At 48.1% G+C, this 922,746-nt stretch carries 745 protein-coding genes, 7 tRNA genes, 6 pseudogenes and 1 riboswitch (2 of these 759 only partly in view); of the genes and pseudogenes, 330 read left to right on the top strand and 428 right to left on the bottom strand.

Going from position 1 to position 922,746, the window contains the following annotated elements; all coding sequences use genetic code 11:
* The 6 genes from G8759_RS33945 to galE all read right to left on the bottom strand — a co-directional run.
* A protein-coding gene (locus G8759_RS33945; protein WP_167217997.1) for a DUF5686 and carboxypeptidase-like regulatory domain-containing protein crosses the window boundary here: on the bottom strand, positions 1-1,825 show its 5' portion. 773 nt of this gene lie to the left of the window's left edge; only the first 1,825 of its 2,598 coding nucleotides appear in the window; its start codon is at positions 1,823-1,825; its stop codon lies beyond the left edge, outside the window.
* Positions 1,826-2,237: 412 nt separating this feature from the next.
* A complete protein-coding gene (locus tag G8759_RS33940) occupies positions 2,238-3,170 on the bottom strand; it encodes a sugar phosphate isomerase/epimerase family protein (protein WP_167217995.1) in 933 nt (310 codons plus the stop codon).
* A gap of 278 nt (positions 3,171-3,448) precedes the next feature.
* Positions 3,449-3,778 (bottom strand): hypothetical protein, encoded by a 330-nt coding sequence (locus G8759_RS33935; RefSeq protein WP_167217993.1) that lies wholly within the window; start codon positions 3,776-3,778, stop codon positions 3,449-3,451.
* A gap of 375 nt (positions 3,779-4,153) precedes the next feature.
* The gene (rfbA, locus tag G8759_RS33930) at positions 4,154-5,014 is read right to left on the bottom strand and encodes a glucose-1-phosphate thymidylyltransferase RfbA (RefSeq protein WP_167217991.1); all 861 of its coding nucleotides are present in this window, start codon (positions 5,012-5,014) and stop codon (positions 4,154-4,156) included.
* Positions 5,015-5,095: 81 nt separating this feature from the next.
* On the bottom strand, positions 5,096-6,157 hold the full coding sequence (gene rfbB / locus G8759_RS33925) for a dTDP-glucose 4,6-dehydratase (RefSeq protein WP_167217989.1): 1,062 nt from the start codon (positions 6,155-6,157) through the stop codon (positions 5,096-5,098).
* A gap of 89 nt (positions 6,158-6,246) precedes the next feature.
* A complete protein-coding gene (gene galE / locus G8759_RS33920) occupies positions 6,247-7,284 on the bottom strand; it encodes a UDP-glucose 4-epimerase GalE (protein WP_167217987.1) in 1,038 nt (345 codons plus the stop codon).
* A 130-nt stretch (positions 7,285-7,414) separates the two neighbouring features.
* On the opposite strand from galE, the gene G8759_RS33915 reads away from it, so the two are divergent.
* Positions 7,415-8,290 carry a transglutaminase-like domain-containing protein gene (locus G8759_RS33915; RefSeq protein ID WP_167217985.1) on the top strand — a complete coding sequence of 292 codons (876 nt, stop codon included), beginning with the start codon at positions 7,415-7,417 and terminating at the stop codon, positions 8,288-8,290.
* A 60-nt stretch (positions 8,291-8,350) separates the two neighbouring features.
* Here G8759_RS33915 and G8759_RS33910 read toward each other — a convergent pair whose 3' ends face one another.
* A complete protein-coding gene (locus G8759_RS33910; protein WP_167217983.1) occupies positions 8,351-8,977 on the bottom strand; it encodes a 4'-phosphopantetheinyl transferase family protein in 627 nt (208 codons plus the stop codon).
* A 76-nt stretch (positions 8,978-9,053) separates the two neighbouring features.
* Here G8759_RS33910 and G8759_RS33905 point away from each other — a divergent pair, with 76 nt between their 5' ends.
* The 3 genes from G8759_RS33905 (at position 9,054) to folB (ending at position 11,431) form a co-directional block, all read left to right on the top strand.
* The gene (locus G8759_RS33905) at positions 9,054-9,953 is read left to right on the top strand and encodes a WD40 repeat domain-containing protein (protein WP_167217980.1); all 900 of its coding nucleotides are present in this window, start codon (positions 9,054-9,056) and stop codon (positions 9,951-9,953) included.
* 119 nt (positions 9,954-10,072) lie between these two features.
* Positions 10,073-10,996, top strand: a complete 924-nt coding sequence (locus G8759_RS33900; protein ID WP_167217978.1) for a DivIVA domain-containing protein — start codon at positions 10,073-10,075, stop codon at positions 10,994-10,996.
* Positions 10,997-11,080: 84 nt separating this feature from the next.
* Entirely contained in the window at positions 11,081-11,431 is a 351-nt protein-coding gene (folB, locus tag G8759_RS33895; RefSeq protein WP_167217976.1) for a dihydroneopterin aldolase, read from the top strand.
* Positions 11,432-11,487: 56 nt separating this feature from the next.
* Here folB and ytxJ read toward each other — a convergent pair whose 3' ends face one another.
* Both ytxJ and G8759_RS33885 read right to left on the bottom strand, forming a co-directional pair.
* Complete coding sequence (gene ytxJ, locus G8759_RS33890; protein WP_167219398.1) at positions 11,488-11,817, bottom strand: bacillithiol system redox-active protein YtxJ; 330 nt, start codon at positions 11,815-11,817, stop codon at positions 11,488-11,490.
* 54 nt (positions 11,818-11,871) lie between these two features.
* A complete protein-coding gene (locus G8759_RS33885) occupies positions 11,872-12,180 on the bottom strand; it encodes a phosphoribosylpyrophosphate synthetase (protein ID WP_167217973.1) in 309 nt (102 codons plus the stop codon).
* A gap of 62 nt (positions 12,181-12,242) precedes the next feature.
* On the opposite strand from G8759_RS33885, the gene G8759_RS33880 reads away from it, so the two are divergent.
* Positions 12,243-13,523 (top strand): 3-deoxy-D-manno-octulosonic acid transferase, encoded by a 1,281-nt coding sequence (locus tag G8759_RS33880; RefSeq protein WP_167217971.1) that lies wholly within the window; start codon positions 12,243-12,245, stop codon positions 13,521-13,523.
* Between the two features lie 51 nt (positions 13,524-13,574).
* A complete protein-coding gene (gene rsgA / locus G8759_RS33875) occupies positions 13,575-14,501 on the top strand; it encodes a ribosome small subunit-dependent GTPase A (protein WP_197933069.1) in 927 nt (308 codons plus the stop codon).
* Between the two features lies 1 nt (position 14,502).
* Here rsgA and G8759_RS33870 read toward each other — a convergent pair whose 3' ends face one another.
* Positions 14,503-15,108 (bottom strand): PDDEXK family nuclease, encoded by a 606-nt coding sequence (locus G8759_RS33870; RefSeq protein ID WP_167217969.1) that lies wholly within the window; start codon positions 15,106-15,108, stop codon positions 14,503-14,505.
* 106 nt (positions 15,109-15,214) lie between these two features.
* Positions 15,215-16,606: a cystathionine beta-synthase gene (locus tag G8759_RS33865; protein WP_167217967.1), complete on the bottom strand. Its 1,392-nt coding sequence runs from the start codon at positions 16,604-16,606 to the stop codon at positions 15,215-15,217.
* A 362-nt stretch (positions 16,607-16,968) separates the two neighbouring features.
* Here G8759_RS33865 and G8759_RS33860 point away from each other — a divergent pair, with 362 nt between their 5' ends.
* A complete protein-coding gene (locus G8759_RS33860; protein WP_167217965.1) occupies positions 16,969-17,379 on the top strand; it encodes a hypothetical protein in 411 nt (136 codons plus the stop codon).
* A 69-nt stretch (positions 17,380-17,448) separates the two neighbouring features.
* Here the strand turns inward: G8759_RS33860 and G8759_RS33855 are convergent, their stop codons facing one another.
* The 4 genes from G8759_RS33855 to hemC form a co-directional block, all read right to left on the bottom strand.
* A complete protein-coding gene (locus G8759_RS33855) occupies positions 17,449-19,101 on the bottom strand; it encodes a M1 family metallopeptidase (RefSeq protein ID WP_167217963.1) in 1,653 nt (550 codons plus the stop codon).
* Positions 19,102-19,171: 70 nt separating this feature from the next.
* A complete protein-coding gene (locus tag G8759_RS33850) occupies positions 19,172-20,398 on the bottom strand; it encodes an ABC transporter permease (RefSeq protein WP_167217961.1) in 1,227 nt (408 codons plus the stop codon).
* 60 nt (positions 20,399-20,458) lie between these two features.
* The gene (locus G8759_RS33845; protein WP_167217959.1) at positions 20,459-20,899 is read right to left on the bottom strand and encodes a GNAT family N-acetyltransferase; all 441 of its coding nucleotides are present in this window, start codon (positions 20,897-20,899) and stop codon (positions 20,459-20,461) included.
* Positions 20,896-21,822, bottom strand: a complete 927-nt coding sequence (hemC, locus tag G8759_RS33840; protein WP_167217957.1) for a hydroxymethylbilane synthase — start codon at positions 21,820-21,822, stop codon at positions 20,896-20,898. The genes G8759_RS33845 and hemC overlap by 4 nt, the downstream gene beginning before the upstream one ends.
* Before the next feature lie 396 nt (positions 21,823-22,218).
* Between hemC and G8759_RS33835 the strand changes: the two genes are divergently transcribed.
* The 3 genes from G8759_RS33835 to G8759_RS33825 all read left to right on the top strand — a co-directional run bounded on the left by G8759_RS33835 (position 22,219) and on the right by G8759_RS33825 (position 24,895).
* Entirely contained in the window at positions 22,219-22,626 is a 408-nt protein-coding gene (locus G8759_RS33835) for an Hsp20/alpha crystallin family protein (RefSeq protein WP_162389364.1), read from the top strand.
* A 380-nt stretch (positions 22,627-23,006) separates the two neighbouring features.
* Positions 23,007-24,056, top strand: a complete 1,050-nt coding sequence (locus G8759_RS33830; protein ID WP_167217955.1) for a ribonucleotide-diphosphate reductase subunit beta — start codon at positions 23,007-23,009, stop codon at positions 24,054-24,056.
* 134 nt (positions 24,057-24,190) lie between these two features.
* Positions 24,191-24,895, top strand: a complete 705-nt coding sequence (locus G8759_RS33825) for a class I SAM-dependent methyltransferase (RefSeq protein WP_167217953.1) — start codon at positions 24,191-24,193, stop codon at positions 24,893-24,895.
* 23 nt (positions 24,896-24,918) lie between these two features.
* Here the strand turns inward: G8759_RS33825 and G8759_RS33820 are convergent, their stop codons facing one another.
* From G8759_RS33820 to G8759_RS33805, 4 genes are all read right to left on the bottom strand, one after another.
* Complete coding sequence (locus G8759_RS33820; protein ID WP_167217951.1) at positions 24,919-25,836, bottom strand: glycosyltransferase family 2 protein; 918 nt, start codon at positions 25,834-25,836, stop codon at positions 24,919-24,921.
* An 81-nt stretch (positions 25,837-25,917) separates the two neighbouring features.
* Positions 25,918-26,376 (bottom strand): regulatory protein RecX, encoded by a 459-nt coding sequence (locus G8759_RS33815; RefSeq protein ID WP_167217949.1) that lies wholly within the window; start codon positions 26,374-26,376, stop codon positions 25,918-25,920.
* Between the two features lie 81 nt (positions 26,377-26,457).
* Complete coding sequence (locus G8759_RS33810; RefSeq protein WP_167217947.1) at positions 26,458-27,390, bottom strand: RraA family protein; 933 nt, start codon at positions 27,388-27,390, stop codon at positions 26,458-26,460.
* A 190-nt stretch (positions 27,391-27,580) separates the two neighbouring features.
* Entirely contained in the window at positions 27,581-28,516 is a 936-nt protein-coding gene (locus tag G8759_RS33805; RefSeq protein WP_167217945.1) for an RraA family protein, read from the bottom strand.
* A 235-nt stretch (positions 28,517-28,751) separates the two neighbouring features.
* On the opposite strand from G8759_RS33805, the gene G8759_RS33800 reads away from it, so the two are divergent.
* Positions 28,752-30,191: a mandelate racemase/muconate lactonizing enzyme family protein gene (locus G8759_RS33800; RefSeq protein WP_167217943.1), complete on the top strand. Its 1,440-nt coding sequence runs from the start codon at positions 28,752-28,754 to the stop codon at positions 30,189-30,191.
* 77 nt (positions 30,192-30,268) lie between these two features.
* Here G8759_RS33800 and G8759_RS33795 read toward each other — a convergent pair whose 3' ends face one another.
* Positions 30,269-31,180 carry a TIGR01777 family oxidoreductase gene (locus G8759_RS33795; RefSeq protein ID WP_167217941.1) on the bottom strand — a complete coding sequence of 304 codons (912 nt, stop codon included), beginning with the start codon at positions 31,178-31,180 and terminating at the stop codon, positions 30,269-30,271.
* Positions 31,181-31,378: 198 nt separating this feature from the next.
* Between G8759_RS33795 and G8759_RS33790 the strand changes: the two genes are divergently transcribed.
* From G8759_RS33790 to G8759_RS33770, 5 genes are all read left to right on the top strand, one after another.
* The gene (locus tag G8759_RS33790; RefSeq protein WP_167217939.1) at positions 31,379-32,134 is read left to right on the top strand and encodes a DUF3575 domain-containing protein; all 756 of its coding nucleotides are present in this window, start codon (positions 31,379-31,381) and stop codon (positions 32,132-32,134) included.
* Between the two features lie 374 nt (positions 32,135-32,508).
* Entirely contained in the window at positions 32,509-34,797 is a 2,289-nt protein-coding gene (locus G8759_RS33785; protein WP_167217937.1) for an ATP-binding protein, read from the top strand.
* 88 nt (positions 34,798-34,885) lie between these two features.
* Entirely contained in the window at positions 34,886-35,413 is a 528-nt protein-coding gene (locus G8759_RS33780; RefSeq protein WP_167217935.1) for a hypothetical protein, read from the top strand.
* Between the two features lie 19 nt (positions 35,414-35,432).
* Entirely contained in the window at positions 35,433-36,050 is a 618-nt protein-coding gene (locus G8759_RS33775) for a response regulator transcription factor (RefSeq protein WP_167217933.1), read from the top strand.
* A gap of 105 nt (positions 36,051-36,155) precedes the next feature.
* Positions 36,156-37,274, top strand: a complete 1,119-nt coding sequence (locus tag G8759_RS33770) for an NHL repeat-containing protein (RefSeq protein WP_167217931.1) — start codon at positions 36,156-36,158, stop codon at positions 37,272-37,274.
* A 71-nt stretch (positions 37,275-37,345) separates the two neighbouring features.
* On the opposite strand, the gene G8759_RS33765 is transcribed toward G8759_RS33770, so the two are convergent.
* The 5 genes from G8759_RS33765 to G8759_RS33745 form a co-directional block, all read right to left on the bottom strand.
* Positions 37,346-37,900, bottom strand: a complete 555-nt coding sequence (locus G8759_RS33765; protein ID WP_167217929.1) for a hypothetical protein — start codon at positions 37,898-37,900, stop codon at positions 37,346-37,348.
* A gap of 85 nt (positions 37,901-37,985) precedes the next feature.
* Positions 37,986-38,894 carry a 30S ribosomal protein S6--L-glutamate ligase gene (rimK, locus tag G8759_RS33760; RefSeq protein ID WP_167217927.1) on the bottom strand — a complete coding sequence of 303 codons (909 nt, stop codon included), beginning with the start codon at positions 38,892-38,894 and terminating at the stop codon, positions 37,986-37,988.
* A gap of 63 nt (positions 38,895-38,957) precedes the next feature.
* The gene (locus G8759_RS33755) at positions 38,958-39,461 is read right to left on the bottom strand and encodes an ATP-dependent zinc protease family protein (protein ID WP_232074051.1); all 504 of its coding nucleotides are present in this window, start codon (positions 39,459-39,461) and stop codon (positions 38,958-38,960) included.
* 79 nt (positions 39,462-39,540) lie between these two features.
* On the bottom strand, positions 39,541-40,677 hold the full coding sequence (locus G8759_RS33750; protein WP_167217925.1) for a DNA polymerase III subunit: 1,137 nt from the start codon (positions 40,675-40,677) through the stop codon (positions 39,541-39,543).
* Between the two features lie 65 nt (positions 40,678-40,742).
* Complete coding sequence (locus G8759_RS33745) at positions 40,743-41,969, bottom strand: GlmU family protein (protein WP_167217924.1); 1,227 nt, start codon at positions 41,967-41,969, stop codon at positions 40,743-40,745.
* 147 nt (positions 41,970-42,116) lie between these two features.
* On the opposite strand from G8759_RS33745, the gene G8759_RS33740 reads away from it, so the two are divergent.
* On the top strand, positions 42,117-43,184 hold the full coding sequence (locus G8759_RS33740) for a hypothetical protein (RefSeq protein ID WP_167217922.1): 1,068 nt from the start codon (positions 42,117-42,119) through the stop codon (positions 43,182-43,184).
* A 115-nt stretch (positions 43,185-43,299) separates the two neighbouring features.
* Here G8759_RS33740 and G8759_RS33735 read toward each other — a convergent pair whose 3' ends face one another.
* Positions 43,300-44,064 carry an SDR family NAD(P)-dependent oxidoreductase gene (locus G8759_RS33735; protein WP_167217920.1) on the bottom strand — a complete coding sequence of 255 codons (765 nt, stop codon included), beginning with the start codon at positions 44,062-44,064 and terminating at the stop codon, positions 43,300-43,302.
* Positions 44,065-44,235: 171 nt separating this feature from the next.
* Between G8759_RS33735 and G8759_RS33730 the strand changes: the two genes are divergently transcribed.
* The gene (locus tag G8759_RS33730) at positions 44,236-45,741 is read left to right on the top strand and encodes a vWA domain-containing protein (protein ID WP_167217917.1); all 1,506 of its coding nucleotides are present in this window, start codon (positions 44,236-44,238) and stop codon (positions 45,739-45,741) included.
* Between the two features lie 4 nt (positions 45,742-45,745).
* Here G8759_RS33730 and G8759_RS33725 read toward each other — a convergent pair whose 3' ends face one another.
* Positions 45,746-46,657: a ChaN family lipoprotein gene (locus G8759_RS33725; RefSeq protein WP_167217915.1), complete on the bottom strand. Its 912-nt coding sequence runs from the start codon at positions 46,655-46,657 to the stop codon at positions 45,746-45,748.
* A gap of 161 nt (positions 46,658-46,818) precedes the next feature.
* Here G8759_RS33725 and G8759_RS33720 point away from each other — a divergent pair, with 161 nt between their 5' ends.
* The 8 genes from G8759_RS33720 to G8759_RS35730 all read left to right on the top strand — a co-directional run bounded on the left by G8759_RS33720 (position 46,819) and on the right by G8759_RS35730 (position 54,260).
* Complete coding sequence (locus G8759_RS33720; RefSeq protein WP_167217913.1) at positions 46,819-48,201, top strand: sensor histidine kinase; 1,383 nt, start codon at positions 46,819-46,821, stop codon at positions 48,199-48,201.
* 73 nt (positions 48,202-48,274) lie between these two features.
* Positions 48,275-49,936 carry an FAD-dependent oxidoreductase gene (locus G8759_RS33715; RefSeq protein ID WP_167217911.1) on the top strand — a complete coding sequence of 554 codons (1,662 nt, stop codon included), beginning with the start codon at positions 48,275-48,277 and terminating at the stop codon, positions 49,934-49,936.
* Positions 49,937-50,028: 92 nt separating this feature from the next.
* The gene (locus G8759_RS33710) at positions 50,029-50,301 is read left to right on the top strand and encodes a UBP-type zinc finger domain-containing protein (RefSeq protein WP_167217909.1); all 273 of its coding nucleotides are present in this window, start codon (positions 50,029-50,031) and stop codon (positions 50,299-50,301) included.
* Between the two features lie 98 nt (positions 50,302-50,399).
* Entirely contained in the window at positions 50,400-51,593 is a 1,194-nt protein-coding gene (egtB, locus tag G8759_RS33705) for an ergothioneine biosynthesis protein EgtB (protein ID WP_167217907.1), read from the top strand.
* Positions 51,557-52,588: an L-histidine N(alpha)-methyltransferase gene (egtD, locus tag G8759_RS33700; protein WP_167217905.1), complete on the top strand. Its 1,032-nt coding sequence runs from the start codon at positions 51,557-51,559 to the stop codon at positions 52,586-52,588. The genes egtB and egtD overlap by 37 nt, the downstream gene beginning before the upstream one ends.
* A gap of 183 nt (positions 52,589-52,771) precedes the next feature.
* A complete protein-coding gene (locus G8759_RS33695) occupies positions 52,772-53,392 on the top strand; it encodes an RNA polymerase sigma factor (RefSeq protein ID WP_197933068.1) in 621 nt (206 codons plus the stop codon).
* 81 nt (positions 53,393-53,473) lie between these two features.
* The gene (locus G8759_RS33690; RefSeq protein WP_167217903.1) at positions 53,474-53,803 is read left to right on the top strand and encodes a hypothetical protein; all 330 of its coding nucleotides are present in this window, start codon (positions 53,474-53,476) and stop codon (positions 53,801-53,803) included.
* Between the two features lie 22 nt (positions 53,804-53,825).
* Entirely contained in the window at positions 53,826-54,260 is a 435-nt protein-coding gene (locus G8759_RS35730; RefSeq protein WP_197933067.1) for a hypothetical protein, read from the top strand.
* 74 nt (positions 54,261-54,334) lie between these two features.
* Here G8759_RS35730 and G8759_RS33680 read toward each other — a convergent pair whose 3' ends face one another.
* The 4 genes from G8759_RS33680 to G8759_RS33665 form a co-directional block, all read right to left on the bottom strand.
* Positions 54,335-55,867 (bottom strand): SusD/RagB family nutrient-binding outer membrane lipoprotein, encoded by a 1,533-nt coding sequence (locus G8759_RS33680; protein ID WP_167217901.1) that lies wholly within the window; start codon positions 55,865-55,867, stop codon positions 54,335-54,337.
* A gap of 90 nt (positions 55,868-55,957) precedes the next feature.
* Positions 55,958-59,182, bottom strand: a complete 3,225-nt coding sequence (locus G8759_RS33675) for a SusC/RagA family TonB-linked outer membrane protein (RefSeq protein ID WP_167217899.1) — start codon at positions 59,180-59,182, stop codon at positions 55,958-55,960.
* A 243-nt stretch (positions 59,183-59,425) separates the two neighbouring features.
* On the bottom strand, positions 59,426-61,432 hold the full coding sequence (locus G8759_RS33670) for a c-type cytochrome (RefSeq protein ID WP_167217897.1): 2,007 nt from the start codon (positions 61,430-61,432) through the stop codon (positions 59,426-59,428).
* 75 nt (positions 61,433-61,507) lie between these two features.
* Positions 61,508-63,409 carry a family 16 glycoside hydrolase gene (locus tag G8759_RS33665; protein ID WP_167217895.1) on the bottom strand — a complete coding sequence of 634 codons (1,902 nt, stop codon included), beginning with the start codon at positions 63,407-63,409 and terminating at the stop codon, positions 61,508-61,510.
* A 119-nt stretch (positions 63,410-63,528) separates the two neighbouring features.
* On the opposite strand from G8759_RS33665, the gene G8759_RS33660 reads away from it, so the two are divergent.
* Complete coding sequence (locus tag G8759_RS33660) at positions 63,529-64,335, top strand: 3-keto-disaccharide hydrolase (RefSeq protein ID WP_167217893.1); 807 nt, start codon at positions 63,529-63,531, stop codon at positions 64,333-64,335.
* 141 nt (positions 64,336-64,476) lie between these two features.
* Here G8759_RS33660 and G8759_RS33655 read toward each other — a convergent pair whose 3' ends face one another.
* From G8759_RS33655 to G8759_RS36525, 3 genes are all read right to left on the bottom strand, one after another.
* A complete protein-coding gene (locus tag G8759_RS33655; protein ID WP_167217891.1) occupies positions 64,477-64,914 on the bottom strand; it encodes an SRPBCC family protein in 438 nt (145 codons plus the stop codon).
* A gap of 298 nt (positions 64,915-65,212) precedes the next feature.
* Positions 65,213-65,980 (bottom strand): carboxypeptidase-like regulatory domain-containing protein, encoded by a 768-nt coding sequence (locus G8759_RS33650; protein WP_167217889.1) that lies wholly within the window; start codon positions 65,978-65,980, stop codon positions 65,213-65,215.
* 306 nt (positions 65,981-66,286) lie between these two features.
* Positions 66,287-66,571 (bottom strand): DUF6970 domain-containing protein, encoded by a 285-nt coding sequence (locus tag G8759_RS36525; RefSeq protein ID WP_394353338.1) that lies wholly within the window; start codon positions 66,569-66,571, stop codon positions 66,287-66,289.
* 299 nt (positions 66,572-66,870) lie between these two features.
* On the opposite strand from G8759_RS36525, the gene G8759_RS33645 reads away from it, so the two are divergent.
* The 3 genes from G8759_RS33645 (at position 66,871) to G8759_RS33635 (ending at position 71,450) form a co-directional block, all read left to right on the top strand.
* On the top strand, positions 66,871-67,377 hold the full coding sequence (locus G8759_RS33645) for a histidine phosphatase family protein (RefSeq protein WP_167217887.1): 507 nt from the start codon (positions 66,871-66,873) through the stop codon (positions 67,375-67,377).
* Positions 67,378-67,571: 194 nt separating this feature from the next.
* Entirely contained in the window at positions 67,572-68,072 is a 501-nt protein-coding gene (locus G8759_RS33640) for an FAD-binding oxidoreductase (RefSeq protein ID WP_167217885.1), read from the top strand.
* A gap of 81 nt (positions 68,073-68,153) precedes the next feature.
* Positions 68,154-71,450: a M4 family metallopeptidase gene (locus G8759_RS33635; protein WP_167217883.1), complete on the top strand. Its 3,297-nt coding sequence runs from the start codon at positions 68,154-68,156 to the stop codon at positions 71,448-71,450.
* A 113-nt stretch (positions 71,451-71,563) separates the two neighbouring features.
* On the opposite strand, the gene G8759_RS33630 is transcribed toward G8759_RS33635, so the two are convergent.
* The 3 genes from G8759_RS33630 to G8759_RS33620 all read right to left on the bottom strand — a co-directional run bounded on the left by G8759_RS33630 (position 71,564) and on the right by G8759_RS33620 (position 74,493).
* A complete protein-coding gene (locus G8759_RS33630) occupies positions 71,564-72,988 on the bottom strand; it encodes a M56 family metallopeptidase (RefSeq protein ID WP_167217881.1) in 1,425 nt (474 codons plus the stop codon).
* Positions 72,985-73,356 carry a BlaI/MecI/CopY family transcriptional regulator gene (locus G8759_RS33625; RefSeq protein WP_167217879.1) on the bottom strand — a complete coding sequence of 124 codons (372 nt, stop codon included), beginning with the start codon at positions 73,354-73,356 and terminating at the stop codon, positions 72,985-72,987. Before G8759_RS33625 ends, G8759_RS33630 begins: the two co-directional genes overlap by 4 nt.
* Before the next feature lie 198 nt (positions 73,357-73,554).
* The gene (locus G8759_RS33620) at positions 73,555-74,493 is read right to left on the bottom strand and encodes an SDR family oxidoreductase (protein ID WP_167217877.1); all 939 of its coding nucleotides are present in this window, start codon (positions 74,491-74,493) and stop codon (positions 73,555-73,557) included.
* A 507-nt stretch (positions 74,494-75,000) separates the two neighbouring features.
* Between G8759_RS33620 and G8759_RS33615 the strand changes: the two genes are divergently transcribed.
* Positions 75,001-75,171, top strand: a complete 171-nt coding sequence (locus G8759_RS33615; RefSeq protein WP_162389319.1) for a DUF1059 domain-containing protein — start codon at positions 75,001-75,003, stop codon at positions 75,169-75,171.
* Between the two features lie 31 nt (positions 75,172-75,202).
* Here G8759_RS33615 and treY read toward each other — a convergent pair whose 3' ends face one another.
* The 5 genes from treY to G8759_RS33590 all read right to left on the bottom strand — a co-directional run bounded on the left by treY (position 75,203) and on the right by G8759_RS33590 (position 84,123).
* On the bottom strand, positions 75,203-77,956 hold the full coding sequence (treY, locus tag G8759_RS33610; protein ID WP_167217875.1) for a malto-oligosyltrehalose synthase: 2,754 nt from the start codon (positions 77,954-77,956) through the stop codon (positions 75,203-75,205).
* 32 nt (positions 77,957-77,988) lie between these two features.
* Positions 77,989-79,824, bottom strand: coding sequence for a malto-oligosyltrehalose trehalohydrolase (gene treZ, locus G8759_RS33605; RefSeq protein ID WP_167217873.1), 1,836 nt, complete (start codon positions 79,822-79,824; stop codon positions 77,989-77,991).
* Between the two features lie 109 nt (positions 79,825-79,933).
* On the bottom strand, positions 79,934-81,907 hold the full coding sequence (locus tag G8759_RS33600) for a sensor histidine kinase (protein WP_167217871.1): 1,974 nt from the start codon (positions 81,905-81,907) through the stop codon (positions 79,934-79,936).
* Between the two features lie 389 nt (positions 81,908-82,296).
* Complete coding sequence (locus G8759_RS33595) at positions 82,297-83,742, bottom strand: Gfo/Idh/MocA family protein (protein ID WP_162389316.1); 1,446 nt, start codon at positions 83,740-83,742, stop codon at positions 82,297-82,299.
* A gap of 84 nt (positions 83,743-83,826) precedes the next feature.
* Positions 83,827-84,123 (bottom strand): SCP2 sterol-binding domain-containing protein, encoded by a 297-nt coding sequence (locus G8759_RS33590; RefSeq protein ID WP_162389315.1) that lies wholly within the window; start codon positions 84,121-84,123, stop codon positions 83,827-83,829.
* Positions 84,124-84,253: 130 nt separating this feature from the next.
* On the opposite strand from G8759_RS33590, the gene G8759_RS33585 reads away from it, so the two are divergent.
* Positions 84,254-84,709: a hypothetical protein gene (locus G8759_RS33585; protein WP_167217869.1), complete on the top strand. Its 456-nt coding sequence runs from the start codon at positions 84,254-84,256 to the stop codon at positions 84,707-84,709.
* Between the two features lie 54 nt (positions 84,710-84,763).
* On the opposite strand, the gene G8759_RS33580 is transcribed toward G8759_RS33585, so the two are convergent.
* The 4 genes from G8759_RS33580 to G8759_RS33565 form a co-directional block, all read right to left on the bottom strand.
* Entirely contained in the window at positions 84,764-85,399 is a 636-nt protein-coding gene (locus G8759_RS33580) for an HAD family hydrolase (RefSeq protein ID WP_167217867.1), read from the bottom strand.
* 97 nt (positions 85,400-85,496) lie between these two features.
* The gene (locus G8759_RS33575) at positions 85,497-86,564 is read right to left on the bottom strand and encodes an NAD(P)H-dependent flavin oxidoreductase (protein WP_167217865.1); all 1,068 of its coding nucleotides are present in this window, start codon (positions 86,562-86,564) and stop codon (positions 85,497-85,499) included.
* Positions 86,565-86,607: 43 nt separating this feature from the next.
* Complete coding sequence (locus G8759_RS33570; protein ID WP_167217863.1) at positions 86,608-87,990, bottom strand: NAD-dependent succinate-semialdehyde dehydrogenase; 1,383 nt, start codon at positions 87,988-87,990, stop codon at positions 86,608-86,610.
* On the bottom strand, positions 87,987-88,484 hold the full coding sequence (locus G8759_RS33565; protein ID WP_167217861.1) for a MarR family winged helix-turn-helix transcriptional regulator: 498 nt from the start codon (positions 88,482-88,484) through the stop codon (positions 87,987-87,989). The genes G8759_RS33570 and G8759_RS33565 overlap by 4 nt, the downstream gene beginning before the upstream one ends.
* A gap of 172 nt (positions 88,485-88,656) precedes the next feature.
* On the opposite strand from G8759_RS33565, the gene G8759_RS33560 reads away from it, so the two are divergent.
* The 4 genes from G8759_RS33560 (at position 88,657) to acpP (ending at position 93,247) form a co-directional block, all read left to right on the top strand.
* Positions 88,657-89,775, top strand: coding sequence for an HlyD family secretion protein (locus G8759_RS33560; RefSeq protein ID WP_167217859.1), 1,119 nt, complete (start codon positions 88,657-88,659; stop codon positions 89,773-89,775).
* Positions 89,776-89,863: 88 nt separating this feature from the next.
* Complete coding sequence (locus G8759_RS33555; protein ID WP_167217857.1) at positions 89,864-91,477, top strand: DHA2 family efflux MFS transporter permease subunit; 1,614 nt, start codon at positions 89,864-89,866, stop codon at positions 91,475-91,477.
* Between the two features lie 61 nt (positions 91,478-91,538).
* Positions 91,539-92,873 (top strand): TolC family protein, encoded by a 1,335-nt coding sequence (locus tag G8759_RS33550; protein ID WP_167217855.1) that lies wholly within the window; start codon positions 91,539-91,541, stop codon positions 92,871-92,873.
* A gap of 134 nt (positions 92,874-93,007) precedes the next feature.
* Positions 93,008-93,247: an acyl carrier protein gene (gene acpP / locus G8759_RS33545; RefSeq protein WP_162389306.1), complete on the top strand. Its 240-nt coding sequence runs from the start codon at positions 93,008-93,010 to the stop codon at positions 93,245-93,247.
* Between the two features lie 73 nt (positions 93,248-93,320).
* On the opposite strand, the gene G8759_RS33540 is transcribed toward acpP, so the two are convergent.
* The 7 genes and pseudogenes from G8759_RS33540 to G8759_RS33515 all read right to left on the bottom strand — a co-directional run.
* The gene (locus G8759_RS33540) at positions 93,321-94,031 is read right to left on the bottom strand and encodes a 2-phosphosulfolactate phosphatase (RefSeq protein WP_167217853.1); all 711 of its coding nucleotides are present in this window, start codon (positions 94,029-94,031) and stop codon (positions 93,321-93,323) included.
* Between the two features lie 110 nt (positions 94,032-94,141).
* Entirely contained in the window at positions 94,142-95,233 is a 1,092-nt protein-coding gene (gene gcvT / locus G8759_RS33535; RefSeq protein WP_167217851.1) for a glycine cleavage system aminomethyltransferase GcvT, read from the bottom strand.
* A 150-nt stretch (positions 95,234-95,383) separates the two neighbouring features.
* Positions 95,384-98,881: a lamin tail domain-containing protein gene (locus G8759_RS33530; RefSeq protein ID WP_167217849.1), complete on the bottom strand. Its 3,498-nt coding sequence runs from the start codon at positions 98,879-98,881 to the stop codon at positions 95,384-95,386.
* Positions 98,882-99,053: 172 nt separating this feature from the next.
* Positions 99,054-100,511 (bottom strand): TonB family protein, encoded by a 1,458-nt coding sequence (locus tag G8759_RS33525; protein WP_167217847.1) that lies wholly within the window; start codon positions 100,509-100,511, stop codon positions 99,054-99,056.
* 70 nt (positions 100,512-100,581) lie between these two features.
* Complete coding sequence (locus G8759_RS33520; protein WP_167217845.1) at positions 100,582-101,238, bottom strand: deoxyribose-phosphate aldolase; 657 nt, start codon at positions 101,236-101,238, stop codon at positions 100,582-100,584.
* A gap of 93 nt (positions 101,239-101,331) precedes the next feature.
* Positions 101,332-101,928, bottom strand: a complete 597-nt coding sequence (locus G8759_RS36575; RefSeq protein WP_449448596.1) for a pseudouridine synthase — start codon at positions 101,926-101,928, stop codon at positions 101,332-101,334.
* Positions 101,929-101,955: 27 nt separating this feature from the next.
* Positions 101,956-103,197: pseudogene (locus G8759_RS33515) on the bottom strand (pseudouridine synthase); the annotation flags it as partial.
* Positions 103,198-103,493: 296 nt separating this feature from the next.
* Here G8759_RS33515 and G8759_RS33510 point away from each other — a divergent pair.
* Complete coding sequence (locus tag G8759_RS33510; RefSeq protein WP_167217840.1) at positions 103,494-105,464, top strand: acetoacetate--CoA ligase; 1,971 nt, start codon at positions 103,494-103,496, stop codon at positions 105,462-105,464.
* A 238-nt stretch (positions 105,465-105,702) separates the two neighbouring features.
* Positions 105,703-106,230, top strand: a complete 528-nt coding sequence (locus G8759_RS33505; protein ID WP_167217838.1) for a DUF2911 domain-containing protein — start codon at positions 105,703-105,705, stop codon at positions 106,228-106,230.
* A gap of 8 nt (positions 106,231-106,238) precedes the next feature.
* Here the strand turns inward: G8759_RS33505 and G8759_RS33500 are convergent, their stop codons facing one another.
* Complete coding sequence (locus tag G8759_RS33500; RefSeq protein ID WP_167217836.1) at positions 106,239-107,183, bottom strand: alpha/beta hydrolase; 945 nt, start codon at positions 107,181-107,183, stop codon at positions 106,239-106,241.
* Positions 107,184-107,303: 120 nt separating this feature from the next.
* On the opposite strand from G8759_RS33500, the gene G8759_RS33495 reads away from it, so the two are divergent.
* Both G8759_RS33495 and G8759_RS33490 read left to right on the top strand, forming a co-directional pair.
* Complete coding sequence (locus G8759_RS33495) at positions 107,304-110,576, top strand: glycoside hydrolase family 2 TIM barrel-domain containing protein (RefSeq protein ID WP_167217834.1); 3,273 nt, start codon at positions 107,304-107,306, stop codon at positions 110,574-110,576.
* Positions 110,577-110,794: 218 nt separating this feature from the next.
* Entirely contained in the window at positions 110,795-111,946 is a 1,152-nt protein-coding gene (locus tag G8759_RS33490) for a sigma-54-dependent transcriptional regulator (RefSeq protein WP_167217832.1), read from the top strand.
* 33 nt (positions 111,947-111,979) lie between these two features.
* Here G8759_RS33490 and G8759_RS33485 read toward each other — a convergent pair whose 3' ends face one another.
* Complete coding sequence (locus G8759_RS33485) at positions 111,980-113,038, bottom strand: LuxE/PaaK family acyltransferase (protein WP_167217829.1); 1,059 nt, start codon at positions 113,036-113,038, stop codon at positions 111,980-111,982.
* Positions 113,039-113,092: 54 nt separating this feature from the next.
* Here G8759_RS33485 and G8759_RS33480 point away from each other — a divergent pair, with 54 nt between their 5' ends.
* Positions 113,093-113,635: a hypothetical protein gene (locus G8759_RS33480; protein ID WP_167217827.1), complete on the top strand. Its 543-nt coding sequence runs from the start codon at positions 113,093-113,095 to the stop codon at positions 113,633-113,635.
* Positions 113,636-113,646: 11 nt separating this feature from the next.
* Here G8759_RS33480 and G8759_RS33475 read toward each other — a convergent pair whose 3' ends face one another.
* Complete coding sequence (locus G8759_RS33475; protein WP_167217825.1) at positions 113,647-114,885, bottom strand: sensor histidine kinase; 1,239 nt, start codon at positions 114,883-114,885, stop codon at positions 113,647-113,649.
* Between the two features lie 347 nt (positions 114,886-115,232).
* Between G8759_RS33475 and hemA the strand changes: the two genes are divergently transcribed.
* From hemA to G8759_RS33425, 10 genes are all read left to right on the top strand, one after another.
* Positions 115,233-116,516 carry a glutamyl-tRNA reductase gene (gene hemA, locus G8759_RS33470; RefSeq protein ID WP_167217823.1) on the top strand — a complete coding sequence of 428 codons (1,284 nt, stop codon included), beginning with the start codon at positions 115,233-115,235 and terminating at the stop codon, positions 116,514-116,516.
* A gap of 71 nt (positions 116,517-116,587) precedes the next feature.
* Positions 116,588-117,181 carry a DUF4230 domain-containing protein gene (locus G8759_RS33465; protein ID WP_167217821.1) on the top strand — a complete coding sequence of 198 codons (594 nt, stop codon included), beginning with the start codon at positions 116,588-116,590 and terminating at the stop codon, positions 117,179-117,181.
* Positions 117,182-117,322: 141 nt separating this feature from the next.
* Entirely contained in the window at positions 117,323-117,883 is a 561-nt protein-coding gene (locus G8759_RS33460; RefSeq protein WP_162389289.1) for a YqgE/AlgH family protein, read from the top strand.
* A gap of 117 nt (positions 117,884-118,000) precedes the next feature.
* Positions 118,001-118,609, top strand: coding sequence for a porin family protein (locus G8759_RS33455; RefSeq protein ID WP_167217819.1), 609 nt, complete (start codon positions 118,001-118,003; stop codon positions 118,607-118,609).
* 130 nt (positions 118,610-118,739) lie between these two features.
* Positions 118,740-119,207 carry an NADH-quinone oxidoreductase subunit A gene (locus G8759_RS33450; RefSeq protein ID WP_167217817.1) on the top strand — a complete coding sequence of 156 codons (468 nt, stop codon included), beginning with the start codon at positions 118,740-118,742 and terminating at the stop codon, positions 119,205-119,207.
* Complete coding sequence (locus tag G8759_RS33445; protein WP_232074050.1) at positions 119,204-119,752, top strand: hypothetical protein; 549 nt, start codon at positions 119,204-119,206, stop codon at positions 119,750-119,752. Before G8759_RS33450 ends, G8759_RS33445 begins: the two co-directional genes overlap by 4 nt.
* A 55-nt stretch (positions 119,753-119,807) precedes the next feature.
* A complete protein-coding gene (locus G8759_RS33440) occupies positions 119,808-120,362 on the top strand; it encodes an NADH-quinone oxidoreductase subunit B (protein ID WP_167217815.1) in 555 nt (184 codons plus the stop codon).
* A complete protein-coding gene (locus G8759_RS33435) occupies positions 120,362-121,318 on the top strand; it encodes a hypothetical protein (RefSeq protein ID WP_167217812.1) in 957 nt (318 codons plus the stop codon). Before G8759_RS33440 ends, G8759_RS33435 begins: the two co-directional genes overlap by 1 nt.
* Positions 121,319-121,496: 178 nt before the next feature.
* Positions 121,497-122,780 (top strand): MFS transporter, encoded by a 1,284-nt coding sequence (locus G8759_RS33430; RefSeq protein WP_167217810.1) that lies wholly within the window; start codon positions 121,497-121,499, stop codon positions 122,778-122,780.
* Between the two features lie 37 nt (positions 122,781-122,817).
* Positions 122,818-124,065 (top strand): MFS transporter, encoded by a 1,248-nt coding sequence (locus G8759_RS33425; RefSeq protein ID WP_167217808.1) that lies wholly within the window; start codon positions 122,818-122,820, stop codon positions 124,063-124,065.
* Positions 124,066-124,075: 10 nt separating this feature from the next.
* Here G8759_RS33425 and G8759_RS33420 read toward each other — a convergent pair whose 3' ends face one another.
* Positions 124,076-124,261, bottom strand: coding sequence for a hypothetical protein (locus G8759_RS33420; RefSeq protein ID WP_167217806.1), 186 nt, complete (start codon positions 124,259-124,261; stop codon positions 124,076-124,078).
* Between the two features lie 42 nt (positions 124,262-124,303).
* Between G8759_RS33420 and G8759_RS33415 the strand changes: the two genes are divergently transcribed.
* The 5 genes from G8759_RS33415 (at position 124,304) to G8759_RS33395 (ending at position 129,949) form a co-directional block, all read left to right on the top strand.
* Complete coding sequence (locus tag G8759_RS33415; RefSeq protein ID WP_167217804.1) at positions 124,304-124,717, top strand: hypothetical protein; 414 nt, start codon at positions 124,304-124,306, stop codon at positions 124,715-124,717.
* 124 nt (positions 124,718-124,841) lie between these two features.
* The gene (locus tag G8759_RS33410; RefSeq protein WP_167217802.1) at positions 124,842-126,089 is read left to right on the top strand and encodes an MFS transporter; all 1,248 of its coding nucleotides are present in this window, start codon (positions 124,842-124,844) and stop codon (positions 126,087-126,089) included.
* Between the two features lie 122 nt (positions 126,090-126,211).
* Complete coding sequence (locus G8759_RS33405; protein ID WP_167217800.1) at positions 126,212-127,867, top strand: glycerol-3-phosphate dehydrogenase/oxidase; 1,656 nt, start codon at positions 126,212-126,214, stop codon at positions 127,865-127,867.
* A 283-nt stretch (positions 127,868-128,150) separates the two neighbouring features.
* A complete protein-coding gene (locus tag G8759_RS33400) occupies positions 128,151-128,837 on the top strand; it encodes a hypothetical protein (protein WP_167217798.1) in 687 nt (228 codons plus the stop codon).
* A gap of 257 nt (positions 128,838-129,094) precedes the next feature.
* Complete coding sequence (locus tag G8759_RS33395; protein ID WP_167217796.1) at positions 129,095-129,949, top strand: alpha/beta fold hydrolase; 855 nt, start codon at positions 129,095-129,097, stop codon at positions 129,947-129,949.
* A 24-nt stretch (positions 129,950-129,973) separates the two neighbouring features.
* Here the strand turns inward: G8759_RS33395 and G8759_RS33390 are convergent, their stop codons facing one another.
* Together G8759_RS33390 and G8759_RS33385 are read right to left on the bottom strand one after the other, a co-directional pair.
* Complete coding sequence (locus tag G8759_RS33390; protein WP_167217794.1) at positions 129,974-130,384, bottom strand: thiol-disulfide oxidoreductase DCC family protein; 411 nt, start codon at positions 130,382-130,384, stop codon at positions 129,974-129,976.
* A gap of 40 nt (positions 130,385-130,424) precedes the next feature.
* Positions 130,425-131,384: a nucleoside hydrolase gene (locus G8759_RS33385; RefSeq protein ID WP_394353337.1), complete on the bottom strand. Its 960-nt coding sequence runs from the start codon at positions 131,382-131,384 to the stop codon at positions 130,425-130,427.
* Positions 131,385-131,482: 98 nt separating this feature from the next.
* On the opposite strand from G8759_RS33385, the gene G8759_RS33380 reads away from it, so the two are divergent.
* Positions 131,483-132,655: a glutathionylspermidine synthase family protein gene (locus G8759_RS33380; protein ID WP_167217790.1), complete on the top strand. Its 1,173-nt coding sequence runs from the start codon at positions 131,483-131,485 to the stop codon at positions 132,653-132,655.
* Positions 132,656-132,758: 103 nt separating this feature from the next.
* Here G8759_RS33380 and G8759_RS33375 read toward each other — a convergent pair whose 3' ends face one another.
* Positions 132,759-133,061, bottom strand: a complete 303-nt coding sequence (locus tag G8759_RS33375) for a hypothetical protein (RefSeq protein WP_167217788.1) — start codon at positions 133,059-133,061, stop codon at positions 132,759-132,761.
* Between the two features lie 135 nt (positions 133,062-133,196).
* Between G8759_RS33375 and G8759_RS33370 the strand changes: the two genes are divergently transcribed.
* A complete protein-coding gene (locus G8759_RS33370; protein ID WP_167217786.1) occupies positions 133,197-133,544 on the top strand; it encodes a DoxX family protein in 348 nt (115 codons plus the stop codon).
* A 1-nt stretch (position 133,545) separates the two neighbouring features.
* Here the strand turns inward: G8759_RS33370 and G8759_RS33365 are convergent, their stop codons facing one another.
* The gene (locus G8759_RS33365) at positions 133,546-136,767 is read right to left on the bottom strand and encodes a gliding motility-associated C-terminal domain-containing protein (protein WP_167217784.1); all 3,222 of its coding nucleotides are present in this window, start codon (positions 136,765-136,767) and stop codon (positions 133,546-133,548) included.
* 333 nt (positions 136,768-137,100) lie between these two features.
* On the opposite strand from G8759_RS33365, the gene G8759_RS33360 reads away from it, so the two are divergent.
* The 3 genes from G8759_RS33360 (at position 137,101) to G8759_RS33350 (ending at position 141,133) form a co-directional block, all read left to right on the top strand.
* Positions 137,101-137,988: a TIM barrel protein gene (locus tag G8759_RS33360; RefSeq protein ID WP_167217782.1), complete on the top strand. Its 888-nt coding sequence runs from the start codon at positions 137,101-137,103 to the stop codon at positions 137,986-137,988.
* Between the two features lie 72 nt (positions 137,989-138,060).
* The gene (locus G8759_RS33355) at positions 138,061-138,828 is read left to right on the top strand and encodes an NIPSNAP family protein (protein ID WP_167217780.1); all 768 of its coding nucleotides are present in this window, start codon (positions 138,061-138,063) and stop codon (positions 138,826-138,828) included.
* A 109-nt stretch (positions 138,829-138,937) separates the two neighbouring features.
* The gene (locus G8759_RS33350) at positions 138,938-141,133 is read left to right on the top strand and encodes an alpha-galactosidase (RefSeq protein ID WP_167217778.1); all 2,196 of its coding nucleotides are present in this window, start codon (positions 138,938-138,940) and stop codon (positions 141,131-141,133) included.
* A gap of 331 nt (positions 141,134-141,464) precedes the next feature.
* Here the strand turns inward: G8759_RS33350 and G8759_RS33345 are convergent, their stop codons facing one another.
* Positions 141,465-141,953 carry a response regulator gene (locus G8759_RS33345; RefSeq protein ID WP_167217776.1) on the bottom strand — a complete coding sequence of 163 codons (489 nt, stop codon included), beginning with the start codon at positions 141,951-141,953 and terminating at the stop codon, positions 141,465-141,467.
* Between the two features lie 312 nt (positions 141,954-142,265).
* Here G8759_RS33345 and G8759_RS33340 point away from each other — a divergent pair, with 312 nt between their 5' ends.
* Positions 142,266-142,688 carry a LytTR family DNA-binding domain-containing protein gene (locus G8759_RS33340; RefSeq protein ID WP_167217774.1) on the top strand — a complete coding sequence of 141 codons (423 nt, stop codon included), beginning with the start codon at positions 142,266-142,268 and terminating at the stop codon, positions 142,686-142,688.
* A gap of 149 nt (positions 142,689-142,837) precedes the next feature.
* Complete coding sequence (locus G8759_RS33335) at positions 142,838-143,092, top strand: hypothetical protein (RefSeq protein WP_232074048.1); 255 nt, start codon at positions 142,838-142,840, stop codon at positions 143,090-143,092.
* A 263-nt stretch (positions 143,093-143,355) separates the two neighbouring features.
* Here G8759_RS33335 and G8759_RS33330 read toward each other — a convergent pair whose 3' ends face one another.
* A complete protein-coding gene (locus G8759_RS33330; protein WP_167217772.1) occupies positions 143,356-144,015 on the bottom strand; it encodes a hypothetical protein in 660 nt (219 codons plus the stop codon).
* A 1,340-nt stretch (positions 144,016-145,355) separates the two neighbouring features.
* On the opposite strand from G8759_RS33330, the gene G8759_RS33325 reads away from it, so the two are divergent.
* From G8759_RS33325 to G8759_RS33310, 4 genes are all read left to right on the top strand, one after another.
* Positions 145,356-145,985, top strand: a complete 630-nt coding sequence (locus G8759_RS33325; protein WP_167217770.1) for a YceI family protein — start codon at positions 145,356-145,358, stop codon at positions 145,983-145,985.
* A gap of 528 nt (positions 145,986-146,513) precedes the next feature.
* Entirely contained in the window at positions 146,514-147,788 is a 1,275-nt protein-coding gene (locus G8759_RS33320; RefSeq protein WP_167217768.1) for an autotransporter outer membrane beta-barrel domain-containing protein, read from the top strand.
* A 12-nt stretch (positions 147,789-147,800) separates the two neighbouring features.
* On the top strand, positions 147,801-148,352 hold the full coding sequence (locus G8759_RS33315; protein ID WP_167217766.1) for a T9SS type A sorting domain-containing protein: 552 nt from the start codon (positions 147,801-147,803) through the stop codon (positions 148,350-148,352).
* A gap of 260 nt (positions 148,353-148,612) precedes the next feature.
* A complete protein-coding gene (locus tag G8759_RS33310; protein WP_167217764.1) occupies positions 148,613-149,524 on the top strand; it encodes a nucleotidyltransferase family protein in 912 nt (303 codons plus the stop codon).
* A 59-nt stretch (positions 149,525-149,583) separates the two neighbouring features.
* On the opposite strand, the gene G8759_RS33305 is transcribed toward G8759_RS33310, so the two are convergent.
* From G8759_RS33305 to nusB, 8 genes are all read right to left on the bottom strand, one after another.
* Positions 149,584-150,978: an OmpA family protein gene (locus G8759_RS33305; protein ID WP_197933066.1), complete on the bottom strand. Its 1,395-nt coding sequence runs from the start codon at positions 150,976-150,978 to the stop codon at positions 149,584-149,586.
* Between the two features lie 485 nt (positions 150,979-151,463).
* Complete coding sequence (locus tag G8759_RS33300; protein WP_167217762.1) at positions 151,464-153,128, bottom strand: amidase; 1,665 nt, start codon at positions 153,126-153,128, stop codon at positions 151,464-151,466.
* Between the two features lie 49 nt (positions 153,129-153,177).
* Positions 153,178-153,786 carry a dephospho-CoA kinase gene (gene coaE, locus G8759_RS33295; protein WP_167217760.1) on the bottom strand — a complete coding sequence of 203 codons (609 nt, stop codon included), beginning with the start codon at positions 153,784-153,786 and terminating at the stop codon, positions 153,178-153,180.
* 85 nt (positions 153,787-153,871) lie between these two features.
* Positions 153,872-154,567 (bottom strand): YbbR-like domain-containing protein, encoded by a 696-nt coding sequence (locus tag G8759_RS33290; protein WP_317166747.1) that lies wholly within the window; start codon positions 154,565-154,567, stop codon positions 153,872-153,874.
* Positions 154,568-154,632: 65 nt separating this feature from the next.
* Entirely contained in the window at positions 154,633-154,953 is a 321-nt protein-coding gene (gene yajC / locus G8759_RS33285; RefSeq protein ID WP_167217758.1) for a preprotein translocase subunit YajC, read from the bottom strand.
* A 12-nt stretch (positions 154,954-154,965) separates the two neighbouring features.
* A complete protein-coding gene (locus tag G8759_RS33280; protein ID WP_167217756.1) occupies positions 154,966-155,418 on the bottom strand; it encodes a DUF1573 domain-containing protein in 453 nt (150 codons plus the stop codon).
* Positions 155,419-155,529: 111 nt separating this feature from the next.
* Complete coding sequence (locus tag G8759_RS33275; protein WP_162389255.1) at positions 155,530-155,832, bottom strand: YtxH domain-containing protein; 303 nt, start codon at positions 155,830-155,832, stop codon at positions 155,530-155,532.
* 89 nt (positions 155,833-155,921) lie between these two features.
* Positions 155,922-157,058 (bottom strand): transcription antitermination factor NusB, encoded by a 1,137-nt coding sequence (gene nusB, locus G8759_RS33270; RefSeq protein ID WP_167217754.1) that lies wholly within the window; start codon positions 157,056-157,058, stop codon positions 155,922-155,924.
* Between the two features lie 156 nt (positions 157,059-157,214).
* Here nusB and G8759_RS33265 point away from each other — a divergent pair, with 156 nt between their 5' ends.
* Both G8759_RS33265 and G8759_RS33260 read left to right on the top strand, forming a co-directional pair.
* On the top strand, positions 157,215-157,919 hold the full coding sequence (locus G8759_RS33265) for a DUF4190 domain-containing protein (protein ID WP_167217752.1): 705 nt from the start codon (positions 157,215-157,217) through the stop codon (positions 157,917-157,919).
* A gap of 127 nt (positions 157,920-158,046) precedes the next feature.
* Complete coding sequence (locus G8759_RS33260; protein WP_167217750.1) at positions 158,047-159,828, top strand: ABC transporter ATP-binding protein; 1,782 nt, start codon at positions 158,047-158,049, stop codon at positions 159,826-159,828.
* A 58-nt stretch (positions 159,829-159,886) separates the two neighbouring features.
* Here the strand turns inward: G8759_RS33260 and G8759_RS33255 are convergent, their stop codons facing one another.
* The 4 genes from G8759_RS33255 to G8759_RS33240 form a co-directional block, all read right to left on the bottom strand.
* Positions 159,887-161,521: a lytic transglycosylase domain-containing protein gene (locus G8759_RS33255; RefSeq protein WP_167217748.1), complete on the bottom strand. Its 1,635-nt coding sequence runs from the start codon at positions 161,519-161,521 to the stop codon at positions 159,887-159,889.
* 101 nt (positions 161,522-161,622) lie between these two features.
* On the bottom strand, positions 161,623-163,062 hold the full coding sequence (gene gatA / locus G8759_RS33250) for an Asp-tRNA(Asn)/Glu-tRNA(Gln) amidotransferase subunit GatA (RefSeq protein WP_167217746.1): 1,440 nt from the start codon (positions 163,060-163,062) through the stop codon (positions 161,623-161,625).
* Between the two features lie 156 nt (positions 163,063-163,218).
* A complete protein-coding gene (locus G8759_RS33245; protein ID WP_162389249.1) occupies positions 163,219-163,422 on the bottom strand; it encodes a Sec-independent protein translocase subunit TatA/TatB in 204 nt (67 codons plus the stop codon).
* A gap of 171 nt (positions 163,423-163,593) precedes the next feature.
* A complete protein-coding gene (locus G8759_RS33240; protein ID WP_167217744.1) occupies positions 163,594-164,055 on the bottom strand; it encodes a YkvA family protein in 462 nt (153 codons plus the stop codon).
* A gap of 264 nt (positions 164,056-164,319) precedes the next feature.
* On the opposite strand from G8759_RS33240, the gene mdh reads away from it, so the two are divergent.
* Both mdh and G8759_RS33230 read left to right on the top strand, forming a co-directional pair.
* Positions 164,320-165,261 (top strand): malate dehydrogenase, encoded by a 942-nt coding sequence (gene mdh / locus G8759_RS33235; RefSeq protein ID WP_167217743.1) that lies wholly within the window; start codon positions 164,320-164,322, stop codon positions 165,259-165,261.
* Positions 165,262-165,407: 146 nt separating this feature from the next.
* Positions 165,408-165,854: a DUF2846 domain-containing protein gene (locus G8759_RS33230; protein ID WP_167217741.1), complete on the top strand. Its 447-nt coding sequence runs from the start codon at positions 165,408-165,410 to the stop codon at positions 165,852-165,854.
* Between the two features lie 87 nt (positions 165,855-165,941).
* Here G8759_RS33230 and G8759_RS33225 read toward each other — a convergent pair whose 3' ends face one another.
* A complete protein-coding gene (locus G8759_RS33225; protein ID WP_167217738.1) occupies positions 165,942-167,984 on the bottom strand; it encodes a tetratricopeptide repeat protein in 2,043 nt (680 codons plus the stop codon).
* 107 nt (positions 167,985-168,091) lie between these two features.
* On the opposite strand from G8759_RS33225, the gene G8759_RS33220 reads away from it, so the two are divergent.
* The gene (locus G8759_RS33220) at positions 168,092-168,976 is read left to right on the top strand and encodes a DNA/RNA non-specific endonuclease (RefSeq protein ID WP_167217736.1); all 885 of its coding nucleotides are present in this window, start codon (positions 168,092-168,094) and stop codon (positions 168,974-168,976) included.
* Between the two features lie 49 nt (positions 168,977-169,025).
* Here the strand turns inward: G8759_RS33220 and G8759_RS33215 are convergent, their stop codons facing one another.
* From G8759_RS33215 to G8759_RS33160, 12 genes are all read right to left on the bottom strand, one after another.
* A complete protein-coding gene (locus tag G8759_RS33215; RefSeq protein ID WP_167217734.1) occupies positions 169,026-170,093 on the bottom strand; it encodes a fatty acid desaturase family protein in 1,068 nt (355 codons plus the stop codon).
* A gap of 238 nt (positions 170,094-170,331) precedes the next feature.
* A complete protein-coding gene (gene gnd, locus G8759_RS33210; protein WP_167217732.1) occupies positions 170,332-171,228 on the bottom strand; it encodes a phosphogluconate dehydrogenase (NAD(+)-dependent, decarboxylating) in 897 nt (298 codons plus the stop codon).
* Positions 171,229-171,297: 69 nt separating this feature from the next.
* Entirely contained in the window at positions 171,298-171,654 is a 357-nt protein-coding gene (locus G8759_RS33205) for a VanZ family protein (protein WP_167217730.1), read from the bottom strand.
* Positions 171,655-171,670: 16 nt separating this feature from the next.
* Positions 171,671-172,396: a gliding motility-associated ABC transporter permease subunit GldF gene (gldF, locus tag G8759_RS33200; protein ID WP_167217728.1), complete on the bottom strand. Its 726-nt coding sequence runs from the start codon at positions 172,394-172,396 to the stop codon at positions 171,671-171,673.
* A 91-nt stretch (positions 172,397-172,487) separates the two neighbouring features.
* The gene (locus tag G8759_RS33195) at positions 172,488-173,009 is read right to left on the bottom strand and encodes a DUF4199 domain-containing protein (RefSeq protein ID WP_167217726.1); all 522 of its coding nucleotides are present in this window, start codon (positions 173,007-173,009) and stop codon (positions 172,488-172,490) included.
* A 58-nt stretch (positions 173,010-173,067) separates the two neighbouring features.
* Complete coding sequence (locus G8759_RS33190; RefSeq protein ID WP_162389238.1) at positions 173,068-173,619, bottom strand: DUF4199 domain-containing protein; 552 nt, start codon at positions 173,617-173,619, stop codon at positions 173,068-173,070.
* Positions 173,616-174,902, bottom strand: a complete 1,287-nt coding sequence (locus G8759_RS33185; RefSeq protein WP_167217724.1) for a dihydroorotase — start codon at positions 174,900-174,902, stop codon at positions 173,616-173,618. The genes G8759_RS33190 and G8759_RS33185 overlap by 4 nt, the downstream gene beginning before the upstream one ends.
* A gap of 118 nt (positions 174,903-175,020) precedes the next feature.
* On the bottom strand, positions 175,021-175,404 hold the full coding sequence (gcvH, locus tag G8759_RS33180) for a glycine cleavage system protein GcvH (protein WP_167217722.1): 384 nt from the start codon (positions 175,402-175,404) through the stop codon (positions 175,021-175,023).
* 96 nt (positions 175,405-175,500) lie between these two features.
* Positions 175,501-176,559, bottom strand: a complete 1,059-nt coding sequence (locus G8759_RS33175; protein ID WP_167217720.1) for an aldo/keto reductase — start codon at positions 176,557-176,559, stop codon at positions 175,501-175,503.
* Between the two features lie 310 nt (positions 176,560-176,869).
* Positions 176,870-184,492 (bottom strand): T9SS outer membrane translocon Sov/SprA, encoded by a 7,623-nt coding sequence (gene sov, locus G8759_RS33170; protein ID WP_394353276.1) that lies wholly within the window; start codon positions 184,490-184,492, stop codon positions 176,870-176,872.
* A 1,146-nt stretch (positions 184,493-185,638) separates the two neighbouring features.
* Positions 185,639-186,469, bottom strand: coding sequence for a transposase (locus G8759_RS33165; protein WP_167217718.1), 831 nt, complete (start codon positions 186,467-186,469; stop codon positions 185,639-185,641).
* 188 nt (positions 186,470-186,657) lie between these two features.
* The gene (locus G8759_RS33160) at positions 186,658-187,392 is read right to left on the bottom strand and encodes a hypothetical protein (RefSeq protein ID WP_167217716.1); all 735 of its coding nucleotides are present in this window, start codon (positions 187,390-187,392) and stop codon (positions 186,658-186,660) included.
* A 261-nt stretch (positions 187,393-187,653) separates the two neighbouring features.
* On the opposite strand from G8759_RS33160, the pseudogene G8759_RS33155 reads away from it, so the two are divergent.
* A pseudogene (locus G8759_RS33155) lies at positions 187,654-187,897 on the top strand (transposase); the annotation flags it as partial.
* A gap of 933 nt (positions 187,898-188,830) precedes the next feature.
* Here G8759_RS33155 and ruvA read toward each other — a convergent pair.
* On the bottom strand, positions 188,831-189,421 hold the full coding sequence (gene ruvA / locus G8759_RS33150) for a Holliday junction branch migration protein RuvA (RefSeq protein WP_167217714.1): 591 nt from the start codon (positions 189,419-189,421) through the stop codon (positions 188,831-188,833).
* Between the two features lie 242 nt (positions 189,422-189,663).
* Complete coding sequence (locus G8759_RS33145; protein ID WP_167217712.1) at positions 189,664-190,410, bottom strand: SDR family NAD(P)-dependent oxidoreductase; 747 nt, start codon at positions 190,408-190,410, stop codon at positions 189,664-189,666.
* Between the two features lie 384 nt (positions 190,411-190,794).
* Here G8759_RS33145 and G8759_RS33140 point away from each other — a divergent pair, with 384 nt between their 5' ends.
* The 3 genes from G8759_RS33140 (at position 190,795) to eboE (ending at position 194,709) form a co-directional block, all read left to right on the top strand.
* Positions 190,795-191,781: a glycosyltransferase family 2 protein gene (locus tag G8759_RS33140; RefSeq protein ID WP_167217710.1), complete on the top strand. Its 987-nt coding sequence runs from the start codon at positions 190,795-190,797 to the stop codon at positions 191,779-191,781.
* A 526-nt stretch (positions 191,782-192,307) separates the two neighbouring features.
* Positions 192,308-193,471, top strand: a complete 1,164-nt coding sequence (locus G8759_RS33135; RefSeq protein WP_167217708.1) for a 3-dehydroquinate synthase — start codon at positions 192,308-192,310, stop codon at positions 193,469-193,471.
* Entirely contained in the window at positions 193,468-194,709 is a 1,242-nt protein-coding gene (gene eboE, locus G8759_RS33130) for a metabolite traffic protein EboE (protein ID WP_167217706.1), read from the top strand. The genes G8759_RS33135 and eboE overlap by 4 nt, the downstream gene beginning before the upstream one ends.
* A 196-nt stretch (positions 194,710-194,905) precedes the next feature.
* On the opposite strand, the gene G8759_RS33125 is transcribed toward eboE, so the two are convergent.
* Both G8759_RS33125 and G8759_RS33120 read right to left on the bottom strand, forming a co-directional pair.
* Positions 194,906-195,787, bottom strand: coding sequence for a glycerophosphodiester phosphodiesterase family protein (locus G8759_RS33125; RefSeq protein WP_167217704.1), 882 nt, complete (start codon positions 195,785-195,787; stop codon positions 194,906-194,908).
* Positions 195,787-198,990 carry a TonB-dependent receptor gene (locus tag G8759_RS33120; RefSeq protein ID WP_167217702.1) on the bottom strand — a complete coding sequence of 1,068 codons (3,204 nt, stop codon included), beginning with the start codon at positions 198,988-198,990 and terminating at the stop codon, positions 195,787-195,789. The genes G8759_RS33125 and G8759_RS33120 overlap by 1 nt, the downstream gene beginning before the upstream one ends.
* Positions 198,991-199,258: 268 nt before the next feature.
* Here G8759_RS33120 and G8759_RS33115 point away from each other — a divergent pair, with 268 nt between their 5' ends.
* The 3 genes from G8759_RS33115 (at position 199,259) to G8759_RS33105 (ending at position 201,850) form a co-directional block, all read left to right on the top strand.
* Positions 199,259-200,647: an alkaline phosphatase family protein gene (locus G8759_RS33115; RefSeq protein ID WP_167217700.1), complete on the top strand. Its 1,389-nt coding sequence runs from the start codon at positions 199,259-199,261 to the stop codon at positions 200,645-200,647.
* Positions 200,648-200,686: 39 nt separating this feature from the next.
* Positions 200,687-201,244, top strand: a complete 558-nt coding sequence (locus tag G8759_RS33110) for a hypothetical protein (RefSeq protein WP_167217698.1) — start codon at positions 200,687-200,689, stop codon at positions 201,242-201,244.
* Positions 201,245-201,415: 171 nt separating this feature from the next.
* Complete coding sequence (locus G8759_RS33105; RefSeq protein ID WP_232074047.1) at positions 201,416-201,850, top strand: hypothetical protein; 435 nt, start codon at positions 201,416-201,418, stop codon at positions 201,848-201,850.
* Positions 201,851-202,470: 620 nt separating this feature from the next.
* Here G8759_RS33105 and G8759_RS33100 read toward each other — a convergent pair.
* Together G8759_RS33100 and G8759_RS33095 are read right to left on the bottom strand one after the other, a co-directional pair.
* On the bottom strand, positions 202,471-202,875 hold the full coding sequence (locus G8759_RS33100; RefSeq protein ID WP_167217696.1) for a hypothetical protein: 405 nt from the start codon (positions 202,873-202,875) through the stop codon (positions 202,471-202,473).
* A 300-nt stretch (positions 202,876-203,175) separates the two neighbouring features.
* Positions 203,176-203,397 (bottom strand): hypothetical protein, encoded by a 222-nt coding sequence (locus G8759_RS33095; RefSeq protein WP_167217695.1) that lies wholly within the window; start codon positions 203,395-203,397, stop codon positions 203,176-203,178.
* A 536-nt stretch (positions 203,398-203,933) separates the two neighbouring features.
* On the opposite strand from G8759_RS33095, the gene G8759_RS33090 reads away from it, so the two are divergent.
* A complete protein-coding gene (locus G8759_RS33090; protein WP_167217693.1) occupies positions 203,934-205,313 on the top strand; it encodes a Gfo/Idh/MocA family protein in 1,380 nt (459 codons plus the stop codon).
* An 84-nt stretch (positions 205,314-205,397) separates the two neighbouring features.
* Here G8759_RS33090 and G8759_RS33085 read toward each other — a convergent pair whose 3' ends face one another.
* The 10 genes from G8759_RS33085 to G8759_RS33040 form a co-directional block, all read right to left on the bottom strand.
* Positions 205,398-206,096, bottom strand: a complete 699-nt coding sequence (locus G8759_RS33085; protein WP_167217691.1) for a carboxylesterase family protein — start codon at positions 206,094-206,096, stop codon at positions 205,398-205,400.
* 110 nt (positions 206,097-206,206) lie between these two features.
* Positions 206,207-207,766 (bottom strand): sensor histidine kinase, encoded by a 1,560-nt coding sequence (locus G8759_RS33080; protein WP_167217689.1) that lies wholly within the window; start codon positions 207,764-207,766, stop codon positions 206,207-206,209.
* Between the two features lie 87 nt (positions 207,767-207,853).
* A complete protein-coding gene (locus G8759_RS33075; RefSeq protein WP_167217687.1) occupies positions 207,854-208,651 on the bottom strand; it encodes an alpha/beta fold hydrolase in 798 nt (265 codons plus the stop codon).
* Positions 208,652-208,891: 240 nt separating this feature from the next.
* Positions 208,892-209,545 (bottom strand): alpha/beta hydrolase, encoded by a 654-nt coding sequence (locus G8759_RS33070; protein WP_167217685.1) that lies wholly within the window; start codon positions 209,543-209,545, stop codon positions 208,892-208,894.
* Between the two features lie 44 nt (positions 209,546-209,589).
* A complete protein-coding gene (locus G8759_RS33065; protein ID WP_167217683.1) occupies positions 209,590-210,102 on the bottom strand; it encodes a PaaI family thioesterase in 513 nt (170 codons plus the stop codon).
* A gap of 63 nt (positions 210,103-210,165) precedes the next feature.
* Positions 210,166-210,618, bottom strand: coding sequence for a DinB family protein (locus tag G8759_RS33060; RefSeq protein WP_167217681.1), 453 nt, complete (start codon positions 210,616-210,618; stop codon positions 210,166-210,168).
* Between the two features lie 36 nt (positions 210,619-210,654).
* Complete coding sequence (locus tag G8759_RS33055; RefSeq protein ID WP_167217679.1) at positions 210,655-211,056, bottom strand: MarR family winged helix-turn-helix transcriptional regulator; 402 nt, start codon at positions 211,054-211,056, stop codon at positions 210,655-210,657.
* Positions 211,057-211,133: 77 nt separating this feature from the next.
* Complete coding sequence (locus G8759_RS33050) at positions 211,134-211,553, bottom strand: hypothetical protein (protein WP_167217677.1); 420 nt, start codon at positions 211,551-211,553, stop codon at positions 211,134-211,136.
* 292 nt (positions 211,554-211,845) lie between these two features.
* Positions 211,846-212,847, bottom strand: a complete 1,002-nt coding sequence (locus tag G8759_RS33045; RefSeq protein ID WP_167217660.1) for a bile acid:sodium symporter family protein — start codon at positions 212,845-212,847, stop codon at positions 211,846-211,848.
* 134 nt (positions 212,848-212,981) lie between these two features.
* Positions 212,982-213,905 carry a Ppx/GppA phosphatase family protein gene (locus tag G8759_RS33040; protein ID WP_167217658.1) on the bottom strand — a complete coding sequence of 308 codons (924 nt, stop codon included), beginning with the start codon at positions 213,903-213,905 and terminating at the stop codon, positions 212,982-212,984.
* A gap of 57 nt (positions 213,906-213,962) precedes the next feature.
* Here G8759_RS33040 and rpsU point away from each other — a divergent pair, with 57 nt between their 5' ends.
* From rpsU to G8759_RS33025, 3 genes are all read left to right on the top strand, one after another.
* Entirely contained in the window at positions 213,963-214,160 is a 198-nt protein-coding gene (gene rpsU / locus G8759_RS33035) for a 30S ribosomal protein S21 (RefSeq protein WP_012924721.1), read from the top strand.
* Positions 214,161-214,417: 257 nt separating this feature from the next.
* Positions 214,418-215,317, top strand: coding sequence for a tyrosine-type recombinase/integrase (locus G8759_RS33030; RefSeq protein WP_167217656.1), 900 nt, complete (start codon positions 214,418-214,420; stop codon positions 215,315-215,317).
* 60 nt (positions 215,318-215,377) lie between these two features.
* A complete protein-coding gene (locus G8759_RS33025; protein WP_167217654.1) occupies positions 215,378-216,052 on the top strand; it encodes an EboA domain-containing protein in 675 nt (224 codons plus the stop codon).
* 46 nt (positions 216,053-216,098) lie between these two features.
* Here the strand turns inward: G8759_RS33025 and G8759_RS33020 are convergent, their stop codons facing one another.
* Positions 216,099-216,770, bottom strand: coding sequence for a hypothetical protein (locus G8759_RS33020; RefSeq protein ID WP_167217652.1), 672 nt, complete (start codon positions 216,768-216,770; stop codon positions 216,099-216,101).
* Between the two features lie 6 nt (positions 216,771-216,776).
* Positions 216,777-217,451 carry a DUF4136 domain-containing protein gene (locus G8759_RS33015; protein WP_167217651.1) on the bottom strand — a complete coding sequence of 225 codons (675 nt, stop codon included), beginning with the start codon at positions 217,449-217,451 and terminating at the stop codon, positions 216,777-216,779.
* A 229-nt stretch (positions 217,452-217,680) separates the two neighbouring features.
* On the opposite strand from G8759_RS33015, the gene G8759_RS33010 reads away from it, so the two are divergent.
* From G8759_RS33010 to G8759_RS32985, 6 genes are all read left to right on the top strand, one after another.
* The gene (locus tag G8759_RS33010) at positions 217,681-218,613 is read left to right on the top strand and encodes a TatD family hydrolase (protein WP_167217649.1); all 933 of its coding nucleotides are present in this window, start codon (positions 217,681-217,683) and stop codon (positions 218,611-218,613) included.
* A 73-nt stretch (positions 218,614-218,686) separates the two neighbouring features.
* Positions 218,687-219,562 (top strand): UbiA-like protein EboC, encoded by an 876-nt coding sequence (gene eboC, locus G8759_RS33005; RefSeq protein ID WP_167217647.1) that lies wholly within the window; start codon positions 218,687-218,689, stop codon positions 219,560-219,562.
* Positions 219,563-219,788: 226 nt separating this feature from the next.
* Entirely contained in the window at positions 219,789-220,193 is a 405-nt protein-coding gene (locus tag G8759_RS33000; protein ID WP_167217645.1) for a hypothetical protein, read from the top strand.
* Between the two features lie 103 nt (positions 220,194-220,296).
* The gene (locus G8759_RS32995; RefSeq protein ID WP_167217643.1) at positions 220,297-221,547 is read left to right on the top strand and encodes a TolC family protein; all 1,251 of its coding nucleotides are present in this window, start codon (positions 220,297-220,299) and stop codon (positions 221,545-221,547) included.
* 9 nt (positions 221,548-221,556) lie between these two features.
* Positions 221,557-222,654: an efflux RND transporter periplasmic adaptor subunit gene (locus G8759_RS32990; protein ID WP_167217640.1), complete on the top strand. Its 1,098-nt coding sequence runs from the start codon at positions 221,557-221,559 to the stop codon at positions 222,652-222,654.
* On the top strand, positions 222,654-225,809 hold the full coding sequence (locus tag G8759_RS32985) for an efflux RND transporter permease subunit (RefSeq protein WP_167217638.1): 3,156 nt from the start codon (positions 222,654-222,656) through the stop codon (positions 225,807-225,809). The genes G8759_RS32990 and G8759_RS32985 overlap by 1 nt, the downstream gene beginning before the upstream one ends.
* Before the next feature lie 78 nt (positions 225,810-225,887).
* On the opposite strand, the gene G8759_RS32980 is transcribed toward G8759_RS32985, so the two are convergent.
* The 19 genes from G8759_RS32980 to G8759_RS32890 form a co-directional block, all read right to left on the bottom strand.
* Complete coding sequence (locus tag G8759_RS32980) at positions 225,888-226,808, bottom strand: esterase-like activity of phytase family protein (protein WP_167217636.1); 921 nt, start codon at positions 226,806-226,808, stop codon at positions 225,888-225,890.
* A gap of 313 nt (positions 226,809-227,121) precedes the next feature.
* Positions 227,122-228,447: a Fe-S cluster assembly protein SufD gene (gene sufD / locus G8759_RS32975; protein ID WP_167217634.1), complete on the bottom strand. Its 1,326-nt coding sequence runs from the start codon at positions 228,445-228,447 to the stop codon at positions 227,122-227,124.
* A gap of 87 nt (positions 228,448-228,534) precedes the next feature.
* Positions 228,535-229,284, bottom strand: coding sequence for a Fe-S cluster assembly ATPase SufC (sufC, locus tag G8759_RS32970; protein WP_162389194.1), 750 nt, complete (start codon positions 229,282-229,284; stop codon positions 228,535-228,537).
* A gap of 152 nt (positions 229,285-229,436) precedes the next feature.
* Positions 229,437-231,086 (bottom strand): tannase/feruloyl esterase family alpha/beta hydrolase, encoded by a 1,650-nt coding sequence (locus G8759_RS32965; protein ID WP_167217632.1) that lies wholly within the window; start codon positions 231,084-231,086, stop codon positions 229,437-229,439.
* A gap of 64 nt (positions 231,087-231,150) precedes the next feature.
* A complete protein-coding gene (locus G8759_RS32960; protein WP_167217630.1) occupies positions 231,151-232,671 on the bottom strand; it encodes a class I adenylate-forming enzyme family protein in 1,521 nt (506 codons plus the stop codon).
* Positions 232,672-232,931: 260 nt separating this feature from the next.
* Complete coding sequence (locus G8759_RS32955) at positions 232,932-233,684, bottom strand: SDR family NAD(P)-dependent oxidoreductase (protein WP_167217628.1); 753 nt, start codon at positions 233,682-233,684, stop codon at positions 232,932-232,934.
* An 80-nt stretch (positions 233,685-233,764) separates the two neighbouring features.
* The gene (locus G8759_RS32950) at positions 233,765-234,715 is read right to left on the bottom strand and encodes a helix-turn-helix domain-containing protein (RefSeq protein WP_167217626.1); all 951 of its coding nucleotides are present in this window, start codon (positions 234,713-234,715) and stop codon (positions 233,765-233,767) included.
* 94 nt (positions 234,716-234,809) lie between these two features.
* Entirely contained in the window at positions 234,810-236,270 is a 1,461-nt protein-coding gene (locus tag G8759_RS32945) for a sulfatase family protein (RefSeq protein ID WP_167217624.1), read from the bottom strand.
* 88 nt (positions 236,271-236,358) lie between these two features.
* Positions 236,359-237,879, bottom strand: a complete 1,521-nt coding sequence (locus G8759_RS32940; RefSeq protein WP_167217622.1) for an arylsulfatase — start codon at positions 237,877-237,879, stop codon at positions 236,359-236,361.
* Positions 237,880-237,937: 58 nt separating this feature from the next.
* Positions 237,938-239,530: a RagB/SusD family nutrient uptake outer membrane protein gene (locus G8759_RS32935; protein ID WP_167217620.1), complete on the bottom strand. Its 1,593-nt coding sequence runs from the start codon at positions 239,528-239,530 to the stop codon at positions 237,938-237,940.
* Between the two features lie 30 nt (positions 239,531-239,560).
* Positions 239,561-243,055: a SusC/RagA family TonB-linked outer membrane protein gene (locus G8759_RS32930; protein WP_167217618.1), complete on the bottom strand. Its 3,495-nt coding sequence runs from the start codon at positions 243,053-243,055 to the stop codon at positions 239,561-239,563.
* Positions 243,056-243,388: 333 nt separating this feature from the next.
* Complete coding sequence (locus G8759_RS32925) at positions 243,389-244,411, bottom strand: FecR family protein (protein WP_167217616.1); 1,023 nt, start codon at positions 244,409-244,411, stop codon at positions 243,389-243,391.
* A gap of 57 nt (positions 244,412-244,468) precedes the next feature.
* Positions 244,469-245,155, bottom strand: coding sequence for an RNA polymerase sigma-70 factor (locus tag G8759_RS32920; RefSeq protein ID WP_167217614.1), 687 nt, complete (start codon positions 245,153-245,155; stop codon positions 244,469-244,471).
* A 352-nt stretch (positions 245,156-245,507) separates the two neighbouring features.
* A complete protein-coding gene (locus G8759_RS32915) occupies positions 245,508-246,881 on the bottom strand; it encodes a PhoPQ-activated pathogenicity-related family protein (RefSeq protein WP_167217612.1) in 1,374 nt (457 codons plus the stop codon).
* Between the two features lie 75 nt (positions 246,882-246,956).
* Positions 246,957-248,225, bottom strand: coding sequence for a hypothetical protein (locus G8759_RS32910; protein ID WP_167217610.1), 1,269 nt, complete (start codon positions 248,223-248,225; stop codon positions 246,957-246,959).
* Positions 248,226-248,320: 95 nt separating this feature from the next.
* Positions 248,321-249,964, bottom strand: coding sequence for a SusD/RagB family nutrient-binding outer membrane lipoprotein (locus tag G8759_RS32905; RefSeq protein WP_167217608.1), 1,644 nt, complete (start codon positions 249,962-249,964; stop codon positions 248,321-248,323).
* 22 nt (positions 249,965-249,986) lie between these two features.
* A complete protein-coding gene (locus tag G8759_RS32900; protein ID WP_167217606.1) occupies positions 249,987-253,394 on the bottom strand; it encodes a SusC/RagA family TonB-linked outer membrane protein in 3,408 nt (1,135 codons plus the stop codon).
* Between the two features lie 40 nt (positions 253,395-253,434).
* Positions 253,435-253,809 (bottom strand): hypothetical protein, encoded by a 375-nt coding sequence (locus tag G8759_RS36110; protein ID WP_232074046.1) that lies wholly within the window; start codon positions 253,807-253,809, stop codon positions 253,435-253,437.
* A gap of 68 nt (positions 253,810-253,877) precedes the next feature.
* On the bottom strand, positions 253,878-254,426 hold the full coding sequence (locus tag G8759_RS32890; RefSeq protein ID WP_197933065.1) for an RNA polymerase sigma factor: 549 nt from the start codon (positions 254,424-254,426) through the stop codon (positions 253,878-253,880).
* 615 nt (positions 254,427-255,041) lie between these two features.
* Here G8759_RS32890 and G8759_RS32885 point away from each other — a divergent pair.
* The 3 genes from G8759_RS32885 (at position 255,042) to G8759_RS32875 (ending at position 263,136) form a co-directional block, all read left to right on the top strand.
* Positions 255,042-257,273 (top strand): hypothetical protein, encoded by a 2,232-nt coding sequence (locus tag G8759_RS32885; protein ID WP_232074045.1) that lies wholly within the window; start codon positions 255,042-255,044, stop codon positions 257,271-257,273.
* A gap of 240 nt (positions 257,274-257,513) precedes the next feature.
* On the top strand, positions 257,514-262,553 hold the full coding sequence (locus G8759_RS32880) for a DUF11 domain-containing protein (RefSeq protein ID WP_167217604.1): 5,040 nt from the start codon (positions 257,514-257,516) through the stop codon (positions 262,551-262,553).
* A gap of 58 nt (positions 262,554-262,611) precedes the next feature.
* Positions 262,612-263,136 carry a YfiT family bacillithiol transferase gene (locus G8759_RS32875; RefSeq protein ID WP_167217601.1) on the top strand — a complete coding sequence of 175 codons (525 nt, stop codon included), beginning with the start codon at positions 262,612-262,614 and terminating at the stop codon, positions 263,134-263,136.
* 208 nt (positions 263,137-263,344) lie between these two features.
* Here G8759_RS32875 and G8759_RS32870 read toward each other — a convergent pair whose 3' ends face one another.
* The 4 genes from G8759_RS32870 to G8759_RS32855 form a co-directional block, all read right to left on the bottom strand.
* Positions 263,345-264,235: a sugar phosphate isomerase/epimerase family protein gene (locus G8759_RS32870; protein WP_167217599.1), complete on the bottom strand. Its 891-nt coding sequence runs from the start codon at positions 264,233-264,235 to the stop codon at positions 263,345-263,347.
* 89 nt (positions 264,236-264,324) lie between these two features.
* Positions 264,325-265,101: an SDR family oxidoreductase gene (locus tag G8759_RS32865; protein ID WP_167217597.1), complete on the bottom strand. Its 777-nt coding sequence runs from the start codon at positions 265,099-265,101 to the stop codon at positions 264,325-264,327.
* Between the two features lie 3 nt (positions 265,102-265,104).
* A complete protein-coding gene (locus G8759_RS32860; RefSeq protein ID WP_167217595.1) occupies positions 265,105-266,130 on the bottom strand; it encodes a zinc-binding dehydrogenase in 1,026 nt (341 codons plus the stop codon).
* A 30-nt stretch (positions 266,131-266,160) separates the two neighbouring features.
* A complete protein-coding gene (locus tag G8759_RS32855; RefSeq protein ID WP_167217593.1) occupies positions 266,161-266,865 on the bottom strand; it encodes an orotidine 5'-phosphate decarboxylase / HUMPS family protein in 705 nt (234 codons plus the stop codon).
* A gap of 252 nt (positions 266,866-267,117) precedes the next feature.
* Here G8759_RS32855 and G8759_RS32850 point away from each other — a divergent pair, with 252 nt between their 5' ends.
* From G8759_RS32850 to G8759_RS32815, 8 genes are all read left to right on the top strand, one after another.
* The gene (locus G8759_RS32850; RefSeq protein ID WP_167217591.1) at positions 267,118-267,942 is read left to right on the top strand and encodes an HpcH/HpaI aldolase family protein; all 825 of its coding nucleotides are present in this window, start codon (positions 267,118-267,120) and stop codon (positions 267,940-267,942) included.
* Positions 267,943-267,951: 9 nt separating this feature from the next.
* Complete coding sequence (locus tag G8759_RS32845) at positions 267,952-270,057, top strand: hypothetical protein (protein WP_167217589.1); 2,106 nt, start codon at positions 267,952-267,954, stop codon at positions 270,055-270,057.
* Positions 270,054-270,917 (top strand): glycerophosphodiester phosphodiesterase family protein, encoded by an 864-nt coding sequence (locus G8759_RS32840; protein WP_167217587.1) that lies wholly within the window; start codon positions 270,054-270,056, stop codon positions 270,915-270,917. The genes G8759_RS32845 and G8759_RS32840 overlap by 4 nt, the downstream gene beginning before the upstream one ends.
* 92 nt (positions 270,918-271,009) lie before the next feature.
* Complete coding sequence (locus G8759_RS32835; RefSeq protein ID WP_167217585.1) at positions 271,010-272,392, top strand: purple acid phosphatase family protein; 1,383 nt, start codon at positions 271,010-271,012, stop codon at positions 272,390-272,392.
* A gap of 35 nt (positions 272,393-272,427) precedes the next feature.
* On the top strand, positions 272,428-273,576 hold the full coding sequence (locus G8759_RS32830; protein WP_167217583.1) for an acyltransferase family protein: 1,149 nt from the start codon (positions 272,428-272,430) through the stop codon (positions 273,574-273,576).
* 241 nt (positions 273,577-273,817) lie between these two features.
* The gene (locus G8759_RS32825; RefSeq protein ID WP_167217581.1) at positions 273,818-274,876 is read left to right on the top strand and encodes a DNA glycosylase AlkZ-like family protein; all 1,059 of its coding nucleotides are present in this window, start codon (positions 273,818-273,820) and stop codon (positions 274,874-274,876) included.
* A gap of 326 nt (positions 274,877-275,202) precedes the next feature.
* The gene (locus tag G8759_RS32820; protein WP_167217579.1) at positions 275,203-276,042 is read left to right on the top strand and encodes an SDR family NAD(P)-dependent oxidoreductase; all 840 of its coding nucleotides are present in this window, start codon (positions 275,203-275,205) and stop codon (positions 276,040-276,042) included.
* 323 nt (positions 276,043-276,365) lie between these two features.
* A complete protein-coding gene (locus G8759_RS32815; RefSeq protein ID WP_232074044.1) occupies positions 276,366-277,142 on the top strand; it encodes a helix-turn-helix domain-containing protein in 777 nt (258 codons plus the stop codon).
* Between the two features lie 399 nt (positions 277,143-277,541).
* Here G8759_RS32815 and bla read toward each other — a convergent pair whose 3' ends face one another.
* Positions 277,542-278,438 carry a class A beta-lactamase, subclass A2 gene (gene bla, locus G8759_RS32810; RefSeq protein ID WP_197933064.1) on the bottom strand — a complete coding sequence of 299 codons (897 nt, stop codon included), beginning with the start codon at positions 278,436-278,438 and terminating at the stop codon, positions 277,542-277,544.
* Positions 278,439-278,635: 197 nt separating this feature from the next.
* A complete protein-coding gene (locus G8759_RS32805; protein WP_167217575.1) occupies positions 278,636-279,148 on the bottom strand; it encodes a hypothetical protein in 513 nt (170 codons plus the stop codon).
* 1,044 nt (positions 279,149-280,192) lie between these two features.
* On the opposite strand from G8759_RS32805, the gene G8759_RS32800 reads away from it, so the two are divergent.
* Together G8759_RS32800 and G8759_RS32795 are read left to right on the top strand one after the other, a co-directional pair.
* Positions 280,193-281,299 carry an alcohol dehydrogenase catalytic domain-containing protein gene (locus G8759_RS32800; RefSeq protein WP_197933063.1) on the top strand — a complete coding sequence of 369 codons (1,107 nt, stop codon included), beginning with the start codon at positions 280,193-280,195 and terminating at the stop codon, positions 281,297-281,299.
* Between the two features lie 2 nt (positions 281,300-281,301).
* Positions 281,302-282,090 carry an alpha/beta hydrolase gene (locus G8759_RS32795; protein WP_167217573.1) on the top strand — a complete coding sequence of 263 codons (789 nt, stop codon included), beginning with the start codon at positions 281,302-281,304 and terminating at the stop codon, positions 282,088-282,090.
* A gap of 287 nt (positions 282,091-282,377) precedes the next feature.
* Here the strand turns inward: G8759_RS32795 and G8759_RS32790 are convergent, their stop codons facing one another.
* Entirely contained in the window at positions 282,378-282,947 is a 570-nt protein-coding gene (locus tag G8759_RS32790; protein ID WP_167217571.1) for a DJ-1/PfpI family protein, read from the bottom strand.
* A 998-nt stretch (positions 282,948-283,945) separates the two neighbouring features.
* Between G8759_RS32790 and G8759_RS32785 the strand changes: the two genes are divergently transcribed.
* The gene (locus tag G8759_RS32785; RefSeq protein ID WP_167217569.1) at positions 283,946-285,877 is read left to right on the top strand and encodes a sensor histidine kinase; all 1,932 of its coding nucleotides are present in this window, start codon (positions 283,946-283,948) and stop codon (positions 285,875-285,877) included.
* Between the two features lie 127 nt (positions 285,878-286,004).
* On the opposite strand, the gene G8759_RS32780 is transcribed toward G8759_RS32785, so the two are convergent.
* The gene (locus G8759_RS32780) at positions 286,005-286,901 is read right to left on the bottom strand and encodes a helix-turn-helix domain-containing protein (protein WP_167217567.1); all 897 of its coding nucleotides are present in this window, start codon (positions 286,899-286,901) and stop codon (positions 286,005-286,007) included.
* A gap of 88 nt (positions 286,902-286,989) precedes the next feature.
* Complete coding sequence (locus G8759_RS32775) at positions 286,990-287,997, bottom strand: aldo/keto reductase (RefSeq protein WP_167217565.1); 1,008 nt, start codon at positions 287,995-287,997, stop codon at positions 286,990-286,992.
* 287 nt (positions 287,998-288,284) lie between these two features.
* On the opposite strand from G8759_RS32775, the gene G8759_RS32770 reads away from it, so the two are divergent.
* Positions 288,285-288,584, top strand: coding sequence for a hypothetical protein (locus G8759_RS32770; RefSeq protein ID WP_167217563.1), 300 nt, complete (start codon positions 288,285-288,287; stop codon positions 288,582-288,584).
* Between the two features lie 146 nt (positions 288,585-288,730).
* Here G8759_RS32770 and G8759_RS32765 read toward each other — a convergent pair whose 3' ends face one another.
* Both G8759_RS32765 and G8759_RS32760 read right to left on the bottom strand, forming a co-directional pair.
* Positions 288,731-289,174 (bottom strand): hypothetical protein, encoded by a 444-nt coding sequence (locus G8759_RS32765; RefSeq protein WP_167217561.1) that lies wholly within the window; start codon positions 289,172-289,174, stop codon positions 288,731-288,733.
* A gap of 59 nt (positions 289,175-289,233) precedes the next feature.
* A complete protein-coding gene (locus G8759_RS32760; protein WP_167217559.1) occupies positions 289,234-289,959 on the bottom strand; it encodes a hypothetical protein in 726 nt (241 codons plus the stop codon).
* A gap of 292 nt (positions 289,960-290,251) precedes the next feature.
* On the opposite strand from G8759_RS32760, the gene G8759_RS32755 reads away from it, so the two are divergent.
* Both G8759_RS32755 and G8759_RS32750 read left to right on the top strand, forming a co-directional pair.
* Entirely contained in the window at positions 290,252-292,066 is a 1,815-nt protein-coding gene (locus tag G8759_RS32755; protein WP_167217557.1) for a tetratricopeptide repeat-containing sensor histidine kinase, read from the top strand.
* Positions 292,067-292,142: 76 nt separating this feature from the next.
* The gene (locus tag G8759_RS32750; RefSeq protein ID WP_167217555.1) at positions 292,143-292,940 is read left to right on the top strand and encodes a LytR/AlgR family response regulator transcription factor; all 798 of its coding nucleotides are present in this window, start codon (positions 292,143-292,145) and stop codon (positions 292,938-292,940) included.
* Between the two features lie 570 nt (positions 292,941-293,510).
* Here the strand turns inward: G8759_RS32750 and G8759_RS32745 are convergent.
* Positions 293,511-293,918 (bottom strand): EthD family reductase, encoded by a 408-nt coding sequence (locus G8759_RS32745; protein WP_167217553.1) that lies wholly within the window; start codon positions 293,916-293,918, stop codon positions 293,511-293,513.
* A 410-nt stretch (positions 293,919-294,328) separates the two neighbouring features.
* On the opposite strand from G8759_RS32745, the gene G8759_RS32740 reads away from it, so the two are divergent.
* Positions 294,329-294,583, top strand: coding sequence for a hypothetical protein (locus G8759_RS32740; protein ID WP_167217551.1), 255 nt, complete (start codon positions 294,329-294,331; stop codon positions 294,581-294,583).
* A 148-nt stretch (positions 294,584-294,731) separates the two neighbouring features.
* Here the strand turns inward: G8759_RS32740 and G8759_RS32735 are convergent, their stop codons facing one another.
* Both G8759_RS32735 and G8759_RS32730 read right to left on the bottom strand, forming a co-directional pair.
* Positions 294,732-297,143, bottom strand: a complete 2,412-nt coding sequence (locus G8759_RS32735; protein WP_167217549.1) for a glycoside hydrolase family 20 zincin-like fold domain-containing protein — start codon at positions 297,141-297,143, stop codon at positions 294,732-294,734.
* A gap of 22 nt (positions 297,144-297,165) precedes the next feature.
* On the bottom strand, positions 297,166-298,263 hold the full coding sequence (locus G8759_RS32730; protein WP_167217547.1) for an acyltransferase family protein: 1,098 nt from the start codon (positions 298,261-298,263) through the stop codon (positions 297,166-297,168).
* A gap of 84 nt (positions 298,264-298,347) precedes the next feature.
* Between G8759_RS32730 and G8759_RS32725 the strand changes: the two genes are divergently transcribed.
* The 4 genes from G8759_RS32725 to G8759_RS32710 all read left to right on the top strand — a co-directional run bounded on the left by G8759_RS32725 (position 298,348) and on the right by G8759_RS32710 (position 304,403).
* Positions 298,348-300,945, top strand: a complete 2,598-nt coding sequence (locus G8759_RS32725; RefSeq protein WP_167217545.1) for a family 20 glycosylhydrolase — start codon at positions 298,348-298,350, stop codon at positions 300,943-300,945.
* Between the two features lie 101 nt (positions 300,946-301,046).
* Positions 301,047-301,883 carry an ROK family protein gene (locus G8759_RS32720; protein ID WP_167217543.1) on the top strand — a complete coding sequence of 279 codons (837 nt, stop codon included), beginning with the start codon at positions 301,047-301,049 and terminating at the stop codon, positions 301,881-301,883.
* Between the two features lie 33 nt (positions 301,884-301,916).
* On the top strand, positions 301,917-303,179 hold the full coding sequence (locus G8759_RS32715) for an MFS transporter (protein ID WP_167217541.1): 1,263 nt from the start codon (positions 301,917-301,919) through the stop codon (positions 303,177-303,179).
* Positions 303,180-303,239: 60 nt separating this feature from the next.
* Positions 303,240-304,403, top strand: coding sequence for an AraC family transcriptional regulator (locus G8759_RS32710; protein WP_167217539.1), 1,164 nt, complete (start codon positions 303,240-303,242; stop codon positions 304,401-304,403).
* Between the two features lie 62 nt (positions 304,404-304,465).
* Here the strand turns inward: G8759_RS32710 and G8759_RS32705 are convergent, their stop codons facing one another.
* The 5 genes from G8759_RS32705 to G8759_RS32685 form a co-directional block, all read right to left on the bottom strand.
* Positions 304,466-305,425, bottom strand: a complete 960-nt coding sequence (locus G8759_RS32705) for an RpnC/YadD family protein (RefSeq protein ID WP_167217537.1) — start codon at positions 305,423-305,425, stop codon at positions 304,466-304,468.
* A gap of 21 nt (positions 305,426-305,446) precedes the next feature.
* On the bottom strand, positions 305,447-307,795 hold the full coding sequence (locus G8759_RS32700) for a hypothetical protein (protein ID WP_167217535.1): 2,349 nt from the start codon (positions 307,793-307,795) through the stop codon (positions 305,447-305,449).
* Positions 307,796-307,825: 30 nt separating this feature from the next.
* Positions 307,826-309,058 (bottom strand): DegT/DnrJ/EryC1/StrS family aminotransferase, encoded by a 1,233-nt coding sequence (locus G8759_RS32695; protein ID WP_167217533.1) that lies wholly within the window; start codon positions 309,056-309,058, stop codon positions 307,826-307,828.
* Positions 309,059-309,215: 157 nt separating this feature from the next.
* Complete coding sequence (locus tag G8759_RS32690) at positions 309,216-309,941, bottom strand: LytR/AlgR family response regulator transcription factor (protein WP_167217531.1); 726 nt, start codon at positions 309,939-309,941, stop codon at positions 309,216-309,218.
* Positions 309,910-311,004: a sensor histidine kinase gene (locus tag G8759_RS32685; protein WP_167217529.1), complete on the bottom strand. Its 1,095-nt coding sequence runs from the start codon at positions 311,002-311,004 to the stop codon at positions 309,910-309,912. Before G8759_RS32685 ends, G8759_RS32690 begins: the two co-directional genes overlap by 32 nt.
* Positions 311,005-311,291: 287 nt before the next feature.
* Between G8759_RS32685 and G8759_RS32680 the strand changes: the two genes are divergently transcribed.
* From G8759_RS32680 to G8759_RS32655, 6 genes are all read left to right on the top strand, one after another.
* On the top strand, positions 311,292-312,551 hold the full coding sequence (locus G8759_RS32680) for a PDZ domain-containing protein (protein WP_167217527.1): 1,260 nt from the start codon (positions 311,292-311,294) through the stop codon (positions 312,549-312,551).
* Positions 312,552-312,609: 58 nt separating this feature from the next.
* On the top strand, positions 312,610-313,422 hold the full coding sequence (locus G8759_RS32675) for a DoxX family protein (protein WP_167217525.1): 813 nt from the start codon (positions 312,610-312,612) through the stop codon (positions 313,420-313,422).
* 181 nt (positions 313,423-313,603) lie between these two features.
* Positions 313,604-314,341, top strand: coding sequence for a GNAT family protein (locus tag G8759_RS32670; protein WP_167217523.1), 738 nt, complete (start codon positions 313,604-313,606; stop codon positions 314,339-314,341).
* Between the two features lie 112 nt (positions 314,342-314,453).
* Entirely contained in the window at positions 314,454-316,772 is a 2,319-nt protein-coding gene (locus tag G8759_RS32665) for a PSD1 and planctomycete cytochrome C domain-containing protein (RefSeq protein WP_167217521.1), read from the top strand.
* Positions 316,773-316,777: 5 nt separating this feature from the next.
* The gene (locus G8759_RS32660) at positions 316,778-318,232 is read left to right on the top strand and encodes a DUF1501 domain-containing protein (protein ID WP_162389152.1); all 1,455 of its coding nucleotides are present in this window, start codon (positions 316,778-316,780) and stop codon (positions 318,230-318,232) included.
* A gap of 21 nt (positions 318,233-318,253) precedes the next feature.
* On the top strand, positions 318,254-320,446 hold the full coding sequence (locus G8759_RS32655; RefSeq protein ID WP_167217519.1) for a c-type cytochrome domain-containing protein: 2,193 nt from the start codon (positions 318,254-318,256) through the stop codon (positions 320,444-320,446).
* 143 nt (positions 320,447-320,589) lie between these two features.
* On the opposite strand, the gene G8759_RS32650 is transcribed toward G8759_RS32655, so the two are convergent.
* On the bottom strand, positions 320,590-321,327 hold the full coding sequence (locus G8759_RS32650; protein ID WP_167217517.1) for an IclR family transcriptional regulator: 738 nt from the start codon (positions 321,325-321,327) through the stop codon (positions 320,590-320,592).
* A gap of 99 nt (positions 321,328-321,426) precedes the next feature.
* A complete protein-coding gene (locus tag G8759_RS32645) occupies positions 321,427-322,191 on the bottom strand; it encodes an SDR family oxidoreductase (protein WP_197933182.1) in 765 nt (254 codons plus the stop codon).
* A gap of 257 nt (positions 322,192-322,448) precedes the next feature.
* Here G8759_RS32645 and G8759_RS32640 point away from each other — a divergent pair, with 257 nt between their 5' ends.
* Positions 322,449-323,342 carry a sialate O-acetylesterase gene (locus G8759_RS32640; RefSeq protein WP_232074043.1) on the top strand — a complete coding sequence of 298 codons (894 nt, stop codon included), beginning with the start codon at positions 322,449-322,451 and terminating at the stop codon, positions 323,340-323,342.
* A 43-nt stretch (positions 323,343-323,385) separates the two neighbouring features.
* On the opposite strand, the gene G8759_RS32635 is transcribed toward G8759_RS32640, so the two are convergent.
* The 6 genes from G8759_RS32635 to G8759_RS32610 form a co-directional block, all read right to left on the bottom strand.
* Positions 323,386-323,958 (bottom strand): hypothetical protein, encoded by a 573-nt coding sequence (locus G8759_RS32635; protein ID WP_167217513.1) that lies wholly within the window; start codon positions 323,956-323,958, stop codon positions 323,386-323,388.
* A 254-nt stretch (positions 323,959-324,212) separates the two neighbouring features.
* Positions 324,213-324,581 (bottom strand): hypothetical protein, encoded by a 369-nt coding sequence (locus tag G8759_RS32630; RefSeq protein WP_167217511.1) that lies wholly within the window; start codon positions 324,579-324,581, stop codon positions 324,213-324,215.
* A 407-nt stretch (positions 324,582-324,988) separates the two neighbouring features.
* Positions 324,989-326,920: a CocE/NonD family hydrolase gene (locus G8759_RS32625; RefSeq protein ID WP_167217509.1), complete on the bottom strand. Its 1,932-nt coding sequence runs from the start codon at positions 326,918-326,920 to the stop codon at positions 324,989-324,991.
* 549 nt (positions 326,921-327,469) lie between these two features.
* A complete protein-coding gene (locus G8759_RS32620) occupies positions 327,470-329,068 on the bottom strand; it encodes a DUF11 domain-containing protein (RefSeq protein WP_167217507.1) in 1,599 nt (532 codons plus the stop codon).
* 732 nt (positions 329,069-329,800) lie between these two features.
* Positions 329,801-336,511 carry an SdrD B-like domain-containing protein gene (locus tag G8759_RS32615; RefSeq protein WP_167217505.1) on the bottom strand — a complete coding sequence of 2,237 codons (6,711 nt, stop codon included), beginning with the start codon at positions 336,509-336,511 and terminating at the stop codon, positions 329,801-329,803.
* 295 nt (positions 336,512-336,806) lie between these two features.
* A complete protein-coding gene (locus tag G8759_RS32610; RefSeq protein ID WP_167217503.1) occupies positions 336,807-337,199 on the bottom strand; it encodes a hypothetical protein in 393 nt (130 codons plus the stop codon).
* 704 nt (positions 337,200-337,903) lie between these two features.
* Here G8759_RS32610 and G8759_RS32605 point away from each other — a divergent pair.
* The 4 genes from G8759_RS32605 (at position 337,904) to G8759_RS32590 (ending at position 342,392) form a co-directional block, all read left to right on the top strand.
* A complete protein-coding gene (locus tag G8759_RS32605; protein WP_232074042.1) occupies positions 337,904-339,409 on the top strand; it encodes an arginine deiminase family protein in 1,506 nt (501 codons plus the stop codon).
* Between the two features lie 133 nt (positions 339,410-339,542).
* Entirely contained in the window at positions 339,543-340,472 is a 930-nt protein-coding gene (ctlX, locus tag G8759_RS32600) for a citrulline utilization hydrolase CtlX (protein ID WP_167217501.1), read from the top strand.
* Positions 340,473-340,663: 191 nt separating this feature from the next.
* On the top strand, positions 340,664-341,404 hold the full coding sequence (locus G8759_RS32595) for an SDR family oxidoreductase (RefSeq protein WP_167217499.1): 741 nt from the start codon (positions 340,664-340,666) through the stop codon (positions 341,402-341,404).
* A gap of 70 nt (positions 341,405-341,474) precedes the next feature.
* Positions 341,475-342,392 carry a helix-turn-helix domain-containing protein gene (locus G8759_RS32590; RefSeq protein ID WP_167217497.1) on the top strand — a complete coding sequence of 306 codons (918 nt, stop codon included), beginning with the start codon at positions 341,475-341,477 and terminating at the stop codon, positions 342,390-342,392.
* A gap of 37 nt (positions 342,393-342,429) precedes the next feature.
* Here G8759_RS32590 and G8759_RS32585 read toward each other — a convergent pair whose 3' ends face one another.
* Entirely contained in the window at positions 342,430-343,452 is a 1,023-nt protein-coding gene (locus G8759_RS32585) for a Gfo/Idh/MocA family protein (protein WP_167217495.1), read from the bottom strand.
* A 162-nt stretch (positions 343,453-343,614) separates the two neighbouring features.
* Between G8759_RS32585 and G8759_RS32580 the strand changes: the two genes are divergently transcribed.
* The 4 genes from G8759_RS32580 (at position 343,615) to G8759_RS32565 (ending at position 346,218) form a co-directional block, all read left to right on the top strand.
* The gene (locus G8759_RS32580) at positions 343,615-344,076 is read left to right on the top strand and encodes a MarR family winged helix-turn-helix transcriptional regulator (protein WP_162389848.1); all 462 of its coding nucleotides are present in this window, start codon (positions 343,615-343,617) and stop codon (positions 344,074-344,076) included.
* 49 nt (positions 344,077-344,125) lie between these two features.
* Positions 344,126-344,335, top strand: a complete 210-nt coding sequence (locus tag G8759_RS32575; RefSeq protein WP_162389849.1) for a hypothetical protein — start codon at positions 344,126-344,128, stop codon at positions 344,333-344,335.
* Between the two features lie 219 nt (positions 344,336-344,554).
* The gene (locus tag G8759_RS32570) at positions 344,555-345,277 is read left to right on the top strand and encodes a head GIN domain-containing protein (RefSeq protein WP_167217493.1); all 723 of its coding nucleotides are present in this window, start codon (positions 344,555-344,557) and stop codon (positions 345,275-345,277) included.
* A gap of 89 nt (positions 345,278-345,366) precedes the next feature.
* A complete protein-coding gene (locus tag G8759_RS32565; RefSeq protein WP_167217491.1) occupies positions 345,367-346,218 on the top strand; it encodes an SDR family NAD(P)-dependent oxidoreductase in 852 nt (283 codons plus the stop codon).
* A gap of 191 nt (positions 346,219-346,409) precedes the next feature.
* Here the strand turns inward: G8759_RS32565 and G8759_RS32560 are convergent, their stop codons facing one another.
* Positions 346,410-347,351, bottom strand: a complete 942-nt coding sequence (locus tag G8759_RS32560; protein ID WP_167217489.1) for a porin family protein — start codon at positions 347,349-347,351, stop codon at positions 346,410-346,412.
* A 238-nt stretch (positions 347,352-347,589) separates the two neighbouring features.
* Here G8759_RS32560 and G8759_RS32555 point away from each other — a divergent pair, with 238 nt between their 5' ends.
* Positions 347,590-348,303 carry an SDR family oxidoreductase gene (locus tag G8759_RS32555; protein WP_167217487.1) on the top strand — a complete coding sequence of 238 codons (714 nt, stop codon included), beginning with the start codon at positions 347,590-347,592 and terminating at the stop codon, positions 348,301-348,303.
* Here G8759_RS32555 and G8759_RS32550 read toward each other — a convergent pair whose 3' ends face one another.
* From G8759_RS32550 to G8759_RS32525, 6 genes are all read right to left on the bottom strand, one after another.
* Positions 348,304-349,989 (bottom strand): S8 family serine peptidase, encoded by a 1,686-nt coding sequence (locus tag G8759_RS32550; protein WP_167217485.1) that lies wholly within the window; start codon positions 349,987-349,989, stop codon positions 348,304-348,306.
* Between the two features lie 130 nt (positions 349,990-350,119).
* Positions 350,120-351,601 (bottom strand): RagB/SusD family nutrient uptake outer membrane protein, encoded by a 1,482-nt coding sequence (locus G8759_RS32545; RefSeq protein ID WP_167217483.1) that lies wholly within the window; start codon positions 351,599-351,601, stop codon positions 350,120-350,122.
* Between the two features lie 20 nt (positions 351,602-351,621).
* The gene (locus G8759_RS32540) at positions 351,622-354,819 is read right to left on the bottom strand and encodes a SusC/RagA family TonB-linked outer membrane protein (RefSeq protein ID WP_167217481.1); all 3,198 of its coding nucleotides are present in this window, start codon (positions 354,817-354,819) and stop codon (positions 351,622-351,624) included.
* Positions 354,820-355,697: 878 nt separating this feature from the next.
* Positions 355,698-356,216, bottom strand: a complete 519-nt coding sequence (locus G8759_RS32535) for a hypothetical protein (RefSeq protein WP_167217479.1) — start codon at positions 356,214-356,216, stop codon at positions 355,698-355,700.
* Positions 356,217-356,244: 28 nt separating this feature from the next.
* Positions 356,245-357,708 (bottom strand): SusD/RagB family nutrient-binding outer membrane lipoprotein, encoded by a 1,464-nt coding sequence (locus G8759_RS32530; RefSeq protein WP_167217477.1) that lies wholly within the window; start codon positions 357,706-357,708, stop codon positions 356,245-356,247.
* Between the two features lie 20 nt (positions 357,709-357,728).
* Entirely contained in the window at positions 357,729-360,875 is a 3,147-nt protein-coding gene (locus tag G8759_RS32525; RefSeq protein WP_167217475.1) for a SusC/RagA family TonB-linked outer membrane protein, read from the bottom strand.
* A gap of 456 nt (positions 360,876-361,331) precedes the next feature.
* Here G8759_RS32525 and G8759_RS32520 point away from each other — a divergent pair, with 456 nt between their 5' ends.
* The gene (locus tag G8759_RS32520) at positions 361,332-362,675 is read left to right on the top strand and encodes an amidohydrolase (RefSeq protein WP_167217473.1); all 1,344 of its coding nucleotides are present in this window, start codon (positions 361,332-361,334) and stop codon (positions 362,673-362,675) included.
* Between the two features lie 76 nt (positions 362,676-362,751).
* Here G8759_RS32520 and G8759_RS32515 read toward each other — a convergent pair whose 3' ends face one another.
* Positions 362,752-363,549, bottom strand: coding sequence for an SDR family oxidoreductase (locus G8759_RS32515; RefSeq protein ID WP_167217471.1), 798 nt, complete (start codon positions 363,547-363,549; stop codon positions 362,752-362,754).
* 145 nt (positions 363,550-363,694) lie between these two features.
* On the opposite strand from G8759_RS32515, the gene G8759_RS32510 reads away from it, so the two are divergent.
* Entirely contained in the window at positions 363,695-365,002 is a 1,308-nt protein-coding gene (locus G8759_RS32510) for a DUF2851 family protein (protein ID WP_167217468.1), read from the top strand.
* 46 nt (positions 365,003-365,048) lie between these two features.
* Here G8759_RS32510 and G8759_RS32505 read toward each other — a convergent pair whose 3' ends face one another.
* The 6 genes from G8759_RS32505 to G8759_RS32480 all read right to left on the bottom strand — a co-directional run bounded on the left by G8759_RS32505 (position 365,049) and on the right by G8759_RS32480 (position 374,226).
* Entirely contained in the window at positions 365,049-366,374 is a 1,326-nt protein-coding gene (locus G8759_RS32505) for a Gfo/Idh/MocA family protein (protein ID WP_162389864.1), read from the bottom strand.
* Positions 366,375-366,469: 95 nt separating this feature from the next.
* On the bottom strand, positions 366,470-367,213 hold the full coding sequence (locus G8759_RS32500) for a 3-keto-disaccharide hydrolase (protein WP_167217466.1): 744 nt from the start codon (positions 367,211-367,213) through the stop codon (positions 366,470-366,472).
* Between the two features lie 102 nt (positions 367,214-367,315).
* A complete protein-coding gene (locus G8759_RS32495) occupies positions 367,316-368,248 on the bottom strand; it encodes a sugar phosphate isomerase/epimerase family protein (protein WP_167217464.1) in 933 nt (310 codons plus the stop codon).
* 209 nt (positions 368,249-368,457) lie between these two features.
* A complete protein-coding gene (locus tag G8759_RS32490) occupies positions 368,458-370,155 on the bottom strand; it encodes a RagB/SusD family nutrient uptake outer membrane protein (RefSeq protein ID WP_167217462.1) in 1,698 nt (565 codons plus the stop codon).
* A 50-nt stretch (positions 370,156-370,205) separates the two neighbouring features.
* Positions 370,206-373,346 (bottom strand): SusC/RagA family TonB-linked outer membrane protein, encoded by a 3,141-nt coding sequence (locus tag G8759_RS32485; RefSeq protein ID WP_167217460.1) that lies wholly within the window; start codon positions 373,344-373,346, stop codon positions 370,206-370,208.
* Positions 373,347-373,422: 76 nt separating this feature from the next.
* Complete coding sequence (locus G8759_RS32480; RefSeq protein WP_167217458.1) at positions 373,423-374,226, bottom strand: FecR family protein; 804 nt, start codon at positions 374,224-374,226, stop codon at positions 373,423-373,425.
* A 556-nt stretch (positions 374,227-374,782) separates the two neighbouring features.
* Between G8759_RS32480 and G8759_RS32475 the strand changes: the two genes are divergently transcribed.
* From G8759_RS32475 to G8759_RS32365, 25 genes are all read left to right on the top strand, one after another.
* Positions 374,783-375,601 carry a hypothetical protein gene (locus G8759_RS32475; protein WP_232074041.1) on the top strand — a complete coding sequence of 273 codons (819 nt, stop codon included), beginning with the start codon at positions 374,783-374,785 and terminating at the stop codon, positions 375,599-375,601.
* A gap of 148 nt (positions 375,602-375,749) precedes the next feature.
* Complete coding sequence (locus tag G8759_RS32470) at positions 375,750-376,955, top strand: ROK family protein (RefSeq protein WP_167217456.1); 1,206 nt, start codon at positions 375,750-375,752, stop codon at positions 376,953-376,955.
* A gap of 342 nt (positions 376,956-377,297) precedes the next feature.
* Positions 377,298-378,491 carry an AGE family epimerase/isomerase gene (locus G8759_RS32465; protein ID WP_167219381.1) on the top strand — a complete coding sequence of 398 codons (1,194 nt, stop codon included), beginning with the start codon at positions 377,298-377,300 and terminating at the stop codon, positions 378,489-378,491.
* Positions 378,492-378,496: 5 nt separating this feature from the next.
* On the top strand, positions 378,497-379,738 hold the full coding sequence (locus tag G8759_RS32460; RefSeq protein ID WP_167217454.1) for a sugar MFS transporter: 1,242 nt from the start codon (positions 378,497-378,499) through the stop codon (positions 379,736-379,738).
* 20 nt (positions 379,739-379,758) lie between these two features.
* Positions 379,759-381,378, top strand: a complete 1,620-nt coding sequence (locus tag G8759_RS32455; protein ID WP_167217451.1) for a DUF4127 family protein — start codon at positions 379,759-379,761, stop codon at positions 381,376-381,378.
* Positions 381,379-381,417: 39 nt separating this feature from the next.
* Positions 381,418-384,498: a SusC/RagA family TonB-linked outer membrane protein gene (locus G8759_RS32450; RefSeq protein WP_167217449.1), complete on the top strand. Its 3,081-nt coding sequence runs from the start codon at positions 381,418-381,420 to the stop codon at positions 384,496-384,498.
* Between the two features lie 4 nt (positions 384,499-384,502).
* Positions 384,503-386,197: a RagB/SusD family nutrient uptake outer membrane protein gene (locus G8759_RS32445; RefSeq protein ID WP_167217447.1), complete on the top strand. Its 1,695-nt coding sequence runs from the start codon at positions 384,503-384,505 to the stop codon at positions 386,195-386,197.
* 82 nt (positions 386,198-386,279) lie between these two features.
* The gene (locus G8759_RS32440; protein WP_167217445.1) at positions 386,280-388,004 is read left to right on the top strand and encodes an FAD-dependent oxidoreductase; all 1,725 of its coding nucleotides are present in this window, start codon (positions 386,280-386,282) and stop codon (positions 388,002-388,004) included.
* 46 nt (positions 388,005-388,050) lie between these two features.
* Complete coding sequence (locus G8759_RS32435; protein ID WP_167217443.1) at positions 388,051-389,868, top strand: beta-N-acetylhexosaminidase; 1,818 nt, start codon at positions 388,051-388,053, stop codon at positions 389,866-389,868.
* Between the two features lie 126 nt (positions 389,869-389,994).
* On the top strand, positions 389,995-390,390 hold the full coding sequence (locus G8759_RS36105) for a PQQ-dependent sugar dehydrogenase (RefSeq protein ID WP_232074040.1): 396 nt from the start codon (positions 389,995-389,997) through the stop codon (positions 390,388-390,390).
* The gene (locus G8759_RS32430) at positions 390,312-392,672 is read left to right on the top strand and encodes a PQQ-dependent sugar dehydrogenase (protein ID WP_232074039.1); all 2,361 of its coding nucleotides are present in this window, start codon (positions 390,312-390,314) and stop codon (positions 392,670-392,672) included. The genes G8759_RS36105 and G8759_RS32430 overlap by 79 nt, the downstream gene beginning before the upstream one ends.
* 40 nt (positions 392,673-392,712) lie before the next feature.
* A complete protein-coding gene (locus G8759_RS32425) occupies positions 392,713-393,732 on the top strand; it encodes a Gfo/Idh/MocA family protein (RefSeq protein ID WP_167217441.1) in 1,020 nt (339 codons plus the stop codon).
* Between the two features lie 507 nt (positions 393,733-394,239).
* Entirely contained in the window at positions 394,240-397,281 is a 3,042-nt protein-coding gene (locus G8759_RS32420; protein ID WP_167217440.1) for a SusC/RagA family TonB-linked outer membrane protein, read from the top strand.
* Positions 397,282-397,361: 80 nt separating this feature from the next.
* Positions 397,362-398,714, top strand: coding sequence for a RagB/SusD family nutrient uptake outer membrane protein (locus G8759_RS32415; RefSeq protein WP_167217438.1), 1,353 nt, complete (start codon positions 397,362-397,364; stop codon positions 398,712-398,714).
* A gap of 22 nt (positions 398,715-398,736) precedes the next feature.
* The gene (locus G8759_RS32410; protein WP_232074038.1) at positions 398,737-400,131 is read left to right on the top strand and encodes a DoxX family protein; all 1,395 of its coding nucleotides are present in this window, start codon (positions 398,737-398,739) and stop codon (positions 400,129-400,131) included.
* 13 nt (positions 400,132-400,144) lie between these two features.
* The gene (locus G8759_RS36100) at positions 400,145-400,495 is read left to right on the top strand and encodes a hypothetical protein (protein WP_232074037.1); all 351 of its coding nucleotides are present in this window, start codon (positions 400,145-400,147) and stop codon (positions 400,493-400,495) included.
* A complete protein-coding gene (locus G8759_RS32405) occupies positions 400,387-401,952 on the top strand; it encodes a hypothetical protein (protein ID WP_232074036.1) in 1,566 nt (521 codons plus the stop codon). The genes G8759_RS36100 and G8759_RS32405 overlap by 109 nt, the downstream gene beginning before the upstream one ends.
* Positions 401,945-402,562, top strand: coding sequence for a c-type cytochrome (locus tag G8759_RS32400; RefSeq protein WP_167217436.1), 618 nt, complete (start codon positions 401,945-401,947; stop codon positions 402,560-402,562). The genes G8759_RS32405 and G8759_RS32400 overlap by 8 nt, the downstream gene beginning before the upstream one ends.
* A gap of 23 nt (positions 402,563-402,585) precedes the next feature.
* Complete coding sequence (soxC, locus tag G8759_RS32395) at positions 402,586-403,836, top strand: sulfite dehydrogenase (RefSeq protein ID WP_167217434.1); 1,251 nt, start codon at positions 402,586-402,588, stop codon at positions 403,834-403,836.
* Between the two features lie 6 nt (positions 403,837-403,842).
* Positions 403,843-405,345, top strand: coding sequence for an SLC13 family permease (locus G8759_RS32390; RefSeq protein ID WP_167217432.1), 1,503 nt, complete (start codon positions 403,843-403,845; stop codon positions 405,343-405,345).
* Between the two features lie 59 nt (positions 405,346-405,404).
* Positions 405,405-406,679 carry a YeiH family protein gene (locus G8759_RS32385; RefSeq protein WP_167217430.1) on the top strand — a complete coding sequence of 425 codons (1,275 nt, stop codon included), beginning with the start codon at positions 405,405-405,407 and terminating at the stop codon, positions 406,677-406,679.
* A 186-nt stretch (positions 406,680-406,865) separates the two neighbouring features.
* Positions 406,866-406,965, top strand: a riboswitch (SAM riboswitch).
* Positions 406,966-407,261: 296 nt separating this feature from the next.
* Complete coding sequence (locus G8759_RS32380; RefSeq protein WP_167217428.1) at positions 407,262-410,453, top strand: SusC/RagA family TonB-linked outer membrane protein; 3,192 nt, start codon at positions 407,262-407,264, stop codon at positions 410,451-410,453.
* Between the two features lie 161 nt (positions 410,454-410,614).
* A complete protein-coding gene (locus G8759_RS32375) occupies positions 410,615-412,075 on the top strand; it encodes a RagB/SusD family nutrient uptake outer membrane protein (protein ID WP_167217426.1) in 1,461 nt (486 codons plus the stop codon).
* 19 nt (positions 412,076-412,094) lie between these two features.
* Positions 412,095-413,816 carry a tetratricopeptide repeat protein gene (locus G8759_RS32370; protein WP_167217424.1) on the top strand — a complete coding sequence of 574 codons (1,722 nt, stop codon included), beginning with the start codon at positions 412,095-412,097 and terminating at the stop codon, positions 413,814-413,816.
* Positions 413,817-413,925: 109 nt separating this feature from the next.
* The gene (locus G8759_RS32365; RefSeq protein WP_167217422.1) at positions 413,926-414,801 is read left to right on the top strand and encodes a DUF1684 domain-containing protein; all 876 of its coding nucleotides are present in this window, start codon (positions 413,926-413,928) and stop codon (positions 414,799-414,801) included.
* A 99-nt stretch (positions 414,802-414,900) separates the two neighbouring features.
* Here G8759_RS32365 and G8759_RS32360 read toward each other — a convergent pair whose 3' ends face one another.
* The 19 genes from G8759_RS32360 to G8759_RS32270 all read right to left on the bottom strand — a co-directional run bounded on the left by G8759_RS32360 (position 414,901) and on the right by G8759_RS32270 (position 445,170).
* Positions 414,901-416,034, bottom strand: a complete 1,134-nt coding sequence (locus tag G8759_RS32360; protein ID WP_167217420.1) for a glycerate kinase — start codon at positions 416,032-416,034, stop codon at positions 414,901-414,903.
* A 112-nt stretch (positions 416,035-416,146) separates the two neighbouring features.
* Positions 416,147-417,046: an NAD(P)-dependent oxidoreductase gene (locus tag G8759_RS32355; protein WP_167217418.1), complete on the bottom strand. Its 900-nt coding sequence runs from the start codon at positions 417,044-417,046 to the stop codon at positions 416,147-416,149.
* Positions 417,047-417,061: 15 nt separating this feature from the next.
* Entirely contained in the window at positions 417,062-419,209 is a 2,148-nt protein-coding gene (locus G8759_RS32350) for a hypothetical protein (protein WP_167217416.1), read from the bottom strand.
* Between the two features lie 91 nt (positions 419,210-419,300).
* Positions 419,301-420,383: a TolB-like translocation protein gene (locus G8759_RS32345; RefSeq protein ID WP_197933062.1), complete on the bottom strand. Its 1,083-nt coding sequence runs from the start codon at positions 420,381-420,383 to the stop codon at positions 419,301-419,303.
* Between the two features lie 15 nt (positions 420,384-420,398).
* Positions 420,399-421,355, bottom strand: coding sequence for a D-2-hydroxyacid dehydrogenase (locus G8759_RS32340; RefSeq protein ID WP_167217414.1), 957 nt, complete (start codon positions 421,353-421,355; stop codon positions 420,399-420,401).
* 74 nt (positions 421,356-421,429) lie between these two features.
* Positions 421,430-422,341 (bottom strand): sugar phosphate isomerase/epimerase family protein, encoded by a 912-nt coding sequence (locus G8759_RS32335; protein ID WP_167217412.1) that lies wholly within the window; start codon positions 422,339-422,341, stop codon positions 421,430-421,432.
* A 20-nt stretch (positions 422,342-422,361) separates the two neighbouring features.
* Positions 422,362-424,131 carry an L-lactate permease gene (locus tag G8759_RS32330; protein ID WP_167217410.1) on the bottom strand — a complete coding sequence of 590 codons (1,770 nt, stop codon included), beginning with the start codon at positions 424,129-424,131 and terminating at the stop codon, positions 422,362-422,364.
* A gap of 110 nt (positions 424,132-424,241) precedes the next feature.
* Entirely contained in the window at positions 424,242-426,419 is a 2,178-nt protein-coding gene (locus tag G8759_RS32325) for an alpha-amylase family protein (RefSeq protein WP_167217408.1), read from the bottom strand.
* Between the two features lie 108 nt (positions 426,420-426,527).
* Entirely contained in the window at positions 426,528-427,967 is a 1,440-nt protein-coding gene (locus tag G8759_RS32320) for a RagB/SusD family nutrient uptake outer membrane protein (protein WP_167217406.1), read from the bottom strand.
* A gap of 29 nt (positions 427,968-427,996) precedes the next feature.
* Positions 427,997-431,518 carry a SusC/RagA family TonB-linked outer membrane protein gene (locus G8759_RS32315; RefSeq protein ID WP_167217404.1) on the bottom strand — a complete coding sequence of 1,174 codons (3,522 nt, stop codon included), beginning with the start codon at positions 431,516-431,518 and terminating at the stop codon, positions 427,997-427,999.
* A 92-nt stretch (positions 431,519-431,610) separates the two neighbouring features.
* Positions 431,611-432,612: a FecR family protein gene (locus G8759_RS32310; RefSeq protein WP_167217402.1), complete on the bottom strand. Its 1,002-nt coding sequence runs from the start codon at positions 432,610-432,612 to the stop codon at positions 431,611-431,613.
* A gap of 130 nt (positions 432,613-432,742) precedes the next feature.
* A complete protein-coding gene (locus tag G8759_RS32305; protein ID WP_167217400.1) occupies positions 432,743-433,333 on the bottom strand; it encodes an RNA polymerase sigma factor in 591 nt (196 codons plus the stop codon).
* Positions 433,334-433,428: 95 nt separating this feature from the next.
* Positions 433,429-435,627: a hypothetical protein gene (locus tag G8759_RS32300; RefSeq protein ID WP_167217398.1), complete on the bottom strand. Its 2,199-nt coding sequence runs from the start codon at positions 435,625-435,627 to the stop codon at positions 433,429-433,431.
* A 54-nt stretch (positions 435,628-435,681) separates the two neighbouring features.
* Positions 435,682-437,391 (bottom strand): GMC oxidoreductase, encoded by a 1,710-nt coding sequence (locus tag G8759_RS32295; RefSeq protein ID WP_167217396.1) that lies wholly within the window; start codon positions 437,389-437,391, stop codon positions 435,682-435,684.
* Between the two features lie 66 nt (positions 437,392-437,457).
* Entirely contained in the window at positions 437,458-438,012 is a 555-nt protein-coding gene (locus tag G8759_RS32290) for a gluconate 2-dehydrogenase subunit 3 family protein (protein ID WP_167217394.1), read from the bottom strand.
* Between the two features lie 63 nt (positions 438,013-438,075).
* Positions 438,076-439,527 carry a RagB/SusD family nutrient uptake outer membrane protein gene (locus tag G8759_RS32285; protein WP_167217392.1) on the bottom strand — a complete coding sequence of 484 codons (1,452 nt, stop codon included), beginning with the start codon at positions 439,525-439,527 and terminating at the stop codon, positions 438,076-438,078.
* Positions 439,528-439,599: 72 nt separating this feature from the next.
* Positions 439,600-443,100, bottom strand: a complete 3,501-nt coding sequence (locus G8759_RS32280; RefSeq protein WP_232074035.1) for a TonB-dependent receptor — start codon at positions 443,098-443,100, stop codon at positions 439,600-439,602.
* Between the two features lie 211 nt (positions 443,101-443,311).
* Positions 443,312-444,436 carry a FecR family protein gene (locus G8759_RS32275; RefSeq protein WP_167217390.1) on the bottom strand — a complete coding sequence of 375 codons (1,125 nt, stop codon included), beginning with the start codon at positions 444,434-444,436 and terminating at the stop codon, positions 443,312-443,314.
* 116 nt (positions 444,437-444,552) lie between these two features.
* Positions 444,553-445,170, bottom strand: a complete 618-nt coding sequence (locus G8759_RS32270) for an RNA polymerase sigma factor (RefSeq protein WP_232074034.1) — start codon at positions 445,168-445,170, stop codon at positions 444,553-444,555.
* Between the two features lie 249 nt (positions 445,171-445,419).
* Between G8759_RS32270 and G8759_RS32265 the strand changes: the two genes are divergently transcribed.
* The gene (locus G8759_RS32265; RefSeq protein WP_167217388.1) at positions 445,420-446,460 is read left to right on the top strand and encodes an NAD-dependent epimerase/dehydratase family protein; all 1,041 of its coding nucleotides are present in this window, start codon (positions 445,420-445,422) and stop codon (positions 446,458-446,460) included.
* A gap of 61 nt (positions 446,461-446,521) precedes the next feature.
* Positions 446,522-446,866: a DUF4260 domain-containing protein gene (locus G8759_RS32260; protein ID WP_167217386.1), complete on the top strand. Its 345-nt coding sequence runs from the start codon at positions 446,522-446,524 to the stop codon at positions 446,864-446,866.
* A 20-nt stretch (positions 446,867-446,886) separates the two neighbouring features.
* Here the strand turns inward: G8759_RS32260 and G8759_RS32255 are convergent, their stop codons facing one another.
* Genes G8759_RS32255 through G8759_RS32245 form a run of 3 tightly spaced genes read right to left on the bottom strand, consistent with a single transcriptional unit; the run spans position 446,887 to position 449,264 of the window.
* Positions 446,887-447,927 (bottom strand): AraC family transcriptional regulator, encoded by a 1,041-nt coding sequence (locus G8759_RS32255; protein ID WP_167217385.1) that lies wholly within the window; start codon positions 447,925-447,927, stop codon positions 446,887-446,889.
* Between the two features lie 6 nt (positions 447,928-447,933).
* The gene (locus G8759_RS32250; RefSeq protein ID WP_167217382.1) at positions 447,934-448,515 is read right to left on the bottom strand and encodes a Uma2 family endonuclease; all 582 of its coding nucleotides are present in this window, start codon (positions 448,513-448,515) and stop codon (positions 447,934-447,936) included.
* Positions 448,512-449,264 carry an ABC transporter substrate-binding protein gene (locus G8759_RS32245; protein ID WP_167217380.1) on the bottom strand — a complete coding sequence of 251 codons (753 nt, stop codon included), beginning with the start codon at positions 449,262-449,264 and terminating at the stop codon, positions 448,512-448,514. Before G8759_RS32245 ends, G8759_RS32250 begins: the two co-directional genes overlap by 4 nt.
* A gap of 123 nt (positions 449,265-449,387) precedes the next feature.
* Here G8759_RS32245 and G8759_RS32240 point away from each other — a divergent pair, with 123 nt between their 5' ends.
* Both G8759_RS32240 and G8759_RS32235 read left to right on the top strand, forming a co-directional pair.
* The gene (locus G8759_RS32240; protein ID WP_167217378.1) at positions 449,388-450,224 is read left to right on the top strand and encodes a GLPGLI family protein; all 837 of its coding nucleotides are present in this window, start codon (positions 449,388-449,390) and stop codon (positions 450,222-450,224) included.
* Between the two features lie 104 nt (positions 450,225-450,328).
* Positions 450,329-453,307 carry an outer membrane beta-barrel family protein gene (locus tag G8759_RS32235; protein ID WP_167217376.1) on the top strand — a complete coding sequence of 993 codons (2,979 nt, stop codon included), beginning with the start codon at positions 450,329-450,331 and terminating at the stop codon, positions 453,305-453,307.
* Positions 453,308-453,360: 53 nt separating this feature from the next.
* On the opposite strand, the gene G8759_RS32230 is transcribed toward G8759_RS32235, so the two are convergent.
* The 6 genes from G8759_RS32230 to G8759_RS32205 form a co-directional block, all read right to left on the bottom strand.
* Positions 453,361-458,706 carry an AAA family ATPase gene (locus tag G8759_RS32230; RefSeq protein ID WP_167217374.1) on the bottom strand — a complete coding sequence of 1,782 codons (5,346 nt, stop codon included), beginning with the start codon at positions 458,704-458,706 and terminating at the stop codon, positions 453,361-453,363.
* A 109-nt stretch (positions 458,707-458,815) separates the two neighbouring features.
* On the bottom strand, positions 458,816-459,703 hold the full coding sequence (locus tag G8759_RS32225; RefSeq protein ID WP_167217372.1) for a methyltransferase domain-containing protein: 888 nt from the start codon (positions 459,701-459,703) through the stop codon (positions 458,816-458,818).
* Between the two features lie 31 nt (positions 459,704-459,734).
* Positions 459,735-461,726, bottom strand: a complete 1,992-nt coding sequence (locus G8759_RS32220) for an oxygenase MpaB family protein (protein WP_167217370.1) — start codon at positions 461,724-461,726, stop codon at positions 459,735-459,737.
* A 101-nt stretch (positions 461,727-461,827) separates the two neighbouring features.
* Positions 461,828-464,890, bottom strand: coding sequence for an nSTAND1 domain-containing NTPase (locus G8759_RS32215; protein ID WP_167217368.1), 3,063 nt, complete (start codon positions 464,888-464,890; stop codon positions 461,828-461,830).
* Positions 464,891-464,901: 11 nt separating this feature from the next.
* On the bottom strand, positions 464,902-467,070 hold the full coding sequence (locus G8759_RS32210) for a WD40 repeat domain-containing protein (protein WP_167217366.1): 2,169 nt from the start codon (positions 467,068-467,070) through the stop codon (positions 464,902-464,904).
* A 271-nt stretch (positions 467,071-467,341) separates the two neighbouring features.
* Positions 467,342-470,386, bottom strand: coding sequence for a caspase family protein (locus G8759_RS32205; RefSeq protein WP_167217364.1), 3,045 nt, complete (start codon positions 470,384-470,386; stop codon positions 467,342-467,344).
* 671 nt (positions 470,387-471,057) lie between these two features.
* On the opposite strand from G8759_RS32205, the gene G8759_RS32200 reads away from it, so the two are divergent.
* Entirely contained in the window at positions 471,058-471,636 is a 579-nt protein-coding gene (locus tag G8759_RS32200) for a C40 family peptidase (protein WP_167217362.1), read from the top strand.
* A gap of 25 nt (positions 471,637-471,661) precedes the next feature.
* On the opposite strand, the gene argB is transcribed toward G8759_RS32200, so the two are convergent.
* The 3 genes from argB to G8759_RS32185 form a co-directional block, all read right to left on the bottom strand.
* On the bottom strand, positions 471,662-472,450 hold the full coding sequence (gene argB / locus G8759_RS32195; RefSeq protein WP_167217359.1) for an acetylglutamate kinase: 789 nt from the start codon (positions 472,448-472,450) through the stop codon (positions 471,662-471,664).
* A 77-nt stretch (positions 472,451-472,527) separates the two neighbouring features.
* Positions 472,528-473,502, bottom strand: coding sequence for an N-acetylornithine carbamoyltransferase (locus G8759_RS32190; RefSeq protein WP_167217357.1), 975 nt, complete (start codon positions 473,500-473,502; stop codon positions 472,528-472,530).
* On the bottom strand, positions 473,499-473,702 hold the full coding sequence (locus G8759_RS32185) for a DUF433 domain-containing protein (protein ID WP_232074033.1): 204 nt from the start codon (positions 473,700-473,702) through the stop codon (positions 473,499-473,501). The genes G8759_RS32190 and G8759_RS32185 overlap by 4 nt, the downstream gene beginning before the upstream one ends.
* Before the next feature lie 138 nt (positions 473,703-473,840).
* On the opposite strand from G8759_RS32185, the gene G8759_RS32180 reads away from it, so the two are divergent.
* Complete coding sequence (locus G8759_RS32180; protein ID WP_167217355.1) at positions 473,841-474,110, top strand: hypothetical protein; 270 nt, start codon at positions 473,841-473,843, stop codon at positions 474,108-474,110.
* A 43-nt stretch (positions 474,111-474,153) separates the two neighbouring features.
* On the opposite strand, the gene G8759_RS32175 is transcribed toward G8759_RS32180, so the two are convergent.
* The 8 genes and pseudogenes from G8759_RS32175 to G8759_RS32140 all read right to left on the bottom strand — a co-directional run bounded on the left by G8759_RS32175 (position 474,154) and on the right by G8759_RS32140 (position 481,751).
* On the bottom strand, positions 474,154-475,296 hold the full coding sequence (locus G8759_RS32175) for an aspartate aminotransferase family protein (protein WP_167217353.1): 1,143 nt from the start codon (positions 475,294-475,296) through the stop codon (positions 474,154-474,156).
* Positions 475,297-475,462: 166 nt separating this feature from the next.
* Positions 475,463-476,182 carry an alpha/beta fold hydrolase gene (locus G8759_RS32170; protein ID WP_167217351.1) on the bottom strand — a complete coding sequence of 240 codons (720 nt, stop codon included), beginning with the start codon at positions 476,180-476,182 and terminating at the stop codon, positions 475,463-475,465.
* Positions 476,183-476,199: 17 nt separating this feature from the next.
* Positions 476,200-476,820 carry a hypothetical protein gene (locus G8759_RS32165; RefSeq protein WP_167217349.1) on the bottom strand — a complete coding sequence of 207 codons (621 nt, stop codon included), beginning with the start codon at positions 476,818-476,820 and terminating at the stop codon, positions 476,200-476,202.
* A gap of 217 nt (positions 476,821-477,037) precedes the next feature.
* On the bottom strand, positions 477,038-477,658 hold the full coding sequence (locus G8759_RS32160; RefSeq protein ID WP_167217347.1) for a hypothetical protein: 621 nt from the start codon (positions 477,656-477,658) through the stop codon (positions 477,038-477,040).
* Between the two features lie 200 nt (positions 477,659-477,858).
* Positions 477,859-478,476, bottom strand: coding sequence for a hypothetical protein (locus G8759_RS32155; RefSeq protein ID WP_167217345.1), 618 nt, complete (start codon positions 478,474-478,476; stop codon positions 477,859-477,861).
* Positions 478,477-478,639: 163 nt separating this feature from the next.
* Positions 478,640-479,871 (bottom strand): annotated as a pseudogene (gene clpX, locus G8759_RS32150) (ATP-dependent Clp protease ATP-binding subunit ClpX).
* A gap of 212 nt (positions 479,872-480,083) precedes the next feature.
* Positions 480,084-480,872: a hypothetical protein gene (locus tag G8759_RS32145; protein WP_167217343.1), complete on the bottom strand. Its 789-nt coding sequence runs from the start codon at positions 480,870-480,872 to the stop codon at positions 480,084-480,086.
* Between the two features lie 201 nt (positions 480,873-481,073).
* Entirely contained in the window at positions 481,074-481,751 is a 678-nt protein-coding gene (locus G8759_RS32140) for a ClpP family protease (RefSeq protein ID WP_162389928.1), read from the bottom strand.
* A gap of 187 nt (positions 481,752-481,938) precedes the next feature.
* Between G8759_RS32140 and G8759_RS32135 the strand changes: the two genes are divergently transcribed.
* On the top strand, positions 481,939-482,352 hold the full coding sequence (locus tag G8759_RS32135; RefSeq protein ID WP_167217341.1) for a helix-turn-helix domain-containing protein: 414 nt from the start codon (positions 481,939-481,941) through the stop codon (positions 482,350-482,352).
* 92 nt (positions 482,353-482,444) lie between these two features.
* Here the strand turns inward: G8759_RS32135 and G8759_RS32130 are convergent, their stop codons facing one another.
* Positions 482,445-485,549 carry an efflux RND transporter permease subunit gene (locus G8759_RS32130; RefSeq protein ID WP_162389930.1) on the bottom strand — a complete coding sequence of 1,035 codons (3,105 nt, stop codon included), beginning with the start codon at positions 485,547-485,549 and terminating at the stop codon, positions 482,445-482,447.
* 218 nt (positions 485,550-485,767) lie between these two features.
* Between G8759_RS32130 and G8759_RS36520 the strand changes: the two are divergent.
* Positions 485,768-485,995 (top strand): annotated as a pseudogene (locus G8759_RS36520) (LytTR family transcriptional regulator DNA-binding domain-containing protein); the annotation flags it as partial.
* 9 nt (positions 485,996-486,004) lie between these two features.
* A complete protein-coding gene (locus tag G8759_RS32125; protein ID WP_232074032.1) occupies positions 486,005-486,613 on the top strand; it encodes a response regulator in 609 nt (202 codons plus the stop codon).
* Between the two features lie 51 nt (positions 486,614-486,664).
* On the opposite strand, the gene G8759_RS32120 is transcribed toward G8759_RS32125, so the two are convergent.
* A complete protein-coding gene (locus G8759_RS32120) occupies positions 486,665-487,150 on the bottom strand; it encodes a response regulator (protein WP_167217337.1) in 486 nt (161 codons plus the stop codon).
* 343 nt (positions 487,151-487,493) lie between these two features.
* Between G8759_RS32120 and G8759_RS32115 the strand changes: the two genes are divergently transcribed.
* Positions 487,494-488,774 (top strand): sensor histidine kinase, encoded by a 1,281-nt coding sequence (locus tag G8759_RS32115; protein ID WP_167217335.1) that lies wholly within the window; start codon positions 487,494-487,496, stop codon positions 488,772-488,774.
* Positions 488,775-488,827: 53 nt separating this feature from the next.
* On the opposite strand, the gene G8759_RS32110 is transcribed toward G8759_RS32115, so the two are convergent.
* Entirely contained in the window at positions 488,828-489,967 is a 1,140-nt protein-coding gene (locus G8759_RS32110; protein ID WP_167217333.1) for an NAD(P)/FAD-dependent oxidoreductase, read from the bottom strand.
* Positions 489,968-490,087: 120 nt separating this feature from the next.
* Between G8759_RS32110 and G8759_RS32105 the strand changes: the two genes are divergently transcribed.
* From G8759_RS32105 to G8759_RS32065, 9 genes are all read left to right on the top strand, one after another.
* On the top strand, positions 490,088-492,076 hold the full coding sequence (locus G8759_RS32105; RefSeq protein WP_167217331.1) for an alpha-amylase family protein: 1,989 nt from the start codon (positions 490,088-490,090) through the stop codon (positions 492,074-492,076).
* Positions 492,077-492,176: 100 nt separating this feature from the next.
* Positions 492,177-492,656 carry a Uma2 family endonuclease gene (locus G8759_RS32100; protein ID WP_167217329.1) on the top strand — a complete coding sequence of 160 codons (480 nt, stop codon included), beginning with the start codon at positions 492,177-492,179 and terminating at the stop codon, positions 492,654-492,656.
* A 25-nt stretch (positions 492,657-492,681) separates the two neighbouring features.
* Entirely contained in the window at positions 492,682-493,704 is a 1,023-nt protein-coding gene (locus G8759_RS32095; RefSeq protein ID WP_167217327.1) for an SPASM domain-containing protein, read from the top strand.
* Positions 493,705-493,886: 182 nt separating this feature from the next.
* The gene (locus tag G8759_RS32090) at positions 493,887-494,669 is read left to right on the top strand and encodes a ParA family protein (RefSeq protein ID WP_162389937.1); all 783 of its coding nucleotides are present in this window, start codon (positions 493,887-493,889) and stop codon (positions 494,667-494,669) included.
* 60 nt (positions 494,670-494,729) lie between these two features.
* The gene (locus G8759_RS32085; protein WP_167217325.1) at positions 494,730-495,650 is read left to right on the top strand and encodes a ParB/RepB/Spo0J family partition protein; all 921 of its coding nucleotides are present in this window, start codon (positions 494,730-494,732) and stop codon (positions 495,648-495,650) included.
* 68 nt (positions 495,651-495,718) lie between these two features.
* Entirely contained in the window at positions 495,719-496,495 is a 777-nt protein-coding gene (locus tag G8759_RS32080; protein ID WP_167217323.1) for a DUF5683 domain-containing protein, read from the top strand.
* Between the two features lie 66 nt (positions 496,496-496,561).
* Complete coding sequence (dapB, locus tag G8759_RS32075) at positions 496,562-497,308, top strand: 4-hydroxy-tetrahydrodipicolinate reductase (protein WP_167217321.1); 747 nt, start codon at positions 496,562-496,564, stop codon at positions 497,306-497,308.
* 119 nt (positions 497,309-497,427) lie between these two features.
* A complete protein-coding gene (gene lepB / locus G8759_RS32070; RefSeq protein WP_167217319.1) occupies positions 497,428-498,600 on the top strand; it encodes a signal peptidase I in 1,173 nt (390 codons plus the stop codon).
* A gap of 143 nt (positions 498,601-498,743) precedes the next feature.
* Complete coding sequence (locus G8759_RS32065) at positions 498,744-499,730, top strand: N-acetylmuramoyl-L-alanine amidase family protein (RefSeq protein ID WP_232074031.1); 987 nt, start codon at positions 498,744-498,746, stop codon at positions 499,728-499,730.
* A 70-nt stretch (positions 499,731-499,800) separates the two neighbouring features.
* Here G8759_RS32065 and ung read toward each other — a convergent pair whose 3' ends face one another.
* Positions 499,801-500,466, bottom strand: coding sequence for a uracil-DNA glycosylase (ung, locus tag G8759_RS32060; protein ID WP_167217317.1), 666 nt, complete (start codon positions 500,464-500,466; stop codon positions 499,801-499,803).
* Positions 500,467-500,609: 143 nt separating this feature from the next.
* On the opposite strand from ung, the gene apaG reads away from it, so the two are divergent.
* The 12 genes from apaG to G8759_RS32000 all read left to right on the top strand — a co-directional run bounded on the left by apaG (position 500,610) and on the right by G8759_RS32000 (position 510,846).
* The gene (gene apaG / locus G8759_RS32055) at positions 500,610-500,996 is read left to right on the top strand and encodes a Co2+/Mg2+ efflux protein ApaG (protein WP_162389944.1); all 387 of its coding nucleotides are present in this window, start codon (positions 500,610-500,612) and stop codon (positions 500,994-500,996) included.
* A gap of 97 nt (positions 500,997-501,093) precedes the next feature.
* Complete coding sequence (locus G8759_RS32050; RefSeq protein WP_167217315.1) at positions 501,094-501,873, top strand: O-methyltransferase; 780 nt, start codon at positions 501,094-501,096, stop codon at positions 501,871-501,873.
* Positions 501,874-502,056: 183 nt separating this feature from the next.
* A complete protein-coding gene (locus G8759_RS32045; RefSeq protein WP_167217313.1) occupies positions 502,057-503,418 on the top strand; it encodes a monooxygenase in 1,362 nt (453 codons plus the stop codon).
* Positions 503,419-503,728: 310 nt separating this feature from the next.
* The gene (locus tag G8759_RS32040; protein WP_167217311.1) at positions 503,729-503,923 is read left to right on the top strand and encodes a hypothetical protein; all 195 of its coding nucleotides are present in this window, start codon (positions 503,729-503,731) and stop codon (positions 503,921-503,923) included.
* An 18-nt stretch (positions 503,924-503,941) separates the two neighbouring features.
* Positions 503,942-504,829, top strand: coding sequence for a hypothetical protein (locus G8759_RS32035; RefSeq protein WP_167217309.1), 888 nt, complete (start codon positions 503,942-503,944; stop codon positions 504,827-504,829).
* Between the two features lie 11 nt (positions 504,830-504,840).
* Positions 504,841-505,698 carry a DKNYY domain-containing protein gene (locus G8759_RS32030; protein ID WP_167217307.1) on the top strand — a complete coding sequence of 286 codons (858 nt, stop codon included), beginning with the start codon at positions 504,841-504,843 and terminating at the stop codon, positions 505,696-505,698.
* Positions 505,699-505,704: 6 nt separating this feature from the next.
* Positions 505,705-507,246 carry a TPM domain-containing protein gene (locus G8759_RS32025; RefSeq protein ID WP_167217305.1) on the top strand — a complete coding sequence of 514 codons (1,542 nt, stop codon included), beginning with the start codon at positions 505,705-505,707 and terminating at the stop codon, positions 507,244-507,246.
* Positions 507,247-507,288: 42 nt separating this feature from the next.
* Entirely contained in the window at positions 507,289-507,549 is a 261-nt protein-coding gene (locus G8759_RS32020) for a hypothetical protein (protein WP_167217303.1), read from the top strand.
* A gap of 250 nt (positions 507,550-507,799) precedes the next feature.
* The gene (locus G8759_RS32015; protein ID WP_167217301.1) at positions 507,800-508,297 is read left to right on the top strand and encodes a YbjN domain-containing protein; all 498 of its coding nucleotides are present in this window, start codon (positions 507,800-507,802) and stop codon (positions 508,295-508,297) included.
* 115 nt (positions 508,298-508,412) lie between these two features.
* Positions 508,413-509,510: a hypothetical protein gene (locus tag G8759_RS32010; RefSeq protein WP_167217299.1), complete on the top strand. Its 1,098-nt coding sequence runs from the start codon at positions 508,413-508,415 to the stop codon at positions 509,508-509,510.
* A 13-nt stretch (positions 509,511-509,523) separates the two neighbouring features.
* Positions 509,524-510,288 carry a leucine-rich repeat domain-containing protein gene (locus G8759_RS32005; protein ID WP_167217297.1) on the top strand — a complete coding sequence of 255 codons (765 nt, stop codon included), beginning with the start codon at positions 509,524-509,526 and terminating at the stop codon, positions 510,286-510,288.
* Positions 510,289-510,345: 57 nt separating this feature from the next.
* Positions 510,346-510,846 carry a hypothetical protein gene (locus G8759_RS32000; protein ID WP_167217295.1) on the top strand — a complete coding sequence of 167 codons (501 nt, stop codon included), beginning with the start codon at positions 510,346-510,348 and terminating at the stop codon, positions 510,844-510,846.
* A 67-nt stretch (positions 510,847-510,913) separates the two neighbouring features.
* Here G8759_RS32000 and G8759_RS31995 read toward each other — a convergent pair whose 3' ends face one another.
* Entirely contained in the window at positions 510,914-512,056 is a 1,143-nt protein-coding gene (locus G8759_RS31995; protein WP_167217293.1) for an FAD-dependent oxidoreductase, read from the bottom strand.
* Between the two features lie 13 nt (positions 512,057-512,069).
* Entirely contained in the window at positions 512,070-512,666 is a 597-nt protein-coding gene (locus G8759_RS31990; RefSeq protein ID WP_167217291.1) for a TetR/AcrR family transcriptional regulator, read from the bottom strand.
* Positions 512,667-512,872: 206 nt separating this feature from the next.
* On the opposite strand from G8759_RS31990, the gene G8759_RS31985 reads away from it, so the two are divergent.
* From G8759_RS31985 to G8759_RS31950, 8 genes are all read left to right on the top strand, one after another.
* A complete protein-coding gene (locus G8759_RS31985) occupies positions 512,873-513,775 on the top strand; it encodes an AraC family transcriptional regulator (protein ID WP_167217289.1) in 903 nt (300 codons plus the stop codon).
* A gap of 69 nt (positions 513,776-513,844) precedes the next feature.
* Positions 513,845-514,696 carry an SDR family NAD(P)-dependent oxidoreductase gene (locus G8759_RS31980; RefSeq protein ID WP_232074030.1) on the top strand — a complete coding sequence of 284 codons (852 nt, stop codon included), beginning with the start codon at positions 513,845-513,847 and terminating at the stop codon, positions 514,694-514,696.
* A 60-nt stretch (positions 514,697-514,756) separates the two neighbouring features.
* Entirely contained in the window at positions 514,757-515,491 is a 735-nt protein-coding gene (locus G8759_RS31975; protein WP_197933061.1) for an SDR family oxidoreductase, read from the top strand.
* Positions 515,492-515,762: 271 nt separating this feature from the next.
* On the top strand, positions 515,763-516,380 hold the full coding sequence (locus G8759_RS31970) for a hypothetical protein (protein WP_167217287.1): 618 nt from the start codon (positions 515,763-515,765) through the stop codon (positions 516,378-516,380).
* Between the two features lie 8 nt (positions 516,381-516,388).
* Complete coding sequence (locus tag G8759_RS31965) at positions 516,389-516,706, top strand: hypothetical protein (protein ID WP_167217285.1); 318 nt, start codon at positions 516,389-516,391, stop codon at positions 516,704-516,706.
* A gap of 151 nt (positions 516,707-516,857) precedes the next feature.
* On the top strand, positions 516,858-519,887 hold the full coding sequence (locus G8759_RS31960) for a ligand-binding sensor domain-containing protein (protein WP_167217282.1): 3,030 nt from the start codon (positions 516,858-516,860) through the stop codon (positions 519,885-519,887).
* 4 nt (positions 519,888-519,891) lie between these two features.
* The gene (locus G8759_RS31955) at positions 519,892-520,695 is read left to right on the top strand and encodes a LytR/AlgR family response regulator transcription factor (protein ID WP_167217280.1); all 804 of its coding nucleotides are present in this window, start codon (positions 519,892-519,894) and stop codon (positions 520,693-520,695) included.
* A 686-nt stretch (positions 520,696-521,381) separates the two neighbouring features.
* Positions 521,382-522,557 (top strand): acyltransferase family protein, encoded by a 1,176-nt coding sequence (locus G8759_RS31950; protein ID WP_167217278.1) that lies wholly within the window; start codon positions 521,382-521,384, stop codon positions 522,555-522,557.
* 12 nt (positions 522,558-522,569) lie between these two features.
* On the opposite strand, the gene G8759_RS31945 is transcribed toward G8759_RS31950, so the two are convergent.
* Together G8759_RS31945 and G8759_RS31940 are read right to left on the bottom strand one after the other, a co-directional pair.
* Positions 522,570-525,323, bottom strand: a complete 2,754-nt coding sequence (locus tag G8759_RS31945; protein WP_232074029.1) for an ABC transporter permease — start codon at positions 525,321-525,323, stop codon at positions 522,570-522,572.
* Between the two features lie 3 nt (positions 525,324-525,326).
* The gene (locus tag G8759_RS31940) at positions 525,327-525,653 is read right to left on the bottom strand and encodes a PadR family transcriptional regulator (protein ID WP_167217276.1); all 327 of its coding nucleotides are present in this window, start codon (positions 525,651-525,653) and stop codon (positions 525,327-525,329) included.
* A 425-nt stretch (positions 525,654-526,078) separates the two neighbouring features.
* Here G8759_RS31940 and G8759_RS31935 point away from each other — a divergent pair, with 425 nt between their 5' ends.
* Positions 526,079-526,573: a DUF6252 family protein gene (locus G8759_RS31935; RefSeq protein ID WP_167217274.1), complete on the top strand. Its 495-nt coding sequence runs from the start codon at positions 526,079-526,081 to the stop codon at positions 526,571-526,573.
* A gap of 144 nt (positions 526,574-526,717) precedes the next feature.
* Here G8759_RS31935 and topA read toward each other — a convergent pair whose 3' ends face one another.
* Positions 526,718-529,387: a type I DNA topoisomerase gene (topA, locus tag G8759_RS31930; protein WP_167217272.1), complete on the bottom strand. Its 2,670-nt coding sequence runs from the start codon at positions 529,385-529,387 to the stop codon at positions 526,718-526,720.
* A 635-nt stretch (positions 529,388-530,022) separates the two neighbouring features.
* Here topA and G8759_RS31925 point away from each other — a divergent pair.
* The 3 genes from G8759_RS31925 (at position 530,023) to G8759_RS31915 (ending at position 536,234) form a co-directional block, all read left to right on the top strand.
* Positions 530,023-531,477: a hypothetical protein gene (locus tag G8759_RS31925; protein WP_167217270.1), complete on the top strand. Its 1,455-nt coding sequence runs from the start codon at positions 530,023-530,025 to the stop codon at positions 531,475-531,477.
* A gap of 267 nt (positions 531,478-531,744) precedes the next feature.
* Positions 531,745-535,629: an AsmA family protein gene (locus tag G8759_RS31920; RefSeq protein WP_167217268.1), complete on the top strand. Its 3,885-nt coding sequence runs from the start codon at positions 531,745-531,747 to the stop codon at positions 535,627-535,629.
* Between the two features lie 38 nt (positions 535,630-535,667).
* The gene (locus G8759_RS31915; protein ID WP_167217266.1) at positions 535,668-536,234 is read left to right on the top strand and encodes a hypothetical protein; all 567 of its coding nucleotides are present in this window, start codon (positions 535,668-535,670) and stop codon (positions 536,232-536,234) included.
* An 8-nt stretch (positions 536,235-536,242) separates the two neighbouring features.
* Here G8759_RS31915 and G8759_RS31910 read toward each other — a convergent pair whose 3' ends face one another.
* From G8759_RS31910 to G8759_RS31885, 6 genes are all read right to left on the bottom strand, one after another.
* Positions 536,243-538,642 carry a hypothetical protein gene (locus G8759_RS31910; RefSeq protein WP_167217264.1) on the bottom strand — a complete coding sequence of 800 codons (2,400 nt, stop codon included), beginning with the start codon at positions 538,640-538,642 and terminating at the stop codon, positions 536,243-536,245.
* A gap of 94 nt (positions 538,643-538,736) precedes the next feature.
* Entirely contained in the window at positions 538,737-539,891 is a 1,155-nt protein-coding gene (locus G8759_RS31905; protein ID WP_232074028.1) for a DUF4249 domain-containing protein, read from the bottom strand.
* Positions 539,892-539,898: 7 nt separating this feature from the next.
* Positions 539,899-542,670, bottom strand: a complete 2,772-nt coding sequence (locus tag G8759_RS31900) for a TonB-dependent receptor (RefSeq protein WP_167217262.1) — start codon at positions 542,668-542,670, stop codon at positions 539,899-539,901.
* Between the two features lie 2 nt (positions 542,671-542,672).
* Positions 542,673-543,395 carry a hypothetical protein gene (locus G8759_RS31895; RefSeq protein WP_167217260.1) on the bottom strand — a complete coding sequence of 241 codons (723 nt, stop codon included), beginning with the start codon at positions 543,393-543,395 and terminating at the stop codon, positions 542,673-542,675.
* 185 nt (positions 543,396-543,580) lie between these two features.
* A complete protein-coding gene (locus tag G8759_RS31890; protein WP_167217258.1) occupies positions 543,581-544,687 on the bottom strand; it encodes an AI-2E family transporter in 1,107 nt (368 codons plus the stop codon).
* A gap of 163 nt (positions 544,688-544,850) precedes the next feature.
* Complete coding sequence (locus G8759_RS31885) at positions 544,851-547,445, bottom strand: response regulator (protein ID WP_232074027.1); 2,595 nt, start codon at positions 547,443-547,445, stop codon at positions 544,851-544,853.
* Positions 547,446-547,815: 370 nt separating this feature from the next.
* On the opposite strand from G8759_RS31885, the gene G8759_RS31880 reads away from it, so the two are divergent.
* Together G8759_RS31880 and G8759_RS31875 are read left to right on the top strand one after the other, a co-directional pair.
* Positions 547,816-548,610: a thymidylate synthase gene (locus G8759_RS31880; protein ID WP_167217256.1), complete on the top strand. Its 795-nt coding sequence runs from the start codon at positions 547,816-547,818 to the stop codon at positions 548,608-548,610.
* 10 nt (positions 548,611-548,620) lie between these two features.
* Positions 548,621-549,187, top strand: coding sequence for a pentapeptide repeat-containing protein (locus tag G8759_RS31875; RefSeq protein WP_167217254.1), 567 nt, complete (start codon positions 548,621-548,623; stop codon positions 549,185-549,187).
* A gap of 59 nt (positions 549,188-549,246) precedes the next feature.
* Here G8759_RS31875 and G8759_RS31870 read toward each other — a convergent pair whose 3' ends face one another.
* Positions 549,247-549,558 (bottom strand): 2TM domain-containing protein, encoded by a 312-nt coding sequence (locus G8759_RS31870; RefSeq protein ID WP_167217252.1) that lies wholly within the window; start codon positions 549,556-549,558, stop codon positions 549,247-549,249.
* 223 nt (positions 549,559-549,781) lie between these two features.
* On the opposite strand from G8759_RS31870, the gene G8759_RS31865 reads away from it, so the two are divergent.
* Positions 549,782-551,509, top strand: a complete 1,728-nt coding sequence (locus G8759_RS31865) for a DNA polymerase/3'-5' exonuclease PolX (protein ID WP_167217250.1) — start codon at positions 549,782-549,784, stop codon at positions 551,507-551,509.
* A gap of 142 nt (positions 551,510-551,651) precedes the next feature.
* Here the strand turns inward: G8759_RS31865 and G8759_RS31860 are convergent, their stop codons facing one another.
* The 4 genes from G8759_RS31860 to G8759_RS31845 all read right to left on the bottom strand — a co-directional run bounded on the left by G8759_RS31860 (position 551,652) and on the right by G8759_RS31845 (position 554,871).
* Complete coding sequence (locus tag G8759_RS31860) at positions 551,652-552,047, bottom strand: carboxypeptidase-like regulatory domain-containing protein (protein WP_167217248.1); 396 nt, start codon at positions 552,045-552,047, stop codon at positions 551,652-551,654.
* A 248-nt stretch (positions 552,048-552,295) separates the two neighbouring features.
* A complete protein-coding gene (locus G8759_RS31855) occupies positions 552,296-552,697 on the bottom strand; it encodes a transposase family protein (RefSeq protein WP_167217245.1) in 402 nt (133 codons plus the stop codon).
* A complete protein-coding gene (locus tag G8759_RS31850) occupies positions 552,678-552,938 on the bottom strand; it encodes a hypothetical protein (RefSeq protein ID WP_167217243.1) in 261 nt (86 codons plus the stop codon). The genes G8759_RS31855 and G8759_RS31850 overlap by 20 nt, the downstream gene beginning before the upstream one ends.
* Before the next feature lie 601 nt (positions 552,939-553,539).
* Positions 553,540-554,871, bottom strand: coding sequence for a hypothetical protein (locus G8759_RS31845; protein ID WP_167217241.1), 1,332 nt, complete (start codon positions 554,869-554,871; stop codon positions 553,540-553,542).
* A 715-nt stretch (positions 554,872-555,586) separates the two neighbouring features.
* Between G8759_RS31845 and G8759_RS31840 the strand changes: the two genes are divergently transcribed.
* From G8759_RS31840 to G8759_RS31830, 3 genes are read left to right on the top strand one after another with little or no spacing between them, the layout of a single operon-like run.
* On the top strand, positions 555,587-557,998 hold the full coding sequence (locus G8759_RS31840; protein WP_167217239.1) for a TonB-dependent receptor: 2,412 nt from the start codon (positions 555,587-555,589) through the stop codon (positions 557,996-557,998).
* A gap of 2 nt (positions 557,999-558,000) precedes the next feature.
* Complete coding sequence (locus G8759_RS31835) at positions 558,001-559,059, top strand: DUF4249 domain-containing protein (RefSeq protein ID WP_167217237.1); 1,059 nt, start codon at positions 558,001-558,003, stop codon at positions 559,057-559,059.
* Positions 559,060-559,112: 53 nt separating this feature from the next.
* Positions 559,113-560,108: a glycosyltransferase family 9 protein gene (locus G8759_RS31830; protein ID WP_167217235.1), complete on the top strand. Its 996-nt coding sequence runs from the start codon at positions 559,113-559,115 to the stop codon at positions 560,106-560,108.
* A 51-nt stretch (positions 560,109-560,159) separates the two neighbouring features.
* On the opposite strand, the gene G8759_RS31825 is transcribed toward G8759_RS31830, so the two are convergent.
* From G8759_RS31825 to G8759_RS31810, 4 genes are all read right to left on the bottom strand, one after another.
* Positions 560,160-561,125 (bottom strand): nitrilase family protein, encoded by a 966-nt coding sequence (locus tag G8759_RS31825; RefSeq protein ID WP_167217233.1) that lies wholly within the window; start codon positions 561,123-561,125, stop codon positions 560,160-560,162.
* Between the two features lie 69 nt (positions 561,126-561,194).
* The gene (locus G8759_RS31820) at positions 561,195-562,013 is read right to left on the bottom strand and encodes an AraC family transcriptional regulator (RefSeq protein WP_167217231.1); all 819 of its coding nucleotides are present in this window, start codon (positions 562,011-562,013) and stop codon (positions 561,195-561,197) included.
* A 3-nt stretch (positions 562,014-562,016) separates the two neighbouring features.
* A complete protein-coding gene (locus G8759_RS31815; RefSeq protein WP_167217229.1) occupies positions 562,017-562,955 on the bottom strand; it encodes a carbon-nitrogen hydrolase family protein in 939 nt (312 codons plus the stop codon).
* Positions 562,956-563,019: 64 nt separating this feature from the next.
* A complete protein-coding gene (locus tag G8759_RS31810) occupies positions 563,020-564,210 on the bottom strand; it encodes a molybdopterin molybdotransferase MoeA (protein ID WP_167217227.1) in 1,191 nt (396 codons plus the stop codon).
* 207 nt (positions 564,211-564,417) lie between these two features.
* On the opposite strand from G8759_RS31810, the gene moaC reads away from it, so the two are divergent.
* The 11 genes from moaC (at position 564,418) to kdsB (ending at position 573,108) form a co-directional block, all read left to right on the top strand.
* On the top strand, positions 564,418-564,906 hold the full coding sequence (gene moaC, locus G8759_RS31805; RefSeq protein WP_167217225.1) for a cyclic pyranopterin monophosphate synthase MoaC: 489 nt from the start codon (positions 564,418-564,420) through the stop codon (positions 564,904-564,906).
* Positions 564,899-565,525, top strand: a complete 627-nt coding sequence (locus tag G8759_RS31800) for an NTP transferase domain-containing protein (protein WP_232074026.1) — start codon at positions 564,899-564,901, stop codon at positions 565,523-565,525. Before moaC ends, G8759_RS31800 begins: the two co-directional genes overlap by 8 nt.
* A 29-nt stretch (positions 565,526-565,554) precedes the next feature.
* Positions 565,555-566,163 carry a DUF6992 family protein gene (locus G8759_RS31795; RefSeq protein WP_167217223.1) on the top strand — a complete coding sequence of 203 codons (609 nt, stop codon included), beginning with the start codon at positions 565,555-565,557 and terminating at the stop codon, positions 566,161-566,163.
* Between the two features lie 96 nt (positions 566,164-566,259).
* A complete protein-coding gene (locus G8759_RS31790; protein ID WP_167217221.1) occupies positions 566,260-567,045 on the top strand; it encodes an aminoglycoside 6-adenylyltransferase in 786 nt (261 codons plus the stop codon).
* 3 nt (positions 567,046-567,048) lie between these two features.
* The gene (locus G8759_RS31785) at positions 567,049-567,555 is read left to right on the top strand and encodes a nucleoside deaminase (RefSeq protein ID WP_167217219.1); all 507 of its coding nucleotides are present in this window, start codon (positions 567,049-567,051) and stop codon (positions 567,553-567,555) included.
* Between the two features lie 185 nt (positions 567,556-567,740).
* Positions 567,741-568,946, top strand: a complete 1,206-nt coding sequence (locus tag G8759_RS31780) for a DegT/DnrJ/EryC1/StrS family aminotransferase (protein ID WP_232074025.1) — start codon at positions 567,741-567,743, stop codon at positions 568,944-568,946.
* Positions 568,947-568,975: 29 nt separating this feature from the next.
* Positions 568,976-570,079 (top strand): iron-containing alcohol dehydrogenase family protein, encoded by a 1,104-nt coding sequence (locus G8759_RS31775; protein WP_167217217.1) that lies wholly within the window; start codon positions 568,976-568,978, stop codon positions 570,077-570,079.
* A gap of 24 nt (positions 570,080-570,103) precedes the next feature.
* On the top strand, positions 570,104-570,610 hold the full coding sequence (lspA, locus tag G8759_RS31770; RefSeq protein ID WP_232074024.1) for a signal peptidase II: 507 nt from the start codon (positions 570,104-570,106) through the stop codon (positions 570,608-570,610).
* A gap of 12 nt (positions 570,611-570,622) precedes the next feature.
* A complete protein-coding gene (gene kdsA, locus G8759_RS31765) occupies positions 570,623-571,474 on the top strand; it encodes a 3-deoxy-8-phosphooctulonate synthase (protein ID WP_167217215.1) in 852 nt (283 codons plus the stop codon).
* 81 nt (positions 571,475-571,555) lie between these two features.
* Entirely contained in the window at positions 571,556-572,263 is a 708-nt protein-coding gene (locus G8759_RS31760) for a phosphatase (RefSeq protein ID WP_167217213.1), read from the top strand.
* An 89-nt stretch (positions 572,264-572,352) separates the two neighbouring features.
* The gene (gene kdsB, locus G8759_RS31755; RefSeq protein WP_167217211.1) at positions 572,353-573,108 is read left to right on the top strand and encodes a 3-deoxy-manno-octulosonate cytidylyltransferase; all 756 of its coding nucleotides are present in this window, start codon (positions 572,353-572,355) and stop codon (positions 573,106-573,108) included.
* Here kdsB and G8759_RS31750 read toward each other — a convergent pair.
* On the bottom strand, positions 573,091-574,260 hold the full coding sequence (locus G8759_RS31750) for a glycosyltransferase 87 family protein (protein ID WP_232074023.1): 1,170 nt from the start codon (positions 574,258-574,260) through the stop codon (positions 573,091-573,093). The two genes, kdsB and G8759_RS31750, sit on opposite strands and share 18 nt — an antisense overlap.
* Before the next feature lie 143 nt (positions 574,261-574,403).
* On the opposite strand from G8759_RS31750, the gene G8759_RS31745 reads away from it, so the two are divergent.
* Positions 574,404-575,066 (top strand): thiamine diphosphokinase, encoded by a 663-nt coding sequence (locus G8759_RS31745; protein ID WP_167217208.1) that lies wholly within the window; start codon positions 574,404-574,406, stop codon positions 575,064-575,066.
* A 9-nt stretch (positions 575,067-575,075) separates the two neighbouring features.
* On the opposite strand, the gene G8759_RS31740 is transcribed toward G8759_RS31745, so the two are convergent.
* Positions 575,076-576,158, bottom strand: a complete 1,083-nt coding sequence (locus tag G8759_RS31740; protein WP_167217206.1) for an acyltransferase family protein — start codon at positions 576,156-576,158, stop codon at positions 575,076-575,078.
* On the bottom strand, positions 576,158-580,171 hold the full coding sequence (gene porU2 / locus G8759_RS31735; protein ID WP_167217204.1) for a putative type IX secretion system sortase PorU2: 4,014 nt from the start codon (positions 580,169-580,171) through the stop codon (positions 576,158-576,160). The genes G8759_RS31740 and porU2 overlap by 1 nt, the downstream gene beginning before the upstream one ends.
* Positions 580,172-580,446: 275 nt before the next feature.
* Between porU2 and G8759_RS31730 the strand changes: the two genes are divergently transcribed.
* Positions 580,447-580,857, top strand: a complete 411-nt coding sequence (locus tag G8759_RS31730) for a PadR family transcriptional regulator (RefSeq protein WP_162390001.1) — start codon at positions 580,447-580,449, stop codon at positions 580,855-580,857.
* Between the two features lie 21 nt (positions 580,858-580,878).
* A complete protein-coding gene (locus tag G8759_RS31725) occupies positions 580,879-583,392 on the top strand; it encodes a PspC domain-containing protein (RefSeq protein WP_167217202.1) in 2,514 nt (837 codons plus the stop codon).
* Between the two features lie 109 nt (positions 583,393-583,501).
* Here the strand turns inward: G8759_RS31725 and G8759_RS31720 are convergent, their stop codons facing one another.
* The 5 genes from G8759_RS31720 to G8759_RS31700 form a co-directional block, all read right to left on the bottom strand.
* Positions 583,502-584,605: a glutaminyl-peptide cyclotransferase gene (locus G8759_RS31720; protein WP_167217200.1), complete on the bottom strand. Its 1,104-nt coding sequence runs from the start codon at positions 584,603-584,605 to the stop codon at positions 583,502-583,504.
* Positions 584,606-584,735: 130 nt separating this feature from the next.
* On the bottom strand, positions 584,736-586,442 hold the full coding sequence (locus tag G8759_RS31715; RefSeq protein WP_167217198.1) for a sialate O-acetylesterase: 1,707 nt from the start codon (positions 586,440-586,442) through the stop codon (positions 584,736-584,738).
* A gap of 202 nt (positions 586,443-586,644) precedes the next feature.
* Positions 586,645-589,989 carry a methylmalonyl-CoA mutase family protein gene (locus G8759_RS31710; protein WP_167217196.1) on the bottom strand — a complete coding sequence of 1,115 codons (3,345 nt, stop codon included), beginning with the start codon at positions 589,987-589,989 and terminating at the stop codon, positions 586,645-586,647.
* A gap of 274 nt (positions 589,990-590,263) precedes the next feature.
* Positions 590,264-590,971 carry an aquaporin Z gene (gene aqpZ / locus G8759_RS31705; RefSeq protein ID WP_167217194.1) on the bottom strand — a complete coding sequence of 236 codons (708 nt, stop codon included), beginning with the start codon at positions 590,969-590,971 and terminating at the stop codon, positions 590,264-590,266.
* A gap of 174 nt (positions 590,972-591,145) precedes the next feature.
* The gene (locus G8759_RS31700; RefSeq protein ID WP_167217192.1) at positions 591,146-592,372 is read right to left on the bottom strand and encodes an ABC transporter permease; all 1,227 of its coding nucleotides are present in this window, start codon (positions 592,370-592,372) and stop codon (positions 591,146-591,148) included.
* A 141-nt stretch (positions 592,373-592,513) separates the two neighbouring features.
* Between G8759_RS31700 and G8759_RS31695 the strand changes: the two genes are divergently transcribed.
* The 6 genes from G8759_RS31695 (at position 592,514) to G8759_RS31670 (ending at position 600,189) form a co-directional block, all read left to right on the top strand.
* Positions 592,514-592,717 (top strand): hypothetical protein, encoded by a 204-nt coding sequence (locus G8759_RS31695; RefSeq protein ID WP_167217190.1) that lies wholly within the window; start codon positions 592,514-592,516, stop codon positions 592,715-592,717.
* A gap of 18 nt (positions 592,718-592,735) precedes the next feature.
* Positions 592,736-593,917: an exo-beta-N-acetylmuramidase NamZ family protein gene (locus G8759_RS31690; protein WP_167217188.1), complete on the top strand. Its 1,182-nt coding sequence runs from the start codon at positions 592,736-592,738 to the stop codon at positions 593,915-593,917.
* A 131-nt stretch (positions 593,918-594,048) separates the two neighbouring features.
* Positions 594,049-595,581, top strand: a complete 1,533-nt coding sequence (gene guaA / locus G8759_RS31685) for a glutamine-hydrolyzing GMP synthase (RefSeq protein WP_167217186.1) — start codon at positions 594,049-594,051, stop codon at positions 595,579-595,581.
* Positions 595,582-595,811: 230 nt separating this feature from the next.
* A complete protein-coding gene (locus tag G8759_RS31680) occupies positions 595,812-598,169 on the top strand; it encodes a TonB-dependent receptor (protein ID WP_167217184.1) in 2,358 nt (785 codons plus the stop codon).
* Positions 598,170-598,351: 182 nt separating this feature from the next.
* Positions 598,352-599,506 (top strand): PepSY-associated TM helix domain-containing protein, encoded by a 1,155-nt coding sequence (locus tag G8759_RS31675; protein ID WP_167217182.1) that lies wholly within the window; start codon positions 598,352-598,354, stop codon positions 599,504-599,506.
* 137 nt (positions 599,507-599,643) lie between these two features.
* Positions 599,644-600,189 carry a DUF2911 domain-containing protein gene (locus G8759_RS31670; protein ID WP_197933060.1) on the top strand — a complete coding sequence of 182 codons (546 nt, stop codon included), beginning with the start codon at positions 599,644-599,646 and terminating at the stop codon, positions 600,187-600,189.
* Positions 600,190-600,260: 71 nt separating this feature from the next.
* Here G8759_RS31670 and G8759_RS31665 read toward each other — a convergent pair whose 3' ends face one another.
* From G8759_RS31665 to G8759_RS31635, 7 genes are all read right to left on the bottom strand, one after another.
* Complete coding sequence (locus tag G8759_RS31665; protein ID WP_167217180.1) at positions 600,261-601,871, bottom strand: FAD-binding protein; 1,611 nt, start codon at positions 601,869-601,871, stop codon at positions 600,261-600,263.
* A 29-nt stretch (positions 601,872-601,900) separates the two neighbouring features.
* Positions 601,901-602,266, bottom strand: a complete 366-nt coding sequence (locus G8759_RS31660) for a hypothetical protein (RefSeq protein ID WP_167217178.1) — start codon at positions 602,264-602,266, stop codon at positions 601,901-601,903.
* Between the two features lie 233 nt (positions 602,267-602,499).
* Positions 602,500-602,856 carry a YtxH domain-containing protein gene (locus tag G8759_RS31655; protein WP_167217176.1) on the bottom strand — a complete coding sequence of 119 codons (357 nt, stop codon included), beginning with the start codon at positions 602,854-602,856 and terminating at the stop codon, positions 602,500-602,502.
* 280 nt (positions 602,857-603,136) lie between these two features.
* Complete coding sequence (glmM, locus tag G8759_RS31650; protein WP_167217173.1) at positions 603,137-604,531, bottom strand: phosphoglucosamine mutase; 1,395 nt, start codon at positions 604,529-604,531, stop codon at positions 603,137-603,139.
* Positions 604,532-604,656: 125 nt separating this feature from the next.
* On the bottom strand, positions 604,657-605,487 hold the full coding sequence (locus G8759_RS31645) for a transglutaminase family protein (protein ID WP_167217171.1): 831 nt from the start codon (positions 605,485-605,487) through the stop codon (positions 604,657-604,659).
* A gap of 87 nt (positions 605,488-605,574) precedes the next feature.
* On the bottom strand, positions 605,575-606,315 hold the full coding sequence (locus G8759_RS31640) for a peptidase (RefSeq protein WP_162390018.1): 741 nt from the start codon (positions 606,313-606,315) through the stop codon (positions 605,575-605,577).
* Positions 606,316-606,423: 108 nt separating this feature from the next.
* Complete coding sequence (locus G8759_RS31635; RefSeq protein ID WP_232074022.1) at positions 606,424-609,027, bottom strand: sialate O-acetylesterase; 2,604 nt, start codon at positions 609,025-609,027, stop codon at positions 606,424-606,426.
* Positions 609,028-609,451: 424 nt separating this feature from the next.
* Here G8759_RS31635 and G8759_RS31630 point away from each other — a divergent pair, with 424 nt between their 5' ends.
* Together G8759_RS31630 and G8759_RS31625 are read left to right on the top strand one after the other, a co-directional pair.
* Positions 609,452-609,946 (top strand): hypothetical protein, encoded by a 495-nt coding sequence (locus G8759_RS31630; RefSeq protein WP_077920058.1) that lies wholly within the window; start codon positions 609,452-609,454, stop codon positions 609,944-609,946.
* A 186-nt stretch (positions 609,947-610,132) separates the two neighbouring features.
* The gene (locus G8759_RS31625) at positions 610,133-612,709 is read left to right on the top strand and encodes a T9SS type A sorting domain-containing protein (RefSeq protein ID WP_232074021.1); all 2,577 of its coding nucleotides are present in this window, start codon (positions 610,133-610,135) and stop codon (positions 612,707-612,709) included.
* Between the two features lie 62 nt (positions 612,710-612,771).
* Here the strand turns inward: G8759_RS31625 and G8759_RS31620 are convergent, their stop codons facing one another.
* Positions 612,772-615,234 carry a prolyl oligopeptidase family serine peptidase gene (locus tag G8759_RS31620; protein WP_167217169.1) on the bottom strand — a complete coding sequence of 821 codons (2,463 nt, stop codon included), beginning with the start codon at positions 615,232-615,234 and terminating at the stop codon, positions 612,772-612,774.
* Positions 615,235-615,466: 232 nt separating this feature from the next.
* Between G8759_RS31620 and G8759_RS31615 the strand changes: the two genes are divergently transcribed.
* The 3 genes from G8759_RS31615 to G8759_RS31605 all read left to right on the top strand — a co-directional run bounded on the left by G8759_RS31615 (position 615,467) and on the right by G8759_RS31605 (position 617,418).
* On the top strand, positions 615,467-615,754 hold the full coding sequence (locus tag G8759_RS31615) for a YciI family protein (RefSeq protein ID WP_162390019.1): 288 nt from the start codon (positions 615,467-615,469) through the stop codon (positions 615,752-615,754).
* A 118-nt stretch (positions 615,755-615,872) separates the two neighbouring features.
* Entirely contained in the window at positions 615,873-616,538 is a 666-nt protein-coding gene (locus G8759_RS31610) for an HAD-IA family hydrolase (protein WP_232074330.1), read from the top strand.
* 82 nt (positions 616,539-616,620) lie between these two features.
* On the top strand, positions 616,621-617,418 hold the full coding sequence (locus G8759_RS31605) for a PhzF family phenazine biosynthesis protein (protein WP_162390021.1): 798 nt from the start codon (positions 616,621-616,623) through the stop codon (positions 617,416-617,418).
* A 64-nt stretch (positions 617,419-617,482) separates the two neighbouring features.
* On the opposite strand, the gene G8759_RS31600 is transcribed toward G8759_RS31605, so the two are convergent.
* Together G8759_RS31600 and G8759_RS31595 are read right to left on the bottom strand one after the other, a co-directional pair.
* Entirely contained in the window at positions 617,483-618,718 is a 1,236-nt protein-coding gene (locus G8759_RS31600; protein ID WP_167217164.1) for an N-acetylmuramoyl-L-alanine amidase family protein, read from the bottom strand.
* A complete protein-coding gene (locus tag G8759_RS31595) occupies positions 618,702-619,112 on the bottom strand; it encodes a DoxX family protein (protein WP_167217162.1) in 411 nt (136 codons plus the stop codon). Before G8759_RS31595 ends, G8759_RS31600 begins: the two co-directional genes overlap by 17 nt.
* A gap of 339 nt (positions 619,113-619,451) precedes the next feature.
* Between G8759_RS31595 and G8759_RS31590 the strand changes: the two genes are divergently transcribed.
* The 3 genes from G8759_RS31590 to G8759_RS31580 all read left to right on the top strand — a co-directional run bounded on the left by G8759_RS31590 (position 619,452) and on the right by G8759_RS31580 (position 622,179).
* Positions 619,452-619,904: a GNAT family N-acetyltransferase gene (locus G8759_RS31590; RefSeq protein ID WP_167217160.1), complete on the top strand. Its 453-nt coding sequence runs from the start codon at positions 619,452-619,454 to the stop codon at positions 619,902-619,904.
* 102 nt (positions 619,905-620,006) lie between these two features.
* Positions 620,007-621,134, top strand: a complete 1,128-nt coding sequence (hemW, locus tag G8759_RS31585; RefSeq protein WP_167217158.1) for a radical SAM family heme chaperone HemW — start codon at positions 620,007-620,009, stop codon at positions 621,132-621,134.
* A 91-nt stretch (positions 621,135-621,225) separates the two neighbouring features.
* Positions 621,226-622,179, top strand: coding sequence for a DUF2279 domain-containing protein (locus tag G8759_RS31580; RefSeq protein WP_232074020.1), 954 nt, complete (start codon positions 621,226-621,228; stop codon positions 622,177-622,179).
* 139 nt (positions 622,180-622,318) lie between these two features.
* On the opposite strand, the gene G8759_RS31575 is transcribed toward G8759_RS31580, so the two are convergent.
* Together G8759_RS31575 and G8759_RS31570 are read right to left on the bottom strand one after the other, a co-directional pair.
* Positions 622,319-622,906 (bottom strand): outer membrane beta-barrel protein, encoded by a 588-nt coding sequence (locus G8759_RS31575; protein WP_167217156.1) that lies wholly within the window; start codon positions 622,904-622,906, stop codon positions 622,319-622,321.
* A gap of 193 nt (positions 622,907-623,099) precedes the next feature.
* Positions 623,100-624,146, bottom strand: a complete 1,047-nt coding sequence (locus G8759_RS31570; protein ID WP_167217154.1) for a S1C family serine protease — start codon at positions 624,144-624,146, stop codon at positions 623,100-623,102.
* Positions 624,147-624,575: 429 nt separating this feature from the next.
* Here G8759_RS31570 and G8759_RS31565 point away from each other — a divergent pair, with 429 nt between their 5' ends.
* A complete protein-coding gene (locus G8759_RS31565) occupies positions 624,576-624,983 on the top strand; it encodes a DUF4332 domain-containing protein (RefSeq protein ID WP_162390029.1) in 408 nt (135 codons plus the stop codon).
* Positions 624,984-625,078: 95 nt separating this feature from the next.
* Here G8759_RS31565 and cdaA read toward each other — a convergent pair whose 3' ends face one another.
* The 7 genes from cdaA to G8759_RS31530 all read right to left on the bottom strand — a co-directional run bounded on the left by cdaA (position 625,079) and on the right by G8759_RS31530 (position 631,262).
* A complete protein-coding gene (gene cdaA / locus G8759_RS31560; protein WP_167217152.1) occupies positions 625,079-625,897 on the bottom strand; it encodes a diadenylate cyclase CdaA in 819 nt (272 codons plus the stop codon).
* 138 nt (positions 625,898-626,035) lie between these two features.
* Positions 626,036-627,061, bottom strand: a complete 1,026-nt coding sequence (locus G8759_RS31555) for a ribonuclease Z (RefSeq protein ID WP_167217150.1) — start codon at positions 627,059-627,061, stop codon at positions 626,036-626,038.
* Positions 627,018-627,434: an STAS domain-containing protein gene (locus tag G8759_RS31550; protein ID WP_167217148.1), complete on the bottom strand. Its 417-nt coding sequence runs from the start codon at positions 627,432-627,434 to the stop codon at positions 627,018-627,020. The genes G8759_RS31555 and G8759_RS31550 overlap by 44 nt, the downstream gene beginning before the upstream one ends.
* A 134-nt stretch (positions 627,435-627,568) precedes the next feature.
* On the bottom strand, positions 627,569-628,510 hold the full coding sequence (locus G8759_RS31545) for a phosphoribosylaminoimidazolesuccinocarboxamide synthase (protein WP_167217146.1): 942 nt from the start codon (positions 628,508-628,510) through the stop codon (positions 627,569-627,571).
* Between the two features lie 69 nt (positions 628,511-628,579).
* Positions 628,580-629,755 (bottom strand): thiolase family protein, encoded by a 1,176-nt coding sequence (locus tag G8759_RS31540; RefSeq protein ID WP_167217144.1) that lies wholly within the window; start codon positions 629,753-629,755, stop codon positions 628,580-628,582.
* A gap of 65 nt (positions 629,756-629,820) precedes the next feature.
* The gene (locus G8759_RS31535) at positions 629,821-630,516 is read right to left on the bottom strand and encodes a tetratricopeptide repeat protein (protein ID WP_167217142.1); all 696 of its coding nucleotides are present in this window, start codon (positions 630,514-630,516) and stop codon (positions 629,821-629,823) included.
* A 53-nt stretch (positions 630,517-630,569) separates the two neighbouring features.
* Complete coding sequence (locus tag G8759_RS31530) at positions 630,570-631,262, bottom strand: vWA domain-containing protein (RefSeq protein WP_232074019.1); 693 nt, start codon at positions 631,260-631,262, stop codon at positions 630,570-630,572.
* 436 nt (positions 631,263-631,698) lie between these two features.
* Here G8759_RS31530 and G8759_RS31525 point away from each other — a divergent pair.
* The 3 genes from G8759_RS31525 (at position 631,699) to G8759_RS31515 (ending at position 633,234) form a co-directional block, all read left to right on the top strand.
* Positions 631,699-631,785: transfer RNA gene (locus G8759_RS31525), tRNA-Ser, on the top strand.
* A gap of 58 nt (positions 631,786-631,843) precedes the next feature.
* Positions 631,844-631,917, top strand: a tRNA-Pro gene (locus tag G8759_RS31520).
* A gap of 81 nt (positions 631,918-631,998) precedes the next feature.
* Positions 631,999-633,234: a tyrosine-type recombinase/integrase gene (locus G8759_RS31515; RefSeq protein ID WP_167217138.1), complete on the top strand. Its 1,236-nt coding sequence runs from the start codon at positions 631,999-632,001 to the stop codon at positions 633,232-633,234.
* 28 nt (positions 633,235-633,262) lie between these two features.
* Here the strand turns inward: G8759_RS31515 and G8759_RS31510 are convergent, their stop codons facing one another.
* The 7 genes from G8759_RS31510 to G8759_RS31480 all read right to left on the bottom strand — a co-directional run bounded on the left by G8759_RS31510 (position 633,263) and on the right by G8759_RS31480 (position 638,851).
* Positions 633,263-633,901 carry an MORN repeat-containing protein gene (locus G8759_RS31510; RefSeq protein WP_167217136.1) on the bottom strand — a complete coding sequence of 213 codons (639 nt, stop codon included), beginning with the start codon at positions 633,899-633,901 and terminating at the stop codon, positions 633,263-633,265.
* A gap of 2 nt (positions 633,902-633,903) precedes the next feature.
* The gene (locus G8759_RS31505) at positions 633,904-634,581 is read right to left on the bottom strand and encodes a hypothetical protein (RefSeq protein WP_167217134.1); all 678 of its coding nucleotides are present in this window, start codon (positions 634,579-634,581) and stop codon (positions 633,904-633,906) included.
* A gap of 280 nt (positions 634,582-634,861) precedes the next feature.
* Positions 634,862-635,788 (bottom strand): abortive infection system antitoxin AbiGi family protein, encoded by a 927-nt coding sequence (locus G8759_RS31500; RefSeq protein ID WP_167217132.1) that lies wholly within the window; start codon positions 635,786-635,788, stop codon positions 634,862-634,864.
* 508 nt (positions 635,789-636,296) lie between these two features.
* Positions 636,297-637,175 carry a DUF2971 domain-containing protein gene (locus G8759_RS31495; RefSeq protein WP_167217130.1) on the bottom strand — a complete coding sequence of 293 codons (879 nt, stop codon included), beginning with the start codon at positions 637,173-637,175 and terminating at the stop codon, positions 636,297-636,299.
* Positions 637,176-637,204: 29 nt separating this feature from the next.
* On the bottom strand, positions 637,205-637,798 hold the full coding sequence (locus G8759_RS31490; protein ID WP_167217128.1) for a recombinase family protein: 594 nt from the start codon (positions 637,796-637,798) through the stop codon (positions 637,205-637,207).
* A 276-nt stretch (positions 637,799-638,074) separates the two neighbouring features.
* Positions 638,075-638,272 carry a hypothetical protein gene (locus G8759_RS31485; RefSeq protein ID WP_167217126.1) on the bottom strand — a complete coding sequence of 66 codons (198 nt, stop codon included), beginning with the start codon at positions 638,270-638,272 and terminating at the stop codon, positions 638,075-638,077.
* A 12-nt stretch (positions 638,273-638,284) separates the two neighbouring features.
* Positions 638,285-638,851, bottom strand: a complete 567-nt coding sequence (locus G8759_RS31480; RefSeq protein WP_167217124.1) for a mobilome CxxCx(11)CxxC protein — start codon at positions 638,849-638,851, stop codon at positions 638,285-638,287.
* Between the two features lie 318 nt (positions 638,852-639,169).
* Here G8759_RS31480 and G8759_RS31475 point away from each other — a divergent pair, with 318 nt between their 5' ends.
* From G8759_RS31475 to G8759_RS31440, 8 genes are all read left to right on the top strand, one after another.
* The gene (locus G8759_RS31475) at positions 639,170-639,589 is read left to right on the top strand and encodes a response regulator (RefSeq protein WP_167217123.1); all 420 of its coding nucleotides are present in this window, start codon (positions 639,170-639,172) and stop codon (positions 639,587-639,589) included.
* Between the two features lie 470 nt (positions 639,590-640,059).
* The gene (locus G8759_RS31470) at positions 640,060-640,551 is read left to right on the top strand and encodes a hypothetical protein (protein WP_167217121.1); all 492 of its coding nucleotides are present in this window, start codon (positions 640,060-640,062) and stop codon (positions 640,549-640,551) included.
* A 95-nt stretch (positions 640,552-640,646) separates the two neighbouring features.
* The gene (locus G8759_RS31465) at positions 640,647-641,063 is read left to right on the top strand and encodes a hypothetical protein (protein WP_167217119.1); all 417 of its coding nucleotides are present in this window, start codon (positions 640,647-640,649) and stop codon (positions 641,061-641,063) included.
* Positions 641,064-641,521: 458 nt separating this feature from the next.
* Positions 641,522-643,012, top strand: a complete 1,491-nt coding sequence (locus G8759_RS31460; RefSeq protein WP_232074018.1) for a capsule assembly Wzi family protein — start codon at positions 641,522-641,524, stop codon at positions 643,010-643,012.
* A gap of 55 nt (positions 643,013-643,067) precedes the next feature.
* Positions 643,068-643,517, top strand: a complete 450-nt coding sequence (locus G8759_RS31455; protein WP_167217115.1) for a hypothetical protein — start codon at positions 643,068-643,070, stop codon at positions 643,515-643,517.
* Between the two features lie 468 nt (positions 643,518-643,985).
* Positions 643,986-644,059: transfer RNA gene (locus tag G8759_RS31450), tRNA-Thr, on the top strand.
* Between the two features lie 6 nt (positions 644,060-644,065).
* Positions 644,066-644,151 (top strand) — tRNA-Tyr (locus tag G8759_RS31445).
* 68 nt (positions 644,152-644,219) lie between these two features.
* Positions 644,220-644,304 (top strand) — tRNA-Ser (locus G8759_RS31440).
* 533 nt (positions 644,305-644,837) lie between these two features.
* Here G8759_RS31440 and G8759_RS31435 read toward each other — a convergent pair.
* From G8759_RS31435 to G8759_RS31325, 23 genes are all read right to left on the bottom strand, one after another.
* On the bottom strand, positions 644,838-645,209 hold the full coding sequence (locus G8759_RS31435; RefSeq protein WP_167217113.1) for a hypothetical protein: 372 nt from the start codon (positions 645,207-645,209) through the stop codon (positions 644,838-644,840).
* Between the two features lie 106 nt (positions 645,210-645,315).
* Positions 645,316-645,597: a hypothetical protein gene (locus G8759_RS31430; protein WP_167217111.1), complete on the bottom strand. Its 282-nt coding sequence runs from the start codon at positions 645,595-645,597 to the stop codon at positions 645,316-645,318.
* A 243-nt stretch (positions 645,598-645,840) separates the two neighbouring features.
* Positions 645,841-646,437 carry an SHOCT domain-containing protein gene (locus G8759_RS31425; RefSeq protein ID WP_197933059.1) on the bottom strand — a complete coding sequence of 199 codons (597 nt, stop codon included), beginning with the start codon at positions 646,435-646,437 and terminating at the stop codon, positions 645,841-645,843.
* 59 nt (positions 646,438-646,496) lie between these two features.
* Complete coding sequence (locus G8759_RS31420) at positions 646,497-647,006, bottom strand: hypothetical protein (protein WP_167217109.1); 510 nt, start codon at positions 647,004-647,006, stop codon at positions 646,497-646,499.
* 108 nt (positions 647,007-647,114) lie between these two features.
* Positions 647,115-650,351 carry a phage tail tape measure protein gene (locus tag G8759_RS31415; RefSeq protein WP_167217107.1) on the bottom strand — a complete coding sequence of 1,079 codons (3,237 nt, stop codon included), beginning with the start codon at positions 650,349-650,351 and terminating at the stop codon, positions 647,115-647,117.
* A 53-nt stretch (positions 650,352-650,404) separates the two neighbouring features.
* Positions 650,405-650,911, bottom strand: a complete 507-nt coding sequence (locus tag G8759_RS31410) for a hypothetical protein (protein WP_167217105.1) — start codon at positions 650,909-650,911, stop codon at positions 650,405-650,407.
* Complete coding sequence (locus G8759_RS31405; RefSeq protein ID WP_167217103.1) at positions 650,908-652,998, bottom strand: hypothetical protein; 2,091 nt, start codon at positions 652,996-652,998, stop codon at positions 650,908-650,910. Before G8759_RS31405 ends, G8759_RS31410 begins: the two co-directional genes overlap by 4 nt.
* Positions 652,998-654,236, bottom strand: coding sequence for an SGNH/GDSL hydrolase family protein (locus G8759_RS31400; protein WP_167217101.1), 1,239 nt, complete (start codon positions 654,234-654,236; stop codon positions 652,998-653,000). The genes G8759_RS31405 and G8759_RS31400 overlap by 1 nt, the downstream gene beginning before the upstream one ends.
* Position 654,237: 1 nt before the next feature.
* Entirely contained in the window at positions 654,238-654,993 is a 756-nt protein-coding gene (locus G8759_RS31395) for a hypothetical protein (protein WP_167217099.1), read from the bottom strand.
* A 2-nt stretch (positions 654,994-654,995) separates the two neighbouring features.
* A complete protein-coding gene (locus G8759_RS31390) occupies positions 654,996-657,356 on the bottom strand; it encodes a hypothetical protein (RefSeq protein ID WP_167217097.1) in 2,361 nt (786 codons plus the stop codon).
* Complete coding sequence (locus G8759_RS31385; RefSeq protein ID WP_167217095.1) at positions 657,356-659,584, bottom strand: hypothetical protein; 2,229 nt, start codon at positions 659,582-659,584, stop codon at positions 657,356-657,358. Before G8759_RS31385 ends, G8759_RS31390 begins: the two co-directional genes overlap by 1 nt.
* Positions 659,565-660,110: a hypothetical protein gene (locus tag G8759_RS31380; protein ID WP_167217093.1), complete on the bottom strand. Its 546-nt coding sequence runs from the start codon at positions 660,108-660,110 to the stop codon at positions 659,565-659,567. The genes G8759_RS31385 and G8759_RS31380 overlap by 20 nt, the downstream gene beginning before the upstream one ends.
* Positions 660,111-660,121: 11 nt before the next feature.
* Positions 660,122-661,372: a hypothetical protein gene (locus G8759_RS31375; protein ID WP_167217091.1), complete on the bottom strand. Its 1,251-nt coding sequence runs from the start codon at positions 661,370-661,372 to the stop codon at positions 660,122-660,124.
* Positions 661,373-664,837, bottom strand: a complete 3,465-nt coding sequence (locus G8759_RS31370) for a hypothetical protein (protein WP_167217089.1) — start codon at positions 664,835-664,837, stop codon at positions 661,373-661,375.
* Positions 664,838-664,841: 4 nt separating this feature from the next.
* On the bottom strand, positions 664,842-666,746 hold the full coding sequence (locus G8759_RS31365) for a hypothetical protein (protein WP_167217087.1): 1,905 nt from the start codon (positions 666,744-666,746) through the stop codon (positions 664,842-664,844).
* 123 nt (positions 666,747-666,869) lie between these two features.
* Positions 666,870-667,379, bottom strand: coding sequence for a hypothetical protein (locus G8759_RS31360; protein ID WP_167217082.1), 510 nt, complete (start codon positions 667,377-667,379; stop codon positions 666,870-666,872).
* 1 nt (position 667,380) lies between these two features.
* A complete protein-coding gene (locus G8759_RS31355) occupies positions 667,381-668,238 on the bottom strand; it encodes a hypothetical protein (RefSeq protein WP_167217080.1) in 858 nt (285 codons plus the stop codon).
* On the bottom strand, positions 668,238-668,579 hold the full coding sequence (locus tag G8759_RS31350; RefSeq protein ID WP_167217078.1) for a hypothetical protein: 342 nt from the start codon (positions 668,577-668,579) through the stop codon (positions 668,238-668,240). The genes G8759_RS31355 and G8759_RS31350 overlap by 1 nt, the downstream gene beginning before the upstream one ends.
* 12 nt (positions 668,580-668,591) lie before the next feature.
* Positions 668,592-669,161: an N-acetylmuramidase family protein gene (locus G8759_RS31345; RefSeq protein ID WP_167217070.1), complete on the bottom strand. Its 570-nt coding sequence runs from the start codon at positions 669,159-669,161 to the stop codon at positions 668,592-668,594.
* Complete coding sequence (locus G8759_RS31340) at positions 669,161-669,751, bottom strand: hypothetical protein (protein WP_167217068.1); 591 nt, start codon at positions 669,749-669,751, stop codon at positions 669,161-669,163. Before G8759_RS31340 ends, G8759_RS31345 begins: the two co-directional genes overlap by 1 nt.
* A 252-nt stretch (positions 669,752-670,003) precedes the next feature.
* Positions 670,004-670,948, bottom strand: coding sequence for a DUF6712 family protein (locus G8759_RS31335; RefSeq protein WP_167217066.1), 945 nt, complete (start codon positions 670,946-670,948; stop codon positions 670,004-670,006).
* The gene (locus G8759_RS31330; RefSeq protein ID WP_167217064.1) at positions 670,948-672,342 is read right to left on the bottom strand and encodes a phage portal family protein; all 1,395 of its coding nucleotides are present in this window, start codon (positions 672,340-672,342) and stop codon (positions 670,948-670,950) included. Before G8759_RS31330 ends, G8759_RS31335 begins: the two co-directional genes overlap by 1 nt.
* The gene (locus G8759_RS31325) at positions 672,342-672,602 is read right to left on the bottom strand and encodes a hypothetical protein (RefSeq protein ID WP_167217062.1); all 261 of its coding nucleotides are present in this window, start codon (positions 672,600-672,602) and stop codon (positions 672,342-672,344) included. Before G8759_RS31325 ends, G8759_RS31330 begins: the two co-directional genes overlap by 1 nt.
* A 129-nt stretch (positions 672,603-672,731) precedes the next feature.
* Between G8759_RS31325 and G8759_RS31320 the strand changes: the two genes are divergently transcribed.
* Together G8759_RS31320 and G8759_RS31315 are read left to right on the top strand one after the other, a co-directional pair.
* Entirely contained in the window at positions 672,732-673,700 is a 969-nt protein-coding gene (locus G8759_RS31320) for a hypothetical protein (protein WP_167217060.1), read from the top strand.
* 65 nt (positions 673,701-673,765) lie between these two features.
* The gene (locus tag G8759_RS31315) at positions 673,766-673,981 is read left to right on the top strand and encodes a hypothetical protein (protein WP_167217058.1); all 216 of its coding nucleotides are present in this window, start codon (positions 673,766-673,768) and stop codon (positions 673,979-673,981) included.
* A gap of 316 nt (positions 673,982-674,297) precedes the next feature.
* Here the strand turns inward: G8759_RS31315 and G8759_RS31310 are convergent, their stop codons facing one another.
* The 41 genes from G8759_RS31310 to G8759_RS31110 all read right to left on the bottom strand — a co-directional run bounded on the left by G8759_RS31310 (position 674,298) and on the right by G8759_RS31110 (position 698,120).
* Positions 674,298-676,043 carry a hypothetical protein gene (locus G8759_RS31310; protein WP_167217056.1) on the bottom strand — a complete coding sequence of 582 codons (1,746 nt, stop codon included), beginning with the start codon at positions 676,041-676,043 and terminating at the stop codon, positions 674,298-674,300.
* Complete coding sequence (locus tag G8759_RS31305) at positions 676,024-676,644, bottom strand: hypothetical protein (protein ID WP_167217054.1); 621 nt, start codon at positions 676,642-676,644, stop codon at positions 676,024-676,026. The genes G8759_RS31310 and G8759_RS31305 overlap by 20 nt, the downstream gene beginning before the upstream one ends.
* A complete protein-coding gene (locus tag G8759_RS31300; RefSeq protein WP_167217052.1) occupies positions 676,641-676,871 on the bottom strand; it encodes a hypothetical protein in 231 nt (76 codons plus the stop codon). The genes G8759_RS31305 and G8759_RS31300 overlap by 4 nt, the downstream gene beginning before the upstream one ends.
* A gap of 15 nt (positions 676,872-676,886) precedes the next feature.
* On the bottom strand, positions 676,887-677,624 hold the full coding sequence (locus G8759_RS31295) for a DNA adenine methylase (RefSeq protein WP_167217050.1): 738 nt from the start codon (positions 677,622-677,624) through the stop codon (positions 676,887-676,889).
* Between the two features lie 14 nt (positions 677,625-677,638).
* Complete coding sequence (locus G8759_RS31290; RefSeq protein WP_167217048.1) at positions 677,639-678,271, bottom strand: hypothetical protein; 633 nt, start codon at positions 678,269-678,271, stop codon at positions 677,639-677,641.
* A gap of 47 nt (positions 678,272-678,318) precedes the next feature.
* On the bottom strand, positions 678,319-678,516 hold the full coding sequence (locus G8759_RS31285; RefSeq protein WP_167217046.1) for a hypothetical protein: 198 nt from the start codon (positions 678,514-678,516) through the stop codon (positions 678,319-678,321).
* Positions 678,517-678,531: 15 nt separating this feature from the next.
* Positions 678,532-679,056 (bottom strand): hypothetical protein, encoded by a 525-nt coding sequence (locus G8759_RS31280; protein WP_167217044.1) that lies wholly within the window; start codon positions 679,054-679,056, stop codon positions 678,532-678,534.
* A gap of 64 nt (positions 679,057-679,120) precedes the next feature.
* Positions 679,121-679,546: a hypothetical protein gene (locus G8759_RS31275; protein WP_167217042.1), complete on the bottom strand. Its 426-nt coding sequence runs from the start codon at positions 679,544-679,546 to the stop codon at positions 679,121-679,123.
* A 96-nt stretch (positions 679,547-679,642) separates the two neighbouring features.
* A complete protein-coding gene (locus G8759_RS31270) occupies positions 679,643-680,725 on the bottom strand; it encodes a hypothetical protein (protein WP_167217041.1) in 1,083 nt (360 codons plus the stop codon).
* A 78-nt stretch (positions 680,726-680,803) separates the two neighbouring features.
* The gene (locus G8759_RS31265) at positions 680,804-682,288 is read right to left on the bottom strand and encodes a S49 family peptidase (RefSeq protein ID WP_167217039.1); all 1,485 of its coding nucleotides are present in this window, start codon (positions 682,286-682,288) and stop codon (positions 680,804-680,806) included.
* Between the two features lie 145 nt (positions 682,289-682,433).
* Positions 682,434-682,748 (bottom strand): hypothetical protein, encoded by a 315-nt coding sequence (locus tag G8759_RS31260; RefSeq protein WP_167217037.1) that lies wholly within the window; start codon positions 682,746-682,748, stop codon positions 682,434-682,436.
* A 14-nt stretch (positions 682,749-682,762) separates the two neighbouring features.
* Complete coding sequence (locus G8759_RS31255) at positions 682,763-683,245, bottom strand: hypothetical protein (RefSeq protein WP_167217035.1); 483 nt, start codon at positions 683,243-683,245, stop codon at positions 682,763-682,765.
* 52 nt (positions 683,246-683,297) lie between these two features.
* A complete protein-coding gene (locus G8759_RS31250; protein WP_167217033.1) occupies positions 683,298-683,801 on the bottom strand; it encodes a KH domain-containing protein in 504 nt (167 codons plus the stop codon).
* Positions 683,802-684,058: 257 nt separating this feature from the next.
* Positions 684,059-684,292 carry a hypothetical protein gene (locus G8759_RS31245; protein ID WP_167217031.1) on the bottom strand — a complete coding sequence of 78 codons (234 nt, stop codon included), beginning with the start codon at positions 684,290-684,292 and terminating at the stop codon, positions 684,059-684,061.
* A gap of 323 nt (positions 684,293-684,615) precedes the next feature.
* Positions 684,616-685,038, bottom strand: a complete 423-nt coding sequence (locus tag G8759_RS31240) for a hypothetical protein (protein WP_167217029.1) — start codon at positions 685,036-685,038, stop codon at positions 684,616-684,618.
* Between the two features lie 10 nt (positions 685,039-685,048).
* A complete protein-coding gene (locus G8759_RS31235) occupies positions 685,049-685,441 on the bottom strand; it encodes a hypothetical protein (protein WP_167217027.1) in 393 nt (130 codons plus the stop codon).
* A 3-nt stretch (positions 685,442-685,444) separates the two neighbouring features.
* Positions 685,445-686,089, bottom strand: a complete 645-nt coding sequence (locus G8759_RS31230) for a hypothetical protein (RefSeq protein WP_167217025.1) — start codon at positions 686,087-686,089, stop codon at positions 685,445-685,447.
* Complete coding sequence (locus tag G8759_RS31225) at positions 686,028-686,969, bottom strand: HNH endonuclease signature motif containing protein (protein ID WP_167217023.1); 942 nt, start codon at positions 686,967-686,969, stop codon at positions 686,028-686,030. The genes G8759_RS31230 and G8759_RS31225 overlap by 62 nt, the downstream gene beginning before the upstream one ends.
* Positions 686,966-687,409 carry a hypothetical protein gene (locus tag G8759_RS31220; RefSeq protein WP_167217021.1) on the bottom strand — a complete coding sequence of 148 codons (444 nt, stop codon included), beginning with the start codon at positions 687,407-687,409 and terminating at the stop codon, positions 686,966-686,968. Before G8759_RS31220 ends, G8759_RS31225 begins: the two co-directional genes overlap by 4 nt.
* Complete coding sequence (locus tag G8759_RS31215; protein ID WP_167217019.1) at positions 687,399-687,674, bottom strand: hypothetical protein; 276 nt, start codon at positions 687,672-687,674, stop codon at positions 687,399-687,401. The genes G8759_RS31220 and G8759_RS31215 overlap by 11 nt, the downstream gene beginning before the upstream one ends.
* 2 nt (positions 687,675-687,676) lie before the next feature.
* Positions 687,677-687,991: a hypothetical protein gene (locus tag G8759_RS31210; RefSeq protein WP_167217017.1), complete on the bottom strand. Its 315-nt coding sequence runs from the start codon at positions 687,989-687,991 to the stop codon at positions 687,677-687,679.
* Between the two features lie 2 nt (positions 687,992-687,993).
* A complete protein-coding gene (locus G8759_RS31205; protein ID WP_167217015.1) occupies positions 687,994-688,365 on the bottom strand; it encodes a hypothetical protein in 372 nt (123 codons plus the stop codon).
* Complete coding sequence (locus G8759_RS31200) at positions 688,349-688,840, bottom strand: hypothetical protein (protein ID WP_167217013.1); 492 nt, start codon at positions 688,838-688,840, stop codon at positions 688,349-688,351. The genes G8759_RS31205 and G8759_RS31200 overlap by 17 nt, the downstream gene beginning before the upstream one ends.
* Positions 688,837-689,046, bottom strand: a complete 210-nt coding sequence (locus tag G8759_RS31195) for a hypothetical protein (protein ID WP_167217011.1) — start codon at positions 689,044-689,046, stop codon at positions 688,837-688,839. The genes G8759_RS31200 and G8759_RS31195 overlap by 4 nt, the downstream gene beginning before the upstream one ends.
* A 70-nt stretch (positions 689,047-689,116) precedes the next feature.
* Positions 689,117-689,410 carry a hypothetical protein gene (locus G8759_RS31190; protein ID WP_167217009.1) on the bottom strand — a complete coding sequence of 98 codons (294 nt, stop codon included), beginning with the start codon at positions 689,408-689,410 and terminating at the stop codon, positions 689,117-689,119.
* Between the two features lie 2 nt (positions 689,411-689,412).
* A complete protein-coding gene (locus G8759_RS31185; protein WP_167217007.1) occupies positions 689,413-689,874 on the bottom strand; it encodes a DUF3127 domain-containing protein in 462 nt (153 codons plus the stop codon).
* Positions 689,875-689,917: 43 nt separating this feature from the next.
* Positions 689,918-690,502 (bottom strand): hypothetical protein, encoded by a 585-nt coding sequence (locus G8759_RS31180; protein ID WP_167217005.1) that lies wholly within the window; start codon positions 690,500-690,502, stop codon positions 689,918-689,920.
* Between the two features lie 51 nt (positions 690,503-690,553).
* Positions 690,554-690,844, bottom strand: coding sequence for a hypothetical protein (locus G8759_RS31175; RefSeq protein WP_167217003.1), 291 nt, complete (start codon positions 690,842-690,844; stop codon positions 690,554-690,556).
* On the bottom strand, positions 690,841-691,059 hold the full coding sequence (locus tag G8759_RS31170) for a hypothetical protein (RefSeq protein WP_167217001.1): 219 nt from the start codon (positions 691,057-691,059) through the stop codon (positions 690,841-690,843). The genes G8759_RS31175 and G8759_RS31170 overlap by 4 nt, the downstream gene beginning before the upstream one ends.
* Positions 691,052-691,294, bottom strand: coding sequence for a hypothetical protein (locus G8759_RS31165; RefSeq protein WP_167216999.1), 243 nt, complete (start codon positions 691,292-691,294; stop codon positions 691,052-691,054). The genes G8759_RS31170 and G8759_RS31165 overlap by 8 nt, the downstream gene beginning before the upstream one ends.
* Positions 691,284-691,919, bottom strand: a complete 636-nt coding sequence (locus G8759_RS31160) for a hypothetical protein (RefSeq protein ID WP_167216997.1) — start codon at positions 691,917-691,919, stop codon at positions 691,284-691,286. Before G8759_RS31160 ends, G8759_RS31165 begins: the two co-directional genes overlap by 11 nt.
* Before the next feature lie 23 nt (positions 691,920-691,942).
* Positions 691,943-692,188 carry a hypothetical protein gene (locus G8759_RS31155; RefSeq protein ID WP_167216995.1) on the bottom strand — a complete coding sequence of 82 codons (246 nt, stop codon included), beginning with the start codon at positions 692,186-692,188 and terminating at the stop codon, positions 691,943-691,945.
* Between the two features lie 267 nt (positions 692,189-692,455).
* Positions 692,456-695,350, bottom strand: coding sequence for a toprim domain-containing protein (locus tag G8759_RS31150; RefSeq protein ID WP_167216993.1), 2,895 nt, complete (start codon positions 695,348-695,350; stop codon positions 692,456-692,458).
* Complete coding sequence (locus G8759_RS31145) at positions 695,298-695,636, bottom strand: CHC2 zinc finger domain-containing protein (protein ID WP_167216991.1); 339 nt, start codon at positions 695,634-695,636, stop codon at positions 695,298-695,300. The genes G8759_RS31150 and G8759_RS31145 overlap by 53 nt, the downstream gene beginning before the upstream one ends.
* Positions 695,637-695,747: 111 nt before the next feature.
* A complete protein-coding gene (locus tag G8759_RS31140; protein WP_167216989.1) occupies positions 695,748-696,227 on the bottom strand; it encodes a hypothetical protein in 480 nt (159 codons plus the stop codon).
* Positions 696,224-696,466: a hypothetical protein gene (locus G8759_RS31135; protein WP_167216987.1), complete on the bottom strand. Its 243-nt coding sequence runs from the start codon at positions 696,464-696,466 to the stop codon at positions 696,224-696,226. Before G8759_RS31135 ends, G8759_RS31140 begins: the two co-directional genes overlap by 4 nt.
* Positions 696,463-696,615 (bottom strand): hypothetical protein, encoded by a 153-nt coding sequence (locus G8759_RS31130; RefSeq protein ID WP_167216985.1) that lies wholly within the window; start codon positions 696,613-696,615, stop codon positions 696,463-696,465. The genes G8759_RS31135 and G8759_RS31130 overlap by 4 nt, the downstream gene beginning before the upstream one ends.
* A complete protein-coding gene (locus G8759_RS31125) occupies positions 696,600-696,950 on the bottom strand; it encodes a hypothetical protein (RefSeq protein ID WP_167216983.1) in 351 nt (116 codons plus the stop codon). The genes G8759_RS31130 and G8759_RS31125 overlap by 16 nt, the downstream gene beginning before the upstream one ends.
* A 134-nt stretch (positions 696,951-697,084) precedes the next feature.
* On the bottom strand, positions 697,085-697,435 hold the full coding sequence (locus tag G8759_RS31120; protein ID WP_167216981.1) for a hypothetical protein: 351 nt from the start codon (positions 697,433-697,435) through the stop codon (positions 697,085-697,087).
* Positions 697,436-697,438: 3 nt separating this feature from the next.
* Positions 697,439-697,756, bottom strand: coding sequence for a hypothetical protein (locus G8759_RS31115; RefSeq protein WP_167216979.1), 318 nt, complete (start codon positions 697,754-697,756; stop codon positions 697,439-697,441).
* 70 nt (positions 697,757-697,826) lie between these two features.
* Positions 697,827-698,120, bottom strand: coding sequence for a hypothetical protein (locus G8759_RS31110; RefSeq protein ID WP_167216977.1), 294 nt, complete (start codon positions 698,118-698,120; stop codon positions 697,827-697,829).
* Between the two features lie 169 nt (positions 698,121-698,289).
* Between G8759_RS31110 and G8759_RS31105 the strand changes: the two genes are divergently transcribed.
* Together G8759_RS31105 and G8759_RS31100 are read left to right on the top strand one after the other, a co-directional pair.
* Complete coding sequence (locus G8759_RS31105) at positions 698,290-698,988, top strand: XRE family transcriptional regulator (RefSeq protein WP_167216974.1); 699 nt, start codon at positions 698,290-698,292, stop codon at positions 698,986-698,988.
* 1,261 nt (positions 698,989-700,249) lie between these two features.
* The gene (locus G8759_RS31100) at positions 700,250-700,459 is read left to right on the top strand and encodes a hypothetical protein (protein ID WP_162384442.1); all 210 of its coding nucleotides are present in this window, start codon (positions 700,250-700,252) and stop codon (positions 700,457-700,459) included.
* A gap of 640 nt (positions 700,460-701,099) precedes the next feature.
* Here G8759_RS31100 and yiaA read toward each other — a convergent pair.
* Positions 701,100-701,495: an inner membrane protein YiaA gene (yiaA, locus tag G8759_RS31095; RefSeq protein ID WP_167216972.1), complete on the bottom strand. Its 396-nt coding sequence runs from the start codon at positions 701,493-701,495 to the stop codon at positions 701,100-701,102.
* Positions 701,496-701,891: 396 nt separating this feature from the next.
* Here yiaA and G8759_RS31090 point away from each other — a divergent pair.
* Positions 701,892-701,965, top strand: a tRNA-Arg gene (locus G8759_RS31090).
* A 140-nt stretch (positions 701,966-702,105) separates the two neighbouring features.
* Here G8759_RS31090 and G8759_RS36515 read toward each other — a convergent pair.
* A pseudogene (locus G8759_RS36515) lies at positions 702,106-702,150 on the bottom strand (hypothetical protein); the annotation flags it as partial.
* A 259-nt stretch (positions 702,151-702,409) separates the two neighbouring features.
* On the opposite strand from G8759_RS36515, the gene G8759_RS31080 reads away from it, so the two are divergent.
* Positions 702,410-703,090, top strand: coding sequence for a glycerophosphodiester phosphodiesterase family protein (locus G8759_RS31080; protein WP_232074017.1), 681 nt, complete (start codon positions 702,410-702,412; stop codon positions 703,088-703,090).
* 23 nt (positions 703,091-703,113) lie between these two features.
* Here G8759_RS31080 and G8759_RS31075 read toward each other — a convergent pair whose 3' ends face one another.
* A complete protein-coding gene (locus G8759_RS31075; RefSeq protein ID WP_167216970.1) occupies positions 703,114-704,082 on the bottom strand; it encodes a patatin-like phospholipase family protein in 969 nt (322 codons plus the stop codon).
* Between the two features lie 275 nt (positions 704,083-704,357).
* On the opposite strand from G8759_RS31075, the gene G8759_RS31070 reads away from it, so the two are divergent.
* Positions 704,358-705,332: a polyprenyl synthetase family protein gene (locus tag G8759_RS31070; RefSeq protein WP_167216967.1), complete on the top strand. Its 975-nt coding sequence runs from the start codon at positions 704,358-704,360 to the stop codon at positions 705,330-705,332.
* Between the two features lie 49 nt (positions 705,333-705,381).
* Here G8759_RS31070 and G8759_RS31065 read toward each other — a convergent pair whose 3' ends face one another.
* On the bottom strand, positions 705,382-706,173 hold the full coding sequence (locus G8759_RS31065; RefSeq protein WP_167216965.1) for a sterol desaturase family protein: 792 nt from the start codon (positions 706,171-706,173) through the stop codon (positions 705,382-705,384).
* Positions 706,174-706,379: 206 nt separating this feature from the next.
* Here G8759_RS31065 and pafA point away from each other — a divergent pair, with 206 nt between their 5' ends.
* On the top strand, positions 706,380-708,044 hold the full coding sequence (pafA, locus tag G8759_RS31060) for an alkaline phosphatase PafA (protein ID WP_167216963.1): 1,665 nt from the start codon (positions 706,380-706,382) through the stop codon (positions 708,042-708,044).
* 83 nt (positions 708,045-708,127) lie between these two features.
* Here pafA and G8759_RS31055 read toward each other — a convergent pair whose 3' ends face one another.
* Complete coding sequence (locus G8759_RS31055) at positions 708,128-708,895, bottom strand: biotin--[acetyl-CoA-carboxylase] ligase (RefSeq protein WP_167216960.1); 768 nt, start codon at positions 708,893-708,895, stop codon at positions 708,128-708,130.
* A gap of 112 nt (positions 708,896-709,007) precedes the next feature.
* Between G8759_RS31055 and rsfS the strand changes: the two genes are divergently transcribed.
* Positions 709,008-709,403, top strand: a complete 396-nt coding sequence (gene rsfS / locus G8759_RS31050; RefSeq protein ID WP_162387652.1) for a ribosome silencing factor — start codon at positions 709,008-709,010, stop codon at positions 709,401-709,403.
* Positions 709,404-709,526: 123 nt separating this feature from the next.
* On the top strand, positions 709,527-711,557 hold the full coding sequence (gene ftsH, locus G8759_RS31045) for an ATP-dependent zinc metalloprotease FtsH (RefSeq protein WP_167216958.1): 2,031 nt from the start codon (positions 709,527-709,529) through the stop codon (positions 711,555-711,557).
* 70 nt (positions 711,558-711,627) lie between these two features.
* Here ftsH and G8759_RS31040 read toward each other — a convergent pair whose 3' ends face one another.
* Together G8759_RS31040 and G8759_RS31035 are read right to left on the bottom strand one after the other, a co-directional pair.
* Positions 711,628-712,119, bottom strand: a complete 492-nt coding sequence (locus tag G8759_RS31040; protein ID WP_167216956.1) for a metallophosphoesterase family protein — start codon at positions 712,117-712,119, stop codon at positions 711,628-711,630.
* Positions 712,120-712,218: 99 nt separating this feature from the next.
* A complete protein-coding gene (locus G8759_RS31035) occupies positions 712,219-713,898 on the bottom strand; it encodes a fatty acid--CoA ligase (protein ID WP_167216954.1) in 1,680 nt (559 codons plus the stop codon).
* Between the two features lie 340 nt (positions 713,899-714,238).
* Here G8759_RS31035 and G8759_RS31030 point away from each other — a divergent pair, with 340 nt between their 5' ends.
* From G8759_RS31030 to G8759_RS31000, 7 genes are all read left to right on the top strand, one after another.
* Positions 714,239-715,423 (top strand): alpha/beta hydrolase, encoded by a 1,185-nt coding sequence (locus G8759_RS31030; protein ID WP_167216952.1) that lies wholly within the window; start codon positions 714,239-714,241, stop codon positions 715,421-715,423.
* A gap of 221 nt (positions 715,424-715,644) precedes the next feature.
* The gene (locus tag G8759_RS31025) at positions 715,645-717,231 is read left to right on the top strand and encodes a hybrid sensor histidine kinase/response regulator (protein WP_167216950.1); all 1,587 of its coding nucleotides are present in this window, start codon (positions 715,645-715,647) and stop codon (positions 717,229-717,231) included.
* 24 nt (positions 717,232-717,255) lie between these two features.
* A complete protein-coding gene (locus tag G8759_RS31020) occupies positions 717,256-720,873 on the top strand; it encodes a response regulator (protein WP_167216948.1) in 3,618 nt (1,205 codons plus the stop codon).
* Positions 720,874-720,937: 64 nt separating this feature from the next.
* The gene (locus G8759_RS31015) at positions 720,938-721,303 is read left to right on the top strand and encodes a response regulator (RefSeq protein ID WP_167216946.1); all 366 of its coding nucleotides are present in this window, start codon (positions 720,938-720,940) and stop codon (positions 721,301-721,303) included.
* Between the two features lie 12 nt (positions 721,304-721,315).
* Positions 721,316-722,125, top strand: coding sequence for a CheR family methyltransferase (locus tag G8759_RS31010; protein WP_167216944.1), 810 nt, complete (start codon positions 721,316-721,318; stop codon positions 722,123-722,125).
* Complete coding sequence (locus G8759_RS31005; RefSeq protein WP_167216942.1) at positions 722,107-722,691, top strand: chemotaxis protein CheB; 585 nt, start codon at positions 722,107-722,109, stop codon at positions 722,689-722,691. The genes G8759_RS31010 and G8759_RS31005 overlap by 19 nt, the downstream gene beginning before the upstream one ends.
* 314 nt (positions 722,692-723,005) lie before the next feature.
* Positions 723,006-724,055, top strand: coding sequence for an alpha-hydroxy acid oxidase (locus G8759_RS31000; RefSeq protein ID WP_167216940.1), 1,050 nt, complete (start codon positions 723,006-723,008; stop codon positions 724,053-724,055).
* Positions 724,056-724,078: 23 nt separating this feature from the next.
* On the opposite strand, the gene G8759_RS30995 is transcribed toward G8759_RS31000, so the two are convergent.
* The 7 genes from G8759_RS30995 to G8759_RS30965 form a co-directional block, all read right to left on the bottom strand.
* Positions 724,079-725,875, bottom strand: coding sequence for a glycoside hydrolase family 9 protein (locus tag G8759_RS30995; protein WP_167216938.1), 1,797 nt, complete (start codon positions 725,873-725,875; stop codon positions 724,079-724,081).
* Positions 725,876-726,030: 155 nt separating this feature from the next.
* On the bottom strand, positions 726,031-728,199 hold the full coding sequence (locus tag G8759_RS30990; protein WP_232074016.1) for a plastocyanin/azurin family copper-binding protein: 2,169 nt from the start codon (positions 728,197-728,199) through the stop codon (positions 726,031-726,033).
* Positions 728,200-728,223: 24 nt separating this feature from the next.
* A complete protein-coding gene (locus G8759_RS30985) occupies positions 728,224-730,116 on the bottom strand; it encodes a 3-keto-disaccharide hydrolase (protein ID WP_167216936.1) in 1,893 nt (630 codons plus the stop codon).
* Between the two features lie 67 nt (positions 730,117-730,183).
* The gene (locus tag G8759_RS30980; RefSeq protein WP_167216933.1) at positions 730,184-730,528 is read right to left on the bottom strand and encodes a cupin domain-containing protein; all 345 of its coding nucleotides are present in this window, start codon (positions 730,526-730,528) and stop codon (positions 730,184-730,186) included.
* A gap of 533 nt (positions 730,529-731,061) precedes the next feature.
* Positions 731,062-731,865 (bottom strand): phytanoyl-CoA dioxygenase family protein, encoded by an 804-nt coding sequence (locus G8759_RS30975; RefSeq protein ID WP_167216931.1) that lies wholly within the window; start codon positions 731,863-731,865, stop codon positions 731,062-731,064.
* Positions 731,866-731,958: 93 nt separating this feature from the next.
* Complete coding sequence (locus G8759_RS30970; protein ID WP_167216929.1) at positions 731,959-733,221, bottom strand: 3-phosphoshikimate 1-carboxyvinyltransferase; 1,263 nt, start codon at positions 733,219-733,221, stop codon at positions 731,959-731,961.
* A 137-nt stretch (positions 733,222-733,358) separates the two neighbouring features.
* Positions 733,359-733,949 (bottom strand): hypothetical protein, encoded by a 591-nt coding sequence (locus G8759_RS30965; protein ID WP_232074015.1) that lies wholly within the window; start codon positions 733,947-733,949, stop codon positions 733,359-733,361.
* A gap of 97 nt (positions 733,950-734,046) precedes the next feature.
* Here G8759_RS30965 and G8759_RS30960 point away from each other — a divergent pair, with 97 nt between their 5' ends.
* Positions 734,047-735,114: an Ldh family oxidoreductase gene (locus G8759_RS30960; RefSeq protein WP_167216927.1), complete on the top strand. Its 1,068-nt coding sequence runs from the start codon at positions 734,047-734,049 to the stop codon at positions 735,112-735,114.
* Positions 735,115-735,226: 112 nt separating this feature from the next.
* Here G8759_RS30960 and G8759_RS30955 read toward each other — a convergent pair whose 3' ends face one another.
* Positions 735,227-735,940, bottom strand: a complete 714-nt coding sequence (locus tag G8759_RS30955) for a PepSY-like domain-containing protein (RefSeq protein ID WP_167216925.1) — start codon at positions 735,938-735,940, stop codon at positions 735,227-735,229.
* Between the two features lie 525 nt (positions 735,941-736,465).
* Between G8759_RS30955 and G8759_RS30950 the strand changes: the two genes are divergently transcribed.
* From G8759_RS30950 to G8759_RS30940, 3 genes are all read left to right on the top strand, one after another.
* On the top strand, positions 736,466-737,971 hold the full coding sequence (locus G8759_RS30950) for a circularly permuted type 2 ATP-grasp protein (RefSeq protein WP_167216923.1): 1,506 nt from the start codon (positions 736,466-736,468) through the stop codon (positions 737,969-737,971).
* Between the two features lie 46 nt (positions 737,972-738,017).
* Positions 738,018-739,076, top strand: a complete 1,059-nt coding sequence (locus G8759_RS30945) for a glycosyltransferase family 2 protein (protein WP_317166740.1) — start codon at positions 738,018-738,020, stop codon at positions 739,074-739,076.
* Between the two features lie 117 nt (positions 739,077-739,193).
* Positions 739,194-742,106 carry a T9SS type B sorting domain-containing protein gene (locus tag G8759_RS30940; RefSeq protein WP_167216921.1) on the top strand — a complete coding sequence of 971 codons (2,913 nt, stop codon included), beginning with the start codon at positions 739,194-739,196 and terminating at the stop codon, positions 742,104-742,106.
* Between the two features lie 95 nt (positions 742,107-742,201).
* Here the strand turns inward: G8759_RS30940 and G8759_RS30935 are convergent, their stop codons facing one another.
* Together G8759_RS30935 and lysA are read right to left on the bottom strand one after the other, a co-directional pair.
* The gene (locus tag G8759_RS30935; protein ID WP_162387675.1) at positions 742,202-742,915 is read right to left on the bottom strand and encodes a YebC/PmpR family DNA-binding transcriptional regulator; all 714 of its coding nucleotides are present in this window, start codon (positions 742,913-742,915) and stop codon (positions 742,202-742,204) included.
* 95 nt (positions 742,916-743,010) lie between these two features.
* Complete coding sequence (gene lysA, locus G8759_RS30930; protein WP_167216919.1) at positions 743,011-744,273, bottom strand: diaminopimelate decarboxylase; 1,263 nt, start codon at positions 744,271-744,273, stop codon at positions 743,011-743,013.
* A gap of 42 nt (positions 744,274-744,315) precedes the next feature.
* On the opposite strand from lysA, the gene G8759_RS30925 reads away from it, so the two are divergent.
* Positions 744,316-745,668 carry an alkaline phosphatase D family protein gene (locus tag G8759_RS30925; RefSeq protein WP_167216917.1) on the top strand — a complete coding sequence of 451 codons (1,353 nt, stop codon included), beginning with the start codon at positions 744,316-744,318 and terminating at the stop codon, positions 745,666-745,668.
* A gap of 99 nt (positions 745,669-745,767) precedes the next feature.
* Positions 745,768-746,493: a 6-phosphogluconolactonase gene (locus G8759_RS30920; RefSeq protein ID WP_167216915.1), complete on the top strand. Its 726-nt coding sequence runs from the start codon at positions 745,768-745,770 to the stop codon at positions 746,491-746,493.
* Positions 746,494-746,578: 85 nt separating this feature from the next.
* Here the strand turns inward: G8759_RS30920 and G8759_RS30915 are convergent, their stop codons facing one another.
* Complete coding sequence (locus G8759_RS30915) at positions 746,579-747,940, bottom strand: amidohydrolase (RefSeq protein ID WP_232074014.1); 1,362 nt, start codon at positions 747,938-747,940, stop codon at positions 746,579-746,581.
* A 276-nt stretch (positions 747,941-748,216) separates the two neighbouring features.
* Here G8759_RS30915 and G8759_RS30910 point away from each other — a divergent pair, with 276 nt between their 5' ends.
* Positions 748,217-749,533, top strand: a complete 1,317-nt coding sequence (locus G8759_RS30910; RefSeq protein WP_167216913.1) for an NCS2 family permease — start codon at positions 748,217-748,219, stop codon at positions 749,531-749,533.
* 60 nt (positions 749,534-749,593) lie between these two features.
* Here the strand turns inward: G8759_RS30910 and G8759_RS30905 are convergent, their stop codons facing one another.
* The 11 genes from G8759_RS30905 to G8759_RS30855 all read right to left on the bottom strand — a co-directional run bounded on the left by G8759_RS30905 (position 749,594) and on the right by G8759_RS30855 (position 759,783).
* Positions 749,594-750,025, bottom strand: a complete 432-nt coding sequence (locus G8759_RS30905; protein WP_167216911.1) for a BrxA/BrxB family bacilliredoxin — start codon at positions 750,023-750,025, stop codon at positions 749,594-749,596.
* A 99-nt stretch (positions 750,026-750,124) separates the two neighbouring features.
* Positions 750,125-750,436 (bottom strand): DUF59 domain-containing protein, encoded by a 312-nt coding sequence (locus tag G8759_RS30900; RefSeq protein WP_162387681.1) that lies wholly within the window; start codon positions 750,434-750,436, stop codon positions 750,125-750,127.
* Positions 750,437-750,474: 38 nt separating this feature from the next.
* Entirely contained in the window at positions 750,475-750,912 is a 438-nt protein-coding gene (locus tag G8759_RS30895) for a SufE family protein (RefSeq protein ID WP_167216909.1), read from the bottom strand.
* A 57-nt stretch (positions 750,913-750,969) separates the two neighbouring features.
* Complete coding sequence (locus G8759_RS36510) at positions 750,970-751,209, bottom strand: type II toxin-antitoxin system RelE/ParE family toxin (RefSeq protein WP_167216907.1); 240 nt, start codon at positions 751,207-751,209, stop codon at positions 750,970-750,972.
* Positions 751,188-751,379, bottom strand: coding sequence for a hypothetical protein (locus G8759_RS30885; protein WP_167216905.1), 192 nt, complete (start codon positions 751,377-751,379; stop codon positions 751,188-751,190). The genes G8759_RS36510 and G8759_RS30885 overlap by 22 nt, the downstream gene beginning before the upstream one ends.
* A gap of 22 nt (positions 751,380-751,401) precedes the next feature.
* Positions 751,402-752,640, bottom strand: a complete 1,239-nt coding sequence (locus tag G8759_RS30880; protein WP_167216903.1) for a cysteine desulfurase — start codon at positions 752,638-752,640, stop codon at positions 751,402-751,404.
* Positions 752,641-753,025: 385 nt separating this feature from the next.
* Entirely contained in the window at positions 753,026-753,415 is a 390-nt protein-coding gene (locus tag G8759_RS30875) for a DUF4870 domain-containing protein (protein WP_167216901.1), read from the bottom strand.
* A gap of 223 nt (positions 753,416-753,638) precedes the next feature.
* Positions 753,639-757,091, bottom strand: coding sequence for a pyruvate carboxylase (locus tag G8759_RS30870; protein ID WP_167216899.1), 3,453 nt, complete (start codon positions 757,089-757,091; stop codon positions 753,639-753,641).
* Between the two features lie 263 nt (positions 757,092-757,354).
* Positions 757,355-758,146 (bottom strand): bacteriorhodopsin, encoded by a 792-nt coding sequence (locus G8759_RS30865; protein WP_167216897.1) that lies wholly within the window; start codon positions 758,144-758,146, stop codon positions 757,355-757,357.
* Between the two features lie 68 nt (positions 758,147-758,214).
* Positions 758,215-758,868, bottom strand: a complete 654-nt coding sequence (locus G8759_RS30860; RefSeq protein ID WP_167216895.1) for a DUF305 domain-containing protein — start codon at positions 758,866-758,868, stop codon at positions 758,215-758,217.
* 114 nt (positions 758,869-758,982) lie between these two features.
* Positions 758,983-759,783 carry a Nif3-like dinuclear metal center hexameric protein gene (locus G8759_RS30855; protein WP_167216893.1) on the bottom strand — a complete coding sequence of 267 codons (801 nt, stop codon included), beginning with the start codon at positions 759,781-759,783 and terminating at the stop codon, positions 758,983-758,985.
* A gap of 350 nt (positions 759,784-760,133) precedes the next feature.
* On the opposite strand from G8759_RS30855, the pseudogene G8759_RS30850 reads away from it, so the two are divergent.
* From G8759_RS30850 to G8759_RS30840, 3 genes and pseudogenes are all read left to right on the top strand, one after another.
* Positions 760,134-761,518: pseudogene (locus G8759_RS30850) on the top strand (MATE family efflux transporter).
* Between the two features lie 247 nt (positions 761,519-761,765).
* On the top strand, positions 761,766-763,046 hold the full coding sequence (gene hflX / locus G8759_RS30845; RefSeq protein WP_167216891.1) for a GTPase HflX: 1,281 nt from the start codon (positions 761,766-761,768) through the stop codon (positions 763,044-763,046).
* Between the two features lie 60 nt (positions 763,047-763,106).
* Positions 763,107-763,178 (top strand) — tRNA-Arg (locus tag G8759_RS30840).
* A gap of 789 nt (positions 763,179-763,967) precedes the next feature.
* On the opposite strand, the gene G8759_RS36095 is transcribed toward G8759_RS30840, so the two are convergent.
* From G8759_RS36095 to G8759_RS36085, 3 genes are all read right to left on the bottom strand, one after another.
* Positions 763,968-764,261: an IS110 family transposase gene (locus G8759_RS36095; RefSeq protein WP_232074013.1), complete on the bottom strand. Its 294-nt coding sequence runs from the start codon at positions 764,259-764,261 to the stop codon at positions 763,968-763,970.
* A complete protein-coding gene (locus G8759_RS36090; protein WP_232074012.1) occupies positions 764,248-764,559 on the bottom strand; it encodes a hypothetical protein in 312 nt (103 codons plus the stop codon). Before G8759_RS36090 ends, G8759_RS36095 begins: the two co-directional genes overlap by 14 nt.
* 110 nt (positions 764,560-764,669) lie before the next feature.
* Complete coding sequence (locus tag G8759_RS36085) at positions 764,670-764,921, bottom strand: IS110 family transposase (RefSeq protein ID WP_232074011.1); 252 nt, start codon at positions 764,919-764,921, stop codon at positions 764,670-764,672.
* A 27-nt stretch (positions 764,922-764,948) separates the two neighbouring features.
* On the opposite strand from G8759_RS36085, the gene G8759_RS30830 reads away from it, so the two are divergent.
* The 5 genes from G8759_RS30830 (at position 764,949) to G8759_RS30810 (ending at position 769,243) form a co-directional block, all read left to right on the top strand.
* The gene (locus G8759_RS30830; RefSeq protein WP_167216889.1) at positions 764,949-765,245 is read left to right on the top strand and encodes a WYL domain-containing protein; all 297 of its coding nucleotides are present in this window, start codon (positions 764,949-764,951) and stop codon (positions 765,243-765,245) included.
* 359 nt (positions 765,246-765,604) lie between these two features.
* On the top strand, positions 765,605-766,456 hold the full coding sequence (locus G8759_RS30825; RefSeq protein WP_167216887.1) for a chromate resistance protein ChrB domain-containing protein: 852 nt from the start codon (positions 765,605-765,607) through the stop codon (positions 766,454-766,456).
* A gap of 65 nt (positions 766,457-766,521) precedes the next feature.
* Positions 766,522-767,079 carry a hypothetical protein gene (locus G8759_RS30820; RefSeq protein WP_232074010.1) on the top strand — a complete coding sequence of 186 codons (558 nt, stop codon included), beginning with the start codon at positions 766,522-766,524 and terminating at the stop codon, positions 767,077-767,079.
* A gap of 41 nt (positions 767,080-767,120) precedes the next feature.
* Positions 767,121-768,086, top strand: coding sequence for a DUF1259 domain-containing protein (locus tag G8759_RS30815; protein WP_167216885.1), 966 nt, complete (start codon positions 767,121-767,123; stop codon positions 768,084-768,086).
* Between the two features lie 8 nt (positions 768,087-768,094).
* On the top strand, positions 768,095-769,243 hold the full coding sequence (locus G8759_RS30810; RefSeq protein WP_167216883.1) for a chromate transporter: 1,149 nt from the start codon (positions 768,095-768,097) through the stop codon (positions 769,241-769,243).
* Positions 769,244-769,275: 32 nt separating this feature from the next.
* Here the strand turns inward: G8759_RS30810 and G8759_RS30805 are convergent, their stop codons facing one another.
* Positions 769,276-770,562 (bottom strand): Gfo/Idh/MocA family protein, encoded by a 1,287-nt coding sequence (locus G8759_RS30805; RefSeq protein ID WP_167216881.1) that lies wholly within the window; start codon positions 770,560-770,562, stop codon positions 769,276-769,278.
* Positions 770,563-770,685: 123 nt separating this feature from the next.
* Entirely contained in the window at positions 770,686-771,087 is a 402-nt protein-coding gene (locus tag G8759_RS30800; protein WP_167216879.1) for a helix-turn-helix domain-containing protein, read from the bottom strand.
* Between the two features lie 317 nt (positions 771,088-771,404).
* On the opposite strand from G8759_RS30800, the gene G8759_RS30795 reads away from it, so the two are divergent.
* The 5 genes from G8759_RS30795 (at position 771,405) to G8759_RS30775 (ending at position 780,574) form a co-directional block, all read left to right on the top strand.
* Positions 771,405-773,027, top strand: coding sequence for a vitamin K epoxide reductase family protein (locus G8759_RS30795; protein ID WP_167216877.1), 1,623 nt, complete (start codon positions 771,405-771,407; stop codon positions 773,025-773,027).
* A gap of 951 nt (positions 773,028-773,978) precedes the next feature.
* On the top strand, positions 773,979-775,088 hold the full coding sequence (locus G8759_RS30790) for a TlpA disulfide reductase family protein (RefSeq protein WP_167216875.1): 1,110 nt from the start codon (positions 773,979-773,981) through the stop codon (positions 775,086-775,088).
* A gap of 260 nt (positions 775,089-775,348) precedes the next feature.
* Positions 775,349-777,769 carry a peptidase domain-containing ABC transporter gene (locus G8759_RS30785; protein WP_167216873.1) on the top strand — a complete coding sequence of 807 codons (2,421 nt, stop codon included), beginning with the start codon at positions 775,349-775,351 and terminating at the stop codon, positions 777,767-777,769.
* 72 nt (positions 777,770-777,841) lie between these two features.
* Positions 777,842-779,134 carry an HlyD family secretion protein gene (locus G8759_RS30780; RefSeq protein WP_167216871.1) on the top strand — a complete coding sequence of 431 codons (1,293 nt, stop codon included), beginning with the start codon at positions 777,842-777,844 and terminating at the stop codon, positions 779,132-779,134.
* A gap of 900 nt (positions 779,135-780,034) precedes the next feature.
* A complete protein-coding gene (locus G8759_RS30775; protein ID WP_167216869.1) occupies positions 780,035-780,574 on the top strand; it encodes a hypothetical protein in 540 nt (179 codons plus the stop codon).
* 139 nt (positions 780,575-780,713) lie between these two features.
* Here the strand turns inward: G8759_RS30775 and G8759_RS30770 are convergent, their stop codons facing one another.
* Positions 780,714-781,130: a hotdog fold thioesterase gene (locus G8759_RS30770; RefSeq protein WP_167216867.1), complete on the bottom strand. Its 417-nt coding sequence runs from the start codon at positions 781,128-781,130 to the stop codon at positions 780,714-780,716.
* A 59-nt stretch (positions 781,131-781,189) separates the two neighbouring features.
* On the opposite strand from G8759_RS30770, the gene G8759_RS30765 reads away from it, so the two are divergent.
* From G8759_RS30765 to G8759_RS30745, 5 genes are all read left to right on the top strand, one after another.
* Entirely contained in the window at positions 781,190-781,825 is a 636-nt protein-coding gene (locus tag G8759_RS30765) for a histidine phosphatase family protein (protein ID WP_167216865.1), read from the top strand.
* Positions 781,826-781,994: 169 nt separating this feature from the next.
* Entirely contained in the window at positions 781,995-783,071 is a 1,077-nt protein-coding gene (locus G8759_RS30760) for a sensor histidine kinase (protein WP_167216863.1), read from the top strand.
* Between the two features lie 80 nt (positions 783,072-783,151).
* Positions 783,152-783,889 (top strand): LytR/AlgR family response regulator transcription factor, encoded by a 738-nt coding sequence (locus tag G8759_RS30755; protein ID WP_162384466.1) that lies wholly within the window; start codon positions 783,152-783,154, stop codon positions 783,887-783,889.
* A gap of 135 nt (positions 783,890-784,024) precedes the next feature.
* Positions 784,025-784,822: a DUF3298 and DUF4163 domain-containing protein gene (locus G8759_RS30750; RefSeq protein WP_167216861.1), complete on the top strand. Its 798-nt coding sequence runs from the start codon at positions 784,025-784,027 to the stop codon at positions 784,820-784,822.
* 30 nt (positions 784,823-784,852) lie between these two features.
* On the top strand, positions 784,853-785,143 hold the full coding sequence (locus G8759_RS30745) for a hypothetical protein (RefSeq protein WP_167216859.1): 291 nt from the start codon (positions 784,853-784,855) through the stop codon (positions 785,141-785,143).
* A 306-nt stretch (positions 785,144-785,449) separates the two neighbouring features.
* Here the strand turns inward: G8759_RS30745 and ald are convergent, their stop codons facing one another.
* Entirely contained in the window at positions 785,450-786,583 is a 1,134-nt protein-coding gene (gene ald / locus G8759_RS30740) for an alanine dehydrogenase (RefSeq protein WP_167216857.1), read from the bottom strand.
* 170 nt (positions 786,584-786,753) lie between these two features.
* Between ald and G8759_RS30735 the strand changes: the two genes are divergently transcribed.
* A complete protein-coding gene (locus tag G8759_RS30735) occupies positions 786,754-787,218 on the top strand; it encodes an Lrp/AsnC family transcriptional regulator (RefSeq protein WP_167216855.1) in 465 nt (154 codons plus the stop codon).
* Between the two features lie 121 nt (positions 787,219-787,339).
* Here G8759_RS30735 and G8759_RS30730 read toward each other — a convergent pair whose 3' ends face one another.
* The 5 genes from G8759_RS30730 to G8759_RS30710 form a co-directional block, all read right to left on the bottom strand.
* Positions 787,340-788,557 carry an efflux RND transporter periplasmic adaptor subunit gene (locus G8759_RS30730; protein ID WP_167216853.1) on the bottom strand — a complete coding sequence of 406 codons (1,218 nt, stop codon included), beginning with the start codon at positions 788,555-788,557 and terminating at the stop codon, positions 787,340-787,342.
* A 3-nt stretch (positions 788,558-788,560) separates the two neighbouring features.
* Positions 788,561-789,928, bottom strand: a complete 1,368-nt coding sequence (locus G8759_RS30725; RefSeq protein ID WP_167216851.1) for a TolC family protein — start codon at positions 789,926-789,928, stop codon at positions 788,561-788,563.
* Positions 789,929-790,226: 298 nt separating this feature from the next.
* A complete protein-coding gene (locus G8759_RS30720; RefSeq protein WP_162384473.1) occupies positions 790,227-790,601 on the bottom strand; it encodes a YtxH domain-containing protein in 375 nt (124 codons plus the stop codon).
* A gap of 32 nt (positions 790,602-790,633) precedes the next feature.
* Positions 790,634-790,885 (bottom strand): YtxH domain-containing protein, encoded by a 252-nt coding sequence (locus G8759_RS30715; protein WP_167216849.1) that lies wholly within the window; start codon positions 790,883-790,885, stop codon positions 790,634-790,636.
* 413 nt (positions 790,886-791,298) lie between these two features.
* The gene (locus G8759_RS30710; protein ID WP_167216847.1) at positions 791,299-791,460 is read right to left on the bottom strand and encodes a lmo0937 family membrane protein; all 162 of its coding nucleotides are present in this window, start codon (positions 791,458-791,460) and stop codon (positions 791,299-791,301) included.
* A 470-nt stretch (positions 791,461-791,930) separates the two neighbouring features.
* Between G8759_RS30710 and G8759_RS30705 the strand changes: the two genes are divergently transcribed.
* Both G8759_RS30705 and G8759_RS30700 read left to right on the top strand, forming a co-directional pair.
* Positions 791,931-792,305, top strand: coding sequence for a response regulator (locus tag G8759_RS30705; RefSeq protein WP_162384476.1), 375 nt, complete (start codon positions 791,931-791,933; stop codon positions 792,303-792,305).
* 92 nt (positions 792,306-792,397) lie between these two features.
* Positions 792,398-793,870, top strand: a complete 1,473-nt coding sequence (locus G8759_RS30700; RefSeq protein ID WP_167216845.1) for a sigma-54-dependent transcriptional regulator — start codon at positions 792,398-792,400, stop codon at positions 793,868-793,870.
* A 74-nt stretch (positions 793,871-793,944) separates the two neighbouring features.
* On the opposite strand, the gene G8759_RS30695 is transcribed toward G8759_RS30700, so the two are convergent.
* Positions 793,945-794,589 (bottom strand): porin family protein, encoded by a 645-nt coding sequence (locus tag G8759_RS30695; RefSeq protein WP_167216843.1) that lies wholly within the window; start codon positions 794,587-794,589, stop codon positions 793,945-793,947.
* A gap of 225 nt (positions 794,590-794,814) precedes the next feature.
* On the opposite strand from G8759_RS30695, the gene G8759_RS30690 reads away from it, so the two are divergent.
* From G8759_RS30690 to G8759_RS30680, 3 genes are all read left to right on the top strand, one after another.
* The gene (locus tag G8759_RS30690; protein WP_167216841.1) at positions 794,815-796,749 is read left to right on the top strand and encodes a sensor histidine kinase; all 1,935 of its coding nucleotides are present in this window, start codon (positions 794,815-794,817) and stop codon (positions 796,747-796,749) included.
* A gap of 153 nt (positions 796,750-796,902) precedes the next feature.
* Positions 796,903-797,343, top strand: coding sequence for a response regulator (locus tag G8759_RS30685; RefSeq protein ID WP_232074009.1), 441 nt, complete (start codon positions 796,903-796,905; stop codon positions 797,341-797,343).
* 86 nt (positions 797,344-797,429) lie between these two features.
* On the top strand, positions 797,430-798,905 hold the full coding sequence (locus G8759_RS30680) for a hybrid sensor histidine kinase/response regulator (protein ID WP_167216839.1): 1,476 nt from the start codon (positions 797,430-797,432) through the stop codon (positions 798,903-798,905).
* A 48-nt stretch (positions 798,906-798,953) separates the two neighbouring features.
* Here the strand turns inward: G8759_RS30680 and G8759_RS30675 are convergent, their stop codons facing one another.
* Complete coding sequence (locus G8759_RS30675) at positions 798,954-799,685, bottom strand: NUDIX hydrolase (protein WP_167216837.1); 732 nt, start codon at positions 799,683-799,685, stop codon at positions 798,954-798,956.
* A gap of 201 nt (positions 799,686-799,886) precedes the next feature.
* Here G8759_RS30675 and G8759_RS30670 point away from each other — a divergent pair, with 201 nt between their 5' ends.
* The 3 genes from G8759_RS30670 (at position 799,887) to G8759_RS30660 (ending at position 805,390) form a co-directional block, all read left to right on the top strand.
* Positions 799,887-801,512 carry a carboxylesterase/lipase family protein gene (locus tag G8759_RS30670; protein WP_167216835.1) on the top strand — a complete coding sequence of 542 codons (1,626 nt, stop codon included), beginning with the start codon at positions 799,887-799,889 and terminating at the stop codon, positions 801,510-801,512.
* Positions 801,513-801,841: 329 nt separating this feature from the next.
* Positions 801,842-803,338 (top strand): capsule assembly Wzi family protein, encoded by a 1,497-nt coding sequence (locus G8759_RS30665; RefSeq protein WP_167216833.1) that lies wholly within the window; start codon positions 801,842-801,844, stop codon positions 803,336-803,338.
* Complete coding sequence (locus G8759_RS30660; RefSeq protein ID WP_167216831.1) at positions 803,339-805,390, top strand: alginate lyase family protein; 2,052 nt, start codon at positions 803,339-803,341, stop codon at positions 805,388-805,390.
* Positions 805,391-805,476: 86 nt separating this feature from the next.
* On the opposite strand, the gene G8759_RS30655 is transcribed toward G8759_RS30660, so the two are convergent.
* The 12 genes from G8759_RS30655 to G8759_RS30600 form a co-directional block, all read right to left on the bottom strand.
* A complete protein-coding gene (locus G8759_RS30655; RefSeq protein WP_167216829.1) occupies positions 805,477-806,445 on the bottom strand; it encodes a polysaccharide lyase in 969 nt (322 codons plus the stop codon).
* Positions 806,446-806,926: 481 nt separating this feature from the next.
* Complete coding sequence (locus G8759_RS30650; RefSeq protein ID WP_167216827.1) at positions 806,927-808,072, bottom strand: acyltransferase family protein; 1,146 nt, start codon at positions 808,070-808,072, stop codon at positions 806,927-806,929.
* A 13-nt stretch (positions 808,073-808,085) separates the two neighbouring features.
* The gene (locus G8759_RS30645; protein ID WP_167216825.1) at positions 808,086-809,222 is read right to left on the bottom strand and encodes a glycosyltransferase family 4 protein; all 1,137 of its coding nucleotides are present in this window, start codon (positions 809,220-809,222) and stop codon (positions 808,086-808,088) included.
* Between the two features lie 15 nt (positions 809,223-809,237).
* A complete protein-coding gene (locus G8759_RS30640) occupies positions 809,238-810,272 on the bottom strand; it encodes a glycosyltransferase (RefSeq protein WP_167216823.1) in 1,035 nt (344 codons plus the stop codon).
* Complete coding sequence (locus tag G8759_RS30635) at positions 810,269-811,384, bottom strand: hypothetical protein (RefSeq protein WP_167216821.1); 1,116 nt, start codon at positions 811,382-811,384, stop codon at positions 810,269-810,271. Before G8759_RS30635 ends, G8759_RS30640 begins: the two co-directional genes overlap by 4 nt.
* On the bottom strand, positions 811,353-812,153 hold the full coding sequence (locus G8759_RS30630; RefSeq protein ID WP_167216819.1) for a glycosyltransferase family 2 protein: 801 nt from the start codon (positions 812,151-812,153) through the stop codon (positions 811,353-811,355). The genes G8759_RS30635 and G8759_RS30630 overlap by 32 nt, the downstream gene beginning before the upstream one ends.
* 58 nt (positions 812,154-812,211) lie before the next feature.
* Entirely contained in the window at positions 812,212-813,597 is a 1,386-nt protein-coding gene (locus G8759_RS30625; RefSeq protein WP_167216817.1) for a hypothetical protein, read from the bottom strand.
* Positions 813,598-813,609: 12 nt separating this feature from the next.
* On the bottom strand, positions 813,610-814,272 hold the full coding sequence (locus tag G8759_RS30620; protein ID WP_167216815.1) for an acyltransferase: 663 nt from the start codon (positions 814,270-814,272) through the stop codon (positions 813,610-813,612).
* A 6-nt stretch (positions 814,273-814,278) separates the two neighbouring features.
* The gene (locus G8759_RS30615) at positions 814,279-815,727 is read right to left on the bottom strand and encodes an oligosaccharide flippase family protein (RefSeq protein WP_167216813.1); all 1,449 of its coding nucleotides are present in this window, start codon (positions 815,725-815,727) and stop codon (positions 814,279-814,281) included.
* A gap of 27 nt (positions 815,728-815,754) precedes the next feature.
* On the bottom strand, positions 815,755-816,441 hold the full coding sequence (locus G8759_RS30610; protein ID WP_167216811.1) for a sugar transferase: 687 nt from the start codon (positions 816,439-816,441) through the stop codon (positions 815,755-815,757).
* 43 nt (positions 816,442-816,484) lie between these two features.
* Positions 816,485-818,836 (bottom strand): GumC family protein, encoded by a 2,352-nt coding sequence (locus G8759_RS30605; protein WP_167216809.1) that lies wholly within the window; start codon positions 818,834-818,836, stop codon positions 816,485-816,487.
* A 33-nt stretch (positions 818,837-818,869) separates the two neighbouring features.
* The gene (locus G8759_RS30600) at positions 818,870-819,697 is read right to left on the bottom strand and encodes a polysaccharide biosynthesis/export family protein (RefSeq protein ID WP_167216807.1); all 828 of its coding nucleotides are present in this window, start codon (positions 819,695-819,697) and stop codon (positions 818,870-818,872) included.
* 598 nt (positions 819,698-820,295) lie between these two features.
* Between G8759_RS30600 and G8759_RS30595 the strand changes: the two genes are divergently transcribed.
* From G8759_RS30595 to G8759_RS30575, 5 genes are all read left to right on the top strand, one after another.
* Positions 820,296-820,967 (top strand): hypothetical protein, encoded by a 672-nt coding sequence (locus G8759_RS30595; protein WP_232074008.1) that lies wholly within the window; start codon positions 820,296-820,298, stop codon positions 820,965-820,967.
* 12 nt (positions 820,968-820,979) lie between these two features.
* Complete coding sequence (locus G8759_RS30590) at positions 820,980-822,602, top strand: hypothetical protein (RefSeq protein WP_167216805.1); 1,623 nt, start codon at positions 820,980-820,982, stop codon at positions 822,600-822,602.
* A 140-nt stretch (positions 822,603-822,742) separates the two neighbouring features.
* Complete coding sequence (locus tag G8759_RS30585) at positions 822,743-823,768, top strand: dipeptide epimerase (protein ID WP_167216803.1); 1,026 nt, start codon at positions 822,743-822,745, stop codon at positions 823,766-823,768.
* Between the two features lie 104 nt (positions 823,769-823,872).
* A complete protein-coding gene (locus tag G8759_RS30580) occupies positions 823,873-824,934 on the top strand; it encodes an aminotransferase class I/II-fold pyridoxal phosphate-dependent enzyme (protein ID WP_167216801.1) in 1,062 nt (353 codons plus the stop codon).
* A 139-nt stretch (positions 824,935-825,073) separates the two neighbouring features.
* Positions 825,074-825,508, top strand: coding sequence for a hypothetical protein (locus tag G8759_RS30575; RefSeq protein ID WP_167216799.1), 435 nt, complete (start codon positions 825,074-825,076; stop codon positions 825,506-825,508).
* A gap of 158 nt (positions 825,509-825,666) precedes the next feature.
* Here the strand turns inward: G8759_RS30575 and G8759_RS30570 are convergent, their stop codons facing one another.
* The 5 genes from G8759_RS30570 to G8759_RS30550 form a co-directional block, all read right to left on the bottom strand.
* Complete coding sequence (locus tag G8759_RS30570) at positions 825,667-826,500, bottom strand: sugar phosphate isomerase/epimerase family protein (protein ID WP_167219352.1); 834 nt, start codon at positions 826,498-826,500, stop codon at positions 825,667-825,669.
* A gap of 108 nt (positions 826,501-826,608) precedes the next feature.
* Complete coding sequence (locus G8759_RS30565; protein WP_167216797.1) at positions 826,609-827,529, bottom strand: DUF1338 domain-containing protein; 921 nt, start codon at positions 827,527-827,529, stop codon at positions 826,609-826,611.
* A 76-nt stretch (positions 827,530-827,605) separates the two neighbouring features.
* Complete coding sequence (locus tag G8759_RS30560) at positions 827,606-828,358, bottom strand: acyl-[acyl-carrier-protein] thioesterase (protein ID WP_167216795.1); 753 nt, start codon at positions 828,356-828,358, stop codon at positions 827,606-827,608.
* Positions 828,359-828,566: 208 nt separating this feature from the next.
* Positions 828,567-829,976 (bottom strand): sensor histidine kinase, encoded by a 1,410-nt coding sequence (locus G8759_RS30555; protein WP_167216793.1) that lies wholly within the window; start codon positions 829,974-829,976, stop codon positions 828,567-828,569.
* A gap of 87 nt (positions 829,977-830,063) precedes the next feature.
* Positions 830,064-830,741 carry a response regulator gene (locus G8759_RS30550; protein WP_174260180.1) on the bottom strand — a complete coding sequence of 226 codons (678 nt, stop codon included), beginning with the start codon at positions 830,739-830,741 and terminating at the stop codon, positions 830,064-830,066.
* Positions 830,742-831,329: 588 nt separating this feature from the next.
* On the opposite strand from G8759_RS30550, the gene G8759_RS30545 reads away from it, so the two are divergent.
* The 4 genes from G8759_RS30545 (at position 831,330) to G8759_RS30530 (ending at position 833,389) form a co-directional block, all read left to right on the top strand.
* Positions 831,330-831,536 carry a DUF2188 domain-containing protein gene (locus G8759_RS30545; protein WP_167216791.1) on the top strand — a complete coding sequence of 69 codons (207 nt, stop codon included), beginning with the start codon at positions 831,330-831,332 and terminating at the stop codon, positions 831,534-831,536.
* A gap of 36 nt (positions 831,537-831,572) precedes the next feature.
* A complete protein-coding gene (locus G8759_RS30540) occupies positions 831,573-831,989 on the top strand; it encodes a four-helix bundle copper-binding protein (protein WP_162384505.1) in 417 nt (138 codons plus the stop codon).
* Positions 831,990-832,086: 97 nt separating this feature from the next.
* The gene (locus G8759_RS30535; RefSeq protein WP_167216789.1) at positions 832,087-832,590 is read left to right on the top strand and encodes a pyridoxamine 5'-phosphate oxidase family protein; all 504 of its coding nucleotides are present in this window, start codon (positions 832,087-832,089) and stop codon (positions 832,588-832,590) included.
* A gap of 70 nt (positions 832,591-832,660) precedes the next feature.
* Positions 832,661-833,389: a DUF3891 family protein gene (locus G8759_RS30530; RefSeq protein ID WP_167216787.1), complete on the top strand. Its 729-nt coding sequence runs from the start codon at positions 832,661-832,663 to the stop codon at positions 833,387-833,389.
* A 48-nt stretch (positions 833,390-833,437) separates the two neighbouring features.
* Here G8759_RS30530 and glgX read toward each other — a convergent pair whose 3' ends face one another.
* From glgX to G8759_RS30515, 3 genes are all read right to left on the bottom strand, one after another.
* Complete coding sequence (gene glgX, locus G8759_RS30525) at positions 833,438-835,552, bottom strand: glycogen debranching protein GlgX (RefSeq protein WP_167216785.1); 2,115 nt, start codon at positions 835,550-835,552, stop codon at positions 833,438-833,440.
* A 284-nt stretch (positions 835,553-835,836) separates the two neighbouring features.
* On the bottom strand, positions 835,837-836,292 hold the full coding sequence (locus G8759_RS30520) for a ferritin-like domain-containing protein (RefSeq protein ID WP_162384509.1): 456 nt from the start codon (positions 836,290-836,292) through the stop codon (positions 835,837-835,839).
* A 304-nt stretch (positions 836,293-836,596) separates the two neighbouring features.
* Positions 836,597-837,322: an OmpA family protein gene (locus G8759_RS30515; RefSeq protein ID WP_167216783.1), complete on the bottom strand. Its 726-nt coding sequence runs from the start codon at positions 837,320-837,322 to the stop codon at positions 836,597-836,599.
* 453 nt (positions 837,323-837,775) lie between these two features.
* Here G8759_RS30515 and G8759_RS30510 point away from each other — a divergent pair, with 453 nt between their 5' ends.
* A complete protein-coding gene (locus G8759_RS30510; protein WP_167216781.1) occupies positions 837,776-838,972 on the top strand; it encodes a lipase family protein in 1,197 nt (398 codons plus the stop codon).
* A 75-nt stretch (positions 838,973-839,047) separates the two neighbouring features.
* Here G8759_RS30510 and G8759_RS30505 read toward each other — a convergent pair whose 3' ends face one another.
* The 3 genes from G8759_RS30505 to G8759_RS30495 are packed head-to-tail and all read right to left on the bottom strand — an operon-like array spanning position 839,048 to position 842,150.
* A complete protein-coding gene (locus tag G8759_RS30505) occupies positions 839,048-840,148 on the bottom strand; it encodes a hypothetical protein (protein WP_167216779.1) in 1,101 nt (366 codons plus the stop codon).
* 38 nt (positions 840,149-840,186) lie between these two features.
* The gene (locus tag G8759_RS30500) at positions 840,187-840,861 is read right to left on the bottom strand and encodes a response regulator transcription factor (RefSeq protein WP_167216777.1); all 675 of its coding nucleotides are present in this window, start codon (positions 840,859-840,861) and stop codon (positions 840,187-840,189) included.
* Complete coding sequence (locus tag G8759_RS30495) at positions 840,861-842,150, bottom strand: sensor histidine kinase (RefSeq protein WP_167216775.1); 1,290 nt, start codon at positions 842,148-842,150, stop codon at positions 840,861-840,863. Before G8759_RS30495 ends, G8759_RS30500 begins: the two co-directional genes overlap by 1 nt.
* A 237-nt stretch (positions 842,151-842,387) precedes the next feature.
* On the opposite strand from G8759_RS30495, the gene G8759_RS30490 reads away from it, so the two are divergent.
* Complete coding sequence (locus G8759_RS30490; protein WP_167216773.1) at positions 842,388-842,780, top strand: DUF1573 domain-containing protein; 393 nt, start codon at positions 842,388-842,390, stop codon at positions 842,778-842,780.
* Between the two features lie 235 nt (positions 842,781-843,015).
* Here the strand turns inward: G8759_RS30490 and G8759_RS30485 are convergent, their stop codons facing one another.
* From G8759_RS30485 to G8759_RS30475, 3 genes are all read right to left on the bottom strand, one after another.
* Complete coding sequence (locus G8759_RS30485; protein WP_167216771.1) at positions 843,016-845,976, bottom strand: S9 family peptidase; 2,961 nt, start codon at positions 845,974-845,976, stop codon at positions 843,016-843,018.
* 219 nt (positions 845,977-846,195) lie between these two features.
* Entirely contained in the window at positions 846,196-847,239 is a 1,044-nt protein-coding gene (locus G8759_RS30480) for a glycoside hydrolase family 130 protein (RefSeq protein WP_167216769.1), read from the bottom strand.
* Positions 847,240-847,780: 541 nt separating this feature from the next.
* A complete protein-coding gene (locus G8759_RS30475; RefSeq protein WP_167216767.1) occupies positions 847,781-848,137 on the bottom strand; it encodes a winged helix-turn-helix transcriptional regulator in 357 nt (118 codons plus the stop codon).
* 146 nt (positions 848,138-848,283) lie between these two features.
* Here G8759_RS30475 and G8759_RS30470 point away from each other — a divergent pair, with 146 nt between their 5' ends.
* The 4 genes from G8759_RS30470 (at position 848,284) to G8759_RS30455 (ending at position 851,401) form a co-directional block, all read left to right on the top strand.
* Positions 848,284-849,279, top strand: coding sequence for an aldo/keto reductase (locus G8759_RS30470; protein WP_167216764.1), 996 nt, complete (start codon positions 848,284-848,286; stop codon positions 849,277-849,279).
* Positions 849,280-849,513: 234 nt separating this feature from the next.
* Positions 849,514-850,572, top strand: a complete 1,059-nt coding sequence (locus G8759_RS30465; protein ID WP_232074007.1) for an exo-alpha-sialidase — start codon at positions 849,514-849,516, stop codon at positions 850,570-850,572.
* 348 nt (positions 850,573-850,920) lie between these two features.
* Positions 850,921-851,187, top strand: coding sequence for an adhesin (locus G8759_RS30460; RefSeq protein WP_167216762.1), 267 nt, complete (start codon positions 850,921-850,923; stop codon positions 851,185-851,187).
* 46 nt (positions 851,188-851,233) lie between these two features.
* On the top strand, positions 851,234-851,401 hold the full coding sequence (locus G8759_RS30455) for a hypothetical protein (protein ID WP_167216760.1): 168 nt from the start codon (positions 851,234-851,236) through the stop codon (positions 851,399-851,401).
* 75 nt (positions 851,402-851,476) lie between these two features.
* Here G8759_RS30455 and G8759_RS30450 read toward each other — a convergent pair whose 3' ends face one another.
* From G8759_RS30450 to G8759_RS30435, 4 genes are all read right to left on the bottom strand, one after another.
* Complete coding sequence (locus G8759_RS30450) at positions 851,477-852,766, bottom strand: chorismate-binding protein (protein WP_167216758.1); 1,290 nt, start codon at positions 852,764-852,766, stop codon at positions 851,477-851,479.
* A 218-nt stretch (positions 852,767-852,984) separates the two neighbouring features.
* A complete protein-coding gene (locus tag G8759_RS30445; RefSeq protein ID WP_167216756.1) occupies positions 852,985-853,734 on the bottom strand; it encodes a carboxypeptidase-like regulatory domain-containing protein in 750 nt (249 codons plus the stop codon).
* A 296-nt stretch (positions 853,735-854,030) separates the two neighbouring features.
* Positions 854,031-854,825, bottom strand: coding sequence for a LytR/AlgR family response regulator transcription factor (locus G8759_RS30440; protein ID WP_167216754.1), 795 nt, complete (start codon positions 854,823-854,825; stop codon positions 854,031-854,033).
* 49 nt (positions 854,826-854,874) lie between these two features.
* Positions 854,875-855,891: a sensor histidine kinase gene (locus G8759_RS30435; RefSeq protein WP_167216753.1), complete on the bottom strand. Its 1,017-nt coding sequence runs from the start codon at positions 855,889-855,891 to the stop codon at positions 854,875-854,877.
* A 313-nt stretch (positions 855,892-856,204) separates the two neighbouring features.
* Between G8759_RS30435 and G8759_RS30430 the strand changes: the two genes are divergently transcribed.
* Positions 856,205-857,083: a Cif family virulence factor gene (locus G8759_RS30430; RefSeq protein WP_167216751.1), complete on the top strand. Its 879-nt coding sequence runs from the start codon at positions 856,205-856,207 to the stop codon at positions 857,081-857,083.
* 60 nt (positions 857,084-857,143) lie between these two features.
* Here G8759_RS30430 and recJ read toward each other — a convergent pair whose 3' ends face one another.
* On the bottom strand, positions 857,144-858,883 hold the full coding sequence (gene recJ / locus G8759_RS30425; RefSeq protein ID WP_167216749.1) for a single-stranded-DNA-specific exonuclease RecJ: 1,740 nt from the start codon (positions 858,881-858,883) through the stop codon (positions 857,144-857,146).
* A gap of 40 nt (positions 858,884-858,923) precedes the next feature.
* Here recJ and G8759_RS30420 point away from each other — a divergent pair, with 40 nt between their 5' ends.
* From G8759_RS30420 to G8759_RS30410, 3 genes are all read left to right on the top strand, one after another.
* Positions 858,924-859,346 carry a DUF2141 domain-containing protein gene (locus tag G8759_RS30420; protein ID WP_167216747.1) on the top strand — a complete coding sequence of 141 codons (423 nt, stop codon included), beginning with the start codon at positions 858,924-858,926 and terminating at the stop codon, positions 859,344-859,346.
* Positions 859,347-859,502: 156 nt separating this feature from the next.
* Complete coding sequence (guaB, locus tag G8759_RS30415) at positions 859,503-860,975, top strand: IMP dehydrogenase (RefSeq protein WP_167216745.1); 1,473 nt, start codon at positions 859,503-859,505, stop codon at positions 860,973-860,975.
* Positions 860,976-861,190: 215 nt separating this feature from the next.
* Entirely contained in the window at positions 861,191-862,141 is a 951-nt protein-coding gene (locus tag G8759_RS30410) for an aldo/keto reductase (protein WP_167216743.1), read from the top strand.
* A gap of 507 nt (positions 862,142-862,648) precedes the next feature.
* On the opposite strand, the gene G8759_RS30405 is transcribed toward G8759_RS30410, so the two are convergent.
* From G8759_RS30405 to G8759_RS30380, 6 genes are all read right to left on the bottom strand, one after another.
* The gene (locus G8759_RS30405) at positions 862,649-865,942 is read right to left on the bottom strand and encodes a hypothetical protein (protein WP_232074006.1); all 3,294 of its coding nucleotides are present in this window, start codon (positions 865,940-865,942) and stop codon (positions 862,649-862,651) included.
* 108 nt (positions 865,943-866,050) lie between these two features.
* Positions 866,051-869,284 carry a WD40/YVTN/BNR-like repeat-containing protein gene (locus G8759_RS30400; RefSeq protein ID WP_167216741.1) on the bottom strand — a complete coding sequence of 1,078 codons (3,234 nt, stop codon included), beginning with the start codon at positions 869,282-869,284 and terminating at the stop codon, positions 866,051-866,053.
* 462 nt (positions 869,285-869,746) lie between these two features.
* Positions 869,747-872,746: a WD40/YVTN/BNR-like repeat-containing protein gene (locus G8759_RS30395; RefSeq protein WP_167216739.1), complete on the bottom strand. Its 3,000-nt coding sequence runs from the start codon at positions 872,744-872,746 to the stop codon at positions 869,747-869,749.
* A 14-nt stretch (positions 872,747-872,760) separates the two neighbouring features.
* Complete coding sequence (locus tag G8759_RS30390; RefSeq protein WP_167216737.1) at positions 872,761-873,819, bottom strand: PepSY-associated TM helix domain-containing protein; 1,059 nt, start codon at positions 873,817-873,819, stop codon at positions 872,761-872,763.
* Positions 873,820-873,932: 113 nt separating this feature from the next.
* Complete coding sequence (locus G8759_RS30385; protein WP_167216735.1) at positions 873,933-877,163, bottom strand: VPS10 domain-containing protein; 3,231 nt, start codon at positions 877,161-877,163, stop codon at positions 873,933-873,935.
* 85 nt (positions 877,164-877,248) lie between these two features.
* Positions 877,249-879,663, bottom strand: a complete 2,415-nt coding sequence (locus G8759_RS30380; protein ID WP_167216733.1) for a TonB-dependent receptor — start codon at positions 879,661-879,663, stop codon at positions 877,249-877,251.
* 414 nt (positions 879,664-880,077) lie between these two features.
* On the opposite strand from G8759_RS30380, the gene G8759_RS30375 reads away from it, so the two are divergent.
* The 6 genes from G8759_RS30375 to G8759_RS30350 all read left to right on the top strand — a co-directional run bounded on the left by G8759_RS30375 (position 880,078) and on the right by G8759_RS30350 (position 888,967).
* Positions 880,078-883,146 (top strand): WD40/YVTN/BNR-like repeat-containing protein, encoded by a 3,069-nt coding sequence (locus G8759_RS30375; RefSeq protein ID WP_167216731.1) that lies wholly within the window; start codon positions 880,078-880,080, stop codon positions 883,144-883,146.
* Positions 883,147-883,155: 9 nt separating this feature from the next.
* Positions 883,156-883,704, top strand: coding sequence for a hypothetical protein (locus G8759_RS30370; protein ID WP_167216728.1), 549 nt, complete (start codon positions 883,156-883,158; stop codon positions 883,702-883,704).
* A gap of 153 nt (positions 883,705-883,857) precedes the next feature.
* The gene (locus tag G8759_RS30365; protein ID WP_167216726.1) at positions 883,858-886,200 is read left to right on the top strand and encodes a TonB-dependent receptor; all 2,343 of its coding nucleotides are present in this window, start codon (positions 883,858-883,860) and stop codon (positions 886,198-886,200) included.
* A 61-nt stretch (positions 886,201-886,261) separates the two neighbouring features.
* The gene (locus G8759_RS30360) at positions 886,262-887,128 is read left to right on the top strand and encodes a heme/hemin ABC transporter substrate-binding protein (RefSeq protein WP_167216724.1); all 867 of its coding nucleotides are present in this window, start codon (positions 886,262-886,264) and stop codon (positions 887,126-887,128) included.
* Positions 887,128-888,195, top strand: coding sequence for a FecCD family ABC transporter permease (locus G8759_RS30355; RefSeq protein WP_167216722.1), 1,068 nt, complete (start codon positions 887,128-887,130; stop codon positions 888,193-888,195). The genes G8759_RS30360 and G8759_RS30355 overlap by 1 nt, the downstream gene beginning before the upstream one ends.
* The gene (locus G8759_RS30350) at positions 888,188-888,967 is read left to right on the top strand and encodes a heme ABC transporter ATP-binding protein (protein WP_167216720.1); all 780 of its coding nucleotides are present in this window, start codon (positions 888,188-888,190) and stop codon (positions 888,965-888,967) included. Before G8759_RS30355 ends, G8759_RS30350 begins: the two co-directional genes overlap by 8 nt.
* A 337-nt stretch (positions 888,968-889,304) precedes the next feature.
* Here G8759_RS30350 and G8759_RS30345 read toward each other — a convergent pair whose 3' ends face one another.
* Together G8759_RS30345 and G8759_RS30340 are read right to left on the bottom strand one after the other, a co-directional pair.
* Positions 889,305-890,462, bottom strand: coding sequence for a DUF1624 domain-containing protein (locus tag G8759_RS30345; RefSeq protein ID WP_167216718.1), 1,158 nt, complete (start codon positions 890,460-890,462; stop codon positions 889,305-889,307).
* Positions 890,463-890,500: 38 nt separating this feature from the next.
* Positions 890,501-891,307 (bottom strand): DoxX family protein, encoded by an 807-nt coding sequence (locus tag G8759_RS30340; RefSeq protein ID WP_167216716.1) that lies wholly within the window; start codon positions 891,305-891,307, stop codon positions 890,501-890,503.
* 187 nt (positions 891,308-891,494) lie between these two features.
* On the opposite strand from G8759_RS30340, the gene G8759_RS30335 reads away from it, so the two are divergent.
* From G8759_RS30335 to G8759_RS30325, 3 genes are all read left to right on the top strand, one after another.
* Complete coding sequence (locus G8759_RS30335) at positions 891,495-892,532, top strand: sensor histidine kinase (protein WP_167216714.1); 1,038 nt, start codon at positions 891,495-891,497, stop codon at positions 892,530-892,532.
* Positions 892,525-893,241, top strand: coding sequence for a LytR/AlgR family response regulator transcription factor (locus G8759_RS30330; protein WP_167216712.1), 717 nt, complete (start codon positions 892,525-892,527; stop codon positions 893,239-893,241). Before G8759_RS30335 ends, G8759_RS30330 begins: the two co-directional genes overlap by 8 nt.
* A gap of 392 nt (positions 893,242-893,633) precedes the next feature.
* The gene (locus G8759_RS30325; protein WP_167216710.1) at positions 893,634-894,371 is read left to right on the top strand and encodes a potassium channel family protein; all 738 of its coding nucleotides are present in this window, start codon (positions 893,634-893,636) and stop codon (positions 894,369-894,371) included.
* Positions 894,372-894,391: 20 nt separating this feature from the next.
* Here G8759_RS30325 and G8759_RS30320 read toward each other — a convergent pair whose 3' ends face one another.
* The 4 genes from G8759_RS30320 to G8759_RS30305 all read right to left on the bottom strand — a co-directional run bounded on the left by G8759_RS30320 (position 894,392) and on the right by G8759_RS30305 (position 898,153).
* Positions 894,392-895,354, bottom strand: coding sequence for a polysaccharide deacetylase family protein (locus G8759_RS30320; RefSeq protein ID WP_167216708.1), 963 nt, complete (start codon positions 895,352-895,354; stop codon positions 894,392-894,394).
* A gap of 36 nt (positions 895,355-895,390) precedes the next feature.
* Positions 895,391-896,122: a metallophosphoesterase family protein gene (locus tag G8759_RS30315; protein WP_167216706.1), complete on the bottom strand. Its 732-nt coding sequence runs from the start codon at positions 896,120-896,122 to the stop codon at positions 895,391-895,393.
* Between the two features lie 39 nt (positions 896,123-896,161).
* Positions 896,162-896,986: a nucleoside triphosphate pyrophosphohydrolase gene (gene mazG, locus G8759_RS30310; RefSeq protein WP_232074005.1), complete on the bottom strand. Its 825-nt coding sequence runs from the start codon at positions 896,984-896,986 to the stop codon at positions 896,162-896,164.
* A 369-nt stretch (positions 896,987-897,355) separates the two neighbouring features.
* Positions 897,356-898,153: an aminotransferase class IV gene (locus tag G8759_RS30305; protein ID WP_167216704.1), complete on the bottom strand. Its 798-nt coding sequence runs from the start codon at positions 898,151-898,153 to the stop codon at positions 897,356-897,358.
* A gap of 82 nt (positions 898,154-898,235) precedes the next feature.
* On the opposite strand from G8759_RS30305, the gene G8759_RS30300 reads away from it, so the two are divergent.
* Positions 898,236-899,741 carry a TolC family protein gene (locus tag G8759_RS30300; RefSeq protein ID WP_167216702.1) on the top strand — a complete coding sequence of 502 codons (1,506 nt, stop codon included), beginning with the start codon at positions 898,236-898,238 and terminating at the stop codon, positions 899,739-899,741.
* 95 nt (positions 899,742-899,836) lie between these two features.
* Positions 899,837-901,255: an efflux RND transporter periplasmic adaptor subunit gene (locus G8759_RS30295; RefSeq protein WP_167216700.1), complete on the top strand. Its 1,419-nt coding sequence runs from the start codon at positions 899,837-899,839 to the stop codon at positions 901,253-901,255.
* 178 nt (positions 901,256-901,433) lie between these two features.
* On the opposite strand, the gene G8759_RS30290 is transcribed toward G8759_RS30295, so the two are convergent.
* The 7 genes from G8759_RS30290 to G8759_RS30260 form a co-directional block, all read right to left on the bottom strand.
* Entirely contained in the window at positions 901,434-901,643 is a 210-nt protein-coding gene (locus G8759_RS30290; RefSeq protein ID WP_167216698.1) for a hypothetical protein, read from the bottom strand.
* A 234-nt stretch (positions 901,644-901,877) separates the two neighbouring features.
* Positions 901,878-902,162, bottom strand: coding sequence for a hypothetical protein (locus G8759_RS30285; RefSeq protein WP_167216696.1), 285 nt, complete (start codon positions 902,160-902,162; stop codon positions 901,878-901,880).
* 165 nt (positions 902,163-902,327) lie between these two features.
* Positions 902,328-902,846, bottom strand: a complete 519-nt coding sequence (locus G8759_RS30280) for a hypothetical protein (RefSeq protein ID WP_167216694.1) — start codon at positions 902,844-902,846, stop codon at positions 902,328-902,330.
* Positions 902,847-903,009: 163 nt separating this feature from the next.
* Complete coding sequence (locus G8759_RS30275; RefSeq protein WP_167216692.1) at positions 903,010-904,353, bottom strand: sensor histidine kinase; 1,344 nt, start codon at positions 904,351-904,353, stop codon at positions 903,010-903,012.
* A 209-nt stretch (positions 904,354-904,562) separates the two neighbouring features.
* Positions 904,563-905,894 carry a glycosyltransferase gene (locus G8759_RS30270; protein ID WP_167216690.1) on the bottom strand — a complete coding sequence of 444 codons (1,332 nt, stop codon included), beginning with the start codon at positions 905,892-905,894 and terminating at the stop codon, positions 904,563-904,565.
* A 158-nt stretch (positions 905,895-906,052) separates the two neighbouring features.
* Positions 906,053-907,033 carry a c-type cytochrome gene (locus G8759_RS30265; protein ID WP_167216688.1) on the bottom strand — a complete coding sequence of 327 codons (981 nt, stop codon included), beginning with the start codon at positions 907,031-907,033 and terminating at the stop codon, positions 906,053-906,055.
* Positions 907,034-907,289: 256 nt separating this feature from the next.
* Positions 907,290-907,973, bottom strand: coding sequence for a porin family protein (locus G8759_RS30260; RefSeq protein ID WP_167216686.1), 684 nt, complete (start codon positions 907,971-907,973; stop codon positions 907,290-907,292).
* 292 nt (positions 907,974-908,265) lie between these two features.
* On the opposite strand from G8759_RS30260, the gene G8759_RS30255 reads away from it, so the two are divergent.
* Positions 908,266-909,069, top strand: coding sequence for a methyltransferase domain-containing protein (locus G8759_RS30255; protein ID WP_167216684.1), 804 nt, complete (start codon positions 908,266-908,268; stop codon positions 909,067-909,069).
* Between the two features lie 76 nt (positions 909,070-909,145).
* On the opposite strand, the gene G8759_RS30250 is transcribed toward G8759_RS30255, so the two are convergent.
* The 4 genes from G8759_RS30250 to G8759_RS30235 all read right to left on the bottom strand — a co-directional run bounded on the left by G8759_RS30250 (position 909,146) and on the right by G8759_RS30235 (position 912,072).
* A complete protein-coding gene (locus tag G8759_RS30250) occupies positions 909,146-909,889 on the bottom strand; it encodes a hypothetical protein (protein WP_167216682.1) in 744 nt (247 codons plus the stop codon).
* Between the two features lie 74 nt (positions 909,890-909,963).
* A complete protein-coding gene (locus tag G8759_RS30245; protein ID WP_167216680.1) occupies positions 909,964-910,335 on the bottom strand; it encodes a GntR family transcriptional regulator in 372 nt (123 codons plus the stop codon).
* A gap of 2 nt (positions 910,336-910,337) precedes the next feature.
* Positions 910,338-911,132 carry a hypothetical protein gene (locus G8759_RS30240; protein WP_167216678.1) on the bottom strand — a complete coding sequence of 265 codons (795 nt, stop codon included), beginning with the start codon at positions 911,130-911,132 and terminating at the stop codon, positions 910,338-910,340.
* A 106-nt stretch (positions 911,133-911,238) separates the two neighbouring features.
* Positions 911,239-912,072, bottom strand: a complete 834-nt coding sequence (locus tag G8759_RS30235) for an ABC transporter ATP-binding protein (protein ID WP_167216676.1) — start codon at positions 912,070-912,072, stop codon at positions 911,239-911,241.
* Between the two features lie 427 nt (positions 912,073-912,499).
* Between G8759_RS30235 and G8759_RS30230 the strand changes: the two genes are divergently transcribed.
* Together G8759_RS30230 and G8759_RS30225 are read left to right on the top strand one after the other, a co-directional pair.
* Positions 912,500-912,760, top strand: coding sequence for a hypothetical protein (locus G8759_RS30230; protein ID WP_167216674.1), 261 nt, complete (start codon positions 912,500-912,502; stop codon positions 912,758-912,760).
* A gap of 55 nt (positions 912,761-912,815) precedes the next feature.
* Positions 912,816-913,283 (top strand): Hsp20/alpha crystallin family protein, encoded by a 468-nt coding sequence (locus tag G8759_RS30225; RefSeq protein WP_167216672.1) that lies wholly within the window; start codon positions 912,816-912,818, stop codon positions 913,281-913,283.
* Between the two features lie 98 nt (positions 913,284-913,381).
* Here the strand turns inward: G8759_RS30225 and G8759_RS30220 are convergent, their stop codons facing one another.
* Both G8759_RS30220 and G8759_RS36080 read right to left on the bottom strand, forming a co-directional pair.
* Positions 913,382-916,414, bottom strand: a complete 3,033-nt coding sequence (locus tag G8759_RS30220; protein WP_167216670.1) for a sensor histidine kinase — start codon at positions 916,412-916,414, stop codon at positions 913,382-913,384.
* A gap of 27 nt (positions 916,415-916,441) precedes the next feature.
* Positions 916,442-916,579, bottom strand: coding sequence for a LytTR family transcriptional regulator DNA-binding domain-containing protein (locus G8759_RS36080; RefSeq protein ID WP_317166795.1), 138 nt, complete (start codon positions 916,577-916,579; stop codon positions 916,442-916,444).
* A 307-nt stretch (positions 916,580-916,886) separates the two neighbouring features.
* Between G8759_RS36080 and G8759_RS30210 the strand changes: the two genes are divergently transcribed.
* From G8759_RS30210 to G8759_RS30200, 3 genes are all read left to right on the top strand, one after another.
* The gene (locus G8759_RS30210; RefSeq protein WP_167216668.1) at positions 916,887-917,585 is read left to right on the top strand and encodes an outer membrane beta-barrel protein; all 699 of its coding nucleotides are present in this window, start codon (positions 916,887-916,889) and stop codon (positions 917,583-917,585) included.
* Between the two features lie 462 nt (positions 917,586-918,047).
* Positions 918,048-920,534: an outer membrane beta-barrel protein gene (locus G8759_RS30205; RefSeq protein ID WP_167216666.1), complete on the top strand. Its 2,487-nt coding sequence runs from the start codon at positions 918,048-918,050 to the stop codon at positions 920,532-920,534.
* A gap of 344 nt (positions 920,535-920,878) precedes the next feature.
* On the top strand, positions 920,879-921,691 hold the full coding sequence (locus G8759_RS30200) for an alpha/beta fold hydrolase (RefSeq protein WP_167216664.1): 813 nt from the start codon (positions 920,879-920,881) through the stop codon (positions 921,689-921,691).
* Between the two features lie 233 nt (positions 921,692-921,924).
* On the opposite strand, the gene G8759_RS30195 is transcribed toward G8759_RS30200, so the two are convergent.
* A protein-coding gene (locus G8759_RS30195) for a putative Ig domain-containing protein (RefSeq protein ID WP_167216662.1) crosses the window boundary here: on the bottom strand, positions 921,925-922,746 show its 3' end. 3,021 nt of this gene lie beyond the right edge of the window; the window shows 822 of its 3,843 coding nt (coding positions 3,022-3,843); its start codon lies beyond the right edge, outside the window; its stop codon occupies positions 921,925-921,927.

Below are 922,746 nucleotides of genomic sequence, written 5' to 3'. Positions count from 1 at the left end.
TAGACCGAGATCGAGCACCGACCGTTTGCGTAAAATTTGTTCCTAAATCGCGCTGGGCTGTTAGTGACATTTCGCGTTGATAATAGGCTTGTGGATAACGCCCGAACCGGCTGTTTATCCGGAAAAACGAGTTATCGGCTACATCTTCTATCCGAAAACCCAACTGTTCCAGATCATAGCTATGGCGTAGCGTAATGAGCGTCAATGGCTGTCGTTTAGGAATAAAATTGACTTCAGCGCCGGTTTTCCATACCCGATCACGCGTTCCATAAGCCCCGTAAGCCGAAAGCTGCCACGTACGGCTAAAGGTATTATTGGTTTGTAAGCCCATCCGAAACCGATGTCCTTCAACGCGGTTATACGCCCACATGGAAAATGCCGAACCGACATCGACCCCTCGTACGAGTGGCAGATACCCGCCATTGAGCACAAACTGAGCAGCTCTGGTATATGATTTCACAACAGGCAGGCTACGGACGGTATCCAGCATAGCGCGAGTCTGATCGTAGGTGTGCGATTGACTTGATTGCAGGCGCTGAGCCTGCCAGTAATCGGGTGTGGATTGCTCGCGGTCTTCGGCCAGATCAATGTCTACATTAAAAAAATCAACCGATTTCGGCTGGCCAACCAGTGGTTGCCGAACCGAGGTCGTGTAATCGACCGTAGCACCAAATGTATGCTTAACTACTTCACCGACACTAACTGTTAAGTGTGTTGTTTCGGGTAGCCAGGCATTACCCGAGTCATTGGCTAGTTCGTAGGTTTGATCGATATCAATTTGACGGATGAAATTGATGTTGGCTGCAGTTCCAACCTGGGCTTCGATCCGAACCAGGGCGTAACTGCGTTTATCAATCCACATTCGCCCCTTAAAAACCAGATCTCGTTCGTTCTTAGGGTCAAAATCAATGCCATAGCAAGTGTGCTGACCAATTTGTGTTGTGTCGGCCAGGAAGTAGGTATACGCTGAGCGTCCCCCTTCGGCCAGTGGCGAAATGAACTCTTTTTTGAACAGAATAACCTGATTTTGGTAGAAATTAAGCGTATTGAAGCCTGCGCCGGTAAACATCGCTACGAAACTATCGTCGGTAATGCCAACGCTGCTGATGTTCGTTTTTAGAATCTGCTCTTTCGTATGCTGCGGATTACGCCGGGCATAGATGTGCGAAACAGTTTCAGAAAAAAAGACGGGTAATACCGTGGCGGGTTTTCCGCCCTGTTTCTCTTCCAGCGCGCTCAGGATTGCCCGCACTGGCTTCCGTTGCCGGAAGCGTTCGGATAGTTGGTTGATCGTAATGGCGAGCTGGCTGTAGGCTTCATAGTCGTAGCCGCTCAACTGCCGGAAATCGTTCTGTTTTCGGTGAGCATTTATTTCTCTCAGGATACGAAACGCGGGGTTTTCACCGGCATGAACCACTACTTCATTGAGCAACGATGCAGCTGGTTTTAATGCTACATCAACGGTTTGCGCAGTAACAGCGACGTGTACTGTCTGGTAGCCGAGTGCCGTTACCAGAATCGAATCAACGGGTTGTCGTACTTGAAGTTTATAACGGCCATCGGCATCGGCCTGCGTACCAATGGGTTTCCCTTTTACGGCTATTGAAGCAAATGCAATCCCTTGCCCCAAACTCAGGTCGGTTATTCTTCCGGAAATAACCGCCTGACTAGTAGGTGTTTGTCCGAAGGTAGCTAGACATCCAAACAGGGCTATAAGAAACAGAATCTGACGAATCTGAACGAGAAAATGGATTGATCTGCGCTGAACGTGTATGATTTGGCAGGGATTATCATCCGATATTGAGAGTAGTTTACTAGCCTTCATGATGTTGTTTACTGGATTCCAGTACGGCTATGACTACTGAGATGCTGGTTCCCCCTATAGAAAAATAATTACTTGAGAAAACGGAGGCTCACTATGTTGGCCGTATGTTGATTGTTCTGCTGTCATGTATTGACATTGATAAGGCAAAGTTGTCGGGGCTGGCCTGATTAGAAAAGGGTTTTACGCACGAAGCGTATATTGTCGGTCTCTAACAGTTTGAATTGCTTACTGAGTTGTAATGCCCTGCCAATCGATTTCAGACGGGCAGGAGACGGAAATGAACTATCTGTATAGCCAGAATCCGTGCCTGAACGCATAGGTTCAGGCACGGATTCCTGTTACTGAGACGAAAGCCAGCTCGTTTTAGTTAGACTTGTGCGCTTAGACTGGCCGATTATTCCAGGGTTTCTTATCAAACATCGATTCCTTCTTTAGCACCCACCGACCGAATATACTTCGCAGCTTCCTGGTAAGCTTCTGAAGTTGCCAGGTGTTCCATCATGAGCGGAATGTCGTTAAGCTTACTAAGCTCAGTCAGATAAACAGCGTAGTCCATATGACCCAGGCCCGGCCTGCATTCGACCAGTTGTGGCGTATAAACATCTTCTTTGAGAATAATGTCTTTCCCATGGCAGCTCCGGATGTGTGGCCCAAGCTTTTTGAAACACTCTTTGATCAGCGCCCCATTGTTAAAAAAGACCCGAGGGCTATCGATGATGTTCATCGGATCGAGGTGAACGCCAAATTGCTTTTGGTTGATTGCTTTGATCAGGCGCAGGTAGGAATCGACGGAGTCCGGATAACTCCAGGGCATTAGCTCTAGGGCAAAATAGGTTCGGGTAGGCTTTACCTCCTGAATAATTTTCCGTGTGATATCGACAATTTGCTCGAACGTGGCTTCTGTAAGATTGTCTTTATGAGGGCCAGCCCATTGTGCAGGGTTCCGGGAGCCACTGATGTTCACGCAACAATTGGCACCGATGGCTTCGGCTAAAGCCAGCGAATCCACACATTTTTTTAATGCCGTTTGAGCAGTAGTTGCGTCAGTGCTAAGCGGATTGCTCCAGGCGCCTACTTCGGCAATGAGAATATTGGCTTTTTTGGCCGCCCCTTCGTATGCTTTGACTTGATCGGCGGGCGCATCTGTCTTTAGCGGGCAATAAGCGGCCCGGTAGCCTTGCTTCTTTAGCGCAGCAATCCACTCATCGGGTTGCTCATACTTGTCAAAAAGGGGGCCACCCAATCGGATGGAAGGCTTTTCGAACGAGAAGCTCGTTAAGGAAGACGTTAATCCAACGAGCGAAGCGGCTTGTATTGTTTTTCGGGCGAATGTCCTACGATTCATAGCAGTTCAAATTAGCGTTTATTGTTGCCCTATGCCCTTCGTGCGGCTGTCAATCCTCGAATTGTGGGGTTTTCACGATCCGGAAGATATACAAGAACTCATTGTTTACTACCGAAGCCAATAGCTTATCACTCTTACTGCTTAAGTGGCAGCCAGTTCAATAAGTAACACTTTATAATTACTCCGCCTGGCTGAATCCACTGATGTACGAGCCTCAATTCGTATAAACGCGAGAGCGGTGCCGGCAAACACTGGCACCGCTCCGAACAGGTATCCGTTTATTTTACAAGTTCCGGACGTATGGTTTTAGATAAATCAAAATCCTTGTCTTCTAAAATCTGTACGACTTCAACCAGGGATTCTGTATCTAAATCGTTCCAGCTGAATACTTCAATAATCTCCTGATCAACTACATACGCCATACCATGTTCGGTAAGGGCGTTAAAAACCTGTCCTTCGTATTCCCACTCATCTGCCAGAAAGACTTCAGATATTACCGCGCCGGTATGATCCTTAACCGTATTGCGGTATAACTGTGAAATAAGGGCGTTTACTTTTGTTCGGAATGTCTCAAGCTCATTAGTGAGCTGGTCAGTGTACGATTTCATTGTGATATAAGTCCATTAAAAGTTACTGGTAGATTATGGATTAGGCAGTGTACCTCACTTTAATAACCTAAGCTTCCTGCTTGTGACGAGATTCGGTTAAATTAGTATCAAAGTAATCACTATGTAAAAGTTGATTTATATGGCAACAATCGATCTTTAGACAGGCTAGCTTGCGAATGGGTAAAGTGACTGATAATCAGATAAATAACTTCAATGTCGATCTTGTTGAAAACGTCAGTTTGTCATTATACGAACAGCCTTCCCTGATTTTTGTTGATTAAACGGTCAGTTTTTGTTTGTATTACGGCAATAAAAAAACGCCAGAGCGGTATTCCGGCGTTTTTTATAATCCTGATGGTAACAATAACGTTGTATTTATTTTAGTAAGTTTAGTAGATACTGTCCATAACCGCTTTTAACTAACGGCCTGGCAATTTCTGCTAACTGACTAGCGTCAATAAACTTCATGCGGTAGGCAATCTCTTCAATACAGCCTATTTTTAAACCCTGTCGTTCTTCAATAACCTGCACAAACTGGCCAGCCTGCATCAACGACGCAAATGTACCTGTGTCGAGCCAGGCCGTTCCCCGGTCCAATACGCCGACTTTTAGTTTGCCCTGTTCCAGGTAAACCCGGTTCACATCGGTGATTTCCAGCTCGCCCCTCGGCGATGGTTTAATATTCCTGGCAATATTAACGACATCATTGTCATAAAAATACAAACCCGGAACGGCGTAATTCGATTTTGGTTGCTCGGGCTTTTCCTCGATCGAAAGCACATTGAACGAATCGTCGAATTCAACAACGCCATACCGTTCGGGGTCCTGTACCTGATAGGCATAAACTACACCACCATCAGGATCATTATTGGCCTGGAGTAGCTTGGACAAACCAGAGCCATAGAAAATATTGTCGCCTAAAACCAGCGCAACTTTATCGTCGCCAATAAACTCTTCACCGATAATAAACGCCTGGGCTAACCCGTCGGGGCTGGGTTGCACAGCATAGCTAAACCGACAGCCAATACGGGCTCCATCACCGAGAAGTTTCTCGAAATGGGGCAGATCGTGTGGCGTTGAAATAATTAGAATATCACGAATACCCGCTAGCATCAGAATCGAAAGCGGGTAATAAATCATCGGCTTATCATAAACTGGCATAAGCTGTTTGCTGACAGCCAGGGTAAGCGGATGAAGACGGGTGCCAGATCCTCCGGCAAGAATAATTCCTTTCATAATAGAGCATGAGGCACGGGGCAGAGAGCTGGGAATATAGGGTTAAAAAAGGCCCTGCTCCATGCTCCCTGACCCGTGCTATTAACGATTTGCGTACATTCCCTGATAATAAGACTGGTAAGCTCCTGAGGTGACGTTATCTAACCAATCCTGATTAGCCAGGAACCAGTCGACTGTTTTTTCGAGACCTTCTTCAAATTGAAGAGAGGGTTGCCAGCCCAGTTCATTCATAATCTTGTGGGCGTCGATGGCGTAACGCAGATCGTGTCCGGCCCGGTCGGTTACGTACGTGATCAGCTTGGCGGATGTGCCTACTTCGCGGCCAAGTTTACGGTCCATAATCGAACACAACAGGTGGACGAGATCAATGTTTTTCCACTCGTTGAAGCCACCAATGTTGTAGGTTTCCCCTAATTTGCCTGTATGAAAAACAGCGTCGATAGCGCGGGCGTGGTCTACGACAAACAACCAGTCACGAACATTCTCTCCTTTTCCATAGACGGGTAAAGGCTTGTTGGTCTGAATGTTATGAATCATCAGTGGGATCAACTTTTCCGGAAAATGATTCGGGCCGTAGTTGTTCGAACAGTTCGATAAAACAACGGGTAGTTTATAGGTGTTGCCGTAGGCCCGCACGAAATGGTCCGATGCAGCTTTAGACGCTGAATAGGGCGATTGTGGGTCATAGGCAGTTTGTTCGGTAAAAAAGTCTTCGGGGTTGTGAAGCGAGCCATAAACCTCATCCGTAGAGACGTGGTAGAATCGTTTTCCCTCAAAACTCTCAGATGCGGCTTTCCAGCTGTTTTTAGCGGTATTCAGCAAATTGACCGTTCCAACGACGTTGGTCATAACAAACGCCATTGGGTCAGTGATGGAGCGATCTACGTGCGATTCGGCCGCGAGGTGAATGACACCATCAAATGGGATCTCGGCGAACATATCCTCGAGAAATTTCGCATCGGTAATATCACCCTTAATGAATGTATAGTTCGGTGCGTTTTCGATATCCGACAGGTTAGCCAGATTTCCGGCATAAGTCAGTTTATCGAGATTGTAAATTTGATACTCTGGATATTTCGTGACGAATAGCCGAACAACATGCGATCCGATAAATCCGGCACCGCCCGTAATAAGAAGTTTCATTTTAATAGAGTTTTCAGTTTTCAATTTTCAGTTTTCAACAGGCTTAGTGCGATTACGGGTTTCGCCTATAGAAAACGGGAAACTGAAAACTATTTTAAACTGATTTTCTGCTGCCACCGCCACGCATCCCGCAACGATTCTGCCAGCGAACGACGCGCTGTCCAGTTAAGATCCCGATTGGCTTTCGTTACATCGGCATAGACCTGTTCAACATCGCCCGGCCGACGAGGCCCGATTGTATAATTCAGGTTAACCCCGGTTTCCTGTTCAAATGTTTTGATAATATTCAGTACTGTTTCGCCCCGCCCTGTTCCGATGTTAATGACATCATAGCTGGAGTCGGTATTCTGTTCGTTCAGTTTACGCAACGCCTGCACGTGCGCTTCGGCCAGATCTACGACGTGAATATAGTCACGAATGCAGGTGCCATCGGGCGTATTGTAATCATTGCCGTAAACCGTCAGGCTGGAACGAATACCGGCGGCTGTCTGCGTAATGAACGGAACCAGATTTGCTGGAACGCCAAGTGGTAACTCGCCAAGCGCTGCCGATGGATGTGCGCCAATTGGGTTAAAATAACGTAGTGCTAATGCTTTAATCGGTGCTTGTGACTGTACCGTATCACGGATAATGTCTTCACTGATTGCCTTCGTATTGCCATACGGTGACTGTGCCGGTAGCCGGGGGGTTGCCTCGGTAACCGGTAACTGCTCCGGCTGGCCATACACCGTGCAGGACGAAGAAAATACGAGGTTATGCACGCCGTATTTAGGCATCAATTCCAGCAGAAGTATCAGCGAATCCAGATTGTTTCTGTAATACTTCAAGGGCAGCCGAACCGATTCACCAACCGCTTTATAGGCGGCAAAGTGAATGACGCCGATAACGGCCTCTTTCTGAAAAATAGCTTCCATTGCGGCCGAATCATTACAGTTGGCCGTATAGCACGTTACATCACGGCCCAGAATGGTCCGCAAACCGTCGAGAACAGAGCGTTCAGAATTGGAAAAATCGTCGACGATTACCGGTTCGAAGCCAGCTTCAACCAGGGAAACAACCGTGTGGGAGCCAATAAAACCAGCTCCGCCGGTTACCAGAATCTTGGGGGAATTACCTGTGGGAGTCAAACCGTTTTTTATGAAATTTTTGTTGTTACTTTGGGATAGCAGCCCATTAAACCAGACAAAAGTAGTATATTCAGGAGGTTTCCGAAAGTAGTTTTTATTGTAGGGCTATACTAAAACGTGACAAAAAAGCATGAGCGACAACGAATTAAAAGCTCTGATCTCATTGCTGGACGACGAGGACATGGAAGTAGTTGAGCATGTCGAACAGCAAATCCGGCAAATTGGCGGACAAATGATCCCACTTCTGGAAACCGAATGGGAAGGTAGTTTTAATCCGGCTCTACAGAAACGTATCGAAGAAATTATTCACGATTTGCAGTATGAATCCGTTCTGGAGCGCATGCGCGACTGGAAAAACGGGGGGGCTATGAACCTGTTGGAGGGCCTCTGGATCGTGGCTACCTATCAATATCCGGATCTGTCGCTCGACAAGTTAAAACAGGACGTTGAGCAGTTATACTACGACGTCTGGATTGACATTAAAGCGGATATGCATCCCGATGAGCAAATCCGGGCCATGAATAATGCCTTTTTTACAAAGCTGAAGTTTGCGCCCAATACGAAGCATTTCCACTCGCCATCTAACTCGATGATCAATCAGGTGCTGGAAACGCGCCGGGGTAATCCCATTACGCTTTGTGTGCTGTATATGCTGATAGCGAAACGGCTAAACCTGCCGGTTTATGGCGTTAACCTGCCCAATCTGTTTGTGCTGACCTATAAGAACGATAGCGGTGTCCAGTTCTACATCAATGTCTTTAATCGGGGCTTGGTCTTTACCAAGAAAGACATCGATCAGTACATTGACCAGTTGAACCTGAAACGGCTGGATACCTTCTATCAGCCCTGTACCAATGCCGACATTGTTCGTCGGGTACTGCGTAACTTAACCCTGGCATTCGAGAAAAACGGTGATACCGATCGGGTTCGGGAGGTCGAACAGATTCTTGAAATGGTTAAAGACGATGGCGACGGTCTGCCTCTATCGGATTATACGCAACGGTAAGAGCAGATAAGTACTGGTTAATGAACACACTGAAACACGAAAAACGGTGTTCATTAGCCATTAATAAGCTACCGCCAGCAGACCGGGGCCGGTCTGAAAACAGCGGATGGTGAGCTGGGCTTTATGATCGGGTAAGCGTACGTGACCGATGAGGTGTTCGGCATTATCATCGAATGGTTCAATAAATAAATGATCGCGGAAGGTAAGCTGGCGTTTTCCGTATAGTTTATACAAAGCTTCTTTCGCGCACCAGTAAACGGCCAGGCGCCCTGGCTCACCGGCTGCGTGGATAATTTCATCTTCCGACAATACCCGCGGAACCACCCGCCGAAACTGATCCCGGATTGGTTCAATATCGATGCCAACCGGGCGTGTTCGATGCAGCACCGCAGCCGCCCAGCCGGCCGTGTGCGACAGAGAAACATGCCAGGGCGTACCGATCAGGTGCGGTTTCCCAAATTCGTCTTTATGAAGACCTGCATAGACCAAGCCCTGTGCTTCGATCAATTGCCGAATGGCGACCCGGCAGGCCAGCCACTCAACCCGTTGAGCCGGATGGCTGATACCTGCTAAATCGTCCTGCTCCGGCGTTGTCAGCAGAAGGCTTGCCCGTAGCGTTGGCTCGTCTTCGGTGATCGGTTGAAGTACGGCCGTACAATCACTATTGATAGCTAATTGAAATGTCACGAATCAAAAGTCGGAAGTCGTTCGAGAAAAAGAAAGGTTTAACGACCTTTGATGCTCGACTTTTGGTTTATAGTTCGTGATTATTGAAAAAATAGATACGTTTGGCGGCCATCGCGACTGTGTATACGCACTGGAGCGAGGCCCGCAACCCAATCAGGTCTTTTCATCGGGCGCTGATGGGTTGGTTGTTCGCTGGCAGCTCGACCGGCCTGATCTGGGTGAACTGGTGGCAAAAGTACCTGCCTCGGTCTATGCATTAGCTCTTCACCCAACGACTGGTTTATTGTGGGTTGGGCAGAACTACGAGGGGCTGCATCTGATTGACCCGGTTCAGAAAGTAGAAGTTAGCTCGTTGAAACTGACTTCTGCTGCCATTTTCGATATCAAATTCTATAAAAACGACGTGATTATAGCGCTCTCCGATGGCGTGGTCGTTGTGGTCGATAGCGAATCGCTGGCAATCAAAAAGCACCTGAAAGCATCCGATCAGTCGGCGCGGTGCCTGTCCGTCAATCCCGTTGAGCGCGAGGTCGCTGTTGGATATAGTGATCATGGCGTACGCATTTTCGATCTGGCCACATACGATCTCAAACGAATCATTCCCGCGCATACAAACTCGGTCTTTACCGTACTGTATTCGCCGGATTTTCGTTTTCTACTCACGGCCGGACGTGATGCGCATCTGAAAGTATGGGACGTTGAACATGAGTATGCCCTGCAACAAGAGGTCGTAGCGCATATGTTTGCGATCAATCACCTTACCTACAATCCGACTGGTACGTTGTTTGCTACAGCCAGTATGGATAAATCAATCAAAATCTGGGATGCTGAAACCTACAGGTTACTGAAAGTTGTGGATCGGGCCCGTCATGCCGGGCATGGTACGTCAGTCAATAAATTATTGTGGACTGATTACCACAATCAATTGCTTTCGGCGAGCGATGACCGAACAATTTCTGTCTGGAAAGTAGCCTAATACGCAGATTTTTTACCAAAAAAGCAGATTTCTCTTGCTATTTATTGCTAAATACGTATAATGGCCGTTACTTCACTCTTAATAGGTATGTCCATAATTACCTTAACCGAAGCGCACCGATGAAAATTACGCCTATTGAAATCCGGCAGCACACATTTGAACGGGGGCTGCGTGGTTATAAAACCGATGATGTTGACGCATTTCTGGTTTCACTTTCTCAGGAATGGGAGCGCGTTACCGGTGAATATAAAATGCTCAAAATGCAACTTGAGATTGCCGAAAAAGAATTAGGTAAGCTGAAAGAAGTTGAAATGACGCTGTTCCGGACGCTTAAAACCGCCGAGGATACCAGCACACAGATTACCGATCAGGCAAATAAGGCTGCCGATCAGTTTCTGGTTGAAGCCAGGCAGAAGGCCGATGATATGCTGGCTGAAGCCCGTAAAAAGTCATCGTTGATGGTGCAGGATGCCGAAAATCAGGCCCGTTTCCTGAAAGACAACATCCTGAACGATTTGAAGACGCTCGAACACGATTTCAAAGCGCTGGAGAGCTACAAAGAAAACTTAGCTACCCAGATTCGTTCACTCGCCAGTAATGCCGTAGATAGTGTAGATCGCTTCGAGAAGAAGTTTTCCAAGCAGGATCTGAAGGGCAAAATTGATGAAGTTACGACGCAGATACAGGAAGAATTGAAAGAGGCTGCTGAAAAAAATAAGCCTGAAGAAACACCGGTTGACACAACATCAGAATCAACCGATGACCCTGTTGCTGCATTGCCTCCACTGACTGAACGCGAAACATCGGTACCCGAAGCAATTCCGATCGATGATCAGGTTGTAGATAAACTCGATGAAGCCATTCAACAGGAAACCCAGTCGGAGAGTACTCATAATGAAAAGCCCGTTGCTGAAGCTGTTATTAAAGAAACGGCTCCCGAATCGGTACTCGCCGAAGTGAACACGGACGAACCATCCGCTGCGGCCGAAGGTAACAATGACCCGCAGGCTAAGAAAAGTGGTTCGTTTTTTGACCAGATTTAAGTGAGTTAATGGGAACCCGCTGTTATCATACTGGGTTCCCATTGCTCAGGAAGTTCTGCCCAATGGTAGAACGCCACCATCCATATGGGAACAATTGCTTTAGAAGGACTTGAGTTTTTCTCCTATCACGGCTTTTACGACGAGGAGCAGAAAATAGGAAATAAGTATTCAGTAGACATTGTAGTGACAGCGGACTTTTCGGAAGCCGCCCGACGCGATCGTCTGAGTGCAACTGTCAATTACGAAGATTTATATCGGATTACGGCCAATGTAATGCAGCAGCCCGCCCGATTACTCGAACACATTGCCCACCGAATTATTCAGGAAATACGAATCAAGTATACTGATTTGCTGTCGGTTGAGGTAAGCGTCTCCAAGTTTAATCCGCCTATTGGTGGCGTTTGCCATCGGGCCAAGATCACCTTAAAGGAATAATGACAGAAAAGGGGAAATGCTCAACACATTTCCCCTTTTCTGTCATTATTCCTTTGTTATACCGCCTGCTGCAAACCCGCAAACGAAATGGCCATGTGCGAGGCATCATAGATACATTCGCCGTTACGAATCAGCAATACCTGTGGTGATTCGTGTTCTACGCCAAATACATTCTCAATTTTATTGGAGATTGGCCGATTAGCCAGTAGGTCGAGATAATAAGGTTTTACACCCAGTTGGTCGCTCCAGTTACGTTCCATACGGCTTAAGGCCATGGCACTGATAGAGCAACTTGTGCTGTGTTTGAAAATCAGCACTGGTTGCTTCGCCGACTCCTGTTTGATTTCGTCGAGTTGAGCGTCACTCGTTATTTTGTTCCAGTTCATTGTATCAACACACATTCTGTTGACGTAAAAGCGATTTTTCGTCTGAAAAGTTCGTCATTCTTTGGGCGTGTAACGTAGTTTCTCCGCCATATCAGGCGAGATAGCCTCTGAATAAGGTCCATAAGCATCAATTAGGGTACCACGTTGACCAGACTTAGACTCGATCGCATAAACAACCGACGAATCGTCGGGGTCAGTCATGCCTTCGAAACGATACACGTCTACAATGTCGAAATCAGCCGGATGCAGTTCAATGTCGTCCTGCTGGCAATGGAGCCGGTCGCTTTTCAGGTTATAGTCTAAAGTAAAGCCCTGTTTGCGGAGGCCATCGAGGGCTTCGGTGAGCGTATCGTAAGATTGCATAGTTTTTGAATGGTTTGAGAGCAAGTGTTTAGCTTTGCAAGTATAACCAACCGATTATTCGCTTGTTTGCTGGATTTTATAACACGGGCATTTTTGTTTATCAGAATTTACTGCGTCTAGTGGCTCCATTTAACCCTAAAGCCCGGCAATGGGTCGATGGTCGACGCAACTGGATCAGTAACCTGACTGCAAAACTTGCGGGTAACAACAGCCCAATTGCCTGGTTTCATGCGGCTTCACTAGGTGAATTTGAACAGGGACGTCCGGTAATCGAAGCATTTCGAACTCAATACCCTGGCTATAAAATTCTGCTAACTTTTTTTTCGCCTTCGGGCTATGAAGTACGAAAAAACTACGATGGGGCTGACTTTATCATGTACCTGCCGGTCGATTCGCCCGCAAATGCGCGATCATTCGTAACCATTGTAAAGCCACAGATTGCCTTTTTCATCAAATATGAATTCTGGTACAACTACCTCCGTGAATTAAGCGCTGCACTGGTGCCGGTGATTTCGTTCTCCGCAATCTTTCGTCCGGATCAGCTTTTTTTTAAATCATATGGCGGCTTTTATCGGACTATGCTCCATTATTTCGATCACATTCTGGTGCAGAACCAGGAATCGCTGACGTTGCTCAAGAGCATAAGTCTAACGCGCGTAACCCTGGCGGGCGATACGCGCTTTGATCGGGTGGCGCAGGTAGCAACTGCTAAGAAAGATATTCCAGTTGCCAAAGCATTTAAAAATGGTATGCCTGTGCTGGTCATAGGTAGCGCCTGGCCGGACGATATGAAGGTACTGATCCCATTCCTGAACCAGTTTGACAAACCGCTGAAAGCGATTATCGCTCCGCACGAAATCCACGACGAAGAGATTGAAAAATGGCGTACCGAGCTAAACCAACCCTCAGTACGGTTCTCCCAAACTCAGTTGTCCTCGTTTGATCAATCGACGATTCCGTCATTCGAGGTTCTCTTTATCGATAACGTAGGTATGTTATCATCCCTTTATCAGTACGGTGAGTTTGCCTACATTGGCGGAGCATTTAAGCAAGGGCTTCACAATATTCTGGAAGCGGCTACCTTTGGCATGCCGATCTTTTTCGGTCCCGACTATGATAAGTTTCAGGAAGCCGTAGATTTGGTAACTGAAGGAGCTGCTTTTCCGATCACTACTGCCAAAGAGTTGCTTGAACTATTCACAAGACAGTATGTCGACTCCGCTGATACAGCCCAAATCAGCCGTAATTATGTGCAACGGAACATTGGCGCAACGGCGCAGGTTATGCAGGTTGTAACGCATTTAATGAGCGAAAGACTGAATAAGCAAAAGCCCGACTACTAAACGCGCTGGCATTTCATTTTTTTACTCATTCACTCTTTCGCTTTTCATCTATTGAAACAAGGATTAATCATACGCTCTACGGGTTCCTGGTACGATATTCGCGACGAGGATGGCCATATTTTTCAGGGACGGCTAAAGGGCAAGTTCAAGATCAAAGGCCTGAAAGTTACGAACCCAATTGCCGTGGGCGATCGGGTAACGTTCGATATTGAGGATGAAGCCGAAAACACGGCGGTTATCACAGATATTTCGCCCCGCGAAAATTACATCATCCGCCAGTCGGTTCATAAAACGGCGCATGGGCATATTCTGGCTGCGAACCTCGACCAGGCAGTGTTGCTGGCAACGCTTACATTGCCCCGGACCTCACTTGGTTTTATTGATCGGTTTCTGGTGTCGGCCGAATCGTTTCGAATCCCGACCGCTGTCGTTTTCAACAAAACCGATATTCTGAATGACGAAGGACTGGCCTATCAGCAGGAAATCATGGATATGTATGAAAGCATCGGTTACCAATGTCTGGCTACGTCGGCAACGGAGGGCGAAGGTGTGGATGCATTCCGGGAGTTGCTTAACCAAAAAGTGACCTTACTATCCGGGCATTCGGGTGTTGGTAAATCCTCGCTCGTAAACGCTATTGCACCCGATCTGAACCTGCGAACGAATGAGGTTTCTACCTTTGCCAATAAAGGTGTTCATACCACAACGTTCGCTGAAATGTTTGAACTGGCCCCCGAAACCTACATTATCGATACGCCGGGCATCAAGGAGCTGGGTTTAATGGATACCGCAAAGGAAGAAATCAGCCATTATTTCCCGGAGATGCGCAATCGCCTGAATCAATGCCGTTTTCACAATTGTCTGCACGTCAATGAACCCGGTTGCGCCATCAAGGAAGCCGTTGCTGAAGGTGAGATCGCAGAAAGCCGGTATATGAGTTACCTCAGTATGGTGGAGGGAGGAGATAACCGTCGGTAATCTATAGGACGCCTTCTTCGGTGAGGAGGGCGGCTACGTTCAGTGTTACCGTATCAAGTACTGGAACTGTAGCCTCCCAGTTGAGGGTCAGCCAGTTTTCTCCCTGAGTAGCCACGAATATTTTTCGGGATTGGGTCGTAATCCAGATAACACGTTCTGTTCCGAAGTTGAGCATGGCCTGGGTTTTGGCGTAGATATAATCCTGCTCCATTGCCGGGAATGCTTCGAGGTCTACTTTGATATCGACTTCGACAACAACTCTGGGCGCAACGTCGAAGAACTTCCCTTTGACGGTTACTTTTTCTTTTTCGTAGAGCGCAATGTCATTCGACAGATTGTCGCCTAGCTTGAGGTGAAGGCCAGGCTCATTGGTGACTACCCAATACGCTTTTCGGTTAATATGATTACCCAGATACAAATGTAATGTAGAGACAATAATTGCCTGTAGGTCGCTGCAACCCATGATTTCACCGGGAGTTTTCCGTTTAGCTAATACCTCCTTATAGCCCTTTCTGTATAAAGGACGCCCGTTGAGTGTTTCGTAAATCAGGTAGGAAGGTATTTGCTGGGCGACTTCAAGCGCCTGAGTTGCTGCTTCTGTTGCCATGGCCATGCGATTTAGTACAATACTACAAAAATTTAAGCAATACATACTTAGAGGTCGCTTTGCAGATCCATAAGTCGTTGCTGCTTCAGCAAAGCGACCTCTACGTTCAGTTTGTCATGGCGGCTAAAAGATCAGCCTGAGTGATGATATGTACCTGTTCTCTTTCGTCGCGGACGAGCAGGGCTTTGTTGTCGCGGTCAATCAGCGACGACAGGGAGTCGATGGTGTTGTCCAGGCCAACGAACTTAAACGGTTTATCCATTACCTGACTTACTGGTTTATCCTTCACCGCTGGGTCTTCGATGAGCTTGGTAAGAATCGTAGAATCCGTAAGGCTACCGATAATGTGTCCTGCTTCATCGGTAACCGGGATCTGCGAAATGCTATGCCGATTCAATACATGAATGGCCTGCCCTACCGAAACGCCTGATCCAATGGTCGTTAGCTGTGGCGCTGATCCGTCGATCCGGCCGTTTTTGTTGTGAATAATATCGCGCGCGGTTTTAAATGCCCGATCTTCCAGAAAACCGTGATCCTTCATCCAGCTATCATTGTAAATCTTGGCCAGATAGCGTGTACCATGATCGGGCAGTAAGATCACTAGCACGTCGTTGTCGGTAAGGTTCTCTTTAGCCCATTCCAGCGCACCATGTACGGCTGTGCCGCACGACCAGCCCACAAATAAACCTTCTTCGCGAGCCAGCCGCCGGGCCATTATGGCCGCGTCTTTATCAGTAACTTTCACGAAATGATCAATCAGGCTGAAATCGACGTTTTGCGGCAGAATGTCTTCACCAATACCTTCGGTCAGGTATGGATAAATTTCGCCCTCGTCGAACAGACCCGTTTCTTTGTATTTCTTGAATACAGAACCATACGTGTCCAGCCCAATCGAAACAACGTCCGGATTTTGTTCCTTCAGGAATTTCGAGGTGCCGCAGATCGTTCCGCCTGTGCCGACGCCAGCTGCAAAATGAGTGATCTGGCCATTGGTATCGCGCCAGAGTTCAGGGCCGGTTGTTTCGTAATGGGCAGCTGTGTTGGCGAGGTTGTCATATTGGTTCGGATACAGCGAGTTCGGAATATCACGGTTAAGCTTCTTCGCGACGGAGTAATACGAACGTGGATCGTCGGGCGCAACGTTGGTTGGGCACACGACGACCTCGGCACCAACCGCCCGCAGAATGTCGATCTTCTCCTGCGACTGCTTGTCGGCCATTGTAAAAATGCACTTATAACCTTTGCCGATGGCCGCCAGTGCAAGACCCATTCCCGTGTTGCCACTCGTGCCTTCGATGATGGTTCCGCCGGGTTTCAGAAGCCCCTTTGCTTCCGCATCTTCAATCATGCGAACGGCGATTCGATCTTTAACAGAGTTGCCCGGATTGAAATACTCGACTTTAGCCAGAACCGTTCCCCGGATGCCTTTCGTGACTTTATTGAGTTTTACCAGGGGGGTGTTTCCGATGGTATCGATGATGGAGTTATAGTAGTTCATTGTGGTTAATGCCGTTTGAGCTTAGCTGTGGTTGTTGAGTTCATTTACAAGAGAAACCATCAAGCCGGAAGTTCGTTTAGCCCATTGATGGACAATTGGCTTTCCTGGCTCCGATTATCTCCCGTACGATTTAGGGTTATTTCTTCACAAACTCAAGAAAATGGGCAAACCCCGATTCTTGTAACATCCCGATTCATCAGGCGCTTGCGATTTTCAGGAAGAATCGAATACGCTTGATGAGTCAATTTAAACTGTTCAGTGGGTGTTTTATGCAGTTCGTTCAACAGGCTGTTTACGAAGCCTTTAGGGCGTTATACCTTTGACTCAATCTTTTAGCCAAAAACAACAAATACGAACAGATCATGAAATTAATTGCTCAATCATTACTGACGGCCCTGCTTTTAAGTACGGCTACTTTTGCATCAGATGTAGTCACGAAATCGACTACATCAGCTAACCCCACTGTGATTACAAACTCGTACAAAGTGGCGGTTTATCCTTCAACGACAAAGTCTTCTAAACTACATGTCGTTGTTGAACGGGAACCGGGACAAACAATGACCATCTACCTGAAGGATGCACAGGGCACCAGACTGGCCGAACAGCAGATCAGCAAAAAACAGGGTACGTTCCATTTCCAGTTCGATCTGACCGCTCTGGAGGATGGTAACTATAGCGTTCAGGTTATTAGCGGTAACGACGTAGCGCTCTATCCGGTTACGCTGAAAACGCAGCCTACACAGGCCACATCGCGCACACTGACACTGAATTAATTGACAGGGAAAGTAGAGTAGGAGGAAAACCACGGCACATTGCGTCGTGGTTTTTTTTGGTTAGCTAATTTACTTACCCATTTGCACAGCCCGCATCAATACCGTGTTGTCGGGGTCGATGACCACCGAAGCGGGTTTGACTACCAGTGGAACCGTGAAGGTCTGTGTAGACTCGGTCATGGTTAGACGGACAATACGGGAAATTTCACGACCATTACCGTCGCGGATGCTGAAAGAGAGCGGAATGGTGAAGAGGGCACCTGAACGTTGTGCCTGTCGTACGTCGATGACCAGCGTCTTTTTAGTTGCATCATAGTTCGAATTCCAGACCAGTTCAGGGTAGCCGGGTTGATAGAGCCATTGCTGGAAAAACGTTCCCAGTTTTTTGCCCGACACGCTTTCCATCACCGCCTGAAAATCGCTTGAATGGGCGTTGGCATTGCGGAATTTCTCATAATAAGCCCGGATACCTTTCCAGAATATATCGTCGCCGAGTTCGTGGCGAAGCATATGCAGCACCCAACCCCCTTTCTGATAGGAATTTGGGTTCAGCAAATCCATCAGGTTTGTCGTGGTCGAGTCGACGATGGTCCCTTTTGGCTTAAGGGCCGTATAGCGTAAAATCTGTCCTTTATTCTGGTTCAACACTGCGTTGAGCGTGTCTTTTCCGTAGGCATGTTCGAGGTAGAGCGCCGAAAAATAGGTGGCAAATCCTTCGCTTAGCCACAACTGCGACCAGTCGGCTTCGGTGGCCGAGTTGCCGAACCACTGGTGTGCAATCTCATGGGCCAGCAGCGCTTCTACATCCGAATCTTTATGGCCGACAATGACCTTTTCGTTATAGAAAATACAGCTGGCATTTTCCATACCGCCGAAAATGGTGGTAGATTCAACATTCGCCAGTTTCTCGTACGAATAGGGTCCAATCTTCTCAATGAAATACTGAAGAATCTCTTTAGCAGGGCGGTAGTCAACAAATCCCTTCTGACTGTCTTTCGGATAGAGCCAGCTCTGAACCGGCACGTTACTTACTGAGCCGACCTCTTCAACGGCAAACCGGGCGGCCCCAATCACCATTACTTTCGTGGGGATGGGCGTATTTTCCTGCCAGCGTGTCAGTTTTCGGCCATTGGGTAAGGCACTTTCACCCAGAAACTTACCGTTCGCAATGATACGATAGACGGCCGGAGCATTGACCGTAAAGGCGCAGGTCGCTTTATCAGACGGATGATCAATCACGGGCAGGTAGTTGCGGGCGTTGTTGGGCCAGTTATCACCGAAAAAGGTACGTTCGCCAAACTTATTCTGACTGATGATCAAGCCACGGGCGGGCGTACCCGCGTAGCGGATGACCAGTTCTGTCGACTGTCCGGTCTGTGCAGGTGGAAGATTAATAAATACCCGATCATTACGCTGGCTGAAGGGGGCTGCTTTCCCATCCGATAAATGGACATCACTGACCTTCATGCCAGTCTGTAGGGAGTCGCTTTTGCCACCAATCAGATCGAACCAGACCGTTTGCCGGTCGTCGGCACGAGTGAAACGAATAGTAGTTTCTCCTTTAATCTGGTTGGTTGAATCGCTGAGTGTAAGTGAGAATGCGTAATGCTGAACATCGACGCCTGGTTGGGTGTAACGGGCAGCGTTACCCGGCAACTGGGCATTCGAGACAGTTGTTAGTATCAGGAAAAGAAAACAGATTTTAAAACGCAGTTGAATCATTGATAATAAAGTAATTGGGCAAATTGGGTTTGGGCGGATGCTGGAAACTGCCACCACTTCATGACAAACCTTAATCTTCGGCCAGCGTTCGGGAAATATTCATGCGATAAACGCCCAGCGCAGGCAAGGCCGCAGCCAGCAGGCCAATTCCGATAGCGACACCCAGCAAGGCCCATTCTTCGGGTAAAATGCTGAATGCCGCCAGATTATAGTGATATTCCGACGAGACACTGTTCGAAAAAAGCCACAAGCCAACCCGACTAAGCAGTATGCCCAATCCAAAACCGATCAGGGCTAAAACCAGGCCTTCGAGCAGTAGCATCCCAAATAACTGCACGCGCGTAGCTCCCATTGACAGCATCAGTGCCATTTCATACCGACGCTCCTTTAACGAATTGTAGAGTGATACAAATACACTGACTCCCGAAATGAGCATGATCACAATGGCCAGCCCTCGTAGCGTTTCAACGCCCACACCAAGCAGTGAAAACAACCGATTGATCTCAATATTGGGCAGAGCCGCCTGTAGCTTGGTGTTCGTGTTGATACCGCGCGCAATCATCATGCCCAGCGGATTCCGGAACTGAATGAGCATACTCGTTATTTCGCGCGGGGCTTCTTCATGGCCTTCTTCCTCATGGGCTTCACCTTCCTCATGGTGTTCTTCCCCATGCTCCTCGTGGTGCTCATGAATGGCCCATACGCTCGATATAGGTGTCAGAATAAGCTGATCCGCAACCGTATTGCTTGGATTCAGGATACCGACAACCTTGTATTTTGTATCTGCGTGTTCTTCCCCTTCGGCATCCAGACCATGCGATCCGGCGAAGGTATCGCCGAGTTTCAGCCCGGCAACTTCAGCCACGCGCGGACCAATCACGGTCTCCAGATCCTGCTGAAATAGCCGACCCTGGCCGATGGTAGCGCCGAAATGGTCAATGTATTTTTTATTGGTGCCAATGATACGAAACGAGCGGTAGTTGTCGCCCATAGACAGTGGAATGGCCGTTTTGATCATCGGGTTTCGGGTCAGTTTTTCGGCCTCCTCCAGTGGAATGTTACCCGTTGGCGAATCGATCTGGTAAATACTCGACAGAATCAATTGCAATGGGCTTCCTTTCGCGCCCAGAACCATGTCTATTCCTTTAATATTTTTCCTGAACTGATCGTCTAACTGCTTGTTGAGCAGGAGCAGTAGCGAAATAATTGTGATGCCAAAGGTCATCAGCAGGCCGCTCAGGAAACTGCTCAGTGGTTTGTCTTTAAGGTTGCTCCAACTAATTCTGAATAAATTCATGGTTGCTGATGAACACTGTTTGGTCAAAAAAGGCAAACGCAAATTCGCTGATTTGCAATGTTATTGCAAATCCAGCTTGAAATGGTGACTGGCAATATTAAAGCGCTTGTTCAGATAAAGCCGGTGCGCGTCGTAGCGGGCGGGATTCTGACCCGAGTCTAACGAGACGCACTGGCAACCCGATTGCCTGGCCTGCTCAATGACAAAATCAATCAACAGACTGGCATAACCCTTGCCACGCGCTTCGGGAAGCGTGGATAGATCATCAATATAGAGCGTTTTACCACTATAGAGAAGATTCATATACCGATAGCCAACTACGGCGGGGGCCGGTTTCGACGCGTCGCCTTCATCGATGAAGGCCAGCACAAACCGGTCATTTTCCTGCTGCAATTGGATTTGGTCAAAAGCCTGATCGGCTGTCAGGTGTGAACGCAGGGCCAGAATGGCCGGCAGACAACGCCGGATCTCGGCATCTGAGGAGGCAATCGTTGGGGTCATAGCTGTGAACGAATATCGGCCAGTAATATATCACCGCCACGGGCCAGTAGGCTTTCGGCCAGTTCGTGACCTAGTTGTGGTGCTTCGTCTGGTGTACCGGTAAAGTTTTCGCGAAGGAGTTGGCTGCCATCAAGACTAACCAGACCCCCCGTTAAGCGAATGGTTTGTTCATCGGTCCACTGAGCCAGTGCAAATGATGGAATACTGCAACCACCTTCCAGACGCGCTAAAAAGGCACGTTCTGCCAGTAAGCAGGCTTCGGTTAGCGTATGATTAGTTAACTGACGAATGGCATTGACTTTTTCTATATCCAGTGTTTCGGCTGCTTCGATAGCAATGGTGCCCTGGCCGACGGCGGGCGTAAAGTCAGCGATGGGCAGGTGTTCAACAATGAACTCATCGTAACCCATCCGGTGAACGCCCGCATAGGCCAGTAGCAAGGCGTCGCACTGACCCTCGTCGAGTTTACGCAGCCGGGTCTGGAGATTCCCGCGCATATCGACAGTGGTAACGTGCGGGCTGAAGTGTTTTAGCATCGCTACCCGGCGTGTTGATGAAGTACCAATAGTAAATTCACGACTATTGGTGAGCGACAGGCTTTTATCCCGGCTAACTAATACGTCATTGACCAACTCCCGCTCCGTAAAGGCAATAATTCCTAATCCTTCGGGCAAGCTCGATGGCAGATCTTTGGCACTATGAACCGCAATGTCGATGGAGCCAAGCCGAAGTTGGTCTTCCAGCTCCTGGGTGAAAACGCCCTTGCTCCCAATTTTTGATAAAGAGCGGTCCAGAACCTGATCGCCCTTCGTGTCGATAAGTACTAGTTCGGAGGTTAATCCACCGGCTTGCAATAGCGTTTGTATGTGTTCGGCCTGCCACACCGCCAGGCGGCTGCTGCGCGTTCCAATTCGAATATGCATGAGTACAGGAGTTTTCAGTTGATCAGGTTTGAGGTGTCAGTTCCCGCAGGAACCACAGTTAAAAACTGATTAATTGAAAACAGAAAACGTAATTTCTGCAAAGGTACGGCTTAGACGCCACCAAAACAGGCTCTTTCTGTGGGTAAATACATTATCGTGTTTTGTGGAAGAGAAACCACAAAATGCCCCAACCGATACGACCATAATTCCCCACTTTGCTAAACTGGCCGATATGGCATAAAAGTGCGATAATGTAGCTTCATCACGTCAAAACGGCATTAATTGGCCCGAAAACAAACTATCCATGCTGACAGCCTGGCATAAATAAAGGTGATTAAACCCTTAGGCACGAGGTTTGTCTATAAATCAGTACTTGGACAGTAAATAGCAACTCCTATGAAAGCGATAGAGAATGTATTTCAGGGAACGGGCGGTCAGGTCGATTTGCTCAATACCCTCTACGGTGGTTCGAGCCAAACGACGATGAAAGTTGAGCGTGAGGACGAACGGCTTATTATAAAATTGTCAGCTCCGGGGGTCAGTGCAAATTCGTTTAATGTATTGATCGAAGGAAGTAAACTTGTTTTATATACCCTGTTGGTTAGTACATCGACTCGGAAGGACGAAGAAGGTAACAGCCAGCGACTGGCAGTGCCTATGTTTTTGCGGGTTCTTGACATTCCATCGTTTGTAAATGCCGATCAGATCGAAGCCGTTCACGAACACGGTCAGGTTATGGTGATGTTACCCTTTAAAGACGAAGAACATCTTCACCGCCGGATTGATATCAAAGACTTATTTTAAAGTGCCTTTTTTTCCTGTCCGGGGCTCTGAGCGGCCCTGTAGCCTATAGATCAGAATGCGGGTCGCTTCTACGGAAGTGACCTTTTTTTTGTCGTTCAGTTTCAGTCTGGTAGCACACAGATGCCCGCCAATTCATTGAAAATCAGGGATACAGATTTTAGTAGAACTATTTCAAGAACTTACTCAACCGTTATTTGCCCAACGTGCTGATTGCGTTCTGTTTACCAAAAACCATCATTTATCAGACTTATAATCATTGGATAAACTGGCTTGCAGAAGTGCCCCAAACGGTTAATTTTGTTGGAACGATATAGTCAATTGGTTTCTTCATAAGCCAGTTCTGCCCGACTGGTAAAAATCATATAAACTGCAAGCCCATTATGGTACAAAACGATGTAATCGAACCGATTTTACAGGAAGACAAAGGCCGATTTGTGCTGTTCCCGATTGAACACTGGGATATTTGGGAATACTATAAAACCCACCAGGCATCGTTCTGGACAGCCGAAGAAATTGATCTTGGCCAGGACATGAAAGACTGGAACAGTCTGAACGATGGCGAACGACATTTCATTTCGCACGTTCTGGCGTTTTTTGCTGCTTCCGATGGAATCGTAAACGAAAACCTCGCCGTTAATTTTTTGTCGGAGGTACAATATGCCGAAGCTAAATGTTTTTATGGCTTTCAGGTCATGATGGAGAACATCCACTCCGAAACGTATTCGTTGCTGATTGACACCTACATTAAAGATGCGGCCGAAAAAGACCGCCTGTTGAATGCCATTGACACCATTCCATGCGTTCAGAAAAAAGCTGAATGGGCGTTGCGATGGATTGATAACGGGAGCTTTGCCGAGCGACTGATTGCTTTCGCAGCGGTTGAAGGTATTTTCTTCTCGGGGTCGTTCTGCTCGATCTACTGGCTCAAAAAGCGTGGCCTGATGCCCGGCTTAACTTTCTCAAACGAGTTGATTTCCCGCGATGAAGGACTACACCGCGATTTTGCGTGTTTGCTCTATACCGATCATATCCAGCATAAACTGCCTGAATCGCAGATTTACGACATTATCCGCAATGCCGTTGAAATCGAGCAGGAGTTTGTTGTTGATGCTTTGCCCGTGTCACTAATTGGAATGAATGCCGATCTGATGAAGCAATACATTGCTTTCGTTGCCGATCACCTGCTGGTTACACTGGGCTTGCGTAAACTCTATGACGTATCGAACCCATTCGATTTCATGGACATGATTTCATTACAGGGTAAAACGAACTTCTTCGAAAAGCGAGTTGGCGAATACCAGCGGGGTGAAGTAATGGCCAAATTTAAAGCGGCCAAAGCCAGTGCTACCCAATCGCAGGATTCCGGAAATCCGACACCAGTGGCTGTTATCGAAGAACCTAAAGGAATTACATTCGATGCCGATTTTTAGATACATAAAGCGATACGATCCGTTATAGACTATAAATAATCGCTTCGTTAGATAGAAAGTCCCGCTATAATTGATGATTATAGCGGGACTTTCTATTTTAGGGGTTTATCCGACTTGTTACTTATCCCTTGTTTATGAATCGATTAGATGTTATTCAGGCCTTGATGCGCCAGAAAGACTTAAAAAACTACCTTGAAATTGGTGTTGAAAACGGGCATATTTTTTTCCGGATCAAGAGTTCGTTTAAAGTCGCTGTGGATCCGAATTTTATGTTTGATACCAGCCGCCGGATCGGCAAAACGCTGATCAATCCGTATAACCTGACCAATCAGTATTTCGAGAAAACCAGCGATGATTTCTTTGCGCAGGACGCCCCCAGCGTTTTTTCTCAGAAAAAAATTCAGTTGGCTTTGGTCGATGGCATGCACGAATATCAGTTTGCCCTGCGTGATGTAGAAAACACGCTCAACTACATGGGAAACGAAGGCGTTATCATTATGCACGACTGCAATCCACAGACGCAGGGGGCAGCGGGGCGTTTTGAGGATTGGGAAACCGGCGAATGGAACGGCGATGTCTGGAAGACGGTCATTCACCTGCGAAGCCAGCGCCCCGATCTAAATGTGTTCGTTCTTGATTGCGATCAGGGTCTGGGTATTGTTACCCGAAAACAGGCTGGAGACGCAGGGCCGCCGTCTGTAGCTCTGGAGCCTGCACCGGTCTTTGCGCCCGCGGATATTAATGCATTAACGTACGATAGTCTGGTTAAAAATCGAAATAAATGGCTTGATTTAAAGCCAGCCAGCTTTTTCTACGACTATTTCGGTCTTCAAAAATAAATACGCCGATCGTTGTCGATTCCTTACCGAATAACCTGACGGTATCGCAAACTTTCACGCATTGGGCTGCCGCGCCAGATGAACCCGGCCAGTCGGGCGTATATCCAGTTACGGCGGAATTTGCGACCGTTTTTGATGAAATAATAAGCCCTGAATAAAGCTCGTTCGGTCCAGGAGTGGTATTTCCGGAAGTAATAAAAGAGCGAAATGTAGTATTCTTTTTCGACGTCGTAGCTGGGGTTTGTACTTTGTCCCGTAAAATGGACATACTCCGCCTGCGGAATCAGATACGCATAAAATCCATTCATTAACAATCGCTTAGCCAGATCTTCTTCTTCGACGTAGAGAAAATGAGCGACGTCGAAGCCGCCGATCGTATGGAAAGCCGATGCTCTGACGAAGAGTGTGCTACCCATAATGAACGGAACACGCTGCGGTTCAGTGTAAATATGCCGGATGGGAGGATAGAGAGCCGGATTGAGCATCCGGACAAAACTATGGCCAAGAATTTTGCTGCCCAGCGTCGGTAAATAACCAAATGTTGCCTGACGCGATCCGTCCCCTGCAAACATCTGTGCCCCACACACACCCGCATCAGGTGTGGCGTCCATAAACGCAGCTAGCTGACTGCACACGTTCGTCCGGAGCAGGCAGTCGTTGTTTAAAAAATAGTAGTAGTCCACTCTGGGGTCAGCAAACTGAATGCCCAGCATATTTCCACCCGAGAAACCGAGATTGATTCGACTGCGGATCAGGCGAACGTTTGGGCGGCTGGCAACGGGTTCCAGGGCCGTGTAATTGTCGGGGGACGAGTTGTTGTCGACGACAATGATTTCATAATCAACGTCCTGCGTTTTTTCATTAATTGAATCGACGCAGTCAAATGTAAACTGATGAGAGTTGTAATTAAGAAGAATAATCGAGACGATACGCTGATTCATTACCCATGATAGATGGCTGGCCAAATCGCAAAGAACCAGTATTTTGGCTCAGAAAACAAAACAGATATCATTCTTGTCGGCTTACTCATCTGCCCCCAATACTTGCCAGACCAAATCTGACTCATAGCCTTTGCTCAGGGCATAACGGACAAGTTTTTGCTTGACAATCAGTGGGTTGTCGTCGCGAATGCTTCGGCGTTTCTTGTCCAGCAGTTCAGCGAGGGCGGTTCTATAGTCATCCGGAGCAATTTCTTTCATAGCCTCTTCGAGGTTGTAACCCGAAATTCCCCGTTGCTGAAGGTGCTGTTTGATTTTTCGTTTACCCCAGCCTTTTACCCGAAACTTGCCCCCGGCGAAACTTTTGGCAAACCGTTCTTCATTCAGGTAATTCTGTTGAATCAGCTCGGCAATGACCTCTTCGGCATCGTCGCCTAAAACGCCCCATTCCTTCAATCGGTCGCGTACTTCCTGCTGTGTTCGTTCCTGATAGGCGCAAAACATGGCCGCTTTGCGAAGGGCATCTTTCAGATAATCGGTCATATAGTAAAAACACGGAGACTGGGGGAGAGGTTCGGATCAGGTCTTTATGCAATCAGATATCTGATTGCATAAAGACCTGACTTACCATGTTCTTTTGCTCATCATTTTATCCAGCTCGGGCCGCGTCATGCTGCCCAGTTCGGGATGTTGACTGAGCCACTTGAGGAAATTAGTTTTAATATCATCTGTCCACTGGCTATCGATCTGACCAGTAGTGTAGCGGCCTGACTTTACCATTTCAAAGCCAAACTGGTCTTTGCGGGTAACAAATTCGCAGGTACTGATCACCTGTTCGGCCATGTGGGCCGGAACAAAAAGAACGCCTTCCCGTTGAGCGATTACGAGGTCGCCGGGTAAGACCATGGTGCTACCGATGCGAATCGGCGTATTAAGGCCCATAAGCACCATTTCTTCCAGAAAAGAAGGATGAAAATCACGCACAAAGGCATTAAAGCCTTTGATATTCTGCAATTCCTGAAGATCTCTGGCGGCCCCGTTAAAAATGACTCCGTTGCCGGTTTTACTAAAAATGGCATTTCCCAGGGTAGCCCCCATGAGCGTTCCGCCACCAATTTTACCAAAAGCATCAGCTACATACACGTCGCCTTTGGTAAGCGTTTCTATTGGCCAGGTGTTTGTATTGCCTTTTCGGCCTTGTTTGGTAAAGCCCCGTTCTTTAATATTTTTCTCAATATCCGGTCGACTCGGCATAAACATGGCCGTAACAGCACGACCAATTACCGGCACATCATCCTTTATCAGTTTCCAGTTGCCTTCATATTGGTTTGTATACCCTTCATTTTTTAAAACGGTCCAGGCATCATCGAGTCCTATGGTTTTAGCTCGTTCCAATAACGCATCCGGAATCTTAGGCCGGCCATCGGGAAAGCGCTCACCCTGCCATTCTGAGGTTAAAAATACCAATTCATCTTTGGGGATTGTTTGAGCGTATGAAGCGCTTTCAACGCAAAGGAGAGCAATAATAGAAAAGAAGAGGGCAAGACTGGATTTCATTAGTCTGGTTTTATTTATGACAATGCAAAAATCAGGATTTATAAATTTCCTCACTAAAAAATAATAGGCCCTAAGGCCTATTACGTAAGCAATTTTGAGCCAGCAGTTTTCGGTTTGCTATCGGCAGAGATTTCTGTAAACACTGTTTACTTCTGTCCCATCGATTCCTCACTGCTCAGAGCAGACTGACTCAATGGCCTTCTTTTGCCAGATAGGATTCGATATCTTTTTCAGTGATTGCCAGTTTCTTCGGATACTTGCCGACCCAGGCTCTGAACTCACCTTTGATTTTATCGGACCAGTCGCCGTGGATTTCACCGGATGGATATTTGCCCTGCTGAAGTAGTACGCGTTCGAACTCGTCGCGCAGGGCGGTCATTTCAGACGCCGATACCAATCCTTCGACGAGGTGCGCTGGAATGAATACGGTTCCATATTCATTCGCAAAGACAGCATCACCGGGTATTACGGTAACCTCACCAATACGAATCGGCGCATTGATTGACGTTGGTGTCATATCTTTAATATAAGATGGATCATGTCCTTTTACCCAGGCGTTAAACCCTTTCGTGTCTTTCAGTTCCTGCATATCGCGAACCGACCCGTAAAAGATGACACCCTTGCCCGTTTTTCCGTAGATCGCATTCCCTAAACTTGACCCGATTAGCGTACCATCTTTGATCTTTCCATAGCCATCAGCTACATAAATATCGCCTTTGGTTAATATATCAATTGGCCAGATATTGATCCCTCCTTTTTGAGATCGGCCTTCGGCCTTTCCCTGCGCTCTCACCAAACTGTCGAGATCGGGTCGTGTAGGCATGAATTGAGCGGTCACAGCACGACCGGTCATCGTCTCACCCGGCTTGAGAATAACCCAGTTTTTTTCGACCTGATTCCGATAGCCTTTTTTTCCTAGATAGCCCCAGATTTGCTCCAGCGTACAATTCTGTAACCGCTCCAGAACCAGATCAGGTATTTTCGGACGGCCATCCGGAAACCGCTCTCCTTTCCAATCGGCGGTTAATGCTTTAACATACTCCGGAGAAGAACCTACCCGTTGGGCCTGCGCCATAAAACCGCCCCAAATACAAAGTGTCAGTGCCAGTAATGTCCTTTTTATCATTGCTTTAAGTGGCGTTGAAGGATTAGTAGAATTAATGATATGCATGGCAAACATTTGAAAGCATTTTTAGCCTTAGAACAACTGGAGCCCCACTGCCAACTGAGAAGTTATAATCGAATTGGCGAGTGGAGTTAATTTGTTAAGGCAATCATCATCAAAAAGGCAACCAGATAAGTAAAATACTGGCATTGATACATTTTATAAATAATTACCTATAAACCCGATAACCTTTATCATGAAAAACATTTTATCTCGATTGTCATTATCCGACAAATCATCTGACCGCCGTGATTTCCTGCGTAATGCCAGTCTGGGTGGCTTGTCGCTTGGTCTCATGTTCGATAAACAGCCTGGGCCTTATGCGGCCGAACAAGAGATGGAGTTTATCACGCAGAAGGTAAGTCGTTTCGCTAAACCATCGGAGCTGAAAATTACCGATATGCGCGTAGCGATCCTGAATGGTGTGCCCTTCAGCAGCCCCATCATTCGCATCGATACCAATCAGGGACTTGTAGGTTGGGGAGAAGTTCGCGACGGAGCCAGCGCCAACTATGCCCTGATGCTTAAAAGCCGGCTGCTTGGTAAAAATCCCTGCAACGTAGAGCAGATCTTTAAACAGATCAAGCAGTTTGGCGGTCAGAGCCGGGCGGCCGGTGGGGTCTGCGGAGTTGAAATGGCCCTTTGGGATCTGGCCGGTAAAGCCTACAACGTACCGGCTTATCAACTGCTGGGCGGTAAATACCGCGATTTTATCCGGTTATACGCTGATACGCCCGAAGCTGATACCTATGAAGGCTTTGCCGAGAACATGAAGAAACGCCGGGATCAGGGTTATACGTTCCTGAAAATGGACTTTGGTATCGGGATGCTGGCCGATCAGCCGGGCATGCTGGTCAATGCCAATAACTGGAGTGTAAAAAGACAATGGAATGACTCGGAGCCTGGTAAACTGGGGAACTATGCTAATACAAAGCACCCGTTCACCCGTATTCAGGTCACCAAAAAAGGCTTAGACAGGTTGGTGGAGCACGTTGGCAAAGTACGCGAGATTGTCGGGTATGACACCCCGCTGGCTGCCGATCACTTCGGCCATTTCGACGTGAATACAGCCATCCAGATCGGTAAAGCGATGGAGCCTTTCCGGCTGGCCTGGCTCGAAGACCTTGTCCCCTGGTTCTACACCGACCAATGGAAACAGATTTCGGATGCGATCGATACACCCACGCTGACGGGCGAAGATATTTACCTGAAAGAAGGCTTTATCAAACTCATCGACGCCAAAGCCATTGACATGATCCATCCGGATCTGGCATCATCGGGCGGTTTGCTGGAAACCAAGAAAATCGGGGATTATGCCGAAGAAAAAGGCATACCGATGGCGATGCACTTTGCCGGTTCGCCGATTTCGATGATGGCCAATGTGCATTGTGCGGCAGCTACGGAGAATTTTGTGGCGCTGGAACACCACGGTGTCGACGTGGCGGGTTGGGAAGACCTGATCACAGGCATGAAGCCAATCGTCGAGAAAGGCTTTGTTCGGGTGCCCGAAAAACCAGGTCTGGGGGTTGAATTGAATGAAGAAGTGGCCAAGAAGTTCCTGAAAAAAGGAGGTACCTGGTTTGCCCCGACCGATGTGTGGAACACGCGTGACTCGGCCGATCGGGAGTGGAGTTAGGGGTTTGTAGTGAGCAGTCTTCAGCAAGCCGTGAGGCATCGCCAACTGCCAGCTGAAGACTGCTCACTACAACCAGCTTACTGTAAAAGATTCTTAAGCGCATTCGTTAAATCGGTGTAATGATAGGCGAACGTCGTTTCATCGGCGATACGCTTGTTCAGAACATAATTTCCTCCTGTGACAGCAATCGCCAGTTCACCGTACATCATCTTAATAACGAAACCCGGGATGTTGGGCAGGATCAGTGGGCGGTGCAACACGCTGGCAATGGCTTTTGTCAGCGATTCGTTCGTAGCGGGATTGGGAGCTACCGCATTATAAACACCCTGCCACGATTCGTCGGTTATCGCTTGAAGGTACATCCGGCAGAGGTCGTCGATATGAATCCACGAAATATATTGCTGACCCGATCCGATAGGAGCGCCAGCTCCCAGCCGAACGGGTTGCGCTAATTTAGGTAATGCCCCGCCATCCATCGTCAATACGACACCCGTGCGTAGCTTGACGGTTCGAATACCAAGTGCGGCTACCAGATCCTCCGAACGTTCCCAGGCTCGTACTACCTGAGCCAGAAAATCGGACCCGCCCTGGCTGGTTTCGGTTAATGGCCGATCGGCGGTGTCGCTACCGTAAAAACCAATACCTGATGATCCAATGAATGATTTTACTTTATGTGGATTCTTCGCGAGCGCCTGCGCCAAAAGTTCAGTGGATTGAGTACGGCTGGTCAGGATTTTATCTTTACGAGCATCGGTCCAGCGCTCGTCGGCGATGCCCGCTCCGGCGAGATGAATAATATGATCGGCAGTTTGAATTGCTTTCGGGTCGATATGGCCTTTCTCAATATCCCACTGATAGACTGTCACGCCCGATACGGGCTTGCTTTCCCGACTAAGCAGTGAAACCTGAAAACCTTGTTGACGAAGTAATTGGGTTAAATGACGGCCAATGGTACCAGTGCCGCCAGTTATCAGAACGGTTTTACTCATGAGTAATAGAATGGGTTGGTGAAGGTATAACCCACTGAGAGCGGCTGGGGTTTTGAATACCTGCAAACGGGTAATTGAATTCGATAAACGGTTACCACCCATTTTCGGGCCATCAAGATAGTTAGGTGTAACTATTGTCGCCGGAAGGGCTTATCGTCAATTTTGGTCTGATCAAAAACACTATTCAGACTGGACGAAATGAAAAAGCAAGGTATTTGTCTTATCCTCTGTACGTTACTAGTTGGTATGTCTATCGGGCAGGCACAACTGTTAACGAATCGATCCGTTGTAAAAGTCAACCTGTCGGGTGTGGCCATAAAGAGTTATACCGTCCAGTATGAGCGATTACTTTCCCGACGGAGCTCCATCACGTTGTCGGCCAGTTTATCACCCAATGCCCCGCTTCCTTTCAAACAGGCACTTCTGGATCAGTATGGTGGGAATGATGATGCCAAAAGGGCTATCGACAATACGCTCTTTACGAAACGAATCGCAACACTGGAGTATCGGTTCTATATGGCGGGTCACGCGCCAACGGGTTGGTACATAGCGCCTTTTGTTCGCTACATTAACATGGATATCAGTCAGGATTATACCTACACACCCAGTGATGGTATTCTACACCATGCTCATCTTGATGCCGGATTCAGTGCAGGTGGGGCGGGTCTGTTATTGGGCTATCAATGGATGTTTGGTAAACGGGTAGGGCTCGATTTGTGGCTGTTAGGACCTTTTTACGGAACAAAAATTACGGCCAATTTTACGGGGGAGGATCTACTTTGGCCAAGTTTAAAACCCGCTGATATCGTAAAACTGAAGAACGATATTGAAAGTACAGATCTGCCACTTTATACAGTTAAAGCCACCCTGAATTTACCGACTATTCTGGCTCAGTTGCAGGGCCCTTATTATGGTGTTCGCGCCTTTGGATTGGCGCTGGCTTACAGTTTTTGATTTGATTAAAAACCATAAATAGCCGATCAAAAGTTTGGGAATTTCATAAACGATCGATTTAAGGGACTCGATTTGCAAATCGCTAGTATTGATCGGTTAGTATTCATTGCTATCAGTTAAGTATCTGAATTTTAAGTTTTTACTGCATACTATGCCGGAAAATAACTCCTTTTTGTTCGCATTATAACAGGGTTATTTTTGTGGATATCTCAATCGGATAGGACTTTCGTGGAGAGCCGGGCCACGGTTTGTTTGCTAATCAGTAGTAACCACCGTCCGCGGCTGCGGTGGCCCGGCTCTCCACGAAAGTCCTGTAGGTACGTCTCCCTCTATGTTGAGGTAGGAGGTGGGTTTGTTTTTGTGCGGAAGGCTATATGAAAGGTTGGCTACTTATCGGAATTGGAATCTGGTGGCTAACGGGTATCAGCGCCTGGGCTCGTACATATACTGACGCCGAAGCGCATGCCGCCTGGACGCAACTTCAGCGGCAACCGATTACTGAACAGACCTTTCGGAAAACCTGCGACCTGATTCAGGATGTAGGGCAAACGAACTTACCATTGGCTTATGAATGGTTGGCTCAGTATGTGTCGAAAATACAAAAGAGCGTCAATCGACGCTGGATTCATATCCTGCTTATCAATTGGGGAAAAGCTAAAGAATCGCTGAATCACTACGACGAGGCCGAACCTCTGTTTCGGCAGGCTCGCCAGAATGCCCGGGGTATTCCGTTATTATACTGCCATGCTCTGACCTACACCGTTCAGCTTTATTATGACTGGGGTAAGCCCGATTCGCTGGCCCACTATTTAACGCTCGGCGAACAGGCTGCCCGGTCTGCCAATGACCGCGAAACATTAGCCCTTTTGCGCGACTTCCGGGGGGCTTCGCGTATCTGGTCGGACCAACGTGAGGCCATGCGGGCCGATTTCGAAGAAGCGATCCGGCTGTCAGCAGACCTACCTGATAAAAACGCGCTTTTCATGGCTCGTCACAGTCTGGCTTCGTATTACCTGACTAATCCACAGCAACAGGTTATGGCGTTCGACAGCCTGCTCGAACTCGCCAAAGACAACAGTCTTGCCCGGAACCCCCGCTTTTATGAACGTACAACAGTCTATTTCCGCAGCCCTCGTCCGACTGTTCTTTTCAAACTTGCTCAATTAAATCTGTTGCTAACGGATTACGAGAATGCCGGGAAGTTTGCCGATATGGTTTATGACGAACTTGTTCGACCCAATCCTAAGGCGCCAATGGTGCCTTATTTCAACGCCGAAATGGCCATTATCCGGGTTTATCAGGGTCAGATAAAGCAGGCCAGCGTCTTCGTTGATTCGAGTCGTCGGCAGTTTGGCGGAGCGGAGGCCCAAATTCCCTATTCCGGTTATTTTCTGGCGGCCGGCTTGTTGGCTGAACAGGATGGGCAATTGGCGAAAGCCGCTGATTACTATAAACAATCGCTTACAAAGGGATTGACTTCGGTTTCGTTCTCGCGAATTCCTCTCGAGCTTCATTATGTACGTGCTTTACTCCGAACCGGCCATTATGACAAAGCCCGGCAAATGCTGGCTCCTTTGACAACTGCCGCTACAACGAATCAGTATTCGGCCATTAGCTTATACTATTACCAGTCGTTGGCCGAACTCAACAAAGCGCAGGGTAATTACGTCCGTTATGGACAGGCGCTCGATACCTACCATGCCATTCGTGACTCACTAACGAGCCTAAACCAGTATCGGGCAGTACAGCAGATTCTGGCTCGCGTAAGAATTCGGGACAAGGAGCAACAGATCGATCGGCTGAATGCTGAAAATGAAGCCCGAACCCGGCAATTGCGTCGTGAGCGACTATTTTACGGAGCCATTATTACACTGGCTGTTCTGACCATTGGTTTATTGGCATTGTATGTTCGAAACCGGCAGATTCGGTCCCGGCAGCGCGAGGCCCTGCAACAAAGCCAATTGGAACAGCTCGAAAAACAGCGTCATATTGACTTAATGCAAGGCATTATAAAAGCCGAGGAGAACGAGCGACTGACCATTGCCGACCAGTTACACAACGAAGTGAATCCATTACTGGCAGTTGTGTTGCTCAATGTATCGTCGGCGCTGGAAACGGTGGCACCAGATGCATCAACTACTCCAAAACTCCGTAAAGCGCAGGATGTGCTAACGTCCATCAATAGTACCGTACGTGGTATTAGTCATCGACTGACTCCGCAACTTATTGAACAACATGGTTTTAGGTACGCTATCGAGGAGTTGGCCGAAAGTGTCAATATGTCGGGGAAAGTTCAGCTTCATACTATCGTGGTGGGATTTGACAAGGCCTTGCCGTTGCCATTTCTAAGCGATCTCTATCGAATTGTACAGGAATTGGTTCATAACGTGATTCGACACGCTCAGGCTACAGAAGCTACCGTTGAGGTTATTGAACATGATCGGCACGTAACCATTCTGGTGGAAGATAATGGCGTGGGCATAACGACTAACACCGGGGGCGATGGGCAGGGCTTGCAGACGATCCGGGCCAAAGTCGCCATGCGCCACGGTCAGATGGATGTGCAGCGTAAATCGGATGGGGGTACGCTGGTCGTTATTGATGACCTCGAACTGCCTGAAAATGGCAGAGAGGCAGATCGCTCTGCTCAGTCGGTGAATTAGTTAGCGGTAACTATTTCAGGCAAAAGATGCAGGCAGGAACTTTGTTCGACACAGACTTCAATAACTTTCAATCTGTGTCGCAAAGGCTATGAAAACCAGCTTTCATCTGATCCTGTTTAGTATTGGGTTACTGACAGGATGTAGCAAATCCTCGCCTGCACCAGAGCCTGAATTTTACGTGTCGGCAACCATTGGCGACAAAGAATGGATAGCAAACGTGAATAACAGTCAGAACACGCCCGCAGCAGCTACGATCAGTCAAAATCTGGTGGTCGTTATAGCCGCGCAAAATGCCGATAATGCCACTACGGCCATTGGTGTGGTCTTTCCTAAATCCATCACGCTAAACACGGCTGTTGCTATCGATCCGACGCAATACCTGGCACTGGCGTACTCGATTTCTGAGACCGAAGGCTACTCCGCCGATCCCAGTAAGGGAGGTAGCGGAACCCTGACTGTGACGCGATTCGACGAAGCTGCCGGAATCGTTGAAGGAACGTTTATGGGTGAAGCTATCCACAATAAAAATGGTAGCCGTATCCGTATTACGAATGGGCGGTTTCGTTCCGCTATTTACAAGACCACTGTAACGACACCACCGCCCGGCAAACGCTGACCTCAAAGTTATCTGAATCATGACGCTACTCCTTGCCGACGACCATCCGCTCCTGCTCGACGGGCTTCGAAGCGTCCTGGCCGATCTGCCCGATACCGATCTGTTACCTGCTGTCAATAACGGACATCAGTTACTGGATTACCTCCACCGGCATCCCGTCGATATGATTCTGTTGGATCTGAATATGCCTAAGACTGATGGATTGACGGCCCTTAAACAGATTCGCCGGGACTTTCCCGCCATTAAGGTCATTGTTTTCACCAGCTACAATCAGCCTCAGCGCATGCGGGAGGTACAGGCACTCGGTGCAATGGGTTATCTGCTTAAAACCACGGATGCCCCAACGCTTAAAACCGCCGTGCAGCAGGTTTGGTCGGGACGGCCGTGGTTTCCAATGCTCCAACGGGTGGTGGTTGAGCCACCTGCCGACGCCTTTATGCAGAAATACCAGCTTACAAAACGGGAAATTGAAATTATTCAGCAGATTGTCGGCGGATTAACAACAAAGCAAATAGCCGATGCTCTCTCGTTAAGTGAGTTTACTGTCAATGCCCATCGGCGTAACATTGCCCGCAAGCTCGGTATCGACACGCCTGTTGGACTGGTCAATTTTGCGCGGGAACAAGGCCTGGCATGAGCTATCCGCAAGCGTATAGTCTGGCCTAAAATCGTTAGAACTAACTATAGTATGCCAGGTTTGGGAAGCTGAATTTTGTTGAGAAATCAACGATTGATTACTGCCATGAAATTCGCTTCTATCTACATTTTTACACTGATAATAGGTCTGTTGCTGGCAGGTTGTTCAGGGAAAACAGATTCCCCTTCCCCTGGTACGACCACGCCACCCACCTCCACTACAACGACTACGCCCCCTTCGACCACGAGCACAACACCGCCTTCGCCTACCGCCACCACTGGCGCTATCGTTACGACCCTGGCAGGTAATGGCACAGAAGGCTATGTAGATGCAACCGGTTCAGCGGCCCGATTCAAAAATCCATCAGCACTCGTGTGTGATAAGGCTGATAATATCTACGTCGTTGATTTAAATAATGCACGCATTCGGCTTGTGTCGCCAGCGGGAGTTGTAACAACACTGGCTGGTAACGGGAGCGTGGGTATAACCGATGGAACTGGTGCCAGTGCGTCGTTCTATCTGGCGGGTGGAGGTTACGTATGCCGGGATGCATCGGGAAATATGTTGCTGTCGGAAAATAGTACGACTCGCGCATCCATTCGCCAGGTTACCCCGGCAGGTATAGTGAGTACGTTAACAAGTGTGCCAATCGGTGTGGGAAACCCGCTTGGTTTTTATGGAATTACTACCGCTCCGAACGGTGATCTTTACATTTCTGATGGTGGTGCAATTCGACTATTTCGGAACGGTAACCTTACCATTTTTGCGGGCGGCACCCGAGGATATGCCAACGGAACGTTGAGTGAGGCTCAGTTTAGTAATCCTGATGCGCTCGCATTTGATACCGACGGCAATCTGTATGTAGGTGATGCGAATGACTGTATCCGGAAAATTACACCGGCGGGTGTGGTTAGTTTGCTGGCAGGCCAGCCAAAGGTGAACGGTAATGCCGATGGTAAAGGATCGGCCGCTACATTTAGTAGTATAAACAGCTTAGTGGTTGATAAACAGGGTAATTTATATGCGGCCGACAGCTATCTGATTCGGAAGGTTACGCCCGATGGTACGGTCACGACAATTGCAGGCAGTAGTCCGGGCTACGTCGATGGCGCAGGTACAGCGGTCCGGTTTAATAATGCACGATCCATCGCAATAGATAGCAAAGGTATATTGTATGTAGCCGACCTGAGCAACCAGGTCATTCGGAAAATCGTTACTCAGTAAACCTTATTGGGAAGCAGCTACTCAATCATTCAATAAAAATATCCCCTCGTTAAGAGACTGACTGATCGTGGCTAAACCGTCCACTCAGTAGGCAAACCCAACTGTCGGGCGTAATGGGCTGGAGCTGTAGAATGTACCCAACGAAGGAGTTTATTGATCTCGTCGGCAAATTCAATGTGGTAATCGGGATCAAGTTTACTGGCTTTTTTTAGCACCTGATCCGTACGTTTGGCAATGTAATCAGCGGCTTTATCCGTACGGGAGTTATACTTTTGAAGCAGATGAGCATTGTGATCGTAAAATGTATTGAGCATATACAACATCAATTCCACCTCGCCGTACTTGTCTTTGGTGACCTTCAGATGCCGACTGATATAGCCACTGATCGTCCGCATATCCATCATCACCCAACCCGCTGAATCCTGATTCAGATTGGCCGTTCGGCTGATAAACTGTCGGATCAGATCACGACGCTCATCGAGGGTGTCGCTATGCTCGACCAGTTCAAACTGGAGTTTTTCGGTCAGAACCGCATCTTTGGCAATAAGTCGAAGCAGGAGCTTATCTTTCTCAACGCCCGGCATCCGGACAATCGCTTTCTTCAGGTCTGGGTCTAGAGCAGGCATATTGGAATACTAATACGGAACAGATAAAGGGATTCGCAAAATTATCTATTCTACACTATTCATTCTACTTTGTTCAGGAACCAAACTAAACACCAACCATATCGCCTTCGTCGGCCCGGATTTTATCTTCGATATAGGCGATGATCTGATCGGCCACATTAATACCGGTTGCGGTTTCGAAACCTTCTAATCCTGGTGATGAGTTAACTTCGAGTACAAGTGGCCCCCGGTCGGACGGTAACATATCGACTCCGGCTACTTTCAGGCCAAGCGCGCGGGCTGCCTCTATGGCTGTCTGTTCTTCATCCGGGGTAAGTTTTACGGCTACGGCATTGCCTCCCCGATGGATATTTGATCGAAATTCTCCGTCAAGACCCTGCCGGCGCATGGCACCCACAACCCGACCACCTATCACAAAGGCTCTGAGGTCAGATCCTTTCGCTTCGGACACGAATTCCTGGACTAAAACATGCTTTTTCAGGCCATAAAAAGCTTCAATGGTCGATTTTGCGGCTTTGGTCGTTTCGGCCAGAACCACGCCAATTCCCTGTGTTCCTTCCAATAGTTTGATCACTACGGGCGGGCCGCCAACCAGTTCGATGAGCTGCGTAACATTGCCATTTTTGGGATGATTGGCAAAGACCGTTTTGGGTAAGCCGACCCCTGCTTTCGAGAGGATTTGTAAACTCCGGAGTTTATTGCGTGATCGGGTAATGGCCTGCGACTTGGCTGTAGTGAAAACTTTCATCATCTCAAACTGCCGGACAATAGCGCAGCCGTAATCGGTAACGGAGGCTCCAATACGTGGTACGATGGCATCGAATGATTCCAGCTCTCGGCCTTCATAAAGCACAGAGGGCTTACCGCCTTCAATCATCACCTGACAGTTCAGGTGGTTTACCACAACACCTTCGTGACCGCGCTGATTGGCGGCATCAAGGAGCCGTTGGGTAGAATATAAATTCGGATTGGCCGATAAAATGGCAATACGCATTGAGGTAGTGTTTAATAAAGAGTGGTTGAGTAACCGCCAGGCCGTTTTGCTTATAAATTAAGTTTATTGAGGGCTAATGACCGCCCTGCTGGCCTTCTGACGAGAGTTGGTTTTGGCTGTATAAGACAGATTTTTCTGCGAAACGTCGACGACGAAACGATTACGAAGTAGTTTTCGGCCTAGGAGAATCGGGTTTTTGAGTTGTTCGCGGTCGGCAAGTGTAAATTCGGCCCGGATAATGCGCCCAAACAAGACGATACGTGTCTTAATCACATATCGCTTTTCGGCTACTCCGAAGGAATTACGAATCATCCGCTGGCTGAACTCGTCGCTATAAAACCGTCTTGTGCCCTCTCCGGTTTTATCAATTAGCCCAAAACTTAATTTTATTTTTCCGTCCACCTTCACGAGCTGAACATCGTTGCAGTGCAGCGCCGATGTATAAGCTCCGGTATCTACTTTCGCCTGTACATCGAAAAGCGCCAGATCCGGGAAATCGACCAGGTCGGTCATACCGATTACCTGCTTAGGCTTAGCAACTCGGGCTTTTTTCGGGCGGAGTTTCATGGATAATTAGTTGCGGTATCTGGACTTCCGGGTTGACGCTGATTCTTGAGATATTTACCGAAAACCATAAACCGGAAGCTTATGGCCTGATCAATTGGCTAAATGTGAGTGACATATCCAGCATGATCATTTTGGCTCTGGCGTTTCGTTCGAGATGATAAGTGGCTTCGTTCAGATCGCTTACGATCTGCTCAATGTGTTTGATGGTCAGTATTTTGGCGAAATTTTTAACGAAGGCCATTTCTTCGTCGGGCAGGCGAAGCAGTGCACCCGCTCCCTGTTGCCACAAAAATAAGTCCCGATAGAGTCGGATGCTGTACTCAAGCAACCCTTTTTGTTTTTCCTTGCTGAAACCGTCGAATTGGTCGGCTTGTTTAACCAGTGTGATTAAATCCTGCCGGTAGCAGGTCCGCATCCAATCGGCAAACCAGGTATGCCGGTCTGAACTCTGATCCAATTCATTACGGACCAGATTCAAGGCTACCGAAAGATTGCCATCGGCCAGATACGCTGTTCGGCGGGCGGTTGTTTCATCGAGGTTCAGGTGCTGGCGCAAATAAGTAGCAACTTCCTCATCCGTAAAGGCCCGGACGGCAACACGCTGCGTTCGCGACAGAATCGTAATTAATAATTTGTCGGATTGATTCGTAACGAGGAGAAATAAGGTTTGCGCCGGCGGCTCTTCCAATACTTTCAGCAGGGCATTGGCCGACGTAACGTTCATCAGTTCGGGAAGCCAGATCAACATGATCTTATAAGCACCTTCGTACGCTTTCAGTGATAGCTTCTGCAAAATGGCACGAGCCTCTTCGGCCGAAATATTACCCTGCTTATTATCTGCCCCGACCGTTTCGAGCCATTCGGGTAGGGCTCGGTAGGGTTGATCAAGCAGAAATTTTCGCCAATCGGTCAGATAGGCTTCCGACGTTTTTCCTTTAGCCAGATTCGCCACCGGAAAGACCATGTGCAGGTCGGGGTGCACGAGCTTCTGGATTTTTATGCAGGATGCGCATCGACCGCATGAATCCATACCTGGTTCACCCGACTGCTGCCTGTCTTCGCAATTGACATATTGAGCCAGCGCCAGTGCCAGTGCCAGGTTGGCGCTACCCATTGGCCCGTCGAACAGCAACGCATGGGCAAGGTGGTTCGTCTGAACGGCCCTCAGCAGTAACTGTTTGGTTTCGGTATGGCCTATGATTTCGGAGAATTGCATAATCTGTTGATCGCACAACGTCACCCGTAGTGATGTTCGGTGCGATCATTAAGCGAGTTGGATAGCTATAGGCTGTTTAGGATGCTGAGGGGCGTTATCGTGGGTGGCCCCATTCGTTCGATATTGAAGATTTCCCGTAAAATGCTCTCTTCCTGCTCGTCGAAGTCCAGGTCGCGTCGTTTGAAGGCCTCAGTGGCTACCTGAATAGCTTTTTCAAGACGGTAGGTCATAAACCCATCACTGGCTCCGCCCCACGAAAACGAACGGATGTATTTAGGTTGAAAACTGCTCCCGAAAACATTGACGCTAACGCCAACGACAGTACCGGTATTAAACATGGTACTGATGCCTGCTTTCGTAAAATCGCCCATCATCAGCCCGCAGAAAATACGTCCGGTATCTTCGAGCTGGCCAGTAGCATAGGAGTAGAGTTTAACGTTACTGTAATCGTTTTTGAGGTTCGAATTATTGGTATTTGCCCCTAAATTACACCACTCGCCAACGACTGAATTGCCCAGAAAACCATCATGACCTTTATTGCTGTAGCCAAAGAAGACTGAATTGCCCACCTCTCCACCTACTTTGCAAAATGGTCCGATTGTCGTGTTGCTCCGCATTTTGCCGCCCCAATTTACGGTAGAACTTTCACCGAGCGAAAACGGCCCGATCACAACTGAACCTTCGCTGATGGTTGCGTTACGGCCAATATAAATAGGGCCTCCTTCGGCGTTCAGGACCGAGGCCCGGATGGTGACACCCTCTTCCACAAAGATGTTTTCGGGGGCATAGCACCGCGTAAACGGGTCGGTAATCGGAGCGGATTGCCGACCAGCAGTCAAGCGGGCAAAGTCAGCTCGGATTTGATCGCCGTTATGGACAAAAATATCCCACAGATTCCTGATAATAGTCAGTGGCTCCGGAAATACCTTGAAGTCATAGGGGTCGTTGAGCGTGGGAGAGGTCGATAATGGTTTGTCGGTCCTTACGGCCAGCAAAAGCCCATCGGGTGTATGAAGGCAGCTACCGATCGACAATGCCGAAATGGATGCCTGCAAAGCGTCTGTTGGGCAAACCGCGCCATTCACATACCAATTGTCTGCGTCAGCTTTTTGCGGAAACTTTACTGCCAGATAAGACTCGGTCAAATACGACGGTACCTGGCCCAGTAGATTGGCCCATTTTTCAGCAAGCGTCTGTATGCCAATGCGAATACCAGCCACTGGACGGGTAAAAGTAAAGGGCAGCAGCGCTGGCCGAATGGTCAGATCGTCAAATAAAACTAGATTGGACATGCGAAAAGCAATTGTAGACGCAAATATTCAACCTTAATTTGAAAAAAAAGAACGTATTAACAGTTACGTTTTTTATCATTCTGACGTAGTGGCACTTTCGTTTCGCGGAATGGAAAAGATAGAACAAAACGGATGTTTACGAAGAACATGGCAGCGTTGACTACGGATGATCTTATCGAGAAGATTGCTGATTTGCAGGATGAAACCGGTTTGTTCCCTTCATTCCGCAGTAATTCGACCATTTTTTATCGACGTTCCGATACCAATATATTTTTTACGGTCATTACGGTTTTTACGTTACAGTCGTTGCGTTCGGCTGGTTCGCCCAAGGCGCAGCATCTGATTAGCCAGATTTCGGAACGGGCGCGGACTGCCTTCCCGATTTTTCAGAACAAAGATGGGCTGGATACCTATAATTTCTGGCCAACGCGACCATCCCGACATTTTCCTAATGGTTATCTGTTTCGTCATTTCGAGCATTTTCGCATTCCCGACGATATTGACGATACGGCCATGATCTACCTGACCCAGATCGCTGAACCCCCTTCCCCCGATACATTGAACTGGCTGAAAGCGAAACTAGCCCAGCACGCCAACAGAAGCCAACGGCATCAAATCAAAAACACGTATCCTGAGTACCGCAGTCTGCGTGCTTACTCCACCTGGTTTGGCAAAAATATGGGCATCGATTTTGATGCCTGTGCCTTAAGCAATGTCCTGTTCTGTATCTATCAGTATAACTTGCCCCGCAATCAGCACGATACCGATTCGCTGATTTATTTGCGGTCGGTGGTTGAGTCGGGCCGGTATGTGGCCGAGCCATTTCGGTGCGCTCCGCATTATGCCCGTACCTCCCTGATTATTTACCATCTGGCTCGCCTGATGGCAGCCTTTACGATACCTGAACTGGAATCCGTTCGTTCGCGGCTTGTGGCGGATGCACATCAAAAGTTGACTAAAACCTCCAATCGACTTGAACAAATCATACTGGCAACGTCGCTCAGGCGATTAGGGGAGGTGTTGCCTGCCATCGATACGAACTATATTGAACGGGACTTCAATACCTTCAATTTCTTCATTGCTGGTTTGCTGACCGCTTATGAACAACCCTGGTTACGCCGGTTCGCTGACCGGCCGCTTATGCAGATGCGCTGGCAGTGTGAGGCCCACTGTTGGGCGCTTGTGGCAGAATATGTTGATTTAAAGGATAATTAGATCCGTAAGGTCTTTCGCTCAGAGGTGTCGTTCAGAAGCGTGCCACGGTTTCTATGGCTGCTCCTAATAACCGTGGCACGCTTCTGAACGACACCTCTGAGCGAAGCTCTAATCCTCACAAACTCATTCCGCCATCCACGAAAATGGTTTGCCCCGTCACATAACGTCCTGCATCAGAGCAGAGAAGTACGGCCATTCCGGCAATGTCTTCGGGCTGACCATCGAAACCGACCGGAACGCTCATGCGCTGACTAATGCGATCGGGTATAGGCGGGGTTGGTTCATCGGTGCGTGGCGTGTCGATAATGCCAGGAGAGAGATTATTGACCGTAACGCCCTGATCAGCTACCTGAATGGCCAGATTACGAACCGTATTGGCCACTGCGGCTTTTGTACCGGCATAAACAACCATAGCCGGGTGTGGCTTCAGTTCCTGAACGCTTCCAAGTGTCAGAATTCGTCCCCATCCGCGTTCAGTCATGCCGGGCAAAAACTTTTGCATGATAAATAACGTCGATTTCCAGTTGGCCATCACCTGCTCATCGAATTCCTGAGGGGTGGTTTCGGTCCATTGTTTGGGTTTCTGAACGGATGCATTCAATACCAAAATATCGATAGAGCCGAACTGCTTCGTGGCTTGGTCAAATAAATCGTCGGCTGCGTTAGCGCTTGCCAGATCGACACCTATTGCGCTGGTTTTTACGCCAAATTTAGCAATGGCTTCCGATACGGTCCGGGCTTCATCGGCATCGCTGCGGTAATGAACCAGCACATTGGCACCAAATTCGGCAAGACCTAGTGCAATTCCCTGACCGATGCCCTGGCTAGACCCAGTCACGAGAGCATTCTTCCCGGATAAGTTGAGTAAGTTTTTTAGCATGTTCTGTTGGGGTTTCTGGCGTGTAGAAGAAAAAACAACCAATTAATGTAACTGCAATTGGTTGCAAAAAGCCCGAAAACTTTATTCAATGAAATACGCACACGCTGGTTCCAACCTTTGAGTGAACAAAGGAATCACTAGCCTGAATTCCAGACCAAATTCCTGATAATCATGAAAAAACTAACCTGGTTCCTAAGCACTTTGCTCGTGCTGGCAGGCTGCCAAACGGCTGATCAGAAAAATAGTCCGTATCCCTACGCAACGCAGTACGCCAGTTCGTCAGACTTTTTTTCCGGAGCTGAACCCATAAGCACAGAGCAATACAACACAATTGTTGAAAATCCTTTTATCGATGTAGCCAAAGAAGCTACGTCGACGTTTTCGATTGATGCGGATGGAGCTTCCTATGCAAATGTTCGTCGATTTCTATCGACGAACATCAGGCCCGTAGCTGATGCGATCCGAACGGAAGAACTGGTCAATTATTTTCCGCTCAACTACGCCGATCCAACGGACGGTCGCCCGATTGCGGTTGATGGCGAGGTAAGCGGTTGCCCCTGGGATGCAGCCCATAAACTGATTCGGATTGGCGTAAAAGGCCAATCGATTGCCAAAGAAAACCTGCAACCTTCTAACATCGTTTTGCTGGTCGATGTGTCTGGCTCGATGGGTGATGCCAATAAATTACCTCTGCTGAAAGAAGCACTGCCCACTTTTGTCGATAACCTTGGGGCTCAGGATAAAGTAGCGATCGTTACCTACGCCGGACAGGCCGGTGTAGCCCTTGACGCAACCAGTGGTTCGGAGAAAAGTAAGCTGAAAGCGGCAATTAGCCAATTGGGAGCCGGAGGGAGTACTGCGGGGGCACAGGGCATTATTACGGCTTATGAAATTGCTGAGAAAAACGTTGTTGATGGCGGAAATAACCGGGTTATTCTGATGACCGATGGGGACTTCAACGTAGGCCCCAGCAGTCAGAAAGAGCTGGTCGATCTAATTGTCAGCAAACGCGACAAAGGTATTTTTCTGACGGTGGTAGGCGTTGGTGCCGGCAATCTCAACGATGGCATGATGGAGCAGGTTGCCAACAAAGGAAACGGTAATTACGAATACATTGATAATTTAAAACAGGCGAAGAAGGTATTCGTGGACGAATTCAGCAAGTTTTATACAGTGGCGAAGGATGTGAAAATTCAACTGACATTCAATACCAGTCAGGTAAAGTCGTATCGTCTGATCGGCTACGAAAATCGGCTGCTGAAAAATGAAGATTTTACGAATGATCGGGAAGATGCCGGAGAAGTGAATGCCGGGCAGACCATTACGGCTCTCTATGAAATTGTACCGGCTTTGCCCGAAAATTCTCCGGGTCAGGCCAGCCTGCGTTCTGCGCCAACGTTCACCATTAATTTTCGCTACAAACGCCCTACCGCAGCCAGTAGCGAGGCTCTTGACTTGCAAATTTTCGATTCCAGTGTCGACTTTAGTATGGCGAGTGAAAATATGCGATTTGCTGCTTCTGTGGCATCCTATGGCCTGTTGTTGCGTAACTCCGCTTACAAAGGAACTGCCACATATAGCAACGTTCGCAACTGGGCATCGGCTGCCATGCGCTATGATCCCTACGGATACCGGCAGGAGTTCATTCAATTGATTGATAAGGCTAAATCGCTCTGATCGGTCAGTAGGTCTTCGTCATATCGGCCGGAATTGCCAGAATGAAGTTGGCCAGGTTTGGGCTCTCGACTTTAGGTTTATCAGGGTCGGCCATTTCAACGGATGAGAGCGTTACGACCTTGATATCAGGTCGTTGCTGGCGTAAATACCAAACGATACCTTCAAAATTCTTGGAATGGTAATCGCCGTTAAAGTGCAGGAGTGTTTGACCGGGTTTCAGATTCTGTAAAATAAAATAAGCCATCGTGGCATCTTTAATGGCCTGAGCGCGGGCAAAATTGGCCGCCGGACTACGTTCCGCCTGTTCGGGGTTGGCTTTATGTGCGTCGGTTTTGGTATCATTACCCCCATGAGCCCCCATCATTTCGAGCATGGCTTTATAACCCGGTAGGGTTAGGTCGACGGTGAGGGGTAAAGGTGCCATCTGGCGTTTGGCCTCTGCCGATAGCGTATCCAGTGCGCTTAATCCTTTCCGGGCAACCAGTGTAGCGTACTTACGGGGTACATTCGTGGCTACGAACGGAATCTTCTGTTCGCGGGCGAAACTGGCAATGGGCATGTAATCGGTGTCGAAATTGGGCCAGAGCCGGGCTTGGGCGGCCAGTTCTTTGCTGGTAGTACGGCCAGTAACGTAGTCGGTAAGTGCCGTTTGATTATCGGCCTCAAACATTTCAGCCCCCAGTATAAGCGTCCCTTTTTTAGCTAATTGGAGGTCTTTTGTGAGCTGGAGCTCCAGCCAGTGGCAGATTGGGTTATTGTGCAGTTCGCCAAATAAAACAACGTCGGCTCCATTGGCCTGACGCAATAATTTAGCGTAAGTTTGCGATTTCAGTTCAGGACTGTAAAGCCGATAGGCAGGTTTGTCGGGCCTGAAAGCAAACGCAATCAGGCAAAGCAGAAGCAGGGCGATACGCATGGATAAGTCTTGACGTATTGAAGGTCGTATATCAGAAAAAACGTATATATTGAACGATCAATACGTATTCAACGTCCCTATTTTTACGTCTGATGCTTTTTCTGTAACTACTCAAGTTAATATTTAGTTAGCCTATATCCTAGTAATACCTTCCTTTACTCATGACGCTTTTAGAAACTCTTCGCCAATTTCCGACATTTGAATCTACGCCTGACGATCAATTACAGTGGCTTATTGATCGATCCGAGGAAAAACACTTACCCGAAGAACATACACTCTTTCCGCCAGGAGCCTTTGTCGATTACATGATACTGCTCCTTGAAGGGAGAATCCGTGTTGACTCAGGCGCAAATGGAGCGGGAGATGAACTGCTGATCTACGAGCCACACTCAATTCTGGGCGTATTGCCGTTTTCGCGGATCAAAAACATTAGGAACAGGATCATTACCGATAAACCATCGCGGATATTACGCCTTCACCGCGACCAGTTGCGCGAGCTGTCGCAAACGCAGTATGAGCTGACCGAAACCCTTGTTCATCAGATGACAACCCGGGTTCGGGATTTTACGAAACTGACCCAGCAGAACGAAAAAATGGCATCGCTGGGGCGGTTGTCGGCAGGATTGGCTCATGAACTGAACAATCCGGTGGCCGCTGTCGTCCGTTCGGGCGATACGCTCAAAACACATTTGCGGGCCACCCCCGAAGCCTTCAAAGTGGTCATGAATCTGAAGCTGAACGATCAGCAGGTAGATGCTGTGGGCGAGGTGTTTTTCAAGAAAGTAGACCACCCCAGCCCCGTATTGACCTTACTCGAACGAACGAGCCTGGAAGATGAACTAACCGACTGGCTCGATGACAATGGGATTGATGACAGCATGGATCTGGCCGGCCCAATGGTCGATTTTGGTTTTACTGTCGATGATCTGGACTGGCTTCTGGAACAGATTGGGAACGAAAATCTGGCCGGAGTTACCAACTGGATCGTCAATAATTTAGTGACCGAGAAGCTGGTACGAGAGATTAGTGAGGCATCCCAACGGATTTCGACCCTCATTAACTCCATCAAAAACTATACCCACATGGACCGGGGAGCGGGTAAGGAGCAGATCCAGCTCGCCGAAGGAATCCGGAGTACGTTGACGCTACTTGATCACAAAGTCAGGAGTAAGCACATTGCCGTAACACTAAACTTACCGACCGATTTGCCCGTTGTTTGCGGCTGGCCAGGCGAGCTGAACCAGGTTTGGACGAACCTGATCGATAACGCCATCGACGCCCTGCCCGACGGAGGCAAACTGGAAATTAGTAGCCAACCCGATCGCGAGTTTGTCCTGACCCGAGTAATCGATAACGGTTCGGGTATTCCGGCCGATATTCGGGATAAAATATTTGAACCGTTTTTTACGACGAAAGAAATAGGCAAAGGCACGGGTCTTGGTCTCGACATTGTACAGGGCATCGTAAAACATCACAATGGCTCCATAAAAGTCCATTCAGAGCCAGGTCATACCGAATTTAGTATCTGTCTACCAGTTCAATAAGCAACTGAGTGATCACCGCTGACGATTTCTTAGAACCAGCGGTGATCACTCAACATTCATAACTCATACTTTTATGCGCCTTCCTATTATTTTTTCTATCGATGATGATCCTCAGGTATTGCAGGCGATTCAATATGACCTTCGCAAGCAGTATCGGAAACAATACCGCATCCTTTGCACCGGTTCGGCACGTGAAGCGCTCGAATCACTCACTGAACTGAAGAAGAAAGGCGAAGAAGTAGCGTTGTTCCTGTCTGATCAGCGAATGCCCGATATGACCGGCGTCGAGTTTCTGTCGCAGGCCCGTAAAGTATTTCCGAATGCCAAACGTGCGTTGCTGACGGCCTACTCGGATATTGATGCGGCTGTTAGGGCCATTAACGAAGTTCAACTGGACTATTATATTGCCAAACCCTGGGACCCCCCCGAAGAAAAATTGTATCCCGTACTGGACGATCTGCTTGGTGACTGGCTGTCGGACTATCGGCCAACGTTCCAGGGGCTGAAACTCGTTGGTTATCAGTTTTCACCGCGTTCCCATGAATTAAAAGATTTTATGGCGGGTAATTTGTTTCCGTACCAATGGCTCGATATTGAAAGCGATCCACTGGCTCAGGAATTGCTCGACCTGCATAGTATTGAGCGAAGCGATCTGCCCGTCATTGCCTTTGAAGATGGCTCTGTCCTGACCCAGCCCACCATCGGCGATCTGGGCGAAAAACTGGGGCTGAAACCCAAAGCCTCCGAAAGTCTATACGATCTGGCCATCATTGGCGCGGGTCCAGCCGGGTTGGCCGCTGCGGTTTATGGCGGTTCTGAAGGGCTGAAAACGATTCTGGTCGATAAACGGGCACCGGGTGGACAGGCTGGTACGAGTTCGCGGATTGAAAACTACCTCGGCTTCCCGAACGGCCTGAGTGGTGCCGACTTAACCCGTCGGGCCATTACGCAGGCGCAACGGTTTGGCGTTGAGTTTCTGGCCCCGCAGGAGGTTATTTCCATTAAATCGCAGGGGTTGTACAAACACATTAAAATGGCCGATGGCAGCGAGGTCATAACGCGGGCCATTGTGCTGAGTACGGGGGTGTCGTACCACAAACTGGCGAACGAAAGCCTGGATAAGTTCACGAGTGCTGGTGTGTACTACGGAGCTGCCACAACCGAAGCGTATGCCTTTAAAGGCAAACCAGTCTATATTGTTGGTGGCGGTAATTCGGCCGGGCAAGGGGCCATGTACCTGTCAAGAACAGCCTCTGAAGTGTTTATTTGTGTGCGTCGCCCTGACCTCACCGAAACCATGTCGCAGTACCTGATCGATCAGATTGACAAGACGCCCAATATTACTGTTTTGGGCTGTACCGAGATCGTTGAAGGATTAGGTAACGAGCAATTGGAATGCCTGGTTCTCGAAAATATGAATACGAAAGAGCGGCAAACCGTACCGGCTGCCGGGCTGTTTATTTTTATCGGAACGAAGCCATTGACCGATTGGATCGAAATGGACATCATAAAAGATCCGAAAGGGTTTATCGCCACGGGCCGCGACCTGGCTAAATATGCAGATTTCAAGAAAGTCTGGAAGCACGATCGGGAACCCTATTTGCTCGAAACCTGCAGCGCCGGTATTTTCGCGGCTGGCGATGTTCGGGCTGGTGCCATGAACCGGGTCGCATCAGCGGTGGGCGAAGGCGCTATGGCAGTCAGCTTTGTTCATAAATATCTGGCCGAAAACTAAATGATCGATGAGGTACGATCCGGTGTACGATGGTAAGACGTTAACCTACGTCTTACCATCGTACACCATACTACCCTATATCTCTCAAACCTATGAACCAGGAAACGATTTGCGAGCACCTTTCCGCTCTGACGGAAATTCGCATGGCTCAGGAGTATGTATGTGAGGAATGTATCAAAACAGGTAGCATGTGGGTGCATCTGCGCACCTGCCAGACCTGCGGCAAAACCCACTGCTGCGATTCGTCGCCCAATAAACATGCGACTAAACACTTCCACCGAAGTGGCCACCCGGTAGTTGCTTCGGCCGAACCCGGCGAGCAATGGTTGTGGTGCTTTGTTGATGAACAGATTGTGGGTTACTAAACAAGATGTATGCTATTCGGTTTACGCTTTACGGTGCTGGGGCGTCAGTACGCCGAAGCCAGAAGGCCGGGTGCAGTAAACCGAATACATAAACCTGAATGATTGCTGAAAAAACGCTTACTGAGCACTATATCCGTGTGCGGGCGCACTCCGAAGCGATTTGCCTGGGACTTGAAACGGAAGATTACGTTGTCCAGCCTATCGCAGATGTGAGCCCGCCCAAATGGCATCTGGGGCATACAACCTGGTTTTGGGAAACCTTTGTGCTGGTTCCCAACGCACCGAACTATCGTATTTTTCACGAAGACTTTAGCTACGTTTTCAATAGCTATTACGAAACGATCGGCAAACGTGTTCTGCGGACAGACCGGGGTAATCTGAGCCGCCCTACCGTTGCGGGCGTGTATGCCTATCGCGCTTATGTAGACGAGCACATGAGCCATTTTCTGAATACCTCAGACTTGTCGCCCGAACTCTATGCGCTCATCCAGCTTGGTCTGAATCATGAGCAACAGCACCAGGAACTACTCATTACCGATATCAAGTTCATACTGGGTCATAATCCATTGTTTCCGGGGATTGATATGCCTTTGACTAATCCCTCCGACCACAAAAGGCTCAATGGCAGGGAAGAGAGAACGGTAACCATAACTGAAGGAATTTATACTATTGGTCATCAGGGTAGCGGCCCGAACGGTGAATCGTTCTGTTTCGATAATGAACTGGCTCGCCATAAGGTTTATCTGAACAAAACGACTATAACAGACGGTTTAACAACCAACGGCGAATACCTGGCTTTTATAGAGGCAGGCGGCTACCAGAATTTCAGATACTGGCTTGCTGATGGTTGGGCGTGGGTGAAGACCAATGGAATTCTGGCTCCATTATACTGGCATAAAATCGACGGTGAGTGGTGGAGCTATACATTCGCTGGGTTGACGCCTGTTGATATGAATGAACCTGTTTGTCATGTTAGTCAGTATGAAGCCGACGCCTATGCCCGTTGGAAAGGTCAGCGTTTGCCAACGGAATTTGAATGGGAAGCAGTAGCTGATCAATTGAGTTGGGGCACTCGCTGGGAGTGGACTAACTCGGCCTATCTGCCTTATCCTGGCTTTACAACCGCCGAGGGCGCTGTAGGTGAGTACAATGGTAAGTTTATGAGCGGACAGATCGTTCTGCGTGGCGCTTCGGTAGCTACGCCAGAGGGCCATTCGCGGTCAACTTACCGCAATTTTTTTCAACCTGACAAACGATGGCAGTTCACGGGAATACGACTGATAGTGGAATAAAAACATGGCGTGAAGAGTCTGGCGCATTGGAGATAGCATTAACTCCTGGATCGACGGCACTAGCTGAGGAAGTACGAACCGGTCTGGTAAAAACGCCGAAACGATTGTCATCCCGTTTTTTTTACGATGCTGAAGGCAGCCGGATTTTTCAGGAAATCATGCATACTCCGGAGTATTATCTGACCCGGTCGGAATATGAAATTCTGGAAAACCATAAAGCGGAGTTGCTTCAGTTGTTCGTCGCTGATCAACGCCCCTTCGATCTGGTCGAGTTGGGTGCTGGCGATGGGCTAAAAACGAAGATCCTGCTTGGTTTTTTTTCAGAACAACAGGTCGATTTTGCCTATGCCCCGGTCGATATTTCGTCCGATGCGCTCGATGGACTGGTTGCTGATATACAACGACAGTGGCCTGATTTGCGGCTTAAACCCCGCCACGACGATTACTTCAACTCCCTTCATCAACTTTCTGCTGAGTCTGATGCCCGGCGTATTGTTCTATTCTTAGGGTCGAATATCGGGAATTTTACGCCTGAGGAAGCGCTTGATTTTTACCGCCAGCTTTATGATCAGCTTCTGCCTGGCGACCTGGTGTTAACGGGTTTTGATCTGCAAAAGCATCCGGCGGTCATTCATGCGGCTTATAACGACCGACAAGGCCTGACACGGGCGTTTAACCTGAACCTGCTTCGACGGATCAACCGCGAACTCGACGCGAATTTCGACCTCGCATCCTTCGATCATTATGAAGTCTACAATCCCGAAACCGGCGAAGCGCGGTCATATCTGGTGAGCCAGAAATCGCAGACGGTTGAGATTAGAGCCTTGGAGACGACTGTGCCGTTTCAATACGGCGAAATTATTCATACGGAGATTTCCCGCAAATTTACCCGTTCCCAGATTGAGCAGCTGGCAACAAGAACCGGATTTTCGGTTAGTGGCTGGTTTACAGATTGTAAGGGTTACTTTGCCGACGTAGTTTTTGTCAGAAATTAGCCCCGACAAACGAAGTGGCGTCTGGCTTTCCTGCCTGATTTACACGATCCTGTAAATCAACCGCTCCTCTTTTCTCTTTTCCTTTCATCCCTTTTCTTCAAAATTCGGCACTTGTCGTAAAATATTTTCCTTCTGATTCCGACTACCTTGTGGTAAGGCCGCTGGTAATCGGGCCATCAGAACGTGGATACTACTCTCATTAAAACACCATCGTCAACTGTTAAGGCAACTGAGCGTAATACGCCACAGCAACTTGGTGAAACGGTCCGCAAGGAGCGCGGACGGCTGCTGGCGTTTATTCGACGCCGATTGCCCGACCCCGACGAGGCCGAGGATGTGTTACAGGATGTGTTCGTCGAACTGACAGAGGCTTATCAGTTAGCAAAGCCCATTGAACGGGTTGCATCGTGGCTATTTTCGGTAGCTCGTAACAAAATCAGCGACTGGTATCGTAAAAGTCAACCAAATGGGATGCGCACTGTTTCACTCGATACGTCGAACTATACTGATGATGACGAAGATGCACCGGTCCTTGGCGAGTGGCTGGCGGTGGCTGATGATTCGGGGCCGGAAAGCGAATTTTTTCGCGAAACGCTGATGGATGCGCTGACCGAAGCCCTGGCCGAACTACCAGCTGATCAGCGCGAGGTGTTTGTTCAGCACGAACTGGAAGGGCGAAACTTCAAGGATATGGCCGCTGAATGGGGCGTTTCTGTGAATACGCTACTGTCGCGGAAGCGATATGCCGTACTGCACCTTCGGGAACGGCTACGGGATTTGTACGACGATTTTTTCAATGAGTGAACGTAGGTCAGAGCCTGAACAGAAAATCGCTGCTGCTTTAGTCACTCAATCACTAATTCACTAATTTAACCCTTGGAAACCATGATAATCTTAAAAGTAATCGGCTTTGCCCTGCTTGGTATTGGCTTGTTTCTGTTAGCAACGTATGTAGTCATGCGGCTTTGGAACTGGCTGGTTCCGTCGTTGTTTAACGGCCCCCGGCTTCGATTTGTACAGGCGTTGGGTTTGTTTGTCCTGGCCCGATTGCTGTTTGGATTTGGTGGCGGGTTCGGGCATCATGGCCATTATGGCTATGGTCGACCTTACTGGCATCATGGGTGGCGTCAGCATAATGAACGATTGAACAATGGGCGTCATTTGGAGCATCGGTTAAAGCCGGGCACTCCGACCCCAGTGCCTGATCAGGAGTAAAAGATTTTTAGATGAATAAGAAATGAGACGATTCTGGTTTCGTCGGGGACTACGCTTCCTCGGCTTCGCAATAGTTTTTGTCGGACTGGCTGGCCTGGTCGTCATGACGCTCTGGAATGCTTTATTGCCGGAGATTCTGGGCGTATCGGCTATTACGTTTGGGCAGGCATTGGGCCTGCTGGTACTCAGCCGTATTCTTTTTGGAGGATTTAGAGGTGGCCCCCGTGGATACGACTGGCGCGGTGAAAACGGCTGGGATCGGGGCGGATTTGGCCGTGGCCGCCGTGAATGGAAGCAGAAAATGGCCGAACGCTGGAAGCAGATGACGCCCGAACAGCGCGATCAGATGAAGCAGCAATGGCGCGACCGTTGCCGTAGCTGGGGGCGGGGCCGCTGGGGTTCGCCACCGTTTGACGAGCCTCCTCAGCAGGACGAGTCCAAATCCTCTGTCAGCTGAATGTGAGCTATAAAAACAGCGAAGACCGGCCATTATGGCCGGTCTTCGCTGTTTTAGTGCCAACTGCTCGCTGCCTACTGCTTATCCCACCAAACGCGGGTGTCGAGGTTGTCGGGGCCTTGGCGTGCTATAGCTTCGTTTACTTTGGCCTGATTGACCGAAATCTCTGAATCGGGGTAGCTCAGTCGGTTAATGAAATTGCCTTTTATTTCTTTACCTGGATAGGGGTTCGGCTTAAGGGCTGGGAAACCACTCCGGCGGAAATTCGCAAACGCTTCGGGCCCGTTCAGGAACGAGGCAACCCAGTATTGCGTGTTGATAAGCTCCAGTCCACGAGCTGCCACGTAAGGGTTCTTCTGTAAATAAGCGGCAATGTTCGCATCTGACACGAGGGATGTTGCATCATAGTCGCCGAGTTGCTTCATGTGAGCCGTTACACCTGCATTATAAAAATCGGCAGCACTGCCTGTTGTCCAGCCGCGTTGGACGGCTTCAGCCAGGAGCAACTGGGTCTGGGCGTAGGTTACCAGAAAGCAGGGCGCCGTAAAAGCTCCCATTCGGGTACGATCCAGTTGTGAGTAGTCATAGAAACTGGCCAGGCCATCGGCAATAGCTTTGGCTGGAATTGTCCCGTTATCGTAGCCAAGAGGCATACCGATCTGTACCGCCGGATCACGGTTAGCTTTGGCGGCTGTTTGTTCCGGACCACTTTTAGCACCCACGTAGCGAACAGCAATGGAGGCCAATCGAGGATCTGACGTTGATTTCAGGTAATCGACAAAAGCACCCGTCAGGTAATAGTTCGCTGCTTCGGTTGAGTTGAGCGTACCGCCCACCGAATTCTGATAGTTGGCATTATTGCGAACGGCGCAGTTATCGGCATTTGACTGCATTAACCCACCCGCTACGGCTTTCTGTACGGTTGACTGTGCCAGCGTCGGGTTAACTTTCGACAGGCGCATACCGACCCGAAGCAGCACCGAATTGCCTAATTTTTTCCATTTGGCAATGTCGCCACCATACATAATCTCGCCAGCTTCTGTAGGTTTCGTTGCATCCAGTGCGGCTGTAGCCTCCGTAAGCTCCTTAATGAGATCGTTATAGATACTTTCCTGCGTGTCGTATTTAGGCGTAACGTTTGCACTCAAATAGCCCAGTCCAGCTTCGGTATAGGGAATATCGCCATACGTATCGGTCAGCACCATCGACGCCAAGGCCTTCCAGATGCGAGTCATATTGTACAGATTGCTTCGGTTGGCATCCGTTTTGGTTTTGGCTAGCACATCGACCAGATAGCGGATGTTATCCCGGAAATAGCGTTGCCAGAGCTGTGCGTTTGCACCGGCTGAACCCCGGTTATCGATGTTGAAATTCCCCCCGGACAGGATACCGGAATTCGGTGAAAACATCTGCTGAACGATCGGCTCCTCGAAGATGAGCATGCCTCCCGGATAGGAGGTGTTTATGATCGCGTTGTTGAACGTAAAGACCGGATTCAGCGCTGTAGCGGCAGTCGGGTTGGTATTGAGCTGGTCGAACCCTTTCTCGCAACCGCTTAAGCTAACCAGACAGGCAACAAGTGGAATATAAATAAGTGTCTTTTTCATTGTTGAAGAGTTTTTGGGTTTGACTTTCAGAGCGCTTTTACCCTCTAATTTTCGTGTGCACTTGTAAACGATGAAAGCCATGAACCTCTTTTAAAATCTAACATTCAGGTTGAAACCAATACTGCGGGTGATGGGCAATCCCGTTGACTCCAGACCAATCAGGTTATCAGAGCTGAAACCGAATTGTTCAGGGTCGATGTTGGGCACCCATTTTTTCAGGACTGCTACGTTGTTGGCCACGGCGCTCAAACGAACGCCCTTGATAAACAACGTTTTGGGTAGAAACTTGGTGAAATCATAGCCAATGCTGATCTGACGAAGTTTCCATAAGCCAGCATCGTAAAGAACCTGTTCGCCAAGGCTTTTCGAGCGCCCAACCGAATAGTAATCCTGTACAAATGCCCGAACTGCATTGACCTCGCCTTTATCATTCACACCAACACCAACCATTTTGTTGTCTGCTTCACCCCGACCAACCAGGGTTTCTTTTTGCAAACCATGCCGGAACGCATTCAGGTTAGTACCCGAAATCATCTTACCGCCCAGTTTGAAGTCGATCAGGAACGATAAGTTTAGACCTTTATAGTTAAAGGTGTTGGTAATGCCACCGACGTATTTGGGTAGCGCTGAACCAAGCGAAATTGGAGCTGGTGTACGGTTCGGTATGCCATCGCTGCCGTGGATAATCCGTCCCTGGGCGTCTCTTGCATAACCGTAGGTGAATAGTTGACCCAATTCCTGGCCAACTACCTGCCGGAGTTCACCAACGTAAATTCCTGTGCCGACTACAATCTGATCGGCTTGCTTATCCTTGTTATAATCCTTTTCGGGTGTTCCGTCGTCGTCGGTCAGAAGTTTGAGCAGTTTCGTCTTATTATACGAACCATTCAGCGTTACGTCCCAGGAGAAATCCTTCGTCCGGACGGGGGAGAGGTTTAATAATACTTCAACGCCCCGGTTTCTGCTCTGGCCACTGTTGATCAACGCGCTGGTATAGCCTGATGCATCGGAGGTCTGTGCCGCAACGATCTGATCGCTTGTGATTTTGTTGTAGAAGGCCAGATCTAAGCCCACGCGGTTGTTAAACATCTTTAACTCCAACCCAACTTCAGCCTCAGCGACCCGACTTGGTTTGAGGGTGGCACTTGGTACAGTGTTGGATGTGATATTGCCTACAGGCTGGCCTGCTCCGGCAGGATTTGGAAAGAGGTTTGCAGCAACAGCGTAGAACAGGTTGTTCGAATAAGGCGCTACATCACCGTCACTACCGACCTCAGCGTAGGCCGCCCGAAGTTTTCCGAAGTTCAACCAGGCTGGTAAATTATTGAAGGCTTGTGAAAAGACGAAACTTCCTGTGACCGATGGATACAGAATGCTTCTATTCGCCGGGGCGAGGGTCGAGAACCAGTCATTCCGGATCGTTCCGTTCAGGAACAAAACATCTTTAAACGAGAATTCGGCCGCTGCATACAAGGAGTTTACTTTCCGTTCGCTAAGGCCATACAGCGGATCTTTTACACGACCGTTCTGTGGAACATACAAGCCCCGAACAATAAAATCGGTTGCCATAACGCTATTCAGATCGCTCCGGCGATAGAGCTGATTACCGCCCACGGTCAGGTCGATGCCCAGTACACCAAACTTACGATTGGCACCAATCAGGAAGTCGGTGTTTAATTCGCGGAATCGGCGGGCTTCCTGCACGTAACGTCCGTTCACAAAACCAGCGGGTGCCGCTGCCAGCGAAGCCTGGCCCGTTGGGAAGTTGTAGTCCTGATCGCGTGACCAGTAATCCTGCCCAACGCGGCCTTGTAGATAGAGCCAATCCGTAAAATTATAGCGAGCTGAAATATTGCCAAACAGACGATCCCGGCGAATATTCTCAAACTTATAGTTCATTACAAAGTACGGATTCGTCCGGTTCATGAACCGCGAGTAAACAAACTCGTTGCCAGTTGTTGGATTGATCTGGTTTGCTTCTAGCACATCGAGCGGCATCGAGTTGGCCAGCGTGTAAATTACCGTTGGTGTACTGTTGTCCTGCTGGGCAATCTGAGGTGGGTTTTTATTATACTCGTTCGAGTAATTGATCGAGCCGGTAACGCTCAGCTTGGGCGAAAGATTATAGCTGAAGCCCAGATTGATCGTTTTTCGATTGAACGTGTTGTTCGGCGTAATACCTTTATTATCCAGATTCGAAAGCGACAGATTCAAACCGCCCCGATCACTACCGGTTGAAATCGAAATCGAATTTGTCCAGGTCGATCCATCCCGGTAAAACGTATTGATCCGGTTACGAACGGGCTGGTAAGGTACGGTTACGCCACCGAAAAGTACCTGTGTCTGACCGTTGAACTTCTCGCCGAAGCTCCATACGCCAGATGTTGGGTTGGGTGCCGTTGGCCGAACGCCGTATTCACCCTGGCCGTATTCGTACTGGTAATCAGTGTAGTCCAGCGGGTGATCAGTCGTGAAGTTCGAGTTGTACGTCACGCCAATGCCCTGACCAATTCCTTTGGTTTTGGTGGTAATCAGAATGGCACCGTCTTTGGCCCGTGAGCCATAGAGAGCGGCAGCTGTGCCTCCTTTCAGAACCGTCATTCCTTCGATGTCATCGGGGTTTATCGACGACAGACCGTCGCCACCATCGGAGTAGTTATCGCCGTTTCGGCTGGCAATGGAGTTGTCGCTACCGGCGTTACCGTTGTTCTGACCAAAGTTGGTGTTATCGATCGGTACGCCATTCACCACGATAAGCGGGCTATTCTGACCCGAAAAGGACGATTGACCCCGAATCCGGATTTTACTCGTACCGGCTGCGCCCGTACCAAGGCTGGAAATGTTCACCCCAGCAATTTTACCCTGTAGGGCATTCATGAAGTTAACCGTACGGTTGGTAGTAACCTGCTCGGGCGTCACAATCGCAGTCGCGTAGCCTAAGCGTTTCGCTTCCTTCTTGATACCCAGTGCCGTAACGACTACTTCGTTCAGGTTCTGTTCGCCTTCCTGAAGCGTTACGTTCACCTGCGATTGATTACCGACGGCTATTTCCCGACCCGTAAAACCAATGGCGCTGATAACCAGTGTAGCATTGGGCGGGGTATTTAATGAGAAGTTTCCATTGGCATCGGTTGTTGTACCTGTCTGTGTATTTTTGATAAGGATGTTCACGCCCGGAATGGCCTGCTGGTCTTTACTCGATACGACGCGACCCGTAACCCGGCGGTCCTGCGCGTGGGCTACGTTGATGAGTAGAAAAACGGCACATAGCAGTAAGCTAAGTAGACCGCCTTTGGTGAGTAGATAGTGTTTCATCAGAGGATAAGAATTGGTTTTATAATCATGTATTCAAATAGAACAAAGTAATCTTGCCTGACTTCTATTCTCTTAAAAGGCCTATATAAACCCCATCTACTATGTATTTTGAGTATTTGTTACTAAAGAATCAATGAATTTTGCTCGTTTTTACTACATCTAAATGAAAAAAGCCTGACCAATCGATCAGGCTTTTTTGTTAAGTATGTACTCTTTGGTTTATGCCAACTTGACCGTTATAGTCTATGGCTTTGGTTCACCAGCAGCTTCGCTCTTCGCCGATGCACCCAGCGAATTAATCCAGGCTGCAATTTTCAGGGCATCAGCTTTAGGAACCTGTGGCATGGGCGGCATTTCTGTCGCGTAGTCCGGCCAGTTTTTCGGTTTCGGACTATAGATCAAATCCACGATCTGGTCATTGGTGTATTTGCGTTTGGCAACATCCGAAAAAGCAGGCCCTACCTGACGTTTGTTCGCCTGGTGACAGGCTGCGCACGTATGGCGGGTTAATAATCCTTTCACTTCTTCGTAAGTTGGTGCTTTGGCCATCGTAACGGCCTGACCTTCGACCAGTTTAGGCTTGCCACCCGTAACAGGCTTTTTGGCCGGAACCACCTTTTTATCCGCAGTTGGGGGAGCTGCCGGTGTTGTTACGGGAGCCATCGCTGAGTTTTTCGTACTTACTTCGCTAAGTGCCAGCTTCTGACCATCGGGAATATTATTCAGTGTGTAGTAGGCAATCGGATGGACGAGAGAGTAGGAACCCTCTTCGCCCCGGACGCCATCAAGCGTTAGCTGGTGAATGTAGTATTTGCGCAGATCACCAACAATTAGCCGGGCTTTCAGGCCATCGGCCGATACTTTTACGCCTTTGATCGGAAGGGCTTCCTTGTTGATTGTTGGACTACCGTAGACGGAATGGTATTTGTAAATAAAACTTTCAACCCGATACGATGCGAGATCTTCGGCCGATTTGCGATCGACAGGTTTGGTAAATTCTACTTCGAAACCGTCGGGCATGGCCTTCACCGTCCGCATCTCAAAGGGCATCGTGCCATTCCATGCCAGTCGTTGCAGTCCTTCATTGGCTTCACCAGCCGATCCCCAGCCACGGTTGGTTTCGCCCACAAACAGAGAGCCGTCTTTACCCCAGGCCATCCGCAAAACCCCCGACCGGAAACCATTCCGAAATTCAATGGCTCCGCCCTGGTATTCGCCGTTCACTTTCTCCATGAACACCCGCGAAATTTTGCTCATGCCCTGATCGCCGACCAGCAACTGGCCTTCGAATGGGCCAAAGGCTCCCTGTGGAATTTCCACAATTTCGGAGTTCGAAATGCCAAGAATACCATGAGGCAACCAAACGGCGGGCGTCTGAATATCGGCACTTGGAAATTGCTCTTTCATGCTATAGAGCAATGCTGGTGTTTCGTTGACCACGTTTTCGGGTTTAATGGCCCGGCCATTCTCGTCTCTACGCCGACGTTCGTCAATTTTGGCGTAAAACTGTTCGGGAGTGAGCTTAACCGGCGAATTAGCCATGCCGGTCCAGCGTAAACCCGCCGGATGACCTACGAACGCTCCTTTTTTGACGTGGACAATACCGCCCGATCCCATCCAGTCGCCCTGGTTATCGGCGTAAAACAGCTGACCATCGTAGATACCTAATCCGCAGGGGGAACGCATTCCGGTAGCCCAGGGCTGCATGGTACCGCTTTCGGTAATGTTCATGGTCCAGCCCCGCCAGGGAACTCGGCTTTCACCCCGCCACCATTCTTCATCGCCAAAGGCTACATTGGCGGTGACAAAAAATGTCCCATCGGGTGCAATTTTTGGCCCGAAGCTGTATTCGTGGTAATGCCCCGACAGCGGCCAGGCATAAATAGTTTCGAAAACATCGGCTTTCCCGTCTTTATTTGTATCGACCATTTTGGTCAATTCACCGCGCTGGGCGCAATAAAGGGCTCCATCTTTATAGGTAAGACCCAGAATCTCGTGGAGACCGGAGGCAAACTTGCGGAAGAAAGGCTTACGACTCGTTGGATTTTCCACAATCCAGACATCGCCCCGGCGCGTTGCTACACCTAAGCTACCGTCGGGTAGAACCGTCAGGCCGCCCACTTCGAGCAGCGTACCTTCAGGAGCTGTTACTTTCAGAATCTTAAAAAAATCTTCCTCTTTAGGCGATTCCTGCGCCTTAACCGCTGTCAGGCTGGCAATAGCGAAGAGGGTTGTCAATAGCTTTTTCATAATCTGGGGATAGGCACGGGCTGATTGATAGCGCTGAATAAATCACACTAAACCATACCGAATGCCGTAAACCGGTTAAAACAAGATCGAATAGGTCAATTTGCCTTTCACGGGCACAAGTAATTCTTTCTGGCCGTTAGATTCCCGAACAATCGGTTTTGCTCCGCCAGCATCGTCGATACGCAGGTATTCCTGTCCATCGATGAGATACATGCCGTTTTCCAGAGGGCTGATAACACTACCACTGGCCAGCCGGGCGTAGAGATTGTCGGCAGGAGTGGCTATTGTTACTTCGCGCTTAATGCCCTGTCCGGCTTCCAGCACCCGAATTTTATCGTCAACTATACTGCCATAGCTCTGATAGCGGAACGTAGGCCGATCACTACCATCGAGGACATAGCCTTTCGGGCGGTAGCCAGAACCGGTTGTATCGGTTACCCAATTGGCCTGTGGCGATGCCAGTTTGGTCAGGAAAAGTACCGGCGCGCCCATGCGTTGTACCATACCGAGCGGGCGCGATGAACCATCGCCCCGGTCATGCCACATAGGAGTCGCATCCAGAAACAGGCCACGCCATACCTGTACCACGGCCCCTTTGTCCAGATCATAGGTGTAGTGGACCTGTTCCGGGCTGCCTACCGAAATGCCATGCGTAACGCGAATGGTTTTCCCCTGCGTATTTTTATCGCCGGGAAGATCCATAAAGCTGCGCAGAATAGTATTCGTAGAGGCTTCGATCAGGATTGGGTCTGCATCGTCGCTATTTCCCCCAACGGAATCGCTGATGAGGTATTCGCGAATACCCGGTCCGGCAACACTTAGGCCCAGTGAAGGTTGAAACCAGCCGACAAATTTGGAATAAAACAGTTCAAAAGGCAGATCGCCTTTGGGCAATGTAATTTTGCCTCTATTGCCTCTACCATCAGGTGCCACTACTGACTGGTTGTTGATTTTCAGCATGCCACCCCCACCTGGAACGCCCAGGTTAAAGCGGTATTCACCCGGTTCTGCAATCCTTATCGTACCCGTATAGCGAATCAGAAATTCGTTTGGAATACGGCTTACCGATGAAGTCAGTACTTTTGAGGCACCTTCTGATTCCGGAGCTGTTTTGTCGTATTCCGGTTCTTTTTCGTACTTGCCTTTGTAGATTGCATACTTCAGATTCAGTAATTCGGGACGTGGTTTGTCGTACGATATGTACCGAATATTGCGAAAGGCTACGGGGCCATGATCGCCCTGAAGCATGATTGGGCCGAGTGGTTTCTCATCGTCGAAACCAGCTGCACGGGTTGGTCCGGTCAACTCAACATCTTCGTGAATGACTACACCGTTCAATTCCACACGGATCATCCGGGCATTTTCGGTCTTCTGTCCGTTTGCATTGAAGCGCGGAGCCTGAAATGAGATTTTCAGGTGTTGCCACAAGCCAGGAGCCCGGCTGGCATTCTGGCGGGCCGGATGGCCTTCGTAACCATTCTGTCCTTCAGGCCGTTTCGGGTCCCAGCGTTCATAGATCGAACCATTGTCAACAACGCGCGGGCTGTGGAGGTCCCAGCCGCTGTTGTCCCAGCTATCGAACAGCTGCACTTCATAACGCCCTTGAAGGTAGACCCCGGAATTTGATTTCGAGGCAATCATATAGTCCAGTTCCAGATCGATATCACCGTGTTCCATGATCGTGAACAGGTTATATTTATATGGATTTTTTGGATCTTCGGGCGCTTTGGCGAGTGGAACGTTGGCTAGCTCACCCGTCCCTTTCTCCGTGGTGATGGTATTCGGTTTGTTCAGTTCAGCGCGGGTAGTACCAACAATTTGCCAGTTTTGCGTTGCTGGTTTAAACGCGCTCAGATCATTGAGTAGAATAGGTGTACCAGGCGTTGGAACAGGTTGAGCCAGAGTTAACCCTGTTCCGACGATCCAGCCGATGCCCAACAGCCAGCGGAAGCGTGCTGTAGTAGTTGGTTTTGACATGTATGTTTGTAATTTTTGGCTCGAAATTTACCATTTTTTCCCTACAAAAGGATGTGATTCGGCAATTGCTCTATCTTTGAGGGTTTTATTGGCGAATTCATTAATCCCTTTACATTTCCATGAAAAATGCTCCGTTATCGCTCGCTTTTTGCGTTGGTATCGTTGGTTTAGCGCTTACCCATTCGGCTTTGGCTCAGACTGAACCCAGCAAACAAACGCCCCAGTCTACCGAAATTTGGGAGCCTGTACCGCCCGTAGTAACCCCCGGTACTATCTCTGCAAATACGAGTGGCACAACGCCCCCTTCCGACGCCATTATACTGTTTGATGGTAAGAATACCGACGAATGGGTAGCCATTAAAGGCTATGCACCAGCCAGTTGGGAAAAAACCAACGAAGGCCCCCTAAAATGGCCAGTACAGGATGGTGTGATGTATTCAACGAAAGGCTTTTCGGCTCGCTCCAAGAAGGAGTTTAACGATTTTCAACTTCACCTTGAATTCAAAACACCCGAAAAAGTAGAGGGAAATAGCCAGGGCCGGGGCAACAGTGGTGTCTTTTTACAAGGACGTTATGAATTACAGGTTCTCGACAACTACAACAACCCTACGTATGTGAATGGGATGGTTGGGTCGATCTACAAACAGGCGATCCCATTGGCAAACCCAAGTCGTAAGCCGGGTGAGTGGCAAACCTATGACGTTATTTATCAGGCACCTCGCTTTAACAAAGCCGGTCTGATGGTCGATTTCGCCTACGTAACGGTGTTACTGAATGGAATTCTGGTACAAAACCATGTAGCGATTCGTGGCACGACCGAGTACATTGGTTATCCGAAGGTTCAGGCTCACGGCGCTGGTCCGATTCTGCTTCAGGATCATGGCAACCCGGTTGGTTTCCGTAATATCTGGGTGCGCGAGTTGTAACGGATCGACTCACTATGGCTCCAAATCCAGTTGGGTTGGCAGCTGTTACTTTTTTAGTTTGACTGACAATGTGCAAACAGGCTCATCATCGACTCTGTTTGCACGTTGTTGTTTTGGTGCTACCTGAACGATAGTATTTTTTCAGGATTGTTTTTCTACTACTTCTTTTAGGCCCTCCAGTAGTTTATCCCAACCTTTTTGTGATCGTTTAAAGCGATCTTCAGCTCCTTTACCTTCGCCTACATCATCTGTAATCGACAGAATTGTTTCGCCATTTTCGTAGGTCAATTCATCGGTCACTGTCGAAAAACTGGAAGAGTCAATATCATCCTCTTCGTTTGTTAGTGTGTATTGTAAAAGTCGTTCCGGCTCAATCTTCAGGATTTGCCCCTTGAACTCCACTTTTTTGATGAGGAACATTCTGCCCGTAAAAAGGATGGTGCTACCAACCTCCCAATCGGAGAAAACTTCGCAGTTGAAAAAATATTGTTTTGTTTTCTCTGGATTGGTCAGCGCATCCCAGACCACAGCAGGAGCCGCTTTAATTCTCACGTTCTTCCTGACCACAAATTCGCTCATTTTAGTTAGTTGGCTAATGTGCGTATAACGAACCGATAGTTTATCGGTTGCCTGTCAATAGGTTAACTAAAAAAGAACGAATAGCGTTTGTATGAACGTACCATTTGGTAATCTGAAAGTCATATACTTTGTGGGCTAATACAATCGAAATTGGGATCAATTTTTCTGCGATTTCCCAGCCTTAGTGAATAGAATTTTGGCTTCGAGCCGTAGAGCCGTGCCACCGCAGCCGCGGACGGTGGTTACTAATGCTGCTCCTGATAACCGTGGTACGGCTCTACGGCTCGAAGCCAAAGTCCTAGTGAAATAATTTGCGTTTAAATTTCTGCCAGCGGGAAGGTGTTTTTATAATAGCCATTCCACCCCCTGTGATATTGATTCTCTGTTGTGGTTCGCGTAGTATAATATCATTCAGCACAATTGAGGTAGTCGATGGAGTTGCCTGGAAGGTTGTTTTTTCGGGAGGATGGTATGGTGCCAATGTTGAGAGGGTAAATTCTGTGGCTTGCATGGGAATCGAAACCGATAGGGTAAATGCACCGGTACTATCCGTTTGTGTTTGCCAGTTCTTTCCCGGTCGCCCGACAAATATGTTAGTCTTAGCAGCTGGCAATAGATTGCCGCTGGAATCCATGCACATTACTTTTCCGGTAACAGTCAGCTCGGTAAAGGAGCCCCCAATAGCGGCCCGAATAGGAAGCGCTGTTACCGGGTAACTGGTCTTTACTGCGGTTGTCTGCGTCAGATTACTGGTTTGATTCAATTGAGCCCGCGCCGTTTGCCAGCCGAACAAACCCATGGTTAATAAGCCAATCCAATGCCGCCAGATAGGGAGGTTAACCGACGATGATAAGGCCAATGGACGGTTTAGTTGCTCATTACGGAAACGCCCGCAGGTTGTTTCGGTCGGCTGGCTAAGCAACCGGACTAATTCCTGATCGGAGAGGGTCGTGTAGTCGACTACTGTTTTCTGGCAACTGGCGCAAAACCGCCCCTGTTCGGTCGGCTGCATCTCGCTCCAGCGTTCATGACACGGCTGCGGAATCTGAATCGTGAGGCTTCGCATACGTTGGGCAGTTGGGATTTAGTCTAATACTGATTGTTGATATCTTTAGTTGGAAGTACGCAACGTTACACAAAACGCTGGCTAATATACACAGGACTTGCGCAAAAAGCTGTGCCACGGTTACCTATCGGGATAAATCAAACCGTGGCACAGCTTTTTGCGCAAGTCCTGATACAAATAACCATAGTTAAGTACTATTTATGTCGTATTGTTTTCATGATACACTATGACTGTCGAATCGTTCAAAATCAAACTGTAGTGCTCTGGCTTTCAAACGTACTAGTGGCATGTCCCCAACCTGATCAGTTATTTTCTGGTGTCTTCCCAGATTAACCGTTCATTGGATCGGGAGGTAAAAAAGTCAGTGCATTTCCCATCGCCCGAACCCGTAAAGCCGCCTTGTGGCAAACAAAGCACATTACCGCTTTTGTCAAACAGAGTGCTGGGTATGTCGCAGCATCTCGACGAGAGATAATAGACAGTTTTACCCTTGTAGGAATAACAATATATTTTGGCTCGTGGAGTCCACGGTGGTTGGCTTTTTGTTTGAATAATCAACTTCTCAATACAGGCCGGTATTCCCTTAGGCATTTCGTTGTTTATAAGCCCCAGAGAGATTAAACCAAGGAAAGCGAGAGGTTGAAGCTGAATTTTCATGGTGGAAACAGGTGGTTTTTTAGTGACAACTCCCTGTTAATGACAGGATTCCCGTTGTGCCGAAACGGTTGGAATGGTTTGTTATTGGTCTTCTGGTAGAGTTATCGATCGACAAACAAAATCATAGCTATTTATCGGCTCTACCAGAATGCTGGCAGGATTCAGAAATAGAGACTTGCACATACCTATCAACGGCTTTTTTGTATCATTGTGCTTATAACCCCATGATACCCATGCGTTCAACTCTACTCTCTTTTGCCTTATTGACAATACTGGCGAGCTGCTCGACAACTACTGTTTATATTGTTCGCCATGGCGAAAAGGTTGATGAAACCGATTCAACCGATTTGAGTCCGGCGGGTTTTGCACGAGCAGCGGCACTGGCCGACACGCTGGCAGGCCGGGGTATCGATTCTATTTTTTCGACCCCGTTTCGACGCACTCGCCAGACCGTTGAACCATTGGCAAAACGAATCGGCGTTAACGTTGTGAATTACCCACCTAAACCGATTGAGGCCATTGCGGATCGGGTTAGCCGAATTCGAAACAAAACGGTTGTGGTGGCCGGACACAGTAACACGATTCTGGAGATTGCGAAAGGATTGGGAGCCCGGCCAACCATGACCAAAATTGAGGCCGGTGATTTTGATAATCTGCTGAAGGTACGCATTCATCGTGGACCGTTCCGTAAGTCTGTTGACCTTTCACAAACAACCTACGGGCAAATTACTTCTCCATAAGTATCATTCCGATACTTTCGTAACGACTTCCTCTGATTAGCCGCAAACCTGGTGAATCACCAGACTCACAGTTGGTAGCTATTATATGACGTCTCAACCTGTGTCTTGATCAAATCATACAAATGCAGTATTGACGGCACTGATACCGACGTATACCTTTGTTCATACAGTTAGCAGAAGTCAATTATTTGCTCATGCAACGATTCGTTATCCTGATAATATGCCTGATTGGTGCGGGCGTACTTTCTGCTCAGGCGCAGCCGACTAAAGCTGCCTCCGGGAAAGTGCCCGTAGTGCTAAAAAAAACGACTCGGGCGGTTACACCGGTTACCTACACGGGCCGTCAGATAGCGGTGGGTAGTGGCGGTGGTTTTACCGGCTTTTCAACGACGTATTACCTGCTCGATAATGGGCAGCTTTTTGGTCGACGCAGCCGTGATACCACGTTTACGCTCATCGCCAAACAAACGGCAGCCAATACAAAGCGTGTATTTAAAACGGTGGAAAGCAACTGCAAAATCAAGACGACCCATTTTGACAATCCCGGCAATACATACCGGTTCGTTCAGTGGCAAAAAGGGAAAAAGGCCTATAAAGTTACCTGGGGGATACCGGGGAAGACTGTACCTGCCAATTATCAAAAGTTTTACGACTCCTTTATGACTATGATTCCTGCATCGTTACGGCTGAAATAGAATCAGTTTACCGGGCTGATGACCGAAATCTAAACGATGGACTGTATCACATGAACTGAAAACAACAAACCACAAACGGTTATGAAACGACATTTACTGGTTTTATCGCTACTGACCGCTACGGTCGCAATGGCCCAGCAACCCGACGCTGGCTTTGGCCGGAAGTATAAAACTACATCATCCAAACCCGGTCTGGCCGCACGGCTGAATGCAGTCGTTGTACCGGCTCCTACCCATCAGGCTGGTCGTCAGCTAGTAGGTGGAGGAGTAGCTGGTGCACGATTGACCACGCAGGCGATGCATCTGCGTGTCGTTCGTGATTCAGTGACGGGGCTCCCCGTTTTTATCGAGAGAAAACTGCCAAAATCAGCGATTGCTGGCCAATCGAAAAACGGCGGAGCGCGATTGTCGGCGGCAGCCGCTGCATCTGTGACTTACCAGTTCATGGGGCAGATCAAGGGGCTGTTAAAGCTTGAGAATCCTCAGGCTAATTTCACCGTTGCCCGCACCGAAACCGATGACCTTGGGCAGATGCACGTTCGACTGACGCAGACGCATGCGGGGGTGCCGGTTCTGGGTTCTGAACTTGTTGCTCACCTGACCGATGGTGAGGTTACACTGCTGAACGGCCGGTATCAACCCGTGCCCGATGGGCTGTCAACAACGCCAAAGCTGGCTCTAACCGATGCATCTGAACGAGCATTAGTCGACGTCCGAAAGACATCGAACGTTCGCACATTTGGTGATAATATCCTGAATATGAAGCCGACAGAAGGCGATTTGTGCGTATTTATGACCACGAGTGGCGCTAAGCTGGCCTATCAACTGACAGTTCGCCCAAATATACTTGAACGTTGGCAGTATGTAATTGATGCTCAGACGGGCGAAGTGATCGATAAGTACGATAATACCTGTATGTTCATTGGCCCCACGAAAGCATCGGGGAAGGATTTGAATGGGGTAACGCGTTCTTTCCAGACGTATCAGGATGCTAATTTGTACTACATGATTGATGCGTCGAGGCCAATGTTCAATGCCGCGACATCCAAAATGCCGGGTAATCCGGTGGGTGCATTATGGACAATAGATGCAAAAAATACGTTCGGTGACAATCAGAAAGTTTATCAGATCACGTCAGGAAGTAATACGGACTGGTCGCCTACGGCAATATCGGCTCACTATAATGCTGGGGTTGCTTACGACTATTACCGGACAACATTTAACCGAAATGCCCTGAATGGGAACGGCGGTACCATGATTTCGGTAATAAATCTTGCTGATGAGGATGGTAAAGGGCTTGATAATGCTTCCTGGAATGGCAAAGTAATGGCTTATGGCAATGGTAAGCTATTGAAACCATTGGCAGGCGGTTTAGATGTAGCTGGCCACGAAATGACGCACGGCGTTATTGAGAATACGGCTAATCTGCAATATAAAAATCAGTCGGGAGCCATCAATGAATCAATGGCAGATGTATTTGGTGCGATGATCGATCGCGATGATTGGCTGATTGGAGAGGACATTGCCACTCCGGTTATGTTGCCGTCGGGAGCACTTAGAAATATGTCTAACCCAAATCAGGGCGGAAAGGCAAAAGACCCTGAGGGCTATCAACCGGCCACTATGTCGCAATTTGACAAGACAACTGGCGATAACGGCGGGGTGCATATCAACAGCGGTATTCCCAATTTTGCCTTCTACAAATTCGCAACGGCCATTACGAAGGATAAAGCCGAAAAGGTCTATTATCGGGCATTAACGACCTATCTGGTTCGTACGTCACAGTTCCTTGATTTGCGGTTAGCGGTTATTAAAGCGGCTGGTGATCTTTACGGAGCAACAGGGGCTGAAGTTGCTGCTGCGAAAAGTGCATTCGATGCGGTGGGTATTGTTGATAATGGCCAGACCTCGCCCGACCCCGGCAAACAGCCCGATGTACCTATTGCTGCCGGGCAGGATTTGCTGTTGCTGTCGGATGCCGCCAATGCCAATCTCTACTCGACCAATGTAGATGTTAAACCCGCAAAATTCGATCTGAAAACATCACGCAGTCTGGTGCATCGCCCAAGCATAACCGACGATGGCAAGTTTGCTTATTATGTGACGACCGACAAACGGATTCGGTCGGTGAACCTGACCGGAACACCGACCGAAACGGTGGTCTCTGACGAGACGATCTGGGATAACGTAGCGATCTCGAAAGATGGTACCAAACTGGCTGCCTTGACGGCGGATAAAGATGGCTCAATCTATGTGTATAGCTACGCAAAGAAAAAGTGGGCAGAGTTTAAATTATATAATCCGACCTATTCGGAGGGTGTTGAAACCGGTGAAGTGAAATATGCCGATTCGTTCGAATGGGATTTCACGGGCGAAAACATAGTCTATGATGCCTTTAATGAGCTTCAGAACGGCATCGGCGAGACTATCGATTACTGGGATGTTGGATTCATTAACGTTTGGGACAATAAAGCGGGTGATTTTGCGGATGGCACCATTGAAAAGCTATTCTCTGACCTGGAGGATGGCGAAAGCGTAGGGAATCCGTCGTATTCCAAAAATTCCCCCGACGTCATTGCCTTCGACTACTTCAATGAGAACGATGATAGCTATTATGTGGTGGCTGCCGATCTAAGCAAAGGGGCGCTCAAACAGGTATATGAGAATAATACACTAGGCTTTCCCAGTTATTCGCGACTGGATAATAAACTGGTGTTCGGTGTAGAAACAAATGGTCGGGAAGATATAGCGGGCATTAATCTGGGCGCCGATAAACTGACACCATCAGGAGGGGCAACTGTCTTGTATACGGAAGCCAAATGGCCCGTCTGGTATACACAGGCAACACGGGCGCTGCCAGCAAAAACGACCCAAACCATTACGTTCGATGCGATTACTGACCGTTATTCGGATCAGGGCGATCTGACACTAAAGGCTACATCATCGTCAAATCTATCCGTGAGTTTCCTGATCCAGAGTGGTCCGGCCAAATTGAGCGGAACAACCTTGCAAATGACGGGCATAGGACCAGTTACGATTCGGGCCTATCAGGATGGGAACGCACAGTTTTACGCAGCTACCCCCGTTGACCGTACGTTTACAGTGCTGGCGGTTACAGCCCTTGAGCCAACCTGGTCGGATGCGTTATCGGTTTATCCAAACCCCGTCAATGCTACCCTGACTGTCGAACTGCCTGCTTCTGAAACGATTGAAACTATATCGCTTAAAACAATCACGGGCGCAACCGTCGTGCAACCGACCATTCGCGGTCGTCAGAAAACGGCCATACTTGATGTTGGGCATTTGCCGAAAGGGCTCTATTTCCTACAAGTACAGACCCCCAGCGGAACGGCGAACCGTAAGGTTATGAAGGAGTAATTCAATGGCCGGATTCAGCATTGACTGTAACAGCCGTGGCCCATAGTAAACTCATCGGAAGGTTTACTCTGGGCCACGAACTTTTAACTGGAAATGGCACTTATTCAGGTATTTTACTTTGTGGTAACGGCAATTATTCCCTTCTCGTTATTGACATCTATCCGAAGGATTGTATTGGGTGATAGGGCTTTCAATTCCGCTTCTGAAACTTCTTTGCCATCGATCAGAAAATGTTTTGGCTCGCTTAAAGCAGATCCTTTAGCTGCTGGAACTGGGGGTGGAGGTGGAGGCAACTTCTCGATTTGTTGCCCATTTTGATCCTCCAGTTGAAAATTAATGGGTAGCGTGTATTTAACACTCACGGCCTGTCCGCCCTGTGTACCAGGCTGCCAATTCGGCATATTCTTTACAACCCGTGCGGCTTCTGCATCGGCGCCGAAACCAATTCCTTTGGCAATCTGAACATCACTAATCCCCCCCGTATTTGTGACCACAAAACTCACAAATACCTTCCCTTCTGCTTTGGCTTTCTGGGCTGCTTCAGGATACTTCAGATTCTGGCCCAGGTATTCGCCTAGTTTTTGCATGCCGCCCGGAAATACCGGAGGATTTTCCACGCTTGTGAAAATTTCTCCACCGGCAACTTTCCCCGATTTTTGGGCCGATGCCTGCGCTATAACACTTTGGGGCAGGTCGTGTTCTTGCGTACACATAGCGAGTAAGGCGACTAGCGGTAAAGCCAGCGCATAACCGAGTAAGGCCCGGCGATTTGAGGCAGGTTTTTGCAACATAACGATTCGTTGTTTTAGGGTTGATTTAGAAACAAAAGGAGTAATTAAAGCGGTTGACGGGACATTCAACGCATAGGCAACCAACTGATGTGGATAATCAGGTTGGGGCGTTTTCAGCACCGCCCGATCGGCCAGAAATTCGTGAATCTCCTGTAACGCACGCTTGTAGAGCCATAATACTGGATTGAACCAGAAGGCAACTCGCGCAATTTCCAGGAATAAGATATCGACCGTATGATACTGACGGATATGTGCCTCCTCATGGCGAAGGAGGGCATCGGGCTGGGCCAGTGCATCCGTACGATTCAGTACCAGATACCGCCCGAAAGAGAACGAAGGCGATGCATCGTCGCCCAGCCGAACAAGAGTGAATTCCTTTCTTTTTTCGGGTGAACCGCTCCTGATCAGCCGAAAGACTGAACGTAGGTTCAGACGTAAGCGAATGAGCATGCTCCCAACGCCCAGGCCATAGATCAGCCAGAACCACTGCGATAACGTCAGGTTGTAGGAGTTGGCTGATGTCGAGCCAACCGTAAACGTGACTGAAGAAATACTCGTCAGTGTCAGGTCTTCGGAAAGGCCGCCCGGTAATTCAACAAGGGGCAATACCGCTGAAAGTGCTACCGACGCAAGCAAGTATGCCCGATTGAGGCCAAAAAACGTATTTCGGCGAAGGAGTAACCAGTAACAGCTATAGAACAGCACCAGGTATAAACTGGCAACGAGGAGGTAGGGTGGTGTGCTCATTGGTCTTTGTTTTTGTTTAGGAGCTTAATGATCTCATCGGCTTCGGAAAGACTGATGTTCTTGTCCTGTACAAAAAATGACACCAGCTTTTTTAATGAATTATCGAAGTAATTCGCCATTAGCTGGTCCGTCTGAAAACGACGGTACTGCTCCTCCGTAATTAGCGGGTAGTATTCGTGAGTTTTGCCATAAGCCGTATAACCCACCAGTTCTTTTTTTTCAAGAATCCGGATAATGGTCGAGACGGTATTGTAGGCAGGTTTCGGCTCGGGCAGTTCGGCCAGTACATCTTTTACAAAGCCCTTTTTAAGCTGCCATAACACGCGCATGATCTCTTCTTCGGCCTTGGTAAGTTCGCGTAGCTGCATGATAATTTCGTAAACTGGTTTCGTATTCGAAAGATATGACTAACGGTTTAGTTTTACAACTAATATATTAGTTGATTTGTTGAAAAAATAATAGTCTGAATTTGTGGACTGCTAATAATTTGATTAGTAATAAGTTATAATTTATTGATCGAAGCCGATACGCTCAAATGGCAATACCGGCTTTGACGAATACTACGCTTAATGAGAACTTAAGGCAGTTAAGAAGACAGACGTGTAATCATGGGCAAATGCGGCAAAGTCCCGTGGGGCCGAACCGGTGGCATCTTGTACATCTGTCGTAACAACCGATGCTTCATTGTGGCTATAATGTGCGTAATCTTCGATCAGGCCATCGGCTTGCCAGATCGGAAAACCAAACTGAATCAGCGCATCGCGCATGGCGGCTGGCGGTACATCGACAAACGTAACCGGGTGCCCAAGGGCCGTTGCGAGTTTATCGGCCATCTCCGGGTGGGTTAGTGCTTCAGGACCGGTGAGAGTATAAATTTTCCCCTCGTGACCTGAACCGGTCAGAGTCGCAGCCGCAACCGCGGCAATATCCCGTATATCGACGGCGCTGACGCTGGCATCACCGATGGCTGCAAAGAATTTCCCCTGCTCGGCAATCGAAGCCCGGAATCCCAGCAATCCCTGCATAAATAAATTGGGGCGCAGAAAGGTAAAAGCCATGCCCGACAGCTTGATTGCCTGCTCAACAACGGCATGGTAGCGCAGGAACCGAACGGGAGAAGCAAGGTCAGCCGCAAACTGCGATAATTTGACGATGTGTGCGACGCCTGCCCGCCTAGCTTCGGTAACGAAATTGAGCTGCTGACTTTCGGCTTGTTCCGACGAGTTCGTGAGCAGAAAGGCACGGTCGATGCCAACTAAAGCCTGTGCAATCGTCGCTGTATCGTTGAAATCGCCGATAACAACTTCGACACCGGCTAGTGTGTTAAATTTCTTTACATCCCTGGCCGAGCGAACCATGACCCGAAAGACAACACCTTTCTCCGATAAAATGCGGGTAAGTTCAGTGCCAATCGTACCAGTTGCACCCGTAACAAGGATAGTAGGAGAGGTTGCTGGAACCGTTGCATCTTCTGGCTGTAAAGCGGGAATTGATAGTGTATTCATGCCTGTCGTTTAGTTAAAATTGGCCTGCTGCGTATAGACCAGCTATTATTTCGTTTTTGACAGGACAAAGGTCTACCGCCATTACTGGATAAAATTGTAAGAAAACGAAACGATCGTATCCATTGGATACAAGGCGCCGGTGTCAGAAAGGGACTGGGTATGACAGATAAACGCGCGGGATCTGAACTGAGCCGACTTCTGATTTACTACCTACCGTTTGATCAATCGGCGCTGTTAGCCAATTGATTACTGCTGGCTTTATTTACCTTTAGTTTTGCTAATAACTCGCCTTTTGTAGGGCGGTAGATTATTGATCGACATGTTTCCTGTTTATGATAAATCCACCGATTTACTATGCACAGCTATCTAAATAAAGAGTATATTGTTTCTCGGTCTAAAGACTAAGGGTTGCCTGAATTTAGTTATAAATAGCCTTAATCGGCTCAGTAAGAATAACGTAGCATTATTGCAGAATAACCATAGATCAATTAAACCCAAACCTCTATCATGAAAACGCTCCATTGCCGCGATGCCGGTTTCGACTGCGAAGGTGTCATCAAGGCCTCCACGGAAGATGCCGTATTGACACAGGCTGCTGCCCATGCGCAGGAAGCGCACGGTGTAACCGTGACGCCTGAACTAGCCGACCAGTTAAAACAATTGATTCGGGAAGAATAGCCGTGAACTTATGTAACACGGACTGTTTCGTTTAGTCCGTGTTACGTAAAATTCCAACGGGTAGAGCCTTAAACATAGCTTGCACCAACATACGTTCGGTTGTGCTGCTGAGCGTCCCATCCAGACAATTGAACCATTGCGTTGGGGCATCGATTGGTAAACGAATGGAGGTGTCTTGCCAATCGATTCGCTGTGTATCCTGCTTCTGTTGCCGACAGAGTTGCGCAAAATGGAGTGGTATCGCTACAATGTACCATTGGTTGCCAAGCCGACGCGCAAAGGCCAATACATAATCCCGATACGTACCGTCAATGAGTAATGGCACGTATTCGCCCTCCGCAAATAAGGTTGGACTGGACTGCCGCTCATGCAGGAGCAAATACGTGAGCCAGAATTTGACACGACCATCGAAACGATGTTGCCATAGTGTAGCCCAACGTGTTTCGGAGGCAGATTCCTGAACAGAAAGCAAATCGGTTAACCACGTCTGCCGACGATCGAAATCAACAGGTCGTCGATTGTCGGGGTCGACCAGACTCAGATCCCAGCTTTCGGCTCCCTGGTAAACATCCGGAACCCCCGGACAGGTAAATTTGAGCAGAACCTGCGCCAGCGAATTGACTATACCAAAATCGGCTATTTGCCGGTGAAACGATTCGAATCGCGGCCAAAACGCTCCCGACCGTTCGAGCAGCCGATTGGTAAATACCTTAACCCCTTCGTGATAGCTATCGTCAACGACCCAGCCGGTTGTGTGGCGCTTAGCCTCCTGCAATGCTTTTTCGAGGTATAAACGAAACCGGTTTGGGAAATCGTCCTCATCGTCGACCTGCCCGTCTTCGTTAGGCATCGGGTAAGCACCGAGCAGGTTCTGGTAAATTAAATATTCATCATTCGCGTCAGGTACATGCTTCTGATCATCTCCTGGCTGTTTTAGCGAAGCGTTCAATTGCTGCCAGTGTTGTACTTCAGCCAGCCATTCGTCGGGCAGATCGGTCAGTACATTGAGCCTTGCCCGTACATCTTCACCCCGTTTTGTGTCATGGGTGGCAGTCGCGTTCTGAGCAAGCGGCCAGTGGGCTTGTCGGTGCTGCATAGCCTCGTGAAAAGACTCAACTGACAACCCAAAACGCTCGGGCGAATCACCAACTTCATTATGACCGATGAAGCAATTGTAGGTGTATAGCAATGTATCTTCTACACCTTTTGCCATCAACGGGCCAGAGAACTGCATGAGTCGGTGATAAAAACGAAGAGCCCTATGGTCGTGATCGGTGTCACTCTCCATGGGCTTGGTCAATAATGCTTTTTCCAGCAAAGCCAGTGCCGACTCTAGTTCTGGTTTTGTTTCCCGAATCACTTTGAGCATCTGCCTTAAACTGTCCGACTCATCGGCCGGTAGCGGCAATTGATTGCCGTAATACCGATAAACGGGGCATTCGATGAGTAGTTCGCCAATAGCCAGCTTTAACTCACCCGCTGTCAATTCGGTCAGTGCCGTTTCGTCGGTCAGGTTAAGATCGAGAAAATAGTGGTAGAGGTTATTAAGTTCACCCCCCATATATTGAGCCAGGAAATACGCTTTTCTATCCCGAATACGCTCTGGTAGGGGCGTATCGCTACCAATTAATTTGTGATAGAAATTGCGGAAGGCAGGTTCCGCCTGGCTATTTGTCAGCAGATTATTCACCAGGGCCAGAAAATCGTATCCCGAGGTTCCCTGCACAGGCCAGTCGGTCGGCAAAGCTTCCTTGTCCTGAAGGATCTTCTCAACGACGATGAACGTTTCATCGCGTGTTAGCTCCCTTAGCCGATCCAGATACCGTTTGGGATCGAACAGTCCATCGATATGATCAATTCGTAATCCCTGAAAAACACCGTTGTCTATGAATCTCTTTGTCAGATGGTGAAGTTGCTGAAAGACGGTCTCATCGTCCATATTCAGGCATATCAACCCATTGATTGTAAAGAAACGGCGGTAAGTCATCTCCTGCCGGGTTTCAATCTCAGTGCAAAACCGATAATGTTGTTCATCAGCAAGACGATGTAACAAAGCTGGATTTTGATTCACTACGTTCAGGCAATCCTCAATGTACGTTTCGGTTAGGTCGGTGTGCATCAAAGCCGCCAGTTGCAGGCGAAATTCAGCCCATTCAATTCCATATGCTTCCGGTTCATCCAGATGTCTGAGCTGATCAAGCTGGATCAGTAGCTGTTGTATAGCGCCGGAGGGTTCCGCGGCACTTGTCTGTAGAATAGTCGCGTAGCTGTCGGGCTTTAGTGGTAGTCTATTCCCGCTCACATCCAGCAAAAAACGTGTCTGGTCGTAGTGGAGAACCAGGTTGCCTTTTGCCAGCGCTTCGTCTATCGGTTCGGCCAGAAATGGCGCCAGGATACGTCCATGAAAAAATGAACTTGACAGCGATGTATCAAAAAATGAAGCAAAACGAGATAAAGGCCCTTTCTCTAACACATCCATCAGCCATTGGTTGGTGAAATAGTAGGCCATATGGTTCGGGACAATGTCCTGTAACCAACTCATATTCGCCAACTGCAACTGGTGATTTATCGCTTGTAGTTCATCTTCAGTGCCAATCTCAGGGTTGATCCGGTTCGGGTCAATGCCATCATAGCCATGAACGCTATCAGGTACAGCCGCAAAAATTGGTGAGGCATAAATCGTTGATACCCCTAGCTTTTGGAGGTAAGGCAACAGTGTATCGAGTTGTTGAAAAGTGAAATCTTTATGAAACTGAATACGATACGTAGCGATAGGATTGAACATGAGTTGGGAGGAAGGATTGAGGGGTAGGCTTACTACCCATTCGTATAAATCAAAATGGATTCGGCCTGCACGATAACCGGCGTGTCGCCTGCCACTTCTGTCGGAGCCGCCTGTTGGCCAAGCCACTGAGGGTCAGCAGAATCCAGGAGTTTTTGCCAGGGCTTGATACTGATTGGAACCCGGAATGATTCGGGTTTTGACGAGAAATTCATTAGACAAACAATCGGGGCGTCGTTTGGGTGCTGGCGAATCAGCGTGAGAGTCTGCCGGGCATCGTCCATAACCACGGCCACCGATTCCCGGTTTGGGTGCCGTAGGGGCGATTTTTTGCGAAGGGCAAGCAATGTTTGGTAGTAGCGAAAAAGCGTTTGGTGGGGCTCCTGGGTAAGGCGTTCCCACCGAAGCCGGGATCGTTCGAATGTCTGAGCGGCTTGCGGGTCTGGAGCCTCAAGGGAGGTCTGAAAAGCAGCAAACTCCCTTTTTCGCCCCTGCCGAACCGCTTCGATCAACCCTGGGTCAGAATGGCTGACAAAGTACAGAAATGGATTTAATTCACCCCATTCCTCACCCATGAACAGCATGGGCAGGTATGGACTACTCATCACAGCCCCCGCCATGAGCTTCTGCATGGAAAAACTGACCAGCTGACTTGGTCGTTCACCCAGCATCCGGTTCCCGATCTGGTCGTGATTTTGGGAGAAAACGACAAACTGCTGCCCTGGATGGGTGCTTGTTGGTTTGCCAACAATTTTAGCACGCCGGGGCATGTAGGTGCCATCGTACACGTAGGCATCACGGTATGACTTGGCCAGATGCCGGATGCCGTCATAATCAGCATAATACCCGCTTCGTTCGCCACCTGCGGTTACTCGTAAGGCATGATGAAATTCGTCGTTCCACTGCGCATCCATACCATAACCATCACTGGCAATCGGCTGAATAAACCGCGTTTCGTTCTGATCTGACTCTATGATGAGGTAATGCTGCCGACCGGTTTCCTGCATGAGCTGGTCAACATATTGTTTGATCTCACGGAGGATATGCAGCTCGCTCTCATCATGAATGGCGTGAACTGCGTCTAAACGCAAGGCATCAATATGAAAGTCGCGAAACCACATCAGAACGTTTTCGAGGAAATAACGCCGGACACTATCACTGTAGTTATCGTCGAAATTAAGGGCATCACCCCAGGGCGTTCGATGTTTATTGGTAAAGTAAGGACCATAATCGGCAAAATAATTGCCTTCTGGCCCCATGTGATTGTAGACTACGTCGAGTACCACGGCAAGCCCCTTTCGATGACAGGCGTCGACGAGCCGTTGTAGCCCCGCAGCCCCGCCATAGGAATTCTGAACAGCATATGGGCAAACGCCATCGTAGCCCCAGTTGCGCGTACCAGGAAATTGCGCCACGGGCATGATCTCAATGGCATTAATACCCAGCTCAACAAAATAATCCAGTTTGGCTTCAATACCAGCAAATGTGCCTTCAGGAGTGAATGTGCCCGTATGAAGCTCATACAGGAGATAACTTTCTAGCGGGAGGTTATTCCAGGCCGTATCTGTCCATACAAATTGAGCGATATCGACTGCCTGCGATGGGCCATGAACACTTTCTGGTTGTGCGAGCGATGCCGGATCAGGTCGTTCAGTCGTATTGTTGAGAATAAATGTATACGTGTCACCCGGTTTTAGCTGGCTTGTGGTCGTTTGCCAGTAGGAGCCGGTATGCTGAAGAGGAATAAGCAAATCCTGATGGCAGATACGAAGGGATACGGCTTCGGCTAGTGGAGCCCAGACACGAACGACAGCACTGTCGTTCATGAAGGTGACGCCAAGTGTGCGTTGGCTTATCAATGACTCATTCATACGTTGAGAATGGTGAATTGGGAGGCTGCAATTGCCAAGATTAACAAACGACAAATGGGATGTGTTGGCGGGAATGGCTAAAAAGGCTTATACGGCCCTCTTCACGAAGTCAAACTTCTACTTCTACGGTTGTGCCGTCTTCGGCAAAAACCCGGAACGTGCCTCCCAGTTCTTCTGCGCGGGTCTGCATATTTCGCAAGCCATAATGTTGCTCGGAAACCGCTCCGTTTGCCCATGTAAACCCGCGCCCATTATCGTGGATCCGGAGGTTGATATGCCCGCCGGGTCGAATTTGTAGGTGAACTGTTGCCTGCGTGGCGAAGGCGTGTTTGATTACGTTGTTGAGTGCTTCCTGAACAATTCGGAACAGATTCAGAACCTGCGTCGAGGTTAGCCGCTGTGCCTGCGACCCGGTGACCACCACATCGACATGCAGGCCGTCGGTTTCGTGAACATAGCGGTTGATATACTGATTAAGCCGTTCCGAAAATTCCTCGACCGTAAAGCTTTCCTGATGAATGGCCCAGATGGTTTCGCGCAGGAGTTTAACCGCTTCGCGTGTGTAGCTCACAATGGTGCGTAGCTGGTCGGCCCACTGACGCCCGTTCATTCGGGGCTGTTTCTCAGCCTGATCACTGATGTGAGTAAGATTGGTAACGACAAAGGCCAGATGGGCGCCTACATTGTCGTGGAGGTCGCGGGCAATGCGTTCTTTTTCAATCAGTAAGCTATTTTTCATGGCCAGCGTCTGAACCTCGGCTTCGTAGGTTCGTTCCTGCTGGATCGTTTGTTCTTTGATGAGTCGCTCGGTCTGATCACGGTTCATTTTGTAGCGATACGCCAGCCCGACGGTCAATACCAGCACCTCGAACAGGGCGGCTGGAGCATAATAAGCAAAATTGGCAACGGGCTCGTAGGTTGGCAGCATGCCGAAATTGGCAAACACCTGTCCAAGATTCAGCGCATAAAACGGTAAGACTGCTATGAGATACAGCCAGGCTTCTTTTACGTGGTATTTTCGGACGATACTCACCACGATATAAGCGCCAATAACAGGCATGGGGAACCAGTAAAAAACGGAAAAAATTCGAACCAGAATAAGCTCCAGTAAGGCAGAGTAGGGCGTAAATCGTTCGATAGTCAGCGCGATCAGGCAGAAAACGCCACACCACAAAACGATTGTTCCGACTTTGTGCCAGCGATGGGATGGTGTATTAACTAGCGGAAGAAACGTTCGGACAAATAGCAGTTGCGAATAGAAAAGAATGAGCGGGAACAGAAAATAGACATTTTGTCGGGGCAGCCAGAACTGTTCCTCAAAGGCAAATTGATTCATGAACCCATCGTTGATGATAAAAAAACCAACAAGGCCCAGCAAACAGAAAATATATTTCGAATAAATGCGGTCGAGGGTAATCAGAAAAAAAATGACATTCATAATCGCTACGAAGACCAGTGTAAACAACACACCGCCCCAGAACAGATAGCTTTTCTGAAGAAGAGAATCATAGGCCGACGCCCGCACGAGCTCGACGGGGACAATTTGCGTGCCCCGATGTTTAAGAATACGCAGGTATGCGGTTGCGTTCTGATGCCCGGATAGCGTAAATGGAAACCAGTAGTGCCTATGGTTTAAGGGGCGTTTGGCAACCGGTGTTTTCCAGCCAATGATGGGTGAGGTTGAAAGAACCTGATTTTGCTCGTCGACTAAAAAGAGCTGAAGTTCGTCGAAACACCAGAAATCGATTTCGGCCAGCCAGTTCTGGGTCTGATCCGATGCATTCGAGAGTTTAAATCGTAACCAAACCGGCTTGGCCGATTTTATACCCGTCACATAGCCAAAGTTGGGAACGGGTGTTGTAACAGGCTGAAAGGCGGGCGCTATGGTGGGTGTAATAACATCCTGAATACCTCTGTTTCCCAGCGAATCCTGAAAATAGGCCAGACTTCCCCGAAGAGAAACCTGATCATGATTCCCCTGCAAAACGACAACCGGCTGACTGTTTAACGGCTGCCCCATCAGGCGGCATACCATCAGACAACCACATAGCAGCCATAATAGCCTGAATTGGGAATGTTTCATTAGCAACTCGTAATAGCCACTAATGTATGCATTTATTGAAGAAAATGAGATAGTACTACATTACTTACGCTGGGTAGACTAAACAGACTGCTGCCCAAATCGTCGGCGATTTACGGATGTAAGCAGAGCGCTCAGAAGAGGTAAGAATGCGTAAAGTAGCTTGATTGACCGTTTATTAATGCGTAGGAACTGGACTGCTCCCATTGGTTGGTCGGCCTGCCAGTTTCATTCCTATAGCCTGCCCCAGCGCCGTTGTTGTTTGTTGAACCCACAGAATTAACCCAATTATAATATGGACTAAATCCCGGATAATAAGAGGTAATCTTGCCTCTTATTATCCGGGATTTGACCTGGTCTTTTGTCATGCCATGCTTAATTTCTGCATGCATTTATAGAGTATAACCTCCATTATACTGCCGCCGTACGAACTGGTTGGCATAGTCGAAATTGGTGATTTTCATGTTCTCGCCATCCCAGAGGAGTTTTTTGCGACCCGTGAACTTACCATCTTCGCGGGCCAGATAAGAACGGGTTGCCAGATTGCCCATCAGTACCGTTTCGGCCAACGGACCCGCTTCATCGAACGAAGAGGACGTGTAAGCGCCGTATCCTTGTTTGCAGGCTTTGACCCACTGTTGCTGATGTCCTTCCGTTTTGCCTTCAACCAGCGGCTTTTCGGGTTTAGGTAATTCTTTGTTCGCAAATTTGTCGACCGGGAGTAGCTTCGGATCATTCCCGAATAATCCACCCACCAGCATCCCTTTGGTGCCAATGAACAGCATGCCCCCGTCTATACTGCGGAACATGTCGCTGTACTCAACACCCTCGGGTACTTGCGGACGAATACCGCCATCAAACCAGGAGAATTTAATTTCTTTCACCTTGCGGTCATCCGACGGAAACGTCAGGTGAATGGCTGATGAAGGCGGGCATACGTCATCATAGAACGCTTCCTTGAAAAAATCGGAATAGACCGAGCCTACACTGCACTCTACCGAGGTGGGATATTTGAGTTTCAGCGCACGGAATGGCACGTCCATAAAATGGCAGCCCATATCGCCGAGTGCCCCCGTTCCGAAATCCCAGTAGCCTCGCCAGCGCGTGGGCATATACGCTTCATGATAGTCGCGGTTGGGCGCGGTGCCGAGCCATAAGGGCCAGTTCACTTCGGGTGGCACTGGCTGCGACTCTCCTTTGTCTTTTGGCGACCGGACACCCTGCGGCCAGACCGGGCGGTTCGTCCAGCAATAAACCGTATGAACATGGCCAATCATTTTTTCCTGAATTGCCGTTTCGATGATCCGTGTGGCATCTCCCGAGCTACCCTGATTACCCATCTGGGTCACAACTTTGTATTTGCGGGCTGCTTCGGTCAGCATCCGGGCTTCATAGATGTCGTGCGTCAGTGGTTTCTCGACGTAAACATGTTTGCCGAGTTGCATGGCAGCCATCGCGATCGGAGCGTGCATGTGGTCGGGTGTGCTCACAATAACCGCATCGAACGTTTTACCCGCTTTGTCGAACATTTCGCGGTAGTCCTGAAAATAAGGCGCGTTGGGAAATTGAGTCCGGAATTTTTTTGACTGGCGATCATCGACATCGCATAAGGCCACAAAATTGTCGGAACCGTTGTTGTAGGCTAGCCTGATGTTCACGTCGGCCTTGCCACCACAGCCCACAGCCGCCATGTTGAGCTTGTCAGACGGCGCGATAACCCGTGATCCATCGGGTCGTTTTCCTCCTAAAACGTGGCGGGGTACAATAAAGAAACTGGCTGTGGCAAGGGCGCTGCCCTGCAGAAATTTACGGCGAGAAGTAGTCTGGTCAGAGGCCATTGGACAAAGATATTGGTCGTTGATTAATTAAACTAAACTATAAAAAATCTAACTTCCAATATCTAATGTCCAATAATAAAGAATTTAGGCCATTACCTGCCCCATTTTCATGGCAATACCCATATCGCCTTTTACTTTGAGCTTGCCGGTCATAAAGGCCATCATCGGATTGAGGTCGCCAGTACCCATTTTTACCAGATTATCCACGCTGACATGAAGGTCGCAATCGGCGGGTTTATCGTCGTTGGAGACAACTACAGGTGATTGAGTTGCATCGATATAAACAACGCCCTGATCGGTTACGAGCTTTGCCGTAGCATTAAGGCTGTCGGCGTGGGTAGCTTTGGTTCGGATTTGATCCGTTAGTTCTTGCAAAGTCATGTTTGATAGGTTCCGTTGGTTGATTATGAAACTCTGCCGCGAAAATAAGGTTTTTACGTAGTGCAGACTGACTCGTGTTGCAGTATCTTGGTCGCCGATTAAACAAACGACCCCGCTGGTCGCCCTACAGATGCGTTCTCAATTCTTAACTTTACTGTGTATCCTCACGTTTATTAGCTGCGGTTTAGGCCTTTTCGATTCGGTCGTGTCGTTTTTTCGAACCGACGCTGTTGCCGAAACCTCCTATGTTAAACGCAAACAAACCCCTGAGGAGGAGCGGAATCAGCCTAAACAGTATTTCGAAGACCGGGCAGCCAATGGCGCGCAACCGATGCCGGGAGATCCGGAAGAAATTCGGTTGCTGGCCATTGCTCAATTCGTTTACTCGCTACTCACACTGATTGGGGCTATTCTGATGTTCCGACTTCGCCGGACAGGTTTCTGGATTTATCTGGCCGGTGTCGCTGTTGGCATTGTATTGCCGGTCGCACTGGCGGGTTTCGGGGCTTTGAACACCTCGTTCGGCGTATTCTTCAGCGCCATTTTCGCCGGTCTCTATTGGCTGAATCTGAAGGATATGCATTGAAAGAAGGTTGGACGCTGCATGACACCCTTCGTGTTACATAATTTGTCCAGCCTTCTATTCTGATCGGTGCCCAAGAACTAACCCCAATGAGGCCAATTTGGCACGGGTCGAATCGTGGCTCGTATGCTGAATGCAATGCATACCGAGTGTTCGGGCTACCTGCACAAACATCAGCCGGTCGTCGACATAAACGACCTGATCAGGCTCTACCTGCGCTACGTCTAAGGCCAGCTGAAAAATATCGATGTCGGGCTTGCGCAGGTGTACATAGCACGATGACACAAACGCGTCGAAAAACGTATCAAGGCCAAACTGCCGGATACGATATGCATTGATCTCGCGTCCTTCGTTATTTACGGCCAGCAGCTTTAAGCCATATTCCTGTTTTAACTGGCTCACTAATTGGATCATATCCGGATAGGGCTCCGACTGTTCCATAATAAACCGGGTGAACTCAAGCGGTGAATAGGAACGTTTTTGGTAAAAAACAATTCGTTTCAGGTAATCATCCAGGCTCAATTTGCCCGATTCATACGTATCGAACGTCAGATGGTGCCGCTCATTGAGTTGTTCATAATCCAGCCCAAATAGCTCGGCTGCCCGTCGTCGGGCATTTCGATCCCAGCCATTTGTTAATAATACTCCACCTATATCCAGAAAGAGCGCTTTGACAGGTTGCGTCGGCGTCATGGGCGATTTTTGTAGTGAATTGGTTAAAAATCCTAAACAGGTTCAATGTTAACGGTCTTCGGCTAACTATCAAATTCGGGCGTGTTAAGAAACGTGCTCAAGGCAAAAATAAAGCTTCGGTCTGCGCGATAAGTGTCCGAAAAATGTCGGCAGTGGGTTTCGCTTCGGATGTAGACGCCGACTGGCCGGCCCACATGTTTGTAAACTCGACATTGTTTTGCCGTTGAGCGGCAGCTCGCAAAGCTGTTGTCAGACTATTTTGTATGGGATATTCCGGAATCGAAAGCCCCGATTGTTCGATTTCACGCATAAAGGTATTGCTGATTCCCCTGGCCCAGCGGCCGGAAAAAGAACGGGTCAAAACACTGTCGGTTTCCGACGATCGCTGAAGTCGTTCTTTGTAGGCCGGTATGGCCACACTTTCAGGACTGGCGATGAAAGCTGTTCCAACCTGTACACCCGATGCTCCCAAATCAACAGCAGCTTTAATGGTTTGCCCATTATGGATACCACCAGCGGCCAGTAACGGCTTCGAGACCCGATCGGCTACCAGTGGAAGCAGCGACATAAGTCCGATCATCGGTAGCGGTTCGTCCGTTAAAAACGTTCCCCGATGCCCTCCGGCTTCAATGCCCTGAACCGAAATAATATCAATATCTTTTTCCGTAAGCAACTCGGCTTCTTTTACCGAAGTAGCTGTTCCATTAAGCAGGCATCCGGCAGCTTTCAACGACTGGATCGATTCGTCGTCCAGCATGCCAAACGTAAAACTGACAATGGGAATTTTTTCCTGAATCAGACTGTCGATCTGCTCTTTATAGGAATAAAAATGTAAGTCATTCATTGCCAGTTTTGTATACGGAATATGATGCGCCAGACATAGCGTTTCCAGATAAGCCTGCATGGCTTCTGCGGCAGATAAGTCAATGGCTGGTATTGGATGGGCAAAGAGGTTTACAGCAAACGGCTTGTTGGTAAGCTGCTTCGTTTGCTGGATGAGTTCTATTGTTCGCAGGGGCGATAAGCCCCCAACGGGCAGCGAACCCAGCCCACCCTGATTGGAGACAGCAGCGGCCATTTCCGGGGTAGAAACGCCCAGCATTGGGGCCTGTATAACTGGATACTCAATCGATAACAAACGGGTTAGTTTATTCGTCCATTGCATAAGCTAACAACTGTTTCTGGCTGATATTGGTACGAAATGCGGATCAGCGTTCGACCCAAATCGTCTTGGCATTCACGAATTCTTTAATACCGGCTTCTGAGAGTTCACGGCCGAAGCCCGATGTTTTGATACCACCAAACGGAACGCGGGCGTCTGACCGCATGAGCCCATTGATGAACACCGAACCCGCCTGAATTTGCCGGGCCAGCCGATCTGCCTTGTCCAGATCCTGTGTCCATATGGCCGAGCCTAAGCCAAAGTCAGACTGGTTGGCCAGCCGTATAGCGTCGGATTCGTCTTTTGCTTCGATGATGACGGCCAGTGGCCCGAAGGTCTCTTCGTCAAATGCGGCCATGCCTGGTTTTACCTTATCCAGTAAAATGGGCTGAACGTTGCAGCCCGATCGTTGAATGGCAGAGCCATTGCCACCCGTAATGAGTCTGGCCCCTTTGGCAATGGTCTCGCGGTATTGACGTTCAATGTTATCGGCCAGATCGAGCCGGGCCATTGGTCCCATCGTGGTTGCATCGTCCATCGGGTCGCCCTGCCTGATCTGCTGAATTTGCTGGAGTACCAGTTCTGTAAATTGTTTTTTGACTGATTTTTCGACGATAAATCGTTTGGCCGCAATACAGCTTTGCCCGGCATTCTGCATCCGGGATTTAACGGCTATTTCGGCAGCTTTTTCCAGATCAGCGTCAGCCAGCACAATGAGCGCGTCGGAGCCACCTAGTTCCAGTACCGACTTTTTGATCTGACTACCAGCAATAGACGCAACCGATGCACCAGCCCGCCCACTTCCTGTGAGCGTAACCGCTTTTACCCGCCGGTCTTTCAGTAACGTTTCAACAACAGGAACATCGACCAGAAGTGTCTGAAAAACGCCATCGGGCAGGCCCGACTCCCGGAACGTTTCTTCAATGGCCAGGGCACAGCCCGGAACGTTGGGCGCATGTTTCAGTAAGCCAATATTGCCTGCAAGCAACCCCGGAATCGCAAATCGCATGGCTTGCCAGAACGGAAAATTCCAGGGCATAATGGCCAGTACAGGCCCTAACGGCTGATAGGTAATTACGCTACGGGCGGCCGGACCATCGCTGGATTCGATGGATTGATCGGCCAGAAAAGCCGCTGCGTGGTCGGCGTAGAAGGCGCAGGTGGTAGCGCATTTTTCTACCTCGGTAATGGCTTCCCGGAGTGTTTTGCCCATTTCGGCGGTCATTAACTCCCCATACCGTTGCTTATTGGCGCTTAAATATTCGCCGACTTTGCGGAGGAAGACCGTACGATCGGCTAATGACAAAGCCGACCAGTCGGCAAATGCCCGGTCGGCTTGTTTTACTTTACGCTCAATGCTGGCGGTGTTATCGGCGCGGTATGTTTTTAGTTTGCGCTGGTTATAAGGATTGATTGACGAAAATGTCATGGCTGATGGTGATCGCCTTCCTGATCGATGTGATTCACCAAAACAACCATTGTATCGATCATTTGTTCCCAGCGATCCTCCCCAACAATACCGATAAACTGTTGCTGAATATCTTCCACGCTTTCAAAAACGGCCTGTAACAAAGCCTTGCCACGATCACTCAGGTAAATTACGCTCGACCGTGAGTCGTTGTGGTTTTTCTCCATATGAATGTAGCCTTCGCTTTCCAGCAAATTAACTACTTTACTCATGGCCTGCTTTGTTACGCATGCGCGTTTAGCCAGTTCGTTATTCGTTATACCCTCGGGAGTTAGGTTAGCCAGAAACCCCATATAACTTAGCTTGAAATCAGTGAATCCCAACTCATGGAGACGGGGTTCAATAATTAAATCAAAATGACGCTTTAGCCGACCCATCAAACGCCCGAAGGCTCGCTCCCGATAGGACCAGAAATATTTATAATCAAATGCTTTTTTGTCTCTTTCCACGATCATGCACGCAAAATAAAAAACTCTGAAACAATCTGCGACTAAATTTTGTACAAATATAGTCAACCTGTTTGACTTTATGGTCAACTCGGTTTACTTTTGTCGCATTGTAGTCAAACAAGTTGACTATATGAATTGTTCTGTAACAAACCACAACAGGTGCTGAATAACTAATACAATGGCAACCACAATGGCAACCGAAGAGGAAACAACTACGGAAGAAAAAAGCGCGGTAAAGACCTATCTGCCCCGCATTATTATAGCGCTTATTTTACTGGTAGGTGGATATTTTGGCTATAAAGCCTATGTCCACAGTAAAGAATATGAAACAACCGATAATGCCCAGATTGAGGGAAACTCAGCTCCAGTACTGGCCCGTGTGGCGGGTTACGTACAGGCTGTAAATGTAGAAGACTACGCGAACGTAAAACAGGGGCAGTCACTCGTTACAATCGATCCGCAGGAATATGACGTAGCGCTGGCACAAGCCGATGCCGACTATCAGCAATCGCTGGCGGATCTGGCCACGGCACGCGCCGATTTGCAGAATGCACTGGCCAATGCCCGTAATGTTGCCCAGAATGCCCGCGTCGCTCAGTCGAACGCGCAGGTACAGGCGTCACGTCGTGATAAAGCCCAGCAGGATTTGAATCGGGACCAGAATCTGTACAAAGAGCAATCACTGACCAGAAAACAACTGGAAGATTCTCAGAACAATGTTGAAGTGCAGTCGCGCCAGTATACGGCTAATGTTGAGCAGATTAGTCTTGCTAAAACGTCAGAGGGGGTTGCGCAGGCCGGTATTGCCAAGGCACAGGCTAACATTCAGAAAATTCAGGCCGTATTGAAGGTGAAGCAGGCCGCAATTGACAATGCGAAACTTAAAGTTGGCTATGCCCATCTAGCAGCTCCGATTTCGGGTAAAATTGGCCGCAAGAATGTCGTCGTGGGTCAGTATGTGCAGCCGGGGCAGACATTGTTCACGATCGTTGCCGACTCGACATTCTGGGTTGTGGCTAACTTCAAAGAAACCCAGCTGGAAAAAATGAAACTCGGTCAGGCAGTCGATATTAAGCTGGATGCTTACCCTGACCTTGATGTAAAAGGCCGTATCAGCTCACTTTCGGAGGCAACGGGCGCCCGGTTTGCGCTTCTCCCGCCCGACAATGCATCAGGAAACTTCGTGAAAATTACGCAGCGTGTTCCGGTAAAGATCGAAATTTTGAATCCGGAAAAGTACAAAAATGAACTGCGGGCCGGTTTAAGCGTCGATGCTGAAGTGCGGGTAGCCAACTAAAAAGTTTTCTGGTACCAATTTTCAGGTGAGCGCATTCTGATGCTGACAAACTGAAAACGCATATACAGAAAACTGAAAACTTATAAAAATGGCAACTCAAACATTGGCCCTTCCGGCACAACCGGCTTTGCCAACGGGTTTTAAGCGGTGGATTATCGTGATCACGGCTATTTCGGCAGCTATTGTCGAGCTGATTGATACATCCATCGTGAACGTTGGTCTGACGGATATTGCCGGTAATCTGGGTGTTACTATTGAAGACGTAGCCTGGGTCGTTACTTCCTACGCTATCGCCAACGTCATTGTGATACCGATGACTGGTTTTTTACAGCGCTACTTTGGCCGAAAATCGTATTACATCGGTTCCATCATTCTCTTCACGATATCGTCGTACGGATGTGGTTTTGCGACCAATCTGGAGATGCTGATCTTTTTCCGTTTTTTGCAGGGCGTAGGGGGCGGTGCCTTACTTTCGACCTCGCAGGGGCTTATCTACGATGCCTTTCCGGCCTCGCAACGGGCAGTGGCATCGGCCATATTCGGTATGGGAATCGTGCTTGGTCCAACACTTGGCCCAACGCTTGGGGGGTATATCATCGATAATTACCACTGGAGCTGGATGTTCTACATCAACGTCCCGATCGGTATTATCGCTACGTTTCTGAGCATCACCTACATCGATAAAAAACCCGACGAAGTCAATATTAATCGGCGTGGTATTCATATTGACCAGATTGGCATTTTACTACTGACAGTCGGGATCGGGAGCCTACAGTATGTGCTGGAACGGGGCGAAGCCGATGACTGGTTCGATGATGCAGTGATTCGGTATCTGGCTTTAGTGGCCGCATTCACATTGCCATTTTTTATCTGGTGGGAGCTGCGGGGCACCAAAGAGCCGGTTGTTGATCTGCGGGTGATGAAAAATCGAAACCTCACTATTGGCTCGATACTGGTTGTCATAGTCGGTTACGGTCTGTTTACATCCGTGCTTCTCTATCCGTTGTTTGCGCAACGCATCGTTGGGTTGACTGCCACCCAGACTGGTAAATTGCTGATTCCGGGTGGATTCATAACGCTGCCTATGTTTGCGCTTACCGGTCGCTTACTGGCCAAAGGTGTATCGCCGAGGCTGATTGTGAGTTTGGGCTACGTGGCTTTTGGCTCGTTCTGCTTTATCATGTCGACCTACAATGCCGATGCGTCGGATGGTGATTTCATTACGGCGCTCATCATTCGCGGTATTGGCCTGGCTCTGGTCAATGTTCCCCTGATAAATCAGTCGGTATCGACGCTGGAACCCCGGCAAATGCCCACCGGTATTGCCATTGTGAACATGATGCGGCAGATTGGTGGTGCCTTTGGAGTGGCCATCACAAATACCTACGTGACGCAGCGAACGGCCTTACACCGGAGCGATCTCGTCTCGCATCTACAGCCTGGTAGCCCTGCACTGACCGAGCGACTCAATGCCATGACGCAGGGATTGATAGCAAAGGGCGTGAATTCATTTGATGCGGTATCGGGTGCTTATAAAAACCTCGATGCTATTGTTTCACGACAGGCGCTGATGATCTCTTATCTGGATACGTTCCGGCTGGCTGGGTTATTTTTCGTGGTGTCGTTCCCACTCCTGTTCTTACTGAAGAAGAAAAAAATGTCTGCCGAAGCGGCCAAAGCTGCTGCCGATGCAGCCCACTAAACGTAAGTAGTCAGTTTATCACCGTCAGTGTGTAATAACTGGCTACCGAAAACACTTTCCAATGAAATCGCAACTAGTAACTATACTCGCCTTTTGCGCAATCGGTGTTGCGCAGGCTCAGAACCAAACGGTGACCATAGCCGCGCCCGAGGATCTGAAAGCGTTGGTGCAGCAGGCAAATACAAACTACCCCACGCTAAAACAGCAGCAGCAGCAAATACAGGCGGGTGAAGTACGGGTCGACATTGCCCGGACGTCGATGCGCCCCAGCGTGAATCTAAACGGTAACTATACCTACATAACGCCGGTTCCGCAGTTTGCTATTCCGCTCAATGGGCAGGAAGTCGTAGCCAAACTGGCTCCCAATAACAGTATCAACACCAACGTGTCGATCGGGCAAACGATCTATGACTTTGGTCGTACGGATGCTGCCGTTCGGCAGGCAGCCGACAATGTGCAGATACTGCGCCGAAACTACGAGCTAACGCAGCAATCGCTGGCTTACCAGGTGGCGGCTGCTTATTATGGCGTTGGTTTTCTGCAACGTAGCCTGATTGTTCAGGATTCGGTGATCAGAACGGCCAGTGCGAATGTACGGCTGCTATCGAACCGGCTCCAGAACGGCGATGCGCTCGAATACGACGTGTTGACGGAGGCTGTACGGGTGAAAGTAGCGCAGAACCGGAAAATTGAAATTCAGAATCAGCTGGAAAAACAATTGGCCACGCTGACCTACCTGACCGGAAATCCTCAGCCAGAAACGAATCGGGCTATCGAACAATTTCAGGTGGGCGTTCAGTTAGCACCCGTATCACTGTTTGACCTGAACGGCCAGTTTCAAACAGCCGCAGTTGGTAATAAAACCGTTCTACTGGCTCAGGATCAGGTAAAAGCGGCCGAAACGGATGTATTAGTCAACAATCGCTCGGGACAGCCCAGCATTACGTTCAATGGTACGGCCGGGTTTAAGAATGGCTACCCGCTTGAGGTTGAGCAACTTCGGGGTAACACGACAGCAGGAATCAATTTTGTCGCCCCCATTTATTCCGGGAAACGGTATAAACTCCAGAATCAGGCTGCTCAGTTAAATCTGAATGCGAGTCGTTACGCCGTTGAAACGGCCAATGCACAGCTCCGGCAGAGTATCGCCCTATTGAACGCCGACATTCGCAGTAATCAGACCCGCCTGGCCAACCTCGAAACGCAGGTTTTACAAGCACATAAGGCCCTCGATATTGCCAATGCCCGGCTGCGTAATGGTGTCATTACAAATGTTGAGCTACAGAGTGCTGAAACAGGCGTAGAAGAAGCTGAATTAGGGCGATTGACTTTTCAATATCAACTATTGCTCAATCAGCTGGAGTTAAAACGACTGTTGGGGGAACCATTGTTTTAGGCAAGGAATTGTTCTGACAGTGCAACGAATGATTCGCATTCAGGATCATTTGTTAAAATGTGATTAGTAAAGCAACAAAGACTATAAACCAGCCGTTACTAGCCAATGGCAACGGACCTCATCGCAGATCTATTATGAAAGAGCGTGTTACAGAGATATTGAAAAACTTTGGCGTTGCAGAAACCGCCGTTACGAACGAGGTTCACTTTGTTCGCGATCTTGGACTTGACAGTCTCGACACTGTCGATTTGATTATGCAGTTGGAACAGGAGTTTGGTATCCGAATTCCCGATGAAGACTACGCGAAACTAACCACCATGCAGAACGTTCTAGACTATCTGCAACATGAACAGCGGGTGTCTGTAACGGCATAATCAGTTAGTCAGTCCATTGGCCATGCGTCATTTTTAAAGTACCGCATAGCCAATGGATTGACAAATCGCTTGTTTATACCTCCATACTAACCAGTGCATTGCCCCGCAATACCGGAACGACATCGTAAAGGTCGTGTTGCAGGCAGTAGGTAATATCTTTCTGAATCCCCAGCCGCTGCAATCTGCGGATATGGGAAGAGTTCGATAAGTAACTGGGCAAGTTGTCTTTCCCCTGGCCATAGAGCCGCCACGCCATAATCACACTATCTTCGGCCATGGCATAGCTTTCTTTCAATCGGTCGATCAGGGCACCGGCAAACAGCGTATCCTCCATATTGACGCGACCCTTCCAACCCGCACACAGGACCATCACGTCATAAGGTTCGGTTTTCAGATAGCGGGCAATCGCATCCAGATTCAGGAATGAACCGACCAGTACTTTCACCGCTCCCCGCGAGCGTGTAATGGCCAGCGTGCCGTTTGTGGTCGTCATGGCTACGTCAGCGCCACGAATTTGTTCGTCCATGTAGGTAAACGGCGAATTGTCTAATTCAAAACCTTCTACCTTACGGGCATTGCGCTCGGCAGCCGCCAGATACCCGCGTTCCTGCCATTGCCGACATTCGTCGACCGTTGCTACCGGTATAATGCTCTTGACACCATAGGCAAAAGCGGTTACCATACATGAAGTCGCCCGGAATACATCGGCAACCACCACAATCGTATTTTCTATCGTGTGGAGATGTAATAAATCAGGAGTTAAGCAAACGTCAATTTGTTTCATAGGGAAGCTCCGAACCGGGATTTAGCTGAAGGATTTACAGGATTTTGCCAGTCATTATTGATAGAAACACAATCAGCTAAATCCTTCAATCAGTTAAATCCCGGTTTAGATTATTTTTTTACGAAAGGAGGTTTCACGACCTGGGCCTTTAAAAGCCGATCGCGGACTTTAACAAAAATTTCGGTGCCGGCCTTACTGAATGCGGTTTGAACATATCCCAAACCAACGCCCTTACTAAGTGTGGGCGATTGCGTTCCGGAGGTCACTTCGCCGATGTGGTTGCCATCAGCGTCGGTCAGCTCATAATGGCCACGAGGAATACCACGGTCAATCATCTCAAAGCCAACCAGTTTTTGACTGACACCCTGTTCTTTTTGCTGTTTCAGCAAATCGGCATCAATGAAGTCGTGGGTAAATTTCGTGACCCAGCCAAGACCCGCTTCAATAGGTGAGGTTTCGTCGGTGATGTCGTTGCCGTAGAGGTTGTAGCCCATTTCGAGTCGGAGTGTATCCCGTGCGCCGAGGCCAATGGGTTTGATGCCGTAGGGCTCTCCGGCTTCAACAATGGCATTCCAGACACCTTCGGCCTGGTGATTGGATACGTAGATTTCGAATCCGCCAGCGCCCGTATAACCCGTTGCCGATACAATGACATTGGCATAACCGGCAAAGTCGGTTTTTTCGAAGGTATAATAATCCATCGAATCAAGATCTGCACTCGTGAGTGACTGTAACGCCTTGGCCGCCAGTGGGCCCTGAACGGCGAACAGACACATATCATCGGATACGTTGACCATCGTTAATTCATAGTCCGCGGCATGCTGACTGATCCAGTTCCAGTCTTTTTCAATGTTCGATGCGTTGACCACGAGCATGTATTCCAGCGAATTAATCCGGTAAACCAGCAGGTCATCGACAATGCCGCCCCGGCCGTTGGGCAGGTAACTATACTGAACCTTACCGTCGAAAAGCACACTGGCGTCATTGGCCGAAACGCGCTGAATCAAAGCCAGAGCCCCTTCGCCTTTGAGGATAAACTCGCCCATGTGCGAGACGTCGAAAATGCCGACGCCATTCCGAACGGTGTTATGTTCTTCCAGGTCGGAGGAGTAACGAACGGGCATCTCGAAGCCCGCAAACGGCACGATCTTCGCGCCTAACTGCTGATGAATGTGATGGAGAGGAACTTGCTTAAGCGACATTTGCCCAGGGGTTATCCGGCAAATTTACAAATGGATTATTGGTTTTAACGGCTCTTTCTGTAATTCACTGCCATTGAGCCATTGGTCAATTCACGAAACAGCCACAACCTGGGTGGGCTGTGGCTGCTGTCAATCTGATAAATTGGTTGTTTACTGTCGAATTATCTTTGCGGTCTGGCTTCTGGCAGGCGTTGTAACCTGCAACAAATAAAGCCCCGAAGTCTGACCCAGGCCAAGTGTTTGCTGCTCAATAGCTCCAGCTCGTTCTACTATTTGTTCGCTAATCTGTTTACCCTGTACATCGCGGATAACCAGGCGAAGCGGCTGAGCTTCAGCTCCATGTACTTCAACAAGTATGCGTTCGGTACTGGTTGGATTGCCCAGAAGAACAATTTTCAATTCCCGTGCAGATTCGAACGCTGTAACGCCAAGTCGGGCACCGTTGCATGGCGCAGGCCGCGTCCAGAAATAGCTTACTTCAGAAGCGGGTTCACCAACATACCGGGCGGTTATGTTAATTCCATTGAGATCATTAGCCGTGCGGGCTTCGGCGTCGAGTTTAGCCTGCGGATTGGTTGTCCAATCCGTAATGCCAATAGCCCGATATTCGACGGTTTTGTTGGGATCACTGCTGAGTTTGCCAAACGTGATGGCTCCCGTTGAACAGTCGTAACTGGTAACCGTAATGGATAGCGCAGGCGTTGAAATGGGCTGATCACAGGGAGCAGGGCGTGTCCACAGATAACTCACCTGCGATTGCGGGTCATTAACGTAACGGGCCAGAATATTGATGCTGTTCAGGTCGTTTGCGGTACGGGCTTCGGCATCGAGTTTGGCCTGCGGATTGGTTGCCCAGCCCGTAATGCCAATGGCCATGTACTCAACGGTTTTGTTCGGATCACTACTGAGTTTGCCAAACGTAATGGCTCCACTGAAACAGTCATAACTGACGACCGTAATCGACAAGACCGTTGTGGAGATAGGTTGCGTGCAGGGCGCAGGACGGGACCAAAGATAGGTTACCTCAGACGCTGGCTCGCCCACATAGCGGGCCCTGATGTTGATGCTATTGAGGTCGCTGGCCGTGCGGGCTTCGGCATCGAGTTTAGCCGTAGGGTTCGTGGTCCAGTCGGTGACTCCAATGGCCCGATATTCGACGATTTTATTGGGATCGCCACCGAGTTTGCCAAACGTAATCGCGCCGGTGAAGCAATCGTAACTAACGACCGTAATAGCCAGAGGCTGCGTACTGGATGCACCCAAAGGCACGAGCTCGCTCCGGAATTTTTTGAAATTATTCTGGGATAGATCTTTCGCAATAGTGCCATCGTTGTAATAAATGGCATCGCCATTATCGACCAGCAATTGAATCTGACTGGCTTCGGTCAGCGGGTTCGGCACGTCGAGGATCGACTCAAAACTGCCGTTAGCATTGAGGGCCGAGAGATCGGTATTGCGTAGTACGGGAGCCTCAGCTGGGTTGCCTGTCCAGGTATACAATCGAAAATCGTTCGGAGCGGGACCTTCGTTACCCGCAGCACCCGCAATAATGATGTACTGGTTGTTGGCATTTTTTCGAATTTCCCGGATACCACGTCCTCCCAGATCCATTTCGATAGGTGCGCCAAAGGTAGCCGAACCCGCAGTTCCACCGCCCGATACGGTAATCAGATTCGTGAAGTTGGTAACTGGAACGATAAGGGCTTTTGTTCGGGAGGCAGGCAGGATCTGAGGAGCACGGAAAGCCAGATAGGCGGTGCTATTATCGGGAGCCATTTCGACACCTTCAATATTATAACCAGCAGACTGCTTTGAATCCACGGCACTGTTAGCGCTCGCTACCAAACCGTAGTAATTAGCGCCTTTACCGTGGCCATTGGTCGCATCCCAGTTCAGGATATCATCTTTCAGGAAATCATAGCGTCCTGCATACGTAAGTGTACTTGCGCTTCCTGAGCCGCTAAGATCAGTGGCGAAAACCCGGTTACGGTTTGGACGAAAACCACCCCCATCGGCATTACTTTCTGATCCGACCCAATAAATTCGTTTACCTACACGGGTCGAAGCCTCGAGATCGACTTCACGCGGGGTACTTCCTGATATGTCGGTCAGCCCTAATTGAGCCGTAAAGTCAAAACCAGTTGACGGTAACCCGGATTTCGTCCGATCATATAGCCGAAGCACCTGATTCTCGTCGTCGGCTACCAGCATCGTACTGGCATCCAGGACCATCGCCGTTGATGCATCGCTGGTGCCCGAATGGAAACGGGTCGAACCCGGATTTACAGAGCTCGCTGAAGCGGCATAATTAATGCTATACGTCGCCGTATTGCTGCCATCACTAACCAGAACGGAAATTGTCGCAAATCCGACGCCTGTCGGGGTTATTTTCAGATTACGGCTGGCCCCCGAACCCGTAAGACTAACATTTGCATTGGCAACCACACTCGTCGTATTGCTACTGGCTGTAACCGTCAGGCTGCCGACTGGCGTATCGGTATCACCGATGGTAAAATCAATGCCGAGCGTGCTGGCCGGATCGGTTGGGTCATTGATTACCCCGCTTACATAGCCGGGGCTGGCCGTCGGCAGATTAAGTAAGGTAGAGACCGTCGATTCCTGGATGGTTGGCGGGGCCGTTGCCGATATGTCATTGTCGGTGATAGTAGCCGACACGCTGTTGGTGGCGATTCCATTGTAAGCCGGATCGCTGCTGCTGGTGTTATGCGTTACGGTACCGGAGTGTACACCTTCCACAACGGCATCATCAACGGCTGTAACCGTTACGGTTTGGGCTGTATTCCAGTTGGCGGTGGTGAACGTCAGCGATGTGGGATTGGTGCTAAGCTGGCTATTGGGTGAAATTGCGATTGTAACGGCAGCCGTTGGCTGATTATTCAAAACGATACTATACGTATCGGTTGCACCACCTTCTGCTACAATCGTTGTTCCGCCGGATTCAACAACTTTTACCCGAGGCAGTGGAATCAGATAACCACCAGGATTACCGAGATTCCCTGTAGCAGACAAATATGAATTTTGAGCATCATTGGCCGTCGAAAGTTTCCACGTACTGATTGTGTTAGCACCAAGATTTACCCGCTCTGCCCAGCCACTGGTGTTTTGTGTACGGATAGTAGGGGGCATACTTTGATCATTGTATGTCAGTCGGTCAACCAGCGTGTTGCTGTCATCGTAAATATTGATTTCATCGCTACGGCCCAGGTTTTGGCTATTGCCGCCTGCCACTTTTACGGTACTCGGCAGATACCAGGTTGTGCGAAAAACGGCGGGCGTAACCTCGGTTATAATGGCCGATTCATTGGGTTGAAGAATACCTAAGCTGCTTAAACTGAACGAGCCTGGCTGGCGGCTGCTATCATCAAAGCTCCAGCCGGTCAGGTCAATGGCAGCATCGCCAACGTTCGTGATCTCTATGTATTCACCGGGGGCACCGTCGTACATGTATTCGGTGATGCGTATCTGGCCGCCGGTAACCTTGCCCGCACCGATTGACACAGGTGCAAAGTGACTGAGTTTGGTCGGACCCTTGGCAGTTATTAAAACAGGCGTGCCAGCTTTCAAGGGCAGCGCCGATGCGAGCCATAACAAAGTGATTGCCAGAGATTGCAGGGAGAAATGATGCATAAATCGGATCGTGCGGGGTTAGTGCAAGCCCGAAATTATAGTCTATGCAGCAACTGGATAACCGCTGGCCGATTTGATAATAGAACGTTAATAGTTGGTTAACATTCAGGGAATAGTAATTTTAAGTAATAGGCTGACTTTTTGGTGATTATGTATAGAGGATGCTTGCCTGCTAAAAGGTAAAATTGATTGGCAGATTATATTTCACCCGGACTTTCTGACCACGGTTTGTTCCCGGTGTCCAGCGGCCACTCATTTTTTGCACAACTCGGACGGCTTCCTTATCTAACTCAGGGTGAACACTTTTGAGTACTTCATAGTCGCATAAGGTTCCATCCGTGCAAACGGTAAAACTAACAAATACGCGGCCCTGTGCTCCTGCTCGTTGAGCACCGATCGGATAACTTAGGTTCTGCGACAGAAACTGCCCTAAAGCGGGTAGACCTCCTGAAAAGCCCGCTTGCTGTTCAACTTCAGTATAGCGAAGGGTATCGGACCCGGCAACCTGGGCTTTCCCTTGCTGACAGATGCCTTTGTCGTATTGTTCCTCATAAAAATACGACCCATCCGCATAGCGTCCTGTCCAAGTTCCCTGTTTTAATCCGTTCTCATAGAGACCCTGTTCAATAAACGTTGTCTGGCGGGCTGAATCAGCGCGAGATTCTACGAACTCCTGATAGATGGCTCGTCCATTTCCATCGCTTACTAACTGTTGTCCTGTACTATCCCAATAGGCTGTCACTATCTCAGGAGTTTTTGCCTTCAGGGGTTGGGGCTTTATTTCTTTTTTTACTTGTTTGATCTGACCATTTGTGTACCACGATGTAACACTGACCCCATCCTCAAGCTCGTCGGTTTTTTTTGCGACTGATCCATTAGGATAATAAGTTAGCCCCCAGCCGGCTGGTATACCATTTTTATAAAACAATCGGCTAACGGGCGAGCCGGATTCATTCAGTATTAGTACATTACCATCCCATGCCTTGTCACTATTTTGATAGCCAACTTGGTAGTTTTGCTTGCTGGAAGGGCCTGGGTAAAGACTTTTCTTACGTACTAATGGTAATCGATAATGTTCTTTCCAATCTGAGCCTTTTAGTTTGTAAACAACTATATCACCATTAGGAAAGCCATTCGTATCTAAAGGAGAAATCTGTTTATAGCGAACTTTATCACTACTATCGGCGAGGGATTTCTGGTCTGCGTCAAAATAACTTACTCGTGCACCGTTGTTGTAAGGAAATGGAACATTGGACTTGAACATAATCGGAATCATAATCTGCTGTCGAACGGTTTTCCCTGCTTTGTAAGCTGGCTTCCAGGCCTTGAACAGAGTAAAAACACGTACAGCTTCCCGGTCAAGGTCGGGGCGTAGGCTATTCATGACCTTGACATCGGATACATGGCCATCTACTTCGACAATAGCACTGACAACAATCCGTCCGCCAATACCTTTGGCTTCGGCGGCTATTGGTTTGCGTAAGTTCGTTTGTAGAAAAGTGTTCAGGAAAGGCGTGCCGCCATGTGGTTCGGCAGCACTATCGACTTCAAAAGCCTGGTAAGGAGTTTGCTGAGCGGAGCTATGAAAACACAGGAAAATAAAGCTGCAAAGAAGGAATAAGCGTTTCATAAGGATGACGGATATAGGGACCACTAATGTATACTAAAGTGGGATATATGTCAATAAATCTTATGTTAATTTATGCTATTGACTGTCCGAGAGATAACCGATCTACCCCAGCCGAGATAAGTTTTTCCATCTCTTCCTGGGTTGCCCCATCGACAACAATCTTAATGCCTATGGACTTCGGAACGAGGTAGCGAAACGCCAAAGCAGTTTCGAGCGAAAACCCGGTCTGGCGTGACCCAGTCTGGCGTGACCCGGTTGCATTTTTGATGAAATCGGCTCCGGTATCGGCAGCCAGTTTGATCACGGCCTGAAGCTGTGCCTGATCGAGTAGGGATGATTCGAGAATAACCGTAAAAAACTTCTCCTGCGCATGAGCCAGCGCAACCAGCTTCGCCAGTTCAATTTTCAGCCAGACGGAGCTGGGCGAGAAGAGCGCCGATGTATTGAGTACGACCTCAATTTCACTGGCTCCGTCGCGTAAAGCCCATTCCAGTTCGGTTTGTTTGGCCTCCGTACGCTGGTATCCGAAGGGGTAGCCAATAACCGTTGAGAGAATGGCCGGATGAGTATCACCAAGTTCGCGCCGGAATTTTTTCACCCAGAACGGAGCAACTGTCAGCCCCGCAAAGCCGAGTTGCGTGACGTCATCGAGCGCTTCATATTGCTCATTGATGGTTACGTCCGGATGCAGCAAAGTCCGCTCAATGTAGGGGAAAAGGTGATTCATGGAATATAAAGAGCGAAAGAATGAATGAGTGAAAGAGCGAATTGATGACACACGTCAATTTCCGCTCATTCACTCATTCATTCTTTCGCTCTTTTAGTTATTAAAATACTTCAGTTTCACCACTTCTTTGGGGTCGAGGAAGCGCCATTTGCCGCGTGGCAGCTCTTTTTTAGTCAGACCAGCATAGGTGGTTCGGTCGAGTTTCGTTACTTCATAGCCGAGGTGTTCAAAAATTCGGCGTACGATGCGATTGCGGCCCGAGTGAATTTCAATTCCAACAACCTGAGCATCAGGCGTTACAATGCTTAATGCGTCTGGCTTGATAGGACCGTCTTCCAGGGTAAGACCTTTCTGGATTTCCTCGAAATGTTCGTTCGTTATCGGTTTATTGATCTCGACCTGATAGATTTTACGAACATTGTTGGATGGGTGAGTCAATTTATCGGCCAGTTCGCCGTCGTTGGTCAGCAGCAACAATCCCGTTGTGTTGCGGTCCAGGCGACCAACCGGATACATCCGGAAATTACCGGCGTCGGCAACCAGTTCCATAACGGTTTTACGCTCTTCCGGATCTTCGGTGGTGGTGATATAATCCTTCGGTTTGTTTAGCAGAACATACACAAAACGTTCGGGATTCAGTGTTTTGGTGCCATACTTCACGGTATCGCCCTCTTTTACTTTGAAGCCCATTTCGGTTACGACCTTACCATTAACCGAAATGTCGCCCCGTGAAATGAGCTCATCGGCTTCCCGACGCGAACATACACCCGAGTTGGCAATATATCGGTTCAAACGGGTTAGGCCCGATTCTGCGTTCCTGGCGTCATCGGCAGCGCGTTTGGGACGGTCGCTATCATCCCGTTGCCGGGGATTACGGGGTTGGTCATACCGTTCCTGGCGAATGCGATCCAGGTTATAGTCTGGTGCTTTAGTGAAGCGGCCTGTACGACGGTCGCCTGATTCTTTACGCTGCTCACCGGAGAAGCGTGGTGCTTCACCCTTCGTGTCGCGCTGGTCGTCACGATTGGCGCGATTCCGCTCATCGGCTTCCCGGTTGAAACCACCAACACGCTTGAAAGCGGGCTTATCGGACCCCGTGTTCCGTGGTCCGGTATTGCGCTCACGCGAGAAGCGGGAATCTTTGTCTGCATTCCGATCATTGCCGCGTGAATCCGGGCGGTCGTTGCGGTCGCGGTTAAAACGAGGCTTATCGTCGCGGTTGGTATCCCGATTAAAGCGCGGGCGCTCATCATTCCGATCGCGGTTAAAGCCACCTGGGCGGTCATCACCGGAGCGGTTGTTGGCATTGAAACGTGGACGATCGTTTTCCGACCGGCCTGGCTCATTGCCGAATCGGTTATTACTGCGATCAGAGCGTGGCCGCTCATCATTTCCACCGCGATCATTAAACCGGCGCTCGCCACCAAACCGGTTATTGCTCCGCTCAAAACCTGGTTTATCGTCTCGATTAAACCGTGGACGTTCGTCGCTGCGGTTTGGGCGTGATTCATCAGAACGATCCTGACTACGACCGCGTGGTGCGTCGTTGCGATCTCGGTTAAAACGAGGTTTATCGTCTCGATTAAAGCGTGGACGTTCGTCGTTGCGATCGCGGTTAAAGCCGCCTGGGCGTTCATCCCGGTCGGTTCGTGGTCGCCGGTCGCCGAAGCTGTCCGGGCGTTTATCATCACGACTTCCCCGGCTCACATTCGGTCGGTCGTTGCTGGGTCGGTTAAAGCGGGGTTTATCGTCGCGGTTGGTATCTCGGGAGAAACGCGGTTTGTCGCCATCGGGGCGGTCGTTACTGCGGTTAAACCGTGGGCGGTCGTTGTTACCGCGAGACTCGTTGTTGCGGTTAGCTGGGCCAGATGCCCGATTGAAACGTGGGCCGTCATCCCGACGACCGGAGGAACGAGGCTCACCATCACGGCGGTCGTTCTGATCTGAATCCTGATTCATGGAAAAATACAGTAAATCGTACTGTTATACGTAATTGAAGTGCTGATTATCAGCTCATTTGCTGAAGCGTAGTTCAAAAGGGACGCAAAGTTAAGGCTTTTCTCGATAACCATACCATGCCCGACTCCTGTCACAACGCATTTTATTAGAAAAACAATCCATTGAAGTGATCAGTCGTTAGTAGGCAGTAGACAGTATTCAGTAAACAGTGCGCAGTCTTCAGTAGACAGTACGCAGTTAACCGTATTCTGACAACTACACACTGCCTACTCTCTATCGCAACCTGTAAACTGCTTATGCCAGCACTTACTCCGCTCTATACACCTGCCCGACGTACTTCTGAGCAGTCGCTTCTGAAAAAATATATGGATTGGCTCTTTATCAAGAAAGGCCTTTATTTTCGGGATTATGACGATCTATGGGATTGGTCGGTCACTGATCTGGAGGATTTCTGGGAAAGCATCTGGCAGTTTTTCGATGTGCAAAGCCATTCCCCTTATCATCAGGTGGTTCTTGAAGGAAACCCGCGCGACATGATCGGCACGGAGTGGTTTAGAGGAGCGACGCTTAACTATGCCGAACATATTTTTCGCCATCAGAATACCCAGCGGCCAGCCATTGTGTTTGCTACCGAACAACGACCGAGGCTCATGACCGTGTCGTGGGTAGAGCTGGAACATCAGGTCAATGCGGTTGCTACTTATCTGCGGCAGCAGGGGGTTGGTGTTGGTGATCGGGTGGTGTCGGTGCTGCCGAATATACCCGAAGCTGTAGTCGCCTTTCTGGCTACCAACGCAATCGGTGCCGTTTGGTCGAGTTGTTCACCTGATTTTGGTACCACCAGCATTGTTGACCGTTTTCAGCAAATCGAGCCTAAAGTATTAATTGCGGTTGATGGCTACACCTACAACGGCAAGCCTGTTGATAAAACAGATGCCATTCGCGAACTACGAGTCAGCCTGCCAACGCTCCAGCGAGTTGTCTGGGTTCCTTGTCTTGACAGCCATAGCCGACTCGAACGGGCCGTGCTTTGGGAAGAAGTGCTGGAAACGCCGACGCCGAATGAACTAACATTTGAGCCCGTACCATTTGAGCATCCAATCTGGGTACTTTATTCGTCGGGCACGACCGGAAAACCCAAAGCCATTACACACAGTGTGGGCGGTTGTTTGCTGGAACACCTCAAAGTGCTGGCTCTCCATCAGGACGTTCGGATTGGTGAACGCTATTTCTGGTATTCGACCACTGGCTGGATGATGTGGAACTTTGCTGTTGGCTCAATGCTCGTTGGGGCAACGCTTGTGCTGTATGAAGGCTCGGCTGGCTACCCCGATCTAAATACGCTATGGAATCTGGCCGACGATGCCCGAATCAATCATTTTGGGGGAGGAGCTGCTTTTTACATGGCCTGCCTGAGGGCTGGCCTGAAACCCGCCAATACGGCCAAGCTGACTCACCTGCGAACAATTGGCTCTACCGGGTCGCCATTACCGCCGGAGGGATTTCGCTGGATCTATGAAAACGTAAAATCAGATGTCTGGCTGATTTCGTTTAGTGGCGGAACGGATGTGTGTAGTGGATTTGTTGGCGGTAATCCGTTATTGCCAGTTTATGAAGGCGAAATACAATGTCGGTTATTAGGTTGTAAGGTCGAAGCATTCGACGAGAATGGCAAACCCGTACGAGGTGAACTGGGAGAGATGGTTATTTTGCAGCCTATGCCATCGATGCCGATCTATTTCTGGAATGACCCTGGTAATGAACGCTACCGAAAAAGCTACTTCGACAGCTATCCGGGCGTCTGGCGACACGGCGATTACATTCGCATTACCGAGCGGAACGGTGTCATTATATACGGCCGCTCCGATGCGACGCTTAACCGTGACGGTGTGCGTATCGGCACCAGCGAAATTTACAGCGCGGTTGAGAGTTTACCCGAAATTGCTGATAGTTTGGTCGTTGGTTTAGAACAGCCGGGCGGCCGCTATTTTATGCCTTTGTTTGTTGTTCTGCGGGATGGATTTTCACTGACCAGCGAGCTGAACTCCCGGATCAAACAGACAATCCGAAGTCAGTTCAGCCCCCGTCATGTACCCGACGCCGTATATGCAATTGACGAAGTACCGTATACCATGAGTGGGAAGAAGCTGGAAACGCCCGTCAAGAAGATTCTTGCCGGAGTCGATGCGTCGCTGGTTGCAAGTAAAGATACGTTGCGCAATCCGGCCGCGCTGGATCAGTTCACGAGCTTTACCGTTGGCAAGTGAATGATCGGGGGCGATGAAGCAACATATCCTAACGTAACCTATTGTATCAAAAAGACGATAAATTGCCTTCCACCACCGACTAGCATTGACCTTTAAGGTTATCGAGGGACTTTCCAGTACGTGTGTACCAAAGGACAGATATGCATGCAGTTTAGGTATGGCAGTAACAAATAGTGGGATGTGAGTTACAAATTTTTGTATCTTGCAGTCTACCAGCCCCAAAGCTCTACATTATTCCATGAAACGTGTTTTAATTATCCTTGCCATTATTGCGGCCATCCTGCTCGTCGGTTTCTTTGCCTTACGTAGCTGGACGAAATCCAGTAGTCCCGAAACCATAGCCCAGTTCGATCAGGATGGCCTTAGTGTAAAGGTCGATTACTGTCAGCCCTATAAGAAAGGTCGCCCAATTTTTGGCGGACTAGTACCCTATGGTAAGGTATGGCGAACGGGTGCCAATGAAGCTACGGTTATTGAGTTTGGGCAGAATGTAAACGTAGCAGGCAAAGCATTGAGCGCCGGGCACTATTCACTCTGGACGATTCCTACTCAAAATGGCTGGACTGCCATTTTTAATCGGGAGGTTGGCCAGTGGGGAACCAACTATAACGAGGCTGAAGATGTGCTGAGGGTACCTGTAACCTCACAAAAGCATAGTCCCATGGCCGAACAGTTTACGATCAACTTTGTGCCACAGGTGGGCGGAGCCGACATGCTATTGGTCTGGGATGAAACCGAGGCTATCGTGCCAATTCGCAAACAATAGATAAGACCTCACTGATGAAAACTGGCACCAATGAACTTCAGGGCATCGGGTAGACCGGAACGCCAGTAAGACCACGTATGAGCGCCGTCTCGGACGCGATATTCATGCGGAATCTTGCGTTCGAGCAAAGCGAGGTGTAGCATGGCATTGCCAACTGTCAGGGCGTCGTCGTCGCCACAGTCGATGTACCAGCGTACTTTTGTAAGATCACCTTCCGGAGCCGATTTCGCCAGGTTGATTGGACTATTACGCTTCCAGGTCACGGTCAGTCGTTCTTCCCCTTTGACCAGGCCGCTGAATACGGGTGCAAAAACTGTGTTATACCGATCGTCTGGAATGTTCACAAAGCTCTCATCGGTGCGTATGCCTGCACTCAGGGCAGCACAGGAGCTAAATAATTCGGGGTGATGCATCGACAAGGTGAGTGAGCCAAAGCCACCCATCGAGAGACCCGAAATGGCTCGGTATTCCCGTTGAGTGCGCGTCCGAAACATGGTATCGATGTGCGGGATGAGTTCCTGCACAAACATATCTTCGTAGCGAATTTTGTTCTGGTAATCATTGACATAAAACGTGGCGCCCCCGTCGGGCATAACAATAATCATTGGGGGCAATTCGCCTGATCGAATACCTGAATCAGCAATGCGGTCAGCTTCGCCAAATTGTACCCAGCCTGTTTCATCATCGCCGTAACCATGCAAGAGGTAAACGACTGGATAGCGTCGGTTCGATGTGTAATAGTCAGGCGGAAGATAGATTGAAAATTTGACTCCTCGATTCAGTATCGAACTGTTGAGCACCATGCCTTCCAGCAGACGAGCTTGCGGAGCAGACACAACCGGAACCGGTCCGTTGGATTGAGGAGTTGTTAGCTGGGTGCGCCGGCGTGATTGGGCCGACGCAAGAATTGGAAGAACAATGAGTAAACAAAAAAGTAAACGGCGATAATTCATGAGTTTCAGGTAGTAAGGCGGTTAAATTTATAAGAAATTTATCCGGTCTCAGAAATAGAGGTGTTATTACCCCATTTTTCTTGTTTCAGGTTCCTCTTTAACGAACTAACTATGTTGAGTATGCGCAAATGCTTACTTCTCTCTTTATTTTTTACCCCTTTTTTAGCTACCCTTTGTTGGGCACAGGCATTACCTGATTGGGAAGACCCGCAGGTGATTAGTCGAAATACAGAAAAACCTCATGCCACACTAGTCCCATTTGCAACGGAACAGCAAGCCCTATCATCGACCGATTGGCGCACGTCACCCTATGTCAAATTGCTCAATGGTTCCTGGAAATTCCGCTGGCTGAAACACCCTGACCAAATACCTCCTGATTTTTATCAGCCCAATACCGATGATAAAACCTGGGATGAGCTGCCGGTTCCTTCTAACTGGCAGGTCGTGGGCGCTCGCGAAGGAAGACCATATGATCGACCCATTTTTACGAATATCAAACATCCGTTTCCGGCTACGCCCCCGCGTATTACATCCGATACGAATGCGGTAGGGCTCTATCGGGTACGTTTTACGGTTCCGGCCAATTTTCAGGGTCGTAACATCTTTCTGCACTTTGCTGGTGTGCAATCGACGTGTCGGGTTTTTCTGAATGGTCAGCCAGTCGGTTACCATGAAGATAGCATGACACCTGCCGAGTTTCTTATCACGGATAAGCTTAAAACCGGTGAAAATCTGCTGGCCGTAGAAGTCATTAACTGGTCGGACGGAAGCTATCTTGAGGATCAGGATTTCTGGCGGATCTCCGGAATTTTTCGCGATGTGTTTCTTTATGCACCGCCCGAAACGTACCTGCGTGATCTTTATGCCACAACTGATCTGGATGAGCAATACCGGGACGCTACCCTCAAAATAACGGCAAACGTCCGAACGCTTTCTGCCGCCCAAGTACCATACCGGCTCCGGGCTACCCTGTACGACTCGAAACGAACGGTTATTTTTTCGGAGACGATCAGTTCCGAAACGGCTACCAATACCGGACAGGAATCTCTTTTCCGACTGGCGAAAGAAATAAAGAACCCTGCCCTCTGGAGTGCTGAATCGCCAACTTTATATACGCTGACCGTACAACTCATTGGGTCTGATAGTCAGCCATCAGAAGCCATTAGCCAACGAATTGGGTTTCGGGAAATGACGTTAACGGAGGGTCAACTGCTGGTAAATGGCAAACCTGTTACCTACAAGGGCGTTAACCGGCACGAATTTGACCCCAACACGGGGCGGGTTATCAGCCGCGAGTCGATGATTCAGGATATCAAACTGATGAAGCAATACAATATCAACGCCGTACGCACTTCGCATTATCCAAATGTAACGGACTGGTATGATCTCTGCGACGAATATGGCCTTTATGTTATTGATGAAGCCAATATCGAAAGCCATGATTTATGGTCGAAAGGGCAATCGCCAGCCACCAAACCCGAATGGCGCGATGCCTTTGTTGCCAGGGGCCGAGCAATGGTTGAGCGCGATAAGAACCATCCGTCTATTGTGATCTGGTCGCTGGGGAACGAAACGGATATGGGTCAGAACTTTCGGGATATGGCCGATATCATCCGGTTGATCGATCCGACACGACCCATTCATTACGAGGGCCGTCGACCGTATACAGGAACCTCTCTGACCAGTTTCGACATTATTTCAACCATGTATCCGTCTGTCGACGATCTGGTTAAGCTGATGGAGAAAGACCCCGCCCGTCCGGTTATCGTCTGTGAATACGCCCATTCGATGGGCAACAGCGTTGGTAATCTGAAAGACTACTGGGCTGCTATCGATAAGTATCCACGTATGCAGGGCGCATTTATCTGGGACTGGGTAGATCAGGGTTTGCGGCTAAAAAACAAGGCAGGGGAGGAATTCACTGATCATATTAATTACATCGATGGCGCTAACGCTGGCGACGGTCTGGTCAATCCGGATCGAACACCACAGCCGGAAATCAACGAGGTGAAGCTGGTTTATCAATACGTGAAACTGGCCACACCAACTCCGTTGTCGGCCGGGCAAATCCGAACAGACGGATCGGTAAAGCTAAACGTTCGGAATACCTACGATTTTCAATCGCTTGAGCCGTTTCGACTGGAGTGGGAGTTGATCCGTAATGGCGACGTTATTCAGCGGGGTGGCGAGAATAATTTAGTGGCTAAACCCGGTCAGACGCAGGTTCTAACCCTGCCGGTCCGCATCAGCGAAGTGGTTGATCTTCGGCAAATTACCGGCAATGCCCGCGCCGTTCAAGCGGATGGTGCATCCCTGTCAAACGAATATTTTCTAAATGTGAGTGTTCGGCTAAAACAGGCAACAAGCTGGGCATCAGCCAATCATGAAGTGGCATCGGCTCAGTTTCCAATCAAAACGGATGCGCCAACACCAGTCGTTATGAGTATGAACCGCATTCCAGCGGTCAAAGTAGCACCATCTGCTACGACTGTAACGATTCGGGGGAAAGATTTTACGATTGTATTTGATAAAGCCAGAGGTACGCTGAACCAGTGGATTTTCAGGGGAAAGAACCTGCTGACTCAGGGTCTCCAGCCAAGCCTTTGGCGAGTGCCAACCGATAACGATGAAGGGGGTGGCAACCAATCGTTTGCAGCCCGCTGGCGTCAGGCTGGTTTAGATACGGTTAAAGCCCGGCCCGTCGATTTTAAGGTAGAAACGCGCCCGCAAATGGTGCGGGTTAGCTGTACAAATGAACTTGTCGGTACTGGCGGTAGTATGCTCCAGCAAACAGATTATGTCGTTTATGGAACAGGAGATGTACAGGTTACCACAACCTATACGCCATCAGGATCGCTTCCGCCACTGGCTCGGGTAGGTATGCAGTTTCAGCTACCAGCAACGGTCAATAACCTGAAATGGTACGGTCGTGGCCCATTTGAGAGTTATGCCGACCGAAAAGATGCTGCTAAAGTAGGATTGTACGAAAGCAAAGTGGCCGATCAGTTTTTCCCGTACACGATGGCGCAGGAAAATGGCAACAAAACCGATGTTCGGTGGGCCGAACTCACGGATGGTATGGGTATTGGACTACTGATCATGGGTGATGTGAGCACTAATACCGTACTGACCATCAATGCCCGCGATTATACGGATGCCGCTTTACTGAAAGCTAAACAACCCGATAATCAGGAAGTCGAGCGGGGCACTGTAACGGTTGTTAACGTGGATATGGCGCAAATGGGGCTAGGGGGTGATGACAGCTGGTCACCACGCGTTCATTCGGAGTATCAGTTATTGGGGACAAAATCGTATTCGTATTCATTTCGGATGCGGCCCGTCGATGCCCGAACGAATATCGCCGAGGTAGTTAGTTTGCCGCTGCCACGGTAAAAAATGCATCTTAACTACTTCTTAGGATACCTAAAATGGGGTAAACGTGATGATGGCGATGTTTGTAACAGATACAGGGAAATAGCAGCCAGCTATCCTATCTGTATTCGTTGTAACCCTGTGTTAAGAATCCTTTATTAGTTACGTTTGCACTTGTAGACGCAAAATTACTATTTTCGTCCCAGTGCTTCGGCACGCCAAAACCTATACCCACGCGCATGGCCAAATTGATTATCGTAGATGACGAGAAGAGCATTCGGGCAGCTCTACGCGATATTTTAGAGTATGAAGGCTACGAGGTTGACGAAGCCAAAGACGGCGAAGAAGGGTTAGACATGATCATGCGCACGAGCTACGACGTAGCGCTGTGTGATATCCGGATGCCCAAAATGGACGGCCTGGAATTGTTACAGAAAGCAAACGAAGCCAGCAAGGGTACTCAGTTCGTGATGATTTCGGCCTACGGCAATGTCGAAAACGCGGTTGAAGCCACAAAGCGCGGAGCCTTTGATTTCATCACCAAACCACCCGATCTGAACCGCCTGCTCATCACTGTCCGGAATGCCATCGAACGGGCCAAGCTCGTGCAGGAAACAAAGACGCTGAAGAAACGAATCTATAAGCTTAATGAGATTGTTGGTGAATCGGCCCCAATTCAGAAAGTGAAAGAAACCATCAATCGGGTGGCGGCAACGGAAGCCCGCGTGCTTATAACCGGAGCCAATGGTTCGGGTAAAGAGATGGTAGCCAAGCAGATTCATGAGAAAGGCAGCCGGTCAAATCAGTCGCTTATTGAAGTTAACTGCGCGGCTATTCCCGGCGAACTGATTGAGAGTGAATTGTTTGGTCATGAAAAAGGAGCGTTTACCGGCGCCAGTGCCCGTCGTGTTGGTAAATTTGAGCAGGCCGACAGTGGAACATTATTTCTGGACGAGATTGGCGATATGAGCCTTTCCGCACAGGCGAAAGTGCTCCGGGCTTTACAGGAAAACAAGATCACCCGCGTTGGGGGCGATAAAGAAATCAAAGTTAATGTCAGGGTCATTGCGGCTACCAATAAAGATCTTCGGCAGGAAATTGTGAACGGTAATTTCCGGGAAGACTTATTCCATCGCCTGAGCGTGATCGTTATTCATGTTCCGCCCCTGGCCGAACGCCGTACCGATATTCCGCTGCTGACCGAGAAGTTTTTACATGATATTGCCACCGAATATGGCTCAACGGTTAAAGAACTGGCTCCTGATGCCATGATGTACCTCCAATCGCTGCCCTGGACGGGTAACGTTCGCGAACTGCGCAACGTAGTTGAGCGACTGGTGATCATGTGTGGCGAAGAAATTACGCTGGAGGATGTGAAAGCCTATGCATAGGTTTGAACCACATCGGCAGGCGACCGATGTGGTTCAGATAACCATCAGATTACAGCCCCGGACATCGGAATTGTCGAACCGGCCGATAACACGGAAACCACCTTCGTTGCCATCATACTGCCCTAAATCCTGCGTTTCAATGAACGAACAGGAGTCCAGATTCGCTAAATCGACGACGTTGATGCCGCCCGTTCGTTTATAATCATCGGGGTATATCAAAAATGGGTCGTTAATGTCACGCAAAAACACACGTAGGGTAGGGCTGGGCTGAAATAGGCCATTCCCGTTGGAATAAGCCTGAGAAAGCAATTCGGTCATACCATATTCGGAGTGAACAGTTTGAATGCCTAACGCTTTTATCAGGATCTGGTGAACCTCTTCGCGTAGTAATTCCTGACGACGACCTTTCATGCCGCCCGTTTCCATGACGATCAGGTTCGGGTTTTGACCCAGAAATGATAAATCCTGCCCCGATTCGGCCCAATCCAGCAGGCCAAACGTAACGCCAACAAGCAGAATTTTTTTCTGATCAGGTTCTTGCGTAAGTTGCCGGAGCTGCTCGGTCAATTCATGGTGGTTGTGGAGAAAAAAACCAGATTTATCCGAACCTGTCTGGGTCATAAATCGCTGAACCATATACACCAGCGACGAGTTATTTCGTTCAAGATACGATGGCAGTAAAGCTACAATGTGGAAGTTGCCAAGAGAACCGTACGTTTGCTCAAAAATACCGATACTAATGGCGTCATAAAGGTCCGGATCGGATACAAAATGGCGACTTGTCTGTTCTCCGGTTGTTCCACTACTGGCAAAAGTTAACGTATCTGGCTGCGGCTGAAACCCCGTCAGAATGTTATGGTTTTTGAAGAAACTGATTGGCATGAAAGGCACCCGGCGTAGGGCTGTAACCTGGTCAGGTTTAATAGCAAGGTGCTGTAGATAATCCCGGTAAATGGGATTGTGAAGGGCCTGATACCGGAAAACGGTTAAGGCAAGCTGCTCGAACAGACCCTGGTCCGACGGGCGAGAATGTATAGACAGAATTTGCTGGCGGAGTGATTGCCGAAATGAGGCTATCTCGGTCGAAAGCATTGATGAAAGAAACAAAGTAACAAAACGTTTTATTTGCACTACGAGTACAACAGTATGCAACGGCAACTAATTCAACCGTATCTCCTGGTATTGGGAATCGCCCTGACACTATCGTCCTGTTTTAACGAGCCAAACTATCCTGATACACCATCGGCTGATTTTAAAGGGATTTTCAAGTACACCATTGCGGCTGGTACCGGCGTTGGTGCCGCTAAGCGCGATTCGGTAGTACTTACCATTGGTTTCAAAGATGGCGATGGTAATCTGGGGAATGATATTCCTGTACCTAAAGCTGACTCAGCCCGTTATGCCCAGAATGGTGGCTGGGGAAACTATCAGATTCGTACCTTTCGATTGATCAATAAACAATACGTAGAACTTGTTCAGGATGTCAACAAGGTTTTATTTTTTCCTGACCTGACAAAAGGGAAGCCGAAGGGCGCTATTGAAGGAACGATCGATTTTCGACAAATCTTTACGTATGGCTCTAGCTTTAAGATGTATCCGACGAAGTTTCAGATCAAGATTCGGGATCGGAGTCTAAATGAAAGCAATGTGGTCGAAACCGATACAATTAGCGTACCGTTTCCTAACTAAAAGGCTATTCGTTACGCTTCTTTGACGGAAGGCTGTGGTTCCACGGCTTTCTTTTCTTTGTCGGCATTCAGCACAATCCGGAACGTTGTTCCCTTGCCAACTTCTGAGCTTTTAACGAACAGACGCCCGTTGTGGTATTCCTCAACAATTCGTTTGGCCAGCGTCAGACCCAATCCCCAGCCGCGTTTTTTCGTACTGAAACCCGGCGTAAATACTTTTTGCATACTGGCTTTGGGAATGCCCTTTCCTGTATCCGTAATATCGATGGCTATTTCATGATTGGGTAAAGCCAGTATGTTAAGCCTCAACTCACCGACACCCTTCATGGCATCGACCGCGTTTTTGCAAATGTTCTCGATAACCCATTCGAACAGTAATTTATTGATTTTAACCGTCTCGCCAGGGGGTAACTGACTGGTCATGCTCATCTTGACTTTCGTCGAAATTCGCTTCGCCAGATAGCCCGTAAACTGTTCGATCACATCCGTAATATCTTCGTCTTTCAGCGTAGGAATAGAACCGATGCTCGAGAATCGGGCCGTAATGGTTTCCAGCCGTCGAACGTCTTTTTCAATCTCGTCTGTAATTGACTCGTCGTATTGGGCCGGGTCTGATCGCATATACTCCACCCACGCCATCAGCGACGACATGGGCGTGCCTAGCTGGTGGGCCGTTTCTTTGGCCAGCCCTACCCACACCCGATTTTGCTCGGCCCGACGCGACGAACTGAACGCCAAGTAAGCCAGCACGCCTAAAGCCGTCAGAATGGCCAGTAGCACATAAGGGAAATAGGCCATTTGTCTGAGAAGATTAGAGTTATCGTAATAAACCAATCCTCGCACACCATTACCGACCTCAACGACTAGGGGGGGGTGCCGTTTACGCATGTCAACGATCCTCTGCCTTAGATACTGCTCCTTTTCATTGTCCGCCAGGTTATCTGGAAAATCGATATTGAGCGGTTTAGATATCTGCCCATTGGGATCGACATAGATGGCTGGAACAGTACGGTTTGCCTCAAGAATCTCACTGGTCACAAATGTCAGGTCGCCAGAATCGAAGTGATTGGGGTCAACTAAGTAAGCAATGGTTTTTGCGTAAAGTTGTACATATTGCTGTTCGCGGGTTTCCAGTTTTGTGATGAGCCGGTTTGTATACAATAGTGACCCCGTTCCTACCAACAACAGGTTGAGCGCAACGATTATCTTAAGGATATTATTCTGATTATAGATATCGAATGATTTCAGCATGTCTGTGTTCCGCCAATCGGGTTACGATTTTAAAATCTACCTAAATAGCAGCCTTTTTACATTAGTAAATATAGGGGCAACAAGCAACTAATCAGCTTGTTTGCTCGTATTGGTGTGGTAACTGCTCAGGCCCTCCAAGTGTAAACGTTAAAAATGAGTTTATTGTGTAAAATCGAACGTCTGAGCAGCAATACGTGTTAAAAACAGGAATAGGATTCAGCAAAGAAATGAGCTTACTATTTGGATGAATTCTAAATAGTGAAACCGATCGTACACTCTGTTTCCATCTCCGGTAATTGTACCGTAATTTTGCACTGGCCATTGGCTGATTAGTGTGATTCGTAACAATGTTAGACACTTTCAAATCAATTAGTTTATCCCATAAAACGGCTCCTCTCCGGGTACGGGAACTAATTGCACTTAACGAAGATGAAGCAAAGAGGCTGATGCTTCGGTTGCGGGATTTTTTTGGCTTATCGGATCTGCTCGTTGTATCAACATGCAACCGTACTGAAGTCTATTACGCGTTCGAGCAGGATCTTAACGCCGATATAGCTCGCTTGTTGCTGATAGAAAAAGGCTTGACTGAGATGGATCAGTATTTGCCTTATTTCCAGTTTTTCAATGCACATTCCGATGCCGTTCAGCATCTGTTTGAGGTATGCGTTGGCCTGCATTCGCAGGTAGTTGGCGATATGCAGATTCCTAATCAGGTGAAGCAGGCCTACCAGTGGTCGGCTGATCTTGACATGGCCGGGCCGTTTCTGCACCGGCTGATGCACACTATTTTCTTTACGAACAAGCGGGTAGCCCAGGAAACTGCTTTCCGCGATGGAGCCGCTTCGGTTTCCTACGCAGCCGTAGATTTAATCGACGAATTAGTTGGCGACAACCAGAATCCGAATGTTCTGGTAATCGGCTTAGGGGAAATTGGAGCCGATGTCTGCATGAACCTGGAAGCCAGGAACATGAAAAACATAACGCTTTGCAACCGGACTCAGGCTAAAACCGAAGCATTAGCGCAGAAACATGGCTTCCGCATTGCTGATTTTGCGAATCTGACCGATGAAATTCGTCGGGCCGATGTGATTATTTCATCGGTTATGCGCGATGAGCCGTTAATTACGCCGGCATTATTGAAGGAGTTAAATGTACTGACCTATAAATATTTTATTGACCTGTCTGTTCCGCGTAGTGTCGATGCTGCTGTTGAGCAGATTCCGGGCGTACTGGTTTATAATATTGATCATATCCGTAACCGGGCCGATGAAGCACTGAACCAACGTTTAGCCGCCATTCCGCAGGTTGAAGCCATTGTGGCGCAGGCCGTGGCCGAATTCGGCGACTGGTCGAAGGAAATGGTTGTTTCGCCAACGATCAATAAACTGAAGAACGCACTGGAGCAGATTCGCCGGGATGAAATTGCCCGTCACCTGAAGCACCTGACCCCCGATGAGTCTGAAAAAGTGGACAAAATTACGCGGGGTATCATGCAGAAGATTATCAAGCTGCCTGTTCTTCAACTGAAAGCCGCCTGTAAACGGGGAGAAGCCGAAACGCTGATCGACGTTCTGAACGATTTATTTGATTTGGAAAAACAGCCCGCTGACGAATACAAACACACACATTGATTAGTCTATTGATACTGACAAAACTCCCAAATCGTTAATGATTTGGGAGTTTTGCTTTTTACGCACTTTCTATGTCTCGGTTTTTAAATACGCTGCTTCGCCTGTTTATAGTCGCTATTCTGGTAGCGGGGCTGATCGCCATCTGGGAGCAGATTCGCGGAAGTGATGTGATGAGCCGATTTCGGCGCGGTGACAAAACGACGCAGCGTATCGTGCTTAAAGAAGTGATGGCGCTGGGAAAACTGGAACTGGTGAGTTATACGTTCAAGGATATTATTGAGCACGAACAGATCAATACATTTCTGCCTAATGCTAACGCCGTGTTGATTGTAGAAGGGCAGGCAACGGGCTGCATTGACCTTACCCAAATCAAGCCGGAGGATATTCAGGCCGAGGGCGATTCGGTAGTGGTCCTGCTGCCCAAACCGGAGCTTTGTAGCTGGAAAATTAACCATGACCGGTCGCGGGTCTATGATACGAGGTTCTCGTTTCTGGATCAATCGCAGTTGGTTAGCGACGCTTACCGGCAGGCTGAACGACAGATTCGACAGTCGGCGCTAAACGGCGGAATTCTGGATCAGACACGCCATAATGCCGATCAGATGCTGAAGCCGTTACTCGAACGAATTTCGGGTCGAAAAGTGCGGCTCACCTTCCAACGATAAGGGTCTTCAGGGAATCCATGTCAATTAATTATCCGTATAAAAAATACTTGTCGGCAAACGCGATAATTTTCGGCATCATTTTGGTAACATCGTCTTTAATATGTCGTTTTTAACGTAACAATCTTTAACATTTCGAGGGCTATGAATGCCAACACGCTACCCGTTACGAATGGCAGTCTGTTGATTGCCGAGCCATTTATGGGCGACACTAATTTTGACCGTAGCGTTGTGCTGGTCTGTGAACATAGCCCCGCTGGTACATTCGGTTTGGTACTGAACCAGACTACGGATTTACAATTAGGGGATGTCATTGACGATGTCTATACGACTCAGTCCTTGTTTATTGGCGGCCCGGTGCAGCAGAATACACTGCATTTTATTCATCGTCGGCCCGATTTGATCGATGGTTCTATTCGGGTAACGAGTGGTTTATATTGGAGTGGTGATTTTGAACAGGTGAAACAGGCCATTAATGTTGGCACCCTCACTGAGCGTGACATCCGGTTTTTTGTGGGCTACTCGGGTTGGGATGCCGGGCAACTGGCCGGTGAACTGGACCAGAAAGCGTGGATCGTGAGCCGCGCCGATGCCACCTTCCTGTTCGAAACACCCGCCGATCAGTTCTGGCGCGGAGTGCTCAAGCGAATGGGTGGTGAGTTTAAATCGATAGCCCATTACCCGGTCGACCCTCGGTTGAATTAATCCTGATCATAGCCGCAAGGGTAATATCTTAACTTTTTTCACCAATTTTGTCGGCGGTCCGGCGTTTCCGGATAATCAGCCGTTATTGGAAGGTCAACTTCCTTCCATCAGTTTTGTATGCAGGTTTCCCGACTACTACTACTTATTTTTTTATTCGGTTCGCCCATGGTTTTGCGGGCGCAGAGCAATAAACCCGTTGGTGGGCATTTTGGTGTGAAAGTGGGCGGGTCGTTAACGCGACTAAGCCTTTCGGGCACGAGTGTCAACATTCCCAAGCAGAATCTGGACCCCAATATTGGTATTATGTACCGATACCGGCTTCATAGACTCGTCCTGCAACCCGAGCTCATGCTCAATGTAAAAGGGGGCGCGTTTCAGGTTGAACAGACCAATGCTGCACGTCTGACCATAAATAACACCTATACGTATTTAAGTGTACCGATCCTGTTTGGCTATATTCCGACCGAAGGACTGACCATACAGGCTGGGCCTGAGTTTAGTTATGCGTTGAACTCAGGGTCCAGTACTGGGCCGGGCAGGAACAATGACCTGGGCGTAATCCTTGGCGTACATTACGACTTTCTGGATATGCTCGATAAGTTTAGCCTGCATCTTCGCTACATTTATGGCCTGACGAATGTTTCGCCAGAAGCAACTGCAACCTATCAGAATCGCGTTTTCCAGGCGTCGATTGTTTATAACCTGTATCCGAAAAAGAAAAAATAAGTTTCCTTCATACGGAATACGATCTATCGTTTGGGCTATATACTAGCTGATCCAGCAACATACAGTCAGGTTAGCTACTGTATAGCATAACCCGTATACTGCAAATCATAACCGCATCCTGTAAAAAGCCATGCTGTCCGACTTTGGCATTATTCTATTGTTCATTCTGGCTGCGTTCGCCTTTATTGGCGTCGTGTTGTTTGGGGCACGACTGCTCCGCCCGAACCGCCCGAATGTCGAAAAGAATAGCACCTACGAGTCGGGTGAGGAGCCAGTCGGTAATGCTAACGTTCAGTTTAATATCCGGTTTTATGTAGTAGCTCTGGTATTTGTGCTGTTCGATGTCGAACTCGTATTTCTGTTTCCGTGGGCTACGGTGTTTGGGCAGGCGGCTCTGATTCGGGAGACGGGCGGTTTATGGGGTTGGTTTGCACTGACGGAAGCGTTTTTATTCGTCGCAATCCTGGCTCTTGGACTAGCCTACGTCTGGGCAAAAGGTTACCTGGACTGGGTGAAACCGCAGCCCAAAGTACCCACTATGGAAACGAAAGTACCCGCTGATTTGTATCAGAGAGTAAACGATCGTTACAAACGGTGAGCCGTTTTCTGGTGCTGACCGCATTGATAATGCGCTTGTTTTTACTAGAAACATTTGCGCAGGAACCTCTTGTTGAGGAATATCGAGTGCGAATTGTCACGAAAGAGGGTAATCGATTTCGGGGTGTTCTGGACGCAGTAACGGATAGCCAGTTGTATGTGGAAACAAGACCTCAGCACTGGCGCAGACGAATTTCACTTGCTGCCGTTCGCAAAGTGGTCATTCGCCGGGAAAATAAAAAAACGGTGCTGATAACAGGCGCTGTGATTGGTGCATTGATCGTTGGCTTTATCTCGAATGAATCGTTGCGGCAAAATCCAGCCAGAAGCCCCGTCGCGTATGGCCTTACACTGGCTTTTGCTTCGGCGGGAGGGGCAACGGCCGGGTTAATACTAAGCTCGGCCATTGGTAATGTATCAAGCCGGGTTATTCGACCGCTTGATCCAGCCAATCCGGAAGGCAGCTTACGGCGGCAGTTAGAGCCATTTAGTGTGGAGTACCAACAGGACTTACTAAATCGATTGCCAGACAAAACCAGTAAGTGACTAAATTGGTAAGAAACGGGCATCGGTTGTATCCACGAACGTATCGACTAAAAACATGTCATCAAATACTGTTTCAGATAAATCGGGCGAAGCAAGTGTTCTTCTTATGCATTCAGAAGAACTCCTGAACTGGTCGCGCGAAAAGTCACTCTGGCCCATGAGTTTCGGGCTGGCTTGCTGCGCCATCGAAATGATGCAGGCTTTCGCGGCCAATTACGACCTTGAACGCTTCGGGATTTTTCCACGCCCTTCGCCCCGCCAGTCAGATATTATGATTGTATCGGGTACGGTTACCTACAAAATGGCCGACCGTATCCGGCGACTGTATGAGCAGATGCCCGAACCCCGGTACGTTATTTCGATGGGATCATGCTCCAATTGTGGCGGTCCTTACTGGCAGCATGGGTATCATGTGGTGAAAGGTGTAGATCGAATTATCCCGGTCGATGTCTATGTGCCCGGCTGTCCGCCCCGCCCTGAAGCGCTGATCGACGGTTTTTTGAAACTACAGGAGAAAATCAGAACGGAACACCCGTTGTCGGGAAATAAAGAAATCGTATTTTCGGAGGACAAACCCACTGAATCTGACGATTTTTCGACCCGATCCTGATGAATACTTTGTTTGTTACCCTCCGACAAACGCTCGGATCGCCCAGGCTCCTGTGGCTTCTCTATGGCATTACACTGGTGCTGGGTTTGCTGGCGGCCCTGCCGTTCTACAACACGCTGAAGGTTGAAGACCAAAATTCACTGGCTTTTCTAAACCTGCTGAACGGCTTCGATTACACCATTTATTCCGACTTTATGCACCGCAGCGAGCGGGCTATTAATCCGTTGTTTAGTGTTGGCCGCTGGTTGGGCGGCCTTTATATCTTTCTGAGTGTATTCGTTGCCGGAGGTATTTTACTGCGTTTTTCGCAGACCCGGCCGCGATTCGATATTGGCATGTTCTGGCAGGCGTGTAGCCAGTACGTCGGTCGGTTTCTTCGACTGTTTGGCGTTAGCTTTCTATTTGTGCTGGCAGGAGGGGGCCTGTGGCTCGTGCTGGGCACGTTAATACATATTGCTCTGGAAGATAAATTCACCGAGCGGGGCTTATTCTGGGTGGGAGCTTCATTCTTTGCGTTGTTTGCTCTCACGGTTACATTTATACTCTGCATTGGTGATTATGCAAAGGTGCTGATGTTTAGGGAAGACGAACGTGGCGCTTTACGGGCATTTGGACGGGCAGGAAGGCTGGTGTTACGTAATCCGGGCAAAACATACGGGCTTTATCTGGTAATGATTTTGACCGGAACGGGCCTATTTGGTATGTATTTCCTGATCGATGAGGCCATTACCATGAACGGCTGGTTAACGATTCTGCTCATGCTGGTTGTGCAGCAGTCCCTGGTTTTTGCACGCGTTGGCTTGAAAGTATGGTCACTCGGAACGGCTTATGCCATTTACGGAATATTACCGAAACCCGTGCCTGTCGTTCGACCAATGGTGAAGCAGGAGGCCGTTGTCGAGCCGACGCCGATTGCTGTTTCTGAAGAGGAGAAAAGCCAGCCTCCGGTTGACTGATCATAGACTACAACTCCCGCATCTGCGATACTGCTGGATGCGATATTGGACTATAAATGTCCTTCACTTCCTTATTTTAAGGTCATTGTACCAATAAAGCTGCCTTGATTTCCCAATCTTCTTTGGTCATTTCGTATAATTGCAGAATCGTTTTGACTTTACTCGCAGATTCTGCCGTATGGCTGTTCCTACTCTTTCCTCTAAGCCGCCCGGCGGCCCGACTCAACCGACCGAAGCTGGGTTACTAAGTTTACCCGTAATTGTGGCCGCATTAGGCTATTTCGTTGATATTTATGATTTGCTCCTTTTTGGGATTGTCCGCGTACCCAGCCTGAAAGATCTGGGCCTTACACCCGACCAGATCTCAACCGTTGGCGCCAGTATTCTGAACTGGCAAATGGGTGGATTACTGATTGGGGGCATCCTGTGGGGTATTTTAGGCGATAAGCGCGGGCGCTTATCGGTACTGTTCGGGTCAATTATTACCTACTCCATTGCCAATATTGCCTGTGGTTTTATCAAGAACGTCACGTTTATGGACCCGGTCACCTACTATGCTGTCATGCGCTTCGTTGCAGGCATCGGGCTGGCTGGTGAATTAGGCGCGGGTATTACGCTCGTGAGCGAAATTCTACCGAAAGAAAAACGCGCCATAGGCACGTCGCTCGTGGCTGGTATTGGCCTTTCGGGGGCTGTTGTCGCCTATTTTACGGTTAAATATTTCGATTGGCAAATGGCCTTCTTTGTCGGCGGGGGATTGGGTATTGGGTTGCTGTTGCTACGGGTTGGCGTTGTGGAATCAGGTATGTTCAAGGACGTAACCGAACAGAAGCACGTAAGCCGGGGTGATTTTCTGTCGTTTTTTACCAATGCCGACCGGCTGAGCCGCTATCTTAAATGCATAGGCATCGGATTGCCAACCTGGTTTGTAATAGGTGTTCTGGCTACATTCAGCAATGAGTTTGGCAAAGCGTTGGGCATTACCGAAGAGATTCAGCCAGGGTTGGCCATTATGTGGTGTTATGTTGGGCTGGCTATCGGCGATCTTGCCAGTGGTTTTATCAGCCAGGAGCTGGAATCACGCAAAAAAGCGGTGGCCTTACTGATGGGTATTGCCCTTATTTTCGGGCTTGTCTACCTGTTCCTTGGCATTAAAAGCGCAACCGTGCTGTATGGACTTTGTCTGGCAATGGGTTTCGGCATCGGCTATTGGGCTATGTTCGTGACCATTGGGGCCGAACAATTTGGCACGAACCTCCGTGCAACAGCTGCTACAACAGTTCCGAACATGGTGCGTGGTCTGGTCATTCCGATGACATTGACCTATCAGGCGCTCAAACCATCGCTGGATATTATCAATGCCGGAGCGGTTGTCGGGCTAATCAGTTTCATTCTTGGCTTTTACTCCATACTCACCATTCCGGAGACTCACGGTAAGGATCTGGATTATCTGGAGGAATAAATCTCGCTCGGCCGCCCGGCGGTTCAGCTACTAATTTATGCAAACTGTCTCTAGCGTACCTGCCCGAGTATCGTTCCGCCCCTTGTTTGCCTTGCCCGTCATTGTATCGGCCCTAGGCTTCTTTGTGGACGTCTACGATATGCTTATTTTTAGCATTGTGCGCGTACCAAGTCTACAATCATTGGGCCTCTCGGAGGTCGATGTATCAAAAGCCGGAACGTTTATTCTGAACTGCCAGCAGGCGGGTTTGGTGTTAGGTGGGTTTTTATGGGGTGTTCTGGGCGATAAACGCGGCCGGATGTCGGTACTGTTTGGCAGTATTCTTACCTACTCCCTGACCAACATAGCCTGCGGATTTGTGCAGGATGTGAATACCTATGCGTTACTGCGCTTCGTGGCCGGGGTTGGTCTATCGGGTGAGATCGGAGCTGCCATGGTACTGGTATCCGAAATTTTGCCGAAAGAAATTCGAAGCTACGGGTCGTCGATGGTAGCCGGAATTGGCTATCTGGGAGCGGGAGTAGCTTACCTGACGGTCGAATACTTCAACTGGCGAACCGCATTTTGGGTTGGCGGTGGCATGGGGCTGGTCTTACTGCTGCTACGGGTCAGCGTGTTTGAATCGGGTTTGTTCAGCCGTTTGAAAGTAGAGCACAAGAGCGTTAGTCGCGGTAATTTTCTTTATTTTTTTAGTAGCTGGCCCCAGCTAATCAAATACCTTCGATGCGTAGCTGTCGGTGTGCCAACGTGGTTTATAGTCGGTATTCTGGCTACGTTTGCCAATGAGTTTGGACAGGCACTCGACATTGCTGAAGGCGTTAAACCCGGTCGTTGCGTGATGCTGATTTATGTTGGTTTAGCCGGTGGTGATCTGCTGAGCGGCCCGATCAGTCAATGGTTACGATCAAGGCTCAAAGCCATTACGGGTCTACTGATTTTTAGTGCGCTCCTGAGCGGCATTTATCTCTTTGGCGGTATCCGTACGGCAAGCGGTATCTACACTGTTTGTCTATTGGCCGGTTTTTGTACGGGTTATATCGCCATGTTTTTAACGATGGTAGCTGAACTTTATGGCACCAACCTCCGCAACACGGCCACGACCTCGGTGCCGAGTGTTGTACGCGGAACATTGATTCCAATGACACTACTCTTTCAGGCGCTGAAACCATCCGTAGGTACATTAGTGGCTGCCGGATTGCTGGGCGTAATTGTTTATGGGCTGGCGTTCTGGTCACTAAGTCGAATGGAAGAAACGTTTGGGAAAGATCTGGACTTTGTAGAGTAGGACATTCCAGTCATGCATTGAGCCTCATTCCGATCTCCTGTCGGAATGAGGCTTTTTTTGACATGAGTGCCTGATCGATCTCCGCTATTCGGTCAGGAAAGGTTTTCTTAACCGCAAATTTCTGCCCTGAACCATTCATCATTTTCTTAAACCGTTGCTCACGAAGGCGAGCGGTTCGCGGCTTTATCCGCATCATTGGGTTGACAGCTAAAGGTTCTAAACAAAACAATTCAACACAATGAAAACCTCCATCAAATTCGTCGCAAGTGCATTAGCATTCGTTTTAAGTGTATCCGCATCATCGTTCGCACTGGGTCCAGGCGATCAACCCGAGCAAAAGGCATTTGCCATTGCGATGTTTCCTGCCAACGACGTATCTAAAGTCTGGCTTTGCCTGGAGAAATATAAAGTCGACGATAAAATCAGTGTCGAGCTACTCAATGAAAAAGGTCAGGTCATGTTCCGCGAAGCATTGCCTGCAAAAGGAGGCAAGAAAAATGGTTATCGCCAGCAATTTGATTTGAGTCAGGTTGGTGATGGTAAATACACCTTCCGTATTTCGGATGGTAACCAGACCGAAGAGCGCACATTCAAACTGACAACCCCAACCATAGAGCAGCAATTACCAACGCGGCTCATCTCAATGAATTAATTAGTACAGAGGAATTCACGCATAGAAGTTAGAAACATGAAAGGCATGGGGCATTGCTCCATGTCTTTTTTAGTTAAGAACTTACGACTTCTTTTATAACTTGCCAATGCTATTCCTGACTAGTATGCAATCGACAATTAGTACTTCCTCTTCGCCTGTTTCGCTTCGACCCTTATTTACGCTGCCGGTAATTGTTGCCGCGCTGGGCTATTTTGTGGATGTGTATGATCTGCTCCTGTTCAACATTGTTCGTGTACCCAGCCTGAAAGATCTGGGTCTTTCTGAAGCGGAAATTTCGCTCATTGGCGGACGAATTCTGAATTATCAGCAGGCCGGATTATTACTTGGTGGCATTCTATGGGGCATTCTGGGCGATAAACGCGGGCGATTATCGGTACTATTTGGCTCAATTATCACGTATTCACTGGCGAATCTGGCTTGTGGCTTTGTGCATGATCCACAAATTTATGCGTGGTTTCGGTTTGTGGCTGGCCTTGGTTTAGCTGGCGAGCTTGGCGCGGGCATTACACTGGTGAGCGAAATTCTTCCTAAAGAGCTTCGTGGCTACGGATCGTCTCTGGTGGCCAGTGTAGGGCTTTTAGGAGCTGTGGTTGCTTATTTTACCGTTACACTGTTTGACTGGCGTACGACCTATCTGGTCGGTGGCGGTTTGGGGTTAGGGCTTTTGGCATTACGCGTGAGTGTGCTCGAATCAGCTATGTTCAAGAAAGTACAGGGAACCAGCGTCTCGCGGGGTAATTTCTGGGCTTTGTTCCACGGGCGAGACCGTGTTCTGCGGTATTTCCGCTGTATGGGAATAGCTCTTCCAACATACCTTGTCATCGGCATTCTGGCCACTTTCAGCAATGAATTTGGGAAGGCGCTTGGCATTGACGAGGCTATTCAACCCGGCCGGTGCGTGATGTTTACCTACATTGGTACGGTTATTGGCGATCTGTCGAGTGGTATCCTGAGCCAGCGACTTCGATCTCGGAAGAAAGCCATCGGTCTGATGATGGGACTTACGGCGTTTTTTGTGTTCGTTTACTTATCCGGAGTAATTTCTTCCGCCAGTACGTTCTACGCGCTTTGCCTTTGCATGGGTTTTAGCATTGGCTACATTGCGATGTTTCTGACCATTACAGCCGAAAGTTTTGGTACCAACCTGCGCGCAACAGCCACGACCTCCGTTGCCAATAACGTTCGTGCGACCACATTGCTCAGTATTCCGGCATTTCAGGCCATGAAACCCTCTGTTGGTGTACTGGGCGCAGCGGCCATTGTGGCCCTGGTTTGCTTTGGGTTAGGTTTCTGGTCGCTGATAACCATGGAAGAAACGTTTGGGAAAGAATTGGATTATACCGAAGCCTAAAGCGTTTTATTCATAGTTGCATAACCTCTACTTATTGTATTGAAGGCCCGTTTGCCAAAAATGATCGGGTACTTAACAACCTCTTAACCAGCAGACACAGCAAATCTGTGTATCTTTGATGCATGAATCGGGACGATAATCGGAAGCGGCTGCAGGAGGAGACATTTGATATTTGCATCATCGGGGCCGGAGCCAGTGGGGCCGGGGCCGCTCTCGACGCTGCACTGCGCGGTTATCGGGTTGCCCTGATTGATCGCGGTGATATTGCCGGAGAAACATCGTCGCGTTCAACCAAACTCATTCATGGTGGGGTTCGGTATCTGGAACAGGCAATTAAAAAACTTGATCTGGCACAATTAAAACAGGTTCGGCATGGATTGGCCGAGCGCCGGACTGTAATCCGTAATGCCCCTCATTTAGCGCATCCTCTGGCTTTATTGACTCCCGTATTCAGTTGGTTCGAGGGTATGTATATGTCCATCGGGCTGGCACTTTATGCCTTTTTTGCCGGACACGACAGCTTTCCAAAAGGACGCTGGCTGAACAAGGCCGAGGCCCTCGATAAAATGCCGACGCTGACGCCCCAGATGCATAGCGCTGTTCTCTATTATGACGGCCAGTTTAACGATGCCCGTTACGCACTTGCGCTGGCTCATTCTGCCGACGAAGCGGGTGCCGCTGTCGTCAATTACTTTACGTTAACGGATTTTGTACGAGAAAATGGGCAACTAACACAGGCCATTGTGCAGGACCAGTTAACGGGCGAGACATTTCCGATCCGGGCAACGCTTTTTCTGAATTGCACCGGGCCTTTTTCTGATTCGATCCGTTTATTAGCTAATCCAGCCCTTGACCGGCGTATTCGGCCAAGCAAAGGCGTTCATATTGTGCTGCCTCGAGAAACCCTGCAGAGCGATTGTGCCATACTGATTCCGAAAACGGCCGACGGGCGCGTTGTGTTTGCCATTCCATTTGGCGACAAGGTCTTCGTTGGCACGACCGACAATGACTACACGGACCTGAAACATGAACCCGTACTTGAGGCCGTTGAGGTTGATTACCTGCTCGATACCTTACGCCCTTATCTGGCCAAAACGCCGGATAAAAACCAGGTTCAGGCTGGTTTTGGTGGAATCCGACCCTTGATTGTAAGTAGCCGGGCCGATACAAAAACGCTCCTGCGCGACCATGAAGTTGAGCATGATTCCGAATCGGGCCTGTTGAGTTTACTGGGTGGCAAGTGGACAACGTATCGACTGATGGCGCAGGATGCTATTGACCGTGTGGGCGAACTGCTGAATAAACCAGCGATTGGTACAACAGAACTTCATTACCTGGTTGGGGGCGAAACGTATCGCTTTGAGGATTGGCAGGTATTACAGAAACACTATAATCTCCCAACTGATGTTTGCCAGCATCTGATGCAAACCTATGGCGATCGGGCTGAACGTGTGGCTCAGCTTACTGCTGAACGCTCTGGTCTACGCGAGAAACTTGCCGAAAGTCAGCCCTTTATTCGAGCTGAGGTTGTTTATCAGGTGCAGCAGGAAATGGCCGTAACACTCCGCGATGTACTGGCCCGACGCTGGCGGCTCGAATTGTCGGACTGGCAGCTGACATCCCAAATAGCCCCTCTGGTTGCCGGTTTGATGGCTACCGAATTAGGCTGGAGTAGTCAGTATCAATCGGAACAGATCGAGACGTATCAGACTTTACTCCGTTCATTCAGAACGCAGGCCGGGTTAACGACTGAACGTGTAACAACTGCACGAGTATAAATATTCTATAGGTACAGTTCGTTCATTGGCGATTATCTGGCTTTTCATTATCCGTATGAACTGCCTATGGTCAAGCCAGGCAATGTGATAGCCCTCCCGATTACTAAAGGTTTCCGTTTCAGGGTAAAGCCTCTTCTCCAAAAATAATGGAGACATCAGTACATTGACTTTTCCGGCCTAGATTAGTTCAAACTACCCATCGGGCATAGCGTAGCCAGATTTCTATCGGATATTGCAACCAATAATGCAGTGAGTGGGTCAGTCCTTTACAACCCCCAAACTCATGAGAACTAATTTTATTGGATTCCTGCTGTCAATGACCCTTGTTTATGGATGCCAGATGGAACCTTCCGTTACGCCCGAGACTACAGGACCGGAACCCGAACCCTATCGAATCACCCGTGATAGCATCAAAAGCGGTAATTATTTAGGCATAGCCATTGACGAAGAAGCGGCAAGCGTATACCCTAAAATTCAGGCACTTCAGTCAACGAAAGGGGTTATTTACCTGAACATAGTCAATAACGTGTTTTCTGAGCTCACGACACTGAAGGAGAGACTGCCGTTGTATCAATATATTCTCCTGGATCAAAAACCAGGATCCGACTCCGGCGTACAAATTACTATTGAAGGGCAAGCAGTTAAGGGTATCTATCTAAACAGTGGCCAGCAACTTACTCAATGGCCTGAAAAACAAGCTGCCAATTCGTCGGTGCGGGTAGGTGATCCTGTTTCGTCTCTGTATGAAAAACTAGCCAGTATCAGGAGCTTAAAAGCGTATACGAACAAGTTTGAATACATTTCCTTGTTGACTAAAAATCTTTCTGCAGCTTACGATTCGGGCATGGATCAATCACCGCAATGGTATTTCGGTTATTCGACCGGTCCTGATCAAATGGATCAGATTCAGGTACATTTCGAAGGTGGTAAGGTCAGTAAACTATACATTGACCATTACGCTAAGTATTAATGAAACCAGAATATATACTGGTCAGATCTTTCTACATGAGTCTCTCCGGGGTTTCTTCGCTATATGAATCAGGCTGCTAAAGGAGTTCCAGGATGCCTATTTTACAGTCTAACTATACGGCACACCACTGAGCGAAAATCCTGACCACAGGAAGCTGTTAAAGTTTCATAAATGCCGGGCGCTGATCAAAAGATGCGCTGATTTATTGCCTTCTTGAACTGGAAATGATTTCACCAACTCAAGCGAGGAATACGGCTATGAAACAATTTATGTACTACCTGGCGATAGGTATACTACTTGTCTCCTGCAATAAGACAGAAGAATCAGAAAAATCTGTCAACTATGGCTCGAATAATGGAAAATACCTGACCATATACGGAACAAAAATTTATTATGAAGAATATGGTAACGGGGTACCCTTACTGCTGCTGCACCAGGGACTTGGATCGATTGAAAATCTAAGTGGCATTATTCCAGAATTAGCGAGACACTTCAGAGTAATAGCACCGGACGCCCCAGGACATGGCCGATCTGAGCAGGCCGACAGTTTGAGTGGGGACTTGTTAGCCGATTATTGCTCTGTACTTATTGATCAGCTTCACCTGGATAGCGCTTACGTAATGGGTTGGAGTACGGGTGGGAATACGGCTTTATTGCTTGCTGCCAATAGAGCTGATAAAATAAAGAAAGTTGTCAGCGGAGCTTCAAATACCAGATCAAGCGGGCTAACTGAGGAAGGAATTGCGTTGAAAAAGGAGTACACTGTAGAGGCCGTAAAAGAGGACAAAGACTGGCTTGAACATTATCAGAGCCTAAATCCTCAACCCGACAGGTGGATTAAGTTTTGGGAGGATAATCAAAAAATGTGGTCAAGAGAAATCAAAGTTTCCGACGACAAACTTTCCCGCATTGCCGTACCCGTATTGATTATACGCGGAGATCGCGACATGATAAAACTAGAGCATAGCATGAATATATTTCGATCGCTCAAAAAAGGGCAATTGTGTATTTACCCAAATATGGGACATGACATGCCCGAATTAAAAAGCGAGATGCTGTGTAAACTAGTACTGGATTTTTTTAAGGAGAATAAAGAAGAGAGTGGCCACTAAAAATAGTTTGGCAAAATAAGTCGTTCAGGCTAAAAAACGAGCTTTCAACTCAGGAGTGGGCAGCATGCAGGCATCCCGCCGACCGAACCAGCGATAACGATTCCGGGCAACGAAACGATAGACAGCATCCCGGATAGCCTTCGGTATAATGATGAACCCGTAGAGCAATGGCCATCCGCCCGACAACTGACGAGCCACGAGCAGAGCCGCTGTTGATTGCTCGTGAAAGCGACCATTTTCCCACAATACGAAAGAGTCAAACTGGTCCGTCGGGCGACCGATCTGGCGAAGTATATCCTGACCGGTTTGTGATTGTAGGGATGCGAACCGAAAATGTTTTTTTGAATCGTGATTGATCACGAACGTAACGGCCGCATTACAAAGGTTGCAAACGCCGTCGAAAAGCAGGGTCGGTTGAGACGAAGGGGTAGCCATAGTTTTCTAATAACACTAAATGGCCGTTGCCCGTTCTGGTTTACCGCTTAATGGGTTGATGCTGCATCAAATCGTTGATGATTTTTTCAACCGCCAATACGGGCATTTTTACGACCAGGTGCTGATGCCCTTTTCCCGCATCGTCCCAGCCATTGGAACCGTCGGCGTTTAGTGCCAATCGACCCGATTTTACTGTATAATAAGGTGCATAGCCTTTAATGCCAACCAGAACGGCGGTTTGATCCCAGCTCATACGGCCGCCTTTATCTTCCTTCGATTTGGGCAGGGAAATAACAAAAACGTCTTTTATAGGACTGTTTCGGATTCGGTTATTTTGCGTTAGCGGTAAACCACTATGAATCTGCTGGCCGATCTCGAAACCACTTAGCAACATGGGCGTTGGCCAGTTTTCGAAGACAATTTTTGAGGCTGGTGTATCTCTGAACACATTGTATTCCCGTCCGTTCGGAAACTTGCCCGCCATGCTAACGACCTTCTTCACTTTCTTCAATACCAATTCTTTTCCCGAAAGTTTGGAATACTGATCGGGTTTTGAATTGAGCAGATTAGCCAGATTAGTCAGAAAACCAACCGTAATAATGGTAACACTCCGGTCGGGCTGCTTAGCCAGAATCTGTCGGTAGAGCGCCACTGCATCCGGAACCTCATTGTTTGACCGAATGGCGTGAGGATAATGAGCGACCAGTGTATCAGACCAGTGCTGCGTGTCTTTATCGGTAACGGCATCACCTTTAGGTACGCCAATGGGAATGTTCGGCCGATGAAAATACGTATTCAGTACGCTCAATACCTGCGTCACTTTAGGGTACTTCGTGCTGGCAATCGTGGCCAGAATCCGGGCCTGACCACTATCGGCCAGGGCGTGAAGGATCGTAATGGCACCAACATCGTCGTAATCTGGCCCCATATCCGTATCAAAAATGACAGGTACTGCAGATTTTGGCACTGATTGTGCTTGAGTTTTACCGGTCGTCAGCATAAAAAGCAGTCCAACGAAAATAAGGTGCAGGCGGGCCATAGAGTAGTTCCTTTGCACACAGAAAGCATTCTTTTTTGCCAACTTACTTGACTCCTTCCATGATTTCGCTCAAATCACTCGCTGCTTCACCCGATGTACAACTTCGCAATCTCGGATGGGACTGGATGCTCGGGCAGGATACATTGCCTTATTTAGCCAACGAGGTAGTGCTGGTAACGCCTGCCGAAGCAGATGCGTATTATGAAGCGGCTAACGAACTATTCGAGATGTTCATTGCCGCCGGGCAGCATGTTATCGATCAGAACCGATTTGCTGAACTTGGCATTCCGGCTAATCTGGTGGAGCTGATAAAATTATCATGGGACGATGATCGGAACATTCATTTGTATGGTCGCTTTGACATAGCCGGTGGAATTGATGGCCAACCCATTAAACTGATCGAATTCAACGCCGATACCGCAACCTGTTTGCCCGAAACGGCGGTGGTGCAATATGCTCACCTTCGGGCCAATGGTTTTGACGAAAGCCATCAGTTCAATGCTGTTTTTGAAACGCTTACAGGCCAGTTTGAAGAGTTGCTGGCCTTGAATCCGGACCTGCAACCAACTTTGTTACTATCGGCCATGCGCGACTTCCCCGAAGACGATGCCAACGTCGCTCTGCTTGGCGAAGCCGCTCGTGAGGCTGGTTTTGAGGTTGAGTTCGATTTTATTGATAGCGTCGAATTTTCGGATGAGGAAGGTATTTTCTGGCAAAATCCGAAGAATGGTCAGTTCGAAAAGCTTGATTTCTGGTTTAAACTGATTCCCTGGGAAGCAATCGCCGAAGACGAACCCGAACTGGTAGAGATTTTGACAGAGCTGGTTCGTAAACGCCTGGCCTTGATCCTGAACCCTGCCTATACGCTACTCTTTCAATCGAAATACATTCTGAAAATTCTGTGGGAATTGTACCCAGATCATCCGCTGTTGCTGGAAGTAGATACAAAGCCACTGGTCAGTAAAGTATGCGTTGAGAAAGTATTGTTCGGGCGTGAGGGTGCCAATGTGCGCATTCTGAACACCGATGGCAGCGAACGGCAGGCCGTTGACGGTGACTACGGCGATTACCCCAAAATTTATCAGGAATACGTTGAGTTTCCGAAAGACTCCACCGGGCATAGTTATCAGGCCGGAGTTTTTTACGCTGGCGAAGCCTGTGGACTTGGATTCCGGCGCGGTGGTTTGATCTTAGACAATGGTGCAGGCTTTGTTGGGCATGTGGTCGAATAATAATAGCTGGATCGCTGCTGTATCATTGCTAAAAAAAGTGGCCTGCAATTTTGCAGGCCACGCTTCAGTCACGGTGGGGTAATAGCAAACCTAACCAACTTAATTACTTTCCTTCCTGGTCTTTTTGCGCTTTGTGCTGACGCCGACGTTCCAGCACTTTTGCGCGTTGCTCGGGTGTCATGGCGTTCAGGCGGGCCTGCATCTTGTCGTGGTGCGCCTGTTTAAAGGCTTTCCGCTCTTCAGGTGTCATCTGTGCGAGTTTCGCCTTTAGTTCTGCCCGTTTTGCTTTCCGTTCGTTAATAGTCAGCCTATGTTTAGTTGTTGATGCTTCTGGCCGACTTTGAGCATAAGCACCAATAGACAAAAACAGCGCTGCAACGGCCACTACTATTCCCTTTGCGTTCATCAGTTTTGTTGTTTTGTGCTACTTGGACGTGCTTTGTCAAGAAAGGTTTAATCCATATTCGTTCATTTATCGTTTATTGTTTATGCCGGAGAAATCGATACAATTCACCCGTCCCGCAGCAAAACCGCTTGATTAATGAATAACCTAATCCTTTACATCCAGGCATTTATTTACATCGCTGCTGGACTGAATCATTTTATAAACCCCAAAACCTATCTCAGCATAATGCCGCCTTATATTCCGGCGCATAGCATGCTGGTAATGTTGAGTGGTGTAGCTGAAGTGCTTTTGGGAATAGGATTACTGTTTCCGGCAACCCGTTCGCTATCGGCCTGGGGGTTGATTCTATTGCTCATTGCCGTCTTTCCGGCCAATGTATATATGGCTACTGCCAGCCGGTTTCGGAAATTTCCGGTTTGGTTGCGCTGGGCTCGATTGCCCATACAGGGCCTCCTGATCTGGTGGGCCTATCAATATACTTAAGCTACTGAAGTACTTGTAGCCATCCTTTACACTGGGTTCCGGCGGGGGTGGTGAGCAGGTAATAATAGACGCCATTTTCAACATTAGCACCCCAATCGTTCTGATAAGGTGACGCGTCAAACACCCGTCGGCCCCAACGGTTATAAATCACCATTTTCATGCCCGACAGGCCAATGTTGAAAACATCATTTTTTCCGTCGTTGTTGGGCGTGATAACATTTGGGATGTTATTCAGATTCTCGACGCTAATGGTCTTTGTCGCACTTAGAGAACAGCCATTACGCGATGCCGTGAGTGTAATCGTGTATTGCCCCGATTGATTGTACTGATAGTTTTCGGGTATAGGCGTTCGAACGGTGTCACCATTGCCCAACTGCCAGACATATCGGTCCGCATTCTTTGTATTATTGACGAATGTAAGCTGAGCCGCCTGGTTGCAGTCTTCGCCAACCTGGACCGTAAAATCCGGCCGAAATGACGCATCTGTGTTTACCGTTACACTTTTGCGAGTTACACAGCCAAATTCATTGGTCATGTCGACCGTGTAAGTCGTCGTTTGTTTTGGACTGGCAATTGGATTGGCAATGGTTGTACTGCTCAATCCATCGGCTGGTGACCAGGCATATTTTGTAGCTCCGCTGGCCCTCAGAAGGGCGCTGGCATCGGGGCAGATGGTTGTGTCGGGGCTGATCTGGAAATTGGCCGGATTGACCGTAATCAGTTGCTGGACAGAATCCACTCGCTGACACGTCAGCGGGTTATAGGCGCGAATCTTGACAAGGTATTGCCCGGCTTTGGTAAACACATAGCTCGTTTTGGCCGTATCGGTCGAGACGACCTGACCATCGATGAGCCATTGGTACTGTTTGCCACCAGAGCTTGTGTTCTGGAACGTGAGGGTAAGGGGTGTGCATCCTGTTATGACGCCTTTTTCCGTACCGCGATAGGTGTCAAAACCCGCCCGCAACCGGTCTACATCAAATTTGAACGCCAGGTTATTACAGTTGGTACTGTTGTTGGTTTTCGACCAGGCCTGGGCCGTTGCAGGGAAATTTGTACCGCCACAGGCGCAAACCGCATGGAAAATAACGCCCTGTTTATTGAAGCGTGATGTACCGCCATCGACATGGTCGCCCCGACCGATGGCCTCACTACCGACAAATGTGGCATAGAGCAGCGATTTGGCTCCTCGCTCCAGCAGTGCGACCCAAAAATTACTGCCATTCGTTGTTTTCTTATAGGCTTCTTTCGTAACCGGTAAGCCGGTCGTGTTGCTGCTTGTGTTGAAGCCGGTTCGTACGTTCACCACTCCGCCCCAGCCCGACAGGTAAATGTTGCCACATTCGTTGACCAGGAATGCTGTCGGGGCAATGTCGGGTGTTGACCGTCCCGACCCAATAACAGTAGAGAAAATGGTCTTTGCTAAATTCGGGTCAAGTGCATGAATAAACTGGCTGCTTCCCGCATTCTGGTAGGTACCCGTCGTGACAGGATATTTACCGCGTGTTGACCCAAAAACGTATGGATTACCGTCGGGATCAATATCCAGCAAGTAGGCAATGTCTTCGGCTTCGGTACCCAGATAGGTCATCCGGGCTATTTTCTGATTATCAAAGCGAGCGACGAATCCGTCGACATGGATTGTACTTTCCAGCTTCGATTTAAGGGCATCTGTGCTGGCGGGCATATCGAGGCTAGTGGTGACTCCACAAACATACAAGCTGCCCGATGCCGTTAATTTAAGGCTATGCGCTTTGTCATAACCGCTACCGCCCATTCGGGAACTCCAGCGAAGTTGCGATAAATCAGAACTTAATCTGAAAACGACCGCATCGGCCTGATTGCTCCCGGTTATGGGGAGGGCAGCGGCCGGAAAATCAGTAGATTCTGTTACGCTGGCCACATAAACGTCGTCGTCTGGACCGACAATTACTTCTCCCCGAAGATCATCGCCATAATTTCGAAAAGATATCCCATCACCATGAATGCCGGTGGTTAAACTGGCACCCACTCCATCTTTACTGGCTCCTCCAACGAATGTGCTGGCTTTTAGCTGCTTACCATCGGGACTGAGAATAGAAATAAACAGGTCGCTGCCATTATTAAACTCAATACTGGTCGTGGTCGCGAAGGAGTAGGAGGCCGGTGTACCCAGTTGGGTTTTGGTTTGATAAGCACCGGCTGTTACTGGAAAGTCGGTTGAGGAGGTGGAACCCATGATCACGAGATCTCCCCGGTTATTGACGATGAGGCTATGTGGCACTTCAGCCTGTTTGCCGCCAAGAAACGTGGCATAAAGCAGTTTGCTACCATCCGGGCTGAATTTCAGAACGGCTACATCGACTTCGCCACTGAACTTGGTTTGAAACGCCCCGGTTATGGCCGGGAAATCTGGCCCGAACACAATGCCGCCAGAGTAAAGATTACCGTCTGTATCGTAGGTAGCCGTCATGCCCCAGTTGTCGGAATAGGAACCGGAGTAGCTAGAGAAAACCAGTTCGGGGTCAATGGTCAGCGTTTGTGTTTTGTCGTACCCATTTGGAAATCGGAAACCTGCCTTTCGAACGGTAGTCGTAGGCTGGTCGGCGTCGAGTTGCCAGTGTGCAGCGACTTCGATGGCTCGACCGTTCTGACTGACATAGGAATAGGGACGACTTTCCGTAATCGACTGAAGGCTCGTTTCGACCACTAACTGCTCATTATCCATTCGTACGCGACTGGCACCTGAATAGGCCAGTCGAATGGCGGCTGGGTCGGCACCAGGGTGAACAATAAATTCGTATTTGAGCGTCTGGTAATAGGCATATAGACGCAGATCAATTCCCGGATAAAGGTCGTGGTAAAGCACCTCACTAAATGCTGAAACATGACCTACAGGATGCTTGCCTGTAAAATAATTGCGGATAGTAGGAGAGGAGTGACTGGTTTCAATCTGGCTTGCAGCATTGGCTCCCTCAAACCGAACTTCAACGGCATGCCCTGGAATCTGATCGCTCATGGGCTGCCCTGCCGTTGGGGTGTGATGGCTGGATAGGATTGCACCATCGTAGAAAACGTAATGCAGCGCATTGGCTTTCAGGTACAGATAACCGCCCGGAATTTCTGCCCGAAACCGTACCTCATCTGCCCATTGGCCACGGTTTTGCACAAAAGCAACCGGTTCTGCACAAAGACTTGTGGTAAACAGACTTATAAAAAGAAATAACGAGTAAAAACGCGGCATAGAGTAAGAGGTCAGCTACAGGTGAATAACGTGATTTTGTTCATAAAATGATAAGGCTATGATCACGTTTATGGCTTAAGTACTTCACTGGCAATTTAGTCAGAATGGTAGTAGAAAAGGAGCACTAAATAGTCACTTTATGAACGACTGCGATTTGGTATAATTCAAACGGTTAGCGAGTGATTTATAGGCCTTACTAAGGACCAGGCAGTCGGCTGGTTGCGTTGATCAAGCATGCTGAGCTGGCCGATAAACGGGCAAGGGTCAGGCGGTAAAGAGTAGGCGGATTACATCTGATTCTTATTGAGGTAATACTAATTAATTCCCATTCCTATGAACGGTTCACAAAACATATCCCGTAAGGATTTTCTTAAAACCAGTGCGCTGGCGATGGCCGCCGTTCTGACTCCCGGACTTGATGTATTTGCCAAGCCTGCCCAAACCGTTGGCTTACAACTATACACCCTGCGTGACTTACTGCCGAAAGACGTTGAAGGCACGCTGAAAAAAGTAGCTGAGATTGGCTATAAAGAAGTTGAGCTATTTGGCTATTCGGATGGTAAGTTTTTCGGGAAAACACCCGCTCAGTTTTCGGCGTTACTGAAGAGTCTGGGTTTGTCGGCTCCGAGCGGTCACTATACTACCGGAAACACCATGCCCAACGCGAAGGGCACGCTGAAAAAGGACTGGAAGCGGGCTGTCGACGATGCGGCTACACTTGGCCAGAAATACATGGTATGTGCGTATCTGTTTCCGGAAGAACGCAAAATGGATGACTACAAACGCCATGTCGATCTGTTCAACAAATCGGCGGAGCTTTGTAAAGCCGCCGGCATTCAATTTGCTTACCATAACCACGATTTTGAATTTAAGCCCATGGGCGGTCAACTGCCCTACGATCTTATCCTGAAAGGCACTGATCCGAATCTGGTGAAGATGGAGCTTGATCTTTATTGGGCCAGCTTCGCAGGGCAGGACCCCGTTGCCCTGTTCAAGAAACATCCTGGCCGTTTCCCGCTCTGGCACATAAAAGATATGGCCAAAACAAAAGAGCGTGAATTTGCGGAGGTAGGCTTAGGGTCGATCAATTTCCAGCGTATTTTCGACGCGAAGAAAACAGCAGGATTGACTCACTATTTCGTAGAGCAGGATATCTGCAAGCGCCCCCCATTGGAATCCATTGCCATCAGTTATCGGAATCTGACCAAAATTAGTGTTTAGAAAAACGAACTAAACGCGACTTCAGCCCACAAACCAATAACAGGCTTGTGGGCTGGGGTTGTATGACTCTAAATGAAACGAAGAAATTTTGTGGCCTCATCGCTACTGGCCGTTCCTGCGCTGGCGAATTCTGAAAGCAACAAGCCTGATGCACAGAAAGCCGTATATGAATGGCGAACCTATGAGCCCAAGTACGGCTCTCCGCAATCGACTATTGAAAATTACTTAAAAGATGCACTGATTCCGGCGCTAAACCGGCAAGGTGTTAAGAATGTAGGGGCTTTTCGGGAGATGGGTAAATCGGACCCGGCCAAACTACACGTTTTGATTCCCTACCCATCCTGGGATGCATACATTACGGCGGCCAGCAAGCTGACCAGCGATCAGGCATTTGGGCAGGCCAGTCAGGCTTATATAAGCCTGCCGCCCGAAAAAGCGCCTTTTGGTCGCTATAGCACGTCATTGATGAGCGCGTTTGATGGATTACCACAACTGATTGTACCCGAAAAACAACCCAGAATTTTCGAACTGCGTACCTACGAAGGCTATATCGAAGATGCTGTTCGGCGGAAGATAAAAATGTTTAATGTGGATGAGATCAAGATCTTTAACAAAACGAAACTATACCCGGTATTTTTTGGGGAGGTTGTGGCGGGTGAGCACATGCCTTGCCTAACTTATATGCTAACATTTAAGGATATGGCAGAACGTGACGCTAACTGGAAACAATTTAGCGCCGATCCTGATTGGAAAACTACTGCTCAGGCGCCGGAATATGCCAACACAGTATCAAACATTATCCGGATTTTTCTGGAGCCGACCAACTATTCTCAAATTTAGTTTTTAGAACTTTGGCTGTTGATCGCAGGAAAGTAACTTGTACTTTATCTAAAGTCCGCTATCCTGCGATCAACAGCCAATGTCTTTTATTTCGAAGATAAACCACCCCATGATTCGACCTGTTTTTGTATTTGTGGTCTTGCTTTGCCTGACCATAGTAACAGCCTGGAGCGCACCTGGTGACACACACATCGTTATCGAAACCCGCCGAACCGCTCTGGTCATTCGGGTGGACAAAGACCAGAATCCGACTATTGTCCACCTCGGTCAACGGCTTGATCGCACCGACGAGTACGCGCGCATTCCGGGAAATGGCAAACGTGGGGAAGATTATACGGGCATTTACAATTCCGTTTACACGCCTGCCGGGGGGCGAAATCTATTGGAGCCAGCCATTCAGGTGACCCATGCCGACGGGAATCCATCACTTGACCTGCGCTATGTGCGGCATGAACGTAAGTCCGCAGAGGAAGGCACTGTGCTGACAGCGGTTTATCTGAAAGACCCTCAATATCCGTTTGAGGTGACGCTGTACTATAAAGCTTATCAGAACGAAGATGTTATCGAGCAGTGGTCTACGATCCGACATACCGAAAAAAAGAACGTTACGCTGTATAAATACGCATCAGCGAACCTGTACATTCCGGCAGAGAATTATTACCTGACGCATTTCCACGGCGACTGGGCTAACGAAATGAATCCAACCGAAGAACTGCTTTCGGAAGGCATCAAAATGCTGGATACAAAATTAGGAACGCGGGCAGATCTGTTTCAACCGCCCTCGTTTATGGTCGCACTGAATCAGCCCGCCGAAGAAGATAAAGGCGAAGTGATGGCCGGAACGCTGGCCTGGTCGGGTAACTACCAGATTGCATTTGAGGTCGATCCGCTGCATAACTTGCGGCTTACGGCCGGGATTAATCCGTATGCATCGGCCTATTCGCTGACACCAGGAAAGGAGTTTACGACACCGGCGTTTCTATTCACGTATTCAAATTCAGGCAAAGGGACCGCCAGCCGGAATCTGCACCGTTGGGCGCGTAAGTTCCGTATTCCGCAGGGGCAGGGTAATCGCCTGACGTTGCTCAACAACTGGGAAGCCACCTATTTCGATTTTAATGAAGAAAAGTTGACAGCGCTTTTTAAGGATGGCAAGAAACTAGGTGTCGATCTGTTTTTGCTCGATGACGGTTGGTTTGGCAACAAATACCCGCGTAACGACGATCGTGCTGGTTTGGGCGACTGGCAGGAAAATATAAAAAAACTGCCGCATGGTTTGGGCCATCTGGTCAAAGAAGCCGAGGGCGCGGGAATTAAATTCGGTATCTGGCTGGAGCCAGAAATGGTGAGCCCCAAGAGCGAACTTTACGAAAAACATCCCGACTGGGTGCTGAAGCTCCCAAACCGTCAGGAATATTATTTTAGAAATCAACTGGTACTCGATCTGACTAATCCCAAAGTTCAGGAGTTCGTCTACGGTATTGTCGATGATGTGGTGACGAAAAATCCAACGTTAAGCTATATCAAATGGGATTGTAATGCCGTCATTTATAACGCATTTTCGGCAACTAATCCCAATCCATCACACCTATATGTAGACTATGTGCAAGGCTTGTATAAGGTGATGGAGCGGCTACGCACGAAATATCCGACCTTACCTATGATGCTTTGTTCGGGGGGCGGGGGACGTGTCGATTACGGCGCTTTACGGTACTTTACCGAGTTCTGGCCGAGCGACAATACCGACGGTCTGGAGCGGGTGTTCATCCAATGGAATTATTCCTATTTCTTCCCGGCTATTGCTACCTGTAACCACGTTACTGATTGGGGAAAACAGCCAATCAAGTTTCGGACGGATGTGGCCATGATGGGCAAAGTCGGCTACGACATCGTTGTCAGTAAGTTAGATGAGAAAGAATTGGAATTCAGCCAGCAGGCGCTGAAAACGTACGAGCAGATCAAGACAGTTGTGTGGCAGGGCGATTTATTTAGATTGTCATCGCCGTATACCAGTGACATAGCATCGTTGATGTATGTGAGCGAATCCAGGGATCGGGCTGTGTGGTTTTCGTATTTAACCAAAAATCGCTACAAGGCTGGTAGCACCGCACCCATTCGCCTGAAAGGGCTCGACCCGGCCAAAAACTATTCGGTTCGGGAATTGAATGTATATCCGGGAACAAAATCAGCGATTAATACTGAAACCACTGTTTATTCCGGAAACTACCTGATGACCATTGGCTTTAATCCCAACGTCGATACGCGCCGAACCAGTGTTGTACTCGAATTGGCAGAAAGTAAATAAAACAACACTCGACTTGTCTTTTCGAGTTGTGGAACCAGGAATGTTTTGTGGATAATCAGGGGCTATTTCGAAGGCACGGGTTACTTGCTTTCGAAATAGCTCTTGCCTGGCTTTTTGCCGGATAAACGTGGCAGATTCAAACGCACAGGTATGCGATAACGTTGCCGAACTTGTTGCGTGTACTCTTCCAACATCTTATAGAAGTTTTCTTCACTACTAGATTCGTCGTCATGTAGTGGTTGCGAGCGTTCGATCATGAGATAATGAACTATACGTCATTAATTTTGACGCAATATAGGAAAAACTAACTAGTTGTAAACGAATTTACTAGTTAATTAAGCGAAAGACTTTCCAGGTCAATTACTTCCAGTAGCCTTGAGTACTGCTTTTGGGTTCTTTTTTTTAGAACGAGTGCTTCCGACCAGTACCGTTGCAACTCTTGAATACTGGAAACCAACTCAATATAACTTTGCGATTTGCTCAGGTAGCTACTTGACCCTAATTCATAGCACAGATCTATATGCTCTTTATGGAGCGTTGCTGACAGAATCGAAACAGGTATTAAGCTAAAATCGTCGTTTTGCTTTAAAAAATGAAGAAGTTCAAAACCACTAAAGACAGGCATAGCCAAATCCAGAATAATCATATCTGGTAGTCTACCGTCTAATTGATGCGTTAAATGGGTTAAGAGCGCTGCTCCATTGTCAAATAACCGCAAGTCGCATTCCTTAAAATGATCAGTAAAAATATGCTCTAACAAGTAGCGATCGTCTTCGTCATCGTCTACAGCATAGATTAACGGACTAAAAAAATCAGGCATTCCGTCTGAATAATTGGTTGTATATTTTACGAAAAACATACGCAATGTAACTACGTATTACAGATTAACAAATAGATTTTGCATTATATATTGCCCACTCATGAGAAAAATTATAATTATTCTTCTGTTTGGATAATGTATATAACTACTTCTCATATAAATGAATATATACTGGAAATTGCCTGTTTAGATGGTCAATCCCTAGCTGCAAGTTTGATATAAGTCTAGAGAATAAATAGAATATTATCGGTTTCCGGCAATCTAACTATACCGCCAATCTCGTACATAAGGAGACAGCAAAACAATCTTTTAATGACTTTCTTTTTTGAACAGGCAACGGTCATTTCTACCGAATTGCTTGATTGTCTTCCTATACGACTATACGCTCGTAATGATAGTCGCCAATTATGTTCTCCAGCTGATATCGTTTGTTTAGAAGCTGAAAAGAATTATTGCTGGGTGTGTTTAAAAGATGGGCAGCGGTTATTAACAACCAAGACATTAAAGCACCATCATAGCCAGTTGCCAGCCAATTGGTTTGTCCGTCTTCATCGAAATTGTGTAGTAAACCGGCAATTTATTGAAAAAATAGAATTGGCCGATGGTAGCTATCGGGTTGATGTAACGACCGGCGAGTCATTTCCTGTTTCGCGTCGTCGATGGAGGGAAATTCGCCGTCAATTATTGGGTAATCAAGCTATAAAAAGTCGTTCGATTATGGCTTCTTTTCGCTAATAAAATTCGGGTAAATCGATCAGCTACAGTTTTATGTTATGCCTATTCTGGCCAGACCTTAAATTAATTTTTAATTAATATCCTATTTATTAGTAAAATAATCAAACATTTGCCTTTGTTATATTGATAAATAAAGCATGGGTACTGTGATGAAACCAACCTTAGGCAATGTAATCCGGCTGTGGTTTGGGGCTGATACGCCTATTCGACACCACAAAATTAAATTGAATCCTGATTTATGGGCTGCTTGCCAGCGCGTTAGCCAGGACTTTAAGGCTCCATCGGGGGCTTTATCGAAAGATCATTATCGTAAATCTGACAAGACTTCCTTTGCCAGGGCAGTGCTGGATACGATAGAGCAGGATAAAGTACATGATGAAGCGATGCATAGCACATATTATTGAAATCGTCAGATGACTTAATTAAAACCGCTGCTTCTCAATTATGCCCACCTATTCTAGACTAGTCGATAGATAGGTGTGTCGATTCGCGTGAGTTATGGCTAAGATAGCTCCGTTCATAACAGGTATTTATCGTGTAAATAGCCTGATACTCTCCCTCATGCCCATAGGGTTATAACATGAGATGTGTTATAACCCTATGGGTACGTTTGGTATTTTGGTACACCAACAGAGTAAACTTATTTAGTGACTAAAAGCTCAATAAGTTAATTGATTTTTAGCTTGAACGAACCATTCGATAATGTTATCGTGTCCGTCTTACCCTGCTTACTATAACCATTTCCTTCTGGATCAATGGATGAGTCGTAACCGGTTGTTTTCGTAATGGCCTTATCTTCCATTTTGTTAATAAGGCGTCCTACACCCCCAAAAACCGTAGCCGTTGCTTTTTCCTTCCAATACGTGCCAGCCAGCGAACAGTTGAACGTTGCTTCCAGAAAGCCATCAGCTCCCATTTTGACCGTTATTGTTTCGTCGCCATTTTGAGATTTTCCCACGTGATATTCCATCCGGGGCTCCCGTGTTTCTTCTACATACTTGACAGCGGCAATGCCTTTGTAAGTACCAAGTTCCTGAATTTTTTTCTTGTTTTCCTTCGTATCCGGCTTATCGGCATCGACAATCAGGTAGGTGCCTGTCTCGATAATATCTTTATTTTCGTAACTGCCGAGCCATATTCTCACTGATTTATCGGGTTTAGTACTGTTGGCAGTTACCCACCAGTAATTGCCAATGCGTATTCGCCGGGGCTGAGTTTTATAGGGTTTCCCATCGATTTGTACTTCGAACGAATTGTCGTTCGCAATCTGGGCATAGCTTGTTGCTGCAAGTGTTGTCAGCAGAAACAAAGAAAACAATGCTTTCATATTCGTTAATGGTTTAGTTGAAAAATCTATGTAAATGACATGCTTGGTTAGAAATGTACTGGATTATTGTTGGTAATCCTTCTGTTACACCAGCACCTTTTATTGAAAGGTTTTTCGGGATACATGACTACGCAAAAGTCGAATAAATAGCACAAATAGTAAATTACCTATGCTGTCAAACGCAATTTTTGTAGCGTGAATCAGCCGAAAAAACGTTTAGACCGTCAGCTCTTTATTTTTGGCGTGTAGAAACAGTTGCTCGAGTTCAGACGGAATAAGTTGATCGTGAGTAACGTTCTTATAATAACCTTCTCGTCGTCATTCAGACCACCATGAAATATGTCATTGAGGCAATGCTCATCATCTTATTTGTGGTTGTTCCTTTGCTGGCTACGGCTTGTCTGACATTGCGTCGTGGCTAACCGTGGGGAAATCGGAGTATGCACTGACTATCTGCTACCCGCTGTATTGTTTATTGTTGCTTCTTGTCCTGAATATGTGGGTGAAGCGGCATAACCAGTGGTAAGTTCGTCTTACGTTGACCGAAAAATCATTTCGTCAACCAAATGTGGATATCGCCGTTATAAGCAGTAATTATATTCGTTATTAGTCGCGTGTGCCTGTTAACTCTGTTGGTGGGTTTGAGAGAGTGACTGCTACCAAAAAGCATTTGATGCTAGGCAGTCGTTAACTTCTACCCTGTATGTATTGTGAAACGTTTATTTGAACTCTTGAGTCTTCTATTATTAGTTGTAGTACCCTCGGTAGTCTTTTGCAGGTTTGAGGTTTTTGAGTTGATGCAGACCAGCCGTTGGTGGCGATTACTTGTAATTTGTTATCCTATTTTATGCTTCGACTTATTAGCCATCCTGTATCTATGGTTAAAGGATAGAAGGCGCTAAATAGTCTCCCTTTACAGTCCGTTTTTCTTTACCTTCTCTTCGCTGGTTGCGGCATTAACCATATCCGTTCAATTAATTCGGCCTATGCCAGTTGGTCAAATTAGCCTATGTGCTCGCTAAACTAAAATGCAGATTTCAACCTGTAGCTTTAAATACGCATCTGGCCCAAATCAAGTACAGCATTACTAAGCCCTTAGCTTAGAAGAATCTGCTCCTGAATTACCAGAGTGATTAAAAGGAGCTATTGAAGGCCATTCCCACTCATACTTTAAATCTGGAAAATCGCAACTGAGCTAGCTTAATAGGCAATTCATCTCATATGTATTTATCTCAAAATTACCCACTGGTAGTTTTGCACTGCGCCTGACGAATCATGCTGTATGCTGATTTCTGCCAGGCGAAGTGCTACAATAAACGGGTATTTTAAATCAAAAACGTATGAAGAAATTAGCTTTATTATGTGCAATGGCCTTATCTGCTTTTCTGTGGGGATGCAAGAAAACGGATGATGATGTGGTTGCCACAGTGTATGAACTCGACGATACGAAATCAGTAGCTGAGTGGAAAGGATATCTTCGCACCGGGTATTTCAATGAAGGGTCTATTCGTGTTCAAAGTGAAAATCTGACGAGTCAAAACGGAAAAATTAGTGGCGGTATATTCAGCATTCCCCTTTCTTCTCTAGTCAATTACAATTTACCGACCGACTCCCTGAAGCAACAACTAGTGCACCACCTGCAAAGTGCCGACTTTTTCAATATGGCTGTTCATCCAGCCATAACCTATACGATCACCAGCGTTACGAGCTATACGGGCAGTACGTCTAATGCGATCGATGGGGCCAACTATCAGGTAAACGGGGACCTAATGATGTTAGGTAAAACCAATGCGGTTAATTTTCCGGCTAAAATTGATTTAACCAACAATCAGATTATGGCGGAGGGAATTCTGAAAGTAGACCGGACCAAATGGGGAATAACCTACGCGTCAGATCATGCTTTACCCGACGCCAATTTCATCCAGCCTGATATTGATATTCACCTTAAATTAGTGGGTAGCAAAAAATAATATGTTCCTGTTGATTGGCATGCTGACTAATCGTACAAACAAGGCCTACTGGTATTAAGTCGAGCAATGATTTCTCAACCAGTCTGCTCATGAGCGACCTTGAGTTAAAGTCGTAAATAGGCAGTTTTTACATGTCCCTCCAGACAAGTCAGGACCTGAGAGGTCTGGGCTTGTCAGGAGGGACAATTTTTACAAGCTTCTTAAGGATGGAGAAATCGTAAGCTCGACACGTCGTTTATTTTATCTGTTTCAAGCAACTACCTCAGGGCTGTTCTGCCGTTCAGATGGGCATAGACATTGAACCTAAACTATAGAAAGTAGCGATGTAACTGATTGTGGCGCAACTAATTCTGCTTATACTGTTAAGCTGTAACCTTTCAATTTATAGGGATAATATACGCGCTATCTATACCGTTTGCTCAAAACTGTGACTCTAAGATTAAAAATCGCTTAAGTCTATTATTTAAATAGCCAATTTAAAGTGCCATCTGATCGGATGGTATCTTTTTCTTTAAACCCTTAATCCCGATGAAAGCGATTTGCACATTCCTGATCGGCGCACTGGTAGTATTGCCAGTACTAACCAGAGCTCAGAACAACTACGTCGCCAATACAACGAACTCAGCTACTCCCGGTAGTAACAACACGCTGGTTGGTCCCTTTGCAGGCAACTTCGTTACTACAGGATCTAACAATGTCTTTTTGGGTGGTAATGCAGGGTTCTTTAATACGACCGGATCACTGAATACCTTCACTGGTTCTTCGGCGGGTTACAGCAATTCAACGGGTGGTAACAATACGTTCACAGGCTACTACGCTGGTTTCGGTAATCAAACCGGCTCTTTTAATGCTTTTCTGGGATTTGGCGTGGGCCGTGAAAATACCACCGGGTCGTCTAATACGTTGATGGGGCCTTATGCCGGGTACTCCAATCAGACTGGTAGTCAGAATACGTTCATGGGTTATTACGCGGGCTACAACAATGTTTCATCAGGCAACACATTCATTGGCTATCAATCGGGTACCAACAACACCTCTGGTCAGTATAACACCTTTCTGGGTTATCAGGCCAATGCAGGTTCAGGCGGCCTGGTCAATGCAACAGCCCTTGGTAACAACGCAACTGTCAACGTATCTAATGCCGTCGTCATTGGTAATAATGCAATGGTCGGAATAGGGACCAGTAGCCCAACAAATCGCTTGCACATCAATAGCGGAGAAGTCAATAAATCAGGGCTACGGCTCGAAGAGGTTAATGACGATGATCCCGTTAGCCGCTTTACCAACAAATTTTTAAGCGTCGATGGCGACGGTAATGTCATTTTGGCTGGGTATAGCAATGGTGGTCGTGAAGCGGCTGTAGAGAGTTTGTGGCAACGCAAGGGGCGCTTCCTCCAAAGCAGTAATGACGATGCTGTTATTATTGGTCAGAATGTACTGAAAACGCCTGTCGGATACCGGCTGTTTGTTCAGGAAGGTATTTTAACCGAGAAAGTGAAAGTAGCCATTAAGAACACCGCCGACTGGTCCGATAAAGTATTTGCACCAGCCTATAAACTACAATCGCTCGCTCAGGTTGAACAATACATTACTGCTCATCGGCATTTACCGGGTGTTCCGTCGGCTGAGCAACTGGTAAAAGAAGGGATGGATGTCGCCAAAATGGATGCTAAACTGTTAGAGAAAATAGAAGAACTGACCTTGTATTTAATTGAACAGCGCAATGAGTTAGCCGCCGTTCAGGAGCAGAACCGGCAATTGAAAGAGAGAATGATGGTCTTGGAGGCAAAAGTTAACCATTAAGTTAGTTGATGTATGAAAAAGGACCTATTCTTAGTCGGCTTACTAGTTGTTAGTGGTTCGGTTGTAGCACAAGATTATCCACTACAAATAACGCTGAGCCAATTTGTAACAGCAGGGCTTCTGATCGATCAGAAAGCCAGTGAGACGATCGTGGCCAGTAACGGTATAAGTCAGGGAGCAATGGTGTACTATACCGCTGGCAAATCCGTAACATTGCAACCGGGCTTTATGGCGCAGGCAGGTTCGGTATTCACGGCTACTGTGGCAAATGTAAACGGCTCCTGGCCCACGAGTGAAGAATCTCATTTATCCGCCCGCGTGTATCCTAACCCCTTTGTGGAGCAAACAACCATTGATTATAGTATACCGTTACGTGGTCGGGTGCGTCATACGCTTATGGATGCTACCCGGCGCGTGTTGAGACAATCAGAAGAGCACGACGAGCAATCGTCCGGAAATTATCAAATTCAGTTAAAAGGCGATAATTTACCGGCGGGCCTGTATCTCTATAAATTACAGCTTGGTAGCGAAAGTCGTACGTTACGGCTACTTAAAAAGCCATGAGCGCACGAGCCGCCCTGCGCCATGCCGTATTTCTCAAAAGTTCGCACTGCCGGTCAGCCCAACTCGTACTTTAACCGCTTTGGAGATTTACTCTATAACAAGCCTTTGGCTTCGAGCCACAGCGGACCGCAGTTCGAAGCCAAAGGCCTGTAAAATTTAAACAGCGTCATAAACAACCTTTGAATAGGTAGCCGAAATCCTTTTGCCTAATTTTGACCCCAACTGACGACAATGATCTATTGACTATTAACTAAACAATAATGCAACCTACCCTTTTAATTCTGGCGGCTGGTATGGGCAGCCGTTATGGCGGAGTTAAGCAACTCGACCAGTTTGGGCCAAACGGAGAGACAATCATTGACTATTCTCTTTTCGATGCTATCCGGGCGGGGTTCGGAAAGGTCGTTTTTATTATACGCCAGGAGCTGCGTGCCGACTTTGAAGAGGTATTCGGCCAGAAGTTAGCCGGAAAAATTGATGTGGATTATGCCATCCAGGCATTGAGTTCATACGTTCCGGCTGAGTTAGGCGAAGTGAAGCGTACCAAGCCGTGGGGTACCGGTCATGCCATGCTTTGTGCAAAGGACCATACTAAAACTCCATTTGCTGTTATTAATGCCGATGACTTTTATGGACTGGAAGCGTTTCAGCTGATTGGCGATTTTCTAACGACGGATACGGATAACCAACTCCACGCCATGGTGGGTTATGAAGTGAAAAACACGCTTTCGGAGAATGGATCGGTTTCACGCGGGGTGTGTGAGGTGAATGAAAACGGCAATCTCGTATCCGTGATCGAGCGTACGAAAATCTACGAGAAGGAGAACGGTCTGGAGGGTCGGCGGATTGTATATGAAGAGCCGGAAGGCCTAACTCCTTTATCGCCCGATACACCCGTTTCAATGAATTTCTGGGGTTTCAAACCGACTGTTTTCCCATTGGTACAACATCAGTTCGAAAGTTACGCCATTGCGAATATTGATTCGCCCAAGGCTGAGTTTTACATTCCAACGGTTATGACGAATCTTATTCAAACTGACCTTGGGCATTGTAAAGTATTCAGGAGCCGCTCTGAGTGGTTTGGCGTCACCTATCCGGAAGATAAGCCAGTTGTACAGGCGGCTTTGAAGCGTCTGCATGATGAAGGAAAATACCCGGAGAAATTATGGTAAGAGGTTATCCGAGTTCGTTTGTTGTATTTTTTCAACCAACGAACTCGGATAACTAAAACTTACTTCTTCGTTACCCGAACCGCAATCCGACGATTCTGAGCTCTGCCTTCGGCGGTATCATTTGAGGCTACCGGATGTTGCTGACCATATCCTTCAGCGTCCAAACGTGATCCGTCAATGCCAAGTTTTACTAATTGAGCCTTGACCGCATCGGCCCGCTCCTGAGATAGCTTTTGGTTTAGTTCGACACTGCCGGTGTTATCCGTATAGCCGCCTAGTTTAAGTTCTACCTGCGGGAACGCTTGCAGAATTTCAGCGATGTTCGTCAACTGCTCCTGCGATGATGGTTTTAGTGTTTCTTTTCCCGTATCAAACAGCAGTCGGTCGAAGTTAAACCAAGTCGTTTTATCAACCGGCTTAGTCGTGTCTTCAATAAATTTCACGAGATTATTCTCAATGCCGAACTCCGGAATGTTCAGTTCATAACCAGAGGGAAGTTTACGCTTGAAGAATGTACCTAAATTTGCCGTTGCATCGCTAAGAGCCTCACCCGCCGAATCTACGGTCACTTCTACCTGACTCCCGCCTGAATCCACTGTTGCTGCCACATCTGAAGCCATATTTCCCATATCGGCTCCCAGGCTGTCGGTTGTAGCTGATAAGCTCGTTTTTTCGTCGTTTCGGCATGAGCGCAGAACAAAAAACATTGCCAGAGCGCCCAACAGTAATAATAGCCATGGCAACCAGCGATTGCTGTTTTTACGCCGGCTATCGTTGTTATAACTCAGTGTTGAGGCTGTTGGAGTAGCGCGAACCTGTGGAACGGGGTTTGCCATCGTTGACAGTTTGCCGCTCAAACTCCCAATCAGGCCAAGGCCGGGAATCGTACTTAGCAATGCGCCAAGTCCCGAAGGTATAGCGGCCTGAACGTTCTTTGTCTGAGCATTCAGGAAACTGGCCAACTCTACAGGGCCGAGCGTATCGTCGGCCATTTTCTTACCGATGAGACTTAAAAGCACCGGCGCAGCCAGGCTCATCAGTGATGACGCAGATGATTGTTTAATGCCACTGTCAGCCGCGAGGGCTTCGGCAATGTCATAGGCTTTGCTTCCAAACAGATTTCTAATCATGTGAGTACCAATGGCCAAAAGGCTATCAAGTTTGCCCGTTGTATCAGTCATCAATCCGTTTAATTGACCCAAAACGCCCATTTCCGGGGCGATTACTTCGCCGGCTACACGGTTCGGGGTCATAATCTCACCAATAAAATTCATTATCGTTCCTGCTCCATCAGGTTCTAACGCTTTTTGAATTATACCACCTAACACAGCCGGGAGGGCACCATTCACCGCTGTTTGTGTTTTCTGTTCATTCTCACCAAGTGCAACACTTAACTGACCAACAACACGGTCGTTGAGGTGGACTTTAGCCAGATCCAAAAGATTCACTGTCATATCGAAGTTAGTTGTATAAAGCTGATTAGACGAGGAATTATGAATAAATCACTATTCAGAATAAGTTTTTTAAATAGTATCTCTAATGAAATATGGTGTTTACTTGTGTAAGTAATTAAAAGTGAGAGGATAAATACTTTTTATCTGGGATAAATCGGACAACCTGTTTCTAAAAAATAGGACAATGAACAAATGATTTAGAGCATACAAAAAAGCTGGTCACTGTTTGACGGTTATCCCGTCAAACAGTGACCAGCTTTGCCTTGTAAAAACGAATTTAACTTTTACTGTCCGGGAATTTATGAACAATTCGTTCCACTTCTTTGGTCAGTCGATGAGTAATACGGCATGGATCTGCAAGCGTGTTCTCAATCGAACTTCGCCAGACTAAGTCACGGGTTCGGGCATCGACCGCAAGTATTTGTAGATCGTGAACAAACGACTTTGATCGTACCAGCCAGTAAAATTTATTCCCTGATTAACGGCTATAACTCGGGATGTTTCTTGTGCCAATCCGTAGCGTCCTGATAGGCCTTTGCTACCGCCAGTACCTTACCTTCTTCAAATAACTGCCCCATAAATGTGATGCTACTCGGGGTGTTTTGCTTATTAAAACCATTGGGGAGCACCACACAGGGATGACCTGTGAGATTAGTAAGTGTCAGATTTCCACCTGCGTAGGTTGGGCTAATGTATACGTCAAGATTGGCTGTCTTGAGTTGTATTGCCATTTCATTGATCAGTTTTGTTCGGGCACGATTGGCCTGTATATATTCAACCGCAGGGACGAACCGTGACGAACGAAACTCATTTGGCCAGGCGTTTTTTAGCTGCCGAACCATCTTGTCGTCTTTACCCGACCGAGTCAGTTCATCAAATGAAGCAGCGGCTTCAGCGCCGAGTAAGAATGAAATTCGATTTGCTGGCATACCCGTTGGTAACTCAAACGGAACGAGCTCCGCGCCCAGGTTTCGCAGAACCTGTAGCGTTAACGAGTCGTTGGCGCGGGTTGCATAATTGCTTTCAAAGGCCTTTTTGACGTACCCAATGCGCATTCCTTTGAGCGATGCCAATGGGCTATACTGAAACGGAGCTGCCATAACAGTCGGATCGTTTCCATCGGGGCCGTAAATCGCGTTGAAAACGAGTGCGCAATCATCTACAGAGCGAGCAATTGGCCCGATTTTATCCATGCTCCAGCTTAATGCCATTGCCCCGTAGCGGCTCACTCGCCCGAACGTTGGGCGCAAACCTGTAGTACCGCAAACGGTCGACGGTGAGACAATAGAGCCGAGTGTTTCGGTGCCGATACCGAAAGGAATTAATCCGGCCGATACGGCTGAGGCTGTTCCGGCTGATGAGCCGCTGGACCCATTTTCTGTTTTCCACGGATTACGGGTTTTACCGCCAAACCAGACATCGCCCATGGCCAGTTCGCCAACCGATGTTTTTACGCAGAGTACAGCCCCAGCCGCTTCAAGCTTCTGAATAACAGTCGCATCGACATCCAGCGTCTGGTCCTGATAAGGCGCGGATCCCCAGGTTGTTTTATACCCTTTCTTCGCCAGAATATCCTTGGCACCATACGGGATTCCGTGGAGTGGCCCCCGATATTTACCGGCTTTCAACTCGGCGTCGGCCCGTTCTGCCTGCTTTAACGCTAATTCGTCGGTTAAGGTAATGACACAGTGCAGCTTAGGATCAAATGTTTTGAGCCGATTCAGGAAGAATTTTGTTAGCTCAACCGATGAAATTTGTCGGGTTTTGATGAGTTCGCTCAACTGTGAGACTGTGTAAAAGGCAAGGTCATTTCGGTTGGCGGGAACGGTAACTTTTATGGATGGTGCTGTTTTAAACGATGAGGGACCGGTGGGCATTTTGAAGCCAGCGGGCAGTGGATTAAAGTACAGGGCTGGAGCAATATCATTGGGTAAATCAATCTTCCGAAGGGCGTCGTAGTCCGTGCGAAGGTCGTTGAGATTATCGAGCATCGAATCGCGCTCAGCGGGTGTAAATTCCAGCCCGAAAATGTGGGCGGCAATTTCAGCCATATCGGCTGTTAAGGGTTTTTGGGTGTCGTTGGCGGTAATAAACGCACCAAACAGGAAACTGCCGATACAGGCAGTAAGAAGAACGAAGAATTTTTTCATCAGATCAGGCTGTTGACAGAGCAATGCCTAAATTACAGCGGGCGGGGCATTAAATAACTCGCTGCCGTAAAAATTCATGATGCAACGCAACGACCTGAGGAATAAGTAATTGATTTTCGTCATTGTTAATGACATAATCAGCCAGCCTTACCCGCTCGTCGTCGCTAATCTGGCGGTTGATGATGTTGATGATTTCCTGCTCAGAACGGTATGGATCACGTTGCCGGATACGTTTGATTCGGAGCGCCAGGGGAGCATGCACAACGATGACTTTATCGAGAGAATTATGATCACCAGCGGCCTTCATAATAGCGGCCTCTTTGATAACATAGGGCTTATTGGCGTGTTCCTGAACCCAGGCGTCTGTATCACTCATGACGCGGGGATGGATCACACCGTTAAGTTGAGCTAGTAGGGCTGGGTCGGCAAAGACCTGTGAAGCTACCCACGTCCGATTATAATGACCCAGTGGATCGTAGGCATTAGAACCCAGCACACGCATTATGTCAGCCTTGAGAATAGGGTCATGCTCAGTAAGCCATTTGGCCCGTTCATCTGCTTCATAAACCGGGATACCAAACGCTTGAAAGATTTGGCAGACAATACTTTTACCCGCTCCAATCCCACCTGTTACACCAATCTGAAGGGTCGTGCTCATGAGTTGTCTGCGTTTACTCTTGCAATAAGGCCGTAATATGGCTTTTTGCTGCTTTAGCGAAAGTCTTAACCCTAATTATTGATCTTTATTTCAAGGGTGGTGATAATAACTCACCGACTTCAAAACTAACCGTTACCCGGTCGGCACTGACGCGCAGTAATGGGTGCCGAAAATGATTCAGGGGCACTTCGTTATCATAATTGTCGGCAATCCGTTTACCGGGAATCGTTACAGGTAGTGTATCCGCAATGCCGCGAACGAGCCGTTCCGGCCCCTCGACCTGAATGGTTCGTGGGGTCATGTTGATCACGCTCGACACAATGTAACGGGGAGCCAGATCGATGTGCAAACTATCGGGAATCAACCGAATCGTTTTTGTCATACGGCGATCAAAACCCATTTCAACTGTATCAGCTATGACGTAATTAACGTGTAGTTTCTTAATGTGCTCGGCAAGCGTAGCGGTTAACGAAGACGTATTGATTACCGATGCCTGCAGTGGATTTGATACCGTATAGTCAATCGGGTCAACCCGAAACTGTAACCAGGAATGGCGAAGTAGCCCCCAGCCATCGCCCGAAACGTTGACACGCACAGTGCGCGGTAGCGGCTTGGTGGGAACAAAAAGTGAGTCGTTATAGACAAACCGGATCGGGTATTCGACGTTTAGCGTATAGCCGGTTTTATTGAGCGCACTCAGAAACCAGAACAGCGTAGCAGCTCCCAGACACAACAGGGCCTTCGTTGGCTGAAACGATCGGTTGTTTGGGGGTATGGTCACAATGGAGACATGTAGTAACCCCGACGGAAAAAGTCAATGACTCCTCAAATCACCGGGGTTTGCTCTTATTTTTCTAAATCAGCTGGTTTCGCTGTTGCTTCACGCGAGATAGACGATTTTTCAAAAGTCATCTTCACGCCCCGGTCAACTTCGAGAGTGACCGTTGTGCCGTCGACCGATGCAATGCGTCCGTGCAATCCACCAATTGTTACGACGCTATCACCTTTCTTCAGATTGTCAACAAAGTTTTTCTGATCCTTTTGTTTCTTCTGCTGGGGACGAATCATGAAGAAATAAAATACGCCAATGATACCTACCCACAACAACACGTTGTAGATCATGGATGTATTGGAACCGGCCGCAGCCTGTAGTAAAATCGAAAACATGAGTGAGTGGAATTAGGATTTTTTGGTTGAATCGGCTTTGGGGTTAACCAACGCTCTGAATTGCAAATCAGTCATGGCCGGGTCGGTATTGGCAATGACTGTAACGGTTTTGTTTTGTTCTCCGCTTTTACCCCGGCTATTAAACCGTACCCGAATCGATGAGGTTGCACCAGGAGCAACGGGTTCGTGGGGCCATTCGGGCGTTGTGCAGCCACAAGAGGCTGTAATATTATTGATAATCAACGGAAATTCACCAGTGTTGGTGAATTTAAACACATGCTCAACCGTGTCTCCTTCGGTTAGGGCACCAAAGTCATAAATTCCCTTTTCCGCAAACGTAATTTTGGGCATTTTGCCCGTTGCGGTAACCTTGGCTGATTCGCCCTGTTTTCGGTTATCGCAACTGATTTGCCCGCAACTCACTGAAGCTACAGCCAGGAGAAGGAGCCATTTTTGTAAGTACATTAGTGGTGAGTAGTTTATAGTTTTCAGTCGTCAGTGTATAGATTTCAACAACTGGCGCTGATATAGTCAGCCTGCTGGACTCTATACACTGACGACTGAAAACTACCTTGTTTAGGCATTTTGCTGCTTGATCTGGGCCATCAGGCGGTCAACATCTTCCAGAAGCCGTTCGGCTTTTTCGCGTGCATCGTTCACGACGCGCTGGCCCTCGTTTTTCGACAGGTTTTCGGGTAATTCTGCCGAATTAACTAAGTCGTTGATCATACTCTCGATCTGCTCCCGATATTTCGACAACCGGAACGTTAACCGATCACGGGTAACTTTGCCCTTGTCGGGAGCGTATAACAATCCGATGATGGCACCCGCTGAAATTCCGGTTAGCAAAAAGGTTAAATCACGGCCAATTCTGCTCATTTCTAGAAAAGTTTGTGGTTTGTTGTTTGAGGTTTAAAGTTAAGGTTCAACAGAACACTCAAACTACAAACCACAAACAATAAACTCAATTATTTATTGTCCAGCAACCCACGTCCACTCTTACGAAGACGCCCTGAAGCTTGCAGCTTTTCGGAAAGGTTGTCCAGAATTCCGTTGACAAATTTACCGCTTTTAGGCGTACTGTATGCTTTTGCCAGTTCGATATATTCATTAATCGTAACTTTGACCGGAATGTTTGGAAAGTTAAGTAATTCGCAAACAGCCAGTTTCAATATAATTTTATCCAGCATGGCAACACGCTCGACATCCCAATTTTGTAGCTGATCTGCCAATAATTGCTCATAATCGGCATCATTTTCCAGCGATTTTTGAAACAGGGTGTTCAAAAAGAGTTCATCTTCTTCCCAATCATCGGTCAGTGGTTCGAGTTGTAAACCCGCCGGACTTTGCGCTGATTTGAGCGTTCTGATGGCTAAACCGCGAACAACTTCACTATTCTCGGCCCAGCTCAGGTCAATTTCGGCCAGTTGGTCGCGAATTCCTTCGTGCTTGAATATAAGTGTTCGTAGCACGTATTGTGCCAATGCCTGATCTTCATCGGCCGTATGTGTTTTCTGTTCACAATATGCGCGATAGGTTTCATCGGTTTTTAGAACTTCCCGCAGTGCTTTACGGACGAACCCCAGTTCTTCTGACCAGGAAACTGCATGCCTGAGCGCTTCGTTCTGGAGGGCTTTATGTGCCGCCAGCGCCTGAACAACCGTATTGTCGTTTAGATCGGACTCGAATGGAAAGGGTGTTTCATCGACATTACGATACTGGCGCTCGCGGTCGGTGCGGGCCGCATGACCGAGTTCAACAAGCAGTAACAGCACCCGCAAATAATCTTCATAGATGCCATTTACCTGCTTGAGCATCATCTGAGCGAAATGCTGACGGTCTTTTTTTGTGCGACTTTGGTAGAACACTAAACCGTCGTTGGCTGCTTTCAGTACTTTTTGAGGAGCATCGTCATCCTGAGCAGGCTGATTATTTTTGATGGCTTCATCAAAGAGAAGGCCAGCAAGTTGTCGGTAGCCTTCCAACTGCCGTTTGTCCTGCGTCTGCATCGAGTTCAGGTCGGGCTGAAAGAGGTCTGCGATGCCGTCGAGGGCTAATTGTTGATTTGAGAATTCGGCCTGCCGAAGGGCGTAAAGCGCCTGCATGACCTTTATTCGGAGTAGTCGCCTGTTGAGCATCCCGGATAAAACTAGTGTATCTACCGATAAAAAAAAGAACTGCCTGTATGGATTGCAAAAATACGCCTTTATTTGTAGTTTTCCCAATTGAAACCGTATGACTTAACCTATACTCACTTCTACATGTTCTCTTTTTGCCAGCGATCAGTCAGCCCTGGGGCTTTCATCGCGATCTGCATCTTGACACTGCTATCGAGTTGTGGCCCAACTCATCCTGCCTATTTTCAGTCGCAGCGCAATGCGATTCAACGAACAAGCCTGACTACGTTTCCTGTCACGACATCAACTGATACAGTACCGATTCTCCAGGAACTTAGCAGTTTTTCGAGCGAAACGATGGTAGCCACATTGCCAACTGCAACCACATCGCCAACTGGTTCGCTGACGAAGGTGGCCGATTCGGAACGTACACAGGCTGTGGCCAATGTATCCCGGCATCGCAATCCCGATAGTTATCATAATCAGCGTTTTAGCCGGTGGTTCCATTCGCTTCCCATAGCCCATGTAGCCCCACGTGCACATACGATAGATCGAAACAGTACGAGTCGGAAAACCTATAAGCTGGCTCTCGTGGCATTAGGATTGGCTGTTTTATCTTTTAGTTCGCTATTTGTATCAGGTGGAACGCTGATGTGGGTGCTGGGCGTAACGCTTCCATTGACCGCTACGCTTTTGGGAGTTGCCAGTTTGACAACGATCAGGCGTAATCGGGATCGTTATCGGGGAAAGGGTTGGGCTATGGCGGCCATTATGCTCGGAACGGGTGTGTTAGGATTAGCGCTTGTAGCCCTGGCTGCGCTGTCGGTATCAGAGACGGTAAATCGTTAGAGATGTGTGTAGACTTTGTGGTCGGGCACAACATCCGAACCCTCTATAGGACAACGTACCGCTTAGAAAAACGTGCAACTTTTCCCGGTTTCGGAGGGTTACGAAAATAAAGCTGTTGGGTCGCACTGTGAAAGCACTTTCCTATCTGAATAAATATCTCCTCAAGTATAAATGGTATTTGATTTGGGGAACAGTATTCACCATAATATCGAACCTTTTTGGCATTTTTCCTGCCCAGTTAGTTCGCTACGCACTGGATCTGGTGCGCGAAACTCTCGATATTTATTATCTCTACGATAAGTCGCCATTACAATCATCGCTGTATGATGTATTCGCCTTTAGCTTATTGCTGTTCGGCGTTCTTACACTTGTGATGGCATTGCTCAAGGGGTTTTTCCTGTTCCTGGTTCGGCAAACGCTCATTGTCATGTCGCGGCATGTCGAGTATGATCTAAAGAACGAGATCTACGATCATTACCAGACGCTGCCAATTAGTTTCTATCGGCAGCACAGTACCGGCGATTTAATGGCCCGTATTTCGGAAGATGTCAGCAAAGTGCGGATGTATGTTGGGCCAAGCATTATGTATGGACTGAACCTGATTGTTCTGTTTATTCTGGTCATTACCTACATGGTTAGTATCAACGCCCGCTTATCGCTTTATGTGTTGCTACCGCTACCAATTTTGTCGGTTGCCATTTACCTGGTCAATAACATTATCATCCGGCGGTCGGAAGAAATTCAGCGGAGCTTATCGAGACTTTCGACCTATGTGCAGGAAGCTTTTTCCGGAATTCGTGTTCTAAAGGCGTTTGTTCAGGAAAATAATTCGGCAGCCCGGTTCGAACTGGAGAGCGACGAATACCGGAATAAGTCACTTAGCCTGACCCGGGTTGATTCACTATTCTTTCCCATTGTGGCAATTCTGGTTGGCTTGAGTAATGTGCTGGTTGTGTATGTTGGCGGACAGGAGATTCTGGCCGGCCGGCTGACACCGGGTAATATTACCGAATTCATTCTGTACGTAAATATGCTGACCTGGCCGGTCATGGCCCTCGGCTGGACCACAAGTCAGACGCAACGGGCGGCCGCATCGCAGGAACGTATCAATGAGTTCCTGAAAATCAAAACCGATATTGTTTCGCAAAAAAATATCCGCCGGCCAATCAATGGCGAGATTGAGTTCAAAAATGTTCGTTTTGTCTATCCGGATTCGGGTATTGTAGCCATTAAAAACTTCTCGATGCATGTTCGGGCGGGCGAAACGGTGGCTATTCTGGGTACAACGGGTTCGGGGAAAACAACACTCGCCAACCTGCTGACGCGGATGTATGATGTGTCGGCTGGAGAGATCCGGATTGACGATATGCCCCTTAAGGATTATAACTTAACATCAGTACGGGAGCAGATGGGTTACGTTCCACAGGATGTATTCCTGTTCTCCGAAACGATCAGTAATAACGTCCGTTTTGGTAAACCCGATCTATCACAAGAGCGTGTTGATCAGGCTATTCGGGATGCAGACCTGTACCAGAACGTGATCGATTTTCCGGAGCAGTTCGAGACGCGTGTTGGCGAACGGGGTGTTACGCTATCGGGAGGTCAGAAGCAACGGCTAAGCATTGCCCGAGCCATTGTTCGCGATCCCAAAATCCTGATTCTGGACGACTGTCTGTCAGCCGTGGATACGAACACCGAAAATATTATTCTCAACAATTTGAAACGAATCATGGCCGACCGCACGTCGGTTATTATTTCGCACCGGGTTTCTTCGGCAAAGCTGGCCGATACGATCATCATGCTCGACGATGGTGAGATCGTTGAACAAGGTACTCATGAAGATTTGCTGGCTAAAAATGGTGCCTATCGGGAACTGTATGAGAAGCAGTTACAGACCGAGGAAGTATAAGGTATTTTGCTAAAACGAAAACAGCCCGAAAGTTCTAAACTTTCGGGCTGTTTTCGTTTTAGCCAACAATTAACTTCTGCCCTGGCCGCAACGAGCTGCTTCGCATGTGATTGAGCTTTTTAAGCTGATCGATCGTCAACCCATCGTAGCGCTGGGCAATATTCCAGAGTGTATCTCCTTCCTGAACGCGATGGTATTTAGGCTTATAACGCTTCGTTTTGGCAATCGCTTCGGCCTTTTTGCGGCCTTTCGCCGTTCCCTGATCAGCTAATCTCTCGGAACGTGTTTCGGCTACTTCTTTTAGAATAACCAGTTTTTGGCCTCGCTGGATTCGGGTCGACCGTAAGTGGTTCCAGCGTTTAAGATCATAAAGTTCGATATTAAACCGGTCGGCAATGTCGCCAAGATTATCCCCCCGTTTTACGACGTATGTGTGCTTTTTAGGCTTCCGTAACACAACGGTTTCCATGTCCTCTTCCGGCTCATCGGCCGTTTCGGCTGTTGCCAGCTGGACGGCTAGTTTCGCCGTTTTTACTCCCGTTTTCCCTGATGGCGTCGTATCGATGGCAGGTGTTTCGTCCAGTGTAATCCGGGCCAGGGGATTGCTTCCCACAGTTGACCAGATACCCATTGAGTCGGTTCCATACCGAACGTCTTCTGCACTGGCTAATAAAACGTGAGCCATAGCCGCGGGTATCTGACTTGCCGAATCCATAATGGCCTGCCGACGAGACGCAAAATAGTCGTACTGCTGGCGGGGAACCCGAAGCGGGTATCGTTTGGTAGTTTCGGGCAAAATACTCGTTGTGATGGCCGGATTCATTTTTTGTAAATCGGCTAACGGCATCATGCTCTGCCTTGCAAACGTTTCGAGATTGAAATAACCCGTCACCTGAATCGTATCGTGCGGGATAGGGTATTCGTAGTTCTCGGCAAAAATACCGTGATCATTGGCGTAATGCATCAGGTAGGTAAACGCCACAAATTGCGGAACGTATCCGCGTGTCTCCTTGGGTAAGGCATCGAAAATGGTGTAAAAAGAATCACCACCCGACCGGCGCATCGCCCGTTTAACAGCACCTGGCCCGCAGTTATAGGCGGCCATCGCCAGTTCCCAATCGCCGAAAATATTATAGAGATCCCGCAGGTATTTACAGGCCGCTTCGGTTGCCTTAACGGGGTCCATCCGCTCATCTACATAATCGTCCTGGGAGAGCCTGAGATCGCGGCCAGTTCCAGGCATAATCTGCCAAAGGCCACCGGCACCAGCTCGTGAAATAGCCCTTGGATTCAGCGCAGACTCAACGATAGACAGAAATTTCAATTCATCAGGAAGCCCGTAATCAGCGAGCATTCGCTCATAGAGCGGGAAGAAAAGCGGCATCCGTTCGAGCATTAATTTGGTAGCGCTCGCTTTCCGGAAGGTAAAGTAGTCTACATAAGCCTGAACCGACTTATGGTAATTCAGGGGAATTGTTTTTTGAAGTTTAGTCAGGCGTTCACGGAGTAAACTGTCGGGCACCGTTGGAACAACAGCGACAGTGTCTTTTTTGACAATTGTACTATCGGATGATTGTTGACCAGACACGCCTTGCCCGGATTGAATCGTAGTCTCGGCACGGGCAATTGTCATCACGCCCAGCACCGCACTCAACAGCCCCATTCGTAACAGGCTACGGTTCAAGTGGTTCATGCAGTTTTATCGGTTAGGTAATCGTTACGCTTTTATTGAGATGTATGTATATAGGATGCATCGATGAAATTTCTACTGCATCACACATTCACAATCATCCATCAGTTACACATTTCTCTGGCCAATGCTACCAGGGCGCCTTCTGCAAAAGGCGGAGCCATCAATTGTATACCAATTGGCAGACCGGCATCTGTACCATTCGGAATAGAAATGGCCGGGTAACCCACGACGTTTGCCTGAACCGTAAAAATATCGGCAAGGTACATCTGTAGCGGATCTCCGGTTTTTTCGCCCAATCTGAACGCTGCTGTTGGTGTGGTGGGCGACAACAAAAAATCATATTGCTCAAAGACCCGCTCGGTTTCCTGTCGGATCAACCGTCGAACCTGTTGTGCCTTTGTATAATAAGCATCGTAATAACTGGCACTCAACGCAAATGTGCCAAGTAATATCCGACGACGAACCTCTGCGCCAAAGCCTTCTGTGCGACTTTTTTTGTACAACGACAAAAGATCCATTGTTGATGTATCCGATGCCGAATTGTCGGCCTTGCTTCGATAACCATAGCGAACTCCGTCGAAGCGGGACAAATTTGAGGACGCTTCGGCAGTAGTAAGAATATAGTACGTTGGGAGTAAATATTTCAGCAGCGACAGATCGACGGGTTCGACCGTATGACCTGCTTCCCGAAGGGCGTTCAGTTTACGCTGGGTGGCGTCCCGGATACTGGCGTCGATGCCCGTACTTTCGACGCCATCGCGCAGATAAGCAATGCGTAAAGGGCGATCTGGGAGCTGAGTCTGCGAATAAGCCTGAACGGGCTGACTTGAGACCGTGCTGTCGAAATCGTCGGGACCTGCCATGATTTCGAGTAAGAGTGCAGCGTCTTCTACTGTATTTGCAATCGGGCCAATGCAGTCGAACGATGATGCATAAGCAATTAAGCCCCAGCGGCTGATGCGCCCGTAGGTTGGTTTCAGGCCGACCACACCGCAGAAAGCAGCAGGCTGACGTACGGAACCACCCGTGTCGGAACCAATACTGGCCAAACAAAGCCCTGCCTGAACGGCTACTGCCGAACCGCCACTCGATCCACCCGGAACCCGGTCAGGGTCGGCTGCATTGCGAACGGGGCCAAAAGCTGAGTTTTCATTGGAGGAACCCATCGCAAATTCGTCGCAGTTTTGCCGCCCGATAATGATCACATCTTCGTCAAGAAGGCGCTGAACGGCGGTTGCGGTAAATTGTGCGGTGAAGTTGTCCAGGATTCGACTGCCCGCCCGAACGCTGTGTCCGGTATAACTTAGCACATCTTTGATGCCGATGACCATTCCAGCCAACCGCCCGGCTGTACCCGATGCTAATTTCTGGTCAATTTTATCGGCTTTCGCTAAAGATTCATCGGCATATACTTCCGTGAAAGCATTGAGATGGCGATGCTCTTCAATGCGGACGAGGTATTGTTCCACTAACTGGCGGCAGGTAACAGCACCAGATTGAAGATCGGTTTGAACGGTAGTAAAGTTGCGGTAGTGAGCCAAAAGACAAAAAATTAGGGCATCGGATTCAGAACAACAGGTATTTATTCACTGACATCTATTGTTCTGAATCCGATGGTAAGAGCCTCTGATATGGAAACAGAGAATCAGACGGCTCCAGATCGGGGCCGCCTGATTCTCTGTGTATGATAAAATCAATTACTTCTCCGACTCTTTCAGACCTTCTTCGATATTATCGCGAACGTCTTTCGTGGCGTCTTTGAACTCCTTGATACCTTTTCCAAGGCCGCGTGCGAGTTCGGGAATTTTCTTAGCGCCGAACAACAGGAGCAGTGCTAAGAAAATGAACACCATTTCCTGACCGCCCAAACCCATAAATGCCAAAACACTTGCCAAAATCATGATTCCTGGGATTTGAATGTATGCAAAATTAAAAAAACTCTCTCGTACAATCTATTAAAACAGCATGAAACTTATTTGTTTCCAGACAAAAGTGAAAGGAACGGGGCAAAAGATTCTAACGTATTCCGTTTAACCTTTGTTATTCTAGCTACCTATTCGCTGATCTGGTCACTAGCCAATTTTAATAGTTTCGGTTCGGCGAGAAACTTCGTCGCCAGATGTTGGGGCTGAAGTTTCCCATTGCCTGAATTTCTCAATATCGTCTTTAATGCCGCTAAATAGCCACAACATCAACGCAATATCATCTGTCAGTCCCACAATTGGCAGAAAGTCGGGCAGTATATCAATCGGTGAAACGAAGTAGATCAGGACCGCAATCATCCGGATCAGTGTTTTCCAGGGCAATTGGCGATAATCGCCAGATGCATAGGCTTTCAACAGGCGGGTAACAATACTCAATTGTTCACGGAAAGCCGTAATATTAGCACCAGAAAGACCACCACTCTTGTCCAGCGCTTCACGAATCAGCGTGTATAAACTGCGCGTGTTGCGGGCATAGCGGACAGCGCCAATATTAGCCCTCTTAAAGAAGATAGAGCTTAAAATGCGTGATAAGAGACTCTTATTTGCCATTCGTTTAATTAGGTGGAATGTTAGACGTTAGACTGTTATTACTAAACAACTGGATATTGGATGGTACGGCAACCGATTGGTTTAAAATCTACAATCCGGGCACAGGTGTTATTCATATAACGTCAGATTATTTAACAAAAAAAATCTCTAAATAGTCCATAAACTGAGCAACAGGCCCCGAAGTTTATTCTAAACGCGTTGGTTTGTCAAGAGTCGGGTCCGTACTTTTGCGTCGCTTGTTAACCCTTTAATTCCGCATACTGTATGAAAGTTACCGTAGTAGGTGCCGGGGCCGTTGGGGCCACCTGCGCTGACAACATTGCCCGCCGGGAACTCGCCCACGAAGTCGTGCTTTTAGACATCAAAGAAGGCATCAGCGAAGGAAAATCCCTCGATATGCTCCAGGCATCCACTTTACTCGACTGTGACGTGAAGCTGACGGGCTCTACTAATGATTACGAAAAAACAGCCGGTTCGGATGTTGTCGTGATCACATCTGGTTTACCTCGCAAGCCAGGTATGACCCGTGAAGACCTCATCGGTATCAATGCGGGCATCGTGAAAGGGGTAACCGAAAATATCCTGAAGTACTCGCCAGATACGATTTTTATCATTATCTCGAACCCAATGGATACCATGACGTACCTCGCACTGAAGTCGTCGGGGTTACCCAAAAATCGGGTTATTGGTTTGGGCGGTGCCCTGGATTCCGCTCGTTTTAAAACCTATCTGTCCCTGGCTATGAACTGTTCACCGAACGATTTACAGGCTTCGGTGATCGGTGGACATGGCGATACGACCATGATTCCATTGACTCGTCTGGCAACCAAAGCGGGTGTTCCGGTAAGCCAGTTTCTAAACGACGAAACGCTGAAAAAAGTGGCTGCCGATACTATGGTGGGCGGTGCTACGCTGACAGGTTTGATCGGAACATCGGCCTGGTATGCGCCGGGTGCTGCGGGGGCCTATATGGTTGAGAGTATCCTGCGCGACCAGAAGCGGGTAATTCCATCCTGCGTATTGCTGGAAGGCGAATATGGTCAGTCAGACATTTGCCTCGGCGTTCCGGTCGTTCTGGGTCGGACTGGTTGGGAAGAAATCATTGACTATAAATTGAATGACGATGAGCAGGCCGCTTTCAATAAATCGGCTGATGCTGTCCGGAACATGAACAATGTTCTCAGCACCCTCAATATTGGTGTATAGAAATTGTTCGTATACCTATAGTAAAAAAGGCTTCGTTGGTGGAGCCTTTTTTAATTGCCGTTTCCTAAGCAATCTGTAAACCGAAAGCTCATCATACGTTAATTTGGACTCTATAAACCTATATGTACCACTTGATTGATTTTACAATGAAGAAACTTTCCCTGCTTCTATTGCTTTGCCTGGTTGTAATGGTGTCTGCTTTTCGGAGCGACAGAAAAACTATTGACCGGGGCGATGATTTTGCTACTGTATATGTCTACCGGGGTGGGCAGTTTTTTGGTTCTACATTGAACTATAGTATTTATGTCAATGGAACAAAAATCTGCAAACTGAGCAACAACAAATACATTGAATACAAAGCAAAACCAGGAAAGCTGTCGATAACAGCCCAGCGTGGAGGGATCGAGGTATTTAAACGGGAAACCGAACTGGAGCTGGATGCTGAAGCTGGCAAAAAATACTACGTTAAAGGCGATGTGAAATCGAGTATAACCCGAACACGTCTTGAAATGTCAGAAGTGACTGAAAATACGGCCAAACGTGATATGAAAGATATGACACTTGATAATTGCCAGGAAGCGTTAAATAAATGAAGTAAGTCTTTCGCTGGCATTAATAGTATCAAAAAGACCCGCCAGTAACTGAGCGGGTCTTTTTGATAGGGTAAATTTGGGCTTTTGTTAGTATTTATTCAGGATCGAATCCGGTAAAAATTTCACGTCTAAGCCACTCGCTTTCATGAGGTTTGCGCGGTTATTCTGCCCATCTACATAGGCTGGATTTACGACCATCGACCGATTGTAGTAGTACGAAGCCAGTTCCAGTTTCTGCCGGTTATTTTGTGCAAAACCTTCACCCTGATAGATTACGCCCAGATTATTATAAGCCGGCGCATAGGCGTTGGCCGCCCGAATGGTCTGCTTGTAATAATATTTGGCCGAATCGACGTTAGGCGTGATTTTCTGGAATACGTAAGCCATCGAAAAATAAGCTTCGCCAAAATTCGGGTAAATTCGGGTTGACTCCTGTAGGTGATCCAGCGCCCAGCGGCCGTGTTTATTGGCGTGAGCAATATTTGTATCAATCAAGGTCTGCGCTTTTTTGATTTGATCAGGCGACGGTTTTGGCTTTATCGCGTTTGTCGCATTGGCAACAGAATCGGCCTTGTTACGGTCTTTAAGCCCTTTTTCAATCCATTCATTGGCAACATGGCGCTGAACCTGACAACTATTGGGTGCGTAGGGGAGAGCTGAGTTAAAGAGAATGAAGTTATTCTCCCAATCGCGGTTGCGTTCGATGGTTTTGAACGAATAAAGCCCTGCTACTACGGCCATTAAGCCCAGCAGAGGAGCATAGCGGACATAAACTGGTTTAAGTGCCAGCTCATCGCTGCCCGTTGCTGGAGCTTTGACCAACAGTTTTTGTAACCCCCAGATCAGAATAAATCCAAATCCCATCACGGCTGCATAGGCAAATCGTTCGGCAAAAATGCCGCCCCGAAGCCAGATGAAACCGAGTCCGGGAGCCATCGTAACGAAAAACCAGAATAGACCGAAGCCCCACAATGTCCGCTTGATAAACCCTTTCCAGGTTAGCCAGAGCATACCCACAAAGGCAATAAAGCCTGCCCATGTTAGCAAATCTCCCTTGCCACCCGACGGAATCACGTTATACGAATAATCGTAAACAAGTGGATGAGGCAGAACCAGCAAGCGGAGATAGTAGATCAGAAACTTGAACGTGGTTGATTTCTGGGTTTTTTCAATCGCGTATGGATAGTTAGCCCAGTCGACGGGTGGCGTACCGCTCAGGGTTCCAATCATTTTTTGTTTCTGATAGAAGAACAGCGCTGCTACGATCAGGAACGGCCATAAACTGATCAATGATTGCCATACGTTTCGGCGGGCGAACCAATATTGCATCGCTGGAATGAGTCCCAGGCTGACAATTGACGATTCTTTGGATAGGAATGCCAGGTAAAGAGATACACAAGCTCCTATGATCCAGCCCCATTGCTTTGTTTCCAGATACCGCCAGTATGAGAGCAGCATCAACGAAATAAACAGAAAGCTCAGAATCTCGTCACGCCCTTTGATGTTGGCAACGATCTCAGTATGAATCGGGTGCGCAATAAAGACGAGACCGATCAGAAAAGAAGTAATGGTTTGACCAGGCAGCCACTTCTGCAACAAAGCACCAATCACCAGACCCGTCAGCGCATACAGCCCTGCATTGATCATGTGGCTGATATTTGGATCATCTTTGAAATACTCCTGCTCGATAGCAAATGTGATCAGCGATAAGGGTCGGTAGTAGCCAAGTGAAATGTTGCTGAAATGCCAGAATTCTGTTCGCATCAGGTCTGGAATACCAGCGATGCCTTTCTTTACGAATAAATTCTGACCTACTGCCGCAATGTCATCAAGTGCGTATTGATGCCCAAATGTGTTCACATAGAGTAAAAAACCAAGTAAGGCCAAAACGGCAAGCGGCCACCAAATGATCTGGCGTGCTTCAATTGGTAAATCAGGCGTTGATGGGGGGTCTACCGATTTAGGTGCGGTCGGTCGGATTGGTGGACGCAGGGTAGCCTCGGCTGACCGGCCAGGTATGGGGCGATTATTGGCAGGAGTAAGAGCAGGTTTGGGTGTCACCGGGCGATTTGGCCGATCTGGGCCGGGTCGATCCGGGCCTGGTCCTGAAGGTTGTTTTTTTTTAGCCATGACAGCAGATAACTCGTCTATTTTATGGGCAAATTGTAGTTACTTCGCTAACTATGGAGACTAAGTAGTTTCAAGTTACTTTTTCTCAGTGGTAAAGTTCCATAAGAATGTCAGTAAAATCAATTCAAGTGTACGATCAACTCAAAAGTATTCTTGTTGGGCTCAGCCTGATTACACTGCTCAACGGTTGCTTGCCAACCGCCACGCCGAAATCTACCGGTCAGGGTTCGACCGAACCAACTCGCGATGACAACCTGGCGTTAGGTAATCCGAGTGAAGCGTCGATTAGCGACCCCAATAATTACTTACTCGTAAAGTCGGCTTACGTGCTTTCCTACAGCCGCAGCCGGGGTATTGCAAACTGGGTTAGCTGGCACCTTAGCTCGGCCTGGAAAGGTGATAGCCGCCGAACGAACGATTTTCGACCCGACCCAACGCTTCCAACGGATTGGTTTGCGGTCCGCACATCGGATTATACCAATACCGGTTTCGACCGAGGTCACCTGTGCCCTTCCGACGATCGGGATAGTTCGCCTGAAGATAACGCAGCCACGTTTCTCCTATCCAACATCGTGCCACAAGCTCCACGACATAACCGTGAGGTCTGGAAAAGTTTAGAAGATTATGAACGTCAACTCACGACCACGGGCAATGAAGTCTATGTTATTGCCGGAACTTATGGCACTGGAGGAACTGGTCAGAACGGCTATATGACCAAGCTTGCTAACGGATATCTGACCGTTCCGGCAACACTCTGGAAAATAATCATCGTGCTGCCAACAGGGTCGAATGACGCTGAACGAGTTTCAACCGATACGCGTATTATAGCCGTCAACATTCCAAATAACCAAACAGCTGCGGATAAACCCTGGCGAGCCTACATGACTAGTGTTGACGCGTTGGAAGATCTAACGGGTTATAATTTCCTGACGAACGTACCAACTGGAATTCAGCGGATCATCGAAGCCAGAATCGATGGCGGAAACAGCTAGTAGAAAAACGATCTTAAACCAAAAAAGCGGACAAACGTCCGCTTTTTCGTTAGGCTACAGATACTTCAATCGGCATCGTCGCCTGAATGCGCTGCGTCCGTCGACGCAATAGGGCAATTGCTTCGTCTTCATCGGCAAAAGCATTGTTCACATTGACCATATGGCTGGCCAATACATCATATCGTTTACGCATCAGCAAAAAGAAAACTTGCAAAAAGTCCAGCCCATCAAAAATAATAGCCTGATTTTGAGCGTATTTGTCAATAGTTTTCTGGAAAAAAACTGGATGTTCGGTCCAGTGCATACCCGGACGGATGTGATGGCTTATGTGATAGCCATCGTTCCAGCATTTTTTATTGTACTTTACATTGATGCAGGTAATACTATTTTTATAAGCATTCCCCGGATCGTCAAAATCCACAAACGCGTGTTGAGTCCAGTTGCCCATCATCGCAATCATGCGGTAAATAAATAGCGGAAGCAGGAATACGAGTACAGTTGCTGGCCAGTTTACAAAGCACAGCAGGGTACAAAGTAAACCGAACACGATTTCGCCAGTCATGGCCCGGCTCGCTAATTTGTTGCGATTTTTTCGGCGGAGGTAGCCCAGTAAATTATGAACGCCTAACACAAAAAATTGGCCAAAATAACTCAGGAAGCTACGAAGACTATCGCGCTGGAACTCCATTGTGCTACTGTCGTCATCTTCCAGATTGTTCTCTGGATGGTGCATACCAATATGATGGCTGTAGTAGGTTTCGGGTGTGTGCCCGAAAAAAGGAGCCAGTATCCACGGTAAATAGTTATTCAATCGAGGGTATTCGGCCTTGAAAAATGGGCGATGACTCGTACAGTGAAGCATGAGCCCGAATGGACCTTTAAAAACGAAATTGCTAACATAAAAATGAATGGCAGCTACGGCCCACCACACCCAGCCGGTTATAAACGGCATAAACAACAAAGCCGCCAGCGGAATTAGAATAAAACTTATGCGGATTGTGAGATATACGAACGGTAGGTCACGTTCGTCTTTAATGTAGGGGAGGAAAAATTGGTCAAGCCGATTATAAGTCCGGCCCGTAAATGTAGGGTCGTGTATGGTGCCAAGCACTTTCATAGACGATACGGTGGTTAAAGGGTTAAGACAATAAAAAAAACAGGCAGTTTCGATTGTTGTATGTACGACAATCGAAACTGCCTGGACTATACTTATAACGAAAAAAAAGAATTCAAATTGAATAATCCAGCATTAGAAACACTATTGATTTAATAGACAAAAGAACTAAGAAGAAACGATAAAGACAACTGCTTGATAAATAAAGCCTTATCTTTTTTCTTGGTTTAGTCTATTTATTTCATTTTTTTTCAACAGCATGACCACCAAACTCATTACGAAGAGCCGCTACCACTTTACCCGTGAAGGTGTCATCTTGTAACGAACGGTAGCGCATAATGAGCGAAAGGGCCATGACGGGAGTTGGAACGCCCAGGTCGAGAGCCGTTTCAAGGGTCCACTTTCCTTCGCCCGATGAAAACATTTTTCCCTTGATCGCATCGAGTCTTGCATCTTTTTTGAAGGCATTTTCGGTTAATTCCATCAGCCAGCCGCGGATCACCGAACCATTGCTCCACATGCGTGCAACGGCCTCAAAATCAAATGGAAATGGGCTCTTTTCCAATACTTCAAAACCTTCGGCAATGGATTGCATCATGCCATATTCAATGCCATTATGCACCATTTTTGTGAAGTGACCGCTACCCGCCGGACCTGTGTAGAGGTAGCCGTTCTCAACAGAAATATCGCTAAATATACCATGTAATGGCTCAATCACATCCGGATCTCCACCAACCATCGTGCAGGCGCCATTCAATGCGCCACTGATTCCGCCACTGGTTCCACAATCGAGAAAACCGATGCCTTTTTCTTGCAGATAAGCATGTCTGCGGATAGAATCCTGATAACGCGAATTGCCGCCATCAATAACCACATCGCCGGGTTGCATATAGGCAAGCAATTGGTCAATAACTTTATCGACGAGCGGACCGGCTGGAATCATCAGCCATAAAACGCGTTTTTCGGGTAACGCGTTATACAGGTCCTGAAGCGTTGTAACTCCCTGTGCACCTTCTGCTTTAACGGCTTCAACCAGTGTTTCATTGATGTCATAACCGACAACCGTATGGCCATGACGGACCAGGTTAGCAACGAGGTTGAACCCCATTTTACCCAAGCCAATAAATCCAATGTGCATAATGATCAATGATTTTAGTGGTCAAATTGGCGAATTTTTCTGAAACGCCAGCCGCAAAACGGCCAGAATTTAAAAACGGTGATTGGGGTATAGTCTCGACCAGATAAGGGCCAGAACTACGCCAACAATTGTTCCGGCAAAATCGGCAGCCAGGTCGGCCCAGTCGGCACTACGATTAATAGGTAACAGATATTGAAGTGCTTCTATCAAACCTCCTAAAATCAGCCCGGCCATAATAACGATATTTAGCCGAATACCAGCCTCCATCCAGAGTAATCCGAAGAGCGCAAATATGGCAATGTGCAGCAGTTTATCACTCCAGGTTATTAAAACACCGGGTACCTGATCATGAGGGGTCAGGCAGCCAATAAGCATGATAATTGTCCAGCCAATAGCCAGCCAACGGGTTATGGTTAAATAATTCATTCTAATCAGTTCAATTCTATACGGTTGTCTTCAGTCTATTTACTGTTATCAGCAAAAAGAAGGCCATTAAACTAATCAGATAAACGACATTACGCGAGTCTATTAAGCCACGACCCAGGGCGCGATACTGCTCATCTAATGCAAAATAGGCCAAATAGAAGGATAAACTGCCAAGTATTGACAATCCGGCCAGTGCGCTCAAACCACTATAAAGCAGAAAAGAAAAAAAAACGCCCAGCACAAAAGCAACTACCTGATTCTCATTGAGTGACGATGCCCAGAGACCGATGGCAACAAAAACACCAGCCAGTAAAACAAGGCCTATGTATGAACCAAACACACCGGCTGAGTCGATATTGCCAATCGGTGAACCGAGTTGATATAAGGATATGTAATAAAGCAGCGTTGGCAGCAGCGTCACGAAAACCAGTAACCAGCTCGCCAGAAATTTCCCACCTACCACGCCCCACCGACTGACCGGCTTAGTCAGCAGCCATTCGAGCGTGCCGGAACGCACTTCGTCGGCAATGGAGCGCATGGTAATTGCCGGTACAAGAAACAGCATGACATAGGGAGTCAGGTTGAAAAAAGTACCCATATCCGCATAACCATTTTCAAGCAGGCTAGTGTCAGGAAATACCCATAGCAATAAGCCTGTCACCGTCAGGAACACAGCCATGATGATATAGGCGATAGGTGACGAGAAAAACTGATTGACTTCTTTGCGAAAAATGGCAAGCACAGGGTTTTTAATTATGTAAACAGTGATTAGGTAATTATACAGTATATACGAAAAGACTATAATTGAATTACCAAGTTACCTAATTACCTGTTTATTCAAACGGATTGGTTTTATTCCGGCGTATAAATGCGGCAATAATTAATGACAAAAGAGCCCCGAAGATGAGCGTACCGAACACACCAGCAATGAAGGTAAAGCCCGGTGATTGAAATTTTTGTGAAAATTCGAGGGCCTGATCAATCTGCTCATCGGATAATTTTCCCTGTTCTTCCAGCTTTTCGCGTGCCTGTTCAAAAGCCCGTTGCTGAATAGTAGGATCAATAACGACGTTGTAGAAAGTAATAAACGCAGCCGATAATAATCCTCCGACGGCCGATAAGAGTGCGCCAATACCGAACCCTTCGCCATAGCTCATGTAGCCACCTGTACTTGTCCTATAGTCTCGCATGGCCAGTATTAAAAAAGCAACCATAGCAACGAGAGTCAATAGATTAAACCAGCCATTACCTGCCTGATCGGTGAGGTACATCACCAGCGTGATGGCGATCAGGGCTAAACCGAGAAAGAGCCCCCATTTCAACGCAATGCGGGTGGAGGAGGGTTGTTCGTTCATATTCGTATCGGGCTAGGCTAACAAAACAGTGTAAGGAGAATGTTTTTTGTCGTCAGATCTACTGCAAAACGTTGTAATCCTGCTTGCGGAAAATCAGCGAAATAATGAGGACTGGCAGTACTGCCAGTGCCGTTTTTTTCGTCAACTCGTCAGGAAGCAGTACACCGGGTGTCATGTTCGAAACCTTTGACCATTGGTCGTTGAACGTATCGGGTCCAAACTGATCAACTAATTGTTTCTTGCCTTCGAGCAGTAATTTTTTAGAATTAACGACGTACTCAGCAAAGACATCCGGATTGACCTGGGTCACAAAGAAATAAATAAGCCAGGCGGTCACCAGAGCTGCAATGGTATTCAGCACGTAGCAAATCGTTATGCCTTCCCAAAGATGCAGCATGCCGTGGCCGATGTATTTTCGATAATACCAAACGGCAGCTATCATCATGATGATGTGAATGCCGAAATCCAAAACCCGAATATTGCCGAGTGGCGCTATCCCCAGTGCATAAAGCGCCAGAAAATAGAGAAAACATAAAACACCCGTAGCCAGCCCGCTAAGAAGCGGAATCTTTAACAACGGATGATTGAAATAAGCGAGGATAGCTTTCATGCATTATGGTTAAATTGACCCTGATGCACAGTCCCGATAACACGTCCGGTAAGCGTCTGACCTAAAAAGGGCGAATTTTTTGATTTAGAGAATGTTTGGTCATAAACCCAGGTTCCGGCTGGATCAAATAGCGTAAGGCTGGCGGGTTGACCTTCCGCAATAGTTACGGACGGCAATCTCAGAATATGCCTCGGACGAATCGTCAGCTTGTCGATTAATTGAGACAGCGAAAGGTTTCGATTGTGCGTTGCTGCGAGCGCAAAAACAGTTTCCAGGCCAATGATGCCGAACTCCGCCTGATCAAACTCCAGATTTTTGCTTTCCGCGTCCTGTGGCGTATGATCTGATACAATTGCATCGATTGTTCCGTCGACCAGGCCAGCCCAAAGCGCGTCTACATCCTTTACTGACCGGAAGGGTGGATTTACTTTCAGGTTGGTGTCAAATCCGGCCAGTGCTGAATCATCGAATACAAGCTGATGAGCCGCAACATCGCAACTTACAGGCGTACCGTTGGCCTTTGCCTGACGAATCAGTTCAACCGAACGAGCCGATGAAATGGTCGAGAAATGAAGAACAGGGCGGACATGCGTATTATCCGCTCCCAGCACATAATCCAGTAGCCGTAAATCCCGCTCAACCATTAATTCTTCGGCTAGAGCAGGAATCCCCTTCAGGCCAAGCAACGTACTCTGGATGCCTTCGTGCATTTGCCCGAAAAGCGTTAGCAGCGTTTCCTCGGGCCGATTCATCAGTAAGCCATCAACGGGCTGAAGGTATTGTAATGTCTTGAGAAACAGGTCTGGATTTTGAAGCGTATGAGTTCCGTCAGTAAACGCTACGGCTCCGGCGTGGTGGAGGTCGAGCATTTCGGTGAAGTCTTCTCCAGCCGCTTTCTTTGTTACAGCCGCCGTAACATGGACGCTTACAGGCTGCCCTTCGGCCATACGCCGGATGTAGCCCAGTGGTCCTTTCGAATCAATGACAGGCAGTGTGTTGGGAAGGACCACAATATCCGTAAAACCACCGGCTTTTGCGGCCTGACATACGCTTGTAATGTCTTCTTTGTGCTCAAAACCAGGGTCCTGCGCTGATACGCGCATATCTACCCAGCCTGGGGACACATGTAAATTGTCGACTTCTACAATACGAACGCCCTCATCGACTTGTAGGTTAATGCCGATTTGCCGGATCAGGCCGTTTATAATGAACAGATCAACTAGCTGTCCGTCGAACAACGAAGCGGGGTCTATAATACGGGCGGAACGAAGTAAGAGTTGCATAACCTTCACCCTTCTTTATTTTCATGAAGAGGGGGATATGGGGTAAAATATAGGTATAAAAAAGGCTCCACGGGCGGTCAGCCTGGCGGAGCCTTCTCAAGTTTTGTCAAAGAGTGAATCAGGCACCAACCAATTCCTGATAGGCATCCGCCTTTAGCAATCCGTCGTTCTGATTGATGTCGACTGGTTTCACACGAATGATCCAGCCTTCGCCATAGGGGTCGCTATTCAGTAATTCGGGTGACTTTTCGATCGCTGGGTTTAGCTCCAATACTTCACCTTCAATTGGCAAAAAGAGGTCAGATACGGTTTTAACCGCTTCAACCGAACCGAAAACGTCACCTTTCGCGAGCGATTGCCCAACGGTAGTAACGTCTACATAGACGATGTCGCCCAGTTCATGCTGCGCGAAGTCCGTAATGCCGATTAAGGCTGTGCCATCAGCTTCTATCCGAATCCACTCGTGATCCTCCGTATAACTCAGTTCTGCAGGAAAATTCATTGCGGGGTGATTGATTTATACGCACAAAATACGGTAGACTAGCTCGGATTTGCAAATGGCAATGCACTGTGCTCACTCCAATGGATCAGCCTTTCTTCACTTGACCATCGTCGACTGGGTAGGCGAAAAACTAGCGGGAGCCAGCCTGTCGCGGCCCTGACGCTCAATCATCCATTGAGGATATGGCTTGGGCCGGGCACTAACTTCATCGAGTTGTTCCAACTGCTCGGTGGTCAGACTGAGATCAGCCGCTTTAATATTGTCGATTAGTTGATCCGTATTTTTAGCACCAATAATCACGCTCGTTACGCCCGGTTTAGCCAGAACCCAGGCCAGGGCAATACGCGCTACCGATACGCCATGATCTTCGCCAATGCGTTGCATGACTTCGATAATATCGTAGGCTTTTTCCTGATCGATGGGCGGGAAATCGAAACTAAGACGACGTGACCCATCGGCGGGCTTATTATCACGCGTGTATTTACCCGAAAGGAAACCACCGGCCAATGGGCTCCAGGGCAAGATGGCCATCTGTTGATCCTGCACCAGTGGTACGATTTCGTTTTCGAGATCGCGACCGGCAATGGAGTAATAATTCTGGGTTGAAACAAATTTACTCCAGCCATACTTGTCGGCAATACCATTTGCTTTCATGATTTGCCAGGCAGCCAGATTTGAACAGCCAATGTAGCGAACTTTACCACTGCGCACTACATCTTCCAGTCCACGCATGGTCTCTTCCAATGGTGTTGACGAATCGAAACCATGAATCTGGTACAAATCGACATAGTCTGTCTGTAACCGCTTCAGACTGTCGTCCAGTTGCTGAATGATTTGTAAACGGCCCAGCCCAACCTGGTTTTTGCCCTCGCCCATTCGCCCCCGAACTTTGGTTGCAATAACGAGCTCACTTCGCGATAATCCCAGGCTTTTGAGAGCCTCGCCTAAAAGCGACTCTGACTTTCCGAATGAATAAACGTTGGCGGTATCGATGAAATTAATACCTTCATCGACAGCGGTTTTGATAATCTCATTGACACTATCCTGCTGGAGTTCACCAATTGCCTGCCAATGGCCATCACCACCAAAGGTCATGGTACCCAGACAGATTTCGGACACCTGGACTCCGGTGTTACCGAGAAAATTGTAGTTCATGGTCTCTTTTGTTAATGTACATAAAGTCAACCAGCAAACGGTCAACTTTGTTGACCGAATTGTAAAGCAATTTTTCGGCAGGGAGATGGGTTTGCTATGAGCGTTGGGAGCCTGCCAGTTATTGCCAACGCTTAAGCCGATTAGCAAAAAATAGCATATCGATTTCGGCTCAATACAAGCGATGATCCGTAACCGTTGAGCAATATGCTTATCAGCAAAATACGTTGCCGTCTGTTGGGCATTACAAACGGCATTGGCTATTTGTAGTGCCGAAACGTGCTGTTCCGGTCTCTACAAATAGCCAATGCCGTTATTCGGCCAGATTGAACTTCACCTGAATGCCACCCGCCGTGGTTGCCCGCCGGAACGAGTTCGACACCAGCGGATCATTGAACGTCCGGTCGAAATAGAAATTGAAGTTTAACCGGCGATTTACGATATAGCTGATCTGCGGACGTAACTGGAAGTTTACGTTTCCAGCCGTAATTATCTGTTCGGCGTCCAGCTTCCGTTGGATGGAGCGGGTATCCCGGAACGTTACATTGCAGGAAAAAGTCAGGTCGTTTTTGAGCCGTTTATAGGCACCATTGATGCGGAACGGAATCCGCACATTCTGACGAGTAAAGCCAATCGAAGCCGTCAGGTCTTTATTGCTCAATTCGGCTACCTGCGAGTTCGACAGGCTCAGCGCAATATCACGACTTTGGTTGTATTCCAGTCGGCCAGTAACGCGGCTTTTTGTCTGGAATTGAACCCCAAGCATTGGCGCAAATTTCTCCGACATGGTGATCGTACTCATGGCAACCACAGGCACATACTGATTCAACTGATTTACGATGGCCGCCGGTGAAAAGTTCTGCACAGCCAGGTTTACGTAGGCAGCCCCATATTCGAGATTGGAAATGAAATTGCCGACGCTGTAGTTTGATGAATAGCTATGGGTAATCGTAAAAGCGCTGAATTTCTTTCGAATAAAATCCAGCCCTGACAGGCCATTATAATCGATTCGCCAGTTGGGCAGTGGGAAACTATAGAAGGGTGACAGTTGCGCCTTCTCTTTCGGTTGTCCGCTATAGGCAGCAAAGAAAGCCGGAATCAACACGTCCTGCGATGTCTTTGTATACTGGCCAACACCTTCTTTATTGAGGTTCGTCAGACGGTCGAGAAAATATTGGCGATATTCTTCAAAACGATCGAAAATCGGTGACGTATTATCTTTCCGCAGACCGATAAATGCTGTTCGGAATGACCAGAACGACATACTGAACTGACCGTTTCGGACAGGTGACTGCGTCTCAAAAGGCCCACCCTGCGTGGCTGGTCGGTAATATTCCTGATAGGCGTCCGAGCGCGTTAGCCGCCATTCGACCTGCATCCTGAAATCTTTGAATGGTTCCAGGGTAGTTCGGGCGCTGAAATTTTTGGCAATTGTCTGTTGGAAAGCCGTATTCTGCACCGTACTCGGCGATAGCCAGCCTTTCTGGGCCGCTTTGTAAGCAATGTTGTAATCCTGACCGCCCAAAACGAACCCGAGTCCGGGGGCATTTTCACGACTTAAACCAAAGAACCTGGGTGTAGGCAGAAAGCCCGGCAGAATCGTAGACTCCTGAATGGTATAGGAGAAATTGATGCCCCGCACGGTTAAAAGTGCCCGCGTGAAGTTTTTCAGGACCTTACTTTCACTTCGCTCAATATCTTCAATATCACCGGGGTTACGGGCGAAGTTTTTGCGGATAGGGGAGGGCGTATTGGCAAAACGCAGGTAACGGATTTTGTTGTAAAGCCGAATCAAGTCGACACGGCCCGTAACACCCCGTTCGCGATTGTTACGCAGGATGTTTCCAAACGGCACGCCCGACGAGTCAGCAACACCAAATGAGTTTGCCTGAAACTGGTAACCAACCCCATAAATAGCATCGGCAGACATCCAGTCGAGTAGCGGAATTTTGTCGAGCGGTAAACGATAGGTAGCCCGGATGTCCTGCACAAAGTTCTTCATCCGGCCCAGGTGTTTGATGCTATTAATAATGGAATCGCGTTTGGCCTGCGTATTTATGTCGCCCGCCGGTTCGTCAATAATGGCATTAGCCTGCGCTTTATACGTTAGTACCAGACTTCGAGTCAGGTTCCATGTCAGATCATAATACCGATTGAACAGGAAATATTTTTCGTATTGTGGCGCTATACCATTGGTTGTCAGGTCCGAAGAGCGGAGTTGTGTTTTAATGAAACTCCTGTCCATATCCGTTCGAATCGAAACGAGCGTTGGCAATGGGGTCAGGTTAAAATCTTTCAGCCAGCGCAGGTAAGGCGCATCGAAAGAGGCTTTATTCCGGAATGGCTCGAACGTTTTGGGCTGACCACTATACGTATACGCAATACCACCACGCGTCTGCTGCTGCAGATACTCCTGCGTCAGGATGTTGGTCCGCTTCATGTCGTTATAAGCATAGGTAAACGACAGGTTCTCGAAATCGTAGAAATGTGATTTCGCAGTTGGACTGGTCTTTACCTTTCGAACGTTTGAGAAGTTATAGCCCCTTCGTGTGGTATTATCCTGCACTAACTGGCGATAGCTATTCCGCTCGTTTCCTTCGGCTTTTGTTGACAGCGACGTTTCCAGGGGCGTATCTGGGTCTAGCGGGTCAAAATGAGGATCTACATTCCGGTGATCGTAATTGACATACAACGGAATCCGGAATCCCCAGTTTTGCGGCAGGAATTTGTCCAGTGAGATCGCCGATGAAACACCAAATTCCGAGGTTGTTTCGCGGGCACGATCACCGATACGAGTCTGTACACCACCAAAGCCAAAGGTCGTTATTCGGCCGGAAGCCGTTACGGTTGCCACATCGGCCAGTTTCATGTTCACAAACCCAATGGCAGCCATCCCGGCATGCTGATCATAGCCATATGCCCGTAGCTCATCGACCCAAATTGTAAATGACTTCGGTCGTTCCCCATCGCCAATTATCCTGGGGTTTCGCATCCCGATCATGACTGACTGCACTGCACTCAAATCCGGATTTCCAACTACCGTGAGTCTATAATGCCCGTCGGCCGACATCAGGCTATAGGGCAGTGAGGTTCGGCGGGTAAGCTCGCGGTTGCGACTCGCTTTCAAATTGATCAGTTCCTCCAGTGCCAGATCCAGGTTGTTGGCTTCGGGCCAGACCTGTAGGCGTAACGCTTCATCAGTGGCCGCATCACCCGTGAGGTTCGGCGGAGTATGGATGAGATTCGGAATTTCGATTTCGTAATAGTTATCCGTATAATCGGTGCCTAACCGAACGAAAGCGGATACCTGACCGTCTTCTTTATCGGGATTGTGCATGTGAACGAACATCTTGATCCGTTCGCGGAACAGCAAGTCCATGTTCGTATTACGGAAAGCACCACGCGAGTCGCCGTCGCGCAGGTTGGTTACGCTCATGCGCATCGACTGTTCATTCAGTTCGACCTGACTGACCTGTGTATAATCGCGGTCGCGAACGTAACCCGGCGGAACGGTGTAGATGTATTTTTCTCCTCCCTGCTGAGCTGCCTGCGTACTGCTGTTTTCCTCGATGTTAACCGTCGAAACAGTAAACTGGGCGTCGTAGGGTTCTGGAACTTCCTGTAAACCACGCTGATTCAGGTCTCCAGTATACTTACGGTATTGGTTGGCTTCCATTTGTAATTCCGCAAACCGCATGACAACCGGCTGTTCGAAATCCGTCATGTACATCCGGATAAATCGCATGGATTTAAAGCCATTGATACCCCCTACTTTACGTGTTGGCTCCCGAATCGGAATCCGGAACTGATACCAGGTAACAAAACCTCCTGGCACATTGTCTGATTGAACCGTCACCTGATCGACAATATATTTATTCTGACCAACGGCCAGTTTGCCCGGACGCAGATCAAGTTCATATTCATAATAAGCTTCGGTATCGTTGATCGTATTGTCGATGTTGAGGTCTTCAATGTCGGGTAATGTCGACGACGCTGGAGTTAAAAACTGATTCGTAGACGTATTTTCGGGCGAGTTATTTTCCATGCCCATGTAATTTTTATACCGGGCTACGATGTATCTCTGCTGGTCGGCTTCTTCGCCCAGGTAGAATTTAAAGTCATCACCAGCCGGGTCCTGTTCAATGGCAGAAAGCGCCGTTGGATTGGTAACTCTGGTCCGGATCGTATTTAAATAACTCTGGAAACGGGTCTTTTCGGCTGTATTCCCTAAACCGTCCAGACCAATATCCTGCCTGTCGCGACCTCCGCTCTGGAAAGCGTTTGTGACAAACTGTTGATTCGGTGCGCGGCCCCAGGCAGTTTGCTCCGTTCCTGGATTGCGTGAATTAACCGTTGAATCGATTGGGAAACCGTTCTCAAACTCATAACGACTGTCTTTAATGACATCTTCCGAAACGTCGCCGATGTTGAAGATCAGCTTACCACCGGTTGTGTTGTTCGTATTCTGAACGGTAGGATCGCCACTACCCCGTACTACCCCCGCAGTGCCCTGAACAAAGGGGTCCATGAGCCAGAATGTAAGGTTTTCAATGTTGGCATTATCGAAGTCGATATCCGATGCAATCGCTCGTGTAACAGCCCCGAAATTTTGCTTTGGATTGGGTAATCGGCCGTTCGGGTCAAGGTTGGGGTTGTAATTGTACATACCCCGTTCTGCCGGAAAATACGATACATCCAGAATACTCTCGGGTAGCTGGACGGGTCGAACCGACCGACCGGGGAACAAGTCCTGCGGTAGGAAATACCGTTCATAGACGTTTTTCTTGACCTCATCCGGATCGACATTCGATACGACACCCTGCGAGCCGGGCGTATAGAGAGTCGGGTCGACGGAGTAGACCGACATCCGGGCCCGGTTATAGGCTGATTCCAGCGGAGTCTGGAATGAACCTTGCGGAAACTGTTGGGGAGTTGCCCCCAGCCGCCAGCGTGTTGGCTGACGTGTCAGGTCAAAAATGGTCCGGGCAGCCTCAAAATCGTCCAGATAACTTTCGTTTCGGGCGCGGGGGTTGGTACCGGGCAGCAACTGAGCGACTTCTCCGCTGACCTGAATGGTCGACAATTCTTTCGTTTGCACCATCGGTAGCTTATCCAGCAGCCGGGTTAAACCCGGTACATCTTTCCGAATATTGGCACTTAGTCCGAGAATGGTGTTGTTGACGGGTTCATTACCAAGCGCGACCCGAGTCAGATAACCTGCGGGGGTTTCTTTCATGTGCATGGCCGTAAAGCCAAGGCTTATGTCGCGGTTGATGGTATAGTCCAGGTGAGTACCGATCAACGACCGGATCTGATTCTGGAACAGGTCGGGTTGTTCGTAGCTGATCCGGATTTCGCGGCCCGAATTGCTGACACTTTCGTTGACGATACGCAAGCGGCCGGTCTGGGCCTCGAAAACGTAGTCGGCACCCGGTGAGAGTGGTACACCACCAGCCGTTACGGTGATCGACTGTTCATTGACACCATACGGCAATTGAACCTCGGCACCGCTGCCTGACTGGAAAGATCCCTTCAGGAAAAATTTATTCCGATCAGCCTGTTGTTGCGCGTCGGCCAGGGTTGTTTTGTAGAGTTGATTGAAAACGTACTTCGCTTTTAGTGCATCCTCATCAGCCCCAAACTGTCGTTCCAGATAGGAGCCGAAGGGTTCCAGCACAGGAAAGATAACCTTCCCGTATCGACTATCGACCGTAATATTTTCGACAAAATCAAAATTGCCGTCGGGTTGTGCGTCTAGTTGCTGGTTTAGGCGATCCATACCGAATACCTGCACAAGCGGTCGGTTCTGCGTCAGGCGACCTTCCTGAAGGTTCGGGTTATCGATACCCGTCAGATCATCTTTGTAAATAATACGTAACTGAAATCCCTGCCTAACAATCTGTGCCGTGTTGAGCGAGTAAATGTTCTTCATCATCAGGTTCCACATGGGCAACTGGAGGTTGTTGCGTATGGTCGACGATTTCAGCAATTTCAGAACCAGCACTTCGTCATCTTTACGGGACTGATAGTCTTCGGTCAGTTCACCAACTTTGTAGCGACGTCCCTGATAGGTGTATTCATAAGCCACCGCCAGAATTTCGTCGTTGCGCAGTGGCGTTACCAGCGAAATGTAACCCAGGTCGGCCTGAAGCTTGTATTCACGGTCAGTCAGGCGTTTCGAGCCCCTCAGAAAGTCATAATCCGTTCCTTTGGCCAGACCATACGAAGTGGTAAGTTGATCGGAGGTTTGGTCGACCTGCCTGAACGGCGCATTGGCATTTCCTGTCAGTTTGGTAAATAATCCATTGGCTGCATTATCGGCAGGAGTTCGTGCATTGCGTGAAAATGGCTGAAGATTGGCGTTCGTTTGATTGTATGGATTGCCTTCCCCTAAATCCTGAAAGCCAACAATATTCCGCAGCGATTCGGTTGTGTTGGTACGGTTCGTGACGTAGACTTCAATCCGGGTAACGTTTACACCGGATGTTACCTGGGGTAACGACTTAAGTGATTGCTCGTAAATATTCCGGAAAAACTGCGACAGGAAGAAGTGTCGGTTTTCATCATATTGGTCCGCCCGAATTTCAAAAGGCCGGTTCGAAGTGCCGCCCCGTAAGACGATTTCCGCCTTACGTGATCGTTGCTGCGATAACACTACGGTTGCGTTCAGTTTGCCGAAACGCAGTTGCGATTTAACCCCAAATAGGTTCTGCACCCCCGGAATCAGCTGACTATTAACGGCCCAGCTAATATTACCAACTTCCAGACCCTGCAAAATGCTTTCGTTCTGGGGCGTAAAACCGGGTAAGCTCCCGTTGGCTCCCGGAACACCCGGCAGGTTTGGGGTGGTCGGTAAATTAGGTAGATTAGGTAGGCCCTGGCCTGTGCCGAAGGCTGGTAATCCACCACCAGGTTTATAGTTTACTTTTAACGCATTCTCAAAATTGAAACTCGCTTTTGTATCAAAATTGGCTAATACGCCCAGTTTTTCACCGATTTTACCGTTGAAATTGATACTGATCTGCTCGTTGAAGAGGAAATTGCCGTTCCGTCGCTGGCGTATGGGCAGTACGGGGTTATCGATAAATTGATAGAGGTAGCCAAAATCGAGGGTAACGAAACCATTGGGTTTAAAATCGATGTTGCTGCCCCCAAATAATCGATCAATAACCGGAGGGAGTTCTAATTTGGGTATTAACCCCCGGCCAGTTACCGCGCTTTGCCCTTCGCTTCGGGCGCTATACTCACGCAGTACGTTTTGCCCGACGCGCTGGTTCTGAAGCTGGTTATAGGTCGATAGGGGAACCGACTCAGAGGGTCGGTATGGCATTCCAAACTGCGAGGGTGGGAGTGCCAGACCGGGTACAGGAATGCCGGGTGAAATCGTGCCTGGGGGCGTAGTACTCGGTGCAGCTGCATCCGGAAATACAGCCGTCGAACTGCCCGGTGTGGCAATATTCGTTCGTCCCTGTACGCTGTTTGGCGTAGGAGGCCCTGACAGTGATACGCCCGAACGAACCCTTTCTGCAATATTGACTTTGCCCTCGGGGTCAAAATGAAAGTCGGTCGAAACACCTTTTGGGTCACGCAGAATAAAGGGCGATCGGGATGGCCGTTCTGAAAAACGCGTGGCACGCCGGTCTGGCCAGTTGACGGTTGGCCGTCGATTGGCACTACGAACAGCCCTAATGCTATCCGTTCGGTCTTTAATAGCCTGTTTGATCGAATCGGCCCGCATCGTGGCCCGTCGCCGGGCTTCGGCACGGGCAGAATCCTGAGCGGCCTGTTGACGACGGCCAGCGGCTCCCCGTCGGGTAGGGGTAGGCTGGTTTTGAGCTATAGCCAGACCAGTACCCAGTACAATCCATAGTATGGGTATTAGCGTCCTGTTTCGTGTAAACACAATTCTCCCTACGGCTGGGAAACAGGTATTCATTAAGTATTTGTGAACAAGGTAAGGGTTCACCATTGACGATACTTTCAGGTTCGGTAGTGGTAGTGCGTTCAGACGCCTTACCTTAAACGGCCAAAATCGAGCCAATCGTCTAATCGATTGATAGATTTTTTAAAAGAAGAGCAAACAAACGTTCATGAGTTGTTGTTTCCGTTCGACCGATCGTAAAATTAGGCGAATTTCATCGGATTTTAATTCCTGATTTATTTTTCCTAATCGATAATAAATGTATTGATTCCACTTAAGTAATAATTACGGGCTATTCTGGTTTGGTCAACAATTCTCCTAATTAGTCAGGAAATAGATTGATAGATAGATACTCAATATATGGTCTTACAATAGTAGTCGAGGGCCGTATTTAACACACTTAGCTATACTCCGCAAGCGATTGACTTGATAACAACATATAATTATTTTCAGGATACTAACTTCCTAGGCATTTTTGGGCATCATAAGTTTTCTAAGGATTATAGATGGCCTTAATCATATCCCCAAAAGTGGACTCTCTGTTTACGTTACTGGACAACCACGAGTTGCTTGGGGCCTTTTCATTACACTGAAGTGCAATCGGCTGATAAGTATAGTTTATGATTGAGGGTCACAATATTCATATGAATTATAATGGGTTGATTGTTAATATAAAATAGCCTGAGTCCATCATTACCTATCCTGGTCTCACAAATATGTAAAAACGATGTTGGTCGAGCGAGGTTATGATGCGACTAAGTCGGTGAAAGGGTGAAAACTTCATTTTATTGTTGATATGCTAGGCTGGCTGCTGTGGTTCACCGAGTCGACATTAACGAACACCGAAGAACTGGTTTGAATCGCTTATGAATCAATTTTCCACGTTTGGCCATCATTTTTGCTGATGCGGGCTATGGTAACGAGTATGAAACACAGGCTAAGTAGACTTATTAGTGGATTTTGCAGATTCTTTGTAAGTTATTTGGTATCAAAATGTTTGTTCTTTTACCAGAAGGTGAGTGGTGTAACCAACGTTCACTTGGCTGACTCATTAACGTCAATTAAGTGTGGATTATGAAGGCTGGCTGAAAGCCTAGGAAGCGATGAATCAACAGTTTTAATTTTTTGACAATATTTTGTAGCGGCAATAATTGAAGCTGTTTAGGATTTCTTTTTTCGGTTGATTCTTCTCAAAAATAACACCACAAAGGCCAACCAATGGAACCAGAGCCAATTCTCTACATTCGTCTCATAACGGACAAGCAGGGTCTTGAAACTGTCAAGCCAAGCCTTGGCATGTTCAAGCACAGAACGCCGTTTGTAGAGTTCTTCGTCAAAATAGCCCCATTCTATCGCCGGCTCATTGGCCGAACGGGGGTTGACCCCACTGTTGGCGTTGCTTGCTCGGTTGGCACAACTCAGGCGCAAATTCTGGGCGTCGAACTCACTATCGGCATTGAGAAACAGGTCTTTAAGATTAATGTTGGCCGACTCCAGCAGCAGACACAATTCCTCAAAAAGTTTCTGAATCTCAAACAGGTCATGATGATTACCGGCTTGTGGGGTAGCACAAGCCAGCATCAGGCCCGTGTTATCGGCCAGAAACAAACTCGTCGTTGTCTTAGCCGCTTTGCGGCCTTGATAGCCTACCGCCTGACCACCCTTTTTGGCTGGGGTGTGCCAGCCATCAAGTTGGAGACTCGACAAGTCCAAAAATCGCTTGTTGAGTCTCAACACATTGAGCCAAACTCGCTTCCAGGACCCATCTTTACGCCACTCGTTGAAATGGTAATAGACACCTTGCCAAGTCAGTGTTTGGTCATCAAAAAACGGTTTAACAGGCAATTGCCTCCACTGACAACCTGTTTTGAGTTTGTGCAAAATGGCATCAATCAAGGTGCTCATCTCCACTTTAATGTCTTTGCCGCGCTGGCCCAAGCTCAGGTAGGGCAGTATCCATTTTTCACTCGTAACTTTGTCCAAGCCTTCCATGAAAGGCTAGAATTTGTGTTTCGCACCGCCCGGCGGCCCGGCTCAAATTTCGCCCTTCTTTGGAAGTCTTTTGCATTATCCTAAACAGCTTCATTATTAAAATCACTAGAAAAATTTATTTTTCTAGTGATTTTAATAATGATTGCCGCTACAATGTTTATGCGAGTAATGCTATGTTTGAGCCATTATTAGGCATAAAATATAACCTCCCAACCTTCAGGAGAGCCCAAATCACACCAAACATGGACTTTTACTTTGTATGGACCATCTACTCCTTGTGAGAACCAACTAGGCCCTGCAAGCATTCTATAACCACCATCACAATTATACCAACCTGTATACCAACGATCCTTACAATCCCATCCTAATTGAACTGCATCTGCTGTTTTTATATTTATACTAAAGCTCTCAGGCCAAACAGGACTTATCATTTCAAAATGCTGGCTGAGCCAAGCGGGGCGAGTATTTTTATCTCCTTTTCGTAAAGAATTTGTCTTAGCTGCTAGTATGTAACCTATTGCTCCTTTTTGAAGTTTAATTGAAATAGCTTCAACACTAATAGCTGCTTGGCTCTCATATTTAGAAGTGCTTCCCAATTTAGAAGAAACTGATTCCGTTTTCTGTACAGACTTAGCAAATACAGGTTCGAGAGTTAAATTGGTATTTTGTAAATAGTTACTTAACACCGATTCGTCAGTTGATGCGAACCGCATAACAACCTCGTTATTATTGTCATTATCACGCAAAATTACATCTTTTTTAAAGTATTTAACCCCAGTTTGTTTTTCTAACTGTTCTACTTCGCTCTGAAAATCCTTCTCAGAAGATGTTGGTTTCAAATCTTTGTCTACTTGTTTGTCACAGCTTGTTACTAGTGTTCCCAAGCATAAAGAAAAGATTAAAAACTTGAAAGTCTTTTTCATAGTAATGTTTTTATTGTTATGGATAATAATAGTTGATTTGACTACTCCCTTCTTGGTAATAGTACAATACAAACAAAATAGAATATTTATATGTATCCAAATTAATTTATTAATTATATTTAACTTCCGCTACTATTCTGCTATAAGCTAATGTTGGTTCTCTTATTAGGACTTACGCAAACTGATCTCTTCTCAGAAAGGCGTTCCGCTGTAAAGTAGGAAATTGGGCAACTGTCGTACATTAACAATAGGACAATTGCTATGAAGAAAACTAAGTTTACCGAGACTCAGATCGTATTTGCTCTCAAGCAAGCTGAAACTGGAGTAGCCATTGCCGGGGTGTATGTCGCAAAATGGGTATCAGAGAAGCCTCCTTTTACAATTGGAAAAAAGCATGGTAGTTTAGGAGTAACTTGCATTAACTGGAAAAAGAAAATCGTCAGTTGAAACAACTTGTAGTCGATCTGAGCTTAATAAACAGATGCTCCAAGATGTGCTAAAAAAGCTTTAAATACCAGCCCCACAAAGAACGCTGGTTCTAAGTTTGATGGAGAGTTATCGAGCTTTGGCTCGATGTGTCTGTGGGTAATTCTCTTTCGTCGATCATCCTTACACTTCAATTCACGCTGACAAGATGAACTATACTTCAACATCGAGTCAAGTAAATCGATTAGGTACGGATTCTGGTAGATCTTTACGCTCTTTCGTTGAGAAGGCCGGAAAGACAGCCATATGTGTTTATTAGAAGAACCCAATTGCGAAGTAAACACCTTAAGTGAAATCGTTCGGCAGCACACCGCTTACAACGCCCTGATCTTTAACTGTCATGAATGCTAGGGCATGAGTTTCGGGCCTTTAATCTAGTAGATAATCTTAGCCGCAAGTGTTTGGCGATTCGCGCAGGCCAATCCTTGAAGTGAAATAACATGGTAACGGCAGTGTATCAATTGAAATCAGATCAGCAGGTAGTTCCCAAGCGGATTCGAGTCGATAACATGAGCGAGTTTATTTCTAAAACATTGGATAAGTAGGCTTATGTCAACTAGGTAGTTTTAGATTTCTCCCGACCTAGAAACCGACATACAACTCATTTGTTAAATCTTTTAATGGAAGCCTAAGGGATGAATGTCTTTTGGTTCATTGGTTCTTACTCTTTAGAAGAACCAGCAGAAGATTAAAGAATAGCGGAATGAGTACAACCTATTTCGGCTACAAAGTTTATTCAATAGCTTAGCGCCAGAGCAAGTATTGGAAGGGGAAGAATTAACAAATGAATGACCAATCTTCAAACTTAAACTGGCACACTAATCAGGTGAGAATCACAGGCGACTTAAATTCCTGTCAAAATTGGCCATCAAACCATGTAAGGGTAGTGGAGGGCTATATGCCTAAATTTAGTTTAGCAGAACTGATCATAATTGACGTTGCCAGCAAAAGTCTACCGCAATGCTCGCCGGATAACATCCTCTACACTCAGATTTGGATCGGCTTTCAGGGCATCGTCTACACTCTTCTCGGCTGTTGGTTTCGGAAAGCCCAGTGCGACTAAGGCCGCCAGTGCTTCCTCGCGAACAGGGTTGCCCGCAGGTTGCTGACGATACGTCGGACCGTCGGGAACAACGCCCGATTTTTTCATTTTATCGCGTAGCTCGAGAATGATGCGCTGGGCCGTTTTGGCACCAATACCTTTGATGGCCTGTACCGCCCGAACGTTCTCTCCCAGAATGGCCAGCCGCAGGTCGGCTGGTTGCATCGCCGATAGCATACCCAGCGCTGTGTTCGGACCAACGCCCGAAACGCCAATCAGATCCAGAAACAGTGCTTTTTCGTCGGCGATGGCAAATCCGTATAGTATCTGAGCGTCTTCGCGGAAAAGGTGGTGCGTAAATAATTTAACCCGTTCGCCACCGCCGGGCAGTGTCGAATAGGTTTGGAGGGAGATATGGACTGCGTATCCTACACCATGCACGTCGATAATGACGTACGTCGTTTCTTTGTAGGCCAGCACTCCGTCTAAGTAAGCAATCATTCAGACGTTAAAAAGGCTTGTAATCGAAGCTAATACAATTGAGTAAATATACGAAAAAAGTGCGACTTTTGATAGGAATGGCGTAGAGAAAAGCTGGGTGTGGTTTGTTGCTAATAGTGGCCGTTAGCTACCTATTGGTTAACTTTTATAAAAGTAAATAATCTTCTCAGCAACTTACACCAGTAACAAATCGGGTTCTGTTTCGACTTCCCTCAAAGGTACCGAAACAAAACCCGATCAATTTACTTTCGGTAGATGGTTGTCGCTGCGGCCTGTGCACCAGCCAGAATGGTCATATCGGCAATGGTAACGTTGGCGGGTGCTGTTACGGCGTAGACAATCGCGTCGGCAATATCGTCGGGCGTGAGGGGCGCAAAGCCTTCGTAAACCTTGGATGCCCGTTCGCTATCGCCTTTGAAACGGACGACTGAGAATTCGGTTTCTACTGCGCCGGGAGCAATGTTGGTGACCTTGATTCCATGCTGAATCAAGTCTAGTCGCATACCAGTACTGATGGCTTCAACAGCAGCTTTACTGGCACAATAAACGGCTCCGTTCACATACGTTTCTTTGCCCGCAACCGAGCTGATATTGACAATATGGCCCCGCTTCCGTTCGACCATACCCGGCATTACGGCTTTCGAGACATAGAGCAGTCCCTGCACATTACCGTCGATCATCTGGTCCCAGTCGGCAGGGTCGCCGTCCTGAATCGGTGACATGCCATGTGCATTGCCAGCACTATTAATCAAAATGTCGATAGCTTTCCATTCGTCGGGTAAGGTGCGGATAGCGTGCTCAACTTCGTCCCAGGTGCGTACATCGAAATTCAGGGTCACGATAGCCGTTTGTGCGCCAAGGTATTCCTGCAATTCGTCAAGCCGTTCCTGACGACGTCCACACAGAATAAGGCGATAGTCGAGATCCGCAAAAGCTTCGGCAGTGGCGCGGCCAATACCCGAAGTAGCGCCGGTGATGAGTGCAATCATAAAAAACAGGTTGTGTAGGTATCTTACAAAACTAATAGAATCCTTGCTGATCAGTTACTCCTTAAACCTATAGACGATAAAATAAGGGTCATAGTTATGAATAAACTGAATTGTAAGCGTACATCGGCGCGGAATTTGCTATAGGCTAAATAAGCTGACGTTTGTGTTCGGTTTGTAGAAGAAATGTCACCAAAAACAGAACTAAAGATACCTTTAATTGCCGCTTAATCAGTTCGGCCAAATGGGGTAAACGTCTTTATTGGAATATTCGTTATGCGCTGAAAACCAGCTATTCACATTTTTTTTGGTTACACAATTCGTGCTGGTATATGCGGGCCGAAATCATGTAACCAAAGGGCATAAACAACATAAATAACCTTAACTATGATACCCGACTTTTCGGTAGTGATACCAACGTATCAGCAACCGGCTCTGCTTCTAAAATGCCTCGATGCACTGGGTAAGCAACGGCTTTCCCGCGATCAGTATGAGATCATTGTAGTCGACGATGGAAACTCGCCCGAAACGGCAGCTGCTGTCGCTCTTTTTACGAAGCAGATCGCCAAGTCGGGTGGGCCACTGGAGGTTCGTTATTTGGGCCAACCTCAGTCGCGGGGGCCTGCAGCAGCGCGAAATCGGGGATGGCGAGCCGCACGAGGGCGCGTTGTTGCGTTTACGGATGAGGATTGTCTTCCTAGTTCTGAATGGCTTTCTTCAGCACTGACAGGTTTTCAGCGTGGGGCACAGGTCATGACGGGGCAGCTACGATTGACGTTGCCTGATACGACCACACAGTACAATCCCAGAACGCCGTATCTGGAAATGAGTGAGTTTATTTCAGCCAACTGTTTTTGCCGGAAATCGGCGCTTGAGCGCGTGGGGGGCTTTGAAGAAGCATTTGATTTTGCCTGGCGTGAAGACAATGACCTCCAGTTTAAGTTTATTCAGTTGGGCATACCGATCAGCAAATGTCCGGAAGCGGTTGTTGTTCACCCCATGCGCGAAACGCCCTGGTATGCCTCGTTAACGAATGAGCGGAAGAATCGGTACGATGCACTGTTATACAAGCGACACCCGGAGTTGTTCCGGCAACGTATTGAAACTGACCGGAGTCTGATACTTGAGTATTATGCGTCTGTATTGGGGATGACCGTTGGCGTTATTGGCGCTTTATCGGGTAGTGTGATTACGTCAACCGTTGGCTTTGGCGTTTGGGGTATATTATCGGCCGGTATGATCTGGCGCGATTTGCCCGATAACGTAACTGGGGCTAATCTGAAACAAACGATATTGACAACACTGGCAACGCCATTCCTATCGGTCTATTGGCGGCTATATGGAGCTGTAAAATATAAAGTCATGTACTGGTGATTGACTGAGTTGAATATGGGGCAAGCGGATATTGGAGCAGCGGTCAGGTTCTTCAACCTGACCGCTGCGGTTTCTCAAAACCGCGTTTGGCCTGACCGACGAGATTTAGAGCATCGCACGGTGAACCGTCGTATCGGCGATCCGCCCTCGCTTTGTCGGTTTTAAGAAACATCCCCACATCCTCACATCGACTTATTTCCGGTACTCTATCCACGAAGCTAATCGGCTCCGGATTGAACTACTTGCGGAACAGCTAACCTTTTTTTAACTACGAAAGCCTCCTCAAACCGGCTAAGTAAGGCTGGTCGAAACACGACAACGAGAGTAAAATCTAGCCATCTCACTGATTACCTTTAAGCTGGAATTTATAGCTGAGAGCCGTTTAATAAACTGTTTCGGAAACACCAAGGGCAGCTGCCAACTGAATTCAGAAGACAATTGAATGAGAGGTAATGGACTTTTTTGAGCAATACTGTTGTTTATTGGGTAATTTTGGGTTTTCCAGACAGGGTGAATTTATAATGAGATGAGCCATTTGCAGCAGTCCTTCACGGTTCGATTCGCGTACAACGTTTTCTTTACCGAAAAACTTTTCAGCATAACCAATCCATTACTTGCCGATTTTCTTACTCAACAGTCTAACGAAACGCGAAAAAAGATTCTGTTCGTGATTGATTCGGGTGTTACGGCTACACATCCTAACCTGTTATCCGACATTAAAACGTATTTTAAACAGTATGCCGATGTTGTTGAACCTGTAACAGATCTGCTCGTTATTCCGGGTGGTGAAGTAGCGAAAAACGACCCCGCTCTGGTTGAACAGATCGTCGATGCTGTCGATCGTTACGGTATTGACCGGCATTCGTACGTGGTGGCTATTGGTGGCGGATCTGTTCTCGATATGGTAGGCTATGCCGCGGCAATAGCGCACCGGGGTATTCGTCATATTCGCATTCCGACAACGGTTCTGTCGCAGAATGATTCAGGAGTGGGTGTGAAAAACAGCGTCAATTATCGGGGTAAAAAAAATTTCCTCGGCACGTTTGTACCACCCATAGCCGTTTTCAATGATAGTCAATTTCTGACAACTCTCGACGATCGCGACTGGCGTGCGGGTATCTCCGAAGCCATTAAAGTAGCCCTCATTAAAGACGCTAGGTTTTTTGACTGGATTGAAGCCAACGCCGAAGCCCTTGCCGCACGGGAAATGGCACCGATGGACTATTTAATCCATCGGTGTGCTGAAATGCACCTCCAACACATTGCCGGGGGCGATCCGTTCGAGATGGGCTCATCGCGGCCGCTGGACTTTGGTCACTGGAGCGCGCACAAACTGGAGCAACTGACTAATTTTGAGTTGCGACATGGCGAAGCTGTAGCCATTGGTATTGCGCTCGATAGCCTTTACTCGCAGCAGCTCGGCTGGCTCACCGACGCGGACACCGCCCGAATTCTGAAAACGTTGCGGACACTGGGCTTTTCGCTCTATCAGCCAATGCTCGACGCCGACAACAGTGCCGGTGTCCTGAAAGGACTTGCCGAATTCCGGGAGCATCTTGGCGGACGGCTTACCATTATGTTATTGCAGGGAATCGGAAAAGGCGTTGAAGTCCACGAGATTGACGCCGAAATGGTTCGTCAGTCCATCGCTATCCTGAAAGAGCAGGAGCAACACGTTCAACTCGTATGAAAACACCGCTTGGCCACCTCGGCTACTGCACAAACATCCATCCGGGTGAAACGTGGACCGACCATTTTGCCGCTCTACAGCAGGCGATTCCAGAACTGAAAAAACGATTATCGCCCGATGCACCCTTTGGTATTGGTCTGCGCCTATCCAACATAGCCAGTGAAGAGTTGGAGATTCCTGAAAATCTGGTGGCGTTTCAACACTGGCTGGCCAGTAATGATTGCTACGTATTTACGATGAATGGGTTTCCGTTCGGCGGCTTTCATGATACGGTCGTTAAAGATCAGGTCCATGCGCCCGACTGGACCACCGAAGCGCGGGTTGAGTATACCAAACGACTATTCCGGATTCTGTCGGTACTATTGCCCGTCGATGAACTGGGTAATGCCATTCAGGGTGGCGTTTCGACATCGCCCCTGTCGTATCGGCATTGGTTTGAATGGGAGCAACCAGCCGCCCGTGATTATATTTTCTCACAAACGACCCAGAATGTACTTGAAGTTGTCGCCGAATTAATTCAACTACGAAAGCAAACGGATCGGTTAATGCATCTTGATCTGGAACCTGAACCCGATGGCGTTATTGAAACCGCTGACGAGTTTATTACCTGGTTCACCGATTATTTGCTGCCAATGGGTATTGAGCAACTGACGGGGCAGTTTGGCCTGACCGATGAAGAAGCCGAAGCCCGTATTTGCGAACACGTGCGTCTGTGCTATGACGTTTGCCACTTTGCCGTTGGCTACGAACGTCCGGCCGATGTGCTGGATAAATTAAAAGAATATGGCCTGCGTGTTGGTAAAATCCAGATCAGTGCAGCGTTAAAAGCTGAATTCCCCGAAGCACCTGAAGGCCGCGAGGCTGTACGAAAGGCATTCGAGGAGTTCAACGAACCAACCTATCTGCATCAGGTGGTTGCCCGAAGCGGATTCGGACATGCCAGTTCGGGAGCGTTACTACGATTCCGGGATTTGCCGGATGCTCTGGCAGCCCTCAACGATGATCATGCCGAGTGGCGGGCGCACTTTCATGTACCACTTTTTGTCAATAATTATGGCGTGCTCCAATCGACCCAGGACGATATTCTGGAAGTATTGAAACTACAGGCGGAACGGCGATTTACGAATCAGCTTGAGGTCGAAACGTATACATGGGGCGTATTGCCCGATGAGCTGAAAAAAGAACTGGTTGACTCGATCGAGCGAGAAATTCAGTGGGTTATTGAGAATACTAAATGAAGCTTGATTAACGGATCTCTCTGATCTAAAACAAACCTGAAAATCGTTTATACACAGGACTTTCTCAAAAAGCCGTGCCACGGTTACCTATCGGGGTAAATCAAACCGTGGCACGGCTTTTTGAGAAAGTCCTGTTACAAAAAAACTCAGCCGACCAGTTGGCTGAGTTTTTTTGTAACGCTATGCGGCAATAAAATTAGAACAGATTCGGATAATCGGAGATAATACCATCTACGCCAAGCTTGGCAAGGCTCTCGATCTCGGCTTTTGTATTTACCGTCCAGGGAATAATCACCATTTTCTGCTCATGGCAGGCTTTGACGGTTTCACTCGTTACCGTTTTATAATATGGGCTATAAGCATACGGAGTGAAGCCTAATGCAGCCATATTATCTGCCAGTGATTTTGTGTTTGCCGTCAGATAAGACAGGTTAACCGCTGGATATTGCTTGTGAATCAACTGCAAGGGTCGAACGTCAAAAGACTGTATGGTTAACCGTTTGCCCAGATTCCTGCTTTTGCAGACGCTGAGAACAAGATCGACAAACTCCTGCGGGGCAGGATGGTGCACACCATCGGTGGCCGGCATTGATTTAATCTCGATGTTGAACATGGGCAGGGGCAATCCCTTTGCTTTCGCATACGCATCGACAGAATCGATCAATACGGAAAGCAGCGGTTTATAAACCGCCAGCTTCTGTTGCTGAGTAAATTCAGGATGTGGTTTACTGCCTACATCGAATTTCTTTATCTCAGCATAGGTTAGCTGGTATAAATTAATCGTCTTTTCTTCGGCAGCGGTAACCGGCGTTCCATCTGGTCTTAACGCAATGTGCGAAGACATGTAGGTGTCGTGCGATACCACGACCTGCTTGTCTTTTGAGATTACAGCATCCAGTTCCAGCGTCTGAACGCCCAGATCAAGCGCTTTTTTCATCGCTGGAATTGTGTTCTCCGGCATCAGCCCCCGGCACCCCCGATGGCCCTGCCGATCGAAGTTACCCTGAGCTACCAGAATGTGGGAGCACAGGAGGAGGCAGAACAGTCCAATCGCTTTACTCCTCGCTGTTTTTGCCATTAGAAGCTGTAGCGTAAGCCAATCTGGAGTTGGAATGGATCACCCGATGGCGTAGGAACACCCGCGGTGTTGACTCGATAGACAAACTGTTTGTTGACGCTGTCAAATCCGGCAACGGCAGGTGTCGTAGCGGTTGCCGGGATACCTAAGGCATAGAGGGCCTGGCTTCCCAACGACTGGTTTACACCCCAGGCTTTCTTGAGCAGGTTGGTGAAATTGAAGATATCGACCGACAAATCGAAGCTGTGGGTTTTGTATAATCGGAACCGTTTACTAGCTCTTACGTCAAATATGCCGTAGAAGCTATTGATGCCACCATTTCGTTGCGCTATTTTTCCGGAATACTGATTGATATAATCTTTTATGCTCTGACTTGCATTCGGATTGTCCATAAGAGCCTGTAATCCGGTCTTTATGTTCGTCGGAACGCTCTCGTTATTTTTATCGAAGATAAAGGCAAGGTCGTTGTTTCCGGCAACGAAGTCGGCATTGCTGTTTGCTCCTGACAGTAGTGAGTATCGGGTTCCACCAATACCCGAATAACGAACGCCAACCGTGATACCATAGAACGAAGGAAACGTTCCATAAACGACTACTTTATGGCGGAATTGGTTGTCGGAATACGTAATCTGGCTTAGATTCCGCGGATCATCCTTCACCGGCAACGACAGGGTAGCCGTGTTGGCTACGTTTCCGTTAAATGAGGTATTGTCTTTAGTGTCATTCCAGGTATAGCTTGCCGAAATTTCGCCATCCTTAAGATACTGGTAGGTAGCATCGACAACAACGGCAAACTGATTGACCTTGCCCTGGCTGTTCAACTCCAGTACGCGGCCTAATTTCTGACTGACGCGCCCCTGTAACCAGTCACCAGCGCCGTTGGCAGGCATGCTACTGAGTGGTACATACACCCCGCGATTATCTTCGTTGGCTAATCGAAAATAGGGGTCAGTTGCCATATTCCGATCGACGTACATGTAGTTATGTCGACCCAGCGTTGCAAAACCAGCAATGCCAACCTTCAGCTTATCGGTTAAGTAACGGCTATAGGATAGGTTTGCCTTGTAGAGAACCGGCACTCGTGCATCTGGACCATTCATATTGATGGTTGGCAACTGAAAAGCTGCCAGACTGGGGATGCTGCTGTAATTCTGGCGGTAGGCCAGAAAATCAGGTGTTGGAATATTCGGGGCCCGCACATCGACCGTGGCCAGATGCTTCCCGTCAAACGTCAGGTTATTAATCAATACATAGTTGTTGATGTCTGACGCAAAAACACCGGCACCAAAGCGAACAAAGTCGGTATGCTGTTCATTCACATCCCAGGTTAGTTGCAAACGGGGCTGTACCACAAATGACTTGATTCGGTTATCGGTGCGTAGTTTAAGTTCATCATAAACCAGCTGATTCAGTGGAGAGGTTGGGTAATGGGCGTAGTCGACGCGCAAGCCAGCGGTCATTTCCAGGCCCAGCGCTAGTTTGGTACTCATTTGACCGTAAATTCCCGCGTTCAGAATATTGCCAACTACGGTCGGGTCGTCGACCAGCGGCACTTCTCGGTAATAGCGATACGGTTGCAGCTTTTCAAATTTATCCAGTGCCGTCAGGCCAGCCGCAGCATCGACTGTATAATGGAAACGCCCGTTTACTTCGCTACCATAAAGCGATTTGGCGTGAGTATACATCAGGTCGAGGCCAAATGTGTACTGAACCTTATCGGTATTGTAGTACAGATTATCGACCAGTTGTAACACATTATTTGTAAAACCCTCCTGAGCGAACCGGTGTCCACCCATCTGGATATTGGTCGATTTCGTGGAGCCGTCAATGGTCGACGTAACGTTTTCTACGATGGCTCTTGGAATATTGGCCGCCGGTAACTGGTCGCCAGGGCTGCTTTTCTGATAGGTATACAGGTGTTGAACCTTTAACTCATTGGTGAGCCGGGGACTGATGGATGTACGCAAACTGGCCAGCAGGCTATTGTCCATGTTGTAATCATTTCCGTACGACTCATAAATGTTAATCGCCGTATTGTCCTGCAAGCCCAGCTTATTGCGATCGCTGGTGAAGTTATTCCGAACCGTTAACAGATTGCGGTCATTGATCTGCCAGTCGATACGGGCAAATGCGGCATCAGAACCCCGTTTCTTGTCGAACGTGCCATACTGGGGAGTGTTGGCAACCCCGTATTTACTGCGGGCTATATCAACGAATTTATCAAGAGTGGCTTTCGTAATGTTAAACCGGCTTTCGTCGGCTGGCGATTGTACATCCGCGATTATCAGCGGTCGTGAATCCTGCTGGTGATCCCATACAACGAAAAAGTGCAATTTGTCTTTGATGATCGGGCCGCCCAGCGAAAATCCGTACTGATTTGTCGCAAATTTATTGACCCGATTATTACCACGGATGTCATAAGGACTCGCTAACCAGTCGGCACGCGTGTAATTAAAGGCGCTACCACTTAGTTTGTTGGTACCTGCCTTGGTTACCGCACTCACCGTTCCACCCCCACTACGGCCATAGGTAACATCATACTGGTTCGTTACGACTTTAAACTCACGAACCGCTTCAATCGAAATCGAATAAGGAGCCCCGCTTCGGCTGGTCGTTGAACCCGCCGAAGTTGGGTTTTTGGCGTTCATACCATCGATCGTATAATTGGTAGACGAACCGAGCTGACCCGAAATATTTCCCCCTCTACTTAAAGGGGAGAGATCCATCAAGTTCGTGAAATTACGGCCATTGACCGGAAGTGCGGCAATTGACTTGGCTGAAATTGCCGTGGCCGCTCCCAGGTTCTCCGTTTTGTTTTTCAGACCAGAAGCCACAACCTGTACCACCTCAAGCGTTTGATTGTCTTCCTGCATAGCCAGGTTTACCCGAACGGCATCTCCCTGGTTAAGTGCATAGCCGGTTCGCTTTTGTTGACCGTAGCCCACAAACGTAGCGAGTATGGTATAGGGCCCTCCCAAAGGAAGCTCTTTAAAGGAGTATTCACCCTTAGCATTGGTTACTGTTCCCGTCGTAAAACCGGTTGATTCGTTCCGAACCTGAACGGTAGCTCCCGGAAGAGCAGCGTTCTGCTTTTCGGAGATAATGCCCGAAATAGATGCCTGGGTGGTTTGTGCTAGTGTTTTGCCGATGAGGAAACAACTCAAAAATAGGAGTAAAGCACTGGAAAGTAGGTATTTTTTCATTTAGCAACAGGAGTATTTTCTGTTGCAAAGAGAGCGCAATGCCTTTAATTTAATTTTAATTTCCTTTTACTTAATTGTTACTATTTCATAAGCTTTGTCGTCATTTTTTTAACATTGAACCTGCCGTATCGTTACCAAGGGAGTAGATTATACATTCAGGATTGTTATGCAGACACAGCGATAAATCTGCCTTTAAAATCGACTATAATCCTCAATTTAAGGAAAGAACCGATAATTTTACAGTTGATTCTTCACTTTTCAGTAAGCCATGCAAAAGACCGTAGTACTCGACGTTGTGGGATTGTCTTATTCGCTGATTGGCGAACATACTCCCTTTCTGAAACAGTGGTTTGCCAGCAAGCATCAGGCAACAATTGATCCCATGCTCCCGGCGCTGACAACGTCGGTGCAGTCTACGTACGTAACGGGCAAATGGCCAAGCGAAACGGGTATTGTCGGCAATGGCTGGTATGACCGGATCGATTCGGAGGTCAAATTCTGGAAGCAGTCGAATAAACTGGTCGCAGGCGAAAAAATCTGGGAACGGGCACGAAAAGTCGACCCAAATTTCACCGTTTCGAAAATGTTCTGGTGGTACAACATGTACTCTACCGCCGATTTTTCGGCTACACCCCGTCCGCAATATCCGTCTGACGGTCTGAAAATACCAGACTGCTACACGCATCCCGGCGACCTTCGCGATAAACTACAGAAAGAATTAGGTACGTTTCCGTTATTTCAGTTTTGGGGACCCGCAACAACGATTAAATGTACGCGCTGGATTGCCGATGCATCCATGCTTGTCGATCAGTGGCACAACCCGACGCTTACCCTGATTTATTTACCGCATCTGGATTATTGTCTGCAAAAGTTTGGACAGGATTTCTCGAAAATTGCCAATGATCTTCGGGAAATCGATGACGTATGCCGCGACCTGATCAACTATTATGAGAAGCAGAACGCTGAGGTGATTGTGCTTTCGGAATATGGAATTACCAATGTCAGTAAGCCGATTCACATCAATCGAATCCTGCGCGAAGCAGGCATGATTCGTTATCGGGAAGAGCGGGGTTTGGAGATGTTCGATGCCGGAGCGTCGCCCGCGTTTGCTACACCCGATCACCAGATTGCTCATGTCTATATCAATGATCCATCGGTATTTGGCAAAGTCCGGTCATTGCTGGAAAGCACGCCGGGTATCCAGCTTGTATTGGATAAAGAACAGCAAAAGGAATACCATATTGATCACGAACGCTCCGGCGACCTGGTGGTTATGGCTGATGCGGATAGCTGGTTTACCTATTATTACTGGCTCGACGACGCCCGAGCACCCGATTATGCCCGATTAGTAGCCATTCACCAGAAACCGGGCTATGACCCGGTTGAGATGTTTATGGACCAGACAAACCCATTGATAAAACTCAAAGCAGGCTATAAGTTAGGCCGTAAATTACTCGGCTTCCGGTATCTGATGAACGTTATTTCACTCGATGCGACGCTTATCAAAGGTTCGCATGGACGTGTAGGTACAGCGCGTGAGTACCATCCCGTATATGTAAGCAGTCGGAACGTTGGAAATTCATTGGTGGCAACGGATGTACACGATCAGATATGGAATACGATCTCAGCAGGAGTGCTTGAAAAACAGACGAATTAACTTCTTGGTTATTCAGACGAAAGGACGTAATTTAACTCTATGAAAGCCCTCGTCGCTCTTGCCCTGCTCGTCTCTGCCTGTACGTCGAACCGGCTGCCGAAGGTGAACGCCCCGGCCGACGGTGCCGAATATTATTTGCCGAGCCAGCCCACTTATGCGCTCCAGTCGCGTATTTTGCCTGACCCTCATGGTGGGCTTGGGCATTCGCAGGACCCGGATATTAAGGTGACGGATATTCGTCTGACAGCAACGTATACGGTCCTGTATCTTACGTATGGTAAGGATAAGAGTGACCGTAATTTCAGTTATATGGGGTCGAGTAGCATTTCATTTAATCCCAAGGCCGTTCTGGCGTCATCAGATGGCAAACGAACGTATGCACTTCTAAAAACTGAAGGTATCCCAACGTCACCACAGACTGCAGAGATAAAGAATGACGAAAGATTACAATTTATTCTCTATTTCGAGCGATTAGATAAAGGCGTTGAGTCTTTTGATCTGTTTGAATGCAAAAGCGATAACGAAAATTCCTGCTTCAATGTAGCCGGAATGACGATTCAGAATCCAGTCGATTCGGGAGCGCAACCGCCGAAATAATCAATCTTTTAATTTTGATGGCATACTGACTTTTCGCGATCAGACGTTAGAAGTATATTGATTTAGTATAGTTAAATGAGTAATATGCCGTTTTTTGCCTCTCTTCAACATCGTTTACGCGTACCCTTTCTTTCCGCTTTTTTAATTGCCTGCTTATTCCTGATAAGCTTGGTGGCACTTGCCCAGGTTACTTTAAAATACCGAATGCTGAATGGGTATTTTCTGAGTAATGATGCACCCGTCAACAAAGGCAAACCGACGCTGTTTGTGTTCGAACAGGCCGAAACTTTTGAAAAAGTGTTTAAACCGGCAACTACCATGAGCAAGCGCCCCGATGTGCCGAATTTTAACAAAGAAATGGTTGTCGGTATTGCATTACCCGCTACGAATAAACCTCCCAAATTATCGATCAGCCGAGTATTTGTGCAGGATTCGGTAATGACTATTCGGTATATACGCATGGCTGATACCACGCTTAACAAGACTCCGCTATCGTTTACCACCCAGCCCATGTTGCTTGTTGCTTTACCAATACAGTCAGTATTGAGTACCCGGCTGGTTGAGAATGGGAAAGTGGTATTGACGCTTAAAAAACAGGATGATTAGCCACCTCCTGGCTAAGGGACGTTTCAATAAGTTAGCTACGATCGACGGAGCGCACTTACCTTTCGTTTAAAACTTTATCATTTTCAGCTTGTTATAAACTTGTTGAACCTAAACTTTTATATACGATTCCCGACAACCAGCCCCCTTTATGGGAGTTGGTTGTTTTGTTAACCGGTCTGTTTCAACGTTGCAGTTGTTATTGTTTAATGGAAGCGCCGATATAGTTTTTGGCTTATCGGTCAGAGCCCTACTACGCTTACGCCTATCAATTTAATGACCGGGGCGCGTCCCCGAACGATTCTGCCAAATTTGTAACTTTTATTTTATAGCAAATAGCTGAAGGCTGCTGATTAAGTAGTGGCTACTTGCTGTCAGCTTAATAAAGCGTTTATTAATTGGTATTAATCTAAATTACTCGGCCAGTTTGTAGAGATGCTACTCAACAAAATAGAGATAATGCCCGGAAAGCAATTAATTGGTGTATGTTAATTAATGAAAGTATTTGATAAATAGTGAAACAGTTTTTCAATTGCCAGGCGATATAATACAATTGTCCAAATCGTTACCGGTACGATTTACTCCAGCTTAGGGGTGTATTGATGGCAACAGCCATTGTATAATTAAAGCAGTGTTATTGTACGTGTTATTTTTCGCGGTTTTCTGGTCTTGATCTTGAACTCCCTAACTTCTGCCTCCAGACCATTTGATACTTTAAGCGTATAATCGCCCTCAATCAATTCCATTAGGTTCAGACTAAGCCGGACGGTTGTATCGACTGGAGCCATTGTTTTTTCAAACAACACATTGCCTCTCAGATCAAGAAGGTGAACATAAACCTGACCCCCCAACTCTTTATTGACGTTAACTCGCAACTTGGTGCTATCGGCCGATATATAAGATGCCATCTGATAGCGGGCCAATTTTGTAGGGCGGGGACTTTGCGCTATTGTTTTTTGGATAGGAGCAACGACCAGGACAAGGCTCATATTGAAAGCGAATACCATGGAACTCATGAATGATTTCATAGTAGTAGAGTGAGAAAAGAGGTTGGGAACTTGCTTTCTTATAGTGATGCCCTAAAGACGAATCAGTATTACAATAGCTTGGTTTATTGGTTTGAGTGGTTTCTTTTGTCCATGAGTGGTAATAACCTGTAGACGATGATCTCTCATTGGCAATAAAAAATAAGGGCGGTCAGCCTAAACAGCTGACCGCCCTCAATAGATGCTTGTTAATAGGTATCGGGCGTTCTTATTGGATGACCGCCCGGAATGGCTTGCTTCATTTAAGCGGATGATAATCTAAGCGAAAGGCCTACTACAGAATTATTTTGATGGAGCCGGATATAGTCGATCTTCGTAGTCGTGCAAAAGCCGGGCAACTCGATCCATGTGAACTATTTCTTCATGGGTCAATTCGGCGTAGGGCCGTTCAAGGAGCTCAGTTAGCACATCCCATAATTCCAGATAAACTAATTTTTCATTCTTTCTACGAGCCTCTTCTGCTTTTACTAGCAGGGTTTGGTTTACTAGTGCATTTGTGTTCATAGTTTGAAAGCATAGTGTTTGGTTTTGTCTTAAACTAATATCAAAAACAATGCTATACTTTTCAGATAGACGGGAAGGGTTTATTATTTCTTTGATAATCGTAACAATGAAAGGCTGTAAGCCTGTTTTTTCGGCAATTGGTTACTTTTTTTCATTTCAGCAGGGCTTTCACTTAGCAAGGATAACTAGCTCTGACAGGTATTGCTTTCTCATTGACTGGTTTGGTGCGAATCTGCTGAATCACAATTCTTTATGGCTGCTTCTGAATTGCCGTTACCGAAAACAAAAGTTACCTTTTATCTCCGGCATTTGGTCCTGAACAGTGCCTGTTATTTTCTTTAGGACTTGCCGCCTGACGAAAGGTGGAGATTGTTAAATGAAGATTGGTAGTTTCTCAAATTTTCTGCTTTTAAGTAAACCAGGCTTTTCATTTCAACCGTTCACTAAGTAGTGATGATGGTTGGCAAAAAGGCCGGACAAATACAATAATACAGTCTATAGAACCTGGCGATAGCCGCCTGAAACCCTCAACTTGCATGCATAGTTTCAACATCAATCGTCGCCGTTTTCTTCAGGGGACTACGGCTTCACTTGCCCTTAGTACGTTTGGAGCCAGAGGTTTGGATCTGATTAATCCCGCAAAAACGCTCCGTGTGGGTTTAATCGGAACAGGGTGGTATGGTAAAAGTGATTTATTTCGACTGATTCAGGTAGCACCGGTTGAGGTTCTGGCGCTCTGTGATGTTGACAAAAACATGATGGCTGGGGCGGCAAAACTTGTAAGCCAACGCCAGAAGTCAGGCAAGACCCCTCGCCTATATGGTGATTATCGGAAAATGCTGGCTGAAAATGAATTTGATATTGTGCTGATTGGTACGCCCGATCACTGGCATGCCCTGCAAACAATCGATACCATAAAAGCAGGCGCTAATGTATATGTACAAAAGCCAATTAGTGTAGATGTTATGGAGGGCGAAGCGATGGTAGCGGCTGCCCGTAAATACAATAAGGTTGTGCAGGTTGGTACACAGCGCAAGAGCACTCCTCACCTGATTGATGCAAAAAAGAATATTGTAGACGCTGGCTTACTGGGTAAAATATCGCACGTAGAAATGTGCTGTTATATCCACATGCGTAACAATGCTAATCCTCCTTTACAGCCAGTGCCCGATTTCCTGGATTACGAAATGTGGACTGGCCCTGCTCCTTTGCGTCCCTATGATGGCCTGCCGCACGTACGCTGGTGGCGTACCTTTATGGAGTATGGCAATGGGATCACAGGCGATATGTGCGTCCATATGTTCGATACGGTTCGCTGGATGCTAAAGTTGGGGTGGCCCAAGCGTATCAGTTCCACGGGGGGTATTTATGTGCAGAAAGAAGGGAAATCAAATATTTCTGACACACAGTCTGCCTTATTTGAATACGATGGCCTGAACTGTGTCTGGCAGCACCGGACTTGGGGAACGCCCAATAACCCTAATTATCCCTGGTCGTTTACGCTATATGGCGACAAAGGAACGTTATGGGCCAGCACAATGGCCTACGATTTTATTCCTGAAGGAAAAGACGGGCAAAAGATTCACAAAGATGTTGTCTATGAAAAAGAGAAATATCCGGAGGATGTGACTGAGCCGACGGAGCCTAAAATTGAATTGAATGCGGCTCCTGCCACACGCCTGCACATGCTTAATTTTCTGGATGCGATCGATAAAGGCACCCGCCCGGTAGCAGACATTGAAGAGGGACATATATCGACTGCCAGTTGTATTCTGGCCAACCTGTCCATGAAAACCGGACGGCCAATTGTCTATGATCCTCAGAAGCGCGAAATCGTTGGCGATCGCGAAGCGAATGGGCTTCTTGTTCGGCCTTATCGTCAGCCCTGGGTACACCCAGACCCTACTAAAGTGTAGAAGATACTAATTGGGGTAACTGAATACTAGTGGCAGTTGCCCCAATTGCTATTTTTACCCGTTGCCATTCGACAAATTCAAGTCTCATTTATGTTGTTGAAGCAACCAGTCGTAAATGGATTTTTCTTCATAGAGATACTGAATGCCGTGGCCTTCCTTTTCTAATCGGGTAAATTTCACGCGTCCCCCACACTGCTCCAGCCGCTTAACCAACTGCTCTGTTTCGTTAATTGGAATCACGTTGTCGGCTGTTCCATGAAACGTCCAGATCGGGATGTGTTTAATTGTACACACCTGCGTTGAATCGTCGCAACCACCGCACAACGGGACAATGGCCGCAAATTTATCTGGGTACGCTACCGCCGTTTGCCAGGTTCCGTAACCACCGATACTTATTCCTGTTAAATAAACTCGTTTGGGATCAATACTATATTTCGTTGTCAACTCATCATAGAGTGGTTCAAACCAATTGTCGGTCGACCAGAATTTACCATCCGGACACTGGGGCGATGCAATGATAAACTGAAAATCCTTGCCTTTATCGACTTGTTGGGGTAGGCCGTAGGTCTTGAGTTTCATTAAGTCATTGCCCCGTTGAGATCCACCATGCAGATAAATGATCAGCGGATAACTGGCTTTGGTTGCTGCATAATCGTTGGGCAAATAAAGCAGGTAATTATATTTTACTTTAGACTTCGCTTTCGACGCTGGCTGTGAATAACCAGCATAGCTGAGGAAAAGGAGTATGACACAGAAAATAGGCAGGAGTGTGCGTGAAGACATGATTGCAGTGATCAGGCGCAAAGATTAGCAATTTCTTCAACCAGTCTTTAACTCTAATCCAGAATAGATCAGTCTTAAGTTGAAGAAAAATACACTATTAAAACGATTGGTCAATTAGCCGTCAGATGATTGCTGACACGGACAAACTCCGCCGGAAAGACTAATCGGAATGTGGTTCCCTGGCTTAGTTCGCTATCGACCTCAATTGTTGCGCCCAATTTTTCGGTAAGTGCTTTTACGATGGATAAGCCTAAACCCGATGAACCTTCGTTGTTGGTAGGCTGGGCCGATAAGCGTTGAAAACGCTTGAATAATTTCATACGATCGTCGGGCGAGAGACCCGGCCCTTCATCTTTCACCGCAATTGTTAGCTGGTTATCCCGTAAGGCGAGCTGAATATATATGCTTCGCCCGAATGGCGAGAATTTTACGGCATTGCTGATGAGATTGTCAAGAATACGGACCAGCGATTCGGGGTCAGAGTGTAGTAATACCGACTGGTCCGTGTGTTCGGTATGTAGCGTAATTTCTTTTTGATAAGCCTGTGCCGAGAAGCCGGATACGATGACATCGATCAGGTCATTCAGCTCGATATCTTCCATTTGCACGGGCAGATTCGAGGTGATGAGTTTGTTGAAATAAACAATACTATCGATGAGGTTGAGGCCACGTTTAATGGTTTTTTGACCATATTCGATGTTCTCGTTTTGCTCTTCGTTCAGGGGCCCATTCATGGGCAGGAAATTGAAGATAAAGCTAAGTGTAGCCAGTGGTGATTTTAGATCATGTGCAATAACGCTAATCAGGTTTTCGATTTCGCGATTGGCGTCTGAAAGTTGCTGGTTTTTATGGTATAATTCGGTTACATCATTGAATAGCCAGATTCGTCCTTTGAAATAGGGAGAAAAAATGGGCCTTGTCAGAACCGACAGAATCCGATCAGAAAATATCCAGAGCCATTCTTTGATGCTAAAGTTCGGATTATGAATAAACTCGGCAGCCGTATGGTTAATGGCATCCAGATTCAGGGCCTGGTTGCGGAGCTTCAGCATCCCCAGGGACAAGTTGGCTGGCGGTGGGCGAAGGTCGCCCTGTTCCAGATCCAGTAGCTCAATGGCGGCCTGATTGACCCAGCTTGTTTCGTCTTCTTCGTTAACAAGCACAACCGCTTGCGGAACAATGCCGAACAAAAACCGATACTGTTGTTCTAAGGCAATCCGCTGGAGCGATAAGCTACTGATCAACACTTTATCGCCAAACCGATAGAGTATATCCTCAACCTCGTCGGGCAGAATATCAGTTTGCATTTTCCAGCCGATCAGTATCCAGCCTTTAAACGTATAATTGCTTAATCGAAAGCCTGCCACCTGCCGGTAGGAGCCAAGTAATCCTTTCAGGGCACGTCTTGGCGTAAAGTTAGGATCGAAAAAAAAAGAGTTTTCCTGCGTAAGATCGTTTAGTTGTGCTGGATTGAGCGGTAATGCAGCTGATTTTGCCAAACTGGAAAATTGTACAGTAGCTGTCCACTCATCGCGTTCCTGCAAAATGTAACAGCCATCCGCATTCAGGAACGAGAGAACTTCGGCTATATAAGCTTCCTGTAGTTTCGGACCGATTTCGGTGGCTTCAATAGTGCGGAAACGTTTTTCCAGAGCTTTAAAATCAATCATAATTGATGGGCTGCCAATCTAGTCTACTAAGAAATTCGGTGTAGACGGAATATGAAATCGGTAATATATCGAGTGGTATAAAAGTGATTAATTGACAAAAGGCTTGATTGCCTGAATAACCTCTTGGGCACCACTTATATGTGGCAGATGGCCTTCTGTATTGATAAAAGTCAGTATCGCATTAGGCATATGTTTCTCCATATAATAACTTACATCAACCGGAACGGCAATGTCTACTTTGCCCTGAACCAATAGGGTCTGGTGTGGTAAACGGGTAATATCGGTTCTATGATCGGAGTAAAAAATAACTTTTGCAATTGCCAGCGCTACATCGGGACGCATCGCTGACAGAGTTTTAGCAAACGCTGAAGCAAACTGAGGACGGTCTGCATTAGCCATGACCATTGGGGCAAAACCGCTGGCCCAAGCGTGAAAATTGCTTTCCATTTGGGCGAAAAGATCGTCCAGTGACTCTGTACTAAAACCACCTACATAGTTCTCTTCGTTGACATAGCATGGCGAAGAATTTAATAACACGAGCCGTGAAAACCAGGTTGGCTCCTGAAGGGCTGCCAGCGTTCCACTCATACCACCAGCCGAGTGACCAACAAAGATGACATCTTTTAAGTCGAGCTCTTCAAATATGTCCAGAATATCGTCAGCGTATGAGTATAACTGCCGGTATTTTTTTACGTTAAAGAATGGGACAGTTTTTTCGTTGGCACCTACATAATCAAATAAAACAACCCGGCAATCGTCAAAAAATGCAGGAGCCACCTCACTCCAGGCCGTTTGATCGGTGCCAAACCCATGAGCAAACACTAATGTTTTGTCAGCTTGCTGATTGCCAAGCAGTCGTACATTATTTCTGGTGAGTATAGACATGATCGGGTTATGAAATTTGTTACTAAAATTATATTTTAATTATTTTGTAGTTTACGTTATTGGGTTTATAGTCGAAATTTATAAAAAACAACCTAATTCTACACAACAATATTCGTTAAGCTTGCATGAAAAGTTTTTTACCGATACTTAAATTGACTGGAAGGTAGGTTGACGTTAAAATAAAAAAGCAAAATGTAGCTACATTTTGCTGATATAATCAGTAGTTAAGGTGCAGAAACGCTATGAGCCCGCAACAAGTTCGGTCAGGACATCTGGATTTACCTGATGGCCGCCGTTAAAAGGGGTTATTTTCAGCCCTGGGGCATCGATCTGGAGCTGGTATAAATACCGGTCAACATTGTCTAATTGGGCAATGTATTGATCTTGTCGGCCATAAACGTAGTGTGTATCAACATTTTTGAGTTTATCGGGGTCAATCAACTCGCGCAAGCCATTCGGAAAATACCCAGCCCAAAGAATTAATCGATTAGCACGGATGTGGCTATCATTCAGCCACCGGCAGGCAGTGGCTGCGCCTTGCGAAAAACCAAGCAGCGTAACGTGCAGATCGTCGGTAGAATGGCCCTCTAAAATAAGATCATACAGTGAATTCAGATAGGCTAAAAAGTCACTGATCTCACATTCCCGATCCTCGCGTGTTAACCATGAAGCCCCAATGCGTTGATAATCATTGTCTAAATACAATCGGGATAGTCCCTCAGGTACAATTATAAGTGTCTGATCGTCTGACAGGCTGGTAAACTTGCGGCCGAAATACTGGGCTAGCTGCCCAAATCCATGAAGGCAAAACCAGATATTTTTTGTGCGGTCAGTTAAGGCGCCAATCGTGTAATAGCGGGCCGTACGCTTGACACTGAGGTGATGCTCGATCATGAGTATAGGTGCTGAACGTCTTGTTGACAGGAATTCGAACCCGGTTATTTCCAGGGAAATAGCATACAGGTTGTGGTGGCGTGTGCGTAAAGCTTGCCCTGCTCATCCACGATTTTACCTTCGGCAGTGGCTATCGTCCGACCCGCGTGGATGAGCGTCCCGATTGCCAGCACTTTGCCCGTATTGACCGTTAATGGCCGAACCAGATTAACCTTCAATTCGAGTGTCGTATAACCCGTACCGGCCGGTAAGGTTGAGTGAATCGCGCAGGCTAAAGCCGAGTCGAGCATGGTGCAGAAAACACCACCGTGAACCGCTCCGATTGGATTATAATGAAACTCCTGCGGCACGATTGAGAAGATGACCTTGCCCGCTTCGACCGATTCAAGACCCATATCGAGCGTATGGGCAATGGCGGGAGCCGGGTATTTTCCCGCCATCATGCCCAACAGATAATCCATTCCGGATAAAGTAGCGCCTATTTTCGCGCCAATCGATTGGTCTTCCCATGAATAGGTACGAGTGCGTTCTGTCTGCTCAAGTTCATTCGGTACCATAAATGCAGTTGTTCTAATTGATGAGTTATACTTAAGGAAATTGTTCAAGGGTTCGGCTGCATATCAAAGGACAAATTCTTTCCCTTTTTTCATTGCCTGCACAATTTGCCCGATGTGGTGTGAATTATGATGCATTAACCTGACCAGGGCCTGTTGACGGGTTAGTTCACCAAATGGCGACTGGAGAACTTCATTCCATTGCTCATCAATTAACCCTGAAAAAGCATCAGTCAGTATAGCCATGGCTTGCTGCATCAGGGTGTTTATCCGGTTCAATTCAATGTCGTGTCCTTCGTCGGTCATGCGTAGGGTTAAGGGTCTGAAATCGACCGGCGACTTGAACAAAAAGGCCGAAAAAAACAACATTGTTTCGGCCATATGCAGGGCGATAAATCCTACGGAGGCCGTTTCAGCGATGAGTCGATTTTTACGGTTTTCGTCGTTTAGCTTGCTAAGTGCAGCCTGAATAATCTGCTGGTGCTGGCTCCAGAGTTGGGTAAGCAGTTCGGTTTTCATAGCTTTGTGGGTAGGAGTATGGCCTGGCGGTGGTTTCTATGATTTAGCAATTAATTTTTCAGAAAGTATCGTCAGACCGCCTACCGCGTCCTGGCCAAGGTCATCGCGAACCGTCTGATTCATAACCTTCCAGATTTTGTGGCATTGTTTGGCCAGGACCGTTCCTTCGCTAGTCAGGTAAAGGCCATTCCGTAGATTGTCAGTCAGCCAGCCGTTTTTTTGCAGCAGTTGCACATCCCGGTTCATAGCCGATTTTTCGATCTGCAACAATTTCCCCAGTTGGGCCTGCCTTACACCCGGTCGTGCGAAGATATTCATCAATAAACCCGCCTGCGCCAATGTTACACCGAGCGGTGCGAAAGCTTCGTTATACCGACTCGTTACAATTCGGGCCAGCATTCTGAGCCGCCCGGCTATGCAATAATTATCAGCATCCATCGGGTAAAGATTATAAAGAAAAGTTGTATATACAACTTGGTGTTTATCAAAAATAGCAATGCATCGATGCTGTAATCCTAAACTTTGCTTTCTGGGTATACTTTCTTGTGCTGAGCGACCAGTATGGCGTATTGTTCGGGAGTCAGTATGGATTTATACTGGTGTACTTTTTCGGTTTCTACCGCAACGGCCAACACTCTTAGTTTTTGATTATTGAGCCCCGACTTTTTTAATTGTTTTACGCCCTCGTTATACTTTACAGTGGCATCGGTAATAATCTGTTTGGCTTTAGGTAGTTGCTGGTCGGTAAGCTTAAGCCGTTGTTTATCAGCTTTTAGAACCGATTTGACAATCATACCGATTGTTGCGCCATTATTTAGGAAAACAAATTTTTCGTTTTCAACGGATTTAGTCTGGTTTTCAGCGGATTTAGTCTGAGCTGATGTAAGGGTTGATAGCCCCAATAGAATAGCAAGTAGTATGCTGAGGATTTTCATTGTAGTAGCCTGGAAGAGAACTCGGTTTCAAGTGTTATAGCTTTGCTAAGATAGAGGTTTTTAAAACGAAGGGATATGAAATTTATCCTGGGCTTTTGCCCGCGCAATTGCCTGTATTCTCATCTTATGGGTGTCGGGTAGACCATGCCACGGTTCCTGGTGACGATTAATAAACCGTGGCATGGCCTACCCTGACACCCATAAGATGAGAATTGAATTTAGAAACGACTGAGATTACCCGTCACCTTAATACCCGATGTAATGAAAACTTGAAAAGGCAACTGCAAATCGGTCAAGCGTCCTGTGCTTTCATTGACTGGGGTGATGTATTGTCAATCGCTATTTCTTTCGGTGGATGCTGACTCCAGTAGGTGGCTAGTAGTGAGCCGGTTGTATTCATAATTGGGCCGAACAGGGCAGGAGCAAGCCCTACGGTAGCAACTTTGCCCATCTGCACCGCAATGCCAGATGCCAGCCCGCCGTTTTGTAACCCTACTTCAATAGCAACCGTACGGCAACTTTGCTCATCCATACCAAATAGTCGGGCCGCCCAATAGCCCAATGTGAAGCCCGTCAGGTTGTGAATCAGAACGCAGAGAGCCAGCGTCCAGCCAACCGTAAGCAGGCTGTCGCGCCCGGCCGCCGTGATAATCGCAACGATAAGTACGATGCCTGCCATGGAAAGCAGGGGCATAACGCGGTTGATCATGACGGCTGATTTGTGGAAAATACGGTTCAGAATCAGTCCGACTACTACCGGCACAATCACAATCTCGGTAATATGGATCATCATATCCCAAAGCGAAATCTGTATAAACTGCCCGGCCAGCAATTTCATCAGGGCAGGCATCAGGAAGGGAGCCAGCAACGTTGCCAGTGTTGTGATTGTGATTGAGAGGGGCACATTGGCTTTGGCTATAAAACACATTACGTTCGAGGCCAGCCCGCTCGGTGAGCAACCAATCAGCACAACACCTGCAGCAATTTCGGGGGGGAAACTAAATACGTTGGCTAAGGTAAAACCCAACAGCGGCATAATAAGAAAGTGGCATGACACGCCAATGAATACAGCTCGTGGTTGCTGAATAACGCTCTCGAAATCCTTGATTGACATGGTTGTACCCATGCCCAGCATAATGATCTGCAGCAAAGGAACAATCAGTTTTTTTAGCGGAAAACCATTGATCTCTGTGAATGGCCCCGGAAAGGTTAGCGCCACGATTACAGACACAATGATCAATGCAGTATAAATCAAATTCCGATACGACGAGCGTTCATTGGTTTCGGCTTTCATTTTATAAAATGACTGATGGAGAATAAAGAATGAACGATGAACAATTGCTGATGACGTTAAAAGCTTAATGGGCGCAAAACTTACCTGTTACCAGTCTACGAAGTCTTGTACATTTTCCATCAATCATTCTTCATTTAAAGGAGCGACGCTAAAACGCCTTCTTTCAGGGAATAGGTAGACGTTTGAATATGCGAAATACCATATGTTTTTAGTACGTAATCAATCAGGCAAACCGCCACAACGATCATATCGACGCGTAGTTCAATCATGCCCGGAATCTGCATACGATCGGCATGATTGCGGGTAACGAGTAATTCATAGGCGCGGTAAAACTCAGCAACTGGCAATGCAAACGTGCTTTGTTCTGGATCGGGTAAGTGACCGTGTTCGTGCATGAACCACATATCGACCAGCGTATCGAACGAACCCGATGAGCCAACTAATACCGCCGGATGGTACTGGTGAATGGCATTCGCCAGTGGTAGTAATTGTTCCTGAAAATAGTCGTGCAGTCGGCGAATGCTACTGGCAGCAATGGGGTCGTTCGTCATAAACCGTTCCCGTAAACGTTGGCCCCCAATCTCAAAACTCTGTTTCCAGAAAACCCGGCTCTGGTTGCTCAGAATAAACTCGACACTACCACCGCCGATATCCATCACCAGTGCCGTTGAGTCGGTTAGCGCTCCGGCAAAGCGTACACCTTTGTAAATGTATTCAGCCTCCGACTCACCCGAGATAACCTGAATCGGAATGCCGGTTGCCTGTTGGACACAGTCGATAAACTCACGCTGATTACGGGCGACACGGATGGCACTTGTACCCATGGCTACGATCTGCTCTGGCGCTACACTATATTGATCGAGCACTTGCCGGAAATACCTCAGCACATCCAGCGCACGACCGATGCCCTCTTCGGTGATAATGCCCTGATTAATGCCCGCCTGTCCAATTTTAGCCGGGCGGCTTTCGCGGAACAAGATCTTATACGCTGAGTCGGCTTTTTCGACGATAAGCAGGTGAAATGTATTGGTTCCTAAGTCAATAATAGCTTGCTTCATAGTCGCAAATCTATTATCTTTGCCGTCCGGTTTTAGCTAAAATACAATATTTAAAACATGCTTATCATTAACGTAAAAGACAACGAGTCGATTGACAAGGCCCTCAAACGCTTCAAAAAGAAGTTCGAGAAGACGGGCGTGTTACGGCAGTTGCGGTCGCGGACGGCTTTCCAAAAACCGTCGGTAAAGCGTCGCACCGAGATCATCAAGGCTGCCTACAAAGAAAGAATGTATGGCAACCATACCGAGCAATAGGCCATTTAGCCTTCTAATTTGCCGGTGATGCACAGTTGGACATAGTTCGTTGATTGCGCAGTCAGCAAATTCATGCGCCAACCAGGACACAGGAGCAGCAAGCAGGGATGTTTGCTGCTTTTTGTTTGCCCTTTTTTGTCATTCACCAAAAGAACCGATTAGATTTGGTAGTGCAAAGTCAGAGGAGCCATACAAATAGGCTAGTTTCTGCCGGGCAGCCGGGTAGTTCAGACTGTCATCGTAATGAATAAAATCAAATGAATCCTGGTCCAGAAAACTTTCTCCAGTATATCCGCTACGAAAAACGGCTGAGCCATCATACATTGACGGCTTATGCGAATGATCTGGACCAGTTCAGTAAATTTCTGGTTGCAGAGTGTAACATCGGCCAGCCCGAACAGGCTGATTTTCGGCACATCCGGTCATGGATTGTGAGCCTGGTCGAAGTAGGGCTGGATAAAACGTCGGTAAACCGTAAAATTGCGACACTCCGGTGCTATTACGGTTTTTTACTGCGTCAGAAAGTCATTACGATTGACCCGATGACGAAAATACAGGCGCTGAAAACCAGCAAAAAACTGCCGATGTATGTAGAGGAGAAGCCGATGGAAATGCTGTTAAACGATATCGATTTTCCGGATACGTTTGAGGGTATTCGCGACAAATTAGTACTTGAATTGCTCTATGGCACAGGCATCCGGCTGAGTGAACTGACCGGACTGAAAACGGTTGATGTAAACCTATACGAAAAAACCATCATGGTGCTCGGCAAGCGGAATAAACACCGGATAATACCGCTTACTCAGCCACTCTATGAGCTTATTCTTCAGTATAATCAGCTGAAAAATGATGCCTTTTCCGGGCAGGCCGATGCTGTTTATTTACTGGTCAGTGATAAGGGCGTTCCGGCTTATCCGGTTCTGATCCAGCGGATTGTAAAGCGGCATCTGAATCTGGTCACTACGCTCGAAAAGAAAAGCCCACACGTGCTGCGGCATTCATTCGCCACGCACCTGCTCAATCGTGGTGCTGATCTGAACGCCATTAAAGATTTGCTGGGGCACAGTAGTTTAGCGGCCACTCAGATTTATACACATACGAGCCTGGAGCAACTGAAGAAGACATATGATCAGGCGCATCCGAAGGCGAAAAAATAACGCGGGCTTCCGGTTCGCTTTTACATTCAGGCGGATTAGACGTCCGCGTTACAAGGCAGTATGAATATCCTCCAGATGAGTCAGACGCTGTTCTATTTGATCGAGCAGCAACCTAATTCCGAACAGGCAGTTAGTTATCTGCGGCAACAGGCCGATTCGTTCCAGAGTAACCCACAGGTCCCGGTTTTTTATCGCATCTTCACCGCTTTACCCCGCTTTGTGGGCAAACAACCGGTTGATGTACCGGCTGATATTACGTTTGCACTGGAGCGGGTTCGTCCTGGTTTCACCGTTCTGGGCTGGACACTTGACCGATTAGCGAGGGTATGGTGGCTATTGCAGTTTCCTGTCGATGACGAATCCACATACGTCAAAACAATCGGACAGCTCTTCAAAGCCGGTGAATTGAATGAACTGGTTGCGTTATATAGTGCGTTGCCCGTGCTGGCTTTTCCGGAAGCATGGCGGTTTCAGGCAACGGAAGGAATTCGAAACAACATTGCCGATGTGCAGTCAGCCATAATGCTTCACAATCCCTATCCGGCCGATTATTTTGACGAAGCAGCCTGGAATCAGATGATTCTGAAAGCGTTTTTTACCGACAAAGACGTTACGCAGATCATTAAACTCTATGAGCGAAAAAACGCCCGGCTGGCTCACACGCTGGCAGACTATGTTGCCGAACGCCTGGCTGCCGGGCGTAGTTTGCCACCTGCTATTGAAACGCTTCTGTAAAAGCCGGTCTAGGGTTAGTAGCGTTTAATCCACCCTAAACCATATGTTAATACCAACGATATGAAATTCCTACCGATAGCATTAGTGATGGACTACTGTTTTTCAACTGGTCGTAATTGAAGAACACATTTTGATACTGAGCCTGAATTTCGGCCCCCAGTCCCTGTTCGCGTTTACCGTAATATTTCAGCCCGATAGCGGGGGCAATGGCGCCTTTAAATCCCGATTTCTGATCGGCCAGTGTGCCGAAGTAGTTCGTATAATCCACAAAAGCGCCACCGCCGGCAAACTGAACATAGGGCCTGACCGCAGCGGTGTTATCGGCAAAGTAATAAGACAGTGAAGCCATTGCCGGAATGATCGATAAGGTTCGGGTTTGAACCGCTGAAATATCCTGCCCACTATTGTCGGACGAATAACTGATAACCTGGCGCCCCAGCCGTTGCTGCGTGTACTGGTAGCCGGTTTTTATACCCAAGGAAAACCGCTGAGGGAACAGCCATTCGCCTTCAAGGGCAAAATTGGTGGGAGACACCCGGTCGATATACCCTTTTTGCCCGCCCATCGGAAGCGAGACACCGTAGCGGGCCGCAATATTGAATGTTACATACTCCTGAAAAGGCGACGGGAATGCGTTGGCGTATTCATCGCGATTATCCTGTGCCCAGGCGGCCGTAGTCAGCGCCATGAGGACAATTAATGCTAGGATCGGTTTCATGATTTCTTAGTTGGCTGCCCGTAAATAAGGCGATTGGTTAAAAATGGCGTTGGTGGCCGTATCGACGGCTTGCTGATCCGGAATGTCGGCCCCTCGTACGGTCGCGTCATAAATAACGGTCAGTTGGGGTTCGGTACCGGGACTGGTTGCCGGCCGATTTTTGAGGTCGACAATCTGAATTTCCCAATATTGATCGGCTACCTGATAGGTATAATAGCTTGGGTAATACGGATTGTAACCACCAAATCCACCCAGGCCGCCAAAGCCACTTCCCCAATAGCCACCGTAATAGCCATAAGGATCAACGCCAACCCCTGTGTAGAGGTTATTGACCCGAATAACGGCTACTCCCAGATCGGCACTTTCGCCCTTAGCGACCCGCTGAAATCCTTTGCCTGTTAGGGCATTGGCTACATTCGACACGAAGCGGCTTTCTAGTGGCCCCAGAGAAGGCTGATAGCCTGAATTAGATTCAATGACTACCGAGTCGGGCAGGCTGAACGTTTTGTATTGACTGAAATTAACCGAGCGGTCGTAGTTTGTGATGTAAACCGGACTGTCGGCCGGGCTTAAATCATTCACGGCATTTTCCTTGCAGGCCGTCAGGCCACCGCCAATGGCCAGGAGCAGAACGATGTAAATGCCCCATTTTCCTTTTCTTAGCTGTTGAAGCGTTACCATAATTGTATTTGTTGATTAGGCCGATTTTCTGAACGAATCAGGATTCATAACGAGTCGAGACTTGCGCGGGAAATTCGGTAACTATCTATAAAACGAATAGACTAATTAAGGGTTTGCAAAAAAAGGATTAAAATGTGGGTAAAAATTCGTGCAGGATCAAGCCGGATTTTTACGGAACTTTGCCCGTCAATCAGGGTTTTACTAAAATACCCTTACTACCGATTTACTCATGAGTTTTATGGATTCCATTCGTGGCATGTCATTCTTCGATATGCACGTTCACATGACTTCCCGTACCACCGACGATTATCAGGCTATGGCCGATGCGGGTGTGGTAGCGATGATTGAGCCTGCTTTCTGGCTGGGTCAGCCCCGTACGGGCGTTGACTCGTTCCGGGATTATTTCGCGAGTCTGGTTGGGTGGGAGCGTTTTCGGGCATCGCAGTTTGGGATTCGCCATTATTGCACGATCGGCCTGAATTCGAAAGAAGCCAATCAGGAAGAATTGGCTGAACAGGTTATGGAAATTCTGCCCTTATTCATCTATAAGGAAGGTGTAGTTGGTGTGGGCGAAATCGGCTTCGATGATCAGACCGCTGCGGAGGATAAATACTATCGTGCGCAACTGGATCTGGCTAAAGAAGCAGGATTACCTGTTCAGATTCACACCCCGCACCGCGACAAAAAACAGGGAACCAGCCGAAGTATGGATATTGCACTTGAACATGGGCTGGAGCCTGGAATGGTGATCGTGGATCATAACAATGAAGAAACCGTTCGTGAAGTCCTGGATCGTGGGTTTTGGGCAGGATTTACCATTTACCCATTCACAAAGATGGGCAATGAACGCATGGTGGAGATTGTGAAGCAATATGGTCCGGAACGAATCATGATAAACTCGGCTGCTGATTGGGGCATCAGCGATCCATTGGCAGTGCCTAAAACAGCCGCTTTAATGAAACAAAGCGGTATTTCAGACGAGGCAATCAAACTGGTGACGTTTACGAACGCCGTAACCGCCTTCGCGCAAAGCGGCCAGCTTAGCCTCGATGAACTGATGCAACCGTTGGGTATCGACCAGAGCCAGCGTTATAACGGCAGTTCGGTGCTGCGTGGTGGTCAGGCACCGAGAATAGACAAAGAATCAACGATCATTAAATAGTGAATGAACGAATGGGTGAATGGGCGAATAAGATCGTTTAAAATTCACTCTTTCGCTCGTTCATTCTTTCACTATGTTAAAAGCACTTCTGTCCCTCACCCGGCCTGCCAATCTCGTTACGGCTATTGCCGACGTGCTGGCTGGTATGGCCATTGCGGGTTATTTTCTCGTTCAGAATCCGGCTCCGGCTCCAGTCGGCTGGCTCGCTTTAGCTACCGTTTGTTTGTATGGTGGTGGGGTTGTTTTCAACGATGTGTTCGACGCCGAATTAGATGCTATCGAGCGACCTGAGCGCGCTATTCCGAGTGGAGTAGTCAGCAAGCGTACCGCTACTTTATTAGGCGTAGTTCTGTTGGTAATCGGCATCGCTGCTTCATTTTTAGTAAACCCAACGGCCGGATTTCTGGCTATTGGCATTGCCGTTGCCTCGCTTGTTTATGACCGGTTCGGTAAGCATCATGATTGGCTGGGGCCGGTCAATATGGGCCTGTGCCGGGGACTGAATCTACTTTTGGGGGTGAGTATTATTCCTGAGCAGGTTTTGCCGTGGGCATGGATTGGTTTAGTGCCCATTGCTTATATAGCCGCTATTACCATGATTAGTCGGGGCGAGGTGCATGGCGGTAGCGTGACAACGCTGCGGGTAGCGGGCTTGCTGTATGCACTGGTGATTGGATGTGTAGCGGCACTCGCCCAGCAACAGCAGCAGCTGGGAACAGCGCTTCCCTTTCTGATTTTATTCGGCTACTATATTTTTCCACCACTCTGGCGGGCCGTTCGTGAGCCAATAGGACAAAATATTGGTATGGCTGTGCGTGCCGGGGTGTTATCTCTGATCGTTATGAACGCGGCCTGGGTCGCGGCTTTTGCCTCATTCCCGTTAGCAATGCTGGTATTTTGCTTATTGCCCCTGTCGCGGCTGCTGGCAAAGATTTTTGCGGTAACCTGATTTTAGGACTTTCGCAGGAGGGTATGCCTTCTATAACACACAACCGCACATCCAGCTATCTATCTTCTTGAAGGTCAAACCCGAGCCATTTTAGCTAAAAAACGAGTCTGTTCTGGCATCTGGTCATTACAAGTCTGATGCATATCGAAACTTTTGGGTAGCATACTGCTCAGTATGGAGGTTGAGTAACTGAGTACATTGCGTATCTTTAGGGACAATAAACCCTATGCAACGGAAACGCATCTTTTTCTGGCTTCAACGGCTGTTTTATATGCTGATGGCGCTCCACGTGATCAACCTAAGTGTAGATGCGCCTGATCAGCATATCTATGTTTCGGCCACGGGAGTAATCCAGGAAGATTTGACGTTTAATGAAATAGAAAGTATCAGTGAGTGGGTCCTCGAACATGTATTAGGGATCGACGACGCTGTTCCTGAGCACGATGAGCCAGATGCAGGCGATGCTGTCTCTAAGATACACATTAAGCTCTCTCTGCCGCAACGACTTCTGTTTATCGTATTGCCGTCCAGATCTGTAGCGCAGGCTGATTCGGTTAAATTTCTCTTTCTTTCACTGCCATACCTATCGTGTGCTCAGGAAATTAATGCTCCTCCACCCCGCTTAGGATAAGTCTCAACTCGCCATGTGCTCATAGCGGCTCAGCCGCAACGTGAAGGCCACCCGGCTTGTCACCCGCGCATTTCTTGTGTTCTATTATCCTATTATTTCTCCTATGACTAATTATATAGTCTGGGCGGTTGTGTTGTTAGGCACCACCGTTCAGGCTCAGGATACGTTGTCTGTAAGCCTACGCCAAGCCGACAGCGTGTTTTTGCAGCGAAATTTATTAGCGCTGGCCGGTCGCTATCAGATTGAGGCCACTCAGGCACAGGTTATTCAGGCCCGGCTGCTGGATAATCCAACGGTCAATATTGAGTTAAATGCCTATAATCCAGCCCTGCATCGACCGCTTGATGTGGGTGCCCAGGGGCAGAAGGCATTTTCCATTCAGCAAACAATTCTGCTGGCGGGTAAGCGGAATAAACGGGTTGCCGTTGCGACTGAACAGGCCCGGCTCACGGAACTACAATTCACCGATCTGCTCCGAACACTTCGATTTGAGCTGCGAAGCCGGTTTTACGATGTCTATTTTACGCAGAATACACTTCGGGAATACATCAATCAGCGAGCACGATTGACGGAAACAATTCGGGCGTTTGAACGGCAATATAACCGCAATAATGTAGCCCTGAGGGAGTTGGTCCGGCTTAAAGCGCTCCTTTTGCAGCTCAATAATGATCAGTTGGATCTGCAAAATCAGTTAACGGAGCATCAGCGAGATTTACGAACGTTGTTACAAACAACAGCCGTAATCCGACCTCTAACATCGGAGGCAGACCTGAATCGGTACAAAACGGCGTTACCACCATTGGATCAGGCTGTTAACGCGGCTTTTGATAATCGACCCGATCTACGTGGGGCCGAAACGCTGGTGCGGCAGGCCGATGCAAACATTGCTTTGCAGAAGGCGCTGGCCACGCCCGATATCCGGGTAGGGGGGCTATACGATCAAAACGCCAGCTATACACCCAATTACACCGCTGTCACGGTAAGCATGGACTTGCCTGTTCTGAACAAGAACCAGGGCAACATTCGGTCGGCGCGGGCTCAGGCCGACTACCAGCGTCTGGTTCAGCGCAACTCACGCGTAGCGGTTGAAAATGAAGTGCAGGCCGCTTTGCAACGAATTCAGCAAACAGAAGCCGCTTATCAGGCAATCGACCCCAGTTTTTCGGCGCAATTCGACGATTTGAACCTGGGCGTGTTGCGCAACTTTGAACGGGGTAATCTGTCGCTCATCGAGTTTGTGGATCTCTTTGAGACTTATCTGGAAAACGTGCAGCAACTCAATCGGCTCAATGCTGATCGGATTAACGCTTACGAACAACTCAACTTCACCGTCGGTATTGACCTGTTTAAGTAAAAAATCAGCATGAATCTCATCAAGTTAATTGTTTGCGCTGGGCTATTGGCCCTGATGGTTGCCTGCTCGAAGGAAGCAAAAACCGCCGACGAAGTCGAGGGAAAGAAAGAAGCCTTTGCCCTGACCGATACTATGTTAAGTCGGGTTAGTACCGAGGCTGTGGTGGTGCAGCCCGTTCGTAGTCAACTCCGGCTTATTGGCCGGATTGTGCCCGACGAGAATCGCGTCATTAAGGTATTTCCTTTGGTTGGGGGGAATGTTCGTGATGTTCGTGTCGAATTGGGCGATTATGTTCAGAAAGGCCAGACCCTGGCCGTCATTCAGTCGAGCGAGGTAGCTGGCTACAATAGCCAGTTAGTGCAGGCTCAGGCCGAGCTGCGGTTAGCGGAGAAAAACCTGCAAGTCGCTAAAGAGATGTATGCCGACAAATTGAGTTCGGAGCGGGATGTGTTAGCGGCCCGCCGGGAAGTGGAACGGGAAGAAGCCGAATTGACCCGCCTGAAAGAAGTACTCCAGATTTATGGCGCTGACCAGCAATCGGTTGCCCTAGTAAAAGCACCGATTTCGGGCTACGTGCTCGAAAAAAATATAAACCAGGGTACGCAGCTTCGCTCCGACGATGCGAATGCTGTGTTCACCATTTCGCAGTTGAATGAAATCTGGGTATTGGCCAACGTAAATGAATCCGACATCGGCCGGGTAAAAATTGATTTACCCGCTCAGATTCAGACGCTTTCTTATCCCGACCGTATATTTCACGGAACGGTCAATAAGGTGTATAACGTACTGGATCAAACCACTAAAACCATGCAGGTACGCATCCGGCTCGCCAACGAAAAGATGTTGCTCAAACCCGGTATGAATGCCAGCGTTATTCTGGCTTTTGACGATGGCGGCAGCATGCCAACCATTCCGGCCAAAGCGCTGATTTTTGACAAGAGTAAACAGTTCGTGATGGTTTTCCATGACCGACAGCATATCGATACCCGCGAAGTGCAGGTTCACCGTTCACTGGGCGATGTTGCTTACATCCGAAGTGGACTAAAACCCGGCGAAAAGGTAATAACTCAATCGCAGTTACTCATTTATGACGCCCTTAACGACTGATGAATAATCTCATAAAATCCATTCTCAGTTTTTCGCTGAAAAACCGCTTTTTTGTGTTTTTCATGGTGGCTGCTTTGACCGCAGCGGGGGTATATAGCTACCTGAATACGCCCATCGAAGCCTTCCCGGATGTTACGAACACGCAGATCATTGTCGTAACGGAATGGAATGGACGAAGCGCCGAAGAAGTGGAGCGATTTGTGACGGTACCGATCGAGGTAGCCATGAATTCGGTACAGCGTAAAACCAATGTAAGGTCCATAACCATGTTTGGTCTGTCGGTCATGAAAATCATCTTCGAGGATAACGTCGACGATTTTTTTGCCCGTCAGCAGGTCAATAACCAACTGCGAACGATCTCGCTCCCTGATAATGTAGAACCCGATATTCAGCCTCCTTATGGCCCCACGGGCGAGATTTTTCGCTATACATTAAAATCCAGAAGCCGCGATACGCGCGAACTACTGACGATTCAAAACTGGGTTATTGACCGTCAACTCCGTGCCGTGCCGGGTGTGGCCGATATTGTTGCGTTTGGCGGCCGGGAAAAGACCTACGAGATTATGGTTAACCCGATGCAATTGCAGAAATATGGCATAACGCCATCGGAGGTCTATAATTCCGTTACCCAGAACAACCTCAACGTGGGGGGCGATGTCATCGAGAAAAACGGGCAGGCATACGTCGTGCGGGGCATTGGGCTGTTAACCAATATTGCCGACATCGAAAATATTATCGTTGACGAACAGGGCGAACTACCTGTGCTGGTACGCGATGTGGCGCAGGTGGTCGAGTCGAATCAGCCGCGTGTGGGGCAGGTGGGCCTGGACACAAACGACGATGTGGTCGAAGGCATTATTGTGCAGCGAAAGGGCGAAAATCCGTCGGAGGTGCTCAAACGGGTAAAGGATAAAATTGCGGAGTTGAACGAAAAGGTGTTGCCATCTGACGTAAAGATGGTCACCTTCTACGACCGTGACAACCTAATGGCCTACTGCACCGAAACCGTATTGCACAACTTGGCCGAAGGCATTCTGTTCGTAACGGTTATTGTGTTTCTGTTCATGGCCGACTGGCGTACTACGCTCATTGTCAGTATTATTATTCCGCTGGCACTGTTGTTTGCTTTTGTCTGTTTGCGTCTGCGGGGTATGTCGGCCAATCTGCTGTCGATGGGTGCGGTGGATTTCGGTATCATCATCGATGGAGCCGTGGTTATGGTCGAGGGTATTTTCGTTGTGCTCGATCATAAGGCGCATCAAGTTGGCATGCCGAAATTTAACGGGCTCGCCAAACTGGGGCTCATTCGGAAAACCGGTACGGAGCTAGGTAAGGCCGTTTTCTTTTCGAAGCTGATCATTATTACAGCGCTACTACCTATTTTCTCGTTCGAGAAAGTAGAAGGCAAAATGTTTAGCCCGCTCGCCTGGACCTTGGGCTTTGCTTTAGTGGGCGCACTCTTGTTTACTCTGACGCTGGTGCCGGTTCTGTGTTCGATTCTGCTCAACAAAAATGTGCGGGAAAAGAACAACCCAATCGTGAATTTCTTCAACCGTATTGTGATGCGCGGCTTCACCTGGACCTATGGCCATCGCAGGCTGAGTATGCTGATGGCGCTGGTATTTATGGGCCTTACGTTTGCGTCTGCTTCGTTGCTGGGCACTGAGTTTCTGCCGCAGTTGAACGAAGGGGCATTGTGGGTAGAAGCTAAATTGCCCATGAGCTCATCACTGGCCGAGACAACAAAAATGGTTCGGACGTTGCGGAGTAAGCTAATGACTTTCCCGGAAGTAAACGGCGTTTTGTCGCAGACGGGTCGCTCCAATGATGGCACTGATCCATCGGGGTTTTACTACGTACAGATGCAGGTCAACCTCAAGCCCAAGAAAGAATGGCCCGAACGGGAAACCGGACATCAGTTGACAACCGATCAGCTCATCGAAGAAATGGATGCCAAACTGAAGGTTTTTCAGGGGATCAATTACAATTATTCGCAGCCAATTATCGACAACGTCGCTGAAGCCGTGGCGGGCATGAATGCCAGTAATGCCGTCAAAATTTTCGGTAACGATCTGGCCGAGCTGGACAAGTATGCGAATCAGGTGATTATGGCCATCCGCGATGTGCCCGGTGTTAAGGATGTTGGCATCCTGCGAAACGTTGGCCAGCCTGAAATGAGCATTTACGTCGATAAGCAAAAAATGGCTTTCTATGGCGTTCGGGTTGGCGATGCCGAAGCGGTCATTGAAATGGCTATCGGAGGGAAAACCGCGAGTCAGCTCTACGAAGGCGAACGCAAATTTGATATTCGGGTGCGCTACCAGCCCGATTTTCGCAAGAATGAAGAGGACATTGGGCGGCTAATGGTGCCCACAATCCGGGGAAATAAGATTCCATTGAAGGAGATTGCCGACATCCGCACGCTCACGGGTCCGGCCTTTGTTTATCGCGACAAAAATAAGCGGTTCATTGGCGTAAAATTCTCCGTTCGAGAGCGGGATCTGGGTAGTACCATTGCCGAGGCACAACGTAAAGTACGTCAGGCGGTCAAATTTGATCGTGGTTACGAGGCCGAATGGACAGGCGAGTTCGAGAACCAGGTTCGGGCCTCCAAACGGCTCGGTCAGGTCGTGCCGATTAGTCTGCTGGCAATTTTTGTGATTCTGTTCGTGCTGTTCGGTAACGTCAAAGATGCGGCACTGGTCCTCTTGAATGTGCCGTTTGCCCTGATTGGCGGTATTCTGGCTCTGCACACAACAGGAACTATTTTCGGGATCTCGGCGGGCGTCGGCTTCATTGCCCTGTTTGGCATCTGCGTTCAGAATGGTGTTATTCTGATTTCGGTTTTCAATCAGAACCTCATGGCGGGTCTGAGTTTAGATGAAGCAGTTGCCGAAGGTGTTCGATCACGTATCCGACCCGTAGTGATGACAGCCATGATGGCTGCTATCGGCTTATTGCCGGCAGCGGTCAGCACCGGAATCGGTTCTGAAACACAGAAACCACTGGCTATTGTTGTAATCGGTGGGCTGATCACGGCTACCATATTGACGTTGCTGATCTTTCCAATCATCTATCGTTTCTTCAACCGGCATCGGGCGCACACCATCTCCCGGAGAGGAAAGCGGAGTTTGCTGGCAAAAGCAGATGTGTAAATTGCTGGTAATGAGTTGATGGTAGGAAAGGTGCCCGTGCAGGCTAACTAAAACGAAGGTGAAAGATGGGATAAGAATTTAGCGTCTACGCAAAACAATGACCTGGTTGCGTAGGGTTTGGTTTCGACGGAAGTTATCGTCGGCAATTAAGACAAGCGTCTGCTTCTGGTCGTCGGCCCAGGCCATTGCTTCGAGGTTGCAGACTGCATCCAGAAATTGCCTGTTGAAGTCGAACGCTAACTCCTTCGTTAATGTATGCGTAGCGGGGTTCTGAGTAGCCAGATACAGATTCGCTGTTACGCGTTTCTGGCTGGCATCATAACACCGTTCGAGTATGAGTAATCGTTGGTTATCAACGGCCAGAATTTCTGAAATACCGCCTAACCGCTCTTCGCCCTGTGCGAACGGGCAACGGTTAATCGGGTAGCGGTATCGCTCAACAACGGGGTCGGACAATAGCGGATTGGGGTAGTAAAAAAACGTGATTGTATCCTGATTCATACGGGTTTCGCCTTCCCATCCGGCTTCGGGAGCTACCCACAGTGCTCCCGAAGGGGTAACGGCTATTCCCTCAAGCCCTTTGTTCGGTCCCGGAAGCGGTAATTTCAGCAATATGTGTTTTGCGCTATCGCTGGGTGATTTGCCGTAGAACAAGGAGGTGACATATTCGTACTCGTCGGTCCAGAAATAAGTGCTGGTGCCGGCAGCATACCGAATGCTCTCGAACCAGAACGGTGTTTTTTCCTGACGTGTCAACCGGGAGACGTCGCCCAGGTCGCGAATACTGTGAATATTGTGGAAAATAAAATGCCAGCCCCGATCGCTAACCAGATGCCAGTCGCCGGTAGCGGGCACAATGTCAAGGCCAGAAATGCCGCGCAGGCTGTCGCGAACGAGCGGAATTGTTGTCGAGTCTCCTTCAAAGGTAAATTGTAGGCTCTGACTATGGCTAATTTTTCCGGTTACCAGAAAAAGGACAAGGAGAAGTAGCGTTCGCATAGTAAGTGGTCTTTCGCTGATAGCCGTGCCACGGTTAATAAGATCGTATACACAAACCACGGTCCGCCTTGCGACCGTCCGCGGCTGCGGTGGCACGGCTATCAGCGAAAGTCCTAAGTAAGTGGAAGAAACGCTAAAGTAGGTCAAATTAATTGAGGTTGAGACCATTTTTCAGTTGAAACGGTCAAGCTGGACCCGGATAGTGGTTAACCTGCTTTACTTGCTTTTGCTATAAGTCAGGAAAACAAAAAATCTGCGGGTCGAATAACTTACTTCGTCATTCAACCCGCAGATTTTAAATGTACTATACTATTTATTTCGTCAGCTTTTCGGTTACAACCCGTTCCAGATATTCCCGGATTGGCTGAATTTTGATCTGACTTAATACATCCTGAGAGAAGGCATAAAGCAATAAGGTCCGGGCTTCATCTTTCGGAATACCCCGCGACCGCATGTAAAACAGTGCTTCGTCGTTGAGCTGGCCAGTTGTGGTTCCGTGCGAACACTTTACATCGTCGGCAAAAATTTCCAGCTGTGGTTTCGTGTTCATCGATGCACCCAATGACAGTACGACGTTCTTGCAGGATTGATAAGCATTGGTTTTCTGCGCATCGGGACGAACGTAAATCTTACCATTAAACACGCCAGTGCTATTGTCATCCAGAATGCCTTTGTAGAGTTCATTGCTGTATGAGTTCGGCATCGCATGATCAACAAGCGTATGGTTGTCGATGTGCTGGCGACCATTGGGCATATACAGACCATACATGAATGCTTCTGCATGCTGACCATTCAGGACAATATTCAGGTTGTTCCGGACAAAGTTGCCATTGAGCGTCACTGTAGCCGAATAAAAATGACTATTGTCAGCCTGATTTACCTGCGTAGTACCAATGTGGTAGGCTTGCTGCGTTTCATCCTGCACTTTATAATACTGCATCCGGGCTTCGCGATCCAGCACAATTTCAGTCACTACGTTAACAAAACTGGAACGATCACCCAGCGTACGGAATGATTCAGCTACCATTACCTCCGCATTTTTTCCTAAAATAATAAGGTTACGGGGCTGAGATGCCACATTTTGGTCACGGGCATCGGTAATGAACCGTAAAATAATTGGCTGTTCAACTGTCTTATTGTCAGGAACACGGATCACGACGCCATCGTTGGCCAACGCTGTATTCAGGGCTGTAAATGCATTATCCTTATAATCGGCATAACGGGCAAAGTGAGTGCCAATCAGGCCAGGATCGGCCTTGATCGCTTCGGCAAAACTCGTAATCTGTACCTGTTCGGATGGGCTGACAATGCGCGAAAGTTTGGACTGATAGCGACCATTGATAAAGTACAGGATATTCCCGTCGAGATTCGGAATTTCGAGCGGAGCCAGATCATCTGCCGTCAGTGTCGTCGTACTATCAAGATCAAAAGCCTCTTTAAACAACCCACTGACATTGGAATATTTCCATTCCTCGTGGCGAATAGTCGGAAACCCCAGCAGATCGAACTGGTTCAAAGCCGCCCGACGAAGCTGATGCAACGGGGTTTTACTTTCCCCATTCATGCGCTCTTCGTTGGTTCGGAAAGCCGCCAGAAGCTGGTTCTTGAAATCGTTATATGATGCGTAAGAAGGATTCATCTTTTTAATTATAAATGATGACCGGGTCGCCGGAGCGATGATGAATGAAACGTGACGTCATTCATCATTTATAATTCATCATTGAATTTATACGGCTTCGGCTTTAATCCAGTCGTAACCTTTTTCTTCCAGTTCGAGTGCCAGTTCTTTCGGGCCTGATTTAACAATACGGCCTTTATACAATACGTGCACATAATCTGGAACGATGTAATCCAGCAAGCGTTGGTAGTGCGTTACAACGATCGTTGCCCGTTCCGGCGACCGAAGCTTATTGACACCGTCGGCTACAATACGCAAAGCATCAATATCCAGACCCGAATCGGTTTCGTCCAGAATCGCTAATTTGGGTTCGAGCATAGCCATCTGGAAGATTTCATTCCGCTTCTTTTCTCCGCCCGAAAAGCCCTCGTTCAGTGATCGGCTTAACAAAGACTGATCGATATTGACGAGCTTCATTTTCTCTTTCATCAGCTTCAGAAACTGCACGGCGTCGAGCGGTTCCTGTCCGCGATATTTACGGATCTCATTCATGGCCGTCTTCAGGAAGTTCGTTGTACTCACTCCCGGAATCTCGACTGGATACTGAAACGCCAGGAAAATTCCTTCGGCTGCCCGATCTTCGGGTGCCATCTCAAGAAGATCTTTACCGTCGAATAATACGCTGCCACCTGTTACTTCATAATCTTCACGACCGGCCAATACGGAAGCTAACGTACTCTTGCCTGCTCCGTTTGGACCCATAATCGCATGAACTTCACCGGCATTGACTTCAAGGTCGAGGCCTTTTAATATTTGTTTGTCGCCAATGGAGGCCTGTAAATTGCTGATCGATAACATAATAGAATATAGCGTGACGGCTAAATGAAGCCGCAAAGATAGCAGATGAAACAGTATCTGCTTTGTGGAGATAACAAAATCGGGTGCTTAAAAGTTGAGGGAGGTCAGGTTTATTGTAAACAGCCTGAATTCTTCCCAGTAGGCTAATCGTATTACTTCAGATATTTCTCCGCTGGCGCTAAAATAGTAGGTCGCGGAAAATCAATACCCTGGTAGCTGGCAGGGGCGTTTGGATCGCCACTGATGTATTTAGGAAGCTTGGGATAAGGATAGATCGGGCGTTGAAATCGTATGCCATTTGCCGGAACTCCGCCCGTAAAAGCGGTTGCCGTAAATTTATCCGGAGCAATACCCTGCTCAACCCACCGAATCAAGGCCGTCAGGACATCATGGTCGCTGTCCTGGGGAACATTGAGGGCCAGGTTTTGCCCGCAATCGTTTAAGCCTGGCCCCCCGCCACAGTGCGCCATTCCCGGTATCAAAAAGAAACGGAAAAAGTCGCCGGTTGGCTTCGTTCCACCCTGTGCCTTAATCACCCGCTCGTAGTAATTAACTGCATCCTGATAAGGAACCAGGGGGTCGGCGGTTCCCGAATACATCAAAATTTTCCCTCCACGTTTTTTCAGCGGCTCCAGATCAGGATTGTTTGCGTTGAGGATCGGTGCCAGTAAGGAATCCATTTTATCCTGATCCCGATCAAAATCAAACCGGGTATAATCGAAATTGGCCCCGAAGGTCCATTTGTATTGGTAAAAAAGGGAGGATGGAGCCTGATTGGGATTTTGCTGGTAATCAATTCCTGACGTGATGTTTTCGCTCCCGATGGGTAGCGGTGTGTAAATCCGTTCGCCCGTTCGGGGATTGGTCGGCCCGGCATAGATTTGTTTCAGTGCGGTCAGTTGGGCACTGGTGAGGCAAGTGCCATCGTCAGTGCCATTCGGGCATTTAGGGAGCGTTTCCGGATCGAACTTGCAGAGTCCTGGGTTGGTCAGAAAATTATCACCGGGTGCTCCACCATCCTTACCGGCACAGGCTTTGATAACGGCATTGGTGATCAATGCTATTTTCTCTTTTGGAAGGAATGCGCTACCTGGGACCTGGTTGGTTACCTTGTAGTTCCAGACAAAGCCCGTATGTAAATGAGTGCGATTGTTGGCAGGTGCTCCGGCCAGGATTCCATTATAATCGTCCGGATACCGCTGCGCTTCCATTAACGCTTGCTGGCCGCCCGTTGAGCAGCCTGCGAAGTAAGCGTGGTGAGCTGGTTTTTTATAGTAAGCCTGGGTGATCGCTTTGGCCGTCGTTGTCATCACGTGCGTGGCCCGGTGCCCAAAATCTGTCCATCGTTCGGGGTGGCCAACGGCTTCATTGGCGTTAGGGGAGGTGCCCATGTCGGTGTTGGTTGTGGCAAATCCGCGTTTTAACCCATTGGCCAGTGATCCGTAGGCAATCGCGCCTGCTCCTCCACCTGTACCTGTGCCCAGCAACCGTTCATTCCAGTTGGTTTGTGGTAACCATACTTCGATCCGAATCATTGATTCGGGTGTGGGTTTTAAGGTGGCGGCAACCCGGCAAAAAGCGGGCAGATTCGTGATTGCCTGCGTACTCCCTGGTGGCGTAAATGCTCCCGCATCGACACATTCAGTTGTTGTGATGGTTGCCCCTGGAAAGGCTATGTTGGCCAACTGTTGACAAGGGCAATCAACGGCTGGCCCTTTTGTTGGATTATTCTGGGCATTTAGATGGCTAATACACAGCAGTAAAAAGAGCGCTATAGCAAAGAGAGAATTTTTATAAATCATGTTAGAGAATAGTTTTCAACATAATGCAAGCCAAAGTCCTGTCAATCGTTTCGCAACGTCGTCTTTAGCGTTTCCAATACCGTTCCCGCAATTCGTTTTTGAGAATTTTTCCGGCTACGTTCTTCGGAAATTCATCGACTAGCATTACCGCAGCTATCTTCTGGTATCGGGCTTCTATGTTTTTATTCGCCCAGTCGGTTAGTTCAGTAATTGAGATTGTCGTGGTCAGCCGGATGGCCGCAACGGGTGTTTCGCCCCAATCGTCATGCGGGATACCAAATACGGCTACCTCGGCTACGGCCGGATGACGAATGATTATTTCTTCAATATCTTTCGGATAAACGTTTACCCCACCCGAAATAATGAGGTCTTTCTTACGACCCGCCAGGAAAAGGTACCCGTCCTGGTCCACATAGCCCAGATCTCCGGTGTAAAGCCAGCCGTTCCGAAGCGCTTCGTTGGTTAGAGCAGGTTTTTTATAATAGCCCGCCATCAGAAAAGGTGCCCGGCCAATGATTTCGCCAACTTCACCTGTTGGGCGTTCGTGTCCATCATCGTCCACGATTTTCATCTCCGAAAACCAGATCGGGCGCCCGACTGAGCCGGTTTTTTCGGCTGAAACGGTTTTATCCAGAACAGTAATGAAGCCTTCTGTTAACCCATATAACTCGTAAAAAGTATCCGGGAATCGACTGATCAATACCTCTTTCTGCTCATTCAGCAAAGGTGCCCCCACCGACAGAATGTATTCGATTGTGGGTAATGTATCGATGGTAAATTCTGGATAGTGCAGACATGAAGCGATTTGTGTAGGAACCAAAATGGTGTGTGTCACGCCCTCACTGGCTATAGTTCTGATCACTGACTGAGTTGTAAATTCTTTGAGCAATATGTACGTACAGCCAATGAACATGGCAGGCATAAACGTCAGCATTGCCCCGTTGAATACGATAGCCCCCGAGTGCATAATGGCACTTTCGGGCTTAATGCGGAAGGCGTTCGCAAAAAGAGACCCATACATGGAGCGGACAAAGTGGGAGTGCATAATGCCCTTGGGCGTTCCGGTTGTGCCGCTGCTGTACATAATATTATACAGATCATCACCAAGGAGGTCAGGCGAAGGCGGATCGGCAGGCGAAGCGGTTCTCCATAAAACAGCATACGACTGCCAGCCGGGTTGCTCTCCGTCGGTCAGCCAGTAGTTTTTAGCGGGAATCGTTAATTCGCTCCGAACTTCGTCGAGAAAGGGAGCGTGGGCAGTATCGGTCAGAACTACCGTTGAATCAGCATCATTAAGCAGGTTGATTAATCCGTTCCCTCGTAGCAGCGGGCTCATCGGAACCAGCACTGCGCCCAGTTTGGCTACGGCCCAGAACGCTTCATACAGTTCGCGGCTATTCGGTAATACGGTCGCTACCTTGTCGCCTTTGCCAATACCTGCTATCAGTAATGCATTAGCCATCCGGTTAACACTCTGGTTCAGGTCAGCAAACGTAAGGCGTATATCGCCAAAGACGAACGCCAGGTGGTTGGGCCGGAATTGAGCGTGCTGTGTCAGCCAATGATTAATGGTAAGCGGATACATTCAAATGTGTTTGACAACTGCTTTAGGATTTTACTCGTACATCAATTTTCTGGGCGCTACCAAAAGCTGCGAAGCGCCCAGAAAATTGAGTACGACTCGTTTTCCTCAAAGAGGCATTGTTAAAAGGATGTCGGGCAATAGCACGTAAAGCAGAGTACACCTGCTTATCTCCTGATTCAACAGCTAATTTTCCTCTTTCCGCAGGTAATGGCAATCTGCTTTTCCTTCCGACTAAAACTAGTGTGGTTGGGGCAAGTAAGCTACAGGTTCATGCCACCTGTTAGCTCAATGCGCTGGCCATTGACCCATTTGGCTTCTTCGCTGCACAGGAATGCGACTACGCCACCAATGTCGTCGGGCAGGCCAACGCGCCCCAGAGCCGTTATTCCAGCCACATACTCGCGTATGGCTGGGGTATCTTCCATAGCTCCACCGCCAAAAACAGCTCCGGGCGCTACCACATTGGCCGAAATACCTCGCCCGCCCAACTCAAGAGCCAGATACCGGGTAAATACGTCCACCGCCCCTTTCATGATCCCGTAAGCCGAGGCACCAGCGTAAGAATACCGCGTTACGCCAGAAGAGATGTTGATGATACGGCCGCCGTCGTGTAGCAAAGGCAATGCCTTTTGAGTTAGAAAGTAGACACCTTTAAGATGAATATTCATCATTTCGTCAAACTGGGCCTCCTTAGTGTCCGTAATAAGGGCCGAAAGGCTCGTCCCGGCATTGTTGATGAGAAAATCGAAACGGTCTGTTCCGAAGCTGGTTTGCAACGTTGAAACGACTTGTTGGAAAAAAGTGTCGAAAGTGCTGGTGTCGGCTGTGTTGAGGGGCAAAGCTACCGCTTTACGGCCAAGGGATTCTATTTCTGTTACAGTGGTTTGCGCTTCGACCTGATTGCTATGGTAGGTCAGTAGTACGTCGATTCCTTTTTGGGCCAGACTCAGGGCAATGTTTTTGCCGATACCCCGGCTCCCGCCGGTTACCAGTGCGATTTTGTCAGTTGTCATTTGGTTTCTCTTTTGCTTAAATTAAACAGCGCAAAAGTCCACCAATCCATGAGTTAGGTGTTTGTATCAGTCAATCCATTTTATGTATAATTCAAACTATTAACCTGCGAACGAAAAGCACCTGGAGCAAAGGATGTCTCCCGTTTGAAGAATTTGGCAAAGTGCGCAACATCCGCAAAACCAAGGCTGTCGGCAATGCTGGCGATGGTCCAGTCGGTATGGGTCAATAAGCCCTTCGCTTCCTGCACGATGCGCCCGGCAATAAGATCGGTGGTTGTGAGTCCAGTTGTTTCTTTAAGCACCTTGTTTAGGTGGTTGACATGAACTGCCAGGTGATCGGCATAGTCTATGGCTGTGCGTAGGCGTACTTGCTGCTGGGGGTTTTCGATTGGAAACTGCTGCTCCAATAATTCAATAAACAACGATGTCAGCCGGGCTGATGCATTGTGGTTAGGGTGCAGGGCCGTACTTGACTGTAACTTCTGGCCGATGTGAATCAATTGCAGTACGTAGGTACGCACCAGGTCATATTTATAGGCGTAATCAGAAGCCATTTCGGCATGAATCTGTTCAAAAATAGCCTGTACATGTAGAAAATCCGTTTCGGACAAGCTGTAGATCGGGTAACCCGGTGCCTTGAAAACGGGCAGTTCGTCCAGCAGGACACCGCTTTTGGTTGGCTGAAGAAACTCGGCTGTAAAGACACAGAACTGACCGGTTTGACGCCCTTCTGGTAACCAGTAAAAAGGAACTTTAGGCGTAGAGAAAATCAGCGTAGGCTGCGTGATTTCGATGGTGTCGTTAACATACTGGGCCTGGCTTCGGCCAGTCAGAAGGCTGATTTTGTAGAACGCACGGCAAGCATAGGGCAGTTCAGGTTTCTCGTGGGACGTCTGAGCGAGATCGGTCAGACTAAACACGTTAAAGTGCCCTACTTCCTGCTGGATATCGCTTGGCAGTAGGGCACTTAAATCAGTCGACAAACCGGTCGACAGTCGGTAACAAAGCTCTTCTAATGAGGTCGTATCCATGACTCCTGATCTTGTAAAAATCAAAGATACATAGAGAAGTCTCGTTTAGAAAAACATATGGATCAATATCGATCTGCTTTTAGAAGTCTACTCATTATTTGCTGATGCGCCCCGGTTCGCGGACATTGGCGCCTGTGCGTTTTTGTAAATCATCGCCCAAGTCCGCTCTGGCTTCTTCAGCTAGTTTCTCAAGTTTGGCGACCAGTTCGGGATGTTGTTCCCGAACATCATAGCGCTCGCCGGGATCGCGACGAAGATCATATAGACCGGCCGGAAATTCATGGGTCTCCGTACTGGGACCTGGCTTACCTCCCTGCCCCGGCAGAAATCCTTCATACGTTCGGCCGGGATGAGGAAACACTAGTTTCCAATCACCCTGTCGAACTGCTTCGAGGCTGTTTTTTCGGTAATAATAGTAGAAGTGGTCACGGGGCGTTACGGTGTTATCACCTTTTAACAATGCGATCCAGTCGACACCGTCAATTTGTTGTTTCGGTAAGCGTGCTCCACAGAGTTTTACCACCGTTGGCAGGACATCCATCGTTGTCAGCAACTTATTGCTCACCCGACCGGCGGGCACCACACCCGGCCAGCGAACCAGACAGGGAACCCGGTGTCCACCTTCAAATGATGTTCCTTTTCCTTCCCGGAAACCACCCGACGAGCCTGCATGGTCACCATAGTTCAGCCAGGGACCGTTGTCGCTGATAAAAATAACGAGGGTATTTTTATCAATCCCCTGTTGCTTCAGTTCACCTAGAATCTGACCAACGGACCAATCTAGTTCTGTCAATACGTCCCCGAAAATACCCCGGGTACTCTTTCCTTTAAATTTAGGAGAAGCGGCCAGTGGTACGTGCGGTAAGGGATGCGGTACGTATAGAAAGAATGGTTTTTTCTTATGATTCCGAATGAATGAAACCGCTCGCTCGGTAATCGTGCCTGTAATTTGGGAGGCATCGTCTAAATTTTTGATTTCCTGCTTAGGCTCATTGCCGTCTATCCACCGCAAAGCGGGATAGTTAGCCTGAGCCTGGGCGGGATGAAGCGGCCACATATCGTGCGAATAGGGGACACCATAATACTCATCGAAACCCTGTTGCAGCGGCAGAAACTGCTTATTGTCGCCCAGATGCCATTTGCCGAACATCCCTGTCGCATAGCCTTTTTCTTTAAGTAAATCGGCAAGTGTTTCCTCGTTCGGGTTGAGGCCAATGGGCGAATTGGGCCCGAGAGCTCCTGAAATTCCCAGACGATTGGGATAACAACCCGTGAGCAAAGCTGCCCGCGACGCGCTGCAAACGGCCTGAGCTGCCAGAAAGTTTGTAAAGCGTGTGCCTTCGGCGGCCATCCGATCAAGGTTCGGCGTGGTGTAGTCCAGCGCGCCTGTGCAGGACAAATCACCATAACCCAAATCATCCATGAAAAACAGGACAATGTTTGGCGGGGGCGTTGGAGCCGGTTTCATAATCCAGGCGCTGATTGACAGCCCAACGCCAATGGCTGTCAAGACACTCAAAAGAAGGCGAGACGAACGTTTCGAGATAAATACCATAGGAACTGTTAGTAAATAAATGCACTGTTTTAATTCAGGACTTTTGCATTGACATGGTTCTTCGCAAAAAATCTATCCAGCCAGGAAATCAATTAGCAGCTGTTATAGCTGTTTTCGGATTAACTATTTCCCATTCGTTGATGTGAGTAGGCACGTGCTCGCGGGCAACGATGGCATCAAACTGCCGGATCAAATCGGGGTGCTGAGTGGCTACATTGGTGCTTTCACTGACGTCTTTACTCAAATCATACAATTCCCAGGGGCCAGTCCGGTCTTTGCGTACATTGGTTTTTACGGCTTTCCAATTCCCCATCCGAATGGCCAGTTGACCTCCTTTTTCGGGGTATTCCCAGTAAAGAAACGGGTGTTTTTTCTGTGCACTGGATTGACTCATTAACGTTGGCAGAAACGAAATGCCATCGGTTACAAGCGGTTGTTTATAGCCAATCAGTTCGGCCAGCGTAGCCATCAGGTCGTATTGGACTGAAACGTGGTCGGTAACCTGACCTGCTTTTATTTTTCCGGGCCAGCGTGCCAGCATAGGTTCCCGAATGCCACCTTCATAGACATCCATTTTCAGACCCCGCAGCCCACCAACGCTGTTGAAATAAGCCGCTTCAACTCCACCGTTGAAGGTAGCTCCGTTGTCGCTCGAAAAGAGTACGATTGTGTTCTCATCTAGTTTTAACTCCTGTAACAACTGCATCAACTGGCCAATTTGCTTATCCATATACGTAATCATGGCTGCATAGGTAGCGCGTGGATAAGGCGTAGAGGCATATCCCTGCTGACCCAGATAGGGCTTATCATCAAACTTGCCTACGTATTCGTTGACCGCTGCTTCGGGTGCCTGCAGGGATACGTGTGGCGCAGTAAACGGCAGATAAAGAAAAAATGGGCCGTTTTTATTCTGTCGAATAAATGCCTGGGCTTTCTGCGCCATTTTATCGATGGCGTAGTCATTGCCACGATAATAGGCGAACGCTTCTGGTGTGGCCGTTTCGGGCGTCAACCGACGGTGTACATTGATGACCGGGTTGTTTAATCGGTCGGATTTACCATTTTCCCACAGATGTGTCGGGTAAAAATTATGCGCCTGTTTCTGATCCAGATAACCGTAGAAATAATCGAAGCCCTGCTCGTTCGGATTTCCTGTGGTGTTCGCCATGCCCATGCCCCATTTACCGATACAAGCCGTTTTGTAGCCCGACTGCTGCAACATTCGCCCAATTGTGAATGCTCCTGGATACAGCGGCATCTGACCACCTTCCAGCGAATCCGGAAAACCACCCATTTCGTAGTTACCCCGAATGTAGGAATGACCACTATGTTTGCCGGTCAGTAGCATACAGCGGGCGGGCGCACAAACGGGCATGCTTGTATAATGTTGCGTAAACCGGATTCCCTCCCGAGCGATCTGATCCAGATTGGGCGTCTGGATTTTCTGCTGGCCGTAGCAGCCCAATTCCGCATACCCCATGTCATCGGCGTAAATGTAAATGATGTTAGGTCGGGATGGAGGAGCCTGACGGGATGTGAAGGCCACCAATAACCATCCTGAAAGTGACAGAAACGACACACCTAACCAAATCAAACCGGGTCTTATCATGCCATAAGTCGTTTTAGAAAACTTCCCGAAAGGCCAACGCTTTCGGGAAGTTGGCTTATTACCAGCCGGGATTCTGTGAAAGCGTGGGGGTCAGATTCCGTTCCTTCTGCGGAATTGGCCACAGGTAATGCCGCGATTTGTCGAAGGTTCGGTTGACGGCCACAACCTCCACGGTTGTTAACGCCCCATTGGCTGCTTTGTAGGTAATGCCATAAACAGGCCCTGGTACAACAGTTTCGGCGATTTTCCACCGACGGATATCAAAAAGCCGTGCCCCTTCAAAGGCCAGTTCAACGGCTCTCTCCCGACGGACAATTGTACGCAATTCCGCCTGAGTAGCGGTACTGCTGATGGACGGTTGTTTTACATCGGTCCGGCCATTTCGGACGGTATTGATTGCTGTTAGTACGCTGGCATCCAGTTGATTCAATTCAATTTTAGCTTCGGCATATATCAACAGAATTTCGGCATATCGAAGTAAAATAATGTTGATACCGTTGTTGGCCGGGTTTGCGTAATCCTCTGCATTGACGTATTTCTTAATGTTAAATCCGGTCGTCGACGCAATGTATGTATTCCCGACGGCATCGGCGGTGCCACTAGTAGGTTCAGGGCGAAAGGTAATGCCACTCGGTAAGGGATCGCCCGTTAGAAAATTGGAAAACCGAAGCCGGGGATCACGGTTGGCATATGGATTGGCTGGGTCGTAGCCGCTTGATGGATCGGTTATTAGTTTACCCGCTGTAGTTTCGTACATATCGACCAGCGCTTTGGTCGGAACATAGGTACTATTGGCGCTTTTCTGACTGTAGGGGCCCAACAGACTAAAAGTGTTGACTGGGTAGGTATCTTTAATGAATTGCCGATCCAGCAGCACTTCCTTATTGTTTTCGGCTGCGTAGGAAAACAGTTTTTCATAACTGTCGTTCAAACCATAGATTCCCAGTTTCATGACCTGATCGGCAGCATCAGCAGCCTGCTGATAGCGGCCCGCCAGCAGGTTTGCCCGCGCCCGAAGGCCAATAGCGGCTCCTTTGGTAATCCGGCCTTTGTCGGCAGCCGCGTAGGTTGTTGGCAGGAGACCGGCGGCATCGCTAAGTTCTTTATCGACAAAATCCCATACCTGGGCAATGGGCGTTCGAGTCAGAGCGCGACTGTCGTCGAGTGAAATGGCGGTAGTGACTAACGGAACATCCCCAAAAAGACTGGCTAGTTTAAGGTATTGATAAGCCCGCAATGCTTTCGCTTCTCCTTTAAATTGATTGATGAGCGCGGTATTTGTGGTGACAACCTTATCGACATTCTCCAGAAAATAATTGCAGGCCCGAACTCCTTTGTAGGCTTTTGCCCATTCGCCGAAAACCTTCGAACTGGTTGCATCATACTGACCCAACTCCACATAAGCCTGTACGTCGAAAGGCTGGTTGGTATGGGCAATATCGGTCATGGCATCCCAACTGATAATGTTGGTGCTGTCGAGATCGGTATACAGCGAATTTGCCGCCAGCCGGGCATCGTTCTCGGTTTTCCAGAATAGGCTTTCCGACAAACGGTCGTTCGGAATGGTCTCTAATAGTTCCCGGTCGCAGGCGGTAAGGAGCAGGCCTGAGGCAACCAGTAAGAAAGAGAGGAGAATATGTGTTCGTTTCATGACTTTCGATGCGAGATGAGGTGGGTGAGGTTAGAATTGTAGATTGAGCCCGAGTGTATACAGCGCTGTTTGCGGATAATAAACCGCCCGGCCAGATCCGGCTTCCGGGTCCAGATTCCACTCATTCAACTTCGAAATAGTGAACACGTTTGTGGCCGACACGTAGGTCCGAATCCGGTTTAACCGCACCTTATTGGCAATGGCGGCTGGAAGCGAATAGGCCAGCTGAATATTCTTGAGCCGTACATACGATCCATCGATAATTAACCGATCGGAAGTGGCTACGTTCCGTAAATCAAACTTCAGCGGCCTTGGGAAACGGGCATCTGTATGATCGGGTGTCCAGTAATTATTGGTGTAAAGCGAGTGAGTAAAACCTTCCTGATTGCCCATTTCGGCTAAGGCACCTGCCAGGCGGGTATCGACTTTGGCTGCACCCTGGAATAACAGATTCAGTTCAACGTTCCGGAATGAGAAATTTGAATTAAGGCCAAATGTGAATTTAGGAAATGTATTACCAATGTTGGTCATATCATTGGCATCGATCTTGCCATCGCCATTGGCATCGATATACTTCACGTCACCGGGTTTGGTGTTGGCTGCATAGGTGGCCTTGTATTCGGTAATCTGTTGCTGCGTCTGAAATAAGCCATCGGTTCGGTAGCCCCACAGGGTGTTAATGGGCAGCCCAACGGCAATGATGTAGCGCGGATCAATATCCGAGCCTATAATGTATGGGCCCGTCCCTTTCAGGTCGATGACTTTGTTTTCGTTTATGCTGAAATTGCCGCCCAGATTATATTGAAAACCCGATGCATTTTTAGCCCCCCGGTAGTTCAGGCTAAACTCCCATCCTTTGTTTTCAACAGAACCGGCGTTTTGAGGAGGGGCAATTAGACCCACCGTGGCCGGAATATCCAGATTCAATAGAATATCGTTCGTGACTTTCCGGTAGTAGTCGACGGTCAAGTTCACGCGCCCTCGCAGAAAAGAGGCATCTAAGCCTAAATCAAGCTGAGTTGTCGACTCCCAGCCCAGATTTGTGTTGGCCAGCGTTGTCTGGCGATAGCCTTGTACGGCGGCTCCGTTAAAGTCATAACCACTGGCTGCGAGCGAGGCATAATAACTGTACAGATTCACCGACTGGTTGCCCGTTATGCCCCAGGAACCTCTCACCTTAAGGTCATTCACTGTTTTTTGCAGACCCTGCCAGAAATTCTCTTTTGAGAGACGCCAGCCAGCCGAGAACGAAGGGAAGAAACTATACTGTTTTTCGCCGGTAAACTTGGAAGAACCGTCGTAGCGGCCATTCACTTCAACCAGATATTTTCCGTTGTAATCGTAGTTGAGCCGCCCGAAATAAGATCGTAAGCCATAAAGCGCATCGTTTCCTGAATTGCTCTTTGTGCCATCATTCGCCCCCTGGCCAATCGATTGAATATCGTTGTTATAAAACCGTTCGCGGTAGGCGGTCAAAAAAGTCTGTGTATTCCCAATCTGCGAATAGCCCAGGAGCGCCTTGACATTGTGGTCGCCAAATCGGCGCTCATAGGTAAGCAGATTGATCAGGGTATACTCCCGCAACGTATTCCGTACTTCGTTCAGGGTATTATTCGCTACAGTTTTTGTTACGTTGGCATTCTTATCGAAGTTGACATATGAATTGCCAAAGTTCTTTTCCTGGGTAAAAAAGCCCCGTCCCGCAATCTGGGTCGAGAAGGTCAAGCCATCCGTGATTTCCCACTCGCCCTTGACATAACCCGCCAGATAATCGGTCGATCGCTTTGAATCACCACCAATTTCGGCATACATCAGGGGGTTATTCCCCTGGGTGCTTAAGCCATAGGTGCCATCGGCATATTTCGGGACGGCCCAGAGCGAACCATGCAGAAAGAAATTGACGGGATCAACGGTGGGCGCCTGTGAATAGTTGTAGCGGTAGTTAATATCCCCACTGACGCGCAGTTTTGGCGAAATCGTATAATCTGTATTCAAGCGAATCTCCCCGATTTTGCTACCATAATGCGTGATAATACCCGCCTGATCCTGATACCGCAGGCTCAACCGGGTCCGTATCGCTTCGTTGCCACCCGATACGGCCAGTGTATGATTCTGCTGCGGAGCGGAATGGAGAACGGTTTGGAACCAGGTATTGGGGAGTGGATATTTCTCGCGATCGGTAGCCGTGATATACGCCTGAATAGACTGTTCCGTAAAGCGGGCGGGTAGGGGTGATCCCGCGTTCGTATAGGCTGCTACCTGCATCCGCATGTAGTCTTCCAGACCCATCATGTGCGGTTTATTAATGGAATTCTGACTGGCATAATAGCCATTGTATTCAACCTGAACTTTGCTGCCTTTAGCCCGTTTGGTCGTCACCAGCACAACCCCATTTGTGGCCCGTGATCCGTAAATGGCGGTGGATGCGGCATCTTTTAAAATCGTAACTGTCTCAATATCATCTGGATTAATGTCAGCCAATCGCTGCTCAATGCCGTCGACGATCACCAAAGCATCATTCTTACTCATATCATAGCCACCGGTGCCGTTATTAGTGCCGGCTGTGTTGCTGATGCCGTTTATATTGAAAGTGGTTATGCCGCGAACGCGAATGGCTGTGTTGGAGCGGCCGGGCGATCCACCCTGGTCCAGTACCGTAACCCCCGGCAATTGCCCCTGTAATGACTGCTGGATATTGGAAACCGGCCGACGGGCAATTTCTTCCGCCCCAATCTGAGACACTGCATTGGTCAGGCTGTTGCGTTTCTGAGTGCCATAACCAACCACCACCACTTCGTCGAGCTGCTTATTGTCAGCGGCCAGTGAAATGTCCAGTCGACTGCGGCCATTCACGGGTACTTCCTGAGTCGCGAAACCAATACCCGAAAAAACCAGTATGGCATTGGCGGGCGCGTCAATCGAATACTTTCCGTTGGCGTCAGTACTGGTCCCTTTGGATGTATTCTTAATGACAACGTTAATGCCGGGTAATGTCTCCCCCGTTTGACTCTTCACGGTACCTGTAATGGGGTCTGCTGCAATTTCCGTTTTGATAACCGCCAGAACCGTAGTCGCTGATGTTTTGGCAGGGGCATCAGCCAGCGGATGCTGCTCCTGATTAGGCGATGACTCTGGAAGCTGATTGTCGAAAAAAGCCACTTTTTTAGCTTTCTTTTCGCCCAGAACCAGATACGAATTGCTGTTTACTTTTTTGTAGTGTAAACCCAGCGGTCGCAACAGGCTTTCCAGGTTTTTTTCGAGCGTTTTTTTCGAACTGAGAGTTTCTGGTAAAACAGAAATTCCTTCTACCGTCCGCAGTTCAAACATAATATTGACGCCATACTGAGTTTTTAAGTCATTGAGCACATCTTTTAGCTGACGGCTAGAGACTCTGGTATCGTCAGATTGCTTCTGCTGAACATGACTGGCCAGTGCAATCGACTGCGACCAGCCTGGTTGAAGCCCGACAAGCAATAACATTGACAGTAGGCTTACATGGGAGACTTTTCGTAAAAGATTTGTCATCAGAGTAAAAGTAGAAAATGGATTAGTGGTCCATAAACTGGACATGATCGGATGGGTAACAGATCGCTCATAAATTGAACGTATCCTGGCAACGGGCTACCCTATTCGGTAAAGAAGAACATCGTAGAGAACACAACGAAATTGGCGACAGCACAGTAGTACTATTAATTGGTGGGCAAAGTTTTGTAAGCGATTTTTCTTTTCCAAGAAAAAGTTAAAAAATTGACAATCAGGAGTTTGTCTAATAGTCTATCGAGTATGACTGTTATTTGCAGGCTGATTGGCGCATTGAAAATGCATCTCGATGAGCCTAAAGGCTTTACATGGATTTCCCTATTTGTCCTTGATTTGAACATGATTACCCTGCCGGATAACATTGATGTCTAACAGTTCGGAAATGGACAGCAAAAGCTGATCGACATTGTCGGCGCGAAACGAACCCATGAGTACCCGCCCGGCCAGTTCCTTATCGGTAATGTCGACCTGCAATCCGTAATTTTCTTCGAGCAGATAGGCCACTTCTTCTAAAGTGGCTTCCTCGAATACAAATCGCTTCTCCTCGCTGGCAGGATTGACCCAGGCCGGGTGCAATTGAGATTGCTTCAGGGTTTTCAGGGCAAGGTGGTTCTGTGGATCGAGTGTCACCAGATCACCCGGCTTCATCGTTACCTGTTTTTCCGTTCTTCCTTCCTGATACTGAAGCTGAACTTTGCCCTTATTCAGCACCACTTTAGCTCTGCGTTTTCGCGCAAAAACAGTAAACTCGGTACCCAGCACGACTACTTCAAAATTCTTCGCTGTTTTCACGATAAACTTCTGTGAATCGGGCGAATGCGTAACGGAGAAATTGGCCTCGCCCGTGAGCAGCACTTCGCGGGTTTTGTGGCCAAATCCCCACCGGGGAACCCGCAACGAGGAGTTCGCATTGAGCCTGACAACGCTTCCATCGGGCAAATTGAGCGAACGGGTTTCTCCCAACGCTGTTTCGTAGGTTTGATACAGAATCTGATTACGAAACAGGATCAGGCCAATACTAAGCAGGAGTAGGGTAGAGGCCGCTACCAGCCAATGCCCTCTGCCCCAACGATTTGAAACCGACAGGCCGGGCGTATGCGTAGGTGTATTGGCTTCTTCTACATGTGGGTTCTCTTCTAAAAAAGTGGTATATCGGTGAAGGGTTAATTCCGGCTTAGTCAAATATTGAGGGTTCCTGTTTTCCCACTCTTCCAGCCATTCGTAGTATTGTTCTTCATTGGCTTTTTCGCGAAGCCAATGCGCAATCAGTTCGCGTTGGAGGGGAGAGGATTTTCGGGCGAAGTGATTAAATATCAGCTCTTTATTGATTTCTGATTCCATGGCGTGTATCCGGTTGATGATTGATCGATAGCTTTTGGCAAACTGCCCTGTCAGAAATTAGAATGGGAGCAGACGCCAGACGGCCACTATAACCAGGAGCCAGTGGTCTTTTAATCCTTTTCTGACAATACTGAGGGCTTTGACAATGTGGACCTCAACGGTTTTTATAGAGATGCCTAATTCCGTGGCAATGTCCTGGTATTTCCGGCCTTCAAATCGGCTCAGTAAGAACACTTTGCGGCACTGGGGTGGCAGGGATTCGACCAGATCTTCGATGCGGTGAACGACTTCTTCGTACTGAAGAACCTGGTCGGGGCGCTGGCTGAACTGCCCTTCCTGTGTCTCTGCCGTTTCTATATTGTCCAGCTCCTGAAATTCTAATCGGAGGTAGTTGTAGGCTTCGTTACGAACGCTGCGAAACAAATAATAACGGAACGACGACGTAACGCTTTCGTAGGCTTTGGTTTTCCAGAATTTACAGAATACGTCACTGACCAGATCTTCCGCCGTCTCTTTTGAATACACAAACCGTACGGCATGACTGCACAGGGCCTGATGATATCGACGAAAAAGCAGTTCGCATCCCCGTTGAGGACTTTCGGCAAAGGCTCGCCGAATAAAGAGTTCAGTATCGTTACGATCCGGTGTCGCGTCCATGGGCTCGACATTTGGGTTGGACGAATGCCGAATGGTAATGTTTGCCTGATTTTGTTGATCCAAATCGATCAGTGGACGAATTTGCATAGCCTGTGACTAATTTAACGAGTCGCCAAAAAGTCAATCGTATACTATACAAGACAACATTTTTTTAAAACCCCCTTAGTGGATTTTAAATTTTTCTAAAATAAACCCAAAAAAGTGTGTAATCTGACAGTGTAGCCCATTTTGTTTCTTTCCCAGAATTGGCACCTACGCAGTTTGGTAGTTGATGGGATTGCCAAATTGGTAAGCCATTTCGGACATTTCTCCTATAAGCAAACGGCCTATACTAAAAAAGCATAGGCCGTCGATCATGAAGAAATAAAACGACTTAACGGGTGCATATTGACCTCTATTACTAGTCAATCATCGACTGGTAAAGAGAAGGTAACTAGCCTTATTTCAGGAAAATCTCATCGTTGTCGGTCAGAAACATTCGGGTGCTTTCAGTGTATGTACCGCCCGTTGGTACTTTATACTTCAAATCAATGTAAAACGCCCGGTAACCCGATGCCGGATAGGCTTCGCTTACCGAAAAGCTTCCTTTATTTTTGATACCCAGGCTTTTGCCTTCCCATTTTTCATCCTGGAAAATCATGTCGGTAGAATTCGCTGACCAGATCGTAACGTCTTCCAGCTTGTCAGATGTGGCGGTTATTGTGAGGTCTACGCCTTTTTTTGTCGTGGATACGGCCCATTGGCAGGCCGGATAAGGTTGTTTGGCCAGGGTGTTTCCAAAAAAAGCGCTCAGCGCTTCCAGCGCCTGCCGCTTGTCGCCCAGATCGTGGCCCACATTAGGAACGTAATGAATAAAATTTTCTCCGGGAATCTGGCCAATATAATGCTTCACCGCATCGACAGTCCAGTACTCATCGTTGGTCCCCATAAACAGCATTTTCGGCATGGTTAACTTTTTTCGGTATGAGTAAGGGTCGATCATCTCGGTAACCGCACTGCCTTCTTTACTGTGAACCGTTTGTGGAATACCCAGCTTTACATAGTCTTCAATTTGTTCACTGTATTTATTCCAGATTTTCATCTGATAGTCGAGATTGACCGGCATATTCAGAACGTCGATCACCATTGGGGCAATAGCAACGGCCCGTTTGTCACTCGCACCCGTTAGCCAGGTGGTCCAGCCGCGTTTGGAAGCTCCCGAAACCACAAAGCGATTCACGTCTTTATGAAGCGTCTCTTTGGCTAGAGCCTGCACGGCATCCATAGCCCGAACGGCACTTTTTACCATCGGGAAAAGTAAAGGCCAGGAATAGTCACCGTCTTTTTTAAACTGATGCAGAGTGTAAGAGATCAGGGCATCTTCTTTAAGATCATCGTATAACGGCTGATTGGGCGTCTGCCGAAGAACGGCTACGATCGCATTGTTTTTTGTGGCTGCCATACTCATTGCCCGGTTGAACGTGTCTTCCCGGCCATTCCAGCGTGGTTCGCCATCTTTAATCGATCCGCCGGTAATGAACAGCAAGGCGCCATCGTATTTTACCTCTTTCGGAACGAGTACAGTCAATTGATGCTTCCAGGTGTATTCGCGCCATTTTTGGGAGGTTAACAATACCTCATACGCCGTAATGTCGCCGTAGCTATACGTATCTTTAACTTCCCACTTAAATGCCTTGTCGCCATTATTCAGATAGCTATCCAGGGCGGTTGACGGCGTTATTCCATCAACCGGTTTCGGAAGATCAAAGGAGAAAAGTGTACTAATGCTGATGACGGCAACAAGGGCAAGCGTTTTTAACAGGTACTTTTTCATTGATTGCTAGGGTTTACTGTGACGACCAACCAAATCAACCCAATAAGGTCTTTGAGACCTTATTGGGTTAAAATACTATTTATACCCATCGGCTTTGGGCGACTCGGCAATTAATTTCAGCGCTTCATCCATATAAATCTCGGCGGTGTTTTCGCCTAGACTGGTTCGGCTGATGTAATCGTATCGCTTGAAACTTTTGAAGTCTACTTTGGTCAGCATATAACCAAAGGCGTCGTTGGTCAGGCCAAATAACAAGGGCACGCTGGTGTGCATGTGTCGTTTGATATAATAGCCAACGTTCGGTAAGGCTTCGCCCGGAATGGTCAGTATCTGCGCGGTGCCGATGTTGAGCAAATTGACCTGAGCCACAACTTTGTCGCCGGGAGCCACTTCATACTTCAGCGGTGAATTCTTTACGATATATTTCATCACATCCGACTCAATCGGGAAGGTAACTCGTCGGGCGGTGCAGAAAAGTGTCGGATTGGCTTGCGCTTCAGCCGTGCCAACAATGCGCAGTGCTTCATCGGCCAGTAACTCACCAATTCGAATGCATTCTTCCCATGTATTGGCTTCTTTTGCGTTTTCCCGTCGATTATCGGCCGTTACCATTCCGCCCTGAGCACTATTGACGAAGATAGCTACACCACCCTGTTTCGATTCGATCCGATCGTAGAGCGGTCCACACAGATCGGGGCTGAGAATGCCCCGGCCTGAACCAATTATTTCGGGATGAATGGCGTAATTAACCAGTGTGACAATGGGTTTGCCCGCATTGGTTCCTGATGTGGCAATGGCCTGAATAACCCCGCAGCGTGGGTCATACAAATCGGGCGCGTAGTAATTATAGGCGATCTGCCCTTTGGCTTCGCCGACCGCGACTTTTAAGGTAGCCGGGCTTAATTTCGTTATGGCTTCATTAACGGCGTCGGCAATCGCCTGCACACATTTATCCAGGTAAGGCAGGTCTGCAAATGATTCGCCTTTTTCGTTGGGAAACCCATAGGCATCGGGTCCGCTGTGGGTATGCGTACAGCCGATCAGAATATTTTGGGGTGGAATTCCCTTGATGAGCGCTCTTGATTTATTGCCTAATACCGAAGGCCAGCCAAGGTTATCGACACTGACGATGGCAATGCGCGTGCTCCCTTTTTCAATGACACAAGCTCTGACAAACAGTTCCCCTTTTTTCTCGACTGCTTTTTTAGGCGTACCGATACCCCCCGAAACAGGTAATAGCGGATTTGGTGTAATCAGCCTGACGGCAGCTCCCGCTTTAAAGTCCTGGGCAAACGCATGACTATAAAACCATAAAACGGCCAGCGTGACAAAGAGCTTTTTCATACAAACGGGAAAAGGAGCCTGATTAAAACTTCCCGAAAGAATAAACCGGGGTGCGGCCTCTTTCGGGAAGTTGGCAAGGGTTTACAAACAGTCAATTACCAGGGTTTACCTGTTCCCTGAACAAGCCACTGTTTTGACCAGGCACTGTTTTTGCCGTCGGCCTGTGAGTTGGCGGTTGTTTCAAGTTTTTCAATGGCTACTCCCGAATTAGTTTTGTTCAGGTTTAGCTCATCCCGCATGTAATAAAATCGAAGGGGCAGCACTTTCCGCTTTGCCACTGGACCCGCCGTTAGCGCAGGCAGACCCGTCCGGCGATAATCGAACCAGGCTTCGGTAGCGCTAGTCCAGCTGGCAATCCATTTTTGCCCCATAATTTGCGCCAGGGTACCATCATAAGCAACCCCTTTCTGAGCAATGAAGGCATTATAGCTACTTGTAACGCCCCAGGCGGTGAGGGAGGCTTTAACGGCCGCTTCATATCGGGTTTTCGCATCACCAGCCGCCCAGCCTTTCTGTGCAGCCTCGGCCAGAATAAACTGGACTTCTGCCGCCGAAACCAGCCGTGCTTTTAACAGGGGACCTTTGGCTTGTGTGTAAATCTCATTCAGGTAAGAAACGTGCGGATTAACCGACGTCTGACCGGGCGTTGGATTGAAATTATAACCCGAGGGTAATTGCGAGGCACTCGGCGGCAAACCAACGTAATTCGGGTCTGTATCGATTGGTGTTGTACCAACTTTGTCGGGTGAGAGGTAGCGAATACCGTTTGTGATCTTATCTGTGCCAGCCGGAAGTTTTGGATCGACAACCAGCGGGATTTCTACTTTTTTGGCCCAGAGCGCCAGACGGGGGTCGCTGGTTGCCTGCATGGGTTTGAGCAGTGTCGAACACATTTTTATCCGACGATAGTTACTGCCGCTAATGTCAAATACGGAGTTTGATGGCCAGGCATCGCCAGAATTATTGCCAACATAGGCCATCGTTGCATCAGCGGAAGCATCATCGATGATTGGATATTGCGCGGGAGTGGCTACGATCTTCTCGATACCTGCTTTGGCAACATCGGGCTGTTTGGCCGAAATCCGCATCAGATATCGTAATTTTAATGAGTTAGCCAGCTTCTGCCATTTGGCTGGATCGCCAGCGTAGTATACATCGGCACTTTCGACAATGCTTGAATATGCGGCTTTCGGCTTCGATAATAAAGTATTCGCTTTATCCAGATCGGCCAGAATACCTGCATAAATCACTTCCTGGCTGTCATATTTCGGGGTAATAAAGTCAGCGCCCCCCTGTTCACCTTTCAGTGCATTCGTGTAGGGTGCATCGCCCCATAAATCGGTAATCAGGCCGAAAAGCATCGATTTCATCACCAGTGCCACCCCCTGTTGAAATTCCATGTTCAGCGCAACTGAACGCTGATACAGCAAATCATTATTCCGGAGCAAATCGTAATAAGCCGTCCAGCTTTGGTCGCCACCCCAGTCGTAGTCGTTATGGCCGCTAAACCAGGCATCTTTCTGGGTGTGCTGTACGACCCCTGCAATGTCCTGAAAGCCGAGGTTTACCAATGCTTTGCCGGTTTCGGTCAGTACGGTAGGCATGACCAGGTTCGGGTTCACCGTTTCGGGCTGAACACCATTGGGATTCACGTTCAACTGGGTCAGGTCTTTACAGGAAAAGAGGAAAGACACAAATAGAACCAGGCAGGCGGTGTACTTTATAACTATAGTTTTCATGACTGAATTCGTTAGAAAATTCTTAGAACGTGAGACCAAGTTTAAACCCAACCGGAATGGTCCAGGGCGTTACGTTGTAGCGCTCAATACCCTGCTTAAACTGCGTACCAGCCTGAGGGCCAGCCTGTGGCTGGAAGGCCATTTCGGGGTCGACGTTGATTTTGGCGGCCGTCCACAAAATAATGTTGCGGCTGTAGACCGAGAAGGTAGCGTTTTGCAGACCAATCGATTTGACGAACCGAGCCGGAATGTCGTAGCCGAGTGAAATTTCCCGGAGTTTAACGAACGAGGCATCAAACGTGGCCGCCCGCGTGAAATCCCACGGATAATTATCGCCGTACGGAATGATTTTGGTCCCTGCTCCGCCTAAGTTTTCAGTATAACCCGTGATGTTACCCTGCGAATCATACTGTGCGATAACGCCCGGATTGAATACACCATAGGCATACGATTTACCACCGAATTCAAACGGATAACCGCCATAAGCTGCCGTTGGGCCGCCCACAATCGGGAAAAAGTTACCGTGGATTTTGATGTACTGATCCTGATTCGCGACCAGCCAGTTGCGGAGCTCATCGCCAGACCGGCCACCCGGATTGATCAGATTGTCCAGAAACCGCTGCGAACGCAGATCCGACTCCATGTACCGGTAGGTTTGCGATACAAAATCACCACCAGAACGCCAGTCGAGCGAGAAGTTGAGTGTGAACCCTTTGTAAGAAAGCGAACTCTGTGCACCCAGGATAAAGTTGGGGTTGAAGTTCCCGATTTTATTCTTGGTCGTTGTAGCACTCTTACTTTGCCAGGAGCCATCGTTGTTTAAAATGGGATAGCCATAATAAGGTGATTTCTGGTCGGTTACCGTAATAATCTCGGCATCGTAGATATCACCGACTTTATCGCCAACATACGTCCAGGCACCTCCTTTAGCATCAGTCCATAAGGTATAATAGGGTATGCCTTCGGCCAGTTCTTTGATACGTGTGGTGTTCTTGGTGAAATTCGTTGTCAGGTCCCAGCGCAGACCGCCTTTGTCGACAAGTGTGCCGCCAAGCGACAGTTCGACGCCCCGGCTTTCGAGCAGCCCGGCATTGATGTTTTTGGTCGTAAAGCCCGAAGAGGACGGAATCTGCGAGGGGAGAATCTGGTTGCGGTTTTCAGACATGTAATACGTTCCCGAAAAGCGGAGCCGATTCCGGAACATGTTGTAGTCGATACCCACTTCGTAGGAGGTCGCAATTTCGGGTTTGAGATCAGGAAGGAGAATGCTTCCCGATTTCGACAGGCGTGTTACACCATTCCAGGCACCTGCATCGCCCAGCGTAGGATACAGACTGTAGGGATTGGCATCATTCCCAACCTGAGCTACCCCAGCCCGAAGTTTAAACAGATCGACATTGTTGGAAATATGGACCATTTCGTTGAGCAATAAGCTTAACGATGCTGACGGATAGAAATAGGAGCGATTATTGGCAGGCAGTGTGCTGGACCAGTCGTTGCGGGCGGTCAGGTCCAGATAAATCATGTCTTTAAAGCCCAGATTGGCAGTCGCATAGGCGCTGTAAATAGCCTTCTTATACAGGTAGTTGTTGTACTGAAGGTTGTTTGGCGCAATATTCTGAATGGTATATAAGCCCGGAATTATCAGGCCAGCCCCGTTTTTGCTACTATTGTTCAGATCCGACGATTGCGAGTAGCGATTGTTTCCCCCGGCCGATACCACGACGCTCAGCGCATTGAATCGTTTGGTATAGGTGGCCAGGAAGTCCGCATTCCGTTCGTAGCGTTTCAGATTGATCAGACCGTAGGCTCCATTCGGCTCGCCGGTGTAACTCTTGGCTATTTTGGTTTCACGCTGTTCGGAGTAGGTATCCAGCGCATAACGACCCATCAATTTGATTTCGGGCGTAAGCTGCCATTCGGCTCTGAGGTTGCCAAATACCCGATCCCGCACATAACTGTTGTTTACTTCATAGGCCAGGAAGTATGGGTTGTTGTAGTTGCCGATGCTTTGTGATTTCTGTTGCAGGCCCTCTTTGCCGGGTACCCAGTAATCGCGCAGGTCATTGATGTTGATGTGCGACCCAACAGCATACGCCCACTGCAATGGGTTCGTTCCCCGTTCGCCAGCGGGCCGGTTGTTGGAGTTGTTACGGCTGAAATCCAGGTTAGTGCTCAAGGTCAGTTTGTTACTGACACGTACATTGGTACTGATTGCCAGCGTATTCTTGAACAGATCCGAGTTTGGAACAATACCCCGGCTGCTCATATTGGAATACGAAAGCCGATAGGTGACTTTTTCGGAGTTGTTGGAGATCGATACGCCGTTAGTGCTGGTAATACCCGTCCGGACGAAATCCTTAATATTGTTCGGATGCGAAATAAGTGGGGTTGGTATTGGCTTGCCATCGGAACCAATCGGGCTATTCCACTGGATCGCGTTATACCCTTTGTCGAGCTCAGGTCCTACACCACCCGCCGAACTTTCGTCGATTTGCAGAATACCACCTGGGTAGGGGTTGGCATCCGGCGTGAACGGAAGAATGCCCGTGGCAAACTGGCTCGACATCTTGAGGTATTTATAGGGCTGATCAAATACCGTATTGGAGGTCAGCGAAACAGTCATTTTCTGCGACTTCGAGCCGCTCTTTGTCGTAATCAGCACGACGCCATTACCCGCCCGAGAGCCATATAAGGCAGCCGCACTCGGGCCTTTCAGGATGGATATATTTTCAACATCTTCCGGATTGATGTCGGAAATCGCATTGCCGTAATCGACGCGGTTGTCGTTACCAATCTGGCTGACGTTATTAAGCGAGTTGGCAATCGGAACACCATCGACGACAAACAAAGGCTGGTTGTCGGTATTGAGTGATTTGGCACCCCGGATGATCATACTGACCGACGAGCCCGAAGGCCCCGTCGAGCTTATTTGCACACCCGGTACACGACCAGCCAGTGAATTCAGAACGTTTTCCTGCGCAATCCGGCTAAGGTCTTTTCCCTGTACTTCACCGACGGCATAGCCCAGCGAACGAGCTTCCCGCTTAATGCCCAGGGCAGTAACGACAACTTCGCCCAGTACCTCGTTATTTTCGACCAGCTCAACATTGATAACCGACTGGTTGCCAACCGTAATTTCCTGCGTTTTATGCCCGATAAACGAGAAGACAAGTACGGCATTGTCACTATTGACAGAAATGGCATAATTGCCTCGCTGATCAGTGACCGATCCAGTCTGGGTGCCTTTGATCAGGATATTGGCTCCCGCAATCGGCTGACTATTCGTGGCTAGTGTAACCGTCCCGGTAATGGTTTTGGGCGGTTTGTTTTTGGTAGTTCCGTTGGCCTGTGCAAAGCATACTCCTACCAGCAACGCGATGGTTAGAGAGTGCCTCAAAATCAACTGAAAGGTAGACATTGGTTTCATGCGTGTTCAGTTATGAGAGGTTCAAAAAATCTATAGGATACTAGTCGTACATACTATTCAGGGAGTCAGGCAGAATGCCTTTGTTTCCTGAGGTTTGCTTATCCGGTTCAGGCTGATGTTCGTTTTGCTTCAGCAGTTCATTGAAATACGTTTCCAGTACGTCAGAATAGGCCTGTATCGCTTCGTCGTTATGCAGGCCCGCCAGAAATGCGTCAAGTTCAGCACTTGACAGGTTGTTCTTGAGTAGTTGCTCAATTAGATAGCTACTGTCATGATTTGACATTACACCACGTCCTTTAGCCCGTTTGCCTATAGTACTGGCAATAGTGGCTAAAGGACTATCTCTAAATGAGTTATTTTTTTGTGAAGGAACGGTGGTCAATAGATTCAGGACTTTTGCCCGGAGCCGTACCACACGTAGACATAACGTTGGGGTAAATGATGGTGCGGCTCCGGGCAAAAGTCCTGAACCTGAAAACTGCGCTAGGCTGGTAAGGCATAATCGAGCTTTTCCCGTAGGAGTTGCTTCGCCTTTACGAGCTGGTTTTTAACTGTATTTTTCGAAATTCTCAAGAGTTCAGCTATTTCCTGATAAGATTTCCCCCCCTCTATATTCAGGAGTAAAATCATTTTTCGCTTCTCGGAGAGAGAATTGATCGCCGTCTGAAGCGATTTAAATCGGTTTTCCTGATCATCAACTTCTTCATGGTGGGCACTTTCCATGCGTTCCATATAACGTTGTTTGAGAAGCTGACTTTTTTCGACCTGCTTCAGGTAATCGAAAGCCATGTTTCTCAGACAGGTAAATAAGTAGGAACTGAAATTCAGGTCCGGATTTATAGAGGCCCGGCGTTCCCAGATTTTTATGAATACATCATGCACCATATTCTCGGCTTCTTCCTGATCTTTCAGCAGGTAAAGGCAGAATTTAAGGGCGGGCGTCCGATAATGGCGATATAGTTTCGCAAAAGCGGCCTGATCACCCTGAATGACGTTGCAGAGAATGCTTTCAAGTGAGTAGTTAATGGTCATAAAGAGGACGAGTAAGGTGGGAAATCAAGAGAAACAGGTCGGAACGAATGTCAGGTAAAACGGTTTAGAGGAAGGTCAATTTGTCTTTCTGGCGCTCTGCTATTTAAAATTCTGATCAAAACCATTTAAAAATCATTAAAATTGAATGGTTTGTAGAATTTTTAGTAGTTATTTAAGTTGAATATCCAAATAATATTTGGCAAAGTTTATCCAAAGGATATGTTGTTATTTGATAACAAATCCCTCATATTATCTTAATAAAGACTTCTCAATCCAAATAAAATTTGGATTTTCGCCATATCTGGAACAAATATAGAGCATGCTATTTTAATTAATTTTCGCACTTTGCGTAAAATAACCTTCAATTTGCGCAAGCGGGGGTAGATTTTATAACTGGGTAATATGAACAGTGCCCAAAAACGCTTTTTCCTAATAATCAGTGGCTTGTATATCATTTAAATTAATATTGACAAATATGGTCACTCCTATTATTCGGTGATAGCTTCCGAAAATATGCCTTTCGATTAATAGCCTGATACGACCGCCTGACAGTATACCAAGTGAAGCCTGCCTGGTTCGTGTACTTAATCAGCTTGACTTGTCCATCACAGTATTATGCAAAAACTCTGTTTACTCGCTGGTTTAGTTACCTGCTTTGTTTTCTTGGCCGCTAATGACCAGATACTAGCTCAGTCGGCCTATTCCGACAAGCCTTATGATCAATCGTATAGTGTTAAATACTATCTGAGGAAAACTGATGGTGGCCTCCTGGGGGCAGGCTGTGACCGGAATGGTATAATTCAGGCACTCTCGTCCGAAGGTTTACTGCATCCTTCTGGCGGTTATTTCCTGTCGCCCGGTACCTTACAGCCTGATCGTACGTATCGCCCGGTGAAGGACATGAAGCTGGCTGCTATTGGTACGTATGAGCAGCAACTGGTCTACCTCGATAATCGAGCAGTAGTAAGTAATGCCTGGGCCGGAAAATTATTTGCTGAACACCAGCTTCCGCAGGCGCGACTGTTTGTTGGAGGAGCTGACTTTATGTTTCTGGTTTCCGATGGGAAAACACTCCATCTGGTTAAGGAATCGGCTGTTTTATGGAAAGGAGCTATAGCTGATGATGAGGTGATTGGTATTCGGTATCAATCAGCAGCGAACCTGTTCTGGATACTGGGCAAAAAAACACTCTATACACTTTCTGGCCGGGAGCACAAACTGACGAAAGTGTTTGATGGCGCAAACTTCACATCGTTTGATCTGGCCAGCAAGAGCCAGAAACTACTGATCGGTACGACCGATGGTTATATTGAGTTTGACACTGTGAGCAAAAAACAACTGGGTTCGATTCATAAGAAATTACCCTGGACCGAAATTACTACCGTGGCCGACGTAAATGGGAAGCTCTGGTTTGGCTCGACGAAAGGTGCTTTCTCGCTCCGGTCTGATGGGAAATTCGACTATTATAACGGTGAACGCTGGTTACCTGGCGATGAGGTAACCGCGATTACTGCTGGTCCCAAAAATACAGTGCTCGTGCAAACGACCGCTGGCCTGGCCGAAATCGCCACAAAGCCTATGACGCTCCACGAAAAAGCGCTGTTCTATGAAGATCAGGTTCGGAGCCGGCATATGCGTAATGGATTTAATGCGTCATTGGATGGTATGGAAAAAGGTGACCTGTCCACTGGCTACCTGGCCGATTCTGACAACGACGGTTTATGGACCTCGATGTACTTGGCGGGTGAGGTGTTTCGCTATGCGGTTACGAAAGATAAAGATGCCCTACAAAACTGTCGGGAATCGCTCGATGCCATGGAGCGGTTGTATACGATCAATCCCGTACCGGGTTTTCCGGCGAGGTCGTTCGAGCGGGCGGGCTATATTGCCAAACTTAGTGACCCCGAACGCTGGCAACATTCGCCCCAGCCGGGTTGGGACTGGAAATCGACAACCAGCAGCGATGAAGTGATTGGGCATGTTTTTGCGTTCGGCGCAATGGCCGAACTCGTGGACGATAAAAGCCTGCAACGGCGGGCTATTACGCTCATCGATACACTCATGAGTCATATTATCAGCCACAATATGTATCTGATCGATTTTGATGGCAAACCCACTATGTGGGGAAAATGGAACCCCGACTACGTGAATGCCTTTCCGATAAACGTGGGCGATCGCAAACTGAACTCGTCGAATATTGTGGCCATGCTTCAGACGGCGTACCAGTTTACAAAAAAGGAAAAATATAAAAATAAGGCCCTTGAACTGATGCAAAAACACGGCTATCTGGAAAACCTGATGCGCCCCATGAGCATCATTGGGAAAGCGCCGGAAGATGCCGATGAACACAGCAAGCACATGTCGGACGGCTGGAACCATTCCGATGATGAGATGTACTTTGTGGGTTATTGGGGCCTGTATCGGTACGCGCTCAACGATACGCTCAGGGCTAAGTTCAAAAAAGCCATTATCGATCACTGGGAAATTGAGCGCCCCGAAAAAGAAGGAGCGTGGAATATTTTTACCGCTCTGACCGAAACGAAAACGTTTGACCTGAACGAAGCTGTCTGGTATTTGCGGGAGTTCCCGCTGGACCTCATCGACTGGGAGATTCGTAACAGCCACCGCAAAGACATCGAGCTACTGCCCGACAATTTTCGGAAGCAAACGACCAAAGAGGTATTATCACCTGGCGAACGCCCGATTCAGCGGCACAATGGTAATACGTTTACACTGGACCGTAACCGGGGAAATGGTAAATCGGAGCACAGTGCGGGCGATATCTGGCTGCTACCCTACTGGATGGGTCGGTATCTGGGCGTGATTAGCGCCCCCGTCGGGAAGTGAAAAAACGACCCCACTGTAGCTTGCAAATGAAATTGATTCAAGTAGGCACTTTCGGAATTAGTAGTTCATAAACGGACTACTAATTCCGGATTTTGTTTCAGTTAGGACTTTTGTTTAGAGCTGTGCTACGGTTTGGAACCGTAGCACAGCTCTAAACAAAAGTCCTATTAAATATTGGCATGATAACATAGGATAGAATGTGGAATTCTGTTTATTTTGGGCAGTTATTTTCCACCGTCTATGCGCTACATTTACGTTCTGCTTGCCGTTTCAACAACGGCGTTTTCTTCTCTATTTGCCCAATCATACCCGACCACCTTTTACCTTTCTTCGAATAGTCCCGTCTGCGATGGACAGTCATTTCGGGTAAGTGCGGCTTATTCTGTTCCTCCTGCTGGTACAACGGTAAGTTTTCGATGGGCAGGCCCAAACAACTTTACCAGTGCGGCATACGGTGCTATAAATGTTCCCGCATCAGCAGCTACGACTGGAGTTTACTCCGTAACGATGACATTCTCCGGTACGAATCAGGGTACTGCAACGGCATCGACAACCGTCGGTCTAGGTACATCTAAACCAATGGCCCTAGTATACGATGGACCCTATACGTACTCCGGTCGTTCAATTTGCGGGCCAACGAGTTTATCGCTGGTTGCTCACCCCGACGAGTTGTATAGTAGCAATACTGCCAGCTATCACTGGACCGGACCGAATGGTTTCGAGAGTACAGAACGAAACCCATTGGTTGAGCAGGGGGTAGCTGGTTTATACATTCTGGAAGCCACGTATCCTGGTAATTGCGGTATTGGCAAAGACACGGTACGGATTTATAATACAACACTTTCCGTTGGAGTTAGCTCGTATTCAACGGGAGCCAATCCGCAATATAGTTCTAGTTCTACCTTCTGCCCCGGCTCATCCCTGGAACTAAGAGCAACGACGTCTCTGCCAATAGGAACAACAGCGACTTATCAGTGGAGTGGCCCCAATGGATTTACCAGCGCAGCCCAGAGTTTTACCCTGACCAACGCGACAGCAGCAATGGCGGGTGTCTATAGCGTCACGGCCACCTATTCGGGGAATTGTGCCGGTACTGCCACGGCTTCCCAAACGATCACCATTGGCGCGCCCTCCTTATTTGCCTTTAGCTCAGATGTGGCTAGTACTGGCGAACGATCGGTGAATACCTTTTGTCCGGGTAGTAATTTTCGGATAGTCGCAGCCTCATCCGGTGTAGCCCCGACTAACTATCAATGGAGTGGCCCCAATGGATTTACCAGCACCGCGTCCAGCACGACTTTGACCAATGCGACGGCAACGATGTCGGGGATTTATAGTGTAACGGCCACCTTTTCGGAGGGTTGTTCGAGTACAGCTACTGCTCAGGTAACGATCGGCCAGCCTTCTTTATCAATCGGAAGTTTTCTGGTCGATAATAATTTCTACAGTTCCACCTTTTGTCCCGGTAGTAGTTTTCGAGTGGCAGTGTCGACAAATAGTACAATATCGGCTACCTACCAGTGGAGCGGTCCTAACGGGTTTACCAGTTCAGCCCAGAGTTTTACTCTGACCAACGCGACGGCAGCAATGGCAGGCGTCTATAGCGTCACGGCCATCTATTCGGGGAGTTGTGCCGGTACTGCCACAGCTTCTCAAACGATCACCATTGGAGCACCTTATGTATCTGCCTTTAGCTCAGAAACCAGTATTATTAACGGAGGAAGTTCTGTGAACACCTTTTGTCCGGGTAGCAGTTTCCGAGTGGCGGTATCAACTGGAGGTTCAGGAACGACCTATCAGTGGCGTGGCCCTAATGGGTTTGTCAACACAGCCCAGAGCTTTACCCTTACCAACGCCACGGCGGCTATGTCTGGGGCTTACAGTGTCACAGCCACCTTTGCCGAGGGCTGTTCAAATACGGCTACTGCTCAGGTGACAATCGGACAGCCTACTGTCTATATCGGAAGTTATTCAGCCGAGACCAATTCGTATAACACTACCTTTTGCCCCGGCAGTAATGTCCGGTTAGCGGCTTTCCCTTCTGCCAGTACAGCCTTGGCCACCTATCAGTGGAGCGGTCCTAACGGATTTACCAGCACAGCCCAGAGCTTTACCCTGACTAATGGTTCAGCGGCTAATGCCGGTATTTACAGCGTCACAGCTACGTTTTCAGGAAGTTGTTCGAATACCGCCACCGCTTCCCAAACGATCACCATTCGAGAGCCTTTTGCATCTGCTTTTAGCTCAGACGTAAATAGTTATGGCGGAAACTCGGTAAATACTTTTTGTCCGAGTAGTAGTTTTCGGATAGCAGCAACCCTCTCTTCGAACTCAGTTTCGACTAGTTATCAGTGGAGTGGCCCCGACGGGTTTAGCAGTTCCGCGTCCAGCACGACCTTGACTAACGCGACGGCAGCGATGGCAGGCGTCTATAGCGTTACGGCCACCTATTCGGGGAGTTGTGCCGGTACTGCCACGGCTTCGCTAACGATTACCATTGGCACGCCTTACGTATTTGCCTTCAGCTTAGATAGCACTAATATGAATGGAGGCTACATCTATACATTTTGCCCAGGCAGTAGTTTCCGCATATCGGCTGCCAGTTCTTCGAGTTCAGCCCCGGTCACTTATCAGTGGAGTGGGCCGAATGGATTTACCAGCACTGCGTCAAGCACAACCTTAAGCAATGCCACGGCAGCGATGTCGGGGACTTACAGTGTAACGGCCACATTTTCGGGGGGGTGCTCGAATACCGCTACGGCTCGGGTGACGATTGGGCTGCCAACCGTTTCCGTGGGGAGTTATTGGGTAGATAATAATTCGTACAGCACAACCTTTTGCCCTGGCAGTAATGTCCGGTTAGCGGCTGCCAGTTCTTCGAGTTCAGCCCTGGCCACCTATCAGTGGAGCGGTCCGAATGGGTTTACCAGCACAGCCCAGAGCTTTACCCTGACCAATGCCACAGCGGCTAATGCCGGTATTTACAGCGTCACGGCTACGTTTTCAGGAAGTTGTTCGAATACCGCCATAGCCTCTCAAACAATCCAGATAGGTCAACCATCGCTTAACATTAGTAGTAATCCTTATGCTTGTCCGGGAGGACAGCTTTCGCTGAATGCGTGGCCATTCGTTGGCTATTCTACCTACAATGCGCCCGCTACCTACCAATGGCGCGGCCCCAATGGATTTACCAGCTCTACCCAAAACTTTACGCTAACTAATGTAACACCAGCTATGGCGGGTACTTACAGCGTTACCGCAACACTGTCGGGTGCCTGCGCTGGTGTTGTTACAACGAGTACGGAGGTTCAAGTTAAGAAGCCATTAGTGGACATACACAGCCGATTGACGGGTGGAGCGTCAATTGGTGAGCGTTACTGCCCAGGAACTTCGTTCGACTTGACTGCAATTTTCGTTTATACAGCAGCCGACTCACTGTCAAGCCGTTCGGCGCTTACTTACCAGTGGAGTGGCCCTAATGGGTTTAGCAGTTCGGTAAAACAACCGACTATACTTTCCGCCAACTCCCTTGCTTCGGGTATTTATAGTGTGACAGTCACTGTTGCGGGTGAATGCAGTGGCAACTATACCGCTACCCAACAGATTAATGTTGGTAAGCCCATAAGCTACGCATCGGCGTATCCTCTGGTGGGTATAGCTCAGTCTGATACCTATTGCCCAGGCGCAACTGTTGTCTTATCTGCTTCTAGCCGGCCAAACAATGCGCCTGTGGAATCTTACCAATGGCGTGGTCCCAACGGTTATACCAGCTCTGCAAAAAGTTTGACCTTCGTCAACATCAGCCCGGCCATGGCTGGCATCTATAGTCTGACAACGGTTTATTCCGGCCAGTGTGCTAGCACGCGGGTCAGTTTTGCGAATGTCATCGTGGATACTCCCGACATTCGTATTGGTGTTTACCGGCCTAATGGTGGCGGTGGTGACACTCCTTCCCTATGTTTCGGTAATACCTATCGTTTATCACCGAACGCTTTTTCATACAACTATAACGACATCTTTACTGATAACGCCTTCGAATGGACTTTGCCCGATGGTAGCATATCGACTTCACCCTCATTAACCATTGCCAGCGCCAGTTCGGCCAATGCCGGACGTTACATTCTGAAAACAACTCTAGGCGGTGTCTGTGCGTCGGCCACAACCCAGGATACGGTTGATCTCGTTGTCGGCGTACCGCGACCTCAGGTCCGAGCCAGCAATCCGTTCATTGCCAATGGTCGATCAACGACCTTATTGGCTGAAAAATGCCTTGGCTCCAATGTGCTATGGTCGGATGGGCAAACGGGGCGTTCCATTGTCGTAAGCCCAACCCAAACGATGACTTATACCGCAACCTGTTTCAATCTGGAAGATTGCCTTGGCACACCGTCAGATCCGCTGACGGTTCGGGTAAGCGATCAGCCCGAAGCAGACCTGAGCCTGAATTTGTCGGTTAGCAGTCGAATACCTGCTGTGGGACAACCTGTTACGGTAACGTTATCTATAACGAACAGTAGCGCGCAGGAGGCTCATAACGTGCAGGTTGAAAGCCGACTACCCGACTTACTAACAATCGTCCATGCCGGAGATCTTCAGATCAATGGCGCTGTTCTAAGCGCTACCATTCCAAGCATTTCAGCGAATGGGGCCGTGAATTTAACGGTTCAGGTAGCGGCTACGTCGGTCGGGGGAATTCGACTGGCCGCTCAGGTCATGGCTTCAGACAATCCTGATCCTGACTCATATCCAGGCAGCGGTACGAATGATGGACAGGATGATGCGGGCTGGGTTGATCTACGCACAGGTATGCCCGGTTCGATTGTCAGCGTATCGCCCGAACCGAATCCAGCCCATCTGCCAGCGCCTAACATCACCCCTGTTTTTCTGCCCGAAGGGCTGGTTGATCTCAGCCTTAACGCATCGGTAAATAATGCAGCTCCTGCTCTGAATGAGACCATTACAGTTACACTACTGGTCAACAATGATAATAACAGGCGTTTGCTTAGCCCCGAAGTTACCTGCCAGCTACCGGCGGGTCTGACATTCATTGGCGGGACCCATCTGGTTGCAACGGGTCAGCAGGTTACTCTGACGGGTGGCCGTTTTTATCCGGAGTGGCCGCAGAAGTTTAGTTTTCAGGTGCAGGTAACCGGTCCGGTGACGGAGCCGATCAAAGCCAGGATCAGTTATTGCGATTGGGACGATGTCGATTCCGATCCTGCCAATAACTTTGATACCGGCGAGGACGATACCGTACAGGTTAGCCTGCGGGTAAAGTAGGCCCTGAAAATGATTAAATCGCTGGCTTGTAGGTCAGTACAAAATTCTAAACGAATACATGGACAATCGTAAATATCCCATTGGGCCCTTTGTCATACAGGAAACGTATTCGCCAGGCGAGTTAGCTCAGATTATTCATCGGATTGAAACGATCCCCGCGGAGTATCGGCGGCTCGTGGAGAATTTATCCCCTGACGATTTGGCCAAAACGTATCGGGAGGGTAGTTGGACTGTGCGGCAACTGGTTCATCATGTGGCTGATATTCAGTTGCTACACTATCTGCGGATGAAGAAAGCCCTTACCGAACCCGACTATTCTGAAGCGACCATGATCGATATGAACGCCTGGGCTGGAACAGCTGACGCGACAACGGCTCCGGTCGACGATTCACTGCTTTTGTTCGAAGGCGCCCATCGGCGCTATGCTTATTTAGCCCGATCGCTCGATGAGAAAGCATTAGCTATTCGTTATAATCACCCGGTTCGAAAAATACAGTTTACGCAGGCGCAGGCATTAGCTATATCGGTCTGGCATGCTGAACACCATTTAGCGCATATTAAGCTGGCCTTATCGACGATTTAGGGTAAAGGTCATACTTCACTTCTACTGCCAGCCAGAATACTTTCGGCAAACGGCGCGTTGAAAACGGGCTTTTCGCAAACTCAGGTAAAAACCCGTGCCATGGTTATTCTTGAGCGTCATGTTAACCGTGGCGTGGGTTTTTACCTGAGTTTGCGAAGGGGCTGGAAAATTTGATTCGACATTACAAAGCGAAATCAAGTAAAACCCGTCAGCTCTCAGGCCAGTATTCAGCCATTTTTTTGCGAAGGAAAGCTACGCTGCGTTCCAACTGTGCCATGCCGTCGACACCGTCTTCAATGCTGATCCAGCCATCGAAACCCACCCGTTTCAGTTCGGTGAATATGGCGTCGTAATCATTGAGTCCCTTGCCAATTTCGCCGTGGCTGAGTCGTTTGGCATAGCCAGCAGCACCACCTTCTTCGCGACGCAGGTCTTCGATGGTACCTTCGAGCAGATACCGGTCACTGGCGTGCATGGTCACCACCCGATGCGACACCCGATATAGTAGCTCTAACGGATCTTCTCCGGCGAGATAGGTATTGCTTGGATCATAATTGACGCCAAAATTCGGATGATCGATGCGGTCTACGAGCTTGCAGAACACGTCCATTTTCTGGGCAAATTCGGGGTACGTCCAAAAATCATCTTTATAATGATTTTCAATGATTAGTATAATGCCGCGTTCCTGCGCGTAGGGTAGGCAAGCGGAAATGCATTCGGCCGCGAGGGAAATTCCTTCTTCAATCGACAATTCGGGTCGCCGTTGTCCGGATAAAACCCGGCAGTAGGAACCACCCAATGCATACGTCATATCAATCCATCGCTTCTGCTTCACAATTTCGTTGGCTCGGAAACCGGCATCGGGATGCGTAAAATCCGGGGAGCAGCACATCATCGGAATCGCTTTTCCATGCGCTTCTACCTGCTGACGAAACAGGGGCCAGTTTGCTTCATTTTCCATTTCCAGAAATCCGGCATACCATTCCAGTCCATCAATGTCGAGTTTGGTCGCCAGCTCGATCCATTCGGAAATATGCATCGTTCCATCTTTGCAGAGCTGCTGCATAAACGCTTTAGGGAAAGCTGCTAATTGAGGCATAGTTGTTTCATGATAAAGGGAGTATTACAGATTACGTTTCATGATGGCAGGGCAGGGTTGATGTTTGCTGCCACGAACCGTACTAATTATTAATTTTTCGCCGGATTTCGGCCAATAAACGGATACTGCTCCAGATCAACGATCTGGCCGCTAACGGGGCCGCTTTCGTCACCCAACCAATACACGGCTGCGGCTGCAATTTCGTCGGGCCACAGTATACGGCCAGCGGGGGCAAATTCTGATGGGAGATGTTGATACCAGTCGTCGGCAAGGCCCTGCTGGTGTTTTCGCTGGATTTCCCGTTCTGTGAGTACCCAACCCGGATTGAGCTGATTGACCCGTACGCCCGCTTCCCGATGCAATGTATCGCCAAGGTTACGGGTCAGGGTGACCAACGCACCTTTTGAGACACTATAGGCCATTAGGTTTGGTTCGCCACACCAGGCATTGAGCGATCCAATGTTCAGTACGCAGCCACGCCATTGCTGCAGATAGGGCAAGGCCACTTTGATCAAGGCAAAAGGAGCCAGGGTATTCACTTCCATGATCTGGCGGAATAGCGCCAGATCCGTTGTCTGGGTGTTGGATGAAACGACCATTGCGGCATTGTTGACCACCGCATCCAGCCGGCCAAACGATTTCAGGGCAAGGTCTACCAGGTGTTGCGGGGTATTGTCGGCGGTAATTTCTTCAATGTGCAATACCGCCTTATCATGCCCCAGTGTAGCGACAATGGCTTCACCCAATTCCCGTTCCAGTCCGTGAATAACAACCCGTGCCCCTTCGGCAACGCACCGACTGGCAATAGCTTTTCCGATGCCGGTGCAACTGCCGGTTATGATGATGACTTTATGTTGGAGCCGCATGGGTTACACCGGTTTGAGTACGCTTTTCACCACCTCGCCCCGGTGCATTTTTTCAAAGGCCTCGTGCCATTCCGTAATGGGCCAAACACCCCCAATAATGGGTTTTACATCCAGTTGCCCATTGGCAAGCAACGCAATGACTCGCTCCCAGATCGGCCAGTTATGGCTGAAACTTCCCTGAAGCGTCACGTTTTTCTGTACCAATGGATCGAGTGAGAAACCAAGTGGCTGCGGGCCCCAGCCAACTTTAGTGATATGACCATTGGGTCGAACCAGTTGCATCGCCAGTTTCAGGGTAATGCTTGTACCAGCTGCGTCGATGATGCAATCAGCACCAAGTCCATCCACTTTTTGGGCCCATTCGGTTGCATCGCCAATGATGGCTTCACAGCCGTAGTGTTTCCCAATGGCCAGTCGATGCTGGTCGGCTGCTAACCCGACAAGGGCTACTTCGGCTCCACAGAGCCGGGCCATCGCTGCGCACAAAATACCGATGGTGCCCGGTCCCAGAACAATAACCCGGTCGCCTGGTTTTATGCGGCTATTTTCTACCACAGCATTAAAGGCTACGCAGCAGGGTTCGGTCAGACAAGCCTGTTCGAAAGCAAGCTGGTCAGGTACAGGATGCAGGCAACGGGCTGGAACGCGTACAAACCGTGTCATGGCTCCATTGACACCATACCCAAAACCTTTGCGCGTTGGGTCGAGGTTGTAGAGCCCGCGACGGGTCATTGGGTTGTTGGTATCGATGACGGCGGCCGTTTCGCTCACCACGCGGTCGCCTTCATGCCAGCCCGTAACCCGATTCCCCAGTTCAACAATATGACCGCCAAATTCATGACCAAGCACCACCGGGTAATTGACGGGCCAGCTATGGTCGGCAGTCCATTGATGCAGATCGCTCCCGCAAACCCCAACGTTGGCAACTTCCAGCAATACATCGTCTTCGCCAATGGCGGGTCGGTCCAGTTCGCGAATAGCAACGGAGCCTTTCTCCGGCGCATAATTAACAACCGCAGCAGATTTCATAACATAAAGAAAATGAGGAGTAATACGCAATCAGTTTGCCATTGGCACATCGCCATAAGCGTGAATTTTTTGACAGATTAACCGCAACGATGCTTCCAGATTGCCGTCAGCGGTTTTGAACGCATCCGCATCAATGGTCAGTGGAGCACCGAGTACAACCAGCGGGGCACCATATTCCGGACAGCGGATAGCCTGTTCCAAACTAAGTCCGCCGACGGCCTGGACAGGTATCCGAACGGCCTGGACAACCTCGCGAAGCTGATCCAGCGGGCTGGGCATCCGGTGGCCCCGCGCGGCAATGCCCCGTCGCTCGTCGTAACCGATGTGATGAATAACGTAATCGCAGCCCAGGTCTTCGAGCCATCTGGCTCCTTCAATCATATCTGGACATACCATGTTGTCGCCCATGACTTTAACGCCAAAATCATGCCCGGCTTTCACCACGCACTGAATCGTTTCGGCGTGAGCCCGTGCCATAACCACCACGTGCGTAGCACCGGCTTTGGCCATCATTTCGGCTTCGAGATAGCCACCATCCATCGTTTTGAGGTCGGCTACAATGGGTACATTCGGGAAGGCTTCGCGTAATTTGCGTACGCCATGCAGACCTTCGGCCAGGATCAAAGGAGTGCCAGCTTCCAGCCAGTCGACACCCGCCCGCATCGCTAATTCGGCCGTTTCGAGCGCTTCGTCGATGTTGGTGAGATCCAGTGAAATTTGAACAATGGGTTTCATTTAAAAATAAAAGAACAAAAGAGTGAATGGGAACGCCGGACCATAGCCAACAAGTGCTGTTCATGTTGGGGAAGATCACAGCTGTAATGCGCCCTGCATGCAACTAAGCATCCATAAGAAATAACAACACTTCAGGATATAGTACTACGTTAATGCTTGTTCAGGCTATCGATTGATTGGAAAAATTCGCAACACCAGTAGCCTGAATCGATCTGAAAACAGTAGTATGACTAGTCTGTAATCGCTAGTCAAATGAATGGTTCAACCAGCCCGAGCCTCCTCCAAAAGCTTAAAAACGGTCAAAACGTCTACGGAACCTGTATTACGTCGACAGCACCGATGTGGCCGAAAGCTGTCAATCAGGTCGGTCTCGACTTCGTTTTTTTAGATACCGAACACATTCCGCTGGATCGGGCAGAACTGGCCAGGCTGTGCCAGCAATTTCGGACTTACGGCATTACGCCCATTGTCAGGATACCGAGCCCCGATCCCTTTCGGGCCTGTCAGGTCATTGATGGTGGAGCGCTTGGGGTAGTGGCTCCCTATCTCGAATCCGTAGAGCAGGTACGGGAATTGGTGGGCGCTACCAAATACCGACCACTAAAAGGTGAACGATTGATGAATGTTCTAAGTGGTAAAGAAACGTTGTCGGCAGAAATGGAAGCGTACATCACGGCCTATAATGCCGATCATATCTGCATCGCCAACATCGAAAGTGTGCCTGCCCTTAATCGGCTCGATGAGCTGTTGTCGGTGCCGGGTCTCGATGCCGTGTTTATCGGGCCTCATGATTTGTCGGTAAGTCTGGGCCTGCCGGAGCAGTACGATCATCCTGATTTTGAAGCAGCCGTACGCACCATTATTCACAAAACCCGCCAAAAGGGATTGGCCATCGGCATTCATTTTTCACTGGAGCCCGAGCGGCAGATCAAGTGGATAAACGAGGGCGCCAATATCGTGGTGCATAGTTTCGACATCGCCTTGTTTAGTCAACGTCTTCGTCACGACCTGCATATTATCAAAGAAGCCGTTGGTGATGACCAGAAGCCGGAGCAGGCTACTTCACTGATTATTTAATGCAAGTCGATGGTCCTTTCTACAACTATTCAATCACCTATCCGGCGATTTAATTCGGTACTGCTGTGCGGTCTGGCCCTGTCGATCGGTTGGGGAATCCGGGGTAATTTCGGGCATGAATACGGAGCTGCTTTTGCAGGCTGTCTGGCGGCTATCGTGATTGCCTTGTTGTCTGGCCGGGCCGACTGGCGAGCCCGTGTCCTTTACTTTGCTTTTTTCGGGGCTATCGGCTGGGGCTTTGGCGGCTCTATTTCCTACATGCAGGTCATCTCCTACACCCAAAGTGGGCATGGCCTCTCGCAATGGTACGGTTATGTCGGCCTGTTTTACATCGGGTTTTTATGGGCGGCTCTTGGTGGAGCCGGAACCGCACTAGCGGCCGTGGCCGACCAGAAACGTCTGATTCAACTGTTCAAGCCGATTCTCGTTCTGTTTGGCGTTTGGTTTATTCAGGATTTGATCGAAGATCCTGTTGTCGACTGGATTCAATCGGGTATTGTTTTCGATCATACGTGGTCGCGGCACAAAAGCCCGCTCTACTGGCTCGATGCCGATTATCTGGCCGCCCTGTTCGCTTTGCTGGCAATGGCCTTGTATGACTTAGTCGATCGAAACGAAAAAAATCGGTTGTATTTACCCATTTTCGGAGCAATGGGCGCCGTATTGGGCTGGGGAATTCAGTCTCTTTTGAAGGTGTTTGGGCTGGATCAAAAACTGGCGTCGTCCCTCACGTATCCGCTGGGCGACCCGACCTACATAAATCCCGAAACGGGAACAGTGGCGTTTGATCCGCATAATTTTCTCAATAACTGGCCTCAATGGTTTGGCGATTATCCGCAGCATATCGGCTGGATTCTTGGTTTGCTGATTGGCTTGGTGGTCTATTTCAGACGTTTTGGCAAGTTTCGCGATGGGGCCTCGCTTATTGTGTACATGGCCGTTGGCTGGTTGCTCTTTTTTTTAGCCTTTCCGGTGTTGGGCAGTGTTTTTTTTGCCAACGCTGGCGGCCTCCGAATGACACCACCCCGCAGCGACGATTGGGCAGGTATTACCGGTGTTTTTATCGGGGCAGTGCTTTGGTTCCGGCAGAATAAGCTGCTCCCGGTTGCGGTGGCGTCAATACTCAGTGGCACGATTGGTGGGCTGGGCTTTTCGGGAATTCAATGGGTAAAACAACTGCTGATGATTCCTGGCAATCCACGGATTCTTAGCGGGAAAGGATTCTTGCCCGAAACCGATGAATTTAAAACCATTACCGACAATTGGGCCGACTGGCAGCACCAAAACTGGCATAGCTTTCTGGAACAGAGTTATGGATTCGTCAACGGTGTAGCTATCGTTGTGGCGCTGGGCTTTCTGGCGACCCGAATTCCGGTACATGTCGACCAGCATGAATCGGCGTCAACCGGCCGGAAATGGACACTGGGTGTCGCAACCGTTTTTGTCTGGCTGGCTATTCCGTATGTTAACCTGGTCAAGAACGTAGAGGAATGGGGAAAACAGTTGAATCCAGCCGTATGGACGCGGGTAGTTGATCATCAGGAAACATCAGCCGCTTTATGGGACGTACCTTATTTTGGCCGATTGCCGGGAATCGACTTCCTGCATATGACGCCAACAGGGTGGTTTAACGTAACCTGGCTTTTGCTGCTTCTCGTATTTATCCTGCTTATAAGGCGGCATGCCAGAGAACCACTATCCATTATTCCAATGTCCTGGCTGGGTAGAGGGCAACTGATTTTCCTGGTATTGCTCTGGCTGATGGTCGTTGGGAATTTTGAACGCGCCTTAGTCGACTGGAGCCCCCAACGTTTGTTGACAGAGTGGGTCATTACGGTCAATGCTATCCTGGCGACGCTGCTTGTATTGACGGTACCGCGCGAACGGGAAGAGTTCGCTATTCATCTGCCGGAATCTTTTGGCTTGTTTTACCGGCAAGCCTGGATGAGAGCGGCCCTGGCGGTAGCAATTTCGGGCGTATTGTTCCTCGTAACAAATCGACTGGTCTATAACTACCCGGCCAATGAAAAGCCAGGCAATGCGATTCATACGCGATTCGGTCTGGAGGCCGATTGGCGGGCAAAACCTAATTTAAAAAACGCTCTGCATAAATGAATCGAGCTTTGAAAAATCTGAGAAGTAGCTTCATAATCTGGTGCCTGATTGTTCAAAATGCAGCTTACGGACAATCGCCCGATTCAGTTGCCTATTACCGTACGGTATTGGCAGCGCAGAACAAAATAGGTATTTCGGCGCATCGAGGCTCATCGGAAATAGCGCCTGAAAATACGCTGGCTACCTTTCGGGCAGTTTTGCAAATGCAGGTCGATTATATTGAGATAGATGTTCGAACAACGAAAGACGGCCAGCTGGTCATTTTGCATGATGGTACACTGAACAGAACGACGACGGGTGCTGGCCCGGTAAAAGACCAGGCGCTGGCAGAACTGAAAAAACTATCAGCGGCTAAAGGATATGACAATCAATTTCAGAAGGAACAGATTCCAACGTTGGATGAGGTCGGAGAATTGCTTGCCGACTGGAACGCTCACCATCCGTCGAAAACAAACCTGTACGTCGATTGCAAAGACGTTGCACCGGAGCCTTTAGTAGAAATTCTGACGAAATATGGCTTGTTGAACGATGCCGTTTTTTACGGTTCTGACGAAAAATTATTGGCTTTACAAAAAGTAGCACCAACCGCGAAGCTGATGCCTGGGCTGAAAAATGCAGATGCAATGGCCGACAAAATAAGCAAACTTCATCCATATGCTTTTGATGTGAGCTGGCCTGCCCTTAGTGAATCGCTGGTGGGGCAAATCCATCATCAGAAAATTAAAGTATTTTCTGATCTATTGGATTTTTATGATTTACCCAGTCAATATGCTAAAGCGGCCCAATTCGGTATCGATGTTATTCAAACGGATCATGTGCTAAAGGTGTACCGGACGTTGGCTACCAAAATGGTGAAATAGCGTTTATTCCAGATTTTTCCTCCAAAGGCCGGGATGACAGAAATCGTTACCTAACGCGCGCCCTCTAAATAAGCTCAATAGAGCATCGTTTCATGATACGTAATTTTCTGACTTTTATCCTTGTATTGACCGTTGCTTCGTCCTGGGCACAAATTCACAAAGATTATCTGCCTACGGTCTATCCTGACCGGCTTATTCTGGGCTGGCAGGGAAATCCGGCTACGTCGCAATCGGTCAACTGGCGTACCGACTCGACCGTTAATAACGCTGTGGGGGCCATTGCTGAAGCCGACCCATCGCCCGATTTTGTCAGTAAGGCTGCCATTGTTCCGGCCATAACGGAACGGGTTGTGCTCGATGGAAAAACAGTTTTTTATCATGCGGTTCATTTTAACAATCTGAAACCAGACACTAAATACAGTTATCGCGTTGGCAATGGTACGTACTGGAGCGAGTGGTTTCAGTTTAAAACTGCGCAGGATCGGTCGGCCCCGTTTTCGTTTCTGTATTTCGGGGATGCCCAGAACGATATTCGTTCGCTTTGGTCGCGGGCCATTCGCGGAGCTTACTCAACGTTGCCAACCGTGAATCTGATGATTCATGCGGGCGATTTGATCACAACATCCAACGCCGATTGGCAATGGGCCGAGTGGTTCGAAGCGGGTGGCTGGATCAACGGGATGGTGCCAACACTGGCGACGCCGGGCAACCACGAATATTTTAAGGATGAACAGGGGAAATCACGCGTATCCAGACACTGGCGTCCCTCGTTTGTGCTGCCCGAAAATGGGCCGAAAGGATTGGAGGAAACTGCCTACTTTTTTGATTATCAGGGAACACGCTTTGTTTCGCTAAATTCACAGGCCGCGCTGCTTGACTCAATCGTACTGACTGTGCAGGCTGACTGGCTCGTGCAGGTGTTGAGCAATAACCCCAATCGCTGGACGGTAGTTGTTCACCATCACCCGATCTATTCGACAAAACAGGGTCGTGATAACGACGAATGGCGCGTGAAGATGGAGCCGATCTACAAAAAATACGGTGTCGATCTGGTGTTACAGGGGCATGATCATACCTATGGCAGAGGTTTGAACATGCCGTTGGGAAAGAGCCGCAAACATCCCGATGGACCTATTTATGTGGTATCGGTGAGTGGCCCTAAAATGTATGATATTGGTCTACAGAACTGGATGGATCGGGCGGGGTCAAACACACAACTGTATCAAACCATCTCGATTGATGGCGATAAGTTATCGTATCAATCCTATACCGTAACGGGCGAGAAATATGATTCGTTTGACTTGATAAAAAGCAATAAAGGCCATAATACACTCGTCGATCAGGCACCTGTGCTGGCTCCCGAACGACTCGAACTACCGGCAGAGTATCAGAAACGGTTCAAACCTCAGGAAATGGAGGAATATCGTAACCGTTTTCAGGAATACAAGGCCCGGAAACAGGCGAAAAAAGATTAATTTGCCAAGCTCTCCTACTTTTTTTGCCCAACTCTATGCAAACAAGTATCTCAAGTTCGCCAGAACCAGCCATTGCCCAGCCCGCGCCCGTTAAACGGCTCTTATCGCTCGATACGCTACGGGGTTTCGATATGTTCTGGATCATGGGCGGTGAAGAAGTCTTTCATGCACTGGCCAAAACCACCGGCTGGGCGTGGGCTGTTCTCCTTGCCGACCAGTTTACCCACCCCGACTGGAATGGCTTTCGGGCCTATGACCTGATTTTTCCGCTGTTTGTATTTATGGCGGGCGTTTCAACTCCTTTTTCGATAGGATCGCGGCTGGATAAGGGCGCTGATAAAGCGCAGATTGCCCGCAAGATTATCATCCGGGGGCTTATTCTGGTTGTGCTTGGTGTCATTTACAACAATGGTCTGTTTGTCAAAGCCTTTGAAGATACCCGTTTCCCGAGCGTTCTGGGGCGTATTGGCCTGGCAGGCATGTTTGCCCAATTGATTTACCTGTATACCCGACCGCGCACGCAATACATCTGGTTTGCGGGAATCCTGCTGGGTTACTGGGCTGCTATGATGCTGATACCGGTGCCGGGTTGCGGAGCGGGTGTACTAACGATGGAATGCAATCTCGCCAGTTACATCGACCGCCAGGTAGTACCCGGTCATTTGTACAAAACGATCCATGATCCGGAGGGGTTGTTTTCGACAATTCCGGCAATCGGCAATGCGCTGCTTGGCATTTTTGCCGGTACATTCCTGCGCACTCCGGGTAAAACGGGTAATCAGAAAGCAGTGCAGCTGCTTGGTGCAGGAGCGCTTTTTGTCCTGCTCGGCTGGCTATGGAATTTCAATTTCCCCATCAACAAAAACCTCTGGACCAGTTCGTTTATGCTGGTTACCGGTGGCCTGAGTCTGACGTTACTGGCTGTATTTTACTGGATTATCGACGTAAAAGACATCAAAGGGTGGACGTTTTTCTTTACCATCATCGGCATGAACTCCATCCTGATTTATCTGGCTGGCGAGTTCATTGACTTCGAATATGCCGCTCACTTTTTCTTTGGCGGATTACTCAAACTGTCTTCCTCGGAAGTTGTCCAGACCGTTGGAGGTGTTTTGGCCTTTTTAGCCGTCAAGTGGGTGTTTCTTTATTTTCTGTACAAGAAGAAGACGTTTTTGCGGGTTTGAGTCGGCCAGAAATAGGGAAGGTTTTCAGCTTTCAATTGTCTCGACGCTTCCAGTCTGGTTATGAGCCATTAAAGACTGAGTACCCTCCCTACAACAGATTTAGTCCTGACTGATCCGATTTCGGTCATCTTTGGGCTACGTGCACTCTCTTCACATGCCCTGCTTAGTACTAAAAATCAGCTTTTATTCTGGAAACAGGTAGTTTTGCAAACAATCCACTTCGAATAACATCCGCCAGGTTATGGAATCGACGCTGAAAGACTTGCGGCAGCACGCCATATCGGTATCGCTTTTCAAACCTGCTTCGCTTAGTCAGGCCGTTGAGCGACTTGGCTTTGTCCAGGCTGATCCGATCCGGTCGCCAGCGCGAGCTCAGGATCTTATCCTGCGTCACCGCGTGGAGGATTACAGAGCTGGCAATCTTGAACAGCATTATCCAGCTCTGGATTTAGAAGAGGATTTTCTCTATGCCTATGGCTTTATGCCTCAGTCGACGTGGCGACTGCTGCACCCTCGGCGCGAAAGAGAACTCAGTCTGGATGAACAACGCGTGCTGGCGATCGTCGCTAACTACAAACGGATTCATCCGCGCGAACTGGAAGCTTACCTCGGCGCAGGACGTGAGCGTAATGACTGGGGAGGCTTTTCGAAAGCGACAACCCGAACCTTGCAATCGCTGCACTATCACGGTTTCCTACGCGTAGCCGAGCGGCAGAGTGGAATTCGTTTGTATGAACTGGCCGCCCGGCAGCACGAGCCAGTAACCCCCGACGAACGCTTACGCCAGCTTGTCTTATTGATTGCATCCATTCTTGGCCCTTTGTCGGATCGCAGCCTACGCGCAGTTGTACAGCATCTAGCCCATGCCGCGCCGACGCTGGAGGGACGACGATCCATTGTTGCACAGCTTATCGAAACCAACGAGTTAGCCTATACCGTAGTCGATCATGTTCGGTATGTCTGGCCTGCTTCTGATCGGATTGATACCAGCCAAAATGAGACTGTACGCTTTCTGGCTCCTTTCGATCCGCTCGTTTGGGATCGAAAACGATTTGAGCATTTTTGGAATTGGTCTTATCGATTTGAGGCTTATACGCCAGCTGCCAAACGGCAACTGGGCTATTATGCGATGCCGATGCTTTGGCGAGACGACATAATCGGGTGGGTTACAATCTCGAATCAGAAGGGAAACCTGATCGTTGAACCCGGATTTAAAAAAGATGTATCGACCGACCTGAATTTTGACTGCGAATTCGAGGCCGAGGTGGAGCGATTTCGCCTGTTTCTTCAAAAGCAGTAGCCCACCAGGATCTCGTCAGTGGATTGACAAAGCGGCCAACTATACTAATAGCGTTATCAACACACCGCAACCTGTACGGTTACTTTACCTACTCTCATTTCACTGACTTTTCCCTGTTTATAGGGGCATACAGCTTCCGGCGTAAGCTTTTGTCCATGAGCCGCATCTGGTCTAACGAGGAAAATCTGTATAAGCAAAGTGCTAAGCGCACCGCACCCGCATCAAATTCGAGGAATCTTTGAAACTAATAAATACTGCTTTCCTCTGAACAAACTCCGGTTTCCTTGACCACGCCACCTTTGTATCATACAAAAACAAAGAAAATCATGGAAACCAAAAAAGTATGGTTCGTTACTGGAGCCTCAAAGGGACTAGGGCTAGCATTGGTTAAACGCCTTTTGAATGAAGGGTATAAAGTTGCAGCTACTTCACGAAATGCACAGACCCTACAAAACGAAGTGGGTTTCAGCAGTGAGCTTTTTCTCCCGCTTCAAGTTGATTTGAAAAACGACAGTGCGGTCGGGGCGGCTGTGGGGCAGATTGTAAGCAAATTTGGCACAATTGATGTCGTAGTAAACAATGCCGGTTATGGTCAATTGGGTACCCTCGAAGAACTAAGTGACGAAGAAGCCCACGAGAACTTTGATGTAAACCTGTTCGGAACATTGAACGTGATCCGTAATGTGATGCCGCTATTTCGTCAAAAGAATGCTGGCGCGTTTTTCAATATATCTTCCATTGCTGGCTTCATGGGCACCTTTCCGGGCTGGGGTATTTATAATGCTACCAAGTTTGCGGTTGCTGGCTTAACAGAGGCATTGTCAGCCGAAACAAACTCAATGGGGATCTCTGCGACCATTGTATACCCGGGTTATTTCAAAACAAATTTTTTGCTCAAAGGCTCAATGCGCACCGCAGCCCATCCGATTGCCGACTACAAGGAAGCGCGCGAACTTGAAAAAGTGCACAACGAGCAAATCATTGGCAACCAACCAGGAGACCCTGAAAAAGCTGCGGTTGCATTTATCCAGGTCGCCGAAATGGAAACCAAGCCATTACATCTGTTTCTGGGTTCTGATTCATTCGGCATGGCCAACAGCAAGATAGAGATGCTGCAAAATGATTTGAAAGCGTTTGAGAGCGTTAGCAAATCAACAGATTATTAAGAATGCATCGTGCTTACTAACCACCGAGGCTAAACCTGGTGGTTAGTTGAAGTAAACGATCAATGAATTATTTGTAATGCGGGCTCTACGTGGTTAAAAAAATGATCACTTATATTTACACTATATGAATAGTAGAGATGGAAAACATTGGTATACCCAGGATCGAACTCGAAAAATTCGCTGCAGAAGAGTATAAGGTCTCTTTACTTAATGTTGAGCATTACCCGGTTAGTTCAGGCCAATTTATCATTGAGAATCGAGACGACTATCCGGTTAAAGATTATATCTCACCACATCGCAGAAAATTTTACAAGATCTTCCACATGACCTCCGGTACAGGCATCCTGACCATCGGGCTTCATCGCTATGAAATGGGTCCAGATGAAATTGCCTTTGTGCATCCCGACGAGATTATGTCCTGGCAAACCACGTCTGAGGAAACCGGCGGTCATTTCTGCCTGATCCATCCTGATTATTTTGGACACGACTCCGAGCATGTATTACAGCTATTAAGACAGTATCCCTACTTTCATGCTGACAAGGCCGTTATACAGTTGCAGGATTCTCAGTCCTCGGTGATCGACGGATGTTTCGCTGCAATGTTAAAAGAAGAGCGTGGAAACGATGACGATAAAAAGCAAGCCATCCTGTTACAATTACAGCTTTTGTTACTGGAAAGTAAACGGGCAGGCAAAAACAGGATCGAAATGCCTGTGTCTGAAAGCTATGGCTACATTTACCAGTTTTTATCCCTACTCGAATCTTCGTTTCAGGTGCAACAGCGTGACAGTCTGGTAAAATTAAAAACAGCCGCCGAATTTGCCGACCAGCTTCACGTTCACCCCAACTACCTGAATGCGCTCATTAAAAATCACACCGGGAAAACGCTTAGGGAACATATACAAGACCGTCTGCTGCACGAAGCAAAATCCCTGCTAGTCCAGACAGACTGGAATATCAACGAAATAAGTGACGGACTTGGTTTTTCGGGACAGGCGGCATTCACTACGTTTTTTCGTAAAAAGGTTAATGTGTCACCATCGTTGTTTCGCAAAAACACGTCAATGTCCAATCAAGCGATTCACCAAAGTATAAACTAGGAAGGAATCGGGCGCCAACTTCAATTCTTGAAGTGATGCGGCTGCCCTGTCAATGAATGCAACGATAGCCAGACTTGTTAATTTACCCCTCTTTTTAATAGTTTACCTTCGCTCATCACCGTGTCAACATTATAAGGTGCGCAGCTGTTACGAGCTGTTATTGAGATCCAAGGTTAATTGCTTTCTTATTGATCAGTTGCTAATCCGCTTTTTTTGCCGGGAGCCAACAAACCGGTCTGAGCAGTTATTGCCATAGATTGCGCGCCTTCGTGGCTAAAATTGTCTGTTCATAGAGCGAGTCCGCATCAGAATCGACTTTTGTAACAGCCACTAACTTAATACAAAGGGAAGAATCGAAGTTTGGATCCGCTCCAAGAGCAAAACCTAATACCGCAAAGATTAATTTGATCTAACAAAATGATTGTAAGCTGATTTAGCAATATCAGCGATGATCTGCTCATTCGTTTGTATAGTTTCGGTTGAGTTCGTTACGAACACACTAATAATTAAATATTTGCCGTTTGGCAATACGATGTATCCCACGTCGTTAACGGCACCCGTTAGGCCATTTTTATTGGTTCCTGATGTTCCTGTTTTGTGGGCTACTACTGTACCTGCTGTTAGCAATTTCTTGAGTCGGTCCTGTCCCGTTGTTGTCCCAACCATAACCTTCCAAAGAAAATCGTGACTACTAGCTGAGAGAATTTTGCCCTGATAAAATAGTTTCAGCAAACGGAGCATCGCCGAAGGCGTTGTCCAATTCGTGTACTGAACGTCCCAGTTCCCATTGGCCTGCATCATTTCCTCCGTATCCCGAATGGCCACATCCCGAATACCAAGCTGATGGATGAAGGCGTCTACCTGCTTGGGTCCACCCAGTAGCCGGAAGAGGTAGTCGCAAGCGCTGCCGTCACTATCGGCGACCATATATCGGATAATATCGGACAAGGGTAAATCTACCTCGCCGTTCGGATAGACTTCTCCCATTGGACTATGCAGACCAGGAATTATATCGCTCTTTCTCACGTGCATCTTCTGGCTTAGTTTGAGTCGCCCCTTATCCACTTCGTTCAACACGGCTAAAGCAAGGTGAAACTTATATACACTCTGCATGGGCATGTGTTTATCTCCATTGATAATCAGCGTCTGTCGACTACCAGATTCGTAGATACTTACGCCCACAGTTGCTTTCTTGTTTTTAATGATTTGTTCAATGTTTGTCTGCAACTGCGCGATTTGGGCATAAACTGGTGAAACGATATTAAGTAGCCCAATAAATAGCAAACTGATTTTCACGATAGTAGCGAATGGTAAATACGTTCTAATTGCAAAGATAGAACGTATAAAAATCAACAGCGTACGTAATGATAATTAGTCGTAAACCCTGTTGTATAAGTGGCGTGCCTGTTGCAAAAGGCCAAATTGGGTCCAATGCAACTATTCAACTGAAATGAGACTCTAAGCCCGGAGAAGGTAATATCCTCATCCATGTTTTAAAGGAAGGGGAGAACCAGCCCGGTGAGCAGGCAGAAAGCCGCCAAAAGAAGTAATAGAATGCCCAAAACCAAGATATAGCCCGGCCTTCGTGCCCTAATTTCAAGAAAGTAAGGCGATTCTGTATTCAATGTGGATGCATCAATTGTTAACTCGAGTCTGTATTGCCCGGCTTTGGCCCAGAATGTAAAGAGCTGGATGCGGCCCTCCCAACCGTTGTTTATGCGCACGGTTGAAAAGGTGGGATGCACGATGAGCTTTTCGCCTGTCTGTAAATCAAAGATGGCTGGCGCCAATAGCTTCACCGGCGCTCGTTGTAGGGTTCTGCCGGATTGCCAGATCGAATAAGCACCCGCCTGGGGAAGATCAAACTGTCCGTTTTTCTGGGTCAAGGGTAGTTTGAGCAAAACAGGGCTGTCAACAGCTTTCTGGATATGTTTAACACCCTGGATGAGTAGATAAAGGCCGATGCCACTAAGGCCAATGGATAAAATCCAGCCGGGTACAATCATGGTTGTTGAGAAGTTCGGGTTTACGCTGTTTCCAAAGTTCAGGCCAAGGTCGATGCTGGTGAATCGTAAACCTGTTGCTACTCGATCAATGGCTGAAATACAGCCATTTTATTGGCTGATTTGTTGCCTTAGCTATAGGTTAACAGGCATACTGTAGAGTCTCTTCAGAGAGTTAATCAAGAATAAATCTGGAAAATAAACTGTTATATTTTCTAAACGGGCAAAAATTAGCCAATTCGTCAAACAATTCCTCCCCAGTTTAGTTTTGTAGATATATTTAGCTCAAAGTAGCCTACGCTCACTTGAAACGCGGGAGTAGTGCTGCACACAGAGCTAGTCAAAAGCCAGGTGACTTCTAAGTCGTCTGGCTTTCTTTTTTTTTCTCCTTAAATAGCTCTAATCTTCATTTTATACTATAAAAATCCTTTTTGCTCACCCTATTCCTTAGAATAGTTTAATCGTATCGATTTGCCACTTATGGCCATTTTTGATTGGTTTATCGACTGAATTCGACGCTTGACCAATTTTCAATTGTCTGCTGAGCTGACTCTTCTCATCTTTGTGCCATCATTCATAAACAACAAAGAACATGAACCGGGTCGCCGACGGACCGCCGTTGCGGAGCGAACGAATCTAATACATATTAATCGCCCCCCTCTGCCCCACATCATTAAAGTAGTTGGCTTGCGTGGTCGGACGATTTGTCGGTTCCCTCTCAAGCAGTAAGCTCTCATCGTAATTGGGAGCTTTTTTTGTGGTTGATCGATCCGTCGAGACGTTAAGAAGAGTTTGATGAAAAAAATGCATTAGAGTCCTGTTCGGCAACACTTTCTTCGCCCTTAATCAACCCATTTCTTAACCTGTTTCCTTACTTTTGAACGGCTTTCCAGCAAGATGAAATTCAAGTCCACGGCTAGTTCGGGCTCTTATTGTTTGGGCTGCCTCCAGCTCACCCAGGAAGCTTCGAAAGGCAATGCTTAATTAAGCCTCTCCTGTTTCAGGGTGCACAATAAAAGGCTTCAGGCAATGTTAAACGTTAAAAATATGATTCATTGTCAAGCGGCTATTACCGACGGAAACGGGAACCACGCTATTCAATCCATCACCATTGACGACCCTCGGGGCGACGAAGTGCTGGTTCAAATCAAAGCCGCCGGTATCTGCCATACCGACTGGGATTCTCAATCCTGGGCAAAACCCTTAGTGATGGGCCATGAAGGTGCCGGAATCGTCGTCAAAACCGGCCCTACCGTAAATGCCCTTAAGGAGGGCGATGCGGTAATGCTTAACTGGGCCATTCCTTGCTACATATGCTTCCAGTGTCAGGAAGGTAATCAGCACATCTGCGAACGAAATTCAGCCGTTACCGCCGGTAATAAAGTAAGTCAGGGACACGCCACTTTTTCGTCTACTCAGTATAACGACCAACCCATTGAACGGTCTTTTGGCCTGGGCACCATGAGCGAATACGCACTAGTAAGGGAAGCGGCCTGTGTCATCATACAAGTTGACATGCCCTTTCCTTCAGCCGCCATTGTGGGATGTGGGGTCATGACCGGTTATGGTTCTGTGGTCAATGCCGCTAAGGTCAAAGCCGGCTCGTCGGTGGTGGTATTGGGCACCGGGGGTGTGGGCCTGAACGTTATTCAGGGAGCTCGCATTGCTGGTGCCGGAAAAATTATCGCTGTCGATGTCAACCCAGACCGACTGGAGATGGCCCGTTTCTACGGAGCCACTGATACAGTGCTGGCTGACAAAGCCGACCGAAACCTTTTGGAGGCTGCCGGGCAGGTGAAAACGATGACACAGGGACGTGGAGCCGACTACGCCTTTGAGTGTACAGCCATTCCCGCCCTGGGAGCCGCTCCCCTGGCAATGGTTCGTAACGCGGGCGTGGCCGTGCAGGTCAGTGGTATCGAACAGGAAATTAGCATCGACATGAATTTGTTTGAATGGGATAAGGTCTACATTAACCCGCTTTACGGACAATGCCGTCCCCAGATCGACTTTCCGATTCTCCAGCAGCTCTACGCCAAAGGCGATTTATTACTCGACCAGATGGTTACCCGCACATATGCTCTAACTGACTTACCTCAAGCTTTTGCGGATATGCACGCGGGCCGCAACGCCAAAGGTGTTATCGTTTTCTAATCATGAGCCGTTTCTTCACTACTAAAATCGCGGCTTTTGAGGAGCTGTATTTTATCACGGTCAAAAGCAACGCCTTGCACCGACGGGCCGACCTGACCGTTTATTACCCGAATCAGGCTAAAGATATATCGGGTATTCCACTAGTCATTCTGCTACATGGGGTGTATGGCAGCCATTGGTCCTGGGTGGCGCAGGGGAACGTGCATCAAACGGCTCAAGCGCTTATCAACGCGGGGCAACTCAGGCCAATGGTGCTGGTGATGCCTTCCGATGGGCTTTTTGGGGACGGGTCAGGCTATGTTCCTCACCGAGAGGACAATTATGAAACCTGGATTGTGGAGGATGTCATCGAAGTAGTTCGGGAGCAATTTCCGGACGTTACGACGTCTTCACCTGTTTTTATTACTGGCTTATCGATGGGGGGCTTTGGCGCCTTGCGACTGGGCGCTAAATATCCACAGGTTTTCCAGGGCTTCAGTGGCTTGTCATCCATTACGCATTTTAATCAATTACGTAGTTTTGTGGCCGATTTTGCGAGTTTGCAACGTGATGCACTGGAGCAGGATAGTGTACTGGACTGGCTGCTGAAAAACAAGGCGATGCTGCCACCATTCCGCTTCGACTGTGGAAAAGATGATGCGTTGCTGGACGCCAACCGGAGTCTGCATGAATCGCTGATTGCTCACCACATTGATCACACCTACGAGGAGTTTGCCGGAGCCCATGCCTGGGACTACTGGCAAACGTACATTGAAAAGACTCTGCTCTTTTTTAATCAGTGTATCCGTTAATTCACAAAGTCGATTTTTGCAGAAAATTCACAAAAGTGGACTGTTTCGATCTTGGGTTATCTGGCCGGTGAAACGCCATGTTTTTTTTGCAAAGCCCCGAAAAATAGAACGGATCATCAATGGCAATCTATGCCACTACTTCATTGATTCGGAGAGTTTATAACTTGTGTTAGTCAATAACAATACTGGATAGGTCACCTTTTAAACAAATTACGACACTGAATTGTGATGGCTGGAAACAAAAGCAAACGCCCAGTAGTGATGCTGGGCGTTTGCTTTAAACTTACCTACTTTTCCACCAGTTCCGATTCTTTAAGACAGGCAAAAACTTCTCGATAGAATTCAGGGTGTGATTGCCAGGTCTGCCCAGTGACAATGTTTTTGTCACGAACAGCTTGTTGGGTAGAATACTTACCACCTCCCATTTCAATTTCAGTTCTGACATGTTCGTAGGCGGTTAAGTTTCGATTAGCCGCCAAACCAGCCGTTACAAGGATCTGAATGCCGTGGCAGATGGCAAAGACCCATTTACCCTGCCGATCAAACTCCCGTACTAGTTCCAGTAGTAATTCATGATTACGTAGGTATTCGGGGGCGCGACCACCTAACAATAAAATCGCATCGTAATCCTCTACAGCCACATCCTGTATGGTCAGGTCTGAGGCCAGACAATAGCCGGGCCGCTCGACATAGGTATCCCAACCGGGCTCAAAATCGTGCATAACCAGGTTAAGTCGGCGTTTGCTTGGAGCGGCAATCACAGGCGTATCACCTTCCTCCTGAAAGCGGTGAACGGCATAGAGGGTTTCGTAACTTTCGCCACCATCGCCGGTAACGATCAGAATTTTGCGATTCATGTGAGTAAGGATTAAGGGCAATGACTGGAAATATAGGCATTATTCTAGATAACATGCAACTCTTGACTGGAGTATCCAGGGTAAGATCAGGCTACTTAAATCGCTGATAGCTCAGTGAAGTAGCGTTTTATGAAAATAAATCTCAAGAGTTTATAAACTCCTTTTTTTAATCAGCCTGTGGCCATTGAAGTCGGGCCTATCATACACAGGTTCTTTAAATCTGCACGGAAAATAATCGCTTTTTATTCCAGACTGCGGTATATCTTCTGGCGAAAGACCCAATTATGAAGCAGACCACCTAAAGCTGTTATCTTGGTGAGGATTATATGAGAAAAAGTTACCTGTAATTACAAATAATAACCTGTTCGTTTGGCTGCGTTCCGACGCAGGTCACTAACCCCAAGTAGAACTTCAAGCCAGGAAAATTGATTAGGCCCGATGAGTTGCGATATTATTACCAAATGGCATACCGGCACCATCGCCAGCCAGGAAGGTCAGCGTACTGCATGCACGGTTACGTTGAACGCCTAAGTTTTTGTCAGGCAAGCCTATCAATTTTCAAAACTACTTATAGCACAACTACGGATCTGGTAGCGCATAGGAAAGTCAGGGTTATGACAGACTGGAAAGGAGTATATGAGGCTGGTAATCAGCTTCGTATATTTGCTGAGTTTGTCTGACTTTTGCTTCTTTACTCACCCACCGATTTGTGAAATCATTTAGCCCCATTTTACTGTCGTTGGTTCCACGGGTAGCCATACTCACCGATAGGCAGCTGTTGTTGAAATTCGAGTCAAAGCCAACGGCATGGGCATTCCAGAATCAGTAAAGGCCAAAAGCCTTTTTTTACTACTAAACTAGCAGCGAAGGAACAGGATTGGGCTTTTCATTGAGTTATGATATCAACGCTGAAGGGCAGAGTGCAAACACAAAAGATGGAGAGTTCACCTAAATGATTGAACGCTTGCCGTTGCTGGCTTAAACCAATACTACTAGCTATGCCTCCTTTTCTATTCGATAGTGAATTGTTCCGACTTCATCCGGTTACCATCGCAGCAATGGCCGAGTTCACGCTCTCTTTTCTTATCCTGGTTTACTTCCTCAGTCTACGGGGAAAGACCCGAGACACGTGGCTGATGGTGGGGTATGTCGGTCTTGCCATGCTGATCTACATGATTGACATTGGCGTGACGACCAGTAGGCCACCCCTATATGCCTACTTCAGAGCGAGTCATGCGGTCTTATTTGCGATATGGACACTCTTCTGGGCTTGGTGCGCTTATACCTATCAAGACTACCCGTTACGGCGCGAAGCGATCAGTGTAATCCTCATTGGGGGATGCGTATTGGCTGCCCTAATCGCTATCAGAATGTCAGCTGGCCTGCCCATCCGTAACTATTTTTCCTTCGCGAGTTTGTATTATACGAGTATGGGATTACAAGCCTGGACCATTGTTGTATTAGTAAGAAGGTCTTTCATCGTTTCCAAACGTTGGGAAGTTTCTTTGGGAAGTAAAACGAATCCTCTGCGCACGCCAGTTGGTCAGCCTGCTCAATCCCAGCGGGCATTCGCTCTTTTAATCGCCTTCTGGGTTGGATTTCTGGTATGGACATTTCTCCTGAACGAAGTGGTTTCACCATTCACCTATCACATTAGCCAACTGGTTTTATTGCTGGGCGTTTTGGTGGTCCACGTCACGCACGCCAGCGAGATAACCACCTTCCAGGTGAAGCTGGTCGCCCTGCCGCTTACGACCATTCTGATTCTGCTTGGAGTACTCCCTTTCCTGCTGTACGGAACCACATCACCTGAGAATGACTGGGGCGTTACCAATGAAGAATTGCAACCAAAACTCCGTGTATTTGCGTGGTTGATTCCCGGTTCGGCCCTGTTTACGCTGGTTGCCTTCATTCTCTTTTATCGAGTCGGATTGCTTAAACCACTCGCACTATTAGTAGAGACAGTCCAACGCATCGAAGATGGCGATCTTCAGGCACGTGTGCCCGTTCAAAGTCGGGATGAGATCGGCTCGCTGGCACAAAGTCTGAACAAGATGGCCCTTTCTTTACAAGCCGCCCAGGAAGAGTTGGAGAGACGAGTTGCTGAACGCACGACCGAGCTTCAGCATTCGCTCGAAAACCTGCGTGCTACCCAAACCCAGCTCATCCAGCGCGAGAAAATGGCGAGTTTAGGCGAGTTAACGGCGGGTATCGCTCACGAAATCCAAAATCCGCTCAACTTTGTCAACAACTTTTCCGAAGTCAGTACCGAACTGGTGAGTGAGTTAAAAGATGAACTCGACCGGGGCGATCTTGATGAGGCCAAAGTCATCAGTGACGATCTTACTCAAAATCTCCAGAAAATCAGCCAGCACGGAGGGCGGGCTTCGGCTATTGTCAAGGGCATGTTGGAGCATAGCCGCACTTCTACTGGTGAACGACAGCCTACCGAACTAAATGCGTTAGCCGATGAGTATCTGAGACTGGCTTTTCAGGGATTTCGGGCCAAAGATAACCGCTTTAATTGTGAGCTGCTTACCCACTTTGATTCGACTCTACCCGTAGCAAACGTCGTACCTCAAGAGATCGGGCGGGTGTTGCTGAACCTCTACAACAACGCCTTTTATGCCGTTTCGCAAAAGCAGAAAACAGCACCAGCAGATTACCAACCCACTATCAGTCTCAGTACGCAACGTAGTGAATCGGGCGTTCAAATCCGCATCAAAGATAACGGCATGGGTATTCCTGATTCCATTAAAGCTAAGATTTTTCAGCCATTTTTCACGACTAAGCCCACGGGGGAAGGAACAGGCTTAGGACTAAGTTTGAGTTATGATATTATTACCAAAGGGCATGGGGGAAGCCTCACCGTGGAAAGCCAGGACGGTGAAGGCACTGAACTGGAGATTCTATTACCTGCGTTGAGTTAAGCGAGTGTAAGGTCACATTAAACGCTCCTACAGGAGACGAAGAAGCATTCATGTATATTAGCCCTAAAACGAGCATATTTTGAGAATTCGTTGGACAAGGATTCCAATTCTGCTCTGCCCACTTCCATTAATTAAACGAAGTCCTAAACGCCAAAGGGGACTGATTCGTCTTCGCTTTAAAAAACTTGCTAAATGACTGAGGGTGCTCGAAGCCTAACTGATACGCTATTTCCCCTACTGTTAAGTGGCTAATAGCTAGTATTTCCTTGGCTTTTTCGATCAATCTAAGCTGAATATGTTGTTGGGCATTTTGGCCTGTAAGCGAGCGCAGCATATCGCTCAGATAATTAGGAGACAGATGCATGGCGACTGCTACTTGCTGCACGGTAAGCAAGCCTTTTTCTTCCGGTTGATCAGAATTGAAGTAGGCATCGACAATTGCTTGAAATTTTATCAGCAAATCGCTGTTACTGTTCGTGCGGGTAATGAATTGCCGTTCGTAAAAACGATTGGAATAGTGAAGCAAAAGGTCAATCTGCGACAGAATGATGTCCTGGGTGTGCCGATCAATATGCTGACATTCCTGATCTATCGTTTTGAAAAGTGCAATTATATCCTCTTCCTCTCTGGGCGATAAATGAAGGGCTTCGTTGACGGCATACGAAAAGAAACCGTAATGTGTAATGGTTGTTGCCAACGGATGTTTGAGCAGTAGATCCGGGTGAAATACCAACAGCAAACCGCTACCGCATTCCAGGGTTTGTACATCCAGCGACTGCACTTGCCGGGGGGCAGTAAAACTCATCACGCCTTTATCATAGTCATACGTCTGTTGCCCGTATTTGATTTTGCCCTTCACATCCCGTTTCAGGGCAATGCAGTAAAACTGGTGAATAAACTGGGACCAAGGGCCATCAGCTTCAAATTTACACAACTCCGATGGGGTAACACTCACCAACGGATGCTGTGGCTCCGGCAGTGACAACAACCGATGAAACTCGGTTATAGTTTTGATGGTCTTCATAACAAGAAAGTAGAAATGATCTGGAGTAAAACCTCCAGCCGATAAATGCAGACAACAAAAGCTATCTGCGTTCATCGGCAATTTAAAGTTAATCAATCAGGCCCATTCCAAATTCATCATAAGCATTTCCTGTATCTATACCCAGTGGAACAATATTTTCAAGCTTTTCCATGTCAAAGTCGGTCAACTCAACAGACACAGCCCCTATATTCTGCTCCAAATAGTTCCTGCGTTTTGTTCCGGGTATTGGCAAAGCTCCTTTTCTTATGGCCCAGGCTAGTGCTATTTGCGAAGGGGTAATGTTTTTCTCGATCGCCAGGGCTTCGATTGCCTGAAGCAGTTCTATGTTTTTAGCGAAGTAAGCCGGTTGAAAACGAGGCATTTGGCGACGAAAATCATTTTCTGGCAAATCATCGATAGTGCGTACCTCTCCCGATAAAAATCCTCTGCCCAAAGGTGAATAGGCCACAAAACCAATTCCCATTTCCCGTACTTCTTTAATAATGCCACGGGCTTCTACTGATCGTTCAAATAACGAATATTCGGATTGCAGGGCCGTAATCGGGTGCACTGCATTGGCCTTGCGCACGGTTTCTGCCGACATTTCTGACAAACCCAGATACCGCACTTTCCCTTCGTAAACTAAGTCCGCCATGGTACCAACTGTTTCTTCTATGGGCGTTCTTTTATCAAGGCGATGCAGGTAATATACATCAATGTAATCAGTTTTCAGATTTTTAAGCGATCGCTCGACGGCTTTTCTTACATACTCAGGCTTGCCGTTGATTGTCCAGGTAATGTTGTCTGAATCATCAATCTCCCAACCAAATTTTGTAGCCAGAATGTACTTGTCCCGGCTGTTGCCAACAGCTTTAGCAATCAGTTTTTCATTGTCGAAAGGGCCGTATAAATCAGCTGTATCGAGCCAATTGCCCCCTAACTCAAACGAGCGGTGAATCGTTGCGATGGCTTCAGCTTCATCCGCTTTCCCATACATGTCGTTGCCGGCAAACCCCGTCATGCCCATGCAGCCTAAACCTATTGGTGGCACCTGCAATCCCTGAGTGCCTAATGCCACTTTTTTCATTTGTTCCATACCTAAAGTTTTATGACGCAAAGTTCATCGCTCCTGTACAGAACTGTGTGTTCAAATTCCTGATGGTTGTAGTTAAATCCCTGATGCAGTTTGAAGGACATACCAATTAATAAAACCAGGGTTAAATGAGAGTATCAGCTCGTCATTAAAAAGCCAGTTTATAGTGTTGCTTTCGAGTCGCTGAAAAAAAACGGCAACTCATATAAAATGATGATCTACCTTCATGGATATACGGGTTTACCAGTGGACTCTCGGTCAATGGCAGTTTGATCAGTGGCGCGCTGTCTATGACGGGCGTGAGCAGTGTTCAGGTCACGGCGCTCGATCCGGGAGACTTACAGGTGAGCAGTAGCTTCCAACTGACGGTCAATCCGATGCCTTCTACGCCCGCTGGCTTTACCATCGTAGGTGTTTCGACGGTAAGCTGTGAGGTGGTCAGTCCAGGTCTGAGACGAGTGACCTTTACGCCCCAGTACGGAGGAGTGGACAGTTCCCCGATTAGTTTCTCGATAGTTAATGAGAGGTGTAGTACGATTGGAGCCAGGTTCCGTCATTTAAATGGCCCTATTCGAGAAACGGTCACATAAAACCTCTTTCGGCTTATAAATGAGCGTTAAATGAGACTAGTAAGCAAAGTCTGTTATAAAGTGAATACGGCTAGCCAGTAAATTTCTACGTTCCATCGGAGTTGATTGGTTTAGTGAATATTACGATTAATGTGGTTGATTGCCACTCATCTCGACGGTTTGAACATGGCGACCACGCTGACAATTTTCCATTGGCCAGCTATTTTTTCCAGGTAGCGAGCTTCAGCGCTTTCTAAAATAACTTTAGTCTCCTGGTTTTCGGCGCGCTGACTGAAGGTGACATAGGCCGCTTCGCCCTTCATGCGAATGTTCCAATGGGTGCGTATCGTATTGACTTTGGCTGGCTTTCGAGTAGCCCAAACCTTATCCATTAGCTGCCAGAGTGAATCGCCATAGACCTGCTCGCCAAAAATTAAAAAAGATGCGTAAGGAACGTTGGCCCAGTAACTCTTATACGTTTTGTAATCAGCCGCGTCGGATGCTATTTTTTCGGCCTCGATGCTGTTTTTAATAGCGGCTTCGTCTGATTGAGCAACTGAGTTAGTTAATGCTGACCCAATTAAAACGAGCGAAAGAAGTAGCGTTTTCATGAGATAATGGAGATTGGTTTTGTGAAATGAGTTGAGAATTTGGGTTATCGTTTAGTGGCTTATGGATTGAACTGATTCCGAAGCGTATTCACCTTAATACTTCGCTTATCCTGGTCGATAATCAACTGATATTGGGCAATCTTCTTCTCGCCATCAACTTCGAGACGATACATTCCAGTGGGCAGATGGCTTACGTTTAAGAGTCCGGCGTATTCTTTTATCTTACTCTGTTTTTTATAAAAAAACTGAAAGGAATCGTTAGCCAGGGTTATCAGTAGTCGCTCACTGGCAGGATTTATATACGAGAGTTTTACCTGGCTACCGCTAACAACCTCCAGATTGATAGTTGTCATCATTGAGGTTGCTGGAACCGGAAGGATGGCCTCCTCCGTGAAGGATGACGGGATTCGTTGTGGAATTGCATTCCACTGGTTACTGTTGAGAATGTCGTACGATTTCACCCGACTGCTAACCAGATTACGATCTACTAATCGGCTCAGCAGGTTGTCAAACTGACGAATGGTTCGTTTCGATAGTTTGATATACCGATCTTTAATCTTTTCCTGGTAAAGCAGCACATCATGACCCGAATAAAAGCTAACGCGGGTTGACCTGGTGTTGTAATCTGTATATAGTTTCCAATAACCCTGGCTTGAATCGGATCGGGTACGTTGGTAATACGGATTTGGCTGGCCGATGCGGTCGGAAGATGTAGCGGACGTTTTGGCAATGGATACCATTAGCGTAAAACCAAGGGTGATCAGCGAAATGAGTACCTTTTTCATGATAAAGTGGAACTGGGTTTTGTGAACTAATCAACCAGGTTGTCGTTACTGGCCGATTGACTGGTTCAAACGTAACAGGGGTTATTAGTCTCCGAAAATGCGACAGGATTAGTAGTGAAGAATTTCGCGTAAGTCGCCGAAATTTTTGAACAAGGCCTTTAAACGGCCAACGAATTTGCTTACTCAAAAAAAGTGACCACTTACGCGAAAGAGAAGGCTATTCGTCCTGTATGAGATGAATAGTAATACTGTTTATCAGTAACTTGTCTAACAATTGCATTCCTGACTCCGCATGAAATACGGTCTATTCTGGCTTTTTCTCTCGTTTTGTACCTATCCACTCTCGGCACAATCGGATCTCCGGGTTAGAGACCATGACAGCCTGCACCGGGAGCTTGCTCAGGCCAAAAGCGATACCATGCGCGTACTGATTTATGAGCAATTGATGAGGAATGCGCCTTCTAAAAAGGCTTCGATCGACTACGGTCAACGGGGCTTCGATCTGGCAAAACAGATTCACTTCAACAGAGGAACTATCCTATGTGGGAATGCCCTTGGGTTCACGATGGTCGAATTGGATTACTATAAGGCCATCCCGATTCTGATGGAGACCAAACTGCTTGCTGAAAAGCAAAATGACAAACAAGGGCAGTTGGGCGCTATCCTCTTTTTGGCCTATGCCTACAACAAATTCGATTTTCATCAAGCCCAGTATTATTATACGATGGGTAGACAAATGGTCGAAAAAGCCCAGATACCCGAAAGAATCGTGCCCATATCGAGAGTACTGGGACAATTTTACGCAAATTGGAACATATTGGACTCCGCCTTATTCTACCTGAAAAAAGGCTACTATCAGGAACAAAAAAACAATATCCCCTTCAGCTCACTCAGTAGTATATATGACGTTCAGTTTGGGAAGGTGTATTATAAAAAGAAGCAACCTGATCTGGCTATACGCTATTTCCGACGAGCGATTAAGGCCGCAGTCAGCAAACCCAATGGGCAAGCGTATCAAGGTCTGGCCATGATTTTTCGGGATCGACAGCAGCTCGATTCGGCCCGGTATTACGCCAAAAAATCACTGGACATTCAGCTGGAACGTAATGAAACCATCTACATTATCCAAACGGCTTCCTTACTTTTTGAGCTATATAAAACGTCAAACCCAGCCGAAGCGCTCCATTACCATCTCCTGGCATCGGCTACCAGAGACAGTCTCAACAACCAGGAAAAAGTAAGACAAGTGGAAAAAGCCGCCTATGAGGATCGGGAGCGGGAAGCCGCTACCCAACGACGATTAGAAGCGGCTGAATTGGCTTACCAGAATAAACTGCGATTGTATGCATTGCTGGTCCTATTGGCTGTTGCCCTACTGGTCGCTTTTTTTCTGTATCGAGCCAATCGGCAGAATCGCCAACTCGAAGCGCAGAACATCCGCCAACTCGAAACCGAGTTTGAGCAAAAACTAGCTGACACCGAGATGACGACCCTGCGGGCACAGATGAATCCGCACTTCATCTTCAATTGCCTTAATTCGATCAAATTGTATACGCTCCAGAACAAAGCCGACAAAGCTTCCGACTATCTGACCAAGTTCGCTCGGCTGATTCGGTTAGTCCTGGAAAACTCCCGTTCGGAGCGGGTTACGCTTCAGAATGAGCTGGAAGCCTTGCAACTTTATATCGAGCTGGAAGCCATGCGCTTCAAACAGAAAGTGCAGTTCATGATTCACGTATCGCCCGAAATTGACCAGCAATATGTACAGATTCCGCCTTTACTCTTGCAGCCATACGTGGAAAATGCCATCTGGCATGGGTTGATGCACAAGCCTGAAGGAGGCTTCGTGCAGGTCGATGTCCACCAATCGGAAGACCGCTTGTTGCACATCGAAATTACCGATGATGGAATTGGCCGGGAACGGGCCAAGGCACTGAAAAGTAAGTCAGCGGGCCTGCATAAGTCATTTGGTATGCAGGTAACGGCCGATCGCATTCGGATGCTTAACCAACTGTATAACATCCAGACTCAGACGCAGGTAGTTGACCTGGTGGCTCCCGATGGTGAACCCTTGGGAACGAAGGTTGTGCTGGATATTCCCGTTTAAAGAGTGATTGAGTGAAAGGGCGAAAGCCATCCGGTCACTCACTCATTCGCTCAATTCACTCATTCGCTCTTTATCTATGCTTCGCACCGTTATCATCGACGATGAACCCGACAATGTTGAGTTACTGGCTATGCAACTGGCACGTCATTGCCCACAAATTGAGCTTGTCGGGCAATTTACCGACAGCCCATCTGCGCTACTTGCCTTGCGTTCTCTTCAGCCTTCACTGGTATTTCTGGATATCGAGATGCCGATGCTGAATGGGTTTCAATTGCTGGAACAATTGGGCGAACTTTCCTTTCAGGTCATCTTCGTAACGGCCTACAATCAGTATGCGGTGCAGGCATTTCGGTTTGCCGCCTTAGATTATCTGCTGAAACCTGTTGATACAATTGATTTAGTGAAGTCCATTGGTCGAGCCGAACAGATTGTCCAGCGAAGTACCCCTGGCTGGCCAATACCTACTCACATCCTAACGGAACAACTGGAGTTGCTGCGAGCCTATTATCCACCAGTAGGTGAATCAGGCGTTCCTCGTTCTACTAAGCCCTCCAGGCTCGCCCTTCCCCATGCGAATGGACTCGCCTTTGTCGATACAGACCAGATTCTATATGCCGAGTCGGACAGCAACTACACCAATTTTGTGCTGGACAATGGCGAGAAATATCTGGTGTCCAAAACATTGGGTGATGTTCAGGAACTGCTCGAAAACCGTAATTTCCTACGGGTTCACCGGCAATATATTGTTAACCTCGCCCACATCAAACGACTGGTCAAAGGAGAGGGAACGTATTTAGTACTGAGTAATGGTAGCAATATTCCCGTATCACGTCAGCAAAAAGACCGTCTATTGGAGCGTTTTGGGTGGCTGTAGTGAAGCTGGTGATTAAGATACATTCACCTGAGAATGTATCTTAATGATTTCTGAAACATTTATTTAGATACCCTGTCTAATTCTGTCGCACAACTCCTTTAGATGCAACGCTTTCCAGTTTTCTGATTATTTAAACAGGAGTGTATTCTCCCGCTGAGCCTAAACGCGAAGGCTACCACTGGGTCAATCGATGGATTGCCCCTGAGCCATAGCATTTTTTGGTATGTTGTACAGAAGAGTCAGGTCAAGCGTCTCCTTCAGCCAACGGGTAACCAGGCCGCTGGAGCGGAGCGGTTTCGCTTGGGGATACAGCTGGAAAGCTGAAACGAGGTGATGAGTTTTTCGCGGTCGACTTTTCTGCCTTGCATAGCTGAAAATACAAAAAATCAACCTATCCCCAGGTTTTAGGCATTGATAGAGTTGTGCAACAGTCACACTCATATCGTGCTATTGAGCAAACACTTTACAATTGGATATACATAAACAGAGGCTAGAGTTGTAGAGCTACAGCTAGGTCCTGACAATTTTTGCGGTTTGCCGTTGCGTTACCTTTTCTAGCTACACCCTTGTTTACTTTACCACCTCACTTACCAAAATGACGGGGGTGATATTCGTGTAATTTGGAAAATCTGCACGTATGGCCTCTCTGTTTGGCCCAATAGCCGCTTGATAGTCACTAAGACTTTTTACGTAGAATGTGCCAATCGCCATAAAAGGCAGTGGTTGGTTTGGGATACCACTGGCAACTCCTTTTTCAATGGTGTATTTAACCAAATTTGACCCTAAAAAACCTGCTACCATAGGCATGTGCTTGGTTTCATAGTACTCTATATTAAAGGTTTTATTTTCGGCATAAGGGTACATGATAGATACTTTAGTTAAGCCTTTTTCAGGAACAGCCGTGTTGTGCTTTTCTTGACTAAATGCAGCAAAACAAATAGTTGAAAGTAAAAACGTTCCGATTAGGATGAATTTCATAATCAATTAATTTAAGTGATAAAATGATCGATTTAAAACCCTGTTTCGATAGAAAACAGTGTCCAATACTTATATAAAATAGACTTTCACTATTTCTACTCCACTGTACAATTCGGTAAGCAAATGAATATATAATTTAGAGTACTGGGTTATCTATTTTCGTCTCAGTAAACGCTTCTCCTTGAGACGAAAGAACATGTATGCAAAATGGCCAAGCTGCCGGAGCAGGCCTTTAACGAGACACTACAAATTAGGCGATGGGCGAAGGAAATACTAGTATGATTTGTCATTCTACTGCAAATGAGATTTCTTTGCCAGAGTCAGAATTACCCAATTTCGGGCGACAATGTAAATAAATGACAGTCAGTGCCGCCCCAAAGTTCCAGGATTTTCTTAACGTTGACAGTATTATGTTTTCAAGTAAAGACTACTCTAAAATGACACTTGAGGAATTAGTGTCAGAAGAAAAAAAATTGAAATCACAAAAAATTACAACTGCTGTGATCATCGGAATTATCGTTGGTATTGCGGTTTATTCGGCTACACATAAAGGGTTTGTCCTTCCTATTATTTTGCTAATTTTTTCTCTGATAATTGGCTCCAGATATTCAAAAAACCTGAAGAGCATCCAGACGGAAATAAGCCGCAGGGATACTGTTCGTTAATTAGAGTCGTAGTGCCACGTTTCGTCGGACAGGCAGCACTTCTGATTGCTACGTTTGGGCGGACCGCTAAGCCAAAGTCCTATATTTATATTCTGCCAAATAGCCAGAGTAAAAGAACATCAGGCCTGTCTCTTCTTCCCCCTTTCCATCATTTCCTGACCAACCATATCTCCGTCACCTGTGAGCCGCGTTCGCCTTCTCCGCACGTCCAGATGAACGTAACGGCTCCATCAGTCAGAGCGGCTTTCGGTACGTCGAATTCATAGATGGGCTGCTGGCCCGTTTGAATAAAATCATGGACCATAGAACCATCATCGGTCATGAGTTTCATGCGCGACTGAAAACGCCCGGTGTAGGCAATCCGAAGCTGATAGGTAGCGTTGGGATCAAGTTCGGTATAGGCGATTTTCAAGGGTTGATCGTAGAGGGTTTTCGCCTGTTTCATCCAGGCCCGTGGGGTGATCTGCCCTTTGAAGCCCGTTGCTTTAATTTCATCCACCCACTCGACTCCTACCAAACCAACGCCGAACCCGATTCTGGGCGATTGCAAACTGCCCGGATCGGTCGCCCAACTCATGTCAGAAACAACTCGGTGCCAGCTTTCGGGCGCGCCGAAATGGTCGTAGAAACCACCTGGTCCCGGATCAGTACGGTGCAGCATCTCACGAATTTTCTGGATTCGTTCGGATTCATCCGTCAATTTTCCAATCTGCAAAAGCTGCGATAAAAGCCAGGGTGAGTCATTGAGCGGAATGTCGATATTATCGACAAAATTACCCCGCCCCGACATCGCTCCGTGTCGCTCAATCGTCAATTGTGCGCCAATACTTTTGTAGAGCGAATCGGCCAGAGCAAAGCATTTCTGTCGAAAAGCGGGCAGAATGGGTTCTTTCCAGGCTTTTTCGAGGATGACGTTCGCTTGCCGCATGGCTGCCAGCGAGCCTCCCGATTCAATCATTTCCAGTTGATTGCGTGCCTGTTGTTCCAGGTCCGTTTCGTACAGCAGCCGACGGCGTGTGTAGGCATCGTAATATGCCCGGATCAGGGCCATCTGAAAACGGGGATTTTGTCGTATCGATTGCGGAATGGATTTTTCCAGTGCCTGCCATTGCATCAGTGTCCGCTCGACAGCATCGTTCGTCAGCAAATTACCCCGCCAGTTCTGCTCCAGCGCAATAAGTCCCTGCGCAACGGACTCGGTGAAGGTAGGCCCAATAAAAAGTCGCCCATAATCACGTAATGTTTCAATGACCGGCGTTTCCGGGTTCCAGTCCTGATCGCTCCAGACAAACTTATTGACGTCGTCGTTGGTGCCTTCCGAATAGCTGATGCTGCCTGCTCCGAATTCATCGAGTGCATTGTGAATCGCTTTCTCGTCGTGCGGACGTGGGTTGATGCACTCCCGACCGAGGGTCATGGCCCAGGCCAGATCCCAGTGCGGCACCGGATATTGGGAGGCATAATTGTGCGTAATGTCGGGATAATGGCGAATCGGAATAGAAGGGTTGACTCGTTTACGAATCTCCTGAACCGGCATCTTGACCCACGGCCCGAAAACTACCCCACCAAACCAGTTGTAGCCCTTATTGACATGTTTGTAGAAGGCATCGAACCACTGTTGCGTCGGTCGGAAAACTTGCGGAGATACCCAGATTTTGGCTTTCGGATGGTATTTATGCAGAACCTGTGCTTCTTTTTCGAGCCAGGCAAAGAGCACATCGGGTTCCAGTTCGCCGGGATCACCGCCCGGAACAAAAACGGCATCCAGTTTCTGCACGGACGAAAAAACTTCGTGTCGCTCAGCTAACTCCTTCTGAATGGAATCGGGATGCGTATAGTTCTGGCCCATATTCGGATACCACATCCAGACATCCAGTCCGTATTCGGCACAAATCCGCGACTGTTCACCAATCATTTTGATGGCCGGAAGCTTCATGTGGCGACTGGTGAAATCATCGTCGGTACGCGGGGGCATAATCTCGATGCTATTGGCACCGAACAGGGCCAGCTCGCGAATGTACTGGTCAAATTGAGCCACCGAAAACGCATCATAGGCATTGGTTTTAGGCCGATAACCAAGTTGGTGCCCGCGAATGGAATACCGGGGACTGGTGGCAATGGCCAGGTTTCCGGCTACAGTCAGTTTGCCCGGTTGCATGTCCAGTTTACGAAGTAACCGCCCGGCCCCGTAGAGTAAGCCCCGCGCATCGTGCCCTAAAATCAGAACCGCATTTGCCGACTCGATCGCAACTAGTCTGAAGCCCTCATTTTTGCTTTCGGGCATGGCCTGAAGCAAGGTTCGGAAACGCTGAGGCAATTGTGGTAAGTCACTTTCCAGCGCAAGACCAATAAACGGCAGATTATCGGCAGGCAGTTTTGTGGTAACGGTGAGCTGAATCCCGCTCCGTTTCCGAACTTCCTCCTGAAGAACTTCCACAGTTCTATGCAAGGCTTTCCTATCTGAAACAACGTTGACGATACGCGCCTTCGACAAATCGATTGAGCCTGAATAAGCACTTGTCAGGTTGAAAAGGAAGAAAATGAGAAATCGAATTGACATAGTTGGTAAGCGTATGGCGTCTCTATAGTTTGATGAAAATCTTTCGCTTATACAGCACATAGGCCGGAATGAAATTGATGCCGATGAAAAACAGGGCATAGGTTAGACTAGCGAGCTCGGGTTGTATGCCAATCGCTATTAATCCATTCACAACGTGCTCGTTTATGGAATGACCTCCGAGTTTAAGTCGGTAAAAAAACAGGGCGAAAATGTCGGCCAGTACATACACCGTGATGGCGTTGGCACCGAAAATGACGCCCGGTTTCGTGCCGCCCGCATGCCCAAGAACATCGACGAGAAAATACAATGAACCCAGCAGCAATGCAGCAAAACCTGACGTGACGAGCACAAATGAACTCGTCCAGAGGTTTTCATTCACAGGGAAAGTAAGCCCCCAGAAATAGCCAGCGGCCGCCGTAAACAGGCCGGCGGTCATGAGATACGACACTTTTTCGGTCGGGCTGGCGCGACTGAGCATCCAGCGGCCGGCCAGCATACCGGTAATGCCCGTTACGATTGATGGAAACGTGCTGAGAATGCCTTCGGGGTCCCAGGTGCCCTGCCACATCCGACCGGGCAGGTATTGCCGATCAAACCAGGCGGCTAGATTCTGACCTGGCTCCAGGACGACTTTGCCCATATCCGGCGATGGAATCTGGGTCATGACTAACCAGTAGGTAACCAGCGTAATGGCTCCAATCCAGGCTTGCTGCATCCAGCTTGTATTCATAAAAATAAACGCACAGACCAGAAATACAATGGCAATACGGTGGAGAGTGCCCGTCCATCGAACGTTCGAAAAATCAAAATCGGGCATCAGATTCAGGAACATGCCTACGGCGAAAATCTTTAATGACCGGATCAGGATTTTTCGGTAGAGTTCGCCTTTGGGATTGCCTTTATCCAGCTTCTGCGCGTAGGCCAGCGCAATGGAAACACCCACGATAAATAGAAAGGTCGGTGCAATTAAATCGGTGAACGATAGGCCATTCCATTTTGTGTGTCTCAGCGTAAAATACACGAACTCTTCGTTTCCTGGAAAGTTGGCAACAATCATAGCCGCGATGGTAAATCCACGCATCGCATCTAATGAAATGAGTCGGCTCGGTTGCGGCATCATTAAAAAGTGAAAAAAGCCATGTTACGGCAATAGTATCTTTAGTACTGATTTGAGTACTATAAAGGCTATTAAACCCGAAGATTTATGCGTACCAGTTTTTATGCCGTCCTCTTCCTGCTCGCTGTTAGTTGGGTAAACGGTTGTCGGCAGGCAGATAAGGCGGGAATTGACAAGGGACTGCAACTGGCCGTTTCCTGGGAATTGGTTAGTAATTTTACGGACATAAAAGACGGATTCGAGGCTCGTTTTACACTCACGAATAAGAGCGATTTGCCGTTGACAGATGCCAATTGGGCCTTGTTTTTCAACATATCGCCCCGGCCTATTCTTCCCGCCAGAACACCCCAGCCAGCTACGGTTCAGCACATCAATGGCGATTGGTACAAGCTGGTTCCCAATAAAGGATTTAGCCTTAAACCGGGTGCGTCAACGAAAATTCTGTACCAGGGAACGGAGGCAGTTACCAAAGTGACCGATGCACCGCTGGGACTGTACGTCGTTTTTTACGACAAAGACGGCAAGGAGGAAAACATTGTTCAGATCGCGCAGGCTAATTATACAATCGTACCGTTTACCCGGAAAGAACAGATGCTACGGGGATCCGCCGATCTGGAGCCACTGCCAACGTCCTCAGCCACCTATCGAAATAACCTGGCCGTTTCGTTGCTACCCACTGAACAGTTACAGAAAATTATTCCGTCGCCGGTTAGGTTGACTACAGGGGTGGGAACGTTGGCGTTGAATTCGTCGCTGCCGATTTATGCCGATAAAGATCTCGAAAGCGAAGCCCGTTTTCTGAGCCAGAAACTAAAAGCCATCACGGGTAAGGATTTCTCCGTGACTACCGGAACGTCATCTGGGAAAGGTATTTCCCTCAAAACGGGTAAAATCAACGTCAATGGCATTGATAAAGAAGCGTATCGGTTAGGCATTGATGGCAATGGCGTGTCCATCACCGGGAGTGATGCCGCTGGCGTGTTCTACGGTGTTCAGAGTCTGCTGGCCCTTATTCCGACTGCTTCGTATTTGAACCCCTCCGCCGATATTGCGCTCAACTACGTGCAGATTGAGGATGCACCCCGGTTTGAATTTCGTGGTATGCACCTGGACGTCAGCCGGAATTTCCAGACCAAAGAAACCATTCTGCGCCTTCTTGACCTGCTGGCGTTTTATAAAGTCAACCAGTTTCTGTTCTATACGACCGAAGACGAAGGCTGGCGGCTCGAAATTGATGGTTTGCCTGAACTAACCCAGGTTGGAGCGCAACGGGAGCATACATCAGGTAAAGAAACGCCGGTACTCCATCCCGCCTACGGTTCTGGCCCAAAAGCGTACGACGAAGGCAAGTACGGCAGCGGCTATTATACGAAAGCTGATTTTGTCGAAATTTTGAAATATGCCAAAGAGCGGCACATTAAGGTAATTCCCGAGGTGAATTTACCGGGCCATGCCAGGGCAGCTATCAAAGCGATGGAAGCTCGTTATGAACGATTGATGAAGGAAGGGAAGGAAAAAGAAGCCAACGAATATCGGCTCATCGACCCCGATGATAAATCCGTATACCTTTCGGCACAAGGCTATACCGACAATGTGGTGAGCGTCGGGCGGGAATCTACCTATCATTTCTACGAAAAAGTGGTGGATGAAATCACCAAACTATACAAGGAGGCCGGTCTTCCGATGGACGTCATGCACGCTGGTGGCGATGAAGTACCCGAAGGAGTCTGGACAAAATCGCCCATTGCGGCCAAATTGCTGAAGGAGAATCCATCGATCAAAGATGCTAAAAATTTGCAGGCGTATTTCTTTGGAAAACTTCGGGAACGACTCGCTAAACGAAAGCTGGAAGTGCATGCCTGGGAAGAGGCCGTTCTGGTAAAAGCCGCCGATGGGAAATTAGTCATGAATCCTGAATTTGTTGGGAAAGGGGTCGTTCCTTATGTCTGGAATAACCTGTTCGATCTTGATCTCGGTAATCGACTGGCGAATGCTGGTTATCCGGTCGTGTTGTGCAACGTTTCGAACTTTTATTTCGATATGGCTTATAACAATGATCCTCAGGAACCGGGGCTTTATTGGGCGGGTTACGTCGATACACGCAATAACTGGGCGTTTGCGCCTTTCGATATGTTCAAAACCACCTACAAAACGGCGATGGGTAAACCATTGACTTTTGCGGGTCTGGAGCATATGAAGCCTGAAGCGCGTAAAAACGTCCGTGGTGTCGAGTCGCAACTCTGGAGCGAAACCGTTAAAGGGCGCGACATGGCCGAATACGATATCCTTCCCAAACTACTGGGCTTTGCCGAAAGTGCCTGGGCACCCGAGCGGCCGTGGGAAACCATCGAAAACCGGCAGGCACGCGAAAAGTCGATCAGTACGGGCTGGAACGTATTTGCCAATACGCTGGCCCAAAAAGACCTTCCGCGCCTGGCCCGTATCAATGGCGGATATAACTACCGGTTGCCGCTTCCGGGAGCCCTGATCGAAAAGGGTACGTTAAAAGCCAACGTTGAATTGCCGGGCCTGGCTATTCGCTATACGACAGATGGCTCCGAACCAACAGCTCAATCGCTTTTGTACAAAAATCCAGTGAAGGTGTCGGTTACAGTAAAACTAAAAAGTTTTGATGCGGCTGGCCGATCAAGTCGTTCGGTTCTTGTTACCGGTATAAATCTATAAGGTATTGAGTAAAAACAGGTCTTTTCCCCAATAGAACCATGTCACGGCTCCGGGCGAATGACCTGAAAAAAGTAAGTATTTGCTAAAAACTGCATTTCAACATGACTATCGGGGTTGATTTAGGAGGGACTAATGCGCGAGTAGGCCTGGTCGATAATGGAACAATTGTTCGTCAGAGGAGTATGGTGTTGCAGGACAAAGACTCCCTTTCGGCTACGTTAGCGCAGCTTATCGACCTGATCCGGCCATTTGTGGAATCATCCGTGAACAGTATTGGTATCGGAGTGCCGTCGGTGGTCGATATCGATCGGGGCATTGTCTATAATGTGGCCAATATTCCGTCGTGGGAGGAAGTAGCTCTGCGTGATATTCTGGAAAAAGAATTTGACCTGCCCGTTTTTGTGAACAATGACGTGAACTGTTTTATTCTGGGAGAACACCAGTTTGGCCTGGCACAAGGCTATCGGTCGGCGGTTGGAATGGCCATTGGTACAGGACTTGGTTCGGGCGTTGTTATTGACAATCAGCTGTATACGGGGAGTAATTGCGGAGCGGGCGAAATCGGGTTGTTACCTTATCTCGACAAAAATATCGAGTCGTATGCCGCAGGTGATTTTTTTGAGTCCGTTCACCACACAACGGCTCTTGAAGCCAGTCAGGCTGCGCTTCTGGGAGAGCCGAATGCCTTGAAACTCTGGGATGAATTTGGTAAACACTTTGGCAATGCGGTTAAAGTTGTGCTCTATACCTACGATCCGGAAGTGATTATTCTGGGCGGTTCTATTGCCAAAGCCTTTCCTTTTTTCAGAACGACCATGTTCGAAAGTATGGCCGATTTTGCGTATCCGGTAACGCTTCGGCGATTGAAGATTTTCCAGTCTCAGAACGAAAATATTGCCCTGTTGGGAGCAGCCGCTCTGGTACGTCAGTTGGTATAAACAAGCTCCGTTTAACAGTTCAGAAAAGATATTATGAAACGAAACACCCTGATTGTTGGCCTGATTCTGTTGATATTCTTTGTCATTTCTTTTCTGACCAACATTCTGGGCCCAATTATTCCCGATCTGGTCGAAAGTTTTCAACTGAGCATCGGGCTGGCCGGGTTTCTTCCATTCGCTTTTTTTGTGGCGTATGGCGTATCGATACCGTCGGGGATTCTGGTGGAGAAATACCGGGAAAAATCAGTGCTGATTGGCGCATTTGCATTGGCATTTCTGGGGTCGTTACTCTTCGCGATGATTCCCCAGTTTTCGGTAGCACTGATTTCTTTGTTTGCCATAGGCGTTGGAATGGCCATGTTGCAGGTCGCCATCAATCCATTACTGCGCGTGGCCGGGGGCGAAGAACATTTTGCGTTTAATTCGGTGCTTGCTCAGCTTTTTTCCGGTGCCGCTTCGTTTTTCAGCCCACTGCTCTATAGCTACTTCGTTCAGACGATTCATACCAACGACACTTCTTTTCTGATTCACCTGCTCAATCAAGTAGTACCGGTTCATTTTGAGTGGGTATCGTTATACTGGGTTTTCGCCCTGACAACATTGCTCATGATTATGGTGGTCGCTTTGATTAAATTCCCGGCGGTCGCGCTTAAAGACGATGAAAAAATAGAAGTTGGCGGGACTTTGGTTGAATTACTTCAAAATAAAACCGTTTTGCTCTTCTTTGCGGGTATTTTTGCGTATGTCGGAACCGAACAGGGCATTGCGAACTGGATGTCAAAATTCCTGCAACTCTATCATGGCGTTGACCCGACTACTACGGGTGCTACGGCGGTCGCTTATTTCTGGGGCTTAATGACCGTTGGTTGTGTGCTGGGGTTGGTTTTGCTGAAATTCGTTGATAGCCGCAAAGTTCTGCTGGTCTTCACTTTAGGCGCTATTGGTTCGTTGTTGCTGGGCTTGTTTGGGTCGAAAGAATTGGCGCTCTACGCGTTGCCGGGTACTGGCTTTTTTGCTTCGGTCATGTGGTCGATTATTTTCTCGCTGGCTCTCAATTCAGTACCGCAACATCATGGCACTTTTTCAGGTATCTTGTGTACCGGAATCGTGGGTGGAGCTTTGGTGCCACTCATGATCGGTGGATTTGCTGAACTGGTTGGTCTTCGTTGGGCCATGTTATTGATGCTCATTACGTTAGGATATATTTTTAGCATTGGTGTCTGGGCAAAACCCTTAGTGACAAACGCGATAATTAAACTAAAGAGTGAAAGAATAAATGAGCGAATGAGTGAATAATTGATGCCTTTATTCGCACTTTCGCCCATTCATTCTTTCGCTCATTTATTCTTTATCCTCATGCACAAGATCATTCTGCTGATCGATTTTTCCGAGGACTACAGCCGGAATCTGTTGAAAGGGATATCCAAATACGCGCGGGAATATGGCCCCTGGGTGTTTTGTCAGATGCCCCTCTTTCACCGGGAAACATTGGGCGTCGATGGCATATTGAACTGGGCCCGCGATTGGGAAGCCGACGGCATTATCGGGCAGTTATACAACGATAGTAGCGTAGAAAAAATAGTTCAGGCGGGCATCCCGGTTATTGCGCAGGACTTCAAAGAGCGTTTTGTCGAGATTCCTAACATAACGGGTGCTCACCGCGAAACGGGGGCTATGGCCGCCGATTATTTCCTGAGAAAAGGCTTCAGGCATTTCGCTTTTTACGGATTTAAGCACATCGTTTGGTCAAGGGAGCGAGCCGAAGGCTTCGACGAACGGGTATCTCGTTCAGGTTGCATGGTGCATTATTTTGAACATGAAGAGTACAGCTCGAGTGATCTGTGGCATTATAAACCCAGTTCGCTGAGTAAGTGGTTGTCGTCGTTACCGAAACCCATTGCCATTCTGACCTGCGACGACCGGATGGGGCAGCACATTACGGAAACCTGCCGGCATTCGCGAATTCGAATTCCCGAAGAGGTAGCTGTGCTGGGCGTCGATAACGATGAGATGCTCTGCGAACTCTCTGACCCGCCACTTTCCAGTATTGTACAGGATGCTGAGAAAGGTGGCTACGATGCTGCCCAACTGCTCGATCGGCTGATTCGCAAGGAGATAACCGACATTTATGATATTATCGTTGAACCCACGCAGGTGGTTACCCGCCAGTCGACCGATATCTACGCGACCCACGATGAATACATCGCATCATCGCTGAAATACATTCACCAGAATATCGACAAAAACCTTCAGGTTGATGAGGTCGTGAAGCAGGTTCCCTTATCGAGACGGTCGCTGGAAATGCGTTTCCAGCAGGTCATTGGGTATCCAATCTACAAATACATCCAGAACCTGCGTATTGAGAAGTTCTCGAAAAAACTACTGGAAACTGATCAGGCCGTTTTTGAGATTGCGATGGATCTAGGCCTCAACGACACGAAGAATATTGCCCGTCAATTCAAGCAGATAAAAGGCTGTACGCCCCTTGAGTATCGCCATCGGTATCTGGCCGGAAAGTGACTTTAGGTAAGGCTCTATTTTGCCTGTGGTAGCGAAAGCCAGGACATCAGCGTAGTGATAATCTAGGCCACCCCATTGCTGTCAGATTCAGGTAGTGTGTCTTTTCTAACCTCATCAACAAACGCAACGCTCACCTCCACAATATCGGCAATCTGTTCGCTGGTAAAGCTGGTTTTCGTCAGAAGCCGTGCCACAAGTACTCGTTTCTCCTGGTCTGCCCCTTGTTCAATTCCCTCTTTGACCCCTTCTTTTTTAGCTCTCTCCAGGAGAAATTGCTCAATACCCATCGTCGTATTTTTTTGTGTGATTGCTTCAATTTCTCTTTCAAACTTACGGTTCGTTTCCGGGTTTTCCAAGCGGACATAATAACGAAGGAAATTCATCAGGCTTCTTATTTTTCCTTTCGATATCTGGCTGTTTAACAATAGTTTAGCTATTCGTAGCTTAAGCTCAAGTAATTCCTCGTCGGTTAAGTTTTTAGCTTTTAGAGCGGCTTTAACCGTTAGGACGACCAGCGCAAAGGGATTGGTACTGGCCAATAAATCGGTTTCACTCTGTTCGTGAATTTTATAGGTATTGTATTGATAACTCAGTTGAGTACCCAGATAGGATTGCTCATATTTGCTGGGATGATAGCCTTTGCGGTCATCCGTGAAAATGGCAAAAGCTGTGATGGGCTGGCGGTATTTGTCAAAAATGCGGTAATAGTACTGGAACATCCGTTCGGCAAAGCGAGGATCATTATACCCCTGAATCTCAATATGAATCAATATCCATTGTTCATGGGGCAGATCGTTTTCGCGGATAAATACTTTTACCAGCTTATCCACATAGCGGGGTGCGTAGGTATCCTGTTCAGGCGGAAACAATTGTTCTAATTCTTTGTCGAGGTAGTCAATCCGACGGGTTTCATCGTCATTTTCCAATAAGAATAACTCATTGGCATTCGGAAAGAAAAAGCGCAGAAAGTCATCGAAAACATCTTCCAGTATGGCTTTCCACAGGGCATCATCGCGTTTCATGCGCAATAATATACCCTTTGTTTATTGTTTTAGTAACCAAATGTCGGATATACGTGAGTTTTGGCGCCAGTTCAGATGTGATTCTTCCGGTTGATCGAACATAACACTAATGCGACCATCCTGCGTGGCCGATAGAGGGACAATCCATTCTTTTATCGCATCGGCTTCCCGATTGTATACGATAGGCTCCAGCCGTTTGCCATCCACCCGCAAAAGTGCTTCACCAAAACCAACGACCCGAATGACATACCGGGCACCCGGATCAAGGTTTTCATAGTCGAGTGCCGGACTGCGCTGAAACGTTTGAGACGATAACCGGGCGCGGCTAAAACCGTCTTTCCACCAGGCAATATCTGTGGCATCATCGGAGAAGGTTTTCACGCGCGGGCCTTTGCTCACGCTTGAGACATCATCGTAGAAACTTCCTTCACCGGGGTTTTCCCAGGTGCCGATCTCGTTTAGCCGGGCCAGCTGCTCATTCTTTGTTTTCAGCGATTTGATTTTTGCCAGCTCATCAGTCAGCCACCAGCGGTTATTGAGCGGGTAATCGACAAAGTCCAGTAAACACCCGCGTTCGTAACCCTTTGCCTTGTATTTTGGCACGCTGGTCTGCAAGCCAATGGCGGCAAATAAATCGGCGCATAAAGCTTCTATTTTGCTCCTGAGTTCGGGCGATACCGGTTTTTTGTCGGCTTGATTGATCATGTCAATGGCCTGCGTCATGGCCGTTTCAGGACCGATTGCATCGGCGCCGGCTAATATCGTATTGGCTTTCTTTTCGAGAGCCTGTTCATAGAGTAATCGTCGCCGGGTGTAGGTATCGTAATAGGCACGGAGTAGAAAAATCTGCCAGCGCCAGTTGGTATGAAGCGCTGGATTGTCGATCTCCAGCTTTTTCCAGTAGGCAAATGTGGCCTCAACGCCACCATTTTCAGCCAATGGACCATTCCAGTTTTGTTCCAGAGCCGCAATGCCATCAGCAGTTGCTTCGGCTAGATTAGGGCCGAAGAAAAAACGACCATAGTCTGCTAAAATCTCGTGAACATCCATGTCCGGGTCCCAGCCGCGCATACTCCAGATCACTTTGTTGACATCATCATGACAACCATCTGAATACGATACAAAGCCGTCGGTAAATTGGGCAGCAGCAGCCTGTACTCTCGCGTAGGAATAAGGCCGGGGGTTCGGCGCTTCGCGGCCCAGCGTCAGCGCATAGGCTTGATCCCAATGCTCGGTCGGAAATTCGCAGCGAACATTATGGGTGATGTCGGGATATTGCCGGAGTTGATATTGTTTCGGAAGGCGAAAGCGGGTTTCGGCCAAGGACGGACTGCCTGGCCCATGCACGACACCCGCCAGCCAATCGGGCTTATACTGAGCCAGATATCGGTAAAAGTAGTCGATCTGCTCAACGCTGAAGCCTTGCAGAGAAAGCCAGATTTTAGCGTTAGGATGGTATTTTACCAGCAACGTGTGCAGGTCTTTCAGAAAAGGCATAACCTCTTTAGGATGGTTATCGCCCGGATCACCGCCTGGCACGAAGATATGGTCGAGCCGCGGACATGCCCGATAAAAAGCTTCGTGCAGATCGAGTTCCGCCTGTCGCTTTGCCGCATCGGTAAGAGCAAATGTAGCGGGTGTCCAGACCCAGTAATCGAGATCATATTTCTGGCATAATTCGCTCATTTTGATCCGCATTTCCGGCGCGGGTATCTTGAAATGCGGGCTGGCTTTTTCCTCTTCATGAAAAGGAATTCCTTCAATAGCATTGGTACCAAAAATAGCTAATTCCCGAAAATACTGGTCAAACTGAGCCACAGACCAGGCATCATACGAATTGGCGGTTGTGCGGTAGCCCAACTGATGCCCCCGAATCGGATAAGCTGGAGCCGTAGCGATATTGGCAGGCACTGCTAACTCCAGCCGTTTCTGGTCCATAGTCAGATGACGGAGCACCCAACCCGTTCCAAACAAAATGCCTCGGGCGTCGGCTCCGATAATCCAGAGGGTGGTTCCTTTTATGTCACTGACAACCCGAAAACCCTCCGGCCTCAGTTCTGGTCGCTCTTTTTCGGTGCTCACCGGAACGACAACGCCCTGTAATTCCTTGTCGCTCGACAGCGCGAAAGCAATCGTAACGGACTTTCCAGAAGACCAGCCCGGCGAATTTTTCAAGGTGATCCCTGTTCGCTTCGCAATCTCTTCGCTCAATAAGTTCGGAGCCGTTTCCCGCATGGGCATCGGAATTGAGGGCGACACAAGCATTGTGGCCCGTTGAAAATTAATCGACTGTGCAACCAGCGGAATACATCCCACTGAAATCAGGAAAAGAAACGAGCAAAGCCAGTTCAGGATACGATACGCATTCATGTGGTAAAGAGAAAGGAATTGCCGCGGGGCCTATTGGTTAATGGCATGCTGAACTTTACGGATGGCTTCGGCAAAGGAGTCCATGTCGCTCCGTGTGCCCAGCATAGCCTGCTGAAAAATCCAGATGGCTTCGTCGGCGCAGGCATGTTCGGCAACCGGGCAGTAGACCTGCGAATAATCGACCGAGTCGGGAATGGCATAGCACATCCAGTTTTTTTGTTGAAAAACGGGTTGTTTATAAAGCGGATGCGGGTAGCCAGAAGAACAGGGTAGACCCTCTGCCGCCAGCATTGCCACAAATGCCTGCTTGGGCATCTGGTTGAACTTCGCTTTGTTGTATCTGAAAATATAGAGGTGATAGGAGTGACGGATATCAACCGGTTCCCGGCTTAGGGGTGCAATTCCCTCTATATCAGCCAGTAAATTGTCTAAATAAATCCCATTTTCGTTTCGGATATGGGTTTGTTCGTCAAGTCGCTTGAGTTGTTCACTGAGTAAAACGGCTTGAAGTTGGGTAATGCGGTAGTTGCAGCCCGGATTGAAATGGTCGTACCATTGGCCGCTCGGGAGCCGTCCAACATTCCGCAGGGAATTCATGGTTTCATAAAGCGCATCGTCGTTGGTGATGACCATGCCGCCTTCGCCAGACGTCAGATTTTTAGACGACTGAAAACTGAAACTGCCCGCATCGCCAATCGAGCCCAGTTTTTTGCCTTTGTATTCAGCCCCGTGTGCATGAGCCGCATCTTCAAGTACCCGTAACTTATACCGGCTGGCGATGTCCAGAATCGCGTCCATATCGCAGGGCAGTCCGGCAAAATGAACCGGAATGATGACCTTTGTCCGCTCTGTAATGGCGGCTTCCAGCGCTTTCGGATCGAGGTTATAGGTGTTGGGGTCGATGTCGACAAAGACGGGTACGCAGTTGACCTCCAGCACTACCGAAGCGGTAGCGATAAAGGTATAGGGTGGCACAATGACTTCATCGCCGGGGCGTACGCCACAGGCGATTAACGCCAACCGAAGGGATACCGACCCGTTTACGCAACTTATGGCGTATTTACTGCCACAGTACGTGGCAAACTGCTGCTCAAATTCTGCTACAGCCCCGGCGCAATCAGGATTACCCCACTGGCCGCTACGCACGATATCGGCTACTGCCTGCACATCCTGCTCATCGTAGATCGGCCAGGGGAAATTGGTTTTAACGGCCTTTTCGCCACCGTCTATGGCCAATTTTGCTATTGAGGGCGTTGTATCCATTCTGTACAAAGAAAATAATCAACTTCTCCTTAATACGGAATCAACGCCAATTCGGGCTATTGACTATCGTTAATTTTGAGAAGTAATTGGAGATGCGGGGCATGGGTTGGGCATCGTATGATCCTGATAAAAAGGATCTTAATGGGAGTCGATATAGTTAGGTGGGAAGCTTGCGAAGGAGATGCCGAACCTGCAACTGTTCGAATACCTGCTGCTTATAATTTCGACCGATGGGTAACGTCTGGCCGGGAATATCAAGGTGACTTTCGGTTATCACCTTGATTTTAGCCACAGCTACAATGAACGATCGATGAATACGGATAAACTGTTCGGCTGGTAATAACTCCTCATAGTAACCGATCGATTGGCGGGTAACGACCTGCTGTGTCGCCGTTCTTATTTTGACGTAGTCTCGTAAACTTTCAAGTGACAGGATGTCACGCAGATCGATGCGAACTAATTTACGATCTTCCCGAACAAATATAAATGGCCCTTCTTCGGGTACCGGGTTGGGTGCGGGGGCAGTAGGCCGGTGAGTGAGCATCTTACCCACTGCTTTAATGAACCGATCAAACGGAACCGGTTTGATTAAATAATCCAGTACATCCAGTTCATAGCCTTCCAGGGCATATTCACGATAAGCTGAGGTGATTATCGTTTTAGGTGGATTGGGGAGCGTTCGGAGTAACTCAAAGCCGGAAAGTTGAGGCATTTGAATATCCAGAAATAACAGATCGACCGGCTTACTCTGCAAAACCGTAAAAGCCTCCACTGCCGAACTGCATCGACCTGTCAGTTCCAGCACGTCTACTTTCTGAATGTAGGCAGCCAGTATATCCAGCGCAATGGGTTCATCGTCGACTAGTAAACACTTGATTTTCATGGCCTTTTGTTGGGGTGAAATCAATGGGAGTTAACTCGATCGTTAGGGTCGTTAAAAACGAATCTACGCCGTCCAATTGCCGAAGTCGGTGACGGTCGGGATAAATCAGTTGCAATCGTTTGGCGACATTTGGCAGACCGATGCCGGATGAGGTTGCCTGGCCAGTCGAAACAGGTTTGCTATTTTCGACTTTAAAGATCAATTCGTTCTGATTCACAGTCAGCTGAATTTGAAGCCAGGCTTCGCTAAGTTGACGACTCAGGCCGTGTTTGAACGCATTTTCGACAAACGGGAGCAGCAGTAAAGGTGCAATCTGTACACCTCCTGTGTCCCCACTGACATGAAAAGCCAGGTGTAATTCCTGACCATAGCGTATTCGTTCCAAGGCTAGGTAATTCTGTAAATAGTCTATTTCTTCCCGCAGGGGCACCCGCGTCTGGCTACCCTCGTAGAGCATATACTGCATCAATTGCGACAATCGCAGAACCACCTCGCCCGCTTTTTCGGGATTGCTGCTGGTTAGGCCATATAGATTGTTGAGGGTATTGAACAAAAAATGCGGATTGATCTGATCCTTCAGCGATTTTAGCTCTACGGTCTGATTGGCAATTATTAACTGCTGATTTAGCCGTTGCTGCCGGAAACCGTACCGAATCATGTGGAAAGCAATCAACAGGCCGCTGGTACAGAGCATATAAAAGCTGGAAAGAATCAGGCGACTGGGGTCCAGGGGCGTCTCCTGTTCGAGTCTTCCCGGATCAAACAGAGCTAGAAACAGGTAATAATAACCCAGCCAGTAAAGTACCCCGCAAATAGCCAGAGCCAGCAAGGTTAACAGGCTAAAGTAAAGATACCGGAGAGTTAAGAGATAAGCCGGGATAAGCCAGTAGAGGGTAGTATACGTGAACAGAAGCTGAGCTGGCAACTCCGATAACGCGATCAGCAGATGCTCTGTATACTGATTGCTGAACTGATCGACTGCCAGCACCTGGAGGTTTATATAGCACAGCCAGGCTACTACATGAATTGCAACTTCCCGATAGATCGGCTGAGAATGAGGCATCTTCCTGGCGTTAATAGACAAATTTACCGAAAAATCCGACAGTCCATTGATGTGTTCTCCAACCTGCGTCTGCTGTGATGATCAATGTAGAAACAGTCGCGATAAAAAGGGACCAACAGGCGACAAACGACGTTTGTATCCGCTAAACGTACGTCTGTCAACCGAACGTTGTTCTTCGTCTCAGACAGTTGATTATCTCACGTAACCACTGAAAATTTAACAGTCAATATGCTGGTTGACAATGACAATGGTGAAGCACTACTGCCTGTTGTCATGAAACTGTAAGGATGAGAGCGCTGGTTTTATTATTGTCTTTCTGGATTGCAGGCCCGGCTGCTTCAGCGACCGAGCCTGCAATCGGCAATGACGACACCTACGGTTTCTTCTTTACACACCACCGCACTTCGACGCGCATTCCGTTTCAATTTCAGTCGAATCTAATCATTATATCCGTTTGCGTGAACGACGCCGATAGTTTACGATTGATTGTCGATACGGGCGTTAGTCATACCATCATTACCGACCGTCGTGTATTCACAAAACGGCCACCGACATTAGCCCGTCAGATTAAAATAGCCGGTGTTGGCGAAGGAAACTCACTAACGGCCTCGGTAGCGATCAACAATACCCTGAGTCTGGGTGCTTTACGGTCAGGACACCACAATCTGGTTATTCTGGATGAAGATGTGTTGAAGCTATCGGAGTACGCAGGCATAGCCGTTCATGGCCTGATTGGTTATGAACTCTTCGCTAATCTGGTGGTAACGATTGACTTTCAGCGCCGGGAGGTGATTCTGATGCAACCTGAACAGTATCACTATCACCGGCGAAAAGGCGAACGCTATCCGATTACAGTTCTGGAACGAAAAGCCTACACGGATGCGCTGTCGATTTTTGATGGAGCCCGGTTTCAACCGCTCCGGGTAGTGCTGGATACGGGCGCGGGACAGGCGTTGTTACTCAATCGGTTTAACCGAAGCGCCCTGATACCGCTACCCGACAAAATGGTACAGGTCCCGTTGGGGTCGGGTTTCACGGGGCTTATATCAGGCACCATCGGGCGTTTTCAAAAAGTATGTTTTGGCCGCTACCAACTGGCCGATATGATCGTTTCGTTTCCTGATAGCTCAAATTTTGATTTAAAACTAACCGGAATGCCTGAGCGACAGGGGAATATAGGTTGTGAACTACTGCGCCGGTTTCGTGTGACGTTCAATTATCCTGACCAGTTCATTGTCCTGAAACCGGTCAAACGATTGATAAATGAGCGTTTTGAGCACGACATGAGCGGTCTGGAACTGCGGGCGAAGGGAGATAATCTTCATACATATTTCGTGAATAAAATCATTCGTAATTCTCCGGCCGACCAAGCCGGATTACGGCCCGGCGACGAATTGCTGTTGATCGATAACATTCCGGCAACCACGTTGAGTATCAGTGAGATTTATCGGCTGCTTCAGGCTGGCGAGGGAAAATCGATTGGGTTGGTTGTTCAGCGTAACCGTCAGCAGTTGACCGTTCGATTTATGCTTAAACGGCTCATTTAAGAGAGATTGGATAACAGACAAATAACCGCTTATTGGACACTTTTATTGACTAAACAGGATGAACAGACTAATCCGGTCGGGACGGCTACTGTATGGCACCGCTATTTTTGCCTTGGGCCTTGAACACCTCATAACGGGCAATTTTCCTGCGGCTTTATTACCTGTTTCTGCTGAACTTCCAGGCCGATTGGCGCTGGTTTATACAACGGGAGTAGCTCTAGGCATTGCCGGATTATGTGTGGTATTCGGAAAAAAAGCCAATTGGGCAACCTTGTTTGTAGGGGCATTGTTTCTCCTGCTGGATCTGGTTACCCACTTACCCAGGCTGATCGCCAATCCGTATAATGGTGGGGTCTGGACAACTTTCTCTGAGCTTATTGCGCTGATGGGAGGGGCTTTGGTGATCGCAGGAGGATTGTTGACGGATTTTACAGTTACCCGGCGGGGGTATTTTACCAACATCTATATGCGGTATGGTAGTCTGTTATATGCCCTATCGCTCATCATCTTTGGTATTCAGCATTTCATATATGCCAATTTTGTTGCTACACTAATTCCATCCTGGATTCCGGGTCATTTATTCTGGACGTATTTGATCGGGCTGGCTTTTATTGCGACGGCGGCAAGTGTCCTGTTGAAAAAGCAGATTCCGCTATCAACGACCTTGTTGGGAATCATGTTTCTCCTGTGGGTCATTCTCCTGCATATTCCCCGAGCCGTTGCCAATTGGCGCCATGAAACCGAATGGACAAGCAGCTTTATTGCCCTGGCCATGAGCGGTATTGCATTTGTACTGGCGGATTTTTACAGGGTAAATGAAGTTAATAAAATTAGTGCCACTACCGCCTATAAGAGCTTGTCAAATAGATAAATAGCTTCACTACACTATCGGCTTTAGTCATTACCTGACAACCTATGATGATTAATTGATGAGAACTCGCTGGGCGGAAATTGATAGATATTCAATTTCCTGCCTGGCGACATTACTGAGTTTGGGTGGGTGTGATTGACCAACGGCAGTAAAAGGCTGACCGTTGGTCATTTTACGTTCTATGGAGCTAGAGATTTACCAAACCTCAGGGGATGAAATTCAGCACTTTCGGGTCTTATTTCTTCAGGAAAATAACGTCCAGTTTGTTTGCAACAAATGCCATCAGTATGGTTGGGCGGATACCTGTCTGTTTACGGTCGATGGCATCAGGGTAGGCTATGGATCGGTTTGGGGCACAGATCGTCGGGAAGACCGGGATACTATTTTTGAGTTTTATATTATTCCTCCGTTTAGAGGATTTGCCAATCTGCTTTTCCCCAAATTCTGTTTGATTTCTGAAGCCACATTTATCGAAAGCCAAAGCAACGATGGGCTATTGTCGTCGATTCTCTACGAATACACACAAACTATTCATGCCGAAGCGATCCTGTTTGACGATCACATCATCACTGATCTTACGGTTGGGGGCGTCATTTTTCGTAAGCGAAATACTAACGATGGTATGGATGACGAGAGCCCGTATGTACTTGAACTGCATAATAACATAGTTGTCAGCGGAGGATTGATGCTGAATTACAACATGCCGTTTGCGGCCATTTACAGGCAGGTGAATGAGCCGTTTCGACGGCGGGGACTGGGCAGTTTTATGGTGCAGGAATTAAAAAAAGAAGCATATCGAATGGGCCGAGTGCCTGCCGCCCGATGTTCTATAAGTAATCGGATCTCAAAAGCCACTTTAGTAAAGGCAGGCTTGCGGGTCTGCGGATTTCGACTCAAAGGGACTATTGTAAATCCGTAGCTTACAATTCAATGAGATTGTTGTAAGTAGTTGACTTTGAGGTAGATGATGGCCTCCGCAAGTAGAAAAGAATTCTTTTTATCCTTGATTGAAAAAGTAGGCGAGGGATAGTATGAGAACAATGTCTTATTATCTGTTTACTGTGATTGCGGGAATTGGCTGGTGTTTCCAGTCCTGTACATCCAGTTCGTCAAAAATGACTGAAAATGCGCAGCTACCGGACGTAGTTAGCTATAATTTTGACATCCGGCCTATTCTGTCCGATAAATGCCTGGCCTGTCACGGTCCGGATGCCAATAAGCGGCAGGCAGGTTTGCGGCTCGATGTAGCAGAGAGCGCCTATAAAGCATTAAAAGAGCATCCGTCAGCCCATGCGTTGGTGCCTGGCAAACCGGAACTGTCGCAAGTCTTTTTGCGAATTACGTCCGAAGATACAGCCACATTAATGCCCCCTCCGGCATCGAATCTGAAACTGTCTTCGCATGAAATCAAGCTCATTGAGAAATGGATTAAGCAGGGAGCTACTTACCAAAAGCACTGGGCCTTTGTTGCGCCAAAGAAACCCGTGCTTCCGGCGGTTAATCAGAAGGAGTGGCCTAAAAATGAGATCGATCGGTTCATTCTGCATAAGCTGGAGCAGAACGGCCTGACACCAAACGCAGCAGCCGACAAAGAACGGCTGCTGAAACGGCTCAGTCTTGATTTACTCGGCCTGCCACCCAGCCTGTCCATGATGGATCAGTTTCTGGCCGACAAGAGCCCAAAAGCCTATGAGAAAGCAGTTGATCAATTGTTAAGCAACCCGGCCTATGGCGAAAAAATGGCGTTGCATTGGCTGGATCTGGCCCGTTATGCCGATTCGCACGGCTATCAGGACGATGGATACCGTACGCAATGGCCCTGGCGCGACTGGGTGATCCATGCGTTCAACAAAAATAAGCCGTACAATGAGTTCGTTACCTGGCAATTGGCCGGTGACTTACTACCAGCGTCGACTAAAGAGCAATTGCTGGCTACGGGCTTCAATCGGAATCATAAAATAACTGAAGAAGGGGGCGTTATTCAGGAAGAATACCGGATCATGTACGTCACCGATCGGAACGACATGTTTGGCAAAGGATTGCTTGGCGTGACACTGGAATGTGCTCATTGTCACGATCATAAGTACGATCCATTCTCCCAGAAGGAATACTACCAGATGTTCGCTTTTTTTAATAATATAAAGGAAGTCGGTATGGAATCGGTTATTGGTGGCCCCGATACATATGCCAAGAAACCCTTGATGGAAATCAGCGATAAGGATGTAAAAGATATTCTGTCTTTTGTGAATAAACGCGACACCAACCGACTGATCGTATCCGTCATGGGCGACCAGGATACCCTTCGGAAAACCTTCGTGCTCAAGCGGGGTGTATATGATGCGCCCGGCGAAGAAGTAGAGCCGGGAACACCAAAAGCTATTTTACCCTTTAACAGGAACTACCCCAAAAACAGGCTGGGATTGGCCAAGTGGCTGTTCGATAGGCAGAATCCTCTGACGGCTAGGGTTTACGTCAATCTGTTGTGGCAGGAGTTTTTTGGAAAAGGAATCGTTAAAACATCGGGTGATTTCGGCATGCAGGGCGAGCTACCTTCGCATCCCGAACTGCTGGACTGGCTGGCAGTCGATTTTATGGATCACGGATGGGATATTAAACGGTTCGTGAAGCAGATGGTTATGTCGGCTACCTACCGCCAGTCGGCCGTAGTTACGCCCGAAAAACTACAGACCGATCCCGACAATCGTTTATTGGCTCGTGGGCCACGCTACCGGATTCCGGCCGAATTTATCCGGGACCTGGTGCTATCCAGCAGTGGGTTGCTGAACGGAACGATTGGTGGACCCAGCGTCAAACCCTATCAGCCACCGGGTTTGTGGGAGGGGTCTACATCGGGTAGGGGATTACTATCGATGTATACACAGGATCATGGCTCGAAGCTCTACCGTCGGGGCATGTATACCCTGATCAAGCGAACCAGCCCACCGCCATCGATGGCTATTTTCGATGCCAGTAACCGGGATCTGTGCGAAGTAAAGCGACTCAAGACCAATACACCTCTTCAGGCTTTGGTAATGCTTAACGATCCGGCTGTACTGGAGGCCTCACGCGTGTTGGCCGCCCGGTTATTGGCAGAGAAAGGGGCAATCAATGACAAAATAAACAAAGCGTTTCGGCTGATCGTAAGCCGGAAACCAACTGAACAGGAAGTCACGATTTTAGCTTCGTACTACGAAAAAGAGCGACAAAAGATCGACCGAAAAAAGGCAGAAAAGGTAGTAGCCGTTGGTGAATACCCCATACCGGCAAGCATTGATAAGAGTAAACTTGCCGCATTGATGCGGGTTGTGACAACGATTTATAATCTGGAAGAAACCATCACAAAGTCCTGACGCCAATGGAAAAAGAAATTTTGGAACACGGCCTGAATTTTAACCGGCGTCGCTTCCTGTCCCGATTAAGCTTAGGACTGGGCAGCGCGGCATTGGGTTCGTTGCTGATTCCTGATCTGTTCAGTGGACGTGGCGTTGACGAAGAGGGGCTAACGCCGGGCATTCCGCATTTCGCACCGAAAGCAAAACGGGTTATCTATTTATTCCAGAACGGGGCACCGTCGCAGCAGGAGTTATTTGATTTCAAGCCCAAACTATGCGAAATGTTGGGCGAAGAACTACCACCTTCGATTCGCGCCGGGCAACGGCTAACGGGGATGACTGCCAATCAGAAGGCGTTTCCGTTGGTCGGATCATTCGTCGATTTTAAACAATATGGCCAGTCTGGGGCCTGGATAAGCGATTTGCTGCCCTACACCGCTAAGGTTGTGGATGACCTTTGCATCGTGAAATCGATGTATACCGAGGCCATTAACCACGACCCGGCATTAACGTTCCTGCAAACCGGCTCGCAACAGGGCAATCGACCGAGCATGGGTGCGTGGCTGAGTTACGGACTGGGCAACGAAAACAAAAATCTGCCCAATTTCACGGTTCTGCTTTCCCGTGGCATTGGCAACGGACAGGGCGTTTATTCGAAACTCTGGTCGAATGGGTTTCTGGATTCCATTCACCAGGGCGTTCAGTTCAGCAAGGGCGAAGATCCGGTACTTTACCTGCGCGACCCGGAAGGCATGAACCGGCAGGATCGCCGGGAAATGCTCGATAATCTGGCTCAACTGAACGATCTTTCGTATCAGGAATTTGGCGACCCGGAGATAACGGCCAAAGTAAAACAGTACGAAATGGCATACCGGATGCAAACAGCCGTTCCCGAAGTAATGGATCTGTCGAAAGAGCCGGACGACATCATTAAGCTCTATGGTCCGGATTGCTTAGTACCTGGTACTTTTGCGGCTAACTGCTTGCTAGCCCGTAAGTTGTCTGAAAACGGCGTGCGGTTTGTGCAACTGTATCACCAGGGTTGGGATCAGCACGGCAATCTTCCATTTGAAATAGCCAAACAGGCTAAAGACGTCGATCAGGCATCGGCAGCTTTAGTCACTGATCTGAAACAGCGCGGTTTGCTGGACGAAACGCTCGTGATCTGGGGGGGAGAGTTTGGCCGGACCAGCTATACCCAGGGAAAATTGACCAAAGACAATTACGGTCGCGACCACCATCCGCGCTGCTTTACGATCTGGATGGCGGGTGGAGGTATCAAACCCGGAATTGTCTACGGCGAAACCGACGAGGTTGGGTATAACATCGTCAACAATCCGGTCCATGTTCATGATTTTCAGGCCACCGTTCTGCACCAGTTAGGCCTTAATCATGAGAAATTGATTTTCAAACATTTGGGCCGCCGATACCGATTGACAGACGTTTCCGGGAAAGTAATTCCAGGTCTCATTGCCTAAACTTTGCACCATTATTTATCCATGAATAAAAAGCTTACAGGCTGGGCAGAACAGGTATTGTTCGCTTCGGCAATCTTTATCCTGGTTCTGTTGCTGTTCGAGGATAAAATTGTCGTGCCATTCTGGTTACAGGCTGTTGGGCGAATGCATCCGTTATTACTGCATTTTCCGATTGTTATTCTGCTATTGGCGATGGTTATGGAAGCCTTCCGGTTTAACCAGGCTAGTTCAGCGAACCAGTCGGCCGGTGCCGATTTTTACCGTAATTTTCTCACAAACCTCTTGCTGATCGGTACTTTGTCGGCTGGTGTTACGGTCATTATGGGCTTGTTTCTGGCCAAAGAAGATGGCTATACAGGGCAGCTCCTGGCAAGGCATAAGTGGTCGGGGGTCATGATTTTCTTTGCGGCCTGTCTCATTTACTGGAGCCGAAACAAAACCTGGTATAGTGCCCCAATGGCCAGAATAAGCGCCCTAACGACGATTCTATTTCTGTTTATTGCCGGGCATTATGGGGCCGCCTTAACGCACGGCGATAACTTCATTTTTGCACCGATAACCAGCCGGACAAAGGCGGCACCCGTTGCACTCGATCAGGCACTGGTCTTTACCCATGTTATTCAGCCCATATTGGAGCAGAAGTGTGTAAGCTGTCATAATCCCGACAAACTGAAAGGAGAATTGATGCTCACGGATGTTGAGTCGATTCGGAAGGGCGGCAAATCCGGGAAGTTATTCATTGCCGGAAAGCCTGACAGTAGTCTGTTACTTCAACGTATTCACCTGCCGCCAGACGAAAAGAAACATATGCCGCCAGTAGGCAAAACCCAGCTTACGCCCCAGGAAATGAACCTGTTGGCATTATGGGTGAAAGGCAACGCCAGTTTTACTAAAAAGGTTGTTGACCTGCCAGCCTCTGACTCCTTGCGGTTTATAGCGTCGAGTTTATTTAAACCGGCAGAACAACCGGCAGAAGAATTTGATTTTGATGCCGCTGATGAAGAAACGATCCAGAAACTGAATAACGATTACCGCCGGATTGCACCGCTAGCCAGAGAATCGCCTGCCCTGGCAGTCAACCTGTATAACAAAAGCGTCTATACTCCCGAAAAATTAGGGGAACTGAGCGCTATAAAACGGCAGGTTATCTCTCTCAATCTCAATAAACTACCGGTAAAAGATGCCGATTTAAAACAGATTAGCCAATTTGAAAACTTGCAGACATTAGACCTCAACTTTACCGACATTACAGGAGCCGGGCTGAGCGAATTGGCCTCATTAAAGCAACTGAAAAGCCTGGCACTTTCCGGAACAAAGGTGACCTATGCCGATTTGCAAAAGCAGATTAATGCTTTCAAAAACCTGAAAACTGTTTCTGTGTGGGAAACGGCATTAACGCCCGTTGAAATTCAGCAACTCCAAAAAGCCCATAAGCAAATTCAGTTCATTGCCGGATTCGACGGCGACAAGAGTGATCCAATCCGGCTGAACCCACCGCAGGTAAAAAACAGCTCCACAATTTTCGTCCAACAACTTCCCGTAAAGATAGAACATCCAATTCGGGGCGTTCAACTGCGTTACACAACCGATGGAACAGAACCAGATAGCATCAAATCGCCGGTGTTGACGAACCCGATGGTTATCGATGATAACACGTCAATTAAAGTTAAGGCGTATAAGACGGGCTGGTATGGCAGCAACGTGGCCACGTTTGATTATTATAAAAGTGCTTACCGACCCGACAGCGTAAACCTTCTGCTACCGCTTAATCCGGTTCATCAGGCCGATGGGGCTCACACCTTTTTCGATGGCAAGCTCGGTACATTTAATGCCAATAGTCCCGCGTGGGCCAACAACTGGGCGGGTTTTAGAAAGAATGACATGGCGCTGGTATCGGAATTTACGAAACCGGTCAGTGTGTCGGCTGTTGCTTTACGAACAATGGTTGAGCCGGAAACCGGGATATTCCCGCCAATGGTTATTGAAATCTGGGGAGGTAACAGCCGAACTCAGATGAAACTCCTCGCGACTAAAAAGCCCGCCATGCCCGCCGAAAAAAGCGTTCCCAGCCTAACCGCTATTGAGTGTACATTCAGGCCCCAAACCATCTCCTATCTGAAAATTATTGCTAAACCGCTGAGCAAACTCCCCGAATGGCATGGGAATAAAGGAAAGCCTGCCTTACTGCTTGTCGATGAGGTATTTATAAATTAGACCCTTCGTCAGGAGCCGTGCCACGGTACTAATGCCGGTCATAAAACCGTGGCACGGCTCCTGACGAAGGGTCTGATAAAGTAAATCGTGCGTTGAAAACTAGTAGATACGACTAAATCCTGCACGAAAACGTTAGAAAAGATTTATGCATCAAGGCGTTCATTAATAGCCTGAGCAGCCTGCTGTAATGCCTGTACAATTTCCTTCTGCCGTGTAAATGAGCAGCGGATTTCCGGTAAAAAAATACTGAGACTGGCCACAACCTGCTTTTGTTTCCGAATAGGAACGGCGAGTCCAATAATGTGCGTTGGCGATAGCGTCACGCAAAGACCTTCGGCTTGTATTTTGGATAACTCGCCCTCCAGGCCAGCCTGTGTGTCTGCTTCTGGCCATATAATGGAGGACGGCAATCCAATGTTGGCGATCAGACTATCCCGCTCTCTGGGTGACAAATAAGCCAGCAAAAGCCGTCCTGTTGCTGTCTCGTACAGACTGCGCTCGGTGCGGCTGCGGACCTGCAAGTCCTGGTCGCTGTTAACCAAATGAACAATGAACCGTTTCTGGTTTCGGATAACGCCCAGAATGGAGGTCTCATTGAATCGGGCTGTCAGGCTTTCCATCACCTCTTTAGCCGCCGTTACCAGGTGCTGACTATATGATAAGTTGTTGGTCAAATTGTAGGCCATCGGGCCAAGCCGGTAGCCTTTTTTTCGGCCCAGATGTTCCAGATAGCTTTTTTCAACCAGCGTCTGTAAAATATTGACACAGGTAGCCTGATGCATGTTCAATCCCTCGGCTATTTCCGTCAGCGAGTAAGCCCGGTCTGCATCGCGGGCTATATATTCCAGAATATCCAATGCTTTGACGACAACTAAGACCATGATTTTTACTACTAAATTATGAAGAATAAATGCTGAATGATGGGAAGAATGCGTGCTTGCTGTCATGCGTTCATTCCTCTAGTCGTTCAGCATTAGAAATCAACGGCCCATCCAGCCTCCATCAACGGTAATAATGGTACCGTGGACATAATTTGAAGCTTCTGATGCCAGAAATACAGTAGGGCCTTTAAAGTCGTCGGGTTCTCCCCAGCGTCCGGCCGGAATCCGGGCCAGGATACTTTGACTGCGATCGGCATCGTTCCGAAGAGCCTCCGTATTGTCGGTAGCGATATAACCCGGTGCAATGGCATTGACGTTGACGCCTTTGGCGGCCCATTCGTTAGCAAACGCTTTCACCAAACTACCAATAGCCCCTTTGCTGGCAGCATAACCCGGTACCGTTATGCCACCCTGAAACGTAAGCAGGGAGGCCGTGAAAATGATTTTCCCCGATCCTCTGGCCACCATATCACGCCCAATTTCGCGGGTCAGAATAAACGGAGCATTCAGGTTTGTGTCGATTACTGAATCCCAATACTCATCCGGGTGTTCAGCGGCTGGTTTACGTAAGATGGTACCCGCATTGTTAACCAGAATATCAATTACCGGAAAAGCTTGTTTTACTTCGTCCAAAAACGAATAAATAGCGGAGCGCTGGCTGAGATCGCATTGGTAACCCCGAAACGACCGTCCCAATGCTGTTACATCCGCTTCAACGGCGCTACCTTCCTGCTCCAGTGAAGCCGATACACCAATAATGTTAGCACCTGCTTCTGCTAATGCGACGGCCATTGCCCGGCCAATACCTCGTTTGCATCCCGTTACAAGGGCTGTCTTACCAGTTAAATTAAATTTCTGTAGAATAGGCATAATTTATCATTGTGATAGTAAGTGCAATTTTAATTTATAAGTGTCGAAATATAAAATTGATTTTTGACGAGAGTAACCTAAATTTATACTTTTTCAATATACATACTCTCCTGTTTGAGGGAAAAAGCATTTCGTTTATAAATTTTCGAATGCTTCCTGAACTAAAAATAATACTACTAAAAATAAATAAGTGGAAAAATCGCGCAATTGCCGAATCGGGCTATAGTTTGACAATAATGAGTTTTCTTTCTTTGCAAAGAATAAAAGATGAAGCTCAGTGGTTGCCGATGGATTTTTATAGCCAGCTGGTCATTTCTTATCAAAGCAAATGCCCGATTATGTATAAAGTGTTTCTAATAGTTGCTGCTTTTCTGGTCATGAATAGCCTGACTGTACTGGCTCAATCATCATTTCCACCGGGCATTTCGCCGACGAAATTCCATCTGTATGTACTGGCTGGGCAGTCGAACATGGCGGGCCGGGGTACTGTTGAAACCGTTGACAAAACTCCGCATCCGCGCGTCTGGGTATTGAACCGGGCTAACCAGTGGGTTCCTGCTGCTGACCCGTTGCACTTCGACAAGCCCGATGTAATTGGTGTCGGTCCTGGCCTGGCTTTTGGTAAATTAATGGCTGCGCAGGACACCTCCGTATTTATTGGCCTTATTCCGACGGCAGCTGGTGGATCAGCTATTGATGCCTGGCAACCGGGTGGTTATCACGAGCAAACCCATAGTCATCCTTACGATGAAGCCATAAAACGAGTGCAACTGGCTCAGAAGGCCGGTACGCTGCATGGCATTCTCTGGCACCAGGGAGAGAGCGATAGTAAAGCCGAACAGGCAACTGTATATGAACAAAAATTAAAGCAGCTTATAAACCGCTTTCGCCAGGTTTTAAGCGCTCCGACCGTACCTGTTGTCGTTGGAACACTGGGCGACTTTTACGTTGCTAAAAATCCGGCAGGCGCTCAGATCAACAACATCCTTCGGGCTTTACCCAAGAGTGAGCCTCATGTAGCCTGTGTCGATGCGTCAGGGTTGACTGACAAAGGAGATCAAACCCACTTCGACGCGGCATCGGCCCGTGAACTGGGTCGTCGATATGCCGAAGCCATGCAAGTTTTAGAGCGATCAGGGAAATAAATTGGCGGATTGGGTTTTAAGACCATGAGCGCTTTAATGGTCTTCACTTTTTTTCATGATCATTCAGTAGTTTGCTGAACTCTTCCATGAAGGGGTCTGTATGGCTTAAATCGCAATCGGAGGCAAGTGCCGAAAATTTTTGGCTGAATAGAGTTAGCCTGACACCTTTTTCCTCTATACAATCGGCATTATAGCCTTCTCTATGCATGATGAGGGCCAAAATATCTGCACGCTGCCAGGCTTCGCCCCACATGAACAGTGGCTTGCCTGCTTCTTTCGTGCACAACTGAAAACTGCCTGCTGGCCTGGAAACGCTCGTTCCATATAGGTTCAAAAGGGTTTCTTTCAATTCATCGCTATAATCGCATGAAAGCTTAAATAGGGTATTGTCGTAGAAAAATAAAAACAGTCTGGCTACCAATAGGTTCGCTATTTTCACTGTATCTGATGCAAAAACGCGAATATGGGCACATGGCAGGGCTATTGTCCCTTTAACATACGATTGATCTTCCTCCTTAAAATCAAAACGATTCAGCGAATCAGGCGTTGTGATTCCTATAATATAATTTCCCAACCCTGACACTTTTGCCTGAGCCCTACTGAGACTGGGTAACAAGAGGATGGCTATTAGCAGGCAGTTTATTGGACCCATCTTTAACGAAAAGTCCTCAGAACGATGTATAGACCTTATAGTCAATAAAGTGCTTTTCTAAGGCGCAGGTAACAGGGAATCAGGCTATGATATGCCTTTGTAGTCGGGAGGTTAAACTTTATAAGCTAACTAAAGACAACACCGTTCTGCATCGATCAACTAAAGGAATTGCCTTTAGTTGATCGATGCAGAACGGTAGCTATGTATTGAAATCTGGATTAGTCGACAATTTCAACGTCAAATTCTCGTCTCTCATCATCGTAAAGCGTCGCATTACCTTCCTCATCAAGCTGCTCAGGGTTAATATGCATATCATTGAGGTAGCTGCCTGAAGGGAAGTTTATCTTACTGACTTCGCCGTTTTTGACTTCAATGTTCAGCTTGTAGGTTGCCCGGTAGCTGGTTTCGGGATTGTAGTAGTTGACGGCCGCTGAATGAGTACCATCTATCGCCACTAACTTGATCGGTTTAGTTTCATTATCCACTTTTTTAGCGGATGAAGGTCGGCTCGCTTCGGTGTGATTCTTCACTTTCTGGCCACAGGAAAGTAAAAGTGATAAGAGGAAAATTACTAGTAGTTTGTGCATAGCTGGCTGTGTTAATTAACTAGACAACTGATTTGTTGATAGGTGGGGTTGGGTAAATCTAAACTAATTGGATACCAGAGCGATAAAAAATAAATCACCCAAAATTAAGGCTGTTTTTCAATAAAGAAATTATTTTGACGATGAGTAGTGAATATTTATACTGGATGGCGGTTTTTCCCTGAAAAAGCCATATTAAAAGGGTTTTATAGGGGTCGCCATGCGTTTATTGAGCCGTTGAGTAGCTACTGGTGATTTATACTCAACTAACTGTTTGTTTATGAAACATGTTCACCCATCGAGCATAATTTTAATTTTATTAGTTAAAAATAAGGAAACTGGAAAAGAAAGTGAGATCGAATGGGCCATATCTTTTCCAGTTGTCGGAACCGAAAATTGCTAGTTTATAGTTAATTAGGATCTTTAAGAACGCTTACCGTAACGCTCGACGGCTGTTGGAGTGAAAAATAAACCCGATGCGTCGCCTTTTGAAAATCAGCTTCAGTTGCCTTGTAAATATTCACAAACGTTTGAGGGTTGCGATCAACCAGCGGAAACCACGAGCTTTGGACCTGTATCATCAGCTTATGGCCTTTTTTAAAGGTATGAGCAGCATCCTGCATATCGAATTTAACTTCTGTAACCTCACCTGGCTTCATCGCTTCGGGCTTTGAAAAGCTGTTCCGAAACTTGGCCCGCATCACCTCGCCCCGTACAAGCAGTTGAAAACCACCCATTTTTGTCGTGGTAATAGGGCTATTGTTGGGCGCATTGTTCGGATATACATCAATCAGCTTAACAACGAAATCGGCATCGGTACCCGTAGTAGAGACGAACAGATCAGCTAGTACATTCCCGGCTATAGTCACATCTTCGGTTAATGTATCTGATTCATATACGACAACATCGGGACGTGTGGCGGCAAAACGTTGGTCTTCATACATAAAATCGCTGCCACGAATCGGCCGGATTTCGGCTGTATAAGGAACCGGTTTTTTAGGATCACTGACGTACTCGTCAAACGTGTTTTGGCTATTTGGGGGAGCATCAAACGAAAGCTTTCCATTTGGATGGAAATAAAGCTTTTTCTCCTGAGCCGTTTTGGGAGGCCATTGGTCGTACTTTTTCCATTGATTTGAACCCGTGTCAAAAATATAAGCCTTCGGGAGCTGTGGATCGGCTTTGTCTTTCAGATAGTGCCCGAAAAAAGGAAATTCAATGGTTTCCCGATAAAACACAGATGTTTTGTCGCCAAAGCGGATATTGCCCAGTGTTTCCCCCGTCGACCGCGACCAGCCTCCGTGAATCCAGGGGCCCATGACCAATGAGTTAGGGGATTTCGGATTGTTTCGTTCAATGCCAGCATATACTTTAAGCGGACCATATAAATCCTCCTGATCGAACCAGCCCCCAACGGTCATTACAGCCGGTTTGATGTTCTTGAGATGGGGTATGGGGTTTCGGGCCTGCCAGAATTCATCGTAGGTGTCGTGATCCATCATCTCATTCCAGATCGCATTAGTACCCTTGAAAATGCGCTCATTCGCGTTCTTGATGGGCCCCATGTTCATGTAAAATTCATAGGAGTTTGGGGTGCCGTAAGCCGAAAAGCCAGGGCTGTTCTTCGGGGTGGGTACAGGCCGCGGCTGCCCATAAGAGGACAGGAAAGCGAAAGTGCCCATTAAAAAGAACGCGCCATTATGGTGTCGATCGTCGCCCATAAACCAGTCGGTTACCGGGGCCTGTGGCGAAGCCGCTTTCAGGGCAGGGTGTGCGTCGATAAGAGTTGTTGTCGTGTAAAAGCCCGGTGCCGATATGCCCCAGGTACCCACCCGCCCGTTGTTGTTCGGAATGTTTTTGATTAACCAATCGATGGTGTCGTACGTATCAGAAATTTCGTCAACGTCTGTTTTCTTTTTCTTGTTCGGAATGTAAGGCCGTACCGATACAAAGTCGCCTTCTGACATATAGCGCCCGCGTACGTCCTGATAGACAATGATATAGCCATCTCGGGCAAAGAGCATGGACGGTCCCAGCGACGTTTTGTATTTATCCTCACCATAGGGCGCTACGCTGTAGGGCGTGCGGTCGAGCATGATTGGATACTTCTGGTCTGTGTTTTTAGGTACATAAATCGACGTGAAAAGCTTTACACCGTCTCGCATAGGAACCATGCGTTCCAGCTTCGTATAGTTTTCCCGGACATAAGCCGAATCTGCTTTATTGACTCCCGCTGGAGTCTGGGCAACTAGTTGGTGCGCCAGCAGAGACAGCAAAAGGCACAGGGCGATGTCGAGTGTCTTTGGGCTATTATTGATCAGTTGATGAGTAATGTGCTTCATGAAATAATCCGGTCATTGTAAAATTATAGGAGGTATTTTAAATTGAATATACGTCAATGCCTTCAGCTTCCAGAAGCCGTTTAGATCGGGTGCAAACGACCATATGCCCCATAAAAGACAGGATATACCACAAGTTGTATAGGATGAAGGCCTACACAGCTTGATAGAAGCCGGAAAGTCGTTATTGATAATACGGAAAAGCGTGGAACTAAAATTAAATCAAGGCTTAACTATTCGCAATTAAATTTTGAATTTATGGAAATAATGGAATTTAATTTTTATAAAATTCAAAATTTAGAACTTGACTATTTGTAGTAGAGGCCGACTTGTTGCGATAAGGTACACAATGTTTGTGGGTATTTTCATTTTGCCATTTGTTGCTATCACAACATGAATCTAATTAAGAAAGAAGTAGTTGATTTTAGGCAAACTAAAGTTATGGAGTGTGTCGTATAATTTCGAGTGTATTACTACAAGCATAAGCACCGACCAGGAGCGAAAGCGATCTCATGTTTTCGCTCCTGGTCGGTGCTTATGACTTTAAAACTATTAACCGCCAATTCGTTTTCCTCGCTGGGTCTGAGTAATAACAAAGGGTACACATTGGTCGGGTGGACATCCACAGACAGTTGGCCGCAAAACCACCGTTACATCGGTAGAACAACCTAATTCATTATAAACCCGTACTGTATAGAACTGGTCTGTTGCTGGATTCACCAGATTATTCACAATCAATCCACCTGGTGGAACAGTTTGGGCTGCGCCCGAAAGTGACGCAGCCGGGTCAAAGCTGGCTCCGGCCGAATATTGGTAAGTATAAGCAGGATTAAAGTCACTCAAAATGATTTGTCCATTGCTCTGTAATGCATTACCGATGCAGGTAACACCTACAGCCTTGGCACTGAATGTGGGCGCAACACAAGCCTGAATGGATGTACACGAAGCCGGGGCAGTATAGGTACTGGTTAGTGAAGAACAGCCAGGCAAACTTACCATAATGGTATGTGTACTTGCATCGGAGGGTAAATCGGCGAAGACAGCGGTTAGGCTGCTGGTTCCCGAAGTTGTAGCTAACGTTCGGATAACTGCTCCATCCGTAACCGTCAGAGTGCCTGTTGTGGGATTACTTAATGTGATAATGACGGTGGAAGTGTAGGTATTGGTTGCTGTCTGACAATTACCCGCTGATACAACAGCGGTCATACAGCATGTCGCTGGTTGCAGAGTTACGGTTTGATCCGTATAGCAACCCGCGGTATTGTAGACCCGTACGGTATAGGGTGTATTGGCAACGGGGCTGGGCAGGTTATCCGCCAGGATTCCAGTTGAAGGTATTGGCTGAGGGTTTCCGGAAAGAGAAAGTCCGGCGCTGAAACTCGGCCCTGCTGCGTATTGATAGGTATACGCTGGATTGAAATTCGTTAATACAATCTGCCCATTCGCCTGAATCGTATTTGCAGTGCAAGTTGCGGGTATTGCCTTGGCTTGAAAAGTCGGCAATGGATCTTCTTCAATGATAAAGGGACATTGAGAAAAATCAGGACATTTTCCTGTTACATCATCAACCGAAACGCTATAACTCCCAGGAGTCGTTATCTCTAACAGGTTCGTAGTCTGGCCCGCTAGCTCGATGCCGTTCCTGAACCAGCGATAACTGCTTCTACCAGCCGGAACAGTCAATCTGAACAGAAAATCATCACCCGCACATACTTTAATCGGAACAGTTGTGCAGGTAGTTGCTGTATCGCCCGGTATTGTCGCCTGATTGTAAAAAATGCCCGAGCTATCAGCTACGCTTCTAAAGGTTAAGGTCAAACTTTGTCCAGCCCCTACTGAAGGTACTTGCCAGGAACTAATGGGCATTCCCGGCGTAAAATTACTTCCGGTTGGAATACGGGCAGACTCAGGAAGATAGCGCAAACCTACACTGCCCGAATCTCGCACTACAAGATTTGTTGCCGGTATCGTGCCGCTGTTGCTTACTATGAGCGTATACGTAAGCGTATCGCCAACACTTACTTTCGATCGGCTAACCTGTTTACTGATCGCTAATGACCCTCCGCCAGATTGAGCCTCTGCACGATTTGTCCAGCTTGCTAACAGGCTTATCAATAGAATAATAAGCCTGTATTTTTTTTGAAAAGCCATAGCTACATTAAAAGGATTGTTACTAGTCAAAAAATGAAGACTGTACACATTGGCGCTGCTATCAACGATTGGGCCGATATTGAAACGGGTTTGATCAGTACCTTATAGGTAAATTGCCTACCTTACCTATCAACAAAACCGGGCATAGCAATGACATGCAGTGAATTTCAAAATACGTGCCAATTGTTAGGTCTATAGCTTTAGTGTAGATTTTGAGTAATTATTGATAAGTAGAAAATGGTGTATAAGTGACTGATTTTGTGGTAATTAACTGGGAGGGCACTTTGAGGAATAATAATTGATCAATTGAAAATGTCAACTTTGATCAATTTCGAGGAGTAAGAAATAGTCTGGTCTATTAATTGATAGTCTCGTTAATCTTATGGATAGCTGGAATGATCTGTGACAGTTGTCCATACTAAGAAACTGGATTTCAATGGCTCGATCCAGCATAAAGCAACGTGAGGTGCTTAATGTAAACTCCGTATTGACGTATGAAGTGACTAGATAATCTGGGCTTTCGCGGGGAAATCAACTATAGAAAAGGTGCTTAATTACAATAGGACTTTCGCTCAGAACCGTGCCACGGTTATCACAAGTAGCTTCAGTAACCGTGGCACGGTTCTGAGCGAAAGTCCTCTATAAACTAGAATTGGCTTAAACCAGAAACGCCTACTGTGCTCACAGTAGGCGTTTCTGGTTTAAGCCAATTCGATTCTGCAACCGGGTTCGTTACTCACCGATGCGCTTTGCTTTTTTGGTTCGGCTGATAATCAGTGGTGTACAAGATTGAGTTGGACAATCACATACGGTTGGCCGTAACGCTACTGTCACATCGGCAAAACAACCTGCCGTATTGTACACTCGAACTGTATAGAACGCATCCGATACTGGATTCGGCAAATTATTTACAATCAATCCGTCCACAGGAATTACCTTGGGAGTACCGGATAGCGAAGCGGCTGAATTGAAGCTCGATCCGGCTGAATACTGGTAAGTATGAGTCGAATTGAATCCACTTAGGTTGATTTGTCCATTCGCCTGAGCCACACCTTTGATACAAGTGACCGGAGTAGCCAGTGCCTGGAAAGCCGGTGATGGATCTTCTTCGACGATAAAGGGGCAACAACTGAAATCAGTACAACTGCCCACAGTATTGTCGGTCGAGAGACTAAAACTACCAGGTGTCGTCACATTGAGGACATTCGTAGTTTGACCCTGGATCAGGATACCATCTTTGAACCACTGATAGATAGACCTACCGGCAGGAGCGGTTAGCCGGAAGGTATACGTTTCTCCTGCACATACCTTCACAGGAATAGTTGTGCAGACCGTAGCCGTATCACCGGGGATAACGGCCCTGTTGCGGAGGATACCACTAGTATCAGCTTTGGCCTGGAAAGTAAGCGTGAGGCTCTGGCCCGGATTGAGGCTGGCGACTGTCCACAGACTAGTTGGCGTACCCTGGGTAAAAGTAGTGCCCACGGGAACAGTGGCCGAGTTGAGCACGTAGCTCAGGCCAGTGGAAGCAGAATCGCTGACCAGCACATTGGTGGCCGCAACGGAGCCAATATTCGAGAGCACAACGCTGAAAGATAGCACATCCCCAACACTAGCTTTCAACTTATCGACCCGTTTGTCCACTCTGAGCTCGGGGCTGGTGGCATAGAAGCCCGCATCCAGAGTCGGATTGAACTCACCCGCGGTCAGGGTGATGGCCTGGGTCCGACCCGTGGCGGGGTTCGCATCACTGTCCTTGGTGTCATCGCTACCCAGATTCTGCACCGTAGCGGTGTAGCCGTTGGGAGCGGTGAAGCCCACCGAGTAGGAGAGACTCGATCCGGGTGTGAGTCCGGTGAAGGAGTAGAAGCCGGTGGCATTGGTCAGGGTGGTGGCCGAGCTGACTCCATTGATGAACAGGGTCGCCACTACGTTGGGGATGGGGGCTTCGCCCGCATCCTGACTACCATTCTTGTTGGTATCACTCCAGACGAAGTCACCCAGTCCGGCCTGTGCCGTCACGAAGCCCGCATCCAGGGTGGGATTGAACTCACCCGCGGTCAGGGTGATGGCCTGAGTTTTCCCGGTAATAAGGTCAGCATCCGAATCCTTAGTATCATCACCCACATTGGCCAGCGTAGCGGTGTAGCCGTTGGGGGCGGTGAAGCCCACCGAGTAGGAGAGACTCGATCCGGGTGTGAGTCCGGTGAAGGAGTAGAAGCCAGTGGCATTGGTCAGGGTGGTCCCTGAGCTGACCCCATTGATGAACAGGGTAGCCACAACTCCCGGCATACCCGACTCACCCGCATCCTGGATGCCATCCTTGTTGGTATCACTCCAGACGAAGTCACCTAAGCCCGCTGTTGGTGTCAACGAGCACGATTCCGGGGCGGTATAGGTGGTCGTGGTGGAGCAACCGGGCAAGCTAGCCGTCAGGGTATGACTCTGGCCATCGGAGACGAGGCCGTTGAAGGTGGCCGTGAAGGTGGCCGAGCTCACAGCAGTGGTGACGAAAGTCAGACTCTGGGCCCCGTTGGTGACGGTGAGCACACCGGGTGTGGGGTTGATCAGGGTGACGAGAGCGGTGGCTGAATAGGCATTGGTAGCCGTGGCGCACAGCCCCGGCGTAGCTACCGCCGTGATCGAGCAGACCGGGGCTATGGTGCACGATGCCGGGGCGGTATAGGTGGCCGTGGTGGTGGAGCAACCGGGCAAGCTAGCCGTGACGGTCTGGCTCTGCCCATCGGAGACGAGTCCATTGAAGACCGCCGTGAAGGTAGCTGAGCTCACAGCAGTGGTGGCGAAGGTCAGACTCTGGGCCCCGTTGGTGACGGTGAGCACACCGGGTGTGAGGTTGGTCAGGGTGACGAGGGCCGTTGCCGAGTAGGCGTTGGTAGCCGTGGCGCACAGCCCCGGCGTAGCTACCGCTGTGATCGAGCAGGGAGGGGCTATGGTGCACGATGCCGGGGCGGTATAGGTGGCCGTGGTGGTCGAACAGCCGGGCAAGCTGGCCGTGACGGTCTGGCTCTGCCCATCGGAGACGAGTCCATTGAAGACCGCCGTGAAGGTAGCCGAGCTCACAGCCGTCGTGACGAAGGTCAGACTCTGGGCCCCGTTGGTGACGGTGAGCACACCGGGTGTGAGGTTGGTCAGGGTGACGAGGGCCGTTGCCGAATAGGCGTTGGTGGCCGTGGCGCAGAGCCCCGGCGTAGCTACCGCTGTGATCGAGCAGACCGGGGCTAAGGTGCACGATGCCGGGGCGGTATAGGTGGCCGTGGTGGTCGAACAGCCGGGCAGGCTAGCCGTGACGGTATGGCTCTGCCCATCGGAGACGAGTCCATTGAAGACCGCCGTGAAGGTGGCTGAGCTCACAGCCGTCGTGGCGAAGGTCAGACTCTGAGCCCCGTTGGTGACGGTGAGCACACCGGGTGTGAGGTTGGTCAGGGTGACGAGGGCCGTTGCCGAATAGGCGTTGGTGGCCGTGGCGCAGAGCCCCGGCGTAGCCACCGCTGTGATCGAGCAGACCGGGGCTATGGTGCACGATGCCGGGGCGGTATAGGTGGCCGTGGTGGTCGAACAGCCGGGTAGGCTGGTCGTCACGGTATGGCTCTGCCCATCGGAGATGAGGCCGTTGAAGACCGCCGTGAAGGTGGCTGAGCTCACAGCCGTCGTGGCGAAGGTCAGACTCTGAGCCCCGTTGGTGACAGTGAGCACACCGGGCGTGGGGTTGGTCAGCCTCACCACAGCGGTGGCTGAGTAGGCGTTGGTGGCCGTGGCGCAGAGCCCCGGCGTAGCCACCGCTGTGATCGAGCAGACCGGGGCTATGGTGCACGATGCCGGGGCGGTATAGGTGGCCGTGGTGGTCGAACAGCCGGGTAGGCTGGTCGTCACGGTATGGCTCTGCCCATCGGAGATGAGGCCGTTGAAGACCGCCGTGAAGGTGGCTGAGCTCACAGCCGTCGTGGCGAAGGTCAGACTCTGAGCCCCGTTGGTGACAGTGAGCACACCGGGCGTGGGGTTGGTCAGCCTCACCACAGCGGTGGCTGAGTAGGCGTTGGTGGCCGTGGCGCAGAGCCCCGGCGTAGCCACCGCTGTGATCGAGCAGACCGGGGCTATGGTGCACGATGCCGGGGCGGTATAGGTGGCCGTGGTGGTCGAACAGCCGGGTAGGCTGGTCGTCACGGTATGGCTCTGCCCATCGGAGATGAGGCCGTTGAAGACCGCCGTGAAAGAGAAGCTGTCGAGTCCGCTGGCAATGGTGGTGGTCAGACTCTGGGCCCCGTTGGTGACGGTGAGCACACCGGGTGTGGGGTTGATCAGGGTGACCACAGCGGTGGCTGAATAGGCATTGGTAGCCGTGGCGCAGAGCCCCGGCGTAGCTACCGCTGTGATCGAGCAGACCGGGGCTAAGGTGCACGATGCCGGGGCGGTATAGGTGGCCGTGGTGGTGGAGCAACCGGGCAAGCTGGCCGTGACGGTATGGCTCTGCCCATCGGAGACGAGGCCGTTGAAGGTGGCCGTGAAGGTGGCTGAGCTCACAGCCGTCGTGGCGAAGGTCAGACTCTGAGCCCCGTTGGTGACAGTGAGCACACCGGGCGTGGGGTTGGTCAGCCTCACCACAGCGGTGGCTGAGTAGGCGTTGGTGGCCGTGGCGCAGAGCCCCGGCGTAGCCACCGCTGTGATCGAGCAGACCGGCGCTATGGTGCACGATGCCGGGGCGGTATAGGTGACTGAATCGCTGCTGCATCCTGCAAGACTGGCCGTCACCGTGTGTGAACTGGCATTGGATAGTAAACCTGTCAACGTGTACGATACCGCCGTTGTGCTGGTGGTCACGGCGACGGTTGAACTAACGACTCCATCGGTGATAGTAAGCAGACCGGCTACGGGACTAACCAAACTCACAAGGCCACTTACGGAATATTGATTGGTGGCTGTATTACAGGCGGAGGGTGTAGCCGTTAGGGAAACCGAACAGGGGATAAAGCCTGCATCGAAGGAGAAATTGTTCTGCCCGGATTGCCCCAGTACGAAAGTAACCAAACCTGCCGCAGTAGGGTCAGTGTCAATGTTATCGGCATTTGTACCGGTGGCTGCGTTGGTTTTTGGGCTGAGTGAGAGAGTTCCGGTACTGACACTGGTTGGGAAGGTAAGGGAGTAGGAGCCTTCCCCAGTTAAACCAGTGAGGTTGTAGGCGAATCCGGTGGCCGGAGTTCCGCTACCACTGGAGAAATAGTATTCACCCAGCGAATTGGTCGTTACGGTTGAGCCGCCTACTGGCAGACCTGGTCCCTTGAGGGTAACAGTCACGCCCGCCAAGGGTAATTCACCGGGGTCCTGCACCCCATTGTTATTGGCATCGAGCCAGACCCGGTTGCCGATCTGAATGGGAGCTGGAGCCAGGTTCGCTTCGAGATCTCCCAGCCCATTTGCTTTTCCTATAGTGCCTAAATCACTAGTACTATTATAAATTGTTGCAAACTGCGACCAGCTACCTCTGTCAGGATCCACTAAATTATACCAGAGTAGTCCGCCAGAATCAATATGATTTATCGCATCGGAATCAGTAAAATCCGATGAACTAGGTATGACATCTGTATGTACACTCACCATGCGGCCGGTGCCGGGTATGGTGGCAATCGCGCCCATACCATTCTCCGGTTCAAAATCCGCACTTCGATCATCAAAAAATTCGCCCTTACCTGAAATACTGGTAGGAATATGCAATCTTTGATTAGCATTCGAAGTAAAATTAACTGGGCAACTATTAAATCCTTCTAGTTCCCATCCTCCTGTGCTTTCATTATAACAGGCATGAATTACGTCACCAAAAGCATTCCCCCAAAAGCGTTGGAGTATGCTGCTTCCACTGACAGGTGCGTAATTGTCGCGACCCACCTGATGGCCAAATCGGTCCATGAAGGAAATGTTCATATCTCCAGTGGAGGGATCAAAGTCAATGCCTGACAGAACAGGTTGGCAAAATGTTTGTGGAGGTCTGGAGAGGGGAGGTACTAGAGGCCATGCTCTCCATCTGATACCGCTAATTTTCGTGCTATCCCGATAACTCATATTCAGGGTAAGATCCGTTCTAAGGCCAGCTGCGATATTGTTGAGATCAAAACTGAGCACATAGGCTTTCAGGTCAGGAAAGTGCGGAATGGCGCTTTGCTCGGTAGCCGTACTGGCATCACTGACCACCCCCAGATACCCTCTTCCTTGATGGATTTTTAAACCCCAGGGTCTAAGCTGCCCATTGACAGCCGTGGGCAGGCCCGGTAGCGAAAGAATATTGTAGACTTTGGTCAGCGGTCCTAGTGTAGCCGCTGAAGCGTTGTTTAACACTGCCGTGCCCCCGGAGACATCGACAGTGATCAACGTCCGCTGATTAAGGTTGACCGTGTACAACAGCTGGGTGGTGTTGTCGATATCCGTATCCCCATAACCCGCCCTGCCTACTTTACCATAGGCATCCAGATCCCGGTTTGGTGAACCCGGGGCCGATGCCTGAAAATTATCTTCAACAGTGGTAGTACCACTTCGGTCGACGCTACCCAGATCAATCACTGCTCCCCCATTGGAAGGAGTGACTCCCTGCAGGGTAAAACTACCCGTAATGCCATAATCACTACCAATGGCATCGGCCATGTAAATGCCGCCCATGCCCTTAGGCCCTAAAGCGGAGTGCCGTTTTAGAATGGTCGAAAAGAAATAGCGGTTCCTGGCACGCTGATAACCCACCCCCCAAACACTACCCACCGAGGCAACGGGAGAAACTACCTCTTCGGTAATGGAAAATCCATTTTGATCATTGCCAAACTGGGCAATGGCGGGTAAGGTCGAGCCGGTAGGGTCAGTCCGACTGCCATTGATATAGCAGGGAATCACGAATTGAGGAATAGGTTGGCCTGATGAGTTCCAGTAATCATCGGGGTCATTGATGCCGAAATTGACATTGGTGGTGGGTGCTACCACAAACTGTACTGAGGTCGCCGACCCCGCTCCCCGGAAGGAATCATAGGTATGGGTTCCCAGGTTGGTGAATTCGACCCGTACGGCTCCTGCCAGGCCAGTTAAGGTGTATTGGCCGGTAGCAGAGGTGGTGGTGGAAACCGGTGCTCCGGAGGCTGGATAGCCCGTTACGGTGATACCACCCACACCGGGTTCGCCATAGGTGTAGGTGCCCGAAGCGGGAGCGCTTTCAAAGGTTCCATTGCCATTGAAGTCCCGGAAAACGGTCCCTGTAATGGTCTGGGCCTGGGCAGTCTGGCTGAGCATAAAAATCAGTCCGAAAGCCCAGCTGATGGTTCGCCCGATTCTGGCGGGTATCGAGACGCTTTTGAAGCCTCCCCGCTGAGAGCAGCCTGTCGTGGCCGCCGGTAAAGGGCGGCCCGCCAACGGACCCGCTTGCGTCTGGTGAATGAATAGAGTAAAATTTGACATAGAAACCGGGGACATAGTGCCGTTGATTGACGTTTATTTTATAGGCTAGTTCATCGGGTCTAGTACTCCTGGTGACCAGCGATTGCCAGTCCTGAGGATGGCGTTGAGTGATCACCAGAATAATCGAATAACTAGCTTAAGATCAGATTGAAACGATGAAAGAGATCCCTCCCTGGCCGGTTTATCAGACGCGATAATAGGGTTGGTAAGGGAAACTCTTTCAGGGAAAAAACAACCTATTTGGAGAAAGCAGTAAGGCCGCTAAGTGGCCTAAGGCTTTAGGGTTAGGGTACTCTTAAGTGATTGCCGTCCTTTTTATGTTATAGCCCGAATCGTTATCAACCCGAATCGTATAGGACTGATCAGTCCCTGAATCCACCAGCGAAGAGACAATTATCGCGTTGGGCGGAATCACCTGATCCGGGAGCGAAGCGTCAGCATTAAAAGAAGCTCCTGACGACTGCTGAGCGGAATGGGACTGATTGAAATGGGTTAGCATCAAGGGCCCATTGTTGTGCCGCTTATTACCTTGCCAGCACGAGGCCCGCGCTACCGTTTGGAAGCCGGGCCGTGTATTGGATAAACGGGAGGTAGTGCTGAATAGCCAATAAAAGAAGGGTTGATTCACGGGGATCTTCGTTTGCTGAATCTGAAGAACAAGGAACCGAAATTGATAGAGAAGCTTCATAGTTACAGTGGGTAAAATACTTACAGGGTAAATGGTGGTGTGCCAGCCCAGCTATATCAATGCTTCTGAAGGAGAAGTGCTCATGAGAAAGCTCCGGATACAACTATCATTCAGAGCCAGCGTAGGCAACTGAGCGGGCATAAGTCGGAATCCAGGCACTCCTTAACCAAACTTGATCGATAAGCAATAATGAAAGATGGTACTGTGAGAGGTGGTCATAGCTCTTGATTTTATTCTGTCCAGTGAGGGTATTAATCAAGATGTATGCCTTGACGGTGAAAAAAAATGTACTAAGCTTTTAAGGCTTCTATAAACTAGAGAAAATGGTATGAAAATGCTTTTTATCGATATGAAGCTGTCATCGGGTTTAAATAAAATACGACCTTAAAATAGATAAGAAGATACGATTGGCCAGTAATTTGATGGTGAGAACCCTGTCTCTTTAACTGCCTGATGAAAACTGATTGGGTCTGCCACGAACAGGGTAGGGCATTAATTCAATCAGGTGTACACACGCCATTTTTCCCAATAACTGTCTGTTAGAAATGTTGAAGGTGAGCAAAAGTGATGACCTGATCGGTTTTGATTGGGTTAGATGGGATAATAGGGCTTGTGATCGACTCTGAACGGACCTTTTCATTTACCCAGCCAAAACCGTACCTTGCAAATCCGGGACCGATAGTAAACGGAAGCCGGATTTGCGCATGAACAATCAAAATAACACGGCGTCTGTTGACTTAATTAGGACAGAAAATGGTACTCTGCCGGTTAGGCCACAGCGCATTCATGTTTCGTCGGAAATTGGTACACTGAAGCGGCTGCTCATTCATAGTCCTGATCGGGGACTTGGTAAAGTTATACCATCCAAAGCACAGGACTGGCTCTTTGAGGATATCGTACACCTCGACATGATGCGTCGGGATGAGTACGATTATTACGTTAAGATTCTATTATATTTCCTGGATCCTGATAAGGTACGGGGCAAGGTGGCGAGTCTCGGCCCCGACTCTGACAGATCGTTCTTTAAGCCTGACCACGACGACTATTTTAAGTCTGATAAGGTGATCGATATTCAGCGCCTGCTGGCCGATATTCTGGACGATGAATCCATTCGCATACGCCTGATTGCCGCTATTTGTGGCATCGAACGCACATCGTTCCGAACCCAGCAGCAGCTAAACCAGTACGATCCGTCCGAACTGGCCAAGATTATGATTTCAGGGTCGTTGCCTGACCTGACCATGCTCTTTGCTCCTTTGCCGAACTTCATCTTCACCCGCGACATTGGCATTGTTATCAACGATCATATCCTGCTCAATAAACCCGCTAAACTGGCGCGAACCCGTGAAGCCTTACTGACTCAGTATATTTTCTTTAATCACCCGTTGTTTGCCGACTATCAGGATAAAATCATTGAGATTCCTGACAACGAACACGCCTTTTTGCTGCCGGATGCCGACGTAAATCGTGACGTGACCCGCTCTACACTGGAAGGGGGAGATGTCATGATGATCGCACAACGACACCTGATGATCGGTGTAAGTGAACGCACAACGTTATACGCAGCGCAACAGGTGATGCGCCTGGTGTTTGATCGGAATCTGGTAGACACGGTCACGATTCTTAAAATTCCGAAGAAGCGCGACTACATGCATATCGATACGATCTTTACGCAGGTGAAACGAAATGTGTGGGTGCTGCTGGGTTCGCTTGCCCGTACGGGTGATGAGGCAAAAAAGCGGGATGTTATCCATTTCTTCGCCCCGAAAGATGTATCTGAAGATCTGAAAATACTTCAGTTTATTAAAGGGCTCGAACATAAGCCCATCGAAATCGAAAACCTGGAAGACCTGCTGGCCGATATCAGCAAAAATGATCTGGGTGCCACTGATCCTGTGCAGTTCATTTATTCGGGGAACAATGAATTCCCGTTCGGAGCGCGCGAACAATGGACCGATTCCTGTAACCTGCTGGCCCTGAAAGATGGTGTCGTTATCGGATACGATCGCAACGAAAAAACCGCTGAGGCATTTCGGGGCGCCGGATTCGAAGTCGTTGCAGCCGCTAAATTGCTGGAGCGTTTCGAGCGGGGGGAGTCATCGCCGGAAACCATTGAAAATACCTTTATCATGCTTCCTTCGGCAGAATTATCGAGAGCCAGAGGAGGGTCGCACTGTATGAGCCTGCCTTTGTTAAGAGAAGAGGTTTGAGTTAGTATACGACCGAAGAACTGGCAAAGATGAGTTACGCTTTATGAAATCGTTGAACAATTAATGCATCAGTGCTAATTTGCTGACTGATTCAGTGGTACTGACTAACTGACTAACCGACTTACTGACTACTATGCAATCACAAGCTACTTCCCGCATTTTAATGATTCGCCCCCTTCACTTTGGGTTTAACCCCGAAACCGCCGAGTCAAATGCGTTTCAGGACGTTAAACTGGCTGCGCAGACGAAGGATGTAGCTCAGGAAGATGCCCAGCGCGAATTCGAAGAAATGGTGCGCCAGCTTCAGGCCATTGGGGTAGATGTGATGGTATACGACGATACCGCTGATCCGTATACACCGGATTCGATTTTTCCCAATAACTGGGTATCCTTCCATGCCAGCGGAACGGTCGTGCTCTATCCGATGCAGGCCGAAAATCGCCGGCTCGAACGCCGACCCGATATCATTAACGACCTCGCCGAGCGGTTTCACGTGGCTAAAGTCATTGACCTGACCCATTTTGAGAAGGAAGGAAAATACCTGGAAGGTACAGGTAGCATGGTTCTGGATCGGATGAACCGGGTCGCTTTTGCCAGTCTGTCGCCCCGGACCCATCCTGATGTGTTGGCCGAATTTGCCAGGCAGACGGGTTACCGGACGGTGTCGTTCCGGGCGGCTGATGCGAACGGTAAAGCTGTTTATCACACGAATGTACTGATGTGTATCGGCGATACGTTCGCCGTTGTTTGTCTGTCGGCCATCAGCGATCCGGATGAGCGGCTTATGGTACGCCAGGAACTTGAGCGACTCAATAAACGCGTGATCGATATTACGCTGGAACAAATGGCCAGTTTTGCTGGAAACATGCTGATGATTCTAACGCAAAAAGGCCAGAAACTGCTCGTGATGTCTACCCGCGCCTTCGAATCACTAACACCCAAACAGATCGATCAGATCGATGACTACGCTACGCTGTTGCATTTTGATTTATCGATGATTGAAGGCAATGGAGGAGGCTCTGCGCGTTGCATGATGGCCGAGGTGCATTTGCCAAGGAAATAACGAGCACCTCCGTATCAAACCAGGACCAGGATTCTATACTTATAAAAGTCGTGCCGGTTGAGTGAAGCCATTGGCAGCGTTAAATTGTCAATATAGACATTCAGACTACAGATTTTGCGGTTTTGGCTACAGTTCGACTACGCATGTTTTGGAATTTTGTCGTGTAAAAACGGACCAAAACAGGCACTGGTATGGAAAATGGAATTGACGGTAAGGTTGTGGCAATCACGGGTGCAAGTAGCGGAATTGGCGAGGCTGCTGCGCTCCTGCTTGCTAAACGAGGTGCGAAGGTTGTGCTTGGCGCACGCCGGACAGATCGCCTGGAGGCACTTGGCGAACGGATCAAGGCAATGGGCGGAGAGGCAGCCTATATACTTACAGACGTTAAACAAAAGCATGATTTATTGGGCCTTGTCGAATTGGCCTGTGCGCGTTACGGCAGACTTGACGTTATCATTAACAATGCCGGAATGAGCCAGCTATCCCGTATCGACGACGTAGATGTTGATGGCTGGGAAGATATGATCGACGTGAATCTGAAAGGGGTGCTCTACGGTATTGCTGCTGCGCTGCCTGTTTTTCGACAACAGGGCTCAGGGCATATTATCAACATTATTTCAACATCGGGGATTAAGATCGTACCCATGCAGGGCGTATATGCCGGCACAAAGAATGCTGTTCGTACGATTAGCGAAGCATTGCGTCAGGAGTCCAGAGGGCAGTGGCGTGTAACCGGCATATCACCGGGGGTTGTACGGACCGAATTGGCCGACCACATAAAAGACCCACACATGAAGGCCGCCATTACTAAAAATATGGAAACGCTCGCTATTTCACCGGATGCGATTGCCAGCGCCATTGCGTTCGCCATTGAGCAACCCGCAAATGTAGAAGTTGGCGATATTGTCATTCGCCCTACTGCACAGGATTAACGTTTTCGTTATCAAGAGGTAGGGTTGAGTCAAATCAGCTTAACCCTGCCTCTAAAAATGCTCCCTGGAAATGAAAGCCCTGGCTCCCAAACTATATGTCATTAATAGTATCTCGGAGTTGATGAGACGTCTGGGATTACCTAAACCCCTGCATCCGCTCATTGCATTAGTAAACTACGAAAAGTCAGCGGTAAGCCTGGCCGATGCAGGATCATCATTTAGCATCGATTTCTACAAAATATCCTTTAAGCTAAATTTTAAAGGCCAGGTAAAATACGGGCAGGGCTACTATGACTTTGAGGAAGGTGGACTGGCTTTTCTGGCGCCTAATCAGGTCGTTACGATGTCGGGTGAAGAGCGCAGTTATGACGGCTATACGCTTTATTTTCATCGGGATTTCATCCGGAATTATCCACTTGGCAAAGCAATAAGCAGATACGGTTTTTTTTCGTACGGCGTTTCTGAAGCACTGTTTTTAGCGGACAAAGAAAAACAGATTATCAGCCTGCTTTTCGATACAATAGCCAATGAACTGGCTGGCAGTATTGATCAGTTCAGTCAGGATGTACTGGTCTCTCAAATTGAGCTGTTGCTTACCTACAGCAATCGCTTTTACAATCGGCAATTCATTACCCGTAAAGTTGTGTACACGGATTTGATCGCTAAAATGGATGCCTATCTGGCCGCTCGGCTGGATACCGAACAGGCATCGCTTACAGGATTACCGTCGGTTAAGGAACTGTCGGACTATCTGTCGCTTTCGCCCCGGTATCTGACCGATATGCTAAAGTCGCTTACGGGCCAAAGCACCCAACAATATATCCATAACCGACTGATTGAAAAGGCTAAAGATAGTTTAAGTACCAGTAACCTGACTGTTGCCGAAATTGCTTACATGCTGGGGTTTGAACATCCCCAATCATTCAACAAACTGTTTAAGCAAAAGACGAAAATCTCCCCGGTGGAATTTCGACAGTCTTTTGCTTAAAGGGATCCAGCCAACTTTCGGGGTGTGTGAGAAAAGCTTATCGCTCGGCTGACTGATAAATGCGCTCGATGATTTCCTGTAAAATAGCCCCCTGTTCGCCGGTGCAAACCGTAGACGGTTTCCCCTGACAGGCATCCAGAAAAGCGGCTGTATTTTTCAATTGGATATCGGTTTCTTCCAGATACGGGAACTGAACATCAGCCAATTCGCCTGCCAGCTCGGTATGAAGCGTAAACGGAAATAACTTCACCCCACCCTTACTGCCAAAAATTTCCAGATTCCGGTCTTTGTCCGATTGCGTATTCAGCGCAAACGAAGCTGATAACATAATCGATGCTTTATTCGGGAATGTAATATAAGCGGTGCTCGCATCCTCGACCTCGAACGTTGCTGGATTCCATGAACCCATGAGTCCTTTTCCGCCCGCTTTTCCAATAAAATCATAGGTGTTGCCCAAAACCTGATCGGGTGTGGGGTAGTCCAGTGCACATAATGCCAGATCGAGCACATGCACACCGAGGTCCATTAAAGCACCACCACCCTGCATGGCTTTGTTGGTAAAATAACCCCACCCAGGAATACCCCGCCGACGCAGAAAATGGGCTTTGATATGATAAATGGAACCCAGTAAGCCGTCGGTTTTGCAGCGCATCAGCAATGCCCATTCACTCGTTTGCCGAAGCTGAAAATTATAAGCCAGTGTTAGTCCTTTACTGGTTGCCAGATTGGCCATATCGCGGGCATTCTGGGCGGCCAGAGCGGGAGGTTTCTCACAGAACACATGGCAACCCTGCTCCAGGGCTTCCATTGTTTGCGGGTAATGCAGGTAATTGGGGGTACAAATTACCACTAGATCGGGTGCACATTGGCGATAGAGTTCGGCTGTGTCGGCAAAGGCGTGGGCAATCGCATGTTTATCGGCCAGAGCGCGGGATTTGTTTAGATCACGGCTGCAAACAGCTACAATCTCTACCTGCTCCGATAGTTGTTTGAGAGCGGGAATGTGGTTATTGTCGGCAATGTTGCCTCCACCAATAATGGCTGCTTTGAGTAGGGTCATGCCGTAAAGAAACAAAAGAGAATGGATTTATTTAAGCAAACAGTCATGAATAGGACTGGTTTCAGCAGCATGAAGGAATCAGATTTTACATTTTTTTTAATTTTTGTTTGCACATACAAATATCGTCTATTACCTTTGTTTCACCAATCTGAAAGAAAAGCTATGAATGCAATGAGCGAAGTAGTGCAGGACCAGAAAGCCGAAACCCGGTTTAGTGCTTGCCTGCTGTTTTCTGCCAATGCGCTGGCTCGGGCCATTACAGCCATTGGTGACGAGGAATTCGGGAAGTTTGGCATGTGCTATTCGCACGCTTATTTATTGTGTGAAGTTGTTGGTCAGCCGGGGATCACCCCATCGCAATTGAGCGAAACGCTGTATTTAACCCCATCAACTATTACACGCCTGGTTGAAAAACTGGAACTGAAGCACCTGGTTCGTCGCGAATCAGAAGGCAAGAAGACGTTGATTTATCCAACAGAAGAAGGCGAAGCGCTACAACCCGCTATTGCTCAGGCCTGGGACCGGGTAGGAGAACGTTATTCGAAAGCGCTCGGTGAAACGGACGTATGCCGGCTTACACAACAGGTATTTAAGGCTACCCAGGCACTGGGCGAAAGCCTGTAAAATTTTGTGAAATTTATTGTATGTGCAAACAATATAACTACTGACCGCTATGAAAACTGACAACGAAACCATCGGATTGATGATTGGCAAAGGCGATGCCACCACAAAAGATATTTGCCGGTCATTAGCTAAAGAAGGCATTTCGGCAATCGTAAAGCAAAAAGAGACGCACGTCTTCGAAGCCGACGACACGACAAAGCATTGGTCTGGACAACCTGGAAAAGATCTCTTTTTTAACGGCTGGAAGCTGCTTTTTTAAGGTATATGCCAGAAGACAGGGTAGAGTATCCTACTACATCCTGGCTTCTGGAATATACTCGACCTACCCATTCATTACGAAAGAGAGTCCTGTAGGGGGCTCTTTTTTTATGCACTGCTCCCGGCGAAAGGCCAAAAAGGATCATATTCCGAAATTTAGAACGACGTTTACCCAAATAATTGCATCTTTCGGACTGTAAACAGTTAATTCTTTTTAGGTATGAAAACCCTTATCACTGGCATTTTTCTCGCATTGGCAACTCTTTTTAATCAAGCTGCCAATGCGCAGGATGGTATTGTTGGGAATGGACAGATTGTGAAACAACAACGAACGATCGGCAGTTTTACAAAACTGTCCGTACGTGTGGGTATGCGGGTGCACATAACGGCTGGCAGTGCCAGTCAGGCTGAGCTTGAAGGTGAAAGCAATGTGCTTGAACACGTTGTGACTACTGTAAAAAATGGCGAACTGACCGTAATGCTCAACGAAAACACGCGATTCAAAAATACGAAGGGCGTAACGGTCACGATTCATGTTCCGAAGCTGAATCAGGTTTTGGTCAGCACTGGCTGTTCAGTTACGTCCGATCTGCCCATTCAGGCTGATAACCTGACAGCAACCGTAGAAACGGGTAGTAATCTGACGGCCTCTGTCACGGCAAAGAGCCTGAAACTGACTGTTCAGCAAGGATCAAAGGCAACGATTCAGGGAACGGCAACCAGTGCTACAATACGGTTGAGTGGCGCAGGCAAATTAGATGCAGCCAGGCTAACAATTGCCCGTGCAATCATTGAACTGGATGGCGCTAGTCAGGCAAACATTCATGTAACCGAAACGTTGTCGGCATCGGCAAGTGGAGTTAGCTCGATCACCTATTCGGGAAACCCGACCGTAACGTCGCAGGAAGCAACAGGCATGTCGAAAATCCGTAAGCAAGGCTAAACAAAACAGATGCATTACAGCTTAAAAGTAGAGGTGCTTTGTGAAACAAGACCATCAGGCATCCTGTACGTAATCTGTAATTCATCTCTATGGGAATCAAAACAGCTCTCATAACGGGAGCCAACGCCGGAATTGGACTGGCTACTGCCAAAGCGCTGGCGCAACGTTCGTTCGATCTTATTCTGCTTTGCCGCAATGAACAAAAAGGCCTTGATGCACAGGCCGAAGTGCGGAAAGCTAACCCGGCAGTCCGGGTCGATTTGCTGACGGTCGATTTGGCTGATGGTGACTCGGTAAGCCGGGCCGCCGAGAAAATCAAGAGTGATTATACGCGGCTCAATGTGCTGATCAATAATGCCGGATATACACCGGCTGCTATCGAATTTACTGCCGACGGTATTGAAAAGTCGTTTTATGCTAACCATATTGGGCATTTTATATTGACCTATCGCTTGCTGGATTTGCTTAAAAAAACGGCGGCCCAAACCGGCGACGCGCGTATTATCAGTTTATCATCCGGAGCCCATGCCTTGGGCCGTAAGGCTCGTTTTTTTCGGCACATCGAAACGCTCTCGTCATGGGCCGCCTATGGCGACGATAAGTTGGCAAATCTATTGTTTGCGAAAGCTGCAGCCCGTCAATTGGCCGGAACGGGCATTACATCGTATTCGGTGCATCCGGGAGCCGTACGAACCAACTTCGGGAGCGACACCCCCGGTTTGCTGGGTCAGGTCTTTCGGTTAGCCGGGCCGTTTATGCGAACGCCCGAAGTCGGGGCGCAAACGTCTGTATTTCTTGCATCAGCTCCACTCAAATCCATTGGTGAGCGTAACAACGGAGCCTATTTTGCCGATAGCCGTCCAAAGGCACCATCGAATCGGGATGCGACGGACGAAAATGCTGACTGGCTATGGGAGCGAACCTTAGCCTATGTGGTGTAAAAAGGTATTGGTTGATTCAGGTAAATAGTAACCCTGATCGAGCTTTCGCGCCCGTAAGAGATACCCCGTGCCACGGTTCAAAACCGTGGCACGGGGTATCTCTTACGGGCGCGAAAGCTCACAAAAATGGCGGTGACCAGAAGTCACCGCCATTCCAAAAACCCACTCTATGAGATAATAAAGAAGTTTGATCAGCGACCACCCAGCGGAAACACATAGCCGAGCGTGCCTTCTGCAATAATCGTTTTTGAATCCGTAATAACGCCATCCGTACTATTGCCGAGATTATATAAACCTCTGGCTTCGATGGTTACGTGGCCAGGCCCCGCTTTTAGCATGGCACCAATGCCCAGCGCTGCACCAAATGAAAAGCGGCCCGTGTTACTGGGAACCTCACGCTTGAGGCCGTTGATACTGGTACTGGCCAGATAGGCACCATACGGGCCGACATTGACGAAAAAGCGGTTTCCTTCAAACGTGCCCGTCGAAATCTTGAGTAGTAACGGTACGACAACCTGATCGACAGCGTATTTTGATTCTACTGCTCCAAAACCACTACTCAACAGCTTTTGTGTAATCCGGCTATAATTGATTTCGGGTTGAAAAGAGAATTTGCCGCGACCAAACTGCATGACCAGACCGCCAACAAAACTGATGGCTGGGTCAGATCCTGCAACTTTTTCCAGATAAACAGGATAAGTAACACCTCCTCGTATGCCAATTCGGAAATTTGCATTTTGGTTAGCTACCTGTGTTTCCTCCGGAGCGCTGGTCATGGCTGGAGTTGGTTCCGGTGCCTCCGGCTTAGGAGCCGGTTCGCTGGTTACAACTACCGGAGCCACTGGTGCTGATGCTGGCGCTGGTGGAGGTGGTGTTGGTTTTTTCGTTATGCCGTGATATTGATCGTATAGTTCCTGCTGTCGATTAGGTTTCGAGCCTGTCGATGTCGACGGGGTAGCGGCATCTGAACCGGCAGCGCGGGTCGCGGGGGGACGTACCGACGGGCGACTATTGGCATTAAGGGTTGTCGATTGGGATGTCGTTGTCGCGGGTTGGGTCGCTGGGCTGACTTGGGCCTCTGCTAAGACAGGCAATAGTAGTCCAAGACTTAGCAGAATGTTCAGCGGTTTCATTGGGTAGTGAGCCATTTAAATAATTCTGTAAGATTAGTCGATAAGGTAATAAATCTGGTAACAACAATGAGGAAACGGTAGCCGGGTTGAGCATACGGTTATTTTTCTGTAAACATTTTACAGCTTGCCCGAGTAACAGAGTGTATAGTCCGTGTTGAAACATGCCCGAATTATACAGTCTTTTGACCATATAATAAAGATCTGTTTTTGCACTTACTACTCCATCACTAACCCGATTATGAAAACAGAAAATCAGCGTACGGCTCTGATCACCGGAGCTAATAAAGGTATTGGAAAAGAAGTTGCCCGCCAATTAGCCCAACGTGGCTTTGCCGTTTTTATTGGCGCCCGTGATCTGGCAAAAGGCCGCGAAACATCCGAAGAGTTGTGCCGGGCAGGCTATGAGGCTACATTTATACAACTCGATGTGACCGATCCAGTCAGTATCAGAAATGCCTGTGGTACCTTTTCGCAGAAAGCGGATCACCTTGATGTATTGGTCAATAATGCCGGTATTCTGGAAGATCACGGCGAAACGATTGTAAAGCTGAACCCTGAATTACTCGACCGCACATTCAAATCGAATGTCAGCGGGCCAATCATGGTCATACAGGACTTTCTGTCTTATCTGGAAAAAAGCCCTACTGGTGGCCGTATCATTAATGTATCGAGTGGGGCCGGGGCTTTGACTGATATGGATACCTATGCCCCGGCTTACAGTATTTCGAAAACGGCCCTGAATGCGGTAACAAAGCAGTTTGCCGGCGCTCTCAGAAACCAGAAAATTGCTGTAAACTGCGTTGATCCAGGCTGGGTCCGTACCGATATGGGCGGTACTAGTGCCAGTCGCCCTGTCGAGAAAGGGGCCGAAACCATCGTTTGGCTTGCTACAGATGCTCCCCAGCACGAAACCGGTAAATTCTGGCACGACAAACGGGAAATAGACTGGTAATCAGTGTGGCTTTGCCGGGCCGCCGGGTTGTTCTGAAGCATTGGCCAAAGCCAGTTTTACCGCTTCGTAGGCATTTAATAGACCGCCCGTTTTGCTTAAACTGGTAAATGGAACCTGTTGGGTCGAGCGGCCAGGCTTGCGCACAACAATACCGGGCTTATAACTGCTTTTCAGGAGAATGTCTTTCACCTGTACGGCAGTCAAAGTTGGAAAGTAGGACCGAAGCAACGCTGCTACCCCTGCCGTATGGGGGGCAGCCATGCTTGTGCCCGAAAAAACGGCATATTGATTATTGGGAACGGTAGATAGAATATCGGTACCGGGTGCAAACAGATCGACCGTTTGTAGGCCATAGTTCGATGACCGGGCAGCTAATCCGCCATCAAGGCGCCAGGTGTTATTGCCCACAACCAGTACGTTTTGGGCTATCTGACCATTCTCGTAGCGGGCCGATGGATAAGCCGGAATCGAGTCGAAGTTTTCACCGTTGTTTCCGGCGGCATGAACGATCAGCACATCGTGCTCTTCGGCGTACCGAATGGCCGCATCAACCTGTTCCTTAAAGGGAGATAAACGCTTGCCAAAACTCATGTTGATGACTTTGGCTCCGTTTTCAACGGCATACCGAATGCCATTGGCTACATCTTTATCGCGCTCATCGCCGTTGGCTGGAACAACGGCTACCATCATAATACGGGCATTGTCGGCAATACCATCGATGCCAATGCCATTACCGCGTCTGGCAGCGATGATACCTGCCACATGGCTTCCATGAACGGCTAGTTGCTGCGATTGGCCAATTACTAAAGTAGGACTACCGTAATAGCGTTCGGTAGGATCAGCCGGATTGTCGCCAATCGCCTGACGGGGATTATACGCTGGATTGTAGGCAATGTCGGCATCACTGGCGGTTACCAATCTAAATCGCGCCCAGTTCAACCGGATTAATTTGGTATAGGCCAGGAATGATCCATAGGCTGGATTGTAAGCACTGGCCAGCAAATCACGGACAGCTAGCGCTACTGAATCGTTTCCTGGGTTAACAGTCCGAATCGCTTTTTGCGTTAGTGCGCTGTCTGGCAAAAGCGTACCGATCCGGGCGGCTACTTTCCAGAATTGGGTCGTGTCTGCGAAGGCCAGCCGTTTCGACCGCACTCCCTGGTAACGTTGCAGAAAGATCTTTTTGGCCGCCTGATAGGTGTCATATTGCCGTTTTTCAGTTGGAGACAGGTTCGCGCGGTTTGCCTGATCGTATTTGTCTTTCAGGAGGGTATACGTCTGCGTGATTTCGGGCTGGTCGTATTCATACGTAGTGCCGTCTTTGGCACCCATGAAGTTCCACCCGTTCAGATCGTCGGTATAGCCATTTTTGTCATCGTCCGTATTGTTACCAGCGATTTCTTTAGGATTTGACCAGATGACATCCCGCAAATCTTCGTGAGCGATGTCTACTCCCGAATCGATGACACCTACCACAACCGGAACCGACGTTCGACCTTTCAGCAACTCATAGGCTTTATACAAGCTAATTCCGGCTACCGAATCGGCGGTGGGGTCGAGATAAGGCCAGTTTCGGGGAGGTTGGCCTGATACATCCTGAGCCTGCGCACTAACCGAATGCAGTAACAGGCTAAAGCAGATGATATAACTAATTTTTATGACTGGCGCCCGGCGAAAGTTCTTCATAAAGAAAATTGTTGCTCCTCTAAAATACGAAATAGTTTGTCTATTCGGTGAGTAGTGAAGGCAGATCGGGGATAAAAAAAGAGGTTATCCCAGTTGAGATAACCTCTTACAAACCCATAATTCGCTTGTGTTAATTATCAGTAGCTAACGAATTCAAGGCCAGTTCAGACGACGAAATCGGCCAGATATAGTTTGGTTCAGATGGCGCTTTCGCAGGTACCGTTCCTTTCGCCGGGATTGTCTGTAACAGACGCATCAGGTCATTGTTCCGTAAGCCTTCACCTAAAAATTCAATCCGCCGTTCCAGCAGGATCGCATTGATCAGGTCGGTAGATGTGGCAAAGCTGGCAGCTGTGTAGGTTTTTGTGGCATCTGAACGATTGCGAACCGCATTCAGCAGCGCTACGGCCTGGGCATCGATGGCATTGGTGCTTCGAACTTTGGCTTCAGCCAGGTTCAGCAACACTTCGGAGTAGCGCATAACAGGTACGTAATCGGTAAACGGACTACCGGCCTTATACTTGGTCAGCCAGTATTTTGCGGTTGTAGTACCCGTTTGCTTCACGAATGAACGCCGTTTATCGGATGCCCGCCAGGTTGTATCCGCTATAATTCCTTTTGCGTTCAGCGAATACTCCGAATTACCTACACCGCCGTTTGCCGAACTTGGCGAATAATAATAGGCCAACTGGTTCTGCGTACCCGGAAAATCGCCCGTTGTTGATGTCATAGGCATAGACAGGATCGATTCGGGAGTGGTGTAGTTGGTGAATATCGCCGTAATATCAGGCTGTAAGGTGTTGGCTACACCCGTTGGGGCCTTGAAAGGCGCTGTTGCACTAACGATTTTATTCGCTTCTGTAACAACACTGGCGTAATTCTGCATGGTCAGATAAACCCGTGTCTTTAACGCAATAGCCGTATTCTTATGAGCACGGGTTGTGTTATCTGAGCTTGTGGCATACGTAGCGGGCAATGCGGCTTCGGCTTCGTTCAAATCTTTCAGAACCTGCGCGTAAACATCGGCAACGCTACTTCTGGCTAAATTTGACTGCCCAACGCTGCTAATCCCTGTCAACCGAAGTGGAAGGCCGGGTTTGCTGCCATTGCCATCTGCATAAGGACGCGCATAGGATTGGAGCAGGCTATAATAACTTAAAGCCCGAATAAATTTAGCTTCGGCAATGTATTTAGCCGCAGCTTCGGTACCAACAACGGTAGTACCTCCAGCCGCCATGCCATCCAGAAACAGATTACACTTGTTAATGGTCAGGTAACCAAAGTACCATAAGTTGACAACAGCCGTGGCGCTGTTCGTTGCATTCAGGCCCCATACATCTGAACCAGTAACCAGATTAGAGGTCTCATTAATGAAATCCTCACCCCGAATGTCGCCGTAAATCACGTACCGACCACCGTAGAAATTCCCATCTTTCAACGCTCCGTATAGCGATAGTACCTGGTTCTGCACACGGGTTGGTGTGCTCAGGGCCAAAGCGTCGAGAACGGTAGTTTGGGGAATGGGGTTAAGCAGAGTCCTGTCGCAGGAGCTGAGTCCCAACAGTGACAGTGTCAGACAAACTAGTATTGACTTATTTATTTTCTTTTTCATGATATCTCTTCCTGTCAAAATTAGAAGCCAGCCCGGAGGCCAATGGTGATGGTGCGGGCATTGCCGACCGTATTTCTGTCAACGCCCTGGCTGCTGTTACCGCCAATACCCGAGCCATTCGACGATACTTCTGGATCAGGACCAGGGTATTTGGTGAGTACGCCCAGGTTCTGGCCACTCACGTAAAAACGCAGATTCGTGATTTTCGCCTTCGACAGCAGGGCCGCTGGAAGCGTATAACCCAGGGTCAGGGACCGTACTTTCAGGAAGTCACCTTTGAACACGTTGATGTCCATCGGGAACGCCGATCCATTAGACGTGTTATCGTTAAATACGGGCTTCGCGTATTTTTTGCCGGTATCCCCTTCTTTTTGCCAGGCATCGGTCAGCACATCGGTAGCGTTGTTCCAGAAACGTTGATCGTGCAGACCGGCATTAGTACCGTAGTAGACATAAAAACCTAACTGATAGGTGAGCAGTACGCCCAGATCAAAATTCTTATACTTGAAATTATTGTCCCAGCCGCCATACACTTTGGGGTTAACGTTGGCGTACATCACGCCATCAGCCGCCTGAGTGATCGATGAACCGCCCGTTGGGCTTACATAACGGGTTTTTCCATCGGGCGTGGTCGAGTAGTTGAACTGACCAGTTGGGGCATAATACTGGTAATAAACATTCTGACCAGCCGAGTTAATAAAGATCCGCTTACCCGTTGCCGGGTCAACACCGCCCGTACGAACGACCCATAGCTGGCCAAGTGAGTAACCGGGAGCCGTCTGGTTCACTGTTTCCAGCGAACCCGTAGAGGTTTGGATTACATTAAGCCCAGGAGCCAGTGCCGTCACTTCGTTTTTGTTGAAGGTTATGTTGAAATTCGACGACCACTGAAAAGCTTTGGTGTTGATAACCCGCGCATTAAGCGAAACTTCTAGCCCTTTGTTATACATCGCTCCAACGTTTTGTGGAGGATATACGACAGACGTAACCGGGCCAAGTGGTCCCGGAATACCCGTAGAGGGAGCCTGTGCTACGTTCAGGATCAGGTTGTCGATGTCGTTTTTGTAATAAGCCAGCTCGCCCGTAATGCGGTTGTTGAGCAAACCAAACGTAAAACCGACATCGGTTTTGGTACTGGTTTCCCATTTCAGGTTCGTATTACCCACGCTCTGGAAATACAGGGTTGGCACACCACCATACAGACCAGATGCATAGAGCGAATAGGGTGAGTAATCGTTGATACCACCGATATTGCCTACTTTACCGTAGCTACCCCGAATTTTAAAGTTGCTGAACACATTGTCTAAGTGAGCCGACTTCCAGAACCCTTCCTGTGAAATTTCCCAGCCAGCCGAAAGGCCATAGAATGTACCTTTTTTCACGCCCAGTGCCGAGTATTCGTCCTGACGCAGATTGCCGCTAAGGAAATATTTCTCTTTGAAGTTATAGTTCAACCGCCCGAAAACGGATAGCAGATAGTTTTCGGTGTAAAGTGCGCTTGATGCGTTACTGGTTGCCCAGCCGGCCTGAATCACCGTATAGTTGGGGTCAGATATGTTGATGCGGTTTAAGCCATAACCCGTCTGGGTCGTACGTTGCTGTTCCTGACCAAGCAGAAGGCTAAAGTTATGAGAACCAGCAAACGAGCGGTCAAACTGGGCGGTGTTGGTCCATAACCATGTTTTTAACTTACGGAAGTTAGCTGTGGCATTACCATTGCTGGCGTAACCGTCGCTGGTAATCGGCGACTGGTAGAGATCATTGTCAACCAGCAGATAATCAATGCCATAGCTACTTCTCAGCGTGATCCAATCCAGCGGTTTGAATTGCAGATAAGCATTAGACTGGATATGGTCATTTTCTGTGTTAGACCGGTTCAGGTCGATCATAGGCGCTGGATTGGGGTAGGAAACAGAAGTTCCAGCAATGTTATTGGCAAAACCGATAGCAGACCCGTTAAGGTTGTACGAGCCATCATTGTTGTAGGGAGATAGAATTGGAGGTAATACCAGGCCAACACGTCCCAGACCACTGGTATTGAACGATTCGCCGTTCAACGATCCAGACGAACCCGCCGAGAGATTTCTCTCGTTAGAATAAGCGATTTTGCCGCCAATGGTAAAGAACTTACTAAGCTTGCTGTCGACATTAAACAGCACGTTCATGCGGTTGAAATCGTTCTTACGGATAATACCCTGTTGGGCTGTGTAACCCGCTGAAAAATAGTAGTTTGTGTTCTCGCTGCCGCCCGAAATATTCAGGTTGTGGCTATGCGAAACCGCTTTCCGATAAATGTAGTCGTACCACTTCGTATCGATGGGGTTTCCGTTGGCGTCGTTGGTTTGCGTAAATTTTACGGTCGATGCTGTGGGGTTATTGGCTACTGCCGCCGATTTGTAATTAATATACTGGCTGGCATTCAACATCTCAGGTAAGCGATAGGTATCTGAAAAACCTACCCAGCCATCATAGTTAACCTTTACTTTACCCGATTTGCCGCGTTTGGTGGTAATAAATACCACGCCATTCGCTGCGCGGCTTCCGTAGATAGCAGTTGCAGCCGCATCCTTGGCTACATCCATGCTCTCAATGTCGTTCGGGTTAATACTGGCCAGCGGGTTGCTGGGAGCGTTTGTAGAACCCTGATCACCGGTGAAGGTAGGTACACCATCGACAACGATGAGCGGATACGAGCTAAGCGAAATGGAGTTTGTTCCGCGAATCCGGAAAACCGGTGGGTTATTAAGTACACCATTCGGAACCGTAATCTGAACCCCTGGTGTACGACCTGCCAGGCCCGATTCAAAGCTTTGGATCGGCATCTGAGCAATCGCCGAACCTTTTACCGATCCAATACTACCGGTAGCGTCCTGACGGCTTTGGGTTCCATAACCAATCACGACTACTTCACTGAGTTGCTGAGAATCGCCAGCGAGGGCGACGTTGATTGTTGATCGATTGTTGATGGGGACTTCCTGTGTCGTGTAGCCAATAAAACTAAAAACCAACTGACCATTGGCTGGAGAAGTTAGTCGGTAATTACCCTGTGCATCGGTGTTTGTACCACGGGTAGCACCTTTGATTTGTACGGTCACGCCTGGTAGGGGAGACCCGTCGTCGGATGAAGTGACACGTCCGCTCACGGTTACATCCTGCGCCAGAGCTGGCAAACAGAAAAGTAGCGAAAGCAGCCAACTTCCCAATAAAATTTTGCTCATAAAACAGTAGTTGTTAGAAACATTTTAAAAATCCCAAAATGGGAATACAAAGTTAGTATGTAGAATAATAATATCTGTACTGTGACTTAGGAATTTTTTGTAATATTCCGATAAGGGGCGCTACTGGTGAAGAGTAAAATGAAAAGTAACAACTAATAGGATTAACCCCCGCAGTAAAGCAATTCGATTGGAATTCTTTAAGTCCAGGAGACCTGTTTATCATATATATGCTATGACTTCCAGTTGGTATTTATTTACTAATTGGTAGCTGATAAATTTCATAGAAATGATTTTGATATGTCCTGATTCGGTCGTATTTCATCCGTAATAAACCATAAGGCAGTTATTATCTTACACTATAGAATAAGATGTAAATGCTGCTGTTAATCAGGATTTAATGTCCTTTATTGAGATTAAATGTACTACTGGAATGTAGAATACAGCCGGAAAAATTAGTGAAGTTGGTACTGATAAGTCAATACGAGTTTACTCTGTAAGATGTAAAAATTGATATTAGTTATTTATACTTAATTAAGTGCAGTATTAATTTTGGCGAAAATATTGAATAAGATGATTTAATACGAATAATTAAAATTGAATTTCTTTACTTGTAATAAATTATTTTGACTTTTTTCATTTAAAAAAGTATAATTTAACGTTTGGTGAAATAGAATTATTTAAGGAAAATACTTAGTCTGTGAGTATGTTTTTTTTCAATGATTAAGCCGGCGTAAGTACATGTTATAAATAGTACTAATCATTACTAAAGACTAGAAGACGTGAAAATACACCTGTTCTAAAAGTCGATAAATCTATTGAAAATAAAAAGCCCTCCAGACATCATCTGGAGGGCTTTTATACTGGTCTGGCAGCGTTAATTAGGCCACAATTCTTACCCGAACAGGTTCAGGAACGATTTGGGTACCATCGTCAAGAGTTACCAGAAAAATGAATTGAATTTCGGTAAACGTGTTCGCCTGAGTTGCTGGTGTAGTCGGTACCGTTGGGTACTTCTTTTTGAAATCAGCAATTGTCGTGGTGAAAACAGCCGTTGTTCCACTACCGGCAATGGGGGCTGGGTTATAAGCTGTCGTAGCTGTGGCTGCATTTAGTGTCGCTACGTTTATGCCTGTTGCCCCACCTACCACTTTGGTAATTTCCTTAATCGTACGACCACTGGTTGATGGAATTGACAATGTAAACTGAATCGCGCCACCGGCCGCCAGTGAACTAGTAATATATGGATTAAATCCATACGTTGTTGCACCCGGAAAGGTTACTGGGACTGCCGGTCGATTGTCGCGAACCAGGTCACTATATACCTGATCATCTTTACAGGAAAAGCTACTACCAGCTACCAAAGCAAGCAGCAACAGATTTATGATTATATTTTTCATGCAATTGCGTGTTTGAAGTCTTTAAGTTTTAGTCGACATCCCACCATACCCGGACATTCGATTGGGGAGCTGGGTTGGGGAAGTTTGTATTCCGTTGAAGCTCAGCATTGATATATACTGCCCGAACTGGCCGGGTGCCATCAATACCAGCCGCGTTCTGCGAAGGTTGCAGAACAGGATATCCTGTCCGACGGTAATCATTAAAGGCTTCCAGCCCGTTTCCGGTAAAGGCAATGTATTTCTGGGTAATAATCTGAGCAATCTTTTGCTCATTGGTTCCCGTTAACGTTGCTACCGTTGGGTTTGCAGTCAGGTAGGCATTGATCTGATCGGCAGTAAGTCCAGCCAATGTCATCGATGCTCTGATGCCTTCGGTATAAAGCGCTTGCGGATCACCCGGCGTACCCAGCCGAAGGGCGGCTTCAGCCAGAATAAATGCCCGCTGGAAGTTTGTTGCCAATCGTACAGGACCTTCACCAGCATTACCAACGACGTATTTGTTATACCGTGACCAGCTCGTTATGGGTTGTGGCAGAGTACCCCTAAAGCCGTTATCGATCGATACATAATCAGCCGCCGGCTTCGTAAAGAAAATGGGCAGACGAGGGTCATTGAAGCCCTTCAAGAGATTTAAGTACCGTGTGCTTAAAATAAGGTCATCTTTAAAGGTACTGATATTTGTATAGGTATAGCGTGGGTCCTGGCTTCCTACACTGGCTCCAAAGGTAAAGTTCATATCCCCGCTATTAGCGGTGATGTAGTTATTGGCTGTCAGTACTTCATTAATAACACTCGTTGCTAAAGCTGGCTCTTTACGACTGATAGTCATGGCAAACTTTAGTAGCAAGGTATTGCCAGCCCGCTTCCACTTAGCCAGATCTCCACCATAAATCAGGTCATCAGCACCCGGTTTTGTGGCAGAAGCAGCATCCAGATCTTTAATTCCCTCGCGTACCAGATCGAACAGGCTTTGAATGCCCTGTGCCGTGTTGCCTTTGTAAATATCCTCCTGCTTATCCAACCGAGGGCTAAGGAACGCTTCGCCCTGTAATGCCTGAGAATAAGGAATATCTCCCCAAAGGTCTGTGGCAACACTAAACGTATAAGCCTTCAGTATTTTGGCAATACCCGTATAAGCTTTTGAACCCGTGGCATCGCCTAATTCAACTAATTTCTGGTAGTTAACCAGTGCTCCATCATAAAGTTCACCGGTCCACTGGTTGTTTAAATCAGCTCCATTCGTTTGGTATACATCATAATTGGCTGGGTTATTTCCCGCTCCAGACAACTGCTGTATTACTACAGATGAAAAGCGATTTATTTCATTGGCGTTCGCAAAGGCGGAACCTGCCTGAGCACCCGGCAACAAAACGGCTGGCGTTACTGATGTAGGGTTATTGGGCGTTACGTTAACGTCTAAATATTTACTACAGGCTCCCATTCCCAGAAAAAGAGGGACGAGAAAGTAGCTTTTATAGGCTATCAATTTCATGAGTAGATCAAATAAGGATGTTAAAAAGTGAGCCGTATGTTACCGCCAAAGTTCCGCGTATTAGGCGGGCCATTTAGGTCTAGGCCCTGAATATTACCCGCTCCCTGCGTATTCGTTTCTGGATCACCAAAGAAATTTGGAGCGTAGAAATACAAATTACGACCACTAACGCCAACTGAAATAGAGCCGAAAGGCGTTTTACTCAGCAAGCTCTTGGGCAATGTGTAATTGAGAGCTACTTCGCGCAGACGATAAACGGTCGCATCAAAAACAGCACCCTCGGAAGCTAAGCCACCTAATGCACCCCAGTACGTTTGTGGTGCTATCTGAATGTTATTAGGTCGGAACGTTCCATCGGCATTCTGAATCACACCGGGCAGGATGCGTGGCTGATCACGGTCAACTCCCGTCACCTCTAACGAACCATTTGACCGGGCATCTACAGCACCAAATGAATAAAGCTGACCACCTTGACGGGTATCGATCAACACCGACAGAGCCAGACCTTTGTATGAGAATGTATTGGTCAGACCCGCCGTATAATTAGCCTGCGGACTTGAGATTACAGCGTTGGCAATACCCGGAGCAAACTGCCCAGATGTTCCATTGACAACATATTGACCTACAAATTGGCCTGTTGCATCATAATATAAGCCAGTGGGGTCCGTATTCTGAACCCGCGCATTAGCTGTTCCAACAACTACGCCGTATGGTTGACCTACATAAATGGAAGGTATGATACCGCCGAATACGTTACCGGTAATTTGCGATGATGTCACACCAGGAGCAATCGATACAACTTTATTCCGGATCAGTGTGTAGTTTAAAGTCGCATCCCATTTGAAACCGCCTATCCGCAAAGGTGTGGCATTGAGGACTAATTCAATCCCCTTGTTATTCAGCTCACCAACGTTGGTTGTACGGGTATCATACCCTGACGAGTTCGATACGGCCACGTTGAAAATTTGTTGTGTACTGCGTGAGTCGAAGTATGTCGCATCGATGCTTAACCGGTTTTTGAAAAATCCGAGGTTAATCCCTACTTCGTAGGAAGTAACAAATTCAGGTTTGAGGTTATTGCTGCCAATACGGCTGCTAATACCAAAACCAGGAACGTTACCACCGTTTACAGCCAATGGGAAAGTGATACTGGCAACGTTATTCCCGTAGCCCGATGTTGTATACACCGAGTTTAGCAAATAAGGATCTGCATCGCGACCTACGCGGGCAGCGCTTGCCCGAACTTTAGCGTATGAGAGGACGTCAGAATTAATCTTAAATGCATCTGTTGGTACAAAACTAACCGAAGCAGAAGGATAGAAATACGTGTTGTTCGCTTTCGGTAAAGTAGATGACTGGTCAGCGCGTCCTGATAACTCCAGGAATAAATAGTTGTTGTAATTCAGTGACAACTGACCGTAGTAACCAACCAGGCGACGCAAAGTAGTCGTTTCGGCGCTACCTGTAAATACGGTTCCATTACTGAGATTATAGAAGCCCGGAATGGTTAAGGATGCTGCATCAGCAGCCACTTCCTGGGTTCTCCGTTGGTTAATATTATTGCCTAATAATAGGTTCGCATTGAGACCTTCTATAAACAAATTGTCTTTTCGGGCACTGATCAACAAATCTCCGTTCAACTCATTGCGAAAGAAGTTATCCTGTTGGACCTGCCCCAGTGGCGCACGACCTGCACCGATTGGAAGGGTCAATTTGCGACGGTCGGTATAGGTATCGCCCGTTACACGATAAGCCACATTTAACCACGATGCGATGTCATAACTCAATTGGAAGTTCCCAAAAAAGCGGTCTACCTGACTGTCGAGCCGCTCATTGTTAACACTCCATTGCGGGTTATTAATCGTAGTCGAGAAATAAATGCTCTTTCCGTTAGCGTCCTGATACGGCTCATTCGCTAAATCGTAGCTGCGCGGTATCCGTGTCATCTGACCAAATGCGCTGGCTCCATTACCGCCCGGAATACCTGTCGATACTGTTTGAACGTAAGTGCCTGTTCCGCTGATTTTCAATCCATTCTGCAACTTAGTCTCGCCACCAAGCTGCACATTAGTCCGGTTAAACTTCGAGTTCGGCACAATCCCATTCTGTAAGGTATTACCAACGGCAATTATGTAATTACGAGTGGCATCGCCAGAGGCAATATTGACAGAATTCTGAATGACGCTACCTTGTTTGTAGAAATCACGTACGTTATTCGGATAGGCCTTGTAAGGAACTGTCTGCCCCTGAAGATTCGTCACCGATGTAACATCCGTAAAAGAGGGGCCCCAAGAGTTTGTTGAGTTATTAACGTACGCATTATTGGCTCCCTGACCATAGGAATTCTGGAATGGGTACAGACCATACACATCCTGAACGTTATACGAGGAATTGACGGTTACCTCCGTTTTATTGTTCTGGTTACGGCCCGACTTGGTCGTAATAACGATAGCACCAGCCGATGCCCGTGAACCGTATAAAACGGCTGCTGCAGGTCCTTTCAGTACGTTGACCGACTCAATACTTTCTGGGTTGATATCGGCCAGACGGTTAGACGGCTGCGTACCGAACAGCGTGTTCTGGGTAAGGTTGACGTCGTTACTGAAGATAATGCCATCCACAACTATGAGGGGTTGGTTGCTTCCGTTGAATGACGTAATACCCCGAATGTTAATGTTGGTTGAAGCGCCTGGCGCGCCACTGGATCCCGTAATGTTTACGCCAGCCAGTTTGCCCTGCAAAGCGTTCAGTAGGTTCGGCTCTGACCGTTGCGCCAGGATATTACCGCCTACTTCCTGGGTTGCGTAACCGAGCGAGCGCTTGTCACGCTCAATGCCCTGAGCTGTTACGACAATTTCGTCCAAACTCTGTGAACCAGCAACTAAGACAACATTAATCGTGTTTTGATTGCCGACTGCAATTTCCTGGCTTGTAAAGCCGATAAAACTAAATACTAGTCTTGCATTGGCTGGAACACTGATCTGATAGTTCCCGCTGGCATCCGTTATTGCCCCACGAGTTGTTCCTTTAACCTGCACGCTTACGCCTGGTAATGCGATGCCGTCGTCTGATGAAGTGACGCGACCGCTCACGGCTATATCCTGCGCCATAACTGGCAAACAGAAAAGCAACGCAAGAAGCCAGCTTCCCAATAAAATTTTGTGCATAAAACAGTAGTTGTTAGAAAAAGATAATAACCCACAAAAAAGGGAGACAAAGTTAACTTACAAATAATAAAAATTAAGGATAAGTGGTAGGAAAATTTTGCAATATTCTTATGATTTATATACTACTGGTTACTTAACCTACTTAGTTACGAAAATTTACACATATATGTAAATTAAATATATATTTTAGTCACTTATTTTGGACCATATTGAAACATTTGCCCTAAGCTGTCTGCCTGGTTCAGCCCCAAGACTATCCATATAAAGAGTAATAATCCAATTTAATGCCTAGCCAACAAGTACTTTTCATGCTATAATAGCTATGATAATTATTTTATAAAAAATAGTATTGGTAGGCTGATTAGTATTAATAAGGCGTGATAAGCCAAATTTTATATGGATTTCGTGTAAATTGCATTACAAAGATGTCATTAGAGGAAAAAATTGTACAATTCAATGGGTAAATATCAATTATGTGCCAGTGTTCTGGCAGTCATGAGTTTTACTGCTCAAACGGTGCTGGGACAAGGAACTACGTTGAGCGCCCGCATGGATAAAACCGCCGAAGGGCTTGAAAAGAAAGTAGTGGCCTGGCGTCGCGACTTTCATCAGCACCCTGAACTGGGTAATCGGGAGTTTCAGACAGCGGCAAAAATTGCGGCTCACCTGCAATCGCTCGGTATCGAAGTGAAAACGGGTGTTGGTAAAACCGGCGTAGTTGGCTTACTCAAAGGTGGTAAACCCGGACCCGTAGTAGCGCTGCGGGCTGATATGGATGGACTACCTGTTACCGAGCGAGTCGATTTGCCGTTTAAGTCAGAAGCCCATACCGAATATAATGGTCAGCAAACGGGTATCATGCATGCCTGTGGACACGATACACATGTGGCTATGCTGATGGGGGCTGCTGAGGTATTGGCATCCATTAAGAGTGAGTTGAAAGGAACGGTGAAATTTATATTCCAGCCTGCCGAAGAGGGAGCTCCAACGGGCGAAGAAGGTGGAGCCTACCTGATGGTCAAAGAAGGTGTACTCGAAAATCCGAAAGTAGACGCCATTTTCGGGCTGCACATCAACTCGCAGACCGAAGTGGGTACGATTAAATATCGGCCGGGCGCAACGATGGCTGCCGTCGATTCGTATGCCATCAAAATTAAAGGGAAGCAAACTCATGGTGCAGCTCCGTGGTCGGGTGTTGACCCCATTGTGACATCGGCGCAGGTCATTATGGGCTTGCAAACCATCGTGAGCCGGAACTTACCGTTAACCGAAAATGCGGCCGTTGTGACGGTCGGCGCCATTCATGGCGGAATTCGGCAGAATATCATTCCGGAAGAGGTGAACATGATCGGTACAATTCGATCGCTGGATAATGAAATGCAGAAAACAATCCATCGCCGGATCAATGAAATCGCGACCAATATTGCCGAAAGTGCCGGAGCCAAGGCTGATGTTAAGATTGAAGTCATGTATCCCGTCACCTACAATGATCCTAAGCTGACCGATCAGATGGTACCAACGCTTGAAGCGGTAGCCGGAAAGAATAACATTCGACTTACGCCCGCTCAGACGGGTGCCGAAGACTTTTCATTCTACCAGCAGAAAGTGCCAGGATTCTTTTACTTTCTGGGCGGCATGACAAAGGGTAAAAAGATCGAAGATGCAGCTCCACACCATACGCCTGATTTTCAGATTGATGAAAGCTGCTTTGTACTTGGTATGAAATCACTCTGCCATCTGACCGTAGATTATATGGAGCAGGCAGGCAAAAGCAAAGGTGTCGCTATCAGCGGTAAGTAGTTCTCAGTAAACAGATCGGTCGGATTTCTATGATTTAACTAACTAAAGGTAAATCATAGAAATCCGACCGATCTGTTTATACACCCTCCCGATTGCGCAGAATTCGGGATAGCAGCCCCGGCAGGAAACGTTTAAGATAAATGCCGTAGATTTCTGCACCCCCGATATAAACCTCCTCTTTTTCCTTAGAAACTGCTTTTACTAGGCGCTTGGCAAAGGCTTCTGCACTCATTCCCTGCGCCTGATTGGTATCCATCTTCCCATGTACCTGCCCACCAGCACTGAGGGCATGAAACGAAAGCGGAGTTTTTATGTAACCTGGGCAAACCAGGGTAACTCGCAGACCATCGTTGTAGGTTTCAGCGCGAAGGGCATCAAAGAAGCCGTGTAGCGCGTGTTTACTGGCACAATATCCCGAGCGTTGTTTCGTCCCCAATTTTCCGGCAACACTGCTTGTTACCACAAAAGAGCCACTTTTCTGGCTCAGCATTGTGGGTAACACCGCTTTCGTTAAGGCTACAACACCGAAGAAGTTTACATCCATTAGTTGTTTATAAACCGAAAGCTCTGAGTCGGCAACAGTGCTTCGCTGGGTGATTCCTGCATTTTGAAATACATAGTCGATCCGACTGAAGTGTTGAAGGACGGTTTCTACATGATCAGGAAAACTGTCGATGTCAGTCATATCCATCGGTAGAACAAGTATGTCGGATGAAGGAAGGCCAGTTTGAGCCGCTACCCGTTGTAATTCATCCGCTCGTCGGGCAGACAGCACCAGTTTTACCTTTTCCTTCGCCAGGGTTTGGGCAATCGCTTCACCAATACCCGATGAAGCACCCGTAATCCAAACAACTTTCTGAAAAAATACAGACATAGAACGACGATAAAGATGTTACGAAAATACGCTCGACGGATATGTACTAAAGTATACGTTATTCTATTAATAGTTTCATTATTTTTGGCTTGCCTCTAAACCGAAAACGACATCTGGTAATGCTTACTGTCAACACGTTTTCGCTGTGCCTGAAGCCTTTTTATATTTTCTTTGGCAATATCAGTATTTTACTAAAAACAACCTGACAACCACCGATGGAGAATCGGTACAGGTGTTACATCCTGGTTTTCGAAATCTCGATTCGGGTCCCGACTTCTTTAATGCGCGATTATTGATCAACGACGTTGAATGGGGCGGAACGGTCGAAATGCATACCCATACGTCGGATTGGCTGGCACACCGTCATCAGCACGACCGGGCCTATGATAATGTAATTCTGCACGTCGTCTGGCTGGATGACCGTGCCGCAACCGGCCGCCGGGTCGATCGGGCAAACGGTGCGCCCCTGCCTACGCTTGAGTGTGCCTTCATAACATCGCCTGCATTAATCGACCGATTTAAAACCCTGGCCGATTCTATGGATGTCATACCATGCGCCGGGCAGTTTCGGTCTGTTCAGCCGTTGCGCATAACAGCTATGCTCGACAAAGCGATGCTACAGCGCCTGGAACGTAAAGCCGATGGTGTTCGGGCGATATTTGAACAAACGAAGGGCGATTGGGAAGAAACAGCCTATCGACTGCTGGCCATAAACATGGGTTTTAAGGTTAATGCCGAGCCGATGGCTCAATTGAGCTGTGCCCTACCGTTGAAAGCATTATTAAAACATCGGGATGTGATGGTACAGACCGAAGCGATGCTCTTCGGAACGGCAGGCTTGCTTAATACTGCCGAAGAGCCAGATGACTACGTAAGAATGCTTCAACGGGAGTATCGCTTTCTATCGGCGAAGTATGATCTTGCCAACAAACAGGTTGATGAACATGCCTGGAAATGGGGACGAATGCGACCAGCTAATTTTCCAACACTGCGTTTGGCCCAATTCGCCCGGCTACTGACACATCATGCCAGTTTGTTTTCGCTGTTTGTGGGGAATGATGATGTACAGCTTTTGCTGGAGGCATTTCAGCTAGCTCCGTCAGATTATTGGCAGTCGCATTATCGGTTCGGTAAGGCAACGGCTAAAACAGTTCCAACGCTAGGGATAAACTCAGCTTCGACGCTTGTGATTAATGCGGTTGTGCCATTATTGGCAGCCTATGCCCATCATCGGGGCCAACCGGCTTTTCTGGATCGGGCAATTGGCCTTCTGGAGCAGTTACCGCCAGAAAAAAACCGTCTGACCGACGGTTGGGAAAAACTTGGCTTAGGCATGCGTACCGCTTTTGATTCACAGGCAGCTATCGAACTTTATAACGAATTCTGTTCCGTGAAAAAATGCCTCAATTGCCAGATTGGTGCAGGAATTTTAAAAATGAATGAACAAAGGTAAATGATGTTCAGTGATTCCATCATTTACCTTGTTCATTCCGAAAAGTTTAGCTTACCACCACGTCCTGTTTGGTCGAATCCCAGGTTACGCGTTTGCCGGTGTGCAGCGCCATCGTTGCCATAATGTTGGCGACCGAGTGATTGAATCCTACTCGTGCTGGCGCGTTTGGTTCTTTGCGGCTGCGAACGCATTGCATCCAGTTGAGCATGTGCAACGAGGTCATTGGGTCACCGCCGGTGTTGGCCGAAGTTTCCATTTTGGCTGCTTCGCCGAGCGACATAGTTGGCAGCAGGTTGGCCTGCATGTTCATCTCTTTCGCGTATTTAGCTTCCAGACCTCCCTCGGGCGAAATCTTGTTCGTATCGAGGTTGATCATACCACCATTCGAGAAATAGTATTCCTTGACGCCACCCGCTTCATTATTCATGCGCGAGGAATAAAGTACCTGGAAACCTTTGGTTTTATCATTGTCCGGGCCATAATCGAACACGGCGGTAAAGGTATCGGCATTGACACGCCCATCTTTCCAGACATATACGCCACCGTTGGCAACGACACTTCGTGGGTGGTCTAAGCCACTGAACCAGTGGACAGTATCGATCTGGTGCGACATCCACTGCCCCGGAATACCGGATGAGTAAGGGTAGAATAACCGGAATTCGAGATACTTGCGTGGGTCCCAGGCAACTTTAGGCCGGTTGAGCTGGTAGCGATCCCAGTCGGTATCTTCCTTGCGGATTTCAGACACTAATTTAGGCCGGCGCCACCGACCGGGCTGATTGACGTTCCAGGTCATTTCGACCATCGTAATGTCGCCGAATTTGCCGGATTTGATAAAATCATTGGCCGAATGGTAGTTCGGGGCAGAGCGCCGTTGTGAACCGACCTGAACGATTTTTTTCGAGCTTTCAACCGCTTTAACTGCCTTGCGCGCATCGTCTAATGATTCAGCAAAGGGTTTTTCGCAATAGACATCGCGGCCTGATTCGACAGCGGCTGTGCAATGGAGCGCATGCTGAAAATCGGCGGTGCTGATGATTACGGCATCAACATCTTTGCGATCGAGGAGTTCGTCATTGTTACGGGCTTTGAAAAAAGCATCGTCGTTCCAGCCTTTTCCTTTCAGATATTGTTCAGCTTCTTCACGACGGCGACTCCAGATGTCTGAAACACCTACGAAAGCAAAGTTCTGCGCTTTGGCATGTTCGGCAAACGCAGGTGCCAGTGACTGACGGAAGCGATCGGAAAATCCGATGATACCTACCCGAACGCGATCATTTGAGCCGATGATGCGGGCATAGCTACCAGCAGAGAAACTCATTCCGAGCCCAGCCAGTGCCGATTTTTTTATAAACTCACGACGGTTTTCCATGTGATTCAGAGGGTAAAATGCTGGCTTTTAGATATTAGACCTATAGAAGTAAAGTTAGAAATAACTAAAGTCTAACGTCTGCGGTCCATGTGTTTTTAAAGTGTTTTAATTTTTATGTTCCGATAAGACACCTTATTGCCATGATCCTGTAATAAGATATGACCCTTTGGCGCTTCACCAAACCGACCGTTGGCGTTGTATTCCGGCGCTTTGTATTTGCTCAGAGCTACCAACTCCCTGAATTTCTCGCTCCCACGCTCGTAATCTACTACTTTGGTTCCATTGAGCCAGTGCTCAACGTGTTTCCCTTTCGATATAACGCGGCCCGTGTTCCATTGGCCAATTGGGTTCGCCTTTTTGTTTTTGGCCGGAATCAGATCATACAGTGAACCAACGGTACGATTACCATTACGGCCCAGCTTCGCATCGGGGTGTTTATCATCATCCAGCACTTGAAATTCCAGTCCGAAGGCCGATCCCTTTGGTTTGGGAGAATGCTCAACGACAAAATACTTCAAACCACTATTGGCTCCTTCAGTCAGTTTAAAATCGAACGTCAGGTCAAAATCAGTGTATTCGCCTGTTGTAACAATATCGCCGAAACTTTGTGATTCGGACCCATCAGACTGCTGAATAGTCAGCAGGCCATCGGCAACGTTCCAGCCTTTTTCCGGAAACTTATCTTTATAAGCGCCCCGCCAGCCATTGGTCGTTTTACCGTCGAAGAGCAGTTTCCAGCCATCTTTCTTTTCTTTGTCGGTAAGCGTATTCGGCGTCTGGGGATTTTGTGCGGCCAGGAAAGAGGTCAGCAGCAACCCCGTCAAAATGAATTGTTTCATGATTTATTGAGTGAATAATTAATGAGCGAATGAGTGAATTGCGAGTGAGCGAATATAGAGCAGTTCATTTATTTGCTCATTCACTCATTCGCTCATTACTATTCATAGTGGAAAATTTAACGTTTTCGTAATGTAGTCCTTATTGATACTGGCGCATTGAGCGGCTGTTTTGTCTTTCTCGGGTACGCCATCCAGCTCGATGATTCCCCAGCCTTTAAAATTGATCTCCTCCAACGCTTTGAAAACGGCCGGAACATCGACATTGCCACGGCCCAGTTCAACAAATTTATACGCTTTCGGATCGTTTGGCTTATCGGGCACAGGCGACATCGTATCCTTTAAATGCAAGGCATGAATGATGCCTTTATACTGCTTAACGGCCTTTTCGGGCTGGCCACCACCTTGCTTGTAATGAGCAATGTCGAGCAGGAGTTTGGTGTATTTTGGGTTCAATGCCTGCACAATCACGTCTACCTCTTCGGGGGTTTCGCCGAGTTGGTTCATGTGGTTGTGATAGGTTGCCTGAACGCCCAGATCGGCAGTTTGTTTGCCAATTTCGTTCATGACCACGGCCAGCCGTTTCAATTCCTCGGTTGTTGGCAACCGGTCTTTCGGACGGAGGCTATTGGTCATCTGAAACGCCGACCCACCCAGTGCTTTTACAAAACTAGCGTGGGCCACGTGCATATCGATGGTACTTTGCTCTTTCGCCGGATCGATCTCGACATTTCCGCTCGAAAACATGGCCAGTGTCAAATGGTTCTGGTCGAGCAAGGCTTTGAGTTCGGAAGGTTTCGCTTTATATGGACCAAAGGTATTGGCCCGAAGTTGAATTCCTTTATAGCCCAGGGCTGCCAGGTCAGTAATGGCCTGGGCATCATTGCCGCCCCACGTAATAGCCGAATAGGCAATTTTTAGACCCGATGGTTTTGCCAGTTCTGCCTGGGCGAATAGCCGATTGACGCCAGTAGTGAGGGCCAGTGCCGATAATCCGGCCGTAGTGAGGAACTGCCGCCTGTTTACAGTCTCCTGCATGGTAGAAAAATGGGATAGTCAGTATAGACCCGATACACACGGGTACTGATCGTGAAATAAATCGTTTTCCGTCTTCAAATAAGGGCAAATCAGGTCTGTTCTACTGTTTGTAAATGGTGAAAGAGCGAAAGAGTAAATAAGTGAAAACCAGTTGGCAGTTATTTTCACTCATTCACTCTTTCGCTCTTTTACCACTTAAACGTTATTCGTTAAAATCCTGGATTCTGTTTGAATCCTGCGTTTTCTGTCCGGTCAATCTGTGTTTGTGGAATTGGCCGTAAATTATGTATGTCTTTTACGTTGGCAGCGGCATCGGGGTTGTATAATTTAACCCGTTCAACCAGATTTCCCCAGCGTTTTAAATCCATCCAGCGGGTTTGTTCACCAGCCAGTTCACGGGCGCGTTCCTGCATGATCATCTCCATATCCACCTGTGCAGGGGTCAGCTCCATAGCCGTTTCTTTTCCAGGCCAGGCAGCACGTCGACGGACTACGTTGAGCGCGGCAGCAGCTTCTGTTGTTTTACCTTGCTTGAGTTGAGCTTCGGCCAAAATCAGATACGTTTCGGCCAGGCGGAACGCCAGATAATCGCGGCTACCCGGTTCGTAGGTTAGATCAGGACGGTTGGGGTCGAGGAATTTTTGCAGCGTTGGAAAGAGAGCTGCTGTGTAGGCGCTGGGTACCAAAACCTGGTAAGGCTTGGCGGCTCGTTGTGCCACAGTCCATTCAACACCCGGAATATAAATAGCCGTATCGCCCAGTTTCAATGTCATCTTAGCCTTACTGTTGTCAAAAGAGGTATTCAGGTTCGCTCCGGGGTTGTTGCTCAACCATGTATCCTTGAAGGTTTTCTTGTAGCGCGAGTCGTTTACCCGATCTTTGAAAACCGTTTCGGTCAAATAGGTCGTTGGGCGCAGCCGCTTAAACGGGCGATCACCTGCAATATCCCGTTTCATGCCGGGCTGCACGTCGTACTGCATACCAAAATATAAGTGAAGCTTGTTGCCTTCTCCATTATTCAGGTTTGCCGTATTAACGTTAGTCAATGGATCAGATGTGTACTGTACCGAAAAGATGACTTCGTCGTTGATTTCACCACTTCCCTGCGCAAATACACTGGCAAAATCGGGCAACAGCTTGTAGCCATAGTTGGCAATTACGCTCTGTGCATAGGTCGCGGCTTTGGCATAATCGTCAGTTGCTTTAGCCGACGAAGTTGCTTTGGTCAGATAGACACGAGCCAGTAAATGTTCGGCAGCCGATTTGGTCGCCCGCCCGTAATCACTGGCCGATTGCGCAGATGCCTTGGTGGTAGGCAGATCCGTTATAGCCGCTTCCAGATCAGTCGTAATCGCTTTATAAATTTCGGCTTCGGTAGCCCGGCCGGTTTTTTTTGTTGGGAGTATTGTTTCCGTCAGCCGTAAGTCGACTCCACCCCACTGTTGCACCAGAATAAAGTAATAATGCGCCCGCAGAAATTTCATCTCGGCTACCCGTAGTTTTTTAGTAGCGTCCGAAACGGTAGCTGCCGGAGCACGTTCAATCACGGCATTGCAGGTATTGATGCCTCGATACAACTCTTCCCACACTTGTTGAATGATATCAACAAAGCTGTTCATCTGGGTGTCGTAAAAGTGAAACCCTTTGTAGCTACCATCAGCACCAGTGGTGTAGATGTCCGTACCGTATTCGGTCATTGTCAGCCCCCGTTCCGATCCGTAAAAATTTCGCATGGACGAATAAGCGGCTTTGCTGGCATCTTCAAAACCTTTTGGGGTGTTGATATAGTCATTTCCAATATTGGAGATAACTTTTTCATCCAGTATATCCTTACAGGCCTGGCCGCTGAATAGCAGAGCGGTAAGTGCCAGAATACGGAATGATTTATGATAAATAGTTGATTTCATGTCTTTGAATCTTAAGATGTTTATAAACACATCGCTTACTGGCTGTGTGCTTAGAATTTGACGTTCAAACCAAAGGTCGTTACCCGGGTAGCTGGCACAACACCGTTGCTGACCACACCATCACTTGCGCTTGTTTCAGGGTCAACACCGTTATACTTCGACCGGTAGCTCGAAAAGATGAACGGCTGCTGAATGCTGGCAAACAAACGGAGCGACTGCATACGGAGTTTCGAAGTAATGCTTGCCGGGAACGTGTAACCAAAGTTGATATTCCGAACCTTCACGAATGAACCGTCGAAGTAATAAATAGCCTGGTTGTACACGGGGAATTCCTGGCTTGAGTTAGGACGGGGGAACTCATTTGTTGGATTGTTAGGTGTCCAGTAATCCACTTTAATCTGCTGGTATCGACCTGCCAGCTGGTTGTTATCGCGGTGGAAACCGCTCAGGATGGTTTGGCCAATCCGGGCATAAATAAAGAAGTTGAGGTCAAACCCTTTATAACTAAACCGGTTAGTAATACCACCACTCCAGGTTGGAATGTCGGAGCCCAGGAACACCCGGTCCTCAGCCGTGATTTTACCGTCATTATTCGTATCCTGCACTTTAATCTGACCAACAGCACTCTGGTAGGATTTAGCCGCGTCGGCTTCGTTGGTCTGCCAGATACCCGCTTTCTTATAGTCATAAAACTCGGTCAGGGGTTTGCCGATGAATCGTTTGTTGCCCACATCATCAATAGGTCCGTTAAAGAGAGAAATGATGGATTCTGTGTTCTTGGTAAACACGATATCGGAGGTCCACTTGAAGCCGCTCTTCGTGTTCACATTCACGGTCGATATACTGGCTTCTAACCCTTTGTTCTGGGTTTCGCCAATGTTCCGGGTAACTGCGTTGAACCCAATCGATGTTGGCAACTGGTCAGAAAGCAGCAGATCGGTCGTTCGGGTTTGGTACAATTCAATGGCACCCGCTACCCGACCACGCCACAGGCTGAAATCGACACCAATATTGGTAGTCGTTGAGGTTTCCCAGCGCAAATCAGGATTGCCGATCGTTTCGGGGCGATACCCATAGGCAGGAGTATTACCAAAGGCATACACCGTACGACCCAGCAGACCCTGCGTTTGATAGGGTGCCACGCCCTGATTACCTACCGAACCACGACTGACCCGTAGTTTCAGCAGATCGACCCAGGTAGATCCTTTCATGAAGTCTTCATTGTTGATATTCCAGCCCAGGGCAATACCGGGGAAGTTACCGTACTTGGTATTTTCGCCAAACCGGCTCGATCCATCCCGGCGCAGCGTGGCCGTTACAAGGTATTTGTCTTTGTAGTCATAGTTGACACGGCCCATGTAGGAGTTGATGGTCCACTGAATCAGGCCACTGCTTACGCCCAGTACCGAACTGGCATTGCCTACATTGTAGAACTGCTGCGATTCGGCTGGAACACCCTGCACGTTAATGTTATTAAACTCGGAATTATCACGCTGAATAGATTGCAGCGCTGTGATACCGAAATTGTGATCGCCAATTTTTTTGTTGTACGTTACGACGTTCTCCAGCGTGTAGTCAAAATTAAAGGCGGCAGCATTAGAAGCCTGAGGATCACCAAATTTCCGGGCGTTCGTTTGAGCACCGATGAAGCGGCCATATCGGTTGATCGTAAAATCAGGCCCGAAATTAACCCGGTATTTTAACCCGTCGAGAATATTTACCTCTGCATAAACACTATTGAAAATGCGGTATTTCTTCCGTTCCTCAATCTGTGCTCCCGGTATAACCTCAGCAAGCGGATTGGTGAGCAGTGCATCATTGGTAGGCGAGAAAATCAGGTTTCCGTTATCATCGTAAGGCCGACCAAGCGGATTCTGCTGAAGCGTAAAATTGTATGGGTTCAGGTTCTCCCCGTTGCGCAGATAGTACATCATATACGAAGCAAGCCCCACTTTAAGTGCCTTATTAATCTGGTGATCAACATTGGCACGTAATGAATAGCGGGTAAAATCAAGCCCAGGCATGATCCCTTTATCCTGAAAAAAGCCAGCCGAAATATAGAACTGCGTTTTTTCATTGCCCCCCTGAATGCCCAATGAGTGGTTCTGCTGAATCCCCTGTTTCAGAATCAACGACTGCCAATCCGTATTCCGGTTCGCGGCAAGGCCAGCTGCTACGTTCGGGTCGCCACCCAGTACTGCCACTTTCGAGTCAGCATAGGCATCGGCTACTCCTGTTGGGACTGGATTTCCGTTTACGTCTTTGTAGTTGCCCGTAGTTCGATAAGCTTCGCGGACGAATTCGGCAAACTCGGAACCGCTGAACAGATGGACTTTATCAAGGGCATCGGTAAAACCAACATAGTTATCGTAGCTGATGGTTGTTTTACCCGTTGGATTACCCCGCTTGGTCGTAACCAGTACGACCCCGTTGGCACCTCTGGCACCGTAGATTGCAGTTGCGGTAGCATCCTTCAGGATTTCCATCGAACCCACATCGTTCGGGTTGATGTCTTCGTACTCTCTGGCAAGCGGTATTCCGTCCACAACATACAATGGATCATTACCGGCGTTGAACGAACGACGCCCACGGATACGGATCGTTGGTACGGAACCTGGGCGGCTACCCGACTGAGCCACATCCACACCCGCTACCCGACCCTGCATGGCCTGTCCGATGTTGGTAACGGGTTGTTCGGTGATTTGCTTTGGTGTAACCGAGGAGATGGCACCGGTTGTCTGGCTCTTTTTCAGCGAACCGTAACCAACCACCACCACTTCGTTCAGGGCACGGGTATCGGTCGTTAAGGTTATGTTGATTGCCGACTTATTGCCGACAGTAACCTCCTGATTCACAAAGCCGACTGCCGAGAAGACCAGTACGGCCTGACTGGTAGGAATGTTGATCCGGTATTCACCGTTTGCGTCAGTAGTCGTGCCGCGCGTGGTGCCCTTCACGGCAACGCTTACGCCAGGTAACGCGGTATTATCATCGCCAGACAGTACTTTCCCTGAAACGGAGCGTTCCTGGGCTGGGTTGTCTGATTTAAACTTGGCCGTGGGGGGCGCACTGAAGGCTGGTTGCCCAAGCAGGGTAAGTGCCGTCAGACCAAGTAAGGGGAGCCATGTTCGTCGTGGAGATAACCGTCGTAGAGATGGTAGCCTCGGCTGAGAGGTAATTGTGTTTTGCATTCAGGTAAGAATTTAGAGTTTGTAATAGATAGGTTGATAATTAATAAAGCACGCTGAGATATTAACGGAGGGAGTGTTAGGGTAATGCCTGAACTGAGCCCTCTGCTACCTCGACTGAGTCGCCGGGGTTAAGCCGTATGGGTTTCTTTTGATTGAGTAGTAAGTTGACCTGCCCCGATGTCAGAGCTACTCGTGTGCATCCGGGACCTTGCTGAACCCGGAATGTTGTACCCACGGCTTCAACGGTAAGGTCGGGCGTATGCACCCGAAATAATCGCGCCGAAGACGTATCATTGCGATGAGTTACTGAAAAATCAGCTTCGCCCTCCAGCCATACAGCCCGTGGCGTATCGTCGGACCATTGCCCGGCAAAACCGCGCCGGTCGTACCGTAGCTGGCTATTGGCATGAAGCTGTACAATCGAGCCATCTGGTAAATTAATGGTTCGGGGAGGCCCAGCTGTTGTCGTAATCGTTTTTATTGACTGATCAGGGCCATACTGTATCCATAAAGCCCAGCCGATGAGCAGAACGACACCTAGTGTAGCCGCCACCGTTCTCAAAAAATACCACCAGCCAACTACAGCGCGAACGTCGGGTTGCAACGGTCGGAGATCTTCCATCGTTTGCAGCGATTCGCGAATACGCCACCATACCGACGATGTTTCATCCGGGGTTAACAACAGACTGGTGGGTAGCGAAGCGGTTCGAACTAATTCACGCGCAATCTCAACCGTATCTGCACATTCTGGGTTGTGAGCCAGCCAGATTTGCCAATAAGCCACCACCTCTTCGTCGGTTGGGTGTTGAACCCAGCGAACGAACAAATCGTCGAGGGCGAACTCCTCGGCGCTGTAGGCTGAATATGGCTTGTGAGACACGATATGACACTGTTTTGTGTAGGTCAAAGCATTCTGGATAAGGATTTCTACTTATTCCGGGTTAATTATACAGGCATACTTATCATTTATGGATTATTCAATGACAAAGAAAAAATCTAGATATCTGATTGCTGAAGAGCACTTTACGTAAGCTTTCGAAGAAAACTAAACATAAAGAAGAAATTACCGGAATTTTTTTATGCAATCGTTCTCGGGAACGTTCCCATCAAAAGTAAGTACAAAAAAATAGCGCTAATATAATGTAGACGAAAGCACGGATTTACCTGCGGCAGGTAAAGAAACAGGCGTGTGTCGATTTTTAAAATTGAATTTTTTTTAGAAAGTAGCCCCTTCTTCGTCGACGATTCGTAGCCGGATTACTCTGAAATACTCAATTTAGCGTTTTTTGTTAGCTCCTGATAGCCAGAGAGTAGAGTTGACGAATCGAAACCTGATAAAGGCTGCTGAAAAAACAGCCTCGATTGCATTCAGAATACAATAAGATAGAACATTTTAACCATCCGGGGTTTTATCGGTTATAGTTCTCACGAACATTATGATAAGCTTTTACCGAACCGGAATGATTTCTGGCCATTGGCCCCTGCGAGCAATTAGTACATTGCTTCTGGTCATTCAGCTAATTTCCTCAGTTATTGCCCGGCCAAATCAGCGAGTCACCCCATTAAAAGACACGGTTAAAGGCATTGAAACGCGGCCTAACGCGCTCACCTTCACTGCATCGACCGATCAGCGATTCTACTTCTTCAGTGATACGCGCAACGACAATGGCCGACGCATACCAGTGAGTGTTTATGGTATTCGGGCCGGATTTTTATTCCCTGCAACGCATGACCGACCGGCTATTAAAGGAGTAAGGGATGCCAGCTTCAAGGCAGGAGCCGGATTTTATTTTATCAACCAGCATCTGGACCAGCCGGGGCTTTTGCCAAATACATCAGAGTCTGTGACGCGCCACCTCCGTATTGCTACTGTCTATTATGAACGTTACTGGCTTCGCCGAAACTCATTCGAGGTCAGTACACCGATCGAATTTGGCTATGGACACTCCCGCTACGAACGCAACGACGATCAGGCCAAGGATTTTGAAGTCGCTCGTGGTATTTTTCTGCCGCTTGGGGTTGGCGTTCTGTCAGCGTATCAGTTTCCAACGATACGTTGGCTCCGGCCACTCCACTGGTTTGGCGTAAATGCATTGATTGGATACCGCTTTATATTAAAAAAAGACATTCCCGAAAGTCAGATCAATTATACCGGATTCTATATATCCGTAGGGCCGTCTTTTTTTCTCGAAAATTTAACCTCAGATATCAAATACTGGCGTCAACGCCGAAAACAAAAGCTGAAACGAGGTTAGTAGCCAGGCAAGTGTCCGTCCCAATCGGCTACAATTAATGAATGGACTAACCGTAGCGTCCTGCAACGATCTGTAAATAAAAATCTGGCCCACATCAGCCTATTGGCAGATCTTAGTAAGTTTGGGGAAAAGTAGTAAAGAGGATCTGATGGGTAAGTCGTCAACCAATTCTAAAACTAGCAGCAAAGGCCTTAATTTTAAACAGAATATTCTTAGCTATTTTGCCAATGCAGGTAATGCAATCATACCTGAACTCAGTAAGGAGCTAACGATAAGCGTTCCTAAAGTTACTACAGTCGTTAATGAACTCATCAGCGATGGGTTAGTGCAGGATTACGGTAAAATTGAATCGACGGGCGGACGTAAGCCTAATTTATATGGGGTTGTTCCTGATTCTGCCTTCTTCATTGGCGTCGATGTAAAACACAGCCACATCAATATTGGCCTGCTGAACCTCCAGAAAAGCCTGATTAAAGTTACCGAGAACCTGGCCTATAAACTGGATAATACAGAAGAATCGCTGGAGGTTTTGTGCCAGTACATTAATGACTTCATTGCCAGCCTGCCCATTAATAAAGACCGGATTCTGGGCATTGGCCTGAATCTGTCAGGGCGGATCAACTATTCGACGGGCTATAGTTACAGTTTCTTTTTCTTCGACGAGCAGCCGCTGAGTGAAATTATCCAAAGCAAAGTAGGCATCCGGGTTTTTCTGGAAAATGACACACGCGCCATGGCTTACGGCGAATTTTGCGTAGGTGCTGTCGGGAAAGAAAAAGACGTTCTGTTCCTAAATCTGGATTACGGTATTGGCGTCGGTATTCTGATTGATGGACAGTTGTATTATGGTAAGTCCGGCTATGCAGGGGAGTTAGGTCATATCCCGATTTTCGATAACGAACTTATTTGTCATTGTGGCAAGAAAGGTTGTCTGGAAACGGAAGCTTCCGGATGGGCGCTTACCCGTATGTTTCGTGAGAAGCTGAAGGAAGGATCAACCTCTGTTTTGTCGCGTAACGATACGCTTCCTGAAGCAATCATGATGGAAGATATTATCCAGGCGGCCAAAAATGAAGATGTGCTGGCCATTGACCTGATCGCGCGGGTAGGTGACAGGCTCGGGCGTGGCATTGCTTTTCTGATCAATGTGTTTAACCCCGAGCTGGTGATTCTGGGCGGTAGCCTTGCATCGACGGGCGATTACATTGAGCTGCCGATCAAGACAGCCATTAACAAGTATTCATTGAATCTGGTCAATACCGATACGCAACTGAAACTCTCAAAGCTGGGTGAACATGCCGGTATTGTTGGGGCCTGTCTTCTGGTTAGAGATCGAGTCCTGGCGTTGATATAAGTAGCTATCAAAAGGATATTATTTGGATAATCTGCGCTATTGTCAAATATTTTACTGTTTGTTGAATTATCTCGAAAGAATATTATTAAATAAACAATTTCTGTTCTTCCATAAAAAAATTCGCCAGTAAGCTTGCGACAACAGTAGATAATGCTGTATTTCGCCTTGCACTTAATAAATTCATTTAATAAGTTAATGATTCTTTATAATTGATAGTCATTTTGAGTCTTTTGATTGTAAAGATGATTATTAAATAAGTTGCTGCTGGTAAGAAGGTTCAAGAACCTGCATCAAGCAGTGAAAACACGGTTAGTTCAACGCAAACGTTCATTACCCACTGCCATGCAGTTAAACGATTACCAACGTCTTTATCAGGACAATCTATTGAATGATGTCATCCCATTCTGGTTGAAAAACTCAATCGATAATGAGTTTGGCGGCTATTTTACCTGTCTCGATCGGAAGGGCTCCGTGTATGACACCGATAAATTTGTCTGGTTACAGGCGCGTCAGGTCTGGTGTTTCTCGATGCTCTACAACCGGGTCGAAAAGAAGCAGGAATGGCTCGATTTCGCCATTCAGGGAGCCGAATTTCTCAAAGAACACGGTCGTGATGATGCCGGAAACTGGTATTTCTCACTCACCCGCGAAGGCAAACCGCTCATTCAGCCGTACAATATTTTCTCCGATTGCTTCGCCACCATGGCCTTTGGGCAGTTGTATCAGGCAACGGGTATTAAAGAATACGCCGATATTGCGGTAGAGACGTTTCTGAACATTATCCATCGGAAGGATAATCCAAAAGGAGACTACAACAAAGCATTTCCTGAAACGCGACCACTGAAGAGTTTTGCGCTACCCATGATTCTGTGCAATCTGGTACTGGAAATTGAACCCCTCCTGAAACCCGGATTGGTCGAACAAACCATGGAATCGGGTATCCGTGCGGTCATGGAGGAGTTTTACCGCCCCGATCTTGGCTTGATTCTGGAGCATATTGCGCCCGATGGCTCTTTCTCGGATTCGTTCGAAGGGCGGTTGGTCAATCCGGGTCATGGCCTCGAATCGATGTGGTTTATCATGGATCTGGCCGAGCGTTCGGGCGATCAGGCGTTGATGCGTAAGGCAGTCGATCAGACGCTGTCTATTCTGGAATATGGCTGGGATAAGCAATACGGCGGGATCTTCTATTTTCTGGATGTGAAAGGTTATCCACCCCAGCAACTGGAATGGGATCAGAAGCTCTGGTGGGTGCATATTGAAACCATCATCAGCTTGTTAAAAGGGTATCTGCACACGGGTGACGAACGTTGCTGGCAGTGGTTCGAGAAAGTACATGCCTACACATGGGCGCATTTTCCGGATGACGAATACGGCGAATGGTTCGGCTATCTCAACCGGCAGGGTGAGGTGCTGTTGTCACTCAAAGGTGGTAAATGGAAAGGCTGCTTCCACATTCCGCGCGGCCTCTACCAGTGCTGGAAGACGCTGGAAGCTATCGCGGAGAAAAAAGCAAACACGCTCCTACAGGACTAACACGAATGGCGAACCTCCCTACACAAACCGTAACGGTTGACGAACAGTCCGGGCAAACGGCCCAGAACTATACCCCGGCCTTGCTGTCGCTGGCGGTGCTGTACTTCATGATGGGCTTTATTACCTGTCTGAACGATACGCTGGTGCCGTTTTTTAAGAAGGGTTTTAGCCTGACGTATTCTCAATCATCGCTGGTTCAGTTTTACTTCTTTCTGACCTACGGAATTATGTCGATCCCGGCCGGGAAAATTGTAGAGAAAGTGGGGTACAAAACCGGTATGGTCATGGGGTTTGCCATTGCTGCGGTGGGAGCGATCTTGTTTTTTCCTGCTTCGGCACTGCATTTATACGCGCTGTTTCTGGCCGCACTGTTCATCATTGCCATTGGTATTGTGTTGTTGCAGGTGGCGGCCAATCCGTACATCACAATTTTGGGCCCGGCAAAAACGGCCTCTTCCCGACTAACGCTAATTCAGGGAGTAGGCTCCATCGGAACCACCGTTGCGCCGTTGTTCGGGGCTTATTTTATTCTGGCTCCGCTCGAACAAAGTCATGCATCGAGCGATGCCGTCCGGTATCCCTACCTGGGAATCGCTGCGTTACTGGCCTGTATTGCGCTGGTTGTGTGGTGGCTTCGCTTACCTGTCATCAAAGCTACTGCCGGAACAAATGAGGTAGAATCCGGAAAAAGTGTTTTCTCGTTTCGGAATCTTCGGTTCGGCCTCGGCGGCATTTTCTGTTATGTCGGTGCCGAAGTGTCCATTGGCACTTTCCTGACGAACTACATTACGGATGCCATCCATATTTCGGAAAAAGACGCGAACAGCTATGTGGCTTTTTACTGGGGGAGCATGCTGATTGGCCGGTTTGTGGGTGCACTTCTGCTAAAATCGGTGAAGCCGTCCTCTATTCTGGCCGTTTGCGCTACCGTAGCTATTGCGTTGGTTGCGATTTCAATCAACTCGGCGGGCCATCTGGCCGTCTGGACAATGATCGCCGTTGGGTTGTGTAACTCCATCATGTTCGCGATCATTTTTTCGCTGGCGGTGCAGGGGCTGGGCAAATTCACGACCCAGGCTTCGGGTTTGCTCTCAACAGCCATTGCGGGCGGGGCCGTAGTGTCGTTCTGCCAGGGTCTGCTGATCGATCATTTTACGTGGCCCATTGCCTTTCTGCTGCCTATAGTCTGCTACGGCTACATCCTTTTCTACGGGATCAACGGCTATAAAGCAGCTACTGACCTATAATTTTTCTCCCTTCCAAAAACATGACTCGTTTCCTAACCTTTCTTGTGTTCGTTGCTGGCTTAAGTCTTTCGGCTTTTGCTGGCAAAGAGCCTGCCTACAACGCCCGGATTCTGCTGATTCCGCTCGATGACCGCCCGCCCTGCTTACAGTTTACGCAGCGAATGGGCCTCATTGGCGACGCACAGGTCGTTACACCACCTTTGGAGCTACTCGGCCGATTTACGACACCCGGCCAGTCCGACAAAATCATTTCCTGGTTACAGGAACAGGATCTGAAGTCGTTCGATGCCGCCATTATCGCGCTCGATATGCTGGCCTATGGTGGGTTGGTTGGTTCGCGGGTGCATGACGTGCCCTTCGAGGTAGCCATCAAGCGGCTCGACATTGTAGCAACTATGCGTAAGCGGGCACCTGGTTTGAAAATTTACGGGCAGAGTGTCGTGATGCGCCTTGCTCCGACGGCTGACCGCAAGAATGGTGCGTACCGCGAAAAGCTGGCTCAGTGGGCCGAAATTTCGGTGGCTACCGATCCGGCAGCGAAGGCCGAAACTGCAAAACTGGAGCAGGAAATCCCGGCTGAAGGATTAGCAGACTACAAACAGGCTCGCTCCCGCAATCTGCGTGTGAATCAACAGGCCATTGACCTGGTTCGGCGGGGAGTTATCGATTACCTGTTGTTGACACAGGACGACGCCAAGCCGAAGGGCGTTCATATTGCCGACCGGGAAACGCTGATCACAGAAACCCGACGGCTAAAACTGACCGACAAAATTGCCGTACAACCCGGCGCCGACGAAGTGTCGATGCTGTTGCTGGCGCGTGCACTCAATAAACATGCAACCTATTCGCCGAAGGTGAAAGCTGTTTACTCCTCAGAAAAGCTCGGTAACACGGTAATGCCTTTCGAAGACCGGCCTTTGCGTCAGACGGTTAGCTATCATATCAAAGCTACCGGTTCGCAGGAGGTAAATGATGAGCGCGATGCCGATGTCCTGTATTACGTCTTTGCCTCGCGGTTTGAACCCGGTCGGGCCGATAGCTTTGCGGATGAAATAGACGCGAAAATCAAACAAAACAAACGCGTCATCGTCGCCGATATCGATCCGAAAGGCGATGTACAGGGAGGAGATACCCCCTTTACAATGGCGCTGGAAAAACGGCATTTACTGCCTGAATTAAGCGGGTATGCGTCCTGGAATACGGCGGGCAACACGATCGGAACGGCCTTGCCGCAGGGAGTGATTTTCACGCTGGGTGAAGCAAAACTAATGAAACAATCCAGCGTAGCCAATCGCATCTGGACGGCCCAGAGCTGGTTTCTGATTCACCGGGTGCTCGATGATTATTATTTCCACAACCTGATCCGGGCGAAGGCCAACCAGTTTGCCAAACAGGTCGGGCGAAGTTCAACGCTCATGAGCGATGAGACAACCAGTCAGGTTGAAGCGTACTGCCTGAAACTTCTTCAGCAATCATTCGATGAGCTGGTTACCAATTACGAACAGAAGCGACCCGGAAGCTTACAGCAAGCCGTTCGCTGTACCAAACCCACGGCATTACGGTTTGACCTGCCCTGGAACCGCACCTTCGAAGCCATGATCGATTTTACGATAAGCTGTCACTCTGTTCCCGAAAACTAATCCTCGTTTTCTCTTTACTAACACCAGATAAATTTAATTATGCAACACTTATTTACGCAGAGATGGCGTATAAGCTGGCTATTGGCTTTGCTGATCACGCTGTGCCAACACGCCAATGTTTTTGCCCAGAGCCAGGTGCTTCGGGGGAAAGTTACCGATGCGAACGGTGCCGTTCTGCCGGGGGTGACTGTGGTTGTCAAAAACACGACGTTGGGTACCACAACGGACGCGGATGGGCGCTATACATTACGGGTGAATGAGCAAAGTGGTACGCTTGTGTTTTCGTTCATGGGGACAGTGGGCAAAGAGGTTCCGTTCAATGGAGCCGGAGAGTATGATGCTGCGCTGGCCGAAGACACCAAAATGCTGAATGAAGTAGTTGTGGTCGGTTATGGAACACAGAAGAAAGTGAACCTCACCGGTTCTGTGGCCGTGATCGAAAGTAAATCGCTCACAAATCGGCAGGTAGGTTCGACATCGCTGGCGTTGCAGGGAGCCGCGCCGGGAGTTACTATCACCCAGCAATCGGGTGTGCCGGGCGGTGATGCAGGAACGATTCGTATCCGCGGAGTCGGTTCGATCAACGCTGGCCAGAACCCGTTGATTCTGGTCGATAACGTCGAGATGAGTCTGGATGCTATCGATCCCAATAACATTGCCAGCATTTCGATTCTGAAAGATGCCGCTGCCGCTGCAGTCTATGGTTCGCGGGCCGCCAATGGCGTTGTACTGGTTACGACCAAGCGGGGCGCAAAAGGTGTCAATGTCAGTTATAACGCCTACGGCCTGAAGCAGGAACCAACCGATCTGCCCCAAAAAGTAAATGGGTTGGAGCACATGAAATTCTGGGATGTGGCTCAGGCCAATAGTGGCCTTCCGGCCGCGTTTACCCAGCAAATTGCGGCTTATGAGAAAAAGGGCCCGGATAATCTGACGCTGTTCAACACCGATTGGCGGAAGCTGGTATTGACCAATAATGGTCTGATGCAGAACCATAACCTCAATGTATCGGTTGGTGGTGAGCGTGTTAAATTGTTCGCATCGGGCAGCTTTCTGGATCAGAATGGGTTGACAGCCAACACGAACTACAAACGGATGGATCTGCGGTTCAATACCGACGTGGCAATCACCAATAAGCTGTCGGCCTCGATGGATCTGGTCCTGAATAAATCGAACCGCCTGTGGCCGGGACAGAATACTCCTCAGTACATTATTCGCGAAATGCTGGGTTTTCCGGCCATTACGCCCGGTCAATATAATACCGGCCAGTGGGGAGAGGGCTGGTCGAACGCAAACCCGGCAGCTCAGGCGCAGGATGGTGGTTTTAACCGGAATCTGACCGATTCGCAGATCATCAAAGGATCGCTGACCTATACGCTGATTTCGGGCCTGGAGTTACTCGCAACGTATAGCGCCAACTACTACACATCGCGCAATCGGCAGTTCATGGACCAGTACGACATCTATAACGCCGATGTGGCCAACAATACGCTTGTTTTTGCACGGCCCTGGCCCGCTCTGAATTCGCTGAGTGACAATTATTCCCAGAACTACCAGAATCTGTTCCGGGCGCAGGCTACCTATAACAAATCGTTTGGTAAACACGGCTTCACGCTATTGGGCGGCTTCAGTACCGAAGATTTTCGGACGAGTTTTGTGAATACATTCCGCCAGAATCTGCTCTCGCCCGACCGACCCTACCTGAACAGTGGCGATCAACTGGGGCAAAGCATGAGCGGTGGTGAAAGCCGTTACTCGATGGTGTCGGCCTATGGTCGGTTGAACTATAATTACGACGAAAAATACCTGCTGGAAGTGAATGGTCGCTGGGATGCGTCGTCGCGGTTCAGGGAGAGCAACTGGTGGCAACTGTTCCCGTCCGTGTCGGCAGGCTGGCGACTTTCGCAGGAAAAATTCTGGGCGGGGATCAATAAAGTGGTCAACGAAGCAAAAATTCGGGCTTCGTATGGTTCGCTGGGAAACCAGAACCTGATCCGGAACGGTGTCGCCGACTATTACCCAACCTATTCACTGTTTAACTCGGGTTCGGCCTACAATTACTATTTCAACAACACCGTCAATCCGGGCTACGCCCTGACAACGGCGGCTAACCCCAACATACGCTGGGAAACCTCGAAAATTCTGGACATCGGTGGCGACTTCAGTTTGCTACGCAATCGCCTGAACATAACCGCCGATTTCTTCCAGCGCGACATTGTCGACATGCTCCAGCTGGTGCCGGTTCCGGCCTATGTTGGCCTTACAGCCCCTTTTGTCAATTCCGGTTCGATGCGCAATCAAGGCTGGGAACTGGGGATTGGCTGGCGTGACAAAATCCGCGATTTCAGCTATCAGGTGCAGGTAAATGCATCGGATGTAAAGAATACGCTGCTCAATAACGGCGGAAAACAGATTATCAACGGAGCTACGATTCAGCAGGAAGGTTACGCCCTGGATTCGTATTACGGCTACATCGCCGATGGGCTGTTTCAGAGCGCGGAAGAAGTGAAGAATGCACCCTTCCAATACGGAAACTCGGCTGCGGGCGATATTCGGTACCGCGACATCAGTGGGCCTAACGGTGTTCCGGATAACAAAATCGACAGCTACGACCGGGCCATTCTGGGCAATTATTTCCCTCGTTACGAATATAGTGTGAACCTGTCGGCACAATACAAAGGCTTCGATTTCACGGCTTTTTTTCAGGGCGTTGGCAAGAAAGATAATTACCTGTCGGGCACGGCGGCACAACCCTTCTACTCGGCAAACTTTCAGGGAACCATGTTTGAGTACCAGAAAGACTACTGGTCGCCGGAAAATACCGGAGCCGCTTACCCCCGCCTTACGGTCAACAGCATTCCGAATAATTACGTGACGTCGTCCTTCTGGGTGCGTTCGGCTGCTTATCTGCGCCTGAAAAACGTCGTTCTGGGCTATACGCTGCCAACCGCTTTGACCACGAAAGCGAAAATCAAGTCGGCACGGGTCTATGTGAGTGGCCAGAATCTGGTTACCTGGACGAAATTCTTCCCCGGTTTCGATCCGGAGCAACGTGATACGGGCGGTGAGTTTTACCCCATCATGCGAACCTATACCGTTGGTCTGAACATCAATTTCTAAAGCCATGAAAAAAAGACTTCTCTACATAACAAGTTTGTGCCTGTCGATGACCTTGTTTTCGGGCTGCAAAGATTACCTCGAACAGGTCCCGCTGGATGCTCCGGCTACGGGTCAGTTTTTTAATAACCAGACCGAAATGAATGTTGCCCTGAACGGCATTTACAAATCGGCTTACTGGAATACCGGCAATACACCCTATCAGTCGATTATGGACGGCTGGACAGATATTGCCCTATTGCGGGCGGTTGATTTGGGGGAAGGCAATTTCGACGTGTTCAACGCACATCCAAAAGCCATCTGGACCTTTGCCTACACCACCATTCAGCAGGCGAATACGATGCTCGAAGGCATGGAAGTTGGCAAAAATAATGTGCCAGCCGCTACCTATAACCGGCTTCAGGCCGAAGCGCGGGTGTTGCGTGCCTATGCGTATTTTTATCTGGTATTTCTGTTTGGTGATGTGCCCCTGATCACCAAACCTTTACTGCCAACGGAGTTTTATTCACAAACCCGTACGCCTAAGGCGGATGTTATCAAGTTTATGTACAGTGAATTAGATGCTGCCGCAGCCGTTCTGGCCTGGGCTCCTGCCGATCCGGGGCGGATGAGCAAGGCCGTTGCGCTGGGCTATAAAGCACGTACGGCGCTCTTCAACAAAGAGTATCAGGTTGCCGCCGATGCGGCCAAACAGATCATCGACGGGGCCGGGCTGAATCTGAATCCAAACTTTGGTGAGTTGTTCACGCGGACGGGGCAAACGGCCAATACCGGGAAAGAGATCATGTACCAGATTCTTCATTCGGAAGCCGATGCAAATTCGATTACATACCTTCCACTGGGCAGTATTTCGCGGGCGGCTGGTGGCCAGTCCGGGCGGTTTCCGCAGCAACGACTGGTCGATATGTTCGAAGCGAAAGATGGAAAACGTATCGATGAGTCGTCGGTATATGATCCGGCCAAACCCAGCCGGAATCGTGATCTTCGGTTAAAGTATACGGTAGCGATTCCGGGCGATACGATCTCGATGAACCTGAAAACACTGGTATACGACATTTACAAGAACACGACCTCGTTCAGAAATGCGAGTGGTGCCTGGTCAACCAGTACTAACGCTGATTTCGACAATGCCTTTGGACCGGCTAAAAGTGGCGTCGGCTTACTGCATGCCAAATACACGTTGACGGCCGAAGATGCGTTTACGGCGCGGGTTGGATTCATCATGATGCGCTACGCCGAGATCCTGCTGATGTATGCCGAAGCCAGAATTGAGCTCAACCAGCTCGACGATTCGGTGATCAATGCCATGAATCTGGTTCGAAAACGTGCCGGTCAACCAATCGTAGAGGTGGCCATTCAGAAAGATCAGAATAAACTCCGTCAGTTGATTCGTCGTGAGCGCGTTGCCGAGCTGGCGATGGAGGGCTTCCGCTGGTTCGATATTCGCCGGTGGGGAATCGCTGATATTGCGATGCCGCAGCCGGTGATGGGTGCTGCCAAAGATCCGGCTAAAGTACCTGCGGCCCCGACCTTTAAAACGAGTGCTGCCCACGATCTCAACAGTATTCCCGTTTACACAGGAAGTGAAAGCCTTCGCTACGTGCGCGAAAACCGATTCTGGTATCCAAAACTTACCTTGCTGCCCGTTCCACAATCTGAACGTGACATTAACCCACTGCTGACGCAAAATTCTGGTTGGTAGAATCTGTAGCGGTGGTGTTTTATAGGCTATATCCTGGCAATAGAAACCCACCGCTACACAGAAGATTTTTAGCTTAGTACGAATGAATCGACGGAATTTTATTGAACGATTATCGATCAGCAGTGGCGCTGCTTTAACGGCGCCACTGCTGACATTTCCTGCAACTGCCCATAGCCTTGTCGGGCAATCCTTTTGGCGAGTCGGCCAGGCCGAACGCAAGGTCGATCTGGTCATAGCCGGTGGCGGGTTGGGTGGTTGCGCTGCGGCTCTGGCTGCCTTACGGAATAAACTGACAGTGGTTTTAACCGAAGAAACCGACTGGATTGGCGGCCAATTGACCCAGCAGGGCGTTCCGCCTGATGAACATCAGTGGATTGAAACGCATGGAGCAACGAAGCTTTACCGTGATTTTCGGAACGCCATCCGAAACTACTATCGCCAGAATTATCCATTGACGGAGTCGGCCAAAACACGCCCGAATCTGAATCCCGGCGATGGGGTTGTGTCGAAACTCTGCCATGAACCACGGGTGGCACTGGCGGTTCTGCAACAGATGCTGGCGCCCTACATCAGCGCGGGTCAGCTAACCGTGCTGATCGAACACAAAATTACGGGTGCCGATGTTAGTGGCGATAAAGTCCGTGCCCTCAAAGCCGTTAGCCAGCAGACAGGCAACGAAGTTATCCTGTCGGCCTCTTATTTTGTCGATGCTACCGAACTGGGTGATCTGTTGCCGCTGACCGGCACCGAATTCGTGACTGGAGCTGAATCGCGCCAGGAAACGCGGGAGCTACACGCCCCCGAAAAGGCCGATCCGGACAACTGTCAGGCATTTACGATGTGCTTTGCGATGGATTATATTCCGGGTACTAACCACGTCATCGATAAGCCCAAAGAGTACGATTTCTGGCGCAACTATACCCCTAAGGTTACACCCGTTTGGTCTGGTAAACTGCTGGATCTGGCCTATTCGAATCCTAAAACGCTGGAACCGAAAAAGCTGGGTTTTCATCCCGAAGGAGTCAGCACTGGCGATAGCCTCAACCTGTGGAATTACCGCCGGATTATCAGCAAAGACAACTTCAAACCCGGTACGTATGCGGGCGACATTTCGAGCGTAAACTGGCCACAGAACGATTACTCGCTCGGTAACCTGATCGGGGCCAGCGAAAAGGATTTTAAGAAACACGTTGAGCGGGCCAAGCAGTTGAGCTTATCGCTGCTCTATTGGCTTCAGACCGAAGCCCCACGCCCCGATGGCGGGCTGGGATGGACCGGCCTTCGCCTGCGTGGTGATATGATGGGCACTGAAGATGGTCTGGCCAAATACCCGTACATCCGGGAATCAAGGCGCATCAAAGCGGTATTTACCGTCCTGGAAGAGCATGTCGGTGCCGATAACCGGGCATTGATAACGGGAAAGAAGACCGACAATACTGCTGCCGAATTTTCCGACAGCGTAGGCGTGGGCTATTACCATATTGATTTACACCCCAGTACGGGCGGCAATAACTACATTGATTTTGGTTCCCTGCCCTTCCAGATCCCATTGGGGGCTTTATTGCCAAAACGGGTCGAAAACCTGCTGCCTGCCAATAAAAACATCGGTACAACACACATTACCAATGGCTGTTATCGACTGCATCCGGTGGAGTGGAGCATCGGGGAGGCTGTAGGGATGCTGGTTGCGTATTCGCTTGATAAGAAAGTAATTCCGCGCGTCGTGCGGGAGAAAGAACAGTTGCTCGATGGATTTCAGACGATGATTCGCTCGCAGGGAATTGAAACCCAATGGCCTAAACCGTAAGCGCGGATTTACGTCTAAGAGACGGTTGTTCTAAACCTTATTTATAATGCATAAATTAATTGTTCTGCTCTTGCTGGCGGTTACGGCTTCGGCCCAGGTACCGATTCCAGCGCTTATTCCTGCTCCACAAACGCTTGAACCAGCTATTGGCGCGTTTGCAATCACCGCCCAAACCCGCCTATCAATACTGACACCCGCCCCCGATGTGCGCAAAATGGTGACGGATAATCTGCCCGGAATTCCGACAACAGATATGGCCAGACCCACCAAAGCCATTACGGTTCGATTAGCTCCCGTAGCGGGCGTAGGGCCGGAAGGGTATGATCTGGTGGTGGCACCAACGGGTATTATTCTGACGGCTCCTGAAGCCGCCGGACTGTTCTATGGTCTGCAAACGATTCGTCAATTGCTGCCTGTTGCGAAATCATTCCGTGACCAGTCAGTTCCGGCTCTGCACATTCGCGACCAGCCCCGGTTTGGCTGGCGCGGATTGATGCTGGATGTGAGTCGTCACTTTTTCGATAAGGCGTTTGTAAAGCGGTTTATCGATCAAATGGCGCTGTACAAATTCAACGTTTTCCACTGGCACCTGACCGACGATCAGGGATGGCGTATTCAGATCAATAGCCTGCCTAAATTGACGGAAGTAGGTGCCTGGCGTGTGCCCCGAACGGGTCGCTGGTGGGATATTGAGAATCCACAACCGGGCGAATTGCCATCGTATGGTGGTTTTTACACGCAGGACGATATCCGTGAAATTGTCCAATATGCTCAGGAGCGACATATCACCGTCGTACCGGAGATCGATATGCCGGGCCACATCATGTCGGCCATTGCGGCTTACCCCAGCCTGACCTGCGGCAAAAAGCAGGTGGTTGTGCCACCCAATGGTAAATTCTATAAACTCGAAGACAATACGCTCAATCCCTGCAACGACAGCACGTATTTGTTCATCGACAAGGTATTCACCGAGATTGCTCAACTATTTCCAGGCCCTTATATCCACGTTGGTGGCGACGAAGCGTACAAAGGTTTCTGGTCCAGCTGCGAGGAGTGTAAAACCACCATGGCTGCCAATAACCTCAGCAGTGTGGAAGAGTTGCAGAGTTATTTCATTAAGCGGGTCGAAAAGATCGTGCAGTCGAAAGGGAAAAAGCTGATTGGCTGGGATGAAATTCTGGAAGGCGGTCTCGCACCCGATGCGACCGTCATGAGCTGGCGTGGTATGAAAGGCGGTATTGAAGCAGCCAAACAGGGCCACCCGGTTATTATGACACCGTACCAGTTCTGTTACCTCGATTTATACCAGGGTGAAGCATCGGCCGAACCCAGTACGTATGGCATCAATCGGCTGAGCACGTCGTACACGTTCGAGCCGGTTCCCGACAGCGTCGATGTTAACTTAATTCTGGGTGGGCAGGGCAATCTCTGGGCTGAAAGTGTACCGAATAACCGCCATGCCGAATACATGGTCTGGCCACGGGCGTTTGCCCTGGCCGAGGTGTTATGGTCGCCAAAAGAACGGCGGAACTGGCCCAATTTTGTCGATCGGATGGAAACTCATTTCAAGCGATTCGATGCGCAGGAGGTGAATTACTCGCGTAGTGTCTACAACCCGATTGTTACGCTGAAAAAACACCCAATGGGCATGATGGAAATCTTGCTTAGTAGTGAGCTGCCCGATACTTATCTTTATTATTCGACGGATAATACGGTGCCTGACGACCATTTTCCTTTGTATACCCAGCCTTTCCTGATGCCAAAAGGGGCCGATCGGGTAAAGGTTGTGGCCTACCGGAATGGAAAACCCATCGGACGCATGGTTGAAGTCACGTTGCCCGATATGGAAAAACGCGTTCAGTAACGAAGTGATGCGACTGGAAAGCACAGTAGAGTAGATGCTGGCTCCTACTTTCGACTGGATGCGGCCAGCCTTCGGTTTCGGCGCTTTCCAGGCGTATTACTCATCCTAAACCCCCTGACGAACATTATGAAATTGATGAATGCCTTTTTGCTGCTGACGACATTGTGGTTTTCGTTCACGTCGCAGCGATCACCACAGCTCTGGTCGGAGCAGCGAACCGATGCGCCCGACAGTAGTCGCTTTACGGCCATGCAGTTGGTGCAGGGGCTGGACGAACCGATGGGAATGGGCATTTTGCCCAACAACAACGTGTTGATTGTAGAGCGAAAAGGAGGTGTTCGATTATACGATGCTGAGCTTAAACAACTCAAAACCATTGCCCATATCAATGTGTTCAGCGGCATCGAGGATGGGCTTCTGGGGTGGCTGTTGATCCGGATTTTGTGCAGAACAACTGGATTTATCTTTATTACGGAGTTAGGGGTGAAAAGTGGGTTAGCCAACTGGCTCGTTATGAACTGAAAGGCGATCAGCTCAGTCAGGCGTCGAAAAAAGTATTGCTGGAGATTCCGACTCAGCGTAAATATTGTTGTCACTCGGCGGGTTACCTGACCTTTTCGAATGGTTTATTGTACCTCTCTACCGGAGATAACACCAATGCCGAGGAAATCGAAGGGCACAACCCAACCGACGAACGGCCCGGTCGCGAACTCTCCGATGATCAGGCGTCAACCGCCAACAGCAAGGATCTGCGCGGTAAAATCCTTCGTATTAAACCCGAAGCTGATGGCACCTATTCCATCCCCGATGGCAATCTGTTTCCAAAAGATGGTTCCAGAGGGCGGCCTGAGATTTATGTGATGGGCTGCCGGAATCCATTCCGGTTGTCGGTCGATCCGAAGAATGGGTATGTGTATTGGGGGGATGTCGGCCCCGATACGAATGTGCCTGCCGAAGAAGGTACGCTGAGTTATGACGAAATCAATCAGGCCCGGAAGCCCGGCTTTTTCGGATATCCGTATTTTCTGGGCAACAACGAGGCCTTCCCGAAATATGACTTTGCGACCAAGCAGGAAGGCCCTAAACAAGACCCGTTGCATCCGGTCAACAACTCACCCCATAATACGGGTATTCGTGAACTGCCAGCGGCCCAGCCAGCGATGATCTGGTACGGCAAACAGGCGTCGAAACGGTTTCCTTTGGTGGGCAAAGGCGGGGCCAGTGCCATGGCGGGCCCGATCTACTACCGTGATCAGTTTGCCGATAAAAAGAACCGATTACCTGATTATTACGATGGTAAGCTACTGATCTATGATTGGATACGCCGATGGATGATGGCCGTAACGCTCGATAAAGACGGCAATTATGTACGCATGGAGCCCTTTCTGAGCCATCTGAAATTAATTGCTCCGATGGATATGCAGTTCAATCGCGACGGTTCTTTGTACATATTGGCGTACGGCACCAATTGGTTTGCCAACAACACCGATGCCGGACTGATTCGGGTCGACTATTCAGAAGGCAATCGAAACCCGATCGCTGATATTCGGATTGATAAACGATATGGAGCCGCACCAATGACAATCGCGCTGTCGGCGGCTGGCTCGAAAGATTATGATCCCGGTGATCAACTGACGTACTCCTGGCAGATCGGCTCAGAAAAGCGGATGGGGAAAGAGGTATCGGCAACGATCGGCAAGCCAGGTGTTTATCCGGTAACCCTTACCGTAACGGATCAGCACGGCGCACAGGGACTATCGACGACAATGCTTCACGTGGGAAATACGCCCCCGCAGGTAAGCATCAATACAACCGGAAATCGCAGCTTTTACTGGGATAACACCAAACTCAATTACCAGATCAGCATTAAAGACCCGGAAGACAAATCCATTGACCCAGCCCGAACGACGGTTTCGTTCAGCTACCTGCCTTTTGGAAAAGACATTGCCAGTGCTTTGTCAGGTGGGCATACCGTTACATCGCACCTGCAGGGCGAAAAGCTACTGGCAGCCTCGGACTGTAAAGCCTGCCATGCCTTGGAAAAAACGTCGATCGGCCCAAGCCTCAAAGCAATTTCGGTACGGTATACGGGAAAAAGCGAAGCCGTTGATCAGCTTGCACAAAAGATTATTAAAGGAGGAAGTGGCATATGGGGCAATTACAACATGTCGGCTCACCCGGATTTGTCGGTGCAGGATGCCAAAGAAATGGTTGGATATATTTTATCGCTCAACCAGCAGGATGTCAAATTGCCAGTTCAGGGAACACTGCCATTAAACGAGCACGTTGGAAAAGGGTCCGAAGGCGCTTATGTACTGATGGCGGACTACAAAGATGAAGGCGCTAATGGAATTGAGCCGCTTACTGCCCGTGAATACATTGTGGTGCGTAATCCGCTAATTCAGATGGAAGACAATGATCGCGGTAATGTGGGTGTGGTCATTGCTACGGCCAATACGGGCTTCATTTCCTACATTCGCAAGATCTACAATACTAGTTTCGTCGTGTTCGATAAGCTTGATCTGAATCAGGTAAGCACCATCAGATACCGGGTGCAATCGCAGGGAGCCGGTGGCCGGATCGAAGTTCGATTGGATAGTGCGCAGGGACCAGTTGTCAGTACGATGGATATTCCCGGTGGTAAAGTACAGGACTTGAAAACAGAATGGAAAGAAGTGCTGGCACCAGTTAAATCGACGCAAGGGCTTCACAATCTGTTTTTTGTGTTCACCAATCCCGATGCTGCCCGCAAAGAATTGTTTCACATCGACTGGATGTATTTTGAGCCTAAAGCAAAACCGTAGTTTCTTCCTAGCATAGGTGTCATCAGCCTTCCTGATTTCCATGACAGATACGATTAATCCGAACAATTCACTTGTCAACCGTCGTCGATTTATTCATACCACACTAGCAGCTAGTCTAGGGCTAACCCTGGCGCAACCGTCAGTTGGGTTAGGGCATCACGATGCGTCGGTTGCATCCGGGAAACGGGTCGGTATTATCGGGCTGGACACATCGCATAGTTCCGTTTTTACGAAGCTCCTGAACGACCCGAAAGCCCTGCCCGAACTGGGCGGTTACCGGGTCGTAGCGGCCTATCCGCAGGGGAGCCGAGACATTGTTTCGAGTGTCAGCATGATTGCCGGATACACGGAAGAAGTCAAAAAATACGGGGTCGAAATCGTCGATTCTATTGGTGATCTTTTGGCTAAAGTAGATGTTGTGCTGCTGGAAACCAACGACGGACGATTGCATCTGGAGCAGGTCTTACCTGTCTTCAAAGCCGGGAAACGGGTATTCATCGATAAACCGATTGCCGCATCGTTAAGCGACACAAAAGCTATTTTTGCCGCTGCCGATCAGTATCACGTCCCCGTCTTTTCGTCGTCGGCTCTTCGCTTTGAAGAGCATGTTCAGCAGGTTGTTCAGGGGAACATAGGAGCCGTTACGGGAGCGGATGTATACAGCCCGGCAACGCTGGAGAAAACGCACCCTGACCTGTTCTGGTATGGCATACACGGTGTCGAAATGCTCTTTGCCGTTATGGGCACGGGTTGCAAAAGCGTGACAAGAACATTCAATGGTGAGGTCGATCTGGTCGTAGGTGTCTGGAACGATAACCGAATCGGTACATTCCGTGGGATTCGAAAAGGGGTGACCGGCTTTGGCGGCACGGCCTATGGCGAAAAAGGAATTATTACCCTTGGCCCCTTTACCGGTTACCAGCCCTTGGTCCGCGAAATAGTGCAATTTTTCGACACGGGGAAACCACCAGTGCCCGCTACAGAAACACTGGAGATGGTCGCCTTTATGGAAGCCGCCGATGCAAGCAAGCGTCATCGCGGAAAAACTGTGCGCTTATAAAGCTTATCCGAAGGGCTGACAATCAGCAGTATTACCAAAATTTTATAAGTAAAACGCGAAATAAAATTTGCGGGTTTAATTGTCTATGCACAACTTTGTGTGCTGATAGTCAATTAAATACCCTTATTTCCTATCTATTCTATAGAGAATAGAGGTATTTAATTTGTAGCTTTCCCTGAAAACGTGGGATTTCTGTCTGGCTAATTGGTGGCAATCGCAAGCCAGTAACAAAGCCGCAGATGCCAAATAGGAAGGGGCTTTATTAGTCAATGTTGATCATCAATAAACCTCTTAGTCTATATAGTTAATTGATATTTGTTTAATCCCGTTGTTGACCTATGACATAATCTTCCTGCACGAACTACCAGTCACTTAAAGCCTGCCAATAAAAAAACCGGAACGGCGGCAACCGTTCCGGTCGGTCACAACAAGATATTGGCACCTGGCCTCCCGGCGATCGCAACGCCTGTTGGCCTACCTTGTTTCTCACGTAACCATTACAAAGTAATGCAAAAACTCTATGCAGTTTGGGTAATTCTATTACTCATTCCGTTCGGATTGTCGGCACAATCGCCAGACAGTCCATCAAACACAACCAATGCTTCACTTACCGGCACCGTCCGGGCCGACAATGGCGAACTGCTTCCTGGCGTAAACATCGTCTTGAAAGGACAGACAAAAGGAACTGTCACTGACGCCAACGGGAAATTCAGCTTATCTGCCAAACCTGGTGATCTAGTAGTACTGTCGGCTATTGGCTACAAAACAATCGAGGTGCGCGTAACTGGTTCGGCTCCGTTACGGGTGCAACTGGAAGCCGATTTGCGGCAGCTCAATGAAGTGATTGTAGTGGGCTATGGCACTGCGGAACGAAAAAACCTCATCGGTTCCATTGCTAAAATAGACCCCAGCGACACAAAAGTTATTCCGGTCGGAAGCGTAGACGCTCAGTTGCAGGGCAAAGTGCCGGGTGTCCAGATTTCGAGCGCCACAGGTGTGCCGGGCGAACGGGTCAATATTCGGGTGCGTGGAGCAACGTCAATCAACGGCAGCAATGACCCTCTTTATGTGGTAGATGGCGTGTTTATCAATAACAATAGCCTGCAAAGTATCAGTACGGGCGGTAAGGCGACCTCTCCGATTGCCGACATTAACCCGTCCGATATTGAAAGCATGGAAATCCTGAAAGATGCTGAAGCAACCGCTCTATACGGATCGCGCGGGGCTAATGGCGTTGTTATCATCACCACGAAACGGGGAGCGTTTGGCCAGCGGCCAACCATCAAGATCGACGCTTCGGCGGGAGCTGCCAAAGCGGCTAAACTTTGGGATCTGACAACGGGTCCGGAGCATGCTACATTGGTGAACGAATGGTGGGTAAACACTGGCAAAGACGATCCGACGCTTAACCGGACGGTTGCCAACCGCCCATTCCGGCCTGTTTCAGAGGGTGGACGCGGCCTTCCCGAAGAGCAAAAAACGTACGATCGTCTGGGCGAACTGTTTCGTACGGCCCAGCTCCGTAATTATGATATTTCACTGACAGGCGGTACGCAAACGACCAAATACTACATTGGTGGTGGCTACAATACGCAGGAAGCCATTATCCGGCCTATCGATTTTAGTCGTGCCAGCTTTAAAGTTAACCTCGATCAGCAGGTAAACGATAAGATTCAGGTTGGGGTAAGTAATACGTTTACCCGCACCTACCGCAATCAGGGTCGCGCGGGTGATGGTCCGGCCGGAGGGCTGTTGCAGGCTGCATTGCATACGCCTACCTACCTGTCACCAACGAATGATCAGGGCGTTTTGGTTGGCCGGGCCGGGTTCGACAACCTCACTTTGCTGATCAATAATTACAATGTTCACACGACCAGTCTTCGCTACATTGGAAACCTCTATGCCGATGCGCAATTGCTGCCGGGTCTGAAATTTCGGACCAGTTTCGGCATTGATTACAACAACTACAACGAGTCGGAATACTGGAATTCGCTCCTGATTTCGGGAAGCCCCAACGGCTATGCAACATCGAGCGTTAGCCAGTACACAACCTGGCTGAACGAACAGACACTGACATACCGGAAAAAACTTGGCGCGAACCATTCGTTTGGCCTGTTGGTCGGTAACACACTGCAAAGTGATAACCTCACGCGTACCTACGCTGAAGGGCGTGGTTTCCCAAATGACAACTTTACCCAGATCTCGTCGGCGGCTACAACCGCCAGCTCGCAGAACTGGAGTAAAAGCACCCTGGCTTCTTTTTTCGCCAAAGCTGACTACAATTTTGCGGGCAAATACCTGATTGATGCCAGTGTTCGGGCCGATGGCTCGTCGCGGTTTGGTTCATCGCGCAAGTGGGGGTATTTCCCGTCGGTGGGTGTGGCCTGGCGCATCAAACAGGAAGAGTTTCTGCGCGATGCGACATTTATCAGTGACCTGAAATTCCGGGCCAGCTGGGGCGTAACGGGTAATCAGAATGGCATTGGGAACTTTGCCGCACAAGGTCTTTGGACCGGCGGCACGGGCTATCAGGGCAGTCCAGGTATCTCGCCCCAGCAGTTGGGCAATCCTGATTTGCAGTGGGAGCGGACCCGGCAGATCAACGCCGGACTCGATGTGTCGCTGTTTAATGATCGGGTTGGCTTCGAGTTTAACGTCTACGACAAATACACCTCGAATGGCCTGCTACAAATAGCCCTGGCGGGAACAACCGGCTTCAGCAACTACTGGAGCAATGCGGCCGAAATCAGCAACAAGGGTTTCGAGTTTGGTATCAATACGGTCAATATCCGCCGGGGTGGGCTAACCTGGACGACCAGCTTCAACGTAGCACAGAATGTTAACCGCATCGAAAAGCTGGCAACACCCCTGCGTTACGGAAGCCGCGATCTGATTCTCCAGCAGCAGGGATTCCCACTGTATTCGTTCTGGGTCTATAAACAGCTCTACGTAGATCCGCAAACGGGCAACGTGGTCTACGACGATGTGAATAAAGACGGTAAAATAACCGTTGACGACCGACAACTGGTGGGCAGCATCTGGCCGAAATTCTTTGGTGGACTGACCAATAGTCTGACCTTTAAAGGGTTTGATATCAATCTGTTCTTCTCGTACCAGTACGGCAACAAGATTTATAATCACAACAAATTCTTTGGTGAGGGTGGGGGAGCCCGTGATGCCGCCCGCATCATTTTTGCGACCAATCTGGCCCGCTGGCAGAAGCCGGGCGATATCACCGATGTGCCGCGCCCCGATGGCATTAATGTCAACAACTACCGCGATGGTGGAAGCCGTTGGCTGGAAGATGGGTCGTTTTTGCGGCTCAAATCGCTGGCTATTGGGTATACGCTCCCCAAAGAATTAACCCGCCGGGTGGGTATTCAGGGTCTACGGGTCTATGCCGTGGGTACGAATCTCTGGCTGCTGACCAAATACACAGGCCTCGATCCGGAGTCGAGCGCCAGCAGCGATCCGAATTCGCAGGGTATCGATCTGGGTACACCTCCTCAACCTGTTGGTATACAGGGTGGTATTAGTCTGACTTTATAAGCTGCCTCTTTCCGGTGCTGTCTTGCCCGGTCGTGCGTCTCTATCGACAATGGCAGGATATCACCCAAATGAATCAACCAATGAATCGCATAAAAATCATTTTTTCGCTGCTCCTGCTGCTGAGCGCCAGTAGTTGCAAGGAGTTTTTAGATGTTAAACCGCTGGAGTCGATCTCCGACACGGAAACGATAACCGATCAGAATTCGGCGTTGACAGCCCTACGTGGTGTTTACAGCGCACTGGCCAGCGGTGATTATTACGGCACCAGTTTTCAAAGTATTGGCTATCTGACGGGTGATAATATTCAGTGGACCGGCTCGCAGTCGCAGGTGCAGGAGTTTATCAACAAGAAGGTCAACGCCGATAATTCGACAATTGCCAGTGTCTGGATCGCGATTTACCGGACGATCAACCGAGCCAATAACGTATTGGCGAAAGTGCCGGCTGTAACGGACCCAACCCTGACCACGGCCCTTAAAAACCAGTATCTCGGCGAAGCGTATACCATTCGTGCCCTGGCCTACTTCGATCTGGCCCGCACATTTGGTGGGGTGCCCATCATTACCAGTCCAACGACCAAACCGACGGACAATTCGGGCATTAAGCGGAGCAGTCAGGCCGATACTTATGCACAGGCGCTGAAAGATCTGGACGCGGCCGAACCCCTCCTGCCGACTACAGTCGATCGCTATCGGGTGACACAGAAAACGGTTTTTGCCCTCAAATCCCGCTATTATCTGTATCAGAAAGACTACGCGAAGGCTGAAGATTATGCGACCCGACTCATCAGCGATGCGACCAACTATAAGCTGCTGAAACCATATGGAGCTTTTTTCCAGAGCGATGCGCGGGGAACGGCAGAATCCGTATTCGAGATTTTCTATAACGGCACGACCGAAGTCAATAGCCATCGGGGCCAATGGCAACCACAAACGAACGGTGGTACACGCCAGTGGGCTCCCAACGATGCGCTGGTGGCACTGCTGAATAATCCGGCCATTGGCGGAAATCGCTCGGTGCTCGTGGCTAAAGACAACCAGAACCGCTGGTACGGAAACCTCTATTACCGCAACCCGGCTTCTGACCCGTCGTACATCTTCCGGATTGCCGAAGCCTACCTGATTCGGGCCGAAGCCCGCGCGCAACAGGACAAACTCACCGATGCGCTGACGGACCTCAATGCCGTGCGCGATCGGGCGGGGTTGACCGCACTCACCACGGCCACTGCCGCAACGAAAGATGCGATTCTACTGGCTGTAGAAAACGAACGGCGGGTTGAATTCGCACTGGAGCCGCATCGCTGGTTCGACATCGTGCGGACGGGCCGTGCTCCGGCTGTTTTCAATCTTACTGACCAAAACCGGTCGGTGCTCCCTATTCCGGTGCAGCAACTGCTGACCGATAAGGCGCTGGAACAAAATCCTGGATACTGATCACTACTCAATTAACATCATCATGAGTTATTCAGAAACTATTTCCGCTCCGTCACCGACTAGCCAGCCTTTTACTGTTCCGGCTGATGGTCACTGGACAGCCGTTGAAAAAACTATTTTTCGGTTCGTTTTCCTGTATTTTCTAATTCAGGCCTTACCACTCGATGCGCAATTCTTTGTGAATCTGGTTGACTTTAATGGCGGCTATACACGCTACCTGTTCAATCTGTCGCACTATGCGCCCCGGTTTTTCGGGCCAGAGGATACCTTCGTTAACTGGGGCGTTGTGCTGGTGTTTGCTGCTATCGGTTCGGTGGTGTGGTCGTTTCGGAACGATTCTAAAACCGACTACGACCAGTTGTATTACTGGCTGCGGGTTATACTGCGCTATCGGCTGGCGCTGGGCGTGATTGCCTACGGATTCATCAAACTGTTCCCGTTGCAGGCACCACTGCCGTCTATCAGCAACCTCAACACCGCTTATGGTGACCATACGGCCTGGAAGCTATTTTCGCTGTCGCTGGGGATCGTACCCAATTACGAATCCTTTCTGGGGGCTGTCGAATTGGCCGGTGGTCTGCTTTTGCTTAACCGTAAGACAGCCACGATCGGTACGTTGATTCTGCTGCCGTTTCTGGGGAATGTGTTCTTCTCGAATCTGGCTTACGAAGGGGGCGAATATGTCTATAGTGGACTACTCATCACGTTTGCGCTGGTTCTGTTTGCCTTCGATGCGATCCGTTTGTTCCGGCTACTGTCGCTGGAATTGCCAGCTTCTCCCAATCGTTTTCATCTAGTTCTGAATGAGCAATGGCAGCGGTATGGACGATTCGCTCTCAAGTCGGCATTTATCCTGTTTACGGTCCTGCTTTATGGGTTTACGACCTATTCAACCTACCGAAATGGCTCCGTTCGGTTTCCGAAAACACCGGGTTTGCCAGGTGCTGCCGGGCTTTATAATGTCAGTGAGTTTCGAGTAGGCGGCAAAACACTGCCTTATGCCAAGAACGACCCTGTTCGTTGGCAGGATGTGGTGTTTGAGACCTGGAATACGATCAGTATCAAATCGAATCGACCTGTCAGGATCGTCAATACGGTTACGGAAAAACTGCCAGCTACCGACCGTACCGGCGGATCGACTGAAGAGGATTATGAATTTGCCGGATCGCAGGGGAGGCATTATTACCGCTATACTGTAGATCCGGCCCGAAACCTGTTGACGCTCAAAAACAGCAATCCGAACTACGCTGCTGAAACGCTGCAACTGACGTATACAAAGGCAGGTAACGGACAGATTATTCTCGCTGGACTGGACGAAAAGCGTGATTCAGTCTACGCTGTGCTGGATAAAATCAACAAAAAATACCTCATCGACGAGGCCGCCAAAGCTGGTCGGCGCGGATCGCTCAAACTCTAATCTCCTCTGAACGATGGCAACCCCAAACATCACTCCCGAACGTGCGGACTTAGGACTGGTATCGCCCGAAGAATTAGCGGCCCCCCCCAGTCTGATTCGAGCCAATCCCGGCGGCAATCTCCATTCGTCGCTCAGTCAGCCGTTCAAGAGCGGCCCTGGCCAATTCCGGCTGAACCCGTATCGACTAAGTCAGACCCGGCCTGGACAGAAAACCAGAAAATTCTATTCCGGATTGCGTTTGTGTTCTTCATTAGTATGTCGCTGCCCAATAGCCTCGACTGGTATAAAGAAATTCTGGAATTCGACTGGCTGCACCTGCATTACCGCGACCTCTACGATGTGGCCCGCTTCGGTTCAGGCTTAACGATCTTTGGCAATAAGCTCTTCGGCAGTACGCTGAATGGGTATGCGCCCTGGATCATTACGCTGATTTTTGCAACGGTTGCCGGGTTGATCTGGACGGCTGTAGCCCGGTTTCGCAACGCCGAAGCGCGCGATTACAACTTGCTTTATTACTGGTTGCGGGTTGTTGTACGCTATCGGGCAGGCATCGGCATTATTGGTTTCGGTTTCACCAAACTAATGCCTACCCAATTGCCGTACCCATCACTGGGTGTACTGAACACAAACTTCGGCGACCTGACGGCCCAGAAAATCTACTGGCTTTCAATTGGCATTGCGCCCTGGTATGAAGTGTTTACGGGGGTGGTTGAGGTGCTGGCAGGCGCTTTGCTGTTTTTTCGGGTCACCACGTTCTGGGGTGCCGTATTGCTGTTTGGGGCGCTGGCCGATATTGTTTACGTCAACTTCGCTTATGATGGAGGAGTGCATGGCTACAGTTCCTATTTCGTGCTACTGTCCGGCTTCCTGTTGATCTACTACATCAAAGACATTTACAACCTGCTCATCCGGGAACGACTGACAAGTCCGAACTATTTCGCACCAACATTTACGGGCTGGCAGCAGTATGGGCGGATTGGGCTGAAAACGCTCACGATCGGTCTTTTTCTGGTGTTGCTGTTCTGGCTCCAGTACGTCAATTTTCGGTATGATCCCTATAAGCAACCGGCCCAAAAAGGCATAAAAGAACTGCGGGGTAACTACAACGTGACCGAGTTCCGGCTCAATGGAAAGGTGCTACCCTACTCGCCACTGGATTCGGTACGCTGGCAGCAGGCCACCTTCGAAAACTGGACCACACTGACGTTCAAGGTCAATAAACCGGTTGAGCTAGACCTTTCCAATGGGGGAGGTGCGCCCATGCGCGACATCAACCGAACCTTCGAACTGACGGGTGTTTCAGGTGGGCAGCGGGTATTTTATTACGAAGCCGACCCCGTTCATCACGTTCTGTATTTGCAGGATAAAAATCGGGGAGCCCGCAATGCCGAGAACCGGGAATTTCTGGGTAATAATCGCGATCTGGGCGGAACAAACGAAGGAGGGGCACGTGGTCGATCGAGAGGTGAGGGCCGTCGCGGTGAAGACCGTCGCGGTGAAGGCCGCCGGAAAGATGATGCTGGCGAATCCGGCAAACCAGATAACTGGATTCCCAAAGAAGCACTGGCAATCATTGGGCCCGAAGACCCGAAGATTGATCCAATTGCCCGGTCGGCCCGGCGTACCAAAGGGATTGAAGCCGAAAATCGCCCGACCAAGCGTAATCGCATGATTCTCAGTTATACCGCACAGGATGGTGGCAATAAGGTCATCCTGCGGGGAGTCAACGAAACGAAAGATTCGATTTATGTGGTGCTGGACCGCTATAGCCGGAAATATGCCCTGTCGGAGAGCACACTGAAAGCAGGGAAGTATGAGTAATGCATGGCTGGTGCTACCTGTCGGGTTGTTTGTGGCGGTTCTCGATCTGTACCCGCATCCGATTGCTGGCTCCCTATTTTCTGATACGAGTCAGGCGGATAGAAGTCGAAAGGGCGTTCTGAATACCGACTCATTGCCTACCCGATTTGGCTATGGCAAACCGGCAAGTGCTGTGCAGATAACCCCGCTGGACATCGATGTACGTCCTGATGGTCAGGGCTTACCTGCCGGGTCTGGTACGGCAACGACCGGTGCGGTAATCTTCGCGGCAAAATGTGCTGCCTGTCATGGTGCGGGTGGGGTAGGAGGCCCCAACGGATCGTTGGTCACAACGACTCCGGCACCGGGAAAACGAACCGAAAAAGTGATTGGCAACTACTGGCCTTATGCTACGACTGTGTTCGATTACATTCAGCGAGCCATGCCATTTAGCCAGCCGGGTTCATTAACCAACGAAGAAGTTTATTCGCTGACGGCTTACCTGCTGACGGCGAATAAACTTCTCGACGAAAAAGCCGTGCTAAACGCCCAGACATTGCCGAAGATAGTAATGCCTGCTCAAAAACTATTTGTGCCCGACGACCGGAAAGCGGGGCCAGAAATACACTAAGGAAAACTAATGGATAATGAATCATGGTGAAGCCTGATAGCGACGGTGATCAACCGGCTAAACCCGCGACGATCACCCGTCGAACTTTATTGGGTGGAGCTGCTACTGCTGCCGTAGCGGTGGTACAAACTTCGTTTGCAAAGGGTTTGCAGATTAGTATTCCCCAGGTTCCCGACGATCCGACGAAGCAGATGGGCGTTCCGCCGGGTAAGGTCGGAACGCGGTCGGCATTTGAGAAACTGGCAAAAAATGCCTCTGATATTTCGTCGCGGTCGCCATTGCAGGATTTGTACGGCACTATCACTCCGTCTGACCTGCATTTCGAGCGGCATCACAATGGCGTCCCGGCAATCGATCCGGCCAAATACGAACTGCTCATTCACGGCCAGGTCGAACGGCCAACGGTGTTTACGCTGGCTGATCTGAAACGGTTTCCGTCGGTATCGCGCATTGCCTTTCTGGAATGTTCCGGCAATTTCCGTACGGGCAAAGAAACCATGTCTCCGCAGGAAATTTGTGGCCTCACGAGTCAGAGTGAATGGACCGGTGTGCTGCTTTCGACGCTGTTTCGGGAGGTGGGCGTAAAACCCAGTTCCAGCTGGTTTCTGGCTGAGGGCGGTGATGCTGCGCTGATGACCCGCAGCATTCCGACCAGCAAAGGCTGGAACGATGCCATTATTGCCTATGCGCAGAATGGCGAAGCGCTTCGGCCCGAACAGGGCTATCCGGTGCGGCTGTTTCTGCCCGGTTGGGAAGGAAATACAAGCGTCAAATGGCTACGTCGGCTTGAACTGGGGGATGCTCCCTGGCAAACCCGGGAGGAAACCTCGAAATATTCAGAAGGCATTAAAGGAGGCAAAATCCGGCAATTTAGCTTTGACATCGATGCCCGATCAATCATCACATTTCCGGCTTATCCGGTTCAGATTCAGAAAGGCTGGATCGAGATTCGGGGGCTGGCCTGGAGCGGCCGCGGAAAAGTAAGCCGGGTAGAGGTCAGTACGGATGCCGGTAAAACCTGGAAACTAGCTGAGTTGCAGGAGCCCATTCTGGATAAAGCGCATGTACGATTCCGGCACCTGTGGCAATGGAATGGATCTGAAACCGAGATCATGAGCCGTGTAACCGACGAGACGGGCTACGTACAGCCAACGTTCGCTCAACTCATTGATGCTCGGGGTGCCGATACTGGCGGCTATCATTTTAACCCGATTACGGTCTGGCAGATCAAACCCGATGGGCGTGTGCTGAACCGGCCCGAAAATTTTCGATAAGCGATTATGGAAAATACGACAATTCCGGAATTAGTCCATCCTGACACTGTTCGAAGGGCCGTGGTGCCTGCTCACTGGCTGAAATATAGCCTGTTGCTGGCCGGACCCCTGCTCTTTTGGGTATTGGGATATGGTGAATTGTTGCCAATTGCGCCAAAAATGCAGCTGGTTATTGGCGTTGCAGCCTGGATGATGGTCTGGTGGATTAGCGAAGCCGTTGCCCTGCCCGTAACGGCTTTTTTACCCATAGTATTGTTCCCGGCGCTGGCCATTCTGGATCTGCCGACTACGGCCGCCAATTATACGAATCCCACGATCCTGTTGTTTCTGTCGGGCTTTGTGTTCGCGCTGGCGGTTGAACGGCACAACCTGCACACCCGCATTGCACTGCATATCGTGCGACTGATCGGAACGGCCAGCCACCGGCTGGTGCTGGGCTTCATGGTGGCTACTGCTTTTGTTAGTATGTGGGTGAACAATACGGCCGCTGCGCTGCTGATGCTGCCCATTGCCCAGTCGGTGCTTCATTTGCTGGAAGACGATTTCCGGCGAGCGGGTCAGGAGCGCCAGTTTCGCCCTTTTGCAGTGAGTTTGCTGCTGGGACTCGCCTATTCAGCCAGTATTGGAGGTATTGCTACCACCATTGGCACACCGACCAATGGGGTGCTGCTGGGTTTCCTGCGCGATTCCTACAAAACTGATATTTCGTTTACGGGCTGGTTTGTTGTCGGATTTCCACTGGCAGTATTGATGCTTACGGCCACATACCTCATTCTGGTCCGGCTCCTGTTTCCGGTGAGAGGCCATGCGTTACCTGATGCATCGGCCATCATTCGGGATAAACTGACGGCGTTAGGACCGATACGGTATTCCGAATATGCTGTCAGTGCGTTATTTCTGCTCACGGCCATCGGGTGGATTTTTCGGGCGTTTTTCGTGAAATGGCTGGGTGCCGATTTTCTGAACGACACCATCATTGGCATGAGCGGTGCTTTACTGCTCTTCCTGACTCCTGACCCGACCAGTAAAACCGGCTTTTTATTCGACTGGAGTAGCATGAACAAGTTACCTTGGGGCATTCTGTTCATGATCGGCGGAGGGCTGGCGCTGGCCAAAACACTCGAAAGCTCCGGCATTATCGGGCTGATCGGCGATACTGTTGCGTCGTCAGGTACGCATGACTACAGCGGATTGCTTGTCGCGCTGGTAGGCATCACGTTGTTACTGAAAATAATCATTGCCAATACGCCACTGGCAACGGCGGCTCTTCCGATGGTTTTTGGTATTGCTACTGCCACCGGTATCGATCCGATTCTGCTGGGTGCCCCCGTAACGTTTGCGGCTAGTTTTGCGTTCGTGCTGCCCATGTCGACACCACCAAACGCCATTGTGCTGGCAACCAGCCAGGTTACTATTCGGGATATGATCAAAGCCGGGTTGCTACTGGCATTAGTAGGTTTCCTGCTGCTGATTGCGTTTGGTAGTACCTACAAATGGATGACTAACTGAACAGACCAACTAAACCACCAGACAAAAACGAATTAACCTTTCTCAAACCAACTGATTACATGGAAACTATTGCTGAACCAATCACCAAAACCAAACCGGCACTGACCGAAGACTGGACCGTCGTGGTGCTTGGCCTGCTGATTATTGGTCTCTCGCTTTCGGGTATAGTGATTCCTGTGCCTGCGTTTGGCTGGAAAGAGGGTAGCGATCTGACAGCTACGGTGTTGAGTGTTAAAAACGGACTGATAATTCTCGAACAATTCGGTTTCACGTACGCCATTGCCCTTATTGGTGCCATTTTAACGGGCAAACCATTGCGGTCCACACTGTTCGGGTTCCCGATCATTTTTGGGCTAACACTATTGGCCCTGGTGCTGGCTGGAAATAAAACGCTGAAAGATCTGAACCTGGAAGCGGTCATTTTTAGCTTAAGCATTGGTCTGCTGGTGGGTAATCTGGTTCAGCTACCCGACTGGTTGAAAGGCGCGCTGGCTACGGAGCTGTTCGTCAAAATAGGACTGGTACTGCTGGGAACGACTGTCATTTTTGGCGATATTCTGAAAGCCGGATCACTGGGCTTGGTACAGGCTTTGGTGGTGGTGGTGTCGGTCTGGTATTTTGCCTACTGGATCAGTAAGCGACTTAAAATAGACGATGAACTGACCATGATGCTGGCGTCGGCGGTGTCGATTTGTGGCGTGTCGGCAGCCATTGCAACCTCGGGCGCGATTCAGGGCGATAGCAAAAAACTTTCCTATGTTATCTCGCTGGTACTGATTACGGCCATTCCAATGATGTTGTTCATGCCTTATGCAGCACACGCGCTCGGCTTGTCGCCGGAAGTAACGGGAGCCTGGCTGGGCGGAACGATCGATACAACCGGTGCAGTCGTGGCATCGGGAACATTAGCGGGCGATGAGGCTTTAAAAATCAGCACCATTGTCAAATTTTCGCAGAATGTGTTGCTGGGCGTGGCCGCTTTCGCCATTAGCGTATACTGGACCTATACTAAAAACCAGTCTGCCGATGTGCAGGCCAGTAAACCAACTTTGGGTGTCATCTGGGAGCGGTTTCCGAAGTTTATTCTGGGCTTTCTGGGGGCATCATTGCTGTTCTCCTTTGTGTTAGATGCGGAAACTGTAGATAGTGTGAAAGGAAGTCTGAAGAGCCTTCAGGGACTATGGTTTGCGCTGGCATTCACCAGCATTGGCCTTGAAACCCGCTTTGCGGATCTGTTCAAAGCTGAAAACCGTCGACCGCTTTACGCCTTTTTGATTGCCCAGACATTCAATATTTTTATAACGCTACTAATCGCGTATTTTCTGTTTCGGTAAGCTTTACGATCGGGCTGGGGTACTGGCCTGATCAACATAAAATTCTACGCTAATCAGCGGGTGAAGTAGTAAATTTTCAAGAAAAGTATTCTTTTCTTATAGATTATATAGGAATTTGTTGCTTTTTTGAAAACAGAGGCTCTATATTTGAATCGTCTTACACTTACTACCTGCAAAGTAGCTGTGGATTTATACCGAAAGGGGGAGAGACAGGCTCATTGAACCCTTAGCAACGTTCCAGTTGGAAACCGTGCTAACCTGCCTAATTGGTTAGGAACTATAAATTTACACCCGCTCCGGCGGACAGGCATGATTACCCAAATATCTTCTTCCGGCTCCTGTAAATTCAGGCATTCCCGCAGTTCGGTTCTACAATTCTGTTGTTGCCCTTGTTGATTGGCGGACCAACGACCTATTGGCTGAACGGTTGATCGGTTATTCGTAACCCATCTCGATATGTAAGCTAAGTAGCTCCCGCTGATTTATTCTGTATCAATATATTCTACTTAATATATAGAATATATGCATTAATAATTGATTCCTATAAATTCAACAGCAATTTATAGTCTAGATGCAAACACCATGACACACAAAGCTTTACGTACGTTTTACCGCTTACTGCATTTGAACATTGCCCTTTTATGGCTTTCACAAAATGCATTAGCCCAAGGACAGTCTGTTTCTGGAACAATCAGGGATAAAGCAACCGGGGAAGGGTTGCCCGGAGTATCGGTTGTGGTGAAGGGTAGCACCACGGGCACAACATCTGACCAGGAAGGGCGATTTAAACTGAACGCCCCTTCAAACGCAACCCTGATTTTCTCATTTATTGGTTATTCGTCGGTGGAGCAACCTGTACAGGGCCGGACGGTTTTTTCAATAGACCTGAGTGCCGATACGAAGCAGCTCAGCGAAGTGATGGTGGTTGGCTATGGTACGCAGACAAAAGCCGAATTTACCGGATCGGCGGTGCGGGTCAACGGTGACGCGATCAAACAACAACCCGTACAAAGTTTCGATCAGGCCCTCCAGGGGCGGGCCGCCGGAGTAAGTATTGCGCAGCCCAATGGCGTACTCAATAACCCACCCGTGATCCGGATTCGCGGAGTAAATTCAATCTCGCTGAGTTCATACCCGCTGGTTGTGGTCGATGGTATTCCTATCAATACGGGAAATGTGTCGGCTAGTACGGCTGTACCCAACAATCCGCTCGGCGACATCAACCCCGCCGATATTGAATCGATCGACGTGCTGAAAGATGCTGCTTCGACTTCTATTTACGGTTCACGGGCTGCTGCGGGTGTTTTGCTGATCACCACCAAGCGCGGAAAAGAAGGCAAGCCACGGATCAGTTACGAAACCTGGGTTGGCGCTTCCGAAACGGTTCGGCTACCTAAGCTATTGAATGCTGAACAATACATAGCCATCAAGAATGAGGCTGTGTTAAATGCCAAGATTCTGGGCGGCAATCAGAACAACGACAACGTAGCATCGGCACTTTTCTTTCCGAATAATAACCCCGATGGTTCGCCCGTCGATACCCGATGGTACGATTACATCTACCGGACGGGTGTGTCACAAAGCCATAACATCAGCGTGTCGGGTGGTACAAAATCGACGACCTATTATTTCTCGGCCAACTACACTAAACAGCAGGGAATTCTGAAAGGAAATGATTTTAACCGCAAAGGTGCCCGGTTTAATATCGATCAGGACATCACGAACTGGCTGAAGCTGAAAGCGAGTGTTTCTTATAATACCAGTTTCAATCTGTCGCCCTACTCGGGTTCAACGCCCAATACGACCTTCCTGCTGGTCTCGGCCGCCCGTTTAGCCATTGCTCTGCCACCCAATGTGCCTGTCTATAATCCAGATGGGAGCTATAGCATCAATCCGGCCAGTCCGAACACAATCGGCATGGGCAACAACCAGGTGATCAGTAATTTCGGAAACCCGGTGGCGTTGCTGGATTTAAACCGATATTCCTCCGAAAACGACCGGATCATCGGCAGTTTCAGTGCGAACGCCAAACTGCTGAAGAACCTCGACTTTACAACGACCTACTCCATTGACCGGCTGCGAACCGACAACATCAGTTTCGACAGCCCGACGCAGGGGAACGGCTATTCGAGTAAGGGTTCGGCCACCAATGTCAGTGCCGTTCGCGATAACTGGGACTGGGCCAATACACTGACGTATAATGCGACCTTTGGCAGCAAACATGCCCTATCGGTTCTGGCGGGGTATGACGTGCAGAAGTTCAATAATTCATCCTGGGGGGCAACCCGGACGCAGACGTCCGATCCATTTTTTCAGAATTATCAGGGGAACTGGGGTTCGATTACGGCCTCGAACAACGACCTGAATGAGCGGGCCTATCTGTCGTTTTTCTCGCGGCTGACGTATGACCTGAACAAGAAATATTTCGCTACGGTCAACTTCCGGCGGGATGGTAACTCAGCCTTGGGGACTGGTCGGAAATACGGAAACTTCGGTGGAGTATCGGCCGGGTGGGCCTTGTCGGAGGAGCCATTCTATAAAAACTCACGACTGGCTTCAACGCTCAGTAATGTTAAGCTCCGGGCCAGCTGGGGTCGGGTCGGTAATGGTAACCTGAGCGATTCGTATAGCTCGCTGGAATTGTATAGTGGCTCGCTGTATGGGAATGTGCCGACATGGTCGATTTCGCAGGCAGGTAACCCCAACTTAGGCTGGGAAACCAGCGATCAGACGAACATTGGTGCTGATCTGGGCTTTCTCAACGACCGCGTACAGGTTGAAGTGACGTATTTTAACAACAATGTCAACGGTCTGATTCTGAGTGCTCCACAGGCCGTATCGAAAGGTATTCCCAGTAATTCGATTCTCGGTAATGTTGGAGCTATGTATAACCGGGGCATTGAACTGGGGATTACCGGAACGGTTGTTCGAAAAGGTGATTTTTCCTGGAATGCATCGTTCAACTACACCAATCTGACCAATAAAGTAACGGCCTTATCGGATGGTAATACCGACATTGTCGGAACGACCATGGTCGCCTATGAGGCCACAAACGTTACGCGGGTTGGCTATTCGGTGGGGAGTTTGTATGGTGCTAAAACGGCTGGCGTAAATCCGGATAATGGCCGTCGCATTTTTATCAATGCCAAAGGCGAAAAAGTGCAGTACAGCCAGGTTGTGGCACCGGGCGAAAGCCAGTGGACGTACCTGGATGGCAAGACGGCCCCTGCCATTACGGGCGCAGACTATTACCTGATTGGCAACGCATTACCGAAATGGTACGGCGGCTTCTCCAACAATTTCAAGTACCGGAATTTCGATGCTGGCTTTAACCTGACCTTTTCGGGCGGTAACCTGATCATGAACGGTACTCGTGCCACGCTGCTCGATCAGCGCGCCTATAACAACTCGACCGAGGTGCTGACGCGCTGGCAGAAACCCGGCGACATTACCGATGTACCGCGCCTGGTTTACAATGATCAGACATCGACCGGATCGTCGTTCCCCGTGTCGACCAATGCCGAAAAAGGTGATTTCCTTCGACTGCAAACGGCATCGATCGGCTATCGGTTGCCAACTGCACTATTTGGTAAAACAGGTATTAGCTCGCTTCGTGTGTACGCCCAGGGTTCCAATCTGTTTTTGCTGACGCCCTACAAAGGCGCTGACCCGGAATCATCCTCGAACGGTAATTCGAACACGACGCCCGGTGTAGAGAAAAATTCCATCGGCCAGGCCCGAACCTTTACCGTTGGGCTCAACGTGGGCTTTTAAGCCGACTTTATATCGCATTCCACCAAATAAAAAAGCTTGTAGTTTATGGTCTGTCGTTTGTAGTACTTCTTGAAAGTCAATGTTTTAGTGAGCGAGTTGCAGGCCGCAAACTAAACGCTATGAACGACAGCCATAAGCTACATTAACCAGTATTGATCCGCATGAAAACATATAATTTCAGTAAAGCCATCGGCCGTTCAGGCCGCTACATTAGCCTTGGTCTGTTGCTAACCGTCTCGGCCTGTAATGAAACCGAGTTGTTGAATCCGGCACCCGTAACCTCAATTAGTGGCGCTAATGCGTTTGACACGCCCGACCGGATTCTGGGTCTGGTCAACGGCATTTACAAAGCGCTGAAAAACGCGAATTTTTACGGCGGGAATTATTACACCTATCAGGAAGCTCGCGGTGAAGAGTTCATCAACCGGACGAGCAATACATTTACGGCTTACGAAGCCTGGAATCAGACCCTGAATTCGGGCTCCAACTTCGTGGCGGGTTTCTGGGCGGCAGCTTATGCGACCATTAACAACGCCAATATTCTGATTAAAGGGCTGACCGACAATCCGAACAAAGTAAGTGCAACCCTCACGAAGCAATACATTGCTGAGGCAAAATTGACGCGGGCGCTTAGCTATTTCAGCCTCGTTACGCTTTATGCACGTCCGTTCAACGAAAACAAAGGAGCATCGCCCGGTTTGCCACTTCGTTTGCAGGCCGAAACAACGACCGCCAACAACGACCTGAAACGTAGTTCGGTCGCTGAGGTGTACACCCAGATTCTGAAGGATCTGGATGAAGCCGAAGCCGACCTTCCGCTCACCTATTCAACGGCGCTGCTCAACACGACCAGGGCGCACCGCAACACGGCCATTGCGCTAAAAACGCGCGTTTACCTGAACAGTGGCAACTGGGCAAAAGTGATTGAGGAAGCGAAGAAGATCGTGTCGGTCAGTGCCCCCTATTCGGCGGCTACGGGCGTGAATCACAAGCTACAAACGATCACCGAAATTTTTACGACCAATTACACCAGCACTGAGTCGATTCTGTCCGTTCCGATGACCGAACTCGACAACGTGACAGGTCAGTCGTCGTTTCCGTATGTCTTTAATGCGAATTCGGAGTACAACCTGAATCCGAGTGGCATTTGGGGCGACACCGAATGGAAATCGACCGACGCGAGACGGACGTTTGCACGTACCGCATCCGGCGTTCAGTTTCTGACAAAATACAACAAACCGTCTCCGTTTCTGGATTATCTGCCCATTATCCGGTATTCGGAAGTGCTACTGAACTACGCCGAAGCGGCTGCCCGCACGGGCGATCTGGCAACAGCTACCAATTTGCTCAAAGCTGTTCGAAACCGTTCGGATGCCAGCTACACGTTCCCGGCGACTGCCGTAGGAGCCCAGTCGTCGCTGATTGGCACGATACTGAAAGAACGACGCATCGAGCTGCTGGGTGAAGGTTTTCGCTCCAATGATTTACTCCGAAACCTGTTGCCATTACCGGCCAAGTCGAGTAGTTCGAACAGCGCTCCGGCGGTCGAGCCTTCGCAAAGCAATTACACCTTTCCGCTTCCCAACACCGAGATCACAACGAATAAGTTGCTGTTGAGCTAATTAACACCTGATTTTATCCATGATACTACGCATTTTAGTCGGTTGTCTGATTGTATTTAGCGCGATGGGACAGCGCGTCCGTCAGCCTGAACATCAGCACGATGTGCATGATGGCGATAGCCACGATCTCGGTCATAGCCATCTGGCTCACATTCAGGATTACCGAAAAGAAACGGTTTATGTACACAATCTTCCCGCCCCTGAACAGATCACCGGCATTGGAGCTGTTGAGTTCAGGATCACAACGTCGTCGAAACAGGCCCAGACCTTTTTTAATCAGGGTGTGGCCTTGCTGCATTGCTTCTGGGATTTTGAGGCCTATCGTGCCTTTAAAGAAGCCATTCGGTACGATTCAACGGCTATTATGCCCTACTGGGGCTTATACAGTGCGATCGGAGCCATTGAAGGAAATGATTTTAATGCGGATAAAAAGCTGGCGATCCGGAAACTGAAAGCACTGAAAGAATCGGCTTCGGAGCGCGAGAAACTCTATGCCGAAGGGATTCTGTTACGCGATGCCGATAGTGAGAACGGCAAGCAGGGATACCAGAAAAAACTGGAGGTAATTGTGCATAAATACCCTGCTGATGTGGATGCCAAGTTGTTTCTGGCCCTAAGTAAAATGGGTGGCTATGATACCGAGATGAATCCGCGTGAGGGCCAGATGTATGCGGAGTATTTGCTACGCGATCTGCTCAAAACCTATCCGAACAATGCTGCCGTGCATCATTACTGGATTCACCTGATGGAAAACTGCTGCCCCGAACAGGCAGTCCAAAGTGCTGAATTACTGCCCAAACTGGCCCCCGCTTCAGGACATATGGTGCACATGCCCGGCCATATCTACTACAAAATCGGCGACTATAAAAAGGCGTATGATGCCTTCACGGCTTCGCTGGCGGTTGATTCGGCCTACATGAAAAAGCAGCATATTCCGGAGGTCGATGCCTGGAATTATATCCACAATATCAACTACCTGCTCTCGAATTGCGCCGAAGACGGGCGCTATGCAACGGCCTTACAGTATGCCGAGAAACTGCAGAAAATGCCCGCAACCAAAGAGCGGAAACGCAAATATGAAGGCCGCTTTTTCTATCAGGGCGTGATTGCTCCGGCAAAAATGGAATTGTGTTTTGGCTTTTATAAAAAGGCTGCCGACCGCCTGGCCGCCATTAAACTCGACAAAGACAGCCTGTACACGACCAAAGCCATCGCCTACAAAGACGGGCTTTACTACTTCGCTTCGGGTATGGATGCGGTTAAAAACAATCGGATTGAGGATGCTAAACGATTTGCCGATGCGCTGGATGCGTCGCTCTGGCGAAATGCCAATCAGCAAACACCCGACGATGTGATCACGATCCGACGCCTGAACGATCTAAACGTAGCCTCACTGGAGTTGCAGGGCGTTATTAAAAGCGCCGAAAATAAGTACAGTGATGCTATTGCATTACTAGAAAAAGCGAAGAAAAAAGAAGATGATCTGGGCTATAGCGAACCCCCATCCTACGCGCGTCCCGTGCTGATCAGTCTGGCTGAGACGCATCTGAAAGCCAATCAATACGATAAAGCGATCGCGGCCTATACCCAGTTACTGGAACGACATCCGAATTCGGCGAATGCATATTGGGGGCTTTATAGGGTCTACAAGCAGAAAGGGGATGCGGCAAAAACAAAGGAGTACGCTACCCACCTGCACGCTACGGCTCAGTTTGGCGACAAAACCTTATTCCCTTTATAACCAATACGATGGTGTCGGTTTTCAGAAACCGACACCATAATACCTCAATTACCCAATTTGTCTAAAGACAATTAGTATAAAACGTTCAACCAATTAACTAGATACGATCATGAAAAAACAAATGAACTGGCTGTTGCTGTTACCGCTGTTATTGCTGGCGTTCACCATCGACTCTTCGTATGAAGAGGAAATCAAACTGTGGCACGCAAAACGGGTAGAAGACCTCAAAAAAGAAGAAGGATGGCTTAATCTGGCAGGGTTATTCTGGCTCAACGAAGGTGAAAATACTTTTGGGGGTAGTGATAAAAATATCATTGTGTTCCCGGCCGATCACAGTGATGCACAGTTAGGTAAAATCATCCTGAAAAAGGGGAAAGTCACCCTTGAAACGACACCCGGATCTCAGATTTTTGAGGGCGATAAGCCTGTCACCAGTCTCGATATTTTTCCTTACACGGGCAAACCCATTGTGCTGAAACACAAGTCCCTGCGCTGGTTCGTCATTCAGCGGGGCGACAAATACGCCATTCGTTTGCGCGACCTGGAAAGCCCGTATCTGAAAGAGTTTAAGGGAATCGACACCTATCCAATCAGTACAGACTGGCGGGTAAAAGCGAAATTCGTGCCTACGCCTGGGAAGAAAATTGCCATTACCGACATTACAGGCCGGGTAAGTGATCAGGAGTCGCCGGGGAGGTTACTGTTTACGGTAAACGGCAAAGAATATAGTCTGGATGCTACCGGAACAACCAGCCGATTGCATTTCGTTTTCGCCGATCAGACCAATAAACATGACACGTATGGCGGTGGCCGATTCCTGGATGCGCCTGGCCCGGATGCTGACGGTTACACCTATCTGGATTTTAATAAAGCCACGAATCCGCCCTGTGCCTTCACGCCCTATGCAACCTGCCCAACACCGCCGAAGGAAAACAAACTGACCGTAGCGATTGCCGCCGGTGAAAAACGCTACGGCGATCACTGAGACTAGCCGTTACTTGTATTTTAGTTCAGGCTGATCATGGCAGACGTTCATCTGCCATGATCAGCTTTTTTATGGAAGAAATGATTGGAAATAGAACGATTAGTTAGCAAGCAGATTGCCAACCTGCCAGGCTGTACGGATCAGGTTCTCTTTCGTGTATTTAAGTGCTGTCGTGATGTCTGTAGGCCCGTTTCCAATGGCCAGTAATACATCGAAATACTGATTTAGCTTCTCGTTTTGTTCAAGCGGAATTTTTCCGGCAAGGCCAATTACGGGTAAATTTTTCCGTTTCGCCTGGAAAGCAACACCAAACGGCCCTTTACCATGCAGGGTCTGTTCGTCGATGCTGCCTTCGCCGGTAATGACAACGTCGGCTTTAGCCACGGCTTCGGTGAAACCGGTAAAGTCGAGGAAGAAATCGATGCCATTGACGAGTCTGGCATTGAAAAATGTGTAAAGTCCCGCAGACACACCTCCGGCTGCACCACCGTGTTTGATGAGTGTCATATCAATTCCGGTCTGAGCCAGGGCCACCTCGGCAAACTTCCGCAGACTGGTATCCAGTTTTTTTACGCCATCGGGGGTAGCTCCTTTTTGCGGGCCGAAAACGGCAGCAGAACCGTGATCGCCAACTAACGTGTTGTCGACATCGCACAGAATACTGACCTCACAGGCTAAAATCCGCTGATCGAGCCCGGAAACATCGATGCTGGCCAGTTCGGTGAGGCTTTCGGGCGCTGTTAGTTCCTGCCCGGCTGCATTCAGAAAACGAATGCCGAGTGCCCGTAAAATGCCAGTGCCACCATCAACCGTAGCCGAACCACCAATAGCCAGTACAATCTTCGTGACGCCTTTGTCGAGCGCCAGTTTGATCAGTTCACCCGTTCCGAACGACGTAGCCCGTAGTGGATCTAATTCTTCGGGTTTGACCAGGTGAAGCCCTGATGCATTGGCCATTTCAATAATAGCTGTCTCGCCATCATTGACTAAGCCGAATGACGATGTGATCTTTCGGTTGAACGGGTCATTGACTTCTGCCGAAACAATTGAACCGTTGTGTTTTTTTATCATCAATTCGCCCGTTCCATCACCGCCGTCGCCCACCGGAAAACACTCACATACACAGTCGAGACGGCTTTTCTGTAATCCTTCCTGAATGGCCAGGGCTACATCCATAGCATTGAGGCTGTGTTTAAACGCATTCGGGGCAATGAGGACACGCGTGTTTTTCATAATAGCAAGGGGAGTAAGGCGCGAAATTAAAACACAGAGGCACTATCACGACGAAGAATTCGCGTTTTATTCGTCACTAAACAGAAACTTTGTGCTCTTTTAGACGCCGTGTTCATGAAACGGCTTTGGAATCCATATTTGACAGTTTTTCAAGGGCAAGATACAGCGCCTGATTCCCCAGCGAACCTTTGCCCATTGCCTGGATGGATAAAGACAGTTGTTTGACTAACGCCAGTCCCGGTAAAGACAACTGCATGGTTTCGGCTTCTTCGAGGGCAATGCCCATATCCTTGACAAAATTATCGATCGTGCCGCCCGGCGAATAATCGCCTTTTACGATTTTAGGAGCCAGCACATCCAGACTCCAGCAACCTGCGGCCCCTTTGCTGATCGATTGAAGCATGGTCGTTAAATCAAGTCCTGCTTTACGGCCGTAGATCAGCCCTTCGCACACGCCGATCAGCGTTCCGGCAATCGTGATCTGGTTGCACATTTTCGTATGTTGACCCGCTCCGGCCGGGCCCTGATAGATTATATTTTTGCCAAATGCCTCAAAAACCGGCATTACCCGATCAACAGCGCTTTTTTTGCCACCAACCATAATTGACAGCGTACCGTTGATCGCGCCTACCTCGCCACCCGATACGGGCGCGTCAATGGAATCGACACCAAGCGTAGCGGCATGTTGTGCGATCTGGACGGCCAGACTGGGTTTGGTCGTTGTCATGTCAATAGTAACAGCCCCCGACTTTATACCCTGAAACACACCGTCGGCCCCAAAGTAACAAGCTTCTACATCTTTCGGGTAACCAATCATGGTGATCACTACATCAGACTGTTCGGCAAGGGCAGCCGGAGTGTCGAACCAGGTCGCACCCATTTCCATGAGCGAATCGGCTTTGCTTTTGGTTCGGTTATGGACAAGTACGGTGTACCCGGCATTCAGCAGGTGTTTTGCAATTGGATTCCCCATCAGGCCGGTGCCAATTACGCCAATCGTTTTATCGTTCATGATGATTTTTTGTACTTACTGATACAGACAAACCAGCATTTCGAAATCATCTACTTGTGGCACCACGCATTCTACCCATCCATTGCTTTGGGTAAATTTCAGATTATTGTCCGACCGGGCGAGCTTTAGCTGCTTTACCGGTTTGGCTGGCTTGAACCGAATCGTCGTGTTCTGAATGGGAATTGGTTCCCGCAACGACGCCCCAATCTGGCCGGAGTGATTGATCATACCGATCCATTCAAAAGCGTCATTTCGATTGGACATATGCGTCATTTCGATGAGGGGCGATGCATTGGTTTTTATCGAGCTCGGTGTTTGTAAGACCGTTTGCAAAGCCGCCGTAAACAAAGCCCGGTGCCCGTGATTACCCTTGAATTCATAGTGGGTGCCCAGACGCCAGGGAATGAAAACCGTTTTGCCTTTCCCGTACGAATTGCTGATCAGGCCGGGCGAATCGGTGATGTCATTATCGGTGAAATACGATTTTTCGGGTGGCCCGAACCGAACGGCGGGTACGAGTTTCATGTAGGTCTGTGAAGAGCCGCTGGGTTTGCATTTCATGAAGTCAGAATACAGCATGATCAGATCGAGGTCTTTGAAGCCGTCGGCTCCCAGTGTTTTTTTGTCGCTGGCCGACACTTGCAGATAGGTCGAATTTGTTCTGGGGAATAGATCGTATTCGGGCGATACACCCAGCGATTTAAGTCGTATCGTTTTCAGGGGTTTGCCCGTTTCATCATTCGTTGAGCTAAAACCTGTAACCAATAGTTTCCCCCCCTTTTGTACGTACTCGTCAAGTTGAGCGGTCAGCTGATCACTCATATTGGGCAGATCACCCAGAATAACCGCGTCGTAGTCCTGCAACGGACGTGGGGCTGATTTGCTGCCAATGGTCAATGGCTCGATGATATCGTACATGATGTGCTCTTCGGAGAGCAGTTTAATCATCCCTCGGTACTCTTTCTCGGTGCCTTTGATGAGGCCGACATGGCTCACCGGTTTAAGATTCGTAAAAAACGTTTCGTTCTTTTTATGAAAGCCATACAGGTCATTCAGAATCGGAATAAACACGCGGTCGTCCTGATTGACCAGTGTGCCGATAACATTGAAATCGAGTGGAGCCCCGTTGAGCATGTTGCCCAGCAACCATACCCGGCCAATATTGGGTGAGGTCGCCGTGTGCCGAAACGGTATGGCAATAAAATAGATGAAGACGTTGCTGGGTGTTTTGTCCCTGTAAGAGCCTAGCACACGTTTTACATGGTCTGTGCCGGAGTAATTCCATTCGTATTCATCGGTCAACCAGGAGCTCGACTCGTCACGAATCATGTCGACACCTGCATCGGCGTAAGTATTGACAATCAGGTTCGGATTTAGTTTTTTAACGTAATCACCAATTTTATAGAAAAGCTCGTCGGCAGTGGTTTTTTTGAAAGTATTATACCGTCGGAAGACCGGATCGTTCATGTCTGCTTTTACCGGAAGGGTCATGCCGGTTTCGGTCTGAAAGCGTTTTTTGCAGTTGTCGCACTGGCAGATGCCATGGTAAGTACCGCCATAATCGGTTGTCGTGTAGCCGATCATGTTGAAGAAAATGCCATCGAGCGGATACTTCGTGATCGCTTCTTTTAGTATTTCAAAGCCATATTCCTGTTGATAGCCGCCGTTGGGGCAGGTATGAACCTGCCCGTTGAAATGTACATGCTTTCCGTTCGTGCCGACATACAGCCACTCCGGTTTCTTTTGGGCGTATGTTTCATTGATCTTGCTGAAGTCAAATCGACCGATCACTTTTATGCCTTTCGCGTGGAGCTTGGTTACCAGATCGCCGACCAGGTCACCGCCTTTCATGAACTGATTTTTGAAGTGATAATCGAGCGTGGTCGGGTAATTCGCCACAATACCGCCCACGTTTAACATCACTACGGTGGCCGAAGCATCGACCATCGACTGCACATAGGCATCGGTATTCATTAACGCATCGGTTTCGCGCAGGTTGGTTTGAATGAGCCGGACGGGTGCCCGATTCCACCAGGTGCCATCATAGCTACCCGGATCTGGTTTGGTGCTATTGGCAGCTGTTTTTTTTGCCGCGCCGGTTTGCCCAAGTACGACCCCGGAGGCCAGCAGCAGCAACGCAAGTAAATAGTGATTGATTTTCATGGTTGTTGGGTTTAGAAAGTCTGAAATCAAATCGCCTTATATAGGGTTGGGCCGCAAAGGGTGGTCCACGTGTTTCTACATAAGATGCACCTCATTTGTTGAACCAGTAAAGCAGTACGCCGTAGCCGACTCCGGCCGGATCAGATGATTTTGCCGACTGAAAAGCCATAAATTTCCCATCGGTTGACACGACGGAATTCGACGCTTTACAGCCTTCATAGTCATTAAAGTGGGTTAGACGCTCTATATTTTTGCCGGTTCCGTCGAGTTTTAGTTTCCAGATGTCGATGTTGCCGGGGCCGGTTTTCCCGCCCAGCCAGGCGACTTGCCTGTCCGATTCAACCGTAACGTAGTTGGCATTGGCAAAAATGCCTTCCGGTTCGGTATGCGTTTCGGTGGTTTTTGACTGATCGGTTAGCTGCCCGGTCTGTAAGTCAATAGCCATCACGGTGGCTTTTTGGGCAGGGTTGTAGCAAAAGAAAATCAGCTGCCTGTCGTTGTCGTAAAAGTCCTGAGCTTCCAACGAACAGGTCTGATTTTCGACCCTGTATACTTTTTTTTGGTTCGTAAGCATTGGTTTGTTGCCCGACATAATCAGATCAGCCACGACCAATTCAGATGTGCTACGGGATGGGTCAGATTCTGATCGGTACTCCTGCGTGAACGCTACTTTTAATGTCTTCTTTGAGATGGCCAGCCCTGCACTGATTTTCTGGCCTAATTTTATCGGTTTTGCGCCCCGCTGGTTCCGTAAAAACCAAAGCTCACTGTCGCGTACCCGACTGATGGTGGCGTCTTCGAAGTGGTCTGGACCCGTCAGTAAATAATCGCCGTTGGGCAGGTGCATCACGCGCAGGAACGCAGCCGCCGGAACGTTGCAGGTGAGGCAGCGAATGGTGCGGGTTTTCAGGTCGATAGTCATGGCATCGCCGAAGCTTTTTGCCATAAAGGCAATGCTTTTGTTGTCTGGCGAAATATCGGCTCGTTCCCCGAAGTGTGTCAGGATCTCAATGTTCGCTGGAAGATGCTCCAGTGGATCACCTTGTTTGCGGGTGCCGACCGTCGGATTTTGCTGTGCCACGACAGGCTGACTGGCAAAAAAAAGACACAATAAGAGATGTAGGGCATTCGTCCGCTGGGTAGCGAACAAACGCCCGATCGGGGTAATTTCCATAAGCCGACTCGCTTGTTAATTGACTACATTGACAGGGTTACCGTTGATAAATGCAGTGAGGTTATTGACTGTAATATCCATGAGCCGGGCTCTGGCTTCTTTGGTTGCCCAGGCTATGTGTGGCGTGATCAGGCAATTTTTTGCACTGAATAATGGGTTATCGGCGGAGGGAGGTTCTGCGGATAATACGTCGATACCGGCTCCGGCAATGACATTGTTATTGAGCGCGTCCGCTAAATCCTGATCAACGACGATTGGCCCTCTTGACGTATTCAGCAGGAAGGCCGAGCGTTTCATGCGGGCTAAATTGTCCTTGTTGATCAGCCCTTTCGTTTCGGGCACTAAAGGCGTATGGATACTGACAACATCCGATTGCTCCAGCAGTTCGGGAATCTCGGCCCACTGGAAGTTTTTTCGGTGCGACTGATCCGTATGATTCCGTTTCGATCCGATGATATTCATGCCAAAAGCGGTGGCAATATCGCCGACTTTTTCGCCGATACTACCGAAGCCGATGATGCCGATGGTTTTACCCGACAGTTCTACTAACGGATAATCCCAAAAGCACCAGTCAATCGATTTCGCCCATTTGCCTTCCCTGACCGAATCGCTGTGCCGTTGAACATGCTGGGTCAGTTCGAGGAGTAGCGCGAAGGTTAACTGAACGACCGACGCCGTACCATAGCCGGGTACGTTACTGACAATAACTCCGTTCTTTTTGGTAATGTCTGTATTGACGACGTTATAACCAGTGGCCAATACGCCGATAAATTTCAAGTTAGGCAGCTTGTCTAAAATGTCTTCGCCCAGCGGTGTTTTGTTGGTAAAGACGATTTCAGCCTCTTTTGCCCGCTCGACTACCTGATCGGCGGGGGTTCGGTCATACACCGTTAACTCACCCAGTTTTTCTAAACCATCCCAGGATAAATCGCCCGGATTCAGCGTATAACCGTCTAATACGACAATCTTCATCGTTGATTTTTTTGATTATGTTTTTTGTCATTCCTGGGAACGAAGAATGACAAAAAAACGAAATAACATCGATACTATACCCGTGCCCAGGCTTCGTTTAACGTACGTTTGGCATTGGCAATAACCACATCCGGATCTTCATCGCCAAACGGTTTCACTTCAAAGCTTACGATGGGCGGATTTTCTGTATTCAGATAGCCGATGTCCAGTAATACTTTCAGATAATGAACTACTTCCGGAACGTCATTTTCGCCGTTCGGGAAACCGAAGCGGGGGTGTACATCGCCATAGGCAGGCATATCCGGGCTTTTGACCACGCAGTTGCCGATGTGTGCGTGCGTGATGTACTCTTTAACCGGCAATAGCGACTCTTCAATCGTTTCGTGAATCAGGGGAATATGGCTCAGATCGACCATTAACCCGAAATGATCGTGCTCTTTCCGAACTTCCTGCACGTAGCGTAAGGCCAGATCGGCCGGGCCAATCAGCGATTTTTTATCGACGTCGTAATCGAACACTTCCAGCGAAACTTTCATATCGCCTTTGCTTTTCGTGTAGGCGCAGATTTCGTTGGTCGACTTCACCAGCAACTCGAACGCTTCTTCTTTTCGGGCTTCTTCGTATTTCCCGCTCAGAAACGAGAAGCCAGTGGCGCCAATTTCATAGGCTTCGTCAATGCCTTCTTTTACGTTGGCGAGCGCCCGTTGTCTACCTTCTTCGTTGGTATCGTTGAGGTTAAGGCCGGTGGTTAACAGGCGGGGTTGTGCTGCGTAGGCCACGGTCATGTGTGACGAATCCAGAAGACTTTTCACCTTCTTCCGAACGTCGGTATCCTTAACCGTTGTGATTTCTATGGCCGCGAAATACTCGTCTAACACGACTTTTTTTATGGTTTCCAACACCGGCCCTTCACCTTTCATGGTTTCGGGAAATGCCATGAAATGGACAAGGCCAACTTTCATGTAGTTGCAAAGCGGAGCATTCATGCTAATTCAGGGTGCAAAAGTTAATTAACTAAATCTGGGGTTTGTTCTTTCTTTCTGGAGGTCATCAGAATGGCAGTCGCGATACCGATTAGTAAGACTCCCAATACAATAAGGTACGTAAATCCTTTCGACACGTCGGGTAGAGCCGTGGTTTTTTTAGTGCCAAGCATTTCATAGACAGGAATAAGCCATTTAAAGGCGTAGGCCTGAGCGAGTACAATAAGGCAGATAAAGAGCAGCATGTAGAAACTATGCTTTACCGTAAAGCGGAATAGTTCAGACTCTTTTCCCACCAGATTACCCGCTGCTGCGGCAACGGCAATGGATTGCGGAGAAATCATTTTGCCGACAACACCACCCGATATGTTAGCCGCCACCGTCACCACCGGATCTACACCAATCGAGGTTGCCGTGGCATACTGGAGTTTACTGAACAGGGCATTCGCCGACGTGTCGGAACCCGTGATGAAAACGCCCAGCCAGCCCAGTACGGGCGCGAAAAATGGGAACATGAATCCTGTATTGGCCAGTACGTCGGCCAGGGTGAGTGTAATGCCGGAATCGTTCAGGATGTAGGCAAATCCTAACACAGCCGCGATTGTAAGAATAGGAAACTTCAGTTGATTTAACGTAGCACCAAATACGTTTGCTCCCTCGCGATAGGTCAGACCTACCAGCGGAATCGCGATCAGAGCTGCAATCAGGATGGCTGTTCCGGCTGCGGATAAGTAGTTAAATTTGAATAGCTTAGGTAATAGATTTCCATCTTCGCCCTGAATGGCATTGTGAAGTCCGGGAAACTCAAACTGGACCATTCCGGCCGAATTAAGTGCATCTTTAATCGGTTGAATGCCCCAGGCAATTACCATGATGGTCAACACAATAAACGGCGACCAGGCTCTGATGAGCTGGCCGTTTGTGTAGCTGATATCGGTATTGATGGTAGCGGCTGGCTCGTTGGCAAAGCGCCAGATGGTTTTCGGTTTCCAGAAGCGCAGGAAAGCCATCAGGCACACAATAGAACCAAGACCAGCAATGACATCGGGCAGGGCGGGTCCTAAAAAGTTAGAGGAGAAATATTGCAGGAAGGCAAACGAAATGCCCGATATCAATACAGCAGGCCATATTTCCTTTGCTTTCTGTAAACCGGCAATGATGCTAACCAGATAAAAAGGCAGCATAATCGATAAAATCGGCAGTGTCCGGCCGACCATCTGCGAAATGGGTAATTCGGGGATACCCGACACCTGCGAGGCCACCGTAATGGGAATGCCGATGGAACCAAAGGCAACGGGTGCGGTATTGGCAATCAGGCAAATTCCTGACGCATAAAGTGGATTGAAACCAAGCCCTACGAGCATAGCCGCCGTAATGGCAACGGGTGCACCAAACCCGGCTGTACCTTCCAGAAATGAGCCGAATGAAAACGCGATCAATAGCGCCTGTAGTCGCCGGTCGGAGGTGATCGAGGCCATGAAATGTTTGATAATCTCAAACTGGCCGCTCTTCACCGTGACGTTGAACAGAAATACGGCCATCACCACGAGCCAGCAGATTGGGAACAAGCCATATACCGCTCCGTGTGCGGCTGATAACAGCGCCAGTTTTACGGGCATGCCATAGACAAGAATGGCAATGATCATGGCCAGACCCGTAGCGATCAAACTGGCCTGATACCCTTTCATTTTCCTGATTATCAGCGCCCAGAATATGAATAGTATAGGCACTGCCGCAACCAGGACGGATAAAGCGATATTGTTGAACGGATCAATAACTTGTTTCCAGATCATAAGTTGTATTCAGTTAATGAATTGATTGTCAGGCTTAAATCTTTATAGATTTAACCTAAACCTATAAGGTTTCAAAAACCTTATAGGTTTGAGATAGGTCTGATTAGTTATTACGCTAAATCCAGCGCTACAATCTCGTGATCGAGGATTTTGGGCACTGTCACCGTTACTTTACCCCCTTTTAACTCAAATTTAGGCTTTTGATCGCTCATAAGTAGCTTTACCCCCGTTACTTTTGCGCCTGCAGGAACCGTGATGCTGACCTGTGCTTCTACGGGTATCAACTCCCGAAATGGACCCTTCATCATCATGGGGTTGGTTAGGTTTACCAGGTGTACCGTCATCGAGTTGGCCTGCCGCCATACGTTTACATCAATTACACCCGGCCCCATTACGGCCGCAACTGGTTCTTCGTCGAGCGCCCAATTCACGACATTACTCAGAAGTTGGCCGTGATCGGTGCCCATCAGTTGCCAGAATGATCGGTCCAGATCGCCGGGAATGTAGGCTACCCGTCCTTTTCCCACCTGCCGCAGGTATAGCTCCCGCGTATCAGTTTCAGCGACGCGTGGATACACATCCTCCATCGGTAAGTCAGGATAGGTTGGAATCAGTGTAATCGGGCTGGGAAACGTAGCCGTTGGTTTTACGTTGACTTTGTAAATCGTGTTGATGATCCGGGGCGTATCGTCCAGCCCTTTCAGAATCAGCTGTGTCTGACTGTTTTTCGCATCCTGACGCAGTTGCAGGTAGCTGTTCCGTAGAGGTCCTTCTACTTTCTGGTCATACGAAACCCCGAACAAACTGGCTAAGCCGAAATCGGAGCGTTGTTTGCCCTCTTCGTCATACAACGATGTTTCGAAGGTAGATACAATACTGCCGCCATTGTCCACAAAGGCTTGTAACTGTTTGCACTGTGTGTCTGAAAGCGCTGCGATATTGGGGAGGATCAGCAGTTTGAACCGCTTGAGGTCTTCGGGCGTCAGCAGCCGGTCGTTCACCATGTCGAACGGAATACGGTTCTCCACCAGGTTGTGGTACATGCCGTCAAGATGGTCACCGCTTTTCTGCTGCCAGGGTTTTCCGCCGTAATTGCGGTCGGTTTGTTCCGAATAAACGATGCCGACTCGAGCTAACGACGCCGTGTTGCGGAGGTATTTCTCGTTTTTATGGTAGCCTTCATACAGTTTGGCTACGGCTTCCATCCATCGTTTGTCGTAAATGTCGCCCCCGAACTTCACAAAGCAGGGGCGCATGCCATTGGCTGTACCTTCGGCTACCCAAATCCTGATTTCGGCATCGTTCTGAACCGAATCTTTCCAGCGGAACTCTTCTTCTATACCGACGCTAAAAATACCGATCAGCGGTTTTAGACCCAGTGTTGAGCGGAGTTCTTTGGCTCCTTTTCCATTCGCCCAGGGGGGCGTAAGACCGCGCCGGGCCTGTTGGTCGGCGAAGAAGAGATCGGCTTCTTTGCCGGTCATTACTTTATCAGGGAACCCGTTGGGAATGAAGCGGGCCGTCGGCTTTTGTTTCCGAATGCCTGCATCCCACACCGACCACACTTCACGTAAGCGTTTCATACGCCAGTCAGCCCATTTGCGATACGTTGGATCGAGTTTGTCGGCAGCCTTGGGCAGTTCGAGGCCGGAGGCCGTTTTGAAATTAGTCTTGCAGTGTTCGCAGTAACAAATGTCATGGCCATGCCAGCGGTTCGAGAAAATACCTTCGGGCTGGAATTTTTCCATGATTTCCTGATTCACCTGCGTCATGAAATCAAAATTATAAGGTCCCAGGGCGCAGGTGACCCACAAATCCGGGTTGGCCCAGTGACGGCGTTTCTGACCGTCGACAGTAACGGCGATCCAGTCGGGGTGAGCGTTGTAGACATCCTGCCGGACAGCGTGTGGATCGGTACGCAGCATGATTTTCATGCCCTGTTTTTTGCAGCCCTCCACCAGGTAGCCCAACGTATCGGAATTACCCATAAAATCGCTGCGGTGATGCAGGGGAATTTTAGTCGGATAAAAGGCTACAATGCCACCCGCGCTCAACAGAGCGCCATCGGCATGAATACGTTTGAAATAGTTGAGCCAGAAATCAGGATCATAATGGCCGGGGTCACGTTCCACAAAGGCAAGTTGTGCCCATCGCATGGGGCCGTCGAGCCAGAAGGTTTCTGTTGGGGCTAGTATACGGGTTGCCGGATTGGCCAGGGCAGACGGACCCGTAAGGGCAAAGGCACCTCCGACGAGGCCAGTGGTTTTAATGAAATCTCTTCTTTCCATAGTGCATGTGAGCCTAATGGCTCCAGATAATGTTATCGCTTATGAGGTGCCTCGTGTCTATTTCGTTGATTAAAACAATAGTGTGGATAGTCGGAACAAAACAGGTCTTTATTCATATCCTGGGTTCTGCGGGAACAGGGTACGATTGTTCATGAGTTGAATCTGGCCCAGTGGAACAGCAAAAACGGTCATGTATTCTTTCATACCCAGCGATTTAAGCGTATCGAAAGCGCGGCCCGTTCTGACCAGGTCGAACCAGCGAACGCCTTCAAATGATAATTCTAACCGGCGTTCCAGGTAAATCTTTTCGCGCAACTCATCTTTCGCCAGATTACTGTATCCGGTCAGACCCGCCCGAGTCCGAACCTGATTGATAAAAGGAAGAGCCTGAGCGGTTTTACCGTTTTCATTCAGCGCTTCGGCATAAAGCAGCAGCACATCGGCATAGCGAATCACTTTCCAGTTAGCCCGGCTGTCATTGGCCGTTCCTACGGGCGTAATGTATTTCCTGGTGTAAGCCTGCGACGTTGCCGAGGGCAGTTTTACAAAAGCGCCGGTCTTATCGATAAAGCCATCTTTTTGCACAGTGATGTCTTTTCGTTTATCGTCGGCTGTGAAGATGGCGAACAAACCAGGCGAAGGCGAATTCGTTTCGGTCAGTCCTCCTTTTACACCATAGACATCGGCCATGGCTGCCGAATTTGGGAAAAACCGATTGGTGAAAACACTGCCTTCGCCAATACCTTCTTCGTACTCAATGTCGAAGATGTATTCGTTGTGGTGCTCGTTTTTCGTGTAATCGAACAGATCGTTGTAGTTCGGTAGGAGCGAGTACCCGAGTGTCGTTATTTCCTGTAGTTTGGTTTCGGCTTTTACAAAATCCTTACGGGTCATGTAAACGCGGCCCAGAATCGCTTTGGCTGCCCCTTTGGTAGCTCGTCCAACATCGGCTCCGGTATATTTGACCGGCAGGCCATTTTCGGCATCCAGAAGGTCTTTAATGATTACCTCATCGTAGATCTTATCGGCTTTCTCGCGTGCCTGGGTATAGGCTTCGGCCGTTGTTACGGGTTTGGTCAGCAGCGGTACGTCGCCAAATATCCGGACCAGATCGAAATACGCAAATGCCCGTAAAAACTTCGCTTCAGCAATGTGGCGGGGTTTATTCGTAACAACGGCCGCATCAGCACTTTCAATTTTTGCCAGGATGATATTCGTGCGGTTGATGATGTTGTAATAGTTCCGCCAGGTTGTTTTCAGAAGATCGTTATCACTGCTTAGGATAAAGGCATCCGAAAAATACCAGGGGTCAGTTTTTACGACTTCCTGCCGCGAGTCATCACCCCGTGCATCGCCATAGATCCAGAAGTCCTGATACTGCGTTTGGAGCGTGTTGTAAGAAGCCACAACCGCATCCTGAAAATCTTTATCTGTTTTGTATAAAGCATCCACGCTCACGGTGGCTACGGGCGGAATTTCAATAAATTCTTTACTGCACGACACCATCAGGAGAGATGTCAATGCGACAAGGCTAAGTAGCTTTTTCATCGTCGTGGTTTTTGGGAGGATGACTGACATCAGAAAGTAACGTTTAACCCAAATAGAAAACTCTTTGCCAATGGGTAGTTATTGAGATCGATACCGGGTGTGAGCGCATCGCCACTGCTGCTGACATCGGGATTGAACGAGGTGTTTTTTGTGAAAATAAACGGATTGTTCGCACTCGAATAAACCCGGATCGAGTTGAGTGAAAGCCGTTTAACGAAGTCGCCAGGTAATTGGTAGCTGAGCGTGATGTTGTTGATCCGCAGGTACGAGCCAGTATCGACATAGCGCTGATTCGACAGGCGAATGCCACCGGTCGGGGCATCGTTTGGTCGGGGTGTTACGCCATCGCCGGGGTCCTGCTCCGATTTCCAGTAGTTTGCCTGCGTCGACAGGGTGCGGCTGCGCGACCGGGTGAGCAGTGTAATGTTACGGGCTGTACTGATCACTTCATTCCCTTGTGTTCCCTGAATATTGATGCTGAGACTGATGTTTTTGTATGACAACCGATTGGTCATGCCGTAGTAAAAATCGGGGTAGGGGCTACCCATAATGGTGTTATCATAATTGTTGATGATTCCATCGGGTGTGCCATTAGGACCGCTGACGTCGACAAATCGAATGTCACCCGGCCGCGACCGATCCGGTGCTCCTGGATTGTAAACCGGACCTTTGTCTACTTCGGCCTGGGTTTTAAAGATGCCATCGGTTAAAAAGCCGTAGAACATGCCGATCGGCTGGCCAATCATGGTAATGTTCCGGCCCGAAATAATGGGATCGCCCTGTACGCCTAATTTAACGACCTTGTTTTGGTAGGTCGAGATGTTGAAATCAGTAGACCAGACCAGCTTGTTTTGCAGGTTCAGCGTACTGACAACAAACTCCCAGCCTGTATTTTTAACCTCACCGATGTTCTGCAATGCCGTGCTGAAGCCCGTGATATCAGGAACGTTTACGTTAAGCAGCAGATCGGTGTTCCTGGCCTGAAAATGGTCGATATTGACGGTCAATCGACGGTTGAAAAAGCTGGCATCGAGTCCAACGTTGAAGGATTTTTGTTTTTCCCAGGTTAGATTCGGATTGGCGGGCCGGGCGGGCGCATAGCCGCCGATGGCTACACCACCGAGCGTATATTTTTCGTAATTGATGGTCGGGTAGTGCTCGTAATTGCCGATGTTATTGTTGCCCGTTTCACCGTAACTCACCCGAAGTTTCAGTTCGCTCAAACTCCGGACGCTTTTCAGGAAATCTTCATCCGAAATACGCCAGGCAACGGCCAGCGAAGGGAATACGCCGTATTTATGACTGCTTCCGAAGCGCGACGAGCCATCGGTACGAATCGATGCTGTCAGGTAGTATTTGTCGCTGTAGTTGTAATTGACCCGTGCCAGATAGGAAAGCAATGACCACTGATAGGTACTGGACGAGCCATCGGTCAGAATACCACTGACAGCGCTTAGCGTGGGTACTAGATTGTTTGGAAACCGATTGCTGGCCAGGAAGTTCGACTCATTGGTTTCTTTCTGGGCCGTAAAACCAGCCAGACCCACCAGGTTATGTTTGCCGAAGCTCTTCCGGTAATTCAGCGTGTATTCGGTGAGCCAGTTCAGCGTACTTGACGTGCTGTCGGTACCAACAGCCGCGTTGTTGTAGAAAGCCGGAATCTGGGGCCTGAACCGCATCGCCTTCGTAGTATATGACGTGGCTCCCAGCATGACATTCAAGCTCAGGGCATCGGTGAATTTATACTCCAGATTGACATTGCCCAACATGCGCATTCCTTTTCGCTTTCCCTGAATTTCCAGCGCCAGCGCTACCGGATTGAGGAGAATGGTCGACGCATCGAGGTTCGAGTAAACGAAGTAACTACCATCGGCATTGTAGAGCGGATAATACGGCTGGGCCGAGGTTGCCTGCGCAATAATGCCGTCGTTATCACCACCACCCGGCCCGCTGGCCGTCACCACTTTTGCATCCGTATAGGCCGTATTGACATTCAACCGTACCGATAACTTATTCGTCAGTTTGGCATCAATATTAGCCCGTAGTGAATAGCGGTTAAAGTTACTGTTCAGAATAATTCCTTCCTGATTGAAGTACTCCCCGCTGATCGCATATTTCACATTTTCACTACCGCCCGATGCCGACAACTGATACTGGCTTTGCGGAGCCGTACGCAACACACCATCAAGTGCATCGGTGTTGTACGTATTTTTGCCAGACAGCACATCCTGAACGGTTTGTGGTACGGGAATGGCCCAACCCGTAAAAGGACCAGATACATTGTTCCCATTGTCGATATTGCGGTTCCGGATGCCGTCGAAGTAATATTGAGCCTGCTGATTTGCATTGAGAAATTCGGGGCGCTTCAATACATTCTGGAACCCATGATAGGTGTCGAAACTAATGGTTGCCTTGCCCGTTTTGCCGCGTTTTGTGTTGATGATGATAACGCCATTGGCACCCCGTGAGCCGTAAATAGCCGTAGCAGAGGCATCTTTCAGGATATCCATGCTCTCCACATCGTTGGGGTTCAGCGTCTGGATATTATCAATCGGAAAGCCATCGACAACATATAATGGGTTCGAACCGGCCGAGATGCTGCCAATGCCGCGGATCTTGATTTGCGGTGCCGCACCGGGATCACCACTAACCGTTTTTACCTGGACACCGGCTACTTTTCCCAGAAGCGCCTGATCGATCCGGGCAACGGCTAATTCCTTGATTTCCTGCGTGCTAACCGATCCGACAGAGCCCGTCAGATCTTTCCGTTTTACTGTACCATAACCAACAACGACAATCTCTTCGAGGGTTTTGTTATCTATCTTCAGAACTACATCCAGACTTGTCCGATTGCCAACCGTCACTTCCTGCGACAGATAGCCTACGAAGCTGAATATCAGCGTAGCCGCTGCGTTTGGTACGTCAATTTTATACCGTCCCTGCGCATCGGTTGTTGTTCCTTTCTGAGACCCTTTCAGAATAATACTCACGCCCGGTAGGGCTTCCCCTTTATCATCCGTTACGGCTCCCTGCACAGAAATGTCGGCCAATTGGACGGGTATTACCGGAATCTCACTGAGCCGCTGGAACCTGTCCTGCTCGGTTCTGGAATCCAGCGAGTTGTACAGTGAGCTCCCATCGGCGGATGCTTTTAACAGGCCCTTATCGATCGATTTCGGTTCGGCCGATGGTTTGACACCGTTGTTCGGCAGGAAAATCAGGTACGATTTTTTACCATATCGCTCGTAAATCAGCCCGAACGGTATCAATATACGTTCGAGCTTTCCTTCCAGGCTTTGCTTACTGTCGAGCAGACTCCGATCGACGGTTTTATTCTTCAGCAAATTGTCGTTGAACTCAAAAATCACTTTGTGATGCTTACTCAGCACATCCAGCGCTTCATTCAACGAAAGGCGCGTGGCGGATACTTCGCCCTGAAACGATGGCCGCGAATAGTTAACGGCAAACGTCTGGGCCCTGGCTGTCTCCGATAGCAGCAGGACGCCATGCAGCGACAAAAAAAACAGAACTGCTCGTAGTGATTGAGACATTCTTTTTTTAGGTTTAGGGTTTACAATTGATTACGCCCGTCCTTATGCTACTCGTCCGGCAAGACCTCAAGCATCAGGGCGGGATTTTTTTATCACTTCAGGTGAAAAACTTTTCCATCCTTATGAATAGCAATGGGATACATTTTTTCGAGCTTGTCAAAGAAGACCTCGGCCGAGTCGGCGGGGAATGAGCCCGTAAACGTTTCCTGTTTTAGGGCCGGATTGTCGATCACTACGTCGATATCATACATATCTTTCATCATCTCGGCGAGCTCGGTCAACGACTTCTGTTTGAAGAGAATAACTTTTTCTTTCCACGACGTATAGTCTTCAATCTGGATCGCCTGTTTCACCAGCGGGGCTTTTTGGGCAACTCGGCTTACCTTTTCGCCGGGTTTAAGTACTACGGCATTCGTCGTATTCTGCTCATCGACCACTTTTACGGAACCGTGTTCCAGTGCGATGTCAATCTTTTCCCGGCGGTTAATCACGTTGAAGGCAGTGCCTAACACCTGGATGGTCAGGTTGTTGGCGTGCACAACAAACGGCACTTTCCCGGCTTTCACAATTCGTTTGGTAACGTCAAAGAAGGCCTCACCTTCAATCCAGACTTCCCGGCTGGGTTTTTCTAAAAAGTCATTGGCAACCTTTAGGGTTGAGTTGGCATTCAGCGTTACGGTTGACCCATCGGCTAACTTAATCTGGCGCATTTCACCAAATGAAGTCCTGATTTCCTGATCGCTCCAGCGCGAATAAAACAGCCCTACACTCCCGAGCACCAGAACAATACTGGCTGCTGCGACCCAGCCCAATCGGCGCCAAAGCGGGATAACAGGAGCCTCTTCTTTTATGTTCTGAATTAGATTCGCCTGTATGGTCTGCCACATCGCTGCCCGCTCAGCCGGACTCCATGTTTCGGTGAAGGAGACATTCTGAACAATCCATTGTGCCTTCTTGACGATCAACCGCTTTTCTGGATGGTCGACCAGCCAGTTTTGCCAGAACGATTCGCTTTCGATGTCCTGTTCAAGAACCCATCGCTGAAAAAAATCGTCGGCAGCAAAATCTTCTTCGTTAAAGTCAGGATAGTTCATAACAAAAAAATAAAGAGAAGGCTGTGTGTGGCTACGAGTACATAGAAAGCCGAAATCGGTTTTCGTAACCTCCGAAAAAGGAAAATTTTTCTAAAAAATAAACAAAATCATTTAACTGTTTGATAATCAGTTAAATGGCAGATATAAGAAAAAAAGGCAGCAACAAATCAATGTTATGAATGAGTGCCTGTCGGAGCGCTTTGATGGCGCGGTGGATCGTGTTTCGAAGTACCTGATAATCAAGGCCGGTGAGCCCTGTTATTTCCTCGTAGCTCATTTTGTCGAAAAAGCGGAGGAAGATAACCTCCTGCTGCCGAGGGGGTAATGCCCGGACGGCGGCCTGCAATTTTCGAACGTTTGCTTCTGCAACTTCCTCAAAGTCAACACCCGGCTGATCATCGACAGCGAGGGTATGATCAGGAAACAGGTCGGTGGTGAGCCGCGCGCTCATGACATCTTTTAGAATAATTCGGCGCAGCGAAACCATGAGGTAATACTTGACTGACTGAGGGACGGTCAGATTTTCACGGCGGTTCCAGATTTGAATGAAGAGCTCCTGAACAGAATCCTGTACGAGTTCGCGGTTGTAAGCAACCGATAGACCGTATTTTAACAACCAGTCGGCATACCTTTCATAAAAGAAAGCCAATGCGTTCGGTTCTCCACGCAGGAGCCGTAGCCACCAGCTTGTTTCGTCTTCCTGTTGAACGGCGGAATTCATTACATGATTAGCAGAAACCATTTCGTTGAACCGGTTAGCAAGTTAAACAGAGTACGTGGCTTTGTGGTATAATTTCATTCTGGTATTTGATTTTATCACTGTTTACCGACCAGACTGGCTTCTTCTGCTAGTCGGATGTCGCGTTCAACCTGTGGCAGATAATTCGGCCAGAAAAAGCGTTTCGCGTCCTTATAGGCGTTTTCTTTCGATACATACCCTTCAATATAAGGTACTTCGTGGTAGTGACTGGCCGTGATTTCGCTGACCTTTTGCCAGTGATCCCGACACTTCGTTAATAAGTCAATTGCCTGCTGTTGCTGGGCTTTATTCTGAGAAATCCGGTACGTCTGCAAGGCCACCCCGGCGCGGAGTTTATCGGCAAAATAACGGCTTAGATACGCCCAGGTTTCCAGATCTGCCAGTTCGCAGGCTAACGTAGGAGAGGAGCCCGGCCGTAGTTGCTGGACACGCGTGAGAACCGTTTTACTGTCGGCGTCGAGTAAATCGGCCAGCGCTAATGGGCTTACTTTGTCGGTCGAAATCGGTTTCTTTTCCTGAACCGACATAACGTAGTCTTTGATGGATAAATAAGCGGGGTCTAAGGTCTGATGATCAATTAATTCGTTGATCGAAATGAAGGAAGAAACATTGTCCTGAAAGCCTTTGCTGGCCGGGAATGGCGACAGAAATCCTTCTGAATACAGCGTATAATCCCAGGTCGATCCGAAAAAGGATGCCAACCGCAATGGCATTTGGCTCGCTGCCGCACTGGCCTCTACCATCGGCTTGCCCGATTTAAGCGCGTATCGGTTTGCAAAGCTGGCTTCAAATACGGCATCGGGCGTTGTGGGATCGTACAACAGACGTCCCCAGAGTTGATAGAACAACCATTGCTTCTCAAACGCGTAGTTCCAGGTACGGTGGGCGTTGGCAACGTGCGAATAATCTCTGGCCGGAATATACCCTTCTGAACCCACGAAATAGCCATTGACATAGGGAGCCGTATTTTGCGCAACATGCCGACGGATAAAATCGGGCTGCCCCCAGCGGAGAATGAAAAAATCCTCGTTCCGAATCATCCACTGAATGCGGTAATTTGTGGGTGTAGGATTCCAGTAGCCATCATCGCGCTTGCCGGAATGGGAGTCGTGCGTTAAGGCAAGCACCGGTGTCGAGTGCCCATGCGACCAGTTGAATTTAATTTCGACCAGGGTCGTATCAGGCAGATGGGCCTTATTGATGACGCGTCGCATTTCGGCCGGATCGGCAGAGAGCACCGATCGGTGCAGGAATTTGACAGGGCGGTTGGCTGCTTTAATTCCCGCTACAATGGTTTCTTCCAGCCAATCTTCCCGGTCTTTGGGCGTCATGTCGGGCAAGGTCGATCCTTCGGCCTTAAAATTGCTCATCCAGTCGGCCAGCGTAATGCCGATACCCGCCAGATCAGGGTATTCGTTGATCACCTGCGTAACGACTTCGCGGGTGTATCGCTTCACGATAGCTGAGGTATCGTTTCGTTCGTTAACGCCGTAATGTTTCGCAAATTCGGGCGATACGGCAATATTCCAGTTGACAATATACGGTTCGACGCCCCGCTCTTTGGCCATTCGAAACAAAGCGGTCCACAACTGTTTCCACTCGGCCATTTCCTTGTCGGAAAAGCTATTGGCTTCGGGGAAGTTAGTGGGCTTTACCATGAACGGAAACGGATGGATGTTCCAGAGTGACAGTACGTTAAAATGGTTTTCGGCCATCTGGTCCAGTAGCTTCTGCCAGTATGTCAAATCTTTACACACGTCCGTATGCACCTCCATTGCTGGACCGGAGCGGTAGGACGACCACGGTAAATTGACTTTCAGAGCGCGTACGGTAAAGTGAGGGTTTACGGTCTTAGAGGCCAGTGTCTTCCAGGTTTTACCCATGCTGATCTGCTCCGCGACATCTAAAGCGGCATACATCGCTCCCACCGGATCGACGGCCGTTAGCTGAAGCTGCCCGGCCTGGTAACTAATTCGGTAGCCCTCCTCGCGAATCGTTGGCTCAGCCTGGGCGGGCCGTACCTGAATCGTGATATTCCCTGTTTTTGCCTGCGTTGTACGTGCCTCTGTCCTGACGGATTGACCAGCCTGTTGAAGTGCTTTCTCCAGGTGATCTACTCCAAAACGAAGCGGTTTGCTGCTTGTATCGAAGCTAATGGCTACCTGAGCATTCTTGCCGCCTGTTGCCTGTGCGAACACAAACGGCGGGAAAGACACCAGCACGCAAACCCAAAAAATAATGTATTGCCTTTTCATCAGTTGGTATAGTTTGTTGTTCGGCATAGTCAAACCAGGGCTATGCCGAACAACTCAAAGGCTTCTGGCTTTTAACTGCTCGACCGCATAGCTGGCTGCCCGAGCCGTCAGCGCCATGTAGGTCAGCGAAGGATTTACATTTGAGGCCGAAGTCATTGCTGATCCATCGGTGACGAATACATTTTTGCAGGCGTGTACCTGATTGAATTTATTGAGCACCGACGTTTTTGGATCTTTACCCATGCGGGCCGTTCCCATTTCGTGAATGCCCAGGCCCATGTGTGCGACGGGATTGTCGTAAGGAACCACATTTTTGAAGCCAGCCGCTTCGAGCATTTCCGCCCCATCGTTCATGATATCTTTGCGCATGGCCCGTTCATTTTCGCCAAAATCAGCATCGAAAACGATCTGAGGTAGCCCCCATTTGTCTTTCTGATCTTCGCTGAGGTAAAAGCGGTTGTTTGGATTGGGAAGCACTTCGCCGAACCCGCTAAGGTTAATTTTCCAGGGGCCGGGCTGCGTCATTTTCTTCTTGAAGTCAGCGCCAAAGCCCGTTTCCGTTGCCCCTCGTGACCAGTCGGCGCGGGAGGCTCCACCCTGATACCCAAAGCCCCGCAGGTAATCGCGTTTGTCGTTGCCCCAGTTTCGGAAACGGGGTATGTACAAACTGCCCGGCCGCGCCCCAAAAAAGTAGTCGTCTTCGAATCCTTCGATGTCGGCCCGCGCACCAATGGCCAGGTGATGATCCATCAGGTTACGACCTAGCTGATCGCTGTCGTTGCCGAGCCCATTCGGAAAACGGGCCGATTTCGAATTCATCAGGATAGACGTAGAGCCAATGGTTCCGGCATTCAGGAAAATCAGTTTGGCGTAGAACTCACGCACTTCCAGCGTGTTCTGATCAATAACCCGTACGCCTTTGGCTTTCTGGGCTTTATCGTCCAGAATAATTTCCTTGACGATCGCATTGTGCACGATGGTGAGCCGATTGGTCTGTCGAGCCGCCGGTATCGTTGCAGCCAGTGAGCTGAAATACGCGCCAAACGGGCAGCCGCGCGAACACCGGTTTCGGAACTGACAGCTAGCCCGGCCAACGGCGGTATGCCACGGCTGAGGCTTGGTCAGGTGGGCAACCCTACCAATGGTGATCGGGCGATTCAGTTTCTGGGCTACCGATTTTTTTAGATGAATTTCGGGCGCGGTCATGGCCATGGGCGGCAGGAAATTGCTGTCGGGCAACACCGCTAATCCTTCGGCCTGGCCACTGATTCCCACAAACTTTTCGACGTAATTGTACCAGGGAATGAGGTCATCGTACCGGATCGGCCAGTCTACACCAAGCCCCTGTTTCGCATTCGCCAGAAAATCTTCGCGATTCCAGCGGTAGGTATGCTTGCCCCACAACAGTGATTTCCCGCCCGTATGGTAGGCTCGAATCCAGTTGAAAGGCCGCTTCTGGATGTATGGATTTTCCTTGTCGTTGCTATAGAGGTATTGCGAACCTTCCTTGGCCGAAAAGTACATGGTCGCATAATGCTCTTCGGCGGCCACAATGGGTATTTTGCCGCGATGCTCGAACTCCCACGGATCTTTCATGGCCGTTTTGTAATCTTCGACGTGCTTGAGTTCATAGCCTCGTTCGAGCACCAGTACTTTCAGGCCTTTTTCGGTCAGTTCTTTAGCGGCCCAGCCCCCGGTCATCCCCGATCCAACAACAATGGCATCGTAGGTCTGGGCTTTATCTGCTTTGATATTCAGGTTCATCGTGTTCAAATGGGTGAAAGAGTGAAGGATTGCCGCAACGGACGTTGACAGGGTGATGTTCAGTGATTAGGCCTGATTGCCGTACATGAAATCTTTTTGCCCCGGTTTGATTTTAATCGCTTCGAATCGCCCCGGTATTGGCTGGTAATCGAACGATGCTTTAACGCCCACTTCGGAGGTGTAATAGCCAAGGAGAGTCAACTCTTTGGTGATGAGCCAGAACGACGAATCACTAGTTTTCTGCGCTTCCGCTTCGACCTGTTTTAGAAGGGCCGTTTGCTGATCGGCCGATAACTTCAGGAAGCCTTTCTGTTCCAGTGCGCCTACTCCGGCCAAAAACGTATCCTGAGCGGGCTTTCGGTAGCAGTCGCGAAGCATAACCTCCATGAAATCGGGCACACCCGCATCGATGGCTCCGGGGGTATCGGTGCGTGGAATGATCAGTTCAGCAACGCGAGCCATGATCTCATGCTGCGTTTCAGTCAGAAATGAACCTGATTGGCGAAGAGCAGTGGCCTGGCTGCCAATCTGTTCCCAGCGGTTCATGGCCTGTAGAGTTGGGGCCGAAAATACTCCTCCGAGTATCCAGGCTACGTGCGTTACTGCTTCCCGTCTGTTCATTCGCTTATTGATTAAGTTAGGCTGGCCTTGTAAGAGTTGCCTATAAAAGGCCAGTATATCGGTTTAATACCCAGGATTTTGCTTGATTTTGTCTTTATTGATGTCAATCTGGCTCTGTGGAATGGGGAAAACCAGATTGTTGTTGGTCAGTACATTGACCAGCCGAATCTGGTCTTTTTTGCTATTCATCACCGTAACCGCCCGCCCGGTGCGAACGAGATCATACCAACGTTGGCCTTCAAACGCAAACTCTACGCGTCGTTCCTGTTCCATCGCCAGCCGGAACGACTGCTGATCAGGAATGTCGGTCGCGGTTTTAGGTTTCAGGCCAGCCCGACTCCGAATCAGATTCAGGTACGTCAGCGCTTCACCCGTTGCCTGATAACCGACTTCGTTCAGGCTTTCGGCGTACATCAGCAGCACGTCGGCGTAGCGAATGATCGGAATGTTGTTCCCATTGTCGTTGTTGACAACTGGTGTATCGAAATACTTTTTTACATAGTTAGCCTGTACCGTCTGCCCGCTTGCGTTGACGTAGGACGTAGCCAGCGAAACGTCTTTGCGTACATCACCCGTTTCAAAAGCCTTTATCAAATCATCGGTGGGTTGGTTGTTGCCGTTGCCACTAAACGCAATGACTGAATTACCCGAGTTTTGGGGAGCAAACAAGTTGGGCCAGGGGTTGCCTTCACCCGATCCACCCGATTTGTACTGCACATCGAAAACCGATTCTTTGTGATTTTTATTGCTCACTTTGAACACGTCGGCGTAGCTCGGCAGAATGGTATACACGTTCAGATCAATGACTTCTTTGAGTTTGGCAACCGCCTGCGCATATTTTTTTTCTGTAAGATAGACTTTGCCTAAGAGGGCCCTGGCGGCACCCTTGGTTGCCCGCCCAATATCGACACCCGTGTAGGAAACCGGCAAGGCGCCTTCGGCATCGGCGAGATCTTTCTCAATTTGCGCATAAACCTCCGTTTTTGGATTCCGGGAGTAGGCGTAGCCTTCGTCAGGATCATTGATGGCCTTGGTAACCAGCGGTACATCGCCGAACGTTTGCACCAGATTAAAATAGATCAACGCCCGCAGAAACTTAATTTCACCAATGTTGCGGCTCTTCAGACTTTCGTCCATGGTGATACCGCCAATTTTATCCAGAATCGTGTTGTAGCGGGCAATGGCCGTGTAGCTATCATTCCAGCGACCATTTATGTACGGATTGGTCGTTTTAATATAGAAACGGTCGAATTCATCCTGATCGGTGATTGACCCCGACGCCACCGGCAAAGTATTATCGGAAGCTATTTCGGCGAATACATAGCTATTTCCTGCAACACCGTCGGCCTGTAGAGCCGCATAGCTACCACTCACGGCGTTTCGGATATCGTCGCCCGTCTTGTAGAAATTGTCGGTTGTGGCGTTCGAAATGGGTTTTAAGTCCAGAAATTGCTGACTGCATGAACAGATCGTCAGCGAAATCAGCAGAGTCGTAAGGATTTTATAGGTCTTCATGATTGCGAATGCGTTGGTTAATTGTCGGATTCTCACTGAAACTGTGGCACGGGTTTCTGAGAAAAACCTGATTTAAAATCCTGCACTGATACCAAACGTGAGCGTACGAGCCAGCGGGTAAGCGCCATAATCGATACCAGCCGATAGCGGACTTTCATAGTTGCTCACTTCGGGGTTGTAGTTCAGATACTTCGTCCAGGTATACAGGTTCTGTGCAGATACGTACACCCGTACCTGTTGAAGTTTGACCTTGCTGAGCAGGGTTGTTGGCAGCCGATAACCTAAGCTAACGTTCTGAATCCGCACATAACTGGCATCTTCTACCCAGCGCGATGAAATGGCGTTGTTGTTACCAGTGGTTCGTTCGTTCGCCCGTGGCGTGATGCCATCGCCCGGATCACTCTCCGAACGCCAGCGATGCAGAGCCGTAGTCAACTGGTTCTGATTGCCTTCCATGTTGTCGAAATACCGGCGACCCAGATTCAGAATTTTGCCGCCCTGCGTTCCCTGTATGGCAATGTTCAGATCGAAACCTTTGTAGCTGAACGAATTGGTGAAACCATAAATAAAGTCGGGCTGGTTGTTTCCCAGAATTGTCCGGTCGTTGGCCGTGATTTTGCCATCTCCATCGATATCCGCATATTTTACATCACCGGGTTTGGACGTAGCATCGTGCGGATTGGCATCCAGATCCGCCTGATTCTGGAAAATGCCGAGTTGCTTGTAGCCATAAAAACTACCGATGGGTGCGCCGATCTGCGTAATATTGAGGTCGCTAATGCTGCCACTGGCTGTCCGGATGGGATCACCGTTGGGCCCCAACGCCAGCACTTTATTCCGATTGAAGGAAATATTGAGCGTTGTGTTCCAGATAAATCCTTTGGTGAAGTTGCGGGTGTTAATACCAAACTCCCAGCCTTTATTCTCCATTTTGCCAATGTTCTTGTAGGCCGTTGTGAAGCCCGTAAGCGACGGTACATTGACCGATAGAAGCAGGTCTTTGGTAATCCGATGGTAATAATCGACGATCAGATAAATGCGGTTATTGAACAAACCAAGATCGACACCAGCGTCGAATTGCTGGTTTTTTTCCCAACCCAGTTTCGAGTTCGCTAATGACGACGGGGCTAATCCGTTGATCAGGTTATTGTTGAAGCTGTAGTTGTCGGGTCGCAGCAGGGCCACATACGGATAATTATCCGAAAAGGCGTTGTTTCCCGAAAGGCCATAGCTAACCCTGAGCTTTGTTTCCGAGATTGCCCGAATGTCTTTCATAAACGACTCTTCGCTGACACGCCAGCCCAGCGAACCGGCCGGAAACGTACCCCAGCGATTTTCGGGACCGAAAATGGACGACCCATCGCGACGAACAGAGAGGTTGGCCAGGTACTTGCCTTTGTAGTTGTAATTAGCCCGGGCAAAGTACGAAACCGATGCATTGGCCGATTTGAATGACCAGGCCGTTGTGGTTGAACCTGTAGCGCTGGCATTCAGCGTTTCGACCACATCATTGGCGTAGGAACTCCCCGATGCACTGCTCGACTGAAACTTGGTCGAGGTGGCTTCCATACCCACCAGTGCTTCAATGTTGTGGACCGATTTAATGGTTTTATTGTAGCCGACTACCTGATTGAAAAGCCAGCTCAGGCCCTGATCGGAATAGGCTGTTCCCATAGCTGTAGTAGGCGGCAACAGGTTACTCAGTGGCATTCGGGAAGTCCGGTATGTATTTCGGCGATTGTCGCTAAAGTTAATGTTAGCCGATGCCCGGTAGTTGAAATTTTTCAGGAAGCCATAGTCTGCATACACATTTCCCAACAGATTCCCTGACGTATAGGGACTGCTATATTCGGTAATGTTTGCCAACGGGTTTGTAACGCCCGGCAGGTTGTAGGGAGCTGCCAGTGCCAGTTGTGATGAATACGATCCATCGGCTGCATAGGTCGGGGCCATCGGTATAGCGGCCAAAGCAGCGGTAATAATGCCCTGATTGAACCATTGATTTTCGGCCGTAACCTCCTGTGTGGTACGGTATGACGGATTCAGATTCAGCCCTACCTTCAATGTCGGCAATAAGTTTACTTCAACATTGGCCCGAAAAATATACCGATCGAGGCCCGATTTCAGGATAATACCATCCTGTTTCATATAGCTTCCACTGACCAGATAACGCGCTTTTTCGTTTCCGCCCGATACCGAAAGCTGGTAGCTGCTCATTTTGGCTTTTCGATAAATCAGATCCTGAAAGTCGGTATAAGGCAGGTTGGCTACTTTGGCCGGATCATCGTAGTTAAACCAGTCGAACAGGTCGCCCCGTGGGTAGCGATAGCGAAGGTAACTCGCTGGTCGAACGCTGTTTGGGTCAGTAATTTTTGCGCCCGGAACATTGTCGAGGTAAGCATTATTTGACCCTTCTTTGGCAAATTCGGCGTATTGCTGCGAGTTGAGAAGGTCGATTTTCTTCGTTACTTCCTGAAAGCCCGTATACACGTCGAAATTCACCAGTGTGCGTCCTGATTTACCCCGTTTGGTGGTAACAAGCAGCACACCGTTAGATCCTTTGGAACCATAAATAGCGGTGGAAGAGGCATCTTTCAATACGTCGATGCTTTCGATATCAACGCTATTGAGCAAACCGAATACCCCGGCACCAACAATGTTTCCATCGACAACGACCAGCGGTGATGTCCCCGCGCTGATGGAACCAAACCCTCTGACCTTGATGGTTGGCGCACTGCCGGGTGCGCCACTGCTTTGCTGGATAACAACACCCGGAATTTTGCCCTGCAAAGCCGTAGCAACGTTCGATACGGGCATATCTTTCACTTCGCCCATCGGTACCGAAGCAATGGCTGCTGTTACGTCGGAGCGTTTTTGTGTACCATAACCAACCACAACCACTTCGGCCAGCGATTTATTATCGGTCGACAGAATGACGGCCAGCGTTGACTGATTGCCGACCACAACCTCCTGTTTCAAATAACCTACAAAGCTGAAAACCAGCGTTGTTTCGGTATCGGTCATGTCGATCTTAAACTGACCCTGAGCGTCGGTTGTCGTACCTTTCTGGGTGCCTTTGACCAGAACATTGACACCGGGCAGGGTTTCGCCACCGGGATCGGAGACGGTTCCCGAAACCGTACGTACGGCTACTTCGGGTACACTGGGTAGCACGGCCTGGGCTTCGTCGAGCTGGGCAGATTTTGCCGGATGATCGGGTTTGATAATGATGTTACTTCCGCTTACTTCATACGTTAACTGGAGCGGTTTTAAGACCCGATTGAGTACGTCGGCCAGCGGTTCGGCCTGGCTACGCACGGATATTTTACGATTCGATTGAATCAGTTCAGGGCTAAATACAAATCGGGCATCAACCTGTTTTTCAATTTGGTGCAGCACTTTTTTAACATTCTGACCCTCAATCAGAATTGTAATTCGCTGATCGAGGAGCTGTTGAGCCCTCCCATCGCGCGCCCACGAAATTCCGGCTAAAGCACAGACCAGAAACCATTGGATGAGGGTGATACGCATGATTGTTAGAAGACTGTCATCTGCCAGTGATAGTTTTTTCATACCTTTGTCAGGATTTGTTGGGTGAACGGAAAATTCGACAAAATCCCCCTAATCCATTCATTGTCAGTGAATGACTTCGGCTTGTCAGGTCAGTAAGTAGGGGAGTTTCAGAGGTCAGCTATGCGGGAACATAGCTGACCTTTTTTACTGGATGGAGGTATTCATTTTTGGTTTGCCAAGGGTTTTTACGATTAGGAATACGAATAAAGTATTATTGACACCGTTGCCCGCCGGTAATAACGACCCGATTGCCCTGTAGGGAATATTGGGCATCGAGAGCTTTGCAAATGACCGACAGTTTTTCGTGGAAAGGCTGACCAACCAGTGAGGCCGATAGTGAACAGTTGCCCAGGGCCGATTCATTGTAAACGATATCGACACCATAGGCCTTTTCAAGCGTGCTGAACACCGCCGACACCGGCGTTTCATCGAAATCAAACGATTGCTTGGCAACGGTCAGCGTTCCGGGTTGAGCGAAGGTTGAGAGAGTATCCGCTTTGCGAACCAGTTGATGACTGTCTGTTAGGTATTCAGCGCTCTGATTTGGCGTCAATACCAGGCTATTTTGTTCAGAATCAGTGGTTTTTGGATTGGTCGATTCAGATTTCTCAAGTGAATAAACAGCTACTCGCCCTGTTTTGACCGCGACCTCAATGGGCTGATTTGTGTCGGGCGCGTCGATGAAAAAGCTGGTCCCCAGCACTTTGGTTGCTATGCCGCGCGTGTAGACCAAAAAAGGGTTTGCCGGGTCTTTCACCACTTCAAAAAAGGCTTTCCCGACCAGATACACTTCGCGTTGTTGAAGCTTGTTTGGATAACTGAGCCGACTGCCCGGCTGGAGCACAACTGAACTGCCATCGCTCAGAGAAATCGTCAGTGGAGTATCGTCATCGTTTCGGGTTTCTTTCAAAGCCGTTCCGGTGGGCACCGATTGCGTAAAGTGACGATAACCTTCCGGCTGATCTGTCTTCTGGCTATACCAATAGGCCGTAGCACCTAATCCCAGCACCAGTGCAATGGAAGCGGCCATCTGCATCCAGCTCCAGCCGGTTCGTGTAACCTGAACAAAAGGCATGGGTGCTTCTTCCTGACGAACGTGTTTCTGAATGGTCTGGCGCATCGACTGACTCTGTGCTTCCGATGGCAGGTTTGCTCCCGTTTGTTCGGACAGTACCAAAATGTATTGACGGGCCGTCTCGATCACTGGTTTCTGAGTCGGATAGCTTTCCAGAAATTGCTGCCAGTAAGCCTCCTGTTTTTCGTCAGGATACTTCACCCAGGCTATAAAGTCCGGGTCTTCCAGAAATTCGATCAGCGAGTAGAAGGCTTGTTTCATAACATGACAAAAACGGGATCTACGCAAGAAGTTATAGAACTATTTCCCCTTCATAAAGAAAGAAACAGAAAATGGCCCGTTGACCTCTTTTGTAGATAGAAATTTTTCTAAAAATTTTACAGATTCAGTAATAGCCAGAAAATCAGGAGCGAACCGATGAGCCAGTTCCGGTTCTGGCGAAGTGAAGTGAGTGCGCGATGGATGAAATTACGGACCGATTTTTCGTTAACGTCCATGATCTGGGCAATTTCGCTGATACCGAAATCATCGAAATAATACAGTGTCAGGGCTTCGACCTGCCGTTTCGGTAAGTGAGTAAGCAACTCCTGAATGCGCCGACTTACTAAATCTTTCGATTCCTGTTCGATCTGTACGGCTTCTTCGGCAATAGACATTGGCGTCTTCTCATCATCAGCCATGTCATCGATGCTTTCCGCTGTCTGATATTTGTCCTGCATCCGATGAATCCGGCGACGTAAGGATCGATACAGATAGAATTTGATGGAATTGATGTCTTCCGACAGCGTTGCCCGCATGCGCCAGACATCGATGAATACCTCCTGAACGGCATCTTCAGTCAGTGCTGAATCACTCACTAATTTAGTACCATAGTTGTATAAGGTGCGATGATAGCGGTCAAAAATGGCCGTAAATGCCGATTCGTCTCCGTCGCGAAGGCTACGCCAAAGTTGCTGATCGGTGGAGTTAATCCGGGAGGAAGGTAGACTGGCCACTGTGCTGCTGACAACCAATTACTCGTAGAGGACGATAATTAGATAAACTTAATTATAGATGCGCAAAATACAATTAGTTTATGGAAAGAGTTGCGTGTTGTGATAAAATAGCGGAATCAGCGTATGCAGGATAGGTTGACTGCTTTCCTGCACTTTTTCGCAATTGGTCAGTCGATTTGCGTCGTTTGTCAGCGACCGCCCGATGAGTTCATCAGACCTTTGTCATGTACTAATTGATTCACAACCATCATGAACGCAATTGCTGACAAACTGCCAACTATTCTTGTTCTGGGTGCTACGGGTAGCATCGGTTATGCCGTAACGGCTAACCTGCTCGATCGCCAACTGCCTGTTACTATCCTTGTCCGTAATCGGGCAAAGGCCGAGGCTTTGTTTCCGAATCAACCGACATTAACCATTATTGAGGGTGATGTACAGGATGCTGATTTGCTGAACCGGCTTGCGGCTGATAAAGACTTTATTTTTCATGGCATCAACTATCCCTACAATAAGTGGTTTGGCACGATGGACGTAGCCACTCAGAAAGTAATCGATGCCGCCAGACCAACGAAAGCAACCATCGTTTTTCCCGGCAATGTATATAATTTCGGCAATACAAAAGAGCCGATCCGGGAAGATAGCCGCCCAAATCCATGCACTCGTAAAGGCCGGTTACGTGTTGAGATTGAATCCCTTCTGGAACAGGCTGCAACCGCTGGCCAGTGCCGGGTGATGAACGTACGACTCCCCGACTTTTGGGGTCCTAATGTGTTGAATGCAGGTATTGCACCAATTTTTGAGAATGCACTGACCGATAAAGCCATGCCCTGGATTCTGAATGCCGATGTGCCACACCAGTTGGTGTTCACGAAAGATGCGGGCGAAATTATTGTCAGGCTCATGCTGCGCGAATGGGCTTTAGGCGAACAATCTACTGAACAACCCTATCAAGTCTGGAACTATGGTGGAATCACGTTGCCATCCATTCGGACATGGTTTGGGCAGATCAGTGCGCTGACCGGCAACCCGCTGAAAGTGCAGGTGTATAGCCATCTTCTGATTACCGTGTTGGGTTTGTTTATGCCCATTATGCGGGAGGTAAAAGAAATGCTGTACCTCTACGAAAACACCATTCTGCTCGACGATCGAAAGGTGATGGCCTTATTTCCTGATTTTCAGCCTACACCCATGAACGAGGCATTGACTGAAACCTTAACGTGGTTTGCAAAACACCAGTTGAAACAGCCATTTAAGCCAGTCGCCAGCCAGTCTTCAGTTCCTGGTTTTTAGCAGGCAATTTGCCATTGCTGATTGAAAGCCCCCAACTCCCTACTTTTTAAATCAAAAACTCATGAAAACGCTATTGAAATCCGAAGAGTTGATACAGTTTTTAGGCTCTATTTACCTGTTCTCGCGCCTTGATTTTTCCTGGTGGTGGTTTCCTGCCCTGTTGTTGCTACCCGATCTGAGTATGATTGGTTATGTCGTGAATCCGGCTGTTGGTGCGGTTTTCTATAATATTTTTCACCACAAAGGGTTAGGCATTGTAATCGGATTACTCGGCCTGATGATGGGTAATCAGAATCTGATGCTGGCAGGAATCATTCTGTTTGCGCATTCAAGTATGGATCGTACTATGGGGTACGGTTTAAAATACCCGGACAGTTTTAAACACACCAGTTTGGAAACGCTTTAAAGCCAGGATTGCCAGAGCGATTAAGCCGCCCGAGCCAGTCGATAAGCCCCCGGTGTTACGCCCATCCACTTTTTAAACGACCGGAAGAAAACACTCGGCTCGGCAAAACCCAGCAGATAAGCGATGTCTGTTGTGCTCAGATTTTGCTCCCGCAAATGTTGAATAGCAAGCTCTTTCCGGATCTCGTCCAGCAGTTGCTGGTAGCTGGTACCTTCTTCTTTTAGATGAAGCTGTAGGGTCCGAATGCCCATTGCCAGCCGGTCGGCTACGGTTGCCAGCGTAGGTTCTTCGCCTTTCATGAGCAACACAATTTCGGCTTTCACCCGGCTACTGAGTGAGGGCGTTTTGAGCTGGTTAAGCAGTCCCGTAGCATGTTGCTCAAACATGGCCGAGAAGGCAGGGTTGGCATTCAGAACCGGTGTATCAAGCCAGGATGCATCAAGAATAAAAGCCGTTACGTCTGCGTCGAACGTCAGGCGGGCTGGGCCAAAAACGCGCTCATGCTCGCTCGTGTTCAGGGGACGCGGATAGGCAAACCGGATCTCGGTAGCTGTAACGTGCTGGCCAGTTAAGGCGCGAATCGCCGACTGATAGATGGATAATTCGGAGTTGAGGGTAAATTCCGGATAAATAATGTCTGGACTGATAATGTGTAGCGACAGAACAAACTGGTCTCCTGAATGCTCGGAACGAACAACCTCCCCCCGCGTAGAAACGCCTTCGCAGACAATATCCTGGTATTGGCATAATTTCTCAAACGCTTTACCAAGTGTTGGGCTGTGCATCATCACATAAGCCAGCACACCAATGGCTACCGGATTGATCATTTCGCCAAGTTTCAGCGCAATACTTGAGTCGTCGGTAGCGGCAACGATCTCGCGCCAGAGTGCCTGTACCTGGCGAATCTGAACGCGTCCGTCGGGGTTACGCAACTCGTCGACGCTAATGCCTACCGTACGGGCCAGCGCGTCAGCATCAATTCCGCGTTGCCGGGCTGCAAACAAAATCAGATTGACGGAAGCAATCGAGAGCGTATTATTGTTGGTATTGGATGTAGTCACGGGTGTTTATTGGAAGATTCGTTCGTGCGAAACAATCAGATCCGGGAAAATACGGCAGGGAATATCCGTCGACTCATACACATCCACCAGTGCGTATTGCCCATCTTCGAGCGTATAGACATTGACTGCTTTTTCTTTGGGCTGAACAATCCAGTATTCACGAACACCGGCTTCTTCATAAAGATTGTATTTCTCATTGAAATCATTCTTCGCGGTTCGGGGCGATGTAATTTCAATGACCCAGTCAGGCGCTCCCAAACAGCCATCGTCATCTAACTTTTTAAGGTCACATATGACGCAGATATCGGGCTGTACGACTGTGTATATCTGGTTCGGGTTTTTTCGATTCTGAACAGGGAGCCGAACATCGAAGGGGGCATCATACACTTTGCATGATTTATCCTCAAAATACTTCAAGAGAGCAAATTCCAGGTTTACAGATGCATCCTGGTGTTTCCGCTTGGGAGCGGGCGACATTCTGTATAATTTTCCTTTTATCAGTTCTACACTTTCGTCGAACTGCCATTTCAGGTAGTCGGCGTAGGTGTAGGTTCCTTTCGGATCGAGCTGAGAAATATCGGTGATCATCGTTGTGGCCGGGCGATTTCGTTATGCAAGTTCCGAAAATACGCCGACGACCGCAACAACCGGCTGCCATACCACGAAAACACCTCACCATCAACGATCAGGATCCTGGCTGATGGGCAAAGAGTCCGAAATTCGTCGATGTGTTTTTCGGAAAACGGAAAAGGCTCTGACGATAAAAAGATCAGATCGGGCTGGGCAGCCTGTAGGTCTGCTGGGGTTACGGCCGGATATCGGGTTCGATTGGCAAATACATTCCGGAATCCGGCAGTTTCCAGCATCGTGTGAATAAACGTATCGTTAGCCGCAACCATATACGGCTTGCGCCAGATAAAGTAAGCAACTGTTTGTTGCTGGCCATCATTGGGTAGTATGGCCAACGTTGTTTTAATCTGGACAGCCATTGTTTCCGCTTCCGATTCTTTCCCGACAAGCGCTCCCACTTCCCGAATCATGTTTAGCGCATCTGATATGGTTATAATATCGGTGATGTGGACGGGATACTGTCGTTGGAGCTCCTCAATTTCTTCGCGGGTATTTTCTTCTTTGTTGGCGATGATCAGATCCGGCCGAAGCGCGTGAATCCGGTCGATGTCAATCGTTTTCGTGCCGCCAACTAGCACCTTGTTTTTTACTTTATCAGCCGGGTGAATGCAGAACTTCGTAATACCAACAATCTCGCTGTCAAGACCAAGATCGAAGAGTAATTCAGTTTGCGAAGGGACGAGTGAAATGATACGTTGAGGAGGCATAAAACGGGCATTCAGTACTCAAAAATAGGGTTTTAACCGCATTTTCATGCCTTTTAGCAAATCCGATACGGAGAGCAACAAATTTTGTGCAACTTTTACATACCACTTTTGCTCCTTATCCTAATGAAAGCTCAGATAATCACTCTATTGGCTGCTGGCTTGCTGATTTCGCTCCACACGACAGCTCAGACAGCCGCACCGGATAAATACGCTTCTGGTAAGATTACGTATGAAGGAATGCGCCAGATCGATCGGTCTCAAATGCGAATGGTCATTAACGGGCAGGAAGTCCGACCCGGAAGTGCGGGTGCCCCCGACGCCCCTGAAGGCATGCCTGAAGTAATGTCATTCACGCAGAAGCTTGTCTTCTCGGGAACGATGGCTAAGGAAGAACGCGATCGACCTCAAAATATGATGATGCGCCGGAACCGGGAAGGCGATGGCTCCGGCAACGCAGGCGGCCCTCCACGGACTACGCGGATGACGCCCCCGTTTGAGCAGCAGACGTATCTGGATCTGGGCAATCGGAAACGCATTGATGTGCTGACTGTCAAGAAGGATTCAACGAGCCAAACGACCTATCGTTCCGAGAATCCAATGCCAACTGCCAGCGACTGGCAAGCCAGCGACAAAACCAAGAAAATAGCGGGCTTCACCTGCCACAAAGCCACCGCAACCCGCCGGAAGCAGACATACACGATCTGGTACACGACCGATCTGCCTTTTACGTACTCACCCGTTTCTGATCTGACACCCCCAACGGGCGTTGTTCTCCAGATCGAATCCGATAACGAATCGTACAAGGCTTCGTCAATTTCAACGGAAGCGATAGCTGCATCAGCCGTGCAACCGCCTTCCGATGCAAAATCAATTACATCGGAAGAAATGGAGCAGATGCGCCGGAAGTCGATGGCTGATTTCCGCCAGCGTATGATGTCGTCCATGCCGGGAAGAAATTAAGCAAGTCTTTAGTTGGTTGTAGGCAGTCTTCAGTTGGCAGTGGCCAGTAAGGAAGACTGCCTACAGAAAACTGCCTACTGTAACTAGTAAGTCATCCTACAGTCATGAACTACCTTTTCACTTCACGCCCTTTTCGTGGCCTTCTTATTATATTGATCCTAAGTCTGACCGCAACATGGGCGCAGGCTCAATCAGGTACGATCAAAGGGGCTGTTGTGGATTCCGTAACCAGAAAACCGCTGCTGGAAGCATCGGTCTCTTTGCTTTTGGCACGCGATTCATCCCTGGTCAACTTTGGAATCACAGATGGCGAAGGCCAGTTTGTTTTCAAGAATGTCACAGAGGGGCAATACCGGGTTTTGGTCACCTATGTTGGTTACCGAGGTGCCTCAAAGCGGGTTTCTGTTACCAAAGCTGACCCCAATGTCGACGCAGGGGCGCTTGAATTACTGGCTCAGTCTCAGACGCTGACGGAGGTATCGGTTCAGGGTGAAAAAGCACCCATGGCGGTTAAAGGCGATACGCTCGAATTCAATGCCGGGTCGTTTAAAACACAGCCAAATGCGCAGGTCGAAGATTTATTAAAGAAACTGCCCGGCCTTCAGGTAGACCGTGATGGGAACATTACGGCGCAGGGTCAGGCTGTTAAGAAGGTGCTTGTTGATGGAAAACCATTTTTTGGCGATGATCCAAAAATGGCTACCCGCAATTTACCCGCTGATATTATCGACAAAGTTCAACTGCTGGACCAAATGTCGGAGCAATCGGCGTTTTCAGGTGTCGATGACGGCGACCGTTCCAAAACGATCAACATCACAACCAAGAAAGACAAGCGTAAAGGTACATTTGGGCAACAATCGATAGGGGTAGGGCCCAAGCCAGGAGACGATCCGCGCTACATTGCTAAAGCCACCTTAAACCGATTCAGCAATGGGCAGCAGATGTCGATCCTGGGTATGGCCAATAACATTAACCAGCAGGGCTTTACGGCGCAGGATTTAGGGCTTGGCAATAACTTTGGCGGTAGCGGACAGGGCTCGGGTGGTAACGCGGGCGGAGGGAGCTTCGTACGCAGTGGCAACGGCGGGGGGAATGGCAACGGAAACGGTCAGGTCGGTAATAATGCCATTACCAAATCATGGGCCGGTGGTATCAATTACCGCAACAGCTTCGGTAAAAAAATCGATATGGCTGGAAGCTACAACATATCCAATACCAATACCCTAACCAATCAGAGCAGCCGCCGGGAAAATATCTTGCCCGGTGCCAGCACGTCAGGGACTTCCGTTCGTACGGATTCGACATTTGTGCGCAACCAGACCAACGGTTCGGAGAATACGAATACCAATAACCGGTTCAATCTCCGGCTCGATTATCGGCTCGACTCGCTTACGACCATCCGGCTGATTCCCAACGTGTCGTGGCTTGAGTCAAATTACATGAATCAAAGCCAGTCGCAGACGCTTAGCGGGCAAGGTGTTACAACCAACACGAGCAACACAAACTATAACTCGACCGGCAGCGGTATCAATGGAAACAATAGTTTGTTGCTGTTTCGCAAGTTTCGCAAAGCGGGCCGTACATTCTCCGTGAACTGGAACATAGCGGTCAATGATCAGGATAATCTGGGTATAAACAAGTCGCTGACCAAGTCGACTACGCCACTATCAACTTCGTCAGGATCGCCAAGCAGCCAGACCGCCACTGATGGATTGTATACGCAGCAAATCAATCAGCAGAACAGCCAGCAAACGAACTCCATGACCAACAGCATCAACGCGTCCTATACGGAGCCGTTGTCGATGCGACAAACGCTTGAATTTCACTACAATCTGTCTAATAACCACAATGAATCGAACCGGGCCGTTACGGACTTCAACGAAACAACGGGCCAATATGATCGTCCGAATGCGTTATTAAGCAATAATTTCATCAATACGTACATGACCAATCGGGGTGGGTTAACGTGGCAAACCAAGCGGTTGAAATATACGTATGCGTTAGGTGTCGATGGGCAGCAGGCCAGCCTGAATTCAACGAACCTGAGCCGGGAAACGAACCTGAGCCGCACATTTACGAACTTGCTGCCGAATGCGTTGTTTACCTACAATTTTGCCAAAAACACCTCCCTACGATTCAATTATCGGACTCGTATCAATGCTCCGTCGGTAAACCAGTTGCAGCCCGTTCCCAATAACACCAACCCGCTGAATATTCAGTTGGGAAACGCCGATCTGCAACCCGAATACAGTCATAACATTTCCCTCAATTTCAACCGGTTCGATCCGGCTACGTTCCGTAATATGTTCGTATCGATCAACGCCAGCCGAACCGACAATAAAATTGTCAATTCAACGACGTTCAATCCGTCGGGTGCCCAGACTACCCGACCTATTAACACAAATGGTTATTATACGGTAACCGGTTCTCTTGTACTGGGCCGGGCACTGAAATTCCAGGACCAGCGGGTCAACCTGAACCTGAATACCAATCTGACGTATAATCAGGGGACTAGTTTTGTGAATGAGCGGGCAAACCTTGCTCAGAACTGGCTCATTGGACAGGGTCTAAGCCTGAACACAAACCTGTATGATAAACTGGATCTGAACCTGGCGGGAAATATCAGTTTGCAGTCGGCGAAGTATTCGCTACAACCGCAACAGAATACGACATATCTGAATCAAACCGGAACACTGGATTTATACTACCAGCTTCCGCTACGGTTTACGTTTACAACCAATGTTACCTTTAACCATTACGGGGGTACGTCGGGTAGTTACAACCAGTCGTTTACGTTACTCAATATGGCATTGGCGCGCCAGTTGTTTAAACAGAAGCAGGGTGAATTGAGACTTCAGGTTTTCGATTTACTCAACCAGAACCGCAGTGTTGTCCGGAACGTCACGGATACGTATGTTGAAGAAGTACAGAGCCGGGTTCTGAATCGGTATTTTACCCTGAGCTTTGTTTACAACCTGCGTAGGTTCGGAGCCGGTTTTACACCGCCATCCAACAACAACCGATTCATGCGTCCGGGCGGTCGTGATGGACAGGGCGGAGGAGGCTTCCGGCGAAACGGATAGTTACTAAGGGTGGGATCTGTACGAACTGATTTGACCAATTGCCTATCAGCACTTTATTTTTCGGTCATTGTTTCTACGCCATCCCATCCCTCCGATGGGGTCTCCACTAAATACCGCGCTGCGTTCAGCAGATACCGATACGCCGTTTTATCGGCCGGATTTATGTCCAATACTTTTCGTAGCGAAACGGCTGCCTCGCCGAACCGCTTTTTGTAATAATTATTCAATCCATCTTTAAACAAATCGAGCGTCTGTATTTTCTTTTCGAGTAAATCCGGTGCATTTGTGCTGATCATCTCATATACATCCAACGCATCTTCTTTCCCCTTAACCCGAATATGACCCAGAAACCGGAACATGAACAAGCCCGGATTGATAATACCAGTCATGGTTTTTTCGCTCAGCAGAATCGTACTGCCAAATGTTTTGGTAAGTCCTTCCAGCCGTGATGAAATATTGACGGCATCGGAAATAACGTTGGCATCATGGCGTTCTTCGTCGCCGATAATGCCCATCATCACTCGACCGGTATGAATACCCATTCCCACGCTAATTGGTATCCGGCCATCAGTCAGTCGCTTTTCGTTATACTGCTCAATCGTTTCTGATAACTGAAGAGCAGCCCGTAGTGCATCTTCAGGATTGTTCTTGAATACGGCAATAAAGCCATCGCCAAGGTAGTGATTGATGAAGCCCTGATTGGCCCGGATTACAGGTCCGACACGTTTGAGGTAGGTATTGATAAAACGAAAATTATCTTCTGGGGTCATGCCTTCCGACAAACTCGAATAAGCGCGGATGTCGCAGAACATCACCGTCATTTCCTGATCGATATTGTCGCCAAGTTCAACCTGTAAAATGTTTTTCCGACCTAGCGCGTTGATAAATGAATGCGGCACGAACCGTTGGTAGGCCCGGCTTAGTGCTACCTGGTCGCGATAGAGGATGGCATTGGCAAGCGAAGCAGCCATCTGACTGCTCAGTAGTCGCAGCAGATTAAGACCTGTAGACGTAAAGGCGTTATAACCAGTCTGGTGTTCAAGATAAAGGATACCAACCATATCGCCCTTGAAAATCAGTGGAATACATAAATAGGACGCCGGTGCCTGTGCTTTCAGATACGGATCTCGTTCGAAAGCTTTGAGCAGCTTTGTATTACTGGAAAAAACTTCAGCCTGGGTACGAATCGCATAGTTGATCACCGTTGCAGGCAGCGATTTTATGTTATCCAGATCGGCTGGTTCAAAGTCAGATTTATTCGTAGTTAATAGATTCTGTTCGGCTTCAACGCGCCAGGCACCCATGTTGGGAACTAACAATACGGCTCGCTGCACCCCCGCGTTTTCCAGCACGATCCGGAGCATTTTGTCCAGCAAACGATCCAGAACCAACTCTTCCGACAATGCGCTGGCTGCTTTAAGCACACTCCGAATATCAAGTACACTACTGTTTTCCGAAACGGTTGTACGCAGATAATTTCGTGCTTTCAGGTAGTACGGCCCAGTCGCGCCGTCGCTATTGGGATCAACAGCAGCAAACAAGGATTCATATTTTTTGTCGATTGTCTCCGCTACCCGTGTATAATCCAATCGGTAAAACGTGTATCGGGCCGTTTCGATATGGGGTTTAGCATAAAACGGGTAACCAGCTCCCAGCCAGAAATCAGCTGCCAGACGGTGAATCAGTGCCAGTTCGCGTTCATAACCATTGGCTTCGGCGGAAGTTATGGCTTTGGCATAATTCCGAACAGCTACGGCATTTTCTAATCTGGTACGGGCAATTTCTGCGTCAATCAGCAGTTTTTTATGGGTAAACGTGGCGGGGTTGTGTAGTGCCCAGGTCGTAAATTGCAGACTGAACTGGTCAATTTTTGTCCAGTACAAAGCTTTTGTCTGCTCATCTGCCTGAGGTAGTAAAGCCAGTAATGTCAGACAATATGTTAGCCGAAACGAAGTGTCTATGGCAACACAGCCACTCATCGCGCCAGCCAGCGCATGTGCTGTTTCCAGACATTCCTGAGCCTCGTGAAGCCGTCCAAGTAAATAGAGAGCCTGTCCTTTCAGTACATTATAGACCGTACTGCCGAATGCGTCGTTGACGGTTTGGCAATAAGTCAGTAATTCCTGCTCACTTTTCTCCGGTAAGTCGAAGCTATTCTCCGATGCTGTTTTTCCGGTCAGACAGGCTAGTACGAGATTCAGCCCCCAAAGCGAATCGTGGGCTAAATCGTGATGGATTTTTTTGGTAAACTCCAGCCCCTCAGGTAAGCGATTGATCAACGTATTCAGCGACTCCTTACCCTGATAATAGCTGTTAAAATACGGAAAAAAGCTGGTGTATCCTGCATAAATCAACTCGCCTGCCTCCAGGCTGAGCTGATAAAATTCATCATTAAGGGCCACGGTTTCGCTAATGGGGCGCATCCAGGGCAGGTTGTAGTTGGTGTATAAGTGGCCTACCCGGCTCAGATGCCGGGGTGATTCCTTGATGAATTTTTGGGCTATTTTTCGGCTAAGCTGAGCCGCCGGAAAAGCGAAATCATACTGATTCAAAATGAAAAACAGCAGGCCAAGCTCAGAAAAGGCATACCCACCCTGTGGAGTCAGGCCGTGCTCAATAGTCAGGTCAATTTTGAACAGTACGTGGATGGTCCACAAACTTGACTCCCCTGTTACATAGGTTGGTGGCGAGAGATTGTCCAGAATGTTGATAATGGCCAACAATCGTTTGTCGGTCATGTCTTCTTTGCCGTAGATACCTTCGACCCCGTGCTGACCGAAATACGTCAGAATTTTTGTGAGTACGGCCGGAATGAGCGCATCTGCGTTGGCCGCATTTTCGGGGAAGTCGAAATCGAGCAATTTAAGTCCCTGTCGGGCCGATTCGATAGCCTCGTAGTAACGGGTTGTATTGCTCTGAATCTGCATCAGCAGAAAATATACATCCGCTTTTTCAGATAAGGTCTGTACATGCTCAAGGCAGACATGCATTAGGGTTTCTGCAGCCGAGAAATTGCCGTTGAGGTATTCCAGATCAGCCGCTGTTTTGTGGAGCAATAAAGCAAAACCATAATCGTCGGTCCAGCTTTGATCACCTGCCAGCCGCCGGGCCAGATTGACATAAGTGAAGGCTGATAGATGCGCACTTGCCTGGCGGGCTTTCAGGCTGGCTGTCAGATTCAGGCGGGTGAGCCGGGCGCGTTCGGCGGGTTCCGTAAGTAGTTCAGCACCCGCGTTGAGGTGGTTGACCAGATCAAATAAATGATCTTCGTCGTGGAGTTGGTGCTGGAGCAGAAAACGCCCGATCTGTAAATGAAGCTGGGCCTGCTCGTCGCTGGTCATGAGCGAATAAGCAGCCTGCTGTATGCGGTCGTGTGAAAACTCGATCTGAATCCTGAATGACTCGGTATGCTGAATAATGTCAGCATACTGATAATTTTCTCCGACTGGTGAAATGAGTCCCTCTTCGACAGCCGCCCATAGATTCTGTAATGATTCTGGTATATCCTGCCCGCTCAGATAGGCCAACAGCTGCATATCAAACAAGCCACCAATACAGGCCGCCATTTTCAGAAACGACTGAGTGGTTTCGGGCAGCATTCCCATTTTTTCTACCAACAGATCAATCACATTGTTGGTAATGGCCCGGCGACGAATGCCGGCAAAATCAATTTGCCATTTGAGTTGGTTCGCATCGAAGCTCACCAGCCCCATTTGATTCAACGATTTCAGAAATTCCAGCGTGAAGAATGCATTGCCCTGCGTTTTGGCATAAACCAATTTGGTTAGTTCCTGCACCGTGCTATCATCGGTCAGTAATGATTCTTTGATGAGTTGAAACAGGTGTTCTTCGCGTAGTGGGTCTAACACTATAGCGTTGATTACTGCCGATTCGTCCTGGGCTGTATCGAGCATTTTCAACAGTGGATGCCCAGCGCTCACTTCGTTGTCGCGGTAGGCACCAATTACCAGAAAGCACGAATGATTTACATCAGTTATCAATAGGCGAATGAGATTGAGCGAGGCTACATCGGCCCATTGAAGGTCATCCAAGAAGAGAATAAATGGGTGTTCAGGTCGGGCAATAGCCTTCATGAATTTTGAAAAAACAAGATTGAAGCGATTGGTCGCTTCCTGTGGATCTAGTTTAGGTACATGGGGTTGTGGGCCAATAAGAGTCGTTAATTCGGGAATCATATCAGTTAATACCTGCCCATTTTCACCGACACTTTCCTGTATCAATTGCTGCCACCGACTGAGGGTTTCCCTGCGTTCGGTAAGTAACAGCATACAGAATTCTCCCAACGCTTGTTTAAACGCAAAATAGGGAATGTTGCGTTGATACTGATCGAACTTGCCGCCGGCGAAATACCCCCGTTTCTCGGTGACAGGCTTATAAATTTCGCCTATGAGGGCCGTTTTGCCTACCCCCGAATAACCGGCAACCAAAAACAGTTCGACACTACCCCGACTGACCCGATCGAAAGCCCGTAAGAGCGTTTCTACTTCACCAGCCCGTCCGTAAAGTTTCTGGGGAATCTGAAATTTTCCCGAAAAATCGCGTTGTTTCAACGGGAATGGGTTGATCTGACCAGTTTCGCGATATTGAGCCAAGCAACGTTCGAGGTCAACTTTCAGCCCAAACGCTGATTGATAGCGCTCTTCTGCGTTTTTGGCCATCAGCTGAGTCACGATTTCTGAGACAATGGCCGGAATTGCCGGATTCGCGGATGTTGCATTCGGAATCGGCCAGGCAATATGGGCGTGTACCAGTTCAAGCGGGTCGGTTGCCTGAAAAGGTAATAGACCCGTCAATACCTGATACATGGTAACACCCAGCGAATAGAGATCCGATCGACTATCGACCTTTCGATTGACACGGCCTGTCTGCTCCGGCGACATGTGCGTGAGTCGACCCTTGATGCGTTCTGGATTGCCCAGATTTGTGGAGAGCAGGTCGATCCGGTTAGCGATTCCGAAATCAATCACCACGGGGCTTTTCGTTTTTTCTATCCACAGGATATTGTTGTCGTGAATGTCTTTATGGATGATATTTCGATTATGTAACTGCCCCAAAATACCTGACACCGTAATAAACAGTGAAAGCACTGTGTCGAGCGGCTGATTCTTACCAACAAATGCTTCGCCCAGAGTAGCCCCGTCAATGTATTCCAACAGGAGCGAATATTGCTGATTTTCCTTGTGAAGGGCAAGCGACCTGCGAACACCGGAAATGCGCAGATCTTTTGTGTATTCAAACTCATTCGTGAACTGAAGAATCTGGTCAGGATCAGGTGTCGTGGCCCGTAATACCTTCCGGATTTGCGTCCCATTAGGACCTTTCTCGCGGAAGATCAGGGTTTCGTCACTCTCATAAAGTAGTGTAGATAGCGTATCCATGATGGGGAATTGAATGTTGTACTCGTGCGGTTAATTAGCTTTGGTTGCTACACTGGACTTACTTGGTAATGTGCCAGCTGGCAACCACAAACCGAGGCTTATAAACGTTTCACACGTTGGGTTTTTCGGCACAGTAGAATCGATATTGCCATAAATTCTGCTGGTAGGCTTTGTACTGATAACGAGTAGACCAGGTATTATCGGTCTGTGTCTGATTGCGAATACCGACCCATTGGAGCAACTTGGTAACGATAACTCCCGGAAAGAACGAATAATACAATCGGCGAATACTTTTCACTACATGATCGGTTACGTTCTGTTGCTGACAATTCACAAAACCTACCGCCGAAAGGGTTTCCCAGAATTCGTTGTTGTCTGCATAGCTTTTGATGGCCCAGGTTGCAGTCCATTTTTGCATTAGCCGGGCTTCATCTGTGTCTGGTAGGACCCCATTGCTGAAAAAATCGGCTATCATCACCCGACCACCCGGTTTTAGTACCCGGAACGCTTCGCGGAGAAAATCAGCTTTGTCGTAGGCGTAGCAGATACTTTCAAGGCCTACAACCGCATCGAAGGAGTTATCAGGAAACGTGGTGGTCAGGTAGTTCTGTCGCTCAAACCGGCAGTTCAGGGCAACATCATGTCTACTGGCATTTTCGGTAGCGGTTCGAACCTGTTTTTCGCTAAGGGTGATTCCTACTGTCTGACATCGGTATTGACGTGCCAGAAAAATAGACATACCACCTACGCCACAGCCTGCATCGAGGATTGTTTCACCCGGTGCAATTCTGGCAAATTCAGCCACTTTTCGATTCATATTAGTCAGTGCGTCGCGCAGCCGCCGGGTTGTTTTATCCCAGTAACCGTAGTGCATACACATCTTCGACTTTAGGTGCCAGACAATCTCATAATCGACCTGACAGTCATCATAATAGCTGATTATTTCCTGTTCATTGATACGCTTTTGTTCATGAGGTACTTCTAAAGCTGGTGTCATACAGTGTAGAATGGTTAAAAGAGAAAGGGAATTAATGAAATTCGTCGGCTAACAAAGCATCCAGTTTAGCGGCTACTGTCTGGTCAGGTTGATCGACGGGGAATTGACGCTCAGCGAGTTCGTTTAATTTTTGGCGACTGTCGTCAGTAGGATTGGCAATTTGATCGGCTACCGTCGCCGTCGCCAAATCATGTGCAAGTCTTGTTGACGTAGAATCAGCTTCCAAATCAGAGAGTTGAGCGGTAAATGACCAGGCGCCAGTGACTTCTGTCCGGAACGTGGCAAATGCAGATTCGCGGGCAGGTTCAAATGTCAGGCCAGCCAGCCAACCGTAGTCAGGATGTATACGGCCAAGCTGCTCGATGAGCTTCATGTAGATGTTGGTGAATAGTGTAATGATGCGCTGGTAATCTGATTTGAAGCCTGTTTGCTGTTGAGCTGGAAGGTTATCGGTCAATACCCGAATCAGGTCATAGGCTAGATAGGCATAGCCAGGAAGCAACAAATGCTGATCAATAGTGAGTAGTCGTTGGTCAGATTGAAATACTACGCGCCAGGGCCCGGCAACGGCTTCATCTTTACCAACGTGGTTGACCTCGTCAAAAAAACGATTAACGCTTTTCAGGTAGAGTGCGCCGATCGATGAATGATTGACGAATGCTTTTTTCTGAATGTTGTCGGCTACCTGTTTTGTTAAGTGGCTCCCGGCAATGGTAAAGAAACCAAGGGGGTGATTCAGATGCTTGAGGAGCTTTGTTAAAGCATCAAACCGTTCAATGGCCATGGTCAACGTTTGAGCCTCGGCCCCGGCCGATAGAGGAATGGCATTCTTTTGGTTGAGATAATCTGAGAGCGATGACGGTACGAAGAACTGATCCTGAGGGGTATCGTTGTATGCTTTAAGCCCAACGTCGAGACCGCTATTGAGTATAAACCGCGTAGCCGACTTAAGCAATAGATTGCTTTCATTGACGGCATCCCATCTTGGAAATAAAGTACTAATCAGGCTGAAATCCTCTGGATCAGCATTTTCAGCAACAGCTGGTGTGCCCGGAATTTGCAACATCCGGGCGTATTGGTCACCGATCAGGAAGCGCATCAGCCGTGGTGTCAGATGCTTGATAGACGACCATTGCAATTTGCCGTCCACAAATTCGATGCAGGCGTAGGTCAGCGCAGCTCCTTCATCGGAAGGGGCGGCTTGCCTGTCCATAATTCGTTGTAATAAATATTCACCATCAGCTTGTGTCTGCGTTACCAGATCAGGTTGAATTCCCAGGATGTGTGCTACGGTCTGCCATAGATAGAGATAACACCGTTCCTGATTATCAGATACCTCAATGCCAAGTTGCCGTAACCCGCTGATAATTACCGAACTAAAAATCTGGTGACCGAGTGCCAGGTCTTCCTGGTTGATGGGTTCGCCAAACAGGCCGACATCCCAGGGCCGAAGTTTGGTGTAAAAACGAATTGCCGCGTGCATAAGCCGCACTTTCTGAACACTGATGATGGCATTACCCGTAGGCTCAAATCCATTTTTGGCCATCAGATTATTCACAAACTGAGCCGTTTCGAATAGCCGTCGTGTAAAGGGTTTGAGTGACTTATCATGCACGATCATGCGGCCAGCCTGATGCAGCACTTTAGCTCCATTGGCACAGGCATAGCTGAGCGGGAGCGATTTGCAATGAAGCGACAACAGAATGGGTATCATGCGATCTTCGAATTCATCGGCGGCTGTGTTCAATTCGAAGGGATCGCCCAGCTCGGCCGGAAGTTGACCCGATTCCTCGAAAAAAGGCTCGACAGCCCGCACAAGCTCCGAGCTAAAACCTTGAAATTTATGTGCTGAAAGCGTGACGAAAGAATCGTTTTGGGTCAGTAATCGAAAAAGTTGATCTAATTCGCCTTTTAGACCAAGATTCATAATCGTTCCAATGGTGGTATCGGCCAGCGGATCGCCAATCAGCCGTTTCTGGTTCAGAAAATCATCGGTCCATAGCGTGCGTGTGGAAGCGTTCATATTGTTAAGTCAAGGTTAGGAAGGTAGTTTTCAATGTACCTACATTCTAATTCTTACACAATTGATTTTGAGTGAATTGTATAAGTGGAGCCCAGGGTTATTTAGTTTCTCTTCGGCTTGGGTTTCTTCTGCTTCAGGTAGTCGTCGATAGCCTGACTAATCTTCTTGTATTTACTATGTTGCTGGGTATAATTTCCTGTGTTGGCGTTAACCAGGTTAAATCCGGCACTCACATCCAGACAAATACGCTGCAAGTTTTTGAGTTCAATAGTGGATATATTCAGACCGTTCTGGGTTTGCCGGTTTAATTCATTCCAGGTTTGCGAAAAGAACTTGTCCCTGAATAGCATTTTATTGGCATTGAGGTATTGGCTAGCCTCCACATAGCGATCAGCGGCCATCTTAAAATAAGTATTATGAAGGCAGGATTCTGCCATTTCCGACGTTGGGTGTAAAAGGGGCCACTGACTCAATGAATCAGCTTTTTTAATAAGTTGCGTAATGGCATTAAACGCTGTCTGGCGGCTTCTTGTCTGTTTGACTTTCTGACTGATTTCGGCCCGTTTGGCGCGTATACTATCTTTCTGGAGGAGCGTATTGTCCGCTAAAAAATGATCCAGTTCGCTGTATTTTCTGAGCGCTTCAGCGTAGGCGTTGATGTAAGTCAGCGCTTCTGCAGACTTCATTTTATCATTAATATCATCTTTTGTATTTTCCTCTAATTTTTCCTTAAGGTCTTTCGTTTTACGTATCATTTCTTTCTCCTGATTGTTCATCTCATAACGTCTTCCTATATATATACTCAGCATCAGTTGAGCAACGTAAAGAAACGAAAAGGCGATCAGCGTCGTTTTAACCGCTCCAAATCGTCTGCCGACTGCAGCTTTGTAACTTGCTCTAAGGAAATTTTGCTCGGCTGTCAGTAGCCAGTTTATAGTACCAAATACGCTCTCGAATGGCTCAAAGATCAGAAAATAGGTCCACGGCGGACGCACTGTTTTGCCAAACCGACGCAGTATAGGACGAAGTATATATTTACCCAATATAAAATCCATGGTATCGATACTTCGATCTGCTTTGCTGAGCAGGGCGAGCATTTGGCTATTGGTCCAAAGAGATGGTTCGGGATCGGCAGGATTATACAACGTCGTATCATCCGCTAGTTTATTGTGCCGGATGAGCGAATCAGAACCCAGTTCAAGCAGGGAAGTCCGGAATTCATCCCACGAAAAAATCAGCGCTTCATGCGCCAGTTCAATATGGCCTTCCTGCTTAACTGCATCTGAACTACTGTCGAGTTTGGGTTCTATTCTCTCGACGAGCCGGTTTTCTGCCAGCGCGTTGATCAGGCGTTTCGCTAGCTGGTCATACTTCTGACCAAACGATAGTTCACCATTGATAGTCGGAATTCTTCGTCGGACATAGGTTCCATTCTGATACGAAACGAAGCGAATCATCAGGTTTTTTCGAAATTCATCGATGTCGTGCTGATCTAATTCGAGATCGGTAGTCTTAATCTCTTTTAGAACATGTTCTTTCTTTTGCAGGACAGCTTCAATGCCTTTATAATCCGCCAATCGAATCGTGCGATCGATCCGGAATGTACTGGAAAAGAGGTCGTCCAGAGCCAGTGAGAGGAGTGGCAATGCATTGGGGTATAGCCGGAAATCATTGATGATTTTGCCAACTACTTCGCGTTCAGGCTGAAAAAAAACTTTTACGAGTTCCGCCGGGCAGAGTATGATATCATTAAGGTCTTCAATGCTGAAGGTGGGAACCAGGTACTGCTGCCAAAAGCCTGGTCTTATGGCTTCAACGGCGGTTTTGATGGGTTTTATGAATTCGATCCGTAACGTGCCAATGATTCCCCGAACCTGTTGGGTATCGATTAGTTTAAAGGCCTCCTGGAAAAAATTCTTAAGTAACTTGTCTTGTTCATATATGTTAGTCTGGGTAGCGAGTTCCTCCATCTGATCAATGACCAGAAACTGCTCAGGATGAGCCGAAAAGTTTGCCAGGCCTTCCATTGGATTTTTCCCCGGTCGAATCACCTTCAAATGAGGTTCTGATTCGATCTTGGGTAAAATTCCCGCTTTCACCAACGATGATTTGCCACTCCCCGATGCGCCTACTACAACGACAAATGGATTGTTGAGCACCAGCGGTGTTAGTTCGTCGATCACGGTCCGGCGACCGAAATAATACGGTGCATCACTCGATTCATAATCGAGCAAGCCCATAAATGGATTTCGACGTTTATCGGTTGTAAGTTGTTTTGAGTACTTGTTCAGGAAAACAAATTCTCCGCCATCATGACCCGAAAAAGGGAAAATGCAGCAGACTTGCTGGAAGGGGTCCAGGCGGGGCTGCATGTAGTTTTGTAGTTCAAAAAGAGTGATAATGTCATCATTGCTGTCTACTGTTTCCTGGTCAGAGCTTAACGCATCGCAGAGCTTATCGGCAAACGGTGAGTTCCCGTTTTCGAGCGTAACATTCATATAACTGTCTTTTGCTTTCTGGTCATAGGCCGTAGAGGTGAAGATCTGTCTGGCTTTGTAGCCGATAAATGCATTGAACTCTTCCTTGTTTACCTGTCGACTAACCCGCGATCCAGCTATTGCGCGCTCAGTACTTGACCCACTAGCCGTGGGGGTTTCCAATTCTAGGATTTTACTATCAGATCGTTTAAGGGTAATTTGAGGAGTAAATCTCATGGCAGCCTGCTGAAACATACCTGCATAGCAGCAGTCGAGAATCAGCAACAGCTGAGAAAAAGGCAGTTCGGCCAGATCGTGGGCTATTTCTTCCATGGAAATGGCCAGATCTGGAGCCTCTCCATTGTCGTTGGATACTACATCAACTGGAAGTAGGTAGCCCTGTTCAGTATCAGACTGGTTTAGGTTGTATTCCTGCGCTGTCATTCCATGACCTGCGTAGTATATGACTACCTGGGCATCGGTTGGCAGAGACTTAAGGTCTTCGTTAAATACGTTACGAAACTGATCTGCCGTCGGGTTAGGAATACATGTAACCGTAAAATTGTACCTTTCCTTTAATATCAACGCTAGCCGGTTGATATCATTAATGGGTGTTGATAGTTTCGGAATTTTGCTATCCTGATAGTCCTGAACTCCTAGCAGATAAGCGTGGCGGTTAGGGAACATATACGATAGATTTAAGGTTGAATGGGCTCAAATTTTCTGCGTAATTCATCCGTTAATGGAGCTACTTTGCCACTTTGAAGTAGCCTCAGTATTTTTCGGGGCGGTATGATCGTATAAAGCCCTGTTGGATCGGCGAGACGGATGTTTTTATCATCGGTCATGGTCAGATCGAATGCGCCATTCACTGCGCGGCTTAGGACTGTTTCTTGAAGTATTTTGTCGTAACCCACCAATGTTCGCTGGCGTGATAGTTCGGAATATACCACAAAAAACAGGGTCTCTCCGTCGTCATAAACAGGCGACTCCAGCGCTCCCTTGCTTAGTTTATTCATTATGGGTGTACCGTCCTGATCCTGCTGGGCCCGATTTGTCGAATATGTGTCGGTACTACTGTAAAAGATCTGATCGTCAACGATATACAAGGTATTGGCTGCGGGAAGCTGCGTAGGGCCATATAAGTTGCTTACCAGACCATCAGCCCCAAGTTTATAGTATTTTATCATATTGTTTTCCCCAGTCAGCGTAACTAGCTGTTGGCTGTTGGGGTGAAATCTTGCCGTAATCGTAGACTCAAAAGATATTGTTTCTTTGGCAGGCCCCAGCCCTTTCGATCTTACCTGCCAGAGCGAATCAATAGCACTCCCGAAAAAATCGACGAACAGCCATTTTGAATTCGGTGAAAACTGGCAATCTATAGCTCTAAAACGTTCAGTAAATGTGTGAATAACGCGAAAGCCGGTGCTGTCCAGCATCCGTAACTGACCAGAGCGTTTTTTATCAGAAAAAAGAGCCATTCGGCTGTCAGGCGAGAAAATGGCGTTCTCAAACGATTCCGATAATCCGCTAACCCGGTTAAAGTGCCCAAATCGATCAGATTCCCATAATTCGGCGGGCTTGGCAGAATCGCGGGGACGTAGGACTACATACCGACCATTCGAGGTCATTGATCCAGTCCTGAAATCACCCCAGAAGATCGTCTCACATTGTGCCAGCCACCAATCCTGTATCGAATACAGAACAATATGAGGCTTGTCTGCTAAATGCTGAACCATCAGGTAATTATCGCCCACGAAGAAAACGTTAGTTGCTTTGGTTCGATAATGGCATGCGGGGGGCAGAATCAACTGCTGCGTTTTCAAATCGATGGTCAGGGAGGTTGCCGTATAAGTGTTGGCTTCATTCAGTATATCCATTGTAATCTGTTCTCCTGCAAACCGGGTCGATAGGGAAGACCCACTGATGGACAGCATGTAATACAGATCACTGTTTACCTTTCGCCAGATAATGTTCAGTCCTTTCCTGTCGCCACCATGGATCACTATATAGTGGTTATCGGGAGAGAACCAGATAGAGCCCTGGCCAATAAACCCTTTAAGGCCAATGAGTTCGGTATCAGTTACCTGATAGATACTGTCTATTTTAATAGTAGCCCCGCCCTTATTTAGCTTTAACTGAAGGGCCAGTATCTGGCCATCGGACGAAAGGCGTGGTAAATTGTCAAATTGATTAATAAACGTGTGAATAGGAATTAGATGATCACCATCGGTTCGCCAGAGAATAACCGAATTGGATGAATCCCGCTTTTCCTTAGAATTAGCGTCATAATAGAAATAAGTATAATAAGTGAAGAGGAGGTGATGGGCGGCAATAAAATGGTAGCCCCTTGACTCCTTTTCTCCTATTGGGAGGGGCGCCAGAAATCCTTTTATTGGCTGATAAGGAGGCACAGATAGTTGCCGAAAAACAGAATCGACTTGCTGCTGGAGTTTTTGCGGAAGCGCATCTGACCTGACAGTATCTTTTTCTGACGCAATTTCATTGGATGACAGGCGCCTTGTTCCGTTTGTCTGATAAAGTCCCTGCTCAGAATTAGCAACCACCTCACTGATGATCCGGAGCACGGCAGCTTCGTTGCGGCTTGTGCTGTCGTAGGTATTCCGCAGAAATTCGAGCAGGCGTAGACTTTGAGTGAGATTGGTATCCGCTATGTTTTTAGCCTGCTGCAACCCTGCCTGAAAGGCAAGACGGGCAGAATTAGCCCGAAGTTGGACGGCATTGTCCTGAAGTTGTTTACTATTTTTTTGCTGGGCATTCTGCATTTTATCCGACATGCCGGATGCTCCCAGACTTTTTGCCAGCAGAAACGCCGAATAGGCCGCGGTGTATTGACGTTGCCGCATGAATGCGTCTCCTTGTTTTACCCAATAGCTTCTTGTTTCGGTTGTGGATACGATAGACTTTTTTTGGGAAGCCGATTTTAGAGGTGTACGTATTATCTGTCCAACTAAGCTATAACAACAGAATAGCAGAGCCAAACTGAGTGATATATAACGTCTGTACATTGATAGATAGGTTTAGGGAGCTTGTCTTGGGCTTTTTACAAACTATAAATACGATCACTACCATCGCCCCTGGTCATTTAGGGTGATAGCTGTAATCATCAAAATCCGGTCAGTGAACTGTTGTGATGGCTGGCTTTTGAATCGTGCGGATCTGTTTTACAAATTGATAGGCCAAATCCAGGAAGCCAGCATCATTCGGATGCGTCTCGTCGTGCCAGTAGGTTGGTTTGGCCACAATGTGACGCAGATCCAAATGTGTTACCATGTCATCGAATTTGTCGGCTGCGGTTTTGAGCCGTTCATTAAACTCATCGATTACCAGGTTCAACAAGGCCTGCTGTGCCTGTGGGCTGGAGATTCCCTTTCTGGTAAGTTCTGGGGCCAGCCAGTTCCGCTCTTCCGATACCGCGTTGACCGACCGGATATAATCATAGCCATGTGCAATGATATACACGTTGGATTTTTCTCGCCGGATGGCCTCGAACAGCGACTCATATTGAACCTGCATGACATCAAGAGTTTGAAAAAACTCGTCGGTCAGCCACTGGCGCGGATTTGTCTGCGGCAAATCGGTTATGTCAAGAATGAACCGATCAGGAAACTGATCCATGAGGTCATTCAACCCACCGCTAAACAATAAAAACTGAGCGTCAGATTCGTCAATAGCCAGCAAAACGTCGTTTGGATCAATGGTTTGGAGTGTGTTATCCGTCGAAGCAAGACTATACACCAGATACCCATTGCTTAAACAGTCGACAATATCGCGAATCAGAAATGGATACTGAAACCACGAATCGCCACTAGCGACGACCCTTGCCCGATTTGGGTAAACCGTTCGGTTTTCTTGAAACTGCCGATTACGAATGGATTGTGATACTCGGCTGGCCAACGCCAATGAGATATCTTCACCCATGCCTTTCTGGACATCCTGTTGGCTGATCCAGTATTGCTGAAGTTGAGGTTTAACCTGTAGTGTAGGTGATTGATTGGTGCTGGTCGTAAAATATAAACCCAGCGCACAATCGGCCAGCGCATCATCGGCAACTATATCTGGTTGCGGACTGATCATCGCATGGAGATCATACTTGCTAATTTTGTTGTACGCGGGGTTTTCCCAGCGCAGGTTGATCGATTGTGTCCACCAGGTAGGTAGCGGAACTGCCGTCGATGGGCGTGATGCAGCTATGGCCTTCGTTCCTCCATCCATTCGGTCGGCAAGAGTAGGCGGTGGAGGAAGTTCATCAAATTGCAGAAAATTCAGGGTAGACTCACTCAACACGCCCGACGCATTCGCTGATTTGGTGGTAAAAATGAACAGTAAACGCTCGTCTACTGCGGGCCAATTATAGTCGTGTACAACGTTTTCTCCTGCCGAGGATATCGGAATCGAAATTCGTGTTGAATTATCAGCCCCTTCATAGGCATTCTGACCGACAATAACCATTTGATTTGGTACCAGTTCCGTGTTTGTGTCCAGAAATTGGAGCCACGACCCAATGCCGTGTGTCAGGTAAACCACAGTGCAATACAATAACTGGTTTGTGGTGTTAGTAACTCGAATAACAACCTCATTTGTATGCGTTTCATTTCGTTCGATTAGCGTGATAGGCACAGTAGAACCATTTTTGGCAACAGAGGAACTACCTTCCGGCACAATCTCGATTTTAATCCCTGGCCCAGTGGCTACCGGATTTTTTAAGGTTTTCAGATACGTCCAGCGGGAGAACTGACGAATATAATTTCCAAGTTTTTGATTGACATTTTTATCAGTAAACATGACCGGACTGACCAATGGCCGAAATTCATTGTCGGGCTGGTCTTCGGTGTTGGGAAGGGTTAAAAAATACCAGCCATTACGGGCATAAAGTGCATAATCAGCCGCCGATTCGTCTGCTTCGGGCACATAGCAATTGCCCGCTTCAGCCATTAGATTGGCGATCATTTTTGCCTGCTCGGCCGGAGAACCATTTCGACTGGAAAAGAAAATTCGCAGGGGTTTGCTCATCAACCCAGGCACATCGACGCGATAGACTATCGCTGGATCGGGCTGAACTGATACCGCTGAATCAATAGACAAGCGTGCATAATCTAACCCTATTTCCGAGACAGGTGTAGTTAGTAACGGTTGGCCTATAGACGTTAGGAGCTTAACTTCCTGACCAGGTTGTAGCCCATGTAAAGCCCCGACGTTCAGATACCACCCACCTTGAGTTCCATTTTTACTTTGGCTAAACTGCGCCTGAACGGCGGGCAATTCAGTATTAACAGAACGGTTCAGAAAGGGGCTTCGCTTCAGTTTTTCGGGAATGCTGCCTGATGCGAATAGTTGGGGACGCTGGTCATACCCAAAACGCATGTACTGACGTGCGTGATCAACCAGAGATTCGTACGAAACGGCCCCACTATTAGCCTGTAATACAGACAACAGATTTTTAGTGAACACGCCTTCATTTTCTACCTCTAATGCCTTTTCGTCGGCTGCACAGGCCGACATTTGTATATGTATTGGCTCTGGAAGCCATTCCGGCAGTGGCTGAGAACGAGCCTGCTCTTCAGAAATTTGACTGCTGAAAAGAAAAGCAGTCCAGGGACGGAGCGGAAAAATATCCTGAATACTGCGTTGGCGCGTGTCCTGTGCGTCCAGGTCGAGAAGGCTTCTTGTGTTATCGCCAGAATGACAACAATCAAATATGGAAACGGTATGCACTTTCCCTTCCTGTGCGACTTCTTGAAGCAGGTATCGTAGTTCCTTGTCGGCCAGCAAAAAGTCCCAGCTGTTGGTTGTGTCGCCATTATAACAGGCAATACACTCTAAAACACCACTCGATTCATCAGACCAGATGGTCGTATCGACTCGTTCGCTGGTGCCATGACCCGAAAAATAAAATAGAACTGTATCTCCTGATTTTGCCTGGCCCAGGTGTTCGCGGAAAGCGGTAATTAGTGCGGTTTTTGTCGCTTCACTATCTGTTAATATCTTGATGTGCGTATCTATATCGGTAAGCGTTTTTAGAAAATCAGCTACCTTTTTGACATCATTGACAGGTCCCTGAAGTGGAGAAGTGGTATAAGTATTAATACCCACTAATAAGGCATAGGTAACGGTTTTAAAATGAGGGTCTAATTCCTCAGGAGGAGTGGATAGCGGATTCATGAGTGAGTCTAAGGTTAGAGGATAGGAATAACATATTAACTAACTGATAATCTAATTGATAAAGGAAAGATAGACTAAAAAAATGAGATGCAACCTTCTTTACGATGCCTTGTCCCAAATCCGAACATTTTTGGCCAGATTACGATATAATCTGGTAAATTCGAGCTTCTGAGCTTTTATGAAATTAGTTATAAACTGAAGTGAAGGCTAAAGTTATGTGCCTAACCGTCGCGTGCATTTAGGTGATGTTTTATTAATTGAAAAGCGCGGGCACCCGATCCTAGACCACTATTTTATTCCTCTACCTAAAAAAACAACCGGTTTGGCGTGACAATACGGAATGGGGTGGCTTTCGGCGAAACGGATAGCCTATTGCTAACTACTTTTTGAGTGTTTCACCATGTTAAGCCCATACTGCTAGGCATTAACAAGGTGAAACACTTTTTTTAGCGCTTTTCCGTGTTGATAGGTTACTTGTTTCAGGGTTGATGGTATTAAATTTTTGTTTCGTATGTAACTTTTGATGTACTTACTTCATTGGAAACCAGTATCATATAAAAATCAGTAAAATTATTTTACATTAAAAGTGTAGAAAATACTCCTCATTTATTTGGCAATAATTCCACAATACCCTACTTTTATACAACCTAACTTGGATTTGACCTATTTCTATGACGAAAAAAATGCTCCTGACGGCGCTTATTGCCGTCTCGTTTGGCATCGTTCAAGCCCAGACCGTACCTACCGTAACACAAGACATTTCTACCGTAACAGACAGTAAACCCGCCGTAACCCAAGATTTATCCACCGTAACTTCTAGTGAAAAGTCGTTTTATGAGCAAATTCCGCTCGTAGGTAATCTGATCGGCTTTGCCAAAGAACATCTCTCGATTCGCTACCGCTCGGGAGGATCCAGCAAACGCGGTTTCGACTGCTCTGGTTTTACCCGGTTCTGCTTCCGCCAATTCGGTATTTCTCTTCCCCATTCCAGTGCCGCCCAGGGTAATGTAGGCCAGGCAGTTGATCAAGCCGATGCAAAACCCGGCGACCTGATTCTTTTCAAAGGACATAGCTCTGGCGGAAGCCACATTGGGCACGTAGGCCTGATTACCGAAGTTGTCGGCGACCGTATCAAATTTATCCACTCCGCCTGGAACGGGGGCGTCCGCTACGATTATCTGCACGCTTCTTATTATCAGCGTCGGTTCGTAGGTGTTCGGCGCGTACTTAATCTACTGACAAGTAAGTAATGATTGGGCTGTTACCCAATCACTGTTAATCACCCAGTCTCAACGTTGTTCCGGCACCTTGTTGAAGAGCTGCTGCTACATCGTCGGCATGGCAGATAATCACTTTCGATACGCCGTTACCCAGTGCTTTAAAGGCATTATCCAACTTCGGGATCATACCTTTGTTGATCGATCCAGCAGCTTTGTGCTCAGCATAGAGCGAGGGAGTTAGTTCGCCAATAACGCTATTGTCGTCGGTTGGGTCAGCCAGAACCCCTTTTTTCTCAAAACAATAAACCAGAGTAACGCCATTGTGCCTGACCATGTCTACGGCTATGGCAGAAGCCATGGTATCGGCGTTGGTGTTCAATAAATCACCTGTTTCACTATACGTGATCGGGGCAAACACCGGGGTTAAATTCTGACGTAGAAAAAACTGAATCTGTCCCGAATTCACTTCGTCAATGTCGCCGACCATCCCATAATCAATATCCCTGACCGGGCGTTTTTTTGCCAGAACCGTACCGCCATCGGCACCGGTCAGGCCAATCGCATTGATGTCAAGAGCCTGTAATTTCGCAACAATCTGCTTGTTGACAAGGCCGCCGTAAACCATCGTGACTACATCGAGCATGGGCTGGTCGGTGATCCGTCGCCCTTCAACCATGGTCGTTTGGATGCCTAGTTTGTCGGCTACCTGCGTCGCAATTTTTCCTCCGCCATGAATAAGCACTTTCATCCCCGCAACGGAGGCAAAGGCGGTTAGGAAACGTTTTAGAGCGGCTGGATCATCAATCACATTCCCGCCAATTTTGATAACCGTGAGGGTGTTCATAAACACAAGAACGTTGGCTGGTGTTTGGCAATAGACTCCCGTCTTAGAAAGTCTAATGTTCAGTATCCAACGTCTATTTATATACTTTTTAAAATTTCTTTCAGGACTGCCTGTGCTGACCATTCGCGGTTAGCTGCCTGCTCAATGACGAGTGAATGAGGACTATCCAGCACTTCATCCGACACTTTCAGGTTACGCCGAACGGGGAGGCAGTGCATAAACTTACCGTTATTCGTCCGGCGGATATCGTCCATCGTCACTGCCCAGGAGGGGTCCTGGGTGAGAACCTGCCCATAATGCGTATATGACGACCAGTTTTTGCCGTAAATAAAATCGGCACCATCAAAGGCTTCATCCTGATTATGCATGATGCGGGCGTTGCCAACAAATTCAGGAGCGAGTTCGTAGCCTTGGGGATGTGTTACCACAAAATCTACGTTCCCTGATTTGGCACGGGCATTCATCCACTCACAGAACGAATTTGCGACAGCCTGTGGCAGTGGCTTGAAGTGAGGTAACCAGGTCAACACCACTTTCGGCCGGGCCGGAATCACACTCGAATTGGCTTTCGCTTCTTCAATGGTAATGCAATCGGCCAATGATTGTAACGGGTGGCGTGTCGCTGATTCCAGATTGACAATCGGGACATTGGCGTAGCGTGCAAACTGGTGCATGACCTGCTCTTTGTAATCCTTTTCGCGGTCTTTCAGCTCAGCAAAAGCCCGAATACCGATCATGTCACAGTAACGACCGATTACAGCAGCAGCCTCACGTACATGCTCGGCTTTATCGCCATTCATCAACACGCCTTCTTCCATTTCCAAACCCCAGCTGTCCTGCCCGACATTCATGATCATGACGTTCATGCCAAGATTCTGAGCTGCTTTCTGGGTACTTAGGCGCGTGCGGAGGCTGGAGTTAAAGAAAATAAGGCCAATGGTTTTGTTTTTCCCCAGGTGTTGATCAGCAAACGGGTTGGCTTTGGCATCGCGGCCAGATTGTATCAGTGCGTCGAGGTCCGCGACATCGGCGAGGGACAGAAAATTAGTCATTTATGTGTTACTGTAAAGGCAAAAACACCTTGCAAAGCTTCTTTTGAAAGGCGCGGATAATTGTCTAACAAATCCTGCTCCGTCCAGCCGTCAGCTAGGCGTTCTAGCAGAAATTCAACGGATAAGCGCGTTCCTTTTATGACAGGTTTTCCCAACAATACTTTTTTGTCCGAATAAATATACTCCTGCCAGTTTATCATGAATGTAAATTAAGCAAAGGTAAAGCTTCGATTTTTTATAGGACTGTCATAACTAAAACAAGTTATCGATTAGTATACATTTAATGTCGTTTATAGGTTTGCTGAGGTTTAAAAATGGACCTAAAAACTAAATGTGATATGAACCGAATTATTAGAATTAGGAATTGCATGGCTGACCGATTTTCTGATAACCATGCACGCAATTTCAATGATTTTTGTGATTTTCTTGATAAACTGTTAATTGCTGATGTGGATAATAAAGATCGACTTGAAGAGCCTTTTTATACCTGCCCAATAACCATTAATGGTTATTGGGTTGATGCTTATGCAAAAAATAAATTAGCAGTCTTCACCTGTTTACTATCAGATCTAGATGTTCTATCTACCAAAGAAACACTGGATATGTAAATGAGTGTTGTCGGGATCTCAAACCCGACAACACTCATTTACGTTAAGCCGCTGTTTGCTCTGTTTTTAAACACTTTTCCAGCGCTTCCAGGAAAATATCAGCTTCGTCTGTACCAATAGCCAGCGAAGGCAACAACCGGATTATCGTTTTACCCGCTACACCCGTAAATTGCTTATGCTCAAATAATAAGTTTTTACGCAGCGACTCAACCGGGAAGTCATACTCGATCCCGATCATCAACCCTCGACCACGCAATTCTTTATAACCACCAATCTGCCGAATACCGTTCATGAAGTAATCGCCCATACGAACGGCATTTTCGATCAGGCCTTCCTCTTTCATGATGTCCAGTACGGCTATTGCTGCTGTGCAGGCCAGATGGTTCCCACCAAAGGTAGTGCCAAGCAAACCGAAGCTGGCTTTGAATTTGGGAGATATCAGGATGCCACCAATTGGAAATCCATTGCCCATGCCCTTCGCCATCGAAATGATATCGGCCTGAATACCACTAAACTGGTGCGAAAAGAACTTCCCTGAGCGACCGTAACCACACTGAACGCCGTCCAGAATTAAGACTGTACCGGTTTCATCACACCGTTTACGGAGGGTTTGCAGAAAGTCATCACTGGCGACATGTATTCCGCCCACACCCTGTATGCCTTCAACAATGACGGCTGAAGTTTCGGTTGTGATCGCTTCCCGAGCTGCTTCGGCATCGTTGTAAGGCAGAAAAGTAACGTGCTTATTATAGTTGACAGGTGCGACAATGGATGGATTGTCGGTGGCGGCAACAGCGCCCGCCGTACGCCCGTGAAAGCCTTTCCTAAAGGCAATTACCTGTGTCCGGCCATTGTGAAACGACGCCAGTTTAAGGGCGTTTTCGTTCGCTTCTGCTCCGGAATTGCATAAAAACAGGGCATAATCAGGATGTTCCGAAAGGCTTCCCAGTTTATCCGCCAGTTCCTGTTGCTGAGGTATTCGGACAGAATTAGAATAAAACGAAATTTTATGTAGCTGATCGGTCAACGCCTGCACATAGCGTGGGTGCGTGTGGCCGACCGAAATTACGGCATGACCGCCATATAGATCGAGGTAACGGGTGCCATTTGTGTCCCATAAATAGCTTCCCTGCGCCCGAACGGGTTCAATGTCGTAGAGCGGGTAAACGTTAAAAAGTTCAGCCATTGCCAGACCGAATAGCCAATGTATCCGGCATTTACGATGATAATGATGACCAGGTTCTTGAAAACCAGTGCAAGTTTACGGAGAATCGGGGGGAAAACGGCGTTTAAACACAAAAAGGAAGCCAGTTGGCTTCCTCTTTGTTGCTCTGGTATCGTCAAATGACTGCTTAGAGCTGCTTCACAAAGTCGCGGAGTATTTTCTGCGATGCTTCGGGTTGTTCGACCATACTCAGATGGCCTGCGTTATCGATAAGTGCTACACGGATTCGATCCGATAATTCGGCCAGTTTCTTTGTTTTCTCAAGGGGTATGAGCTGATCCTCTTTCCCTAAAACCAGCAGGATCGGAAATGGGGCATCCCGTAAAATGGTTGTCCGATCAGGGCGTCCCGCAATGGCTTCCATACCCGCAATGAGCGCATCGGTAGGCAAATCTCGGTAGTGATCGATCAGATCCTTTACTTTTTCCGCAGGATAACCGGGTGCAACCATTTTCGGGAGTTGCTTTTCAATGAATTGTGCCCCGCCCTGAGTCCGCATCGTTTCAATGAGCTGGCGACGCTGTGCTTTACGATCTTCGTCGTCGGCGTAGGCCGTCGAGTGATACAGGACCAGACCACGCACCTGGGCCGGGTAACGTTCGGCAAAAGCCAGCGCTATGTAACCACCCATCGAATGGCCAATCAGAACTACGTCGTTGATGGAAGCAGCCTGAAGCCGGGCGTTCAGCTCTTCCGCATAAGCTTCAATGGTTGTATGTGAAGTCAGGCGGGCAACGTCAGGTTTTAGAATAGGGTAATCCAGGGCCAAATCAGCGTAGATGCTATCCCAGATGGATGCATCGACACCGTGACCGTGGATCAGGACCACCGAAAATGGAGTCTGCATGCTATGGTTGACTAAGCTTATTGTTTCAAAAGTTCCAACAGAATCAGCACCAGGCCAACCACTAAAGCAATGGCGCCAATGACCGCACCAAAGCCGTTGCCAATAAGAAGCAATAACAAACCGGCTGCGGCAACGATCAGGCCAATGGTTAGCATTGACGTAGCCATAGGCTGCTTAGGTGATAGTTTATGCTGAATTTTTTTATTGATCTTTTTGGCGGCTATCCGTTCAAGCAGCGTCATTTTTTTAGACGCAACAGTCGAGGTTGAAGCCAGCGACATTTTCGCGGATGGCGAGCTAAGCATTGATTTAACCCGTTCGATACGGCTCGTCAATTTCTTGTTGGAGGCTAGTTTATTATCATTGCGAACGTATGCTTCGATCTGATTAACGGCCTGTTTGGCCTGAGCAACCTGTTCGGTGGGGGAGGCTACTGGAATCGTTACGTCGCTGGTAATTGAAGAGGGTGCAGGTGATGGAGTAACTTCGGAGGGTGTAGGAACGGCTGCTGGTTCAACCGTTGATGTGTGATAGCTCTCGACCGGGCCACGTTGAAAATAGGCTATCGGGCGGCTGCACGACGAGAGAATGGCTGTTCCAATCAGAGCAAAATAAAGGTGTTTGAGACTTGTTTTCATAGAGCAGTTTTCGTTTAACGTGTAATCACTGATTCTCATTCCCAACAACCACGCGTCGGTAACTTTGTTAACCAGTAGGTATAAGAAATTGCTGGAATACACTTAAAAATTGCCACAAATCGTGTGGGCGGTGGTAGGAAGGCATACAAAAAAGTCGGCGTGACTTATCCTGATCGATAGTCACGCCGACTTTAAGTAATAGTTTAAGCACTTGGTTCTAGCTTTCCAGAACGCCCAATAGAATCAGAACGATACCGACAACGAGCAGAACGAGCCCAATTACGCCAATAACACCACCGAAAATGAGCGATAGAATAAGACCGATAGCACCGATAATAATACCATTTTTGGTATTTCGGTTAAGCGCTTTGGTCTCTTCAGGTGCTACATGGTTTTTAATTTTCTTATCCAGTTTCTTAAGCATCACACGCTCCATCAGGCTCATTTTCTTCGCTGATGTAGCCTTTGTTGATACGTCGGCCCTGTCGGTTGCAGTCGCGAGTAACTCGTTAACTTTTGCCATCCGCGTCGTCAGTTTCTTGTTAGACGCCAGTTTGCTATCGTTGCGAACATAGGCCTCAATCTGACTCATTGCCTGCTTTGCCTGGGCAACCTGTGCTGTTTGAGCGGGTGTTGCTTCAGCGACAGGAGCCGCTTCAGTTGCAGTTGGCTCAGCTGTTGGTACTACGGTCGGGGCGACAGCTGCAACAGTTTCGGTTTTAGGCGACGTGAAATGTTCGCGCTGACTTGGCTGGAAGTAAGCTACCGGACGGCTGCATGAAGAAAGGATAGATGCTCCCAACAGGGCTGCGAAAAGATGTTTGGAAATTGTGCTCATAGAAGACATTTTTTTTAGTGGGACCATAAAATTATCAAACACAACAACTGGAACTCCATCGGTTTGTTGCGTAATTGTCACGTATTCGCCTGAAAAAAGTTGGAATCCGAGTGAGCGAACCGGAAAATCGCAATAAAAACCCGTTCAGCCAGTGTGTGAGAAGGCTGAACGGGATACGTAATCCTGGTCAGAAAATTTCGCTACAGCAATCCAACCAGTAAAATGACAGCACCTGCCAGGAGAACAATAACACCGACGGTTGCGCCGGTACCAGTCGTTAGCAGGAGTAACAATAGACCAATAATAACCAGAACGGCACCTGTTGCCAGAATACCGGTATTCGCCATTGTTTTGTTGGGGTTATTCGGAGCAAGTTGTTTGCTGATTTTTTTATTCATCTGCTTCAGCACGAGCCGTTCCATCAGGCTTGCTTTCTTAGGAGCAGTAGTTGCCGAAGGGGCTAGTGTTGATTTTGCCGAAGTGGCGGCTACTAACGACCGAATGCGGTTCAGGCGTTTCTGGACGGTTTTGTCGGCAGCTAATTTGCTGTCGTTACGAACCAGAGCATCCATTTGGTTTAGCGCTTCGTTCACCTGGGTAGCCTGGGCAACCGGGCTTGACGCGGTTTCGGGCGTAGCGGTAGTCGCACCCAGAGCTACGGGAGCGGATTCAGTTGTAACTACAGGTGTGGGAGTTGGTGTGGTTACCGCAAAGTGTTCGCGTGGGCTTTTCTGAAAATAGGCGACCGGACGGTTGCAGGCAGTGAACAGGGTGGTCAACAGGAGACCTACCAACAGGCGTTGAGTATTGATTTTCATTGTGTTAAATTGATTGGCTTACGTGTAACGAATAGACATATCAAGGGGTAAACCGACTGCCTGTACATTTGTTGAGAACCATCGATAAAATCCGATTTAATGGAAAAAACAAGCCCCGATTTCCAGACGAAATCGGGGCTTGTTTTTTAATGAGTTCTTTTCGTCAGGCTACCGAACGCAACTGATACGTGCTCGATTTGCCAAATTTCTCCTGAGCGTATTCCAGACTTACGGTTAGCTCTTTAACGCCTGTTTGTGAGGGCATCTCGAACATCGCATCCGTAATGATTGATTCGCAAATAGACCGTAAGCCACGCGCTCCGAGCCCATATTGCAAAGCCTGATCCACAATATAGTTCAGGGCGCTGGGGTCCCAGTGCAGGGTTATTCCCTCCATCTGGAAAAGCTTGTTATACTGCTTGGTAATCGCATTTTTCGGCTCCGTCAGAATTTGCATCAGTGCATCGCGGTCGAGCGGTTCGAGATGGGCTAGAACAGGCAGTCGGCCGATAAGTTCCGGAATCAAACCGAATGATTTCAGATCAAGAGCAGAGATATACCGCATCAGGTGACCTTTTTCGAAGGTATCATTCAGGCGACGATCGCCCGAGAAACCAATAGGACGAGTATTGATCCGTTTGGCAATATGACGATCGATGCCATCAAAAGCTCCTCCGCATATAAAGAGAATATTTTCCGTATTGAGGGCAATGAGCCGCTGGTCGGGGTGTTTACGGCCGCCCTGGGGGGGACGTTAACGACAGAACCTTCCAGCAACTTTAACAGGGCCTGCTGAACCCCTTCTCCGCTTACATCGCGCGTAATGCTTGGATTATCGGACTTACGGGCGATTTTATCAATCTCATCGATGTAAACGATTCCGCGTTCTGCTGTCTCAACGTTGTAATCGGCCGCCTGTAGCAGCCGAGTCAGAATAGTTTCAACGTCTTCGCCTACATAACCGGCTTCAGTAATGACGGTTGCGTCGGCAATGCAGAAAGGTACTTCAAGGATTTTAGCGATTGATCGAGCCAGGTAAGTTTTTCCCGTACCCGTTTCGCCTACCATGATGATGTTTGATTTTTCGATCGTAACATCATCGTTGGTTTTGGGCTGCATCAACCGTTTGTAGTGATTATAGACCGCTACGGTAATGGCTTTTTTTGCATCATCCTGACCAATAACATACTGATCGAGGTGGCGCTTCATCTCAACGGGTTTGATGAGGTTGATATTTACCTCTGTCGGTTCGCTCCGTTTCGGGCGCATCTCTTCCAGAACTACCTGGTGTCCCTGCTCAATGCAGTAGTTACAGATGTGTGCGTCGATGCCCGATAGCAGCAACAGTACCTCGTTTTTGCGCCGTCCGCAGAACGAGCAACTGATTTGTGGCATGTAAGGTTGCAGTGTATTTGACGTAGTTATGCGAATAAATGGCTACCTGGGCAGGCTATTGACTGGTTTTGTTAACAGTTTGTCCCGGCGCTTTTTAAACTAAGTTCAGCAGAAAAAATGACCCATGCTAATTTGGGCCCTCCGTAATTAACAAAATTACCATTTGGTATTGAAAAGGCCAAATAAGCCGTCGGGTTACAGTAGTGCCTTGCTTATTTCGAAAGGTATTGCTCGTATTCGTAGGTGGCTATATTACCCTGGTATTGCCCTGATCCTATTGTTTTTATGAGATAACCCTGTTCGTTGTAAGTAGGTGTGAGATCGCTGATCAGATTGTTTTTATTATACGGATCAATAGTGGGAATGAGCTTTACAATCCCTTTGTAAGCATTTGGCTTATCATCATACAGGTAACTGTAGTCTACGGTTTGCGTGTGAGTCGAATACCGGACTTTAACTGCATTTCCGCCTGAATACACATAATTATACTCATCCTGATAAGGGCTATTCAGGTTGACATGGCTTATTTTGGTAGGTATATTATCAGCTCCATAGGTGAGACTATATTCATCTTGTGGAATAAACAGGGTAAAGGCTTCTGTAATTAAGGAAAGTTTGACCGTTTCGGCGTTCCCGTTTGCATTGTAACCGTAAACAGCCCGAAATCCAATTATTCTATTAACTCCGTCGACGTAGCTACTGGGTAGAATCTGATCAATATGATCAATTCGGTCGGCTGTGTTGTAGGAAAGGGTTGTTTTGCGAATAAGCTTTGGATCGACCCCATGAGATTCGTAATTGGTCAGACGCCCGGTCGCGTCATACGTAAAGACCGTTGTATCGACGTTGACAGTACGTCCGGCAATGGCGTATGAAGTTGTTTTATGGAGCCGATAGTGCGGTGTTGGGCCAGGCTCATCGGTTTTCGGAGCCGAACAGCCAGTCAGTTTCAGAAGAACCGCTATATAGCTCAGCCGAATCAATATAGAACCGATTCTCATACGGGGTATTGGTTGAAGGCAGGCACTATCAGGTCATGAAACGCTATAGTGTAGGGAAAACGTTTCTTTAGGGCAAAATGTTTAGCGAACGGTTGGTTAGTAAAAGATCCTTAACGCAAATAAGCGCAGACCGCCTGGAAGCAATCTGCGCTTATTTAGGTTAATCAACTGATCAAAACAGGCCTGTTTTGAGAAATCAGCTTACGCTTTTTCCCGGCGAAGGACTTCGTCGATCAGGCCATATTCTTTGGCTTCTTCAGCTCTGAACCACTTGTCTCGGTCGGAAGCCTGTTCGATTTCTTCGTAAGTACGACCGGAATGACTGGCTAAAATGCGGTATAGATCTTTTTCTAATTCAAGCATTTCTTTCATGGTCACCTGCATATCCTTCGAGGTTCCCTGCGCACCACCCGATGGCTGGTGAATCATGACACGGGCGTGGGGTAGAGCCGACCGTTTTCCGGCAGCACCGCCAGCGAGCAACACAGCACCCATCGATGCTGCCAGACTCGTGCAGACAGTTGCAACGTCGGGCCGAACATATTGCATTGTATCATAAATACCCAGACCGGCATATACCGAGCCGCCAGGGCTATTCAAATACATCAGGATGTCTTTTTTTGGATCAGCCGACTCCAGAAACAGCAACTGCGCCACAATGATGTTGGCAATGTTGTCATCTACGGGCAGGCCCATGAAAATAATACGGTCGGCCATGAGCCGGGAGAAGACGTCTACTTCACGGAAGTTCATCGGACGTTCTTCAATAACCGAGCGAGTCATGTTTTCGACAGTGTGGTTCATATAACCATCTACGGTCAGGCCATTGAGGCCCATGTGGTGTACCGCGAAATTGCGGAATTCTTTTTCTTGATTCATAATTGGGTTTACTCCTTTGGTTTGAGAACGAATAATGGGCGAATCAGGTTCGGGATTTATTGATACTGGACGTTGGGTGTTCCTAACACTAATATCCGGCCGATCCGAATTCTTTCCTTGCAAAATTGCGTTATCCTACCGAAAATTAGTGTCGGTTTGGGTTTAGAATTTATCGTAGTTACTTGATATGAAGACGTCCATCGAAGAAAAAATACGGCTGCAACGTCTCCAGCGGGGTTTATCGCAGGAAAATATGGCTGATTTGCTCAATCTGTCGACAACAGCTTATGGCGATATTGAGCGCGGTAAAACCGAACTGACGCTTTCGCGCCTGAACCAGATTGCCAGCGTACTGGCTCTATCGCCATTGGTATTGCTTTCCGATGAAGCTATTCCGGCGCAGGTCGTCGAGCAAAAAAATGAGCAGGATATTGCCCACGAACTGGAAACCCTGAACCTGATTGTTGAGAAGCAACAGGTTGAACTGGATAAGCTCCGTCTGGAAGCTGATTACTGGAAACGGAAATACGACGATCGTATCGCTTTCGAGCTGGCCCGAACGCTGGGTATTCAGCAGACTCGAGAGCGAATCGGATTTTAAGCTAGTTGCAATTTGTTCCATACAACTTAGTTAAACGAACGAGCGGTATACGTTTCTGAAATGGATACCGCTCGTTCGTTTAACTGGCTTCGTTATTCAGAGAGCGCTGCAAACTTATTCCGATAGAAGGCATAAAAAATTAACGGAAACACGAACAACGTCAGGAGTGTGGCTGTGATCAAACCGCCGATTACGACGATCGCAAGCGGTTTGGCCGTTTCGGAGCCGATACCGTGCGAAACAGCCGCCGGAATCAGACCAATACCGGCCATCATGGCCGTCATGACCACCGGGCGAATGCGTGAAACTACACCCAGGTGAATCGAATCGTTGAGCGACATTTTGTTATGCAGGTTTTTCTTGAAAACCGATATCAGAATAACGCCATTCTGAATACAAATACCGAACAGTGCAATGAAGCCGATACCGGCCGAGATGCTGAAGTTAACGTGCGTGATTAGTAGAGCTGCAATGCCGCCAATAATCGCGAAGGGTACGTTGAACAGCACCAGACCGGCATCTTTCACGTTGCCAAACAGCACAAACAAAATAAAGAAAATACCCAGCAGGCTGATCGGTACGACCTGTTCCAGGCGGAGGGTTGCCCGTTGCTGGTTCTCAAAATCGCCCGCCCATTTGATGGTGTAACCCGCTGGCAATTTCACGTTTGCCGTAACTTTTTGCTGGGCTTCGGCAACGGCACCGCCCATGTCGCGACCCCGAACCGAAAACTTCACGGCACCGTATCGTTGACTGGCTTCACGGAAGATCAGGACTGGCCCGGTTTGGGTATATACATGGGCAATTTCTTTAATCGGGATCATCGAGCCACTCTCTGTTGGCACCATAAGCTGACTGATCTGCTGCTCGTTTGACCGGAACGGGCGGTCGTATCGGATACGAAGGTCAAATTTCCGTTCCCCTTCGTATATCTCGGTGGCAGCTTTCCCACCAATGGCCATTTCGATTACGGCTTCAGCATCCGCTTTGTTAACGCCATAAACAGCCAGCTTCTGCTCGTCGAGTTCGATCCGCATCTCAGGCTGACCCGTCGTACGGATCAAGCCAAGGTCTTCAATACCATGCACGGTGGCCAGTTGCTTTTCAATTTGGCCCCCTTTCTCTTCCAGAATGCTCTGGTCGGGCCCGTAAATTTTAACGGCAATCGACCCTTTTACCCCCGATACCGCTTCTTCAACGTTATCCATGATGGGCTGCGAGAAATTGAAGTTCACACCAGGAAAGACACTCAGTCGTTCCTGCATTTTGTCGATGAGCTGTTCTTTCGTCAGACCGCTTTTCCAGTCATCCTGTGGATAGATATCCACCAGAAATTCAATGTTGTAGAAACCTGTCGGATCTGTACCATCGTTGGGACGGCCCGTTTGTGAAATGACGCCTTTTACTTCAGGAAAGTCTTCAAAAATATGGCGCATCTGAACCGTTTGTTTCACTGATTCGGGCAGCGAGATGCTCATGGGCATCGTAGCCCGGACGTAAATAGAGCCCTCGTTGAGTTCGGGCAGAAACTCCGTGCCAAGCAGCGTAAAACCAGATAAGCCGATGGCAACGATAATGGCCGTGACAAGCAGGCTCATTTTCTTGTGGGCGAAGGTGAATCCAAATGCTTTTGTCGAGTATTTGGTCACGAGGTTCACGAATGGATTGTGTTTTTCGCGAACGTTTTTGCGGAGCAATATACTCGCCAGTACCGGCACCAGTGTCAGTGTGAAAATGAGCGCCCCAAGCAGCGCGAAACCTAGTGTCCAGGCGAGTGGCGAGAACATTTTACCTTCAACTTTCTGGAAGGAAAAAATCGGGACAAGGCAGGTAATGATAATCAGTTTGGAGAAGAAAATCGCTTTTCCCATTTCAGTTCCTGTCTTGCGAATAACACCCAGTTTGGCCAGTTTATTGAACCTGGCCATGCCCCGTTCGTGAGCCAGTTCATCGAGTGTCACAAAAATACCTTCTACCATCACTACGGCACCATCGACAATAATACCAAAATCGATAGCACCCATGGAGAGCAGATTGGCAGACATTCCCTTCAGACGCAGACAAATAAAGGCAAACAGCAACGCCAGAGGAATGATGATCGACACTGTAACCGTAGTTCGCCAGTCGGCCATGAACAGAAACACGATAACCGTTACGAACACGATGCCTTCGATGAGATTATGCGTTACGGTATGGGTCGCAAAGTGAATCAGCGTTTCGCGGTTATAAAATGTGTTGATCTGCACATCGGACGGCAAAATGCTGGTATTGAGTTCATTGATTTTATCTTTTACCCGCTCAATGACCTCGCTGGGGTTTTCGCCCTTGCGCATTACCACAATACACTCAACTACATCGTCCTGTTTATCGCGCCCTGCCTGACCAAGTCGCGGTAAAGCCGCTTCAGAAACCTGGGCCACGTTGCGAACCATGATCGGTGTTCCGTTCGCATTTTTAATAATGACGTTCTGGATATCCTGCTGGTTTTTTAACAGTCCAATTCCCCGAACGACATAAGCCTCCGAATTTTTTTCGATCACATCACCGCCAACATTGACGTTGGAATTGGCTACGGCCTGGTATAATTGAAGGGGTGTAATGTTGTAGTCGCTTAACCGGCGCGGATCGACCGAGATCTCGTACGTTTTTACCTCGCCCCCAAAACTGACCACATCGGCTACGCCCGGTACGCTCTTCAACTGCCGTTCAATGACCCAGTCCTGCAAGGTTTTCAGTTCGCGGGCCGTGCGTGTAGGTGACTGCAACGTATACCGGAAAATCTCGCCGGTTGGGCCGTAGGGTGGCTGAACGTCGGGTTTGATTCCTTCCGGAAGTTCGACGCCGTTAAGTAGGTTATTCACCTGCTGGCGGGCAAATGCGTCATCGACGCCATCTTCAAAAAGTACCTTAACGACCGACAGGCCGAAAAGCGATGTCGATCGGATGTCTGTACGTTTCTGAACGGAGTTCAACCCAATTTCGATGGGGATCGTAACGAATTTCTCAATCTCTTCAGCCGAGCGGCCAGGCCACTGTGTGATGAGCGTAATCTGAGTATTTGTTACATCCGGAAAGGCTTCGATGGGCGTATTCTGGTAGCTAATAATCCCTGCAACAACGGCCAGCGCCGTCAGGAAAAATATGAAAAATTTGTTCTTCAGTGAGAACGACAGAATGCCTTTGATGAATTTATTCATGAATTGGCGGTGGACTAAATGACCCTGCGCAAAGGTGCCGTCAACAACTTAAATTGGTCTTAAGGCGCGGTTAAAAGAGTGTTAAATTGATAATTTCCAGAAAAAGTCCTAATGAGGCCGATCAGAAGTGTGCTTTTGAATGCGTACGCTGAGGATGGTTTAGCCCGAAGTCTCCGTTCCTGATAAACAAAAAAATACAAACACTGCTTTAGTATAGTATGAAGCAGAAGGAGATAGTGAGCAATTTGGCAGTAATTACTCATCTGACAGGCGCTAGTAATTACACGTGGGTCTACTTCAAGGACAGACCTCGGCTGTTGGTGTCGAAATCATTAACTTACTTTGAAAAGTTATTGCCGTCATGCATCAGAATTCATAAGACGGCGCTGATAAATCCAGCTTATATACAAGATATCACCCCACCCCTGCGTGCGAAAGCGCCGGGATCTATAACCATGCTGGGGGGGACTCTATTGCCGATTAGTCGACGTCGATGGCTGGAGGTAGCCAATGATCTGCACGCTTCCAATACGACTCACGATGAAACGGATTTAACGGAAGCCTTAGGGGATGAACCCGTTGAAAAGAACGATAAGAGTCGGTTTGGGCGAGCAAAACAGGGCATTGAGTTGCCTGAGCGATTCGTGTATGCGTTTATGCAGGATGAGCGAAAACGCCAGTTGCTGGCAGAAATTATCAACGAAAAGTGCCCCCATTATGCCATTCAGTTTTTCGAATCCAGTACTTCGCTAATTGGGCAATTGCCCCAGACTGTACCCGAGCGCTTACCTGCTCTGGTATTTCTGGAAGTTCGGACGGTTGGCTGGGCCTTATTGAATACGCTTGAATTTATTAAGACGGATAACCGCTTCCGGCACATTCCTACCGTTGTGTTTCTGCGGGAGCAGTCGGGCAATGACGTTGAAGTCTGTTACGCTGCCGGAGCCAATTCGGTTGTCTGTGAGACCAATTATGTTGCTTTTGCTGAAGCTACTGAGCGTATTTGCCGGTACTGGCTAACCTTTGCTGCGTTACCCGTTGATAAAGTAATGAGCAGTAAGTGACTGGTAAATACTAACGAATCTCAGATTCGCAGCAGGGGTCAGTATGGGTGCTTACATGATGATGCGATCGTTCGGCAGCGTAACGGTTTCCCACCAATAAATACGGAGAGTTTCAATATAGGATTGCCATTCGCCTATATCACTAGGCTTGGTAATGTAGGATGTACTACCGTAGAAATAGGATTCGGAAATGTCTTCCCGGTTATTGGAGTAGCTTAAAATGACAATGGGTAATTGTTTAAAGGCCGATGAACTGTGCTTAAGCTGTTTCAATAAACCCCAGCCTGCTTCACGATCGGGCAGATATAAATCAAGCAGGATCAGTTTTGGTAAATCATAGCCATTTAAAAAGCAATTATTCAGGTAGGCTATCGCTTCATCGGCGTTGGCTGCCCGAATTGCTTTAACCTCTGCCAATGACCGGCTCATTGCCAGCTGTATCAAATGCCAATGGTCGTCATTGTCTTCTACAACCAGCAGACTGGCGTGCTTAAAATTCTGGCTGCTTACTGACAAATTGTGACGATTCAGGCTCATTTGTTGCGTTGAGAAGGATAATTTAAGATTAGTATGGCAATATAAGGGGTAGAATCAAGAAAAAATAGCAATTGCGTTCGCTGACGGCTACCAGAGCGACTGGTTACGGGTGGCTGAATGCGTCACAGCTTTACCTGAGAAATAGAGTTGGCTACGCCAGCCAGGATTTTCGCTTAGAGCCGTGTGCTGGTGAAGCAATATAAGAATCGTGGAACGCCTTTCGAATAACTATGGCAACACAAAAACGACTTCACCAACATAACTATAAAACTCAATTACGCTATTACAGTTAATAGAATTGATAAAAACCACTATTCAACTTATACTAAAATTTGCTAATGCTATGACAAATGAGCCTTTATCAGCGGCTTCGTTGCAACCAGACTTAGCTACCTACTTATTTGCCCGGCGTGAGGCAATACTCAACGGATGGCGAACCCGCTGCGAACAGGATACAACCATACTGGCTACGTCTGGACTCTCCCGCGAAGAGTTTAATGATATGGTGCCGACCATGCTTAATATCCTGGGACAGCGACTGGTTGGACAACCGGCAGAACTGGACCCTATGCAAGTCGCTAACGAGCATGGGTTACATCGCTGGCATAAAGGATACACGTTACGGGAATTACTGAAAGAAATCGGACATCTGTTTCGGATTGTTTCGGATGAACTAAAAACGTATGCTGAACTTTATCCGGCCACGAATGTAAACGTGCTTACGCGGGCATATGGTGAAATTATCGGTATCAATGAAGAGACGCTCGAAGGAAGTGCTGCCCGCTACGATGATCTGGAAAGAACGGCTGCAGCTAGCCGCGCCGATGCACTCCAGGGAGCTCTTAATCAACTGAATGAACTCGCTCGTCAGCGATCGGACCTCTTACGAACATCCAGCCATGATCTTCGCAGTAGCGTAGGCATTGCGCAAGGTGCTGTCTTTATGCTCGATCTGGATAATCAAAGTCCCGAAGAGCGTAACCAGTTGATGGCGATGCTCAACCGAAACCTGACCAATCTGGAAACCATGCTGCAAAGCCTGATGAGTCTGGCTCGATTAGAAGCAGGGCAGGAGACCCCGGAAATCAGTGAGTTCGATGTAGCAGCTCTGTTGCACGAATTAGTGCAGGGTGCTCAGCCTTTGGCCATTCAGCAGGGTTTACCACTGCTGGCCGATGGCCCGGAACAGCTTGTGGTAAAAAGCGATCCGGGTAAGGTTCGACGCATTGTTCAAAATCTGTTATTAAATGCGCTCATGTACACCGAAAAGGGTGTTGTCTCTATTTCCTGGGTAGAAGAAAATGATCACCAATGGACAGTTGGCATTCAGGATACAGGGCCCGGACTGCCCGATAGTTCACTAAGTTCGATAGTCGGTACGCTGAAGCCTACTCAGGATAGCGCATCAGTGTTTGATAGTCGGGTTAAGCCAGAGCTTCCCGTGAGCGAGTCGCCAGGCCCTCCACGCCAACCGAACGCCATCAAATCGAAAGGAGAAGGTGTGGGATTGCATATTGTGAAACGCCTGTGTGAGTTGCTGGAGGCTAATCTTGATATCGAAACCAGTTCTGACAAAGGCACCCTGGTTCGGGTTCGTTTTCCCAGGCGATTTAAAAGTGAGTAAGCAGGTTCTCCGTTCTCAGTAGGCAATCCCACTGCCTACTGAGAACGATTTTCTCAAATCATGGCTCCGTGGGTCTGACGCATAATACCGCGAAGCGCCGGTTTGAATGCACCCAGCGTTCGCACGGCTAGTTCCGTTAACCAGTCATTACCAAAGAATTGTTGTACGGTACGCCCAACCCAAAGGCGCTGAGCAAACAATTTCGACCAATCGTGCTGGTAGCGTTGTTCCAGATCGGAGCGGTTTAGCTGACCGCTCAAAAAAGCAGTCGAGAGATCGCTGGCCAGCTTTGCCCCATGAATAGCCATGGCCATACCATTGCCGCACAGAGGTGTGATCAGACCGGCCGAATCGCCCACCATAAGCATATGATTTTCGACAGACTGCTTCGATGTAAATGAAATTTCATTGATCACTTCGGGTTTATCATACAAAAAATCGGCAGTTTCAAAGACAGTCTTCAAATGCGGGTTTTTGTATAAAATAGCGCGCTCCATATCGGGAATATTACCAGATAAACGCAAATTAGAGCGGGTTGTCAGATAGCAGAGACAATATTTTCCGTCTTCGATAGCCGACATACCGCAGTAGCCATCCGTGAAATTATGCAGCGCTATCAGATCCGTCGGGAAATCACATTTGATGTGGTACTTGACTCCGATATAAGGAGACCGGCTGGATTGCCGCATGAAAGACCGATCGAGGGTTTTGTCGAGTTTGGATCGTTTTCCAAAGGCGCCAATTACTAATCGACTGGTCAGGGTCTGGCTGGATCCGGAGAGTCGGTCGCTTACCGAAATCGTAAACAGGTTGTCATTGAATAGTACGTTGTCGACCTCTTGATTGAGCAGGAACTCAACACCGGCGGCTTTGCCTAACTGGTACAACTCATGGTCAAGCGTATAACGACTGATGCCAAATCCGCCCAGATCCAGGGGCGCATATAACGACCGACCCGAAGGAGCCGATACCTGAAAATGATTGATGGTAGCAGCGCCAAGAATGCCCAAATCAACGCCTAAAGCCTGGATGTAGGGTTTTACTTCATTGGATACATATTCGCCACAGACTTTATGAAACGGATAGGACTTACGCTCCACCAGCACAACGGTATGGCCCGCTTTGGCCAGTTCCAGGGCGCTGACCAGGCCAGCCAACCCGCCACCAATAATGACAACGTCTGTTTTGAACATTCCGATTGTCGACAGTAATTCAGCCCCGAAGGCTATTCACCAGTTTGATGTGCTCTCGATAAATAATTAGACAATTAACAAGTCTATTTGGTTTTATAAAAACCGTTTTACATTTGCTCCATGTCTATCTTGTCCAACGATCTAAAAGCCGATTGGCAATTGAATCACCCAATCTACACGGAGGCCTATCACTCTGGGCGTTCATCGTTTATTGCCAATCTGTTGCCGCAATTTGCCATGCAATTTTCGGTCTATCAGACGCTGGAAATGCTGCACAAACGTTTAGGGAACGAAACGCTTCGACGGGCGTTAGATCCGGTTGAAACCATTACCAGCCCTGTTAAAGGCCGGCCCGATGGCGAATGGATAAAGCGTAGTAATATGATCGGTGTCAACGTACGGACGATTGGCTCCTTTTGGCAGGTTGTCAATTACGTTCTCACGCTTCCGGCCAGTCATGACAGTATTCACCTGCTACCGATCTGGGAGCCGGGTGTGGTTGGGAGCTTATATGGTATGGTAAGCTGGCAAATCAATCCTGAGTTTTTTGATGTCGACCTGGCGCGCTTTGTTCCGGCGCTGGATACGGTCGAAAAACAACTAAAGGTGGTTATGAACCTGCTCCATGCTATGGGGCGCACCGTTGGGATGGATGTCATTCCACATACCGACCGCTTTTCGGAAATGGTGCTGGCCTGTCCGTCCTTGTTCGAGTGGGTTCAGCGCGACGGCGATAAAATTAATGATCATTCCAGTCTGGTTTATAAATATGTAGAAGAAGCGATCTGGCAATACCTGAAGTATGTCGGAGCCGCCGATGGAACGCCTATAACTTTCGCCAAAGATGTTTTCTTTTCTACCGAGCTGGCTATTCTGACCGACGATCAGCGATCACGAATTTTGTTTGGACATTTTAACGACTATGGCGGGCGTCTTCAGCGAAGAATTAATCTGATTCGTCACCTGACAGCGCAGGGCCTCGAAACACTTCCCATGACAATGGCCCCACCGTATCGGGGAATTCATATTGATCCAACAGATTTTATCGTCGACGAATACGGACAAACCTGGTATCAGTATGCCTTCGACGAACCGCAACTGATGTCGCGTGTATTTGGTCCATTGGCCCGGTATCGTTTCTATGAGTCGAAAGATAACAACCAGAACTGGGAGCTTGACTTCGACCGACCGAATTACCCGGCCTGGGCCTATATCTGCCAGAAAGTGCACGAGTGTCAGCAGACCTATAATTTCGACTTTATGCGGGGCGACATGGCGCATGTTCAGATGCGGCCAGCGGGTGTTCCGGACATGATCGGGCATTACTATGATCCTTTGCGGGCTATTAAACGCTATGTCCGGGGGAATGGGGCACCTCATTTCGCGTTCTTTGCCGAAACGTTTCTGGCTCCGCCCGATGTGATGGGTTATGGTGATGAATTAGACCATCTGGAGGCTATTGAAGCTGATTCGACACTCGGTGATTTGCAGTCCCTTGTTGTGGGCTCGGAGGAGTTTAATCGCCAGTTCTCGGCCTATTACGACTACTTGAAGACGCGCCGGTTTGCGCCTAATTTTACCGTTATTTCGGCCGATAAAGATGATCCGCGCTTCGATGAATTCTACCAGACCGGAAATCTGTTTCGCTATTTTACGGCGCTTTTTCTAACCGATATGCCCAGTTATATCGGCCTGGGATTTGAATTGCGTAATCTCCATGATGAGCGGGGAACGAACGAAGAATATTCAAAACTGTACGTTTTTCAGATCGAGGATGATCGTCAGCCCGATAAGGTGACCCACGGTCCGTATGAATGGGGCCAGAACGTAGAGCAATTCAAGAGTATTCTGCGTATCCGGACGTTTGCCGAACGTATCTGGCCAGTCATTGCCGGTCAGGAAACCCGCTGGCTGGTGGCTCCTGATGCACAGAACACCGATCGTGACTACATTGCCTGGACACACACAGGCCCGACTGGCTATATTTTTGCTGCCAGCATGACCGGCAGTTTGCCCGAAACGATACCAGAACTGGAGGAAGCGGCTTCGATGGAGCTAGTTTTTGAGGAGGGCGGATGCCGGGTTTGGCGACTGGAAGAAGACGCTTAGACTGGCGATAATTGATGCCGTAAGCACATACAATGCCATAAATAAGCTTGATCAAACAAGTATTTCGGAGTATCTTTCCTCAAACAAATCAGTCAACGAAATGGAAGCAGTTGTTGAAGAGTCCGATCTGACGGATTACGAAATGGAGAGAGGTAAACCCATGCCAAGTTTTAATCACGGATTACTTGAAGCTCGAATTATATTTGAGGTGATGGACCATTATCGCGATATGTTCGACATTGTTAGCGAAGTGACACTACAAAGTCCAAATCCTCCTACGGTCCCTGATTTAAGTATTTTTCCATCGCAAGCGCCCAACTGGACGAAAGATGAAATTAAAGTGGCTCGTGTACCATTGACGGTAGTTGAGATTCTGTCTCCTTCTCAATCAGTTACTGAACTGATTGAGAAATCGTTAACTTATTTTTCTGCTGGCGTAAAATCATACTGGCTCGTTCAACCGATGCTGCGAGCGGTGTTTGTTTTGTTGCCTGGCGACGAGGAATTAGTGTTTCATAACAACACACTCACCGATCCAACCAACGGTATCTCGATTGATTTGAAGAACGTGTTTCGATAGGGCTTTCGGTTGTACCTTTACAACCATGAATCGCAACCTGCTCGACGGCCTTAACTTTGCTTCCAAACTAACGCCAAAGCGTGTGGCTAATGCGCTGAAGGTATTGTACAGCTATTACCGTTCCCGACAAACGGGCCAGTCCATGCACCAGGGCTTGCCCATGTCAGTATCGTTTGAACCAACTACTTCCTGCAATTTGCGATGCCCTGAGTGCCCCAGCGGTCTTCGGTCATTTACGCGCCCGACCGGAATGCTCGGGGAAGATCTCTACAAACGTACGATCGATGAACTGCACGAAACGCTGCTTTATCTGATCTTTTATTTTCAGGGTGAACCCTATCTGCACCCACAGTTCCTGGAACTCGTGCGCTATGCTACCGAGCGCAATATCTATACCGCTACCAGCACCAATGCTCATTACCTAACCGATGCCAATGCCCGAAAAACGGTTGAATCGGGCCTGGATCGATTGATTATTTCCATCGATGGAACTACACAGGAAGTGTATCAGCAGTATCGGGTAGGAGGAAAGCTCGAAAAGGTGCTGGAGGGCACGAAGAACATTATCCGCTGGAAAAAAGAACTGAAATCACGGACGCCCCATGTTGTGTTCCAGTTTCTGGTCGTAAAGCCCAACCAGCACCAGATTGCGGAAGTAAAAAAACTGGCGCGTGAATTAGGCGTCGATGAAGTTGGCCTGAAAACGGCGCAGATCTATGACTATGAACACGGTTCAGATCTGATTCCGACAATCGACCAGTATAGCCGGTACGCTCACCAGTCCGACGGGACGTATGCCATCAAGAATGGCTTCGGTGACCATTGCTGGAAAATGTGGCATTCCTGTGTAATCACCTGGGATGGTCTGGTGGTGCCCTGCTGTTTCGATAAAGACGCGCACCATCGGCTTGGCAACCTTCAGAACGAATCATTTGCTGACCTCTGGCAAGGGCCGTCTTACCAGGAGTTTCGCCAGACATTACTCCGCTCCCGTTCCGAAATAGAAATGTGCCGTAACTGCACAGAAGGCACAAAGGTTTGGGCCTGAGTTAATTGTGACTGAATGAGTGAGTGGGTGAATGAGTGAATGAGTGAATAGTTTTTGCGCCATCTATTCACTCATTCACTCATTCACCCACTCACTCCTTAAATTTTGTGGAACATTCCGTGGAACAGTTCTTGCATTCGTGAAAACTATCCGGCATCTTTGGGACTGCAACGCACAGACCCATGGGTAAAGTCATTGCTATCGCCAACCAAAAGGGGGGCGTCGGTAAAACTACGACAACAATCAATTTGGCCGCCAGCTTGGCCGCCCTCGAATTTCAGACGCTTATTGTAGATGCAGATCCGCAGGCGAACTCAACCTCCGGGCTGGGATACAATCCAAAAGAAATCGAGAACAGCATTTACGAGTGCATGGTCGAAGGAGTTCGTCCACAGGATGCCATTATTCAGACGGATTTCCCGAACCTGAATTTACTTCCTTCGCACATTGACCTCGTTGGTGCTGAAATCGAGATGATTAATCTCCAAAATCGGGAGGATAAGATGAAAAATGCCCTCGACAGCATCCGCGACGAGTACGATTTCATCATTATCGACTGCTCGCCGTCGCTGGGGTTAATTACAATCAACAGCCTGACCGCTGCTGATTCAGTTATAATTCCGGTTCAATGCGAGTATTTTGCGCTCGAAGGCCTGGGTAAATTGCTCAATACGATCAAGATTATTCAATCGCGATTAAATACGCATTTGTCCATTGAAGGAATTTTGCTGACTATGTATGATCTGCGTGTCCGCCTGTCGAATCAGGTAGTTGGCGAAGTGACCAGTCATTTTCAGCAGATGGTATTCAGCACCATCATTCCGCGGAATATTCGACTGAGTGAGTCGCCAAGCTTCGGCGTTCCGGCACTTGCTCAGGATGCCGACAGCAAAGGAGCAGTGAGCTACCTGAATCTGGCCCGCGAAATTCTGGCTAAAAACGGGTTGATGCCACATGAAGTGTAAAGCGGGTGGGAACCCGTTAGTAGTGTAGAGAAAATGCGGGCTTCCTCCCGCGCTACAGGTATGGACAACGCGAACACCAAAGCACCGAATAAGAAGATGATAGGATTGGGCCGAGGCTTGGGTGCCCTGTTGCACGACAGCGAAGCGGTCAATCGGCAGTCGAAACCGTCGCCGTTTGAGTCCATCAGTACGATGACGGAAATCAGTTTGACGCTGATTGAAACAAATCCTTTTCAACCCCGTACCCGTTTTGATGAAGAAGCCTTACAGGAATTAGCCGACTCCATTCGGATTCAGGGGATTATTCAGCCTATTACGGTTCGGCAACTGGGCAAAGATCGCTACCAGTTAATTTCGGGCGAACGGCGTCTGCAGGCATCCAAACTGATTGGAATGACGCATATTCCGGCTTATGTCCGGACAGCCAACGACCAGCAAATGCTGGAAATGGCTCTGATTGAGAACATCCAGCGCGAAAACCTCAACTCCATAGAAATTGCCCTGAGCTATCAGCGTCTTATTACCGAATGTAGCCTGAAACAGGAAGAACTGGGCGAACGTGTTGGAAAAAACCGCACAACGGTTAATAACTACATCCGGCTTCTGAAGCTTCCGCCCGTAATTCAGGCTGCCCTTCGTGACAATAAAATTTCGATGGGGCACGCCCGTGCGATCATTAATATTGAAAACCCCGATTCGCAAATTCGCCTTTTTAACCGCGCCGTCGACGAAGAATGGTCGGTTCGGAAGGTTGAAGAAGCCGTTCGAAATCTGTCTGACGATGAGGAAGAACCCATCGCCACCCGCCGTGTAACGCTGCCCAAGCAGGAGATGCGTAGTCTTCAGTTTAAGCTATCGTCGTTGTTTGGTACGAAGGTTTCGATTAAGGCAGACGAAAAACATAAGGGCGAAATCAAAATTCCGTTTACTTCTCAGGAAGAATTAACTAAAATTCTGGAGGTACTGAACTCACAGGCGTGACCGTGTTAAATTACCTTAAAAGGGTGACTCGTCGGTCGAGACGAAGTGGCATTGGGCGTTGTGTTTCTATGAAACAAGTTATTGCCTTATTTATAGTTGTTCTGTTGTTTACGTTGCCCCTGTTTGCCCAGCAACCAGCCATTAATCCGGCTCCAACACCGGCACCAGTCGATTCGACAGCTCAGTTGCGTTCAACCCCGGATACGATTCCACCGGCTGTGCAGCAAAAGGGTCGGATTGGCACCGATGGGACTCCCCGACCGATTCGGGTTGGAAGCTCTGTGTTGACACCAGAAGGCGGTTCGGAAACACTGGCCAGTGATACTGTTCAGGTTACAGCGAAGCAGGAAGCCCAAATCCGAAAAATCATCCCTCGAAAGGCTACAATTCGCTCGCTGATCCTGCCCGGTTTAGGGCAGGCCTACAACCGACAATACTATAAAATCCCATTTATTTACGCTGGTTTCGGTGTGATGGGTTATTTATTTGTCAAGTATAAAGGTTTGGCTAATCAGGCTGAGGAAGGCTATCGTTTGCTTCTCTACGGACGAAAAATTAGTGATAAAGTATATGAGCCCGTCGATTCTGTTGTGATCGGGACACAAATTATCCGCACGACAACAGGGGCCAAAGCAGGTTATGATCTCTATCGTCGGTATCGTGACCTGAATATTTTGCTGTCGGTTGCGCTTTGGGGCATTAATATCATTGAGGCTAATGTGGCGGCCCACCTCAAAACGTTTGATTTATCCGACGATATTTCTATGCGCATCGAACCTCGTGTGTTGCCTGTGCCAGGCGCAGGCTTTGTGCCGGGCGTTCGGGTCGCTTTTACGTTTAAATGAAGGACGTATGATGTACACGACTAGATGCCATCTACATTAACATTCTTCGTTATAGATTAACTATTTATGAATATTCTTCTTCTTGGCTACGGAAAAATGGGTAAGGCCATCGAGCAAATTGCGCTCGAACGGGGCCACCAGATAGCCGCTCGTATCGATGCTGACAATCGTGCTGATTTGGAGACTACGCCATCAGATGCTGTCGATGTGGTGATTGAATTTAGCTCGCCTGAGTCGGCCACAGAGAATATCAAATACTGCCTCCAGCGTGGCTGGCCGGTAGTTTGCGGGACAACGGGCTGGCTAAGTCACCGGACTGAAATCGAAAAGATATGCCAGGAAAAAAAAGGTGCATTTTTCTACGCATCGAACTATAGCATCGGCGTAAATCTGTTCTTTCGGTTAAATAAAACGCTGGCTCGTTTTATGCGGAATTACCCATCCTATCAGGTGTCGATGACAGAGATTCACCACACCGAGAAACGGGATGCTCCCAGCGGAACGGCCATTACGCTGGCAGAGGGCGTTCTGGAAAACCTGCCGGGTAAAAATCGCTGGGTAAATCGGGAAGCGGGTAGCGAAGGTTCGTTAATCGACTCGACTGACGCCGTCGAAATTGAGTCGCTGCGTGAAGGAACCGTGCCCGGAACCCATACGGTTCGGTATGACTCGGAGGTTGACCAAATTGAAATTAAACATATTGCCCACAGCAGGCAGGGTTTTGCCCTTGGAGCAGTGGTTGCAGCAGAGTGGATTATTGGCCGTGAGGGCATCTTCGGAATGGACGATTTATTAGGGAGTGATCAATTATGAATCGGAATAGGTCAAATAAAACCAATCCATCTTCGTAATTTCGTTAAAAGTTCATGCAATTAGTTACCCGTTAGTTAACGTAGTCATCATTTATCATTCATAATTCATCATTAGTTACAGTGTCGATAACCAAAACACAGGCCGAAACGAGGCCGGCTAAACCCAAAAAATCGGCCATTCGGGAGTGGTTCGATTCCGTTTTGTTCGCTGTTGTAGCGGCTACGCTTATCCGATGGCTGTTTATGGAAGCGTTTACGATTCCGACACCTTCGATGGAAAATAGCCTGATGGTTGGTGATTTCCTGTTTGTCAGCAAGCTTCATTATGGCACCCGCACGCCCAGAACGCCCTTGCAGGTTCCGCTGACGCACCAGAAAATATGGGGCACCGAAATCCCTTCTTATAGTACGGCCATCCAGTTGCCATCCTACCGCTTACCGGGATTCACACACGTCAAAAATGGGGATGTCGTGGTCTTCAATGTTCCGCCTAAATACCTCAACGACAATATTGATTATCCCGTTGATTTGAAAACGAATTACATTAAGCGCTGCATCGGTATTCCGGGCGATGTGCTCGAAGTTCGTCAGCGTGAGGTATTCGTGAACGGAAAAGCGTTTCCAAGTCCGCCCCGTTCGGAACAAAAGTATTTCGTAAAAACAACGGAAGTGCTGGATGCCACTTTCTTTCGTAAATACGAAATCGTTAACGACTACCGCGACCCAAGCCAGCCAACCGAAAACTGGAAACCACTGGAGCAGTACAATGACTCGACCAAAACATCAGCGATGGTTGGCTATATGGTGAACACCACTGCCGATGTAATGGCCAAATTTAAAGAATTCGACTGGGTGAAGGGTATCGAGCCAATGGCTGACAAGCCCGGTGAGATGTCGCCCGGTATTTATGGTACACCGACTTTCAAGTGGAATCACGATAATTTCGGGCCGATCACCATTCCGAAAAAAGGGGCTACTATTCAGATCAACGCGCAAACAATTGCGTTATACGGCCCGGTTATTGAATTGTATGAAGGCAACGAGAAAGTGGAAGTAACACCAGCTGCTATTAAAATTGGTGGCCAGCCTATCACGTCCTATACCTTCAAGCAGGATTATTACTTCATGATGGGCGATAACCGTGATAACTCACTCGATTCCCGCTTCTGGGGTTTCGTTCCCGAAGACCACATCGTTGGGAAAGCGGTATTTGTCTGGATGTCGCTTGATCCAAACCCAGCCAATATCTGGAATAAAATCCGCTGGAATCGGTTGTTTAGAACGATTGACTAATCAATCTGCCATACGAGTTTGACGTGAAGCCCCGAATGTACATTCGGGGCCTTTCCATAAATGGAAGTCGCTTTATTCACTAGATCTACATCATTTCACTGAAAGATAGCGTTACTTTGTTCATAGATAGATACATAACGCCAGTGCAGAAACGGAATACTTCCATCAATACTCAGTTTTTTGTCGTCCTTTTAACCCTATTTTTCTGCTTAAGTCGGTGGGGAGATGAGCAGATTCTGGCCAGACCAACCAATGGCCATGTCGCTCCGACTAAACCCGGCAAGAAACGAATAGCGGGAAAAGTACATCGGCGCTCAACCACCAAAATAAGCGCAGTCAATCGCAAAGCAACCAAGAGAAAAGCGCTGGCGGAGGAAAACAAGAAGGTCGTTTCATCAACAACTGTGGCCTTGTTTGGTCCGAGATATGCCCATGTGGCGGTGAAAGATCATTTGTTGAGGGGAGCGGTCTATTATCTGGCATCGGGGCATGGCGGGCCTGATCCGGGCGCGCTGGGCCGGTACGGCAAGTATGTGTTACCCGAAGACGAATACGCCTACGATGTAACTATCCGATTGGCTCGTGCCCTGATGGAACATGGCGCTACTGTTTACATGATTCTTCAGGATCCTAATGATGGCATCCGGGATGATAAAATACTGAAGCTGGACCGCGACGAAGTTACGTATCTCCGACAGACAATTCCATTAAACCAGACCCTTCGGCTACGCCAGTGTACGGATGCCGTGAACCGTCTCAACCGAAAACATAAAGGGGCGTATCAACGAATGGTAACCATTCATGTCGACAGCCGGAGCGCGGGCGAAACCATCGATGTGTTTTTCTATCACCACCAGAACAGTGGAGTAGGGAAAAGGCTGGCTAAAAATATTCATCGAAGTTTCAACGCTGGCTATAAGCGCTATCAACCTAACCGGAGCTATCTGGGCAACGTATCGGACCGGAGTAGCTTGTATGTGGTAAAAAACAGCCATCCACCAACCGTCTTTATTGAATTAGGCAACATCCGAAACGAGAAAGATCAGCGTCGCTTTCTGCTGGCCGGTAATCGGCAGGCACTGGCTAACTGGATATGCGATGGTATGCGGGCAGATTATAAATTACGATAGCAGTAGGCAGTCTTCAGTAAGTAAATGACTATTGCCAAAATACCGCCAACTGAAGACTGCCCCCTGAAAACTACCAGTCGATTGGCGGTAGACCTTTACCTTCCAGATAGTTATTGGCCTGACTGAAATGCTTGGTTCCGAACCAGCCACCCCATTGAGCAGCCATCGGCGATGGATGTTTTGCTTTCAGAACCAGGTGTTTTTTGTTATCGATGACAGCGCCTTTCTTTTGAGCGTAAGCTCCCCAAAGCATAAAAACGACATGTTGCTTCTCATCGGAGATCAGTTTGATTACCGCATCCGTAAACGTTTCCCAGCCTTTGCCCTGATGTGATCCTGCCTGCCCCGCCCGCACGGTAAGCGTCGAGTTGAGTAACATGACACCCTGGCGAGCCCAGCGTTCGAGGTTTCCCGATTTTGGAACTGGTTTGCCCAGATCATCCTGAATTTCTTTAAAAATATTGACCAGAGAAGGCGGCTTACTGATGCCATCGGCAACCGAAAACGCAAGTCCATTGGCTTGCCCTTCGCCGTGGTAGGGGTCCTGGCCGAGAATGACAACGCGTGTATCGTCAAAACTGCATGAATTGAAGGCGTTGAACATCAACCGACCGGGTGGATAAACCCGCTGGGTACTGTATTCCTGTCGCAGAAATTCCGCTAACGCAATAAAATAAGGCTTATCAAATTCAAACTGTAGCCTTGTTTGCCATGATTCTGCAATAGATACGTTCATGTAGGGAACTGATAAGGGTGATTCGGCATTATAGGCCTAAAAACGCCGAGAGCCACTCTTTGAAAATTTTTTCAAGACTGTTCTTGCGTATCAAAACTAATCAACTTAATTTTCGTTTTAAGGTTGCAAACGACACTAAATTTATGGTATCGTCAGTCACAGAAGGCGTAAAGGTAAGTGTGAAGACCGAGTATCAATCCGATTACTCCAGTCCATTACAAGCGCATTACGTGTTCACTTACCGGATTACGATCGAAAATGCCAGCGACTATACCATTCAGTTGCTCAGACGGCATTGGACAATCTATGATTCCAACGGCACCGTCCGTGAGGTTGAAGGGGAAGGCGTGGTTGGTTTACAACCCGTACTGGAACCCGGAGAAGTTCATCAGTATGTATCGGGCTGCAATCTGCGCTCAAGTATGGGCAAAATGGCCGGTACTTACCTCGTTGAACGTATTATTGATGGGAAACAGGTTCGTGTAGCCATTCCGGAATTCACGATGATTGTACCCTATAAATTGAATTAATGAGCCATAATGGATAATGAACCCCGTGGGCGGTTCTGAATGAATAACTGTCGTATGATGGAACTATTCATTTTACATTCTACATTATCCATTTCCTATGTTGTTTGCTTATTTACGCTACCTCGCTCGTGCTCGCGACGAGCATTCTCTTCACTCGCCCTTTCTGTTTACGCTTTATACTCGTGTTATTCGGGCGGGCAATCGTTCTGAGCCTGTTTTTAAACCTATTCGGGCCTTACAAAGTAAGCTTCGTCAAAATCGCCAGCTGATTCATATAACGGACTTTGGAGCGGGTTCGAAAGTAAATACCTCCCAACAGCGAAGCATTCGGGATATTGCCCGAAACTCCCAGAAGCCAGCCCGGTTCGGTCGATTGCTGTTTCGACTCATTCGACGGTTCGACGCAAAAACTATTCTGGATTTAGGTACATCGCTTGGGGTAACGACGGCTTATCTGGCAATGGCTGCCAAACCGCAAAATGGCCGCATTCTGACATTTGAAGGATGTCCGGAAACGGCGGCTGTTGCCCGCCAGAATTTTGATGAGCTGGGTATTCAAAATATAGACATCGTAGTCGGGAATATCGACGAAACATTGCCCATCCAGGTGGAAAAGTCGATACCACTCGACTTCGTTTTTTTCGATGCCAATCATCGCTACGGACCGACTATTCGCTATTTTGAAACATGCCTGACGAAGGTCCACAACGATACGGTATTTGTATTCGACGATATTCACTGGTCGGCCGAAATGGAACAGGCATGGGCAACTATTAAAGCACATTCCTCAGTAAGCGTAACGGTTGATTTGTTCTGGGTGGGCTTGGTCTTTTTTAGAAAAGAGCAACCCCGTCAGGATTTTATATTAAGATTTTAGCTCGGCAGGCCCCAGATGCAAAGCCGTGCCACGATTCACTACACAGCAAACCGTGGCACGACTTTGCGTCTGGGGTCTTGCCGAATATAGTCGCTGGTTTTAATAGGCCTTGAAATAAATTATATACCAGAAGATGGGATAATATAATTAACTTTCAGTATACCTCTGGCTGATTACTGCTATATGAAATCCTTGAATTTTACCCGTTTAGGAATTGGTATATTTATTATTAGTATATTCTTAAATTCGGTTTCCTGTCAGAATTCTACCAATGGTACGGAGGACCCAATGGCCGTTGCTTCCTTCGATTTAATTCAACAAAAAATCCTGACGCCATCCTGCGCCACATCGGGTTGCCATTCATCTGAAAAAGACGCCGATTTTGTGCAGCATGGTCTGGTGTTAGCAGCCGGTGTAGCTTATGAAAATCTGGTGGGTGTTGATCCGAAAAACAGTGCGGCTAAAGCAGACGGCTTAAAACGCGTAAAAGCATTCGCATCGTTAGAGAGCCTTTTGTATCATAAACTGACCCCCACGGCTAGCCATCATACGGGCAAACAATATGGGAATCCTATGCCATTGGGAAGTCCACCACTGTCTGATGGACAGATTGAATATGTTCGGCGGTGGATTGATGCCGGAGCGCCCAAAACGGGTAGTATCGCTGATCCCACGCTATTAGATGATAAAACCGTATCTGGAACGGCTTATGAACCCCTGCCTGTACCAGCAACGGGCACCGGTTTTCAAATGGCCGTTCCCACGTTTGATATTCAGCCGAATTTTGAACGTGAATTATTTACCCGTCGGGTGGTTGGCAATGCGCAGGATATATACGTAAACCGGTATGAAACAAAAATGCGGAGTGGAAGCCACCACTTTGTGGCCTATAATTTTCGGGATAATACGATTCTGCCGAACATGAACGACATTCGTGATCTGCGAAATGCCGATAATTCTCTGAATCTGCTCACAACGCTATCCATGTCGAACCATGTGTATCTGGCAGGATCGCAGGCTCAATACCAGGATTATAAGTTTCCTGAAGGGGCAGCCTTATTGATTCCGGCGGGTACTTCGCTTGACCTTAATTCGCACTTTGTCAACAAAACCACGTCGGTGATGAAAGGCGAAGCGCAGATCAATCTATACACAGTAGACAAATCTAAAGTACAGCAACTGGTTCAGACGCTCGATCTGGGAAACTCGAATCTTACTATTCCAGCCAATACCCGGGTTACGATCTCGAAGTCTTTTCTTTTTGATAAGCCGCGCAAAGTCCTGACTTTAACTTCGCATATGCACAAACTGGGCGAAAAGTTTGTCATTAAAATCAAAGGTGGGAGCCGCGATGGTGAAGTCATTTACACATCTACCGACTGGGAACACCCCGATATTGTTACCTACCAGACACCTATTTCGCTGCAAAAAGGAGAAGGGCTAACGTCTGAAATAACGTACAACAATACAACCGCCAAGCTTGTCCGTTTTGGCCTGACAAGTGAAGATGAGATGGGTATAATTTTCGGGTATTATTTTGAATAAGTTTTCAGAACCATAAGATTCTGATTGGGTAATTACACAGAACCGCGAAGTTTTGCCGAAGCATAGGAATGCTTCGACTAAACTTCGCGGTTCTGTGTATGGGGTAAAATCGGTTCTTCAGAAACGCAACCTTAGGAGTATCGACTAGAGTCGTGCCACGGTTTGTGTGCGAGATATAGTGAACTGTGGCACGACTCTAGTCGATACTCCTAAACCTACTCAAAAAAAGCCTGGCCATATATCAAGCCAATTCTACCGGTTTTCACGTTGTTCCATCCACTTATCAATCGGACTAAATCTCTCTGGATTTTTGGCTCAACTTTATAATGAGTTATCAATATCAACACCAAAAGATACGGGTATGGATCGGGGCGAGCATTTCATAAAAAAAGACGTAGTAAAATCGATCAAAGAAGGATCAAAGCGTTTCCTGGAAAGAGGTTTTGACTGGATTGCACTGGTTGTCATAACGTTAATTATTCTGCTTACTCTGATCTTTTTTTAAGACTTGACATCGACTTTCATGAATCAGGACATCGTCTATAAAAGCATTTTCTTCGGCGGAATTTATGCCGTGTTTTTTCTGATGACGTACCTGATTGGCCGGAAAGTCTCATCGTCGCTGGCAATTCGGCTGGCAGTTGGTTGCTGGGTCGGACTGATGGTGATCATGCTGATTTTCGGTAGTACCAGTTCAACATTATTGTTTATTCCCAGCTTTATTGCATCGCTGTTTGTCTTTCGCAAAAAAGAAGACAGCAGCCTGCAACAGTTTTTCAGTAGCAATCAACTTTATAAATCGACCGTTGTGCCAGAGCAAGTCTCCGAACTGCTTGGTAGTCATTATTACTCCTGTGCGGAAGGAACACTAACTACCCAATCGGGCGAAGTAGTTCAGTATAACTGGTGGCAGGGAATGACCTCGTCTATGGTCTCGACGGGGAAATCTCACTTTAACACATTCTCGCATTACCTGGCCATTTCGTTCGGCCCCAACGTTGTTAGTGAGGAATTTAGACGGATTGCCCGTGCCAAAATGGATACGTCAGGGTTTACCTTCCGGCAGAAATTCAAACGTTTTTTTGTGCTTGATACCGAAACACCCATTCGGATCGAAGAAACGCAGGATGGTAGTTTCGTGATTATCTGGCAAACCTATCATGACGCGCTACACTTTGCCTATTATCTGAACTGGCTAAAAACAAATCGACTAACCAGGGCAGAAGTAAAGCCTGTAGAAGAGCAGGTTGTCAGTCTGGAAAAAGTGGACAGTGTGCGTCCGGCTGAGCGCGACGTTTCTTCGCCCTTAACGACGGAATCAACAGATCATCCGGTTCTTCACTCCAGTAGACCGCAACACGAACAGGCACTGGGGCAACCGCCAAAACTGCAAACTCGTAGCCGTTATTAATGCCGCTTACCATGAATTTTCTACTCAAAAAAGTGTTCGCTCCTTTTGCATCAATTGCTTTTACGCTTATCGGCTTGCTGGTCGTTAGTTGTGGTGAAAGCTCACGCAGAGGCTATCGAATAGAGAAAGGCGAGGTGGTGATATATAGGGGTTGGCCTGCTACCCGGTCGATTGTCGACACAGCTGATGCTGAGTCGTTTATGATAATCAACGACGAGTATGGTAAAGATAAAAACCATGCGTTCTACATCGGGAAAATCATTCCCGATGCTGACCCAGCTACGTTTGAGTATCTGGCAGGTGCCTATTCCAGAGACAAAAACAATGGTTACTCCCGGGATAAGCGAATCAGCAACGACGGTGCACATTTCTCCTTTGTTCCTAATCCCGATGAGACGCCTGTTCATATATCGGCCGAAGGGATTCCATATGCCCGCGACCGGTATCGGGTTTATAAAGACACATTTATACTTGAAGGGGCCGACCCCGCTACGTTTGTCTTTGTTCCGATGTTTAATGGCAGCTACCTGACAAATGACCGCCGACGGGTTTATTTTCATGATCGGCCGATAGAGGGCGTAGATGGCGCAACATTCCGAAAAGTCTCGGACTTCAATTTTAGTGATAAACACACGGCCTGGGGTCTGGTGCTGGGTAAAGATCTTTACTGGAGTCCAATTGAAGCAGTTGATCTCGCTACCTTTTCCGGCGTTGGAAAATACTATGCCAAAGACAAAGAACGGGTCTACTTCAGTAATTATGCCGTTAAGGGAGCCGATCCGGGCACATTTGAAGAAACAACTTATCTTCAGGCCAAGGATAAGTACAGAACGTATTCGTCGGGCTACGGCGCTACAAATCAAAATTAAATGGGTATGAGCCAGAAATTTATCCAGTTCGTCTTCCTTTTTCTGCTGCTTGCGTGTGGAGGCATTACACCAGGAATTGCACAAACCTATACGCCAGAAACCGTACCCAATCCGAAGCAAAGCAGAAGTGCACAGTATGTCAGCAATCCGGATCATATTCTGTCAGATGCGGCCGTAAGTCAGATTGATCTGGTGCTGGGAAAGCTGGAAGACTCCACAACGGCACAGGTAGCGGTTGTGTGCCTCAACTCCATTGGGGAGAGTGTACCCAAAGACTTTGCCACGGCTTTGTTCAGGAAATGGGGTTTGGGCTATCGGAAGAAAAATAATGGCCTGTTGGTTTTGCTGGTGAAAGACCAGCACAGGATCGAGATGGAAACCGGCTATGGTTTGGAAGGTGTTCTGCCCGATGCCATTTGTAGCCGGATTCAGACCCGGAAAATGATTCCGCTGGCTAAAACCGGTGATTTCGACGGAGCCATGATTGCCGGGGTTAACGAGATTGCCCGCCTGATTAGTGAACCCGAAGCCGCAAAGGAGGTTTATGACAAGTCAAAATCTACGTACCGAGCAGGACAGCCATTAGAGAATTCGGCCATTTTCGTCCTATTCCTGTTATTAATTCCTGCTTTGCTTGTTCTTCGGCTACTGACATTCTTCTTCAAAAAAACGAATCCCATTGCTAACCAAATTGACGTGACAATTTCGAAATCGAAATGGCGATTTCCCAGAGCCTTTCTGCTATATGTTGTTATGCCGGTATGCATAGGATTCGTAGTGATAAAGCTTCGCGCACCTTTATCACTGCATGGCTGGCAAATTCTCCTGGTCATGTATGCCTATGCAGGAGCGGTCGTGTGGGAACGTCGGCACCGTCGAAAAAATGCCTTCCAGAAACTCTCTGGCACCATAACCGAGCCAGCACGTTATGTGCGATACAAAGCTGCGGGACTCAACGGCTGGGGTTCTGTTCTGTTGTTCCCTATTCCGTTCGGATGGCTTAAACGAGCGGATGACCGGGCACTGGATGCGATTCGGAATCATAACCGTCAATCGGCGGAAGGCTACGCGCTTACTAAAGTGGACAGTACCCGGAAAGGGGATTTTCTGACTGATTACCAGCGAACTGAACAGCGGCTGGGTAGTGTTGACTATGACGTTTGGCGCAATGAACCCCACAACATCACGCAGGTTATTGGTTACGAAAACCTGAACGATAAGGTCTATCAGAACTGCAATAAATGCGGATCAAGAGCCATGTCCTTAACAGGCAGCCGCATCGTGAAAGCAGCCACTACTGAACGCGAAGGAAGAGGCAGCAACGATTATCAGTGCCAGGCTTGTGGCCACCATCGCGAAGAACAGTACACCATTGCGGTCATTCGGCAAAGTACACCCACAACGTCACATTCATCCACTACGTATTCTTCGTCGGGTAGCAGCAGTTCATGGAGCGGGTCGTCGGGCAGTTCATCCAGTAGTAGCTCGTCCAGCAGCAGTTGGGGGGGCGGCAGCTCAGGGGGCGGTGGTTCGGGTAGTTCGTGGTAATTCGATGAACGGAAAGCAGGTCAGACGCTTACAATTAGGGGTATGCTTTGGAAAAAATATTGCAAAAACCGACGGCTTCGACGGCAGATTGAACGGCTTACCGAAGCGGAACGGCAAGCGATTCTGGCGAAATCACCACTGGAAGCTGGCTGGTTTCAGGGGGCAGGTTATCATGTGTTTTTGAAAGCTGAACCAGATTTTAATAAAGCTTACGTTCAGGGCCTGGGCGGGGTTTCGCAGCAGGCTGCTGAAGACTGGATTATCCAGCAATACTTACTGACTAACGTAGATCTTAAAGATTAGCGGCAATTCACAACCAGATGACTTACTGCATTGACAAACTTGCGACCAGTTCCTGCGAGAAGACGGGAAGAGAAGAGTTCCTGACAAGACAGGGCAAGCCTTCCTGCTGAGGAACAAATGACCACTTTTAAGGCAGTTTACACCACTTGTAAAGCCAAACGGGCTAGGCATAGAGTTGGTTTATAATGCCTCTGCTGGCGTAGTAGTTTTGACCTGTTCAAACGAGTTATTCTAAAACTACCCTAAGCAAATGGAACCAATTAAAAACCCGGCTCCGGCCAGACCTTCTGATGTACAGGAAGCTGCTTACAATGAACAGTACAATCGGGTTACGACCATGATTCAACACTATGTCGAGTCTATTGGATTGACCAAAGAGAGCACCTATAATCCCAAAAACAGCAACTGGCTCTGGAAAAATGGCTCAGCCACGATTGAAGTATTCATTCAAACCATCCATTTTCCGAATGGAAGCCGACGTGATTATCTGCGAATTTTCTCTCCTCTGCTCGAAATTCCGGCCAATAACCTGCTTAGTTTCTATCGGCACCTGCTCGAACTGAACGACCTACGTCTGGGTGTGAAGTTGTGCATTGCTCCCAAGACACAAACCGTGTATGCAACCTATGAGCGCGATATTCGGGGTATGGACTATCAGGAACTAACAACCTGCATTGTTGACCTGGAATTGTGGGCCGACGAGTTGGATGATCAGCTGAAGGAACAGTTCCCAAACTGGTCGAACTAGGCGGAGTAAAATGACTGATGGCCATGAAAAGATTACCGGCTTTTGGTGAATTCAGATGAACTATACCACCCTTCTTTGCGTAAGCCTGCTTTCCTGGTCCTTGTCGGGTTGTTTCATGCGTACGGATACGCACCCCGACATACCGCTTTTACCGCAAGTCGATAATGCCAGCATTCGGGTCGATTCATTGCCGGACACGATGATTCGTAACTTTATCTTCTCGGCGGATAAAACGAAAATCTACGCGATTGTTCTGACTGCATCAACGGGGGTGTTTGCCGAACATACACTGGTTGAATTCGATCAGGCGGGTCATCGGTTGCGCCAGCTCCCGTTTGGTGAGATGAGCATTCAAGAAATGGAATTGGCCCTGTTGCAACCGAATTTGCTACTTTGGGAGTTTTCGGGCCTGTTTTATCGTGTTGATCTGGATGCGTTTAAGGTCGTTGATAAAGTCCATGCATTCTGGACAGGGAACTATCCTGATGATCAAAAAGAAAAAGATTGGGTAAGGGTGGACCGGGAAGGTCAGGCGTGGTATCGACAGAAAAAGAATGAGATCGGCCAGCAATTTGATATTCAGGAAGCCGATTCGATAACACTGGCAGTACTGAAAGGCAACAAAACCAACGCGGATGCTTACTGGGAGGCCATTCGAAAAGCCCGGTCGGACCTGAGAACTCAGTTTGAACCCGATCGGCATAAGGCCTATTACGAGGCTTACGCATTGGCACGCATGAGGGCTGGTAAATCGTCTTTTGCCTACCGGAGTCCTGATAACTATGCGTCCTATGTTTTTACCAAATTTGCCGACGGCAACACAACTGCGTTTACGCTGGATGAAGCGTTTATTCAAAAGGCGGGCGTCAAATTCCATCCATATGATGTGAACACCAGGGTAGTCATGGACCGAAGCAACGCAAACACATCCCTGTCGGAAGGTCGCTTCACGCTGGTAGAAGGCCAGTCAGTAACCGATAGAACGAGCGTATTACAACTGACGGAGGGAATAACCGCAAAATACGGTGACCTGATGTGGGGAGGAAATTCATTTGACGAATTTCTGTTTTATTTCGACCTGAAACTTGGTAAGAAGACCGCTCGCTTCAAGTGGATTTACCCGCTGGCTCTATCAAACGACTTTTACCTGCAATCCGCAAATGGATCCGTCTATGTGCTAAAAGCAGGTGTATTATATTGGTTTCACGTATAAGCAGGCATTCCTCATGGCCATTCGCAGTTTATTGCTCTCGTTTGCTCTTACATGCTTTTTGGGCTATACGTTTACCGTGGGACTGACGGATCCCAATTCGTTCCTGAAAAAAATACCTGCATGGTTAAGCATACCGATGCTGTTAGTCTGCTTCCTCCTATACCTGTTGGCAACCTGGTGGGCATTCAAAGGCTTCGGTGATCATAAAATTACGGCCTTGTTGTCGCTGGGACTTTGTGCATTTGGCTTAGGCCTGTATGCCACCGCTTTCTTTATGGAAGCCGGACATGGCAGAGCCGCGCCGGGACAGTATGATTATGATTTTTCGAGGCTTGATCCTGCCGAGAAAGCTGCTGTCGAGCAACTCGCGAAAGAGGCAGGTATGGGCTTGCAGAACGCTGTTTTTACCGAGCACTGGCACATCGCTCAATCGGTTAATCCTCCCAGTCGTTTTGAGATTTGTGTGCAGAAAGGACACGTAACCGCTCTTAACCTGTCGGATCATCGGATCTCTGACCTGGCTCTTTTTTCAAAGCTTCCTGCACTAGGCGACTTATACCTTAAAAACTGTCAATTGTTCGATATGAGTGGCCTGCAATCAGAGAAGATAGGCCGACTTGATGTGTCTGACAATCAGATTGCTGATTTGAAAACGTTACGCGGTTGCCCTAATGTTCAATGGTTATTTGCGAAGAATAACCGACTCAAATCAACCGATGGGCTTGAGCAATTCAGAGAAATTGTCAGTACCGATTTTACGGGAAATCCAATGCACTGATTAGCTGTATCGTACACTCACTGTCGGACCTGCTTTTTATCTCTACCGATTCTGTTCATGCGAACTACGCTCTTGCCCTATCGTCAGATTAACTACCAGACTGAACTAACTCCAGACCAGATTCGACACTATTTAAGCGAATATGTCATAACCGGATTTAGCTTTTATAGCCACAAACCATACTACGGCGATTTTACGACCTACAGGTTTTCGGTGCGGAAAGTGAGTAGTAAAATCAAAAAACAGAGTTTTGCCCCGAGTATAGAGGGCATGTATAAAAGCAGGCAGGGCAAAACAATGCTTTCACTCAGTTTGAGCCCCAATCCAGTTCTGATTGTCGCTTTTCTTGTGTTTGCGTTTCCGTTAGCGTTTTTTCTTTTCCTGAGTGTTAGCGAGTTTTTTAAGGCTGGAGATCTAAATATCGTGATCAGTGGATTGATGCCTATAGCGGTCTGGTACAGTATTTTCTGGCTAATTTTCCAGATGCAGAGCAGTGCCGACATTCGGTTCTGGGTGCACATACTGGATTTGCGGGAAAGCACAGCTACGTCGGAATGACTGAAAAAGAGCGTCAAAACATAATGATAGCCTTTAGGTACTCAGAAGGATGCGAGTCGAAATTAGCTTAAGCGACGATCTCCATGAGAAAGGAGATGGCTTCTGGCGAATGCAACGCAGCCGTTGATTCCAGTGTAGCGAATGCCGTTGCCGAGGCTCTCGTGCGCATCTGTTTTTCATAGCTGGCAATGGCTGATTGTATGTCGGGGAAATCGTCGCTGGTTAGGCATTTACTGAGTTCCAGTGCGTCGAGCATGGCCATATTCACGCCTTCACCGGCATAGGGGGGCATAAGGTGGGCGGCATCACCCAGCATTGTCAGGTTTGGTAACGCTTTCCAGGTCTGATCTAAAGGCATGCAATAAAACGGACGAGGCACAAAAGGAGCAGTCGCATTGTCAAACAACTCCTCCCAAACACTATCCCAGCCCGAATAGGTGACTTTGAACCAGGCAAGTACCTGCGCTTTGTCGGAGAAATCGATTCCACTTTCCTGACTCCAGTATTCATCGGTTTTACAGCCCGTATAAAACACCAGACTGCCATCACCCTTTGAGCTTACGATCAAACTCTTCTCGTCACTCATCGCAAATATTTTTCCCCCATTCAACAGTTCATGTATTGTTGGGCTTGCTGTTTCAGATTGATATACAGTGCCTTCTATGCCCGTAACCCCAGAATAGAAAGGCTTGATGGGGGTGATGTATGGACGAATCTTTGAGTTTGCCCCGTCTGCTGCAATCACTACATCAGCAATCACAGAGGTGCCGTTTTTAAAGTCCAGTTTCCAGGAATCATTTTGCGGTGAAAGCGACACAAAATGGCTATTCCAGACAACAGTGGTGGGTTGTAGGGAATCGAGTAAAATTGTCTGCAAGGGACCGCGATCAATTTCGGGCCGGGCTGTTTCTTCCTTACCGTTTGCATCATCGTCAAATAAAATAGTTGCGTTTTTATCGACGATGCGCAGTTTGTCGGCCCCCGGTCGATAATTGGCGTTAAACGCTTCCATCAGTCCGGCTTCGTGCAAAGCCGCCAGCCCGGACTCCTCATGCAAATCCAGGGTGGCTCCTTTTGGCCTGGCATCTTTATGCATATCCCGTTCATACACTTGTACGTCTACACCGCTCATTTGCAACAGCCTTGCGAGTGTTAATCCGCCTGGGCCTCCGCCCACGATAGCTATTTTCTTATTGTTAAGTATGTTCATTGCTTTTGTTTTTTCAGTTCAACATTCCTTTTATCAGCACATCGCAACAGGCTAAAACCAGTTCTTCGGTAATGATTTGGTGCGGTCTTTCCCGGTAATCAAAATACTCACTTGCTAAGTCGAGAAGGGGCGAAAACAACAGCGCTCGGTGCACATCAAAAGGAAAGTTTCGGATGACACCGGTTGCAATATGACGCTCGAGGAAGTGATGTATAGGTGCGAAAAAGTGCCCTTGTTTGATGTTTGCTTTCTGGTAGGCTTTATTCAACAAAGGAGATGCTTTGCCATGCTGGATCAGGGCAAAATGGTGTTTGTTCCCTGTCAAATACCGGAACGTGTTCAGCCAGATCGTTTTTATACCTTCCGGAAAGTCCATGTCGGAGCGAAACGTTTCCAGTACTGCTTTTTCATAAGCTCCTAACACCTCATCAATGAATAGCTTTACCAGAAAATCCTCTTTGCTATCGTATTTTATATAGATCGTGCGTGGCGATACATTGGCAGCTTTTGCCAGTTTCTGCATACTCAGATTTTCCAGACCTTCTTCGGCGATTATTTGAAGCGCTATGGTTCGAATCGCTTCTTCCTTTTCTAAATTTTTAGGTCTCATCGTGCACTTCTTGCCTTTTAAAGTGAGAAGAATAAATTACGCTGCAAAGTAAGTAAACGTTTATTTACTAATCAAAATGTTTACTTTATTTTTTACGAACACCTACTTTAGGGATTGCCAACGGGTGGGTTTGTAGGTAGTAATAAGTAGTATGAAAATTGCAGATCGTTGGGAAATGTATTGTTTGAATCACATAACTTTGTGTGATGGAGCTAAAAGAAACCACCAACGATTTTCATCAGCGTCTGACCAGAGATCATTCTGAGCCAGGGCAGTTTGCCATTTACAAAACGGAAGACATTCACGGCACAACTCCATTGCCGCATACCCGAAGGGACTTTTATAAAATATCGTTAGTGATTAGGGCAGAAGGAGTTCTGTCTTATGCCGATAAGAGCTTTTATATTAAAGATAATGTCATTGCTTTTTTTAATCCGATGATACCTTACTCGTGGGAGCCTTTGTCGACCAATGATAAAGGGTATTCCTGTTTATTTACGGAAGACTTTATTACGCATCACCTGAAGGCCGATAGCCTGTCAAAATCGCCTTTGTTTAAAGTCAGTGGTAATCACGTTCTGGTTCCTGATCAAAAATCCATGCAGTTTCTGGCTGGGGTTTTTGAGCAAATGATTACGGAGATGCAGTCTTCCTATATAAATAAGTATGATTTATTACGCAGTTATGTGCAAATCATCATGCATGAAGCGCTTAAAATTGAACCGCTTGAAAAAGAAAAGCTGCCCGGTAGTTCTTCAGTCCGAATTAGCACCCTGTTTTTAGACTTGCTGGAAAGGCAGTTTCCTATTACTTCACCGCAGCATACGGTCCGGCTTAAAAATGCCAGCGAATTTGCTGGTCAACTGGCCATTCATACCAATCACCTGAACCGCGCCTTAAAGGAAACCACGGGTAAAACAACGACGGAACATCTGGCCGAAAAGTTAATCAAAGAAGCGAAAGCCTTATTGCTGCATACCAACTGGGACATCGCCGAGATAGGCTATTGTCTGGGTTTTGAACATGCGTCTAATTTCAATATATTCTTCAAAAGGCAGACAGGGCAAACCCCCAATCATTTCCGCCGGGACGTTATTGCCATTTCATAAGTATATGTTTGATTGGCATAATTTTTACATACTGACTGACTCTAATTTTGTACCATAAAAAACAGCAGTATGGTACAGGAAAATTTGACTATTGGAAAAGTCTGGTTTGTTACCGGGGCATCTAAAGGCTTTGGCCTTGCGCTGGTTAAATTATTGTTGTTAAACGGGAACAAAGTAGCCGCTACGTCCAGGAATGCGGCCGATATTGAAAAACAGATACCTGATCACTCGGAAAATCTGTTGCCATTGACCGTAGACATCACAAACGGAGAAAGCGTCGATAAGGCTATAAATCAGGCGGTTTCAACATTTGGCCGTCTGGATGTGATCGTCAACAATGCGGGATATTTTATACTGGGAAGTGTTGAAGCGTTGACCCCACAGGAGTTCCGCCAATCAATGGAGGTTAATGTTTTCGGGACGTTTAACGTGATCAGAGCGGCAATGCCTTTCTTAAGAATACAACAATCAGGGCATATCATCAACATTTCCTCCATTGCAGGGTATAAGGGTAATGGAAATGCAGCAAGTTATAATGCCGCAAAATTTGCTGTGATTGGCCTTTCTGAAGCATTGGCAGAAGAGGTCAAGCCGTTTGGCGTAAAAGTGACCGTTGTTGCCCCCGGATTGTTCAGAACCAGTTTTCTGGATAAGGGTACGTTTATGGTGGCCCAAAACAGGATCGAAGGATACAATAGTGAAGTACTGGAAACCGCCATGCGCCAGATAAACGGTAACCAGCCGGGCGATCCCGATAAATTGGTAGCTGCATTGGTTAAACTCGCCGAGGAGAAAAATCCGCCTGTACACTTGTTGATGGGGCCAGATGCTTACCAGATCTTAACTGATGCGCGTAAGGCCGAAACGGCAGAAATTGAATCCTGGAAACACATCACGTTAGCAACTAACCTAGACAAATAAGCGGATCGACAGGCAATGTTTAGCCGTGCTTATTCTGGCTTATCACACAATCATCCTACCATGGAATCTATTAATAACAAAGTGATTGTTATCACGGGTGCCAGTAGTGGCATGGGCGCGGCTACAGCCCGAAAACTCGGTCAGCTTGGTGCTAAAGTAGTATTGGCTGCACGAAGGGAAGATCAGCTGAAAGCCCTGATCAATGAAATTGACGATCACGCCATGTATGTGCGAACCGACGTTAGCAAACAGGGGGATATGGATAACCTCATTCAGCAGGCAATCGGCAGGTTTGGGCAGGTAGACGTGTTATGGAATAATGCGGGTATTATGCCGCTTTCATTCTTTGAGGAAGGCCAGGTATCCGAGTGGGAGCGCATGATTGATATCAACATCAAAGGCGTGTTATATGGTATCAATGCTGTGCTGCCGCATATGCTGGAAAGAGGAGACGGGCATATTCTGGCTACTTCGTCAATGGGCGGTTTAAATACATTTCCAAGTGGTGGAGTCTACAGCTGTACCAAATTTGCCGTTCGGGCCATTATGGAAACGCTCCGAAAGGAAGTCGGCGAGAAAATTAAAGTAACGACGATTTATCCGGGTACTGTAGCTACCGAACTAGGGCATGATATCACCAGTCCCAACGTACGTGCCCTTTATGGCAATCTGGATGGCATCCCCAAAATGGATTCGGAAGCCATCGTTAACGCCGTGGTTTATGCACTTAGTCAGCCGGGCAATATTACCGTAAACGATGTTATGTTGAGGCCGCTTGGAAAAACCGTGAATTAACAGCCATTTTTTTGACTAATCAATAGTGTCCCATATACGCTAAAGCAGAGTTTTAGCGTATATGGGACACGTTGCATCGTAGCAGTATAAAGCCGGGTAACCCAAATAGACAAGTATTCTACCTTTCTGAAACCAGCGACCACCACCTATAAAGCAAAACCTGCCACTTTTTAGTAGCGTATCACCAGATATAGAGTCATGCTGTAGAGGGTCGATGATTCCAGTAAGTTTGGTTCATCCAACAGACTCGATTTAAATCCTCTAAATTACCATGACTACGCTTCAAACACTTGCCGCGGGGGCTTTCCTGATGGCGTATTACTACTTCGTTCTACGGAAGTATAACACGCTGGGATTTCGCCTTTTCTCACTCTTCTTCTTCGTGGGAGTGGCCGTCTGCTATTGGTGGTACATTGATTATATTGACTTGAAATGCGTTCAGCAAACGGGTATTGCAACCCAGGCACTCGTACTGAAAAAGTCGGCCAATAGCCTCGACGTTCAGTTTACGGATCAGGCAGGTAAATCGGTCATACGTACCAGAACGGGTGGTATTTCCGTAGAAGAATTCGCTGCTGTACAGGCAGGTAAATCTGCTCCAATTCTGTACAGCCCAGTGTCTGACACGTTTTATTTAACCAGTACCTACCAGCGTCAGATTCACGACAATGTGTATTTTCTGGTATTCCCTGGACTTCTGTTCCTGATTGGGACTCTGTGCTGGATTTTCCTCAGGAAATACCGGGTTCACGCGCATGAAGGGACGATGTACGAATACGTGACTGATGAACATGGTAATGTGGTGCTCGACGATGCTAGAAACAGTACCACAAAATCACTCCGAACCTACAGCACTTTATCTAAACTCATCCAAATTTTTGAGCGATAAGATCAGTTATGAAAGCATTGTTTCCTTATCTGGTCTTGATTAGCTTATTCGTAATAGGAACCAAACTGGTAGACCGGCAACGGAAATACACGACCTCAATTCAGAGCGTGACACCTGTTCAACCTAAAATGTTTCCGTTTCAACTGTATCTGCAACTGGCAGGTAATTTGGTAGAGGATTCCTATCAGCACGCCAGGTCGATACCGGATACTGACCAAAATCATGTTGCGATAAAGCCATTGAGCGGAAAAGCAATGGATGTAGTGACTACATCGGTGAAAAATGAAAGATCAGCCGCTTTCAAGGGTATTTACCATACCAATTAATACGATAAAAGAACGATGGGCGGTGGCTGAGTATAGTATCTGAATAAAGATGGTTTGGTATCGTGGGTACACATGTCAGACCATTGGCTTTCGTATCTGGTTGGGAGAAGCTAAACGGCTTTCTTGTAATTTGCTCGCAAAACACCATTTTATGAGGTACTTATTGGTTTTTCTGCTGGTTTTTTCTGCCTGTTGGGAAACCGATGCCCAAATGCCTACGCTGACCATCGATCACCTGACAACCAAAGAAGGGCTTCCATCCAATGATGTATGGTGTCTAACGAAAGACAAACAAGGCTTTTTATGGATAGGCACGGGACGTAATATCTGCCGATACGATGGCTATAATTTCCTTCGCCTGGATAGTCTCAAACTGGGTTATTGCTCTGGCGTATCGACTGACTCGAAGGGCGATATCTATACCTCTAACGATACCCGAGGGCTTTGCAAAATCGATGCAAAAACTCTGACCGTAACGACCCTGGTGAAAAACGATTATGATGATGCCGACCCCAGCAATGATTTGCACGAACAGGGTATGGTTGATTCGTTCGATCAGGTCTGGGTGTGTGACTATACGTCTGTCCAACGGTACGATCCGGCAACCGGGAAACTGCGTCGCTACACGTTTTCTCATACCGTATCGGGCGGTGATGTGTATCAGTATGCCAGCTTTTTTGAAGATGCCCGGCATACATTGTGGATCGTTTCAGAGCTTGGTCTGTATCGCTACGACCGTCGGCACGACAAGCTCATCTGTGTGTTGGGAAAAGAAGCCCTTTTACCTCAGAACCAAGTGCCCATTCGCTTGTGTAAAGCGTCTGCCGATGCCGATGGTAACCTTTGGATTGGTGGTTACGAATATGGGTTGGTTCGTTTTTCGCCCGAAAATCAGTCATTTAGTATTAGGAAAGCAGGCTTTGAACACAATAACGTAGTCTGTGTGCAGGAGTCGCAGGATGAAAATGGCCGAAAAATACTATTCGTTGGCACCAATGATGGCATAAGCGTTTTTTATCCTGACCGGAACGAACTGTACCACTTGCCTGAATTCTACAACAGTGGTATTCAGGTCAAAGATATGTACGACGATAAAGTCAACGGTATTCTATGGATCGCTACCAGCGGTGGAGTCTATAAGTACCGCTATCGAAACATCGGTATTCGAACGGTAGCGATCCCTCACAACGTCGTACGATTGCCTGTTCAGATAACGAGTATTTCACCAGCATCTACTACCGGCACCTACCTGCTGGGTCTATCGCATTCGGGTGTACTATCGTGGAAGCCAGCCATTAATCAATTTCAGTTATTGCCGTATCCAGTTGATGCCTTTACGCAGCAGATTCGGTGGATTCAGGGTCGCCCTTTTGCTTTTACGGATAAAGGGATTTTTGTTGGCGATAAAATGAATAGCCGTTTTTCGCTCTGGGAGCCAACCACTCGTCTGTTTAAGAACACCGACTTTCGCGATGGTTTACTCGACCGAAAAGGACGTCTCTGGATTGCTAACCTGAACGAAGGTCTGAAAGTAATAGATCCACTCACGAATCGGGAAATCAAACTCTGGTCTGACAAAGAGGCTAGTAAATTATTAAATCTCACCTACGTAAAAGGTGTTCTGGAAGGGATTGATGGACGTATCTGGGTGGCTACCTGCTCTCGTGGTCTATTCTTTTTCGACGAAAAACAGAGCCAATTTACCAACATCGATAAACTGCCGGAGAATAAAGGAATCCGCATCGGTGGTGATTGCATCAATGGTATGCGACGAACCACGGATGGGTCTATTCTGATTTCCAGTTGGGGCGGTGTATCGAAACTATCAGCTAAAGGTAAGATTCTAACCACGTTCGAATTTAAGACCGATGCACTGATCGACACCTACTGCTCTAATATTGCGGAAGCACCTGACCGGAATCTCTGGTTTAGTACCAATGAAGGAATCCACATAGCCAATCCCCAAACCCATGCTATCCGTTACCTCACTACCATTGAGGGGTTATTCAGTAATGCGCCGGTCGGGTTTTTCTATAGTCCGGCGAATGAATTGTTCCTGGGGCATACCAATGCTATTAATATTCTGAATGTTAGTCAGTTAAACAGGCAGATAACGACCCCAAAAATAGCCATCAGTTCGGTTGAGGTGAAGGGTAAAATGCTTCACCAGGACCTCGCGGAAGAGATTGTTCTTCAACCCGACGAAAATCTACTAACGTTCAACTTTACGACGTTGAATTTTGAGCCTACTTCCCAAAACCTGTATAGTTACCAGCTAGAAGGATTTGAACCCAACTGGGTCGAGATGGGCAATCAGCATACGGTTTCCTTTACAAATTTGCCCGCTAAATCGTATACATTACGCATCAGAAGCAGCAACAATTCGGGTATAAAGAGCGATAAACCGCTGGTTATCCGATTAACGGTAAAACCTTATTTTACAAGTACCTGGTTTTTTAGGACGCTTATTGGATTGTCCATTGCCGCCCTGATTGTTGGCATGATGCGCTGGCGTGTCAATACGCTTGCCGAACGGAACCAGCTGGATCTGGAAATTGCAGAGTGGCGGCTGAAAGCCCTGCAATCGCAGATGAATCCGCATTTTCTGTTTAATTCACTTAATTCAGTCCAGAATTATTTGCTGACAAATCGTGGTGTCGAAGGTGCTAAATACCTATCGAAGTTCTCCAAGCTGGTGCGCCGGATTATGGAGAATTCGAATCACCAGTATCTTCACTTCGAGAAAATCATCGACACCTTACGGATGTACGTCGAAATTGAATCGTTTCGCTTCAACCATGAATTCAGTTATTCGTTCGATATTGAAGAGAATGATGTGCTTCAGGATGCACTCCTGCCACCGATGCTGCTTCAACCCTACGTCGAGAATGCAATCTGGCACGGCCTGATGCCGAAAGAAGGAGAAAAGAAACTGAAAATTACGGCTCGGGTTCAACAGAATCACATTGTTTGTATTATTGAAGATAACGGCGTAGGACGTGAGTTTGCACCCCGGACAGAAGGGCATATCTCGCGCGGGCAGGAAATGACAAAGGGAATTTTCGAATCGCTTCGTCGGAAAGACAGAGAAGCCAAAATAGAGATGATCGATTTGTTTGATGATAACAACAACTCGGCAGGAACGAGGGTACAAATGACGATTCCAATCGAAAAAGTATAAGACCATGAAACGCCTACGCGCTGCGATTATTGACGACGAAACAAATGCCCGTGAGGCTCTGACCAATCTGCTACAGATTCTCTGCCCGGAAGTGGAAATTTGTGGCGAAGCTAAAAATGCTGATCTGGGCATCGAACTGATCAAGAAAGAACACCCCGACTTAGTTTTTCTTGATATTCAGATGCCAGGCAAAACGGGCTTTGATTTGCTGTCGAGTTTCGAGAAAGTAGATTTTGGCGTGATTTTCACGACCGCTTATCAGGAATATGCCATTCGGGCGTTTCGGTTCAGCGCGATCGATTACCTGCTCAAACCGATCGATCCTGAAGAATTACAGGCCGCCGTCGAAAAGTCGAAATCGCAGGTGGCAAGCGTTAATCCTCAACAACTTCAGATTTTACAGGAACACCTCGAGGTTCCACAAAGTCTTCGGTTGATTCAGCGGAAAAAAAATGACAACCAGCGCATTGCTCTGCCCACCGCAGAAGGCATTCACTTTGTGCAGATGACCGATATCATCCAGTGCGAATCGCTGGGGTCGTACACCAAATTTCACCTGACCAAAGGCCCGGCTATCGTGGTGTCACGCTTGTTAAAAGAGTACGAAGAAATTCTGGATAACTATTACTTTTTTCGGGTACACCAGTCGAATATCATTAATCTTGAACACATCAAACGATACGTAAAAGGCGACGGTGGGCAGGTCTGGATGAGTGATAACACCGAAATAGAAGTATCGCGTCGCCGGAAAGATGAATTCCTGTCGTTACTCTCTGATTTTTACGTGAATTCAGGCAAGCTACGGTAAAATAGAAGTATACCATAAAATGAGTCGATGCGCTATAGCAGCTTATCGTCGCTGAAGAAATAAGCAGAACATCCGTTCCCACACACTTACCAATTATCTGCGTCACTATATACTGCCTTCATAAAACAAATGGCAGAAAATGTATTGATGATTAGTAAGCTATTTACTTTTTTGAGTTGATCTAAAAGTTGGAGCTTAGAGTGGAGTAGAACGTATCGCGCCCCTAAAATAACTCTGCTAAGCAGAGTTATTTTAGGGGCGCAACTTTGTGCCCTTGCCGATGTTGAATGCAAAACCAATCAGTTGTCGCAACTTCCCTCTTTCAATCAATAGTGCATAAGCCTGACAGGGGCAGGTTTTGGTACGGTAGGGCTTTGCCCGAAAAAATGTACGCTTAATGGGTTTAGTTTGTGAAGATACATTGAATTCCTATCTTACGAATCAGAAATAAAGCACTGATTATCAATGAAAAAATCTACAAATTGGCCTATGGGGAATGATTAATATTATCAACTCTACGTTTTATTACAGACACGATACTGCCCACATTCGGCATACCAACGAAATTTGACTTCGCGTATTGGGTATGCTACGTAGTAACTCAACTGATTGAAGGTATACAGGTGCAAACCACCTATAATTGCTCAGTATCAGTAACTTCCTCAAACCCTTCTATCCCTTTACTTATGAAACGTGCATACCTAACTACACTTACGCCTTTGCGCGGAATTGCTGCCCTTTTAATGGTAGTTTTTCATTTCAATATGCTTGTGTTGCCAATTATTAATCCTGCTATCACCCAATTACACCGTCGTTGGTATTTATTCGTCGACTTTTTCTTCATTCTGAGCGGCTTCATTATAACGTATGTGTATGGAAGCTGGTTTGAAGATCGGGTATTGGCCGTATCGTTTCGGCGCTATATGGCAGCCCGATTTGCCCGAATCTATCCGCTCCATATCTTAACACTCCTCTGGGTTATTGGGCTTTATATACTGCTCACTCAGGGGTATCATGTCGTTTTAGACCCTATTGCGCAGGGGGTCTTTGATGTATCCGCAATTCCAATGCATGTGTTAATGCTACATGGCTTTAATACCGTTCGGTCAGCAACATGGAATACCCCATCGTGGTCTATTGGCAGCGAATGGCTACTGTATTTGCTATTTCCAATACTAATGCTTGGCTTCCGGCGATTGCCTTCAATGGGCAGATTCGCTCTGTTGCTAGTGGTGTTGGGTTTATACTACTATTTGACAAAGCCAATGCAGGCTGGTCAGCCCTACAAACCCTGGCTTTGGTTGCTACCCAATACGCTTGACAACATCACCTTTCCAATGAGTTTCCTGCGTTGTTTTACGGGTTTTTTGCTTGGTATGATTACTTATCATGCTTATAATCAACAGCGGGGACTGTACTGGTTGCGCCGGAGTTGGGTATTTGCAGCCTTGGGTGCTGGACTGGCCATAAGCTATCATCTGCAGTTGTCTGATACGCTGACAATCTGGTTTTTTCCCTTACTGATTTTAGGTGCCTGCTATAACACCGGGCGCGTGTCGAAGTTGTTGCAAACCCGCCCGTTCCAACGTCTTGGCGATTGGTCATACTCGATTTATATGGTACACATGCCCATTCTGTTTTCGTTTCTGACCGTACAACTTATTAATCCGCCAGCCCCATCTGCCCCGGCTAAACCGCTTGTGTACGGCCTCGCAGGACCAATCACCTGCATCGTTTTTGTCGCTATTGTGCTGGGCGTATCGGCCCTAACGTACCGGTTTGTAGAATTGCCAACCCGTAGCTATCTGAATAGAAAACTAAAGTCCAAGCAACTGACCAACCAGACACTCAATTTTTCATAAAAGCTGTTTTCATTACTCACTGCGCAAACTCTTTACCGGGTTCATCAACGCGGCTTTAATGCTGTGAAAACTGACCGTAGCAAGCGCAATGACAATGGCAGCAAGGCCGACTAAAATGAATATCCAGATGCTTATTTCTATTCGATACGAATAGCTGTCCAGCCATTTTTGCATAAAGAACCAGGCCAGGGGTGTTGCTATCATAATGGCCAGAACGACCATTTTCACGAAGTCCTGCGAGAGGATAAAAACAATGTTTGGGATGCTGGCTCCCAGCACTTTCCGAACGCCAATCTCTTTGGTTCGCTGCTCAATGACCATTAGCGCCACAGCAAACAAACCCAGGCAGGACAGCAGAATGGCTATTCCTGAAGCAAGGCTAAAAATCTGCGAAAGCCGTTCTTCATTCTTATACCAGGAGTCGGTATTCTCATCCAGAAACGAAGCAATAAATTCGGATTGAGGAGCTACTTCTTTCCAGATCGCTTTCAATTTATCCATAGAGCCTGCCAGACTTTGCGGAGCCACTCTAACAAAAATGTAAGGAATGGGTTGAGAATGAGACAGGTACATTGTAATGGGTTTTTTCTCATTCTTTGTGGAATACAAATTGAAATCGGGTACCAGACCAATAATCTGGTGCTTGATGCCAGCAGTATCGGTCTGAAAAAATTTGCCAATCGGATCTTTTTCGCCGATCATTTTGGCCATACTTTCCGTAATGACCACTCGGTCCAGTGTATCTGATGAGTAGGCCGGGCTGAATTCACGGCCAGATAAGAGTTTGATATTAAGCGTTTTGAGGTAATCGTAATCGACCTGTAACCAGTCGGTCGAAATCTCTTTCTCCTTGAAAGTGAACCCAATTACAGACCGCGATGTACTTCGATCCTTGCCCAGTCCAAGGTTTACATTACTGCCAGAGAGCGCTATAACAGTGGGGTCGTTTGCCAGCATATTCCGCATCCGTTTGAGCGCCTGCTGCCCATTTACCTTATTGCCGACCGGAATGCTGATCACTTGTTCTTTCTGAAAGCCCAATGGCTGTTTACGCATGTAATCGACCTGCTGAACGGCAATAATTGTGCAACAAATCAGTAAACTCGACAGCATGAATTGGGTAACGATGAGCGAGTTGCGGAGAATGCCGGGGCGCTTTATCGTGATTTTTCCCTTCAATACCTCCACCGCATTGAATTTCGACATTTGCCAGGCCGGATAGCCACCGGCCACCAATGTAACGACAGCAAAAATGCTTAGTATAAGGGCGAGCTTGTCGGGTTGTAATACATAATCCAGGCTTAGTTTGCCCTGAAATGTGGTGTTAAACGTTGGCAAAAGCAGATAAGCCAAAATCAGCCCGACAACAAAGCCAACAAAACAAATAATGGCCGCTTCGCCCCAGATTTGAACAAAAAGCTGATTTTTAAGGGCCCCCAACGATTTCCGGACTCCCACTTCTTTAGCACGGGTGAACGATCGGGCAACACTCAGGTTAATGAAGTTGATACAGGCAATAAGCAGGATAAAAAAGGCAATTCCCGATAGGGCGTACACAAGCGTAATGGGTGCTCCGGCCCCACCCGATATGGCCGTATCAAAATGGACATCTGACAGTTTCTGTAACCGAACGGCAAACACATCACCCCGTTCATCTGGCTTTGCACCTTTCTTTTTAAGGCTCTCAAAGCTGCTTGAAAAGTACTTTTTAGCAAACGACTTCAATCGGTTTTCAAACGCTATCTGATCGACATGAGGGGCTAATTTCACAAACGCTTTATGCGACATAGCATCCCATCTGTCTTTATCGACCTGATAGCTGCCCGAATTGGCAATCTGAATGAACGCATCGTATTGAATCGAGGAATTGTCGGGAAAATCGCCCAGGACGCCCGTAACAATAAAATCTTTTTTGTTGTCATCCCGGCCAAGCTGAACTCGTTTGCCCATTGGATCTTCGGTACCAAAGACGGCTTTAGCCATGTGCTGGCTAATGACGATGTTGCTCCGGTCATTGAGGGCTGTTGCCTTGTTTCCTTTGAGCATTGGGAAGGAGAATATTTTCAGAAAATCAGGATCGGTTAGCATGACCTGTTTATCGAAATATTTCCCTTTATACTCCACCACGTTACTGCCATTCATTAGCCTGGCTGCTGCTTCTACTTCGGGAAACTCTGCTTTTAGCGTTGGAATCAGGGGAAGCGGCATCGACCCCGACCGACTGGCCTTTTCGGGATCATTAGAGAAAAGATAGGTCTGGAAAATACGGTCGCCATCTTCATGAAAGGAATCGAATGATAGCTGGAAATAAGCGGTCAGAAACAAAAAGACACTGACAAAGAAGGCTACTGAAAGACCGATAACATTGATGGCTGCATAACCTTTGCTTTTCCAAAGGTTACGAAATGCAATTTTCAGATAATTACGTAGCATAGAATGATGGAGTAAAGATAGTCGGGGGTACTCACCGTATCGGGTGTACCTGAACTGGCGGGTCGTTGGTTTTGGAAAGCGTTCTGCGGGCTGTATCGTATTAGTTGTGCTGGAAATAAGGGCAACGGCTCGGCGTGAAATAAAGTAAGGGCGAAGGAACCGGAGCACCTCAACTACATACAACTGGCGGGCTTTTAACTCACCAACCTGTGCTACCTGATCGGCAAACTGTTCATGCAGATCGCCCAATAGTTCTTCCAGCAAGTGTGGAGGGCATAGCCACTTAAGCAAACGGTCGGCCCAGACCGGGGGAGTGGGGGAGTAGTTAGCCATGATTTACGACACAGAAGGGTTAGGAATGGAGTCCCACAGGTGATTACGAACTTCCCTCAGTTCGCCCAGCGTCTGTTTGCCTGATGCCGTGATGGCAAAAAGCCGTTTTCTACGGCCTCCTCTGGCCGTTGTAGCACCACCCAGTTCTGACTGCACGAATCCTTTTTCTTCCAGACGATAAAGGGCGATATGTACGCCACTAAGACTGATGGTGCGGTTGGTGCGTTGCTTCAGCTCGGCCGCTACGGTAACGCCATAAGCTCCCCCTTCCAATACGGCTACGGTGAGTAAGACCAATTCTTCAAATTCGCCTAAATATGCTCTACCCATAATCGCCAATGATCGTCTTTCATATTTTCTTGTTATTTGCTAAACAAATGCCTTGCCAAACCCGAAAAAGGTCGGTTCTGCTTAATTATAGCCTATTTGAGGTATAAGTCAGTTCTCATCTTGTCCGTTTCTGGACAAGGTAAGTACGTTTCTGGACAGTATTACAGACCTCAGGCCGGGCTTTATGGATGGCTTGCCGATTGCACAGGCACTATAGTCAATGGGCATTGATCGAAACGAGTGATTTCCCGGATTTGCCACTTTTTGGGCTATTCTCACCGCACTTAAAGCCAAACCTTCCTGATACATAGTTTCATCTATTGACCCTTTCCGGTTGTCGTAGTTTTGACATGTCAAGCGAACGAAAGAGCAATCACCATTCATCTGTTTCGTACCTGATCTACATGTTAAACACTCTATTTTTTATGAAAACCTCTCGCATCGTAATTCTCTTCGCTATCGTTGGTATCGTCGGTATCAGCTCGTGCAGCAAAAAATCGGATGATGTTACACCTAACCCAACCCAAACAACGACTTCAAACCAATCGCAGGTAGGTTTTCAGGTGAAGATTGATGGAAAGGATTATATGCCAGACTTCGCTTATGCACTGTCATCCTTTACGGGCGCCAATGGCTACTATGCGATTTATGGGCTCGATAGTAAATCCAGCGATGTGGTCGCCCTTGCTCTGCCCAATACGGCTGTTGAGGGAACCTATCCTTTAAGTAATGTCAACATTGGCATTCTTACCTTAGATAAAGAAGATTTTTCAACCACTAATGGAGGTAGCGGAACAATAACGATTACGAAAAAAACTGCTACCTACATGACGGGAACCTTCAGTTTCACTGCTTTTGATGCAACAGGGCTTAAGAAACGCACATTGACCGCCGGTACGTTCAATGTAAATATTCGGTAAGTAAGGGTTTTCGGAATCTGAACGACTACAAAAAAACGGCCTGCTTCAAAAGCAGGCCGTTTTTTTGTCTATAAAAGCAGAAGCCATTTAAAGCCGGTAAGGCTTGCATATCCCGTAATCATCAGACCACAGAATGCTTGATGTCTACTTCTTCGCTGCTGTTTTTTTTACAGTAGCCGTCGTCTTTTTAGCCGCTGGTTTCTTGGTCGTTGCGTCAGCCGCTTTTGCTTTTGCCGGGGCCGCTTTTTTAGCGGGAGACTTAGCCGCAGCCGGATCGTCGCCCGCCAGTTTCAGGCAGTCTTCCAGAGTTAGCGTAGTGGGGTCAACATCTTTCGGGATTTTGACATTACGCTTCCCAACGGCCAGATAAGGCCCATATTGGCCATTGACAACCTTTACAGCAGGATTTTCCGGGAATTCCTTAATGTATTTATTCGCTTCAATCTGTCGCTTGGCCAGAATCAGTTCAATCGCACGATCGAGTGTTAAACCCGCCAGCGATTCATTTCGAGGCAATGAAATGTACTTATCCTCGAATTTAACATATGGCCCGAAACGGCCTTTGCCCGTGCTAACCGGCTTGCCTTCAAACTCACCCAGAGCTTCGCTGATCGATTCTGCCCGCTTGGCCTGGATTAACTGAATCGCCCGTTCGGCATCGATGGAGTAAGGGTCGTCTTCCTTGGTTAGCGAAACGTACTTGTCGTCGTGTTTCACATAAGGCCCAAACTTGCCGATACCAATGGTCATGGGTTTATCTTCAAAGAAACCAACCTCGCGGGGCAAAGCAAACAGGTCGAGGGCTTCCTGCAATGTAATCGTTTCAATAAGCTGACCTTCACGCAGGTTAGCATATTGCGGTTTTTCGTCGTCGGTAGATTCGCCGATCTGCGCAAAGGCACCATAGCGACCCAAACGGGCCGATACTTTTTTACCCGTTCGGGAATCGATACCCAACTCCCGCGCCCCGGTCTTAAAAGAAACGATAGACGAGCCCTGGATTTCTTCGATGTTCTTATGGAAATCACCGTAGAAATCTCCCAGCATTGTCTGCCAGTTCATTTTTCCATCGGCAATTTCGTCGAAGTCTTTCTCGACTGTTGCCGTAAATTGATAATCGACAATGTCGGGGAAATATTCGACCAGAAAGTCATTGACAACGATCCCCGTATTGGTTGGAAACAGCTTGGCTTTTTCAGAACCGAAGGTTTCTTTGCCACTTGTCTCACTGATCTGTTCCCGCTGAAGCGTATACTCCGTGTATTTTCGTTCCTGGCCCGGTTTATCCTGTTTGATGACGTAGCCCCGGTTAATGATCGTCGAAATAGTTGGTGCATAAGTCGATGGTCGACCGATGCCCATTTCTTCGAGTTTTTTGACCAGTGATGCTTCAGCATAGCGCGGTTGCGGGCGGGTGAACTTCTCGGTAGCTTTCATCTGACCAAGGTTCAGTATCTGGCCGATGGTTAACGGCGGCAACATTCCTTTTGCGTCTTCGTCGTCCTCGTCGTCTTTCGATTCGAGGTAAACGCGAAGAAAGCCGTCGAACTTGATCACTTCTCCCTGCGCAATAAGCTCATTGGGGAAGCTCCGTCCTTGTGTTGGTGGAGTATCGGCAAATGGACTGTCATCGACATGAGCCTGAACAGTGGCTATTGCGCCATTGGCAAATCGGATACTAATCGTAACCGTCGTGCGTTCGAGTTGCGCATCAGCCATTTGCGAGGCAATCGATCGTTTCCAGATCAGCTCGTACAATCGTTTCTGATCGCGGTCGGCTCCGGCATTACGATCGTTGAAGTTCGTTGGCCGGATGGCTTCGTGGGCTTCTTGCGCCGATTCGTTCTTGGTCTTGAACTGGCGGGTCTGTACGTATTTAGGGCCGAATTCAGTTTCAATTTCAGCCTTTGCCTTATCGATAGCTTCCTGCGACAGACTGGTTGAGTCGGTCCGCATGTACGAAATCTTACCGGCTTCGTACAAATTCTGCGCAATCCGCATGGTGCGGTCAACAGAATAGCCAAGTTTGCGGGAAGATTCCTGCTGAAGGGTTGAGGTCGTAAATGGCGGAGCGGGCGATTTCTTGGCGGGTTTCACCTCCAGATTCTTGATGGTGAACGTAGCCCCGATACAAGCTTCCAGAAAAGCCCGTGCTTCACCAGCCGTTGCGAAGTTCTTCGGCAGTTCGGCGTTCAGGACTTTACTGCCATCAACGATGAATTGCGCCGTTACTTTAAATGATGACTTCGACTGGTGTTTGTCGATTTCACGTTCGCGTTCGACAACCAGCCTTAAAGCAACCGATTGGACACGACCGGCCGACAAACCCGTACTGCCACCTTTAATTTTGCGCCATAATACAGGCGACAACTCATAGCCCACCAACCGATCGAGTACTCGACGGGCTTGCTGAGCATTCACTAAATCAACGTCAATTGTTCGTGGTGATTTAATGGCGTTCTGGATAGCATTCTTCGTGATTTCGCGGAAAACAATACGCTTGGTGTTATCACGCAGACCAAGCGCTTCTTTCAGATGCCACGAAATGGCTTCCCCTTCGCGGTCATCGTCAGTAGCGAGCCATACTTCTTCGGCAGATTTAGCCAGCGATTTGAGCTCACTAACCAGTTTTTTCTTGTCGGGCGAAATTTCGTAAGACGGTTGGAAGCCGTTCAGCACGTCGACAGCCAGCCCATCTTTGGGCAAATCGCGTACGTGACCGAAGCTAGACTTCACCGTAAAGTCCTTACCCAGATAGCCTTCTATGGTTTTCGCCTTCGCCGGCGACTCCACAATGACTAAGTTTTTCGACATAGTTGGTGTTCAGGTTGAAAATATCTCCGCTAGGCTTTCCTCATCGACCGAGCCAAATATAGACGCAAAAGTTCTCACTTGTGCAACCAGACAAGTCATGGACGACGAAATAAGGGCGGGAGATTATATATAGTTAAATAACAATATGTAATAGCTCAACGTTCGGACCGGACTTATAGAGCCCAGGAAAATGAGCGGTTAACTCCTTTTATTTCGTTTCTGCATAGCTTTTTTAGTATACACAAGTTATCGCAATTCTTAAAAAAATAGCTTTTAAGTTAGCTTAAAGGTATAGGAAGTGAAAGGATGTAAGCGAACAAAGACAATATAAATTTAATTTAAACGCCAGATTGGGTAACACATCGTGCCAAGTAAGCTCGATTAAAGTCAATTACCTACGTTGCAAAGCGCAACCCAGATTCCTTGCTATGTTAACTGGCTAGTTATAAAGCAGTTTTGGACTGTTTCCGTTCCACTTTGGTGCTGTGTTTGGCAGAAACCAGGATTTATACACTGACCAGAATTGATTTGTGTCCTTTTTCTCTAAACTCTGCTGATTTTGATCGGGTAATTTTTGTCTGTAAATGCGTTTCAAGCAGCTAAGTCATACGTCACACCCTATTAACTGATACACTATGCTTCGTACCATTACGATTATTCTCCTGGTTAGGCTTAGTTTTCATTATTCTGTGGCACAGGATTCGCATTATTGGTCGTCGAATTATGGTCCTGGCGGTTTAATGACACCCGGTGCTACCATTGCCGATACAAAGGATAGCGGTGTCTTTTTTTATAATCCGGCTCTGCTGGCTATCCGCCCGAAAACGGCTTTGGAGTTTTCGGGGAGTTTATACCAGATTGAATCTACCCGAATCATTGACGCGCTGGGAAAAGGAAAGGATTTGAAATCAATAGCGGGCGGAATTTCACCCCAAATGCATTCGGGGAGTTTTAAGTTAAAGAAGAATGAACGGCTGGTGCTAGCTTATGCACTGATTAACAACTACATACTGAGTAATCGGATGAATCAGCGGCAGGACACGAAAATGAATGTATTAAATGATGCATATAGCCCTGGTTCGGAGTATTATATCGGTCAATTCAGCGAAGTAAATCAGGTAAGTGAGATTTCTGGGGTATTTAGTGTGGGCTATAAGCTATCTGAAAAACTATATGTGGGTGCCTCGCTTGAAGCACAGGTTCGTCGGAAAACCTTCGATATTGAGTATAGTGGCCGGGCCTTGCTAAATCAAGCCGTTGGGGCTAAGCCTTTGCTTTTTCCTGAATTCTCCAATACGGAAGCTGTTTATCGGGTCGACTACACGCAACTGGGCCTGAAACCTAAAATTGGGTTCGCTTATAATCAGGCCAGGCACCATGTCGGTTTATTGGCCACGTTGCCACTAATGCGTGTTTTCAGCCGGGGAACGCTCATGACCGATTATGTTGTTTCGAACATTCGGTTGGCGCCAACAGTAGAGCCTATTAATTTGCTGGCTAACACGCGTCAGGAGAAGTTAACGTCAAACTACAAAACTCCATTTAGTCTGGCGGCAGGCTACAGCTATGATTATGGACGGGGCCGTTTTTACCTGGCTGCTGAGTATTTTGCCCGACTTAAAGACTATTCCATTATTACACCCCGCAATGAGTACTTCATTCGATCCGATACGTCAGGTTCAAGCAGCACGTCGACAGCCAATTCCTTAAAACTTAAAGATGTTCGGAAGGCCGTAATGAACGTTGCGGTAGGGATTAGCTTTCCGGTGAAACCATCCGTTATGGGATACGTATCCATACGGACCGACTTCTCATATGCCGATGAAAAATCGTTTGCCGATACAGGCGGTTACGTCGCTTATACAACAAACTGGAATAGTTACCACGCACAATTAGGAGCCAATATCCGGCGGCCAAAGTTTAGCTTTCGGCCCGGTTTGCTACTATCGTATGGCACCACGAACGCATTTAAGCCCGAGGTTAATTTCGATACGCCAAAGGAATCAAATTTATTGTTAGGCGATCCGGTCAATGCGAAAGTGAATCACGTTGCCATTGGTCTCTTACTTTCATACATTCATAATCTATAGTTTAAGGCGTCCGGCAAAAGCTGATCGGTTTAAACGGGCTGTGCAGTATACGATTGTTTCGCTTTTGACTACCGATTGATTGCAATGAAGTTGCTCGAAAACAGTACATTGCATTAGCTGAGCGTCGTTTTTGGGCGATAGTTTCCCTGACATACAACTACTGGCAGAAGCTTACTGGCGATTGATTTTATAGAACCTGACCTAAATGCATTGGCCTATTTCGAAGCCCTTAGGGTTTAAACTCTACTAGCACTAGCTACTAAACTGATGAATATATCTTTGAAGCGCTGGGTTAAACTACTTCTACTTCTAGCGGCTATTCCCTTTCTGATAGTGGGTGTAGCCTATTTTATTCTGGTCAGTAAGTTAAAGGATGTAATGGAGTTCGCCGTTTGGAAACAAACCAAGGGTGGTTATGCATTGAACAGCAAGGACATTAAGCTCTCAATTTTTGATAAAACCGTCAGGATTGATGATTTGGTGTTTACCCGAAAAGATACCAGGAATGTACCAGTGTACTATGACGTAAAGATCCCCAAAGCTCATTTGTCTATCGAATCCTGGCGGGAACTGCTGGTTAATAAACGATTATTGATCGATAGCTTTCTGATTGAGAAACCCGAAGTCGTTATTCATGATTATAAAGTCCACGAAAAAAACCGTCACCAGACCAGTTTTCATACCTCAATGATTCTGGAAAATCTACAGAAAACCTTAGACCATTTACACGCTAAATCATTTGTTATTCAGGAGGGGTCGTTAACGCTTTTCAAGCGAAACAGCGCTGAGCCGTTACGTATTAAAAACGTTACGCTGACTGTTCATAATTTTTTGAAAATAGATAATAACGACAAACGCTTATTTGGTTCTGATAACCTGGAATTGGCCTTAGGGAGGCAACGGTGGGTATTATCGGACGGGAAAAATATACTAAGTTTTAGAGGCCTGCGATTTTCAAGCGCAAGCCAGTTGTTTGAAATAGATTCCGTACACTTTCATAAACCTGCAACTGCCGAACAGGACGAAGTAATTTTGCGGGCCGAGAAATTTTACTTCAACTCGAAGCATTTACCGGCTATTTACCAGAAAGGAGAATTATCGCTCGATACGCTTATTTGCGTAAGGCCTGTGCTTACGTTGCCACTTACTACCCAACGAGTACCTGTAAAAGACACGAGTATTCACTCGAACATTAAAAGCCTTTTCAAAAACGTTGCCATCCGTTACACGGAAATAAAAGATGGTGAAATTTTGCTGGGAAGTCCCAAAAATAATGCCCTCAAAGCAGGTACTCAGAAGGCCAATCTAAACATCTTCAATCTGAAGGTTAATCCCCAGAACGAACACCTCATAACGACGGATAGTATTAATTTAAACCTGAATAACATCTCATTTTTTTCGAAAGATAGTCTGTTCAAAATCAGCGTAGAACGGTTTACTCTGCTAAATGATGACGTTCTTTTCAAGAATGTTCATTATGGACCCGCATCGCCAAAAGTGGCCGGTAAGGGTATGACTTTTACCGCACCAGCCCTGCGCCTGAACAACATTAGTCTCGATGATTTAATCCGGAAGCGTTTGGTTGCTACCGATGCCGAATTGGTTAATCCGAACATCACACTGATCGCTACCCGAAAAGAGCCATCGAAGCCGCGAATCACCGCGAACCATGACACGGTTACGCGCAAAAAAACGGATATCTATCAGACGCTGAATAGCTTCGGTGAGTTGCTTCGGGTGGATCGATTTCATATTATAAACGGCAGTGGTCAATACAAATTAGCCGGGAAGACGAAACCCGTACATGCCGAATTAAAAGGGTTGAACGCCCTGATTATGGTCAAGGATCTACTGGCAAGTGATTCGCTCATCAAGATTAAACGGGCTATTGCTGACCTAAAAGTTGAGCAGATGAATGTTGCTGCTAATGGCTTGAAAATGCAACTTTCCAGGTATAGAATGAACGGCAGACATCGCTTTAACTGGGTCGATAAATTACAGATTGATCTGGCTAGTGGAATAACTATAGCGGCCGGTAAGCTCTATTGGGAAGCCTTTAGCTGGGATGTACTCCAGCAAACCAAAGTCATTCAGATCGATCAGGTTCGGGTGCAAGATTTATTGGTTGATGCCAAAATAAAGCCAAAAGTAACTGCTGCCGAGCCGGTTGTTGCATCTGCAGACAAACCGCAGGCTAAAGGATTGCCCAAATTGCGAATTCGTAAGTTATTGGCTGATCACCTCAAGTTGAAAGCTTCGTTGCCGAAAAATGTTTTGGCCGGTTTTGAGGGCTATACAATTGACGTGTCTGAACTTACTACCGATCCAACTTATTTCCGATGGGCGCAGTTTCTGGGTAATCTCAATAATTTATATTTCCGACAACCCAATGGCAAGCAGATCGCTGTGGCACAAATAGCCTTGCATAGTCATCAGCATACAGTCCTTTCGGACATACGTTACGCTGCTAATAGCCAGGGGAAAATAATGCAGGTAGTATTGCCGAAAATGCAGATTAAAGGCCCATTCCCATCCACTGATTTTACTAATATCAGCCTTAGTTCAGTGCTACTGGACCGGCCTGAGGTGACAATGCTTACGGAGCCTAAACAACAATCAGGTGTTTCCGCGACAGCAAAAGCATTTTCCATACCCCTTAATCTGGCGCTTCATGAGTTAAACATAAAGCAGGCCCGACTAAACCTCATTACTAAAAAAGGCAAGGATTCGACTCAACTGCAAACCGTAGTTGATGTAGAAGCTAAATCGATACATGCCAGAAAACACGAAGATGCTACATTTGCTTCGATACGTGTGAGCCCGGCCGATTTGAAACTGGCCATGCCCAAAATAAAGACAACCGTTCAGTCGGTCAATGTTCAACTAACGAATGGAAAGCTATTGGCTACCAAAGATGGGAAACCATCATTAACCACACATCTGCTGGCTAATCTAACGCTCCATGATCTGCACCCCACATTGACGTCGAAGAAAAATACGACTCCGCCAGAACTTCGGATTAAAGGGGTTGCCGGAACGATTGATATGCCGAATTTTCGTTGGACCGCTGGTCAGAAAATGGCGTGGCCAACGTTTGTCGACCATGCCAATGTAGCGATTACCGACTTATCGTTTAAGAGTGCCAGATCGACCATAAAAGCGGGCAAGGTAAGCTGGGACCATAAGTATGAGCGGCTGCAACTTGATAACTTTCAACTAAGTCCCCTGATTACCAAAGAGGAGTTTATGACTCCACCGAACCTGCAATCGGACTACATCACCATACAGGGAGAACAGGCTCAGTTAAATGGTGTTAAAGCAGTCCGCTGGTACCGTGATTCAACTCTTGTTGTCAATCATATTGTCGTTAAAAATATCATTACGGATGTTTCACGCGATAAACGATTGCCCGACCCGGCCGTTCTGCCTAATAAATTGATGCCAACCCGGTTAATCTCAGGTATTAAAGTGCCGTTTCATATTGATTCGATTAGTGTGATCAACAGCCAGGTGAATTACCATGAAACCTCAAAAATAACCAATCGGGTAGGCACTGTTCCCCTGAAAGACATCAATGGTACACTGAAAACGGTTACCAATCGACCGACTAAATCAACCGATAGTTTGAAGTTGCTGGCCAGCACAAAACTACTGGGCTTACACATCAAAAGACTACACTATCGAGAGTCGTACGGTGATTCGCTGTCGGGCTTTCACATGCTCCTGCGAACGTCGGATCTAAACATGCCGGAGCTTAGCCCGATCACTAATCCGATGGCTGCGGCTGATCTGGAAGACGGCTATCTCGAACCAATCATGGCGCGTATTGCGGGTAATAAATATGCGTCGGTTGGTAATATGCGGTTTTATTACAAAAATCTAAAACTTCGCCTGCTTGGCCATAAGGATACAACCCGGCGATCGCTGCTGATAAAATTCGAGAATTTTGTAGCCAGCAAAATATTACGGAAAAAGAACCAACAGGAAGCACGGATCTTCTATGACCGCGATCAGAAGAAGTTTATTTTCGGTTACTGGATTAAGTCCATTATGAGTGGCGTTCTAACCAGCGTTGGCGTAAAGGCCAATAAAAAATACCATGCTAATTACCTGAAACTAAGTCAGCAGCACACCTTACCCGCCGAAGATTAATCACTCTATTCAGTATACCAATCAATTGATTTTCCTGCATGGATAAGTTTGCCCATATACGGATGATATTGGGCTTTATTTTAAGCTTAAGTATCGCCCATCTGCTTCGGGGTGTTACCAAGTTTATTGTCCATCCCACTAAAAGTCGGCCTTATTGGATACACTTATTATGGGCATTGTATATTTTCCTGGCACTTGTCTATTTCTGGTGGTGGGAATATCGGCTTAGTCAACTGCACGAATGGACGTTTGCTGCATATAGCCTCGTCATTTTTTACATCGTACTGTATTACATCATCTGTTTCTTACTGTTTCCTGAAGATCTATCGGAGTATGAAGGGTATAAAGACTATTTCTTTGCCCGAAAGCAATGGTTTTACGGTATGCTGGGGGCAACATTTCTGGTCGATATGGCCGATACATTCCTGAAAGGGGAAGCGTATTTCGATCGGTTAGGCCCGGAATATCCGATACGGGTAGCGGCTCATTTTCTGTTATGCATGGTTGCCATTCGGGTAAAAAATGAACGCTTCCATGGCGGGCTGGTTATCCTGTTCTTACTGTATAATATCTCCTGGATTTTGCGGAATTATTTCGTTGAATAAGGATTTGCTTATTCAGGTTTCCTGACGTCAAAAAGAATCCGCTGGAAACCAGCATTTCCATCCTTAGAGAGCCCGTTTACATCGATAAGATAGATACCTGCCATATCGGAGGTATAAAAATCAAGCTGAGTTTTGCCCTGTTCGTTGGTACGTACCGATGGATTCCAGTACAATAACGTCCGTGCGTCGGGCAAACGACTTTCCTGTTGGTTGGCATTTGTATAACGGGGGGCGTAGAATTCCCGTTGTAGCTGTAAACCGTCATAGTCCAGTTTTAGCACGCGAGTGTCGAGCGGAAAACCTGCCAGATCACCTTTGTAAGTCATAAAACTGATCAGGCCATTAAACAAGGCAGTGCCCATAAAATAGCGGTTCGTGATAACATCCAGCTTCTGTATTTTAAGCGGACTGAATGCCATAACCTTGTCCATGTCATACACCGGAACACCATCGACCAGAACCATCGGCTCCTCATCGAAAAACTCGCGATAGGGAGCATTCGGTACCATTAACCGAAAATGGCCCTGGCGTTTTCGGGGTAGTACGCCCAGCACATATTCGCGCAATATATCCTCCATCGTTGGGAAACGCGTGTAGGCATCCAGTAAGTACGACTCTTCGGCGATTCCATAAAAGGCCGTGCTATCGACTGTTGGGTACTGATAACGCAATGATTGATCGGCCCAGAACGTATTCTGCACCTGCATGGCTACACTCCGGTTCTGAATGGCTTCGGTGTTCTGCTCATTAATTTCCAGGGCGGGTAAGCGAGTGGTCGATGGCTGCTCCGAAAATGGATTGTCGATGATCAGTTTGTAGAGACTATCCTTGGGAGTTGTCTGAACAAGTACCTGTCTGGGGCCGTAGAAATCCTGCATTTCAAACCGAATCCGTCCAGCAGAATCGCTCCTGGAAACGAATAATCGAACAGGTTTGCCTGGTGCCGACAAATAGGTTAGAATTTTGGGAGCAGGCGCGTTTGACGAAGGATCGGTGATGCGTCCCTGAACCAGCAGACCGTTGTAATCGGGTATAAACTGAAAACCCGGCTGCTGATTCGAATTCGTCAGAATCGATTCCCACTTAAACCGACGCCAGCCGTGGGTGAGCATCAGGTTATCCGTTGCCTGTCGGCTATCGGCATTCTCGGACTGGAAGTAGTATTCGGGTGATTCAATGGCTCCTGCCAGATCAGACGAAAGCCACAAATAGCTGAGTATATCTTTCGATTTGAAGGAAGCCAGCGAGTCGACCCGATACACCGCCACCGATAAATCGGCCTGGGCAGCGTTCGTAGCTGATGCCTGAACCGTAGCATCCAGCGTTACTTTGGTCCGATAGGCGTATCGGTTCTGGTCGGTCTTAAGCGTTATGGCCAGTGGATGAATGGGTCGCTTAAAATACAATCGTTCGCAGACTGGTTTGCGGTCAGCGTCAAAAATCGTCAGATGGGATATGCCTTCACCCAGCGCTTTTTTGTCAAGCAGAAACGTAGCTTCCCGTTGAATTGGCTTCATTTCTGCGGCCTTGATGAGTTGCCGGGTATGCGCAAGTAAATACACCGCCGAAGCTGTGGTAGCGTTGGTCGTGACTGTCAGTTTAAGCTGATCGTTGTCGGCTTCGTCCAGATGCATGGTGTAGCCGTGCTCATAACTGGCTGGCAGTGTCTGCGTTACTGTCCGCCCTTTTTCATCGCTGATAACAACCCGGTAGGAGTTTGCGCCCGATGGCGTAAATGAAAAGCTGCCAATACCGAATTTGAAGGTACTGAATCGGGAAATAGTATCGTTTTGAGCAGTCAGCAGGAAGCCCTTTGCGGAAATGCCATGACCTGCCGCGTCGGTAACGCTAAAGGCTACTTTACCCCGTAAGCCCTGAACCAGATTCCCGCCTTCCGGAAACAGCTGCACTGAGTAATTGGGCGTCTCTTTGGCGACAGGTGGTTCCAGGGGCTTGAACGGGTTAATGATGGTCAGCGGTTGTTCAAAGAAATAAGTTGTGCTGAAATTTCGCATCCAGCTCGTATACGCCCGAAGTACATAGTTCCCCGAACTAACCGATGCCGGGAGAAACAAACTGCCGTTGCCGCCACCTGCCGAAAGGGTAATTTTAGCCTGTAATACCGATTTCTGGTCTTTGTCCAGCAACTCTACATAAGCGACCTTACTGATCGTCAATGGCCGATGAAAGGAACCATCGACATAAAATAGCTTAAACCATACGGTTTCGCCCGTGAAGTGCATCGGCTGGTCTACATGTAGAAATAACTTCTCCTGTAGCGTCTGACGACGATAAGCGTCGAAAGACTGCATGATCGGGCTAATCGATGCTGGTGCCTGAGCAGTTGCGCGCAACCCGCTCAGAAAAAGCAGTATAAACAGCAGCTCTCGTTTATGAGTTAAATACATAGTCAGTTGGCAGTAGACAGTCTTCAGTAGGCAGTTAGCAGGTTTCAGTAAGCACTCATTCATAGGCTACTGCCTACTGAAGACTGCCCACTGTCTATTGATCCCAAAAGTCTGGTTTTTTGTTGATACCTCCCCGTAGTCGGCAATCGATGCAGTAATGGCTGGATGTCAGATAACTGGTCCGATCATAGAACGTGATAATACCGGGCTGTTCTTCAATGATCTTGCTAACCGACAGCGTGTCGACGAGGCATCCAAAATTTCCTGTCTCGGTGAGCCAGTAGGGTAATTGTCGTTTAGTGATAAAAATACGGCGACTTTCAACGGTACCAACCCGAAAGAAACCCATAACCGGTTCATTCGTATTGGCTACTGAGTGAATATTGCCGGTAATCTGTGAGGGCTGCGGGTCAAAAATAGACCCTACATTCTGCGTTATTTTAGCCAGCTGGTCATAGTAGTCAAAAGCAGCCTTGGTGAGTGCCGTTTGTTTGACCTGTATGCTGTATTTGATGCCGAGTTTAATGGACGCTCCCCGAACGAATGTCAAAGGTCGTTGGCTGATAACATCCTGGCTCAGTCGGTCTGATGAACCCAGTTGAATCGACTTATCGACAAAATTGCTCCAGCATTGATAGATTCGTTCGGTTCGGGAGACGATCTCTTTATTTTTGAGTTCATAGCCCGAATCATAAGCAGCCACGTACTCCCATGTTTCATCGAATTCCCAGCGATAATAGTGCGTTTTGTTCGCCGGATCGTGCGTATTGACGTTAATCTGTACCCCATCGTTCTCAACATACCAGCTTAAACTATCAACTGGAGGGGTCGTATTAACAGGCACAAAATCAGATAGATATTCCTTGCCCTGAGCTGTGCGAATACGCAATCGATACGTTTCGTTAGGCAGCGGCACAACGCCCGAGAGCGTATAAACACCACCCGTGCCTTCCCGCAGTGTGTAGGTCATCTTACTGGCGCTTTCAATGGTTACCTGCGCTTTGGTTTCTACAGCTGGTGCTTTGGGATCGGTCAGGTTTTGCGTTCGCGATAACTGAATGCTGCTTGTTGTACCCGGCGCACTGTTGAAGAACCCACTGACAACCAGGTAGCTGCCGGGTGAGGTAACTTCGGGTGGACGATATGGATCAACACACCCCCCAACTACAAGGATCATCAACCAGCCGATAGCTCTGGAAAAACCTGTTTTTTTCATGCGCGGGTTAAACTGCTTTAGCGTCTGTTTCATGGCTCCCTTAAAATCTGAAGTTATAGGTAACAGACGGTATTGGCTGGCCGAAAATGGATAATTTATACCCATTGATGACGCCGTTCTCTGATTTGAAATATACCGAGTAGACATTGCGCCGACCCGTCAGGTTATAGACGGCAATGGTCCAGGAGCTGTGCGCTAATTTTTTGATCTTATGATTGCCTTCAATATTCATCGCAAAATCGGCACGGTAGTAGTCGGGAACCCGGTACTGATTTCGCTCGGAGTAGAACAGGCGCTGAGCACCATCAAGCGTGTATTTTGATACGGGTAGTGTAATTGGCCGCCCCGTACTATAGGTGAAATTGAGCGATAAACTAAACCGGCGGTTGATTTTGTAATTGCCAATCATCGTAACATCGTGCGGCTTGTCGTAATTGCTGGGGTAGTAGGCTCCCTGATTAATGGTTTCGGCGCTGTTTGGGCTATTGGTTCGGAGCAGCGTCCGGGCATAGGTGTAGCTAAGCCAGCCGTTTAATTTGCCCGTTGATTTTTTAATCAGAAACTCGATACCATAGGCTTTCCCCTGGGCATTGACAACATCCGTTTCGATGTGGTGATTTAAAAGCAATATCGCACCGCTGCGGTAGTCGAGGAGGTTCTGTATGGTTTTATAATACACCTCAACGGACGTCTCGATCGTATTTGTTCGATTGTTCCGGTAGAAGCCTAATGCATACTGGTCGCCAATCTGCGGTTTAATGTTTGGATCGCTCAGCTTCCAGATATCGGTGGGCGAGATGACCGTTGTGTTGGAGAGCATCTGTATGTACTGCCGCATCCGGTTAAAACTAGCCTTTATCGATGCTGTTGACGATAACGAATACCGAAGAGCCAATCGGTATTCGGGACCGTGGTAGGTTTGAATGGCCTGATTAGTACCGTATGCCACCGTATCGATGATCGTATTCTCTGTTCGTGCCTGACCCGGAGCATACTGAAAAACGGACTTTGGCCCCAGGTAGGTGTAGGCCGAATAGCGCAGGCCACCACTTATGGACAACTGATCGGTAATGTCGAACTTATCACCGATGTACACAGCGTTCTCCAGGCCCTGTTCGCTGGAAACGAGATCTGGAACAATTAATGACTCACTACCCCGTGGCCGGAAGTTGCCGGGAGACAGCTTATAGTACGTTGAACTGATTCCGTAATCGACCGCGTGGCGATTGCTAGGGTAATAATTAAAATCAGCCTTCACCTGCGATTGATTGATGGCGAAGTCTAACTGATAGGCATTGATCGGATTTTTCTCGCTGTAAACATTGTATTTATAGCCACTGTAACTACCCGTAAACACACTGTAGAGCTTGTTATTGATAATGTGTTTCCATTTTAGGGTTGCGGTCTGGTTCTGATATTGATAGGTCGTATCGCTATTGAGCCGAAACCGATCCTGACTCAGATAACCCGTCAGGTAAAGTGTGTTTTTTTCATTGAAATCGTGCGTAACATGCAGATTCAGATCATAAAATGAAGCCTGACTGTTCTTAAACGATGAATTGGGTAGTTGCCGCAACAGCCAGTCGGAGTAGGTTGAACGACCGCCAATGATGAACGAGGTTTTGTCTTTTAGCAACGGGCCTTCCAGCGTTAACCGACCGGTCAGCAGACCAATTCCGCCCGAACCGACCAGCTTTTTTTTGTTTCCATCGCGCGTCTGTACATCCAGCACCGACGACAATCGCCCGCCGAAACGGGACGGAATTCCGCTTTTATACAACTCAGCACTTTTAATGATATCGGGGTTGAACGCCGAGAAAAAGCCGAACAGGTGCGATGAGTTGTAGATCGGCGCATCGTTATACAGAATTAGATTCTGATCGGTAGAGCCTCCGCGCACATTCAATCCGGTTGAACTTTCGCCCACTGATTTTACGCCCGGTAGTGTCAGAATTACCCGCAGTAAGTCGGCTTCGCCCAGGGCTGTAGGAACCTGACGAATCGTTTTGATGTCGACACGTTGCTGCCCCATCTGCATGCCCGATACATTGACGTCTTTTTCAGCTTCGATCACCACTTCTTTCAGCGCAATCACATCGTCTTCCATCTCAATATCAAGCTTGCCATCGGCGTAGAGAATCACCCGGCGTCGGGTGTCTTTCTGGCCAATGCTCCGTAACTTCAGTTCATACCTGCCGCGGGGAAGCGTGATTGAATAATACCCGAACTGATCGGTTACAGTGCCAATTCGTGGATTCTCGACGTAAATAGCGGCCCCAACGATCGGCTCACCCGACGAAATACTGCGTACTGAACCGGCAATGGTAGACCGACCGGGTCGGATTGGATTCGTGCGTTTGCCAATGTCATAGACTTTGGTTTCTGTTTCGACCCGCTTTGCCTTCCCTAGTCGCAGATAAGCATTCATGGTCGAATCATTTTCCGTACTGCCACTCCCTCCCCGAAAATAACCAACGGGCAATTCGGTCTGTATCGGTCGATCGAAGGTTATGTAGACGCGCTGATTCTGATCGATGGCAAAGAAAAATTTAGTTCCCTCGAAAAGCTGTCTGAGAATAGCGCGAAGTGGCTGATTCGTAGCCTGTATATTGACGATAAGGCTGTCGATATCGCTGGGATTGTAGAAGAAACGGTAAGGAGTCCGGCTTTCGATTTGTTTGGCGAACTGCTCGAAGCGGAGATTCGTAAAATCTCCTCTAATTGGTTTATCGGCCTGTTGCTGTGCCGATGCGCTGATAAAACCGCAAAATAGAGTCAGAACTAGCAGGAAAGGGCGGTAAAGTTGAGCCATAGTTACTGGGTAAGTTTTTCATACTGCTCGACAAGAGCCATGATAGCCTGCTCGCGTTGTTCGTTGAATTTGATCTTTGATGTACGCAGGTATTTTCTGAGCGGAGCCACCTGATCAGGGAATAAAGCTAGAACGGATCGTTTCTTTCTGACTTCATGGTAAATACCATCTTTTAGAATAAAGTATCGGTCTTTGGCCAGATAATCAGCTTTATAGACTCCCCCGGAAATATCTTCGTGAATCGTTTTGATCCGTTTTGCCAGAAACTGTACGCGCCCTTTATGGATCAATTCGTAAAAACCTGTGCGAACCCCGGCAGCACTATCGCCTACAATTCGGATAAACTCATGAGTGCCCAGTGAAAAAAAGTTGATCTGCTGGCTGTGCGGGCGAATTCGGAATATATTTCCGGGCATGTGAATGGCAAGCTCGTCGCGGACGATGTCATAAAGCATTAGCTCATTCTGGTACTGTAATCCATTGTACGAAACAGCTCCTGATCTTAAGCTATCTGTAGCGAAATAAGGGTGGATTTGTATACGGCGATCATGCTGAAAGTATTCATGACCATTATAGAGGTGGGTTTTCTCTTTCAGTGCGTTTTCGTAAAGCTGGACTGCCTGATTTTGGGCCGAACTTAGAAATGAGCTATCAGAACTTGCCGTTTGACCAACTGCATTCTTGATAAGAAATAAGTAAAGCAGAAAGAATGTTTTATAGTGCATAACGTCTGATCAGATCCTTGAAATCAGAAAAATTCAAGGTTTATATTAAGCGTAATCCAGCTTATTTAGAGGCAATAATTCCGTAACCCGTTGTAAGGCATCACACAAAATAAGTCTTTCTAAAAGTCGCCTGCTTTTAGAAAGAGACAAACAATGACTTTTATAACTATCTCAGACTCTTTTTTTTAATCGACGGGATCGTCGCCGGGCTTGATCCGTAACTCTGGCTTTCGCATGGGGCTATCATCGGGTCGTTCGTCGCCGAGCAAAACACTCCACTGATAAAACATCTCTGTTCGTTCAAAAATCAGCTTAAGGATGGCAATGATAGGTAGCGACAGGAACATACCCGCAATGCCCGCCAGATGACTGCCGATCACCACACCAACGATGCTACTGAACGCGTTGATTTTGACTTTAGACCCAACCACGCGAGGGCGCAAAATATTCTGATCGACGAAGTGAACGACAATAACCACAACAATCAATTCGACGATGGGTAACAATTCCTCAGAGGAGGCCAGAATAACAAGTACGCCAATCAGGGTCCCTGCAAAAATTCCGACGTAGGGGATCAGGTTCAGGAACGCTAGAATAATGCCGATCAGCAAGGCATGAGGAACCCCCAGGATTTGTAGAATACCGCCCAGAATAACAACAATAAAGGCGATCTGAATCATCAAACCAATCAGGTAGCTTTTGATAATTGTTTCGGTCTCATACATGGCTTCTTCAACCTGATCGTGGTTTTGAGGTGGGAACCACAAAAAGACAAAGCGAACCAGTAAGTTTTTGTAAAAGAGCAGGAGAAAAACATAAATAGGCATCAGTCCCAACAGCATAAAAACCGACGATACCGACACGGCTGCGCCACCCAGAAGGCCGCCAACCGAGTTCAGAATTTTGGCGTTTTGTTCGTGAAAAAACTGCAGTTGCTGTTGCGTTGAAAAATGAGTGCGTTCAACCAGCCAGTCACTCAGTTGGTGGATATGAAGCAATATCGTTCGTTTAATCTGCGGGAAATCGGCTAATAGCTTACTGATTTGTGACGAAAAAAACCAGATAACGACAAATCCGGATAGCATCATCAACAGGATGGACAGAATAATAGCTGCTGTTTCCGGAACACGACGCTGAATCAGAAAGCGATGCACGGGCAGGAGAACGATACTGACAAAAAAAGCGATGATCAATGGCATAATCACCGCTTTCCCGATGATGATCAGAGCACCCAGCAGAAATAACCCCAGTAATTCAATTGATCTCCTGACAGTAAGCGGAAGTTGATTCATTGGCTGAGCCGGGTTAGGTGGGAAATAATGATTTGCTTGAAAAATACAGAATCACGCTGGAAAATCACCGGCTTCGCGCTTGAAATTATTTTTCTATGTGGCTAATCTCTAGTTGATTAAAATGTAAACAGCTATTGTAGTATTAATGGACAAACAAAAGAGGTTAACCCTGATTTGTTCCGTTTTGCAGCGCGTTATGAATGGCCGGTAGTCCGCTTTCGACAACGGTGATGTATTGTTTAAGCAAGGGCTCCACTGCTGTAATATCTTTATCCGCTTTTACCAGTGCTTCAATTTGTAAATTCAGCTCCGTTGCCTCTTTCAATCCCATCATCATGCCTGGCGCTTTCTGCGTATGGAGCGTACGGCCAATCGCTTTCACATCACCATCGCTCAGTGCCTGCTGCAACTGCTTAATTTCATCCGGGGTTTTGTCAAGGTATATTTCCAGGAGTTCCATCGCTAATTCCGTGTCGTTCCCTACTGAGTTTAGCAACGGCTCCACAGAGAAAGAGGCTGAATCGATTGCCTGAACAGGATGCGAAGTTTCAACCATTGGTGCTTTTTCGCCATTCGGGAACCCATAATGCTGAATCATCCGCTGTAAATCCTCCATTTGGAAGGGTTTAGGCAGAAAATCGTTCATTCCTGCCTGCAAACACTGTTCGCGTTCGCTGGCAAGTGCGTGGGCTGTCATAGCAATGATCGGGATATTACTTTGCAGGGTAGTTCGAATATGACGAGTGGTTTGGTAACCGTCCATCACGGGCATCTGAATATCCATCAGGATCAGATCGAACGACCCTTTTTGCAGCATATCGAGTGCCTGCTGACCATTTTCAGCCAGTTCAGCCTTGTAACCTAAGCGTTTGATTACCTGTAAGACCAGTTTCTGGTTCATCAGATTGTCTTCTACGGCCAGAATGGTCAGTGATTTTTTTACCGCATTGGTCTTGGTTAAATCTGGATCAATGCTCTTGCGAACCGATTCCGGTGCGATCTGGTAAGGAATTTCCAGCGTAAATTCGGAGCCTTTACCCGGTTTGCTCGTTACGGTAATCCAGCCTCCCTGAATTTGTGTGAGCGACTTGACGATATTGAGTCCCAGACCTGTACCACCATAGTAACGGGTCGTAAAATTGCTGGCCTGTCGGAATCGCTCGAAGATATGGGGAAGTGCATCAGCCTCGATACCAATGCCCGTGTCTGTTACTTTAAACTGTACGCGCACTGATTGCTCCGTTTCTTCCTGCCTGGTAATCTGGGCTGTTATGGAGCCTTCTTTGGTAAACTTAATGGCATTACTGAGCAAATTAAGCAGAATTTGAGTAAGCCGGGTTGGATCGCCCAGTACCAGAGGAGGCAAGGTCGGATCTACATCGAAGAACAGTTTCAGATTTTTATCTGCTGCCGTCGGTTGGAGCATCGTTTGAAGTGAGGCCACCAGCGAACGAATACTAAACGGAATGGACTCCATCTGAATCATGCCCGCTTCAATCTTGGAAATATCCAGAATGTCGTTGACAATCGTCAGTAGATTTTTCCCCGCCGTCTGAACCAGTTTTACAAATTCGGCCTGTTCCTCATTCAAGGGTGTCACTTCCAGCAGGTTCGAAAAACCAATGATCGCGTTCAGCGGTGTGCGGATCTCGTGACTCATATTGGCCAGAAAGTTCTCCTTGATCCGGGCGGCCTGTTCGGCCAGTTCTTTGGCTTCGTGCAAGCGGAGCTGCGATTGAACCCGATCACTAATGTCAATGCTGGAGGAGACCACGTATTGCAGCATACCCTCCGCATCGTAAACCGGACTTGATGAACTCAGGACTTGAATAGCCTTGTCGCCAATCCGAATTTCGATGTCATCTACCTGCGATGTCTCCCCCTTCATTGCCCGAAAAGCAGGTCGTTTTTCGGTAGGATACGGATTGCCATTGGGAAACTGGTAAATGGTAATCTGATTTAAAATATCAGCGTATGTATCGAATTTCGTAATTGCTTCGAACATGCTGGCTGCGGCCTGATTGGCATAATACAGTTTCCCGTCTTTATTGACAACCACAATTGATACGGGTACCGCTTCCAGAAACCGTTTAAGCTGCTGTTCATTCTGAGCCAGTTGGCGGTTAAGACGCGTTGCATTATTAAGGGTTTTCAGTAATCGGAAAATTGCCCACAGAATGATCGCCAGCGCTGCAACGGCCCCTGCAATGCTGCTGCGGGTGGCATAAGTGGCCGATTGCTCACTGGCAGTTGCCCTTACCGTTAGTAGTTCGTTCTCTACGGCTTCTATTGTTTTTAACTGGTGGAATAACTGGTCGCTAAAACCCATGAATGTTCGCACTGAATCAAGGCGAGCCAGACCCTCCTGGGGTGAGCGCTTGGTGAACAATATGTTACCATGAGCTAATTTTTGTTCGAAAAGCTGGCTGATCGTTCGCAGCCGCTGCTGCTGAGCAGGATTGTCGATAGTAAGCGCGGTAATATTTTTTAAATAACCCGCCATTTGCCCGACATTCCGATCGTAGTCTGCTTTAAAGAAAGGATTATTCTGACTAAGCAGATAACCTCGTAGATCATTATCTAAATTGGTTAAATGCGCCTGGATCTGCTGCGTTTTCTGTAATACCAGATGCGTATGAATGAGCAGACGATTCTGGCTGACCATCCGCTCGGTTGTGCGGTGGGCATTTATGCCAATTAGTATTGGAATTAATAAGCCAACGGCCAGTATCCAGCCAATACGTGTAGTAAAATTCATAGAATCGAAGCCAGACTACTATCGAGATAGGCAGAGAATTTGTAGGATAAATAGAGTTCAACCTTCAGGCTGCATACATGAAAATAGATTCAGTATGCTAGACGTAAGATCGGCTGAAATCACACAAATGGTATAAATGTAAAAATAAATAAATAATAAGTTCTTTTAATGGGCTGTAGGATAAACATTTTCGTTTCATCAAGGCCTTTAAACAAACCCGCTACTGTGTCTGTACGCTGAGCCTGGCAGCTTAGTTAGTAATTAGTTGAGACCGACTTCGACAAATATCAATGGAATACTTCCCGTGAATCGATTGCAAAAAGGTAGGGTTCGGGTCTGTAATAAAGTCGCTTTTTCGTTTCTTTGCTGAATGCAACAATACCACGACCTACTGCGCCATGTTCTCGCTAATGGCACCCGCAAAACCGATCGCACCGGCACCGGTACCATCAGCGTATTCGGTTATCAGATGCGTTTCAATCTGCAGGCGGGCTTTCCGTTACTGACAACCAAAAAGGTTCATACGAAGTCAATTATCCATGAACTACTGTGGTTCATCAAAGGAGATACCAATATTAAATACCTGAAAGACAACGGGGTTTCGATCTGGGATGAATGGGCCGACGAGAACGGTGACCTGGGGCCGGTTTATGGTCGTCAATGGCGAAGCTGGGCGGCTACCGATGGGCGTATGATCGATCAGCTGAGCGATGTTTTGAAGCAGTTAAAAAATTCGCCCGATTCGCGCCGGATGATCGTATCGGCCTGGAATCCAGCGGATGTGCCAGGCATGGCCTTGCCGCCCTGTCATGCTTTATTTCAGTTTTATGTGGCCGATGGCAAGCTGTCCTGTCAGCTTTATCAGCGTAGCGCCGATGTTTTTCTAGGCGTTCCCTTCAACATTGCGTCTTATGCATTATTGACAATGATGATCGCTCAGGAGTGTGGTCTGGAACCGTATGAGTTTATCTGGACCGGTGGCGATACGCATCTCTATCTAAATCACCTGGAGCAGGTCGAAACACAACTATCCCGCGAACCACGCCCATTGCCTACCATGCATCTGAATCCTTCTGTGAAATCGGTATTTGACTTTACGTATGAGGATTTTACCCTGGAGAATTACAACCCATATCCAGCCATTAAAGCGCCAGTAGCCGTTTAGGTAGTGATCAATGGAATATTATAATCAGGTCTTTGATCAACAGAATAAAGCCCCCGCGCAATGGATCGGCCAGGAATTTGAACAATGCCTATTCCGTAAACTCGATTTAGCCCAACTGGAGTTTACGGGGTCGAACTTTGTCAATTGCCGTTTCGAAGACTGTAATCTAACCAGAATAGCGCTACGGAATACGAAGCTCTATGATGTTCGTTTTGTCAACTGCAAACTAGCTCATGTCGATTTTGGTCAGTGCAATGCGTTTGGATTTCACGTCGATTTTCAGGAATGCCGACTTGATTATACCGCTTTCATTAACCGTAAGTTGAAGAAAGCTCATTTTATAGAGTGTTCTCTGAAAGAAGCGCATTTCCTGAAATGCGAGCTGGTCGGAACCCTATTTAAACATTGTGACCTGGAACTGGCCCGATTCGAAGAAAACAACCTGGCTCAGGTAGATTTCTCGACTTCGTACAATCTGGAGTTGAATCCAGATGATAATAAATTGAAAAAAGCCCGGTTCTCGCTGGATAATTTGCCCGGCCTTTTGACGAAATACGATATTGTAATTAATCAATGAGTTTTCCAGCCGGAAGCAATAGCACATGCCGAATCCGGCCGGAAAACGCACGATCTGCTTCATCGTTGTTGACTCGTTAACTTCTGGTATTCCTGTTCGATCATGTCTTTTTCGCTACCACCCCGGTAAACACCAAAGTAATGCGAAGCCAGGCCAATACCCCAGCCAAGTGTAGGGAAGATGGGCCAGGGGAAAATGAATCCCCAATGGCTTGGTGAACGAAAGGCGAATGATAAAACGGCCCAGATAATCCAGAGCGTACTATTGACGATTAAATAAGACCGTAAATGCATCCGAAAGCCAACGCGGGCTTTGGCCTGTTTCCATAAATAGGGGTCGCGGTCAGCAGGTTTTTGATCAGTAGATTCCATGATAAGTTGATAAGGTTGCCTTGTGAGGAAAACGATTTGTGTTGGTTGTAAAACTTTTGGACCTGGAGCCGTGCCACGGTTTATTAATCGTCATCAAGAACCATGGCACGGCTCCAGGTCCAAAAGTTTTACGTTTATGTAGTAAAGATAGACTGACCCTTTTCTGCGTTGTCAGTCAAATCTGACCAATTGCCTAACTTGCGGAGTGAATCTCTTTATTGCTATGACCAATTCCGAAATCGTTGATCTACTCGAACTAACGGGTCGACTAATGGAACTCCATGACCGTGATGCCTTCCGCACACGGACTTTTCAGACGGCCGCGTTCAATCTGGACAAAACCACCGCTGATCTGGCCCAGCTATCGGTCGATGAGCTAACCAAACTGCCCGGTGTTGGCAAGTCAGTGGCTGGTAAAATCCGTGAAATCGTCGAGACCGGACACCTAACCGATCTAGACGAGCTATTGGCTCAGACGCCGTCGGGTGTTCTGGATATGTTCCGGATCAAAGGATTGGGCGTTAAGAAGGTACGGACCCTCTGGCAGGAATTGGGTATCGACAATCTTCGTGACCTGAAATTAGCAGGCGAAAACGGCCAGATTGCTAAGATTAAGGGGTTCGGTGCCAATACGCAGGAGAAAATTCTGACGGCCCTGGAGTTTTTACAGGAACAGCAGGGAAAGGTTCGCATGGACAAAGCAGCCATGATTGCCAATGTGCTGCACGATGAACTAATAAAACACTTCGAGCGGGTCGAGATCAGCGGTCAGGTCCGCAGGAAGGCACAAGAGGTCGATACGGTACAATTGCTGGTACAGACCAGTGATCCAATTTCTGCGATGAAGACACTGGACAATCTGGCCAATCTGGAGCAGAACGAGCCCGAGTCGTCGCCGTTTGTATGGCGGGGAAAACTGGAGGGATTCGACGTACTGGTTGAATTGCCGTTGTATCCGGCCGAACAGATAAACCGGCAGCTATTCATTCAAACGGCAACCGATTCGCATCTGCAACAAGTCGGTAATGGCGGATTTCCGTTATTGCAGATCGCCCAAACCAGCACGATGGCCGAAGTTGAAGCAGAAACGGCTGAGGTTGAAGCGGCCATTTATGCCCGAGCGGGTCTGCCCTACATTGTACCCGAAATGCGGGAGGATGACTTCGCGTTTCGCTGGGCCAGTCGTCATCGCAATGACGAGCTTGTGACCTGGGAAGATCTGCGCGGAACTCTTCATAACCATAGCACCTGGTCGGACGGGAAACAGTCGGTTGCGGATATGGCGGCTTATTGCCGTGAACTGGGCCTGACCTACTTTGGTATTGCCGACCACTCAAAAACGGCTTCCTATGCCAACGGTCTCGACAGCGACCGGGTTCGACAGCAACAACTTGAGATCGATCAGCTCAATGCTGGTTTTGGTCAGGACTTTCGCATTTTTAAGGGTATCGAATCCGACATTCTGGGCGATGGTTCTCTGGATTACGACGAGGCTACGCTGGCGACCTTCGATTATGTTGTCGCATCGGTGCACCAGACCCTGACCATGTCGCTCGAAAAAGCGACAACGCGATTACTACGGGCAATCGAAAACCCCTATACAACGATTCTGGGACATCCGACCGGCCGTCTGCTACTGGCCCGCGAAGGCTATCCCATCGATCACCGGGCTATCATCGACGCCTGCGCGGAGCATCAGGTTGTGATCGAAATCAACGCCAGCCCCTACCGGCTCGATATCGATTGGCACTGGATCGATTATGCCATGCAGAAGGGAGTGATGCTGAGCATTAACCCCGATGCGCACGATCTGGTCGGGCTGCTCGACATGCACTACGGCGTAGCCATCGGCCGGAAAGGTGGGCTGACCCGCGCCATGACCTTCAATGCCCTGACACTGACTGAAATGAGCGACTATCTGCAACGACGACGGGAGGCTAAAATAAAATAGTGAAGCCAGAAAATGAGCGTAAAAGTCACGGATATCCGTTCTTCCCTAAATCAGAATTCAATCAGCACATTCGCACGAACGTACTGATTGAATTCTGATTTATACTTGCCTTTTGACGTTGTCTGGTTGTAGACCCAATACCCTACTCTAATGGGCGTTTATCGGTCTTAAGATGAAAAACGACGTATAGCGAATCGCCTGATCGTAGTTTCGTCCTGATTGTTTCAAGCTGATAAGTAGGCCAACCTGCTCTTACCAGATAGTTTCCGGGTTTCAACGGTTTATGAAATTTACCTGAACTATCTGTATTGAAAATAATTCCGTCAATTTTTAAAACACCCAGCTTTAAAGGTTCCTGCGTTTCACAGTCTATAAGTACTCCGGATAGGATAGACTTGTGCTGGCCGACCGTAAACCGTTTTACGATGGTTTTACATGTATCGCCTAATGCATGGCTTGGATAAGTCGTCACCTCGCTTGTTTTATAGTAAGGGAACCACATCCACACTGCCAATAGAATTAAAAGGCCTATTTTCATAGTTACAAAATTTATGTAAATCTATTTTAATTGCATCCACCATCGCGGCCAACATGAGCTTGCGGGTTACCATTCGAATTCTTACCTATTAAGTCCACTAAAACTCGGTCTCTAATACGTTGTTGATCCTGGCTGCTTAAATTGGCAAAAGCCTGAGTCCCTTCTAAACCACCCCACGCTAAATCCTCATAAAAACTCCACTGATTATTATATCCACGCAGTAGACATGTTGCAACGGTGATAATGAATTAGTTAGTCAGGTAGAAGTTCCAAAGTCCGGCACATACTTCCACTATTTTATTGTATACACCACAGTCATGAATGCGCAACCTGTCTGACAAAATTCGGTAGCGTTTCAGGCCGCCGATCGAATGTTCAACATAAATCCGTTCGGACGATTTTTGCCGATTAGCAGTTTTGTCTTCATCGGTTAAGTTTTGCTGGCGAGGTTTCTTTTTAGGTATAATAACTTGCTGACATTCATAGTTTTTATTAAACCTCTGATAGCCTAAATCTAATCGAATCTGGTGGTGTTTAAACCAATTCTGGTGGGGCGGAAATTCGTACTTGAGCAGACTGTAATCATAGCTTTTACCGACCCAACATTGGCTAACATAATGCACATACCGATCAGGCGTAACAATAATCATAGCCTTGACGGTGTGGGTTTTTTTTGCCGCTATACATCAACTCTTTATAGCCAGAGGCCTTAGGGCACTGAGTGCGTTGCTCGGTGGCATCAACGATCAGTGTTTTATGCTTTTGGAAATAAATCTGAAACTCTTCTGGTGAACGAAAACTGCGTTTAGGGGCATAACCACTGATGGCTAAGGTCTGCTGTAAAACGGCCAGTCCCAAGTCCTGATTACGCTTAGCCGACGAACCATCCATACCTGTTACTAGCCCTAGCAAATCATACGTAAGTCCTGATTTTAACCGGGGCGCCGGGGCGTGAGAATAGCGTATAAAATAATAAGTCAGTATAGGTGTTCAAACAAGGTAGTTCGGGACACTCCTCCTGTCGTTGCTCGATGGATTGACCAAATAAATCTAGATAAGCTTTTTCGAATAACAGCAGGAGTTTGTCAAATCGTTTTTGATCTAACCCAGTTGCTGAACGCTACTGTCTTTTCGTCTTTAAATAGGTAATTAGAAGTTTCATATTCCAAATTTAAGCCACTATAACAAGTCTATTATATCATGTACTATGCCTACAACTAAGAATGTAGCTAAGGAGATCCAAAACCGTTTCGAAAAGTATTCAATTATCGCTAGAGGCCATAAAGTGACCCAAATTAAACATGAAGTTATAGACATTCTATAATTATTCACCTCTGGTGAAAAAATAAGCTCCAAAAATGAGAAAAGTTCGTTATTATAGATTACAATTAGTACGCTCAGCCCGAGACACAAAATAACTACGAAGAATTTTGGATTTGTATTCATGTCTTTAATACTTTCCCTACTCTATTAAGAAGTAGGGAAAGCTTTGTTAGTTACAGGTATTATATTGAACTTTAAAATCACTTTCGTACTGAATATACTTTGTTTGAAGAATATTATATGCAGAATTAACACAAACTGAAGCAGCAAGCGCACCAAAGCCAAGGTTAACCATTGCCGCTCTATAACCAGCAGGTCCTTGACCTCCTGAATTTTTCATTTGAGCTACTATCATTTTATAAAAGCCACCATTGTTCATTACATCAATGGCAGCAGCCCCAAAACCAGCAGCAATTAAGCAGTTATTCATGTTGCTTGAGTATTCAGCTTGTGCAACTTGAGCATTGTTAATTAATGCACGGAGAGCGTCTCCTTGGCATGGTTTACTAATCATTACAGTAATATGTGGTCGTATGGGGTCACTCAAAACATCAAAGTCTCCTAGAAGATCATTATATCCAGCAACAGCAATTGCATCTGCATCTCCCAGTACATAATTTTCACTGCCATAGCTTACACCTGTGTTCCCGTCAGTCCCACTATTACTGGAAGGGTTAGTACAATAGGATTGATAGTTATTGGTAGGAGTAACCTTACATTCTGTACAGCCAGACCCACAAGGGTAACAAGAGGATGTAACAGATTCGTAATAGGTATAAGTACAATCAGCGACACGTCCTCCGGAAACTTTGCTTGAAGTAGACAGTTGCTTAACGTCCTTACCGTTCTTAAATTCATAGCCAATAATGAACTTTTCATCCCAAGTCATGGCCAGGACCCAGCCGGTAAAATCATATTTCGAAATATCTCCCTTATTCTGTTTTTTGTACTCTCTGTTAGGAATGTATTGCACTAATTGTGTTTGGATGTTGCCGGATTTATCCTTGTAAGTCAGCAAACATTCTTTCGCATCAAGGACATTCTCGATCTTAGCCTGTTTTTCGTCGTCGGACGCTTTATTATCCCAAATAATTACACCGGGCCTACCATTTGTTTTATATCTGACGGGGGCGGCAATCACTTCCAGTCCATTGGTCTGCTTTACTTTTTTTGCCGACCCCCAATAAACATAGCGTTCATATTTATTAGGTTCGGCTTGCCTGGCTGAAGCAGTTGAGGGTAAGACTGTATTGATAAAATAATTCTTTGCTTCTGCGACGGATATACTTGCTTGATCGGCAGGCTTAAGAGGGTTATTAATGGTGGATTCAGGGCGCTCGCAAGCCAGACTAAATACTAACAATAAGGCGGTAGAGAATAACAGTTTTTTCATTAACTTTAACTTGTTTAATGGTGAAACATTAGATTTAATTAAAGCCCTGCGTCCGGTCTGCAAACTGTCGCGGGGCTTTTGTTGTAAAAAACGATGTTGTCCGTTCATTAGCCAAGAGAATGATCGCTCTCTTTTCTGGAATCACCATTTTTCCGGACGAAATCACTCAAAAAGTCACTAATTAAAATTTTTTGTATAAAATTATCTAATGAGATATTAATAATGTTTTTTGGATATATATAAACAGTCTATAATTTAAATAGAGTATATAAATTGTTTAGGCTAATAAATACAAATAGTATACTAATGATCATGTTGATTTAGGTTTTAGAGATGACGAGCTAAGTGTCTGGAGGAATGAGATCTGGGATAAGTGTCATGAGAGAACAATATTTATTTAATTTATTACAGAAATAATATAACGAATGAAGTATATAACCCTAGGTCGCACCGTTCGGGACAAATAAGCTATTTACCAGGTGATTAGAAGCAAGGTTTGCCAAGCTAAGAGACTCTGCGGAACACACCAACGCTTAAAACGTATCCATTGATCACGAAGCTGCCCGTTATGCCATCGGCCGGAAAGGTGGGCTAATCCGCGCCATGACCTTCAATGCCCTGACGCTGACCGAAATGAGCGACTATCTGCAACGACGACGGGAAAGGACACGTACATAGGGTAGCGTAGCGTCTGAAGGGATTAACTATGGATTAATGATAGGCATAATAGGGTAAATCATGGATTTTATCTCTTTATATCCTTGATATGTCATACCATTGTTGACGCCAGGCTGCCAGTTCTGAGCTCCCTAAACCCGGTTCTATGCGCTTTTTACATTTACTGTTCGTGTCCGTTTGTTTGCTTAACGGGGCATTAGCCCAGCAACGAACCTCGTCGAATGGCCACGCCACTACGTTTCCGGCTACAGGCTATGTCCGGGATGTCAAAACCGGAAAGCCTATTCAGGGAGTTAACATTGTGGTTCTGAACGTATCGAAAGGCTACGTGACGGCCAAAGATGGATTTTATATTGTACAGTTACCGCCCGGGAACTATATCCTGCGCTTCTCTCATGTTGGCTATCGAACCAAAGAGGATACCATCTCGCTGCAAAAAACTCTCTTCCGGGAGATTACTATGGAAGATGATGCCAAAGATCTGGAAGAAGTAGTTGTAACGAGCGAAACCCCCGACCGCAATGTACGCAAAGTCGAAATTGGTGTTTCTCAGCTGTCTATTCGGAGCATTCGGCGCATACCCCCGCTGATGGGTGAAGTCGACATTGTTCGTAGCTTACTCTTACTGCCCGGTGTAACGACAGTTGGCGAAGGTGCACCCGGCTTCAATGTTCGGGGTGGTAGTGCCGATCAGAATCTGATTTTGTTCGATGATGCGCCGGTCTTCAATTCTAGCCATCTGATGGGCTTTTTCTCGGTCTTTAATCCTGATGTTGTGCGTGATGTAACGCTAAATAGAGGGGGCGTGGCAGCTATGTATGGAGGCCGGGCTTCATCGGTGCTGGACGTGAAAATCCGGGAACCAAGTGCCGAGAAATGGGGAATTAACGGTGGTATTGGTATCATTTCGAGCCGATTAGGCATCGAAGGGCCAATCATTAAAAACAAACTCTCGTTTCTGGCGGCCGCCCGCGCTTCATTCAATGATTTTTTATTTAAGCTGGCTCCCCCAAACCTGAAAGACACAAAGGCCAATTTCTATGATCTGACAAGCAAGCTTAAATACCAGCCCAACGAACAGCATACCATTACGTTGACAGGTTATGTAAGCACCGATGTATTTAAGCTGGCGTCAGACTCGCTGTCAGGACAGGAAATCAATGCGTCCTCAACCCAGTTTAACTACCAGACATTGACAGGATCGTTACGCTGGAATTATTTCATCAGCAAACAACTGAATCTGGCGACATCGGCCATTTTTAGTCGCTACCAGGCTGATCTGTCGTCGCCAGATTCAGCAAACGCCTTTCAACTAAAATCAGGGATCTGGCATCGGCAGATCAAATCTGATTTCACCTATACGCCCAATGAAACGCATCAGTGGCAGGCAGGCATCAGTGCCATTGATTATCTGGTTCAGCCCAATACCAGAATTCCCGGCCCTTTCTCGAACGTGTTGCCCGTAGATCTTGCCCGCGAACGGGCCTACGAACTGGCGGCTTATGTACAGGATGAATGGAAACTGAATACAGATGTGTCGGTTGTAGTGGGGTTACGCTATTCTACCTTGCTGAATCGGGGGCCAGAGACAGTACGGACGTATCAGGAAAACGGACCTCGCCAGGACGAAACCGTAGCCTCAACGAAAACGTATGGGGCGGGTAATATTTACCATTCGGCGGGTGGTCTGGAGCCCCGTTTGGCGGTTCGCTGGTCGGTAGGGGAAGGGAAAGCGATCAAGGCGGGCTATAGCCGATTGCGGCAATATATTCACCAGATTACGAACACAACAGCTGCCCTGCCAACCTCGCGCTGGCACTTGAGCGACAGTTATACAAAACCGCAAATTGCTGATCAATGGGCACTCGGGTATTTCCGTAATACATCCGACAACGACATTGAAGCGTCGGGTGAGGTGTATTATAAAACCTTGACCAATGCGATTGATTACCGGGATGGGGCCGAACTCCAACTGGCCGAAGCGGTCGAAACGCAGATTGTGCAGGGTAGTGGACAAGCTTATGGGTTTGAAGGATTACTGCGCAAAAACAAGGGCCTCTGGAGTGGTTTTATCAGCTACACCTATGCGCGTACGTTCCTGACCATGAACAGTCCTTATGCCGAAGAGCGCGTTAACAATGGCCGGGCTTATCCAGCTAATTACGACAAGCCGCATACATTGAACGTATTGGCCATTTATCGACCAACGACCTGGTTCAGTCTGTCGTTGAATTTTACGTATAGCACAGGCCGCCCGACCACGCAGCCATCGGCGCTTGCTAAAGTGGGGGGAATACTCGTACCCATTTACCTCGATCGAAATCAACAGCGCGTTCCTGACTATCACCGGCTAGATTTCTCGATGACGTTTGAGCAGAATCCGCTCAAGAAAAAACGCAACCAAAGCAGTTGGGTTTTTTCGATCTACAATGTTTATGCCCATAAAAATGCCTACTCGATTTTCTATAAGCTAAGTTCGGCGTCTTCTACCGATGCCTATAAGCTGTCAATTTTCGGAACGGCCTTTCCATCATTAACCTATAATTTCAAGTTCTGATCATGAATTATTTCAGACTGCTCATATATGGACTTGGGGTTTTGCTGGCCGTTTTCTCCTGCGTGACTGAGTTCCAGCCTGGCACAGTCAGTATTCCTCCTTCGTTAATTATTGAAGGGCAGATTACGGACCAGGCAGGACCTTATACGGTCAGATTGACCCGAACAGCCGACTATTCCTACAAAAGCCTGAATCTGCTGGAAACGGGAGCTACCGTAACCATTGAAGACAACCAGGGAAACCGGGAAACGCTGACCGAACAGGCACCCGGCGGTGTGTATCAGACGCGGGTGGGGGGCATTCAGGGCGTTGTGGGGCGCAGTTATAAAGTGACGATTGTAACCCAGGCCGGTAAACGCTATGAGTCAGATGCTGAAGTACTGCGAGCGGCCCCCCCTATTCAGAAACTATACTATGAATACACTGTAGAGGGCGAATCGGTTGTGAATGCCAAAAACCAGGGGTGGAATGTGTATCTGGATACCAAAGATCCTGAAACGACGGGAGATTATTATAAATGGGACTGGCAGCACTATGAACCGATTGATATTTGCCTGAAGCAGGAAACGAGAGATGGTACCCTTATTGGCTTTGACTGCTGTTCGCCCTGCTGGGATATTGTTCGTTGTTATAGCTGTATAAGTGTAAACTCCGACGTCAATATCAACGGGCAGGCCATCAGTCGTCAGTTTATTATGCGGGCGCCTTTTAAGTCGACCAGTCGCTATTACCTTGAGGTTCAGCAGCAGGCCATCAGCAAAGGAGCCTATACGTTCTGGAAGAGTGTCCGGCAGCTAACCACCAATACGGGTGGGCTGTTCGATGCGGCCCCTGCCATTGTTCAGGGTAACGTTCGTTGCGTGAGCGATCCGGCCACAATGGCGTTTGGATACTTTGGTGCGGCTGGTGTTTCGGAGCAATTTATTTATGTGGATCGAAGCACAGGTCAGGGCGTTCCTGATCTCGATCCACCAGTAACGGTGCCGCAGCCATCAGCTTGTGTGATCTGCGAAAATAATCTCTACAGAACGCGTAATAAACCTCGTTGGTGGGCCTACTGAATGGTTTGGTTACCTACCTAAAAAGTGATATTTTTGCGGAAATAAGTCGTATCATGGCTCCCCCGGTAAAAATTCTCGTTTTACGCTTCTCATCCATCGGCGATATTGTATTGACGACGCCTGTTGTACGGTGCCTGAAGCAGCAACTGCCGGGTGCCGAGGTGCATTTTTGCACGAAACGGGCCTATCAATCCATTGTTGATCACAATCCCTATATCGACAAACGGTATTTTCTGGAAGATAGCCTCAGTGATCTTATTCGACAGCTACGGGCCGAACGGTACGACTATGTCATTGACCTGCACAATAATCTGCGTACGAGGCTGATCAAACTTAGCCTCGGGGCAAAATCATATAGTTTCGACAAGCTGAACCTGCGTAAGTGGTTCTATGTCCGGTGGAAAGTCAATGCCATGCCCAATGTGCATATTGTGGATCGGTATATGGCAACCGTGCAGGCACTGGGCGTTCAGAACGACGGGCGGGGCCTCGACTTTTTCATACCCTACAAAGATCAGGTCGAAACCGAGTGGTTGCCCGATACGCACCGACACGATTATGTGGCATACGCCATCGGCGGGCAGCACGCAACCAAAAAGTTGCCGTTACTGCGTATGATTGAGCTTTGCTGGAAAATCGATCATCCAATTATTTTGCTGGGCGGTAAAGAAGACCGTGAGGTTGGTGATGAAATTGTTCGGGCCATTGGCAAGCGAATGATTTATAATGCCTGCGGGCAGTATAACCTCAATCAGTCTGCGTCGTTATTGCAGGGTGCACGGGTCGTATTTAGCCACGATACCGGGCTGATGCATATTGCGGCCGCTCTCAAAAAGAAGGTCTATTCAATCTGGGGAAACACGACTCCCCAACTGGGCATGTATCCCTACAAAACGCCTTATGTCGTGATCGAAAAAACGGGACTGGAGTGCCGCCCCTGCTCCAAAATTGGGTTTGATCAATGCCCGTTGAAGCACTTTAAATGCATGAACGAACTTCAGTTCGATTTCGAAGTAAAAGAGCTGCGGAAAAAAAAGAATCTGGAGTAATAAACGCTCCTTTTCGTTCCATAGCCTGATCTTGGTAAATCCACTGAGCAATTAGCTGGTAAAGGTGTCATCTGGTTTCAGCCAGACTACTTTTTGTTCGGCGGTATGAGCCTGGCCAAGTATGTCGCGGTAGAGGTCGGGCCGACGGGCATTGCGATACCGATGGCCACCAGCCAGCTGGAGTTTTTCGGGATTGCAGGTGGCGGTTATGACCTCATTACCTAATTGCCGACACTCGGCTATGACATCACCAAACGGATCGATGATCATCGAACAACCGTTCTTTAACTGATCATCGTCCATACCAATCGGATTCGAGAAAACGACATACACGCCATTGTCATAGGCACGAGCCGGGAGCCATTTCATTAACCAGGCCCGGCCTTTCATCCCATCAAACTCCAGACGGACAGAGGTCGGATCTGTTTCCCGATTTTCCCACAGGACTGGGTCTACGAATCCGGCACCTGGTCGGGGCGAAGGGGTGCCCATTGTTACATGGGGCATAAAAATGACATCGGCTCCCAATAAAGCCGTAGCCCGTACATTTTCGATGACATTGTTGTCATAGCAGATCAGGATACCGCATTTCCAGCCAAACAACTCAAAGACCACATACTGATCGCCGGGGAGCAGGTGAGGATTGATAAACGGATGGAGTTTTCTGTATTTGGCAATCAGTCCATCTTTTCCCACACAGACATAAGCCTTGAATAGCCGATCCTGTTGATCTTTCTCAAATAAACCGGCTAGGACAACGATGTCATAATCGCGTGCAATCTGTGTCAGGGTCTGAATACTATCGCCACCGGGTATGTATTCGGCCAGGGCCAGCATTTGTTCTTTCGATAAATGGCGGGCAAATGTATAGCCAGTAACGGAGCATTCATGAAAAGCCACGACCTGAGCGCCCTGCTGGGCCGCCTTTTCTGATAGCTGCCGAATCATGGCCAAATTATAGGCTTTGTCGCCACTGGCGTTCTCGAACTGGGCTGTTGCAATACGAAGATTTTCCATGTCTGGTTGAATTTGGCTCAAAAGTAGAGAACATAGAAAGGCCGCGATTGTATAAAACCGACAAATCGATTAAGGGCCGACAGGAGAGCCTAAAGGCATTAGATTAACGGCCAGACGCTGCGTATTGGCATCATATTGCGTAGGGGTGATGCCAACAAGGTTGGTAAACTCCCGAATGAAATGTGCCTGATCATAATAGCCAGTAGTATAGGCTAATTCGGTTAATGTGAGGGCCGGATTTTCGCGGTGAACTTTAAGGCAATGCTGTAAGCGAATGATTCGGGCAAACTGCTTTGGACGAATACCCACAATCTTTTCGAATCGGCGTTCGAGGCTTCGTTCCGTTACGCTCAGGTATTGAGTCAATGCCTGAACAGTCGTTGCCCCCTTCGTTTGATGAATACGATGAATGGACGCCTGAACCAAAACAGACTCGTAAGACAACCCTTGCCAGTGCTTGAGCAAAAAAATCTCAATTCGTTTAATTCGGCTTGTATTGTCCGCGTCATTTAAAATTTGCTCCTGCAAATGGCTGCCGTCATTGCCAAACACGCTGGAAATGCTAATCTGGTTATTCGTCGTTTCGTTTCCGGGTATACCCGAAACTGCATGTAATCCCCAGGGCTGTAAAACGACAATCAGCATGCCTAGTTTCCTGCCTGAAAGCAAAGTATGGTAGCGATTGGCCTGCCCGTAAACGAAGCTGTTGGGTAATGTTAATGGCTGGTCGGTACCGTAGTATTGCGTGAGCGGGTCAGCATACGTGAAAACAAAGCCAGCGTGCCCGTCGGGAAAAAAACGGTAAATAGGTGTACGGTCTACCTGGTTTTCAATGATCAGGTAATGCTTAACAAGGCTCGAAAGCTCAGGAGACGGTACTAGCTGCATTGATTAGCCTTCAATTTTCATACTGGGTGGCTGATTCACAACATCTAACTTAAAAACGTCGTTTCGCGAATAATGGCCGATACAATCAAAATCTAATTTACTCTTTGCCAGGATTGAAAAATCAAGATCGGCCGTAAGTAGACCCTCTTGATTCCAGAGCGGCCCGGCCAGAGTTTCGCCCAGTGGTGAAATGATCACACTGCCGCCACTGCTCATGATCTCCGGTTCGTTGACCAGATCGGGCTGGTAACGATCCGGATAGTCGGCCTTTCGGACAAACTGATTACTGGCCAGAACAAAACAACGGCCTTCCAGCGCAATGTGTTGCATCGTTGCCTGCCAGCTATCGCGGGAGTCGGCGGTGGGAGCCAGATAAATCTCGACTCCTTTCTGGTACATTGCCATTCGGGCTAAGGGCATGTAATTTTCCCAGCAGATAAGTCCGCAGATTCGTCCCAAATCCGTGTCAAAACTGACCAGCGTACTGCCATCACTTTCTCCCCAGATATACCGCTCAAGGCCGGTGGGTTTGAGCTTGCGATGTTGTCCGAGGAATGTGCCATCACTGCCAAAATAGAGCAACGAGCAATGCAGCGTACCGCCAATCGGATCTCGTTCCGTTACGCCGAGTGCAGTGAACAGTCGGGCTTTTCTGATGGCTTCACTAATTCGGCTAACCGGCAAAGAAGGCACCTCAATGCTGTTTGCCCAATAATCCAGCCATGTGGTTCGGCTTTTATCTGTCCGTCTACCCACAATGGCGTCGAACGTCAACCCACGAGGGTAACAGGGAATAAACGATTCCGGAAAAAGCAGCAGTTGACAGCCTTCCTGAGCAGCTCGCTCGATCCAGGAGATAACCAGATCGACGCTGGCTTCCAGATCAAACAAAGCTGGAGTGGCTTGCACTACGCCTACTTTTACGGTTTTAAACGTTGTCATTGATACAGTTTTATTTCTGGCAGATGTACGCAGTTGACCGGCTGCGATTACTGGTGGGAACGTTTCATTTACCCCATAACGGAAACGCTTCTCCGGCGCCAAACTCTGATCGGTCGGCAGGTAATTCCATAAACGCATCGGCGTCTAATAAATTGGCAAAATCGGCAGAACCGGAGCCGGGTAGTGGGTGCGCCAGTGTTCGGCCGTCCGGTTCAGAGGTTAGTCGAACCGGCAGAAAATAAGTGATCTCAGGCCGGAACGTGATGGGTTTCGCCAGTTGAGCATACTGAGGGGCGGCAATGGCCAAACCGAGCGATGCCCGCAGGTAAGGCATCACATAGCGATAGGCACAGAGCACCGTTGAAACCGGATTGCCGGGTAATGCAAAGACCGTTTTTTGCGACGTTGTGCCAAACCAGAGTGGTTTTCCGGGACGCTGGGCTATTTGATGGAATTGTTTCTGAACACCCAATTGGGCTAGTACCGCCGGTACAAAATCAGCTTTACCCGCCGAAACACCCCCGCTTAAAATCAATAGGTCGTTTTCTGCCATTAGCTTCGCTAAGTTATCAGCTAGCACCTCTTCATCATCGATTATATGGTGTAGTGTTGCCGTGATGCCCAGCGATAGCAAAGCGGCTCGAAGCATATAGGTGTTCGAGCGTCGAATCTGATAGGGCAGGGGCGTTTCATCCACATCGACTAATTCATCACCGGTCGAAATCAACGCTACGCGGGGAAGGGCCGTAACCGACAGCATTGCCTGACCCACTGAAGTCGCTACGGCAACGGCCGACGGGCCAAGTAACATACCCTCGCGGACTAATTCATCCCCGGCCTGTCGGTCCGTAGCACACCGATGAATATGTTGCCCCTGCTCAATGTCATTGATCGTAATTGTTGCCTGTCCATCGGCAATTGTTACGTCCTCATACCGAATAACCGTATCGACTCCCAGGGGGAGCATGGCCCCAGTCATCACTTCCAGACAGGCCGTTGGGTCGGTCAGCGTTTGTTGTGGTTGCCCGGCAAACTGTCTGCCAATTATAGAAAATGTTCGCTGGCCCGATGCGTAGGCCGAAAACGAAATCCCAATGCCATCCATCGCGATTCGGTCGAATGGCGGGAAATCACGGTCGGCACGAATGGCTTCGCGCAGTACGCGGCCAGTGGCTTCGGTAACTGGAATAGACTCTGCTGGCAGCGTCAATAGATGCTGTTGAGTAATGACAAAAGCGTCGGCAACGGAAAGCATGGGCAATAAATAATGACGAATGAATAATGGACAATGTACAAGGAAAAAATAGAATACAGTTAACCGTCATCTACCTTTGTATTACCATACTCTAGCAGGACTTTGGCTTAGAACCATACCACGGTTTCTAATAATGATATTAATAACCATTGTACGGTTCTAAGCCAAAGTCCTGCCTACTATTCATTCTCCATTATTCATTCGATTATGGATTCTCTTTCTCACCTCGACGCCAATGGAAACCCGGCGATGGTCGACGTTGGCGCAAAGGCAATAAGTCGTCGCACGGCCCGCGCGCGCAGTATCGTTGTTTTAGGACCTGAAATCATGCAGCATCTAACCCAGTCTGGATCGACCGGTGCCGATATTCAAACGCGCAAAGGCCCCGTATTCCAGACAGCCATTATTGCCGGAACCATGGCTGCCAAACGCACCGATGACCTGATACCTCTCTGTCACTCACTGGGCCTTGATAACTGTCAGATCACGATTACGGCCGCCGGACCAGATGCTATTGTAGACTGCCTTGTCTCGACTGAAGGCAAAACAGGTGTCGAAATGGAAGCGCTGGTTGGCGCATCGGTGGCGGCTTTAACGATCTACGATATGTGCAAAGCCCTTTCGCACGATATTATCATCAGAGAAACCAAATTGATGGAAAAGACGGGTGGAAAACGGGATTTCAAACGTGAATAAACCTGGCCGGTCCGCCGATGCAGTGGATTCGCCCGGCGTGGATTCGCTCAACGGCCTTGTGCTGATTGGTGGGAAAAGTATACGGATGGGGCAGGACAAGTCCGTGCTGGCCTACCATAACAAGCCCCAGCGCGAACATCTGACCGATTTACTACAGGCCTGTTGTAACAAAGTCTTCTGGTCGGTCAATGGCCATCAGGCCGCAGAACTGGCCGATGTGGAGCAACCCTTGATTGTCGATGCGTTCGACAACATCGTTGGGCCACTCAATGGCATTCTGTCTGCGTTTCAGGCGATGCCTGATGCCGCCTGGCTGGTAGTTGCCTGCGATATGCCACTGCTGACGGCTCAGTCAATTCATGCGTTGGTAATAGGACGTGATCCCGCTAAGCACGCTACCGCTTTCTATGACTCCGACGGTCGGTTTCCTGAACCGTTGCTGAGTATCTGGGAACCTTCTATCTGGCCGATTTTGCAAAAGGCCATTGCTGAGGGAGCCTATTCACCCCGCCGGATTCTGATGATGAATGATGTGCATCTGCTAACAGCCCCCAACATTCGTGAGTTAGTGAACATCAACGACCCGGCCGCGAAAGAAGCCCTGAAACATCAGCAGTGAACAGCCGGTTTAGGTAGAAACAGTTCATCATGAATCTGCTCAGGGATTGGTTGTTTGCAGCTACCGCTGTATTTTTTTGCGCAGCGGTTCAGGCTCAACGTGCTTCACCATCGTCAGAATTACGCGCCTTCAGCGAACAGCGTATTCGGCATCAGAAAACGCTTGGCTTTGCGCTGGGTGGCTACGCACTGGCTAACATCGCGGCCGGAAGTATTGCTGCCGGACAAACCTCGGGTGAGACGAAGTATTTTCACCAGATGAATGTGTACTGGAACCTGTTCAATTTGGGCATTGCCGGCATTGGTTTGTTGAACTCACGGAAAGCCAATGCCGATAACGAAACATTGGCGCAGGCCATAAGACGGCACGAAACGATGAAGCAGGTCTTACTCCTGAACGCTGGTTTGGATGTTGCCTATGTGGTGGGCGGAGCTTACTTGCGCGAACGCAGCCATTCTCATCCCGATAAAAGCGATCAGTTGCAGGGTTATGGTAAGTCGATCATGCTTCAGGGTGGATTTCTGCTGGCGTTCGATCTGGTCAATTATTTTGTGTTTAAAAGTCGTGGTGATAAACAGGAAATTAAGCTCATTTCGGCCGGGCCAATGGGCGTGGGGCTGGTCATCCCGATCAGGTAGATGATTTTTTGTATGGTTGGCAGGTAATTCCGGTAGATGCCTGAACTTATCTGGGTAGGGCTCGGTTTTGCGATAATTCACTAGTCGCAAGGCATCATGCAAACGATTTTACAACCTTTCCAGACGTTTATTGACAAAGCCATTGAGTGTATCCAAAATGACCCCGAAACCATCGGGTTAGCCATTGGTGGTTCCTGGATTACGAAAACTGTAGACGCCTATTCCGACATTGATCTGGTGTTGGTTACCAACCAGCCAATTGCTCCTGATCTGAGCCAGATGCGATCTTATACGTCCCGATTTGGTTCAATGTTGTCGTCGTTTCGGGGTGATCATGTTGGTGAACTCCGCTTGCTGATTGCCTTGTATGAATCACCGTTGCTGCACGTTGACATTAAATTTCTGACGCTTCCTGAATTTTATCAGCGCGTTGAAGACCCAATAATTGTTTGGGAGCGTGACGGCTTGCTAACTTCAGTTATTCAGCAGTCGGAAGCTCAATATCCTCCCTTCGATTTCCAATGGGCAGAAGATCGTTTCTGGATTTGGGTTCATTATACGGCATTGAAAATTGGCAGGGGGGAGTATTTTGAAGCAATGGATTTTCTTTCCTTTGTGCGTAATGTCGTACTTGGACCGATGCTACACTTGAAAAAAGGTGGCCTGCCCAGGGGAGTAAGGCGGATTGAAACAATGGCCGATCCGGCTGATCTGGAAAGCTTGCGTAGCACAATCGCCAGACCTGACCGGGACTCATTGATTGACAGTTTACAGGCATGCATTCGTTTATATAGTGAGTCGCGCGATTTGCTTGCTCCAGATACAGTACACAGACACGACGCGGCACAGATGGCCGTTCAGAATTATTTGACGACACTTTAACTCATGCAAAATCAGGAAATACCGGCGAATCAGCCATTGGCCAGCGACGATGACTTTTTGCGGGAGGCCATTCGACTGGCACGGGAAGGAATGGCATCCGGACAGGGCGGCCCATTTGGCTCAGTCATTGTTCGTAACGGCGAAATTGTTGGGCGAGGCTGCAACCAGGTAACATCAACCAACGACCCAACGGCCCATGCCGAAGTGGTCGCCATTCGCGATGCCTGCCAGAATCTGGGAACTTTTCAATTAGAAGGCTGTACGCTCTATGCCTCCTGCGAGCCCTGCCCAATGTGCCTGGGCGCTATTTACTGGGCACGCCCGAGTCGAATTGTGTATGGTGCTTTTCACTATGATGCCGCACGGGCGGGCTTCGACGACCATTTTATTTACGGTGAATTAGAGAAACCCCGTGAAGAACGCCGGATACCCATGCAACAAGCCCTGCGCGACGAAGCAAATGTCGTTTTCGATGAATGGATCGCTATGGATGTGCGAACGTTGTATTAAAGTCTACCACACTAGTTGGTCGGTCCACCGGCGTCTCATAGACATTCCTGTAAGTTCGTATCGGCAAAAACCACCCACTCGGGAGACGTAACGTATTACATCTCTACAAAAGCCGTACTTTTGCAAAAAAAACGGGTCGCTTACAGAGAAAATTTTCCGAAGCGGCTTTCTAAACGGTTTTCGTTATGCCAGGAATGGAATTTTTTGGAGCGGCCGAGCGCAAGGAAATCAATGATGTGCTTGAGACCGGTATCCTGTTTCGCTACAATCACGAAGCACAACGCAACAATATTTATAAAGCCCGTGAGTTTGAGGCTGAGGTTGCTAAACTCGTAGGGGCCAACTACGCTCATGCGGTTTCGAGCGGATCAACCGCCGTTCTGTGTGCATTGGCTGCCGCCGGGATTGGTGCTGGCGATGAGGTAATTGTGCCGCCGTTCACCTACATCGCTACGGTCGAAGCAGTTCTGATGGCGGGCGCATTGCCTGTTTTCGCTGACATCGACGACACACTTTGTTTAAGTGCCGATGGTATTCGTAAGGCGATTAGTCCGAAAACAAAAGCGGTTTGTCTTGTCCATATGTGTGGCCAGATGGCTGATATGGATGCCATCATGGCGGTTATTCAGGAAAACAACCTGGTGTTGGTTGAAGACGCAGGACAGGCCATGGGTGCGAGCTATAAAGGTATTTCGACGGGTTTGTGGGGTAAAACCGGTGCCTATTCGTTCGATTTTTTTAAGATTGCAACGGCTGGCGAAGGCGGGATTATGGTCACGAACGATGAAACGGCGTATAAACACGCGGACTCCTATTCGGATCATGGTCACGATCACATTGGTACGAATCGGGGTATGGAACAGCATCCCATTATGGGGTTCAATTATCGGATCAGCGAACTCCATGCTGCAGTTGGGGTAGTACAGACGCGCCGGGTTCCGGAAATTATTCAACGAAATAACATTCACAAAACCCAGCTCCTGTCGGCATTGGGTCAGGTTCCGGGCCTATCGTTCGCTCGTATTCCCGATACCAACGGCGATTCGGCAACGTTCCTGAATCTGCTGCTGCCCGATACGGAAACCGCTGGTCGGGTGATTGCCGAACTGAATGCCGCTGGCGTGGGAGGCTTCAACTACTGGTTCACGAATATGTATCATTTCATTAACCAGTGGACCCATTTGAAGAATATGCATACAGCTGCCGCTTTGCCCATCGAAAAATTCGGCGCTCCGCAAGATTATAACAACCTCGACATACCGAATGCACAGGCAGTAGTTGGCCGGTTGATCTCGTTCGGCATTCGGGCAACGTGGACCACTGACGAAGTCGATGCGCTGGCCGCAAACATCGAAGCCGCCGTTCGGAAAGCCACTCTGGTAGAAGCGTAATTGTTCAGTAAATATGGCTTAACAACACAATGGTAGCAGCACCAACACAAACCATACATAAGAACTTCAAGGGGGTCGAGAAAACCGTTTACGGGCGGGGTAGCTTCGATCAGCTTGATGCTATTCTGGCTCCGCGCCGGGTCGATAACGAGGGTTATTTTGTCTTTCTGGTCGATAACTACTTCAAAGGCAAACCGCTCGAAGGGCGCGTTCCGGCTCATGACGAAGACCTGACCTATTACATCAGTGTCGAAGAACACGAACCGACCACCGATCAGATCGACCAGCTCCGCGACGAAATTCTGGCCAAAAAAGGATTGCCGTCAGGAGTGGTTGGCATTGGCGGTGGGAGCATTATGGACATTGCCAAAGCGCTGTCGCTGATGCTCACCAACGAAGGTTCGTCAACGCTCTATCAGGGCCTGAATCTGATCAAAATGCCGGGCGTTTATCACGTTGGAGTACCAACCATTTCAGGAACGGGTGCCGAGGTTTCGATGACCGCCGTATTGACTGGACCAGTTAAAAAGCTGGGCCTGAAATGCGAATGGACGGTATTCAATCAGATTGTTCTTGATCCTGAACTGATTGCCAGCGTGCCCCGTAACTGGTGGTTCTATACCGGTATGGATACCTACATTCACTGCGTCGAGTCGGAGAATGGGCGGATGAATAATGCCTATTCCCATGCCTATGCCGAGCAGTCTATGAAACTTTGCCGGGAGGTCTATCTGGGCGAAAACTCAGGCCAGACACCCGAAAATGACGATAAGTTGATGGTTGCTTCGATGATGGGCGGCTTAAGCCTGACCTATTCTGAAGTAGGAGTATGTCACGCACTCAGTTACGGCCTGTCGAAAATTCTGGGAACTCGCCATTGTTATGCCAATTGCCTGATCATGAACCATCTGGAGGACTACTACCCGCAGGGTGTAGCCGAATTTAAGCAAATGGTGGCGTATCATCAGATTGATTTGCCGCAGGGCTTATCGAAAGACTGGAGCGACGATACGATTACGCAAATGGCGCATGTATCGTACAACCTTCCGCATATGTGGCTGCACGCCATCGGTGACAACTGGCAGGAAGTTATTACGATCGATCTGCTGAAAGACCTGTTCCGGCGGTTGTAAAAGAAAGACTATAGTCCCTGGCTAATGATGAAACGCTCGCTGAGAATCCTCCTGATTGTGTTCACTGTATTGGTGAATATCGGGTGCGACCAGGTGTCAAAAAAGGTAGTTAGAGCGAAGATTAGCTATGGGGAAAGTATTCGACTGCTGGATAACCATTTTACAGTAACCAAGGTTGAAAATACGGGTGCTTTCCTGAGTTTGGGCGAATCGTTGCCGCCATTTCTTAAACAACTGTTGCTGCTGATCTTGCCTCTGATCGCAATAAGCCTGGGTTTTGCTTATCTGTTGGTTAAATTCAAAACACCCCGGTTGTTTGTAATCGGAGCGTGTTTTGTGATTGGCGGTGGTATCGGCAATATGATCGACCGGATGGCTTACGGCTCGGTGACAGATTTTCTGCACATCAGCTTTGGTATTTTTCAAACCGGGATCTTCAACATGGCTGATGTATCGGTCATGCTGGGAGCCGGATTTATTTTGCTCTCGTCTTTCCTGAAAACCCAGAAGGATGAGAACCAGCTAATTTAAAACGACAAACCAATGTCTCAAAAAATCGTTCGCGTTGGCGACATCGAATGCGGGTCGGATGAGTTATTTCTCATTTCAGGGCCCTGCGTTATCGAAGACGAAAAAATCATGATGACGGTGGCTGAACAACTCCGGGAAATTCAGGAGCGGGTCGGCATCAAAATCATTTATAAATCATCATTCCAGAAAGATAATCGGTCAAGCCTGAGCTACTACAATGGCCCCGGTATCGAAAAAGGTATGAAGATTCTGGCGAAGGTGAAGGAGCAGTTCGGCTTTCCATTGCTGACCGATGTGCATTATCCGGATCAATGTGCGCCCGTTGCAGAAGTGGTCGATGTGCTGCAAATTCCGGCTTATCTCTGTATGCAAACGATGCTGGTCGTGGCTGCTGCTAAAACGGGGCGTGTTGTCAACGTGAAACACGGCCAGTTTCTGGCTCCGGAAAACATGAAACACCCGGTCAAAAAGATTGAAGATTCGGGTAACGATCAAATTATCCTGACTGAGCGCGGCTACACGTTCGGGTATAACGACCTTGTGGTCGATCCGCGTAGCTTCTACCACATGGCCCGTACCAATTATCCGGTTGTGTTCGACGTAACGCATGCCATCCGGAAGTACGGTATTCCTTCGGCTGATGCGAAGGGTGGAGCCCGCGAATACCTACCCGTACTGGCCCGCGCAGGTGTAGCCGCTGGCGTCGATGGATTGTTCGTCGAAACGCATACCTGCCCATCGGAAGCTCTTTGCGATGCCGCCAGTCAACTGGATATTCGTTATCTGGAAGAATTTTTGAAGCCGTTGCTCGAATTGCACGCGGTTGAAGTAAAATACCGCAATACGTTGCCAGAATTGGCCTAACTAATGAAGCATTAAGCGTGACATGTATGGAATAAAACTATATATTCCATACATGTCACGCTTAATGCTTCAGGTTGCTAAATGACTGAACTAGAACAGACTTTCACCGCACTTGGCGGTCAATTTGTAACGTCCGCCGATGCGTTGACGGAAAAGCTCAAAGCCATTCGGGCAATCGTTTTCGACTGGGACGGCGTTTTTAACGACGGCATTAAAACCGAAGCGGGTAGCAGCTCGTTCAGCGAAGTCGATTCGATGGGGACGAACCTGCTGCGATTTGGTTTCTGGCTGCATCATGGCGGCCAACTGCCAGCCGTGGCTATCGTGACGGGCGTGACCAACAACCTGGCCGATGCGCTTGTCGGTCGGGAGCACTTCCATGCCTGTTATTCGCAGGCAAAAAATAAGGTTGAGGTTCTGGCGCATTTTCTGGATCAGCATAATCTTCAGCCAAAAGACGTTGCGTTTTTCTTCGATGATGCGCTCGATCTATCCGTTGCCGAGGTAGCTGGCGTTCGGATCATGGTTCGCCGGAAGGCTAACCCATTGTTTACCAAATACGTTATTCAACACGGGTATGCCGACTATGTAACGGGTTGCCAAAGCGGGCAGTTTGCTGTGCGCGAGGGCTGCGAGTTGATGCTGGGTTTGCTCGGCCAATTCGACACAGTTATGGCTGAACGACTTCGCTACCGACCCGTTTACGATCAATACTATCAGCAACGGCAGGCCATCGAACCCGACTACTGGACGGTCGGCGTGGATGGGCCGGAGCGGAAAAACGTTTAATTGGCTGATGGATAGTTGATTTTATCGCTTCGTTTTTACGTCGACAGGTCCTTTATCTAAAAGTCAGTATCCAATATTCATTACGAAACATGATAATCGGTATCATTCCAGCCCGCTACGGCTCAACACGGTTTCCGGGGAAACCCCTGGCCGATATTGGCGGTAAGTCTATGATTCAGCGTGTTCTGGAGCAGGCATGGCAAGCCCAGTCATTGGACAAAGTTGTTGTAGCGACTGATGATGAGCGTATTGCTGAAGCCGTTCTGCGGCTCGGGGGCGAAGCCATCATGACGCGAACCGACCATCCCAGTGGAACCGATCGTTGCTGGGAAGCCTACAGCCGACTCATTGCCGAAAAAGAAGTAAAGGCAAGCGCATCGGATTATATCATCAATATTCAGGGTGATGAACCCTTTATCGATCCCGAACAGATCAACGAACTGGCTGCTATTCTTGACGGTACTGTCGAGCTGGCTACACAGATGTCATCCGTAGATTCGGCTGAGCTTTTGCATAATCCGAAGGAGGCCAAGATCATTATCAACGCACGAAATGAAGCGCTGTATTTTAGCCGAGCGGCCATTCCTTATTTATGGGGTCTGGACCCAGCGATCTGGCATCAGCATCATGATTACCATCGTCATGTTGGCTTGTATGCCTATCGGGCTGATGTTCTGGAGAAAATCACAGAACTCCCCCCTTCTCCGCTCGAACAGGCCGAATCGCTGGAACAATTACGCTGGCTCGAAGCCGGATATCGCATCAAGCTGGTTGAAACGCAGTTTCAGACCCCGAGTGTTGATGACCCGGCCGATATAGAAAAGGCTTTACGAAGCGTGCAGTAGTTGAGCGTTGGTTGTTTGGGGCTGCGTCCAGATTTGATACTGCACCCGCGCCCACACCAGTAAACACGGCACCGCTTTAGCGTTATAGGGCTGGAACAACTCCCGCTGAACCACCGCCGGGAAAATGTCGGTGGGGGAGAGCGATGTAAAGATAACGACCATCGCCAGCAGCATTTGATCCAGTTGTGTGGGTGCATCAAGCGTTATCCACCATAACGCCACACCCGTTACGGCCAGCACGTAGGTAGGCGACTCGGCCATTTTATTGAAGACGATCATAAACAGCAGAAAGTACGCGACCATCCGCCGTTGAAACAGCCGATCCTGCCAAAGTCCGAACCGCAGAAAGGGTAACAGAAATAGGATGGCACCAATGGTTTCGATGATGCGGTAATTGCCGTCGGTTTTTTCCATACCGAACCAGGCTTGTGCAATGCCCATCACTGACACCTGCAAACCTAACTTGCTGACAACGATGACATCAAACCATTCGCGGTATTCGGCCAGTAAATGGTCGAGCGGGATCATGGTGAGGGGAACGCTGCCAAGCAGGATTGTCCAGGCAATCATGGCCAGAATGAATTGTGGCTTTTTGGGATAAAAGAGAAAGAAGCCCGCAGCCGCCATTCCATAAAATTTAATAAATCCGCACAGCACAAAAAAGAAGGCTGCCTGCCAGACACGCTCGTTGCGAAGATGATACAGACCAAGCAGCATAGCGCCCACAATGAGGTTGTTGCTTTGCAGGTTCTGAGCGGTAATCAATGCTTCGAGAAGAATAATCAACAGGGCCGTGCGCCTTTGTTTGGCCGGGTCCTTTTCGTCGGATAGATAGAACCAGACGCCGACAAGAAGCACCAGTGTATTCAACAGGTTCCACAGGATGATGCCCAGCCAATCGGGAAGGTAATAGAATGGGCCCATCAGCCAGGCAAAGGTCGGGCTGTATTTATAATTGTCGAAATACAGATTGGGATGCAGGCCGTAAATACTTTTGTCCAGAAGCAGGTTATGGAACGGCTTGGCAAACATCAGGTAGTTGTTGTAATTGCCGAATCCCAGGAGATAGTTCTGAACTGCCACCAGGCAGAAAAGAAAAATATAAAGCCCAAGTAAACGGGGTAAGGTCAAAAATCGGAGGAAGCGTTGCAAAGCCAGGAAGGTTCGTTACTTTCCGTAAAATTAATCAGTTATTGTAGGACTTTCGCAAAAAGCCGTGCATGGTTATAAACTGTGGCACGGCTTTTTGCGAAAGCCCAAATTGATACGACTGACTGATTTATCTTTGTCTGATTATGTCATCTCATCACATTGTCCGCGAAAAGCAGGAGCCTGCCTTATTGATTGCCAACGGCGAAGCCTGCCAGCCTGAACTCCTGGGGCAACTTCTGGAATGGAGCCCGACCGTAGTTGTGCTCGATAGTGCCATCTGGCGTGTACTCGATCTGGGTATAAAAGTAGACGTACTTCTCGGCGATTTCGACCATAACCTAGACCTGGATTCAATCCGTGCTCAGCAGTATCCGCTCGACATTGTTCATACGCCCGATCAGGAAAAAACGGATCTCGATAAAGGGATCGAATACCTGATCGAACGCGGTTTTCCCGCGGTTAATATTGTCTGGGCTACCGGTCGCCGGGCCGACCACAGCCTGACGAATATGACCAATATCGTTCGCTATAAAGACCAGATTCGGATTGTGATGATCGATGATCACTCTAAAATATTTCCGCTCGTTGGTCGATTCGAAAAATGGTATGAAGCCGGAACACCGCTATCCCTGATTCCGGTTGGAACCGTAACCGGTTTTACGTCTGAAGGATTGAAATATAACCTTCAGGATGCTACTCTAACGCTCGGCTACCGGACCAGTAGCAGCAACGAAGCGGCCGAAGACGGATTCGTGCGTATCGAAGCCCAAACCGGCGATTTGCTGATTATGGAGTGCTGGGATTAATTTCGGCAATTATCCTGACCGTAGTTTTCGCTGCAAGGGTTTTTCAATCCAGGTATATAAGCTGTGAGCAATAAGAACCAGCAAAGCGAACAATACGCAGGAATTTGAACCGCTTACCGTGCGTTGCACGAGTCTGGCAATAACGCCGATGTGAATCAGATAAAATGCGTAAGAACTTCGACCCAATGCCTGCATGGCCGGATGGGCTAAAAATCGTTGTAGACCGGATGGCTCCTGAACCAGTCCAAGTAACAAAAGACCAATACCCACAGGTAAAATAAAGTTATAAACGACGACCTCACTCCCTAGTTGAATCTCTGAATTCTTTATCTCACAAATAATATATGTCTGCCAACCCAGGCAGCTACAGAGCAGCAACAATCCCTTGTATGTGACCTCGCGAATACGTGGGAATTTGTCCTGATGCCATCGCTGAGCAAGCCACATACCCGTTACGAACTCAAACGACCGGCCGAAAAACGTGTAAAAGAGCACGAACGGGAAACTGCCAAACAGGCCGTGCCAGTTCAATGCCCCGATGGTCAGCCATAAAAACAGGCCCAGACTTACCAGAGTGGCTGTAAGTAAGAGCGGTCCCCAGCGCCGAAGAAGAACGAACAGCCAGGGCGCTGTCAGATAGAAACATTCCTCAACCGTCAGACTCCAGCTTTGGGCAATTCCACTAAATTTATATGGCTCGAAAAAGCCTTTAGCCAAGGTTAGGTTGAGGACAAAGTCGAACCAATGTGCTGGCTTACCTTGCGCAATCGAAATGCTGCTTGTCAACAGTAGAAGTAAGGTATAGAGCGGAACAATTCGGGCGAATCGATTCTGGTAATACAGGTGCCATGACCAGTGTGTCCTGCTGAAATACGACTCGGCGTATCGGTGATAAATCAGGAAACCACTAAGCACGAAAAATACAGTGACACCCATGTAACCCTGCGCTATCAGCTGGTGTGTCCCCCTGTCGGTTGCGACAGGATTATAATGATGCAGAAAAACCAGATAGGCTGCTACGGCCCGCAATCCCGTCAAAGCGGGTACATAGCGGCCAACACTGTTTGATGGATGCACATTCACGGCTAACATCAGCGAGTCAGAATGATCCGGCCACGCAATTTCTCACTCAACCCGTCGGTAACGGGCCAGTTCTGTCCGGCTGCGCGAACGGTTAGCTGATACAGATACAGTCCGGCGGGGAGCAGTTCTCCCGAATCGGCGTGTCCATCCCACAGCCATTCATTTAGCCCAATGTGGCCAATAATGCTTCCCTGAGCTGCTTTTAGTCTACGCACCACACGCCCATGCAGATCGGAGATGGTCAGCTCGATTGAATCGGGGGCTTTATCACCTGTCAGGAGGAACGCAAACTTTATCTGGTCGCGAAACGGGTTTGGATAAACTGTCAGATCGGTAAGTTTCCGATCATTGATGACGCGAAAGCTTACCTGATAGGGGGCAGCCGCGTTACCTACCGCATCGTGGGCCGTGACCAGTAAGTGATAGAGACCTTCGGCCAGTGTTGGGGAGGTGTACCGTATCCGAAAGATATTATCGGTATTCGTTGGTCGAACAACGGCATTGCGCCAGCTAAGCCGTTCAAACGAAGTATTGCTGCCGGGGCGTTGCAAAAATAGGCCGATGCCAACTGTATCGCGCCGGATTAATGATCGGTTCTCGTCGGCCACGACTACATCGATGATCGGTTGAGCCGACACGGGCGCTCCGTCTTCGATACGGGTTCCATCAAGGGCTACTTCGAGCACAGGACCAAACTGGTCGGGTTGAACGGTTATCGGCAGATCAAGCGTGTTATTGAAAAATGAAACCTCCGGGAGAATGAGGGGATTAATCGTTAGAATCATCCGGTTTACGCCGGGCAGTTTTTCAGTTGGAATACGCACCGTAAGAGGTACCGTATCGGTGGGTGTTGGTGCCTTTATTCGCCATTGGGTTACGAGCGGTTGCGCCAGATTCGCAGCGTAGATCGTTTGAAGCACAGTCAGAGAGTCCGTAAAAAGGTAGGGCGCGATGTTCGTAAACTCGATTGGCAGGGAAAGAACATCACCTTGTTGGATGTCATTTGGGAGGGTAGTGGCAAGTTGGATCTGCCCTTCGGGTAACCCCTGTACCGTACTGGCTGGATCAAATAGAAACGAACCGGTTGCCCATTCTTTCGGAGTTGAATCTGCTTCCCGAACCCGCCAGTAATACGTAGTTTGTGGTCGGGCCGTTAGGGTTGCCGGATAGTTAACGGTCGTTTCGGCTTTGATTCGCTGATTGAGTCGATTTGGCGTATCGAACCGGGCGGTTGTGTCAAGTTCCAGATCGAACGTATGAATTCCACTGGTCAGGTACTGAGCGGTTAGCTGTATGGTGCGAGCATTTACGGTGCCAGATAGGGGTGGATAGATCAGGACAGGCCCTTGTCCAATAACCGTAAATTCGGCCAACGCCCGATTATTGTCTCGGTTGAGTTCATGCACTGTCCCGACCGGATTAAGAATTACCTCGAGTTGATTCAGGCCAACCGCATGGCGGTCATTAGGTAGGCTTAGGGTAACTGTATCGCGGAAAGCAACCGAGCGAGGTAGCGACAGGTTATAGATTCCTGATTCATGGCCATCGACTAATCGGCGTATGCGGATTGGCAATGGCCCTTCCCGATATTGACCGTAATTTTCTATCACCACAGTCAATCGTACCGAATCACTCAAGGCTGTCAGATTCTGATTGCCCTGGCCCCGAATGGCTAGCCCACCCGCAGCAATGGCATAGTCGGGTGTATCAAACGGAAAGAGCCGAAGGGCCGGATCACCCTGCAACACCATCTGCTGCGAATTCGATAAATCCCATCCGTTGGGTACCTGCGCCAATGTACGCCGGATCGTTTCCTGCTGAATTTGCCCAATCGATCTGTTGAGTTGCGTACTGTCGGCCAATAGGTCGTAGAAGTGCCTGCTGTATCGGTCCAGCACATCTACATAACCCAAATGACTGTTCGCGATAACAGCAATGGCACCCCGATCGGGAGTGAGAACCCAATCGGAGCTGAATGTTGGACGACTATAAAATATATTGCCGCTGGCGCAACCATTGATCAGCATCAACGGATATTTGCCCCTGTTGACGTAGCCTAAGGCATTATTGGAACAAAAGCCGATGTCCAGATCGGTCACATCAAGGCTCGAATGGCCAAAGAACGTCATAAGGCCGACTCCTTCGTTTACATGCTTGGCCACATTAATGGTCTCAACCGGATTGTCGGTTTTCTTTGTAATGGCCGTTATGGTCGCCCCGAGCGATTCGGCCATTGCCCGTTTACCGTAGCCTTCCAGTAACTCCTTGAACATAGTGGCTTCGCTCGGATTGTTACCACCGCTCAAATGAAGCAATTTTTTACGCCAGGACTGGGCAACAGGCGTAGACTCAAATTCTTTTACTTTGTTGAGGTAGTCGATAACTTGCTGAGGACTTGTAGCATTAATTCGACCGGTCGGAATAGCGGGGACATCCTGAGGCTGGCCATCCAGACCAGCCGTGAATACGATATCAGATCCCGGAAAACCAGCTGTAGGTACCAGATCGATTGTGGCCTGATTTGGATCATGCCGAACGCCCGGCGTGCCACGACTATGACCGATCAGCAGCAGATAACTTGGCCGGTTTGCAGCCCCTTTGCTTTGCCGAAGCATCTGATCGGCAAAACGACGTATGGCCAGCGGATGCCGTTCGCCATAACTAAACTGATTGAATAGTTGCTGAACAGTTGTTGTCAACGTGTCATACTGGCCGCCTGTTACTGAAGCCCGATACGTGGCATAGGCTTTCACCGCGTCGGGTTGCCCCGCTGCTGGTTTCATTAGCGATTCGTGGCTGATGATGAGGTAAGTAGGCTTGCGGCCAGACCAATTTGAAAATAGGACAGGTGAAATGCTGGAAACGGCTTTAGGCTGACTACAACTCAGGAGGGTCCGGCTGGTTTCGGTGCTTTGTACAACCAGTTTTACCGAGGTGCCTGAACGTGTACTACCAATTCGTAAGGGAGCTGTTGGATCGGAAATGTCCCAGAACCGGGAATTTGTCAGTACATTGTCGAGGTCGACCAGTGAACGTCCGGTTGGATTGGGAATGAGTCGATACGAACGCAACGGTTGGCCATTGCCCACTAATCGCTGGGGATAACGCAGTCTGATATAGGATACTGAATAGGGGTCAGCCGTGTAGTTTTCGCTTGTTGAAACCGTCGAAACCAGAACCCGGCCATCGGCGCCTACATCAGACCAGAGCAAACCGGTGGCAAGACGGGCATTGTTGTAGAACTGGAAACGCAACGAATCGACTATCCGCCGGGCGCTGGCAGCAGCGCCAACATAGCAGTCGACTCTATGGTTAATGTAATCGCGGCCTACCAGCAACAGATCGAGTTGTGGTGCGGGGCCAGCCCGGAAGGCATTGTTAGTGGAAAATAGATTATCGTAAAATTTACCTTTTTGCTGAATAACGCCCGTATATCCTTCTCCAGCTTCGAAATGACTGTATTCGATTTTGGGAGGAATACCAGCTGCCCATCCGGGATAGGTATCGGTAAATACGCGTAGTTCTTCTTCCCAGTGATAGGCTTCGGGCGTCAGGTTGGTGAAGTCGGTATCCGTATAGGAACCCATTCGTTTACTTGGTTTACCATCGAGCCGCCAGGTCAGAAAGTAAGCTGTCGTGTCGCTGAAAAGGTTATAATACTGATGTGGCTGGGCATTGATGGGCCGATAAAGTAAGGAGTCCTGCGCGCCATCGTTTCTGCGACCATAGAATTCCAGAAAATCGCTGACATCGAGCTTATTATCGGCTTCGCCTTCCACATAGATTGCCTGTTCAAGACCCCGGTGAAAGAGCTGGATCGCTGCCGGATCGATTGAATTTATAGGAACTCCTGCTTTTTGTAATTCAGTAGCAGTAATTCGATATAAGCCATTTTGGGCTATCGGAATTTTAAAATAAGTCTGCTGATAATTAATCCATTCATTCCCCGGAAGGGGAGTTTGAGCCCAGGAATAAACAGCGAAAATGGGGGCAAAAAGAGCAATCAGGACGTTACGGAGCATATGGAATCATAATAAGAAATAAAGTTACAAATTTGTCGGCTCCAACTATACATTAGGTGAGCCATTCACCCGTTTTTTTTGCCGTTTATACTACAGAGCTAAAATTTTTAAAAAGGTACCTTGCATCACATAGTACCTTATACTACCTTTGTTGCAAGGATTTTGGATAATGATTATCCGTCGGTGGATTAGCCCGCATTAATCGTTGCCATCTGAAATTCGTAGCCGTTACAACCGGAGCACCGGACCGGGCCTATACTTAAATCAATACACCGATGAATATTGAAAATGCTCAGGTGCAGATGCGAAAGGGAATTTTGGAATTCTGCATTCTGCACATCATATCGAGGGGCGAGGTTTATGCCTCCGATATGCTCGATGAACTGACTTCTGCCCGAATAATGGTGGTGGAAGGTACACTGTACCCCCTGCTAACCCGGCTCAAAAACGCGGGGTTGCTCGATTATAAATGGGTGGAATCGACCTCAGGGCCACCACGCAAGTATTATATATTGACCGATCTGGGACGAAATTCCTTAGAATCGCTAAACGAAACCTGGCAGGAGCTTGCCGAATCCGTCAACTCAATTATTGGTAAAACCGCACAGCATAAAAAACCGACGAACGGCAATGCTGCTCCCATGACGAGTTCTGCTGATCCAACCAATCCTTCAACCACCGCTTAACCTATTCTCTTCTCTAGCGCCATGAAAAAGACCATAAGCATTAATATAAGTGGGGTCATCTTCCATATAGAAGAGGACGGCTACGATAAATTGAAGAGCTACCTGACGTCAGTACAACAGTACTTTTCGACTTACGAAGACAGTCAGGAAATTGTAACCGACATCGAGAACCGGATCGCCGAGAAACTGCTGGCTAAACTGAAAGCTGCCGATAAACAGGCCGTTTCTGTAGAAGACGTCAATGAACTCGTTGCAGCTATGGGTACTGTGGCCGATTTCGAAGCCGTGGAAGAGGAGGAAGTCCTCGTTACCAGCGGAGGTCGCAATTCGGCGGTTAACGGCGGACAACCAACTTCTGGCAGCGGCCAACAATCGTCAGCTCAGGGATCCAGCGCTTATTCGCAACCAACGGGAGGTGCCTACGCAGGTCCACGCCGACTCGTTCGTGACCTACGCCGGAAAACGCTCGGTGGCGTTGCGGCTGGTCTGGCCCATTATTTCAACATGGATGTCGTATGGGTACGCCTGATATTCCTGGTTTTATTCCTGGCTCTGCCGCCTATTGGCGAAGGGTTTGGTGCCGGTGTTTCGGGTTTCACGTTCATCGTCTACATTGCTATGTGGATTGCCCTGCCCGGCACAATGGGTATTGAAGAAGACAAAACCGTTAAGAAATTCTTCCGAAATCCCGAAGATAAAGTACTGGGCGGGGTTGCCTCGGGTATTGCAGCCTACTTTGGCGTCGATACGGGTATTATCCGGTTGTTATTCGTGCTGGGTATCGTGTTCTTTGGGGTTGGCTTTCTACTCTACCTCGTTCTGTGGATCATTGCGCCCCAGGCGAATACGCTGACCGAAAAAATGGAAATGCAGGGGCAACCGATCACGCTATCGAACATTGAAAACAGCATCAAGCAGAATCTGAATATTAATGAATCACCCAATAATGAAAGTACGCTGACGCGGGTGTTGCTCTTTCCGTTTCGGGCCATTGCCACGATAATCGGTGGACTTGGTAGTGCGCTTGGGCCACTTCTGAACGGAACGCTGACCATTATCCGGGTCTTTGCCGGATTGTTAATGTTGGTAGTGGCGTTCGCTTTGATGGTCGCCTGTCTGGCCGTGTTGGGTGCGTCGATCGGTATCGGGTCTGGTGGCAATTTCGGTAACAGCGATTTTCCTTTTGAATTATTCCGGGCTGATATAACTGCTCCAATGGTTCTGTCTGCTTTTCTGGTCGGATTTCTTCCCGCTTTTGGATTAGCTATTTTAGGTGTCATGCTCATCACAACCCGTAATGTATTGAGCAGCCGGACAGCCTTGACAATTGCCGGGGTATGGTTGGTAAGCCTGATTATTTTTGCCGGTACAGCCGCACCGTTGATCAACAGCTTCCAGCGCCGGGGAACGGTCGAAGAAACGAAAGTGCTGGCTGTACCAGCTGCTATTCCGACCTTTGACATCAACGAACTGGATAGCGATAACTGGCATGTGTCTATCGAACTTCAGGGCTATGATGGGACGGCACTGAATCTGGTCCAGCATTTTAAAGCGCAAGGATCGAGCCGGGCCCAAGCACAGGCAAATGCTCGCCAGATCAAATACGCTTACGCGATCAAAGACTCAACGGTTCGTTTCGACAATACATTAGAGTTGCAGCCAGGGGCTCATTTCCGGGCGCAGGATCTGGATATGGATCTCATGATTCCTTACGAAAAGCCTTTCCGCATGACTAAAGATTTCGCCCGGTTTATTCGGAACGAGTTCGGCGGGAAAGAGATCGACCGGATGCCATCCAGTGTCTGGAAGTTCACGAAAGATGAAGGATTGGTTTGTCTGAACTATCCACGGGAGAAAGACCGCAGCTACGATGATGAAGACAACGACGTGACTGATCTTACGGACGATGTGCAGAACGCGGTATCCAGCGAACTGGGTGACGATTTCGACCATATCGGAGATCATACCCGACAGTTTAATGTCAATAATTTTTCGAAAGTAGACGTTGGTGGTGCGTTTGTTGTTCGTTTCCGCAAAGGCACAATCTACAAAGTGGTGGCCGATGGGCGTGAGAAAGATCTGGACGATGTAAGTGTAAAAGTTGACGGCAATACCCTGAAGGTGTCGATTGATCGTAACGGAATATTTGACTGGAGTAACCGCAAGCGCATTGGCCTGACAATTACTGTTCCGTCGATTGATGAACTCAAATTGTCGGGCGCATCGAAGGCGAGCCTGACCGGGTTCGAGAAATATAATGATCTGAACATCGAAATGAGTGGTGCCTGCCGCACCGTGTTCGATGGCTCGGTCGAGAAACTTACGATAAATCTTTCAGGAGCCTCAAATGCGGTATTACGCGGTCATGCAAACCAACTTGATGCCGAACTGAATGGAGCCAGCAAGGTTGAAGCCACGAGCATGCATATCGACAAGGCGTCGGTTGATGCCAGTGGAGCCAGTCATGCAACCATGGGCCAGGTCGGTTCGCTCGATTCCGAAACATCAGGAGCCAGCAAGGTAACACGGCAGTAGTTTTGAATTGGTAACTGCGTCATTTAGCCAATAGGTACCTGATAGCTCTTTGAGCTATCAGGTACCTATTGGCTTTTATAGCTTTTCTGTTCAGGGTTTAGAAACTCCGTTAGCGACGCGCCACCTTATTGAGCGCCTTATTATTCAGTGCTTTTTGTAGCTGTATCTTGTATAACGCAGGCCAATTTTTACCGGTTAGGTAAAGCGCATTTTCCCTGGCCTGGAAAGCGATGCCATTAAGAACATTGGCCTTTGTGTCGATTCCGGCTGGCAAAATAGGCTCCATGTCGAGATACCCGACAACTTTTCCGGATTTCAGATCGATCTGGACAATTCGATTGGTCTGCCAGACATTGGCAAAAACATACCCATCTACGTATTCCAGTTCATTGAGATTCATAACCGGCCCCTGATGATCGTATATGGCCAGTTCGCGTTTTCGCTGAAAATCAGGAGAGAGAAAATAAAGCCGGTTTGAGCCATCACTCAAAATAAGCGTCGAATCGTTGTGGGTTAATCCCCAACCCTGAGTAGGGTACGTAAACGTCTTTTCCAGCGTAAAATTCATCGAATAGCGGAAACACACCCCAGATGTCCAGGTTAGCTGATAAATTTTATCGTTCATTATTGTGATTCCTTCTCCGAAATACTGGGTAGCTATAGGGATGGATTTAATGATCGATCCTGTAGGAAGATCAACCTGCATCAATTTAGACTTGCCATTTAAGCCCGTACCTTCGTATAAAACACCTTTATAGAACTCCAGGCCCTGGGTAAAACTGCTGGTCTGATGGGGATAAGTTTTTATGACAGAATACAGGAGGGTAGGCGGAGTAACATCAGACCATAATTCGATTCCGAGCGTATCGGAAAAAGAGATTTTATTGGCTGTAGTACCACTGATTACCAACTGATGTAAGCCTAATTTTTGATCGGTAGATCTCACCCGCAGTGCATTTGTAGTCCGTTGAATGATGCCAGCCGATCGATCGTCAATCATGACGGTTGCCTGGCTCAATGGCTGGCTCAATTGAATGGAAATGGTATCGCCAAGCTTATAGGTAGTGTTAACGAGGGCTGTTATCGATGGTTTCTCCAGATCATCTGGTGTCTTTGCTTCTTTCTTCGTATTCTGGCAGGAGAAACCTGCTAAACAGACGAGGACAATAAATAAAGAATAACGAACGCGATACCGAATGTGCCAATTCAACATTAGTTTTTTTTAGGGTATTTTGTGTTAGAATGCCCAAAACCATCGAATCCAGGCATGACTTACAAGTAATTTTGATGCTTACCTGTGCAGACAAATTAATGCTATTTCCTGAATATAGGCATGCTACACGTCAATTTTGGCCAATTCGCAACATACCTCCGTTCTGGTAAATTAATTGCGCGCCGTTGTTGTACCGTAGCAGACCCGTATGAGCCTGATAACCTGTTGGCAATGTAATGACATGTTTTAGCTCGGTGGTATCGATTGACGATGGGAGCCAGCCACAGGACCATACCTGCGGGTCATTCCAGTTTCCATTCCGAACCGTGCTTAATACATGCGCCTGAAGGCCAGGAGGCAAACCACTTCCAGATCCATTGATCGTTATCGGTTCGCTAAGCTCGCCCATGATCGCTGGCGACGTCGAATTAACCCGGAAACGGTATCGACCATTGGCCCAACTGGGCAGCGTAACCGTCAATGGGTTGCCCGTCCCTGAAGTCAATGTAGCCAGCATACAACCGGTTTCGCTTAGCATCTCTACCTGGTACTGGTTATCGACTCGTACCGGGACGCGCGAAAAATAGGGTACCTGAACGTTCTGACCCGGATTAGTCGTGAACGGGAAAACGTAGCCAGTTGTAAGCAGAACCGTTCGATTGGGCAGCGAAGGCTGGGTGTTGTTAAAATAACTTGTTGGCAGGGCCTGGCTCCACACATCGATCAGAGCAGGGCAGTCGTCCGAATCAAAGTGAAGGTGAAAACTATCTCCTTTGCGATAAGTTGGGTAGATCATGCCGTCTGTTGCCGGTCCCTGCCAGTTATTAATCTGGCTGGCCAGTGTGTTTTGGGCTGCAATGATATTTGGATCGGTTTCGTGGTTGACATATTCACTACCTAGGGCCGCCGGAATGTAACTAACCCGCGAAACAACCCAGCTCAGATTGCCAAAACCAAGTTGGGTGCGCGATTTATCGATAACGGTGTTGATGTTGTTGAGGTAATCGTTATAGGACTGATAATAGTTATCGCCCTCGCCCTGATGCCATAAAACCGCCCGGGCACCGGTGCGTTTCAGGTAATGCAAAATGGTTACGCCCAACACCCGATACGGCATATTTTGGGATAGATTTGAATAAGTTTCCTCCCCATTGGCCGTGTGTACCCAGTGCTTGGAGTTGGTTGCCGAATAAGAGGCTCCATAAAACATAACCGGCACACCAAGTTGAGTGACCAGTCTGTCGCCCAGGGCACCCCAGACATACAGATAAGCCCCTGGAAACATACCTGTATTAGCAATGCCGCTTGATAAATCGGCATGACTGACGTTAAAGGGCAACGAGTTTTCGGAGAACTGACCAGCCTGCCCTGTCCAGTAATTAATGATCGAGACCCGGTCATCGTTGGCCTGGCCGGTGTAGCAGTTTACGCCCCATGAGTTTGATTGCCCAGCCGTAACAAATACCTCGCCAACTCCGATCCGATCCATTGAGGTAGATGCGATTTCGGTATTCCCGGCAAACGCCTTTACCTGAAGATCATACCAGCCGCCTGTTATACCCGTCAATGAACCCTGAAAAACACCATTTGCCGGTGCATTGTCCAGCGTTATCCACCCCGTAGAAGTACCTCCCTGTCGTACGGTTAGCCGTGCCTGTATCTGGGTGGCATTTGCAGGACATTGCCCAACAATAGGCACATTGGCCTGATTGTTATTATTTCGTTGAATAACCAATCGGCTGGTAGGAAAAGTTACCTGCAACTGGGCAAAAAGAGTATAAGGAAAAAAGAATAATACGGATACAGCCGTTTTTAGTAAACGTCGCAGGAAATCCATGATTAATGAACAGTATGGATACTTAATGGCAGAGGTTGTACATTTAATGCACAAAAAACGAGCCAGAATAAACGCGTATTGTCTACGAATACGGTTATTCTGGCTCGTTAAATTAAAAGCAAGTTAAAATTGATATTTATTTATTTGATAATCAGTTGATTGTGTGTGAGATATGGTTTTTTGATGTCCCTCTATTGACCTGCTACATATTCCGGCGATATTGTCCACCTACGGCATAAAGAGCATTTGATAACTGACCTAGTGAGCATACTTTAGATGCTTCCATGAGACTGTCAAAAATATTGCCATTTGCTAAGGCAGTCGCCTGTAGGTTGGTCAGTGCAGTGATCGACTCAGCGTGGTGGTGTTCCTGAAAGGCCCGACAAGATTCTACTGCGTACCGTTTTTCGTCGTCTGTCGACCGGATCACTTCGTTCGGAACGAGGGTTGGCGAACCGCTGGAAGCCAGGAATGTGTTTACTCCCACGATAGGTAGCTGGCCGTTGTGTTTCAGGGTTTCGTAATACATAGACTCCTCCTGAATCTTACTGCGTTGATACATACGTTCCATAGCGCCCAGTACTCCGCCCCGTTCGTTGATCGCCAGAAATTCCTGATAAACAGCCTCCTCGACCAGATTAGTTAATTCGTCGACGACGAACGAGCCCTGCAACGGATTTTCATTTTTGGTTAACCCAAATTCGCGGTTGATAATCAATTGGATAGCCATGGCACGACGCACCGACTCTTCGGTTGGGGTGGTTATGGCTTCGTCGTAGGCATTGGTATGGAGTGAGTTGCAGTTATCGTAAATAGCGAGCAGCGCCTGCAGGGTCGTACGGATATCGTTAAAGGCTATTTCCTGGGCGTGCAGACTTCGCCCCGATGTTTGAATGTGGTATTTGAGTTTCTGGGAGCGTTCGCTGGCTTTGTATTTGTTGCGCATCGCTTTCGCCCAGATCCGTCGCGCAACACGGCCCAGTACGGTGTATTCTGGGTCCATACCGTTCGAGAAAAAAAACGACAGATTTGGAGCAAAATCATCTACGTTCATACCTCGGCTGAGGTAGTATTCCACAAACGTAAAGCCATTGGATAGCGTAAACGCTAACTGTGAGATCGGGTTCGCACCCGCTTCCGCAATGTGATAGCCCGAGATCGAAACAGAATAGAAATTCTGAACGCGGTTGTCCGTGAAGTATTGCTGAATGTCGCCCATCATCCGAAGCGCAAATTCAGTCGAAAAAATGCAGGTATTTTGTGCCTGGTCTTCTTTCAGAATGTCGGCCTGTACCGTTCCGCGCACTTTTCGGAGCGTTTCAGCTTTGATTTTTTCGTACACCTCAGGTGGTAACACTTTGTCGCCGGTTGTGCCGAGCAGCAGCAGTCCCAGTCCATCATTCCCATCCGGCAATTCGCCCCGATATCGAACAGCCTCAGCCTGAATATCGGGTGCACCATTCCTGGTTCCCTGCTCTTTTAGCCACTTCTCACATTGCTGATCAATGGCTGCGTTCAGGAAAAAAGCCAGTAGCATGGGCGCGGGACCATTGATCGTCATGGAAACCGATGTAGCCGGATCGCAAAGATCGAAACCAGAGTAGAGTTTCTTGGCATCATCGAGCGTGCAAACGCTGACACCTGAGTTGCCGACTTTACCGAAAATATCAGGCCGCATGGCCGGATCTTCGCCATAGAGCGTAACGGAGTCAAACGCGGTTGAGAGACGTTTTGCGGGCAGATCTTTCGACACATAATGGAATCGTCGGTTCGTGCGCTCAGGGCCACCTTCACCCGCAAACATCCGGGTAGGATCTTCACCTTCGCGCTTGAGTGGGAAAACTCCGGCCGCATACGGAAACTCGCCCGGAACATTTTCGGTCAATAACCATCTTAACACGTCACCCCAATCGTGGTATTTGGGTAGACTAACTTTCGGTATTTTTAAATGAGACAGCGTTTCTGAATAGAGCGGTTGCCGAATGACTTTATCCCGAACCGTGAACTCGTAGAACTCGGCCGAATAGCGTTTCTGCACATCGGGCCATTGATGCAGTAAGTTGCGACAGTCTGCGCTAAGCCGACTTTCTAATTCGACATATAGGTTCTGTAATTCGGCCTTAAGCGGATTTTCAGGTAAAAGCTTAAGTGTTCCATCAATCTGATAGAGCTGTCGCGCCAGTGTTGTCTGATCGTCAACAAAGGCGTTGTAGCGTCTGCTTTCTTCCACAATCTCTGCTAAATAGCGCACCCGGTCGGGTGGAATAATCGGCTGAGGAACCTGGCTTAAATTAGTACCTGACTCCACGCTCCCATCGCCGATCTCCATGCCTAATAAATTCATCAAACGGTCGAACAGGGCGTTCATGCCCGGATCATTGAACTGAGACGCAATTGTACCGAGAATGGGAAGTTCATGATCCGGTACGTCCCAGCGGTTGTGATTTCTGCGGTATTGTTTGCGAACATCCCGAAGTGCATCCAAGGACCCGCGTTTATCAAACTTATTAATAGCAATGACATCGGCGAAGTCGAGCATGTCAATTTTCTCCAACTGGGTGGCCGCACCATATTCGGCCGTCATTACATAGAGCGTTTTATCGGCGTGTTCGGTAATTTCGGTATCCGATTGCCCAATCCCCGATGTCTCAACAATAATCAGATCGAATTGGGCAGCCTTACAAACATCGATAGCGTCCTGCACATGTCGGCTCAGGGCCAGATTCGATTGACGCGTTGCCAGCGAACGCATATATACCCGAGCCAACGACCCGGCAGATGGGTTAATGGCATTCATTCGGATGCGGTCGCCCAGTAAAGCTCCGCCTGTTTTGCGCTTTGAAGGGTCTACCGAAATAATTGCCAGCGTTTTATCCGGGAATGTACGCAGGAAACGGAGCACCAGTTCATCCACCAGCGACGACTTACCGGCTCCTCCGGTACCGGTAACACCAAGCACCTTTATTGATCGAGTGATTGGCTGAATGAATGAATGGGGAAATTGGTCGGGTGCATTCTCGGCGGTCGTGATGAGCCGGGCAATTTGATTGGGTGAACCTGGAGACGCAAGGTTCTCCGAGGGGGATAATTCAAAATCGCACTGCTTTAGCAGGTCATCGATCATACCCTGAAGCCCCATTGTTCGTCCGTCGTCCGGGGAGTAGATGCGGGCGATACCATAAGCCTGTAGTTCAGCAATTTCGGATGGCAGAATTGTGCCACCACCACCGCCAAAAATTTTTATATGCCCTGCCCCGCGTTCATTCAGCAGGTCATACATGTATTTGAAAAACTCCAGATGACCGCCCTGATAACTCGTTACCGCAATTCCCTGCACATCTTCCTGAATAGCGCAATCGACAATTTCGGCAACCGAACGATTATGCCCCAGATGAATAACTTCAGCACCCGATGCCTGCATTAACCGACGCATCAGATTAATGGCAGCATCGTGACCATCGAAGAGTGAAGCCGCCGTTACAATACGAATTTTATGCGCGAAGGGTGATGATACAGGCTGCTTGGTTTCCGATCGTTGAGCTATCATAGCACAGGCAAGAATTTATTTATTACTGTTACTTCGTGAAATTGTACCAAAGTTACGAAGCAAATAGGAATCCATTCTACGTGAACTTTTGCCATGCACCAGGCTTTTGCATACTTACTCGTAAGGATAATAGGTTTTCCTGTTTTATAAAAATCAGACTATATCGTAAAGCTATTCCACCGCTGGATGGCAGACCATGATTAACTGTTTTGTCAGATAAAATCATGGTCTGCCATCCAGCGGTGGAATAGCTTTAGATCAAAATATGATCGCTTTATCGTGCTGGAACGGCGTCTTCAAATATACCTTTCCAGGTAAGTGCGGCTAGAACTCCGCCAACGATAGGAGCCAGGATGAATAACCATAATTGTTGTAAGGCTTTACCGCCCGCCAGAATAGCTGGTCCAAAACTGCGGGCCGGATTGACCGACGTACCGGTAACAGGAATCGCTACTAAATGAATAAGTATCAGGGTTAAGCCAATGGCTAAACCTGCCATCGTGCTGTTTCCCCATTTAGAGGTCGTATGGAAAATGACTAACAGGAACAGAAACGTCATTACCGCTTCCGTTATGAACGCAGATTCAGTATTGTAGGCACCCAGATACCCTTGCCCCCAGCCATTGGAACCCAGTGCCCATTCGTTCATCATGAACACAGGCGCACCACTTTGAACAATATATAAGACAGAAGAAGCCAATGTAGCGCCGATCAACTGGGCGACAATGTAGCCCACGGCGTCGTTGAGCTTTATTTTACCCGCTACCAGCATGGCGATCGTGATTGCCGGATTAATATGGCAACCCGAAATAGGACCAATTGCATAGGCCATGACAACGACCGTTAGGCCAAATGCAAACGAGATTCCCAACAGGCCAATTCCCAAAGGACCCGTAGATGAAATGCCGGAAATAACGGCAGCACCACATCCCAAAAATACAAGTGAGAAGGTACCAATTAATTCAGCCAGATATTTTTTCATGAGATTATCGGTAAATAGTTGAATAAAAACAATATATGGCTTTTGGGACGATAGAATCTAGGGAGGTAACAGTTTAATGAAAAGTATATATAAATTATAGAATATAGGCATAGAGTCTCCCCAGGTATGAATACTCTTTTCACACCAGGGGAGAGGTAGTGCTTCTGCTTTGATTTACTTCTTAAACGCCAGAGCTTTTACCGGTTGAATCCGATTGATGATGAACGTCGGTAGCCAGAGGGCAAAGGCAATCAACAAAATCGTTGCGCCATTCAGAGCAAGAATTGTTGGCCAGTCCCAAACGATCGGGACATAATTCATGAAGTAGTTTTTTGGATCGAGGGGGATCAGTTTGAAGCGATCCTGAATAAAGCAGATGCCTAGCCCGACGATATTGCCAATGAGCAATCCCCAGCCGACCATGTTCAGTCCAACGAATAAAAACATACGTCGGATAAGTGGATCTGAACCGCCCAGAGCCTTTAATAGGCCAATCATTGGTGTTCGCTCCATCATCAGAACCAACAGCACCGATACCATATTGAAGGAGGCAACAAAGGTGATGAGGGCCAATAAGATCACCATGTTACGATCGAGCAATACCATCCAGTCGAAGAGCGGACGGTACTGGTCCGTTACACGTGTCAGGCGCATATCGGGCGTCATTTCGTCAAAAATGTTATTGGCTGTGGCATCCAGGCGATTGAAATCCTTTACGAAGATTTCATAACTACCGACCGAATCAGGCCCCCATTTGTTTAGGCGTTGAATAAGCCGTATATCGCCTAATGCAATGGTCTTATCAACCTCTTCCAGTCCCGTTTCGTAAATGCCCACCACCGTCATTTTACGGGCGCGGGGTGGATTTCCCAGAAAATAGAGTGGTATGTTCTGACCAACTTTTACCTGTAGCTGATTGGCCATGTATTGACTAATCAGTAATTGTGTCGATCCCGTTCCGGTATCGGCCCCCACAGTTGGCACGGTGCCGGCTACGATTGAACCATGAAACAGATTCCAGTCATAATCTTTGCCTACGCCTTTCAGAACCACGCCTGTCAACTCGTTGCTGGTTTTCAGAATGCCTGCTTTCAGGGCAACTGCCTGAATATGCTGAACGCCCGGAATCCGGGTACTATCGCGATAAAGTTTGGTGTTAAGCGCAATGGGCGTTTCCTGATAGGAGCTGTTATTGGTAAATTTACTCGCCTGCAAATGAGCGCCGAACAGAAATATCTTCTGCTGGATGGTATTTTTGAAGCCAAACAATACGGCAAAAGCCACGATCAGAATGGATAGACCGAGTGCTATACTGATTATCCCGACGCGGGTAACGGTAGCTGAAAAACTGCCCTCAGGTGCGTGACGGACCTTACGAGCCAGAAAAATAGGTACGTTCAAAACGGAGTGGTTAGGCGTTAGTCAAGTGCATAATCGGAAAAGCCCGGGCAACTAGTGACTGATCACTAACGACGCCTGACTAACAACTGTTTTGTTCTAGTGCGTAAATGTAAGAGTTTTACGGAACGCAATTTGTCAATAATGGCTTTATCGCTCTCGCAACGGGGAGATTTGTCTGCTTGTTGGTTCAAATCAAACGTAACTGGTCTTGGTCTTTCACTCAGTTATGATATTATTACGAAAGGATATGACGGTTTACTTACACTGGAAAACAACGCCGAAGGAGGGACTACTTTTCTGATTCGACTATCTACTGATTCGGCTTCTTCATCCATAAAACCCTGAAACTCATTTTCGCAACTTATGAAACACCTTACGCTGATTTTTGCCTATCTGCTCATTGCCGCCTGTAGTTTGCTCCCAAATGCCTATAGCCAGTCAAGTCAAACTGGGCCCCTCCAGACCGGAGCCGATCAAATGACGCTCTATCTGCCCGCCTTGCAGGGAAAACGCGTTGGCATGGTCGTCAATCATACATCGCGAATTGGTACGACGCATTTGGTTGATAGCCTGATTGCACGTGGAGTGACGATTAAGACCATTTTCGCGCCGGAGCATGGATTTCGTGGAGAAGCCACCGATGGCGAGAAAATCAGTAATAGCCGTGATCAACGCACGGGTGTTTTCATCACCTCTTTATACGGGCAGAACCGGAAGCCATCGCCCGCCCAGATGGACTCGCTGGATGTGATCATTTTCGACATTCAGGACGTAGGAACGCGATTTTATACCTACATCAGTACCATGCATTACGTCATGGAGGCTTGTGCCGAGACCAATAAACCACTCATTATATTGGATCGCCCGAATCCCAATGGCCACTTCATCGATGGACCCGTACTGGACCCGAAGTTTAAATCATTTGTAGGAATGCACCCAATTCCGGTCGTTCACGGATTGACAGTTGGCGAACTGGCCCGGATGATCAACGGCGAAGGCTGGTTGGCTGGCAGCAAAACCTGCAAACTTACCGTAGTGCCTGTCAAAAACTACACACATCAGACGCCCTATGTGTTGCCGGTACGACCTTCTCCGAACCTGCCGAATCAACAGGCTGTATTGCTGTATCCATCACTCTGCTTTTTTGAAGGAACGGTCGTCAGTGTTGGACGCGGCACTGACAAACAGTTTCAGGTTATTGGATCACCCTACACAAAATATGGTCCGTACACATTTACGCCGGTAGATAAACCCGGCGCTATCAATCCACCGCTGGAAGGACTGCTGTGCTATGGGTTGGATTTATCGGCAATTGCCATCTCGAAACAGGAAATGATGCTGAATTATTTCTTCGACTTCTATAAAAAAGCCAGCGATAAAAGTAAGTTTTTTCTGGCCAATGGCGGTATTGACCGACTGGCGGGCACCGATCAACTTCGGTTGCAGATGATTGCTGGCGTATCGGAAGATAAAATCCGGCAAAGCTGGCAACCAGCGCTGGATGGGTATAAAGTCATGCGGAAGAAATATTTGCTATACCCCTGAAAAGAGCAAACGAGTGACTGATGAACGAGCGAAAAACTGCTACCAACTTTTTGCTCTTTCACCAGCCACTCGTTCACATTTGTTTGTGGTGCAGGCAAAATGCTCTAACTTTGCATTTTAGAGACCCATCCATGGCCACTGAGCAGATTCTGATTCTGGATTTTGGTTCACAGTACACCCAACTTATTGCCCGCCGGGTGCGCGAACTGAACGTTTATTGCGAAATCCATCCGTACAATCACATTCCAACGATTACCTCTGACGTTAAGGGCATCATTCTTTCGGGGAGTCCATCATCCGTCCGCGACGCTGATGCACCCGAAGTTCACCTGGCAGCTTTTCGGCATAAACTACCCATTCTGGGCGTATGCTACGGAGCTCAACTACTGGCTCATACGAGCGGAGGTGAGGTGAAGGCATCGGCCATTCGGGAATATGGCCGGGCTAAACTTGGTACTGTCAACAACGATAGTCCATTGCTGAGAGGTATCGACCAGCACTCACAGGTCTGGATGTCGCATGCCGACACGATCACGAGTGTTCCCGATAATTTCAAGATCATTGCATCGACCGATACCGTTCGGGTTGCCGCTTTTCAGGTGGAAGGCGAACCAACGTACGGTATTCAGTTTCACCCCGAAGTGACGCATTCGCTTCAGGGAAAAACGCTCCTCCACAACTTTGTCGTCGATATCTGCGGCTGTGCACAGGACTGGACATCGGAATCGTTCGTCGAAGCAACGGTTGCCCAGTTGAAACAGAAAATTGGTGACGACAAAGTCGTGCTGGGGCTGTCGGGTGGCGTCGATTCGTCGGTAGCCGCCGTCCTCATTCACCAGGCTATCGGCAAGAATCTGTATTGCATTTTTGTTGATAACGGTGTCCTGCGCAAAGATGAGTTCTCCGGCGTATTGGAGTCCTATAAAACGCTGGGACTGAACGTGAAAGGTGTTGATGCAAAAGAGCAATTCTATACGGCACTCACTGGATTGACCGATCCTGAAGCAAAGCGTAAAGCCATCGGCAAAACATTTATCGATGTATTTGACCACGAAGCACACCTCATTGAGGGCGTGTCGTGGTTGGGACAGGGAACAATCTACCCCGATGTCATTGAATCGGTATCGGTAAAAGGCCCTTCAGCAACGATCAAATCGCACCATAATGTGGGTGGTTTACCCGACTTTATGAAGCTGAAAGTGGTTGAACCACTCAATACATTGTTTAAAGACGAAGTGCGGTCGGTCGGCCGGACGCTTGGCCTTCCCGAAGCTATTCTGGGACGTCATCCATTTCCCGGTCCCGGACTGGCTATCCGTATTCTGGGCGATATCACCCCCGAGAAAGTAGACATCTTACAGCAGGTCGATGCGCTGTTTATCGACGGTCTGAAGCGTGAAGGTTTATATGACAAAGTTTGGCAGGCAGGTGCTATGCTGTTGCCGGTTCAATCGGTTGGGGTTATGGGCGACGAACGCACTTACGAACGCGTAGTAGCTCTTCGTGCCGTAACGAGCGTAGACGGGATGACCGCAGACTGGGCACATTTGCCTTACGAGTTTCTGGCCGATGTCTCCAACGAAATTATCAATCGGGTTAAAGGGGTAAATCGTGTTGTTTATGACATCTCCTCGAAACCACCCGCAACGATCGAATGGGAGTAAATAAAGCTCATGAATTGCGATTTTCTAAACATGAAAATGCCCGACGCTGGAGCGTCGGGCATTTTCATGTTTAAGGTCTATTAACGAAGCGAAAAACGAATAAAATAGTACAATATAAAGTATTTTATTGATTTTACGGGAAAAATCAACTCTTATATCGAATCAGTATTTAGGTTTGTAATTAAGAATTAGTCTAAATAAATATGAATTGCAACCTATATAAAACACAAATGCCCTCACTGATCCTGTGGTCATTGTGGCTGAGTCTGTTAAATCTTCCTCTTTTTGCCCAATCAACTTCGGGTACCATTGCCGGACGCATTGTGTCGGCAACAGCCCAGCCGCTTAGCGAGGTTACGGTCCGTTTATCGAATTCACGAATCGGAACGACAACAAACGAGCAGGGCGAATTTACGCTCAATAATGTGCCCGCAGGTACGCAATCAATCGTTGTTAGCCGGATTGGCCATTCACGCAACCGCCAGACAGTGACTGTGTCGGCAGGTGAAACCACGCGGTTAGCCGACTTCGTACTTCCTGAAACTACCGAAACGTTGCAGGAAGTGACGGTAGAGGGTAAAAACTCCTACAAGACTGATATTCCGTCGAATAGCCTTCGAGTGAAAACGCCCCTGCTCGAATTGCCCCAGAATGTTCAGGTGGTTAACCGCCAGTTGATTGCTGATCAGCAGATTTTCGACATGCTCGAAGGCGTTTCCCGCAATGTAAGTGGCGTTACACGGCAGGAGCACTGGGATAACTACGCCCGGCTAAACATGCGCGGTTCGCGGGTTTCGCCGTTCCGGAATGGCATGAATGTTTCATCGACCTGGGGACCGCTGGCCGAAGATATGTCGATGGTTGAACGGATTGAATTTGTGAAAGGACCAGCTGGATTTATGATGGCCAATGGTGAACCGAGTGGTTTTTATAACATCGTAACGAAGAAACCAACCGGCGTCACAAAAGGCGAAGTGAACCTGACAACGGGCAGTTTTGATACTTACCGTGCTACACTTGATCTGGACGGAAAACTTAGCCAGGACGGTAGTCTGCTATACCGGCTGAACGTAATGGGCCAGTCAAAAGGGTCATTCCGCGATTTTGAGTATAACAACCGGTATACAATAGCCCCCGTTGTTAAATATAAATTGAGTGACCAGACATCCATCACGGCCGAATACACCTATCAGTATTCACAGATGTCGGTGATTGGCTCGGCCTACATATTTTCGGCAAATGGTTATGGCGCTTTTCCGCGGACGCTCTCAACGGCTTCTGCCAACCTTGATCCGACAACGATTCATGATCATAGCTCTTTCCTGATTCTGGAGCATCAGCTTAGCCCAAACTGGAAACTGACCGGTCAATTGGCGTACTTCAATTATTCGCAGGTCGGTAGTTCGCTCTGGGCTGATTCGACAAAAGCAAATGGCGATATTTATCGGAATGTCAGCATTTGGGATGCGGCCAATGAAGGGAAATTTGCGCAGATCTTCGTCAATGGTGATGTTACGACGGGAGCCATTACGCACCGTATTCTGGCTGGGCTGGATCTGGGTAATAAAAAATACATTGCCGACTGGAATCAAACGTTCCCGTTATACGATAGCTCGTTTGTATTCAACGGAAATAAGCCAAACTATTATTTGCCTTCACAACTGTTGCCAACGTTTGATCGTTCGCAAAGCCTGCGTAATCGGGCGGGTGCCAATGTGCTGAGTCAGTCATACAGCGGTTTGTATTTGCAGGATGAGCTGCGTTTCTGGCAGGACAAAATCCGCCTGACCCTGGCTGGCCGTCTGACAACTGCCCGCGATAGTCAGTATGGTGAGGGTACCGATGAAACCGTATTTACACCCCGGGTAGGAGCCAGTGTTTCGCTGAACAAACAGACGTCGGTTTATGCACTCTACGATCAGGCGTTTGTGCCACAGGCGGGTGTTGACCGCATGGGTAATGCTTTTAAACCAATAACGGGCAATAACACCGAAATCGGTCTGAAGAAAGATTGGGCCGATGGTCGCTGGAACTCGACGATTTCGGCCTATACAATCACCAAGAATAATGTACTGACCACCGATCCTACGAATCCGAATTACTCCATTCAGTTAGGAGCGACGAAAACCAGTGGTATTGAGTTCGACCTGCGTGGTGAATTAGTGCCAGGCCTGAACCTGATAGCTAACTATGCCTATACGGATTCGAAAATCACCAAAGATACCAAATCCGAAAATGTTGGTTTGCCGGTTCCCGGCTATAGCAGACATGTAACAAATGCCTGGCTCTCGTATCGTGTACGTCAGGGCGCTGTGCAGGGGCTGGGTGTTTCACTCGGTTACCAGTGGCAGCTTGATCGATATGGCTGGTTTTCGGATGCTGTCGATAAAAACCCGACCATGCCAAACACGTTTCAGGCCGACGGGGCCATATCATGGCAGAACAACCGTTTTAACATAGCTCTGAATGTGAACAATCTGTTCGATGCATACATCTATTCGGGCGCTTATTATTCGTGGAGTAAATCGTATTACTGGCAGGCGCAGGCTCCCCGCAATTTCCGCCTGAGTATGGGTTTTAAATTCTAATAGTATTCAGTGACGATTTGGCGCAGACAGAGGCTTGGGGCGAAGCCATGCTGTTTGCGCCAAAAACGTGAACCTTATCTAAGCGTAGTATCTTTTTTGGCGTCGAACCGTGCTACGGTTATAAACTATGACACGGTTCGAGCCCAGAAAGATACTACATCTAACGACTGACTAAGCCGACGATGACAGTAAAAAAACTGGTTGGAACGATTCACCTTTGGCTTGGGCTCGCGTCCGGGCTAATTGTCTTTGTTATTAGCCTGACGGGCTGTGTGCTGGCTTTTGAACAGGAAATAAAAAACGCTACTCAGCCCTATCGTTTTGTTGAACCGCCGAAAGACGGCCAATTGCTTTCGCCTTCTGTATTGAAAGCGAAAGCTGAGGCTGTGTTGCCCGGTAAAGTGGCAAACGGTGTTTTATACGAAGAGACAGGACGGAGTGCTACGGTTGGCTTTTATAATGCTGATCCGGAATTCTATTACGTCGTTTACCTGAATCCCTTTTCGGGGGAAGTGCTGAAGGTTTGGGACGAAGATGAAGATTTCTTTCATTTCATCCTGCATGGGCATTATTATTTATGGTTGCCCGAAAAAATTGGCCAGCCTGTAGTGGCCTCGGCTACGCTTATTTTTCTTCTGTTACTGATCTCTGGGTTGGTGCTTTGGTGGCCTAAAAACAAAAGTGCGGCTAAACAGCGATTCAGCATTAAATGGAATGCAGCCTGGCGCCGGAAGAACTACGATTTGCACAATGTGTTGGGCTTTTACATGCTGGCTGTTGGAATGATCTTTGCCATAACCGGCCTGGTGTGGGGTTTTCAGTGGTTTTCAACACTGGTATATCGGACAACTGGTGGTACGGGCTCAGTTGAATACATCATTCCACCTTCTGATTCGACAGTAGCCCCTGGCGTATCGTCGGCCGCAACGGTGGTAGATAAAATCTGGCTAAAACTCCGACGGGAAAATCCAGCGCTGCAAGGCATTAATCTGTCATTTCCCAAAACTCCCGGCGAATCAATTTTTTCATACGTCAATTATCGGCCTGGTACGTACTACAAGGTTGATTACCATTATTATGACCAACACACACTAAAGGAGTTATCGGTCGACAGCCCCTACACTGGTAACTATGCCGACGTGAATCTGGCAAAGAAGTTGAAACGGATGAATTATGATATTCATGTTGGTGCCATTTGGGGATTACCTGGTAAGATTCTGGCGTTTTGTGCCAGTATGGTCTGCGCCAGCCTACCCATAACGGGAACCCTGATCTGGTGGGGCCGACGGACCAAAAAGCGCCCTGTTAGCCGTGCCGTAGCCCGATCGATGGCTTGATGGGTTTTCGCAGATAGGACCCAATAGCTTATTCTGAACTTGTTTCTGCGAGAAGCGTAAAAAACTAGTTGTATCAATAAGGTTTTAGGGGAAAGATTTCTCAACTTTAGGCATTAATCCTAACATCTTTTATTACAATGAGAACTAAACACATTAGCCGGGTAATTACGCTAACGTTAGCCGGCGTATTAATGACAATGATGACATGGGCTCAAGGAGACAAGGCGAACCGGCCTAGTCCACCGGCTACAGCCAGTGGGAAAATTAAAGATGCTACCATCACCATCAATTATAGTAGCCCTTCGGTGAAAGGTCGCCAGGTTTGGGACCCTAGTGGTACGCTTGCTCCTTATGGAAAAGTGTGGCGGGCCGGAGCCAATGAAGCGACTATCTTCGAGACGGACAAAGACATCAAGGTCGAAGGAAAAACACTGCCTGCCGGAAAATATAGCCTATTTGCCATTCCTGATCAAAAAGAATGGAAAATCATCTTTAATTCTCAAACGGGTCAGTGGGGTATCAAACGGGGTGGAGAGGCCAATCGCGATCCGGCCAATGACGTATTGACCGTATCTGTAAAGCCAGCCACGGCGCCCATGACGGAACGGCTGGTGTATAATGTAACCGGCAAAGGAGTTGTTCTGAAATGGGAAACGGTTGAGGTGCCCATTGCTATTCAGTAAGCGACACGTGTAAAGAGCGATTCCCCAGGTTCATAGAGTTTTAAAACTTTATGAGCCTGGGGAATCGCTCTTTACACAATTGGTTCATCGACGACTTCCTGGTCCAGCCCACATTTTTCCATAAATTCATTGGTGAATACGGCCCGCGTCGGAGAGTCAAGGAGTTGATTCCGGGCCGTTAGCCACGCATCAACGGCGGCATCACCGTACTGCCGACGAATACGGGAGCCATCAAGATTGAAATTGACCTTTCCCCAATGCTGGGTGTAGGGAATGCCCAACGCATCGAGCCGATTCCAGGCGCGTTCCAGAAATTGACGCGTCAATTCAGATTCAATACCGTCGAGCTCCAGTACGCAGGTGATCGGAAAGCGTGTAAAGCCCAGGGTTGCCGGGGTTTTCTTTACCCATCGCAGGCCCATAATACCCGGAAAAGCGGATTCTGCATTCAGCGCAACGACTTCCTCCAATACACGCGGACTGTCTTTCGCATCAACACCGATAGCGGCACTGGAGGCTTTTCCCCGAATATTCGTATTCCCGAAAAAATCACTCATGGTACCAACCCAGCCATCAGTATCCTCCAATGCCTGTGGATAAAGCATATTGACGAGCGTAGGCACAAGTTTTCGGGGAGTAAGCTTATCCAATAGCGTTTGGATTAAGCCCATCGTATCATCGCCGTATGTAAAACCTGGTTTGAGTGGGGGAGGTGTTGCCCCAGCGGGTTTTGTGTGGTGTTTATACAAAATCCTGACGAACGGCCCCCGCGTCGGGTCGGTCCCGGTCAGGTCGAACTGATGCGGATTGACAATAAGCTGGAAATGATAGGGTTTGGCGTCGGGCGTTGGCGGTGGGAGGTTCAGTGCGTTGGTAATACCCGAAAAATCACAGTCGGTCATGGCTTTTTTGAGGGCGCTGGTATAGGGTACACTCTTCGCACTATATGACTTTAACCAGAACAGGGCTTCGATTTCGAGCATAATGCCATGAATGAAGCCAAATGAACCAAAACTAACTATGGCTGCATTGAACAGATTATCATCACGTATTACCTCAGTTACGTCAAGCAAGTCAAGGAAGGGTTGACCCGCTACTGGATACGACGCCCGTTCCAGCCAGATGTGTTTGTCGGGGCCGCACACGATATGTAGGCCCACGATGGTATCGTGCACGGCCCCAAAGTCGAACGCTGCGCCGTGGGTACCGGTTGATGTGGCTCCGGCAACAGTCTGCCCATTGCTGGCTCCCGATGCGCGGATCGACTTATTGCGAGCCTCAAGGAGTTGTTCCAAAATGTGGATCGTAGTGCCGCATTCAGTAAAAAACAGGTTATCCGCCGATTTGCCTGCCTGCAGATAGGCGGGTGCAACCGATGTATTTCGGATGGCAAAGGTTTGCATCAGCGCGTCGGTATCGATCATACCGCCATTAGTAACACCAACTTTAGCGAACGACCAGTTTTTGCCAATAGCCCGTAAACGACTATTATTCTCGATGGCGTGTTTGATGAGCCACTGAAAATTAGCGGTCGTTTGCCGATATTCAGATTTGCTATCGGGTAAACCACTGGGAATGGTCAGCTTAAAAGACGTGTCGGGTGTAAGGGGTTGCGTAAAGTTTTCATGGCGATTGGTCAGTTCTGAAACCACCAATTGCTGAAGGCCATTCGGTAAGCTCATGGTGCCGACGGGTTAAAGGTGGAAAAGATTTAGATCGAATCGGTTGGGGGTACGTAGGGTGCACAGCACCATCGTACGTGCCGTTTATTAACAACACCGAGCGTAACGGTCGATAAGAGATAATGCGCAAATGTAGATTTGACCGTTACGCCGTTGAGATGATTGAACCGGCGGTCGCAGGGAGGAGTGATATCGGTTGGTTGCTTTAATCCCCAGAAATAGGCAGTGGTAGTTTGCTGGGTATAGGTAACATTAGCTGGTGTGTTGCAGTCCGGCTCCGTCGTCACACGAGTGGTTATGCAACCAGGCAGGAGCGGAGAAACGAATAGCAAACCCAGCCCCAGTAATAGACCACGGATTCGACTAAGAAAAATAGAAGGTAGGTCTGATTTCATGGTAAAGTAGCTCAATATCATGCATTAGTCGGGAAGGAACAAAATAGTATAACACACTAGTTAACTCATTGAGGGAACGGTAAATACACAGGAAAGGGTCAAGACCTTCGCCATATTGACGAAGGTCTTGACCCTTTCCTCTTTAATAGTGAGTGTATAACCAGGCTAACGAGGTAGACTAGGACATCATCCGTAATCGTAATGACTCATAGCCCAGCTAATCAATTCTGATGTTAGCTGATTTTAAGCGCATCTTCGGCATTATTGATGCCAGATTTTGCTGCGTCGGCTACATCATCTACTTTGTTATTATAGGTATTTTTTGCCCGCTCTTTGTTATAGCTCGATTGGACTTCATTCTTGTAGTGGTCCACTTTTTTCTCCGCCTGGTTAGCATACCGATCAACCTTGTTTTCAGCGTTTCCAACCAAACTATCGATCTGTGATTTGACCTGAGCAACACCCTCATCCCACTGATCCTGTAAGTCATTGACACGCTGAGTCAATTGATCGCGGGTTTCTTTACCACTACGGGGAGCCGTCAGATAACCAATGGCCAGGCCTGCTAATACTCCTTTAAGAAAACTCATAATCTTAGTTGTGTTTAAATTCGTTCTGGGATAGCTTATATACGTTAAAAAGTATGCCAGAGTGTTTTGAAGAAGAGCATAGTTCTGATAAACAGTATATTATGGGTAGGTTGGTGCCATTTGTGAGACTTTTAACGAAAACGAATGAGTAGTTTATTCCACAAGATAGTAGTTGTTAATGGGCGCAAAAGTGTGGCTGAGTTACATACTGACGTACAAAAAAAAGCCGGTTCGCTGCAGACGAGCAGGAACCGGCGGCTATTCGTATATAAGCGACTAGTTATCGTTTTTCGGCAATCACTTCACGAATGTCGTCAATGATTTTACCAGCCAGATGATCGGCAGTGGCAAGGGTATCCGATTCGGAGTAGATACGGATGATTGGTTCTGTATTTGACTTCCGCAGGTGAACCCACTCTTTGTCGAACTCGATCTTAACGCCATCGATGGTGTTGATTGGATTCCGGGCGTATTTAGCCTGAATCCGATCCAGCACGGCATCAACATCAATATCGGGTGTCAGTTCAATTTTGTTTTTGGAAATGTAATAATTCGGGTAGGTCCGTCGCAGCATAGAAGCTGACTTTCCCGACTTGGCCAGATGGGTCAGAAACAGCGCAATGCCAACCAGAGCATCGCGACCGTAATGAAGGTCAGGATAGATAATGCCGCCGTTGCCTTCACCGCCAATGACCGCGTCTTTCGCTTTCATCATCTCAACCACGTTAACCTCGCCAACCGCTGACGCAAAATGCTGTCCGCCGTATTTTTGGGTCACGTCGCGTAGCGCTATCGTGCTCGACAAATTTGACACGGTATTGCCAGGCTTGTTTTTCAGGACATAATCTGAAACGGCAACCAGCGTATATTCTTCGCCAAACGGCGAACCATCTTCACAAATCAGGGCAAGCCGGTCAACGTCAGGATCGACCACAATACCGAGGTCCGTATTCCCTTTCTCCATCTCCTTGATTATATCGCGTAGATTTTCAGGTAAGGGTTCGGGATTATGAGCAAAATTGCCCGTCGGTTCGCAGTGTAATTTGGCGATTTTTTCTACACCCAGGGCTTCCAGCAGCATCGGTACCGCCAGGCCACCCGTGGAGTTAACCGCATCGACAATAACCCTGAAATTACGGGCTGCAATGGCAGCACGATCTACCAAGGGCAAGGCCAAGATCAGGTCAATATGTTTTTGAAGCCAGCTCGTATCGGTTTGATATTTACCTAATTTACGCGCTTCCGCAAAATCAAATGATTCAGCTTCCGCAATAGAAAGTACTTCGGCTCCATCCGTTGCTGAAATAAATTCACCGGCTTCATTCAGAAGTTTAAGGGCATTCCATTGTATAGGATTATGGCTGGCCGTTAAGATGATGCCACCCGCAGCCCCTTCGGCCGTTACGGCAAGTTCAACAGTAGGAGTCGTTGACAGACCAAGGTCGATCACATGCAAACCCAGGCCCTGTAAAGTAGCCGCTACCAGCTTCGATACCATTTCACCCGAAAGCCGTCCATCGCGGCCAATCACAACAGTTTGTTTCTCAGGGTTGCGTTGCCGAAGCCACTGCCCGAAAGCAGCCGCAAATTTAACCACATCCAAGGGCGTCAGTCCGTCTCCGCTGCGCCCCCCAATCGTTCCTCGTATCCCGGAAATAGACTTAATTAATGCCACGTGAAGGGTCTGATAAAAATTCTGATAAGTCTGCAAAGATAGGTTGCAGGGCGTAAGGGGCAAGGGGTAAGGGCTTAAGCGCAAAAAAACTTTGTGACGTAAGCTCCATACCGAGTCTTAAATGGTTATGCAAATAATAACTCCGATCGTAAAGTAGAATTAGCCCGCCCTATAAATGTTCCACTGATAGGGGCTGCCAATTCTGGTTTGGCCGTTGATGTCAGAAATATATGCCGGTTCACAACAAGTGACCCTTCGGTTGGATCGAAGCCCCGCCAGCCAGCGCCGGGCAGATATACCTCAACCCAGGCGTGTAGCTGATGCTCCTGTTGTGGATTTCCGAACAAATACCCACTCACAAAACGAGCCGCAATACCAAGACTCCGGCAAGCAGCCATGAACAACGTAGTATAATCGCGACAGGAGCCCTTGCGTAGCGTAAGCGTTTGCTCAGGCGGAAATGGCGACCCTACTTCGCGAATTTCATACGTAAACTCCCGAATGGTTTGATTCAGGGCGATTAGAAAACCCGTTGTCTGCCAGCCCGATTTAGCTGCGATCTGTTTGGCCCAGTCTTCAATTCGATGTGTGACACCAACGCGCTCTAAATAAGGTTGCAACAAATCCTGTTCATATTTGGGATAGCGAAACGGCACACGCTGGGTTTCAAACGGAAAAAGCACAAAGTCGAACGAGTTAAACTCGTCTGACTGAAGTTTCATCTCGGCCGTAACCATCAGGCGGTTAGTCGGATGGTTAAAATAGGCTAATTGTTGTACGTTGCCTTCTACATCAATGTTCCGCACAATCCGCGACGGTTTAGGGTCGATTATCAGGCTATAGTCCAGCATTTGCTGGTAAGGATAGGTCCGGGGGTATAGATACAGCGTTTGCGGGCCGAGTGCAACAGGAATATCATAGTTGTATTCAGATTCGTGCCGAACGTGAAGAAGCATGGTTTAGAATGATGAAGTAAAAATAATGAATCGATAAGACTGGTTCTATTAAGAATTCATCATTTACACTTCATCATTTAGAATTGGTTATACATTTTTAACCGAACGTACTTTCTCAAAGATTGGGTCCATCCAGTAGGTCGGTAATTTGCGGACAGAGTTACTAAGAAGCGCGCTCCACTGGTGCGACACTTCATCCATGTCTTCTTTTTCGAGCCGGTATTCGGTCATGTGAAAACTGTCTTTGGGGTAAATGACGACATCTAATGGATAATCGACATCGTTGGCGCTGACTCGGGTGGCATCGAAGGCGAGAAAGCCAATTTTTAACGCTTCGGGTAGGCTGGTTTCGTAAGATAAATTTCTGAATAACAGTGGCTTGCCGTATCCAGAGTTGCCGATTATCTTAAATGGTGATCCCTGATCTACCTCTACCCAGTTTCCCTCAGGATACAACAGAAAGAGCTTATGTTCTTCGTCGTCTTCCAATTGGCCGCCAACAATGGCGTTTAAATTGAAATTTAAACCGCTGGCCGTAATGGATTCTTTATCTTCCTGAGCCACACGCTTAACCTGTTCACCAAAGGCATTTACTGCCTTATACAGCTTGTTGAACGAGCGATCTCGTTCAGAAATCACTTCTTTAAAATACGTAATAGCCTTGTCGCGTACTGACCGCAGGCCCGACGTCATGATAAACAACGAGTGATTTTCGACTTCGTGAACCGAAATTTTTCGATTAGACGATACTTCGGTGCCAGAGGTCAACCGTCTGTCGGCAATGGCCACTAAGCCCGACGCGACTTTAATTCCTAAACAATACGTCATTCTGTACAGTGGGAAATCAGGAGCATCCACTCCGGGTGTAAACCCAACAAATATACGGGTTGCCCCCGTTTTTGTTTGATTTAAGATCCTGTTTTCTCAAAAACTGCCTTATTTCTTTGGGGCATTATTTGAAAATCGATGCCCCTGAGTACTGGTCGGCGTAGCATTTATAGCCTGTTTATTGGGCGAGGCAACCGCATTCGGCGTAGCAGCAATTCGTGCGCCAGATGCGCTGTTAGCCCGTAAATCTACCTGAGCTGTATCATCTTCACCGTTAGTTGTACCGTTACCGGGCGTACTATCCGGGTCACTCTGATTGCAGGCCATAATTTGAGCCACATTTGTGAAATTTCCCTGACTGGTAACTGTAGCTGTAAAAGACAGACTAGCTGTTTGTCCGGCTGCCAACTGGCCGATAGACCCGGTTACCGACGATCCAGACGAAGTCATACCGGAAGGGGATGAAACGAACTGCATGCCCGCTGGCAGGTCGTTTTTTACGACGATGCCTGTAGCATTCAGACCACCCAGATTGAAAACCTTAAGCGTAACAGTAATAGTTTGTCCTGCCCTTACATAGCGCTGACTCAATTCCATGGTCAGGCTGAGGTCGGCTTTACTCGGGTTTGGTGTAGGCTGATTACTCTGTATGGGCGGTAAAGGGGTTTGGTTGGGATTCGGCGAAGAAAATAGCGAAAGTGTTCCCGCTGTTGACGTGGTTCGTAAATCAACCATAGCTGCGTCGTCCTGTCCATCGCCAGTACCTGAATTCGGCTGACTGTCGGGATCGATCCTGGCCTGAGCCGTTAATTGTCCGGCATTTTGATACATTCCCGGCGCTGTTAGGCGAGCTACATACTGTCGGGTGACCGATTGCCCTGGTGCTACGTTTGCGATCGTTCCGCTTATCACGCCACTAGTAGATGTTAAAGTTGACGAAGAGACAAAGACCATATTGTCGGGCAATCGATTTTGCATAGTTACTGCACCAGCGTCGCACGAGCCTTCATTTTTAACCGTTAACGAAAACGTAACAGTGTCTCCTACGGCGGCAGTTCTTCGACTAACTCCCAGCGAAAGAGACAGATCGGTCATGGCGTTGCTGATCGTAATGCTTGTCGGGCTGGATTGACAGCCATAAACACCGTTCACGGCTTGTACGGAGTAGGCTCCTACCTGGTTAGCCAGAATGGAAGAAGTTACTGCCGACGTACTCCAGAGGTTAGGGCCTGAATAACTGGATGTTAAGGTGACACTTCCTGGTAAACAAAGTGACATTGAGCCGCTGACTGTAATGGTAGGAGTAGCTGGCCTGACCACACTTGGTACCGTGACGGCCGGAGGGAAAACTACTTTTTTCTGAGGATCGCGTAAACGTACTGAATAAGTTCCTGCTCCAACGGTTAAACTCTGAATGCTATCACCCGTGTTCCAGGTGTATTGATAACCAGCAGGCTGAGTTAACGTTAGTTGATTGCCCGGCGCGCAGGCGATACTGGTGAATGGTTGATTTTGGGCCAGATAAGGCTGTATGGACTGAAGATAGCTATTGCTGATGGCATTGGCCCATAAAGCCCCCACCTGGTTCTGGCCCGAAGCCGAAAAGTGGATACCATCAGGACGGTCAGCCGGTGAGTTAACATTATCCAGGTCAGGCCCCATATAGGTCAGGTAATTCTGTCGATTGATAACCTGAAGCTGAGCCTGCCGAACATTATCGAAGGGGGCGCCGACAAATGACGACAGGGCGATAATCCAGGCCAGGTTTGGCTTACCGAACTCCTGACGGACCTTGTCGATCACGCCGTAGTGATGCGTAACGATAAGATCCGTTGGATTACCGCGATCATTTTCACCATGCTGGAGAAGAATGGCCCGAATACCCGTTGAGGGTACGTATAAATTCATCAGATTTCGCAGATTGACGTAGGGCATTCGAATCGAATACTTGATGAAGCCGTGGTCAAAGGGAATATCGTAGGCTGCCTTGTAATTATATTCCATGTTGGTCCCTCCAAAACCAGCATTATAAATCAAAACCGGTACATTGATGCGCTGCACTAGCAAATCGCCCATGTGACCCCAGAACCACGACATTTTGGCGAAGGGAGAGATGCCACTAAATGTAGATAATTGACTGAATGTCAGTCCGGGTAAATAGCGTGTATCGGCGGTGTTTTCATATTGTAAAAACTCTGGGGTTGTTTGATCGAGAGGAACCACCGTTACACGGTCGTCAAGGGCTCCGGGCATCGTTGTGCAGTAGTCCGTATTATTAATAATGCAAGCTGACCCCTGTGCATTTGAATGACCAACGATGGCAAAGACCTCACCAACGCCAAACCGATCGACTGAATCAGATGCCACAACCTGACCATTTCGCTTTCCACGGACTTCAATTCGATACCACCCTCCCGTGATGGTTAAGGTACCATTGAATTGACCGTTGAGTGGATTTGTTTGAAGCGTAGCCCAGTTGGTCGTGGTTCCCTGTCCGCTTGTTCGAACAACGGCACGAGCTTCTACCGAATCAAACAGTTGGGCATAACTACCAGCAATCTGAACCGTCGCGTTGTTATTATTGTCCCGCTGGACAATCATGCGGCTGACCGGATAAGTAACATCGATTTGGGCAACAGCCTGTAATAGACCAATGGCCCATAACATAGCCGTCAACCCTGTTAGCAGGAGTGGCCGTAAAAATAATTTCATGATGGATAAAGCAGTACCTGTTTTAGATGCAGGAAGTTTACCGTTGCTGTATTTTTGTATACTTAAAAGATTATATTGTATACATTTCAAGGCAAAGGAAATTTCCATTATCAACACTTTGTAGCCAAATATAGTACTAATGGATTAATAAGTTATCTATAGAGTCACTGATATGCGAAAATTTAATCTATATCTAAGCTAGATTATTAAACGTGAGAGGTATTCAGTTTTTATTTTTTGTGATCGACTAAGAGCCAGTATATAATTCAGTAAATGCCTATAAACCGCCGAATTCAATTAATCGCGAGAGTGCTGATGATCAGCATTGTGGCGCTGTTAGTTTTCCACCAAATCGGTTTGTTTTGGATAAAGGTTTGTGTTACTTTGTCAATGAGAAGGTATTGAACCCCTTCGCCAATTCGCGATGAACTTTGACGACGAGGACGACGACGACAGTTTCATGGACTGGGACGGTTTCGATGAGGATTACGACCCGGAAGAAGCCCGCGCCGAAATGGAGGCCGAGAACCGGCGGATTAAGAACCTGCCTATCTTACGCAAGGCCAATGAACTCATGGAGTTAACGCAGGCCATTGTTGAAACGATCAATAAAGAAGACGATGTGCTGATGATGCATGAGCAGATGTTGGCTAATGCGATGATGCTGGCTCCTAAAATCGTTGGTGCTGAGGGAGGAGATCTCTACACACTACGAATGGAAAATGCGGTTATTATTAAGATGCATGCTCGGGAATTATTGGCTCAGACTTCTTATTGCAAAGCAGAAAAACTAGCAACTCCTGCCTATTTGAATGTTCTGCGTGATGAAATTGAGCAGTTTCGCCTATTATTTGTTGAATGGGTAAATGGTTTCGATAAAGATAATGATGCTCCTGATGACTGGGGTCTGTTTTATTGAATACGCAAAACAAACCCGATCTTCTCAGGATCGGGTTTGTTTTTTTAGATCGCCGATTGCTTCATTTTATTAAAGTAGAATGTGCTGCCTGAATAATTTCTACTATATCATTTATGCTAATTATTAAATCTGTGGGTTGATGCTTATAATCAGATAACTTTGTCCACGTAAAAATCTGTTTAGTTCATGAAATTTCGTTTACCGTTATTTTATTGGTTTTCCTTTACACAGTGTTGGCTAGTACCTGTTTCTGGTTTCCTGCTGCTAATCGCTTTCCTCCAACCAATCAAGGCTAAAGATAACCCTACTTCTTATGTAGCTATTAGTGAAACTAGACCCGGTGCAGATGTCGAAAGCCCGTTGGCGGATCCTATCACCCTATCCCTTACACCAGCTTCTCCAGCAATATGTGCAGGCAGAAGCGTTGCTCTGGCGCTGACAGGTTGTCCGGTTGCCGGCACAGTTCGGTGGTCGACTAATCAGACAGGTGCAAGCATTACGGTGAGTCCTGCTCAAACAACAAGCTACACAGCCACCTGCTCCGTAAGCGGGCCACAGGGAACAACGACTGCTTCGGCAACTAGCCAGGTTGTGGTCAATCAGCCAATAGTTCTTACCAGCAACCCGGCATCTACATCGGCCTGTGAAGGCGCTGCGGTATCGTTTTCGGTTACTGCAAACGGTTCTGGTATTGCATATTCGTGGTCTCGAAACGGAGTGCCGATAGCTGGTTCGAATAGTCCTCAACTGTCGCTGGCCAGCATTACTATGGCCCAGGCGGGAGCTTATGCTGTTACTTTATCGAACCAATGCGGGAATGTGTCAAGTTCAGCGGCCCAACTGGCAATTGCTCCGGGATTAACGATATCCAGTGCTGTTACACCCGCCAATTGTACGGGGGCCAGTACGGGCCAGATTTTTATTACAGCCTCTGGTGGTACAGGGCCGCGGCAGTTTCAGCTGAACGGGCAAGGATCTCAGGTAGAAAATATTTTCTCAAACTTAAAGGCCGGAACTTATCAGGTATCAGTTAAAGACGTTCTTGGGTGTACAGCCCAAACTACCGCACAGATTAAAGAACCTACGCCTGTAGTTTTGACCGTAAAAGTTGTCAATGCAAAATGTTCAGGTGGATCCGATGGGGGGGTATTCGTTGCCGCCACGGGCGGAAATGCTCCTTACCAATTTCAGATCAATGGTGGGCAGTTACAGACTGGGGAATCATTTTTCGATTTGAAAGACAAGACTGCCTACATCGTTACGGCAGTTGACGGAACTGGCTGTGCCACATCACAGACCGCCGTGATTGGGGCTCCTCAGGCAATTGATATAAAAGCTACTATCGGGTCGGCAAAATGTACGGGCTCTGCCGATGGTACGATTAATATTTTGAGCTCGGGCGGCACAGGCTCCTATCAATATCAGATCGGTGCGGGTGTCTTTCAGGCGGGAACATTGTTCACTGGCCTTGCGGCTAATACCTATGAGGTTACGGTTAAAGATGGGAGTGGCTGTTTAGGGAAAAAATCAATAGCTGTACCGGAACCATTGCCCCTGAAACTGACCGCTGCGGTTACACCAGTCAATTGTTTTGGCGATAATAGTGGTGCCATTACACTAACGCCAAGTGGCGGAACGGGATCTGTTCAATATCAGCTGACATCTACCAAAACGCCCCAGAAAAGTAATGTATTCAAAGCGCTTGCGCTGGGTGATTACACGGTTGTAGGGACCGATTCAAATGGGTGTACAGCACTCTTACCCGTTACAATTGGTAAATCTGATCCCCTGAAAGTACAGGCTTCCATCGTGCCAGCTACCTGTTGTGTTTGCCCAACGGGCCAAGTGGCGCTGACTAGCGGTGGTGGCACCGGAACAGGACGGCAGTTTCAGTTAATTGGTCGGCCGTTTCAGGCCAGTAATCAATTTGCAGGGTTACCGCCAGGTACGTATCGTTTCCGGATTTCCGACGAAGTTGGCTGTACCGATTCGGTGGCTGTCGCTGTTACCGATGCATCATCCATGTCGCTGTCGCCTGGTCGTATAAAAGATGTTCCGTGTACGGGTGGACGCGATGGTGAAGCGGCCGTACAACTCACCGGAGGAACCAAGCCGTTCGTGTTCTACTGGCAGACCGAACGGAAAGATACCCTGAAAGCCCGGACGCCAACGCAGACTGGCCTATCTGAAGGTACTTACACCGTTAGTGTTCTGGATAGTAATCGCTGTACGACCACCACGACGTTTGTTACGGTAAAAGCGCTGGCTCCGATCCCGCCAAAGCCGGTTATTACGCAGACAAGTACTAGCCTTTCGATCGTTGAGGTGACGGGTATTCAATGGTATGTAACAGTGGATACGAGCGCTGGCAAACCGGTGCCGAATGCGACGACCTCTACGTTAGTTCCTTTCCAGAGTGGCCGTTATTACGTTGTTGTGACTCAAGGGGGATGTGCATCTTTGCCTTCCAACTTTGTGACGTTTGTGTTAACGGCCTCAGAGCCCATTGGCGACTTGTCGGTGCGAGTGGTGCCGAATCCGGTCACAGATCGGTTGCGACTGGAAATTGAACAAACACAACGGCAGGCTGTACAGGTACAGTTAATCGATCAGTCAGGTCGAGCCGTTCGGGATTATCAAATTCCCGCATTTACGGGTAAAAAGCAGGCTGAGTGGCCATTGACCGGCATTTCTTCAGGCCAGTATATGCTGAAAGCCGAAGCTGGTGATCGCCGATCTGTAATTAGAATTCTGGTAGAGTAAGTCTTCAGTAGGCAGTCTTCAGTAAGCAGTGAACGGGCTGCCTACTGAAGACTGCCCACTGTCTACAGCCGTTCTTCAAACAACTTCAGAATCCGCTTGTATTCGTCCGTCCAACTCGAAGGTTCTACGAAACCATGATCTTCCATCGGGTACGCAGCCACTTCCCAATTGTCTTTTTTAAGCTCGATCAGCCGTTGCATGAGCCGGACCGTATCCTGAAAATGCACGTTTACGTCGACCATTCCGTGGCAAATGAGCAAATAACCCTTTAAGCCTTCGGCAAAATAAATCGGCGACGAACGACGGTAGGACAGAGAATCGAGCTGAGGTTCGTTCAGGATATTAGCCGTATACGGATGGTTATAGGCTGCCCAGTCAGTTACAGGCCGTAGCGCTGCCCCCGCTTTAAATACATCAGGGGTGGTAAACATGGCCATCAGTGTGATAAAGCCACCATAAGAACCACCATAAATACCGATTCGGTTGGCATCGACACCCTGCGTTTGTACAAGCCATTTCGCGGCATCAACATGGTCAGTTAAATCTTTTCCGCCCATAAACCGATAGATGCCCGTACGCCAGTCACGGCCATAGCCCGCACTAGCCCGGTAATCGATATCGAGTACAGTATAGCCCTTGTCGACGAGCAGGTTATGGAACATGTATTCGCGGAAGTACTGGCTCCACCACTTATGCGCATTTTGAAGATAGCCTGCGCCATGAACAAATACGACACTTTTGCCGGTGGGTCTTTCGGGCTTATACAAACGGGCATAGATCGTCTGGCCATCGCTGGCGGGGATCGTTACGAGCGTAGCCTCACGCCAGGGGTAACTTTTGAAGCCTTCAGTTTGTGAGCTGGTTAACTTGATGGGAGCACTACTGGCCAGTGTCTTCTTTGCAGCAGCCGACGGTAGACCAATCTCTGCCACATATAGCTCCCAGGGCTGGTTACTGGACGAATAACGGATGGCCAGACGGGTTTCATCGGGCGAAAGCGTTACCTCATTCGCACCGGTCATTGTTGTCAGACGAACGCGTTCACCGCTGTTCACCGCCATCCGGTAAAAGTGCTGCTCGCCGGGATGCACCTCATTGGTTTGCAGGAAAAAATAGGCTTTGTCTTTTGATGGCAGAACCTGCTGTACTTCAAATTTTCCTGAAGTCAGCTGCTTCTTTTGGCCGCCTGCCAATACGTTGATCGAATAGAGGTGCGAATAACCATCAGCTTCCGACTGAAACCACAGCGTTTGATTATCGGCCAGAAAGCCCATGTTGCCCGGCGAATTTGCGGTGCCAATACCAGGTCCGCCAATCCAGGCTTCATCGTGCTGGCGATCGAGCAATGTCAGTTTAAGCGTTTCGGGTTCGAACCGCATGATCCACCGATCTTTGTTATCCTGCGACCGAACGACAACCACACACAATTTGCCATCTTCAGACCATACTGGGCCATTGATGGTAACCGGACGTGTTTTTTTTGCTGTATCTGGTTTGGCACTGGAAACCGTTTTTAGGTATTCTGGCTTATCACCGATTCCCGGAATATCCTTGACGCTTACCGCCCGGACGGTATCTTTGACACTATCATACACGAAAAATTCCTGGCTGGCTAATGGAGCACCCACTTTAGTCCGTGCCGGGAGTTCTTCGGTATAACCCGACTCCGTTACATAAGTTGGCACCTGCGCATTTTTGGCATTGGTCGCATTTTTAGAGAGTCGGTAAGTTACAAAGCGCCCATCAGGACTGACCTGAGGATTAAACAATTGTTTGTCATCCAGGTAAATTTCTTTAGGACGTTTGGGCTTGTCTGCTTTGCTGATACGGTCTGCTTCGTCTTTCTTGGCCTTACGCTCTTTCAGAACCGTTGATAAGCGAAGCTGATCCTGCTTCAGAAATTTCTCTTCGTCGGTTAGCTTAGGCTCGGCTTTTTTAGCACCCGTCCGGAAATCGGTCAATTGCATCAGTTCGCCCGATTGAAGGTTGATGCTGAACAGATTGGGTGTACGTCGGAAAATAACCCGCTGTTCGTCGCCAGAAAAAACAGGATTGGCTTCCATCTCAACGGTATTGGTGAGCTGACGAATTCGCCCGGTCTTGACATCGATCCAGTAAATATCTCCCTGCCGTTCGAAGAGACGCTGCGTGCGTGCGCGATTGAAAGCCGCGATTGGTTCGGTCGGCAGAAGGCGACGATCGGCCGGACTTACCTTCTGCGGTTGCGATGCCGTTAGGGTTTTTCCAGTCGTGAAAGTCACTTTATACAGCGAATCACTTTTGTTCTTATCAGGATTCCAGTCAAAATAAAGTGTCTTCGAGTCGTCGGACCAGTATGGATTGGAGGGCGAAGTACCCATCCAGACCTTGGGATCCTGCATAATGGCGTCAACGGTGAGTTGAAGCCTGTCTGATGGCTTCTCGACCTTTGGTGAAGGCTGAGCAAAGGCATTCGCGGAAACGAATGCCAGAAGTAGTGGTCGATAGAGGTACGAACCACATTGATGAAGCGTAGTTTTTGTCATAAAACACATAATTCGGGTTGTGTGGCACAAATTAGCCACAAAGCTGCTAATCACGTAGCTTATCTAAAAAAGAGGCTACAGAAACTTTAAACGAGTGTGTCAGCGAATGCTGAACAACTGCTACGGTTATTCTCTAATCAAATTCTAATTTTTTTATGGGTAAGGCAAAAAATGCTAATCGGTAGTTTGCCGAAAGATGGTATCTTGCCTAATAAAATCCTTCTTTGCTTCGATGCAATACGTTGTTCATGCTTACGATCACACCGATGCCGATGCGCTTGACCGGCGTATGGCTACCAGGCCCGCTCATCTCGACTATGTCCGCGAGTTAAAAGCAAAAGGCCAGTTTGTCCTTGGTGGTGCACTTCTTGATCCGGTTGGACAAATGATCGGCTCTATGTTACTCCTCGATCTGGAAACAGAAGAGCAGCTGGCCGACTACCTCAAGTCTGATCCTTACATCGTTCAGGGCGTCTGGGACAAAGTCGATGTGAAACCTTTTCGTAGAGCCGACGTGTGAGAAATGGCGGCAGTGATTCAGGGGTCAACCTACTTTTCGTCCGAATGACTGCCCGTCGTATCGATGGCGCGACACTAACTACTCATGACTTATTTTGATACACGCAGCAATATTTGATATGGATGGGCTGCTGGTGGACTCTGAACCCCACTGGCGGGCCATGGAACGCGAAGTATTCGCAACAGTCGGGCTATACCTGACCGACGATGAGTGCAAACAAACGACAGGGTTGCCAATTCCAGATGTTGTGAATTATTGGTTTGCACGAGCACCCTGGAGTGAGGAAGCAGCCGCAGGCCGTAGTCATGCCGATCTTGGCGATGCCATTACGGCCGGTGTTCACGAGCGTATTGCCAACTTAGCCGAACCGATGCCGGGTGCTATTGAAGCACTGGAGTTATTTTTTCGGTTGGGAATCCCGACGGCTATCGCATCGGCCTCGCCTATGAGCCTGATTGAGGTTGTGGTAAACCGGCTTCGTATTCGTAACTATCTGACGCTCTGGCATTCGGCTACACTGGAGGCCCGCAATAAACCCGCACCCGACGTTTATCTGGGAACCGCTCGTAAATTAAGTGTACTACCCGCAGCCTGCATTGCGTTTGAAGACTCAGGGAGTGGTCTGATATCGGCCCATTCGGCTGGTATGCAGACCGTGGCCGTGCCTGCTGCATTTGAACTGGATCACCCCAAATTTACCATCGCCGATGTGATTATACCTTCATTGACTGAGTTTTCGATGGATATGCTAACCACATTGCAGAACAAAGAATATCATTCCTAAACATATAAACCTGTAACCTGGCCGGGCGAAATGAGTCTAGAAACTAGATGAGTGCCGTCAATGGTCTTTTCCGTTATTACCCATGCGTATTTATCAACTTGATGCTTTTACCGATCACCTTTTTTCTGGAAATCCGGCTGCGGTTGTTCCGCTGACCGAGTGGCTCCCTGATGAACAGATGCAGCGCATTGCCGCTGAAAACAACCTGGCCGAAACGGCTTTTTACGTTAAAACTGAAGGGGAAGCCAACTATCATATCCGCTGGTTTACGCCAACCCTTGAAGTAGACCTTTGCGGCCATGCAACATTGGCTACCGGTTACGTCGTATTTTTTCTGGAACAGAAACCAGAAACAGACCATATATATTTCAGCTCCCGAAGTGGTCCCTTGAAAGTATGCCGGAGTGAAGATGGCTGGCTAACGCTCGATTTTCCGATTGATGTGGTGCATAAGGCTAATTTACAGCCACCTGCCCTGTTAGCTAGTCTGAACGAAAAACCGCTGGCAGTTTACAAAGGCAAAACCGATTACATGCTGATCTATGAATCGCAGGCGCAGATTGCAGCCCTGGAGCCTGATTTTCGGGAAATGAGCACAGTGCCAGCGCGTGGTGTTATTGTAACAGCCCCTGGCGATGCCAATTCTGGAATTGACTTTGTATCCCGTTTTTTTGGCCCTCAGTCCGGCATTGATGAAGATCCGGTAACCGGTTCGGCACACACAACCCTCGTGCCCTACTGGTCCGAGCAACTCGGGAAGACAGATCTAACGGCTCTTCAGCTATCGAAACGGGGTGGCTATCTGCGCTGTAAGCTCAATGAAGCCCGTGTCGATATTTCCGGTCAGGTACAATTATACCTGACCGGAGAAATACTGTAATGGCTGGTTTGTGATTTTTGGTTTACGGCTTTCTCCGCTGACAACCGTAAACCAAAGCCATAAACTACTTACTGTCGGCAACGAACCGTTTCAGACCTCGTCGGATGGCTTTGGCCATATGCTGCCGAAACCGTTCATCAAGAATACGATCTTCATCGGACCTATTGCTCAGGAACGGTCCTTCGACCAGCACGTTTGGGTAGTCGGTAGGCGTGTTGAAGAAAAAATTAAAATGGCCAATGTTGCCAAATTCGGCGGCCCCCGTTTTCTGTAGTTCATGCAGGACTGCCTGACTCAGTGGCCGAAAACCGAGGTGTTTGTAGTATGTACTAACACCTTGTACGCGCGTATTGTCCGATGAATTAAAATGAATGCTGACCAGAAGGTCGGGTAAGTTTTGCCGCATAGCCAGAATACGCGCTGTTGGCCCGATAAGCGTATCGCTCATGCGGGACATCACTACCTGAACACCTGCCCGTTCGAGCAGTGAGCGTAACCGATTGGCAACATCAAGTGTAAAGTCTTTTTCTAAACGCCCCGACACATTTCCATTAGCACCTGTATTTGTGCCGCCGTGTCCTGCATCGACTGCAATCGTTAAGCCGCGAAGTTTGTGTTTCTGGGGAGGTCTCCGAATCCGAATCATCAAGGTATTGCGTTGATAATAAATGGAGTAACCCCATGATTGGCTGTGTTTGACGTCGATGAAAAGCCGTACAGTTTCGTCGGAGATCTGCTCAAACCAAACGTTACGGATTTCCTGGGCCGAAGCCAGCTGGGTGATCCAGTTCGTGTTAACGGTAACCCCAAATACATCTAGGATTAGCCTTGACGGATTAAGTTGCTGCTGGCTTCGGTAGGGAAAGCGGGCGGGAAGGCGAACGGCCACATAATCGAATCGAGATGCTGAGCCTGATTTTGCAGAATCCCCGTAAACAGTCCAGTTTCCGGTAAGCGCAGCTTTGGGAAAGGTGTGAAGCGTATCGATAGCAACCTGATCCCTGGGAATGAAGGCCGTTAGTGTAGGCGATAGCCTGACCCGCCAGAATTGATGTGTAGAGTCAACGCTGGCCAGCCCCGTCAAATTCAGTACAATTCCAGAATCGAGCGTTTCCATACGAGCGCCCCCCAGTCGATCAGTGCCGAGGCCGTAATACAAGGGCGTGAGCGTGGTGCGGGTATATCCCGTCAAGGTTGTGTCGTGAACAACGGGCAATGCCGTTTGACCAAAACAAACGCTAAGGGAGATTGTAGCCAGCAGGGCTATCAGTAAACTGTTGCGATTAGTTGATGCCTTCATCAATAGACGGCTTACCAGGGCCGTTAACGAGTAGAAAAATGCAAACTGCCAGCAGATTGACTGATGGAAATGTGTTTTGATATGTGTCATTGATAGCCAGATGAGCCATACCGACAGCCACACTAAAATTAATGATAAGCAGGATACTCGCCCAGCGAGTCCACAACCCCAACAGAAGCAAAATGCCGCCAATTAACTCCGTATAGACCGATAGATAGGCACCAATTGTAGGCAAAGGAAATCCCAGACTGGTCAGATACGACATAAATTCCGGCATTTTTTTGTCGGGCGAAAAAGCATATGGATACGAGACTTTTACCAGCTGAAAACCAAAAGCCAGCCGTAAAATCAGTACGCCAATCGAACGAAACCGGTAAAGTGAGGCCAGGTTCATAAGGGTTTAGTCAATAAAGAAGAGGCTATTGATCGCAAATTTCCTGTTTCTGAAATAGCCGAACGATTATTGCTAAATTTTAATTTGTAATGAATCTAAACAAGCGTACCTTTGCTGCGAAAACAACTGGTACGAATGACCGCCGAATTTTTTTCTCCTGAATCGCTTACTGCTCTGAACGATTCAAAACCGATTATCCAGTCGAACCCTTTCCTTAGTTATGACTGCGTGCTGAAAAAGTGCTGCAAGAAGTACAAAAAGGGCAAGCGCTGCAAGAAGTGCCCGGATTGATCGGTTTTTTTTCTTTGGCGAACGAGCGCTTTTGAGCATCTTCGTCCTATGGAACTTCACTATGTATTGAAGAACGGCCTGCCTTCGCAGCCGGAACTTGCTTCTTTATTGAACCTCCTCGCGACGGTCTTTACCAATCAATCACAAGCTGATTTACTGACTGAACTCAACTACCAACAAGCTCGAACGGGCATCCAGATTTTGCTTGCTCTGGAAAATGAGCAGATCGTAGGCTGCAAACTGGGCTATGAGCGTAAGCCAGGGCATTACTATAGCTGGCTGGGTTGTGTTGATCCCTCCTACCGGGGCAGAGGGATTGCCAAAGAGCTGATGAATCGCCAACACGACTGGTGTCGTGAGCAGAATTATTCCACGGTAAGAACACAAACTTATAACCAGTGGCGTGAAATGCTAATCCTGAATCTACGCTGTGGTTTCGATATTATCGGGACGGTACAGGGCAGGCATGGATTGACTATCGTTCTGGAAAAGATAATTTAAGAAGACCGCCGATAGTCTGCTCCAGAAAACAGATTTCTACAGCTTCAATTTCTCCACCTGCTCATAGGAACCCATTGCCCCGCTTTGTTGTCATTACGATAGATGCATCTCTATCTCCATATTCCGTTCTGCAAGCAAGCCTGCCACTATTGCGACTTTCATTTTAGCACGAATCTGAGTAAGAAATCTTCAGTAGTCGACGCTATCTGTGCTGAAATTGCCCTTCAGAAAGATTACCTGACCGAAAAATCGCTGGAAACGATCTACTTCGGAGGTGGTACCCCATCTTTACTGACTGAACCGGAACTGGCGCAAATCATTGAGACAATTCATTCGCATTTCCTCGTTTCGCCTACAGCCGAAATAACGCTCGAAGCTAATCCTGATGACCTGCGTGCTGAAAAGCTTCAGGTATTGCGTCGATACGTCAATCGCCTGAGTATTGGCATTCAAACCTTCGATGAAACTGCGCTTCGTTGGATGAACCGCGCTCACACGGCTACAGAAGCAGAAAACTGTGTATTTCTGGCGCGGGAAGCCGGATTTGACAACATGAGCGTCGATTTGATTTATGGCATTCCTGATTCGGGTCGTTCAGTACCGCTTTGGCAAACGGATTTACAGAAAATGCTGGAACTCGATGTGCCTCATTTATCGGCTTATGCGTTGACTATTGAACCTGATACTGCTTTTGGGCGCCGGAAACAGAAAGGGAAGCTACCAGCCGTTGACGAAAATCTGGCTGCCGAACAGTTTGAAGAACTGACAAAGGCACTCAGAGAGGCAGGCTATGAGCATTACGAAATCTCGAATTTTGCCAAACCGGGCCAATACGCCCGGCATAATACGGCCTACTGGCAACGAAAGTCCTACCTGGGAGTTGGACCAAGCGCCCATTCCTACAATGGTTTCAGTCGACAATACAATATTGCCAACAATGCGCGGTATGTGGCAACTATCCAGCAGGAGAATATACCAGCTACGATTGAAATCCTGACTGTTGCCGATCAGGTTAATGAGTATCTGTTAACTGGTCTCCGAACAAAATGGGGATGTTCGTTGACCGAACTGAGTAAGTTGCTTGGGACGGATTTTGTGCAGACTCAGGCCGCTGACCTTGCGGCCATGTATGCGTCTGGCTGGCTCACTCGCGACGATGATCGCCTGTGCCTGACCGATTCGGGTAAACTTTTTGCCGACCGAGTCGCTGCCTCCTTATTTGTCGAATAGAAAGCAGGTGATAAGCCCGGACAGTATCGTTATCCATCGTATTGCTTTAGCCCGTTTTACTGAACCATCGGTTTTTTGGTATTTTTGGCACATGAAACATTGGATGCGGGGAGCACTATGGGTTGGGCTAGTGATCATTATTCTGGGACAGTCTGTACGGGCTCAACCCATGCCACCAACAACCCCTATACCGGGCGCATCCGATCCGCAGGGAATTCGTGAGGGGCGATTTATTGGGGTCTTAATCGGAACAGCCGCGTTCTATACCATAACTTTATTGATGCTCCGTAAGCAATGGTACAAGAAAAAGGTACCGTTTCATTCCTTCAATGATAACCGTGAATGGCTGCAAATGGACAAAGTAGGCCATGCCGCCACCGCTTATTGCATGAGCCGGGGAGGTTATGAACTGATGCGATGGAGTGGCGTCAATGAGCAGGCCAGCATTCTGACGGGGGGCTTATTGGCCTTGTTATTCCAGACAACACTCGAAGTGTACGACGGTCATGCGGAGGGATGGGGATTTTCGAAAGGTGATATGGTGGCCAACATAGCCGGTACGGCTCTATTTGTAGGGCAGCAATATGGCGCTGGTCAGCAGGTAGTTAGCCTTAAATACGGCTTTCGGAAAACAATTTTTCCGCCCTACCGCCCGAATGTACTGGGTCGTACGACGGGTGTGCAGATGCTGAAAGATTATAATGGCCAGCAGTACTGGCTGTCGCTGAATCTGGCGTCGGTACTTCCGGTTGGACCTTCTTTTCCGCGTTGGTTAAACCTGGACTTTGGCTATAGCGGCAGTGGCATGATTGGCGGGCACGACAATCCACCTGTGTTTGATAAAGAGGGGAAGGAAGTCAAATTCGAGCGCTATCGACAGTTTTTCATTTCACCCGACGCCGATCTGTCACGAATTGGTACGTTTAGTCCGTCGTTGCAGCGATTTATTGGAACCGCGCAATTTTTTAAAATCCCGGCTCCGTCGCTGGAGTTTAATCGCGTCAATGGCCTTCGATTTCACCCTTTGCTAGTACCAAAAGAGTAACAAAATGAATAGGGGAAATAAGTAATAGGAGTTCCGCTTCGAGCCGTGGCACGGCTCGAAGCGGAACTCCTAATGTAATTCTGGCTGGATAGTTAAAGCCTGATTACCTATTTCCCCTATTGCTTATTGACGCTGAAAACTACCGGCGACCACCGCCAATGTCAAAGCCTACTTTAATACCTAGGTAGGCATTTTCACTTGTGATGGTTGTGTTAGCCAGTTTGTTATCTGTAGTCGGTGCTGCGTTGTATTCGACAGCTGCTACAAAGTGACCCGCCTTGATACCTCCCCGGATCATACCTCCAAATTTGGTATCGCTAACGAACGTCACGTCCTGATTAGTCTGACCATTATTTACTGTAACGGTACCCGCTGAAGCAATACTATAAAGTCCCACACCTACGCCAAGAAATGGCCGAACATTACCTTTCCCAAATAAATAATTTCCGGTCAATAGATAAGACCCAAAAGCACCTACATCACCTGTTGACGTGTTGCCATTCACAACAACGCCACGGGCGACAACAGCCCATTCAAGCCGGAGGCCAAGGTCAAAATTATCACTGAGACCGTATTTAGGCTCAATCGCAAACAGAACACCGCCCGATACACCCGAAGCTAGTGGCTTGGCATAGCCTACCGATAGATTTACTTTAAACGGCTTATACTCCTGTGCCGACGCTGAGAAACCGGCAAGAATAAATAAAACGAACAAGATGCGTTTCATGTGAGTGATATAATGAATAGTGAAACTATGATTTATGTGTGTGAACACATGCACGTAACTATTGAACTTAATACACTGTTTAGTTTCGTTCGTATAAAACTATTTTTTACCCGTGGTTCGTGATGAGTTTATTTACACAAATAGCCAGACTATAAAGCCTGGCTATTTGTGTTTTGTATTGATGATCAGTTACTTATTTCATCTCGCCGGGTATGACCATAATGCCTTTCTGGCGATTTTCGCGAAGAATGGTTAACTGAATCCGACGCCCGATCGTATCATCGGTCAGCAGCCGATGCAGATCATCGACGGTTGCAACGGGCTGACCATTAAATCCTACAATAATATCCCCCTGCAACAACTCTCCATTGCCGGCTACGCCATCGGGCTCTACACTCGATACCATTACGCCCGTTTTTGTAGTAAGCTGATTATATTGCTTGATTCGTTCAGTCAGGTTTATAAGTTGTCCGGCGATGCCCAGATAGCCGCGCCGAACCCGGCCTTCCATGATCAGCTTGCCCGCTACCAGTGCTGCTAAATTCGATGAAACGGCAAAACAGATACCCTGGGCAGGCAAAATAACTGCTGTATTGACGCCGATAACATCACCCTGTGAGTTAACCAATGGGCCACCGGAATTGCCGGGGTTCAGGGCTGCATCCGTTTGAATAACGTCATCGATGAGCCGTCCCGATTCCGAACGCAGGGTTCGTCCCAAGGCGCTCACTACACCCGCTGTCAGTGAATACTGAAAGCCGTAGGGATTACCTACTGCAATGGCTATCTGGCCGACCTGCACTTGCTTTGAATCCGCAAACCGAATTGCTTTCAAACCATCGGTATAGATTTTAATAACGGCAATATCGGTAGCCGGGTCGCGGCCAATTAACGTAGCCTCAAGTTCGCGGCCGTCTGATAAAGCGACTTCTATTTTACTGGCTCCTGCTACAACGTGATTGTTGGTGATTATATAGCCATCAGTCGAGATAATAAAGCCAGACCCACTACCACCGTCGTTATTGTCGGGCCTTGACTGGCTGGGTCTACGTCCTTGTGAGTTAGATTGACTATTTCCCGAATTACGTCCACTTACTTTAATCTGTACAACAGATGGACTTACTTTTTTAGCTACATTTACGACCGTGTTTGAGTACGCATCCAGTAAGATCTGATCTTGTTCAGGATTTCCTGCTGGTTGCGAAATCGTATCGGCAAATGCCACAAATTGCGTGTTCATACGATTTTGGTTTACATGACGATTGGAGTACCCTCATGATCTGTTCCAGTATAAATTCATCATGTATTATTGGGAAATAATCCGCCACTTTGTCATTTGAATTATTTTTGATCTGTATATTTGTTACTTAATGCTATCAATCCAGTCTTAATGTAGATAAAGACGAAATCTGGAGCGGACAATTTGACGTATGACTTTTGAGGAATACCTTATTCAGAAGAAAATTAATGGTGATCTGTTCCATCAGATGGAACCTGTGAGATACCTGGAATGGAAGGCTGAATTTGAACAAATACACCCCGATAGTTTTACCGTTCAGAAAAAATTTCTGTTAAACGATACCCGAAGAAAGTATCTTGTTCGTTGATAATGTATAGGCAGGCTGAAGGTCAACCTGCAACTAAATCATAAACCTACCTCTTATTTGTTATGAGCATTACGTTAGGAGAACTTCGTGGCACTACAGACGCTATGGTATATGCCCTGAAAGGGCAGGGCCTGGGCGATAGTGACGCTTTACTTGAAGCAACCAAAACCCCACAGGACCGTAAGGCTTTAGCGTCAGCTACGGGTATTGATCAATCGCTTCTGCTTGACCTGGCGAACCGGGCTGATCTGGCTCGCGTTAAGGGAATTGGCCGGGTTTATAGTGATTTAATGGAAGAAGCTGGTGTTGATACCGTTGTTGAACTGGCTCAACGTTCGGCTGTAAACCTGCACGCTAAATTGATCGAAATTAATAGCAAAAGACAGTTCACCCAACGCCCGCCATCGGTCGAGCAGGTTACTGATTTTGTGGAACAGGCGAAAAGTTTGCCCAGAATGCTGGAATATTAATAGCTGGCTGTGAAGCTAATTGACGTTAACTCGGATTGTAAAAGGTAAAGGGGGCGTAAATGGTGTTTAATCGACCGCTACGCCCCCTTTACCTTTTATAGCTGAGTCTCTTTTCTGCCAGGTTCGCGCAGGTAGCGATTTAGCCTGTCGTCGAGTTCCGACAGTGTTAGATTGGTAAACAATTCACCGTTCAATGCAAGTGTCATTCGACCGCTTTCTTCCGAAACAGCAATAATGGCTGCGTCGGTGGCTTCGCTCATTCCTAAAGCCGCCCGGTGACGAAAGCCTAAAGAAGACGGCAATTCGTCGTCATCAGAGACCGGGAGAATGCAGCGGGCAGATTGAATCCGCCCATCGCTGATAATGACAGCGCCATCGTGTAGGGGGCTATATTGGCTGAAAATGGCCAGTAACAATGGTTTTGACACCTCGGCATCGATCAATTCACCAGACTGAGAAAATTTTTCAAGATCGTCATTTTTGCCAATAACGATCAGTCCCCCCGAAAATTCAGCGCTGAGCGTCTTGCAGGCATCCAGAATGGGGCGAAGCGACGTCGTTGGTTCTGGAACGCTTGGTTGTCGTAATAGCCAGCGCCGTAACCATCGACTGTTGGCGACGTTGGTAGACTTACCGATGAGTAATAGAAATCGGCGAATTTCCTGCTGAAAGATAATTATCAAGGCTAGAGCGCCCACACTGATAAAATATTCCAGTATGGTTGTCAACAGGTTTAACCCAAACGCTTTAACGAGAAGGTAGGCCAGGTAAACCAGAAGGTAACCTACGAATACCCGACTGGCAACGCTGCCACGAACGAGATTATAAATCTGGTAGATAAGTAGGGCAACTAGTACAATGTCGAGCAGGTCGAGCCAGCCGACATCCAGAAAGCCTAAGTGCAAGGCCAGCATGTATGAACAGGTAATGGTTTGGGCCTAAATATAGTCAGATTCTGGCTCTTTGTTTACTCAAGACCTACCAAACAATTTTTTCATTCGGTGATGCCTAGGCCATTTCCTGAAACTATGGCCTAGGCATCACCGAATGGTTTAGTCTAAATTTGCCCCGTTTTCGATCGAAATAGTTTCGCCTTCTACGGCTATATAGGTTTCTGGAAAAATAGTCCTGGCTTCATTCACGAACGGATCATACTGCTTATAACGGGACGAAAAGTGCCCGATTAACAAGCGGCCGACGCCAGCATTGGCCGCAATGGTAGCCGCCTGTTTAGCCGTAGAATGATAGACTTCGGCTGCACGCTGGGCGTTATCTTCCAGAAAAGTGGCTTCATGATAGAGCAAATCGACCCCCTGCAATTGTGTCACAAGGGATTCGACATAACGCGTATCCGAGCAAAAAGCATAGGAGCGGGCACGCAGCCCTGGTGTGGTAACATCATCAGCTGCATGAATAATCTGGCCTTCATCAGTCAAAATGTCGCGGCCTTCTTTAAGCTGTTTCAGGAAATGCACCGGAATATCATCAGGAAGCCGTTCTCGAATGAGCTTTCTGGGATGCGGTTTTTCCCGAAATAAATAACCGGAGCAATCGATTCGATGCTGCAGCGGAATCGACTCCACGGTCAATTGCGGGTGATCGAGCAGGAGGGTAGGCGTGTTCGGGTCAACAGCTTGAAAATGGATCCGATAACCCAATCGCGAATCGGAAACCCGAAAGATGGTTGTCAGCACCTCATCTAAACCACGGGGACCGAATAAGTACAAATCCTCGGTTCGCCCGGCTAGGTTTAGGGTTGAGAGGAGGGGAGGTAATCCAAAATAGTGGTCGCCGTGGAGGTGAGAAATAAAGATGTACCGGAGTCGACTCGGTCGTATTTTCTGCTCAATGAGTCGGAGTTGCGTTCCTTCGCCACAGTCAATCAGCATGTAATCATTCCCGACGGTAAGCAACTGCGCTGTCGGATGAAACCGTAGCGTAGGTGTAGCCGAACCAGCGCCTAATACCGTAAGTGTAAATGCCGGATTAGTTGGTCGGTGATGTTGTTCATGCTCTTTGTCGGTAATGGTGCCTTTACTCGGCATCCCGGCTGATGCTTCCCCCTGCGTCGTACTCATCGTCATCCTCACTGCGAAAATCGTTCTCCAATTCATTCATGAACACGGCATCAACGGCTTCTTCTACGGTTGGTAAAATAGTAAGATCGCTGATATTGGCCTTGTCTAGAAACTCTATTAATTCATCATTCTTTGTAACTAACACCAATAAGCCTAGTTCGTTGGAACATTGGCGATTTATTTTACGTATGATTGTGATACCCGCCTGATCTACAGCTTGTACGGGCGCTATATCGACAATGATATTACTATAACCCGACCGGAATAAGGTACGGCTGAGGGTTTCGAAATCGGTAGAAATATCGCCACCGAACTCACTATCAGCCAATCGAATCAGGGCATATTGTTCGTTTCTTTCAATGGTGTAATTCATGAAGATTACTGGTTTCAGGTTCTTGGATTTCTATTGAGAAGATTTTAAACAAATTAGACGACATTCCACAAAAAATAGATACAATAACGCGAAATGGTCCTCTGAAAGGACACGAACTAAGCTAAGTTGATCGCTCAAACGGCCAGTGATTTACCGACGTTAGCTTCAATTCGCAGCAGTGGATCAGTGGCTGGATCGGCGGGCCGGAAAGATTGCCCGGTTACGGTTTCGAACAATTCGATGTAGCGAGCCGATATTTGCTGGACCCACTCATCAGACATTGCTGGCACTACTTGCCCGGTTTTGCCCTGAAATCCGTTGGCAATAAGCCATTCCCGAACAAATTCTTTAGAGAGTTGCTTCTGGGGCTGATTGGCCTGAAGATTTGTATCGTATGTATCGGCGTAAAAATAGCGGGATGAATCGGGTGTATGCACCTCGTCGATGAGGTAAACTTTTCCGTCAATCGAACCAAATTCGTATTTAGTATCCACCAGGATCAGGCCACGTTCAGCCGCCATTGCCGTACCCCGGCTAAAAAGGGCCAGCGCATAGTTTTCCAACTGCATATACTCTTCGTCCCTGACAATACCCTGGCTAAGAATTTCCTCCCGGCTGATGTCTTCATCGTGACCTTCGTGAGCCTTGGTCGAAGGCGTAATGATTGGTTGTGGAAGGCGATCGTTCTCCCGAAGTCCATCTGGTAAGGCAACGCCACAAAGTGTCCGATGCCCATCGCGGTACTGCCGCCAGGCATGCCCTGCCAGATAACCGCGTACAACCATTTCGACCGCGTAGGGTTCGCATTTCAGCCCAACACTCACGTTTGGATCGGGCGTATCGAGGAGCCAGTTCGGTACGATATCGGCGGTTGCCCGCAGAAAGTAAGCCGCTGTCTGATTAAGTACCTGTCCTTTGTAGGGAATTGGCCGGGGTAACACGACGTCAAATGCCGAAATCCGGTCGGAGGCAATCATGATTAGTTTGTCGGGGAATGAATAAACATCCCGCACTTTGCCGCGATAAAACCCCGTTTGGCCGGGGAACTGAAAGTTAGTTTCCTGAATAGCGTTCATTTATCTTAGTTTATAGTTTTTGGTTCGTTTTTTAGCGCTCAAGAAGGATAAACGATGAGCCAAAAACCATTATAATTTTTCCAGCACAATGGCTGAAGCACCGCCACCGCCGTTACAGATTCCAGCGACTCCGTATCGACCATTGTTTTGCTGAAGTACATTTGTTAACGTTGTTACAATTCGTGCCCCCGATGCACCCAGCGGATGACCGATGGATACGGCGCCACCAAAGACGTTCAATTTCTCCTGCGGTACGTGCAGAATCTCACTAAATGCCAATGGAACCACAGCAAATGCTTCGTTGACTTCAAAATAATCAATGTCATCAATTTTTAGGTCAGCCCGTTCAAGGGCCAGCGGTACCGCTTTGGTAGGAGCCGTTGTGAACCACTGCGGCTCTTGCTCCGCATCGGCATAAGCCAGAATTCGGGCTAGTGGTTTTAACCCCAATTCATCGGCTTTCCGGCGGCTCATGATCACTAAAGCCGAAGCACCATCGCTGATCGGCGACGAACTGGCCGCTGTTACCGTACCATTTGGCCCAAATGCAGGTTTCAGCGTTGGAATTTTGTCGTAGTTGACATTTGTATATTCCTCATCGTTCTGGACGGTTACAGTACTTTTACGGCCTACTACCTCTATTGGAACAATCTCGGGGCCAAACCGGCCACTCTCGGTACTGGTTTCTGACCTGCGGTATGACTGCACCGTGAAGGCATCCTGAGCTTCACGATTGATGGCATATTTTTCGGCGGTCTGATCGGCAAATACACCCATAGCACACTGATCATAGGCATCGACCAACCCATCGCGGGCAAGACCGTCTACCAGTTCAGCGTTACCGTATTTATAGCCAAAACGAGCCTTAGGTACATAATAAGGTGCATTGGACATACTTTCCATACCACCGGCAATGACTATATCGGCTTGCCCCAGCTGTATAGTCTGTGCGGCCAGCATAATCGCTTTCGTCCCTGACGCACATACTTTATTTATGGTTGTACATGGAATATTGGCTGGTAATCCTGCTTTCATGGCCGCCTGTTTAGCGGGAGCCTGACCGACGTTAGCCGAAACCACATTACCCATATAAACTTCCTGTACCTGATTGGCTGAAACACCAGCGCGCGTCAAGGCACCCCGGATAGCTGCCGCCCCCAAATCTATCGCAGATAAGGTTGCCAACACACCTCCGAACGAGCCAATTGGTGTTCGTACTGCCGAAATAATGACGACTTCATTCATAGTTACGTGTTGTTAATCGATGTTAACGGTGGATAGTCCTGATGATTATCTGACAAGCCGGTACATTACCAACGACTTCCGTTCTCTTTCGTTTTCATCGTTGAATGCCGGGCCGATCGAGTCAGCGCATAAGGCAGATCATCTTCCTGCATCGCATCGAGCAGTTGGAGTGCCTGTGCTTCACTAAGGTCGAGCCGTTGAAAGCGATGTAGTAACTCATCCTGCCGGGCTGATCGCTCAACCTGTTGCCCACCTGAAGGGCGGGGTTTATTCGGTTGATCTTTCCTGTTACCGGGCGATTTCTGGCGTGAATCTGGTTCGGTAGTTTTACCCGAAAACCGTTTCTTTATTAACTCAAAGTCATACCTGGCTGGTTCGTTATCCGGATCTTCGAGCAAAGCCCGTTCAAAAAATGTGAGCGCTATGGCACTGTCTTTTTGAAGACACGCCATCACACCCAGTTGTGTTGCGGCTACCGTTCGTAAATCAGATCGGTCGGAATGAAGCAATGCTTCGTACTGAGAACGAGCTTTTCCATACCGTTTAAGATGAAAATAGGTATGGCCAAGATTCAATCGCACTCCCGGATCGATCGTTGTTGTGATGCGGCTCAGACTGGCATACAGATGCATTGCCCGCGTATAATCGCCCGCTTTATAGGCTGCTTCGGCTTCCTGCCTGGCCTCATTATTTCGTGAAATCTGATTTAATGAATGGGGCGTGTCCCACCAGAGCCAGGCCGCAATGAATAAATAAATCATACGTCAATAACACGTATCGGTCGCCAAAAATAAGGCGAAACTTTGAGATGCACTCATAATCTGAATGTCCTTACTGTTACAATAAGGTCAAAGGCCAGTAATAAAAGTGCAGCCAGTAAAAAATAAACGTATTTATTGGTGGAAACAATCACACGGTTCTGGTCTATTCTAAAGCCTTGCTGCGTCATCAGAACCCCCGCCAATTCACGGATATATTGACCAGTATTGGCTTCAATGTATTGCCCACCGCCATCGCGAGCCAGTTCCTGAAGAAAACTTCGATTTAATCGACTTCGGACGATTTGCCGGGCATCGTCGCGAACAAAATCACGACCTTCACGAATAGACGAGCCAGTTTCTGTGCCAACGCCAACCGTAATAAGCGGTAAACCAGCTGTTTTCAGGCTTGCAAGTTCCGTACGATTGCAGGAGCCGAAATTTTCTCCATCACTGAACAGTACCAATGCTTTGGCGTTCAGACGGGTCGACGAATCGGTGATAAACTTTTGGCGGGCTAATTCGATCGCTGCGCAAAGATCAGTACCGCCCGTAGCTGCCTTGCCTGTGCGAATATCACGCACAAAACGTTTTAGGGCGTCGTGATCAGCTGTTAAGGGTGATAAGACAAAGGATTCACTCGATGTCAGAATCAGCCCAAAACGATCTGTAGACAAGGTGTCGCAGAGCTGCTGGATGTCATATTTGACGCGCTCGAGCCGGGAAGGAACTGCATCTGTTGCATCCATTGAGCGAGATATATCAACCAGCAAGTACACATCTCGTCCGGTTATTATCATATTTCGTTCGGCCTCACCAAATGAGGGGCCGAGTAAAGCAATGAGCAATAGAATTAAATAACTGCTACGGAGAAAAAACTTTGGAATAACTCCCCAAGCTGAAGTATTCAACTGCCTTGCCAGCCGAAACGTACGTAAAATATACAGGCTATACAGGGCGATGAATAACCCAATTAAAAAAAAATCGGTACTTGAAAATGAATAAAGCCAATTCATGAAAAGCCATAACCAGCCTGAAAATGACTGAGTTTGTTTCCTTATGTCAATGTAAGGGTGGGGCGAAAATAATAATTCTTAAAAGATTTTCTTCGTTACCTCTTGCTGAAAACGATGAATACCTCTATCTTTGTGTCCCAATCGTCCAGGAAATGGATGAAAGGGCTACGGAGAGATGCCTGAGTGGCCGAAAGGAACAGTTTGCTAAACTGTCGTACTGGTAACGGTACCGAGGGTTCGAATCCCTCTCTCTCCGCAGGAGCAACTTTAGTTGAACGATTCCTGTGATGATTCGGCAACAAAAAGCTCATTTTCGGGGTGTAGCGTAGCCCGGTATCGCGCCTGCTTTGGGAGCAGGAGGTCGTAGGTTCGAATCCTGCCACCCCGACTACATAAAAACCGCCAAATCTCTGTGATTTGGCGGTTTTTTTATGTTCGGACCGCTCGGCGGTCATTTTGTGGCAGTTCTGTGGCAGTAAATACCTTACTAATTCTGCGCCAGCAGGGGATGGAAGAGAATACAAAGGGTGGCAAGTATCCCTACAAAGATGCCCGGTTATCGGATGCCGGTGGCGATCTGACCAAACAATGGGTCGTCGTCTATTATGCCTGGGATGTCAGCTCCCAAAAGCTGGTTCGTAAGCGTATCCGGGTCGAGGGTGATTCCATCGAAGAGCGCAAAAAAGTAGCCAGCAATTACATCAAAGAAATTAACCAGCTCCTTAAAAAAGGATTTCACCTCAATTCAGCCCGGGCACCTGAGCCCTTGCCTGAACCCGAGCCAGCGCCAGCTAAACCAGGTGCCCCAGCCCAGCTGACTTTTAGCCAGGCGACCGAGTTTTACAAAAAAGTCAAAAATAAGGAGCTGCGGATCGATACGACAATGGATCTGTACGATCTCTACATCCGCCATTTTCAGGCGTTTCTCGACGAGAAAAAGATGGGCGATATCTTACTGAAGAAAATCACCTCGCGCCTGGCGCATGAGTTCTTTGACCAGGTAGATGTCGGCAGTCGCCACCGCAACAACATGCTCGGCTTTTTTAAGTCCTTTGCCACTTTCTTTATTGATCGGGAGGATATCGAAGTCAATCCGTTTCAGCGTCTCAAGAATCTCAAGGTCGATGAATCCGATGATCACCGGCCCTTTACAGCAGAGCAGAGCCGTGCCATCCGGGATGAAATCCTGGCCACTGGTAATGAGCAGCTCTGGCTGTTTTGCCAGTTTATTTACTTTCTGTTTCTCAGACCTGGTAAGGAGCTGCGACTGCTTCAGGTGCGCGATATACTGGAAACCCAGGTGAAGGTTGTCTCTGAGCGGTCCAAAAATCGAAAGATTGGGTTTCTGGATATTCCCACGGCGCTCGAGCAGGTTATTCAGCACTATAGACTCCGATCGTATCCAGGCCACTATTACGTGTTCACAATCGATCGTAAGCCAGGTCTGCAAGCCGTAGGAGTAAACTACTTTTATAAGGCTCACCGCAAGATCCTGGAAAAGCTGGAGCTTTATGGCCACGATTACGATCTGTATTCCTGGAAGCCCACTGGCGCGGTGACACTATATAAAACAACGAAGGACATCTTACGAGTGCAACGCCATTGCCGGCACTCCACACCGGATCAGACATATACGTATCTGCGGAAACACGGTATGCTGTTTGAAGGTATGGATCCGACGGATTTTCCGGCAATCTGGAGTTAGTTAGATTAATTAGTTAAGTAAGAAGGCATTAATTTTTAGGAGCTTTTGCAGTTGTCTTTATAAGTACATTTTTTGCCCAAATTCCATGGGTTTGGCTTTCTGACTTAGGATCTATTTGAGTTCCTCTTCCCTCTTTCACATCCCTAACCCAACTACCTAAATATACAGATCCATCAGCATTTTTGATTATTCCGTTACCTTGTCGAAATCCATTAAAAAATGTTCCTGTATAAATTGAACCATCGGGATAATAATATGTACCATAGCCACTGAATAAATTGTTTAAAAAGAAGCCTTCATAACGAGTCTGTTTTTTAGGAAAAACTATTTTTCCCCAGCCTTCCATACGCCCGTTAATCATATCCCCTTCGTAAATAAACTCATAGTTGCCAGCAAGTCTATCGTTATTTGAGTGTGTTTTAAAATAAGTTACCCTACCTGTAAGTGTATTATTTAAAAAGGAGCCGGTAACAGTTGAACCATCGGGATAAATTAATGTCCCATGACCATGTTTTTGTCCATTATAAAACATACCATCATAAGTATAGCCCGGCTCGGTAATTTTACCGAATCCATTTTTACAGTCTCCATCAACACAAGTTTGGGCACTGACATGCAATGTCAATAAGCACAATGAGCTTAAGAATAAGGTGAATTTGTTGTTCATTCCTAATTATTTTTTTTGGGTTGTTGTCTTAACTTTTCATCAGCATAGTAGCGATAAAAAAGAAGATTTATGTTGCAATAACTTCCTGCGACCGGCCCGAGAAAGGGTCCTACTTCTGGGATTAACATAACACCGATACCTACAGTAGCGCAGACTGCTGTTCCCCACTTACCTTGATTAGCATCGTAAACAGCTTCAGCTACTTGTATCCCGGTTAACATTGCCCCGCCAGTTTGAATCAGTGCCAAACTTCCTGCTCTTGCGTACGGAGATATCATCACACCTCCGGATTGGATTCCAGCTCCTAGTAAGGTTAGTCCAATCATCACATTTTTTTCAAAATTTTCATAAAGGAATTTCTCCATAATTTCCTTATCGCGAGCCACACTTGCTGATTTACTTTCATTTCCATTTCCGCCGCCGCCATTTCCGCCGCCGCCATTTCCGCCGCCGCCATTTCCGCCACCGCGATTATCATCTTTGCCATTAGTACCAGTTCTGTTTTGCGAACCCGTCTCACTTTTTCCTCCGCCGCCATTTCCGCCGCCGCCATTTCCACCACCGCCATTTCCACCACTTTTTCCCTCAAAAACTATCCTACCTATTGGCTGACCGAAACAAGTTATTTGAAGGAAACCAGAAATTAGGATAAATAGCATTATCAATCTAGATCTTTTCATGGATTTAAGTAATTATTAGTAAATGAATTTTAAAATATTTTAAGCAAATTATACTAAATAAAAGCTTAAATAAAGTATTCAATCAATTTATTTATAGAATTGATCATCCCATATGCGGTAGTACATAGAACTCATTGTTTCGGGTCTGGCTGGATAGAAATACCCATGATACGTTATCCCATTGATGAGCAGTTGACGGGAGCACTTAACTCATTATTGAGAATGGCTAGGTGAAGTAATTTGACAGCATGATCCCAATGGTTTTACCAGTAATGTGGAGTTAAAAATCTTCTCGAAGCTGCTTGCAGGTAAGTATGCGGGTGGTTAGAAGATGAATTGCTTCGGATGAATATTTATTGGGTAATTCATGTAAACGCTTAATGACATCCTCAATATCCGAATCATCTTTAACAATGATGTATTTAATATCATCAGCATTAAATTCAAACATATAATAATCAGCTATATTTTTTTTGAATTCATCGATATCATAGACTTTCCCTTCTTTATGACCTATAAGAGGGACAAACTGATCACCCATTTTTACTAAAGAAGGGACCCCACCCATATAACGGCGGGTATGTGGTACAGTTACCCGCCATTCTCTTTCATCATAGTAAACCTGTCCAGTTGTGGCGTTTTGGTATGGCTTCATATAACCTAAGGTCGCTAATGAATTTAAGAGAGCGACTTGTAATTTGAAAAAAGTTTGATAATTATGAGGCATGGGGGGCACTCCCATAGAAATTCCTCTAGCTAAAGGGTAATTATAATAGTTTTTTATATGCTCGTCCGTTGGATCTTTTTCCCAACGATCTTCATATTCATTGTATAATCTGTTGAGCTCATTGGCAGAGTTACCTGCAAATTCTAGTAAGAAAGAGCCAGGATTTACATACGTTACGGGATTTAAACGCCGCCGGATACCCCATTCTTTACTCATGCCTAATCCATAAGATCCATACTGCTTTGATTGATGTGTAGTGCCATTATACTCCCATGAATAACCATTTATATGTTTGTCCAGCTTTGATAGCGGTAAATCACAAAAGCAAACCATAGGGATCATCATTTCCTTTAATGCGTCCTCCATATTTTCAAGCCCAAATTCTGTACAATAAGTTGGTCTAAAGCCGGTACCTAAGATGTTTATAAGAGCATCCTTTTGTGTGAAGTGAAATAGTGTCTTCGCTGTAATGATTGACATAATAAATGAATGTTTTAAATCGCTCAGCGAGTATATATATAATTGATTTTAAGTAGTTTACTCTGTCTCAAAATAGTAAGAAAATGTCCCGAATTGACAAGTGTTTGCAAAAAAGACATTGTAAAAACTTATTTATTATAGATTATAGTTGGCGGAGAAAAAACGATCGTAGGTAGCCACTGCTGGTCAGCTGAAGTCAACGGTATAAATACTGATATGCAGCCGTAATTAGGAAAGGTTGGCTGAGACGCGAAAAGAGTACATGATTTAGTTGATAGGCCGATGTGATCGCGGCTATCAGCGTTGCGGAACATAGTGAGCAAACGACGCAGTCAAGGAGCAGGTTGTAGCAAGTGGGTAGTGCCCACACAAAAACGCACGGAGTATGGTTAGGCGGAGAAACACGTAGGCGTTAGTATAGAAAAGTAGGGGCACTTTCGGATAAGTCCAAAAAGCCTACCGATAATACAAACTCCATAGATGAGCCACAGGTAAAAGTTAGGCTTTTTTATGCCTTTTTACTTATAGTATTTAAGATATCGAGATCAGAAGGTTTGATGTCAAATATCGACTCATCTATATACATTTTCTTTTGAGTCGTGAGGTTGTATTTTTTCTTTTCAAGCAGATCTAGAATCTCTATCATGTCGGACTTTGACGTTTTGCACCCAAAATACACCTCCCGAAGGCAATCTCTTGCAAAACCAACTAGGCTAGACTCTGGACGTTCAATTAAAACAGCCCTTACTTCTTGTTCATAACTCCAAATGTGAGATTTCGTAAAGACGTAATGACTAATGATTCGGTGATCAAGATCATAAAGGTTTTCTTTTTTAATTTGATGAGCATAATTAACCTCCCTTATAAAAAAGTCTTGACCACGGATTGGGTGAATATTAAACCCAAGGCACACTCCTTTATGATACTGAGCATAGTGACTCCACATTAAATTAACTAAATAACTTTTGCTGAAACAACATACACCACACCTCAGTTTTAATTCAGCATATTGTTCCCTACGGAATCTTTCAAATTCTAGGGCAGAGTTATTTGCTAATTTCGTCAGCCTACGCCGGTCACTTCGCCTTTTGTCAGCAAAGGCTTTATTAGCCCACTCTCGTATTTGTTTTGGAGTACCGGAATAATCAATTAATCCCTCATACATATCGAATGGGTCATTGAAATCATTTGGGCAACTAAATCTAAGTTTTTGCCCTTCAATGATAAGTTTTGCTTTCTCAATAGATGTATAGTGGTAAATGATTAAGGGTGGCAGGTTGTATTCGTCTAAATCGTCTTGATTATATAAACCTTCTTTAATTGCACTTCCGATATCTATTGACTCGTATCGAGGTACAAGTAGAGGCATTCCTTGGGGTAGGTACATGATTACGGGTAATTAATTGATTACTATGATTACTTTGCTAATGAGTTGTTTCCAATCTGCACCCCTCTCACTCGCAAATAATTATAAAGCGTTCGTTTAGAAATATGCAGCTGCGCAGCAATATCCTTTACGGATAAAGTCTTCTCTTTATAAAGACTCTCCGCAATCCTGGCCGTATGTTCAGCCTCTTTGCTAAGCCCTTCAGGACGGCCAAGTTTCTGGCCACGCCGACGTGCAGACTGTAGTCCAGCTTGCGTTCGCTCGCGGATTAGTTCCCGTTCGAACTCAGCCAAGCTGGCAAAGATCCGGAATACTAATCGTCCTTGGGCGGTGGTGGTATCGACGGGATCATTCAGGCTTTTCAATCCAATACCTCGTTTTCCCAGTGTTTCGACGAGTTCTACCAAGTGGACTAGGGATCGTCCGAGTCGGTCCAGTTTCCAGATCACAACCGTATCCTCTTCGCGCACGTGCTCGAGCAGTTTGGCTAGTTCCGGCCGATCCGCTTTTGCGCCACTGGCGTACTCCTGAAATATTTTATTACAGCCTTCTGCCTTCAGCGCATCCAGCTGGAGAGAGAATTTCTGGTCTTTGGTTGAGACGCGGGCATAACCGATTTTCATAATCCTCAAAAACTAACTGAATTTCGCCAAACAACGCCATGCGCGAAAGACATCTTCGTCTCTATTAGTGCATGGAGTTGTTTGTATGAAATGTTTAACTTTGGAATTTACAGATTGTAGCACAAGACCTAAAAACAATGAAACCTTACGTTATAGCAGCTTTTGTAACGCTAAGCTTACTTTCCTTGGCAAGGTTTTATCCCACCAAAGAGATATGCTTATTTGTCGCGATAACTTTATTTTTTGTTCCAGTGGCTTTGTCTATGTGGACTTTGCTTAACGCCCGCAACACGAACAGATCGAATTCTTAGGGCCAACACTGTCCGATTTTGCTTCAACCTGCTCTTTAAAGCTATTTCTCTGGAAATCGTACTGGAGATTTTGAAAGCGATTCAATTCTCTAATAAATTCATCCTTTTCTAATGGTGTGAGGTTTAAAAAACCACGTAGTACTCTTGCTACTTTTTCGTTCATTGTTATTTAAAGTTAAAAATTACCACAAACATCACATTCAGTTGCCTTCATCGAGTAAGGGACGGTTTTGCACTGTACACATTCTCGATTAAATTCACGGAGGCCATAACGCATGCCCATGCGCTTTTCTGGGTCTGTTACCTCGTAATTACCTTTCCCGATTCCACTAGCTCTTTCTGATAGAATTTCAAATTTGTGTTTATACTCATCAGAGTTTGCAATTGGATACTTAGCAAGTTGTTCAAACTCGCCACGTAATAGACTATATTCCGCTGATTTACCCATGTAACTAGTAAGCTTTTCATCTGACCCTACAGCAATCAAATAAGAGGAGACAATCAATTGAGCTATGGCAATTGGAGATGCAATCAACAAAGCCCAATCCATAATTTCTTTGTTAGTATAGTAGGTGCTGACCATACCTCCTAGAGCAACTGGGATAATTAGGCCCAATGCTTTTGACCATCGTAGCCAAACTTCAATTTTAGAAATCTTCTTTGAATAGATGTATGAGAAGCCAAGACAGTCCAAAGCATTATTCCAACAGTCTATTCGTATTTTACTCGTCAAGTCTTCCATTAGGGAGGAACACTAAGTAGGCGTTTTATATATATATAAGAGTTTACTTAACCAGCTACAAGATACAAAAAAGTAGCCGAATTAAGTAGACCGTTTTTTTAGCCTTCTATTCAGATAAAATGAATTAGTTTGTCCAGCTAAAGTCGAGTGCAAGTAACTAACCGTTTTTCCGAACCAGTCAATTTTAATCAGAGGTATTGTTAGCACCCTTCAGGCCTTTTGCCCTTCATTCATCTGATGGAAACGAAACTTTAAAAAGGCATTGTTGGTAACATTACTGACGGTACTCCGTTTTATTTTTGACCAATCAACCGTGTCATGACCTTTAATCATTCTCGACGCAGTTTACTGTCAATCGTACAGAGCAGGGAAACCTGGCTGACACTCAACGAACTTTTACCGGCTGTCTTCCCGGGAGTAAATCTTGTTTTTGCTACTCCGGCGTCGATCGCGCTGAGTTACTTAGATACTTCAATCAATGATGGCGATCCGCCACAATTAATTTTATTGGACATCTACCTGCCCAGCCGTGCAGACGGTATGAACTTACTCCAAAAGCTCAAACAACCCGATTCACCTTACCAGGCGATACCGGTTGTAATGATGAGTTCAACGGAGAGCACTTCAGATATAAATGAGGTAATGCGATTGGGCGCGGCTGCCTATGTGGTTAGATCCACAACATCATATGCGTGGATAAAAAGCCTGCAAGGTTTACAGGATTATTGGCCAGTATAAAAGAAAGGAGTATTAAAGTATATTCATTCTAAATTATATAAATATGGGTAATTATTTGTAAATAAAAACTTTAAACTATCAGATAAAATCACTCTATAGTTTTAATCTCTCAAAAAACAGTTATGGACACACCTAAAAAAGTCAAAAAGAAAGTTTGGGTAAAACCAGAAGTACAACAGCTCAACATTAATAGAGACACCTATACATCACAAGGCTTCTCAGAGGTAGAATCAGCCAAGGGAGGGGGCGTAAATCAAAAGAGAAACATACCCTCCTAAGGAATAGCATGTGGATAAAACGGGGTCACCCGTGCGGCGAAAAGCCTGGATCATTAGGTCCAGGCTTTTTTATTGATCTATAGTCTGAAGAGATAGCCCTGGCCGTTGGCTCAAAAAAATAATCATGCTGACTGCATACTAGTTTGACAAGCTGTAACGGACATAATTTCCCATTTCGTTTTTTCAATACCTATGGAAACTACAGATCGACAGCGTAGCTCATCTGACACCAAAGACCGACAGCGTAGCTCATCAGACACCAAAGATCGACAGCGTCGCTCACGCAAACTCAATGTTTCGCGCATCTACGGCTCCTGGGCACCGCTGGTTCTCACATTACTTTTTTTTGTCAGTTTACTACTGACGTATGCGCTCATCCAGCCCCACCCCCATACAGGACTTACGGGTAGAATTCTGTCGATGACGCCCCTGTTCAATAACTCCCCTGCTTTCCTTTTTTCTCTGGCTATCGCCAGCCTGATTGGGTTGATGTGGCTCCCTTCACTGGAAGCCTATTCGACTACTAAACCAGCCACCCCTGCTGGGGCTACCAGGACTAACGCCCGTTTAGTCCATACTGCGGAACGACATCCGGCCTCCTCCTCTTTAAATGTCCCGCACCGACCTATCCAACTAATTTCCCTGGATGCATCGACTATTCAGGATTCACTGCATCAAGGCTAGTAAAACAATAGCCGTTACCCAGCGGGAAGTGCTACGAATACTACCTGAAGTCCTTTTGCCAATAAAGTCGGTCATTTTACAGTATCCTTACGACCATGCAAACTGCCTGTTCGCGATTAAAAAAAAATCGACGTATTTCGTTGATTCAGGAGTCAGGCGTAGTCCAATACAGCCGTCTCCGTCAGCTTGGCCTTCAACTGCTGGTGATGTTCATCGGCGTTTTTTACTCGTTAGCCGTGCTGGAAGTTGATCCGGGGGAAACCGGCGATGGCTTTGGTGATGTCTTCGATACGTATGTTCACAGTAAACCACTTGGCAATCCAAATCCGGTAACGGTTATTCACGACCGTGATGGTGAGCAACTTGCCATTGTTGTGCAGCCCGTTAAGCCGCTGATCACGTTCTCTGCCAGTTGGTCAATTATTCCCTCCCTGCCGCTGCTGGCTTTTTATATACATAGACGACATAAACGAAGGCCACTGCATGTGCTGAACGCTGTCTGGCGTCTATGAGCACTTAGCTCACGTCTCTTTCACGCCCCGACTTCAGGGGGTAGCCAATCTCGTTTTTACCCGTAAACTGCAGGGAGCCTTCGGGTTCTCAGTCAGTCGAATCCTGTCCTGAATGAGCGACGGCAGCTTTGCTATGCCTGAGCCTTTTCAGCGCTGTCGGTATGCACGTACATGACTGATCGTTAGGCAACGCTTACCCATCAATTGGCGCAGCAGGTAGCTCTTAGGCTATGGCTGTTGGGCATGGCTATCCGCTTTACTTAGGCGATAGGACGATCAGGCTGCAAATCTCTATTTCTTTTCCGGTTTCGATTGCTATGTTTTTCTCAACTCACTCTCTGACTCATCGTTGGTCATCCTTAATTCAAGTACTCAGTGGACTCGTGCTGATCGTTTATACCAGTGCTGGGCAGCCCCTACGGTTCACATTCCCGGATTCCTTGCCTTTACCGCGAACTTTGCCTGGATCTGAAGCAGCACCCTGGTTAAAGAAAACCGGGTTTACCGATCGAACGAGCTGGCAGGTGGAAGCAGGCGGCTTCGCATCCTCTTCCGGCACTGTCCCTTTCTGGCTTCAGACCAATCAGTTTGGGACCGTGCCCAAGCTAGCGCCGACAGGTCTTATGAAAGTGACCGTTCACCGGGAGTACCAGGCTGCTACAAGCAGCAAAATCCCTAAAGTGGATTGGGGCTATGGTGTCGAAGTGGTGGGCTGGACAGGAACCCAAAACCAGGCTTTACTGTCAGAGGGCTATCTGAAGGGGCGACTGGGCAAGATAGAAGTGATGGCGGGGCGACGCCGACAGATCATTGGGCTGGCCGAAAGCTCACTGTCCTCGGGTTCCTACATCTGGTCGGGGAATGCCCTGCCTGTCCCGCAAGTGCAGCTCAGTATACCCGATTACATTCCGTTAGGCTTTAGTCGGGGCTTTATTGCCCTTAAAGGGCTTTATTCCCATGGCTGGTTTGGCAACGGCCCTTACGTGCAGAAATCGTTCCTGCATCAGAAAGCAATCTATTTGCGGCTGGGTAAACCCACCGCCAGGGTCAGACTCTATGGAGCCTTTACCCATCTGGCTCAGTGGGGCGGGTTTGCTCCATTTCTCGAACGGGACCCAACCAGCTCCTTTGATGGACAGTTAGCTCAAAGTATGGAAGCCTACCTCAATGTTGTGTTACCGATGAAAACGGATGCGCTAAAGAACCGGGCCAAGTTTACCACTTTCGATCAGAACCGGGTGGGCGATCACCGGGGTTCTGCGGAGTTATCGCTGGAAATTAAGTTGGGGCAGACGTCCCTCTATGCCTATCAGCAGCATTTCTATGATCTGGGCCGGAAGTTATATAACCTGCGCAACATTGAAGATGGCCTGTATGGGCTACGTCTGGTGAATCACAAGGCGAGGCCCTTTTTTGAGGAAGTCGTATTGGAGCTGTTCAATTCGGGGAATCAGGGCGTGCTTCAGTTTGGCAAAAGTCTGGGTGGGGAAGCGGAGAATTACTTCACCAATGGCCAATATCCCGAGAGTTGGTCGTATCAGGGGCGCACGCTGGGCACACCCTTTATCAGCCAGGCCAGCGATACACGAGCAGATTTACCGCGACTGCCCTTTTCGGGTTACACGCTCGACAATACGTTGATCGAAGGCGTTCATGGCATCAACAACAACCGGGTCAGAGCACTATATGGGGCCGTTTCGGGCTGGCTCGGCTCCGATTGGCACTATCTGCTTAAAGCGTCCTATAGCCAGAATTACGGCATGTTCGCGATCCCGTTTCCAGCCGAGACGATGCAGCTATCGATGATGACCTCATTAACCCGGTCAATTCGCTGGTTTGGTGGCTCTTCGCTGTTGTTTGCCGCAGGCTATGATCAGGGCCAGTTACTGGCTAGTGCCGAGCAGATTGGAGGCTATCTGGGCTTGCGCAAGTCCTGGAAAACCCACTGAACGATCTCTCTTTAATTTCCCATCATTCACTCTTTATAACGAAATACAGTCAGTTATGCATCTTCTTAAGCAACGAACCATGTATAAAACGGATTTGCCCGTCAATTTTCAGAGCTGGAATGAGTTTTATGACGAATTGGTCCGGTTAGGCCAAATTCAGCCGACCATTGATATTATACGGATTCGGGTGTTTAACATCCCGACTGCTTCCCATACGTCGCATAACAATGATCGTTCATTTACTCAGTACCTGACCTATGAGCGAAAATACATCGATCAGATGTGTCTGACCGAACTGCGACGGGCCCGTGGGGATTCGTCTCATATGTCATTTACCGTCGACGAATTAACCGAACTGATCCGGTTGGTCAGCAATCAGGCCTCTCGGTTGAAACACTGGGATCTGCTGGTCAAGCTTAATGAGGAACTACTCGCCCAACAGGTACGGGAAAAAGACAGGCATTCTTACCGAACGGTATCTGGCCACGAATTCAATGCGGATTAGCCGCTTAAAAATCCTGGTCAATTACCACTATGGAAGCTGTTGCTTAAACTAAACGATTAGCTGCGCACCCGACAAAAGCGAGAAATGAGCAACCCTCTATTTAGGTCCGAGGCCGGGCACAGGTAGTCACCGTGTGAGCGACCTGGTAGCAGGGGATTCCAGATAGTCACAGAAAAGAAAGCGCCCGGCAATGGTCAAACGAATTTTGATTCGGGCATAAAAATGGCTTCTTTTATAAGAATCATATTCTATATGGTGTGTATAGAAGCGGAAAGCCCGGATCACTCGATTCGGGCTTTTTTGTCGATCTATTGCAAGTGTGCTTTTCTTTTCCTTACCTTTGCCCCATGAAAAATCAAGGCCTATTTTCCTATAGTACGTATTGCACAGCGTTGCAAGCGGACTCATAGTGCCTGAATTTTCCCAGCCATTGAAGCCGCTTGTCAACCGATAAGCGGCTTTTTTTATGCTTCCTTAGCTCAGCTGGCCAGAGCGTTCGCCTTGTAAGCGAAGGGTCGTTGGTTCGAATCCGACAGGAAGCTCATTAGGGGAGTACGCCGGAGCTGGAGAGCCGGGGCAGACTGTAAATCTGTTGCTTTATGCTGAGTAGGTTCGAATCCTACTACTCTCACCAAAGGGTGCCGTACAGCCGGGATACTTCGATCGCCAATTAAGACCTGGCTGGCTTGTTGCCCCTTTTATAGAGAGGTGGGTGAGTGGCTGAAACCAACACACTGCTAACGTGTCAGACTTAATCGTCTCGCGGGTTCGAACCCCGCCCTCTCTGCAAATCAGAAGCACCCCGGCCTATATAGGTTCGGGGTGCTTCTGTGGTAAGCACTTATATTCCGAAAAGGAGGTACTGCTCTGACCCGTTGCCTAATTGTTCCGCTTCCGCAGGTTCAATTCTCTGCACCATTATAATGCAGAAACGGGGGACCAGTACCACCTACTCGACCAGGCGGCATCGGTCCCCACGGAAACGTACTAAACAATTAGGCACTGCAAAGCTACAAAAAAAGCCCGACCTTCTCAGATCGAACGTATAGGAGTAGTCAGAATAGGGTAAAAGCAAGGACTATTGAAAATGTCCCAAATCAGAAAGAAATAGTCCCAAATCAGAAGCAATGGGTAACATGGATTCGATGAAATTTGATTGTTAAATCGATTGTTTCACCTAATTACAAAACTGATTATGGCTAAAGTAGCCCCTTTTCATTCGATCAAGCAAACTGTTCACCACAACAATGACCGGTGTACAGAAGGAAACAATATTGAAACCGTTAATAAACGGTCAGGAACCGGCGGAAAGCCGCTCTGTCAGCATTGTGCCAGGCTGTGATCGACGCCAACAAAGACACCCGCCTGGGTGTCTAATTGCAAGGTGCCTACCGGGTTAGTTGGCTTAAAAACCACTTCCCAAAACGGCTGATGTAATTCATTGTCGTACACGTCAAATGACCTCCTTATCTGTTGAATAGGGAGGTCGTTTTGTAGGCAGATATGTGCCACACGAAGGCCCTCAAATTTATCGCCATAAAAACGTACGGTTGGTTCGGAGAAACAGTGACCTATGCCGCCCTGGCATGACTCAAACGTTTCAACCTGGTGGAGTTGCAGCAAGAGCACGATCTCTTTAATGCCTGCGTCGAGTTTGGCTTCTTCAATGGGATCGATGAGATGCCGATTCATGGCCGTATTCGAGGTAAAGTTTAGTTTAAGTAAACATACAAAAAAAGCCCGACCTGCTCAGGTCGGGCCAGTGCCCAATTGGTTTCGTTGTTAGTTTGAGTAGGCATTATGCCTTGACTTCCTGCATTTTTTCAAAGACCTGACGGAACATAATGAGTGTATAGTTCATACTAGCCAGATACTCGACATTGATATCCGAATCGTCCATTCCCTTCACAGCGCAGGTGCTTAAGAAATCGTGCACAAGCTGGAGATGAGAGACGGCTTCCTGGGAACCGGCAAACGTATTGGTTAAAAAATCAAAAAGCGGCAGCACATTGATCAGCCTACCGGACAAAGGATTCTGAATAAATAGGTGCTCAGGTATTCCAGGGGGTGTGTTACTCATGCCTGTAATGAGAATTAAAAATGAAAGTTTTAGTTGAATACGTCTGCCCAGCGTGTCGAGTCACCGGGCAATCCCGAAATTAATCCAAATAATCTTTCATATATTATATACGTATATACTTTTCCGTGTACATACAAAGAAGGAAAGCAGTCAGACAATCAATGCCGGGCTGCTTTCCTTGATAAATAAGCCGGAGTTTTTGTGTGGGGTTGGCTGAGGCGTTTTTGCTTATAGCCAATTGGATTAATTTAAAAGCTTCTTTTTCTGGGCCTCAAATTCCTCTTTGGTAATTACACCAGCATCCATAAGCTCCTTTAGTTTTTTTAACTCATCCGCTACGCTGCCGGAAGTACTAATTGCTTCTGACTTCTTGGCCGTTCTGTAGCGTTCAGGAGGTAGAATTTCACCAGCTTCGACGGCATTGTCGATCTCGATCCAGTAATTAACAATATTGCCAACGCCTACCTTGGCTATCATTGTGTAGCCAGTGCGCTTAGTACCGTATTGGAGCAACTCTTTTACGCGAACCCGCTGGCCGCTCATATTCGAATTGAGGTAGTTTCGCCTATCATAGGCATTGGGCGAATTGGCTGAGTTGGCGTAATTAAAGCTGGTTAGGGATTCATAAATAAAGGCAAACCGCTTGTCAGGCATTGACCCTTTTCCTAATTGAAGGGTATCATCTGTATGAACAACCCATCCAGTAACAGCCGTTTGGTAACCAGCGCTTAATTGCTCTTTAGAAACCCGATTTGTTTGACTCATCTGATCCCGCGTAACAGGCGATTGAGCGAATGCCAATTGAGCAATTAAAAGGAGTAGGACAATAATTGATTTCATGAAAACTGTAAGGTTATTGGCTTTGACTCAGGAGCGATGTTAAAATTGACTGTAATGCATTAATGTCGTCCTCGATAGCTGCTGCGGCTGCTACCACTGCTGCGATAACTTTTGGATGAAGATCGATAACTGCTGCTTCCAGGGCGACTTCGAGTATGTTCTCGAACGTAGACAGTCTTCCCTGATTTTGTTGTACGGGTATGCGCTCGCACGTGGACGGGCTTACTCATGTCCAGTGGCCTTAACCCAGAGTATGATGTGGTATAGGTTGAGCTACCCCCACCAAATAAGGACGAACGAATGCGAACCGAGTAGAGATACTGATAGCCAAGGGATCGAACCCAGCCGCTACCCGCCTGATGCCTTACTCGAACAAAATGGCCATCGGCTCTTTTCAACTTTTCCCAACTCATCAATGTGTCTGTTGGTATGACGCTAGCCATAATCAGACTCTGTTCATTAGCCATCTGATACAGATCTGTCGAGGTGTCGGCAAGGTAATAGTACTGGGTTTTGGCGCAACCCGTTAATAGGAATAGACTTAGAAGGAACAAGGAGAGGTGCTTCATACAACGATTTTGGTTAATGTGGGTAAGTTACCAAAATCGTATATAGTGAAAAGCTGAATTGTGTGAATGGCGGCAAAATTTGACATCCAAACAATTCAGCTTTTCTTTTTATAGTTTGTTGCTATCCCGGGCTTCCTGAATGTTGTCATCAAATTGCTCCCGGAGCCGGTAGTTCTGCATAATCGGCCGCTGAGCAAAGGCTTTCATCACCTCCCGCGTGGTCTGCTGCTCGGCAATGAGTTGCATTAACAGTTGATTCGACATATCGGAATTACTCGATGCGGGAGCAGCTGTTGCTGTCGGTATGGCCGAGGGAGCTCCCCCAGACATCGCCAACTGCGAGTAATTCCCCGTCTTCTGAGCCGAGTCCATGATCCGGGCAAAGTCAGCTACCACCGGGTTACGGAGCGATTTGTTGGAGATCACAAATTCGCGACCCGCTTCACCAGCAATATAGGAACGACGGCCTAGGTTAAACCGGGTTGGTCCATCAATAAAGCCAGATGGTGCTCCATCCATATCCTGTAACCCGGTGAACCCACCGTCCGCAAACGTTGGCGAATCAAATTTCTGGGAGCGTATGTTCGCAACGGCAGCAGCTGCCTGAAGTGTTGGAAGTGCCAAACTTTTAGCAATTGCCAAAATGTTTCCAGGAAAGGGAATGCTGGAAGCAGAGGCAATACTAGCCATGACAGCACGACTGTAGTTAATCGCTACTTCCCCTAACGCCCAGGCTTGCTGAGCGATCATGGCTGCCTTATAAATAGCCGTGTTCTCGTTGAAGAATTCCTTTATAACAACTACCGAGTCATTGAAAATCTTCTTCTTGGTATCATGAGTATTCTTGGCGGTCTGTTCCTCCTGTTTGGCCTTTTCCTTATCTGCATCAATCTCACTTTGCGTGATCGCTTTACGGGCGACTACCTGGTCTGCCTGGTTAGTCGTTATTTCACCCTCCAGCTTGTCACTGTCCATTTTTTTGCTTTCAGCAATGGCAGTCTGCTTATCTGTGAAATCTTTATAGAGGTCGAGCAAAGATTGATAATGGGCTTCATTTAAAATCTTTTTGGCTTCCAGAAATGCCTGCTCGGCATTTAGTTTGGCCTTTTCACCCTCTTCTTTGGTCATGTCGCCGTTGGCAACTGCCATAGTTATCTCAGCCAGCTTAATTTTCTTCTTAAGCTCCAGTTCTTCTTCAGCAGCTTTGCGTAGATTCTCCAGTTGTTTTTCCTGTTCCTCCAACTGCTTCTTGGTGTACTTCTCTTCAATCTCGCTCTTGTCGACAAGCAGCTTATCCTCGATGGCCTTCATCCATGCGGCCTTTTGGGTAGCCCCCGCCTTGGACTCCTTGAGTCTTTTTCGCTCTTGCTCTGCCTCGAATTCAGCCTGCGCTAACTCTCGCTCTCTGTCATCCTTAGTTGCTTTAGCTTTTAGATTTTGAGTAGCGAGTATAGCGTCCGCATTGGCCTTTTTCTTTTCATCGGCTAGCCGTTTTGCTTTTTCAGCTTCCTTTTTCTCATCCTCACTAGGGCCAGAGGGTTTGCCGCCACCCTTGCCGTCCGGACCACCGGTACTGGCTTTAGGCGTGCCGGTTGGGGTGATGGTCGGCACTTTCAGGTTTTCTCCTCGCAGATCCTTCAGTAGAGCCTTACGCCCTTCGATCGTTTCACTTAATTTTCGGTTGGCAGCATCCAGCTCCCTGAGCTCGTCCTGCGTCGCCTGAATCACATCCCAGGCACCCGTCGTTGCTTTCTTGCGATAGGCGAGGTTTTCAGCCAGCTGGTTTTCATCGTCTTTCAGCGCAGCGGTTTGCGTGCGAATCGCTTCCTCGTTTTTGACCTTCAGCATCGACTGCTGCACCCGGATAAACTCTCTGGCCTTTTCGGTATTGATGCCCAGTGCGTTCCCGTATTTATCGAACTCGGTGACCGCTGATGGCACGATGTTGGCTACCTCACCGACGATCTTCTTGAGTTCAGTCTGTTCATCTTTGGTCAGAATGGTTTTGGCTGTCAGTTGATCATGGCGAGTCAGGAGCGGGGTTAAGCTCTGATTTAGCTCCATAACCTTGGTTTTTTGATCCTGAAAAGCCATGGCTGCCGCATCCGATGCAGGCGTAACGGCTGAGTTGAGGACATTGGTGAGACTGGTTGCCCACTCGACCACTTGGGTAAACGCAGGAATCAGTGATGTTCCCAGCGAAACGGCCAGCCCTTCCACTCTCGCCCAGAAGATTTCCAGCTGATGATCGAGTGATTTGTTGTTGGTCGCGGCCTGCGAAAAAGCCTCCTGTGTACCGGTGATTTTCGTGGTTAACTCGGCAATTTCACCTCGATGGGCAATGATGTGCTGAGCCGCTGTAATGTTTTCCTTGCCAAATAATTTGGTCATTTCAGCAGTCGACAGATTCTTTTTGCCCAGGTTCTCCAGTGCTTTCTCCAGTCCTACAACCCGTGGGTTGGTATCGTCGGAGCCAGCGCCGAGGGTGAGTAATACGTTGCGGAGCTGCGTGCCGGCCTCGCCACCTTTCAGGGCGATGGTCGACAGGCTTTGCAGGACCGCATTCGTCTGCTCGAAACTCACGCCCTGGGCAGCGGCTACTGTACCAGTGTTTTTCAATGCCACACCCATGTCGACTATTTCTGCCGAGCCCTCTTTGGCACCCGCCGCAATGACGTTAATGAACCGGTTCGCCTGGTCAGCACTGGCACCAAATTGATTCAGCGATTCAGCAGTGACACTAGTCGCTTGAGCCAGGTCGATCTTACCGGCCTGCGCGAGGGTTAGTGCGGCCTGAGTTGTCTGAACGAGTAGCTCTTTCTGAGCCAGCAGTTCGGGCTTTGCTGAGGCCATGAGCTTGTAGGCCTCCAGCATCTCAGCGCCTGATTTACCGACGGACGGCCCTGTTCGAGCTGCTTGTTGATTCAGGTATTCTAGATCCTTACCCGTAGCACCCGTCACGGCGGAGAGCTCCTGGCTGGCCGCATTGAATTCCCGGTAGCTGGTGATGGCTTTGCCGACGCTGCCCACGATGGCTGATAGCGTAGTGGTCACCACATTGCCGCCCACAATGCCGGCCATGGTCGAGGCCGTATTGGCTTTAAAGCGCGACCAGGCCGTCGACGTATCATCGATGCGGGCCTTCATCTGCCGGTAGGAGTCCTTGAGCTTGTTGTGCTCGGCCAGGGCCGCTTTATAAGCAGCCGGATCATCGGCCTCCCGCATTTTCAGCAGGGCCGATCGGGCCCGGGTGGCCTCCAGGCCGATTTCTTTCAGCGAGGTTTTGGACTGTTGACCGTTAATGACCAGGTCGATAACCGCCCGGTCTGTCTGTGATTTTCCCATTTTGGCTAACGTGGTTTGAAAGCGTTAGCCAGTCGAATGATTCAGTAGTAACCTTACACGTGGATCGTCACGGCCCCCTCCAGGAAGTTCTCCAGGGCATCGAGCGAGACGTTCACGTAATGCTGGGTGAGTAGCTCCCGCAGCCGGTGTGTTTCGAAACCTTTGCGCCTCGAATACCACCGTTTGGGCTGGCGGGTGGTCGGCTCACCATTCTTGCGGGTCCGTCGCCATTTGGCTTCAGCGGCATCAATCCCATTGCCCACCCCCATGTCCACAAAGCGCCCGTACAGCAGAAAGCTCAGCTGGGTACCCAGCAGTCCACCGCCCGACGAGTCGCCATACACCCGACTGCGCCAGTCGGTCATCAACTTACCCGACAGCCGGGAGGCATAGCGACGCCGGCGGGAGCGCTTGCGGCTCGATCGGCGCGAGCTAGTATAGACTTTCTCGGCCAGTTCGCCCTGAAAGCGCTCGATGGCGATCTGATTCCAGGCCGAGAGAATGCCCTTCAGGTTGATCTTCTGGTTGATGTCCAGCTCTTTGTAGGTCAGTTCCGTCATGGCAGTATCGAATAGCCCTCACCCGGATCGAGCTGGAGCGTTTGGCGAAGTGAATTGGGTTTATCACCGGTGTCGTTGATGACGGGCCGCACCTGCATAATGATGTAATTGGTTTCCAGCACCTGCGTGGTGCCATTGCCGGTATAATGGAGCTGTCCTTCATCATACACTTCCCGGAACTGATCCGTCAGCGCATCATAGCCGACGTAACGTTTCCGTCGAAGGGTCAGATCCAGATTATTGACGACAGCGGGCGTGGTTTTGGCCTGATCGGCCCAGAATTTGACCGTGTAGGTTTTCACCGTCGTTTCATTGCCGATCGTGCCCGTTCTCGTTTCAGCACTGGCAACCCACTCGACCCAAACAATCGGATCATCAACGTCAGCCGCCTGATCGATGCCAGTGGGCAAACTGAGCACCTCGAGCCGAACAATGGCTTTGCCCGACTGGCCGGGCGAATCCGCCTGGAGTTTGGCGATCAGATAGATCCGGCGAATCTGATCTTCCAGGCAGAGGGCCACGGCCCGATGTAGCTGGAGCTGGGCGAGCACGGCCACCGGCAACAGGAGCGGTACCGATACTTTCTGGGTGTTATCCCGGAAATAATAATAGGCTCTGAGGAATTGCCGCCAGGCTCCAAAGCGTCCCCCGATGGTGAGCGCCTGCGAGCCGACGATGACCTGACGGCCGTCACGCACATCATTGGTCGCCAGCGGATAGGCATGCCCGGCGCTGTCCTGGGTCATACCCCGGTAGGAAAGCAGTTTCAGACCGATATCGTTGGGCCGCTTGCCCTGATCGGTCAATGAGCGCTCCGATGCTTTATAGTTTGGGTCGAGCGTGTTACCGGCCTGACGCAGAGTCGGAACCTGCCACTGCGCAGTCTGACCCGTCGGAGCGAGCGGTGATGGCTCGTTGATCAGCTGGCAGGTACCGACCTTCAGACTGATCGACTGTCCCCCCAGACCGGATACATAAGGAGCGGGCTGGATGAGGTTGCCTTTCTGATCTTTATACAACTCATCGCCCGAATCGATAAACTCAGCGACTGAAAAACCTTTCAGATCGGGCGAATCGATGTCGTAATTGCCCGACTGATACTCGGTCAGATCGATGGCGGCTCCCGCCCGCACCACATCCACAAAGCGTTCCATGTAGCAGGTTCGGGTATTGGCATTGAAACCGAAGACCAGGCCAAACCGCCCCTTGATGGCTTTCAGGAAGTCTGACACGCTCATATCGGGCAGGTGCATGCCAGCGGTCACCCGGTGGCCCTGTAGAATCCCGGTCGGATCCGAAAAGATCGGCCCGATTTTACCGTTCATGGCCGTCTGGTTGAGAATCACTAACCGTTGTACTTCCTCACTGGCCAGCCAGCTGGATTCGATTCGGTAGCCAGCCAGCGCCATAATACGCTCCAGCACCCACGATAAATAAAACTGGGGAGAAACCGTATAGCCGAGCTCTCCTGGCACAAAGCCACCGTCCTGATGAAAGCCTGGTTGAGCCGTCGGCAGGCGCTGCCAGACATTGACGTAGGTTTGTTTGGTAAAGCCAGGCAGTTTTACAGTATCGAGCGAGTCTTCCCAAAAGCCTTCGTTGCGAATCGGAAAAAACGTGAGTGGAAACTGCCCGGGGGGCATGGCCGCAATCGCTTTCATCCGATCCGCCAGGATTGGAGTCACAGTATTCACCGCATCGATAATACCCGTCCCTAACCGAATGACGTCCGGCAGTGCCTCCAGTAGCGTAAGCCGCCGGAGTTTGTCATACACCTCCGCTGAGTCGATCTTGAGGTACCCATTGAGTTTTCCATTCTGGACCTTAAACGAAAACACACAGCGACGGTACAAAACGCCCTCCAGCTGTACGGTGACGGGTAAGTTTTGACGAGGCAGAGCCGCATCCACCCGGTAGCCATTGCCCACAAATTTCTTATTCGCGTCATTTAGGGGCGCATCGATCGGATAGGAAATCTCAGCTGGCAGCTCATCATCCGTCAGCCAGGCGACAGCCTGCTCGGTGACCAGGTTCTGATCGTCGAACAGCTGGAGTGTTTCGCCCGCTTCGTTGGTGATGGCGATCATTAGAACGATGAATAAAAGGGTGTTGTCTTGATGATAGGGTAAAGTCCTTTTCCGATGAGCGTACTGCCAATGCCCGACGGATGTACTCGGTTGGTAGCGGTGCGATCGGCACTGGAAATATTCACGTCCGCTGTTGCGGTGGCATTCAGGCTATAGGCTGTACTGGCATCATAGTAATAGACCCGGTTGGCTGTCGAGACCAGGGCACTCATGGCCGACCGGTAGCCAGCTACGTTTGAGACATAGGGCGTCTTGTCCGTGACGGGCATTCCAATTAGTATGATCGATGGTTTGGGGACCGTTGGGTCATCGACTAAGCGGATATTCCACTGCCGGTTCCGCCAGCGAATGATCTCGTTGAGCTCATCGGTAAACTGCTGGGTGACCGCCGATGAGCCGGCATTGTTAAAGCCCACAAACACTGTCAGCAAATCAAAGGGAATGTCATCGAGTGTACCGTTCCGGATGGCTTCCACCAAATCGGTGGATGTTCCCGAGTCGAGGTGTCGATTGACCAGGCGGGTTATTTTCCCTTCAGCAATTAAACTATCCACCCCCACGAACGAATAATGCCAACGGCCCATGTAACGTTTACCACCGGCATCATTACCCATCGCATTCGCCCCCGACATGCTATCGCCGATATTCAGCCAAACCTTACGGGCATTCCAAACCTGGTGATTGGTGAATTCGGTGCCATTGACCATGGCCGTGACGGCCGCAGCCTTAATGGAATCACTGACGATACGTGGGGCTAAATATTGGCTGAAAACAGTGATCTGGGCACCTTCATAGAGGTATTTGGGCAGGGTAGCCCGGTATGTATTACCTGGTGCTGCAATGACATTCAGCGGGATCGAAGACCCGCCCACCGTATTGGAAGCCGAATAGTTCCCATGTTTGATAAAGCCCGCGATGGCCAGTGGTTGATCCGATTGGATAATCAGTTCGCCATCGGCCAGTACGCAGCCTGGCGTTACTGTAAATGTTGTCGAGGGGCCAGAACTGCCGGGTGTTCGCACTGTACGACTGGCTCCCGTCTGCGTACTGGCAAACGACATATTAGGCAAATGGCCCTCCTTCAAAATGCGGTAGGCCCGATCATCCACAGAACGGATGTGCAGGTCATTATTGGTTACCTTAACCGGTGGCAATACGCCAATATCAACCTGACGGTTTGGAATGGATTGTGCCAGGGCAGTACTGGCCAAAAGCAGGAGTGCAAGTATCGTTTTCATCTTAAAAAAGAGGGTATTGCAAGGGTTGATTGTCGCCGTCATAGATGTACTTATTGGTTCGATTGCCGTCTGATTCATCCGTGGTGACAGTAATGATTTTAGGCTGGGGGCCTGCTGCGGCTGCATTGGCCAGGGCTTTTGTAGCGACCGTTACGCGCAGGTAATAGCCCTGTAAAAGCGTAGTAACTTCAGCTTGCGTGTAGGTCTGGGTTTTGGTGTACGCATCTGTAATCCCATAGCCTGCCAGCGATCCCGGATGGCTGATCAGATCGGCAAACATTAATTGTACAGCGCCCTGTCGACCAGCCACACTTTGCACCAGGTTGGTGGCTGGATCGCCCGTGTCACCTTTGGGGCCAGCTGGACCCGTATCCCCTTTCAGGGTGATGTACTGTACAACAGTCAGACTTCGGGTCGGGGTTGGCGTTTTACTGGCCAGTAGCCAGCCTGCAAAACGAACCAGGCTACCCACCTTCACCTCGACGAAGGCTTTGACCAGATTGCTGGCGGGAAAGGTGATTTTTAGGTTCAGTCCGTCCCGACTCAGCGTCGGCTGGGGACTCACTTTTGCTGCCTGCAGTACATCACTCTCCAGCGCACGGGCGGTGATCACCTGGCTCGTATCGGAGGGAGCCAGGGTAAGGGTCGTCTCGATGGGATTGCCCAGATAGCCCGAATAGTTGAGCTCCAAGGGGCGGTTGGGCGTCTGGGCCAGTGCCGATACTGACACCAGCCACAGAATGAGCAGTTTTTTCATACTTACACTTTACGGAATCGGTACGGAATTACATGGCCCCCATTGGTAATAGGCAGACCCTCGTTGACTTTGGTGGCTCTCAGTCCCACGCTGGTAACAATGCCGTTCCAGTTGGGATCGGCGGTGCTGATCGAGTACGTCCGGCGAACGCCATCGCCGATCAGGCCGGTGAAGGCTTTGCGGTGAACTTTGCTCTGGTCGTTTTCTTCGCCAGGCTTGTACCACTCCAGCCAGAGCGCCGTAATGCCCTCCACCTTCATATCAAACTCGATGGTCTGAATACCTGAGGCCTCCCAGGCTCCATAGGGAGCGGCAAAAATGCCGTTTGCCGAGGTGACGTTGTTATCGGTTTTAACGTCCCCGATGTAGACTTTCCAGAGCCCATTCTCCTTGATCATCCGGCAATCGAAGTTCCACCAGCGGTGGTTGTCGGTCGTAAAATCAAAGTCGAAGCTCTGATCAGGGCGGGGCAGCGCGTTGACTTTACTGCGCACATCGGAAAACGAGGTGCCCAGGACGATGTAGCCCGCATTTTCGTAGGTGCCCGGATTGTCGTAATTGACCAGTGGGTTCGCATTGACGTAGCTGGAGGCATTGTCATCCCACTCCCCAAACACGCCCACAAACTGGCCCGTATTAAAGCGCGAATTTAATCCAACCCGAACCCCATCGCCCCGATCAATGCCCGGTGTATACAGACCCACCGTCACACTGTCCGGCCCTTCTCCGTGAGTGACCAGGCATTCGGGAGTCATGTAGGCTTTGGTGAAGTTTTGGTTATCCGAAAAGTCGGATTTGAACCGGTCCACGTACGAATTGGTCCACGGAGCCGAATTGGCATCGGCCATACGAACGTAGGTGAACGGCGCCAGTGAATACAGACAGGGCAGCTCCTGCGCCCGGGCCTGATAGATCATCTGCGGATTGGTGATGCCCGGCCCGATGATTTGCCGGGAGAAATAAGCAATGCTGGTTCCTTGCAGCCAGGCCCAACCCTCCTCGACGATATCGACGTATTCACCCGGAACGGCCCAGACACGGGGTCTGATTTTCGAGTAAAACATCTGGCCGTACTTGGGGTGATTGTAGATTCGGCTTGCCAGCACTTCGGATTCATCGTAAAACGGCCCCAGACTACCTCCCTCGACGACGTTGCCCCCGGTATCGAAGCCATATTGGTTCGTATTCTTGCCGGGGACCACCTGCCAACCCGAACCAGGCGTCCAGTAGAGCGACCCTTTCCACATCCACTGCCGACCCTTATCGCCAAAGACGGTGCCGTGACGCGGATCGCCAGGCAACGCATTATCGACCTGGTAGTCGTTAACCAGATTCCGATTGGTCGATTTAAAGGCGGCATAGCCGATTACAGCCCCCGTATCGCGCAGGAAGCCGACCTTGATCAGATCGTTCTCAATATATTTGAGCTTGAGGTTATCGTCGGTTTTCGACCAGCCCTCATCCGTCTGCGAAACGAAATCACTGCTGGCCGATGAGCCGGTGGTAATGCCGAGTTTGCTCGCCTTGCGTTCAGCGATCAACTCATGGCCATCATCATTCCAGTGCCGGGCAATGCCGGCATCGTCGTAATCCGACTGATAGGCCGGGTAATCCACCCGATCCGAAAAGTCAACGAACAGGTAATCATGCAGAGTAGCGTATTCCTGCAGAGCTGCACTGGAGACGGTATGCCCACCCCAGAATGAACTCCGCAGCATCACCGTATAGGTGGCTGCTTTGGGAATGGTGGCAATGAGTTGATCGAGCTCCGCAAAGAATTTGGTTTTATTGAACGTGCCCTCGTCGATATTCTCCCCGATCGAGAGATCGATCAGATCGAAGGCTGGTGGGCTATTGCTGAAATTTGTATTCAGATCGCCCGTGATCCGGGCTGCATAATTGTAGTCATCGGTCAGGTATTCGGTCTCGAAGGGAGACAGCTGGGAGGTAACGTATGCCTGAAAAGCCGGATACCGGGTTTTGATTTTTGCTTCCAGCCGGTGAGCAAAATCCTTGTCCAGACTCGAAGCCGCCATGCCTGATCCATGCGTCCATTCACTGCTTGGAATAATGGGCACGAAATTGAATGAATTTCCGCCGAAATAGCCCCAGGAGTAAGTGACTGGCGTTGGATTTGGATTACTGGAGCAATCCGGTGGAATCAGTGTCAGGCGGGTTCCTTTGGGAATCATGCAACCCGTGCCGACCACCGTACAGGGAAATCCGCCGCCCCGCACGGCCTTTTCAAAGGCTTCATTCCCTTTTATTGTTCGGGGGAATTTTGTCAGATCACGCTCGACGGTAATCTGATAGGCGTTCACGCCAGACGAGAAGGACTCGACAATTAAGTGTTCGGTTGCCATTATGCCAGGGGTGGTGGGGTTGGGTGATTGGTGATTTTCGGGGTGCGGTAGTCCATGCGCTGCGTAATCAGCTGATCGGTCAGGCTTGGAAATTGATTGTAGACGTCCTTCGGCGTTGCGCCAGCGGCTGCGTCGGGCAGCTGCCAGTAATCCAGAAAGGGTTTGCGGCCTGCCATCCGGGCCACATACGTGCCCGTGACAGGGCCATTGCCCTTATTGATCCAGATCTTGACGTCCGTCACCCGATCCACATCCTGACAGGGCCACCAGGCGAAGAGCCACATGGCCGGATGCCCGTCTTTTTCGGTCAGACCGCCCAGAATGATGGGTTTACGGGCAAAGTGCTCATCGGGGTCAGCCGGGCCATTGATGCCCTGTTTGAAGATCCAGAACCGAGGCTGGAGTAATTGCCAGGACGTGTCATGAATCCAGTTGAGGTTAGCCGCCCGCTGAAAGCCTTTCTGATAGATTTCCACGCTGGCTCTGGCCTTCGATCCATAATCGTTGTCGGCACCCAGTTCCTGGGGTTGCTGGGAGCGCATCCAGCCCCGCAGGTAATCGCAGAACAGATACATCGCAATGGCGTCACCCTCCACCATATCAGGCGACAGGGGCCGCTCATTCAATGCCGCTGCATCGGGTCGAGGTATACCGGACTCCCCCTCACCATCCAGTCGGAACTGGCGCAGTTGGCCCCGCATGGCCTCCCAGGTCGCCTGCCGATCGGTGGAGAAGGGCAGGCGTTTGCCCCCGGCCATAAACTCCATGTTCGAGCAATAGCAGGCGAAAATGCCGTAGAGCTTGAACATGGCCATTTTATAGTCATCCACGTAGATCGTGCACGACTGGCCGGTGATGGTCGTTGTCCGCTCGTCCGTCCGCCAGACGGGATTACTATCCCCATCCAACACAAAGGCATTGCCGATCTTCTGGAAATAGCTCTGGCCATCCATGGTGTGCTGGAGGTATTTGCCCACCCCGATCTGGAGTTTACCGGCTTTGAGCAACTGGGCCAGCGTGGTATTGGCTCCCAGCGGTGTTGCCTGCGAATCGCCCCGGTAGCATTCCTCGATGGTGCTGAAGTGCATATACAGCGGAATGGTGGCATCAGGTTCTGATAATGGATTCCCATTCAGATCGTGGGTCGCCGGGCGGTCGTAGAAATACGGGGCATAGGTAGTCAGGTTGCCAAACTCACCCGATGAACCGGAGCGAATCGTTACGCCATCGGCCGCAGCGGCATTGATACAGCCTTCGGTTACCCAGCCGACCATGCGGTACTGCTGTTCATGAGCCGAATAGCCCGTGCCATCACGAGGCACCATCTGTTCAAAATTCACCGAGAAGAAATCAATCCCGGCTCCCCGCCAGCCCGCATTATTTTTAAACAGCAGCCACCACTGCCGGCCGTAGTACCGCCCCGAATCGGCATCAGTGATCAGGATGTGCGGCCCTTCAAACGAACCATTGGGCTGCTGAGGACCGGCCCAGTCGAGCAGTTGCTGTTTCTTGGGATCACCAACAGACAACGAGTCGGCGGCATCTTTAGCCAGGTTATAAAACGAGCCCTCAATCATCCGACGCAGGGTTGTCGGATAATTGTCCTCATCTTCTGGCTTGGCCGATTCGGTGACGTGGGTGAAGCCCCGGCCAATGATATCGGTCACACTGTCCCAGTCGGTAAAGAGGGCACCCGGATACCCGATCGCCTTTTTGGCGTGCACCGTAAACGTGGGCAGCCGCTTGGGCAATACCGTATTGAGAGCCGTCTGAGCCGTAAAGACGTAGTTGTTACCGGTTAGCCGGGGCTTGAGTTGGGTAACGGCCGTTAGCCGGGGGGCAGGCGTCGAGATAAAGGTATTGCCGAAGGCATCCTGCCCTGATCGGGTATAGCTGTAGCTGGTGTCAAAACCGTCCCCAGTCGTCGGGTCGGGATCGACAATCACGTAATCGGGGTCCAGTATGACCCGCACATCACCCATCGTAGCGGCCAGCTCGTAGGTATTGTCAACGGGAGCAACCGGCCGGTTCGGCTGGGTTTTCGTCGCTTTTTCATCGGGGGATAAGCCCAGATAGCGGGCTTTGGCTTCGGCTTCCGCCTGCTGTTCCGTTTTAGGCGGCACCGGTTTATCATAGAGATAAAACCGAAGTTCCCCAGCCTTGAAGTCAGCCGGGGACGTCCCCCCGACATTGATTACCTCGATGTAATTACTGCTTGTTGAGGACATAGGTGTCACCGAAAACGGTTTCTAATGATTTTACAGTTGCAGAGCCAGCCTTGAGCCGGTAATAGGTTGCCCCATCCTCGAATTTCAGTTCGTCATAATCGGCCAGTGGCGGCTCCCAGCCAGCGGGGGGTTTTACGCCATAATAGCTTTCCGGGCCTGTTGGTCGGGTGATGCCGGGCAAGAGTTTGTAGTTCAGATTGAAGCCGACAGCGAAGATTTCATCGGGATCACTCCCCTTTTGAGCGATCAAGGCCGTTTTAATGCCAGCCCCTAAAAAAATGGGATAGGTATTGCCTTTCGGATCAGTCCAGTCGCCCACTTTGGTGCGGGGGCTACCGTAAATGATTCGGGGCACCACAACCGGGGGTGGATCAATCACAACTGGCGGTGGATCGACCACAATGGGGCCGCCGTTGCCCGGTGTATCCGGTATGTCCAGGTAGTCAATGACCTGTTGTCGGGTGAGCTCGACAATTTCCTTGGTGTCGATGTCGAGGGCGAGGAATTTTAGGTTTCTGGTTGCCATCAGTCTGTTGGTTACGGAGCGGTATAAATGGTTTGCCGGGCCTGGTTGGCAACCGGCCGGGTGATGGTCAGCGGGAGCTCAATCGATCGGTTATCCGCTGTGCGCAGGTACAGCGTAAATTCTGGTGGGGTGTCCCGAACCAGGCTACAGAGTTTTTGGTAGCCGGCAGAATCCCCGTCCACGGTTGTGCCCACCAGCCAGATACTCAGTTTCGCCTGTGCCGCATAGGTGCCTTGCGCTGGCCATTCGATGTTGTACTCGACACCGGCAGCCAGATCGGTTTTGACATACCAGTGGAAGGTCGCCGAGGTACTATGGAAGTAGCGGAAATCAACGGCCAGGATTTGGCTGAGCACCGGCAGATCGGGCTCGGTGGCATGAATCGTGAAATTGTCGAACGCACTTAACCCACCCGGATCGGTTACGATGCTGCGGAATAAATAATCAGCCTCGTCGGGCGGAGTCAGGCTCAGCACACCCGAAGCGAGCGACGCCCAGGCGGGTAGCGTGCCGGTGTAGGCCGTACCGTTATGAAACTGAAGGCTATGCGTCAGCGCATCCCCATCCGGATCGGTAAAGTGGGTACCTGGTGAGAGGTTGAAAGCGGACGCTTCGTCTACCGTGGCGTTCAGCGTACCGATTGGAGCAGCCAGGGTCGGTGCATGGTTGACGACGACAGTCCGGTTGACGACCAGCTCAAAATCATAGGGCACCGCAGGATGCAGCCCATCGCTACCATACAGCCGGATCAAATAAATTGCATCGGCCAGGGCAGCTTTTAGCCGGAACTCTTCCGCATCGGCATCAAATTCGAGATTGCTCACCAGACCAGCGCCGGTCTGCATGAAGGCCGACAGGACGACCGGATCGCCTTCCGGATCGACAAAAAAACCATCGGGGACCGGCACCGTTACATCGCCGGCCGTCGTAACGGGCGCGGGCGTCCAGCTGCCCGGTACGGGTGGGTAGTTGACCGGAGCCACCCCGGCGGTGAGAATAAACGTATCGCCAAACACATAATCGGGCTGGCCGGTCGGTGTCGTGGAGTCACACTTGGGTAATTGCGCAAACGTACGCCCATACAGATCCCGGCCAGGCGTGTAATCCGCCATGCAGGGAACGGGGGTTTTGGTGGTGCCCTTGACGAACTGGCTTTCCTGCCCTTTTTTGACCACTTTGGTCACGGGGGTGCTGGAAAGGACTTCGTTGGTGGTCGTATTGATCACCTTCAGGGTGCCTTGTATGATCTTGCGCTTTGCCATCTAGAAGGTCGTGGCTAAATGGGTTTCCACTTCATGCGTGATCAGGTAGCTGGCGTGGCCGGGCTCCAGATGAGCCGGGTCCGAATAGGGATGCACCCAGTCCGGCATGTAGAACCGGATGCCATCCATGTTCAGACTGGTACAGCCGGGATCCTGCGCTTCAGCCAGGGCTTTGTTGCTGAAATGGGGTTCTTCATCCCAGTTGGCCAGCGTATTGGGGATTCTTCGTAAGTTGAAGGGCAGTTTTTTCCAGATCTCCCAAATATCAAGGTTGTGATAGGCCGCAACCTTCTGCTGTAATTGGGCAACTTTGGGATTTTTCTTGTCGGTGTAATGCCCCTCCAAAACAATCTTGGCACGGGGTTGCAGGCCCCGGATGTAATCAATGATGTAGGTAATGGCCCCAAAGGCGGTAGTTCGGTTCGCAATCTCGGTATCGGTCGGATCGGCAAACCATTGCTCTTCGGTTTCCCCCAAAAACTGATCATTGTACAAAACCGATAGCACAAACACATCGGGCATCGCATAGGTACCGTTCAGGTAGGGCGTCAGGTTGCTCTCGTAGCTGCAGCTCAGGATAAATGCCTGCTCGCCGGAGGTAAACGAAGTCGGTGCCGATGCCCAGTTGGTATTGCCCAGGTTGGCCGAGCGAAGGGCTGCCCAGCCCGAAATCAGGGCGGTTTTTTCCGCCAGGGTATGCGCCCAGGCATAGGCGATGTTCTGCCAGTTTGCGCCCCCAACACCGCCTGACCGATCCTTGATGCGTACCGATGAACTGGGCACGGCCTTATTGATGCAGGTCATGCCCAGCGCCCGGCAGGCTAACTCGTGATAGCCCGATCCAGCCGGGATGGAGGTGCCGAAAACGATCTCGGTTTTACCAAAAGCAGCCGTACTGACCTTGACCTGGGGATCCAGGAAGCTACCGTACTCGATGTAGGCCATCGGCAGATCAAACTGGCCCTCCACGATCAGGTAGGTGTTCCGGTTGGCCGTATTGAAGGTGGCCCGGATGTAGGCCGTTTCGCTGGTCGTCTGGAATTTGGCCGCTGGCCGACTGGTCAACGCCCCCTCACCCAGGCGCTGGAAGTTCTCATCGAAGTAGGCAACAAAGTTACCGACCTCCGAGGGGGTGTACCAGGTGGAGGCTTTTACCTTAATAAAGTGGGTGACGCTGGTGGTCAGAAAAGGCCCCAGAAATCCCTCGTTGTTGATGTACTGGCCGGTCAGAATGGAGCCATCCCGGCGGTTAAACAGGTTGGCGGTGGGAATCAGCAGCGCATGGATGCTTTCGGCAATGGCCAGTGCCTGCGAGCCGTCCTGGGTAGTCCCCTTGTATTTTTTGTACCAGGGGATATAGCGGGCAGGCAGGGTCTGGCCCTCCACCAGCATAAAACTCTCCAGGCCAGTCGTGTGAACCGTGGGCCGGATAAAGGCGACTTTATCGGTGGTCAGAAACTCGTCGGTATCCCGATTGAATGCGGGTGCCCCGGTCAGGGGTTCTTTGTCTTCGGTAAACCAGCCGATGCCTAATTTCACCGAAGGGGTATACCAGGTATTGGGCTTGACCGGAATAAAGCCGCCGACCGAGGTGCCGACATAATCCGCTAACAGACTGTTGGCATTAATCAGCTTGTCATTGATTAGGTCGGAATCGGCCTTGTTAAACAGATTGATGGAATAGAGAATCTCGTCGGTGAAGCTTTCGGCCATTTTTTTTGCGTCGAGTGCTGTTTGTTTGATGCCCAGCGTGGTGGGCAGAATGGATTCGAGAAGGGGGACAAAAGGCTGATAGGTAGCCGGCAACACCTGGCCAGCCACCAGCATGAAGCTGGCGAGGATCTCGATGGGTACCGCAATCAGCAGGTATTCGGTCAGGGCCGGCGTGAAGAATTTATCCGTCGGCCGGTTATACACCCCCACATCCGAGGGGATCACATTACCCGTCGCATCGAAGAAGGCCACAAAGGTTTTGTAGCTGGGCGTGTACCAGCTGAGCGCCGAGACCTTGATTAAGTGCGATACCGTATAGGTCGAATCGGCTACGTACAGGCCGGTGTTGGTGATGTAGCGGCCAGTCTCTTTAAAGCGGCTGGCCGCTTTAAAGAGATTCAAGGTGCCCCGCTCGACGAGGGCAATGGCCTGCGAAGCTTTCAGATCGATGGCTGCTTCGCCCAGGGTTTTGCCCTTGACGATCTGCACAAATGGCTCGTAGTCGCCCAGCTCTTCGCCTTCGACAAACAGAAAGCTGTCAAAGAGCTCGTCCGGAACGGTGACCAGCGCAAATTTTGCGTTGCCGGGCGTGGTGAACGTAAAGTCATCCCGATCGAAGCGTTCGCCACCGACGTGCCGGCCCAGCTGATCGTAAAAAGAAATAAAGGATTTGAAACTGGCTGTATAGGCCGTATCCCCGTTGACGAAAATGGGATGCGAGACCGAGTTGGTTGGATCAGCACTGTAGACACCTTTCTCGTCGATGAATCGGCCCGCCTGAATCAGCTCGCTGTCTTTATCGAATAGATTCCGGCCGGTCGTAAAACGGGCCTGGTTGATCTGGCCCAATAAAAGTGCCTGACTGGCGCGGGCCGAAATGAGGGCCTGCTGGGTGGTTTCCCCCGGAAAAATCAGTTTAAAATTCTCGTAGTCGGTCGCCGTTTCGCCTTCCTGTACCTGAAACGAGTGCAAAATGTTGTTCGGCACCGTGCAGAGAATGTACACGCAGCCCGGTGGTGTGCGGAATTTATCTTCCGTGCGCACGTTGGAGGCTCCATCCAGTTTAGCTCCCGTAGCCGAGAAGTAGGCCACCATCTGCCGGTTGCCAGTGGGGTCAGTGCTATCCGAAGAGGGCGTATACCAGGTGTCCCCCTTGACCAGCATCGGATGGGAGATGGTGTAGTTGGGCTGATTCTCGTGGACGGTGCCGGTGTTGTCGATAAACTTGCCCGACTGATTGAGCCGGGAGAGCTTATTGAACAGATTCGTCCCCGTACCCAGAAAGTCGGTGTTGTGGGGCGAAACGGCCAGGGGAGCCAGGTACAGATTGGTGATGATGCCGGCTGACAGGCCGCCTTCCGCTTCTTCATCACAGCCGCAGTCATCGATCTCCAGGACAGTGGTCGTCGAGCCGGAGTTAAAGCCGATCGCGTTCAGGGCGGCCGCGATGAGCAGGCTCGTTTCGGGCCGGATGGCCGTCAGCAACACATGCAGCAGCCCATCCTTTTCCAGCGAGCTCAGCAGCTTGGTTAGGGCGATGAGCGACTCGGAGCTGGCCTCGCCAAAGGGGATCTGGCGATCAGCCGTCAGCTCGGCCGTAACGTTTCGACAGTAAACGGTATACACCGTGCCGAGCACAAACGGATCACCCGAAGGCAGCTCGAAGAATTTGTTCGAGGCTTGCCAGTTGAGCTGATCGAGGGAGTATTCCCAGTCAGCGCCGATGGGGGTGTCAACGCGAATGCCTGCCATAGTCTTATTGCGGCTCTACCGAACCCGTCCAGCTGGTCAGGACGGGCCGAATGCCGAGTGTATTTTTGAGAAGTTTCTTGGTTTCTTTCGCCGTCAGCACGTCGGAAAGTCCCGCCGAATCGCGGCTGAAGGGCTTATTGACCAGGTCATCCTGGTAGTCGATCTTGGTATCCTTGCGGTAGAAGAGCTGGGAGCCGGTCGCCTGGGTCAGATAGCCCTGGGCGGCATGCGAGCCCCAGGCATAGGCCTGGTTCCAGTTGCCCACTTTCTGCTCCGTAATGCTGCGCACGACGTCCGGTACGGTATGATCGACGCTGTCGACCACTGTCGGCTGCTCGATGGTAATGGGGCCGGCTGGTTCTAGGCCAATCGGCGGGGTGCCATCACCGACCAGGTCGGGATCGTCCTCGGCCGTAAAAAAGTCATCCTTCCAGCGGTAGACGAACTGAAACGAGTGGGCGAACAGATTGTCGCCGTCTTTGCTCTGCTTGATGGATTTACTAACCAGGGCAATGGGCAGCGCCTTGAGAACCTGCATGTGAAACAGGTAGGGCGAGCGGTAGAAATCGTTCCAGAGCGCCAGATCGGCCTGCGAGCGGTAACCCGTCGTAACCTCCTGAGATTGCTGGATGGCCACGTCGTACTGCTCATACTGGCCCAACTGGGCATCATAATGCGCCGGCTGGTAGCGCTGGGCTTCCTCGTAAAAGCGGTTCAGCTCATAGGAACCCTTGCCAAAGGTGGCCAGCGTTTCCACTGCGCCCAGGCTGCTCAGGTACGCGAAATAGCGGGTATACGGCTCGTAGCGGCCGTTGAGAATAAAGCGGTACGGGGCTGAATAAAAGCTGGTGGCCGTCTGGTTGCAGAGCCGGACTTTGTACTCGACGACCGTATCGTCGTCGTCCAGGTGCTCGGCCATGTTGAGCTGGGCCGGCCCCACCGCATAGGTGATTTTGGCTCCTTTGGGCCAGCTCTGGGGGGCATAGCGCGTTGTGTAGAAAACCGGCGAACCATCCCCCAGTGTCAGCTCGACCTGCAGCACAACCCCCGTCCGATCGGCGCGGGTATTGAGAAAGGTCAGAAACTGGGGTTCATCCGCCCGCACGTAGCGAGTGCCAGGGCCGAGCCGTAGCGCCCGATCGGTACCGGAATCCGACTGGCGCACCACGTAACTGGCCAGCTCGAAACCCTGACCCGCCTGGTGCTGGTAGTCCACACCGCCGAAGTAAGCCTGGCGCACAACATCGGTCTGGATTTTGCCCACCTGCTGGGGCTGGCCAAACGACTCGGCGTAGGTGACGTAGTAGCTGAGCTGCGAATTGGTGGAACCAGCCGGCTGGTTGAAACTCCAGGTGGGCCAGTCGGGTCCTAACTGGGCGTGCAGGATCTTGCCCACGTCCATGGTGGCAATACCCTCGGCATCACAGGCAATGGTGGGGGCAAAAATGCGGTTGAACGTAGTTTCACCTGGCCGTTTGACCCATACCTCAGCATAGACACCATATTGCTGCCGAATGATCGGATCCGCACCGGGCGTACCGACCACGACCTCAATGGCATTGCTGACGGCGGGTGCAGAAATGTTGTATTGAACGCCTGGCTCCTTGGCGGCCAGCACAATCTGGTGCAGGTTGATAAAATCCAGCCGCTCGGCCGTAAAATCCTCGTAAAAGGGGAAATAGGTCTGAAAGAACTCCAGCAGGGAGTCAACATAGTCCGCTGAGCCATCGCCCGCCGGAAATTCATTGGCCTCGGTTGGACTCGTGCGGGCGACGATGGGATGTTCAGTGCCGTTCCATTTCAGGCGAATGACCGTGCCGGCCGGTACGGGCCCCGAAAAATTAATAAAGCTCTGGGCCGGTGTTCCGAGTGTAGCCAACTGACCGGTTCCCTGGAACTGGTAGAGCATACGTCCTCCCCGGGTGAGGGCGAAGGGATCAGGTGTGCTAAGAAGGGTAACGGCCATGCCCGCGAAATAGCCCCCTGGCTGAGGGATCGGGCGCGACACCCGTGATGACGAGGCCGGATCCGGCTAGGGCAAATCCAGCCACTGCTCGGCATCGATCTTGACGCTGGTGGGCAGCAGCCACTCAAAGCCGTAGCCCCAGCCGTCGGCACTCTGCAACACGAACGGAGCCGGCTCCCCTTTGAATTCGATATCGAGTACCACCCCTTTTTGCTGCAGGGCCGAACCAGCGGTTCGCACATCCCTGCGCATGCGGTTGAGTAGGCTCAGCGCGATCGTGCGGGCTTCATCCCGCGCCCGCCGGCGATCCTGGGCATCGCCCGACTGACACTTCACCAGAACCGTAACCCCGCCCATCACCCGCAAACGGAAGTTATCGTGGCCCGTCTCCAGGTCATCCAGGTACTGGTCGAGCAGCAGAGCCGGCAGTCTGAGCTTTTTGGCGATCGCCTGCTCGATTTCAGCTTTGGAACTATCAGATACCACAAAGAAGTGGCACTCCTGCTCGGAATGGCGAAGGGCTTTGTGCTGGCGAGCCAGGTTTTCGAAGTAGGCAATGTAGTCGAGCTCGTTCATGTCAGGATTTGTTTTTGGCCAGTGCTTCTTCCAGCTCTTCGGCCTGGCGGATCTGCTCGTCGAGCACTTTCAGGGCCAGGTACAGATTGGTCTGCTCGATCTGGCCGATCTTGGTCACGTCGAGTTTGGCCATGTTGATGGCGATATCGAGCCAGCCCGCTGATTTGCCCGCTTTACTGACCGTACCCGTCGAGAGGGGCTCAGCGAACACCCGCCGAAAATGGCGACTCAGAAAATCGAGCGTATCGGCGAAGTTCTGGCTGATCAGCGCCAGCAAGGCCGGATCCAGATCGGCAAACAGGATGGCCCTGTGTTCGGCCGTGTGTTTATCAAACGTTTCTGCTTTGGGCCGGTAAAGAATGGCCGCCAGCTGGGGAAGATCCTTCGCCCGAAAGGCCCGGTCGGCAAACATGAACTCGCCGAAACTAATCTCGACCAGGCCGGCCAGCGGGCCGACGTAGCGCTGGCGCGTCAGGAGCCGACTGAGCCAGATGTAGGGGGTACCGAAGTGAAAATCGAAGCGTCGAAACGAGTGCACCGGAAAGCTGGCTTTTTTATCGGGCTCACCAATCCAGAGCAGTGTGTCGAGCAGCGATTGCCCCTGCTCCAAAATCAAGACAATCTGCTCCTCCGGAACGCCTTTCCGGCGCAAGAACCGGGCATCGAACACCCACCGCTGATGGCGCTTTTTCAGGCCATACAGCAGGTCCAGAGCCGCAAAGGCGGTTTCGGCCCGCTGGGCGATCTGAGCCCGCAGCCGCATGAGCGACACGGCCTGGTGGGCCGTCAGCTCCGCCCAGCCCGAGGGCCCGCTGAAGCGGTGGCGTTTGCCCCGAATGTGCAGTTCGATGGTGTTCATCAGGCCGGCTTTGATGAGCTTTCGGGCGTGGATGGATGGCGACGAATCGTGCCATTTCGAACCGGCAGGGTGCTTTTTACCTCGTCGAGTTTGTCGGAGAGGTGGTCCTTCAGATCGCCGATCGCGCTGGCTAATTGCCGGTTGGCATCGGCGGAGTTATTCTGAGCCGTAATGTGCTTCTCCTGCATGAGGAGCTGCTGAGCCTGATTGTCCTTCATCGTCGACATCAAGGCTTGATCTTTAACCTCCATTGATTTCCAGACTTTCATCAGAAAGAACAGGAGGGCGGCCACAAAAGGCGATAATTTAAGTGTATCGGTGAATAGGGCAGTCCATTCCATAAAGAGTGTAGTTTACAAGCGTGAAAAATAAGCATAGGCCGAAGCCAGTTTGGTGTCATATTGGTTGCGTTTGTACTGTTTACCGTTGTAAAGCCGGGCCAGATCCTCCCAGCGGTGTTCCCGCAGCTCGTCGTCGAGGCCCGTTGTCCGTAAATAGGTTACGGTCAGGGCCAGCTGACTGTCTTCGGATTTCTCCATCAGGCTGACAAACTGCTTGAGGTTATTACAGCCGCAACTGGCGAAATTGAAACCCATCACCTGGAACATCCCCCAACTCGAAGCCAGTACCGCTGCCGTCGCGTTGAGCGTGCAGGCTTGATTGAACAGTTGGTAGGAGTGAGTGGTGCTTTTGGGGATTTTGGGATTCCAGTCCGGATAGCTCAACAGCGGGTAGTTGGCATCATACCGGCCAGCCGTGCGGGCGTGAAAAATGTGCGGTTCAAAGCGGATCGTCACCCGGCCATCATCCAGAAAGCCCTGCCCGTTCGACTCAACGTGCGCGAGCGTTTGCACCTCGGCAATGCCGGTGCGAAGGGTTTGGGCTGCCTGAAGCAGGCCGGATTGGGTAAGCAGGCCTGCCATCAAAAGAAACCGGTTAAGAGCCCCAGCACAAACCCACCGCCCACACTCCAGCCCGCCCACTTCCATTTTCGCTTCTGCAGCAGGTGGATGTAGTCCACCGTTGCGGCCGCAATCTGATCGGGTGTGGCCTGCTCCAGTAGTTTTCGAACCTTGCGGGGCAGTTCCTTCACGACGGCATCCCGGGCCAGTTGCGCCTGACGCAGATAATCCTGGACCTGGGTGAGCTGGCCCTGCAGCATATTCATCTGCACCAGCAGCGTCTGGGCTTTGGCCTTATCGTACTGGCCCAGCCGAAACTGATCGTCCAGCGCTTTGCGCGTGGCTGCGATTTCAGCCTGAAGTGCCTTGATGGCCCGCTCGGAAGCGGCCCGGAGCGAGTCCGCTGCCACCAGCCGGGCTTTCACCCGGGCGTAGAGCAGGGTGTCCATCGCCACCCCACAGTAGTAGGGAAAGGGCTGATTTTTGACCATGGCCTGCACCGAGGGAACCGGCTCGGTCTGGCCATATGAGCATTTGCTCAGCAGCAGGCCCAGCACCACGCTAAGGCAGAGTAATGCGGCTTTGATCAAATTTCTCTTTTGCTTTTTCATAGTCGATTACGGCGGATTGGGAATGGCCCTGGGAAATAATGACGCTGTTGTTGGCCCGCTCAACGCTGCTCTCCAGTTGAGTGCGCACCGAATCCACCGGGGGCACTGTAGGAATCGATTGAGTAGGAGCCTGCCGGTGGGGCCCGCAGCTATCCAGCAATAGCAAAAAGCCAAGAGCCAGGCAGGCCAACAGGAGAAAGATTAGACTGGAGAGCCCCGGGAGGGCAGGTAGTTTAAGAATGTTCGCATGGCTTAGAGCAGAAAAAACGAGCCTTCCGATTGCGGCCCGGTGGCGGTAGCCGTTTCACTAACCGGCGGCAGCGCGGCAGACAGGGTGCTTTCGAAGGTGGACCAGAACAGGGCGGTCTGTTTCTCCAGATTTTGCTGGAGCCAGTTCAGGTCGTCCCGGCTCGGAGCCTGGTAGTACTGCGTGTTGCCAAACTGGGAGCCGTAATTGACTTTCAGTTTGGCCCCATCGATGTCGATGGCCAGCCCCGGCAGCGCTTCCAGAATGGTCTGATAGGCCAATGCTCGGCGCAGCAGCCGGCCCAGCTGGGCTTTCTGAGCGTCCGTTACGGTGTTTGGCAGCGCATCGATGCGAGCCTGGGCGGCTTCGCCGTAATTTTCCTCGACCGAGCGAAGCGCCGGCCGGAGCGCCCAAAACGTCAGCCAGCGGTCCTGAATACCGTAGGATTTGGAGAACTCAACAGGGCTCTTAAAAAAGGAGCTGTCGTATTCATCCTTGTAGGGAGCTTCACTCCAGCCCGGAAACAAAACCGAATTGGCGGCTACGAGCGTGATCAGATCGTCCAGCGCCTGGTAGCCGGTCTGGAGCAGCTTTTCTTCGAGCCGGTCGGTCTGGTATTGAAAGGCGGGCTTGCGTCCCTCGGAAGCGGCCACCGTGATAGCTCCGTCTTCGATCTGCACCTCGCCAAAGGGCAGATACTCTGCAAAGCCTATGTTGCCCACCGCCAGCCGGGTCAGCTTCAGCGCCCGAATCAGTACCCGGTCCGTCTGCTCGTCGAGGTTCGCATTGACCAGGCTGGCCAGCTGATCGGCCAGCGTCTGGCCTAAAAAGCGCAGCAGCACACTCTCCGCCGTCCGGCTTAAAAAGGGGCTTACATCGTCCAGGGTAAAATTGATCGTGACGGGCACCACCTGGCGAAACTCTTCGACCTGTCCTGAGAAAAATTTCATTAGCTGAGCGTTTTTTTAGTGCCCGCACCCGTATCGAGCGTGGTCAGGATGGTGTCACGAAACTGAAAGCGCAGGTTGGGAAAGCGGGCTTTCCAGCCGTTGTATTCCGCCACAAATTCGAGCGGCTCGAGCAGCATGTCCCGGAAGGGAGCCAGCATTTGCAGCGCAATCAAATACGCTTCCCGTTTGTCGGAGCCGCCCGACCGGGCCGCCTGGTTGGCTCCGCCCGCAAAGCCGAGCAGGACCGGATCCAGCCCAAACGCGTAGAGGATGTTGGAAGCTGCCTCGAGGTTATCCTCGATGTACTTACCGTCCTTCATGGCGTCGGTGATGGGCTCAATCTGGATGTGGTCGATAAAGACTTTCTTCTCTTTATCCCAGGTCATCTCCGTGATGATGCTGCCGCCGGCTTTTTCGACGTCGGTCAGCGCCTTGTTCATGCCCTCCAGCCAGGTTTTTTTGATGGCCCGCTTGGCGTCGGGCGTCCCTTTGGTGTAGGCATCTCCGTAGGTCATGCCCCAGTAAGTGGCATCGACCTTGAAGTGATACTTGAGCGAGACCTGATTTTTCATCAGGAATTTCTTGAACTCCGGCACGGCCAGGTGCACATCGAGCCAGCCCGATTCGACGATGCTGTGGTGATGGGCCAGGCTGTAAAACCGAAAGCCTGGCGTCGGATAGGAAATCGGGTAGATGCAGTTGAAAAAACGCTGCTCGCGCAGCCAGTCGGCCTTATCCCAGCGCCCGGCATCGAGCGCATGAATCTGCTTGACGTGCGCATCTGACGTGGTGGCATTGGGCCAGTTGGCATTCAGATAGACGTACGGCAGATCGCCCTCGGGCGTCATTCGGCACCAGCGGCATTCGTCGGCCGGTAGGGGGTTGAGGTAAAGAATTTTCTTCCGATTCTTGGTAACGATCGGCTCGGGAAAGGCATTGAAAAACCAGGCCACGTGCCCGGCCGTCTTGTGGAGGTATTTGCGAAAATGCAGCGAATGAATGAACTCGTTGATTTCCGGATCCCGAACGGCCCGCACGATCTCATCGCCGTTGTCGTCGAGATCGATCTCGACGGCCATCACCCCTTTGCCCACCAGCATGGAGGCTGTTTTACCCAGCGTCTGGGGAATTAACGGATCTTTGTTGTAGAGGTTGCGGATGCGCTGCGGAAAATCGTTGCCTTCGCCCCAGGGCATGATATCGCCCCCAAAACTGGGAAACAGGGCCAGATTCGGCGTGGACACGCTGGGCTTGGCCCCCGGTTGATCGCCAGTAGTTCGCTGGCCAACGGGCGTGGCCCGACCGGGTTTATCATTTTCCAGGCTGATGGCCACGTTATTGTGGCTCAAAACGGCTACATCGTGGGAGCTGCCGGCAAAGTAGGTTATGTTCATTAGACGACCTCCTGCTGGTTGAAGTAGAGAATCAGATCAGGATGCACGGCCACGATGTCTTTGCTGCCGACGGGCTGAAAGTTGAGCGTATTGCCCCCCGATTTTTTGGGTGACAACATGCGGCACCGGTGCAGCTCCCGGAACTGGCCCGCTGTACCCCGTTTGCGGTGAGCCGTCGCATAAACCAGGCTGACAACGCGGAATTTGCCGCTTTTGTCGGTCTGTCGCAGCTGCTGCATCATGTCGGCTACCTTGATCATACAGCTACGAAAGTGCTCCGTGCCGTACTGTCCGGGCGCGACAGGCGTGATGACGCGCATAACAACTAATGCATTAGTTATGTCGCCTGTTTTTGTGTAGATTTACCGGAAAACCAAAACCGTATTTGTATGAGTGCAAGACAACCCTGGCAGCAAGGCGGTATCGTCGGAGCCAAACCAGACTACAGTGGGGCCAGTCGCCACCAGACAGCCCAAAACGAGCAGCGCCAGGTTACATTCGATTTTGCTGAAATGTACATGGGCGTATCTCCGGAGCCTTTACCCAGAACCTACGAAGCCTTGATTGACCCGGGGCGCAAAATCGAGGTTTTTGAATTAAGTGGCGTTAACCTGTTCAATATGGCCGGTATTGGCGGTGGTTTTTATGTTTCCGCTGGCGGTATACCTGGCGGTATACCTGGCGGTATACCTGACGGTATACACCCGACCAGCCGTATACATCGTGAACCTCAGCGCATCAGCGCGGCTCAAATCCACAGTGAACTTTATGGGGAGGCCGACACGCTCCTGCTGCAGCCCGAAGCCTTTACCCAGCCAGAACCGGTACGATCGGACCGGATCCAGACGCTGATGGACATGGGTTTTATTAACCTGGAGGAGGTTACTGATTATAGCCGGCGATCCCTTGCTTTTGAAAAGGCGAAGTTGACCCATAAAACGCGTCTGGCCGATCACCAGGCGGCCCAGAAATACGCGCTGCTGTTTCCCAATTATAAATTTATTACGCTGGATTCGTTAACGAAAGTGCTGGCTAAGTACGGGCTTATCTTTAAGCCAACCATCGAATTTATCGGCAACATACCCGATAAAAATGTGAACGATATGGCCCGGTTCCGGCAGGAAATCAGCCAGTCCAAACACAAAAAACTAGTAGGCGATGGCTATGGGATTGCGGCTACTGCTGATCAGTTTGTTCAACGAAGCTACATGGGCGGTACCATGACCGAAGCGGAGTATAAAAAATGGCTTATTGAGGATCCGATTGTGCTGGCTTCCGTTAAAGAAGGATTCCTGATCGTCACCGCCTGGGGCGATGAAGCCAGCGATCCCGATGTGATCAACGAGCGCCATAATTAATCCATTTTCTCTCACTGGCCTCCCAAAAAGCGTCCCGAATTGGGACGTTTTTTGTATCGACTCCCATGCGATCGACTCCATTTTCCGTCGAAAAAGCGTTCGAACGGCTCGTCAGCAGTCCCTATTATTGGCGAAAGACCGGCCGGCCGCAGAGCCAGCGCCGGCGGCTGCTTTACAAGCTCACCAAGGGTGAAACCATTAGCCTCGACAAGCGTCGGGCCCTGCTGCAGGAGGCTGGCTGGCAGATTCAGCAACCCGAAATCTGGATCGCAGCGAGCTGAAAAATCAAGGGCAGTCTAATCAACTGATTGGCAGATGCTTAAACCCGTTTTCGATACCGCTACGGGACGCCACAACTCAATTTTTGCAAACGCTGAAGAGGTTAAGGAGCTGATTTTGGGCGATTTAGCCCAAAAAATAGGCGAAAAACACCCGTTTTTGCCACTATGCCCCCCATTGCCACGCACTGGCACAAAATGCAATTGCAATTGGAGGGGGTGATCATATATGATAGAGGTGGGGTGTTGCCACGCAAAACAGCATGAAAAAAGGCTGACCAATGGCCAGCCCTTCGAGGAATTGCAATGAGTAGTCGGCTTAGAAGATGGCATCGAAGCTCATTAGTGCCTGGCTCTTGTGCTTATCATGAGCACCAACCAGTAGCGTATCGGCGCAGTCCGAGAAGTGAGTTGTCTGCCGCTGATCGATCTCCTTATTCTTCTCATCAGCCTTGTCTTTCTTAAAGCCCGTTGCACCCTGGGCAATCTGGGCCTGCTGCATACTCACCCGGACATACTCCGTGTTCTGCCGGTTGAAGCGCACATCATAGTTATCGACATCGCCACCTCTCAGGCAACGGCCCCATAACTCATAACGCTTCTCGGGATCATCGGTATGGCCCAGGTATTCCAGGTTGACGACCCAGCCTTCCTTCTCCAGGTAGTCAGCAAAGATATCGCGCGGTGATTTGTTGCTGATGGCTGAGGTACCCGTGGCCGTGTGGTCATAGAAGTAGTTGACCTCTTTGGTGGGATAGTGTCGGTAGTAGGCACAGAACGCTTTGGCCAGATCCTCCAGTCGATCGGGGTGGGTCACATAGAGCTCCTTGAGGATTCGATACTGGCGGCCCCGGGGTTGGCCTGTTAGTAGGGTGTTGATGCTGGCCCCGTAATCCAGCGCCACGTCCAGCGGCAGGGATTTGTCCAGATCATTATCCTTGCGACAATCGTTGAATTTGCCCTTCCCAAAGTCATCATTGTTGAATTTGTCGATGTAGGAATAATCCAGGCTATCGTAAAAATGATGCTCGTCCAGATCGGGGTAGAACGCGGCTTCGGTCAGGAAGGGACGCCGGTTTAAGACGGCCGTCTCGAAGATAAATCGGGGCAGCCGGGCCTTGACGTCCGCCAGGGCTTTAAAGCCAAAGCCGTGGATGTTGTCCAGCGTCGAGGCTTCCGAAAAATAAACGGCATTCTTACGCAGCTCATCCCACTGGGCCTGAAGTTTGGCAATCGCGTTCTGGATGGCTTTGCGTTTGGCCGGATAGGCCAGTAGCTGCTCATAGAGCGCATAGATCTGGTAGCGGATCGTTAAAATAGCCGCAATCCGCTCAGGCTCCATGCGTTTGTCCTGTTCCAGGATCCACATAGCCGACTTCGAGGTCGGCATATCGGTGCAGAAGAGCAGGCTATGAAATTCGGGCTTGCCCCCGAAATAGCGATCATCCCCCCGGTTGGTCAACAGCAGCTCGCTGTCGAGCTTGGGTTTATTGAGGAATTTGGCTTCATCGCCGGCAATCCAGTGCACTGTTTTACCATTCGAAGAACCCGGCCGGTCCTGAGAGACCATACTGGCCACGGCCCCATTGCGAAAGAAAATGCAGTGTTCGGTGGTAATCGGCCCCACAATGGGCTGGGGAATGTTTAGTTTTTTGGGTGGTTTTTCCCGAACCCAGAAATCACGGCCCCGCACCATGCCCATCGCTTCCCAACCCTTGATGACCGGTGGTAGGGTCCGCTCCAGTAATTGCAGATACGTGGCGCCGACAAAACAGCCATGGCCCCGGGGCATGACTTCCACATTCCGAAAGGTTCGAGGAGCGATCAGGCCCTCGGATTTGCCCGTTCCCCGGCCCCAGACGGCATATTCCTCCGAAGCGCCGACGAGCATCGAGCGCATCTGGGGTTTGTTGTAATGGCGATGCACCACCTGGACGTCATCAGCCAGGCCCACCACCGACCGATCGACGCCGGCCAGCTGAAGGCCAGCGGCCAGATCATCCTGCAGGAGCTCGTCGAAATCGTATCGGTCGGGCAACGACCCTTTACTTGGCTTCGGTGACATCCTCGAATTGGGTGAAAAAATCGTCGCGTTTCTTTTTATCGCTGGCCGTAATGGAGCGGATCATGGTATCGAGCTTATCGGGATCGATCAGCTCGACGCCCAATTGCTCGGGATTGAAGGCGATGATGTTGAAGATGGTTTTGTTCTCCACCACCTCTTCGGGCTGATCGGCACCAGTAAGTTTGGCATAGAGCGTGCGCAGAGCGGCAACCGACCGGAAATCGCCTTTCTGGCGAGCCAGTTTGATGTCTTCGCGCACTTCCTCGATCAGCGTCAGCCGTTCCCAGGCCAGGTTGGGCGCATCGAGCACCGAAAAGAAGCGTTTGGTATCGGCCAGCAGGTTGCGGGCCGTGCGGTCCGATATCCCCGGAAAGGTCTTTTTGACGACAGCGATCTGTTCGGTGGTTTTACTGTAGGTGCCGGCCTGCAGCAAGCCATAGATCTGATTCCAGCGTCGAAACTGCTGTTCCAGGGCGGCCGGAATGCGCGTGCGCAGGGGATCATCGTCGGATCGCTCGTCGCGGGCCCAGCGCAGGACCAGATCGTACTTATCCTCCCATTTGGTCGCCGGCATCTGGGCCAGGCTTAGTTCGGTGCTCATAGCGATTCAGCTCGTTTGGCGCGGATGTGATAGTCCCACAGGGGCTTCTCATCGGACTCACCGTATACCAGGGCAACATGGAGCTCCAGCCCACCGCTGGCTTTGGCTTTTCGAATCAGGGCTCCGAGCAATTTTTGCTCAATGCCACTAGCCGCCGGATTATGGGTAAATGAGAGGACGGGTTCGTCCTGCTCATCAAGGGTGATTTGGATTAGCTCTGCTGCCATGGCATCGGTAAAGCGTTAATAGTTGGTGATCAGAATCTCCATGCGGCGATTCTTCATATTTTGTCGTTCCCCGATTTCAATGACATTGAGCTGGTTGGTACGAGCTAATTGCAGAATAAAGGGGTGATTGAATTCAGAGATGGCAAAGCGGCAATTGGACTCGAGCAAACAAGTAAACAGGTCAATCGAGTCGTTTTTCGTAAAGCCCTCATAGGTGCCTCCTTTGGTGTCGAGGTAGGGTGGATCGGCGTAGATGAAGGCTTTTTTGTGGCCACCGTCCCGGAGCGATATCCGACGGATGACGTCGCGAAAATCGCAGTTCATCAGCTGCACACCCTGCAACTGTTTTTGTACTTCGCTCAGGCGCATGAGCACCAGCCAGTAGGTGTTGGAACGGTCAAACTTCATGGTGGCCATACGCCCCATAAAGCCGAAATTGGAAAAGAACAGAAACCGGGCTGCTTTCCGGATCGGATCGCTCTCCTTGTTTTCCCGCCAGTATTTCCAGAGGTCTTCGTGTACCGGCATGATTTCCCAGAACCGGGCTAATTCCTCTTTGCGGGTTGTAATGACCTGGAAGAGGTTATAGACCTCCGAATCAAAGTCGTTAACAATGTTATGTTTCGACTTTTCTTTATTGAAAAACATCCCGCCAGCGCCAAAGAATAGGTCAATGAATAGGTCATGGTCGGGGAAATGGGGCGTAATCTTGGCGGCAATGCGACGTTTGTTACCGGGTCGAGTCAGTATCATGGTTGCTAAATTGTTTAGTTACTGGATTGAAAAGCCTGCAGCTGCTGGTCGAGATCGTGCAGCTCCGAGCGGTACTGGGCCAATTTGGTCTGGACGCGCTCAAGGGCGTCAGCCTGGTAGGTAATGGCCAGGGTCTGTTGGTATTTGGTGATGTAGGTGCGGACGCTGTTGCGCCGCTTGAGTAGATCGGCCGGGGACAAGCCAGTATCCAGCTGAGCGGCTTCGGGCAGATAGCCATGCGCATCGTAAAAGCGCCGGCGGCCGTAAATGGCGTCGAGCTCTTCCTTGATGGCCAGAATCCGAAAGGCCCACTGATGCGAATCGGCAGAATACATGACGCCCCGCTGGTACTGCGCCCGAAGGCGCTCCTTGAGGATCGTCCGTTCGTCCATCAACAGTTTGGCCCGCTCCAGTTGATCAGCCAGGGAGGCTGGATACTGAGAAGCCTGCTGCGCCTGCTCAGCCAGCAGCTCCTCCAATCGGGTCTGCAAAGCGACCGAAAGACGAAGCGAGTTGTACTCGTCTTCGCCGGCCTGCAGCATACTTAACACGAAGCCTGAGCCGATCAGCTGCTCATAGAGCTGAAGGCCCTGGTTGTAATCGGGCTCGGCGAGCCAGGCGGTGAGTGAATCGATCGTTTCTTGCATCAGGCTGAAACAAAGTGGCCCGGCAAAACCGGGCCCTTTGCCACTACTTAGCCATTCGACTGGCTGGTTTCTTGTATCAGATACGGCACCTGATCGGGATACTGGAGCAGAAAGGCCAGTTCCTCGGGACTCAGGTGCAGCAGATCGTAGGTTCGTCCCCGGAACTCGATCGGGATCGGCCCGTCGGGCGTTTGGGGAGAAAGGCCGTTGACCTGGTAAGCGGGTGCAGGCTTGGCTTTGGCCATGATCAGTCAGGGCGATTACGCAGCCGGCGTGAGCGGTACAGCCGCATTGTAAATCAAATAATCGGGCTGGAAGCAGAAGATCTCAAATTCGGTACCCCGGCCCCGACCCGTTGTCTTGTCCGTTTTGGGACTGGGTTTGACGTAGGCCACAAAGCGGGATGAGCCGATCTGAACGATTTTGCCGTCAGGCAGCGGGACTAGGAACAAAAACTTATCGTTTTTGGCCTTGTTGATGAAATCGACGATACCGTCCGAGAAGCCGGGGTAGAAGCATTTCAGCGTCGGTTTGAAGCTGATCCCGTCGATATCACCATTTAAGGCGATCTCCAGATCGGAGGTATCGATGGTTACGTAGAGAGTCTGAAACTTCTTACCCGTCTTCATGGTGTGCGGGGTCGTCAGAAGCGATTGCTGGGCGGGCAATGCGGCCGGAGCGGCAAAGGTGGCAATGTCGATCCAGGGCGTAAAATAGAGAAACTGGGCCGTTCCACCCATGTTGTTCTCGGTGCCATCGGGACCGATCAGATCGGCATAAGTCATTGTCGTAAAGACGGTTTAAGGTACGGTGGGTCTAAGCCCGGTTATAACAAAGCAGCGTGCAGGCTTACTTGACTTTGCGCAAAAACGAAACGCCTTCGACGATCAGCTCTTTGAGCAGATCGCTATCGGCTTCGAGTGCCGCCTGATCGACAATGACGCCCCGGTAATTGAAGGCCGGTTCGAGCAATTCGAATTTGTCTTTGCCCAGTTTGAGGACCGGGAAAGCCGGTTTTTCCTCCGCCACCGGCTTTTCAGCCAGTTTCTTTTTCAGATCGACGACGATATCAGCCGCATCGCTCAGCTCCTTATCGTTGGCCAGAATGGTTTTGGCCTGCGCGTCCACCTGGGTTTTTAGTTCCAGGTTGAAGGCTTTCGAGGCAACCAAGTCTTTCTCCAGGTCTGTTTTGGCGCTTAGCGCCGCCGTCAGTTGACCGGCTTTATCGGCCAGGGCACCTTCTAGGTCTTCGATTTTTTTATCTTTTTCGTCCACGATTTCTAGCGTGTTTTTATCCGGTGAATCTGCCTGGTACGCCTTGTTCTAGTTGTACCAGGCAGACGGAAGAGAATGAGAGAGCAATGGATTGGCTTACGCCTGATCGTTGACGTACAACAGATCCAGATCGACGAACTGGTAAGCCAGGATGAACTGGAACTTGCAGTAGAAGCCGTGGATATGGGGAACCATGTTGCCGATCGTGTTCAGATCAGACAGGAGGTCGGTACCCATTTTCAGGTTTTCTTTCTGCGTAACGATGATCCGCTGCGAGGCTCCCATCCAGGTAGACGGCGTCAGGATCCAGCGGTTGCCCGATCCGTAGACGTACAGTGAAGGAGAACCCGGTACCTGCATGAAGCTGGTGCCATTGGTGAACTTAGTAAGCAACGCATTCAGGTATTTCTGATAGACGTTGTAGCTCACTTTAAACTCACCGCCGAGCGCCTGCTTTTCAGCGGGCATCGACTGGTACATCAGCACCACTTTATCGAACGCGTTGGTGTCGGTGATGGCACCCGTAGCGATCTTGTTGGCGGCAGGCAGGCTCCCGTATTCAGCGGCCAGGATCGTACCGAAACCGGCACCCTGGCAGCGGTTGTTGATGTTGGTCCAGGAAGCCGGTGTCGAGGTCGGTGACTGACCGGCCGTGGTGATGACAGCGCACTGGTAGTAATCGTTGGTCGTGCCGTTGCTGAACAGGATCTTGTCGCCAACTGCATAGGCCGTGCCGGCATTGTACGGTGTAATCGACTGAGGATCGACCGCGAAATAGGCGTTGCGGTTGATTTCGTCGGCGATTTTCTTGGTCTGCTGACTCCAGTAGTACTGCCCGAAGCCGAGGGGGTAATCCTTCGCATTGGCTTTCAGGCCGCGCGAGAGATACGTACCCCGTAGCTCTTCCGGAATGATGTTCAACAGCTTCATCGACGTGCGGGGCGTGATGGTGCGCTGGGAGAACGTGCCGGCCTGACCGTTTGGCTGGGTGATGGTGCTGTCGTAGGGACGAACGCCATCGTTAGCCGTGTATTTTGGTAAAATGAGCGGGGTGTCCAGATTCTGGATCAAATCGACATCTTTGGCGATGTCGAGATTTTGAAATACCTGCTCAAAAATTACCGCCGAATAATCGCCGGCGTAATTGGCAATAGCGGAAATGTTGGATTGGGTTGCCACGTTTTAGCTGTCTTGATTGGTTACGGATGGGTGTGGCACCCGGGCAGCGAACTGACCAGGTGCTTCTAAGCGCCTGGTTTAGTCGTGCCGCTTGATTTTACTCTCGCGATCGATTAACTCCTGATCGACTTCGGAGATCAGTTTCTCGCCCGCTGTCGGCACTGTTGCTTCCGCTACTTTGCCTGACTTGGAGCCTAGATGACCAGGCTGATTGCCGAACTTCTCGGCTTCAGCGCGGGCATTATCCCGCTCCTGGGTGATGGTGGCGATCGTTGTGTTGGCTGTCGCCAGCTCGGCCACCGAAGCGTCCGCCTGTTCGAGGTAGGTCGTGCTGATGATGCGCACACCTTTGATGTTGAGCGAATCCAGCTCGGCATTGACTGCGTTGAGCTGATCGTCCGAGATTTCGGAAGCTTCGACGCCAGCCAGGCTCGAGAGCACCTTGTGTTTGTTACCAAACAGAGACATGTCAGTAGGGATTTGATTGGATTGGGGTTGGGTAGCTTCTGGAGCAGTAAGCTCTTCGGCGGTTATGGCACCGGTTGTGGGTGCCTCGGGCGCATCTGTGGGCGCGGTTGAATCAAGGGTAGTGCCCTGTAAAACAGGGATTTCAGTCGCTCCATAGCGACCGCCAGGAGCCGAATGTGTGCGCTTTGTGTGCAGTTCGACAATCTCGGCAACTGCCTGCTCCAGCGTAGCGTAACCATCGATAAGGCCCAGCTCGATGGCCTCATCGGCGTAGAACATGCCCCCCTCGAACAGGTTTGGGCCATCTTTCTCAATTGGCTTGAGCCGATCACCACGACCCGTTTTGACGGCCGTGTGGAAATGGCTGGCAGCCTGGTTGAGATCTTCCCGCATCGGCTTGGTGTTGCCCGCTAAGGCTTCCCGGTAGGGTTTGTTCTTTTCGGGCGACAGATCCGAGTAGATGTAGATCGTTTTGTAGCCCGCTTTCGCCATCGCTTCCGAGTTATCGCGCAGGGTGACAAAAACACCCGCCGAACCAACCTGATCCGTTGGCTGGGAAGCATAGATCTTGTTGGACCCAACCGAGAGCCACAGCGCCGCTGAGGCCATCATGCCATCATAAATCAGGGTGATGCTGGGCTTAGCGGGATTCCGAATGGCATCGTAGAGGGTGGGTGTTCCCGAGAGCTGGCCACCGGGCGAATCGACCAGCTGGATGGTGCCAATGATTTTGGGATTGGCGTAGGCTTCATTGATAGCCTGCGCATAATCGAGGGCACCAGCCGAACCACAAAACCCTTCTTTGAAGATGGGCCCCGAGATGGGTACCACCAGAATGGAGTTTTCCGGCATATCCGGATCGTCCAGGTCATGGCGGCTCAGCGAAGGCGTTTGGCCGCTGGAACCTGCCATCAGGGAGACGGCATAGGCCAGGGGTTTTTCGTCCTCCTCTTCCTCATCGCCAAAAAACAGTTTGGGCGAAAAAGTGCCGGTCAGGAAACTGTTGACGACCTCCAGATGATCATTGGCATACTGGGGATCGATACACCAATCCGTTCGAAGCAGGGCCGAGAAGGTCCGAAAGTTGCGATTCATGGGCCGAAGTAGCCCCGCCCGACGCAGGTAGGCCGCGACACCCGTGATGACGTGCCGACCCCGCAGACACAAAAAAAGCGACCACCCAGTAGGTGGCCGCTTTAACTAATCCCATGTAATTTACCTCGTAACGTATTCTTTTTTCTTAGCCATGCAGGATGCCCCGGCCAAAACAAAGCGTCATCAATACTTGACGACACAGCAGCAGGGGAACCTGGGTGAACCGGCGAGCGGAGTGAGCCAGCCGGCTAAACCGAAGCCAGGCTGACTGGATAAAAGCGGTCAGAAACCGGCGTAGTGCGCCTAAAAAAGCAGTACGGTCAGGCATTTCCACTCGGTTATAACCGATACGGCAGCCAGGCTGACGCGACCCAGATCGCCAGAACGATTTCCGATTGGACAGGATTTTAACCAGCACGTAGCCGGTGGTCATTAGCAGGAGCAGGAGGGCTGTAAGCATACTAAGCAGGGGTTTTAGAGTAGAATGGGAGCAGGACTGGTTGAACTGCCACTAAAACTGATCAGGTAGCCGCGCCGGCCACCCATTTGTTTGTCAACCTGAAAACGATACGTAAATTGAAGACTCTCGACTTTGGTACCAAAGACACGGACCAGGCCAATGTTGTCCTCGACAGCGACCAGAAAGCGGTGGCGGACCATTTCAGCCAATTGCAACCGACGCTGGGCGGAATCACCCGGCAGCCAGGCCTGAATGGCAATGGCCCAGACCGAGCCGTTATCGTCCAGTTTCTGTTCCTCCTCGATGGATTTGGTCTCGTCGGTACCGTAGGCGGTGAACCAGCGGTAACCCGTCACAAACGTCGGCGAACCAATACTGCCCGCATTCGGACCAGAGGGGGCCGGGGTGGGTAGTATCGCTACACCCACCACCGGCACAAACCGGACAAGAAAATTGCCGGCTGGATTATTTGCCCCGTCGAAGAGAAGGTCCGTCATGGCCCAAAACTGCTCGTAGCAAGGCTGCTTTAGCGCGACAAGCGTGATGACTCTAGGCTGCGATGGGCACCGGCCGGAACTGAACCTGACTGGCCAGCTGGGCATCGGCGACAAATGCGCTTCTGCCTTTTCGGTACCGCAGGTAGGTCTGCTTCATCATGGCCTCGCTCATGTCGGTCTCGTCAAAATCGTAGGTATCCAGAAACTCACGGATCCGGTGCATGATCAGCCCGGCGCTTTGCTGGCAGTGAAGAATGAACTCGTTGCGGATCATAAAATCCACCCAGTCGGAAAAGAGCTCCAGTTCGTCGTAATTCAGTAGATACTCCAGCCGGGTGACGTGAAACTGATTGATGCCCAGCCCCAGACGGGCTGTCATCTCCGGAGGAGCCATGATTCGGCCCGCCCGGTCGATGAGCAGCCCGTCATCAGGTTGGTTCTGCTCAATGCGCCGGTGCTCAGGGCGTTGCCAGCCCTTAAACTGGTGGGCTTTGCGGCCCTGGCATAAGGCCCAGATCCAGAAACTGGCGTTGGTAGCATCCGGGCAGGCAAGCATCGGATGAGGTCGGCCGGCGCTATCGCGCAGCTTGACAGTGACGTACTTTCGGATGCGCGGCAGGACCGGTATCTCGAAAAGAACAGGTTCAGAAAAGTACATTGAAGTTACGGAGAGTATGCGGCAGAAAATACTCCCGAAATATACTAAGAAATAGGATTATTATTCTACGTAGATCTACCTATGTAGTAACATATATTTTTTAAATGTCGTATTTTCAGGATAATAGTCTACACTAACCCCTAATCTGCTAGTGGTTAGTTGGTTGAAGGCGGAAACGAAAAGGTGGGAGAGGCATGCTGGTAGTCGATGAGCATCAGCAGGTATTTGAGGTCAGTGACCGTGCCGATGCCGAAGCTGAAGCCGTGAAAAAAGAACAGACCCGCCGAGGCCCGCAGGTAGCCATGAAAGCCCCGATAATTGTAGCGGCCCGGCCGGCCCGTATCCGGCATAAACCCCTGATGAATCAATACCTCATGTGTGATCTCCATGTCGCTACGATGGTTAAGAGCACAAAGGTAGCTCAGGATGCTTTTAGGATCTGTTTCCAGTCGGTGGTATAAGCCTGGCTTTACTGTTCTCCGTGGCGACCAGTAAAGCCAGGAAGATGGCGGAAACTCTCGGCAACGATGAGGTTGAAGATAATGCCTACCTTCTGGCAATTATATACTAAAAGCGTGACCAGATGGTCACGCTTTTGAGGTCGGCGATTACCACTTCTCTCCAGAGTTTTTCAGGCCAACGTAGCCGCCTGTTGCCACCAACTCCCAGTCGGTATAGTCCGGGCCCCATTGTGATTATTATTAGTGAGTAGTTAGGGTAGTGGCAGCAAGCGTTGATCAGCGATCGCTCGGCTATAAAGCGTGTCGCCCGTACTGGTCACCAGGTAGGGCAAAAACACTTCGGGTACGCTGGCCAGCTCGGCTTCCGTGATCGCCAGCTGAGCCTCGATCCAATCCTTCAGGATTCGCCAGGCAACGCGCAGCGCCTGCTCTTTGGTGCGGTTGGCCTTGGTGACTTTAGGTGATCGATTGAGCACTTTCAATACGCCTTCCCACCGGCAGGGCAATGCGTAGAGAGTCGGGATATTATTCCAGTCAATGACAAACGTCAAAGCAATTGGATTGCCCTCCGAATCGTAATCGACGACGATTTTACGGACGCCATTTTTTGAAAGGGTCTGCTGAATCTCTCCTACGGTTTTAGCAGCCTCGATTTTAGTCGTGTAATTGAGCATGATTTGACTTCTACTCCTCCAGTTTAATTCCCCATTTGGTGGCGACTCCGATCATTTCGTTGTTCATCAGCTCCATGGCTGCGGGCGTGAGCTTCAGGCTCGCCTGGAGCATAATCGTTAGCAGGTTATCCATCACCTGGTAGGATTCGGCCATCTGATCCATGGCCTGCTCGCGATCGTGGTAGTTGTGGCCCGCAATGTGCGCTTCAGCGGTTTCGAGCTGGAGTTTAAATTTCTGGGCGGCATTCTTCAGTCCGGCCCGAAATACCTGCTGTTTACCGCCGGGGGTGGCATGATCCAGCGCGTCCAGCGCATCGAGCATGAAGCCGACGGCCGCCATGATTTTAAAGACCAGGTCCGCCCGTTTATCGGCGAGCGGATCCTGCACAGTTGTTGCTTGCATGGGTTAACTGTTAGCCGCCGGATCATTGCCCGGCTTGATTAAATCTTTCAGCAGCCGGATCGCATCGACGCGCACCCGGGCCATATCAATCTTGGATTTAGCCAGGTCATTGATCACCTTGGCCTGAGCGATCGCTTTAGGATCCCGCTGCACCTTCGCTAACTGCTCGTCGAGAATGCGCCCCAGATCGCCTAAACCAAGTAGGCCTGTAGCGTGCTGCTGGATCTGCTCGATCGGCATGGGAGTGGCCGAAGCCACTTCCATGGGAGCTGAGTCAACCTCAGCCATAACGGCCGGGGGATCAACTGGCTTTTGAGTCGGTAAGGGTGCGGAGGGAGCAGGCTTGGGCACAATAGGCCGGGCTTCAGGAATGGATGTTGCTTGTACCAGCACTGCTTCCTGGGGAGCCAGATCGGCCGAAATCGGCATGTAGTAGTTCCATTTCTCCAGAAAGACCAGATTAGCAAACGACTTGGCTTTTTCTTTCTCAAAGTGCAGCGTGGTTGTGCTGTTTTTGGCGTCGATCTCGAAATCATCCAGCCGGCGCGTCTGGCCACTGGGCAGAATAAAGTATTTGCCTTTAGCTTTAGCAAGCGTCTGCTTGATCTGATCCGGCAGGGACTGGGTTATTGGCGTCTGAGTTTGCATGGGCCGTAAGTTGTTTTAGGGTACGTTCTAAGTGAATCTGATTGCGTTTTAGCTCGAGCAGTTCCGGATACTGGAGTAGCTCCTGCTGAAGCTCGGGATTTCGAACAGCCAGCAGGTGGGCGACGTAGCCGTCAGGCAGATTGATACTGCCCGAATTGCGGATGGCGTGTTCCTGTCGGGTGATCAATTCCAGGTTATCGAGTCGACAGTCCATGGTATCTTTGTTTTTGAAGACGACGATCATGCCTTCCGGAGCGGGGCCATAAGCCTGCTCCCAGAGATAGACATGGTACATAATCCATTTTTTCCAGGCGACCCGAATCCATTTATAGGCTAGCCCACCCCTTTTTTTATGGCTGTGTCGAATGCGAATCGGCATGGCCTCATCAAGGATAGCGTTTGAGGATATACTGCCTTTTTTAAACTGGCCTGCATTCAAACGCTTACTGAGTGTACTCAGCGACTCATGCGTTTTTTTGAGTCTCATCTTCTTTTGTCCCATCGACTTGACGGAACCGGCTTTTCGACCCAATGCATCCGCCATCTGTTGGATCGTCATCGTTTGCCAGTGATCGCGCAGGTATTGTTTTTCCGCTTCGGTATAGGCATCCTTACGCGATTGTTGGCCTTTACTGGCGGCCATAAACTTGGCCTCGGGCGACTTTTTGAGTTTTAGGAATCGCCAGGCGTAGGTCTGAACGCCAGCTTTGGGTCGATTCAGGGCTTCCGCAATTTCTTGCGTCGTTTTCGTTTCCCAGTTGTCACGTAGAAACTGCCTTTCGGATTCACTCCAGGTTTGAAACTGGTTTTTCCTAATGAACGCGGGCTCCGATTTATTGCTCGGCTGATTATCGGATGGTTGAAAGAATCGAATCTTCATGGCAATTCGTTGGTTTGGATGCTGGAATCGAACCAGGGTAAGGTTAACTGAGGAGGTCGATCATGATCCCGTCCGTATTTGCGGTTACGCACATGCTGAGGCATATCGTAACCCAGATGGCAGCGCTGGCAGAGCGCTTTTAGATTGTCATCCGAATTGTTAGTTGGATCTCGGTCCAGATGCGCCACCGTGAGAATAATCTTGGTTAGTCGCATGTAACGCAGGGCTCGCCAGATCCGCCAGCCGTGTGATTTGAGGTGCGTCAGGACGGTCAGCTGCAGCAACTCACAACCCGTGGCATAGCGATACTGATCCTTTATCAGTCGGTAGACATAGGCGTGGTTTTTGACACCACATTGCTCGCAGCGGCCTTTGGCCCGAACTTCCCGGATCTGGATGCTGATGGCCTCCCAGTCAGGGGGGTAATCTTCACGTCTCATTGGCATTTCCGTAGGTGTTTTCGTATTTGCAGATATGGCAGATCTGGAATTCATAGTCGATCGCATCGTACTCCCGGTTGCAGACTGGGCAATGTGTATCCAGATTCGGATCGGGCCTATCATCGTCCCATTCGTCATTGCTGTAGGTTTCGTCCTCTGTACACCCGCAGCTGATGCAGCCAGCGGGTGTGAGAGAGACAATACAATCGTCGATATCACCGTGGCAGTAGCATTCTTCGCCACAGATACAGCAGGGGTGTGCCATTGTTACTTGTCGGTTTCGTTCTCATCATCCCACTTAAAGCAGTTTGTCTGTTTTTCTGGATAACCAGCCCCCATTTTACTGAGTAGCGATTCAATGACATCATCAAGCATTTCGTCGATTGCGCTCGTTGTTGGGAATAGATGAGGTCGACGGGCCTTACTGATCTCTTCAATAATCAGTTCGATAAAGCGTCGACTATCTTTCATTTTTATGCCATAACTCCTGGCTGATGATTTCCGAAACCGCCGAAAGAGCCGCTTGGTATGAAACCGAATCACTATTTCATCGCCCTCTAACTGGCAGTGCGTTCGTGCCATGACTATAGAAAGCGAGGAGTATGGTAGCCAGCACTGTGCGCCTGCTGGAGCTCGTAGCCCAGGTCGTTTTCGGGCTCTGTGAGCCGGATCGTCGCCGTAGCCCGGATGTTACGGCCCGCCGGTTTGATGAAGAGCATGGTTTCGTCGTAGCTGCCAATTTCGATGGAGGTGAGGCTTTTTTTGTGTTCGTGGCAGAACCAGGCCGCTTCACTCTCCAGCTTTTTTTTGAACTCGTCGATCGAGTTAATCGAGCTGGTGTTCTCGCACCAGTGGGCGGCTACACTCAGCAGGTGTTGCTCCAGCCCATTCAAAGCCGGGCGCTGACCGGTTTCAAGGGTAAATTGGGGTGTCGTTGGCTTATTCATCTGTTTCATCTTTTAAGCGGTTATATTCCGAAGTGGTGATCTCGATCATGTCGGGGCGGGGCGTGTAGACGCATTTCTCGTTGATGTCAATCAGACAGTAGTCTTTGCGCCAGGAGCAGCCGACACTGCGCACCCAGGCTGTGCCGACGACCTGGCGTTCAAAGCCGACGATCTGGTTGATGTCGGTCTTCTGCACCACCGGCAGCCGACGGATCCGTTTCAGCAGATCATCGAATTTTCGGATGGCTTTGGGGAAAAAGAAATGCCGGGCTCCGTGCGAATAGACCCGCTTGTAGTCATTGGGCTTATCAGGAAATTCAAAGCCCCAGATGCCGCCAGCAATCACCTCGCCTGAAGTCACCACGCTTGTGCTGCCCACTTCCTGGCAGATTACCTGGGCGGCTTTACGGCACTCGTTCATCTTGTCGTAGAGGGCAAAGAGTTGTTGGCCCGTTGGACTCTGTCGGTCGATTTTGTATTTCACGATTTGTGGAGTTTTCGTTTGAGATAGCGAAGCGTGACCAGTAGAAACGCCCCGGCATAATGGGCCAGGGAGAGCTGGCTAAAGCGTCGATTTTTTAAATAATCGTCGAAGAGCAACAAGCTCACCAAGGCCAACAGCCAGGGCAACTGGTTTCCGATCAGGCTTCGGTTCATGGACTGAAAGAGCAGTGAATGTTCGGGTTTCATGGCGTTTGGGCTATAGGTTCCCCTACCCAGGCGGGCTGATAAAAAGCAGAGCCGTGTAGAGGAGGTGAGATTAAGCGGAGAACTGGTTGAGGAATCGGCCCAGGAGCCAGGTGATCACCAGTACAAGCAGGGTGAGCAGCAGCACGGCCGGCACCAACCAATAGGGTAGGGTGATCCACCACCAGGAGCAGTGAATCAGATGGGTGAGCTGGAGAACCACCAGCACCAAAAATAAACTCGACTGGAGCAGGGTAATTTTTAGCACCAGTGGCCAGCGAAGTTCGACTTCGACCCAGTCCGATTCCACCTCAAAATCATAGCGGTGAATCTCCTCTAGTTGCGAATACAACAAACGCTTATCCATGATCAGAAGGGTAAATCGTTGTTATCATCATCCGTGCTCGCGAAGGGAAAGCCGCCAGCTGGAGCCTGGGCCACTTGACTCGTCTGTGCATACTGGCCCGGGCCGGTCATGGGAGCAGGTGCTGGTGCAGCAGCAGGGCGCGGGGGAACCGAAGCGGCCGACTGCATCTGGAGCACGTTAATCTGCCAGGCGTCGAGGTTGGTCATGACAGCGTCTTTACCCGTATCCTTACGCTGGTACTTGCGGCCGTTGATATTGAATTTGACCTCGATCGTCTGGCCTTTTTTGAGGTTATCGACCAGGTTCACTTTATCGCCAAAGAGCTGGAATTCGGGTGTATTGGGATAGGCCGGATTGTCGGTGATATCGAGCCAGAAGCTGCGCACATTGCGATTATTCTGACCGATCTGCTTGGTGGTACCGGCCCCTAGAAATTTGCCGGTGATTGCTAATTGGTTTGCCATGGGAATAAACAGAGTAATGATTGATTAATTTGTCCGGTATGGATTAGCGGGGGGTATTCATAAATTTTGCCTGCACTTTTTCGTAGCTCATCCGGGCCAGATCATTAATGGTTAAGGACCGGTTGCGGGCCAGCGCCAGCACGTAGTAAAAGGCATCGGCGAGTTCCTTATTAAAAACCGTTTCGTCTTCATCCTTTGTGGCGATGGAAACCGGTGCCGCCATGACCCGGTTACGGAAGTACTTTTTTCGACTATCCAGCGTATAGGCCGCGTCGATCGCCCTGGTTATATCCACGGCCAGGGCAATAACCTGGTTCCGATCATCCTCCTGGATCGTGCTGTCGGTTTCCGGCCGAGTTTCACCCAGCACTTCGCCAGCTTCACCCATCAGGCCCAGCAGGGCAATCAGGTTAATGGGTCCCGGATTGTAGCCGATCTGCGCCTGCAAATCATTGAGCTTCGCTAAATAGGCATTGTCCGGATTCGCTTCAGCTTCCAGCTCATCGACCAGCTGGTAAACCTCAGACCATAAATCCTTTACGTCGGGGGCAACATCAGCACTGGTGGCAACGGTACAGGTTGCCAGGATGGTTAACCGGGCTTTTAAAATTGGGAATTTAGCATCCATACAATTCATGATTTTGGTAAAAGAAGTATCCCACTAAGGAATTGACTTGAATTAAAGTAAGTCGATCAACTTGTCCATTTCCAGGGCTGCGATGACAATAAGCCCTTTCCAGAGTTCCCGTTCATCTTCGTCGAGCGTCGTGTCGGCATCGAGCTGATCAACCATCTGGTCGGCGAGCTCAACGGCCGCCATGCCCGGCATCTGATCCAGGATGGTTTGCAGGGTTTCTTTGTAGGAATTGAGCAGGGTATCGAATTCCTCACCGTGCTGCTCTTTCATCGTCTGGCGAAAAACGAGCATTTGCTGTTTGTGCTCCTCTAGCGTTTGATCGTCGGGGTTCATGGACTGGTTCGTTTTGAGCGTAAAATAATTTCCTTGAGCCGGTTCTGCTTGTGCAGCCCAACCTGGATGTCTTCCTGCCAGATGGCCTCGTGACGGGCACATTTACCGACTGAGCTGATACCCGGCTGCTGCGCAACCTTGTCTGTGCAGTACATGCACTGGGTCAGGGCATCGCGGCTGTCATCGTAGCGATCGGAGTCGAGTAGCTCAGCCATGTTTAACCGTTTCGACTCCCAAAGCCAGTGCGTTGATGACCATCAGGCAGCTGTCAAAATTTTCGGTGCACTGGCGAAAACCACCGGGTTTACTGTCACTGATGATGTAGGCTTGATCCACGGTAACCGTATGTGGCTCGCCTGACGCTGACTGGAAATACAGGTAATGCTCGGTGAGCGTCGAGGGAAAATCACCGTGGTAGCGGTGCAACAAGGTCAGCAGTTTAGTTGTCATCGGTATTCAAATCGTTATGAGAAAAAATAGAAACCCCCTCAACGGTGATCGACTGCTGCTGGGCAATGCTGGCTTTCACCTGTCCCAGAAATTCGTTAAAGCCATTGATGGCTTTTTGCTGGCCAGGCGAATCGGGAGCATACCGCATGATCGTTTCCCAGTGGTCAGCCAGGCGCTTTCGGATGTCGGGGTAATTGAGTCCTTTGGCACCGAGCACCTTATCCGTTTGCTGCTGGCAGCTGAGCGTTATCTCCAGACCCTGTAAGGTGAGCGGAAAGGTTTCGTTCTCCAGTTTTTTAGTATCTACACCAGTCCGACTCACGCAGCCATCGAACAGCTGATAGCCGTGCACCATCTCCTGGACTTCCCAGACGCCCATATCATGCAGCACCAGCCAGGCGGGGATCACTGATTCTGATAAAGTACTGTTCGTGGCTGCGGGCTCTTCGCCCCAAGCTTTGTACTGTTGTTTTAGCTCAGATAGTTGCTTGCGAAGACGATCCGCAAGCCGACTGGAAATTTCCCGCGCTCGTGAATCTTCCAAGCAGGCAACGCTGGTACCGAGCTTTTCGAGATCGATGGTTATCTCGTCGAGTTTGTCTTTAAAATCAGGGTATTGGAACATAGTATAAATTGATTTGTTGGTTGCTAGAGTAAAATCGGGCCTTCAACGCGTTTGAGGGTGCCTTTCCGAATCCAGCTCATCACTTCGCTGTAGGGAAAATCCTGGGCGCATTCGGAGTCGGCATCGTAGAGCTCGACCACGGTTGCTTTCGGGGTGCCGGGCTGTTTGAAATAGCCGCCCAGGGCCGTGACCACCCAGAGCTTTCCGTTCCCATCCATCCATTTGCTCCAGCGGTAGAGGAGCAGTTCGTCCGTGGGCTGATTTTCCATTTTTCGCGTTTTTTCACTGTTTTTTATCCTGAAAATGAGGGTCTGTAGTGTACTACATTACTACACTTTGATAAAATACTGACTACCAGTGTGTTACGGTGATTTTAGTGTAGTATTGGTGTAGTGCGCCAAATACATTACTACAGGACTACACGATTACTACACACTTACTACAGCATTACTACATTTATTTTATTGATTATCAGGTTCTTATCCCTAGATGTAGTGTTGTAGTACGTTTTGGGTAGTTTTTCGCGTCAAAACCGGTTAATTCTTCACTTTTCGATGTTCCAGGCTTAATCCATACTTATCGGCCAGTTTTGCGTAGTCCATTTCGCAGCAACCCGGCCTGGGCAGCGTGGGCGCATCGGACCGGCTCTCCCCGTCGTTGCGCATGCGAAACTGCTTTTTCATGGCATCCCAGTCCGTCATGTCTTCAAAAGCCGCGATCTCACTTTGTAGCGTATCCTTATCGGCAGGGGCTTTCTGGTAGATGCGCCGGTAGGTCTGGGCATAGAGCGTGTAGAGCTGGGGGAACCAGAGCCGAATCATCATTGTCTGCCCCGTGGCTTTGAAGGCAAAGTGGATCTCTTCGTGAATCTGGTACTGATCGTAGAGCTGCTGGACAATCTCGAAGAATTCCGACAGGGCCGTTTTTTCGGACATGATCCGGTATTGCCGACGGATGTTGGTCGCACCCAGACTGACCAGCTCCCGCAGGATGTCCAGAGTACTGTCTGACTCGGTGATGGCAATCTTTTTGGCGCTGGCCAGCGTAAAGGCCACGGCCATGACCTGGGCCATGTTAGCGTAGAAACGCTCGGGCATTTTATCGGTTTTGAACTCGGCCTGCAAATGCTTGTGGAGCAGATCATACGAGGCCGCGTACTGACTTTCGATGAGTTGCCGGTGTTGCAGCAGCTCGACGGTCAGACAGCCCAGCCCGGCTTCCTGCAACTCCTCAAGCCTGTAAAAGGCCTGACGCTGCGCATCGGTCTTATCCTGGCTGGTGATGGGCACAAACACGCAGCGCGAGAAAAAGATGGGATTTTCCGGCAGGTAGTTACTCGTCAGGGCCAGCGCCGAATGAATCTCGATGGCATCGGTCTCCGAGCTGGTATTGTCCCTGGAGCGGTGATAGCCATCGTTGTCATAGGCGGCCTGAAACAATCCCTCGCAGGTCAGGTCGTTATGAAACTCATCAAACCAGATCGGTACGTTCGAGCCCTGCGACATGAGCTTGACCAGGGCGGCTTCCGTATTTTTGGATTTGAGGTTAACCCCTTCCTGCTTTTTGCCGTAAGCCGATGTCAGTACCCGGATCATGCTTGACTTACCGGTGCCGGCACCACCTTTAAGAAACAGAATCGGCGAGAAGTTTTTGTGGTGCAGCGCTACATCGCGAAACAGGGCCATCAGGTTCCAGCAAAACGGAATCAGCGCGTTTTCGTAGCCATGGGCCTGGGCATACAGATCAAAAAACGCATTGACACTGATGGTCGTATCGGTCAGGGTAAACCGGTGCGCCTTGTGCTTTTTCTGGGCCGGCATCGAGAGTACCATCGGTTTTTCGTCCTTGACCGTCTCGACCATACCAAATTCATCCGGCGTGAGCATTTTACCGTTGACGGCCTGGTTGGCAAAGAAAAACACGCCGCTGGGCACGTGATAGCCGTACCGGATGATTTTGATGGCCCTGGCAAACCGGGTCTGGCTGAAAAGAAAGCTTTGCAGCTCGGAGAGCTCACCGTCGCTGATTTTCAGCGAATACTGCTTGCCGGTAATGATCTTTTTGAGCCGGAAAGCCGAGCAGAAATCCTCGTGGGGTACTTCGATGTAAATCGGATCACCCTCACGCGGCCGGATCTCCAGAATCCAGGTTAAATTCTCATCCTCATCTTCGGTAACGTACTTGATAAACAGGTGAAAGTTATCGGCTACGGTGGCCATGCCGCCTTTGCCCGATCGGACCAGCATCGACTGGTCCCGCTTTTTATACCAGACCGCTCCGGCAATAAACTCATCGTCGTCTTCGCTCTCGGCAGGTGCTACAGCTGTGGTTTGCTTGCGGATCCGTTCAGCCTGCTGGAGGAGTCCTTTTGCTTCGCAGTCGAAGACAGTGGCCAGCTTTTTGGCGTACTTCTTGCGCCAGACCTCATCGGTAACACAGGCCAGTAGCCCCACACTTCGGGTTTCTCCTTCAACCTGCTGGGCCAGATCGTCTTGCTGAGTCCACTGCGTAGCCAGCCAGAGCAGGCCTTCCTGCGCTTCTTTGGCGATGTGTTTGGCCAGGTTGAATTTTAGAGGCAGATCGGCCTGACTCATCAGCCAGCGCGACCAGTTATCGGCATCGGACTTGCTGATTTTGCCCTCCGATTCAATCGTATCGGGCAGCAAAAACACCTGGACCCGAAGACCCGCTTTTAACAAGGCCTCGCAGTCCCGCAGCAGCGCCTGCTGGCCCGCTCCATTCTCGTCGACATCATAGATCAGGGTCACTACGTCTCCGAGCCGTTTGAGCAGCGCGATCTGGGCGTCCGAGAGGGCCGTGCCCCCTTTGCCCAGGGCATTGTCGACACCAAACCGGTGCAGGCTGATTACGTCGAAATTACCTTCGGTCAACACGATCGATTTGCTGCGGACAATGGATCGTAAGGCATGATCGAGCCCGAAGAGCTGCTCGGATTTTTTAAAAATGGGCGTCTCGCGGGTGTTGAGGTATTTAGGGTCCCGGCCGTCGAGGCTTCGGCCGGTAAAGCCCGTCACCCGGCGGTACTGATCGACCAGGGGAATCATGAGCCGCTGGTGAAAAAAGTCCCGTTTCTTGACGCCATCCTCGACGCATACCCCAGCGGTAACGGCCGGCACAAAGGCCGCCTTGTCAATCAGGGGACTGGTCAGAAAACGCCAGTTATCGGGTGCGTAGCCCAGCTGCCACTGCTGGATGAGCTCCGTGGTCAACTCGCGGGCCTGCAAATACAGACTGACGGGATGGTCGGCCTGGGTCAGGACGGATAGCAAATGCTCATGATACTTTCGGCCCACGGCCTTGTTGATATCATAGAGCTCCAGCAGCTCCTCTTCGCCACCAGGGGGCCGCTGGCTCGGTTCAGAGATCGAGGTCATGGAAGCGGGAACGGGTTCGGTTGATGGGTCGTTCATAAATGACGGTTTCGTTGTATCGGTCGGCGACGTAGTGGACGGCTTCCGAAAAGGTAAGACGCTTGAAATCCTGCACGAATCGGAAGAGATCCCCTCCCTTTCCGCAGCCGTAGCACTTGAAGATCTGCTTGCCGGGGCTGACGGAAAAGGAGGGTGATTTCTCGGTATGAAAGGGACAGCACCCTTTGTAATTGCTCCCTGCTTTTTTGATCTCCCACAGCTCACCGATAATGAAGACGATATCAGCCTGGGCGCGAAGTCTGTCCAGAAAATACGGATCGATCATGGGGTTGCTTAGTGGTTTTTTGTAGCTTGCAGGTGTGTTCGGATTGGCGTCTGAACCGCTATAGAAAATTTTACTCTGCCTGGCTTCACTCGATACCAGGCAGTTTTGTTTTTAGGGCGGTGTCCATTGCCCGATGGGTGATGACAACTTCTTTTTGATGCGGGTCAGCAGGGCATAGTTCCAGGTAATCTGCGCCGTTACCTGCTGGCTAAGCCAGTGCTCGGGTTGTTTGACGAGTCGCTCCAGGGTCTCGGCATAATCGTTTTCTACCCAAAAACGGTATTGGTTGAACTGGTAGAGCTGCATGTCCGCCAGGCGCACCAGCAGCGTCGTACAGCAGGGTTTGGGCTCCAGGGCCGGGAGCTGCTCAGACAGCGTCTCAATCAGGGTCAGACACTCCAGACTGGTGAGCGGAAAGTGGTTCCGGGGCTTGAGCTTCCCGCTGGTCAGATCCTGCAGCGAACCCGAGAGCAAGCCAACGATATATTCGATCTCGCAGTAGGTCAGTTGTACCCAGCGGCATTCGAGGGGTGAGGCAATGCCGGGTGTTGGCCGCAGCAGCGGATGAGGAATCATTTTGCAGACATTCATGGCTCGGTTGGGGTCATGCCATCCAGCCCAAAGCGGGTGTTTAGCGTGGTTTCCAGTAACTCGTGGACTGGTTTTAGTTCTTCGGCCGTTGGTACGACCGGATGCGAGAAGTCCGGGTTCTGCTCATGCCAGCCCAGGTAGGTGGTTACCTTACGCTGGGCTTCGAGGAGCTCCTTTCTGGGTAGCTCGGAGAGCGTACCGGCCTGAAAGTGGGCGATGATGTCGTCGAGCAGGATCATAACCGGTTGCGTTTAGGCGTGAACGGAGGTTGACTGGGTTTGCGAAAAGCCATCCGGACAATATGAATGGCGGTAAAGCAGAGCAGGCTGGCCAGTGGCCCGTAGGCCAGATAGGCATGGAGTCTGAGAAATGTCAGTAGCGTTTCCATAGGTGAAAGCGGATATCGGTGGTGTTGGTGCTCAGTACGTGACGGATGGCCCGGAGCTTGCCGGTGATCTGCGTAAGCGGTATGTCGGCCAGAATGGACTGCTCGTGCTCGCCCATCCAGGTGATCTGGGCCAGTAGATACTCCAGCAGCAGGGCGTGCTCGAGTCGGCTCATGACTACGTTCGCCGGTTCGCTGGGCAACAGGTGGCTCAGGGTAACAATGTCGAGTTTGGTAAATCCTTCGGGTCCGGGATGGCTGGCCGAGTCGGGGCCCATCAGGAGCTTAATGAAGCTATGATCGAGCAGGCGCATCAAGAGCGTAACGTGGTGGAGCATGATGCCCTCGAAGGCAAAACTGACCTGTTGAAAGCTGTTTTTGCGCGGGGGCAGGCAAACAACCGCCCGCATCGGGCCGGGAATTAACTGGATGAGGTTCATGGAATTGGCGATTTATTGGCTATAGAAATGGATTACTCAGGAAAACCAGATAGGCTAATGGTAGCCATCTTGATCCCACCATTCAGGGTGCCCCAGGTGAGCCAGAGCAGATAAGTGGTCGGATTGAATAAGAAAGGCTTATCGCTCAGGGAGCGCACCTCTTTATACAGTGAGCGGGCGTTATCGCTGAAATAGAGATGCTCCTGGTGGCAGCGGAATTGCATACAGTATTCCAGCCAGGCGATCTCGGCTGTTTGTCTAAGGTGCAGGGGCGTAGCCGCGGCTAAATCGTCCTCGGAGGCAGCCAGTGCCTGAAGGTGTTCCATTAGCTTGGTAAAAGCCCGGTTCGGTGTTTTGCGGTGTTGGGTGATCTTGATTAACATGGCTCAATGGCGATGGTTGTCGTCATGGCTGGGCGAAAGCGATTGAATGATCAAGGGATACGTACCGTTGGCATCGGGCGCAAACTGAATGTTGCCCAGTTGGTCCGGCTTGGACGGCAATGGACTGGCGGTAAGCCGCTGATTGACGTAGTAGTCATCGAGCTTATCAGCGGGTAATTTTAGAAACGCTGTCAGCTCTGCGGGACTGTCGGCATGTCGGGCTTTCACCAGTACACTATCCGGTTGCGACGAACGGGAGTGGGTAAACGTTTGGCAGCTGGATAGTGTGGCCAGCAGGGCGAATAAGGCTAAGGCTTTCATATGAAAAAAGATAACGATAGTTATAGTATTATACCGATAGTTATCGGACGATGCCGATAGTTATAGGTGATTAACTCACAAGTTTTTGGCGGTTAAGGCGTTTCCGTGCCTTCTGTGCTTTATCCTTAAAATAGACTGTTGCCTGTTCGACCGCGATCGTAATTTCTGGATCAGATGTCTTGATATACCAGGCATTTCGCCAGCGGGTCGCGAAGGCTAAACTGTCCAAGTCGGGGTTAAAGGCAATGACTTTCAGGATAACATCCTGCATTCCAACCGAGTCTGGTAAGTCGGCTTTTGCTCGGCTCATTCGGTCTTTCCATTCCTGGACCGCTGCAACCACTTTATTTCGCTTTGTTGCCATTTGTCACGGATTTTACACTTCTTGAGTAAGCGGGCTTTGCGCACTGCGCTTTTAGCTATACTTTAGCCTTTGTAAGTGGCACTTGTGTAAGTGTTCCTTTTATTAGTGGTACGAAGTAAAGATTCTCTTTCATAAAAAACAAGAAAATCTTACAAAATATTTTTTCATCGTGTCAGAACTCTCCATTATGATTCAAACTTTGATAGATCGTAAGGGTCTGAACCCTACTGAGTTAGCGCATCAAATGGGCATAAAACCTCAGTCTATTTATCAGTGGTTAAGTGGTAAGACTGAGCCAGGTAAGAAAAACTTACATCGCTTGTCTGAGATTTTCGGGGTTTCAGTTGGAGATCTAATGAAGGGAGAGATATCGGAGCCTAGCATTTTGGCAAATGACGACTTGGCCAACAAAGCAAAAACTGCTAAAGGCTTTGCAAATGAAGTTTACACTTACATTCCATACCTAACGGCAAAAGCCCAGGCAGGATTTCCCCATATTGTATATGACGATTGCCGACTTAATTGGATTGAGGAAGCCTATGCCGTTATACTGCCGGAAGAGTTGAAGAAAAAGCAATCCTTAGTCATTGATGTACTGGGCGATAGCATGGAACCTCGAATCGTGAGTGGAGCCAAAGTACTCGCCGTGCACGTACCCACTAATGACATTCGCTACGAGAGCGGAGGGATTTATGCCGTATTGTACGCAAATCGATTCGTCATCAAGCGCATTAAAACCAATACGTTGACAACGACAAAAACCCTGACGCTGCATTCGGACAATGCGGAGTTTGGTGAGATCATCGTGGACGCTGAGGATATCCAGTGCATGTGGAAAGTCGTCGCCAAGGTCTGGGAGCCCGTCTAACGTTTAGTAATAACTACACCTCGTCTGAGCACCTGAAAAGTAGTGGCAGTTTTGTGGCAGTAAGCCTACCGGTGTGGCAGCTATTTTTCGAGTAGTCTGCCTGATTTGGCGATTCCCAGCCTGTTCTGGGATATGTATTGGGAAATGGGAAGCGAATTCGAATCCTGCCACCCCGACACTGAAATTCCAGACAAGCAACCGATTAGCTTAAGTGCTGGTCGGTTTTTTTGTGTACGTATGTGTACGCTTTGCATTTTGAGATCAGTTCCAATATTTGTGGAGGGAATTAAATTTTCCAGGTTTTTGGTATTAGCCAAGTCTAGAACATTTTGGGAAGTTTATTGCCCCCTAATTCAGTTTCTATTGCCTAAGTTCATCCTGGAACATTTTAAGTTGACTTCCATCAACATTGTTACGGAATCTTTCAGGTTATCTCAAAAATCTGGTTATTTACCTTTCTCTCAATGAAACGAGTCTTTCCTTGACTGCAAGCCTCGCTCGCCAAGGAGATTGTTAATGATGACAAGCGTTCTTTGTTCGACAAAGACGTAATTGAAACTTATGGCTGTTTACTAAAATGAAGCCCTTATCAATGCTTGTAAGCTCAGGAAATAATCATTAAAGCGAGTGTGAATATCGAAGGGACAACCCCAGCTGGTAAGTTCCAGTCGGTTGTAAGATCAGGCTTGTTTGATCCGTCAGCCGGTATCGGGTCCCCAACCCGAGCATTGCAGTAGGCTACGGTCGCGTTAGTATCATCAATCTTTTGAGTCACTTCATGGATGAAACCAGGATTGATACATTTGACATACTTATTGTAGTTAACTAACAGTCCGTTAGAAAGATAGGGAGATAATCGGTGAGCCGATGAAGTATAACTGATAAGTACCGGCAAGTGGAAACTTCGATACGTATTTGGTTTCCTTTAAACGAAAGATTTGCATGCGGTTGCAGAACGAAGTGCCTTTCACAGCTCTCAGTACTCGAGCTAACAGTAGAAAGATTGTACATTTATCCGGCAGGAGATACTTATAATTCTGGACAAATAATTAGTGTTAAACGATCTATTGTAAAAACTGCAAGTGAATGGAAAAAAGTGACAGAATAAAAACAACTTTTTTTCTCTTCCTAACCACGAATCACAGTAAATGACAGGCTTTACACCTGGTCAGCACGAAATCTGGCCGATACCACTTTACCCGGCTATTGACTATTAACTATTTATTCCCTAATCTTACTCTTCAAAAAAAACTAAGACAACTTGGACACACCAACAAAGGAGTTTTGGAAAGATAGAGCCGAATCAATGGCCAGCGAGTTTGATCTGATTTCAAAGCAAATCAACTGGATTGAACTAAAAAAGGGGCGGGAAACGGGCAGTGAAAACTTGTTCATAATAAATCCTCACCTAGCATTTCTGGAGTTTGTCAATAAGAGAAGGCAGGAAGCTGAAAAGATTTGTTGTAAATAGTGATTGAGACCAAATCGGATTATACGCTATTAACTCAACTACATCCTGTTTAGGGAACTGCCAGTACTGGTAAGTAAGATCGCGAGTCTGATGCGTTCCCTCACTGACATTAAAGACCGTAAGCAAAGGACCAGGCGGATAAAAATGCACAGTCCACGCTGGGCGAACCAGATCGCGCCGGGTTTAATTAATAACGGCACTCCCTGCCTGAAGAACTTCCAATATCAGAATCTCCTGATGCCGTAACTACCTCAATAATAATAGGGTAGTGCTCAGACAAGCTTGTACATGCTCACATCGCCGTGTTCTCAACTTCAATATACTTATCAGCATATTGAACTGTTTGACTTTTGTTATCGATCGATTCTTCTCATAAAAATGCCAGCTAATGGAATGAGAGACAATTCTCCAGGTTCGTCTCCTTTGCGAGTGTACAAGAAGTTCAGCAAGACCTTGAACCAGATTGCCAAACGGCTATCCAGGCATTGACGATCAGCAAAGTTGTGCTTAAAATAGTGTCTTGAGACATAAGAAAACTTTCCGAAATTAGCAATGCTGTGCTATTCATCAGAAGGTTTTTATGTTAACAGCCTTTTTAAAATTCGGAATGATGCCTATTGGTATGGCTTAATTTTATGGATTAATTCGTCTCGACAGTCTGGCTATCGCGCGTATTCTTCTGAACAGCGATTGCTCCAAATAAAGCCAACAGAAAAGCAAATGAATAAAAGCCTTTCTCGCTGGGTAATAATGTTGCATTCCATAAGCCTATAGTCAGTAAAACAATGGCGAGAATAGTAGAAAACCAGCTCAGACCATAATAAATATCTGTGACCGGAACCCGTTCTAATCGGTCTCGCACGCTTTTTTGTACAGATATCACTGAAAAAAGACCATACATCAGTACCGTGAAATAAAATCCTTTTTCATTGAGAAGCATGTCGGATCGCCAAAGACCAATTAAGAACCCAAACATCCCCGCACCCAAAGCTAACCAGGATGCTCCAACAAATGCCATTGATGGTTTTTGATTCATTTCTGTAGTTTTGTTTACTAGTGCAATCTGGTTTAGCATGGAATTAGATTGCAATGATTTGATGCTTCAAAGTTGGTGGAACAAACGATAGTAAACGATTGGAAATGAATAGTTGGTAGGAACGGGTAAATAAGTAACGTATTGGGCTTACGGTTCCCAGAAACAAGGCCTGATATAGCCAAATTTGTATTTGCCTGAATGGTTGATTCGTTACTATAAGCTACTGCATTCAATGGTCCATTTTTGCAAAATAATAGAAATGGGCTTACTTTTGGGGTAACTAAACACAGCGTTGAAGGGGAAAATGGTATTAATTGCCACAATCAACTAAACAAGTCGAGCTAATTGGTTTATAGTTTCGACCTCTGTCGTGTGGGCTTATTAGTATATTTTTTGGGTCCTGTAGCTCAGTTGGATAGAGCATCTGCCTTCTAAGCAGACGGTCAAGCGTTCGAGTCGCTTCGGGATCACATTGATAGTCAGGCACTTGCACTTCAAAGAGGTGAGTGCCTTTTTTATTTGATACACAATTTGCTACTAACTGAGCGGGACTTTTATGGCTTTGCCTCCATTTAGTGATTCGGCTTGAGTCGATGCCTAACTCGCGTGCAGCCTCCTGCACGGAGCCTTTGGCATGGGATAACTCGACGGCCATTTTCCTAAACGTCTCGTCGAATACACGCCTTTTTTTCATGGGTAGCTTCTGGTTTGTCCCCAAATGTGCCTAAAAACTGCCTCCAGTCAAATGTAGCAAGTCCACTTGTGGAGGGGTGTTGGATACAATAGATAACGCAGATCAGGCTGGTTTCAGGCAATAAGTGGGGTTATGTGATCATTGAGTTAGACAAAACCGCTGATGCAGTGAGATTCGTGACGGCTTTAGTTCGGCAAGTATATTCAAACATCTTGCTCGGTTGTTTATCCTCAAGTTAGAAAAGGCGCTTCCCGATGCCATTATCGAGATGGATGTGCGGATGACGCGCGATAGCAACTTTGTTTTGCTGCATGATGCGACCCTGGATCGTGAGTCGAATGTAACAGGAGATGTGGCCCAATGGTCGTTGCCTGATTTAAAAAAGATCAGGCTCAAAACACTGAGCGGTGAGCTAACCGATCAGCCTATTCCAACCTTTGGCGATATACTGGCCTGGAATCAGAATCGGTATGTATTGGCCCTTGATGTAAAGCCCGGAATCGATCCGGTGCGCGTTATGAACGAAGTGCGTAAGCATCAGTCCGAATATTGTGTTTTTGTCATTTGCTATTCACTCGCCGACGCACAGCGTGTTCGTGATAAGTATCCGGCTCTGTGGCTGGCAGTTGGCGTAAATAGCATGGCTGATCTGGAGCGATTGGAAACGAACCCACTGGCATCAGGACGATTAATTGCACTTACGCCCCAGAAACCCCAGCCAATTGCATTCTATGAGCGTCTGCACAAGCTCGGTATTCCATGCTCTATCGGTACTTACGGACCCACTCAGTTAGACGAAAAGCCACTGTCCGAAGCCACGTCTGGGTATCGCGAACTATTCCGGCAAGGCGGTGATATTGTAACCACTGATCGGCCAATTGAGGTATCTGCTTTATTCTAAACGATAGCCTGATCTGGTTTCGGTTAACTATTTTTTACCTTCAACACATCCGTTCCGGCCTGGTAGCCGGAAACGATCATCCGGCCAATATCGTCGGAGGTGAATTTCATCATGTTCAGATAAAGCGGCTCCGTAGGCCTGATGATTGTTAACTGAAGTTTTCGTCCGTCGAGTTTTTCCCGATCGGCAAAACGTTCGGCCCAGGCAATGTCGTTGTTTACCAGCTGATTGACCGTAATGTCCTTAACCCGGTCCATCAGGTTCAATAGGTTTCGGTAATTGAACTTCTCGTTGTAAATCTTGCGGGCATGGCAGGCAACACAGGCAATGTCAGTTGCCCCGTCTTCAATCGCCACGCGCAGGGGGGCTACTTCACGCAGGCCGCCGTCCAGAAAAGCACGTCGGTGATCGCCACCAATCTGCACGGCGGGCATCAGAAAAGGCAGTGAACTGCTGGCATACACATATTCGAGAAAGTCGGGGTCCTGGGCATCAGCATAACGCATATCCCCTTCTATAATATCGACAGCGCCAACTTTAATCTTCAATGGACCTTTTCGGATGGCATCCAGATCGACGTGACTGCGGATCAGGTTTTTGATGGGGGAGTTGTCCAGTAGGCCATCAAACCGGCGGATGAGTGTGTTATACCCTAGTCGGAATCGCGATCGAATAACGGCTACGTCGTCGGGTTTAGTAATGTTTCGAATCCAGAACTCAATCAGGTATTTACCCACTTTTTCCCAATCGATATGGCCGCTTTCGGCATACTGACGGGCCGTTTCGTTGGCAATGAACGTAGCGTTAAGGCTACCCACCGAAATGCCATAAAGTTGATCGGGAACAAAGCCCGACTCGAAAAGAGCCATTACGGCCCCTGCCTGAAATGCGCCTTTTAATGAACCTCCGCCCAGAACGAGCGCTTTAATGGGCTTTACTTCGGAAGAAACTGCTGTTGGATGGGGTACGGGGGGGACCGGATTGTTGATCATAAACGACGCATGAAGTTGAGGTAGATTAGCAGTAAGTTGCCAGTTTTTGCGGTATAAACAAAAGAGAACAGATTATAAAACGGCATTCGGGAATATTGGTTTTATGGCTGGCTTTTTCGGCGTCTGCGCTTTCCTTGCTATACTTGCCGAAAATTTAGTCGATAGTTTATCGTCGATAGCCGTTTGTCAAGAGTTAAGAGCACATATTACGCGTATCTGTTGTTGACTTAATACAAACGTTCATTGATACTCTACTATTGACTACCGACTCCAATATGCCTCTTTCAGTCGCTGATATACAAGCCCCCATTGCTGCCGAAATGGAGTTATTCGAGCAGAAATTTCGGGGGCAAATGAAAAGCGACGTCATGCTGCTCGACCAAATCATGAATTACATCGTGAAGCGGAAAGGCAAACAACTCCGCCCCATGTTTGTGTTTTTGATGGCAGGCGTCTGCGGTCAAATTACCGAAGCAACCTATCGGGGGGCGTCGCTTATTGAATTACTCCACACTGCCACGCTTGTTCACGACGATGTTGTCGATGATTCTAACTATCGGCGGGGTTTTTTTTCGGTGAATGCGCTCTGGAAAAACAAAGTTGCCGTATTGGTTGGCGACTACCTTTTATCCCGTGGTTTATTGCTATCGGTAGACAATGGTGATTTTGAACTCCTCCAGATTGTTTCAACGGCTGTTCGTGAAATTAGCGAGGGTGAATTACTCCAGCTCTACAAAGCGCGTCGGCTGGACATCACCGAGGCTGTTTATTATGATATCATCCGTCAAAAAACAGCCTCGCTTATTGCGGCTTGTTGTGCGGTTGGAGCGCGTTCGGCAGGGGGTGATCCTGCAATCGTTGAAAAAGCCCGCACCTTTGGCGAGAAAGTTGGTATTGCCTTCCAGATTAAAGACGACCTCTTCGATTACGGTACGGCTGAGGTTGGTAAACCGTTGGGCATTGACATCAAAGAGAAAAAGATGACGTTGCCGCTTATTTATGCCCTTAATAAAGCTGGTTATCTGGAGAAGCGTCGGGTCATTAATATCATCAAGAACGATAGTGAGAATCCTAAAAAGGTAGATGAAGTAATTACGTTCGTCAAAAATTCGGGCGGAATCGAATACGCAACTCAGGCTATGAATAGCTATGTTATTGAAGCCCAAGCGTTACTAAACTCGTTTCCCAAATCAACCTATCGGCAGTCATTGTACCAGTTGGTTCAGTATACCATTGAGCGGAGTAAATAAGCAGGAAAGCGTATCGAATGACTATACAGCGTAATTTTTCGCTGTATAGTCATTCGATACGCTTTCCTGCTTTCTGCGTCTTCTCTTCAAATAACCCATGGTAGTCGGGACTTTCGGTTTTCATCCATTTATCCCAGAACGTGAAATAAAGCCCAAAGTTGAATCTGAATTGTGAATGATGAAGCCCATGATGCGTTGCGCCGATCAGCCAGCGACCTAGCCAGTGCCGGTCGAAATCGCGCGGGTAAATTTCGGTATTCAGGTGATTGATCGCGCTCGAAAAGGTCATAATCAGTAAGAGTATCCCCACCGCCGAAATGTGCAGAGGCAATACAAATGTCAGGACCGGAATGACAATAGCCTGAAGCGTACTTTCAATGGGGTGAAACGAAAAGGCTGTCCAGGGTGAGGTAGTAATGCTATCATGGTGGGTTTTATGCACCCAACGGTAAACCCCTGGTCTATGCATCCAGCGATGAAGCCAGTAATAGTAAGTTTCGTGAATAAATAACACCAGCAAAATACTGATCGGATACCAAAGCGTCGAGTGTGTAGCAAGATCCGTATAAATCAGCGTGTATCCTTCCTGATAAGCCAGAATTACGCCTAATGCAATGGCCGTAAAAATTAAGGATGTCAGCACCGACCATCCAATTTCGCGACGGTCCTGACCTGGTTTGCGTGGGCGTGTTTGAACGGCCCGGTGTGCAAACTGATCTTTCATGGATACCTTGAAGAGCCACCAGAACAGGATCGAAAACAGGACATAACGCCCGAAAATAGCGATGAAGAAAAGTAAAGCTGTCAGCCAGAACGAAGCTGGACCATTGATCTGAATCATGACTGCATGGAGCGGTCGGTTAATCCGCTTATAGGGTCAACCGGATGGATGCGTTAATGTTGGAAATTTATCTATCAAGATATACTCGTGGAAAGGAGATTAGGATTTATCGGGCGTTCATAAACGCTTCATTCGGCCCGTTGGTCGGCCCATTGATTTGTTTGTACCTTTGCCAAAAATGAACCCAATCAAATAAGCACGGCTTCATGCGCCTATATTCTCCTGTTCTGCTGCTGTCGTTACTGGTGGCAACGACCTTTGCTCAAACTAAAAAAGCAGCCACGCCCGTAGCTTCGGCTTCCCGCCAGACATTGGCCCGCCCTAAACTCGTTGTCGGTATTGTGGTTGACCAGATGCGCTACGATTATCTATACCGGTACTATGATAAATATACGACTGGTGGATTCCGGCGAATGATGGACGGAGGCTTCAATGCCCGGAATAACCATTATCATTATGCGGCTACCTATACGGGACCTGGGCACGCGGCCATTTACACCGGGTCTGCTCCTGCACTGAATGGTATCGTTGGTAATGATTTTTATGAACGGAATATTGGTCGTCTGATGTACTGTGCCGAAGATACCACGGTCAATACAGTCGGGAACACCGGAACTGCCGGCAAAATGTCGCCCCGTAATCTGCTCGTAACCACCATCGGCGATCAGCTTAAACTGGCTACCGACGGACGAGCGAAAGTGGTTGGCATTGCGTTAAAAGACCGGGGGGCTATTTTGCCCGCTGGCCATGCCGCAAATGGTGCTTACTGGTTCGATTCAAAAGACGGTAATTTTATCAGCAGTACTTTTTACCAGAATGAATTACCGAAGTGGGTACAGGATTTCAATGCCCGCAAATTGCCCGAGCAATTTATTAGCCAGAAATGGGAACCAACGCTGGCGATGAATCAATACACCGAAAGTACACCTGATGATGAGCCCTACGAGACCATACTGGCGGGCGAAACGAAATCCGTTTTTCCTCACACGTTTGCTATTCAGGCGGGTGGCAGCAAATATGAGCCGTTAAGAACCAGTCCTTACGGCGATCAGATTACCAAAGAGTTTGCGCTGGCAGCCATAAAAGGTGAACAACTAGGGCAGCATGATGTAACGGACATGCTTTGTTTAAGCTTTTCATCACCCGATTATATAGGCCACGCATTCGGTACGCACGCGATCGAAACGGAAGATAACTACATCCGGCTCGATCGTCAACTAGCCGATATTTTTGCTCAGCTCGACGCAAGCGTTGGTAAGGGTCAGTGGCTGGCATTTCTATCTGCCGACCACGGTGTGGTTGATGCGCCCGGCTTTTTGCAACAATACCGAATTCCGTCGGGCGTGAAAAGTTATGGTGAAGTGGGCGATGTTGTCAAAGCAGCACTTGAAAAAGCCTATGGTCCAGGGCAGTGGATGCTCTCCTATTTCAATCAGCAGGTTTACCTGAACCATGCTTTGCTAACGGAGAAAAAGATCGCTATTCAGGACGTTTATGAATACCTGAAGAGCACATTACTCAAGCAGCGGGGTATTGTCAATGTTATCAATCTACATAATCTTGGGGCAGAAGCTCTACCATTGCTGCAGGAGAATCTATTCCGTAACGTTTTTCACCCTAACCGCAGTGGTGATTTCTACGTTATGCAACCACCGGGCTGGCTTGAAGGCCGTACCAAAGGCACAACTCACGGCACAACCTACACGTACGATACGCACGTTCCGTTCCTGATCTACGGTTGGGGTGTTAAGCCTGGGCAGACTTTCCGCCGAACTCATATCCACGACATTGCGCCCACCGTTACTGCTCTGCTCAGTATCCTGGAACCTAGCGGCTGTATTGGCAATCCGGTTGAGGAAGCTATTAAATAAATGAGTGAAAGTGCGAAAGAGTGAATGAGCGAATAATAGTAATGACAAAAGACTATTCTTCACTCTTTCTTTCATTCGCACTTTCACTCATTTATAAAGGTTACTTCTTTGAACCCAAAATACCTCACTAGTTCCCCTTCGGCGATCGCTAATCGCCCAACTGCATCTACGCCGACAATTGTACCGCGGAATAACCGCTCTTCATGCTCAAAACTGTGTTCTTCCTGATAACGATAAAGGGTTTGCAAGTAATTGATCTTTAGATTATCACGCTGGCCTGAACGCAGTTGAATGTATCGTTGTTCTATTTTCTCACAAAGTGAACGAAGCACACCTGGCAAGTCATAATTGTCAGGCAGGGGTGCCTGTTGCTGTAAGGATGTGGCCGTTGAGTAACTAAATTCCGTTTGGTTTATGTTCAATCCAACTCCAATAACTGACCAGGCAATACGCTGCCCTTGTAAACTGTTTTCGATCAATATACCACCTAATTTCTTGTCTTCTACGTATATATCATTTGGCCATTTAATGCGCAACGTAGCACCTATGAGTGGTTGCAAGGTGTCATATATACCGAGCGATATGGCCATGTTGAGCCAGAATTGTTCGGTTGGGAACAGGAAGGATGGTTTGAGAATCAGCGAAAATGTCAGGTTTTGAGCGGGTTTTGCCTCCCAAACATTGCCTCGCTGACCACGACCAGCCGTTTGATTGTCTGTTACGACAATAAGGCCTTCGGCTGGCTCTTGCTGGGCAATCAAAGCAGACGCTTCGTCGTTAGTAGACTGACAGCTTGGCAGATATTTAACTATTTGCCCGACAAAAAGCGTTTTGGGATAGATTTTGTACAAAATATTGTATAGTTTAGTAGTAGGAAGTCAATGAATGGTGCTCTGGATGTTTATATATCCATTATGTAAAGTACCCGCTGGTTGGCTTATCGTGCAATGTTAAACCGAAAGCATGAGAATTAACAAAAGCAATGAGTTTTCAGCCGAGCAAATCCGTGATTTTGTCGTGCGGGGAATGCTGGAAAAAAAAGGGCAGGATATCGTCGTAATGGACCTGCGTAATGTAAAAAATGCCATTTGCGATTATTTTGTTCTTTGTTCGGGTAATTCCGACACGCAAATTGATGCCATCTCGACCTCAATAGAGGAAGAAGTTTATAAAGCCAGCCGCCAGGATCCCTGGCATAAGGAAGGTAAATTGAACCGGGAATGGATTTTACTTGACTATGTGGATGTGGTTGCCCACGTATTTAAAAAAGACCGCCGGTCGTTTTATGACCTTGAACAACTCTGGGGCGACGCCGAAATTCAGCATATCGACGAAAGTATGCTGGCAACGGTGAGCTAGGAACAAGGACATTTTCAACCGTCTATCGGACAGGTTTACCGCCTGTCCGAACCATTCCGTTATAGAAACATTAGTCTTCGAAACGGTGTTACTGTTAAAATCCGTTATGTACAACCTGAGGAAATGTCAGAAAACAATAATAGAAATCCGTTAGTGCCCCGGGGTGGTCCGAGAAAACCTAATTTTCAGGGGTGGATTGTTGCGCTGCTGATTGCTGCTATTCTGGGTATTACGTTCTTCAACAAAAGCTCTTCGACGCACGAGATTTCGCAAAAGCGTTTTGAGCGGATGGTGAAAGAACGTGAAGTTGCTGATGTAGTAGTAGTTAACGATAAAATTGCTGAGGTAACACTAACCCAGCAGGCAGCTCAAAGTCCGAAATACCGCACTCTTTTTGCCGATAAGCCCTATTTTGGGTCGAGTCACGGGCCTCATTTCCAGTTTCAGGTTGCCTCTGGTGAATCGTTCAAGAAAGATCTGGATGTATTACAGCAGGGCGTTCCTGATAATGAGAAAATCGATTTTCGATTTGAAAGCCGAAGCGACTTTGGCAGTATCATTAGTACCTGGGGCTTTTTGATCGTCATGATCCTGGCCATGTATTTTCTGCTGGGCCGGATGTCGGGCGCTGGCGGGCCAGGTGGTCAGATTTTCAATATTGGTAAATCTAAAGCCGCCCTGTTCGACGCCGATAACAAAGTGAAGATAACCTTCAATGATGTAGCGGGTCTGGACGAAGCCAAGGAGGAGATTAAGGAAATTGTTGATTACCTTAAAAATCCGACCAAGTTTACCAAGCTCGGTGCCAAAATTCCTAAAGGGGCTTTATTGATTGGCCCTCCAGGTACCGGTAAAACCCTGCTTGCGAAAGCCGTTGCCGGTGAAGCGGGTGTGCCGTTCTTCTCGCTGTCGGGTTCTGACTTTGTTGAAATGTTCGTGGGTGTTGGTGCTGCTCGTGTGCGCGACTTGTTCAAGCAGGCGAAAGAGAAAGCTCCCTGTATCATTTTCATTGATGAGATCGACGCAGTTGGTCGTTCGCGGGGTCGTGGCTCGATGCCGGGTGCCAACGACGAACGGGAGAATACACTGAACTCACTGCTGGTTGAAATGGATGGATTCGCTACCGACTCTGGTATCATTATCCTTGCCGCTACCAACCGTCCTGACGTACTTGACTCTGCCTTGCAGCGTCCGGGTCGTTTCGACCGTCAGATCAGTATCGATAAACCCGATATCGTAGGTCGTGAAGCTATCTTCCGGGTGCATTTAAAGCCAATTAAACTGGCCGCAGATGTTGATCCTAAGGAGCTCGCTGCGCAAACACCAGGCTTTGCCGGAGCTGAAATCGCCAACGTTTGTAACGAAGCAGCTCTGATTGCTGCCCGTAGTGATAAAGAGGCCGTTGATATGAAAGACTTCCAGGATGCGATGGATCGTGTTATTGGTGGTCTGGAGAAGAAAAATAAGATCATTTCTCCTGAAGAGAAAGAAATTGTCGCTTATCACGAAGCAGGGCACGCAGTAGCTGGCTGGTTCCTCGAACACGCCGATCCGCTCGTAAAAGTAACGATTGTTCCCCGTGGTGTTGCAGCACTCGGTTACGCGCAATACCTGCCACGTGAGCAGTATCTCTACCGTACCGAACAGCTAATGGACGAAATGTGCATGGCATTAGGCGGCCGGGCTGCTGAGGATCTCATCTTTGGTAAGGTTTCGACCGGTGCGCTGAGCGATCTGGAACGTATAACGAAACTGGCTTATAGCATGGTGACGATGTATGGTATGAACGATAAAATCGGTAATGTATCGTTCTACGATTCTAAACAGTCGGATTACGCATTCAATAAGCCTTACTCGGAAGAAACCGCTAAGCACATTGATGAAGAAGTCCGGAAGATTGTCGATATCGCGTATACCCGTACGAAAGACCTCTTAGCTGAACATCGTGAGGCTCTGGAAATCATTGCGAAGGAATTGCTTGAGAAAGAAATTCTGTACCAGAACGATCTGGTGCGTTTGATTGGCAAGCGTCCATTTGAGCGTGAAACGGTTTATCAGGCTTACAAAAATAAAGGCGTAGCTGAAGCACTGAAAGAAGAAATCGGTAAAGAAGCTAAACCTGCTGAAACGGAGCCTGAATCGCTTCCGCTCTAAGCAAACGAATTCTAAAGACAAAAAAGGCATTCATCAACTGGTGGATGCCTTTTTTGTCTTTAGAATTTTCCTATTTTTTACCAAGCTCAATCACCTGCATATCCAGAATCCGGCCAGCATCGAGCGTAAAGCGGATTGCTGTTCGCATCTGATGGAATCCTGTTTTACCAGCCGCACCGGGATTGATAAAGAGAATCCTGTTAATAACTGGATCGCGAACAACTTTGAGAATGTGCGAGTGACCACATATAAAAATGTCTGGTGGATTGAGTTGTAAATTGGGCCGGACAATAGGGTTGTACCTGGGTGGAGTACCCCCAATATGTGTCATCCAGATGTCCAAATCCTCTAAACTAAATCGAAGGTGTGAGGGTAAATCACTCGCTTCCTGATCAATATTGCCACACACAACGCGTAACGGCCTGAACGATCGTAGCTGATCAGTGACCGACGGTGCACCAACGTCGCCTGCATGCCAGATTTCATCACATTTGTCAAAATGAGTGAAAATTTGCGGATCAAGGAAACTATGCGTATCAGAAAGCAGTCCAATTCGGGTCATGTTGCAGATTGAGCCGCACTGGCGGCTGTGGTCAATTGATAAACGTATGTTGCGAGTGCAAATGAGCCGCAAGGTACCTCCGAAAACGCAAACGGTTCGTTAGGAAAGTATCTGCTCTTTCATTTCTGACCGGATACGCTTCTTGTCAATCTTGCCTACACTCGTTTTTGGAATTTCGGGCACAAATAATATTCGGTCGGGCATATACCATTTATGCAATTCACCACGATCGATTCTGGACTGTAAACCTGCTTTGATCCCTTCTGTAGTCAGATTGTAGCCGGGTTTCTGCACGATGAGCGCATGTGGTCGTTCGCCCCAGCGGTCGTCGGGCAGGCCAATGACAGCCGATTCGGCTACGCCCTCTACCTGCGATAAAGCATCTTCCATATCGAGTGATGATACCCACTCACCACCTGTTTTGATAACATCTTTGGTTCGGTCGGCTACCATAATCCAATGATCGGGTGTTATACTGGCTACGTCGCCGGTATGGAGCCAGCCACCGCGCCATAACTCGGCCCCCCGTTCGGGGTCGTTGTAGTAACCTTGCGTTGTCCAGGGGGTTCGTACAACAATTTCACCTAGCGTCTCGCCATCATGGGGCAAAAACTGACCGTCTTCGTCTACTAACCGTGCTTCTACGAATGGTGCAATTCGACCCGCACGCGTGCGAAACTCAACTTGTTCATCTAATGGCAAGGCCCGTTCGGTATCGTTTAAGTAAACGACGGATAGGATAGGAGCTGTTTCGGACATGCCATAGCCTGCCGTCACGTTAATGCCTAAATTCAGAGCAGCTCTGGCCAGGCCTTTTGTCAATGCCGACCCACCGATCAGTACGCTCCAGCGGCTAAAGTTATCCTGATATTGTTGTGCAAGCGGGCTATTGACAATCATATTCAGAATGGTTGGAACACAGTGGGAAAGTGTAACGCCTTCTGTAACAATCAATTTGCAAAGCATAGCCGGTTCATACTTACCCGGATAAACCTGTTTTGCTGCCATAAGTGTGGCCAGAAACGGGAATCCCCAGGCATGTACATGAAACATGGGCGTAATGGGCATGTACACGTCGGTGCGTGATTTGAACGGTAATGCTTCATAGCCAATCAGATACGTAAGCAAGCCCATCGTATGCATGAACAACTGCCGGTGGGAAAAGTAAACTCCTTTCGGATTGCCGGTTGTACCAGTCGTATAAAACGTTGTCGCCCAGGTATTTTCATTGAAGTCCGGGAAGTCATAATGATCAGATACGTCTCTGAGTAACGCTTCATATTCACCTGAAAACCCAGCCGGAACCTGTCCAATCGCATTAAGGTCCGTATAGACTTTATCGCTGATAAGAACAAACGTCTCGACGGTTGTTAGCTGATCTTTTACCGCGTTTAGAATGGGCAGGAAATCTTCATGCATCAGCACGACCTTATCCTGTGCATGGTTCATCGTATACAGAATCTGAGCGGGTGAGAGCCGTACGTTAACCGTATGCAAGATGGCTCCTATGCTTGTCACACCGAAAAAGCACTCAAGATACCGATGACTATCCCAGTCGAATACCGCAACTGTATCGCCCGGTTTAACCCCAAGACCCGTCAGTACATTAGCCAGCCGTCGAACGCGCCGGTTAAACTCGACATAGTTCATTCGGAATAAATCCCGGTAAACAATTTCACGGTGCGGTTCATACTTAAGCGACTCTGCCAATAGGTTTTTTATAAGCATGGGTGGCTCAAAAGCCTCGGTAGTGCGGGGAATCAATTTCGTCTGGATCATAATTGGCGATAGTCTTTATGTAAAAAACGTAAAAAACGAGATCAGGTTGAACTATCAGGAGAAAAAATAGTGATTTACGGAAAAGGTTTGGCTTGTGCGTAAGAAAATCTCATTCATCTTGCTGCTGAGTTTCTTTCTATTGGTCGAAAAACTCGAAAGGAATTCTTGTCTCCTGACAAGTTGGCAGTATAGTCGATTGGCTAGCAAGTATAAGATTAAAGAACATCATCTTAACAGAACGGCGTAAACTAGTGAATCGAACTGATGGAGAGGAGATGTGGTAAGGCAGCAACTTTGTAGATTATTAAACGATCAAAAGCCTAAAAAACATAACCTAACTATGAGACTAAGCAGGGCTTGCTATTTTGCTGGTGTAATTGCGGTAGCAGGAAGCCATTGGGTAAGCGCGCAACAGGCGCACGTTAATCTGGACTGGAATCCGCAAAAGAATACCCAGAATCTGGTTCCGTTTGGGGCTAATCTGGTTTCGCCCGACGTGCGCGACGATCATACAGTGACGTTCCGGTTAAAGGCACCTGATGCAAAGCAGATTTTACTTACTGGTGGTCCAATTTTGCTGGCTCTGGCGGCTAAAGATCCTATCCCATTTCAGAAAGGCAACGATGGGGTCTGGTCGTTGACCGTTGGACCGGTTAAGCCCGATATTTACGTGTATAAATTCATTATTGACGGGGTAACCGTACCTGATCCGAATAATACCCTGACGGGCTTTGCCGATCAGCCAGGCTACAGCAATCTGGTCGTTCATGGCGATGGCCCGGCTTATTACGATGCACGTCCTGTACCGCATGGAGTCGTAAGTCGTCATATATATCATTCTGAAGTGCTTAAAGGCGAACGCGAAATCTACGTGTACACTCCGCCTGGTTATACCCCGAAAAAGAAATACCCGGTACTTTATCTCATGGGCGGAAGTGGTGAACTGGCATCGACGTGGAGTATTGACGGGCGGGCCAATTTCATTGCCGACAATCTGATTACTGAGGGTAAAATGGTACCAATGCTGATTGCGATGCCCAATAATCAGGTCGTGCACCGAAGCGATCCGAAGCATACTGAACAGACATTTCCCCTGATCGAAGAAGAGCTTAAAAAGCAGATTGTGCCCTTCATCGATAAAACCTATAGTACGCGTGCTGATCGAAAAGGCCGGGCATTGGCCGGTTTGTCGATGGGTGGTCGGCACACGCAGTTAGTAGGGCTTAAAAATCTGGATTTGTTTAGCTCGTTCGGTATTCTGAGTGCAGGCGATCTGGAAACAGAGACTGTCAGCGCTGCTTTTCTGAACGATCCAGCAGCGAATCAAAAAGTTGACTACCTCTTGGTAGGGCAGGGTACAGGCGAAGTGACTACGATAGGAAAGCGGGCGGTTGCGCTACACGAAGCCCTGCAAAAACACCAGATCAAACACGATTATTACGTGGGGGGCGTAGGTGCGCATGATTGGGGAACCTGGCGACATTTGTTGTATTACAAGTTACTGCCCAGCTTATGGCAAAAGTAAGAACCTTAAGTAAGGCCGTATAAAAACTAAAAACCCTTTTTGCACGTCGTAAACACCATATATTTGGAAGCACCTACCTCGTTACTATATCTTCACATAACAATTTCTGGATGTATTGCATTTATAGTTTAGTTGTCCATAGCAAGCCCTCATAAATGCGTTCTCATCCCGGAAAATCGCTATGCGATTCGATGCCAACGTTATAAACAGTTATTCTGAGTATGGTTCTTATTGTCGATGATAGGCCAGAGAATATTCTTCCGCTAAAAAAGATTTTAGAGCTTCATAAGTTTTCAGTCGATACCGCAGAGTCAGGTGAAGAAGCGCTAAAAAAGGTTCTTAAAACAAATTATTCCGTTATTATCCTGGACGTACAGATGCCCGGAATGGATGGCTTTGAAGTAGCCAATGCCATAACGGGTTTTAGCCGGTCAAAAGACACATCAATCATTTTTTTGTCGGCCGTCAATACCGAAAAGAAGTTTATTACAAAAGGATACACCTCAGGCGGGGTCGACTATTTAACGAAACCGGTTGATCCTGATATTCTGGTCTTGAAAGTTAAAACACTGCATCGGCTCTACGAACAGCAGCAGGAGCTAAGAGCAGTTCAGGACTCCCTACGAAACGAAGTTGATGTAAGAAAGCAGGCGCAGGAAGAACTGGCAGATCGAATACAGGAGTTACGGCTTGTATTGGCTTCACTGCCACAGATGGCGTTTACGGTCGCAACCAATGGGCGGATCGAATATGTGAACGAGCACTGGTTTAACTACTCGGCTAACCCAACGGCTTTCCCCCAAACGCATCACGACGATGATGACATCGGCAACGAATGGCCAATTTATTTAGAAAAAGGAATTGAATTTACGCGCGAAGTTCGCCTGAAAGAGATTGCTTCCGGAGCGTATAGATACCATCTTTTACGAATCATACCCATAAAACAACAGGATGTCATCGTGCGATGGGTCGGAACATTTACGGATATACATCCACAAAAACTGGCTGCCGAGCTACTTGAAGAACAGGTTGCAACCCGGACAAGTGAGCTACTGCTGAAAAATTCCGAACTGGAAACCACAAACCATGAGCTTCAGCAATTTACCTGGGTTGTATCGCACGATTTAAAAGAACCGCTTCGTAAAATTCAGCTTCTTCATGACCTCATCAAAGAGAAATACCTCAAGGAAAACCCTGAAGCCATTTCGTACCTCGACCGATCAATCAGATCGTCGGCTCGTTTATCGGGGCTGATCGATGACCTACTGTCGTATTCGCAATTAGCGATGCCTGCGGTGTTCAAGCCGACCGATCTGAATAAGTTGATTGATGAAGTTCTGGTCGATTTTGACGATACTATTAGCAAAAAGAAGGCGGTTATTACTGTCGATAAGCTACCAATAATCGATACCATTCCGGGCCGGATCAGGCAGGTCTTTCAAAACCTGATCAGTAATGCGCTGAAGTTTTCCCGACAGGATGTTGCCCCGATTATTACAATTAGTGCAGAAATCATTGAGAGCAAGCGAATCGATAGTGAGCCGGCACCCAGCGGTAATTTTTGCCGCTTTCTGGTATGTGACAATGGGATCGGATTCGACGAAAAGTTTCTGGACCGAATCTTTATCATTTTTCAACGGCTCAATAACCGGACCAGCTACGAAGGCACTGGTATTGGGCTGGCCATTGCAAAAAAGAATATCGATAAGCATAATGGCCTCATTTCGGCCAAAAGCCGTGTGGATGAAGGAACTTGTTTCATCCTTATACTACCCGTTCATCAAATGAATGAGCCCATTGCTAACTAATAAGCTGTTTATTAATCAGTAATTATGCCCAGGTTTTCGACATCAAATTCTGTGATAAGGCAACTGCAGATTGTTTTTTCGATCTCAATTGTTTTGCTGGTTGTCAGCCTTTTCGCTTCCTATTATAGCATTCAAAAGCTAATTGCAAACTCCCAACTGGTCAATCATACCAATCAGGTATTGATTGAGGCTGAGAATATAATTTCATATGCGAAAGATGCGGAAACTGGTCAGCGAGGCTATCTGATTACACGCGATCCCACATTTTTACAGCCCTATAACGGAGCTTATGAAAAAGTGCGTGGCAGTTATAATACAGTAAATGAACTGACCGCCGACAATGCTATACAACAGAAAACGCTTGTTGACATAAAATCACTCTATGAGGCAAAGTTTATCCAGATGCAGCGGGTCATTGACCTAACCAGACGCTATAGTGCCTTTATGAAAGATACAGCCGCGCGTAATGACGAAATGGTGCGCGGGAAAAAGATTATGGATGACCTCCGGGCGCTGGTTAATCGGGTAAAAACAGATGAATCGAAAATACTTGAAACACGTATTCAACAGCAACAGATTTATATTACATACACCCCTTTTCTATTACTGGTGGCGGCTGCGATCTCTATTATGATCACCATCAGCACCTATATACGGATTAAAAAGGATCTTGATGACAGAATCGCGAATCAGTTAGAGGCCGAGGCAAAATACAGAGAAACAACGGAGCGTATCAACGTGATGGAGGACATTACAACCGACATTGCGGAAGGTAATTATTCGGTGAGAAGCCAGGATATACGGGATGATGAGCTGGGAAGGATCGGTAATGCCCTCAACACGATGGCAGCCGCCCTCGAAAGCACATTTAGTGATTTAAACGCCAGGAATTGGCTGCAAACAGGGACGCTAACCGTAAGCGAAGCGATCCGTGGTGAGCGGGATCTACAAAAACTGGCGGGCAATTTGATAACGGCCATCAACGAATATTTGAATGCACCGCTAGGAACGGTTTACATTATTGACAATGCATCAAATTTTAAATTGGTAGGCAATTATGCCGCTAACCATGCTCCAACTACAGTTGTGTCGGGCGAAGGACTGATTGGGCAGGCCATCAAAAGTAAAAAGACGCTTATTGTTCATGATCTGCCCGAATCGTATTTGACTGTAAATTCTTCGTTAGGAAGTACGTCACCTGCTTCAGTAATCATCGCTCCCTTAATATATGCCGATGTATGCATAGGCGCGATTGAAATAGGGCTCTTACGAAAGCCTGAGCCATTGGAAATAAGCTTTTTAGAGTCAAATCTGGATGCGTTGGCAATTGGCGTAAATTCGGCGCTGGATTACGTTAAACTTCAGAATTTTCTGGAAGAGACACAGGCTCAGTCGGAAGAGCTTCAGGCTCAACACAATGAGCTTGAAAACGTCAACGCCGAACTGGAAGCTCAGGCGCAAAAACTTCAGGCTTCTGAGGAAGAATTGCGGGTGCAGCAGGAAGAGTTGCAACAGACCAATGCCGAACTGGAAGAACGAAGTGTACTGCTGGAAGAGAAAAACGAAGAAATTCAGAGAAAGGCCGAAGAACTGGAAATAAGCACGCGGTATAAGTCTGAGTTTCTGGCCAATATGTCTCATGAATTGCGTACACCACTCAATTCAATCTTACTCCTGAGCCGATTATTATCAGAAAACAATGAAGATAATCTGACATCGGATCAGGTCGACTACGCAAAAGTTATTCAATCTTCGGGCAATGGTTTGCTCGGATTGATCGACGAGATTCTGGATCTGTCGAAAATTGAGGCTGGTCAGATGAAGCTCGAATACCTCGACGTATCTGTTCAGGAAATAACCGATGAACTCCAGTCTTTATTCGGGCCGCTGGCTGACGAGAAACACCTGGAGTTTAAAGTCGATATAGCTCCGACCGTACCGACGGTTATTGAGACCGACAAGATGCGGGTCGGGCAAATCCTTAAAAATCTGATTTCCAATGCAATTAAATTTACGTCAGCGGGATCCGTTACGCTTACTATAAAAAGATCTCCACTGACCGATGCGTCATTGCTGCTGGAAGTAAAAGACACCGGAATTGGCATACCTCCCGAAAAGCAGCAATTGATTTTTGAAGCGTTCCAGCAGGCCGATGGGTCAACTAAACGGAAATATGGCGGAACGGGTCTCGGCCTGTCTATCAGCCGTGAACTGGCGAAACTACTGGGTGGAGAAATTTCGCTTACCAGTAAGGTGAATGAGGGAAGTACCTTTACGGTACAATTGCCAATCGCCAATGTACACGGAGCTATATCAGCCGAACCCACCTATGTAAGCAGAAGTCCGGAACCAGCTCCCATTCCGGCAAAAGAGGTAGAAGAATCTGAAGCCGTTAATCAATTTATCAGTACGGTCATTCCTGAATCGATTCCTGACGATCGAAATACGATAACGGCTACAGATAAAACAATCCTTATTATTGAGGACGATACCAACTTCGCCAAATCACTACTGGACTACTCACGTAAGAAAGGGTACAAAGTCATCGTGGCTGTCAGGGGTGACGAAGGGCTAAGGCTGGCCAGTATCTACAAACCACTGGGTATACTGCTAGACATTCAATTGCCGATTATGAGTGGCTGGCAGGTAATGGATGCCTTAAAAGCTGACCAGCAAACCCGACACATTCCAGTGCATATTATGTCGTCGCACAAGCTGAAGAAGGAGAGTCTCTTGAAAGGTGCCATTGATTTTGTTGATAAGCCGGTAGCTTTTGAACAAATGCAGGAGGTCTTTAAAAAAATTGAGTATGTTTTGAACCGCACGGCCAAAAAAGTGCTGATTATTGAAGATAATCCGAAACATGCCAAAGCGTTAGCGTATTTTCTGGAAACATTCAACATTAATTCCGAGCTGAAAAGCAATATAACTGAAGGAGTAGAAGCCTTAAAGCGGGAAGAAATAGAATGTGTTATTCTGGATATGGGCATTCCGGATAAAAAGTCATACGATACCCTCGAAGAAGCCAAAAAGAATCCAGGGCTTGAAAATCTGCCAATTATCATCTTCACCGGAAAAAGTTTGTCAATGGCTGAAGAATTGAAAATTAAAAAATATGCAGATTCAATTATCGTAAAAACGGCTCATTCGTACCAGCGTATGCTGGACGAAGTTTCACTTTTTCTGCACCTGGTCGATGAAAATAAAAAATCGTCAGGTCCGCAAACGAATAAAAAGAAACTTGGTGCTTTAAGCCAGATATTGACGAATAAAACGGTACTGATTGCTGATGATGATGTCCGGAATATCTTCTCGCTTTCGAAGGCACTGGAAAATTATAAAATGAACGTCATCACAGCGCTGGATGGTAAAGAAGCGCTCCAGAAATTACAGGAAAATCCGGCTATTGATTTAGTACTGCTGGATATGATGATGCCACAAATGGATGGTTATGAAACAGCTAAAAAAATTCGTGAGAATTATCAATGGAAATCGCTGCCTATCATTGCGGTAACGGCCAAAGCAATGACTGGTGATCGGGAGCGATGCATTCAGGCAGGCGCGTCAGATTATATAACGAAACCAGTTGATATCGATCAATTGATGTCTTTATTACGTGTCTGGCTTTATGAGCGGTCTTAATTAATTGTACTACCTGTAATTCTTACGCTTTAGCCAGTCTGGAGCCCTGATTGAACAAGAGAAAATGGTTAAAAAACGTGTATTAATCATTGATGATGATGCAAGGAATATTTTTGCATTAACTGCTACACTAAAAGCAAAATCATTTGATTGCATAGCCTGTAATAGTGCGCAGGAAGCACTCGATTTATTAAAGACCGATGACACGGTGGATGTCATACTGATCGATATGATGATGCCCGAAATGGATGGCTACGAAGCAATTCCCCGCATTAAAAACATTGATAAGCGACGTCATACGCCCATCTTTGCCGTTACAGCGCAGGCAATGGTGGGTGATCGGGAGAAGTGTTTACAGGCCGGGGCAACCGATTATATCGCCAAGCCTGTCGATGTGGATAGATTATTGCAACTATTGTTGCGTGTTTAATTGAATTGCGTAATGATAGAAGAGGCCGAAGTTGACCAATTAGTAAATGATCTGTATGAATTATATGGATATGACTTCTCCAATTATTCCAGAGCATCTTTGAAGAGACGAATAATCCGGCTTTGTACGCTGGATAAATTTCCAAGCTTTGCCGAGTTCAGGCATCGTGTACGATCAGATGCGGATTATTTGAAACGGTTTGTGGAAGAAATTACCGTGACCGTTACCGAAATGTTTCGTGATCCTCTGTTCTATAAATGCCTTAGAACTGACATATTAACTACATTGACTGCCAAACCATTTATTCGCATATGGCATGCAGGCTGTTCGACAGGTGAAGAGGTTTTTTCAATGGCTATTTTACTTAAAGAAGCCAAGCTTCTGCATAAATCATTGATCTATGCCACTGATTTAAATCCGGCGGCACTCGAAAAAGCGAGAAATGGTATTTTTCCGCTGGCTCACATGAAACAGTATTCAGAAAATTATATAGAATCTGGTGGCATAAATGATTTTTCATCTTACTATACGGCCCAATATGGTCAGGTAAAATTTGATGAAAAATTATCAGAAAAAATGATTTTCTCAATCCATAATCTAGTCTCTGACCGATCATTTAATGAATTTGATTTAATTCTTTGCCGAAACGTATTAATTTATTTTGATAAGCCTTTGCAGGATCGTGTATTTGATTTGTTTGATGAGAGTTTAGCCCAGCTTGGCTATCTGGCGTTAGGCTCAAAGGAAACACTAAAATTTTCGATGGTTAAATTAAAATACAAGCAATTGGGTAAGGAAAAAATATGGCGGAAAATAGGTTAAATAGCCCTGTTAAAGCTGTTGTCATTGGCGGTTCTGCTGGTAGCCTTGATGTATTGTTAAAGCTATTGCCAGCCTTACAACCTATTGTATCATTTACGGCAATCATCGTATTGCATCGCAAAAATTCCGGTGAGTCTACTTTGGAGGATTTACTGGCTGGTAAAACAACTATTCCTGTTCGGGAGGTAGAAGATAAAGACTCGCTTAGGCCGGGCATTATTTATGTGGCACCCGCAGACTATCATCTCTTAATCGAAAAAAATCTGACGTTCTCGCTGGATGATTCAGAAAAAGTAAACTACAGTCGCCCTTCGCTGGATGTAACGTTTGAATCGGCTGCTGATGTGTTTGGTGATTCTTTGGTTGGCATTTTATTGTCGGGGGCCAATTCAGACGGGACATATGGCCTTATGTCCATCAAAAAAGCAGGCGGAATCACAATTGCTCAGACACCCGCAACAGCACAATCTGCTTTTATGCCTCAGCAGGCTATTGTGAATGTTCCTATTGACTTTATTCTGGATATACCTGAATTGATTTCGTTTATCAATTCATTGAATAAATAATTGTAACAGCAAGCTTTAGGTAAAATGAGAAGTTGCGTTTTGAGCACTACCAGTACTTATAATAGAGGATAACTAATTGAAAACATAGTACCAGAATCTAACACCCATGTTGCGCCCTAAATTAGCCTGGGTACAGAATTCTGCCGCTACTGTTATTGATGGAAGTTATTCCGGACAGTAAAAAAACAAGCTTAACCTTGAATGACTTTACCAGGAGAGATACGTTGGTAATGGGGTAGAATGGCCAGGATGAATTACTTTATGGCCTTGACTATACATCTTGGAAAGGCGTTCAACCAGTTTGCTAATACCCCATGAGTTTACCGCAAAATGACCCCATTGATTTATCCGAAATAATTAACCTGTTTGATGTTGAGCGGCTGGCGGTTGGCAACATGACCGAAATGGCCTACGAATACGTAGCCAGTGGAGCCGCTGACGAATTTTCACTCCGATGGAACCGGCAGGCGCTGGATGCCATAAAACTAAACACAAGAGTGCTTGTGGATGTCGGCGAAATCGATACCCGGACATCGCTGTTGGGGCTCGACTTGCCCTATCCAATTCTGATCGCCCCCACCGCTTACCATAAAATCATGCACCCGGCAGGCGAACTGGCTACTGCTCAGGGCGCTAGCACTGCATCGGCTGTTTATGTCGTTAGTTCATTCACCACCACGCCCCTTAGCGAAATCGCCCGTGTAGCAACACAACCTTTATGGTTTCAGCTCTATGTAAGAGACGACAGAGAACTTACCAGGGCACTCATTCAGGAGGCTGAAGCACAGGGTTGCCGGGCGCTTTGCGTTACGGTTGATACACCCGTTGCTGGTGTCCGTAATCGTCAGCAACGAGTTGATTTTGCCATGCCGGATGGCGTGAGTACACCCCATATGGCTGACGCCTTTGCGCTGACAAAATCCCTGACCTGGAAAGACATCGAGTGGTTACAATCATTCGTCAAAATTCCCATTCTGCTCAAAGGAATTTTGAATCCTGACGATGCCGACTTAGCCGTTCAGGCGGGTGTTTCGGGCATTATTGTGTCCAACCACGGCGGACGGAATCTAGACACGGTGCCTGCTACGATTGAGGTTCTTCCTCGTATTGCCGAAACTGTAAACAAGCGAGTACCGATCTTAATGGACGGTGGCATCCGACGGGGAACGGATGTGGTGAAAGCCATTGCGCTGGGTGCGGATGCGGTATTGGTGGGGAAACCTATTTGTTTTGGGCTGGCCTGTGGTGGAGCAGCAGGCGTATCGAAAGTGCTGACAATACTCCGAACCGAACTTGAACTGGCTATGGCTTTGACGGGCAAAGCCACGATTTCGAGTATCGATCAATCCGTGATTTGGCAATAATGCCTGCAAGTTGATAGTCCAGTTTATTTAGGTAAAGCTGGTTTCTGATCCTTCTGCAATGCTTCCAGAGCGAAAGTCAGATAAACCAGTGGTGCGTTCCAGTTGATGGCAATTTCGTTGGAGGCATATGAACAATCAGCGTCGATATAGACTTCATCAGCTACAGTGCTGGTATATCCCGCGCATTTATCCTGCCGTGCGGCATTTGCGTTAGTCCCCCCTGATAATAAACCCGGAATCGGCTCCACAATGCCGTCAGCGATAGAAGGCCGGTGATGGGGATGCATGGGTGTTTTGTCGCCAAAGCCCGTTACGAAGGAGTAACCCACTGCATTCCGACCAAGTAAGTAGTCGAGGTTTCCAAGTGCATACAGCAAATACTGGCTTCGATTGGGGGAGTCCGTGAAGCGATAGACCTGGAGCAAAGCAATTCCCTGATTAGCTGCTTCGGCGCTACTTCCCCAGATAAAATCCTTGGCCGACTTCCCCATAACCGTTTGGAAAGCCTGTTTGTCGGCACCCATAAGCAACGAATCGGCCATTGTTGTCAGGTGTTGTTTCACTAAGGGTAAATCTTTTTTACCGAGTGAAGTGAGGTCGTTGCCGAAGCGGGCCAGTGTGTAATAGGCCAGGGTACGAACCTGCGGCCAGGCTGGCAAGGGCGTTTTCGTATCGGGAAACAGGTTGACCGCTTTATAATAAGATTCGTCTTTAGTGGTCGCGTAGAGTTCGGCGGCAGCCCAGATCCACTCATCGCTGGCATTACGGTCTTCGTAGCTTCCGGTTACGACATCAGGATCGAATTTAGCATTCATGTCGGCCTGATTGTACACGACTGTTGGATTGGCTTTCGCCCAAGTCCAGGCTTTCGTGGCTGCCGACACACAGGAATCGGCCAGACCGGGTAATTCACGATTATATGCTTTGTAGACGCGCCCGGCCTGAGCCATCACAGCCGCAAAATCGAGGGTAGCCGTAATGCTCTTCTGGACGACATAGCGATCATTAACGGCTTTGTCGGGCATAATCATTCCGTCGAAACGAGGATTCGTCAGTTTATGATACACACCACCGTCAGTCGGGTCCTGCATGGTTAGCATCCACCGCAGATTCCAGAGTACCTCATCGAGCAGATCAGGAATTTTATTCGTGCTTTCTGGAATATCGGTTTTTAATGCGTTCATGTCGGCCGGAAAATCTTCGTATAGCGACAGAAGTGTGCCCATCGTTATGCCCGAATTGACAATGTACTTGTTGTAATCACCCGCGTCGTACCAGCCTCTGGTCGATGCAATAACCGTACCCGCTGGTCGATCTTTCGAAGCCGCAGATGGATGAATGAGTACGCGATTGTCGGGATGACCCGCTGGCCGTGCCCATTTTCCGGCAAATTTGGCGGGTAGCTCAGTCGATGCGCGCTGATAATAGAAGCCTTTCAGCGCCCCAATCGCCAGGTTCTTATGCACACTGGGCCGAATTTCGAACGGGTAGGAGTGACCTATACCCGGAATCACCACAACGTAAGTGCCAGTTTTGGTAAACGTAGAAAAATCAGCAGTACGGGTTGTTTTTCCTGAAATCGCATTCTGCCGGGCTTCACCCAGATTCCCTGAAAAGACAACCGTTTTTAAATCCGCCGAAACCAGCTGAAAAGCTCCCTGTGTTTCTCCGACTACAACCGCAATTTTCGCAGCATTGGGATAATAACCAAGCTGGTTGAGCCGAATCGCTTCTGATAACGGTTGACTCTGGACCGGTAATCTACAGGCAATCAGTAGCAGAAGAGAAAGGTAAAAGGATAGCTTTACAGGAATGGTCATAACGGGTTCAGGTTGCGATTGGGGCTTTTATAAGTGTAGCGTAGATGGCAATCTGCCTGACCGTAGGGGGAAGCTGTAGCGAAACGCTTTTTCTTTACAACTTGATTTACGGCCAGGCAGATTGCTGCCTACGCTACATCTTTTTTACAGGAACTTTATTTGACAACTTTCATCTTACCCTGCATGACATAAAAGTGCCCTGGTACTGAGCACTCATATGTATAGTCGCCGGGTTTATCGGGAGCGATAAAGTAAATCGTCTCGTTTGTGTTGGGCTGAAGCAGATTGGTATGATGTAAAACCTTGTCAGACTGCGGAATGTAGTTTTTCTCCTGCCCTTCAAGGCCTAATTTCATAGCCAGTTCGCCAACCTGAACTGCTGTGCCGGGTGTTACTACCACGAAGTTATGGAGCATGTCATCTTCATTGTTGAAGACAACGCGGACCTTACTACCTGCTTTTACCTGAAACTGCTCAGGAGCAAACTTAAGCCCTGGTTTAGTACCGATCGTGATCGTATAATCGGGTTCTCCCCACGACGCCGGCATTTCCGTTACCCGCTTGGCTGCACTGCTGACAGCCGTTTTGGCAGCCCCCGCTTTAGTCACGGGTTTCCCTTTCGGGCTAGTCGACTTTGTGCTGACCGGTGGTGCCGATGACGTAGATGCCATAGCCATATCGGAATGATCGTGCTTTGGCGCAGCGGCTGCAATGGCCAGCTTTTCGCCGTCCGGTATGTTGTTGAGGGTGTAATAGCCGACATTATGCAGCAAAGCCCGGCCGGTTGCCGAACGAACACCCGGTGTTGTAATCTCATGAATATAGCCTAATCGGAGACTATCGATCACCAGCCGTGCTTTCAGCCCATCCTTTGATACGACAATACCCCGAATTGGGCAACCGCCCCGGTTAATGACCGGACTACCATAGGTAGCGTGATACTTATAATTGAAGCCAGTAACTTTATAAGACTCAGGATTGGCCGCAAGCTCAGGATCGACAGGAGCCGTAAACTCGATCTCAAAACCGTCGGGCATCGCATGAATAGTCTTCATTTCAAAGGGTGTTCTACCCGTCCAGACAACGCGTTGCAGGCTATAAAGCTCCTTCCCGGTCGAAGACCACCCCCGGCTGGTCATGCCCACAAACATAGAGGCATCGTGCCCCCATGCCATACGCAGTACGCCCGACGAGAAACCTTCGCGGAACGGGAAAACCACGCCCTGATATTCGCCTTTAACTTTTTCGAAATCAACCCGTGACAGGATACTTTGTCCTTGGTCGCCAACGAATACCTGGTTGGCAAAAGGCCCAAATTTCCCGTTCGTATTGTCGCTCATGAACCCCGATGTCGATATGCCCAGAATACCATGCGGTAACCATACTGCCGGAGCCTTCAGGGCTGGTACGCGTTTGGCCACATCATATAAAGGTTCGCCCGTGTTTGGCACTTCATCTTTCTTCAGTTTTAGCGGAGATCCCGGCAACCCTGTCCAGCGAAGGCTTTCGGCATTGCCCAGAAAATCGCCTTTTTCTACCCGTGAAATACGGCCTGAGCCAACCCAGTCGCCCTGATTTTCGGTGTAGAAGAAATCACCCGCAGCATTCATGCCGTAACCAGCCGGCGACCGCATTCCGGCGGCAAAAGGCATCATTTTTCCATCTGGCGTAATTTCCAGCGTCCAGCCACGCCAGGGAACCAGACTAACGCCATGCCCCAGGCTATTGCTCCAGCCTACGTTTAGCGTAACCAGCATGTTTCCATTCGGCAGGAATGTTGGACCGTACGAATATTCGTGATAGTTACCCGACAATGGCCAGGAGAAAATTTTATCGTACGAATCAGCCCGCCCGTCGCCGTCCGTATCCCGCAAACGGGTAAGTTCGCTCCGTTGGGTTACGTAGATATCTCCATCTTTATAGGCAAGTCCCAGGGGCTCGTGCAGCCCAGAAGCAAACCGCTTGTAGGTTGGCCGTTCAGTTCCACTTATGTATGGATTCGATACGATCCAGACTTCGCCCCGTCGGGTACAGATGGCCAGACTTCCGTCGGGCAACGTGGCCATACCGCCTACCTCCAGAATGATATCTTCCGGAACGGGCAGGGAAATCAGTTTATAAAAATCATCCTCTTTTTCCGGATCAGCTTCAACTTTCGCTAAACCTTTGGGGGCTGGAGCCGGTTGCTTACTACTTGAACTAACTGGCTGTCCGGTTTTGGATTGGATCTGCGCCCAGCTCGATAAAGGGCTTAAACAGGCCACGCTGGCCACAACCAATGCCGTTAGAGCCCGTGAATTGAGATTATGAGTATATGCTTTCATCTTGTTTTTCGGGAAGTTGAGCGCTTACCAGACAATTGAATAGGTGACCGTGCCCGTATTATTCGTTGCGTTTATCGACATTAACAGCTCTTTGGTGTTTGCGGCAGTAGTGCGAATAACCGGTTTTTCTTTACCGGGAAGCTCAATAAAATACTGCTTGTCATTAATCGCATACATACCATTAGGTAATTCGGTAATATCGCTTCCCGATGCGATTCGACACCAGATTCCCTGCCCGGCAACAGTCGTTCCGGGAGCCACTGTAAATGTGTGCGATAACTTTCGGCCTTCATCGGTTGACGCAAATGACTCCCGTACGCTTGCCGTGCCCAGCGTGTATTTGAAAACAGGACGCCCTGATTTGTCGATGTCGTAGCCCAGGTTTGAATAGGTAGCATTGGAGTCGGGCCAGGCTGCATTTTTGTCTGCCAGCCAGGCAAGTGAAGGCTTACCCGAAAGTTCGATTACGCTGCCCAACGGAACCGAAAGCTGTGTTTCGCCCCGGCCGTGCCACATGGGCGTTGTTTCCAGGAAATCGCCCCGCCAGATTTGCAGAAATTCTCCTTTCGCAAGATCGACAGTATAGTTGGCATCACCTGGCTCACCAACCGATATGGTATGCGTATGTTTCAGGCCGTGGTGGTTGACGAAGCCTCGCTGCATAACGGGTTCGCTCCTGGCCAGCAATGAGATTTCACTAACCGGATCTTCAGCCCGGATAATTTGATTCAGGGTTGTATACTGAAATCCAGGTCCTTCAACAGATAAGAGAATATCATTGCTTCGGGCATACCATAAGCCAAAGTTTTTGTAGTAAGATAGTTCAAGCGGATAATCACCTGCCTCCAGATTTACCTTTGTCGATGCCGTACCACCATCTTCAGTATTAATCGTAAGGAGTTTTTTACCCGCGATTTTCAATTCGCCAGCTCCATTCCGGACGTTCGGGTTAACCTCTGCCGGAATCCAGCGCAGGTTCAGGTTGAGCAGGTATTCGCCCGAGCGGGGGATATGAATTGTACCCGTAATTTTGCCCGCAAAATTGTCCTTACTGCCAGGTGCCAGATGGGCCAGTACATCGATCGGCATTTCCCGTTTCGGTGTAAGCGAAGCCAGCTCATCAACAGATTTGAATTTACCATCGTATGCGCTCAGCTGTAATTTAGTTAGCGCAACGGGCTCAATGGCATAGGCTTTATATTTAATAGTACGAATGGCTACCGGACCATGATCACCCTGAATCATGAGCGGGCCCATGGGTTTTTCATCCTGAAAAGCCGCCGATCGGGTTGGTCCGGTTACTTCAATATTTTCGTGGATGGTTACCCCATTCTGAATCACTTTAATAAAACGGGCGTTGGCAATTTTTTCGCCTTTTTCGTTGAAACGGGGTGCGCGAAATACAATTTTATAATGTTGCCACAAACCCGGTGCTTTGCTGACATTCTGGGCGGGAGGGTGACCTTCATAGCCTTTTCGGCCTTCGGGTCGGCTTTCGTCCCAGCGTTCGTAAATGGAACCGCAATCGACCGGCGTCGGCACTTTCACACCCCAGCTATCGAACAACTGAATTTCGTACCGGCCTTGTAGGTAGATGCCTGAGTTGGACCCTTTCTCCATCATGAAATCCAGTTCCAGTTCAATATCGCCGTGTTCCATTTTGGTGAACAGATGATCTTTGCTTTTCCCGGAAAGATCATTGACCAGTATACCCGTTCCTGATTTGACGCTTCCACCTCCGCTCTTATTGAGATCGTAGAAAACGTCACCGGCGAGTTTCCAGTTGCTGCCAGTTGGTTTAAAGTCGTTCAGATTCTGGAAGTTAATTGTTGTATAAGGTAATTCAGGTTTCTGCGCCGATACACTAGCCGCGTAAAACAGTAAGCACAGGAGCAGACAACAAAGAGGGCGTTGCATGATTTGTTATAAAAAATTGATTGAATAGTCGAACGAGTCTTATAGCCCGTTCTATAACACATATTTACTAGACAAAATCCTCTCTCATGGGAGTAAAGACGTCGACCAGAACACCTGCTTCTACACAGACGGCTCCGTGCCGGATATCCGGCGGAATATAATAGGCGTCGCCCGTACGGAGAGTTTTTGTTTCATCAGCTATGGTAATGTCAAAAGCACCACTCTCAATGTAGCTCATCTGGGTATGTCTATGCTCATGAGGAGTGCCAATGCCACCCGTTTCAAAGGCAACTTTCACCATCATCAGGTTGGTGTCATAAGTCATGATTTTACGTTTGACGCCCTCGGCAACCGATTCCCAAGGAATAGTCTGGTCATCTACAAAACGAGTAGCGAATGATGTTTCTGTCATTGCCAATTTTTTCTGGTAAGAGGTTTGATGTAAATAAATCTACTTCTAGACTGAATTATTCAGCAAGTTAATTCGGTTTTTCGTCTGTCCGATTAAAAACAAAAAAGCCGTCCCGAAAATCGGGGCGGCTTTCCGCTTCTATCCACACCATTTCAAGACCAACGACCGGGCGGCCGTTGAATCTTGATGTTCAACCTTCCCTTTGTAAAGGATCGTTATGCTAAAACTAGCAATTTCTTTGTTAGTCCGGGAAACACTAAAATTCCCAAAGGACTAATGTCAATTCACACCACAAAGTTGGTGAGTTATTTTTTATTTAACGCTATTTATGACTTAAAAATTACTTAACGTAGCAAATTGTAAGTTGGAAATTCGTATATGCCCCAATGCCATCGGCTAAGTTATAAAATAATTAGACTTACCAGAGCCTAACTAATTTTTTTATCTGATTGATAATGAATGCAAAGTCGATAAAAATAGGGCAAAACCAGGTTTTTAATCAGGCGAACTTATGTTAATTTTTTGCTAAGTATTTATAATAACTTTTTAACCTCCAGGACATCAATCTTATTCCGTTTGGCGTTCTCCAGCGTCTCCGGTGTATAGTCAGATAGTCGGATATTATCCTGCATGTCGGCCCGTTTCAATAGGTGTTGTTCCAGGTATCGATCGAGGTGTTTACCGGTCAAACCATAGCTGAAAAAAAGCGATATACGCTCCCCCTGCTGTTCGCGAAACAAAAAATCCGGCAGGCGATTTTCCAGGCCAACATGTAAGGGTAAATTGTTAAATAATTTCATTCGTCGGGCGTTGCCGCTGTGCAGTGTACGCATATTCCAGACGACAATATCGCCAGCGCGCGTGTCGGCAAAAACATCAGTTCCATCTGCCGCCTGGTGGCTGCCTGTTTTAAACCGGATACCACCACTATACGTATCATGGTCCTGCAAATAAATGCCGAAACGAATGAGCGGATATGTACCTTCCCAATCGGCTCCCTGACCAAATTGATGGCGATCAATGTTATCCCGGTGGAATCCTCGGGTGCCGGTTCCAATCTGGTAGGTGCTGTCGGAAAAGTAGACAGGGGTATCGCCCAGCAATTCTGTGGCAATTGTTACAATTCGTGGGTCGTAAAGAACCCACCCCAGACCGTCTTTGCTAAGCAGGTCGCCCTTTATCGACGAGGCTTGTTTGACCTGAGCAACTAAACCTTTTTTTTGCTGCTGGTCACGATGATCGTAAGCGGCCTGTCGTAGTTGGGTAACTTCTTCGGTTGTAAATACATTACGAACAATCAGATAGCCCTGCTGTTCAAATTGCTCCCGACGCGTCATGGTTTGTTTGTAGTTATTGTTGTGCCGCTTTCAGTAGTCAGTTTATCATAAATGATGCCACATAAACTAACTACGGCGAACCTAAGTTTGGAATTATCCGACAACGTTAGTGCCTGCCTGTATTTCCTGTACCGATATAATCCGGGCCATATCGTCCCAGAAACTAGGGTATGATTTGGCCACTACACCCGGTTCTTCAATCACGACCTCCTGCTGCATGGCCACTGGTGCGAAGGCCATAGCCATACGATGGTCGTCATAGGTTTCGATGGTGGCTGGTGATTGATAAACGGAACCCGATCGCCTAACCTCATACCGATGATTGGCTTCAATTTCTACCAATTCGGCCCCGATTTTTTGTAATTCGGCCTGCAAGGCAGCTATGCGGTCTGTTTCTTTAATCTTGAGACTTTCAACACCTGTCAGCGTCAGCACAACACCGTTCATGGCAGCACAGACAGCAACGGTCTGGGCAAGATCGGGGCAATGGGTGAAGTCCCAGGCAAGTGTTGTTTCGGCTGGTCGTCTGGTCAATTGAACGCCGGTTTCGGTAAAGGTGCTTTCGACGCCCAATGGCCGCATAATTTCAACAATAGCGCTGTCGCCCTGTAGTGATTTCGCTTTCAGGCCTATCAATTCAAGTTCAGCAGTTTCGTCCAGAGCGAGCGCTTCAACGCTGTACCAGTAACTGGCACCCGACCAGTCCGATTCAATGGTGTAAGATTTTGGGGTGTAGGGGCTTGGCTTAACCGTAATGGTCTTTTTATCCCAATCGGTTTCAACGTCAGCACCAAAATACACCATTTGCTCCAGGGTCATTTCAATGTAAGGCTGTGAGCCAATAGCACCCGTTAATTCGAGCGTCAGACCGTTCGGCAGGGTAGGAGCTATCATCAGCAATGCCGAGATGTACTGGCTACTGACATCACCCCGAATACTTACTTTAGCTTCGGCCGAAGGCGTAAATCCATTGATCTGCAACGGTGGGTATCCGTCATTTTTCAGATACGTAATATCTGCTCCCAGCGTCCGCAACGCATCCACCAAAATACCAATGGGTCGCTCACACATACGGGGAGTACCGGTCATGGTTTTTTTCTGGCCCGTTACGGCGAAATAGGCCGTCAGAAAACGCATCGTTGTACCAGCATCGAGTACATCGGCAACAGCATCGCCTGATTTTAGCAGACGGATCATTGTTTGCGTATCGCGGGCGGTCGATAAATTACGCAGATCGCAGCGAAAGTTGGTCAGCGCATCAATAATGAGGGCACGGTTGCTTTCGCTTTTCGACGAAGCCAGCGGAATGGTGGCCCGAACAGGGCCAGTTGGGGGAGTAAGTTTAACGGCGTTCATTCCTGCAAAGATACAGTATCGTCAACCGTTACGCCAACTTAAGTGGATAGGCAATCAGGTGCCTGAGGTAATTGAGGAGAAATGAGGTAATTACATGCACCATTTCTGGCCCCAATTACGCTTTACGTTTCATGGGCTTAATACGTTCGCAAGACTTTCAGACGATGATTTCGGTTGATCTTTATGTGTGGATTACTTAGCCAGTGAAACAAAATACCACTCAATATAAAGGCTCCGGTAACAGGGAGTACATTGGCATTCAATTGCCTGTTGTTGACTACATCGGCGATCAGATAAACGCCCCCGGCCAGCGGGAAAATGGTCCCTGCTGCCGTTACAAAAGGTATTCGTCGGTGTAGCATAATTTTTTGGACCTCGTCGAACCGGAATGTTACGGGTTCGTCGCGGTTCATGACTTCGTTGGCCATCAGGATCGTGAAACTAGTATCCGTAACGGCATACAGTTCTTCCCTGAATTTTTCGCCCCGCGCTTTAAAGTGAAGTTCATCGCCCTCAAAAAAACGATACCTGCGAAAGCCGCCGAGAGCATGATTTACATCCAGAGCAAGATACCTGGAGGGGCGTATCAGAGCGGAGTAAGCCGTTCCTTTGCGCTGAAGAAGTTGTTCGGTTGTGAGTGTGTCGGTTGGCTGTGCTACTGAAAAACGACTGAAGAGTGCTGCCAAAAAAAAGAGTGAAATGGAGAGGAGGGAGTGATGTGACTTCATGCGTACGTAAATGGCGTTGTTTGGTATAACGCAAAAGACGAGGATTTGGCTGAATTTTTAGCGAAGTTTAACCTGTTCGCTTCGTTAATTTGTACCCATGATTACTGCGAACCAACTCCGTTCATTTACCGAACAAATCTTTATCGCTATCGGCTGTTCGGAAGCCGATGCCCGTTTAGCTACCGATGTATTGGTCAGTGCTGACCTGCGTGGTGTCGATTCTCACGGTGTTGCGCGTTTGCCGGGTTACGTTCGGCTTTATGATCATGGCCGAATTAATCCGCAGCCTCACATTCGAATCGTGCACGAGACACCGTCTACGGCCGTGGTTGATGGCGATCGGGGCCTTGGTCTGGTTGTTGGGCCGTGGGCGATGCAGGTTGCTATTGAAAAAGCGCGCATTGCCGGAACGGGCTGGGTGGCTGTCCGTAATTCCAACCACTTCGGTATTGCTGGCTACCACGCCCTGCTGGCGGCTGATCACGACATGATTGGACAAGCTATGACGCATGCTGCTCCACTTGTAGCGCCAACGTTTTCGCTGGATAAACTTCTGGGTACTAACCCAATTGCGGTGGCTGTTCCGGCCGCAACAGAACCTACTTTTCTGGCCGATTTTGCCTCAACGGCTGTTGCATATGGAAAGCTGGAAATTCTGCAACGAAAAGGTCAGGATATTCCGCTGGGTTGGGCGCAGGACGCAGATGGGCAGACAACGATTGATGCCAATGCCATTCGAAACGGGGGCGCATTATTGCCTTTAGGCACTGATCGCGAGCATGGAAGCCATAAAGGTTATGGTCTGGGGGCCATTGTCGATATTTTTTCGGGTGTCTTATCCGGCGCTAATTACGGGCCGTGGGTGCCACCTTTTGCTACGGCTGGTTTTATGCAGGCTAACGAAGGTGTTGGACAGGGTACTGGCCATTTCTTCGGAGCGATGCGTATTGATGCGTTCCGTCCTGCCGACGAGTTTAAAACGCATATGGATACCTGGATTCAACGATTCCGACAGGCGAAAGCCATTGAAGGACACCGGGTGCTGATTCCTGGTGATCCGGAGCGTGAGATGGAGGCCGAGCGGCTCGTTCATGGCATTCCGCTGGTGGAACCGGTCGTAAAAAGCCTGGAAGAGCTAGGAGAGCGTTTTGGCGTGAGCCTGTAAAATGACAGGAGCGATTTAGACGGGCTTACACTTTTCATAACCAGAGAAATTTAACACAGAAAGACCCGGCATAAGCCAGGTCTTTCTGTGTTCTGGTAAACAAAAAGGGAAGCTATTTGCCAGTTACTGCTTTCTTAAACGTGCCATCCGATCCGAAGAGCAACACGACATGCTTGCTGTCGGTGGTTTTGATCAGGACAACATAATCCGTGCTTTTTTTCTCCTGAACAGCCTTCTCGATCGTTGCACCCACGTAGTTGGTATTAATGTACGTTGTGATGGCTGCGGGTAAGCTCGATACCGCAACGACCGTTACATCTGGTCCCCGACCAGGACCGGCATGACGAACAGTATCGCCAGGGGCAGGGCGTGGATGGCGTACAGAATCACCGGGAGTTGGTTTCGGGTGATGAAGCGAATCAGGCTTGGGATGGTGGAGCGAATCCGGTTTTGGATGATGCGCAGAATCACCCCGCATGGGTCCGCCTTTTCCATCGAGTACTTTCTCAAATGTCCCATCGGCTTTAAAAGCCAGCAATTTAATCGTGCTATTTACTGAAATAACAACGACATAATTGCCTGCTGGGCCTTTGCTGGCTTCTTTAATCGTAGCACCCGCATAGTTGGTATTGATATACGTCGTAATGGCCGCTGGCAAGGTCGACACATCGACAACTGTCAGACTTTTAGGCCCACCGGTCGTTCCGGAGACAGAGGCCGACCTGGCCGAGGCATCGGCCGTCGTTGGGTCTACAGAATTACGGTTACAGGCGTTCAGGCTTAGCGCAAGGGCAGCCACGCAACTGAAAACAAGCAGTGTTTTCATGGAAATTGTTGTTGGTTTTGTTTACTGGTTAGACTAGTGAACTAGCCTGAGCTTATCTCCTGCGCTAATTCTACTGCTGATACGCCCTAAGTAGATATACTGTTGCAAGACTCTTAAAAAATGTTAAAAAGGGCCAAAATGAAGCGATAAAGCATGTCGAGATTAAAATGTACTGAGGGAAATACACTTACAAAATCTTCCTGGCTTGAATCCAGATCAGATGAAAGCCAAAGAAAATCAGGCACTTCGCATGTATAGATAAATACATTTATGTTTTTCATTCGGAGGGGTGCCACGGTTCAAAACCGTGGCACCCCTCCGAATGAAAAACATGGCATTATAAAATAGCGTATACTGTAGCCGCAAATTAGCGGCAATAAGCGTATCCATTAATTCATAGGCGGACGGGATCTTATTCCATACGGGTATTGGCTAATTCTGATCTTTCTTACGTTCCATTTGTAGAATAGTGAGCTAAACTGCATTTCTGTTTGGCCATTTAAATAAACGGCAATATATTGTTCCATGAAACGAAAATCCACCGCGCAATCTCAATCGCAGACGCTCAACGGAATGACCCAGTCGCAGGGGCAGCTCACAGCCAATTTTACCTTTTCCGACTATCAAACCGAAAATTTTTTCGATGAAATGTTCGACGGAGAGGCGCAGGTTCGAGCAGGATGTGCACCTTTCCAGCAACGGGTTGAGCAACTTACCCGTGAAGACATCATTGGTCGACAACATGCTGCTGAACGCGCCCTGATGAGTATGGGTATTACCTTCAATGTATATTCGGAAGGCGAAGGGACTGAGCGGATTATGCCTATTGATATTATTCCAAGAGTCATCGAGTCGGCTGAATGGGATAACCTCGAAGCTGGTTTAATTCAACGGATTAAGGCGCTGAACATGTTTCTCGACGATGTTTATAACGAACAGCGTATTCTGAATGATGGTGTAGTTCCCCGCGACCTGATCGAATCCAGTAAGTCATTTCTTCCGCCTTGTCTGGGTGTCAGGCCACCTAAAGGCATCTGGTGTCATATTACCGGAACGGACCTTATCCGGGGTGATGATGGCCAGTTTATGGTGCTGGAAGATAACCTCCGCTGTCCGTCGGGCGTATCGTACATGCTGGAAAATCGCGAACTCTCGAAGCAAACTTTTCCTGAAGTACTGACGCAGACGGGTGTTCGACCTGTATCCGATTACCCGATGCGGTTGCTTCAGATGCTTCAGTACATTGCCGATCGCCCGAATCCGACGGTTGTTGTTCTGACACCGGGTATTTACAATTCAGCCTATTTCGAGCATTCGTATTTGGCTCAGCAAATGGGGGTTGAATTGGTCGAAGCCCGTGATCTGGTCGTGTCGGGTGGCTATGTGAAGATGCGTACAACGAAGGGATTTCAGATTGTGGATGTGATTTACCGACGCATTGACGATACCTTCCTTGATCCGCAGGCTTTTAATCCGGATTCTATGATCGGCGTACCGGGTATTTTTGAAGTCTACAAAAAAGGACGCGTTGCCCTCGCCAATGCACCCGGAACGGGCGTTGCCGATGATAAAGTTATTTATGCCTACGTACCGCGAATTATTCAGTATTATTTAGGCGAAGAGGCTATTATTCCAAACGTCAGAACCTACATCTGCCGCGAAGAAGAAGACTGCCGGTATGTACTGGAAAACATTGAGCAACTCGTTGTAAAAGAGGCTAACGAAGCGGGTGGCTACGGAATGCTGATTGGCCCTAAGGCTACGCCCGAAGACCACGAATTATTTAGAAAGAAAATTCAGGAAAATCCACGAAACTACATCGCTCAGCCAACGATCTCGCTTTCGCGGGTGCCGTGTCTGGTCGGCGATCATGCCGAAGGGCGTCATGTTGACTTACGGCCTTACATTCTCTATGGCGATGGCGTTAATGTTATTCCAGGCGGACTAACACGGGTAGCTTTACGGAAGGGATCGCTCGTGGTCAATTCGTCGCAAGGGGGAGGTGGCAAAGATACCTGGGTATTGTATTGATTATCTGGTGGGTCTTGTACATGGAATTGGGTAACGGAGCTAATTTGTGATAAACGAATTAACTCCGTTACCCAATTCCATTTTTACTAATACCTATCTTTATGCCCCGCTAATTCAACTTGTCTTGCTCGATTTAAGCATAATCATCGTCAATTATAAAACGCCTAAGCTCATTCTGAACTGTCTGGCGTCAATTCATACGTATACGGAAGGTATTGATTTTGAGGTTATTGTTGTTGATAATCAGTCGGGCGATGATAGTCAGGCTGTTATTCTGGCACAGTACCCGACTGTTCGTTGGTTCGATATGGGTTATAATGCCGGTTTCGCGCGGGCCAATAATTATGGCATTAAGCAGGCAAAAGCCCGAACTGTACTATTGCTCAATTCCGACACTCTGCTGACTGATAACGTACTGGCCCGATGCGTCGATGTACTGAATAAACAACCCGATGTGGCGGCCGTGAGTGTTCTGCAACGAGGAGCCGATGGCCAGCTCCGACCTAATCTATACACGACCTTTGGGCAGATGCGCCGGGCATTTTATATTTTGCCCGCCGGAGCGTTTTTTCAAAAGTGGCTTCAGCGGCTTGTTCCTGACCCGCAGTATTCTGATCCAAATCAGGTTGAATGGCTTTCAGGAGCATTTCTGATGACGAGACCATCGACAATTGCCCAGGCTGGCGGATTGGACGAAAGCTTTTTTATGTACGGCGAAGACGTTGAGTGGGGCTATCGGTTAGGGAAGCAGGGGAGATTACTGTTACTTCGGGATGCCAGTTTTATTCATCTTGAGTATGGAAGCAGTGAAGATAAGCAGCAGCATGTAGTAACGCATATTAACCGATTTAAGCCACAAATACAGGTGTCGCAGTTGCTATGGGTTCGAAAGCAATACGGCATTGGCGCGTATCTGGTGCTTATCCTGCATTATCTGCTTATGATTCCCATTGTGTATGCCTGGAAAATAGCGGTGAACCTGCGTGACCGGCGACTTCCGTGGGCAGATTTGGAAAATCAACGGGCATTTACGCAGCAAGTCGGTATATTTCTGCGATTTTTCTGGAAAACCCTGTTCAACCGGCCTGGGTTTTATAAAGTATAATCAAAAGTCAGAATACGAACAAAATCTTGCCCGAAAGGTGAAAACAGGCAGTTTCTAGCCCAATAGGAAATATACTTTTTGGGTCTGAATTCGTTGTAAGTGAAATGCGATAATTCTATGCGTTTAGTTTATACAATTGGGCTCATTGCCCTATCTATGGGGGCTATTCTCTGGCCAACCATCAGCCAGGCTACGCACGTACGGGCAGGTGAAATTACAACCCGACGACTTCCCGGAGCTTCTTTAACATATGAGATAACCCTAACTACGTACTATGACGAAGTAACGGGGAAAACAGCTGCCGACGATGCTAATTCCTATACGTTCTGCTTTGGTGATGGTACGCAGGCAGAAGTGAAGCGATCCGGGCGTAGATACATTAACGGACGGACGTCATCTGTAAACACGTATGTGACAACTCATACCTATCCAGGACCTGGCGCTTATACGATTGGTGTCCAGATCGCTAACCGGAACAAAGGTACCCTGAACCTGCCTCCCGCCGGAAGCTCTGATCAGATTACGTTTTATGTGTCGACAACAATTCTGATCAATGCGGCTCTGGAAGTTAACTCAACGCCTGTTATGCTGAACCCACCATTGGATTCGGCTCGCGTAGGTCAGAAATTCTGCCACAACCCAGCTGCTTTCGATGCTGATGGTGATAGTTTGGCGTACCGGCTTAGTAAGCCTCAGGAAGGTATTCCCAACAGTTGCCGAAGTCGATTTATTCCCGCTTACCTTGATCCCGCCAGTAATTTTAGCTCGGTAAGGGAAGATGGTGGTACGCCACCAACCTTCACGATTGATGCCCGAACAGGGGATCTCTGCTGGGATTCGCCTGGACAGGCCGGTCAATTTAACTTCGCCTTTATCATTGAAGAATGGCGTAATGGCGTACTGATTGGCGAGATTACCCGCGATATGCAAATCATCGTAATCGATCAGCCAAACAAGCGCCCGCTCATTGTCGGCGCCGAGATTTGTGTGGAAGCCGGTACGCTGATTCAACAGGCGATCAGGGCTACTGACCCCGACGGTCAACGTGTCATCATTACGGCTTTTGGTGGGCCCTTCAACGTGAACAGCGATGGTCAGCCTTTCCCTGCTGGTCAACTGGTGCCACCTGAATATGCTAAACTGATCAACGGAGGTGTATCTCAGGCTCAGCCTGCAACCGCTACTTTCTCCTGGCAAACCAACTGCAATCAGGCGCGGGAGGAACCGTATGATATTACCCTCAAAGTCAATGATGTGCCGGGTAGGGGCGCTGTTTCGCTTGCTTCGTTTGCTACGTTGCGTATTCGACTCTACGCGCCGTCGGTCAAAAACCTGACAGCCCGCCCCACGGCCACGGCCGCTGGGCGAGCCATTCAACTCAACTGGACCGCCTATAGCTGCGGGCGAATCGCTTCGATTGGCGGAGCAAGTGATACGACTAAACTGATCATTTATCGCAAAGAAGGCTGTACGCCTATTGTCTCCCAAAGTTGTACGACTGGATTACCCGCCAGCTACGGCTATCAGGAGATTGCCCGTATTCCCTATACAGCGACCAGCTACATCGATACCAGTTCACTCAAACGGGGCGTCAGCTATTCGTACCGGATCGTAGCCAGCAATCCCGGCATTGGCAACAACGGCGGACTTAGCGTGGTCTCTACCGAAGCCTGTCTCGAATTGCCGCTGCTGGCTCCCGTGATGACACAGGTTACCGTTGATAGCACGGATACACAACGAGGACGGATTACCGTTCGATGGACCCGACCTTTGGGGCTCAACCCCGGCGATTTAGGCGCTCCGTACCAATACCGACTCCAACGAGCCACGGGGCTGGCCGGTGCTGATTTTGTCAACATCGCAACCATCAACACGAACCTCCAGGCTGGGGTAGCAGATACGGTGTTTGTCGACAGAGGCAGCTCCGTGAGTGCGCTAAATACGACCGCGAATGCATATCGCTACCGGGTCGAGTTTTACTATACGGGCACCAATGGCCAGCTCACCCGGCTGGATGTGACTGACCCCGCTTCCAGCATCCGCCTGGCTGTTACTCCCGCCCAGCGACAGGTCGCCCTGAGCTGGCAGGCCAACACGCCCTGGTCTAACGATAACCAGACCCACGACGTCTATCGGAGCCGCTCCGGTCCCAATGGGCCCTTTAACAAAATCGCCGAGGTGCGGGTGCAGGGTGCCCAGACCTATGTCTTTACCGATACGGGCAACGATACCTTTGTGGCCGATGGAAATACCAGCCGTCAACTTTCGGCCGACAGCAGCTACTGTTATCGGGTGATGACCCGAGGCCAGTATGCCGACCCTAAACTGGCTACTCTGGGTATACTGATCAATTACAGTCAGATCATCTGTGCCACACCGAGCGATACCACCAAGCCCTGTTCGCCGAATCTGGGACTGGATAGTCTGAACTGTGCCAGCCTCAGCAGTGAGAGCCTGTGCGGTCAAACCAGTTTTACCAACAAGCTCCACTGGACCCTTACCAGCGGGCCCACCTGCGATCCCAATGTGGTGGGCTATAAGCTGTATTATGGACGCTATCAGCAGGATAAACCGGCCGAACTAGCCAGTATTCCCGCTCCTACGACGAGTTTTGACCACACGAATCTGACCACGGTGGCAGGTTGTTATTATGTGACGGCTGTCAGCAAGTCGGGTGTGGAGAGTTTGCCTTCAAACACAGTCTGTAATGATGCCTGTCCGGCTTTTGTTCTGCCGAACGTGTTCACGCCGAATGGGGATGGGAAGAATGATCTTTTCCAGCCATTAAAGTGTCCCCGATTTGTGGAGGGTGTAGCGTTGGTGGTGTACAACCGGTATGGCAGCAAGGTTTACGAAGGCACGAGTTCGACCCTGGCCTGGGATGGCAAATCAAGCGACGGAGCCGATCTGCCGAGTGGTTTATACTACTATCAGGTAACGGTACGGTATGCGATGCTGGATCGTGAGGCACCGGCGCAGGTGCTCAAGGGTTGGGTGCAGATTCTGCGCGAAGGAGTCAGCATGAAATAAATTAAGCTTAGAAAAAGTAATTGGGGTGAGTAAGGGATTGGCTAAACCAATTACCTTATTCACCCCAATTACTTTTTTTACAGAATTGCCTTTATCTATCGCATATTGTGATATACCATCTGCACGTCATCGTCTTCTTCGATACGTTCGATGAGCTTTTCTACATCGGCAACTTCGTCGTCGGTTAGTTCCTTGTAATCATTGGGAATACGCTCGAACTCGGCCTGTTTGATATCATAGCCTTTTTCTTCCAGAAACTTCTGAATAGACCCAAACGCCGTAAACTCACCATAGATCACATACTGATTCGCTTCATCGTCAAATTCTATTTCATCGCCCCCAACATCGATCAGTTCCAGTTCGAGTTCTTCCTGATCGATACCGTCGGCCGGAATGCGAAAGACGGATTTCCGGTCGAAGAGAAAATCGAGCATACCCTGGGTGCCGAGGCTACCACCAAGTTTATTGAGATAGCTCCGAACGTTAGCTACCGTACGGTTGTGATTGTCGGTTGCTGTTTCGATAACGAGCGCTATGCCGTGTGGAGCATAGGCTTCATAAACGATCTCTTTATAGTCTTCCTGATCCTTCGACGAGGCTTTTTTGATCGCCCGGTCTACGTTTTCCTTCGGCATGTTAGCCGCTTTGGCATTCTGGATAATAGCCCGCAGACGACCATTGGTGTCGGGGTCAGGACCACCGTTTTTAACGGCGATAACGATATCTTTTCCGATGCGGGTAAAGGTCTTTGCCATTTGCCCCCACCGTTTCATTTTACGCGCTTTCCGGTATTCAAACGCTCTTCCCATTGTGGTTTATGGTTTATGGTATTCGATTTTCAGCATTCGGGATGCGGTGATTCATGCGTCAGACAACCACAAATAGAATGCTGTAAGCTGTTACCTTATACTTGTTGCTCAATTATTTCTGAATTCAAAATGGGAACGTCAACCTGACCGCGCATCAAATCCTCGAAGGTCTCGCGCTGGCGGATCAGGTATGGATTTCCGTCGTATACCAACACTTCTGCCGGACGAAGGCGGGCGTTATAGTTGGAAGACATACTGAAGCCATAGGCCCCCGCATTCTCGAACGACAGCACATCGCCGGGTCGTACGTCAGGAAGTGGCCGATCAGTAGCGAAGGTGTCTGTTTCGCAGATATAGCCAACGACAGTATACGTTTTCTCGTTACCCAGTGGGTTCGAAACGTTTTTGATGTCATGATAAGCGTCATACATCATGGGCCGGATGAGGTGGTTCAGCCCTGAATCAATGGCTACGAACGTTCTTGTCGGATTTTCTTTAACGATATTGGTCCGTACCAGTAAATGACCGCATTCGCTCACCAGAAACTTACCGGGCTCGAACCAAAGCTCCAGTTCCCGACCATATTGCTGGCAGAAAGCCTGAAATGTTTCGGAAACCTTACGGCCCAGATCAACGATATCGGTGATGTGATCGCCCGCTTTGTAGGCTACTTTAAAGCCGCTACCGAAATCGATGAATTTAAGGTCGGGATAATCGCTGGCGAGTTCGAACAAAACTTCGGCCCCACGCAGAAACGCATTGGCATTTTTAAAGTCCGAACCTGTGTGAATATGTAAGCCTGCTACCGACATGTGATATTTCTCAACCACAGCCCGAATTTCAGGCCGTTGCAGAATGGAAATGCCAAACTTGGAATCGGCATGGCCAGTCGAAATCTTGATATTTCCACCTTCGGCGATATGCGGGTTAATCCGGATACTGATCGGGACGGCACCACCATAGGTTTGGCCAACCCACTCCAGTAAGGGCAGGCTATCGACGTTCAGTTGCAGACCGAGGTCAACCGCTTCACGAATTTCATCGAAAGCCACTCCGCTGGGCGTAAACATGATCTGGCCGGGCTCAAAACCAGCCAACATACCCATACGTGCTTCATTGACCGACACCGAATCCATTTCAACACCCTGCTGCCGCATCAATTTCAGAATCGATACGTTTGTCAGCGCTTTGGCCGCATACTTGATCTTTAGGTTAACCCCGGTAAAAGATGACCGGAGCAAGCCAATTTTTTCGATAATTTTGTCTGCGTCATATACGTATGCAGGCAAACCGAATTCTTCGGCAATCGCCAACACGTCAACGCCCTGAATCTGATAGTTGCGGTCTTTTAGTTGCATGGTTTCAGTAAACGAACCGCAAAATTACGCCATCTTTCTACTATGTACAATATTCGACACATACTCTTGTGGATACTGTTTGTCAACCCGTTGCTTACAGCCGGGCAATCGGCAAAAGTAGCGCCTGCCCGTAGTAAACTCCAGGCGGGTCCGATGGTGGGTTATTCTGATATGCGGGAGGTCATGTTATGGGCTCAAACCAAAGAGCCAGCCCGTGTTCAGGTTCGCTATCATGAAGCCGGGAAACCCACGCCTGTTTACCTGACGAGTGAAATTCAGACCTCCCGGCAAACGGCTTTTACAGCCCACCTGCTCGCCGATCAGGTGGAACCCGGCAAAAAGTACGAGTACGAGCTGTTAATCGGGGGCAGAAAGGTGAGCCTGCCCTACCGGACCCAGTTTCAAACCCAAAACCTGTGGCAGTGGCGGACGGACCCACCGGCTTTTCGTTTCGGCGTAGGAAGCTGCACCTACGTCAACGAGGAGGGCACTGACCGGCCCGGTAAACCTTATGGTGGAGGCTACGAGATTTTTACGGCACTGACGGTTCAGAAACCTGATTTTATGATCTGGACCGGCGATAACACCTATACGCGTGAGGTAGACTGGAACAGCCGAACGGGCGTGTTACGTCGCTATACCCACACCCGTTCATTACCCGAAATGCAGCCTCTGCTGGCTTCAACGCATAATTATGCCGTCTGGGACGATCACGATTATGGCCCGAATGATGCCGATCGGTCTTATTGGCTCAAACCCGTTACGCTCGAAGCCTTCAAGTTGTTTTGGACTAACCCGAATTTCGTTTTTCCGGAAGGCTGTGCCGGTACATTTTTCTGGAACGATTGCCAGTTCTTTTTGCTGGATGACCGCACGTTTCGGGCCCCAAATGAGAAACCCGATGGACCGGAGAAAGCCTATTTTGGTGATAAACAGATTCAATGGCTCGTCGATGCGCTGACATTTAGTAAAGCTTCCTTTAAATTTATCATTACGGGTGGGCAAATCATTAATCCAACGGCTGCCTTTGAGAATTACGCGATCTATAGCACCGAACGAGACCGGTTGCTTAAGGCGATCACGGAGGCCAAAATTCCGGGGGTTCTGTTCATTACCGGTGATCGCCACCATTCGATTCTTCACAAACTTGATCGTTCGGGCACCTACCCGCTTTATGATCTAACGATCTCACCACTCACGTCCTCAGTTGCACAACCCCGCGCTGATGAGTTAAAACAGCCGACCTATGTTGACGGAACGTTGGTAGCAGAGCGAAATTTCGGATTGCTGAGCGTTAGCGGTCCGCTCAATGATCGGGTTCTGACTATTAAAGTCCATGATCAGAAAGGAGCTGAACGCTGGAGCCGGGATATTCGGGCCAGTGAATTGAAATGAGTATGCCGTTTATCGTTTTCGGTTTTATCGTTTACAACGGCTCTTTGTCAGGTGCCAACGAATACCGATAATAGACTATCTATTTTTCTAAACCCGTTTATGAATCTTAAAAAGTTTTCTGATTACAACACACTTTCGCAGTATACCGCTGAGTATATCGCAGGCATTATTAATAAAAAGCCGGATGCTTTACTTTGCCTGGCATCGGGTGATACGCCAATTGAAACCTATCATCGATTTGTAGCGCTGGTAAAAGCCGGAAAGGTTGATATTAGCCAGTGCACGTTTGTTGGGCTGGACGAATGGGTAGGTTTCGGCCCCGACGATGTGGGGAGCTGTTCGTATTATGTCTACCGGGATTTGTTTAATCCACTCAACCTTCGCTCGGAGCAAGTTCATGTTTTCGACGCGAAGGCCAGCGATCTGGCCAGCGAATGTAAACGAATCGATGGGGTTATTCGGTCGAAAGGCGGGTTAGATCTCTTGCTGGTTGGGATGGGCATGAACGGTCATATTGCGCTGAATGAGCCTGGTACACCCTTCAATCTGGGTTGCCATGTTGTTGAACTGGCCGAAAGTACCAAAATCGTTGGACAGAAGTATTTCGAAACTGAAACTACCTTAACCAAGGGTATTACCATCGGGTTACGTCACCTGGCAGAAGCGCGGAATGTGGTGCTTCTGGTTAGTGGCGAGAAAAAAGCACCGATGCTGCGTCAGGCACTGACGGGGCCTATTACTGAACAGATCCCGGCCAGCATGATCCAAACGCGTCCTAATGCACGTGTTTTGGTCGATGAAGCCGCTGGAAGCTTGCTTATTTGAAACTGTTGACCCAGACCGAGTAGCAGTGCTCTGATTTTTCTGCAAGTCATTGAAATCAGGGCACTACTACTCGGTCTGGACTGAATTACTTCAGCTTGAGCACACCCAGTAAAGCATCTGTACCAAGCTGAACACCCCAGGGTATGCCCGCCAGATCGACCATGTAGTTTCCATTGTGGTTAGCGAATGGGGTTTGTTTACCTTCTTTTCTGGCGGCAATAACCTTGTCCAGCGGGGCTGTTCCGACGAATATAAAATCATAAACAGATTTCTTATTGTCCAGAACAAGATGATGGAAATCTTCTGACCCCATGGCTGTGGGTAAACCAGCCGAAATCAGACTCCCCTTCTTTACTACTTTTTCCAGGGTTGTATTCACTTTCCTGACGAGCGCTGAATCGTTGACAACCGGAAACGAATAGCCCTTTTTCTTCATGATTGGATAAAGACCCATTGGCAGCCCATTGCTAAAGGCTATGCCGCTATCAATTCGGCTGACGCCGTCGTACAGCATTTTTCGGGTTTCGGGTTTAAGCCACCGAAAGTTTATTTTTACCAGTGCCGAAGCCGGTATTACGTTGTTATCCTGACCAGCCTGAACGGAACCAACAGTGAGCACGGCCGGTGTCTGCGGATCATTGCTTCGGCTGATTATCGTCTGATATTGCAGGATGGCCTCGCTGGCCATAATAATCGGGTCTTTAGTTGTTTGTGGGGCAGAGCCATGTCCGCCGATACCACGAAATGTAACGTCCAACTGATCGGTGCCTGCCATCCGAGTGCCCGGAAGATTCATGACCATACCGGTTGGAAATGGGCCCGTATGCATGGCTAGTAAATAATCGGGCAGGGGTACATTTTTGATGAAAACGGGGTCTTCCCGCATGGCTCTGGCACCCATTATTGGTTCTTCAGCCGGTTGAGCGACCAGTACCAGGGTTCCTTTCCAATCCTGCTGGAGCGTTTTCATGAGTTTAGCGATGCCCAACAGCCAGGTAATGTGTGCATCATGTCCACAGGCGTGCATCGTTGGCACCTCATTTCCATCTGGCAGTTTTACGGTTGCGGTGCTGGCATAGGGTAGCTCCGTTGTTTCTTTAACCGGTAGCGCATCCATATCGGCACGAAACATAACCGTTGGACCGTCGCCATTTTTCAGAATGCCAACAACACCCGTTTTGCCAATCCCTGAATAGACCTCATACCCTAAACTTTTTAGCTCTTCACTGACAATATCAGCCGTTCTGGTTTCCATAAAGCCCAGTTCCGGATGGGTGTGCAGGTCTTTATACATAGACACAAGCCGGGCGGAGTCGGTATAGGCTAGCTGACGTACTTTGACAAGGAGCGCATCGGATGGTTGGGCAGTAGATCTAAACCCGAAAAGTGCAAAACAGACAATAAGACAATACCTGATCGGAAGGGAGAGGAAATATAGATTCGCCATGAACAACAAAATTGAATTATAAGCCAATGTAATCAAATGGCTGCCCGATCCAGTGTATTTTACTGTGAAACTTAATTGATGTTATATTTTGTATAATTGCTTATTTGTAAAATAATATTTTAGTGATTAGTTGAAATTCATTGTGCTGACTTCACCACCGATTTCGCCTGCCGTTGACCAACCCTACCTTGCTCCGGAAGTGTTTATTGCGGAGTCGTCATTGTCATTCTTGGTCATTCGTTGTATGTTCAGCAATCAATGACAACTCTAAACCGAATGCCTCAACATTATACGTCCATTACGTCCCGCCGAACTGAAGTCCTTGCCGGTATTTCAACATTTCTGGCAACGATGTACATCATCGTTGTTAACCCGTCAATTTTGAGTCAGGCCGGTTTGCCATTTAGTGGTGTATTGACGGCTACGGTTTTGTTGTCCTTTTTTTGCAGTCTTATGATGGGGCTCTATGCACGCAATCCAATTGTGGTAGCACCGGGCATGGGTCTAAACGCTTTTTTTACGTTTACGGCCGTTAAAGGAATGGGCATTCGGCCCGAAGTGGCGCTGGGAGCCGTGTTTTGGGCCGGTATTCTGTTTTTGCTATTGTCGGTGCTGAATGTGCGTTCGGCCATTGTCCGGATCATTCCACTGCCCATTCGCTATGCCGTTTCTGCCGGAATCGGTCTATTTATTACGCTGATCGGCTTCGAGAATGCCCGATTTATTGTTGCCAATCCGGCAACGCTGGTCAGTGCTGCTCACCTGACCGACCCGATCCTATTGACTTTCGTTTTTGGCTTGCTGTTAACCAGTATTCTGGTTGTGCGCGATGTGCCAGGAGCAATCATTATCGGGATTATTCTGACTACATTGGCTGCCTGGCCCATTGGGCGGTATTGGGGCGATGCATCGGCCATTAACTTTGGCCAAAAAACGCTGGTCAATAGTCAGGGCATATGGGCGGCTCCCGATTTTTCATTAATTGGAAAACTGGATCTAACCAACTCGCTGACCTGGGCACTATGGCCCGTGATTTTTGCCTTTGCCTTCACCGATCTGTTCGACAGTCTCTCTACGTTCGTAGGCGTTGCTGAAGCAGGGGGTTTGCAGGACGCCGATGGCCAGCCCCGGAATCTGAATCGTTCATTACTGACCGATGCCGTTTCAACAACACTGGCAGGCTTACTGGGAACTAGTCCCGGTACCGCCTATATTGAATCGGCGGTCGGCATTGCGCAGGGTGGGCGAACAGGCCTGACAGCCATCGTTGCGGGCTGTTGCTTTCTGCCTTTTCTATTCCTGTCGCCATTGTTATCGATTATTCCGGCCATTGCAACGGCTCCGGCTCTGGTATTGGTTGGGGCTTTCATGATGAAGCCCGTTACACGAATCAACTGGGGCCAATTAGACGATGCACTGCCTGCTTTTCTGGCACTCGTGCTGATCCCGTTCAGCTATTCGATTACCCAGGGCCTAATCTGGGGATTTCTGTCATGGACAGTCATTAAAGTGGCAGTCGGGAAGAGTCAGGAGGTGCCCATTGGCCTGTGGATAGTCGACGTGTTTTGTGTGTTAGCCTTATTCTCGGCCTAATAAATACAAAACGGCCCGACTGAAATTTCAGTCGGGCCGTTTTGTATTTATCTTAGTTACTTATGCGTTGGCTGGTGTACAAAACTCTTCCAGCGCCATTTCGAGGTGTTGAGCAATCATTTGTGCTGAACGCCCTTCAATATGGTGCCGCTCGATGAAATGTACCAGATCACCATCTTTAAAAATACCGATGGCTGGCGATGATGGTGGATAAGGAAGCAGGTACTCCCGCATCTTGGCCGTAGCGTCCAGATCGCCACCGGCAAATACCGTCACCATTTTGTCGGGTTTAACGGCACTGGCCGCTAAGGCCGCCTTTACGCCCGGACGGGCTGCACCCGCTGCGCAACCACATACCGAATTGACAACGACAAGCATCGTGCCTTCAGCATTTTCCATCGTGTTCACCACGTCGTCGGCGGTGGTCAGTTCCTGAAACCCGACGCTCGTCAGGTCTTCCCGCATCGGGACAAGCAAATGAGGAGGATACATAATTAGTTTACAGTTTTTACAGTTATTAATGATCCGCCGTAGCGGTTTGCAATCATGTCACTGACGGTTTAATGACCCGGTAGCGACCGACTGCTATGTTTACATAAATCCTAATTCAAGTTTGGCTACTTCCGACATCAGTTCAGTAGAGTAGGGGGGATCAAAAGTCAGTTCGACACTTACGTCGTTGACTCCATCAATAGCCCGTACCTTCTCTTCGATCTCCGCCGGAATTGACCCTGCTGATGGGCAGGAAGGCGAGGTCAGCGTCATCAAAATATAGACGTTATTGACCGGGAATATTTTGATGTCGTAAATCAGCCCCAGCTCATATACATCCACCGGAATTTCGGGATCATATACGCCTTTAAGGGCTAGTACGACTTGTTCTTTCAGTTCTTCGTCTGTCATTGCAAAAGACGTTAATGCGTAAATAGTTAGACGTTATATTAGTCTGCCTGAGCAACCTGGCTGGTGTAAGCGCGGCCGTAGGCTTTCATGCGTTCAATCATTGAGGCCAATCCACCCGCCCGTAGTGAGGTAATCAGGTTACCCATACCAACTCGTGGAATGAAATACAGATCAGCTTTGGCAATATCTTCGGGTTTTTCGCCCGATAATACCCGAATCAGCAAACTAACCAGCCCTTTTGAAATTTGTGCCGTTTGTTCGCTATCACCGTTGAAGTAGAGCCGATCGTCTTTAAATTCCGCATCGACCCACACCTTTGACTGACAGCCCATAATACGGTTTTCGTCCGTTTTACTGGTTTCGGGCATGGGAGGCAGTTTTTTGCCCAGATCTATAATGTATTGCGTCTTGTCGAGCTGATCCTCGAACAAGTCGAATTCTTCGATAATTTCGTCCTGTTTCTCGTTAATGGTCATCCTCAAAATTTTCCTAACTGGCTGGCTTGGTGCCTAACGCCAATAATCGTTATCATATCATTGAGGTATATATAGCAAGCGATAATTTCCTACTAATATTTCCCTAAGATGACTAAGTTCTTTTTCTGGAACTTTGCGGCCCATTTCCGGAAATAATACCGGTAAACTTAGCTTTTTAGTCAGTTTATTTGACCAGTTGTCAACGTAAGCTAACGGAGAGCGTGAAAGATAATGGAGAACATCACGTAAGTCTTCTTTGGCTTCGTCTGTCCATATTATCGGTGCACCTGTATCCATTCTTTCATTTCCCGCATAACATCCTCATTCTTGTGGCCCTTATTATGGCTCATTTCATCCATCGCCTTTTCATAGCGTTCGAGTATAATGAGCCGTTCCACTGCCTCATCAAGAGATATTTTCTCCGGTAACTGGCTGAATGATTCAATAATAGCAGCTGTACTGATCATACGAAAAACAAGTTAGGCATTATCAAAGCATCATTTTCTGCACCCGACGCAGACCCTGCACGAGCCGATCAACCTCTTCTCTGGTGTTATAAACCGCAAATGACGCCCGCGTAGTTCCTGCTATTCCGAAACGTTGCATCAGCGGTTGGGTGCAGTGATGACCCGTTCGGACAGCTATGCCCTGCTGATCCAGAATGACGCCTGTATCCTGATGATGAATACCATCGAGCACAAACGAAATGACGCCGATTTTGTGCTTAGCCTGACCGATAATGCGTAGACCGTTCAGCTCACTCAATTGTTCCGTAGCGTATTGAAGCAGGTCGTTTTCGTGGGCAGCAATATTTTCTTTACCTAAGCCAGCCATGTATTCCAGCGCCGTTTTAACGGCAATCACATCGGCAATATTGGGTGTGCCAGCCTCGAATTTATATGGCAGGTCGTTATAGGTCGTTTTGGCAAATGTGACTTCCTTGATCATCTCGCCCCCGCCCCGGTAAGGCGGCATTGAGTCGAGAATATCTTTTTTACCATACAGGACACCCATGCCTGTTGGGCCATATAATTTATGAGCGGATAGTACGTAAAAATCAGCGTCCAGTGCCTGCACATCCAGTTCAAGGTGTGAGCTTGCCTGCGCTCCATCGATCAGGACAACAGCGCCAACGGCGTGGGCTTTATCAATGATGGTCTTGACCGGATTTATCGTTCCGAGCGAATTCGAGACGTGAACGCAGGAAACAAATTTTGTTTTCTCCGACAAAAGCTTTTCATACTCGTCGATCAGCAATTCGCCGTTGTCATCAACAGGAATAACCTTAAGAACACATCCCTTTTCTTCGCACAACATTTGCCAGGGAACAATGTTGGAATGGTGTTCCATAGTCGAGATAATGATCTCATCACCCTCTTTCAAAAACCGGCGGCCATACGTCTGAGCAACCAGATTAATGCCATCAGTAGTGCCGTAAGTAAAGATGATTTCCTGCCAGTGTTTTGCATTCAAAAACGCCTGGACGGCCCGGCGAGATGCTTCAAATGCCGCTGTTGCCTGCTCGGCCAAGTGGTGAATACCCCGGTGAATGTTAGCGTTGTAGCCTTCGTAATAGCGGGTTAAGGCATGAATGACCGGAAGCGGCTTTTGATTCGTAGCTGCATTGTCGAAGTAGACCAGTGGACGCCCGTTCACTTCCTGATCAAGTACGGGGAAGTCCTGACGAATTTTTTGTATATCGAGGGTACTTTCTAAAGCCGACTGCATGGGGTATTCGCGATAAAAGAAATAAATTAATCAAAACTCTGACCGAAAAGTCATACTTAAAACGCAAAGTAAGGGTGATTAGGTTCGGGTAAAATCCCTGAGAATTGGAATCGTGAATAACGCAAAATGTGCTCCTTTAGATTAAAAGCCCTGTTTGGAGTTTTCTCTAGAAAAGGGTTAAGGGGCTTTACAATCAACTTGTTATGTTGGATTTATTACAGAAATAAAGCCAAATACTGCCAGATAAAGCTCAGAAAAGCACCTTGAGAAAATACAAAATCCCAATGAGATCTTTACCGACTCTCAATGGGATTTTGACTGGAATGGCGATTGGAATTATAGAGTCAAGCTACTGAAAGACGATAAGATAATATGACGTCCCGACTTATTTAATAAACCGAATGGTCAGCGGATACCGGTAATATTCGCCGTTATTCGCTTTAACAGCGGCAATAACGGTGAAAACAAGCCATACGACTCCCACTACCCAAATGAGAAACACACCGATTAAAATGAGCATCAATAAAAATGATAAACAGGCCGCAATCGCTATTGTGATGTTGAAGTTTACGGCTTCTTTCCCATGAAAGTCCACAAATGGGGACTTTTCTTTCTGAATCTGCCAGATGACCAATGGCAACACGATACTGCCAATCAGCACAAATGAGCCGGGTAGGGCGCTTAAGTGAGTGAACATTGCCCACATACGAGCGTCAGACTCGCTAAGCGGTACGGGAGCGGGTGATAAAGGCGGAGTTGAGGGCTGATTCTCCATGATGCAAGGGGTTCGTTTAGAGGTAGTAATTTGGCGTAAAATTTTGTTTTACACAATGTTATCCACAAAAAACACTCAGTAAATGATGCAACTTCTGTGTCTTATCAGGTATAGAAAAACACAAAAACAAGAAGTCCCGGTTTTGCTAAAACCGGGACTGAAAAAATCCTGCCTTATTTACTCACTGAATGACTGCTCTAGAGGCAGGTTCAGTAGTTCGTCATTACGACAATTCAACCACACAGTCGTCCTGTTCGACCACAACGCCTTCTTTGAGCGCGATCTTATCGACCTTCCCTGCTTTGGGTGCTGCTACGATACTCTCCATCTTCATGGCCTCAATCACAAATAGCGGCTGGTTTTTCTTGACCTCATCGCCCGCTTTAACCAGTATTCGCGTGAGCCGACCCTGTAGGGGAGCGCCCACATCGCCCGCTTTACCAATCTTGGCGTTCATCGCTTTTTCTACCTTCGACGCTCTGTCGCGAACCTGAACCTGGCGGCTCTGTCCATTCAGTTCAAAGGTGATTGTCCGCATTCCGAACTCATTCGGTTCTGACTTGAACAACAGCCGAACAAGGATATTTTTACCCTCTTCAATGTTGATCAGAATCTCTTCGTTCTCCTTCAGACCGTAGAAAAATGCCGGGGTCGGAATAATGCTGACATCGCCATATTGCTCGTTGGCTTTATAGTATTCGTCATACACCTTCGGATACATCTGATACGACAGATAATCTACGAACCCATCACTCAGCGGGTATTTCTTCTGGAAAGCGGAAAAATCGGCGTCGAAGTCAATCGGTTTCAGGTGCTCATTTGGACGCCCGGTGATGGGTTGGTCGCCCTTAAGGATAATCTGCTGAACCTCTTTTGGGAAACCGCCTACGGGTTGGCCCAGAATTCCTTTCATCAGTTCTTTCACCGATTCGGGAAATGACAGCGATTCGCCCCGAGTCAATACGTCATCGGCAGTCAGGTTGTTGGCGGTCATGAAAATCGCCATGTCTCCAACCACTTTCGACGAAGGTGTTACCTTCACAATATCGCCGAACAATTGGTTCGCTACGGAATAGTTCTTCTTGAGTGTCTCAAATTTGTCGCCCAGGCCCGTTGCAAAAGCTTGCGGTTTCAGGTTTGAGTACTGCCCCCCCGGAATTTCGTTCTCATACACTTCGGCGCTCCCTGCTTTCATACCCGACTCGAATGGGTAGTAATATTCGCGGACGTCTTCCCAATAGTTGGAGTATGCATTGAGCGACGATAAATTGATGGGACATTCGCGTTCATGCCCCTGCATCATGGCGACCACGGAATTGAAATTCGGTTGCGAGGTCAGGCCAGACAGTGCTCCCAGCGCACAATCGACAATGTCGACACCGGCATCGATGGCTTTTAGATAGGTCGCGGCCTGAATGCCTGCCGTATCGTGGGTGTGCAGATGAACCGGGATGCTCACCGCTTTTTTCAATTCGCGCACCAGTACATCAGCCGCCAGTGGTTTCAGCAGGCCCGCCATGTCTTTAATGGCCAGCATGTGCGCACCTTCGTCTTCAAGCTGCCTGGCCAGATCCAGGTAATATTGCAGATTATATTTCTTGTGTTTTGCCGGATCGAGCATATCGCCAGTATAGCAGATAGCCGCTTCACAAAGGGCATCTGTCCGTTCGCGAACGGCCCGAATGCTCACCTTCATGGCTTCATTCCAGTTCAGTGAGTCGAAGATCCGGAAAATATCAATACCCGTTTCCCAGGATTTTTCGACGAATTTTTCAATCAGATTGTCCGGATAGGCCGAGTAACCAACCGCATTGGAGCCCCGGAACAGCATTTGGAGCAGCATGTTCGGCATAGCTTCGCGTAGTGCAGCCAGACGTTTCCACGGGCTTTCGTAGAGGAACCGCATCGATACATCGAACGTAGCTCCACCCCATACTTCCATCGAGAACAGTTCGGGATGGTTTTTGGCAAATCCTTCGGCTACTTTTTGCAGATCCTGTGTTCGAACGCGGGTTGCCAGCAGTGACTGGTGACCGTCGCGGAAGGTCGTATCGGTATAGAGAACGCACTTCTGATCGAGTACCCACTGCGTAAAATTTTCCCGGCCCAATTCCTTCAATCGATCCCGATTACCGGCAGGATAGGGGCCAAATGTATCGTAAGGAGGAACGATAGGTGTCCTGAAAAATTTGGTATCATCTTTCTTTTTTACCTCCGGGTTGCCGTTGACAATGACATCGGCGAGGTAGTTAAGTACCCGCGTCGAGCGGTCCTGTGGCTTCCGTAAGTCGAATAGCTCGGGGTGTGATTCGATAAACGAAACCCGGGCTTCTCCGCGCTGAAAAATTGGGTGGCTGATTACATTCAGCAGAAAGCCGATGTTAGTCTTTACGCCCCGAATCCGGAATTCCAGTAAAGCACGTGTCAGGCGTTGAGTGGCTCCCTTTAATGTTCGCCCCCGCGCCGATACCTTTACGATCATCGAGTCGAAGTAAGGCGAAATTTTCATGCCCGCGTAGCTACTGCCTTCGTCGAGCCGTATACCAAAACCAGCCGCATTACGGTAGGCGATGATCGTGCCAAAATCTGGCTTGAATCCGTTGGTTGGATCTTCGGTAGTGATACGACACTGAATCGCGAATCCATTCAGCGGTATTTCATCCTGATGGTGGATGTAGATCCCATTATCGGATAGTTTGTAACCCATCGCAATCAGGATTTGCGTCCTGACAATATCGATGCCCGTTACTTCTTCCGTGATCGTATGCTCAACCTGAATTCGAGGGTTGACCTCGATGAAATAAATGTTTTCGTTTTTATCAACCAGAAATTCAACTGTACCTGCGTTCGAATACTTCACGGCCCGGCCCAGCTGAAGCGCATATTCGTACAGTTTCTGTTTGGTTTCCTGCTTCAGGCCAAAAGAGGGCGCTACCTCAACAACCTTCTGGAATCGACGCTGAACCGAGCAATCGCGTTCGTATAGGTGAACGATATTGCCGTGCTGATCGCCAAGGAGTTGTACTTCAATATGTTTGGGATCTTCAATGAATTTTTCCAGAAAAATGGTGTCATCACCGAACGCATTACGAGCTTCATTTTTGGCCTCCGTAAACGCTTTTTCAAACTCTTCGGCCTGCCGTACCACCCGCATCCCACGTCCACCGCCACCCGCAGCGGCTTTCACCATAACCGGAAAACCAATCCGCTCAGCTTCTAACAAGGCAAACTCCGGGCTCATATTTTCTTCCCGAGAATCAGGAATAAGGGGAACCCCTGCTGTAGTCGCCAGATTTTTCGCTCTCACTTTATCGCCCAGCGCATCCATCGCTTCCGGCGACGGCCCAACGAAAATAATGCCCTCTTCGCGGCACCGACGGGCTAGCTTTACGTTTTCAGATAAAAAACCATATCCTGGGTGAATCGCGTCGATCTTATGCCGTTTAGCCAATAGAACGATACCTTCTACATCGAGGTAGGGTTTCAGAGGTTCTTCGTCGCGGCCGATCTGATACGCTTCATCGGCCTTGTAACGGTGCAGTGAATAACGGTCTTCGTAGGTGTAAACGGCAACAGTCGTGATGCCAAGCTCGGTAGCAGCCCGCATGATACGGATAGCGATTTCACCCCGATTGGCGACTAATAGACGTTTGATGGGACGGATGTATTCCTTCATAATTCTCAACAAAAGCAGCTTAAAGCTATGAGATTGTCAAATGACAAAGCAAGATTGTTGAAAATTCTGAAAAACCATCCATTCACCGTAGGATCATTGGATAAGACAGGATTTTCAGGGAATATTACAGGAGTGGATGGTTTGCTTTGACCCCTATCCGTATTCGGATCTGATCAATATAAAAAAATACAGTCTGTTGCCAGATTTTCGCTCATAACTGTGCCGCGGTTTTATCCACAGAAAATAGCGGGCTGCCAGAAAAACTACTTAACTGTTTCTTTCCCTGCCCAATAGGTAACCAACCCGACGCCAATTTTATTAATGAGATCGGCAAGTGAAAAGGCGATATGAAGCCAGTTCGTATCGAAACTAAATACCGTCAGAATATAACCGATTGGATAAACACCCCAGAAAGTAACAGTACTAAGAGCCATCAATCGATAAGCCCATTGTTCCTGGGGTAAGGCATGGCTTGCAAACCGCTTCCAGAATTTGCGGAGGGTAACGGGAATCATAACATAGCCAATCGCTGCAACCCCGCCCCAGAGTAATTTTGGGCCAACCAGAATTTCGTTGTCGAACGCAAGTTGTTGCTCGCCAATGTAGCCTGCCAGAATCATAAAGAAATCAGCCAGCAGCATAATTAGTAGCGGGCGCTTAACACTTCGTAAGTCGATTCTTAGCATTAATACCATGTTGAGCAGCAACAAAGGTGTTGTAACGGCCCATTCCATGTACCGATATTGGCCAATGGCGTTGTAGGATTCCCGAATAAGTGTTTGCCGGTTTTCTGCATCCGAAAGAGTGGTCAGTTCGGCTAGCAGGTCGTGGTAGTAACCTTGTATGAAGAAGTAGGAAAGGCCCGCTATGGCTGAAATAATAGCCACAAGGGTCTGCGATGTCTGATAGCTGGAACTGACGCGGGTGCGCGCCGATAGAGCAAATATAAAATTCCCCAGAAAAGCGTACATGGTCACCATCAAAAGGAAGTACGTGACCATGGGAAGTAAGCCAACAGCGCCTGCCGTTGGAATAAACGTATCGGATAGCTTCATAAAAAAAACAGTACTGTAGAATGAGAACAGGCTCATTCGGCAGTACTGTCGCTTATACTTAATATTGGTTAGTTCTGCTTGGGTAATGCGGCTTTAGCCTGCGTCATTTCGGTCTGAGCTTTCGTGACCAGCTTCTGAGCGTAATCTCTCAGCGTTGCATTTTTTCCATATTGCAGATATGTATTGGCCAGATCAATGGCATCCTGCCGGTGATCGAGCAGAATAGTAACGAAGTTTTTATCGAAATCACTCGTCAGCTTATCTTCAATACCACCCTGCTGGAGTTTCAGCGCCATTGCCTGTACATTGCGACTCTGTTGCTGAGTGAATGCCTGATTCGGGCGGGATGGCTTAAGCTGCTTCAGGGTTTCGTCGATCAGAGCCGCATCACCTTGGGTGGCCGTTAATAAAGTCTGGGCCATCTGTTTCAACGATGAATCTTTACCATTCTGAATCTCCTGCTTCAACAAATCCTGTTCGCCCTGCGTGTGAAGCTTTGTCTGGAATGCATAATCAAAGTCGGGGTCGCCCGTTGGCTGTAATTTCTTGATTTTATCCATCATTTGCCGCATTGGTTGCAGCAATTGCGATTTAGCCGGGTCAGTCGTTGCTGTAGATGCCGTAGCCGCGCCGGTAGTTGCCTGCGCACAAGCGACTAATGAGCCACCAGCCAATGAGCTGGCCAGCAGCCAAACGAAGATATTAGCGTGTAGGGTTTTCATCGTGTTTGATTTATTATAAGTACGATACGATAGTTGGATAAACGCTGCCAAGTTAAGCAGCTCCTTACTAAAGACAAACTAAGACAAAAATGGTTTAACACATTCTTCATGTTGCTAGACAGAATTGTTATTACTCATAACCGTAACGGTTTGCCCGCTTATAGGCATCACTATCTCTATTGTTGGCCATCGATCATGTAATAGATCCGCCAGAGCCCGCAGACCCCATTCTTCGCTCCGCAGGTGTCCAATGGAAATGACGGCTATGCCCGTATCATCTACGGCCGGCTGTGCTGGCTTTCTATATTGACCGGTCAAATAAAGATCAGCGTCGCGGTCGTAAGCTTCCCGAATTAAAAGCTCATTCATCGCCCCCACAACCGCAATTCGACTAATCGTATGGGCTCCCGTTGGGCAACGGCCTGCTTCGGCTCTATCATAGCCGCCAAAGAGGCTGTTAACTTCCCGAAGTAGGGCATCAAATTCCTGTCCGACAATATCGAACAACATACCAATTGGGCGCTGGGGGAGCAATTCGCCATTGTCAGCTGTTGCCTGCCTGAATCCCAGGGGTTCGGGTTGTCCAAGTTTACTCATTAGGCTGGCCAGTAAGGGATTGTAACCCATTGTCAGTGTTTCGTCGAACGGCAGATGATGCGATAAAATGCCAATATCCCGAGGCATTCTGATCGTATCGAGCTTCCACGGGCGATGGATCCAGAGCGCATCGATTTGATGACCTGCAATCCATTCGGGCAAATCAGGCCAGGGTTCGAGGACCAGGCCCAAACGCGTAACGGGCTGGTCAGAAGGGTGATAGATTCCGCCTTGTTCACTAGGATCATAACGATCGATAGAAAATTCGTTTTTCAGAAAATCAGCTAGTTCCTTAAGGCTGCACCATTGATTATTCATACGCTAAATACCTGCTATTTTTGACATAAATTACTTGTCATCAACAGGCAGGTTAAATTTAATGATCAGGTTGTCAACTAAATAAACCCCGCAAAAGCGTTCCTGTTCACTATTTTAATCTGCCGTTTGCTCAAACCCGTTTGACTTTGTTCTAAATAAAGTAGTAAGTTTGCGGTCTAAATGTGCCCGCTACGGCGGCCCGAAAAGCCCATGAAGTTCCTCGCTTAAAAACCCACGCGGTTTTTTCTTCTTCAAGTTCCTGTCGCCCATCTGGGCCGATCGTTTCCATTTTCCTAGTCTTCATGCATTGTCTGTAGTCATCGTGACTTCGGCATAGCCTTTTTGATCCAATGACCAAATTTTTTCGGTTATTCCTGGCCGCATTACGTGGTACAGAAACCAATTTTACGTCCGGTAGTATCAACCGGGCCATCTTTTTACTGTCGGTTCCGATGATTCTGGAAATGGTCATGGAGTCGTTGTTTGCCGTTGTCGATGTGTTTTTTGTCGCCAAAATCGGTACAGAAGCCATTGCTACTGTGGGTCTTACCGAATCGGTACTGACCATTGTATACTCCATTGCTATTGGCCTCAGCACAGCAGCCACAGCCCTTGTATCCCGCCGGGTTGGGGAGGAGAACCACCGGGGGCAGGTACCGTGGTGGGGCAGGTAATTCTGGTGTCAACAGCATTAGGACTCTTCATGGGCGTGGTCGGTTTTGTCTTTGCCGAAGACATATTGCGGCTGATGGGTGGCGACGAAAAGCTTATTGGCAATGGTGTAGGATTCACCCGGATGATTTTCGCCAGCGCGCCCGCCATCATGCTGCTCTATACGCTGAGCGGCTGTTTGCGCGGTTCGGGCGATGCATCGGTGGCGATGCGGTCGCTGTGGCTGGCCAACGGCGTCAACATTGTGCTATGTCCGGTATTTATTTTCGGACTGGGGCCCTTTCCCGAACTGGGTGTTATGGGGTCGGCGGTGGCAACGACCGTTGGTCGGACGATGGGCGTTCTATATCAATTAAACGCCCTGACGCGCGTGAAAGGGGCAATCCAGGTGCTGCGCTCGGATGTTGTACCTGATATGAGCCTGATCAAAAATTTGCTCAGTCTGGCCGTTGGCGGGACCAGCCAGTTTCTGGTTGGCTCGGCCAGCTGGATATTCCTGACGCGTATTTTATCGACCTTTGGTAGCGATGTAGTGGCTGGGTATACCATTGCCATTCGGATCATTGTGTTTACAATTCTGCCTTCGTGGGGTATGGCCAATGCGGCTGCTACGCTGGTTGGACAGAATCTGGGGGCTAATCAGCCCGAACGTGCCGAAACCTCCGCCTGGCGGGCGGCTTTCTGCAACATGCTCTTTTTAGCAGCCGTTGGCGTTGGTTTCTTCCTGGGAGCCACTCCCATAGTTGGCTTGTTCGACAACAACGTCCGTGTAGTAGCCATTGCGGTAGAATGCCTGCGCGTATTCTGCCTGGGCTATCTGTTTATGGCGTATGGAATGGTATTGAGTCAGTCGCTCAATGGCGCGGGCGACACCCGTACCCCAACAATCATCAACATTTTTTGTTTTTGGGTCGTTGAAATTCCACTTGCCTATACGCTTGCTCACCTACTGAACTGGGGTCCTGAGGGTGTATTCTGGTCGGTAGCTATCAGCGAGACATTGTTGGCCGGAATTGCCATCTGGGTTTTCCGACGAGGACACTGGAAAATGGTTCAAGTGTAATGCTATTCAGTTGGTTTCGGCAGAATGATCGGGCAGATTCGCTGTCGAAACTTTTAGTCAAAATGGCCCGTTATAATTTACAGGCTTATAGCTTATCAGAAAGAAACCGGTTGGGTTAATAACACCTGATGGATTGATCATCGCATTGGCGGGCAGTTTTTCAGGATCGGGTTTGCGGACCTGATAGTACCTGGAAAATACGTTCTTTCATAAGCTATAAATCGCCTAATCACCTTTAAGAATTTACATGGTCGACACTCATAAACAACCCGAAACCGCTGTGTTGGTCGCGCTGATTACGCAAAAGCAAACCGCCGACCAAACCAAAGAATACATAGACGAATTAGCGTTCCTGGCCGAAACGTCGGGCGTTAAAACAATAAAATCATTTACTCAAAAACTCGATCGGCCCGATACCCGGACCTTTGTGGGCAAGGGAAAACTGGAAGAGATTCAGACCTTTATTCTGGCTAATCCGGTCGATAGCATCATTTTCGATGATGATCTGACCCCTGCTCAGGTGCGTAACCTGGAAGCTGAATTTAAGGAGATCAAAGTCCTCGATCGGAGCCTGCTTATTCTGAATATTTTTTCGATGCGGGCGCAGACGGCCCAGTCGCGTGTTCAGGTCGAACTGGCCCAATATCAGTATCTGTATCCACGTCTGACTCGAATGTGGACTCACCTTAGCCGCCAGAAAGGTGGCACGGGAATGCGCGGGCCGGGTGAGAAGGAACTTGAAACTGACCGACGGATTGTAAAAGACCGGATCGCGTTTCTGAAAGAGAAACTCGCCAAGATCGATAAACAAAGTGTCACGCGCCGGAAGGAACGAGACCGGCTGGTGCGGGTAGCGCTGGTGGGTTACACAAACGTTGGTAAGTCGACGCTCATGCGAACGATGGCTAAAACGGACGTATTTGCCGAAAATAAGCTCTTTGCTACGGTCGATTCGACGGTTCGGAAGGTAACACTTGGCAATATTCCGTTCCTGTTGACAGATACCGTTGGGTTTATCCGCAAACTACCGACAACGCTGATCGAGTCGTTTAAATCGACGTTGGACGAGGTACGTGAGGCCGATATTCTGGTTCACGTGGTGGATGTATCACATCCGAATTTTGAAGAGCAGATTGAGGTCGTGAATACGACGCTGGCCGATATTAAAGCCGCTGATAAACCGATGGTGCTGGTTTTCAATAAAATGGACCAATTTGTACCAAAAGACGAATGGGCAGAGAAAACCACTTCGTTGGACGACGAATTCAGTGATGACTTGTTGCACGAAGAAGTTGTCATTCCGGTTGCTGTGCGCCGAAAAACGGCGCTGGAGTATTTGAAGAAAACCTATCTGGCCCAAAAGGCAGACTATGTGGCCTTCATTTCGGCACAGACTGGCGAGAACGTCGGTGAGCTACGGGAGTTGCTTTATGATCTGGTCATGGAGAAGCATTACCAGATTTACCCAAATTGGGTGCATGTACCACTAACCGAATCGGCCGAATATGGCGACGGTTTGGCAGGTTGACGGATTTTCGTCAAATTTGTATTTACAAAGACGAGCGGTCAGAATGACCGCTCCTTTTTTGGTCTCGTAGTTCAACGGATAGAATAGACGTTTCCTAAACGTTTGATATGGGTTCGATTCCCGTCGAGACCACAAAAAGTCTATATAAGTCATTGATTAATATTATTTTGTGTAGGCATTTTTAAAATTTGTTGACAGATTATTATATACATTCTAAAAAGTAAACTTTAAATGATTTAGGGACTTTACCTTTCGACAAGTCATAAGCCCTCTTCATTTGCAATACTTTTCTCATTTTAGGCGTAGGCTTACTTCGGTAATGCATCTTTGCATAAGGCTTATATATCTCATTGTAGAGATTGTCTGATTTTAATCCAGGTTCAAAAGTCTTATCTAGATAGCGATAGTATTTTGAATACGTTTGACTTTCGTACAATGTCCCTTGTAAAGCTTTACGGGATAAATAATATTTTCCAGCTAAATATAGAGTTCGGCAACGTTCCCCTGTCATTGGACAAACAAAGTACCATACTTGACCTTTTGCCAAGTTACTTGGTATTTGCGTCAATGCAATTTGATAATTTACTGACTTTCCGTCAATCTAATAATCTAATTCAATATAATTTCCCGGTTTAGTACAATTATAATTGACGCTAACGTTTTTAGTTCCCCTTTTATTTCCATTACTGTATATCGTCAACCGAAAGTGGACAGATGCGGGCGAAAAGAGAAGAGATGCCTTTAACCAATTTGTAGTTTCTGAAAAATATGACCACAGCGGTGGGCCGCTTTTCCGCCGTTGGGCCATCGTTAGCTCCGGTGCGACTTGATTTTTTCCGTTCGGCTACGATTTGTTCTTGTCGGCCCCAGTATGCATCGGCGGGGCGTACGTTATTGATCGTTCGCACCGATTTCTATGGGCTATGCAAGCGGTGACACATAATTTTTGTTATATTTTTCGCCCCGACGCACAACTGCGTATACCCGATGGATCAGCCGCTCGGCGGTCCGATTGTTACGAACGGCATTCAGCACCAGCATCTTATTCTTATCCTCACCTACTTTACGTTGGTAATAGCTCTGAAGCTCCCCCTTCATTTGAATAACCGACATAGCCCCTAGACGAAACAAGGTTTTCAACCGTTTTCTAGCTTGGTGACTGAGTCGGGTCTTACCCCGGATACTAGTGCCTGAGCGATATTCAAATGGAGCCACGCCCGCATGGCAATCGGACGGCCGAAGCCGCCATCTGCTTAGGATCAGTGATGGCCTTCATTTCATTGGTAACCACCAAGATTTCAGTCGCTGTCGCTGGACCGATTCTTGGGACAGAAACGATCCAATTAAAGAGTTCTTTAAGGCGAGTATCAGCTTGGATAAGACTCTGAATCTGGTGATCAATTACTTTTTGCTCTTCCTTAAGGGCCATCAACGACTTTCGGCTATTACGTTGAAGTTGCTTTTGTAAAAGGGGATTGACAAATGACTGCGCTGGCAGCCCGGTCTTGTTCAATGAGTGGCCCAGCTAATAAATTATACGCCTGAATAAGCCGTTGGCGGGCAGCACTTAAGAACGTTAACTGCTGAATAAGCTACCGAGGTGGTTCCCATAAGCGGACCTGATCACGAAAGCGATAGTGGTACGCCACCGCGGGCATACTCCGCAATCCGTTGAGCATCGACGGTGTCATTTTTGCCCCGCTGCATACCGCCTGACTGCTTGATTTGTAAGCTGTTCTCTAACCAGATAGGTACATGTAGCTTATGCAAAAAATCTAGTAAGTGGGCGTTGTATATCCCTGTGTGCTCCATACAGAATAGGGCTTCCGCTGGATTCCAGGTAGGTAGTTGCTTTAACTGACGTTGTCTCTTCACCTTTTCACCGCATTTGTCCACTTTTACTTGACGACGTACAATCGGGCTAATCCGCAAAACCTGCCCCTCGACAGGATCAATCGTTTTCGAGAGACTGCCGAGGAGTTTGTTTACCCCAAAACGTTCAACAGCCGAACCTATTTCCAAAACCTGCTTGGAACAACTAAAACGGACAACGAAGCAGTCTCCGTAGTGTTGCACTTCAGTCCCGAACGCAGTAAGTATGTAGAAACGAAGAAAATTCACCCAACGCAGAAAGCAACTCGGCTACCTGATGGCAGATTAGAGGGCCGGCTTCTGGGCGATCTTGACCCGTCGTGGTAATCCAGGCCCGTATAGCAACACAGCAGTGCCCATTTGCGGGCAACATCCGCCATATCATGCAACGGCAATTGCCAGAGTTTAGTCACATGCGATTCCGCAAGGAACCGGATCGGCCTATCCTTTAGTAGGGAAGGTACGCTTTCTAAGCAGACGGTCAAGCGTTCGAGTCGCTTCGGGATCACATGGAATTTTAAGCACTTAACATTTTATGTTGAGTGCTTTTTTGTTGTACCTAACAACAAAATGTTATTTCCTAACATTTCTATGTAAGAAGGATATATTAACACCCGTTTTAGGTAGTAGTTTGTAATGCAATGGCATTTGGTAATTTAGCCGTTTAAAATCAAAAACGGCTTTTTATGCGCTGGATTACCCGTGAACGTCCTAAAATTGACCGGCTTGCCTGCCCCTGGCTGATCCGTAGATTTATTGACCCGGAAGCCGAAATTATTTTCGTACAGGAATCGCAGGTACAAATGAAAGCGCAGGAGTTAGACGCGACGCCATTCGACATTCCGGGAGTAGAATATACGCATTACGAAGGCCGCTGCACATTTGATTATTTCCTGGAGAAGTACGCGCTAATAGATCCGGCCCTACAGATAATAGCTCCCATTGTTCGGGGCGCCGACATTGATGATCATTTGCTGGCTTCGCAGGCTGCTGGACTTTGGGCCATTTCGGCAGGTATGGCTTTCAACATCCGTGACGATCATGAATTACTGGCACAGGGAATGATTTTATATGATGCACTTTATAGTTGGGCAAAATACCTACAACGCCAGAAGCACACGCAAAGCCCGACAGAAAAGCTATTGCTACAGGTACTTCATACCTACGAAAAACCGAAGAAAAAAGCACCTGTCTGGGTAAAGGAGCTTCGGGAAATGATTCAGGATCAGATTGATACAAACCTGTCGTTGAGCCTGAAAGGCTTATCGGAAAATCTGTCGGTCAATCCCGCCTATCTGTCGCGAGAGTTCTCGCGGTATTTCGATAATCTGTCATTTGGCGAATACATCCGTAAACTTCGTATCGAAAAATCGCTTCAGTTACTTGAATCAACTGCTTACACATTGTCTGAAATAGCTTACCTGACTGGATTCTCTGATCAGAGTCATTTTAACCGGATTTTTAAGAAACAGATTGGGCTAAACCCCTCCGAGTACCGAAAAAGCTGGCTAAAAGGTAAAGCAGATACAAAAGGTTAATTCTATTCTATTTTTCGCGCAAAGACGCCTGTAGCATTGTAGTGGAAATTGTTTCCGATTACGATATGCAACGACGTTACTCCCTTGGTTCGGGGCCTGATTCATCCCCTAAAAGAATATCTGTTCAGTTTTTATTCTGGCTACTGATCGGGATATGGCCAATAGATGTTAGTGCGCAGACCACCGTACCAACTCCACCCCGAATGGCTGGTTATCTGGGCATACTTCACCCGTTGGTTACCATTGATGGCAATGGCAGCGAGACTAATTTTTCTGATTATTACGTCGTCGGATTTCCGATCGGGCTGAACCTGTGGAAGACCGATCGAGTGGGCTTTTCGGCCGAGATTGTCCCCATTATCCGTGCAGAAAACCATGTCAGTCGGGTTAGTAATGTGTTGTTTCACCCCGGTATACTGCTTGGTTTAGGAAACGGGTTCACGTTTGCGGGTCGACTGGCTTTTGAAACAAACGGGCGCTATGGCGTTACCCCTGTATTTAACAAAGTTGTAAAGCGGAATAAAGACAGTTCTTATTTCGTAGCCATACCCATACCCGTTCGGTTTGGTAATGACCGCTCTGCTTCAGCCGCCGTTGGGTTTCAGTTTGGTATTGCGTTTTAAAAATGCATATTCGTTGTCGACTTAACCTTTCTGCCATGTCTATGAAACGAAGAAATTTTCTGCAAACGGCGATCGTAGCAGGTGCCATTCCCATTTGTTCGACTTCCGGTACCGATGCGTTACTCATTGGGCCTACCCCTGCATTGTCGGCGGAAGAACAGGACGTCATTGCAACTGCACTGGGGAAAAAAGGAACTTACAACGAAGCTCAGGCTACCTACTCAGTCCCCTTACCACGTATGGATCTGAAAGTGACCCTAAAAGGTGAACCTGTTCCTATTCCGTTTGGCTTCGGTGGATGGGTTGCTTTCAAGAAAACACTCGACGGAAAGCAGACTGTTATGATGAGCGATACGGTTCTACTCGAAGAAGAGGTGAACCCGTTGATTGATGCGGTTCACGCTGCCGGGCTGGAGATTGGTGCTATTCACAATCACTTTTTTTACGAACAGCCCCGCATTTTTTACATGCACCTGCACGGTATGGGCGATGTGAGCAATCTGGCAAAAAAGTACGCACAGGCTATTCAACGTACGAAACTTTTTCCGGCCAATCAGCCCAACGGAACCCAATCAGCAACAGCTTCCCAAACGGGTAAGGAATTGTTTGATTTGCCTGCTTTGGATGAGATTGTGAAACATAAAGGAGTAGTAAACGGACCCACCTATAAATATACTGTAGGCCGCGATGATGTGCAGATTACGGCGATGGGTGCAGAAATGACTGCGGCTATCGGATTAAATTCCTGGGCGTCGTTTGCGGGTCAGCAGTCTGGCGCCCATATAGCAGGCGACATTGCTATGCTCGAAAGTGAAGTGAATTCAGTCGTAAAAATCTTACGGAAGAATAACCTGGAAGTGGTTGCACTCCACCACCATATGCTGGGTGACCAACCACGAACGGTGTTTTTACATTACTACGGTCGTGGCCCTGCCACCGATCTGGCGCGTGGCTTTCGGGCAGCACTTGATCAACTTGGTAAAGGAACACCAGCTATGAAGCATTAAACAAAGCAATGGTTATCCCGACAACTGCTTATACACGCCGACAACTTACGGTCTATTTTCTGAAGCTAGGCACATTTGGTTTCGGCGGTCCTCCCGCCTTGGTGAGCGCTATGTACCGCGACCTGGTTCAGGATCGGAGATGGATTGATGAAACTGATTATCGGGAAGGTGTAGCGCTGGCGCAATTAGCTCCGGGGCCATTAGCAGCCCAGTTGGCCATTTATCTTGGCTATGTGCACTATGGGATTCTGGGCGCTACGATTGTTGGGGTGGCCTTCGTATTGCCTTCTTTTTTGATGGTACTGGCGTTAGGCTGGGCATATGTACACTTTGGCGGATTGCCCTGGATGCAGGCCATGTTTTATGGCGTTGGCTCAGCTGTTATTGGGCTTATTGCCATTGGAACGTATAAACTCGCCAATAAAACTGTCGCAAAAGATGGGCTAAGCTGGGGGCTGTTTATTGTCTCGGCGGTTACAACGGTCGTTATGGAATCGGAGTTATTGTGGCTAGTAGTTGGTTCAGGCATTCTATACTGGTTTGTAAAGGCATCGCCCTACAGTCTACCTGGGCGAACCGGCAACGTCTGGGCTCCCGTTCTGACTCAGGTGTTGGCAATACCCACTGATTCGATTTTATGGAAACTGGCTATTTTCTTCGCCAAAGCTGGGGCTTTTGTGTTCGGTAGTGGGTTGGCTATCGTTCCATTTCTGTATGGTGGTGTTGTCAAAGAATACGGCTGGCTGACCGAACAGCAGTTTTTAGATGCCGTTGCGGTGGCCATGATTACCCCTGGTCCTGTTGTCATTACCGTTGCGTTTATCGGCTATCTGGTAGCCGGTTTTTGGGGTGCGGTTGTGGCGGCACTGGCTACATTTCTACCCTGTTATCTGCTGACAGTTTTACCGGCTCCCTACTTCAAAAAGTATGGTAAACATCCGGGCATCAAGGCGTTTGTCGATGGCGTAACCATTGCCGCTGTAGGAGCTATTGCCGGAGCCGTCGTTGTGCTGGCCCGTCGGCAACTTATCGATCTGCCTGCGATTGGCATTGCACTCGTAACCATATTACTCCTGTACCGATTCAAAAAACTACCCGAACTGGGTGTGATTGCCGCAGCGGCCATTCTTGGAGTTCTGTTGCGTCAGGCGTTGTAGGAATTTCGATATACCTTCTGCTGGTTCAGACTTCATATCAAATCCCATTCTTTCCGGTATTCCCTGAACAACATGGCATTGGCTTCGGAATTATGCCTGAATTTTTCTTTGCGGGGATTCCACTCCAGTGGCTGACCAAGCCGGTACGAGATCAGGCCGAGATGCATGGGCATTGTCATTTGGCGGGCATAGGCCAGATTAGACTCCGGTTGCTTGCGTGATTTTACTGAATTGATGAAATTTTGCTGATGCCCCGGCGACCGTTCAAGGGTGATAGGGACTTCGGCGATATCGCTCATAATGACCCCATTGATCGTGATTTCGCGGGTGTTGTAATCGCAAAGCAGTGTGCCTTTCTCGCCCTCAAAATAAGCTCCGATACCACGTTTTTCAGCCCCTGGCACATTAGGTGGTGTGCTGGTCCAATGAAGTTTCAGTCCGTCGAACTCATAATCAATATCGATCCATTTGGGCGCGTCGCCAATACCTTCGGGTGCTTCGCCCTTTGCAGAAATACGCTTCAGGCCAGTCGGATTGATGGCCCACCACACGACATCGGCTATGTGACACCAGAAATCCTGAAACACACCACCTGAATAATCCAGAAAGTAGCGATACGTAAAATGACACCGTTCCGGCGTATACAGCGAGACGGGAGCGGGCCCCTGCCACATATCCCAGTTCAATGTAGACGGTGGTGCCTGATAGTTGGCCGGTCCCAGCACGGGCGGAAATCCGGTTTTCCAGAGCCGAACGGTATGTACCTTGCCAATGGTCCCACTCTGAATGATTTCTACAACGCGGTGGTAGTTGTCGCCCGCGTGAATCTGCGTACCTAGCTGAAAAATGCGGTCATATCGATTAAGGGCTTTGAGCATTTTCTGCCCTTCGCGGACGCTGTAGGAGAGGGGTTTTTCGCCATAAACGTCTTTGCCGGCCTGAAACGCCATGATGGCAACCTGGGCGTGCCAGTGGTCGGGGGTAGCGCAGGTAATAGCGTCGATATCGGAGCGGTCGAGCAGATGACGAAAATCGGAGTAGGTTTTGGCCGTCGTGTCAGGGTGTACTTTTTTGAGCGTATCCAGGGCTTTGGCCAGATGCGTCTCGTCCAGATCGCACAGTCCAACGACGTCAACTTCGGGTAGATTGGCAAACCAGTTCAGGTGATTGGTTCCCATACCGTTCAGGCCGATGTGGGCTACGCGCACCCGATCGCTGGGGGCAACTTTGCGTTTCAGTTTAGGGAAGACAGCTAAACTCAGCGCAGCCGCGCTGCTTTGTTTCAGGAAATCCCGGCGAGTCGGTTGAAAGGTCTTCATGTAGAGTAGGCAGGTTTGTATCGCAAACGAGTCGGTTCTTTACCTGAAGAAATAAGGTGTCAAAATTCTACTGTAAACGCGGTGCTGAGATTACACAACTGCCAGTTACGGGCGATTTTCAAATCATTTGTTCAATACCGGCTGCTCTCTGTTATACCCCAGACAATATTCATTCCAGACGCTGTGCAGATAAGTTGTATAATGCTTGAGAAATGTATTTTCAATATGTAAGTTTTCGATTAAAGTCTCTTTTTCTGCCAGAAGTGTCTCAACGGTTTCGGGAAGTTCTGGCTTTGGGCAATTCGTTATGTGGTAGTTTTTGAGTACGTCGGGAGTAGTTTCCAGCGCATTGGCAATCTCAGGCAATCGTTTGGCGCAACGCTCGTTATTGTTTTCAATCCGATGATAGGTCGTTTGATGGACATTGATTTTATCGGCTACATACTCCTGTTTGATGTGATGATCATTGCGGTATTGCTTGATGTTCTCTGCTAATCCCATAATGGTATGAAGAAGTAGATTCAAGACGATGAATTTGTTGGGTATGACGATAAATAACGACATAAGTAATGAAATATATATTTTTGGATACTTTTTTTTCTGATAGAAATTTTCAAATTTAATATATTGATAATCAGTGATATAGGCAGTAGGTGGTAGATGCCTATTTATGAGTAAACAATTTATTTAACGGTATAAGTAGGATTATAAAAGCATAAAATGGCATAAAAAAGCATAAAAAACGCATAACAATGAGCCGATGTAGGCTACATCTTTGAGCTATCGCTTCGGTGCGGAGTGGCGGCAACGACCGACCGACCAATCCGACAATAGCTCGTGAAATGGCTTTATTCGACACGCTATCAAATACTACCGACGAAAATGCAACGGCAACACTTTACGCCCTGGTGAAGGAGCTAGGTGCAAAAGTGACGCGTGCAACTGTTCAGGAAGAACTCTCGCAACATCCTGACTTTCCTAGCTTGCTTAGTTTAAGTGACCTGCTTACCGATTGGCATATTGACAATACAGCCCTCCAACTCAATACGACCGAGCAACTCCGTGAATTACCAGTACCTTTTGTTGCACACCTCCATAAGAATGGTGGTTGGTATGTATTAGTGACTGCTTTAACAGGCAACCGAATTACATATAGTGACAATACCCAGGGACGTAAGAGCGATTTATTGACTGACTTTGAAAAGAACTGGTCGGGTATAGTGTTGTTGGCCGAAACAAACGAACAGTCTGGTGAATCCGACTATAGTGCCCATCGTAAACGGGAAGTCCTTAATGAATTACGCGGCCCGTTTGCGTTGGTTGGCTCACTGCTTATTTTTTTTGTCATCATCCTGAGCGTAGCGAAGGACCTTAAAGCAACGGACTGGTTCCTGCTGGCTACAAAGTCAACGGGTTTGCTACTCAGCGGTTTGTTGGTAGCTAAACAGTTGGGCAGTAAAAATGCCCTGGCCGACCGTCTATGTAGTATTAATGCCAAAACCAATTGCGATGATGTACTTAACTCCCCAGCCGCCAAGCTGTGGGGGTGGCTCAGTTGGACCGATGTTGGGTTGCTCTATTTTGCAGGTGGCTTGATTACAGTTTTAATTATAGGTTTCCAGCCTGCTGTCCGCCCATTGCTGTCCGGTTTGGCGTGGCTGGCGTTGCCCTATACCCTGTTTTCGGTCTATTATCAGGCTCGCGTCATTCGGCAATGGTGTTCGTTGTGTCTGGCAGTACAGGCAGTTTTATTAGTAGAGGGAATGCTGGCGGCTATTCAGTTAAATGCATTGCCTGATTTTGTACAGCCTTATCTGCTCATACTGATTACGTTCTTATTGCCAACACTGGCGTGGGTAATCCTAAAGCCATTATTAGCTCATCTTCCCAAAAGCCGCCAGGACCATAACGAGCTAATGCAATTTAAACGTAATCCTGATTTGTTCCGGGCGCTGCTATTGCAGCAACCGGAGATGCAGCCGATTTCTGCCGATTTACACCCGATTGTGCTGGGTAATCCAAATGCGAAAAATATTCTAACGATAGTAACTAATCCATACTGTAGCCCTTGCGCTCGTAAGCACAAAGAAATAAGTGGCCTCCTTAGTCGAAATTCTAATATAGGAGTTCGTGTTGTTTTTTATACTTCAGAAAATAGCAATGACAGAATAACTAAGCTTGCTCAACATCTATTGGCACTAGACTCGTCGTTAGTTGACGATGCGCTAACAGCTTGGTTTAGTCAACCGCAACACAATTATGAAAGGTGGGCCTCCAAGTTCCCTGCCAATTTGGAAAATACTTTGCAAGTAGCACTAGAGCATGGACGTTGGTGCCGGACAGCTCAGATCACCTTTACACCTACTTCGTTCCTTAATAATTTTCGCTTTCCCGGCTACTACCACATTGGGGACATCACTTGGCTACTTTCAAGTGATGTAAATGAATCCATCGCGTTATTATGAAGACTGTTCTTTTTTATAGTGACTTAAATAAGGCACTACTATTCCATAGTTGGTTTGTATCATCTACCTCAAGAACAGGATTACACTATGCCTATTTAGACACTAGCTCGCTATTGACAATTTCTAATTAGCATGCATTCTGTCGAACAGTTGTTGGCCAGTACTATGCTTGAAGTAGTGTTTTTTGATAATGTACCAGTGACCCAAGGCGTTTTGAAACGACTTGGCTTATGAAAGTTGGATTTGAATTGTTCAAATCATATAAATTAATTTTTAACCTTTAAACAATTACGGTATGAAACATGTAATGTCAAAATTTGCAAACAAAATACTTTCTAAAGAAAAAATGAAGAAAGTGACTGGAGGTCTCCTCGATGGTTGCCCGGCCGGTGCGTGTTTTGAGAAATCAGACTGCGGATCTGGTTGCACAAGTTGTAGCTCACCTGACGGCAAACAATATGGCTCGTGTAGTTAAGTGAATTGAGAGGTGGGCTTAAATAGAAACCGTGTCTGTGATTGGATTGATTTGGTTATCAACACTTGAACATACATAGGTTTCTATTTAAGCCCACCTCTCAAGTATTTACTTAGAAACTGTTTAAGCGTTTAAAAACGGTGGTGAATTAGCTGTTTTTTGCCATGCTGTGGTCTGCTAATAAACTGTCTATGAGCCGACTTTAACCGGCCGGCCGAAACAGATGCTTCGGGCCTCAGCATGACTAAACAAACGCATGGTTTGGATGAAAACGGAACGTTTAAATAGCCTCATACTCAAAAATACAACTGACATGAAATTCCAACGAAATGCTGATCGATTTTCCTTGCCGCAAAGTAGTTCTTAAATCATTTCAGTTGTTATCCCAGATAATAAATAGGTGGAACCTCCATCAGTACCAATAATAAGCAAACTTCATATTCTTCTAAAAGTCATAACCAATAAATGAAACGCTTATGAAGCCTTTTCTACTGATTTCATTGTTCGTAAGTCCAGCGTTGGTCTGGGCTCAAAGTAACGTTTACACGATTGAAGGAAGATTAGGGAAGGTTAAACCAGCAGCCAAAGCTTATGTGCGATATATAGTGGGAAATACAGGACATACGGATTCCTCCCTGATTCAGAACGGGAGATTTACCATCACAGGAAGCGTCGATGAACCCCAACATGCGTGGCTATTTATTGACAAGTCATCCATCCGGTTCTATCTCGAACCCGGCACTATTTCTGTGACTAGTCCTGACTCCATTCAAAACGCTGTTGTTGGCGGATCACCGATGAACATCGATAATCAGAAGTTGAAAAAAAAGCTCAAGCCAACTGATGACCAGATGGCGCTATTAGAGAAGCAATATCAGGCAGCTACGCCAGAACAGAAAAAAGAGAAGGAATTTAAAGGGCGTTTCGAGAAGCGGAACGAAGCCATTTTTGCCCAGCAGAATAAAATTAAAGCGCAGTTTATTCAAGAACACCCAACTTCTATGCTGAGTCTGTATGTCCTGAAACAATATACAGATTGGTTTGCTCCAGAAGTTTCTAAAGTGGAACCGATGTTCAGCAGTCTCTCGGAGGCTATTAAAACCAGCAAAACCGGCAAAGATTACGCTAAAACGCTGGCTCTACTTCAAGCCACTTCGGTTGGGGCAATGGCCCCTGAGTTTACGCAACCTGATACTTCGGGGAAAGCCATATCCTTGAGTAGCTTCCGGGGGAAATACGTGCTGGTTGATTTTTGGGCGAGTTGGTGCGGTCCCTGCCGGGCTGAAAATCCGAATTTAGTTAAGAATTTCAAGCAGTACAAAGACAAAAACTTTACGGTACTGGGCGTTTCGCTGGATCGGCCTAATGGTAAAGAAGCCTGGCTGAAAGCCATTCATAAAGACCAACTTGACTGGACACAAGTATCTGATCTAAAACATTGGGACAGCGAAGTAGCGAAGCAATACGCTATTCGGTTAATTCCCCAAAACTTCTTGATCGATCCTGATGGGAAAATCGTTGCGAAAAACATACGGGGTGAAGATTTAGGAAAAAAATTAGCTGAAATTCTTGCAGACAAGCCTTAATAATTAATCCGTTTGGATTGTGCTAAGTTCGATTTAGGTAAAGATAAGTATACTTACAATTATTAAATACAATTAAGCTGCTATAATAAATTACACTATTCACAGGGCAGTTATGTAACTTTCGTGGCAGTTGCAAAATTTCTTAACCCGCTTATTTGAAGAGTTTTAGCCGTTATTTTAGTTAGACAAAATACTCGTTTTTTGACGGAATAGTTGCTTGAGCGAGTATCTATGAGACCTTTGCAACAATCACTTTTCATATGAGGCCGTTCACGCACTTTACTCAACTCGACCAAATGGATTGCGGCCCAACCTGCCTGCGCATGGTAGCCAAGCATTATGGCCGTTCCTATACAGTGCAAACACTGCGGGAGAAATCTCAGATTGGCAAGGAGGGCGTATCGTTGCTGGGTATTTCGGAAGCCGCTGAAGCCATTGGGTTTCGGACGATGGGCGTCAAGGTTTCGTTCGAAAAATTAGCCACGGAGGCACCTTTGCCCTTCATTGTACACTGGGATCAGAACCACTTTGTTGTAGTCTATGACGTTAAGAAAGCTAGTGGAGGGTGGATGAACCGTATTAAAGGTGGCCGGAAGGCCATCAAAGGAATTGATAATGACGTATTGCCTAAACCGTTCATGCACGATTTCAGGATCGATAAGGGCGACGTTATGATTTCGCCTACTGGATGGGCTGAGAGGGAACAGTTTAGACAAAATCCTGCCCCGCACTCCTTTCCCTTCGCAACCAAAGGCACAGTTTATATAGCTGACCCGGCCAAAGGGTTAGTCGCTTATTCGGTCGAGGAGTTTTGTGACCATTGGTTATCGTCGCAAACAAGTGAGGAGCGTGAGGGTGTCGTATTGCTGCTCGAACCAACTCCAGGTTTTTTTGAACAGGATGACGAGCGGACAAATGCTTACAATTTCGAGCGGGTCTTTGGCTACTTATGGCAGTACAAAGGGTTGTTGGTACAACTTGCGCTGGGGCTGGCTGTCGGCAGTGGGTTGCAATTGTTATTCCCGTTTCTGACTCAGTCGGTTGTGGATGTGGGCGTCAATACGCAGAATATTCCCTTCATATATTTGGTATTGGGTGCGCAACTCATGCTGATGGCTGGGCGGCTGTCGGTCGAGTTTATCCGAAGCTGGATTCTATTGCACATCAGCACCCGCGTTAACCTGAGCATCCTGTCTGATTTTCTGATCAAATTGATGCGCTTGCCCGTCTCTTATTTCGACAGTAAACAGTTCGGCGATCTCATGCAGCGCATCGGCGACCATCATCGGATCGAAAGCTTCCTGACCAGTCAAACGATTTCGGTGCTGTTTTCGATGGTCAACCTCGTCATTTTCGGCGCAGTGCTGGCCATGTATAACCTCAGCATTTTTAGCATTTTCGTGGTGTCGAGTCTCCTCTATGTTGGCTGGGTGGTGCTATTTCTGCACCAGCGCCGGAAACTGGATTTTAAGCGGTTCGATATATCCGCCAAGAACCAGAGTAGGCTGGTGCAACTGATTCAGGGTATGCAGGAAATCAAGCTGGCCGGTGCTGAACGACCGATGCGCTGGGCGTGGGAGCGATTACAGGCAAGGCTGTTTCGCTTGCAAATGCGTGGGTTGGCCCTGAGTCAGTACCAGCAGGCCGGGGCGTTTACCATTAACGAAGGCAAGAATATTTTCATCACATTTCTGGCTGCTCAAGCCGTCATCAACGGTCAGTTGTCGCTGGGAGGTATGCTGGCCATGCAGCAACTAATTGGTCAGCTAAACAGCCCCATTGAGCAACTGATTGGCTTCGTCCAAAGTTTCCAGGATGCCAAAATTAGCCTTGAACGGCTTAACGAAATTCATACGCTTGCCGATGAAGAACCGGCTGAGCACGTTTTCCTGACGTCCATACCTGAGTCAGTTGGGTTGCATCTGAAAAATGTATCATTCCAGTATATGGGTGCTGGTAACGAACCTGTTTTGCAAGGCATTGATCTATTGATTCCTAAGGGGAAAACAACGGCCATCGTTGGTATGAGCGGTAGTGGTAAAACGACATTACTGAAACTTTTGCTACGGTTCTACGAACCGAACAAAGGCGAAATTCGATTGGGCAATGGCATCTCACTGGGTGGCATTCCGCTTAAAAGTATAAGTCATACGTTCTGGCGAAGTCAATGCGGAGCGGTTATGCAGGACGGTTTTATCTTTTCCGATACCATTGCCCGGAATATTGCTGTGGGAGTAGACCGAATTGATGCACGAAAATTAGAGCACGCCATACAGGTTGCCAATCTGCGAGAGTTTGTTGATTCATTGCCATCGGGTCTGCATACAAAAATTGGTGCAGAGGGTAGTGGCATCAGCCAGGGTCAGCGACAGCGAATTTTGATTGCCCGAGCGGTTTACAAAGACCCTGCTTATCTCTTTTTCGACGAAGCCACTAATTCACTAGATGCTAATAACGAAGCCGTGATTGTGCAGAATCTGGATGCATTTTTTCGTGATCATACGGGACGGCCACGAACAGTAGTAGTCGTTGCGCATCGACTCAGTACGGTTCGTCATGCCGATCAGATTGTTGTGTTGGATAAGGGGAAAATCACGGAAATAGGTACTCATGCCATGCTCGTTGCCAAGCAAGGAAGCTATTGGCAATTGGTGAAGAATCAACTGGAACTAGGTATGTAGTGTTTTCAGCTGTGTCGCGTTCTCAAACTCGACATTACTAAAAAACAAAATCAAGCTAATCAATTCAATCAAATGAATCCCGGTTCAGATTACTTTACCGAACTACGCTCTGAGGAGGTACACGAACTGTTGGCCCGACCACCGAAATGGTTGCTTCGCTGGGGTGTTACGGTCGCCTGTCTGGCTGTTATCTTGGTATTTGTTGGTGCCTGGATGGTTCATTATCCTGATCTGGTGCGGGCTTCGTTAAAGCTCACCTCTGCCAACGCGCCCAAAGCTATTCTGACCCGTACCGACGGTAAACTGATTCGTTTGTTTGCGCACGAAGGCCAGACTGTAAGGGCTGGAACAATACTCGCTTTTCTGGAAAGCACCGCTCATCACGATCAAGTACTTCGGCTGTCGCACGAACTAACCAAAGCCTGGTCGATAGCTAGTCAGGGTAATCTTGACGGATTGGATCGATTGGATTTATCCCATTACAGCCAATTGGGTGAGTTACAAAATGATTACCAAACCTTTGAGCAGGCGCATATTCAGCTACGAGCTTACCTGGCTAATGGATTTTATAGTCACAAAAAAAGGCTTTTGATGCAGGAAATCTCCGATTTACGGGCATTGGCCCACAACTTACAGGAACAGCGTCAGATACAGGCAAGAGATATGACGCTCGCCCAGGAAGACTACGCCATTCAGCAACAGTTAGCCAGAGACAAGGTGATTGCTCTGCTTGAGTTGAAAAGGGAGGAAAGTAAAGCCATCGCTCGGAAACTACCTTACCAGCAAACAATGTCGGCATTAATTAATAACCTTACAGCGCAACGGGCAAAGCAGAAAGAGATTCTGGAATTAGCGAAGCAGGTAGCCGAAGAACGGGATAAATTCTTGCAGACCCTCAACACCTTGCAAAGTGCAACGGATGCCTGGAAGTTGAAATATATACTTACTGCTCCCGTAACCGGACGCGTTTTTTTTGCGGGTATTTTGCAGGAGAACCAATCCGTTGGGATCAATCAGGAGTTATTTTACGTAGCGCCCCCCAACACTACCTATTTTGGTGAATTACGTATTCCGCAACAGAATGCCGGGAAGGTGCAGATTGGGCAGAAAGTGCAGATAAAATTTGTAGGCTACCCCTATCAGGAATATGGGATTGTGCATGGGCGTATTGCAACTATTGCAGACGTTTCTCTAAAAGACAGCGTATTTCTGGCCAAGGTCACCCTCAGTAACGGCTTAAGAACGAGTTATGGCCAGAAGTTAGCCTATAAAAGCGGCATGGCTGCTTCTGCCGAGGTTGTTACAGAAGATAGTCGCCTGCTCGAAAAGTTGTTTTATCAGCTTAGGAAATTCACGAAGGGGTAGTGATCGTTTGGTTGATGAAACGAATTGATGTTGTCAATCCAATGATCAGCCATTGATAATCGCGATCGTTAGCCGACTCACGCATACAAAACCCTAAAATGATCCTTTCGTCAAACAAAATCGGGGTAATGCAGCTATGAAGCACTGTTTTATTTTCTTTCGAATCATTAGTTTTTGCTTCTTGGTCAGAAATAGTTTTGCTCAGGATAATACAGGTATTGCTATATCGATGCTTAACGAATTAAACAATATTCAGGTCTTTGTAGATCATAAACTGATAAGTGATTGGTCAGGAGTGAGAAGGCAAATTAAGCTCAGAGACTTTTCGGTCGCTTTCGATTCAACATCCAGCAGGACCAACAAGGAGTATTATTCAAATCTTATTACTAGTCAGGCCAAAATCACGCTAATCCGTAATGACAAACAGATCGCTTTTGCTGTGTGGCAGCAGGGGTATCCAGAGCCACTAAACAACTTCTATACAGTTGTTCAGTAAGGAGACCGTTATGAAATGAAATTTACACTTATTGCTCAACGAAAGACCGGAGAATAAGTCTCATTAGAAAACAAACTTGTCTATAATCTTCCGCTCTTTTAAAATTTGAGAGTGCTATGGCAATTTTTGTGAAGGGGGTTATTTTAGAACGTCATGGTTAACCTTGGAACGGGTTAACTGAATCCATGAATGTGAGCCGATGAAAAAGACTGGTTTGTGGAGCAGTAAAACAACTTTCATTCGCAAGTTTATGAAAGGGAAATGAAGATGGGACATTTCAAATTATTGTTTACTACAAACTAATGAAGGTAATTTACCATGAATCACGGACACGAAACAAGTTTTGCCTTTATATGACGAGGATTTTACAACAGAGACGAGTACTACAACAGTTAGTACTATGTATGATAAGTACAAGCTTTACTTTTTGTACGCAAACAAGTGAAAATAATTCGCCCGAAATTACAAATGCCAATCAAATTAAGCCATTATATACGAACCGTGTTATTCGGTTTTTCTCAAATCAAACCTGGCAAGACACGTTGAGCATAGACGTTAACGGAGAATCAATAATTACAGGAGAAGTCTTTTTGAATATTACTAATTATAAGGGGGAACCTATCTACAAAACCGTTTTCCCCGCTCGTAAATTGTTAAATCATGAAGGGCTAATTATTCCTGACAGGGATGAGCTGGAAATTAAAAAACGAATTGACAACTTTTTTTCGCCAACGTTCTTTAATCAAGTTTCCATTATGAACAACGATTCATTAAGTATACCTGATTCCAGTATGGCAATTTGGAAAACCATCCAGTCAGATCCTACGGCCATTTACTTTTCCTACTCTGTAAACAATGACACTGTAAACAGAATCGCGTACTCTAAGATTTTACAAAAGACAATAGCCATAAGTGGACGTAAAATTAAAACGAATGGCCCATAAAAGCGGCATGGCTGCTTCTGCCGAGGTTGTTACAGAAGACAGTTGCCTGCTCGAAAAGTTATTTTATCTGCTTAGGAAATTAACAAATGATCAGTGATTGTTTGGTTGATAAAACGGATTGATGCTGCTATCCCAATAATCAGCCATTGATAATCGCAATCGTTAGCCGACTCACGCAAACAAGCTTACCGTTTTCATCGGTGATTCGAATGTCCCATACGTGCGTGGTACGACCCGTATGAATGGGTGTGCAACGGCCATATACCCATCCCTCGCGCACGGAGCGGAGGTGATTGGCATTGATTTCAAGTCCGACAGCCCGTTGCTTAGTTGGATCATCGAGCAGCATATAGGAGGCCGTACTACCCAATGATTCGGCCAGAACAACCGAGGCTCCTCCGTGTAAAATCCCGAAAGGCTGGTGAGTCCGACCATCGACCGGCATTCGGGCGGTCAGATACCCTTCTCCTGCTTCCGTAAACTCAATGCCCAGATGTTTAACAATCGAGTCGGCGTGGGCAAACTCCAGGTTACTCAGGTCAAAGCCTGCTTTCATAATGCAGCGAATTTTGTATAATTTTGCACCCGAATACAACGGAAGACAAAGCTAAGAGCTTGCAACAAAAAACCATATATTTAATTCGCCACGGCGAAACCGATTATAATCGGCGGGGCGTGGTGCAGGGAAGTGGCGTTGACTCAGATCTCAATGAGATGGGCCGCGCCCAGGCTATGGCATTTTTTCAGGCCTACCAGCATGTTCCCTTCCAGAAAATCTATATTTCTGGCCTCAAACGGACCTATCAAACGGTTGAATCGTTTATCGAACTCGGTATACCCTACGAAAAACTGACGGGTCTCAATGAGATCAGTTGGGGCATCATGGAAGGTAAAGTTCCGGGCAATATAGACAATGAATACTACCGAAATCTGATTGAAGCCTGGGCATCGGGCAATACGGCCTTGCCAACCGATGGCGGAGAGAGTCCGGAAGAAGTTGTCATTCGTCAGAAAGTTGCCATCGATGTTATTTTATCACATCCCGACGAAGAAACGGTTCTGGTTGCCATGCACGGGCGGGCCATGCGAATTCTACTCTGCTGGCTCACGAACCAGCCGTTGTCGATCATGGACCAGTTTGAGCATAGCAATCTATGTCTGTACAAACTTCGCTACGATTACAACGAAAAAACATTTACCATCGAAGTGGCAAACGATACATCGCACTTGCTAACATTGGCATTGGCGTAAATCAGGATCAAGGCAGGGTCTCAAGGTGAAATCTGGTAAAGTAATTAAGCGGTTTTCATCCTTCGTTTTTCCCATTCCTCCTTTTCCACTTCCTTTGATGTAGTTATCCCAAAATTTGAGTTAAAATCTTGTACATTCGCTTATTGTCCAGCTAAGGGCGGTAAATGGAATGAGTACTTCAAAACAAAAAATATATTGGTTTTGCCAGCTCTTTGGCTGGTCACTCCTCATACTGGTGGAGTATCTGGCGTATGTGCTTGAATCAGGGTTTGATCCTGATGCGCTTTACCTGGCCATCGCTAATATTTTTCTGGGAATTACGCTGACGCACCTCTATCGATTGATGATCCGGCGATGGAATTGGGTGCGGCTGCCTTTCTTCCGGCTTGTTCCGCGTGTGCTCCTGTCGGTGCTGGTACTGGCCATGATTATGACATTGGTCAATATTCCGATCGACAGGCGTTTATTCCCACAATATTTTATTGAAGAGCCCTGGCCGACGATTGGCTATTTGCTTACCTGGGGTAAAAATATGCTCGCCTGGGTGCTTAGCTACACCGCCTATCATTACGTTGAAGAAAACCGAAACGCAGAAATTGAACGGATTTTGCTTAAAACCAGTATCCGGGAAACAGAAGCGAAAGTATTGCGGTCGCAGTTGAATCCGCACTTTGTTTTCAACGCCTTGAACAGCATTCGGGCGCTGGTTTATGAAAATCCTACCAAAGCGCAGCAGGGCATTACCCAACTCTCCAATCTGCTCCGCAACTCCCTGCTGGCCGACCGGCGCAAAACGGTCGAACTGCGTGAAGAAATCAAGACTGTAGAAGATTATCTGGCCCTCGAAAAGGTCCGTTACGAAGACCGCCTGACTTCCCGCATTGAGCTGGATAACCGGACGCTGTTCTGGCAAGTGCCCCCAATGATGCTTCAAACTCTGGTCGAAAATGCCATTAAACACGGTGTTTCGACAGCAGTAGGTGGCGGATTCGTTGAAGTTCAGTCAACCATAGTAGCCGACAAACTGCACATTACCATTCGTAATACGGGTGTGCTGGGCGATAAAGAGGCATCTGGAGGATTCGGGCTGGCCAATACGGCTCAACGGCTCGAACTGCTCTATGGACCCGAAGCTACTTTCCAGATTTTTCAGGAAGATGACAATATAGTCTGTGCTGAAATTAGTATTCCTACCCAGTCGGAGGGTATATTTCGACGTGAAAAAGTAAAGAATGGTGAATTATAACCGGCTCGCCGGAGCGATGATGAATTGTGTCGATCGGTGACACTCATTATCGTTCACCACCTATCACCCATAATTCCCTTATGAAGACCCTTATTATCGACGACGAACGGTTAGCCCGCAACGAACTCCGCCGGCTACTGGAAAACTTTCCGAAAATTCAGATTGTGGGCGAAGCTGCCAATGCAGATGAGGCCCTGCCAATGATCGAAGACCTCGAGCCTGAGCTACTATTTCTAGATATTCAGATGCCGGGCAAAAATGGTTTCGAATTGCTACAGTCCATTGAGGGCAAAACGCCGGAAGTTATTTTTACAACGGCCTTCGATGAATATGCTATCAAAGCCTTTGAATTCAATGCGCTCGATTACCTGCTCAAACCTGTTGAGTTAGCCCGGCTTTCGGAAGCGATTCACCGCGTAGAAGAAGAGCAACAGCACGCGGGTGAAACACAGGGGCCGTCGATTGGGCCAACGTCTAAAGTCCTGGGCGAGAACGATCAGGTTTTCGTGAAAGATGGCGAGAAATGCTGGTTTGTTAAACTCGGCAAAGTACGGTTGTTCGAGTCGATGGGTAACTATGTTCGCCTGTATTTCGATGACCAGAAACCGTTAGTGCTAAAATCATTGAATGCCTTGGAAGATCGGCTTAATCCGGCCACTTTTTTTCGAGCCAATCGTAAGCATATTATCAATTTGCAATGGATTGAAAAAATTGAACCCTGGTTTAGTGGCGGGTTACTTGTCACATTACGGGGAGGAGATAAAATCGAAATAAGCCGTCGTCAGGCGATACGATTTAAAGATTTGTTAAGTTTGTAATTAATGCAACCCAGTAATTGGTTAGTAAACAATCGGTTATTAGATTATTAGTTTAATAAATTGGGTAATGCTACTATTGCCTGATTTACGAGTTTACTTAGTTGCCAATTACTCAACAATTGCAGACTCCTGTGCATGAAGTATCTTTTAGTCGCGTATCTTTTTTTGGGCTCAACAGTATTGTTTACGTCCTGTAATCACCAGTCAGGGCCTCCTCTACTAAAACGGCAACAATACAAACTTGCCGGAGCCAGTACCTGCGATACGTCTGTCAATAAGGGGGTTGATGTGTCGGTTTCTTATTTTCTACTCAACGATGATTCGCAGGCGGCCCGCACCATCAATGACAGCATGCGCCAGATAAGTGTTGGCAGTATTGTAGGCTGGCTCGACAGTACAACAGTTGCTAATAATCCAGAAGCTCGGGTTGACCTGAACAAAGCGGCAACACTGTTTGCAACCGACTACGAATCCATGATGAAAGATATGGATAAACTAGGCGGTTGCTGGGAACTGAAAACTACGGCCGATACTGTTTATACGAGTCCAAACGCGATCACGGTTAAGATCGAAACCTATGCGTATACGGGAGGGGCTCATCCTAATTCCAATCTGGCATTTTACACCTTTGATCGGGAAACGGGCAAAACACTGGCTTTGACCGATTTGGTAGAGGATACAACGGCCCTGCTCAATGTAGTTGAAAAGGCGTTTAGAAAACAGCAGGACCTGCTGCCCCAATATAATCTGGAAGAGCGCGGGTACTTTTTGCGGGATGGTCGTTTTTTTCTGCCAGCCAATATTGGGGTTGGCCGTGATGGTCTGATTTTCTACTATAATCCCTACGAAATAGCAGCCTATGCCGTTGGTCCAATCGAGGTAACCGTGCCGTATGAACAACTAAACGGTATCCTGCGCGACTCCTGGTATTAGCTCAATTTGAACGGTAGATCCTAACACCACATGACATTCGAACAATTTAAGGCTGGACTCGGTCAGGCACAGCCTTCCAATGATCTGCCCCCGCTTCTACAGGCGCTGTGGTACGATGCTAATGGCAACTGGGAACAGGCGCATACTATTGCTCAGACTCGTGAGGGCGAAAAGCCATATGACCGCATACATGCTTACCTCCACCGAAAAGAAGGCGATCGATTCAATGCCAACTATTGGTATCGCCGGGCTGGTGCATCGTTCTTCGACGGCACGCTTGATGAAGAGTGGGCCGTTCTGGTAAAGCAATTGCTTGGTTAACGAGTAGAAAGGAAATCAGAGCAATCTATATTCTGATTGGCGTACAGGGCTGCCTCTTTGGTGTGCGGTCTGGTGCTTCAACCTGACCTCTGCGGATTGCCAAACCGCATCCGGCCTAAACGACGCGGTTTGGAGAAGCCGATATCACAACGGCTGCTTGACAGACTAATTCACAGAGCATAAGACACATAAAAAAAGGCCGCTCAAGAGGAGCGGCCTGCGTTTGTCGATGAATTGGTAATATTTTGTGACAGCTTAAAAAGACGAAGAATAAGTAAATGTCTTTTTCGCTGTGTCTGAAATCTTTTAGTTCGCCAGTTCTTCTTCAACCAATACCTGACTTACAGGAGTCAGCGGTAGATTGAACGCATCAGCAACACCTTTGTAAACAATTTTGCCATCAACTACATTCAACCCTAACTGAAGGTCCATGTTGTCGCGGCAGGCTTGTTGCCAGCCTTTGTTAGCTAACTGGAGTGCATAGGGTAGGGTAGCATTCGTTAATGCAACAGTACTGGTGTAAGGCACCGCTCCCGGCATATTTGCTACGCAGTAATGCACAACGCCATCGATGATGAATGTTGGATCTTCGTGCGTGGTTGGGCGGCAGGTTTCAATGCAACCTCCCTGATCAACGGCAACGTCTACAAGTACCGTACCCGACCGCATTAATTTCAACATATCGCGGGTAATGAGGTGGGGAGCTTTGGCGCCCGGAATCAAGACGGCACCAATGATCAGATCGCAGACCTTGATCATCTCACGAATGTTGTAATCGTTCGACATCATTGTCTGAACGTTGGGCGGCATAATGTCCGACAAATAGCGTAAACGTGCCAGACTAACATCCATGATTGTAACATGCGCCCCTAAACCGGCAGCCATTTTCGCGGCCTGTGTTCCGACAATTCCACCACCGAGAATGAGTACGTTAGCCGGTTTTACACCCGGAACGCCACCCAGAAGAATTCCACGACCTTTGAGCGGTTTTTCAAGATACTTGGCTCCTTCCTGAACCGCCATCCGACCAGCTACTTCCGACATGGGTACGAGTAGTGGTAAGCTACGGTCGGGTCGCTCCACTGTTTCGTAGGCCAGGCATACTGCGCCTTTAGCCAGCATAGCCTGAGTCAGCTCTTCCGACGAAGCAAAGTGGAAATAGGTAAACAGTAATTGATCTTCTTTAATAAGGTCATATTCAGCAGCAATTGGCTCTTTAACCTTCATAATCATTTCGGCGATGCCATATACCTCCTCGATAGTCGGGAGCATAGTCGCACCAGCCGCAATGTATTCTACGTCCTCAAAACCACTGCCTTCGCCAGCGTTGACCTGTACATAGACAGTATGGCCATACTTCCGAAGCTCAGCAACACCAGCAGGTGTCAAAGCAACGCGGTTTTCATTGTTTTTGATTTCCTTCGGAACACCAATAACCATGATATCTGGGACTTTAAAAGTTGTTGATTGAGAAAACAAAGGTAGGCTAACAGGTTTTCTTTTCTACTAGTTGCGTACTATTTGGGAAATATGGATAATATTCGAGTTATTAAAAGGAAATTATCCTATCAGTAAGCTATAATAGGCTTATCTAGCGTAAAAATTCCGTTATGGTAAATCTAGACTCAATTGATCATAAAATCCTGGGCTTACTTCAGGAGAATGCCCAGCTGACGATTCAGGAGATCGGACAGCGTATCAATCTGTCCAAGACTCCCGTTCATGAACGTATTAAACGGCTTGAACGCGAAGGCGTTATCGATCGCTATGTAACAATCCTGGATAAAAAAAAACTGGGAAATATATTGATGGTGTATTGCCAGGTAACACTGGACCGACAAACACGTGATGCCTTCGCTGACTTTGATGCAGCCGTTCGCGAGTTACCAGAAGTACTGGAGTGTAACCGGGTTTCGGGCACGTTTGATTATCTGCTCAAGATCGTTAGTCGCGATATGGAAACGTATAACCGGTTTTATCAGGAACAATTGTCTGTTATTCCCGGAACGCTGCATATAAGCAGCTTTTTCGTAATGGCTGAGGTCAAAAATTCAACCATAGTACCGGTTGGGTGAAGAATTTATAGCTTGTTATCAGCCATTAGATCAGGTGATTAAATCCGGCAGCCCTGGATACCCAAACAAATCTTTTGCTTCGTGTATCCAGGGCTGTCGGACTCGATTGCCAATAGCTGATTTAATTACCTAACGCATTGTAGATCAATAGCTGGTTTGTGGTAACAACCCGGTCACCGGGGGTCAGGCCGCTCGCCAGGAATGTTTTTTGCCCCACCGTTTTGTAGATGTTCACTTCGCGTACAATGGGCTGATTTTCTTTATTGACAGCCACCACAAAGTTGCGATTTTTGTCGAAGACGACGGCCCCAGCCGGAACTGTTACGCGCTTGTCGCGGCCGGGATAGGTCACGCTCACGTTGGCGAACATTTCCGGTTTTAGCCGATAGTCAGCGTTGTCGAGGGTTACTCGTACCTTCAGCGTCTTGCTATCGGGGTCGAGTACATTAAAAATCTTATCGATCCGGCCATGAAAGACTTTGTCAGGGTAGGAGAGTGTCGTAATTGTTGTTGGGTCGCCTTCATGAACATTAGCCAGATCGGACTCATATACGTTAGCCATCACCCATACGCGATCGAGGTTCGAAATGGTGAACAGATTTTCGGGATCGTCGGAACGAAGCTCCATGCCGGGAGAGGCTGTCTTTTCAACGATAAACCCACTCATTGGCGCTTTCACAACGTAAACCGATCCATTGCCGCCCAGAATCCGACGCCGTTCCGAAACGCGATTGACTTCACCTTTTGCCGCTAACAGTTGTTCTTTGCTGGCTACCAGTTCCCGTTGCGAACTTAAACCAGCCTGCGCCATATCTTCGGTAACCTGAAGATTCTTCTGAGCAACAGACAATTGCCCACGGGCCGATATACCCTGTTGCTCCAGGTCGGCAAGATCGCCCGACCGGATCACGGCTAATGTCTGCCCTTTTTTAACAAAATCGCCTAAATCGGCTTTGATCGTCTCAATATGCCCACCAACAAGTGGGAACACCTTGACAACCTGATCCTGATTAAACGTGATTTTTCCGGTCAGATTCAACTCATTGACCGCATTTTCTAACCGGGCTGTATCAAGTCGGGCCGTAGACAGCAAATTCGTTTCGTGGCGTTCTGTCGACGTTGCATCGTCCGATTGGGCCGATGAGCCGCAACTACTCAGACTACCCATCAGGAGCAGACCAGCTAGAGCGGCTATTGCCCGTTGCCGTAGTCTGATATCGGTCGATGAACGGACCAGAAATCCGAAGGCAGCTGCCATTGGTTTATCGGTACTTAACCCCAGGTGGTCGCGAATTTGAAGCGGGCGGGAGCAGGGCAATAGAAATGAATACTTTTTCATGACTTAATTTTGAAAGGGGTTGGTACCAACGGCAAAGCTTACTTCTTCCAGGCTATGCATCCGGTCATTCTGGAGTTGGGCAAACTGAAGCTGACTACTTTTATAGGAGTCAAAAAAATCCAGAAACTCAACCACATCAATATTTTGCTTTTTATAGTTAGTCGTAACACCATCGATTAACCGCCCGAAATCATCGTTGAACCGCTGGTCGAAGGTTTGGAATAGTTGCTCGGTCTGAAGTGCTTTGGTATAGGCCCGTTCCACATCGCTGTCAACCTGCAAATTGTACGCGTTCAGTAATTGCTGGCTACTTTGAATACGAATTTTAGCGGCCTGAATATTTCCCTGATTCTTATTGAGTACAGGTAAGCTGATGCCTATACCAACCCCAAAATAGTTTGGAATGTAGCTGCCATTTCGGTCGTATGTTCCCTGAAGGGTCAGGTCTGGTACAGCCATCGCTTTTTGCAGAGTCAGGTTCTGTTGTTCCTGTTTTGCCTGATCTCGGTAGCCTTTTAAATCAAATCGATGCTGTTCTGCCAGCTGAAACAAATTGTTAATAGTCAGACTGTTTACCGTAAACCGATTGATGGCTTCGGGCGCTACTACAGGTTGTATGGCTGTGGATGGACTTGTATTGAGCAAGACAATCAGATCTGCCTGATCATCAATTATCCGGCGGAGCAGTTGTTGCCGTTCGGTAGTCAGGCTAAACAGATAAGCTTTCAGACGAGTCAGATCTTTAAGGGGCACATTGCCTTTGTCATACTGTTGCTGATAGAGAGCAACGGTTTGCTGAAGGGTCGTAATTTCCTGGTTATAAACAGTTAGCGTCTGCCGGGCATAATAGAGATCATAAAAGGTGGTATGGAGCTGATAGGTCAGTGTTCGCAGAAGGTCGTAGAAACGGTCGGATGCCAACTCTGTGCTCGTTCTGGCAATTGCAAGCTGTTTGTTCCGCTTACCAGCCAGCCGGATCAATTGCTGCACTTGTACAACCTGTTGAGCATTGCTCTGCCGAAACGGGAGTACTTCCCTAGTCTGTTGGTTATACGGCATTGTTTCGACGTAAATGGCCGGATTGATGCGCAGTTGCGATTGGATTTCATACGCCTGATTCTCTCTAATGCCAAGCTGCGTAGCCAGTACAGTCAGGTTATGGGCTTTAAACTGTTCGTCTGCCTGAGCAAGCGTCAGCCGAAGCGTATCGGAAGCGGGAACTGTAGGTGTATTTGTGTTTATAACCGGCGTTTGAGCATTAGCGAACCCGGTTGATAAACTCAGCACAGCCCATACCGTCAGTGCGGTACGTATGGGGGAAAACAAAACCGATGTCAGTTGCAAAATCATGTTGAACAATGTGGTAGACATTATTTCAACAGCAAAGGTCATCAGACGCAATTAAAGGCTGCTTAAACCAAAATTAAAAGGTTGTTAAACAAAACATCTAAGTAATTGTACGTCACCAAAACCGTAAATTCTTTAAGTATTACTATATTGATAAAAAAGGATAATTTGCAGATATGCAGCCTGTTAGTGGTATTTTTATTTTAATGAATCTTTAATCACATTTTTGTCAATTACTTAGGCTGTAAAACGACAGCAACCTACCCTTATTCAGAGTAGGTTGCCGCGTTTTTCAAGACGTTAAGTAAATCAAATTTTTGCACTAGTTGACTTTAAGCGCATCCTGCGAATCTTCAACGCCAGATTGAGCATTGTCGGCTAAATCATCAACTTTAGTATTGTATTTAGATTTTAGATTCTCTTTTTCTTTATTGAAAGCTTCCGTAGCCTGATCTTTATATTGATTGTATTGCTCTTTCGCTTTATCGGCGTACTGATTCACCTGCGACTTAGCTTGCTCGAAACCATCTTTTACCTGCGAAACACCTTTTTGTAATTGATCTTTCAGATCATCGGTCCTTTTGCTGGCTTCTTCAGTTAATTTGTCTCGTGTTTCCTTCCCACTCCGGGGAGCTGTCAGAATGCCAATAACGATACCGGTGATTATTCCTGTTAAAAAATCGCGTGAGCTTCTCATTTTTCTGTTCGTTTTAGGTGATTGGTGATCAATTAGTATTTTGCTTTCTTCTTGACCTGGCTAACAGCGTCCTGGGTTTTTGAGACAGCACTGTCGACATAGTCATTATATTGGCTACGTATATTATCCAGACCCGATTGCAACTGGTCTTGCAGGTCTTTAAAGAACGAATCCGACTCAGACGAGATTCGTTTGCGGGTTTTCTTGCCACTTTCTGGAGCTAACAAAACACCGACAATAGCTCCTACTGCTAATCCCACTAAAATTCCGGGTAACGATTTCATGATTGCTTGATTTAGTGTGTGATTCATTACGCCGTTCCTATAGAAAATTTTGTACCAGAACGTCGCAAATGTAATAAGTGTCTGACAGAAAACAAGTTATTGAATATACTGAATAAGCCAATATAGATATACTGAGGAGTATTTTCCACAAAGGGCCCCAATAGTTCCTCACCCCATTGTTAGTACAATCTACCATTAATTTGGGGCATTTGCCTGATTGTAGGGCCAAATAATAGTGATAAAACAAAAAATCCCTACGCTCAACTTGGCGTAGGGATTCCGTACCCACCGTAACTTGTACTTAACCTAAAATGAAACCACCTAAACCTAAATGTACCACCTTGTTAGGTATGTTGTGTATGTCTTTAACCAGACTGGTCTGGCTGAAAAAGGTAAGTTGAAACTAGTACGCCTTAAACCCCTCTTCCCTGAATCAGGCGCAGGATAATTGCAATAACAGCGATAACCAGTAATACGTGTATCAAACTGCCTAACCCAAAGCTATTAAATCCTAAGAAGCCAAGCAGCCAGATGATAACTAATATAACAGCTATCGTATAGAGCAAATTTCCCATAACGTCAATTGAGTAAATCAGAATTGATTGTCTCGCATTCGTCATTCTTAGTAGAAAAAGTTATGCCAAAAGAGGTCAGATTGGTGAAAATGTAACAAAACATAGCTTACAGTGTTGTAAATGAGCCTTTACTATGGCTATCATAAGGGTAACTAATCAAAAAGGACTTATAAACAGGTAACGACAACTGTGGACTTAATTCTACAGTTGTAGAAATAACGGGGAAAAAAAGCCCATTATACCAATAGGATTTAGCCATATATCAGACGTTTCCCGAATTTTTAATGCCCCTTTAAAAGCCATAATTCGCCCATTATCTGCATTTTACTAGGTATATATACGTGTTCTGAGAAACTTAAATTTTCTTCGGCATAGATTTATATAGAGTATAAATAAATTTAGTCCATTGGATTAAGCGTAGTAAAGCGATGATGGGAGTTAGCACCAGACCGAAGTTCAGGCCGACCATAATGAATCCAGTTTCGAATAACAAGCGGGTTCTAATTATTGACGACGAAGCAGATATTTGTTTATTATTATCAGGCTTGTTAAGAAAGCTAGGATATATTCCAACTTGTGCGCACTTCATTGAAGAAGGGCGTCAATGTTTGAATACACAGCAGTTTGATGCTATTTTCCTGGATCTAAACTTGCCGGATGGACTAGGATTTGACTTGCTGCCGTTTATTAAGCAGGACCAGGCGGAGGCTAAAGTAATCATGATAAGCGCCTTCGATGGACAGGCCGAACGCAGGCGTGCTACTGAGCAGGGCGCTGACTATTTTGTGGGCAAACCCTTCACACGTCGTTCGGTTGAGCAGGCTTTGCAAACCATTCAGGTTTGAGTATCTTTGTTTACGCAGCCGGAAGTACCTTTCTCGTCCTTTCATTCGTTATTTAGCTGGCATAGGTTGCCCGAATCGGCTGCTACTACTTCATGGAAAAGATTTTAATCGTTGACGATAACAATGATATATGCCTGCTTCTCGAGCGTTTTCTGAGTAAACAGGGTTATAAAACAGCGTCGGTCCAACGGGGTGAGGACGGTCTCATACTGTTACGAAAAGAGCCGTTTGAATTGGTTATCTGTGACTTCAAACTACCTGATATCGACGGCCTGGAAATGTTACGCCGGATAAAGGTGTTACATCCAACAACAGCTGTTATTATTATTACCGGCTACTCCGATGTGCGGGTTGCTGTTCAGACGGTAAAGCATGGTGCCTACGATTATGTGACGAAGCCACTTTACCCCGACGAAATTCTCTACACAATCAAGAGTGCTCTCGAACGACGGTTGCAGTCGCTGAACCAACCCGCTGACTCATCCGTTTCTCCCGCTGCTTCGGGTACTGCATCGGCCAAACCAACCTCAGTAAGATCAAGTAAGAGTGTTATTGCTCCCGATGGCAAGCGATTTATATTTGGTAAAAGTCGCGTAGCCGAACAACTTCAGAAACACATCGACCTGATCGCTCCAACCGATATGTCAGTTATCATAACTGGCGAAACCGGAACAGGAAAGGAATTTGTAGCCAACGCCATACACCTCAAAAGTAAACGGGGCGATAAGCCTTTTGTCGCTATTGATTGTGGTGCACTAAGCAAAGACCTGGCTGGCAGCGAGCTGTTTGGACACGTTAAAGGAGCCTTTACGGGCGCAATGGCCGATAAAGCAGGTAGCTTCGAGTTCGCGAACGGAGGCACACTGTTTCTGGACGAAATAGGAAACCTTTCCTACGATAATCAGATCAAATTATTACGTGTTCTGCAGGAGCGCAAAATCCGTCGGATTGGTTCTAATCAGGATATTGCCGTCGATGTACGGATTATCGTTGCTACCAACGAGGATCTGCGCGAAGCCGTAAGACAGGGCCGTTTTCGGGAAGATATTTACCATCGGATTGCGGAATTTGAAATTCACCTGGCCCCTCTTCGCGAGCGTAAGGCGGATGTCATGATCTTTGCCGAGCATTTTCTGGAACTGGCTAACCAGCAACTGGAAAAAGACATTATTGGCTTCAACGATGAAGCAAAAGACAAACTCAAGGATTATTTCTGGCACGGCAACCTGCGTGAGTTGCAGAATGTCGTCAAGCGAGCTGTACTACTGACGCAGGGTGATTATATTGAAGCGGATGTATTACCACAGGAAATCCTTTCTCCGCAATACCTGACCTCCGATACTGTAAGTGGAGCCCAGGTAAGCTATGATCCGGCGCGGCCTGGTGTTCCGGTTATCAGCCAGTCTGCTGCCAATTTGAAATCTGTTTCAGAAAACGCCGAACGAGCTGCCATTTTAAAAGTTCTCGAGAAAACGGGCTACAACAAAACCAAGGCTGCCGAAGTGCTGAACATTGATCGTAAGACGCTGTATAATAAGCTCAAAGCGTACGATATTCATCTATAGATTCCTTATTTAAGTTATAAACGGATTGAACGCAGCCATTCTGTGTTCAATCCGTTTATAACTTAAATCACCAATTAATTAAAACTAAAACCTACTGATAATAGTCCTACGCCGTTTTTAGCATTGCCTAATACCGTACGGGCAGCTCCGCTGTTCGCAATATTTTGTAGCCCCTGTTCATACCGGGCACCGATAAAGGCTTTACCAAAATAGACATTCAGACCACCAGCAAGACCATAATCAACTTTGTTAAAATTATCTCGATTGATGGCAGATGTTCCCGTTCCAAAATCACCGTTCGAATTGACGTCTGAGTTTAGCAGGTAAGACACGTAAGGTCCTGCCTGTAATTCAACAGATTGACCTAGTTTGAAGGTTGCTAAAACAGGAAGTTCCGCATAATTGAGTCGAAACGTGTTTTTACCGTTAAAACCTAACACATTATAATCGGCAGAAGCCCCTTTAGTTGTATAAAGTAACTCTGGCTGGATGGCAAAAAACTCGCCGAGGGGAGCCTGGGCAAACACACCTAAATGGAAGCCAATTCGTTCGTTCTTGTTGGTGACGCCCTGGCTATCATAATACAGAGAACTGGCGTTCAGACCGCCCTTGATACCGGCCCGAACACGACCCTGAGCCCATGTATCGGTGGTTGTTGATACATAGACGCCAATCGTTAAAATAGCAGCCGTAAATAAAGCATTCACTGAGCTTTTCATAGTGTTGAATGTTGGATTGTGAGGCAGGAACACGTCCCGCTTGCCTGACTTAGAGGTAAAAATTCGTGCCAGAGTTTAAGAGTTACCTATTCTATGGACGTCTGGAGCTGTATTTCAATGGATTCAGCATTTTTGTAGAGCCAGTAGGTATGTATTCACCAATTAGCCGTTTTACGTATTTTGCGGACAGTCTTCCACAGTATGGGGAAGAATCCGTTCACTAGAATGAATATGGTTACCGATAGCTTATCCGATCTACCGTTTTCCGATATGCTTAATTTATTGCCCGATGGGGTTGTGTTTCATCAGGCTGAGCGTGATGAAACAGGCATCATTGTGGACTTTCGGCTCCTCTATTTTAACAAAGCATTTGAGTCTTTTGCTCCATCGCCCTATAAACGGGAACTGGGCATGTATATGCTGGGCGATAATCGGGAACAGGAAGCCATTCTGGGGCCAGCCATGCGGCAATATGTGCAGGTTGTTGAAACGGGCGAAATGGCCACACACGTTTTTTATGATCCCAATCTGAATGCGACAATCAGCCTGAGAGCCCGAAAAATGGGCGATGGTGTATTGGTGACACTACGCGATATAACGGTTCAGCACAGGGCAGCTCAGCAGGCCGAAATGCAAAACAAACTTCTGCATGGAATTCTGAATACGTCGCTGAATGGAACCGTTGTGTATGAAGCCATTCGCGATAGCCACGGTACGATCATTGACTTTCGGTTTCGACTATATAACCAGACTGCCCGAAAAGATATTCTGGAACGTATCGGCAGAGACATTGCCGATCATACACTGCTGAGTATCTATCCCGACTCACGCATAACGGGTATGTTCGGACTGTATGCGCGAGTTACGGAAACCGGCGAATCGGTACGCACGGAACATTATTTTCCCTCCGTAAATACCTGGTATGATGTTGCCATCGCCAGGCTGGATGATGGTTGTGTCGTTACCTTTATGGATATCAGCCAATTAAAAAAAGCGTCCAGGCAGGCCGAAGATCAAGCCGAATTTGTGAGTAAGCTGCTGGATGGGTCATTGAATGGCCTTGTATCGCTTGATCCTGTTCGGGGTAATGGGCACTTAACCGATTTGCGCATATTATCGGCTAATCGAGCCGCCGAAGTTTTCTTTCAGCGAAATCAGACCGAGGTTGTGGGGCGCGGATTGCTGGAGTTATATCCTGAAAGTGTAGAAATGGGCCTCTGGACTATGTTTGAGCAGGTACTGAAGGCCAGACAGGCTGAACGGGTGGAAGCCTATTTACAAACTGACAAAGCCGAACTCTGGCTTGATGTGTCTGCAACCCCTCGCGATGGAGATGGACTCGTTGTCTCATTCATCAATATTACAGAGCGGAAAAAAGCTGAACGGCATACCGGTACCTTAATTCAGGAGCTTCAGAAGACAAATAACAACCTGGAACAATTTGCCTATGTGGCCAGCCATGATTTGCAGGAGCCATTGCGAAAAGTGGTGTCCTTTGGCGATATGCTGCGAAATCAATACGCTGATACGCTGGGAGCTAACGGGGCTGATATGATCAACCGCATGCAGTCGGCGGCCTTCCGGATGCAAATTCTTATTAAAGACTTGCTGGCCTATTCCCATGTGGCTAATGCAAGGGAGGCATTTCGCGACGTAGACCTTAACCAGCTTGTGGCAGACGTAATCAATGATCTGGAATTAGTCATTCTGGATAAACAAGCAAGCCTGGTGGCGGGTGCATTGCCTACAGTTAATGGAGATTCCAGTCAATTACGCCAGCTTTTTCAGAACCTGATTAGTAACGGGCTAAAATTTAGCCGGACAGATGTAGTGCCACAGGTACAGATCATGGCCGATCTGGTACTAGGGCGCAAAGTGACCCGACCAGATGGAACGAATCTATTGCCAGAATCTCTGGCGAATCGGGGCTTTCACCGGATACAGGTACTCGATAATGGGATTGGATTTGACCAGCAATATGCCGAGCGAATCTTTCAGCTTTTTCAGCGATTGCATACCCGGTCTCAATTTACCGGAACGGGTATTGGCTTATCCATCGTTCAGAAAGTGGTAGAAAACCACCAGGGTTTTATTCGTGCGGAGGGTCGGCCCAATGAGGGATCAACTTTCATTGTTTTGTTGCCTATTAAAACTCTATAGTTAGCAGATTTTTTTTATTTTTGACCAATTTACCTACGTAGACAGTGTGCGTTTGCCTACTTACAGACTTGAGTGTGCGATCAGCCATTTAGGCTGGTTTAAAAGGATGTAATTGCAAGTAAATTACCGTAACTGCTTAACTTAATTGATTGTATGCACCGAAAGTCTATTGTGATGACTATTCTTATTGCCGACGATGATGCCGACGATCGTATGTTTCTCGAACAAGCGATGCGGCAGAATGGTTATAATCAGGCAATTGAGTTCGTGGAAGATGGCGAACAACTGATGGAATATCTGAGGCAGCAAGGACGTTATAATGAACAGAACGCACCCTGGCCCAATTTGTTGATTCTGGATTTGAATATGCCTCGTAAAAACGGGTTTCAGGCGCTTAGCGAAATTAAAGATGATCCAAAGCTTCGTCGTTTGCCCGTCATCGTTATGACAACATCCTCAACCGACGAAGATGTGATTAAAACGTATAACCTGGGCGTTAACTCGTTTGTGACAAAGCCCTTTAACTTTAATCGGCTGGTCGAGATGATAGGAGCACTTAAAGCCTACTGGATGGATACCGTTAAATTACCCTAGTAGACTCAGACAGTTTTCTGTTTGTTTAATGGCTAAATTTAACGTTGCATTATAATTGAAAACTGTGGGTTATTGCCCAAAAGTATATGACTGCTGAATCTACTCTCAACGTTTCTGTAAAAAATGATACTATCCGCGTTCTCCTGATTGAGGACGACGAGGACGATTATATGTTAACCCGTGCACTGGTGTCGGCGCGGGAAAATGGAAATATTAAGCTGGACTGGGTCGATAGTTATGAACGGGGGCTGGAAGCACTGAAAAAGAACGATCATGATGTCTACCTGGTCGATTATCGACTAGGGCATCATACCGGTATTCACCTCATTCAGGAAGCATTTCAATTAGGTTGCCGAGCTCCAATGATTCTGCTGACGGGTCAGGATGATTTGACGGTCGATCAGTCGGCCCTCGAACTTGGTGCCGCCGATTACCTGGTGAAGGGGCGTATCGACGCTCAACTGCTTGGACGCAGTATTCGCTATGCACTTCGGCAGGCCAGCGTTCTGGCCGAAGTTGCCGAGAAGGAAAACAAATACCGGTCACTTTTCGAGCGTTCAATTGATGCGATTTTCGTAGCTGATGAACAACTTCATTTTCAGGATGCTAACCCATCCGTTGAGCGCCTGCTGGGCTACAGTCGCGATGAACTACGTAAACTGAACCCCGCCCGGCTTTTTGTCGATCTGAACTTTCTGAGGGAGTTACGCTTCAACGTCCGTGAACATGGCCAGATTAAGGACTTTGAAACGACACTGATCAGCAAAAGCGGTCGGAAGCGAATTTGCCTGATTTCGGTCTGGGCCGTTGAAGATAGAGCCGGTTTACCCGAATGGTATCAGGGCATTGTCCGCGATATTACCGATCAGAAACGGGCACAGCAGGATCTGATTCTGGCCGAGAAGTTGACCATGACCGGCAAAATTGCACGTAGTATTGCCCACGAGGTTCGTAATCCACTGACCAATTTAAGCCTCGCGCTGGAACAGCTCAAAGATGAGCTGGAGATGGACAATGAGTATGTGACCATGTTTACCGATATTATCGGGCGGAATGTAGATCGCATAGGGCAACTCATCACCGAGATGCTTAATTCCTCCAAACCACGTGAACTCGAACGTCGTCGGCAGGATTTCAACGCTGTTGTAAAGGCTACCCTACAGCTTATCAGCGACCGAATTAAACTCAAACGGATGCGGCTTGACGTACATTTTGCAACGGATGACTGTACGGCACTACTTGATAGAGAGCAGGTAAAAACAGCACTTCTTAACATTCTTGTCAATGCGGTTGAAGCGATGGAAGAAGGTAAGGGAATGCTGGTTGTTAAAACCTATAGTACTGAAGATAACCGGGTATATGTGGAAGTGATGGATAATGGCGGAGGTATTACCGAAGCCGATCGTAAGCGACTATTCGATCCATTTTTTACCGGCAAATCGGGGGGTATGGGTCTTGGCCTGACGGCTACGCAGAATATCATCAATAGCCATAAAGGCTCCATTGAAGTGGATAGTCAGGTAGGTCAGGGAACTACCTTCCGGCTGTATTTTCCGAAATAATTTCGCTTCTCTTTTGTGTTCGCTTTTTAGTTACTGCGCGATTTCCGTCTATTTTTCTGAAATGAAACGGTATAGGTAGGGAGCTTTGTGCGCTCCGCCCCTGTATTGTTTGTCTAGCCGTTCCAGAATACTTAGACTAAGCATCTTTCGCTGAAAGCTGGACCGATGCAATGACTGCCCCAGAATAGTTTCGTAGAGACTTTGGAGGTCGTTCATCGTGAAGGATTCGGGAAGCAAATTAAAACCAATCAGCTTACGATCTAGGTCAGCTCGCAGAGTGTCCAGCGCTTTTAAAACGATAGTCTGGTGATCAAGCATCAGTGTAGGTAAGGCAGCCAGATCGTACCAGGTACAACTATCGGAAAGCAAATCCGGAACAGGCACTGCCTTAGTAAAATCAACGAGCGCATAATACCCTACCGTAACAAATCGGCCCAGCAGCCAGTGACTGTCCATGGGTTCCAGGCCTTTTCCTGCCATGATAGCCCGTAAAGGAGTAGGGTCATGACGGTTTAGGTCGCCAAACGTATAGAACTGTTCCAGGTAAATATCGTGCAAACCAGTTCGTTCGGCGAGTACGCGCCTGGAGGCATCATTTACATTTTCACCCGCTCGAATAAAACCACCCGGTAGGGCAAACAGGCTCGTGTTTCGATACTCCAGCAATAAGATTTTCAGTTGGTTATCATGAAAGCCGAAAATAACGCAGTCGATTGCCAGACCCGGTAAGAAACCGGCCCCATCTGATCTGCTTTCTTCCGGAATAAGTTGATCGTTCATGCTGTCAGAATTCTAGCCACAAATAACAGAAAATTTGGTGATCTCAATTTAAGCGATTATTATTGTCTCATTATGCTACAATAATAAACCAATAACAAATACAATAGACGATTTTTACCCATAATCAGCCCTGACCAACTGATTCTCTACAGAAAACTGACTGTCTACTAAGTCCTGCTAATTACCCTTTTCCTGTTTATCATGAAAACTCCTTTTATCGCTTTGCTCGCTATGCAGCTAACAGTGGCGGCAATTGCTCAATCAAACATTGAAGTCCCTCAGGCCAAAACCGCCAACGGCACGGTAGAGGGTACTACCGAACAAAGTGGTATTCGCTCGTTCAAAGGAATTCCTTTTGCACAACCGCCCGTCGGTGAGTTACGCTGGAAAGAGCCGCAGCCCGCAAAAAACTGGCAGGGTGTTCGTCCTGCTAAAAAATTTGGTCCCCGTGCCATGCAGCTTGCTCTTTTTGGCGATATGGGCTTCCGATCGGACGGTATGAGCGAGGATTGCCTTTACCTGAATGTATGGACACCTGCCAAATCGGCCAAAGAGCGACTACCGGTTCTGGTTTACTTTTATGGCGGTGGCTTTATGGCTGGCGATGGTTCAGAGCCACGCTATGATGGTGAGAGCATGGCCCGTAAAGGCATCGTTACGCTTACTGTGAACTATCGCCTTGGCTTATTTGGATTCTTTGCCCATCCTGAACTAACAAAAGAGTCGCCACATCGGGCATCCGGTAACTATGGCTACCTCGATCAGAATGCTGCTTTGCGCTGGGTACAACAAAATATCGAAGCGTTTGGAGGAGATCCTAAAAAGGTAACAATTGCGGGTGAGTCTGCCGGTTCGGTCTCGGTCAGCGCTCAAATGGTATCGCCATTATCGAAAGGCCTGATTGCTGGTGCTATTGGTGAGAGTGGGTCTCTACTTGGAACATTGCCGCCCGCTCCGCTTTCTGAAGGGGAGAAAAATGGTGTTGAATTCGCCACGAGTGTCGGGGCAAAATCGCTGGCCGATTTAAGGGCGATGCAAGCTGACAAACTGCTCGAAGCGACCGCTAAGGTTCCTTTCGGCCGCTTCTCGGCTACGGTCGATGGATACTTTTTTCCAAAGCCACCATCCCAGCTTTTTGCCGCTGGTGAACAGGCTCATGTTCCCTTACTGGCTGGCTGGAATTCGGAGGAAATGAACGCACGGGTTGTGCTGGGCCAGGAAAAGCCAACCCCCGAAAACTACACAAAAGCGGTGCAGAAATTGTATGGCGAACAGGCCAGTGAAGTTTTGAAACTGTATTCGGGTACAACCGAAGATGAAATCATACAGGCAGCTACTGATCTGGCCAGCGACCGGTTTATTGGCTATAGCACCTGGAAATGGGCTGATATTCAGAGTAAAACGGGTGGCAAGCCGGTATATCGTTATCTCTATTCACGCCCAAGACCGGCTATGACACCCGAAATGGGTAATGCGGCCCCAGGTCTGGCGGGTGGTGTTGTGAAGAGCGATGCTCCTGCTGCCAAAGCACCCCCTGCTCGTGGAGCCGTGCATTCAGCGGAGATCGAGTATGCCATGGGCAATCTGGCCACAAACAAAGTATACGCCTGGACACCTGACGATTATAAAGTGTCGGAGGTGATGCAGAACTATTTTGCCAACTTCATAAAAACAGGTAATCCGAACGGTTCTGGTTTGCCAACCTGGTCGGCAGTCACGAATGGAAATGCGGTTCCGGTTATGCACATTGACGTAACCACCCGGCAGGAGCCTGAACAGAAAAGAGGGCGTTATTTATTCCTCGACCCGCTTTATAACAAGCAATAGGCAGATACAGGTTTCGGTCTGAGGTTCAGTTTATAGTCGTTTACAAATTAGTCCCGCAGTAGCTACGTCTTTCAGAGCGTATGCTGTTGCGGGACTTTGTTTTGGGAATCGGAGCATATCGATTCAGAATTATATAGCAGAACATGATGATTGACGACTACTCAACTTGTCAGTAGTGGACTTGTAAAGCATCGCATAAGAATAATTGGATTTTACTTTTATTAAATAATAAGTTACCAAAAATAATATTTAGGAAATTATAGTTTTATTATATTGCGTAGTAAGTCCTATTTTTGATCTGATTTTAGTTCATTTTAGCCCCATATTTGGTGAAGACATTACTTTCGATCATTTTCTGGGCAGCAATTAGTCCTCTGGCACTAGCGCAGATTGATTCCCTGACTCTGCCACCACGTCGTTTGACGATATACGACATTGAAGTAGGCGGTTTACTTGGATCGGGTAGCCGAACTCCCTTCTGGTTACAAGCGAATCAATTTGGTATTGTTCCCGCCAATAGTCCGGCTGGTTCGGTGCGGGTTGGCCTTACTGAACGCTTCCAATTTAGTACCACTCATCCTAATCGATCGATTAGTTACGGTATTCAGGCAGTTGGTAATGCCGCCAGAACGTCGGCTGTCCTGTTGCCACAGGCGTATGTATCCCTTGATTTAGGCCATTTTAGCCTGTGGGGTGGACGTAAGAAGGAAATCATTGGCTTGGGCGATTCAACTTTATCATCTGGCTTTTACTCCTGGTCTGGCAATGCCTTGCCGATAACGAAGATACAGATTGGCACAAATGGTTTTACCCCACTAGGTTTTACAGGAGGGTTGGTTTCTGTCCATGCTTTTTTTGCCCACGGCTGGTTTGCTAATTCCGATTCCATTCAACAATCCTACCTGCACCAGAAAGCCCTGTATGTTCGAATTGGTCGACCTGATTCGCGCATCCGATTGACAGCGGGCGTATTGCACAATGCACAGTGGGGGGGGCATTCTGCGTATTTGCCTGCCAATGTGGCTCAAAACGGACAGTTACCCAATTCGTTTAAAGACTATCTGTATGTGCTTACAGTTCGGGAGGGAAGCGAGTCTGACTCCCCCAATTTAACCGAGTTTGATCGGGTTAATCGCGTTGGTAATCATTTGGGATCAATAGATTTCAGTGCAGAAATGGCCTTGGGGCCGTGGCAGGCGATGGCCTACTACCAGCATCCATTTGAAGATAAGTCGGGCGTTGTTTTCGTCAATATGCCGGATGGATTATACGGGTTGACATTGCAGCGGCAGCCAACAAAATCGGGGGGCTTTCAGATACGGCATATTTTGCTCGAATATTTCAATACCATGAGTCAGAGTGGCTCGCTCACCCATACCGGCTCCCGCTACGATGGACAGGACGACTATTTCAACAACTACCAATATCTCGATGGATGGGCACAGAAACAGCATGTGATTGGTACACCATTTCTGTCGCGCCGGGCCGATTTGCGACCCGAACGTCAGAACGAACAACCAAGCAAGCGAATCTGGGCAATTGCCAACAACCGTGTTCAAATGGGGCATCTGGGATTGTCCGGAACAATTGGGCAAGGTATTCAGTGGCAAACTCGCCTGTCGATGAGCCGAAATTATGGCACCTATCGCCATCCTTTCGACGAACCTGTATCGCAGTTTTCGGGCGCAGCCTGGTTAACATGGCCAATTACCTGGCTAGGTGGTTCTGAGCTTAAGACCGCCCTAGCGATCGATCAGGGTCAATTGTACGAGAATTCCGTAGGGGGATGGGTAAGTATTCGGAAAATCTTGAAAACAACCAAATAGATGACACACACCTATCAGTGGTTTTATCATCGGCTGCGTTCTATGACCGTCTCGGAAATAATGTTCCGAACGGGAGAATTTATCCGGAAGAAAGCCGGTCGCCGACGAATGGGTTGGCAGCCAGCCGTACGGCTGACTCACTTACCAGAGCCCTTATTGCCGTTCGATCCATCAGAGACGCCCGTCGTAACCTTTTCGCCCGAACAGCCCATTTTTCGGCATACAATTGATATTAACGAACCCATAGACTGGCATCTCGATATAAACACGGGTCGGCGTTTCCCGCTGATTTATGCCAAAGACGTCGATGTGAGAAGTGGGCGTTGGGGGAGTGCCAAATACGCCTGGGAGATTAATAGATTGTTGTTTTTGCCTCAGTTGGCCGTGCAATACCGGCAAACTGGCGATCAGCGGTTTTTGACTCAATTCCTGGATCTTAACCGATCATGGTTCGCATCAAATCCATATCTGACCGGCGTAAATTGGTACAGTAATATCGAGGTCAATATCCGACTGATCAATTGGTTTATCAGCTGGAATATTTTAGATGCATCGGCTCTGGCGCAGACTAATAATGATTTTCGATTATTTGTCGAAACGAAGTGGCTTCCGGTTATTTACCAGCATTGCGTTTATAGCCGAAGCAACCCATCCTACCATTCTTCAGCCAATAATCACCTTATTTCAGAATATGCCGGGTTGTTTATAGCCGCTTCATTCTGGGCCTTTCCCGAATCACCCAGTTGGCGGAATTATGCAAAGGCTGGACTGGAACGCGAAATTCAGCTGCAACATAGTGCAACCGGTATTAATCGGGAGGAGGCTGCTGAATACATTCAGTTTATAACAGACTTTTTCCTGATTGCTAACGTAGTAGGTGATAAGGCGGGCGATCCGTTTTCAGTAGCCTACACCGCCAAACTCAAGCAGATTCTAGCTTATATCGCTCAGTTTCTCGACTGCGAGGGTACGTTTCCGCGCTACGGCGATGAAGACGATGGTCGGGTACTATTACTCGATGATGCGCATCCGCATAACAATTTTCAGTCGTTGCTGCGGTCAGGGGCCGTATTGTTTGGCGAACCATTGTTTAAACAGCAATCGGTGAGTAGGGGGGGCACTCCGCGCTTCGATCTGAAGAACTATATTTTGTTTGGTGCGGCCGGTCGGTCGCTTTTCGAGGCTGTTCCGGTCACCAGTGAGCCATTAGGCAGCGTTTTATACGAGGAAGGGCATTTCATTTTTCGGAAGCAGGAAATGGCTCATGACCCATCGAAGTTCCGGGAGATTTACATCCATGCCGATGCTGCTCCGTTGGGCTTTTTGTCTATTGCTGCTCACGGCCATGCTGATGCCTTATCGTTTTTGATGCATGTTGATGGACAGGTCTTCCTGGCTGACCCAGGTACGTATTCTTATCAAACCGATCCTGAGTGGCGTAACTATTTTATCAGCACCCGAGCCCACAATACCGTTTGTATCGATGGTCAGAATCAGGCGTTTCAGGCCGGTGCTTTACTGTGGCTCGATCACTATAAACCGCAGATATTGTCGTCGTTATCCAACGACCAGGCCGATGAGGTTGTAGCAACGCACAATGGATATGCACGACTTCAGTGCAAACACCAGCGAACCTTTCGGTTTGAGAAAGCCAATGATTTGTTATCGATACGTGATTTGGTGGAGAATTCTGGTAAGCAGGCCCGGCTTGTGGAGGTGATGTTTCATTTTGGACCAAACGTTCGTGTAGATACACTAAGTCGCAATAAGTTTGTTCTGAGTCATCCTGTTACAGAACGGCGGGTGTGGCTAACAATAGCCTCTGGCCTGCGTACAGAGATAATGACTGGTAAAACTGAGCCAATTCGGCTAGGTTGGTACTCAGAGGGATTTTACCGCAATCAGGCAACGACAACGATCCGGGCCTTTCTCATGCTTGATCCGGGACGGACGACTACGCTTACTCACCAACTTGAAGTTATTGAGCCTGCCAATGTTGATCCGTTGATTCATAAGCAGACTGAAAGCCGGCGGTTACTCCAAAAGCAGTAATCGTTTATGGGTAACGGCTAAAACTTGGCTAGCTTGTAGAATATAGAAAATCCGCTTCTGATTTGTCAGAAGCGGATTTTTGGTAATTAACGCTGGTCTTTAGCTGAGTTGTCGTTACGGCCAGGCTTTACTGCATCGTAGTTGGCCGAAGGGCCACCAACGCGCGCTTCATCGTAATACATAACTTTCTCATCATATATCGATTTTCCTGTCCAGCAATAGAGGCCAATTTTCCAGAATGGTTTATGATTCTGGATGTAGCCTATTGAAATTGCTTGCTCGTTTACTAAAAGAACACCGTCCTGCCATACCTGCAATTGGCCTGTTTTTCCAATTGGGTCCCATTTGACATGGACTACATAATCAACCCAACGGTCAAAAATAGCGGCTCCCAAATCTATACGCTTCATTGAAGTAGGACTTTGCAACGGCTTAATAATTGGTTTATTAGACGCTGAGTAAACCAGTTGCATATCATTGGATTTGATTTCAATGCACAACGGTGGAATGCTATCTTCAAATCCAGCATCAGGATGGCCATGCCATTGGCTAACTATTACGGTTTGATCTTCATTCGCCATTGAAGATGAAGGCATATAGGAGCTATAACCATACCATCTTTCAGTTTCGCCAATGGGTGTATTGCCCATAGCCAGTTCTGAATGTAGCATATCATTTGTGCCATTAACCTGGCTAGATTTCCATGAGAAACGCATGGCTTGTTTTCCGGCGCGTTTCTTATCGCTTGTAATTAAGCCGGCTGTTGGCGTGCGTAATTCGGTACGCCAGAAGTTAGCGATTTGATTATTTTCAAATCCATCTGTATAAAGTACACTTGCATCTTCACGAGCAGAAGAATGGCTTTCGCTCTCTGGTGAAATCGTATCAGCCTGGGTGCAGCTACTGAGGCTTATATTGAAAAAGAGAGGCAATAGGGTTGTAAGCACGGCTAAACGGACGAGTCGGTTAGTAGCCTGAATATACGTGAATACAAGAGAAAAATTCTTATTAACAGAAGTGGTTAAATAAGTAAAGGAAGTAAAAGCACGGTTCATGTAAGTACACTGTTTTTGGAATTATGACAGTGTACTTTTTTTTCAGTCACAAATTAGACTCTTGGTTTAGTGTTAATTGATTTTTAATGTGACTATTTTAATATGTTGATAATGAGTAGTTTATATTTTGATGGCTATTTTTTTGACTTGGATTTATTCAAATTTGTATGTTTGTGTAATGCTGATAATGACTCTATCAGATCTATTTTTAAGTTTAATTTAATAAGTAGAAGTACTTATATTAAAATTTAGTGAAAATTACGTATTGGTGTTTTTTTGATAGAAGTAACAAAATGCATAATGTTTTAAGTGGCACCCTTTAAAAGTGATTAATTTACTATACGGTACAATTTGATGACTATCATTACTTTTTTTTTGTCCTTATACACAGTTTAGATTTCAATTTATCTGTTAACAGAAAATGCCCGTGATCATGGTACTACAACCATGATCACGGGCATTTTAAAAGAAATAAAACTATCTATCCCACAGAGGGATGTTCAGTAACCAGCGATGAATCGGCAATAAGTGGTGCTGTTTCGACGGTGGAACCGAATCGCTTCCGAAGCCTGGCTGTAGGCTTTTCAATATAATTGTAACTTAACAAACTAAGTAACAGTCCAAGTGGTACGGCTGTCAGGAGCCAGGGAGCCTTAAGACGCTCTCCGCCAATCAAATTTTCTGCTACACTTACGCCAACCCAGTGAAACAGATAGAGCGAGTAACTCAGCTTACCAATGGTCACAAGCCAGGGTGTACTTAGCCAATGCATAAGGGTAGTATAAGACTTTCCATACAGCACCGCTGGTAGAATAACGCTTAAGGCTAATGCCTGTAGCGAATAGCGCCAGGTTTCTCTAAAAGTGCCGTCTCGGTAGAGGAAAGTAAAAAATAGTAGCCCAATCGCTCCGGCGAACACAGCTGGATGCCCCACAATACGAATGTAACGGGCTACCTGGTCTTGGTGTAAAATCAGACTTACAAGACAACCAAACATAATGGCATCTAGCCGGGTATCGGTGAGATGGTAAATTCGGTAAACGGTCAGTTCCGTTAAGCCTTCTGTAGCAACAAGGTATAAGCGCCAGGCTAGCACTGATACAATACTGATCCCCATAAGTGTTGCCAGAATTTTAGGCCGACGGTAGAAGGCCATAAATAGCAACGGGAAAAAGAGATAGAAATGTTCTTCAATGGATAGTGACCAGGTAATGTCGAAAATACGAGTACAGTTAGCGGGACTAAGGCTTCCGCCAAAGAGCATATAGTAATTACGATAATAAAACAGAGTCGACAAGACTGCACCTGACTGAAACCCACAGCCCATAAACATCGTAAAACCAATGGCAATAGCAACCATAAAAAACAGAGCAGGATAGAGCCGAAGGACCCGTCGGATGTAGAAACTTTTCAGGTCAATCCGGTGCTCTTTTTCATACTCTGCAATCAGAAGTCTGGTAATCAGGAAACCACTGATAAAGAAAAATAAAGTAACGCCAAACCCACCCGGAATCACTTTACCTAATCCATAGTGACTGATAACGACTACCATAATAGCGAGTCCCCGAAATCCGTCTAAGGCAGGAACGTAGCTTTTGCCTGCGAGTAACGTCGTATTTGCTTGCATACCGAAGATTGGTTTAGGCTGTTTTCACCAGCATAGATTCATAGATACCGCGCAGTCTTGGAAAGATTGTTTCAGGTTGGTATTGCTGAACAATCCGCCCCGAAGCGGCTCCCATTTGTGTAACTAGATCAGGTTCGGCTATAAATCGGAGTAATCGATTATAGATCTCTTCTTTGTCGCCTGGGGGAACCAGAAATCCATTAATACCCTCATGTACTGCTTCGGCAGTACCACCAACTGGCGTTGAAATAATAGGCAGATGGTAATTCATGGCTTCCAGAATTGAGAGCGGTAGCCCTTCGTTGTAGGACGGTAAAATATATACGTCACTAATACTCAGCAGCTCATGCTTCTTTTCGCCTGATACCCAGCCTTCGAACCGTACGAGTGATTCGAGTTTATGCTCAGCGATGTAAGCTTGTAATTGTTCGGTTTCGCCGTTACCACCCACCCGAAGCAATAGACGACCATTAAATGCTGCCTGATGAAGACGTACCGTATCCAGCAGGTCGAAAATTCCCTTTCTATGGCCAATTGCTCCTAGGAACAGAACATTGAGTGGTCCGTTAACTGGCTTTAGATCTAGTGGCGAATCTTTGGATTCGCGCTGATGAATAACATTGCCGAGAACCTCGAGACGTTTTGTCTGGAAATTCTGGGCAAAGAAATCTTGCCAGTAAGTCGATAAGCCAATAACCATGTCGGCATGTTCAACCAGAAAACGGATGAAACGTTTGCTTACTGGATCGCTTTGCAGATAGAAACTCTCAAACCGAGAGCCATGCATATGGTAAATAACCTGCTTGCCAAAACCATATTTAGCAGTTATGAACAAGACTAGCTTGCGATAGAAACTACCATGCGATGAAGCCTGAAGATGCACAATACGAATGTCATTATCAGTCCATAAGGTTTGGATAAATCGACCATACTGTTTTAGGAAGAACGGAATCAATTGCCACTTTTTCGCAGTTGGTTTATGACTGGTAACACATTTGTAAATGGCAAAATGACGGGCATATACATTCATAACACTGCCGATACCACCTCGGTAGTTTATATGATCAGGGCCAGCGGTCAGCACTTGTTTTGCGATGCCTTGGGGTACTAAGGCATCATCGTTTTTGGGAGGAGAAGTGGCAGTTATCATCGTGTTTTTAGCTTATCAATAGCTAGCCAGATACCGACTAGCCGTTTGTCGAACATCGAAAGTTGTACAGGCATGTTGCCGGGCACTGGTAGCCATCGTCCGGACAGCTTTTGATTCGTAATCCAGCACCAACCCCCGAATGCGTTCGGCGAGTTGATGTGCATCGCCCGAAGGAAAAGAATAGCCAAATCGATCGTTATCGATCAATTCCATCGGGCCGTCAATGGCTGATACCAATACCGGTACTCCGGCGGCCATACCCTCTGCTACTGTAAGGCCAAAGCCTTCATAGAGAGAAGGCTGTACCAGCAAGTGATAATTTTGTAATTCCTGGTATAAGTCGGCCCGGGTTTTTAGGCCTGCAAAGGTGACATAGTCGGTCAAGCCAAGCTCATTGGTTAATTGTTGCAAATAAATCCTTGAATCACCTTCACCCACGAACTCAACCCGCAGATGAGTAAGGTGGTAAGAGTAAACCAATTCACGTAAAGCGTTTAACAGAATATGCTGGCCTTTTTTATTATGCTGTAGGCGACTGATTTGCACAATTCGAAATACATCATTTGCTGAATAGGCAGTTCTGGCTACAATCGCTTCTGTCCGGATGCCATTATAAATCCGGTACGCATCCAGACCTGTTCGTTGCAAAACATCCTGCCGAACGATGTCGGAAATTGCAAATAGTTTATCATAGCGACCAAAATAGGAGGTTGGTACCTGTACATCGTGAATCGTTAGATAGCGCCGTCCGGTGCGACCCCAGAGTAGCCTGGCAATCTGATGATTATGGCAATGGACAACATCTGGTTTTAGTCGGAGTAAGGCTGCATTTAATTTTGTAATGTACAGTGGATTTCGGCTACCCTTTGGGCGTCCAATACGCAAAATCTGCACACGAGGATCAATTGTCGCTATCAAATTGACGTCGATCTGCTCATTGATCAGTAATAAATATACCGTTGCATCCGCACATTGCTCGTTGAGAATATCCACCAGCATGGTTTCGATTCCACCCGTCTCTAAACCAAAGTTGATATGAACGATTTTCATACGAGCTGAGATTGCAGAGACATTGCTTTCAGTAGCGTATTCAGAACCATAGCGTCTGGACGAACCCAGTTATGATAATAGGCGTAGTTACTCTTCATCATAGCAATTAGTTTGTCCTGATTCTGACGTAGATAATTGATTTGATTTAATAAAGAGTCAACAGAGTCGAACGTAAGGTAATTGGCTGGTGTGCTGAAATTGCCCGGCAGATCATATTTTAAAGGCTCGGATACAATAGCCTTTGAATAAGATACATACTCGGCTACCTTCCAGCCAATGGAGTCGTGCAGCCCGTTTGTCGCTACACAAATAGACGCTTCCTGAATCAACCTGAAATAGTTCGACTGTCGTGTTAACGATTTAGGCATAACCAAATCGGGGTAGGCTGAGCGGGCAAAGGCAGAGTCGGAGATACCCCCAACAAAGTAAGAACCAAATTCTTTTCGGCAGGCTCTTATGCAGGCTGCCCGCAATTCATTCATGGAATGCCTTTCTTCTACCAAATCTTCAGGTAATGCCTGCCCATACGGGTCTCTGGAGCGGGTTAAGTATAAAATGGAGTTTGGGTAGAAATAATCTTTTTTAATTGCAGGAAGTGAATTCAGAGTCTGAAATAAATGATCACCGTAATATTCTTGATTAAATAGATTAGCCAGTGTTCTGCTCTTTCCAATCAGTAGCTTGGCAAACTCTTTTGACAATAGTTTTGTGTGCAAAAGCTCACTGTACAGCTCGTTATGTAATTTAACATTCAGGCCAAGTCTGTAGATGTTGGTATTTGTGAGCGTGCTGTTTAACGCACTTGAGAAGGACCGTTTGAAATAAAAATCACATGAATTCAAAACCTTATCCAGCAGTTTTACATTCTCCTGGAGCGAACAGCTATGATCAAATCGGTATCCATCGAGCGTATCATAAATGAGATTTACTTCACCATCAATACAAGCCCGCACGATTGGTAAACTAGCGTCAACAAAAACAGACTCATTGGTTTGATGAAGGCTTAGTTGAATTAACCCCTGTTTACTCAAGGCTTTAAAACCAGTAAAGATCTGATTAGCATGAGGAGGGGTAATGGCCTTATGATAGAACAGGCTTACGTGCATTTTCATAGCGCAGGAAACGTTTGATGTGAACTTTGAGCAGACTAATTTGGATTCTACGCATATTTTTAGAATAAGCAGAAGCTCCGTGCTTTAGCAGCGTTTTCTCGATTTCTTTCAAGAATTTGTCGGTGCCAGTTGTTGTCTTGGAAAGCTCCCAGTTTCTGAAGCCGGAAAGGGGTACATTGACTTTGGAGTAGTAAATGGGCCCCCAGTCGAGTAGCCTAAGCCAAAGGTCCAAATCCATGCAATAGTGAATTCTATCATCAACATACCCTGCTTTTATAACACTATTCCGGTTATAAAAGGAAGAGGGCTGAATGATACTATAGTCTTCATTTAGCAGATATTGTTTATCCGGAATTTCCCGATGTGCCAGATTATGAACACGTCCGGCAGCATCAATTCCATTTTGTAGGGGAATATAATAGATGGAGCCATCAGGATGTTGTTCATACAGTCGCACGATTTCGGCAACACATTCGGGATATAAAATGTCATCAGAATTAAGCCAGCCAACCAATTCGCCTGTTGCCAGTTTAAACCCTTTGTTAATTGCATCAGACTGGCCTCGATCTTTCTCATGAATAACTATATCGATTTGGGAACGATAACGCTCAACGACTGACATTGTCTGATCAGTTGATCCACCATCAATAATAATATATTCAATGTTCGGATAAGTTTGATTCAGTACTGACTGGATAGTGGCTTCAATAAAACGCCCCTGATTATAGGAAGGTGTTATGATAGACACTTTGGGGAGTTTTACATTCATAGCTAGTGCGGTTTTTATTGATAATAACGTTTAAACAGATGCAAAGCCCAAATCCTGACTATACCTGTACAAGGGGCTGATTATATATTGGCTGAGCCTGATTAGGGCTTACGGAGACAGCACCAGGAGAATAAGCCATTTTTACAACAATAGCCGCCAATAGTAATAAGTACGTTCGAAAAGGAATCATCAGAATCTCGGTTCCTGTAAAAGAAATCAATAATGTAAGTGAAAGTGTCGATAGGCCGAGTGCACTGAACGGAATTGATCGATGTTGATAGAAAAAACGGATAAAATGGATCATTAACAGAACGAATAAACCTGTCCCTAAAAAGCCCAGTTGCAGAATCAGTAACGACCATGCAATATCACCAGTATTTATTTGTGTGGTTCGTTCAAGACGTTCGTTAAATACGCCGACACTAAAAGGTAATTTTTCAGCTTGACGCGTATCTTCTGACAACAGGCCAATACCAAATACATACCGGTCGGGTTGGCTAACGACATAGTCTATACGTTCGAAGAGATGGGCCATCCGGTAAGCAAACGTGTTATTGTCATAATCTTTATTGGCAAATGACTGCTTTCCGGTAAAAGTTTGTTTAAAATCATCAAGGCCTTGAGTCAGTCGGTTGTTTACGGGATCGACCGTTAAAAGCCCAAAACCAATCAGTAGCAAACCCGCTATGTATAAAATGCGTCGTTTTTGCGATTGATGGAATAAAACATGCAGACTGGCTACCAAGGCTAAGCAAAACATATAGTTGCGGTGCATAGGAGCCACTACTGTCAAGATCAGTAGACTCAATACCAGTTTATGGATTACTTGAGATTTACAATGAAATACAAACAGATAATAAAACAGCGTAGGCGTTAAAAACATTGGCGTGTTATAAAACCGGATAAATCCAGTTTCTTCCGATCCATGAACTGTTATTTCACTACCGGCTGAACCCGCTTGAAGTAATGCGACACCAGTGGGTATCTGAGCTAGATATAGGATACACTGAATAACTGTAATAACGGCTAATACATGTAATACACGAAGCAAAACAGGAGTAGGCACCATGACAAACACGCCGAAACTGAGCAGACACAGGTAATTTCGAAAAACTTTAAGAATTCCTATAAGATCATATCCTAACACCTGATAACTATAGATGGCATCCAGTGCAATAAAGGCCAAAAAGGCAAGTAGCCAGCGAAAAATACGCTCATGTCTAATAATCTGCCTTATTGTATCGAAGCGATGAAGAAAGACGCCCAATACAAAAAAAATAGCCATATCTGTCGGTTTCTCGACAGGGGCTCCCGTTAACAAAACGGCGGATGGAAGTATCTGGAAGCCGTTTGTGATTAATAAGAGAAAAGCCAGCAAAGAATATTCGTACCGTTTGTTAATGAATAACATTAACGCCAGCAATGTTAATAAGATGCCCAGCATATGACGAATGGTTTAAGCAGGTAAAACTTCCAACTGCGACGAATTCGCATTGTAATCAATAGGCGCTGATTGTATATAGCGGATAAACTGGGCCGGGTTTCCGGCCCAGATCTGATCTGCCGGAATAGCTTTGCTCACAACCGAACCTGCCCCTACAATCGACCGTGGGCCTATTGTAACACCCTTAAGAATTAATACATTAGCCCCAATAAAAACATCTTCGCCTATCTTGATAGGAGACGTTCTGGTTCCTTCTAACTGCACGCGACGTAACCTATAGTCGAGCGGATGAAAATCTGTATCCCAAAGACTGCTGTTGCCTCCAAAATTGCTATATGAACCAACATGTATGCTACTGGTCACGAAAATAGCTGTTCCTGAAAACCCACAATTGTGGCCAATTTCCAGCGTTGCCTGATCACCTACGTAAATTGAAACAGGTCTGTTGATGCCAACAAAATTGTATGAAGTCGACGAGCGAAACGTAACATTATCGCCAATATGAACGGTAGCTGTTCCCGAAATCCGCAATTGAATTGGTCCATAGAACCGAACATTCTGACCCAACTTGACGCGTGGGTAAAATAGCTTGATTTTATGATAAGTGATAGTTGATCGAATCAGAGCTAGGTTTTCTTTTACCATGCGGGATATGTTACGCAATAACTTTCTCATGGTCAATTAGATAGCTATAGATTTCAACATTTTGTAAGAATTCCGCAGGAGTAAGCCATACAGAATTACCGTCAAAATGCCTATTACACCAAGTCGTAGCCAGGATTCATGTAGCAGTGAGTTACTAACCAGGGCTATTCCACTAACTGGAAGTACAATTATCAAAAATCGACGTATATGAGCCATGTCAATTGCCAGTTTTCCAAGGTATTTTTTCTGATAATACAGGCATAAAACCATAGAAGTAAGAATAGCTATGGAATTTCCTAGTATAAATCCATAAATGCCCATGACGCGGTAGGTTAGCAGAATGACAAGTAGATTAACGCCCACATTTGTTAACTGTATCCAGACTGTTTTACTGACATGCTGGCGGCTCATCAGAAAATAATAAGGGGGAATTGACAGGCTGTTGATGACGAACGTTGCCGAAATATAGAGGGTGGCTGTTACGATGATGGTAGTGGTCGTTGGCAACCATAATAAAAATAAGTCTGGCAATGCGAGCGATAAAAACAACAGGAAAGGCATCATAATCAGTAGCATTCCTGTTTGATAACCACCCAAAAGTTGACTAAGCTGGTGGGGATCGTTTTCACGCGCAATTTTTGGGTAAATCGGATAAGTAACCTTCGTTACCAGTGCCCACAGCTGTGATCGAACTTTATAGGCAATCTCTAAATATCCCACTTCTCTCACACCAATCAGGCGTGCAACTAACACTTTGGTCATAGGCTCAAAAAGCATAGTTAGTAGACCAGCTGCGTACACTTTAGAACTGAATGATATCTGTTTACGAGCTATTCGGACCAGGTTAGCTCGCAAGCCTTCTAATTGCAACCATCCCCAAATTCGCCAGGCTGCTATAAGTACCAGACTAAACCAAATTATAGCAGCCGCCAGAATAATAAATCCGATTTCAGGGAGTCCATAACCGAGGCTAACGACTACTATAAGCCCACCCCAGTATAGGATGCTGTAAATCAGCTGATAAAAATTCGTCAGGTACATACGCTGTTGGGAGTCCAGAACCGTAGTGAATGTTTGACCCAGCAGAATAATCAGATTGGCTACCACAACACATCGATATAAGGTAGCCACCTGAATATAAAGCTTGGTCGACATACCTAGCATAGATTGCAAAATGTATGATTGTTGATAAATGGCAAGCGTACTTAACGGAACCATAATCAGCAGTAGCAGTCCAAGCGTCAGGGCAATATCATGGTCAGACTCTTTCGATTTCCCCTGTACCGACAGAAACTTAAGTAAAGCGGTGTTTAAGCCGAGGTTAGCAAAAATGTTAAGATTGCCAGCCAATGTTACGATTGAGAAAGCTCCATAAGCTTCATCACCTAATGTTCTGATAAATATAGGTATACTGAAAAAGGTCAGACCGGCTGTTAGTACCAATTGTCCAACGCCACTCAATGAATTTTTATGCAGTAACTTCATGCTTATCAGATAAGTTGGTGGTGTGAATCAGTGCGCCTTTTCGTCACCTTTCACCATTTTGTAGGCTGTCCAGAAACAGATTTTAAGGTCCAGCGGTAACGATTGCCTGCGGATATAAAGGTGATCGTAACGGACTCGGTGCTTCATGTCAAGCACATGAGCCGTTTCGCCCCGGCAACCCCGCGATTGGGCCAGCCCTGTAATTCCTGGCTTTACCACATACCGGGCCGGGTAACCCGGCAACGTTTTCCAGTGTTTCGCATCCAGTTGAATCGGGTGGGGGCGAGGCCCCACAATGCTCATATCGCCCAGCAGCACATTAAAAACCTGGGGCAGTTCGTCGAGGTTCGATTTGCGCAGGATGCGCCCAACGCGGGTTACACGCATATCGTTTTTAGTGGCCTGCCGAAATTCGGCTTCCCGTTCGTAAGTCATCGTACGAAACTTGAAGCATCGAAATGGACGACCATTCCGGCCCGTTCGTAATTGCATGAATACGATTGGGCCGGGTGAGGTCAGCCGAATGAGCAAACCAATTACAGGCACCAGCCAGATCAGCAGCGAAATAATGACCACACTGGATACCATAACATCGAACAGACGCTTTACCCATCGGTATATCTGAGCCGATCTGGTTGTAGCATTACCTTCTGCTGAAAACGATTCGTTGATTACCGCTGGGTCATTGAGCGACGGCAATGAAAAGTCGAGCATGTGAATGAGCGGGTTAGTAGTCCGTTAACTTAAAGTCATTTCGTTAGCGCCGTTTACGGGCCGACGCTTTGGCTACCTGATTCGATTCTTCGTAGTAGCCACCATAATTGCTGTAACCGTACCCATAACCATATTGATACGACTCACCACCGCCTACTGCGTTCAGAATCAGGTTCAGACGCTGGAAACGATGCTCTTTATAGAGATTGTCGATCATTCGGAGGTACGCCTTGGGCGTGTGATCATGGCGTACCATGAACATCGTCGCATCGACGAATGGCGCGATTAACTGCGCATCTGTCACTAAACCAATCGGTGGTGAATCGACAATAACATAGGCAAACCGCTCACGTAACTCCCGGAACAACTGCTCTAAAGCGGGGCTGCTCAGTAGCTCGGCCGGGTTTGGCGGAATCGGTCCGCAGGTAATAATGTGGTAGTTCGGAAAGCCCGGAATCTCCTGTAAGACATCATCAAGCGTTGCCTCCTGAATTAAGTAATTACTAATGCCAATTGTATTGGTAATTCCAAGCACCGAGTGAATTTTCGGTTTACGAAGATCCATTTCCAGGATTACAGTCGGACGATCGACTAGTGCCAGACTGGCTCCCAGATTCAGCGACAAAAACGATTTGCCTTCGCCACTGATACTTGATGTGAACATCACGACCTGGCTACCGGTTGGGTTGCTGCGCAGAAACTGAAGGTTAGTACGCAAGGCTCGGATCTGCTCGGCAATGATGGAGCGTTGCCCCGATACCATAATCAGTGGATCTACATTTCGGCTGGAGACAATTTCGCCTAAAATTGGCACCTGCGATATGGCCTCTACGTCAGATCGGCGGCTAATGCGGTTGTTTAACGCATCACGCGCACCCAGTACCCCAATCGGTAAAACCAGACCCAATAGACCGAACATCAGAAAAATGGTGCTTTTTACAGGCTTGATAGGCTCACTTCCACTGCGGGGCGGATCGATAGTGCGGCTATCGGCTACGGTTGACGCATACGAAAGAGCCGTTTCTTCCCGCTTTTCCAGCAGATAGGTATACAGATTGTTTTTGATTGACTGCTGGCGGGTGATGTTTACCAATGCCCGTTCTTTAGTCGGAATCGTGCGAATTTGAGCCTCTAACTGCCGATTGGTCGATTTCAGCTTGGATTGCGTACTGCTGAGTGTCCGTTTGAGGTTCTGAATATTTTCGGACAGACTCTCTTTCGTTGCCTTAATCTGTGAATCCAATGATTGCAGAAGTGGGTTATTGATCGTCGTTGTCCGGCTCAGTTGATCCCGCTGTAATTCCAGCTCGCTTACCTTTCCAACTAAACCAAGTAATACTGGGTCACTGATTGTAAGGGCGCTCGGAGCAACCCCTCGCTCAGTCGATTTGCTGTTAACGTAGCGTTCGAGATCCTGAATGATGCCTAGCTGAATGGTTGCCTGATTCAGTTGGTCGTCATTTTCTTTCACCGTTTCCAGAAATACGGCCGCCTGCGAACTTAGATCAGTGATTCCTTCAGCCGATTTGTACGATTCAACGCCTTTTTCAACGGTCGATAATTCGCCCGCAATGAGTTGTAAGCGCTCTTCAATAAAGTTCAGCGTATTTGATGCGACAATGTTTTTATCGACGATAGCAGCCGAATTGTATTCGGTGATTAATTCATTGAGTACCGCTTCACCTTTTTGCGGAACGGCATCTTCGAGGGTCATCTGTAATACCGTTGACGCCTTACTGCTTGGATCGACGGTTAGCCGCTTCAGAAAACCATCAACTGTTTTTTGCCGGGGCGACACGCGCACTATAATTGGTTCTGCGCTGGGTTTTAATGGATCGCGGGCGAATATCCGCAGACGACCATAAGGTGTTTTGATGCTCTGATTAACTGGGTAAACAGCATCGTCAATACGAACAGATCCAGGTTTTTCAACCGTAATCGTTAAATCTGTTTCGTAAAGGATCGGGCGGCCTTTTTCAACAATGACCCGAATTGGCGATTCATTGTAAATCTCCTTTTTAATTGTATTTGTAGGATGAAAATACTGCACATCCAGGCCAAGCCGGGATACGACTTTGTCCATGAGCGCGTAGGACTTCAGGATTTCCATTTCGTTTTCGATGACTTTCTTGGGTGTGAAAATGTCCATTTCTTTCAAAATGTTGTCTTCACTAAGCCCTTTCTTGTCGTCTTTGATCAACAGGCTGGTCTGTACCTTATAAATGGGTGTCTGGTATAGCAAATAGGCATAAGCAGCACCCGCAGTTAATAGAAGCGAGAGCACAAACCACTTCCAGTGTTGTGCATACCGCATAAGTATCATCCGCAGATTAGGCGTATTCTCGGCTTCATACACCTGGTACGGAGCATACGCATAGTTATTCTGATTGGACATAGTGATGCCTGTTTATTTAGATAAAAGAAAAGCCTAGAAACGCGAAAAGATGATGGCGACGAACGATAAGCCGCTCAGCACAATGGGGAGCAATTGATTGGTACGGTCGGCAGTGGCAGCACGGGCGCGACCCGGTTCTACATAAACCACATCATTTGGATGCAGATAATAATAAGGAGAGGTAAACAAGTCACGGCGGGTTAAATCGATTCGCGTGAATGTACGCTGACCGTTTTCTTCACGAATGAGCAGAACGTTATCCCGGCGACCATAAATTGTTACATCACCCGATAAACTGAGAGCTTCCAGGAGCGTGATCTGTTCGTTCGGAATCGTATATAAAGAAGGTCTTGTTACTTCACCCATGACCGAAATTCGAAAATTCTGATTCCGAACATTGACTGTGGGTTCTTTCAGGTATTCTTTTAACGACTGCCGCAACTGGTCTTTTATTTCAGTTACCGTTTTACCCTTTACGTCTACTTTTCCGAGCATGGGTACCTCAATTTTACCCTCATTATCAACGATATAGCCATTAACAGAAGGTAGCGGAGTTGTGCTGGCAATGGTATTTGTCTGAGGTCCTCTATCTGCTATAGCAAAGGCAGCATATGGATTGAAGAACGAAGAAGCTTCAGGATTCAGACTGTTGACCTGTATCGACAAAACATCACCTGGCTGAATCGTAGGTACGTAGCGAGCTGCAACTGTCAACGCATCGGCTTTGCCGGGTTCTTGCTGAAAATAAGAAAGATGTTTTGTTGATACGCAACTAGTTAGGCAGGTGCCTCCTAATACGAAGCTTACTAGAGCAACCCGTATGCGTTGACTGCGGATAAAGCGATTTAAATAAGACCTCATAAGGCTAACGTTTTGTGTACTGTCTGAAATGAAAATGAATTAAATAAGCTAGTTCAATTCGTTACTACTGGCGTCAATCTGTGAAGCAAGATGCTACTATACATATGATTGATTGACAAGAGAAATTTGATTCTAATAAGTAAATATACTTCTTGCTTCATTTGTGAGTACTATGCAAATTTAGTAAAATTTTTATTTACGAAAACATGATAAAGTTAATTTAATGGTTGGTATTTTTAAAATAAGCTAAAAAAGGCCTCCAGTCATCATTTAGTCTTATTTATTGTTTTTTTTATTATAAGATACAAGTACATTATCTATCGTATGGCCAGTCAAAGCTTATTATCTGATCTATTTTTTGTGTATTTATTTGGTAAAATGCCGTTTCGATGAAATAAAATACGGTTTGTGTCAAATAGGCTATTACCCATAAAAAGCTTGCCTATTTGGTACTTGAGGCCCTTTATCGTAAAAATTCAAGCAATTTTTCGCATATTATTATAACTTAAATGTTACCTTTATTGTGATATAATAAATAGTATATAAGGAATATGTTATTGATATGATAGCTTTAGTAAGATTCTTAGGATTGCTTGTAGTGCCCTACATAGGCTATTCGGCTCAAATAAAGCCAGATTCTACAGATAGAGGGGCTTCCCGTCAGTCCGTTAGTGCACAATTAGGGACAACAGGCGTTGGTGTATTCTATAATCGTATACTTAGCCAGCCGCATCGATTGGTTGCACGAGTTGGCGGACAGTACATGGCCTACCGAAAAACGGTACGTGTCAAGACAGCTCCAGACTCATATATAGCTATTGATCCTGATTTTATGATTGGCATTGCTCAGGCAGGCCTGAAATGGTACCCGCTACAACGTAGCTCCTTTTTCGTTGTCGCTGGGGTAGGTTACACGTGGCATCCAAATCTAAATTTCGTTATTACCTCCAACGACAACCTGAATCTGGGAGGGCTGGAGTTGAAACCAGAAGACGTAGGTACGGTTAATCTGGGTTTTCGCTGGCATCCGGTAGTTGGTTACCTGGGTTGGGGATTTGGACAGACAATTCCCGGCAAACGCATTGGCATTGGCTTTGAGATGGGCGTATATTACCTCGGCCGGCCGAGCGTACAGCTTAATTATGAAGGATTTCTGGAAACGACAACGATCGACGAACAGGTGCCGGTTGTTGAAAGGAATCTATCGAACTATCGCTATTTGCCTTCCATCAATTTCACTCTTTCATACGCTCTTCATCGTTCCAAGTAACTGCTATACTGTATGAACCGTCGTTGCCTACTGTATTGCCTGATCGGATTACCGGCCTTGATCGATTCTTGCCAGAACCCTCTCGACGGAGTTGAACTCCGGGTAAAAGATCCCATCCAGGCGGGGGTAGTCGAATACCGTTTCTACGACCCGGCCGGAAATCCGGTACCCGAAACCAATCGGGTAAAAATTGCTGGTGCTAACGCTGCCCAGGTTGTAACCACACTGAATACGACACGGTATAAGATTAACGCGGATGGCAATTTGCTGCTGGCGGCTTCGCCTTCGGTGACCCTGTCCAATCAAACACCGTTTCGATTTACAGCCGTGGTTGAAGCCGACGATTATCTAACAGTTGTACAACCGATTACTCTAACAAGCTCCAGTCGGGTCACGCGCACTGTTCGTCGGATCAATATGCTTAAACCGCCTAGCACGCTTACGGCTGCCCGTACGACTGGGCGTGCTACTGCAGATGGTACTGTGTCGGCAGCTCTTGGTCTGACAACCGCTGAGCAAACTAAGGGCGTCGATCATGCTTCGGTAGCTATTGGTGCAGGTACGAAACTAATTGACCGCGATGGCCAGCCTGTGAGCGGGGGGCTAACAATGTCGGTTATTCACACGAATGCACGCACTAGTAATGCGACAAGCCAGGTGCCAGGGGGCGGTGTCATGTCGTATGTCAACGGGCGCAATGGCGCGCCGTCACTTGGTACTTTACGCATAGCCTCAATTGCCGGGTCAGTGACGTTTGAGATCTATAATGAAACCTATCAACTGGCGAATAAGCTTTCGAAACCCGCAAGCTGGTCAATGGAACTGAATCCGGCCACGATCAATGGCGTAACTGGTCGGGCCGTACAGGCTGGTGATTCGATACCGCTCTATAGTTATGATGCCTTTACGAACCGATGGCAGGAGGAGACCCCTGGTGTCGTGAAGCTCAATAGCCAGACCGGTACTCTTGAGTATCAGGCACAGGCTCCATCGGTAGGTGCGTATGTGGCTACCTGGGCTGAATCGATCTGTGATGTGGGGCCTGTCTTTAAAGTAGTTGGCAGCGCACTCAGTAACGTAGATGTGAATTACCTGTGTAAATTAATTGATGCAACTACCGGAGCGCAGGTAAGTTCCTTTTACGCCAATGCCAATAATAACTCGATAATCAGGGTGTATAACCAACCCAAGGGACGTCAATATAAATTGCAGATATATGACGAAACTGATGCCTGGGGGAAAGGCAAAAAAGGTGGCTTAATTGCGGAATCGGCGAAAGCGGCCACCTGCGACGAGACGCAGATTCCGATTAATCTGAGCACGTTACCCGTACCGCCAATTATGAAGCTGGAATTTAATTTCTCCTGCCCTGGTGGCATGACGCTGGATGAATCTGCCCTGCCTGCCGAAATCCGAACTCAGTATAGTTTAGCCGGTAAGGACAACTGGCATGACCTGATCACGGCTACGCGTACCCAGCGAAAAGTATCGTCCTACAAAATACAAATTGGACAAACCTACGACTTCCGGGCCAGCACCGATGGGGGCGCATCCTGGCCACTTCGTCAGAACGATTATCTGGTCGATAAGCCGGAGTGGGTACTGAAAATCAAGGCAGAAATGTATTGTAAGTGAGCAGCCAGAAATCATACCCTGAGAGTATCCGGCATTTATAAATTTCGGCATGTAACTTTCGGACGAAATCGATCGTGGTGCGGGTGTTGTAAATTCGCTCTGTTAACCGCTGATCTATCGTTTACGAAATTCGCCGACTCATGCAGTTGTTACTTCACCGCGTTGATTTACGCCTGAAACATACCTTTACCATTGCTCACGATAGTCGCGACGTACAGCCGACGCTTATTGTCGAACTGCGCGATGGCGACTACCGGGGATTTGGCGAAGCGACGGCCACGCGCTACTATGGCATCACTATGGACGGGCTGATGGGCGCTTTCGAGTCGCTTCGTAACCGAATAGAAGCCTATGACCTGATCGACCCTGAACTATTCTGGGCCGATATGCAGCCGTTTCTTGTACAAAATCCATTCGCTCTCTGTGCGCTCGATCAGGCTGCCTGGGATTTATGGGCGAAAAAACAGGGGAAGCCACTCTATAAGCTCTGGAACCTCGATCCTGCCCAAAGCCCCCTGACCAATTATACCATCGGTCTGGATACACCTGAGCGGATGGTTGAAAAAATGCAGGAACTGCCCTGGCCGCTCTATAAAATTAAACTGGGCCGGCCCGAAACAGATTTGGCAATTATGCAGACGTTGAGAAACCATACGGATGCCATGTTCCGGGTAGATGCCAACTGTGGCTGGACTGTGAGCGAAGCAATTCTAAAAGCAAGAGCACTGGCTGAATTAGGTGTAGAGTTTATTGAACAACCCCTTCCAGCCAATGATTGGGCCGGAGCCAAAACGGTGTTTGAACAAACGGCTTTGCCCATTATTGCCGACGAGAGCTGCATCGTTGAGGCTGATGTTGACCGTTGTGCCGGGTATTTTCATGGCGTCAACATCAAGCTAACCAAGTGTGGAGGATTAACTCCTGCCCGACGTATGATCGCCCGCGCCCGTGAACTTGGTCTGCGCGTTATGGTCGGCTGTATGACCGAATCGAGCGTCGGTATTTCAGCCATAGCGCAACTACTTCCGCTACTCGATTACGCTGACCTTGATGGGTCATTGCTTATTGCCAACGACCCGGCAACGGGGGTCACATTTGATTATGGTCGCGTTATCTACGCTGACCGGAATGGAACCGGGGCAAGTTTACTCAAATCGGCTGCGTGAGTGATTCCACGGCAGATGCCTGTTTAAGTCAATAATTACCAGTCCACAACAGTACGACAGCAGACGCCTCGGGCGTGTGCTGCTCGAATTTTATGAATTTCAACATGTCAGCTACTTTCACCATAGGCGGCCTTCCAGACCGGACGATTACTTACCAGGAGCGGGAATACTTATTTTTTAGTGGTACAGCTTATTTAGGGTTGCCCCAAAATCCGGCGTTTCAACAGCTACTGGCTGATCAGATTAGCTGCTACGGCACGGTGTTTGGGAGCTCCCGAAACGGCAATTTGCAACTCAGTATTTACGAAGAGGCCGAAGCAAAGTTAGCCGCTACCGTAGGGTCCGATACCGCTTTAACCCTGTCGTCCGGCATGATGGCTGGGCAGGCCGTTGTGAATTTATTGCAGGCACAACAGACCGCGTTTGTTTACGGGCCTAAAGCACATCCAGCAATCTGGAATGGGCCAAACGTGAGCATACCTTCAGTGCGCTTTTCTGACTGGACCGCCCAGCTACCTGATCAGCTACAGAAAATGACTCCCGGCCCGGTTGCAATTCTGGTTAATTCGATTGAGGCTGTCCGCTCAGAATATTATTCATTTGACTGGGTCGATGACCTGCCCACCGACCGACCGATAACCCTCGTTATCGATGATTCGCACGGGTTAGGTGTGCTCAATAACGGACGTGGAATCTGGCCGCAGGTGGCTCAGAAGCCCAATGTTAATCTGATTGTGACGGCTTCTACGGCAAAAGCAATGGGATTGCCGGGAGGGGTGATTTTTGGGAACCTCGAAACACTGAATAAGCTACGTGGAACCGCATTTTTTGGCGCTTGTTCGCCCATCCCGCCGGTTTATCTGGCTGCTTACTTACAAGCCGGTACGCTTTATGAAGAAGGCTGGGATAAACTCCGGCAGAACCTGATCTTAGCCGAAAGACTGTTGGTCCCGACTGGCTTGTTCACACATGCCAAAGGATATCCGGTTTTCTTCACCGAACAGGATGATTTATACCCTTTCCTGCTCGAGCGGGATGTATTTATTTATTCATTTGCCTACCCGACAGCCACCGATCGGGCTAATTCCAGAATTGTTATTAGTGCCTTTCACGAACTGGCTGATATTCAGAAGCTGGCCGAATGCGTGTATGCGTATTGTTTTTAAAGGCAGGTGCTACCGAGATAGACTAACGATTTGAGTGTCAAATCACTCAGCGTCGATATGAATCTCCTGATCGATTTTTTAATTACTGACTGCCACAAAATGCGATATAGCGACGTAACGGATAGAAAAACTCTGTCTTATGAAAAAACGTTATGCGCTTTTTGTATTGATTCCGCTGGCTTTTGCCGCCTGTAGTAAAAGCAATGATGCTGCGCCCGATGCGGGAACACAGGTTGCGGGAACCTATCAGTTAAATTACATCCGGCAGGATTCTGTTAACGTGATCGACTCTCTGGTTTTGCCTTATATCGTAGGAAGTACGACAATTGCTTCCGGGACAATTCAGGTCTCTCGTTTGACTGCCTCTACCGATAGTGTTGGCGTTTCGTTACAAATTCAGGGTCAGAACTCAAGTTCGGGCCTTGGAGTCGTTACTGTGCAGGCGAATGGTAATACGTATGATCTGTATGACGGTTCCAGTAAAATTGGAACGGCCGATGGAACAAACATTTCCATCGATACAGACCCACAGGATTCTCAGCCCTATCGATTAATTCTAAGAGGTAAAAAATAAGAATAACAGCAAAACCAGCAAAGCTCGCTGGTTCAGATACGTTCGACAAAACAGAAAGACTCCGGTCTACTCTTATCCAGACAGCAGAAAGGACGGCTGTTAAGAGTAGACCGGAGTCTTTTTGGTACGGGAAATCTAATGCTTTCTGGAGCTTCCGACTACTTCAGTCCCTCCAGAAATGCCAGACTACCTGGCATCTGCTCCATCGAGCGCGACGACTCGTCCTCGATAAAAAAATGCTTTACGCCGGATTTCTTTGCCTGTTTCATAATGTCTGCAATACCAACGTCGCCCTGCCCAAGCGTCACATTGGACTCTACATCTGAGTGGCCGGTGTTTGTGTCGGGAGTCCCCGGCTTGCGGTCTTTCAAGTGCATCAATAAGAACCGTTTATGGTATTTCTGCAAGAGGGCAACCGGATTGTAACCCGGGGCTTTTACCCAAAATACGTCCATTTCGAAGTTGACGTATTTGGGGTCCAGATTTTCGGCTAAATAATCGAAAAATGTGCCATTCTGATAGGTCTGGAATTCATAACCATGCGTGTGATAACAGAATGTAATGCCATTTTCTGCCAGCAATCGACCGGCCGTATTGAACACGTCAATGGCACGATCGGCATCCTGAATTGTGAATGCATCGCCCCCATGAGGAATCCAGGCGCAGGTAACGTATTTAGCCCCCAATACCCGAGCTTCGGCTAAAATCTTAGGAACATTGTTATCCAGATCTTCGTAACTGGCTCCCGTACTGATTGCCTTGATCCCGTTCTGGTCCAGAAGTTTGCGGAAGTCGGCCAGACTGAGCCCATAAGTACCGGCGATTTCGGCCTCTCGAAATCCTAACTGCTTCACTTTGGCCATTGTACCCGGAACGTCTTTTGCAAACTGGGTCCGAAAGCTATAGAGTTGCAATCCTACGGGCGCAGCTTTTTGCGCCAGCGTACCAAAGCCGGATAACAATAGCCCGGTCAGCAGGAGGTATAGTTTCATTTTCATAGGGTATAGGGTTATCGTTTTCAGTTTACGATAGTCGGTTTGGTACGCTTGAATCCAGCCGGTATTCGGTTGGCTGACTAATCGTAAACCAACTAATGTGAACTATTTACCTGTCTGTGTGGTGAATGTACTTTCAAAAATCTTGTCGGCATTGCCTGTTTCGAAACCTTCGCGCCGGTGCTGGCGGGTAATCTGATCGGGAGCTAAGTTGCGAAAAGGAGGCAACACCCGTCGTTCTGCGAATTCGACATACGATCCGGCAATGCGAAAAACATCGCCCCCCGCAAATTCGGCGTCAATCATTTGTGCCACAGTTGATGCCTGCCGTAAATCGCCATCAGGGCTAACTTTGATCGTACCACCCGCCGAATTGAGTCGAAAACCTCGATTTGTTAGAAAATCCACGAATTCGTCGATGGTATTATAGCCTGGTTTGAGGTTGTGAACGCTGATGGTAAAATGATTCAGGTAATACCGATTGTAGATCACCCAGGCGGCATATTCGCTTTCTTTCAAAAGCGTCTGGTAATCGGCCAGGGTAGGTGTTGTCCAGAGCGGTTGGTGCAAAAACTGATCGACGGCGTCGGCATCATCAAGATTCAATGCATCGACCGGGTCGCTCGTTACGGTGTCGGTGTAGCGGTGAATAATGCGTTGAGCTTCGTCAGATAACTCGCTGACACGTAGTTCGCTGGCAAAAATGCGTGGGTATTTCGGTTCAGGTGGAGCGTACCAATAAGCTGTCAATTTCTTTTCAATAAAATTGTACTCATCGCGCTTCTCATACCCGTAGTGCCTGAAAATTTTCTCGAACGAGGCCAATCCGAGATGAGGAACCCCCATTGTTCGGAAGGCGATGTGGTCGTTTTCGATCTCATCTGGTGTCTGAATAACGCCTTCATCAATCATGGCATTGATTACATGTTGTACGTCAGGGACACGCTCGCTGTACCGGCGCATCAGGCCACCGAGCACGGCATCGAGGGTTTGAGTGTCGGTAGAGTTGTGAAGTGAAGAAGTCATGATTGGTTTACGGTTTGTCGTTTATGGTTTTCAATAGACCGCACCTAGCAGTGCCAGTCAGTCAAAACCGTTACAGTTAACTAATTCGCCACTGGCTTCTGGCCAATAGCACATCTTTGCCCGATTCGTCGCTATAGTCGATCCGATGAATTATGGTTTCATTTTCTTCAGAAATGGATCGGATGCGAAGCTGGTCACCCCAATGCGTTTCGGTTCGGTAAACTAAATCAATTTCGGCTAATTCCCGCGTTTCCAGCCGCTTCTTATCCACCGCTTCGAGTAACCACTCTACATACGACACATTGTTGACGTGCTGATTCTGATCAATACTGAACCACCCAACAGTTACTTCTTTTTCGTGGGATGGTTCAGCCACACTAAACTGAAAGTCGGGTTTAAGCGATAGCCTGGGTAATGAGCTTATATCGGCTGGGACGGCTAAGGCACGAATGAAATCCGGAAGTGGCACCATGGATCGCTTATCGATACTGAATACCAGCCATGTACTGGCAGCATCGGCCAGCAGCGTATCATCATCGGCCACCACCCGAAAGTCGCGATGAATAAAATATTTCTCAACGGAGGTTGGGTAGGTTATTACCCGAATTGTCTGGCCGTAGCGAGGATACTGGTGCATTCGTAACCGGAAGCGCATTAGCATCCATCCATATCCCTGTCGAGCAAGATCATCGATTCCAATCCCATAATCGATTGCATTCCGGTTCGCTGATTCCTGCATTAGGTTCATCAGCGCCAGGATGCTCAGTCGCCCGAACGCATCAGTTTCGTAGCCACGTATTGTAAACGTGTCGGTCTGAATAAAAGCCATGCTGTAAAGGTAATACGGCACAAATAAGGCCTTGTGTAAATCTTATCCACAATGCGTCTGAATCGTCCTGAAAAACCCGTTCAAATAACGCCATCTGGAATAGACGAGACACGCATAGTGTTTTCACAAATGGATGACGCAGGTAACTGTCAAAACGGAAATTAGTCTTCAATTTAGTACGGATAAGGCTCTCTATCAGTTCAAAAGACTATCCCTGCTGTAAGACTCTTGTTGCTGCGACTGCACTACCTGTGTCAAGTGAGGGGGCATTTGCAATTGGAAGTGTTATACGAAATTTGGTTTCTTTCCCGATTGTAGATTCAACCTTGATTTTTCCGCGGTGGAGCGTGATGATGCGTTGTGTTAGTGCGAGGCCGATTCCGTGACCCCGAATGGTCATTGTCGATTCGGAACGGTAGAAGGGCTCAAAGATATGCGGCAAGTCTGTGGCAGGAATGCCGTGCCCCTGATTGGTGAATGTCAATTGAATCTGGCCGGGTTCAAATGAAATTCGGACCAGTACGCTTTCGTCGGGAGAGTATTTGCAGCCATTTTCCATCAGGTTCTGGAAGGCCGTTTGTAACAGCGATTCTTCACCTACGATCACGAGGTCTTCTTCTTGGCTGGGTAGATTTTCAAAATCAATGTCAATCTGATAGTCAGGTCGTTTTTGGATAATCTGGCTTTGCGCCTGCCAGAGTAATTCATCGATTCGAACGGGCTGGTAGTTAAGTGTGGCTGCATCCGCACTCGCACGAGCCAATTCCAACAAACCGTTGACAAGCCGAATCATGTTTTTGACCTCATCGAGCAGGCCATCGAATGCAACTTCATACTCATCCGTAGAACGGGCCTGAAGTCGTGTCACTTCAATTTGTCCCATCATCACCGTGAGTGGGGTCCGCAATTCGTGCGATGCGTGGGAAACAAAACTTTTCTGGGAAACGAAAGCTTCTTCAAGTCGACTCAATAAGGCATTGAAGGTACGGGCCAGATCGGCCAGCTCGTCGCGCTGACGCCCAACGCGAAGCCGTTCGTGGATGTTTGTAGCCGAAATCGCATTTACCTGAGCAATCAGTTCAGCTACGGGTCTGAGTGCGTCGGTAGCAAACAAATAACCGGCAATACCGACAATGAACAGGCACAATATCCAGCCAAAAATCAGAATCTGGCGTAATCTGTCAAGTTTACTGAATCCATAGCGATCATTACCCGATGCTACAATAACAAATGATTCGCCCCGCTGAGTCTTGTAACGAACGCCAACAGCCTCAATATCGCCTAATCGAACATACCGGGACTGTTTCAGGGTAACTTTTCGCAGAAAGCTGGGGGAAATCGGAAAACGGGGCCGTTGGTTGCCCTGATTATAGAGCACCAGACCGCGGTCATTGTAAATGGTAATCTGTTCGTCGGCCATAACCGGCAGATCGGCCTGAGGCACCTCACCAACATCTTCACGCAATCGTACGGTGGTGAATGCTTTCTCTTCCAGCCGCTGCTCAAATTCCTGTTGCCGGAACTGATCATAGAGGTAGTATACCGATACCGAAAATAACAACAGGATCGAAGCGACAAGCAGTACGAAAAGCAGCGTTAAGCGGGTACGGATATTCATTTTTTGACCAGTTAGGAGCAAGAAGTGAGAGCAGAGGAGATACGGTTGGATTGACCGCCCTTATTCTATCTCCCCGTTTCTCGCTTCTTACTCCTCTTTGAGCATGTATCCCATACCAATCACGGTATGAATCAGTTTCTGGGGAAAATCCTTGTCGATTTTTTTACGGAGGAAATTCACATAGACATCGATGACGTTGGTACCTGTGTCGAAATGAATATCCCAGACCTTTTCAGCAATATCCACCCGCGATACAACGCGTCCACGGTTTCGCATCAAATAATCGAGTAGACCAAACTCTTTGGCAGTGAGCTCTATTCGCTTATCGCCCCGACGAGCTACTTTCTCATTCAGGTCTAGTTCCAGATCGGCCACCTTTAGTACATTGGCCTGCATACCGGCTTCACTACCCCGTTTCGTGAGCGCACGTAAGCGTGCCATTAGCTCCCGAAATTCAAATGGTTTCACCAGGTAGTCATCGGCACCCGACTCAAAACCGGTTAGTTTATCATCGACCGACCCCATTGCAGTCAGCATCAGCACTGGTGTGCTTACACGCTCCTGACGGAGTGCCTGCACCACATCAAAGCCGTTCATTTTGGGTAGGTTAACGTCCATAACGATGACGTCGTAGGCATTACTCAAGGCCATATTACGCCCTAGTTGCCCGTCGTAGGCTACATCCACCTCGCAGGATTGCTCCTCTAAACCTTTTTTTACGAACGAAGCCAATTTGGGCTCGTCTTCAACCACTAGAATCTTCATGTCGGAAACATACATAGCTATTTTCTGATTTAAAAGCGGTAAACCGGTTTATTAGTTTAGCATAATCGCGTTGAGAGAGGATTTCGTACCGAAAGCCTTATTCTGATCCAATAGACCTTAGTTTTTTTAATAACTGATGTCGGGCATTTTTTTATTACATATTGTGCATTATTAATGCACTTTTAAGATCAGTGTTGTCACATTCATACGGTTCGACGTTGATTGGCGGGCATCGAATCGAACCTCCTGCCGTGCATCCGGACGAAAAAGGTAGCCGACTACTTAAGAATTTTACCGATTGAAGAGGATTTAGCCGGTTGATCAGACAGCTTATATTTAGTCTAAGACTAAGCTAACTCGCTTTGCTTCTGGGGAATAGGAATGGGTAAAAACGTCTACACTCCCCCAGATATTTTCTACACTTAAACAAATTGATGCGGCAAAAACACAGTTTGTTTAAACTGACTTTTGTTTTGTATCGAATTGATAATGAGAGCTATGCTTTTATAGAGGTAGTATCTGTACGAATACCAAAACGAATTGGCACAATTAAAGCATTCTGTTTTGTGTACAGACAACCAACACGATATGTGGACACCGACTCATTTTCCTGCCGCTATGCGCTCACTCAATCCGAGTACTCGCGCTAAAGCCATTGAAATTGCGAATCGCTTGTTGGAGCAAGGTGCGCTGGATAAACAGCGGATTGTTGCACTGAGTGTGGATGAAGCCCGTAGATTGGCTCGTTTGGTTCAGTCGGAGCCAATTACTAAAGGTTGGCAACCGCACGTGTAGCTAATCTCCTAACCTATTTATAAACTCAACTTAGTGATGATCTGGAAAAAGAACATTTACGATTCACTGACAGGCTGTGCTGCCCTGTGTGACGAATTTGCTACGGAATGCTCTCGTTCTGAGGATATTGAAAATTGGTATCGAAGCATTTTTCTTAATCTGGATTGTGCCGATCTGTGCCGTCAACTAGCCATGTTGTATGTGCGCGGGTCAGAAAATACACGCCTATTGGCTAAGGCTTGCATTGAGGTCTGCGAAAAGTGTGCTCAGGAGATGAGCCAGTTCGATACGACACGTTGCAAACAAGTGCAGACGATGTGCCAGCAAACTATCTGTAGCTGCATTGGACTTTTAGATATGGCTTACCAGACAGATGCTGAGTCTAAAAATCCAGCAACCACGCCTGCGTCGCTATTCTACGGTATCGATCTGCGCGAAACGCTTTATAATTAATCGGTTAATAGTCGTCAGTCGGTAGTCATTGGGGTTAATTGGGCGTTCAATCCGATTAATATCCTTCGGCTATCGACTGACGTTTTTACTCTACGTTATGGAAACTAAATCACAGAAAAACCCCCAATTGGATAAGGTTCGGGAATTAGTAGAAGACATTCGTATCGCCATGATGACGACTGTTGACGAAGCGGGTCATTTGGTCAGTCGGCCAATGGCTGCCTTGCAAATGGATGAAGATGGTACGATCTGGTTCTTCACCAAACGTACTTCTCCCAAAGTCGATCAGATTGACAATAATCAACACCACGTTAATCTGGCTTTTGCCGACGTAGGTGATGCCGATTACGTGTCAATTTCGGGAACAGCCGACGAACTTGACGACCGGGCTAAAGTAAACGAACTATGGAACCCGCAGGCCAAGGCATGGTTTCCTGAAGGAAAAGAAGATCCGGAGTTGATTCTGTTGAAAGTACACACCGATATGGCCGAATACTGGAACGCGAGCGATAGTACTATGGTACGATTGTTTCAGCAGGCTACGGCGGCTATTACAGGCAATCCGCCAAAAATGGGTGAAAATGCCAAAGTATATAATTAACGAATGAAAGCGAAAGCGAGTGATTGAGCAAACACCTGATGGATCTGCTCATTCACTCGCTTTCATCGTTATGATCGTTACTCAAATCAATTCGGGTTGGCAGGTTATTAATCAGCAGGCTCATGGTATGCTGGCCGTGCAACTGGCGCTGCACTGGCAGGTCCGGAAACGGCCAACAAACTGGATCGAAACCCTGGTCGCCCTGACGGAGCATGATGATGGACAAGACCCGTGGGAAGGTCGTAATCATTTAACGGAGGCTGGTGCTCCGCTTCATTTTCAAATTCTCCAGTATTCGGTTGAGCAATGCCACCAGATGATCGAGATTAGTCTGCAGAAAAGTCGCTGGAATGCACTGATGCTATCGATGCATACGTCATTTCTGTATGAACCAAAACGTGGTCAGGATAAAAAACTGGATGAGTTTCTTAATCAGCAGATTGACAATCAGAAAAAATGGCGAACCATGTATGGTGCAACAAAAGTTGCAGCTCAATACGCCTATGATTTTGTCCAGTGGTGCGATGCGTTGTCGCTGGTATTGTGTATGGACCAGCTACCGCCCGAAGAGCGACGACTGGAAATTAGCGTTGGCCCTGACGGTATTGCTAATTACATCCTTCAACGAAAAGATGGATCATTGTCTGTAGATCCCTGGCCGTTCGACGAACCCATAGTAAAAGTTCATGTCGAAACGTTTGAACTCGATCAACTGGCCTTTGCCGATGATAAAGAGCTATATAATGCGATTCAGGGCGCAACTTTTGAGGTGAAAGAATGGACGTTTAGAAAAAAATAAGCTTGATACGCCATCGCTTCATGTTATGGCGTATCAAACCAATAGCTACTATTTCATCCGTAGCAGCACCGACGAACGGGCTGGAACATTGTATTCATGGCCTCCTTTGATTGTTTCCATGGGCGACTTAAATTGGCCGTCGTAGGTGTTGACAACAACCTCCCACATCGACTGTTTGCGGCCTACCCTTGGCAACATGAATGGGATGTCTTCCCAGAAGGCATTTAGTATCCAAAGCAATTGCTCGTCGCCGATGTCCTGACCATCTTCGGTTTGTTCGGTTACGCGCATCCCGTCGATAAACAGGGCTAAACAATGTGTGCCTGGATTATTAAGGTCAGCACTGGTCATTTCCTTACCATCGGGCCGTACGTAATTCACTTGCTCATTGCCAAAAAATTTGCGTCGGCTTAAAATCGGCATCTCCCGGCGAAGCGCAGTAAGCTGGCTGGTAAAGTCGAAAAGAGCCTGTTGGTTTTCGTTCCAGTGCCAATCCATCCAGCTGATTTCGCTGTCCTGATTGTAGCCGTTGTTATTACCGTGTTGAGTCCGGCCACATTCATCACCCATCACAATCATGGGTGTTCCCTGGCTGAGCAGCATTGTTGTCAGGAAATTACGCTTCTGACGTTCGCGCAGAGCATTTATTTCTGGGTCATCGGTGGGCCCTTCAACACCGCAATTCCAACTTAAGTTATCGTTCGACCCGTCGCGGTTGTCCTCACCGTTGGCTTCATTATGCTTATCATTATAAGTCACCAGGTCATTGAGTGTAAATCCATCGTGGGCTGTAATCAGGTTGATACTATTGGCCGGTGAGCGCCCATCATTGGCATACAGATCCGGGCTTCCCAGCAAACGCAGTGCCGTTTCGGCGGCTTTGCCATCGTCTCCTTTCCAAAACGCCCGGAGCGCGTCACGGAATTTTCCGTTCCATTCTGACCAGCGTACCGGAAAGTTTCCAACCTGATACGACTGAATATCCCAGGGTTCAGCAATTAACTTTACCTGCGCCAGAATAGGGTCCTGGGCTACCGTATCCAGAAATGACGATACACGACCAATTTCTTCATCCGTACGAATAAGCGCGGCTGCCAGATCGAATCGGAACCCATCGATGTGCATATCCGTAACCCAGTAACGCAGGCTGTCCATGACCATCTGCAACACACGGGGATGGCTCAGATTGAGCGTATTTCCTGTGCCGGTATAATCCATGTAATATTCGGGCTGATCGCCAACCTGGTGGTAATAAGCCCGGTTATCGATACCCTGAAACGAGAGCATAGGCCCAAACTGATTTCCCTCCGCGGTGTGGTTATAAACAACATCAAGAATGACTTCCAGGCCAGCTTTGTGCAGATTTTTGACCATCTGCTTAAACTCGGTAACCTGCTGACCTGCCATTCCCGATGAAGAATAGGTATTTTGGGGCGCAAAGAAACCAATGCTATTATAACCCCAATAACTTTCATCCGTAAACTGGTGCACAGGTAAAAGCTCAACAGCCGTGATACCCAGTTTTTTTAGATAGTCGGTACTTTCTGCTGAACCTAACCCGGCATAGGTGCCTCGAATCTGCTCATCTATTGTCGGATGAAGATGGGTAAATCCCTTAACGTGCATTTCATAAATCACGGAACGATGCAAGGGAGTAGCCGGTGCCTGATCATCTTCCCAATCGAAGGTGGGGTCGACAATGACCGATTTAGGCATGGTTGGACCACTGTCTTCATGATTCATGATCAGGTAACGATCATCCGACGGGTTTTTGTAGTCATAACCCAGCCATGAATCATCGTGATTGACCGGCGCATTGATAGCGCGGGCATAAGGGTCTAGCAGTAGTTTATTAGGATTGAAAAAATACCCTGCCTTGGGATCATATGGACCATCTACCCGATAGCCATATAACTGACCCGGCTGTAATCCTTCCAGATAAATATGCCAGACAAGATCAGTATGTTCTTTAAGTGGAATTCGAGCCGTTTCGCGCCCTGGGTCGGCTGAGTCATAGAGACAAAGAAAAGCAGCTGTACTATTTTCGCTGAAAAGAGCGAAGTTAACCCCTTCGCCATCGTAAGTAGCACCAAGAGGATATGGTTTACCCGGCTTTGATTGGACAGCCTCTTCACCGGAGGTTGCCGATGTATGTTTACTCATAAAATTTTGTAGGAATGGTTCATCCGCCTAATAAGGCAATTAGTTAAACTCGATCCTGAGCGTTATTAGCAGCATTTGGCGTTACAAACGATACGATAGTTAATCTGTGTTGATAACGTCAAATCAAGACCTGGCTTTACTGGAGATAACTTCCTGAGAAAAGATAATGTTTTGGGTATAATTAACCGCTTTTACACATTTATAATTATAATCAATAGGAATAGTAGGGTATAAACAAAAAAGCCTGCTCCCAATGGGCGCAGGCTTTCCGATCCCACCATTCACTACACTACCAAGGCCAGACGAGCCATCGAGGCATGAGCTGACTCAATGCTCTGTTTTTGACGTAACAGTAACTCGCGGGTACTGGCGACTAAGTCCGTTTCCTGAAGAACAGAATTATAATTTTCGAGGGCTTCCTGATCACCCCGTTTGCATTCCTCTACGGTTGCTTTATCATCATCACTAGAGAATGTAGCTTTCACATTTATCCAGGCCCGATGAAGATCGGCGGCAAAGCTGGTACCGTTATCCGGTTCTCCGCCAAGAGTCCGGATTTCCCGATCGATCTCTATGGCAAACTCACCCCGCTGCCGCGACTGGGCCAGAAACAGGCTTTTAAGCTCAGTATCTTTTACATTGTCTGCGGCCTCTTGATAGCCTTTTTCTGCATCGTTATTACGAGTCAGCAGGCGGTTAAGTTGATCAAGGATTTCTCCACGGGTTTCTTTAACAGTCATAACGTTGTTGGTTTGGTTGTGCTCTAAATTGAAAAGATTTCGTAACGTTCGTTGTTGTTGAGTAAATCAGAAAAGCTTACAGCAATTCTTTTTCATTATTCACTTTCCGCATTTCATCAGTTCTCTGATTAAACACCGGTAATCAATTGTAAACTATTTACATACTGTGTTATGCTCTCTTTTACTGACTGTATGTACGTTCTTTTGCTCTTTTGGGGAGGCTGGCAACAGTGTTTCTGGCTCTACCTTTTATTACATTCTACCTCATCGCCATAATTCACCGTTGCCAGCGTCCTGCCAATTTTTAATTAGTTGAGTCTAATTTTCCATCTTTAGCATCTCGCTGCATTTGCTTGTTCGCAAAGACGGCGATATCTACCCGGCGGTTTTTCCGACGACCAGTCTCTGTTGAATTGTCGGCAACGGGTTGTGATTCGCCGTAGCCCATTTCATCGACACGAGACGTTTTTACGCCCTGGGCTTCAAGGAAGCTGCCAACAGCGTCGGCCCGTTGCCGCGATAATTTAAGGTTGTGATCATCTGAACCTGTCGCATCAGCATGCCCTTCTATCCGGATGTCGGTGTCTTCGTATTTGTTCAGCGTCTGAGCAAAGTCAACCAATTGTTTCTTGGTCTCAGATTTTAACTCATAAGAATCGACATCAAATAGAATATCGGAGCCGAACGAAATTTTTATTCCCTCGCCGACACGCTCAACCTGAGCATTTGGCATACTACGTTTCATTTCTTCGGCCTGCTTATCCATCCGACGGCCAATAACCGCCCCCGCTGCTCCACCAACCGTAGCGCCAATGATGGCACCTAATACAGTGTTACCTTTTGCATATTTTTTGCCGATAATGCCACCCACTAAAGCACCACCACCTGCACCGACGGCGGCCCCTTTCTGGGTTTTATTCATTGAATTTTTTTGAGATTTACAACTTGTTATGACACCAGTAGACAAAAGACTCGCCGTTAATAACACTACAAGCGACTTTGTTCCAATTGATTTAAGTTGATTATGCATGTTGTTGTGAATGATTGGTACTGCCTATAGATAGCCAAAAGCTATACCAGTTTAATAGGATGTTTGCCGTAGCTAATAAGATAATCCAATAAAGGTCACATAAACAGCTATTAGACAGTGAGTTGCCGCAGGATAGGATAGACTTAAATAGATACTTATACACTCAGCAGCAATTGACAAAATAGAGTAAAGCGGGAAGCTGAATGCCTACTTTGTGGAGTCTGCTCCACAAATACCACAGTCCGCTAGTAGATTATTGAATTAGTATAGATAAACGCGTGTAAGCACGTATGAAACCTATCAATAAGCCAGTATGAAAAACTTTATTCATTGATAGTCAATCGGTTGTTGATTTTTTGCCGAATGCATTTATCCGCGATATGACAAACGAAAATCGCGAAAATCGCGTTTGCTTATATGACGAGTTCTTGCTCGATTCTCCATAACGCTTTCATGATTAGACTGAAATCCCTTCTATCCCTTCTGCTGGTTGGTGGCATGCTTTTTCTTGCTCCTACCAGTTGTAAACAGGACAATGGCCCTGATCCTGTAACCAACTTTCCACGGGTACTCACAAAAAGTTCATTGATTGGTGAGTACACCGCTGATCAATTACGAAGTCGTTTTACGGGTTCGAGCCAAATTCTTCAGGCATTCGTTAAGTATAATATCAGCGTTTACCGGCTGGAATACACAACGACCAACACCGATGGTAAAAGTATTACCGCTTCGGGAGCTGTAATCATTCCTACTACAACCACTGCCGCTCCTTTGCTAAGCATGCAGCATGGCACCCTGGCTGTAGAGGCCGATGCGCCTTCGAACTATCAATCGACAAGCGAAATCTACACCTTCGGTGCGCTATTTGGCTCACAGGGATATATCATTTCGGCGCCGGACTATATTGGTTATGGTGCTTCGAAAGCTACGCCCCATACCTACGAACAACGAAATGGTTTAGCGACCTCTTCGCTTGATATGATTCGGGCAACGCGCGATTTCCTGAACGATAAGGGTGTCAACTGGAACAAGCGACTGTTCATTGCGGGCTATTCGGAAGGAGGCTACGCAACGCTGGCGTTACAGAAAAAAATTGAGGAAGAAACAGGCAGCGAGTTCAATCTGGTCGCGTCGAGCTGTGGGGCTGGTGCTTATGATAAACCCGCGTTCATGAAACAGATCATTAACGAAACGACGAGTGGTGTGCCCAGCATTAATCGGCTTTACTTATGGGTGCTGCTGACGTATGATCGACTTTACGGCCTTAATCATCCCATGTCTTACTACTTTAAAGAACCGTATGCAACCCAGATTACGGCTACCGGCAAAGATACTGACATAAACGTTAGTCTGAATCTGGCATTTACGGATGCGTTTAAGCAAGGCATCAATACGGGAACGGATAAGACGTTTCTGGATGCTATTCAGGATAATGATATTCATGACTGGAAGCCCAAAACACCACTTCGACTCTATCACGGTGACGCAGACAACACGGTGTTTTTCCTGAATTCAAAGAATACCTACGATGCCATGATAAAGCGCGGAGCTACCAACGTACAGCTAATTCCAGTTCAGGGAGCCAATCATGCTACGGCAATTTTAAGCTATATCAGCGGCACCTACGATTTCTTTAGTTCGCTTCAATAGCTAGGTTACTGGCCAGTACACGATGAAACGAACATCCCGACACCGCTAAACTGTCGGGATGTTGTGTTTTAAGCTTTAGTGAACCGTGATAATGGTGTAAGCCGCCTGATTGGGCTGCCGAACCCGCGAGCCTACGTGGGTTGGAGTTCGGTCATCATCATGAATAAGCAACAGTCGATGGGCATCTAAAGGAGTCAGGTCTTCAGCTTTGTGGTTCATGTGGAGCGGCTGCCCCTGGGCATCGCGTACGAGTGCAAACGGCTTGCCAGCGTAGAGATCGTCGGGCGAAATGGACCAGAGATAGGCATCCAGATTGCCATTCGACTCCAGCGACGTAAGCATCCAGAACCGTTTTCGGTACGCATCGTATTCAAGGCTGGACAAAGCCAGTGGCTTCGGAAGGGTTGGTTCGGCACTGGCAATATCAAAATTGTTGATGATTTTCCAGTCATCGGCCAGCCGGATTCGCTCAGTATTACCAGTTTGTTCGATAGTATAACTTACGGCAATAATTTTTGCCCGATACGAAAAGCTTTCGTACGATTTTCCCTCTTCCCGAATGCCAAATAATAGTTGCCGGTCTGTTGCGGCTAACCCCTCGATCTTAAAATACGGCATTGCACCCGGAAATTCATTGGTGGCGAGAACCTGAGCAATGCGCTGGCGGTAGGCAATGGACGTTCGACTGGTATCGTCGGGCGCCAGAATCAGCGGATGCTCTGGATCGCCGTTACGCCAGTACAGAATCGTGTTATAGCCGTCCCAGTCGTGACTACCCGCTTTGATTCGGTCGAAGCCAGTGGACAGAAAGACAAACTTGCCATCGGGTGTACGGGCAAAATCTTCATATTTTCGAGCGGCAATGAAGGCAGGTTGAGTCAGATAAACCGGTGCTTTGGTCGAGTCAGACAGTGTAGCGGGCGTTTTCATAAACACCGGGCTCTGGCCAGCAGGCATGTCTTTATCGTTCGCAATCAGAATGTTACTGCCATCGAAGAGTACAGCCGACGCTTCGCACCAAACGGGCTGCCCGTTGAGTGAGGTGCCTGCCGTGAAGCAATTTAATAATCCTTCTTCGGTGATGGCTGCTGAGGTGCCGGAAGGAAGTTTAGCCGTTTTACAACCATACGAAAATAGAACGGCAATCAGGAGAATGGTGGATAATCGAGTAGTCATAGAAAGTATATAGCACAACAATTCTGCAAACTACGCGATTACTGCCGCAAAACGAATCCTACACCATGTACATTTTCTATGCGGATATTCGGGTCGTTGGCGAGTCGTTTACGAAGCCGGGAGATGAACACGTCGAGGCTACGGCCCATAAAGTAGTCATCATCGCCCCAAACGGCCCGCAGCAGTTCGTCACGCCGAACAAGTACGTTTGGGCGATCGAGCAGGTAAGCCATTACGTCGGCTTCGCGATGGGTAAGTGTCTGTGTTTGCCCGTTACTGGTAAGGGTTAGATTCTGTCGATTGAGGGTTGTTGATACAACGAGAGGATGATTAACGTCTTTACTGGAAGCTGTTCGGCGAAGGAACACATTGATTTTCAGGATCAACTCTTCAATGCTGAATGGCTTGGTAAGGTAATCGTCGGCCCCGAGACGCAGCCCCTGCAATCGATCGTTTTTGTTGGACAGAGCACTCAGAAACAGAATGGGCACCTGCGTGTTGATCGCCCGGATTTGGCGGGCTAAGGTGAAACCATCGCTCTGGGGAAGCATCACGTCCAGCAGGCATACATCAAACGGCTCGGCCTGAAACATAGCCCAGGCATCGGCGCCGTTGACGCAGTGCGTAACAGCAAATGGCACGTTTTCGAGCGTATCCCGGATAACAAAGCCAAGATTGACATCGTCTTCAACGAACAGAATGCGGGCAGGCATCAGGAGCGAAACGGTGAAAGTGTGAATGTGCGTATGCGCAAAACGTTGGCTTTTTGTACGTTTACCCCTGCGCTCATGGTAAACGTACTTCCCAGGCCGGGTTGACTGTCAAGTTTCAGGTTCCAGCCATGAGCCTGCACGATTCGCCGAACATAATACAGACCAAGCCCAAATCCTTTCACATCATGCGTGTGCCCAGCGGGTATACGAAAAAACTGTTTAAAAATAGCTTTATGGTATTCGCGGGCAATACCGGTTCCATTGTCACTCACCGACCAGACCAGGCTCCCATGTTCGTTATGCGTGTGTAAAACGACGCAGGGTGATGTTGTACAATATTTTAATGCATTGTCAATCAGATTGTTCAGTATCGTTTCGAGATGATAGCGATCTGCCTGGAGTATAAACGTAGAAGCGGTCAGGTCAAGCATTACGTAAGGCGTAAAGGCATTGGCCGCATTGGTCATAATGTCGTGCAGATCGACCTCTGCGCGATCAAGCAGGAAACCCTGGCGTTCGGACCGGGCTAATTTCAAGACGTTATTAATTTGTTTTTGCAGACGATGACTTTCTTCGCTTAGAACCCGTGCATATTGTTTTAGCCGGTCGGGCTGTTGAATGATCGTATCGGATTGGAGTACATCGGCCGCAATCCGAATGGTCGATACGGGTGTTTGTAGTTCGTGGGTGATGTTGTTGATAAAGTCGCGCTGCACTTCCGTCAACCGGCGTTGTTTGAGCACTACAGCTAATGTATAGCCAAAAAAGACAACGACCAGCAGTACGGCTACAGTCGACCATAGCCAGCCACTCAATTGTCCTGCCACAAAACCGGATTGGTTCGGGAATCGAATGCCGAAATAATATGTGTAGCGGGAAGATTTGGGTAAATTCCGGCTCCTGGTGACAGTTGTGCTGCCTGTACTGACATAAGCCCCGTAGACCATGCGGTCGCTTTCGCAGTTATAGATTCCGTACTCGAAATCGGTAATCAGATTATGTTGCTGAAGTGATTTCTGTATGAATGCTTCGAGCGTAACAGGATCGATGGGTGCGTCGGTATTGACGATAAAATAATCGGCCGAAAGCTGCGTGACTGCATACCGGTTAAGGGTAAAATGATTCAGGCGCGCTACGTCATCGGCCACATCCTGCAAGGCAATAAATGCCGACTGCCGAAACTGCCTTTCGCGCAGAGCATAGGCATTGCGCACCCATATTGCCTGCACCGCCAGGATGCCGATAATGGATAACACGGAGAGAACGACCAATAAGCGCAGACGTGACATAGTAGGGGTATCGAGTAATTGACTGGTTGACTAATTGGCTGAGAAAACTCGTTCAGCAAGTCCATAAGTCAGTCATTCAAAGATAGCCGATGTGTTGTCGTGCGCAAATCGTTAACAACTCATTAACAAACGTTAGGAAGCATTTAACAGCGTTGTGATAACGGTAAGAGTAGGTTTGCAATGTCGCTCGGGTGAGCGGCTTATTAAGCAATAAACCTTACCAAATCAACTCTTTTTATGAAACGTATCCTGTTCTTCGGTTCACTGGTTTTGTTGATGGCATCTGTTGCAATGATTGCTCCATCGGCGCTTTTCAACTGGAATAAGTCAACGCATGATTTCGGAAAAATTCCACAGGGCAAACCTGTAACGGCCGAATTCTTCTTTAAAAACAAAGGAGAGTTACCGCTGGTCATAAATCACGCTCAGGGCTCCTGCGGCTGTACGGGTGTCGATTATCCAAAATCAGCTATTATGCCTGGTCAGTCGGGTACTATTAAGGCTACGTTCAATGCCGCTTCACCGGGTGCTTTTAACAAAACCGTATCGGTAGAATCAAATGCTGAAGGTGGGGTGCAAACGCTCTACATCAAGGGAGAAGTAACGAAAGAAGGCGCTTCAGCCCAGTAAATCAAGGGATAATCAATCCGTTTATTCGCTGTCACGGGCTGGGTCTATCTGGTACTCTTCTAATTTATAGTTCACGGCCAATTTAAACCTATAAGGTTTAAATTGGCCGTGAACTAGGTTGACGAATCTGTTAAACCTGGCGGTGCCGATGCATGGCAGTATTGTAAAAGAGCATAAAAAATGCCTGGAACCAGAAGCTCTCCCAGGCATTTTTTATGCTCTTTTATCGTGGAAATTAGTACTTCATCTCCCCACGATCCTTTTCCACCGCCGAGCGTCCCTCTTTCATCCAGCTGGGCATCGGTGCATCTTTGAGGTAATAATCAAAGTATTGATACAGCCGAATGCTCAGGTCTTTCGCGTTGTGGCGTTGGGTTAGGTTGTGGCCTTCACCGTTGTAGACCAGCATCCATACGGGCTTGTTCAGGCGACGAAGCGCGGAAAACAATTCAATCCCCTGATACCAGGGAACGGCTCCATCGGCATCGTTGTGCGTCATCATTAAAGGCGTTTCGATGCGGTTGGCGAAGAAGAGCGGAGAGTTCTCGATGTAATTCATGGGCTTGTCCCAGAGTGTCCCACCGATCCGGCTTTGTGTTTTTTCGTATTGGAAGGCGCGGCTAATGCCCGTTTCCCAGCGAATTCCACCGTAGGCCGACGTCATGTTCGCTACCGGAGCACCTGCTTCGGCTGCCCGGAACAGGTTGGTACGGGTTATAATGTAGGCCGTTTGATACCCTCCCCAGCTTTGACCCTGAATACCAAGCCGGTCGCGGTCAACGAAACCTTTATCGAGCAAGCTCAGTACACCCGGAACGATGCAATCATAGGCATTCGGGCCCGGTTGCCCGGTTGTGTATACGATGTCTGGTATGAACACCAGGTAACCATTCGAAACGCAATATGGAACGTTGATGGTTGATCGGCTGGGAGCCGGAGCCCGATAGTCATTTAAGGTTTCGGCATTGCGCTCGTAGAAATACGTCAGCATAGGGTACTTCTTCTTGGGGTCGAAGCCTTCTGGCTTGAAGAGTAACCCTTCGAGCTTGATACCGTTCGTGCCAATCCAGTTTACAATCTCTACACTGCCCCATCGAATGCTGTCCTGTTGCAGATTCACGCGGGTCAGTTGCACGGGCGAGGCCAGTGTGGTATCGGTTTGGAAGAGATTAATGGGTTCCTGATAGTTTCCGCGATAAAAGGTCACAATTGGCGCATCTTTGGCTTTATTTAACCCAAAATAATGGTGATTACTACGTGTAATCACGGCCGGTTCAGCAACGGCCAGTCCATTCTTGCTCTTCAAAATACCGGTTGCCTTGTCACTTTCCCAGATGCCGGTCAGGAATAATTCGGTTTTGGGATCAATTGGTTTTTCAATAGCACCAAAACGACGGCCGGGTGAATCATCACTCTCGCTATCTATATCGGCACGGCGCAACCGAATTTTGTTTTTACGACCCCAGCCAGCAGTGAGGTTAGTTGGCTTTTCGCGACCAGTTGGGTCAATCTGCCAGATGTCATACCGGTCATAAAGCCAGACATAACGGTCGCCGGTTGTCCAGCCCGCCGATCCATAAGAGCCGGGCAGGTTTGGGGTATCGTGTTCTTCATCGAAAAACTTGCTGGGCAAACCACGAGTCAGATCGATGCGTTTACCATCCAGCACCGACCACGCACGCCAGAGTGAATCACGCTCATCGAACCAGTACGCATATTTTCCTTCGGGAGACATTCGTGGCTGCGAAGCCATCACGTCGTTTGCAATTCGCTTCTTATCGCCTGTTTGCGCATCGATTAGATACAGATCCGTATGGCCGGGATCCCACGATGCCTGAACCTGATAGGGGAGGTCACTCAGGCCCAGCAGATAGCGGGTACTCGACTTCTCATCGAAAGTAACGGTTGGTACTTCCCGGTTGGCTAAAGGGATCACTTTGCCAGATGCGAGGTCATAAAGCGTCAGGAAACCGCGTTCCTTTTCTTCTTTGAGTCGTCGTTGCTGCATCGGTTGCAGACGGCTGTCTTGCCAGGTCCAGACATCCATTCTTACCTTCTCATCATCGGGCGTCAGCGTATCTTTCGTAGGCTTCGGCGGAATGGGTGATGTAGAAAAATAAAGCCGTTTGCCATCGTCCGCGAATTTAGGCTCACGAAATTCATTGACGGACCAGCCTTTAGGCAAAGCCGTTGCCAGTGTGTCGGCAACAACACGGAATGGCGCTACAACGGCCGGTGTTTTACTCGCCTTCCCTTTTGGCGGAGCTGGGGGCGACAAATTTTTATAATAAAGCGTAAACACTTTAACATCTGCACCTGCGCTGTCGGCGGAGGCCATCCAGGCTAATTGATCGCCCGTTTTATCGATAGCCAGCCCCTTATAAATCTTTCGTTTTGAACTGGTGTCGATGAGAGCCGTCTGGCCGTTGGTTGTATTGAATAAAAACACTCCAGGTACAGCGGCATCGCCCGTTTTAAGGGAATCGTTGGCCGATTCTTTGCTGTAAAATACGGTACGTCCGTTGTCGGATACGACCACGTTCGAGACATAACGAACCGTTTTGCGTGTACCGTCGGCCAGATTCAGGAGGGTAAGATCGTCGCCTTTGGGCTTTTTAACCGGTCCTTTTCGAGTGGCTACTGTAGTCGTCGAAACCGGTGGTGAGGGTGTGAGCGTATCTTTCTGGGCAACTGGTTTGGTAGCCGGTGCTTCGCGACTGTCCCGGCGCTCCTGCACAACTGCGAGCCATGAGCCTGCCTCTTTACCAAACGCAAATGATTTTACGTTGGGCATTTTGGTTGGTTTACCGGTTGACAGATTCAGCACCAGCAAACTATCCTTCGGCATTTCATCAGGCTTTCTCTTTTTCAGTTTGGCTTTTTTGGTATCTGCCGCACGTGCTTTTAGCTTCATGACCAGAAACTTACTGTCGGGCGTAAACTGTGCCAGATAGCCACGGGGAAAAACATACCGTGTGCGGTTGGTACTGCCGCCAGTACTGGTGACCTCAAGGCGTCCGTCACCTTCCTGTAGGTCAATCTGGTAAGCAATCCAGCGACCATCGTTTGAGATTTTTTCAGACCGCACACTTTGCCATCGGTCATAATCGGCGGCAGTGAGTGGGCGTTTTTGATTCTGAGCAAATAGGGAACCTGAGAGAAATAAACAGAGTAGAAGTTGATTGAAGCGATTCATGTATGAGGAACGTTAGCAACCAACGAAAATACTGTAAAAAGGGTGAAAATTGATAAAAAAGAGATGTTTAAGTTGTAGTATGAAGAATTATTTCAAATTCTTCATACTATCTTATAATTATCATGTTTGTTAGGCTCTGGCCATGCTCAGGAAGTGGATTCATGTAAATTGATCAGGTCAGTTAAATTTTAAATAAGGAGACAAATAGCGAGGGCGAATTCATTCCCGTACCAACTCGGCTACGCCAACGCCCGAATCAGCCGCACCGTAGTAAACCCAGATCCGTCCATCGGGCCACTGGATCCACCCGTTTGAAAAGACGACATTGGGGAAAAAGCCTTCGCGTTCCCAGAGAAGTTCTGGCGTTAGCATGGGTGCATCGGAGCGGTCAAGCACTTTAGCCGGATCGTTTTTGTCGAGCAATGCCAGAGCCAGTGAGTAGGAGTGGGTCGGATCGGCACCATGATAACATAGGAGCCAGCCCTCATCGGTTAGAATCGGCTCCGGACCAGCACCAATTTTGGCACCTTCCCAGGCAAATGGGTTATCGGCCAAACCCCGACCTCCGAACAAAAAACGGTGATTGCCCCAATGGACGCCGTCTTCCGATTCTGCCAGCCAGATCGATGGTTTACCGATATCAGAAACCATGGGCCGGTGCAGAAGCATGTATTTATCGTTGATACGCTGCGGAAAAAGGGCGACATCTTTGTTGGGCGGGGGTAAAATCATACCGATGCGCTCAACAGTTTTAAAGTCCGTTGTAATAGCTAACCCAACGCCCGGACCATGTTCAGACACAGCCGTATACGTAATCCAGTATTTACCCTCCAGAAACGTAATACGGGCATCTTCTATACCGAAGGACTCATCCATTCGGGCCGGGAATAAAAACGGATTTTCGTCGATGGTAAACTGAATGCCATCGCGACTGCGGGCAATGCGCAAATGACTTAATGAGGTCAGATAGACCTTACCATTGAGCGTAACCACCCGTGGATCGTAGGGCGCAGCTGGCTCATTAAACTCTTTTATGGCTAACTCTGGTGTGCCATTCTGTTCTTCAATAAGTGGCACTAGTATAAATCCTTCTTTACCACGGGGTGCTTCGGCAACGCGCAACAGCAAAATGACCTCATCGCCAACAAGACAGGCTGCGGGATTAAATGCACCAAGTACCTCAAATCCGTCAACAGAAGGTTTGACATCACTTGTCTTTAGAATTGGCTGGTCAGATAATCGACGAAGTTTATAATTTTTCATTGGAAATTTCGTGTTCGTTTATTCGTAATTTCTGTGTTCCGACAGCGGCAATTAGCTGAGGACTACAAATAAATCAACTCAAAACCTGATGGTTTTCGGTGTGTTAATAGCGTAACTTTAATTAATTTATGTTAATGATGCTTTATAAATTATTTCCATTTAAACCCAGATGTGACAAACCACGCTCTGAGATTATCAGAATATAAAAATTAAAACAGATTAGCTTAATAATAGTTTTTATACAGCTTTGATTAATTCATAATTACCTCGCAATAATAAATTAATCGTATTGAGATAGTATACGTGTACAAGCCAGAAGTTTCATGACTTGCGGGTAGTAAAGCCGAAGAATTTAGCAATAAAAAGTCGTAGATCTGACTAAGCAATGCTTGGCTCTGATTCGCCACAGCCCGAAATTTGCATAGCCCTGTGTTATACTAAGAAGAAAATACGAAACAAAATATCAGAATGACAAAGAATAAAATAATATATTATTAATGAATTATTTGCTTTTTAATAATTACTATATACTGATCAATATTCAGGAGGGAAATTCCATTTCATTTTCTGAAAATTTGCACAATACGTCCAGTATTTCGCTCAGTTTTTCACCAATTGATGTCAACGAATATTCTACTCTGGCAGGGACCTCACGAAAGTTATCATTCCTATTGATCAGCTTATACTGCTCCAACAACTTTAAGCGATCAGCCAGAACGTTGTCACTAATTAGTTTTAGATCTTCCTTTATGCTTGAGAATCGGTTATTCCCTTCTTCTATACTAAATAAGACTTCGGTTAACCACCGTTTGCTTAATAAATGAATAAGCTCGTTCAACGCACATTTTTCTTCAAGAAATGTTTGATTAAAATAATTGGTGGAGCTTAACTTTCTCATGGTTGTAACTAACTTTTTTAGGAGTAACTAACTATTACTAAAGATCTTGTCACGTGCAGTATTTACCTATTCCTTTGTGCCAGAATAGTTGTCAAGGCGCCGGGTTTGTTCCCTAAAGATACAGATAACGGTTTACATGTAGGTCTATGCAATACCGGAAATTAGGAAATTCAAATCTTAACATTTCAGTCATTACGTTTGGAGCCTGGGCTGCCGGTGGCTGGATGTGGGGTGGTACCGAAAAAAAGGAAGCGATTAAAGCCATTCAAGCCTCGTATGATGCGGGTGTAACCTCCATCGATACCGCGCCAATCTACGGCCAGGGGCTCAGCGAAGAGATTGTTGGTGAGGCTATTCGGGATATTCCCCGTGATAATGTTCAGCTGCTCACCAAATATGGAATGAGATGGGATCTGCCTCGTGGCGATTTTGCCATGAAAAGTAAAAATACGGAGGGTAAGCCTATTGATATTTATAAATATGCCGGGAAAGAAAGCATCATTAAAGAGTGTGAAGATAGCTTGAAAAGGTTGGGTACCGATTACATTGACCTTTACCAGATTCACTGGCCCGACAAAACAACCCCTATTCAGGAAACAATGGAAGCAGTTTCGCTGCTTATCGAACAGGGAAAAGTACTGTATGCTGGTGTTTGCAATTACAACGCCGACCAACTGGTCGAAGCGTCAAAGTATATGAATCTGGTTTCAGATCAGGTGCCCTACAGCATGGTAAAGCGTAGCCTTGAAAAAGAGGATTTACTCTATTGTAGAGAGCATAATCTATCGATTCTTGCCTATAGCCCATTGGAGCGGGGCTTATTGACAGGAAAAATGAAGCCAGGGTATACATTTGCCCCAGACGACCACAGAGGTTCATTGTATTTTTTTACTGACGAAAACCTACGGCGCGTCAATGCCTTTCTTGAAACAATCACTCCACTTGCGAGAGACAAACAGGTGACAATTGGTCAATTGGTTTTGAAATGGACTCTTGAGCAGCCAGGAATTACTATTGCACTCGTTGGTGCCCGAAATGAAAAACAGGCGCTGGAAAATGTTGCTGCCGCCGATGTAGAGCTAACCCTATCAGAAATAGAGTTCATTACCAATCAGTTAAATGGATTGACATTAATTAAGTAGTCCTTTCCTACCCCTTACCCTTTTTATCCTGATTTAAAACAAAGTCTGTGTTTAAGAATAGTGCAGGGATCTGTCTGGTCCCTGCACTATTCGTTTTATACCGCACGGTTCTATCCCTGAAAAAATAATGGATACTGTTTAAGCGATTACTCGTAATGAACAGCGTATTGAGGCATTAATGATAGGATATTTTGCAGCAAAGTGGTGTATTTTTGTTTCCCCTAATTCCTTGCCATGAACTACCTGATTTATCTGCTGCTGTACCTTTTTATCCATGCTGGACATGGTCAGCCACCGAGTGTTAATTACTCAGTTGCGTCCGGACATCTTCCCGTAGTTATTGCTGACGACCAGGGGGCGATGCACTTAGTGTATGGCCGTGATTCGACCATTTTTTATGCAACTGCCAATGGGCCTGAATTTCATTTTGGAACACCAGTTGCTGTGGCTACCCTGCCTGATTTAGTAGCTGGGGCCAAGCGAGGTCCGCAAGTGGCGATTGCTGGCCAGAACGTCGTTATTACGGCCGTAAATCGGGTGGGCGATCTGTTTGCCTATTCGATGAATCGAACTACCCGTAAATGGTCTACGGCTGTGCGTATCAATGATGTACCGGCCGTTGCTAAAGAAGGATTTCAGTCGGTAACTGGTGCTTCAGATGGCACTTTTCATAGTGTTTGGCTGGATTTACGCGACGATAAGCGTAATAAAATTGTAGGGGCAACATCGCACGATGGAGGGCGTAGTTGGTCGCCCAACAGGATTATTTATCACTCCCCCGATGGCACGGTATGCGAATGTTGTCGCGTGACGGTCAAAGCCAGGAATAAGGATGTCTATATTCAATTCAGAAACTGGCTTGGCGGCTCCCGTGACCTTTACCTTGCTCATTCGACCGATGGTGGATTGACCTATGCACCCGCGCGAAAATTGGGTAATGGTACCTGGAAAGTAACTGCTTGCCCGATGGATGGTGGCGCGGTAGTCGTGCCGGAAACGGGTAAGCCACTTACGGTTTGGCGTCGCGAAAACACGTTATACACATGTGTACCTGGTGAGCCGGAACAGGCCGTAGCAACCGGGAGGAACATAACCCTTGCCGGAGAAACCACAGCACCCGTTTTGGCCTGGGATGAGAATGGGACTGTATGGATGAAAATTGGGGGTGGTTTGCCTGCTGTTTTAGGTAAGGGGCAGATGCCCAGTCTGGCTGTGGTGGGGAAAACGGTCGTGTGTGCCTGGGAGTCTGATGGTCAGGTAATGACCGCCACTAAACCACTGGCTTCTAAATAATAGGTCTCACTCGCGTAACAGCGTTTATAACTGCGTAGCCATCTGAAACGCGGGTTCGGGTTGGCTGACTATAGTTAATCGCAGTCCCGAAATAGCGAGCCTTGAAAAAAACTTAAAAAAAATAGCGCAATAAGAGAGGATTATTCCTTGAAAAAAGGCGGAAAATCACCTATCGCGCTCCCGTCGGACAGGCTAACCCGTTGATAGCGAAACTAATTGTCTGATTTTTTAGGCAGGGAACCCAGTATGGTGTTTATATTCGTTTAGTCAATAATTTTACGGCGCGGCAAACATCTGGCAAAGTGCCGCGTTATGACGTTTGAAATCACTTAATAGACTCTTGCAACCATGATTTACCAGCCAACGTTTGATCAGGACGAAGACGTGCTGATGTTGAACCCTGACCCTGAAGCAGCCGCCTTTGACGACGATGATGAGGACGACGACTTCGACGGAGCCGAATTTGATGACCTGGGCTCCGGGGCTGCCAGCGGTTACGGCGAAGCCGATTTAGCTGACATTGAAGACGAGTTCAGCGATGACGATCTTGATCTTGATGAAGATCTGGACGACGACAGCATCGACGACGATCTGGACGACGACAGCATGGAGTAGAAAACTACTCTTGTACCTTACATGAACCCTTTAATCCCCGGAAAGCATGACACCATCTAAAGAAGAACCACTAGTTACGACGGCAGATGCTGATACCGAAGGCACTGCACCAGACGCCGACACCCAATCGTCGGCTGCAAGCGAAGCCGGTGATCGCACTTCAGAAGAAGGGTCGCGCGCGCCAAACGATCCTGCAGAAGGAGCGGAAAAATAGTTTCGGTGGGCAGTTAGTAGTGATCAATTTCCAATAGGGAACAGAACCCTGCTAACTGCCACTCGAAACTGTTTATTACTCGCTGATTACGGAAAGAAGCGTCTGGCATTTCATTTCAGTTTCCTGCCATTCGCGTTCGGGTACTGAGTATTCCGTCAGGCCAGCTCCGGCGTATAAAGTTGCCATCCGGCCCTCCAGCTTCATACAGCGGATATGAACAAACAAATCGCTGGATGATAAGACTGCATTATCGGAGTTTATGTTGACCGGCCCCAGGAAACCGCTATATAACTCGCGGTCGTGGGTTTCGTGTTGCCTGATAAAGTTGAAAGCTACATCGCGGGGGGTACCGCAGACGGCCGATGTCGGATGGAGCAACCGCAACATTACTGTTCCGAGTTGTGGGTAACGTACTGCCTGCGTGTCGACCGTGAATGTGGTTCCGAGGTGCATCAGATTACCCGCAATAATCGTTTTCGGCCCTTCTTCGAGGTATTCGCGCAATCGAATTTTCTTAAAGCATTCGATAATGTAGCGACTTACCAATGCCTGCTCTTCAATTTCTTTCTGCGACCACATCGCTTCTGATGGCCGTTTTGGTGTTCCGTCCGGTTCAAAAGCCAGTTGCGTTCCCGCCAGCGAGTTGGTCTGAAAAATGCCATCAGCGTTAACACTCACTAATCGTTCGGGCGTTGCACTTATCCAGATTTGCCCTTTTTCGGGAATAGAAACCGCAGAAACAAAAGCTGTTGGATATTTCTGACAGAGTTTATCGAACAAGGCAACCGCATTGGGCGCATCGGAAAACTCAAGCTGTTTTGTTCTGGATAAGACTACTTTTCTGAATTCAGCCCGCTGCATGGCTTCAACAGCTTCGGCAACGTTAGCTATATACTGAGCTTCGGCTTCCGGATCGACAATAGGTGTAGGCTTTACCGACAAAGGCTGCCGGGCTACGCGACGTTTAGGTTGTTCCGCGAGCAGTTCCTGAAATCGATCGGCCGTTTCCCCGGGCGTAATGACAACTGGTTGAGTCTGGCCATTATCCGAAAAAGCAGCCTGAATGTCGGCTCGTAGAAACAGTGTTCGGGCGGGAGTTTCGGTATCCGTATTCAGGTTATCGAATGGGCTGATAAGAAATCCGGCGGGTAACTCTTCCAGATCAGCTGAAACACGAGGTAATATGTCGTCAAAGGATACGATCAGGTGTTTGTCCTGCTGATTGGGCAGACGCCAAAGTGCTGCTGGTATGCCTAATGTGCGCGCCGTTTCCCAAAAATCAGTCGGGCTGGGCTGACTGGCTCGCTGTTGCGGTTCTGTTGGGCGCGTTGCTGAAACTATCGTACTAACGGGATCAGATTGCATAGTCGATAATCGACCGGATTAGGGACGATTATTACCATAACAGTTTGTAGGAGGAATTTGTGCGAAATATGATAAAACAGTTGTAAGGCTTTGGTTATGCGTTCTGTAGCGACTTTTGATTATGGTTAAACAAAGGTGTTACCGGGCAGAAACATAGTAAGAACAACGTACCAGCTTACAACTTCTACGGAACCTGAATCGATTCGTAAATACGTGCCCTAGTCTCTGAATTCCAGTGTCATACAGTTTATGCAGGAGTTAGAATCGTTATTCCCACTGAACCCGGCGATTACAGAACCATCGGCCAGATATGTGCCTCCAGCATTATTGCGGAGATAGATGCGCTGCCCGGTTGGGCGGTATCTGGCCGTAATCCGGTACTGAGCAATCGGTAAATCCGGGAAACGGGCGTAATCCTGAGTGCCGCGAGGGCCGCAGGTTATGGTTTCGGGCTGACCGGTTGAACCGTCAATTCGCGGACTGACCGGAGTAAAGGTAAAGGCAATGTTTTCCAGGTCATTAATCCGGCTTTTTTTGCTTTGGCTAATCTTTACCTCACCGCCATAAAACCGATCGGTATGACCAACTTTAGGTCCATAAAGGCGCCACTCAAAGTTGCAGACTACGCCGTCCTGCCCCGTGAAAACTTCGGGATGGTCGGGATGGAGGGTTAGTTGAAACTGGTGACCGTAGTACGTACGATCAATTTGAGCGGACATCTTCCAGACACCGGCAGGAATTTTGATCTTATAATTTCCATTGGCATCCGTTGTGCCTACCAGGTGTGTGTTGGCACAAAGGGTATTGGTCGCAATAATTTTAGCGTCTGAAATAGGGTTTCCCCGCGTATCGAGCACCTTGCCACTAGCGTAGCCTGCGTCTGATCCGGGTGAATAACCATTCTGGGTTTTGCAGCCTGCAACGATCAGTATAAGGCTTATCAGAAACAGAAGAGCCGTCTTTTTCATGCGTTGATTGGAGAGGAGTTGCCTGCGAAAGAAAAGAAGATCAGTTTTTAACCGACGCTCTTTTCTCTGTACAAAACTAGCATCGCCTGTATAGGAGCAATTATTGATCGGGATGAAGTGCTTATATAGCTACATGAACCGTATAATTTTCGGATTGACTGGTAGCAGGCATAATCGAAAAGTATGTTGCTGCGCTGTTCGGGATTTACTGAACACGAATTCAGCTAGCCCGAATGCCGATATTGCCGATTGTTCGGCGAACTGATCAGCATACTTGAAAATGGCTGGATCCTGAACTATTTCCCCATCCAGTCTTTAAAGGGAGTCAGTTTTTCCCGACTCACAACGGCCTCTTTATCAATAGCGGGTTTGAGCTGAAGCGCCAGCCGATTACCAAAATAAGGCTGGATCTGATCGACACAGGATACGGATATGAGAAAGGAACGGTTGATTCTAAAAAAATGCCTGGGGTCAAGCATTGTTTCCAGTTCGTCGAGTGTGTAATCAATGGCCATTTTCCGGCCGTCGATTGTCTTGAACTGATTCATTTTGTTATCACTGAAGAAGTAAGCGATCTGTTGTGTATCGACCGCAATCAGCTTGTGAGCATAGGTTACCAGAAACCGTTGCCGGTACTCTTTGGGTTGTAGTTTCTGGTGGAGCTCCTGCACCAGCTTTTCCATCGTTAGGGCGTTGCCGGTGTTGCCTGACCGATAGTGTGCTTTTAGCCGATGAAATTTAGCCAGGGCGGCCTCCAGTTCGTCGGCCTGAATGGGTTTAAGCAGATAATCGACGCTATTTACTTTAAACGCTTTGATGGCATATTCGTCGTAGGAGGTTGTGAAAATAACGGAGCATTTGACATCGATTTCCTTGAAAATCTGAAAACTTTGACCATCAGCCAGTTCGATATCCATCAGAACCAGATCGGGTGCACTGGTCTGACCCGGCCCATTCGCCTGCAACCAGGCAACGGTTTCCCAAATGCTGCCAGTAACACCAACTACTGTTGCTGTTGGTTCAACGGAAGCCAGCGTTTTAATGAGCTTTTTGGCCGCCATTTCTTCATCTTCAACAATCAGGATATTCATGTAAAGAGACGTTAGGACGTGTTGATGAGGGCTATTCGAAAATGAGAGGTTAATTGCTCATAAGCGGAATGGTTACCGCAAATTCATATTCTGTTTCCTCGACAATAATCTCGCACTGATTGAGGAGCCGGAATTTTGCCGCAATATTGGCCAGACCTATTCGGGTCGAAGGCATATGCTGGGTTTTCTTCTGGAGGTTATTTTTTACGATAAGCTGGCCATCCGACTTGGTCATGATCTGAACCGTCAGTGGTTGGGTTTTATGAATAATATTGTGTTTCACCGCATTTTCGAGCAGTAATTGCAAGGTTAGTGAAGGCAGTAAATAAGCCTCGTAACGGGGTTCTATGGCCAGTTGTAAATGAAGGCTATCGCCGTATCGGGTTTTGAGCAGATGGAAATACGACCGGATAAACTGCATTTCTGTTGCCAGATTCGTTAACTCATTTTCATTATTACGCAGCAGGTAACGGTACACTTTACTAAGTTCATCCAGAAACTTCTCCGCCTGTTTGGCATCATCACCAATCAGATACGACAGCGTATTGAGGCTGTTGAACAGAAAGTGCGGACTAACCTGTTGCTTGAGGCTCTCCAGTTGCGTTTGCAGATTTTCTTTCTTCAGTGCTTCGGTCTCTTTTTCGGCTTTCAGGAGTCGGGCGAAATAATAGACCGCTTCCTGAACGCCCACTATCAATACACTCCAGATCAAAGCACCGGGCAGGGTATTCAGAAACGATGCGGGTGGATAAGGTGCATGGAAGCCCGTCGCATTGATCACCGCCATGTCCAGCCAGTCAATCAGGATCGTGGCTACCCAGCAAACCGGAAGTACTAGTAAAATCCGCTTTTTGGTTTGTGAAAGCAGCGGAAACCATTTCCTGAAGAGCACAAGAATCCACCGATTGACTTCCCAGGTCATCGTCGTCAGGATCACAAATTCAAGCACAGCTTTGAGTGTCGCCACACCAAATGGCTGAACAAAAGTCTGGGTTGAATACAGATCAAGCAGCAACAACAGGCCAATACCGCTGACGCGTACCCATCGATCGTTGACTGGTTTCAAGTGATGTTTAGTTAAGAAAGTTACCCCGCGGTTGATCAAAGATAGCGATCGCCACGATTGACTGCCAACTGAAAGTTGATTGGATTGGGGAAAATAGACGTTGAATTGCCTGAGGTAATCGATCAACTGTAATGAAGCAGAGTAGCGAACAGCGCGAACGAAAAACGCAATTCAACGCCTGTCAGGGCTAATTAGATAAAGACTTTCATCAATTCAGTCCGATTCCGCTTTCAGACCATAAGCAACGCGTAAATCTTTGCACTGTCCGGCGTGACTCAGATACGTTGTCATCACGTCAATAGCTAATCACTTCATGAAAAAACTACTAATTGCACTCGTAACACTACTACAGGTGGCAGGTACTGTTTCTGCCCAATCGACGCCCGCACTGCCAACGCTTGCGTCTGATTATCAGGCCCTGGTAGCCGCTGAACGCGCCTTCTCTGCTTACACTGAACGGGAAGGTGTTAAAGCGGGCTTTTCTAAATTTTTATCGCCAGAGGCCGTTGTCGTGCTGAAAGGCGAGTTTGCACTTGGTAAGCCGCTGTACGAAAAAGCGCCCTTCTTGCCAGGTATTCTTTCGTGGCGGCCTGTTCATGCTGACATTGCTGCTTCGGGAGATTTGGGTTACACAACAGGTCCTTTTGAAGTGCGACCCAAAACCAAAACGGATGCACCCGTTGGCTTTGGCCATTATACAACGATCTGGCAGAAAAATAGCACTGGCACATGGGAAGCCATTGCCGATGTTGGTATCCGGCACGATGACCCAAAACAACCAATCGCTGATCTGATCGTTCCGGCTGTCTATAATCAGAAAATGCAGGACAAAATTGACACAGTAGCCCGTCGTATAGAACTGCTTGATGCTGAGTTGAAATTGATAAAACTGGCCGGTAGCCAGTCATTACGGGACGCTTATCAGTATGCTATAGGCCAGAATCAGCCCGTACGGCTTTATAGAGCCGGACATTTGCCTGCCATTGGTACTGACGCCCTGACTGTGGCCGAAACCGGAACAGCACCAGCTATCTACATACTTAGCCGGGTGGCTGTGTCCTCATCCGGAGATATGGGTATTGTGTATGGATACGTTGAACAGCAGGGGAAAAAAGGGCCGTTTGTACGCATCTGGAAACGCCAGCCCGATGCGTCCTGGAAAGTAGCGCACGAGGTGCTGGATTTACCATAAATCAGTAGCGTAGTCGTAAGTCAATTTGTTGCGGCTTATTCCTGCGCTACACCAAAATGCTTAGCATCGTATGTCTTTCAGCATCAGCTGTAACGATACATTTCCGTTGTAAAAATTTTGTTCGACCTGATAACAGACTGAGAAAGGCTCTCCACGACGAAGTTGATCGGCCAGATGTGCGAACCCGAAACCAATAGCTGTTAATGTATGCCCCGACCGGCCCTGGCGCAGGCTGACTTTCAGATGTTTTTCCTTCATGATAATCGGATCGCTGGCTAAATACACATCCTCCGTCATGAATACGGGCTGCAAATTGTGCGGGCCAAACGGCCCCATCTGTTTCACAATCCGAACCAGTTTGTCGTTAATCTCGCTGAAGTCCAGCGGCAGGTCAATGTCGATAAGCGGAGTAAGATGTTCTTCCGTGATTTTACGGGAGACCACTTCTTCAAATTTTTGGCGAAACGCGTCGATATTCTCAACCGACATCGTCATCCCGGCCGCAAAGGTGTGACCGCCGAATTGTTCGAGCAGGTCGGCACATTCCTCAATGGCTTCATAAACGTCGAATCCCGGCACCGATCGAGCCGATCCGGCGGCTTTATCATGCGACTGCGTCAGAATGATGGTCGGTCGGTGAAAATGCTCGATGCATCGAGAGGCTACAATACCAATAACACCCTTATGCCAGCTGGCATCGTAGAGAACGGTTGTTTTGGCGCTCATCATGGACTCGCTTTGCCGAATCATTGCCAGCGCCTGCTCCGTAATACTGGTATCGAATTCACGTCGGCTGTTATTGTGCTTATTGATCGCCATCGCAAAATCATCGGCTTCTTCTTCCGCTTCGGCAAGCAGGAGTTGTACGGCTGCTTTGGCATGTTGAATCCGTCCGGCGGCATTGATCCGGGGGCCTAACCCAAATACAACATTTGTAATGTCCAGTTCCCGCGAAAAGCCTGCTACTTTGATGAGCGCTTTCAAGCCGGTACGCGGTGTAGTGTTAATGTATTTTAAGCCGTAATAGGCCAAAACGCGGTTCTCGCCCGTGAGCGGTACAATATCTGACGCAATGCTAACAACAACCAGATCAAGATAAGGATATAACTCATCCATCTCAATCTCTTTATAAAGACAGAATGCCTGCAATAACTTAAAGCCAACACCACAGCCACTCAATTCTTTGTACGGATATTGGCAGTCTTCCCGTTTGGGGTCCAGCACCGCAGCTGCATCGGGCAATTCAGTGCCGGGGCGGTGGTGATCACAGATAATAAAGTCGACGCCAAGGGCTTTGGCTTCGGCCACGCGCTCGATGGATTTAATACCACAGTCGAGCGCAATAATCAGCGAGAAACCATTTTCTGCCGCCCACTGAATACCCTGCTGCGAAATGCCGTAACCCTCTTTGTATCGATCTGGAATGTAATAATCGATCGTTGGATGGTATTTTTTTAAAAAGCCATAAACCAATGCCACCGAGGTCGTGCCGTCGACATCGTAGTCGCCATAAATCAGGATTTTTTCCTGACGTTCGGGGAGCATGGCCATTTGCAGGCGCATAATAGCCCGATCCATATCCTTCATCTCGAAAGGGTCATGCAGATGACCGATTTCGGGCCGGAAGAATGTCCGGGCTTCGTCGAAAGTATATACGCTACGCTGAACCAGGAGGGCGGCCAGTGATGGACTGACATTAAGAGATTGGGCTAATGACCTGATAGCTGCCTGTTGCTCCTCCGAATCAGGAAAGGGTTTGGTGATCCATCGTTTGGGGGTAGGTGGCGGTTGGGCTATCATAATTGCAAGATAAATCCGTTTTTAGAAAAACACTGCTTCTATGCTCATTTTGCTTTCGGCTATCAGCCTCTTTCTGTCTGGCGAAGATCCAGTTAAATCGTCTAAAAAAGCTAACCTAAAAGTCGACGTACAGAATGTTCGTACGTTGAAAGGTGCTGTTTATGTAGCTTTGTTTCGAACTGGGAGCGATTTTCCGGACGGAAAACCCCTGGACGGAAAAAAGCTTGAAGCTACCCAGAAAAGTGTTGAAACCACATTTTCAGTCGAACCCGGCGATTATGCAGTCGCAGTTTTTCACGACGAAAATGGTAACGGACAAATGGATAAACGCATATTTGGTATACCCAAAGAACCCTACGGATTTAGTAATAACTTTCGCCCAACCATGTCGGCCCCTAAATTTAGTGACTGTAAATTTAGCGTTGGCGATGCCGGAAAGACGATCAGTATCAAGTTGAATTAACCGTTTTCCGTCGCCCTGGATGGGTTAATTGTCAGGAAATTGACTGGTTTGATTAAACTACGTGGGAAAGTCCTGTAAATCCTATAATCTGTGTAATCATAGTTCCGAATTTATTCGTAATTTTGTCCGGCAAATAACACCACCTGTTTATTTGCCATGAGCTTAGATACGAGTAAGTTTCTTTACGAGGCTCTCACCTACGACGACGTATTGCTGCTACCTGCCTATTCGGAGGTGCTCCCACGCGATACGAACACCACCACCCAGCTAACCCGCAACATCCGCCTGAACATTCCGCTTATTTCGGCGGCAATGGACACTGTTACGGAGTCGGCGCTGGCAATTGCGATGGCGCAGGAAGGAGGCATCGGGATTATTCATAAAAACATGAGCGTGGAGGCACAGGCCGATCAGGTCCGTAAAGTCAAACGCTCAGAAAGTGGGATGATTATCGATCCCATCACGCTGCTTGAAACCGCCACCCTGTCTGATGCGCTGAAGATTATGCGCGAATTCAAAATTGGTGGTATTCCGGTTGTTGACGAATCCGGCAAATTAGTCGGCATTCTGACCAACCGTGATTTGCGCTTCCAGAACGATCTTTCAAAACCGGTTACGTCCATCATGACCCGCGAAAAGCTGATTACGGCGCGGGAAGGTCTGACGCTGGAAGAGGCCGAAAGTATTCTCCAGGAATACCGGATCGAAAAACTACCAATCGTTAATGCTGATTATCAATTGGTAGGACTGATTACGTACAAAGACATTCTGAAGAAAAAGAGCCATCCCAACGCCTGTAAAGACGAGTTGGGCCGCTTACGTGTAGGTGCGGCTGTGGGTGTAACGCCCGACCTGAACCGGCGCATTGAGGCTCTTGTGAAAGCCGGTGTCGATGTAATCAGTGTCGACACGGCTCACGGTCACTCGAAAGGCGTGCTGGATGCTGTCCGTAAGATTAAGGAACAGTTTCCGAAACTTCAGGTAATTGCCGGAAATGTGGCAACCGGCGAAGGCGCGAAGGCGCTGGCTGATGCGGGTGCCGATGCGGTAAAAGTAGGCGTAGGGCCAGGTAGTATCTGCACAACCCGGATCATTGCCGGTATCGGTATGCCGCAGTTAACGGCTGTATACGAGTCGGCGAAGGCGTTGCAGGGTACGGGTGTTCCGGTTATTGCCGATGGTGGTATTCGCTTTTCGGGTGATATTACAAAGGCTCTTGCCGGTGGCGCCAGCACGGTTATGATAGGTTCACTGCTGGCCGGAACCGAAGAAGCTCCCGGTGAAGTCGTACTATATGAAGGTCGTCGATTCAAAACGTACCGGGGTATGGGATCGGTGGAAGCGATGGAAGACGGCTCCAAAGACCGTTATTTCCAGGATGCCGAAGACGATATCAAGAAACTCGTTCCGGAAGGTATTGTGGGTCGGGTTCCCTTTAAAGGTAAAGTAGCTGAAATCGTTTACCAGATGGTTGGTGGTTTAAAAGCGGGGATGGGCTATTGTGGAGCGGCTGATATTACGGCCCTGCAACAGGCTAAATTCGTGAAAATCACTACGGCGGGTTCGCGTGAAAGCCATCCGCACGATATTTCTATTCAGAAAGAAGCACCGAACTATTCCGCTCGGTAGTTTATTGGTAACGCTTACTCTGAGTCAGTGCTTTAACGGCCCTGAGCGACCCGATCGGGTCGCTCAGGGCCGTTTTGTTTGCGCAGGATTAGGACCATGCTCTTATGGTGCTTCATAATCTGGTAACGTTTTGTGGAAACTGTTCGCCGGGCGAGCCGGTTGTCAAATGACCAGGGTTTCTTTTCAAACTTATGGCAATATAAACCAACAACGTAATGGAAAAACGTACCATTGGCAGTTCTGAGCTGTCAGTAGCACCGCTGGCATTTGGCGGTAATGTATTTGGGTGGACGGCCAATGAACTAACATCGTTTCAGTTATTGGACGCCTTTGTCGATGCCGGATTCAATCTGATCGACACGGCCGATGTGTATTCGCGCTGGGTTCCCGGAAATCAGGGAGGAGAATCAGAAACAATTATCGGTAATTGGCTAAAACGAAGTGGCAAGCGTGATCAGGTTATCATTGCCACCAAACTTGGTGGAGAGCTGGCTCCCGATAAAAAGGGATTATCGAAAGAATACCTAAAACGTGCAGTCGACGCTTCCCTCCAACGCCTTCAAACCGATTATATCGACCTGTATCAGTCACACTACGATGACCTGGATACGCCCATTGAAGAAACACTCAATGGCTTTGATAAACTAATCAAAGAGGGTAAAGTGCGGGTTATTGGTGCATCGAATTTTACGCCTGAGCGACTGGTTGAATCATTGAAAATCAGTGAAAAGCTGGGTTATCCAATCTATCAGAGCCTCCAGCCCGAATATAATTTGTATGATCGGGAAAAATATGAGACTCTGTATGAGCCAATTGTGCAGCAAAATGGCATGAGTGTTATAAGCTATTTCTCGCTGGCGAGTGGTTTCCTGACGGGTAAATATCGTTCGGAGACCGATTTGTCGAAAAGTCCGCGCGGGCAGGGCGTTAAGAAATACCTGAACAACCGTGGATTTGCCATTCTGAAAGCGCTCGATGAGGTCGCCGAGCAGTATAACGCTACTCCCGCCGAGGTTTCGCTGGCCTGGCTAATGGCGCGGCCGGGCCTAACGGCTCCTATTGCCAGCGCAACCAGCGTCGATCAGTTGCACGATATAGCCAAAGCTACCGAGGTAAAACTGGATAAATCAGCCATCGATAAGCTGACGACTGCCAGCGTCTGGTAGTTAATTTCGTCAGGATTCTTTGGTATCGAGTCATGCCACGGCTTTTAGGTTTGTTTGCGGTAAGATTTGATCGCCTACAGGAATAATAAACAGAGCGGGCTACCCTATTGCAGCGGTAAGGCCACTAAACCTATGGTCAGAACGGGCCGCCGTCGCGGTCAGGACCGGTCTGGCGTGGCCCGCTCTGTTATGACTGGCAAAGGTTCGTATAGAAATGTGAGACAACAGGTGGCATCGGCCTACTGTTAGCAAGCGGATTGCTTAAAAGCGCAGCCTGATCGGAAGCCCCAGCAAGTCATTCCTGTATGGAATATTTAGATTCCTATGAACAAAACATGCTCTCTTAACTAAAAATTATTCTATATCACATACATTTCAACTACCTGCTTCATCCATCACCTGCTTCTTTTTAACGAATAACAGTGGCTCGAACATCAGCTATCCCAATCGACGCTCGTTTGTAGAAAGAGTCCGATGGCTTTTAACTCCTAAATCAATTAGCCTTTACTATGGCGTACTGCCAATTGGTGGATATTCTTTTAATGGGTCCAATGGGGTTGCCTGCACTTTTTTATAATACTCGGCCCACTGTTTACTGAAGAACTGATTTACTTTCGTGACAGTCTCTCTACTGAGCACTTCAGCCTGGTCAACCAATTGATTTTCTGTTTTTGTTGGCTTTTCGGTCCGTCGATTTATATACGAACTGGCCTCCTGTATCTTCGATATTGGCGTATTCATATAAACATTGCCAAACCCTTGTCGCTCAGTCCGCTTGCCCACAATACCTTCCCGGGCTTTTTTCAATGAATCCTGGATGGTGATGGTGAATTTTCGCAACTCATCGTAGTCAGGCCCCTTCTTGTCCTTCAGTCGATTCTTTACACCTTCGGCAGCATCATTGGCTTCCTGAATCCGGTTAGTGATTTCACTTAGCTGACGAATGTTTTTATTTAATCGATCCTGTAATGCTCTACGCGCTAAAGCAGCTTCTTTATCATATGGCACACGTGGGTCAGGCTCTACTGTAAGCAATGTAGAATCTTTGGCGCCGGCATATGCAAATGATACCTTATACCGACCTGGCATAACCGGATTTCCAGTAGGCTCGCCACCACCTCGTCTACCCCCTCCAGCGCTAGGCATACGAATGGGTGTTTCCGTCAAATCCCAGGTTATTCGTTGTACACCTAATGCCGTGTCTGGTGCTAGTTTCAACGTACGAACTAGCTTGTCAGCTTCATTATAGATTTGTACAAGGACTGAATCTGCTTTAACGCGGCTAGCAATCGTAGTAGCTACCGGAGCCGCGACTATCGCATTGGATTCATCAGGTTTAGTTGCAGTTGTCGGCTTTTTTGATTTCTTCGTCAGGTCAGCGGGTTCGGTTGGTTTTTGTGCTCCGGCTTTCTGTTTTGGCTTTAAATAGATAGGCAGGGAAACTCCAGCTGGACGATTCGGTGCCTGATATAATCCCTCTGCATCCTTTCCATAGCCTTGTGGCCCCCGGTAAACGGCCAGATAAGCCGTTGATGGCTCAAAGGCAACTAATGACTGATCCAGAATTTTACTGCTTGAGGCTGCCAGTTTTCGTAAAGGTCGGATATTATCCAAAACGTAGATTGACCGCCCAAAAGTGGCGATGGCCAGATCGGCCTCCCGTTCCTGGATCGCCAGATCCATCGTAGGGGCTGCTGCCGGAATTCCACTATCCCATTGTGTCCAGATTTTGCCTTCGTCGATGCTGATCCATAACCCATGCTCGGTACCGGCAAACATCAGTCGAGGCTCAACCGGGTCTTGCAAGAAACAAAGGGCATAGCCTTTAGCTTCTTTCTCGCTCATGATACGAGTCCAGGTTTGACCAAAATCGGAAGTTCGGTAAATGTAGGGGGCCAGATCACTTCCCATGCGGTAGTGATTCGACACCACGAAGGCTTCTCCGGCTTTATAACGCGACGCTGTAATCTGAGCGATCCAGGCTTCTTTAGGGAGGCCGGGAATACGGCTGCTCAGGTTAGTCCAGGTTTTGCCCCCATCCTTAGTCAGTTGAACATTGCCGTCATCAGTACCCACCCATATAACGCCTTGCTGTAACGGGCTGGGGGCAATAGTTAGAATTGAGTTGTGGTTTTCGGCCTGGGTGGCGTCAATGGTCAGGCCACCACTGTCGTCCTGTTTCTGATGCGCTGGATCATTGAGTGTTAGGTCGGGCGAAATAGTTTCCCAGCTCAATCCTTTATCGGGCGATTTGTGCAAAAACTGGCTTCCTCCATAAAAGGTCTTTTTATCGAAAGGGTCCTGGGCAAAGCCGGCGTTCCAGTTAAAGCGTAAGCGTGTGTTCATATCGCCTATGATTGGCTTTACGAATGAAGAACCGCCCGTCAGTTTATCGTAGTGAATGACATTGCCCCCCTGCGACATGCAATAGCCGTACCGGGAATTTTCGGGATCGGGGATGACATCGAAGCCATCAGCTAAATTCAGTGCCTGCCAATGGCTATTCCGAATACCGCCAGTATGAAATGTGTAGGCGGGTCCCATCCAGGAGCCGTTATCCTGTAAGCCCCCGTAAATATTGTATGGCACTTCATTATCCACATTGACATGATAAAACTGACCGACCGGAACAGCTTCGGGATTGGTCCAGGTTTTGCCATGATCCCGACTAATGCCTAATCCCCCATCATTGCCTTCAATAATTAAGTTCGGATTCGACGGATGAATCCAGAAGGCATGGTGATCGGAGTGAACCTGGTCGGGGGTAGCCAGTGGTTTGAAGGTCTTTCCTCCATCTTCGCTAACCGATAATGGCGCGCTCAGTTTATAAAGCCGAGTTTCAATTTTAGGATCGACGTAGATCTCGTTATAGTAAAATGGACGATCGACGGCGACCGCTGGGTCATCAGTTACGAGCGACCATTTCTCCCCACCATCATCGGAGCGATATAGCCCATTTTTAGTTGCTTCCACTAATGCATAAATCTTATTGGGCGAACTTCTGCTAATAGCTAAACCCAGCCGACCGAAATCGCCTTTGGGTAACCCATCCGATTCTCCTTTTTTCTTCCAGGTTTTACCGCCATCGTACGTAAGGTATAAACCCGAACCTGGTCCTCCCGACGTAAAATCCCAGGGTGTACGACGGTGCTGCCACATAGCTACGAGCAATTTGCCAGGGTTGGTTGGGTCCATAACCATTTCGGCAACCCCTGATTTTTCATTCGTATATAGAATCTTTTCCCAGGATTGCCCACCATTTGTGGTCTTGAAAACACCTCGTTCCGGGTGCTCGCCAAAAGGAAATCCAATTACACCGGCATAGACTATGTCAGGATTCGACGGGTCAATGATAATCCGGTGAATATTGAGCGTTTTTTCTAAACCCATCGACTTCCAGGTTAAACCTCCGTCGATACTTTTAAAAATGCCGCCCCCCATATTGACCGAATTTCGGGGGTTACCTTCACCCGTACCAACCCAAACTACATTGGGGTTACTTTGCTGAATAGCAATAGAGCCAATGTTGATGGTAGGCTGATCGTCAAAAACTGGGGCCCAGGTTCCGCCCGCATTTTCGCTTTTCCAAACGCCACCCGAAGCCGCTCCAACATAGATCATATCTGGATTAGTAACGACTGCATCTATGGCCGTAATTCTGCCTCCCATAACGGCGGGCCCAACACTGCGAGCCTTCATCTGCTTAAATACAGACATTGGAATTGGCTGGGCCCTGACGCCCAGTAACCCTAGCAGTGCTGCTACGATTAACAAGGTTAATTTTTGAAGTTTTTGGTTCATTTTCGTGTAAAAAGAGTATCAGTAAGGAACTATGTACTGTAAGGTGCGAACCCGAAGGGAATCGTGACAGGGGGCAATCACTTAGTTCATCATAAGTGAGCCAACTGTTCAATTTGTTTCAATGACGATTGGTGAATACAGATTGTATTTTTTCATTCGTTCTACGAAGGCCGGTAACTCTGTTTGAATGAGTTTCTGAGCCATCGTCTGGTTTTCCTGAAGGCGTTTCTTCAGAATCTGGTAAACCTCCAGGTGTTGTTGGGCTGGTGGAAAGTCGGCGGTTTCAACGGCAGAAGCCAGGTACATCAACTTTTCGGTTGTCTGTGAATTCCAGCGAATACCACTCGGCATTTTCAACTGCATAAATTGTTCTTCTACAGCTATTAACCTGGCGGACAAACTATCGATGTCTTTTTTGGCCTCATCGATGTCTTTTTTATCCGCAATCATGTCCTTCAAATCGGCCAATTGTCGGCGTGTCCACTCAAGCTGATTAACCTGGTCAGCAATGGAGTTAAGGTCTTTTTTAATAGTTGACACAAATTCGTACTGCGCTGTAATGTCGGTTTCCGATCCTTCGGAAGTGGGGTCTTTCAGCACCTTTATCGTTTGGCTGTATGTCTTATCACCAACCGTTAGGGTAACCGTGTAGATGCCTGGCCTGACCAGAGGTGAAAATCCTCGGGAAGCAGCCAGTGCCGGTTTAGCACGCTTATCTCCCAAGTTTATCCAATGAGCATTGATGGGTTTATTACGGGCAATAATGGCCGTGGATGGGTCTTCTCGTAAATCCCACCACAACCGATTTATGCCCACTTTGCCTTTGTGATGCAGTTTACGGATTACCATTTTATTGGCATCACTAATCGTAATGGTCAGACTATCAGTTGCCTCAGCAGACAGCCAGTAGTTAAGGGGAGCGCCTACTGGTGGGTTTTCACCAGCCGATGGATCATCGAACATAGAATATGGATATGTCATTGGCCGGAACCGATAGGCAGACCTGGGTGCAAATAGGTGAGCTGCTGAAGCCGTCACCTCAGGTGTCAGTTGCCGTAAGGGAGTAATATCGTCCAATATCCAGATTCCCCGTCCGTAAGTACCCACTACTAAATCGTTGAAGTTTTCCTGAACGGCCAGCCAATACATAGGGGCCGCCGGTAAATTTGTCATGAGAGACTGCCAGTGAGCTCCATCATTAAAGGAGATATAAAGTGCATTTTCTGTGCCTAGATAGAGCAGGCCGGGCTTAGCGGGATCTTCCCGAATGTTACAGACATAGCTCAAGGTATTTTGCGGAATTCCTTCGATTATTTTGACCCAGGTTTTGCCAAAATCTTCTGTCTTATACACGTACGACTCAAAGTTCCCTAGCTGATGGAAGTCGACAGTAAGATAGGCTTTGCCCACTTTCCATTTCGATGCATCGATATTGCGAACCGTTCCCAACGGAGGCAGGCCTTTGATGTTAGCCGTTACATTCTGCCAATTGGTACCACCATCTACACTTACATGCACCAGGCCATCGTTACTCCCCGCCCAGAGTACTCCTTTTTGAATCGGTGACTCGTCGAAGGCATAGATCACACAACCGTATTCAACACCTATGTTGTCAGGAGTGAGCCCACCCGAAATGCCTTGTTTACTTTTATCGTTCAGTGTTAGATCGGGACTGATTACCTGCCAGCTTTGCCCGCCATTCGTCGTTTTATGGACATTTTGACTAGTCACATAAACTGTATTGCGATCATGCGGAGAAATTAGCAATGGAAAGGTCCACTGAAAACGATACTTTACATCCTTGGCAGGTGAGCCAAACGTGGCTTCCGGCCAGACCTCTACCTGTCTGAACTGACGATTCTTTTCGTTAAACCGTACCACTATTCCGCCACCAGCACCCGATCCGGATGCACTGGACCAAACAATACTGGGGTCGACCGGATCAGGGGTAGCAAAGCCACTTTCTCCACCGCCCACATCGAGCCATTCGCCCCGTGGAATACCGTTGAAATGATAGTCTGTACCATAATATCGACTTGGTAAGCGCGAAGACGGTCCATCCTGACGATTTGCATATACATTGTAAGGAATTCGATTGTCAGTTGTTACGTGGTACAGTTGCGCAACGGGCAGTTGAATCCGAAGCCAGGTTTTCCCCCGATTATAGGAAATAGATACGCCACCATCACCCGCTACTGCCTGCCGATTTCCATCGGTTGGGTCAATCCAGAGTTCATGGTGGTCCCAGTTAGGAACACTGATCCCGGATGATTTCTGGAATGTTTTACCCCCGTCTTTGGAAACATTATAAGCTTCGGCCAACACAACCAGCTCGTCGGCATTATCGGGCGATACTTGGCAACGGGTGTAATACGCACCCCGGCTTCCAAGTGTCTGCTCATAGCTAACCAGGTTCCAGTTTGTCCCTCCATCATCAGAACGCCATAGTTCACCCGTTTCAGCTTCTTTTACACCCGGAGGTGGAACGCCATCTGCCGTTTCAATCAAGGCATAGATTTTCTGCGGATCTGCCTTCGACATGGTAAGGGCGATCTTGCCAACAGCCAGTTTGGGTAATCCATTGCCGGATAATCGATTCCAGGTAGTTCCGCCATCACGGGACATAAAAATACCACTGCCTTTTCCTCCACTCTGACGGCCCCAGGTTTTGATATCCAGTTGCCACATTCCAGCAAACAAAATCCGTGGATTGGTGGGGTCCATAACCAGGTCAGAAGCCCCCGTACTGTCATTGACAAACAAAACCTGAGTCCAGTTTTTCCCTCCGTCCGTAGTACGATAGATACCTTTTTCCTTTTGTGGCGCATAGCTATGACCCTGGGCGGCAGCATACACGATGTCGGGATTGGTGGGATTAACGATCACGCGGCTGATGCGGCCGGTTAGGTTAAGACCCATGTTTTGCCAACTGCTGCCACCGTCGACGGATTTCCAGACACCATCGCCAACGGAAACGTTAGAGCGGATGTGGGGCTCGCCAGTACCTGCCCATACAATTTGGGGATCTGATGGAGCTACCGTAATGGAACCAATTGAATGAACGGGCTTGTCATCGAGTACCGGTTTCCAGGTCATACCCCCATCCACGGTCCTCCAGATACCTCCTGATGCTGCACCGGCAAAGTAAACAAGCGGATTCCCTGCAATACCGCTTACCGTGCTGATTCGATTTCCGACCGGGCCTATATGTCGATAATTAAGTTGTTTTAGCTGGGCTAACTCTATTTTTTGCGCGAGGGTTGTGTTAGCTGTTATTCCCAATATCCAACTGACAAACAGCATTACAAACTGACTAGAGCGAGACAGGTATTGGTTTGACATGACAGGTAGTTTATGAATAAGCTTTTGACTGATGCATACGTGCCGCTACACGCCCATAGTATATACTAAATCGATTGCGGCAATTGCGGATAATCGATTTATAAGGCCAGTAATGTAGATTGCCTTATATACTTGTTTGTCGATAAAATGTACTCTGAATCTCGATCTGAATTATCTCTGAATTGTGTCAAAACTGCAGATCAGCATACCTCTTTCACTGTAATTCAAATGTACAATAGGTAATTTGAATATATGCAATAATAAAAAATTAAATATTGATATATTGAAAAAATTAAAAATAATATTTTGCTATTTACATAGTATTAAATATAATAAAGAATTGATCTATTTAAACATAAGGTATAGTCTGACAAAACCTAATCTGACCAATACCAGCAATCCCAGCATACAATTATTTAGCTGCTGGGATTGCTGGTATTGGTTTAGTCAAACTACTACTTACTACCGAAAGTCATTTTTAAGCAGGGTCCATTGAGCCAACACTTTTTTGAATATAGCCTGTGCTTCGTTGGCAGCGGTAATCGCTTGTGTGGTTGGCGGCATGTCGGTATCCTGAAGAATGCCAAATATGGAATTGAATGCACGATTCAACGTTGTTAAGCTGGTTTTCAGAACATCGAGGCTTTTTTTCTGTAATTCAGAAGTAGCGCGAGTTTGGAGAGTCTGCGTTTCGCTCAGTAGGCCAATTAGCTGCTTCCGTCCTTCATAAGCAGCTACCGACAGGTCATGTTGCTGCTTTAACACCACTGGGCTTGCCTTTACACGCGGGTCCATTGTGATGGTAAGCAGTTGGGTATATACTTTACCATTCACACTCAGTTTAGCCGTATAGATTCCGGGTAGTACCCAGGGCGATGTAGGATCAGGAGCCGTTTGATGATAGGTTGCCGCAATTGGATAGGACGGGGGAATAGGTAAGGGTGTATAATGCATGTCCCACAGAAAGCGGTGGGCACCCGCTTTACCGGATAAAATCTGCTGTGGCCGAATCCAATAGGAGGGCAGGTTTACATCAGGAATGTTGTAGGGTTTATCATCGCTTCGGTATTGACGTATGAGTTTACCCCCTGCATCCAGGATATCCAGTGTAACAACCGTGTTCACATCGGTAGCGAGGTAGTAGTTGATGATGGCACCATCGGGCGGGTTCTGGCCAGCAGGTTCTTCCTGGGGTAATGGCGTATCCGTATTCATGTTCCAGCGAACGCGATAAGCCCGTTGAGGTTTGTAAAGAATAGCGTCCTGCTTTATCAGTTCAGTCGTTAACTGGCGTAAGGGACTAATGTCGTCCAGAATCCAGAACGAGCGGCCGTGGGTGCCAATCACCAGATCATTGTCTTTGATGACAAGATCACGAATTGAGGTAGCAGGCATGTTCAATCGGAGTGACTGCCAATGATCTCCATCATCGAACGAGACGTAAACGGCAGTTTCTGATCCGGCAAACAATAAGCCTTTACGAACAGGGTCTTCGCGAATGGTGTTTATCGGATCGTTGGGTAAACCAGTTACAATTTCCTGCCAGGTTTTACCCCCATCGTGTGTCCGATAGATGTGCGGGCGCATATCGTCGCAACGGATGCGGTTCACGGCGGCATAGGCGGTATTGGCATCAAAGTGCCCTGCGTCCAGAATAGACACTTTACTCCAGGAACCAACGGCGGCAGGAGTCACATTCTTCCAGGTTTTCCCCCCATCTCGGGTGATCTGAATATAGCCGTCATCGGTGCCGATCCAGATCGTATTCACGTCCTTGTACGAAGGGGCAATGGTATAAATTACCCCCCTTCGTGGCATGGTTTTCATCGCATCAGTGCGATAAACCCCCACACTTTCAGGGATATCAGGATAGGTTTCACGGGTGAGATCGGGGCTGATTATTTGCCAGGAATTCCCACCATTCTGCGTTTTGAAAAGCACGTTGCCCGCAAAATAAAGCGTTTTGGGATCGATAGGGGAAAACAAAACTGGAGCTGTCCGCACGAATCGGTACTTGCCACTACGAACAGCTTCGGGAGCAATGTTCTGTACCTGACCCGTTTGTTTGTCGAATTTGGTAACTTTCCCTCCATAGATAATATTGGGGTTGAGTGGGTCGGCGGCTACATATCCATACTCTTCGACACCCACCGGATGCCACTCCCGAAAGGTCACCTGGCCATCGTTGCCGCGACTGGCAATACCCACCGAACCGCTTTCCTGCTGGCCGCCAAGGACGTTATACGGAAAACTGTTGTCGGTACTGACGTGATAAAACTGCGCCGTTGCCTGATTATACCAGGAGCTAAATGTTTGACCGCCATTAACCGTAATGATACCCCCCTGGTCTCCAGCCAGCAGCATTGTGTTGGGGTCGTTTGGATTGATCCAGAGCCGGTGATAGTCATCGCCACCCGGTGCACCCCGAAAATCATTCCAGGTTTTGCCCCCGTCTTCAGATTTCCAGGCAGACACATCGGCAATGAACAGGATATCTGGATTAGTTGGATGAGCCTTAACCTCAGCAAAGTCACTACCACGGCCCCACAAGCGCGGATCTTTATTGAAGCGTGTCCAGCTTTCGCCTGCATCGTCTGAGCGGTAAACTCCGCCAAGTTCGGGAGCATCGACAGTAGCGTAAAGCCGATTGGGACTACTTGGCGCGATACAAAAACCAATTCGACCCAGTCCCTGCTCAACTGTCGGTAACCCCTTGGTTAGTTTCTGCCAGCTTGTACCCCCATCCGTTGACTTATAGAGTCCGCTTTCTTTCCCCTGCCATGCCCCATTTTCCCAGGGTCCTTCTTGTGCGGTCCAAAGGTCAGCGTAAACAACTGCTGGATTTTTCGGGTCAATGGTTACCTGAATCGCCCCGGTGTCCTGATCTTTGTATAATACTTTGTCCCAGGTTTTACCACCATCAGTAGTGCGATAGACACCCCGTTCGGTATTGGGGCCGTAGGGGTGCCCCAATACCGCGGCAAAAACACGATTTTCGTTGGTAGGATCTATCGATATTCCACCAATTTGCTGGCCGTCGCTAAGACCCAGGTGTATCCAGGTTTTCCCGGCATCGATTGATTTGTACATCCCATTGCCAACCGACAAATCCGGACGATGAAGCCCTTCGCCACTGGCTACGTAAATAACATTGGGATTTGATGGTGCCACAGCCACATCGCCAATAGAGCCAGTAGATTGATCATCGAAAATGGGAAACCAGGTTCGCCCATAATCGGTTGTTTTCCAGACACCTCCGTTGTTGACACCTATATAAAATACATTCGGTTGCTGAGGCACCCCCACACCACCAACGGTTCGACCACCCCGATGAGGCCCTATCATCCGCCATTTCATGGCGTTGAAGAAAGTGGGGGATATAGATTGAGCCTGTGCAACGACTATTGAGAAGATAAATGGCAGCAAGAGAAACTGCCGTTTCAAGGCATAAAGTAGACTCATGTAAAAAGTTGAGTTTAACGCTTAACCAACCAGATAAGAAGACCTGTGATCGTTACAACAGCGGTTGTTAACGCAAACAGGATATAAATAACCTGAGAAATCCAGCCACCATACCGACCAAAATGTAATTCCTCAAAAATGTGTTCGGCGATGTACTCCAGATCAGCACTGCGGGCATCGAACCCACTTATATAGTGGCCGTTTCGGGCATCTACAGTCGCCGAGACATTATACTTGCCAAGCATCCGAATGCTGTGCGGCATATTCCCACGAATAACCAATGTGCTGTCGCCCGGAATTGGAAAGTCGATTAACTCCGGCTGAAAATCAGCAATAGACCCTTTGGCAATTGCAATTGACGAGTCGATCTGAATCCGTTCGAATGCGATTGGAACTAGTTGGGTTTGTTCTGTTTTTTGCCCGTCTCCAAATTTCCGCTCGATTTGCTCCCAGTGAAAGAAAATTCCCGTCGCGCTCATCATCAGCATAAACAGCAAGGCAACCACACCCAGCCATTTATGAATATCGGCATAGACAATTCGGGCCGACTTATTCCAGCGAACGCCTATTTTGAATACACTCAGCAACGAACGTCGGTAATACCAGGTGCCGGTTAGTACAGAGGCCAGTAGACAGATACCTGCCAGCCCCATAATAAAGCCGCCAACGGGCTCCAATAGTAGATTTTCATGCAGCTCCCGCGCCCGTCGGACAAGCGTTGCTTCAGCATTTCGTGCGCCAATTATCGTACCAGTATAGGGATTGAGCTCGATCCATTTCCAAACGCCATTATCCATCAAATCAACCCGGACAGCCTCCTCTTTATGGCTTTCCGACAGTTGAATACTTCGGATCTGAGCAGTAGGATACTGTGAGTGTACCACCGCCAGTAACTTACCATACGATTGCCTCTGGCCAACTGACTCGAGATGGGTTTGATTTGGATTCAACAGGTTATCGACTTGCCGATCAACGACCAGAATCGAGCCGGTTATTGTGATGATAAGAATAAATAAGCCACCTACTAAACCTGAGATGCGGTGCAGACTATAAACTGTTTTATCAGAGATCATAGAATAATGACAAAGGAAACAATGGTATTTTTAGACAAGATGAGCAGGGTTAAACAAGATTTTCTTCGTGGTTATCCTGCTTAATCCTGCTCCCCTTTTTTTTGACAACCAGGTTAATTAATAATAATGGCTGGCACCTGCTGCTCGGTTACGACCTTATTAAATGTCGGTACCTGAGTGTTAACTACTTCTTTCAACTTATTGACCGCCGTATCGATTTGCTTTGCCAGATCGTCATAGACGGCATAGGATGACTTAGTTGGTTTTGCATCCGCAGATGAAACAGCCGAACCTACTCCCGCCATCTTATCGTTCAGGCGGATAGGGTAAGCCAGCGCATCCTGACCCGCTTTCGACTTTGGCTGCATGAGCGTGGATTCAATTTTGTCTAATTCCTCCAAAATAGGTTTGGCTGCATTTTTGAATTTTTCCGCGACTTTCGGTTCTTTAACGCCGTTCGTATAGGTATTGATTTGGTTCCGAATTTGCCGAAGCTGGTTAATTGACTTATGAGCTTCTGATAGCTTGCCATTTATTTTTTGCAGTAAGTCAAACTGTTCCTGTAACTCAGCAATCGTTGTCGTCAGTCGCGGGTCTTTCCGAATTTCGATAGGTTGCTCCGCAATTAACGAATCACCTAGCAGAAGTCGAACCTTATAGTTACCCGGCACGACTTTAGCTCCAGTTCCGCGACCAGACCACATGACGTTGGTTCCCTCAACAGTGGCTGCATCCGGGTAGCGCATATCCCAGACAAATACGTTCATGCCTGGATTTGCTGTAGCCATACCCGACTTCGGTGCCACTTCATCCTGATAAAACTCATTCATGACCTTAAAGGGCTGTCCTTTTTTGTCTTTTATATTTGAATACGTTATGATGGTATCATTTGAAGTAGTCATATATACCAGGCGCAGTTCCTTTTTCGGTTTACTTTTTAGATAATAGCGGGTAATGACCCCGTTAGGTGCATTTTCGCCTTCATCTAACGGGGTACCACGCCGGGGACTTCCAGCTCCACCATCCATCCGATAAGCATGGCGAGGTTTGAACAAGTAAACAGAAGTCACTGATTTATTTGCCTGTTTTAAGTCCATCAGCTCATGGAGGGGTGTGATATCGTCCATAATCCAGAAGGCTAATCCATGCGTTGCAATAACCAGATCCTTTTCACGCTTATGAATTTGTAGATCACGAACAGGGGTAACGGGCAAGTTCAAACTCAGCTTCTCCCACGAAATGCCATCGTTAAACGATACATAAACGCCCCGCTCTGTTCCGGCGAATAACAGTCCGGCTTTATTGGGGTCTTCACGAATCACATGGCAATGCTCATCAGCAGGAATACCCGATTTGATAGCGATCCAGGTCTTCCCATAATCGGTTGTCTTGAACATATACGGTGTCCGATCGCCCGACATATAGCGTTTGGCCGCTAAATAGGCTTTACCGGGTGTATGATCAGATGGATGGACCATACTCATAATAGCCAATTCAGGTAACATTGACGCTGGAGGGGTGATGTTCTGCCAGGTTTTGGCACCGTCGCGGCTGATGTGCATCAATCCATCGTCTGACCCCGCCCAGAATACGTTCTTCTCGACAGGCGATTCAGCAAAAGTGAAAATCGTAGGAAAAGTTTCGGCACCGGTGTTGTCTTTGGTAATAGGGCCGCCAGTATCGCCCTGAGTTTTGGGATCATTGCGAGTCAGATCCGGGCTTATATCCTCCCACGAATGACCATAGTCGGTACTGCGGTGTAGATACTGGGAGGTAATGTACAGGGTTTTGTTGTCGTGTGGGGAGAAAACAATGGGATATGTCCACTGAAACCGGTATTTCCGGGCCGAAGATGGCGATCCCATAAAGTATTCCGGGTACACATTGATGACTTGATTTTGATCCGTCTTTTTGTCGTAGCGCGTAATCAGACCATCATAACTGCCCCCATACGTTACATCAGGGTTATTGGGTTCGGGCGTTATGTATCCTGATTCACCACCCGATACTGCATACCAATCGGATTTGCCAATGGAATAACCCGTCGTGCGACTAGCAATCCGTATGGATGAATTATCCTGTTGAGCACCGTATAGATTGTATGGAAAATCATTATCCACTGCAACATGATAAAACTGGCAGGTCGGCACGTCGATGTCTGAAAAGGTAGCGCCACCATTGTAGGTCACTTCAGCACCGCCATCATCGGCAATGATAAAGTTCTGCGAATTTTTTGGGTTCCACCAGATATCGTGCGTATCCCCATGGTGAACACCAAGAACTTTGAATGTTTTGCCTCCATCAAAGGATTTCATGGCATTGACGTTCAGAACAATCAATCCATTCTCATCCTGCGGATCAGCCCCCATCATCATGTAGTACCAGGGGCGTTGCCACAAGTTTTTGTCCTCGTTAATCAGTTGCCACGTATCTCCACCATCATCGGAGCGGTATAAACCACCTTTGGCGTTTTCGACCATAGCGTAAAGACGATTCGAGTTAGCCGGTGAAACGACAATCCCGATTTTGCCCAGTATTCCCTTTGGCATACCGGGCTTGTTACTCAGGTTTACCCAGGTGTCTCCTCCATCTGTGGATTTAAACAGACCGCTTCCGGGCCCGCCACTACTCATCTTATAACTGTTACGGTATGCCTGCCACATTGAGGCATAGATAATCGACGGATTATTGGGGTCAATTTTCACAGTGGCTGCCCCGGTACTGTCGTTTTTGGTGAGTACCGCTTTCCAGGTTTTACCTCCATCGGTTGTGCGAAATACTCCTCTTTCTTTATTGGGTGCAAATGGATTACCCAGTGCCGCTACGTAAACAACGTCGGGATTTTGCGGATGGATCTCAACATTACCGATGGCGTCGGCCATCTTCAGACCAACATGCTTCCACGTTTTGCCGGCATCAGTTGACTTATAGACACCATCACCGTTGGCAATGTTACTTCGAATATCAGACTCTCCCATCCCGACATACACAATGTTGGGGTCGGAAGGCGCTACACCAATTGCGCCTACAGAACTGGACTTGAAAGTAGTATCTGAAACCATCGTCCAGTTGCCTCCTCCGTCGGTCGTTTTCCAGACACCTCCACCGGTTGCGCCAAAATAGTAGGTTAGGGGCTGATTCGGATGACCAGCAACGCCCAAGGCCCGGCCTGCCCGAAAGGGACCAATGTTGCGCCATCGCATTGCATTGATAAGGCTGTCAGAAGTCTGAGGTGTCTTGGGCTTTATAACTGGTTTCGCTTTCCGTTGAGCGAGTACAAAACCAGGCAACAATACCAGTAGCAATAAAGTACTAATACTGACAGTAAATCTTCGATTTACCATAAAAAGATTTGGTTAGTTTGCGATAGTGCAAAATAATGCATGGAATGGCATAACTGGGCATTAATTCTGCCATTCTATGCATTATTTACAACGTTCCTCGTAAACTAAGCACTAGGTTTCGACCCGGTGCACTGATACCTGACGCGAAAACCCGATAATTTCGATCCAGAATATTTTCCAGTGAAGCCTGAATCTGCAGATGCCGATTTACTTGATAGCTAGCCCTTAAGTTAATTGTTTGCCAGGCTGGCATACCCAGCGAAGTAGCATAGGCAATGTTATCTTCGCCAACCAAATTGTAATCACTTAACCGTTTCCAGCCATTGAATAATACATTTGCTTCTACCTGAAATTGTTTGATGGTTAAGCGGAGGCCACCCTTTCCGTAAATTGGTGGGATGTGATCCAGAGGATAGGCCGTTGTGTCGGTCAAAATGCGACCTCGTGTATAGGTCAGGGTGCCGAAAATTGTTAGTGATGACGAAAGCTCGGCCGTTAGCTGGGTATTCACACCATATAATCGGGCCTGCTGCGAATTGCCCTGCATAACAATTCGACTGGTTCGCCCATTGTAGTCGATTTGAGTTTGCCCGTTAAGGGTGCCAGCCTGCGTGGTTATGGCGTTGTTATAAACCGTATAGAATCCTTCCACTTCCAATGTGATCCGGTCTATTAGTTGTTTGCGAACACCCGCATCCAGTGAGTAGGTTCGCTCTGGTTTTAAATTCGGATTCGGGACAATGAGTGTACCAGCCACCGACTCAAATACTTTGGCCAGATCATCGACATTCGGCACGCGATAACCCGATGAGAGCGAACCTGCCAACCGCCATTCGCCTGGGAGACGGGTTACCCAGCCAAGACTACCCGTCAACGCACCCGACTGTTGAGTAATGTCGTTGAAGGGAAAGGGGAAAAACGTTTTATCATTGAATTTGGCAAATAATCGGTTGTAGGCATACCGGGCACCATAGGTCATCGTTGATCGGTCACTTACATCCATCGTTCCTGAAACATAACCCGACAGCGATTGCGTATTGGCTCCTCCATCGGGGTATCGGGTATCCAGTGGGTCAATCTTGCCGGTTTGAACATTTTCCCGGTAAGCTGTTGACCGAACGGTATTATACGTTCCTTCCAGGCCATAGCGCAAGGTATGGTTCGTGGCGAGTTTCTTTTTCAAATCGGCATTCAGTGTCCAAACATTTACTTGTTCTACGCGGTGTTGCAGTCCATAATTCCCGAATCGGCGGTTATGACGGCTTTCCTCTATGGACTGATATGCCGCTATTACATTCAGTTCGTCGGTGATGCCAGCTGTAAACTTTTTGGTCAGCCCATAGGAAGTTAACAGGCGTTTCTGTGGGCCGTAAAACCACTGAGCATGGCTCAGGTTTCCACTGGCGTCGGTTTCGGTCAATCGGTCATAGCGCGGAATATCGGTGCTTGTCGAATACTGAATATTCAAGAGATGATGCGTCCGATCATTAGGTTGAAACAGCACTTTCTGCAACAGGTCAATCTGTTTATAGCCGGAAGACACCTGGACATTCGGGTCTGGGTTGGTTAACTTAACATCGGTTTTATTTTCGAAGCCAGCATAGAAAGGTCGCAAACCCAACTGTCCAATATCATCGTTGCGCTGGGCACCCTGACGAAGATCTCCAAAATCAGATGCGGTTATGCTGGTTGCAAGCGCCCACTTCCGAAAGCCAAGATTCCAGTCCGCGTGAACTGTTTTCTCCTTCATCGCGCTACCATACCGAACAAAACCAGTAGCGTTTAGGGCGATTGTGCCCGAATTACTCAGTTTGGGTGTCAGCGTTTGAACGTAAATAACGCCCCCCAATGCATCACTGCCATAAACAACAGAACCTGGCCCCATGGCTATTTCCATTCGGTCGACACTGGCGTTGTCGACTGTCAGGATATTCTGTAAATGCCCACCCCGAAAAATGGCATTGTTCATTCGTACCCCATCGACCACAATCAGGACTTTATTGGCTTCAAACCCGCGAAGAATTGGGCTACCCCCACCCAACTGGCTTTTCTGGACCAATACATGGCCACTTTGCTGCAATACCTCAGCCATAGTTGGCTGATTCAAAAAACGTAGTTCGTTGCGCGTAAATACGCGGATGGGCTGCGCAACGCGTGATTGAAGTTCTGTTGTACGATTGGCAGCGACGATCACTTCGTTTAACTCCCGTTGCTTTTCCGCTACCAGTACAATGAAGTTCGTCGCGCGAATCTGAGCCAGCGTAAACTTAGCTGTTCGATAACCTATGTGCTGAAAAACCAGCGTATCAGAATCTGACGCACTGGTAATATCCGCGATTCCCAGGCGATTGGTAAAGTAAAGTGTCGCCAATCCGGATCCGGCCTTTCTGATTTCTACATTTTCGATGGGCTGAAGTGTGCCTTTATCCTGCACTTGGATTGGTTGTGCTAATAGTTCAAAAGAGCAAAGACTGATCAGCAAATAGAGGACATAATTCATAGGAATAACTTAGAAATGCTTGGCTCGGTAATCGCGACAAGCTGTTTTGTGCCTGAGTTTTTACTAGAGACCACTTAAGGTGTATTAAGATTTTTAATCATTTTTTAATTTCATAAAGCTATGCACCCAGACGATATTCTTTTCAAAAAATTTTGCATTCAACTGATATTTATTTTGTTTTTAGGCCTCAAATAAAAATAAATAGGCAGTAAAGAAGAATTAGTTTAAATTAAAATATGGCGTATTGGTGAAATTGAGAATTTGTTTCTCTGTTAGCCTATTGTGAAATGGTAGAGGACTTGCCTAAGTTTGTTTGCTTTTGATCTTATTCGCTATTTCCTACCGATTGTCTCGCGAGTTGATGCGCTCAAACGGCTTTATGAGTCCATATTTTGTCAAAACCCTACTCAACCAATGAAGTACATAGTTTTATTTTTTATCGGCATTGTTGCCAATTCATTCGTAAATAGTCCGGCATGGGCACAGGCCTCGATCCCCACCGATACAGCAGTTAATCCTGTTTTTAAAGGCATGGCCTGGCGCAATATTGGGCCTACCCGAGGTGGGCGGTCGCTGGGCGCAGCAGGTTCGCCCAGCCGCAAACAGGAATATTATTTTGGTGCAGTGGGCGGTGGATTGTGGAAAACTACCGATGGTGGCCAAAGTTGGGCACCCGTCACAGATGGTCAGCTAAAGAGCTCGTCGGTAGGAGCGGTAGCCGTGGCAGAGTCCAATCCAGATATAGTTTACATTGGAACTGGCGAAACCCAGTTGCGAGGAAACATCATGCAGGGAGATGGCGTCTACAAAACAACCAATGCTGGTAAGACCTGGACTAATATCGGTCTGAAAAATACGCAGGCGATTGCTCGTGTTCGAATACATCCAACAAATCCAGATATTGTATTCGTAGCGGCACTTGGTCACCCCTATGGCCCGAATGAGGAACGCGGCATTTTCAGAACGAATGACGGGGGGAAAACCTGGAAAAAAGTACTTTATAAGGGTGATAAGGCAGGAGGAGTAGATGTAATCATTGACCGAAAGAACCCAAACGTTCTTTATGCCTCGATTTGGGAAGTCTACCGGAAACCCTGGAAAATGTGGGGTGGTGGCGGTGCGTCAGGCCTGTTCAAATCCACGGATGGAGGAGATACCTGGACCGAATTAACTCGTAAACCAGGTATGCCAAAAGGAACTGTCGGTAAGATTGGGGTAACTGTCTCACCAGTCGATCCAAACCGGGTCTGGGCAATTGTGGAAGCAGAAGATGGTGGTGTTTACCGCTCAGATGATGCTGGAATGACCTGGAAGCACGTCAATGACGAACGGAAATTGCGCCAGCGTGCCTTTTATTATTCTCGTATTTATGCCGATCCACTCGACAAAAATGGTGTCTACTGCCTGAATGTTAACTTTTACAAATCGACGGATGGTGGCGTCAAGTTCAACAAATCAATTACCGTACCTCACGGAGATAATCACGATCTATGGATTGACCCCGCCGACTCTACCCGCATGATTACCTCTAATGACGGCGGAGGAGCGGTTTCGGTCAATGGCGGCAAAACCTGGACCGACGAGAACTTTCCAACGGCCCAATTGTATCACATTACCGCGACCAGCGATTTTCCTTATCACATTGCAGGGGCACAACAGGATAACACAACTGTAGCTGTTGCGAGTGAGGGCTGGACGAATAAACTGGTAAAGAGCAATAGCATTAAAAAAGCAGAATGGATGTATGAAGTAGGTGGAGGAGAAAGCGGTTATATTGCCCAGGACCCTAAGAACCCTGATATCTTTTATGCAGGTAGTCAAGGAGCATTATTAACCCGCTACGACCGATCGACCGGGCAAACCCGTGATGTGCAGGTGTATCCTCGTTTCTTTTCGGGTGAGCCGGCCAGTGCACTTCCTGAGCGCTGGCAGTGGACATACCCAATTGTGTTTTCTCCCAAAGACCCAAACCGCTTATATGTCTGTTCTCAACACGTTTGGGTATCAACCAGTGAAGGTCAGAGTTGGGAAAAAATCAGCCCAGATTTAACGTTAGCGGATACAACGACACTTGGCAAAAGCGGTGGGGTTATTACTATGGACATGAACGGTCCTGAAATCTACGCAACCGTATTTGCGCTTGCTCCTTCTTACCACGATGTCAACACGATATGGGCCGGTTCGGACGATGGTCTGATTCATATAACGCGCGATCATGGCAAAACCTGGCAGAATATTACCCCGCCAGACTTGCCTAAGCACACCCGTGTGAGTATTATAGAAGCCTCGCATCACAAACCCGGAACTGCCTATGTAGCCGCCAAACGCTATCAGATGGATGATCGGACGCCTTACATCTACAAAACGAATGATTACGGCAAAACCTGGAAAAAGATCATTACCGGGCTTCAATCTGATGATTTTGCCCACACGATTCGGGAGGATATCACGCGCCCTGGGCTGCTTTATGCGGGGATGGAACATGGTGTCTGGGTTTCATTTAACGATGGCGATACCTGGCAACCACTTCAGTTTAAATTGCCTGATACGCAGATTGCCGATATTCAGGTTACGGAAAAAGATGTTGTACTTGGTACGCATGGTCGGTCGATCTATATACTGGACGATATTGCACCCGTTCGCGAGTTTACGTCCGATCTGGCCAAGAAACCAGTTCATCTGTTTAAGCCTTATTATGCAGTCAGAAGGGTACAGCCAGCCGTATTTCAGTATTATTTAGCTAAACAGGTCGACAGTCTTAAAATCGAAATCCTGGATGCTGCCGGAGCGATTATACAGTCATTTAAGGGCAATAAACCAACGAACCCCAAAGACAATGAGGATGACGACGATGATGCCGGGAAACCAAAGGTCAAATTGCCGACAACGGCCGCTGGGTTGAATCGGTACGAATGGGATCTCCGATATCCGGGAGCTACTTACTTCAAAGGCATGATCATGTGGGGAGCACGTCCAACGTCGGGTCCATTGGCCTTACCGGGTCAATATCAGGTCCGGCTAACCGTGGGCGATCAATCATTTACACAGCCCTTCGAGATCAGACTCGATCCCCGGTTAAAGGGTGTTACCACCGCCGATGTTGATGAGCAATTCAAGATGGCGATGAAACTGCGTGACCAGACCAGTAAAGCAAACGAAGCGGTAATTCAGATAAGGACGCTAAAAGAAAAGCTGTCCAAACAACCCGACAGTCCGTCTAATAGAAAGCTGAAAGAACAGCTAAGTATTATTGAAGAGAATCTATATCAAATTCGGAACCAGAGTGGACAGGACCCATTGAACTTTCCAATCAAACTGAACAATCGACTGGCTTCGCTATGGCGGAGTGTGGAAAACGGCGATGCTAAACCTACAGACGGTTCTTACAAAGTATATGAAGAATTGTCTGCTGATCTGGACAAGCAAATGGCAGAACTAGATGTATTGTTAAAAACAAAGACGGTGAAAAGTATTGGTATGTGACCTTACTCTGTGCAGCACCTCCACAAGCATATTGCCCGCATTGTTCTGGTTAGTAGCGCCTGTTTACTTGGTGGTATTTATGGGTATTACTATGCCAGCGAATGGATGGCAAAATGGGCGTTTGCGCATCAATCGTATTTCGCAACGGATGAACTGATTCTACTAAAAATTCCTCAAAAAGTACTTTCTCACCAGAATGAGTATCTGGCTAGTGATGGAGAATTCGAGTGGCAGGGTGAAATGATTGATGTGCTCCATCGCGAACTTCGTTCAGATACGTTGTATATCTATGGTTTTCGGGATAAAGCTGAAACTGAACTCATGCAGGAAGCTGCCTGGCTCTATGAGAAAAAGGTGAATACCGATCGTCAACCCCTAAGCTCCCGTTCCCACACGAAACGAATCAAATGGTTTAGTCCCTTTATTTTGCCCCGGTCTGGGTCAATTACTCCAGTGCCAGGGGGCAACCTGTCCAAACAGACGGCTTTCTTTGCCTATTTCCCTATTCGCATCAGGCTACCACTACTGGAAGTACTCGCTCCCCCGCCCAATTTATAGGGAATCTCCCGTTGACTTGCCAGGGCAAGCTGTTCGGTCTACTTATTCTTCACTACATTATCTAAGCCGATAATGCCTGGTCGCGTGTCTAAAATTCCGGATCGGTACTTCCCGTCTGGCAGAACTTTCTGTTTCCAAACAATCACCTGCATTATGAAATCAATCTATATTCGATATATTATTGCTGTACTTATGCTAAGCGGAATAAGTACAATCCTGTATGCCCAGCAAGCGATAACGGGGCGTATTGTGGACCCAACTAATTCTCAGCCTATCGTTGGCGCAACGGTACTGATTGACGGGACAAGCCGGGGTACAACCGCTGATGACAAAGGGGAATTTAACCTGTCGGCCAATGAAGGAGATCAACTTCAAATTTCCGCAATTGGCTATCAAACGTTAACCGTACGTGTTAAAGCGAGTACACGTAACCTGACGATTGAACTGGACCCATCGAACACAGACCTGAACGAAGTGATAGTAGCAGGCTATTCGACACCCCAAACGATTCAGCGTACTGCTGGAGCCGTGGGTTTGATTACCAGCCGGGATATTCAACGAACGAATGGAATTCACCTCCAAAATTACGTAAACCTGATTCCCGGTGTGAAAGTTGAAATGCGTACCATAGCTGCCGGAAACCGGATCGTTATACGCGGTTATGGTAATCAGACTAACTTCAATGGAGTTGGGTACAAAGCTTATCTGAACGATATTCCACTCACTGATGGTGATGGCACTACTTTTCTGGACGACATAGACTTTACAACCCTGAGCCGGGTTGAGGTATTAAAAGGACCCGGATCAAGCTCGTATGGGAATGCGATTGGTGGCGTTGTTAATTTCTATACTGAACGGGCACCCATCGGCAAAACGAGCATTAGTCAGCAGGTTTTGGGCGGATCGTATGGCTTATTCCGAACGAACACATCCCTGAAAATCGGCACCGATAATACCAGCCTGAATATTAACTATGGTCACCAGAAATACGACGGATTCCGGACACACGGCGGTTCTCAAAAAGATTTTTTGAGTATCACCAGCGACACTTATATGAGTGCCAAACGGTCAATGTCGGTCTTTGTCGGCTACACTAATTCGTATGACCTGCTAGCCGGAGAAATAGACAGCGTTGCCATATTGGAACAACCCGAAAGCTCAGACCCGGTATATGTCGCCAACAATGCCAGCATTAAAACGGAGAGTGCCCGAGTTGGACTCAGTCACAACTACCAGTTCACGGATCGGTTTTCCAACAAAACAACCCTATTTGTGGGTGGACAGATCATTGATCAGCCCTTTGCTGCTGGGGTCAATAAGTCAAACAAGTTCAAATTTGGAGGCCGGTCTGTATTCACGTATAGCAATGATGCCAGCCCGTTACGACCTACGATTAGTGTTGGTGGTGAGTTTTTAAAGAACTTCAACTACGCCAAAGGATATGGATTATCAAATAATATTCTGGGAGCACTCCGCTCAGATCTGGAAGTACAGGCGATGCAGTACAGTTTATTCGCACAGGCAGCCCTGCAAATTGCCCCTAAGCTAACTTTATCGGCGGGTGCAGGCCTCAACTATGTGGAGTACGGCATTACGGATATGCGCGCAGCTACTACAACACCCCTGTATGTCAATGTGTCGGGATATAAGCGATTCAAGCCTATCCTGGCTCCTCGGGCCGCTCTCGCTTACCAGGTCATGAATAACGTGTCGCTTTATGCCAGCATTAGTAAGGGGTATTCGGCACCGAGTACTAATCAGGTAATCATTGCACAGACTGGCGTTGTGAACTATGATCTTCGGCCAGAACAAGGGATTAACTATGAGATCGGCAGCAAAGGGAGCTTTCTGAATAAATCACTCACCTACGAAATCGCCTACTTTAGCATGGCCGTAACGGATAAATTGGTTCCACAAGGATTCGCTGCCACCTCTACAGTGCCAGCTTATTCAATAACGACCAACGCGGGGAAAGTGCAGCACAATGGACTAGAACTTGCTGTTCAATATGCTTATCGTCCTAATGCCGGAGCGGTTTCGCTGATCCGTCCGTTTGTTTCCTATACCTACAGCGATTTTTATTACAAGGACTATAAAAGTGACAATAACAGCGATGCCAAAACAGTCGATTACACGGGTAAAAAAGAGTCGGGCATTGCGCCAAATCTGTTGAACGCGGGTGTTGATCTGGAGACTCGGGCTGGTTTTTACCTAAATGGAACGATGATGTACGTCGACAAAATGCCTATTAACCTGCCCAACAGCCATTTCGCCGATGCTTACACGCTTGTAAATGGGAAGTTGGGCTATCGTAGTGGCTTAGGAAATCACTTCAATCTCGACGTATATGTGGGCTCTGACAACCTCTTGAGCAGCACGTATTCGTCGCTGGTATTCCTTAACCTGGCCAATCCGGCAAACAACCGTCCACTAGCCTATAATCCGTCACCGAAGATTACTTTCTATTCAGGGGCAATGCTGAAGTATATATTTTAATTTTTTGTGCCTGTTCAGTGACACCATTTTGCGTCACTGAACACTAATCATCGACTAATCCATGAAAATCCATAAAATAGCCCTTTTAGTGGCGCTTACGACCCTTAGCCTCACGGCTTGTACATCTACTCAAAAAGATCAGCAAGCAACTGGTAAACAACGAATCGTCTGCGTTGCCAAGCAATTAACGGAACTGATATACGCTCTTGGTGCGGGTGATCAGTTAGTTGGTGTTGACTTGTCCAGTACCTATCCAACTGCTGCGCAGAAGCTAACCAAAGTGGGTTACCACCGTATGCTCAATGCAGAAGGTATTATCGCGCTTAAACCGACCGTTGTTTATCATGATGGTAACGTTGCACCGGAAGCGGTTATGAAGCAACTGGAAAAGGTAGGCGTGCCGATGAAGGTATTTCCAGATGCGCATACCATCCCCGAAGTCAAAGCCTTGTTTGATACGCTAGCCACCCAGTTTGGTGCCCAGAAACAGGCCGATAGTCTGAAAACGAAACTAGATGCTGATCTGGCCAAAGCTGCCGAAAGCGTAAAGCAGTATAAGACGGTGCCTAAAGTAGCGATTATCCATTTCGGCCGTGTCATTAACAACTACCTGGTTATTGGTAAAGCGGGAACTGCTTCTTATATGCTGGAGATGGCCGGTGGCAAAAACGTAATGGACACATTGAAAGGCATGAAACCGCTTAGTCCCGAAATCATCAGCAAAGCCCAACCCGACATCATTCTGGTTACTGATTTTGGCTACGACCGACTGGGCAACGCGGAGAAACTAGCAACGCTGCCTGGCATTGCCCTGACGCCTGCGGGGAAAAATAAAAAGATTTACCGCATTGAAGAGCACGATCTGATTTACTTAGGCCCTCGCACAGGTGAAAATATCTTGATGCTCATGAAGTTAATACACCAGTAATGAAATTATCTTCCTTAACACGGGGCAACTGGTACGTTCTTTTAGCGATTCTCTTGGTGCTGTCCATCGTGGCAGCACTGCGAATTGGTGCCGTTGACCTGACGTTCGACGATATCGGGCATATTTTACTGAATGGCATGGGTCTGACGAATACCTCTGTTGAACCTGTTTCGCAGGGGCTTTTTCTTCAGATACGACTCCCTAGAGTATTGCTTTGTGCCACGGTTGGAGCTGGACTGTCGGTATCAGGTGTTCTGATGCAGGCGTTATTTCGAAACCCTATTGTTGAGCCGGGACTGGTAGGTACCAGTTCCGGAGCTGCACTTGGCGCGGCTCTGGTATTTGTGCTTGGCAAGAACATCAATTGGGCCTTCACCGACGCGCTGGGGCTGTTTCTATTACCCTGCGTAGCCTTTACTTTTGCTTTTTTAGCCACCCTACTCGTGTATAGAATCGCATCGGCAAGCGGCAAAGTGAATGTGGCCACGATGATTCTGGCGGGCATTGCCATTAACGCGCTGGCTACGGGTGGCACTGGCTTTCTGTCGTATATTGCCCGTGACCCGCAAGCCCGTTCCATCACGTTCTGGAATCTGGGTACATTTTCCGGAGCCGACTGGACACAGTTCTACATTGTATTACCTGTTACAACAATTGGTATTTTACTTTCCCTTCGATTCACCAAAGCCTTGAATATACTGATTTTGGGAGAAGATGAGGTGCGGCATTTAGGCTACAACATCGACCGGCTCAAGATTCAAATACTGTTATTAAACACCCTACTGGTTGCTATCGGTACCGCCATGGTGGGGGTGATTTCGTTCGTTGGGCTGGTGGTGCCGCACCTCTTACGGCTACTAAAAACATCGGATAATCGGTTTCTGGTTATTGCTTCAGCTCTGCTAGGCGGATCCTTACTCACCCTAGCCGACACCCTGGCTCGAAGACTGGTTGCTCCCGCCGAATTTCCAATTGGCGTCATCACCGCATTTGTTGGCGCACCCGTGTTTATCTGGCTTCTAATTCGGAACACCCGATCATTTCAAAAAGGAGGGTTTTATGCTTAAAGCAGAAAATCTGTCCTTTCGAATTGGGGATAATCTCCTGATTGACGATGTTTCACTGACGCTGATGCCCGGTGAGTTTACCATGATATTAGGCCCTAATGGGGCCGGGAAAAGTACGTTATTAAAGTTGTTGTCCGGTACAGAAACGCCCAATCAAGGCCAGGTCTGGTACGGTGATCAACCCCTGAAGTCGATCCCTCTTAGCACTTTAGCCAAGAAGAAAGCTGTTCTTTCCCAATTGCTATCATTGCCGTTCGATTTGAGCGTAGCAGAGGTAGTCATGATGGGTCGTTACCCTTATTTCAGCCTTAATCCTACCGTTGCGGACAACCATATAGTAGATCAGTGTCTGGATAGGGTAGGCATGATATCCTTCAAAAGTCGTCCCTTTGCCTCTCTTTCCGGAGGGGAGAAACAAAAGGTGCATTTGGCGCGGGTACTGGCTCAGTTACATAGACAACCAACAGACCAGTCGATTAAGTACTTATTTTTAGATGAACCCATATCGGCCTTAGATATTCAGTATCAGCATCAGATTCTGAATTTGGTAAGTAGTCTGGCATCGCAGAACATGGTCGTATTTGTCATTGTCCATGATTTAAACTTAGCTCTGCAATACGCCCATAAAGTAATTCTGATGCATGAGGGACACCTGGTCGGCATGGGTACTCCCGACGAAATATTAACTGAAACCACGATCGAAACGGTCTTTCAGCTCCGACCCTGTTTTATGACCCATCCTCAAACTGGGCGAAGAGTGATGGTTTATTAATTGGATTGTGAGGTCAAACCAAAAACCGCGTTACGTTATAGACACGTGAATGAGTCTGTAACGTGATGGAGACGCATTGGATCATACATCAATCGTTTAGCACAACTTATTCACGGTCAATAAAATAGTACATTTGGCTGCGCCTGTCGAGGGAGGGATTGCTCCTTCATGGGCGTATCCGCCAATTGGGTCAGGGTTAAGCCTCCACCCAGACACTGCTGATAAAAGGTCATCGCCTGGGCACAATTGCCATCAAATAAGAGAAAAGGGGTGCAATGAATCTTGGTCTGTTTCTAGCTTTTAATACGTTACTTATTGAAAAACGTTTGCGTTTCGCTTAGATATAACGAAGCCATGTTTGCTCTTTATGACGCTCCTTATAGTTTCCATACCAATGACAAAGCGGGTACATCGCCAGGACAATGAAGACCCAAATGACATAAATTGCCCATAACTCCACTCCGCTGCCTGTTTTTGGTCGGCCGAAGTTAGAGCCGAATACCAGGTCAGACCAGTGGAATCCTTGCAGGAAGACCATGACAAAAACAAGCGGGTGTATCAAATACCAGTGCACCAGGAAATAGAACAGTGGGGTTTTTCCATACACACATACGATATCCGTCCATTTGTTTTTAACACCTTGTACTCCCGAAAGAATTAGAAACATGAGCCCCAGAAAAAGAAGACAGAATTGCAGTGATGGGGGATATTTGGTCACGTTGACGAATGATAGAAATGTGTAGAGTAGATTCTTTTGTGGGGACCAGTTAACCGGATCACCATAAACGTTAGCTACTCGTAACGCAGTAAATAAGCCCAGCGACAACAATCCTACCCTCAGAAAGATCCGTCGTTGTTCTTTTTCTGTTGACGTAAAAAAACTACCGGCACTGTAGCCGATCAGCATAATGCCGAGCCAGGGAACCGGCGGGTAGGCAACAAAAAATAGTTTCCCGGTAGCATATGGGAAAGCCATGGGAGAGAAAAGAGACATCAGAACTTTAAAGAGCACGTTGTCTGGAACCGGCACCAGGCTGACCAATGGATGAAGAGCGACGATCATACCTCCGATAACCCCTATCGTCCGGGGAGGCAAGCTTAACAGCAGGCTGAGGATAAGGAATCCAACCCCAATGGCGGCAATCACCTCAGCGATCAGGAAATCGAAATGTGGGTCGAACCACATGCCGAAATTGACCACACTGAATTCCACCACAACCAGCCAGATCCCCCTTAGAAGCAAAAAGCGCCTGGTAGCGGCCAGATCGTGTTTGGCGTTCATGGAAAGAAAAGCGGAGGTACCGGCTAGAAATACAAAAGTCGGGGCACATAAGTAAGTAATCCATCGGGTGAAAAATAAAGCAGGCGTAGTGGTGGTCAGGTCCGTGGGGGACTGCGATAATGAGGTGGTATGCATCAGATCCCGAACGTGGTCCAGGGCCATAATGATCATGACCAGACCGCGCATCACATCAATACTGTTGTTTCGTTTCATGCTTCTTGGTATTTCTCGGGTCAATCCGCTATGGCGCATCATCGCCAACGTTCGATGTCCTCTACCCACTTCTGCTGCTTCATGGTAAGACCAATTAGTAAGGCCACCCCGCTGTAGGCAAGCGCGTCAAACGCACTAGCCAGGAGATTGCCTCGATTGGCGACGGGGTTCGACAGTGCACCGGGGACATGGACTAGCCAAAACCACAAAAAGATCATCAGCGAGAGTAACAGGGCAATGATTCGTATCCGGATTCCCAGCATAATCGCTATGCCGGAAGCGGTTAAGGCGATTCCCGTCAGGTTTACCCAAAACAGGTGGTTTGCCATCCAGTCGGGAACGGTATTGACCAGAAACTCTGCATAAATTAGGTGGGAGATCCCATAGCTGGTCATGGTGTAGAGGAAAAACAAATTGCCATAGGGCATAATTTTTTCCAACACTGCTAGCTTACCGGTCAAGGAGTTCTCAAACGAGTAGGCTACCACAAAGGCACCACCAGCCAGGGCCAGTTCCTTCAAAGGAGTTGTCCACAAGCCTAAGTGATACAGTTTATTGGGTTCGGAGATGAGCTCGTAAGTCATATGGGTTCCCAGGAACAGCGCCATCCAGATCGCCCCCAGCAGGAGAGCCGCTTTTTTCCCGGTACCCGGTACAACCAGTAAAGCGCCCGTGATGATCAGATAGAGTCCAAAGAGAAAAGCGAATACATTCAGGAACGGAAGGTGAAGCTGATAGACCGAGAAAAATACATCTCGGAAGCTGCCAAAATAAACTTGTTGACAACCATACACAAAAAGAGCGGCCGCATAAAAAGCCTGGCCGATTCGTATCAGTTGTTTCATGGTGATCTCTCAGTGATGTATGCTCAAAAGTAAAGACAAGTCGTTACGCCCAGCCGTATTGTCTGTACACAACCCAATTCATCGGTATTCACCGTTGACCGAAAAATAGGGTCGTTGACCGAAAATAGGGTACCGCAGTAGCTCACCGACCCTTAAAACGCTTACCTTAGTTTGAGATGGCCAGCTCATGAACTTAAATCGAGACCTTGCATTTAATGCTATTTTTTGGCTGCTGTACTTCCTGTATCAGTGGTTGGGTCTGGCGTCTCTATACGGCAATTATCACGACTACTTTATCAACGCCTGCATGGCCCTGCCCGTCGCTTTCCTCTTTTCCAGGCTGGCCGTTCATTTCTTGCTAAAGAAGCGTTTGGTAGAAACCAGCCAGGCAATCGATTGGGTGTATCTGGCGCTCTTCTCCCTTGTTTTGCTGGTCCTCAGGCGGTATATCAATTATTACCTGATCTATCCCAGGTACTTTCCCCAAGCCCAGCATATGCCGTTGTTTTCGCTGGGAAAAATGCTGGTCGATTTTGTGAATCTATACACGATAGCTGGCTTATATGCTTTGTATTATTTTATACAATCCTGGTATGAAGAACGATTTCGAGTACAGCAATTGGTGCAACAGCAAACAACGGCCGAACTGGACCTGTTGAAAGCGCAGGTTCAGCCTCATTTTGTGTTCAATACGTTAAATAATATGTATGCGACAGCCTTGAAACGTAGTCCTGAGACGGCATCACTGATTGCTCATCTGTCGGGTTTTCTGGAGTATAATTTGTATGCATCAACTCAGGCGATAGTACCTTTAGCGACGGAGATTGCCTATATCGACCATTATATCGAACTTCAAAAAAACAGGTATGGCCCCAAACTGGACGTATCGATTAATCTCTATACCCCTATCGATGATATCCAGATCGCTCCGTTACTCTTGTTGCCTTTGGTGGAGAACAGCTTTAAACATGGCGTGGCTAGCTCGCCGGGATTCAGCTGGATTCGTATCGATATTTCCAGGCTGGACGGCAAATTTTCGGTTAAGATCGCCAACAGTAAGGAAGAACAAGGCCAAATCCCTGTATCCACTACCGGGGGGATTGGCTTGTCGAACGTAAAAAAAAGATTGGTATTACTCTATCCGGATGCGCATGAGCTAACCATTATTGACGAGCCTCATTCGTACCTGATTCGTTTGACAATTAAACCGTTGACAAATGACTAATTGCTTAATTGTTGATGATGAAGCTCCGGCCAGGGCGCTGCTCATTGAGCATCTTTCAACGCTGAACGGTTTTACCGTTTTAGCCTCCTTAGACAATGCGGTCGATGGATTCACGTTTTTGCAGACAAACCCGGTTGACCTGGCATTTCTGGATATTCAGATGCCCAGAATGTCCGGTCTTGAGTTGATACGATCGGTAAAGACCAGTCCGAAGATCATTCTAACGACGGCCTATCGGGAGTACGCGGCTACGGCCTTCGAACTGGATGCGTTAGATTACTTAGTGAAACCCATCACCCAGGAACGATTCATGCGGGCCGTTTCCAAATACCTGCACTATCAAAACAGCCCTGAGGTTCCTGCCCAGCTTCCCGGTCGCTATGAGGAGATGTATATGTTCTTTAAGGTTGGCCGGGATCAAACTAAAATTTTCCTGAAAGACATTATTTTTATGGAGGGATTGGGTGATTATATACGGGTGCACACGATTGAAAAGTCGTACGTAGCCTCCGAAAAACTAGGGTTTATGGCCGAGAAACTACCTGAGGATAAGTTCATTCGGGTACACAAATCGTTTATTATTGCCTGGGATAAGCTTCTGAGTTACAATGCTGATCAGGTTCATCTAGCGACCGAAATACTTCCGCTGGGCCGGCTATATAAAGGAATATTTTTCCGAAAGGTCCAGGAACGTATTCTTCTCAGGTGAGAGTCACCAGATCGACCCATTGAACTGTGGGCGTCGGCCATCCTACGTGGCTTGAAAAATGCACCTGTGTAGGTCGAAACATGGGTTACAGGGTTGGCTTTAGAAATCCCGGATCTGGAGCCGCGGCCGACCGCCTACATGAGTTGCTCAATGAGCAGACTTAGTACTGCCATTTTGAGTTCATATTGCAGCACAGCATCATCGTACTATAAAAATAAGGCCGTGGTTTGTTGGCGCATCCTTAGTAACCACCATCCGCGGCTGAGGTGCACGGCTTGGAGCCAAAGAATCCTGACGAAAAAATTGGATTAAGCAACTTTTACCAGTTCTTTAAATCAGCTTTACGATTCATCCAGCATTTTACGGTCTGTGATCAGGCAATTTTATCCGGTATGAGCCAACCAACCTATTCAAAACTGACGTTGCATCAGGTTATCATGCTGGTATTGTCAGTGTATGTTGTCCTGGCTCTGCTTATTCGGGAACTGGTGCCCATGTATGAGGATACCCGGCAATTACTCGACCAGATCGATACGGGTATCTGTGTTTATTTTCTGTTCGATTTCTTTCTGAGGCTCTATCAGGCTCCCGACAAACTGAAATTTATGCGGTGGGGCTGGATCGATCTATTGGCCAGCATTCCGGCTCTCGACTGGTTTCGATTAGGGCAATTAGTGCGCGTTGTCCGAATCCTGCGCATGGTTCGGGCGTTCCGTTCGATGCGCGAATTCCTGACATATCTCTTCCGAAACCGCGCTAACGGAACACTTTCCGTCGTACTGCTCAGTTCGGTGTTACTCATGATTTTCGGCGCGGTGGCGATTTTATACGTGGAAAAGGTGCCGGAAGCAAACATCAAAACCCCTTCCGATGCACTCTGGTGGGCGTTTGTTACAATTACGACCGTTGGGTATGGGGATCGATTCCCGGTTACAACGCTTGGGCGGTTCATTGCGGCAGTCCTAATGATTGCCGGGGTAGGTCTGTTTGGGACGTTTACAGGTTACGTTGCCAATTTCTTTATTGAAGAAGATCAGGAAAAAGGGCAGGACGAGATACACATACTGATTGATGAAATTCGTCAGCTACGGCAGAAAGTTGAGGAATTGGAAAAACGACTCATGGAATGACCGGCGTTTTAGCCTTATGATCATTTCCCTACTGTATCGACAATACTCGTTGGCAACTGATACAGCAACCAGGTTTTATTCCGGATCGAGGCCGCTTTTTGTCGAATAAGTCGCATAAAGTCGGCAATGCCGACCGGTTCATTGCCATTGGCGTGAATTAATACAAGACTACCTTGTTTGGGCTGTTGATTTTTGGCTAACCAGGCATCGCAGCCGATCGGGAGCAGGCCGAATGCCAGAACCCGATCAAACACGAACTTATCGGAAACCAGGCCCGGAAATCGGAAAAAAGGCGAGGGTATCAGCCCATTTTTGATCATTGCCTGTTCGTTGAGCAGAATCTCATTCGTGAGGTTTGTGTTGGGCTCCAGCAAAAAATTGACACTCAACGGCAGGCGCGGATCGTAGTGATGATAGTACGAATGATTGACCCAGGTAATAGTCAGGTCGCCCCGACTGACCAACCCTTTTAAATAGGCCAAATCCTGCGCATGGCGCGCCATCCACAAACCTGTAATGGTTATTGTGATCGGAATCGGTTTTTCTTCTGGTTCGAAGGCGGCAATTAACTGCTCAAATACCGAACGGGTTAGCGGTTTGTTTGAGGGACAAAGATCGATGGTCAGACTAAAGCCCCGCTCAGTCGTATCGGCCCGTTCCAGTCCGGCATCCTGTAAATTCTGATCGCGTTGATGTTCGGCACGTATGGCCCTTAGATACGGTGTTTGCTGAAATTGCTGGGCCAGCTTTACCCAGGGCAATGGTTGAACAGTACTGGAAGGCAGACTGACAATAGCCGTTTCAAGCGTTTGCGGGTTGACTGTCAGATAGCGTAACTGGCGATTTTGCTGCCACTGCCGCAAAATGACCTGTTGCGGCCGTTTAAGCGTTGTTCCGAAATAAACGCGGTAATCGCTCATCTGGCCCATGGCATTGGCACTGATCAGCATGACCAAACAACCGATTCTCAGAAAGCGTGCCATGACCCTGAACAGACTGGTTAAGTAGATTTCCTGCCGTTAAAGATAATGGACTGTGCTGTTTGTTCCGTGGGTGGTAAGGTTGATTTCGCGTATGCCAACACAATGATTATCAATGACCATATTCGTTGGGTCATGCTTCATCTGGAAAAAGGTTGATGGTGTCAGTAACATCATCAGATTACCCCGCTGAACCACTTTTTCGACATGGTAATGTCCACATACAACTGTTATATGGCATGATGAGCTTTTGGCTAACTCAAGAAAATCAGCACTTTGCCGAAACGGATAATGGGTGTCCATATAGGTCACATCGGCTGGCAGGGGCGGGTGATGCATAAAGATCAACACATTATTGTTGCGCAGAGCCGCCATGTATTCGCGTAACCAGGCCCATTGTTTTGGCGAGAATTCCCCTTTCGACGTATCCAGAAACAAAGTTGGCCGACCTTCAAGGGGCAAGGCGTAAAACAGTTCGTCGTTGTGGAGGTTGTTCGTTCTGCCGAACACCTCAGCGAGCAGTACCGAATCGTCGTGGTTGCCCGGAATGACATAATACGGAAAGGGCAACGTATCCAGCGTCTGCTTTACCCATTCGTAAATGGCGCGGTCGCCGATCGTATTACAGATATCTCCGCCAAGAACCAGACAACTGGGTTGTAGCTCTGTCAGAAAGGCCAGTGCGTTTAGAAAATTTTGCCGCACGTCGATACCCTGTGGCCTTTTATCGGCAGTATCGATATGGATGTCAGTGATAAAGGCGATTCGCATGATAAGGGAAGTCTGGGCCGGAATCAGCTCAGTTCGGGGTCAGATCGTTTTGGCTTCGTTCCAGTATACATCCATTTCAGCCAATGTCATATCATTGAGTGATTTGCCGTTGGCGCGCGCCTTCTGTTCCAGATAGGTAAAGCGTTTGATAAACTTTTTGTTTGTTCGCTCAAGGGCTGTTTCTGGATTTATGTCAATAAAGCGGGCGTAATTTACGAGGGAGAACAAGAGGTCACCAAACTCACCTTCAGCACGTTCGGTATCGATCAATTCGTTCGTGTCGGTGTTGAACTCGGCTTTAAATTCCTGCATCTCTTCTTCTACTTTTTCCCAAACCTGTTGTTTCTCTTCCCAGTCGAAACCGGCTCCGCGTGCTTTTTCCTGGATACGCATGGCTTTAACGAGAGCAGGCAACGAGCTCGGTACACCCCCTAAAACAGATTTATTGCCTTCCTTTAGTTTAAGTTGTTCCCAGTTTGCTTTCACCTGTTCTTCGGTTTCAGCAACTGTATCGCCGTAAATATGTGGATGGCGGCTTATCAATTTTTCGCAGACACTGGTCAATACATCGGCCATGTCGAACCGGTCTGAAGATTCTGTTGTCGATTCCGATGCTATTTTGGCGTAGAATACCAGATGCAATTGGATATCACCGAGTTCTTTACGGATCTCATTCATATCCTTTTCCAGGATGGCATCAGAGAGTTCGTAAGTCTCTTCAATGGTTAAGTGGCGTAGGCTATCCATCGTTTGTTTGCGGTCCCAGGGGCACTGAGCGCGCAACTCGTCCATGATGGTCAGTAATCGGTCAAACGCCATGAGTTGCTCCTGACGGCGGGGGGATAAGTCTTGAAATTGTTTCATCTGGCTCATAAACCAATAAGACGCAAAAAGTCATATTGGTTTTGGAAAGTTTCGTGGAGCGATAGCGTCAATCGATCAGGCTGGAGGATGTGCTGAGTTATTTTATACGGTCAACGGCTATCATTGCTTAAGGTAAAGGTAACAGAAAAAGAGATGTAAGGACAGGTCAAAGACTGATTCGCCTGATCATGGAGCTACGTATCGCTGACCTTATTTCTCGTAGACAAACGAGCTAAAATTTGTCCGCTTTTGATCGGAAAGCTGTCCGTTCTCGGACGAGAGGGATAGTTATGTTTTTGTAATGTCTTGAAAATCAGTAAATAACTAACGATGGCACGGCACTTGATGATTACAGAGACAAAATCTAAACTAACAGTCAGTGAAAATCGATGAAAGAGAACCAACTTGTGTTTCGGTCATTTTTCCGCTCAAAATTTGAATACTCATAACGTTTGCGGCAAAAACGACATCGGCAGTATCTAAGTCCGAAGGCAGGAAAAAACCTTCCCGGCAATCGGTAAATCGCCGGAGCAATTGCCGCCGGGCGATGCCATTGATGCAACCGGTTTTGAGCGAAGGCGTAAAAAGCGTTTGATCGTTGAACCAAAACAGGTTCGATGCAATGCACTCCGCCAGATGGCCTTCTGTACTCAGTAAGATGACATCGTTGAATCCGTTCTCCTGTTTGTATAAACCCGCCAGGATATATGGTAACGAATTAAGCGTTTTACTGGCAGATACTGGTGATTCAGATAACCGAATTGTGCTATAAATTCCTATTTTTGTCTGTTCGGTGATATGAAACGGTACGCCTGGGCGAGCGGTGATCAAGTAATTGATTTCGTGGCTGGTAGGCGTATACAAGCCACCGGGTTTGCGCCAGATCTGGAGTTTAATGCGAGCCGGTTGAGTCAATAAATCATTGGTCGAAAGCAACTGAAGAATGAGCTGCTGAACCGACGATTCAGTAAAATGTACAGGTAATTGTAAACGGAGAGCTGCCATCCCGGTTGTGAGCCGGGTCATATGGTCAGGCCAGAACCAAAGGTGGTTGTTTTCGTAACGGATGGTTTCAAAAAGGCCATCTCCATATTGGAAGGCCCGGTCGTCGACTGGTAGCCGAAACTCATCTTCCGTAAGTATATCCGAATTATAAACCAGAAACATGCTTAGTTTGCGCCGTTTATCCCAAAATAATAGTTGCCCCGAAGGTAAGTTTGTAACATTGAACCATCAAAATCCAGCGAACATGCAAGTGGCGTGGAAACAAGTCGGGGCCGTTGTTGCTCTGCTATTCACAACGAGTTTATCAGGAACGTATGCCCAGAGTACGCCCACTACAGCGTCGACCGGTGACGTTACTACAGCGTTAGCGGCTGGAGCACCCGCCCGGCTAAATTTATTGCAGTGCATCGAGATCGCCCAGCAAAATAATATTCTGATTCGGCAAGGGCAGTTGACGGTCGCCAACAGCGATTTGCAGTTAAGACAGTCCCGACTAAATCAATTACCGACCACTAGCTTTCAGACCAACCAGGCTGTTAATGGCGGGCGCAGCATCAACCCTCAGGACAATACATTCGTTCAACAGACCATTCGGTCCAGTAACTACCAACTGAATGCGTCAGTGACCATATACAATGGATTGGTACTACGTAATACGGTAAAACAAAATGAGCTTGCGCTCCAGGCTGGCCAGCAGGAGCTTAGTGCAACAAAAAACAATGTGTCGTTAACAGTAGCGCAGAATTACCTGAATGTGCTGACCGGTACGGAACAACTGGCTGTAGCACAACGGCAGGCTGATGTGACACGGGCGCAGCTCGAACGGACACAACGATTAGTGAATGCCGGATCAGCGCCCGAGGCAAATCTGTATGAATTACGGGCTACACTTGCCGGTAATGAAGTTGATATTGTGACCGCTCAGAATACGCTCGATTTGGCCAGGGTAGCGTTGCTTCAGGCTATGAATGTGCCCATTAACCAGGCGTTTGAAGTTGAACCCGTTAATGTGCCAGATCCGGGCTTGGACCCCTATACCGCTACGGTGCAGCAACTTTATGATGTGGCGGCTACGAATCTGCCCGAAGTAAAAGGGGCTGATCTGCGTGTTAAAAGCGCTACGCTCGGCGTTCAGGTGGCTAAAGGCGGCTTGTATCCAACCTTATCGTTGAATGGAAACCTGAACACGCTTTATTCGAGTGCCGCTCTGAGTCAATCGCCTAATGGTCAGTTTAATCAGCAAACAATTGGTTTTTATACCGATCCAAGTGGTAATCAGCTCCCCGTTTATGCCAACATTCCGGGCTCCGATATTAAAGGAATAGCGTACGGTAGTCAGCTCGAAAATAATTTTAGCCAGTCGGCCTCCGTGTTCCTGCGAGTTCCGATCTTTCAGGGTAATTTGTCCCGAAACCGGGTTACAACGGCCAAAATCCAGCAACAGACTGCTGAACTAACGGCCCAGAATACGCGACTAACATTGCGCCAACAGATTGAAACGGCCTACACCGGTATGAGAGCTGCCGCCAACAAATTCCGGGCGACACAAGTGCAGGTATCATCGCTCGAAAAAGCGTTTCAGGTTGCTGAGAGCCGATTAAACGCCGGAGCTATCAACGCAACAGATTATAGCATTGCCAAAACAAATCTCGACCGCGCCAGAGCTAGTCTGGTGCAGGCTAAATACGATTACGTTTTCCGAACCAAGATTTTAGACTATTACCAAAACAAACCACTCGCCTTCAATTAGCGAATGTGTGAATTGTTGAATGACCGGACTGGCGTTCACGAGGATGATTTCTCGTCAAACTATTCATAAATTCGCTCGTTCACAATTCAACCATTATGAGAAAGAAGTCAAACAGGATTTGGTGGATATTAGGGGGAATAATTGTTCTGCTTGTTGGCGGATTAGTCGCTGCCAAACAAACAGGCATGATTGGCAAACCTAAATCGACAGAAGTAGATTTTGCCACCGTTAAACGGATCAATATCACCGAACGGGTTAGCGCGTCTGGCCGTGTTCAACCACAGGTCGAAGTAAAAATCAGCCCTGATGTATCCGGTGAAATTATTGGTCTCTATGTTAATGAAGGCGACCCGGTTAAAGCGGGCCAGTTGTTGTGTCGTATCCGGCCAGATAACTATGAATCGATGATGGCTCGTGCCAAAGCGACCGTCAACCAGAGCCGGGCGCAGCTTGAGCAATCGAAGGCATCGGTAGCCCAGTCGAACGCACGTTTGATTCGGGCAAAAGCCGATTATGACCGAACCCGCAAACTCTTTACGGATAAAGTGGTATCATCGGCTGACCTGGAAACCAGTGAAGCTAACTTTAATGTAGCGAAGCAGGAAGTTGAAGCTGCGAATGCCAATGTTCGGGCTGCCCAGTTTAATATTCAGAGTGCAGAAGCCAGCCAGCGCGATGCCAGTGAGAACCTGCGTAAAACCACCATTTACTCGCCCGTTAATGGAACGGTATCGAAGCTGAACATTGAATTAGGGGAGCGGGTTGTTGGTACGTCGCAGATGGCCGGAACCGAGATCATGCGCATTGCCAATCTTCAAAATATGGAGGTGCGCGTCAATGTGAACGAGAACGATATTGTTCGCGCTAATTTGGGCGATACGGCCGACATTGAAGTTGACTCTTATACCACCGCTGGCCGTAAATTCAAAGGGATTGTTTATGAAATTGCCAATACCGCCAATGGTCTGACGAGTTCGTCAGGGGCAGCTGCTGCGGCTACGGTTTCGGCTGATGCTGTTACGGAGTTTGAGGTAAAAGTAAAAATTCTCAATAATTCGTATGCTGACCTATTGGCACAGAAAGACAAAAAGGGCTATCCATTTAAGCCGGGAATGACCGCTTCCGTTGAGATCATCACCGACCGGAAATCAGGTGTATTGGCTGTTCCGATTGCCGCCGTAACGACGCGCGGAGTTGGTATTGACGCCACCGGACAGAAAGAAAAGTCGGATGATGACGACAATAACGCCGTTCAGCCGCCAGCCGACCAGCCCGAAAAGAAAGATAAACCCAAAGAAATTGTCTTCGTCAATGTTGGAGGGAAAGCCACCCAGCGCGAGGTAAAAACGGGCATTAGCGACTTTGAGAACATCGAAATCCTCTCGGGCCTGAAACCAGGTGAACAGATTATTTCGGGGCCGTTTATCGCTGTATCAAAGAAGCTCAAAGATGGCGAACTGATTACGAAGCGTGATCCGAATAAAAATAAGAAGAAAGAGGATAAGGACGAGTAAGACCTGTTTTTAGGCCTAATAATGTGCATCTAGGGTTAAACATAAGAATGTATAGCCCAGCCGCTAATCGGCCTAAACAATGTAAAAACAGGCCTTTTTTTGATCGTATCCGGCCTCCATGCTGAATCTGAATTTTGATAATGAGCCACTTAAATAAACTTTCAATCGGCTGACTAGTTTAATCGAGCTTATTTCCTGTATCGACGCATGGTTTACTGCTGGCCACTTTACCGGGCGTATGCAGGATAACGGCTTGATGAGTCGCTAGCTCCTCCTGTAACGAACGACTCCCATAGGCTTTGTCGCCAACCAAAGCGACGGCTCGAAAGGGCGCTACCTGTTGGCGTAAAGCAGGCAGGTCATTGACCGAAATCGCTGTTAGTTGCATCAGGCTCGGGATTGGTATATACCCCAATGGGTCCGTAGCCACCATATACCACTTACACCGAGACACAAGAGTCGTATGGTGGCACAATAGCCTTTATCAGCCCATTGTGAGCTATGGTGGCGGCCTCAGGCCGCCGGGACAGAATAATGGGCAAGGAGTCGGTTAGCAGCACGTCATCTCGATTTTGCAAGTGCCGACTCAATTCATCAATCAACGTCTCAAAATGCCATTCTATCAAGCTGATGGATGACAGCTTGATAGAATGGCAACCGGGGAACCTTCGCCCCAGTGATCAGTGATAGAATCGTAGGTTTGCCGCAGCGTAAAGCGTTCTTTGAGTAGGCCGAAAAGATAAGTTGTCATCAGTTCCTGATCGGTGAAAGTGGGGCAATAATTATTGCCGCTACGGCCTTTAGGTATGGCCTTGGAAATGTAGGGCTGGGTGCGTAGCATAGCAGCCGCAAACGTAGTCGTTGAGGGCAATAAGTTGTAGTTATAGCATTCCACAAACTTACCCACTCGTTGCGTTTGTCACTTTTAACCCTTGATTCACATTACAGACCTACTGGCTCCTTTTTTTATTCAGGTTGCCATTTTTACACAGTCTCTTATCGGTTTGTAATCAACCACATTCATGAAGATTACGTATAAACTATAAGTTGGAAGACCGCTAGTTGCTACTCTTTATACCGCTTTCCAGCTCATAATCGCTTTGTGGGAATCGCCGTCTTCTTTGACAGAAACTTCCACTTTCAGCGTTGTCGACGAAGCTTCGATCACTTTCCATTCCGATACATCAGTTGCATCAGTTCCGTTAATGATGCGAATCACTTTCGTCTGTTCGTTATATGACCAGGTGCTGGGTTTCACGACCGAGGGGTCTGTCTGATCATTGGCGCAGGAAAGCTGACCATTGCTGCCCGATAGTTTACCACCTTTCTCGAAAACGACCGTGTTGTCTTTGTCGCAGGGACGCATAAATACCATCAGGTCCGGATCAATTTTACCATCGCCATCCATGTCGATGGCAGGGCTGATTTGAAAAGAGGTCATCATTAGACTTTTTCCAACGAAAGCCAGCGAACCTGTTCCAGTGGTAGTTCCATCAGGCTGAACAACCGTGTCATTTTCTTTCTTACATCCCGACAGCGAGACTAATAATACGGCTGTAACAGCCAGAATAAAGGTATTAAATCGTTTCATGAGTATTTGTTGTAGTTACTGTAAAAAGAGGATTTTGGCGCAGTCGACGGTGGTTTTTGCGTCGACGGTTCAAAGATGGCAGTCGGGAGGGGGTACAATCAATCAGCAAGCGGATGAAGCACCGTTTTGAGTCCGTGAAGCGGAAAGAAAAGCCAGTGGAAAGTCAGGCCGGTTTGATCAGTTGTATCACCACTTCGAACGACTCCTCGGTTTCGGTGATTTGAATAGGGGGGAGGTCCAGCAGACGATATTTTTCTGTAATATTCAATAATCCTTTCTGCGTAGATTTCGTGTGGCTGTTGAACTTACGCTGTAAATTGTTCCAGATGCAGAGCGCACCGGTTTCACTGGTCGAAATGCGAATAAGAAGCGGTCGATTGGCCGAAACGACATTGTGTTTGACCGCATTTTCAACAAGTAACTGAAGCGTCAGCGGGGGCAGCAGGTAGGACTGAAACGTGTCGGCAATATCCAGATCGACCCGAATGCCCTGGCCGTATCGGGTCGTGAGCAAATGTGAATACGAGTGGATGAACGTTAGCTCGGTTGCCAGTGTGGTTAACTCCCGATCGTTGGCCTGAAGCAGATAGCGATAAACGCTGGACATCTCATCGACAAATTGCTCAGCCCGCTGGGGCTCATCAGCGATTAGCGACGAGAGCGTATTCAGGCTATTGAACAGAAAGTGTGGACTGATCTGCACCTGCAACGCCCGCATCTGCATCTCCGTCATTTCCTGCCTTAACTGCTGAACGGCCAGGTCGGTCTCGGCCTGTTCGCGCAATCGTTGTTCACGCTCGTGAGCCAGTTCTTTATCGACCAGCGCCTTGCGGATCGATTCGCGCCGGTGGCGGTATGCGAGACCCAGCGAGAAACAGAGCAGTTCCAGAAAAATACCAATATGCAGATACGTTAGAGGAGCCTGCCAGAAGGGCGTAGGGTCTGGGCTGGAAAGATCGAGCCAGAACAGCGTAAGTAGCATAGAGGCCACCCCGCCCAAAACCAACAAGAGGGAACCGGTTATAAACAGCCGGGAAACCGCGTTTGGGCGCTTATAAATACGAACGACGATGTAAATGGAGAGTATCGCCAGGACAAGCCGAACCGCAGTATGAACAATTTCGTGGATCGGTTTCGACCACAAATCTGTCGCGAAGCAGAAAATCAACTCCACAACAAGGTACGCCAGTAACCCGGCCTGGGCATAGCGAAACAGCCGAACCAGTCTGGGATTACGTTTTTTTAATTCCAGAAAAGCCGTTGCAAACTCAAAATAAACAAAATAGGCGACCATTGGTCCAATGGTTCGCAGGAAATACCAGAGATTACCGGGTAAGTCAACGGTTCGCGACGGGTTCCGAAGTACGAAATAACTCAGCCAGACGAGCATGTAGAGTGTATACAGTCCATACACACGCTCCCGATACCAGAGCCACTGCACGACATTGTACAGGAGCATGGCTGTGAGCATTCCCAGAAATACCAGGACCCATGTTTCGTAAGTCATTTAGGCTAATGACAGTGTAAGCAGGCAAATTTAGGCACAACCTTGCAAAGGTCGTCTTTGTCGTTGCCATACAAGCAGTCTTAACCATGAACCGGACAAACAGGTTTATCAACCGAAAAAAAACGGATGTGAAACGACCAGGTATGGGTGTATTAATTTGAAGCCGGATTCAGGATGGACTGGTATCCTGAATCCGGCTTCAAATCAGACTATGACATTAGTTCATGAGCCCAATCGTTAACGTTTTGCTGTTGTTTCAGCAGGGCCGAAATGGCTCTGGTGGCTAAAATGTTTGAGTTGTACTGACGGAATTCAAGACCCATTCGCCGTACCTGCTGGCGGTACGTTTCATGGGCCAGCACCTGTTCGACACCCTGCCGGATCTGTTCTTGCTTAGGGTTTTCGGTCTTCAGATTGACACCCAGTTTGAAATAGCCAACCCGTGCTGCAATTTCATTTTTACCCTCATGAACACCTGCTACAACCATAGGCAGGTTGTTCTGAATGGCCAGCATAACTCCGCCGTAGCCACCATTCGTTACATACACATGAGCATAAGGCATTACCGCATTGAAATCGATAAATTCTTCAATAATCAGGTTTTTTTGCGGAAAGCGGGCACGCAATTCGGCCGTTTGTGAGCCACCAGTCGTGGCAATAACCAACGTTTCAGAATCACCTTTGTAGGCTTCCAGAGTAGGAATAATTATTTTTTCGGGATCTCGCTCAACCGTTCCCTGCGTAACCAGTACAACACGTTTGTATTGTTCGACCTCGGCAACTTGCTTGAATGGATGCTTGTGGCCATTGCTGTAGGGAAGCATTGGTCCAACAAAATGCACATTCGGGCTTATATCGCTGCGTGGGTATTCAAAAGAGGGCACACCGCTCTGTAAATACAGATCGGGCTGGCGGATAAAAGCATCGAACACGAAATCCTTTGTCGCTGGTAAGCCATGTTGAGCCAGTAGTTTATTATACAGGTCTGTGCAGGGTTTCAGCAGGTGATTAATGGTCATATAGCGCAGAAACCGGTGCTTTAGTTGCCCCAGCATAGAAGTAGCCGGCTCAAGGCCCATGCCGGTAGGAGGGAGATTTTTCGACGTTTCGCCCAGTGGTACAACACCGATGGCCACTACTGGAATATGGAGTAACTGCTTAATGAAAGGAGCGCCAGTAAACAACACATCGCAGATCAGCAGATCAAAAGGAAACTCTTCGTGAATGGCCAGCAGGTCTTCGACAAATTCAGGAGCCCGTAGCAGAAACACGTTATTGATATCGAAACGGAGCCGGGCAATGGAGCTTTTTATTTTTTGCCGCTCGGGTAATACCGTGTCCATGTTGAGCTGATTAATTTCCTGGGCTTTGCCGTACGGATAATAGGTAATACCCAACTTCTTGATTTTGTCGGCATAAGTTGGGCCTGTATACCAGCGCACGGTATGGCCAACTTGCTGAAGATGAACGGCAAGGCCCGTTAGTGGATTCAGGTGGCCATCCATGGGCATGGTGGCAAAAAGGATACGTTTGTTGTTCATTGTAGTTGTTGTTAATAAGCGGAATAGTGCCTGCGTGGCTATTATGAATCAAAGATGCAGATCGCTAACCACTGCTAAGAGTTATTTGTCGTTGAAACGGTAAACTTCGGCAACGAACTGCTTCTTACAAGCGTTTGATCGAAGCAGTTCGTTATCGGTTACTTCGCTGCGAGTTGAGCATCGGCGTTCTTCCTGGCAACGTCGTTATGAATCTTCGGTATTGTTTTGAGGTACTCGTAAATGGCCCCAACTTCATAGTCGGTCAGCGTTGGGTGTGGGCCCATTGGTGCCCGCAGTATGGAGCCATCAGGGCGAACTGCGCCTTTAACGGCCTTAATGAATTGTGCCTTTGTGTATTTTTTGCCGATTCCAGTCTGTTCATCAAAGGTTAGGTTGGCCGAAAAAATGGTTTTCCCGCCTTCGCCTTTCATCTCGTTACCCCCGCCGTAGAAACCCGCCGACTGTTCGGGATGCTCGCGGCTCTGTTTCGTAAAATCGGCTGAGTGACAACTGTAGCAGTCGGCTAACCCATTGGCCATGTACCGCCCGAATGCCACTTCGTCGGTGCTGTCAGGAATGGTCTGAAACGTTGGTTCATAGGGCTTGGCACCCATCATGGTGTGGGCCAGAAACTTTGTGACGAAACTATACTCTGAAACCGGCGCTTCCTGCTGACTTGCCTGAACCTCAAACCGGTCAGAGCGTAACCAGGCAATGATCGATTCAACGTCGTCATCAGCCATCAACGGGAATTTGGGCATGATAGGTGCAAATGTACCATCGGGTCGCACCCCCGTGCGCAGGTAGTATTTCAGATCGCCATCGGTCCAGTTGCCAATGCCCGCTTTTTTGTCCTGCGTGATATTGGGCGAGTAAAGCGTCCCGAATAGTTCGGGCAATTCGTGCATTGCTTTGCCCGTCAATCGGTTATCGTGTGCGGCATGACACTGAATGCAGAGAATATGGGCAATTGCTTCTCCGCGCTTGATTCGGGCCGGTGTTTTTTGAACCGTCAGGTGAGGGGCGGCCGGAGGATCATAAGAGGGAATCCCCGTCAGAGCAACATAGGTACAGAAACCAACGGCAGCCAAAACAATGCAGCCAACAATGATTCCCAGAATTTTAACGATTTTTTTCATGGTTTCTGGTAAAGAGAGTGATTCAGATTGCCGGTAAAGGCGTGGCAAAAGTGGCCTTTAAAGCAGCCTGATGGCAATAGAAAAGCCGGTGAAGTGGTAGAAACCGCTGCTGAAGTGATGCAGATACCTGATAAAAAACGAGCTGTGGCAAGTCGGCCATCAGCTCGTTTAAACGTCCCCTAATCCTGCCAGACCTGTGCTGTTGAAAGCATCAGACGAGTTTATTTGATGTTCCTAATTGACTGGTTACTGCCTGTTAGAATTTCGCTGTAAGACCTAAACGAAGGGCCGAAACGCCGTAGCCAACTTCGGCAAAGCCACCAATCTTTTCGCTGAACATGTAGCGGGCTCCCGCATGAATGCCCAGGTATAAACCGCTTGAGTAAGGGTTGTAATAATCGCCACTGTAGCCGTATGTGTCTTTGTAGGAAGCATGGCGGAAACCAAGTGATACACCAGCGTATGGATCAAATTTTTTGTTACCCGTATTGAGTAATTCGCCAAGGTGATAGGAAGCCCGTGCACCCACATAAACGAACGTATAGTGCCAGCTGTAACCGCTGTAATTATAGCCATAGCGGGCATAATCGACAGAACCACCTACCGAGATGTTATTCTGAATCGTTTTCTCTACCGATACGCCAATCGGAATACCACCAGCCGTATAGGCACCCAGACCAATACCGGCATTGATGTAAAGTGGACGATCGCCGGATGATTGCGCAGGCATAGTACGCACCGACGCGCCGGGCGTAGTGACTGGCTTTTGTGGCGCGGAAACGACTTTAGGCGAAGAAGCCATGTTGTGTGCTACCGGTTGAGCGGCCGATGTAGATTTGGTTGTTGATGCCGACGGTTGCGCAAAGCGGGTAGACATTTGGGCCGAAGCTGCAAAGCCGCTCATCATGAGCAGCGATAAAGAAAGTAAATAGGGTTTCATTAGACGCGTTGTTAAAAAGAGGATGATTGATTGACATGACCCGCTGTTTGTGGCGGTTGCTGGACCAAAATTGGCATGATTGGCCAGGAGAAATCAATTGCCAGCTGCATGAACTGTAACTTGTAGGACTTGAATCGGTATAATCTGGTTATAGGAAGTGAAGCAAATTCGTGGAGTTGTCTGTGCATCTCCATAGAAGGCACATTCGTGGAGTAGACAGGTGCGGTATCGGGCCGACTGATAGGCTGGCGTTCGAATAAATGCGAACTTGCCAATCTTAATTTTCACGCACATGTCTGAGCAAACCGCTACCGAGCGGGCTACCATGCCTGCCGCTTATAACCCAGTTCTGGAGCGACGAACCGTCGAGAACGCCAATCAGAATTTGTTGAAATACCTGCGGCCGGGGCTGTCGGTACTGGATGTTGGCTGTGGCTCGGGTGCGATAACGCGCAGCATTGCGGAGAAAGTCGGCCCAACGGGTCGAATTCTAGGCATAGATCCAAACGATAAACTGATCGAACAGGCGCGCCAAAATTCGGGTAGTCTGCCGGGCCTTGATTTTAGGCAGGGTGATATCTATACATTTGATACCGATGAGCGATTTGATCTGATCACCATTGCGCGAACACTGCAATGGCTAGCCGACCCAAAGGCAGCCCTTATTAATATGAAGCGATTCGTAAAGCCAGGAGGTTATCTGTCGGTGCTCGATTTTAACCACGAGAAGATTAGCTGGCATCCTGAGCCACCAGAAGCCATGAAAACCTTCTATGCTGCTTTCCTGAAATGGCGACAGGACGCGGGTTTCGACAATGCCATTGCCGACCATCTGGCTGATCTGATGAGTACGATCGGCTTTACGGACATTCGGGTAGAAAATCAATCTGAACTCGCCCAAAAAACGGACCCGACCTTTGCCGTAGCCAGTCGGTTGTGGGCCGAGGTTGCGGAGTTGCGTGGCCTTCAGCTTGTCAATTCGGGCTATATTTCGGAAGAATTACGCGTACGGGCGATTGCTGATTATGACAACTGGATTCAAACCGTTGGTGAGTCAATGACGGTCTATATGTTGGCTGTAGAAGCCAAGCAATGATCATTGAATCCGATAAATCATGCGCTAGGTCTCCGGGAAATGGTGCCTGATTTATCGGATTGAGTACGTCGGCCGCCTACAGTTTTTTTAGTAGTGATGCCGGTATTTTTAGGGTTGCAGCGCTGTCGTTCTGTAAAGCCAGTGAGCCAAAAATGTCATGGTCGGCAATGAAGCCAGTGCTGTCGTAGGAGGCAACCGTAGCCGTGTTGATGCGGTTGGTTTTAGCCGTTTGCAGCAGACTTCCCCGTTGGCCCGTCGTCGTCAGATCGTTGATTGTACTTTTACTAATAAGCACTCGTGCGTTAGTCATCGTAATAACCAGTTTGTCGGTCGTGAATCCTGCTAGTTTGCAGGTCGATGCGGTTGCGATGAGATTCTGTACCGAAGGGGCGATTATATACACAAACGGTTTATTATCGAATGCGTCGCCACCCTTGATTCGTCGGAAGTAGAACTCGGGTTCGTAGCGAACAATCAACGTATCACCTACTAGGCGATGGGTAAACGGAATTATGTTGTCTTTCTGCACCCGTATTTCAAACGTTTTTCCGGCCTCTATACCAACGGTTGTGTAGCTGTCGCCCGAATTGGCCGGACTTTTTTCTGGTTCGATTCGCACCGCACCAGTAGAGAGGGCACCAAGTTTGATACCTTCTATTTTCAATACGCTGAATGGTTTGATTGGCGTTGTTGAAAAGCCATAGAATGGGTCATTGAAATCAATCTTGTCGTGTTCAGCCCGTAAAGACATCACAGAACCAACCAGCGTAAGTAAACCCATTGCCAGCAGACTTATCAACAGTTTGTTACTTGTTTTCATAGTTATAGGTGAGAACAGTGCCGTATGTGGATAAGTCTTTGCAGTTATCCACATACCAACAGGATTGCGGTTACTTAGTTAAATTCAGCTTTAACGAAATCGTCATACCGTTGCTCAATTTCTTTCAGGTCGATATTGAGCAAATACATGGTGCGGAAAAAAACGGGCAGTTCCGTTTCCAGAAATTGCTCACGACGATAGGCTGTAATACGATTATTCGCATCGTCGGCAGCAAAGTAGCCGATGCCCCGCTTGTTGAAAATGATGCTCTTTTGCTGCAAAAAATCATACGTCCGAACAACCGTATTGGGATTGACTTCCAGTTCAATACCCAGGTCCCGAACCGACGGAATACGTTCGCCCGGTGGCCATTGTCCCAGCAAAATCTTCTCGCATACGTAATCAGCGATTTGCAGGTAAATGGCTTGTTTCTCTCGAAAATCCATAATTACAGTTCTTTTTCTGTGAAGCGGACGTAAGCTATAAACCACAACACGGGCGCTACCAGCAACAAAATTGCATTGATAATAAGTTTGGGGATTCCTGTCAACTCTACATTGTATCTGCCCCCAGTCTGTTGAAAGAAAAATACTTCCACGAACGGAGTCGACCCGTAACGTTCGCGAGCCGGGAATAACTGGATGATAATAAACTCATTCAGGAAGATGATCGCAAAGTAGATCAAAAAGGCGATGATGCTGGTTTTGACAAATGGCACTTTTGTGAAGTAAATAGATCCCAAAAAGAAAAAGGGGAGCGTTAGCCACGACAGGTAGCGAAAGTCAAAAGGAATGTTCGGTCCAAGCAAATCAAGTAATTGATAGTGAGGCTCGTTTGCGGGAATTCGGCTGTTGATTATGAAGAAGCAGATTCCTTCTACCGTGTAAAAAACACCAATAAAAACAGGAACGAACAACAATAGCATCAGTAACCCAACCAGGTATTTCTCCAGTTGCGACGCTGGCAGTGTCAGGTAAGGAATCCCCCTGAGTGGCGAACTCACGACCCGAAATAGCTCACTGGCAAACCAGGCACCAGCCCCGCCAAGGATAAAACTGAAGAGAATTCCATGAAATCGATAGATGCTCTCGCTGTAGTGAGCAGTTCTGGCAGTACTGGGTGCGAGCATCAGTATCCAGACGCCAACTAATACCCCAATGCCCATCAGGTAGGTACGGAGATGTTCGAATAAGTGCAGACGAAGCACTAAAGTAAATCGGCGGAAGTCGAAAGTTTGATTCATAGTGCAGGGATGAGGAAAGAAATAGCCAGCGAAAAGCAGTAAGGAACAACAGTGCCCATCAGAGCAGTTAACAGCAGAATAATGACAGCATATACGCCCATGGTCGTCATTGGAAAAGGACTTTAATCCGCTCCCGGTTAGTAACCACCGTATTGAAGAGCCGTTCCAGATCGACCTTACTATCTTCCTGCGCTGGGTTTTCCATCACAACGGCCTGCCCCCGCAACGACGGCTCAGCATATAAAACATGATCGGTTTCCATAACCGTCGATACCGTATTGAACAGAAGCCGATCGGAAATGTCGGCCAGCGAATGATTGAGCAGAATTTCGCTTTCGTCGAGAACAATCACCGCATCGATCAGATTGTCCAGATCGCGAACCTGGTGAGTCGAGATCAGGATAAGCCGGTCGGGGTCGAGGGCAGAGGATACAATTTTGCGAAACTGGCTTTTCGATGGAATATCGAGCCCATTCGTCGGTTCATCCATGATCAGAATACGGGTGTTGGCGGCCAGGCCAAAACTGATAATAATCTTCTTTTTTTGTCCATACGACATCGCCGTTAGCTTCTGGTCCTGCGGCACATCAAATTCCGTCAGGTAGCGACGGAACTGTGAATCACTGAAGTTTGGATAAAACGGCCCCATTGTATCGATGTACTGCTGGACGGTTATCGACGGCAGATAAATTTCCTCCGGAATAAAATAGAGTTCCTGCAAAAAGGAGGGTTGCCGTTTTCGAGGTTCAAACCCTGCCACGTTGACTCGCCCGGCAATGGGATAGAGCAGGCCGCCCATGAGTCGTAACAGGCTCGATTTGCCCGCTCCGTTTTTACCCAATAATCCATAAATGGTTCCCGGTTTCAACGACAGACTCAGATTCTGAAAAACCAGTTTTTTTCGACTGTATCCGAACGTCAGGTTGTTAAGGTCTAGCATTGATTGTTTGATTTAGTGTACTACTTGACTAATACACTGCAATGCTGAGGATTTATCGGTTTAATGTCAAGTAAAACGCTGATTTTATTTTGATAGGTCTATCAAACTATGACCGTGTCATCACCCCTGGTGAAAGATCTATAAACAAATATTGAGCTTTATGTGGTGACCAAATGGCTGTTTAGAAAGTATTGCTCAATCAATTCAAGACAAATTTTTTTTAGCTACTCAATTATTTTTTTTATGAATAAGATATTGATAGTCAGATTAATATTTTGACTGGAAGGTCGCCAATTATAAATGCCTGCTAAAAAAATCATAACCATTTAAAATATTAATCGCCCCTATTGCGACTATCCCTTTGAAGCAGCGAACACAGGCCTGTAGCGAAACTCAAGCGTAAGAAATCTTTAAACAAAATAACAACATGAATATTTGGCGAATAGCGGGCATAGCCCTGATGGCCGGGTTGGCCCTGTTTCTGGTAACGATTGTTTTGAAATTAGTCCTGATTGCTTCGGTAGGCTTCCTGTTGATCCGGGTTGTTGGCGGGCGGCTGATGGGCCGGGCGTTCGGTGGACTGAGGCAGGGAGGCTGGCAATCAACCGAGATTATTTCAATCGACAATCCTGCTTACCGTTCACCCATGAACCAGCGTGGATTTAGCCGTGTGATTCCCATCAACTAGGCAGAACAGGAAAACAACAACATAAAACGTAAACACAACAGTAAAGAACACAATCATGCATCACAATCAGGCATTTCAATCAGACTATAAAGGGGGTTGCGGCTCAATGGGCCGGGGTAAATTCGGTGGCTTCAAAGGCCGGGGTAGATTTGGTAATTTCTGGGGACGCCATACGGGGGGATTTTTTCAACCGCCGGTGAACATTGAAGAGACCGACGACAACTATGTTATTTCATTATTTGCGGCCGGTATTATTAAAGAGAACGTAACATTGACCGTCAAAGACGACATACTGACGATTGCCTATCCAGGCTCAAATCAGGATACAAACTCCGAATCGACCGCTCAGGGTAACTATACGTATCAGGAGCATAGCGTGGGTTCGTTCGAGCGGTCATTTCGGCTGAATGACAAAGTTATTGTTGAAACGATTTCGGCCAGCTATGCCGAGGGCATTCTGAAAGTCGTTCTGCCCAAAAATCCGGCTACCAACAAACCTGCGCAAACAATCACGGTAGGATAAGCGATTAGATCGGTAAGATGAGCAAAAAGGCCAGACTGTGTGTACAGGACTGGCCTTTTTCAATAAGTTCACGTTGATTCCGCGATGAACCGGATGGTTTACTGCCGTATCAGTGGCAGTTTTATGTCGACAATCGTTCCTGTTCGGGTAACTGGATTTTGATCCATAATAGAATAACTGGCTTCTGTACCGTAAAGGGCTTGCAGCGAATCAACCCGTTCGGTCGTAACTGTGCTACCCAGTGATTGGTGAGGCTGCCTTCTGGTTTGCGCATGTATGGCTGCGGCTTTTGCGCGGCCAATGCCATTGTCTTCAACCCGGCAGCGTAATTGATTTTCAGTCTGCTGGATAGAAACAATCAATATGCCTGGCCCGTCAGTTTTATGCCGTAAGCCATGTAAAATGGCATTTTCGACGAATGGTTGCAGTAATAAGGGGGGCATCAGGCAGGTCTCTACAGTTGGATCGATGGCAAACGTATGACTAAATCGATGATCGGCGCGTTCTTCTTCCAGTTCAATATACAACGTTAATGTTTCGAGTTCCTGCCTGATTGGGATCAGCGTTTCGCGGGAGTTTTCGAGAACCTGACGAACCAGCCGGGAAAATTTCTGAAGAAAGATCGATGCGGCATCCGGCCGGTTAGTCAGAATATAGGCGTCGATGGTATTCATACAGTTGAAAATAAAATGCGGATTCATCTGCGCCCGCAAAGCCCGCGTTTCGGCTTCGGCCCGCTGGCGCGTCAGCTCACTGCGTCGCCTTTCCTGACCAATACGCATACGATAGAAACCATACAAAAGCCCGAGGAGGCCCAGCAATACCAGACCTCTGAACAAACCGCTTTCATACCAGGCTGGGGCAATTTCAAATTGAATCGTAATGCCGTTCTGATTCCAGCGGCCCGTGTCGTCGCCATTCTGAACGACTAATGTATAGTCGCCTGATTTCAGGTTCGTTAGATTGAGCTCATTGGTTACCCCCAGATTGATCCAACCCGAACGATCAGTTAGCCTGTAACGAAAACGTATCGTACTGACTGGCCCGAAGCTCAGGGTTGTAAACGTAAAGCGAAGATCATTCTCGCTGTTTGCCAGCAGTAATGGTTTTGTTAGAATAACGGGTTTGTATTGCCCGTTGACCTGCATACTGGCAACCGTTAGCGGTGGCAGGGGAGTAGGTTGATGTAATCGGTTGATGTCGATCAGATTGAACCCATTTTGCTGACCAACCAGCAACAAATCGTTTGGCGTTATGGCAAACCCGTTTGTGGCGTCGTCGGAGAGCAAGCCATCTACTTCCGTAAATCGTCTGATCAGGCGGGTGGCTGGATTGAAGGTGTGTAAGCCCTCTCCGGTGCCGATCCATAGTCGATTGCCGTTATCTTCGGCAACACCAAAGCATTGATCATCGGCTAACTCTGGGGTCAGACCACTGTAAACAGAGCGCAGGCTGTCTATTTTTCCGTTGGTATCGGTCGTATTGACACCTCCTCCACCAGCGAACAGCATTCGGCCCTGTTTCCCGACTGATACCCGGGTGAAATAATCGCCGATAAACTGCTTATGATTATTAAAATCAGCCAGTTCCTGCAATCGGCGTTCCCGTTCATTATACCCGATCATGCCAAAACTTTTCGGATACCAGGCCGCTATCCAGATTCGGCCATCAGGTGACTCCGTCAGATCGTGGTAGCGATTTGTAGCCCAGAGTTCACGAGCTTTTTGTTCATTCCAGAGCGAAATCGGGCGCAGGGTATTGAGGTCAAATACCTGAATGCCCTCGTTTTTATGAAGCACCCATACGCGTTGATGACGATCAGCCAGTACTTTCTGAATAGAAGGCGATGAAAATCGGGATGACAGTTTAACAGCCTTAAAATCAGTCTTGTTTAGCTGGAAAATGCCCTGGTCGGTGGCAGCCCAAAGAGTACCGTTTACCCACGATAGCGTATTCGTTATCGCATCGACCGGATAGCGGAAAAGCTGAAACGTATTGGTGGCCCGTTTCCAGCGCAGCACGCCCGAATGCGATAAGCCTAGCCAGTAGGTATCGGCAGAGTCGGGTAATATTGCTTTGACAATCACCGCTTTTTGAGTGATCGATTCTGGGAGCAGAACCGTTTGTATGGCAGAAATTCCGGACCGATACTGCCAAAGCCCATCGTTGGTGGCTAACCAGATAATGCCGTTACCCGTATCAGGACTGATTTGTTGTACGGAAACACCCTGTAATCCATCAACGGTTATACTAGTCTCCAGCTTAGGCTGGAAAATTTTTAAACCATCATCGCAACCCAGCCAAAGTGTCATTGTACCCGATGAACCGACCACGAAAGCCAGGCTCCGAATCATCCCCGAGATAGGGTAGTGGCGGAGCGTTTCCTGATCGGGCTGGTACTGAAAGAGGCCATCATTAGGCGTTCCTAACCAAAGATTATCCGTATTGTCTTCGGCTATAGCAGAAAGATGCAGCGCTTTTCTGTTTGCCGGATTGACTGCTTCCGGGCCTAAAACGCAGTACATAGAATTCTTCTTACGGTCAAAACGATACAACCCCCGTTCGCTCAGAATCCAGAGTCTGTGTTGATGATCTTCAAAGAAATGTTTCCCCTCACCAGTCTGATCTGTTCCTTTAATCGTGTAGTAATAGTGTTTTTTTGTCGCGATTTCATACCTGCGTACAAGTCCGTAGCTACTCGACCAAAGATTTCCCTGCGAATCGGTGAAGAGGTTATTAAAGTGGTCGTTGACCGGGTCGGGGTCCGTGAAGTCGACCGAGTCGACGGGTGTAATTGACTGACCATCCTGATCGGCAATGAACAAACCGGCATTATTCCAGTAAACAGCCAATGAACCGTTTGGTAAACGGCTAAGGCTATTGACAGCCCCGACCTGGCTTTCCGGTATTTGCCGGAACGTATAGCCATCGTATCGACATAGCCCGCGCCGGGTCGCTACCCAAAGATACCCTTTCGCATCGGTCGTAATCGCAGATACAAAATTAGACAGCAAGCCGTCTTTTGTACTGAGTTTCTGAAACGTCAGGTTAGGTGATTGCCCGAGTACGAATCCGTTCAGGAATAGCAACAGGATGAACGAACAAAAGCCCTTAGCAGGTGACGTTTTCAAAGCCGTTTTATGGTTTTGGCCTTTAAATCAGCCTTCAATGATCCGGTAAAACACATCTTGATTCGTATTGCCAACGGGAATGACCGCTTTCCCGATGTAAATCCTGTTTCGCTCGATTGATTCAATCTGGTTTACAGCAACAATATAAGATTTGTGTACGCGAATGAACTGATTACCCGAAAGTTTTTCTTCCAGGCTCTTCAGGTTTTACAACGTTAGAATGCTTTCTTGTTTAAACCTATAAGGTCTCAAAGATCTTATAGGTTTGTAGTTGGAGTGAAAAATTATTGATATATAATTTGTTGATTATGAGTTGATTGACTTATAGTTGATTTAAGAGTTTAAGAAATATTCGAAGTTTCATGCAACCTGATTACCGAGTTCTTACATCTTCCTGTCAAATAACACAAGGAATACAATTCTGAACTTGATAAACTTCAAATTTCCTAAACTCTTAACTCCGATTACAACCATGAAAACGTTCAAACACCTCTTCACTGCCGCTTTAGTTGCTGCTTCGACTGCTACGTTCGCCCAGACAACGGTCATCATTTCTACGGATTCTGTTTCGAAACCACGCCGGACCGTCGAGCGAATCACCTCTGATTTCAGTATTTACGTAGGCTTTAACAATTTCGGTGGTTCGCTGCCAGCGGGCTATGATTTACGGCCGATTGGTTCTCGCTTTATTGCGCTGGGCTGGCAGAAACGCATTCCACTCCTCACGACTGGTTCTACAAAACTGCGGTTAGTAACCGGCCCGGAGATTGCCTGGAACAACTTCATGTTCGAAGGTCGCAACACACTGGTTGAGCAGAATAATCAACTCGTGATTGAGGCTGCTAATGTCGATCTGCATCGGTCGAAGTTAGTGACAACCCAACTCAATCTGCCGGTAATCCTGAATCTGCGGTTTAAGTCAGGACTGACAGTAGGAGCAGGGGCTTATGTTGGGATGCGGCTGGACAGCTACACGAAAGTAAAACCAGAAGGTGGATCGGTCGTTCGGACGCATGGTTCCTACAACCTGAATCCTGTTCGCTGGGGTCTGACGAGCGAACTTGGTTTCCGGGGCAGTGCGAAACTATTTTTCCGGTATGAGCCAAATAGCCCCTTCCGGTCGGGCGAAGGCCCCGATGCAAGCGTATGGGCTGTTGGCCTGAAACTGTAATTTGAATTGGGATCTATCTGATTTTTCTGATTGACTTTGATTTTGCTTTCAGTCAGAAAAATCAGATAGATCCCGATTTGGAAGCGTGTGCTGCTTTCTCTTCAAAGAGCAGATTTGTCAGTAGAGTAATTCAAATGGAGTCAGATGCCAACAGCTTATGTCTAAAATAGGCTGAATAAGGCTTGGGGCTAATACGACTCTGGCTAGTTGAAATCAGGGCATAATCAGCTAAAAGCAAAGGACCAGAAAAGTAATAAAAAAAATTCTGCGTCAAGCAACGTTCACTTTTTTCATGCGTCTTTGATCCAAAGTCGCTCTTCATAACACCAATCACAAACTAAATCCACTCATACAGCCGTTCAGACCGCTTGTGTAAGAACAGGTACTTTGCGATGCCCACTACCTACCTTTGCAATGTACTTCGACACAAACACAGGCAACCTTCTGAAAAAAGACAGTACCATGAAAGCGACATTTTACTCTTTGACATTATTTATACTGACGCTGACCACGTCGTTTGGACAGATCCTGACGCGGGGTAACGTAAGTGGGCAGGTAGGCACAGTGGCCGGTAAACCACTCGAATTTGCGACCATGATGCTCGTGAAAGCAAAAGATTCAACGCTCGTAAAAGGAGCTATCAGTGAAGTAACCGGTAAATACGTCTTCGAGAACATCGGGGCAGGAAATTACCGGGTAGCCGCTCAACAGATCGGGTACCGCAAAATATATAGTGATGCGTTCGTGATTGATGAAACGCATCCAGCCATTGAACTGCCAACACTGGCGATGACCGAGGAATCGAAAAATCTGACTGAAGTAAATGTGGTAGCAAAAAAACCATTTATCGAACAGCAGGTAGACCGCACGGTCGTCAACGTTGAAAATAGCATTGTATCCAGTGGTAATACGGCTCTGGAAGTACTGGAAAAAGCACCGGGCGTAACCATCGACCGCCAGAACGACCAGATTCAGTTGAAAGGCAAATCGGGGGTAATCGTCTATATCGATGGAAAACAGACGTATCTCTCCCAGCAGGAAGTTGCGAATCTGCTGAAAAATACGCCGAGTGATAACATCGCTACGATTGAGATTATTACCAATCCGGGGTCGAAATACGATGCCGCTGGTAACTCCGGGATTATTAATATCAAGATGAAGAAGAACAAGAATTTCGGTACGAACGGAACGTTCATCGTTGGAACGGGCTACGGCTGGGTGAATAACCTGAGCGGTGTTCGTGATGACCTGCCGAAGTTCAACACGTCTCTGAATCTGAACCACCGCGAGGGTAAAGTGAACCTGTTCGGTAACTATAGCTACGTGAATCGGCAGAGTTCGCAGAGTAACGAAATTAACCGTACGATTCCGTTCAATGGCAAGACGACCTATTTTGATCAGTACTCGTTCCGGCCAAACACGTTCGTAGGGCATTCGTACAAAGCCGGTATGGATTATTTTGTGAGCAAGAAAAGTACAGTTGGGGTTCTGGTCAATGGTTTTTCAAATGACTGGCGTTCAGCAGGTATCAACAACACGTACATCAGCGACGATAATCACCAGCTAACCAGCAAGCCGACTACGAAAACCGATGCCCGCCAATTTTTGTCAAACGTAACGGGTAACCTTAACTATAAGTACGAATTTGACGGAAAAGGGCGTGAGTGGACAGTTGATGCCGATTATGTTCACTACGGTGGTAAAAGCAACAACAACTTAAGTACCATCTATTATAACAACGCCAACGAAACGACCCGGCCAAATCAGGATGTGCAGAATAACATGCCTTCTACGATCAATATTATGGCCTTCAAAACGGATTATGTTCATCCGCTGAAGAATGGCGGTAAGTTTGAAGCCGGTCTGAAAACGAGTTTCGTGAAGGCCGATAACAACACCATTTACGATACGCTTCAGCAGGAAACAAAACAGTGGTTACCTGATGCAAGCCGCTCGAATCAGTTCAAATACGACGAGAATATCAATGCCGCCTATCTGAACTATGCCGGAAAGCTGGACAAGAAAACCAAAATACAGATGGGATTGCGGGCTGAACATACGCACTCAATCGGTACGTCGGTTACACTCAATCAGGTGGTTGATCGTAATTATCTGAACTTATTCCCGACTTTGTTTCTGTCGAGACAACTTGATTCGACCAATACACTGAATCTGTCGTATAGTCGCCGGATCGATCGCCCTGACTATCAAAATCTGAATCCGTTCGTGTTCTATCTGGACCCCTATACCTACCAAAAAGGAAATCCGTTCCTGCGGCCTCAGTATACCAACTCGATTGAACTGACGCACGTATACAAGAGCACGATTTCGACAACACTGGGCTTCAGCCGCACAACAGATTTTATTAACCGCGAAACACCCCGGCAGATTCCGGCAGAAAATATCACGTACGTAACACCCGAAAACCTGGGTTCGCTCGACAATATTAACCTGAATGTAAGCTTCCCGGTGGTGGTTGCAAAGTGGTGGAGAATGCAGAACAATGTAAGTACCTATTACACACATTATCAGACATTTTATTCAGGAACGCCCTATGAAGTGAAACTGGTAGCCTTCAATCTGTATTCGTCGAATAATTTCACACTGAACAAAACCCTGTCGGCTGAACTGTCGGCCTGGTATAACTCATCGTCTCAGTATGGTTTCTACCGTGCCCAACCGATGGGCGCTTTCAGCCTGGGCCTTCAGAAGAAGGTGATGGAAGGAAAGGGTAATATAAAACTGAATGTTAGCGATCCATTCTGGCTCAATAAGTTTAATGGCCGGGCAATGGTACAGGATATCAACTTCCGTGTTCGCTCGCAGTGGGAAAGCCGTCGGATTATGCTGACGTTCACGTACCGCTTCGGCAACCAGAACGTAAAAACAGCCCGTCAGCGTAATTCAGCAACATCTGCGGAACAGAGCCGGGTTGGAGGACAAAATTAAAAGGACGTATGAAGTTTGTGATATAATCTGGACTGCTAGCTTATATCGCCTATGGCTTACTTCATCGATCCTTAAAGATTAGTTTAGGTTAAGAAAACGCGAAAGCCATGCTCATCTTGAAGTATGGCTTTTTTGTTGTCTCATTGTCAGTATATTATGATTAGTGAGCTACACTTTTAGAGGGCAGAGCAGCCGCAAAATTTGAAAAGGAAAATGGCAGAAACGCCCCCCTCAATTGTCGTGTTTGCATGGCTTTGTTTGTGCGTATGACTGCTATTTTTGTCGTGTGGGAAGGGTGGCTACAGGTAAACAGAACGCCAGCTTCCTACGCAAAATTTATTGCTATGGAACAACAAACCGATTTGACATCATCGGGCTATGCTCCCGTGAATAATCTTTCCATCTACTACGAAATATACGGTGAAGGCAAGCCATTGCTGCTTCTGCATGGCACCTACATGACTATTCCGCTTAATTTTGCCAAACTTATTCCTCAGCTTGCCCGTACCCGTAAAGTAATCGCCATCGAAATGCAGGGGCATGGAAGAACGGCTGATGCTGACCGTCCATATACTTATGATTCCCTCGCCGACGATGCGGCTGGCCTGCTGAAATACCTCGACATCGATCGTGCCGACGTTCTGGGTTATAGCCTGGGGGGAACGGTTGGTTTAGCGCTCACTATACGCCATCCCAATCTGGTCAATAAACTAATTGTCGTTTCGTCGGTCTGGCAATATGATGCCTGGACACAGCCTGTTAAGGATCAGCTTGCATTTTTGGCCACAAAAGCCCCCGAATTTCTAACGAATACGCCGTTGAAAGTGGAGTATGACCGAATTGCTCCTGAATCGGAGCATTGGTCCTCGTTCGTAACAAAGGCGGCTCAGTTTGTTTCAACACCATTTGATCTGGGTGCCGACAACATCAAACGCATAACTGCGCCTGTTCTTTTAATTATGGGGGATAATGACGGGACTGACCTGAAAAAAGTGGCAGAGCTATATTCCCTGCTGGGAGGTGGTATTTCCGGCGATATGGCTGGTTTGCCTAAGTCGGAACTGGCGATATTGCCTGCAATGACCCATGTGGGGCTTATGGGCGTAGCCGATAAGTTACAGGCGCTTATAAATCCATTTTTAGACAAGGCTCAATAAACGAATTGGGCTCATTAATGTGCACTGACTATTGGGCAGGCGAACAGCAGTAGTCATTGCTCTAGAAGTTATACAGCCTTAATAAAGTCAGGACTTTCGTTAGAGCCGTGCTACGATTACTAATTACGCTTACAGAACCGTGGTACGGCTCTAAGCGAAAGTCCTGAAAGTAAGCGACAATAAAAAAGCCCGAGTTTTACGGACTCGGGCTTACTTGCTTAGATCAGGCCTAACTAGGGTTTTAGGAGCTTCACCTGCTGCCTCTCAGTAGCCGTATTGACCTGTAAAAAGAGAACGGATTTGCCCGTGCCGATTGGCACAGTAACCCGCTCCAGATTGCTAGCTTCAGTAAGGTGCTGCTGATGCAGAGCCCTGCCCTGAAGATCCAGTAAATTCAACTCCACAGCCTGGCCTGATACACCACTAATCTCCACATCAATTGATTTCCCCTCGATGGGATTACCCAGGACTTTAACCTTCAGACCAGTCCCTGCTTCGGGCACGCCTAACCGTGTCATGCTCGTGCAGATGGCAAGCCAGTTGTAAGCAAAGCTAGCTAGAGCGTTGAGCTGACGGGCATTCAGCGTGACTGAAGGATTGTCGGTATATAAATTTAGACTGTATGGCCCCGGATTGGTCGTCGCCATCATCTCATTAACCACCGAGAAGCTAATCGGATCACCACTCAATCCTTCATACAGGGGGGTGAATGTTACCCGTCGCTGAGTGGCGCTGAGGATCTCACAGGTTGCTGTCGAGACACCCACAATAGTAAAGCCAGAAGGATTCGTTGGTGATGAATTTACCGTCAGTTGGAAACTGGTCTGGGCAGACAGGCCGTCAGGGTCCAGTGCGGTAATGCTGACCATACTGACTCCTGTTGCAGAAGGTACACCACTGATCTGGCTGCCGTTCAGACTGAGCCCAGTTGGCAGGCCAGTGGCTGTAAACTTGAGTGATTGTTGATCTGGGTCCGAAAAATAGCTGGCTAAATCCAATTGATAAGCCTGGTTATGTAAGGCTGTCTGATTAGGGATACCGCGGGTAGTCGGCGG

Origin of the sequence: Spirosoma aureum (assembly GCF_011604685.1) — a bacterium.
Classification (GTDB): Bacteria; Bacteroidota; Bacteroidia; order Cytophagales; family Spirosomataceae; genus Spirosoma; species Spirosoma aureum.
This window is presented reverse-complemented; position numbering and strand designations above follow the sequence as displayed.

Coding starts and splice junctions, on each gene's coding strand:
- G8759_RS33940 (WP_167217995.1), bottom strand. CDS start 3,170: ATGAATCGTAGGACATTCGCCCGAAAAACAATACAAGCCGCTTCGCTC.
- G8759_RS33935 (WP_167217993.1), bottom strand. CDS start 3,778: ATGAAATCGTACACTGACCAGCTCACTAATGAGCTTGAGACATTCCGA.
- rfbA (WP_167217991.1), bottom strand. CDS start 5,014: ATGAAAGGAATTATTCTTGCCGGAGGATCTGGCACCCGTCTTCATCCG.
- rfbB (WP_167217989.1), bottom strand. CDS start 6,157: ATGAAACTTCTTATTACGGGCGGTGCCGGATTTATCGGATCGCATGTT.
- G8759_RS33915 (WP_167217985.1), top strand. CDS start 7,415: ATGAGCGACAACGAATTAAAAGCTCTGATCTCATTGCTGGACGACGAG.
- G8759_RS33900 (WP_167217978.1), top strand. CDS start 10,073: ATGAAAATTACGCCTATTGAAATCCGGCAGCACACATTTGAACGGGGG.
- folB (WP_167217976.1), top strand. CDS start 11,081: ATGGGAACAATTGCTTTAGAAGGACTTGAGTTTTTCTCCTATCACGGC.
- ytxJ (WP_167219398.1), bottom strand. CDS start 11,817: ATGAACTGGAACAAAATAACGAGTGACGCTCAACTCGACGAAATCAAA.
- G8759_RS33885 (WP_167217973.1), bottom strand. CDS start 12,180: ATGCAATCTTACGATACGCTCACCGAAGCCCTCGATGGCCTCCGCAAA.
- G8759_RS33870 (WP_167217969.1), bottom strand. CDS start 15,108: ATGGCAACAGAAGCAGCAACTCAGGCGCTTGAAGTCGCCCAGCAAATA.
- G8759_RS33865 (WP_167217967.1), bottom strand. CDS start 16,606: ATGAACTACTATAACTCCATCATCGATACCATCGGAAACACCCCCCTG.
- G8759_RS33860 (WP_167217965.1), top strand. CDS start 16,969: ATGAAATTAATTGCTCAATCATTACTGACGGCCCTGCTTTTAAGTACG.
- G8759_RS33855 (WP_167217963.1), bottom strand. CDS start 19,101: ATGATTCAACTGCGTTTTAAAATCTGTTTTCTTTTCCTGATACTAACA.
- G8759_RS33850 (WP_167217961.1), bottom strand. CDS start 20,398: ATGAATTTATTCAGAATTAGTTGGAGCAACCTTAAAGACAAACCACTG.
- G8759_RS33845 (WP_167217959.1), bottom strand. CDS start 20,899: ATGACCCCAACGATTGCCTCCTCAGATGCCGAGATCCGGCGTTGTCTG.
- hemC (WP_167217957.1), bottom strand. CDS start 21,822: ATGCATATTCGAATTGGAACGCGCAGCAGCCGCCTGGCGGTGTGGCAG.
- G8759_RS33835 (WP_162389364.1), top strand. CDS start 22,219: ATGAAAGCGATAGAGAATGTATTTCAGGGAACGGGCGGTCAGGTCGAT.
- G8759_RS33830 (WP_167217955.1), top strand. CDS start 23,007: ATGGTACAAAACGATGTAATCGAACCGATTTTACAGGAAGACAAAGGC.
- G8759_RS33825 (WP_167217953.1), top strand. CDS start 24,191: ATGAATCGATTAGATGTTATTCAGGCCTTGATGCGCCAGAAAGACTTA.
- G8759_RS33820 (WP_167217951.1), bottom strand. CDS start 25,836: ATGAATCAGCGTATCGTCTCGATTATTCTTCTTAATTACAACTCTCAT.
- G8759_RS33815 (WP_167217949.1), bottom strand. CDS start 26,376: ATGACCGATTATCTGAAAGATGCCCTTCGCAAAGCGGCCATGTTTTGC.
- G8759_RS33810 (WP_167217947.1), bottom strand. CDS start 27,390: ATGAAATCCAGTCTTGCCCTCTTCTTTTCTATTATTGCTCTCCTTTGC.
- G8759_RS33805 (WP_167217945.1), bottom strand. CDS start 28,516: ATGATAAAAAGGACATTACTGGCACTGACACTTTGTATTTGGGGCGGT.
- G8759_RS33800 (WP_167217943.1), top strand. CDS start 28,752: ATGAAAAACATTTTATCTCGATTGTCATTATCCGACAAATCATCTGAC.
- G8759_RS33795 (WP_167217941.1), bottom strand. CDS start 31,180: ATGAGTAAAACCGTTCTGATAACTGGCGGCACTGGTACCATTGGCCGT.
- G8759_RS33790 (WP_167217939.1), top strand. CDS start 31,379: ATGAAAAAGCAAGGTATTTGTCTTATCCTCTGTACGTTACTAGTTGGT.
- G8759_RS33785 (WP_167217937.1), top strand. CDS start 32,509: ATGAAAGGTTGGCTACTTATCGGAATTGGAATCTGGTGGCTAACGGGT.
- G8759_RS33780 (WP_167217935.1), top strand. CDS start 34,886: ATGAAAACCAGCTTTCATCTGATCCTGTTTAGTATTGGGTTACTGACA.
- G8759_RS33775 (WP_167217933.1), top strand. CDS start 35,433: ATGACGCTACTCCTTGCCGACGACCATCCGCTCCTGCTCGACGGGCTT.
- G8759_RS33770 (WP_167217931.1), top strand. CDS start 36,156: ATGAAATTCGCTTCTATCTACATTTTTACACTGATAATAGGTCTGTTG.
- G8759_RS33765 (WP_167217929.1), bottom strand. CDS start 37,900: ATGCCTGCTCTAGACCCAGACCTGAAGAAAGCGATTGTCCGGATGCCG.
- rimK (WP_167217927.1), bottom strand. CDS start 38,894: ATGCGTATTGCCATTTTATCGGCCAATCCGAATTTATATTCTACCCAA.
- G8759_RS33755 (WP_232074051.1), bottom strand. CDS start 39,461: ATGAAACTCCGCCCGAAAAAAGCCCGAGTTGCTAAGCCTAAGCAGGTA.
- G8759_RS33750 (WP_167217925.1), bottom strand. CDS start 40,677: ATGCAATTCTCCGAAATCATAGGCCATACCGAAACCAAACAGTTACTG.
- G8759_RS33745 (WP_167217924.1), bottom strand. CDS start 41,969: ATGTCCAATCTAGTTTTATTTGACGATCTGACCATTCGGCCAGCGCTG.
- G8759_RS33740 (WP_167217922.1), top strand. CDS start 42,117: ATGGCAGCGTTGACTACGGATGATCTTATCGAGAAGATTGCTGATTTG.
- G8759_RS33735 (WP_167217920.1), bottom strand. CDS start 44,064: ATGCTAAAAAACTTACTCAACTTATCCGGGAAGAATGCTCTCGTGACT.
- G8759_RS33730 (WP_167217917.1), top strand. CDS start 44,236: ATGAAAAAACTAACCTGGTTCCTAAGCACTTTGCTCGTGCTGGCAGGC.
- G8759_RS33725 (WP_167217915.1), bottom strand. CDS start 46,657: ATGCGTATCGCCCTGCTTCTGCTTTGCCTGATTGCGTTTGCTTTCAGG.
- G8759_RS33720 (WP_167217913.1), top strand. CDS start 46,819: ATGACGCTTTTAGAAACTCTTCGCCAATTTCCGACATTTGAATCTACG.
- G8759_RS33715 (WP_167217911.1), top strand. CDS start 48,275: ATGCGCCTTCCTATTATTTTTTCTATCGATGATGATCCTCAGGTATTG.
- G8759_RS33710 (WP_167217909.1), top strand. CDS start 50,029: ATGAACCAGGAAACGATTTGCGAGCACCTTTCCGCTCTGACGGAAATT.
- egtB (WP_167217907.1), top strand. CDS start 50,400: ATGATTGCTGAAAAAACGCTTACTGAGCACTATATCCGTGTGCGGGCG.
- egtD (WP_167217905.1), top strand. CDS start 51,557: ATGGCAGTTCACGGGAATACGACTGATAGTGGAATAAAAACATGGCGT.
- G8759_RS33690 (WP_167217903.1), top strand. CDS start 53,474: ATGATAATCTTAAAAGTAATCGGCTTTGCCCTGCTTGGTATTGGCTTG.
- G8759_RS35730 (WP_197933067.1), top strand. CDS start 53,826: ATGAGACGATTCTGGTTTCGTCGGGGACTACGCTTCCTCGGCTTCGCA.
- G8759_RS33680 (WP_167217901.1), bottom strand. CDS start 55,867: ATGAAAAAGACACTTATTTATATTCCACTTGTTGCCTGTCTGGTTAGC.
- G8759_RS33675 (WP_167217899.1), bottom strand. CDS start 59,182: ATGAAACACTATCTACTCACCAAAGGCGGTCTACTTAGCTTACTGCTA.
- G8759_RS33670 (WP_167217897.1), bottom strand. CDS start 61,432: ATGAAAAAGCTATTGACAACCCTCTTCGCTATTGCCAGCCTGACAGCG.
- G8759_RS33665 (WP_167217895.1), bottom strand. CDS start 63,409: ATGTCAAAACCAACTACTACAGCACGCTTCCGCTGGCTGTTGGGCATC.
- G8759_RS33660 (WP_167217893.1), top strand. CDS start 63,529: ATGAAAAATGCTCCGTTATCGCTCGCTTTTTGCGTTGGTATCGTTGGT.
- G8759_RS33655 (WP_167217891.1), bottom strand. CDS start 64,914: ATGAGCGAATTTGTGGTCAGGAAGAACGTGAGAATTAAAGCGGCTCCT.
- G8759_RS33650 (WP_167217889.1), bottom strand. CDS start 65,980: ATGCGAAGCCTCACGATTCAGATTCCGCAGCCGTGTCATGAACGCTGG.
- G8759_RS36525 (WP_394353338.1), bottom strand. CDS start 66,571: ATGCCTAAGGGAATACCGGCCTGTATTGAGAAGTTGATTATTCAAACA.
- G8759_RS33645 (WP_167217887.1), top strand. CDS start 66,871: ATGCGTTCAACTCTACTCTCTTTTGCCTTATTGACAATACTGGCGAGC.
- G8759_RS33640 (WP_167217885.1), top strand. CDS start 67,572: ATGCAACGATTCGTTATCCTGATAATATGCCTGATTGGTGCGGGCGTA.
- G8759_RS33635 (WP_167217883.1), top strand. CDS start 68,154: ATGAAACGACATTTACTGGTTTTATCGCTACTGACCGCTACGGTCGCA.
- G8759_RS33630 (WP_167217881.1), bottom strand. CDS start 72,988: ATGAGCACACCACCCTACCTCCTCGTTGCCAGTTTATACCTGGTGCTG.
- G8759_RS33625 (WP_167217879.1), bottom strand. CDS start 73,356: ATGCAGCTACGCGAACTTACCAAGGCCGAAGAAGAGATCATGCGCGTG.
- G8759_RS33620 (WP_167217877.1), bottom strand. CDS start 74,493: ATGAATACACTATCAATTCCCGCTTTACAGCCAGAAGATGCAACGGTT.
- G8759_RS33615 (WP_162389319.1), top strand. CDS start 75,001: ATGAAAACGCTCCATTGCCGCGATGCCGGTTTCGACTGCGAAGGTGTC.
- treY (WP_167217875.1), bottom strand. CDS start 77,956: ATGTTCAATCCTATCGCTACGTATCGTATTCAGTTTCATAAAGATTTC.
- treZ (WP_167217873.1), bottom strand. CDS start 79,824: ATGAATGAGTCATTGATAAGCCAACGCACACTTGGCGTCACCTTCATG.
- G8759_RS33600 (WP_167217871.1), bottom strand. CDS start 81,907: ATGAAACATTCCCAATTCAGGCTATTATGGCTGCTATGTGGTTGTCTG.
- G8759_RS33595 (WP_162389316.1), bottom strand. CDS start 83,742: ATGGCCTCTGACCAGACTACTTCTCGCCGTAAATTTCTGCAGGGCAGC.
- G8759_RS33590 (WP_162389315.1), bottom strand. CDS start 84,123: ATGACTTTGCAAGAACTAACGGATCAAATCCGAACCAAAGCTACCCAC.
- G8759_RS33585 (WP_167217869.1), top strand. CDS start 84,254: ATGCGTTCTCAATTCTTAACTTTACTGTGTATCCTCACGTTTATTAGC.
- G8759_RS33580 (WP_167217867.1), bottom strand. CDS start 85,399: ATGACGCCGACGCAACCTGTCAAAGCGCTCTTTCTGGATATAGGTGGA.
- G8759_RS33575 (WP_167217865.1), bottom strand. CDS start 86,564: ATGCAATGGACGAATAAACTAACCCGTTTGTTATCGATTGAGTATCCA.
- G8759_RS33570 (WP_167217863.1), bottom strand. CDS start 87,990: ATGACATTTTCGTCAATCAATCCTTATAACCAGCGCAAACTAAAAACA.
- G8759_RS33565 (WP_167217861.1), bottom strand. CDS start 88,484: ATGATCGTGGAAAGAGACAAAAAAGCATTTGATTATAAATATTTCTGG.
- G8759_RS33560 (WP_167217859.1), top strand. CDS start 88,657: ATGGCAACCACAATGGCAACCGAAGAGGAAACAACTACGGAAGAAAAA.
- G8759_RS33555 (WP_167217857.1), top strand. CDS start 89,864: ATGGCAACTCAAACATTGGCCCTTCCGGCACAACCGGCTTTGCCAACG.
- G8759_RS33550 (WP_167217855.1), top strand. CDS start 91,539: ATGAAATCGCAACTAGTAACTATACTCGCCTTTTGCGCAATCGGTGTT.
- acpP (WP_162389306.1), top strand. CDS start 93,008: ATGAAAGAGCGTGTTACAGAGATATTGAAAAACTTTGGCGTTGCAGAA.
- G8759_RS33540 (WP_167217853.1), bottom strand. CDS start 94,031: ATGAAACAAATTGACGTTTGCTTAACTCCTGATTTATTACATCTCCAC.
- gcvT (WP_167217851.1), bottom strand. CDS start 95,233: ATGTCGCTTAAGCAAGTTCCTCTCCATCACATTCATCAGCAGTTAGGC.
- G8759_RS33530 (WP_167217849.1), bottom strand. CDS start 98,881: ATGCATCATTTCTCCCTGCAATCTCTGGCAATCACTTTGTTATGGCTC.
- G8759_RS33525 (WP_167217847.1), bottom strand. CDS start 100,511: ATGAAACGCTTATTCCTTCTTTGCAGCTTTATTTTCCTGTGTTTTCAT.
- G8759_RS33520 (WP_167217845.1), bottom strand. CDS start 101,238: ATGAATCACCTTTTCCCCTACATTGAGCGGACTTTGCTGCATCCGGAC.
- G8759_RS36575 (WP_449448596.1), bottom strand. CDS start 101,928: ATGGGCTTCAAAGTAAAAGAGGGCGATACCGTGAAGTATGGCACCAAA.
- G8759_RS33510 (WP_167217840.1), top strand. CDS start 103,494: ATGCCAGCACTTACTCCGCTCTATACACCTGCCCGACGTACTTCTGAG.
- G8759_RS33505 (WP_167217838.1), top strand. CDS start 105,703: ATGAAACGTGTTTTAATTATCCTTGCCATTATTGCGGCCATCCTGCTC.
- G8759_RS33500 (WP_167217836.1), bottom strand. CDS start 107,183: ATGAATTATCGCCGTTTACTTTTTTGTTTACTCATTGTTCTTCCAATT.
- G8759_RS33495 (WP_167217834.1), top strand. CDS start 107,304: ATGCGCAAATGCTTACTTCTCTCTTTATTTTTTACCCCTTTTTTAGCT.
- G8759_RS33490 (WP_167217832.1), top strand. CDS start 110,795: ATGGCCAAATTGATTATCGTAGATGACGAGAAGAGCATTCGGGCAGCT.
- G8759_RS33485 (WP_167217829.1), bottom strand. CDS start 113,038: ATGCTTTCGACCGAGATAGCCTCATTTCGGCAATCACTCCGCCAGCAA.
- G8759_RS33480 (WP_167217827.1), top strand. CDS start 113,093: ATGCAACGGCAACTAATTCAACCGTATCTCCTGGTATTGGGAATCGCC.
- G8759_RS33475 (WP_167217825.1), bottom strand. CDS start 114,885: ATGCTGAAATCATTCGATATCTATAATCAGAATAATATCCTTAAGATA.
- hemA (WP_167217823.1), top strand. CDS start 115,233: ATGTTAGACACTTTCAAATCAATTAGTTTATCCCATAAAACGGCTCCT.
- G8759_RS33465 (WP_167217821.1), top strand. CDS start 116,588: ATGTCTCGGTTTTTAAATACGCTGCTTCGCCTGTTTATAGTCGCTATT.
- G8759_RS33460 (WP_162389289.1), top strand. CDS start 117,323: ATGAATGCCAACACGCTACCCGTTACGAATGGCAGTCTGTTGATTGCC.
- G8759_RS33455 (WP_167217819.1), top strand. CDS start 118,001: ATGCAGGTTTCCCGACTACTACTACTTATTTTTTTATTCGGTTCGCCC.
- G8759_RS33450 (WP_167217817.1), top strand. CDS start 118,740: ATGCTGTCCGACTTTGGCATTATTCTATTGTTCATTCTGGCTGCGTTC.
- G8759_RS33440 (WP_167217815.1), top strand. CDS start 119,808: ATGTCATCAAATACTGTTTCAGATAAATCGGGCGAAGCAAGTGTTCTT.
- G8759_RS33435 (WP_167217812.1), top strand. CDS start 120,362: ATGAATACTTTGTTTGTTACCCTCCGACAAACGCTCGGATCGCCCAGG.
- G8759_RS33430 (WP_167217810.1), top strand. CDS start 121,497: ATGGCTGTTCCTACTCTTTCCTCTAAGCCGCCCGGCGGCCCGACTCAA.
- G8759_RS33425 (WP_167217808.1), top strand. CDS start 122,818: ATGCAAACTGTCTCTAGCGTACCTGCCCGAGTATCGTTCCGCCCCTTG.
- G8759_RS33420 (WP_167217806.1), bottom strand. CDS start 124,261: ATGATGCGGATAAAGCCGCGAACCGCTCGCCTTCGTGAGCAACGGTTT.
- G8759_RS33415 (WP_167217804.1), top strand. CDS start 124,304: ATGAAAACCTCCATCAAATTCGTCGCAAGTGCATTAGCATTCGTTTTA.
- G8759_RS33410 (WP_167217802.1), top strand. CDS start 124,842: ATGCAATCGACAATTAGTACTTCCTCTTCGCCTGTTTCGCTTCGACCC.
- G8759_RS33405 (WP_167217800.1), top strand. CDS start 126,212: ATGAATCGGGACGATAATCGGAAGCGGCTGCAGGAGGAGACATTTGAT.
- G8759_RS33400 (WP_167217798.1), top strand. CDS start 128,151: ATGAGAACTAATTTTATTGGATTCCTGCTGTCAATGACCCTTGTTTAT.
- G8759_RS33395 (WP_167217796.1), top strand. CDS start 129,095: ATGAAACAATTTATGTACTACCTGGCGATAGGTATACTACTTGTCTCC.
- G8759_RS33390 (WP_167217794.1), bottom strand. CDS start 130,384: ATGGCTACCCCTTCGTCTCAACCGACCCTGCTTTTCGACGGCGTTTGC.
- G8759_RS33385 (WP_394353337.1), bottom strand. CDS start 131,384: ATGCTGACGACCGGTAAAACTCAAGCACAATCAGTGCCAAAATCTGCA.
- G8759_RS33380 (WP_167217790.1), top strand. CDS start 131,483: ATGATTTCGCTCAAATCACTCGCTGCTTCACCCGATGTACAACTTCGC.
- G8759_RS33375 (WP_167217788.1), bottom strand. CDS start 133,061: ATGAACGCAAAGGGAATAGTAGTGGCCGTTGCAGCGCTGTTTTTGTCT.
- G8759_RS33370 (WP_167217786.1), top strand. CDS start 133,197: ATGAATAACCTAATCCTTTACATCCAGGCATTTATTTACATCGCTGCT.
- G8759_RS33365 (WP_167217784.1), bottom strand. CDS start 136,767: ATGCCGCGTTTTTACTCGTTATTTCTTTTTATAAGTCTGTTTACCACA.
- G8759_RS33360 (WP_167217782.1), top strand. CDS start 137,101: ATGAACGGTTCACAAAACATATCCCGTAAGGATTTTCTTAAAACCAGT.
- G8759_RS33355 (WP_167217780.1), top strand. CDS start 138,061: ATGAAACGAAGAAATTTTGTGGCCTCATCGCTACTGGCCGTTCCTGCG.
- G8759_RS33350 (WP_167217778.1), top strand. CDS start 138,938: ATGATTCGACCTGTTTTTGTATTTGTGGTCTTGCTTTGCCTGACCATA.
- G8759_RS33345 (WP_167217776.1), bottom strand. CDS start 141,953: ATGCCTGATTTTTTTAGTCCGTTAATCTATGCTGTAGACGATGACGAA.
- G8759_RS33340 (WP_167217774.1), top strand. CDS start 142,266: ATGACTTTCTTTTTTGAACAGGCAACGGTCATTTCTACCGAATTGCTT.
- G8759_RS33335 (WP_232074048.1), top strand. CDS start 142,838: ATGAAACCAACCTTAGGCAATGTAATCCGGCTGTGGTTTGGGGCTGAT.
- G8759_RS33330 (WP_167217772.1), bottom strand. CDS start 144,015: ATGAAAGCATTGTTTTCTTTGTTTCTGCTGACAACACTTGCAGCAACA.
- G8759_RS33325 (WP_167217770.1), top strand. CDS start 145,356: ATGAAGAAATTAGCTTTATTATGTGCAATGGCCTTATCTGCTTTTCTG.
- G8759_RS33320 (WP_167217768.1), top strand. CDS start 146,514: ATGAAAGCGATTTGCACATTCCTGATCGGCGCACTGGTAGTATTGCCA.
- G8759_RS33315 (WP_167217766.1), top strand. CDS start 147,801: ATGAAAAAGGACCTATTCTTAGTCGGCTTACTAGTTGTTAGTGGTTCG.
- G8759_RS33310 (WP_167217764.1), top strand. CDS start 148,613: ATGCAACCTACCCTTTTAATTCTGGCGGCTGGTATGGGCAGCCGTTAT.
- G8759_RS33305 (WP_197933066.1), bottom strand. CDS start 150,978: ATGACAGTGAATCTTTTGGATCTGGCTAAAGTCCACCTCAACGACCGT.
- G8759_RS33300 (WP_167217762.1), bottom strand. CDS start 153,128: ATGAAAAAATTCTTCGTTCTTCTTACTGCCTGTATCGGCAGTTTCCTG.
- coaE (WP_167217760.1), bottom strand. CDS start 153,786: ATGAGCACGACCCTTCAGATTGGTGTAACAGGTGGGATTGGAGCGGGT.
- yajC (WP_167217758.1), bottom strand. CDS start 154,953: ATGTTTTCGATTTTACTACAGGCTGCGGCCGGTTCCAATACATCCATG.
- G8759_RS33280 (WP_167217756.1), bottom strand. CDS start 155,418: ATGTACTTACAAAAATGGCTCCTTCTCCTGGCTGTAGCTTCAGTGAGT.
- G8759_RS33275 (WP_162389255.1), bottom strand. CDS start 155,832: ATGAGCAGAATTGGCCGTGATTTAACCTTTTTGCTAACCGGAATTTCA.
- nusB (WP_167217754.1), bottom strand. CDS start 157,058: ATGCAGGCGCTTTACGCCCTTCGGCAGGCCGAATTCTCAAATCAACAA.
- G8759_RS33265 (WP_167217752.1), top strand. CDS start 157,215: ATGTTCTCTTTTTGCCAGCGATCAGTCAGCCCTGGGGCTTTCATCGCG.
- G8759_RS33255 (WP_167217748.1), bottom strand. CDS start 161,521: ATGAACCACTTGAACCGTAGCCTGTTACGAATGGGGCTGTTGAGTGCG.
- G8759_RS33245 (WP_162389249.1), bottom strand. CDS start 163,422: ATGATTTTGGCAAGTGTTTTGGCATTTATGGGTTTGGGCGGTCAGGAA.
- G8759_RS33240 (WP_167217744.1), bottom strand. CDS start 164,055: ATGGCAAATAAGAGTCTCTTATCACGCATTTTAAGCTCTATCTTCTTT.
- mdh (WP_167217743.1), top strand. CDS start 164,320: ATGAAAGTTACCGTAGTAGGTGCCGGGGCCGTTGGGGCCACCTGCGCT.
- G8759_RS33230 (WP_167217741.1), top strand. CDS start 165,408: ATGAAGAAACTTTCCCTGCTTCTATTGCTTTGCCTGGTTGTAATGGTG.
- G8759_RS33225 (WP_167217738.1), bottom strand. CDS start 167,984: ATGGCTAAAAAAAAACAACCTTCAGGACCAGGCCCGGATCGACCCGGC.
- G8759_RS33220 (WP_167217736.1), top strand. CDS start 168,092: ATGTCAGTAAAATCAATTCAAGTGTACGATCAACTCAAAAGTATTCTT.
- G8759_RS33215 (WP_167217734.1), bottom strand. CDS start 170,093: ATGAAAGTGCTTGGCACCATACACGACCCTACATTTACGGGCCGGACT.
- gnd (WP_167217732.1), bottom strand. CDS start 171,228: ATGCACATTGGATTTATTGGCTTGGGTAAAATGGGGTTCAACCTCGTT.
- G8759_RS33205 (WP_167217730.1), bottom strand. CDS start 171,654: ATGAATTATTTAACCATAACCCGTTGGCTGGCTATTGGCTGGACAATT.
- G8759_RS33195 (WP_167217726.1), bottom strand. CDS start 173,009: ATGAACGAACAACCCTCCTCCACCCGCATTGCGTTGAAATGGGGGCTC.
- G8759_RS33190 (WP_162389238.1), bottom strand. CDS start 173,619: ATGAAAGCTATCCTCGCTTATTTCAATCATCCGTTGTTAAAGATTCCG.
- G8759_RS33185 (WP_167217724.1), bottom strand. CDS start 174,902: ATGCAACTCTTACTTCGTTCCGCCCGTATTATAGACCCCGCTTCGTTG.
- gcvH (WP_167217722.1), bottom strand. CDS start 175,404: ATGAATTTTCCTGCAGAACTGAGTTATACGGAGGATCACGAGTGGATT.
- G8759_RS33175 (WP_167217720.1), bottom strand. CDS start 176,559: ATGAACTACAATTTTCTCGGTAACACCGGAGTCCAGGTGTCCGAAATC.
- sov (WP_394353276.1), bottom strand. CDS start 184,492: ATGAATACCTGTTTCCCAGCCGTAGGGAGAATTGTGTTTACACGAAAC.
- G8759_RS33165 (WP_167217718.1), bottom strand. CDS start 186,469: ATGGAAGGCTTGGACAAAGTTACGAGTGAAAAATGGATACTGCCCTAC.
- G8759_RS33160 (WP_167217716.1), bottom strand. CDS start 187,392: ATGAAAAAGACTTTCAAGTTTTTAATCTTTTCTTTATGCTTGGGAACA.
- ruvA (WP_167217714.1), bottom strand. CDS start 189,421: ATGATTGCTTACTTAGACGGAGTGCTGGCCTACAAAGAAACGACGTAC.
- G8759_RS33145 (WP_167217712.1), bottom strand. CDS start 190,410: ATGATTGCACTCATCACCGGCGCTACTTCGGGTATTGGCCGCGCCACT.
- G8759_RS33140 (WP_167217710.1), top strand. CDS start 190,795: ATGATACCCGACTTTTCGGTAGTGATACCAACGTATCAGCAACCGGCT.
- G8759_RS33135 (WP_167217708.1), top strand. CDS start 192,308: ATGAGCCATTTGCAGCAGTCCTTCACGGTTCGATTCGCGTACAACGTT.
- eboE (WP_167217706.1), top strand. CDS start 193,468: ATGAAAACACCGCTTGGCCACCTCGGCTACTGCACAAACATCCATCCG.
- G8759_RS33125 (WP_167217704.1), bottom strand. CDS start 195,787: ATGGCAAAAACAGCGAGGAGTAAAGCGATTGGACTGTTCTGCCTCCTC.
- G8759_RS33120 (WP_167217702.1), bottom strand. CDS start 198,990: ATGAAAAAATACCTACTTTCCAGTGCTTTACTCCTATTTTTGAGTTGT.
- G8759_RS33115 (WP_167217700.1), top strand. CDS start 199,259: ATGCAAAAGACCGTAGTACTCGACGTTGTGGGATTGTCTTATTCGCTG.
- G8759_RS33110 (WP_167217698.1), top strand. CDS start 200,687: ATGAAAGCCCTCGTCGCTCTTGCCCTGCTCGTCTCTGCCTGTACGTCG.
- G8759_RS33100 (WP_167217696.1), bottom strand. CDS start 202,875: ATGAAATCATTCATGAGTTCCATGGTATTCGCTTTCAATATGAGCCTT.
- G8759_RS33095 (WP_167217695.1), bottom strand. CDS start 203,397: ATGAACACAAATGCACTAGTAAACCAAACCCTGCTAGTAAAAGCAGAA.
- G8759_RS33090 (WP_167217693.1), top strand. CDS start 203,934: ATGCATAGTTTCAACATCAATCGTCGCCGTTTTCTTCAGGGGACTACG.
- G8759_RS33085 (WP_167217691.1), bottom strand. CDS start 206,096: ATGTCTTCACGCACACTCCTGCCTATTTTCTGTGTCATACTCCTTTTC.
- G8759_RS33080 (WP_167217689.1), bottom strand. CDS start 207,766: ATGATTGATTTTAAAGCTCTGGAAAAACGTTTCCGCACTATTGAAGCC.
- G8759_RS33075 (WP_167217687.1), bottom strand. CDS start 208,651: ATGTCTATACTCACCAGAAATAATGTACGACTGCTTGGCAATCAGCAA.
- G8759_RS33070 (WP_167217685.1), bottom strand. CDS start 209,545: ATGATCGAGCATCACCTCAGTGTCAAGCGTACGGCCCGCTATTACACG.
- G8759_RS33065 (WP_167217683.1), bottom strand. CDS start 210,102: ATGGTACCGAATGAACTTGAGCAGACAGAACGCACTCGTACCTATTCA.
- G8759_RS33060 (WP_167217681.1), bottom strand. CDS start 210,618: ATGAAAACCGAACTGCTTACCCAACTCTGGAGCCAGCACCAGCAGATT.
- G8759_RS33055 (WP_167217679.1), bottom strand. CDS start 211,056: ATGGATGCTGATAATTATTGCATAGCCGGGCGGCTCAGAATGCTGGCC.
- G8759_RS33050 (WP_167217677.1), bottom strand. CDS start 211,553: ATGAAAATCCTCAGCATACTACTTGCTATTCTATTGGGGCTATCAACC.
- G8759_RS33045 (WP_167217660.1), bottom strand. CDS start 212,847: ATGAAAGCCGAAACCAATGAACGCTCGTCGTATCGGAATTTGATTTAT.
- G8759_RS33040 (WP_167217658.1), bottom strand. CDS start 213,905: ATGAAGCAAGCTATTATTGACTTAGGAACCAATACATTTCACCTGCTT.
- rpsU (WP_012924721.1), top strand. CDS start 213,963: ATGCTTATCATTAACGTAAAAGACAACGAGTCGATTGACAAGGCCCTC.
- G8759_RS33030 (WP_167217656.1), top strand. CDS start 214,418: ATGAATCCTGGTCCAGAAAACTTTCTCCAGTATATCCGCTACGAAAAA.
- G8759_RS33025 (WP_167217654.1), top strand. CDS start 215,378: ATGAATATCCTCCAGATGAGTCAGACGCTGTTCTATTTGATCGAGCAG.
- G8759_RS33020 (WP_167217652.1), bottom strand. CDS start 216,770: ATGAAACCGATCCTAGCATTAATTGTCCTCATGGCGCTGACTACGGCC.
- G8759_RS33015 (WP_167217651.1), bottom strand. CDS start 217,451: ATGGTAACGCTTCAACAGCTAAGAAAAGGAAAATGGGGCATTTACATC.
- G8759_RS33010 (WP_167217649.1), top strand. CDS start 217,681: ATGAGTTTTATGGATTCCATTCGTGGCATGTCATTCTTCGATATGCAC.
- eboC (WP_167217647.1), top strand. CDS start 218,687: ATGTTAAAAGCACTTCTGTCCCTCACCCGGCCTGCCAATCTCGTTACG.
- G8759_RS33000 (WP_167217645.1), top strand. CDS start 219,789: ATGCAACGGAAACGCATCTTTTTCTGGCTTCAACGGCTGTTTTATATG.
- G8759_RS32995 (WP_167217643.1), top strand. CDS start 220,297: ATGACTAATTATATAGTCTGGGCGGTTGTGTTGTTAGGCACCACCGTT.
- G8759_RS32990 (WP_167217640.1), top strand. CDS start 221,557: ATGAATCTCATCAAGTTAATTGTTTGCGCTGGGCTATTGGCCCTGATG.
- G8759_RS32985 (WP_167217638.1), top strand. CDS start 222,654: ATGAATAATCTCATAAAATCCATTCTCAGTTTTTCGCTGAAAAACCGC.
- G8759_RS32980 (WP_167217636.1), bottom strand. CDS start 226,808: ATGCGAACGCTACTTCTCCTTGTCCTTTTTCTGGTAACCGGAAAAATT.
- sufD (WP_167217634.1), bottom strand. CDS start 228,447: ATGAATCCTTCTTACGCATCATATAACGATTTCAAGAACCAGCTTCTG.
- sufC (WP_162389194.1), bottom strand. CDS start 229,284: ATGTTATCGATCAGCAATTTACAGGCCTCCATTGGCGACAAACAAATA.
- G8759_RS32965 (WP_167217632.1), bottom strand. CDS start 231,086: ATGATTTATAAAAATTCTCTCTTTGCTATAGCGCTCTTTTTACTGCTG.
- G8759_RS32960 (WP_167217630.1), bottom strand. CDS start 232,671: ATGTATCCGCTTACCATTAATCATTGGCTGACACAGCACGCTCAATTC.
- G8759_RS32955 (WP_167217628.1), bottom strand. CDS start 233,684: ATGACAACTGACAAAATCGCACTGGTAACCGGCGGGAGCCGGGGTATC.
- G8759_RS32950 (WP_167217626.1), bottom strand. CDS start 234,715: ATGGATACGACCTCATTAGAAGAGCTTTGTTACCGACTGTCGACCGGT.
- G8759_RS32945 (WP_167217624.1), bottom strand. CDS start 236,270: ATGGTATTTATCTCGAAACGTTCGTCTCGCCTTCTTTTGAGTGTCTTG.
- G8759_RS32940 (WP_167217622.1), bottom strand. CDS start 237,879: ATGATAAGACCCGGTTTGATTTGGTTAGGTGTGTCGTTTCTGTCACTT.
- G8759_RS32935 (WP_167217620.1), bottom strand. CDS start 239,530: ATGAAACGAACACATATTCTCCTCTCTTTCTTACTGGTTGCCTCAGGC.
- G8759_RS32930 (WP_167217618.1), bottom strand. CDS start 243,055: ATGACAAATCTTTTACGAAAAGTCTCCCATGTAAGCCTACTGTCAATG.
- G8759_RS32925 (WP_167217616.1), bottom strand. CDS start 244,411: ATGGAATCAGAAATCAATAAAGAGCTGATATTTAATCACTTCGCCCGA.
- G8759_RS32920 (WP_167217614.1), bottom strand. CDS start 245,155: ATGCAAATTCGTCCACTGATCGATTTGGATCAACAAAATCAGGCAAAC.
- G8759_RS32915 (WP_167217612.1), bottom strand. CDS start 246,881: ATGAAAAAGTACCTGTTAAAAACGCTTGCCCTTGTTGCCGTCATCAGC.
- G8759_RS32910 (WP_167217610.1), bottom strand. CDS start 248,225: ATGAAAAAGCTCTTTGTCACGCTGGCCGTTTTATGGTTTTATAGTCAT.
- G8759_RS32905 (WP_167217608.1), bottom strand. CDS start 249,964: ATGAAAACTATAGTTATAAAGTACACCGCCTGCCTGGTTCTATTTGTG.
- G8759_RS32900 (WP_167217606.1), bottom strand. CDS start 253,394: ATGAAACCAATGTCTACCTTTCAGTTGATTTTGAGGCACTCTCTAACC.
- G8759_RS32890 (WP_197933065.1), bottom strand. CDS start 254,426: ATGACCATTAACTACTCACTTGAAAGCATTCTCTGCAACGTCATTCAG.
- G8759_RS32885 (WP_232074045.1), top strand. CDS start 255,042: ATGCAAAAACTCTGTTTACTCGCTGGTTTAGTTACCTGCTTTGTTTTC.
- G8759_RS32880 (WP_167217604.1), top strand. CDS start 257,514: ATGCGCTACATTTACGTTCTGCTTGCCGTTTCAACAACGGCGTTTTCT.
- G8759_RS32875 (WP_167217601.1), top strand. CDS start 262,612: ATGGACAATCGTAAATATCCCATTGGGCCCTTTGTCATACAGGAAACG.
- G8759_RS32870 (WP_167217599.1), bottom strand. CDS start 264,235: ATGCCTCAATTAGCAGCTTTCCCTAAAGCGTTTATGCAGCAGCTCTGC.
- G8759_RS32865 (WP_167217597.1), bottom strand. CDS start 265,101: ATGCGGCTCCAACATAAAGTCATCATCATAACCGGCAGTTGCACCGGC.
- G8759_RS32860 (WP_167217595.1), bottom strand. CDS start 266,130: ATGAAATCTGCTGCGGTTGTTAATTATGCGCCGGAGAAAGGCTCCGTT.
- G8759_RS32855 (WP_167217593.1), bottom strand. CDS start 266,865: ATGAAACCCATTGTTCAAATTTCACTGGATCTCACCAACATCGACGAA.
- G8759_RS32850 (WP_167217591.1), top strand. CDS start 267,118: ATGAATGGTTCAACCAGCCCGAGCCTCCTCCAAAAGCTTAAAAACGGT.
- G8759_RS32845 (WP_167217589.1), top strand. CDS start 267,952: ATGGTCCTTTCTACAACTATTCAATCACCTATCCGGCGATTTAATTCG.
- G8759_RS32840 (WP_167217587.1), top strand. CDS start 270,054: ATGAATCGAGCTTTGAAAAATCTGAGAAGTAGCTTCATAATCTGGTGC.
- G8759_RS32835 (WP_167217585.1), top strand. CDS start 271,010: ATGATACGTAATTTTCTGACTTTTATCCTTGTATTGACCGTTGCTTCG.
- G8759_RS32830 (WP_167217583.1), top strand. CDS start 272,428: ATGCAAACAAGTATCTCAAGTTCGCCAGAACCAGCCATTGCCCAGCCC.
- G8759_RS32825 (WP_167217581.1), top strand. CDS start 273,818: ATGGAATCGACGCTGAAAGACTTGCGGCAGCACGCCATATCGGTATCG.
- G8759_RS32820 (WP_167217579.1), top strand. CDS start 275,203: ATGGAAACCAAAAAAGTATGGTTCGTTACTGGAGCCTCAAAGGGACTA.
- G8759_RS32815 (WP_232074044.1), top strand. CDS start 276,366: ATGACCTCCGGTACAGGCATCCTGACCATCGGGCTTCATCGCTATGAA.
- G8759_RS32805 (WP_167217575.1), bottom strand. CDS start 279,148: ATGATTGTACCCGGCTGGATTTTATCCATTGGCCTTAGTGGCATCGGC.
- G8759_RS32800 (WP_197933063.1), top strand. CDS start 280,193: ATGATTCATTGTCAAGCGGCTATTACCGACGGAAACGGGAACCACGCT.
- G8759_RS32795 (WP_167217573.1), top strand. CDS start 281,302: ATGAGCCGTTTCTTCACTACTAAAATCGCGGCTTTTGAGGAGCTGTAT.
- G8759_RS32790 (WP_167217571.1), bottom strand. CDS start 282,947: ATGAATCGCAAAATTCTGATCGTTACCGGCGATGGTGGCGAAAGTTAC.
- G8759_RS32785 (WP_167217569.1), top strand. CDS start 283,946: ATGCCTCCTTTTCTATTCGATAGTGAATTGTTCCGACTTCATCCGGTT.
- G8759_RS32780 (WP_167217567.1), bottom strand. CDS start 286,901: ATGAAGACCATCAAAACTATAACCGAGTTTCATCGGTTGTTGTCACTG.
- G8759_RS32775 (WP_167217565.1), bottom strand. CDS start 287,997: ATGGAACAAATGAAAAAAGTGGCATTAGGCACTCAGGGATTGCAGGTG.
- G8759_RS32770 (WP_167217563.1), top strand. CDS start 288,285: ATGACGGGCGTGAGCAGTGTTCAGGTCACGGCGCTCGATCCGGGAGAC.
- G8759_RS32765 (WP_167217561.1), bottom strand. CDS start 289,174: ATGAAAACGCTACTTCTTTCGCTCGTTTTAATTGGGTCAGCATTAACT.
- G8759_RS32760 (WP_167217559.1), bottom strand. CDS start 289,959: ATGAAAAAGGTACTCATTTCGCTGATCACCCTTGGTTTTACGCTAATG.
- G8759_RS32755 (WP_167217557.1), top strand. CDS start 290,252: ATGAAATACGGTCTATTCTGGCTTTTTCTCTCGTTTTGTACCTATCCA.
- G8759_RS32750 (WP_167217555.1), top strand. CDS start 292,143: ATGCTTCGCACCGTTATCATCGACGATGAACCCGACAATGTTGAGTTA.
- G8759_RS32745 (WP_167217553.1), bottom strand. CDS start 293,918: ATGAAATTCATCCTAATCGGAACGTTTTTACTTTCAACTATTTGTTTT.
- G8759_RS32740 (WP_167217551.1), top strand. CDS start 294,329: ATGTTTTCAAGTAAAGACTACTCTAAAATGACACTTGAGGAATTAGTG.
- G8759_RS32735 (WP_167217549.1), bottom strand. CDS start 297,143: ATGTCAATTCGATTTCTCATTTTCTTCCTTTTCAACCTGACAAGTGCT.
- G8759_RS32730 (WP_167217547.1), bottom strand. CDS start 298,263: ATGATGCCGCAACCGAGCCGACTCATTTCATTAGATGCGATGCGTGGA.
- G8759_RS32725 (WP_167217545.1), top strand. CDS start 298,348: ATGCGTACCAGTTTTTATGCCGTCCTCTTCCTGCTCGCTGTTAGTTGG.
- G8759_RS32720 (WP_167217543.1), top strand. CDS start 301,047: ATGACTATCGGGGTTGATTTAGGAGGGACTAATGCGCGAGTAGGCCTG.
- G8759_RS32715 (WP_167217541.1), top strand. CDS start 301,917: ATGAAACGAAACACCCTGATTGTTGGCCTGATTCTGTTGATATTCTTT.
- G8759_RS32710 (WP_167217539.1), top strand. CDS start 303,240: ATGCACAAGATCATTCTGCTGATCGATTTTTCCGAGGACTACAGCCGG.
- G8759_RS32705 (WP_167217537.1), bottom strand. CDS start 305,425: ATGAAACGCGATGATGCCCTGTGGAAAGCCATACTGGAAGATGTTTTC.
- G8759_RS32700 (WP_167217535.1), bottom strand. CDS start 307,795: ATGAATGCGTATCGTATCCTGAACTGGCTTTGCTCGTTTCTTTTCCTG.
- G8759_RS32695 (WP_167217533.1), bottom strand. CDS start 309,058: ATGGATACAACGCCCTCAATAGCAAAATTGGCCATAGACGGTGGCGAA.
- G8759_RS32690 (WP_167217531.1), bottom strand. CDS start 309,941: ATGAAAATCAAGTGTTTACTAGTCGACGATGAACCCATTGCGCTGGAT.
- G8759_RS32685 (WP_167217529.1), bottom strand. CDS start 311,004: ATGCCTCATTCTCAGCCGATCTATCGGGAAGTTGCAATTCATGTAGTA.
- G8759_RS32680 (WP_167217527.1), top strand. CDS start 311,292: ATGAGAGCGCTGGTTTTATTATTGTCTTTCTGGATTGCAGGCCCGGCT.
- G8759_RS32675 (WP_167217525.1), top strand. CDS start 312,610: ATGAACAGACTAATCCGGTCGGGACGGCTACTGTATGGCACCGCTATT.
- G8759_RS32670 (WP_167217523.1), top strand. CDS start 313,604: ATGGAGCTAGAGATTTACCAAACCTCAGGGGATGAAATTCAGCACTTT.
- G8759_RS32665 (WP_167217521.1), top strand. CDS start 314,454: ATGAGAACAATGTCTTATTATCTGTTTACTGTGATTGCGGGAATTGGC.
- G8759_RS32660 (WP_162389152.1), top strand. CDS start 316,778: ATGGAAAAAGAAATTTTGGAACACGGCCTGAATTTTAACCGGCGTCGC.
- G8759_RS32655 (WP_167217519.1), top strand. CDS start 318,254: ATGAATAAAAAGCTTACAGGCTGGGCAGAACAGGTATTGTTCGCTTCG.
- G8759_RS32650 (WP_167217517.1), bottom strand. CDS start 321,327: ATGGTCTTAGTTGTCGTCAAAGCATTGGATATTCTGGAATATATAGCC.
- G8759_RS32630 (WP_167217511.1), bottom strand. CDS start 324,581: ATGCACAAACTACTAGTAATTTTCCTCTTATCACTTTTACTTTCCTGT.
- G8759_RS32625 (WP_167217509.1), bottom strand. CDS start 326,920: ATGAAGCACATTACTCATCAACTGATCAATAATAGCCCAAAGACACTC.
- G8759_RS32620 (WP_167217507.1), bottom strand. CDS start 329,068: ATGGCTTTTCAAAAAAAATACAGGCTTATTATTCTATTGATAAGCCTG.
- G8759_RS32615 (WP_167217505.1), bottom strand. CDS start 336,511: ATGTCAAATTTTACTCTATTCATTCACCAGACGCAAGCGGGTCCGTTG.
- G8759_RS32610 (WP_167217503.1), bottom strand. CDS start 337,199: ATGAAGCTTCTCTATCAATTTCGGTTCCTTGTTCTTCAGATTCAGCAA.
- G8759_RS32605 (WP_232074042.1), top strand. CDS start 337,904: ATGAACAATCAAAATAACACGGCGTCTGTTGACTTAATTAGGACAGAA.
- ctlX (WP_167217501.1), top strand. CDS start 339,543: ATGCAATCACAAGCTACTTCCCGCATTTTAATGATTCGCCCCCTTCAC.
- G8759_RS32595 (WP_167217499.1), top strand. CDS start 340,664: ATGGAAAATGGAATTGACGGTAAGGTTGTGGCAATCACGGGTGCAAGT.
- G8759_RS32590 (WP_167217497.1), top strand. CDS start 341,475: ATGAAAGCCCTGGCTCCCAAACTATATGTCATTAATAGTATCTCGGAG.
- G8759_RS32585 (WP_167217495.1), bottom strand. CDS start 343,452: ATGACCCTACTCAAAGCAGCCATTATTGGTGGAGGCAACATTGCCGAC.
- G8759_RS32580 (WP_162389848.1), top strand. CDS start 343,615: ATGAATGCAATGAGCGAAGTAGTGCAGGACCAGAAAGCCGAAACCCGG.
- G8759_RS32575 (WP_162389849.1), top strand. CDS start 344,126: ATGAAAACTGACAACGAAACCATCGGATTGATGATTGGCAAAGGCGAT.
- G8759_RS32570 (WP_167217493.1), top strand. CDS start 344,555: ATGAAAACCCTTATCACTGGCATTTTTCTCGCATTGGCAACTCTTTTT.
- G8759_RS32565 (WP_167217491.1), top strand. CDS start 345,367: ATGGGAATCAAAACAGCTCTCATAACGGGAGCCAACGCCGGAATTGGA.
- G8759_RS32560 (WP_167217489.1), bottom strand. CDS start 347,351: ATGAAACCGCTGAACATTCTGCTAAGTCTTGGACTACTATTGCCTGTC.
- G8759_RS32555 (WP_167217487.1), top strand. CDS start 347,590: ATGAAAACAGAAAATCAGCGTACGGCTCTGATCACCGGAGCTAATAAA.
- G8759_RS32550 (WP_167217485.1), bottom strand. CDS start 349,989: ATGAAGAACTTTCGCCGGGCGCCAGTCATAAAAATTAGTTATATCATC.
- G8759_RS32545 (WP_167217483.1), bottom strand. CDS start 351,601: ATGAAAAAGAAAATAAATAAGTCAATACTAGTTTGTCTGACACTGTCA.
- G8759_RS32540 (WP_167217481.1), bottom strand. CDS start 354,819: ATGAGCAAAATTTTATTGGGAAGTTGGCTGCTTTCGCTACTTTTCTGT.
- G8759_RS32535 (WP_167217479.1), bottom strand. CDS start 356,216: ATGAAAAATATAATCATAAATCTGTTGCTGCTTGCTTTGGTAGCTGGT.
- G8759_RS32530 (WP_167217477.1), bottom strand. CDS start 357,708: ATGAAATTGATAGCCTATAAAAGCTACTTTCTCGTCCCTCTTTTTCTG.
- G8759_RS32525 (WP_167217475.1), bottom strand. CDS start 360,875: ATGCACAAAATTTTATTGGGAAGCTGGCTTCTTGCGTTGCTTTTCTGT.
- G8759_RS32520 (WP_167217473.1), top strand. CDS start 361,332: ATGGGTAAATATCAATTATGTGCCAGTGTTCTGGCAGTCATGAGTTTT.
- G8759_RS32515 (WP_167217471.1), bottom strand. CDS start 363,549: ATGTCTGTATTTTTTCAGAAAGTTGTTTGGATTACGGGTGCTTCATCG.
- G8759_RS32505 (WP_162389864.1), bottom strand. CDS start 366,374: ATGGAAAACCGTCGTGAGTTTATAAAAAAATCGGCACTGGCTGGGCTC.
- G8759_RS32500 (WP_167217466.1), bottom strand. CDS start 367,213: ATGAAACAATTCATTTTGACGGGGTTGCTGCTGACCTCTTTCCTGGCC.
- G8759_RS32495 (WP_167217464.1), bottom strand. CDS start 368,248: ATGCAGGAGACTGTAAACAGGCGGCAGTTCCTCACTACGGCCGGATTA.
- G8759_RS32490 (WP_167217462.1), bottom strand. CDS start 370,155: ATGAAATCAACTATTTATCATAAATCATTCCGTATTCTGGCACTTACC.
- G8759_RS32485 (WP_167217460.1), bottom strand. CDS start 373,346: ATGCAAAACACAATTACCTCTCAGCCGAGGCTACCATCTCTACGACGG.
- G8759_RS32475 (WP_232074041.1), top strand. CDS start 374,783: ATGATAAGCTTTTACCGAACCGGAATGATTTCTGGCCATTGGCCCCTG.
- G8759_RS32470 (WP_167217456.1), top strand. CDS start 375,750: ATGGGTAAGTCGTCAACCAATTCTAAAACTAGCAGCAAAGGCCTTAAT.
- G8759_RS32465 (WP_167219381.1), top strand. CDS start 377,298: ATGCAGTTAAACGATTACCAACGTCTTTATCAGGACAATCTATTGAAT.
- G8759_RS32460 (WP_167217454.1), top strand. CDS start 378,497: ATGGCGAACCTCCCTACACAAACCGTAACGGTTGACGAACAGTCCGGG.
- G8759_RS32455 (WP_167217451.1), top strand. CDS start 379,759: ATGACTCGTTTCCTAACCTTTCTTGTGTTCGTTGCTGGCTTAAGTCTT.
- G8759_RS32450 (WP_167217449.1), top strand. CDS start 381,418: ATGCAACACTTATTTACGCAGAGATGGCGTATAAGCTGGCTATTGGCT.
- G8759_RS32445 (WP_167217447.1), top strand. CDS start 384,503: ATGAAAAAAAGACTTCTCTACATAACAAGTTTGTGCCTGTCGATGACC.
- G8759_RS32440 (WP_167217445.1), top strand. CDS start 386,280: ATGAATCGACGGAATTTTATTGAACGATTATCGATCAGCAGTGGCGCT.
- G8759_RS32435 (WP_167217443.1), top strand. CDS start 388,051: ATGCATAAATTAATTGTTCTGCTCTTGCTGGCGGTTACGGCTTCGGCC.
- G8759_RS36105 (WP_232074040.1), top strand. CDS start 389,995: ATGAAATTGATGAATGCCTTTTTGCTGCTGACGACATTGTGGTTTTCG.
- G8759_RS32425 (WP_167217441.1), top strand. CDS start 392,713: ATGACAGATACGATTAATCCGAACAATTCACTTGTCAACCGTCGTCGA.
- G8759_RS32420 (WP_167217440.1), top strand. CDS start 394,240: ATGCAAAAACTCTATGCAGTTTGGGTAATTCTATTACTCATTCCGTTC.
- G8759_RS32415 (WP_167217438.1), top strand. CDS start 397,362: ATGAATCGCATAAAAATCATTTTTTCGCTGCTCCTGCTGCTGAGCGCC.
- G8759_RS32410 (WP_232074038.1), top strand. CDS start 398,737: ATGAGTTATTCAGAAACTATTTCCGCTCCGTCACCGACTAGCCAGCCT.
- G8759_RS36100 (WP_232074037.1), top strand. CDS start 400,145: ATGGCAACCCCAAACATCACTCCCGAACGTGCGGACTTAGGACTGGTA.
- G8759_RS32405 (WP_232074036.1), top strand. CDS start 400,387: ATGTCGCTGCCCAATAGCCTCGACTGGTATAAAGAAATTCTGGAATTC.
- G8759_RS32400 (WP_167217436.1), top strand. CDS start 401,945: ATGAGTAATGCATGGCTGGTGCTACCTGTCGGGTTGTTTGTGGCGGTT.
- soxC (WP_167217434.1), top strand. CDS start 402,586: ATGGTGAAGCCTGATAGCGACGGTGATCAACCGGCTAAACCCGCGACG.
- G8759_RS32390 (WP_167217432.1), top strand. CDS start 403,843: ATGGAAAATACGACAATTCCGGAATTAGTCCATCCTGACACTGTTCGA.
- G8759_RS32385 (WP_167217430.1), top strand. CDS start 405,405: ATGGAAACTATTGCTGAACCAATCACCAAAACCAAACCGGCACTGACC.
- G8759_RS32380 (WP_167217428.1), top strand. CDS start 407,262: ATGACACACAAAGCTTTACGTACGTTTTACCGCTTACTGCATTTGAAC.
- G8759_RS32375 (WP_167217426.1), top strand. CDS start 410,615: ATGAAAACATATAATTTCAGTAAAGCCATCGGCCGTTCAGGCCGCTAC.
- G8759_RS32370 (WP_167217424.1), top strand. CDS start 412,095: ATGATACTACGCATTTTAGTCGGTTGTCTGATTGTATTTAGCGCGATG.
- G8759_RS32365 (WP_167217422.1), top strand. CDS start 413,926: ATGAAAAAACAAATGAACTGGCTGTTGCTGTTACCGCTGTTATTGCTG.
- G8759_RS32360 (WP_167217420.1), bottom strand. CDS start 416,034: ATGAAAAACACGCGTGTCCTCATTGCCCCGAATGCGTTTAAACACAGC.
- G8759_RS32355 (WP_167217418.1), bottom strand. CDS start 417,046: ATGAACGATAAAACGATTGGCGTAATTGGCACCGGCCTGATGGGGAAT.
- G8759_RS32350 (WP_167217416.1), bottom strand. CDS start 419,209: ATGAAAATCAATCACTATTTACTTGCGTTGCTGCTGCTGGCCTCCGGG.
- G8759_RS32345 (WP_197933062.1), bottom strand. CDS start 420,383: ATGGAAATTACCCCGATCGGGCGTTTGTTCGCTACCCAGCGGACGAAT.
- G8759_RS32340 (WP_167217414.1), bottom strand. CDS start 421,355: ATGAAGATTGTCGTATTAGACGGTTATACGCTGAATCCGGGCGATTTA.
- G8759_RS32335 (WP_167217412.1), bottom strand. CDS start 422,341: ATGAATGCTCCGCTTTGCAACTACATGAAAGTTGGCCTTGTCCATTTC.
- G8759_RS32330 (WP_167217410.1), bottom strand. CDS start 424,131: ATGATCTGGAAACAAGTTATTGATCCGTTCAACAATATCGCTTTATCC.
- G8759_RS32325 (WP_167217408.1), bottom strand. CDS start 426,419: ATGGAAAGAAGAGATTTCATTAAAACCACTGGCCTCGTCGGAGGTGCC.
- G8759_RS32320 (WP_167217406.1), bottom strand. CDS start 427,967: ATGAAAAAGCTACTTAGCCTTGTCGCATTGACATCTCTCCTGATGGTG.
- G8759_RS32315 (WP_167217404.1), bottom strand. CDS start 431,518: ATGTCTCAATCACTACGAGCAGTTCTGTTTTTTTTGTCGCTGCATGGC.
- G8759_RS32310 (WP_167217402.1), bottom strand. CDS start 432,612: ATGAACTATCCTGACTTTAACGAAGAAGATTTTGCTGCCGACGATTTT.
- G8759_RS32305 (WP_167217400.1), bottom strand. CDS start 433,333: ATGAATTCCGCCGTTCAACAGGAAGACGAAACAAGCTGGTGGCTACGG.
- G8759_RS32300 (WP_167217398.1), bottom strand. CDS start 435,627: ATGAAAAGGCAATACATTATTTTTTGGGTTTGCGTGCTGGTGTCTTTC.
- G8759_RS32295 (WP_167217396.1), bottom strand. CDS start 437,391: ATGAACCTGAATATCAAAGCAGATAAAGCCCAGACCTACGATGCCATT.
- G8759_RS32290 (WP_167217394.1), bottom strand. CDS start 438,012: ATGAACAGACGGGAAGCAGTAACGCACGTAGCCTGGATACTCGGAGGA.
- G8759_RS32285 (WP_167217392.1), bottom strand. CDS start 439,527: ATGAAGACCTATAAAATCCTTACGACTCTGCTGATTTCGCTGACGATC.
- G8759_RS32280 (WP_232074035.1), bottom strand. CDS start 443,100: ATGAAAAAACTATCACTGGCAGATGACAGTCTTCTAACAATCATGCGT.
- G8759_RS32275 (WP_167217390.1), bottom strand. CDS start 444,436: ATGAAACAAGCCTTCTACTCGCTGATCGAATTTCTGGAAGACCCGGAC.
- G8759_RS32265 (WP_167217388.1), top strand. CDS start 445,420: ATGAACGCAATTGCTGACAAACTGCCAACTATTCTTGTTCTGGGTGCT.
- G8759_RS32260 (WP_167217386.1), top strand. CDS start 446,522: ATGAAAACGCTATTGAAATCCGAAGAGTTGATACAGTTTTTAGGCTCT.
- G8759_RS32250 (WP_167217382.1), bottom strand. CDS start 448,515: ATGATCACCGATATTTCTCAGCTCGATCCGAAAGGAACCTACACCTAC.
- G8759_RS32245 (WP_167217380.1), bottom strand. CDS start 449,264: ATGCCTCCTCAACGTATCATTTCACTCGTCCCTTCGCAAACTGAATTA.
- G8759_RS32240 (WP_167217378.1), top strand. CDS start 449,388: ATGAAAGCTCAGATAATCACTCTATTGGCTGCTGGCTTGCTGATTTCG.
- G8759_RS32235 (WP_167217376.1), top strand. CDS start 450,329: ATGAACTACCTTTTCACTTCACGCCCTTTTCGTGGCCTTCTTATTATA.
- G8759_RS32230 (WP_167217374.1), bottom strand. CDS start 458,706: ATGGATACGCTATCTACACTACTTTATGAGAGTGACGAAACCCTGATC.
- G8759_RS32225 (WP_167217372.1), bottom strand. CDS start 459,703: ATGACACCAGCTTTAGAAGTACCTCATGAACAAAAGCGTATCAATGAA.
- G8759_RS32220 (WP_167217370.1), bottom strand. CDS start 461,726: ATGAACGCTTCCACACGCACGCTATGGACCGATGATTTTCTGAACCAG.
- G8759_RS32215 (WP_167217368.1), bottom strand. CDS start 464,890: ATGTTCCCTAACCGCCACGCTTATCTGCTAGGAGTTCAGGACTATCAG.
- G8759_RS32210 (WP_167217366.1), bottom strand. CDS start 467,070: ATGCGGCAACGTCAATACACCGCGGCCTATTCGGCGTTTCTGCTGGCA.
- G8759_RS32205 (WP_167217364.1), bottom strand. CDS start 470,386: ATGAATCCGCTATCCACTCCTCCTGAGGAATTAGACCCTCATTTTAAA.
- G8759_RS32200 (WP_167217362.1), top strand. CDS start 471,058: ATGACGAAAAAAATGCTCCTGACGGCGCTTATTGCCGTCTCGTTTGGC.
- argB (WP_167217359.1), bottom strand. CDS start 472,450: ATGAACACCCTCACGGTTATCAAAATTGGCGGGAATGTGATTGATGAT.
- G8759_RS32190 (WP_167217357.1), bottom strand. CDS start 473,502: ATGACTAATTTTCTGTCCCTCGCCGATGTCGCGGACCTCGACGCACTG.
- G8759_RS32185 (WP_232074033.1), bottom strand. CDS start 473,702: ATGATAAACTGGCAGGAGTATATTTATTCGGACAAAAAAGTATTGTTG.
- G8759_RS32180 (WP_167217355.1), top strand. CDS start 473,841: ATGAACCGAATTATTAGAATTAGGAATTGCATGGCTGACCGATTTTCT.
- G8759_RS32175 (WP_167217353.1), bottom strand. CDS start 475,296: ATGGCTGAACTTTTTAACGTTTACCCGCTCTACGACATTGAACCCGTT.
- G8759_RS32170 (WP_167217351.1), bottom strand. CDS start 476,182: ATGCAGACTCCATTTTCGGTGGTCCTGATCCACGGTCACGGTGTCGAT.
- G8759_RS32165 (WP_167217349.1), bottom strand. CDS start 476,820: ATGAAAACAAGTCTCAAACACCTTTATTTTGCTCTGATTGGAACAGCC.
- G8759_RS32160 (WP_167217347.1), bottom strand. CDS start 477,658: ATGAGCACAATTTCCAAACATCTTTTCGCAGCCCTGTTGGGAGCATCT.
- G8759_RS32155 (WP_167217345.1), bottom strand. CDS start 478,476: ATGAAAATCAATACTCAACGCCTGTTGGTAGGTCTCCTGTTGACCACC.
- G8759_RS32145 (WP_167217343.1), bottom strand. CDS start 480,872: ATGAGAATCGGTTCTATATTGATTCGGCTGAGCTATATAGCGGTTCTT.
- G8759_RS32140 (WP_162389928.1), bottom strand. CDS start 481,751: ATGAATCAAGAAAAAGAATTCCGCAATTTCGCGGTACACCACATGGGC.
- G8759_RS32135 (WP_167217341.1), top strand. CDS start 481,939: ATGAAGACGTCCATCGAAGAAAAAATACGGCTGCAACGTCTCCAGCGG.
- G8759_RS32130 (WP_162389930.1), bottom strand. CDS start 485,549: ATGAATAAATTCATCAAAGGCATTCTGTCGTTCTCACTGAAGAACAAA.
- G8759_RS32125 (WP_232074032.1), top strand. CDS start 486,005: ATGCTGGGGGGGACTCTATTGCCGATTAGTCGACGTCGATGGCTGGAG.
- G8759_RS32120 (WP_167217337.1), bottom strand. CDS start 487,150: ATGAGCCTGAATCGTCACAATTTGTCAGTAAGCAGCCAGAATTTTAAG.
- G8759_RS32115 (WP_167217335.1), top strand. CDS start 487,494: ATGACAAATGAGCCTTTATCAGCGGCTTCGTTGCAACCAGACTTAGCT.
- G8759_RS32110 (WP_167217333.1), bottom strand. CDS start 489,967: ATGTTCAAAACAGACGTTGTCATTATTGGTGGCGGGTTGGCTGGCCTG.
- G8759_RS32105 (WP_167217331.1), top strand. CDS start 490,088: ATGTCTATCTTGTCCAACGATCTAAAAGCCGATTGGCAATTGAATCAC.
- G8759_RS32100 (WP_167217329.1), top strand. CDS start 492,177: ATGGAAGCAGTTGTTGAAGAGTCCGATCTGACGGATTACGAAATGGAG.
- G8759_RS32095 (WP_167217327.1), top strand. CDS start 492,682: ATGAATCGCAACCTGCTCGACGGCCTTAACTTTGCTTCCAAACTAACG.
- G8759_RS32090 (WP_162389937.1), top strand. CDS start 493,887: ATGGGTAAAGTCATTGCTATCGCCAACCAAAAGGGGGGCGTCGGTAAA.
- G8759_RS32085 (WP_167217325.1), top strand. CDS start 494,730: ATGGACAACGCGAACACCAAAGCACCGAATAAGAAGATGATAGGATTG.
- G8759_RS32080 (WP_167217323.1), top strand. CDS start 495,719: ATGAAACAAGTTATTGCCTTATTTATAGTTGTTCTGTTGTTTACGTTG.
- dapB (WP_167217321.1), top strand. CDS start 496,562: ATGAATATTCTTCTTCTTGGCTACGGAAAAATGGGTAAGGCCATCGAG.
- ung (WP_167217317.1), bottom strand. CDS start 500,466: ATGAACGTATCTATTGCAGAATCATGGCAAACAAGGCTACAGTTTGAA.
- apaG (WP_162389944.1), top strand. CDS start 500,610: ATGGTATCGTCAGTCACAGAAGGCGTAAAGGTAAGTGTGAAGACCGAG.
- G8759_RS32050 (WP_167217315.1), top strand. CDS start 501,094: ATGTTGTTTGCTTATTTACGCTACCTCGCTCGTGCTCGCGACGAGCAT.
- G8759_RS32045 (WP_167217313.1), top strand. CDS start 502,057: ATGAAATCCTTGAATTTTACCCGTTTAGGAATTGGTATATTTATTATT.
- G8759_RS32035 (WP_167217309.1), top strand. CDS start 503,942: ATGAATCAGGACATCGTCTATAAAAGCATTTTCTTCGGCGGAATTTAT.
- G8759_RS32030 (WP_167217307.1), top strand. CDS start 504,841: ATGAATTTTCTACTCAAAAAAGTGTTCGCTCCTTTTGCATCAATTGCT.
- G8759_RS32025 (WP_167217305.1), top strand. CDS start 505,705: ATGAGCCAGAAATTTATCCAGTTCGTCTTCCTTTTTCTGCTGCTTGCG.
- G8759_RS32020 (WP_167217303.1), top strand. CDS start 507,289: ATGCTTTGGAAAAAATATTGCAAAAACCGACGGCTTCGACGGCAGATT.
- G8759_RS32015 (WP_167217301.1), top strand. CDS start 507,800: ATGGAACCAATTAAAAACCCGGCTCCGGCCAGACCTTCTGATGTACAG.
- G8759_RS32010 (WP_167217299.1), top strand. CDS start 508,413: ATGCGTACGGATACGCACCCCGACATACCGCTTTTACCGCAAGTCGAT.
- G8759_RS32005 (WP_167217297.1), top strand. CDS start 509,524: ATGGCCATTCGCAGTTTATTGCTCTCGTTTGCTCTTACATGCTTTTTG.
- G8759_RS32000 (WP_167217295.1), top strand. CDS start 510,346: ATGCGAACTACGCTCTTGCCCTATCGTCAGATTAACTACCAGACTGAA.
- G8759_RS31995 (WP_167217293.1), bottom strand. CDS start 512,056: ATGAACATACTTAACAATAAGAAAATAGCTATCGTGGGCGGAGGCCCA.
- G8759_RS31990 (WP_167217291.1), bottom strand. CDS start 512,666: ATGAGACCTAAAAATTTAGAAAAGGAAGAAGCGATTCGAACCATAGCG.
- G8759_RS31985 (WP_167217289.1), top strand. CDS start 512,873: ATGGAGCTAAAAGAAACCACCAACGATTTTCATCAGCGTCTGACCAGA.
- G8759_RS31980 (WP_232074030.1), top strand. CDS start 513,845: ATGGTACAGGAAAATTTGACTATTGGAAAAGTCTGGTTTGTTACCGGG.
- G8759_RS31975 (WP_197933061.1), top strand. CDS start 514,757: ATGGAATCTATTAATAACAAAGTGATTGTTATCACGGGTGCCAGTAGT.
- G8759_RS31970 (WP_167217287.1), top strand. CDS start 515,763: ATGACTACGCTTCAAACACTTGCCGCGGGGGCTTTCCTGATGGCGTAT.
- G8759_RS31965 (WP_167217285.1), top strand. CDS start 516,389: ATGAAAGCATTGTTTCCTTATCTGGTCTTGATTAGCTTATTCGTAATA.
- G8759_RS31960 (WP_167217282.1), top strand. CDS start 516,858: ATGAGGTACTTATTGGTTTTTCTGCTGGTTTTTTCTGCCTGTTGGGAA.
- G8759_RS31955 (WP_167217280.1), top strand. CDS start 519,892: ATGAAACGCCTACGCGCTGCGATTATTGACGACGAAACAAATGCCCGT.
- G8759_RS31950 (WP_167217278.1), top strand. CDS start 521,382: ATGAAACGTGCATACCTAACTACACTTACGCCTTTGCGCGGAATTGCT.
- G8759_RS31945 (WP_232074029.1), bottom strand. CDS start 525,323: ATGGCTAACTACTCCCCCACTCCCCCGGTCTGGGCCGACCGTTTGCTT.
- G8759_RS31940 (WP_167217276.1), bottom strand. CDS start 525,653: ATGGGTAGAGCATATTTAGGCGAATTTGAAGAATTGGTCTTACTCACC.
- G8759_RS31935 (WP_167217274.1), top strand. CDS start 526,079: ATGAAAACCTCTCGCATCGTAATTCTCTTCGCTATCGTTGGTATCGTC.
- topA (WP_167217272.1), bottom strand. CDS start 529,387: ATGTCGAAAAACTTAGTCATTGTGGAGTCGCCGGCGAAGGCGAAAACC.
- G8759_RS31925 (WP_167217270.1), top strand. CDS start 530,023: ATGCTTCGTACCATTACGATTATTCTCCTGGTTAGGCTTAGTTTTCAT.
- G8759_RS31920 (WP_167217268.1), top strand. CDS start 531,745: ATGAATATATCTTTGAAGCGCTGGGTTAAACTACTTCTACTTCTAGCG.
- G8759_RS31915 (WP_167217266.1), top strand. CDS start 535,668: ATGGATAAGTTTGCCCATATACGGATGATATTGGGCTTTATTTTAAGC.
- G8759_RS31910 (WP_167217264.1), bottom strand. CDS start 538,642: ATGTATTTAACTCATAAACGAGAGCTGCTGTTTATACTGCTTTTTCTG.
- G8759_RS31905 (WP_232074028.1), bottom strand. CDS start 539,891: ATGAAACAGACGCTAAAGCAGTTTAACCCGCGCATGAAAAAAACAGGT.
- G8759_RS31900 (WP_167217262.1), bottom strand. CDS start 542,670: ATGGCTCAACTTTACCGCCCTTTCCTGCTAGTTCTGACTCTATTTTGC.
- G8759_RS31895 (WP_167217260.1), bottom strand. CDS start 543,395: ATGCACTATAAAACATTCTTTCTGCTTTACTTATTTCTTATCAAGAAT.
- G8759_RS31890 (WP_167217258.1), bottom strand. CDS start 544,687: ATGAATCAACTTCCGCTTACTGTCAGGAGATCAATTGAATTACTGGGG.
- G8759_RS31885 (WP_232074027.1), bottom strand. CDS start 547,445: ATGAATTTTACTACACGTATTGGCTGGATACTGGCCGTTGGCTTATTA.
- G8759_RS31880 (WP_167217256.1), top strand. CDS start 547,816: ATGCAACAATACCACGACCTACTGCGCCATGTTCTCGCTAATGGCACC.
- G8759_RS31875 (WP_167217254.1), top strand. CDS start 548,621: ATGGAATATTATAATCAGGTCTTTGATCAACAGAATAAAGCCCCCGCG.
- G8759_RS31870 (WP_167217252.1), bottom strand. CDS start 549,558: ATGGAATCTACTGATCAAAAACCTGCTGACCGCGACCCCTATTTATGG.
- G8759_RS31865 (WP_167217250.1), top strand. CDS start 549,782: ATGACCAATTCCGAAATCGTTGATCTACTCGAACTAACGGGTCGACTA.
- G8759_RS31860 (WP_167217248.1), bottom strand. CDS start 552,047: ATGAAAATAGGCCTTTTAATTCTATTGGCAGTGTGGATGTGGTTCCCT.
- G8759_RS31855 (WP_167217245.1), bottom strand. CDS start 552,697: ATGATTATTGTTACGCCTGATCGGTATGTGCATTATGTTAGCCAATGT.
- G8759_RS31850 (WP_167217243.1), bottom strand. CDS start 552,938: ATGGATGGTTCGTCGGCTAAGCGTAATCAGGACTTGGGACTGGCCGTT.
- G8759_RS31845 (WP_167217241.1), bottom strand. CDS start 554,871: ATGAACGGACAACATCGTTTTTTACAACAAAAGCCCCGCGACAGTTTG.
- G8759_RS31840 (WP_167217239.1), top strand. CDS start 555,587: ATGCGCTTTTTACATTTACTGTTCGTGTCCGTTTGTTTGCTTAACGGG.
- G8759_RS31835 (WP_167217237.1), top strand. CDS start 558,001: ATGAATTATTTCAGACTGCTCATATATGGACTTGGGGTTTTGCTGGCC.
- G8759_RS31830 (WP_167217235.1), top strand. CDS start 559,113: ATGGCTCCCCCGGTAAAAATTCTCGTTTTACGCTTCTCATCCATCGGC.
- G8759_RS31825 (WP_167217233.1), bottom strand. CDS start 561,125: ATGGAAAATCTTCGTATTGCAACAGCCCAGTTCGAGAACGCCAGTGGC.
- G8759_RS31820 (WP_167217231.1), bottom strand. CDS start 562,013: ATGCAGCTAGTACCGTCTCCTGAGCTTTCGAGCCTTGTTAAGCATTAC.
- G8759_RS31815 (WP_167217229.1), bottom strand. CDS start 562,955: ATGACAACGTTTAAAACCGTAAAAGTAGGCGTAGTGCAAGCCACTCCA.
- G8759_RS31810 (WP_167217227.1), bottom strand. CDS start 564,210: ATGCTTTCCGTTGCCGACGCTTTTGTCATTACTCAACAGCATCTATTG.
- moaC (WP_167217225.1), top strand. CDS start 564,418: ATGGATTCTCTTTCTCACCTCGACGCCAATGGAAACCCGGCGATGGTC.
- G8759_RS31795 (WP_167217223.1), top strand. CDS start 565,555: ATGAATCTGCTCAGGGATTGGTTGTTTGCAGCTACCGCTGTATTTTTT.
- G8759_RS31790 (WP_167217221.1), top strand. CDS start 566,260: ATGCAAACGATTTTACAACCTTTCCAGACGTTTATTGACAAAGCCATT.
- G8759_RS31785 (WP_167217219.1), top strand. CDS start 567,049: ATGCAAAATCAGGAAATACCGGCGAATCAGCCATTGGCCAGCGACGAT.
- G8759_RS31780 (WP_232074025.1), top strand. CDS start 567,741: ATGCCAGGAATGGAATTTTTTGGAGCGGCCGAGCGCAAGGAAATCAAT.
- G8759_RS31775 (WP_167217217.1), top strand. CDS start 568,976: ATGGTAGCAGCACCAACACAAACCATACATAAGAACTTCAAGGGGGTC.
- lspA (WP_232074024.1), top strand. CDS start 570,104: ATGATGAAACGCTCGCTGAGAATCCTCCTGATTGTGTTCACTGTATTG.
- kdsA (WP_167217215.1), top strand. CDS start 570,623: ATGTCTCAAAAAATCGTTCGCGTTGGCGACATCGAATGCGGGTCGGAT.
- G8759_RS31760 (WP_167217213.1), top strand. CDS start 571,556: ATGACTGAACTAGAACAGACTTTCACCGCACTTGGCGGTCAATTTGTA.
- kdsB (WP_167217211.1), top strand. CDS start 572,353: ATGATAATCGGTATCATTCCAGCCCGCTACGGCTCAACACGGTTTCCG.
- G8759_RS31745 (WP_167217208.1), top strand. CDS start 574,404: ATGTCATCTCATCACATTGTCCGCGAAAAGCAGGAGCCTGCCTTATTG.
- G8759_RS31740 (WP_167217206.1), bottom strand. CDS start 576,158: ATGTTAGCCGTGAATGTGCATCCATCAAACAGTGTTGGCCGCTATGTA.
- porU2 (WP_167217204.1), bottom strand. CDS start 580,171: ATGCTCCGTAACGTCCTGATTGCTCTTTTTGCCCCCATTTTCGCTGTT.
- G8759_RS31730 (WP_162390001.1), top strand. CDS start 580,447: ATGAATATTGAAAATGCTCAGGTGCAGATGCGAAAGGGAATTTTGGAA.
- G8759_RS31725 (WP_167217202.1), top strand. CDS start 580,879: ATGAAAAAGACCATAAGCATTAATATAAGTGGGGTCATCTTCCATATA.
- G8759_RS31720 (WP_167217200.1), bottom strand. CDS start 584,605: ATGTTGAATTGGCACATTCGGTATCGCGTTCGTTATTCTTTATTTATT.
- G8759_RS31715 (WP_167217198.1), bottom strand. CDS start 586,442: ATGGATTTCCTGCGACGTTTACTAAAAACGGCTGTATCCGTATTATTC.
- G8759_RS31710 (WP_167217196.1), bottom strand. CDS start 589,989: ATGATAGCTCAACGATCGGAAACCAAGCAGCCTGTATCATCACCCTTC.
- aqpZ (WP_167217194.1), bottom strand. CDS start 590,971: ATGAAAAAATATCTGGCTGAATTAATTGGTACCTTCTCACTTGTATTT.
- G8759_RS31695 (WP_167217190.1), top strand. CDS start 592,514: ATGGCTTTATCGCTCTCGCAACGGGGAGATTTGTCTGCTTGTTGGTTC.
- G8759_RS31690 (WP_167217188.1), top strand. CDS start 592,736: ATGAAACACCTTACGCTGATTTTTGCCTATCTGCTCATTGCCGCCTGT.
- guaA (WP_167217186.1), top strand. CDS start 594,049: ATGGCCACTGAGCAGATTCTGATTCTGGATTTTGGTTCACAGTACACC.
- G8759_RS31680 (WP_167217184.1), top strand. CDS start 595,812: ATGCCCTCACTGATCCTGTGGTCATTGTGGCTGAGTCTGTTAAATCTT.
- G8759_RS31675 (WP_167217182.1), top strand. CDS start 598,352: ATGACAGTAAAAAAACTGGTTGGAACGATTCACCTTTGGCTTGGGCTC.
- G8759_RS31670 (WP_197933060.1), top strand. CDS start 599,644: ATGAGAACTAAACACATTAGCCGGGTAATTACGCTAACGTTAGCCGGC.
- G8759_RS31665 (WP_167217180.1), bottom strand. CDS start 601,871: ATGAGCTTACCGAATGGCCTTCAGCAATTGGTGGTTTCAGAACTGACC.
- G8759_RS31660 (WP_167217178.1), bottom strand. CDS start 602,266: ATGAAATCAGACCTACCTTCTATTTTTCTTAGTCGAATCCGTGGTCTA.
- G8759_RS31655 (WP_167217176.1), bottom strand. CDS start 602,856: ATGAGTTTTCTTAAAGGAGTATTAGCAGGCCTGGCCATTGGTTATCTG.
- G8759_RS31645 (WP_167217171.1), bottom strand. CDS start 605,487: ATGCTTCTTCACGTTCGGCACGAATCTGAATACAACTATGATATTCCT.
- G8759_RS31640 (WP_162390018.1), bottom strand. CDS start 606,315: ATGACGTATTGTTTAGGAATTAAAGTCGCGTCGGGCTTAGTGGCCATT.
- G8759_RS31635 (WP_232074022.1), bottom strand. CDS start 609,027: ATGAAATTATTTTTACGGCCACTCCTGCTAACAGGGTTGACGGCTATG.
- G8759_RS31630 (WP_077920058.1), top strand. CDS start 609,452: ATGAACTTTGACGACGAGGACGACGACGACAGTTTCATGGACTGGGAC.
- G8759_RS31625 (WP_232074021.1), top strand. CDS start 610,133: ATGAAATTTCGTTTACCGTTATTTTATTGGTTTTCCTTTACACAGTGT.
- G8759_RS31620 (WP_167217169.1), bottom strand. CDS start 615,234: ATGACAAAAACTACGCTTCATCAATGTGGTTCGTACCTCTATCGACCA.
- G8759_RS31615 (WP_162390019.1), top strand. CDS start 615,467: ATGCAATACGTTGTTCATGCTTACGATCACACCGATGCCGATGCGCTT.
- G8759_RS31610 (WP_232074330.1), top strand. CDS start 615,873: ATGGATGGGCTGCTGGTGGACTCTGAACCCCACTGGCGGGCCATGGAA.
- G8759_RS31605 (WP_162390021.1), top strand. CDS start 616,621: ATGCGTATTTATCAACTTGATGCTTTTACCGATCACCTTTTTTCTGGA.
- G8759_RS31600 (WP_167217164.1), bottom strand. CDS start 618,718: ATGAAGGCATCAACTAATCGCAACAGTTTACTGATAGCCCTGCTGGCT.
- G8759_RS31595 (WP_167217162.1), bottom strand. CDS start 619,112: ATGAACCTGGCCTCACTTTACCGGTTTCGTTCGATTGGCGTACTGATT.
- G8759_RS31590 (WP_167217160.1), top strand. CDS start 619,452: ATGGAACTTCACTATGTATTGAAGAACGGCCTGCCTTCGCAGCCGGAA.
- hemW (WP_167217158.1), top strand. CDS start 620,007: ATGCATCTCTATCTCCATATTCCGTTCTGCAAGCAAGCCTGCCACTAT.
- G8759_RS31580 (WP_232074020.1), top strand. CDS start 621,226: ATGAAACATTGGATGCGGGGAGCACTATGGGTTGGGCTAGTGATCATT.
- G8759_RS31575 (WP_167217156.1), bottom strand. CDS start 622,906: ATGAAACGCATCTTGTTCGTTTTATTTATTCTTGCCGGTTTCTCAGCG.
- G8759_RS31570 (WP_167217154.1), bottom strand. CDS start 624,146: ATGAACACGCAATTTGTGGCATTTGCCGATACGATTTCGCAACCAGCA.
- G8759_RS31565 (WP_162390029.1), top strand. CDS start 624,576: ATGAGCATTACGTTAGGAGAACTTCGTGGCACTACAGACGCTATGGTA.
- cdaA (WP_167217152.1), bottom strand. CDS start 625,897: ATGCTGGCCTTGCACTTAGGCTTTCTGGATGTCGGCTGGCTCGACCTG.
- G8759_RS31555 (WP_167217150.1), bottom strand. CDS start 627,061: ATGAGTACGACGCAGGGGGAAGCATCAGCCGGGATGCCGAGTAAAGGC.
- G8759_RS31550 (WP_167217148.1), bottom strand. CDS start 627,434: ATGAATTACACCATTGAAAGAAACGAACAATATGCCCTGATTCGATTG.
- G8759_RS31545 (WP_167217146.1), bottom strand. CDS start 628,510: ATGAACGCTATTCAGGAAACTAACTTTCAGTTCCCCGGCCAAACGGGG.
- G8759_RS31540 (WP_167217144.1), bottom strand. CDS start 629,755: ATGAATGAAGTCGTCATTATTTCGGCAGTACGAACACCAATTGGCTCG.
- G8759_RS31535 (WP_167217142.1), bottom strand. CDS start 630,516: ATGATTTATTTATTCATTGCGGCCTGGCTCTGGTGGGACACGCCCCAT.
- G8759_RS31530 (WP_232074019.1), bottom strand. CDS start 631,262: ATGGATGCAACAGATGCAGTTCCTTCCCGGCTCGAGCGCGTCAAATAT.
- G8759_RS31510 (WP_167217136.1), bottom strand. CDS start 633,901: ATGAACAACAAATTCACCTTATTCTTAAGCTCATTGTGCTTATTGACA.
- G8759_RS31505 (WP_167217134.1), bottom strand. CDS start 634,581: ATGAAAAGATCTAGATTGATAATGCTATTTATCCTAATTTCTGGTTTC.
- G8759_RS31500 (WP_167217132.1), bottom strand. CDS start 635,788: ATGTCAATCATTACAGCGAAGACACTATTTCACTTCACACAAAAGGAT.
- G8759_RS31495 (WP_167217130.1), bottom strand. CDS start 637,175: ATGTACCTACCCCAAGGAATGCCTCTACTTGTACCTCGATACGAGTCA.
- G8759_RS31490 (WP_167217128.1), bottom strand. CDS start 637,798: ATGAAAATCGGTTATGCCCGCGTCTCAACCAAAGACCAGAAATTCTCT.
- G8759_RS31485 (WP_167217126.1), bottom strand. CDS start 638,272: ATGAACGAAAAAGTAGCAAGAGTACTACGTGGTTTTTTAAACCTCACA.
- G8759_RS31480 (WP_167217124.1), bottom strand. CDS start 638,851: ATGGAAGACTTGACGAGTAAAATACGAATAGACTGTTGGAATAATGCT.
- G8759_RS31475 (WP_167217123.1), top strand. CDS start 639,170: ATGACCTTTAATCATTCTCGACGCAGTTTACTGTCAATCGTACAGAGC.
- G8759_RS31470 (WP_167217121.1), top strand. CDS start 640,060: ATGGAAACTACAGATCGACAGCGTAGCTCATCTGACACCAAAGACCGA.
- G8759_RS31465 (WP_167217119.1), top strand. CDS start 640,647: ATGCAAACTGCCTGTTCGCGATTAAAAAAAAATCGACGTATTTCGTTG.
- G8759_RS31455 (WP_167217115.1), top strand. CDS start 643,068: ATGCATCTTCTTAAGCAACGAACCATGTATAAAACGGATTTGCCCGTC.
- G8759_RS31435 (WP_167217113.1), bottom strand. CDS start 645,209: ATGAATCGGCATCTCATCGATCCCATTGAAGAAGCCAAACTCGACGCA.
- G8759_RS31430 (WP_167217111.1), bottom strand. CDS start 645,597: ATGAGTAACACACCCCCTGGAATACCTGAGCACCTATTTATTCAGAAT.
- G8759_RS31425 (WP_197933059.1), bottom strand. CDS start 646,437: ATGAAATCAATTATTGTCCTACTCCTTTTAATTGCTCAATTGGCATTC.
- G8759_RS31420 (WP_167217109.1), bottom strand. CDS start 647,006: ATGAAGCACCTCTCCTTGTTCCTTCTAAGTCTATTCCTATTAACGGGT.
- G8759_RS31415 (WP_167217107.1), bottom strand. CDS start 650,351: ATGGGAAAATCACAGACAGACCGGGCGGTTATCGACCTGGTCATTAAC.
- G8759_RS31410 (WP_167217105.1), bottom strand. CDS start 650,911: ATGACGGAACTGACCTACAAAGAGCTGGACATCAACCAGAAGATCAAC.
- G8759_RS31405 (WP_167217103.1), bottom strand. CDS start 652,998: ATGATCGCCATCACCAACGAAGCGGGCGAAACACTCCAGCTGTTCGAC.
- G8759_RS31400 (WP_167217101.1), bottom strand. CDS start 654,236: ATGAAAACGATACTTGCACTCCTGCTTTTGGCCAGTACTGCCCTGGCA.
- G8759_RS31395 (WP_167217099.1), bottom strand. CDS start 654,993: ATGAAAAAACTGCTCATTCTGTGGCTGGTGTCAGTATCGGCACTGGCC.
- G8759_RS31390 (WP_167217097.1), bottom strand. CDS start 657,356: ATGGCAACCGAACACTTAATTGTCGAGTCCTTCTCGTCTGGCGTGAAC.
- G8759_RS31385 (WP_167217095.1), bottom strand. CDS start 659,584: ATGTCCTCAACAAGCAGTAATTACATCGAGGTAATCAATGTCGGGGGG.
- G8759_RS31380 (WP_167217093.1), bottom strand. CDS start 660,110: ATGGCAACCAGAAACCTAAAATTCCTCGCCCTCGACATCGACACCAAG.
- G8759_RS31375 (WP_167217091.1), bottom strand. CDS start 661,372: ATGGCAAAGCGCAAGATCATACAAGGCACCCTGAAGGTGATCAATACG.
- G8759_RS31370 (WP_167217089.1), bottom strand. CDS start 664,837: ATGGCAGGCATTCGCGTTGACACCCCCATCGGCGCTGACTGGGAATAC.
- G8759_RS31365 (WP_167217087.1), bottom strand. CDS start 666,746: ATGCTCTACCAGTTCCAGGGAACCGGTCAGTTGGCTACACTCGGAACA.
- G8759_RS31360 (WP_167217082.1), bottom strand. CDS start 667,379: ATGAACGAGCTCGACTACATTGCCTACTTCGAAAACCTGGCTCGCCAG.
- G8759_RS31355 (WP_167217080.1), bottom strand. CDS start 668,238: ATGAACACCATCGAACTGCACATTCGGGGCAAACGCCACCGCTTCAGC.
- G8759_RS31350 (WP_167217078.1), bottom strand. CDS start 668,579: ATGGAATGGACTGCCCTATTCACCGATACACTTAAATTATCGCCTTTT.
- G8759_RS31345 (WP_167217070.1), bottom strand. CDS start 669,161: ATGGCAGGCCTGCTTACCCAATCCGGCCTGCTTCAGGCAGCCCAAACC.
- G8759_RS31340 (WP_167217068.1), bottom strand. CDS start 669,751: ATGAAAAAGCAAAAGAGAAATTTGATCAAAGCCGCATTACTCTGCCTT.
- G8759_RS31335 (WP_167217066.1), bottom strand. CDS start 670,948: ATGAAATTTTTCTCAGGACAGGTCGAAGAGTTTCGCCAGGTGGTGCCC.
- G8759_RS31330 (WP_167217064.1), bottom strand. CDS start 672,342: ATGAACATAACCTACTTTGCCGGCAGCTCCCACGATGTAGCCGTTTTG.
- G8759_RS31325 (WP_167217062.1), bottom strand. CDS start 672,602: ATGATCAAGGTAGCCGACATGATGCAGCAGCTGCGACAGACCGACAAA.
- G8759_RS31320 (WP_167217060.1), top strand. CDS start 672,732: ATGAGTGCAAGACAACCCTGGCAGCAAGGCGGTATCGTCGGAGCCAAA.
- G8759_RS31315 (WP_167217058.1), top strand. CDS start 673,766: ATGCGATCGACTCCATTTTCCGTCGAAAAAGCGTTCGAACGGCTCGTC.
- G8759_RS31310 (WP_167217056.1), bottom strand. CDS start 676,043: ATGTCACCGAAGCCAAGTAAAGGGTCGTTGCCCGACCGATACGATTTC.
- G8759_RS31305 (WP_167217054.1), bottom strand. CDS start 676,644: ATGAGCACCGAACTAAGCCTGGCCCAGATGCCGGCGACCAAATGGGAG.
- G8759_RS31300 (WP_167217052.1), bottom strand. CDS start 676,871: ATGGCAGCAGAGCTAATCCAAATCACCCTTGATGAGCAGGACGAACCC.
- G8759_RS31295 (WP_167217050.1), bottom strand. CDS start 677,624: ATGATACTGACTCGACCCGGTAACAAACGTCGCATTGCCGCCAAGATT.
- G8759_RS31290 (WP_167217048.1), bottom strand. CDS start 678,271: ATGCAAGAAACGATCGATTCACTCACCGCCTGGCTCGCCGAGCCCGAT.
- G8759_RS31285 (WP_167217046.1), bottom strand. CDS start 678,516: ATGGCCAAAGCCAAGCCTGCACCCGCTTACCAGGTCAACGGCCTTTCT.
- G8759_RS31280 (WP_167217044.1), bottom strand. CDS start 679,056: ATGACTTATGCCGATCTGATCGGTCCCGATGGCACCGAGAACAACATG.
- G8759_RS31265 (WP_167217039.1), bottom strand. CDS start 682,288: ATGAATCGCAACTTTCGGACCTTCTCGGCCCTGCTTCGAACGGATTGG.
- G8759_RS31260 (WP_167217037.1), bottom strand. CDS start 682,748: ATGCTTACAGCCCTCCTGCTCCTGCTAATGACCACCGGCTACGTGCTG.
- G8759_RS31255 (WP_167217035.1), bottom strand. CDS start 683,245: ATGACGGACCTTCTCTTCGACGGGGCAAATAATCCAGCCGGCAATTTT.
- G8759_RS31250 (WP_167217033.1), bottom strand. CDS start 683,801: ATGCTTGCCTGCCCGGATGCTACCAACGCCAGTTTCTGGATCTGGGCC.
- G8759_RS31245 (WP_167217031.1), bottom strand. CDS start 684,292: ATGGAGATCACACATGAGGTATTGATTCATCAGGGGTTTATGCCGGAT.
- G8759_RS31240 (WP_167217029.1), bottom strand. CDS start 685,038: ATGCTCAATTACACGACTAAAATCGAGGCTGCTAAAACCGTAGGAGAG.
- G8759_RS31235 (WP_167217027.1), bottom strand. CDS start 685,441: ATGCAAGCAACAACTGTGCAGGATCCGCTCGCCGATAAACGGGCGGAC.
- G8759_RS31230 (WP_167217025.1), bottom strand. CDS start 686,089: ATGCAAACTCAGACGCCAATAACCCAGTCCCTGCCGGATCAGATCAAG.
- G8759_RS31225 (WP_167217023.1), bottom strand. CDS start 686,969: ATGAAGATTCGATTCTTTCAACCATCCGATAATCAGCCGAGCAATAAA.
- G8759_RS31220 (WP_167217021.1), bottom strand. CDS start 687,409: ATGAGACGTGAAGATTACCCCCCTGACTGGGAGGCCATCAGCATCCAG.
- G8759_RS31215 (WP_167217019.1), bottom strand. CDS start 687,674: ATGGCACACCCCTGCTGTATCTGTGGCGAAGAATGCTACTGCCACGGT.
- G8759_RS31210 (WP_167217017.1), bottom strand. CDS start 687,991: ATGGCACGAACGCACTGCCAGTTAGAGGGCGATGAAATAGTGATTCGG.
- G8759_RS31205 (WP_167217015.1), bottom strand. CDS start 688,365: ATGAAACAGATGAATAAGCCAACGACACCCCAATTTACCCTTGAAACC.
- G8759_RS31195 (WP_167217011.1), bottom strand. CDS start 689,046: ATGAAACCCGAACATTCACTGCTCTTTCAGTCCATGAACCGAAGCCTG.
- G8759_RS31190 (WP_167217009.1), bottom strand. CDS start 689,410: ATGGATAAGCGTTTGTTGTATTCGCAACTAGAGGAGATTCACCGCTAT.
- G8759_RS31185 (WP_167217007.1), bottom strand. CDS start 689,874: ATGGCAAACCAATTAGCAATCACCGGCAAATTTCTAGGGGCCGGTACC.
- G8759_RS31180 (WP_167217005.1), bottom strand. CDS start 690,502: ATGGATGCTAAATTCCCAATTTTAAAAGCCCGGTTAACCATCCTGGCA.
- G8759_RS31175 (WP_167217003.1), bottom strand. CDS start 690,844: ATGAACCCCGACGATCAAACGCTAGAGGAGCACAAACAGCAAATGCTC.
- G8759_RS31170 (WP_167217001.1), bottom strand. CDS start 691,059: ATGGCTGAGCTACTCGACTCCGATCGCTACGATGACAGCCGCGATGCC.
- G8759_RS31165 (WP_167216999.1), bottom strand. CDS start 691,294: ATGACAACTAAACTGCTGACCTTGTTGCACCGCTACCACGGTGATTTT.
- G8759_RS31160 (WP_167216997.1), bottom strand. CDS start 691,919: ATGTTCCAATACCCTGATTTTAAAGACAAACTCGACGAGATAACCATC.
- G8759_RS31155 (WP_167216995.1), bottom strand. CDS start 692,188: ATGGAAAATCAGCCCACGGACGAACTGCTCCTCTACCGCTGGAGCAAA.
- G8759_RS31150 (WP_167216993.1), bottom strand. CDS start 695,350: ATGAACGACCCATCAACCGAACCCGTTCCCGCTTCCATGACCTCGATC.
- G8759_RS31145 (WP_167216991.1), bottom strand. CDS start 695,636: ATGATCGATCCGTATTTTCTGGACAGACTTCGCGCCCAGGCTGATATC.
- G8759_RS31140 (WP_167216989.1), bottom strand. CDS start 696,227: ATGAATGTCTGCAAAATGATTCCTCATCCGCTGCTGCGGCCAACACCC.
- G8759_RS31135 (WP_167216987.1), bottom strand. CDS start 696,466: ATGATCCTGCTCGACGACATCATCGCCCACTTTCAGGCCGGTACGCTC.
- G8759_RS31130 (WP_167216985.1), bottom strand. CDS start 696,615: ATGGAAACGCTACTGACATTTCTCAGACTCCATGCCTATCTGGCCTAC.
- G8759_RS31125 (WP_167216983.1), bottom strand. CDS start 696,950: ATGCTCCACCACGTTACGCTCTTGATGCGCCTGCTCGATCATAGCTTC.
- G8759_RS31120 (WP_167216981.1), bottom strand. CDS start 697,435: ATGTTAATCAAGATCACCCAACACCGCAAAACACCGAACCGGGCTTTT.
- G8759_RS31115 (WP_167216979.1), bottom strand. CDS start 697,756: ATGAAAGCCTTAGCCTTATTCGCCCTGCTGGCCACACTATCCAGCTGC.
- G8759_RS31110 (WP_167216977.1), bottom strand. CDS start 698,120: ATGGCAACAAAGCGAAATAAAGTGGTTGCAGCGGTCCAGGAATGGAAA.
- yiaA (WP_167216972.1), bottom strand. CDS start 701,495: ATGAATCAAAAACCATCAATGGCATTTGTTGGAGCATCCTGGTTAGCT.
- G8759_RS31075 (WP_167216970.1), bottom strand. CDS start 704,082: ATGATCAACAATCCGGTCCCCCCCGTACCCCATCCAACAGCAGTTTCT.
- G8759_RS31070 (WP_167216967.1), top strand. CDS start 704,358: ATGCCTCTTTCAGTCGCTGATATACAAGCCCCCATTGCTGCCGAAATG.
- G8759_RS31065 (WP_167216965.1), bottom strand. CDS start 706,173: ATGATTCAGATCAATGGTCCAGCTTCGTTCTGGCTGACAGCTTTACTT.
- pafA (WP_167216963.1), top strand. CDS start 706,380: ATGCGCCTATATTCTCCTGTTCTGCTGCTGTCGTTACTGGTGGCAACG.
- rsfS (WP_162387652.1), top strand. CDS start 709,008: ATGAGAATTAACAAAAGCAATGAGTTTTCAGCCGAGCAAATCCGTGAT.
- ftsH (WP_167216958.1), top strand. CDS start 709,527: ATGTCAGAAAACAATAATAGAAATCCGTTAGTGCCCCGGGGTGGTCCG.
- G8759_RS31040 (WP_167216956.1), bottom strand. CDS start 712,119: ATGACCCGAATTGGACTGCTTTCTGATACGCATAGTTTCCTTGATCCG.
- G8759_RS31035 (WP_167216954.1), bottom strand. CDS start 713,898: ATGATCCAGACGAAATTGATTCCCCGCACTACCGAGGCTTTTGAGCCA.
- G8759_RS31030 (WP_167216952.1), top strand. CDS start 714,239: ATGAGACTAAGCAGGGCTTGCTATTTTGCTGGTGTAATTGCGGTAGCA.
- G8759_RS31025 (WP_167216950.1), top strand. CDS start 715,645: ATGGTTCTTATTGTCGATGATAGGCCAGAGAATATTCTTCCGCTAAAA.
- G8759_RS31020 (WP_167216948.1), top strand. CDS start 717,256: ATGCCCAGGTTTTCGACATCAAATTCTGTGATAAGGCAACTGCAGATT.
- G8759_RS31015 (WP_167216946.1), top strand. CDS start 720,938: ATGGTTAAAAAACGTGTATTAATCATTGATGATGATGCAAGGAATATT.
- G8759_RS31010 (WP_167216944.1), top strand. CDS start 721,316: ATGATAGAAGAGGCCGAAGTTGACCAATTAGTAAATGATCTGTATGAA.
- G8759_RS31005 (WP_167216942.1), top strand. CDS start 722,107: ATGGCGGAAAATAGGTTAAATAGCCCTGTTAAAGCTGTTGTCATTGGC.
- G8759_RS31000 (WP_167216940.1), top strand. CDS start 723,006: ATGAGTTTACCGCAAAATGACCCCATTGATTTATCCGAAATAATTAAC.
- G8759_RS30995 (WP_167216938.1), bottom strand. CDS start 725,875: ATGACCATTCCTGTAAAGCTATCCTTTTACCTTTCTCTTCTGCTACTG.
- G8759_RS30990 (WP_232074016.1), bottom strand. CDS start 728,199: ATGAAAGCATATACTCATAATCTCAATTCACGGGCTCTAACGGCATTG.
- G8759_RS30985 (WP_167216936.1), bottom strand. CDS start 730,116: ATGCAACGCCCTCTTTGTTGTCTGCTCCTGTGCTTACTGTTTTACGCG.
- G8759_RS30980 (WP_167216933.1), bottom strand. CDS start 730,528: ATGACAGAAACATCATTCGCTACTCGTTTTGTAGATGACCAGACTATT.
- G8759_RS30975 (WP_167216931.1), bottom strand. CDS start 731,865: ATGACGCGTCGGGAGCAATTTGAACAGCAGGGCTATCTGATTGTTCGT.
- G8759_RS30970 (WP_167216929.1), bottom strand. CDS start 733,221: ATGAACGCCGTTAAACTTACTCCCCCAACTGGCCCTGTTCGGGCCACC.
- G8759_RS30965 (WP_232074015.1), bottom strand. CDS start 733,949: ATGAAGTCACATCACTCCCTCCTCTCCATTTCACTCTTTTTTTTGGCA.
- G8759_RS30960 (WP_167216927.1), top strand. CDS start 734,047: ATGATTACTGCGAACCAACTCCGTTCATTTACCGAACAAATCTTTATC.
- G8759_RS30955 (WP_167216925.1), bottom strand. CDS start 735,940: ATGAAAACACTGCTTGTTTTCAGTTGCGTGGCTGCCCTTGCGCTAAGC.
- G8759_RS30950 (WP_167216923.1), top strand. CDS start 736,466: ATGAAACGAAAATCCACCGCGCAATCTCAATCGCAGACGCTCAACGGA.
- G8759_RS30940 (WP_167216921.1), top strand. CDS start 739,194: ATGCGTTTAGTTTATACAATTGGGCTCATTGCCCTATCTATGGGGGCT.
- G8759_RS30935 (WP_162387675.1), bottom strand. CDS start 742,915: ATGGGAAGAGCGTTTGAATACCGGAAAGCGCGTAAAATGAAACGGTGG.
- lysA (WP_167216919.1), bottom strand. CDS start 744,273: ATGCAACTAAAAGACCGCAACTATCAGATTCAGGGCGTTGACGTGTTG.
- G8759_RS30925 (WP_167216917.1), top strand. CDS start 744,316: ATGTACAATATTCGACACATACTCTTGTGGATACTGTTTGTCAACCCG.
- G8759_RS30920 (WP_167216915.1), top strand. CDS start 745,768: ATGAATCTTAAAAAGTTTTCTGATTACAACACACTTTCGCAGTATACC.
- G8759_RS30915 (WP_232074014.1), bottom strand. CDS start 747,940: ATGGCGAATCTATATTTCCTCTCCCTTCCGATCAGGTATTGTCTTATT.
- G8759_RS30910 (WP_167216913.1), top strand. CDS start 748,217: ATGCCTCAACATTATACGTCCATTACGTCCCGCCGAACTGAAGTCCTT.
- G8759_RS30905 (WP_167216911.1), bottom strand. CDS start 750,025: ATGTATCCTCCTCATTTGCTTGTCCCGATGCGGGAAGACCTGACGAGC.
- G8759_RS30900 (WP_162387681.1), bottom strand. CDS start 750,436: ATGACAGACGAAGAACTGAAAGAACAAGTCGTACTAGCCCTTAAAGGC.
- G8759_RS30895 (WP_167216909.1), bottom strand. CDS start 750,912: ATGACCATTAACGAGAAACAGGACGAAATTATCGAAGAATTCGACTTG.
- G8759_RS36510 (WP_167216907.1), bottom strand. CDS start 751,209: ATGGATACAGGTGCACCGATAATATGGACAGACGAAGCCAAAGAAGAC.
- G8759_RS30885 (WP_167216905.1), bottom strand. CDS start 751,379: ATGATCAGTACAGCTGCTATTATTGAATCATTCAGCCAGTTACCGGAG.
- G8759_RS30880 (WP_167216903.1), bottom strand. CDS start 752,640: ATGCAGTCGGCTTTAGAAAGTACCCTCGATATACAAAAAATTCGTCAG.
- G8759_RS30875 (WP_167216901.1), bottom strand. CDS start 753,415: ATGGAGAATCAGCCCTCAACTCCGCCTTTATCACCCGCTCCCGTACCG.
- G8759_RS30870 (WP_167216899.1), bottom strand. CDS start 757,091: ATGAAGGAATACATCCGTCCCATCAAACGTCTATTAGTCGCCAATCGG.
- G8759_RS30865 (WP_167216897.1), bottom strand. CDS start 758,146: ATGAAGCTATCCGATACGTTTATTCCAACGGCAGGCGCTGTTGGCTTA.
- G8759_RS30860 (WP_167216895.1), bottom strand. CDS start 758,868: ATGAAAACCCTACACGCTAATATCTTCGTTTGGCTGCTGGCCAGCTCA.
- G8759_RS30855 (WP_167216893.1), bottom strand. CDS start 759,783: ATGAATAATCAATGGTGCAGCCTTAAGGAACTAGCTGATTTTCTGAAA.
- hflX (WP_167216891.1), top strand. CDS start 761,766: ATGGTCGACACTCATAAACAACCCGAAACCGCTGTGTTGGTCGCGCTG.
- G8759_RS30825 (WP_167216887.1), top strand. CDS start 765,605: ATGCGCTGGATTACCCGTGAACGTCCTAAAATTGACCGGCTTGCCTGC.
- G8759_RS30820 (WP_232074010.1), top strand. CDS start 766,522: ATGCAACGACGTTACTCCCTTGGTTCGGGGCCTGATTCATCCCCTAAA.
- G8759_RS30815 (WP_167216885.1), top strand. CDS start 767,121: ATGAAACGAAGAAATTTTCTGCAAACGGCGATCGTAGCAGGTGCCATT.
- G8759_RS30810 (WP_167216883.1), top strand. CDS start 768,095: ATGGTTATCCCGACAACTGCTTATACACGCCGACAACTTACGGTCTAT.
- G8759_RS30805 (WP_167216881.1), bottom strand. CDS start 770,562: ATGAAGACCTTTCAACCGACTCGCCGGGATTTCCTGAAACAAAGCAGC.
- G8759_RS30795 (WP_167216877.1), top strand. CDS start 771,405: ATGGCTTTATTCGACACGCTATCAAATACTACCGACGAAAATGCAACG.
- G8759_RS30790 (WP_167216875.1), top strand. CDS start 773,979: ATGAAGCCTTTTCTACTGATTTCATTGTTCGTAAGTCCAGCGTTGGTC.
- G8759_RS30785 (WP_167216873.1), top strand. CDS start 775,349: ATGAGGCCGTTCACGCACTTTACTCAACTCGACCAAATGGATTGCGGC.
- G8759_RS30780 (WP_167216871.1), top strand. CDS start 777,842: ATGAATCCCGGTTCAGATTACTTTACCGAACTACGCTCTGAGGAGGTA.
- G8759_RS30775 (WP_167216869.1), top strand. CDS start 780,035: ATGATAAGTACAAGCTTTACTTTTTGTACGCAAACAAGTGAAAATAAT.
- G8759_RS30770 (WP_167216867.1), bottom strand. CDS start 781,130: ATGAAAGCAGGCTTTGACCTGAGTAACCTGGAGTTTGCCCACGCCGAC.
- G8759_RS30760 (WP_167216863.1), top strand. CDS start 781,995: ATGAGTACTTCAAAACAAAAAATATATTGGTTTTGCCAGCTCTTTGGC.
- G8759_RS30755 (WP_162384466.1), top strand. CDS start 783,152: ATGAAGACCCTTATTATCGACGACGAACGGTTAGCCCGCAACGAACTC.
- G8759_RS30750 (WP_167216861.1), top strand. CDS start 784,025: ATGAAGTATCTTTTAGTCGCGTATCTTTTTTTGGGCTCAACAGTATTG.
- G8759_RS30745 (WP_167216859.1), top strand. CDS start 784,853: ATGACATTCGAACAATTTAAGGCTGGACTCGGTCAGGCACAGCCTTCC.
- ald (WP_167216857.1), bottom strand. CDS start 786,583: ATGGTTATTGGTGTTCCGAAGGAAATCAAAAACAATGAAAACCGCGTT.
- G8759_RS30735 (WP_167216855.1), top strand. CDS start 786,754: ATGGTAAATCTAGACTCAATTGATCATAAAATCCTGGGCTTACTTCAG.
- G8759_RS30730 (WP_167216853.1), bottom strand. CDS start 788,557: ATGAAAAAGTATTCATTTCTATTGCCCTGCTCCCGCCCGCTTCAAATT.
- G8759_RS30725 (WP_167216851.1), bottom strand. CDS start 789,928: ATGTCTACCACATTGTTCAACATGATTTTGCAACTGACATCGGTTTTG.
- G8759_RS30720 (WP_162384473.1), bottom strand. CDS start 790,601: ATGAGAAGCTCACGCGATTTTTTAACAGGAATAATCACCGGTATCGTT.
- G8759_RS30715 (WP_167216849.1), bottom strand. CDS start 790,885: ATGAAATCGTTACCCGGAATTTTAGTGGGATTAGCAGTAGGAGCTATT.
- G8759_RS30710 (WP_167216847.1), bottom strand. CDS start 791,460: ATGGGAAATTTGCTCTATACGATAGCTGTTATATTAGTTATCATCTGG.
- G8759_RS30705 (WP_162384476.1), top strand. CDS start 791,931: ATGAATCCAGTTTCGAATAACAAGCGGGTTCTAATTATTGACGACGAA.
- G8759_RS30700 (WP_167216845.1), top strand. CDS start 792,398: ATGGAAAAGATTTTAATCGTTGACGATAACAATGATATATGCCTGCTT.
- G8759_RS30695 (WP_167216843.1), bottom strand. CDS start 794,589: ATGAAAAGCTCAGTGAATGCTTTATTTACGGCTGCTATTTTAACGATT.
- G8759_RS30690 (WP_167216841.1), top strand. CDS start 794,815: ATGAATATGGTTACCGATAGCTTATCCGATCTACCGTTTTCCGATATG.
- G8759_RS30685 (WP_232074009.1), top strand. CDS start 796,903: ATGCACCGAAAGTCTATTGTGATGACTATTCTTATTGCCGACGATGAT.
- G8759_RS30680 (WP_167216839.1), top strand. CDS start 797,430: ATGACTGCTGAATCTACTCTCAACGTTTCTGTAAAAAATGATACTATC.
- G8759_RS30675 (WP_167216837.1), bottom strand. CDS start 799,685: ATGAACGATCAACTTATTCCGGAAGAAAGCAGATCAGATGGGGCCGGT.
- G8759_RS30670 (WP_167216835.1), top strand. CDS start 799,887: ATGAAAACTCCTTTTATCGCTTTGCTCGCTATGCAGCTAACAGTGGCG.
- G8759_RS30660 (WP_167216831.1), top strand. CDS start 803,339: ATGACACACACCTATCAGTGGTTTTATCATCGGCTGCGTTCTATGACC.
- G8759_RS30655 (WP_167216829.1), bottom strand. CDS start 806,445: ATGAACCGTGCTTTTACTTCCTTTACTTATTTAACCACTTCTGTTAAT.
- G8759_RS30650 (WP_167216827.1), bottom strand. CDS start 808,072: ATGCAAGCAAATACGACGTTACTCGCAGGCAAAAGCTACGTTCCTGCC.
- G8759_RS30645 (WP_167216825.1), bottom strand. CDS start 809,222: ATGATAACTGCCACTTCTCCTCCCAAAAACGATGATGCCTTAGTACCC.
- G8759_RS30640 (WP_167216823.1), bottom strand. CDS start 810,272: ATGAAAATCGTTCATATCAACTTTGGTTTAGAGACGGGTGGAATCGAA.
- G8759_RS30635 (WP_167216821.1), bottom strand. CDS start 811,384: ATGAAAATGCACGTAAGCCTGTTCTATCATAAGGCCATTACCCCTCCT.
- G8759_RS30630 (WP_167216819.1), bottom strand. CDS start 812,153: ATGAATGTAAAACTCCCCAAAGTGTCTATCATAACACCTTCCTATAAT.
- G8759_RS30625 (WP_167216817.1), bottom strand. CDS start 813,597: ATGCTGGGCATCTTATTAACATTGCTGGCGTTAATGTTATTCATTAAC.
- G8759_RS30620 (WP_167216815.1), bottom strand. CDS start 814,272: ATGAGAAAGTTATTGCGTAACATATCCCGCATGGTAAAAGAAAACCTA.
- G8759_RS30615 (WP_167216813.1), bottom strand. CDS start 815,727: ATGAAGTTACTGCATAAAAATTCATTGAGTGGCGTTGGACAATTGGTA.
- G8759_RS30610 (WP_167216811.1), bottom strand. CDS start 816,441: ATGCTCGACTTTTCATTGCCGTCGCTCAATGACCCAGCGGTAATCAAC.
- G8759_RS30605 (WP_167216809.1), bottom strand. CDS start 818,836: ATGTCCAATCAGAATAACTATGCGTATGCTCCGTACCAGGTGTATGAA.
- G8759_RS30600 (WP_167216807.1), bottom strand. CDS start 819,697: ATGAGGTCTTATTTAAATCGCTTTATCCGCAGTCAACGCATACGGGTT.
- G8759_RS30590 (WP_167216805.1), top strand. CDS start 820,980: ATGAACCGTCGTTGCCTACTGTATTGCCTGATCGGATTACCGGCCTTG.
- G8759_RS30585 (WP_167216803.1), top strand. CDS start 822,743: ATGCAGTTGTTACTTCACCGCGTTGATTTACGCCTGAAACATACCTTT.
- G8759_RS30580 (WP_167216801.1), top strand. CDS start 823,873: ATGTCAGCTACTTTCACCATAGGCGGCCTTCCAGACCGGACGATTACT.
- G8759_RS30575 (WP_167216799.1), top strand. CDS start 825,074: ATGAAAAAACGTTATGCGCTTTTTGTATTGATTCCGCTGGCTTTTGCC.
- G8759_RS30570 (WP_167219352.1), bottom strand. CDS start 826,500: ATGAAACTATACCTCCTGCTGACCGGGCTATTGTTATCCGGCTTTGGT.
- G8759_RS30565 (WP_167216797.1), bottom strand. CDS start 827,529: ATGACTTCTTCACTTCACAACTCTACCGACACTCAAACCCTCGATGCC.
- G8759_RS30560 (WP_167216795.1), bottom strand. CDS start 828,358: ATGGCTTTTATTCAGACCGACACGTTTACAATACGTGGCTACGAAACT.
- G8759_RS30555 (WP_167216793.1), bottom strand. CDS start 829,976: ATGAATATCCGTACCCGCTTAACGCTGCTTTTCGTACTGCTTGTCGCT.
- G8759_RS30550 (WP_174260180.1), bottom strand. CDS start 830,741: ATGAAGATTCTAGTGGTTGAAGACGAGCCCAAATTGGCTTCGTTCGTA.
- G8759_RS30545 (WP_167216791.1), top strand. CDS start 831,330: ATGTGGACACCGACTCATTTTCCTGCCGCTATGCGCTCACTCAATCCG.
- G8759_RS30540 (WP_162384505.1), top strand. CDS start 831,573: ATGATCTGGAAAAAGAACATTTACGATTCACTGACAGGCTGTGCTGCC.
- G8759_RS30535 (WP_167216789.1), top strand. CDS start 832,087: ATGGAAACTAAATCACAGAAAAACCCCCAATTGGATAAGGTTCGGGAA.
- G8759_RS30530 (WP_167216787.1), top strand. CDS start 832,661: ATGATCGTTACTCAAATCAATTCGGGTTGGCAGGTTATTAATCAGCAG.
- glgX (WP_167216785.1), bottom strand. CDS start 835,552: ATGAGTAAACATACATCGGCAACCTCCGGTGAAGAGGCTGTCCAATCA.
- G8759_RS30520 (WP_162384509.1), bottom strand. CDS start 836,292: ATGACTGTTAAAGAAACCCGTGGAGAAATCCTTGATCAACTTAACCGC.
- G8759_RS30515 (WP_167216783.1), bottom strand. CDS start 837,322: ATGCATAATCAACTTAAATCAATTGGAACAAAGTCGCTTGTAGTGTTA.
- G8759_RS30510 (WP_167216781.1), top strand. CDS start 837,776: ATGATTAGACTGAAATCCCTTCTATCCCTTCTGCTGGTTGGTGGCATG.
- G8759_RS30505 (WP_167216779.1), bottom strand. CDS start 840,148: ATGACTACTCGATTATCCACCATTCTCCTGATTGCCGTTCTATTTTCG.
- G8759_RS30500 (WP_167216777.1), bottom strand. CDS start 840,861: ATGCCTGCCCGCATTCTGTTCGTTGAAGACGATGTCAATCTTGGCTTT.
- G8759_RS30495 (WP_167216775.1), bottom strand. CDS start 842,150: ATGTCACGTCTGCGCTTATTGGTCGTTCTCTCCGTGTTATCCATTATC.
- G8759_RS30490 (WP_167216773.1), top strand. CDS start 842,388: ATGAAACGTATCCTGTTCTTCGGTTCACTGGTTTTGTTGATGGCATCT.
- G8759_RS30485 (WP_167216771.1), bottom strand. CDS start 845,976: ATGAATCGCTTCAATCAACTTCTACTCTGTTTATTTCTCTCAGGTTCC.
- G8759_RS30480 (WP_167216769.1), bottom strand. CDS start 847,239: ATGAAAAATTATAAACTTCGTCGATTATCTGACCAGCCAATTCTAAAG.
- G8759_RS30475 (WP_167216767.1), bottom strand. CDS start 848,137: ATGAGAAAGTTAAGCTCCACCAATTATTTTAATCAAACATTTCTTGAA.
- G8759_RS30470 (WP_167216764.1), top strand. CDS start 848,284: ATGCAATACCGGAAATTAGGAAATTCAAATCTTAACATTTCAGTCATT.
- G8759_RS30465 (WP_232074007.1), top strand. CDS start 849,514: ATGAACTACCTGATTTATCTGCTGCTGTACCTTTTTATCCATGCTGGA.
- G8759_RS30460 (WP_167216762.1), top strand. CDS start 850,921: ATGATTTACCAGCCAACGTTTGATCAGGACGAAGACGTGCTGATGTTG.
- G8759_RS30455 (WP_167216760.1), top strand. CDS start 851,234: ATGACACCATCTAAAGAAGAACCACTAGTTACGACGGCAGATGCTGAT.
- G8759_RS30450 (WP_167216758.1), bottom strand. CDS start 852,766: ATGCAATCTGATCCCGTTAGTACGATAGTTTCAGCAACGCGCCCAACA.
- G8759_RS30445 (WP_167216756.1), bottom strand. CDS start 853,734: ATGAAAAAGACGGCTCTTCTGTTTCTGATAAGCCTTATACTGATCGTT.
- G8759_RS30440 (WP_167216754.1), bottom strand. CDS start 854,825: ATGAATATCCTGATTGTTGAAGATGAAGAAATGGCGGCCAAAAAGCTC.
- G8759_RS30430 (WP_167216751.1), top strand. CDS start 856,205: ATGAAAAAACTACTAATTGCACTCGTAACACTACTACAGGTGGCAGGT.
- recJ (WP_167216749.1), bottom strand. CDS start 858,883: ATGATAGCCCAACCGCCACCTACCCCCAAACGATGGATCACCAAACCC.
- G8759_RS30420 (WP_167216747.1), top strand. CDS start 858,924: ATGCTCATTTTGCTTTCGGCTATCAGCCTCTTTCTGTCTGGCGAAGAT.
- guaB (WP_167216745.1), top strand. CDS start 859,503: ATGAGCTTAGATACGAGTAAGTTTCTTTACGAGGCTCTCACCTACGAC.
- G8759_RS30410 (WP_167216743.1), top strand. CDS start 861,191: ATGGAAAAACGTACCATTGGCAGTTCTGAGCTGTCAGTAGCACCGCTG.
- G8759_RS30405 (WP_232074006.1), bottom strand. CDS start 865,942: ATGAACCAAAAACTTCAAAAATTAACCTTGTTAATCGTAGCAGCACTG.
- G8759_RS30400 (WP_167216741.1), bottom strand. CDS start 869,284: ATGTCAAACCAATACCTGTCTCGCTCTAGTCAGTTTGTAATGCTGTTT.
- G8759_RS30395 (WP_167216739.1), bottom strand. CDS start 872,746: ATGAGTCTACTTTATGCCTTGAAACGGCAGTTTCTCTTGCTGCCATTT.
- G8759_RS30390 (WP_167216737.1), bottom strand. CDS start 873,819: ATGATCTCTGATAAAACAGTTTATAGTCTGCACCGCATCTCAGGTTTA.
- G8759_RS30385 (WP_167216735.1), bottom strand. CDS start 877,163: ATGGTAAATCGAAGATTTACTGTCAGTATTAGTACTTTATTGCTACTG.
- G8759_RS30380 (WP_167216733.1), bottom strand. CDS start 879,663: ATGAATTATGTCCTCTATTTGCTGATCAGTCTTTGCTCTTTTGAACTA.
- G8759_RS30375 (WP_167216731.1), top strand. CDS start 880,078: ATGAAGTACATAGTTTTATTTTTTATCGGCATTGTTGCCAATTCATTC.
- G8759_RS30365 (WP_167216726.1), top strand. CDS start 883,858: ATGAAATCAATCTATATTCGATATATTATTGCTGTACTTATGCTAAGC.
- G8759_RS30360 (WP_167216724.1), top strand. CDS start 886,262: ATGAAAATCCATAAAATAGCCCTTTTAGTGGCGCTTACGACCCTTAGC.
- G8759_RS30355 (WP_167216722.1), top strand. CDS start 887,128: ATGAAATTATCTTCCTTAACACGGGGCAACTGGTACGTTCTTTTAGCG.
- G8759_RS30350 (WP_167216720.1), top strand. CDS start 888,188: ATGCTTAAAGCAGAAAATCTGTCCTTTCGAATTGGGGATAATCTCCTG.
- G8759_RS30345 (WP_167216718.1), bottom strand. CDS start 890,462: ATGAAACGAAACAACAGTATTGATGTGATGCGCGGTCTGGTCATGATC.
- G8759_RS30340 (WP_167216716.1), bottom strand. CDS start 891,307: ATGAAACAACTGATACGAATCGGCCAGGCTTTTTATGCGGCCGCTCTT.
- G8759_RS30335 (WP_167216714.1), top strand. CDS start 891,495: ATGAACTTAAATCGAGACCTTGCATTTAATGCTATTTTTTGGCTGCTG.
- G8759_RS30330 (WP_167216712.1), top strand. CDS start 892,525: ATGACTAATTGCTTAATTGTTGATGATGAAGCTCCGGCCAGGGCGCTG.
- G8759_RS30325 (WP_167216710.1), top strand. CDS start 893,634: ATGAGCCAACCAACCTATTCAAAACTGACGTTGCATCAGGTTATCATG.
- G8759_RS30320 (WP_167216708.1), bottom strand. CDS start 895,354: ATGGCACGCTTTCTGAGAATCGGTTGTTTGGTCATGCTGATCAGTGCC.
- G8759_RS30315 (WP_167216706.1), bottom strand. CDS start 896,122: ATGCGAATCGCCTTTATCACTGACATCCATATCGATACTGCCGATAAA.
- mazG (WP_232074005.1), bottom strand. CDS start 896,986: ATGAAACAATTTCAAGACTTATCCCCCCGCCGTCAGGAGCAACTCATG.
- G8759_RS30305 (WP_167216704.1), bottom strand. CDS start 898,153: ATGTTTCTGGTTTATAATTCGGATATACTTACGGAAGATGAGTTTCGG.
- G8759_RS30300 (WP_167216702.1), top strand. CDS start 898,236: ATGCAAGTGGCGTGGAAACAAGTCGGGGCCGTTGTTGCTCTGCTATTC.
- G8759_RS30295 (WP_167216700.1), top strand. CDS start 899,837: ATGAGAAAGAAGTCAAACAGGATTTGGTGGATATTAGGGGGAATAATT.
- G8759_RS30290 (WP_167216698.1), bottom strand. CDS start 901,643: ATGCAACTAACAGCGATTTCGGTCAATGACCTGCCTGCTTTACGCCAA.
- G8759_RS30280 (WP_167216694.1), bottom strand. CDS start 902,846: ATGAAACGATTTAATACCTTTATTCTGGCTGTTACAGCCGTATTATTA.
- G8759_RS30275 (WP_167216692.1), bottom strand. CDS start 904,353: ATGACTTACGAAACATGGGTCCTGGTATTTCTGGGAATGCTCACAGCC.
- G8759_RS30270 (WP_167216690.1), bottom strand. CDS start 905,894: ATGAACAACAAACGTATCCTTTTTGCCACCATGCCCATGGATGGCCAC.
- G8759_RS30265 (WP_167216688.1), bottom strand. CDS start 907,033: ATGAAAAAAATCGTTAAAATTCTGGGAATCATTGTTGGCTGCATTGTT.
- G8759_RS30260 (WP_167216686.1), bottom strand. CDS start 907,973: ATGAAACCCTATTTACTTTCTTTATCGCTGCTCATGATGAGCGGCTTT.
- G8759_RS30255 (WP_167216684.1), top strand. CDS start 908,266: ATGTCTGAGCAAACCGCTACCGAGCGGGCTACCATGCCTGCCGCTTAT.
- G8759_RS30250 (WP_167216682.1), bottom strand. CDS start 909,889: ATGAAAACAAGTAACAAACTGTTGATAAGTCTGCTGGCAATGGGTTTA.
- G8759_RS30245 (WP_167216680.1), bottom strand. CDS start 910,335: ATGGATTTTCGAGAGAAACAAGCCATTTACCTGCAAATCGCTGATTAC.
- G8759_RS30240 (WP_167216678.1), bottom strand. CDS start 911,132: ATGAATCAAACTTTCGACTTCCGCCGATTTACTTTAGTGCTTCGTCTG.
- G8759_RS30235 (WP_167216676.1), bottom strand. CDS start 912,072: ATGCTAGACCTTAACAACCTGACGTTCGGATACAGTCGAAAAAAACTG.
- G8759_RS30230 (WP_167216674.1), top strand. CDS start 912,500: ATGAATATTTGGCGAATAGCGGGCATAGCCCTGATGGCCGGGTTGGCC.
- G8759_RS30225 (WP_167216672.1), top strand. CDS start 912,816: ATGCATCACAATCAGGCATTTCAATCAGACTATAAAGGGGGTTGCGGC.
- G8759_RS30210 (WP_167216668.1), top strand. CDS start 916,887: ATGAAAACGTTCAAACACCTCTTCACTGCCGCTTTAGTTGCTGCTTCG.
- G8759_RS30205 (WP_167216666.1), top strand. CDS start 918,048: ATGAAAGCGACATTTTACTCTTTGACATTATTTATACTGACGCTGACC.
- G8759_RS30200 (WP_167216664.1), top strand. CDS start 920,879: ATGGAACAACAAACCGATTTGACATCATCGGGCTATGCTCCCGTGAAT.